This window comes from Alteromonas sp. 4NH20-0056 (assembly GCF_057539655.1).
This window is the reverse complement of sequence record NZ_BAAJLS010000001.1, coordinates 57,672-808,662: the sequence shown is the minus strand read 5'-3', so window position 1 is coordinate 808,662 and position 750,991 is coordinate 57,672. Positions and strand designations below refer to the sequence as shown.

Genomic DNA, 750,991 nt, shown 5'->3' with positions numbered 1-750,991 from the left:
CCCGAAGGCCCTTTCAATATTTAGCTATTTACGCGTTATTTAAACGTTTATACACGTTCAAATACAGTAGCAATACCTTGGCCTAAACCAATACACATAGTCGCAAGGCCAAGGCTAACGTCTTGTGATTCCATTAGGTTAATAAGCGTACCTGAGATACGTGAACCAGAACAACCTAGTGGGTGACCTAGTGCAATTGCACCACCGTTAAGGTTAATCTTAGTATCTAAGTGGTCCATCCAACCTAGCTGCTTAATGCACGATAGTGCCTGCGCAGCGAACGCTTCGTTAAACTCAGCAAGTTCAATATCGTCCATAGTAAGGCCAGCGCGCTTAAGGGCTTTTTGTGTTGCCGGAACTGGGCCGTAACCCATAATTGCTGCATCACAACCGGCCACTGCCATAGAGCGAATTTTCGCACGTGGCGTTAGGCCAAGCTCTTTAGCACGGTCTGCTGACATAAGTAGCATGCCCGACGCACCGTCAGACAGCGCAGACGATGTCCCCGCAGTTACTGTACCGTTTACAGGGTCGAACACTGGGCGAAGTGCCGCCATGCTCTCTACTGTACTTTCAGGGCGTACCACTTCGTCATGATCAATAAGCTTTAATACGCCGTTAGCATCGTGACCTTCAACAGGCACAATCTCGTTAGCCCAGCGGCCTTCAAGGTGTGCTTTGTGCGCTAGCTGGTGCGAACGTGCGCCAAAGGCGTCTTGTTGTTCACGAGTAATGCCGTTCTGACGACCAAGTAGCTCAGCTGTCATGCCCATCATGCCCGACGCTTTTGCCGTATACTTAGCAAGGCCCGGGTGGAAGTCGATGTTGTAGTTCATCGGTACGTGACCCATGTGCTCAACACCACCAATCATGTAAATGTCACCACGGCCGCTCATAATGCCACTTGTTGCATCGTGAAGGGCTTGCATTGATGAACCACATAAACGGTTTACCGTTACCGCGCCTGTTGTGCGTGGAATTTGTGTTAATAGTTGCGCGTTACGTGCAACGTTGAAGCCCTGCTCTTTAGTTTGCTGAACACAGCCCCAAATGATGTCTTCAATCTCCGCTGGGTTTACGCCAGGGTTACGCGCTAGTAGCGCGGTCATTAGTGCTGCAGATAGGTCTTCTGCGCGCACATTTCTGAAAACACCGTTTTTTGAACGACCCATAGGGGTACGAACGCAATCGATTACGACTACTTCTTTCATTAGTTTTTCCTCCGGGTCTTATGCGAAATACGATTTACCAGCAGCGGCCATGTCACGAACGCCATCTGAAATCTGATAAATTGGACCAAGTTCAGCGTACTTGTCTGCCATCGCAACGAAGTTCGCCAAGCCAATAGTTTCAATCCAACGGAAAATACCACCGCGGAATGGAGGGAAACCTAAGCCGTAAAGTAGCGCCATATCAGCTTCAGCTGCGCTATCTACAATACCTTCTTCTAGGCAGCGAATTGCTTCGTTTGCCATAGGGATCATAAGGCGTGCAATAATGTCGTCTGCGTCAAAGTCTCGCTTGTCAGCAACGTGAGGGGCCATCAATGCATACGCTTCGTCAGCAGCGGTTTTAGACGGTCTACCGCGCTTATCAACACCGTAGTTGTAGAAACCTTTACCGTTCTTCTGGCCTAAACGCTGTTCTTTGTAGAACAAGGTTACTGGGTCGTTGTCTAGGCGCGCCATACGCTCTGGAATACCAGCAGCCATTACGTCTGCGGCGTGATCGCCAGTGTCGATACCCACTACGTCCATTAGGTACGCAGGGCCCATTGGCCAGCCGAAGATTTTTTCCATTACTTTATCAACCGCTACAAAGTCAGCACCGTCGATAAGTAGCTTACTGAAGCCCGCAAAATAAGGGAACAATACGCGGTTTACCAAGAACCCTGGGCAGTCGTTAACCACAATAGGGGTTTTACCCATTTTAAGCGTGGCTGCTACTACTGCATTGATGGTTTCTTCAGACGTCTTCTCGCCACGAATAATTTCTACCAATGGCATGCGGTGCACGGGGTTAAAGAAGTGCATACCACAGAAGCGCTCAGGTTTATCTAGGCTCTCTGCTAGCTGGTTAATAGAGATTGTCGAAGTGTTTGAACAGATAATAGCGTCGTCCGCTACGTTCTCTTCAACTTCTTTAAGTACAATGCCTTTTACTTTCGGGTTTTCTACAACCGCTTCAATAACAAGGTCTGCGTCTTTAAGTGTGCTGTACTCAAGGGTAGGGGTAATTGCGTTAAGTGTTTGCGCCATTTTGGTCGCATCAACTTTACCGCGCTGCATACCTTTACCAAGAATTTTAGCAGCTTCTGAAAGGCCAAGGTCTAGTGCACCTTGGTTAATGTCTTTCATAATTACTGGCGTGCCTTTCACAGCGCTTTGGTATGCAATACCGCCGCCCATGATGCCAGCGCCAAGAACAGCAGTAAGCTTTGATTGCTTAGTGGCGGCTTTCGCTTGCTTTTTACCTTTGCTCTTAACTAGCTGGTCGGCAAGGAAAATACCAATCTGCGCTTTTGCTGCGTCAGTCTTAGCAAGGGCAACAAAGCCTTCGTTTTCAAGCTTAAGTGCACCTTCACGGTCTAGCACAGATGCTTTTTGAACCGTTTCAACCATTTTGTGTGGCGCAGGGTAATGTTTACCCGCTTGTGCAAATACCATGGCTTGCGCGGTAGAGAAGCTCATCATCGCTTCGTTTTTGTTTAGTTGTAATGGCGCTTTCTTAACAGCACGTCGTGCTTGCCAATCAAACTTGCCATCAACAGCGTCTTTCACCATGGAAAGCGCGCCTTCAATTAGCATTTCGGGTGCTACAACAGCATCAACCGCACCTTCAGCAAGGGCTTTTGCCCCTTTTCTGTCACGGCCTGTGGTCATCCACTCAAGGGCGTTGTCTGCACCAATTAGGCGAGGTAGGCGTACCGTACCACCAAAACCAGGCATGAGGCCTAGTTTAACTTCTGGCAAACCAATTGAAGCTGTGGTGTCAGCAATACGCATGTCACATGCTAACGCCATTTCACAGCCGCCACCTAGTGCGAAGCCATTAACGGCAGCAATGGTCGGGAAAGGAAGGTCTTCAAAGCGGTCAAATACTTGCGAAGTGTTCGCAACCCATTCTAATACTTCCGCGTCGTCCATGGCAAAAAGGCCAGTGAACTCAGTGATATCAGCACCAACAATAAAGGTGCTTTTTGCAGAACGTACAACCAAACCTTTAATGTCACCTTTTGCAACAAGCGCTTGGGTTGCTTCGTCAAGTTCGCTAACCGTTTGGCGGTCAAACTTATTTACTGAGCCTTCAGCGTCGAATACCAGCTCAGCAAAGCCGTCATCTAACAGACTGACAGAAAGACTCTTGCCTGTGTATATCATTATCTTCTCCTTCGGCATTGGCCAGGATGTTAGTTTATTAATCCAACAGCAACGTAGGGCAGTAGAAATAAACTAACGCGTTAGGGTGGCTAAATTCTTTACAAAGCCACACAAAATTTCAATGAAAAAAATCAAACGACCGTTTCAATGTGCAATAAGGTAGTGGTCGGATGACTCAATTTCAAGGGGTTCATTGAAATTTGGGGTTCATTTCAACGAGTGTGCTTGTATAATGAGCGTTATTGTCGCAAAGCGCCAATCCAGCATAATAATAGTCTACAATCATCAAGTTGATGTTTGTAAACAACAGCTAACAAGCTGGCACAACAACTTCCATGGCAAGGAGCCATAACGCGTGCACTTTAGGCACCGTAACGTAAACACATCAAGTCGAAGTAATCGGCGTTACATGCATACGTTTGCTGCGTGGATGGGTTTAAATATTTATCAGGGTAGGAGTTTTATTGTGTCTGTACTTCTTAATGCCGAGTCTTTTTTAAGCCGCTATGTATCGCGCTTCCCGCTTGCGTTCTTTGTATTGTCATATTCATTGTTTGTGCAAGCGAGCGTCTCAAATACGTTACCGTCCGACTCGTTTGAAGCACAGCGCCAGCAGTTTCTTACTATTGAAGAAAAGCTTAATACGCTGCCTTCGCGCAGGCTAGACGAACTCGACGGCGCTATTTATTCCTTATCATCGTATCCGCTTTATCCTTACTTGCTACGTAAGAAATTAGAACGAACCCTATCCCTTAAAAGCCGTGACAATATCGAGGCGTTCCTGAACGACTACGCAGGGCAGCCAGCCAGCTATGGCCTTCGTTATCGTTGGTTAAGTTATTTGGCAAGCCGTAACCACCAACAGGCCTTTTTGCATAACTATCGTGGCGGTATGGGGGCAAAGTTAACCTGTATTGCGCTTAATTACCGGTTACAAAATGCTGAAGATGCAGCGACGGTGCTCTCAGAAGTCGATAATCTGTGGTATCACGGGCAGTCCCAACCCGACGAGTGCGACCCGCTTTTCAAAGCGTGGCGTAAGGCAGGCATGATGACGCCTGAAAAAGTGATCAAGCGAATTGAAATTGCGGCAAAGGAAAAGAACCGGGCCATCATTCCTTACTTAAAGCGCCAACTACCTAAAGAATATCACTACATTGGTGATGCGTGGTATGCGGTAACGCGCAATACCAATGCGGTGAATACCAAGCGCTTGTTTCCGTTAAAGCATACTGCCTATGAAGCTGAAATATTAACATGGGCCATCGAAAAGCTGGCATGGAGCCATGCCGAGAAAGCAGCGAAAGCGTATACGCATTATCAGGCCAAATCGGTATTCAGTCAGCCGCAGCAGCATATGATGCGCCGCGCCATTGCCCTTAGTTTTACCCTAGGAAGAAAGCCTGAGTCTCACGAGTGGCTTGAACGTGCCGACATAGAAGGTGCGAATGACGATGTTAAGCGATGGCACATTGCTCACTTATTACGAAATAAGCAGTGGCAAGAGGTTATCGATATCATCAACAGTGCACCACAATACCTTCAAGATGAAGAAAACTACCGTTACTGGCGTGCCCGAGCGCTCGAAGAGCAAGGCAATACCATGCAGGCCACGGTGTTATATACACAACTTGCACAAGAGCGTCATTATTACGGTTTTATGGCCAGTGCACACGTCGGGGCGTTGCCGCACTTAGCGCATGAATCGGCTGTTACCAATAATCAGAAAAAACAAAAAATTGCGCAAACCCCCGCCACACTGCGAGCGCTTGAGTTTTATCGTTTAGCGCGTTTCAACAGTGCGCGCCGAGAGTGGCATTATTTGCTATCCATATTGCCAGAAAGCGATATTACTGAGGCAGGTATATTAGCTTATGAGTGGGGAGTATACGACCAAGCCATCACCAGTTTTGCGCGAAGTGGCGAGTGGGATGATGTTGAGCGCCGTTTTCCACTAGCGTTTAACGATGCCTTTACCCAAAAAGCAGCTGCTTACGATATTGATAAAGCGTTCGCTATGGCTATCGCTCGACGAGAAAGCTCTTTTAGGGCAGACGCGGTGTCGCCAGTGGGAGCTGCAGGGTTAATGCAAATTATGCCGGGTACCGCACAATATCTCGCTAAACAGAAAGTCAGTCGCAATACCTTATTTCAAGTCGATGATAACTTAGAATATGGCGTGCAGTACTTGCGCTATCTCATGGACAAACTTGATAACAACCCGGTGTTGGTATCAGCGTCCTACAATGCTGGGTGGCGAAAGGTGTTAGAGTGGCTACCTGCCAACGAATCGCTACCGGTCGATATTTGGATTGAAAACATTCCATATCGAGAAACCCGCCACTATGTTAAGGCCGTGTTAGCGTACCAGCATATTTACGAGCAGCAATTAGGATTGAACCAAAACATGTTCCCATCACTAACAAAAGAGGTTATTCCTAGTGCAGAATCGGTGACCACGAACCCAGATACCGGGCGCTTGCAGTTAGCGCCGCGCTAATCCCAATGGGGCATGTGTTACACTGTGCTAGAACACAATTAAGTAAAAATAAAAAACGACAGAAAAGAGGGGTTATGTCAGACCATCAGGTAACCTACAAGCAACACATCGAAGAATTACAAGCACGTACCCGAGAGGCGTTGCAGCGCGAAGGGCTAGACGGGCTCGTCATCCATTCAGGCCAAGGTAAACGATTATTTTTAGATGATAATCATTACCCGTTTAAGGTAAACCCACAGTTTAAAGCGTGGGTGCCGGTAATAGACAACCCTAATTGTTGGTTAGTGGTCAATGGCGTCGACAAGCCCACACTGATTTTTTATCGTCCCGAAGACTTTTGGCATAAAGTGCCGCCAGAGCCCAACGCATTCTGGGTAGACAGCTTCAACATTGTGCTGTTGCAACAAGCCGATGCGGTAGAAAAACATTTACCATACGATAAATCGCGTTTCGCTTACATTGGTGAATACATTGAAGTAGCAAAAGCATTAGGGTTTGAAAACGTAAACCCAGACCGCGTACTGCACTACTTGCATTATCAAAGAGCGTTTAAAACCGATTACGAGCTTGACTGTATGCGTGAAGCAAACACGCTTGCGGTTGCCGGCCATAAAGCAGCAGAAGCGGCGTTTAGGCAGGGTAAAAGTGAATTCGACATTAACCTTGCATACGCAGCGGCATGCAGACAAGGTGATAATGACGTCCCTTACACTAGCATTGTTGCGCTTAACGAACATGCGTCGATATTGCACTACATGCAGTGCGATACCCAAGCGCCCAGTGAGTCTCGCTCATTCCTTATCGATGCCGGCGCCAATTATCATGGTTATGCTGCTGACATCACACGTACGTACAGCCAAAACTCTGCCCTGTTTGCAGACCTTATCAGTGCAGTTGACAAGGTTACCGTAACATTGGCCGACGCGCTAAAGCCTGGTGTGGCGTATACCGATATCCACCTATTAGCCCACGATGGCATTGCGCAAATCTTGCAAGACACAGGGTTAGTTAATCTAAACGCCCCCGACATTGTCGAGCAAGGAATAACGCGTACGTTTTTCCCTCATGGCATTGGTCACTTCTTGGGGCTACAAGTGCATGATGTAGGCGGGTTAGTTAACGATGACAGAGGCACGCCTAAGCCTGCGCCTGAGTCTCACCCGTTCTTACGATGTACTCGTATTGTCGAGCCCAAGCAAGTGTTTACCATTGAGCCTGGCTTGTATTTTATCGATAGTTTGCTGCGCGATTTAAAAGCAACGCCAGCATCTAAATACATCAATTGGGACACGGTTGCCGCGTACAAACCTTTCGGTGGTATTCGTATTGAAGATAATATTATTGTACATCGAGCTCGTAACGAAAATATGACCCGCGAACGCGGTTTGAATTAACCATTACGTTGGTGCTATACATCACATGGTGTATACAATTTTAAAAAGCAGCCCCAGGCTGCTTTTTTTATTGCTGCATGCTTACGGGTACGCATTTTGCGTGATAAAAAGTAACTAGCGAACGTAATAGATAACGTAGGAAGTGAACGTGGCACAAGTGGATATCATCGATGTTGTAATAACCGCAACAATAGCAGGTTTAGCAATGCCGGCTGGGGCCTGGCTAGCAACAGTGAATAGCATTCGACCAAAGTGGTTAGAGAAGGAAGTTCGTCACGGCATCTTAGCGTTAGGCGCAGGGGCGCTAGTATCCGCTGTCGCGTTAGTGCTTGTGCCCGAGGGGATGAAAGACCTGTCGTTACTCATGGTATCACTGTGTTTTATATCCGGCGCGCTGGCGTTTATGGCGCTCGATATCTACTTAGCCAAAAAGAAAACCGCTGGCAGTCAATTGGCGGCTATGCTCAGTGACTTTGTTCCAGAATCACTGGCGCTTGGCACTACCGCAGCGCTTGGGGGCGGAACACTGCTGTTGGGAATACTCATCACCGTGCAGAATTTACCCGAAGGGTTTAATGCCTATCGTGAAATGGTGCATGAGAACAAAAAACGCAGTACCACACTCATTCTACTTTTTGCACTAATGGGGTTGCTTGGCCCTATCATGAGCCTTATTGGCTTTTACTATCTATCTCAATACCCCATGGTAATGAGTGGGCTAATGCTGTTTGCGGCAGGTGGCATTCTTTATTCAGTATTTCAAGATATCGCGCCTCAAATCCGCATGGAAAACCATTGGCTCCCGCCACTTGGCGGCATACTCGGCTTTTTAATCGGTATAATAGGGTATGCAATAGAAGGCTAAGCAACAAAAAAGGCGCCATTAAGGCGCCTTTCGTCAAATTATTAAAAGGCTAACTGGTACGTTCAACCGAAATGTGTGCAAGGGCAATAAGTGCATCTTTATAAGCAGAATCGGGGATAGCATCTAAGCTATCAATCGCCATCTGTACTTCTTTGTGAGCACAAGCTTGCGTGTATTCAAGCGCCCCGGTCGATTCCATAATACCCTGAATGCGTGTTAGGTGTTCTAAGCCGTTGCTCTTTTCAATTGCATCACGAATGAGGTGCTTGTCGTCTTCACAATCGGCATGCCACATCGCGTAAAGGAGTGGAAGCGTGGGCTTACCTTCTGCAAGGTCGTCCCCGGCATTTTTGCCCATTTCTTCGCTATCAGCCATATAATCCAAAATATCATCGGCTAGCTGAAACGCTGTACCAAGATGTTTACCATACTCTTGCATGGCGTGCTCAACATCGTCGTTTTGGTCTGTTAGTACGGCAGCTAATTGCGTCGCTGCTTCAAATAAACGGGCGGTTTTACCGTAAATAACGTCGAAATATCGTGCTTCTGTGGTAGTAGCATCGTTACAGTTCATCAACTGCAACACCTCACCTTCAGCAATCTGGTTCGTCGCTTCCGACAAAATCTCCATTACCCGCATACGCTTTAAACTCACCATCATCTGAAATGAACGTGTATACAGGAAGTCGCCCACTAATACCGACGCTTGGTTACCGAACACAGCGTTAGCCGTCTCTCGCCCGCGTCGCATAAGTGATTCGTCAACAACATCATCGTGTAATAACGTGGCAGTGTGAATAAATTCAACAATCGCTGCTAGGGTATGGTGGTCGTTATTGTCAATGCCCATTGCTCGTGCGCTTAGCACTGTCAAAAGTGGGCGAAGACGTTTGCCGCCACTGTTAACAATATAGAAGCCAAGCTGATTAATAAGTGCAACATCGGAATCGACTTGTTGCTGAATCAACTGGTTAACGGCCTGCATGTCATCGTCTGACAACGCGCGGATTTCATTTATATCCATTGGCATGAGCGTGAAAACTTATTTATTTGGGTAAAAACGTATTGTCGGCGATTGTACCTTAATGCAGACGAGTATCCACCACATTGTCTATCAAATTGTCTTAAAAAATCGCGAGTTAACGTTTTCCCATGCATCAAACGTCGTGAAACATCGGTTTCATGTACTATTTATCAGTAAACCAAAGCATGCGGTCACGAAACGAGAGCACGTGAAAACGAAATTACGCGCAATACTATTTCCAATATTTTAGTCCATACCATGCTCAATACAGGGCTGCTTAACGGCGTGATAGCGCTAACACAATTATTTTTGAAGCGAACAGACGAGTACCAAGAAAGAATAGAAAAGCGCAAATAGTGCGTTTATTTCTTCATATCACGCTTTAGAAGCTATTTTGGTCACACTCTGTTCGTTATTCGCCTACGATCTCGGCACGATCTATTTTGATGCGGTGGCGATCATTTTTCGATCCTCAATGACGATCTCATCTAATGTAATAACCGCGAAAACCAACGCAGCGCCCGCGAATTAACGAAAAAATCACGCAAAATTATTGCTTTCTCAAAATCTTAAGGTATAACTTACGCACAAATTAAGGGGGTAAATCAGGCGTTCTATCGCTTTTTTTACCAATGTAGGAAAAATAATCTATTTTTCTGAGAAACGGGGTTGTGGTTTGCAGATGTTTCACGTAGAATTTGCGCCCTGTTTTTTGAATTGAAGCGTCATTGGACGCAGAGCGGAGTTAACTATGTACGCGGTTTTCCAAAGTGGCGGTAAACAACACCGTGTGGCCGAAGGCCAAACCGTTCGTCTTGAAAAAATCGAAGTAGCCCCAGGCGAAACGGTTGAATTTGACAAAGTTTTAATGGTAAGCAACGGTGACGATGTAAAAATCGGCACACCTATCGTTGCTGGTGGTAAGGTGACTGCTGAGGTAGTTACGCACGGTCGTGGCGATAAAATTAAAATCGTTAAGTTCCGTCGTCGTAAGCATTCTCGTAAACAAGCTGGTCACCGTCAGTGGTTCACGGAAGTGAAAATCACTGGTATCAACGCATAATAGGAGCACGAACACATGGCACATAAAAAAGCTGGTGGTAGTACCAAAAACGGTCGTGATTCAGAGAGTAAACGCCTAGGTGTAAAACGCTTCGGTGGCGAATCTGTTCTTGCTGGTAACATCATTGTTCGTCAACGTGGTACTCGTTTCCACGCTGGTGACAACATGGGTATCGGTAAAGACCACACGTTGTTTGCACTAAAAGACGGTAAAGTTCAGTTCGATGTAAAAGGACCGAAGAACCGTAAATTTGTAAGCATCGTAGCTGAGTAAGCGCGAAAGCTTCTCGCCTAACAGGCTTAGAAAAACCCCGCGCTTGCGGGGTTTTTTGTTTTATGAAACCGACAACAGTCCCTTTGTAGTAGTGCATAGCGTTTTCGTTATGTAATAAACTAGGTTTCTTCTTTTGTTATTAATAAACCCTTAGTATTGCATCAAGGCGTAATGGCATTATTTGGTGTAAACTAGGTGTATATATTGGTAAGTAATAACCCAAGGCATTATTGCCCGGAGTGATAAATGAAATTTGTAGATGAAGCTGAAATTCGTGTAGAAGCCGGAGACGGTGGAAACGGCGTAATTGGCTTTAGACGGGAAAAATACGTTCCTCGTGGTGGTCCTGATGGAGGCGACGGTGGCGATGGCGGTAGCGTATATCTTATTGCCGATGAAAACCTGAATACATTGATCGACTATCGCTTCGAACGTTTTCATCGTGCAGAGCGCGGTCAAAACGGTCAAGGCAGTGATTGTATTGGTAAAGGCGGTAAAGATTTAGACGTAAAAGTACCTGTTGGTACACGCGCTACCGACAATGACACCGGCGAAGTACTCGGCGACCTAACTCATCATGGTCAACGTTTAAAAGTAGCGCAAGGTGGTTATCACGGTTTGGGTAATGCTCGCTTTAAAAGCAGTACTAACCGCGCACCTCGCCATAAAACAAACGGTACGCCAGGCGAAATTCGCAACCTTAAACTCGAGCTAATGCTATTAGCCGACGTTGGTCTATTAGGCATGCCTAATGCGGGTAAATCAACGTTCATTCGTTCGGTTTCAGCGGCTAAGCCAAAGGTTGCCGATTATCCGTTTACCACGCTGGTACCTAACCTTGGTGTGGTACGTCAAGATTCGAACCGAAGCTTCGTGGTGGCTGATATTCCTGGTTTGATCGAAGGTGCTGCCGATGGCGCTGGCTTAGGAATTCGATTCCTTAAACATCTAGAGCGTTGTCGCATACTACTTCATGTAGTCGATATCATGCCTGTGGATGAAAGTAACCCAACGGATAATGCTAAAGCAATCGTTGAAGAGCTTGAAAAATACAATCCAAAACTAGCAAGTAAACCGCGCTGGTTAGTGTTCAATAAAGTCGATTTGCTACTTGAAGAAGAAGCAAAAGAAATCTGCGACAAGATTGTTGAAGAGCTTGAATGGGATGGCCCAGTCTATCAAATCTCTGCGTTTCAAAAGTTAGGGCTAGAGCCATTATGTAGAAGCATTATGGACTACCTCGAAACGTTACCGACAGAGTTGGAAACAGAAGACGAAGAGAAGGAAGTCGAATTTAAGTGGGATACGTATCATCGTAATACGTTAGATGCTCACGACGACCTTCATGACGATCTTGATGATGACGAAGATTGGGATGAAGACGATTACGATGTAGACGTTGAGTACCGCCGTTAATAATACATGAATAATAACAGCACGAGCTAAATGACGAACCGCCATTACCTCGTGCTTTTTTATTCCTTTTATTCACTACAGCACACCGCGTGTCGCTGAAAAACGAGAACGTTTTCAATGAAAATAGCCATGATTGCCGCAATGGCAGAAAACCGAGTTATTGGTGCAGACAATGATATGCCGTGGCACCTTCCTGCCGACCTAAAGCATTTTAAAGCCGTGACGTTGGGTAAGCCGGTTATCATGGGGCGCAAGACCTATGAGTCAATAGGGCGCGCGCTACCCGGGCGACCCAACATTGTAATTACATCAAATAAAGAATATAGCCTGTCTGATGCCACTGTGGTTGATTCTCCCGAGTCAGCGTTAGGCGTAGCACACGTCCTCGGTGAAGGCAGTGATGAAGTCATGATCATTGGTGGTGGAACTATCTACCAAGCATTTTTACCACTAGCAGATACGCTTTATTTAACGCATATCGAATTAGCCGTTGAGGGAGATACCCAGTTCCCGGATTATCAGCAAGCACACCAATGGAAAGAAGTAGAGCGTGTTGCCCACACCAATGATGAGAAAAATAAACACAATTATGTGTTTGTTACGTTGCAAAAAGCATAAAAAAACGCCGGAAGGTCATACCGTCCGGCGTTTTACTGTCGATCTGCAAGAATAAACTCAGCAAAAATCACTTCAACATGGCTGCGAGTTGTTATCCCATTTGATCAAACAAGCTCTCGAGTGATAGGCCTTGATGACCCAGCATGTCGCGTAAACGACGTAATGCTTCTACTTGAATCTGACGAACGCGTTCTCGCGTTAAGCCAATTTCTGCGCCTACATCTTCAAGCGTAGAGGGTTCGTAACCTAAAAGACCGAATCGACGCGCTAATACCTCACGTTGCTTAGGGTTAAGCTCTTCAAGCCACCCCACGATATTATTTTTAATATCGCTGTCTTGCAGGTTTTCTTCTGGTCCAAACTCTTTTTCATCAGCCAAAATGTCGAGTAATGCCTTGTCGTTTTCACCGCCAATCGGAGTGTCAACCGACGTAATACGCTCGTTTAACCGAAGCATTTTAGTTACGTCTTCTACAGGCTTATCAAGTGCTGAAGCAATTTCTTCAGCGGTAGGCTCATGGTCTAGCTTTTGTGACAGCTCTCGTGCTGCACGCAAGTATACATTAAGCTCTTTAACCACATGTATGGGTAAACGAATGGTGCGAGTTTGGTTCATTATCGCACGTTCAATGGTTTGTCTTATCCACCAAGTAGCATAGGTTGAAAATCTAAACCCTCTTTCTGGATCAAACTTTTCTACCGCACGGATTAAGCCTAAGTTTCCCTCTTCAATAAGGTCAAGAAGGGCAAGTCCACGGTTGTTATAACGGCGTGCAATTTTAACGACTAACCGAAGGTTACTCACTATCATGCGTTTACGGGATGCGTCGCAGCCTTTAAGAGAGCGACGTGCGAAATACACTTCTTCTTCAGCAGTAAGAAGCGGGGAAAAACCGATTTCGCCAAGATACAACTGTGTGGCGTCTAGGTTTTTGGGTTGGTCATCTTTACTGATTACAGAATCGCTGCTTTCAGTTTCAGAATCTGTGTTTAAGGTTTCGTCAGCTTTTAGTTCAGCCGGCATATCGATGACATCAGCGTCATCTGCTTTTGATACTACGGTTGTATTTACGGTACCCATAGTGAATCTCCTGCTACAAGGTTTACCTTTGACGTTTCTCCTTTAACTTTTATTATTATTATTTATTATTATTTTGATGATGGCAGGTAACGCATAGGGTCTAAAGATTTCCCTCGATACCTTACTTCAAAGTGAAGCTTAACCGAATCTGTACCACTATTACCCATGGTTGCAATTTGCTGCCCCGCCGATACCCAATCTCTTTCTTTTACATCAATCGTATCGTTGTAGGCGTATGCACTTAGAAATGTATCGGTATGTTTAACAATAACTAAATTACCGTAACCTCTTAATGCACTCCCTGAGTAAACAACTTTTCCATCTGCCGCGGCATAAACGGGAGAACCCTTTGCAGCGGCAATATCAATACCTTTGTTCCCAGACTCTGCCTTATTGAAAGATCCTACGATCTTTCCTTTTGCAGGCCACACCCACCGTTTGATCTTACTAGGGAAGGTTTTTGGCGCTACTTTTTTGACACCTGTTGACGGCTTTTTGACGACCGTAACGTTTTGTCCGTTAACATTTTTTTCACTTTCACCATACCCCTGTGTTCGAGGTTGGTCAATGCCTCCTTTGCTCTTAGTTGAGATGGTCGGAGCAGTAGACTGACTGGTCCGATCCGGGGAGGGTGAGGAGGATCTCGCCACGATCTCAGGTGCGGTCATGCGCAATTTTTGACCAGGAAAAATACGATAAGGCGTTGATAAATTGTTATATTTAGCGATGTCTTGATAGTCGTTTCCGGTATACCAAGCAATAGCATAAAGCGTATCCCCGGGTTGTACCTCATAGGTGTCCGAAGAAAAGATACCTTCTTCGTCTTCAATTTGACTATTTAATAATACAACAGGGGCGGGTGCGGTTCTGCTGCCACAACCTTCAATAGTGAGGGAAATAACAATTAAGAGGAGCAGAAAGGAAGGTGATAATTTCATATCACCTCAAAACCAAATATGCACCAACTGCCAGAAGGACTACGGCCCAGCCCAATATTTCTACATATTGCCTAAGGGTATTCTCCATTTTCTCTCCACCCCAACGCATCAGCCCGGCGACAAGAAAGAACCGCGCGCCCCGTCCTACTGCCGATGCCAGTAAAAACGGAAAAAAGGCCATTTGAAGAAAGCCTGCACTTACCGTAAATATCTTGTAGGGAATGGGCGAGAAGCCAGCTAAGAACACAACCCATACGCCATAGTCAGTGAACCATTGCATGGCTTTATCTATTTTATGTGTGTAACCCCATTGTTCAATCAAGGGTGACAGCCATACATCAAAAGCAAAATAGCCTAGCCAGTATCCGGCAATGCCGCCTAAAATCGATGCAATGGTCGTGATTAGGGCAAATCGCCATGCCCGTTCGGGCTGCGATAGCGACATTGGTGCTAGCATAACGTCTGGTGGGATTGGGAAGAAAACAGATTCAGCAAAGCTCAGGCCGCCCAAATACTTCGTTGCATGTTTATGTCTAGCCCAACGTAGTGCAAGGTCGTAACATGCCTCAAAAAGCTTCACATCAACTCTCCAGCGACTAACGGAACAAATCTTACCGACTCAATCGTTGTGGTAACAAGTTCACCCTCTACACGGTCAATGCATAATAACGACTGTTGTTCGTTACCGACGGGAATAATAAGCCTGCCACCTTCTTTTAATTGGTCGCACAAGTCTTGCGGTAAACTTGCTGCTGCGGCGGTAACGATAATGGCATCGTAAGGGCCTTTCGACGCCCAGCCCTTCCAACCATCACCATGCTTCATTGAAATATTGTGCAAATCGAGCTGATTCATGCGGCGCTTAGCCTGAAACTGCAATGCTTTAATTCGCTCAACACTAAACACGTAGCCAAACAATTGTGCCAATATCGCCGTTTGGTAGCCTGACCCCGTACCAATTTCTAACACTTTCTCTGGCTTATTTGGGCTATCAAGCAATAGCTCTGTCATTTTCGCCACAATATAAGGCTGAGAAATAGTTTGCCCCTGCCCAATAGGCAATGCCGTATTCTGGTATGCCTTATGTTTAAGTGCGTCTGGTAAAAACGTTTGTCTGGGCGTACCGGCAATTGCATTTAGCACGTGCTGCGAACGTATTCCTTCGTCATAAAGCAGCTGAGCTAGCGCATCCCCTTTTCTGGAAGCTCTCATGATGTTGCTTGTTATCCTAAGTGTTTGCGATTAACGCTTTTTATTATTTAGCGATCGAATGTTTCGGTCACGTTTTTATAGTATCTAAACTTTGATACGCAGTCATCTCAACGTCACGGGTATCATTTTTCCATCTTCCACTATGCCGCGTTTAGGTGTTTGTAACGGGGGTAAGTGTCTCAACGCACTCCCGTAATACCGACGTAGCAAAGCATCCGCTAGGTAGTGCAAAAGATACCGTGAAGGTATCTTCCTCGCGCTCCCATTGAAGGTCTGAGGGCCATATTTTTATTGCCTTGCGCTCTTGATCAAAACCACATTGGCTAAGAAAATCGACTACGCTTGGGTGTTGGCCTGCAATCTCAGTTTCAAACGCCAATGCTTGCGCATGGGTTGCAAGCTTGCCTTTTCCCCATAACGGAGCTGAAGGGCACAAGTCCTTCGCGTCATAGCGCTGTTGTAGGTTGTCAGCTTTTCCATCGTTGATGAAAAAACTATTTGAACCACTAAGGATGAGAGCGTCGCCTTCAATCACGTTATCAAAATTACCCGCTTGTAGACGGGCAGAAAGCATGTCGTTGAACAACCAGCTTCGCAGTGCCGATAGGGCCATAGAGCGCTTGTTTCGATGGCGAATCGTTTCGCCATTAATCATACGCTCAGCCATCATCAGGTTTCCCCCACGCTGAACATCACCCTCGTCATTCACGCGCATTACACCAAAGCGCTGTTCGCCATAGTAGTTAGGCACACCGTGCTTTGCAATGTCCTGTAAGCGTGCTTCTATCGCGTCTGCATTTTTCACGTCACGTAACGTAATAGTAAAGGTATTGCCTTTTAACTGACCGGTACGAAGCTTTTTATTATGTCTAACTTGTTTTAATACCCTTACCCCTTCCAATTCGAAGGTACTAAAATCGAAATCAGGCTTACCCGGTGCAAGAATGCCAAACCATTGTTGCGTTACAGCATATTTATCTTTGCGACCGGCGTAGGTAACTTGGCGAAGCGGCAACGAGGTAAAGCGCGCCAGTTGTTCTGCAACGAACGCCGTATTGGTATTCGTTTTCTCAACAAAAATAAATTGGTGCTCGCCTTCGCCACACGGCTCGTAGCCTAAGTCTTCAACCACCTTAAAATCGTCTGCGTATTGTTTAAATACCCCAGATGCCTCGGGTTTGCCGTAATAGTACTGCCAGTGTTGCGTGTCTAATGGCTTCATGCTGACACCAGAAGTACAACAGCGTGTGCGGCTATACCTTCCTTTCTGCCTGTATAGCCAAGCTTTTCTGTTGTGGTAGCTTTAACATTGATTGCATCAATGTCGACATGACAATCACTGGCAATGCGTGCACGCATATCGTTAATGTGCGGCGCCATTTTGGGGGCTTGTGCAACAATTGTCATATCAGCATTACCCAGTACATAGCCTTTGTCTTTTATCACGTTCATAACATGACGCAGCAATACTCTACTATCAACCCCGCTATATGCATCGTCAGTATCTGGGAAGTGCTTACCAATATCGCCAAGTGCTGCCGCGCCAAGTAGAGCGTCACACAAAGCGTGAAGCAGCACGTCGCCATCAGAGTGCGCGACTAAACCAAGGTCATTGTCTATTTTTACGCCGCCAAGCGTAATGGGGCCGTTGCCGCCAAATTTGTGAACATCGAAACCGTGTCCTATTCGCATATGTCTTTTGCCTTCATGCGTTGGTGTAAATAAAATTCTGCTAAGGGGAGGTCGGCAGGATGAGTTATTTTTATATTTATTGGGCTGGCATTAATCAGTGCAACGTTTGCGCCCATATATTCTATTGCCGATGCTTCATCGGTAACGGCCACACCGTCTGATAATGCTTTACTCAGGGCCTGTCGTAACAACACATTGGGGAATAATTGCGGCGTAAGTGCATGCCACAAATTGTCTCTACTTTCTGTATGCGACACATAGGCCTTGTTGTCAGTGGAAGCGCGTTTCATGGTGTCTCGAACTGGGGTAGCGAGAATACCGCCAACCACATCATCCCGCGAAATTACCGATAGTAACGAGGAAATATCGTCAAGCGGTACACAAGGTCTTGCAGCATCGTGCACGAGCGCCCAGCTATCGTCGTTCATACTATTGAGCGCATTCAGTACCGAGTCTGCTCGCTCTTTGCCGCCTTCTACCCGGGTAACGTTCGGATGGCGCGCTATATCTAACTGGTCAAAATAGCGATCTTCAGGGCTAAGGGCCACAATAACCTTCGTAATTTGAGGGTGAGAAAGCAAGAGTTCGACGGTATGAGAGAGAATGGATTTACCCGCGAGCGATAGATATTGTTTAGGCTGCTCAGCGTTCATACGGCTTCCGACGCCAGCGGCGGGAATAATAGCGGTAACAGAGGGTAGTGTCATGACGTTCACTTCGTTTGGGCAGGTAATATCCGGTAAAAGGTTTCCCCCTGCTTTATCAGGCCAAGCTCATTTCGGGCCCGCTCTTCTATGGCTTCTAGGCCTATTTTTAAGTCGTTTATATCGGCTTTTAACAGTGCATTTCGTTGAGCAAGGTTGGCATTTTGCTTAAATTGAACCATGACTTCTTGCTCGCGCTTTAAGTAGTCAGGAATACTGTTTTTTCCAAACCACAATCTATACTGCAGTAGCCCGAGTAAACAAACGAGAACAATTGGAAGCCATTTATCTTGCCACACGGTATCACCTGAATATTGATAAGCGGAGATAAGTAAAGAGGGCACGATATCGCCCTCACTAATACCTTATTATGCCGTGATAAAGCGCACAATCAAAGGCGCTTTATTCACCTTGCCCGAATTTTCCTTTTAGCTTGTCAAAAAGCTTATTTTTCTGTTGCTCGACAACACTGCTTAATTGCGTTTCAAGAAGCTGCTTTAATGCATCACTATCGCCCTGCGCAGCGCTTAGCATACTATTAACATCAACCAGTTGGCCCGACAGCGCGCTTTGTTCCCCGGCAATCATTGCATTTAATTTGCTGTTGAGTTCGTCTAATTTATCTTGCTGCGAAGCAGTCAATTGGCCTAATGCCGCTTGAGCCAATTTATTATCTAAGTCCGACTTTAACTTAAAGCCGGGGTTGGCAAGTGAGCCATCAAGCAGCATCGTCATCGACAAATCGGTCAATGATTGAAGCGCATTGGCGATGGCTTGTGTGATTTCCGTATTTCCCGACGCTTCCATAACCAGTTGTTTCAGGTCTACTTCACCGCTGCCGTTAAGCTGGTTATTAGTAATATTCATACTGCCATTAGTGGCCATAAGCGCAGATTTCATTATTGCCTCAAGCGATTCATTACCTTCGAAGTTAATATTCGACATAGTGACACCGGCCAGTGACCAAATTTGCTTTGCGTCTACCCCGTTTTCATCTATCCAAAATTCGCCGCTAGAGGTGAATGATTTTAATAAGTCACCGGCGGCATCAATTGTAAACGTGGTCGGTTTACCAAACACACTGTGGGTATTGGTGATGTTGTTCCACGTACTTTCAATGGTTTCATTTTGCCACAGGACCGAAACATTCGTCTCTTTTACCAAAATAGAAGGGATATCCGCTGGCGCGTCTGAGGTACTGTCACCTTGTAGCAATGGCATAACGATTTGCATCGCCGACATAAGGTACTCGGTGTACTCGGCGGCTTTATCGCCAAATACGAAATACGTTACTTGTGATAAAGCAGCTTGGTCGCCAGCAATAACCCCTTTAAGCAAATCGTAGTCTGCCTTAGGCGCTTGCTTGAGCGCCTGCACGCTGGCACTAAGGGCATCCTTGGCTTCGGTCGCTTTTTCACTAAAGGTGCTAATTAATGCTTTATCAGCACTGATTTCTTCTTTTAGCCCAGTTAACGCAGATTTTGCTTGAAGCAGTGCTTGTGGGTCACGGTAGTCGGTTTCTTTTAATTGCGCGATTTGCGTTTTGTAGTAGTCAATTCGGTTTTTATCAGGCAATGACGCATAGTCTTGTTTTAGTGAAGAAGAGTAGCGCTCATAGGCTTGTTTTGCTTCTGTTACCGCTGCGGTAGTTTTGAGTGGATTGCGCGCTAACAACTCATCAACGGTCGGAACGGCATCTTTAGCTTTACCTTTTATCTCATCAAAGGAAAGCGAACGTTCAGGCACACGGTATACGTCACCCGGGGCGCTGCGCTGTGTATCAAATTGCACCTTCAGTAAATCAAGGTTGTTCACCACCACCTGGTCAGATAGCAAAGGCATTAGCGCAACATCGGCATAGGCTTCACCCACAAATACTTGATTATGAGTAGGTTTGGTAGGGTTGGTCAGTGCAATCCCTTTAAGTGTCACCGTGGTGGGAAACAAAGAATGATCTAAGGTATCAATGTTTACTTCTGCACCGTAAGACTCGCCCAACTTAGACGTTAATACCGCTTTTATAATGGTATTTGCGAACAAGAAATATACGGCAATAAGCACAACAAAAAAGCCTGCTACATACAGTAAAATCGACTTACTTTTAGAACCCGTACTCATAGGAAACTCCTTTTAACCAGCAAACAGGGGGTGAAGGTGATGGGTGTTTGCATAAACTGTTTTTAGCAGTCTAAAGCACTGGGGCATATTGTGCCATAGCTTCACGTCGATGAAGTCGAAAGTGAGGCGATGCAACACACAGATAGCAATGACTAATTGCCACCGCATACCGTTTTGGTATGCGGTATGCGGTATGTTATATGTAGTATGCGGTAGTTACGCGTTAGTCCAGTTTAAAACTCTCTGCAATGGCTTTGATTGCCAAGCAACTTGCGCGCAACGATTGACTGGCACTTGCCAGTTTATCTGCGGTTTTTAAGCTATCGTCTGCGGCGCCCGACAGCGCATTTATCCGTACATTGGCTTCGTTGGCTGCCTCTGCCTGCTGTTCGGTAGCCCGCGCAATTTCACTGCTCATGCTAGCAATTTCGGTCATTAACCTGTCGGCTTCTTGTAAGTCCATATTGGCTTTATTGGCATTATCTACCGTGGTTGCCGACGCTTGCTGGCTGCCTTTTACCGCATTAACCGCTGCTTTTGCATGACTTTGCAGCTTTTCTATCATTGTCTGAATTTCGTCGGTACTTTGCCCAGTGCGACTTGCCAAGGTTCTTACTTCATCAGCAACTACCGCGAAACCTCTGCCTTGTTCACCAGCGCGAGCGGCTTCAATCGCCGCGTTAAGCGCAAGCAAGTTGGTTTGCTCAGCAATACCTCTTATCACATCAAGTACGGCGCCAATACTATCGGTTTGCGCTGCAAGTTCAGTAACCACCGCGCTAACGCTTTCAATGTTTGAAGTAAGCGATTGAATGTCTGATACAGTGCTTTCAACCACCGCGGCACCGCTTCGTACGTTTTGTCGCGCACCGGTGGTACTGTGTTCTGCCGCATCGGTATTTTGACTCACATCTTTAATCTGTGTTGTCATTTCTTCCATAGCGGCAGCAACCTGCATCATGTTTTCGTTTTGCGTGTGCGCTTGTTTATTGCTGTTTTGACTTACGTTATCAACCAGTTCGGCTTGTTCTGTCAGCGCTTCAATATTTGCTCTTATTCCAAGAAGCGATTCACGCATTTTTTCCGTGTATTCGTTAAAGTACCGCGCAAGGCGGGTAACTTCGTCGTGCCCGGTTTCGGGCAGTTGATGCGTTAGGTCGCCTTTGCCTTTTGCAATATCTTTCATCCGTTCTGTCACCTCTTGAACGGGTTTAACGATACTGCCTCCAATGACATAAATAAGCGCAATGACTAAAATGATACTCACAACACAAAAAAGGATAAGCACGTTGCGAAGGTGTGCATATTCTTCCTCTAAATGAATCAAATAAATCCCCGAACCTATCGTCCATCCCCAAGGTTTGAAGGTCTTAACATAGGATATTTTTTCAATGGGGGCGTCTTCACCGGGGAAGGGCCATACATAGTCGACGAAGCCATCGCCATTGCGTCTTGCGCTATTCGCCATATCGACAAAAAACGCCTTACCGTTCGCATCTTTGAACGTGCGAAGGTCACGACCATCTAATTCTGGTTTAATAGGGTGCATCACCATGGTGGGGGTATCGTCTTGAACCCAAAAATAATTAGTGCGGTCGTACCGAAGCACTTTTATCGCGTCAAGTGCCAGTGCTCGCGCTTCATCCTCTGTGATATCGGTACGGGCGGCAAATGCGTCAAGCATGGTGTGGACGACTTCGACAAGATGTTGGTTTTCCTCGTACGACTTGGTTTTTAATGCATCATAATGCCGGTCTAATACTACGGCAGTGAGCACAATAAGTAGCAAAACGATGAGAGCTACAATGATGCCTAGTCGCTGAATTAAACTAAATTTTCGTAACCACATGATACTGTTTCCACCTGATAATTATTGTTGATTCTGTCCTTAAGTGAAATGGCGTGAGGCGTCCTTATCGTTATCATCGACCATTGTTAATGATTTGTTACTTAAAGATAGTTTAAGTTTCGGGTTTTGGGAAAAAGTGGAAGGGACAGTATCGAAATTGAACAGAAAAAAGCCCACTGTAGGGTGAAAAGAAAACGTTCCATTCACGCAATCGAAAAGTTGACAGGTAGGGCTTTGCGTCAGATTGTTGTGTGCTACTATCCGCGCAAATTTCTTCCGCTGTCGTGATCTTCATACGAAAGTAGAAAGTTAAAATACTAATAAGGGTTAAAGAAGCAGAGGTCGACTTTGCTTGTTTTATGAGTGTTTCCATGTAACCGTGAACAGGTTCGCGGCGGAAACGCTTTACAGTTACAGCTATTTCTAAGAAAGGGTTGCAATGCTCATTAACGACACACTTCATACAATTTCACCTCTACGCCAGCGCATTCGAGATTACTATCGCATTAGTGAATCTGTGGCTGTGGATCAAATTCTTCCCATTGCTGAGGTAAACCCTCGGGCACGAAGTCGAGCGTGGGAACGAGCGCGAAAAATGGTGCTTCAAATTCGCCGGGAACAAGAAGGTCACGGTGGTGTTGATGCGCTACTTAATGAGTATTCATTATCTACTGCTGAGGGCGTAGTACTAATGTGCCTTGCCGAGGCATTGCTGCGGGTACCAGACAGAGCGACACAGGATGAGCTAATTCGCGACAAGCTGTCACAAGGCCAATGGACACCCCATTTAGGTAATTCCGACTCATTGTTTGTTAATGCATCTGCCTGGGGCTTATTATTTACAGGCAATATGGTGAACTATGCCGATAAGCGTAAAAAAGAGCAGTTCGGACTATTAAAGAAAACGCTAGGGCGTCTAGGCGAGCCGGTCATCCGACGGGCCATGAATATCGCAATGCGCGTAATGGGCCGCCAGTTTGTCATGGGCGAAACCATTGAAGATGCCGTTGAGCGTGCAAAAGAGAAAGAAACGAAAGGGTACGTGTACTCTTACGATATGTTAGGTGAAGGCGCTCGCACCATGCAAGACGCCGAACGTTACTATGATGCTTACGTTAAAGCCATAAAAGTGATTGGTAAAGCAGCTAAAGGACGCGGACCAAAACGCTCTCCTGGCATATCGGTTAAACTATCAGCCATCCATCCTCGATTTGAATTTTCTCACCGCGAACGGGCAATGGAAGAAATTCCGCCGCGTTTGAAATCGCTGTGTCTCATGGCAAAAGAGTACGATATAGGTTTGACCGTTGATGCGGAAGAAGCAGACCGCTTAGACTTGTCCCTTGATATTATCGAATCGGTATTTAGAGACAGCGACTTGCAAGGCTGGACAGGGTTTGGCCTTGCCGTACAGGCATACCAAAAACGCGCCATCCACGTTATTGAATACTTGCGAGCGCTTACGGTAGAGGTTGGCCGTCCACTCATGGTGCGTCTTGTTAAAGGTGCGTATTGGGATACAGAAATTAAGCTTACCCAACAAGCTGGCCTTGAAGAGTTTCCGGTATTTACCCGCAAATCGTCTACTGATGTGTCTTATCATGCTTGCGCAAACCGCTTGCTTGAATATCGCGACACTATTTACCCGCAATTTGCGACACACAATGCCTATACTGCCTCTGTTATTGTTGAACTTGCTGGCGATGATAAAGAAGGGTTTGAATTCCAGTGCCTTCACGGCATGGGAGATACGCTTTACGACCAAGTGGTGTCGGAAGACAAAATACAATGTCGTGTTTATGCACCTGTAGGTGAACATGAAGACTTACTGGCGTATCTTGTGCGTCGATTACTTGAGAACGGCGCGAACTCATCATTCGTTAATGCCATTGTTGACGATGAGAAGCCTGTAGAAGCCCTCCTTGAAGATCCTGTAGAAAAAACGCAGCGATTAAAAGTACGTTATAACAAACTGATAAAAACCCCACGGGGCTTGTATGCACCAGAGCGTGATAACTCACGAGGTTTAGATTTAACCGACGTCAATGCAGTTGGAGCGTTAAGCCACGAGCTAGCCCGTTGGAAAGAGTACTACACCTTTTCAGATGCTCTGCCCGAAGGCGCTACGCCGGTACGTAGTCCAACCAATCATAATGACATTGTTGGTTATCACCATTACGCCACACCTGACGAAATGCGACATGCACTTGATGTGGTTGATACCGGCTTTGACGCATGGTCTAAACGGGATGTAACTGAACGAGCCGAAATTTTAAATCGCACTGCTGATGCGCTTGAGCGTCACATGGCAGAACTTATCGCCATTTGTATGCGTGAGGCGGGTAAAGTTGCACAAGACAGTATTGACGAAGTGCGTGAAGCGGTCGATTTTTGTCGCTACTACGCGGTACGAGCACAAGAACTGTCTGAGGATCAGCGTTTGCTTCCTCGTGGTGTCGTGCTGTGTATTAGCCCATGGAACTTCCCGCTGGCCATTTTCTTAGGCCAAGTTGCCGCTGCCCTTGTCACCGGTAATACCGTAATTGCAAAGCCTGCCGAGCAAACCAGTATTGTTGCACAGCGCGCTGTCGATATTATGCAGTCGGTTGGGCTTCCTGAAGATGCGTTAAAACTCATCGTGTCACCGGGTAAAGAGGTGGGAGAAACACTACTTCCTGATGAACGCATAAAAGCGGTTATGTTTACTGGCTCTACGCAAACCGGAACACTCATTTCACAAGTGCTCGCCGAGCGTGGCGGTGAGCAAGTACCGCTCATTGCAGAAACCGGCGGTCAAAACTGTATGATTGTCGACTCAACTGCATTGCCTGAGCAAGTGGTCGACGACGTCATACACTCAGGTTTCCAAAGTGCAGGTCAACGTTGTTCTGCCCTTCGCGTCTTATTCGTACAAGAAGATATTGCAGACGACCTCACCGACATGCTGATTGGCGCGATGAAAGAGTTGACGTTAGGCGACCCGGAAAGCCTTGCTACAGACGTGGGACCAGTGATTGATGAAAAAGCATTGAAGAGCCTGACGGATCACCAAAGTGCAATGGAAAGTAAAGCCCGCTTGTTATTCAGAAATGAGTTACCTGAAGGGTTCGACAACGGAACCTTCTTCCCACCAACGCTTTATCAAATTGATAACCTTGACGTGTTGGAAAAAGAAGTATTTGGCCCTGTTGTCCATCTTGTCCGCTTCAAGGCTAATCAGTTAGATGGTGTGCTCGAGCAAATTAACGGCACAGGGTATGGGCTTACTATGGGTATTCATTCTCGTATTGAAGAACGTGCGAATGAATTGGCGGCCAAAAGTCGTGCAGGTAATATTTACATCAACCGCAATATGATTGGCGCCATTGTTGGCGTGCAGCCGTTTGGTGGGCGAGGGTTATCAGGTACAGGGCCAAAAGCTGGTGGGCCTAATTACTTGTCCCGTTTGATGGTAGAGCGAGCTACGCCAAAACCCTCACAGGTTGAAGACGTCGAATCTACCGACTCGGCACTTGTTGGTGACGAGAAAATAGAAGAACGCGCCCGTATCATGATGGACAAGGCGAAAGACGTTGAAACACAGTGGCGCCATATGGCGCTTAACGACCGTATTTCAATGGTACGCCAGCTCCTCGCTAAAATTGCCAAAGTAGATATTGTTGACGACCTTGCCGACGATTTAAATCGCACACTAGCAACGGCTCGCCAACAGATTATTAGCGTAGAGAAAAAACTGGCGAAACCTCAGGTACTTCCTGGTCCAACAGGAGAGTCGAACAAACTTTACCTTGAACCAAGAGGCATACTGGTTTGTTTTGCGGATAAAGACGTAACCTTCGAATATTGGATGTTGTCAGTAGTGACTGCGCTAGCGACGGGTAACCCGGTCGTGTCCGTCGTGTCTGAAATTTTCTACGATGAAGCCGTTGAAATTCAAAATAAGTTTGAAGCAACCGGCGCACCGAAAGGCGTATTTCAAGTTGCTCGCCTCGCGCACTTCGATACATTGTTAATGGACGAAGATTTAGCTGGGGTAGTTGTCGATTCAAGCACCGAACGTACCGCGAGAATTTCAGCAATGCTGTCCTCTCGTGAAGGGGCTATTTTGCCGGTTATCACCGCAGAGTATAATGATAAACTGATACAACGTTTGATGACCGAGAAAACCGTAAGTATCGATACTACGGCATCAGGTGGGAATACATCATTAATGACACTAGTGGAAGACGACGAATAACGTCAGCCATAGAATACAAAAAAGCCCAGAGTATTACTCTGGGCTTTTTTTTACGTAAATTGCTACATCCACTCGTTACTGCGACGCTTTCTTTTGGGTAAATAGGTAAGAATAATACCCAGTAAAATACCGGCTCCGGCAACCATTCCTCCACGCGTGAACCACATCATCATTTCATCTTTATCAGCATTCGCGACTTTTTCGGTTAATACCGAAATTTCGCTTAACTGTTCATCGTTTTGTTGAGTAAGCGTGGAAACACGTTGACGAGACTCATTAAGCTCTTGGCGCAGTCGTGCATTATCACGCTGGGCAGTCTGTAAGCTCGTTTGGCTTTGCGCAAGTTGCTCGGTAAGGATAGGGAGTTGTTCGGCTTGAGACATGGCGGTTGAGACAAATTTACTTTCTACCCATCCTTCTCGGTCATCCCTGTCCTTCACTTTTGTGTAGCCTGTTTCACGGTTTGCCTCTAACACTGAAATGGGCGAGCCGGCTTGTATCGACCCTAAAATACGGTAGTTTCGAGAAGGACCTGTGTGCATAAAGATAAAAAGATCGTCACTGATATAATGTGAAGATGAGGCTTCTACAGTAGAGGTATCTTGAAGTGCGGATACATTGAAAGCACATGCAAAAAGGCCAAGAGCTAACCACTTACGGATCATAAAAATTCCAATTACTCGTTGTAAACATAATGATGGTATTGGTTGACCGCACTAAAGGCAAGTTAGTTTCATTTTTGTCTTAGGCACTTAGGTATTAAAAGTTACCTTTCTATACCACGGTATTTAACGCGAATGCTTAGCCCTTAATGACACTTAGGCTGCGTGTTTCATTGCCAAAAACTACGTTCAAAGGTAAGGTTGCTCCATAATCTGAAGCACACAAAACGACAATGTCAGAAATAGAACTTAAGTTTGTAACCCACCAACATGCGCATCAGCCTTTTACGCAAAACGTGCTGCCTTTATTTGAAAAGAATAATGTCGTGGTGTTATCCCACCATGAAATGCGCTTAGAGAATGATTATTACGACACCTCAAACCTAGCTTTTCAAAACCATAAAATGGGGTTTCGCGTTCGTGGTTGCAACGGACGGTATGAGCAAACACTTAAAACCAATGGCGTGGTAAGTGGAGGGCTTCATCAGCGAGCTGAATATAATGTTGATTTAGATGCCCCAACACCAGACTTAAACCTGTTTGACGCTGATGTATGGCCGAATAATTTCGATATCCTCACAATGAACGCTGAGTTGTCTCGCCAGTTCAGCACGCACTTTACCCGTCATGCCTATATGGTAGAAATAGGTGATAGTGAGGTTGAAATTGTACTGGATTGTGGTGAAGCAATAACCGATAAAGCGCGCTCTCCCATAAACGAGATAGAATTAGAGCTAAAGAAAGGCGAGGTGGGTAGCCTCTTTATATTGGCATCGTTAATTAACAAAACGATGGACGTGCGTTTAAGTGATGTATCAAAAGCGGCGCAGGGGTATCAACTTCTCCATGGCTTTAATGAAAAAATTCGCCCATTGCCTGCATTTCTATCGTTACCAGAGAACACCAGTACGCAGGACGCCTTTATTTTTGCAGTGAACTCTGCATTAGCGCACTGGCAATACCATGAACACCTTTTCATTGAAAGTGGCTCAATAAAAATGCTAGGAGAGGTGGCAAAAAGCGTACGATTACTACTCCAAAGCGTGTCGCTTTATTTGCCAGTTTTACAATGTGCGCAGATGCTCTCGCTTCATAAAAAACTGATCACCCACGTGCAACAGTGGGCGTGGCAAGATGACCTTCAGAGCTTGCGGTATTTGTTGTCGAAAAAAAGCATGTTTCACAAAAATTTAAGTAAATACCCTGCCATTGTAAGTTATCTTCAGGGGCGCAAAGCTGGGTTGCTGCATGCGCACGACCCGCAAAACCTTTTTTACGACAGCGATGCCACTGAAATTAAGTTGCTGGCCATTGGCCTGATGAACAATAAGCCTTGGCAGCATGAAGCGACTGGGTACGAGCTAGATGTGCTTGACCACGCTAAAGGTTGGCTATCGCAAGGATGGCAAACCGTACAGCAGAGCATGCCGATTAATAAAATGATGGCGCCTGCAAATTATTCTTCGGTCGAGGTATTGTTAAGGCAAACTCTGTGGAGTGGTTTCCTACTTGGCGATTTATTCGTTGAAGAACGTGGTAATTTTCGCGCACCGTGGTTAGATTTGCTGACGGGCATCGACGAGCTAAATGCATTATTGATGCTGAAGCAAGCGGTTCATGATGCAGATGATGAGTCGCACGATGAATTAACGTCGTGGACGAATGCTAAGCTTAGTACCTTGATAAAGGTCATGGAACGGACGCGCAACGTTGCAATGCGTAAAGAGATGTATTGGTAGTATCGCGCAGTAATGTGCGGTTAAAAGGATGTTGGTATGACGGTAAGCGGGTCTATTTACGATTTTTTCTTATATGCCATGGTCGGCTTCTATTTCGTCGCATTAATTCGACTAGCAGCTAACTGGCACTTGCTGAAAGAAGCGCGCTGGCTGGGCATTGCTGCCGCTTGTTGGCCAGTGTTTATGCTTGACGAATGGGTAAGGCTGGCAGAGGCTACTTCACTCACATGGTCGTTAGGGGCAACCGATGTGTTTGGCGTATTGTTGCTGTCGTGCTGTTACCGCTTCATTAAATCGATGCTTATTATCACTCCGTCAAAACGTTCACGGCTGTTTTGGCCAGTGGGCGTGACCGCAGTGTTTCAGTTGTCTATTTTTTTAATGCCGCTACAAGAAAAGTCGCAATGGCTCATGGGCTCGCCAGTAGGTGAGCCTCTATTGCTATGGCCTGCGTATATTCCGTCACTGGTGGCAGCGTTTAGCATACTGCTTATTGGTATCTTAGTGACCGAGCATATACAGCTATACCACCGATACCTTCCCTATCAAGTTGTCGATGTGGGCGAATATAAGATCCCGCGATTAGCAGGCTTGTTAGGCAGCACAGTGGGAGTATCGTTTTTAAATATATTGTTAGTCACTGCCGCGATGTTTGGGTTTTTTACCATTCCGTTTTGGGAAAGTCTTTATCATGTGCTGATAGGGGTAGTGCTGCTTGTTGTTTTACTAACATTAACGTCGCCACGCAACACTTCACCATCGCCTCTCGAATATGACAGGTTCGACAAAGGCGAGGAAACGCCTGCGAATATCCGAAGTGTGTTGCAACAGGCTGAACTTGCCGTTATCAATACTAAAGCATACAAAGACATGGGATTAACGCTGCAACAGTTTTGCGTAAGCAATGAACTTGATCCGACATTACTTGCCATCGCGCTTCAGCTCGAACGCAAACAAACCTTCCGCAGTTTTATCTATAAATACCGCTTAGATTATGCAAAGAACGTATTGCTTAACAGCGACGCGAAGGTCGCGCGAGTGGCAAAGCGGTTGGGGCTAGATTCAGAAAAGTTTCTGAGCGATTTTCTGGTTAAACATTTGCGTCGAGGGTCGAAATAACAGGGTAATAATTTACCCGAAACTTCGCCAGTCGTGCAGTATTGCTTAGGACTAGTATTGCCAGCCTGAACAGTATTACGTGTGTTGAAACAAAATGTTTTGCGTAAAGGTTTTACGTAAATAAAAACCACGGGGCCGTGTTTTAATTTTATTTCCTTCTGGCCCTAATGCGTCGGTCAGTACACTACCGTTTGCCGCTTTCGGGCGCATGTGCAGTGCAACGCCTTGCTTAGAGGTTATCGATTCCACGTGTCCGGTCAGTACAGCCTCTGTCAACTCTTCCCAATCTGCTCTTAACACCCTATCTTCTTGCTCGCTCGGCTGCCATAGACACGGCGTCGCCACACGACGCTCTGCCAAAGGAATACGTCTATCCCCTTCAATTGGCAACCATAAAACCTGCTGTAGTTTATTCCTTACGTTCGACGTTTCCCACGTAACGCCTGGCGCCATAAGCAAGGGCGCATAACAGACATACGTAGTTTCGATCGGGCGAAAGTACTCATCAATAGGAATGGTTTTAAGCTCAATGCCCAGTTCGGGAAAGTCTTGTTGGGGCTTTGACCCTGCACTTGCACCTAGCCAGCGCTCAATAAGCATTCCAGGCCATCCTTTATGTCGCTGTAGATTGGCCGGTATATCCACACTAGCCATCTCAGCAAGCTCGCCTAATGCCAGCCCGCCAAGGTTGTTACAGCGTTCAAGAAGCGCCTCGGCAGAGGCGGGGGGAGTCGAAGGTGGTTGCATACAATTCACTATTTTAGGGTTTGAGACCGTCCCAAGAAGAATAACACTATGATTGGAGCATAGTTTGTGGAAGAATGAAAACATATAAAAATAGTGTGTGCCCGGGAGTCTATGTGATAGATGCCGATGGATTCCGTGCGAATGTGGGCATAGTGATTTGCAACAAAATGGGTCAAATATTTTGGGCAAGGCGTTATGGTCAACATTCATGGCAGTTCCCTCAAGGCGGAATTGATGAAGGGGAATCTGCTGAACAAGCCATGTACCGCGAGCTTCATGAAGAAGTAGGGCTTATGCCTAAAGACGTCACTATTCTTGACGTTACGCGGAATTGGTTGCGATATAAGTTACCGAAGCGTTTAATACGTCAAGGTAGTAATCCCGTTTGTATAGGACAAAAACAAAAATGGTTCTTGTTGCAGTTAGATTGCAACGAGCAGGACGTAAACGTATTAAAAACGGGGCATCCCGAATTCGATGATTGGCGATGGGTAAGCTATTGGTATCCGATCCGGAATGTGGTTTCTTTTAAACGCGATGTTTATCGTCGCGTCATGAAAGAATTTTCACCTGTGGTCATGTCGCTACAACACCGACCTCCCCATCGTCAAAGTGCCGCGCCGAATAAGCGTGGGAAAAAGCGAAGACGAGGGTAAGCAAAAGGGGGACCTGTGAGTACAGGAGGTAACAAAGGGGCCATGCTAACGACGTTAAAGCGTATCGTGCAGGAAATGAATCAAATTCCCGCACTCGATACTGCGTTGTTTCGTCTCGCCTCTCGGGTTAAGCAAACCTTAGACGTTGACTCGTGCTCAATTTACCTTGCGGATTATGAGCGACAAGACTTTGTACTAAAAGCAACCGACGGCCTTGATGTTGATGCTGTCGAGCACGTACGCATAGGCTTCTCTGAGGGGCTTATTGGTCTTGTTGGTCAGCGTGAAGAACCCCTCAATATCGCTAATGCGCAAAAACATCCTCGTTTTAAACACTATCCAGAAGTAAAAGAAGAGAATTACAACGCATTCTTAGGTACGCCTATTATCAATCAACGGCGTGTGCTTGGCGTAATTACCCTTCAGCAAAGCGAAAAACGCCGTTTTAGCGAAGACGAAGAAGCCTTTCTTGTTACGCTTGCCGCCCAGTTAGCCCTTGAAGTGACCAATGCCGATATGCGTGGTGCGCTGAATTACTCGGCGACCAATGAATACACAATTCAACAAAAAAATGTTACCGGTATTGCAGGCTCTCCTGGGCTCGCCATCGGTAAAGGGTTCGCCCCAGATAAGTCGGTCAATCTGAAAAACTGGGTAGTTAAACGCACTAAAGCACCAGCGGAAGAAATCCAACGATACCGGCTTGGCGTAGAGGAAACCCGTAAACACGTCGACAACCTCTCAGAGCGACTCGACGACGGCATTCCTGATGACGTTAAATCCATTTTTCAGCTGTACCACCACTTATTAGACGCAAATAGTTTAGGTCGGGAAGTTGAAGAAAAAATTAAGCAAGGTTGGGACGCCGCATCATCATTGAAGATGGTGGTAGAAAGCTACGCCGCGCGCTTTCAGGCGATGGACGACCCATACATGCAAGAGCGTGCCATTGATATTGTAGATTTATCAGACCGTATTCTTGCCAATATTTTGCTTGCGGCAAAAGGCTACAAAGTAAAAGAGAAGTATGCGGTAGAAGACAGCATCTTGGTGGCTGAAGAAGTCTCCGCGACCATGTTGGCAGAGTTTCCTAGAGATAAATTAAAAGGAATTATCTCTATTCGCGGCTCGAATAACTCTCATGCCGCGATATTGGCCAGAGCCATGGGTGTGCCAGCGGTAATGGGCTGTCAAAACGTTTCACCTGCTTTATTAGAAGACAAAGAAATACTGGTTGATGGATACGCGGGCGAGGTTATAGTTTCACCCGAAAGAAACATTAAAAACGAGTTCATTCAATTAATAGAAGAAGAATCGGCGATAACCGAGCGTATCGACGCCGAGGCGGGGCAGCCATGTGAGAGTATCGATGGATGCAGAATGTCTTTATATATTAACGCGGGGCTTTCAGCGCAGGGCGAACTCAGTCCTGAGCACATAGGATCAGGAATTGGACTATACCGAACTGAAATCCCCTTTATGCTGCGAGAGCGTTTTCCGTCAGAACAAGAACAAGTGTTGTTGTACCGCGAGGTATTAGAATCGGCGCCAGAACTTCCCATCACCATGCGTACGCTCGATGTTGGGGGTGATAAACCGCTACCGTATTTCCCTATTAATGAAGAAAACCCTTTCTTAGGCTGGCGTGGTATTCGGCTTACCTTGGATCACCCCGAAATATTTCTTGTGCAAGTTCGTGCTATGCTGCGCGCAAGTGTGGGGTTAACCAACCTGCAAATCATGTTACCGATGATTTCTACGGTAAGTGAAGTGCAAGAAGCGAAACGGCTTATAAATCAAGCGTTTTACGAAATCAGTGATGAAGTTGTAGAAAGTGGTGAGACGCTTAAAAAGCCTAAGCTAGGGATTATGCTAGAAGTACCGTCGGTATTGTATCAGCTTCCACAACTAGCCAAGCATGTCGATTTCTTCTCGGTCGGCAGCAACGACCTCACGCAGTATTTGCTCGCAGTTGATAGAAACAATACGCGGGTGGCGAGTTTGTATAACAGCTATCACCCTGCCGTGCTTGGTGCACTTTACGATATTGTTAAGCAAGCTAATCAAAACCAAGTGCCTGTTACTATTTGTGGTGAAATCGCCGGTGAGCCATCCGGCGCTATCCTGTTAATGGGCATGGGTTATAGAAAGTTAAGTATGAATGCGTTCAACTTACGAAAAATAAATTGGTTAATACGAAAAGTGACATTAGAAGAAAGCCGTGAGCTACTATCGTTAGCAATGACCTGTGAAACACAAGAAGAAGTGTTTGGTTATTTAAATGCCTTTTTAGAAGGGAAAGGCTTAGGTGGTCTTATTCGAGCTGGCGCATAATGTTACCTGCCTGGCGGTGTCTGTCACTACCCTATATGCGCTATCACGCCACTCGTTTGGCCAATACAGCAGTTAACATAATAAATCGCCCTCACTTAGTAGGCTGTCTCATGATAAAAGGGAACAAATGGAACCCATAACCGTCATCTTTTTAAGTTGTTTGTTGCTTGGTACCATTGTAGGGTTACTGGCAGGCATGCTAGGGATAGGCGGCGGGCTTATTATCGTCCCTGTGTTGTCTTATCTATTGGTACATTTGATGGGAATGACAACCGAAACCGTTATGCCTGTTGCTATTGCAACATCGCTTTCCACCATCATATTTACCGGGTTCTCTTCTGCCTATGCCCACTATCGGCTTGGTAACATCGACCGCAATATTGTTACCTATACAGGCGCAGGTATTGCAATTGGGGCAATCATTGGTGCGCAAGTGGCAAGTCTTATTTCAGGAGAGTTGCTGAAGAATGTTTTTGCCATACTCGTTATCGTTATTGCGCTTTACATGATTTTTGGTAAACGAAAAGCGTCAGATAAAAAGGCCACCACTACCGCGCTTGCTAGTGTGGGGGTCGGTACTGGGGTAGTGAGTGCGTTAATGGGCATCGGGGGCGGTGCATTATTGGTGCCCGCATTGGTGTGGTTTAGAGTGAATATTCGCGCAGCAATTGGCTGTGCAGCCTTTTGTGGGCTCATTATTGCGGTATTTGGCACTGCAAGCTTTGTTGTGGCTGGATTAAAACAGCATGAAATGCCACCTTTCAGCGTGGGATATGTTTACCTTCCTGCTACGGTCGGTATAGTAGCAACCTCAATGTTTACTGCAAATATTGGCGCTAAACTAGGTCAGCGAGTAAATACACGTATTTTAAAGGCTATACTGGCAAGCTTGTTGGTATTGGTCAGTATAAGAATGTTAGTAGGAATTGAATAATATAATGGAACAGAGCAGTTTTCTGGTATTCCCAAGTATCGACCCAGTTATTTTTAGCCTTGGTCCCCTAAGCGTCCGTTGGTATGGCATGATGTATCTTGTTGGCTTTATTGCGGCATATTTACTTGCGCAAAAGCGGCTGTCACAAACCTCGTGGTCACGGGACCAACTTAGTGACCTCCTGTTTTGGAGCTTTGTGGGTGTCATTCTCGGTGGAAGAGTGGGGTACGTACTCTTTTATCAGTTCACCATGTTTGTCGATAACCCACTGTATCTCTTCAAAATTTGGGCGGGCGGGATGTCCTTCCATGGCGGATTGTTGGGAGTGTTGGTAGCCTTGTTTTGGCAAGCAAGAAAAATGGGAGCCTCGTTTTTGCAAGTAGGCGATTTCGTTGCGCCATTGGTTCCCATTGGTTTAGGCGCAGGGCGGATCGGCAACTTTTTAAATGCCGAGTTATGGGGCCGTACCACCGATGTACCGTGGGCAATTATTTTCCCTGGTGCAGGCAATGTGGCAAGGCACCCATCGCAGCTTTACGAATTTGCGCTTGAAGGCGTATTATTATTTGTTATCTTATGGTTATACTCAGCAAAGCAACGCCCAACTGGCGCAGTAAGTGGCCTATTTCTATTGGGGTACGGTAGCTTCAGATTTTTTGTTGAATACTTCCGTGAGCCCGATGCGCACATAGGTTTATATCAAATGGGTTTAAGCCAAGGGCAACTTTTATGTTTACCCATGATTGCGCTGGGCTTGGGGCTGATTGTTTGGGCGTATAAAGGTGGCAAGCAGCACCGTGTTGAAAACTAGAATAATATAAGAATAAGAATGAAAGAATATCTCACACTTATGCGTCACGTGCGTGATGCAGGCGTTAAAAAGGAAGACCGCACAGGGACCGGCACGCTTAGCGTTTTCGGCTATCAAATGCGCTTTAACTTACAGGAAGGGTTTCCGCTAGTCACAACTAAAAAGTGTCATCTTAAATCCATTATTCATGAGCTGCTCTGGTTTCTTAAAGGCGAGACCAATATTGCGTACCTAAAAGAGAATGGCGTTAGCATTTGGGATGAGTGGGCTACTGAAGATGGCGAACTAGGTCCAGTTTACGGTAGCCAGTGGCGCAGCTGGGAGCGGGGCGATGGCACAACGGTAGATCAAATTGCCGAGGTCATTGACCAAATTAAAACAAACCCTGACTCACGACGACTTATTGTTAGTGGCTGGAATCCAGCGGTGCTGCCAGATACCGACTATACGCCGAAAGAAAATGCAGCAATGGGCAAACAAGCACTGCCACCCTGCCATACCCTTTTCCAATTCTATGTATTAGAAGGTAAATTAAGCTGTCAGCTATATCAGCGCAGCGGCGACATATTTTTAGGTGTACCTTTTAATATCGCAAGTTATGCACTACTTACAATGATGGTCGCCCAAGTATGCGACCTTGAACCAGGTGATTTTATTCACACCCTAGGGGATGCGCATCTTTATGCTAATCATTTAGAGCAAGTCGAACTTCAATTGAGTCGCACACCATTTGAACGTCCAACCATGAGAATTAATCCTGATGTCAAAGATATCTTTGGCTTCACGTTTGACGATTTTTCATTAGAAAATTATCAATGTCATCCACATATTAAAGCGCCAGTGGCGATATAGGGAGCATTTATGAGTACTCCCATATTAATTTGCGATGACTCTGGGTTCGCAAGGCGTCAGATGGCGCGGAGTATCCCAGATGGGTGGGATGTCGAGATATCCTTTGCAGAAAACGGGGAAGAGGCCATTGCGCTTATTGAACAGGGCAAAGGGGATGTGCTTTTTCTCGATTTGAATATGCCGGTGATGGATGGCTATCAAACCATGGATGCCATTCGCGCCAAAGACTTATCCTGTCTGGTTATTGTTGTTTCCGGTGATGTGCAAGCTGAAGCACGTGAGCGTATGATTGGCAAAGGGGCTATCGACTTTATTCGCAAGCCGATAGACAACGACAAGCTAAGCCATATTCTGTCCTCGTATGGTATCTACAACGGTGATGCAAAAGCTGAGATGCGTGAGGCGACGGTACGTGATGGCGATACGTCTACCGAAGAAGATAAATTAGATGCATATCGGGAAATGGTTAACGTAGCCATGGGGCGTGCAGGAGAAAATCTTGCGCAGTTACTGGGTGAGTTCATCGATTTACCTATTCCCAATGTTAACCTGCTCGAAAGCAATGAGTTATCAATGGCCGTTGCTGATATTAATCGAAACGATTGTGTTTCTGCGGTATCGAAAGGGTTTGCGAGCGCAGGAATTCGTGGTGAAGCGCTGGTTATCTTTAACGACTTCAATTCGCAAAATATTATCGAATTATTAAAGTACGACCAATATAGCTCAACGGGAAGTGTTGAGTTAGAGGCGTTGATGGATGTGTCAAACATACTTATCGGCGCGTGCATAAACGGTTTATCTGAACAGTTAAATGTGTCGTTTAGTCATTCGCACCCCGTGTTACTGGGCAGACACCAAGGTCTAGCGGCATTACTGAGCGAAAACGTAAAGCAGTGGGGCAAGGTAATGGCAATAGAGATAGCCTACGCTATTAAGGCAAAAGATATCTCTTTCGACTTACTATTGCTGTTCCCCAATGATGCGATGAAGCATATTTATGGACGTCTTGTTGATGTGGAAAGGGAAGCGTCGTGATCATATCGAGCAACGAAAATAATACGGTACCGGCAGGACTCGTCGACTCTATCGAAGTCGGCATTGTTATTCTAAACCGGGATTTTGAGGTAGAAGTGTGGAACAAGTTTATGGAGAACCACTCGTCTATTTTGCCTAGAGATATTGTCGGACAGCCCATTTTCACCCATTTTCCAGAAATAGATGAGCCTTGGTTAAGGCTTAAGTCAGAGCCTGTATTTAATCTTAAAAGCCCGGTTTTTGTTATTTGGGAACAGCGCCAGTATTTGTTTAAATTTGGTTGTAATCGCCCGATCACATGTGACGCAAATTACATGTACCAAAACGTGACTATGTTTCCTCTCATTTCTGAAGACGGTAGCGTCGAGCGCTTTTGTGTTCTTGTTTACGATGTCACTGACCAAGCACTCGGTAAACGAGGAATGGAAAGGCTAAATGAAGAGCTTAAAATAGCCAGTCGGGTGGATGGATTAACCGGTTTGTATAACCGTCGCTATTGGCAAGAGCGGTTTGAACAAACCTATAAACTTGCTAAACGGCAGGAAAAATCAAGTACGGCCATCATGCTGGACATTGACCATTTTAAAAAGATTAACGATACCTATGGGCATCAGGCAGGCGATAAGGTTATTCAAATGCTTGCCGCGTTAATAAAGAAATGCATTCGAGAAACCGATCTTGCAGGGCGGTACGGTGGTGAAGAATTCGCGTTGATTTTGACCGACTCAGCAGCAGAAGATGCGCTGGTGGTTGCAGAACGCATAAGACGCTTTGCAGAGCGCTTAAAAGTGGAGCACGAAGGCGACACCATTACCTTCACCGTTAGCTTAGGGTTATCTCAATTTAACAACGATGGCGTCAGTTCGATGGCGTGGTTAGAACAAGCAGACCAAGCCTTATATAAGGCCAAGGAAACTGGCCGCAATCGGTCTTGTGTGTTTTCAGAATAACGTAAGTGACGAAAACGCGGCGGAGTTTGTAGGGCGCTACATTACTGTTGTGCCTTTAGTCATATTTAATAAGTGTCAGCGCTAGTGTATTTTTAAGCTCTTGAAACGTTACAGGCTTAACTAAGTGATAGCGCATACCCACCTTAATTGATTCTCTTTTTTCTTCGTCTCTGGCATTTGCCGTTATCGCTATCACAGGAAGTGAAGGCTGCTTTTCAACGATAATCTTTGCCACATCAATGCCGCTCATATCGGGTAAATTTATATCCATTAACACTGCGGCAAAGTCGCGAGTAGTGATGGCGACAATGGCATCCTCTCCATTGGTTACCACGTAAGCTTCATACCCCATGCAACCCAGCATACTTTGGGTCATTTCTGCATTGATAGGTTCATCTTCAACCACCAAAATTACATTTTTCTGCGTTGTGGCAATATGTTTGTCTTGCGATGAGTTGAAGTGATGTAAGGTATCCACAAACCTATTGGTATCAATAGGTTTAACAAAGGCTTGCGCGATAGTGAGCTGTTGGTTGGCCACAATGTTGGCAACATCAGGCGTGGCGGAGATTAATATAACGGGTGGTGTACGTTCACCGTAAATGGCGTGCAACGTGCGAATAAGCTCAATGCCATTGATGCCCGGCATACATAAATCGATGAAAATTGCGGTGAAATTAAGTAACTCTTCATGCAAGTTGAGTAATTCGTTACCGTTTGCAAAACACTGTGCCGTAAAGCCTTCTCGAGTAATAATATTTTGTAGATGAAGCCGTGAAATCTCTAGATCATCAACGATAGCAAACTTAACAAATCGGTTTACGTCGCTAAGGTGTGTGACGGTCTCTACCGGCGTAATAGGAATGTGAATAGTAAATTCAGTACCAATGCCCTCTTGGCTCACAAACGAAATGGTTCCTCCTAGGCTTTCTACATTTTGCTTTGCAATCGTAAGCCCAACGCCAGCCCCAGGGTAGCGGTGGTTCTCAATTTGTTCAGCCCTGAAAAAACGATTGAATACTTTTATTTGAATGTCTTCACTAATACCGGTACCAGAATCGTTTACTCGCACCACTAAGTATATTTTCTTCTCTTTTACTTCAGTAGTGATACTGACATCTATTAACCCATTAGAAGTGAACTTCACAGCGTTATCTAAAACGTTTGCGATGCTTTTAGTAATCACGGATGCATTACCTAAAATGAAGGACGGCACGCTATGACTACAGTGCATAGTAAAGTCGACCTTTTTGTCTCGTACGCGAACAGAATAAGGCGAAACGATTTCATCAAGCAGCCGAATAAGGTCAATCTCCTCGTTAACGGGCACTGCGTCGTTTTCTTCATCAAAAATATCGACGAGGTTGTTGGTGAGATTAAGTAATCGGTAGCATGATTGCTCAGCTTGCTGAATCAATTTCCCCTGTTGCTCTTTAAGGTTGGGGATAAGCTCAAGGGCGGAAATAATGGCACTAATCGGGGCTCTAAACTCATGGCTCATTAAGTTGAGGAACTGGCGCTTTTCTCTATACAGGCCTTGATTTAACGAAGAGAGGCTTTCGCCGTCGTTAGCACGTAGAGTGTTTAAGCCCGCCACAAACCAAAACCAGCTTGCAATTAACACCAGTAGTATCCCACCGGCACAAAGTAACAAGTTAGTCTGTGTTTCTTTACGGTCAATATTGAAGCGCTCCAGCTTCTCTTGCTCCAGTGCGCGTAACGATTGATCAATAATGTCAAAGGCCCGAGAGGGGAATACAATTTCTTCTACATGCGCCTGAGAACCGAAGGAAAGCACGTGTAAGGCTCTGCCAATATGGAGCAGCTGGTCTTGATTGTCTTGCATAGAAAGTAAAGTAAGGGGGGTATTAATATCATCACTATTCAGGTTCTCGGTATTATCCATGGCCTCGTAAAGTGCGACGTCATCTCCCCACACGCGTGCAATGTGAAACTTCATTTCCTGGTAAAGGGGCTGTAACTTAACTTGAAGTGAAGGAATACGCTCTCTATTTTCAACCTGCTGTATCGCGTCCACAATAGGCTTTGATGTTGTTGCAATATGTTGAAGTGCATTAAGCGCATGAATGTGTTTAGCAATAAGGCTAGGCGCGCGAACAGCACTAAAGATTACAAAAAAGCACACGCTGATGACTACGCCAATGGCCACCAATGAAATAGCATAGTGTCTTAACATAGTAGAATGTGTGGAGCGTTGATTCATTAAGGCTATCCGTTGCGTTGCCAATTTAAGGCGGTGTTATATAGACTTGTTTGAAAACTATTTGTCTTATTTCAAAGATAGAGTAATTCATCCAGAATGCAAAATTAAACCGGTGCTATGTATTACCTTGTTCTAGCGCGCTAATCTTGTGTCTAATGCTGTAAAGAAACAACAGGCTAGGAATGACCATAACGGCGGTTAAGATAAAGAATAGACTCCAATTACCATCTAGGTAATCAACGACAAAGCCGCTACTAGAGGCGACAAACGTCCGTCCAGCGACGCTCAACGACGCCATAAGCGCATATTGAGTAGCACTAAAGGCACGGTTGCACAGAAGCGAGATAAACGCCACCATAGCCACGGTACTCCATGCGCCGGTAAAACCATCGATGATAACCGCAGCGGCTAACAAGCTTGTATCGGGCCCGGTATGCGCAATAAGAGAGAACATCAGGTTAGAAGCCGCCATGGTTATGCCTGCAATCATTAACCCTTTGTAGATGCCATAGCGGATGTTGACCAAACCACCTAACAGAGAAAAAATAATAGTCACCCACCAATTAAGGAGTTTTGAGTAAGTCCCAATATCGCTATTTGAAAACCCTATCTCTTTGTAAAAGACAATACTCATCCGCCCTAAAAAGGCTTCACCAATTTTGAAAAGAAAAATAAAGAGCAGGAAAGAAAGCGCTAGCTTGACACCGTTACGAGAAAAAAATTCGACAAAGGGGCTTAGCAGGGTTTGCTTAAGCCAAGATATTATCGAAAAACGAGCGGTGTTTTGCGCATTATTGCTACGGCCAAAGACAAGTTTATCAGCGGCATCACGTAATGCTTGGCGGTCGATGTCAGGCTCTTTAGCGAATAAGGTTGTTATTGATAGCCCTAACATAATAAAGGCGAGTAAGAGGTAGATACTAGGCCAATACCATCCGTCAACATCGGCAATAAAAAACGGAATGGCACCAAGCCCACCGTAGCCGGTCCACCAACCAGCAGTTGCCACCGACGAGGCGGCAGACATGGACGCTTTTTCTTCTGCCTTAATAACATCAATGCGATAGCCGTCTATTGCAATATCTTGTGTGGATGAAAATAGGGCAATCAGCAGGCCAAACAGTGCGATGAAATACAGCGACGTTTGGGCGCTTAACTGAGACATAGCAACACAACACAGTATGATGGCCAGTTGCATCGACACAATCCAGCCTCGCCGTTGACCCAGCACTAGGGGGGTTATGCGGTCAATCAGTGGAGACCAAAGAAAGTTTATTGAGTAGACGGCAAAGATAGCACCAAACAAACCAATCGACGACCGTGATAAGCCTTCATCTTTTAACCACGCAGATAATACCGAGCCGATCATTATCCACGGAAAACCGCTGGATACCCCAAAAAAGAAAATACTGAGAAGGCGTTTATCTTTAAAAATGCGTAGCGCGTTAAACAAAAAAATGTCCAGCTCAAAGAGTCAAAGGCAGTATTGAGCCATTATTATGATGAAGATGCAATGAAAAGAAATGTCAACATTGCTAAGGAGTTACGGTCGAATGCCTACGCAATCTAGTGGGCACATACCCTCACCCTCTAGAAAATTGACGCAGTTCTTCAATTCATCCAGCAAGTATGTGTCGTTGCGTAACTTATCCTCAGACCAGTAGTGGACCTGATGAAGTAAATGCCAAAAAACACGTTCCTGTGGGGTATAGGGTTGAGTGAAGGTACACGAGATTTGCCCCCACTCTTCCATGCTATCCCAAAAGAATAGTTCAAGTTCTTGCGCTGGCAGCTCGTTTCGCCAAAAGGCTTTAAGATAAAAACACAGCTGCTTGGCTTTTTTATTTACGAATGCTTGTACAGTCACAGAAACGTCGCCGCTGTCATCTTGTAATACAGGTATTATAGTTCATAACATTAAACGCATGTTACTGCTACGTAACATTATCGTTAGTCCTTTGTTTTTACGTATAATTTAACCTAGCTATTTTAAGATGGAATTACCAGCCTAAATATCGCGTCCACCCAACAACATTTCCAGCAACTGTTTGAATAAACTGAGAATTGTTGTTATTTTCTATACTAAAGTTGAATATGTTAGATGAAATATTTACCTGACGGTAGTGTAGTTTTAGCGATGTTTCTGCGCGCATTTTGCGTTCTGCTGCCGTGTTTTGTTCCCACACATTAAACTCTGTGAACGAAATGTCGAGGATAGGGAACGCGGCATTTGCGACTTGTCCTGCAATATTGTCATTAATATCACTTTGTGGCCAAAAAGGGGTAATTGCGACAAACGTATTTGGTGTTGCGGTAGTGCCCGCTGATGCACTATCAAGATATGCAGCTGCACTTAACCCTTGTGCTATGACCATTCTAAAGCCCTGGTGACTTTGTGTGTGCTGTTCAATGGCCCCTAGCAATAAGGTCAGTTGTTGTTGATAGGCAGCGTAATCCAGTGAAGGGGTTCTGTTATCTTGCCGCGGATGCATTGGGGCTGCTGCGGTATCAGCATTTTCGCTAGGTATTTCAGGTATCAATGCGCCATCATGGGCTACTACGGGCACAAGGCTTAGCACTACATGCCAGCCTTTTTCACTAAGCGCATCGCTGAGCTGCTTTCCTTGTCCAAACGTTAGTCCTAGTGGAGAAACGTCCGCAAGGATGATGGCGACCCCCCGTGTTAATGGTGTCGCTGCAGGTAATTCATAGACAGGGACAGTGTCCTCACCGACCATAAGTTCGGTTAATTCGCCGGGTAAATACTGATTGAAAAGGTCATCATGAAGGCTTGCACTCGCTGGGGCACAGAGCAGCACGATAAATGCAGATAACAACCTGAAAAATGCCCCTGAAAACATGCGTGACCTTTTAAATAAGTAGATTAATCAAATCAAGACCGAGTGCATTACTAACAAGTTTACAATACGTGCACACAGTGTTGTTGTTAGATTATCGGCAAATTACGGTATTTCTTCACCGTAATTTACTGATGGGTATCACTCAAAGGGGGGAAGCGCAGTGTTGGTGAAAGGAACTGGACTGGTAAAGGTCAGTATGTCACCGGATGTTGGATGTGCAAATTGTAAGGTTTCAGCATGCAATTGTAAGCGAGACGCCTGTTTTAACGCGTCTTCATGTGCATAAAGGCGGTCACCTAGAATAGGGTGCCCCAACGATAACATGTGCACGCGTAATTGGTGAGAGCGCCCCGTTACCGGGTATAGCGCCACTAGGGTGGAAAAATCGTCACGTGCTAGCACCTGAAAACGGGTGAGTGAAGGCTTGCCGTTATCGTGGTCAACCATTTGTTTTGGGCGGTTAGGCCAGTCGCAAATTAATGGTAGGTTGATCTCGCCTGAATCGTGGGTCACATGACCGTAAACGCGCGCAAAATAACGCTTTTTTGTTTGTCGTAATTCGAATTGTTTAGAGATGGCTCGGTGACTGGGTTTATTAAGTGCGAGCACCATAATTCCCGAAGTTGCCATGTCCAATCGGTGCACTACCGTTGCAGTGGGATACACCAGATTAACACGGGTAATGAGTGCATCTTTATGTTCCAGTGCTTTTCCAGGTACGCTCAATAGGCCACTAGGTTTTTGTGCAACAACGATATCGTCATCTCTGTACAACAAAGACAGAAATGGCGACATCGGCGGGTTATAAACAAAGCTGGGGTTAGGCATTATGGGTTATTAATCACAATTCTAAGTGCATCGAGTTGTACATCAGCAGTTTGAATGACGCCATCAAGCGCATTACGCTGATCCTCAATAAACTGAATTTCGCTATCGCGAACAGCCGGGTTTCGCTTCTGTAAGTCAGTTAAGCGTTGAATTTCACCATTGAGTGTAGCGTGCATGGATTCAAGTGCATCGTGTAACTCTTGATTGGCTTCTTGGTGCGCTAGCTTTCTGCTTTTTTCAATAGAAAGCGTCAACGGTTGTTGCAATGCTTTTAGTAGCTGCCCTGATATTTTCCTACCCACTTTACGCTTAACATCAAACGAAAGATCCACTTCATTTCCTTGTGCATCGAGGCAAATTCGAACAGGTGTTTGCGGTAAAAAGCGGCCTAATTGCAGCGCTTTAGGGGCACTTGCGTCAAGCACGAAAAGGGCTTCAAGCCAATATGCCCCTTTTGGCAGGTCAGGGTCAGCAATAAAGCCCATGCTGCTTTTACCATGCACATCGGTAAGTACCACGTCGATAGCAGTATGAACCAGTGGATGGTCCCAACTGAGAAACTGCACGTTCTCCAATGTTGTGGCAACACGACGTTTGTACGTGACGGTCATGCCTTCTGGGTCAAGACCAGGGAGCTGACTTACCATCTGCTCTGTGGGCATTAAAATGAAACAATCGTTTCCTTTTTCGTCTTGTTGTACGCCGATGGCATCAAAGACTCGACCCATAAAGCGCGATAGGTCTTGTTCACTATCGAGTTTAATGATGTCTTCAAGCAATTGTTCTACTCGACCTTCACCTGAGGCATTGAGTTCAAGAAGGCGATCTCTACCTGCATCAAGCTGAGCAACAAGTTGGCTATTTAGCGCAATACTTGTTGCAACCAGTTCATCTCGCGCGCTCACATCGTTCGGGTGTAGGCAAGTGCCAATGAGTAACGCTTTCACCTCAGCGAATACACCTGAACCCGTTGGGCAGGTTTTCTCAAAGGCATTTAATCCCTCGTGATACCAATCGATCAGAACATGTTGAGCACTATGCGTTAAATAGGGAACGTGAATTTGTACGGTCTGTGTTTGTCCAATTCGATCTAGTCGACCAATGCGTTGCTCAAGTAAGTCGGGAGTGAGCGGCAAATCGAACAATACCAAATGATGGGCAAACTGGAAGTTTCGGCCCTCACTGCCGATTTCGCTACACAACAATATTTGCGCGCCGTCTTCTTCATCCGCGAAGTAATGCGCAGCTTTATCACGTTCTACTATGCTCATGCCTTCATGGAAAACGCTATGTCGAGTGCCTGTTTGTTTGCGAATGACATCGCCAAGCTCTTGTGCAGTTCTCGCACTCGCACATATCAACAATATTTTAGCGGGCTTTTCTGACTGCATAAAATCAAGCAACCACTCAACACGCGGGTCGGCCTGTGTCCAGCTGTTCACCACGCTTGGTATACGCTCTGGATAAAGCGCATGGGTTAAGTCGCCACTGTCGACGGCTTCCTGGTATGCATCGGGCAAAGGAAGTGAATACGCATTAAGCTTGCGCTCAGGGAACCCTTGAATGTTAGCTCGACGGTTCCTAAACAGCATTCGTCCCGTACCATGGCAGTCAATCAGCTGATGAAGAAGCGAGCTGCGCGCCTCTTTATTACTCAAATCGCCAGCGTGAGACATAATGTCAGGCGCAAATTCATTCAACGCGGCTTGCTGGCTTTCATTCAACTGCTCATCACACAGTAATGGCGAAACGGCGTCGGCGAGTTGACTGTATTTCGATTCTTCTTCCAAGAAGTCGTCGTAATTGGAGAAACGAGCCGGGTCAAGTAAGCGTAAACGGGCGAAGTGACTTTCATGACCTAATTGGTCTGGCGTTGCCGTTAATAGCAGTACGCCAGGCGTTTGGTTTGCTAGCGCTTCTACACACAGGTATTCTGCTGATGGAGACGTCGCAGACCACGCTAAATGGTGCGCTTCATCGACAACCATTAAATCCCATTGCGCGGCCTGTACTTGCTGCTGGCGTTTTTCGCTTTGGCTTAAAAAATCAATACTGCACAGCACCAATTGATCATTTTCAAACGGGTTGGTTCCTTCCTCATCAAGCGCTTCACAGCGGCTTTCATCAAAAATAGCGAACGGAAGGTTAACCCGGCGCAACATCTCAACTAACCATTGGTGAAGCAGTGAGTCTGGCACGAGAATAAGTACGCGTTCGGCGCGGCCTGTGCGTAGCTGCTGATGAATGATAAGCGCCGCTTCAATGGTTTTACCCAAACCGACTTCATCAGCAAGCAAAACGCGGGGCGCATGACGTGTACCGACTTCTGAGGCAATATGAAGTTGGTGAGGAATAAGCGAAATGCGAGCACCCGCAAGGCCAATAGTAGATGAGCGTAGATAATCATACTGATGACCAAATGAACTCACGCGTAAATCGAACCATTTCGGATGATCAATTTGTTGACTGAATAGCCGCTTCTCGGGTTGGTTAAGGCGAATGTGATGGTCAAGCATGGCTTCGACCAACCGGGTTTGGGCTTTAGTGTCTTCACGCAAGCCGAAATAAACAACCACACCTTGAGATTCTTCAATGTCAGTAACCGTCATTTCCCAGCCATCTTGGCTCTTAACGGTTTCCCCTACCTCAAAGATTAAGCGAGTGAGAGGGGCATCCTGCTTGGTATACATTCTGGTTTCCCCAGTCGCGGGGAAAAGTATTTCTACAGAGCGAAAGTTGGTGCCAATCACCGCACCCAATCCTAGTTCTGTTTCTGTATTACTTAACCAACGCTGACCAACAGCAAATGGACTTCCTGAACTCATAAATCACCAACCTTTTTTGCGGGGGCGGTATTGTACGCATTGCGGCATCATATTAATAGTAGATGGCGAGAAGAAAAACGGGGGAAACTGCCGCATTCATTATTAATTTAATGCAGAAAAACAGTGTCAAAATAGAAAATGTAGATTATGGTAAAAAAACGCATTGAGGGGTTTCGAAAAGACACTGACATGCATTGAGTAGGTTGAGGGTAACCTACTTGTTCGTCGACGCGATGAGGGGAAAGTCCTGTTCGAGCGACCATTTCTCCTTGTAGCTAAGCGGTACCTAGTTCGTTACGTTCGCTGACGAGCTTGGCCTTATTTACCGGAGTAAAGGATGCCACGAAAAAATTCTGCCAACACCAAAATATACGTACTCGACACCAATATTCTGCTTCATGAACCGCTCGCTTTTCTCTCGTTCAAAGAGCATGACGTTGTTATTCCAATGACGGTGCTAGAAGAACTCGACCATATCAAAGACAGCAAAAAAGACGTTGCGCGAGATGCAAGAGTCTCTATCCGCGCCATGGAAGACTTATTACACGAAGCGACACCAGATGATATGTTAGCCGGTGTGTCGATGAAAGGCATGGGGGCAGGTGATACGGCACCATCGGGAAGCCTTTCTATCTATACCGACTTAACCATGATGGAATCGCAGCAGGTTTTTACTAGCAACGAAAACGACAACCGAATTATCAATGTAGCGCTCCAACTTCAAAAAACCTATGCGCCCCAGCAAGTGGTGCTGGTAACCAAAGACTTGAACATGCGGCTGAAAGCAAAAGGGGCAGGCCTTGCTCATGTTGAAGATTACCGCACCGATCAGCTAATTACAGATATTAAGTACCTATCACGAGGCTTTCATCAGTTTGAAGGCAATTTTTGGGATAGCGTGCAAAGTGTTGATAGCAGAACCGAAGGTCGAGATACGATTCATACGATTGCTAAATCGACGCTGCCAGAGGCGTATGTTAACGAGTTCTTACTGGACGAAAGCCAACACTTTGCAGGGTTAGTTGAGGCGGTGAACGACGACACGCTAGAGGTATTAGATTTAGGCTACGAGCGCTTAATGAGTCGTCATGCGTGGGGGATAACGCCGAAGAACATAGGGCAAGCGATGGCGTTACATGCCCTACTGGACCCGCATATCGATTTGGTCATTCTTACCGGTCCTGCGGGAAGCGGAAAAACCCTACTTGCACTTGCCGCTGCGCTGGAAATGGTGGTTGAGCGCAACATGTACGATAAGATAATTGTGACGCGAAGTACGCCTGAAATTGCTGAATCCATCGGTTTCTTGCCCGGCACCGAAGAAGAGAAAATGTTGCCATGGTTGGCCAGTATTACTGATTCGCTAGAGGTACTTCACAAACATGATGAAAACACAAAAGGTTCGATGAACTACATCATGGAAAAAGCGAATATCCAATACAAATCAGTGAATTTTATGCGAGGACGAAGTATTCAAAATTCGATAGTGATTTTAGATGAGTCTCAAAACTTAACCGCATCGCAGCTTAAAACCATTATTACCCGCTGTGGTGAGGGCACCAAGATAATTGTCGGGGGAAACCTTGCGCAAATCGACAGTAATTACCTTAGTGCAGTAACCTCAGGGCTGACGTATTTGGTGGAGAAATTTAAAGACTTTTCCGGTAGTGCGACGATGAATCTTGATGGCGTTGTTCGTTCGAGACTGGCCGATTTTGCAGAGCGTCATTTATAGCCATATCATCACAAGAGCACGGGCAATAGCCGTTTACACGGTAACGCGCGATAACACAGCGCGTTACCGCAATTCTCTCACGCAGTCGCCGTTCGTTAATTAATCGCTTCAACTTGATACCGACCGGTATCAATAAACTGTTTTGTGCTAGTAGATACCTGACCAAATGGCAAAAGCGCGGGGCCTGTTGGGTCATAAAGAACAAACGTTGTTCCCTCTACCTCGAGGGTCTCATCACCTGCAACAGGCGTTATTGCCACCCCTAATAATGCATGCCTGGGTAAAAACACCATGATCATGTCTGTATTAGGAAGAAACGCCCTGACTAGCGCAGACGTAAGTACCGCTTTACTATCGCAGTCGCCTTTATTTTGAAGAAGAAGGCCCATGGGGGGCGCAAAGCCAGCGCCGCTGCTTTCAACACGGTCCTCTAAGGTGTCATAAGGAATACTTTGTACCCATCCTAAAAGCAGTGAAAAATAAGCGCGTGCATCGGCCGATGCATGAATTTTCTCGTAGAATGCTTGTGATACAGGCACCAAAGCCTTAGCGGTTTCATCAATATAGCGAAGGTGATCCGGTTTCACCGCCCGTTGATTAAACATGGTGGTAAAGCGGGTGTAATAATTATCATAAAGGTAGGTGTCATACGCGTCATTCTGTATCGACGTTAAGTCATTCAGTATGCTCTGCGCCAATGCGTCGTCCTTTGACGATACATTGATATCGATACCTTCATTCCCAGGTATGACATTTACGACCGCTTTTCTCGCATCAATCTTTTTCGCTTCTTTTAGTAAAGACACTAACACGTAGCGCTGGGCAATTTGTGGTTTATAGTTGGTTTGTTGTGATGGTGTAATAGATAGCGCTTCTTGAGGAAGAGTAAACCTAATCTGTTGAGGCTGGCTGTCAATATCAAGCCATTCATAAGAAAAGGTGACGCCGGTATCAACGGTGGTGGTTTCAAAACGAGTTTGCGTACCTAACGCTTCTTGATGAACAAACGCGAACAAGCAAAAAAGGATAACGGCGGTGCGGGATACGTTGCCGGATAAATGGTTGATAGCTGTCATAAGCGCGCTCTGAAATCAGTGTCTAGCTGCTTATCAGTATGCGCGCAGGAATAGAAATTACAAGTAGGTGGGCCTAAGTGACTTAGTTGAACCAGCTAAGCTCTTCGTGCAGTTCTACCACCGAGCCTACAATAATCAGAGTAGGTGGCTTTAATGCTTTGGTTTCTTCCTTGTGTGCAATGTCTTGCAAGGTGCCTTTAACCACCACTTGTTTTTCGGTTGTGGCACTTTGCACAAGCGCGATAGGGGTGCTGGGCGCAAGTCCATGTTCCACAAGCTTTTCGCAAATAATAGGTAAGCCAGTCAGCCCCATATAAAACACAATAGTTTGATTGGCGTGTGCAAGCGATTGCCAGTTCAAATCAATAGTGCCATCTCTTAGGTGGCCTGTCGCAAATACCACTGATTGTGCATGGTCGCGATGCGTGAGGGGGATGCCTGCATAACTTGATGCGCCACTAGCAGCAGTAATGCCAGGCACAACCTGAAACCCAATATTGTGCTTGATAAGCGTTTGGATTTCCTCACCACCTCGGCCAAATATAAACGGATCACCGCCTTTAAGGCGTACCACGCGATTTCCTTTTTTCGCCTCATCAACCATAAGTTGGTTAATATCGTCTTGCGGTAAAGTGTGATTACTTTTGGCTTTACCTACATAGATTTTTTCAGCATCTCGTCTGACAAGCTCTAATATTTCAGGCGAAACTAGTCGGTCGTACACTACAACGTCTGCTTTTTGCATTAAGCGTAACGCTCTAAAAGTAAGTAAGTCGGGATCACCCGGACCAGCGCCCACCAAGTAAACTTGCCCCACAACATTATTATCATTTGCCGCTGCAGTAAGCGCCTCATCAAACGCAATTTCAGCCTTTTCGTCTTGGCCTTTTTCCACCATTTCAGCAATGTCTCCATCGAGCACATCTTCCCAAAAATAGCGTCGAGCCGTAACGCCATTTAGCGCATGCTTAACTTTATCTCTGAATTTTTCAGAAAAAGCGCCAAGCCGACTTAAGTGAGTAGGCAGTACGGTTTCTAATTTCTGACGTAAATAACGCAATAGCACTGGGGCTACGCCACCGCTGCTCATTGCGATAATGATGGGAGACCGGTCGACAATCGACGGCGTAATAAACTGGCAAAGTGGCGTGTTATCTACAACATTAACCAACACTTTTTGTGTTCGTGCTAAGTCGTGAATATATTGGTTTACCGCTGGTTTATCAGTGGCAATAAAAACCATCTCTTTATCCGCTAAATCGCTGTCTTCAAATTCACGAACAATGAGCGTTACTTTTTCATTTTCTGATAAGCGCTTAACGGTATCACACACCCATGGCGCCACCACGGTGATATGTGCGGGGGTTTTCATTATCAGCTCTAGCTTTCGGGCGGCAACTTCGCCAGCACCTACGACAAGGCAATTTAATGAACGGGCATCAAGAAATAGGGGGAAATAATCCATAAAGACGCAAACAAAAAAAAGAACTGCCGCTATTCTGCGCCAATTCTTCTTTTTAAGAAACAATTGATAACTGACTTTATATTGCTAAAAGTTATATAAAGCTAGTTATGTTGTTTAATTAGTTCTTACGCTTACGGTTTTCGCGATTACCACGGTCACCACGGTCACCACGGCTGTCTTTGCCAGGGCGAGCGCCGCGGCCATCACGCTTAGGCGGTGTTTCTGACCATTCACGAATAGACAAACGTTGTCCTGCCACACGAGTCGCTTGAAGCGTATCATGTGTCTCTTTCGGCATGCCTGACGGTAAATCTACGGTACTAAAGTTATCGTAAATTTCAATTGCGCCAATATTCTTCGAATTAATATTCGCTTCATTAGCGATAGCGCCAACGATATTGCCAGGCTTCGCACCGTGTACGTGACCAACATCAATACGGTAGCGTTGCATACCTTCTTCAGGCGGACGATTTACACGTGGTGCGCGTGGCTTACGCTCACGACCATCGCGGCTTTCTCTACCGTCTCTGCCTTTACGCTCGCGAGAATCGCGAGGTTCACGTTCAGGGCGGCTATGTATATCAGGACGATCTGACTCTTTCAAAATAAGAGGCTCGTCGCCTTGTGCTATTTTAAGCAACGCAGCCATCACGACTTCAGGAGATGCTTCTGCTTCTTCTTTAATCATATCCACGATAGGAATAAGTGACTCTATGCTATCGTCTTTTGTTGCATCAATAACCGCTTGCTTGAAACGGCTTAAGCGTGTTTCATTAATTTCGCTGATTGAAGGAATAGGCATTGCTTCAATAGGCTGCTTGGTTGTTTTCTCAATAGAGAAAAGCATGCGCTTTTCACGGTGAGAGATAAACAAAATAGCGTCACCTTGGCGACCCGCACGGCCTGTACGACCAATTCGGTGAACGTATGACTCGCTATCATAAGGCACGTCATAGTTGATAACGTGACTAACACGCTCAACGTCTAAACCGCGCGCTACTACATCAGTAGCAACAAGAATATCGATGGCGCCTTGCTTAAGCTTATCTACCGTGCGCTCACGAGCATTCTGTGGAATGTCACCGTTTAATGGTTCAACGTCGAAGCCACGTGCAGATAATTTGTCTGCAAGTTCAACCGTTGCTGTCTTTGTACGTACAAAGATAATCATGCCGTCAAAACGCTCGACTTCCATGATCCGCGTAAGTGCTTCAAGTTTATGATGAGGTGCGATTTGACAGTAGCGCTGACGAATCGTACTGGCGGTACTTACCTTTGACGCTATTTTAACGTGCTTAGGATCTTTTAAGTAGCGCTGAGTAATCTTTTTGATTGGCCCTGGCATGGTCGCTGAAAATAACGCAGTTTGGCGTTCAGCTGGTGCGTGGCTAAGAATAAGCTCTACGTCATCAATAAAGCCCATGCGTAGCATTTCATCGGCTTCATCAAGTACTAGGTACTTAAGCTCGCTCAAATCTAATGTTTTGCGCTTTATATGGTCGATAATTCGACCTGGTGTACCTACAACAACCTGCACGCCGCGCTTAAGCTGACGGATTTGGTTGTCATACGATTGGCCACCGTATACTGGAAGTACTTTAATTTTTTGACTAAAGCTCGCGTAAACCTGAAACGCCTCTGCAACCTGAATAGCTAATTCACGAGTTGGGGCTAATACCAGTAATTGCGGCTTACGTTGTTCAGGATCGATATTTGCTAGCATTGGAAGGGCAAACGCAGCGGTTTTGCCTGTTCCAGTCTGAGCCTGACCGAGTAAATCGTGACCTTCAAGCAGTAATGGAATACTCTCTGCTTGAATAGGTGACGGTTTCTCGTAGCCAACTTTTTCAAGGGCTTGTAAGATAGGTTCTGGTAGATTGAGGTCTTTAAATGTCATGTCGACAGTTGTTGTCATTAAGGGTCCTGGTGCTATAAGTAAGGAGGGTGCGGCAAACGTGAGTGACGCTAAATAACGCCGATGTGTGCCAGCAGTATTGCAAAAAACAATATTATATTCGAATAATGGCCATGTTGCCACGAAATTGCACAAAAATGATGAAAAAATGCACAGAGTGCGGATAAGCGCCTAAGAATAATCGATAATAACAGTTTGAAACGTAAGGGACAGTGATGAAAAACAGAACAAAGGGACATTTTAGCCCTAAGCAATTGCTTTTAGCGGCTGTCGTCGGCAGTTTCTTAGTGGGTTGCGGCGATACGTCTATGGAGTCCCACCTCGAAAGTGCTCGTAGCTATGCTACCGAAGCCAAATTAGATGCGGCAATCGTTGAATATAAAAACGCAATTCAGAAAGCGCCAAACGTCGCGCTACCGCGTTTTGAGCTTGGTAAGCTGTACCTAGACATGCAGAATTACCCGGCGGCAGAGAAAGAATTAAACAAAGCATTAGAATTAGGTTACGCCGCCAGCAGTATTATTCCTCTTTTATCATTGGCCTATCAACAATCGGGTGCAGAAACAGCGCTTGCAGATGTTGATTACCGCACGCAAGGCTTAACTGCGGTAGAGTCGGCTGAAGTGGGATTTTACAAGCTCCAGGCTCTCGTTCAGCTTAACGACTTAGAAGAAGCTGAAGTCGTGCTAAATGACCTCATTACTCTTGATACGCAATCGGTTTATAAAGGCCTAATAGAAAGCTATCAGCATATTATTGCCAATGACTTTGAAAAAGCATTAGAAAAAACAGAACGTTTACGTACCCAAGCACCACAAAATAAAGACGTACTACAGCAGCTCGCCAAGCTCTATTTAATGAACCAGAAGCGCACTGAGGCGATTGAGGTTTATAGCGAGTATGTGTCGCTGTACCCGCTTGATAGAACCACTAAGTTTGCCTATGCATCATTACTTATTGAAGAGCGAGATACGGCGCGGGCAGAGCCTATCGTCGATGAGCTTTTAGCGGTAAGTAAAAACAATCCATTGCTAAACATGTTCAAAGGCATCATTGCATCGTCAAATGCACAACATGCCGACGCACTGTCCTATCTAGAATTAGCCATACAAGGCGGTCAGAGCGATCAAATTGTTCGCTTAGTTGCTGGCTTCAGCGCCTACCAAATTCAAGATTTTGAAGCCGCACAGCGCCACCTCACTATGATTGCTTCGAGCCTTCCCGATAACCACCCTGGGTTGCGAATGCTTGCAGACAGCATGCTTCAACTAGGTGAAAGCGAAGAAGCCTTAGGTGTATTAAGTCGCGTAGAAGGCGAAGCGGGCGTCGATGCATTGCTATTTTCAAAGGCCAGCTATCAATTGCTTAGGCAGGGCAATCTGGTTGGTGCGCAAGAGATGGTGGATAAAACTGAAACGGTAAGCGATACAGCAGAAGACTTAGCACGACTTGGAGCACTGCAACTATCGCTTAACGATATAGAAGGGCTCGTTAACTTAGAACAGGCCGTAGCCCGTGCGCCGGAGTCTGCAGAGTCACAAAATACCTTGGTTCGCGCCTACGTAGCAACCGGACAGTTTGAGAAAGCGAGTGCAGCGGCAAATGAATGGAAGAAGCAAGATCCAACGCTTGCCCTGCCTTTGGTATATCTCGCTAATATCGCATTGGCAGAGCAGAACTACAGTAAAGCAACCTCATTACTTGATGAAGCAGACACGCTAGAGGGTGCGAAAAGTGAAATTGCCTATGCGCGAGTAGCGTTACTTGTTTCTCAGCAAAAGATAGATGATGCGCTCGCCGTGGTTAATGCTTTTATCGGCAATAACCCTACAGATGTTCAGGCCTTAACCTTGTGGTATGGCTTGGCAAAAGAAAAGAATGATACCTCCGAGGTAGTGGCCTACACCAAAGCGCGAATCGATAAACAGCCTAAGGCTCTCGATTTACGTGTGTTATTAGCGCGCTTCTACACGGTTGAAGACAACGCAGAGCTGGCAATTCAGCTACTTAACGACGTTAGAGGGGATAAGCAAAGCCCAATGTCGTTTTGGAATGTAAAAGGCCAAGCCTTCATTGCTGCGAACAAAGTGGCAGATGCCGAGGCATTCTTTAAACATTGGTTGAGCGTGTATCCTCAAGATAAAAATGCTGTGTTGGGAAGCGTGTTAATTGCTGATACACAGAATAAGTATCGAGATGGTCTTGCATTGCTTACTAAAGTGATAGAAAAACGCCCCGATGCGCAATTAACGTTACTGAAAGCATACTTTCATAGCATGGTTGGTGAGACCGCACAGGCGTGGGAGATAGTAAATAAAACCGCAGAGCCAGTACGAGAACTACCTTTTGTTCAGGGAATAATGGGGCGTTTGTTGGTAAGCGACAAAAAGCCACAGGACGCCATTCCCCATATTCAGGTGGCCTACGATGCTTCACCTAATTCAGACAACGCACTATTGCTTGTCGCCGCATACGAAATGACCAACAAAAAAGACGCCGCGTTAGCCTTTTTGCAAAAGCATGTGGCCCAATCACCTAGCGATGTGCGAAGTGCAATGTTGCTTGCCGAGCGCCAAATAAGCGGCGATACCCCGGCAGCAATGCGCACCTACTCGTCGATACTTGAGGTAACGCCAGACAATTTTGTTGTGCTTAATAACCTTGCGTACCTTCAATTTCAGCGTGGTGAGTTGACCCAAGCTAAGGCGTTAGCAGAGCGAGCTGTAAATCTTCAAAGCGATAACGCGGAAGCGGTAGATACATTGGCGCAAATTCTTATTGCACAAGAAGATAATGAGGAAGCGCTGCGATTATATGAGCGCATTGACACCAAGCCGATGTCGAATGAAGAAGTGTTTTTAAATTACGTGGAGTTGCTACTTACTATGGACAAAAAAGCGCTAGCGGAACGCCGTTTAAGCGCGAGAGAATTAGTGAAGCCAGACTCGGTAGAAAGAGCAAAAGCGTTAAAGCAAAAATATGGCTTGTAGCGTCCTTATTAAATAAGGCTGGGTAGGCCTATAACAAAAACAAACCCCAGTAATACACGTTCGGTATCACTGGGGTTTTCTATAGGCTAGGGTTTTTGATTGTTCAGTTGCGCTTTAAGTGCTTTTAGCTCTGCCATTACATCTTTAAGTGTTGGCTCACGCTCACCCCGTAGGGCTTTTTCCGCCCGCAGCATTGCCTCTCGCTCTTCTCTCGCCTTTTCGTTTTCTCGCTCCATGACATTAACTACAATCCCAATGACCATGTTTAAAAACGCGAAGGCCGTAAAGAATATAAAGGTAAGATAGAAAATCCAGCTTAACGGATAGACTTCTTGAGTTTCATACATTACATCGGTCCAGTCCTCGAAGGTCATCACTCTAAATAGAGTGAGTAGCGATATCGTGATATCCCCCCAAAGCGTTGGATTAATGTCTTCAAACAACGTGCTGCCTATCGCGGCATAAATATAAAAGATGATAAACATGAGCAGCATAACGTAGCCAAGCTGAGGTAATGCTTTCACCAGTGAAACAAGTAAAATACGCAGTTCAGGTATAATCGATATCATTCGAAGTACTCTGAATACTCGCACCAGTCGCGCGATAAGTGCTAATTCAGTGTCATCAGCAGGTATGAGGCTAATCACCACGATAAGCGTGTCAAACCAGTTCCAAAAACTGTGAAAAAAGTGCCGTTTCCTGCGCTCGGCAAGAAAACGGATTGTTAACTCAGTAAGAAAAAAGGCACTGATAAACCAATCTAAAAATAACGTTACTGCTGAAAACCCAGCGGGCAATTCATAGGTTTTCGCCCCGACGAGTAGGGCTGAAATGATGATGACGCTGACAACAAACGTTTCGAACCATTTGTTCGCGCGAATGCGTTCAAATCTATTTTGAAGGGCTAAAGCTTGCATGTGTTTCGTTTCTCAGAATAGAATGGGGAACCTGCAGGCGCCAAATGCCTGTTCAGATTCCATATAATAAACAAAATAAAATGGGGCAATATCATGGACGATGACTTACGGTCGTTGCAAGACAAATTATACCGGGTGTCCAGTAAGCTTGCCCAATATGAACCCAGCCATGAAAAAGCAAAGCAACTGCGTTTTGAGCTTCGCCAACTGCTTGGCTTATTAGAGCGAAGCCGTTTTCCTTTTAAAGTGCAATAACAAAAAAGGGCAGCTTATACCGAGCCACCCTTTCGACATCTTACAACTGTAAGCTATTAGCCATTATTATCTGCAGGCTTTAACCCTTTGTTAATCATAGCGATGTCTTCGCTTGTAAGCGTACCAGCAGCTTGTTTAAGCGTAACTACTGACTGAATAAAGTCGTAGCGTGCGCCGGCAAGATTTCTGCGAGCATCGAACAAGTTACGTGTGCTATCTAGCACATCAACAATAGTACGCGTACCTACGTCAAAACCCGCTTCTGTGGCTTTAAGCGCGCTATCTGCAGACACTACCGATTGCTCAAGAGCTCTAATAGTAGAAATAGACGCTTTCACATTGTTGAACGAACTACGAACAGACTGAACCGTTTGACGGTAAGTTTGTTCTGTTGCTTGGCTTGCTGCAACATAATTAAACTTCGCTTGATCAGTTTGCGATGTAACGCGCGAGCCTTGATAGATAGGAACATTAAGCGAAACCGCCAATGATTGGCTATCTAAATACGGCGTTTCGAACTGAATGAACGGGTTTTCAATATCGTTCTTACTTCTGTTTGCATTTGCAGTAAGGCTAAGCGTAGGAAGGTGGCCTGAACGGGCAATAGCGATATCTTCTTTTGCAATATCCATCGCTAGTCGGTTGACTAATAACGCAAGGTTTTTGTCTTGAGCCGTTTCTAACCAGCCTTCAACCATTTCTGGTACCGGCATGGTTGTTGAGAAGCTTTCGGTATTTAGCCCATAAAGACGATCGTGGTATTTACCCGTGATAACGCGTAATGCTTCAAGCGCGAATTCTAACTGGTTTTTTGCCTGGATTTCTTGCGCCACGGTGCTGTCGTAGTTCGCTTGTGCTTCGTGAACGTCGGTAATTGCGGTTAACCCCACTTCAAAACGCTGACGAGTTTGTTCTAATTGACGTTCAATTGCGCGTTTTTCTGCGCCGACAAACTCTACGCTGTCACGAGCACGCAGTACGTCAAAATATGCCGTTACGGTACGAACAATCACATCTTGCATGCTAGATGCTAGCTGAGCATCGCTTTGCTCCGCCACTTTTTCTGCGCGGTCAAGGCCAAGCCAGTTGGCATGATCATACAATGACATGGAAAGTTGAATGCCATAATCAATCGTAGTCGAGTCGGTCTCAAACACTAAAATTTGGAGGTCGTCAGCGGTTGCACCCAACGTTTGTGTACGCTCTGCAGTAGAGGTGGTGTAGCCCACCGACCCTGATATTTGAGGCAGTAAATTAGCGCGACTTATACTAATTCCTTCAAACGCCGCATCACGTTGCGCTTTTGCTTGGTTTACCAAAGGGTCGTTTGCCAAAGCTTGCTGGTATACCTGCATGAGGTCATCAGCGAGTGCACTGGTCGTTACTGATAATCCAATCATCAGCGACAGAAGTGTTCGTTTCATGCTTACGTCTTCCTGTTTTTGTGTTTAAGCGTCTTGTGACGGCGAATAAAGTTAAGTGTAAGAAATATCGCCAGTAAACCGAAAGTTTTTACTCGTAACAGTGTTTGTTTAACTGTAACAGAATATGTGAAATCACCCTATAGCTCACCCATTATAAAGAGAAAAACTAACGCTGTGACGCCTTACTAATTACTGGTTGTACATGGTTTTCCTGCATGTACATACGTTATAACTGTCTGTACTATGCATGATAAATCGATTCAAACCAAAAGTGTCTGCAAATGAGCAAGCAAATTCTTTCATTTACCTCAAATGACGTCGAAATCATCGATATTAAGCCTGTTTACGACGGCTTTTTCACCATGCAGCAATACCAATTTAGGCATAAATGCTTTAATGGTGAGTGGAGCGACATCGTTAAGCGCGAGATATTTGAGCGCGGGCATGCGGTTGGCGTTTTGCCTTACGACCCAGTACTTAATGAATTTGTTCTCATCGAGCAGGTAAGAATTGGGGCGTTGCCCACTTCTTCAACCCCATGGTTAATAGAAATTATCGCAGGCATGATTGATGAAGGCGAAACCGATGAACAGGTCTGTCACCGCGAGTCACAGGAAGAAGCCGGTATTACTCTTACTAACTTAACAAAGGCGCTTAGCTATTTGTCTAGCCCAGGCGGAACCACAGAACGCCTGCATATTTTTGTTGCCCAGACGGATGCCACTAAAGCATCAGGTATTCATGGTCTTGAAAGTGAATCCGAAGATATAAAAGTGCACCGAGTCGCTGAAAGTACCGTACTTGAATGGTTAGAAAACGGCCATATAGACAACGCAGCAGCGATTATTGCGCTACAATGGTTCTTTATGCACAAAACAACATTATTGGAGCAGTGGCAAACCCCGTGACTTATCAAACGAGAAAAAAGTACGTTCCTCATCTTCCCACCATTCAGGCATTATGCGAACTGAACTATGCGCATATTCTGCGTATTTTGCCTGACTGTGATACTGAGGATTTAAGCTACTTATTTTCTGTTGGAAAAACGCTGCGCTATGAAATCCATATAACTGATACCGCTCGTTACACGACGACGTTGACAGTTAAACAAGTTGCTGACGATATGCCAGCCTACCTCACTCCCTCAATGACGGTGCGTTTGTACCATGATGCACGCATGGCCGAGGTGATAAGTAGCCAGAATACGGGCAAGTTAGAACCTTCTTATGAGTATCCCAATATTAAAATGCGCCAACGTAATGAAAAACAAATGGTGAATATTTTCTTAGCGGAATGGTTAGATTTCTGTTTGAAACAAAAACCCAAGGTAGCAAGCGAGGCGTGAAGCAAACCCTTCTGCATATCAGCGATCTTCACCTTTTTGGAGACAAACAGAAAAAAGGCTACAAAGATGTGGCGCCACTTGTAACGTTCGAGCGCGTGCTCGTGCACGCGATGGCAAACACTGAAACTATCGATGGGCTAATCGTTACAGGCGATATCACCGGTGATAATACCCACGCCAGTTACCAACACTTTGTCTTTGTAATTCAGGCGTTGCCACCAATACCTGTGTGGGTGATTCCGGGCAATCACGATAACAATCAATATTACGCCAATGCCTTACACCCCTATCATCTAAGTTATGAAGAGCCGGCAAGGTTGGGGAGATGGTGCTTACATGGCCTTGATACGCGACAAACAGGTACGCGAGGAGAAGCGCGAGTCGCTGCTCGTCGCCGCATTTCAAAGAATATAGATGCATCGCCACACCACTTTCATGTTGTGGCGCTTCATCATCATGTACTGCCATCTAACAGTTGGATGGACAAGCATGAGTTGATCAATGCTGACGCATTTGTAAAGTGGATTGAAACGCACCCGCAACTCCGCGCGGTACTGCATGGTCATGTGCACTCACCATTGCGGCAGGTGATTGGCAGCAATAACTGCTTAAGTTTTGGCGCGCCGTCGACCTGTTGGCAGTGGGAGCTCACGCCCGATTTTAATATCAGTGCCGACGCGCCGGGCTATCAATTATTTTCGTTGTACGACGATGGTAACCTTATGTGTGAAGTTAAGAGAGTAGATGAATAATGTGTCACGTGTTGTACCTCCATGGTTTTTTAAGTTCTCCAAATTCGGTAAAAGCACAGGCGACCAAGTCATATTTTGATGCGTTTCACCCTGAAGTGACGTTGCATATTCCCGAGCTATCAAATTACCCAAGCGAGGTTGAGCATCAACTTCTTACCCTAATAGAGCAAATCCCTGAACTGGTAAACGATGGATTAAAACTCATTGGGAGTTCTATGGGTGGCTATCTGTCGACATATTTAGTGGAAAAGTTTGGTGGAAAAGCGGTGCTAATAAACCCCGCGGTGCAGCCGTATAAATTACTCCATGGGTTTATTGGCGAGCATGTGAACCCCTATACCCAAGCGCGTTTTGAAATTGTAGAGAACGACCTTGCCGTTATAGAAGCACTTGATACGCCCGAATTAAAGCATCAAGCCGCCTATCGAGTGATGTTACAAACCAACGATGAAACCCTCGATTATCGCCAGGCACAGAAAAAGTACGCAGCGGCATCGTTGCTGATTGAAGAGGGCGGCGACCATAGTTTTGTGGGATATGAAAAACACTTACCTGACATTGCTGCTTTTCTTTTAGACCAGTAAGCGGGCGCTTAACCTCGTATTGTGGTGTCATTAGGCTAGTGAATAGGTAAAACCTGCTTTCAGATTGCGGGGATTCACGAGCCCTGATACCATCAAATTATCTTGCGTCGCGGGCATTAACTGCGTACGTTAAACTCGTTTCAGGCTTAAATAATAACCATAATTATGTCAAATCAATACAATTCAGATGCAATCGAAGTATTAAACGGACTTGACCCTGTAAAACGTCGCCCGGGTATGTATACCGATACCACGCGCCCAAATCACTTAGGGCAAGAGGTTATCGATAACAGCGTTGATGAAGCGCTTGCCGGACATGCATCAAATATAAGGGTTATCTTGCATGAAGATCAGTCACTTGAGGTGACGGATGATGGTCGAGGTATGCCCGTTGATATTCACCCCGAAGAAAAAATTTCTGGTGTAGAACTTATTCTTAGTAAGCTCCATGCAGGTGGGAAGTTTTCAAATAAAAACTATGCTTTTTCTGGTGGTTTGCATGGCGTTGGGATCTCAGTGGTTAATGCGCTATCTACTCGTGTAGAAGTGACAATCCGCAGAGACAGTCAGGTATATCAGATAGCATTTGCAAGTGGCGATAAGGTGGAAGACCTTGCGGTTATTGATACGTGCGGTAAACGCAATACAGGGACGCGTGTTCACTTTTGGCCCGATCCTCAATATTTTGATTCAGCAAAATTTTCGATAAGCCGCCTTATTCATAACTTGCGCGCAAAAGCCGTATTGGCTCCAGGGCTACGTATACGATTCGATAATAAAATTACCAAAGAAAGCCAAGAGTGGTATTACGAAGATGGCTTGAAGGATTATTTATATCAATCAGTACAAGAGTTTGAAACACTGCCGAGCGACACCCCATTTATTGGTAGCTTTAGTGGTAACACGGAAGCGGCAGATTGGGCGGTTATGTGGCTACCGGAAGGGGGCGATTTAGTCACTGAAAGTTACGTGAACCTTATTCCTACGGCACAGGGTGGAACACACGTAAACGGTTTGAGGCAGGGCTTGTTAGAGTCGATGCGTGAGTTTTGCGAGTTTAGAAACTTAATGCCGCGAGGTGTCAAGCTGTCGCCAGATGATATCTGGGACCGATGCGCTTATATTCTCTCAACCAAGATGCAAGACCCTCAGTTTGCGGGGCAAACTAAAGAACGACTGTCATCGCGTCAATCTGCTGCGTTTGTGTCTGGTGTGGTGAAAGACTCGTTTAGTTTATGGTTAAATCAGCATACAGATGTTGCTGAGTCGCTCGCAGAAATGTGTATCAATAATGCTCAGCGCCGACTACGCCAAACGAAAAAAGTGGCGCGTAAAAAAGTAACGCAAGGTCCAGCATTACCGGGCAAATTAACCGACTGTTCATCACAAGATATTAACCATTCAGAGCTATTCCTAGTGGAAGGTGACTCGGCAGGTGGCTCGGCGAAACAAGCACGAGATCGAGAATTTCAGGCCATTATGCCGCTGCGTGGTAAAATTCTAAACAGTTGGGAAGTTGATTCATCACAAGTACTTGCCTCACAAGAAATACACGATATATCGGTCGCGCTTGGTATCGATCCCGATTCGACCGACCTGTCGGGCTTACGCTACGGAAAAATTTGTATTCTTGCTGATGCCGATTCTGACGGACTGCATATCGCCACGTTACTGTGCGCATTATTTGTTAGGCATTTTAGGACATTGGTCGATCAAGGCCATGTGTATGTCGCCATGCCACCTTTATTCAGAATTGATATTGGTAAAGATGTTTACTACGCACTTGATGAGGGCGAGAAGCAAGGCATATTAGACAGAATAGAAGCGGAGAAGAAACGCGGTAAGGTTAATGTCCAGCGCTTTAAAGGTCTAGGTGAAATGAACCCCATTCAACTTCGTGAAACAACCATGGATCCAAATACTCGGCGTTTAGTGCAGCTCACCATTGATGATGCACAAGACATGCTTGAACTAATGGATATGTTGTTGGCGAAGAAGCGTGCCGGCGATCGTAAAACATGGTTAGAAAGTAAAGGTAATATGGCTGAAGTGGTATTGTAGCAAAGGTCTTAAGAGAGCATGTCGCCGCGCACTAACGTGTAAGCGGCGACATATTTCGTAACACACTGTTGTCTTATCTGATGGCGCGCCAATGTGATTGTAACGTAACATAGCAAGCACACTCACAAAGGGGCGCATTGTCGCTTTTTCAAGTTAACCATGGTGAACATTAAATCGTAATGAAACGCAGCCTTAAATGGGTGCTGGGTATTTCCTTCGCAACCACACTCCTTCTTTTTGCTGGTCTAGTCGTTCTGACGTTCTCCGTATTTCAACGTGAACCTCTCGTTGCGGTTGAGGCGCCTGCGCAATTGGACGGTGCTGATAGTGTAAATACATTGCTGGCGCAGCTTCAGCGCGCATTTTCAAAAAGAGAAGAAGGCCACGAAATTACGTTGTCAGAACAACAAATTGAAAGTTTAGTAGGCGTACTGCAGCGCGCCATTCCTAATTTCAGTGGTAAGGTCAATGTTACCCCCGTGGGCAGCACGATTGCGCTAACGTTTGCTCCTTCAAGTCAGTCGCTATTTATTAATGTATCCGCCCTTATCGTACCGGGTAATGCATTGGCATTTGAGCAAATTAATGTGGGTGATATTCACCTGTCAGGGGGTTATGTTCTGTCGTTTCTCGAGTGGGCAATCAATACATGGACAGAATCTGAAGTGGCGACCCTGGCACTTACCCGAATTGAACACGTCTCGATGACACACACAGATATGACGTTACGCCTTGGCCCGCTAGATGCCCTGCTTGCAGAGCTCAATAATATAAAGCTTAACTTAGGAGTAGACGAAGAATCAGAACTTTCTGTACTAAGCGCCTATTATCTTCGCTATATCTCGGGAAGAGAGCTTGCCTTATCTACGTCGCCTCAGTCGCTGATTGAATACCTACGTGAGGGCATGGCACGTGCCAGAGAGCAAAGCGAGACTGAAGAGGATGCGGTGCTCCATAATAAAGCAGTGATTGTCGCACTAGCGGCTTATGTCGGGCATCACAGTGTGGGGCACTTAGTAGGAGATATTCAGCCTAACGCCTCAATAGCGATAAAGCCTAAGCGAGGCGCGACGCTTCATGGGCGCAACGATTTAGCGCGTCATTTTATCATCTCAGCAGCGTTTCAATTGTTGTCAGAAGAGGGCGTGTCGTTAGCGATAGGCGAATTCAAAGAGTTGATGGACAGAGGCCAAGGAGGATCAGGCTACAGCTTTGTCGATTTGGCCGCTGACATGGCCGGCGCTGAATTTGCTAAAGTGGCAACGAATCCAGCACGGGCAAAGCAGCTACAAACAGACGTAGCAAGAATTCGCACCGAGACTCAAATTATACCGCCAATTTTAGATTTACCTGAAGGGCTGAGCAAAGCAGCATTTACACAAACGTACGAACGAGTAGATAGCCCGCGCTATGTAAAAGAGGTCGATGAAATTCGACAGCGGCTAGGTGAAACGCCAATGTATTCGCTGTCGATTAAACCGTAAACGTATCCATGTGTGGGTTATGCGCGTGTAGTTAGTTAGTCGAAAGAGACTGTTGGAATTGCGCGATAGTGCTTAACGCTAGCTCAATTTTTTTTATTAGCGAGGGAAGCGCACGTTTGGCTTCTTCATCATTCATTTCTTTCAATGCCTGCCAATCTAACGCAATTTCTTCTACATAGGGGCCAAAGCGTTTGGCCGAGGTGCTAAAGCCACTATCCTCTGCAAATACCGCGGCAAATTTACCCTTCTTATCCTGCTGAAGTAGCTTTAGGGCATTATCTGCATCTACCGATTTGCGGTAAAGCGTTTGAATAGTTTCCTGAAGCTGTTCATGAATAGCTTGCATAAAAATCCTCGAAATTAAAAAAATCGGTTAAAGTTTCTACAGAAGATGTCGATACTCTATGAGGTGGGCAATTCTGCCCACTTTTTTACTTTGCTACAAGCAACAAAGGAAAATGGTATGGATCTACAAGGTGCTAGTACCTCTGGAACGTCCGGTGCGTCACTTGAATTAGCCTCTCTTAAGCTGGCGAAAAGCCAACAGCAACAAGAGGGTAAAGCGACGCTTCAGCTACTGGAATCAGCAGCTGACGTACCAAAACCGTCATCCTCTAATCCGGCATTAGGCGCCAATATCAATACCTATGCCTAGGTTAGGGATGCAAATGTAAGTCGATAGGCGTTTTGCCAGGTTGGCCTCCGATCTCTCTGACGAGCTTGGGGACCAGAAAGCCTGGTAAGCGCTTTATCGCTTCCGCTATTATTCTCCTGCCATCGTCATCACTGACATAAAAATGCGCAGCGCCTTGCACTTTATCTAACACGTGAAGGTAATAGGGAAGCACGCCCGCATCCATTAAGGCGTCGCTTAAATCGCATATAGCATCGGCGCTATCATTTACGCCCTTTAGCAATACCGACTGATTAAGCAGTGTGACGTTCGCCTGTTTTAGTGCCAGTAAACGCTGTTTCAACGGCTCAGCGATTTCATTCGCATGGTTGGCGTGTAGCACTAAAACTTTCTGTAAAGGCAGTGCGCTAAACCACGATATAAATGCATTATCGATGCGCTCAGGTAATACTACCGGTAACCGAGTATGAATACGTAATCGCTTAACATGGGGTATATCGGCAAGGGCATTGGCTAACCACTCAAGATGGTCATCTTTGGCCATTAACGGGTCGCCGCCGGAAAAAATAACTTCGTTTATGTCGCTATTAGTTTCAATGTAAGCAATCGCCTCTTGCCATTGCTGTTTATTCACGGCGTTGTCAGCATAAGGGAAATGGCGCCGAAAACAGTAACGACAGTTTACCGCACAGCCCGTGCGTACCATTAGCAATACGCGCGATTGGTATTTATGCAATACGCCTCGTGTTGCGGTGTCATGCTCTTCTAGTGGGTCTTCGCTGTACTGTGGGCTGGTGACGAATTCATCACTCAATGGCATAACCTGCAAAAATAAAGGGTCGTTAGGGTTACCTTTTTCCATTAATTCCACAAAATGACGTGGTACACGCATTGGAAATAAACGGCGCGCTTTACTATGCTGAGCATACTTTTCTAACGGCAATTCCATGTAAGAAAGCAGTGCGGCAGGGTCAGTTATGCTTTTTGCTAATTCTTTTTGCCAGTTATGCTCTACAGAAATCGGTTTTTTAGGTATTATTCGTGCCACGAAACTTTTTGTACCTTATGGTTAGACAGAGGAATTATGGCTAATTACAGCACTAACGAGTTCAAAGGCGGCCTGAAAATCATGCTGGACGGCGAACCATGCAACATTTTAGAAAACGAATACGTAAAGCCTGGTAAAGGCCAAGCGTTTAACCGCGTAAAAATTCGTAAACTAATTTCAGGTAAAGTTTTAGAAAAAACATTCCGCTCTGGTGAGTCGGTAGAAGGCGCTGATGTCATGGATACAGAGCTTGCCTACTTATACACCGACGGTGAATTCTACCACTTTATGAATAATGATACATTCGAACAAATCGCTGCAGATGAAAAAGCGCTTGGCGACAACAAGAAATGGTTGGTAGAAAACGATGTATGCATTATTACCTTGTGGAATGGTTCGCCTATTACCGTAACGCCACCGAACTTTGTTGAGTTGGAAATTACTGAAACTGACCCAGGCCTTAAGGGCGATACGGCAGGGACAGGCGGCAAACCGGCAACATTGAGCACGGGCGCTGTGGTTCGTGTGCCATTGTTTGTACAGACCGGTGAAGTGATCCGTGTTGATACGCGTTCAGGTGAATACGTTTCTCGCGCACAAAAATAATGAGTTACATGCCGCATTGATGGTTAATGCGGCATGTCCTTTTTATCTCCAACTGGTGTAACCCTGCCTTTATGTCATCATGGAAACCAACCACTTCGCACCACGCGCGCATAGCACGTGCGACAATGTTGAAGCATATTCGACAGTTCTTTGAAGACAGGCATGTACTTGAAGTAGAAACCCCGCTTTTGTGTCACGGTACTATTACCGATGAGCATTTAGATGCATTTCACACCCAATTTCATTTTGATAGAACCGGTAGTCCCGTTTCACTTTATCTGCAAACCTCACCCGAATACGCTATGAAGCGGCTGTTGTGTGCAGAAAGTGGCGCTATTTATCAGATTTGCAAAGCATTTCGTCATGAAGGGGAAGGGCGTTGGCATAACCCTGAATTTACGATGCTTGAATGGTATCGCCCAGGCTTTGATCACCATGCGTTGATGGAAGAAGTGAACGCCTTATTAATGGCAGTATTACACACTGAACACGCTGATATGATGACCTATCAGCAGGCATTTAAGGAGCACCTTGGCTTATGTCCGCTTGATTCGTCTCACGCTATGCTGCTAAACAAAATGGCGCAGATTGGTATTAACATCAATAGCCCGCAAACCCTCAGTAAAGACAGTGTGTTACAGCTTCTGTTCAGTTATGCAGTAGAGCCTCGCATAGGACAAGAACGCCCTTGTTTTATTCATGCATTTCCTGCATCACAAGCCGCACTGGCCACCATTAATAAAGATGATGCGCGCGTAGCGGATCGTTTTGAGGTGTACTTCAAAGGTGCTGAACTTGCAAATGGATTTAACGAATTGAGTAATGCCAGCGAGCAGCGTAAACGCTTTCACAGTGATAATGAAAAACGACTGGAAAACGGCCAAGAAACCAAGCCCGTTGACGAGTATTTCCTCGATGCACTGTCGCATGGTTTACCCGCTTGTGCGGGGGTAGCGCTAGGTATCGATAGGTTGTTAATGCTTCAATTAGGCGCGTCTTCAATAAGCGATGTTATCAATTTTCCCACGCATATTGCTTAGGCATAGTTACTAACGCGAATTTTCAAACATAGTGTTTAAAACTATCGCTTCCCTCTCTTAATTTTTGCGTTCTAAACGACTAAAAACGCTGCGTTGCGTTCAAGTAATCCTGCTGACAACGGTCAAACCTCCATACTGCACGATAAAAAGCCGTTGACATTATTCTGCGCATTGATGAAAATGTTATAACATCACATTAATTAATAAAAATACTACGAGTAGGGGAAAGTAATGAAGGTTCCATCGTTGTTAAGTTTGACTATTGCCGGTTTGCTCAGTGCGCCAACACTGGCAACTACCATTACCGGTAAAGTTATTGATGCCTCGGGTAATGCAGTTGTCGGAGCCAAGGTGCAAATAGAGGGAACCCGCAGGGTCGCTAAAACCAATGACAAGGGTGTCTACGTTTTCGAGGACGTAAAACAAACCCACGTTCACCTGCACGTATTTTCATCACAGTATATTCATGGCGACAACGACTTAGGCGAGATTGAAGGCGACCAAAATGTCGACTTTACACTGACGCCTGCGTCGGTAGAAAACATCGTGGTTACAGCAACGGCACTGGAGTCTTCAGTGCTTGAGTCAGTTACGCCTGTAACCGTGATCGGTGCTGAAAAATTACGAAAAATAGAAGCGCCTACATTGGGTGAAACGTTAAAGAATGCGCCCGGTGTTCACAGTACCTACTTCGGACCAGTATCAAGCAGCCCCATTATCCGAGGTAATGACGGCCCTCGCGTTAAAATCGTACAAAATGGGTTAGACGTGTCTGATGTTTCTCGTGTTGGACCGGATCATAACGTCGCCACAACATTATCAAGCGCGACACAAGTTGAAGTGCTTCGTGGGCCAGCTACATTACAATACGGCAGTGGCGCCATTGGAGGCGTGGTAAACGTTGTAGATAAACGTATTCCGCAATACCAAGTAGATGGTGTAGAGGGTGAAGCCGAGGTTAATTACAGTACAGTAAATGAAGGTAAATATACTCGAGGTGATATTACTGGCGGTTCAGGCAATATTGTGTGGCACGTAGATGGTTTTTTCCGCGACACTGAAAATGCCGATATTCCAGGGTTTGCGTCTATCGACCCAGACGAAGATGAGCCAAATGGTGTTCTAGAAGACAGCGCCATGGAAACCACCAATATCGTAGCAGGTATCTCATATGTAGCCGAGGAAGGCTATTTTGGTTTCGCCGTTGAACAACTAGACAACGAATATGGCGTTCCAGGTCACAGCCACGCGCACGGTGAAGAACATGAAGAGCATGACGACGCGCATAGCGACCTTGAGGGTGAGCATGATGACCATGATGAAGAGCACGGTGAAGAAGGTGTTTTACTTAATGTTGATATGACTCGATACCAAGCCGCGGGTGAGTGGCACTCACCGGTGAAAGGGTTAACCAATATTAAATTCGCTGCAGCATACACAGATTATGAGCATGCTGAAATTGAAGACGGTGAGCCGGGAACTGTGTTTACCAACAAAGCGAGCGATATCCGTCTTTCTGCCTATCACGAAGAAGTAAATGGGTGGCACGGCGTATTTGGATTGCAGGTTAACCATAGTGATTACAATGCGGTAGGGGAAGAGGCCTTTACGCCAGAAAATACCACATCAAGCTATGCACTATATTTGATTGAGCAGAAGAAAGTAGGCAATGTCACGTTTGAGTTAGGTGGCCGTATTGAGCGCACAACCATTGACGCTGAAGATAACGCAGTTGAATTGGAAGTGTATCATGACGAAGACCATGACATGCATGAGGGGGAAGAGGGTCATGAAGAAGAGCATGAAGCGCATGCTACTGCCTTCAATTTCCCTGAGTACGATTTCACGAGCGTGTCGTTATCTGCTGGGGCAAATTGGGTTTACGCAGACGGGCAGTCGGTAGCGGTAACCTTGTCAAGAAGTGAGCGTGCACCTAGCCAACAAGAGCTATTCTCTGCCGGCCAGCATTTAGCCACGCAAAGCTACGAAGTTGGGCTGGTGTTCGACTTAGACGAAGAAGGGCATATTGAAGAATCATTAAAAGGCGTTTCAGAAGAAGTAAGTACTAACCTTGACGTAACGTTCCGAAAGTTCACGGGTGATTGGGGTTACAGCGTTTCATTCTTCTACAATCAGGCTAGCGATTATGTTTATCAAACCAATACTGGGCTTATAGCGCTGACAGACCATGAGGATCATGAAGAGCACGGTGATGAACATGACGGCGAGATGCATGAAGAAGCGCATGACGAACATAGCGAAGAAGGCTTGCCGGTTTATTATTTCCAACAAGCTGATGCTGATATTTGGGGTATGGAAGCAGAAGCGTATTTTGATATGAGCGACACGCTTCGCTTAACCGTGTTTACCGACTATATTGATGCAGACATTGAAGACGACAATTTACCGCGCACACCTCCAATGAGACTGGGCAGTGAGTTAAGTTACGTGAACGATGCATTAAGCGCTGATGTTGGTTTTACATGGTATGACGAGCAAACTGATGTAGCAGCATTTGAAACCCCAACCGACGGTTACACGCTGATTAATGCGAGTGTTCAATATGAATTTGCGAGTCAAGGGGTTGATTGGGTACTATTTGCACGTGGCAACAACCTAACAAATGAAGAGGCGCGTGTGCATACGTCTTTCCTCAAAGACCAAGCGCCGCTTCCAGGTAGAAATTTAACAGTGGGGGTTCGCGCCCTGTTCTAAAACACGGAGTAATATGCTTTCGGATAATGATATTGCAACATGGCTGAGTAATATTGATACGCAACATATCGTATTAGGTTATGGCAGTTTATTAAGCAAAGACAGTCGAGAGCGTTTCTCTCATATACATACACTTGGCGTTCCTGTGCGCGTTGATGGTTTTCAACGCGCATGGGTAACCCGAAGCCTCGCGGAATCGCAGACCTATGTCGGCGCTATAGCAAACGTAAAATCGCAGCTCACCGCGCAGCTTATTCCCACCCATATTAATCCTCGACTACGCGAACGTGAAAAAGATTACCAGTTCGTAAAAGTTCCACATCACGCCATATCGTTCTCGTCAGATGATGCGGGTGAGTTGGCACGTGGCGCGTTAGAAAAGCACACCTACTGGCTATGCGAAACGCTGGCGTGTGAACCCGCGACACCCAAATACCCGGTTCATCAAACGTATATCGATACCTGCATATCAGGTTGTTTAGAACATGGAGGTGTTAAAGAGGCAAAGGCGTTTATCAACCTTACCTCACATTGGCACCATCCACGGGTTAACGATAGAAAGGCAGTAAAGTATCCACGAGCTGCGCATATTAGCCACGACGTGCTAAGTGAAATAGACGCCCTATTAATCGAGCATCAGGGTCGATAATGGAGATACTCACACCGCGATTATCGCTGACGCCGCTGCAATTTGACGACCACGAGTGGGTGCTTACGATAAACCAAGACCCGCTTTGGCTTCAGTTTATTGGTGATAGGGGCGTGAGCAATGCTGACCAAGCAAAAGAGTACATCTACCGCATAAATGCGCAATTGTCAGAATGGGGCTATGGCTTACTCGCAGTCAAATGTCGAAAAACGCAACAAGCGCTAGGGTTGTGTGGTCTGATAAACCGTTATGCTTTTACATGCCCAGATTTAGGGTTTGCTTTGTTGCCTCATGCTAGGGGGCAAGGCATTGTATTTGAAGCCGCTCACAGCGTTATTGAATGGGCAAGGGTAAATCGCCATTTTGCATTTGTGACCGCAATGACACACCCTGAAAATACACGCTCACAGCATGTGCTTGAACAACTGGGCTTCCAAAAGCAAGGGACGTTTTTTGATAAGGGGTTACCAGGCCAGCGTCTTTATTGGCAGCCCCTTATATAGGTAGGGGGTTAGTAAGGGGGCAATACCGTTACTTTATTGATGATGATAGGCTCGATAGGAACGTTATTCGTATTTAACCGAATGGAGTATTCGGTTTCTACTTCTGACATTGCATCGACGATGTCCTCACCCTCTACAATCATTCCAAAAACAGCATATCCCCAATCGCGCCCCGGATTTAACGTAGTGTTGTCGTTTACGTTAAAGAAAAACTGACGATTAGCGGTATGCGGATCATCCTGACGCGCCATGGCGATAGTGTGCAAATCGTTGGTTAACCCGTTGCCCGACTCGTTAAAAATGTCAGGAAAGTTAGACTTGCCGTCGAAGTTTTCTGTATACCCGCCACCTTGCACCACGAAGCCAGGCACAATACGGTGAAAAATCGTGTTCTCATAGCTACGTTTTTCTACATATCGTAAAAAGTTGTTCACGGTAAGAGGTGCGCGACGTCTATCCAGCTCGACCACGATATCACCCATCGTGGTTTCAATTTTAACCCGAGGATAATAGTTATCGGGTTGCACGTGTGAGCCATCGTCGTTTTTCGCGGCATGAAGCGCGTTACTTAGAAGCATAGTCACAATGACAATAGATAGCGTTACAATGTTTCGCATAGTGCGTTCCTTATCGTTTTGCGGTGGTGAAAACAACAAATTTGCTGTCACTTGCTGTTGTTGTTATACCGCCAAAAATGCGTTTTAGCTTAATGTGATAGTCTAAATGACGATTGCCCACTACAACAAGATGACCGCCTTTACCCAATGCGTCTTTTGCATCATGAAACATTTGCCACGCAATATGATCGGTAATAGCATTTTGTTGATGAAACGGCGGGTTGCACAATACTTTACTGACGCAATTTTCGCCCTGCTGTTCAATCAGCTGCTCTAGACAGTTGCTGGCAATGAACTGGCATTGATCAATGGCCTCGGGAAAGTTTTCAAGCACGTTTTGCCTTGCACTTTCCAGCGCCATAAACGACTCATCAACAAAAATAACTTTGCAGTGGGGCGCCAAATTGAGCGCGTTTAACCCTAAAATACCATTGCCACAGCCTAAATCGACTACTACATCATTAGCGGCGACGGTCATGTGCGACAACATGATGCGCGCACCAATATCCAGTGATTGACGTGAAAATACATTAGCATGGTTGTGCAATGTAAAGACTTTTCCCGCCGTGCTTTTGCACGTCCATGTCACAGGGTAGGGGGATGTACAAGACGCTATGTTGTCATTAAATGCAGAAAATATAAGGCGCGATTTCTTTTTTGCCAACGATGTTGTTGTTGGGCCAATATATTTTTCAAACAACGCTAACACCGACTTAGTAATCGCTTTGGCTTTGCCACCCGCCACGACATGAGTATCGTTACTTGCGTAGCGCCTAATATCAATAAGCTGCTGTTCAAGCAACGCAAGTGTGCGGGGTACCTTAATAACAACTATTTTAGGCGTGTGAGCTGGCTCAAAGTGCATGCTTTCAACGCTGGTCACCGTTGAGACAGGTGCGGTAATCTGAGTATCATTGGCCATGGAAACGCTGTGCCCATTTTTGGTTAGATTTTCCTTAAGCGAGCGTAATGAGATATAGGAGTCAGAAATCCAAATAGGGTTAACGTGCGTAAACCAACAACCAAGTGCACCGAAATCATCGTTAACGATTACGAGATCATTTGCGTCACACGTTGGCATATCGCTAATTAATGACTCTACGTGGTCAATAAGTAACTCATCGGCGCTATCCCATGCTTGCAAACTGACATGCTGAAGCTTTTCAGGGTAGCGTATTAAGGTAAGCTGGCGGTCAGCCAATATAAATTCAGTATTCATTGTTTTACATTCAACGTTAAAGAGGGCGACATGCAGTTACCACTGTTTGAGACATCGGCCCGCGGCCCGTCGTCTCCTGTAAAGCTTCCTTTGCCAGAAGCAGATGTGTTGTATTATCCGCAATGGCTCGGTGTAGAGCAAGCGAATGCGTATCATCAGCAGCTCGCCACTACACTCCCCTGGCGTCAAGACGACATTCGCCTTTACGGGAAATCTATTCCCATTCCGCGTTTGCAGTCGTGGCATGGTGATGCGCATTGCGTATATCAATACTCAAATTTAACCTTGTCGCCATCACCTTGGACGCCAGAATTATCGGCGATTAAAGATAAATGCAGTCAGCAATGCGATGCGCCATTTAATAGTGTATTGGCAAACTGGTATCGAGATGGACAAGATAGCATGAGTTTGCATGCCGATGATGAGTCCGAGCTAGGGGTCAATCCGACGATTGCCTCGGTAACGTTCGGTGAATCTCGCCCATTTGTGTTTAAACACAAGGAAACCAAAGCGCGATATGTACATCATTTGGAGCATGGTAGTTTATTGGTGATGGCTGGCACCACACAAACCCACTATGTTCACGGTATCGCAAAGACGGCAAAATCAATTGGTGATAGAATTAATCTTACTTACCGATTCATCCACCCAAGGTAAACAAAACGAATGAACGTAAAGGCATTTATAGAAAGTGCAGTGAATGAAGCGCTAACCCCGACGTTTCTAGACATTGTTGATGAAAGTTTCATGCATAATGTTCCCGACGGTGCGCAAAGCCACTTTAACGTAACCGTAGTGAGCGAGACCTTCGTTGGTCAACGCTTAATTGCGCGTCATCGTGCAGTAAATGCACTCCTTGATGAAGCATTAAAAGGCCCCGTGCATGCATTAGCGCTGCACACTTATACACCAGATGAGTGGATAGCAAAAGGCCAAGCGTCTTCTCCATCACCTGATTGTTTAGGTGGCAGTAAACGGTAAGCCGCTTACCAAACCCACCTCAGAACATTCTAAAAGTGAGCATGTACCCCACGATTACCCCAGCGCAGCGACGCTACGTTGAGAATATCCTCATTGCAGATAACTATCGTATGGACTGTTTATATGCATTACGTACGTTGGATTTGCCCCAAGGGTATATTGGTGCAGGTTTCTTGCGAAATGCTATTTGGGACGCGCAGCATGAGTTTGTGGTTCCAACCCCGCTTAACGATGTTGATGTTATTTATTTTGACCCGCATGACCTATCAGTAGAGTCTGAGCGCGTCATCAAAGAGACGCTTCAAAAGCAAAATCCAATGGTACCATGGCAAGTGAAGAATCAAGCAAGAATGCATATTCAGCACAATCATGTGCCATACAGGTCCTGCGAAGATGCGATATCTATGTGGATAGAAAGAGAGACCTGTGTCGCGGTGCGATTATCGCTAAACGATACATTCGAATTTCTTGCCCCTTTTGGCCTCAGTCAAAACATGAAAGGCACCATTTCGGTTAATCCGAAAATACCTCGACCTGAGGTATTCAGTAGGCGCGTTAAGACTAAAAAATGGTTAAAGCTATGGCCACAATTACGTCTCGTCAATACCCAATAGCATCAATCTTGGGTAATAAACTTATCGTCACTTACGGCGTACAACCTGAAGAAACCAGCCAACAAACACAGAGATAAGAAACCCAAAGAAGGTCATTAATAAGGTGATAGTAGGCAGTTCAGCAGAAAAGTCAGGGTTTTTGCCAGTGTGCTCACTAACCAACATTCCTGATGCTTTAAAAATAAAAAGTGCTGCAATTGAAAAAAGCAAAATAACCGCGGTCGACATTAACGTGGCTTTCCAATACGCCTTAGGCGCAAACCAATGAATAGTGAACGCAACACCAATACATAAAACAGTTAAAATATAAGGGACCACGTAAACTCCTAGCATGTTAAATAGTGACTGTTGCACAAGGGGCGCGATTCAGCCGGTAAACCTCATTGCAAAATTGCGCGTTACGATGCCATGTCACCCAACGTTTGTCAGCAACAAAACAAAATAAACTTCACCGGCAGAGCACACCTTTAAATCTTGAATTGTTCGATTAACATTCTATTAAAAGATCTTAACGCACAATGATGGTAGAATCGCGGGCACTTTTAAGCGCGCTTGTGCTTGTTCATCAGAACAATAAAAGCCGTTAACCTTTAAACGTTTTACACGCTGAGAAAACATGTTCGATTTAATTACCAATAAAGATAGCAACGTTAAAAACGATGTGCTGTCAGGTATTACGGTTGCGTTAGCACTGGTACCTGAAGCAGTAGCATTTGCTTTTGTTGCAGGTGTTGAGCCTATGATTGGCTTATATGCAGCTTTCATGATGGGGTTAATTACCTCTGCAATAGGTGGCCGACCCGGTATGATTTCTGGGGCGACAGGCGCAATGGCAGTGGTGATGGTCGCGCTAGTCGCACAGCACGGTGTGCAATATCTGTTTGCCGCGGTCATTCTCGCCGGGTTACTGCAGATCATGTGTGGCGTGTTTAAACTTGGAAAGTTTATTCGCTTAGTGCCTTACCCCGTAATGCTGGGGTTCGTAAACGGGCTGGCAATCGTTATTTTCCTTGCGCAATTAGGGCAGTTTAAAGTACTTAACGCCGTGGGTGAGTTAACGTGGATGCAAGGCACCATGTTGTATTGGATGTTAGGCCTTGTGGCCTTAACCATGGCAATCATTTATCTGTTACCTAAATTAACGACCGCGGTTCCAGCATCGCTAGTAGCTATTGTTACCGTTACTGCACTTGTTCATGGCATGGACTTAGAAGCGCGAACTGTTATCGATTTTGTACGCGACCTTTTACCTGCGGAACAAAAAGCAAGTGCGACGCTAGCGGGAGAGCTGCCCAGTTTCGCCATTCCTATGGTGCCTTTCACTTGGGAAACGTTCATGATCATTTTGCCTACCTCAATTATCTTGTGTTTGGTTGGTTTAATAGAATCTCTGCTGACGTTGTCACTTATTGACGAAATGACCGATACTCGCGGGCGTGGTAACAAAGAATGCGTAGGGCAAGGTGTTGCAAATACGGTTAATGGGTTCTTTGGCGGAATGGGTGGCTGTGCCATGATTGGTCAAAGTATGATTAACATTAATTCCGGTGGCAGAGGTCGCTTATCGGGTATTACCGCAGCACTAGTACTATTAGCATTCATTTTGTTTGCAGCCCCCCTTATCGAAATGATCCCACTGGCAGCGTTAGTGGGCGTTATGTTTGTGGTTGTTATTGCTACCTTTGAGTGGGCGTCATTTAGAATAATACGTGGCGTAAATAAAGAAGATGCATTTGTTCTCTTCCTCGTAACCGGTGTTACAGTTATTGCCGATTTAGCGATTGCAGTGGTGGTAGGGGTTATTGTTTCTGCCCTCGTTTTTGCTTGGAAGCATGCACGACATATTGCGGTAAAATCGCATATCGACAACGATGGTTGGAAAGTCTACGACTTAGAAGGTCCGTTATTTTTCGGTTCAGTGTCTCATTTTAAAGATTTATTCGATGTATTAAACGACCCTGACGATGTGGTCATCGACTTCAAAGAATCTCGTATTTGGGACTCATCAGGTATTGATGCGCTCGATACGCTTGCCGATAAGTATGAAGAACAAGGTAAGAAGTTACACATCCGTCATATCAGTGACGAGTGCCGCTGCTTACTTCGAAATGCGGATAAATTTGTTGAAATTAACGTGAATGAAGACCCGAGGTATCGTGTGGCGACAGACTCGCTAGCGTAAACCGGCATTTCCTAAATGTTCAAAGCCCAAACCTCTAATGAGATTTGGGCTTTTTTTTACCATACCTGTTTTAGCCATTAAATAGCGCTTAGTGCCCTTTTAAGCGTAAACAAATGTTTAAATATCAAGCCTTGGCCTAGAGTAATCCAAATCCTCTGCTACATTTACTACATAGTTACAACGCTGATTAACACGTGAAGCGCGCGTAATACCACAAAAATAAGCAGTTAATTTAGGGGTGAGGTAAAAGCCAGAATGGGACTATTTTCTAATAAAAAGGCACTTGAAGCTGAAAATCAGCAGCTAAAAAAAGAGCTTGAGGCATTCCATACTATTCAAAAAGAGTTACGAGATGAGCTGTTGTTTCTTGAACTCAACGCAAGCGGTGGAATTACCGCATGCAATCGAGGCTTTGAAAAGCTTACGCATTACAGCATGCAAGATCTTGAGGGAAAGCGTGTGCCTGTGCTGCTTCACGAAGATTATGTTTCAACGCAAGATGGAAAGGGATTGCTTAGCGCTGTGCAGTCACGCGCGCATTGGCATGGGAAAGTGCGCATTGCAGGCGCGAAAGGAGACGAGCACTGGCTAAGAGCGATTTTACACCCTATTGATAATGCTAATGGGCAAGTAGAGCGCATCGTCTTGTACATGGCTGAACAAACCTCTGAAATTAAAGCGTCAAGAGAACAGCACGACATGATGGCAGCGCTGCATCGTTCAACTGCGGTCATCGAGTTTGACCTTTCAGGCACCATATTAAAAGCCAATGAAAACTTCCTAGAAGCAATGGGCTATCAAGCTGCTCAAATTATTGGAAAACATCACAGCATGTTTTGCCAGCGAGACTACACAGACAGTGCTGAGTACAAAGAGTTCTGGAGAAATCTGTCCAGTGGGGAAATGTTCTCCGGTAGATACCAGCGTATCGATAGTAACGGCCGTGAAGTCTGGTTAGAGGCATCTTATAACCCTATACGTGATGAAAATGGGAAATTGTATAAAGTCGTTAAATTTGCCACGGTGATAACCGAGCAAATGCAGCGAGAACAAGCCATTGCTGATGCTGCTAATGTGGCTTTTACCACATCAACAAAAACCGGTGAGCAGGCCCTGAAGGGTAGTGATGTAGTCAAGAAAACCCTGGAGATTATGCAAGGGTTGTCTTCTCAAATGGGCTTGGCCAGTCAGGGCATTAAAGAGTTAGATGAACAATCGCAAAAAGTCGCAGATTTAGTGAAAAGCATTAGTGGTATTGCAGACCAAACCAATCTGTTAGCGCTTAACGCAGCAATAGAGGCTGCGCGGGCAGGAGATCAAGGGCGTGGTTTTGCAGTGGTTGCTGATGAAGTCAGGCAGCTTGCTTCAAGAACCAGTAGTGCAACCGAAGAAATTGTTAGCGTTGTAACAGAAAATAGGAAATTGACTGAAAACGCAGTACAACTGATAGAAACAAGTCAGGCCCGCGCAAGAGATGCATTGGATTACTCTAATGAATCGGGCGAAGTAATGAATGAAATTCAGCGCGGTTCTGATGAAGTGGTACAAGCCATCGGGCATTTTGCACAACGCCTCTAGTGAGGTGTTGACAACCCGATACTGTCGCGAGCTACTTCAACCAGCCATTGGCGACGGCAACATCAAGTTGTTGGCCAACGTAATCCCACAGGGCGGGTGCACATTGCTTCAAATGTGCATTACGCTTTTCTATTTGTTCCCGACGAATACCGTGGCGTTTCCAGCTGCCACCTTGGTCATTCATGTTTTGAAAAACAGGCAACACGCGGTCCATGGCTTTAGCAAACTCAGCGTCAGGAGTCGTTGCGTCTTCAAATTCAAGCCACAAATTGAGCCATTGTTGGTCTAATGGGGCAGGCAGTAGTCCAAAAATTCGTTTTGCCGCTTCGATTTCCTTTTCAGCTTGCGCATCATGATTATGCTGTGCGTTAAACGCAAACATATCTCCGGCATCTATCTCGACAACGTCATGAATCAATATCATTTGAATAACGCGAGTTATGCTTATAGGTTTATTGGCATAGTGACCTAACATACTTGCCATTAACGCGACATGCCAACTATGTTCAGCTGAGTTCTCTTGACGTTGCCCATCACACGGTAACGTAATCTGTCGCCTTACGGCTTTCAGTTTATCTAGCTCGCAGATAAAGGCATTGAAGGAGTCTACAGCAAGCATAAGTGATCTCTCATGGGTGGCTATGGCTTAAAAAAATGGGCGCCGATTAGCGTCGGCACCCATTAGTGTCATTGGCAAAAAGCATTGCAACAAGCGGCAATACTGTATTGTTACTTTAACTCAGACAAGTAAACGATTAGATCTGCAATATCATCAAAGGTCATTTCAGCAGTAAACGTAGGCTGATACTTACCATTAATAATAAAGCTTGGAACACCTGTTAGGTAAGCTCGGTTCGCATCAATGGCTTGTTGGTTCTTTTTCACCATGCTGTTAACGCCAAAGCTATTAGCAAGTTTATCAAACGCTTCACCGTCAGCGCCGTTCACAACAAAAATATTACGAAGGTCGTTAAGGTTTGTGATCGTCGCTCGTTGCTTGTGAATATAGTTGAAGATGGCAGCGTTCATCGCTTCTTCTTGCTTCATTGCACGGCCAATCAACATGGCTTTTGTAGCTGCATCTTGAACATCAGGGCCAGCAAAACGCATAAAGTTTACGTGCACTTTATTGAATTTGGTATTTGAATCCATTTTCTGTTTGATTTGTTTAACAATGGGTTCAAATTTAAAGCAATGAGGGCACCAAAACGAAAAGTACTCAGTAATTACAGGTTTATCTGTCGCTTCTTCATCAAGGACGACGTAATGTGTACCTTCTTTCCATTTCATTGGGCCTTCTTGGGCACAAGCGCTTAACGGCAGCATCATCGCCATTAAAAACAGTACTGCAAACTTTTTCATTGAGTAAGTTCCTATAAAAGAATAATAGTTATCATTACGAAGGTTACCACAGGCGTTTGCTGTTCACTAGCGTACGCGACCAGCGTACAAAAAAATCCCATGAATCAATGCGTAACGCTTTGCATTTGTGACGTGATTTCAGCAGGTATAGCACGCCCATTATTGATGGGCTTGCTATACCCTATTCGTTACATTTGATAAGCAAGCGTAAGCAAGGTACGACGCTCCTGCCCTTGGTAACCAATAATGTCCTCAAAGTCTGCATTAAACGCATTATTAACTTTCAATGCCACAGAAAGCGCATCGGTCAGTTGATACTGAACGTTAAACGTCGCTAAGGTATAGGCTGACAATGCTATTGTTTGTGACGGTTCAGGAAACGGTGGGAAAAACGTATCAAAACGCGTTCCCGTATACGCTAACTTGGCATAAACAGATAGCTTATCTATGCCGAGAGACGAAGAGGCAGTAAGTGCGCCTTGATGTCTAGCTCTGCGTAGTTCAGTCGCAGACGAGGTGTTGTCAGGCTGTTCGGCGTCAAGGTAGCTATAGCTTGCAGAGAACGCCGCCCATGACGTCGACCATGTCATTTCTGTATCTATGCCTCGACGTTTACTTTCGCCTTCTACATTGTCGGCGGTGAATACACCTAAATCTGGCGCGAAGACAAACCCATTTATTTCATTTTCTAGCCGTGCGTTATATGCACTGACTTGCCAGCTAAGGTTTTGTGTACTGCCTCGTAACCCTAATTCAACCTCTTCACTCTTTTCTGGAGTAAGAGAGGGGTTGCCGGCAAAGCTGTCGGGGAAAAAGCCAAACCGCTCGGTGAAAGTGGGGGTTTTAACCGCTTTACCTACACTCGAAAATAGCGCGACATTAGGGGATATATCCCACGTTAGACCAGCACGATAGGTTGTTGCGTTTTTAAACTCACTATTGTCATCAAGCCGAGCACTAAGCGTTGTAAACAAGGTTTGAGATAAGTGACGAGAAGCTTCACCAAAGATACTGAGGGTGTTGTCGTGTTGCTTTTGGTTAGGGTCGCCAAAGTTAACTGGCCCTCGCTGCGAAAACAAACGCTGCAGGTATTCGCTACCGGCAGCAATATTCCACTGGTCGAGGCTAAATGTATTGGTCCAGTTTAACTCCAGTCTTTCGCCCGTTGTGCCACCGGCATCTGTTCCTTGGGTCGTATTGTCATTTTCGTCTTTTCTATATTGAAAAGCGATGACAGAGGCATAATCACTTTCCAATGGTGTATATCGCCATTGTAATTTTGTACTTAGTTGCGAGCCGTCGGTACGGTTATTCGCATCAGTCGGCAACCCAGTAGTGACAAAATCGGTTCCATCGTAGTCATTGTTGTACGCTACCGTTCTAAGCGCCGCAATAAACGTGTGAACATCGGTTACTGAATAATTAGCATTAACGCCTGCGGTTACGTTTTCATAGCCATCGTCTTCACTTCCCATGCGGGATATATTATCGCCATCGGTCACAAAATAATTGGCATACGCGTTCACGCCAAGATTGTCGAACTGCGAGGCCGAATTCACGCTACCGCGAAAGGTATCTTGCGTGCCGCCTGATAGCGAAAGCGTTACGTCTGCATCGTCGTTGCCATGCTGGCCCGCTCGTGTGGTTATGCTGAGCACGCCACCAATAGCACCACTGCCCCATAAAGCACTTTGTGGCCCTCTTAACAGCTCAATTCGAACGACATTTGCAGTAGTAAGGTGGGCTAAGTCGATAAGACTCCCTTGACCAATATCGTTCGCTATCACGCCATCGATAAGTACTAGCAAGTGATTGGTCTCGCCGCCTCTGACGCGCATTTCCGTTAAACCACCAGGGCTGCCTGACTGCGATAAGCTTACACCAGGTAATCCTCTGATAAGTTCAGTTAATTGCACGGCACCAGATGCATTGATGTCATCTTCTGTTAACACTGAAATCGACGTAGGAATTTTTGTAATGCTTACGGGTATGCGTGAGCCTGTAACAGTAAGGGTTTCAACGTCTTGTTGCTGCGCAGCTGCATGATTAAACAGGCAGGATAAAGTAGTAACGGCTAGGGCCGCATTAAAGCGTTTTGTGAGTATTGTCATGATAGTTCTCGCAATGTACTCCGCCCGAGTACATGGGTGAATGAATGGCAGCATAGCTACCGTAAGGCTTAGGCCGGTATCCGGGCTCACTCACCAATACATGGATCTTTTACCTTCCCACCGCAAAATGACACTGTGCGGCAGTGGTGTTTAAAAGATAATACACACGTGTGTATTGAGTTTACCGTTGCGGGGGCAGCATCAGCATTTCACTGATTTCCCGTTTAACATCGCGACATGCTTTTTCAATCAAGTCAGGCATAACACACCATAAAAATGACAAAAAATTCACTTGCAACGCACCAAAGCGGCGAGAAGTATATATAAGTGACTGAATAATAGCGAGGGAAGGCCTTATGCTAAAACGTGACAAGTCATCACGTTTTACATTAAGGCCTTTACATTATGTACGTAGTTAACCGTGCGAGGGAATTAAAAGCCGAGTTTCAACGGCGGCTCTTGCATGGCTGACATTTGTTCTTTCAGTGATAAAATTTGGCCTTCCCAATATTTATCTTCTGCAAACCAAGGGAAAGCGCGAGGAAACGCGGGATCTTCCCAACGTCGAGATAGCCACGCCATGTAGTGGACCATTCGCATGGCTCGCAGCGGTTCTATTAAAGAAAGCTGTTTCGTGTCGAAAGGGTGGAACTCTTCATAAGCTTCGATAAGGGTATCGAGCTGTATTAGTTGCTGCTGCCTATCGCCACTTAACATCATCCATAAATCTTGAATGGCTGGCCCCATTCGGCAGTCATCTAAGTCAACGAAGGTAGGCCCGTCGCGCCACAATATATTGCCGGGGTGACAATCACCATGCAGGCGAATGGGATTAGAACAGGAGTAAGCGCTTGTCGCTTTTTTAATAACAGGGTGCATGATGGCGAAAAAAGCGGTTTTCAAATGTTCTGGCAATAAGGTGCTGTTTTCAAGCACGCGCAAGGGCTCATCAAGATAGCTTGTTACATCTACTGCTGGACGCGTGCGAAAAGGTGTCGCTTGAGAAACGCGGTGTATACGCCCGATAAAGCGTCCCATCCACTCTAACTGGTCTAAATTGTCGTTTTCAAACTGGCGGCCACCTACTGATGGAAATACCGCAAAACGATAGTCATTGTGTTGATGCAGTGTTTTCCCGTTGATGGCCAATGGCGCGACGATGGGAATTTCATTTTCTGCGAGTTCATGAGCAAAGTCGTGCTCTTCTTGAATTTGCTCGTTGCTCCAACGGCCTGGCCGATAAAACTTGGCTACGTAGCGTTTTGTGTCGTCGGCTAAGAATTGATATACCCGATTTTCGTAACTATTAAGCGCGAGTAAACCGCTTTCAAGAAAAATGCCCTGGCTTTCCAGGGCATCTAATATGGTATCTGGGCTAAGCCCAGAAAAGGAAAAGTCTGTCATCGATATAGGAACTTCGTTGGCTCATCTACCGTAATAACGTCACCGTCTGGCGTGGTCGTTGTTACGCTAATCTGAATTTCTGTTACCACATCTTCCAGATTATACGGGTCGGTTGCAACCGAAATCGGTGTACTGTACAGCTCGCCCCCAACAACCGTCACTTCTTGTTCACCATAATATGAATAGTCGGGTAGCCCTTTCACACTAATCTGGTATGTACGCGTTTGCTGAGATTTATTGAGTACTTTTATCGTGTAGACATTTTCAATCAAGCCTTCGTTTGTCTCGCGATAAAGAGAATTACGATCGCGTATTATGTCTACTTCAAGCGTGCTTCTAAATAAAATATTAGCCACGAGCAGGCCCGTCATAATCACTAATACAATAAAGTAACCGATTAATTTGGGGCGAATGATATGGGTTTTGCCGCCTGAAAGCTCTTCTTCAGACGTAAAGCTAATCAGCCCCTTAGGGTAGTCCATCTTTTCCATGACCCCATTACATGCATCGACGCAGGCCCCACAGTTGATGCATTCGTACTGCAAGCCATTTCTAATATCGATACCTGTTGGGCATACTTGAACGCATAAATTACAGTCAATACAGTCGCCCAAACCTTTTTCTTTCACTTGCTCGTGACTAAGCTTTCTTGGGCGAGGCCCCCGAGCTTCCCCACGTGTTGCGTTGTACGACACGGTAAAAGTGTCTTTATCAAACATAGCCGATTGGAAGCGTGCATATGGGCAAATATGCGTACACATAATTTCGCGCATATACCCTGCATTTCCATAGGTACAAACTGCGAAAAAGATAACGGAGAAGCCTGCGGCGAAACTGGTATTAAACGTAAAGAAGTCGATGAAAAGCGTACCAATGGGCGTAAAATAGCCGACAAATGTTAATGCAGTAAGTAAAGCAACACTTACCCAAGCCGTTTGTTTAAGCGTTTTTCTTATAAACTTATCGGCATCCATTGGGCGGTCATCAAGCTTTATACGCTTATTTCTTGGCCCTTCTATCTTTTCCTCAAACCACGTATAGATATAAACCCAAGTGGTTTGCGGGCACATAAAACCGCACCATACTCGGCCGGCGAATGTGGTGACAAAAAACAGCGCGAAGGCCGAAACAATAAAAATATAGGCAAGGAGCGTTAAGTCTTGAGGCCATAAGGTAAGGCCAAAAATAGTAAAGCGCTGTTCAATAATGTCCAATAATACCGCTTGTTGCCCGTTATATTGAATCCACGGAATAGCAGCAAACAACCCAAGAAAAATGAGCCCGAAGAAACGACGAAAAGACTCGAGAGGCCCTTTAACAGCGCGCACATAAATTCGACTTCTTGCGCTTTGTCGCTTCCCTTCGCGCTTTGGCTTATGGACCTTAACCGGCGTGACATTTTTTACCGGTATTTGTTCATTCATAGTACTACCTTAGCTACCTACAACTGCTGTTACTGCGCAGTATAACAGTACGCACATGCGCATGTTTAATTTAGATCAAGAATGTTAAGCATGATCTAAATTATTTGGCTTTCAGTCAATACTGAAAGTTCAGAAATTAAGTTTTTTAATAGTTGGTGTAGGAATAGGGAGGCAAGCGTGCCTGTGAAAATGAACGAAATAGGCGTGAATGGGTCTATAATTATACGTGATTGTTAAGATAATTGACGCTTTCGATACCATGGTATAGTTATTGTTATTATCTAATAAATGATAATGCAGTATGCTTTAACGTCGACCAGTCTTGTTTTGTAAAGGAAGGAAATGTTACGGGCTTTTATTGTATTCGCAGAAATCGTGGTGCTAATTATCGTTTTGCGTTCGTCATTTGTTCAATATCTTTTTTCTGATGCGCAACGCGTCGTGTCAGGGTGGTTCGTGACACTTGCAGAAATGCCCGAACAGAACGAGTTAGAGGCCCTGCGAGAGACGGTAAAGCAGCGTCTTCCTCCACTAAGACCCTATCAGGACAGTTATTTGTCGGCGATCACGGAAAATAAAAGTACGTTGAAACGATTCAATACGAAATACTGCGATGGCAATGACATTAATCCCAACTTTACGGGAACCAGCAGAGCGCAGCTTTGTCTTATTATTAAACAATCTCCCTTGTTAGGACGTACTGATTGATATGTGATGATTTGATAGCATCACGTTAATCATAGGCTAGCGTCTATTGTTCACCGTGTGCGTGGTGCGCGCAGCGAAAAGAGTGAGGAACATTATGTCATTGTCAAAAAAGGGCACAGTAACATGCAGTGCTGTGCTGCTTCTCCTTGGAACTTATGTGTCCGGAACATCTGCAGCAGAAGTCAAGATTACGTGGGAAAAGCCAGAATCGTTTACCGACGTTAGGCCCTCTAATGAGTCGCGTAAGCGCTTTCGTGAGCGGACGTTGAATGAGTTAGAGGCGCATATTAATGAATTAGCGTCATCATTGCCTGAACACTATGTGTTGTCTATGACAGTAACTAACCTCGATCTGGCAGGGCAAGTGTGGCCAGCGCAGTTTGTCGGTATGGGGAATAACGTAGGTAACGACGTAAGATTAATCCAACGGGTTGATATTCCCCGCATGAACTTTACCTATTCGTTGAATGGCGAAAATAGCAAAGTACTAAAGGAAGATGACGTTAAACTAAAAGATATGGCGTTTCTAGAGAGTCATACACGTAGGCGAGCCAACGAAAATTTAGCCTATGAAAAAGCGATGTTAGATGCCTGGTTTAATGATACCTTCGCCGAACATGTTATGAAGCCTAATAGCTAATACGGTTAATGCGTAGGTTGACATGCAGCCATAAAAAAACGCCGCGATGATAATTTATCATCGCGGCGTTTTTACTGCTCTAGCTATTATTTACAAGTAGTCAAATTCACTGCCTGAAACGGCAAGCGTACTGTCAGGGCCCGCGGTGTACGCTGCTTTATGTGCGTCACGACGAGGCATAATACGCTCAATGAAGAAGTCTCTCGTTTTCTTCTTAGACGACGCTAATACCGCATTATCTCCTGATTCGGCTTTGTCCGCCATGCTATACCACAGCACACCTAGAAGTGAATAGGCGCTGTAGGCAAGGAAATCATTCGCTGCCGATGCAGCCGTGGTTCCGTCCATGCCTAGACATGCTTTAGAAGAGGTATGCCATTCATCTAATACTGTTTGTGCCGCTTGTTTTGCGTCAGCATCGTTGATGTCGTTAACCAATTCGATGAACGCCTGATACGTTGCTTCCATCATCTGGCCGCCGTCACGAGTCAGTTTACGACCAATCAAATCAAGCGCTTGAATACCATTGGTTCCTTCGTAAAGCATCGCGATACGAACGTCACGCATAAGCTGCTCCATACCCCATTCACGAATGAAGCCATGACCACCAAGCACTTGTACGCCTAAACTGGTCGTTTCAAGACCCATATCGGTCATGTAGGCTTTACAAATTGGTGTTAAGAATTGAAGCACTTTTTCCGCGTGCTCTTGTTCTTCTTGTGTGCCGAGCTTTTCGATATCCATGTACTTAGCATACAGAAGCGACAATGCACGAGAGCCTTCAATTTGAGACTTCTGCGTGAGCAACATGCGGGCAACATCAGGTTGAAACACAATCGGATCGGCTTTTCCGTCAGGGTTTTGTATACCTTGTGGCGCGCGAGATTGAACACGCTCACGGGCGTAGGTAAGTGCACCTTGATACGACGCTTCAGCAGCCCCTAGACCTTGAAGGCCAACTTGGAAGCGTGCGTCGTTCATCATAGTAAACATGCATGCCAAGCCTTGGTTCTCTTCACCCACAAGCCATCCAGTTGCACCATCGAAGTTCATGACACAGGTCGGGCTCGCCTTTATTCCCATCTTGTGTTCGATACTACCTACTGACAGGCTATTTGCTTCGCCTGGTTCGTTGCTGTCATCAAGCAGCAGTTTAGGTACAAGGAACAAGCTAATGCCTTTCACGCCTTTTGGCGCATCAGGCAAGCGTGCAAGCACAAGGTGGATAACATTGCTGCTCCAGTCTTGATCGCCAGCGGTGATAAAGATTTTATTACCGGTTACTTTATAGCTGCCGTCAGCCTGCGGCTCGGCTTTTGTATTAAGTAAGCTAAGATCTGTACCCGCATGAGGTTCAGTCAGGTTCATGGTACCTGTCCATTCGCCGCTAATTAGCTTTGCAAGATATTTATCTTTCAGTGCTTTACTCGCGTGTTTGGTAACGGCTAATGTCGCGCTCTCGGTCAGCATGGTCGTTAAACGCCAGCTAAGGTTAGCTGCGTTCAGCATTTCATGAACTGGCACCGCCATGGTATAAGGCAAGTCTTGTCCATCGTACTCTGCGGTACCTAGCATCGCATTCCAGCCGTTGGCAACGTACTCTTGATAGGCGTCAGCAAACCCTTTTGGCGTAGTAACTTTTCCATTCTCAAGTTTACACCCTTCTTCATCGCCTTCGCGGTTTAAAGGGGCAACAACATCAAGCGCAAACCTTGCACCTTGTGCAATAATTTCGTTAGCTAAATCACTGTCGAAGTCGCTAATACCTAGCTTTTCATAGTGAGCATCAAGTCCAAGCCACTCTTTTAGTAAAAACTGAAAGTCAGCGGTAGGGGCATAATGTAAAGGCATGGATGACTCCTTTTTCAAACGGGTGTTTTAATTTTTCCGTATTATAGCCTTAAAAAGCATGTTCAGAGTAGCCCGTTAACGGAAACTTAATAATAAATATAGGTGATAATACCAACAGTATTTTGCTTTTCGTCGGTTCACTGGCATCCTATTGCCATTATTTTGAATTGCTTGCGACAAAGCACAATGTCAGCGCGCATTTGATGAAGGTGAAAACGTGGAAAAAAACACACCTGTTTGTATCGTGACCGGGGGAAGCTTAGGCATTGGTTTAGCCGTTTGTCAGACGTTTTCACGGGAAGGCTATCATGTGGTGAATCTCGATTTACGAGATTTTGAAGCCACACCAATGCGTTGTGAGTGGAAGGCCTGCGACGTGAGTCGTGTTTCTGATGTTACGGCGGCTATCGACGATGTTGTTGCTACGTATGGCAGGGTAGATGCACTTGTTTGCAATGCGGGTAAGCATGTTTCAGCCACTATCGAAGAGACTGATGAAGCGTTGTTAGATGCGATATTTAGCCTCAATGTTAAAGGCGCTTATGCCGCAATAAAAGCGACGTTGCCGACAATGAAAACGCAGCAAGGAGGTGCCATTGTTGTCATGGGCTCTGATCAGTCTTTTATTGGGAAGCGACACTCTTTCGCCTACGCGTTGACTAAATCTGCGCTAGGGTCAATAGCAAAGACCACAGCGTTAGACTATGCCCCCTATAATATTCGGGCAAATGCCGTGTGCCCCGGCACGATAGAGACCCCGCTTTTTCATAACGCAATAGACAACTACGTTGCTAAAGCCGGAGTCGATAAGAAAGATGTCGTCGCCGAGGAAGCTGCCGCACAGCCTATCGGGCGCTTAGGTCAACCTGAGGATGTCGCAGAGCTTACCTACTTTTTGTGCAATGATAAAAGCAGTTTTATCACAGGGAGCTTGTACGCCGTAGATGGCGGTTACACGGCACAGTAGGTGGCCCTATGACGTTTATTGACCCTCACATCCATTTTTTTGCGTTGTCGCAAGGGCATTACGATTGGTTAAAAAGCGCCAATCCTCCTTTTTGGAAAGATAAAGACGCAATCGCAGTGCCTGTTAGTGAGATAGATTTACGTCGCGCGGGTCGCCATCAGTTGGGCGGTTTTGTGCATATTGAGGCAGGATTTGACAATGCGAGGCCGTGGCGCGAAATACATTACCTCAACGCACATTGCGCGCTGCCATTTAAAGCGGTCGCGGCAATCGACTTATTATCCAATGATGCGTTAAGCCACGTAGATACCTTGCATCACCTTACTTCTGTGGTAGGGCTTCGTCATATCCTTGATGAACAAGCCGAAGAAATATTAACCCACCCCAAAGCAAAACATACGCTAAATGCCATGGCGAACAGGCAGTTGTCTTTTGATGCGCAGTTTGACGTGAGCGATGGCAGGGCGGTCAAGGCACTACTAAATGTATTGGACTATGCGCCTACACTACGCGTGGTAATTAATCATGCTGGAGAACCACCACTTTCTGGTGGCAAAGTCGATACCTTGCGTTTCCAGCGTTGGCGGCAGCATATACAATTGCTTGGCTTGCATGAGCGTGTGGCGATAAAGATGTCAGGTTGGGAAATGCGAGATAGAAGATGGCAGCGTGAAGCGGTGTCCCGTGTTATCTATGACATGCTTGAACATGTGGCCGACAATAAGCTTATGTTCGCAAGTAACTTTCCGCTTTGCCAATGGCGCATGAGCTACCAGGATGTGTGGCGATTCTATGAAACCCTTGTTGAAGGCATGACCCTCGATAGCCAACAAAGGGTGTTCTCACACAATGCGTTACGCTGGTATCACATAGAATAAAGTAGTGGCGATACCAAAAAGGCCGCGTATGTACGCGGCCTTTTGATTTACCGTTAACGCTATTTCAGTTCAGTAATTGTCATGTGCGGTGAGCGGTAAACCACTTCATCATTAAGGTCTATACCCAATCCAGGCGTATCTGGCGCTTCAATGAAACCATTAACCGGCTGCGGATCTTGAAGGCACAATTCACGGTTCCACTCTTTAATTGCGTAGGTGTGATGCTCGTGAATTAAGAAATTGGGAATAGCCGTTTCTAAATGTAAGCTCGCGGCAGTAGCAACTGGGCCTCCACAGACATGAGCTTGAATGCGCACGTCGTAAATATCGGCGTAGTCACAGACCTTTTTCGCTTCGGTAAAGCCACCGCATAACCCTACATCAGGTTGTAAAACGTCTATGGACTGGTCCTCTAAATAAGGGCGAACATCCCAACGATGGTACAGGCGCTCTCCTCCAGCGATTGGAACATTTACGTTTTTTGCCACTTTATCGTGAAGCTTTGAATTTAAATAGTTAACGGGCTCTTCGTAATACAAGCATCCAATTTCTTCTACAATACTGCCAAGCTGAATGGCAGTAGAGGCACCAAGCAAACTATGACATTCAAAAATAATGTCACCGTCATCACCCATGGTGTCTCTAATCGCTTGCAAGCGCGCTTTAAATAATTTGAGTTCTGGTTTTGAGAACAGTTTCGTTCTGTCAAAGTGAGTATTGCCGTCTTTGTCATAAACAATGGGGTCGACTTTTACTGCATCATAGCCGTCTTTTAATGCTTTCTCGGTGGCTCTGGCATAATCCGCCGGGTCGTTAAGCTTGGTGACTTCAGTGTCCCAATCGAATTGAAGTTGGCTAGCATAGCTACGTAACTTGCCATTGGTTTTCCCACCTAACAGTTCATAAACGGGTAAACCAAGGGCTTTTCCTTTGATATCCCACAGGGCAGTATCGATAGCGCTCATTGCGGCATAAATTACCGGACCACCGCCTAATCCCCAAAACCCTTCACGTAGCATACGTGACCACAATAACTCAGTGTGAAAAGGGTTAAAACCAATAAGCATAGCTTCGGCAATTTCTTTAATCATATGGGCCGCGGCGCTGTGGCCCCAGTCATAGGCAAGACCAGCTTCGCCAACACCCGTGATACCTTCATCGGTATAAACACGCACAAATACCGGGTTCCATTGAGGACGCTTCGGGCATTCAATATCAAATATTTCAACTTTGGTTACTTTCATAAGAGCTTTCTCAATTGGTTATTATGTGACTGTAGCAACACGGGTCATCTTATTCACAAAAATGTGGGTCGAGTTTATAGGCTTTACGCAGCATGGCAGGCCACGCCTTTTGCCCGCCCGTTTCACCGCTATGGACTACCTTCGCTTGTTCATAAATACCGTCAATAATCGGTTGAGGTATTGATATAACGTCTTCATTTGACTGCATTAACGCTAATTGAATTTCACAGGCTCGCTGCAAATCATAAAAGCGCATGAATGCATCTCCAATGGTGGGGCCAAGTGTCAAGCCCCCATGGTTGGGGAGTAGCATGTGATTGGTATCACCCAAGTCACTCTGTAATTGCTTTTTCTCGCTTTCATTTACAGCAAGCCCTTCGTACCCGTGGTATGACAGTGAAGGCAGCGAGAACAACGAATATTGGCTCCATGGGCGTAATCCACCTTTGACCGAGGCAACCGATATGGTTGCAAGCGTGTGCAGGTGGATAACACATTGCGCATCGTGACGGACTTCGTGAATGGCACTGTGAATCGTAAACCCCGCCGGGTTTACGCCATAGGGTGTGTCATCTAAAATAGTGCCATCTAAATCCACTTTAACGAGGTTAGACGCGGTGACTTCGTCAAAGGTTAACCCGAATGCATTGACTAAGTAATGATCGGTGCCGGGGACTTTTGCCGAAATGTGCGTATAAATAAGGTCGCCCCATCGCATGTCAGCCACTAAACGATAACAGGCGGCTAAATCTACGCGGGTTTGCCACTCTTCATCAGAGACTTTGCCTTTTAGACTTATTGTAGGAAGTGAAAACAAGATGAGTCTCCATAGGTTACACGGTTAACGAAATTACCAAAGCGCGTAATAACACACAACAATTCTCGCCACATTAATGCTTCTTGCTTATATCATCCTGCACTATAAAAGCATCTCGAAAAGGAATAAGGTCATCAGGAAAACGAAGGGCTTCATGGCTAAGTAAAAAGGGATCGTGCTTTTGAAGTGAACTTATCTCTATCTTTCCCCATGGAGGGGGAGCGAAAGCATCAGGGAGCTTGGCAATACCCGCATCAAGGTGACAGGAGAATAGCGTCATACCGTTTGACGTTGTGCCCACGACATGACGTACTTCGACATTAAACCCTGTCTCTTCCCACGTTTCGCGATGAGCGGTACAGGCTAATGCTTCATCGTCATCTTGCCCGCCGCCCGGAATATCTAACTTTCCAGATAATCGATGTGTGACGAAAAGCATTTTACCGTCGGTGGCGATAACGCACCCTGCAGCGCGAGAAGTGGAAGAAACAAATTCATCAAGTTGCTGCGCGCTTCGGCACGCAGGTTGTGAGGGGGGCTCACTATCACAGCCCAAAAGCGTTAAAACCACCAAAATGAATGATAAGCGAAAATTGATATGCATTAGTTAGGGTAAAATACTACGTATATAAAATAAACAATAAAAAGCCTTGGCTAATTAACGATAGCACATCAGCTATTGCGTTTAACGCCAAAGGTTAGCGTAACGCGGGTAATGTATCACGCGGCGTACTTTTACCAATAGGAAAGGTTATGTTTTCACGTTCGAGTTTTTCTCCGCTGATGTTAGCGGTGGTCTTGTTGGTTGCAGTGGTGGTTTACCTAAACCTTCCCGCTGAAGAGGAAAGTAAAGCATATAGTGCTAAAGCAACACCGGTTAAAACGACGGTGGCTCGTCAGCAGGCCTTAGCCATTACTATCGAGTCGCTAGGCACAGCCATTGCAAACGAGTCGGTGACTATTACCGCACAAGTGACGGAAACTATTCGGTCGGTAAACTTTGATGACGGTGACCGTGTAGAAAGTGGTGATGTGCTTATTCAATTAAATAACCAAGAAGAACTCGCGCGAGTAGAAGAGCTTAAAGCGAACATTGCGGAGGCAAAACGTCAGTTTTCGCGTATTACGGATTTACGGCAGTCAAGCGCCGCATCTGAACAACTTCTAGATGAACAACAAGCACGGGTGAAAGCATTAGAGGCACAACTAGACGTGGCGCTCGCTCAGCTTGACGACATGCAAATTCGCGCCCCTTTTAATGGGCTTCTGGGAGTACGCGAGGTCAGTAAAGGCTCACTTGTGCGCCCTGCCGATGTTATTACCACATTAGATGATATAAGCATTGTAAAGGTCGATTTCAGTGTTGCAGAGAATCAGTTGGCAAGCCTTGCGAAAGGGCAAAGCATTGCTGCGACGTCGGTTGCCTATCCGTCTGAAGTGTTCAATGGCGTCATTTCAAATATTGATACCAGGCTAGACCCTATCAGCCGCGCTATTCAAGTTCGAGCAACCATTGAGAACCAAAATAGCAAACTTCGCCCGGGTATGTTGTTAACCATTGTCGTTGAAAAAAAGGTGTTGAACACCTTAGTTATTCCTGAAAAAGCGTTGGTGCCGGTTGAAGATAAACAGTTCATTTATGTCGTAAAAGACAATGTTGCCCACGAAAGAGAAGTGGTCTTAGGTGAACGCCGCCCTGGCATAGTACAGATAGTGTCGGGTTTAGAAGAAGGAGACGCGGTAATAACCGAAGGAACACTGAGAGTGCGCGACCAATCTCCTGTCTCAGTCATTAGCGAAAGTAACGGAGTATAGCGTATGTTGCTTTCGGATATTTCGGTAAAGCGTCCCGTCTTTGCAACGGTTGCGAACCTACTCCTTATTATTTTTGGTGTCGTTGCGGTCTCTATGCTTTCTTTAAGAGAGTACCCCGATATTGATCCTCCTATCGTCTCTGTCAATACAACATATACCGGCGCGTCGGCGAATATTGTTGAAACCCGAATAACCCAATTGTTAGAGGACAGAATAAGCGGCATTGAGGGTATAAAAAATATTACTTCAACGTCGCGTAATGGCCGTTCAGATATTACGATTGAGTTTAAACTGACTCGAGATATTGATGCAGCGGCAAACGACGTACGAGAGCGAGTTAGCCGAGCACTCAACAATTTACCAGATCAAGCCGATCCGCCGGAGGTATCAAAAGCCAACTCCGATGAAAGTGCTGTGGTGTGGTACAACCTACGAAGCACGAACTTAAACACGATGGAGCTTACCGATTACGCAGAGCGCTTTTTGGTAGACCGTCTGTCTATTGTTGATGGGGTTGCACGGGTTCAAATTGGCGGTGGTCGACGTTACGCGATGAAAGTGTTTCTAGATAGAAATGCGATGGCGGCGCGCGGCATAACGGTGGCCGATATTGAAAATGTTATTCGTACTGAGAACGTCGAGCTACCGGCTGGAGAAGTAGAGTCGACCGATAGAAACTTTGAAGTAAGGGTTGCTCGGACCTTCTTGACCCCTGATGATTTTGCGGCGCTCACCGTTGCGGTAGACGATAACGGGTATTTAGTCCGCTTAGGCGAACTGGCCAATGTCGAACTTGCTGCAGAAGACGACGAAACTGAATTCAGGGGGGACGGCGTTAATATGATTGGCTTGGGCATTATCAAGCAATCAAAAGCTAACACGTTAGACGTTGCCCGTGCCGCAAAAATGCAAATCGCTAAAATTGAAGAGAGCCTGCCAGACAATATTTTCATTGTGCCAAGTTATGATTCTTCTGTATTTATCGAAGCCTCAATCAATGAAGTGTATGAGACATTGGCTATCGCTATGCTGATGGTGGTTATTGTCATCTATGTCTTTTTGGGCAATGTTCGGGCAACCTTAATTCCTGCGGTAACGGTACCAGTATCGCTTATTGGTGCCTTTATAGTTATGTACATCTTGGGTTTCTCTATTAACTTACTGACGTTACTGGCGATGGTGTTAGCGATTGGTTTAGTGGTCGACGATGCCATTGTTGTACTTGAAAATGTTTATCGTCGAATTGAAATGGGAGAGCCCCCAATCCTTGCCGCTTATCGCGGCGCAAGAGAAGTCGGGTTTGCTGTTATTGCAACCACGTTGGTACTTATATCTGTGTTCGTGCCACTGGTGTTTCTTGAAGGGAACATAGGCAGACTATTTACTGAGTTTGCCCTTGCTATCGCCGCGGCGGTGGCATTTTCAAGTTTTACTGCGCTTACGCTTTCACCAATGATGGCATCAAAAATTTTGAAGAAGCGAGAGCGATCATCAGGTTTTGGTGCTTGGATGGATAAAGGGTTTCGTGGCATAGAGTCACGCTATTTTAATAGTTTAGCAAAAACCTTACATCAACCATTCTTAATGGTTGTGCTGCTTGTCGTTGCGGTGGTAGCAACGGTGCAACTTTCAGAAAAAATCCCCAGTGAATTCGTACCTAAAGAAGACAGAGGTAATTTCTTTATATTAATGAATGCCCAAGAAGGGGCAAGCTTTGAGAGTAATGCATCAAACCTGAAACAAATTGAAAATGTGCTTATGCCGTACCGCGAGAGTGGCAAAATTAATAGGTTATTAGTACGAACGCCAGGGTTTGGGGGAAATGCTGGTATTGCTATTGTCGGTACCGCTGACTGGGAAGAAAGAGACTTCAGTACGTTCGAACTAATGAATGAAATTAGTGCCAAGTTAACCCAAGTGCCCGACGTGAGAGCGTTTGCAATTATGCGAAGCGGTATTTCAGGAGGAGGATTTGGTCGCCCGGTTCAATTTGTTTTACAAGGGGATACCTACGAGAATTTAGTCGAATGGCGAAATATTGTCATGAATAAAGCGGCAGAAAATCCGAATTTTGTGCGGTTAGATTCTGACTATAAAGAAACCTCCCCCCAGTTACTCGTGAATATCGACAGAGATAGGGCAGCCGATCTGGGTGTGTCGATTAGCGATATTGGCAGGACACTAGAGGTCATGTTAGGTCAGCGTCGCGTATCTACATTCTTAGATAGAGGCGAAGAGTATGATGTCATCATTGAGGGGATAGAAGACGATTTCAGAAGCCCTAACAGCATAGATAACCTGTATGTTCGTTCATCAAGAACCGGCGAACTGATCCCAATGGATAACCTGCTGTCTTTCTCTGAGCAAGCCACGTCATCTACGCTTAATCGTTACAATAGAATGCGAGCCATTACGATTTCAGCAAACCTTGCAGACGGATTTACATTGGGTGAGGCGCTAGCTGATTTGGAGAGTATCGTACAAACCGAGCTTCCCGATACGGTATCAATTGACTACAAGGGCGAGTCGCAGCTTTACCAAGAAGCTGGCAACTCTTTTGTTTATGTCTTTCTGTTAGCCCTCGCGGTGACCTATCTTATCTTAGCTGCGCAATTTGAAAGTTGGATTCACCCGCTTGTTATTATGTTAACGGTGCCGCTAGCTTTAGTCGGGGCATTCATAGGATTGTATTTCGCAGACATGACGTTAAATATCTACAGCCAAATAGGGCTGGTAATGCTGATTGGCTTGGCAGCCAAAAATGGTATTTTGATTGTAGAGTTTGCCAACCAATTGCGGGATACGGGGATGGAGTTCGAAGCTGCGCTTAAACGAGCGGCGACGCAAAGGCTCAGACCGATTGTAATGACCGGGTTTACCACGGTATTTAGTTCATTGCCGCTAGTACTCGCCTCTGGGCCTGGGGCGGAAAGTCGGATGGTTATTGGTATGGTTATTTTTGCTGGCGTATTAGTGTCAGCGTTCATGACCCTGTATGTTGTGCCAACAGCATACAGCTGGTTAGCGCGGAGTACTGGCTCACCGTTACAGCGAACCCATGAAATTGAAAGACTGGATAGTGCTATTCCTTACAAGAAAGGAGAGGAATAGCAGGACTCAAGCTTTACAATGTAAATATCAAAGGAAGCCTAGCGCTTCCTTTTTTTAGACAAAACCGTGGTCAATATTGTCCTATTTGTCCGATTTAGCACGAAATTCCTGCCCCTTATCGCAAAATTTTCGCTTTATAACTTATCTTTGTTTATACCTTTTTGAGCGTTTTTTGAACTCATCTGGGTTGGTGGTTTTTTCTAACCAATTGTTTTGTATTGGTTATTTATTCTTTTTGCCGTTGGGGTATATTTAAATGTATATATTTTCAAACGTAAGTTTGAATATTGGCTTTTAGTATAATTGTTTATCTTCCCAAGTTCCTTAAACTGCACGCCATTATTACAGCTTTCAAACGTTTAAAACGCTCGAAATTTTAAAAACTGCAATCTATATAACTGATGCATTGGCAAAATTAGTGTTCTTCGCTAATACTTATCTCAGTTGTATTTCAGCTGCGCCATAAAGGTGCAATGCCGAAGATAGCGGTGATTAAATTACAAGAGAGTGTTGAAAGCTCCTACTCTAGTAACGTAATACTCTTGAGGACACACAATGAAAAAATGGTTACTTGCTGCAACATTATGCAGCAGCATGGCGGTTGCCGATGTCGCGGTAATTGTTCATCCAAGTAATGGTGACGCATTGGACAAAGATTCAATAAGCCGTCTATTTTTAAATAAAGCAAAAGCCTTCCCTGGTGGCACACAAGCAACGCCTGTTGCATTAGCCGAAGGGTTGCCAGCGACAGATGAGTTTAACGACAAAGTACTGAAAAAGTCGGCATCTCAACTTACCGCATTTTGGTCTAAGCTAGTGTTCACTGGAAAAGGGCAGCCACCTAAAGCATTAGGTGACGATGCTGCTGTTATTGCTGATGTGGCGGGTAACCCTGGCGCAATTGGTTACGTTGATGCTGGCGCAGTGAACGATAGCGTTCGTGTTGTGGCTACATTTTAACTACTAGCTTAGAGAATTTAAGGAATACGCATGAAAACCAAATTAGCACTTTTATCAATTGCCAGTGTAATGTCTGCATCATCTTTTGCAGATGTTCAAATCAACGGATTCGCAAACCTCATCGGCGGTATGACGCTAGATGACAATGAATCTGTCTACGATTATGACAGCGACTTCAACTTCGACCCAGCCAGTGTATTCGGTCTTCAGGTTCGTGGCGAATTAAGCGACAAATTATCAGCGACTGCGCAGCTTGTGGGTCGTGGTCGTGACGACTACAGCGCTGACTTCGAATGGGCGTATATGACTTATGCACTTAGCAATACGACAAGCATTAGTGCAGGTCGTCTTCGTATGCCATTGTTCAAGTACTCAGCGTCGCTAGATGTAGGTTATTCTTACCACTGGCTTACACCACCAGATTCTGTTTACGGCATCGACTTCAACAACATAGACGGTGTTCGCATAGACTACTCAAACTATTCTGGTGATTGGGAGTATGGTGCGCAGTTTACAACGGGTCGTGTGCAGGCTGATACTACAATCTCTGGCACGCCAGCAGCATTGGAACTTGAAAATGTCGTAGCAGTATCATTTGAAGTAACACGAGACTGGTTTAGCGCAAGAACACTTGTTGCGCGCGGTAAGACAAGTGCAGCAAACGAAGAGTTCGATACGTTTATTGATGGCGTCGCTGCATTTGGGGCATTCATCCCTTCTGCAAGTACAGCTGCAGCTGGTTTTAGTGTAGATGAAGATACTGGAACGTTTTTTGAAGTAGCGGTAGATATTGATAAATACGACTGGTTCGTTGGCGCTGAATATACGCAAACTGAGGTTGATGGTTCTGTTATCGCAGACAACAAAGCTTGGTACGTAACAGCAGGTATGCGTTTTGGTAAATTTACTCCACATATCACTTACGAGCGTGAAGAAGGCGATAATGCTGCTCAACTTGGTTTAGTGGGCGCGCTACCACCAACTATCGCTACAGGCGATGCGGTTACTGATGCAACGTGGGCCGGTGTATACCAAATTGCTTCAGGTATCGCTGCGCAGCAAGCACTTGATGTAGACGCAGTGACTGCGGGTCTACGTTACGATGTGGAACCAGGCTTCGCATTAAAAGCTGATGTAACGTGGTATGCAGATCAACTAAATGATGCTAACGACGCTACGCTTCTTCGCGTTGGTTTAAATTACACATTCTAAGTTGGGTTTACGTTACTCATTATTCACGCTCTTCGTGCATGTTGAGCGTGAATTTTTTCTAAAGTTTTTCAACATTTAGAAGATATATAATAATAGAGCCGCATTATGGACAGCGTTAGTCCAAGCGCCATTGAAACGACGTAACAGTGAGATTGCAGATGAATTTTTTGAAGAAAATGCCTATAGCGACAAAAATCTTCTTAATACCGGGTATAGCGGCACTGAGCTTTATTATCTACTTGCTCATTACCATATACACCGCATTAAACAATGGCGATATTCTTGAAAAAGTACAAAAAGTGCAGTTTCCTGCTTTGCAACTGTCAGCGTCTACATTGGTCGAAATGCAAAAAGTGCGCGATACACTGAGTAGTGCGGTAACAACGGGTGACCAAGATACGTTGCAAGCTGCCAAAGATTTAGTGAGTGAAGCAAAATCAGGGTTAGATCGTATTGCTAATATCAGCCCCGAATTTCGTAGTGATATTTCAAAAATTTCAGACGGTTTTGACACGTATTTCGATACTGCTTTTGATGTATCGCAATCAATGGTAAATGGTACTGCTGACTTCAGCCGCCTAGGACAGCTCTCATCTGAAATGAATAGTTCATACGACGCGGTGATCGCGGCGATGACGCGCTTTAGGGACGAGCAACAGGCCGCTTTCGAGAAGTCATTTGAAAGCACTGACACGGCCAACACCTCGCTGATTAGTACGGGTGTGCTTATGACAATTGTCGTAAGTTTGGTTTTATTTGCCACTGCGATCCCTATCGTTCAGGGAATCAAGAAAAGTATAGATGACGTGGTACGTTCATTAAAAGACATCGCCCAAGAAAACGGCGATTTGACGGTGCGTATCGCTACGAACAGTGAAGATGAAATTGGTGACCTAGTACATTGGTTTAACCAATTTATGGATAAGCTTCAAGGCGTGGTGAAGGATGTAGTAGAAGCAAGTCTTCCACTTTCAAACCTCGCTCAAAATTTACGGGGTCTTACCGAAGAAACGCAACGTACTATTGATGTTCAACAGCAATCTGCGACCAACGCAAAGCGTGCAGTTGATACAATGAGCGGTTCGGTAGACGGTGTTGCACACAGTGCTGCGCAAGCGGCAGGTGACGCAAACGAAGCGACAAGCGCGGCAAGCGAAGGTCGTCAAATTGTGCAGCAAACGGTATCGAGTATTCAACAGCTAGCTGATAACGTACGTGAAACAGCAGATGTTATCGCGCGTTTAGAGTCAGACTCAAATAAAGTAGGCTCGGTGCTAGATGTTATTAAAGGCATTGCTGAACAAACAAACCTACTTGCACTGAATGCGGCGATTGAAGCGGCTCGTGCTGGTGAGCAAGGTCGAGGGTTCGCGGTTGTTGCTGACGAGGTACGTACACTCGCTTCTAGAACGCAGCAATCGACCGAAGAGATCCAAAGCACAATTGAGCAACTTCAAAATGCGGCGCATTCTGCGGTTGAAGTAATGGCGAGAGGAACTGAGCAAGCGGGTAGCAGCGTCGAGACGGCGAATAAAGCGGGTGTTAGCTTAGAAACCATTACCAGTACGATTGGGCGTATCAACCAAATGAACGAACAAATTGCGCATAATACGGAAGACCAGCGTACGGTAGCGATAGACATTGTACGTCACGTCGATGAAATTCACGAGCGTACCGAACAGACTGCGAGCCGGTCTGGAGAGTTGGGTACCATGTGTAACGAGCTTGCCGACTTAGCACAACACTTAGAGTCAATTGCTAAGCAGTTTAGGGTATAAGTACACCGCTATGTTAACGCAATAATTTATTTATCAAACGCCCCGTTCTTGGGGCGTTTTTGTATCTGTAACACATTAAGACAAGCGATACATTGGAGGCCCAGCCAATGTGTTTTTTGCATAAAAAAATCCCCTGACAAGCAGGGGATTATATTTATGTAGAATGTATTACCACATTTTCTTATTCGTCTAAGAAACTGCGTAGCTGTTCCGAGCGGCTAGGATGACGTAATTTACGTAATGCCTTCGCCTCAATCTGACGAATACGCTCACGAGTAACGTCAAACTGCTTACCTACTTCTTCAAGTGTATGGTCGGTGTTCATATCGATACCGAAACGCATACGAAGTACTTTAGCTTCACGCGCTGTTAGCCCAGCAAGGACCTCTTGCGTTGCTCCTTTAAGACTACCGCCTGTGGCTGAATCGAGGGGCTGAATAATCGTGCTGTCCTCGATAAAATCACCAAGATGTGAATCTTCATCGTCACCGATAGGCGTTTCCATCGAAATAGGCTCTTTGGCAATTTTAAGAACCTTACGGATCTTGTCTTCAGGCATTAACATGCGCTCAGACAATTCTTCCGGTGTCGGCTCTCTACCCATCTCTTGAAGCATTTGACGCGATATGCGGTTCAACTTATTAATCGTTTCAATCATGTGCACAGGAATACGAATGGTACGAGCCTGGTCGGCGATTGAACGAGTGATGGCCTGACGAATCCACCATGTAGCATAAGTTGAAAACTTATAACCACGACGGTATTCGAACTTATCAACCGCTTTCATCAAACCAATGTTACCTTCTTGGATTAAGTCCAAGAATTGTAAACCGCGGTTTGTGTACTTCTTCGCAATTGAGATAACAAGACGTAAGTTAGCTTCAACCATCTCTTTTTTCGCACGACGGGCTTTTGCTTCACCAATCGACATACGACGGTTAATATCTTTGATATCAGCAATGACCAAACCAGTTTCTTGTTCAACCTGGTTCATTTTGCTAATGCAACGCTCGATTTCTTCTTGGTTCGTCGCTAACGCATCAGAGTAAGCCGTTTTGGCTTTAACTGCTTTGTGCAACCATGCTGTGGACGTTTCGTTGCCAGCAAATGCCTTAATAAAGTCTTTCTTAGGCATTTTGGCGTTTACTACGCAGAACTTCATGACCAAACGTTCTTGAATTCTTACTTTTTCCATCATCGCACGCATGTTTTTAACCATGCGATCGAACTGTTTAGGTACAAGACGGAATTCTTTAAACACTTCGCTTAATGCGTTTATCTGCTCGCGAGCGGCGGCGTGTGAGCGGCCTTTCTTCTCAATGACATCCCGTGCTTTGATGTATTGATCTCGTAATGCACCAAATTTGGCACGAGCAAGTTCAGGATCGACGCCTGTGTCTTCTTCTTCTTCGTCCTCATCATCGTCGTCGTCTTCATCATCGAGTTCTTCTTCAGACAATTCAGAGCCAACGTGAGTGGCTGTAGGTGCGAGGTCTTGTTCTTCATTAGGATCAACGAACCCAGAGATGATATCGCTTATGCGGATCTCTTCTGCTTCATACAAATCCCATTGGTCTAGTAGGTACGTTATTGCTTCAGGGTATTCAGCAACCGAGCATTGTACTTGGTTGATCCCGTCTTCAATACGTTTGGCGATTTCAATTTCGCCTTCACGTGTTAGTAGTTCAACGGTACCCATCTCACGCATGTACATGCGCACAGGGTCGGTCGTACGGCCAATTTCACTCTCTACCGTTGCCAATGCCTGAGCCGCTGCTTCAGCTGCGTCTTCATCAGCTGTTGCTTCTTGCATAAGAAGCTCATCCGAATCAGGTGCTGATTCAGAAACTTGAATTCCCATGTCGTTGATCATGCGGATAATATCTTCGATTTGATCAGAATCGACGATATCTTGCGGCAGGTGGTCGTTAACTTCTGCAAAGGTCAAATACCCTTGCTCTTTACCCTTTGCAATCAGGAGCTTAATCTGAGACTGCTTGCTTTGCGCCATATAACCTACACTTCTCACATTCAATTAGTTTGCAATAGAAAGACAACAATGCGCGATGCATGTTCCCTTCTTCTGTAGTACTGCTGTTGTATCAATGCCGCTTTCGCTCGATGCCACGTGACATTTTCACGGTGCACATCTGCTCGGGTTTGGTTTTGCCCGATTTTTCGGCTTTATCTTTGCTACTTATCTTGCTGCCATTTTGTTCACGTTTAGGTGTTTCTTATTCGTGCAGCGAATACGCCAGTATAGCAGAAGTACTAGTGGTTTTACCAGATTGGCGGCTGATTTTTTAGCCAGCTTCTATCAAGACAGATCATCGACCTACTGGTCAACTTTTCTGGCGTTCTTTCATAAGCAGGTTCAGTTCTTCTTTTTCCGCTTTAGTAAGCGATTGAACCCGCGAGCGAGAAATTAATGTTTCAATTCTACTGTCAAAATGCCAATCGAGGAGCCGAGCAAAACTATCGCTGTAGACTCTGCTTGCGTCCTCATCATTTACAAGGTGTTCTTGTAACAGTAACTTCGCGATAGTAGTAGAGTGGGGATGATTGCGGAAGTTTTCAACTAGCTGTGCCGTGGTGGCCGATGGATAGGCAACGCAATATGCATGAACATCTTGAAGTAAATCCATGCCTGCTGCATCACTCCCCGCAAATATACTAGGCTGCACATCATCGCAGGTTATCGCTAAAGATGGATTATCTAATAGTAAACGAATAAGCATTCTGAGCGGAGAGAGGCGTGCTTTCCCTACTTGGTGTTTATTCGCCGAATAGCCGGGGTTGCCGCCACTTCCGTTTGCTTTAGAAATGTCTTGCTGTAATTTAAACCGGTCGAACTCTCCGGTATGTTTTGCAAGTTCTTCTAATAGCATTTGTTTTTGATCTTGACCGAGCGTGCTTTCAATCAACGGCATCGCTGCCTTCTTCAGCGCTATTTTTCCTTCGGCAGTCCCAATACTATGAGTTTTCAGTAGGTTCTCAAAAAAGAACCGTGAAAGCGGCATTGCATTATCAAGTAAAGCCAGAAAGTCATCTTTACCGACTTTTCTCACCATAGTGTCAGGGTCTTCGCCGTCAGGAAGAAACAGAAAGGATAGCCTTACGCCATCTTTTAATGAAGGAAGTGCGTTTTCTAAAGCTCGCCACGCGGCTTCTCGTCCTGCGCGGTCGCCATCATAACAACATACGATATGCGGGGTCGCGCGCACTAACATTTGAATGTGTTCAGGTGTAGTGGCTGTACCAAGTGCAGCGGTCGCTATATTAATGTCAAACTGACTTAATGCGACAACGTCCATATAACCTTCTACTACCATAATATGGTCTAGTTGACGGTTTTGTTGGCGTGTATGGTAAAATCCAAAAAGCTCATGGCCTTTGTGAAAGATACGCGTTTCAGGTGAATTGAGGTATTTTGGTCCGCCATCATCAAGTACGCGTCCCCCGAACCCCACTACGCGGCCTCGTTTGTCTCGAATAGGGAACATGATGCGGTCGCGAAAAAAATCGTAGCGGCGTCCCTGATCATTTTGATTAACCAGTTTCAAGTCGATAAGCTGCTTAACACGCGCGGGATCTGTGCCGAACGCCGAAAGCACGGCGTCCCAGCTATCAGGCGCATAGCCTATCTCCCATTGCTTAACGATATCACCGCTAAGCCCTCGCTGTTTCAAATAATCTATCGCTTTCTTACTTTTGCTGTTTTGGCGAAGCTGTTGTTGAAAAAAGCGGGCAACGCTTTCCATCAGCGTGTAGTCATCTTGTTGCTGCTGCTTCTTTTCTTCGCTCATCGCAGGGCGAGCACCTTTCTCTCGCGGTACCTCTAACCCATGAAAACGCGCGAGCTCTTCAATGGCCTCTACAAACTCTAAGCGGTCGAACTCCATCATAAATGAAATGGCATTGCCATGCGCGCCACATCCGAAGCAGTGATAAAACTGTTTGTCTTGGCTAACGGTAAACGAAGGTGATTTTTCGTTGTGGAACGGGCAGCAAGCTTGGTAGTTCTTACCGGCTTTTTTGAGTTTTACTCTACTGTCGACAACGTCAACAACGTCAGTGCGAGAGAGCAAATCATCAATGAAGTCGCGAGGTATCTTTCCGGCCATAAGAAGTTCAAATAAACAAAACGAGCAACACTTTAACAGGGAAGCGAAGGAATGAGAATGGTAGGCAACATTTATCGTTGCCTACACAGTATAGTGGCGCATGAGGGTAAGAACACGCTAATTAAGCGTTAAGTCGCGCTTTTATTTTTCCGCTTAAGGCGCCCATGTCGGTTCGACCTTGAACTTTCGGTTTCAACACACCCATTACTTTACCCATATCTTGCATACCACAAGCGCCGGTTGCTTTCATAGCATCATCAATAAGGGTAGCAATTTCATCATCGCTTAGCGGTTGTGGAAGAAAGTCTTCCAACACCACAATTTCTTCTCGCTCTTTTGATGACAAGTCTTCACGGTTAGCGGCATCAAATTGCGATGCGGCATCCTGACGCTGCTTAACCATTTTAATCAATACAGCCAGTATTGCTGAATCGTCTAACGTGATTTGCTCGTCAATTTCTCGTTGCTTGATTGCTGCAAGTGCCATGCGAATGGTACCTAGACGAAGCTTGTCTTTTGCTCGCATTGCATCTTTTTGGGCAGATTTTAAGTCGTCGATTAACGCCATAATACTTTCCTAGATGGTAATGGTTGAAATTATATAGACCCAGAAACGAAAAAGGTGCTGCAAATGCAACACCTTTCAAACTCGTAGAGTAACCCTGTTTTAGTAGAGTTTTACGCGACGTGCGTTTTCACGAGCTAGCTTCTTCAGATGACGCTTCTTCGCAGCTGCTTTCTTACGCTTGCGTTCCCAAGTAGGCTTTTCGAAGAATTCACGACGACGTACTTCTGAAAGTACACCTGCTTTTTCACAAGAACGCTTAAAACGACGCAGCGCTACATCAAACGGCTCGTTTTCTCTAACTTTAACGATAGGCATTAAACACTCACCTCAAAACTTTTGCTGTGTAATTCCGGGTAAATTGTGCGCTAAAAAAGGCCACCCGGGTTAAAAATGGTGCGAAATTCTAATCATATCTACAGAAAAAGTAAAGGACGAATTGCTAAAAAATAGCCAATATAACCTAATTAACTTAATCAGCATTCCAAGAATAAGGGTTTACAGGTAAACTCTGCGCTCATTAATTGAGACCTAGCCCTGCAAAACAACAACTTTATCTTTGAATAAGAGACATCATGTATTCGCGGCGGCGAGATTTTACCTGCGATCGTCAAGGATCGCCAGTGATTAGTGCAACCAATATCAGAAACTTTGCTTAAAGGCTCTACACCATGCGTATATTAGGAATAGAAACGTCCTGTGATGAAACGGGGATCGCCGTTTACGACGATCACCTCGGATTGCTGTCTCACGAGCTTTATAGCCAGGTTAAATTGCATGCCGATTATGGTGGTGTTGTCCCCGAACTGGCCTCTCGTGATCATGTAAGAAAAATTGTTCCTCTTATTGAAAAAGCCCTTGAAGATGCAAACAGCTCACCATCAGATATTGATGGTATCGCTTTTACACGAGGACCGGGCTTAGTCGGTGCGCTATTGGTAGGGTCGTCGGTAGGGCGGTCACTCGCTTATGCGTGGGATGTACCTGCGGTGGGTGTTCACCATATGGAAGGACATTTACTTGCGCCGATGCTAGAAGACAATGCGCCAGCGTTTCCTTTTGTTGCCCTGTTAGTCTCGGGTGGACATTCTATGTTGGTTGAAGTTAAGGGTATTGGTCAGTATGAAGTGCTCGGTGAATCTATTGACGATGCCGCAGGTGAAGCCTTTGATAAAACGGCGAAACTATTGGGACTAGATTACCCCGGCGGGCCTTTGTTGGCCAAGCTAGCAGAACAAGGAGAGCCCGGTCATTATAAGTTCCCACGCCCCATGACAGACCGTCCAGGTTTAGATTTTAGTTTTAGTGGCTTAAAAACATTTGCAGCCAACACGATTAGAGCGTCTGATGGTAGCGAGCAAACGAAGGCAAATATTGCTTATGCGTTTCAAGAGGCGGTTATTGATACACTCATTATTAAGTGTAAGCGTGCGTTAAAACAGACCGGTATGAAACGTCTTGTTATTGCGGGTGGCGTAAGTGCGAACACCATGCTTAGAGAAAAAATGAAAACTCTGATGACGTCGATGCAAGGCGAGGTGTTCTATCCAAGCTTGGCGTATTGCACAGATAATGGAGCCATGATTGCCTATGCAGGTATGCAAAGGCTGAAAGCGGGTGAAACGTTAGCGCTATCTTCACAAGCAAAACCGCGCTGGCCCCTTGATTCGTTAAGTGCTATTTAAGTTTTACGACATTATTTTTCAAAACGGAGTAACAGTAAGTTATGCAGCGTCTATCTCAGCGTGTTGATTGCCAAAAAATAGGGCGCGCCTTATCAGTTTATTTTGTTATTGGGCTAGTTTTTATCTTTCTTCGCAGTGCACAGGCTGCGCATGGTGACGATGATATCGTAAACAGCCAAACCGATAAGAAACACGTCGTGCTGTTATCATTAGATGGTTTTCGACACGACTATATCGAGCTACATGATGCGAAAAATATAAAACGTATTGCAGAAGCTGGGGTTCGTGCCACGTCGATGCAGCCGGTATACCCAGCTAACACGTTTCCAAATCATATTTCGATTGTAACCGGCTTACACCCTACCAACCACGGTATTGTAAACAATGCGTTTTATGATAAAGACAGAATAAAAAAAGGTGAGTACAGTCGGTATCGTTTAGGGCTGGGAAAAGACGATAGCACCTGGATCAATGCAACGCCGCTTTGGAATCTTGTTGAATTTAACGGGGGCAAGGCAGCGACGTTTTTCTGGCCAGAGTCGGATGCGCGTATCGGTGGTGCAACCCCAACATATCATTACCACTACTCAAAATATGCTAACTACGAACAACGGGTTCAGCAAATATTAACGTGGCTCTCATTTCCCGAGGTGTCGCGTCCTACCTTTATTGCGGGTTACTTTTCGCTTATTGATACCGTAGGGCATGACGAGGGCCCGACGTCGGCTAAAACCCGTGAAGCGGTGCAAAAACTCGATAAGTTGGTGGGGGATTTTTATGATAAATTAACCGCGCTGCCTATTAATATCGACCTTATTATCGTGTCAGATCACGGCATGACCCCTGTCGATGATACACAGCTTCTTAGTGATACAGAGCTACAAATTCCTAATACTTTTATCTATGAAAACGAAGGGGCTCAAATTAGTATCTATGCCAAGCCTGGTGCCACTCTTGACGCCATTGAAGCAGAAAAAAAACGTCTCAGTGATATCGCAAACGGACGTTTTAACGTTTTAAGCGAAGCCGCGCGAGCACAAAGGCACTTTTCAGTATCTTCAAGAACCGGTGATATTGTAGTGGAAATAGCGCCCCCAGCTCGGTTTGTTTCTGGCCAACCTAGTCATGTGAGCAAAGGTGGACACGGGTATCTAAACACGCACCCAGATATGGGTGCGCTATTTGTCGCTGCGGGGCCTAGTTTTCATGAAGGTAAAGTTATCGGCGAATTCAGTAATTTAGAAATCTACCCCGCCATAGCCCAAATTCTTGGAGTAGGGGTGCTGACGCCTGTTGATTCAGAAGTAGACGTTTTGAAACACGCGTTGGTAGAGTAAAATGCTTGACGCAAACGGGCGCGGTATCGCGCTCGTCATTCTTTAGTGTTGCCTTTATCCCAAATCTTACCTTCTGCGCCATTTAGTAAACGAACGATATTATCTTTGTGACGTAAAATAATAAGTATGCTCAACATCGCCACAGGAAGCGTGTACAGCGGCTTTATTAGCCAGGTAAAAAGAGGGGCGAGTGATACGGCGATAAGCGCTCCGAGCGATGAGTAGCCCGTTAAAAAAACCACCACTATCCAACTTAAAACCAACAGCCCCGCCAAATCAAGACCAATGGGAAGCATTGCCCCAAACGCGGTGGCAACCGCTTTTCCGCCTTTAAAACCAAAATACAATGGATAAATATGACCTAAGCAAGCGGCTATTGCGATAAGACCAAGCCAGACAGGCTCTATGCTGAAGAAATAACTCGCGTAGACAGGAACCGTACCTTTTAGGATATCCATAACAAGTACAAGCAATGCAGGCACTCTGCCACCAAGGCGATATACATTGGTGGCGCCAGGGTTTTTAGAGCCAGCGGTACGGGGATCGGGAAGGCTAAATGCACGGCTTATGACTACGGCACTTGAAAGCGAGCCAAGTAAATACGCTACACATGTCATAAGCAGAATAAGGGAAACCATAAAACTTGTCGTCATCACCTTGTGTTGTGGAGCGTGTGTTTTTGCTTAGCACATTCCCCAAAATGTTTAATTGCGTTGATGTTACACCCTTTAGCAATATTATTACCTGAAATGCGTTTGTCAGGTTGCCCACGGTATCCGTAGAGCGGTATAGTTGCATAAATTCGAACGCTACGTTCAGCAACAAGCCGTAAACTACTTCATTCACTAGGGTTATTCCAGCGTTGTAATACCACGAAGCGGTTTTGAGCCAGTTGTAAGACCAGTAGTATCAATAATTTGAATAGGTTTATGGGAAAGATATTTATAACAGGGTTAGCCGTAGAAACGCTGATTGGCGTGTACGACTGGGAACGTGAACGTTTGACTGAGCTATTGCTGGACGTCACGCTTGAAGCTGACTTAGAAGCCGCTATGGTGTCTGATAACGTCGCAGATACCATTGATTACGCCAAGGTCGCTGATTGCATTACCCAAGTGGGTAAAGACAGTACATTCGAGCTTCTCGAAGCATTTGGACATCGAGTAATGGATGAAGTCCTCGCGCAATTTAACGTAACGCATATCACCGTAAAAATTGTTAAGCCTAATATTCTGCCCAATGCAAAAACTGTTGCGGTACAGTTATGTAAAGAGCGTCATTAATGGCTGCCCATCACATTTTGATTAGCGTTGGTTCTAATATCGATAGAACGTATTACACTAACCAAGCGATTAAAGCCTTAAAGGCGAGCTTTGAGCGGGTATTGTGTTCGTCGGTGTATGAAAGTGAATCTGTTGGTTTTCAAGGCAGCCCGTTTTATAACTTGGTCGTTAGTGCCCATACACATCTGGCTATTGAGGATGTATGCAAAGCGCTCAAAAAGATAGAAAGAGACAACGGCAGAAAGCATGGTGAAAAGAAGTTTTGTTCGCGCACACTTGATTTAGACTTGCTTACTTACGACCAGGTAATCACACAATCCCCAGTTATTTTACCGCGTGAAGAAATTACGTATAATGCGTTTGTATTGTGGCCTCTTGCTGAGTTGGTGCCCAATGACATTCATCCTGTAACGCGACAATCGTACAACCAGATGTGGCAAGCATTTGATAAAACCAAGCAGGCACTATGGCCTGTAGCGTTTAATTGGAATTAGGCTGTCTAATGACACTGTTTGAAATAATTATTTTAGCTATCATACAAGGGATAACCGAATTCCTTCCTATCAGTAGTTCAGGGCATTTATTATTGCCTGCCGAGTTGCTTGGGTGGGTGAATCAAGGTTTAGCATTTGATGTGGCGGTACATGTAGGTAGTTTGCTGGCGGTAATGATTTACTTCAGGTCAGATATTGCGAATATGACCGTAGATTGGATCACTAAAGGGTTTACTCGACAACAAACACAAAACAGCAAATTAGCATGGTACGTGATTGTTGCCACTATTCCTGCTGTCGTTGTGGGTTTTCTACTTAAAGGCTGGATAGAAGAAAACGCCCGGACTGCGCTTGTAATTGCTGCGACTACGCTGTTTTTTGGTGCCGTGCTTTGGTATGCAGACGCAACGGCGAAACGCACCCAACCCCTTGAGAAACTTACAATGAAGCAAGCCATATTCATTGGCTTGGCACAAGTAATGGCACTTATTCCGGGTACGTCTCGTTCGGGCATTACCATGACCGCAGGCTTAATGCTCGGGCTTACGCGAGAAAGTTGTGCACGCTTTTCTTTTCTTCTTTCTATTCCCATTATACTTGGAGCTGGCTTGTTAGCGACCTACGACTTGATTAAAGTGAATGAGGCGGTAGATTGGCGCGCGTTGTTGTATGGTGCAGCGTTCTCATTTGTAAGTGCATACCTGTGTATTTACTTATTTTTAAGTTGGATTTCTCGTATCGGTATGATGCCCTTCGTTATTTATAGAATGGTTCTCGGCGCGGTACTCTTATGGTTTGTATTTGCCTAAATGTGGCATATAAACGACGTTAAAAATGAGGAATAAAAGCAATGTCAGAGACTATTTTCACAAAGATAATTAACAAAGAAATTCCAGCGGATATTCTTTATGAAGACGAATTGGCGTTAGCGTTTAAAGATATTAATCCTCAGGCACCCGTTCACTTTTTGGTTATTCCTAAAAAGCCCATTGCGACCATTAACGATATCACCTCACAAGACAGAGAAATTGTCGGGCACTTATCTTTGGTGGCGGCGAAAATCGCACACGACTTAGGTGTGGCCGAGCAAGGCTATAGAACGGTAATGAACTGTAACGAGTTTGGTGGGCAAACGGTCTATCATATTCACTTGCATGTGTTGGCTGGTAAGCCGATGGGCTGGCCTCCCTATACTGAAAACATGAAGCAGCATGTAGAGTAACAAGTACCTCAATAGGGCATAAAAAAACAGTCAGCAATTGCTGACTGTTTTTATTTTTGCGCCGTAATACTAGCGAGCTATAAGATGCTCTATTCGAGGCCGAGCACGGCTTTACCTTGCTCGAAATGTATATCCACTGGAATATTCGCGTCTTGTAGTTTTGCTAAATCGCTTGCCAATGATGGTGGGATTACGCCCATTGTTGAAACCAACTCACTAACACTACCGTAGTCACCATCTCCCTGCATCGTCAAAATCAACTCAGATAGTGCCGCTACCGCTGCGCCCATCTTTGTCATATCAACACGATAGAAACCATCGTTCGTTTTCTCGAACGCCCCTTGCTGAGCAAAGAAATTAAAACGAATCATATTGGCTTTCCCATGTGCACTTGATGCACCAAATCGTACAGAACGAAAAATACCCGCCATAAAGGTAACGTAGTAATCCTCAAGGGTACCTTCTGAAATTTCGCCTTGTTGAAGAAGGCTCTGAATCATATAAAGCCCTAAGATATCTGCTTTGCCTTCCTCCAATGCCGAAGCATGTTCTTTTAGCGCCTCTCTTACAGTGCCTTTACCATCAAGCGTATTTTTAATGCCTAACCCATGTGCAACTTCATGAAACATGGTGTTAGCAAAAAATGCATCAAAGGTGATATGTTTCCTTTGCTCGGGCGCTATCAAAGTATCGGCGATAGGAACAAGGATATTATCGAACTTTGCTTGCATAGCATTCTTTAGCTGTAGTCTACGTGTGCCTTTTTCTAACTGAACGCGTTCGTCATTAGGAAGGTTGATTGCAATAGTCTTACTTCCAGCATTTGAATGTCCTGCGTAATAAACCACATCATAAGCGTTCAAATCGGCGTCTGACCCTGGTACTTCTGCTTTGTATCCAGAGGCAACGGGTAAGCCTTTTTGAAGTTCAGGCAGGAACTTAGCGTATTTTGCTAGGCGCTCGCTCCATGCCAAATCTTTTATAAGAACGTACGCTTCAAACGCAGCTCGGTAGCCAAAGAGTTGGTCTTCATAGGTTTCTATTGGGCCGATTACAAGCTCAATTGGGTTGGTTTTTGTGTCCATCCACGCCATGTCAGACGCAAGGTAGTCATCGGTAAGTAACGCCTTTGCACGCAAAGTAAGATAGTGTTTAAAACCTTCATCTTCTGCCAGTTCACTGGCCTGTACCAATAATTCAGACGCCTTCATCAACTCACTTTTAAAAGCTTCTGAATATGGCTGCGCATAAAGCTTGCCAGCTTCGTTACGTTTAACCATCGCGTAAAGGCTTTGCTTGCCGTCAAATGATGCGGTAGCAAACTCGGCTTTTTCCATATCGCTAGGATAAAACTCTGCACCTAACGCTTTATCGGCATAGCCACCTAAAAATGGGGTATCGCCGTTTAGTCTATCCCAAGGGCCATAGTTAATGGTGGCGAAGTGCCTGACCTTGTCATCATCTATCCCATTTAAAAATGCCGATTTGTTCCCATAAAACGCTTGTTTCCAGAAGAGATCATCCATAATTTTGGCTGCATCAATGAGCAAGCTAACCATGTCTTTTTGATTAGCACTTAAATGTGATAAATCGCTAGTTAGAGTAACGGGGTGGTAGATTGATAAGCGAGAAGTGTCAACGAGTAAGGCTGTGTCGTTAGTTGATTCGTTTGGCGTCGATTCGGTAGTCGTAGACGGTGCATTATCGCATCCACTGAGCATTAAGCACGTCGCAACAGCGACCGGCGATAAAAAATAGCGTAATTTCATGGTTAGTATTCTCGTTATTGTTTTAGTCTTATAAGTTAAAATTAGGGAAAGCGCTGCGTAAATAGAAAAATAAATTGCGCTATATCAACATCATTGCATTGCGCGTCGTTTATACTTCATACTATTAATGTATACACAATGAAGTTATTGTTTCGCTTAATATTTACTTTCATTTAAGCATAATACTAGCTATACCATAAATAGAATAAAAATTTCCGCTTTGAAACGCTGTGCTTTTGTAAAAGCTAGCGTATAGTGGAAAAAGTAATGATGATTTGCTGTTATTTTTGTTAAGCGAATACCGAGAAGTATCCGACATGGCAGTGAGTCTTAAAGCACCATCGCCTTGTCGCGATAAATAGAATATTTAAGAAGGTAGAACTATGTCTACACAGAACGCGCTTTTAACCATCTTAGTTGAGAAGATTAATAACGATACATTGGTACTGCCAACACTTCCTGCGATTGCTTTGCAAGTAAGAAAAGCGGCAGATGATCCTGATATCAACTTAAGTGATATGGGGGATGTTATTGGTAAAGATCCTTCATTAAGTGCACGCATGATTAAAATCGCGAACAGCGCTTACATGGGACGAGCCGTAAAAGTAACATCGCTTAATCAAGCAGTAACTCGAATAGGCCTTCGTCAAATTAAGAATATTTCTACCGCGCTAGCGATGGAACAACTGTTCGTGTCAAAAAATGATATGGTGGCACGTCACCTCCAACAAGAGTGGGCGCGTACGATAGACATCGTTGCTAACAGCATGGCGGTACTTCAACTTTATATTGCGCGAACTAAGAAGCGTGAAATGAGTATGGACACCATGACGCTTGCTGCATTAATGCATAATATTGGTGTGCTTCCTATTTTAACTGAAGCTGAGCGCTACCCAGATGTATTTGCTGCCCCCACATTCTTAGATGTTGCAATCGACAAGTTAGCAGGGCGCATTGGTGCGAGTATCATGCGTGAGTGGGGATTTGGTGAAGAGTTTGTGCACGTAGCCAAAAGCTGGAAAGATTTAAGTTACATTCCTGAAAGCTTAGGGTATATCGACTTTGTAAGAGTAGGTGCAGCGCTTTCTGGTGTAATGGATAGCCAAAAAGATGCGGTCATTAACCTTGCCGTTCAGCGCGGTGTGGTCGCAGATGTGAGCGAACTTCAATCTGAAGAGTTTACAGAACTTGCTGCAGCAGGAAAGCAAGTTTTTCAATAAAAACACAGCGCTACTCATTAAAGAAAAGCTGGCCGTATGCCAGCTTTTTTGTACCCACTCCTCATGTCGTTGGGGTTATGAGAACCTTTCACCTTTGCATTTATCATTAAGGCGTTTCTTTTGCGCCACCAATAACAACAAGCCCAATGCTAATCCCCATACCGCAGAGGTAATAGAAAACAGCGTGAAGCCGGATGCGCTGCATAAAAACGTAAGCAGGGCCGGTTGTTGATAGCATGGTGTTTCCAATGCGCGAGCAAGGGCATGTTGTAAGGTTGATACCAATGCAAGCCCTGCAAGTACATGGACAATGACAAGAGGCATTGATACAAAGAGGGTGACCACCACAGACGCGCACAGTCCCATGACTAAATAGCCCACCCCGGCAGCAATGGCAGCTTTGTAACGCTGCGTTTTATCGCTATCTACCTGTTCACTCATACACAGGGCCGCGGTGATGGCAGCAAGATTAAATGTAAAACCGCCAAACCCCGCCAAAAGGAATTGAACAACGCCAATTCCGGTTAATACGGGTTTATGATCTAAAAAATAGCCATGAGCGTGATGAATAGCTATTCCAGGTAAATTTTGAGATAGCATTGTGATAAGAAATAGCGGTGCGGCAAGGCCAATGGTAGCGCTTAAAGAAAACTCGGGAGTAACCCAAACCGGTGCCGGCATCATAACAGCAGTAATGACAAAATCGTTACTAAGTTGGCTAGCAACAACAAGCGACAAAATTAACAGGACGAGCATTAAGTAACGGGAAAACCATCTGCTACCAATAATATAAACAGCCAAAAACAGGGTAATAATAAAAGGGTAGGTGCCGATGTCACTAAAAATAGAAAGGCAAATAGGCATCAGGATGCCGGCAAGGAGCGCGGCGGAAATCGCGGGAGGAATGCGCTTTATTAATGACAGCAGGTGGCGACTTTGTACCGCTACAATACCCAATAGTGCGCTAGTAAAAAAGGCCCCTATTGTTTCTGGTAGCGTATATTGCTCTACGCTGCCGATAAGAAATGCGGCGCCAGGGGTAGACCACGCAGTGACAACGGGCATTTTCGTTAACCATGAATAGGCAATACACGTAATGCCCATACCTAACCCTAACGCCAAAAGCCAACTGACTACCATGGCATCAGTTGCGCCAGCGCGTTTTGCAACATCGATAACGATCACTACTGCACTGCTGTATCCCACGACAACCGCGGTTAGTCCAGACGTTATTTGGCTTAGGGTCCAAATACTCTTCATTGCTTATGGTACCTGAATAAAATAGAAATACGTCGCACATTGCGACCACGTATTGTATGTTGTGCGTTATAACATACAAAATAGCACTTGTGCGCTATAACGCACAAGTGGTTTGTGAAATTCCTATTTATCTCGCGACCAGACAAGCGGTAACCGTCATGAAAAAGACAGATCAGGCAGATATTGCCTCAAGCATTGCAACACATCTTAAATTTTTACGACGAGAGAGGGGGTTATCACTAGATAAAGCGTCAGTGTTGACTGGGGTGTCTAAGGCCATGCTTGGCCAGATTGAGAGAAAAGAGTCGAGCCCAAGTATTGCAACACTATGGAAAATAGCAACAGGGCTAAATACGTCTTTCTCGTCTTTTATATCATCAACGGCACACGCTATCACGCCAGAGTCAGATGGGTTTGATGATGACCCTAACATGCATATTAAAACCTTATTCCCATTTCGAGATGATAAAGGCTTCGAAATGTTCGAACTGTGTTTAACACATTTTCACGAGCAACGTTCAAGTGCACATCAACAGGGTGTAACTGAGCATATTCATGTGCTTGAGGGGCGTTTGAGTGTCTGTAGTGAAGGTGAATGGATTGCGATAGAGGCGGGGGAGCAATTTATATTAAACGCAGATATTGAGCACGGGTATCGAGATGATGTTGGGCGAACGCGATTTATTGCGGTCATTCATTATCCGACAAGATAGAAGCAGCGAACGCAATATTTGCGTTCGCCGACTCTCTTTTATTATGCGTTATCGTCTTTAAGTTTAAGCGTGTCTTGTAAAAACACCACAAATTGGCTAAGTTCAGCAGACATCAGCGCAAACTCTGCGTCAAGCCTTGCTTCGACTTGATCTTTAGGCACATCTTCCGTCTCTTCCTTTATGCGGTCTGTAAACTTAATACGTTTAATTGAGCCGTCTTCAGCAATGATTGCCGTAAGCGTGTCTTGATACTCAAAGGCTACTTTCTGAACCAGCTTGCCCGCATCTAAGTGAATGCTTATTTCATCACTGTCCAGTGGCTGGTTTTTACAGCGAATAACACTGCCGGCATCGTCGGTAGATTTAAACTCTGCTTCTTCTAAAAGTTCGATACCGTCTGGCGTAGCATCCATTACCCAATGTGTTAACTCGCTTTGAAGGCTATGGCGTGCCAGCGGAACAACCGGAAGTGAGCCAATCGCTTTTCTTACCAATGCAAGGAAGGCTTCCGCTTTGCCGTCAGAAGACGCATCGATGATGACGACATTGTCAGGTAATGAAATAAAGCCATGGGTATAGCTATTTTTGGTAAAGGCTTGTGGAAGTAGCTTAGTTTGTATTTCTTGTTTTAAATCAGCTTTCGCTTTTTTACCAACAGGAGAACCCGTCTCCATTTCAATTTTGGTTACCATTTCTTCAAGTTCAGCGTTTATCACGGCAGCAGGCAATATTTTTTCCTGCTTTTTGACCGTAATCCAATAACGTTGCTGAACTACATGAAACATGGTGCCAGATTTTCCGGCTTGCGAGAATGGGGAAGCAAAGCCCATGGTTGCAACATCTTGACTGCCGCAAGGACGAAAAGCGTGCTCGCCTAATACGCGCTCTAAATCATTGTCATCTAACGAAAGAGGCTGGGTTAGTTGATAGGCTTTTATATTTTTAAACCACATGTGAAGCTATCTCTTTAAAAAGCGGGGCGTAAGCGTACCAACCTAGCGAAAGCAGCGCAATCGATAGATAGGTACACGTGCTGATATTTTAGTTGCGGCGCAAAGGGAAACGAATGAGGTAAGTTAAGCCTTTTCCAATCTCGCTGTCGGCCTCGATACTGCCAGAGAGGGATTGTGTCACGAGATTATAGATAATATGCGTGCCTAGGCCACTTCCTCCGTCACCTCTACGTGTGGTGAAGAAGGCATCAAAAAGCTTACTTAAATCTGACTCTGACAGCCCTTTTCCGTTGTCAGAATACGTCATAACGACTTCGTTTTCTTCAAGGGTAATGTCAAGCTTAATGATGCCCGTATTTTTGTTTTCAAAACCATGGACTAACGAATTTACTACCATATTGGTAATGATTTGCGCTATCGCGCCTGGGGCGCATTTAATAATGAGTTCAGGCGGGCAATTAACCGTAATCGTGTGATTACTGTGTTTAAAGCTAGGTTTAAGCGACTGAATAACCTCACCAATATAATCATTTAGGTTAAAGTCACGTTCTGCTTCACTGGTTTGGTCAACAGCAACCTGTTTGAAACTCGCAATAAGGTCGGATGCTCTATCAAGATTCATAAGAAGCAGCGTTGCAGTTTGCTGTGCCTCATCAATGAACGTAGACATGTTTCTTGTAGTGAGGCTCTTGTCTTCAAAATCGAGCTTAAGGTTGTTTAAGCGCTCTTGCAAAAAGCTCGCGGCGGTAACACTTACGCCCAATGGGGTATTAACGTCATGAGCAATACCCGCGACCAATCCCCCGAGTGATGCCATACGCTCTGACTCAACAAGCTGGTCTTTCGCTAGCTGAAGATTTTCCATAGATTCTACGAATTCAGAATTCTTCTTTCTTAATTCATTTTCAATGTATTGGCGGTTTTCGTTTTCTTGGCGTAACTCGCGTTGATTAGCAATAAGCTCATCTTTTTGTTGTTCAAGATCTAGCATAATCTGCGACAACGATGCGGTTTTTTTGGCAACTTCTTGTTCAAGAATTAAGTTTTGGTCGTCGAGTTTTTTGTTCGCGAGTGTAAGCTGATCTTGCGTACCTTTTAGCTTATTGTTTGAAATGATGAGGTCGTCAATAACTTGGTTATACGATTCTTTTAACTGCAATAACTCGTTATCGTCGTCAATGTTGACGTCTAGCTTACCCTCTTCAGGGTGCATAGCGTCAAACCTCCCCATTTTATCGGTAATTTCGTGAAGCGGCTCTGACAACATTGTTCTAAACGCTGTCATAAAGAGAAAGACGAGAAACGTGGTTTTAACCAAAGCATTTCCGATTAAAAAGAAAATACCTACTTCGATACGGCCAAAGATAGTATCGAAGCTAGAGTAAAGTGTGACATCACCCACGGTCGATTCGCGGCCGGAAAATTTAAATACCAAAGGAAAACTGTAACTAAAAATACCGCCCGTGTGATCTTCTATAATTTCTTCTACAACCGGCGCACCTGAACGTTGGGTACGAATACCAAACTCGGCAATGTAATTACCGTTTTCTCCGCGCACTTGCACACCTTCAACAATGGGAAGTTCTAATAGCCCTTCAGCAATAGAGCGCGCTTGCTCTGTATTAAGCTCCCAAAGTGCCCGAGTTAAGCTGGTTGAAAAGGTGTTTTTAAGGGTTTGAAGTTCAGATTCAACGTGGTTTTTTGTACTAAGATATTCAGTAAATATTTGTCCCACTGTAACGATTAACGTCAGTGTGAAATAGACAGAAAGCACCCGTGTTAAGAGCTTTCTTGATAACCCGGTTTTAACGGTCGCCATTGAACAACCTTCTCCTGTCCATAAGTTTACTGAGTACCCTTGAAAGAATATGCGCAAATGGTTTAATAAACAAGCAAGTAAATTGAAACTTTCATGTTGTTAATTTTCTATAAGGCTTGACACATATTTGTAATCGTTTTAATAAAAGTGTCATGAATGACATTAATAATGGCGGCGTTTTGTAATGTTCAGGAAGATAACAATGTCTCGTACCGTATTGGTTGTTGAGGATGAAGCGCCTATTCGCGAAATGCTGAAGTTTGTACTTGAGCAATCAGGCTTTAATATTATTGAAGCAGAAGACTATGATATAGCACAGGAAAAAATCTGTGAGCCGTATCCCGACCTTATCCTTTTAGACTGGATGCTTCCTGGGGGAAGTGGTGTACAGCTTGCCAAGGGTCTAAAACAGCATGAGTTTACGCGAGATATCCCAGTAATCATGCTTACCGCGCGCGGTGAGGAGGAGGATAAAATCCGAGGTTTAGATGCGGGCGCTGACGACTACATTACTAAACCGTTTTCTCCAAAAGAGTTAGTGGCTCGTATAAAAGCGGTAATGCGCCGCGTGACGCCAACCTCAAATGAAGAGCCTATCGAATTTAACGGCCTGAAATTGGAGCCCGTGTCTCATCGCGTGACAGCAAACGACGATGCACTTGATATGGGGCCAACGGAATTCAAGCTATTACATTTTTTCATGACGCATCCTGAACGCGTGTATAGTCGAGAATTGCTGCTCGACAATGTGTGGGGAACGAACGTTTATGTTGAGGATAGAACAGTGGATGTGCACATTCGCCGCCTAAGAAAGGCTATCTCTCAGCATGGCCATGATGCTATGATCCAAACCGTTCGCGGCGCAGGTTACCGTTTTTCAACGAAATTATAATTGCTACGCCCGCTGAAGTGACATCAAACACAGCGGTATTCGACTTTGTATATTAGGCGTATTGTTCTATGTATTACCCGTTCTCTTGGTTGAGAAGCACATTGCGATTGGCGCTATACCTGTTGGTATTTGCGGTAATCGGTTGGTACATGGATGACATGCTGTTTGCCATTGCAGTGGGTGCTACGCTGTTGCTTGTGTTCAACTATTGGCATCTCTATAAGTTGAATCGTTGGCTGTGGCATAGCCGAAAAATGTCTCCCCCGACTGTTAAAGGTGTATGGGAACATATTTATGAAGGCATTTACTACCTTCAACGCAGAAACCGTAACAAGCGTAAAGAGTTGGGCGAACTGGTTAAGCGGTTTAGAGAAGGGTCTGAAGCGCTTCCCGATGCCGCTGTGGTGGTTGACGCAAAGGCATGCATTATTTGGTGTAATCGGTTAGCTCGTTTAGATTTAGGGCTAAAGTGGCCGCAAGACGCAAACAGCCGAGTCGATAATCTTATTCGGCACCCCGAATTTATCCAATACTTTCACGCCGGCGATTTCAAATATCCTATTGAAGTGCCGTCTCCCACTAATCCAAATAAGACGTTTGAATACCGTATTATGCCTTACGGCGAAGAGCACTTGTTACTTATCGCCCGTGACGTTACGCGTGTATCTCAGTTAGAAGAGATGCGTAAAGACTTCGTTGCAAACGTGTCTCACGAGCTGCGTACGCCTCTTACGGTAATTAATGGTTATCTTGAAATTCTGCCTATCGATGAGTCGGCCGACCCTTTCATGCAAAAGGCAATGAAAGAGATGACGTCGCAAACGCAGCGTATGCAGAATTTAATAGAAGATTTGTTAGTGCTATCTCGTATCGAAGCCAGTGCTGAACGTATTTACGAAAACGTAATTAACGTGCCCGCTATGCTCACTCAAATTGAGAGAGAAGCCATCGCGCTTAACAAAGAGAAACAGCACACTATTCATTTCCATATTGATAGTAACCTGCTGGTTTATGGTGTTGAAACCGAATTGCGCAGCGCGTGTTCTAATTTAGTTTTTAATGCCGTGCATTACACCCCATCGGGTGGGGAAATCAATGTGTACTGGCGAAGGCATTTCGAAGGGGCCGAATTTGCGGTTGTCGATAACGGTGATGGAATTGAGCCCAATCATTTGAACCGACTTACTGAACGCTTCTATCGTGTTGATAAAGCGCGATCAAGAAAAACAGGGGGCTCGGGGCTTGGCTTGTCTATTGTGAAACACGTGCTCAGCCATCACAATTCTCGGCTTGATATTACAAGCGTTTTGGGCGAAGGAAGCCAATTTTCTTTTGTCTTAGACACTGAACTTATCGCGGAGCTAGACTAAATGAGCCGCTGTTGTCTGACAACGCTGTGTATTAGTGCGCTTGTTTATTTCAGTGCAACGTTTGCGGTAGCCGACGAATCAAATGTACCTGAATACGAACGTGCTCCAGGTGTTGCTGGGAAAATCACATCGGTAGGGTCTGATACTCTGGCAAATTTAATGGCATTTTGGTCACAAGAATTTAAGACCTTATATCCGCAGGTCAGTTTTCAAATTCAAGCGTCAGGTTCATCGACCGCTCCCCCGGCGTTAATTGAAGGAACGGCTACGATAGGCCCAATGAGTCGCGCACTAAAGCCCAGTGAAATTCGCGATTTTACGCGTAAACATGGTTATCCTCCTGTGGTGTTAAAGGTTGCAATGGATGCTATCGCTATTTTTGTTGAGCGCAATAATCCACTTGATGGATTAACACTAAAGCAGGTTGACGCGGTGTTTTCTGAAACTCAGTATTGTGGAGCGAATGAGGCGGTTAACCGCTGGCAACAATTAGGCGTGAGTGGCGATGACTACCAAGCACCTATTCGTGTCTATGGGCGAAACTCTGTCTCAGGAACATACGGGTTATTTAAAGTGATGGCCCTGTGTGACGGCGATTTTAAAAATACAGTAAATGAGCAGCCAGGATCGGCGTCGGTTGTATTGTCTGTTGCTTCAAGCAAAGGGGCGATGGGCTACGCTGCCTATGGGTATAAAACAGCGGGCGTTCGCGCCTTACCGTTAGGTGAGCGGGAGGGTAGTTTTGTTGCCCTCACCATGGACTCGGTGAGAAACGAAGAATATCCGTACTCCCGCTTTTTATATCTTGTCGTGAACAAAAAACCTGGAGAGCCATTGCCAACGTTAGAGCGTGAATTTTTACGTTTTGTGCTTTCAAAAGCAGGACAGCGTCAAGTTGTGCGCGACGGTTACTTCCCTATCCGTGATGACGTTTTATTGCGTCAGCGCCGGTTATTAGACGAGGGGTAAGCCTGTGACAACGGTTTCTTCGCAATGGAAAAACTGGGTGTTACAATGTTTACTAACACGCGTTCCCATCGAAGAAATTGCTACGACGCTCTCTCAAAATGGGTTTGTACCGCACACCATAAGACAACTTCTAGGCGCAAATTTACCTCCAGAGCTTCCTTTGGGTAACGATACGCCATTTTTTACACGTTTAGCGAATAGTTTCGAGAGTCATAATAGTAGTCGCTCAAACGACGCCAATCCCTCAGGCAATAAAACGAACTCGCACTATGCCTCATTAAGTGACCCCTCCCAATTATCACTTTATGCCGTTGAACATTTTCTCAGTGAACAAGAGTGCGATGATATTATTGCCTTAACGAGGGGGAAACTCACCCCTTCATCGCTTGCTGGGGCAGCATCGTCAGAAAATATTCGCACATCATCAACGTGCGAACTTGCTCAACTTAATAGCCGTCTAGTGCAACGCGTAGAGCGGCGCATTGTTGAGCGGCTTCAATTGGGTGTTGGTGAACAAGAGGTTATTCAAGCACAGCATTATCAGGTTGGTGAGTATTACAAACCGCATTATGATTTTTTTCCACCGGGAACGCCGCAATATTTAGCCCATTGTGCATCAAGAGGCCAACGTACGTGGACGTGCATGATTTATTTAAATGAAGATTGCGAAGGTGGCCATACTCGGTTTACTAAATTAGGTATTTCTGTAAAGCCCCAAAAAGGCAAAGCGTTATTCTGGAACAACCTCTTACCAACCGGTGAACCTAACCTTAATAGTATTCACTTCGCTGAACCGGTAACTCGTGGTAATAAAACTGTCATAACAAAATGGTTTAGATCGAAAAACTGACATGTCATATCGCACATGCTTCGGAATGTCAGTATGTATAATTAATTAAGCTTATGAAAAATATGGTTTTTATTTTTATTAGTCGAGTATTTTAAAATCGTCAATAAATTTTACTTTCTTTCGCGTGTTGTAACAAAAATGTCACCGATGTCCTTTACTCTCTACGAAACCTAAAAATCCATACTAAAAAATCTTGGAGAATTTAATGGAATTTCGTAACGTATTTAAGATAAGTGCTATTACAACTGCGCTTATTCTTGCTGGCTGCGGTGGTGACATTGTAATTAACGAAGGTGATGAAGTTGTAGCAGCGCCTACTACACCTACTACGCCCACCACACCTACTACTCCTACAACACCTACAACGCCTGACGTGGATACTCCGTTCTCTCTTGGTCTTGCTACTGACGTTTCTAGCGAGTTCTCTGGAACTATTACTGACAAGCCTGTTTATCGTTTAAATGCAGACTTAACAGTTACTCAAGACATGACGTTAACCAACAACGCTCACTGGATCATTAAAGGTCGCACAGCCGTTGGTAACGACAACGCAGACGCTTCTGTTCTTACCATCGAAGAAGGTACAACTATATTTGGTGAAGACGGAAACGATTTCCTAGTCGTACGTCGTGGTTCACAAATTGAAGCTTCTGGTTCAGCATCTGCGCCAATCGTGATGACGTCGGTACAAGACGTTACGGGTGAAGAAACTGATATCGGTCAGTGGGGTGGTGTTGTACTGCTTGGAAATGCACCGACTAACTTATGTAACACCGGTGACGACAACGAAACGTCTGACGAAGAACTAGCTAACTGTGGTGTGGCCGCAGAAGGTGATGCAGGTCTTTATGGCGGTGACAACCCTGAAGATAATTCAGGCTCACTTGAATACGTTGTAGTTAAGCACGCGGGTAAAGCACTGGCGTCTGGTGACGAACTAAACGGTATTTCTTTCGCAGGTATCGGTTCAGGTACAACAGTTAATCACATTCAGGTTCACCAAAACCTAGATGACGGTATCGAGTTCTTCGGTGGTACCGTTAACGTTAACAACGTAGTATTGACCGACATCGGTGATGACTCTCTTGATTGGTCTTTCGGTTGGACCGGAAGCGCAACGAACGTTTACATTCAGCAATCGGCTGAAGGTGGCGACAACGCAATTGAAGCTGACAACAACGAAGACAACCCTGCTTGGTTGCCACTAACTAAACCAACTATCTCGAACGTAACTATTGTTAGCGCTGACGGCACTAACGGCGTACGTCTTCGTAACGGTACCGCCGGCGTACTTTCAAATGTACTAGTAACGGGCTCAGCACTTGCTACTAACTGCCTACGTGTAAATGGCGATGAGTCAATTGCAAACGCTGAATCAGGCGAGTTGGCCATTACTAATTCAATAGTGGCGTGTGAAACGCCTGCAAATAATTTTGGTAGCGACACTATCTCTGGTGGCACCACTCAAGCATGGTTCGAAGGGCAGTCTGGCAATGACGTACTCACACCTTCACAGCTTTTATTAGAAGATAACGGTTATTTCCCAACGTCAGCGTCGCCTTTGGCGCTTGGCGGTAACAGTTATATCGGTGCATTTAATCCAAATGGTGATGACTGGACACAAGGTTGGACCGTAGGCGTTAACGGCGGTTTCCCAACTGACGTTCAAAACGCATTCGAACAAGGTCTAGCAACAGACGTATCAGGTGACTTCTCTGACCTAGACAAGCCTGTATATGAACTTGCTGCTGACACAACATTCACCGCTGACGTTACATTGACAAATAATGCACACTGGTTGATTAAAGGCCGTACTGCGGTTGGTAACGACAACGCCGATAGCGCAACGTTATTTATCGAGCAAGGCACTACCGTATTCGGTGAGCAAGGTGATGACTTCTTAGTTGTACGTCGTGGATCGATGATTGAAGCGAACGGTACAGCTAACGCGCCAATTACTTTCACTTCAGTACAAGATTTAACAGGTGAAGAAACGGATATCGGCCAGTGGGGTGGTATCGTGCTTCTTGGTAACGCACCAAGTAACCTTTGTAACACAGGTGATGATGCGGATGCGTCTGACGCTGAGCTAGCAGCATGTGGTGTTGCAGCAGAAGGTGATGCGGGTCTTTACGGCGGCAACAACTCTGAAGATAATACTGGTTCACTACGCTATGTTGTAGTTAAACACGCTGGTCGTGCACTAGCCGCGGGTGACGAACTAAACGGTATTTCATTTGCAGGTATCGGTTCAGGTACAAAAGTTGAGTATATCCAAGTTCACCAAAACCTTGATGACGGTATCGAGTTCTTCGGTGGTACAGTTAGTGTACGTAACGTTGTACTTACTGACATTGGTGATGATTCACTAGACTGGTCTTTCGGTTGGACGGGTAACGCACAAAACGTTTACATCCAGCAATCAGCTGCTGGTGGTGACAACGCTATCGAAGCTGACAACAACGAAGATAACCCCGCGTGGGCTCCACTTACTAAGCCTACTATCGCAAACGTAACTATCGTTGGCGCAACGGGTACTAACGGTGTTCGTTTACGTAACGGTACTGCAGGCAACGTTCGCAACCTAGTCGTTACTGGTGGTGAAGGTTACTCTAACTGTCTACGTGTTAACGGCGACGAGTCAATTGCAAACGCAGTATCTGGTGAGCTTTCAGTAGAGCACTCGGTTGTAGCATGTGACACTGACGCTAACTTTGGTTCAGACGCTATCGGTAGCGGTACTACGCAAACATGGTTTGAAGGTCAAGACGGTAACAGCACGCTAGCAGCTAGCGCACTTATGCTTTCTACAGACGGTTTCACTCCTCGCTCTGGTTCTCCGCTTCTAGGTAACGGTGTAGATGTATCTGAAGAAAACGACTTCTTCACAGCAACAGACTACATTGGTGCATTTGACGGCGACAACAACTGGATGGAAGGGTGGACTGTTGCAGTTAATGACGCTATTCCTACAAGCGTTACCAACGCATTAGCACAAGGCTTAGCCACAGACGTATCTGGAAGCTTCCCAACCATCACGGACAAGCCGGTATACCAGCTTGCTACTGATACAGTGTTCACGTCTGACGTGTCGCTTACTAATAATGCTCACTGGTTAATTAAAGGTCGTACTGCAGTTGGTAACGACAATGCAGACAGCGCAACACTTTACGTACAGCGCGGTACCACAGTATTCGGTGAAGACGGTAACGACTTCCTAGTAGTACGCCGCGGTTCACAAATTGAAGCCAGCGGTTCTGCAACACTACCTATCACCTTCACGTCTGTACAAGACCTAACCGGTGAAGAAACTGACATTGGTCAATGGGGCGGTCTGGTTATTCTAGGTAATGCACCTACTAACCTTTGTAATACGGGTGATGACAACGATACGTCTGAAGAAGAGTTAGCTAACTGTGGTGTTGCTGCAGAAGGTGATGCAGGTCTTTATGGCGGTGCTGACGAAGATGATAGCTCTGGTACACTACGCTACGTAATTGTTAAGCACGCTGGTAAAGCGCTCGCTGCGGGTGACGAACTTAATGGTATCTCTTTCGCAGGTGTTGGTCGTGGTACTGAAGTTGACTTCATCCAGGTTCACGAAAACCTAGACGATGGTGTTGAGTTCTTCGGCGGCACAGTAAACGTTAGCCACTTAGTGTTAACCGCGATTGGCGATGACTCACTAGACTGGTCTTTCGGTTGGACAGGTAAAGCACAATACGTGGCTATTAAGCAAAGCGCAGCTGGCGGCGACAACGCGTTTGAAGCTGACAACAATGAAGATAACCCTTCTTGGACGCCATTAACTACACCTACGGTGTCTAACGTCACTATCATTGGCGCAACAGGTACTAACGGTGTACGTTTACGTAACGGTACTGCGGGTGTTATTAAAAACCTAGTGGTAACTGGTGGCGCTGACTACAGTAACTGCCTACGTGTTAACGGCAACGAGTCTATCGCAAACGCTGAAGGTGGTTCACTAACAGTAACTCACTCTGCAGTAGCGTGTTCTGCAGCTAGCCCATTCGGTTCAGACACTATCGACGGTGGCACTACGCAGGCGTGGTTCGAAGGCCAAGATGGCAACAGTGTACTGGCTGATACTGCTGCGCTTGGTTTTGATTCAACAGGCTATGTGCCGGCAAATAATTCAGTACTTTTAGATTCAGGTTTCGATGCATCAACACTTGATAGCTTCTTTGATAGTACAAGCTACAAAGGTGCATTTGATGGTGGAACAAACTGGACACTAGGTTGGGTAACTGTAGGTCTGGAAGACTAACAAGCAGAAGTAACACACTGAAAAGCTAAGGCGTTAATACGCCTTAGCTTTTGTGTTAAAAGCGACTTAGCAGAATGCAGTTCCATAGGAGTTTTCAAAATGAGAAATAAACACGCGTCAACATTCAAGGTTGGTGGACTATCGTTGGCTATCGCCTCTATTCTTGGCGCAAGTGCTCTTCCTCTTACCGCGGTTGCGCAGCAATCGGAAGATGAGGCAATAGAGGAAGTCGTTGCAACAGGTACGCGATTAAAAGGTACTGCAACAGCGGTATTACAAGAACGTCAAAATCAAGCGTTCGTTGCTGATATTTTAGGTGCGGAACAAATATCTCGTACTGGTGATGGCGATGCGGCAGCTGCGCTTCGTCGTGTAACAGGTCTTACGCTTGTAGACGGAAAGTTCATTTACGTACGTGGTCTTGGTGAGCGTTATTCAAGCACGCAATTAAACGGCATGACAGTACCTAGCCCGGATCCAACGCGCTCGGTTGTCCCTCTTGATTTGTTTCCTTCAAGCATCATTGAAAGCTTGAATGTTCAGAAGTCGTATTCTCCTAATATGCCTGGGCATTTCGGTGGCGGTAACGTGAATATCCGCACCAAATCTATTCCTAGCGAATTTGTTTTCAATGTAAGTGCAGGTGGCGGCTGGAATACACAAAATAGCGACGATGGCGTGTTCTACTCTGGCGGCAGCGACGACTGGACAGGACGTGATGATGGCACGCGTGCACTGCCAAACATTATTCAATCTGGTCTTGCTGCAAATGGTTCAGCAGGGTTTGAAGGCGACCGCACTCGAACATTAGCGGAAACACAGGCTATTTTAGGCTCGTTTAATTGGGATATTGGTCCCGAAGCGAAGTCAGTCGACCCTAACTTTAGCTTAGGCTCGACAATAGGAAACAATTACGTCTTTGATAACGACAGCGTGCTTGGTTTTCTTGCCACTATTTCTTACACCAACCAATGGACTGTTGCTGAAGAACTGCTAGGTAACGATATTGGTGGTGGTCAGGAAAATCCACGTTTTACGAAATTCAGAGATATGGTATCTACTGAGCAAAACGTAAGATGGAGCGGTATGTTCAACATGGGTTACGAATACAACAGTAACCATAAAGTTGAGTTAGTAAACATGATGCTTCATGACATGCGTGACCGTGTTCGTGACGGCTTTTATTTTGACGAGAGTGAATCAGATCCCGGCGTTGAAGAATTTAGACGCATGGACATCATTTTCGAAGAGCGTGAAATGGTGTCATCTCAGCTTAAAGGTACGCACAACTTCCTAGATTTACTAAGTGGCGTTTACTTCGATTGGTATGTGGGCACAAGCCGTGCATCACGTGAAGCGCCAGATATTATGGAAGTCACCTTTCAACAATTCTTTGATGAATCCGGTGCATTAGAACTTGAGCGCTTAGATGACACGCCGGGAACTAACTTAAACCGTCAATTCCAAGTGCTTTATGATGAATCAGATACCTATGGCTTCAACGTATCCACTGCCTTTTTTGGCAGCGGTTACGACATAGAACTAAAAGCCGGAATGGACTATTACGATAAAACCCGTGATGGTAACAATATTGATTTAGCGATACGCCATTTCGGTATAGACGCTGACTTCAAAGCGGGTAGCCGTTTAGACACGATATTCTCACAAGAGAATATCTATAACGATAACTTCTACACGAGCTCGACAGGCCGTTCAGTATTCCAAGATAATACAGGTGAAGGCGATAAGTATTTAGCGGCGACCAAACTAACGGCCGGTTACTTTATGGTTGATGCGTTCTTTGACCAAAAGTTCAGAGTGAGCGGTGGGGCGCGCTATGAAGACTTCCAACAAGTGTCGATTCCGTTTGTTGAACATTCTGATACGTTTGCCGATGATATCGATGTCATCATAGACAGTATTTACAGTGAAACAGATGTTTTACCGTCACTCGCGTTTACTTATATACCAAGTGAAGAAATGCAGTATCGCTTTAATATCAGCCAAACGTTAATTCGTCCTGATTTGCGTGATATTAGTTCAACATTCTTTATTGACCCGTTAACCGAATTCTTGGTTCGTGGTTCGCCTACACTGGTTGAGTCTGAACTGACCAATATCGACTTCCGATGGGAGTGGTATATGTCACAAGGGAACAACTTGTCGGTGGCCGTATTTTACAAAGATATGACCAACCCTATCGAGATGGTGCAATTCGATGGCGGTGAAGGGGTACCTCAGTTGTTGACTGCCAACGGTGAAGAAGGTGAGTTGTACGGTGTTGAAGTTGAATTTTTGCATGATCTTGCATTTATCGGGGATAACTTTAGCAACTTTTTCCTATCGGCTAACATGACGTTGTCTGACTCTGAAGTAACGATTGGCAGTGAAGACCAAGACTCATTGTTCTCTCAGCAAGCGCGTGCCGCGTATGGCGGTCGTATTACGGCAACCATCACCAATGATCAGCGCCGCCTTGTAGGCCATTCAGAATGGGTGGCGAACATGCAGCTTGGTTGGGACTCAGACAACGGTGAACACTCTGCTTCGTTGGTGTATAACTCGTTTGGCGAGCGTATCATTGCGCCAGGCGTACGTGGCTTTGAAGACGGTATAGAAAAACCGTTCCATTCATTAGACGCGGTTTACACATACTATCCAGATTTTAACACCACCATTAAATTTAGAGTGCAGAACTTATTTAATGATGAGAAGGAGATTGAGCAAGAAGGGTTAACGCTCAGAAGACTTACGGTAGGCACCAGTTTGAACGCCTCGATTAAGTACGATTTCTAGTAAATATAAAGCCTGACGCCATGTCGGGCTTTTTTTTACCTACTCATTAGTTGTTTTATGACAGTCCTGTAATAAAACTGTCATGGAAAACTCCTATCCTACGCCCAGAAATTTATAGTCGGATAACACCGATTTCTTTTAACTTTAAAGGTTTGAATGTATGAAGCTTATCAATGCTTTGCTTGTTGCGGGTGCGCTAGCGGCGTCACCGGTACTCGCACAAGACGATGAAGTCTTAAAACCCGTTGTCGATGAGGCGGCGAAAATCAACGAGTCTGCGGCTAAATCGCAAGAAAAGATTAATGGTATAACTGATCAGATCGATAGCAAACTTCAACAGTTCAAAACACTAATGAAAGAAATCGAAGGCCTAGAGGTGTACAACACCCAGCTTCGTAAGCAAATCGCTAATCAAGAGCAAGAAATGACTGATTTGAATTCGGCTATTGACGAAGTGTCAGTGGTAGAACGTCAAATTACGCCTCTTATGATCCGTATGATTGACGGTCTTGAGCAGTTTATTGAATTAGACGTTCCGTTTCTTCCTGAAGAGCGAGCCAACCGCGTTGCCGATTTAAAAGCGATGATGGACCGTGCTGATGTAGCGGCCTCTGAAAAATTCCGTCGCGTTATGGAAGCGTTCCAGGTTGAAATGGACTACGGTCGCACAATGGAAGCCTACAGCGGTATTCACTCAATCGACGGTCAAGAGCGTGATGTTGAGTTTTTACGTTTAGGTCGCACCGCGCTTATCTATCAAACGCGTGATGCGAGCACGCAAGGCGTATGGAACAAGCAAACGCGTCAGTGGGAAGCACTAGATAGCAGCTACCGTACACAAATCACAAAAGGTCTGCGCATGGCGAAGAAACAACTTGCTCCAGACTTGCTAATGCTGCCAGTAGCAATTACAGACTAAGAGGTTGATGAGAATGTTTAATACAGTAAAACGTATCGCTGTTGGTCTAGCAGCCCTTAGCATCAGCGTTGGTGCTTTCGCACAAAGCGACCGTGCCATGGACTTAGACGCCCTTCTTAAACAGTTAGAAGAAGGTCAATTTGCGCAATCTGAGCAAAATAAACAACGTGAACTTGATTTCGCCGCACAACGTGCCGAGCAAGACCGTATTCTTCGTGAAACACGTGCCAAGCGTGACCAAATGTTGGTTCAATCTGAGCAGCTTGAAACGCAGTTTGAAGAAAATGAATTTAAACTGGCCGACCTTAACGGTGCGCTTGATACACGTTTGGGCTCATTGAAAGAATTGTTCGGTGTGCTGCAGCAAATTGCTGGCGACACGAAAAACAAATTCTACAACTCTGTTATTTCTGCTCAAATTCCAGATAGAGCAAATTTCTTAGATCAAATGGCGCAAGATATGGGCTCAAGCTCTAAGCTTGCTTCAATTGAAGAAATAGAGCGCGTGTGGTTTGAAATGCAGCGCGAAATGACCGAGTCAGGAAAAGTGACTAAGTTTACTACGAATGTGGTTGAAGCGGGTGGTCAAAAAGTATCAAAAGAAGTGGTACGTGTTGGTCCATTTGCGCTTGTTGCTGATGGTAAATACCTTGAGTACAACGGCGTAACAGGCACAGTATCAGAGCTTATTCGTCAACCTGCTGACCGTTACAACGATTCAGCGGCAGAACTTCAAGCATCGAGTGGTGAGCTAGTACAGTTTGGTATCGACCCGACTGGTGGTTCAATCCTTGGCCTTCTTGTTCAAGCGCCTAACCTTCAAGAGCGTGTAGAGCAAGGCGGTGTAGTGGGTTATATCATTCTTATCGTTGGTGCGTTTGGTCTACTGTTAGCCATTGAGCGTTTAGTGAGTCTTTCTGTAATTCGCATGAAAGTAAACAAACAGCTTAAGAGCAAAGAAGTAAAAACAACTAACCCACTTGGTCGTGTACTTAAAGTACGTGACGAGCACCCAGACGCTGACGTTGAAGCGCTTGAGCTTCACCTAACAGAAGCTATTTTGGGCGAAGTGCCTAAACTAGGTCGTAACCTCACTATCATTAAGATTATCTCTGTCGTCGCGCCGCTTATGGGTCTACTAGGTACGGTAACCGGTATGATCAATACCTTCCAAGCTATTACCTTGTTCGGTACGGGCGACCCGAAATTGATGGCTGGTGGTATCTCAACTGCACTTGTTACCACGGTATTAGGTCTGGTCGTTGCGATTCCAATGACGTTACTTTATGCGATGCTAAATACACGTTCTAAGAACATTGTGTATATCCTACAAGAACAAGCATCTGGCGTTATTGCAGAGCGCGCTGAGCGAGGCTAATCATGATCGAGTTTCTGGAAGCAATTCGCGATTTCACAGAAACAGGTGGCCAGGTTCTCCTGGTCATCGGCCTGTTGATATTCGTTATGTGGCTTTTAATCCTCGAGCGTGCCATGTACCTATTGGTTTGGCACAAGCAAGCTAAGAAAGATGCGGTAGCAATGTGGACGGCACGTGCCGACCGTACTTCTTGGATTGCAGAACAGGTTCGTCAGAAAACGATTTCACAGTTAACCATGCGGTTAAATGGCAGTATCCCTATTATTCAAGCATTAGTCGCACTTTGTCCGCTATTAGGTTTGATGGGCACAGTAACGGGTATGATTGAAGTGTTCGACGTGATGGCAATTTCTGGCTCGGGTAATGCTCGCTCCATGGCATCGGGAGTATCGAAAGCAACGATTCCAACAATGGCTGGAATGGTTGGTGCACTATCAGGCGTATTTGCAGCTACATGGCTAACCCGTATGGTGAAATCAGAACGCACGCATCTTGAGGATGCATTGACAATTCAACGTTAATGCTCGTTTGCATTAAGGTAAGGTAATTATTATGAAACAGCATTTTCAAAATCTAGTTGATGAAGAAGAAGCAACTATCGACATGACACCGATGTTGGACGTTGTATTTATCATGTTGATATTCTTTATCGTTACCGCCTCTTTTGTGAAAGAAGCGGGTATTGATGTTAACCGTCCAGAAGCGGCAACCGCCGTGAAGAAAGACCGTGCTAACATTCTTATCGCGATTTCAGATAAAGGTGAGATTTGGATTAACAAACGCCGTATTGATGTTCGTGCTGTTCAAGCGAACATTGAACGTCTTCACGCAGAAAATCCTCAGGGTACAGTCGTGATTCAAGCTGATAAAAAAGCAACAACAGAAACCTTGATAAAGGTAATGGACGCCTCGCGTGCCGCGGGCGTATACGATGTTTCGATTGCAGCGCAAGAGCCATAAATCATGCCACGATATTTAATCGCATTCGCACTATCTCTTGCGATCACGTTAGGCCTGTTCTTCTTGATGCAATCACTCATCAAGATGGGTGGCAGCGCCCTGACTGAGCCTCCAAAAGGTAGTGTGCTTGACTTCGTAAGGGTTAAGCAGGAAGAGCAGGTCGAGAAAAAAGACCGTAAGCCTAAGAAGCCACCTAAGCCAGATACACCGCCGCCTCAGATGCAGCAGCCTCAGATGGACTCGCCGACACCAAATGCAGAGGGTTCGTCAATGGATTTTGGTGCAGATGTCGGTGATGATATCTCGTTAGAGGGTGGTTTATCTTTAGAGTCGGGTGATGGTGAGTACTTACCTATCGTTAAAGTTGCACCGGTCTATCCAAGACGCGCCCTTCAGCGTGGAATAGAAGGCTTTGTTATTGTTGAGTTTACGGTAACTAAGCAAGGAGCGGTACGTAACCCTATTGTAGTTGAAGCGAATCCGCAGGGGATTTTTGAGCAAGCGGCGATTGATGCTGCAATGAAGTTCAAATATAAGCCTCGTGTAGTTAACGGTGAGCCAACAGAAGTGTCTGGTGTGCAAAACCGAATCTCATTCCAGATTGACGGATAATAGACATGATGAAAACACAAGCGAGTAGATTGCTATATGCACTGACGTTTGCAGCTGCATCAGCGTTAATCACGTTACCGACTATGCTTGTTGCTTCTGATGCGAGTGCGCAAGAAGTAAAGGCCAGTGAAAAGAAAACCCGTCGTGTGCCTACGCTGCGCGGTAAGGTTTACGAGCAGCTTGCTCGCGCACAATCAGCCGCTGATGATGCGGGCAACGTCGAAGAGGCCATCGCTATTTTACGTGAGGTTGAGGAAAAATCAGACTCGATGAATGCGTATGAAAAAGCGATGATGTATAACTTTTTCGGCTTTATCTATTACAACAATGAAGATTATGAACAAGCGCTAGCGTCATTTGCCAAGGTTGTCGAACAGCAGCCCATACCTGAAAAATTTGAAATGACAACGCTTTTCAGTTTAGCGCAGCTTAACCTTATGCAAGGTAATTACGACGATACCATTACTTATATTGAACGTTGGGAAGCCCTTAATAACGGCAAAATTCCACCGAAAAATAAAGTCATAAAAGCGCAGGCGTATTACCAAAGTAAGCAATATGAAAACGCTGCTGAGTGGATAGCACAAGCGATTTCAGATCATGAAGCCGAGGGAATGATCCCTGATGAGGGGTGGTTAATTCTTCAGCGTGCGGTTTATTATGAACTTAAGCAACCTGAGAAGGTAAAAGACGTCCTCATCAAGATGGTCAAGCTTTACAACGAACCTAAGTATTGGCTGCAATTAGCAGGCATGTATGGTGAGTTAGGCGAAGAAAGAAAGCAACTGGCTATGATGGAAACAGCTTATCAGCAAGGGTTTGTTGAGACAGGTGCAGATGTCTTTAATCTAGCACAGCTTTACTATTACCATAGAGCACCGTTTAAGGGCGCTAGGTTAATGGAACAGGCTATGAATAATGGCGTGCTTGAGAAAAACTTGCGCAACCTGAAATTCCTAGGGCAAAGCTGGTCGTTAGCAAAAGAACAAGACAAAGCCATTCCTGTAATGATGCAAGCGGCAGAATTAGCAGAAGACGGTGAGTTGGACGCCCAGCTTGCGCAAATTCTGCTTAATGAAGAGCGCTTTGATGATGCAATTTCTGCGGCTGACCGCGCGGTCGCTAAAGGTGAGTTGAGAAACCCAGGCTTAGTTTACCTTATAAAAGGCATGGCCCTTTACAACAAAAAGCAATATGCGTTGGCGCTGAATCAGTTAGCAGAAGCTGAGAAGCATCAAAAGAGTCGCGCAATGGCTCAGCAGTGGAAACAGTTTGTGCAAGGTGAAAAACAACAGGCTGACAGGCTTGCTGTAGAGCTAGGTACAAGCTAATGTAAGTTCCAACAAAAAACGCCGCAATCGCGGCGTTTTTTATAGGTTAATTATCTTAGCTGTCTACATGGCAGTGTTTGCAGGCAATACGTTCTCCATCGAGGGGATTTCATTTCGCTGCTCTAGCGAATTCCAGTATTGTTTAGTTCGAATAATGTCATCTTTTATTGATAAGAATCGGCAAACCAGTTCAGGGTCGAAATGTGTACCCGCCTGCTCAGCAATATATTCAAATGCAGCATCATCATCCCAGGCCTTTTTATAGGGCCGTTTCATGGTTAAGGCATCGAATACATCAGCAATAGCGACAATGCGTGCGCTTTGCGGTATTGCTTCGCCGATGAGTGACTGAGGATAACCTGAGCCATCCCATTTTTCATGGTGACATAACGATATTTCAGCAGCTAAGTTAAACAATGGTGTATCACTTTGCGCCAAAATCTTATGTCCAATTTCAGCGTGGGTTCGCATAATTGCCATTTCAGCGTCATTAAGACGACGAGGGGCTTTGAGAATACTGTCAGGAATGCCGATTTTCCCTGTATCATGCATGGGGGCGGCCTGCGCCAACAAAGAGGCATCGGTTACTGACCATCCTGCCGCTAGGGCTAAACACTTACTGTAAGCCGCCATTCGCCAAATGTGATGACCAGTATCGTTATCGTTATAGTGGCCCGCCGCCGCTAGCATTGTAATGGCACTTTGTTGACTTCGCTGTAGCTGAGCGGTGCGTTCTTTCACTTGTACCTCAGTGACACGCATCTGATGGGCTAACGTGATATGGGTATTAACTCTCGCCAGCACGAGAGGGGGGGAGATAGGCTTCGTAATATAATCGACTGCACCCAGCGTAAACCCTTTTTCCTCATCTTCGCCTTGCCCTAATGCGGTAACAAAGATAACCGGTATGTTGGCGAGTGTCGGCATCGCTTTGAGTTTTTTGCAAACTTCAAAGCCATCAATGCCTGGCATCATAATATCCAGCAAAATAAGGTCGGGAGTAAACCGCTCCACAACGCGCAGCGCGACATGACCAGAAGAAGCTACCTTGACTTGGTAGTGAGGTGACAATACCCCTTTCAATATATCAATATTGGCGGGTTCATCGTCAACGATCAACACGCTGAACGACTTCGTGTTCTTGTTCGAATGTGACTCACTCATTGGTTATATTTTCCTGTACAACTACTAGCGTTTCGATTGCTCCATCGTAGTCATAAACATTGACCTGTTGTAATGCCTTGTTAAGTTTATGACTTAGGTGCGAGGTTGAATAATTACTGACTAAATTTGTCAGTAAGGCGCCCGCATCAGCATCATAGGCCTTTAAGCTTGTAATTACATTTACCAATTCGGTTAATGGAATCTCATTGCTCACTTCCTCTTTCCTATTTATATTAGAGGCAGAAAGCGTATGGGCGATGAGGCTAAGTGTCGTATCTAAAGATTGAGAAAGTTCCGCGATTTTACTGGCGTAGTCGTTTCCGTTGTGTACTGCGCTTTGAATAGAAAAGACGCTGCGCTCAAGTGTATGTGCACCAATGTGATGCGCATCCTCCAATAGCCTGTTTATATAACTAAGATCATTGGATTTCGTGGTGAGTAGCGTTAATAAAGATGCCAGCACATCTGGCTTTCCATATTTAAGGTAGAACTGATAGATATCGTTTTCGAAATTATCAGTTTGCGCTGGCTCATCAATACTAAGATAACCGCTATGGATATAACTATCGAGCGTAGCAAGAATCGTTTTCGCCTTGGCGGGCTTTGTTATTTGGGCACACATGCCTGCATCGATGCCCTTTTGTGTTGTCTGCTCAGAAATATTTGCACTTAGTGCAATTATTGGCGTAGTAAAAAAAGGTTGTTGGCATAGCTGTTCAGATACTTGATAGCCGCTCATTTTTGGTAACATACAATCAAGAAGGATGGCGTCAAAACGTTGCTTTGTACATAACATCAGCGCCATTTCTCCGGTCTTTGCCGATGTTACTTTCAGTCCACTGTTAAACAGGATTTGGCGGGTAACCTCTAGGCTAATATCGTCGTCTTCTACCACTAAAATATGCTTACCCTTCAACCTTTTCTCTCTACGCTTTTTAGACTCTAGGCCTTCCTTTCTTTTTTCGCCGGAGGCGTTTTGTAACGGGGTCAGCGAGTCAATAAGCTGAACATCGGTAAAGGGGGCTTCGATGATGTCGGCATGGGCGGGAAGGTATTTACCTAAGCGTTGTTCAACTTCAATGTCACTTAATGGCGTAATAATGATTGCGATATTTAGGTTTTCAAACTCTCCAAACTTCATGTGATTAATAATTTTATCCCATGCAAGTTGGTCGTCACCTAACAGCAAAATGGTATGTTGGTTCGATGTAGGCAAAGCGTTATGCCTAGCGTCAATCATGCTAAATGGTATGGCTAATCGTGAGAGCGCTCCGTTTAAAATGCGAACAGTTTCGGTCATGCCCTTTTCAGCGCTTACGCATAGCAATGGTTGCTCTAATGAAATCGTCGGGTACGGTGCCGCCGAGATGAACATGCCAGGGATACTAAAGTGAAAGTGACTTCCTTTACCTTCAATGCTGTCGACCGAGAGCGTACCCCCCATCATCGACACTAATTTTTTGCTGATGGCTAAACCTAATCCAGTGCCCCCGTAATTTCTTGAAATAGAGGCATCGGCCTGCACAAATGCATCGAACAAAGAAGGAAGGCTATTTTCACTGATGCCAATACCCGAGTCACTTACGCTAAAGGCAATATCGCTTTGATTAGCATCAATGGTTAGCTTAACAAACCCATTGTCGGTAAATTTTATTGCGTTGCTTAATAAGTTAACCAAAACTTGGTAAAGTCGGTCACTATCTCCTATACATTCGCTGTTTGAATTACATTTAATGTCAAACAACAAATGAAGCGATTTATCTCTCGCCTTGTGCTGAAACATCTGCGACAGTTTTCCAAGCAATGAGGAAAGATTGAATTTCTGTTTAACGACGTCAATTTCTTGTGAGTCGACCTTTGAGAAGTCAAGAATACTATTAATCAGTTCAAGCAGGGTCGCAGCACTATTTTTTACTTTTTTAAGATTGATTTGTTTTTGCTCGACGGTATCGGCTTCAAGCGCTAAATGCGTAAGACCAATGATTGCATTCATTGGCGTTCGAATCTCATGACTCATGGTGGCAAGAAAATCACCCTTTGCTTTGCTCGCTTTTTCAGCCTCTTGATAGGCTAACTGCAGTTTTCTTTCTGTAGCTTTTCGTTCACTAATATCGCTGAAAACCCCCACGTGGCCATCAGGTTTTCCATTTCGATCTAACAATGGAACCGCGATAATTGAAATCGGGAAAAGATGCCCTCTCTTATCCGTAAAAAAATCAGTTTCTGAACGATAGACATTGCCACTGTTAGTGGTAGAGCGAATTAAGCATTCGTCATATTTTAATAGAGACCCGTCGCTACGCTGATAATGAACCGCATCATGAAATGTCTGATGTTTTAGGTCGTCTAGTTCCCACCCCAATAGTCGGAGTGCTTCAGGGTTTAAAAATTGTACCGTACCGCTTCCGTCTACCGCGTAGACGCCTTCACCTATACTGTCCGTAATACTTTTAAAAAAGTGCTGCCTGGCAGCTAGTCGCTCTTCTAGCCGCTTTTGTTCTGAAATGTCGGTACATAATACGACCAGTCGGTCGACAAGTGCTTCCTTGTTAAGAATAGGGACTATGGTGGCTGACACATACCATGGTGTCCCACGTTTTGTTATACTGTGAAGCTCGCCACTCCAAATAGCCCCTTTAATTACCTGTTTTAAAATACCTACTTGAACATGAATTGATAAGTTGCTGACACGAAAAATAGATAAGTTTTGGCCTATCAGTTCATGCCGCTCGAACTGGGACAGTTGGCAGCATTTGTTATTGGCCGAAAGAATAGTGCCATTTACGTCGATAGTAGCGACGATGCCATGTTTGTCCATCGCGTGACGTTGAACCAACATTTCGTTGTCGGTTTGCTGTTTTTCTTTTATTAAATCAAGAACCATTGAGGACAGTTGAGAAATATTGGTGAGGCTACTGTCAATGGGGGGCTTTCCCTGCTCGGTTAATAGCTGGTTCACCGAATGTCTTAGGGTATCGATCACTTGTTTCTGATGTGTGACTTGTTCTCTTATTTTTTCATTGGCTTCAATTAACTCTTCTGAGTTTAACTGAAGACTTCGGTCTCGAAGTGTAATATCCCTATCGTGATAGCGATAGGTGTCATCGACACGGTTAATAAAGGATGCTAAACCTTGCGCTATTTTTTTGTCACCTAAAAACGTATTTTCTTGTTCGTCTAAAGCTTTCAACCAGTCATCAAATTCACCTTCGCCACTTAAGCCGAACGCTTTTTCTAATTGTCTACGCAATAACTTGTTCACGAAAGACTTTCTCGCAGTAACGTTATGGCCATGGTTTGATTGTGCAATCTTGTTTGACTGTTTGCGCTAAATGGGTTCATTTCGCCATAAGAGAAAAAGCCACAGACTTGTGTGTTTGGCGGTAGAAAAGCCATAACGGCTTCTGTTTCTTCATCCACACGTTCGCCCATGACAAGCTTTCTTCCAACACAACTTGTTAATAGCGCTACGCGTTGTTGGCTATTGGATTGACTCGTTTTAGGCAACTGTGTTGCGACTTCTTGCGCCGCAATTTCGGCACCGTCAACAAGGTCATCGGTAGAGGCATGCATTAATCGCAAAAACTGGCCTTGCTCAACGTCACCGGCAAGGATCAGGGCATCATTTAGCGTATCTACACCTAAAATAGTGCGTATTAACCCTGAAGCCTGTAAGTTTTCTGTCAGAACTTCAAAAGGGAAAAGCAGCCCGCTTGCAGGTAAATCATTGGCATAATCACCGAGGTATTTTTTGTATAAATCAAGCGCGGGTATACCATCTAGCTCATAGAGAATATTGTCTTCAGAACGTGTAACCTGACGAGCAGGTCCAAATGACCGCCAACCACCGAAAGCCCCGTAATCTAGCGATAAGCTACTCCCATAAAAACCGATAGCAACACACATACGCTGGCTAATTTCACCATTGCATAAAACGTAGGTTTGTTTGAATTCTGCATTGTCACCTGCCAGTCCGCCGCTAATGCTTACTTGAGGCGGGAGTGTGGAAGACATTCCCTTAATCAACGCTGAGCCATTGATGTCCAACCCCGGTGCTAAACAAAATATGGCTTTAAGTTGCTCTGAAACAAGAGGCGATACCGCTCGTTTCCCTGCTTCAAAACTCGCAGGCATGGCATCAATGTAGGTTGCGTTGACCCTACAGCTGCCGCCTTGCTCGAATCGTAATACCGTTATAACCGCACTATGATCGTAAACCTTATCTTGATATATTTCGCCAGCGCTGCTGCAGCCCACAATCGGTGATTTTTGTGTAAGCAATATTTTCCGAGTGTCATCGTTTTCAAAAAAAATCGGTGACGCGTAAACGAGGGTTAGGTCAGCATCGTGAGATACCGCTGCACGCAATGCTTCAAGGTCGTGGTGTGAGCTAACGTGATAAGTACTTACCTGCATATAAAGGCCGGAAAATTAATAGTAGGTATAGTTATAAAGTGGATTGACGGTGGCGGCAAACAAAACGGCTTATTCTTTGGTCGAAATAAGCCGCTTTAGTTGCCCTTTTTCGCGTTAACGAAGGTTAAACGTAGATATTATGCGTTTCTTAATTCCCTACGAAGAATTTTACCTACCGTAGATTTGGGTAACTCTTCAAGTACCGTTATAGATTTAGGCACCTTGTAGTTAGTAAGTTGTTCTTTGCAAAATGCGACAACAGCATCATTTTCAACTGGTTTGCTCACCGTTATGAAAGCACAAACACGCTCACCTGTTTTTTCATCAGGGTTGCCTACTACAGCAGCCTCAACAATATCAGGGTGAGACGTTAGTACATCCTCTACTTCGTTAGGGTAGACGTTGAAACCAGAGACCAAAATCATGTCTTTCAGTCGATCAACGATTTTAATCGCGCCGGACGCAAGTCGTATCCCAATGTCCCCGGTTTTGAAGAAACCATCCGGTGTCATAACCTTTGCCGTTTCGTCATCTCTATTCCAGTAGCCCATCATGACTTGCGGTCCACGAACCGCAATTTGCCCGGATTCACCTTCTTCTACTGGGGCATCGTTACTATCGAGTAAGGCCACTTCAGTGTCCGCTAAGGGTAAGCCTACCGAGCCGATTTCTTCTTTACCTGGAAGGTTAAACGAGACCACAGGCGCTGTTTCTGACAACCCATATCCTTCAGTAATGGTGTTACCAGTGACATCTTTCCAAATGGCTACAGCACCTTGGGTAAGTGCCGTTCCGCCAGACATGGTTAAATGTAATTTAGAGAAATCGAGTTTAGCAAATTCCGGGTGACGACCTAACCCAACAAAAAGGGTATTAATCCCTGCGAACGCCGTGATGGCATGTGGTTTGAGGGTTTGAATAAAACCATCGATATCCCGCGGGTTTGGGATCAGCAGAATTTGACTGCCTTTGGCAAACAACGCCATCATGCATACGGTAAATGCATAAATATGATAAAGGGGAAGCGGACACACCACGACTTCTCCTCCTTCTTTAAACTGCGCGCCAATCCTGTCAAGCATCTGAATGCAATTGGCGAGTACGTTTTCATGGCTAAGTGCCGCACCTTTAGATACACCGGTAGTGCCACCTGTATATTGAAGCATCGCAAGTGCGCCAATCTCTATTTTAGTGCGTTCGAATGAAGGAAGGTTTTTGCCTTCCTCCACTGCACTGGACAGCGAGATGGTATTGGCAATATTCGGCGCGGTGGCGGCATCTAACAATTCAGTTGCAGAAGTCGCAATGACAGTAGTAATGCTAGTATCGTCTTTAATCGCGTCAAACTTGGGCACAAGGTCGCTAAGAATAACCAGTGCCGTTGCACCACTGTCGGTAAACTGATGTTTCATTTCGCGTTCGGTATATAGCGGATTGGTATTAACAACCACCAACCCTGCGCGCAGTGCAGCGTATACCGCGATTGGGTTTTGGATTAAGTTAGGAAGCTGAATCGCAATGCGATCACCGGCTTGCAGCTTAGCAGTATGAATAAAGTAACGCGCAAGAGCGGACGATTTTTCATCGATTTCTTTGAAGGTAAGTGTCTGTCCAAGGGCCGTGTATGCAGGCTTATCGGCATATTTTTGAAGCACAGACTCAATGTAATCTGCTAAAGAACCAACATTATCTGGGTAAGAAATCATAGCGCAATTTTCCTAATACTCATTCGATTTATCGATAAGGTAACAAAAGTCTTTTTTCATTAACATAATATTTACGTTATAAGTACGCATTCATCGCGATGATGGTTTGTTTCTATCTCGTGTTTTGTGACATGTAGCAAAGACAAGGCCACCAATAAGGCCTGCCATGCATTGCATGGTAACGCCCAGTGTCGAGCGGGCCCCTGCAATAAGCGTTACATTGAGAATGGGTTGCATGGCTGCAAGCATAACCCACATGCCCGTCGCGCCGGCCAAAGCGTATATAAGCGCGCGTACTGTTGGATTGTAGTCACGTCGCGTTGCGATCCACATAGCCACAATCATTGCAATTAAGACAGTAAAGGCAATGGCACTTCCATAAAGTACAAGCAAACCCTGAATATCCTCAAGGGTAGTGAATAACCATTGTCGTAGTGAAATATCGATATTAAGCTGCACAAGATTTAGCAAAACGGATTGCGTATGCAGGATACTTGCGATGAGGTAGGTCGTTAGCAACGCGGGTAAATAGGCGCGTAAAAACATCAATACGGTTTGTATAACTCGCATAACGCGTTCCTTAATTAGTAGTCCAGATTTTTATACCATTGCATGCTAGGGTAAAGAAATAAACGTTTTTAGAGTTCTCGGTATGAATAAACTTCAACACCTTTTAACAATGGTAATGTTTAGCGTTGGTTATACTGCCTATGCAGAACCGGCTAAGCCATCACTCGATTTTACTACCGAAGTCATTGCAAACAAGCTTGTCTCTCCTTGGGCTATTGCCTTAACACCGAAAGGGCTTTGGTTGATAACCGAACGGGAAGGGAACGTAGTGGCAGTAGCAACTGATGGCACCGTAACGCGCCAAAAATTATCGCTTCCATCGCTTTATGTTGAAGGGCAAGGAGGATTAATGGATATCAAGCTTGCCCCTGATTTCAAAAAAAGCCGAGCGCTTATGATTTCCTATGCAAAAGGAGATGCGAGCGACAATAGGCTTGCGGTAATGAAGGGGACGTTGAGCGAAGGGGGCAAGATAGAAGCACTTCAGACCGTATTTGAAGTAAAAGATGCAAAAGATACGCCTGTGCATTATGGGGGGCGCTTACTCGCACTTAATGATAATGAATGGTTAGTGACCAGCGGTGACGGGTTCGATTATCGCGAGGAAGCGCAAAAATTAACTTCTCAATTAGGGAAGGTGTTACGCTTTACTCGTGATGGTAGTGCGCCTAGCGATGGTGCATTTTCTAACGCTCCTTTTATTTTTACTTATGGTCACCGAAACCCTCAAGGGTTAATTCAAGGACCGGATGGCGAGATATGGCTGCACGAACATGGCCCGGATGGTGGTGATGAAATCAATCAACTTCACAGCGGCAATAATTACGGATGGCCAGTTGTCACAAACGGTAACGACTACTCAGGTGCGCGAATCTCACCGTTTAGACGTTACGATGGAATGCAAAGTCCAGTTTGGGATTGGACACCGTCTATTGCGCCTTCTGCGATGGTTTATTACTCAGGCTCACGCTTTGCTGCACTGAGCAATACCCTGCTGGTTACTGCGCTGAAAGATAAGGCCGTCTACACGGTGTCGCTTGAAGATAAAAAACCATCTCAACAACGTATTTTTTCATCGTTAGATACGCGTTTGCGAGATATCGCTACTGATAACGCGGGCTACATTTATTTACTTACCGATGGCGCTGACGCTTCACTAGTGCGTGTTAGCCCAGGTTCTTAATAAAAATATCAGGTCGTTATGGCAAAAGAGAAGCTAAATTCATACTTATGAACGACATTTGTTTATTATTTACTCTGGTACTACCATAAATATAATAAATACCTAGGATAAATTCAGCTAAGTACGTGCATGCGGAAAATGAGACGTAAGCGTGACATTAACACGCTTTATAAATGCTTATGGTTTTTTAAGTGATTGAAATTTAATGGTATAGTTGAATTTCATTAGGCGTTGAGTAAATTTAAGTGAACGGGGCAGTAGTTAAACGTTGCGTAATTATTTCGCGTAATCAGGCAGGAAAATTTACTGTATTGTTCTTATGATTACTTGTCGCTATAAAATCAGGTAAAATAATCACCAAATTTTATGCGTTGCGTTAATTAAAACGTATAAACAAATCTAACGTTAACCCAAGACCGAGATAAATATATGAGTTTGTATTCAGAATATTTGGCAGAGATCGAAACCCGTAAAGCGGAGCTAGGTCTTCACCCTAAGCCTATCGACAGTGCAGATTTACTGTCGGAAATTATTGCTCAAATCAAAGATGCTGGTAACGAGCACCGCGAAGACTCACTTAAGTTCTTTATCTATAACACCTTACCAGGTACCACGAGTGCTGCGGGCGTTAAAGCAACTTTCCTAAAAGAAATCGTTCTTGGCGAAGAAAAAGTAGAAGAAATTACGCCAGCGTTTGCACTAGAATTGCTTTCCCACATGAAAGGCGGGCCGTCTGTTGAAGTGCTTCTTGATTTAGCGCTTTCAGACAACGAAGCGGTAGCGAAGCCAGCTGCTGAAGTCGTTAAAACACAGGTTTATCTATACGAAGCTGATACAGAGCGTCTAGAAGCCTCATACAACGCTGGCAACGTGATAGCGAAAGACATTCTAGAGAGCTATGCAAAAGCAGAGTTCTTTACGAAATTACCTGACGTTCCAGAAAAAATTGACGTAGTTACCTATATTGCTGCAGAAGGTGATATTTCTACTGACTTACTTTCTCCAGGTAACCAAGCGCACTCTCGTGCAGACCGTGAGCTACACGGTCAGTGCATGATCACGCCTGAAGCACAACAAGAAATTGTTGAGCTAGGTAAAAAGCATCCGAATGCCAAAGTAATGCTTATTGCAGAAAAAGGTACAATGGGTGTAGGTTCTTCGCGTATGTCTGGTGTGAATAACGTTGCACTATGGGCCGGTGAGCCATCAAGCCCTTACATTCCATTTGTAAACAAAGCGCCAGTGGTTGCGGGTACAAATGGCATTGCACCTATCTTCCTTACTACAGTAGACGTTACTGGCGGTATCGGTCTTGACCTTAAAAACTGGGTTAAGAAGACAGATGCTAACGGTGAAGTGGTTCGTGATGAGAACGGCGACCCAGTGCTAGAGCAGGCATACTCTGTAGCTACTGGTACCGTACTAACTATCGATACTAAAGCGAAAAAGCTGTTCAATGGTACAGAAGAATTATCGGATGTATCAAGCGCATTCACTCCACAAAAAATGGAGTTTATGAAAGCCGGTGGTTCTTACGCGGTAACCTTTGGTAAGCAATTACAAACTTTTGCAGCAAAAGTGTTAGGTACAGACGTACCTGAAGTTTATGCACGTTCTAAAGAAGTATCTGTAGAGAACCAAGGCCTTACAGCGGTAGAAAAAATCTTTAACCGCAATGCGGTAGGCGTTAAATCTAAAACACCACTTCACGCTGGTTCAGACGTTCGCGTTAAAGTAAATATTGTAGGTTCACAAGATACAACCGGCCCGATGACATGCCAAGAGCTAGAGTCAATGGCAGCATCAACGATTTCTCCGCTTGTAGACGGTGCATACCAGTCTGGCTGTCACACAGCATCGGTATGGGATAAGAAGGCGCAAGCTAATATTCCTAAGCTTATGTCTTTCATGAATAACTTTGGTGTAATCACAGCACGTGACCCTAAAGGGGTTTACCATGCTATGACTGACGTTATTCACAAAGTATTGAACGATATTACAGTTGATGATCGCGCGATTATCATTGGTGGTGACTCGCATACGCGTATGTCTAAAGGTGTGGCGTTTGGTGCTGACTCAGGCACGGTAGCGGTAGCTCTTGCGACAGGTGAAGCGGCAATGCCAATTCCAGAGTCGGTAAAAGTGACGTTCAAAGGCGAAATGAAGAGCCACATGGATTTCCGTGACGTTGTTCATGCTACTCAAGCTCAAATGCTTAAGCAATTTGGCGGCGAGAACGTGTTCCAAGGCCGTGTTATCGAAGTACAAATTGGTACTTTGCTTGCTGACCAAGCGTTCACGTTTACTGACTGGACAGCTGAGATGAAAGCGAAAGCGTCAATCTGTATCTCAAATGATGAGACGATGATTGCGTCATTAGAGCTTGCTAAAACGCGCATTAAGATAATGATCGACAAGGGCATGGACAACGAAGCGAAAATGCTTCAGGGCCTTATTGACCTTGCTGACAAGCGTATTGCTGAAATCAAGTCTGGCGAAGAGCCAGCGCTTGCTCCAGATGATAATGCAAACTACTACGCCGAAGTGGTGGTTGATTTAGACCAAATCGACGAGCCAATGATTGCTGACCCAGACGTAAATAATGAAGACGTTTCTAAGCGTTATACCCATGACGTAATTCGTCCAGTCTCTTACTACGATGGCAAAGCGGTTGACCTTGCGTTCGTTGGTTCTTGTATGGTTCACAAAGGTGACATGCAGATTATTGCGCAAATGCTTCGTAACCTAGAAAAGCAAAACGGCAGTGTATCGTTTAGCGTTCCTCTAGTTGTCGCGCCACCAACATACAACATTGTTGATGAGCTAAAAGCGGAAGGCGATTGGGATATTCTTACTAAGTATGCTGGTTTTGAGTTCAACGACGACAAGCCAAAAGAATCTGCGCGTACCAAGTACGACAACATCATGTACTTAGAGCGTCCAGGGTGTAACCTTTGTATGGGTAACCAAGAAAAGGCAGAACCTGGCGATACGGTAATTGCTACGTCTACGCGCCTATTCCAAGGTCGTGTAGTTGCTGACTCTAGTGAGAAGAAAGGTGAATCTCTACTAGGCTCAACGCCATTGGTAGTGCTATCTGCTGTACTAGGTCGCTTCCCAACAATGGAAGAGTACAAAGCTGCGGTTGAAGGCATTAACCTTACTGACTTCGCGCCACCGGCTGAAGACATGGCCGTTGCGCCTAAATTTACGCCAAGCGTTGCAGTTAAAAACGTATAATTGCATTACGCAGTAGCGTAATTCATTGCTATATAAAAGCCCCGACCTAGGTTGGGGCTTTTTTGTATGACTCCTTTGTATTAGTTCGCTATTCCAGTTGAATCGTTCTAACTCGCCGTCAAACCTTTGAAATAGACAGCCAAAAACACCTCTTCGGTTCAGTTTCGTTAATCCCTCAGTTATTTATAGTAAACATCTATCCATACTTACATTTATGCGAGGGCAAACCTATGCGCGACATCGCTGTAATGATATTGAGCTTATTTTTACTACCTACCGGTTGCGAGTATGCTAACGCTAATAGCTCACTATCCGTTCAACAGGCTATGTCTTACGATATCAATCGCAATACCCTTGATGTGAGTCACTATTTAGTAAGTGAGAAATTAGACGGTATTCGAGCAAGGTGGACAGGCAAACAGTTGCTTACTCGAAATGGCAACGTCATTCATTCGCCTTTGGCATTTACCGCAGGCTGGCCAAACGTACCGTTAGATGGAGAGCTGTGGCTGGGTAGGGGGCAATTTGAGCTGACAGCATCAATTGTATTAAGCGAGGCCCCTGATGAACGGTGGGAACGCATAAAGATGGTGGTATTTGATATGCCGCAATTTAACAGGCCCTTTGAGGAACGGGTAAACGACATCGCGATGCTTGTTAGCCAGGCTAATAGTACAACGTTAGATGCTGTCCGTCATTTTACGCTTGAATCCCATCAAGCGCTTGCGTCTACCTTGGATGCCGTTATTGACGGCGGTGGCGAGGGCTTAATGCTGCACGCCAAAAACGCTTACTATCAAGAGGGAAGGAGTCAGCAATTGCTTAAAGTAAAGCGGTACTCAGACGCTGAAGCTAGAGTGATAGGGCATATCGAGGGCAGGGGAAAGTTTTCAGGTATGATGGGCTCGCTAATGGTTGAATCCACCACGGGTATTCGATTTAAGCTAGGTACTGGATTTTCACGTGAACAGCGAATAAAACCACCGAAAGTGGGTGAATGGGTTACGTATAAGTATTATGGACTGACACGCAAACAGATTCCTCGCTTCGCAAGTTTTATGCACGTTCGTCCACAAAAAGATCGACCTAGAAAGGAAAAGCACTAGCGGTTACGTCCTCTACTACAATAACTTAAATACCTTTTTATTGACTCGATTACGTTACGAATAAATACCCCCTCTAGCATAGAATTGCAGGCGTGTTCAAAAGGGTACTGGTCGCAACCAAGGCGAACCGTATTTCAACGTTGAATGTTGCTAGATTTAGTGTATAAATTAGCACGCTGGCTCTCATTTAGTTAGCCAGCAATTTTGAATAGAAAGGGTGTCTAATGGGTAAACTTTTTTTTGCTGTAATTGTACTTTGTATTTCATTGGGGTGCGTGCAAGCGCAAATAGACCCAGCACAGCAAATGAACCACGTACAGTTTGATCGTATTAGCCTGACCATGGGTGGGGAAAAATACGATGTTGAATATGCAAAGACCTTTGAGCAACGCGCTAAAGGGCTGATGTTTCGAAAAGAATTGTGTGAAGACTGCGGCATGCTATTTAAGTTTGATAGCCCTAAGTTTGCAGGTATTTGGATGAAAAATACCTTTATCCCCCTAGACCTGGCATTTATCGATAGAAACGGCGTAATAACAGATATAAAACCTTTAACCCCACACAATCTTGATTCTGTTGTGGCCTCTAAGAAGGTACTGTATGCGCTTGAAATGAGCCAAGGGTGGTTCTCCAACCATAATATTAAAGTTGGCGACCAAGTAACAATTCATCGTTAAGTAGCATGTAAAAAAGCGTGCTGCTCGACCAGCTAATAACTGGTTTTTAATTTGGAGTTAAACAAAGTGACAAATGCCTTATCGATAGCCAAGTTCGGTGGAACAAGTGTTGCCAATTACGAGGCGATGCAAAATTGCGCGAGAATTGTGGCCGGTAATGAAACCACACGAATTGTGGTAGTGAGTGCATCAGCGGGCGTAACAAATCATTTGGTCAGTCTCGCTCATACGCCAATGACACAACAACAAATTGAAGACACATGTCAGGCGATCACTGACATAGAGCTTGCGATTTTAAATAAGCTTGCAGATAAAGATGAAGTCGCAGTGAAGCTGAACGACCTATTAGATGAAGTTCGTGCATTAGCATTTCATGAAGAAATCCTTCACAGAAATGATTTGAAGGATCAGCTGCTGTCTATGGGGGAGCGTATGTCTTCTCTCATGTTCTCTTCTGTGTTGTCTGAACAAAACGTTAAAACGATTAATTTCGACGTACGTAAAGTATTACGAACCGACAGCGAATACGGTGAAGCATCTCCTCAGATTGAGGAGATAGCGAAACTCGCTGAGCAACTTTTGGCGCCTGAAATTACGGACGCCATCGTCGTTACCCAGGGGTTTGTTGGCGCAGATGGGGAAGGGCATACCACCACACTAGGCCGAGGCGGTTCAGACTTTACTGCGGCATTGCTCGCTGAAGCATTAAATGCCCAGGCGTGCGAGATTTGGACTGACGTTATTGGTGTTTATACTACTGACCCTCGTATAACTGATGCTGCACGCCCTTTGCCCGAATTAAGTTTTGAAGAAGCGGCAGAAATGGCCACTTTCGGTGCTAAAGTGCTGCATCCGGCCACCATGGAACCCGCTCTTCGGAAAAATATAAAAGTATTTGTAGGCTCAAGCAAAGAGCCAGAAAAAGGGGGTACATGGATTGTTCGTGACTGCGAGCATGAGCCGGCTTATCGCGCCATTACACGCCGTAAAGAGCAAGTAATGGTTACCGTTAAAACACCGAAGATGATGTATGCTCAAGGCTTCCTACAGCAGGTTTTTGCTATTATAGCGAAACACAAACTGAGCGTTGACTTGGTTACCACGTCCGAAATCTCTGTATCGTTCACCCTAGATAACCCTGCTAATTCGGTAGCACAAAGACTTAATAAAGAAACCATTGCCGAACTAGAAACGATTTGTGATGTAAAAGTTGAGAAGGGATATGATTTAGTGACAGTGGTAGGGAACAATATGCAAACGGCAACAGGCGTTTCGAGTAAGATCCTTGCGTCAGTAGCCGATTTTACGCTTCGTATGATTTGTTTCGGTGCCAACCCACACAACTTATCATTTTTAGTCAGTGAAAATGACAGTAACGAGGTGGTGTGTAAATTGCACAAGGCGTTATTCGAATAAGGCGGCTCAAGGCGGGTATGTCTGCTTACCCGCCACCGTCTCACTCTATGGGAATAATGATTTCATGCCGTTTATTCCATGGCAGGGTAAATGGCGAATCATACCCCATATAACTCGCTTGCCCTGAGGGAGTAAATCCATTTTCCGCAATCAGTGATAGTAACGTTTGCTCATAAGCATCACGCTTACTCTCTGTATCAAGCCCTGAATAGCTTATAGACGCCACTTTTCTTGCAGGTACGTTGACTAATGACACATTGGGGTGCGTAGGGACAGGCGCGGTCTCTTGGGTATATTGGCTTGGTAAAAAAAACATCATGCCGTTATTATCTGATACTTCAACCGGAGACGTCATAGCGATGTCGGTGCTAGTATTGCCTACTTCGACAGGAGACGTCATTGCAATGTCGCTTTTAGACGTGTTGTCACCGGAGATATAGTTGAAAAGCAGCCTGAATGCGCCATTTTCACTGCTGCCTTTAGACGTTACCCCAATAGCCTCTGGATACTGGCGAATTTCAACGTCTTCATTTAGCCGTTTAATGACCTCATACGGAATAGTTTCTGTGCTTTTGTAATACACCTTTTCAGCCTTTACATGACTTGCACTCATCACCATTCCAATCACCAATAACCTAAAAAATACCGTCATTATATTGTTTATTAAAGAAGCCATATTCGTTATACGTGATAAGCGGCTATCATGCTCACTTTTTTCAGACCTAAGTGTTATGCCTTTTCAAAAGCACTTTAGAAACAAAAAAGGGCGCTAATGCGCCCTTTTACTCAGTGTGTAGTGAGTCGCTACACCTTAAATTGGCGTATCGACTGTTGAAGTTCTTCTGCAAGGCGTGCCACTTCGTGACTAGATTCCGACGTTTGCTGTGCACCTGCCGTTGTCTCTTCTGCAATACCCACAATCGTCTCCAATTTTTCACTGATTTCTTGAGAAACAGTATTTTGTTCTCTTGCAGATTGTTCAATTTGAGAGCTTACATCATGTGCTTTGTGAACCGCGTCAGAAATAATATCCAATGCCTGTGTAGCTTTCTCTGTTTGCGCTACACACGCAACCGTTTGTTCCTTGCCTTGATTCATAACTGCAACCGCACGCTCAGCGCCCGCTTGAAGTACTTCAATCATGGCGTTAATTTCTTGTGTCGATTGCTGGGTTCTGCTGGCTAGGGTTCTGACTTCATCAGCAACAACGGCAAAGCCTCGACCTTGTTCACCCGCTCGTGCAGCCTCAATCGCTGCGTTTAACGCAAGCAGGTTAGTTTGGTCTGCTACCCCACGGATAACATCAAGGATGCCACCGATACTCGCACTGTCTTGGTGAAGTTTATTGATGACTTCAGCCGCATCTTCAACGTCACGGGCAAGGATCTCAATGGTGTTTTTGTTCTCAAGGGATATCTGGCGAACGTTTTCAGCCTCAACGTCAGCATGCTTGATTTGGTTGAGCGTGTCTTCTGCGTTTTGCACCACAAGTTGTGAAGTCGAATGCATCTCGGTGGTTGCTGTTGCAACCTGTCCAATCTGTGATTTCTGATCTTGAATAGAGTGTGTGGTTTGCTCAGTAACCGCTGATGTCTGTTCCGACGCCGCAGCCAGTTGTTCTGCGCGAACATTGATGGCTGTAATAAGTTCTTTCAGATTGCCTATTAGCGTATTACAGTTTCTTGCAAGAAGACCAAATTCGTCTTGAGCGCTGTCATCTAAGCGATGCGTAAGGTCGCCTGATGATGCGACAGTAAGTAATTCGTTTACACGGTAAAGGGGACGTGTGATGGCTCTAACAGTAACAATGCCTATTAAAACAGCTGCAGCAATAGAGATAAGGGCGACAATAACAACAATAGTGTTGCCAGAAGCAATGGTCGAATTAACCTGGTCTTCAATTTCAGAGGCTTTGTTGTCTGCAAGTTTCAGCAAGCGTTCCAGCTCTACCACACCTTTAGCGATATTCGCGTCTGAAGCATTAAGCGCACGTTCCGCATCGTTTCGACGTTCTAGTCTATCTACATGTAATTGAAGCACACCGTCACGCGCGGTTATTGCACTCACCGCATCGCTTACAAGACCGTTAATATCATCAAGTGTTCCTGAGTCGTCACGGCCGTCAGCAATATCATTCATCTCACCAAGTAACGACGTTACTTTGTCGACAACAAGCGTTACTTCGTTACCAAGCGTTTGCGAACGAACTAACGTTTGGGTTTTTACATATTCTGTCGACACGGTCAGAAGAGATAATAGCGCGGTTTCGAGTTCTCCCCCTTTTTGAGAGGCTCTTCTAAGGTTTGGGTTGTTCTGAACGGCGTCTAAGTCTGAAAAATCAAGCAGGTAGGTGGACGCATCATCTGCATTGTCTTCAGCGTCGCCCAGTTTGTTTTCGATGGCGTTGCGTAAATCCATATATTTCTGATGGTTCGTATGTAGGTCGTCCACATTTAATAAATAGGCATCAAAAGCACTACGTACGCTGTTTAACGTGCTGCGTAAGTCTGGCTCTTCAGATACCGCCGATGCGAGTTTTGTATACTCTGAGTCAAATGCGTCACGTGCGGACTTAAACGACGTTTTCTTTTCTTGAAGACCCGTTAAGCTTTCTTCAATGTAGGCTTCGAAGGTTAGTCGGCCCATATTAAGAAAACTGGCTTTCAATGCATTACTGCCTGCTACAGTGGGTAGCGCAACATCATTGACTTCTTCGGTTGCAGAGCCAATAGAATTCAAGTTGTAGAGTGACACAATACTTATGATAATCAGTAGAACACTGATTGCGACAAATCCACCGATTATGCGCGTTGCTACAGTAATCTTCATCGGAACTCCTGGACTCAATATAATTTTTATTCTTGTGATAGTACATTGCAAAACCCACGAAATACACCACTAATCGAGGGTTTTGCAAATCATCTATACCACTATTGTTCGTGCTTATTGGCAAAGACTGCCTGTAAGTTTATGTATCGGCAACATATTTGAAATATTTAACCCAGAGAGACATAAAAGCAAGAACTAAAGGTACAACCAGTTATTTCGGTGCATTTACCTGGGTGATAGTCCCACTCTCAATATGCAACAGACTCATGGTTTGCCCCCATACATAGCCCGTATCTAAACCAATAAACTGACTATGCTTGGTGTCACCATTTAATGCTGCCCAGTGGCCAAAGATCACTTTGTGTTTTTTCTTAAGATTGCTATTTGGCACCGCGAACCAGGGAACTAACTGCTCTGGGTTAGTGGTATTAGCAGGATGAGATTTATTGGCAAAATCCAGTCTATTATCTGGATGCAAATAGCGCATTCGTGTACAGGCGTTCACAGTAAAGCGTGTTTTTTCTTGGTCAGTTGACGCACTATTGATATGTGTCGGCGTATTGCCGTACATGGTTTTTAAAAAACTGACATAGTCGTCGCTTCTAAGTTGTGACGAAACGGTATCACTAGCAGCGATCACGTCTTTAAACGACCATTCAGGGAAAAGGCCTGCATGCACTAATAGATTACGTTTTTTTATGCGAAGGGCTAAAGGAAACATGCGCAGCCAGTCAATCAATTCATGAAAGTCAGGCGCATTAATAAGTGGTTGTAGGTTATCTGACTTTTTAGCTTCACGAATGCCATTGGCCACAGCCAGAAGATGGAGATCGTGGTTGCCAAGTACGGTGTGAAAGCTATTACCCAGTGACTTTAAGTAGCGTAAGGTGCTTAATGAATCATCGCCCCGGGCCACCAAATCACCCACCGCATATAAGGTATCTGAATCTGCGTTGAAATTGACGGTATCAAGCAGGTTTAGTAGCCCTCGGTGGCAGCCTTGAATATCTCCGACGACAAAGCTTCTCGGTTCTTGCATAGTACTTATCTTTTAATGAAGAAGGTTGGGCTTAGCTAAGCGAAAAGGGGAAATAGGCACGTGAAAACGCTCTCCATTCTCGTTTTCCATTTCGTAGTGACCTTCCATGCTGCCAACAGGGGTATCTAACACTGCGCCGCTGGTATATTCAAATTGTTCGTTAGGTTGCATAATGGGCTGCTTGCCAATAACTCCAGCGCCACTAACCTCCGTTGATTTGCCATTTGCGTCAGTGATTTTCCAATATCTATTAATAAGTTGAACAGTGCTCTTGCTCTTGTTTTCAATAGTGATGTGATAAGCAAACGCATATTGCGTTGAGTCACTTGGAAGATGGTCGGGAAGGTGGCGGGTTTTCACCCGCACACAAATATCAGGAGTAGACATGGGTTAACGGTCTAACTCTTGCGCTGACTCTAGCGCCGAAACAGCATTGGCGATGGTCGCAAAGTCTTGTAATGAAAGCACTTCCGCGCGCGCTGTAGGGTTTAGGCCTATTTCAGTGAGTTGCTCTTCTGTTAAGCAGTCCTTGAGCGAGTTTCTAATGGTCTTTCTACGCTGATTAAATGCTTGCGCACAAACACGCTCAAGCGTATTGACAGATGTCACTTCAACCGGTGGCGTGCTATGAGGAACCAACCTAACAACGGCAGAGTCTACTTTTGGGGGTGGCTTAAAGGCGCCTGGTGGCACGGTGAGTACGGGGATCACCTGGCAATAATACTGCGCCATCACTGACAACCTTCCGTACGTCTTCGACCCAGGCCCAGCTGCAAGGCGAGTTACTACTTCTTTTTGAAGCATAAAGTGCATGTCTTCAATGCTGTCAGCATGGTCAAAAAGGTGAAACATCAATGGCGTAGAGATGTTGTAAGGCAGATTACCAAAAACGCGTAACTTTTTGCCCTCGACCGGCATTGTTTTCAACAGTGCGGTGAAATCCAATGTCATGGCATCTTGTTCAATAACGGTAAGTTTTTCGCCATTGAATGGATGATGGCGAAGCCGCTTAGCGAGATCTCTGTCTAGTTCAATGACCGTTAATGCGTTCACTTCTTCACAGACAGGATCAGTTAAAGCACCAAGTCCCGGGCCTATTTCTACTAAGTTCTGTTCGTTTCTGGGGTTAATTGCGTCGACGATTTTGCCAATAACATAATCGTCGTGCAGAAAGTTTTGTCCGAAACGTTTTCTGGCCGTATGGCCTAAATGTGTTTTACTCATTGTTGATGATATGCAAGCTCTATGGCTTTTTCCAAAGCCTTTCTGAAACTGCCGGGATCAGCGCTGCCGGTACCAGCTAAATCTAGTGCGGTACCATGATCGACGGAAGTTCTAATAAAGGGAAGCCCCAGTGTAATGTTTACTGATGCACCAAATCCTTTGTATTTTAACACGGGTAATCCCTGGTCGTGGTACATTGCTAGCACAACGTCTGCATCATCTAAATATTTTGGCTGGAATATAGTATCGGCAGGCAATGGCCCTACGATGTCTAAGCCTTCTGCACGCAGTTCTTCAAGTGCAGGTGTTATGGTATGAATTTCTTCAGTGCCAATATGGCCGTCTTCCCCTGCGTGAGGGTTCAATCCGCATACGTAAATACGCGGTTGTTTGATACCGAATTTAAGCGTTAAGTCGGTATTGATAATGTGAATGACTTTATTAAGCCTGTCTCGAGTGATTGCTTTTGCTACGTATTCTAACGGAATATGCGTGGTGGCTAACGCAACGTTTAGCCCTTCGGTAGCAAGCAGCATAACCACATCAATCGTATTCGATTGATGAGCAAAAAACTCGGTATGCCCGCTAAATGAAACGCCGGCTTTATTGATAATGCCTTTGTGCACAGGGCCAGTGACTACCGCGTCAAAATCACCATTAATATTAGCTTGGCATGCCGCTCTCAGTGTCTCTACTACGTAAAGACCATTTTCGCTGTCTAATTGCCCAGCAACAACGTTAGTATTGGTGTCGATTTGTTTAATATATAACGAACCAGCAGGCTGAATTTCACTATTGGTGTCTTCAAAAGGCAGCAATGACAATGGGAGGTCAAGTTCATTTGCTCGCGCCATCATCATGTCTGCATCGGCAAAAACCACCAACTGTGCCTGCCACGCTTCCTGGGCTAATTTAATAATTAAATCTGGCCCAATACCGGCAGGCTCACCTGGCGTAATTGCTATTTTTATCGGTCTGCTCATAAATACTGTCTAATTAAGAATCGAGAACTTCAATGTAAGCAGCGTCGCGCATTTCACGTAACCAATTCTCGGTTTCTTCTGCAAACTTTCTGTTGTAGATAAGTTGATATGCTTTATCTTCTTTTTTACGCTCAGTGGCATCATCAATTCGTCTATCGATAAGTTGAAGTAAATGCCAACCGTGCACAGAGCGCACTGGATCGCTGTATTCACCCGGCGTTAATCGCGCAAGTGCTTCTTTAAACGCAGGAACATACGCATTAGGGTCAGCCCAACCTAGCTCACCGCCTCGAAGTGCTGAACCTGGATCTTCAGAATGTTCTTTGGCTAGTTCCGCAAAATCAGCATCACCGTTAAGCAAGTCTTCTTTAAATTTAGCCAGCATTGCTTTGGCTTTATCTTCACTAAGTATAATTGATGGCTTAATCAGAATGTGACGAGAATCCACTTCTTCAATGGTGACTTTTTCAATACCGCGAGTATCAGCCACTTTTAGAATATGAAACCCTGCGCCGCTTCTTATCGGGCCAACAAGTTCTTCTTTATCTTTACCTTGAATTGCCTCTGCGAAGAGCGTTGGCATAGCATTAATATTCAGCCAACCCATGTCTCCACCTTCTAGCGCTTCGCTACCAGAAGAAGAGGCAATGGCTATTTTGGCAAAGTCAGAACCAGAGTTGAGTAACGAAATGACTTTATCTGCACGTTCACGGGCGGCGGCGATATCTTCGTCAGTTGGCTCAGCAGGGAAACCAATAAGAATATGTCCTAGACGATATTCAGCTTGCGTGGCACCTTGTTCTTCCATGAGTTCTAATAAGGTGGTGATTTCTTGTGGGGTAATGTACACACGACGACGGACGTTAGCTCTACGTACCTCTCCCATTATGATTTCTTCACGAATACTTTCTCGATAATCATCGTAAGCGATACCTTCGGCAATTAGCTGGGCACGAAGTTGCTCAAGGGTAGCGTTTTGATTCGCCGCAATATTGCCAATGGTTTGTTCTAACTGAGGGTCACTTATACGAATACCCATGCGTTCAGCCATTTGCATCTGCAGATTTTTTACAATCAAGCGCTCTATGGCCTGTGTGCGAAGTGCTCTGTCTGAGGGAAGTGACTGGTTATTGTCTTCTGCATTCTTTTTAACGTCTTGTATCAATGCTTCAATTTCACTTTCAAGCACGACACCTTGGTCGACGATAACCGCGACACGGTCAAGCATTACTTCCTGAGCAACGCTACTGAAAGATAGTACTGCGCCTAACAACAAGGCTCGAATTATGAACTTCATACTTTCTCTTTTATTTTTGGTTAATGCGTTTAATCAAGTATTCACTTGAATCACTACCGGTTAATTTAAACTATATGGTTGGCGATAGCCAAACAAGCCGTCGCGTAACATGCTTCTTCGTGTACCTGAAGTACCAATTCCCTTGAAAATAAATTGCATAGAGACACCCGAGTCGAAGTCATTGGTCAGTTGCTCACCCAATGCATTAAAACGGTTATTTAAGGTGCGTTGTGCAACTAGTCTTACCGCCCAACAGCATGACTCGTATTGTAAACCCGCATAGGTTTCAATACTTCTTTGTCTCTCTAGATCACGATACGTCCGTGCTACCCACTGCCAGTTTTCGTTAATCGGCCAACTAGCGGAAACACCGATTTGGTCGATGGTCTCGCCACTTAGGTTTCTTGCATAACGATGGCTGAATTGGATAAAACGATTGCTATCTTGACGATACTCTAACCCAACACTACTGATATCAACTTTGTCGGTATCAGTAGTGATTTGAACGTCGGAGTGAAAGTACCAATTGTCATTAAAGCGCCAGTCGAGTTCAGCCGCAAGGGCAGAACGATCGCCGTCTTTAGATGCAGCAATAACTTTATTATCTTCAAGATAGAATATCTGACCTAAGCTGAGTACCAATTGTTCCCTGTTATTCTCATTTAATAGTCGTGTGGTTACGCCAAGGGTAATTTGATTGTTGTCGTTTATTCTATCTAATCCAGTGAATTCTTGTCCACGAAACAACCCTTCCACGTCAGTCAACAACACGGTCGCATCATAGAGACCAATGGCAGTTTGGTCTTCAAACGACGTATATAGATATTGTAATTTTGGCTCTAATGTCATTGATGTATCGTTGCTAAACCACGATGTGTCGCGTTCGAAATAGAGTGCACCGAACAGACGGCCTTGGCCGATAGTTCGCTCAACATTTTCTTCAAGCGCAGTACCCTCGATATTATCTTGGCGATAAATTGTCTGCATCAGTGTAGTTTCGGCAATAAATTCTCCCCACGCCGAGCGAAGCGGCATCGAGAGGGTAGGAGCAATGTGAAAGCGAGCAGCAGTAGGTGACGATTCTGATGTGTTATCGAAGTACGCCAGTTCGGAATCGAGGTTAAATTGAAAGTACTCCCCTAATGGCTTACGGTAATTAACCTTTATTTCAGGCAGCGCGCGGTAGCTATCAGCCGTATCGCCTATAATTTCGAAGTCTTTTATTTGCATATTTACCGACAGCGCCTGAGAGTAATAACGCAGGCTAACCGTTCTGTATAGGTGTGTATCGGCACGACTGTAATAATCTGAGCCTAAATCGACAAGGTAGTTATCGTCACTTAACCCATTAAAGTCTATACCTAACATCCAGTTTTTATTTATCTGCCCTTGGTGCTCTAGACGATAAAAGTAGCGATTTGGGTTACCTGCAATATCTTTGTCACCGGGGAGGTATTCAAGGTACACCATGCCTTGGCTTTTCTCAGTAAGATAACGGAACTCGGTATTAAGTTGTACCCCACGTAACGACATGAAACGCGGCGAAATCGTCATGTCATAGTTGGGTGAAATGTTCCAATAAAAAGGCTGCTCGTAATCTACACCCGTTCGACTTGAACTGGTAAGTTGTGGAAATAGTAATCCTGTTTGTCGTTCATTGCTTACCGGAAATGCAAAATAGGGAAGGTAAAAAACAGGGACATCTGCAATATAAAATCGCGTATTTTTTGCTTTGCCCCAAGCGGTGCCCTTTTCTAAGCTGATTTCACTCGCTCGGATCATCCAGTCTTCGCCACCTTCGGGGCAAGTAGTAAAGCTTACCTCTTTGAGCACAATACCCGTGTCAGTATCGAGCAAAATATCTTTTGCTGCGCCCTGACCTACAAAGCCAGTTAGCGTGTATTGGGTGTTTTCCATTTCTAATCGTTCTTCGTCAGCACGAAAAGAAACCGCGTCACTTTCTACACTAAGTTGCGCATCACGGTATTGCACCTCTCCTTTGGCAATCAAATTGCGGCCGTTTTCACTGACTTGTGCTTGAGACGCACTAATCACTGCGGTGTCAGAGGTAATATCTACGTTGCCCGAAAAAAGTGCGACCTTGTTATTGATAATTTCGGTTCTGTTTGCCTCAACCTTCACATGGCCCGTTGGCATCAACTTTTCGCTATTAAAAGAAATAGGCTCAGCGTAACACAGCCCTACTGGAGCTTGTGTTTGAGAATTGGCTTGTTGCGCGTATGTATTCACTGACATTAGTGTCGCGGCGACAAGCATGACGCAGGTCTTTTTCATGCGATGGGGAATGGCCTGTTCTATTTGGTGCTGCTGGAACGAAATGGTAGCAAAGGCTTCCTAATAGCGTTCTGCATATTATTATCAATGTGCTGATGCTGAACACCAGCACGTAACTCTTTTGTGCAAGCCGTCAATTCTAAGCACTTATTATCTATTAACCAACCGTTGTTTAAAAAAAAGAAAGATATATTACCAATTTTGTCGTAATTACGGCCTAATTAACTTGAATTTGCGGCTTATGCGCTTACTTATAATGAGTAATTCGTCATAATGACATGCAACATTATCACTTATTTTGTCGTAATCGCGCGTCGGTGCTTATAAAGGAGAGTCTACATGGCTATATGGGGAAAAGTGCTGGGCGTTATTTTTGGCCTAATGTTTTTAAAAATTCCCGGTGCAATTCTAGGGCTTATTGTTGGCCATTTTTTTGATAAAGCATACAGCCAAGATTTCAATAGGTCTGGTGGTTTTGCGCGCTTTTTTTCTGATCCTAAAAGCATGAAGCAGCAAGCGATATTTTTTCACAGCCTGTTTTCTGCGTTAGGTCACTTAGCAAAATCAGACGGCAAGGTTACACCGAAGGAAATTCAAATTGCGACTGCATTAATGGATGATATGCAGCTAACCGGTGATACCCGCAAAGAGGCGCAAAATGCCTTTAGAGAGGGGAAAGCAAGAGACTTTCCGCTTGTTGATACGCTCAATACGTTTTATCAAGCATGCCATGGCCGACGAGATATACTGCAAGTGTTTCTCGAGATTTTGATCCAGACCGCGTTCGCTGATGGAGAAGTGTCTCAGCAAGAGTACCGCGTGCTGGAAAAAGTGGCGAAACCATTAGGGTTTAGGCGCAAAGATGTAGATTATCTTATTGCCATGTACGAGGCTGAAATTCGCTTTAGACAACGTCGTGGAAACGGGGGATCAGACCAACGACGTGGCCAGCAGGGAAGGGCAAGCAGTGGGTATTCAGACCAACAGTCTTTGTCCGATGCTTATCAAATCTTGGGTGTTACCCAGCATGACGATGAAAAAACGATTAAGCGTGCTTATCGAAAGCGCATGTCAGAGCATCACCCTGATAAACTAATATCTAAAGGGCTTCCTCAACAGGCAATGGAAATAGCGAAGAAAAAAGCACAGGATATTCAATCTGCTTACGAGCTAGTCAAAGAAAAACGCGGCTTTTAATCATGGCACCAACGCGAAAATTAACCTATGTACCGGCAGTAACCCAAGCCTACATTGATGAATTTATCGAGATGCTTTGGCTGGAGAAAGGGCTTTCAGATCATACGCAACAAAGTTACCGAACTGATTTAACGAAACTGGCGGTGTACTGCAATAATGAGGGTATAAAAGATATTTCGGTGTTAACCAGTGAGCATATTCAAGGGTATCTGGCGCATCGACATCACGAAGGCTTATCGACACGAAGCACGCAACGTGCGATGAGCGCAATGCGTGCTTTTTATATCTTTTTAATCAGCAAGCAAGTTCGTGTAGACAGCCCAGTATCTTCTTTATCTAACCCGAAAACGGCAAAGACATTGCCAACATCCTTGTCCGAGCGTGAAGTTGAAACGCTACTTGCTGCGCCGCTCACAGACGACCCTGTAGAATGCAGAGACAAGAGTATGTTAGAAGTGCTTTATGCTACGGGACTTCGGGTAAGTGAATTAATTGGCTTAACCCTAGATCAAGTAAGTTTACAGCAAGGCGTCGTGCGGGTGACCGGAAAGGGCAATAAAGAACGGTTGGTTCCATTGGGTGAAGAGGCCATCGAATGGCTATTGGTTTATATTAAAAATGCCCGGCCGGTACTTGCCACTAAGCAGACTGATGTCGTCTTTTTAAGCAAGCGAGGCCAAAAAATGACACGTCAGACATTTTGGCATCGGATAAAATACTACGCAGTGAAAGCGGGCATTGAGCAGCACCTATCTCCTCACACACTAAGACATGCATTTGCTACGCATTTATTAAACCACGGTGCCGACCTACGTGTTGTGCAAATGCTGCTGGGGCATAGCGACCTCTCTACCACGCAAATTTATACCCATGTTGCAACTGAGCGCTTGCAAACCCTTATTCATAGCCACCACCCTAGAGGGTAAGTGACGCATAAAGTGGGATGAAAACGTGTTTATGCTAACAAACCCTGTGATAGCATGAAAACAAGAGCGACATATAAGCGTGTTTTATCGTAGTTCGGGAATTATTTGGTGAATATAAAGGTCTTATCAATATTCCCTCTCGTATTTAATGTTTTGTACATTGGCCTGCACGGGGCGCGATGTCATTTTCGGAGTTGTTAAGTGAAATCAGTTATTAAAGTTTTTGCGTTTGCACTGGCCCTAGTAAGTGCAGTTGGCCATGCAGCCGATGAAGCGGCAATTAAAAATAAGCTGTCTAGCATGTTAGATTTGAGTGTTGAGACAATGGGGGATTCTCCAATACCAGGATTAGTCCAGGTGTCTACCGACCGTGGTCTATTTTACGTAAGTGAGGATGCCAAGTATTTGGTGCAGGCTCGAATTTTCAATATTGATGAAGGCATGCGAAACGAAACAGAGCAGGCGTTATCTGCGTTGCGCGTTGAGAGTATGAAACCGTTTACCTCGTCTGCTATTACGTTTAAAGCGGCTAATGAAAAACATGTCATCAACGTGTTTACCGATATCACGTGTGGATACTGCCGGAAGTTTCATAATGAAATCGATGAGCTAAATAACCTTGGTATCACCGTTAATTATCTTGCTTTTCCTCGCTCTGGGCTTAATAGCCCAACCTACGGGGATATGGTGGCCGTATGGTGCGCTGAAAATCCTCAGCAAGCATTAACAGACGCTAAAGCCGGTGACAGAGTACCGTCTTCAACATGCGAAAATACCGTTGCTGAACAGTATCAATTGGGTCAAAAGTTAGGCGTCAATGGCACTCCTAATATCATATTGCCTGATGGAGAACTTATTCCTGGCTACCAGCCTGCTGCTGTTTTGTTACAGCGTTTAAATCAAGCAGGTTAACTGCCATGCAGCGCGCACTAGATGATGAGTGCGCGTTGCAAAACCTGTTAACGATAGTATTAAACCACTAATTTCTTGCCTTTCGCCCGCTGATCTCGGTTATCATTCATACCTATGAATTGACGATATTTGGTTTCAAATGATATTGCCTGTTGTTCGCCGTGAAGTTAACGGCACCGCTTTAACACCCGATTTACACCCCGTGATAGACCGCATTTATCGAGGCAGAAATATAAAGAGCGTCGATGAACTGGATATCGGTCTTAAAGGGTTAACGCATTTCAATGCACTGAAAGGTGCATTGCATGCAGCAGAGCTGCTTTCCACGCTCATTGAAAATGATAAAAAGCTTATCATTGTGGGTGATTTTGATGCCGATGGTGCCACGAGCATTGCCGTATGTATTCTTGCGTTGCGCATGCTTGGGTACACCAACGTGGACTACCTCGTGCCTAATCGCTTTGATTTTGGTTATGGGTTAAGTGTTCCCATCGTCGATATTGCAAAACAGCAAAACGCCGACCTAATCATGACCGTGGATAATGGTATTTCATGCATTGATGGCGTGGCACACGCTAAATCGTTGGGTATTCAGGTTGTTGTCACCGATCACCACCTTCCCGGCGAGGAAACCCCCGATGCTGATGCCATCGTTAATCCTAATCAACATGGCTGTACGTTCCCCTCAAAAAATTTAGCCGGTGTAGGCGTGGCGTTTTACATTATGCTTGCCTTAAAGTCTGTTCTTCAGCAAAAGGGCTACTTCACCAGTAAGGGGATTGCGCCTCCCAACCTCGCAAGCTTACTTGATATTGTGGCCGTGGGAACGGTGGCAGATGTGGTTGTGCTAGATAAAAATAATCGAATTCTAGTGCATCAGGGGCTGCAGCGTATTCGAGCAGGCAAATGTAGACCAGGTATTAAGGCACTGGTCGACGTTGCAAATAGAGAATGCGGACACTTAACCTCAACCGATTTAGGTTTTGTTGTTGGCCCACGCTTAAACGCTGCCGGCAGATTGGACGATATGTCGCAAGGTATTGCCTGTTTGTTGGAAGATGAACCTATTCAAGCGCGAATGATTGCAGCAGAGTTGGATGCGCTGAATAGAGAACGTCGCGAGATAGAAACGGGAATGAAAGCGCAAGCCGAACAAGTACTCGAAAAGATGGCACTTAATGAAGGGGATATTCCATCGGCACTGGTGGTTTATCAAAAAGACTTTCATCAGGGCGTTATTGGTATCGTTGCTGGCCGGTTAAAGGAGAAATACCTTAAACCCGTGATCGCATTTGCCCATCAAGATGATGACATTATCAAAGGGTCGGCACGTTCCATTCCCGGGGTACACATTCGTGATGTACTTGAAGAGGTCAATACGCGTTACCCTGATATTATTGACAAGTTTGGTGGTCACGCCATGGCCGCGGGATTGAGCCTACCTGTAGAAAAGCTATCGGCTTTTGAAAGCGCGTTTATCGAGGTGACGCAGGTACATCTGCAAAAGCTTGATGGTAATCATTCAATCCTATCCGACGGCACATTAACTGCAGAAGAGTTAACGCTTGATTTTGCACGCCTGCTAAAAATGGCGGGCCCGTTTGGCCAAGGTTTTGAGTCGCCATTGTTCGATGGCGAATTTGACGTGGTAAACCAGCGATTAGTGGGCGAGAAGCATTTAAAGTTAGTGTTACGCGCACCAACGGTGGGCGAAGTCGATGCTATTGCTTTTAACGTTGACCTTGCACAGTGGCCGAATGCGTCGCATCGACGGGTTCAGTTGGCCTATCGATTAGATGTAAACGTATTTAGAGGTAACGAAACGGTTCAGTTATTGGTTGAGCAAATAACGCCAGCGTAACAGAATACCGTCGTTAGAAAACACACGACAGACGCAGTGATGATATGAAATCTGAAAGCGAGAAGCTGGTTCAAAAACACGGGCAGTTAACTCAATCTGATAATATGAAGGTGACTTCTCATGTACAACGTGACGAAGGAGAGTGGGTACGCAATACGATAATGATAGAAAATGTTGATGTCCCTTTTATATATCGCCGTAAACAGCAATATCAAAGTTTAAAAGGGGCGCGCGTTAACATCACCTATTATCCCAATGTAGAGAGTGTCGCTGGCATGGAGTTTGAAACCATGAAGGTGGTGCGTCTAAAGCGCAGTTAACATGATGATGATGCAATGAATGACGAGTGGTTGACGGCGTTTGTCTTACACCGGAGGCCGTATAGAGAGACAAGCTATATTGTCGACTTTTTCTCATTAGAAGAAGGGCGGGTGAGTGCTGTAGCAAAAGGCGTGAAAAACAGTAAATCGGATAAGAAAAGTTTATTGCAGCCCTTTCAGGCTTTGCGTTTGCAGTTGGCGGGTAAGTCTGATTTAAAAAACTTACAGCACGTTGAAAGTACCGCAGCCTCACTTATCTTTCCGGGTAAAGCACTTTTTTGTGCGATGTACGTGAACGAACTAGTGAACCGAATTATGCCTTCTGGCTTGGCAAGTGACGGGCTGTTTCATGCCTACACTACTGCGCTAAGTGCCTTATCTACATCATCGGACTTTGAGTTGACGTTGCGTGAGTTTGAGTTTTCTCTGCTTGAAGAAATGGGGCTGCTACCCGATTTCACATTTGACTTGCAAAACGATAAACCTATTGTTGAAAGCAAGACATACTACTTGCATCCTGAACTAGGGTTTTACGCTGCACCAGATGGCAGACCAGCTAGGGCTTTTCCCGGCGCTACGTTGCTTAACTTAGCAAACGGTGAATTCGATGATATGGGAAAAAAAGTGGCGAAGGTCCTTTGCCGTGATTTACTCAAGCCATTAATAGGCGACAAACCGCTGAAAAGTAGAGAGTTGTTTTCAGTAAGAAAGCGTTAACAGGGTGCGCGTCGTCGGGGTGTTTTTACGTTAAAACGTCATGAACTTTCACAATGAAGTAATGCGCTTTTACGGTTGTTTTTGTTACACTAATCTGACGCAAGGTGCGCTGTTCATTACGTCGCACCGTAATACATTTAAATCATATTTAATCAAGGTAAAAACGCTAAGCGCGACAAGAGCGAGCTGTACGCCAGAATGAAACTTAAAGGCGTGATGTTTCGTACAGTGTTAACGTGTATTGAAACATGGTTTATAAAAAAACAACGGCTTTTAGGTATCCTGCACGGTTACGTTGATTGAAAGCCCCGTTACCGCGAAGGTAACTATTCGCTCATCATTTTTACGTTAGTTATAACACAGGCACACATTCATGCATTCGATTCTTCTAGGTGTAAACATTGATCATATTGCCACCCTTCGCAATGCGCGAGGGACACACTATCCCGACCCGGTTCATGCGGCTGATGTTGCCGAACGTGCTGGCGCCGATGGCATCACTGTTCATTTGCGCGAAGACAGACGTCATATAAAAGATCGTGACGTACGATTGTTAGCACAAACCATCAATACCCGCCTTAATTTTGAAATGGCGGTTACCGACGAAATGGTCACGATTGCAGAAGAAATTAACCCTGCGTTTTGCTGCCTTGTCCCTGAAAAAAGAGAGGAGCTTACTACCGAAGGCGGATTAGATGTAGCGGGAAATCTTGCTCATGTAAAAGCGGCGTGCGAGCGCCTTGCTAATGCAAATATTCAAGTGTCATTATTTATCGATGCTGATAAATCTCAAATTGACGCAGCGGTAGAGTGCGGTGCGCCTTACATTGAAATTCATACTGGTCAATATGCAGAGGCAACCACCGAAGCGGCGCAACAAGAAGAGTTGGCCCGGTTAATTGAAGGTATTGAATACGCAGACCGCCAAGGGTTAAAAGTGAACGCTGGCCATGGTCTGCATTATCATAACGTTAAACCTATTGCTGCTATTCCTCAGCTCATCGAGTTAAACATTGGCCACGCTATTATTGCAAGGGCAGCATTTGATGGGCTGCATACCGCTGTAGCCGACATGCGTAAACTAATGTTAGAAGCCCGTGCGGGTTTATAGCACAACTCCATTCTAAGAGGGCAGCCGGTGGCCATTGCAGGTTTAGGTACCGATATCATTGAAATTGCGCGTTTAGGAAAAGACGACACGGTCACGAATCGACTTGCCCGTCGCATACTAACCGAATACGAATACGGTAGATATCAGAATAGCAACACAAAGCTGGCTTACCTTGCAAAACGCTTTGCTGCGAAAGAAGCGACAGTAAAAGCGTTTGGTACGGGTATAGGTAACGGAGTAAGTTGGCAACATATTGAAGTGCGCAACAACGAAGCGGGGGCGCCGTTTCTTACGTTATCCGGCGAACTGGCGACGTTGTGTGAGAAAAGAGGGATAAAACAGACATTTCTGAGTATCTCTGATGAACAATCTTATGCCGTGGCAACGGTCATTCTAGAATCTTAATGTTACCGGAGTCATTTTTTGGTTAATTTTTATAAGCCGGGCAAAACGAAAAGCGTTATCAGCAAACGTGAAAACGGCAAGGTAAAGGCGAGGGCAAGCGCAAGCGCCATTCCGAAGCAGGCATCACTGACTATAGACAGCCTAGACTGGATGGGTAATGGTGTTGTTCGTGGCGAAATTATGTATTTCGTAGAGGGCGCGCTACCTGGCGAGGCATGTGACGTTAACGTCGTGAGTAGTAAAAAGCGGGTGGCAAATGCGACCACAACCAAACTTAATAGTACCTCCGAATACAGGGTTACTCCGTTTTGCTCGCTTGCTTCAACATGTGGTGGTTGCCAGTTACAGCATATTGAAGCAAACGCGGCTTTGTCACTTCGAGACGATGCGCTAAAAACAATGCTTATGCGTCAGCTTCACGTATCTGGCGATGTATGGGGGGCACCTTTATCGGGAAGCACGCCGGCCTATCGACGAAAGGCGCGCCTAGCTATTGATGCCAGAAATATGGATAACGTCAAGCTTGGCTTTCGAGAACATGCAGGTAAAAATGTTATTAACGCGCCTTCATGCCCAGTGCTCGTTCCTGCGCTTAACGCATTGCTCACTCCACTACAATCACTGTTTTCTGAATATGAATGTGCCCGTGCGATAGGCCATGTCACGCTTATAGCGGGCGATAATGTGGCACAGGTTAGCGTGAAACACACAAGGCCTCTGTCGCCCGAATTTGTGAGCGCCCTGGGTGAATTTGGTAGCAAGCATAGTATCAATGTTTGTTTGGAGAATAAGCAAGGGCGACTGTCTTATGTACATCGTATCGCTGAGCTCAAGGTGCATACACAAGGCGGCCTGACCTTATCACCTGCCCCCAATGACTTTATCCAGGTGAATGAAAGTGTCAACCAGCAAATGATTACACAAGCGCTTGCGTGGCTTGCGCCTAAAAAAGGTGAACGGGTTGCAGATTGGTTCAGTGGTTTGGGAAATTTCTCTTTGCCTATCGCCAGAACTGGTGCTGAGGTGCAGGCGGTAGAGGGTGTACCTGAAATGGTGCAACGTGCCGAACAAAATGCGCATGAACAGGGCATTAAAAACGTACAGTGGTTACATCTCGATTTAGCGAATGAGAAAGATGTACGTGGTGCACTTTCAAAAGGGTTTGATAAAGTACTGATAGACCCTTCAAGAGAAGGCGCATTGACGGTTTGTCATGCACTGGCAGAAGCAAAGCCACAGTCAATAGTGTACGTTTCTTGCAACCCAAGTACGTTTATAAGAGATGCTCGAGTGCTTCTTGAGCAACATTACGTGATTGAAAAAGCGGGAGCCGTTGAAATGTTCCCATTTACACAACACATGGAAATGATGGCGTTATTTACACGTAAAAAACAGTAACGAGTATTAAGTTATGGTGTCGACAAGAAAAGTACATGCCGCAGAGCGACCTCCCTTTGAAGTTTGGTTGGACAGCCTTGCCTTGTCTGATGAAACCAAAGATAAGCTAAGAAGCGTATCTTCTGAACCTGAAAAGCTGCTTGTTGGCCAAGAGATGGTGGAAATACTGTGCCAACTTAATATGGACGATGCTACGCTTCAAGCTGCACTGGTTTTCCCTTACTGTGAACAACACCACTTAGACGATGCAGCAATAACAGAAGCCTTCGGCAATGAAATTTGTGAGCTGGTTATTGGTGTGCGTAGAATGGACGCAATTAAAGTCTTGCACAGTCGCAAGGCAAGCGCACACGGCCTATCTGAAAAATCTGACGAGCAGCATATTGATAGCATTCGCAGAATGCTGTTGGCCATGGTCGAAGATGTACGAGCAGTCGTGATTAAGATGGCTGAGCGCATTTGTGCGCTTCAACAAGTTAAAAAAGCCGACGAAGAAACGCGAGTTATGGTCGCCAGAGAGTGTGCGAGTATTTACGCACCGCTCGCCAATAGACTGGGGATAGGCCAGCTTAAATGGGAGCTTGAAGATCTCGCGTTTAGGTATCTTCACCCAGACACCTACATGCGTATCGCCAAACAACTAGATGGTAAACGTAAAGAGCGAGCTGATTACATCGATGCCATCGTCGACGACTTACAGTCGGTAATGAACAACGAAAACATTCGAGCAGAAGTCTATGGTAGGCCTAAGCATATTTTCAGTATTTGGAAAAAAATGCAGAAAAAGCGCCTCACATTCGAACAGCTGTTCGACATTCGAGCCGTACGTATCATTGCTGAAAGGCTTCAAGATTGTTATGCCGCACTGGGAACGGTTCATGCGAATTATAAACACCTTCCTAATGAATTTGATGACTATATTGCCACGCCAAAACCAAACGGCTACCAATCTATACACACGGTCATTCTAGGACCTAAAGGCAAATCCGTCGAAATACAAATACGAACCCAGAAAATGCATCAAGATGCCGAGCTTGGCGTTGCGGCGCACTGGAAGTACAAAGAGGGAAGTTCGGGTAAGCAATCTGGTTTCGATGAACGAATAAATTGGCTGCGTCGCATTTTGGCGTGGCAAGAAGAAGTATCAGAGTCGGGTGATTTGGTTGAGGAGCTACGAAGCCAAGTATTCGACGATAGGGTGTACGTATTTACGCCGAAGGGGGATGTGATTGACCTTCCTCAAGGCGCTACGCCACTCGATTTTGCTTATTATATTCACAGTAATGTGGGCCATCGATGCATAGGTGCCAAGGTGAACGGACGTATCGTCCCATTTACGTATTTACTGCAAAGTGGCGATCAAATCGAGGTGCTTACCGGAAAGGCGCTTAATCCAAGCAGAGACTGGATGCATCCTGGTTTAGGCTATGTGCACTCATCACGTGCACGCGCAACCATTCACTCTTTCTTCAAAAAACAAGATAGAGACAAAAATCTCGCGGCGGGTAAAGAGTTACTAGAGCGAGAGTTACATCGCGCTCACCTTCCTGTGAAAGTGCCTTCAAGCGCGTGCGAGAAATTCAACCTCAATAATAACGATGACCTTTACACCGCTGTCGGTGCTGGCGATGTCAGAGTCATGCAGGTCATCAACTTTATTCATCATTTGCATGAGCCAGAGCAGCCTGAGCCTGAGATTAGCCCCAAAGTAAAAACACGTAAAACCGCCGGTGGTTCGGGGAAGAAAGATGCAGTTATTGTTCAAGGTGTTGGTCACTTAATGAGTCAGTTGGCCAATTGCTGCAAGCCTGTACCCGGTGAGCCCATAATGGGCTACATTACTCAGGGACGTGGTGTTAGCGTGCATAAGGAAGGGTGCGACCAGTTGTTGCATTTATTATCGCAGCATCCGGAGCGTCAAATTGAGGTAAATTGGTCTGAGTCACTAAAAGTTGGGTTTGAAACTGGCGTGGATATCTATTGCCACGATAGAACGGGGCTTTTACGCGACATCACCACGGTACTTGCGAATGAAAATGTTCCTCTGCTTGGTGTTAACAGCTTAAGTGATAAAAACAGGCAAACCGCGCTTATCACCATTTCAATTGAAGTTTTAGATTTAGATACGCTATCAAAAGTATTATCAAGACTTCGGCAGTTAAAAGGGGTGACTGATGCCAGAAGAAAACAGTTCTAAAGAAACAGAGCTGAACCGATTGTTAGGCATAATGGCACGGTTACGTGACCCCGACACCGGGTGCCCATGGGACTTAAAACAAACCATGAAAAGCCTCACGCGCTATACGATAGAGGAAGCGTATGAAGTGGTCGATGCCATTGAGAATGGAAGCACCGATGACATAAAGGAAGAATTAGGCGATTTACTTTTTCATATCGTGTTTTACTCACACATTGCCAAAGAGGCAAACGTGTTTACGTTCGACGAGGTTGCAAAAGAGGTTGGTGATAAACTAATTCGGCGCCACCCCCATGTGTTTGGCACGAGTAAGGTGACATTGAGTGATGAAGCACTTAATACACAATGGGACAAGATTAAGGCGGCTGAAAAAAGGAATAGCTCACCAAATGTTGACGCGCCAAGCTTGTTAAACTCTGTGCCAACCGGTATGCCAGCACTTATGTATGCTCAGAAAATACAAAAAGCATGTGCGAAGGTGGGGTTTGATTGGCCAGAGGTTGGCCCGGTGCTTGATAAAGTACGTGAAGAAGTGGAAGAAATTCAGCAAGAGCTTGATGCAGATGAGCGCCAGCAGCAGCTTATCGAAGCGGAGATTGGCGACGCACTCTTTGCAATGGTAAATGTAGCGCGCCATTGCAATGTTGATGCTGACACCGCGCTTCGGCGAGCAAGCACTAAATTCGCTACTCGTTTCAAAGGAGTCGAAGCTCGGGCTAAACAGCAAGCTGCTGATTTATCCTCGTTATCGTTAGAACAGATGGAAGCGCTTTGGCAACAAGTAAAGCAAAACGAACGATAACATCGATACATCGCCTATTAGTTAACGATTTCGGCCTAACCGTTCATGACTAGAGACCCATTCGTCGGCAACAACAGCAGAGGCGAGTGATAAATCTCCACAAAGTACCGTTGCCGCAACAATTTCAGCGAATTTATTAACCTTACCTGTACCGTCGCATCCTAATACGCGTAAACACTCTGCTTGTGTGCCAAGCCCAGTGCCGCCTCCGTAGGTGGCGACAATAAGTGACGGGATCGTAACAGAAAAATAATAGTCACCGTTTGGCGTGATTTCGGCATAAGTAAACCCTGCTGAGGATTCTGCAACATTGGCGACATCTTGCCCGCAAGCGATAAATAATGCAGTAATACCATTGGCGAAATGCGCGCCATTACTCACACTTCCTGCCAACATCGCTCCCATATTGGAATACTGTCGTTGTTTAAACAATGCTTCGGGAGTGCAATGCATCACGTCGGTTACGAGTGCCTTGGGAAGTGTTACCTCAGCGACAACACGCTTACCGCGGGTATGCAATGTATTTAAGTGGGAGTGCTTTTTATCCGTATCCAGGTTTGCAGAAAGTACAAAATGCTCAATGGGGGAGGGGTAATTCGCGATGATCCATTCACAGCCAGCCTTGGTTGCTTTGCTCACCATGTTTTGCCCGGCGGCGTCACCGCACGTAAAGTTGAATCGTAACCAACGAAGCTTAGACACCGCATATTGTTCTATATCTCGCAGTTTACCAATCTGTGTACTTGCTTCGCATGCCTGTTTGATTAACCCAAAGTTCGCTTTTACCCATTGGCCAAAGGCAAGTGCTTCACGGGCGTTTGAAAATGAAAACATGGGGGCGCGCTGCATTGCATCGTCGATAACCGTGGTTGTTACGCCGCCAGCCTCACGGGTGAGGCGCATTCCTCTACTATAGCTTGCTATAAGCGTGCCTTCAGTTGTGGCCATAGGAACGTAAAAATCGCCCTGTGCCTGCTCACCTTGCACTGTCATAGGGCCTGCAAAACCAATAGGAACCTGCGCTACGCCAGTAAAATTTTCTATGTTTCCGGCTACCGATTCTGGTGGTAGAGAAAAGTGGGAAAGGTGAGGAAGCGAGGTGTTCGTTTCCTTTTCAATAAACTGGCGCCTGTTGTTAACCATGTCCGCTGAATAATCGTTGGATGCCGAACGGGGTATCTTCTTCATGTTTTTCTCCTACCGTTCTCATCATAGTAGGTTTGAAAGACCACGATTGGAAATATATTGGGGTGATGTAATGATATTAGTCAAAGTCATAGAAAATAATGCGCAAGGCTTTTTGTTTTTCAGCGCGTTTACGATAGTGCGATTACCGTACCACACGTAATAATTACTAGCATCATAGGCGATGGGTGAAATTCGTACGCTTTTTTTTGCAATTAGGGGTTCGCATTTTGCTCAAAACCTGTATAATTCGCGCCCTGCCCAGTTACGCCCACCTTTGGGAAGGTGGAAGAATCGGCCGGCTCGAAGGGGTCTTTGTGTTGATTTTATGGTGATTTCTGGTGTTCAGAAATCAGTAACGACGATATTATTCGGGTGATATTTAAATGAAAACTTTTGTTGCTAAGCCAGAAACGGTAGAACGTGACTGGTACGTGGTAGACGCCACAGACAAAACACTAGGCCGTTTGGCTTCTGAAATTGCATTGCGCCTTCGTGGTAAGCACAAGCCAGAGTACACACCTCACGTGGACACTGGTGACTACATCGTAGTTATCAATGCAGAAAAAATTACGGTTACTGGCCGTAAAGCGCAAGGTAAGATGTACTATGCGCACAGTGGCTATCCAGGTGGTCTTAAAACGACAAACTTTGAAAAATTAATTGCTCACAAGCCAGAAATGGTTCTTGAAAAAGCAGTTAAGGGAATGCTGCCTAAGGGTCCTCTTGGACGCGCAATGTTCCGTAAAATGAAAGTTTATGCAGGTGCAGAGCACAAGCATACCGCACAGCAACCACAAGTCTTGGACATCTAAGGAGCAACTGACATGGCAGATACTCAATACTACGGCACTGGCCGCCGCAAAAGTTCTACTGCTCGTGTGTTCCTGCGTCCAGGCACAGGTAGCATTAAAGTAAACCAACGTGCTCTTGACGAGTACTTTGGTCGTGAAACAGAGTGCATGGTTGTTCGTCAGCCACTTGAACTTGTAGAAATGTTAGAAAAGTTTGACCTATACATCACTGTTAAAGGTGGTGGTTCTAACGGTCAAGCTGGTGCAATTCGTCACGGCATCACTCGTGCTCTTATGGAGTACGATGAAGCGCTACGTCCTGCACTACGTAAGGCTGGCTTCGTTACTCGTGACGCTCGTCAAGTTGAACGTAAGAAAGTGGGTCTACACAAAGCGCGTAAGCGTCCACAGTTCTCAAAGCGTTAATTTTACGTTTTATCCAAAAACCCGGTTTTTACCGGGTTTTTTTTGCCTTTGTTTTATGTACTTAAACCAGTTTGTCATCGCTAACTTACCAAAAACGTTAGTAAAATAACGACGTAGTGAAAGTAACAAAGGTTTAATTTCGTCGTGAGTAACGTGCATAATTCACCCAAATCCTTGATTTTAGACGCTTCCCTCACTATTCCTTATACAACGACTACAATTAAATTATTGCCTAAATACCAGTAAAACCTTGTGTTTATAAGGGCTTTTCTTTTATCATTTGCGGTCGAAAAAATTGAAAAACTTTTATGAATTCCTGTAACCGTGTAAAAACACGGTCGGGACTCTTCATGACAAGCCATTTGGTGCGACGATTCAAACGAAATAAGACCAGTATAAGTTTGAGTTGCCCACCATGATTATCCGAACCTGGAGAAATGTGGATGAGCAATGTATCTGTAGATGCAACAGAATCTGCACACAACGATAACCAGCCTGAAAACAATAATAGACGTCGGTTTTTGACCGTAGCTACGTCTGTAGTTGGTGGTGTGGGTGTTGTTGGCGCGGCAGTCCCTTTTATTGCGTCCTGGAATCCAAGCGCCAAGGCGAAAGCTGCGGGTGCTGATATCGAAGTTGATATCAGCGGGATTGAACCTGGACAGCTAGTGCGTGTTATGTGGCGAAGCAAGCCTGTATGGATTGTACGTCGCACACCTGAAATTCTTGAAGAGTTGGGTGGGCACGAAGATCAGCTTAAAGATCCAAATTCTGAAGCAGAGCAACAACCAACGTTTGCACAGAACCGTTTCCGCTCTATGAAAGAAGAGTACCTTATCTTAGTAGGTATCTGTACTCACCTAGGGTGTTCTCCACAGCATCTTAAAGACGGCGCGTTTGAAGAGTACGTTGAAGGCGTTCCTGATGGGTTCTTCTGTCCGTGTCATGGTTCGAAGTTTGATATGGCAGGTCGTGTTTTCGAAAACGTTCCTGCACCATTGAATCTCGTTGTGCCGCCTTATCAGTTTGTTGATGACACTACGATTATCATCGGCTCAGAAGCGGAGGTAGCGTAACATGAATGGGTTTTTAGGTTGGATTGAAGAACGTATTCCATTGATGCGCGTTGCAAACATGCACGCCATTCAATATCCAGCGCCTCGAAACATGAACTTCTGGTATGTGTTCGGTTTCTTGGCAACAATTGTTTTAGTTAACCAAATTGTTACTGGTATTTGGCTAACGATGAATTTTGTACCCACCTCTGAAGGTGCTTTCGCGTCTGTTGAATACATCATGCGTGAAATCGATTACGGTTGGGTAATCCGTTATATGCACAGTACTGGCGCGTCAGCGTTCTTTATTGTGGTTTATATGCATATGTTCCGCGGTATGATTTACGGTTCTTATCAGAAGCCTCGCGAGCTTCTGTGGGTGTTCGGTATGTTTATCTACCTAGCACTTATGGCTGAAGCCTTTATGGGTTATGTTCTTCCATGGGGACAAATGTCTTACTGGGGGGCACAGGTAATCGTATCGCTGTTTAGTGCGATTCCGGTTATCGGGCCTGACCTGGTTATCTGGATCCAAGGTGACTATGTTATCTCAGGCGCTACGCTAAGCCGTTTCTTTGCATTACACGTTATTGCACTTCCACTTGTGATTGTTATTCTTGTGTTCCTACACATTATTGCACTACACGAAGTGGGGTCGAACAACCCAGATGGTGTGGCGATCAAACACAAGAAAGGTTCATTACCTGAGTCTGAGAAGACCAAGTATGAAATCCATGAATACTACACAAGCAAGTACGACATTGCTGACGACGTATTGCCATTCTTCCCACACATTGTGTTGAAAGATTTGGTGGCGTTCTGTATTTTCCTTGCAGCGTTCACGTATATCATGTTCTTCGCGCCAGAAATGGGCGGTAAATTCCTAGAGCATCCAAACTTTGAAATTGCTAACCCATTGAAAACGCCTGAGCACATATTCCCTGTGTGGTATTTCACGCCTTTCTATGCAATTTTGAAAGCTGTACCTGATAAGTTGTTCGGTGTATTAGCCATGTTTGGTGCTATCGCTGCTTTGTTCGCCCTTCCTTGGGTTGATAGAGGTCGTGTTAAGTCATGGCGTTACCGCTGTGGTCTTCATAAAGTGAACCTAATTGTATTTGCAATTGTGTTTATCTTCTTAGGCTACCTAGGTGGTACACCACAAGAAAACTGGAAAATCATTGCATCGCAGGTTGCGACGGTAATGTACTTTGGCTTCTTTGTTGCGTTGTTCTTGTACAGCAAAAACGAAAATACTAAACCTGTACCAGAGAGGATCCCTAAATGAAAAAATTGATGTGCTTTTTAGCATTCTTCCTACCTGGCGTTGCATTAGCAGCAGGTGGAAACGTGCACTTAGACAAGGCACCTATCGACCTATCAGATAAGGCGTCTTTGCAACGCGGTGCGCAATTGTTCATGAACTATTGCCTAGGCTGTCACTCAATGAAGTATCAGCGCTACCAGCGTTCTTTCCAAGATTTAGGCATTCCTGATGAACTAGGACAAGAGTATTTGCAGTTTACGGGTGAAAAGGTCACTGATTATATCACTCGTGCAATGCCTGAAGACGCCGCTGCGGTTTGGTTTGGTGCTGCGCCACCAGACCTTACGCTTGTTTCTCGTGTTCGTGGTGAAGACTGGATTTATACGTATCTTCGTTCTTTCTACGCTGACGAAAGTCGCCCATTTGGTGTGAATAACACTGTGTTCCCAGAAGTGGGTATGCCTCATGTTCTTCAACCACTACAGGGTACTCCTACCCGTACGTACGAAGAGCAAATGGTCGACGGCGAAATGGTTAAGCGTTATGTAGGGTTAAAGTCGGATGGCAAAGGTTCAATGTCGCCTGATGAGTACGACCGAGCAGTTGCCGATATCGTTAACTTCCTTGAGTATAGCGGTGAGCCATCGAAGCTAGAGTCGCACAAGATAGGTAAGTGGGTATTAATCTTTATTGCAGTACTATTTGTATTTGTGTACTTATTGAAGAAAGAATACTGGCGAGAAGTGCACTAATCGCACAGATTTATGTATAATGTCAAAGGGGGCGTCTCGCCCCCTTTTTTGATATTTGAAATTTGCCCATGTATAGGGCATTAACTTGTTTCTCGACGGAGGAAATTGAATGGCCGTAGCCGCGAATAAACGTTCTATAATGACGTTGTTCTCTGACACAATTGATATTTATAGCCACCAGGTACGCATTGTGTTGGCAGAGAAAGGTGTGGGTGTTGAAATCAGCTACACAGATCCAAGCAACCTGCCAGAAGATCTGTTGGAGTTGAACCCTTACGGAACTGTTCCTACTCTTGTTGACAGAGAACTTGTACTTTATAAGTCTCATATCATCATGGAATATCTAGACGAGCGTTTTCCTCATCCGCCATTGATGCCGGTATACCCAGTGTCACGTGGTCAAAGCCGTCTAATGATGCATCGTATCGAGCAGGACTGGTATTCGCTTGCAGCGCGTATATTCCGCGGAGAAGGCGATGTGGAAGCAGCACGTAATGATTTACGTGAAGCGCTTTTATCGTTAGCGCCAGTATTTGGCGAAATGCCCTATTTCATGAGTGAAGAGTTTAGTTTAGTTGACTGTTATTTAGCACCGTTATTATGGCGTTTACCTGCATTAGGTATTGAGCTTACGGGTGCTGGCAGTAAAGAGCTTAACGGCTACATGAACAATATTTTCTCTCGCAGTTCGTTCAAAGCGTCGCTTACTGATCAAGAGCGTGAGATACACAATCCGCTATGACATCAATGACGTCTAATCAGCCCTATTTACTTAGGGCGTTTTACGAGTGGATCGTTGATAACGATTTAACGCCTTATGTTGTCGTGAATGCGTTAATACCCGGCGTTGAAGTGCCGCAAGAGTTTGTAAAAGATGGGCAAATCGTACTAAACGTATCGCCTAGTGCATGCGTTAATTTCGCCCTCGACCTTAACGAGCTATCTTTTCAAGCACGCTTCGGTGGACAGCCTCGTCGGTTACTTATTCCTTGCGAGGCAATCATGGCTATCTATGCCCGTGAAAACGGGGCAGGTACCGTCTTTGCCACTGAAGAAGAAATGGCGGGAGACATCACGCCACAGCCAGATAAGACACAGCCATCTTCAATTGAAGATGCAGATGCCTCAGATTTAACTGATGCGCCGGTTCCGCCCAAGAAGGGCAAACCTACACTGAAAGTTATCAAGTAATGCTTGAAAGGCTTTCTGTTACAGAAAGCCTTTCTTGTTATACCTTCCCCGTTATAGCGCTCCTGCGTTACCACTAGACGTATCATTTAACTACAGCAACATAATTTAATAGGCGTATATAAGTATTACGTTCTACACGTTAATGTGATTTTTTCGTGATACTTTTGTGATATTTCCCCAGCATGCTTATTCCTCACCTCTACATTCGAAGAAGGAAGAGCAATGGTTCGTTCAAAAGTAAAACTTAGTGTTATGTCTACCTTGGTAGTGTCTGCAACTGCATTCTCAATGGTGTCCTCTTTACAGGCGGCTGAGCTGAATGTCACAGTTCAAAACCTTACTCAGGGTATCTATTTCACCCCCATTCTTGTATCGGCACATAGTAGCGATGCGAGCTTGTTTGAACTTGGCGATACAGCCAGTACTGAACTACAAGCAATGGCTGAAGGCGGAGATATCAGTGGGCTGGTAAGCCTTACTGATTCACTCTCGGCCAATAACTTAACAAACCCTGCTGAGGGGTTACTTGCACCAGCGCAGTCTGCCCAAGGGATGCTATCTACAGATGACGGAAATACCGTGCTGAGCGTTGTCGCCATGATGCTACCTACTAATGACGGATTTATCGGCTTAGATAATTGGCCTATTCCTACCGAAGCAGGCACTTATACGGTTTATCTTAATGCGTATGATGCCGGCACTGAAGCCAATGATGAAGTACGCGGAAGCGGTATGCCAGGCATGGCAGGCTTTCCGGTTCCAGGCCCATTAGCGCCGCTTCTTGGAGAGGGTGGTACTGGCCTCGACGCGACTATTGCTAATGCAACCGTGCATATACACCCCGGAAATATTGGTGACGACAACGAAAGCGGTGGTGTCAGCGATGTTAATAACACGGTTCAACGCTGGTTAAACCCCGTGGCAAAAGTGACTATTGTTATTAGCGAATAGATAAGGACATAGTATGAAACTTTTTACGAATAAGTTACGTGTTGGCCTTGTTACGGCATCGATAGTGGTTATTGCTGGTTGTTCTGACAGCGATAATAACGAAGATCCTGAATTCGTGCTTCCGGCGCCTGTTCCATACACATATCAAGTTACCGTTACAAATTTAACCCATGCACAGCCGCTATCACCTATTGCAGTCGCACTACATAGCAGTGATGTTAAATGGTGGTCGATAGGAGAAGCCGCGTCCGATGCGCTTGCATCACTTGCGGAGAGCGGCAGTAACGAGGCACTACTTTCTAATGCCGCATTATTTGCTACTGCTTCGGGCAATGTACCGGTTGCCCCTGGCGAAAGCGTAACATTGGAGATTTCCGTTGACGATATTGCAAACGCCCATATAAGCGTAGCTACCATGCTGGTCAACACTAACGATGCTTTCAGTGGGGTTAATAGTGTTGATTTATCTTCATTAGAGGTTGGCGATGTTTATCGACGTAACGCCCATGTCTATGACGCGGGAACAGAGGAAAATACAGAAGCGATGGGAACAATCCCCGGGCCCGCTGACTCCGGAGAGGGTAACAGCGAAGGCCGTGAAGCTCATGACGTTGTAACACTTCACCCTGGTGTGGTTACCGCCAGTGATGGGTTAACAACATCGGTGTTAAGCGCTGACCATAAGTTTGATAACCCTGGGGTACGTATTTCTATAACAAGAATGGAATAAAACCTGTATTGCTCCGGTCATGTTAGTAATGACGAATCCGGAGCAAATTATGGTTCTTGTTATCAATAGTGGAAACACGCTTAAGCAGCCCATTATACAGTGCTTAACTAAGCACTGTTTTTTACATGATGTGGTATCACACTTTGAATCTGCGTTATCGTTATTGGCAGTGAAGCATTACGATCTTATTATCGTTGAAGCGAGCGGAACAGCGCACTGCAAGAACAATGTAGCGTGCATCGCACAACAGTATCCCGATAGCTGGTTAATGGTTGTAAAGAGGCCAGATCATTACGTCGATAGCGTTGATTACTTTGAAATAGGTGCCGATGACTATATTGCCAATGCGTATGATGAGCGTCTTTTGATCGCAAGAGTAAAAGCATACATGCGCCGATGTATGCCGGTAGAAAACCGCACCGATCGTGTCAATATCGGGCCTGTTAGTATTGATGAACGATACCATACGGTCAAAGTTCAAGGGCAAGCAGTGGATTTAACGGCAAGAGAGTTTTCTCTTTTTACGTTTCTGTGCCGACATCCCAACCAAGTATTCTCTCGTACTCAGTTATTGAGTTCTGTGTGGGGATACAACCATGAAGGCTATGAACATACGGTCAATACACATGTTAATCGATTGCGCGCCAAGCTTGATGATGTAGCGTCGATGGATAATGCTGGTCAATTAATACAAACAGTATGGGGTGTTGGCTATCGCATGAGTGCCAGCGGCTATGTTGCGAAAGCGGTGTTAGCGTAATATCAGCGACCAAGACTAAATGAGAAACAGCGTGGCTGTACCTAAGAAGGCGAAGATACCAACAACATCGGTAATAGTGGTTAAAATAACGCTTCCAGCGAGTGCTGGGTCTATTTTTAAGCGTTTCATGATGATAGGAAGCGTGGCACCCGCTAGCGCTGCTGCAATCATGTTCACAAGCATAGCAAATGCGATAATGACGCCTAGCATGTAGTCTTGTTTCCATAATGCGATGACTGAGGCAATTAAGATTGCCCAAATGGCGCCATTTAAAAAGCCGATTGAAATCTCTTTACTAATAAGCCAACGAGAGTTGCTGGCATTGACATGCCCTAATGCCATACCTCGAATTACAAGCGTTAGGGTTTGGTTGCCCGCAACGCCCCCCATGCTAGGTACTATCGTGTTAAGTATGGCCAATACAGCAAGCTGACTGAGCGTTGCTTCAAACAAGTCACTAACCATTGCAGCCATTAATGCGGTGACCAGATTTACCGCCAGCCATACCGAGCGGCGCTTCGTACTTTGTAACACGGGCGCGAATGTATCTTCATCATCGTCGAGACCGGCCATACTCATCATCGAGTGCTCCGCATCTTCACGAATGATATCAACGACATCATCAATGGTGATACGCCCCACCAGGCGGTGTTTTTCATCGACAACCGGTGCTGACAGCCAATTATAGCGTTCAAACAAGCTAGCAACTTCGTCATCAGGCATGTTTACCGGAATGGCTTCAGATTCTTCATCCATCACATCTGACACTTTAGCAAGTGTTTCAGCGGTTAATAGGCGTGTGACTGGAACAATACCCACGAGGTTGTCCGTGCGGTTTACCACGTAAAAGGTATCGGTGTTTTTAGGCAAATCGCCTTTTAAACGAATATAGCGAAGGACAACATCTACTGTTACGTCAGGACGAAGCGTGATGGTATCGGTATTCATGATGAAGCCAGCGGTTTCTTCACCATAGGACAGCGCTTGCTCAGCACGAAGCCTGTCTTGAGCGTCCATCGAGTCGAGGATATCTTGCAAAATGGTATCCGGAAGGCTGCTCAGGGTTTCCGCTAAGTCATCGGTATCCATTTCCTCGAGTGCATCGACCACATTAGCCGGTAGCATTTTTGAGATAATGCCATTACGAACATCATCAGATAGTTCTTCGATGATATCGCCGTGAAAGTCGCTATCGATAAGCTCCCACAGTTCATCACGGGTTCTACTGGGGCTAGACTCAAGGATATGGGCAACATCTGAAGGGGGAAGTTCTAGTAACAGTTTACGTACAGATACAAATTGACCATTACTCAGGGCAAGGTTAAGGGCCCTAAGTTGGTTTTGTACGTATTTTGGAACGAGCGCTTCAGCCATGCTTGCGTGATGCCTAATTACCTGAATCGGAAGTCGTTATAGGATATCGCAAATAACACGACGCTGTCATGGAAAATGGCGAAGCGAAGCACGTATTTGTGTCAGCGTGAGAAAGGCGACGTAACGTGAAGACTATTCGTCTTCGTTAAACTTACCCATGATAAGTTGTTCAATGGCGACCATGGCAGGTTCGGCGTCTTTTCCGTCTATGATAACGGTGACTTCCTCTCCTTGGTGGCTTTCTAACATCATCAGCCCGAGTACGCTGTTCGCATCTGCACGTTTATCTGTGGCGACTAATTCGATTTTTGCATCAAACTGATTCGCGAGCTTCACAAGCTGCGTGGCCGCGCGGGCATGCAAACCGAGCTTATTGACGATAGTAAGCTTTTTTTCAATAGCCATTATTGGTCTAATTCCCGATGTCTTATTTGTACGTCAGGGTGAATCTCACTGAATGTCTTTGCCAATGTTTGGGCAATAAACACAGAGCGATGTTGACCGCCTGTGCAGCCGATAGCAATGGTGACGTAACTTCTATTATTACGCTCTAAGTGCGGCAGCCACGTAGTGATAAGATTTTGAATTTGCCAAATAAACTTGGTTACAACAGGCTGAGAACCCAAGAACACTTCTACCGGTGCATCTAACCCTGTGTGATGACGTAAGTCAGGTTCCCAATGGGGGTTAGGAAGAAATCGTGCGTCAAATACGTAGTCAGCGTCTTTTGGGATACCATGCTTGAAGCCAAACGATTCAAAAACCAATACCAAGCGAGAGCTTTTCTTGCCAAGTATTCGTTCTCTAATAAGCTCAGCTAACTGATGAATAGTCAGCTTGTCAGTATCAATATATAAGTCTGCACGTTCAATAACAGGCGCAAGTAATGTTGATTCTGCTTTGATTGATTCTGATAATGACTTATTCAATTTAGCCAGAGGGTGAAGACGACGGGTTTCACTGAAGCGTTTTACCAGAATGTCGTCGCTCGCATCGATGTAGACAATAGTCATTGACCATGAAGAGGGCAGGTAGTCCAGAATTTCGACGAGCTCGTTAGGATCTTTTGGCAGATTTCTTACATCAATACTCACTGCAACTTGGTCGTATTCATCAACGACCGTGTGAGTGAGAGTAGGAAGGAGGTTAACAGGGATATTGTCTACACAATAATAGCCTAAATCTTCCAACGCACGCAGCGCCACTGATTTTCCTGACCCAGAACGACCACTGATAATAATCAGCTTCATTCATTTTCTCCCTTTAAATAACAGTGATTTACCCAAGTGCGGTAATAATATCGTCACGAGTAGTTGCGCGTCTAATGGCTTTTAGTGTGTCTTTGTCGCTTAGCTTGCGAGCAACGGTTGCCAAGGTTTGTAAGTGACCTTGTGTTTGCTCCTCAGGGACAAATAATGCAAAAAATATATCAACGGGCTTTTCGTCAATGGCGTCAAAATCGATAGCGGGAATGCTAGTGACCACAATGGCGATAACACTAGATAACCCCGGTAGGCGGCCATGGGGCAGGGCAATGCCGTTGCCAATTCCTGTACTTCCCATGCGCTCTCTAGCAAGTAGGCTAGCAAGGGCTTCTGCCTGATCAATATCCTCGTTGTTATTCGCGGCAATGTCGCTAATGATTTCGAGAATTCTCTTTTTGCTATTGCACTGAACCGCACACTCGGTGCGGTCCAGACTTACGATGGCTTGTATGTCCATGCTTTACTACTAATGTTTTTTGAGTTTTTCCTTATGCTTGATGACCTGCCTGTCGAGTTTATCGACCATGCTGTCTATCGCCGCATACATGTCTGTATTCTCTGAGGATGCAAATACTTCAGCACCGCTCAAATGCATTGTTGCTTCTGCTTTTTGACTTAGTTTTTCAACGTTCAGGATGACATGCACATTAGAAATGTGATCAAAGTGACGCTCAAGTTTAGTGAACTTCGTATCGACATAATTACGCAAAGAATCGGTGATTTCAACATGATGACCCGTTAGGTTGATTTGCATATTTCGTCTTCCTTATGTTTTTTAAGCCCGTTAAATAAGGCTCTTGCGTTGGTTCGACGGTGGAATCGACAAAGATTCCCGGTATTTTGCTATCGTCCGCCGAGCGACCTTTATGCCCTGCTCGGCCAACAATTGAGCAATCTTGCTATCACTCAAAGGCTTGCTCGGCGTCTCGGCCGCAACAAGCTTTTTAATCAATGCACGGATAGCGGTTGAAGAGCACTCTCCACCTGATTCCGTGGCAACGTGGCTTGAGAAAAAATACTTTAATTCGTAAATACCACGGGGGGTATGCATATACTTTTGTGTTGTAACGCGAGAAATGGTTGATTCATGCATATCCACCATCTCTGCGACATCATTTAACACCATTGGTTTCATCATTTCTGGACCATGTTCAAAAAAGCCCATTTGTTGCTGAACGATACAATTAGCAACTTTCATTAGCGTCTCATTTCGAGACTCTAAACTTTTGATGAACCATTTAGCTTCTTGCATGTGAGAACGAATAAACTGTGAGTCGCTACTGTTCTTGGAGCTTCTACTCATTGCCGCGTACTGCTGATTAACACTAAGCTTAGGCAGGCTGTCTGGATTCAGTTCCACCACCCAACGTCCGTTCTTTTTCATAACTGACACGTCAGGAATAACGTACTCGGGTTCTTTCGTTTTAAGTGCACTGCCTGGGCGAGGGTTTAGCGTTTGCAGTAGGCGCATGGCTTCTCGAAGTTGGTCTTCTTTTAAGCGACTCTTACGCATGAGTGTGCGGTAGTCTTTACTGCTTAGTAAGTCAGAGTATTCTTCGATAAGTTGCTTTGCTTCTTCTAGCCATGGTGTGTCTTCAGAAAATTGACGCAGCTGAACCATCAAGCATTCTTGAGGGCTACGGGAGCCAGAACCAATAGGGTCGAACATTTGAATACGTTTTAGCACGCACTCAATTTCATCCATCTCTACCTGTTCTTCAATATCTTCGCTTTTAATGGCTTCTAATATGTCTTCCAACGACGTGGTCAGGTAGCCTGACTCGTCTATAGAATCGATAATGGCCATGGCAATAGCACGGTCAGTATCTGAAAAATGGGTTAAGCGCATTTGCCACGACAAATGCTCTTGAATGTCATCTGTCGTTTCGCCTTGGAAAATAAAATCATCATCGTTATTTGATGGGCCAGGTGCGGGGGCAGACGACGCCGAATAGTATTCATCCCATGTACTATCAATAGGAAGCTCGTCGGGCAAATCATTTTTTTCCAGTGCATCACCAGACTCGATAGTATCGCTTGATGCTGAAGGTGCCGCGTCTAAACGCGAATCGTCTCCGTCAATATTGTTGCGCTCAGCTTGAGGTTCATCGGAACCGTCCTCAACTTCTAAAAGCGGATTTGAGTCCAACGCTTCTTGAATTTCTTGTTGAAGGTCAAGCGTAGACAGCTGCAGAAGCTTAATGGCCTGCTGAAGCTGTGGAGTCATAGTAAGTTGTTGACTAAATTTTAGCTGTAAAGATGGTTTCATCTACGTCTTATTTTATGCTCTGTTATGCGTATACCGAGTGCGAAAATAGCTAAATCGCTTGCGACTTACTATTAACTATAGCCTGAATTGCTCGCCTAGGTATACATCCCTTACTTTTTGATTACTCAAAACTTGTTCCGCGGTGCCTTGGGCGATTAATTCACCATGGCTTACGATGTAGGCTTTCTCGCAAACATCCAAGGTTTCGCGGACGTTATGGTCCGTTATTAAGATCCCAATTCCTCTATCTCGCAAATGCTGGATAATCTTCTTTATATCATTAACTGATATAGGATCAACACCAGCAAATGGTTCATCAAGCAAAATAAATTGCGGGTTGGCTGCTAACGCCCGTGCAATCTCAACACGACGACGTTCGCCACCCGAAAGACTCATGCCTGCACTATTACGTATATGGTTAATATTAAATTCATCAAGTAGCGCATCGGCTTCTTGTTCTTGCTGCTCTGCATTTAAATCTTTACGGGTTTGCAAGATGGCCATAATATTTTCATGCACAGTAAGCTTTCTAAAGATAGACGCTTCTTGAGGTAAATAGCCAATGCCTTGACGAGCGCGCTCATGCATAGGTTGATGCGTAAGTTCTGCATCATCAATCGTAATGAGCCCCTTATCAAGAGGCACTAAGCCAACAATCATGTAGAAGGTCGTGGTTTTACCAGCGCCGTTAGGCCCGAGTAGGCCGACAATTTGGCCAGTCGATACCGATAAGCTCACGTCTCTTACAACTTGGCGCGCTTTGTAAGCTTTTGCGAGGTTTTTTGCACTCAGTGTTGCCATGCTTAGTTATCATCCTCGCCGTCGTTGTTGTCATCTGCTGCTTTTTTTATTGCTTCAGGCGTGAATACAGTCGTTACGCGACCGTCTTTATCGTTATCGCCACCGGTTGCCAACAGTTGCTCAGAGATCATGTCGAAAGTAATGTTGTCACCTTTTACTTGGCTGGTGTCTTGTTGTAATTCCGCATTACCGCTCAATGAAATAGTACGCTTGACGACTTCATAGCGAATTTCATTTGCCTTCGCGCTTACTGGGGTGCCATCTTCTAACGTTTGTGAAAAGCTTGCAGGAGCGCCTCTGGCGATAAATACTTCTCTTCCTTCTCCCTCACTGGCGACAACTTCAACTTCGTCAGCAATAATAAGCAAAGACCCTTGAGAGATTCGGACATCGTCCTTAAAAAGCGATGTTTTATTTTTTCCATCAACGAATTGTGATTTCGAATCGACTTTGATGGGTTGATTAAAGTCGTTTTCATCACTGAATGACGGTGTGGCAACGCTACCTAGTAATAAACTAGTTACTAGGAGAATAAATGGTCTGAACATGGTCTATTAGCTCATATTTTTGTGTGTCTAAGTTTGCATTAAACCCATTGCTATTAATGACATACTGTGTGCCTTGGATATTCACACGTTGGTCAGACGTCATTTGTTTAGAGTTTAAATTGATCTGGATATACTGGGTTGTAATTCGTTTGACAAAGTCATTGTTCGTTTGGTTCTCGATAAGCACATCTTTTTCTAACTGAATCAGCTCATCATTGTAAAGTGTCCCTTCTTGTGCCGACACTACCCAAGGCGACTCTGTGCTATCGGTGTAGACTGAGTATCTGGGCTTTTGAAAAAAGACAAACCCCAATTCGTCGTAATGCTCCATTGAGGCCGCAAATACTTTGTGGTTAAGCTTGCCTTCAACGTTATACAAGGTTGTTGTCAGGTTTTTTGCTTGATAAGCAGGTTTTAGTGCATTTTGCCCTTGTTGTTGTGAAGACGCTGGCTCATCTTCCATCCACGTAGGTAGATACATAAGCAGTGCAAGAATGAAAAGGGCTGATATGCTGACGCCAAGCCGGTTCATACGCTGGCACCATGAATACCAAACTCTACACCTTGTGATTGCAAGATAGTGTCGCTTATTTCACGAACGGCACCGAAACCACCCGGAAGTGATGTAATCCAGTTTGCCTCTTGCGCGACCAATGGGTGAGCATCATTGACAGCAATGTTAACGGCAGCGCGTTTAAACATGCCAGTGTCAGGCATATCATCACCTACCACGGCAACCTGCTCAGGGGTTAACGATAGCGTTTCCATTAATGCACCTAATGCATCATATTTGTTTTCTTCCCCTTGAATAATGTGTGACACATTAAGGGCTTTCATTCGGCTTTCAACAATGCGCGACTTTCGGCCAGTGATAACAGCGACGTCAATGTTGTGCTGCACCAACGCCTTAACACCATAGCCATCTCGAGTATGAAATGCTTTTAACTCTTCGCCGTCATTACCCAAATAAATACGTCCGTCAGAAAAGACGCCATCTACATCACAGACGAGCAAACGTATCTGTTTTAGCGCATCAAATAACGCGCTTGGGATTTGCCCATATAGCGTGTTAATCGCATTGTCCATTACAAGACCCCCGCTTTTAGCAACATATGCATATTGAAGGCACCTACGGGTTTCCTGTTTTCATCAACAACCATTAATGCGCTAATTTTATGTGTTTCCATGAGGTTGAGTGCTTCAACGGCAAGTTGTTCAGCGAATGCTGTTTTTCCACCTACCGTCATAACTTCATTCACTCGCTTAGAATGAAGGTCTATTCTAGCATCAAGAATACGGCGTAAATCACCATCAGTAAAAATGCCGGTTAATACGCCCTCATCATCAACGATACCTGTCATTCCCAAGCCTTTTCGAGATATTTCGAGCAGGGCATTAGCTATCATGGTGGTTTCGTTAACGAGGGGAAGGGCATCTCCTGACTGCATAATGTCGCTCACTTTCAATAACAGCTTTCTCCCTAAGCTTCCGCCAGGGTGAGACAAAGCAAAGTCATCAGAGGTAAACCCTCTTGCATCTAAAAGTGCGACGGCGAGAGCGTCGCCCATCACCAACGTGGCAGTAGTGCTTGAGGTAGGCGCTAGCCCTAGCGAACAGGCTTCTTTATCGACGTGGATATCTAACACAATATCGGCGTGCCTGCCTAACGAACTTTGTTCACTATTAGTCATGGCGATAACCGGCACATTCAAGCGTTTTACGACGGGAAGTAAATTAACCAGTTCGCCGGTTTCACCTGAATTAGAAATTGCTAGCAGTACGTCACCCTTGCCAAGCATACCCAAGTCGCCGTGATTGGCTTCCCCAGGGTGCATGAAAAAGGACGGTGTACCGGTGCTTGCAAGCGTTGCGGCAATTTTGTTACCGATATGGCCAGATTTTCCCATACCACTTACCACGACTTTGCCGGTGCAATTCATCAGCAACTCGCAAGCGGCAATGAAACGGCCGTCGAGGCGCGAAGCAAGCGCTTCTATTGCGTTAGCTTCTATGTCGATAACCCGTTTGCCTGATTGTATAAAATGATTTTCGTTTGTCATTACCCAAACAACCAAAATTGATAGCCGATAAAGCAGGCGATTAAAATGCTCCCGTTTGCACGCGAGATAATGCGTTTACCGATAAGGTCGAAGCTGAACAAGAAAAGCAACAGTGTTAATCCTAACATAACGTAAATATCTCGATGGTAAACATCGGGGTCTAAAAGTCCCGGCGCAATGAGCCCGGGCATACCTAGCACCGCTAACAAGTTAAATATGTTTGAACCGATGATATTACCAAGTGCAAGGTCGTCTTCGCCTTTTAGCACACCGGCTACGCTTGCGGCCAATTCAGGTAAGCTTGTTCCAAACGCAATTATCGATAACCCAATAACGAGGTCTGACATACCAAGGTAGCGTGCGATTTCAACTGCAGAGTCCACCATGAAGTGAGCACTTAGAGGGAGCAATATAAGGCCGACGCCAATCCATACTAACGCCGCGGTATTCGATACGCCGGTTGGCACTTCGTCAGCCGTCTCTTTCACCAGTGGGTCTTCTTTATCTACCTGAAGAGAGAGCCACGCCATCATGGCGATAACGAAAACAAAGAGGCCTAATAAGATAATGCCTTCATAGGTGACTAATTTTCCGTCAATAAGAAAGCCAATCGCGATAAGTGAAATGATTAGTAACGCAGGAAGTTCTCGTCTTAACGTTGTTGATGCAACGACAAGCGGCTTTACCAGCGCGGTGATACCTAACACAAGCGCTACGTTCGTAATGTTCGAGCCTAATGCATTGCCCACTGCGGTATTCATATTACCATTTGCTGATGCGATAGCAGACACGACAATCTCTGGCGCGGACGAACCCATCGCCACAATGGTTAGGCCTATCATCATAGGAGAAATGCCAATATTTTTGGCAAGCCCCGCAGCGCCATAAACGAAACGGTCAGCGCTCCAACTTAAGACAATAAGACCAACAATAAATATACTTACGTGTAAAAGCACAACAACCTGTTCTGATTACGATTTTCCATGATTGTCGCAAAAACGATGCCATTTGCCTACGGAAACCTAGCTTATTTTGTTCGTTACACGTATTTTTCTGCAAACCTCGTGGGAAAGTTCATGTGCGCCACTGTTTAATCGATCGTCCGTTCGTTTTAGTCGAACATAAGTTGTAACTTTTTGGTTTTGGATGCGCCCTTGAAAAAGCGTACAATGCCACTAAATTACACTCCCCAGTAAACTTTACCGAAAGAGTGTGGACTAAAAGGTAGACATTTTGCTGCAAAACGGCAGGTGTTAGGCCTAGACAGTGCGGGAACAAGTAACGTTTATCTGCGAGTAAACGGTCGGAACATAAATTATTTGTGCGTCCTATAAAATCTTCTTATACCCAGATGTCGTACTAAAGAAAATATAACTGCATAGTGGCAAGTGTAAAAAGGATGTCGTTAGCAGACAACACGAGAGCATATGGAACATTTAGTTGAAGTAGACAATATTACCTTCAGCCGATCTGAACGTGTGATTTATGATGGAATAACATTACGGGTTCCTAAAGGTAAAATCACGGCGGTTATGGGCCCCAGTGGTATAGGTAAAACGACATTATTACGATTGATTGGCGGTCAGCTCACCCCCGATGAAGGCGATATATTATTTGATAGCCAATCTATCGTTTCGATGAGCCGCTCAGAGTTATACAAGACTCGCCGTCGTATGAGCATGTTGTTTCAAAGCGGGGCGCTCTTTACCGACATGTCAGTATTTGACAATGTCGCGTTTCCGTTGAGAGAACATACATCGTTATCTGAAGATATTATCGCGACAATTGTTGCGCTTAAACTTCAGGCCGTGGGGCTTCGTGGGGCTGCGTCTTTAATGCCTAGCGAGCTGTCGGGTGGAATGGCACGACGAGCTGCATTGGCAAGAGCAATAGCACTTGACCCAGACCTTATTTTGTACGATGAACCCTTTGCCGGACAGGACCCCATCTCAATGGGCGTGTTGGTAAAGCTCATTAGAGAATTAAATGATGCGCTGAACCTCACCAGTATTGTGGTAACGCACGACGTAACTGAAGTACTTTCTATCGCAGACTACATCTATATACTCGCCGACAAGCGTGTTATTGGTGAGGGGACTGCGCAGCAGATAAGAGACAGTGATTCAGAGCTTGTTCAACAGTTTTTAAAAGGGAAGGCTGATGGGCCGGTTCCGTTTCATTATCCTGCTGCAGATTTAGAAAAAAGTTTGTTTGGAGAAAATAAATGAGCTTCTTTCAGTCACTCGGTGCAACCACTATTGGAAAAATAACGGCTATTGGCCGAGCCACAATCATGCTCTTTGGCGCATTGATTGCAGTACCAAGAGTGAAGAACATTCCGCTCACGATAAAACAAATGCATGTCGTGGGTGTTCAGTCTTTGTTAATAATCATTGTGTCAGGCTTGTTTATCGGCATGGTGATGGCGTTGCAAGGTTACACTATTCTCGTTGATTATGGTGCGGAAGGTAGCCTTGGTCCTATGGTTGCTTTGTCGCTTCTTAGAGAACTTGGGCCTGTAGTAACGGCACTATTATTTGCAGGGCGAGCGGGTTCAGCGTTAACGGCTGAAATTGGACTAATGAAAGCGACCGAACAATTGTCTAGCCTTGAAATGATGGCGGTAGACCCGCTAAGACGCATTGTTGCACCGCGCTTTTGGGCGGGAATTATTTCCATGCCTATGCTGGCGATAATCTTCAGTGCAGTAGGCATTTTGGGAGGGCATCTGGTTGGCGTAGATTGGCTAGGTGTTGATGCCGGAAGTTATTGGTCGATTATGCAGTCTACCGTCGATTGGAACCAAGATGTCATCAATGGCGTAATAAAAAGCCTCGTTTTCGCCTTAGTTGTGACGTGGATTGCCATATTTAAAGGGTATGATTCTATTCCAACGTCGGAAGGAATAAGTAAAGCCACAACGGAAACCGTTGTGTTGTCATCATTAGCAGTGTTGGGGCTGGACTTCGTGCTCACCGCCCTCATGTTTGGTATCGAGTAGGAAATAGTATGAATAAGTATAAAACGGAAGTAATGGTGGGCTTTTTTGTCGCGCTGACGATAGGCGCCTTGTTACTATTATCATTAAAAGTAGCCAATCAAACGGTAGCGACCGACGCGGATACGTACACGCTGTATGCAAAGTTCGATAATATCGGCGGCCTAAAACCACGTTCAGCCGTTAAAGTGGGCGGCGTGACAGTGGGGCGAGTAACGACCATTGCACTAGACCAAGAAGACTTCACGCCGGTGGTTACGCTTTCTATTATGAAGGAGTACAACGGCTTTCCAGAGACAAGTTCGGTGTCAATTCTAACCTCAGGGTTATTAGGAGAACAGTACGTAGGGTTCCAACCTGGGTTTTCTTTCGATGGCGTCGCAAATTTACAAGATGGCGATTATTTGCAAGACACAAAGTCGGCGTTGGTACTAGAAGACCTAATCGGTCAGTTCTTGTTTAACCGCGGAAGCGACGACGAATAAAACATTTTAGTGACTGGATGAAACAAACAATGTGTTTTTCGGGTCACCTTATAAAGAGATTACTTTCAGGAGAGTTACATTGAAAAAATATATAGTGGCATTGGGTGTGTTGATGTTTTCTGTGATAAGCAGCGCACAGGCGATGGATGTCAACGAGCAAAATCCATATGAGCTAGTGCAAGACGTGGCGTCAAAAACCTTCGATCGAATTAAAGCGAACCAAGAGGCAATTAAGGCTGATCCTGAGTTGTTGCGCACAATAATGGAAGAAGAGTTAGTTCCACATATCGATTACAAGTTTGCAGCCTTTATGGTGCTAGGTAAGCACTTCAAATCGGTACCGCAAGAAAAGCTGGGCGAGTACATTAGTGTATTCAGACAGTATCTTATTACCACCTACGCGGTCGCAATGGGCTACTACGATAACCAGACCGTTGTCTTTGAGCCAGAGTCATCATTTGACGATAAAAAATCAATTACGGTAAGAGCGGTGGTCCAAGACCCGGTTCGACCTGAAATTCGCATTGCATTCAAAGTACGTAAAGACTCAAAAACGAATGAGTGGAAAGCGTATGATATGGTAGCTGAAGGCATTAGCATGCTTAACAGCAAGCGAAGTGAATTTGAGTCTATCCTACGCCAAGACGGCATTGATTCTGTGATTGCGTTAATGAAAGACAAAATTGGCAAGCCGGTTGAGCTTAACCCAAATGAATCTTACGATGTTATAGAGGAATCTGAGTGAGTCTATTTCAACTAAACGACGATGGTGCTGTTGTTGTTCATGGTGATTTAGACCAGGTTACCTTATCGAAGAATTTTTGGGATGAGGTAACACCAGCCCAGCGCACAAAGATAGGCTCGCGAGACACGCTTATTATTGATTTGTCTGACATGAATCGTATCGACAGTGCTGGGTTAGCGTGGCTGATTAATGCCATCCGTGATGGTAAGCTACTTGGTATTAAAGTAACCTTACGTGATATACCTGAAAAGTTAAGTAAACTTGCGAAAATAAGCGACGTTGAAACCCTTTTACCCGTAGAATAATAGTAAGCATTTAAACTAAGAAGTTGTCAGTTATGGAATTGTCAGAAATCGAAAATATTTTGAAGGACGCATTGGACCTTCATGAAGTACACGTTAAAGGCGAAGGCTCTCATTACAATATCATTGCAGTGAGTGATGTATTTAATGAAATGAGTCGCGTTAAACGTCAGCAGGCGGTGTATGCACCACTTGCCGACAAAATTGCTGACGGCAGTATGCATGCAATCACAATTAAAACATTCTCTGTGAAAGACTGGGAGCGAGAGCGTCAGTTTAATATTCCTCAATAATTGGTCTGAGACTTCGTGGATAAATTAGTTATTAAGAAAAGCCCTGCCTTAAAAGGCGAGGTGCGTATTTCCGGTGCGAAGAACGCTGCACTTCCATTGTTGATGACCAGCTTGCTTACTGATTCTGCTTGCAGGTATACAAACGTTCCGCGTTTACGTGACATTAGCACGACAGTGTCATTACTGCGTGAGCTCGGTGTGGAAGTGGCGCAACCCGCCGCTAACGACATCGTTATTGACGCCAGCACGCTTGAAAGTGTTACTGCACCCTACGAGTTAGTTCGCACAATGCGCGCGTCTATCTTAGTGTTAGGCCCACTGCTTGCTAAAAATGGGAAAGCGAATGTGTCACTGCCTGGTGGTTGCGCCATTGGCGCTCGCCCGGTAAATCTTCATCTTTCAGGCCTTGAGAAAATGGGCGCACACATTGATGTTGAAGAAGGCTACATTCGTGCTCACGTCGATGGTCGCCTTAAAGGTGCGCGCATTTTTATGGACATGGTAAGTGTTGGCGCAACGGAAAACTTATTAATGGCCGCTGCACTCGCCGACGGCACGACAGTGCTTGAAAACGCCGCACGTGAACCTGAAATTGTGGACTTGGCAAACTGCCTCATTCAAATGGGCGCTAAGATCACTGGCGCGGGTAGCGATAAAATTACGGTTGAAGGCGTTGAAACGCTTCGTGGCTGTGATTACGCGGTACTACCTGACCGTATTGAAACGGGCACATTTTTAGTGGCAGCAGCCGTATCCGGTGGCAAGATTCGATGTACGCATGCGGCGCCTTCTACCTTAGATGCGGTACTTGATAAGCTTGAGCAAGCGGGTGCAAAAATTACACTTGGTGAAGATTGGATTGACCTTGATATGCAGGGGCAAAAGCCCAAGGCTGTGCGAGTGAAAACCGCGCCCCACCCAGCATTTCCAACAGATATGCAAGCACAGTTTGTAACCTTAAATTGTGTTGCTGAAGGGACTGGGGTTATTACTGAAACGATTTTCGAAAATCGTTTTATGCACGTGCCTGAACTACAAAGGATGGGTGCAGAAATTGCGCTAGAAGCCAATTCAGCCGTGTCAAAAGGACAGTCGGTGCTGAAAGGCGCGCCGGTTATGGCGACCGATTTACGCGCGTCAGCAAGTTTGGTCATTGCTGGCCTGATTGCTGAGGGAGAGACTCACGTCAACCGCATTTATCACCTAGACCGTGGCTATGAAGCTATTGAAGAGAAACTTCGTGGGTTAGGCGCAAATATAGAGCGCGTAAGCGAGTAGTGGATGCTATTTAGGTAAATGCTACCTAGGTTCATGTAAAGAAAAGGCGCATCGTATGCGCCTTTTTTCATGAGTAAGCCTAACTATTCATGGTTTATTCTTGTGGGCGTAATTCGCCTACGATGGCGTCCATAGTTAGCAAATCACCCGCTCTACTTACTTCAAGTTGAAGCTTAGTCCCTGGTGGTGTTTCAGCAATCATATCCAGCGTTTTTGAAGCGCTTTCAAGTCTAATACCATCAATGGCTATAATAATATCCCCAGGGCGAAGCCCAGCTATGTCGGCAGGGCTACCTTTCGCCACAGCGGTAACGTCTATTCCAGGGCGCATTCGTATTTCACTACCAATAAAGCCCATTTGGCCTCGGACCACACGTCCATTAGTAATAATTTCATCCATGACACGTTTCGCTAGCTCATAAGGTACCGCAAAGTTGATCCCGTCGACATTGCGTACACGGTTTCGCGCGTCTCTCACTTGGAAGTTAGCGTTTGTGATACCAAGTAAAACGCCATTGCTATCGACCAATGCACCACCTGAGTTACCTTGATTAAGTACGGCATCGGTTTGGATGAAGTCTACGTAGTTTGATAGGCCGTTTCTGCCCGCGCTACTTACAATGCCATGGGTTATGGTTTGGCCAAGATTCAGCGGGTTGCCGATTGCCATTACGACATCACCAACGTGAATGTCAGGTTCAGTGACTTGTGGAATAATATGAAGATTTTCTGCAGTTACCTTTAGCACAGCAAGATCAGTGAGCGGATCATTACCTACAATTTGAGCTTCTAATATGCGGCCATCTTGTACAGCAACATAGATACTGTCGGCGTCTTGAACGACATGGTGACAGGTAAGAATATAACCGTTGTCAGTCATTATCACGCCCGACCCAAGGCTTGTTCGCTCTCTAGGTTGATTTCTAAAGAGGCCGGTGTCGTTTTCAATACTTACGCTATAAATATTGACTACTGCGGGGGCAGAGCGGCTTAACGAGCCAAAGTAACTTTCCCTGCTGGCACTAACGGATGGTTGCGCAAAAAGCCCATTTGCCAACCCTGTACCTTGACGCAAGTCAGGTAAGAACAGTAAAAGTAGCATGGCCACTAGGATGCCAAGAACTACTGATTTTAAGAAGAATTTTAAGATTGAACTGCCTGTCACACGCTGCACTTTTATACGGTTAGTTGCCATTCTTGGCACAAATTACACTATTAAACCAAAGGTTACCACGTTATGAACCAGTGTGTTGTATTTAAAAAAGTAACCTTGCTTTTTTGTTGTTCGGTAAAAAGCCTATTTATGATAGGCAACAAAAAGGGCGCTGAGGTAGCGCCCTTTACTTTGTTTTGTTAAAAACGAATTATCGAATTACGAGGTATAGTGACGCACTGCCTCTCTTCACATTAAGTGCGATAACGCCTTTAGATTCATCTAGCGCATTTCTAAAGTCAGCCACACTAGACGTACGGATGCGGTTTACACCAATAATTACGTCGTCAGGTTGAAGCCCAATTCTTGATGCGGGCGTACCTCTCTCGAGTTCAGACACGACAACACCTTCATTGCCTGCATCATCAGTACCGTTGGTAAGTGTTGCACCTTCTAATGCGGGATGAATTTGCGCAGCGGTAACGGTAGTCTCCGTTGCATCGCCTAATACCACATCTAAACGCATTGAGTCGCCTTTACGCATAACCGTAAGTTCAACTTCTGCGCCAGCGCCCATGCTTGCAATCTTAGCGCGTAGCTCTTGGAAGCTATTTAGCTTTCGACCATTAATGGCGGTAATGATATCGCCAGCCTGTAAACCTGCTTTAGCAGCGGCTGATTCTGGTTGTACTTCACTGACAAATGCACCAATGTTAACTTCTGCATTCATTGCCTCGGCAAGACCGGCATCTATATCACTGCCTAAAATGCCAAGTAGGCCTCGACGTACTTCGCCAAACTCTGCAATTTGGTCAACAAGGTTTTTCATCATGTTAGCAGGAATAGCAAACCCGATACCTACATTGCCCCCATTAGGACCAAAAATGGCAGTATTGATGCCGACCAACTCACCATGCAAGTTGACAAGCGCACCACCAGAATTACCACGGTTAATGGCCGCATCGGTTTGAATAAAGTCTTCGTAGCCACCGATGTTAAGACCTGAGCGCCCTAAGGCACTGACAATGCCTGAGGTTACTGTTTGTGACAGACCGAACGGGTTACCTACAGCAACAACAAAATCGCCTACACGCAACGCATCTGAATCAGCGAGTGGCAATGCTGTTAGGTCTTCAGGATCAATTTTCAATAGTGCAATATCGCTTTGCTCGTCAGAGCCAAGTTTCTTCGCTATAAATTCACGCCCGTCTGTAAGCTTGACAGTGATTTCATCTGCATTATCAACAACGTGGTTATTCGTTACGACATAGCCTTTATCCGCATCGATGATGACGCCTGAGCCTAATCCTTTGAATGGCCGCTCTTGTACTTGCTCTTGAGGCGCACCAAAGAAGTAACGGAACATCTCAGGTACACGCTGACTCGAGGTTTGGGTACCCTCGACGGCAATACTTACCACAGCAGGCGTCGCTTCCTCGAGCATTGGAGCTAAAGAAGGCACCTCATCTTTTTTATCGGAAAAGAACGGTAACGCGGCACTGGCACTTGCTGAATATCCCAGTGAACTAACTACAACGGCAGACGCCAAAACATACTGACGAAAAGACATTTTCATGTTCGCTTACACTCCTTCATGTTACTGCGACAAATCATGGTTTCACTAAAGAGTCTGAAGTCATTGAAAAAGTTCCAGCTTTTCTTACTTCTCTGCGGTAGATTGCTCAGAACCGCCGACAAATAACCCAGAACCCGAATTTGCGAAGTCTTTGGGTTGGGTATCTGAAACTCGACTTGATGAAGACTTCTCATTACTTTTTAAATTATTTCTCAAATACGTGGTGGCTTGCTCACCATAAAAAGGGACCTTACTAGTTTCATCATCGGTACCTTGTTGCAACAGCGTTTCATAGTCATTCAATTGTTGCTTCAACGTGACACACTGACTTTCTATGCTTTCTAAGCTTTGACGCGTTTGATGAATATGGTGCTGAGCTTGCTGCGCCAGAATTTCTTTTACCTCTTTTTCGGTTTGAGCAGCTTTGCCCTCTCCATTTTTATCTTTCACAAAGCGGCCGGCGAAAAAGCCAATGATTAAACCAACCGCCAATAAGGCAAGAGACACTAACAGTTCCATTCTATTCTCCAAATCAGATTATTATGCACATCCATTACACATCATTACGTGTATAAAGAATAATTCGACCATAACGTGAATATAGCAAGGTCGAGTGTGAAAAGCGCATGTGATACTGCATTTATCTGGTTTATATCAAACAATACGTATTTCACATGCGATTCTACCGTGATTTCCAGTAAAATTAAGGTCATAATTTGTAATTTCAAGCAGGTCGGTGCAGCCACGACCCCTATTGACTTTTGTACGGAGTGCTAAAGGCGATGACGCCATGGGAAAAATATCAACAAGACCTTAGTCAATCAGACTTTCATTACGACGCGGCACAAGAAAATGCGGTAAAAGAACTTCAACGTCTGTTTGAGGAGCTTACTCACCCCGAAAAGAAAACCACGTGGCGGGTAAAGATAAAAGCGGCATTTGGGAAAGGGCAGAAAAAACCGGGTATTCAAGGGATTTATTTTTATGGTGGCGTGGGGAGAGGAAAAACGTATCTCGTAGACACGTTTTACGATTGCTTGCCATTTGAGAAAAAGATGCGGGTTCATTTTCACCGCTTTATGTACCGCATTCACGATGAGTTGAAGCAACTTACTAATGAACAAGATCCCTTGCAAATTGTGGCGGCGAAACTTGCTAAAGAAACAAAAGTTATTTGTTTCGACGAATTTTTTGTTTCAGACATTACTGATGCAATGATCCTAGGAACGTTGATGGAAGCATTGTTTGGCTACGGCATTGTATTAGTGGCCACATCAAATATTGTTCCAGACGACCTTTACAAGAATGGTTTACAGCGAGCACGTTTTTTACCCGCCATAGAGTTAATTAATCAAAATACGCGGGTGGTCAATGTTGATAGTGGGATAGATTATCGATTACGGACATTAGAGCAGGCCGAGATTTATCACTATCCACTAGATAGCGCCGCAACCGAAAATTTGCATGCTTATTTTTCTCAGCTTGCCCCTGAAGCGGGTACTGTATCTCAGGCTATCCGAGTGAACAATCGAGATATTGCTACGCTTAGAGATGCTGATGGCGTTTTAATGATAGATTTTGCTGCGCTGTGTGGCGGACCGCGTAGCCAAAGTGACTATATCGAGCTTAGCCGTTGTTATCATTCTGTGTTGTTGGCTAACGTAAAACAAATGGGGCAACACAATGACGATGTAGCTCGACGTTTTATTGCCATGGTTGATGAGTTCTATGAGCGCAATGTGAAGTTAATAGTTTCGGCAGAAGTGGCGATGGAGTCGCTGTATTCTGAAGGCCTACTGACCTTTGAATTTAGACGCTGCTTAAGCCGGTTAAAGGAAATGCAGTCGCATGAATACTTAGCTACTGAGCATCTTCCTTAAGCCTGGTTGGCGTATTAGCACTGTATTGTTGATGACAAAATAGGTAGACTTTCACTCAAATTTTTTGCTGGGGCTAATGTTGCGATTTACGCTGACATAGAAATGCTGCAGCGATAGGTAGAAAAATAAAACGCAACGCGTTAATTGCGAATAAGAGAATTTAAGATGGGAAGAGCATTCGAAGTAAGAAAAAACGCCATGGCCAAAACAGCCGGCGCTAAAACTAAGGTTTATTCAAAATACGGAAAAGAGATTTACGTATGTGCTAAAAATGGTGGTGCTGATCCAGACACTAACCTCGCGCTGCGTCGTTTGATGGATAAAGCTAAGAAAGACCAAGTTCCTGGCCATGTTATTGACAAAGCGATTGATAAAGCAGCGGGCGGCGTAGGCGAAGACTTTCAACCTATGCGTTATGAAGGGTTTGGCCCAGGTAATTGTATGGTTATTGTTGATTGTTTGTCTGACAACGCGAACCGAACCATTACAGAGGTTCGCAACTGTTTTACAAAAACTAACGCTAAACTTGGGGCGCAAGGCGCGGTATCTCATATGTTCGATCACCAAGCTGTATTTCAGTTTGCGGGTGATGACGAAGATGCCATTTTAGAAGTACTAATGGAAGCCGACGTTGATGTAACCGACGTAGAAGTAGAAGAGGGTACTGTGACGGTTTATGCGCCGCATACCGAATACTACCAAGTGAAAACCGCGCTTGTTGCAGCTTACCCAGACATAGAATTTACCGCTGAAGAAATGAGTTGGATGCCGCAAACGGAAACAGATATCAGCGAAGAAGACATGCCGATGTTTGAAAAATTCATGGATATGCTTAATGACTGTGATGACGTACAAGACGTTTATCATAACGCGATTACGCCAAACTAACTGTTCACAGTAATTAAGTTTTTTAACGAATCATAAAAGCAAACTATATAATTCGAGACTACTGATAGTTCAGCGTAAATTATATATGTTGAGCCTTACAAAAGTGGTAAGGCTCATATTTATGCTTTCTCTTCAAATAGTTCGTGCCATCTGTATGCTAACGTCGTCTTATTAAAAAGACCCCCAATACAAAAACTAAGGATATTGTTGGGGCTTTTAATATGTGATACGTTTCACGCGTTAGTTAATACATACTCAAAAAAATAAAAGGACTTATTATGCGTAAATTGTACTCAACGCTTCTTTTTTCTGTATTTTTGGCCGCATGTGCTACGAAAGGTTCGATGCCTCACCTCACTACCGAACCGCTTACCTCTCCAGATAGCGTAAGCACATATTGGGTATCGACAAAAAATGTACAGCCGACTAGATATTTAACTAAAGAGCAGAAAGCTTTGCTCTCTGGTCAAACAGTAACAATAAAAGCGAAGTATTTAATCGATTCCAATGGCGATGTTTTTAATGTGCAGATACTGGAAGCGAATACGGATGTAGAGTTTTTGGCCCTCGTCGAAAAAAGTTTACAGAACTTAGATTTTGAGCCAAGTGAAAGCAATACTGCCTTACAACCGATAATTGCCATGTCAAAGGTAGAGTTTACTTGCGATTAACGAAAGACAACTTCTAATGCATGTGAACCGAGCGAAAATGTAGACTTATCTCACCTTATTTTGTGCATCCCAGTGCACAGGTAAGCTTTGTATTCGTGTATCGTTCTGGTTGGTTTATTTTTGTATTCAACCTTCATATATAGTGAATGCGCTACTATTAAATGAAATTAGTTTTCATCGAAGCTTAAGGATTAGCGAGAGACGACATGGATTTATTTACCGTTATGGTATGTACTGCCGTTGTTAGCGCCATACTGGCCGGTACAATGGCATCGCTTTACCTAGGAGATGTGCGGCGCAAGTCATCGTTGTATTGGTGCGGTGCTGGTATGTCGTTCCTACTTTCAAATTTGATTGCAATTCTTGCCGTTCGTTTTGATATTGGCGATAGCCTTCATCCTATGCTTCCTAATGCGTTTTACATTACGGGTCATGCCGCATTAACCGTTGGTGTAGCCGAATATGTATACGGTCGGCATTATCGCGCAATTATTCCCTTTACGTTTTTTACCGTATTGCTTCTTCATTTGTTCCCATTATTTGAACAGTCAGTAGATATACGTATGGTCATTCTAAGCCCGGTAATGCTGATGTTCGATGGTGCTGCACTGACTTCAATATGGCGATATAGCCGCCAAACGAATCACAAAGCATGTTGGCCTTTTATCGCCACGCTACTCTTTTTCATGACGCAGATGATAATACGAACGATTGTGCTGTTAGATTCAGATAATACCTTGGCGCTAGAGAGTAGTGAGTTGATTCAAACAGTGGGCTCACTCGCGGTAATTATTTTTATTTCAATGCTTACCGTAAGTTTTATCGCGCTTTTATCGTGGGATAACATGGTGTTGCTTAAACGTGCATCAGAAACCGATTTCTTGACGGGCTGGTTAAATAGAAAGGCGCTGGCATCAATAGCGAGTAAAGCATTTCGTGAGGTAAAACAGCGCCATAGCGCATTAGGTATTGTGTTGTTTGACATCGATCACTTTAAAAAAATCAATGATACTCACGGGCACCATATTGGCGATAAAGTCTTGCAGCATGTCAGTCAACTCGCGCGAGAAACATCAAAGCGAAAAGATGCGTGCTTTAGAATAGGTGGAGAAGAGTTTGTCGTACTTCTTGAAGATACATCAATTCAAGAGTTACACCAAGTTAGTGAGCTTATCCGCGTTGAAATTGAAAAGACACACTGGATTGAAAAAAATACCAAAATTTCCACAACAGTAAGTGTTGGAAGCGCACTTAGTCAAGACGGAGACAAAGAGTGGAACGATATATTAGGCAGAGCGGATAATGCTTTATATAGCTCGAAGAGAAAAGGAAGAAACTGCGCTACCGTTACCGAGCTTTTTGAAGTAAAAATAACATAATCACACACTCCCTCTATTTTTATAAAAAGCGCTTACTACCCTGCGGTTCCCGCTATTCCGTTGAAGCCAACGGCGGGTTTCTAAATAATCGCTATTAATAAATACTTCATGTAGAATGCGCCTCGGAGTTGGCCAGGCAACCGCCGCTTTCGTTAGAAAGGGGAGGAAAGTCCGGGCTCCAAAGGGCAGGGTGCCAGATAACGTCTGGGCGGCGCGAGCCGACGACAAGTGCAGCAGAGAGAAGACCGCCTAAGCATGTTTACATGCCGGTAAGGCTGAAAGGGTGCGGTAAGAGCGCACCGCACCTCTGGTAACAGAGTGTGGCGAGGTAAACTCCACCCGGAGCAAGACCAAATAGGATCCCTTAACGTGTGGCCCGCATGGGGATCGGGTAGGTTGCTTGAATCAGTGAGCGATTGCTGATCTAGAGGAATGGTTGCCCACGACAGAACCCGGCTTACGGCCAACTCCACTCTTTTTAATAAACGATATCATCGCCTCGTTTACACGCCCAATATTCGACCTTATCTAACAGGTCGTCAATATCAAAAGGCTTGCCAAGATAATCGTTCATTCCTGCATTAAAGCACTGTTCTCTGTCACCTTTCATCGCGTTAGCCGTTAGCGCTATGATGGGGACGTTATTATAACGCTCTCCTGCCTGACCATCACGAATACGTTGTGTTGCTTCAAAGCCATCCATGATGGGCATTTGGCAGTCCATTAATATGAGGTCGAACGTTGCTTCTTCACTGCGCAGAATGTCAATGGCTTCTTGGCCAGACATTGCACTGTGCGTATCATGGTTTCTCAGTTGTTCTTTAACGATAACCTGATTTATTTCGTTGTCTTCTACTACCAATATTTTTTGTTTTTTGGTGGTCAAGGAAGTCGTCGCAGGCGCGATGGCCTGTTCGTTGGTTTTCATATCACTATCAATCACGCGTAAAATTATCGAGAAGACAAATTTGCTTCCGCGCCCTTTTTCGCTTTCTACGCTTATACTCCCCCCCATCAATTCACATAATTGCTTGCTTATCGACAAGCCCAAACCAGTACCACCATACTTTCGGGCAGTAGAATTGTCCTCTTGAGTAAACACGTCGAATATGCCCGGTAGTTTTTCTTTAGCAATACCAATGCCGGTGTCAGTAACCTGACCCGTTAACCTTAACGCATGCTGTGACTCTTTACGTATACTAATGTCTACACCAATGCGTCCACTGTCAGTAAATTTAACCGCATTGCCAATAAGGTTAGACATTATCTGCCTAAACCTAATGGCATCGCCAATAGCACGGTCAAACCCTTCAAGTGATGTGTTAAAGCTAAGCTGTAAACCTTTCTCTTGGCACGATATTACGTATTGTGATTTAAGTGTTTCGAGTTCTTTTGAGAGGTTAAACACAGTGTTTTCAATGTGAAGTTGGCCTGCTTCAATTTTTGAAAAGTCTAAAATGTCATTGACGATATGCAATAAACTTTCAACGCTAAACGTTGCAAGTGAAAGGTAGTGCTTTTGATCGTCGTTAAGTTTTGTTTTGCCCAGTAACTGCAATACACCAGATACCCCATGAATTGGGGTACGAATTTCATGACTCATACCGGCTAAAAAGCTTGATTTTAAACGCGCTGATTCTTCTGCTCGTTGTTTCGTTTCTTCTAAAAATTGTTCAGCTTTGCGTTTTTTTGTTACGTCTTGTTGAAAACCAATGTAGTGGGTAACGGTATCATTGGTACTAACGGGCGTCAGGATCAAATGGTTGTAAAATGCCGAACCATCTTTACGATAGTTAAGCAATGTTGTCTCTATAGGCTTGCGCTCTGCTATAGCCTGCCTTAGCTGTGCTATATCATCTTGGCCAGTATTATCTCCTTGCATAAATCGGCACTTACTACCAATAATTTCATCTTTTTCGTAGCCGGTAAGGGCCGTGAAAGCACGGTTTACATAAATAATAGGTTGGCCAACCCGGGTTATATCCGAAATAACAATGGAGACTTCAGCCTTTTCAATAGCATGGGTAAGCACTTTTACATGGCTTTCTAGGGAACGTTGTGCGGTAACATCGGTACCTACAAATATTGTCCCTTTAACTTCATGAGCAGAGTTTTTTAATGCAGATGCAGACCAACGAATAATTCTGCTTTCTGCATCTGATACTGAGTAATAGCTTAATTCCTTTGCTTCTTGCTCAGCTCCCGCTTCCAAAAGCTGTTCAGCCACATCGTTTGAATGGGTTTTCGCTTCATTTAGAAATTGCTCGAAGCTGCGATTTTCCAAAAGCTTATTTCGATGCTTATCAATAACAAAGAGCTTGTCTCCCATAGAATCAATAATATCTGAAAATTGCTCGTTAGACAGTGACATGTCAGACAGTTTTACCACTAACTCATCAAATGCCTGCTTTATAACAATGAGCTCTCTTGCCTCCTCCTCTTCCTTGAAGACGTTAGGCTCACTCTCGTTCAATGTCTTATGTTTAATATCGTTATAAAGTCGAGAGAGTGTGCGTTCTACGAGCAGTGTCGTTTTCATTATCATCTGAATATTGATGATTATCATGCCCACGGTCATCACTAAGATAAGCGTGATTATCCAATACATGTCTTGATAAACCATAGCGAGAGGTTTAACACTGTATATTGTTAAACTTTGCCACATTGTCGATTTAAAGCGATAGCCTCGGGTGTCATAATTTTGAAGTATTGAATTTGGAGTGATAAAGGAGGTATCACTACTAAAAAGTACCGTGCCATCTCGGTCCGTCACGACCTGATTTGTCAGGCTGGGGTACCCGTCAAGAAGTGCCTGAAGACTGTCTACATACATCACTAGTGCCCCCTCTGCGACACCTTGCATAAGTACCGGAACGGTTAACAGAACGCCGTCGCTTGTTAACGATACGAAGGCTTTTGATGAGCCTAACGTTCGTTGTTGCCATGCGTTTTGTAATTGAGGTGGAAGCTGCACGTTCCAGTTTTTTTCAATGATTAAATCACCCGCAAAGTCATAAAGCGCGAAGCTTACGTTCTTTGCATGAGTTAACTGAAGCGAGCGAAAAAACATGGGAAGGTAGTTAGCTCGTTGTTCAACATCTACAAGCGAGTTGATGATGATATCGTTGGCCGCTAAGTTGGAGAGTTGCTGTGCAGTATCGTCTATAACAAAGCTTAAGTTTTGTTTAAGGCTGTCTAGCGACTGTTGCTGTAATCGATTCGCTTCAGAACGCATAAAATAGAATGTAAGCAATAACGTAAGCGTGACAATAATCAATACAAGTGCTGATAGTCTTGGCAGCATGCCTTTCATCAGTAACTTGCGTAATGGCTGCTGTGCGTTACTCATTTACTCGCATCCATGGTAGTGATGTGACCGTTGTTATTAAATGTAGCCATGAAATAATCAGGTGCAAACAAGGCATCGTGCTGATTAGGCGTGAAAGGCGGTGCGTACCGTTTCACTGCACCATCGTGGTGCGCCATGGTCTCCATCATCGACCGCACGGCGTTCACGTCTGTCGAATTTGCTTTTCTAATCGCCGCTGCCAATATCGACACAATATCATAAGCATGGGCTACACCTACTGCTGCAGCAATACTCTCGTCTGATGATGAACCATATTTGGCAATATATTTCTCACGAAGGGCCCTCGACCGAGGGGTAGGCTGCCGCTCGAAATGAAACGTTTGCAGTACCGCAATATCCAACTCCTGAGCTGGTAACGTTAATCTTTTTACAAAGTCACCAGAGGCAATCCCCCAGTGAAATATTACCGGAAGAGAGGAAAGCCCTTGGCGAATTAATTCATTGACTACTACGGCACCTTCAGGAACATTTGTGACCATAATCACAGCCTGTGTATCTTGATTCTTTATGCGGGTAATATCATCGGTAAATGCATTTTGTTGCCAATTTATCCAGTGCTTAGATACGATCGTAATATTCAATTGTGATGCTGCTTCAGTAAGAGAGTGGTCATTTGAGCGACCCCACGCGGTTCGTTCAAGCACTAGCGCAACACGGGAAACGCCTTTTTCTTTCGCATGTTTCATCAGCACCTTGCCGGCTTCAGCATCACGCACTGACACTCTAAATACATTGTTCGGCGAATAGCCATTATCGATAATGGGTGTACCCGCCGCCCATGGCACTAACATTAGCACATTGTTCTTATGAATAGCCTCAAGCTCAGCCATCACAACAGGAGTGTGGACACCCCCAACGATTGCCAGTAGGTTTTTCATAGATGAGAATTGGGTAATGTTGTGAACCCCTCGCGCGGGGTTTCCTCTATGATCTCTACTTTTGACAATAACTTGCCGGCCAAGTAACCCACCGCTATTGTTTATTTCATCGACGGCAAGCTGAACCCCTCTTTGAATCGCTTTGCCGCCATCTATAGCAAATGAGGATAAGTCAGCGTCTACACCGATAATAAAAGGGGAGAGCTCTGCTTGAGCACTGGAAGATGCAATAAATAATGCAGAAGCAAAGTAGAACGACAATAGACGAGACATATAATTTCAATAATTTGTTTGAGACTTGTTAAGTTTATATGAATAAGTAATCACTGATTACCCACGTTGGCCTATCCTTTGGTCTACATTTTGGCATTTAGATGCCTACAGAAACGATGAAGGTAAAGTAAGTGTAGTTGATATCTTATGATTTACAGATGCAACCGTGTAGTTTGCGACAGAACCTTTGAAATACGCCAAGTTGGCACGCTTTTGCAATGCACTAACACCTTAACGATATTGTGACCCTATAAGTGTCATCGTATTTTGGACAGCGTAGAAGGCTAATTTTAAACATGTTCCATGACCAACCATGCATAGGGAGTTGCGTTGCAGCGTAAATACCCCCCTTCCATAATTGATGTGGAAGCCAGTGGATTCGGCGCTAAAAGCTACCCAATTGAAATTGGTGTGGTGCGCTATGATGGTGCAAAGTGGTGTAAACTTATTCGTCCTTTTGACCATTGGGTTCATTGGGATGACAGCGCCGAGGCCTTGCATGGGATAAGCCGTGAAATGCTTAACTCTTACGGTATTCCACCCGCTAATATTTGCTCGGAATTAAATAGTTTTCTTGGAAATACCATGGTTTATAGTGATGGGTGGGTTGTCGACCATCCATGGCTAATCACGCTGTTTTCTGCAGCAGGTGTTGATATGACATTTTCATGTCGAGCGCTGGAATATATTCTCCATGAAAAACAAATGGCGCATTGGCATGCTGTAAAATCTCGTGTTTTAGGAAGTTGCGACGCGAAGCGACATAGAGCAAGTACCGATGCAATGGTAGTGCAACAAGTTTATATGGAAACCCGAGACTTAGTGGACTAACACGGTAAACGATAACGACATATCATATGCTGTTTGAACAGCAATGAGTGATGCTAGAAAAGGTACGACACACCTATCGTAAGTGCGTTGTTGTCATTGTCTAACACTTGACGATATTCATATTCTACCGCCATATTCAAACCCGCAGGGTTACCGATTAGCCAACCTAGCCGTGCTGACGCTCCCACATCTTCAGGTATATAGAACCACTCAGTATATTGATTGTAAGCATTGTCAGTGGTGTTGAACGTCGCATAAACTTGCTGAGGTAACGTCGTCGTCAATGTTCTACTTGCTGTTAGTGAACTTAAAGGCACTGCTTGGGTAGTTGCCCAACTTGTATTTTTGTATGGGACTTCAATATGGCGAGGGTCGAACGATGATTGCAATCGCCATTTTGCGACTTGCTTGCTTTTGAACACAATAGGACCGTAGTGCTGATTCAAATCGGCACTATACGTTGCCCCGATGTTAAGGCAACAGAGAATTGACACCAATGCTACCCAATATAATCGGAATCTCATGATGATTAGTCCTACGAGTGTGTGTTCGGTGTAACTGCGCCCTACAAGTTACGTAACAATGAGCTTGTTATCTTCTTGCGCTTAATTTAAGTGTAGCCGTTAAAACTAAAAAGGCTACTTTATAGCATAGCTAGAAGTAGCCTTTATCAATACGTAGGTATCGGATGTTTAGATTGCTGCGCGCAATGCCTCTGCCTTATCGGTTGCTTCCCATGGGAAGGCTTCACGACCAAAGTGCCCGTAGGCTGCAGTGGCACGATAGATTGGACGTTCCAAATCAAGCATCTTAATTAGTCCGTATGGACGAAGATCAAAGTGTTCACGTACCAGTGCCACAAGAGTTTTCTCATCCACAAGGCCAGTGCCGAACGTATCAATGCTAATTGACGTGGGTTGTGCCACACCGATAGCGTAAGACACTTGAATTTCACAACGCTTTGCTAACCCTGCAGCAACAATATTTTTAGCAACGTAGCGCCCTGCATATGCAGCGCTGCGGTCAACTTTAGAAGGGTCTTTACCTGAAAAAGCCCCTCCACCATGACGAGCCATACCGCCATAGGTATCAACAATAATTTTACGGCCTGTTAAGCCACAGTCACCCATAGGACCGCCAATAACGAATCGTCCTGTTGGGTTAATATGAAATTGCGTATCTTTGTCAATCCACTCGCTCGGAAGCACAGGCTTTATGATTTCTTCCATTACCGCTTCACGGACAGTCGCCGTTGATACCGAGTCGCAATGCTGCGTAGATAGAACAATCGCGTCTATACCGACAGGCTTATCATTTTCATATTTAAACGTAATTTGGCTTTTCGCGTCTGGGCGTAGCCACTCTAACTTACCTGATTTACGCACCTCTGCTTGTTTCTGAACAAGGCGGTGAGAATAGGTAATAGGAGCGGGCATCAGCACATCAGTTTCATCACTCGCGTACCCGAACATTAAGCCTTGGTCACCTGCGCCTTGCTCTTCTAAGCTTTCGCGGTCAACACCTTGATTAATATCTGGCGATTGTTTACCGATCGCGTTCAATACTGCACATGAATCAGCATCAAAGCCCATATCTGAATGCGTGTAGCCAATTTCTTTGACAGTGTTGCGTGTGAGTTCTTCAATATCGACCCATGCCGATGTAGTAACTTCACCACCTACCAATACCATACCGGTTTTTACGTAAGTTTCGCAGGCCACCCGAGCGCGCGGGTCTTGTTCTAGAATAGCATCAAGAACGGCGTCTGAGATCTGATCAGCAATTTTGTCCGGGTGTCCTTCAGATACTGACTCGGATGTGAATAAATGCGTGGCCATAAATGCTCCGTAAGCGTTTATTGTTCAAAATAGTTGGGTATTGTACTAAAACAAGTTATAAATACCAGTCTTTACTTCTAGACGTCTAAAAGTCCTATCGTTACGTTTTGTTGACACAACCAGATCAAAAGTGGGGTTATTTCTGATTGGACAGCGACATTACTTATTATCGTCAATTGAAAGGCGATTTATGCGTGATAAACGAAAAGTCGATACGTGTTTATCACTTTTTACGGTTACTTTCGAGATTGATGTGAAAACCAATTGAACTGAAAGGTGGCATGAGTAAGAATAACGACCACTTTCAAACGTACATAGAAGTAGCGCTTAAACCGGATGCGCGGTCTACCTCCACGCTAACTTTGATACGAAATAAAATCAGGAGATAACATGCCCTCTCGTCGTGAACTAGCTAATGCTATTCGAGCACTCAGTATGGATGCTGTTCAACAAGCCAAGTCAGGTCACCCAGGTGCCCCAATGGGGATGGCTGACATTGCACAAGTGCTTTGGAGTGACTTTTTATCACACAATCCAGCGAACCCTACGTGGGCTAACCGTGATCGCTTTGTGCTTTCTAACGGTCATGGGTCGATGCTGCTGTATTCATTGCTTCACCTTTCAGGCTACGAATTGCCGATTGAAGAGCTTAAAAACTTCCGCCAACTGCACTCAAAAACACCCGGACATCCAGAATACGGTTACGCGCCTGGTGTAGAAACAACGACAGGGCCGCTAGGCCAAGGTATTAGTAACGCAGTAGGTATGGCACTCGCAGAAAAGGTGCTTGCCGCACAGTTTAACCGTGAAGGCCATAATATTGTTGATCACTTCACGTACACCTTCCTTGGCGATGGTTGCCTTATGGAAGGTATATCTCATGAAACATGCTCTCTCGCGGGCACGCTGGGGTTAGGTAAACTTGTCGCTTTTTGGGATGACAACGGTATTTCTATCGACGGTGAAGTGGAAGGGTGGTTTACCGATGATACGCCTGCACGTTTTCGCAGCTATGGCTGGGACGTAATTGAGGGTGTTGATGGTCACGATGCTGACCAGGTTAACGCTGCTATTCAAAAAGCGAAAGCCAACACCTCACAGCCTACGCTGATTTGTTGTAAAACAACCATTGGTTTTGGCTCGCCAAACAAAGAAGGTACAGAGTCTTGTCACGGTGCACCGCTAGGTGAAGATGAGATTATTGCAACTCGTGAAAAGCTAGGTTGGAGCCATGGTGCGTTCGAAATTCCAGACGACATCTATTCACAGTGGGATGCCAAAGAAAAGGGCAGTGCAGCAGAGACCGCCTGGAATGATGCGTTTTCGGCATATGAAGCTGCGTTCCCTGAATTAGCTGCAGAGTTTACACGTCGCGTTAATGGCGAACTCCCAGCCGACTTTAGTGAAAGAGCCGATGCAATTATTGCTGAGCTTCAAGCTAATCCACAAAATATTGCCTCACGTAAAGCTTCACAAAATGCATTGAATGCCTTTGGCCCATTACTTCCTGAACTGCTAGGCGGTTCTGCTGATTTGGCAGGCTCAAACCTGACTATTTGGGATGGCAGCAAAGGCGTTGAAGCAAACGACGCTTCAGGTAACTACATTTACTACGGTGTACGTGAGTTCGGTATGTCAGCCATGATGAATGGCATTGTGTTGCATGGCGGATTTAAAGCCTATGGTGCAACCTTCTTGATGTTCATGGAATATGCGCGTAACGCGGTTCGTATGGCAGCACTTATGAAGCAACCTGCTATTTTTGTTTACACCCATGACTCTATCGGTTTGGGAGAAGATGGTCCAACACACCAACCGGTTGAACAGGTTGTTGCGCTACGTGCTACACCAAACCTAGACAACTGGCGCCCATGTGACCAAGTTGAATCAGCTGTGTCTTGGAAATCAGCCATTGAACGTAGTGACGGCCCTACTACGCTCATTTTCACGCGCCAAGGATTACCTCAGCAAGAGCGCTCTGCAAACCAAGTTGCTGATATTGCCAAAGGTGGTTATGTACTAAAAGACTGCGAAGGTGCGCCTGAGATCATTCTTATTGGTACAGGCTCTGAGGTGCAGCTTGCGGTTGAAGCGGCAGAAACACTGTCTGCCCAAGGTAAAGCAGTACGCGTCGTTTCTATGCCTTCTACCGACGTCTTTGATCGTCAATCAGCAGAGTACCGCGAGCAGGTGTTACCGTCATCGGTCACCAAGCGCGTTGCTGTTGAAGCGCTATCTAAGGATTGCTGGTACAAGTACGTTGGCTTAAATGGTGCCATTGTAGGGATGGATACGTTTGGTGAGTCAGCCCCTGCGGGTGACTTGTTCAAGCACTTCGGTATTACTACTGACGCTGTTGTAGAGGCTGCGTTGTCTCTCAACTAAGAGGTTAAGACAACCTATGGTAAATATTGCCATAAATGGGTTTGGTCGTATTGGACGCAACGTGTTACGCGCGCTTTTTGAAAGCGGGCGTAACAACGAGTTTAACGTGGTTGCAATCAATGATGTCGCTAAACCCGAGGGCATTGCCCATTTGCTTAAGTATGATACCGCCCACGGGCGGTTTCGTTTTGATGTGTCGCTAGAAAATAATACGCTGAGTGTTGACGGCCATAACATTCAGCTGTTTGCTCAGCCGCAGATAGCGCATCTGCCGTGGAAAGCGCTAAATGTTGATATCGTATTAGAGTGCACAGGCATTTTTGACGACAGAGCTTCCGGAGAAGCGCATCTTAATGCGGGGGCTGGGAAAGTCCTTTTTTCATCACCTGGCTCTCCCGATCTAGATAATACTGTGATTTTCGGAACCAACGAAGATACGTTGACGAGTGAACATAAATTGGTCTCCAACGGCTCTTGTACCACTAATTGTATCGTTCCGGTTATACAAGCGCTTGATGCCGAGTTTGGTGTGGAAAGTGGCACCATTACGACCATTCATGCGTCTATGCATGACCAGCAAGTTATCGATGCATACCACGAAGACCTACGCAGAACCCGTGCAGCAAGCCAATCTATTATTCCGGTAGATACCCGCTTAGCCGCGGGAATTGAACGCATTTTGCCTAAATTTGCGGGCAAGTTTGAAGCAATAGCGGTACGTGTGCCCACTATTAATGTCACGGCAATGGACTTAAGTGTGACACTTGCTAGTGAAGTGACAATCGATGATGTCAATAGGGCGCTTAGAAACGCAAAAGCAGGGCGTTTACAAGGTATTCTTGATTATACCGAAGAGCCCTTAGTGTCTGTAGATTTCAATCATGACCCACACTCATGTATTGTAGATGGAACACAAACGCGGGTAAGTCATAAACAGCTCGTTAAGACGCTAGTGTGGTGCGACAATGAATGGGGTTTTGCGAACAGAATGCTCGACACTGCCAAAGCCATGTTCGACGCAACATAGACCTATTGTGCTGCCAGGGTTGGTAGCACCAGCCCCTGCAGCTTTCACCGTTATTTAGTTTGATTATTAATTTAACATAGGAAAGATGATGGCAATTCCAAGCATGAATGATATGGCCTTAAGCGGTCAACGCGTTCTTATAAGACAAGATTTAAACGTTCCTGTAAAGAACGGAAAAGTCACTTCCGATGCTCGTATTCGAGCGTCTATCCCCACCATTAAAGCGGCGCTTGAAGCCGGTGCATCAGTTATGGTTATGTCTCACCTAGGGCGTCCTGTGGAAGGCGAGCCAGCAGATGAGTTTTCACTGCAGCCAGTAGTTGATTACCTTAATGATGCACTCGACGTACCGGTAAAGCTGGTCAAAGATTATTTAGGTGGCGTGACTCTTGAGAAAGGCGAGTTAGTTATCTTAGAAAATGTGCGCTTTAATAAGGGCGAGAAAAAAGATGACGAAACGCTATCGAAGCAATATGCCGCACTGTGCGATATTTTTGTCATGGATGCCTTTGGTACCGCTCACCGCGCTCAAGCGTCTACGCATGGCGTAGCGAAGTTCGCGCCAAAAGCGTGCGCTGGGCCTCTTTTAGCCGCTGAATTAGATGCACTAGGAAAAGCGTTAGATAACCCGAAACGTCCTATGGTTGCGATTGTTGGTGGGTCTAAAGTGTCAACCAAACTGACGGTGTTGAAATCACTTGCTGAAAAGGTCGACCAGCTTATCGTAGGTGGCGGAATAGCCAATACGTTTATCGCAGCACAGGGGCACAATGTGGGCAACTCGTTGGTAGAAATGGACCTTACCGAGCAAGCCACGCAACTATTAAGTGAAGCGCAAGCGAATGGCGGCAATATTCCAGTACCAACCGATGTGGTTGTGGGTAAAGCATTCGATGAAAATACAGAAGCCACGTTAAAGCACGTCTCTGATGTCGCTGATGACGATATGATTTTTGATATTGGCCCCGATTCTTCAAAAGCGTTGGAAAGTATTATTAAAAATGCTGGCACCATTGTGTGGAATGGCCCGGTAGGTGTGTTTGAATTTGAACAATTCAGTGCCGGTACAAAAGCGCTCTCAGAAGCAATTGCTAGCAGTGATGCATTCTCAATCGCAGGTGGTGGTGATACACTAGCCGCGGTAGATAAGTACAAAATAGCTGATCGCATTTCGTACATATCAACAGGGGGCGGGGCTTTCTTAGAGTTTCTAGAAGGCAAAACGTTACCTGCTGTTGCAGTGCTTGAAGAAAAAAACAAATAAGCTAAGCCTGCACGAGCCTAATCGGCAACGATTACCGCCGGTATTACAGTGACGTAATCCGGCAATATAATTATAAACCCTACACCTGCTGTAACGGCAGAACGACAAAAAGGAGTGTTGCAATGGCATCACAAGCTCAGCAAGCAATGCTGGATAAACTTACGACACAAACAGGTTTTATTGCCGCGCTTGACCAAAGTGGAGGCAGTACTCCGAAGGCCTTGCGCCTTTATGGCATTGAAGAATCTGAATACAGCTCAGATGAAGAAATGTTTAACCTTGTTCATGAAATGCGCTCGCGTATAGTGACTAGCGCCCCATTCGGCGGTGAGCGTGTTCTTGGCGCTATTTTATTTGAAGCTACCCTAGACAGAGAGATTGACGGCATGTCGTCTGCTCACTACCTATGGCAGAAAAAACGAGTAATACCGTTTTTAAAAGTGGATAAGGGACTGGCAGAAGAAAGCAATGGCGTTCAGGTGATGAAACCCATGCCAGAACTTGACGCGTTACTAGCGAAAGCCGTGGCACAAGACGTATTTGGCACAAAAATGCGCAGTGTGGTTAAGCTTGCTAACCATCAAGGTATTAAAGATGTTGTCGCACAACAGTTTGAGGTGGGTAAACAAATTATTGCTGCAGGTTTAGTTCCAATTATTGAACCTGAAGTTGATATTCACAGCCCGCAAAAAGCGGAAGCGGAAGCGTTACTTAAATTAGAAATTCTGACGCAGTTAAATATGCTTCAAGAAGGTCAAGAAGTTATGCTAAAGCTAACGCTACCGAATGAGGCAAACTTCTACAAAGAACTGGTTGACCACCCTCGTGTTCTGAAGGTTGTAGCACTATCTGGCGGTTATAACCGCGAAGAAGCCAATGCAAAATTAGCTGAAAATAAAGATATGATTGCAAGTTTCTCGCGAGCACTTACCGAAGGCGTGTCAGCGAAGCAAACGCAAGACGAGTTTGAGTCGACACTGGACAGCGCGATTGAATCTATCTATCAAGCGTCAAAGTCGTAGATAAGACATTATTTTAGGCGTTAAAAAAGAGAGCATTTGCTCTCTTTTTTGTGCCTCTTTCACGGCCTATCGATAAGTAAAATCATGCGTTTTAAAGAATTGCGCGACGTCAGTTGAATCGAAGTCGTAGCCCTTTAGCAATAAACACTCAATAGCCTCTTCCACTGTGTCTACGAACGCGTGTTCGACACCCGCTGCGTCATAGCAGTAGCTAAGCTGACTGCGTATTGTAAGTCCAATATCCGTATCTGTTATAACAATGGCTAAAAAAGATAACCCTCGCTGCTTTCGAATAATGGTTTGTTTAATAAATATCTCAAACGTTGATGGAGGCATCAGGCTCTCGCCATAAAGACAGCTCAGTTGCGCCCACGACGACTGGGTGCCCAAATTTGAAATTAATCTAGACATTTTTACCACACCATTACGCATGGTTTCGTCATTCCAGGGCCCCCTGGCTGAAAATAACAGGAGTTGGCCCATTGTCTCGCTTTCAAATTCACCGTGAAGATTGTGCATACAGAAAGCGCCACCGCCACTATTTTTTGAAAGGTAACATCATAGATTATATGTGCATAGTCGCCCTTTGGCTAAATTTTGCTTGTATCTTAATATTTGAGCTCGCTTATCGAGGCGTTTATACGCGTGTGTTACACCGATAGACAGAAGTGATGCTTTATTGATTTTATCGTCTAATTAAACCCGCTCGCCGAAAAATTCACTCACGCACGTGTAATCCATTACTATGAGGAACAGAGTGTATAAAAATAGCGCACATGGGAGAAGATACAGCGATGTCATGCTTAACAGAACAAACTTTATGCGAGCGTGCTATCAGTAAAACGAGATTGTTAACTTCGGTAGCATTGGGGTTATTAATGACGTTTACTGCAACAGCACAAGAGACAGAGTCGGCAGAAAATACCCGGGTATCAACGCATTTTACGTCCGATGATATCTTTAATCTAGAGTATGCCAGCGACCCACAGGTATCGCCTAATGGTAACTATGTGGCTTATGTAAGGCGGTCGAACGATGTTATGACCGATAGTACGCGTTCCAACATTTGGTTGGCAGCCTCAGACGGTAGTAGTCACCGCCCATTACTCTCCTCGAAAAAGAATTTCTATTCGCCACGCTGGTCTCCCGATTCAAAACGATTAGCTTATTTATCTAATACAGAGGGTAAACCTCAACTTTATGTGCGCTGGATGGACACAGGGCAAACGGCGTTGATCACGAACGTAACCTCATCACCAAGTGCAATCACTTGGTCGCCAGACGGTAAATATATTGCGTTTACTATGAGTGTAGATGCTAACGAAAAACCATTGAAAGTGAACATGCCCAAGAAGCCTAAAGGGGCATCGTGGTCACCCAGCTTCCAATATATTACGAAAGCGCGCTACCAGGCTGATGGGCGAGGCGTTTTAGAGCCCGCTTATACGCATATTTTTATAGTACCTGCCGATGGCGGCACTGCGCGTCAGCTAACGACGGGAAATTATCATCACAACGGGAGTTTAAGCTTTTCAGCCGATGGGGCTAAAATTTATTTCTCTGCCAATAGAAGTGATGATTGGGAATACGAGCCGGTTGAATCGGATATATACACCGTAGATATGGAAGGGGAAATCCAACAGATTACTCAGTTTAAAGGCAGAGAGTCGTCACCCGTAGTATCACCGGATGGCAAATATGTAGCGTACACACGCCGCTCTGATGAAAAGGTGATGTACAAAAACAGTTATCTGTACGTTATGAATGCCGATGGAACAGAACACAAAAACCTGACGGCTGATATAGATAACTCCGTCTCTAACGTTCAGTGGAAAGATAACAAGCGCCTGTACTTTCAACACGCTGTTAGAGGGTTAATTAGCGTAAATAGCGTCAGTTTATCAGGCAAAGTCACAACAATAGCCTCAGGGCTGAGCGGGACTACGTTAGGGCGCCCCTATGTATTTGGTACCTATCATGCTTCGGGCGATGTAGTCGCCTACACGAAGGGACGCACGGACAGACCGGCTGACCTTTTCGTGACAAAGAAAAAAGAAGTACAAATTACTTATCTAAACGAAGACGTACTTGGTCACAAACGTCTAGGTGAGGTAAAAGAAATTGTCTATCAGTCGGCTATAGACGGGGAAGAAATCCAAGGGTGGTATATTCTTCCGCCTGATTATGACAGTGAAAAAACCTACCCACTGATATTAGAAATCCATGGTGGTCCCAACTTGGCTTATGGTCCCGTATTCACTGCCGAGTTACAGCGCATGGCGTCGCAGGGCTACGTTGTGTTTTATGACAATCACAGAGGAAGCACCGGATATGGTGAGCGCTTCGCGTTGTTGCTACAGGGAAAATACAGTTCTAAATATGATTTCTCTGATCACATGTCTGGTGTTGACGCATTGATTGAGAAAGGCATTGCCGACCCTCAGAAGTTGTACATCACAGGGGGATCAGCAGGCGGTATTGCTTCGGCTTATGCGATTGGCTTGACCGACCGATTTAAGGCTGCTGTAGTCGCTAAGCCCGTTATCAACTGGCTTTCAAAAGTCCTAAGTGCCGATTCAGGGTTGTACCAAATACCTTACCAATTTCCAGGCAAACCATGGGACAACGTTGAGCACTATTGGCAGCGCTCGCCGTTATCATTAGTTGGCAATGTCACTACACCTACGATGCTAATTACTGGCGTAAATGATAAACGTACGCCTATGTCTGAAACGGAGCAGTTTTATCAGGCGCTTAAGTTACAAAAGGTCGACGCCGTTTTAGTAAAGGTACCAGAATCGTCTCATGGTATTGCAGCAAGGCCCTCACGAATGATAGCGAAGGTTGAGAATATATTGGCATGGTTTGAAAAGTATAGCGTTGCCAACACAGATAAAGATGAATAAGCGTTAATCAAGCTGAGATATTGGCTACCTCAGGCAGTATGTGACTGCTTGAGGTAACCTTAATTGTGGTTAGTGAGCCAAAGGTAAATAAGTGAGTGATGGCTTTGCCGCAACGACTATTTTACAAGCCCCCACTTACGCATTATGCGTTGGTATTCTCCATTTTCTTTTAGCGTAGTAAGGCCTTTACGTATCATCTGAGCATGAGAGGCGGGTGTGTCAAGGCCCGTTGCAATTTGTATTTCTAGATTGAGTGGTTCTACGGTGAATTCACTTACGATATCATCAGGATTTAGTGCGCTGTCAGCTATTTCATATTTTCCCGTAATGAAATTTGATAACACCAAATCAACGCGCCCCGTGTATAAAGACAACCAAAGTTCCTTTGAGCTTTTGACCAGTACAAGGTTCTTACTTTCTTCAAAGCCGTTTTGTTGCAGATAATCAGCTGCTCCATAGCCTCTAATTGTTGCCACCCGGTACTGATAAATATCATCCCATGTAGATACTTCGATATCGTCTCGACGCTTGTGACGTATCAGTGAGGCTTCGGCAATGTCTATCACGCCTAGCCATTGTAAGGTCGATGTTCTGGCCGGCGTTTTCAATACAGAAAGAAGCACAACATCGGCATGATGCTCGACTTCATAATAGGCACGGGCCCAGGGCATGTGCTCGATGGATGCTTTTATATCAAGCGTATCAAAGAGCGCGTTGGCCAAATCGACATTAATACCTTGGGCAACGCCATTGTTGTCTAACCAGTAAAAAGGAGGGGTAATTTCGCTATAGAAGCGTAAAAAAGGCGTTGTTGTGTCGCTGACAGATTCGCCATAGCTGAGAGTAGGAAAAAACAGTGTAATGTATACGGCAAATACAAGGCTAAATCTTTTCACAGACTGACAACAACCTCTAAGGGAACCGGTAAATAGTGCGCTAAACATAAGCCAGAAAAGGCATGATGTATGTATTTTTGTTTATATTATCATCATTTTCGTTCAAGCACAGCCGTCCATAGTAAACAGAAAAGTTAAGCAACGAGTGCTTCTTCTGATTTAGCGTCACGCACGCTTTTAACATACAACGCTTTAGGCATCAGGCACACCGACATATTTCAATTAGGCATTACTAGCGTTAAGTGCGGGTAAAACCACAAGTGTTAAGTCAATAGCCTTCCAATAGTCGCTTTCTCTCATCAAGTCAGCAGACAGAATGGGTTTTTCGTCTAACCAGCCGTCGGGGAAAATAAGGGTAAGCGCGTTTTTATCTGCTTCGACAACAATATCGGGTAGAAAGCCCTCTTGCCGCTTTATGTTTAACAGTGCGCCTAATCGCAATAGTACAATAAGGCGTTTCACGGCATCACTATCAAATAAATTAAAAACGGGAAGCTCATTTAAACGTATTTTTTTCCGATGGAAACGCACTAATGTGGCAAGCAATAATTGTTGCTCTTGCGTAAAGCCTGGCATTTCCACATTCCCAAGAATATAAGCACTATGACGCTGTACACTACGAGAATTAATTTGTATTCCCACTTCGTGCAATAAGGCAGCCCATCCGAGCATATTTTTAAAGTCATGCCCACTTAGTTTCCACGTTTTCTCAACATGACGGAGTAAAAATAATGATGTATTGAGGACGAGTGTGGCTTGGGTGGTATCAACATCATAGCGTGTGGCCAAACTACTGGCAGTGCGGCCTCTAATATCGGCGTGATGAAGCTCATCTTCCATTTGATACAGTACACCTTCGCGAAGCGCCGCCGGTGAATACACTAGTGAATCAATTTCTAACGCTTTAAATACAGCAATAAGAATAGCTAGCCCGCCTGCAATAACGCCGCGTCTATCTTCACTTAGCTCTGGAAAGTCTAGTTTGTCGATATGCCCTGCGTTAACAAACTGCTTCATTAAGCTACGAAGGCTTTTTAACGTTAGGGGGGTATCGTGCCCGTTGGTATTTTCTTCATTACAAAGCGTAAATAAAGACCTAATGGTGCCAGACGTACCGATACCTTGTACCCAGCCCAGTCTTCGATACTTGGCGTCAATCATCTCAAGCTCTTGTTGGGCTGAGGTGATAGCGCGGTCAAAAGATTTTTGCTTAAGCTCACCGTTTTCAAAAAAACGTTGGGTGTAACTGACGCACCCCATTTGCAAACTACGACACAATAGTGGTGTGAAGCCTTTGCCTATAACAAACTCTGTTGAACCACCACCAATATCTACTACAAGCTGTTGGCCATCAGCGTGGTTAGTGTGCGCTACGCCCGAGTAGATTAGGCGCGCTTCTTCAACGCCCGAAATGACTTCAACAGGGTAGGGCAGGATATCTCTTGCTGCCGTGATGAAATCGTGTGCGTTACGAGCTTTTCGTAATGTATGGGTAGCAACGATTCGAACCGAATCGGGTTCAAACCCTTTTAAACTTTCTGCTACAACCTTTAGCATGGCGAGCCCACGGTCCATCGCATCCTGAGACAGCATATTATCGCTGCCTAGCCCTTCCGCCATTCTTACTTTTTGTTTAACGCGATGGAGGATCTGGACAGACCCAGCAACAATCCGTGCTACCACTAAGTGAAAACTATTTGAGCCGATATCAAGGGCTGCTACTTTGCTTACTTCTCGTGTTTCCACATCATTAAATACAGATTCATGTTGGGTCATTTGATCTCTTAAATATCAGCGTTCTTTTCTTCTTCTTGCTTCAGGTAATGATAAATCTCTACCTGAGAGCGCAATTTTTTGCGGTTGCCACGAGCGACATAGGGATTGGTTTGTGCATTGTCAATCACCCGGGCCTTAAGTGTATCTTGGAATTGAATTTCCATTATATCAACAATACGCTGTTGCAGTCGCTTATCATAAATAGGGCATCCTACCTCGATACGATTATCCATATTTCGTTCCATCCAGTCGGCAGATGAAATAAAGACTTTCCTATCGCCACCCCCTTCAAAAATCATCACACGGGGGTGCTCTAAAAACCGGTCGACAATTGATATGATTTCTATGTTTTCGCTTAACCCTTTAATACCAGCATTAAGTGAGCACATCCCTCTCACAATACCACGTATTTTAACGCCTGCTTGCCCAGCGCGGTATAAATCGTCGATAAGCTCTTTATCAACCAGGTTGTTTATTTTGAATGTTATCTGTGCATCGTGCCCTTGATTTAAATGCTGTATCTCTTGGCGTATGAGAGATTGGATTTTTGTCCGCGCATTCAATGGTGAAATCTGTAAATGTTGGAACTTGTATCGACGGTATGGGTATTGAATTAAATCAAATACTGATGCGGCTTCATCGCCAAGTTCTTGGTTTCGAGTAAACAGGCTGTAATCTGTGTAGATCTTTGCTGTCTTTTCGTTGAAGTTCCCCGTACCAAAGTGTGCATAGTTTATTAATGCGCCACGTTCTTCGCGGGTAACAAGACATAGCTTAGAGTGAATTTTTAAGGTTGGAACGCCTAATACAACACGAATGCCGGCATCGGTCATGCGCTTTGACCATTCAATATTAGCTTCTTCATCAAAGCGAGCACGAAGTTCGACGACCACCGTTACTTTCTTACCATTATCCACGGCATCTATCAGCGAGTTAACAATACGAGAATGGCTAGCAACGCGATAAATATTAATACGGATTGTTTTTACGCTAGGGTCAAACGCAGCCTGACGAACAAACTCGGTGAAATGTAAAAAGCGATGGTACGGGTAATACAGCAGTATATCGTGTGCGGTGATGGCGTCGAATACCGTGTTATATTTCGAAAACGCATTGGTATTGATAGCGGGCAACGGGGCATGTTCGAGATATTCACGGCCCACATTAGGAAAGCCAATAAAGTCTTTAAAATTGCGGTAGTGACCGGCGGCGTGCATGGTATCAAGTTTGGTTATTTTTAAACGCTTACGTAAATCTTGCACCATATCGTCGGGCATATCGTTATCGTAAATAACACGAACCGGCTCTGCGATAAGGCGTTGCTTCATACTTTCAGACATTTTTTCTACGTAGCTTTCATCAATCTCATCGTTAATTGAATATTCAGCATCGCGGGTCATTTTGAAAGAAAATGATTCAATTTCATCAAATCGAACAAAGCCTCTGAAAATGTCTTCAAGACATAACTGAATTATGTCATCAAGCATGACGATTTGTTTTTTCTTACGGCTTTTTTCCGGTGGAAGCAGCATGAAACGAGACATCTCGTTTGTTGGAACTTGGATGACCGCAAATTTGGTGTTTTTCTCTTTACGGCGCAATGCACAATAAAGGTAAACCGACGTGCCGTTTAAGCGGCTAAGTAGGTTGATTTTCTTATCGATAAGAATAGGTGCAATATGGCGAAGCACCTTATTAATAAAGAAGTTACGCACCCATTCTTTTTGAAAGTCGCTAAGATCATTCTTGCGCAAGATATGAATGTTGTAACGCGCTAATGCTTTTAGAACATTTTTGTGAATTTTATCGAACTTATTGGACAGCTCGACGACCTTTTTCTGAATACGCTCCATCATTAGCGTATGGCGTTCTGCCTCTTCTTCACTACCGTCATTTTGTGCAATGGTGATTTGACGTTTAACGTCGGCAGCGCGAACGCGATAAAATTCATCGAGATTATTAGAATAAATCCCAAGAAAGCGAATACGCTCGACCACTGGGTTATTCTCATCTGCGGCCTCTTGTAAAACGCGTTCGTTAAACGCCAGCCAACTCAACTCTTTGGGATAATATAAAGTTTCGTTATCCATGATCTCTCAAATTCTCGATTAGAAAAAAGGCAAAAGATTGCCAGTCGTCAATGACACTTGTATGACATGCCGCAGCTAAACAACAAGACCGTGCTAATGCGGCATTACCTAGTAAACTCTGTTAGCTTATTCAGCCTTTATCTCGACCACCAGGTCGTTTGCTAGAGCTTCTAATGCATCTTGTAGTGCACCGTCGTCAAATGATTGCGGTACCGCAATCACCACATCGGCTTTAAACATTAGACTTCCCCAATTTGGCGCACTTTCACATGTTGAATTAAAGGAAAGAATATTTAGATTAAACTGATTAAGTACAGAAGTGAGTTCTTGAACAATGCCCGTCTTGTCGTTACCCATAATATTTACACTAAGGGTAGTATCAAACGAAGTGTGCTCAGAAGCTGCAACCACCGACTGAACAGAGAGGTCGGTTATATCGTTTAGTGCTTCGATGAGTTCGCGCTGTTGATTCTCTGCAACATGTACTTCAACAAAGCCGGTGAATAGCCCTGCCATATGTGCAAAACTAGAACCCTGCCAGTTTCCTTGATGTTTATAAATGCATTTTGCAAGAGCGTCGACTAATCCGGGCTTATCTTTACCCATGATAGTAATAACGAGTGATTGCATGTGAAGCTCCTGTTCCTTGATAGAAGAAATGTTTTGCGGTCCGCGTGACGCCCGTCTAACATGGTTAAGTTTATGCCACTTTAGGGAGAAACGCGTACAACTTTCGCTTGCTATTAGCATAACAAAACTTACACTGCTCTCCAGTGCAATTTGTACCGAAAATTTTATTTAATAATAATGACTTCCAATCAAGACACTACAATTAAACAACGTCTTCGCAAAGATAAGTGGGGACGCTACGTTGTGACTGCATTTGGCGGTCTTGTATTGCTGACACTAATTATTCTTATTACCCACTTGCTCACGCAGGCATTTCCTCTGATGGTAACGCCAACGATCGAGCTTCAAAAACATTGGTCATTACCCTCAGGGCATCAAGTAGAGCGTGCGGGGGATGTACTGTCCGATCAGCCGATTATCTCTGTGCATACAACGTGTAAGTTAAATTTTTTGGAGGTTGTTGATAATACACTGAGTTCAGCTCACGTTTATAACAAACCCTGTGATCATGAACTCGCCGCCACGTCGTTAATGAGTGAAAATAGCATTGTAGATGTTTCAGCCAGTGGTCAGGTGAGGGTCGTGCCGGTCCGTACTATTTCTTCTCTTAATGGCAATACAAATAGCATTGCAAAACCATCTTTTAGCAGCGCGCCACTGCCTCATTTAAATAGTTTGTCATTTTCTTTGCCCAGCGAACGTTGGAAATCAAAAACCGATTGGCATGTGGCGTTGTCTGAAAAGTGGGTAGCGATTACGCTCTTTAGCGACAATTCACTCTTCACGCGATGGGTTAATCGACGTTCACCCACGCAAATCGTTGACCTAGAATTGCCTGATGTCTCCGATGCGCTAGCACTACCCGGCAGTGGAAGTCTTATCGTCAGAAAATCTAACGGTATTTTTGTTCATCGTATTGGTGTTGAAAAGCATGCGCCTTTTCGTCTAACTGAAGATACGAACAATACTAATGTGCCACTTCACACTTATTTGTTCAGCCTTGAAAAAGATCGCACACTGTTTATACAGGATAACGCGAATAATTCGCTTACTCGCTGGGTGTTAAGTCGAAAAGGCGGTCGTTTTGTTTTTGTGCCAACTTATCAGGTCTTGCTCAATACACAAGAGCAAGCTTTAAGCGTTAGAGAACATGCCAGCGCGAATGCAGTCGTCGTACTAACGAACCAAAAACGACTGTTATTAATCAATCGCGTATCTGGCAACGTCGTTGCCACCTATACGCTTGAGGTTGACCTTGATAATGTAGCATGGTTCGGTGACCGCTTATATGGGTATAACGTCAACGACGTTTATGTCTGGCAGGTCAATGATTTAAGCGGTATTACCACGTGGGCGTCGCTTTTTTCTCCTCAACATTACGAAGGATACGACGAATCTGATTTTGTTTGGCAAACCACCAGCGCATCTGATTTTCAAGAGGCTAAGTTTAGCTTAACCCCCTTGCTTATCGGCAGTATGAAAGCATCGTTATTGGCGTTGGTTATTGCTATTCCTGTGGCGATAGGCGCAGCAATTTATACTGCCTATTTTGCCAAGCGTCGATTGCGTCATTTACTAAAGCCGGCAGTTGAAATGTTAGAAGCTATTCCGAGTGTCCTGATTGGCTTTATCGCGGCTATCTGGTTGTCTCCCAAGGCAGAGCAATTTTTATTCTCTTTTGCCTTTTTCCTTATTGTTATTCCATTTATTCTTATTCTCGTAGCCTGGGTACAACGCCCATTCGCAGAAAAATTGCCTCGAAGGCTTCGTCACGGCGCGGAATTAGGGTTTGCCATTGGTGGCGTCTTGTTACTTGGGTATTTAAGTGTCCAATGGATACCCGAGATGTTATTTGGTCTTTTTGGCACTGACGGTTATGCATTGTTGGCGGCTGAATCAAATAGCCCTATTGGAAAAACCACCATTGTTGTTGCAATTGCATTAGGCGTTGCCATTGCCCCCAGTATTTATTCATTGGCTGAAGATGCGATTAACGGTGTACCCAATGACTTAAAGCACGCTTCGTTTGCACTTGGCGCCACGCGCTTGCAAACTCTCAGATATGTTGTGCTGCATGTGGCGATGCCGGGTGTTGTTGCTGCGATTATGCTTGGGTTTGGCCGTGCGTTTGGCGAAACCATGATTGTACTGATGGTTACCGGTAATACCCCTATCGCAAGCTGGGGGCTGATAGAAGGACTTAGAGCGCTGACCGCAAACTTGGCCATTGAACTACCAGAAGCAGACGTATCATCAGCGCATTATCAAATCCTATTTCTTACCGCCTGCATTCTGTTTGCCTTTACCTTCGTTATTAACACGGTGGCAGAACTTCTGCGCCAGCGACTTCGTTACAAGGCGTACTAATGAGCAATGTAATAGGAAGAGTACTCAACACTGTTCAACGCCAGTCGTTTGTAATTAGCCTTACGGCTTTTTTCACTGGCTTGTTACTTATTGCAATGGTGAGCATTCTGGTATTGATTACGATGCGAGGTGGTGCTTACTTTTGGCCGTCACCTATTTATAGTATTACGTATTCGCAAGAAGGTGCTGAACAAGGCTCTCGTGTTTTAGGGCAGGTTTATATTGAAAATGATGCTAACAACACCGTTCAAATTAAGTACGCAGACAGTGAGCAGCCCTTTGGCGCATACCTAGTCTTAGATAAATCAACGATTTCCAGTAAAGCGCTAGAAAAAGACAGCGCTGAAATTAAGTTTGCCGATGGGCGTGTGATGCTCGCAACGCCATTGAATATATCAACGCCTAATAAGCATTCAGTAGATGCGTCACAATATGACATTATCGCACAAGACGTTGCAAAGCTTAGCGCGGAAATTAACCAAATTCGAACAGGGCCTTTAGCGCAAATTCATGAAGCATTGGCACGTTTGGACGAGCGTGACGTTGAACAAGAAGCACCTGCAAGAGAAAAGTTGATAAGACGATTTGAAAAATGGCAGCAAATATTGATTTCAAATGAAAATGAGCGCAGTAAGTACTTACTTAACGTTGGCTTTTTGGATGGTGGAAAATACGCTATTGATATGTCAGATATTCTTGATGTCCACTATGTTAGCCGACTGACCTTCTTTGAAAAAACGACGTTTATATTAAGCGGTATTACTGTGTTTTTAACTGACACCCCAAAACAGGCGAACACGTCAGGCGGTGTCTTTCCGGCTTTATTTGGCACCGTATTAATGGTGTTTCTTATGACGATTATTGTTACTCCTTTTGGCGTGCTAGCCGCGGTATATTTGAGTGAGTACGCACCGAACAATGCATTTACCTCGGTGATACGAATAAGCGTAAGTAATATGGCGGGGGTTCCCTCTATTGTTTATGGTGTATTTGGGTTAGGTTTTTTTGTTTATACGGTCGGCGGTAATATCGATTCACTTTTCTTTAGCGATTCCTTACCTTCGCCAACAATGGGTAGCCCAGGGGTGTTCTGGGCTGCGTTAACGATGGCGATACTGACATTGCCAGTCGTTATTGTGGCGACAGAAGAAGGGTTACGCCGCGTGCCGGAAGGCTTAAAAGCTGGAAGCTACGCGCTTGGCGCGACGAAATATGAAACTACGGTAAAAACCATACTGCCTATCGCATCTCCCGCTATCATGACCGGTGTTATTCTCGCCATTGCTAGGGCTGCGGGCGAAGTGGCGCCCCTAATGTTAGTGGGGGCTGTAAAATTTGCACCAGCACTGCCCATTGACGGTGAATTTCCTTATCTTCACTTAGACCGACAGTTTATGCACTTAGGTGTGTTGATATACGACGGCGCATTTCACAGCCAAACTGACACAAAAAGTGCATCGATGATGTTTGCTGCGTGTTTGCTATTACTCATGGTGGTATTTGTTTTGAATATTCTGGCTGTCATTCTTAGAACTCGCTTACGTAAGCAATATTTAGAAGGGTAGGTTGCGGTATGTTGAAGTTGTTTGAACACAACACGCTTGATGTGCGTGACATTGATGAGGCGAATACCGCGATAGAAGTGCGTGACTTTAACTTATGGTTTGGAACAAAGCATGTATTGCATGACATTAGTATGCGCATACCTAAAAATAAAATTACCGCACTTATCGGTCAAAGTGGGTGTGGAAAGTCGACGTTAATTAGCAGCTTCAATCGTCTAAATGATTTGAATGACGGGTGTAGGTACAAAGGCGAAATACTAATTGGCGGTAAGAACATCAATAGTAAGCGCGTGAATGTTTCGAGATTGCGCACGCAAGTAGGGATGGTATTTCAACGACCTAACCCTTTTCCCATGAGTATTTACGACAACGTATGTTACGGGCTGCGTTTACAAGGTGTAAAAGTTCGTCGTCATCTTGATGATGCTGTAGAGAGTGCCTTGAAAGAAGCCGCGCTTTGGAAAGAAGTTAAAGACCGTTTATTTGAACCCGCAAATGTCCTGTCGGGCGGTCAGCAACAACGCTTGGTTATTGCCCGGGCGTTGGCGCTCAAACCTGAAATACTTTTACTCGATGAGCCTACATCGGCATTAGACCCCCTCACCACGTTATTCATTGAAGAATTGATGGATAAGCTTAAAAAGCGATGCACCATCGTTATTGTTACGCACAATATGCAGCAAGCTGCAAGGGTGTCTGACTACACCGCATTTTTCCATCAAGGGCGACTGGTTGAATATGCGGATAGCGATACGCTTTTCACTATGCCTGACAAAAAGCAAACGGAAGACTATATTACAGGGCGGTATGGCTGATGCGAACAAACATGAGAAAGGTGAAATTATGCGCCAAGTAGCACTTAATAATCATATCTCTGGCACCTTTAATATTGAGTTAGAGAACCTAAGGAATTCCGTTCTTACGATGGGCGGAGAAGTAGAGCAACAGCTTATTGACACCCTCAATGCGGTAAAGCTTAATCACGCAGGTTTAGCTGAGAAAGTCGTGCTTAATGATTTGAAAATCAATTCAATGGAAGTGCAAATTGATGAAGAGTGTTTGCGTATTATCGCTAAACGTCACCCCACAGCCAGTGATCTGCGCCTAATAATGACAATCTCAAAAGCCATCACTGACATAGAGCGTATGGGGGATGAAATTGAGCGCATCGCCAAACTAGTCACGCGCAATAAAATGCCTGCGTCGGATACTATTAAGACAAGTATGCTATTAATAGGTGAGCGTGTCGCAGAAATGATGCGCGGCACGTTCGATGCTTTTGCTCGACAAGATGAGTCTGCGGCGCTGGTGGTATATGACCAAGATAACCGTATTGACAGTGAATATAAGCGGCTGCTGACATACACCACATCGGAAATGGAAAAAAGCCCAAGTGGCATGCAAGACTGGCTTGATGTGTTATGGGCTATGCGTTCACTTGAGCGAATAGGCGACCGGTGTAAGAACGTTTGTGAATATGTCATCTATTTAACAAGAGGCACGGATGTGCGTCACAAGTCTCTTGAGACGATACAGCAGAAGCTAGAAGACTTAATTTGAGTTAATGTAGTGTAACAATTATGAAATAATTGCTGTTTTTATCAGCGCATAAAAATAATTACACCGCGTTTTGCTATTTTTCTGTGATTTTCACTATGGCTTCGCAGATGATTACGTTATTATGCGCCGCAGCCAAGAACAGATCGTGCAAAAAATAATCTACGTATATGATAAGACACAATTTGTCCTCAATTTCTTACTTTTGTCCTAATGGGCAACAGTCGGTGCTACCCGGTGTAGCAATGTCCAGCTTAAATCGCGTTTAGATCAGGAGCGATTATCCGTGGAATTTTTCGAAAGTTATGGCCTAATTCTCATCATGCTTGCCGCCGGTGTTGGTTTCATCATGGCGTGGGGAATAGGTGCTAATGATGTTGCCAATGCAATGGGGACGTCAGTAGGGTCAAAAGCATTAACGATAAAGCAGGCGATTGTAATCGCCATGATTTTTGAGTTTGCTGGTGCGTATCTTGCTGGTGGTGAGGTGACCTCAACCATTCGCAAAGGTATTATCGATACAGGGTATTTCGCCACTATCCCAGAATACTTAGTGCTAGGAATGATAGCCTCCCTGCTTGCCGCTGGTATATGGCTTGCGGTAGCGTCCTACCTTGGATGGCCCGTATCTACGACGCACTCCATTATTGGCGCTATCATCGGCTTTACTGCAACAGGCGTGAGTATGGACGCCGTTGAATGGGCTAAAGTAGGTGGCATCGTTGGAAGCTGGATAGTCACCCCCGCTATTTCTGGCATTATCGCTTATCTCATCTTTATGAGTGCACATAAGCTTATTTTCCAAACTGACTCTCCCTTTCTGAATGCAAAACGTTATGTGCCTTTCTATATGGCACTAGCGGGCTTTGTGATGTCTTTAGTAACCATTAAAAAGGGGCTTAAGCACGTTGGGCTAGAGCTCAGCGCAATGAATGGTTACCTGTTGGCCATTGCCATCGCCATCCTATTAGCTTTGTTTGGTAAGTGGTTTATTAGCAGAATGCATTTTAGTGGTTCAGAAGACGCCGACTTGCAAACCGCAAACGTAGAGAAAGTCTTTGCGTTACTTATGGTCGTAACGGCGTGTTGCATGGCGTTTGCTCATGGCTCAAACGACGTAGCGAACGCTATTGGTCCATTAGCCGCTGTCGTAAGTGTAGTAACCTCTGGCGGCGAAATTAATGCTAGTGCTAAGCTTGCGCCATGGATTTTACCATTAGGTGGTCTAGGTATCGTTGCGGGCTTAGCGATTTTTGGTCATCGTGTTATTAAAACTATTGGCCAAGGTATTACCCATTTAACACCAAGTCGTGGCTTTGCTGCAGAGCTTGCGGCTGCATGTACGGTGGTTATTGCATCTGGCACAGGTTTGCCAATTTCTACTACTCAAACCCTCGTTGGTGCGGTGTTAGGTGTAGGCTTAGCACGCGGTGTATCGGCATTGAATTTAGGGATAGTCAGAAACATTGTTGTGTCGTGGATAGTCACACTGCCTGCAGGCGCTATTCTTTCTATAATTTTCTTCTACATATTAAAAGCAGCCTTCGGCGTAGCGTAAAAGATAATGTTTTATTGCCTGAAAAACCGCACACCGTTGCGGTTTTTTATTAGGTTGAATAACCGCTTTTTCATATTCAAACAATAATCTTACGACCTCCAGCTTGGTTTATAAAATTGTCGCGTAAACGAGAGATTTTTTGAATTTCTTTGGGAAGTCGTAATCTTTATGTTAGATTAATATTGTAATTTTTAATCAGGGAAAAGTTGTTATGAAGTGGCCGAATCTTAAGCATTTACATTATCTTGTTACCCTATATCAAGAGCAACATTTCCATCGGGCAGCACAACGCTGCAACGTAAGTCAATCGACACTTAGTACCGCTATTCAAAACTTAGAAGAACACTTCGGAAGCCAGTTATTAGAGCGAGAGCACAAAACCTTTGTTTTCACGTCCCTAGGCTTGGATATTGTAGAGCGCAGTAAAGTGCTGCTTCAAGAGGCTGGAGAACTTGTTGAATATGCACAAAACGCCGGAAATTGGCAAAGAGGTACGTTAAAGTTAGGCGTAATTCCCACCATAGCCCCTTTTTTGTTTGAAGGAATGTTAGGGGCTTTTAACGCTTTCTTGCCTGAAATTAGCGTCGAATTGCAAGAAGATACGACCGAAAAATTACTTCAACAACTGACAGACGGTCGTTTAGATTTATTGATCCTTGCCCTGCCTATTGAGACTCCTGGATGCAAACAAATGGTGTTAGGGCACGACCCGTTTCATTTAATTGCTCACGAAGATGTTGCAAAACAGCTGCCAGACCCCGTCGATATTGCCTCACTACCAAAGAAAAGTATTTTCCTTCTTCAGCAAGAACATTGTATGACGGGGCATGCTGTGAGTGCGTGCAATTTGCAACACAGTGACCAAATTAGCAGTGTAGCGGCAAGCAGCTTATATACATTGGTGCAGCTTGCAAACAGCAAGTTGGGCTATACCTTTTTACCCGAATTAGCGCTCAATCAGTCGATATTAAACCATACCGGCCTTAAAAGCTTTGCGGCAGAAGAAAAGGCTTACAGAGAGATTGGGCTAGTGTGGCGTTCAGGCACTACAAGAATGCAGTTATTCCGACGAATCGGCGAAATTATTTCGCCACTGCTTCCCATACCTACGCTTAAATAAGTCGCTACACGTATACTACGCCGTATAGTATTAACGACAAAAAGGTCTTGCGCTTTTTTGTCGTGCTCTTCTTTTTATCACATCAAGAAATTATGCATCTATACTAAGGGCATGAGTGGACAATTATCGTGCTGTTCACGTATTAGTCATAATCTATATATGTTTTTTGATTTTTTAATGTCATCGGGACTCCATCTTTGCAGGAAATATTGCTGTGAGCCTGGAAAGCGACCATTTTGATGTGGATAGGTGCTCTTTTATATGATATCTGTTGCTGACTTCTTTGCGTCGTTGAATTATATTTTTGTTCGCGTAGATAAAACGTACGTCGTAAAAGCATGCAATGCATTTACTGCCAATACTTCAGGTGCCTCTCCTCAAGCTCTCATTGGGACTCAATTACTCGATTTTTTCCACAACGAAGATAAAGATGACTTAGCGTATTCGATAGCACATTGGCGTGATAATCCAGAATCACTACCCATCCACCGCTGGCGAAAAGCCGATGGCAGCTACTTGTGGTGTCAATGGCAATTGGTCTTTGAAGCCGAGGCTGATGAGCTTTATTTCTGGGGCGAAGACGTGTCTGAACAAAAGCGTGTTCAGTCAGCATTAACCGCCCTAGAAAAGGTTACAAATACGGGATATTGGGAAATTGACCTTGATACGGGTTATCTCTATTGGTCAGACAACGTTCACCATGTGCACGAGACGGATCCGCAGTCATTTAAACCTAAATTAGAAGACGGTATCAATTTCTATCATCCCGAATCCATCCCCACATTGTTAGATGCGTTGAAAGAACTAGAGCATTCGGGTAAAGGATATTCAAAGGATTTACGCTTCATTACAAGTAAGGGAAAAGAGCTGATTGTAAATGCTACGGGTTTTTCAGAGATACGACACGGTCGTGTGGTTCGAAATTTCGGTACCTTTAAAGATTTAACGAAACAAAAAGAAGATGAATTAACAAGACAGCGCTTAGAGCAACGTGTGGTATTAGCGCTAAAAGTGTCGAAAATTGGCGTGTGGGAATTCGATCTGGTTGAAAATAAGCTCATTTGGGACGACCGATTATTTGAGATTTATGGAAAGCAGCGCGCGGCATTTGAAGGAAAATTTGAAGATTGGTTAACATCATTGCACCCGGAAGATGTAGCGTCTGCAAAGCATGCATTTGCACATGCGGTGGCGTCACATACGCATTTCGATAATACGTTTAGAGTGGTTACAGACTCCGGTGATGTTCGCGTAGTTCAAGGGTTGGCGACGTTTATCTTTGACGCGGACAATAAGCCGATTAAAGCCACGGGCGTCAACATTGACCTTACCGAATCAGAAAAAATTAAAAATGACCTTCAGGCGACGTCTAAACAAGCACAATTAAATGCGTTGCTCGCACAAGAAATGGCGGAAAAAGCAAAAGCGGCTGATCAACAAAAAAGTGCCTTCCTCGCCAATATGAGTCATGAGATAAGAACCCCTATATCTGGCGTTATGGGGCTCATTAACTTATTGATAACCGATCTTCAAACCAAAGAGTTAGATGACGCTAAACGACGTCAGTACTTAAAAATGATGAAGAGTAGTTCAGAGCATTTGCTTAGCATCATTTCTGATATTTTAGATTTTTCTAAAATTGAAGCTGGAAAGATCGCTATTCAAAACCAGTCTTTTAACTTTGTAGAGGTGACTGATAGCCTCATAAAAGATTTTGCTAAGCAAATTGAAGATAAAGGCGTTACGTTTAACTACCAATGCAAGGACGTAAGCGATCGCAATCTGATAGGAGACCCACTGCGTTTAAAGCAAGTGCTCTATAACTTATTGGGCAATGCGGTAAAATTTACCGAAAGCGGCTCTATTACGGTTCGTATTCATCTTGCTAATCCTGACAGTGAGCATTCCTCATTCGTATGTTCAATTTCCGATACGGGGGTTGGGATTGCCGAGGACCAATTAGATATCCTATTTAAGCCATTCGAGCAGGCAGATTCTAGTTTCGCACGTAAAGCGCAAGGAACAGGGTTAGGACTTTCAATTACAGCAAAACTCATTGAATTAATGCACGGCACGATTAAAGTGAAGAGTAAGTTGGGAAGCGGTTCAAAATTTGTTTTTACTATTCCTATACAGCAGGCCGGTGATCTAGAGCAGAAAAGCACCGTTATCCCAACCATAAAAGATATTAACAGCAAGCTATTGAGTACACGCACTGCATTGGTAGTGGAAGACAATGAAATTAATAGAGTCGTGATAACTTCACTGTTATCGCAGTTGGGAATTAAAAGTAAGACGGCAGAAAATGGTAAAGAAGCGCTAGCGTCACTCTTAAGTCATGACGAAACAACTTTTGATTTTATCCTCATGGATTGCCAAATGCCGATAATGGATGGCTTTGAGACTACGCTTACGATACGTTCCAATGAAAAATTTAGGCAGTTTGCAAACATTCCGATAATCGCACTTACCGCAAATGCGATGGTGGGCGATAAAGAAAAGTGCGTTGCAGCGGGTATGAGCGATTATTTAAGTAAGCCAGTAACCGAGGAAACGCTTAGAGCGATGTTAACTCATTGGCTCACGATGGGTTAGACCTTCGGTGCGGTGCGGCCAAGCGTCGCCGCCCATGCTAGTTCGCGGCGAGAGAGGTTGTTGGCGGCATTTGCGCCAAAGCTATGAAGCGCACCATAGGCGCTATGTGATGGCACCCCAAGATAATGACACAAAGCATAGAACAATAAACTACAGCGATGCTGAGAACCATCACAATGAAGGTAGACGCGTGCACCCTCATTGAGCATCTGAGATAGCTCGTGAAGATATTGGTGCAAATGGACATCTTCGGTAGGGGATTTAGCTGAAGGGTGCAAAAACGGCACCCAAATCCACTCCAGACCTGCATCATAGGCAAGATCACGAATTACAGACGATTGTTCGTCAGTAGTTTGTACGGTAGCCAGATGACTCACCCCAAGGGTTTTAAGTCTTGAGTAAGTCTCTTTATTAGGTTTGCTGCCAAGGCAAATTTTGCCAGCACCCAATGAAAACCACGCAATGTTTATATTTTTTTGAGTCATACTACATAATAATAAATAGAGAAATAATGACAACCGCACCCGCCAATGACGAAGATATGCCATATAGCATGCGTGTACTTTATCTTTTTCGCCACATAAAAGCATACACCGATGCTAAAACTCAAGCCACCTGCAACTAACAACCATAACCCAGCACTGGGTAATGCCATATATAAAGGGTAAATAATGCCAAGCGCAATCCACCCCATCAGTAAGTACGTTATGACTGAAACTTTAGGGTAACGATGTTGTGCAATAAGTTTAAATGCTACCCCGCCGATTGCTAGGCTCCAAACTAAGGCAGTCATTATCGTGCCGAGGACACCACCGATAGAAACCAACAAAAAAGGTGTGTAAGTACCTGCTATCAGCAAATATATTGCGCTATGGTCAAAAAGCTTGAGCCAACCCTTTGCTTTTTCGTGAGATGTAGCATGATAAAGTGTAGAACTAAGAAACATAAGAATGAGGGTGACGCCGTAAATCGCGGCTGCACTGACTGTTACGGCGCCTTCTGCGCGATACAGCATAAAAGCAAAGCCGATGATGGCAGCAATAAGGCCAAGCCCATGGCTTACGCTGTTAAGCCATTCTTCTAATACAGAATACGCTTTGGCTGGGATGCTTGTCATAATATCTCCACTATTTTTAGCGAACACTTGTACGCTCAATGCGTCGCAGTGTAGCAAAAAAAACCACTAATGTGATGACAATGTGGTGATATTTGTCACTCAATAGATGAAAAACAACCATGTAATTTATCAAGCAAATGAACAAGCTGTTTGCTTTCAGCGTGTGACATACCGTCAAGCTTGCAGAGCATTTGTTGTGGAATGGCCTCTGCTTCTATTCTTGCCAATTTCCCCTTTTCGCTGAGTATTACGCGCTTTACACGTTTGTCATGCTCGTCTTTAGCCACATGTAAAAAGCCTTTTGCTTCTAGCTTTTTTAAAATCAGTGACATTGCCCCCCCATCAATCATGGTTCTTTCTAATAATTCAGCAATGGTAATACCACTTTGTTCCCATAACGCCATAAGCGTTACGTATTGAGGATACGTGATGTCTAGTGCGCGTAAAAGAGGGCGGTACGTGCGTGTGAATGCATTCGAGAGCGTATAAAACCTATGGCAAAGTTGGTTTTCTAATTTTAGGAGTTCAGACATATATTTCTCGAATTATAAAGATAAAATATATTTTGCATACAAATTACTTGATCAGCAAGCAGATTAAATGGTAATTTAATTTGCATGCAAAATAATTAATGACATTCAGGAGAATTTATATGCATAAGCTACAACAGGTTGTTTATACCGGTATTGCTACGGCAACAGGTGGTCGAGAAGGTACTGTGAAATCTAGCGATGATAAACTTAACGTAGCGCTATCTACACCGACTGCGCTAGGCGGGGCTGGAGGGGAAGGGACGAACCCAGAACAAATGTTCGCAGCAGGGTACTCAGCATGCTTTATTGGTGCCCTTAAACATGTAGCTGGCGCACAGAAAATTAAGTTAAGCGATAATATTAGCGTGACCGGTGAGGTGTCTATTGGGCCTATTGAAGTAGGTTTTGCCATCGCGGTTAAATTGACAGTCGATTTAGGTGACATGGATAGCCAGCAAGCACAGAAACTAGTGGAAACCGCTCACCAAGTGTGTCCGTATTCTAACGCTACGCGCGGCAATATCGAGGTAGTTATAACGCTTAAATAACCGCCGTGTAACAAAGTAAATATCTTGTTTTTATTCGTGCGATAAGCGGTGGCATGGTTTAATCGTTGGCCATGCCACCTTATCAGCCGTTATGCTGCGCCGCGCGTTGAAAGTTTGTTATGATGACGTTGACAAACGATAAGACAGGAAACGTCATGAAAAATTATAATTGGCTGGTGGCCGCTGTTTGCGCGCCAGTATTGTTTGCTTGTAGTGAGCAAACAAGCGAAATGAACGCTGAAACTGCAACCGCACAGATGGAGGCAGAAAACACAGAAAGCATAGGTGCGTCATCACGCATTGCATCGGGTGTCGACTATCACTCTTTCTCAAATCCCTCTGAAATTAAGGTCACTCACCTGTCGCTTAACCTTAGTGCTGATTTTGATGCAAAGCAGTTAGTAGGTGACGTAACTCTAGATTTTACCCGTAGTAAACCGACAAATAACACATTGGTGCTTGATACGAGAGGGTTAGATATCGCCTCAGTTAGCGTAGACGGGGAAAATGTACCATTTCATTTAGGTGAGCGTGATGTAGATTTAGGTACACCACTGCATATAACGTTGCCTGAAGCGGCAAATCATGTCACGGTCGCTTACAGTACCTCGCCTGAGGCTTCAGGCGTACAATGGTTAACCCCTGCGCAAACAGCGGGCAAGCAACACCCTTTCTTGTTTACGCAAGCACAAGCAGTACATGCGCGTAGTTTTATTCCATTACAAGACTCTCCTCAGGTTAGAGTGACCTACGATGCAATAATAAAAACGCCCCCATCGCTGCTAGCCGTGATGAGCGCTTCAAACGATCCGGACACGCCAAGAGACGGTGAATACAGGTTTACAATGCCTCAACCTATTCCCTCTTACTTAATTGCTCTGGCAATTGGTGATTTACATTTCAAACCAATGGGGGCGCGCACTGGGGTTTATGCTGAACCAGCATTGCTAGAAAGCGCGGCGAAAGAATTTGAAGATACCGAAGCAATGCTTGAGGTAACAGAGAAAACCTATGGACCATATCAGTGGGATAGATACGATCTTCTCATTCTTCCACCCTCATTCCCGTTTGGTGGTATGGAAAACCCAAGGCTGTCATTTATTACGCCAACGGTAATAGCCGGTGATAAAAGCTTAGTGTCGTTGATTGCCCATGAACTTGCACATAGTTGGTCGGGCAATACCGTAACAAACGCAACCTGGCGAGACCTGTGGTTGAACGAAGGTTTCACTACCTATTTAACGTATCGCATTATGGAAATGGTTTACGGTAATGACCGTTTTAAAAAAGAAGCGGTTTTAGGATACCAAGACTTACAAAACGATGTGGCTGCGCTTGAAGATAACGATGAAATATTGGCTATCGATTTGCGCGGTAGAAACCCTGATGATGTCTTTTCAAACATTCCTTACGAAAAAGGGGCGTTGTTTTTGCGCGAATTAGAGCATCGTATCGGTCGTGCTAATTTTGATGCATTCTTAATGCAATACTTTAAAGATTTTGCGTTTAAAAGCATTACTACTGACACGTTTATTGCGTATCTTGATAAAACATTGTTGGCACAATATCCCGATCAATTAGATCGCGCGCGTATTCAAACATGGATATTTCAACCTGGTATTCCCAAAGACGCGCCAGTGCCGGAATCAAATGCTTTTGACATTATTGATGATACACGTTCTGCATGGTTGCGTGACGAGGTGACGGCCAAAGATATCGACACTCACGCATGGACGGTACATGAGTGGCTATATTTCTTAAACAACCTTCCGATATCACTAAGTGACGCACAACTTTCTGAGCTAGATAATGCGTTTTCGCTTACCGCGAGCAAAAACAACGAAATTGCGCACAGCTGGCTTATGATCGCAGTGCAAAACGAATATAAACCTGCTTATGACAGGCTTTATTTATACCTTGTTAGTATTGGTCGTAATAAGCTTGTTAAGCCGTTGTACCGTGAATTGGCAAAAACAAAAGAAGGAAAGGCGTTCGCCAAAAAAGCATTTGAAGAAGCGAAGCCAGGGTATCACCCATTAACGGTAAGAGCGAATGAAGGGTTTGTGAACTAACCTGTGTTCTTGGCAATAAATACTAAAAGCATGCTTCTTTGAGCATGCTTTTTTATTGCTACCATTAAGGTTATTTATCTTCCAATGTCACTGCAAGTGCAATAGCGCCAACGTTAGCGGTGAAGTCTGGTATAGCCGATAGGGGAAGTTTAACGTCTATCGTAACGTGGCCACCATAATCGCAGTGGGCTATTTCACCTGCTTGTTGTTCAACCAAGTGGCGAATAAATTGCTCGTGTTTGAAGTCAACATCGATGGTAACTAATTGAAGCGTTACTTCCTCGCGTATTTTTAGCTGTTCAATGGCTTGTTGAGCCGATGCCGAATAAGCACGAACCAATCCGCCGGCACCTAACTTTATGCCTCCGAAATAGCGAGTGACAATCACCATTACGTCACCGATATCTTTATGCTGCAATACGTTCAGTATAGGCTTTCCAGCCGTGCCGCTGGGTTCACCATCGTCAGCCATTGCTGCGCTGGTCGGTGATGCAGGATTGCCGAACCGGTAGGCCCAACAGTGGTGTCTTGCATCGGGATAGTGTGCTTTCACACGCTCAAGATGCTGCATGGCTAAGTCACGCGAATTAGCAAAGGCTGCAAAAGCAATAAACTTACTTTTCTTTATTTCGTACAGGGTTTCAACCTGATTGGCGGGAACGGGATAACTCATCCACGTAGTGTAACGTATATGTGATTGTGCGTGATAGTAGATGTTAGACCAATTACTCAGGTTTATTTACGCCTCTAGCATTGCGATTATTTATGATTTTAGGTATTACTCACAGCAACTAATCATCATCAATGTGTCGTGCGCAATAACCATGCCTTCAGAACGCTTCATTCCTTATCGTAAAGCTGACATTATCGAAATGTGTAAGCCTGTATTGGCAGATAGTACAGACATTCATGCATTTGACACGGTGTGCAAACTGCTCGTGAACCGTATTCACTATCAATACCATGAACAGCTTGAGTCATTGAAAAGCAGTTATGCATTTTTTGACCCCAATAAAGATACTCGCAGTATTGAGTCGGTGAACACGGAAACGTTAAAGCGGGTTCAGAAAAAATTTGCGGGTGACTTTTCCCATTTACTAAACGCCGCAAATTTTGAAAAAGTGACCGATCATGATTTAGAGGAAGCGTTAACGGAAGAGTCACTTTTTAAAGTACGTCTTGCCGTAAGCTTTGATGATTTTCAAGAAGTCGTGTTTTATCGACGAGGTGAATCGGTCAAAACAGAGGTAATACGACACCTATTCGGACTGCGTAAAAAAGCGATTACGTTTACCAACTATGACCGCGTTGCAGTCTATATCACGTTTAAAGACGATGCCTACTTCGCACAAAAAGGGACGCTGCCGGTGGGGTTTTCTCCCGGCTCGACCATTATTAAATTGTTCCAAAATGTACCAAAGGCCGACTTAGAGATGTTGTTCCCTAATAGTGAAGTGAGGATGCGGCCGCTAGATAAGGTGATTATTGGCGCGTCAGCCGCTATTGGCGGTGCAGTGGTGTTGGTAACAAAGCTTGGGGCATCAATGTTATTGCTGGCCTCGGTACTGGCGTTTTGGTTAGGGTTTAAAGATGAACAGGTCGAGATAACTAAACAAAGCCTTATTACATTCGGTATAGGTATGGGTGTCCTGGGAAGCTTTGTTTTTAAAGAATGGACAAAGTTCAAAAATAGAAAAATCCGTTTTATGAAGGCGCTGTCGGACAACTTATACTTTAAAAGTCTAGACAACAATGCGGGCGTATTTCATACCCTTATTGACGCTGCCGAAGAAGAAGATTGCAAAGAAGCCATACTGGCATACACCTTTTTACTTAGCGTTGGTACAGTTGGCATGTCAGCAGAAGCGTTAGATAACAACATCGAGCAATGGTTTAAAAACCAACATAACTGTGAGCTCGATTTTGATGTAAAAGATGCTCTCGATAAACTACTGGCAATGAAGCTCATTACTAAGACCAAATTTACCTACCAAGCTCGTCCGATAAAAGATTGTGCTCGTGAGCTGGATTATTATTGGGACAACCTTTTTCAGATTTGAGATAGCATACGAGCACGCAGTGGATGTTCGCTGTGCTTTTCTCAATGACTTATAAACGGTAAAGGGTAGGGATTGACTTGGTTGCATTACGGCATGATGTTAACGCAGATGATGGTTCGGTAGTTAGTGATGCATTATTCGGTCTTATTGCCGCTGATTTAGAAACGCAAGGGTTCAGCGTACGCCCAGGTGCACTGCCCGAATCGTTGGTAGACGCACTACTTTGTTGTCAACAAGCGTTGAATGACCAGCAATTCGTTAATGCAGGGATCGGACGAGGCGATGACTTTGTAAAGACAGAGTTTGTGAGGACCGATGAAATTTGTTGGATCACAGGAGAGACGCCAGAAGGACGTCAGTGGGTTGACTGGACATCTCAGTTGCAAGCATTTCTCAATAGGCGGTTGTTTTTAGGCTTATTCTCGTTTGAAAGTCACTTTGCCCATTACGCGCCAGGCGCCTACTACAAAAGGCATTATGATGCGTTTCGTGGTGAAACAAATAGAGTGCTATCAGTGGTTGCTTACTTAAACTCTGGATGGACTAACGATGATGGCGGTGAGTTAGTACTCTATAAAGATGAACACGACAAAGAGGGGCTTCGTGTAGTGCCATTAATGGGCACGATTGTTGTGTTTCTTAGCGAAGAGTTTCCTCATGAAGTATTACCGGCGATACGAGACAGGCATTCTATTGCGGGATGGTTTCGAGTGAATACATCAATAGATAATAAGATTGACCCTCCCCAATAACGCATTCTGTACTAATTCGGTTTGAATTGAGATGCTTAAGGCTTGATTTGAACCACCATACCTTTTAGCGATATCATTATCGAAGCCACTGTTATACCGTGGCTTTTATAATTCTTCACGTCTACCAGATGGTTCCCCTAACGCAATGAAAATACTTCACACGTCCGACTGGCATTTAGGCCAAAGCTTCTTTACCAAAAGCCGTAAGCAGGAACACAGTGCTTTTATGTCTTGGTTGCTCGCGGTAGTAGAGGAGGAAGGCATTGATGCCATCATTGTTGCAGGTGATATCTTCGATACAGGCACTCCGCCGAGTTATGCTAGAGAGCTATATCACCAGTTTATAGGCCAGCTTCAAGGCTCTGGATGTACCTTGGTTGTACTGGGTGGAAATCACGATTCGGTATCGGTTCTGAACGAGAGTAAAGCTCTGCTTCATTATTTAAATAGCCATGTTATTGCCAGTACTTATGGCGATGACAGCGACCAAGTGTTTACCCTTAAAACTCGCAGCGGTGACGTGGGGGCGATATTGTGCGCTGTGCCATTTATACGCCCTCGCGATGTGTTAACAAGCAGCGCGGGACAAAGTGGTACTGATAAGCGGATTGCGCTTGCTGAGGCAATTAAAAGCCATTATGCAAGCTTGTTTGCACAGGCAAAGGCCATGCAGGCTGCGCAGTCTAAGGCAGTACCTATCATAGCAACGGGGCATTTAACCGCGTTGGGTGTAAGCCAATCTGAAAGCGTAAGAGACATTTACATCGGAACGCTTGAAGGATTTGATGCCGCAGGCTTTCCGCCTGCTGACTATATTGCCCTTGGACATATTCATCGCCCGCAAAAAGTGGCTGGTAGTGAACATATTCGGTATTCGGGCTCTCCAATTCCACTCAGTTTTGACGAACTTAGTACGCAAAAACAAGTGATGATTGCTCACTTTGAGGAGGGAAAGCTTTCTACGCTGACCTCAAAACCCATTCCGACTTTTCAAGCGATGCAAGTTATTAAAGGGGATCTGAAGGGCATAGAACAACAAATTCATGCCAGTGAGATGATTAACGCAGCAACTGAAGAAGCGCCAGTGTGGTTGTGTATTGAAGTACAGACACAAGACTTTCTTACCGACTTACAGCAGCGTATTCACAGCCTGCTAGATGGAAAAGCGGCCGAATTATTGCAGTTAAAGCGTATGCGTAAGCAAGCGACATCTTCACTTAAAAGTACACCCAACATACAGTTAAGTGAATTATCGGTAGAAGATGTATTTAAGGCGAGACTGGCCCTTGAAAGCCTAGACAGTGAGGAAGCGCAAGAAGGCGCGAGACTAAAACGTATTAACGTGCTGTTCGCAGAAGCGGTGGATGTGATAAATGAGGGTAACCAAGACGAAATTAATAGCCATATACCCGCAGAGGTGAAGTCGTGAAAATACTTACGTTACGGCTTAAAAATCTAAATGCCTTGAAAGGGGAGTGGAAGATAGATTTCACTCAATCGCCGTTTGTAGAAAATGGGCTATTTGCTATAACCGGGCCAACAGGCGCGGGAAAAACCACATTGCTAGATGCCATATGCTTAGCGCTTTACCATCAAACGCCTCGGTTGGGAGCCATTTCAGCGTCGTCAAACGATATCATGACGCGGGGAACCGCAGAGTGTTTGGCTGAAGTCGAGTTCGACATTAAGGGGAAAGCCTATCGTGCGTTTTGGAGCATGAGGCGGGCAAGGGGCAAGGTGGATGGCAATCTCCAAGGTGCAGACGTTGAGTTGGCAGAAGTCGCTACCGGGAAAGTTTTAGCCACCCAAGTAAGGCCTAAGAGCGATGAAATAGAGCGACTTACGGGGTTGAATTTTGCGCGTTTCACTAAGTCGATGATGTTGTCGCAAGGAGATTTCGCGGCATTTCTTAACGCTAATGAAAATGACAGAGCTGAGCTGCTTGAAGAACTTACGGGCACTGAAATATACGGTCAAATTTCACAGGTGATTCACCAGCAGTTTAGTGACGCAAAACAACAAAAAAAGGCATTTTCTCTTCAACTTGAAGGCGTTAACGTCTTAAGTGAAGACGCACTAGCCTCTTTAGAATTACGCATAAAGGATGTCGCCGACACCTTGGCGATACATCAAGGCGACATTGCTCTTTTACAGCAACAAAAGCAATGGCACGTTTCGCTTGCAGAAAATACCCAGTCTCTAGAGCACGCAGAGCAAGCACTAACGCGTGCACAATGTGCGTATGATGACGCCGCGCCACTGTTTGAAAAGCTTGCCCTTAGCGAACCGGCCGAAAAACTCAGAACCGCATTTGATAGCCTGTCCCAGTTAACTAATGAGGTTGAGTTACTCAAGCAACAAGGCGACGAAAAATCAAGCCAAATCCCGTTAGCACGCCATGGTTATCAATTAGCTGAAAAGGCTTATGAGGCACAAAAAATTACGCTTGAAGCTGCTACACAAGCACGTAAGCAGTTAGAAAAACGAATTAATGATGACGTTATCCCTCTTGATAATGAGATTGCATCACTGCTGACCGATAAACAGCGGGCAGAGCACGCGCTCGCTGAGGTACAAGCGCATATATCAACATTGGATATCAGCATCGCATCATATGAAAAAGACCTTAAAGAAAAAGTAACGCAACAGGGCACGCTTCACTATTTTCTTGATGGAGCCTCTCACTATAGCGTGGTAGGAGAGAAATTAAGTGGCTGGAAGGAAAATGCAAAACAGTTAAAAAGCGAGCATGAGGCTCTGAATGCGTTACGTCAAAAACAGATGCTACTTACCAAGGAACGCGAAGAACGTCAGCAACATATATTTACGCTAAGGCAAGAGCAAAAACGTCTGCAAAGCGCCTTAGATATTCATAATGAAACGGTGGCGTTCTCTCAGCGAAGCGTTGCGGCAGCTACCGAAAGTGAAACCGCTGAATCACTTAACAAAACATTAGCGCAGCTTAACAAGCAGTGGCCGTTAATTATTGAAGCCGAACACGTGCAACATCAATACGTGTCTGCCCGCGCGCAAATGGAAACATTGATACAACAACAGCAGCAACATGAAGAAAATAAGCGCGAGCAACAGAAACTGCGTGATCATTTTGCCGAGCAATATCAAGACATCAACAAGCAACGAAAAGATGTCGACGCACTGATTGCGCTGGATGAAGAAGTTTCACATTTGCGTGCCATGCTTAAGCAAGGTCATCCTTGCCCGGTTTGTGGCGCCAATGAACATAATCTAAATTCAGTATCCGTAGATGTCCCAGAAACAGTGAAGCGGCGAGATAGTTTGCGGCTTGCGCTTGAGGAAATTGAAAGACAAGGTAGTGAAGCGCGTCAGCAGGTAGAGCGCACGGAATACCTTATCGAACAAAATGCACACCAACATCAAGTGCTAAACGATGCTAACGCTGAGCGTAGCAAGCGCTTTGAGGCCATTATTGCCGCACTAAACGCACCATCTAATATCACACTATCAATCGACGAAAATGCTGGTATTGCGCGCTTTAAGTCATCAATCAGCGAGCAGGTAGAGAGTATTAATACCAGCCTTGAATACATCAATAATGCGCAGACTAAATTGACTCAAGAGATAAAGCAGCGTGATGAGGTTCAACACGAGCTGACATCAGTGGTTGGCAAGGTGACGCTCGCAGAGGCAAAAGATACACAAGATGAACAGGCGCTAGACGAATGTAAGCAACATATTGCGTTAAATAATAGCCGTGCTGAAGACGCGTATGTTCACCTTATCAATGGAATTCCGTCGGGTACTTTGGCAAACGAGGTTACTGCGTTGAGCAAAAACGACCCCGCGTCATTGATTGATTGGTTGGACAAGGTTGAAAACGAACTGGTCATATACAGAGAGAAAAAACAGCGGCTCGAGACCCTAGCGCCAATAATAAAGCAGCTTGAGAATGACATTAAGCACCAGCGAAACCGAGTGCACGAGTTGCAAGGGCAAAATGAGAAAGAGAATGCAGTGGTGTTCACGTGCCGCGATAAGATTGACGCGCTGAGTAAAGCGCGTGATTCCATTTTTCCTGAGGGCAATATTAGCGAAGCGCGAAGCAAGGCTGAGAAAGCGATAGACACTGCGCAAAAAGAATTGGACATAGCCCATAATGCAAGGGGGGAGGCCGATAAACGTGTCACGCAGCTTACGTCTGAAGCGCATCAACTTTCGCTTCAATATCAATCTAAAAACACACAGTTAGAGGCGCAAACCCTTGCGTTTTCAGAACAGTTAAACGCCAGCCCATTCCCTGATGTTACGGCGTTCAAACAGGCGCTGTTATCTGAACATGAAAGCAATGCCTTACGCTTGAAAAAAGAAACGCTATCAGGCGAGCTGCGCGATGCTCAGGTATGGAAGTCTAAAGCGGTAGAACAAAAAACTCAGCTTCTTGCTCACGAATATGGCCAGCAATGGGCGAACGTTACGCTTGATAGTGTGTCTGAAACGCTTACGACAAAGCAGCACGAGAAAGACGCAATGCTTGCAACTCAGGGGCAGCTTCGTCAGCAGAAAGAGAGTAATGATATGGCACAGGGAAAACAACAAACATTAATGGACGAAATGGCGAGGTTTGAAACATATTATGACGACATCACTTATTTGCATTCGTTAATCGGTTCTGCCAGCGGCGATAAATTTAGACGCTTTGCACAAGGGTTAACACTCGACAACTTAGTTCAGCTTGCAAACCAGCAGCTTGACAAGCTGCACGGGCGTTATCAGTTATTAAGAAATGAAAATGATGGATTAGGATTGCGTGTTGTGGATACATGGCAAGGCGATGTAATGCGTGACACCAAAACACTATCGGGCGGTGAAAGCTTTCTTGTTAGTTTAGCACTGGCCCTTGCGCTCTCAGATTTGGTTAGCCATAAAACAAGTATCGACTCGTTATTTTTAGATGAAGGCTTTGGTACGCTGGATGCCGAAACGTTAGATGTCGCGTTAGACGCACTCGATAACCTTAATGCGAGCGGGAAAATGATAGGGGTTATTAGCCATATTGAAGCAATGAAAGAACGCATTCCCACACAACTAAAAGTGGTTAAGCGTAATGGTGTTGGTGTAAGTGCTTTAGATAAAACGTATGCAGTAAGCCCATAGATATGTGGTGGGCTTACTGCAAAAGAGCTGGGTTTAATTAACGATAATGTCCCAGTTGTTTGCGTTACTGGAAGCTGACCAGTAAAAGCTCTGTGGGACAGCGCCTTCTTCAAGTGCCCATACCTGTGCAATAAGTTGTTCCGTATCACCACTAAGGGTAATTTTATATTCAGTAGAGCCTGACGGTAATGTAGTACGTAATTGGCAGGTTTTATAATCTACCTTCACTTTTCCAGAGACAGTTGAATAGTCGCTACAAACATTTAAATATACTCTTGCTGCACTCATATTGTTTGACATTTGAATCGTTAAGTCATCTTTGCCGATAAAGTCGAACGTTTTTGTTACGACTACATCTTCCATCTCAGATGGCGGCACCGTTGATACTGGAGGCGGCGTTGGTGCAGGCGCAGGTGCACTCACCGGAGCTGGAGCAGGAGGAGCGCTACTACTTGCCGTAGTAGAACCGCCATCCCCGCCTCCTGAACCGCAGGCTACCAATAAAGCAGTTGTTGGTACGAGTAATAAATATTTCATTGGTCGCTCCTAATAAGAATAAACTTTAGATAAATCGGCATTTTCTTTTTTAAACCATGACTTATTTTCCGCGCCATTGCTCGTCGCAAAGTCTAGAAAATCTGGATAGGCTCTTAAAATATCGACGTATTCTTGCGGGTGAAGCCAGTTAGTATAGGTACTAGCATTTATTGCTATTGCCCATGGTAAGCCAGTCTCAGTTTGATAGGTAAGGCCAGCAGGTACGTTTGATTTGTCTTCGGCTAAGCCGAAATAATTCTCAGCACGCGCGGTGGGTATTTTGTTCTTTAGATGGATTTCTAAGCTTCTGCCCGGGTTTCCTGAAAAAGCATCGCCGTGATAGGTATCTTCGGTTGCGAAAATAAACGGCTTGTAGGGCGACTGTGGAAAATTACTTAGTGCTATCTCGTTATTAAATTGTAGTGATATGACAAATGTAAATTCGTATTGAGATGTGCATCCTTGTTCCGTTTTATAGAACCAGCAGCCACCCGCCGTAACGTGATCCCACAAGTCGTCACTTATTTTCAATACGGCATCGTCATTGCCCTCTTCTAGCAAGTCTACCTTTGCCGATACACCATTTATTTCAAAACGGATACTCGTTGCGTCGATATCATCGTTTTTGATGCCTTGAAGCTGGATGGCAAAACCATTGTTGTAAGATGCCCCCATCGCCGTGAGTTCGCCCTCAAGGTTTAGTTTTTTAACATTACCTTCTTGTGAAACTATCACTGAAGAATCGAGTCGGATCACCACATCATTGAAGTCATAATCACCGGTTTCAGGCCAGTTATCTTCAAAGGCTAAGAAGTATGGTGTGTTGGTCACTAGGCTGTTACCCGGGTTTAAAACGGCGACCTGATAGTCCTCAACTTCACCGTCTGTTACTCCGCCATTAGGACCAACGCCACTGGTTGTGGTATATCGTACCCTTGCCCACGTTACACCTGAGGTGACATTCAGCGGTGTTTCCTCAAATATATAGTGGGTTCCGGTGCTGAGGCTTTTATCAGCGATTAACTGCTCATTCGCATCAAACTGACCATTTTGGTTCCAATCGACCCACATGCTCAGATAGCCATCGCCTTCAACCGTGACTTGCATAAAACCATCTAGGCCCGCTTCAAACGCCGTAATGAAATTTACACCGTCTTCGTCCCCATTGGTGTCTTCGTCGTTGTTGGGGTACACGTTAGCATCGTACTCCGCATCAATCGCACTACCAAGCTGAATGCCTTCAACTACACCATGTCTGGCGCCATTATTGAAAATAGAGGTTGAATAAGAGTCGGGTGCATCACCAAAATCGGTAGTTGCAGGTGTAGACTCATCGACGATAGGCGCCATCGCACAGCGCGCTCCGTCATTGTTACCAGAGCTTGGTCCATAGGCAAAGAGTTCCGCCTGTGGCTTAACGTCGTCAACAACAATCCTAAATATATTTCCGTCTTGGTTACGGCTAATATAAAACGTTCCATTTACATCGAAATACACTGCACCAAACGTTCCGCGCTGCCCCACGTTACTTACCTTTGATGCATCGCCGCTAGCGACGTCAATGCGATACAAGTCACCGTATTTATCAACGGAATAAGCAAAACCATCAAACGGATGAAAAGCTAAATCATAAATCAACAGCGACAACGCTCCGCCATCAATCACGCGCTGAACATCGAGGTAGTCATCATCATTTTGATCTAAGCTGACGCGGTACAAACCATAGTTGCTGCCTTTTTTGTAAAGGTAATAAGCGTTTTCAGCCAGCGCAATGTCGCCGACAAAGAAGTCTGCGCCGGGCTTATTGGTTAGTGGAAGCGGCTCAATTTGATAATCATCACCAATTCTTACGATAGTTTTATCCTGATAACCCCAACCGTATAAGTAACGGTCATGGTTACTAAAGCCAAAGCCATTGATTCGGTTATTGGTTCCTAAGTTACTAGAGAGTAAATCGACATTACCCGTGACCAAGTTCACGCCATATAACTTGGCAGTAGTATCTTGCATTAAAAAGGCTTGTGAAGGGCAGCTGTCAAATGCATCTGCAGAAACGTGAAGTGCAGGAAGCGATAGTAAAAGCGCGCCTGTTAATTTGTGTTTATTTCTCATAGAGCCACCAATAATAATTGCTTGTTTTTTTAACCGTTACAATTTGTGTGCCAAATAGAAATATTCTGGCTTATTTGCGCGGCGGGTCTCGTTATTTATCTATTAATCAATAAGTTATGAAGATTCCTCTTGAGTGGGTAATTATTTTTTTCTTAAAGAAATGAGATGCTAACTGCGGATATTTTCAATTTGCAAAATGGTAAAGACGGAGGAATTCGCAATACGGGAGAGTGAGAAAACGCACTCGCTCTCCTTTCATCTTTTCGCCGTATGTTCAGTTTATACGCGTTGAAGCAACGCAACGGCGGCAGGCTTACTATTTAACAAAAAAGGGGAAGTTTGCATGCGCTGCATTTCCTTCACCATCATATACGAACGCATACAAGCGGTAAGGTCCTGCTTCTTCAGGGGCTTCAAAATAAATCTTTTGAGAGGTAGGGTTTTCAATAACCCCCTCTACTGTATCGGGCACTATTTCGCGGTCGCCTCCCACCTCGGTGGCTGTCGACTCTTTGCGGATTTCCCACTTAAACGTTAATTCATCGCCATCTGGGTCTACCGCATTAAGCGTTGCTTCATAGCGGTCGCCTTTAAACAGGAATACATTGTCGAAGGCTACTTGTCCATCTAATCCAATAGGGCTAACTCTAGGCGTACGATTTTTTGGCCATTGACCGGACCAAATGTAGTGCATAACGTCGACTGCTTCAGTACGCTCGCCGGTGTCTAAGAACATGCCATACCATGTACTGGTTCGTTCTTGTTTCTGCCCCCACAGAAACACATAGTTTCCGATAACTTGTTGGGATTGTGGCTCAATAGCTTTTAGGTAACTTTTTGCATAGTTACTAGCCTTTTCAGAGCTGGTGGTTTCAACAGGCGCGCCCCATTTCGTTTTAAATACTTCCCAATGCCCAACAGCGCCCCATTCTGTAATCATATAGGGGCCAGTGTAGCCATATGAGGCAACGTATTTAGGTAGATTTACTACGTCAGCATAAAGTTGAAAACTAACAAAGTCTAAGGCAGGGGCGCGCTTGGTAATGGCATCCATCGCTTTTTTATCAAAGCCGGCAAGTGTGGTAGTCGTTGGGTGGTGAGGGTCTAACGTCTTAATCAATGTCGCCACTTCATTGACCGCGTCGTATACCTTTGGATTGGTAAAATCGTAATTCAACTCATTACCAATAAACCAGGTAAGTAACGCTGGATGGTCTTTGTACTTCACTATATCGGCTTTTACTTGTGAGAGTTGTTCTGCTACGGCCTGTGCATCGTTGTAGTCAAAACCGTGCCGCTCACGCGCAAAATCAATACCCAGTGATACCGTCATGCCTAATGCGTGCGCTTTGTCGAGCAGAACCGAAGCAGGGTAACTACCGCCGTCTATTGACCAGGTACGAATAGAATTTGCCCCATATGCAGCTAATGTTTCAATGTCAGCACCATCGACACCTGCCCCTCTAACCTGGTATGGCTTGCCATTTCGATGTAATGCATAGCTACCGTCGCTCGACTTCACAATCTCGACATGCAAAGGATCAGCAAAAATGGGCAGTGAAAATAATGAGAAAAGCAGGGTAAGTGTAACGGATTTTATAGAGGGGGAAACGTGCACTGCATCACTCCTTATTGCGTGTTAAATGAACCTAGAAAGGCTTATCCAATAGCCCTCCAGATATGTTCAACATCTTCTTCGAATATTTCTAGACGATTTACGGTACACCCACTGATGTACCGTAAATCTTAAACCCTAATAAGTGTAACGCATACGCACACCAAAGGTACGTGGGCGCGTAAAGAAGCGCGTATTATCAAACTGAGTAATAATAGTCGCTGCAGTGCGTACTTCATCAAACAGGTTGTTTGCGAACGCCTCTATTCGCAGTGCTCCTTCACCGTGGGTGTAACCTAAACCAGCATCTACCGTCCAATAAGCATCGACACTATCATCCAATCGACGACGAGGGTTGTCAGGGTTCTGATAATCGACACTATTGAAAATGGTAAGGAACTGGTCGTCGCGCCAACCCGCTGATACCACATAATCTAGGGTTCCCGGACCAATATCAAAGATTTGGCTAAGGCTTGCATTAAGCTGAAAACGTGGTGTGCGTGGTAGTCGATTCCCGTCAATAGATTGGAATACTGCTTCATCTGGCGCAACGTCAGCTTGGAAGCGCGAGTCCTGAATGTCTTGACTGTCTTCTATCTCAGCCTCTAACCATAACGCTGTCCAGCTTAGATTGATATCGTGGGGTAGTTCAAACTTGCCGTCGAACTGCATACCATAAATGGCCGAGTCAGCGGCATTGAAGCTAAATGATACAACCAATGCACCAGGTGTAGCGTCAAGCGGGTCGACAGGCGCACCTGAATTGAATTCAAGGGCTTGCTCTACAGACAGTAAGTTAGTAAACACTTGATCTTGATAATCATTATAAAACGCTGAAAAATTAAACGTAGTTGGAACGTCACCCAGGTCAAACTCATTCTTTGAGCCCACTTCAAACAAGGTCACGCTCTCTTCTTGATACGTTGGTGCTAAAGTAAGCCCTGTTGTGGGATCACTGAACGTGTCATTGAAGCCACCTGACTTATGACCAGTAGCAATTAAGCCATAAACTAACTGATCATTATTGAGATCATGTTCGATACGTAAACGCCAATCAACAAAGTTATTGTCGATACGGCCGTCTTGTACTGTGATTGAGTTATTGGGCGAGATGGGTACGGCGAAGGAGTGTGTACCATCTTGGTTACAGATTAAATTGTCGGTAACATCGCTGTCTGAGCATGCTGGGCGGACGTCTGCGCCGCCTTGCGTTACGCCGTTTGCAAAGATATCGTCAAGGGTGTCGCGGTCGCCAAATTGGGCAATACCATCAAAATAAAAGTTTAAGAATTCTGCGTCAGACACTGCGCCATCGCCATCTTGGTCTGGGTTATAAATGGTGCGGCCAAAACCAGCAAATTCAAACCCTTCTGTGCCTACGCGCGCGCCCATACAACAACCGAATGGGTTACCGGTATTAACATCAAACCCACCCAAGGCAAACGCATAACGTGCATTGACACCTTGACGTGTTTTCGTGTCTTTGGTGTAACGTATACCAACCGTAAAACGAGTATCAGCGCTAAATTCATAGGTTGCATCGGCATACACAGACAGTGAGTCGGTATCAGTATTTGGCTGATTAAATTCAGCACCTTGGAAGAACCCTCCACGGTCGCCGGCAGAGGCTAAAAATGTTTGTTGCCGTTCATCAAACAAAAATATGCCTGCGGTGTAGGTTAGGCGACTGGCATCATCATCTGATAGTAGCCGTAGTTCATGAATAGTCGACTCTGAGTCAGTTAAAAACTGAAAACGAGAAAAATCGTCTAACGCTTGATCAAGGGGGGCCAAAGCATCAAATACACCAGGAAAATCAGGAGATAGCGGGGTTGCCGCTTGATAATCATAAAGCAAGTCGCGATAGCTTCCATTGTATTCAAGCAACACATTACCTAAATCCCATGTGACTTCTAGCTTAAATCCGTCATGAACGGTGTCTTGAATGGGAGAGAAGCCGCGGCCAACCACATCTCGAGGGTCATCAATATCATCAGGGTCGATACCTAAACCTAGAGGAAGTGCATAGTTTGTGCCCGTATAACCCGTACCCTGCTCGCTAGCATAATCATAAGATAAGTAAATGCTTAAGTCGTCAGTTGGTTCGTAAAGCGCCTGAAAGCGAAGTCCAAGGTTATCCGCGGCTTCAGCAAGCTCTAGATTAAGTGGCCCTACATCGTTGTAATACGAATCGTGGTCGACCTTGGTTCCAGCAATACGAAAGGCAAGCTTATCCGTAGCGGGAATATTCAATGCGCCGGTAATCGCGCGCTGATTGTAGTTTCCAAATTCAATTTCAGCGCTGCCGTTCCATTGCCCAATTGCCGGTCGCCAAGGAATAATATTCACAGAACCGGCGGTCGCGTTACGACCTCGGAGCGTGCCTTGCGGGCCTACATTAACTTCTACACGAGAAATATCGAAGAACGCGGAGCCGATCCCAGAGGGGCGAGGGATGTACACTCCATCTAAGTGTGTTGCGGCGGCAGGGTCGCCAAGTTCTGTATTGTTTGAACTACCAATACCGCGTATCCACACTTCTACATTACCTTGGTTGTTACCAATTTCAAGCCCGGGAATGGACTCTGCAATATCAGTAATATCTTGAATACCTTGAGACTTTAGGTCCTCTCCAGAGAAGGCAAATGCGGTGCCCGCTAAATCTTGCAAATCTTGTGTGCGGCGTTCAACGGTAACCACAATTCTTTCAACGTCTTTCTCTTTGTCTTCGACTTGTGTCTCAGCTTCTTGTGCAAGTACTGATGCACTACTTACAGAGGCTGCTATTGCAAAGAACAATGCGTTGCACCATAGCGTTGATGACTTACCGTTGAATATTTTCATGTATCCGTGCTCTGAATTAGTGAGTACATTATTAAATCGTTTCATTGCTCAATTCCTTATTCAGCCCGCGAAAATTCTACGTTGTCGTAGAAAATACCGCTCGGATTGTAGTTCGTCGCTGAGTTTGAAAAGCCAAACTGAAGTATTTGACCGTCCAAGGCATCCTCTAACGTGGCCTGCACCGTAAAGCGTGACCATTCCGTGTTACTGACATCGCTCAAATCGACGCGAATATCCACCGTAGACGCAAATCCATTGTTAGGGTCTAGCACGCGGATATAAGCATAGGCCGAAGTGGGTGATGCTATGCCACCCTCAAAAGGTGCTTTAGCATCAAAGGAAAACGAATACTCACCGGCATCAAGAGCAGCAAACGTTCGCTCTTGAAAGCTGGCTGCCTCAATGGTGAGGCCGTTTCCGTGATCACCGTTGTTGTAATCACTAAACACATTTAGATATTGGGTACCTTGGTCTTCACCTGCCTCACCCGACGCATAGCTGGTAAAGCCCCCCGTATTATTTGGAGAAGGGAAGGGACCGTAGCTATAGGCAAAGTTTCCGTCGGGTGCAAATACCGCAGCAAAGCTTGACCAACCGTCACCAATTTCACCTCCAGCGGCGTTTCCACCCTCAAAATCGCTGCTATAACTTATGCCGCCGGTAGCAACATTGAAGTCAACGTTATCAACCAAGATAGATGATGGAGCAAACCCGGTGGTGCGTGTAGTGAAACCAAACTCTAATAGCTGACCGGCCATGGTTTCACCGTTGATGTTGAAATCGACGCTATATGTCTGCCAATCAGTACTTGTGTTTGCTGACAAATCGATTTCCACACGTGCAGTGGTCGCAAAACCATTCGCGGGGTCGAGTGTTTGAACGTAAGCCGTAACGACAGTGGGGGCTTCTGTTGCAAATTCGTTTGGCGCTCTCGCATCGAAACTAAACGTATAAATGCCAGAATCATCCGTGGTTAAGGTAACCTGCTGGAATGTAGCGGCTTCTATGAACAGGCCATTACCATGGTCAGCATTGTTATAATCGTTAAAAATAACGAGCTGCTGAGCACCTTGTGCATCACCACCTTGCCCTGTTGCAATATTAGCGAAGCTGTTTGTATTCAACGGTGTACCGAACGGTTGCCCGTAGTTATAGACAAAATCTCCATCGGCCGTAAATACTGTTCCAAAGCTCTGCCAGTTTCCGCCAAGCGCCGAGCCTGCTGGGTCTACGGCTTCAAAGTCAGCAAAGAAACCAAGTGGTAGCACTTCTTCTTCTACGATCTCAGTGGTGGGTTCCCATCTGACATTATCAATGGTAAATGTAGCGGTCGCGTTGACATCGGTAACCGCGAGTACCAGACCTGCACTGACTGTCGCGGTATTTAACCCGCTGTTAATAAGCTGGCTCATTGGGATTTCTATCTCTTGCCATTCCCCATCGGCCGGCCTGCCTAGGTCTTGAGGGCCACTGGTACAAGGGAATACGCAGTCAATCTGCATCGTGATTGTATTGGTATCGCTACCAAACTCAGAAACAAACAGGTCAAAAACAACCGCACCGTTATTGTACCCAGCAAGGTTGACCGGGTCGGTTGCAATAAACCACACCCCACTTTCGCCGTCACCATTAAATGTAATCTCAATAACCTGGTCTCGCTGGGCATCGTCATCTGTCACAATGGCCCATTCGATTTTATTTTCACCGTCTGGGTTACTTCCGTCGGTGTAGGTGGCGAAACCAGAGCCGCTATCCACGGCGCCAATCCCAAAATCCCACAGTGGGTCAATGCTATCTATGAACACATTTTGAGGAACGGTCGTCACACTTACAATGCCACAAGGGCGAGAGGATGGAGCGCCGCAAAGTAAGTTAATATTATCGAACTGCATACGGGCTGCGCCGCCTACAGGCTCTAAAACAATGAGATTAAGCACTTCTTCTATATCAAGCGGACCGCCGCCAAATGCGCCGATATTACTTTGTATTACATCGCTGAGTGCAAGTGAAACTGATGTCCATTGATCAAGCGGTAACTCAGTCAGCGGTATCTGAGTGAAACCCACATCTGGAAAGCCACTGTCTACACCAACTTGAAGTATTGTTGCTTTTGTTGCTGCGCTGTCGATATAAACGTCAAACGTAAGCTCACCACCAAAAAATTCATTGTTGTCGGCGCGCCCCATTCCAAACAGCTCAAAGGTGTTGCCTTCTGGGTCATTAATTTGAATGTTACCACCACCTGTTGTAACGATTTCAATCACCGTTCCTCTGTCGGCGTCAGTAGATTCAACTTCTGTAACTGTTAGCGCGCCATTGTTGTCGAAAACGCCAATGTCTAATGGGCGTTCGCTATTACTGTCAGGAAACAGCACGCCTGTACCGTTGTTGTATAGCGTGAAGCTGCTTACAACCACGTCTTGCGGAGGGGGGGTACCGTCACCGCCTTGCGTAATAATAAACGGGTCGACTTGATCAATGCTATTTTCGCATCCAAGTCCATCGCTTACCGGTGCAAGAGGGCATTGATACACACGTACATAATCAACCAGCATTTGCCCAGGGAAAACGTCAGTGTCGTTGGGGTTTGGCATACCTGCAGGGTTGCCACCTACGGCTAAGTTAAGCAAAAGGTGCTGGTTTTCATTGAATGGAGCGTCTTCTTCACCCGCAAGAAAACCTTCAATCTGATTTTTAAAGTAATAATTCCAGTACGTATCTCTGCTGACCGTGAAGTAGTGAACGCCGTCAACAAACCAGCGGATACGCTGTGAATCCCATTCAACCGCATATTCATGGAAGCCATCGGTAGGGTCTACGTCGTAGGTTTTGGTCGCGCTCTCATTAAGGGGGAATCGTTGACCATAATGTACGGTACCCGCAACAAATGGTGTTGCCTGTCCGAACGATTCCATTATGTCTATCTCGCCCCTTGCAGCCCACTCGCCGAAGGGAGAAGGGTCGCTGCCTAGCGTCCAAAAAGCTGGCCACATACCAAGCCCTTCTGGAACTTGAATTCGCGCTTCCATTCGTCCGTAGGTAAAGTCGAGTAAGCCTTGCGTACGAAGACGCCCAGAGGTAAAAGCAAAATTGGGATCGGGCGAGTCGCCTGCGCGCGCTTCAATTACGAGAAAGCCGTCCTCTACGGTAATATTGTCAGCGGTGTAATACTGCTGTTCGTTATTCCCCCAACCGGGAGGTAAGCCGACAGATGTGCCGTCGCCAGTCTGAATTTCCCACTTTGTAGTGTCAACGCTACTACCGTCAAATTCGTCTGACCAAATCAATTCGTAATTAGCTGAGGTTGGTGGGGGAGGATTTGCTAGCGTTCCGCCTTCAGCGGCGTCATCATTTTGGCACCCGCTTAATGTTAGTGTGGTACCAGCAATTAGCGCCAGTTTTAGCCAGGTTCTCTGTATGATCATGCGGCATTACTCTTTATTTACGTAGTGTGCTCTTCGTGTCTAATGCTTACACCAATCTGTAGCGCTTAAAGATTACTTCGACTCGCACTACCTATGGTCAGTAAACGTAATGTGGCTACCTCCATTGCGGCAAAGTAGCATCGGCTTTTAGCCTCTAATAACCCTTCCCAACATCCTGTGGTTCATAAAAAAGGAGCTAAGATCTAACCTTTTCAAGGGCGCTGCGCATTTTTTGATAGTAAACAAATGCCCAGAACTCTTATAAGGTTTAATCTACCCATGAACTTTTTTCCAATTCGAATGTCGAGTCTAGTTGACGGTTTCAAATATGTAAACGCATACAATTTTACATTTACTTCACATTTTGTTTTTTATGGTTTCTTAAAGAAAGCTTAAGCCTTTGTTTATGTAGAATTTAGTTTTCTTTATAGAGGGCGGTGGATGAAATCATCGTTTTCTTAACAAAAAATTAACCTTCAGTGTTTCCGCGTTGAAAGGAGCGATGACTTTGCGTGTAATAAAAATGGAAGGATTAATGGCAGCTGCACCTAATCGGCAAAATCTACGACTAATAAATATGAACGTACTGAATAAACGAGCGTATAGTACAAAGGGTAATGGAATATAGTTGTCGACTGTTAGATAAGAGAACAAAAGGTGGGGAAAATTTAATATGGTTCAAAGCTTATCTGTGCCGTTGTTTATTACTGCTAGCATCTGCTTGTTGTTAAGTCTTTTTTTTATTCTGCTATACCACCGTTTAACATCACGCCATGAAGAGTCAGTGAAATACTACTTTATCTTCTCTCTAGCGGCACTCGTCAGCAGCGTCTTTTTTGGTGCCTTTGCTATTCTAGTAAATTCATCAGAAAACCTACTTTATTTAAGTATCTCTAACCGTATTACGGTTATTGCAGCCATGTTTACCACCGTCCTTAGTTTGCATTTCTATGTCGCGTTTTTTCAATATAAAGCGCCGACCTTTTTAAAATGGTGCTATGTGGTTTGCGCTGCCTTTTCGCTAATGGCGATAGTTCCGAACCAATACTTCTTAGCGAATGTATTTTTTGCGACTTCACAGTACTACACTGGCCTAGCGTATGGCCCTCTTTTCCAATTGTGGGGAGGCTGGATCCTCGTGCTTGCCGCTTATTGTATCTTCATACTTTTTAGGGTGTTTACCCGTCAACGCAGAAGACAAGAGAATAGCAATACAAACACGGTATTACTCCTTCTTATCGCCAATGTGATATGGACGATCACCGGCGTATGCGACACGTTAACAGGCATCCAAATTATCGACTTACCACCATTAACTTGGATAGGCTCGTTTCTCGTTACGTCGTGTATTGCTTGGGTTCTTGTTTTACATATTGATAATTTATATGAAGAAAGGCGTTTGTTGAGTAATCGTCTTATGCATGACCATTTAACCCAGGCATTTTCCCGAAGTTACTTAGAAATACGTTTAAATGAAGCCGTAAACTTAATGGCTCGAGGACAGTTGCAGCAGCTAGCAGTTTGCGTATTTGATATAGACAATTTTAAAACCATTAACGATGAATATGGTCATGCAAATGGCGATGCATTGTTAGTCCAGATAACAAAAATCATAAAAGAAAATATTCGACAGTCTGACTGCATTGCGCGTTTAGGCGGAGATGAGTTTGTTATCTTGTTCTCTGATGAGCAAAACAGCAACCACGCCCCCGAGATTGTAGAACGTATACGAAAGTGCATCGCTGAAACGCATTTTGGCAAAGGAACGCGAAAGTTCAATGCGTCGTGCTCGTTTGGCATTGTGACTGTCGTGCCTAATCAATTAGGAATGAACGATCTCGCCAATCAAATGTTATCAAGCGCCGATGAGGCGTTATACAGCGCTAAACATAATGGCAAGAATGCCATAGGGATTACTACGCTTTGTGATTTATCCTAACACGTAGGCTTTTTAAACCTTTAGAAAGAGAAGACCTACTGCCATTCTCAATGAATGCATCCGCTTTACAATTCAAGTCGGTGTTTTTAGATTTGCCCGAAAGTTGAGATTTAATACATAAATTGTAATACTCTCTTATAGTTATGTTTGTTGAAAGGATCTCCAAACATCACATAGTCAAGGGATTGTTGAGCGTCATCGTTACGCACGCCGCCATGTTGTCGTCCGCTTGAATAATTTGTCGATAATCAGAGGGTGGTTTAAAAATGAAAATAAAAATTATTGGTATCGGGATAGCTTTAGCTTTGGCTTTCACATCAGCAAACGCTTCACCGCCGAAAGATGCAAGCGAAGTTAAAGCGCATTTAGAGTTTTTGGGTTACGATATTTCTTCTAGTAGCCAACGTATGAAGGCTACACACTCAACAGAACTCAATTTTTTTATGAAGAGCTTCAGAGGCGGTATCCTTGTCACTGCCTTTTTTGGTGGGAACGATCTTTCAAAGCGAAATAAAGCAGAGTTTCTAGAGGTTTTAAATAGCCTCAATGCTAAATCTGCCGCGTCACGATATTATATTGATGGTGACGGTGATATGGCTATCGAAGCATATTATCCAGGTTCGTATGATAAAAAGTCATTTGCCGCATTCTTGGATGCATTTCAGTTAGAACGCGGTAATATAGCCGAACTAGGCGACCAAATTACCATGTTTTTAGAGTAAATCTACAAGTAAGAAATAAGCCTGGTTTGTTTTTAGGAACGAGTCGGGCTTCATTTATTATTCACACTTACTAACAAGCAAACCGATAACGCATGCTATCACTACCTTACAGCGCAGTGTTCAGCCAAGTTTCTTTTTAGCAACACTTCTGACAGCTTTTGTTAAATCACCGATAGCCCCAGACTCTACCGTATTCCAGTGCCAAAAAAGGGGGATGCCGAGCGCTTTCGTTGGGAAAAGTGGAACCAAATTTCCATCGGCCACTTCCTGGGCAACCTGAAGCGTTGGTAGTAGCGCCCATGCGGCGCCATCAAGCGCCATTTTTACAAAGCCATGTGAGGAAGGGAACCAGTGGCACGTGGTGAACGAGGGGGCAATATTTAAGCATTCACGCTGGTAATCTGAGAGCAGTGTTACGTCATATTCGTCATAGAGTAACCCCGGTGCCCTCATAACAATATCTGGTGTTATTTCCTCTCTTAAATATCGCTTTATAAACTGAGGTGATGCATAAAGTTGATATTTCATTGTGCCTAACCGAATCGACTGCCCACCTGTGACCGGTGTGCCTGTCTGGCTAATACATGCCATCACTCTTCCTTGTTGAAGAATATCTCGGGTTTGGGTTTGGTCTGCATTCACTATGTGTACAGGGTTGCCTCGTTTTTCAGCAAACTCAGCAATAACTTGAGAGAACCATGTTGCTAACACATCGTTGTTTACGGCAACGCTAATTGGTGTTGTGCCGGCCTCAATACCACTGTGAATATTGAGTGCTTCCTCTAACACACTGACTTTTTGAATATGAGCCAGCAACTCTTTACCTAAAGGCGTGGCACGTAATGGTTTTGTTCTGATTAAAACAGGGCCTTTAACATTTTGCTCTAAGCGCTTAATTTTCTGCGATACCGCTGATTGTGTAAGGTTAAGGGCTTGTGCACCTTTTTCGAAGCCCCCGTAACGAAGTACTTCGCTAAAACATTTCAACGCATCGTAATCTAGCATTACTCATCAACCTCTGTGAATGAATCGTTATTTATATTAATTCTGCTAATCAAAAATAAAAATCATTAATTTAATTTAGTTTGAAAGTGGAGGTAAGATCAAGACCAGATTGAAATGAAGCGTGGGGTCGGTCGACCTAACTAGTGATACATAGAGGCAAGAAAATGATAGCAGCAGTGACAAGTGGCTTTGTAATGGGTGGTACGCTCATTATTGCGGTTGGCGCACAAAATAGCTTTTTAATTGAGCAATCCATGAAGCGTCAATGGACCACGCTTTTTGTACTCCTTTTTATTGTTAGCGATGCTATCTCTATTAGCTTAGGCGCAATGGGCTTCGGTTTATTGTTAAGAGAGTACCCTATGCTTGTAACCGTAACAAAGTGGGCAGGCGTCGCGTTTTTACTCTACATTGCTTATCGGAAAGTGAAATCGTCTATGGCAAACGATAGCTTAGTGCTAGCAATGGCACAAAAGCAGCTGTCGTTTAAAAAGGCTATGCTAATAGCGCTGGCGGTGACATGGCTAAACCCACATTTTTACCTAGACACATTGCTGTTGATGGGCAACTTAGCAAGTCAGTGGCAAGAAAATAAGTGGTGGTTTGTCGGCGGTGCAATCGGCGCTTCAGTGGTATGGTTTGTCGGGTTAAGTACGTTAACGGCAAAGTTTGCTCACCATATGCAGCGTCCTAATTTTTGGCGTTGGTTCAATCGTTTAAACGCAGCAATACTGGGGATGGTGAGTATTCAATTAGCGAGTTTGTAGTATAGGCCTCTGCGTATTTTTATTAGCAAAACGAAGGAATTCGACATATCTTTTGAACAAACGACGGTGTTGTACGTAATGTTATAATGTCGAAGCAAAGCAAAAGGAGTACGCATGATGGCAAAAGTTCTAACACGTTTACTGCCAATATTGGCGATAAGTGCAAGCGTAGTAGGGATGACGGGGTGTAGTGATAGCGAAGTAGGCGACGTGTCGCTCGGCGTGTTTACAACCAAAGATATAAAAATAGATGCGTTGCAAGACCCTATTGTCACCGGCGTTACGTGCCACATTTCAAGTATTGAAGCCAATCTTGATTTTTCTGACCCATCAGACAGCTCAATAGCGTGCAGACAGACCGGCCCTATCACTGCTGATATGTTGGCTAGTATAGATAAATCCGACTCTGGAGACGTGATTTTTAAAAAGTCTAAAAGTGTCTTTTTTAAAAATATGAAGTTGCGCCGAATCTACGATGAAGACGCAAAGACGCTTATTTATTTGTCTTATAGCACAAAAGAAACGTCAGGCAGTTACAAACACAGTTTGTCGACCGTCCCGTTGTGGGAAACCGTCGCGTTCGCGGGTACATCGAATATAAGTAACTAATTAACTAAGTAGCTAAGTGACGTGTTTCACAACAAAGCCCCACTTATTTTTTAAGTAGGGCTTTTTCTAATTAGAAAAAACGTACATATGTGAGCATGGCGCTAAGTGCCATGTCATCGTCAGTAATTGGGCTATCGCTGATGCTATCGTCAAAAAAAGTGGCGCCAAAATCTAGCCGGGTCATTCCTCCTAAAAATTGACGAGTCGTAAACCCTAATCGAAGCTCGGTGTTAAGCGCGCTATCTGCTTGGTAAAACGCACGGGCGGCAGTTGCTTCTTGTGCGGTAACCCCATAGTAATAATCAACATAGTTACTGTCTTGATAATTCAAACCGACCGAAGGCTCAATGATCACACCTTTATATCGAAATTGTTTAGCGACTCGCGCTGACGCTTGATAACCATCAAAAGTGTTAAGGATATCTGCGTTTGCAGACACGCTGTATATCCAGCCTTCCGTTGTATAGGAAATGCTGGCTCCAGCCCCATAGCTAAAGTCTCTGTCTTCCATGCCCTCGAATACTGCGCTGTCGTCCTCTTCATATCCCGCAAAGATAGGAACGAGTTGGGCATCAATCGTTAGCCCATCTTCTTGAAAAAGCTGATAGCCGACAAATGGGCCGTATACGCGAAGGCGTTCACCGACGTACCCAATAATAGGAATAGGCACAATACGATTATCAAAACCGGTGTAAACGTCTTGGGATGCCGCAACACCTAAACCATATGTCCAACCTTGTGGTTGATTAGACGGTGCTTGCGCCGATGCGCCACCAGATAGTATTGCGCTTAATGACATGAGTAGCGTGGTAAGGGTAATACGTGCATTCATAAATAATTTCCTTTTAGTCATCTACAGCCAAGGTAAACAATACGATCAATAAAATGCCAATTAAATGAGGCGCATTTAGTTTAAGCGAAATACGTTTTGTCTCTCGTTAAAATATAAATACGTGATTGCACGCTTCCTTCTGGTAACATCGTACAAACGCCGTTGATAAATGAGAACGTTTACCCAAAAAATAAACATATCAATATAATTTTATGGTTAACTTACGTATTCTTATTTTAATAACAATGATTAACACTAAAAACGGCGAATACATTGAGTATAGGCGCGTAGCATCTTACAAAAGTAGGTACTCAGCAAGCGCTTTAAGCCAGCGATGTGGATAGAGAAATCAAAAACAGTGGAACGAGAGAAACGTGTTAGCAGCTAATGGAAAGATGATGCAGGAAGATACTTATTTTGTCGGTATCGATGGCGGTGGCACGCACTGCCGTGCGCACATACAAGATAGCAAAGGGAATATTCTTGGTAGCGGCGACGCAGGTGCAGCCAATATTATGACCAATGCACAGCAAGCCAAAGCGTCGATCATCGAAGCTTGGATGCAAGCCGCTGCTCAAGCTAATCTGTCGGTTACACCAGATAACGTTGCCCTAGCAGCCGGGCTAGCAGGGGCAAATGTTGAATCCGCCAAACGAGCATTTTTAGCGCTAACGCAAATTTCAGATTGGCCCTTTAAGTCTACAACAGTACTTAGCGATTTACATGCGGCGTGTTTAGGCGCGCATGCGGGTCAAGAGGGAGCGCTAATCATTGTTGGGACCGGCTCTTCTGGTACCGTATTCAAAAAAGGAACGTTCACAGATAAAGGTGGTTACGGGTTCAATGTGGGTGACAATGCTAGCGGCGCGTGGTTGGGGCACGAGGCGCTCAAACATGCGCTGTTGGTATTAGACGGCCTTCAGCCTGAAAGCTTACTTTCTACCTCATTGACTGAATACATTGGCGAGGTTTCTCCGACTAAACTCGTGAGTGCTACCGCACAATTTGGACCTCAACAATATGGTGCGATGGCGTCGCTCGTAAAGACGGCGGCTGACAACAACTGCGCTTACGCCAATGAGCTTCTTCAGCAAGGTGCACGTTACATCGATGCGCTAGCCTCAACGCTAACGACACCCTCGCCAATACCACTTTGTATTGCCGGTGGCCTTAGTCAACTTTACTTGCCTTACTTAAGTGATGAGGTAAAAGCACGTTTGGTCTCTCCTAAACATAATGCCCAATGGGGGGCGGTCTACTTTGCCCAACAAACGGCTGTAGAGTAAATTTACGTTATCAAGAATACTGCGCGCCATGCTCTATGCGTGTTTTTTGCATTCCTCTTATTACATTATCTTCCGGTTAACGGCAAAATAATCATGTGTTTGATGAAATAAATGGGCCTTACTTGTTACTTGGCATAATAGCGGTATAAGATAATGAAAACCTGCCTGAATCAAACGCTTGGCCAAACAAAGCGAGATTTACAAGGACGAAAACTATTAGGAGTTCAACAATGAGTTATCGCGTTGCAGTGGCTATTTCTGGCGCCGTTTCGCTGGGGGCCTACGAAGCAGGTACACTGTTTGAATTAGTGCGTGCGATCGACGAACACAACGCTAATAACGATAACCCTAGAATAGAAATAGATGTGCTTACCGGGGCGAGCGCCGGTGGGATGACAGCTGCATTGTTTGCCCAAAAATTACTGTTTGATGCTGAAGCACTAACCAACGAGACAGATAACGTTGGCTATAAAGCATGGGTTGAAATGGCTGATATTGAAGGCTTACTTACTCCGCTGCCGGGTGATAACCAAGCAAACTCGCTGCTGTCGAACGGATTTGTCAAGAATATAGCCGATTCGTTAATTAACAAGCGTTATGAGTTCGAGCCTACTGAAGCTAATCGACATGCTGCCAGTGCGCGCGAAATTAAGCTTGGCTTGGCCATGTCAAACCTCAACGGTGTTGATTATCAGGTCGACACATTTAAAAATGGCGTAGAGGGGCTTACAGGCGGCTTTTTTACACAAACGCGTTTCCAAGATCGTTATACTACAACACTTACTACGACATCTGACAACAAAGTCGTGTGGGAAGATATTGCTATTGCGGCACGCGGTTGTGGTGCGTTCCCAATTGCCTTTTCCCCCGAGCCTTTAAGAAGAAAATGGGATAACGACGATTACAAAGGGCGTGATGCGGTCGCGTTCAAACCTCGTCACTTCAGCTTTATGGATGGGGGCACGTTTAACAACTACCCATTAGGTATGGCCGTAGAGCTTGCCGATTCCATAGACTTAGGGCCGACTGACTACGAGCGGCGCTTCTACTTTTACATCTCTCCAAATCCCAAAGACAGCGCAGCAAAACCTAAATTTAATGGGAAGACTGCATCGTTTGTTGATACCACCAAACAGATGATAAATAGTGTATTTTTACAGAGCGGTTTTCAAGAGTGGTTGCTGGAAGAGCGTGTTACCAATGCGGTGCTAAAGCTAGATGCGCAAGCCCTAAAAATAAGAGAGCAATTATATAAAACCACGTCTGCTGAAGCGAAGATAAAGCAGATAGTTATTAATTCCTTACTTGATGTGGTGTACGCCGACGCAAAAGGGGAATATTTTAATGATGTAAGCCGCTTAACGCTTCAATATGGAAGTGATAATTATGAGCGTGAATTGCCAGCCGATCATTTTAAGTTATGGATAGATACGATTGCGCTTATTGAACATGCCGCCAACCTTGGTCCAAAAAATGCCAAAACCATTTATACCATTACCGCCAAAGAAGGCGAGTTAAGTGGCGAGTTACTTGGCTCATTTTTAGGATTCTTCGACCAACGCTTTAGGCACTATGACTATGAGCGTGGGCGATTAAATGCCATGCGTACACTCAATAGTATTCTTGAACAAGATAATCAAGAAACCATTGGAGTAAAACACCTCCCCCTCAACATCCCAAAGCGCAACTATGCTGACATTCAAGCATTCTTAGATGAGTCTTCACTCAATAATGCCAGTATGGGAGACGTTAAGAAGTCGAGCCGTAAAAAAGCATTAAAGCGAATAAAGAAACGCTTTTACAGTATTTCCAAAGAAATCGGGCTTGGACGCTTTACGCGAGCGATGGTATGGAGTTATGGATTGAAAAAACGTATCAAGCTTATGCTTGCGTTGTACTAATGAAAACGTGTGGTACACATGACGGTGACCACACGTCAGTTTCTATAGCGTAATGGTTTGATTTGCTGTTGGAATGGTTGATGCCCACCCTTTGTCGTGAAGGGCTTGTTGTAGATGCAATTTGGCGTCTTGCTCGCCATGGATTAAATAAAGCCGTGGTCTAGGACCGCTGAAGTGGCTTACCCACTCAATCAGTTGAGTTTGGCTAGCGTGGGCAGAGAAGCCACCAAGGGTATGTATTTGAGCGTTAACCGCAATATTCTCGCCTGCCATTTTAATTCGCTTTGCCCCATCAACTAAAATACGTCCCGGGGTTCCCATTGCTTGGTAGCCCACAAAAATAATGTGAGACTGTTGTCTCCAAAGGTTATGTTTTAGGTGATGGCGTATTCGACCACCATTGCACATGCCGCTGCCAGCAATGATAATTGCTCCTCTGTCTATTCTGTTAAGCGCCATCGACTCGTCAGTGCTGACAGCATAACGAAGCGTTGGTAAAAATGAGTGAAGGCTTTTTGAATGCTGTGGCGAACGGTCGTTTGCTTGTATTGTATCTTTGTCTTCAGCGTTATAAACGTCTTGATAGCGATGATAAATCTCGGTAACCGCAATAGCCATTGGGCTATCTAAACATATCAACTGTTGCGGAAGCTTTCCTTTTTGGTATAACTCACCTAAGCGGAAAATAATTTCTTGGGTGCGGCCGACTGCAAAAGACGGAATAAGTATATTGCCGCCATCCTGTGACGCATCGGTAAGTACTTGCTCAAATTCATCTAGGGTTTCTTGCATAGAGCGGTGCTCACGGTCGCCATAGGTTGACTCCATTAAGACGACATCAGCTTGTTTCAGGTATTCGGGATCTCGTAAAAGCGCCGCCTGGTTATTGCCAAGATCGCCTGAAAATACGAGCTTGCGAACGGTATCATTTTCGGTAGTTATTATTTCAACAATTGATGAGCCTAATATATGTCCCGCGTCATGAAGTGTGAGAGATACCTCGTCACTGAGAGTGATTTTTTCATGGTATGCCACCCCCTGACATTGACGAAGCGTTTCTTCAACATCGTTTTGCGTATATAACGGGTCGATTTCTTTTTTCCCCGAACGCCGACGCCGTTTATTTTCCCATTCAACGTCTCTTAATTGTAACGATGCTGCGTCGTTTAACATGACCTCTATTAAATCGAGAGTAGGCATGGTCATATAAATAGGCCCCTCATATCCATGGTTTACCAGAAGGGGTAATCGACCGGAGTGGTCAAGGTGAGCATGAGATAGAACCACAGCATCGATATCGGATGGACTAAATGGCAAGGGCTTTTTGTTTGCTTTCTCTTCTTCGCGCCGACCTTGAAACAAACCGCAATCGAGCAGAATGGTTGAAGATATAGTTTTCAGTAGATACATCGAGCCAGTCACGCCATCGACCGCGCCTAGAAAGGTAAGTGTTGCCATAAGAATATCCTCAAGAGCGTATTAGGTTATTATTGCTTTATCACTGTTATCGTCTGTTTGTTGCTGTGGTCTAAGCTCGACCGACAATGCGCTTATTCTATGCGCTGCTTTTTGCCATGTTCTTGCGATATGCCAAGCATCGCCAAGGCAATCAATCGCACTCGACATTTGGGATATGCCTACGTCTCGCAGCGTCCCCGCTTTGATTAACGCAGCTTTCAGTTGCTCGTGCTTTTTATCTAAATTATCGAGGGACACCTGCTCATGAGGCATTGCGCTGCTTGTGCTTGTTGAGAGTAAAGACAGGCTTTCATAGACATATTTAACAAAGTTATCGAGGTCTTGTTCTAACGTAACGTCATTAAGAGACTCCCTGGTAGTCAGTGAACCCGCTAGCGCTTCAGTCGCGTTAATACAATCAAGCAGATAATGATTTACACGCATAAGCGTTGCGAGCTGCTCGGTGATTTCATCACTTAATTCAGCCCGATCAATACTCACGATAAACGCAGATATTTGTTCACAAAGTGATTTCGCTACACCGATTTGCTGATGGAAGTGACGAATGTCTAACGTGGCTTTGTATGACGCGAGTTGATAGAGCTTAAGTAGCCGTTGTTGTAACGCTTCGGTTTCATTTAATATGGCATTCGCTGCTAAGGCTGGGGTAGATGCCACCGTTGAATCTAAGAATCGTGGGTGAGACTCTGTTTCTTCCCATGTAAGAAATCGTTTGTCGAGCCATCGAGCAAGTGGATTAATAAACGGATAAATCAACAGTAACCCGAGCAGATTGAATAGCGTATGAAAAAGTGCGAGCGAAATGGCAGGGTTATAAGCCAGTGAAAGTAATTCACTCAATAATCGAATCGCAGAAAAAAGAACCGGCAGAACAAGCATTGCTACGATGGCAGTAACAATGTTGAAGATAACTTGCGCTGACGCGGCCCGTTTGGCCGCAGATGTCGCCCCCAATGCAGCAAGTACTGCGGTTGAGGTCGTACCGATGTTTGCACCCACTACCATTGTGCCGGCAGCATACAAACCTATTACGCCACTTGAAGCGGCAGTAATCGTAATTGCGATGGACGCACTAGAAGATTGCGTCAAAATAGTGATGAGAATACCCACAAGTAAGTATATGAACATGGCGCTGACACCACTTGCGGTTAGCTCTTCCAATGAGAATGATGCTACCACGCTATCAAACGTAGTTTTTAAAACGTCAATACCAGTAAAAAAGAGGCCAAAACCTACCAAGACCGTACCGATTGCTGCAGGCTTACCGCGTTGAAAAACCAGCTTAGTTGCCATGCCAATACCAATGAGCGGTAACGAAATGGCATCGACATTCAATTTGAAGCCTAGTATAGCTACCAACCAGCCTGTTACTGTAGTGCCTATGTTAGCGCCAAAAATAACCCCTAAAACTTGGCTAAGGTTAATAAGCCCTGCATTAACAAAGCCCAACGATGCCACTGTGACGGCACTTGACGATTGCACAATTGCGGTCATGGTAAAGCCGGTCAGTACTCCTCTCGCTGGTGTGTTGGTCCACACGGCAAGCAGGTGTCGTAAGCTGGCGCCCGCAGCTGACTTTAGCCCTTCAGTCATCATCCCTATTGCAAGAATAAAGAGGCCAAGGCCACCAATTAATCCTCCTACTAAAGAAATCGTATCGTTCATAGAGAGTAATCGAAGTAAATTGTTTCTTAGGTATAGCAAATTCTCACATAATAACGTTGCGTGAGATCAACTCATGCGAAGAAGATCTTAGGTAAGGTGTTTTGCGTAACATATACGAGTGAAAAAGTTGCCACACTGTTTAGGGTAGCTAAAGGTTTTTTTAATATAATTTAAAGTGAATATAGCGACATCATTTATCTCGATGTGATAAGTTATTGTGTCATTCTTATCAGGTATTTTTTTCAACGTGATCAAACGTTTTTTTATTCTTTCGTTATGCTTGCTGTTTGTTAAGGCGCTTGCGGCACAGCCGCGCTTTTCTATTGAGGATGTCGAGTTGCATTCTGACGACTTTAATTTAACAACACGTGTGAATAACGAAAATGACAACTACGATTCTACCGCGACAGAAACTGCCCAGCTTCTACTTAACCAATTACAATATGAGAATGATATTCTCAATGTGCCACTAGCACGTTCGCTTAATGAAATTGAAAAGGGGCGGCCTGTTTGTGTTATCAACAAGATAAAATCAAAAGAAAGAGAACAGCGTTTTCTATATTCTTTACCGTTAAACATATTTCAAACCCAGCGGTTTTATCAGCATGCAACGCTGCCGCCAATACCAAAACACCTTCTTAACGATAAGGGAGAGGTTATTAATATTGCTGAGGTGTTAAGAGCGTATTCTCATTCGTCGTTAATTGTTGCTGAAAATTATTCGTATGGAGATGTATTAGATGCGCAAATTCGTCAAGCTGAGCCAAACCAAATTATAAAAGTATCGAATACTACGTTTTTTAGCCGGTTTTTTACGCTGTTCGAAAATCAGCGTTCCGATTTTGCGCTTATTTTCCCTAGCGCACTTTTCAGTGTTTACGGAACTAAAGTACCTGTAAGGCTAAGAGATTACCCTATTGCTAGAAACCCAAGAACAGTGAGTGGTCATGTACTTTGCGAAAGAGGTGCATTTGGTGAGATGATGATTGAGCAGATAAACGTTGCGATTCGTACGCTCTATCAGCGGCCAGAATTTGTAAGCGCTCACTTGAAATATTTAGCTGAAGATAAAAAAGACGAAGTGCGTAATGCTATTTTTGCGATAATCGAGAAAAGTAAGCGCTGAGTGCAAAAAAGGCACTAGCATGATGTAGTGCCTTTATATTTAGTTCTTACTGAATAAGCATGTACAGCATATATTATGCTTGACCGGTATGCGACAAAAATTCGTCGTAGTTTCCTTCGAAATGATTAAGCTTATTGTCTTTTATTTCAATAATTTGCGTTGCTAGTGATGACACAAACTCTCTGTCATGACTAACAAATATCACCGTACCATCAAATTTGTAAAGCGCATTATTCAACGCTTCAATCGATTCCATATCCATGTGGTTAGTCGGCTCGTCCATCACTAACACATTTATGTCTTGAAGCATTAGTTTGCCGAATAACAGGCGGTTTTTCTCCCCACCCGAACACACACTGACTTTTTTATTAAAGTCATCAGAGCCAAAAAGCAACCTGCCTAACATGCCTTTAATCTGTAAATCATCGTGCTTAGGACTTCGCCATTGGCTCATCCACTCGAACAAGGTTAAGTCATTTGCAAAATCTTTGGCATTATCTTGAGGTATATAACCAATCGCAGCGTTTTCAGCCCATTTAATGGTCCCTGCGGTTGGAGAAAGCTCGTCGACAAGGCACTTCAACAGGGTTGTTTTACCCGCGCCGTTTTCACCAATAATCGCCAGTCGCTGACCTGCTTCTAAGAGCAAGTTTGCGTTGTCAAAAAGCGGTAAGTCGGGATAGCTATGGCCTAATCCTTCCAGCGTTATTGCCAAACGGTGTAATTTTTTATGTTGGTTGAACACTATATAAGGCTTACGTCTGCTAGAAGCCTTAATTTCAGCCAATTCAATTTTTTCAAGTCGTTTTGCGCGAGAGGTTGCTTGTTTTGCCTTCGATGCATTTGCTGAGAAGCGTGCAACGAAGCCCTGTAGCTCTTCTATTTCGGCAGACTTTTTCGCATTTTCATTATGTAATTGTTCTTGAACCAGCATAGCGGCTTCAATGTAAGCATCGTAATTACCTGGGTAAATACGTAATTCGCCATAATCGATATCGGCCATATGGGTGCACACAGAATTAAGAAAGTGTCTATCGTGCGAAATGATAAGCATGGTCGACTTGCGTTTGTTTAGCTCTTCGGCCAACCAGCTAATGGTGTAGATATCGAGGTTGTTGGTGGGCTCGTCTAACAGCAAAATATCAGGGTTTGCAAATAGGGCTTGCGCTAGAAGGACACGGACCTTTTTACCGGGCGCCACTTCTTTCATTAAACCAAAGTGATAACTTTCCTCAATACTTGCGGCACTAAGAATATCGCCAGCACGAGATTCTGCAGTGTATCCGTCCATTTCGGCAAACTGTGTTTCTAAGTCAGCAACGCGCATACCATCTTCTTCGGTCATTTCAGCTTTGCTGTAAATGGCATCGCGTTCTTGTTTAACTTCCCAGAGTTCTTTGTCACCCATGATGACAGCGTCAACCACGCTCATTTCTTCAAATGCGAACTGATCCTGACTTAAAATACCAAGTTTGGTACCAGGAGATAGGGAAACATTACCAGAGCTAGGCGTTAGTTTGCCGCTCAATATTTTCATAAACGTAGATTTTCCGCATCCATTGGCACCGATAAGGCCGTAGCGGTTTCCATTACCAAATTTGGCAGAGATATTTTCAAAAAGCGGCGCAGAGCCGAATTGCATCGTGATATTAGCAGTGGTGATCAAAACAAGTTTCCAGCGGGTAAAACAGAAGAAAAGAGATGTAAGTGGTGTTGCGCACGAACATAATAAAACGCGCGCACTATAAGGAATTGCGGTCGTCATGTCGAGGGAATTTTGACCAGTAATGGTAAAGAGGTCTAATAAGTTAAGCTTAACTTGTTTACTGTACCACCTCAGGATATCTTTAAACCTAGTTAACCTGTTGTATTAGCAAACAATGGAGAGAGTATGCGCAAGCAAAGTGGTCATACATCGCTATGTGTTAACGAGGAGATAATTTCGGTTACGCTTAGCGGCGTTTTTAACGAAAAAGAAGCGCTTAACTATAAAGCGTTGCTTTTTGACGCGATCCACACACTGCGTGGGAAACCTTTTTGTATGCTGGTTGATAATACTGGTGTTGAAGGTGGAACACCCGAAGCGTTTGCAGTGTTGGAGGATATTAACACTGTACTTCCCAGCTTTAGTTTAGTCGCGAAAGCATATGTATACAAAAGTGATATTATTATGGGAATTGTTAAGCAGCGTGTTTTGGCACTAAAGAAAATAAACAAGCGTAATTTTACCGATTACCAAGACGCCATGGCTTGGTTAGCATCTGAAAAAGCACACTATAGTCAAGGCATTGGCTAAACGTTATACAGGCAACGCGACATCCTTGTCGCCGTTAACGTAACCCGCTTTGAATGGCGTAGTCTGCCTCTTTCTTTACATGGTTAACCCATGCGATGTATACCAGCTTCCTTTGTAATAACGTTCAATGACTGCAGGTTTCTCCCAACTGAAAAGATATAGCCAGTCGTTATCTACCAGCGACTGCAACATTTCATGCTTTGCTACGATGTCTTCGATTTTTTTATTCGGTGCAACAATATAGACGCTCAGGCGTTGAGGGTTATGTACCCAACGCTCTCCGTTATGAAGAGATTGTTTTGATAACCCTATTCTTAAGTCGCCGCTGTTGCCTTCAAACACACCGATATTATTGCCGACCGCATTGTGTAGCACTTTATTTCCACTGCCTAACTTTTCAGTGTCAGTAACTGATGCGTTGTATTGTGCGTTAATCCAGTGGGTAACAATCATCGGCGCGGTCATTAGCGTTTCTAATACCGAAGACGATTTGTCCGTTTGCCAGTTGTAGTCATGTAAGAAGCACTTTCCTTCTAAGTCTACGCCACGGGTACGTTGTCTAGGGCCAATAATGAAAGCGGCATTTCCTGCCAAACCCCATTCAGGCTGAACTTGCGACCAGTCACATGCGCGTTGTTGAAAGCGCTGGTCGCGCTTTTTATCAGACTCAAACTGTAAATTTGTGCTGTAGTGTTTCGCCCGCTCTTTTTGCGCTTGATGCTGAGCTTTGAGTAGCCAATTCTTTACTTTTTCCGGCACCTTGCTGTCAAAACATTCAACATCGTCTGTAGTGGTGTTGTGAAGTGAAGGAATAAAGCGGGTATTGCCTGGAATTTTATACCCCATAGTGGCAAGTTCTTGTCTTATCTCGGTATCGTTAAGCAATTGTGCCAACACGCGCACATTCACTTCGCCAGATTGACCACCACATGCGCCGCAGTCTAGACCTGCTGCATGTAAGTTGTTTCTCGATTTACTGCCATGCCCTACTAATAGTACGGTAGGTGCAAACCGTATCATGCCCATCATTTTTAGCGCGCCGGCAGCCAGCGCTACCTTATCGTGAAGCTGCAAAGGACCATCTTCGTTCTCTATTTGCCAGCATGCCTCGTGACTTAGTGAATTAATGGGGTTTTCTTTACCCGATGGTAACCACATGTTTTTAAGCAATTTAAAGGCATACCACCACCCAGCAGACTCAACCATAGAAAAACTGCCTAAGGGGGATTTGCTCCACTTGTGCCATGTTGAACGCTGTTGAATAAATTCGGTCCGGTACGTTAAGGTATTACTCTCAGTGACAGTGAGTTGTGGTGATAGCAGGCCCGGAAGCTGTGGACGATGCGCATCAGTATGCGAGGGAGCGTAGGCGATAGGCATTCCAAAAAAGCCTGCGAAGCCCATTGTCTTAATAGAGGGGCTTTGCAGTTCGAGTACACGGCGAATAACTTCAGAGCGAACATCAATACAAAACACGGCTTGTACGTCAGGCTGTAACTGGGGAGACGGTGATGTTGTTATTAAGCGGGCTTGTAGACGCTGTTGTTGCTCATGCTCGTATGCGTACATCATTACCCAAAGCATCGTCTCTTGACGCTTAAATTGTTCAATATTGTGAGATAGCTGCTTTATTGCATGACGCCAACGCACACTTACCTGCTTGGCGGCATCTTCATGATGCGTGGTGTTATAGCGATAAACGATGAGTTCCCATGCAAGACGAATAGCAAGTAAGCCTTGCAGTTCATCGCTTTCTTTAAGCCATGTTCTATACGTAATATACGACGCCCAACCGTTCATACTCATAACAAGAGTATAAAAGTAATCCGTCGCTCTACTACTTTCCAATTGTAATGATTCACTAGCTTCATTCAGCAGGGTTTCAATGTCTTGCGGAATAGTATTAAAAATGGATTTCAGCTTCTTGGTGTTCATTAACACGTTTATGCCTGCATCGTGTTTCAAGCCATGTAACCAACTTTTATACAAGGCATCGGAGGGAGAGCTGGCATTAATGTGTACAAGCGGTGAGTCTGGTTGATAATACGCCGCGCAAAATTGACTGATTTGGAACGTACATTCGTCTGTCCACGTCATTTCAGTGGGCAATCGGTAGCCGTCAAACAATGTGGTGATGCAAGGCAACGTGGCGGTATTCGTTGGCATAGTAAGCTGCGTTAAGAACGTCTTTACGTCATTGGACAAGCCGTACTGTTGTAAGCTATGTGCGATCGCTGAATCTGATATTGCGCCCTCGTTATATAAATCTAACCAGTAAGTAGAGGGCATTATGGTTGAAATGCCGGTGAGAGCGTGAACTCTGGCTGAAACGTCTTGCATGGGCTCATTAATGAGTTTCCAAAAAGGGTTTACTGCAATCGACTTATCTAGTGGGAAGTTCGGGGCCACAAGCTCGCAGGCCTCTGTCGCTGCTCGCTTCATTCTTACTGCATTTACCGTTGGTTCGTTTAGAGAAATAACCGTCATTATAGGCTCCCAATTTTTGAAACAGTGGCTGCTCGGGTGTTATGTTTAGGTGTGTTTCGTAATGTGACCGGATAGACTTTTAAGGTGATTTTGGTAAACCACTCATCAAGGTAAAAGCCTGCGAAAAGGTATTGCTTAAACTTCTTAATCGCGCCTCGCTCAGCAAAGCTTTGCATTAAGTAGTGGGCAACGAAAAGGCAAAGAAATAGCACGCTAATCCAAATGTCCATGGCTGAAAACGGTAGGGCCGGAGAGGGCAAGCCTGTCACTATATAATCTTGAACGAGGCCTTTAACCAATGAGTATGACGTGACGAGTGCCGTAGCAATACCCACAAAAATATAGAGTTGGGTTTGGTCTGCGTGTGCAGTTCGCATTGCCAGAAATGAGGTTAATGCCAAGCTGACTAACACCCAGGGACTTAACGGACCTTGATAGTCGCTAAGTGTGTAAACGGCTAATACGATTAATAGAGTAATAAACGCGGCATTCAGCCAATCGGCAAATAGAGGCGTTCGATGCGCGCTAATGTCATGCTCAAGCTCTTCATACACTGCCGAGCCTGAATTTAAGAAAGCGTAAGCCTTGTAAAACGAGTGTGCTACAAGGTGGATGACCGCAAGGGCGTAAAGACCCATTGCACACTCGATTAACATTAATCCCATTTGTGACGATGTAGACCAGGCTAGACGTACTTTAATGGTTACCCGTGTAGTCATTATCAGCGAGCTTAAGAATACACTTAAACCTGCCGCAATCAGTATTATCCATTGCGCTTGTGGAGCGGCGGCGATAAGCGGTGCGAAGGTTAAAAGAAGATAGCCACCTAAGTTGATAACACCTGCATGAAGCAGTGCACTAACCGGTGTAGCCGACTCTACAATATTAATTAACCAACCGTGTGCAGGTAATTGTGCGCATTTAAGTAATGCGGCAACTGCAAGTAAGCAGGTTGCGTAGATAAAGCAGGAATGTTGCGTTTGAGTGAGCAAGTCAACCTCATTGACTTTACTTAATAACTCGTCGATATACAGGGTGTCAAAAGCAAGAAAAAAAAGCGTAAAGGCACCTGCCATCAGTAGTTCTGAAGTGCGCGCGAGCAGAAATTTTTTATGTGCGGCGATGATGGCGCGAGGTCTATCAGGGTAGAGCAAAAGAAGGTGGTGAAGAGACAAGCTAACAGAAAGCCAGCCAAGCCAAAATACAATAAAGTGGTTTGCCAATATGGTGATTACAACGGCTGATAACGTCAGCTGCATCCAGCGTAAGAAAGCAGGGTAACACGCTTCGCCTACAAGATAGTTTCTTGAAAAGCGCATCAGAATAACGCCTATCGCGACCACAGTTAGTGTTATCAGTGCTTTTAGTGGTGTCAGTGTAACCAACATTGTGCCAGGAGCAAGGTCAGCGGCAAACGTGAATCCAATGAGCAACGAAAACAGAAAGAGTGACACGCTACCGAAAATAGCAATGCGCTCGACTCGTAGTTTTTGAGACTTGTTTTGTGTACGTCCTGTAAACCAAGATAGGACCGTCCAAAACAGTGGGAGCGAGACCAGTAGTAACGCGCTAGTGTGAGATGACATGCTTTACTCCTTAAAATTTTTATAGAGTAAAGCATGCTTAATAAATCAATAAAAATAGAATGAATACCTATAAATGATAGATTTATGTTAATTGTTAAATTTTTGTTTTCATATTTATTGTTTATTATTAAATAATTAGTGTTTTAAATGGTTTTAATGGTTCATATTTATATATGTTTTACTTTAGATAATTGCATTTTATTTTTTAATGCGTGCGCGCGATCATCCTTATATATTTTTTAAGGCTTATGATTTATGCAATACAACACGCAGGTTCTTCGATTCCCCAATGACATAAAGTGCGCAGCGCAGCTTATTGCTGATGGCGAATGCGTAGCTGTGAAAACGGAAACTGTATACGGCCTTGCGGCTAATGCAGCGGATGCAAATGCGGTAGCGAGGATTTTTGAAGCCAAAGCGCGCCCTGCAACCAACCCACTCATCGTTCACATTGCTAGCATTGAAGATATCAGTAAGTGGGCGAAAGAGGTGCCAGATGTCGCATTCACACTTGCCGAACGCTTTTGGCCTGGTCCTCTATCGTTGCTGCTTAAAAAGCACGATTGGGTACCGAATAGTGTCACTGGTGGACAAGATTCAATTGTTCTACGCATGCCCGCAAGTGAAGATTTTTTGACGTTAATTAGAGAAACCGGGTTAGGGTTAGCGGCACCGTCGGCAAACAAATACAAGTTTATCAGTCCGACATCGGCGCAGCATGTGCTTACCTCACTTGATGGGCGTATTGCAGCGGTTATCGATGGTGGAAAAGCTGAAGTGGGTATTGAGTCAACCATCGTAGATGTAACCGGCTCCTCGATTTCAATATTGCGGCCAGGCCCAATTAATGATGAGCAGCTGTCTCACACGCTGGGGCAAAACATTAGCTATTCAGAAAAGGCTGGCGTTACTGTACCTGGAAGTGTTAAGCAGCACTATCAACCTGTCACGCCAGTTGCTTTGCAATCGACCGACGCAATAATTGAATACTTTAGGTATTCTCATTCGCCGCTAAAGCCGCCCGCCAATGAGCGTGTTGGTTTTATAACCCACTCTGACGTTGCGCTGGAAAACAGTGTGCTCGATGCGTCTTATATTACATTGGGACATTCACCAAAACAGTACGCTGCACAATTGTATGCTGCGCTACACACGTTGGATGAACAAGGGCTTAGTAGAATTATCATAGAGTCGCTGCCAGATACTGATTCATGGCATGCTATAAACAACCGCGTTCGTCGTATTGTAGCGTAACTACATATACGATGAGGTAATTCACCAGGCGTTTACTATTCGTTGTTTAATGCCATATCGCCTGTGTTTTTGACATTTTCAATCAGTTGCTGAAGCTGAGGGGTAACACGTTTGCGAGATAACGTTACGGCATAGAAATGTTCGTATGCATCAGGCAAACTTTGTTGAATATGCAGCCGTTCATTAGCAATTTCATCGCGTATAACGACCGCCGGCATAACAGAAAATGCCCCGCTGTCGCGCGCTAACAGTCGAAGCATTGCCATGTCATTGGTTTCTGCTTTTATCTTCGGCGTGTATTGATGTTTAGCACAAGCAATACTGAACGCAGAGCGTATTTCACTGTTGACGGTGGGAAGCACCCAAGATACGTCGTTATAGCTTTGCGGAAAGGTGCGTCCTCGTCGGGGTTTTGATGGGCCCACAATTTCTATTGCTTGACGAGAGATGAGCTCGCTATGCCAAATGGCATTTTGTTGTCCAAGCTCCACGTTATGGTTTGTCAGAATGACATCAAATTTAAGATTAGATAGCCCATCGAGTAAAAATTGGAGGCTACCAGTCTGTAACGAAAATGTGGCGAACTTATCGTTAAGTAACGGCAGCGTAAATGTCTCAACAAAATTTCGCGATAAGTTCGATAGCACACCAATAGATACGTGGCGAAGTTGTTTAGGTAGCCCTTTGCTAATTAGCGATTCGAGTTCTTCCCCTTTTGAAAAAATCTCATCGGCATAGCTGAGAACTTGTTTTCCCTCTGGAGTGAGAATAAGCGAGCGTCCATGTCGTGTAAGTAGTTCTACGCCAAGATTTTGCTGAAACTGTTTTAATTGAGCTGAAATTGCAGATTGCGATAGGTGAATTTCGTTCGCCACTTGGGTTAAATTACCAGTATTGGCTACTCGCCAAAAATAATATAAATGATGGTAATTCATTCTCGACAAGCCAATTCTCCTCGGCAAAATATTAAGTGCATGTGGGCTTAGGGATTACAAAGCTGGCAATACTGTTGGCTAGCTAACGTAGATACCGGTTCGTCCCGCTGATAATGACAACAATCGCAGGTTGTTATTCTACGCTTAACTTGATGCGTAGGAAAACCGCAATATTCACACGGTAAGCCTTCTACCGTCTTGTTTACAACAAAGTTTGGCTTATTGCAGGCCGGGCATTTAGCGTTAAAGCGCTTAATGAGATCGTCCGCAGCCTGTTTGATAATTTCTTGTCGTTCTGTGCAATAACACGCGCGGTAGTCAGGCATTAACGTAAAAGGAAAGGATACCCGCGCACGCTCAATAAGGTGATGTATATCATTAATCGAGAGGCCTTTTTCAACCCCCGACGGTAAGGTTATCATCCAGCGTTGCCCCAGTGACGATTGAGTGATTTCGATTAACTGTGCTGCACTGTTAATGTTAACAGTGTTAACTGATATAGGGCCCTGCGCAAAGGCATAAATAGCATGAGCGCTCTCTGCGTCATACAAACATAGCACTTCTTCACACCAGTTAACGATACCCGCATAGGGCCCTTGGCCGAACGTGCCCTCACTGCCAATACCAAACTGCGTATTATTTACGGTAGTAGCAACTTTTGCTTTGTGCTGCGCAGCGTCGATAGGAGAAAGCGTGCGTGCTATTTCCATATCAAACGTTCCCATCGAGTCGGTGTCAAATGATGTGTCTTCCACAACATCCAAACCAATACGCTTGAGTCGAGAAGCAATGAGTGCCCCTTTTTTATGTTTGGTACAAATAACGGCTTTGTTCATATCAACTACGTTGGCGAAAATAGGGTTAAAGGGCAGAGTACTTTTATAAGTAATGCTTTAGTAATTATCAAGTTATACCACAATTGGAAAAAAGCAATGGCGTATGTTTTGCATGTTAAACACGGTTTGCATCGTACTAAAGGTAACGAATAATGGACATTCCCGCAGAGTTACAAAGCGATAGAGCCCTGACCATTGCCGGCCTTTTGGTGTTTGTCATTGCACTGTTCGCTATTAAACGCTTTATTTTGGTGCGTTTAAAAGAAAAAGCCCGTTCTGAAACAAGCAGTATGTCTAGCATGTATCGCGTATTAGTGTTGTCGCTTAATACGCCACTGACGTTCGTTATCATTTTATTGGTTCTCATGCTAGGTAGAAGCCTACTGGCCCTGTTAGGCATCGATAACGAGCAGATACCCAAGGTGATTGATGCAGTAGTGCAGGCGGGTGTCATTGTCACGGTATTTTTGTTCTTCGAGCGCTTTTTTAGCTATACACTCGCACGGTATAAAAATCAGTCTACCTTGATAAAAAACACGAGCGCTATTGCCGGTGGTGCAGCTCGCGCAATTTTGGTAACGCTGGCCATACTTATCATTCTTAGTACGATGGGGGTGTCGATAACGCCCATTATTGCATCCCTTGGGATTACCTCACTAGCGGTCGCTCTAGCACTGCAACCCACGCTAGAAAACTTTTTCTCGGGTATTCAACTTGTTATGGATAAGCCTATTCGTATAGGTGACTACATTGAACTTGATTCTGGAGAGCAAGGATTTGTTGAAAAAATTGGGTGGCGGTCTACTTGGGTACGCATGCTGCCCAACAATATTGTTATTATGCCTAACAGCAAGTTATCAAATTCAAAGTTGATCAATTATTACTACCCAGAACGCGAGCTATCGGTCCCTGTTGAAGTAGGTGTGCACTACCAATCAGACTTAGACTTAGTGGAGCGGGTCTGTTTAGAAGTAGCAGAAGATATTCTTAAACATCATGAATATGGTGTAGATACCTATCAGCCGTTTGTTCTTTTTCACACCTTCGATAATTCCAGTATCAACCTAACAATCATGTTACGCACTCGCGAATACTTTAACCGCTTCTTTATTAAAAGCGCGTTTATTAAACAGCTTAAAAAGCGGTTTGATGAAGAAGGTATTGTTATTCCATTTCCTATTACGGCGCTTAACATTGATCAGGAGCAAGTTACTGCACTGCTCGACTCACAAAGGCAATCGAAATAAAGAACAAAAATTGAGAGGGGACAATGGATTAAAAGTGCGTAATTCAGCTATATAAATGTGTGTTTTACGCGTAGTCTACGTAACAAACCATTAACCAACCGCAAATGGGCGAAGCGTGAATCGAAAGCGACTGATGCAATCTTTCTTATTAGCATGCAGTGTTTCGTTAGTTATTGGGCAAGGTCATATTGCGGCTGCTGTTGATAAACCAGATTCAAATTTTAAGGCGGCTCAAGCAAGTTCACTTCAACTTACTGGCACTGCGATCCGAAAACGTTTCTTTTTAAAAGTCTATCGTATAAGCCACTTTATGGAATGGCCCACCAATCCCGTTGTCGACTCTCACGCTTTGTTTACGTTGATAACGTCTGGGAATGTAGAGCAAAGGATAGAGCTTGTTTTTCTTCGCAGTGTGTCACGTAAACAGTTAGAAAACGCGTTGATAGAAGGCGTGAAACGTAATAACTCAGGGCGCGATTTGAGCGACATTGAAGCACAGATAAAAACACTATCCAGTGGTGTTGATAAAGACATTGAGGCACAAACTCATTTGGTGTTGGCGCGTTCTGCATCAGACGTACTAACGGTGTATGTTAATGACGAAAAAATTGTAGAGTCGAACAAGAAAGCGTTTAATGAATCCCTATGGTCTATATGGTTCGGTGACCAACCGACAGTAGATAAAAACGAATTGATAAAAAACTACCGTAACGTTAACGGATAGAGAGGAACCGAATGAAGGTTTATAAAGGCAGTACTCAGTCAGGTAGGTTCTTAATACCCTTTCGAATTTATGGCGATAAGCCAAATACCATTATATGTATAAGTGGGGCAAAACAAACCATGGCGGTGTGGCGTAGTTTTGTGAAGCGCTTTGTTCCATCGTTTTCTGTTGTTGTGTTTGATTTACCTGGTACTGGGCGGGCTGAAATATTGTCAGGCGATCCTCAGGTAACATTTGAAGAGCAGCAACAGGTGTTATTAGACGTTATTGCAGCCACCGCATCTGACAATGCAGTAACTTTAGCGGCAGCATCGTGGGGTACTATTCTTGCGGCTTACATCGCAGCGAAGCACCCTGAAAAAATTGAAAAAATGATTTTGGGGAGCTTCGGCGTTTCTACTAACGATACTATTTTAGCGCTTATCCACCGTGGGCAAGCGCTTTTTAAATCGGGCGATGTCGATAGTATTGCGCCGCTAATGATAGAAACGTTTGGCCAATTCATACCAGCGTCTCAAAAGCAGCAAATGATACAACAGTTCTCTACCATGGATGAGAAAGAGCTACTGAACTTTTATGAACACTGTGAGTTTGTTAAAAACAGTCGAGATATAAGCAAGCTTATTAATTTACGAGAGATAACGGCGAAGACGCTCGTAATCTGCGGAGAGCACGATACTATTCTTGATCATGAGGGCATTCGCACTGCGGTAAGCAAAATTCCGGATTGTATTTATGAATTGGTACCAGATGCTGGCCATTTTTTACATTGGGAAAGGCCGTCGATTTTAGATACCTACAGCCAGTTCCTGCATTCATAGTGCAGCGTACTGCGACTGGTGCAATGCTAGAGAGTGAACTGAATTTGAAACCGCAACTAAAGATGCTCAACATCATGTTGCATAAAAAGTAGAGAAAGCATAGAAGAAAAATGGTGGCCCAACCCTGACTTGAACAGGGGACCTGCCGATTATGAGTCGTTATCTTTATTGTCGCTGACTGCTCTTTCTTGTTTCATAGTGCTTATTTATCTTATCTATATCAATATTTTATCTCTTTGTATGATTCGTCCTGTTGTAGCTTGTTTCAAGTTGCCCTACTATTTAGTCGACTAATAAGGCGACTAAAAAATGCTTACCGATAAATTTATAAAATCACTAAAACCAAAATCGACGCCTTTCTATTCACGAGATACTACGGGGCGTAGAGGCACAGGAACGCTTGTGCTTCAAACTCTGCCTTCTGGAACTAAGACGTTTCACTTTCAGTATTACAAGGATGGAAAAGCTCAGTACTTGAGAATAGGGCGACTTACTACTCATACACTCTCAGAAGCAAGAGCTAAAGCTTCTGACTATTCAAGAATGTTGATGGACGGTACAGACCCTAAAGAGTTCGTTGAACAAGAAAAAATGAAAGCCGCTGAAGAGTCTCTTAAAAAAGAGCAGCTCAGCGCACAAGGTACGTTCAAAGAGCTTATCTATGACTACACAGAGGATATGAAGATAAAGGGCAAACGGACGTTTGATACAGTCCGTAAAGCCATGGAGAAAGAGTTTGAATCATTGCTCGACAAAGCGGCAAGCGAAGTTTCGACAGAAGAGATAGCGCTTGTGCTCTCATACATGATTAAGCGAGGGGCTGCTGTTCAATCTAACAGAGTACGTTCGTACGCTATGACAGCCTTTAACTTTGCTATTAAGCATGATTACGACCCAATGTACCTTGGCAGGAAGAAGAAGTATTTGGTTAAGACAAACCCTGTTCTTAATATTCCGCGTCAAGCATCAGCGGAAGTGGTAAGAGAGCGCACCTTATCGAGTGATGAGGTGAAAGGTCTACTTACTGCTCTTGAAGGTAAAGGCTTTTCAAGCGACCTGGCAACTTTGATTAAACTCATGTTCTTATTAGGTGGGCAGCGAACATTCGAAATAATTACGCTTGAATGGAAAGATGTCGACTTCTCCAAGTCCGTGATTGAGATCTCATCGCAGCGCTCGAAGAACAAAAAGGCTCATGTCATTCCAATGACCTCTACTGTCTCTGAGGTTTTATTGAATCATCGCAAATTGGGAGACAGTGACGGCTTTGTTTTTCCAAACCGTAACACCCCTAGCGAGCATATGCCGACTACCAGCGTTGCGCAGTGCCTGAGGCGCTACTGTGAAAGAGCTGATGTGGAAAGGTTTCAACCTAAAGATATACGTAGAACGGTTAAAACGATAATGGGTGAACTCGGTGTTTCGAAGTTAACTCGTGACCGATTACAAAATCACGCTTTGCAAGACGTGTCAGCGAAGCACTACGACAGATATGACTATATAAAAGAAAAAAGAGAAGCGTTAGAAAAATGGGACACTTACTTAAGCAACCTTGTAATAAAGAAAAGATAAAAATTACAGACCTTCACGTCGCTGAGCTTATCTTCGTATACGCATCACAATTCAGCAAACTGCCGTGGAGAGTGCCGCTCTGTATTGAAGGAGGATTTAATACTTCATTCGATCTTAAAGATAGAGTTGAGGAAACAGTTAAAGGTGAAAACAGAGCGCACCAAGTATTAGTTCGCACTAAATATTTGCCTGAGTATGGAGGGGGCAGTGTTCTTGGTAAGAACGTTTATGAAGTTGATACCAACTTCGCACAAGATGCGTTGCTCTTTTTGATATATCGGGAATACAAAAAGAGAGTCTTTTCCAAGCGTTTTATGGAGCGAGTATTTATGACTCTACCGTCTGTGAACCGACAAATAACAAAGCTTGGAGCTGTAACGCCTTATGATGGTGTAAAAATGGATTTTTGGCTTGAATTACATGAAAGTTTTGATGTTGAGTGTGAGGAGCTGTTTTTCTATGAAACCGACTTGGCTAAAGACTTCAACAATACGATTGGTTTTTTAAAGGAAGAAGCTTTGAGTCAAGGTGAAAGGGGAATAGAGCTGCTCGTCCAAACATTAGTAGATGGTTGCTTACCCAACTCTGTAGACAAAGAGTTTTTTCCCTTAGCAGATGCGCTAGTGCGTTTTACTGTTGACAGAGAAAGAGTTCCCTTTCAGTCGGGCAAAAAAGATAAAAAAGAGCTATGGAAAAGAGTTGTTTTAGCCGCCTCTAGATTCAAGGGGAGTAGCGATGAAGTAAGAACTCGCACTTCTTTTATAGAGCCAGGGACTGGTAAGAAGGAGATAATCGAAAGCAGTGACGTGGCTAAACATGTGAACACAACTTATTACCCTAAGTTAGTCGCTCAAGTAGCGATGTTATTGTTACCTGAAGATGATAACTTTACATTTGGTTAACAAGTGAAAATTTATGTGAAACTTTACACGCCCTGAACCCCTAGTGAGACCATGTATTTGTTTTAACTAAGAGGACAATCACATGGTTTTAAGAACGCAGCAGTTACGAGAGTATATCGGCTTAAGCAGAACAACTATATGGCGCTTAGAAAAGAGCGGTCAATTCCCAAAGCGAGTCAGGCTAGGTCAAAACAGCGTGGGTTGGCTCAAAGGGGATGTCGACACTTGGCTCGAGTCTAGAAAGTGGGGTGAGCTATGAACCCTCCTATGATGAAGCGCCGTCTGTTGTGCCCTGCTAAAATCGGTTTCACTGGCAACATCCATAATTTTGATGAATATACTTCTAACAGCGCGCTAGTATGGCCAACGACAATAAAAATGTCGAGTTGGTTAGGGATCAATGATAGTGCCCTAGAATGCTGGCTCGACCTACAGAATGTCCCGACAAAAGCTGACTTCTTTGTGGTGGCTTTGCGAACCCACCCTAAGCTAAGAATCTTCTTTAATCACCATATTGAAGAGTCGTTTGAGTTTATATTCTCGCTTGATAAAGAGGCTTTTAAAGAGTGGCTTGAAGAGAGCTTTTTGCAAAAGCTTTTAAGAGGCGGTTTGATTACCTCTGACGACGTAGTAACTCTCATCGATAAGGTTTAGTGATGGGAGCTGAAGAACAGGTTTCAATCAATGAGGCAGAAGAGGACAGCGTAAAGCTGTCTTCTTTTGACGCGCTAATTAACAGTCCTTTGTCTGCTTGGTCGAACGATAAGCTAATCGAGGGAATTGAGTTAATCACTTCAAAGGTGAATCAAGATAAGTCTCTGTATTTCTCTGTACGAAGAAAGCTGGTGGCGCTTCATCTTGCTTTGAACCGAAAGAAAGGGCTCTCACCGGCACTTAGAGGCGCTGTAAAGTTACTTCCAAGAATGGCTTATGATGATGGACTATATCCGTTGTGGGCAAAGGCGGCCTCTAATGATAAACAGCTCATCGATTTGGACTTTGTATTGCAACAGTATGCACAGTTCGTGAATTTCACTAGAAGCAAATATGGGACTTTCGACTCTGCGCATCATTACGACCTTAACTCAGTTCAAGACTTTGTCTGGGATGTCGGCTCAATTGCGCATAAGTTAGATTCTTTAAATTTGCCTAACTTCTTATTTTTCGCATTACAAAGCCTTAAAACGCCAGAAACCCATAAGCAATCAAAGTTGATCTCAAAAAGCTGCGTAGCTTATGAGCAGCTTCTTCGTAAAAGGATGTTTTGCGACAGAAGGTCTCGTCTCAATGAGTCATCAATTACGCTACGAGTACAGGTCCTTAGATGCTTGTGTATCTCAAACATACTAGGCACTACAAAAAACTCGGACGTCAACTTTTATCTTGAATGTTTAACAGGGCAAGCGGTTAACGCTGGTTCATTGTCGAGATTGATACAACAAGTGCGAAGGGAATGCAGAAAAAGCGAGGTCAGAATATATGACTAAACGAAGTCGACGTACTAGGAAGCTTACTCGCGCAGAATATGAAGATATTTACTATTCGAATTACGTGGGTGAAAAACTTGGGTTGGGTGCTATCAGTAAAAAACTCGACATCCCAAAAACGAACCTTTCCCGCAATTTCGAAAAGTACAACTTGCCGTTGCGTTCAAACGTAGAGGCTACCCATCTTTCCAACCGAAAGTGGAGTGATCAAGACATTGAGAAAATATATCAAAATGAGCACATCAATAAGAAGATGACGTTCGAGGCGATATCAAAGGTTCATGGAATATCGCCATCTAGGTTTTCTGCTAGATGTGCGAAGCTAGGACTTAAGGTAAGAAGCAGAGCTGAAGCCAATGAGTGCTTTTGGGAGAGACTTGCTTCTGAAGTACTAGAATTACATATGCTGTACTTTGACGACGATGTAACCGTAGAAGAAATAGCCAAAGAGCAAAACATATCAACTTATCAGGTATATGAGCGCTTTAAACACTTTGGCTTAGAGTCAAAGAGGCCAAGAGGAAGCAACCTCACAGGTGATGATATTTCGCAAATTGTTAAGCTGCATGCAGAAGATCAAGCTCCGCGAGAAATCGAAGAGAACCTTGGTATATCAAGCAGCACTGTGAGAAAGGTGCTCAAAAAGCTTGGAATTGAGTCGAGGTCACTTAGTGAAGCTATGAACCTAGCACTTTCAAGAGGCCGAGACAAAAATCGCAATTCGATTAATGCCAATATCAAACTTGATTTCTTTGAGCAGATGACGGTTGAGTTAGCGTGGTTCTTAGGGGCAGTTTGCAGCGACGGTAGTATTGGTTCAATTTATGGCCCCAACAAAATCACTTGTTCTTTTTCTCTCGCCTCTATAGACAGAGACTTTGTAGAAAAGCTAGGTGCGCTGGTGGGGTTATCACCATCAAAAAGTATGTCATTGACCTATGACAAGCCAATATGGACGCTACGGTGCTCTAATAAGCACTTTGTGAATCATCTCAAGGGGTTGGGCATCCATAGTAATAAATCTTCTACTGTGACTATCCCAGAGGCTATCCCGCCAGAACTAATACGGCATTTTATCAGAGGGTACTTCGAAGGTGACGGGTGTGTATGCGTAAATCAAAATGGTAGGGTTCGTTTTAGCCTCTCTTCTAAATCGAGTGAACTGATTATAAGTGTTGCCAAGGTATTGCATGAGCAAGCTGGGATTGGAATCTGTGGTAAGAGGTATTCGCGGTCGCACGTCAATCCGCCAAACTGTCCTTGCCTCACTATTTACGTAGTTAGAGAGCAAAGGTCTGATTTAATTATGTACAAGATTGAGACTAGCGCACTGAGTATGATCGAGAAGTTATACCGTTACTTGTACGAAGATATTGATGAAGCTAATCGAATGAACAGGAAGTTCAAAGTGTTCGAGAAGGCACTGGGCGGTTTGTAACCAAATCTTGAAAAAGTATCACAATACTAAAGCTAGCCGTCTCGCTTATTTTTATCAAACGAAGTCCTAGAAGAGGTGAGCTAAACACCGTAGCTACCATTCAAAAAAAATTTTCGCATTATAAGAACCCTTATAGTTAGTCTCGCCTCTTTTTACTCCGTTGGAGTATTATTTCTTATCACCGCATCTAATCTAAATGCTATAAAAAAGGGAAGAGGTGCGTTAGCGCCTCTTCAAATATATAAAGTTATTAAGTTACTAAATTATAAAGTTACGCTGTTATGTAATGGGAGTGTTGCACAAGTGATTGTATTTCAATGCTTTATTGGTGATGAGGTGCATCAGTTAAACGAATTTCGTGTTTAAGACCGAATTTAATCGGTTCATATCAACATTAATGCAAAAAATCGTAAGATGCCGTATCCTCTCATAAATGGCATAGACAAGGACGGTCTTTTCAAATGCAATACAGTTTAGCCTCATTGAGTCACTCCCAATTATCCTTCAACATACTTGTGAGCGCGTTTTTCTTTAAAGGTGTGAAATGATACTCCACTGCACCAAAAAGCTTTACGCCAAGCTACCAGAGAGTGTAAAAGAAGCTGAGCTGGCAACGTCCGCTATCGGCACGCAGGCGCACTGGTTAAACTGGCATGCAAATATTGTCACAATTCAACGTAGGCAATGCATAATTGCGGTGCATGATACAACGCGCTTTACGTTATTTATCCCCTGCCTAACCAAGAAAGATTTCGCAAACCTCGATTGGCATTTTAACGATGTGTTTATCAACACCTTGTTGAAAAATGATATGCCGCCTGAGCTCGTTAATGTCGCTGCGACGAATTACCAACCACTCACGTTCGATACAATCTGCAATCGTTCTGTACAAGGTACGATGAACCAAGTAGCTCAAGATATTGATTACGGGTTGTATTACAACAGAGCATCGGTTGCAGATATATGCGCTTACCGATACAGCGCGGATTTAAGTCAAAGACTTTGCGGAGTAAAAGGGCAGAAAGATTACATACGGCCAGATAAAGAGATGGCAAAGTTACTCCTCAAATTATCAACCAAAATCGCCGTTAGAGCAGCAAGCACAAGCTTGCACTAACGCAAACAGAATTAAGATACGGACACAGAAAATGAGCAAAGTGACTAAAAGGTCCTCGAATAACAAAAAAGAAATCGCCTTTGAAGAGACGTTATGGGACGCAGCCAACAAGCTGCGTGGCAGCGTTGAATCAGCAGAGTACAAACATATTGTGCTCAGTCTTATCTTCCTTAAATTCATCAGCGACAAGTTCGAAGCGCAACGAGAGAAGCTTCAAGCTGAAGGGATGGGCGACTACGTCGATATGGTTGAATTTTACACCAAAGATAATGTGTTCTACTTACCAGAAGAAGCACGCTGGTCGACTATCCAAAAGCAGGCTAAACAAGATGACATTGCGGTAAAAATCGATACGGCATTGCATACCGTTGAGAAGACGAATCCATCATTGAAAGGCGCATTGCCAGATAACTACTTTTCTCGCTTATCGTTAGACGTAAGTAAGCTCGCAGCCCTTATTGATACCATTAACAACATTAACACCGTTGCTAATGAATGCGATATGAGCGAAGAGGACCTCGTAGGCCGTGTTTACGAGTATTTCTTAGGTAAGTTTGCAGCTAACGAAGGAAAAGGCGGTGGCGAGTTCTACACGCCCAAATCGGTAGTAACACTTATCAGTGACATGCTAGAGCCATATAAAGGCAAAATATATGACCCATGTTGTGGTTCGGGTGGCATGTTTGTGCAGTCGTTAAAGTTTATCGACAGCCACAAAGGCAATCGTAAAGACATCTCCATTTACGGTCAGGAATATACCAACACCACTTATAAACTGGCGAAGATGAATCTCGCGGTTCGTGGTATCTCTGCCAATCTCGGTGAAATTGCCGCTGACACATTCTTCAAGGACCAGCACCCAGACTTAAAAGCTGATTACATTATGGCGAACCCACCGTTTAATCAGAAGCAGTGGCGTGCCGACAATGAGCTTACCGACGACCCAAGATGGGCAGGTTTTGATGTACCGCCGACAGGTAACGCTAACTATGCGTGGATCATGCATATGATTTCTAAGTTGAGTGAACACGGTACGGCAGGCTTCGTGTTAGCGAATGGCTCAATGAGTGCTAGCACCAGCGTTGAAGGTGCTATTCGTCAGAAAATCATCGAAAATGACCTTGTTGACTGCATGATTGCGCTGCCCGGTCAGTTGTTTTTTACCACTCAAATTCCAGTCTGCTTGTGGTTTATCAGCAAAAATAAACACGAAGTCAAAGAACGAGGCTACCGAAACAGACAAGGCGAAACGTTGTTTATTGATGCCCGAGAAATGGGCAGTATGATTAGCCGTGTGCACAAGGAGCTAACTACCGAAGATATCGCAAAAATTGCCAATACTTACCATGCATGGCGACAGGATAAACAATTCACTGAACAGACTCTCGCAGGACAACAAAACGATGCCCCGACACAAGAGCTGCTAAAAGAACACAAGCAGCTTGATACATACGAAGATATTGCTGGTTTTTGTAAATCGGCAACCTTAGACGAAATCAAAGCCAACGATTATGTGTTAACGCCAGGTCGATATGTTGGCGCCGCAGCCATTGAAGATGACGGAATTCCGTTTGAAATCAAAATGCGTGAATTGAGCCAATCCTTATTTCGCCAAGTGGAGGAGGCTAGAGAACTGGATGAAGCAATTCTTCAGAAAATGGAGGAGTTAGGGTATGGAAACTAGAAGGTACTCTTTTAAAGAGCTACTTTCCTCAATCATAGATAATAGAGGAAAAACCTGCCCTACGGCTGATGATGGGCTTCCATTAATAGCGACTAACTGCATTAAAAATGATGCTTTGCACGCCGTTTACGAAAAAATACGATACGTCTCAGAGGATACGTACAAAAACTGGTTTCGCGGTCATCCTCGGCATGAAGACTTAGTCTTTGTATGTAAAGGAAGTCCGGGCCGAGTGGCTTGGGTTCAAGACCCTGTTCCTTATTGCATTGCCCAAGATATGGTCGCAATAAGAGCGGACAGGGATAAAATTACGCCAAAATACCTTTTTGCTTTACTTCGAGCACCTCAAACCCAAAAGTTGATTGAAAATATGCACGTGGGTACGTTAATTCCACATTTTAAGAAGGGGGATTTTCAAAATCTATATTTTGATATACCAACTGATATGGAATTTCAGAAATACGTTGGTGAATTACATTTTCAATTAAACGAAAAGGTTGAGTTAAATCGACAAGTCAATCAAACCTTAGAGAAAATGGCGCAGGCGCTATTTAAAAGCTGGTTCGTCGATTTCGACCCTGTGGTGGATAACGCGCTAGCGGCAGGCAGTCCAATCCCCGACGAGTTGGCTCATCGAGTGGAAGTTCGCAAAAAAGCCCATGCATTACCCGACTTTCAGCCGTTGCCCGACCATATCCGAAACTTATTCCCGAGCGAGTTTGAGCGAACAAGTGAGCGCACTGTAGGTATAGATGGGTGGGTGCCTGAAGGCTGGCAAGTGACAAGCATGCATGAAATGGTTGAGACGGTTTCGAAGACTTATAATCTAAAGGAAGTTGATGAAGTTATTTTCCTTAACACCGGCGATATCGAATCCGGAAAAATACTACATTATGAGTATTCATCAACAATCGGGTTGCCGGGGCAAGCTAAAAAAGCAATAAAAAAAGGCGATATACTATACAGTGAAATCCGGCCTCAGAACAAAAGATATGCGTTCGTCAACTTTGATGCAGAAGAATATGTCGTATCGACTAAGCTGATGGTTTTGAGAGCTAAAGAAGGACTTGAGCCTCTATTGCCTTACTTTTTGTTAACGCAAGAAGAGACTGTTAATGAACTTCAACGAATTGCAGAGCATCGTTCAGGCACATTCCCACAGATAACATATAAGGAATTGTCGAAGGTCTTGACTGTATTACCTCAAGAGGCGGAACTAGTCACCTTATTCGTAGAACAATATCTAAAGCCTAGCTACGCTAAAAAAGCATCATTGACTCAACAAAATACGCAACTTACAAAAATAAGAGACACGTTATTACCCAAACTAATATCAGGTGAAATACAACTCGATTCTTCTGGAAGTAGTAGTATCAACCAATAGGCTGAAATACAAGGAGTGTAGAAATGCTGAATTTCAACGAAGCGCAATTAGAAACGGCAATTATCGAGTTGCTAGAGGGTCACGGATATTCTTATGTGCCCGGTAATCAGATCGCGCGTACACCTTCTAACGTTATTATCAAGGATGACCTGCGTGAGTTTTTAGCCAAGCGGTATGTCGATGATAATATTACCAACGGTGAAATCGACAGCATAATACGCCAGATTGAGCGTCTGCCTGCTAGCGACCTATACGAAAGCAATAAAACTTTTTGTAAGTGGTTGAGTGATGGCTTCTTACTTAAACGTGAAGCCAGTAGCGAAGCAGGTAAAGCCTCTCAGAAAGACTTATACGTCCAGCTTATTGACTACGACAACGTGGTTGAGTCACTGCTGCCTGTAATATCTAACGACCAACCGAACACTCGGCGTATTGATGACGTCCCTATACGTAATGTGGCTGAACAAAGCTCAGACTTCAAAACTACTTCTGCCCTGAATGATGATATCAATATCTACAAAATCGTTAACCAACTTGAAATAGAGGGTGCGGAGGGCGAGCTGCGAATCCCTGACGGTATTTTGTATATCAACGGCTTACCTATTATTGTATTCGAATTTAAAAGTGCGGTTCGCGGTGAAGAGGCAAGCATTCACGACGCTTACGTGCAGCTCACTACACGATATCGAAGGGATATCTCTCAGTTGTTTATTTACAACGCGCTATGCGTAATCAGCGATGGCGTTAATAACAGGATGGGGAGCTTATTCGCTCCTTACGATTTCTACTATACGTGGCGTAAAGTAACAGGCAATGAGTCGATTGAAAAAGACGGTATCAGTTCATTGCACACCATGTTGGAAGGGTTGTTTGATAAAGCACGGCTTCGCGATGTGATACGTAATTTTGTTTTCTTTCCTGATACCTCGAAGCATGAAGTCAAAATAGTCTGCCGCTACCCGCAGTATTATGCCGCTAGAAAGTTGTACCAGAACATCAAAGAGCATCGCAAGCCCGTAGGTGATGGTAAAGGTGGCACGTACTTTGGGGCAACAGGATGCGGTAAAAGCTTCACCATGCAGTTTCTAACGCGTTTATTGATGAAGAGTGTGGAGTTCGAAAGCCCTACTATCGTACTCATTACAGACAGAACCGACTTGGATGACCAGTTATCGCAGCAGTTCACTAATGCAAAAGGGTATATTGGCGACCAGACCGTTGAGTCGGTAGAGAGCCGCTGTGATTTGCGCGCTAAGCTTCAAGGCCGTAATAGCGGCGGTGTATTTCTTACTACAATTCACAAGTTCACCGAAGATACTCAATTACTAACCGAACGAAGTAATGTGATTTGCATTTCGGATGAAGCCCACCGCAGCCAGACTAATCTTGATCAAAAACTTCGCATAGTCGACAAGGGGTCTGATGCGGGCGTAAGGCGCACGTTCGGGTTTGCAAAGTATCTGCATGACTCTTTACCTAACGCCACTTATGTGGGCTTCACAGGCACGCCTGTAGACGCTACTTTAGATGTGTTCGGGCAGGTGGTAGACAGCTATACCATGACGGAGTCAGTGAAAGATGAAATCACCGTTCGCATCGTGTATGAAGGTCGGGCCGCCAAAGTCATATTGAATAATGCAAAGCTTGAAGAGATTGAAGCTTATTACCGACAATGCGCCGAGGACGGTAGCAACGAACACCAAATCGAAGAAAGTAAAAAAGCCTCTGCGAATATGACATCGATTCTTGGTGACCCAGACCGAATCGAGGCTTTGGCAAAAGACTTTTTAGCGCACTATGAACAGCGATTGTCAGAAGGCTCAACCATTAAAGGCAAAGCAATGTTTGTATGCAGCAGTCGTGAGATTGCATGGCAATTCTATCAATCGCTCAAAGATATAAAACCAGAGTGGTTTAAAGTGTTAGAGTGTGAGGCTGGCGTAACGCTTACAGAACAAGAGAAGAAAAAAATTAAGCCGATGGAACGGGTTAAGATGGTGATGACCCGTGGCAAAGATGACCCCAAAGTATTATGGGATGCACTTGGCAATAAAGAGTATCGCAAAGAGCTAGATCGCCAATTCAAGAATAAAAAGTCCAACTTCAAAATCGCTATTGTCGTGGACATGTGGTTGACGGGTTTTGATGTGCCGTTTCTAGACACAATCTACATCGATAAGCCTATACAACGCCACAATCTTATTCAAACAATATCTCGTGTCAATCGCAAATATGAAGGCAAAGACAAAGGCTTAGTTGTTGACTATATCGGTATTAAAAGTCAGATGAACAAAGCGCTGGCGCAATATGCCAAGACCGACGAAACCAACTTTGAAGATATCGCTCAGTCGGTGGTAGTGGTAAAAGACCATCTAGACTTGTTGGCGAAGCTTACACATGGATTCGATGCTACTGAGTACTTCACAGGTAAACCCTTAGCGCAGTTAAACTGCCTGAATAACGCAGCAGAATTCGTGCTACAAACCAAAAAGCTTGAACACCGCTTCATGGGGTTGGTTAAAAGATTAAAAGCTGCATATGACGTTTGCTGTGGAAGTGAAAAGCTTAACCAGACAGAACGAGACCGTATACATTTTTATCTTGCCGTACGCTCTATTGTATACAAGCTCACTAAAGGTAATGCGCCTGACACCGCGCAGATGAATGCCAAGGTTAGAGAGATGATTACCGAGGCTTTAAAAGCCGATGGCGTTGAAGAAATCTTCAAGCTTGGGCAGGGTCAAGATGGAGTAGACATCTTCGATGACGATTACCTTGCCAAAATAGAAAAGATAAAACTACCAAACACTAAAATACAGCTTCTTCAACAAATGCTGGCTAACGCTTTAGGTGAATTTAAAAAGGTCAACAAAGCGAAAGCGTTTGATTTTTCTGAGCGGTTTAAATCGTTGGTTGAAAGGTATAACGAGCGTAAAGACGAAGATGTACTCGTAAGTAACGTGCTCGAAGATTTTTCTGACGAAATTATCAATATGTATAACGACCTCAGAGACGAAATGAATTCATTCGAAGACATGGGTATCAACTTCGAGGAAAAAGCGTTCTACGACATCCTGCTTGCCTTAGCGGCTAAGTATGACTTCAACTACCCAGATGAAAAACTGGTTGAACTTGCCAAGTCTGTAAAAGCTGTTGTGGATGATAAGGCAAAATATACAGACTGGAGCCAGCGAAACGATATCAAAGCGGAACTCAAAGTTGATTTAATCATCCTGCTCGCGAAACACGGCTACCCACCTGTAGACCGCGATGAAGTATACAAAGAAATCTTCGAGCAAGCTGAGAATTTTAAAAAGAATAGGGCTACAGCATGAGCAACAAAACCCGCGTAGACATGATTATCGAGACTTTGCGTGACCACAAAGGCGAAAAGTTAACGGCTCGCGAACTTGCAAAATTGTTTTTAGAACGCTATCCCGCTGAGATGGCTGAGAAGATGAAGAATCCCAATTACGCCAATGAGGAGGAGCTTATCGCGCAGTTGGCTTCTGAAGTTGGTGGCCGAAGAACCCGACAGGCCAAAGAAAAATTTACAAACATCAAAACGAGAGAAAAGCCAAGGCCAAGGTTGTACTTTTGGGATGATAGCCCAGAGTTTGAAAGCACGGCTGAAATAGACGATGAATTACACGAGGCTGACGAGCTTAGACTGAGAGAACATGAGCTCTACCCCATATTAATCGAGTTTTTAAACAAAGATATGGGGCTGTACTGCCATCGTATTGATGAAAAAACATCAAAGAATAGCCAAGGCGCTGGTGGCAATCACTGGCTACATCCTGACATTGTCGCAATGGAGCCGTTAGACAAAGGCTGGTCTCAGGCTGTTAAAAACTGTGTGAGGTTCGGCAACGACAAATCAGTGAGGCTATGGTCTTTTGAAGTTAAGAAAGAGCTTACCCGTTCAAATGTCAGAAAGTGCTTTTTCCAAGCAGTATCAAATTCAAGTTGGGCAAATTTTGGCTACTTGGTAGCTACAGGGATAGCAGACGGCGTTGAGGCTGAACTTCAAATGCTGTGTTCGTTACATGGCATTGGTGTATTGTTACTCGACGTAGGCGATCTCTACAACAGCCAAATTCTAATACCCGCAAGAGAGAATTCAGACATCGATTGGGTATCAGCCAACCGTATAGTAGAAGAGAATCCTGACTTTATGTACTACATAAAGCAGGTGGGAATCTACCACCAGACAGGTGAGTTGATACCGAGTGTTTGGAATAAGTGAGTGCGGACCTCTGGGGACTAATAGTTCGGGGTTTTGATGAAGGTTATTTAAGTACAGCTATAGGGAAATGATAAATTTGAAGACATTTACTTTTGTAATCATGCCGTTCAGCTCTGATTACGATGACACCTACCAACTTGGAATTAAGGAGGCTGCAAATAAGTGCGACGTTAAAGCAGAAAGACTTGATGAACAGCTTTTCGGAGAGGGGATGCTTGACAGGATATACCGTCAAATTGACGTAGCCGATTTTATTATTGCTGACCTCTCTGGAAGAAACGCTAATGTATTTTACGAACTGGGCTATGCTCATGCTAAGGAAAAGATTTGTATATTATTGACCCAAGACGCTTCCGACATTCCTTTCGATTTAAAGCATAAAAGACATATTGTTTACGGAAACTCGATAAAATACTTAAAAGAAGAATTGATAAAAAACATCAAGTGGGCAAAAGAAGAAGCGAGAGCGAGAAAGGAAAACAAAATATCAGTCATTACAAGGCCGCCATCTGGTGACCTAATTACCACAGAGCATACAGCCGAGGTGACTATAACCTTTACATTTGACCTGCATAACAAGACAGAGCATGTCTCCCCCGAAATATCAGCAATCTATATCTACACGGGTAGGCAGTGGAAAATAAATCACGATTCAAAAGAATGCCCTCACTCAGATGCAGACATCGAGCCATTTAAATATCGTTATTTTCTTGCTCCTCCAGCCCCTAAAATAGGTAGAAATGGCTGGTCTCAAGTAAAAGTGAAGGCGTCTAGAACAGTGGCTCAAGCGTGGGCCGGCGACCAGATTAAAGATGAATACATCGTTAGCGGCAAAGGTATCTTGAGGTTAGAGACACACGATGGAAACTATGACCATGAATTTGATTTTAACCTTGAATTAATGGAAATTCCGTTTTAAGAGGGGAGTTCTAGAGAGATTTTTAACAGCGAGAAGAGCAGAAGAGATGCGAAGCTCAGCACTATGTTTATAGTTTAACAAAGGAAGTGAATTTTGGATTGGTTTAAAGGACCTCTAGGCAGCCATAAGAACTACATTCAACACATAGTGTTGGAAAACTTTTATGACTACAAAGAACTTTGTGGCTTAAATTGCGAAAATGAGCGCAATAAAGCACCAGACAAGTGTAAGGAATTTCGTTATTTTCTAAACGTCGTCGAGTCGATGAATAATATCTTAGACTATCTATATTATGAACATGAGAATGAAATCCGACACGAATCAATCAGAGAATTTAAAAGAGCGGTGTGGGACCAGCACCCTGACCTTGAGAGATTGGCTGATATTGCTAATGCATATAAACATTGTGTTAGGGAGGGACGGAAAGGAAAAAACAAGAATTTACTATGGGCACAGGACCTTCAAAAACCACAGTTAAATATTGATATAGAGTTATGTTTGATTAAAGGTGTGAGTACAGCAGTATCATACGATTTTTTGTGGCCAATTGATGAGCATGAGGAAGTCTTAAATAAAGTAGTTCAGTTTTGGGTGGACTACATCCAGCCAGACGGCATTGAACTTTTCAAAATATAGAGAGCCTTTTCGAATCAACACCTACACATCATTGAGTTGCCAAGCCTGTAGATTGGCAAACATAATATTTGCGTTTGAGAAGATTCCCTCAGTTTGCACTAGATTACCCCATGCTAGACTTGTACTAAGAGCTTATACTCACCCGACTAATTAACCAACTAAAACTTCAATTTGGAAGGTAGTGTTAGTGGTGACTATCGCTTAAAGCTCAGGGAGAATGGTGGCCCAACCCTGACTTGAACAGGGGACCTGCCGATTATGAGTCGGATGCTCTAACCAACTGAGCTATTGGGCCACACTTTGAAGACGCTTTTGAGTTTGTTAGTGGTAACAACCAAAAGCGAGCGCAAGTATAAGCAGTTTTTTTTGCCTTGTCACGCCTCGCTGATGGCTTTATGGTGTGATTGCTTTATTTTTGTTCAGCAGAGCGGTTGTCTGCCTTTTCTTTGTGCTTTTGCCTGCCTTCGTAATGCAATAGCAACTACCATACTGAACAGCGTCCATAGCGTATTGCTTCCGCCGCCAGATGAGTCGTTATTTTGTGGTGGGGTAGGTAATACGACAGGGGCTGGGTCTGGGGTTTCCTCCGGTGCAGCTTGTACCTCTATTGTCACGGTGTCGGAACTTCTAACGCCAAATTCATCGGTTGCACTTAGCGAAAATATCAGCGTTGTCGCCTCATTAGGCGCGGTAAAGCGAGCAGTGAACGCACCTGAATTTCGTATTTCAACCTCAGTACCACTGGTTTGCTCCCACAGTATACTAACTAAATTTCCGTCCGGATCGGATGCACTTCCTACCAAAGACTGCGTTGCTCGTGTGTTTACTGTTGTATCTTCACCCGCGTTAACGATAGGGGCCTGATTAGACTCGTCATCTTTAATATTGATGACTGTCTTGGTGAAGTTCCCTAGTAAGTCGGAGTTCTCTGCCGATAACTCAATAGTAAAGGACTCTTGCGTCTCGCCATCGGTGTCGTTAATCAGTTCAGCCGTAATGGTTTTGGGGGTGGTGTCTTCGTCTAGCCATGTCAGAGTGCCTGACTGTGCAATAAAGTCTTCACCAGCCATTGCAGTATCCGAGACTAAGGCATAGTCGATAGTTAAAGTGCCATCATTACCCCCTTGACGAGATACGTTCACACTTACCGAGCCTGCTGGCTCAAGTGCCGTTAGCGTTTGCACACCTAATTCCGCTGAACCGGATTGCGCTTCTCCGGTTATAGCGATAAGCGCATAACCTTTTCCTGGGGTAATACCCACGCCATTTGCATTAAAAAGCCTGACAAAAAACTTTTCAGTTGGTTCGCCAGCCTCATTGTCACCAATGGTCAGTGAAATGGTTTGAGATGCAGTGTCGTTTGCCCCCCATACTAGTTTCCCACTACTCAGCGCAACGTCATTGTCGTCAGTGGCGCCTGCGATAACCTCATAACTTACTTCTGCCGCCGCATCGCCTTGCTTGTTTACCGTAAGCGTTACCTCGCTATCCGCTTCGGTAACAATTTGAGTAACGTCAAAACCAACCTGTGGTCTGTTGCTCAACGTCTCGTCTTTCAATACGTACAAACCACCTTGGATATCACTGACTAAAATGTTACCGCTAGGCAAGAAAGGGTATACCCCCCATGCGCCGTTGAAATTTGACGTATTGAAAGCCGGATACGTGTCAAAGAAGCCGGCTTCAAAGGGTGCTGTCGGATCTGAAACATCTAAAATAGTAAGGCCGCGTTCGTAGTTAGACATGTAGTAGCGATCGCCACGAACATAACCGTTGTGATCGACCGTGGGGTTGTCGCTTACCCAAATAGAAACAAGCTGCGGCGTAGTGAGCGATGACACATCAAACACCATAACCCGTGTATTTAATGATGAATTGCGTTCATCAAGTTCGTCATGAACGAACGTGTATTGCATATCTTCGCTATACCAGCCGCTGTGCGTATAAGCACTATTAACGTAACCGGCACTACTCAGTTCAGTCACGCTATTTGGATTGGTATGATCCCACAGGCGCATTGTACCTTCGTTAAAATCGAGTATAACGGTACAGCCCGATGCGTTCGCATTAACACAATCGGTTTGTGCACGGCTATCGGTTACAAGCATTGATGATGCATCATGCGTGTAATCACTTCTTGTTAATCCAGTGGGTATGTAAGTAGCGGAAGGCCGTTGGGCTGTTGCTAAGCTGTAAGACCGAAATGCGCCACCGTTGGTATTTTGACCCGTAATGTGTATTTGCGGTGTCGCCATGTTTAGTGAAGTATTGAACGCATAGTCTACGTTTGAAATATAAATGTTATGCGCTGAGTTATCATCAGTGATCCGAGTCACCAGAGAGACTTCATTGGGCAAATTATTCAAATCAATAACTGAAAACCCTTCAGATACACTATCGGCGGTAGAGTACGCGTAAGCACGCCATCTTTTTGCGGTATCATCGAAGTATTGAAACACTTTTATATCGCGCCATACTGTTGATTGCCCGGTTATTTCGCCCACAACAACAGGGTTTGATGCGTCTGATACATCAACGACAGCTACGCTTCTCTGCATGCCGACAATGGCATATTCTTTATTAGTATTTAAATCTACATGTCCCCAAATATCATTCGCTTCCGATGAAAGAGAAGACAACACGCTAACCGGAACGTGAGAAAGCAGAGATACGCCATTACAGGGGTACTCACCGGCCATTCCATTGTTGCATGGCAAATTTGCGGATATACGTTGAGATAACGTGTTGTGTTGCTTTTGCTCAACTAAGTGTTCATCACTGGCACCCTTTGCATCAACAATCACATCAAAGCCGTTGTCATAAAGGTCAGAGGTTAAATAAACCGGTACGTTGACGAGCGTAGTTTTATAAACACTAGGGTTTTGTATTTGAAAATGATCGATACGGCTAAAACCACCGATAACAGGCATTAGTGCATCATTTAATACCTGTGCATCGGTTGAGTTTTTGAACGAGTACGTACCGGCTGCTACAAGAACGCTATCGCCTTTGTTGGCTTGCATTGCGGCAAATCGTATTGTTGCGCACGGGCGAAAGCGATTATCACAGCGTCCAATATCTTCACCGTCTTCGGCGACAAATCGCGCCTTATCATGTTCAGCGTGAGCAAGTACATCTTGACTCGAGAATGTGAGAAGCAGCACTATTAAGGTGAAATTTTTGAGTATCATCGTTTCGTCCTTGTTAACCGTTGCTCAAAAAAGTACCAGAAAATCAAAGGAAGTAAATTTAATAATGAAAAACGTTGCACGCTTCACTGTAATTCCTGCGTTACTGTTCACTTTATTGGGCTGTGCTGAACTAGGTTTCGGGGAAAGGGAACCTGGTGAAATTCCTTTTTCGTTAACGGGTGTCGAAACCGCAGCATGCCCAATGCAAATGAAGATTGGTGAAAGCAAATGGCGGGTTGATTATTTTGGTATGTATATTAGTAATCCTGCTATTCGCGTTGATGGGAAATGGCATTCGGTTAAATTTAAGCAAACTAAGTGGCAAACACCAACCTCAGCATTATTAAAGTTTCATACATTGTGCCGAAATCCAGAAGAAGGGAACGATAGCATCGTGCTTGATGTATCAGAAAAGCTTCTGAAACTATCAACTAATTTGCGATTTACGGTAGGACTTCCTTTCGACGAAAACCATGCTAACCCGCTTACGCAAGCGTCTCCTCTCAATGACAGTTCGATGTTCTGGAGTTGGCAAAATGGGCATAAATTTCTACGGCTAGATCTTAGCAATACCGCAGATGCAGAAAAGTCGTGGTCTTATCATCTAGGCAGTATTGGATGTGAATCTGACGCTGCAGTGCGGTCGCCAGACCAGGCATGCGCATTTACTAACCGGGTAGAGGTAATATTGCCAATGAGTCAACTGGATTATGATTTAGGGCTAGCACTGTCTGTACCTACCGTTACCGCTCAGGTTAATTTGAACGATAGCAAAGGTTGTATGTTCGAGAGCCCAGAGGCTCAACCTTGTCGTCAGCTATTAAAGAATCTGTTAGTACGCCCATGGTTAACATGGGATTAGCCGTGAAACGATTGGTTTACGTAACGCTAGCGTGTCTACTGTGTGCTTGTGGAAAACCGCCTACACCTTATTCGTGGAATTTGCCACATAGCGTGCCGCCGCCAGTAGTACCAAACGACAACCCTATGACCATCGAAAGTGTCGAGTTAGGAAAGGCGCTGTTCTTTGATACTGCATTAAGTGGCAACCATACTACGGCATGTTCAAGCTGTCATGACCCTGCATTAGCATTTGCCGAGGCTAGTAAGGTTTCTGTTGGTGCAAATGGTGACCGCCTTAACCGAAATGCGCTAGCACTGGTAAATGTGGCCTATAATGCCACATTTACCTGGGCACATAACGGCTTAGCCACTATTGAAGAGCAAATCATGATCCCGCTTTTCAACGAGCACCCGGTGGAGATGGGCGTTACCGGTAATGAAGCGCTTATTCTTAAAAGGTTAACAACGCCTAATTATCAACAAATGTTCAATGCGGCCTACGGGAATGAAAAGCCGTCTATGAACCACATTGTAAAAGCGCTCGCCAGCTACGTAAGAAGCCTTACGTCGTTTAATAGCGCGTTTGATAAGTATGCCTACGGAGGCGATGACACGGCACTCACCACACAACAAGTAAAAGGTTTAAACCTATTTTTCTCTGAGCGCACCGAGTGTTTTCACTGTCACGGAGGGATAAACTTAACGCAGTCTACTATTCATGCTGCGCAACCCTTGGTGTTAAGACCATTTCACAATACCGGGTTATACAATGAAGACGGTGAAGGCGGGTACCCCTTAATCGACACTGGGTTGATGAGTGTGTCACATAACCCCGAACACATGGGGAAGTTTCGTGCGCCGACACTTCGTAATATTGAACTAACGGCGCCTTACATGCATGACGGTAGCATTACGTCGTTAGAAGAGGTAGTAGACTTTTATGCGAGAGGTGGCAATCACCGCGAAATAAAAAACCGTCACAGAAGCCCTTTTATAAAAGGTTTTGTGTTGACTGTTGAAGAACGGAATGCTCTGGTTGCATTTCTGGAAAGCCTCACCGACACGGAATTTGTAGAAAAACATAAAAATTCGACTATCTTGTAACGAAAAATACCGAATCCTGTTAAATATGTTTATACTTTAGACATACACTTCAACCAAATGCTTATATATGCCCTCGCTTATATCGTGGTACACTTTAAGCTGTTGGATTTAATTAATAATAACTACAAAGCAAGCGAGCTGGCGCGGAGACAAAAATGACAGAGAAGCCTTTCATTACTAGCGGTCGTAATACCATAATTCACAAAATCCGAAAGTTAGATTTACTTCTTATCAATGGTGATGAGCACCCACCAGTAATCGTTACTTATAAAGGAATAAAACCTTATGAAGGTAAAATTCCTGATAATAAACGCGAAGCTAAAATGATGGATATGGAGTTGGTCGACATAACGTTGAGTGATGTGTTTGGAGACGAGAAAACCCTTGTCTTTGTACAAACATTAAATGGTAAAGAATATAAAATCGATTACTCTAAAATCGGTACGAGTATGTTTATCAAAATTCACCAAGATAGCATTTTTTAGCCTTTATCCCATGATGGGGTCAGGCAATCTGGCCCCAATTGTTTGGCGGTAGGCAGTTGAAATCAACAATGCGTTTGCTTTCTCCTTTTACCTGAACGTACTTCTCACCAAATATTGCAAAACGACAAATATCTACGGGCGTCACTTCTGATGCATTAACGCCGTTAATCACCCCTGCTTGTTTTAATCCTTCTGCGACTAACTCGGAACAAAACCAACGGGTAAAATCTTCCTGATTGTAGGTCAGCGGGCCAAAAACCGGATGGTCATCAAAGGTATCGATAACCGAACCAAACAATTGCCTTATATCGTAGGCTTCGCCATCTTGGGCAAACATGAACGTGAAAAACGATTCTTTATTTTGTTCAAAATCTTTTCTTGCTTCATCGCCTAACGGCAGCCACCACATATCACCACAATACGTGATAACGCGATCGCATAGTTTATTAAGCATGACGCCCCTTTCACCGTTATACGAGGTTGCTTCAATAACTTGATTAAAATAGGAACCGGTAGTGGCATCATAAACGTTTGTTCGCATGACAATAGCAACATGCGTTACCACAGAGCCTGACGTAAATTTAGCCCAGCGAGAAAATAAGCTATTGCCTGAGAAGGCGATAATGTCACCAGGCTTAATCTGATGGCTTATTGCATCGTAGTGTTCTTCTTCCAACATCGTCACATCCTTGCATCGTTTGTTTTTATGTTTGTATCAAAGTGTGTTCGCATCACGGTGAGTGACGGCTCGCGGCGACTATTTATCTGCCTTTATTGTTACCTTATCGCAACAGCGTGTACAGCGGTGATTTACCGTTTTTATAACGTGATTTTAACAATATTTCACTAGTTTATAGAGGCGGAGGCAGAAAGAGGTAGTCACCGCACCACTTAAACGAATAAAGGAAATAATTATGTCTATCTCACGCAAAGCTACATTCGCATTACTCGTTGGCGCCTCACTTACTATTACTGCTGCCACAGCAAATGCTAAAGACTACCCGCTTCATATGGAAAACGATTTAGTTGCCGTATGTACAGCCATTAAAAATGACAGCCGATTAGCATTAAATCGAGCAGTAAAAAATACGGGGCTTCGCTTTTCAGAGTTAAATGCGGGGCTGGTATGCAACGGTCAAGATATGTTGACTTTTTCACTCACTCACAATGCTGCACAAACAAACAGTGTTATCGCGCGGAACCTAAATGGTCGTAGCGCCATACTAACCGCAAAACGATAGGGCGCTAGTACAATGTGTACTCGCTTGTGTAAAGGCCGCCTACACGGCGGCTGATACACAGTGACAAATAACCTCCTGATGAGGCAACGATTATGAATGCATTAATTTGTCTTCCTTGTGCATCTCAGTCTTTGGCACTTTATGAGCTGCTTTGTCAGTCCAGCACTTATGACAAGGTTGAACTAGTCGCGCACCACCATCAACCAGGCAAAAACCAAGAACAATGGCGTGAAAGCGTCGTGTTTTGCTTGGCGACAACAGTTATGCCAGTAGATGTCTCTGTAATCTGGGTTGCGATTGGTGACAATAACAGTGATGCGCTTAAGGCATATGAACAAAACGCTGCTGGGTTTCTGTGCTATCCATTTTCTCCTCAGCAAATAGAGAAGCTGGATACTTTGCTCACAGCGAAAATATCGTTAGAAAAGCGTCAGCAGCAATATCAAAGTATGTTACAGGGCTTATGTAAGCAGTATGGTGTCGCGAAATCGGCAGTACTTTCAATGCTTAAGCAGCGCTATTTGCAACACACTCAAGACAGTATGATGAGCATTAAATCTGATGACGGCTGGTTCTGTTTAAATCTTAATGAAATTAAGTGGATAGAGGCGGCAGGTGATTACATGTGCATTCAAACTGTGTCGCAAAATATTGTTGCAAGAACGACCTTGTGCGACCTTGTTGCTAAGCTTAAAAGTGCTGATTTTGTGCGCTGTAGTCGTTCGACTGTTGTAAATACGCGATTTCTCAAATGCACAGAAATCCGGGGTAACCGTGTGCATGCAGTGATGTCCGATGGGGTAACATTTCGCGTTAGTCAGAAATACTTGAATTTACATTGGCTTGCACCTTCCACTGTCAATACTCGGCCTGCGTTAGAGTAATATTGGGTTATACGACCAAGGTCGAGTAGGCTGTGTGCAATATGAAGCGCTACACTGCATTTTTGCTAAGAAACACGTATAGTGTTTTGTGTAACGCAATGCAGGGACTAAAGGACATTGGAGTGAATCAGGCCGTAAAAATTGTTGTGGGTACCCTTGCCATACTAGGGTGTTATTATCTAGGTGTTTTAATAAAGCACAGTACGTCTTTACCGCTTCCTGCCCCCTTAATAGGTCTTTTGCTGTTGCTTGTTTTGTTATTTATATCGCCTCGCATTGAACATGCTGTTGCATTGTCATCAGCGCCACTACTAAAACACATGACGTTATTTTTTGTGCCGGCAGTACTGGGTGTAAGCCTTTATTGGTCGGACATTCAAGAACATCTTTTCTCGTTAACGTTGGCCGTTGTAGGTATCACCGCACTTTGTCTGGGCATCACCGCATGGGCTGCCAGTAAAATCTTGCGTAACCAGAACTTACGTTCGGTAAAAAGTAACGGTCAAGGAGAGCAAGGCAATGATTGACGCATTGCTTTCAAGCGCTACGCTCAGCGGCATACTTTGGCTAACCATTACGGTATTGTCTTATCTTGGAGGGCTGTTTATTCACCGCTATGCAGGAGGTCACTCGCTTACGCACCCCCTTATCTTCACAGCTTCCGTGGTCGGCATTCTAGCTTTTTTAAGTAATACTCCTATCGTGGTGTATCAAACCTCCGCGTCGTTACTGCATTGGTTGTTGGGGCCTGCCACGGTTGCACTTGCGCTGCCTATTTATCGTCAATGGCAGCAGTTGATGCATTACGGTTGGCGATTAGCGGTCAGTATTACGGTTGGTGGTGTCATTACTCCTGTCATGGCATGGACACTATTATGGATGAGCGATGCGCCCCACGCCATGCAATTGACCATGTTAGCGAAGTCCATCACGACGCCGCTAGCCATGGAGACCAGTGCTCAAATTGGTGGTATACCCGCACTTGCGGCGGTATTTGTAATTTTATCTGGCGTGGTAGGCGCGGTGTTGTCGAGTACTATATTTGCGCTGTTTAACGTCACCAGTCGAGAAGCCCAAGGTATCGCTTTAGGAACTGTTGCGCATGCGATTGGAACAGCAAAGGCTGTTCATATGGGTGAAGACGTCGCGGCAATGGCCACTATTGCTTTATGTATCAATGGTATTGCTACCGCTATAATATTGCCGCTAATTATCCTTGCTTAAATAATCTCCATTATTAGGTATTTTCGTTCGTTTAATGGCAAATTCCTCCAAAAGTGCTATTCCTTAAAGAGTAAATTCGAGACAATATTCGCATATATCGTTTTAATCATTTTAGTTTGCGGTTTTGTTGCCGATATACTGAAATGTATTCAATGTGTTCCATATGGTATCAACAAGCTAGGTGGTAGAATCGCTCAATGTTTTCTGTACTCGTCTGTGACGATTCCTTAGTAGCGCGTAAACAAGTAGCTAAATGCCTGCCTCAAGATTGGGAAGTGTCTGTTCACTTTGCCAAAAATGGGCAAGAGGCGTTAGCGGCGTTGGCAGAAGGAAAAGGTGACTTATTGTTACTGGATCTGAACATGCCAGTACTTGACGGTTACGGTACGCTGGAAGCGATTAAAACCCAAGGGCTTGGGACCAAAACTATTGTTATATCGGGTGATATTCAGCCCGAAGCTCATGAGCGCGTTACTGCGTTAGGTGCGCTAGACTTTATTCGAAAACCTGTCGACCCGACAGCCCTTGCTGATGTGCTAGATAAGCATGATGTTCTGCATGCTGAAGTAGAGGAAGTATCAGAACTCCCGCCTTTAGACCCCGATATTAGGGATTGCTACCAAGAAATTACCAATATTGCGATGGGGCAGGCTGGAGATCACTTAGCCAGGATCATGAACGTGTTTGTTCGCCTCCCTATCCCCAATGTAAACCTGATTGAAGTGTCTGAAGTGCATATGATGCTTTCAGATATAGAAACACATGAGCGGGTGACTGCGGTGTGCCAAGGCTTTTTGGGTCCCAGTATTAGTGGTGAGGCACTGTGCATTTTAAGCGATAGTAGTTTTGAAGATGTCGCGAAAATATTGAATGTAGAGGGTGAGGTTGATGACCAGCTGCAGCTAGAATTACTGATGGATGCGGCTAGCATCCTCATAGGGACGTGCTTGACTGGCTTAGCTCATCAAATGGATGTCAATTTTAGCCAGGGTCATCCTATTGTTCTGGGTCAACACAGGGCAATTACCGAAATAATCAGCATGAACAAAATTAAATGGAAACGCACGCTCGCCATCGAGTTAAGTTATGGCCTAGAAGGCTATAACGTTCAGTGCGACCTTATCTTGTTGTTTACAGAAGAGTCGATGAAAATGATGAATTCGAAGCTTGCCCACTTATTGGAGGATTTCTAATGAGTCAGCAGCTTGACGATTTACTCGAATTTCATTGGATGATGGATATGCTTCAAACCGTCGACGTTGGTATCGTTGTGGTCGACAGACAGTTTAAAGTAAAAGTCTGGAATGGCTTCATGGAAAGTCACAGTGGCCTTCTGCCTAGCGATGTGCGTGATAAATCTTTGTTTTCTTTGTTTCCAGCAATTAAACAAGATTGGTTTGAAAAGAAAGCAAAGCCGGTGTTTGACCTTAAAACCCGCGCGTTTATGACATGGGAGCAACGCCCCTATCTACTCAAGTTTCCTAATTATCGGCCGATTACAGGAAGTGAGTTATACATGTACCAAAACATCACCCTGTCACCGCTAACGTCGGCAACAGGGACGGTTGATTATATCAGCATGATGATTTACGACATGACAGATGTTGCTGTAGGCAAAAAGCAGTTAGAAGCATTGCAAGTTGAAGAGTCTGAAGCACAAGAGCGCCGACAGCGAATGCGCTAAGCGCAAGTACGCTTCTTAAGGCTACTCTTCGTGCTAGCCATATTTCATACGCTGATATTGCCCTAGTTTTTTACCTTATCATTATTTTTATCTAGCCATGCCGGAGAGATTATGTCCGTTGCTCGTCGTCTTTTTATTCCTTCTTTTTTGAACATCCATAAAGCCATCCAGTATTTGCTTCTGGCGCCAATGATTGTAATGGTGTCCGCATGTGGTGGAGGCGGTGGAAGTAGCGACGGTGGTAGCGGCACTAACACAACGCTCGTGATTAACGCTGGGCCCGATGCGACCGTAACTGAAGGTGCCTCATTAACGTTAAATGCCGAGGTCAGCGGAGGAAACGGCGAATACACGTACTCATGGTCGTCTTCACCCGCGTTGTCTATTACTCACGGTGATACTTCTACTGCGTCAGCAAGTTTTGTAGCGCCTGCGGTAACACAAAATACTGCGTATACCTTAACCTTATCGGTAAATGATACCGCGGGTAACACCGCAAGCGACGAACGAGTTATTACGGTCTCACCTGTTAATATTGCGCCGGTTGCGAGTATTTCTGTGCCTTCATGGAGTGGGCTTGACGCAAACACGTTTCCTGGCGGCGTAGAAATAACATTGGATGGCAGTGCAAGTTCTGACGCAGATGCTGCTAATACCGCTAGCGAGATAGCAACATATACCTGGACGCAAACCGCAGGTACCAATGTCATAAGTGGGGCAACCACGACTATGTCCACCTTAACCGTGACAACGCCGTTGATCAATACAACTGAGTCTTTGTCTTTTGAACTGGTTGTTACCGATGCAGAAGGCGCATCAGATGCCGAGTCGGTTACGTTAGTGGTGCAGTCTCAATCTGAAACGCTTCCTACCGCTGACGCAGGCTTTTCTCAAGCCGTATTCGGTGGTGAGGTTATCGTATTGGAAGGCAGTGCAGATACAAGTATTCCAAGCGCACTACCTTTAACCTACTTGTGGGAACAAAGCGGTGGCGTGGCCGCAAATACCGACCCGCTTATTCTCGAGACGGTCATGCAAGTAGACGATAACGATGCGTTATCTACGTTTGCCATCGCCCCCTCAGTCACACAAGAAACCACGGTTACCTACACACTAAGCGTACGAGATGCGAACGGCAATATTGTTGAAGACTCAATTCGGGTCTCGGTAAAACCCTTACCCACGCCATTAATTAACGATACTGGCGTGCTTAGGCAAGCAACTAACACGGCAGTGGTAGCTGAGGGCGTACAGCAAAACCTATGGCCTGGACAGGATGGTCAGCGTGGCGCTGATGTAATTGAACAAAATGGGTATGTTGAAAAAGCAGGGCGAGGCAAGGCGGGGTTCGATTTCACTCGACTTAATGAAAATGGGGACGAGCAAGATGCGTCTACGTCAACATTCTCTTGCGTCAGAGATAACGTAACCGGCCTTATTTGGGAAGTAAAACGCGATGATGGTGGTTTACAAGATAAAGATTCAACCTACTCATGGTATAGCGATGAGGTTAATGGTGGATTTGAAGGCAACGTCAATGGCACAACAACGTCGTGTTCACTGACCAACTGCAACACGCAAGCCTATGTTGAGGCTATTAATGGGCAGGGGCTATGCGGTTTCTTCGACTGGAGAATGCCAACACATCAAGAGCTTTTCTCTATTATGCATCTTGGCGTAACATCAGGTGTGGCTATTGACGAGGATTATTTCCCGAATACCGGCACAGTATCATCGACGCCTATTTGGTATTGGACCTCAGTGCCAAGTGCTGATGGGGTGAATAGCGATGACGCTCAAAATGCATGGGCGTTAGACTTTGAATCGGGCGTTGATAATTTCCTTAATAAATCAACGGCGGGTTATGTAAGATTAGTAAGGGCTGGGAGATGATGATGAAGGTTGCTTTTAAGAGATGGTTTTTCATTGCGTCAGCGTATTTTTTTGCCGGAAGTACAGCGGCGCAGACCTGCTTGTCTGATGGACTAGAAACAACGCCTAACGATGATTTTGAAACAGTAACCACAAGTACACTGTTGCACTCGCCCACCGATCTCATTTGGCGGCGATGTGCTGAAGGGCAGACATGGAATGGTTCAACATGCGCAGGCGAGCCAACCAAATTTACCTGGCAAGAAGCATTACAAGTCGCTCATGAAGCGAATGATGACGAACTGTTAGGCTGGCGACTCCCCAACGTTAAAGAATTAGCCTCCATCGTTGAAAGAGATTGTGTTCGCCCTGCAGTGAATAGTTCGCTTTTTCCCGCTACCCCCGCGGATGACTTCTGGACTTCAACCCCTTCAATGAGCGATCCTGATCGCGCTTGGGTGGTTGCATTTTTTAACTCTAGCCACTCAATCAAAGAAAAGAACCGCTTTGTTTATGTGAGGCTCGTGAGAACAAACACCGATTAGACGACATGTGTTGGGTGTGTTTCCAAGTAAACCAAACGCTAGATTTTTATATCTAGCGTTTGGTAATTCTATTATCCACGTATTCTTTATTACTAATGTTGATGAAAAATTAAGACATCCAATGAACGGCTGATAGTTCACCCTGATTATTCGTCCGTTAGCCTCATGATGTCTTTTTATTTGTCTCTAAGCTAGCCACAATGTTAGTTATGAAAAATACCGTTAATCATTTCTTACTGTTTACCCTATTCCTGACATGTTTCCTGCGGGCAGGTGAGGCTTATGCTGAATTTACCTGTGATATCGACTTTGCCTATGGAATAGCGGTCAATAGCGACCAAATTCGCGTTATGGATAAAACACGAACGGTAGTGCAAATTAATGAGCAATCTCAACTGTTCGTTGGGGGGAGATGGCAAACCCTCAACCTTGAACAACGTGCATGGCTAAGCGAATACGCCGAAGGGTTACATTTTGTGGTTCCCAAGATGATTGTGCTCGCCACTGAAGGGGTTGATATCGCTATTGACACCATCGAGCATGTTTATCTGGGTTTAGTGGGCAGCGACCACGATAGTTATGAACGTCTTAACGCGGCCATGAAACGGGTACAAAACCGTGTAAAAGATAAGTTTAGACATGCCAGTAACCATTACTTTATTGGCCCGGGATCGCTTGAGAGCGTCGATGACTTCGTTGATAGCGAAATTGAAGCGCAATTAGAAGAAGCTATTTCAACATCAGTAGGGGGGATCCTCTCTGCGATAAGCGGCATAAATACAAATAGTGGCGAAGTAAACAGCGACAAGGTAGCTGAAATAACCCGGCAGCTCGGTGCGGTAGGCGAGCAATTAGAACGAGACATGGGTGACAAAGCTATTACTCTTCGCAAAAAGGCACAATGGTTCTGCGATAAACTTAAGCGGCTAGATGTTGCAGAGGAAAACCTGCGTAGAACGCTTCCCAGTTTTGAGCGTTATAACATTATTACGTCAGATTCAACGCCTACAAACGACGACAATTAATAGCGGGCGCACAGGGCCCAACGTGGTTATACGAAACAAGACAATAAAGTATTGAGGTAGCGTCTGCCTTTGTCAGTGACCTGCCATGACGATGAGGTGTTGATTAACAACCCTTGATGCTGAGCGTCGTTTAAGGCGGCAAGAACCTCTTTTGTTAAACGTTGCCCGGTAAGCGCTTCAAAGTCGTCTATTGGGCATGGCTCGACCAATCTGAATCTATTCATGAAAAACTCAAAAGGTAAATCGTCTGCGGCAACGACCTGTTCGCTATCAAGATATGGGCGACTTATTTCCATATAGCCTCTTGGGTGCTTCACTTTTACCGTGCGAGTTATTGTCCCTTCTTCAGAATTGGTTATTTTGCCATGCGCACCACACCCAATACCCAAGTAATCACCAAAGCGCCAATAGTTGAGATTGTGATTACATTGGTGACCCACTCTCGCATAAGCAGAAATTTCATACTGCTCGTAACCGGCTTCGCGTAATTTTTGGTGACCATCTTGCTGAATGTCCCACAATATATCGTCATCAGGTAGGTCTGGCGGGCGAGAGTAAAACGGCGTATTGGGTTCTATCGTTAATTGATACCAAGAAAGGTGATAGGGGTTGAGCGCGATACCTTCGTTAAGGTCGGACATCGCGTTTTCTACCGTTTGCTCAGGTAAACCGTGCATAAGGTCTAGGTTGAATGTGGGCAAGCCTGCTGCGTGAGCTTGTTGCACCGCCATGCGGGCTTGATTGCTGTCATGAATTCGACCAAGCACTTCTAAGTGCTTTGTTTGAAAGCTCTGAATACCCACAGACATCCGGTTTATTCCAGCGTTATAAAAACCCGAAAATTTACCGCTTTCAACGGTACCTGGGTTCGCTTCCATTGTTATCTCAGCGTGGGCAGAAAGGTTAACGCGTTTTTTGATGCCCGTTATTAACGCATGGATGGCGTCGGCTGAAAACAAACTAGGTGTACCACCACCAATAAATATGGTGTCTACCTGCCGACTACCAACGCGCTTTGCATCCAAAGCGAGATCATCAAGCAAATGTGCCACATATTCTTTTTCTGGCAGCGAAGACTTTAATCCGTGTGAATTAAAATCGCAGTACGGACATTTTTGAACGCACCAAGGAATATGTACATACAGGCTAAGCGGGGGATTACGCAAACGTATTTCTCATCGCATCAAGTAAAACAGCCAGCGCTTTACCGCGATGACTAATACGGTTTTTTTCCGCTTTATCTAGTTCTGCTGCGGTCAGCTTATGACTGGGTACATGAAAGACGGGGTCATAGCCAAAGCCTCCATCACCTTGACGTTCGGACAGTATTTCGCCCAACCACTTACCTTGGCTTACTAAGGGAACCGGGTCATCTGCATGACGCATAAAAACCAGTGTGCAAAAGAAGTGTGCCTTGCGGTTTTCTTGTCCGTGCAAACACGTTAGTAGTTTATCAATGTTATCGCTATCTGTGGCGTGTTCACCGGCGTAGCGCGCAGAATAGATACCGGGCGCGCCTCCTAATGCATCAACGACCAGTCCTGAGTCATCGGCAATCGCAGGCAGGCCGGTGACTTTCGCTGCATGACGCGCTTTGATAATGGCATTCTCAACAAACGTGGTGCCAGTTTCAGGAACATCTTCGACACCAAGTTCTTTTTGAGCGACAACATCGACGCCATAATCAGCAAAGAGTGACGTAAACTCTTTAACTTTGCCTTGGTTACCCGATGCAAGAACGATTTTTTGAGGAAACGTCATTTCATAGTCTCTTTATTTAAAAGAAAAGCGTTACTTGCGTTTCTTAGTCCGCACTTTTGCCTTAGCTTTCGACTTCACCTTGTCTTTAGATTTTGTTTTCTTCTTTTTCGCGCCAATTTTAGGCGTCTTATTTTGAGGTCTAAGCTCTGCAATAACACGTGCCTTCAAAGGCTCATCCATGTAACGTGACACTTTAGATACCATCGCGAAATCATGAGCTTCTACTAGCGATATCGCTGTTCCCTTAGCGCCTGCACGACCCGTTCTACCGATTCGGTGAACGTAAATATCGGCTTTTCGCGGCATATCGAAGTTGATTACATGACTTACATCAGGTACGTCAATACCACGAGCGGCAACATCGGTTGCTAAAAGAATAGGCACTTCGCCACTTTTAAAGCGCGCCATTGCTGCATTGCGCTTGTCTTGAGGCATTTCACCTTGAAGCCAACAAACGGCAATGTCTTGTGATGCTAAATAGTCTTTCATCATTTGAAGGCGATCACGGGTTTTGAAAAACACCACAGCGCTGGTGACTTGTTCTTTTAAAATATGAACAAGCAACGCCTGTTTATGCTTCATGTCATCCGCTAGGTGATACCATTGATGAATTTTATTCTTTTCTTTACGCGAAGGGGTCGCTTCAATAACTTCAGGGTTATTAAGGATATCTTTTGCAAAATTCCTTACTCCTGCGCCCTCTAATGTAGCTGAGAATAATAGGTTTTGTTTGCGCCAACGTGCTTCTGTCGCAATCTGATTGACTACCGACGAGAAACCCATATCAAGCATACGATCAGCTTCATCAAGTATAAGGCATTCGATGTCACGGCAATCTGCCGTTTCTTTTTCGATATGCTCTAGAAGTCGACCCGGTGTCGCAACAAGAATATCAAGATTTTGGCTTAACGTTTCTTTGTCTGTACCGTAGTTGATCCCACCGGTAATCACCCCACAAACGATGTCGGTGTATTGCGTGATTGCCTTTGCTTGTTCGTAAACCTGCAGCGCAAGTTCTCGCGTTGGCGTAAGAATGAGGATACGTGTCGCACCTGGCTGTTTACGCGGGTAGTCTAAAAGAAACTGGCATGCAGGCAGCAAGAATCCGGCTGTTTTACCCGTTCCAGTTGGGGCTGATGCTAAAATATCTCGCCCATCCATAGCATGGGGGATAACGAGTTGCTGTACGCTGGTTGGGGTCTCAAAGCCCATTGCTGCAACTGCACGACATAATTCGTCGTCTAATTCGAGTTCTTCGAAAGTCATAGTATAAGTACGCTCATATTGAATGAGCGTATTGTAGCATTGATGGATGAAAACTTAGAAAAAAACTACGTTGTAATTGTACCTAACGCATTTGCTTGCTAAACGCGCATGTTGTTCCATTACAGGCAACAACGCGTTTAGTGGCAATGCAGTGGTTAGCGCTTAGTTTGACGCTGCGGTTGTTAGGGGGATCAAGATCAAATCTTGTTGAGGCGGTATTAAATAACGTGCGCCGTCTTCAGTAATGACAGCCATTTCTTCAACCGAGATAGTTTTATATGTACCGTCTTCACGCTTCCAGCTATGAAAACCATCAAACGCAAACACCATGCCTTGTTTTAGCGGCTTTTGCGCCGCTGGCCGCACGGTTGCGCCACGTGAACCGCCCAAGTTAGGGCCCGTGTCATGAGCGACGTAACCCACAGGGTGGCCCGTGCTCCACATTACAGGCTCACTGCCATTTTGTTGAATAAGTTTACTTTGTGCCGCATCTACATCAATGCCTTTAACACCAGGCTTCATTGCGTTAAATGCAGCAAACCCACCGTCTCTACCACTTTCCCAATAATGTTTAATATGAGATGGGGCGTCGGTTTCGCCAGGTTTTAATGCATAAGCAAAACGTTGAATATCGCTTACCCAACGGTCATGCAACTTTATGCCGAAGTCGATTTGTATAACATCACCTGGCATGATGATCTTAGTGGTGGAATGAGAATGACCGCGATCGGGGCCTGAATTAACATTAGGGTTTTGATCTGGGGCCCATGCATCACCAACGCCGTGTTCTTTCATTTTATTTTTTAAAAACAACGCCACATCGGCGTCGGTGGTTTTCCCGGGTATGACCGTACCGTAAGCTTCAACTTCCCACTGCGCGGTGAGCCTTGCAGCTTCTGTCATTATCGCTACTTCTTCAGGAAGTTTTATTGAAAGCCATTCGTATACCACCTCTTCTGATGAGACTAATCGTTTGGCATAGGTAGCGCCAAGCGCAGCTTCAAGTGTAAGTCGTTGGGTGTAACTGATGCCATCTGCTTGCGCATTATTCGTTGAGGCATTAATCGCAATTGTAGAAAATTGATTTTCTTTGATAAACGCTGCCGCTTTTTCAATGGCCGATTCACCACGGGGCACGGCAATAACGTTTTGTAATACGTTTAAATCTGCAAGGGCGGTTGACTCGCTAGAGGGCGAAAATGCTAAAGAGTGAAACTCTTCGTTTTTAAGGTAAAACATAAACACTGCCGTTGAACCTGCGTTTTCGCATCCAACATGCTGTGCTAGCGGATCGTTATTATTTTCTCTGCACACGGTGAGCCAAGCATCGACACCTGAGGCGTTAAGTGCATTCGGAAGCAGCGTTTCTATGCGCTTTTTACGAATTTCAGGCCATGGGTTGTCGTTTACAAGTGAAGCCGCTGCAGTAGAAGCGAAACATAAACTGGCGATGGCTGCGAATAAATAAAAAGGAAATGGTATACGTTTCATAAAGATGGGCTCAAACTTATTTTCTCTACCCTAAACCATATTGCGCCCATCGCCAACATTTTGAGATGGGTGTCTTTATTTACATCGGGCTACGGGCATTCAGCGGTGCAAAGGAAAATAAAGCAACATAGGGCGCTAATAAATCTTCCCAACAGACTCGACGTGAGTCAAATACACCCTCATATCAAATTCAAGTTGGTGGTATTCAGGTAGCATATGAGTACAAAGCTGATAGAAGCTTTTGTTATGATCTTTTTCTTTTAAGTGCGCCAACTCGTGTACAACGATCATGCGCAGAAATGCATCTGGAACATTTTTAAATAGGGTGCTGACGCGTAATTCATTTTTGGCTTTAAGTTTTCCCCCTTGAATACGCGAGACATAGGTATGTAAACCAAGCGCGTGATTAACCACGTGTATTTTGGGGTCGAAGGCAATTTTGCTCAACGGGGCAGATTTCTTTAGAAACGTATTTTTAATAGCAAGGACATAGTCTCGCAATTGTTTGTCGGTATTGATTTCTCCTGCTGTGGGGTATTTCGTCAACAAGTAATCAGTCAAACGGCCTTCATCGAGTAATACTTGAATTTGCGCCTGCAACGCCGGTTGATACGACGATAAATATTTAAGCGTAGACACCGTTTATTGATTCTCCCTGAAAGCTTGACCATTGTGGCGTATTCTGACAATAGTGGCACTTTGCCCTATTTAACGAAAAATTAACATGTCAGAAGCATTGCATACAGACTATCTTATCGTAGGTGCAGGTGCCAGTGGAATGGCGTTTGCTGATACGATTGTCAACGAGTCCTCTCGTACCATTATCGTTGTGGACAAAGAACATAAACCAGGCGGACACTGGAATCATGCTTATTCGTTTGTGACCTTGCATCAACCTTCTTCGTTTTATGGCGTGGGTTCAAAAGAATTAAGCCGTGGCGTTATTGATAGTACAGGTCTAAATGCTGGGTTACATGAACTAGCCTCTGGTGCTGAGGTGAGTGCCTATTACGACCAGCTTATGCGAGAAGTGTTCCTGCCTTCAGGTCAGGTACACTATTTTCCAATGAGTGAATATTTAGGCAATGGTCAGATTCGTTCACTTTTAACTTCAGAGGTTATTACTGTTAGCTTCGATACGTTAGTTGATGCTACGTATTATAAAACTAGCGTACCCGCGACCCATACGCCTGCTTTTGCCATTAATGATAATCTTCAGGTTATCCCGCCTAATCAGTTACCGTTACTTTCCGCTCCCATTGAGGGCGTAACGGTTATTGGTGGCGGTAAAACCGCAATTGATACCTGTTTATGGTTATTACAACACGGTGTTTCTGCTGACGCAATAATGTGGATAATGCCACGAGATGCTTGGTTTATCGATCGTAAAAACACCCAACCTAGCAAAGCATTTTTCTTTGATACCATTGGAGCACAAGCGGCGCAACTGGAGTGTATTGCACAATCGACGTCGTTAGAAGATATGTTCTTACGCTTAGAACAGTCAGGCGTGTTTTTGCGGTTAGACCCTAACGTAATGCCGTCCATGTTTCATGGTGCGACTATCAGTAAACAAGAACTAAATGAAATTCGGCGCATTCGGCAGGTTGTGCGCTTAGGGCGAGTAGTATCGTTAACTGAAGGGGAAATAACCTTCGAGCATGGAAGCCGACCATTACCTAAGAACCAACTCCTCGTCGATTGCACTGCCAGCGCAATAACAAACTTAGCGCGTGTTCCCGTGTTTGCTGAGAATCGCGTTACATTACAAACCGTAAGAGCGTATCAGCCCACGTTTAGTGCAGCCTTTATTGCTCACATCGACTTAACATATTCAGATGAAGACAAAAAAAATAGGTTATGCACCGTGGTGAGGTTACCCAATCACGATTACGAATGGGTTGATTTAACGTATCAAAATATGATGAATCAATATTTTTGGTCAAAAGAGCCCGGGCTTAAAAAGTGGCTGCACAATCATCGGCTAGATGGGTTTATGCGCATGGTTGCCGGCGTAAAGTTTTATGAATTGAGGCACCTTGGCGTTCTTAACAGAATGCGTAAAGCAGCCAAACCGGCGATTGCAAAACTTAAGCAATACAAAAAGGCATTAGAAGCATCGGGATCCACGTAACCGGCCGTCAAGATGCACGCATCTCTGAACTTTGCTCGTTATACAAAAAACAAACTCGTGACTAGATGTTTACAATGGCGAAGGCTTACGCCCTTATGAACGTATCTCGCCCTCTGCTTTTTGCTTCGTAAAGCGCGTCATCCGCTTTTTGAAAAACATGCTCAAGTTGATTGACTTGCGAAAATGCGCAGTACCCAGCGCTTGCCGTTATATTTATAGCATGGACACCGCTTGGTACGGTTAGCAAACGTATTGTATTCATCGCACGGTGAAGATAGATGCGCGCTTCCTGAGGGGTACATTTCGTCAAAATGACAATAAATTCTTCGCCGCCCCAGCGTCCCACGACGTCCGCAGCGCGGGCCTCTTCTTTTAAGCACTTAGCGAACGCTTTAATCACATCATCTCCCACCTCATGCCCGTAGGTGTCGTTGATTTTTTTAAAGTGATCGATATCGAAAATAACCAAAACTGCATCATCAACGCCGCGCAAACACGAATACCAATGTAACTCTGCAAAAGACTGCATGAAACGGCGGTTTTTTAACTGCGTTAAGGCATCAGTCGTCGCCTCTACTTTAGAGCGCCTAGCAAGCTGAACGTGCTGTTTTTTTGCTTTATTAATTTGGGTTAGTCGTTGCGTAAAACGAAGCAGCTGTTCGTCGAGTTGATAAATGAGAGCAGCAGGGCGTTTGGTTCTTCTCGATTTTAGCATCGACACGTAAGCTGGCGACGTCTCGTTTGTTTGCTGCCCTTCATTGTAGATGGCTAGTTTAACGGGAAATAAGCCTGATCTTTGGCACACCCGCTCCCCTATTTCTTTAATAGAGCAGTCAATAGACTTAACTTCGAAAATGTCTTCGATTTTTTGTGTATGGAGTACGCCGGGCACATTATTACTAAACCGAGAGTTGAAGTTTACAATATCCCCGTCGAGTGTCGTAATCACTGCTGCTTCCGTAATGTTTTCGATCACTGAACGAATACTCAGTGTCTCTTCGATAGAGCGTTCAAACGGAAAAATATTCATACATCAGCTCTCTATTTGTTTCGACAGGACTAAGGTGTACTATCACGCGGCAATGCCCATCACCATTTGCGATAGTTTTGTCCAATTCAATAGCTGCATAGCCTGTCTCGTTAGAGGTTATTTTTCCAAAAACATTTGCGGTCATAGAGCAAAGCGCTTTCTTGCCCGCCACATTGCTGCCAAACGGACAACGACTGTTCTGTAAAATGATAGTGTCAGTTGAAATGTCTGAAATGGAGAACCGGCCGCCAATTCTTCGCTTTAAATCGACAAGTACATGCGCAATAACATCGGGGGTCATGACTTCATCGTCTAATGCGGATTTGTACTTGTCGTAAAAAATACCGCCGACGCGATCCGCAACCATGCCAATAAACGCTTTTGACTCTTCACTTCCTATGACGTCTTCCATCAATTTATCGAGTTCGAGCAGAATGGTCAGATAAAATGACTGACTGTCCATATCTATATGCTTACAAGCAATTCGATGTTCAATATCCGCAGATCGCATGCACTTTCTCATTCCAAAGTATTATACTTTAGTTGTAGGTCAAGCTTGGCTAGAAATCAAAAAAAAGGAGGGGCGTTTATCATAAGACACGTAGTGCAATATGCGACAGCGAGTGCGAATTAGCCATGCAGGGTAAATGGGATGTACGTTACGAGGAGGTTATCGTCTGTGCCATAACATGCTCAATAGCGATCAATTTTTCTCGGTTTAATGCGTCTTTTATGGCTGAGCCTTTTATGCCTTTTGCAATAATATCTTTAACATCAACTCTCTTTGCAGCAAGCAATGCGTCAATGATCACAGACTGTCTCTTGTCCCACATCACGGCCTCAAATTCAGCACAATGGCGTATCGCGTTCAGCAATGTTTCGAAGCGCTCTGGGCGTCGCCATGCATCGGTTCCGTTGAAGAGTATCATAAGGTTGTCAGCTGTTAGCACACGAGATGCACTGTTGGCTCGATTGTCGTCTTTACTCAGTAATATACCCTTGAATTTACATGCAAGTGTTACAATTTCACTGACTTGATTCTGCGTTTTAAGGCGCTTACACAATGCTGATGCTTGCTCCTCGTTTAAGTGAATACACAAGGATGTAAAGCGGGCCAAAAGCAATGGCATTCCACTCAAAGGCGGAGTGTCTTTCTTTGTAGCGCTACGAAGCATCTCGATACTTTCATTGATAACGGGAAGAAGTTCGCTAAACCAATCATTAAGGCCGCCGGTTGCCTCAAGTGTAGCGAAGTACACGTCTGGAGAACGCTCTACTAAGCTTCGCCTAGTTTCTTGCCATACTCTTTCAGCACTTAATGCTTGTAATTCACCGCTTGCAGCCATCGTTGACATAAGCGCAAGCGTTTCATCTGCAATTGTGAAACCAAGGTAAGCATAGCGCGCCGCAAAGCGTGCGACGCGAAATACACGTAAAGGGTCTTCACTAAAGGCATCGGATACATGACGTAAACATTTATTGTTTAAATCTTGTTTGCCGTTGTAGGGGTCAATAATTTTCCCATCACTGTCCTGCGCCATTGCGTTAACGGTAAGGTCGCGTCGTGTTAAATCTTCTTCTAATGTCACGTCAGATGACGCATCGCAGACGAAGCCCGTATACCCCTTGCCTGATTTTCTTTCTGTTCTGGCAAGCGCATACTCTTCGTTCGTTTTAGGGTGCAAGAATACCGGAAAGTCTTTGCCAACCTGTGTAAACCCTTTTGCAATCATTTGCTCGGGTGTTGCGCCAACAACCACATAATCGCGTTCTATAACTTTTCTATTTAACAGTGCGTCGCGCACTGCGCCGCCCACCAGATAAACTTGCATATCGACTTGTGACCATGTTGGATTTTCAAAGACGCTATTATTACAGAAGAAGTTTACATACGCACACTTTGACTTCTCGCACGGCTCTGGTAGTTTTGATCGCGTTTTCAGTTTATTACAGCAGTTACCATGTATTTGAATTACTTTGGTTTGAGCGATAACCCGTTTTCTATTGCGCCAAACCCTGATTATCTCTATATGAGCCCACGTCATAAAGAGGCATTAGCTCACCTAACGTTTGGTCTGACAGAAAGCGGTGGTTTCGTCATGCTAACCGGTGAAGTCGGCACGGGTAAAACAACCGTGTCGCGGAAGCTATTGCAACAACTACCCGATAACACCCAAGTGGCGATGATCCTCAACCCTACGCTGTCTGCGCTAGAGCTTCTCGCGACAGTATGCGATGAACTGGGGTTGCCGTACGACGGCAATAAAGCAAGCTTAAAGTATTTTACCGACTTGATCTTATCCAAACTTGCGAAAAATCATCAGGCAGGCATGAATACGGTTTTAATGGTTGATGAAGCACAACACCTATTGCCAGAGGTGTTAGAACAATTAAGACTGTTAACCAACCTTGAAACTAACCGTGAAAAGTTGCTTAAAGTGGTGCTAATTGGTCAGCCTGAGCTTCAACAGCTATTAAAACGAAATGAACTGCGACAGTTAGCACAACGTATTACCGCCCGTTACCACTTGTTACCGTTAACGGCGCCTGAAGTTGGGGCGTATATCGCCCATCGATTAAGTGTTGCTCATGGTGACATCAGCATCTTTGCTAAGCCCACATTGCGGGCTGTTCATCAAATCACAGGCGGTATTCCACGCGTAATTAATTTGTTATGCGACAGAGCACTAACCTTATCTTTTACGAAACAACATGCCGTGGTTAAAAAGCCGATTTTTCTCGCCGCCGCTGAGCAGATTTTAGGTGAGGATGTTGTTAGTCAACGTGTACATAGTCAACGCAAGTGGTATCTAGCGTCTGCATTTCTATTTGCAATGGTATGCGGCTATGGATTAGGGAGTTTATATGTCTAGTTTGCTGCCTATACAACACGTTACGCCCGGCATGGTTATTGTGCAAATAACGCAACAAAATGGGCCGGTCAAAATTAGAAAGTCGGGTTTGGTAACCAGTGAAGCAATGGTGCAAGGCTTGGCTGAAATGGGTGTGCAAGAGGTTGAGATTGATGCCGAGCAAACCGTTGAAATCGAACCTGTAATGCAACACCGAACGCAGACACAAGCATTGATTCGTGGCGAGCACGATACGTCGGCAAAATTTGATAAGTCGCTGTCTGATCAATTTAATCGCAGCCTGTTTTTACCCTCTGTTCAAGGTTTGCCCTCTGCTTGGAAAGCAATAGTGAAGGACGTAGCATTATATGCGCTAGTGCTACTAGGGGGAGGGGCGATAGGCTTCAGTGCTGCAACACGCACAGCGTGGTGGCCTTTGATAACTGCGTCTGCCGCCAATAGTCAATCATTGACTACCTCCAATCAGAGTACACCGGCAGCATCGTCTGATACCTCGCCAGTTAGGTCGTCAAACAGCAACGATCAGCAAAGTGCTAACAGTGGTCTAGTCGAGCGCAACCAACAACGCGATGAACAGAGCAATGACATTGCCGAAACCGCAAAACCCATAGCGCCAAGAGAGAATGTAGAACTAGGGTCGACGCCCGCCAGTGCACAAGGTGAAAATCGACTCAGTGTAAGTAATGACCGGGAACCTACCGTGCTTAACACCGACACGACAGAATATGAGGGGCGTGTTCTGAATGAAAGTAGTGACAGTGACGTGTCTGTTTCACCTGAATTGATGGCACGTTTCAACGCCGCAGTAAGAGCGCTTGATCAGAAAGCTGAAGACAGTGAACCGCCACAAGAAGAAACAACGGTTACCGTTAGAGATAGCCTTATTCGTGTCGACCAATTGCCGGTTCGACTTCTTTCTAGGCTCCCCACAATGAATTTTAGCGCTCACATGTATGCTTCGCGACCGTCAGACCGGTGGGTGAGGGTGAATGGACGTCAGATTGGTGAAGGTGACTGGATTGAGGACCGTGTTCAAATTGTAAATATTGAAGCGCAGCGCGTTGTATTGGCGTTTGAAGATGAAATATTTAGCATGGCAGCGCTGACCGATTGGTAGGCCAGCGCGCTATGCAGCATTAATTTGGCACTTGATGAACAAACACTTCTTGAAAGAATTTTGGAAGGTTTAGGTTAAACTCATCGGGTCTTACACCGGATACAATTTCATCATCTATTTTTGATAAATCGATGCGTTTTACTTCATTAAAATGATTAGATTTGACACTGTAGAATGTCATTATTATTGGGCTTACCGCATCCGACTTGTTTTGTTGGCTGACAATGCCCAGTTTGCCGCTTTTCAACCTAACTAGCGAGCCTACAGGGTGAATGCCGACGCATTGAATAAACTGTCTGACTAAGTCCTGATCGAGGTTTTTAGCATCAGAGAGGCGTTTTAACGCTTGTGTTGGCGTAATACTGTCTTGATGCGGCCTATTAGAAGTCAGTGCGTCAAAGGTATCGATGATTGCTGCAATGCGCGCAAATTCAGATATCTCATCACCCTCTAACCCTTTTGGATACCCTGAACCATCTACGCGTTCATGATGCTGTTCAATAATTTGTAATGCTAAGTCAGAAATGTCGCCGTATTGCTCGACAATGTCACGTCCAATTTCTACGTGCGTTTTCATGATTTCCCAGTCTGCATCACTAAACTCGCTGGTATTACTGCGAATGTCGTCGGGTAGTGAAGACATACCGATATCCATTAAAAGTGCCCCAAGACTGGCTTGCTCAGTCGCATCCCTATCGTATCCGATAAACTGCGTGAACATGCCCATCAAAATGCTACAGTTAATCGAGTGCTCCAGTAAGTAGCTGTCAGTGTCTTTAATCATAGTCAAACACGACAGCGCATCTTTATTATCAAAAACGCTTTCAATGATGCTGTGAGAAAGCTCTTCTACAGGTGAAAGATCTTTAATCGCGCCACGTTTCAACGATTTTAGAAAGCCGCTTTGAATATTCTTCGCATCTTGATAGAGGTCATTGGCCTCATTGATGGACTCCCTCGTGACAGGCTTACTTTCTTTCACCACTTCGGGAATCGGGGAGGGGGGAGGCGCTAGCGCGTCCGGGACGTCGATTGAAACAGAAGACTTAGAGGCATCAACCTCAACTAAGGTAATACCCTTTTGCTTTAGACTCTCAATCACGCCGGCTGTTTTCACTACACCTTTTGAGCGCATACGAAGCTGGCCAGTTTGCTCTAGCACCTTGTTGACGTACATCCCTGGCTTCAATGCATCTATAGATACCGGTTTTAGCATTACATCTCCTGACGAGTCGTGATTAGAACAATTAGTTTGCTTTACAGATGAAGTATAGTGCGACAAAACGTCTTCATTCATATTCCTTATTACATTAAATGTAATAATTTTGAATATTACGATAATTCAATACGTGAGTCAGGGATTTATTTGTGTCAAAAGTGGTATTGATAAAAATAAAAAACGGAGCCAACAGCTCCGTTTTATTTACGCTTAGCGCCTATTGCCATGAAGCGTGTTTGGCTTCGAATGCCTCAATAGCGTCGGCCAACTCTAGCGTTTGACCAATTGCATCTAACCCTTTAATAAGATTGTTTTTATGATGCGCAGCAATATCGAATTCGAAAACTAACGGGCCACATGACACGTTTTGGGCTTCTAAGTTTACGGTAATCTCTACTGCGGGGTTGTGCTTTACGGCTTCAAATAGCGCGTCCATCTGTTGGCTGCTAAGCGCAACAGGTACCAGTTGATTATTAATACAATTGCCATAAAAAATATCGGCAAAGCTTGTTGCGATAATCGTTTTGAATCCAAAATCGGCTAACGCCCAAGGGGCATGCTCTCTACTCGAACCACAGCCAAAGTTTTCTCTCGCAAGCAAAATACTGGCACCTTTATGCTCAGGCTTATTCAATGCAAAGTCTGGGTTTGGTACTTTTTCTTCTAAATCTAAATAACGCCAGTCGTGAAGCAAATGCTTGCCATAGCCTGAACGCGTCACGCCGGTAAGGAATTGCTTAGGTATAATTTGGTCGGTATCAACGTTAGCCTGGTCAAGAGGCGCCGCAATACCGCTGTGCGTAGTAAAGCCTTGTGATGTATCCGTCATGAGCTACTCCTGAAAATCTCGTACGTCGGCAAAACGACCGGTGATTGCCGCCGCCGCTGCCATTGCTGGGCTAACAAGGTGAGTACGTGCCCCACGACCCTGACGCCCCTCAAAATTTCGGTTGCTGGTTGATGCACATCGGTCACCAGCGATAAGCTTGTCGTCGTTCATGCCTAAACACATTGAGCAGCCAGGCAGGCGCCATTCAAAGCCTGCTTCTAAGAATATTTTATCCAACCCTTCTGACTCTGCTTGGCGCTTAACGTTACCCGAGCCCGGCACTACAATTGCGGTGACGGCGCTTGGCACTTTGCCTTGCTTAGCGATGTGAGCTGCAGCGCGTAGGTCTTCAATACGACCATTAGTACATGAACCGATAAATACATGATTTACGGCAATATCAGACAGTTTTTCACCCGGTGCCAAGCCCATATAGGATAACGCTTTCTTCGCACTTTCTTTTTCGATAGCGTCGCTAAAGTCCTCAGGTCCAGGAACCGCATCATTGACGCCAATAACTTGCCCAGGGTTTGTACCCCATGTTACCTGAGGAGCAATGTCTTTAGCCTGCAATTCTACGACAGTATCAAATTGTGCGTCAGTGTCTGTGTATAAGGTTTTCCAGTAGGCCAGTGCGGCATCCCAATCAGCGCCCGTTGGCGCGTATTCGCGATCTTTTATATAGGAAAAAGTAGTGTCATCCGGTGCAATTAGCCCGGCTTTTGCACCCGCTTCGATACTCATATTACATACCGTCATGCGTTCTTCCATGGTTAAATCACGAATGGCTTGACCCGCATATTCGATGACATAGCCGGTGGCACCAGCATGACCAATTTTGCCGATAATGGCTAAAATAATATCTTTTGCCGTAATACCAACAGGTAGTGTGCCATTTACATTAATAAGCATACTTTTTGCGCGCGTTTGTTTCAGTGTTTGTGTTGCAAGCACATGTTCAACTTGTGACGTGCCTATGCCAAACGCGAGGGCACCAAACGCGCCATGAGTCGCGGTATGCGAGTCTCCGCATACTACGGTCATACCGGGTTGAATTAAACCAAGCTCTGGGCCCATTACGTGCACAATGCCTTGCTTTTGGTGGCCTACAGGGTAAAGCTGAATGCCGTGCTCTTCGCAGTTTTTCGCCAATGTATTAAGCTGCAAGGCGTTTTCTGGACCACATGCATCAATAGCTAACGAGCGGGTTGAAATGCTGTGATCCATCGTGCCAACCGTTTTGTCAGGGCGACGCACTTTTCGTCCTTTTTCATTCAGTCCCGCGAATGCTTGTGGAGAGGTTACCTCGTGAATGAGGTGCCTATCGATATAAATTAAGCTGTCATCGCCTAATTGGTCGACAATGTGTGCTTGCCATACTTTCTCATATAGGGTTTTGGCCATGGTCATGATCACTCCTGAGCCATTAAATGTTTTACAATTTCATCGCCAACTTGGGCTGTCGTTGCCGCATTGTCGCGTTTATCCGACGGCAACAGCTCACTGGTTAATACGCCGGCTTCTAACGTTGCAACGACGGCTTTTTCAATGGCGTCTGCCGCGTCATTCAAATTCATACTGAAACGCAACATCATTGCCGCTGACAACACTTGTGCGATAGGATTAGCAATCCCCATTCCAGCAATGTCAGGGGCAGAACCACCTGCAGGTTCATATAGACCAAACCCGTCTTCGTTCATGCTGGCAGACGGCAGTAATCCCATCGAGCCAGTCATCATGGCGCATTCATCAGAAACAATATCGCCAAATAAATTAGAGCACAGCATCACATCAAATTGCGCTGGGTTCTTCATGATTTGCATTGTCGCATTGTCGATATAGATATGCTCTAGCTCTACCTCGGGGTAGTCTTTTGCGACGTCTTCTGTCACTTCACGCCAAAGCCTGCTAGTAACCAATACGTTAGCTTTATCTACCGAGGTAACTTTACCACGACGTTTCTTGGCAGCTTCAAACGCGGCAATAGCAATACGTCTAATTTCACGTTTGCTATAACGCATGGTGTCGAAAGCGTACTCTTCTTCGCCTTCCCCCTCTCTTCCTTTGGGTTGGCCAAAATAAATACCACTAGTAAGTTCGCGAACCACAAGGACATCTACCCCTGATTTGGCAATGTCTTCACGCAAAGGCGAAAGTGATGCTAAACCTGGATAGATGCGGGCAGGGCGGAGATTACTAAATAAATCGAAATGGCTACGAAGTGTTAATAACGCCGCTCGCTCTGGCCTTAACTCAAGAGGAAGTGTGTCCCATTTTGGTCCGCCAATACTTCCAAACAAAATGGCATCTGCTTTTTCGCAACCCAGCAATGTCTCAGACGGAAGCGCTTCGCCCTCTGTGTCGATGGCATAGCCGCCAACGGGGTACGCTATTCTGTTAAGCGACACATTGAATTTTTTCTCAACCGCGTCTAACACCTTATTGGCTTCTTGCATAACTTCTGGGCCGATGCCGTCCCCGGCTAATACGGCAATTGAATACTGGCTCATCTACACTCCTGAAACGCGTTCTTGTTGGCTCTTTTGTTGATCGATACGGTCAGCCAAATAAGTATTATTAAGTACGAAAATTAAGGCTTTTACGCCAGCCTCAACGATGTCAGTTGCAAGGCCTATACCGTGAAAACGACGGCCTTTATAGGTAGCGATAACACTTACCTGTGCGAGGGCATCAGCGCCTTCGCCTTTTGAATCTAATTTGAAATCGACCACTTCTAAATCTTCATGCCCTAATATAGACATAATGGCTTTATACGCGGCATCAACCGGGCCATTACCGGTACTTGATTGGGTAATTTCTTCTTCGCCAACTTTCATCTTCACGGTGGCGCTAGGAATAATTTCTCTTCCCGAATTAGCTTGAAGATACAGAAGCTGGAAATGGGCTTGGTCGTGTTTTTGCTTATCGAAAAACAAAAGTGCTTCTAAGTCGTAGTCATACACTTGCCCTTTTTTATCGGCAAGCTTTAAAAACGCCTCATAAACGGCTTCTAAATCGAAATCTTCGGGTTTATAGCCAAGCTCTGTTAAACGGTGCTTTATTACGTGCCTGCCTGAACGAGAAGTGAGGTTCAGGTTGTTCTTGTTAATACCCACGCTTTCGGGCGTCATAATTTCGTAGGTATTCTGTGCTTTTAATACGCCGTCTTGGTGAATGCCGGAAGAGTGACTAAACGCATTTGCGCCTACAATTGCCTTATTCGATTGCACGGGCATGTTACAAAGTTGGCTTACCAGTTTTGACGTACGAGATATTTCCGTTGCGTTAATATTGGTATCAATCCCCAATAAGCCCTTTCTGGTTTGAAGGATCATGGCTATTTCTTCAAGGGAGGCGTTCCCTGCACGCTCACCAATACCATTAACGGTACATTCTACCTGTCTTGCACCTTGTTCTACCGCAGCGAGTGAATTCGCTACCGCCAAGCCCAGGTCGTTATGACAATGTACGGAGATTGTTGCTTTATCGATATTCGGAACACGGTTGAAAAGCTGCTGAATAATGCCACCGAATTCGGTTGGTGTGGTGTAACCTACGGTATCGGGAATATTTACCGTTGTCGCTCCAGCACTAATTGCAGCTTCAACCATTCGGCACAAGTAATCGATATGTGTGCGACCTGCATCTTCACAGGAAAACTCAACGTCATCAGTATATTTCCGCGCATGCTTAACTGCTGCTACCGCCATTTCAACAATTTCATCTTGTGACTTTCTTAACTTCGCGCCGACATGGATTTCTGATGTAGCAATGAAGGTGTGAATACGAAACTGTTCTGCTACCCCAAGGGCTTGGCCGCACGCGTCGATATCGCCGGGTAAGGCACGAGATAAACCACAGATAATCGAGTTTTTTACTTCTTTTGCAATCATCTGGACCGAGCGAAAGTCACCTGGTGATGATACGGGGAATCCCGCTTCGATTATGTCGACACCTAGGCGCTCTAACGCCAGTGCAATCTGAAGCTTCTCTTTGGCACTCAGGCTAGCAGGTAGAGCCTGCTCACCATCTCGCAATGTAGTATCAAAGATTTTCACTTGATTTGTCATGACGTTCTCTCGATTGAAAAGTAAAAAAAAAACCCGTGCTAGGCACGGGTTTTAGTGTAATTAATCGCTGGTCGCAATCTACCCGTGCAGTCTGGCTGCCATCAGGAGTAGAATTAGAAATAAGCGGTTTATTAACATGCCGAAATATCTTTGCTGACCAAAATTTATAGCGACAATGTAACGATGAAGCGCGTTAAGGTCAACCCTTGATTCGCATAAACGGTATTCTTTTTAATTATAATGTGGTGACGGGGTATTATTAGGATGCTTATCCTACTTTGTCTTGTTTAATTCGGTAATAATCTTTAATACGGGTAAATGACGCCGATTTGTTTTTCTGGTTAGGATAAATGTCCTATTTTATAAAAACCGGCATTAACACTTGGTCTGCTTAAATATTCGTTAAATATGAAAATTTATTCGCCTTCTCACCATTATTTGAAGGTTTTCCAGTTGATATGCGTCGATAAGCGCATTTCTCTTAACGATAGCGAACGGGGAGAGGTTTTACTCTTGTAATTCCACGAGTGACCACAGCACGCTGCGGTCATGACTGCTTTTGTCGGTTTACACAGCTTTTTTTCGTTAGGTGTTACTGTGTTTTCAGTATATTGAACGCCACTATATAAAAACCATCCGTGACGGTTAACATGTATGCGATGATTCTCTACATCGACTTTGTCTATCGAGTCTAACTCTATATGCATACCTTCAAGGCTTTTTACAAAGATTGGCACCACAACGCCATAGTCAGCATGCTTCAAAAACCATGCTAGCGTTTTTTCTTCGTCATCTCGTATGCCTGGGCATTTGCCTGCCTGTTTGTAGTACCAACTCCCGTTGTGGGTGTCTATCGACAAAGGAGTCGGGTTGGCAACAAGGTATCTTGCAACGCTTCTTACATGATGCGGTAAGCCGGATAGCCGACGTTTCAAAACTGTATTATTCGAAGAGCCTGCATGTGCCAAACCAATCAGCTCTCTTTCATAAAGAGCGGTACATATCTCTGTAAATTGATGATGACGACCACCTAGCTCACCCGTACCGGAAAAGAAGCCAGCTTGTTCGTGTGTGTGGTTACCCTCTTTAATCATGGCCTGTGTGCAAATTTACAACAATAACGCTAACCTAACAGAGAATTGCTGTCGTCGCCAGATGCACAGAATGATCATAAGTAAAAGTGGGTGACGACAATCAAATGAAGCGTTACTTGATTTTTCTAGCTTGGTTGTCCAACGCTCCTCCGTAGGTACTGCTTTCGGTCAACACATAATCTATTACCAATTTTAGTTAACCTCCATGCTTATCGTTATTTAAAAAGCCTAGAATTTTGAGTTTTCTTTTGCATCATTGGTAAATTATTTAAGGTTATGATTTTTATCACTTTTATTTTAATTTTTTATATTTTCATATTTTTTTTGTTAATTTGGTTATGCCACCTTAGTCGTAATTTAGCAAATTAGCTTACCAGATTGGTTGACCATTTGGGTTATTTGGATTACTTTGTAACCGTCTTGTAAATTTATTGTAAGTTGTAATTTGGCAGGGCGTAATAGTTTGAAGATTAATAAAGTGGTTCAGATGCGTGCGATGCGCCATCTCTAAATCCTTAAAGGAAACACAAATGGGACACAAATTATCCAAGATCACACTTGCCGTGCTGTCAGCTACAACACTCAATATTGCCTCTACAGCATACGCGCAAGAAACAGAAACAAGTGAAGTAGAAGTCATCGAGGTTTCAGGTATCCGCGCTTCACTTGCGAGCGCACTTAATGAAAAACGTTACAAAAACAATTTAGTTGAAGTTATTGAAGCTGAAGATATTGGTAAATTGCCTGACCAAAACTTAGCGGAAGTGCTAGAGAACATTACCGGTATACAAATTACCCGTTCTGCAGGGGTAGGTACAGGTGTTCAAATTCGTGGTACAGATGCGAACAGAACGGAAATCAATGGTGTGTCAACTGTTGGTTCCGGTGCGGGTAGAAGTGGTATCAACTTTGAAGATGTGTCAGCGGCAATTATTGCAGGTCTTGAAGTAACAAAGTCTCCCGATGCTAAGACGATTGAAGGTTCTGTTGGCGGTACGATTAATCTTAAAACTATTCGACCTTTGCAATTAACCGAAAGATTAGCCGCGGTCCGCGTTCAAGGTGAAAATAGTAGCCTTTCAACGGATAGCACATTTCAACCTCGCTTTTCTGGTACCTTTGGTGACAATTGGGAAAACGACAACGGAAAGTTCGGTGTTGTATTAAGCGCGAGCTATGCGGAGCAAGACGTAACGGCGTTTCGCCCTCGAGCTGATAGAGATAATCTTATTGCCTCTGATAGCGGCGTAGCTAGCGCCCAGTCATTTGATTTTCTTCCTATCCAATTTTTCGTTCAAGATTATGATAATTTTGAATATGAGACAAAGAACTTTGTGGGGACATTTGAGTGGGCGCCGAACGATAACTCTCGACTCTTTTTCGATGCGGTTATCAACGACCAAGAACGTCGTCAAGAAAGTTCACGCGTGCAAGCGTCTGGCGTAAGTGCACTTAATGATATTTCAGTACCTGACGCATACGAAACGATTAATTTTGGCTCGTTAGGGGGAAGAAATTTAGGTTCTATCGAAGCGGCACTTCGTGGCGTGGTACCGGTAAACCTAGACAATGATGACGACGATCCTAATCTTCGTTTCTCAAGCGATACTAATTCTCGTATCACCGACAGTAAGATTTTCAGATTAGGTGGCGAATGGCAAGGGGACAAATGGAGCGTATTTGCTGAAGTAGCATCGTCGTCTTCCGATACGACAACACCAAGCTTCAATACTACGCTTAACTTCATCAACCCTAATGCGCCATTAGATGCGGGTGGCGGCAACGATAATAGTGTCCCATTTGCCTATGATTTATCGGGCGGTTCGCTAACCTTTGGTATCGCTGATGGGGCCGAATATGCACCGACATCTGCGCAGCTTCTAGATCCTAACAACGTTGTACTTCGTGATGTAAATATTGGTCGTGATACTACCGAAAACTCAGAAGATGCGTTTCGCGTAGACCTATCGTACTTTGTCGATTCATTAATTACGTCTGTCGATTTTGGTTACCGTTACAACAAATCTGCAAGCGTACGTGAAGATATTGGTACCAGCGTAGGCCTACGCACAATGGATGACAGCCCTCGCGGTAGCTTGTTCTCAGATATCCTTACTGCCGGCCCTAATAACTTTAATGATGCAGACGGTCGCCAGTTGTTTGTTAAAGACTTTCTACTGATTAACCCTGAATTAGTGGCGTCTGACCCAGATGCTGTCTTAGCGTCTCTACAAGCGGCAATGACAGCGCATGGTTCAAGTAGAACACTAAACCAACCAACTGCATCGTCATCTGGCTTCTTCGATATTGAAGAGGAAACGCATGCGTTATACGCACAGGCTAACTTCGAATATGAAATGTTCCGCGGTAATTTCGGTGTGCGCTACTTACAAACCGATGTAACGTCTTTAGGCAATTCAATCACTGAAGATGAAAATGGTAATGAAGTGGTATCACGTGTTACTAACACTGGTGACTATGACTTTATCTTACCAAGACTAAATATCGTAGCTGACGTTGCTGATGATGTTGTTGTTCGATTCGGTGCGGGTAAAGATATTCGCAGACCAAACTATGACGACCTTTCTACATCAGTCGTGTTTAGTACGAGCCCAAATCCAAATGTTGCGATTGGTAACCCGGGTTTGAAGCCTGAAGAGGTGACTTCATTTGACTTATCTGCAGAATGGTATTTTGCAGAGGCTAGCGTAGTCAGTATCGGTATCTTCCATAAGACACGTAAAGATTTGTTTGTTGACCAAATCGTGAGCCCATTCGAAGAGGCAGTAACAGGGTTCCGAGACCTAACAGACCCTTGTGAAGGTGGCGGTATCTTTAACCCCATCGCAGACATTAACGTGTTCGGCCCAGATTTAGGTACGGGTGTGTGCGTAGGTACAGAAACCAAGGTTAACGACACCGGCGAAACGACGCAAAAAGGTATCGAGTTTGCTGTCCAATACGATCTTTCTAGCTTTGAAAAAGAGTTAGGTTGGGCATCAGGTTTTGGTGTGTTAGCTAACTACACTATCCAGGAGTTCTCTGGTGGCGAAACAGAAAATAGTGCCACTTCGCGTGCCGCTAACGTTTTTGCTGCAACTACAGGCAGCGATGAAGAGGTTAGCGCTATTCAAGGGCTGCTCAATCTTTCTGAGAATGCCTATAACTTCACGCTTTACTATGAAAAATACGACTTGTCAGCACGTATGCGTTACACATGGCGTGAGGCGTTTAGAACGGATGACTTCGGCAGTACGTCGAGCTTCCCTTGGGGATTCCCAGCGGTTCAAGGTGATCGCGGTCAGCTGAACGCTAGCATTACCTACACGGTAAATGAAAACCTTAATGTAGGTCTTGAAGCAGTAAACATAACTGAGTCTGAAGTAGAACAATACTGTGTAAACGAAAGTGCGTTACTTTGTTTCCAAGGACTGACAGATCGTCGTATCACTCTTGGTGCAAATTACCGATTTTAAGTTGACGTGAGCCTCTAGTTAGTTGGGGGTTCAAGTAACTAACGGTAAGTAATTATTTGTCTACTCGTTATGCTTAACACTAAGCAGGTGATGAGGTAAGTGCGGAATATTCTCCCTTGGTCATAATGCATTGAATATTTCCCTTTAGCCTGCTTATTGTTCTGGCCTAACCTCTTTCACTTGACTTTGTTACCAATTTTATTTTTTACAAGCAATTGGTTGACAATTTGGTTAGTAGGTAATAGCATTTCGGGTAGATAATTTAAATGCGCAGTTTGGGTGATAGTGAAAGCGAGATAGCAGTTCACAACGTCAACGAACAGTAGCTTATAAAGAACAACGTAAAGCTGTGCACAAATAAGATTGTCACGCTTTTTACTCACATACGAGTATCAGAATTTAGGAGTTATACATGTCCAAACCAACTATCGGTTTTATCGGCCTCGGCCTTATGGGCGGCAATATGGTTGAGAATCTTCAAAAGAAAGGTTACTCAGTTACCGTAATGGATTTAAACAAAGACGCCGTTGAGCGTTGTGTAGCTCGCGGTGCTAATACGGCGTCTACAGGCAAAGCATTAGCTGAACAGTCTGACATCGTGATGTTTTGTTTAACAACATCAGAGATTGTTGAAAAAGTAGTATACGCCGAAGATGGTGTATTAGCGGGTATGAAAGAGGGGTCAGTATTGATTGATTTTGGTACGTCAATTCCTGCTTCAACACGCAAAATTGGCGCAGACTTAGCAGCGAAAGGCGCTGGTATGATTGATGCGCCGCTAGGCAGAACGCCTGCCCATGCAAAAGATGGCCTATTAAATATCATGGCGTCTGGCGATATGGAAATCTTTAATAAGGTTAAGCCGGTACTTGAAGAGCAAGGCGAAAATGTTTTCCACCTTGGTGCTCTGGGCGCTGGCCATACTACAAAGCTGATAAACAATTTTATGGGTATGACCACAGTGTGCGCAATGTCACAGGCATTTGCTGTTGCGGAAAAGGCGGGTGTTGATAAGCAACAGCTTTTCGACATTATGTCTACAGGCCCGTCTAGCTCACCGTTTATGCAGTTTTGCAAAAACTACGCGGTTGACGATGTTAGCGACTTAGGGTTTTCTATTGCCAATGCAAATAAAGACCTTGGATACTTCCTGAAAATGGTAGAAGACCTTGGTACGGAATCGAAGATTGCTGAGGGTTCATCGGCTAACCTTAATGCTGCGGTAGACGCAGGGCTTAGCAACGGAAATGTGCCGGAAATTTTCGACTACTTCAAAACGCTAGCAAAGTAATAGCGAATCAAGGTAGATGGGCGCTTTAAATAGAAGTTCTTATGTAAAGCGCCACGTTCCACTATCCTCAAACCTAACATCGTTTCTGTAAAAAAATATAGCGTTTTTATTTGCCGTCTCGATAAAGTAAGAGTGTGTTATGCGATTAAGTACGGTCTATTTAGCAAGCGTAGTATTCACAAGCGCTACATTCCTTCCATTTTCTACTAATGCTGCCGACTACGTTGTTTCCTCTCAAGAACAATATAAAACCGTTTCAAGTAACCTCGCGCCTGGCGACAATATCATTTTAACGTCTGGTGTTTGGCAAGATTTCGAAATATTGCTAGAGGGTGAAGGAACAAGTGAAGCGCCAATCACCTTAAAAGCAGAGTCAAACGGTGACGTCGTCTTATCAGGCAAGTCAAACCTAAGGCTTGCAGGGGAACACCTCGTTGTTTCTGGCTTAGTGTTTAAGAATGGTTACACGCCAAGTAGCGCTGTTATCGCATTTCGTAAGAATAAAGAACGCTACGCCAATAACTCCCGCGTAACTAACGTTGTTATTGATAACTTCAATAATCCAGACAAGCAAGAATCCGATTATTGGGTTGCCCTTTATGGTAAGCATAACCGGTTCGATCACAACCACTTAGAAGGAAAGCGCAACAAAGGCGTTACGGTGGCTGTGCGTCTTAATTCAGAGGCGAGCCAAGAAAACTACCATTCAATAGACCACAACTATTTTGGCTATCGTCCCACTTTCGGTTCAAACGGTGGTGAAACCCTTCGTATTGGAACGAGTCACTATTCTCTTACCGACTCATATACGTTGGTAGAAAATAATATTTTCGAACAAACTAACGGTGAAGTAGAAATTATCTCCGTCAAATCGGGTAAAAATACACTGCGCGGTAACGTATTTATATCTGCCAGAGGTACACTCACGCTTCGCCATGGCAATGGCAACATTGTGGAAAATAATGTGTTTCTAGGAAATGAGGTTGCGCATACTGGTGGCATCCGCGTTATCAACAAAGATCAGGTGATCAGAAATAACTACTTAGAAGGCCTTAAGGGCTATCGCTTTGGAAGTGGCTTCACCATTATGAATGGCGTTCCCAACTCTCCCATCAACCGCTATCACCAGGTAGAAAACGCAACGATTACAAACAATACGTTTGTGAACGTCGACCATATACATCTTGCTGCAGGCAGCGACGCCGAGCGAAGTGCCGCGCCTATATCATCTATTTTTAAAGACAATGTGGTTTATAACCAAAATGATACCCAGCCATTTTCTATTTTCGATGATGTCAGCGGTATTTCTTTTCGTAATAATGTAACTAATACAGAGACTGCAAAACCCATTGCGCGCGGATTTGATAAGCAAAAACTGTCACTGAAAAGAGCGGCAAACGGACTTTTTTACCCTGAAGGGACTGCTCAAGGAGTTGCTAAAACATTACCCGTTACCAGTAAAGATAGCGTAGGAACATCCTACTACCCCAAAACGGTAGTCTCTGATGATTTCGATACGGGCAACATTATTGCCGTTGAAGCCTCCGCAAACGCGTTGAAGAATGCCATAGCAACAGCACAAAGCGGTGATGTGCTAGTGCTCGCTGAGGGAGAATTCGTTGTACCGTCTGTACTCTACATTGATGACGCTATAACAATAAAAGCCAAAAGCTTGCACAAAACGACCCTGTATTTTGAGCGTACTGCGCTATTTGAAATTCGTGATGGGGGAAGCTTAAAACTTGACGGTTTGGTTATCTCTGGCGCACAAAGCCCTGATTCTTCGGGCAACAGCGTGGTACGTACTAAGAAATGGGGTATGGTCAATAATTATCGTTTTTCATTGGAAAACTCGATAGTAAAAGACCTTGATATTAACCATTCTTTCTCATTTTTTACCACAGGGAAAGGTGCCTTTGCTGACGCGATAACGCTTTCTAATAATACCTTTACATCAGTTTCAGGAGATATTCTGCGCTTGGATAAAGAAATTGAGGACTATGGTATTTACAACGCTGAATACGTCACCCTTAAGCAAAACACTTTTACTGATGTAAAAGGTGGCGTACTTAAATTATATAGAGGCGGTACTGATGAAAGTACATTTGGCCCGCACCTACACATGACCCACAACGTGCTAAGTAATGTGGGTAACGGTAAGCGCAACAAAAAGGGAGCGAGCGTGTTCTTACACGGTGTTCAAGTTACTGATGTACAGAGTAATGAATTTATTCAATCAGCACCGCTTGTTATTGACCACACGGTTGGTGAGCCTATCACTTCCGTAATCGATAATACGTTTACGGCGACACCGACAATACAAATCCAAGAACTTCATGCCGAAGGACCACACACTGCAATACTCAAAAATAATATTGTTGAGGTAAAGGAGGCGAGTAACCTATGAAAACGCTAGCAATTATATCATGCGCCACAGTGGTGCTGTTATTCGCCGCGTCATCGCTGTCGTTTCAGTCGCAGGCTGCCCACCCTAACTTGGTAATTACTGAAAGTGATGTGGTTGACATGAGAGCGGCCGTGAAGGAAGGAGGTCGCTTTTCACACGCCTATCATGCACTGAAGGCAAACATCGACTTTTACATGACACAGCCCAATATTGTACCTGTGCCAAAAGATGGTGGCGGCGGTTACACCCACGAGCGTCATAAGAAAAACTATCAGCTAATGTACAATGCAGGCGTGCTGTATCAAATTAGTCAAAACGAAGCTTATGCCAACTATGTTAAAGGTTTACTGCTCGATTACGCTGCGCTGTACCCTACACTTGATGTGCACCCAAAACGAAAAGTAAAGTCGCAAAATCCTGGCAAGTTGTTTTGGCAGAGCCTAAATGAAGCAGTTTGGCTAGTGAATACCATTCAAGCCTACGACCTGGTTTATACAGCGTTGAGTGATGGCGAGCGTGCAACCATCGAAAATAACCTGTTAAAGCCTGTTGCACTATTTCTGTCTGAAGGCCAACCGTCTACATTTAACAAAGTGCATAATCACGGTACGTGGGCTACAGCTGGTGTAGGTATGGCTGGTTATGTGATGGACGAACCAGAATGGGTAGAGAAGGCGTTATACGACTTAGAAAAGTCGGGTAAAGGCGGGTTCCTGCGTCAGCTTGATACACTGTTCTCACCTCAGGGCTATTACAACGAAGGCCCTTATTACCAACGCTACGCCCTCATGCCGTTTGTTACTTTTGCTAAAGCGATTGAGAATAACCAGCCTGAAAGAAACGTATTCGATTATCGTGATGGGGTTTTACTCAAAGCTATTGATACCACCATACAGCTAAGCTACAACGGTTTATTTTTCCCCATAAACGATGCTATCAAAAGCAAGGGAATTGACACTATCGAACTTGTTTATGGTGTGGCGGCAGCGTATGGGCGAACAGGCGATACAGCCTATTTAGACATTGCCGACAAGCAAAACCAAATTGTATTAACTGGCGATGGCGTAAAGGTAGCAAAGGCCTTAGACGACGGCTTAACTACACCATACAAATTTCGCTCTGTGGCCTTTGGCGATGGTAAGGATGGTGATGAAGGTGCGTTAGTTGTCATGCGCAGCGAGACAAATGGGAACTCTGCAGTATTGTTTAAACCCGCCGCTCAAGGTTTAGGCCATGGCCATTTCGATAAACTTACATGGCAGTTCTATGATGCAGATGAAGAAATCGTATCTGATTATGGTGCGGCTCGTTTCTTAAATGTGGAAGCAAAATTTGGTGGTCGTTATCTGCCAGAAAACAATAGCTATGCTAAACAAACCGTTGCGCATAATACGGTAGTGGTCGACGAGAAAAGTCACTTTGACGGTAACGTTGATTTAGGTAATCGCAATGCACCCACATTGAATTTCTTTGAAACGAATACATTTGGCTCGATAGCCAATGGAGAAATTGGAACCGCCTATGACGATGTGTCGTTAGAAAGAACGTTGGCGCTTATTGACCTTCCTAACGTGGATAAGACGGTTGCGCTAGATATTTTCGACGTGACCTCTTCAAGCAAACATCAGTTCGACCTTCCGCTTCACTACAAAGGGCATCTAATTGATACCAACTTTCCGATGACGGCAAACACATCTTCACTTCCTGCATTAGGGAAGGACAATGGCTATCAGCACCTTTGGCTTAAGGCTAAAGGAACGGTGGAAGATACTTTATCAAGAGTGACCTGGCTAAACGACAACGGCCATTTTTATTCTCAAGTGAGTTTAGTCACGACGCCAGAAACGTTTTTATTCACTCAGCTTGGTGCTGGCGATCCTAATTTTAACCTTCGAAACGAAAATGGATTTATTCGTAGAGTAGAAGATGCGTCATCTCACCAGTTTGTGTCTGTGCTTGAGCCTCACGGGAGTTATAATCCCAGCAAAGAGTTTACGCTGAATGCGTCAAGCTCAATTACCGAACTTTCAATGGCTGAAGAGTCTGGGATTGTGCTGGTTACATTAACTGCCGCCGAACACAAGTTTCTGATTGCGATAGATAAACGAAGCACCGCTGCAGATGATTCAAACTCTTTCACTTTCAACAATACTGCATATTCTCTTGATGGCCGATTTGCCGTTTATGAGCTGTAACACGATTAGGAATAGATATTATGAATAAGCAAAGCGAACACTTTTTATTCGGCAATGAAACACCTATTGAAGACTTAGGAAATGGCCTTAAGCGCCAAATGCTTGGATTTAACCACGAGCTGATGGCCGTTAAAGTGTTTTTTGATAAAGGTGCTGAGGGTTACACCCATAAACATCGTCACTCGCAGGTGACCTATGTAGAGTCTGGTGAATTTCATTTCAGCATTGACGGTGAGATGAAAATTCTCAAAGCCGGAGATAGCTGTTTAATTCCTCCCCATGTGGAGCACGGTGCAATATGCCCAACAGGCGGTGTGTTAATTGATACATTTAGTCCTGCACGCGAAGACTTTGTAGGGGAATAGCCATGAAAGTAAACGGCTTACGCTGGTGGGTAATAGCACTTATCGCTCTTGCTACCATCATAAATTACATAGACCGTCAGGCGCTTAGCGTTTTATGGCCAGATATTGTTGAAGACTTGTTCCCAGATAAAAACGCGCTAGAGCGAAAGCAAATTTACGCCAATATCTCTATCGTGTTTGTGTTCGCATACGCCTTTGGCCAAGCTATTTTCGGGAAGGTGTTTGACTGGGTAGGCACCCGGTTAGGTTTTGTGTTGTCTATTGGTGTGTGGTCATTGGCTACTGTGTTACATGCCTTTGCACAAGGTGTACTCAGCTTTAGCTTTTTCCGCGCTATTCTTGGTGTTGCCGAAGCGGGTAACTGGCCCGGTGCGGCGAAGGGGAATGCCGAGTGGTTCCCCACTAAAGAGCGTGCACTAGCACAGGGCATTTTTAATTCGGGCGCGGCTATCGGCGGCATAATTGCTATTCCCGCTATAGCAATGCTTACTGTCTACTTTAATTGGCAAATGGTGTTTGTGATTGTAGGGGCCATTGGTTTTTTATGGCTGGTTCCTTGGTTGATTTTGGTTAAGTCGCCGCCGGGTAGTCACCCTTGGATTACGGAAGAAGAAAAGCAGTATATTCTTACCGGCCAGCGCGCAGAAGATAAAGATAAGCACGGAAATGCGTGTGAAGAATATAACCCGTCTACCGCTGAGTTATTAGGTCATAAAGAGAGCTGGGGCGTTATTATTGCGTCAGCCGCTATCGATCCTATTTGGTGGTTATTTGTTTTCTGGATCCCTATCTATCTTAACGAAGTGTATGGCATGGACGTACAGTCTATCGGCCTATACGGGTGGGTGCCTTATGTGGGCGCAATGTTCGGAGCTTGGTTTGGTGGTCTGCTTGCCCAAAATAGACTGAAAGCAGGTTGGAACATCAACAAAACGAGAAAGCTCACGATTACGCTAGGCTGTCTCATTATGCTGCCTGCCTTACTGGCAATGGCAAATCCTGGCGCCCCCGTGATTGCAGTACTGATCATGGCCGTGATTTTGTTTGGATTTCAAACTGCAATCGGTAACGTTCAAACACTACCTAGCGATCTACTAGGAAGAAAAGCGGTGGGTACATTATCAGGGTTCTCCGGCATGGCTGCAAAGCTCGGTGCCGTAGGACTTACATCATTGGTGCCTTTTTTAACCGCAGATGGCAATTACACCCCTGCTTTTGTAATCGGTGCTTCGCTAGCCATTATTGCGATGGCTGCTGTGTGGTTCCTTATCCCTAAAGTTGAGCCGTTAACAAGGTCAAAGTAACGCCAGCAGTGCCCCGTTTTTTTAGCGGGGCACACAGCTGACCTCATAACGTAATTGAGTGCAAATAATGAAAAAAATCTGCTTTATGGGTGAGTGCATGGTTGAACTGCGCCCAGTCGAGCCGGGAAAGCTGAATCAGTCATTTGCTGGTGATGTTTATAACTCCGCAGTTTACTTAACACGTTGTTTTAACGATGTTAGCGCGTCCATGTTAACCGCTGTTGGAAGCGATAGGCTGAGTAATGAGATGGTGACTCGATTCAAGCAAGATGAGCTTGATACATCGTATGTGTTTCAGCATGAAACTCGTTCCATAGGGCTTTACTTAATAGAAACTGACGAAACAGGTGAACGTAGTTTCACCTATTGGCGCAGTGAGTCTGCTGCAAGACAGATCATGTCGTTTATCACACAAGCACAAATAGATTCGCTTAATGACCTAGACCAATTTGTATTTTCAGGAATATCCATAGCAATCATTGAAGCAGGCGATAGAGAAGCGTTTTGGCAGTTCCTCAACACACTGAAATCAAAAGGGGTTCAAATTGTTTTTGACCCTAACTACCGCGCTAGGTTGTGGAAAAACGAGTCTGAGGCAGTGATTAATTTCGACAGAGCCTTTGAACTTTGTGACGTAACACTTGCAGGCGTTGAGGACTTAACTTCTCTCTATGGTGTTCACACCTCTGCAGAAGTACTCAGATTGTGCCAAAAGCATGATATCGATGAAATCATCGTAAAAGATGGGCCTTCTTCTGTTATCTCGTGTTTCGACAACGAATGTTTAGAGCACGCTATCACTCACGTCAGTAACGTTGTTGATACCACATCAGCAGGTGATGCATTTAATGGCGTGTATTTAGGCGCAAGACTTTCGGGTAGCACTATCAGTGATGCGATTTCAGTTGCCGCTAAAGCAGCTGGGATAGTAATACAGCATCCTGGGGCTATCATCCCCAAAGGCTTGGTTGAGAAGGCCATCGGCTGAGAAGGTGATCACAAGCTAGAAAATAGCGGCCGATAGTATAGAGAAGCTATCGACATGCTCTTTTATTCTCCCAAAAGAGAACGAATGAACAAAAAATAAGTCGCGATTAAAAGCGCTACAACACAATAGACACTGCACTTACACACTAAGCTCGGGGCGTTTGCCACGACAAAATAATATGGAGATTTTTAAATGACCCGTTTTTCTGAATTAATGTCGGGACAGGCTCTGCTGCCCATTATCCAAGCCAATTCTTGTGAAGAGGGCGTAAACATTGCCAAAGCGATGGCCGAGGCCGGTCTTAATTTGGTTGAAGTGGTGCTTCGTACAGATGCATCGCTTGATGCACTAAGCGCTATCAAAAAAGAAGTTCCTTCTTTGTGTGTGGGGGCTGGAACGGTTATTAATAAGGGTATCTTAGACAAAGCCATTGATGCTGGTTCAGATTTCATTGTTACACCCGCGGTTTCAAGAGGGCTGTTAGCTGATCTTTCGTCTTGTGGCTTGCCCGTACTTCCTGGTGTGTCGAATACGGGGGATATTTTGCTTGCGCTGGAAGCTGGTTTTGAAGAACAAAAGCTTTTCCCTGCGTCTCTTTCCGGTGGGGCACCTTTTTTGAGCGCAGTCTCTTCGGTATTTAAATCAGTTTCTTTCTGCCCGACTGGCGGCGTAAATCAAAACAACCAGACTGATTATCTCTCTTTACCCAATGTTTTCGCGGTAGGTGGTACGTGGGTAGCTAAGAAAGAATGGGTTGATGCAGGTAACTGGCAAGCGGTTACCAACGCGTGTCGAGAAGCAATAAAAGGCTAAATATTATGGATAGTTTAAGGTCTGCCATTAAACCTGGCGTGGCGCTCGGTGAAGAGGTGTCATCACTATATACCCATGCACGGCGTAACGAATATGCCTTTCCTGCGGTAAATGTTATCGGTACACAGTCAATTAACGCAACGTTAGAAGCTGCGAAAAGTGTTAATTCTCCCGTAATTATTCAGCTCTCGCACGGTGGTGCGCAGTTTTTCTGCGGTAAAGGATTGTCACTACCAGCAGATGAAAAAGCCGTTATTGGAGCCGTTGCAGCAGCAAACTACGTACATCAGATTGCTGAAAAATATAACGTGGCAGTGATGCTACATACCGATCATGCAGCCAAAAAATTACTGCCATGGATTGATGGTCTTCTCGATGAAGGTGAGAAGCATTATGCGCTAACAGGAAAGCCTTTATTTAGTTCGCACATGATAGACCTTTCAGAGGAATCCTTAGAGGAAAATATTGAGATATGCGCTAAATACCTCGCTAGGATGGCAAAAATAGGGATGACTCTTGAGATAGAGCTTGGTTGCACAGGCGGCGAGGAAGATGGTGTTGATAACAGCGATATGGACAACGCTATGTTATACACCCAACCTGAAGATGTCGCCTACGCGTTTAAAGAACTGAGTAAAATTAGTGACAACTTTATTATCGCTGCGTCATTTGGGAATGTTCACGGCGTTTATAAGCCAGGAAATGTGGTTCTGACCCCCCAAATTCTTAAAGATTCTCAGCATTATGTTTCGCAGCAGTTTTCGCTTCCTAACAACAGTCTGAATTTTGTCTTTCATGGCGGAAGTGGCTCAGAGCCTGAGAAAATAAAAGAATCGTTGGGGTACGGCGTTGTAAAAATGAACATCGATACCGATACCCAGTGGGCAACGTGGGAAGGTGTACTTAATTATTACAACGATAAATCGGGTTACTTACAAGGGCAAATAGGCAACCCTGATGGTGAGGATAAGCCAAACAAAAAGTTTTATGACCCCCGTGTATGGCTGCGACATGCAGAGACCAACATGGCAAAGCGGCTTGAGCAGTGTTTTGCTGATTTGAATTGTATAGGGCGTTACAAATAATGCGTCGGTTAATACCAGTACTAAAAAAAGATGGCGTTGAAACCGATCTTATTATGCTTATTAGGACTGTCCTTGCGGCGTGCAAAGAGATTTCTTTTCGTGTCTCCCAGGGCGAACTTGCAGGTGTGTTAGGATCATCTTTAAATGAAAACATTCAAGGTGAAGTGCAAAAGAAGCTCGACATCCTTTCTAATCAATTACTTAAAGACATCCTACTTGACGATGATGCGGTGAGAACCATTGCGTCGGAAGAAGAAGATTATGTCGTGAGCGGAAACCCAAAGGGTAAATACATTGTTGCGTTTGATCCCCTAGATGGAAGTTCAAACGTGGACGTGAATGGACAAATAGGCACCATTTTCACAATTTATGAGGCAAGAGATGACGTGCCTTGTGACAGTGACGAGCAATTCCTTCAGCCTGGCAATAAGCAAGTATGCGCAGGGTATGTATTATACGGGCCTTCTTCAATGTTAGTGATGACCACGGGTGGTCCTACTCGCTGCTATACATTGGATAATACCCACGGTGGCTTCCTGCTTACTAGAGACGTTCTAGAAGTACCAAACGACAGTAAAGAGTTTGCAGTAAACATGCTTAACTATCGGTATTGGTCTGACTCGGTTAAACATTACTTCGACAATGTTCTCTATGCATCAGACACGTACGCCGGCAGTTCACTTCGCTGGAATGCTGCCATGGTTGGTGATGTACATAGAATTCTGTGTAGGGGAGGGGTCTTTTTGTATCCCCAAGACACTAGACCGGGTAACCAAAATGGGAAGTTAAGGTTACTTTATGAAGCAAACCCTCTTGCATTCTTAATAGAGCAAGCTAAGGGATGCAGTACTGCAGATGGTAAAAGGATTTTAGATATTCAGCCTCAGGGTATTCATCAGCGCGTTCCTGTAGCGATGGGATCAAGGAAGCAGGTACTCGTGTACAACGAACAGACTACGAATAGTAAGTCGAGAGTAAATGCTTCATGAAAAGTATAAATATGAGGTATGACCAATTTTAAAGTGCAAGTACGATTATTCGTCGGTAGGGCATGCATCATATAAATGGTGTTTAGTGTTTTATTTTTGTAGGGTTTTGATATAAAAGGTTTTTTCCTCTTTTAGGATTGGGTTTGTTGTGCGTCAATTGAAATATTACCAATTGCGTGTATATTGACACGACTAACATAGATAATATAAAAGTATTGATGCCTAGCACAGAAGTTATCTCTCTGGACATCTAGCATTTATTTTTAAGGGTTCAACCATGAAAAGCCGCCGCATGTTCTGGCAAATTGCCGAAAAAATTCAGGCATTAATTGAATCTGGGCTATATCCTCCTGGAAGTAGGCTTCCACCGGAGCGAGAGTTGGCCGAATCATTCGATGTGAGTCGCCCGACTATTCGTGAGGCCATAATTGCATTGGAAGTACTTCAACTGGTAGAAGTGAAAACAAGTTCTGGTGTGTACGTGCTGGATAAGCCTAAAAACACTAACGATGCACCTGCAGAAAAAATTAGTGCTTTTGAGCTAACGCAAGCTCGCGCACTCGTTGAAGGTGAAGCGGCGGCGCTTGCTGCACTGTCAATATCCGATGAAGAGCTTAAAGCTCTGGCAGCAACACTTGACGCCATGGAATCAGGTATAGAAGCAGAAAAAGCCGACCGTGAATTTCACCTCATTATTTCAAAAGCAACGCGCAACAAAGCCATTTTACTGGCCGTGAATAAGTTTTGGTCTTTAAGAGATTCTCAGCCTCAGATTACACAGGCCTATAGTACTGTTTGTAGTCAATCAGACAAAGACAGATTGGAAGAACATACTAAAATTTACCAGAGCCTAAAAGAGCGTAATTCGCAAGCGGCCCGTGCTGCTATGCACGCGCATTTTAATAGACTCATTAATGCATTATTTGAAGCGAGCGAAGCTCAGGCTTTAGAAGAAGTTCGTAAAAAGACGAGTCAAACAAGAGACTTATATTCTTTAAGCCATCTACGCAATTAACTCAGTACGCCCCCAACGCGTCAAAACAAAACCCTACTATGCAGTCCTTCGCATAGTAGGGTTTTGATATTTTATTAACTTCTCGCTTTAATACCTATTCGCTTTCTGCGTAGTTGTCATGACTGTTTTTGATAGAGTAGAACGTGATTTTCGCTCGCTCATCGGCGTTACTTGAGTTATTGACATGATAAACGCCGACCTTAAAATACATATACTGATCAGCTTCGTCATAACGACTTCCCGTCATATCGTACGTACTCACGATATCTGCCTTACCTTCTCGAGAAATGGTTACGAACAGGGTGTTACCAAGTACTTCGATGGTATAGCTAAACGGCTCGTTAAGTGCGATGCCATCGCTAGGGTTATTCGCTGAACTACTTCTAGAACCAATCATTTCAATCCAGTCTTCGCTCTTTTCCTGAGAGCCATCAGCACTGGCACGCTTCTCGTGAGCAAAATAAATAGCCCCCTTATCATTTTTAGGAAGCTTGCGGTAGTACAGCCTTACGGGTTCGTCGTCATTAGCATGAATTTGGCCAATAATGACCCTGCCAACTTGATAGTCTTCACCCGTTGTAGTGACCTCATTGACAGCAAGGGATACACTAAGTTTACCATCAACTCCACCAGCTGCAGCGCGTGCACTTTGGGGGGCAGAGCTAAAGACCCAATTGTTTTTATTTACGCCTTGAGTGCTAATACTCGTGTTCCCTCGTCTCAGCATTTCTCTAAGCTCAACTCGCACATAGCTGGTGTTTTGAGAGGTCTTAAATCCATACGAAGGAGATCGCATCACAATGCCTGCATCATCATTGGCATAGAAATATTCGGAGTTAGTGTACCCAGCGGCCAGCTCGTTCTCATAAATGCTATCTGATGTTCCTGAACCGTCCTCGTCAGTGGGCACGCTCACATACCAATCAATTAACTCAATGCCAACTTCGTTAGGAAATACATCAACAATTTCACCGTCGCCTGATTCGCAGTTATATGCATCTAACTCTACAATGGCGGTCTCATCGTTCACTGAGTTTCCTGACCCTGTGATGCGAAGAAAATTCGTAGATGTTGGTTCTTCAAAGCTGATGAGTTCAAACCCTGAATGCCGACCACTAGAGCGTGCATTGCTAAGTAAAGTGTTCCAATCATCGCCGTTAGACGAGCCTTCAACTGAGAAGCGATACTTACGTTCGCTGCCTTTAAACCACTTGATCTGAAGGCTGCCTACTTGTCGCTCTTGGCCAAAGTCTAACGTTAACGGCTCATCACTAAAGCTACTTTGCCATCGTGATTCGCTAGCCGTATTGTTATCGACAGCGTTGCTTGCAGAATAGGTGTTCGAGGCTGAATCGTTGCTTTCCGACACGTCAATTGGCAGTGCGGTTAAAGAACATGTTTCCACTGCAGTGGGAGGCGGTGAAGGCACTTGAGGCATGGCCGGCTCTGAAGAGGGCGACGATTGAGAGCCGGAGCCACCGCACCCCGTTAACGTTAAAAGGGTACACAATAAATATAAGCTACGCATGAAATATTGCTCTTTAATGAAGAAAAAATTAAGCGCAGAGAGAAGATAGCGTTATCTTCATGTCTGCGCTCTTTGCACTTACAAGGTTGATGGTGCTTCCAAACGTGTTAGTACTTAAATTCAACCCCCGCGAAAATACGCGGTCCATACACATTAATTTCTGCAAAATTGTCAGGTGAAGGACGGTACTGTCTTTTTGGGTCGTCAAACAGGTTGATGGCCTCGAGTCTGAATTTCCAGTTGCTGTTTAAGCGGTATGACAAGCGAGCCTCAAATATTTCGGTATCGTCTACATAACGAACGGCACCAGGTGCAGCCAGGAACTGCTGAAAGTAATTACTACGATATTTGTAATTTACCGCCACATTAAAGTTCTCATACTCGTAGTAAAGCTGCGTGGAAAGCACATGCTCCGAGAAACCAAATAGATTCGCCGGCGGAACAATACCGAAGCGCTGCTCAAGTTCACCCGTACTTGAATTAATGACAACTGAGGTACCAAAGCTTTCATCTTCAAATTCAAAGTTTGAATCTGCGTAGTTATAGCTCACCTTAAAGCCAAAGCCATTTAACCAGCTATCCAAATAGGCGAACGAATGCGTCGCAGTAAGTTCTAAACCGTAAATTTGACTTGAGTCATCACTTGTTTGAGGGGTGGTAACAATGGTATCTACAGATTCGCCGTCAATTTCAAACGATTCAGTTTGTGAGGTATTAGAAAATCCGCCATCAAACGTTTTATAGTAAAGGCCAAAAGCTAATACGGTATCTTCATTAGGATACCATTCAACTGCGGCATCTAGGTTCCATGACATAAACGGGTCTAACAGCGGATTACCAACGGCTACTGCGCGGCCAACAGCGTCGGATAAGTTTCCGGTTACGACTTCGTCATCGATACCCGTAAAGCTTCGACCAAATCCTAAGTCAGAAGGGTCGGGACGAGACAAACCTCGATAAAGGCCTGCGCGAACAAGAATGTCATCACGAACATCCACAATAACGTTTACACTGGGTAATAGTTCGGTATAGCTACCGCCGCCTTCTACTTGTTCTAAATCTCCCTCAACTGGGCTTATCGCAGTAATGATGCCGTCAAAGTCTCTTTCAGCAGTAAGCGGGCCGCGATACGAAATCGAACTTACATCGGTTTTAACTACACGAAGACCCACATTACCTCGAACACCATAATCACCGATAAAGGTGTCGTAGTCGGCCTGAAGATAAGCAGCAATAGTGTCTTCTTCCATATCTACCGCGGCGATGTCGCGGGCATCTGCTTCGTCATTGGTGGGCATAGAGTTAGCGATAGTGCGTATATCACCGTTTTCTAGTGTTAGTGAACTAAGTAAGTTCTGTGCCAAACAGATAGGGTCGAACGTGGCAAAAGAATTCCCCGTGCCGTTTGCTAACACATTGCCATTACTGTCGACATTGGTGAACAAAGGCGCGCCGCCCGTTTCATTATCAAAAAAGCCCGACTCAGGAAATACCGTATTGCGACATGCAGTGTTTGCCGCTGCGGCCGCATCGTTACTAAAGGTTAATTCTGTTCTGTTGTTGGTGCCGCTTCCGCCAGGTACGCTTGCGTATTCAAGTTTAGACACTCGTAACCCGCCCTTTACACCCACAATGAAATCCGAGTCAGGAATATAGTCAAAGTCTAGGCGGGCTGCAGTTACATCGTTGAAACGAGACTGGTTTAAATCAAGTCGAGTTCTTGCTTGGCCTGCAAAGGCAGCGTGATAGTTCACGTCAAAGTTCTGTAACGTCCAAGTCGGAACCAAAGCTCCATTATTAAAGATTTGTGCAGCGGTAAGTACTTCACCGTTGCTGTCTGCACCCTCAACGTTGTTTTGATAAATATCTCTATTTTCAGACTGAAGCCGTGTTTGAATAATCGTCTCTACACGCTTGGTTTGCGACGCGGCGTAGTCGAGCATAACCTTCAATCTATCACTGACGGTGTACTTGATGTTGATACCTCCGCCGTTATATTTTTCGCCGCGTTCGGCATATTGGCTGTTCGTTTCAATATTTTGAAGTGCAGTAAATTGACGAAGCGCGCCGTTTTGAGTCGCCACTAAGTTAAACGGTAAACGATCAGACTCTGGCACGTTAAAACCGTCAAGATGGTTTGCTTCGGCAAATACAAGGTCGTTGCGGATTTCACTGAAATCTCGATTTGAATATTGATAGTCGGCGTTTATTTCGATGCTATCATTCGGTTGCCATTGTATAGCGCCAAACACTGACTCACGAGTATCGTCAGTAATGTTTTGTCGGAATGAATTTTGAGAGCGAGAGAATACAAAAGGCGTGTTGGCATCTGGAGCGTTGCCACTTTCATCGGCGATAAGGTCAAGCGCACCACCACCGTCTTCGCAGTCAACGCGGCTTTGGTTGATTCCACCATCGAACCCAGGCGCAATACGACAAGCGTTCCACGATGTACCCGTGCGAGCCTCCTGCTCTGGGTTACTTTTAGTGTCGCGTTGTAGACCAATAGAGAAGCCGAAATCGCCCATCGAGTCGGTCTCTATTTGATCCACGAAGCTTGTGGTAATACGGTGTCCCAGTTCGCTGACTGGGTCTTCTAAATCATAGTTGTCAGGGTTCATGTTCCCTTTATACGATAACTGAAAGCGACGCTTTCCGTAATCTAAAGGCCTGATAGTATCAAGGTGTATTTGCCCAGAAACCCCGCCTTCGATCAATTCGGCAGATTGCGTCTTATAAATAGCGACTTTGTTAAACAGCTCAGAGGGAAATTGAGAAAAGTTTACGGAACGGTCACCACTGCCGTTAGCCGCTTCACGTCCATTCATTACTGTACTGCCTAAATATGGACCAAGACCTCGAATTGAAATCTCTGTTGCACCGCCTTGCTCTCTGTGCGAAGAAGCACCGGTAAGGGTTTCTAATGCTTCACCAATAGATAATGCAGGAAGATCGCCAATGTCCGTTGCCGATATACCGTCAACAATTTCTGTGGACTCTCGTTTGATTGATATGGAACTTTGGATAGTTTGGCGAATGCCACGTACTTCAATTACTTCCGTTACTTCAGCAGACTCGCCCTCGCCCTCGCTCTCTTGGGAATAGACAAATAACGGAGTCAGTGTCATCGGTGCGCAAATTACGCCGGCAACGAGTGAAGGGTGGTACGCTTTGCGTATCGCTTGCAATACTTTGCTTAATCGTGTTTCTTGTTTTAATTCAGTGTGCATAAACGTGATGTCCATTAAAGTTCTAACTACCCAATTTGTAGATAAGGCGTTCCTTGTAAATCCAAGCTTTCCATATGGTAGGATAAGGCTAACCGTTACTACCTAATGTTACCAAAATGCATTTCAATTGTTACCAATGCTATTCTTTTGTTTACATATTGGCAATAACATTTGGTAAATATCTGGCTTTTATTTAGTCTTTTCGTTCAAATTAAGGTGCAATAACGGGGTTGTCGTCTCTCTTTTCGGCACCCATGTTTTCACGAATTGGTGGTGTACCCTCACTTAGCATAAGCTTTGAAAAGCTCACTCGGGCGTAATCACCATTTGCTTCATCTTCTTCCCAGTTTCCCGTACCTAAGCATGCTGGATACCAAAAGCCAGCCTTCTCGCTAGTGCTGCATTGGTTGTATGCGCCCGCTTTGAAGTAGTTCCAATCAAGCGTGTAGCCATAAGGATGATCGAACTTATCAAGCTCACCATAGGCATTAATTGCATTCGCTAAGTTAATTTCATACTTCACCGTATCGTGCCCTTCAGCTTCGAAGGTTAAATACATTGTGTCTTTGTATACATTTACCGTGTAAGAAATTTCATCACCTAGCGCGATACCCTCAATACCTGGATTAGCAGGCTCTTTCCATGTGTTTCCCCAAACCGGGTAGGCAATGTCGGTTCTATTTGGATTGTCTTTGGGAAGGTTGCGTTCGTAAGTCCAGAATACCGAACCTGTTTCGTGCTCAGGCCATTTCTTATAGTAGATTTTTAGCGGTTCGTTACCCCAGCCGAACCCCTGAATTTTCTTTTCCCACTTAGTGGCGTGGATTTGACCAATTACAACAGAGAATGCAGGCGGCCTATCGGGGTATTTAGCTCGTTTGGCTACGTGCTCTATGGTAAGAGTAGCCTCCATCTTTCCACCAATACTGGCAAACCGTTTCGCAATGGGATTGCTTGCCACGGTAAAACTATTTTGCGGAGATTGTGTTTTTATGCGGTTGTTATCCCCTTTAAGCATCTGACGAAGCTCACTACGAGTATTTGTCGAGTTTTTAGTCGTCAGCGCCTTATTCGGCGCAGTAAAAACCATGTTGCCTTCATCATCAAGGTAGAAAAAGTTGGGATGGTAAAAACCCTGCAAGTCCTCTACAGAAATATTATCGACCTTTCCATCGTTATTATCATCTACAGGAAGCGTGATATACCACTGAGAGAGATCGAATTGCTCTGAAGGTGCCTCGACGGCTACACAATGGCTTGAAAACAAGACAAAGCTTGAAAAGAGTAACGTAGTAACATTTTTAGGTCTTATTTGCATAACGAAGTCTTTACATATTGTTCACTTTGCTTTCCATATTAACAAACCAAATAAATTTACCAATAACTATTTTCTAACAAACCAATTTTAAAAATGAATATCGTGTGAGAGCTTATTCGATTAAGCGCTTTAACCACAAAGCCTGCATGGCTAGGGGGTAGAGTAAGTTCTATAAAAATTTAATTTTTCCGTTACACCCTTTACTGGCACTTAAAAACGTATTTGTTAATTTTTTGTATTTAATTATGGATAATATTTGGGGATTGTGATTACATACCAAAAAATAAATTGGTAATAACCGATCTTTTTGTTGGTAAGTTTTTATTTTTCAGCCTACACATTGGTCAAGCATGGGTTTTAAAAAGGAAATAGGTGAACCGTAATGAAATTGAAGAGTGTATTTACATTTAGTCTGTTGAGTTTGACGCTTTACGGCTGTGGTGGATCAGATGCCCCCGGAAATCAGCCGGGCGCTGTAACCCTATCAGGAAATGCTATCGCTGGAGAAACGCTCAGTGCGAGTGTTGAAGACCCCGACGGTTTTGATGCAAGCGCTGTATCTTACCAGTGGCTAGCTAATGGCATTCCTTTGTCAGATCAAACAGGTTCAACCTTTTTGTTAACCAGCGCACAGCGCGGCGCGACAATCCGTGTATCAGTGACTTATGTAGACAATGGTGGAACCCGTGAGGGCGCTACATCAAACGAGACGTCGGAAGTGCTTGCTAACGAAGCTGGAGCGATTACCGTTTCTGGTGCTACCACCGTTGGCTCGGTGCTAACCGCTGAGGTAACAGACGGCAATGGCTTGCCTGAAACGGTTACCTATTCTTGGTCGGCGTCTGGTACGGTGATTGAGGGGGAGACTGCGCAAACGCTAACGTTAGGAGAAGCAACAGAAGGCACTACGATTTCTGCTACAGCACGTTACACGGACTTAGAAGGGTTTGAAGAAACTGTCACTTCTGAGCCTACTGAAGCGATTGCGCCTTTAGGGACGAATACACCAGCAGAGTTTAGTGGGTTAACGGCTACCGTAAGCAATGACGTGACTGATCCGCTAACTGGTTCGGTGTCGGTGTCTGATGTTGATGAAGGCGAAGCGACGATCGTTGCACAAACCGATACAACAATAAGTTACGGAACGTTTTCCATTACTGAGTCTGGTGAGTGGTCATATAACCTAAATACAGAAGATCCAACGGTTGCGGGACTTGCTAATGCTTCTGAATCGGTCGAAGACAATGCGGTGCTGGAATCTGCAGATGGAACCGTTGCTACGCTAGTGATTACTATCATAGGTGTCAACCCAGCAAGCGGTAACAATCAAGCCGCCGTTATCAGAGATTTAACCGATGATGATACTGGAGAGCTGCGTTTCTCGCTGCCCGAAGCACTAGCGGCTGGAAGAATTGAAGCAAGCTTTACCAGAACCGATGATGACCTTGGTAGTACTGATGCATTTATCAGCCTGTTTAACTCAGGTAATAACAATGCAGGTTCTATCATCGACTTACGCATTCGCGATGATCAATTTGCCACTCGCTACCCTGAGCGTTCATTTGATGGGGTAGAGGTAACACCAGGGACCTTACAAGATATTGTGATCACATGGGCTTACCCAGATGGAAACACCGCGGCGGGGCAATTGCCTGTCATTACTGTTGAGATAGACGGCGAGGCGGCAGTCGACCCTTTCACCCCAGAGGGAAGCAATCCTGAGGGCGGCGTGACAACGGTTTCATTCCGATTTGGTAGTAATTCTTTAATACTCCCAGAAACCGGGCAGTTTATTATTAATGAATTCGCTGTATACAGCGACATAAATGGTGACACGCTTGTATTTGAAGATGATTTCTCTACTTACAGCGCAGGCTTTAATCTTGATTCAGAAGTCAGTGACACGTCACCCTATGCGAGTAATACAGAAGACGCATTGGTAGAAGAATATGGTGCAGCCTCTGCTGACGGTAATCAATACGCGCGCGTTGTTGATACTGACGACAGTGACACCGGAGAGTTGAGATTTGCATTGCCAGAGGCGCAAGCCCAAGGCCGATTTGATCTTCGATTTGCGCGAACTGACGATGATTTAGGAAGTACAGATGCCTTTATCAGCCTATTCAACTCAGGTAACAATAACGCAGGCTCAATCATGGACTTACGTGTAAGAGATGATTCTTTCGGCTTACGCTACCCGAGTATGGATATTGAAGGTGCTGTTGTAACTCCAGGCGAATTCCAAACGTTAAGTGTGACTTGGGCTTACCCAGACGGAAATACGTCGGCAGGACAACTCCCTACCATTACGTTAGAAATTGACGGCGAAGCAGTGATGGACCCGTTTGAGCCAACTGGCAGCAACCCAGAGGGCGGCGTGACGACAATATCTCTGCGATTTGGTAGCAACAGTACGGTGTTAACACAAGATGCCATGTTCTGGCTGGATGACCTAATCATCTATGCAGACACAGCTGGAACGAACATTGTCTTCCAAGATGATTTCCAAAGCTACGCAGATGGTGAAGACTTGGACCCTGACAACAACACAAACTCTGTTTATTCGAGTAATACGTCAGAGGCAGTGGTTGCCACTGAGCAATAGAGCTCGTCTAATAGTAAACAATATCGCCACATCAGATACTGTTTAACTAGAAAGGCTGTACAAAAGAAAATGCCCATTACGCTACAACGTATTGGGCATTTTTTTCAGGCACAAAAAAGCGCACTTTATTCAGTGCGCTTTTGTATTCTTTAAAGCGAGTTAAAAGCGATTCATTAGAGAATCGCGTTCACTTTATTGGCCTTTGATTTCAGAAAGGCCGTTATAGGTTGCTGCACTTCCAAGCGCTTCTTCAATACGTAGAAGTTGGTTGTACTTAGCAACACGGTCAGAACGACATAGAGAGCCAGTTTTGATTTGACCTGCAGCAGTACCTACCGCTAAATCAGCAATTGTCGCGTCTTCAGTTTCGCCAGAACGGTGAGAGATAACAGCAGTGAAACCTGCATCTTTCGCCATTTTAATTGCATTAAGCGTTTCTGTTAGTGAGCCAATTTGGTTGAACTTAATAAGGATTGAGTTACCAATACCGTTATCGATACCGCGCTTAAGAATTTTGGTGTTCGTTACGAACAAGTCATCACCAACAAGCTGTACTTTGTCGCCAATCTTCTTCGTTAAGCTTGCCCAACCATCCCAATCACTCTCGTCTAGGCCGTCTTCGATAGATACAATAGGATATTGTGCAGAAAGGTCAGCTAAGTAGTCACCAAACGCTTCAGAATCAAAGCTTTTGTCTTCACCAGACAATACATACTTACCATCTTTGTAGAACTCAGACGCCGCACAGTCTAGTGCAAGGGTAATGTCTTCATTCATTTTGTAGCCAGCGTCTTCAACAGCTTGTACGATAACGGCAAGCGCTTCAGCATTCGAGCTAAGGTTTGGTGCAAAACCACCCTCATCACCTACTGCAGTATTAAGGCCTTTCGCTGAAAGTACTTTCTTAAGCGCGTGGAAGATTTCAGCGCCCATACGCAATGCTTCTTTAAAGCTTTTCGCGCCTACCGGCTGAACCATGAATTCTTGAATATCAACATTGTTGTCTGCGTGCTCACCACCGTTGATGATGTTCATCATAGGCACAGGCATTGAATATTGACCAGACGTACCGTTTAAGTCAGCGATGTGCTCATAAAGTGCTACGCCTTTTTCAAGCGCAGCTGCCTTTGCTACAGCAAGAGACACAGCAAGAATAGCGTTGGCGCCAAGTGTTTCTTTATTTTCAGTACCGTCTAGGTCAATCATTACGTGATCGATATCAGACTGTGCTAGTGCGTCTTTGCCTAATAGCGCTGGAGCAATGGCATCGTTAATCGCCGCTACAGCTTTAGTTACACCTTTACCAAGGTAACGAGACTTGTCGCCGTCGCGCAGCTCTAGTGCTTCGCGGCTACCAGTAGATGCGCCAGAGGGTGCAGCAGCACGGCCCATTACGCCAGACTCTAAATAAACGTCTGCTTCTACAGTTGGATTACCGCGTGAATCTAAGATTTCACGTCCGATTATGCGACTAATTTTCGCCATGTTATTTCCTCAACAATTGATGTGGGAACGCAACGGGAAAGCGTCCCCTTTATTAGAAACTAGTGATTTTCTTTCTGGTATTTGCCAGCAGCGGCAACAAAACCGGTAAATAATGGATGCCCATCCCGAGGTGTCGACGTGAATTCAGGGTGGAACTGACCTGCGATAAACCATGGATGGTCAGGTATTTCGATAACTTCTACAAGTCGTTTGTCAGTGGACAAACCACTTACCTTAAGGCCCGCTGCTTCGATTTGATCGCGTAAGTTATTGTTCACTTCATAGCGGTGACGATGGCGCTCGTAAATTTCAACGTTGCCATACATCTCATGCACTTTCGTACCTTCAATTAAGTGGCAAAGCTGGCTACCTAACCGCATTGTGCCGCCAAGATCTGATGACTCAGTGCGGGTTTCGGTAGTACCGGCTGCATCTAGCCATTCCGTGATAAGACCTACCACAGGGTATGCAGTTTCAGGGTCGAATTCGGTACTATTCGCTTTATCCATGCCTGCAACATTTCGTGCAAACTCAATAAGCGCTACCTGCATGCCTAAACATATACCCAAATAAGGAACTTTATTTTCACGAGCATAGCGAGCTGCTTCAATCTTGCCCTCAATGCCGCGCTCTCCAAATCCACCTGGTACTAGGATAGCGTCTAGTTTTTCTAGAATTTGCGTACCTTTACTTTCGACATCTTGAGAGTCGATGTGGTGGATATTTACCGTTAAACGGTTTTTAAGGCCAGCATGCTTTAATGCTTCGTTTACTGATTTATAGGCATCTGCCAACTCGACATACTTACCAACCATACCAATGTTTACTTCGGCCGTTGGATTTGATTCAGCGTAAAGTACTTGTTCCCACTCAACCAAATCAGCTTCTGGGCAATCAAAACCGAAGCGATCGACAACAAGTTGATCCATTCCTTGTGCTTTCAGGGCTGCCGGAATGCGATAAATGCTATCTACGTCTTTTAGTGAGATAACCGCTTTCTCATTTACGTTAGTAAATAGCGCTATTTTCGACCGCTCGCTGCTTGGAAGGGCGCCGACTGAACGACAAACTAAAATATCTGGCTGAATACCGATTGAACGAAGCTCTTTAACCGAGTGCTGCGTTGGCTTCGTTTTTACTTCGCCTGATGCAGGCATGTAAGGCACTAAAGTAAGGTGCATAAACATGGCACGCTCACGACCGACTTCAGTACCTAGTTGTCTAATGGCTTCTAAAAAAGGTTGTGATTCAATATCACCTACCGTCCCGCCTATTTCTACAATAGCGACATCGTGACCTTCCGCACCATCAATCACTCTGCGTTTAATTTCGTTCGTGATGTGGGGAATAACCTGAATAGTCGCGCCTAAATAGTCACCGCGACGTTCGCGTTTTAGGACTTCTTCATACACACGACCCGTTGTGAAGTTGTTGCGTTTGGTCATGCGGGTGCGAATGAAACGCTCGTAGTGACCTAAATCGAGGTCGGTCTCTGCGCCATCATCGGTAACGAATACTTCACCGTGTTGGATAGGGCTCATGGTACCCGGATCGACGTTAATATAAGGGTCGAGTTTTAACATGGTGACGGTGAGACCGCGAGCTTCCAGAATTGCGGCAAGAGATGCTGCTGCAATACCTTTACCAAGCGATGAAACTACACCACCGGTGACGAAAATATAATTTGTCATGCGAAACCTAGAACGTTTGGGTTGTATGATAAATATAGGCTGGAATCAGAACAAAACCATCTACACTTTGGACGGGGCGATAGTATACGCAAATTCATGTGAGCAGACAATCTGTTTGCTCACATGATGTACAAAATTTAGCGCCGAGTTTTTTACAAGCGGGCTTTTATACCGCAGCTTGCTGTTAAGACTGACTCAATCGCTTTAACGTATAAATAAGATCAAGCGCCTGGCGAGGAGAAAGTTCATCAGGGGCGAGATTCTCAATAGCTTCAACAACGGGGTGCGGTTTATCGGGAAAGTGCAATTGCGCTTGTCCGGTAACCTGCTTTTCTTCGTTTTTGTGCTTGGTCGAGGGTTTCGTTTCATCTTGCGTAATAACGTGAGAGGCTTCTAGTAATGCTAGCTTTTGCTGGGCTGCTGCGATCACTGCTTTGGGTACGCCGGCTAATTGTGCAACTTGTAAACCAAAACTTTTACTCGCCGCCCCTTCTGATACGGTATGCATAAACCGTATGGTGTCTTCAAATTCCACAGCATCAAGGTGCACATTCACGACGCCTTCTTGCATATCTGGCAACTCGGTAAGTTCGAAGTAGTGCGTAGCAAATAATGTGTAAGCATTAAGGTGTTTTGCTAAGTAACTCGCGCAAGCCCATGCAAGAGATAACCCATCGTAGGTACTGGTTCCGCGACCTATCTCGTCCATCAATACCAACGAATGCTCAGTTGCGTTATTTAAAATGTTCGCCGTTTCAGTCATTTCAACCATGAACGTTGAACGGCCTGACGCTAAATCGTCCGACGCGCCGATACGAGTGAATATTCTATCTATCTTACCTATGTGTGCATGTTGCGCAGGCACATAACTACCGATGTAAGCTAATAACGTAATAAGCGCTGTTTGTCGCATGTAGGTTGATTTACCGCCCATATTTGGGCCGGTGATAATCAGCATTCTACGCGCATTATCAAGCGTTACAGGGTTAGCAATGAAAGGCGTTTTCATCACGCTCTCAACCACAGGATGACGACCTTCTTGGTAGGTCAATTCACACTTGCTACTTAGCACGGGTCGATGCCAGTCAAGCGATGTTGCACGTTCAGCGAAACAGCAAAGTACATCAAGTTTAGCGAGCGCTGCTGCGCTGTCGATTAAGGCGTTCAAATAGTCGGTAAAATCATCAAATAAGGCTTCATATAATTGCTTTTCTAATGCGAGCGCTGCGCCTTGGCTGCTTAAGACTTTATCTTCGTGCTCCTTTAGTTCAGGGGTTATGTAACGCTCAGTGTTTTTGAGTGTTTGTCTGCGAATATAGTCGGCTGGGGCATTGGCACTGTTCGCGCGGCTGATTTCGATAAAGAATCCGTGAACTCGGTTATACCCGACCTTTAACGTTGCAATACCCGTGCGCTCTCGCTCTCTTTGCTCCATTGCATCAAGATAGTCAGTTGCCCCTTGTGATAACTTGCGCAATTCATCAAGTTCATCGTTATATCCTTCAGCAATTACGCCACCGTCGCGAATAATGACAGGTGGATTGTCAATAATGGCCTTATTGAGCAAAGCTTGTAAGGTTGGATACGTGCCTATCGTTTTTGCCACACGCTGAACTTGTTCAGAGTCATAACGAATAAGGGCGTCTTGTAAATCAGGCAATGTGTTAAACGCATTTTTTAAGCGAGCAAAGTCACGCGGTCGGGCAGAGCGCAGTGCGAGACGAGCCATAATTCGCTCGATATCACCGATATGTTTGAGCGCTGAACGGATATCATCAGGCGCGTCGTTAATAAAACCGTCCACCGCGTCTAAACGGCTATCGAGTTCATGTTGGTCGGTTATAGGGGAATGAATAACACGTTGAAGCATACGGCTACCCATTGCCGTGGTCGTCGTATCCATTACGCTAAATAGCGTGTTTTCTTGGCTTCCTGAAAGGTTGTGCGTCAGTTCCAAGTTGCGTCTTGTTGCTGCATCTAACTGCACGCGGCTGTCTTGTTGTTCGGTCTGAATACGACGAATATGTGGAAGGGCAGTGCGTTGCGTGTCTTTGACATACTGCAGCACGCACCCTGCTGCGCCTAAGCCTTTAGTGATACCAGTGATTCCGAAACCATCGAGGGTTGTTGTCTCAAATTGAGCGTTTAATTGCTCTATTGCAGTATCGGTATCAAATTCCCATTCAGGGCGACGGCGAAGACCTTTTCTATTCTCAATTAATTCGAGATTTTCAAACCCTTCTGGGTGAAGAATTTCTGCTGGGTTTATTCGTTGAAGCTCTGCCAACAAACTTTCATCGCTGTCGCATTCAGCGACAACAAATCGCCCGCTTGCAACATCTAACGTGGCGAGTCCATAATGCATACTGTGGCCACATACCGCGGCTAAAATGTTGTCTCTGCGCTCTTCAAGTAACGCCTCGTCGGTCACGGTTCCAGGGGTGATAATGCGCTTAACTTGACGCTCAACGGGCCCCTTACTGGTTGCAGGGTCGCCCACTTGCTCACAAATCGCCACTGACTCGCCCATTCTTACGAGACGAGACAAGTACCCCTCAACAGCGTGATACGGAACCCCCGCCATTGGAATGGGGTCGCCGCCGGATTTCCCTCTAGCAGTGAGAGAAATATCAAGAAGCTCCGCGGCTTTTTTGGCGTCATCAAAGAACAGTTCATAGAAATCGCCCATACGGTAAAACAATAAAATAGAAGGGTGCTGCGCCTTTATACTTAAATACTGACGCATCATGGGTGTGTGTGATTCCAAAAGAGCCTCTTGCAGTTATGTTAGCTGTCGTAATGCAGCACATATGGTAACAAATATCATCACGAGGTATAACTTTATCGTCGCGAGAATGGCAGATGAATATTCAGTACCATTTATCTGTCATGATACACTGTCAACAACATGCTTTTTATTGGGCTTGATTACGATGAACTTTGAAGAAACCCCCACTGAAAATAGTGAAGATAACTGCGTAACTCTTAGCGATGAGCTGCGCGATCATGTTGTGGCCTTGGGTGCAGCGTTAAGGAAAAAAGGCTGGAGTGTATCTTGTGCAGAGTCGTGCACTGGCGGAGGTATAGCCTTTGCTTTTACGAGTGTTTCTGGTAGTTCCGATTGGTTTAAGCAATCGTGGGTAACCTATTCAAACGACGCTAAGCATACCAGCTTGAACGTAAAAGAAGCGACATTGATGACACACGGTGCGGTGTCACAGGAAACCGTGGCAGAAATGGCAACTGGCGCGCAGGATAAAAGCCAGGCAAACCTTGTGGTGACGGTGAGTGGCATTGCTGGGCCAGGCGGGGGAAGTAGCGACAAACCCGTCGGTACAGTGTGGTTTGGGTTTATCTGTGGTGAAAGAAAACGTGAAATAAAGCAATTGTTTGCCGGTGGGCGTGACGCCGTTCGAGCTCAGGCAGTAACGTTCGCAATATCTGAATTATTGACAATGATAAACGACTAGGCGCGTGCCCGACGCCATCAAGTGAATGACAATCTTCAAATAAAATTCAAAACACAGCTTGAAACTGTATGCTTGTACAGTATAGAATGCAGGCATAAATTGATAAGGTTTAACCCATTAAACATATCAAATGTATTTAACCGCCAATCCTAGAGGATAATGACGTGGACGATAATAGATCAAAAGCGCTTACTGCTGCAGTCGGACAAATAGAAAAACAGTTCGGCAAAGGCGCAATTATGCGTTTAGGCGACAACCAAGCAATGGATATTGAATCAATATCTACCGGTTCACTGACTATCGATATCGCACTAGGAATAGGTGGGTTGCCATGTGGTCGAGTAGTTGAAATTTACGGTCCTGAGTCATCAGGTAAAACAACGCTTACGCTGCAAGTTATTGCTGAAGCGCAGAAAAAAGGCAAAACCTGCGCGTTTGTCGATGCAGAGCATGCACTCGACCCTGTTTATGCGGGTAAACTTGGCGTTAACATCGATGATTTATTGGTATCTCAGCCAGATACAGGTGAACAAGCGCTAGAGATTTGCGACATGCTAGTGCGCTCTGGTGCGGTTGACGTAGTTATTGTCGATTCAGTAGCAGCATTGACGCCGAAAGCGGAAATTGAAGGAGATATGGGTGACTCTCATGTTGGCCTTCAGGCACGCTTAATGTCACAGGCACTGCGTAAGCTAACGGGTAATATCAAACGCTCAAATACATTATGTATTTTCATCAACCAAATCCGTATGAAGATTGGTGTGATGTTTGGTAACCCAGAAACCACTACTGGTGGTAACGCACTTAAATTCTACTCTTCAGTTCGTCTTGATATTCGCCGTATTGGTGCAGTAAAAGAAGGTGACGAAGTGGTTGGAAATGAAACGCGCGTTAAAGTTGTGAAAAACAAAGTGGCGCCTCCGTTTAGACAAGCTGAATTCATGATCCGTTATGGTGAAGGTATCAGTAAAGAAGCGGAGTTGATTGACTTAGGCGTTAAGCAAAAGTTAGTTGATAAAGCCGGTGCTTGGTATAGCTACAAAGGCGATCGCATAGGTCAGGGTAAAGCGAACGTAATGAAATATTTGAAAGAGCACCCTGAGATAGCGAATGAAATAGAACTGAAAATTCGTGAAGAGCTGCTTCTTCCTAAAACGGTTAAAGCAGAAGACGCTGCGCAAGTTGAAGATGATTTAAAGCCTGAATAACGGCTGACGATTTGGAAAAACCCACCTATATGGTGGGTTTTTTTATGGGCGCAACATATTTTCTAACACTTTAACTATGCACAATACTTGTACAAGGTAAAAAAAGCAGGAATGCTGTAATAAATAATAAGAACAACAGACTAAGTACGTGTAAGTATAAAAACGACGTGCATGCAAAGTTTGTCACATCACCGTTAGGGTAAATAAAACAGGGAACAAAAGATGATTGAAATATCAGGCCTAGCGAAGCGCTTTGAGGTGGAAAACCCCAAAAAGTTGAGCGAACAAGAAAAGAAAGACCCGCGTTTGAAAGGACGCTATTTTCAGTCGGTAAGAGATGTCTCTTTTACCTGTGGGAAAGGACAAGTACTGGGGTTGTTAGGGCCTAACGGCGCGGGTAAAACAACGACATTACGTATGCTATCGACGGCACTTAAGCCGGATAGTGGAAAAGTGCTTATTGATGGTGACGATGTACTGGCGAACCCAATCATCGCGCGAAAAAAGATTGGTTTCCTTTCTAGTTCTACCGGCCTATACGGCCGCCTCACCGGGCGTGAGAATATTGCTTATTTCGGCGAATTACACGGCTTGGATAGAAAAACTATCGATGCCAGAATTGAAGAAATGGCAGATCTTCTTGATATGGAAAGTTTCTTAGAGCGACGTGCGGAAAATTTTTCTTCTGGAATGAAGCAAAAAACGTCCATCGCGCGAGCGGTTATTCACGAGCCTTCTCTTGTGGTACTTGATGAACCTACTACTGGTTTAGACATCATGGCTACAAGCACCGTAATGGAATTTATTCAACGGCTTAAAAGTAAAGGGACACCCGTAATATTCTCAACACATCATTTAGATGAAGTACAAACATTGTGCGATAAGGTCACGGTAATTAACCAAGGACAAACTGTGTTTAATGACTCTTTAGAGGCATTTAGCGCATTGTCGGGTGGTCAAATGCACAAGAGTTTTTTACAAACCTTAGCACTAGACACGAAGGAGATGAATAATGTGGTTAATCTTTAAGAAGGAATTTAAAGAGCTATTACGTGATAGAAAAACCATTATCTTCATGATTGGTCTTCCGTTACTGCTCTTCCCGCTTATTTTTGGTGTGGCGATGTTCTTTATGAGTTCTGCTGCAGAAAAAGCGGAAAGTGAAGTGCTTAAGTATGCCATTGTGGGTGAGGCGTATGCACCTGACATTGCAACCTCGTTGTCGCAGGCAACCGATAAATTTGAGACGATATCAATTGCCAGCGATGCAGATTATGCAACACTGATTAAAAACGAGACGGTTGATTTCGTCTTAGTTATCCCAGAGAGCTTCAACAGTGATGTGTTGAATTCGGGGCAACACAAGCTTCAATTGTTTTTAAATGATGCAGGGCTTAATAAAGTGCTTGGCAGAGTGTCGGAAATTGTTGATGTTTACACCGATGAATTCCAGCAAACAGCATTTAACACCCTTGGGTTAAATGAAACCCAGCAAACTGCATTGTTAACACCTATCTTGATAGAGAAGCAGAATGTTGCTGACGATAGGGAAGTCTGGGGCGAGCGTATTGGCGGTATTATTCCGTACTTCATTTTTATACTTTGTTTGCAAGGTGCAATGGCACCTGCAGCAGACTTAGGGGCAGGCGAAAAGGAACGAGGCACCCTTGAAACCTTGCTTATTTCGCCGATGGATCGGTACAAATTAGTGCTTGGCAAGTTTCTAACCATTTGCTGTGCCGGCATTATTACCGCGTTAATCACCGTGTCGTCCATGGCCGGCTGGGGGATAGTGCTCTCACAAGGAATGGCTATCGAATTTGTTGCTGAGGTAATGGCAATGATAGGCATCATCGACTTTGTATTGATCTTCCTAATGTTAGTGCCGGTAGTAGCAGTGTTCGCGGCTGTTCTGCTGTCGCTTTCTATATATGCCCGTTCGTTTAAGGAAGCCCAGAGTTATATGGGCTCATTGATAATGGTCATTATATTCCCTGTACTCATTGCTATGATGCCAGGCGTTGAGCTTAAAGGTGGATGGGTGTGGGTGCCACTCACCAATGTTGCTCTTGCTATGAAAGAACTTTTCAAAGGTACGATGGATTATTTTGCATTGTTCGGCATCTTTATTTCTACGGCTGCCATTGCGACAGGCTTACTCATGTTCTGTATTCACTGGTTCAACAAAGAAAAAGTGTTATTTAGATAGTATGAACAAGACCATTTAAAGAGGGCGAGCGCTTTTCAAGGGCTCGCTTTTTTTTATACTTCGAAATTGATGCGTTTAATAATACCTTCCCAACCAGGTGGTATTTTTCCTTGTAGTACATACGAATATGCAATGAGCTCTGCAACAACATAGTAAAGAGATTCGGGTATCTCTTGACCAATGTCGAGGGTGGCTAACACTTCACTTAAATAAGGATCTTCGTGGATTAAAATGCCGGTTTCCTCTGCCATCGCTATGATGGCCTGCGCAAGGTCACCATAGCCTTTGGCGACGACTTGTGGGGCGTTCTTCTTATCGCCTCCTTTATATTTAAGCCCAATAGCGCGCTTTGCTTTATCACTCATACCCGTGTCTCGAATATATGATGAGGGCGTGTATTTAACGATGTTGGTACGACGCCCGTCTGAAAGCTGGTTTTCGCAACATTCAATCCCAATTCGGTTAAGCGTTTCTCTAGATAAGGTAATGTATCCGCAACGCGGGCGAGTAACGTACTGTTGGAGGCATACAAATCTAACGTAATCGTATCTACGTCAATCTTAGATTTAGCCAGCACCTTACCCGTTTCTCCGATATCTAACTTCATGGTGACATTCCACAACGCCTGCCCTTGTTTTTTTGTTTCAGCTTGTTCTTTATGTTTAGGCTCACGCTGAACAAGCAGCTCTGGCGGGGCTGTGTGCTGCGAAACTGACGGCAAAATATAGTAAAACGTATCTTGTCCTTGTAATCGGCTATCAATACTGCCTACTTTTGCTTGTTGATGATTCGAAAGCAGTGTCTTCAAATTTGCTATTAGGTTAAATCGGCTATCAAGCGCAGAGATATCCTGTACGACCCGGCTTGGCGTTGCTGCACTGCCTGTTACGCTCAATGTTTTTGTAATAATAGAGTCAGGCGCATCGACAAGACCCTTCAACCCGGGTTGACGCTGTAAGGCTCTCCCGGCCAGTGACAATTGTAAGAGCGCGACTAGCCCTTGAACAAAATTCGACGTTGTAACCGGGGTCGTCAAGGAGCTTGGTGTTGTAAGTAGCGCAGGAGAGAGCAAAAGGCTTTGAAGCTTTTGTGCCATCGTAATGTCGACAGATGACTGTGTGCTCTTGCCCGCAGAACCGATATCGACGTCACTTGGGGCGGTAGCGCCCATTTTCTCAGTGGTCATTTGCGCGGTAGGGGGTGGTGGCTCATTGCCAAGTTTAGACGCGATAGATTTTGAGAGTAAGGCATGTAAAGCATTGCTAGCCGCACTTTTGACCTGCCCATTAAACAGCGCTGCTACCTGAGTAAGTGGCGACTTCGTCGCGCTTTTATCTAGAACATTGGAGCCAGTTTTCGCGTGTTCGGCCACAGTGTCCGTAACGATGTTAGACGATATGTCAGAGTTAGGCTGTGTGGGCAACGTAAGTTTTTGGCTTGCAGAGGCGGTAAGTGGATTTATTCCTTTTATTTGTTCTAAAAGTTTACCTACGCCCTCAAGTGCTTTAGGTGATTTTACCGCACTTTCGCCGTTATCATGGCCCTCCACAATAGCAAGTAATTGCGTTAGTGCTTGCTGAGTACTGCCTGTTTGTCCCAATAGCACACGAGATAATTGTGAGATGGCATGATGTACTTCACTGCCCTTGAGCGTAGCGGGAGATTTATCGGTACCTTCCATGTTTTGAGGTTGGGATGTACGGTTCAGTTCACTCTGGCTTGTATTCTGAACACTTTGTTGTAACGAATGATTCGACACCTTCTGTGTAGAGGGAGGCGTAAGGTTTGAATCACTCGCTGGTAGCGCAACACCCATATCCACCACTATACGAGTTTGCGTGTGACTAACATGGGGTAGCGAAAGAGACTGCGCAATTTGCTGTACCTGCCGCTGAAGTACGTTGGATGAAACAGGTGAGGGTGCCAAAGGGGCTTTTACATCAAATGTCAGTAGCGGTATGGTTGCCGCGCTTTTAACGGTAAGGGCCTTATCGCTAAGGGTAAAGGCTTGCGCCACTTGTAACGCTGCCGCCGGCGCTGTACTTTTTGCGTTAGCCAAAAAGGGGGCAAGGAGTGAGCGTGATTTCGCGTCCTGAACGATGGCGACGCCTGACTGTTTTAGGCTTGTTTCAATAATTGCATGCAGTGCTTTACTCCCTTCGGCACTACTACTGTTTATTGGAACCACAGCGTTCAGTGATGGGCCTGTCGTTGACGGGGAAGTAATTTGAGCCGCCAACTTCCCATTTGAAAGAGCGCTAAGACTTAGTAGCACCCGTTTTCCTTCAAACGTTTTAAGTACATTCTCTATCTCAGATGCACCAGAGGTAGGGAGAATTAATCGATTGCCGCCCGGTAACTCAAGCGATAGGCTGCCGTTCGATAGTTGCGCTAATGTTGCCTGCAACGATACTGACGCGCTTCTGTTTTGGGTGACTATCTGGGCCAGTATATTTAACAGGTCCCCTCGTTTATTTGCCGGAATAGATACGCTGGCAGTCTGCGTTTGTGTACCGAGGAGTAACGCCTTCGAGGTTGTGCTCGAACTGTCGGACAACGAAAGCAAAGCGTTTTGTTGAGTGCCTATTCTACCTTTTAATGATGACAATATGTCGGGAGTAAGTGAAACCTGAATTTCAGTTTCGCCGTATTTAATGGCAATAATGTTGTTAGGGCGAACAGCAACATCGATGTTGATGGCGTTAGCGGGAACAGATGCTTGCGATAGTGTTGGCGAGGAAGGCGGGACGGCCCCATTACTAGATAGCCCTGATTGAGACGTAGCCTGCTGGGTAATTGTTGAAAGTAATGCAACAAGTTGATTAGTCATAAATAGCGTATCGGCCTATGGGCAATGAACTTTATTTTTCACTGCGCAAACGTCACTTTATTCATTGAAGTAAATCATATTTAATTGATATTCGCGACTGCGAAAAAGACTTCATATGATAAACTACCCGCTAACATTTTATCATATTCGGTTTGTTTTTAGGTTTTCAACGATTTTGGAGCTCGTTTGTCGGTTTTAGATGCTTTGGCGCTTACTTGCATTAAACGCGATCGAACCCTCTTTGAGGGGCTTACTTTTTCTGCCGACGCTGGCGAATTAGTGTACTTACGTGGGCCAAATGGTGCGGGAAAAACAAGCTTGTTGCGGATTTTAACGGGCTTGAGTGCACCGTGTGGCGGAGATGTCTTTTTTAATCAAAAGAACATAAAGACGGCCCCTGATGAGTTCAATACCCAACTACTCTATTTGGGCCACAAGAGTGGGATTAACGGTGCGTTATCGGCAATAGATAACCTTTCCTACTGGATGGCGCAGCATGGTGTGCAGCAGCCTCACGAAACACTGTTAAGCGTATTAGCGACGCTAGGATTGGTTGGACTTGAAGACGTACCGGTAAGATTTTTGTCAGCTGGCCAGCAACGCAGAGTGGCGTTGTCTAGGTTATGGCTTAAGAAAGCGCAAGTATGGATCCTTGATGAGCCTTTTACAGCGCTTGACGTTAGCGGCATTGCGCTGCTTGAAAGTACGTTCAAAGCGCACGTGTCGCAAGGCGGGATAGTGGTAGCTACGTCGCACCAAGCACTATCAAGCCACGCAGGCCCACATCGCACCTTTGATTTGGAGTATCAGTGGTAGTGGCGTTATACAAAGGTATTTTTAAACGGGATATGTCGATTGCATTTCAGCAGAAAGCTGAGTTAATGCAACCGTTAATGTTCCTATTGATGGTAGTGACGTTGTTTCCGCTCGGCGTAAGCCCGTCACCTGATACGCTTCAACGTATTGGTCCTGGAGTGATATGGATTGCGGCTATTTTGTCGTCACTTATGGCGATGGAGCGCATGTTCAGAGACGACTTTCAAGACGGTGCTATGGAACAGTATGTGTTGTCAGGTCTGCCATTACCTGCGGTAAGTATCGTAAAAGTTGCCGGGCATTGGCTGGTGAGTTTTGTGCCTCTTTTATTGCTTTCCCCTCTGTTGGCGGTGTTTTTACATTTAACCATCGACATGTACATCGCACTCATGCTTACCTTGCTATTGGGCACGCCATTGTTGTCGCTTATCGGCGCGATAGCTGTGGGTTTAACGGTAGGTCTTCAAAAAGGCGGGTTGCTGTTAGCGCTGCTATTGATTCCTGTATTTATCCCGTTACTGATATTTGCCACATCTGCTGTGGATTCTGCCGCACTTCAATTACCTTATTACCCCCAACTTGCTATCATTGCGGCAATGCTGCTACTAGCGGTGGCTTCGGCCCCCTTTGCGATAGCTTATTCTTTGAAAGTGAGTCAAAACTAATGTGGAAGTGGTTGCACCCTTACGCAAAAACCGAAAAAGCTTACCGGCTTTGTATTACTTTACAGCCGTGGTTCTGGATAGGAGCCATCGTTTGTTTACTCATAGGTACGATATGGGGGTTAGCATTTGCCCCTCAAGATTACCAACAGGGTGATTCATTTAGGATTATTTATATTCATGTTCCTAGCGCCATTTTGTCCATGGGAACGTATGTAGCCATGGCGGTGGCAGCACTTGTCGGTATGGTATGGCAGTGGCGCACCGCCTACATGACAATGATAGCGATGGCACCAGTAGGCGCTGTAATGACGTTTATTGCTCTATTTACCGGCGCAGCATGGGGAAAACCTATGTGGGGAGCTTGGTGGGTATGGGACGCACGTCTGACGTCTGAATTGATTTTACTCTTTCTATACATCGGTGTTATTGCGCTGTATGGGGCATTTGAAGATAAACAGCAAGGTGGCAAAGCAGCAGGGGTAATGGCATTGGTCGGGGTCGTAAATATCCCGATAATTCATTATTCCGTAGAATGGTGGAACACCCTTCACCAAGGGGCCACGATAAGCAAATTTGATAACCCCTCCATTGCACCTGAAATGCTATGGCCGTTGTTAATCAATTTGCTAGGGTTCGCATTATTCATAGGTGCGGTTACAACCGTGAGGTTACGTAGTGAAATTATACGCCGAGAATTGCACCGCCCCTGGGTACAAGCGCTTGCCAGCACGTATTACGAAAACAAAAGGACATAAAGCTAACCATGCAATTTGATTCTTTTTCTTCATTTTTATCTATGGGTGGCTATGCGTTTTACGTGTGGTTGTCCTTTGGAGTAACCGGTGGTGCAATGTTATTGCTTGCGCTGCAAAGTTACCTTCAACATAAAAGTTTGCTAAATACCGTGGTGGTAGAGCAAGAACGCAGAGCGCGCGTTAAGAAAGCGCGCGACAACGCTTCAATGTGACCTTGATTCGTTGAGAGATAGATGGCAAGTGTGGCGTTTAGCTTCCAAACGTCAATACGTTTTTGATATGAGATTAACTGCATGAACCCAAGAAGAAAACAGCGTTTAGCCGTAGTAGGCGTTATTGGCTTACTCGTTGTCAGTGCAATAGGGCTGATGCTTTTTGCGTTAAACGACAGCATTGATTTATTTTATACCCCAAGTGAAATTGTCGAGGGTAAAAACGGGCAAAAACCGCAAATCGGCCAACGCTTGCGTATTGGTGGGATGGTCGTGCCGGGCAGCGTTAGTCGCGACAGTGAAAGTTTAGCGGTAAGCTTCGACCTGATTGATACAGGGCCAGTGGTGACCGTAACGTTTAACGGGATATTGCCAGACTTGTTTCGAGAAGGGCAAGGCATTGTTGCAACGGGGGTACTCACAGCAGATGCTCAGATAAAGGCGCAGGAAGTGCTTGCCAAGCATGATGAAGAATATATGCCGCCAGAACTTGCCGAAAAGATGAAAGGGATTAAGCACGTAAAGCCTGAGAATATGCCGACCTATGAAAAAGGAGGGCAGTATTAATGGTCCCCGAAATAGGCAATATTTCCCTTACGCTAGCGCTTATTCTATCTATTTTGTTGGCGGTATACCCATTGTGGGGCGCACATCGTCAACACGAAACGCTTATGGCCACCGCCAAACCTTTAGCAATTGGGTTGTTTCTTTTTACCTTAATTGCCTATGCCTGTTTAACCTATGCCTTTATTACCGATGACTTTAGCATTGAATATGTCGCGCAGCATTCAAATAGCAGACTCCCCATATATTACAAGATCACAGCAGTGTGGGGTGGTCATGAGGGCTCATTTCTTTTATGGGTGCTTATGCTATCTATATGGACTGTTGCCGTCGCCATTTTTAGCCGAGGCATTCCTCTGGCTATGGTTGCGCGGGTGCTCTCAGTATTAGGAATGATAGGCATTGGTTTCTATCTATTCATGCTGCTTACGTCGAATCCATTCAACAGTATGTTGCCATTTTTCCCAGTCGACGGGAGAGATTTAAACCCCCTTTTACAAGACTTTGGCATGATTATTCACCCTCCAATGTTATATATGGGGTATGTCGGGTTCTCTGTTGCGTTTGCTTTCGCTATTTCAGCCTTAATGTCGGGGCAGCTAGACTCAACGTGGGCCCGCTGGTCAAGACCATGGGTTATTGCGGCATGGGCCTTTTTAACGGTCGGTATCGCATTAGGAAGTTGGTGGGCCTATTACGAGCTTGGCTGGGGTGGCTGGTGGTTTTGGGACCCCGTTGAGAACGCATCGTTCATGCCTTGGCTTGTGGGTACTGCACTTATGCACTCTCTCGCGGTAACCGAGAAGCGCAAAGCGTTCAAGTCATGGACTGTGCTTTTGGCTATCGCAGCCTTTAGTTTGAGCTTACTGGGAACGTTCTTAGTGCGTTCAGGTGTCATTGTTTCTGTGCATTCGTTTGCTAGCGACCCCACTCGTGGGTTATTTATTCTAGGAATATTAATTGTTTTAAGTGGCTTTGGGTTGCTTCTTTATGCCATGCGAGCCGGCTCGTTAAAAAGTACCGGGCGTTATAAGGTATTTTCACGAGAAGTTCTATTGATGGGAAATAACGTGTTTCTATGCGCCGCCACGCTGGTCGTATTGCTGGGAACACTACTACCGCTTGTACATAAAGAGTTAGGGTTAGGTAGTATTTCTGTCGGTGCTCCGTTTTTTAATCAAATGTTTACGCTGCTTATTGTTCCGTTTGTCCTAATGTTGGGGTTGGGTCCATTGACCCGCTGGAAACAGCAGCATGCGTCAGCCCTAAGAAATCAGCTTCTTATAGCCGGTGGTATTGCGTTAAGTGCAGGCGTGCTCATTAACTTTGCTTACGATGCGCCAACTTACATGGGCGTATTGGGAATGGTTTTGGTGTTTTGGATCCTTGTCACAACGGTACAAGAGATCAGCCAGCGAATATCTGGCATGCCCGATAATCAGACTATTACCACTAAATTAAAGAAGCTTACCCCGAGCCATTGGGGCATGGTACTAGGGCATGTTGGATTTGCCATTTCGCTTATTGGCATAACACTCGTTTCTAATTATGAACTTGAGCGCGACGTAAGAATGAATGTGGGAGAAACGGTATCGCTTTCTGGCTACGACTTCACATTTAAAGACGTAAAAACCATCAACGGCCCTAATTTTACTGCCGATGCTGGCGTGTTCGACATTTCTAACGATGGCGAATTCGTAGCCACGCTGGTGCCAGAAAAACGTTTGTATATTGTACAGCGCATGCCTATGACCGAAGCAGCTATTCATTCAACACTCACGCGAGACTTATTTGTTGCAATGGGTGAACCATTAGACGATGGCGCGTGGGCAATACGCATTTATATAAAGCCTTTCGTTATTTGGCTTTGGGCCGGTGCCGTCGTTATGGCTATTGGTGGCATTTTTTCCATAAGTGATAAGCGTTATCGCATGGCGAAAGTTCAAAAAGTGAAAGCCTTTATAAACAAAACCGTACCTGTCGCTGCAAAAGGAGATGCACAGTGAAAAAAGCACCGTTAGTGGTAGTGCCCTTGGTATTGTTTTCGTTGCTAATCGTGTTTCTATTTCAAGGTTTGTTTTCGGACCCTCGTGAATTAGATTCTCAGGTGAAAGGGAAGCCATTGCCCGCCTTTTCGTTGCCCGACTTGATGTCTCCAACGACAATCTATACACCTGAAGTGTTTAAAGGGCAGGTGACTATTTTAAATGTTTGGGGGGTGTGGTGTGTGACATGCGCCGTGGAAATGCCTTTTCTTACTACCCTTAAAAATGAACAGAATGTTCGAATCGTCGGTCTTTATTTTGACCAAGACTTAGACCCTGACTTTGGTACTAAAACCCTTAGTCGGGTGCAAGAAGAAGTAACCGAGATGCTTAGTCGATATGGTAACCCGTATGCGTTTAATATATTCGATGTGTATCGCGATACTTCTTTAGATTTAGGGGTTACTGGCGCGCCAGAGCATTTCATTATTGATGCCAACGGAGTAATTCGCATGCATCATATTGGTGATATTAATGAGCGAGTGTGGCGCAATAAAATAGGGCCGCTTTACAACGCATTGATAGCTCAGATGAACGCAGATAATAATGACGAATCTGTGACAGACGTGGGGCCTACGAATTAATGAAATATTTTTTGATCATCTCGGTCCTGTTATTAAGCATCGCGGTTCAAGCTGCTGAAGATAACTTCGCATTCGATACGCCAGCTCAGCGAGCGCAATTTCTGGCGTTAACGGCAGAGCTACGGTGTCCAATGTGTCAGAATCAAAATATTGCTGATAGTGATGCAATGATTGCGCATGATATGCGCCGCAAGGTGTATACGTTACTGAAGCAAGGCAAGTCTGAACAAGACGTTATCGACTATATGAAAGCAAGGTACGGCGACTTTGTTCATTATCAGCCGCCAGTCACCGCCGCTACGATGTGGCTGTGGGCCGCGCCATTGTTGTTTGTTCTGTTTGCCTTTATCGTCGTAATCACGCGAAAAAATGGCAGAGTAGATGAAGACCGAGAAATTAAATTAGCAAAAGCTGAAGCTATGTTGGAGCAAGATAAACAATGAGTTGGGCAGAATTTTATGTCGTAGTATCTGGGCTCATAACCTTTGTGCTATTCATCATTGCTTTCCCTTGGTTGCGAAAAAAGAGTCATGCGAAGCAAGATAGTTTGAGCAATACACAGATTGTGAAACAACGTTTGACCGAACTTGATAGAGAAGTTTCTGAAGGGCTAATTTCCGAGAGCGATAAGCAACAAGCCGTTGATGAATTGAAATTGGCGTTGGTAGATGAAAGTGACGTAAGCCCCTCAAAAACGGGTACTGCAACACTTCCTCTCATCGTAGGCGCAATCTTTGCGATAATTGCAGGTATCATGGTTTACTCTCAAGTTAATCATATGTCGCAATTGCGTAAAGGTAGTGAGGCTATTGAAGCGCTACCGGCGCTCAGCCAACAGCTAGCGGCGGGAAATGGTAGTAACCTAACACCTGAAGATGTTGCTAGCCTTGCGTTAGCGATTAGACAGAGGTTACGAGAGCAGCCTGAAGACGATACCGGATGGATGTACTTTGGTCGATTAATGTTGTCGTTGGGACAAGAAGTTCAGGCTATTGAGGCAATAGATAAAGCGGTGCAATTAGCACCTGATAAACGTGCCAACCAGATTACCTTTGCGCAAGCGCTCATGACAACCGGTGATGAAGGCAACCTCAAGCGCGCGCAATCGATATTAAGTTCGTTATTACAGACTAACGAAGCCAATGATAATCTTGCGCTCATGATGGCTGTAGTATCAGCACAGTTGGGCGATTTGGATAGCACGGTTCGTTACTTTTCGCGGGTTAAAGACAAGTTACCCGCCGATAGTGATATGGTCTTACGCCTGTCGGCTCGAATAGATGAATTGCAATCTAGGGCATCGACGATAGCATCAGCCGTTTCACCGGGCAGCCTTGAAATAAACAGCGTTAAAACGGGTTTCGACATAACCATTTCTTTATCAGAGTCTGCTGAAGATGCCTTGGTAAAAGAGGGCTTTCTTATTGTGTTTGCGCAAGATGCGCTCTCGGATAATAGAATGCCTGCGGCGGTCATTAAGATGCCGTTACAAGATTTTCCTGTCACAGTCACATTAAGTACTGACAACGCTATGATGCCCCAGTACTCTATAGAATCACTGACCGAGGTCACATTGACTGCAAGAATATCAGTAGATGGTGATGTGTCAGTTTCTAAAGGCGAGTGGCAAGGACAGGCCAAGGCCTCAGTTAAAAATGGTAGCGTTATTGCAAAAAGCATAACTATCAATAAGGAATTATAGTGAGTGAAATGGTAAAGGGCGTACGTGTATCAATAGTGTTAGTGATGTTATCGCTGGTAGGGTGCGCAAGTCAAAATACGGATCAGCAAGCCGCGGCGACGAATCAAGAACGCGTAGATACGGTAGACCAGTCTGACCCCAGAGACCCATTAGAGCCTGTTAATAGGCTGATGTGGGACTTCAACTGGGAGGTATTGGATGCGTATTTGTTGCGCCCGATAACCGTTGGTTATGTAACGGTCATGCCCCAGTTTGCTCGAACAGGCTTGCTCAATGCCGCGCAAAATCTTCAAGAGCCTGCCAATTTTATGAATAATATGTTTCAGGGTAAGGTCGATGACGGGATGGATAGCCTAGCCCGATTTGTACTAAATACATCAGTAGGAATCTTCGGAACCATTGATGTTGCGACAAAAATTGGTATCGCAAGAAAAGAAGAAGAGTTCGGTGAGACACTCGCTACATGGGGAGTTGATACAGGCCCTTTCTTGATGTTGCCTGTCCTTGGACCTAATGATCCGAGAAGCTTTGGTGGTGAAGTGGTTGATGGAACGGTTTATCCGATGGCCGTTATCGAAGGAGGGTTTGCTATCGGGCGTTATGTGGTCTCGTTACTGGAAACGCGGGCGGCAATTATGGAACAAGAAGCACAGCTTGAGCAATCTGTTGATGATTATGCGTTCATAAAGAATGCCTATTTTGAGAACTTGGCATTTCGTGTAAGTGATGGAAAAAGTAGCGATAAAGCCATTGATGAAGAGCAGCTTGATGACTTTGCGGATTTTGAAGCGCTTCTTAATGGCACCGATGACGGTGGTGGCAACGAGCAAAATAATAATGAGTAATGCCCCTGCGTTTTAAGCTGTCCATCAAAAAGCCCTGCTAATAGCAGGGCTTTTAATTTCTCGCTTAAGGCTTGCTTAATTGGACATTAATCTTTTGGGTAACCCATCGGATTTTGAGATTGCCAATTCCACGTGTCAGCACACATGGCTTCTAACCCTTTTTCTGCATGCCAATTTAACTCTGTGGCTGCTTTTGTCGGATCGGCATAACACGATGCCACATCGCCCGTTCTGCGCGGTGCAATCGAATAAGCGATTTTCTTTCCTGAACCTTTTTCAAACGCGCTCACCATTTCTAACACCGAGTATCCTTGCCCCGTGCCTAGGTTATATTTGTCTAAACCCATATTAAGGCTTAGCCTATCGAGCGCTTTCAAATGACCATTCGCTAGGTCTTCGACGTGAATATAATCCCTCACGCCAGTTCCATCCACCGTATCGTAGTCATCACCAAATACACTAAGTTGTTTTAGTTTACCGGTGGCAACTTGCGAAATATACGGCATAAGGTTGTTTGGAATGCCATTAGGATCTTCACCAATTTGGCCGGATGGATGTGCGCCTACAGGGTTAAAGTACCTAAGTAAGACAATATTCCATTGCTCATCCGACACGTATAAGTCACTTAGCATATGCTCAACCATCAATTTAGACATGCCGTAAGGGTTGGTTGGATGTCCGGTTGCCATATCTTCTCGAAGTGGCAATGCTGCTGGGTCGCCATAAACGGTTGCTGATGAGCTAAACACAATGTTTTTGACATTATGTTTTTGCATTGCCTTACACAACGTTAGTGTCCCGTATACATTATTTTCATAATAGGAAAGAGGCTTTTCTACCGACTCTCCCACTGCCTTTAAGCCAGCAAAGTGAATAACTGCATAAATCGTGTTTTCACTGAAGATACCATCTAATACAGCCGTGTCTCTTATATCTCCTTGAACAAACGTTACCGCTTGCCCCGTAAGCGCTTCTACACGTCGTAAAGACTCGGGGCTTGCGTTAGACAGGTTATCAAGCACAACCACGCTGTAATTTTGTTCTAATAGCTGTAGTACCGTATGGCTCCCTATGTAGCCTGCTCCGCCGGTAACTAAGATGGTTTTCATGAATTCTCCTTGTGAGGCACTGGCGCAATATACTTCGCGCAAATTGAGTACTGTATGGGTTTTACAATAAGTGGATAAAGTAAAAATACCACAAAAGCCCATAGCAACGATGTCCAATTCGATACGGTTTGTAAAATAAGTACAAAGACAGGAACAATAACCAAAAGCTTAAGCACATTTAGTAGTGTTTTTTCAGGAACCGTCAAACGCTTAGACGCTTTATCTACTAGCTTCACACGCTCAGTAAGTGGTAACCCTTTTAGGGCTGGGATGTTACGCGTTGAAAAATAAAAAGTCATAAACTGCTCTCAATAAAAAACCGCCGGAACAAAAATGCTGCGGCGGTTATTGTAGGTTAATCTGTTAAAGGATTAAACTGTTTACGCTTTCTCTTCAATACCCGCTTTTTCCCAGAATCGTGACTTAACGCTAAGTAGCGCAATAACAATTCCAACTGCAATGCTAAATAATGCAATTTGAAGATAAAGGTTTGGCATTTCTTGCACGTTTTCAGGGTCAAAGTTACCTGACAACAAGCCGGCGATGATATTGCCAATTGAGTAAGTCAGTACGAACACGCCCATCATTTGGCCCGCGAAGCGTTTGGGTGACAACTTACTTACCGCACTAAGTGCCACTGGGCTTAAGCAAAGCTCACCAACGGTGTGCAAGAAGTACGTTGTTACCAGCCACATTGGCGCAACTTTTAGCCCCTGGGCGGCATACTGTGATGCCATAAACATAACGATAAAACCGCTGGCCATAATGACCAGACCTATCGCGCATTTTATAGTGTACGAAGGGTCAATCATTCGCTTGGCTAAGTTTATCCATAGCGCAGCAAAGAAAGGTGAAAGAATGATTATAAATAGCGAGTTAGACAGCTGGAACCAAACGGTAGGGATAGCCGACATGCCGAACCATGACGTAATGAAAGAACCTTCTGCGAGTACTCTGTCTGTATAATTCTGTGCAAACAAGTTAAGCGACGAGCCCGCTTGTTCAAAGCCAGACCAAAAACAGGCCGACGCAACACATACTAAAAAGAGTGCCCACATGCGACGTTTTTCATTTTCTGACAACTCGCCTTTAAAATAAATAAAGCCAAAGTAAACAAAAAAGATAACAGTGAATGCGACAGCAACTTTCTGCGCAAGAGCAACCGGGTCAATAACAATGATGCCCATGTGTGCGAGTACAATTACAACCACAGCAGCTGCGACAACCGCTAATACGCCCATCCATGCTCTTGTTCTTGCTGCACCTTGGTAAGCGTTTGCGGGTTGAACTGATTCGCTCGACAGTGAGCGGCTAGAAAAGTAGTACTGAATGAGGCCTATTGCCATCCCTATCGCAGCCGCACCGAAAGCGTAGTGCCATCCCCAATTTTCTTGCAGGTAACCAGTAACAAGATAGGCGATAAGCGAACCAATATTAATACCCATATAATAAAGGGCATAGCCACTATCACGACGACCATCATCATCGCCGTATTGCTGACCTACCATTGCTGAAATGTTAGGCTTGAGCAGGCCTGTGCCGCTTGCGACGAGGATAAGCCCGACAAAGAAAAGGTTTTGTAAATCTATTGCTAAAACGACATGACCAGCAAAGATAATAATGCCGCCATACCATACAGCTTGCTTACCCCCAATAAGCCTATCGGCAAGCCAGCCACCGGGTAAGCCTAAGAAATATACTGCACCGGTGTACAGGCCATAAATTGCGCCCGCTGTTGCTACGGTCAATCCTAAGCCTTGCGTTTGCAGGCTGGCAGTCATAAATAATACAAGTAGCGCTCGCATGCCGTAGTAACTCATGCGCTCCCACATTTCTGTGAAAAATAACGTTCTCAGGCCCCCTGGATGGCCGAAAAAACTAGTGTCGTTCGATGATTTCATCATTATTCTTTTTCCATATTGATTATGGTTGTTATTGTGGCGCCGTTATTGATGGCGCTCTATCAGCGTCCTAACAAGGATAGCTTCTTATACTAGAGCTTTGGGCAAGACACAAGATTTGGCGTGTAAACTTCATGGTTACACCGTCAACTGGCCAAGGATTAAACAGCTTGGCCAGTCAACACAGCCCTAGAGTTCTCTTATCGTTGCGATAACGATGCGAACAATTCCATAGAGCAAGAGAAGCCCCGCGCCGAAAAGAACGAGGTTATAAAAATTAGTCCACATTTGGATTAAGTGAATGTTACTCATCATTAAAGTGATTATTTATGGTGACAATGAGATAGTATAAAAATTATAGAGATACTTACTTTCACCAATGTTGTGCATTAGATATGATGTCTGCCATAATTTGGGGCGATAACGCGTTGGAATATGCTCTTCTGCTTAAATAATGGGCAATAGCAAAGTTGTAATTGCATACATCGTGATGGAACACTGCTTGCATCGTACATAGGTAGAAGCGGGCTTTGCCCCTAAAATAAACGAATAGTGGCGTAAGCCTACATCTCAAAAGAACAAGGACATAGATATGAGTCAGGTAAAAAAGGCGGTTATACCGGTAGCAGGGTTGGGTACGCGTATGCTGCCGGCAACAAAAGCGATACCAAAAGAGATGCTTCCCGTTGTCGATAAGCCGCTTATTCAATACGTTGTAAATGAATGTGTTGCTGCAGGGGTTAAAGAAATTATTTTGGTAACGCACGCAAGTAAAAATAGTATTGAAAACCATTTTGACACATCATTTGAGCTTGAAGCTACATTAGAAAAACGTGTTAAGCGCCAGATTCTTGAAGAAGTACAGTCTATCTGTCCTAAAGACGTAACCATCATGCAAGTCCGTCAGGGCGTAGCAAATGGCCTAGGTCACGCTGTTTTATGTGCTAGACCACTAATTGGTGATGCGCCATTTGCCGTAGTATTGCCTGACGTTATCATTGACGATGCAGCAAGTAACCCTAAAAAGGATAACCTTGCCGATATGGTCGCTAAGTTTAATACCAGCCGGGTTAGCCAGGTTATGGTAGAAAGTGTGCCAGAAGAAGATATTTCAAAGTTTGGTATCGCTGACCTAGATGGTGCGGCGATAAAGCCCGGCGAGTCAGCCAAAATTCACAAGATGGTAGAAAAGCCACCGCTAGACGAAGCACCTTCAAATCTTGCAGTGGTTGGTCGGTATGTATTGTCTGAAAAGATTTGGGATTTGCTTGAGTTTACGCCGCCAGGCGCAGGTGGTGAAGTGCAATTAACAGATGCAATCGATTCGTTAATGAATATTGAGCAGGTCGATGCCTACTACATGAAAGGAAAGAGCCACGACTGCGGTAGTAAATTAGGTTACATGAAAGCGAATGTTGAATATGCATTGCGTCATCCAGCGCTAGCGGATGAGTTTAAAGCGTTCTTGGCAACGCTAGATATATAAAAGTGTTTATTATGGCGGGCTGCGACCTCAGTGTTGTAGCCCGCCGCTTTACTTAACTCAATGAGCAACCACTACATACGCTTTAATTTTGTTAAGCATTTTTTCGCCAATCCCACGAACTTCGGTAAGTTGTTCAACTTCTAAAAATTCGCCAATATTCTCTCGATAAGCGATTATCGCTTTTGCCTTCGACGCACCTACCCCAGGCAATGATTCCAACTCTGATTGGCTTGCGGTATTAAGATTAATTTTTTGACTCATTGATACCGATTGCGGTGTAGACGTGCTCGCCTCTTGAGCGGCAATTGCTTGTGCAGTTTGCATTTGAGTGCCGAGTGCAGCCACAACCATTAATCCATATAGTGTTTTTTTCATGTGTATTTCCTTATTTGTTATGTACGAAATGTGTACATGTTTAAGTTTACGTGGGAAAGCACATTCGACTAGTCCAGTTTTAGGACAGGTTTTATTTTAATGGTGTTATAAAATAAAAAAAGCGAGCCTAGGCTCGCTTTGAAAAGATCATATTGGATTTACATCGTTTTATAGACGGTCAAGAAGCGCCTGTGTAAATTCGGTCGTACCAGATTCGCCACCTAGGTCACGAGTAGTACGGTCGCCTGATTCGATTACGTCTTTTAACGCAGAACGAATTTTTTCTGCTTTATCACCCATGTTCAAGTATTCGAGCATTTGCGCAGCGGCTAGAACAACTGAAGTAGGGTTAGCAAGGTTCTTACCCGCAATATCAGGTGCTGAGCCGTGAACGGCCTCAAAAATTGCGCAGTCTTCACCGATGTTCGCACCAGGTGCCATACCTAGACCACCGACAAGACCTGCACAAAGATCTGATAAGATATCGCCAAATAAGTTGGTAGTAACGATAACGTCAAACTGGTGAGGGTTCATTACCAATTGCATACAGCAATTATCAACAATCATTTCGGTTGATTCGATATCTGGATAACGTTCGCCAACTTCACGTGCAACTTTTAAGAACAGACCAGATGTAGATTTTAGAATATTCGCTTTATGTACAGCAGTCACTTTCTTGCGACCTTCACGGCGTGCCAGTTCGTACGCGAATGTCACAATTTTCTCTGCACCGTCACGCGTAATTTTACTCATCGCTTCAGCTTCGTTGCCATCTTCCGAGACAACTTGGCCCAAGCCTGAGTACATGCCCTGAGTATTTTCGCGCACCGTGATAATATCAATATCTTCGTAGCGTGCTTTCGTGCCTTTAAATGAGATAACAGGACGAAGGTTTGCGTACAGTTTAAACTGCTTGCGAAGACTTACATTGATGGAGGTGAAACCTTCACCAACCGGTGTGGTTAATGGACCTTTAAGTGCCACTTTATTTTTGGCGATTAGGTCTAGAGTCTCTTGTGGTAATAGCTCACCATGCTCTTCTAATGCAACTAAACCTGCATCTGCATAATCATAGGCAAAGTCACAGCCGACTTTTTCTAGAATTTTAATTGTCGCGTCGATAATGTCCGGGCCAATGCCGTCACCGCGAATGACCGTAATACGTTGCTGAGTCATGTGGAAGGATCCTCTGGTAATTCTGTTATCAAAATCGTTAGGTGTACTAAATCTTAGTATGGCGAGGAATACGCGCCAATAGATGTCTGCTTCAACCTTTATTATATAGGATTTTGTAGGGTTTACCGGAAGCAGCGCTTAAGTTCGCGTATTTTATACGATAGTACGCACAAGTTATAGCTATTACGCTATTTTAATTAACCTTTATTGGGCGATAGGACAGAAGAGATAATGACTGAGACCCGTCAATAAGGTATTAAATTGAGCGGGTGTTACATTCACATGTTTCAGTAGATCTCTTTCAGTTTGAGAAATAGCCGTTGGAAGCCTCTCGTTAAAAAGAATGTCTCGCGAGACCCCCATGGCTAATTGAAGTATGGCGTGCTCCTTTTTTAACGAGGCCGGCACGTCATGAACATGCTTATGAGAATGGTGAATCAGCGCGCGCCATGTTGCGCTTTGGTGCCAATTGGTGGCAAGTTCTCCGGCTATCGCGCTCCAGTCGTTGCTTCCTTTCAACCGGAACAACACCGTTACCCTAAAATCAGGTTTGGTATCGGCAATAAGTCTGCTAGCTACCTTCAAACCTGGAAACGTAAATAATGGTGCACAAAGAAACGCGGCAATCAGTGAAGCACTTTGTGCCGTAAACTTTGTTTTTGTACGGCACGCTAGCTCAGCGGCAATCGCACAAGTAAGCAATGTATATTGCTTACTTATTGCAAGTAACGGATACGAATGCTGGGTTAAACGGTCCATCAAGGCATGTTGTACGAGCATGTCGCCTATGCGCTCAATGCCATATGTGAGTATTGCCTGTTTAATATTCTTAACGGGTAACTGTAAGCGATTGTCTTTACTTGCTGTTTTAAGTAAAAAGTTACTGAACAGCGGCGACACTTCGACTTTTGCAGTAATGTCATCTAATTCTGCATCAGGTTTACGCAACGCATCAATGATAGTGAGAAGCGGACGAGGAGGATGTTGAATGGAAAATGAAACAGGGAGTATGCTTTGTCCGCCTTCTACCCGTCGATAATCAATAGCTTCGTTAATGTGTTTACTTAATTCTTCGAAGGCAATACGGGGCTGCCCCGTGCGCATCAACGTGGAATTTGCTACCCACGAGTACGGCGATGCGCTTTTATCGCCCGAAACAAATATCAGCGAATGTGTCGCTTGAATATCAACAATAATCGCTCGTTTTGCTTTGATATAAACGACTTCACCTGGCATAGCCGCCGTTATCAAATTAGAAAAAGGAGAGAGGAGTTCGTGGTCCCGCGCGGGATAATGTTGCGCGATGGTCGAAAGCACGTTGAACAATGACTCGCTTTGATTTTTATTTACTAAGGTGCTGACAGTAAGGCACAAACGCTGAAGCCGGTTTAATCGTTCGTCACCAAGGTAGCGACTAGGGTGGGGGCGAGTGATAATGCGTTTGAGTGCAAAAACGTACTGCCATACTTTTAGTTGTTTCGAGGCAAAAAAGGCATTTAATTTTTTATGTATGTCGGTGTTTTCAAAGGACGACGTCGTTTCACTCAGTGACGCTAACCAGTACAAAGTTAAGTGTGCGGCTATGACATGTTGCAGATAATGCTCGTTTAGCATCGCGCACTTGCCAAATAATGACAGGCAAAGCATATGTCTAATTTTTTTTGGAAGCGCTGAGGATGGTGAGTCTACCGCACCAAATATAAGTGCGGTGTTGTTTTTACTGAAAGATAACAACGCTTTTGATTGTGCCAGAGCTACGTTTACAACTTCGAGGGGTGGTTGATGCTCTTTTGGCGACCTGTCCAATACTCTTATTAAGGAGGGGAGGTCAATCTCTTGCATCATTAGCTTTGTTGGTAGCTGGAGTAGGCACCCTCTCCCCACGCAATTAACTTATCGTTCTCAAAAAGAAGCGGCGTGCACTCGTCTTGTGTTGTCAGGCCGTCAGCTCTTACATGTTGAGTGCGATAAAACATAACTTGAATGGCGGTATCGTCTTGACGTTTGGCTTCGGTAATATCAGGCGAGCCTAAGAGTGCCAGCACTTCTTCTCTTGTACTGCCTAATTTTAGCTTCGTGATTTGTACTCGGTTATATTCTTCCCTATCTTTCCAATCCATATTTTCTGGTTTGTCAGGATAAAAAGCGACAACCAAAAATACGAAGGCCGCATATACCGCGATGCCCGCTAATATGAGTCGAATTACTTTGGAGTTCATAACCTTTACTTCACTTTTTGTATTTGCATCTACAGCGGTTGTCTTTCAACGAACCCACTTCATCTGCTAATGGTTTATGGCGCGAATATTGTTTCGCTTTAGTGTACCGCAAAAAAAACCGTTACAGTAAGTAGTAAACGTAACCAAATGCGTCGTTATGATTTATTGACGACATAACATGGCTCGTAGGCGGTGCCGGGAAGCTTCATGCGCCCCTGTGTAACGAAAGATTCAAGTAATGTATCAATACGCGCCATAAGTTCTTTGTCACCCGTTAATTCAAAGAGGCCATTTTCTTTAATTTGCTTGATCCCTTCGGCTTTAACGTTACCCGCAACAATACCTGAGAAGACTTGGCGTAACACTACCGCAAGATCTGCTTTATCTTGAGATAAGTCTAACTTAAGCGCAGACATGGTGTCGTGAGTGGGGATAAACGGGCGCTGAAATGCTTCATCAATGCGTAACGACCAATTAAAGCTGAACGCATCTCCCATTGCTTCGCGAAACTTTCTCACCCGCTCTAAGTTGGTAACCAAACTGCGCGCAACTTCTTCCGGGTTATCAATAATAATCTGGTACTTGCTGCGGGCTTCATTGCCTAACGTGGCACCAATAAATTGGTCTATAGCATCGAAATAAGCCTCTGAACCAGCGGGACCGGTTAATATGACGGGGAAGGGCTGCTGTGCATTTCGGTCGTTTAAGAGTATGCCGAGTAAATACAATAATTCTTCAGCCGTGCCTACGCCCCCTGGAAAAATAACGATACCGTGGGCTAATCTAACAAACCCTTCTAGTCGTTTTTCGATATCAGGCATTATAAGCAGTTCGTTCACAATCGCATTTGGCGGCTCGGCAGCTATGATACTGGGTTCTGAAATACCAATATATCTGCCTTCTTTGTAACGTTGTTTAGCGTGGCCTATGGTTGCACCTTTCATCGGCCCTTTCATTGCACCAGGGCCGCATCCGGTACAAATGTTCATTTCTCGCAACCCCAGATGATAACCCACATCTTTGGTATATTTATATTCAGCTGGCTTAATCGAGTGACCGCCCCAACATACGATGGTGTTGACCGCATCATTTCCTTCAAGCGCATTGGCGTGACGTAACATATCAAAAACCATGTCTGTCACTTCACTACTTTCTACAGGCGTCTCTTGATGCATAAAGGCGTATTTGTTACCCATAAATAGCAGGTCTCGTAATACGGCAAAGAGATGTTCATGCACGCCACGAACCAATTTATCGTCCACAAAGGCGACTTCTGGCGGATTAACGAGTTCTATCTTAACACCGCGCTCGCGGCGTATAAGCCTGACATCAAAGTTCTCATACGGCGCAAACAATACTTCAAAATTATCTTCGTCTACACCACTATTTAGTACCGCTAAACAGCAGTTTTTGAACATTTGAAACAGCTGCCCGTTAGCGGCGTCTTGAAGGCGAGCCACTTCTACTTGTGATAGTTGACTCATCCAACCTACTGGGTTTAGCTGCACTTTTCTCATTAGGTAAGTTCCTTGTCAGTGATCACGCAATTCCGACCATTCCGTTTTGCTTGGTAAAGGCATTTGTCTGCGCGTTCAAACGCCATTTCTGGCGTATCATCTTCTTTAAAGCAGGCTACCCCGAACGATGCCGTGATGCTGACTTTTTGGTCTTTAAATTTAAAGGGCAAAGAGGCCAGGTTGGTGCGCATCGTGTCTAATTTTTCTTTCAATAGCTCAACGTTATCTTCTGGAAGCAGCATAATAAATTCTTCGCCCCCCCAGCGCGCAATGAACTCATGATTACTTATATGTTTTTTTAGATGGCGGCCAACAATTTGCAGGGTTTTATCCCCTGCCGCGTGTCCGAATTGATCATTGATAGATTTGAAATGATCGATATCGAGTACGGCGATAGCGAGTGAACCTTTCGTTTTCTGCCATTTTGCATAAGCGCGTTGAAGTTTGTCGTTATAAGCCTGACGATTTGGAAGGCGGGTAAGCGGATCGGTTTGGCTCAGAATAAGTTGTTCAGCCAGCTTTTTCTTGTAAACACTGGTCTGCTTTTGCAGCGTTTCTATCTGAGATTGCATGGATGTAAACAGGTGCATTAAACCTTCCTGTCCGTCGGTGTCTGCTTTTATTTGCTCAGATAGCGTTGCTGTTAAACTTTTTACGCAGTCTTGCGTTTGCTCTTTTAACGCCTCAAATGATTCACTTTCTGATACTGCTTCCTCAATTGTGTGCAGGTGCGATTGTAGTTGCGCATGACTCGCTTGGCGCTGTTCATACTGATGTTGTGAACCATCTATGCTGCGCTGGATATCTTTGCCTACGTTACCGAGCGAATTGTGTAGCCCTTGAATGACTTTTCCAGTAATACTGGCTTCAGACATGGCGTCTTGAACAATCATACGCAGTATCACTACACAGCTTTGTAACAGCTGATCATCAGTCATCCCCGTTGCTAGTCGCGCTTTTATGTCAGCTAGATGAGCATCGTTCGGCTTGCGCTGGGCGTAACTAACAATAAGTTGATTAAGTTCTTCTAAGATTGAGCCATAGAGATCGTTGGTGGTGGCTTCACTTGTTGCGTTTTCTGGCTCAATCGTTTCAATTTTATTATTTAACGCGGCTTGATGTAACGTGAGCGCAACTTCAAAGTGTGAATATAGGCTAAACACATCACTTAAAGGCTGATTCAGAGTAATAAGTGATTTGGTCGATTTTTCTCTCAAATCTGCATCTTCAAATACGATTCGTTGCAATGATTTCATTGTACTTTCGAGTGTACTCAACGCATTTGCATTGTATTTTTTAAGCGTCAAGTCTTGATGCTGAATAGCACTGTTGAGCTTATCAATGCTCACGGCCGCTAACGTAAAGTTTGGCGTACCAGATAAGTGACCTCGAAGTATTTTGAGTTCATCATCAATGGTCTTGGAAAACCCTTCATAAAACACAGAGAGCCGCATGATAAATTGCGTTAGCAATGCGCTATGTTGTTTATGAGCTTGTAATTGTTTTGAGTCCATATTTGCTCTTTGTGCCGTTTTTCGTGAACGTTACTTCTCTAATGCGAACTTACTGTCTAGCTTGGCGCAAATTTGGATACGGGCTTTCAAAGTTTGATCTGAATGGATTAATGTCTAATCCTCCGCGCCTCGTATAGCGAGCACATACTGTAAGCTTTGTCGGCTTGCAATGGGCCATGATGTCGCAATAAATGCGCTCGACGCATTGTTCATGAAACTCATTGTGCTGCCTAAAGCTTATCAAATATTTTAAAAGGCCATACTTATCTATTGCTTTGCCTTGGTATCGAATTTGAACACTTGCCCAATCTGGCTGACTGGTAATTAAACAATTAGACTTTAACAAATGTGATACCAGTGTTTCTGAGACGACCTCGTCCCCAACGTCTAAAAACTGAGTATTAGGGGAATAGTCAGTTACGTCAACGTCTAAATCATCGATAATTTCACCAGAAAACTCTTTAAATGTGAGTTGGTTAAATTCGCTCGATAATATAAGAGAAACACGAACCTGCTCGCCTGCACATAGGCTTAGATCTTTCTCGATAGTAGTTTTTACGTCCTGATGACTTGCAAATGCGGTTTGATTAAAACTATTCAGATAAAGTTTAAATGATTTGGACTCTATTAAGTTAGGAGACGAAATAGGTACGTCACACATCAAAATAGCGACGTTGGGTTTACCTTTATTATTTAGCCAAGACAGTTCGTATCCATTCCACGTGTCGATGCCTGAAAAGGGTAATTCGTCGGCGTCAAGAGACAGCGTGTCTCTGCTTAGACTGCGCGGTACGCCTTGTAATAATGAGGGGTTGTATTCGAATTCATAATCAACCTGCTTACCTAAAGAAAGGTCATCAGGTGTAGCGATTTCAATCTTTTTAGGCGAATTATCCGAGGTCATAAATACCTTTCATTTGTCTTAGTAAATAGTGTTTAACACAACATCGATAGTATGAAGCGTAGACCGAGTTGTATCTGTCAGCTTGACTTAACCTTTTATGGCTTTATTGTACCTGAAAATTATTAAAGACATGAAAAAAAGGCAGTGGTATGACGAATGAACTCGATCAATTCGTGGCACGATACGTTTCGACGCACGACAATGCACTAATGACGACTTATGATGCGAATTGGCCGTCAGAATGTTATGCCGAGCGCAAAGAGGATGGTGAAGCGGTGCAATGGAAACCCGTGCTTCAAAATGACGGTAATGTTTTTACGAATGTTGAAGCGGCACTCAACATCACATTGAATAAAGCGTACTGTGACTTCTTTACTCGCTATTACAGCCACAACCTTCCCGCCATAGCGCCTAGAGGAAACTGTGAACTGCTTCAAGCATGGAACAAAGACGATTTTGAGCGTTTACAGCAAAATACTATTGGCCACTTGATGATGAAGGCGAGATTAAAGCAAGAGCCGACATTGTTCTTTGCGGTGACCGACGAAGAAGATTTTATTTTAAGTGTTTTGAATAGCACGGGTGAGGTGGTGTTAGAACAGGTTGGTCAACCGCCAAAAGAGATAATCGCGCCAGACTTATCAACCTTTATAGCGAGCCTCACACCACGGTAATCCTACCATCTTGTTTAGCGCGGCTTAGCGACTTTCAACAAGCTGCGCGAGTTGGCGTTGTAGTAACTTCACCTGTTCCTCTAGCGTTGAAACGCGATGAGCTAAATCGCGTTTTTCGTCAGCTTCTGATGTGTTAGTTTCTGTCGCGCTAGGCGCTCTATTGCCATGCGCTGATTTGTAGCGCTTAATCGCATCAATAGCGTCAGGTACACTGACTTTAAAAGGTGCTTTCGAGCGCAGTAAGCCAACGGTTGGCGGAACACCGCTTCTTGAGAGTTGGTCACAAATAATAGTTAAAGTTTGAAGATTGTCGTTCGCCATCGTGTTCAATTTGCCCCTATAAAATTGGGATGTTACATCAGATACTAAGAAAGAACCCATCTTTATCGATTCGTGTAATTTACCAATAGTAAGCGTTATTTTTAATATTTTGGTTAATTTCACAATGCGGGATTATGCTAAAGCCAATAAAAACAGAAGGTTACGTTTTGGCGTTAAATTTGATATGTAAGCGTACGCACTCAAACAAAATAAGAAATATTTGAACAAGGAATACATTATGAAAAAGGTTATGCTTTCAATCGCATTAGCGTCAAGTGCACTACTCAGCGGATGTGTGGTATCGGTAGGCGGCGGTAGTGATAGCCATTACAGTGCTGATTGGGAAGATCGTGAGTACAACAACAGACAACATATTGCAGCGTTGGAGTCAGGAATGACGTATGAGTCTGTTTTACGAAAGATGGGCGTTGCAGATTTTAACGAATTGTTTGAAAAACAAGATGGTACTTATCGCGTTTTATTCTACCGTACACAGAAGACAATGGGTGATGGGATTACCACCAAAGATGAGTGTACGCCGCTTGTATTCAAAAACAGCCAACTCGTTGGTTGGGGTGACAGTGCCTACGCGTTGATGAACTAGTTTTACATTTTCTTAACATATTGCCATTTTTCTTGTAGTGTGAACAAAAGGCTTAGCGCTAACGTAACGCATAGTGCACACTGCAGGAGAATGGCATGACAGTAAATACAGCTGCATCTACAACTACACCGACACCTAATTCCCCCCAAAGTACGGTAAAAGCCGTTCACCTTTCTATTGACGATTTAAACGTTGCAGCGTCTATTTTGTTTAATGCCTATGTCGATGACCCTTTGTTTGCTGATATTTTTCAGGCTGAAAAAGAAGGGTATGAAAGCCGGCTTCGCTCGGCTATAAGAGAAGAGCTCAATGCCTTTTGGACTGCTGAGCAGCCAATGATTGGCTTGTTTCAAGACGCTCGATTGCTTGCAGTGGCTTGCCTTACATCGCCTGACGCCGCATTTGGTGCGGGACGCTATTGGCATTGGCGGTTGAGAATGTTACTCACAGCGGGGTTATTTGGAACAAAACAAATGCTTCAAAAAGAAGAGAAAGTGAGAGATCTCGTTCCTGCCAATAACTTTCACATGCTAAGTTTTATTGCGGTACACCCTGATCATCAACATTTAGGTCTAGGTCATGTGCTACTAGGTGCTATTGATAGTGTTGTAGAAGAAGACAGCAGCAGTGAAGGCGTTGCTGTTTTTGTTACTGTAGACAAGCATAAACGCTTTTTTGGTGACGATGAGTATCAAGTGGTAGGTGGGCTTACTCTATCGCATGTCAAAGGTGAAGTGATGTTTAGAGAACGTCAATAGCAATGTGCAGTTAACTTTCTACACGCGTTTCTCTTGCAATAAAGCGCTAATGCTCGGCTTAAATGTCGTCTATTGAGCACAGTTAACCGTATCAGGATGAGGCGAGTGACTCGTTCTGAAAACGGTCAGTGTCAAAAAATGAGTTCGTAAGCACTTACTCAATCTCTATATCTTTTAATTAGAAAGAAAGTCTTATCAAAACTTTGCTGAGATGGATTGGTATCTTCTTGTTTTGCCATCATTCAGTCAATAGATCGCTATCACTAATTTAAATTAATGAGCGCGATGAGACTGGTACACTAAAAATACTTTTTAACTTATTGGAAGGCCAATATGTCAATGTCTAAACAGTTGTTTACAAAAATAAGTTCACAGGGTGAATTGTCGGTTAGCTTACAAGAGAACAGTGTTCCAGAACCAAAACCCCATGAAGTCGTCGTGCGCATAGAAGCGGCACCTATAAACCCTTCAGATATGTGGCCAATGTTCGGGCCTGCCAATTTGGCTGAAGCACAATTTGATGCGTCAACGAATACGCTTACTGCGCCAGTAGCAGAAGCAATCCTGCCGCGTATTGCATCTCGATTGGACATGACCTTGCCCATTGGTAATGAAGGCGCAGGCGTAGTGGTTGCGGCCGGTAGTAAAGCACAAAGCTTAATGGGTAAAACAGTAGGCGTATTAAGTGGTGCAACGTATAGCGAGTATTGCTGCGTGCCTATGCAAGCTTGTATCGTCCATAATGAAGGCACAACGGCTAAACAGGCGGCTTCGTCATTCGTGAACCCTTTGACGGCGTTGGGCATGGTAGAAACCATGAAGCGTGAAGGGCATAAAGCCTTGGTTCATACTGCAGCAGCATCAAGCTTAGGGCAAATGTTAAACAAAATTTGTATTGCCGAAGGTATCGACTTAGTTAATATCGTACGTAAACCCGAGCAAGCGCAATTACTTGTAGATATTGGTGCTAAGTATGTTTGTGATTCATCACAGCCTAGCTTTAAGAAAGATTTGTATAACGCTATTAAAGAAACCGGAGCAACACTAGCATTTGATGCAACCGGTGGTGGTACGTTAGTAAGCGATATACTGACAGCGATGGAAATGGTGGGCAGTAAAGATGCTAAAGGCTTCAACACCTACGGTTCAGAAGATAACAAACAAGTATACATCTATGGTGGATTAGACATCTCACCTACCGTACTTAACCGCGCCTATGGCATGACATGGGGTATTGGCGGGTGGCTACTTATGCGTTTCCTTGGCAGTTTGCCCGTAGAACGTGTTTTAGCATTACACAAGCAAGTAGCAGATGAAATTGATACCACCTTTGCTTCTCATTTTAGTAATGAGATTAGCCTACTCGAAGCGTTAAACCCTGAAACCATTGCTAAATACAATGCGAAAAAAACGGGTGAGAAGTACCTCGTTAACCCAACTAAGTAGCGAACAATTAGCGCGGCTTTCATGCCGCGCTTCTCCATTGACCATAACGGTAAATTGATTACTGCGCTGTTTACGCTTTATACACCCCCCCATTGAATGAAACATCAATATGTATTCCTTTTTGCGCTACCTCTTAAAGCATTCGCTTAGTTCATATCCAATATGCTTAAAGTCTTGTAAGACATTTCCTACAAATGTGTACGTATATCGTCTTTTTTTATGACGTCTAAATTTATACTAAAGTATAAAGCTACTGATTTTTAACGATTTTTTATTTTTTAGACAAAAGTTGTAAAAAAACCGCCTTAAATGTTTGTAATTCAGTATGGCAGTAATATTTAAGGGGGATACTATACATACGTCACAGGGAAACACGACGAGTCAGGATGACAAGGGAATAACCTAGGACAACTTAAGGATGAGATTCTCATACATGATGTGTGAGCGAATGGACAAAGGACAACACTACGGAAAGTTATTGACAGGATGTTCAAGGAAGCCAAGGGATTAAATGGACTGTTATGGTGAAAGGATTTCACAAAAGGACGTAACAGGATATTGCGTAAGGATGCGTGAGGCAGGATGCTAAGGAACTAACGGAGCATACAAGGACGTAAGCAGTTGCAAAGGGTATGCAACGTTAAAAGGAATAAGGGAAAGGGACATCAGTTGAACTGAAAGGACAGCCTCAGGAAGAGGAGCGCTATACGACAGGATGTATAGTTATAAAAGGATAAAAGGAAAGGGATCTACGCAAGGATGTGTGGCTCGCACAGGATGTTGCGAGGAAAGAAGGAAAGGGGCGTATAGGGATTTTAATCTGGATGATTTTAGTCGCAATGGATCGCAGAGAGGGATGCTCAAAATTCCGAAAAAAGGTAGCAGAAATGCTACCTTTTTTTTATGTCTGTTTTATCAAACCTTTGTTGCGCTTATTGACGTTTAAATTTTATAGGGGGGGAGCGTCGTCGTTAGAACTCGTGAGCCTATTAATTGTATCTCTCCCGTGTACCTATTTTTACCATCGCTTGAAAATTCAAAATAATAGCTGCTGAGCCAGTCAGGTTTAGCGTATTTGAACGATAGCCGCGTTTTGTTGCGCGCAATACTTAATAACTGTAACTGATTGGTTTCACAGTATTGCAGTAAGTAAGTATTAACGTACTCTGAAATTCCCCGTATCCGCCAAAACTGATAGCTTACAAAACCAATGCTTAGCCATGTAACAAGTTCAAGTAACGTCATGATTCACCTCGCATAGAAGAAAATAGTAAACCAATTGCTTTTGTTAGTGTGTCTGAGCGTTCTGGGTTACGTAATACCGATAGCACATCATTTCGCAATGCTGGTATTTGCACAAGATCTGAAAAGAAACCAGAAAACAAGGCGCCTTGGTGCAAATCAGAGGCATCTACGCGAGCACAGGCTTCGAAGAAAAGCATTAAGAGAGACGCATCAAACTGTGTGAAGTGTCGCGCGGCTATTACACTGAGAATATCAATTCTGTCTGCTTTTTTGTTTTCAAGAAGCGAAGCGAGTTGTCGATAAACCACGTCACTTTTTTGCGCGCAGGATAAGCTTCGCAGGGCAGCGATATTCACGTCACCGTCTTGCAGTACCCAACTTGCAAAAACAGCTTCAAGCCGTTCGCTTACTTCACAATTTTCACAGCTTTCCATCAGCGTATGAAGAAACGGTGTGGCAAAAAGTGAAATATTATCAACCAGTGCTTGTTCAAGTTTTTCGCGTTTATTGCTGTGGGATAAACTGAAAGCAAAGTCAGTAACCCCTTGAAGTGGCAGGGCCTGCCAATCAGCCACTTGCGGTGCTTGAAGGTAGGCCTCAACATTACAAACTTGATCAGATAAGGGTTGAGCCAAGGCTATTTTTACTAACGCGTTAAATTGCGCAAGCAAAGCTTGTCCTGGAACAAAAGAATACGGGTTATCTGGCAATGATTGGTGTTGCTCGCCTTCATCAGCAATAGATTGCCCCAGTGCATCAACAATGATTTCTAGGAAGTGGTTTCGAGAAGCAGGAGACACAAGGCCTCTTTCATCCAACGGGAGTTTAACAAACCAAATATAGTGTTGCACAGACGCGTTTTTGTTCCAAAATACGATGCCAAACCAACCATGCTGTTGTCTTGGGTAGGGTGCGGGTACTGTGCCGTTTTCAATGTTCAAAAAAGCTTGTGTTTCAATAGGAGTCAATCGTCGTCCCATATCGAATATACGATATTCCGTTCCTGCCTGAAGAAGAAATTCACTGATTGAATTGATACTGCTCGCGCCCATTTATCTTATCCTGTGCTCTTATAACAACGGCGAGAGTTTATCATAAATGTTCACTTCTGGTTGAGCCAAACCATGTTCATGCTATTAGATATTAACGATGATTTTGCTATACTCGCCGCCTTTCTCGGTGTTGTTGACCTTTCTTATGCCTATACATGAATATTACCGCATACTTATTGATGCATTGTCACAGGCACTGAAAGCCCATTGTTTATGGCCCACCACTCGCCCCGCTGATACCGCGTTTTTAAGCACCACCCCCTTTGCCATTGACACGATGGCGTTCGAGAGTTGGCTGGCATTTATTTTTATTCCCAAAATGGAAACGCTCATTGCCAATAATGCGCACTTACCTTGCATGGAAATAGCGCCAGCCGCCGAGGTGTATTTGTCGCCCTGCCCACAGCCGATCATGACGATCATAAGAAAGTTAGATGCGCTATCAATGGAGCAAGTCAATGAAGTTTGAACCGCAAGATGATGCGATAAACGCGGTGCAGAACAGTGCAGGTGTACCACTGGAAGTGCTCTATCAGGATGAACACATCGTTGCGATAAATAAACCCCCTGGCCTGTTGGTGCATCGAAGTCCCATTGATAGGCATGAAACCACGTTTGCAGTTCAAACGCTTCGTGACCAATTGGGGCAATATGTGTATCCTGCGCATCGCTTAGATAGGCCTACTTCAGGTGTGCTAGTGTTTAGTTTTTCCTCTAAAGTTGCTGCATTACTTGGTGAGCAAATGATGTTGAAGCAAGTAAAGAAAGAATATCATGCATTAGTAAGAGGTTATGTGAGCAATACCGGGCTTATCGACTACGCACTTAAATATCGCTATGACAAAATTGCTGATAAGCATAAGCGGCCTCAACAGCCTGCGCAGCAAGCTACCACTGTTTATGCTGCTAAAATGCATTATGAGTTACCTTTTGCGGTAGGTAAGTATCAGTCTGCGAGGTTTTCTCTTGTAAAACTTCAGCCATCGACAGGAAGAAAGCATCAGCTTAGGCGGCACATGGTTCATATTCGCCACCCTATTTTAGGTGACACCACTCACGGAGATGGAAAACAGAATAAATTCCTTCAAGAACACTTTGGTTTTAAGAATTTGGCCTTAAGTTGTACAGGTATGAGTTTTATGCACCCTGTTACAAAGCAGTGGCTTTCAGTGTCTGCTACTATGCATGAAGAAATGAACAGAGTAGTAGACGAGTGGCAGCGTTACAAAATAGATAGTTAAGAAGGTAAAGAAAACAAATGGGTACATTAAAAATAATCGCGGGCACCGTTTATGGCAACGCACAGCACGTTGCAGAACAAGTAGAAGAAAACTTGGCTGAGCAAGGGATTGATTGTGAATTGGAAAGCGATCCTTCCGTGAATGATTTCACTGATGCTGATGCCATCTTAGTCATCACTTCTACAACCGGTCAAGGCGATGTGCCACCTAACGTAGAGTTTGCTTTTTCAGACTTAAAAGATGAGGCGCCACAATTAAATGGCAAGCCTTTCGCAGTGGCTGCGCTAGGAGATAGTAGTTACGGCGAGAGCTTTTGTGGTGCAGGTAAGCAGTTTTATACGTTGTTACAGGAATTACAGGGAAATGCCGTGGCCGAGATGCTTGCTGTTGATGCGATGGAAACCCTTGAGCCAGAAAAAGATGTAGTGGAGTGGGTAAACAGTATTAAAGATAAGCTGGTTAGCTAAGCTATTTTTTAAAGCAAATAAGTAAGGGCGCAACATTGCGCCCTAACGACATACATTACGATTATTCAGCGCCTCGTAAAAGCGCGTTTATGCCTACTTTCGCACGTGTCTTTGCGTCAACTTTTTTCACGATTATCGCTGCATATAGACTGTACTTACCATCAGCGCTTGGTAGATTTCCAGATACAACAACAGAGCCAGCTGGCACGCGACCATAATGCACTTCGCCTGTTTCTCTGTCGTAAATACGCGTGCTTTGGCCTATGTAAACGCCCATAGAAATTACCGCACCCTCTTCGACAATGACACCTTCAACGATTTCTGAGCGAGCACCAATAAAACAGTTGTCTTCGATGATGGTTGGGTTAGCTTGAAGGGGTTCTAGTACACCGCCAATCCCCACGCCGCCAGAAAGGTGAACGTTTTTACCGATTTGCGCGCAAGAGCCTACCGTCGCCCATGTATCTACCATAGTTCCTTCATCGACAAATGCACCGATGTTAACGTACGACGGCATAACGACAGCATTTTTGCCAATAAATGTTCCGGTACGAACCGCCGCTGGTGGAACGATACGCGCGCCTTCTTCTGCAAACTTCGCAGCGGTATAGTCTGTGTATTTTAACGGAACTTTATCGTAAAACTTACTCTCTGCACCGTCTATGATGTCGTTGTTATGTAACCGGAAAAAAAGAAGTACTGCTTTTTTCAACCATTGATGAACCACCCATTCACCGGCAATTTTTTCTGCTACTCGCGCTTTGCCCGTATTGAGTAAATCAATTGCAGAAGCAACCGCTTTTTTTACGTCTTCGGGGGCGGCAGAAGGGGATATGTTGTCGCGGTTATCAAACGCTTCTTCAATGATGGCTTTCAATTCATTCATGGTATTGTGATATCTTCAAGTTGGTCTAGTTTAAACAAAATACGCTTTTTCAAGCTTACTTGTTGTTCTTGGGTTAATGCTACGCCAGCATCATTACTGACGATAAAAATATCTTCGGCTCTTTCGCCAATGGTCGCAATCTTCGCGAGTTTTAGCGTTACGTTGGTATCAACGAAAGCATGTCCAATTTTAGCTAATATGCCCGGCGCGTCTAGTGCTTCTAACTCAACTAATGTTGCTTCTTCGTTCAACGTAAAGAAGCGCACCTTAGTAGGGACATTCAATTGTTTCATCTGTCGGGGAAGTTTACGTTTATTCTCATGAGAACGCCCCGGCTTTTCTAGTTGCTCTGAAACGGCTTTTTCTAATGAGGCAATACGAGATTCTGAAGACAATCGAGTGCCGTCATTTTCGAGTATTAGCATGCTATCGAATACGTATCCATCGCGTGTCACAGTTACGTGAGCATCGTGGATAGAGCAGTTGCGGCTATCAAGTACTGAAGCAACTTGGGCAAATAGTGCTTTTCTGTCTTTACCATAGATAAAAATTTCGGTGCCGCCTTTGGCACTATTATCATTCGCTTTTACCAATAGGCCATTGTGCTCAGGCGTTAGCCATGCATTTTGTGCCTTAATAATTTCTTCGGTGTGCCATGCAATTTGTGTCGGTTTAAAACGCACGAAATAGTCGTCGTCTAACCTTGCCCACAGTGCCTCTATTGACTCTGGGTTGATAGGCCGCTCTTGTAAGATTTGCTTAGCTTGGTGCTTATGCGTATCAACGCGTTCTTTAATTGTTACCTGGCACTGCAAGCCATTATCCAATGCTTTTTGCGTCATCAGGTAAAGTTCTCTGAGTAACGATGCCTTCCAGTCGTTCCAAAGGTTGTCGTTTGTAGCCCTAATGTCGGCGAGCGTTAATGTGTAAAGCAGATTAAGGTGACTATGACTTCGAACCGCACCGGCAAATTCACTAATGACTTCAGGGTCGTAAATATCTCTTCGCTGTGCAACAACAGACATAAGAAGGTGGTTTTCTACTAGCCAGCTAATCATGTTTGCGTCTTTTTCAGGCACATCATGTAGCTTACAAAATTTGGCAACGTCGATAGCACCTAATGTTGAATGATCGCCATTTCGACCTTTTGCAATATCGTGAAAAATAGCAGCGATATAAAGAACATCTGGCTTGTCTAAATTGCGGCATATTCTACCGCATCGTGGAAAATCTTTATTTTTGTCTGAGAAAAAATAATTTATATGTTTTACCAGACGGTGAGTGTGCTCATCGACGGTATAGGCATGAAATAAATCGAACTGCATCATGCCTACAATTGCGTCCCACTCGGGTAAATAAGACTGCAAAATGCCATATTGATGCATGATGTCCCACGCGAAATCAAAAAAAGTGGGCTGCTTAACCAGTGCCATAAATTGACGTCTGCATTCGGGACGGTCGACGAAATAAGAGGCGTCATATTGACGTTGTGCGTTTCTTAATTGTCGAATGCAGATTGTACTTAACCCTCGTACTTCTGGATTTTGCGTGATGGTGTCGAGAAACGCTAATATAGTTTCTGGCGTGGTAAATACGTCCTCGTGACGAGGCGATATCATATTATCTAGTAACTCGAAGTCTTCGTTTATGATAACGGTCTTCTGCACACTCTGGTTTAACATGTCGTATTTGAATCGTTGCAGTAGCATCTGGTTAAGTTCTGATACACGGGCAATGGTTCTAAAAAAATCGCGCATCATTTTTTCAACCGATGCTTTTCCGTGTTCGCCATAACCTAGCATGGCTGCAACGTCAGGTTGATAGTCAAATAGTAGACGGTTTTCACTTCTACCCGCTACAAGGTGCAAGGCACAACGCATTTTCCATAAATGCATCCGACATGCGATGAGTTCGCTGTGTTCGTCTTCGGTAAAGTAACCGTGCCCAACTAAATTCCAACCGTCATATTCTTTAAAGTGTTTTTTCGCTACCCAACCTATCGATTGAATGTCGCGAAGGCATCCAGGGTTCTCTTTTATATTCGGTTCAAGGTTGTATGCTGTGCCATTAAACTTAGCATGTCGCTTTTTCTGCTCTTCGTACTTTGCTGAGAAAAATGCTTTGCTGCTCCAAGAATGTCGACCGTTTGCTTCTTCCCAAAGCTTTTCAAACACAGTCTCGCTACCGCAAAGTAATCGGCTTTCTACTAGGTTTGTGGCAATGGTGATGTCGTCTTTCGCCAGTTTAACGGTATCTTTAATCGTCCTAACAGACTGGCCAATATCTAATTTAATATCCCACAGTAGCGTGATGAAAAGGCTTATTTTTTCTTGAACGTCCGACTTTAACGAACGCTTGCTGACAATGAGTAAATCAATATCGGAGTGAGGTTGAAGGTGGCCTCTTCCATACCCGCCAACGGCACATAATGCCAAGTCGCTTTCTGAACGTAAGCCGTATAGTTCCCACAAATGGCAAAGCAAAGCGTCGATAAATTGTGCGCGGCCATTCACCAATTGATTAATAGGAATGACATCAAAAGATGCTTTGATCCATTCATAGCTGGCCTCAACGTATGATTTGATAGATGCTAAATCATCTACTGACGAGATGCTTTCAATGTTTTTAATTAACGATTGGAGGGTCAAGATACACCTTAACTTGCGTACACAATTCTGAACAGGTGAACCATATCACGAATTGATAAGAAATCGCAGTGCCTTTACGGTGCATATTGCGTGTGAAAATGTGAATAAATATAAGAAAAAGTTATAGAAAATAGCAGAGGATGCTAAATACACGCAATGACGTGCGCATCCTCTCAGATAGGAGGCAAGTAATTAAGCGTGAGAGATAACGCGCTCTAACGTTTCTTCTTCCCTAAGCGTTAGCACTTCAACGCCATTATCGGTAACCAGCAACGTATGCTCCCATTGTGCGCTCAAACTTCTGTCTTTCGTCACTACCGTCCATTGGTCTGGAAGCACTTTACTGTATCGCTTCCCGGCGTTCACCATAGGTTCGATAGTGAAACACATACCAGGCACAAGTTCTTCTCCTGTACCAGGTTTACCATAATGCACTATCTGAGGTTCTTCGTGGAAGCTCGATCCAATTCCATGGCCGCAATATTCCCGAACAATTGAATAGTTATGCGCTTCGGCATGGGTTTGACAAATGTGGCCAATGTCGCCTAATCGCATACCCGGTTTAACTTGCCTAATGGCTTTGTATAAACACTCTTGTGTAACTCGCGCGAGGCGTTCGGCAAGTATTGAAGGCTTACCCACAATGAACATCTTAGAGGTATCACCGTGATATCCATCTTTTATAACCGTTACGTCAATATTAATTGAATCGCCGTCTTTCAGCTTTTTATCAGAGGGAATCCCATGGCAAATACAATGATTAACCGATGTACAAATAGACTTAGGAAAAGGCGGGTGGCCATAATTTAGTGGCGCTGGAATCGCTTTTTGTTCGTTAACAATATAGTCGTGGCAGATGGTGTTAAGTTCATCTGTTGTTACACCTTTTTTTACATAAGGCGTGATCATGGTTAATACGTCCGCGGCAAGTCTACCCGCTACGCGCATTTTTTCGATTTCTTCCGGAGTCTTAATTATAGCTGTCACAGGGGCTCTCAAATAGTATAAACGTAAAATTCAACAATAATGTACGGTAGTATAGCAAAATTCGATTATCGATCGTATTACTAACTAATGTGAAAGTCTAATCATAGGCACGTAATGCTTTGCATTGATATTTATAACGCACTAGCAATAAGTGAATAAAAGCCGCGTCGTCTAAATTCCAAATCTGTGAAAACGCATCATGTAAACTGCGCTAAAACTTGAGATAGGACAAGGTGTGTGGTATAAAGCGCGCGCTCTGACAGAAAGGTCGTTGGCTATGATGCTTTTTACCACTGTCTAAAGAGTAAATTACTTTTATTAAAACACACATATACCGACACTTCGTATCGGGGTGTTCAGCTTAGGCTGAATCGATACAAGGGGTATATGGAGGCCTAACCCCAAGAGGAAAATAAAATGGCTAATGTTTCTATGCGTGACATGCTGAAAGCCGGTGTGCATTTCGGTCACCAAACTCGTTACTGGAACCCAAAGATGAAACCATACATCTTTGGTGCTCGTAACAAAGTTCATATCATCAACCTTGAAAAAACAGTTCCACTTTTCAACAACGCGCTTAACTACCTTTCAGGTGTTGCGTCTAAGAAAGGTAAGGTTCTTTTCGTAGGTACTAAGCGCGCTGCTGGCGATGCTATTAAAGAGTCTGCACTTAAATGCGACCAGTTCTACGTAAACAAGCGTTGGTTAGGTGGTATGTTGACTAACTGGAAAACAGTTCGTCAGTCAATCAAGCGTCTAAAAGAGCTTGAGCAAAAAAGCCAAGACGGTACGTTTGAAAAGCTAACCAAAAAAGAAGCACTTATGCTTCAGCGCGAAATGGAAAAGCTTGAAAACAGCCTTGGTGGTATCAAAAACATGGGCGGTCTTCCAGACGCGATCTTTGTTGTTGATGCTGACCACGAGCACATTGCCGTAACAGAAGCACGTAACCTAGGTATTCCGGTTATTGGTGTAGTAGATACAAACTCTAACCCAGATGGCGTTGATTACGTTATTCCTGGTAACGACGATGCTATCCGTGCTATCCAACTTTACTTGGATGCTGCTGCAAACGCTATCAACTCAGGTCGTGAAAGCAACCTTGAAGTTCAAGCTGAGCAAGACGACTTCGTAGAAGCAGCAGAGTAATCTGGCTGTTTGCTGCCGTTACTCGCTAACAGAGCAGCACAAAATAATACGAAACGTATTGAGAGGGGCGATTCCGCCCCTTTTACCTAATGAATTTATTTTTAATGCTGAGGAATTGAAAAATGGCAGTGACTGCAGCACTAGTTAAAGAACTGCGCGAGCGTACTGGCGCAGGTATGTTGGATTGTAAGAAAGCCCTTGTTGAAACGGATGGCGACGTTGAACTAGCCATTGAGAACATGCGCAAGTCTGGCCAAGCGAAAGCGGCTAAGAAAGCAGGCCGTATTGCAGCTGAAGGTGTAATCCTGACAAAAGTTGAAGCTGGTCGTGCGACTATGCTTGAATTGAACTGTGAAACAGATTTTGTTGCACGCGACGAAGGTTTCTTGAAGTTTGGTAATGCGTTGCTAGAAATCGCATCTGCAAACAATATCAACGATATTGAAGAACTTAACGCGTCTGACCTTGACGGTGTTAAAGTAAGCGATGCGCGCGACACCCTTGTTGCCAAAATTGGTGAAAACATCTCTCCTCGTCGTGTAATCAACGTTGAAGGCGAAACGCTAGGCGCTTATGTACACGGCGGCCGTATTGGCGTAGTTGCTATCCTTACTGGTGGTGACGAGACGTTAGCTAAAGACGTTGCAATGCACGTTGCAGCAGCTAGCCCTCAATTCGTGAAGCCGGAAAATGTTCCAGCTGAAGTTGTTGAGAAAGAAAAAGAAATTCAAATCGGTATCGCTATGCAGTCTGGCAAGCCAGCTGACATAGCAGAGAAGATGGTTGCAGGCCGCATGAAGAAGTTCACTGGTGAAGTGAGCCTAACTGGTCAGCCTTTCGTGAAAGACCCATCAATCAGTGTTGCTGAGCTTCTTAAGAACAACAGCGCTGACGTTATCAACTTCATTCGTTTTGAAGTTGGCGAAGGTATCGAGAAGAAAACTGAAGATTTTGCAGCAGAAGTTGCTGCGCAAATGGAAGCGGCTAAGAAATAATTGGGCGTTTACCTTTTGCATTCAAAGAATGTCAGATAAACTATAAGCACCTCTTCGGAGGTGCTTTTTTATAGCTATTAGTCTCAGGTCTTCGTTTATTGTTACAATATGCAATAAATGTTGTTAGCGCGAAGATAAGTACTTTTCAAAGCATTTTCTCCTAGTCTTTTTGCACTAGTTAGTATTTTTAAGAAAAAGCTTAGTAGAAAATGGGTTTACGAGGACGATTCAAACAATGAGCATCACACCAAAATCAGCATATCGCCGTATTTTATTAAAGTTAAGTGGCGAAGCCCTTATGGGTGAAGAAGGCTTCGGCATCGATCCAAAAGTATTGGACAGAATGGCGCAAGAAATTAAAGAGCTTGTTGAGCTTGGCGTTCAAGTCGGATTAGTAATCGGCGGCGGTAATTTGTTCCGTGGTGAAGGCTTAGCAAAAGCTGGTATGAACCGCGTAGTGGGTGACCACATGGGCATGCTAGCAACGGTGATGAACGGGTTAGCTATGCGCGATGCACTTCATCGCGCTTTCGTAAATGCGCGAATGATGTCTGCTATTCCCCTTAACGGTGTGTGCGACGCTTATAACTGGGCAGAAGCTATCAGTTTGCTTAAATCTGGACGTGTAGTTATTTTTTCAGCGGGGACCGGTAATCCGTTCTTCACTACTGACTCTGCGGCGTGTCTGCGTGGTATTGAAATTGAAGCAGACGCCGTGTTAAAAGCCACAAAAGTTGACGGCGTGTATAGCGATGATCCAGTAAAAAATCCGGATGCGACGCTTTACCAACAATTAAGCTATAACGAAGTATTAGACAAAGAATTAAAAGTGATGGACTTGTCGGCATTCACGCTGGCAAGAGACCACAACCTTCCTATTCGAGTATTCAATATGAACAAGCCAGGGTGCCTGAAACGTGTTGTGATGGGTGAACAGGAAGGCACGTTAATAAGTCACGCTGACAGCAATTAAAACAAGATAAATAGGATACAAAATCGTGATTGATGAAATTGAATTGGATGCGCAGGAGCGCATGGAAAAAAGTATCACTGCATTGAAAGGGCAGTTCAGTAAGATTCGTACTGGTCGTGCACACCCGAGCCTATTAGATGGTATCATGGTCCCTTACTACGGTACTGACACACCACTTAAGCAAGTGGCTAACGTTATTGCCGAAGATAGCCGAACATTAGCACTGACCGTTTTTGATAAGAGCGCTATTCAAGCGGTTGAAAAGGCGATTATGCAGTCTGATCTCGGCTTGAACCCGATGAGTGCAGGCGGGTCTATCCGTATCCCATTACCGCCTCTTACCGAAGAGCGCCGTAAAGATCTTATTCGTGTTGTTCGTAACGAAGCCGAGGGCGGTCGAGTGGCGATTCGTAATATCAGAAGAGACGCGAACAGCGATATTAAGGACTTGCTAAAAGAAAAAGAAATCAGTGAAGATGAAAGCCGCGCGGCAGAAGAAAACATCCAATCTACTACCAATGATTTCATCAAGAAAGTTGACAGCATGCTTGCTGACAAAGAAAAAGAATTAATGGAAGTATAGTTAATTATTATGATTGGGAAGCGGTTTAGCGCAACCAAAGCTAAAAGTGAAGAGAAGCCAAGCGCACAGCTTGGCCCTCAACATGTTGCCATTATTATGGATGGCAACGGGCGATGGGCGCAAAAGAAAGGGAAGATTCGAACCTTTGGGCATAAGGCGGGCGTAGAGTCCGTTCGTGCTGTGGTTCGATTTGCGAGAAAAGCTAACATTCAGTCACTTACGTTGTTTGCATTTTCAAGCGAAAATTGGAAGCGCCCTGAGGAAGAAGTTAGTGTCCTTATGGAATTGTTTAACCTGGTGTTAAACAGCGAGGCAAAACGTCTGCATAAAAATGGAGTCCGCTTGCAAGTTATTGGTGATGTAAATGCGTTTGATAATAAGCTTGTTGAAAAAATACGCAAAGCTGAAGCAATGACAGCGGAAAACAATGAACTTGTTTTAAATATCGCTGCAAATTATGGCGGTAGATGGGACATTGTTAATGCAGCAAAACAGGTCGCTATCAGTGTGAAAGACGGCTCGTTATCCCCTGACGACATAACGGAATCAATATTCAATCAATACACTTCTACACACAACCTTCCAGAGTTAGATCTTCTCATACGTACCGGTGGTGAGCATCGCATCAGCAACTTTTTGCTTTGGCAATGCGCTTACGCAGAGCTTTATTTTACTGATGTGCTGTGGCCGGACTTCGACGAAGAGGTATTTCAACTTGCCGTTAATGATTTTAATGTTCGACAGCGCCGATTTGGCTTAACTGGTGAACAAGTAAATACAGATGGTAACTAATCCTATGCAAATGATTATCAGGGCCCACCTGATGACAGGAGCCAAGAGCCAATTATGCTAAAACAACGAATAATTACTGCATTAATATTGGCGCCATTAGCGCTATACGCCATTTTGTTCCTTCCGATTTTTTGGTTTGAAATTGCCATTGCCGGCGTCGTCGGTATCGGTGCCTATGAGTGGGCTGCAATGGCGGGCGTTACTGCACGTCCTAAAAAACTCGTTTTTATGGTGGCAGCCTTCGCCATTTGTATTGGTTTATCAACGATAGTTGATGCCAGCATTATTTGGTATCAAGGCCAGTTGCACGGCCTTTACCGATTTATATTAACGGTTGCCGTTATCTGGTGGTTATTGTCGCTTGCAATGGTCCTCGCTTATCCGAAGTATTCAAAAGTCTGGCGCGATAGCAAAATAGTACGCACGATTTTTGGGGCGTTAACCCTTATTCCAACGTGGGTGGCGGTTATTGCGCTTCGTACTAGTCTGCATGATGTTGACCCATTTTATGGCGCATCGTTGATTTTCTATGTGTTAGGTATTGTATGGGCCGCCGATATTGGCGCATTTTTTGTTGGTGTAAAATTTGGACGTCATAAGCTGCGACCCAACGTATCACCGGGGAAAAGCCTAGAAGGCTTACTAGGTGGTATTGCAGCTTCATTTGCCATTATCGCTTTTGCAGCGTTGCATTACCAAGTTGAGCCCTCTCGCATTTGGCTTCACCTTGCTATAGGCGGGGTGACGGTTGCGGTGTCTGCCTTGGGCGACTTAAATGAAAGCATGTTAAAGCGCTGTGCGGGTATAAAAGACAGTGGGAAAATCCTGCCAGGGCATGGCGGTGTGCTTGACCGTATAGACAGCTTAACCGCTGCATTTCCGGTGTTTGCCTTTTGCTATGTGACGTGGATGGCGTAATGCAGACGGTTACTATTTTAGGTGCTACGGGGTCAATTGGTTGTAGCACGTTAGACGTTATCCTTCGTCACCCTGCGCATTATCGTGTATTCGCTATTACCGGTAATTCCCAAATAGAAGAGCTGATAAAGCAAGCGCAAAAGTGTACGCCTCGTTATGTGGTATTAGCTGACGACTCGCATTATGCTGCGGCATGCGATTATGCTAAGCAATATCAGGTAACCGCAGAGATTTTATGCGGCGCTAAGGCATTGGAAGAAGTGGCGAGTGCGCCTGAGGTCGATGCCGTGATGGCTGCTATTGTTGGTGCGGCAGGGTTGTTGCCAACGTTGGCTGCAGTAAAAGCGGGTAAAAAAGTGTTGCTGGCGAACAAAGAAGCGTTGGTAATGTCTGGCGCCCTGTTTATTGAAGCGGCGAACCAAAGTGGCGCAGAGCTTTTACCTATCGATAGCGAGCATAATGCAATATTTCAGTGCTTGCCTTCTGATTTTGAGTATGGCCAGTTAGCAAAGTCAGGTATCAGTAAGATACTACTTACCGGCTCTGGTGGTCCGTTTCGAGAAAGAGCGCTTTCATCGTTTGGGAATATCACCATTGACGAAGCTAGCACGCACCCTAACTGGTCAATGGGGCGAAAGATAACTATCGACTCAGCGACAATGATGAATAAAGGGTTAGAGTTTATTGAAGCGTGTTGGTTGTTTGGTGCAACTGCAGACGATATAGACGTGGTTATTCATCCGCAAAGCATTATTCATTCTATGGTGCAATACGTTGATGGGTCTGTGATCGCCCAATTAGGCAATCCAGATATGCGTACGCCCATTGCGTATGGTTTAGCCCATCCTTCTCGTATTGATGCAGGTGTTAAGCCGCTCGATTTTTCTGATATGAAAGACTTCAGTTTTCATACGCCGTGTTTTGAACGTTATCCAAATTTGAAATTGGCGATAGACGCATGCAGAGCGGGGCAAGCTGCTACAACGTGGCTTAATGCTGCTAACGAAATCGCGGTGTCACATTTTCTTAAAGGTAATATCGAGTTTTGTGATATTGCTTACGTTAACGAGGCAACGCTTAACGCTATGTCCGTTGTCGACGTTACCTCAATTCAACAAATAGTAGAGCAAGACGAATTAGCGAGAAACGCTGCTGAGTCTGTTATTAAGGTTAAGGTAGCATGTTAGGTTTTTTATGGAGCTTAGGCTCGTTTATTGTTGCCTTAGGGATACTTGTCGCCGTGCATGAGTGGGGACATTTCTATGTGGCGCGTCGCTGTGGGGTTCAGGTAGAGCGTTTTTCCATTGGTTTTGGAAAACCTATTTGGCGAAAAATGGGTAAATCGGGAACAGAATACGTTATCGCGCTTATCCCTCTAGGTGGCTATGTAAGAATGTTAGATGGCCGTGTCGACGATGTTCCTCCGCAATTAGAGAATAAAGCATTTAACAACAAGCCTGTTCTTCAACGTATGGCGATTATTGTCGCTGGACCAATGGTCAATTTTATCTTTGCCGTTTTTGCCTTGTGGTTAATGTTTTTAGTTGGCCTACAAACGGTTCGTCCAATTGTTCAAGATATAAAAGCTGATAGTATAGCCGCCCAAGGCGGGCTATTACCTGGTGATGAAATCATCCAGGTAGGCGATAGAAGTACGCCCGATTGGGAAGCCGTAAATTTAGAATTAGTGTCGTATATCGGTCATGAAAATGCCAAATTAACGCTAAAGAAGGCGGATGACTCACTAAAAGAAGTGACTTTTACACTAGGTAATTGGAACTTTGACCCAGATAGCGAGTCTCCTTTAAGCAGTTTAGGGATTATGCCTTTTAGACCAAAACCTACGCTTATTATAGGTTTTGTCTCAGAGGGAAGTGCAGCAGAACAAGCGGGACTTCGAAACGGAGATAAGCTTCTCGAATTCAATGGTGACACCATTGTTTCGTGGCAAGCGTTAGTCGACATCATTGTTGATAGTCCAGGTGAGTCTGTTTCGTTCACCATTGAAAGGGATGGACAACAGCAGCCGGTGCGTGCAACGATAGCGCGCCGCGATACGGCAGAAGGGCAAACGGGATACTTAGGTGTTAGTCCGATGTTTGAACCGTGGCCTGATGGGTACGTTTTTACCCATCAATATGGTGTGGTTGACGCCTTTGCAAAGGCGATAGATAAAACATGGCGTCTGATGACGCTGAGCGTAGAAATGATTGGCAAGCTCTTGACTGGTGATGTCTCGGTTAAGAATTTAAGCGGCCCCATTTCTATTGCACAAGGCGCGGGAACAAGCGCGGGATATGGGCTTGCTTATTTCCTTAGCTTTCTTGCACTAATTAGCGTGAATCTGGGCATCATAAATTTATTACCCTTACCCATGCTAGACGGTGGGCACTTGATGTTTTTTACCATCGAGTGGATAACCGGAAAGCCTGTACCGGAAGCGGCACAAGAGTGGGGGTTCAGAATCGGTGGAATGCTTCTATTTGCAATAATGGGTATTGCCATCATGAACGATATTGCGCGCATAACCTGATGATTATCAGGAATAATAAAACAGCAAATACAAAACGCGGCCAGGAAAAGAAAATTAGATGAAGTTAAAACAGTTAGTAGCAGCCGGAGTTATTCTTTCCAGTGCTAGCTTAGCCAACGCTGCGACACAAAACAGTAAGTTTGTCGTTGAAGATATTCGGGTTGAAGGGTTGCAACGTGTCGCACTTGGTGCAGCGTTAACTTATTTACCGGTGCAGGTTGGTGACGAGTTAAATACTTTTCGAGTGACACAGCTCATTCGTTCTTTGTATTCATCCACGCACTTTGAAAATGTAGAAATTTTACGAGACGGTAATGTTCTTGTCGTTCGTGTAGCGGAGCGTCCCACGATTAGTAACATCATTTTCGAAGGAAATGATGATATTAAAGACGAGCAGCTACAGGAAAGTCTCGACGGAAATGGCGTAAGACTTGGCGAGCCTTTGGATAAGACGGTACTGACGTCTATCGAAAACGGACTGAAAGACTTCTTTTACAGTATTGGTAAATACAATGCAGACGTCACAGCCATTGTTACACCGCTTCCGCGAAATCGTGTTGATTTGAAGCTTCTTTTTGAAGAGGGCGATGCTGCCGAAATTCAGCAAATTAATATCGTCGGTAACAACATTTTCTCTGATAAAGAGTTGATGGAAACATTCGAGCTGCAATACGACACGCCGTGGTGGGATTTTCTTTCCGAGACTCGTTATCAGCAGCAAACACTCCAAGGTGATATGGAAACCATGCGTAACTTCTATTTAAATAGAGGTTATTTACGTTTCAATGTAGATTCGACACAGGTTTCAATGACGCCTGAAAAGTCTGGTATTTATATTGCCATGAATGTGACTGAAGGCGAGCAGTACACTATTTCAGAAGTTGAATTAGTCGGCGATGTACTCGGGTATGAAGATTACATTGAGCGTGTGCTTCCGCTTACGCCAGGTGAACTGTATAACCAAGCTGAAGTAACCTATACCGAAGAGTTTATCAGTAAATACCTAGGCCGTTTCGGCTATGCGTATCCTACCGTTACTACGGTTCCTGATATCAATGATGATGATAAAACCGTAAAGCTTACCTTAAGCGTTGACCCAGGTAAGCGTATCTACGTAAATCGCATTAAGTTTAACGGAAACATTGTTACTGCTGACGAAGTATTACGTCAAAATGTTAGCCAAATGGAAGGTACATGGCTTTCCAACAATCTACTTGAGTCATCTAAGAACCAGCTTTCTCGCCTCACCTATATGGAAGAGGTAGAGTTTGAGACTATCCGTATCCCTGGATCAGAGGACAAGGTTGATATCGACTTTAACGTTAAAGAGCAGCCATCAGGCTCGTTTAACGCAGGTATTGGTTATGGAGACCGGACTAAGCTAAGTTTGAACGCGGGTATTCAGCAAGATAACTTCTTGGGTACAGGTAAGCGCGTCGGTCTTAACTTAAGCACTGTATCTTATCAACGTTCTGCGCAAATCACCTATAACGACCCATTCTTTACCATCGACGGTATCAGTTTGGGAGGCAGTATTGGTTACAGTGAGTTTGATGGTTCTGACTTTAACGTTATCCAGTACAACTCGAAGCAGTGGTCGGTAGGCGCTAATATTGGTTATCCTATTAATGAGTTTAACCGTATTAACTTTGGTCTAACGTACAGCAATGTTGAGCTGTTCAATCGTGGTTTCTATGAACAAACAGAGCAGTTTTACAGCCAGTTCTTAGACGGAAGCGACCCTGATGCGGCAGTAAAATATGACAGCTTTCAAGCGAGTGTCGCTTGGAGTAGAAGTACCTTAAACCGTGGTTTGTTCCCAACGGCAGGCTCTTCACAGCGTGCATCATTTAGCGTAACCACACCAAATTCAGATGTTAATTTCTTTAAATCTGTATTTGACGGTAAGTGGTATTTCCCGCTATCTCAAAATCAACGTTGGTCGTTCTTGGCACGAATTCGTGTAGGCTATGGTAACGGTTACGGCGACATCAATGGTAACGAGCAAATACTTCCCTTTACCGAAAACTTTACGGCCGGTGGTGCAGATTCGTTACGTGGGTTTGAAAACAACACGGTTGGTCCGCGTGGTGTAATTCGCCAATCAGGTGGAAATATAACGGGACCGGGCGGCGTCGTCTATCCTATTGATCCATCAAATGATCAGATTGCTATCTCACGAAGAAGTTTAGGCGGGAACGCGATGGCGCTTGGTGGAATAGAGTTAATCGTACCGACTCCATTTGTTGAAGAGGACATGGATAACTCGGTACGAACAAGTCTATTTGTAGATGTGGGTAACGTGTGGGATACTGAGTTCGATTATGATAAGTATCGCAGTCTAACGCAGCCCAATACCCAAGATGGGACACTATTGGACTATTCTGACTGGAGCCTATATCGTAGTTCCGCTGGTATTTCGGTACAATGGGTTTCTCCGATGGGGCCGATGGTTTTCAGTTTCTCTAGAGCGATTCAAGACCGAGATGGTGATGATGCAAGATTCTTCACGTTCAATATCGGTCAGACTTTCTAAAATACTAATAGCGGCACATCGCTAACGCGTGTGCCTGAAAAAAAGATATAAAAAGGAGTTCCTTTTGAAACAGTTGGTTAAACATATCGTTGCAGGTGCAATGTTGGGCAGTGCGTTAGTAAGCACTTCAGTAATGGCAGAACAAAAGCTTGCGGTTGTCGATGTTCAAGGTGTATTTCAAGCAATGCCTCAAGCGGCCGAAATACAGAACGCTATACAAATGGAGTTTAAAGACCAGCTAGAAGAAGTGAATCAACTTCAACGTGATGGTCAGTTCTTCGCTGAACGTCTACAGCGCGATGCGGCTACGATGAGCGAATCTGAGAAAAAAGATCTTGAGCAAAAGATCCTTAACGTACGCGAACAGCTTACGACAAAAGGTCAACCTTTACAGCAAAACATCCAGCGTCGTAGCAACGAGGAGCGTAATAAGCTTCTTGGTCTAATAAAGCAGGCTATTGATTCTGTAGCAGCGAAAGAAGGTTACGATGTTGTTCTTAATGCTGGCGCTGTTGCGTTTGCTAAAGAAGAGCACGACTTGTCTGAGCAAGTATTACAGCAAGTTAGCAAAGCGAACTAATTGCCAAAAAAGTAGGTAGTACAAGGCGTAGTACCACTTTTGTACTGGTATAAATGTCAGACCAATATCCGAAAGGTGTTGGTCTGATTTGTTTTTCGCGCCGAACAGCGTATGGTTGCCGCCGTTTTATTATTTACACGGCGAGTACGACTAGCAGTAGGTCATGCTTGTAATTAGGAGAAAGTTTTTGGCCAATTCACTCAATACTATTGAAATTCAGGAAATAATGTCATTGTTGCCACACAGGTATCCATTCTTGTTGGTGGACAGGGTGACAGATTACGTTCTGGGTGAATCAATCAAAGCATATAAAAATATCACTATCAATGAACCTTGTTTTACAGGGCATTTTCCAGGACAGCCTATTTTCCCCGGTGTGTTAATCCTTGAAGCATTAGCACAGGCTGCCGGTGTTCTCGGCTTTAAAACGATGGGCCAGAGTGATAAGTTATATTTATACGCTGGAATAGACAACGCCCGTTTCAAACGTCCTGTTGTTCCAGGCGATAAATTAGATTTCGATGTATGCTTGGTAAAAGAGCGTAGAGGAATTTGGAAGTTCAAAGGCACTGCAAGTGTTAACGGTGACGTTGCATGTACTGCAGAGTTTATGTGTGCAATGAGAGAGATAGCATAACGTGATTCATCCTACCGCGGTAATTTCAGATAGTGCGACTATTGGCGAAAATGTCACGATAGGGCCTTTTTGTGTCGTTGACGACCATGTCACTATAGGTGATGGCTGTATTTTAAAGTCGCATGTCGTTGTTCGTGGGCCCACGCGTATTGGTAAAAATAATAAGTTCTATCAGTTTTCCTCTATCGGAGAAGACTGCCAAGATAAAAAATATGCTGGTGAACGAACAGAATTGGTTATCGGTGATGATAACGAATTTCGTGAAGGCGTCACTGTTCACAGAGGCACCATTCAAGACAACAGTATTACCGTTATAGGCTCTCGATGTTTATTGATGGTGAATGCACACGTTGCGCACGATTGTGTACTTGGCAATGATATTATTCTGGCAAATAACGTGGCCATCGCTGGTCATGTTCATATAGACGATTTCGTTATTGTTGGCGGCGCGGTAGGCGTTCATCAGTTCTGCAAAATTGGCGCGCATGCGTTTCTCGGCGCAGGGGGTATTATTCTTCGCGATGTGCCGCCTTTTGTGATGGTTAGCGGCACTAAAAACATGCCTCAGGGGATAAACTCTGAAGGCCTCAAGCGTCGAGGCTTTGATAAAGACGATGTAATGGCTATCAAACGCGCCTATAAAACGATTTATCGCGAAGGTAACACTGTCGAGCAAGCAATAGAAAAACTTACTCAGTCTGCGTCCAATAGCGAATCGGTGACTCAAATGATTACGTTTTTAAGCGAAGCCACGCGGGGTATCATACGCTAATATGGCTGCGCCTATTAGGATTGGCATGGTTGCCGGAGAGCCCTCCGGCGATGTGCTTGCTGCGGGAATAGTGGCAGAATTAAAGCGCCAATACCCTGATGCAATAATTGAGGGTATTGGTGGTCCAAGTATGCAGGCTGAAGGTTTTAAAAGCCTGTATGATATGGAAACCTTGTCGGTGATGGGGTTAGTTGAAGTGCTTAAACATCTTCCCGCTATTTTAGGTGTTAAAAAGCAATTGCTTGCTCATTTTGAAAAACATCCTCCTGATATATTTGTCGGTATTGATGCGCCTGATTTTAATCTACGCATCGAAAAAACGCTCAAAGCACGCGGCATTAAAACTATTCACTATGTTAGCCCAACCATATGGGCGTGGCGCGAAAAACGTATTCATAATATCGCTAAGTCAGTGAATCGTGTTCTTGGTCTATTTCCTTTTGAACAGAAGGTCTACGACAAGTATCAGGTGCCTTATACATTTGTTGGGCACACAATGGCCGATAGTATCGATATCGTACCTAACCAATTTGCAGCACGCGAAGCACTAAAGCTAGTGGTGGATAAACCCGTACTCGCTGTTTTGCCAGGCTCACGTCGCAAAGAAGTGGAAACACTGCTTCCAGTCTTTCTTGAGACTATAGAAAAAATACATGTAAAACGCCCGGATATTCAGTTTGTTGTACCTGCTGTAAATGAACATCGGTTACAGCAAATAGAGGCTATTATTAGCGCTTCTAGTCATGCCCAGAGACGACTTCCGATTATTGTAACGCAAGGTACTGCAAGAGGTGCGATGATTGCCAGTGATGTGATTTTGCTCGCATCTGGCACTGCGACGTTAGAGGCAATGCTATGCAAACGTCCAATGGTTGCAGCCTACAAGCTGTCACCGTTAACGTACAAAATAATGCAGCGGTTATATAAAGCCCCGTACTTTACATTACCAAACTTGCTTGCTGATGAGCAGATAATACCTGAGTTACTGCAAGACGACGTAAACGCAGATAATATGAGCAAGCAGCTACTCGATTTGTTCGAACAAGACAATTCAGCGTTGATTTCTCGTTTTACAGCGCTCCACCATACGTTAAAATGCAACGCTGATAAAACGGCAGCAAAGGCTGTACTGGAGGAGTTGTTTGCATAAATTAATTGCTGGAGTTGATGAGGTAGGGCGCGGCCCTCTAGTTGGCGATGTCGTCACCGCTGCGGTCATACTTGACCCCGATAACCCCATTGAAGGGTTAACCGACTCAAAAAAACTTAGCGAAAAAAAGCGTAATATTTTGTCAGAAGAAATAAAGCAAAAGGCGTTGTGTTGGAGTATTGGTAGAGCGTCGCCTCAGGAAATCGATAAGCTTAATATTCTTTATGCGACCATGCTTGCTATGACAAGGGCTGTTGAAGGTCTAAAGGTTCAACCAGACTTTGTTCGCGTAGATGGCAATCGGCTGCCTGTTTGGCATTATGCGGCAGAAGCTGTTGTCAAAGGGGATAGCTTGCATACCGAGATTTCTGCGGCATCGATCATTGCCAAAGTCGAGCGAGATAATGACATGCTAACGCTCCATGAAGCCTACCCACAGTATAATTTTGCTGGACACAAAGGCTACCCGACTAAAGCGCACTTTGAGGCACTCGCTGAATTTGGCGTGCTTGATTGTTACCGCAAGAGTTTCAAACCAGTCAAGGCACTACTAGAAGAGAAATAACGCTATGTCCTCGCCCTTTATTCACCTTCGTGTACACAGCGACTATTCAATGATGGATGGGCTTAACAAGGTTAAGCCCATTTTAGGTAAAGTAGCCGAGTACGGCATGCCCGCGGTTGCGATTACCGACCAAATGAACATGTGTGGGTTGGTTAAATTCTACTCTGAAGCGCACAACCTTGGCATTAAACCAATTATTGGCACAGATTTTTGGGTTACTAATGAGGTTTTTGGCGATGAGCCGTTCAGGCTAACGTTGCTTGCAATGAATAACGAAGGCTATAAGAATATCACTATTCTTATTTCAAAGGCTTATTTACGTGGCCAGCTCGCCCACCGTGCAGTCATCGATCAAGAATGGTTAGCTGAGCATTCAGAAGGCGTAATCGTACTTTCAGGTGGTCTTAATGGCGATGTAGGCGTTGGGCTGACTAAAAACAACAGCAAAATACTTGATGCTTCATTGGCGTTTTATACCACGCATTTCGCCGATCGCTTTTATCTTGAGCTTGTCCGTACAGGAAGAGCTAGCGAAGAAGACTACCTTCACAGAGCTATCGCGCTTGCAGAGCAACACGGGCTTCCGGTTGTTGCAACGAATGAAGTCTGTTTTATCAATAAAGAGGGGTTTGATGCCCACGAAATTCGAGTATGTATTCATGATGGCTACACCTTGGAGGATAGCCGTCGCCCTAAGCGATACAGTGAACAGCAATATCTACGTAGTGCTGAAGAAATGGTGGAGCTTTTCAGCGATATTCCAGAAGCCATTGAGAACACCGTTGAAATTGCAAAACGATGTAATGTAACGGTAAGACTTGGAGAATACTTTCTACCTCAATTCCCTACTGGTGGCATGACAACCGAAGACTTTTTAGTAAAAGTATCGGAAGAAGGTCTAGAAGCGCGTCTTGAATTTCTTTTTCCCGATGAGGCAGAAAGAAAAGAAAAGCGCCCAGAGTATGATGATCGCCTTCGCATCGAACTCGAAGTAATTAATCAAATGGGATTCCCAGGTTACTTCTTGATCGTTATGGAATTTATCCAATGGAGTAAGGATAACGGTATTCCTGTTGGACCGGGGCGAGGCTCAGGTGCAGGTTCTTTGGTTGCGTATGCACTTAGCATCACGGATCTTGATCCATTAGAATTTGACTTGCTATTTGAGCGATTCTTAAACCCAGAACGTGTTTCGATGCCCGATTTTGACGTCGACTTTTGTATGGATAGACGAGATGAAGTGATTGACCATGTTGCCGAGTTGTATGGGCGACAAGCGGTGTCGCAGATTATTACTTTTGGAACAATGGCCGCCAAAGCGGTGGTACGCGATGTAGGTCGAGTATTAGGTCATCCATATGGCTTTGTCGATCGCATTTCAAAGTTGATCCCCCCAGACCCCGGTATGACACTTGAAAAAGCGTTCATTGCAGAACCGCGGTTACCAGAGATATACCAAGACGATGAGGAAGTAAAAGACCTTATTGATATGGCGCGGATCCTTGAAGGCGTAACACGAAACGCAGGCAAGCATGCCGGTGGTGTTGTTATTGCGCCAACTACCATCACTGACTTTTCGCCGCTCTATTGCGATGATGAGGGCAAGAATCCCGTTACGCAGTTTGACAAAAACGATGTGGAAACTGCTGGGCTTGTAAAGTTTGACTTCTTAGGATTACGTACCCTTACCATTATCCAGTGGGCGATTGATATGGTTAAGGAAGGGAAGGGCGTTGATATTGATATTACGTCAATCCCATTAGAAGACCCGAGAAGTTTCCGTGTTCTACAAAACTCTGAAACGACTGCCGTATTCCAGTTGGAATCTCGCGGTATGAAAGAGTTGATAAAACGGCTGAAACCAGATTGTTTTGAGGACATTATCGCACTGGTAGCACTTTTTAGACCGGGTCCTTTACAGTCGGGAATGGTAGATAACTTTATCGACCGAAAACATGGTCGTGAAGCTATCTCTTATCCTGATGCAGAATACCAGCACGAATGTCTTCAGGAAATTTTAGAGCCTACTTACGGCATTATTCTATACCAAGAACAAGTTATGCAGATTGCCCAGGAAATGGCTGGGTATTCATTAGGTGGAGCAGACTTACTTCGTCGCGCCATGGGTAAGAAAAAACCGGAAGAAATGGCTAAGCAGCGAGGCGCCTTCGCAGAAGGTTCGAAAAACAATAATATCGACCCTGATCTAGCAATGAAAATATTCGACCTCGTGGAGAAATTTGCAGGGTACGGTTTTAACAAGTCTCACTCTGCGGCCTACGCATTAGTGTCGTACCAAACGTTATGGTTGAAAGTTCATTATCCTGCTGAGTTTATGGCTGCAGTAATGTCAGCGGACATGGACAACACCGATAAGATTGTGACGTTAGTCGATGAATGTGAACGGATGGGAATAGAGATATTACCGCCTGATCTCAATAAGGGTAAGTACAAATTTACCGTTGATAGCGAAGGACGTATTGTCTACGGAATTGGTGCTATTAAAGGTGTCGGTGAAGGTCCTATTGAGGCCATTATAGAAGCGCGTGAGACACAAGGTGCTTTTAAAGATTTATTCGACTTCTGTGCCAAACTTGATATCAAACGCGTAAACAAACGTGTGTTAGAAAAACTTGTTTTATCCGGTGCAATGGATAATTTGGGCCCGCACCGCGCTACGTTAATGGCCACGTTACCAGAGGCACTTGCCGCAGCGGGTCAACATGCTAAAGCAGAGTCGTTTGGACAGTCGGATATGTTTGGTTTATTAACCACTGAGCCCGATGAAGTCGAGCAAGCGTTCGCCGATGTCCCTCGCTGGCCAGAAAAAGTCTGGTTAGAAGGCGAAAAAGATACATTGGGACTCTATCTAACCGGTCACCCTATTAATCAATATGCCCTAGAAATTCGTCATTACACTGACGGTCGCTTAGTCGACTTGAAACCTACAGGAAAAGACCAAATGGCAAGTGCTGTTGGTTTGGTGTTAGGGGTAAGAGTAATGATGAATAAACGGGGTAAGCGATGGGCAATTGTGACACTTGACGATAAGAGTGCCAGAATAGACGTACGTTTTTTCCCCGATATGTTCGAACAGTTCGAAAGTGTGTTAGAAACAGATAGAATTTTGCTTATAAAGGGACAGGTCAGCTTTGATGATTTCTCTGGGGGCAATACAATCACCGCCCGTGATGTGATGGACATTGTTCAAGCACGAGAAAAAAATGCGAGAGCGCTGGCCTTAAATGTAGATACCCAGTCGCTTGAACCGACTAAAATTGGTCAAATGCAATCTATCTTACAGAACTTTAACGGCGGAAGTTGCCCAGTTCAACTGGTGGTGACACACCCAGATGCAGAAGCCGTGATAGCGTGCGGTGCCAAATGGTATGTCACGCCTGAAGATCAGCTTTTACACGATCTCAAACAGTGTTTGGGAGAAAAAGCCGTTTCAATTCTCTACCATTAATGGTGAGAGTTAGATAGATTGGACATCTAGCGTTTGCATTAACAAACGCAGTAAGAATAGGACATGAAATGAGTATACAGTTTTTGGACTTTGAACAGCCTATAGCCGAATTAGAAGCAAAAATTGAAGAGCTAAGGTTAGTTAATCAAGGTGGCGAGTTCGATGTAGGTATTGAGGAAGAAATCAATAAACTACGAACGAAAAGTGCTGACCTTACCAAGAAAATATTTTCAGACTTAGGAGCGTGGCAAGTGTCGCAACTGGCACGTCATCCTATGCGACCTTATACATTAGATTATATTCCCCGCATTTTTACTGAATTTGATGATCTAGCGGGAGACCGCGCATTTGCTGATGATAAAGCCATTGTGGGTGGTCCAGCTATGCTTGATGACCAGCCTGTAATGGTTATCGGCCATCAAAAAGGGCGCGATACCAACGAGAAAATAAAACGAAACTTCGGTATGCCTAAACCCGAAGGATATCGTAAAGCGCTGCGTCTCATGAAAATGGCGGAACGATTCAGTCTGCCCATCATTACCTTCATCGACACCCCAGGCGCTTATCCAGGTGTAGGCGCAGAAGAACGTGGACAGAGTGAAGCGATCGCGAAAAACCTATTTGAAATGGCCGAGTTAACGGTGCCTATTATCTGTACCGTTATCGGTGAAGGTGGCTCTGGTGGCGCATTGGCCATTGGTGTTGGCGATCGCGTTAACATGCTTCAGTATTCAACCTACTCAGTAATCTCTCCTGAAGGGTGCGCGTCAATTCTGTGGAAAAGTGCAGAAAAAGCACCTTTGGCAGCAGAAGCGATGGGGGTGAGTGCGGGTCAAATCAAAGAACTTGGCTTAATCAACAGTATTGTTGAAGAACCGTTAGGCGGGGCACATCGCGATCACAATGGCATGGCAGCAAATTTAAAAGCAGTGCTTAAGCAGCAACTCAGCCAGCTAAAAGGTCTCGATACGTCGAATCTTATGGATGAACGTTATCAAAGATTGATGTCGTTTGGTTATTGCTAAATAAGGCTTGAGTCTCCTAGTGTCAAAAATTTTTGCGCATGTTGGCAGTGTTTTAGCGTCATCCTTACGTGCTGTAAGCGCTTCGTCTCCTCTCGTAGTCGCTTACAGTGGTGGCATCGATTCAACGCTGCTGCTGCATGCGGTGCATGCTTATTGCGAGGAGAATAACCGCCCTATAGCAGCGGTGTATGTCAACCATGGGTTAAGTGATAATGCTGACTCGTGGGCGAGGCATTGCCGTGTTTCCTGTGATTTTTTGGATGTTCCTTTTTATGAAATTAAGGTGCATGTAGAAAGAGCTGCGCGCATGAGTGTTGAGGCACAAGCGCGAAAGGCACGTTACAGTGCATTGGATGAATTTTGTCAGACTCACAATGGCGTGTTGTGTCTTGGACAACATGCACAAGATCAAATTGAAACCGTTTTGCTTCAGCTTAAACGCGGAGCAGGCCCACAAGGTCTAAGTGGGATGGCGGGACTACAATGGCGAAATAATATTCTTACGCTTAGGCCGTTATTGTCTATCGACAAACCTGAAATAGTTAAAGAAGCGAGTGAGCGTCGACTGCACTGGATTGAAGATGAATCTAACGCTGATAATTCCTTCGAGCGTAATTTTTTACGTAACGACATACTTCCTATGCTTAACCAAAAATGGCCCCAGCTTTTTAAAACCGTAGCTCGAAGTGCAGCGTTATGTGCAGAGCAAACCGAATTAATGCACGACATTACGCAAGAGCGTTTGCAGATGTGTACTATCGATGCTGATAAATTAAGTATTTCTGCCTTACAAACATTCGATGACAAATGGCAACGCGCTATTATACGAGGATGGTTCGAAAAGCACGGTGTGCAATATCCATCATTTGCGCAGCTTGGTGAGATTACCAAAATGCTAGTTGCCAGACAGGATGCAAAGCCTGAAGTGTTTTTCCCTTGGGGTAAGGTTGCACGGCATGATGGCGCGATTTATTGGTTAATTACTCGAAGTGAACATATTCCCTCTACCTTGCCTCTTCAGCTTAATACATCAACTACGCTAACGTGGCTCGGAAATACGATAACAGCGCATTACGAGGGACAAGATACACTGTCTTTGTGTTTAAAAACTAATATTAGGGCGGACAAAGTTAAACCGAAAGGAGCAGGGGTTTCAAAGCCTTTAAAGCATTGGTTTAAACAATGGAAGATTCCAGTGTGGGAACGACCGAAAATAGGGGTTATCTATAATGATAAGGTGCCAGCTGCGCTCGTATTTTCTTCTCATGTCATTGAGTTGACTACGGCGCCTTCAGGTTTAGCAATAACTATTAATTAGCGTTAGTGGATTACCATGAATAGGGCAATAGTTTGCCCTATGCGGCATAATAGTTATTTTTTCCCGACTGCTTTACTTGGTACAACGCGTTATCAGCCCGGTCAAAAATTGACGCTACAGACTCACCCTCGCGATAGACTGCGCCGCCTAGGCTGCAAGACACGCCCATCCGTGATAAATACGCAGAACTATTGATAGCTGCCTTAATACGCAGCGCAGCACATTCTAGTTGTTGCTGTGTCTGACAATCCAAGACACAACAGAACTCGTCACCACCAAACCTGAATAGTTCATCTTCATCGCGCAGTACATGAGTAAGCTGAGATGCGACATTCATAAGTACTTTATCACCTTCACGGTGACCGAATGAGTCGTTAACTGCTTTGAAGTTATCCAGATCAATCACTAATAAAGCGAACGTCTCTTGGTGACGGTGTGACCATGCGATTGCGCGAGATAATGCACTATCAAAACCAGCTCTGTTTCCAAGCCCTGTGAGCATATCTTTCGTCGCCATCTGATGCATAAGTCGAAAAGACAGTGCATGGACAACCTGTTTTTCAAATAAGCAATGCAATTGGTCAAGAATATCTTTTTGAGAAATACTCAAAGTCCGATTAAAAAAGTAATACGCTTTTGAAGCATCGTTACTTTTACAGACGTCTTGTTTTAGTGGTCGTTCAATTTGAATCGCTGATATTTTTGCATCGCCATAGAGTAGGCGAGCGTCGAAATCAGTAAGGCTTAGGCCTTCTAAAGGGAGATACTTTTTAACAGCCTGAAAGTAGATTGACCCAAGTTCTTCAAGTTCAATGGTCGATAGTAATTGACCGACAAATGCCGTAATGTCACTTGCTGTCATCACATGCTCTACGCTTGATGGCGGATAAAAACTGTTGTGTTGCGTGCTATCGTAAATTACTGTCGATAAGTCCACACTAACCCCCTCTGCGCAGTATTATGCTACGCGTGTGTAAATTGTCGTCAAAGGCATGGCGCTATATGTAAATAAGGCGGCAATATTTGCCGTAATCAGGCGCTTTGACATGGAATACTCAAGATAAAGCAAACAATGTGCCAGAAAATGTAAGATGTGGAGCGATGTAGCGCTATGAGGTTCAATTAAACGTGGAGCTTAAATAAAGTTAATTGGGTGTTTTCTGAAGCAAGCCAGAGCAATACGTCTATTATATTGTTTATAAATAAGCGTTTTTACAAAAATAGGGAGTGAGCTTTTGGGAACGGGGTTTGTATCTATTATTGCGTTAATGACGATTGCGGTGTGCTGTGTTGCCGTGTTCAAAAGGCTTCACTTGCCGCCTGTTTTGGCCTATTTATTCGCCGGAATTTTGGCAGGTCCACAGATTTTAGTACTGTTCGATCACCCGCAAGAGATGCATCTTCTTGCTGAAGTTGGCATTGTCTTTTTGCTTTTCTCACTTGGACTTGAGTTTTCACTTCCCAAACTGCTTGCCATGAGGTCTCTAGTGTTCGGCGTAGGAGCCGGACAAATGATCACCACAACGTTCGTTTTCACGCTCGTACCTTATTTTTTCGGTTTGTCCCTATCCGCCTCCATTATTATCGGCGGCACCTTAGCGCTTAGCTCTACTGCAATTGTCATTAAGCAGGCAACAGAAATGGGGATTTTAAATAACAGGCGAACACAGCTAGCAATCAGTATTCTCTTATTTCAAGATTTGGCAGTTGTGCCTTTCCTAATCGCCATTCCATTACTTTCAAGCAGTGGCGACACGAGTATTGCACTAGCGCTAGGGCAGGCCTTATTAAAAGGTATTGTTGTCATCGCATTTTTGATGTCAGTTGGTAAGTGGTTACTACCATGGCTTTTCAGAGAAGTAGCAAGGACTCGTACAGATGAGTTATTCGTACTAACGACTATATTGGTGGCATTGCTTGCTGGCGGCATAACCTACTACTTTGGGTTGTCGATGGCATTAGGGGCATTTTTAGCAGGTATGATGCTTGGCGAAAGTCAGTATAAATATCAATTGGAAGCCGATATTAGGCCGTTCAGAGATATTTTAATGGGACTATTTTTCGTGACGGTTGGTATGCAGCTAAACCTGCATGCACTGTGGGATAACCTCTTTGTTATCTGCGTCGGCGTGGTTGCACTGATGGTCGTTAAAATAGTGTTAGTAAGGCTAGCATCACTGCTGGTTAAAACTGATGCAGTCGACGGGTGGTCGGCGGGTGTTAAACTTTGTCAAATTGGTGAATTCAGTTTTGTTATCGCCGCCTTGGCGACACAGTATGGCGTGTTAACCTCGGAGCAGTCTTCTATCATTGTAAGTATGGGGGTTATCAGTATGGCCCTCACGCCTTGGTTGATGGAAAACAGCGTAAAGATTGCCCGCTACCTGGTTAGCAATAGCACTGATGCACTGGTTGAAGAAATCCCACTGGACACGTCAAGCTTAGCTAAACATGTGGTTATCTGCGGATTCGGTCGAGTAGGTCAGTCGGTGGCTCGCATGCTTAAGATGGAGGGGATTCACTTTATTGCTATTGATATGGATCCCGTTCGTGTACACGAGAGTCGAAACGCGGGGGAGCCGGTGCTGTTTGGCGATGCTAGCCAACGTGACATTTTGGATTCTGCTCAAGTGTCTAAGGCAAGCCTAATTCTTGTGACGTTTGATGAAACCGAAAAGGCGAAACAGGTCATTACTCAAACACATCAAATTAAGCCTGATGTGGATGTGATGGTTCGAACAAAGCGTGACTACCACTTAGAAGGGCTGTACAACGCGGGGGCTAATCAGGTTGTGCCTGAGTTACAAGAAGGCAGTTTGATGCTTATTTCCCAAGTTCTCCACTATGCCGGCGTTCCCATGTCGAGAATATTGAAACGGGTAAGGGCAGAGAGAAAAGGGAGATATGATCACCTTCACGGTTTTTATCCAGGAGAAACCACGGAGATAACGTATGGGACTGAAGACAAACTAGAGTTTATTCATGCAGTGGTTTTATCGTCTCACGCATCATGTATTGGCAAAAAAATTAAAGACATCGATTTTGCAAGACTAAGAGTTTCAGTCAAGGGGCTGAGGCGAAATGGCAAAGAACTGATTGACCCAGATTTAGAGGCAGTACTACAACCTCATGATGTGTTAGTTATTGCAGGCAAACCAAGACGCGTGGAACGGGCAGAGCGCCGATTACTCGAAGATAGTTAATTCACATTAGCGATAGCGCGGATGATGGCACTTTTGGGCAATTGCGAAAGTGCCGACCATAAGCGATAGCCATATAAAAACGTGTCAGGGGTGATTAGGCAACTTTGTCTTTTTCTAAATCAGCAAACTGACGCTTTAGGTCGTATTTTTCGTCTGTCACAATTTTTTCCAGTACAGATACCCGTTCCTTCAGCGCTGCAATATCAGCTTGGTAACTCTCTCTTTCTTTGGTCGATACCTTCTTGGTACTTTTATCTTTTGCTCTATCGACAATAGAAACAATGGCCCAAGCAACAATGGCGACAATAGCAATAGCGGTTGTGTTCATAGTTAAGTCCCTCTTTTTTAGAGATGTTTGCGATAGAGAAGCGAGTGAAGCTTAACGCTTCTCCTATATCTGTGTTCACATATTGAGCATACTTGACTGACTATACATAATCGTAGCACATAGCCATAGTGATAAAGTGCAAATAAATATGTCACAACACGTTAGTATTAATATTTATAATGTTATGTTTGCAAAAGTTCTGCCAAAATATAAAAATCATATTTTTCAGCAGGTTGAAGTGGATTTATATTGACTGCTACATTCACAATAACAAAATTAACTCATGCAATGGCCAATTTGACCAATGATTGAACATACTCACCAAATTACATCGACGGACGAAGATATCCGCTGGATGGAGCATGCACTAATGCTCGCTGAGCATGCCGAAGCGGCCGGGGAAGTACCGGTGGGCGCTTGTGTTGTTTACAACGGAGAAGTTATCGGAGAGGGGTGGAATACCCCAATAATCGACAATGACCCATCAGCCCATGCCGAAATGCAAGCCGTTCGTCGCGCGGCAAAAAAATTGGGTAATTACCGTATCATCGACACAACACTCTATGTCACGCTAGAGCCATGTTCAATGTGTGCTGGTATGCTAGTTCATGCCAGAGTCGGACGTGTTGTGTTTGGCGCGCGTGATGCTAAAACCGGAGCGGCAGGTTCGATAATGAACCTTCTTCAGCATCCTGCACTTAATCATCATATCGACGTTACTGCTGACGTATTGTCAGAGCAATGCGCAGAAAAAATATCAGCCTTTTTTAAAAGGCGAAGGGAAGAGATTAAAAAAGCGAAGCAAGCTAGAAAGGGTTAGCTGTTGCGTGTCAATTGCGTGAACATATCACTGGTCACAAAAAGTTTTCTGCGTTGGAGTACTTTCTGATGCATCTTTTTGAGCATTAAACGTCGTCTATTGTTGTTCTTCAATTTGATCCCTTTTTTCATCACTCGGTTTCTTTTCATCACACAGCCCTGTCGTTATAAGATAAAGCATAATGTTGATTACCGCAATTTCTAGTTAAGCAACTATGCTACGTGTAATAAATGACACCTAAATGACAATTTTCAAGATGATGATATTAAATTTTTCCTTGTTCATTGAGCCACACTAGGCTGTCGTAATATCGACGGATATTCTCGACATATTGAAGCGCTTCATCGCCTCGCGCGTAACCATAGCGGGTTGTTCTATAATATTTTTTTTGCCTAAGTTGAGGAAGGCGTTGCTTCACGTCGACCCATAGGTCGGGATTGCCACCTTGTCGTTGTGTCAATACTCTCGCATCTTCCAAATGCCCCATACCGATATTATAGGCCGCCATTGCCATCCAAATTCTATCTGGGTTCTCAATGCGTGCAGGTATGCGACCGAGCAGGCTGGCAAAATAACGAGCCCCTCCGCGAATGCTTTGTTCTGGGTCAGTTCTATCTTCTACTTTCCAATCGTTTGCGGTTGCTAGCGTAAGCATCATCAAACCGCGTACACCTGTCTTCGATACGGCGTCAGGGTCCCAGTGACTCTCTTGATAGCTCATCGCGGCGAGAAGCCGCCAGTCAAGTTCTCCCGCATAATCCTCGAATAGAGATTTATAGCGGGTAAGAGTTTGTTCCGCCGCCTGGTTAAACGCACGGCTATCGACATAATCAAATTGACGAATATGACCGAAATACTTTTCTTCCAACACCGTAAACCAACCTGATTGGTGAACGGTGCCAAAGTATTCGATGAGCGCGGCTTTCACCGAATCATCTTGCTTTTTTGGCATTGCCCAGGCCATTGGCATGGCTTCTGCCATGGTAAGTGATGTTGCTAAGTTTGGATATCTCCGCCGTTGAAGCGCTAAGCGATTACTATCAGCAATGGTGTAATCAATTTTACCTTCAGCCACGTCCTGAAGAAGCTCTTCTGCATCTGATTCATCGGTAGTGACCATGAATACGTCACCATCGGTGTCGACACTGGCAAGCAAATAGGCCTGGCTGCTACCCGAAATCGTCACAATAGGTGCGGGAAGCGATTCAATGCGGTTTGGGCGGTCATCACCAGCACGATAAACCAGATATTGTTTAACGTCTAAGTAGGCAGGGCCAAATGAAAACCGTTGTTCAAAGTCACCTGTTATGGCATCGCCCGTAGCGACAATATCTAAATGGCCCTCTTCGAGCTGTGAAAGCATTGCGTCATATGAATAAAATGGATACAGGTCAAGCTTTACACCTAGATAGTCAGCAAAGCCAGCTAATAGCTCATACTCAAAACCCTGTGGCCCGTCTGCGCCACTATAGTAAGTTGCAGCTCCATATAAGGTTCCCACTTTTATACTTTTTCTTTCAAGCAATGTTGCCAGGGCGTTAGGGATCGAAGGGACACCACAACTTGTTAATAGAATACATAAAGCGATAACAACGCTACAAATGAATCGCTTTTTGTATACCAATATTCGCATATCTTCAGTCTTTCACTATTTTATTAAGGTTATTTAAAAAAAAAGTCGGGTTACGGATGGATGCAGGTTACCAACGAGTGATAATTCATCTATAATCCGCGCCGAAATATTCATCAATTAAAGAGGCACGCGTCCCTTTAGTGGTCGTTGTTTCTAAACAACCAGGTAAAGCAATATGTTGGTCCTTCGAGGCGCTCCTGCACTATCAGAGTTTAACCAAACTAAACTGATTGCAAAGCTGGGTCAATCCGGCATTAAGGTTAAAAACCTTTACAGTGAATATGTACACCTAGTCGATTCTGACGGTGATTTGTCTACGCAGCAAATGGAAATATTAGAAAAGCTGCTAAAATATGGCCCTGCCAGACAAACTCAATCGCCCTCTGGAACCCTTTTCCTCGTCACGCCACGTCCTGGCACAATATCGCCATGGTCTTCAAAAGCTACTGATATTGCTCATAATTGTAATCTTAGTAATATAAGCCGTATTGAACGTGGCGTAGCGTATTATGTAGAGTCAGAATCACCGCTGAGTGAAGACACATTTGCACTTGTTTCTGGTTTCTTGCACGACAGAATGACAGAGTCGGTATTTAAAGAAACCAGTGATGCGTCAGTTTTGTTTATGCAAGCCGAAGCGAAAACGTTTGCTACTGTTGACGTACTGGTTGCTGGAAAGTCTGCACTTGTTGATGCGAACAGACAGTTGGGCTTGGCGCTGGCCGATGATGAAATTGATTATCTTTTTGATAGTTTTACTCGTTTAGGGCGCAACCCTACCGATGTAGAGCTTTACATGTTCGCTCAAGCTAATTCTGAACATTGCCGTCACAAAATTTTCAACGCAAGTTGGACGATTGACGGTGAAGAGCAAGATAAATCCTTGTTTAAAATGATCAAAAATACGTTTGAGTTGCTTCCTGACCACGTTTACTCAGCGTACAAAGACAACGCCGCAGTAATGGAAGGCTGGCCAGCTGGCCGTTTCTTCCCTAATCCTCAATCACACCAGTACGATTATCATCATGAGAATATCGACATTCTTATGAAGGTTGAAACACATAATCACCCTACGGCTATTTCACCATTCCCAGGAGCAGCAACAGGCTCGGGTGGTGAAATTCGCGACGAGGGCGCGACGGGGCGTGGTTCAAAACCCAAAGCTGGGTTAGTCGGTTTTACGGTATCTAACTTGCGTATCCCTGGCGCAGAGCAGCCGTGGGAGCGTGAATATGGGAAACCACAGCGTATTGTGAATGCCCTTGATATTATGGTTGACGGTCCTCTCGGTGGCGCAGCATTTAACAATGAATTTGGTCGTCCTAATTTATTAGGCTACTTCCGTACTTACGAGCAAGAAGTTAACAGTTTTAACGGCGTAGAAGTTCGCGGTTATCATAAGCCAATTATGCTGGCAGGTGGTTTGGGTAACATTCGCCGTGAGCATATTGAAAAAGGCGAAATTACGGTGGGCGCGAAGCTTATCGTGCTTGGCGGGCCTGCCATGAATATCGGACTGGGTGGTGGCGCAGCGTCTTCAATGGCGTCTGGGCAATCGAATGAAGATTTGGATTTTGCGTCGGTACAGCGTGACAACCCAGAGATGGAGCGCCGTTGTCAGGAAGTGATTGATGCATGCTGGCAAATGGGTGACGATAATCCGGTTCAATTTATTCACGATGTCGGCGCAGGTGGCTTATCTAATGCCTTGCCCGAACTTGTCAATGATGGCGAGCGCGGTGGTGTGTTCGAACTACGTAATGTGTTGTCAGATGAACCTGGAATGACACCGCTTGAATTGTGGTGCAACGAATCGCAAGAGCGTTATGTGTTATCAGTAGCGCCACAAGACTTACCCGTGTTTGAAGCAATTTGTAAACGTGAACGGGCACCCTATGCGGTTGTAGGAGAGGCGACTGAAGCCCCTCACTTGCATTTAAATGATAGCCAGTTCGACAATAAGCCTATTGATATGCCATTAGACGTATTATTAGGCAAGCCGCCGAAGATGCACCGAGACGTGACGTCATTGTCTGTTCAAGGTACAGCATTCGATGAAGAAGGTATTACGCTTTCTGATGCAGCGCAGCGTATATTATCGCTTCCGACGGTTGCAGAAAAAACCTTCCTTATTACCATTGGCGATCGCTCGGTAACAGGCTTAGTGAGTCGCGATCAAATGGTTGGTCCTTGGCAAGTGCCCGTCTCTGATGTGGCGGTGACGGCAAGTGCGTTTGATACCTATCATGGTGAAGCGATGGCGATGGGCGAACGAACGCCTGTTGCGCTATTGTCTCACGGTGCATCAGCACGTTTGGCAGTGGGCGAAGCTCTCACTAATATCGCTGCCTCTAATATCGGTGATATTAAACGAATTAAGCTATCTGCGAACTGGATGGCTGCTGCTGGACATCCAGGCGAAGATGCCGGATTGTATGAAGCTGTCAAGGCGGTAGGTGAAGAGCTCTGTCCTGAGCTTGGACTTACTATTCCAGTGGGTAAAGATTCGATGTCGATGAAAACAGCGTGGGAAGAGAACGGCGAAAATAAAGCCGTTACGTCACCGCTGTCATTGGTTATTACCGCATTTGGCGCCGTAAAGGATATTCGCAAAACCGTCACTCCTCAACTTCGCACCGATAAAGGCGACAGTCGGTTACTACTCATTGACTTGGGTGAGGGGCAAAATCGACTTGGCGCCAGCTGTTTGGCCCAAGTGTACGAACAGTTAGGTGATGTTCCTGCGGATGTAATCTCTGCGGAACGACTAAAATCCTATTTTGATGCCATTCAATCGCTAGTGGAAAAAGGCCTTATCCAAGCTTACCACGACCGTTCAGACGGTGGTTTGTTTGCTACCATTGCAGAAATGAGCTTTGCGGGTAAAGTTGGCGTGAGCGCCACGCTTGATAGCTTAGAAGGTAGCACGCTTTCGTTGTTGTTTAACGAAGAGTTAGGTGGTGTTATTCAAGTACTCGATGCCGATCGACACGCGGCAGATGCTGTACTTGAGGCGCATGGCCTTAGCGAAATTACCCACGATATAGGTACGTTAAACAGTACTGACACCATTGAGTTTGAAAAAGACGGTATTGCAATATTAAGCGATAGTCGAGTCGCGATGCGCACTGTGTGGGCGCAAACCACGTTAGAGATGCAGAAGCTTCGTGATAACCCGGCCTGTGCAGAACAAGAGCATCGTGCGAAACAAGATGCCTCTGATCCGGGGTTGCATGTAGCCTTGTCCTACGACGTAAATGAAGACATTGCCGCACCATATATCGCTAAAGGTGTAAAACCTAGTGTCGCTATCTTGCGTGAGCAAGGGGTTAACTCTCACCTGGAAATGGCTGCCGCATTTACGCGTGCTGGCTTTAATGCCATCGATGTCCACATGAGTGATATATTATCCGGCCGCGTAACTTTAACGGAATTCGCTGGGTTAGCCGCATGTGGCGGGTTCTCCTACGGCGATGTATTAGGTGCTGGGGAAGGTTGGGCGAAATCTATTCTGTTTAACGACATGGCGCGTGATCAGTTCGAAGGCTTCTTTACTCGCCCTGACACGTTCAGCCTAGGGGTCTGTAACGGGTGTCAAATGCTGTCTAATTTGAAATCACTTATCCCAGGTACTGAACACTGGCCTCACTTTGTCACCAACCAATCGGCACGTTTTGAAGCGCGTGTAGCAATGGTTGAGGTGATGGAGTCATCGTCTGTCTTGCTTGATGGTATGGCGGGCTCACGCATGCCTATCGCTGTGTCTCACGGAGAGGGTCAGGCAGAATTTGCTAGTGATAGCGCATTGTCGTCGGTGGCACCGCAAGTTGCGCTTCGCTACGTTGATAACTACGGACAGCCTACAATGCAATATCCTGCTAATCCAAATGGTTCGCCACAAGGGATAACAGGGTTAACGTCATCGGATGGCCGTAGCACTATTATGATGCCTCACCCGGAGCGCGTCTTTAGAGCAGTGGCAAATTCATGGCGCCCAGATGACTGGCAAGAAGATGGTGCGTGGATGCGAATATTCCGTAATGCGCGCCGTTTTGTAGGGTAATATCAGCTAAATCGCTACCGGTTGCTTCGCTATAGGGGCAGCAGGTAGCTTATCCCACATAAAAGATGCGAACGAGACAGGAAATGTGACATTTTTTGTACAGTATGCTTGTGTTCGCTAAGTGTCTGATCTATTGTAGGGATTGCAGGGAATGCAGCTTGGTTACAGGAGTTCTGTTACGAGGTGTACTGACGCGTTAAACGTTGTCAGAGAAATAATAAGAGACGACCAATGAATCGTTCTTCAAAAGGGTTTGGCTTAACCGGTGTTGCTATAGCCGTGGTATTGATGTTCGTTTCTGCAGTATTTAGTTCTTCTGCAAAATCAGCTGAAAGTTATACAACATACGTCGCGCAATATTCAGTTAAGTAGTCTGAAAAAATAATTTAATGCCAGTAGTCTACGTGTCTACTGGCATTATCCCCCCTCAAAACGCATTTTTTTCGTTACTGATATCCCTATCGTTTGTTTCTACTGTTGCTCTCTCTGTTAATTAGCTTTTGGTCTGGATGCTTTTTCAGCAGAACATAAGTGGCCCCAAAGCCGCCATGTATCGGCTGGGCAGTGTGAAACGCAATAACCTCATCCAATTCTCTTAGCCATTGATTAACATAGCTTTTCTTTAGTCCTGGAAAAGGTTTGCTGTTCTCGCCTCGTCCGTGTTGAATGAGTAAGGCTCTTACTCCGCGCTTATGGTTTTGTTTTATTGACTGGTATATTCGATCGCAACTTTCTTTGAGCGTCATGCCTTTGAGCGATATTTTGTTCTCAATTGGGTATTTTCCAAGCCTGAGTTTTTTGAACACACCATCTTGGATCCCAGGCTGTTGATACAGAATAAACTCATCTGGAGGGATGGGTTTAGCCGACTCCATACTAAGTGGATTGAGTAACGCATCTCTTATACTTGCGTGTGCCTGAGCACGCTTTCTTTTTTGCTCTATCGTGCTTTCTGGGGTATGCAGCTGTGCAGTATTACTCGTTTTAATGGGTTTTACGTCTTTCATTTCCTCAAAAAACGAATCGACATCTTCTACTTCGTAATTCACGCTGACCTCCCTAAATTTCGTTATTGAGTTGATGACATGGATATAACCGATAGCAAAGTTTAATGTTCATGGTCCAAATTACAATACAAACTAAAACATTGAGCTATAAGTTTAAGTACGCATTGACTATAAAAGAGGGTTTAACGTTAGAAAAATTACTTTTTCTTCGAAGGGAACCATAATGAAGCATTGTGATGTGGCTGGCTTTAGGCGTGTTTTGTCTAACTCGTCTATTTTTACGAAAAAACTGAATGTACATAGTCGGCAGTGCAAAAAATTTACGCTATACTCATCATTACTTAACGCTACGATGTGAGAACATGAACATTCGACACGTCATTTTATCCTCTTGTTTGTTATCCGGAGTCGCTCTTGGAGCCTCAACCGTGTTTCAAGCAACGGTAGTGGCGCACAATGAACCAAGCATTAGCGAAGCGAGCGCGTTGCATTTCGGCACGATAGTTAACAGCGCAGGGTCAGCATGTACGTTAGACAGCACAGGAACGGTTTCTGGTTCTTGTGCTGGCACAGACGCAAGCATTGCCGTCGGTGTTATTGATATTTCCGGTTTAGTCGAGAATCAGCAGTATCAAATAGAGGTTGTTGGGTCAAATAACGGCGTTTTGAAGTTTCAACCTGCGATAACGATTAATAGCGTTGAGACAACCGACGATGATGGCGATCAGGTTGTGTCAGTAGTGACGACACAAAGCGGTTTAGGGACTAGTATTACAATATACGGCAATCTCGAGGTGTTATCTGCACTTCAAGCCTCAAACACCTATCAAGCAAGCTATACAGTAAACGTCAATTTTCAATAAATTGGTAAGTTAGAGGATTTATCTTACCCGTGGCTGTGCATCACTGATGCGGTATTAACCTTCATTGGGCCTTGACGATATTCATGGTCAATGTACTTATCATCACATTCATTGTTTTCATTAAGCGGCGCAAGTAAACGGTAGAACGTAGCATCTTGCTGTGTGTTTGGAACCAACAGTAACTCAGGGTGTGAAGTGAGTATCCGCGGATTGATAGAGCTTAGAGAATAATATGCTGAAAGTTGACATAGCACTGACGAGTAGTAGTTAGACTGTGCTTCAGACGAAGATTTTATTTTTTCTTGAATATCAAAATAGACGGACTCTTTTCGCCATTGCTTGCCATGATAGCGAGATACCGGGCTGACAAATGCATTGTTAAACGCGGGATGAGTCTTAATGGCGTTTAAGTATGCATTGGCATTGGTTAAATCAGCAAAGCCGCCCACAGTAACATACGTCATTGCTAAATCATGATTACGATAATACTGCATTGATGTAGGTGGCGCGGTGAGGTGCTTGATGACTTCATAAATTGATCTCGCGTGCCTAAATATGCCAATCTGAATTTCGTATTTTATTGTGGCGTCAACAATTGCCACGTCTTTCCATTGCTCCAAATGGTCAGCAGGGGCTATAGTTTTAACTAGTTTAATATCATCTAGAAAAATGGCATCGCCCTCTTCAGGCGCAACGAACGATAGCTGCTCGCTATCAATAGAGAGTGCATTGCGCTCAAGGTATTCTTGGTCTACCGACATACTGTATTCGCCTGGCGGCAGCTGACTAACGTAAAAGTATCCGTCGCTTTCCGTCCTAGTTTGTGCAACAAGCTCATTATTCGTATTAAGGATGTTGATCAATAGGTTTGGTGCACCTCTACTGTTATCTGCGCTTACAAGATAAATTGTACCCTCTACATCGTTTACCGCGTGAACCGGCAGTGCAATGTGACTCACGCCGCCGCTATGGGTATTAATATCTGTTCGCTGATAGGCGGCGACCATAAAAGGGTCGGGTAACGACGATGGCTCTATCGCGACAGATTGTATTCTATGGTTAGTAATAAGCCTTGCCCGACCATCGATATTTGTTTTTTCATCTCGCCAAACAGAGTTACCTTTGAACATGACACCTTCCAGTGCAGACTCCTCGTCATCAAATTGATTGTTACGGTTCGCATCAAAAAACGTAAAAGCATCTATCCGCCCAGCTGCGGCACCGGCTGCTCTATCTAAATTAAGGGAGCGAGTATAGGGGTTATAGTTAATATTACCGGTAAATGAGAGGTTTACCGACCAGCTTCCTCCCTCTGCAATACTGGCGCCTAACCCTACGTTTATCGAATCGAACCCCCAGTTATGTTGGTGTTGCAGCTCAATGTTCTGTGCGCCATTGGCACGGTACTGCAATCGTGTCTCTCGATGTTGAGACAGTAAATAGGGCCAGCGTAGTGAGACATAGAAGGATTCGGTATCAAATTGCTCGGACGGATAAAAGTCCCATGCGCTTGCTATTTGCCATTCCGCTAGCTGTTTAGAGTAGTAAAGGCGCCCGTTTACGCGTTGTGTCGTATTATCAGTAACGGTTATGCCGCCAGAAAATGTCCCGCCCAAAAGGTTATTGTTCACGTTGAGACTTAATGAAGCCTGATCCTCTCGTTCGTTAAACGATCGAAATGAAACGCTACTGTTCCAACCAAATCGTCCCCATAGTTCAGACTGGCCGTTAAAACGGGCGATAGTTTCACTTTTTAGCCCAACGGCGTCATTATACCTTTCGCTAGTAAAATCATTGAAATATCTGTTTGATAGCGTAAAAACAACATCATCGTCAATTCGACCGTTCCACCCCAAAAAGGAAGCAAAACCTTCGTTGCTTTGTTTTGTTAACGATAAATTAAGTGCGGACCCCGAAAGTTGTGTATCTAAAGAAGCGGTAAAGTAGGACGCGGGTGAGTCATCAATCCATAATCGCTGTGCTGTCCCTGATATTGATGTCGAGTTTGAAAGTCCAACGCCTAATTTTACAATTGCAGACTTGCCTAACCCAGTTTCTGATACCTCCCCATCAAGAAGGCGATAGTGTCGGTCGCTTGCTCCTACAAAGAAATCGATGTCACCTCGTTGTACTTGGTCTTCGCCTACGTTTACTGATTGTGTACGGCTTTCTTGTTGCCCTTCCGGACCGTAAAGCTTGAGTTCAAAGAGGTTTGCACCATAAAACGTATCCACATCCTCAAACAACACTTTGTTTTGTTCATCACTGAACTTCTCATCAATAAACTGACCGTTCCTAAATAATTGAACTCGCCAGCCTGGTAAGACAAATTCCTCGATAGTGGTTTTAGAGAAGTTACGTTGTCCCCGCGTATCACCGTTGTGAAAAATAAAGCCGAGTGACTGGTTTGGACTCGTAACTAAGTTATCCCCAAATAATTGAATATCGCCGAACTCATAGGTTAGACCCCTATTACTTACTGCACTGGCCATGTCGGCAAAGGTGCGAGAAAAACGCAAGAAATGGAGGCTGTTATCACCGGTTCTACTCACCCTAAAATTCGCCGCATGGTTGAACAAATCGAAACCTGCATTGATGTTTGTCGATAACCGTTCTTGTTTTTCGCTATCTTTTTGAGCGCTTAAGCGATAGCTGATAAGTGGTGAAGTATACAACTGATAATTGTCATCAATAACACGCTCGGCAACGATATTTTCGCGCTTAAAAAAGGTAGGGATGACGGTGGGGTCCTCACTGTAGTCGTCATAACCAAGTTCGCTACTTGTTATATTTAGATGGAGCAACGAAAAATTAAATTCGTACTCAATAGGAAGTATTATGGATAAAAATTCAATATCGATGTAAATATCAAAATCATCTGCGCTCCACAATAGCTCTGAAGGTGTATTTTTGGTATTCGTCTTTTCAAAATTAAGTGAGAATGAGCAAAATTTTTCGCTTCCTTCAAACGAAACAACGGACGCAGGTATATTGATATCCCAACCTAACGATAAGGTATCGGACACTAAAGATGCAGGAATAAGTAAGCGATCGTTTACTCTATATACATCAAGGCCATCAAAGACCGGACGACCATTTACTCGCATTACGCTAATCAAAAAGTCGTCGTCATTAAGCGGTGCGTAGGATGCGGTAGGGGAGGCGCAGTTATCCGCTCGCGCTAATAATGGGAGCGCGAGCAGGCAGAGTAAAAGTCCCCGAACGAACATAAGTGCTTGTTTAGTTTATCGTATGCGCAACCGACAGTTCAGTATCGCCACCAAATTTTTTATTTTCAGTGTATCGAATAATGACTGGGCCCTTAACCGTTTTTGTTAAAGGGATTAGCACTTTTCTGCGTTCCAATGGGCGATAAACTGCAACGTTATTAATTACGCCTAACTCTTCACCGTCTGGTGTTTCGACAATAAAATTGCCAAATATAGAACGATTGCCGGAGCGCGTTTGCCAAACCTGAATGTGGGGCTGGCCGTTGTGCATAACAGTGGTAGGGGTCTCTAGATTAGAAATAACGGAAACTTCTCCGTGCCTTACTATAATAGGAACATTGTATGCCAGCTTACTCGCCAAGTTAACGTTCCCGCTCTCAGTCGGTGCTAGCTCGGTGATCAAACGTAAAACAGCGCGATATTCGCCATTTTCCAAATTTGCTGGTTTTCGTAGTGAAAATCGCAGCGCTTGTCTTTCACCTGGCTTGATTGTGCCACGCTTAGGAGAAAATCGTATAAATTTTTGGGCAGAAAGCGAGTCTTCGCTTACTGAATAAATTGTGCCATCTTCGGTCATCGCGTTTAGCACCAGTTCTGCTGAATACTTTATGTCGCTTGAACCCGTGTTTCGGAGCTGAAGTGAATCGGTCCGTGATTGGCTGTCGAAAAAAACTCTGAACTTTGATAGCGCAACGTTTGCATTAACGCTATTCGAAAGAAAAAATGAAATAAAAAGAGTCAAAAAAACAAAAAAATGGCGGGTGCGGGACATAGGGATAACTCTACTGCTAAACGAACAAATAAGTGGGCGCATTTACCTACGCCCACTATACCAGTATTACTGGAATGTAACATCTACTGTGTAGGCTGCCGTGTAGCTGTCGCCTGGTGTTAGGGCAGTGTCTACTGTCATGCTACCGTATACGTCGATAGTTAGGTTATCGCCAGAGCCGTTTGTTGTTACGGCTGTTTGCGTACCATCAACAATAGCGTCATGTGTGCCTGTCGCGTTGTTAATATCATACGTTGATGCGAAGGTTACGTTAGTACCTGAAGCACCAGTTACCGTTACGTTTAGTGGTACGTTTGCAATAAGACCAGAAACGGTGATCAGACCGATCGCAATATTTGCGTTCGCGGCATCACAGTTACCGGTTACAGCGCCAGCGTTGTCCATTGTACAAACTGCACCCGCAGTTGGTTGCATTGCACCAAAATGTAGTGCTGTAGTTTGAGCAATGGCAGCGTCTGAAATTGCATTTACCGTAGCTTGGAAAGTGCTAGAAGCAGCAAATGTTGTCGCAGAGATTGTTGATAATAGCGCAAGAGAAATTATACGTTTTTTCATTATTATATCCTGAAAATTATTATTGTTTGATCAACATGGTATTACGTACTTTATAAGTATCTTTTAATCATACAGTTACAAGGCATCTATCTATCTACCGCGATGCCGGATTTATTCAACCACATGACTTGACAAAATGAAAAGTATGTAAACTTATACGCTATGGCTTGCGGGTATGTCTAAATGAGGTTTTTTTTCCAATTGGAATTTTTATGGTATTGTTTTAATTGATTATTTATTTTTATGTCAAAATAAAAAACGTTGTAAATTAAGTGCTTATACTTTCGTATAAAATTGAAAAAAAACGATCAGCGTTTCAAAAACTAGCTATCAAGAGGACGAAAAACGTGATCCTTGTATGAATGTCGCGATAAATGGCCTGAAAAGTGCGACAAGGTATGTCACTAGAATTCACTAAGGTATGATTTTTTATTCCAAATGGCGTCCCCACCGCGACTCGAACGCAGATCTAAAGCTTAGGAGGCTCTTGTTTTATCCAGTTAAACTATGGGGACAGCGCCGTTTACATTATACGAACTTCTTTGAAACGTTAACCCTTATTCATAAAAAACATTATTAAAAAGGTTATTACTTATTTTACCGCTTCACTACAAAATCGTTTTCTTGAATATTGGCGATAACGCCGCCCGCTTTATGCACAATAGTAGAAGAATTACTGTAGGCGCGAAGTACGCTAAATTCGCCTGGATAAAGTGAGTATTGTAAGAATGACGTGCCAGAACTATCAATAACTTGCTTTACTTGGTACAGAGTAAGTGTGTCACCTTCTTGAATGTTATTATCTTGCCCTAGTGATATAGATAAATTGTCATTGTTTACACTAACCACATGACCTGTCAAAGGCTGACATGTTAGCGCTTCTTGCATGTCAGTGACCACATTATTTAACGTCTTTGACAATGATGTTCCAAAACTAGATTGCCAAAATTTAGCGCTTTTCGTATTTATCTTTGTGAATTTATCAAACGCCCATTCAGCGTTCATATCATAATGCTTTTGTAGTAAAAGCCCGCCGTTCATTGCGTCATATACCTCGATCGAAAGTGAAAAATAACGAGTGGCATTATCGCTTTTCCAAAACGCAAGAGACGAACTAGGTTCTCGAACAACACTCATGTCATTGATTTCACCATATAATGAATACTGCGTATTCGCCTTTTTCGAGAGTGCTCTCATGTGATAGGGACGATCTTTATTCTGAATATTTAAGGTATATGGCTCAATGTGTGCAATCTGTAGATTGTTATTTCGTGAATTGATCAGATGGGTTAACTCATGCGTTAACGAGCTAGAGAATTGTCTTAAATCACCGTCAAGCAAATGCGATGTGTTCTCGACACGAAAATGGCTTGTCGATATTTTCTTTAGGTCGTCTTCGGAGGCGCACACCGTTGCGTTAGGTGTAATATCAGCTCTTACGGCAATAGTGACGTAATCGTTATGCCATACCTCATCGGTTAACTCTAGTTGATGGACCTCTCCACTCGCCGTCATGAGTAAACGCTCGTCATTTAACAATCCATCGGTAAGGTGCTGGACGCTTGATACTGATGCTCCTGCAAATAAGAGCGCCTGACGAAGCGCTTCTTCGGTCGCGTTCTTTTTGGCTGCGGTTTTATTTCCATCCACGATTACCGCTTGCCCTTTAGCTTCATACCACGCGGCATCGCTTTGCCAAGACGTTGCAAACAATAGGCAAAATAGCGCCGTTTTAATGCTTTGGTTTATCAGTTGCATTGGCGGTGTTGGCAGTATTGATAATATTGGTTGCGTTAGTTGCATAAGTTACGTTAACCCATCGTATAAGCGAAGTTGTATCCAAATAGTAGATAAAGCAGTGACGCCGCTGGTGCTTTACATGGTAAAAACCGGTAAATCTACCCTATCGAGGTTCGGCGTTATCACATGCGTCAATTATCTGCCTTATTTTGCAAGCGGCGATATGACTTGCGACGTGCTGATATTCTGCTTGATAAAATGTATGCGAAAAAAGTGCCATGTATTCAATCTATCCTCTACCCAATGATATTCGCGGTAATTGCATCAAATGGTGCGAAATTTGCAAAGATATTTGCAAAGATAACTGCGATGTAAGTTGCAAACTAATATCTGATAGCGCCGCTAATGATTTTTCTTTGGCTCGAGGAAATGGGTTAAACGGCGCCACACGAATGGCATTTACGAATAAAGAGACGCGGCGAATTGAACGTCGGCTGCGATCTACTATTGAGGTTGTTATGAATTTTTTCAAACGAACAAAACCATCAGGCAATAACCCCCGCAATGGACGTCGCATAGGCTACACATTATGCCTAGTAGCGATGGGTACCATTTTAGGCGCTTGTAGTTCGATAGTAGACAAGCACGTTGAGTGGGAGACGGTTGAACCTGAACAGTATCCCATGCTAAGCGCTGTGGGGTATGCGCCAATCGCCACCCAGCGTGGGCAAACCGAGACGGAAAAAATGCTCATGGCAGTTAAAGCCTCAAAACTTGAGGCTTATCGCGAGTTAGCCGAACAGGTGTATGGCCAGCGACTATCTGGCGAGCAATCGATTTCCAACCTAGTAATAGATAATGAAGTGCTTAAAGCATCGGTTGACGGTGTTATTCGAGGGGCTGAGGTTGTCAAAAGCTATCCTGTTGGTGAAGACACTTACGCTACCGAGCTTTCGTTGGATATGCAGCGTGTTTACGATATTTACCTAACGATGGCGAAGCCAAAGCGTATTAGAGCAGTGAAGTATTATTAAAAAGCGTGTTATGCGTAGAAAGTAAATTAATGCCACTATTAAAAAAGCGCATATCATGCGCTTTTTTTGAGATTGGTATCTTAGTAACCTCAGGCTTTTACGCCTGACCCTAACTGGCCACCCTTAGGTTTGCCGGTTTTGTCATAAGTGAGAGACTCTTTAGCACGCACTTCCATCATCAAGTTCCGTAAATGGTTGAGGCGAAGCTGTCCTTGCTCTACGGCTTTTTGATTGACTTGGGTGCGGTACTTACATTCATCCAAAAGCGTTTGCGCTTTAGATATTAGTTCGTTAGTTGAATCGTCCATGCCTTCTTCGATAGCGGCACGATGAAGTGGTGCTATTTTCTCATCAAGTGATTGGATGTCTTCAAGTAATGCGGATTTGTCATTTAGTAACGCCATCAAAAGCTCTGCGTCGCGAGAACTAATATGCTGCAATTCATTTTCTAGCATTAAAGACAAGTTCTCTAAATTGAGAACTTGCCGTTCCAATGAAACATGAAGTGCGTCTGACATGCGTTGACCTATTTCTGACCAAATATTTCTGATTCTAGTTTCGCTATTTTATTCGCGAGTACTTCAGGATTAACGCGATATTCACCGTTTTGAACTGCTTTCTTTAAACGGTCGACTTTCTCTTGGTTAACCGGTGCTTCAGAGCCTTTCTTCTGGACCTGATTTAGCTGCTGCGCAGATTGTGTCAACGACACAGAGTCTTGACGCGGCGCTTGCGCTGTTTGCGCAGAACTCGCAGCTTGTTGCTGCGACTGTTGCGTCTGATTTTGTTGCGCAACTTTTGAATTATCAACGGGGTTTTTTGGTAACCCATTGTTAATATTATTAATTGCCATCGTATATCTCCACTACCTTTTCGCCTCAATTTAATATATCGGCCGACGGTACGAATTCTTTAGTCATTTCTTTAACGAAAACGTAGTTATTTAAGCGCGTCGAATTACAAGTGTATCACGACTTCTTGAACGCTGGCGACTTCAGCGATAACGGTCTTTTTGCTGCTCGTATTCAGCACCTTTATTGGGTCCCCGATAACGCCATCTTGCTGAGCTATCCCTGATGTTTTCACAGACATTCCGCCGATGGCTGCTGTGATGGTAATTCTATCACCTTCACAAACAAAGCATAGCATATTTGCTTGTACCGGTTGGCCATCCGTAATTCTCCGCTTAATCCTTGCGCCAATGAGTGTATCTACACTGGCGAATGTCGAGTGTCTTAACCTTCGGACATCCACATCTGAAAACGCAAGATTCGAGGGAGTAAGCACTGTACCAGGGCTTACTGCACCAGAGACAACGACAATTTTGCGGGTTTTGACAACATGAGCGCTGGTAAACAGATACCAATCATTATCATTACAGCTTACTCTTACCGACACGTATGATTGTTTTAGTGATTCCTCTGATGCGTGGTATTGAAATCCCTCATGACAAGCTGGAATATTTATCCTATTGTCTATCTTCACAATATTGATACCGATGTTAGTATCCGCGTCATCATGTTGAAGCGCCGCTAGCAGGTATTCTTCAGCGCCTTTTTCAACGTCTTCGTGCACTGTTGAAGCAATGGCGTGCTGGAAAAAAAAGAGTGGTGTCAACGTTAAAAGTAACGAGTAGCGTTGCCACTTTAAGAGACTATTTGTGATTTTTAGTTTATTCATAGTTACTTTTCGTGTTCAGTTAGCGAGTTATTGTCTATGCTTATGACAGAAAGCAGGCGGCCATGTCGCGTTTTTTGTTGTGCTTTCTCACGTATTAACGCGTTATGCGTCATTTTTCTGGCGTTTGACCTGCAACATTTTAGTGATATTGTCTAGCGTAACTAGTTAAGGCAATGATCGTGCCCAGTATCGAAAAGAGGTGACATATGTCGGGTATTTTAGATTCGGTTAACCAACGCACGCAGTTAGTGGGTCAAAACCGACTTGAGCTGCTGTTATTTAGATTAAACGGAAGGCAGCGCTTTGGAATAAACGTATTCAAAGTACGCGAAGTTCTCCAATGTCCACCCCTTACATCAATGCCTAAACTTAATAAATTAGTTCGTGGGGTTGCTCACATCCGAGGACAGACTATTTCAGTCATCGATTTGAGTATGGCAACAGGCGGAAAGCGCATTGAAAACCTCTCTACGTCTTTTATCGTCATTGCTGAATATAATCGTTCAGTGCAAGGCTTTTTGGTTGGTGCTGTAGAACGTATTATCAATACTAACTGGGATGCAATCATGCCTCCGCCGCAAGGAACAGGTCGCGCTAGCTATCTTACTGCAGTCACCGAAGTTGAAAATGAGCTAATCGAAATTCTTGATGTTGAAAAAATATTAAACGAAATTTCTCCGCTAAATGCAGAAGTAAGCTCGGAAGTTGCCGAAGGACTCACTACGGAAGGAAAAGAAGATAAAATAATTTTTATCGCCGATGATTCAGCCGTGGCTAGAAATCAGGTTAAAAAAGCACTGACATCGTTGGGGCTTGAAATCGAGCTTGCGAAGAATGGGCTAGAGGCGTTAAACCGCTTAAAAGAAATTGCCGAAGAGTATGGTGATATCACTAATAGAGTGGGGGTATTGGTCTCGGATATTGAAATGCCAGAGATGGATGGCTACACCCTTACTGCAGAGATAAAAAACACGCCAGAGCTGCAAAAACTTCACGTTGTTCTGCACACGTCGTTAAGCGGTGTTTTCAACCAAGCAATGGTACAGAAAGTTGGCGCAGACGACTTCATTGCAAAATTCCACCCAGATGAACTTGCCACAGCGGTTCAGAAGTGGCTAATGATAGATAGTGAATAACGGAGCTCTCAGGGATTGAATAGCAAAGATGTTTCGCCGGAAAGTTACGTCAAGTTTCGGCACTTCTTAGAGCAGCAATGCGGCATCGTACTTGGCGAGAATAAACAGTACCTAGTGCGAAGTCGTCTCGCTTCGTTGTTGCACGTGCACAAATTCGATAGCACTGATGCCCTTATCGAGACGGTCGTTCGCGGATACGATCGTAAATTACTTCAAAGCGTTATTGATGCGATGACGACTAACGAAACCTTGTGGTTTCGTGATACGTATCCCTTCAATTTACTGCAAACTAGGATTATCCCTGAGTTAGCGTCAAAAAACCGTAAGCTGCGTATTTGGAGTGCCGCGTGTTCGTCTGGCCAAGAGCCATACTCGATTGCAATGGCACTGCTTGAGTTTCAACGGCAAAAGCCTGGAATACTCAAAAATGGCGTAGAGATCATAGCAACGGATCTTTCATCTGAAATGCTAGCCAAATGCGAGAAAGGAGTATATGACGAGTTATCGTTAGCCCGCGGATTGTCGCCGCAGCGCAGGCAGGCGTTCTTTGATACAGCCGACAAAGGTCAAATGCAAATAAAGTCCGAAGTGCGTCGCATGGTAACGTTTAAAAGCATTAACCTGCTGAGTAGTTATGCATCGCTCGGCCGTTTCGATATCGTGTTTTGTCGTAATGTACTCATTTACTTTTCAGGTGACGTAAAACAAAAGATACTGCAACAAATTGCCGGGCAACTGCAACCTGACGGCATTCTCTTCCTCGGAGCGTCAGAATCTATAAGCTCTGCGAGCGATCGCTATAGCATGGTTAAATGTAACCCTGGTTTGTTTTATCAAAAGAAATAGCTGCAAGTCGATGCTTTAAATGCATTTTTTTTAAAAACTTATCACACTTTCACTTTTCATCTATCCAATTTAATCACTCTTGGCATCTCATTTGCTAATAAATCTTCAAGATAACTAAATATTGGTTGATACCCCATCAACACAATTGGGTTCTGGAGTTTTATTATGGCTATTAATCTCGACAAGCTTGTCGGATTCCATCAAAACGCACTGACCATTCGCACTGAAAGGATGGAAGTTATATCCGGCAATTTAGCAAACGCTAATACGCCGGGTTATAAAGCGAAAGACATCAACTTTAACAAGGCGATGGAAGCTGCGATGCGTAATTCAGGTGGCACAACTAAAACCACAGATGGACACTTAAATAGAACCCATGAAAAGCATCTAAAAGGCAGCAGTACGTCTGTTGCATCGAATTTTGATTTGCAATACCGCGTCCCAACACAACCAGACACCGGCGATGGGAATACGGTTGAAGTGCAGTCCGAGCGTAATCGCTTCTTGGACAATGGCTTGCGATACCAAGCAAGCCTCGCCTTCCTAAACGGCAAAATCAAAGGCATGAAAAAAGCACTTGGTGCGGCAGGAGGACAATAGTCATGAGTTTATTTAATGTAATGTCAATTTCAAGTACCGGTATGGAAGCGGAAAATGTTCGTTTGAATACAACGGCAAGCAACATTGCCAACGCTAATTCAGTAAGCAGTAGCTATGACGAAACATACCGTGCTCGTCATCCCGTGTTTGCCGCAGAGCTTAATCGCGCAATGCAGGACCAGTCGCGCGGCGTGGGTGTCCAAGTAAAGGGAATTGTCGAAAGTGATGCACCGCTGCAAGTGGAATATGCGCCAAATAATCCTATGGCTGACGCCGAAGGGTTTATCTACAAGCCAAATGTCAACATCGTGGAAGAAATGGCTAACATGATGTCAGCATCAAAAGCCTATGAAACCAATGTTCAAGTTGCCGATACCACTAAGCGTATTTTCAGGCGTGTGCTTCAGTTGGGTCAAGGGCAATAATTTGCCGCTTAGGTAAATCGAGGATTTTACAGTGAATACAGTTAACAACACGGGTCTTAATACCGACCTTTATTGGCAGGAAGAGACCGTAAAAATAGCAGACGGCACTGAGCAACAGTTATCCCAGGAAGATTTTTTCTCGATGTTGACTGAACAATTAGCCAACCAAGATCCGACCAAACCTGTTGATAATGACCAGATGGTTGCGCAGATGACGTCTTTCACCATGGCTGATGGTATTTCACAGCTCAATGGAAAGTTTGAAGCTTTCGCTGCATCAATGACATCTAACCAAGCGCTGCAAGCATCTAGCCTTATAGGCCAAAACGTATTAGTACAAGGTAACGTTGGTTTCATGGGAGCAACGGGCGAGGGTGTCTCAGGTGTTGTGGTGAACGAAAAAACGATTCAAAACATGACGATCACCATCGAAAACCAATTTGGTGAAGTCATTAAAAGCATCGATGCTGGCACACAAGCCGCCGGTAACGTCGAGTTTAAATGGGATGGCAAAGATGCCAAAGGTAACGACATGCCTCCCGGTGAATATGTCATTAATGCTACAGGCGAATTAAATGGCGAAGGTGTACAGCTTTCAACCGCAGTAAATCGTCATGTAGGAAGCGTTAGTTTGGCCGGCAGCGGTCAGGGCGTAATTTTGAATTTGGATGGTGATGTCAGTATCAATCTTGATGACGTCATTCAAATCGGCAGTTAGCAGGAGAATAAACAATGTCTTTTAATATTGCACTTAGCGGTGTTTCTGCCGCACAAAAAGATTTGGATGTAACCGCGAATAACATCGCAAACGTCAATACGGTTGGTTTTAAAGAGTCGCGCGCTGAGTTTGGTGACGTTTACGCGGCTTCGTTGCTCGCAGGCGGCAAAACCAAAGTCGGTGACGGTGTATTAACACAAGAAGTTGCCCAGCAGTTTTCTCAAGGTAGTTTAGCGTTTACTAATACCTCGCTTGATTTGGCCATTACAGGTAACGGTTTTTTTGCAACAGTGCCAGAAATTACATCACGAGATTTCTCGTTTACTCGAGCGGGACAGTTCAAGCTTGATAATGATAACTTTGTGGTAAACAGTAGCGGCGATAACTTACTTGGTTTTCCGGTTAACGCAGATGGTACAAGTGCATCAGTTGCATTGAGTACAACAGAGCCAGTTCGTATTCCTGATTCATCGGGGTCTCCTCAGCAAACCTCTGAAGTTGATATTCGAATGAATCTACCTGCTGGTGATCAAGGCCTAGATCCTGCTGATTTCAACCCAGACGACCCTCTTACCTATAATGCGGCAACATCAGTTACCGTCTATGACTCGCTAGGTGATAGTCACGTGATGACGTATTACTTTATTAAAGATAATACGCCGGGTGTGGATAACGAGTGGTATGTTGCAACAGCGGTAGATGACAACTTAGTTGATATGGTTGATTCAACCGGCGCTGATACCGACCCTGCGACAGCAACTAATACCGTAGGTACCAACACCGGTAACGCTGTTACCGCATCAAAGTTGATATTTTCACAAGGTGGTGACTTTGTTGGTGTAGAAACGCCGGATGGATTATCAACCCTTGATTTCAAACTACAGACAGAGGCGCTAGGTGCTACCGTATTGTCAAACGGCTCAGATCCCACGCAGCAGATAAGTGTTGATTTTAATTTAGACCCGGCAAGTGCAACGCCTAATGAGCCAACTCAATTTGCGTCTGCATTTGAAGTAACCTCATTAGAGCAAGATGGTCTGCCTGTTGGGCGATTAACCGGTATTGATATTGGGCCTGATGGGTTAGTTCGAGCAACGTTCTCAAACGGAACCTCTGAGCCTATTGTCCGCGTAGCATTGGTTCGCTTTTCAAATGAACAAGGTTTAACGCAAGAAAGCAGTACGCAGTGGAAAGAAAGTATTCTTTCTGGTGAAGCGCTAGCGGGCGAAGCAACGACAGGTACGTTTGGTGAAATTAATTCATCAGCGCTTGAACAAGCTAACGTGAACCTTACAACAGAGCTTATCGATATGATTATTGCCCAACGGAATTTCCAGGCGAACTCACGAGCTCTGGAAGTAAACAACCAGCTTAACCAGACAATCTTGAATATTAGATAACGCAACTAACGTAGTTAAAAGCCGCAGCATCGCTGCGGCTTTTTCTTATGCGACCTCTCTTACTTCCCTCAATTCTTACGTGACTCGCATGTTGGCATCAGCCTTGCAAAACAACAGGTATGGTTTAAACAGAGTCAAAAGTCAGTCATGGACAAACTTCTCTATATCGCAGCAAGTGGCGCCTCCCAAGACCTTCTAGGTACGGGGATAAGGGCGAATAACTTAGCGAACGCGCAGACAACAGGTTTTCGTGCTCAGCTAGAGCAGGCAAGGTCAATGCCGGCTTACGGCGAAGGTTTGCCGACTCGCGTTTTCTCTATGACAGAAAGCCCAGCAAATAACTATGAATCTGGTCCTATGATCCAAACGGGGAGAGACCTTGATGTTGCAATTCAAGGTGATGGTTGGTTTGCCGTTCAGGATGAAAATGGCCAAGAAGCGTACTCTCGAGATGGTAACTTCAAGCTGGGTGATGACGGAATTTTGACAGACGTTCATGACCGAATGGTATTGGGAGACAACGGGCCTATCTTCTTACCCGTCCCTTTAGACAACTTGAATATTGCTAAAGATGGCACTTTATCAATGCGTCAACTCGGGGCACCTGCGAATGTCATTGAAGAAGTTGGGCGTCTTAAGTTAGTCAGTCCAAATTATGCAGATATGGAACGTGGCAATGATGGCTTGTTTCGAATGGAAGACCGTTCAATTGCCCCGGCTAGCGGTAATGTACAGCTTATGTCTGGCATGCTTGAAGGGTCTAACGTTAATGCGGTAGACGAGATGGTCAGTATGATCAGCCTACAGCGTCACTATGAGCTTCAAGTAAAAGTCATGAAACAAGCGGAAGAGCTTGATACACGCGGCAACACGCTGCTGAGAATTTTATAATTTAACGGTAACGTTGCGTATAGCGTGACGTCAGGAGGTTATTATGCATCCAGCTTTATGGATTAGTAAAACAGGATTGGACGCGGCGCAAACCGATGTTGCGGTTGTTTCAAACAACCTGGCGAATGCGTCTACCGTTGGCTTCAAAAAAGATCGCGCGATTTTTGAAGACTTATTGTACCAAAACATCAACCAGCCTGGCGGTCGTTCCTCAGCAGATACCGAATTACCTTCTGGATTAATGCTTGGTTCTGGTTCAAAAGTAGTATCGACCCAAAAAGCCCATACGCAAGGTAACTTATTGTCGACAGACAATGCCTTAGACATGTCTATACAAGGTCGCGGTTACTTTGAAATTTTGCAACCAGACGGTACGACAGCGTACTCGAGAAATGGTCAGTTTGCGCTTAACGATCAAGGTCAAATCGTTACGTCGGGTGCGGGTTACCTGTTACAGCCTCAAGTAGCAGTACCAGAAGATGCTCAGCAAATCACCATCTCCCAAGATGGCCAAATAAGCGTGAGTATAAGAGGTCAGGCTGAACCTCAGTTACTGGGGCAAATGAACATCTCAGACTTTGTTAACCCAACAGGGCTACAACCCATTGGACAAAACTTGTTCGTCGAAACGGCATCAAGTGGTGCGCCTATCCAAGGTATTCCTGGTCTTCAGGGCTTGGGAAGTATTTCTCAAGGCACGCTAGAAACGTCGAATGTGAACGTAACGGAAGAGTTGGTCAACCTGATTGAAAGCCAGAGACTTTATGAAATGAACTCTAAAGTTATTTCTTCTGTTGACCAAATGCTTGGACAAGTTATTCAACAGCTTTAATAGGTGAAGTTATGCGTAGTGTAGGCTTATTTTTTCTAGTGCTGTTTACTGTTGGCTGTCAAAGCACGAGTGAGCCGCCAGTGCAAGCTAACGACCCGTCATTTGCGCCGGTTGTACCGGATTACCCGAAGCAACGGGTGGTTGAAGACGGTTCATTGTATCGCGCCCACCTCGCAAATAGCCTTTATTCGGATGTTACTGCACGTCAAATCGGCGACATTATCACTGTTACACTAAGTGAAAATACCGCGGCGACGAAATCGGCGAATACCACCACGTCGAGAGAAACAACAGCCGATCTTCAGCCTATTACCGGGTTGTCCGGCAATGCAATTAACATTGGCGGACAGTCGGTGCAGCTTGGCCTTAACTCGTCTAACGATTTTTCTGGCGACGCAGCGGCTAATCAGAGTAATAGCTTAGAAGGAAGCATTACGGTGACGGTGGTAGATGTGCTGCCGAACAACAACTTAGTCATACGCGGCGAAAAATGGATAACGTTGAATCATGGCGATGAATATATTCGTTTAACCGGAATTATAAGACCGCTTGATATCGACCCTGATAACCAAGTTATGTCGACAAAAATTGCGAATGCTCGCATCCAATATAGCGGCACAGGCACCTTTGCGAAAGCACAAGAAAAAGGCTGGCTTGCTAAGTTTTTCTCATCGTCTTGGTGGCCTCTTTAAGAGGGAAGGAGTGATAGCATGCGTTTGTTCCTGTTTACACTGGTAACGTTCTGTTTCATTGGTCATGTCAATGCACAGCGAATTAAAGATGTCGCTTCTATCCAAGGGGTACGTTCCAACCAGCTGATTGGCTATGGTTTAGTCGTGGGTTTACCCGGAACCGGTGAGCAGAACCCGTTTACTGAGCAGAGCTTCAGAACCATGTTAGCTAACTTTGGCATTAGAATGGACGCCAACGTTAGACCTAATACGCGTAACGTTGCGGCAGTTGCAGTGCATGCTGAGTTACCCCCGTTTATCAAGCCTGGTCAAACTATCGATATTACCGTGTCCTCAGTAGGTGAAGCGAAGAGTTTGCAGGGCGGTTCTCTATTACAAACTTTTCTTAGAGGCGTAGATGGCAAAGTGTATGCCGTTGCGCAAGGTAGCTTGGTCGTCAGCGGTTTCGGCGCTGAAGGCGGCGATGGCTCGAGAATTGTGGTTAACACACCCACAGTGGGGCGTATTCCAAATGGCGCTATGGTCGAGCAGGCGGTACCAAGCGGGTTCGCAAATGGCGACACATTGACACTTAATCTTCACTATCCAGATTTTACGACAGCGAAATCGCTTGCTGATACGATAAATGAACGACTAGGCGCCCAGCCTGAAAATGGCTACACCATAGCCACCCCTATTGATGCAGCATCAGTTCGAGTAACGGCTCCACGAGATGTGGGACAGCGCGTAGGCTTTCTAGCAACATTGGAAAATTTTGAATTTACCCCGGCTGAAGCGTCAGCGCGGGTAGTCATTAACAGCCGAACCGGCACGATTGTTATCGGGCGAGAAGTACGTTTACTGCCAGCAGCAATAACCCATGGTGGATTGACGGTGACAATAGCTGAAAACCAGCAAGTCACGCAACCCAATGCGTTTGCGGACGGGGAAACTGCGGTAACTACCCAGTCTATCGTTGATATTGATTTAGCAGACAGTCGAATGTTCAAGTTTGAGCCAGGCGTAACCTTGGATCAACTCGTCAGAGCGGTGAACGAAGTAGGCGCAGCTCCTGGAGATTTGATGGCGATTCTTGAAGCATTACGTCAAGCAGGTGCGTTACGCGGTGAATTGGTGATTATCTAATGGAATCAATGCATTCGAAAAGTCAGTTAGATATGGCCCGAAACGTTCATGACATGGGCAGTATTAATAAAATGCGCGAAGCCATTGCCGCTGGTGATGAAGGCGTGTTGCAAGAGGCTGCGCAGCAGTTTGAGGCAATTTTTGTTCAGATGATGCTTAAATCCATGAGAAAGGCACAAGACGCGTTGTCTGATAAAGATAGCCCGTTTAATTCTGAACAAGTTAAGTTTTATCGCGATATGCACGACCAACAATTGGCGACAGACCTTACTGCCAATGGCGGTATGGGGTTGGCAGACATTATTGTTAAGCAACTAGGTCAGCACGATGACGCCTATGTGCCCGCGAGTGTTATCAGAAATGATGGGAACATCGGCGATATAAAGCGCAACAGTGTAAATCAATCGACCCACAATGCAGTGGTATCGGCGCAAGATAGTATCCTCAATTCCGTAAGTACCGGAACCAAAGCGGCGAGAAAAGACAGCATGTTTGATACGCCTGAAGCGTTTGTTGAAACCGTAATGCCGTTTGCGGAAAAACTCGCTGAGAAATACGGAATGGATGCTAAGGCTATTGTTTCTCAGGCGGCCGTTGAGACGGGATGGGGAAAATTTGTTATCCACACTGCGGATGGAAAAAGTACGCATAACCTATTTGGTATTAAAGCAAATAAAGACTGGAACGGTGAACAAGCGGTTGTAAGTACTTTGGAGTTTTCAGGCAATGTACCTCAACAACAAAAAGCGGCCTTTAGGTCGTATCAGTCGGTTGAACAGGCTATGGAAGACTACGGCCGGTTTATTGCTTCTCAACCTCGCTACAAACAAGCGGTAGAAAAAGCTGCCGACGCGTCAGCGTATACTCAAGAGTTGCAAGCTGCTGGCTATGCAACCGACCCGAAATATGCCGAAAAAATTATGGCTGTGTACAACAGCGAACGGCTCAATGGGCTTATGCCTTGAGGGTAGGGAGATAATAGTATGAGTGGTGTAGATTTATTTTCTCTGGCAACCAGCGGCGTAAATGCTAGCAGCAAGTTACTGCAAACGACCAGTAACAATATTGCTAATGTGAATACGCAAGGCTACGTTCGCGAAAGAACAGAGCTGCAAAACAGTCAGGTTTTCGGCGTAGAGATTGGTAATACAGAACGTATTATCAACGTATTTGCGCAAAACCAACTACGCCGTGACATCACGCAAGTCGGAGAACTCAATTCTTTTTCAGCTAAAACCACTGCTATTGATAACTTACTTGCCAGCGAGGCAAATTCGCTTTCCCAGGGATTCAGCGAATACTTTTCTGCGGTTCAAACGGCCGCTGATGACCCGACGAATTTAGCGTCGCGTGAACAGGTGTTAGGTAAGTCAGAATCGTTATATCAACGAATGAGTACGCTTTCTGATTACATGATAGAAAAAGAAGAAGAATTAAACTTAGAATTCACTTCCTTGGTAAACCGCGCGAATAGCCTTATCGGGAATATTGGCGATCTCAATCGTACTATCGTTATCGCAAATGGGAATAGTACCAGCGACCAACCCAGCGCACTCTTAAATGAGCGAGACCAAGCGGTGGAAGAACTCGCTTCTATTATGGGCATAGAGGTAAGGGATAGTCAGGGCCAAAATGGCGCGATAAATATCAATTTAAGTTCAGGCGAGTCGTTGGTGTTGGATAATGGGAAGTTTAATCTGTTTGAACTAAATACCAATGCCGACCTGACTTTTACTGAATTACAACTGGCAACCAATTTTGGCTCGCAAACAAAAGCGGATACGACTATCAATGTGCTAGAAAGTGACTTAAGCGGCACGCTTGGTGGGCTTTTCAAGTATCGAAACGAGGTACTTGGGCCAGCAATGAGAGACGTTGGGCAACTTGCTGTTGCGTTTGCTGACGCCGTGAATTCACAAAATAAACTGGGAATGGATTTAGATGGCCAGCTAGGAAGTAATATCTTTGATATACCAACCTTTAGAGGGCTTGCCTACGAAGGAACAGTAGGTAATTACCAAGTAGAAGCGCAAATTACCCCTGGTAAAGGGGCTGAACTCACTGATGCGGATTACCGAATTGAAGTAACCAATGTCGCAGCAGGCGTACCAAGTGAAATTGAAATTACGTTATTGAATGCTGATGGCTCAGCCAAAAAAGATGGCTCTGGTAATGATATTGTTTTTTCAAATTACGCCGTGGGCGCTGGTTTTAATGAACTTCCAGGTGGTATTGAGATCGAATTTTCCGGAACGTCAGCGTATGCCGTGGGAAATGAGTTTCTCGTACAGCCTACTAAAACCATTGCATCAGCAATCACTTTGGCGACGGAACGACCTGAAGATCTTGCGTTTGCAACGCCAGTGCGAGCACAAGCTGATGCAAGTAACTTAGGTAATGCTAATGTTTCTAGCGTGTCAGTGACGAATACCGATGTGGGAGGCGGCACGTCACAATCTGCATTTGATGGCGCAGGTGGCATTCATGACGTCGCGGGCTCTCCGAGTGCTACATTGGGGGCGCCTGCGCAAATACTATTTACCGCTGCTGATAGCTACCAGGTGCTTGACGGGGCGTCGCCACCTAATGTTATCGCTAACGTATCTGGCGTAACCAATCTCAATAACTTGTTAGCGCAAGCTGAAACCAATGGCGCGGGACCTGCTTGGCCTGCTGCATTTTCGTCGTTGGATGATTATCCGGGTTACGACTTAAGTATTGACGGTGTACCAAGAGCTGGAGACAGTTTCTCAATTGAATTTAATACAGATGGATTTAATGATAATAGCAATGCGTTATCAATCGCAGGTTTACAGCGAGATCCGCTGGTACAAGTCAGTAGTGAATCAACTAATACGCCGCGTACCTTTCAAGACGCCTATGCATCGATGGTAGGACGTATCGGTGAAGACACTGCAATGGCTAACGTTTCATTAGCATCTGCGGAAGCTATGCAAGTGCAGTCTCGAAACTGGTTTGAGTCTGTGTCTGGTGTAAGCTTAGATGAAGAAGCTGCTAATCTAATAAAGTATCAGCAGTCTTATGCCGCCGCGGCAAGAATTTTGACAACGGCGCAAGAGTTGTTTAATACGATACTCCAATCGGCCAGGTAATTTATTATGCGTATATCAACAAGCCAAATTTATGATCAGAATGTGCGTTCAATTATGAACAATCAGGAAGATCTTATAAAAACGCAAGAACAGCTTGCGACCGGCAAGCGTATTATCACCCCTTCGGATGACCCCGTTGGTGCGGCTAAGGTCTTGCGTCTGACGGAGGAAATTGATGCGCTAGACCAGTTTAAACGCAATAATGATTTGGTGACCGGTTCGTTAGAACAGCAAGAAGCGGTATTAACTAACATTACGAATTCGATAAACCGTGCAAGAACATTAGTGGTTCAATCTGGCTCCGGTATTCTTGCCGATCCAGATAAACGGGCTATCGGTGCAGAGTTAGAACAAATCAAGCTTGAAATCTTCGATTTAATGAATACGCAAGATGCCGATGGGAACTATATTTATGCAGGTTACCAGTCGGGTAATCAGGCATTCTCTTACAACCCCGCCGCAACAGGTAATGCAATTACGTTTTCGGGTGATGCGGGTGTTAGTTTTGTGCAGCTTTCGAACAGTTCGAAAATTCAGTCGACAAGCAATGGCTATGAAGTGTTTGAAAACGTACTTTCACGTTTTAAATTTTCAGTTACAGGTAGCTCCGTTGCCAACTTTGAAAGTGCAAAAGTGAGCGAACAAGGGACGTTCGATACGTTTTTTGATAAAAATTACGACCCAGTCACTGCGGCAAACAATAATTACAGAGTTACGTTTCTGGCTGGCAATCAAGCGCAGGTAACTAACACCGGAACGGGGGCCATCGTTGATACGGTGGGCTTTACTTCTGGTTCGCCATTTACCGTGAAAGGGATGCAGTTTGAAGCATCAGCAGTGGCCGGTGATACGATAGATTTTTCATTGAACCCGCCAGAAAAGAAAAGTATGGCTCAGTCGCTCCATGAACTCCAAGAAATACTCATGGATAGCACAATTAACAATACGGCGTTACAAGAGGCGATAGCAGATTCGCTTGTGGGGCTAGACAACGGGCTTGAGAAAATATCCCTTGAGCGAGCCTCTATTGGTAGCCGTCTCAATATTGCAGAATCAGTTTATGAGAGTAACTTGGACATGGAGATAGCGGCAAAAGCGTCGAGGTCTTCGCTTCAAGATGTTGATTACGCAGAAGCATCGACCGATTTTGCAAAGCAAGAAACAGCGCTTAATGCCGCGCTGCAATCTTTTTCTAAAGTAACCGACTTATCACTGTTCAATTTCATCTAGTGTATCAATATACGTTTTAAGTGTGCAGAGACCGGATATCTCAGCAAGGTAAACCCGAGCTTGTTGGTCGATATGACTGGAATAATATGACACGTAAAGCGTATCGTCTTTGTATGCCATTCCAGGATAACTGTTGTCACCCGAACTTGGTAATGTGAGCAAATGTCGTAAATTTCGAGTGCGTGTATTGAGCAACCAAATTGAGGTGACGAATGCGTTACCGTCGTACTCCCTTCCGCTAATTAGCGCATAGTCATCCGCTATATTAATCATGCAAGGCCCACCAATATAAATGCCTAAATCATGCCATTTCCATTGCGTAAAGGGTGGGCGAGAATGGCCTAATTTCGCGGTAAAGGTATCAGCATCACGTCGCACGACTGCGATGGCGTCATTATTTTCTTTGATAACAATATGGCTTTCATTGGGATAACCGGCACCGTGTAATGTTTTGGAAAGTACTCCCTGTTTTCGCACCTCCATTTGTTTTCTTGGATCGCCAGAGTATAAATTCAACTTGTTGTGCTTTCGGTTGTAAGCCAGTCCAATAGTGTAATTCGCATTACTGCTAATTCGCCATAGCCACCAACCATGATCACCAAAGTCGTGACGAGTAGACCAACTTTGACCGGTAACAGAAAAATAACTCACCATCTTCGTTGTCGTACGGCCACTTTGTCTATCTTTGTTCTTGGCGTAGGCATAAAGAATTAGGTTTTTTCCCTGCTGTAAAAATTTAGGATCGCGTAAATCCCACCCTGGTAGCACGAGGCGGCAATAGGTGCGTTTCCCCGTTTGAGGAACGACTCTGCAAATTTCGATAATGCCGTCAGGACTTACATGGTTTTCAGCACAACGATAACAGCTCAGCAAAGCGTGCGTATGTTTATCAAATGGACAAGCGATTAAATCGGTAAATGCTGCATGTTTATAGGCTCTTGATATTCGTTTTACATTTTTTAGCTCAAGACACGGCATAGATTAACCTTAAAAAACCGATATTTAGACCAGTATAGGCGGCAAAGTTATACCGCACTACGGCAAATTTTGTATTTTTTTCTAAAGGGAATGCAAGCGCAGTCGATAAGAACAATGAGAGAGCCAGTTCATCAATTACCCCTCAGGTATTGGTGACTACTAAAAACGTAATCGCCGGTACCACCGGCAGCCAGCAACCCGCTGGACTGAGAGTGTAGGAGAGACTTTATGTCTATGTTTGTAAATACCAATGTGTCCTCATTGAATGCCCAGCGTCAATTGTTTGATGTAAGCAATTCACTGAACACATCTTTTGAACGTCTGTCTTCAGGCTTCCGTATCAACAGCGCTGCTGATGATGCTGCAGGTCTACAGATTACTGATCGTATGACGTCGCAAGTGCAAGGCTTAAACCAAGCTGTTCGTAACGCGAACGACGCAATTTCACTATCGCAAACTGCAGAGGGTGCGTTATCTGAGACAACAACTGCACTGCAGCGTATCCGTACACTAGCGGTACAATCGCAAAACGGTATTAATAGCTCAGCTGACCGTGTTGCACTGCAAAAAGAAGTATCAGCATTACGTACAGAAATTTCACGTATAGCTACGACTACGCAGTTTGCTGGTGTAAATGTACTTAGTGGTGATTTCTCAGCGAAATTCCTAGTGGGTGCAAATGCAGGTCAAACCATTTCAGTAAACCTATCAACACAAGCGCTAACGCGTGCAGGCGTGAGTGGTTTCAGTGCAACGGGACTAGGTATCACTACCAACGACGTACTGACAACCGGTAACGCGTCGGCTATGTTGGGTGATATTGATACGGCTATCTCTGCTGTGGGTGGTTTGCGAGCCGACCTTGGTGCGCTTCAAAACCGTTTCCAGTCTACTATTCGTAACTTAAGCAATATTGCTGAAAACGTATCTGCAGCACGTTCACAGATCAAAGATACTGATTTTGCGACAGAAACTGCAAACCTAACACGTAATCAGATTATCCAGCAGGCAAGTACTACAGTATTGTCTCAGGCAAATCAGCGTCCACAGGCCGCACTGTCGTTACTAGGTTAATAACAGATACAAAGGTGAAGCCAGGAGGTAGTACTTTAGGTTCGTAACCTTTATATGTTCTTAATGATAAAAGCCAGCATTGTATGCTGGCTTTTTTATTTCTTATAAATCAATAGCTTCCTGTTTCTACGCACGTTCCTCACGAAAATTATCAAAAAGAACCTAAAAAAAGCTAAAGGAATTTTTGTTATTGGACGATAACAAATACAAAGGGGACGTTGTAAGTAAATACTCTTTCAACACCTCAAAATAATAATAATAAGATTAATTTATTTTGTTTTTAGCTTCTTTAAATTTTTGCATTTTTTAAATTTTAGCTTTAAGAATCAGTGGCTTAATTTTACAAAAAAAGATTTAAAAACTTCTAAAGAAAAAATGAATGTTAGTCGATAAAAAGGTAAGTAAGGCTGAAGGTAAGTTAGGAGCTGCTAACCGGCGAGAATGAAGCCAGGAGGTAGTGAGAGGTTTGAGGTTCTGGAACATCAAACCCACCGGTCAGCAAAAGAGAAGGTTACTTCTCTGTGTAGCAAGCTTAATCGGGGGTGACCCTACTAAGCGTCAGAAAAACATCTGACAATTTAATTAAGCACAGCTTATGCCAAAAAATTTTAAACGCGCAAATAATAATAAAAATAGCGCACTACACTTAAACTGTTAGGAGAGACTCATGAGTCTATTTGTAAATACCAATGTGTCATCGCTGAATGCGCAACGTCAATTGTTCACAACGGGCAATAACCTAAGCACTGCTTTTGAACGTTTGTCTTCAGGTTTTAGAATTAACAGCGCCGCAGACGATGCAGCCGGTCTTCAAATTACTGACCGTATGACGTCGCAGATTCAAGGCTTAAACCAAGCGGTTAGAAATGCTAACGATGGTATTTCTTTAGCACAAACTGCAGAGGGTGCGTTACAGGAGACCACGACGGCCTTGCAACGAATCAGAACCCTTGCTATTCAGTCGCAAAACGGTATCAATAGTTCTGCAGACCGTCTAGCGCTACAAAAAGAAGTATCTGCTTTACGTACAGAAATATCACGTATATCAACAACCACACAGTTTGCCGGTGTTGAAGTGTTGTCTGGCGATTTTTCAGCAAGATTCTTGGTTGGCGCGAATGCGGGTCAAACAATTTCAGTAAACCTTTCTACTCAAGCACTAAATCGTGCTGGCGTAAATGGCTTCAGCGCAACAGGGTTAGGTATTACAACAGCAGATGTACTAACAGAAACGAATGCATCAAGCTTGTTATCGGCAGTAGACAGCGCAATTTCGGCAATTGGTGGAATTCGAGCTGACCTGGGTGCGCTTCAAAATCGTTTTCAATCGACAATCAGAAACCTAAGCAATATTTCTGAAAATGTATCGGCGGCAAGATCACGTATCAAAGACGCAGATTTTGCCACAGAAACGGCAGAGCTTAGCCGTAACCAGATACTGCAGCAGGCAAGTACAACGATTCTCGCGCAGGCGAATCAGCGTCCACAGGCCGCATTGTCACTACTAGGATAATTTTAACGAGGCGTTTTTAGGGAAGGAGTTGAGAGGCCATCCCCCAAAAGGGAAGCGACCATAGCGGTCGCCCCTTTAAAGAAAATGCCGACTAACAGGACTGAGAGTGTAGAAGCGTTGGTTGAGAGGCCAGTTTGTCCTACTAAATACCTGCCAGCCGACAGAAACTGAATTTGCTCTATCTCCTAACGTGAGCAAATTGGCCGAGAACTTCGTGTCTCGGCCTTTTTTTATCTTTACCGAAACGCCCGCCAATTTCAAATATTCATGTGAGCAACATGATAATTCAAATATAACTAAGCAGATTTGATGCCACCTTTTCATTTCTCATCAATCTTGTTCAGACCATAGCCTTTTTAACTGCGCGATGTAATCTCGCATTTTCGCATTTTCGCTTTCTAGCACCAAAGCTAATTTCCCCAAAAAATAGTACGCCCCAGCGTTTTCATCTACTATTTTTGAAATTTTTTTTAGTTATTTTTATTAACTAAAACATGTGTTTATACGTTTATTTTATCTTCTTTATAAAAAAATTGAAAAAAACGCTAAAGAACCTCAAGCATTGGCCGATACCTATTGTTGAGGGGTAATTTATTTACTTTATGAGAGGGATTGGAAGGGAGTAGTGACCCGACCAATTTGAACTGGAAGGATTTGATGCGTAATAAAACATCATCGAATCCCTAGGAGGTAATCTAATGTCTTTATTCGTAAATACTAATGTATCTGCGTTAAACGCTCAACGTCAGCTTTTTGACGTAAACGATCGTTTAAACACATCTTTTGAAAGACTGTCATCGGGGTTTCGAATCAACAGTGCATCTGACGATGCTGCTGGTCTTCAAATCTCAGACCGTCTAACATCTCAGGTTCAAGGTTTGAACCAAGCGGTACGTAATGCTAACGATGCAATTTCGTTAACACAGACTGCTGAAGGAGCGCTTGGTGAGGTAACGTCAAGCCTACAGCGTATCAGACAGCTTGCAGTTCAGTCACAAAATGGCATCAACTCATCGTCTGACCGTTTAGCATTACAAAAAGAAGTATCTGCATTGCGCACGGAAATATCACGTATCGCAACAGACACGCAATTTGGTAATGTGAACTTGCTGAATGGTAGTTTCTCTGCATCATTCCTTGTTGGGGCGAATGCTGGACAGACGATTTCAGTGAATTTATCATCTGGAAGCCTTGGTTCTATCAGCGGGTTTAGCGCGACAGGCCTAGGCATTACAACAAATAGTGTGGCAACCGCAAGTGGCGCTTCTTCATTATTGTCAGACGTTGATGCGGCCATATCTGGTATCGGGGCGGTACGTGCCGACCTAGGTGCACTTCAAAACCGTTTCCAGTCTACTATTCGTAACCTAAGCAATATCAGTGAAAACTTATCGTCGGCTCGCTCGCAGATAAGAGACACAGATTTTGCTGCTGAAACCGCTGAGTTGACTCGTAACCAGATTATTCAGCAGGCATCGGTATCTGTACTAAGCCAGGCAAATCAGCGTCCGCAAACTGCGCTATCTTTGCTCGGATAAGCTATAATTTAAAAACCTTAGTTGAGATATAACGGGTGCTTGCTAAATAGGCAAGGCCCGTTTTGTCGTTTCAATGGGAGGGGTAGTAAAGTGGATATTCAAACTAGTCAAATTGGTCAGGCTTTTGCATCAACTGCACCCGTTACTACGCCGAAGTCTTCTAATGAAGACCTAGGGGCGTCGGAACAAAGGCGAGAAAGCATCGCTAATGCGGATAACGGTGATACAACGCAACGTACCAACGTAGTCGCTAATAACAGAGTAACTACGTCTGAAAATAGTGTTCAAGCTTCTCAGGAACAGGTCGATAACCTTGATAGAGAGAGGGTGAATGAGCGTTTAGACAGTGCTGTTCAAGAAGTAGAGTCTTTTTTGAACGGACAAAATAGAAACTTGACGTTTTCTATCGATGACGAAACTAAACGTTCTATTGTTACTGTTAAAGACTCGCAATCGGGCGATGTCATTCGGCAGATTCCTTCCGAGGAAGTATTGAAGTTAGCCGAGAGAATCCAAGAGCTCCAGCAAGATGTTGGAAGTAGCGTGGGAGTCTTTATCAACAACGAGGTTTAATGAGGTAGGTTATGACAATTCAGTCGCTTGGTGTAGGGTCGGGTTTAGCGCTCGACGATTTAGTACAGCAGCTGCTTCAGGCAGAGCGTGCACCTAAAGAAGCACGTTTAAATGCCAAAGAAGAAAAATTAGAGGCTGAAATATCGGGCTTAGGTCAGATTAAGTCTAAGCTATCGTCGTTCAAAGATGCCGTTGACGATTTAAGAAGCGATAACGACATTAACGGGCGTGAGCCAACGATTACCAACCCCAGCGAAGACGACGATGTACTTTCTGCTGAGGCGTCAAATTCCGCACTTCGTGGCACGTATGATATTGTCGTAGAAGAACTTGCATCGGGCAGTCGCATTACTACCGATGCTGGTGCGTTTTCCTCAAGTAGCGAAGCTGTTTTAACCGCCGGCACAGGCTCGTTAACCTTTGACGTTGGCGGAAGCGAAAGTTTCACTGTCAATATTAATGCGGGTACGTCTCTAACGGCCCTGCGAGAAGCCATAAATAACGCAGACGACAATTTTGGCGTAACGGCAAACATCATTGATACCGGCACAGGTGCTGGTCCCCGGCTTGTATTCTCATCAAGCGAAACAGGCACAGGCAACGACCTCAATATTACCAATGACACAGGTGTCGCCGAGCTAGACAGGTTGTCTACAACAGGCGGTGCATCGAGCATTAACGCCTTGAATATTGAAGGTGCGACCAATGCTGTTGCTTACATAGATGGTATTGAAGTTCAAAGCAGTACGAATAAGTTTGAAAATACAATTCAAAATGTATCTTTCGATGTTAAAGAAATTTCTCCTAAAGATTCGGTAGGTGACTTCATATCGACCAAGCTTGAAATAGGCTATGACCGAGAGGGTCTCGATAAGAAAGTTCGTGATTTTGTAGAGAATTACAACGGATTAGTTGACGAAATCAAAACGCTTACACGTTACGGCGAGTCTGAGCTTGAAGATGACGGCGCACTTGCAGGTGACTCCCTTTTGCGCGGTATACAGAGTGGTTTAGCATCTATTGTAGGTGACAGCGTAAGCTCTTCAGCACTCGGTGGGCTATTTCAAATTGGTATCGAGTTTGACGATGACGGTAAACTTGAAATTGGTTCTACTGATTTTGGTTTAGGTTCAGGTGAAGACCGATTGTCAGATGCGCTAGAAGATAGTTTTGATGATATTGCTAAGCTGTTCACCGACCCTGATGAAGGAATTGCTGTTCGTCTTTATGATTTCTCGAAAGAATACACATCATTCGCAGGGTTAATAAGCCTAAGAGAGCGAGCAGCGAAGGATGATAGGGACGACCTTTTTGATCAGCGTGAGCAATTAGAGCTACGGATGCTGAGCTATGAAGATATTTTGCGCGATAAATATCTCAATCTCGACCAAACCGTCGCCAAGTTAAACCAAACAAGTTCCGCATTACTTGCGTCGCTTGGATAAGATAATCGGAGAAGTTATGTCACTTAAAGGTATCAACGCTTATAGAAAAGGTAATTTAAAGCAGGACGTTTCAACCGCCGATCCGCACAAACTTACTCTTATGTTGCTGCAAGGTGCGCTTGACAGAATAGCCTATGCAAAAGGGGCGATGGAACGAAAAGAGCTTGTTTCAAAAGCCGATTTTATTAGCAAAGCGAGTGCTATTATCATGCACCTAAGAGATACGCTAGATTTAGAAGTTGGCGGTGAAGTCGCAAACAATATGTTTGCGCTTTATAACTACATGGTAGAGCGCTTAGGTGATGCGCATGTAAATAACGACTTGAATATGTTGGACGAAGTGTCTAGCCTATTAACACCTATTCGCGATGCGTGGGTTCAGATCCCTGAAGAAGCTAAACAGGAAGCATTTGAAGCTCAGCGTCAAAAACGACAAGCTGTGTGAAGAATTCGATACTAGACCATCAACATACTCCCATTTTTTTGAAGGCAGTCAACGCAAAGTTGGCTGCTTGCTTGTCACTCGATAGCGATGACTTCTCCACGTCAGATTTTCAATCACTTATTACGTTGCGCCATAGAGTTGTTATTCGTGAACTTGCTCGGTTGACTGAAGCAGATAAAGAAGCGTTTTCTAGCCAAGAACTTAAGATAAATCAAAAACTCCAAGAGCTGGCGCAAGGTTTGCTAGATAATGCAAAAGAAGAGGCCGTCAAATTTTCCAGAGGCCGAGCAGCCGTAAAGAAATATAAGTAGAATGCTTAATCAAATACAGTTACACGTTCATGAGGACGAAGATGCCCAGCGAGACATAGAGGCACGCGTCGCAAAGCAGATTAGACAGTGTTATCACGAGAGTGTCGAGGCAATAAAGCGGCATATTCCCTCCTTGCTGCCCATTATTGCCGAGAGCAAAACAAGCAACTTCACGGTAATGTGTAACAAAGATGGCGAGCTAAACCTCGTTAACCTCATTTCTGGTCAGGTTTTATACGGTGTACACCCTGAAACTGAAGTGGTGTCGCATGTCGCTGCTGAATTATTGGCTGCGTCACCCATCTGGATGACTGAGGAACGGGGGGATAAGCCGAAGACATTAGTTATTCTAGGTCTTGGGCTAGGTTATCATTTAGCCGAAATTGTGAAGCAGGAGCAGTTTGATCAGGTCGTTGTGTATGAACCGAATAAGGAGAGTTTTATTTGCTCTCTTTCCGCAATCAGTTGGAAAACCCTATTACAATCTGCAAAGCGGGCCGGCATCGGGCTATTTCTTCAAATTGGTGATAATGCGAGAAACATTTTTGCCAATATGGAAGAGTTGCGATTACATACAGCAACAAACGGGTTCTACCTTTACAAGCATTTGAACTTCCCTATTTTTAACGATATTCACCATGCGTTGGTTACTAATGCGTGGCAGGAACTCGAGCATTGGGTGCCTACTGAGAAGGTTGCTAACCCAATTGTCAATTTTGTTTCTCCATGGAGCTTATCGAGTCATCAAGGAGACTGGTCTAAAAATCTGAACGAGGGGTTGAAGACAAAGAATTTAGCAGCATTCAAAACGTATTTTCCAAATATCTTTGAAGAGTTCTCATCTTATGAAGCCGAGGTGTGGGAGCCCGTTGTACATCAGAATAATGAAATCAATCTTCAACACAAAAAGACAGGAGCTCTTTTTTATGGGCTTGCGCCCCAACATGAGGCCCGTCAAAGCTTTGAGGGGTTTGCGCAACATCCCCATAAAGATGGCATTATTTTAGGGTACAAAGGCAAAAAACTGCGTAACTATTTGCACTATCAAATGGTTGTTGAAAGCGAGTCGGTAATGAAAGGTGTTGAAGATGAACACGGCATTTTACCGGAGCGAGTCAAGTCTTCGATATTTTTTGGCATTGCCGCGGGTTATGACTTAGCCTTTTTTATTGAGCACTATGATGTTGAAAAGCTATTCATCTGTGAGCCCAACAAAGACTTTTTTTTCGCGTCTCTTTATGCAATAGAATGGCATTCCATACTTGAATATTTCGAGAAAAAGTCACGTCGACTTTATCTCAATATAGGTGATGATGGCACTAACCTTACCAATGATCTTCTTGTTCAATTTCAATCAATTGGCCCTTATGTATTAGCTAATACTTATTTCTATCAGTCTTACTATAACGAATATTTGTCATCGGCAGTTTCACAGCTAAGAGAGCAGCTGCAGGTGATGATTGCGATGGGAGATTATTTTGACAACGCTAAGTACGGTATTTCTCACACACATTGGGCGATAGAGAATAATGTTCCGTTTTTGAGGCATGACGCAAGCCAGTACTTGTCTCAAAATTGCAAAGAAGTGCCCATTTTTATTGTAGGGAACGGACCTTCTCTAGATGACTTACTGCCTTTATTGAAAGAAGAGGGCGATAGCGCAATCATTGTATCCTGCGGAACCGCATTACAGACGCTGCACAAGCACGGAATAAAGCCAGATTTTCACGCTGAGATAGAAGCAAATCGTTCAACGTATGATTGGGCGGTAAGAGTCAATGATGATGACTTTTTAAAAGACGTCACGTTATTAAGTTGTAATGGCATTCACCCTGATACGTGTGCTCTCTATCAACGTACTCTCCTTGCTTTTAAGCAAGGAGAGGCGTCAACCGTTTCAGTGACCGATCTCTACTCCAAAAATACGTTCGGGCTATTAGAAAGTGCCTATCCCACCGTAACCAACTTTGCGATGAACTTATTTTTAGAATTAGGCTTTAAACAATATTATTTGTTCGGTACTGACTTAGGGTTTGTTGATGAAAATTATCATCATAGTAAGGCTTCTGGCTACTACGACGACGCTGGCAACGAGCTTTATGACTACACCCACGAAAACAATACGTCTCTTGTTGTGCCCGGTAATTTCAGACGCTTTGTAAATACTAAATACGAGTTTAAGGTGTCTAAATCGGTATTGGAAAATATCGTGTCCTCGTATAATGTTGATATTTATAACCTAAATGACGGCGCTAAAATTAACGGCACGTTGCCATTGCAACCAAACGATATGATCCTCGTCAGCTCATTTGAAGAAAAGATGCAGGCGTTGCGAAATATTAATGATCATGCGTATTCTCCCCTTGATTTTAGCGCGTTTAACAACAAGTTTTCAGCCCGTTACAGTCAAGTGCATTTATTAGAAGAACTTACCGCGCTTTATGATTTGCTTCCTAATGGCATCGCAAATAAAACGGAGTTAGAAAACATTATTGATGAACAGAGAGAGCTAATTGTCTCCTCTTTGCTGCGAAAAAAATCACTGCTGTTTTTTTACTTAAACGGCACACTCAATTATATCAATAGCTCGTTAACGAAAGTCAGCACATTGCAGGACCAAGAAAGGTTAGTAACGCTTGGCAGTGAATTAATTGCCATTTGGAAGCGTTATGTGGGCTATATCAAAAGTGGTTTCATACAAACGCAGTTTGAGTTCGATGGTATCACCAGCTTTATGGGTAAACGACGCGTATTAATGATTGAGAAAGCGTTGTTGATGGCACCGTTCCATGTTGGTATTTATGGCAACGCGTTAGCATGTAACAGCAGCGCGTATTTTGAATTGGTTAGCGCAAACAATGTTTCTGGCTCAGTATCAGCAAACATCATAGTGGGAAGCGAACATGTCGATGAATACAAAGACGTGCTCGATTGCCTTATTGAGAGCGAATACGTAGACGATATCAATACGCTATTTGATTGCGGAAAAAACGTTGTATATCTGCCCGGAAGCTACGTAGACGATGTTCATTCAGTTTCATGTAACGGCGAGACGCGACTAAACTTTGCAATATTGTCTCTAATCAGTGGCTTACACAATGCTATTTTTATCCCAAAATCTATCTATGTTGACGGTATGGGGTCGCCTCTATATGAACATCTAGGGGGCGTAGAGAAAATCTATGCCTATGGTGCAGTCGATTTTATCGTGCTTTCTAAAACACCCATTCAGGAAAAAGACTATTTCCTCGGCAGTGGAGATAGGCTTGTATATATTCCCGAACTCAAGGAACTTGATTTATTGGGGAGAAAGGTTGACGAGCGAAAGTATGAAAGTATGAAAAATACGTTTTTTGCACGTCAAACGTATTAATCAAAGGGTATTCGTTGGTTGCTGGCGAAAAATGCCTGAACCGTTGTGCTAAGAGACGCCAATATGCAGGAAAATACCATAGACTTTGTCATCCTTTGGGTGGACGGTGAAGAGGCCGCTCATCGAGCGAAGAGGCAGTGCTTTTTGAGAGACGATGGCCAGGAGAAATCGGCGTCAGACGTTGAACAATCAACGGATGATAGGCGTTTTATACAAAGCGATGAATTACGTTATTGTTTGCGCTCTATCAAGCATCACGCACCATGGTATCGAAATATTTTTTTGGTCACCGACAACCAGGTGCCCGCATTTTTAGATAAAACGCGCCTTCACGAGGATCGTATTATCATTATTGATCATCGCGTATTGTTCGAAGGCGCGCTTGATAAACTCCCTACCTTTAACACCCGTGCTATTACGTCTATGCTCGATAATATTCCAGGATTGAGCCGCTCTTTTATTTACGGGAACGACGACTTTATGTTGGGTAGTCCGGTGGATGAATCGTTTTTCTTTGATAATGATCAACCTGTGATATGGGGAGAATGGCAAGAGGTCGATGATGCGGCACAACTAACGTTGTTCCAACAAGGCATGCTAAATGCCGCGATATTAGAAGGGCAGTGCGCTGATAGGTATATTAATATCAGTCATGGCTTCCAACCATTACAAATAGACATAATAAGAACGCTAAAAAAGGCGCATAAAGCAGAATTTGCTAATAATATAGAGCATAAATTTCGGCATCGTAGTCAGTTTTTACTCGAATCTCTTCACAATCACTATTGCTACCATACCTTGTCGATGCCGGTGCGTGGAACAGAGCCCATGGTCCATTTTAGTTTCGAGCTATGCAGGAGTGGTTCAGAGGATAAAATTCGGTTTCTTTTTGACTTATTTTCAACTCATCAGCGCCACATGTTCTGCTTAAATGAGTATCAATCGTTGTACCCAAGAATCAGCTGGGTAAAGAAATGTTTGGATGAATTATGTGGTCCGCCTTTAAACAGTGAGTTGATGTAGAAAGGGGAGGTGTTGATAGCTTTAATGCATTTCTTTAATCTGCCGATAACAAGGCTACATCGTTACAATTTTGACATCTGCGTATAAAAATGGCATCGGATTATTTCAATGAGATTGGTTAATTCTTCTCACAACGTTCTTTTACTCATCACATCACCGTTTCAATATTGGTGTGCAAAAGAGTACTTACATCAGAACAATTTGGCCAATAGTACGCTTACCATTGTAAATGCAGGTACATTTTGTGAAAACTCAATGCGCCAGATAAAAATAATGCATGACGATGTCACATTGCGCCAAGAAATTATTTTAGACATTCCTCGCCACGGAGATTTAGCGTCTCGTATTTCGCCCTATGCTGAAATAATTAATGGCCTAGCGTTGCAGCATTTTGATGTCATCTTATTGGGTGATTTACGACAGATTTGGATGCAGGATGTGGCGTGCAGTGTTGCGTGCGATAACGTTGTGTTAGTAGATGATGGCGCAGCAACAAATGTATTTGAAAAATATCTAATCGCCCCTAATGGTTACACGCTACCTATTCCTATGCACGTTAAAAATGCGAGCAGAAAAAGTGAAGCGCAGGCAATAAAACGCTCGCTCGGCATTACTGATAATCAAAAGCCGTTCTCTCTTTTCTCAGTCTTCTCATTTAACAATCAAGAGCGTGCAAAACGCAATACGTTGTCTCTTATGAAGGCACAATTTGAGAATAGCCAAGCGCAATACCGCAATGAGTGTCATTTCATCGGCTCTCCGGTATGTGAAAAAGGAATAATGACACGAAGACATTACGATGATGTGCTACGTGACGCGGCGTCACAAACAAACCAGGGTGAAGCGCTAGTATATTTTGCGCATAGAGCTGAAAATCTAGAGCAGAAAGAAAGCGAACTAAATTCTTTAGGATTTTCAATAGAATGTTACGATGAACCTTATGAACTTGTCTGTGCTGGCCAATCGCGTATACCTAGACGAATTGCGGGGCTGCACTCTACGACATTGTTTAATTTGAAAAAAATATTTGGAAGTAGTGTGAACGCCACATGCTACAAGATAAACGATGTGCATCTAAAGAAATTAGGTGAGGTAAACTGGGGAAGCGACACGTTTACGTTACGCGATCATGTCGAATCTATTTACGCGCGATTAGACGAGTTTGGTATAACATCGCGATATGCTAATAATGAAGGGTAAAGCATGACAAAAAAGGTAGCGTTAATTACCGGTGTCACTGGGCAAGATGGTGCCTATTTATCTCGGTTTTTATTGGATAAAGGTTATGAGGTACATGGATTAAGACGTCGAGTATCACTTCGTAACTTAGACAGAGTTGAAGATCTCGTTGCGCCTCCTCAACAAATAGAGAACAACTTTTATCTGCATTATGGTGACATGAGTGATTCACTTTCTCTGGTTCGATTATTAAACGAAATTCAACCTGATGAAGTCTACAACCTCGCTGCACAGAGCCATGTGCATGTGTCGTTCAGTGCGCCTGAAAATACCGCTGATATTAATGCACTTGGCACGTTAAGGCTATTAGACGCGATACGAACGCTGAAAATGGAAGATAAAGTACGTTTTTATCAAGCATCCACGTCTGAATTGTATGGAAAGATTCAAGCACCCCGTCAAGACGAGTCAACACCGTTTTATCCGCGATCTCCTTACGCCACTGCAAAGCTCTATGCTTACTGGTCGGTGATTAATTATCGAGAGTCGTATGGGATGTATGCATGCAACGGCATCTTGTTCAATCACGAATCTAAATATCGCGGGAAAACATTCGTTACACGAAAAATCACATCAACCATTACGCAAATTGCTTATGGTCTGCAGAAGTGTCTTTATTTAGGAAATATTGATGCTGAACGAGACTGGGGACATGCAAAGGATTACGTCGAAGCCCAGTGGCTAATGTTGCAACAAGAGAAGCCAGATGATTTTGTTATTGCATCTGGAAAGAAAACGTCGGTTAGAGCCTTTATTGAAATGAGTTTTGCATGCCTTGGCATTACACTTCAATGGGAAGGGGCTGGTATAGACGAAGTAGGGAGAGTGAGTCAGATCGATCATGACACAATAGGTTCCATTTCAAGCAACGTGCCTATTCAACTGAAAGAAGGGGATACCGTTGTGAAAATCGACCCCTATTATTTTAGACCCAACGAGGTAGATGTTCTATGGGGCGATGCAAGTAAGGCCGAACGAGAGTTAGGATGGAAACCATCCACCAGCCTTCAAGAAATGGTCGACGAAATGGTTTTTCATGACCTAGGACTCGCGCGTGATGAAGCGTTATTGAAAAAGTATCGACATGTCTAAAATATCAATTCCTGTATCTACTCCATTTTTAACAGACGAGGCAAAGACATTAGTAATGCAGTGCCTTGATAGTGGATGGATTTCATCACAAGGCGCATTTGTCGAAGCATTCGAAGATGCTTTTGCACGTCACACAGGGGCAAGGCACGCAGTAAGTGTTACAAGCGGAACGGCAGCACTACATTTAGCGCTTCTTGCTGCTGGCGTTGGCCCAGGTGACGAGGTCATTGTGCCTGACCTGACATTTGCGGCAACCGCTAATGCGGTATTGTTGTGCGGCGCTACGCCTGTGTTGTGCGCGGTGTCAGAGCAACATTGGACGATAGACGTCGATGACTTAGCCGCCGTAATATCTGATAAAACAAAAGCCATTATACCGGTGCACCTTTATGGTAACCCTGCCGATATGGACAAGATATTGTCGTTTGCCAAACGTTATGAACTTTGTGTAATTGAGGATTGTGCAGAATCGTTAGGGGCTACGCTGAACGATAAGCACATGGGAACATTTGGTGACATGGGGTGTTACAGCTTTTTCGCTAACAAATTGCTTTCTACCGGCGAAGGCGGGATGGTGACGACGAATGACGGCTCGCTTGCGCAGAGGTTAAGAATTTTGCGCGACCACGGTATGAACCCTGAGAAAAAATACTGGCATGAAGTTGCAGGTCTCAATTACAGGATGACCAATATTCAGGCAGCTATTGGTGTTTCACAGCTTAAGTCATTTAATGAATTTTATGCAATCCGGCAGCAGCAAGAGGCGCAATACCGTGCTAGGCTTTCACAATACAAATCGGTTATTTTTAAAGAAAGCATACCGGGCGCACAGCCTGTAAATTGGCTCATGTCGATTATTATTGACTCAGATAATAAGGCAGTATCCAATACGTCGCTTCAAGGTGCGCTTCGCGAGAACGGTATTGACTCGCGGCCATTTTTTTATCCCCTTCATATCCAGCCACCTTACCGTGATGACCGTGATGTTTTGCAGCGAACAATTTCATTAGCAGATCGCGGCCTATCATTACCTACTTATGTTGGATTAACAGAACAACAAATTGATTTAATCTGTGATGTGATTGAGCAACACTTAAGCGAATAGCGAGACAATAGAATGAGCAAATATAGTTTTGCAAACGAAGTAACGGTAGGCAATACGCGTGTGGGTGATGGAAGCCCTACCTATATTATTGCTGAAGCCGGAGTCAATCATAACGGCAGTATCGCGCTTGCTTTCGAATTAGTGGATGTTGCTGTTGAGTCTGGCGCGGATGCAGTTAAGTTTCAGCTGTTTAATACGGCGGCCTTAATTAGTGACAACGTAGAAAAAGCAAGCTACCAAGTCCAAGATGAGTCGGACGTGCAATCACAGTTTGATATGTTAAAACAACTAGAAATAAGCGCACATGATTGTAAGGAATTAGCGGCTTATGCTGAGACAAAAGGAATAGACTTTATCGTTACTCCTTTTGATGAACCAAGCCTCGAGTTTCTAAAAACACTATCGTTATCTAGTTTAAAAATATCGTCAACTGACTTGACCAATACTGCGTTTCTTTTAAATGCTGCAGAGACTCAAGTGCCCCTAATATTGTCAACAGGGATGAGTGAACAATCTGAAGTTGATGAGGCGATGAAAGCCTTATCAGGAAAATGTTCAGACGTTATTTTATTGCAGTGTACGTCTAGCTATCCAGCGCCGGAAGCATCATTAAATTTGCGTGTAATGGAAAAATACGCACACGATTATGGCGTCATTGTCGGATACTCTGACCATACCGCTGGTATCGGAGCGTCTCCCTACGCGGTTGCGGCAGGTGCTCAGGTGATTGAAAAGCATTTTACGCTAGATAAATCATTGCCCGGTCCAGATCATCAAGCATCTCTTTCTCCAGCAGAATTACAAGAACTAGTAAATGAAGTCAGACGCGTAGACATGATGATGGGGCGCGATATCAAGCGCGTTGAGTTATGCGAGAAAGAAAATAGAAACGCGTTGCAAAAGTGTCTCGTTGCGAAACGAGCTATAGAGAAGGGAGAAAGCTACTCTTATGATAACGTTGTTGCCCGTCGTACTGGTGGCAAGGGCATCCCTGCAAACTACTTAAGCGATATAGTGGGTAATGTATCGCATCAACACGTCAACGCCGGTGAGATAATTAATGCCTGATAAGCATTTTATTTTACTCGGGGCTGGTGGACATGCACGTTCTCTTATTTCTTTAATAAGGCGAAACGGCGACGGCATAGAATGCATCATAGATAACAATGCCCGCATAGGCGAAACAATAATGGATGTACCGGTCGACGTTGCGCTAGAAAGTCGCACATCTCCTTTGATTTTGGCCATTGGCGACAATGAAAATAGGAAAATGGAATTTTTTGAGCATAAATCTGCACTCGTGTCTGAACCGATTATTCATGACGACGCGTACGTCGATGGTACGGCTTTGTTGTCAGTTGGGACGCAAGTTTTTTGCCGCGCTTACATTGGCCCAATGGTGCGTATAAACGAAAATACCATCATAAATACACATGCAGTTGTTGAACATGAAGCTGCCGTCGGTGCGCATTCTCACATTGCAACGGGCGCGATATTGCTAGGACGTAGTTCAGTGGGAAGCCATTGTTTTATCGGTGCAGGCACCGTGGTAAGAGATGGTGTTACCATTTGTAATGATGTGACAGTTGGTGCGAACAGCTTCGTAAATCAAAATATTACGTCCCCTGGTTGTTACGTGGGGTCTCCAGCAAAACGGCTAAATAAATGAAAAACAATATTTACGTGTCTAGCAGTTGTGTCAACAACAGCAAAATAGCAGACAGTGTTGTTCAGCTTGCTGATATGGGGTTTACTCATATAGAACTTTCTGGAGGCACAAATCTTTACGATGGCTGGCTAGATGATTTGTTGGAACTTAAAGATAGATATCGGCTGTCTTATCGGTGTCACAACTACTTTCCTCCCCCTGAAAAGCATTTCGTACTTAATTTGTCATCGGCGAATCATGAAGAAAGAGAACGCGCAGTTGCGCACGCAATAAAAGCCATCGAACTTTCAAAGCAGTTAGGTGCAACGGAGTATGGTATTCATGCTGGGTTTCGTTTTCAGCCAGACACCAAGTTGTTAGGAAAAGCCTTTAATAAAACGTCACTTCAGCCAATGGATGAGGCATTAATGGTTTTTGCACAATCTTGGAACAGGCTCGAAAGCATTGCTAAACAATATGCCGTTGACCTTTATATAGAGAATAATGTGCTATCCGCAGCCAATAAAAAAACGTTTGGGAAGGAAAATCCATTTTTGGCAACCGATGTTGATTCAATTTCAACGTTGTTATCACTTACACGCGCTAAGTTATTGCTTGATGTCGCGCACCTCAAAGTAAGTTGTCAGAGTTTAGGGCTGTCGTTTCAAGACCAATTAACGTCGCTTGTTCCGCTCGCGAGCTATTTACACTTCAGTGATAACAATGCCCAGGCCGATACTAATCATGGCCTGAAAAGCGACTCAACGCTTTATCATTTGCTCAGTGACGTGTCGTTGCAAGACAAGACTATTACGTTGGAAGTGTACGATGGTAGTCTCACAGATAGCTACCGAAACACCATGTCACTGCTAAGCCGTAATAATTAGAGGTCAGGCGATGCGAAAAATACTTGCCATCATCCCAGCTCGCGCAGGCTCAAAAGGGCTGAAAGACAAAAATGTGATGCCAATATGCGGTAAGCCATTATTAGCTTGGACGGTAGAAGCAGCGCTGGGAACTGCGTTGATCGATAGCGTAGTATTATCTACTGACAGTAAAGCGTATGCCGATATAGGCAAGTCGTTTGGGGCACGAGTACCGTTCCTTCGAGAGGATATCTATTCATCTGACACTGCGAGCCTTATTGACGTGGTGAAAGATACGGTCGATAAGTTACACGAGCAAGGTGAGCATTATGATGTGATCATTATTTTACAGCCAACCTCGCCATTGCGAACAACCCGCCATATTGATGAAGCGTTGAATTTATTTTTCTCTATTCAAGGTTCACCAAAGTCTCTCGCGTCTGTGTATGAAGTTGAGCGAAAATATCGCTGGCTACTAAATACTAACACTGCCGGCGAGCTTCGATTTGTAGATGATGCCCTCAATAGTGGGAAAGGCTTTCGTCGCCAAGATAATACGCCTGTTTATATGCCAAATGGTGCGATTTTTATCTATGAACGTAATGCGCTAGCTGCGCAATATCAACCAACCACGTATCCGTTTGTTATGACCGCGTCTGATTCTGTGGATATTGATACATTGACCGAGTTTGAAACCGCCGAGGTGCTACTCGCAAAAACGTTGAAACCCTAACATTAACGCACTACTCGTAGAGTGTGATGAGTTTCACGTTCTCCTGTTTCAAATGCTTTATGCGCCGATAAATAGACTCTTGGAAGGTATCTGAAGAAATAACAATGGCGGCAGAGTAGGGGGGCGTTAAGGTCGTGACGGGTAACCCATAACGTACCGTTTTATCATCGCTTACATCAGGCGAAATAATATTCTTAATTTTTGCCCGTGCCGACGGTGGTAATGCCGCTACCAGTTGTTCAGTGTGCTTTCCTGTTCCATACAAAGATACTGTGCTTTCATTGTATTCCATTAACGACGCAATAAGCTTTTCAATGATATGAGTTTTTTGTTTGTTTCTAGCACTTAATAACTGCTGTAGATAACGGCCTTTGTTATTTTCTAATTCACTAAGAAAAGCGCTCACGTCCTGATATTGGTTGGAAAATTCTGAAAGGGAAGTACTATCATGGCATCTCTTAAATGCCGCCCTCACACACTGATCACCAATGACAAGATTGTACCCGCGCCCACTCATTAAATTAGTCAGCATTTGTAGGTTAAAATGATAGTTATGCGCGTTTTGCAGATAAGTTAAAAAGTCACATTCGTAGCTATTTTTTAGATTAAAAAGGCCAGGTACCTCGATATAAATCACACCATCAGGACTAAGAAGTTTATCTATGGTATTGAGTTCAAACTGGATGTCTGAAAAATGCTCTAGCACGTGACTAAGAATAATGATGTCGTAGGTTGACGATGTTTCTTCAGAAAGCTGCTGAGAGGACATACATTTTAGATTTAGGCCGTGCTTTTGACCCTCAGATAAATAGCTGTCACCAAGGTCTATCCCTTCGACAATAAACCCGCTTTCTTTAAAAGGGTATAAAATCCCCCCTGCACCACAACCAATCTCTAGGACCCTCGCCGGGGCACTTATTCCCACGTCTGATAGGTAAGATAAAATGCGCGATCCCCGCCGACTTTGCTTATTAAAGAATGATTCATCCGCTATATTCTTTCCCACATAGAGCGGGCGATAAAGCTCATCGTAAAATCGCCGGGTGCTTGGAGCATCTAGTCTGGTGGATGAAAAGACTTGGCCACATGATTTACAAATAGACGTATCGAGGGGGATCCCATAACGGTCTTTTGCCGCAATGAGCTCGTTGTCATTAGTGCCACACAAACACGACACGCTTTCGTATCGGTAGATGTTGCTGCTTAGGTTTTCCAATAAGCGCGCTTTTGCTGTTTGTTGAATATCGTTTAATGGCATAACCGACACGCTGTCGTTAGAAAATCTTTTAGCCAACAAAATGTGTTCCCCCTATATTTACATTACTTAACGGCTGTATTGATATTCTCTTTATGTTTATTTGCCCCTTTATGCTTTTACTCTAAAGTGTTTTATCAATTATGCCGATACCTTGAGTATAGAAAGCAGCGTTAGTCAGAGAGGAACAACATGCGTAAAATGAGCGTATTAGAAAAACATGGGTTCAATGGCCTCAATCGGTGGCCTAGTTGTTCGCAACTAGACGGTGAGGACGCACTGCATGATTATTTCTTACACGGTTATGCACCAGAAGAACCTATAATAGCAAAAGACACTAAAATTACTGCATTTGGTTCATGCTTTGCGGGTAACGTTTCAAGGTATTTACTTAAGCATGGTTACACGGTCAACGCTCACAGTTGGGATCATAACCTTTCAGATATCATACGAATTGATGAAATTATGGTACATACACCTGCGTTATTGGCACAGTTTCAATGGGCGTTTCAGGACAAACCCCTCGAGTCTATCTTTATAGGGTCCGCTGAAGAAAAAGCGCAGACCTACCATTCGATGGATGCTTGCAAGCAGATCATTAAGGATACCGAGTTTTTTATTATTACATTGGGGCTGACAGAAGCATGGTATGACAAAGAGAATGAGCAGTATCTCTGGAAGTTCGTGCCTAATAAAAAGTTAGATCCTACCCGCTTTGAAAGCCGTTTCGTTTCGTTTACTGAAAACTTAAACAATCTGCAAGAGATCTATGACCTCATCAAGAGCAACGTTCCTGATGCAAAAATTTTACTCACGCTTTCCCCGATCCCGCTGCTAGGGTCTTATCACGGCAAGAGTGTTTTATGTGCAAATACGGCATCAAAAGCGACGCTACGCGCAGTGCTTCACGAATTTATATCTAACGTTAATGACAGTAATGTCTATTACTTTCCCTCGTATGAGCTGGTCAATCACTATGTTGAGTCTCCATGGAAAGAAGACAATAGACACATAACGCCAGAGACAGTAGACACAATCATGTCGATTTTTGGTCGTTACTTTTTAAAATAACGCATTGATTCTTTACACGACGTTTAATTAGCCAGTACCACTGCGCGTTCTTGTGGTGGTAATGTTGTCGCGAACGAGGTTTACGATAGACGGCGACGCGTGCGTGTTGTTCATACCAAACTTGTCACGAAGCGCTGCTCGTTTTTCACGAGATATTTCGCTGTCAAGCATCAGCATATTCAGCAATGCATCGATAGTAATTGCATAATCACCTGCTAGAAAGTCGTTATCGCTTACCAATGTTTCTCCACGACGTTTCACGTATTCTTCTTTGTCGTATTGAAAGTAAACAATGGGCTTATCAGCCAATAAATAATCATAAGCAATGGACGAATAATCAGTTACTAATGCTACGGCATCTGCAAGCCATGGGTATATATTTTTACCACTAGGATAAAGGTAAAGATGCGAGTAGCCAGGTAGTTGCTGTAACGAGTCGCACTGTGATAACCCCATCGCTTCGCCAAAAACGCGGGAAATAAAAGGGTGAAACTTCAACACAAAAGACCGTTTATTTAATTTACACCATGCCTCTATTTTCGCTAAATCTAGCGGGTAGTTATTATTTCCCCAGTCTCTATACGTTGGGGCGTAGACAATAATTTGCCCTGTTTTTTCCTGAACCTCTGCAAGCGCAGCGTGGGGCTCTGCATTTATCCAGTCGCGTTCTTGCGGATGTTGAGCAAAGACATCATTTCTTGGATATCCTAACGCTACATATTTTTTGGCACGAAATATCTTAGGGAAAATGTGCTTATTAAACCAAGGCGAACTGGAGATGAAGGCGTCATCGCAAATAGTGGGATAGTGAATGTTTCCACTCAACGCTTTATAAGGCAGGCCATGCCATAGCTGTATAATAGGAATGTGCTTACGCAAAAGGGTGAACCACTTTCCAGTGAACTCATGGTCAATAATCATTTTTTCTGCGCGCAGAAATAGCCAAAGCGAGCGTAACGTCAAGCCCTCATAGTATTGTTGGTCACTATCAAGGAGAGGCATCTTTTGTTTCAAATGTCGGCCAATAAGAACAGCTTCGTTGGGGAATTGCCGTTGATGTTCACGATAGGCAAGAAGCATATTCGTATCGAAAAAGCCTTCTGCATAATAAACGTATCCTCGCTGAGGTATCACGGTACGCAAAAAAGCAAACAGCATGTTGATCAGCGAGAGCAGGCCGTTTTTAATTGCAAAGCTTATCGGAAGCGTATATGGCTTTATGCTGATGTTATTATCGGTAGTGTCCGCAATAAATAAATCGGCTTTTCTAAACCCCCGTTTTAACAAACCCGCCGCGATATCGTCAGTGTATTGGGCATGATGTAAAATAATGCAGGCATGCTCATCGGCATCACCTTTGCTGTTAATGATGTCGTGACGCTTTTTAAAGTTATCGGCAAAGCCGTTTATGTCAAAACCTTGTGATGCCAACGTTGCCGCAAGTTTTGCACCGGCAGGGTTAGCTGGCGCTACGTAAAGCGGCTTAGTCGATAGCATGGTGCGATAATTTTTCAATGGAAGGTAGCCACCTTATGCCGTAGAACCTGCGTCAACGGTCAAAATTGTACCTGTTATCGCCTTTGCCTTATCACTTAAAAGGTATAAAACGGCCCCCGCTGCATCGTCCGGCGTGGCAAGTGTACCGAGCGGACTGCGCCGCTTCACACTTTCTAATTTATCGCCTTGCAGACTGTCGGTCATGTCGGTTTGCATATAGCCTGGTGCAACGCAATTAACAGTAATACCTGCTTTACCTACCTCTCTGGCAAGAGAGCGAGAAAATCCTTCCAATGCAGCTTTGCTCGCAGCATAGACGCTTAGGCCATTAAACCCAGTACTGGCAATAATGGATGAAATATTAACAATTCTCCCCGTGCGGTTTAGCATCATGCTACGGCTCAAGTATTTCGTTAATAGAATAGGTGCTTGAACATTAATATTCAGAAGGGCATTGATGTCATTATTATGCATGGTCGCAAGTACGCCATCAGAGCCAACGGCTGCGTTATTAACCAGTCCATAAGGACGGCCATAAGACGTAGTAATGCTTTTACATATGTCATGTACGCCTGCTAAGTCAGACAGGTCGTATTGAATAAAAAAGGCATCGTCTGCATGTTGCGTGCACAGCGTCGAGAGCTCGTCCGTTAACGTACGTGATAAGGCTACGATACGGTAGTTTTCGTTCAATAGTTGCTTGCAAATTGCCAGTCCAAGGCCTCTGCCTGCCCCCGTCACAATAACTAATTTTTTTGCTGATAAATTATGTTGTGTTGCCACTTTATTCTCAGTTTATATGCGTTTAATGACGTTCAAGCTTGCCACTTTTAGAAAGTGGTAGTGATGACACGATATTTATTTTGGTAGGCATATCTTGCCGTGTTAAATGCTTTTTGCAGTGCATTAATATCGCCATGCTAGGCTTTATATCTGATGTATCCTCGCTGTGCACCAATACGATATCTGCGGCAACGACTTCACCTAACAGGGTATTTTTTTTCCCATAAACGCGCGCTTGGGAAACTAGCGAACACAATAGCAATACCTGTTCTACTCTTTCAGGAAACACCTTATGGCCGCCTACATTTATCGTACCATTCGAACGTCCCTTGAATATAACGCGATCGTTTTCTATTTCTACATTATCTTGCGTATTAATGTAGCCCAGCGCATCGTATTCGACGTTTTCACTAGGCTGGTGAGGTGAGGTGGCGGGTTTAATCCAGAGTTGATAATCATCGTCTATCTTAAGGCTGTTGCCATTAACACCTGTGTCAATCCAAACCTTTGGAAACCCCGCTTGTTTGTCATTTACCGCAAAACCTACGCCGGCTTCAGTCGACGCATAAATATGATAAATATTAGCGTCAGGAAAGCGTTCATCAAGGTGCGCCAGTAACGCGTTGTCGGCAATTTCTCCACCCAGTGTAATGTATTGTAAAGGCACGTTATCTAGTTGTTGCGACAACAAGAATCGTCTCCAAAGAGAGGGCGTAGCAGAGACGGCAGAAATGCCCCGTTGTTGCATAGTTAAAAGTTGTGACTCGATATCGCCCTGCACGCAATCCACTATGGTGCCGCCACTTAGCAGGCTTTGCAGTATTACTTGAAGCCCAGCAAAACGGTGAGCTTGATAGCAAAGACCCCATCGAAGGTGTGTAAGATGTTTATTCGTGCGTATTGATGCACATAGGCTTGCCGTACTGTGTGAAATCTTTTTTGGCTTACCTGTGGTACCAGAGGTAAACAGGTAAAAAGTGGTTTGGGCGTTTGCAGGTGGCGCGGTAAACACGCCGTATTCAAAGTGCTCAGGGGTTACCGCCACCCAGTCTGTTGCGCCCTCTAACGCAAGTAAACCCACTATAAATTCGTCTAGGCTATTGAAGGGGAGAGTATTTCTCGTGCTTGCGTTAGATGACTTTTTCTTTAGTGTTGTTTGCAATAGTGAGACGGTTTGCGCCAATTGGGCGTAGGTCAATTCTGAGCCGTCTTCACCGATAATGGCTATACCTGAATGTTGACAACTACGAAACAGTAGCGGTTTCATTGCTGTTTACTCGCCAAGCGTGCTTTCATATACACGAGTAAACTCACCAAATGTTCGTGGATAAACAACAAGGTCCATTTCACTGAAAGGGTCGGTGCCTAACTCTTCCTCTAGTTGAGCCACTAACATGGCAAAGCCGAGCGAGTCTAAGCCACTTTGCAATAGAACCGTATCGTCATTGATATCGGTTATCAGCTTGCAGTCCGCTATCTCTGCAACGTGATGCATGCTGGTTAATATGGTTTGTTTGATATGCGTCATTTCTTGGTGAGTCTCTCAATAAAATTAGTAGTAAAGTAATGTAAATGGCTATGACTCAAATGCAATGTTTTCAGCGGCAAGTCTTATCTGTTTCGGTAACAGAGCGAATACATTATTTTTGTTATCTTCCCATGTTGCACGCCTATAAGAAAAGCGTTTCACTACGTGCTCAAGGTTTTCTCGCTTTACCGTATCACCGTCTTCAAGCTGTTCGTATTTAAATAATCTGTGAAGCTTTATTACGCCAGTATTAAAAGACAATACCTCAGCATACAAGGTATCAGCGTTAGCGTGGCTAAATGCATAGACCAGTGCTGCCACCTCAAGAAGCAACCCCGAACCTGGCCATACGTTATCTTCACCAATGTAGCAGCCCCATTCAAGCGTTTTGGGTTGCTCTTGAACTTGCGTAAAGTTAAGCACGCCAATGGGCCTACTGTTTTGCTTAAAGATAAAAAACTGCTTATTCTGGTCTTTCTTTAATGCGTTAAACCACGATAAATGCGCATCCCACGTGATTTCTTCATTGTTGTGCATGTTGTTGCGAATATGGTCTTGATTGCGCCACCCTAAAACTAGCTTTAGGTGTTGTTCTGTCAGCGCTGTGAATTCGCTTAATGGATAGTGGTTAGCCATCAGTTACACTAAATCCCAGGACATCGGCGTTCCTTTCTTAACGGCGCGTTTTACTTTTTTACCAAGTAAAATAGGCAGTGTTTTTACCGCCAAACCCAGGCCAGGTCGTATTGCCCTTAGGCTTTTTTCAGTCAGTTCATCACCTTCATTAAGGTCTTCACATATGTAAAGAGAGCGTCTGTGCGTACGAGAAGTAATCTCTGAGGAGCTACACCCATAAGAAACCTTGCCCACTGCGATAGCAGCACGAGTGGTTTCGTCTACTAATTGCGAAAACTCGGTAGGCTCTAAAGAAAACGCGGCATCTACGCCACCTGCAGCTCTGTCTATAACAAAATGTTTTTCGATTACGGTTGCGCCAAGCGCTACCGCTGCAACTGCTACGCCAATTCCCGTAGTGTGGTCAGATAATCCCACATGGCAACCAAACATGCTTTGCAGGTGGGGAAGGGTTGCTAAATTCGCATTTATTGGGTCGGCAGGATATTGGCTTGTACATTTTAGCAAAACATAGTCACTGCAGCCGTTAGCTTCTAATACTTCTACCGCTTCTGCTATTTCAACCAAACTCGCCATGCCGGTGGACACAATTACGGGTTTACCGGTTTTGGCAACCTTTGCAATAAGTTCATGATCAGTATTTTCAAACGAGGCAATTTTGTAACAAGGCACATCGAGAGACGCTAAAAAATCAACCGCGGTAGAATCAAAAGGTGTGCTGAACGCGACCATACCCCTTTCTTTGGCGCGGTCGAAAATAGCCTTATGCCACTCCCAAGGCGTATACGCTTTCTGATAAAGCTCATAAAGTGATGAGCCCTGCCAAAGACTGTTAGGATCGTCGATGAAGAATTCACCACGTTTCACATCGATGGTCATGGTATCTGCAGTATAGGTTTGCAATTTCAACGCGTGTACACCCGCATCAGCAGCTGCGTCGACCATGCTAAGCGCGAGTGTTAAATCATGATTGTGATTACCGGAAAGCTCGGCGATGATAAAGGGGGGGGAGTCCTTACCAATGCTAAACGGGCCTATATTAATAGTATTCACGTTGTTTGCCTCATTATTTTAGCCCTTACTTCAATAATGCTAAGTAGTTAACCATTTCACTGCAAACGAGTGGCGCGCCGCCATCTTGAGGTATTACCTCACTTGCGTTTTTGGCCATCGTATCAAGTGTTTGCGGCGATAAAAGTAACGATGTAATCGTTGATGCAATGTCTTTTGGCGATATCGCATCAACATGCCCTACATAGCGACATACGGATAAAGACGCTAGCAGCGTGGTTGTTTCAACCTGATTATCAGCGATCGTGATAATTACTGCAGGTAGTCGCATTAAACAGCGCTCCCAATGCATGCTGCCTCCAGCACCTATCATCAACGATGCTCGACGCATCAGTGTAGACATATCCGAACTATCGATGTGCAATACAACGTTAGGCATAGACGCGACGCGTTTCATTATTTCTTTTTTTTGGGGATGTGCACCACTAATAACCACATCGGCGGATATCGTTATTTCTTTAATATTATCAATGGCGTCTAACGCTTGGGAAGTCGTATTGGTAGGGTCACCGCCACCAAAGCAAACCAAAAGGTGGTTCCCTTTAGTTACAACATTGTTGGCGGCTGATTTCTCGTAAAATTCTTTTCTTAATAACGCATATTTGGGGCCGAGAAGTCGCAGGCAATGTTTCGGTACTAACGCATCGTAACGGGTACGCTGATGTTGAACCAAATTGCCGTCAAGCAAGATGTGACAACGATGACGTCGATTTGCTAAGTCATCGATGACCATGACATTGGCGCCAGACAGTATTAGGTTTTCTTCAAATTCACAGTCAAGTAAGTAATGGTCAACAACCCACAGGTCGGCATTTACGTGGCTAACACTGCTGTGAATATCGGGTACTGTAATGCACTGATAGCCTTTTTGTTCTATCAGGTAATTGAGCATAGCCGCTGACTCGGTGCTTACAAAGGTGATATGGATGTCAGTGGCGTGAAAAGTGAATAAGTTTACCAACGTATCTGCGAGTGTTAAGCATCGCATAACATGTCCCGCGCCAACAGCAGGACTTGCATCCACGCGAAATGCGACGTGCATTTCAGCACTCTCCCATTTCTTTTAGTACTTTATACATGACTTCAGCGCGCTTCCAATCTTCTATTGTATCGATGTCCTGAACCTTGTGGGATGGCAGCTTTAACATGCGTGAGTGTCTTGAAAATACCCGTTTAGATTTATCTAACCATGTTGATGTGTTTGCGACATAAAGCTGGCCTGCGTCATGAAATGTATCGGGCAAATCTTGTGAGCGCTTCCCAATGTCGACTTTCTGATAAGGGCTTACTTCCCCTTGAGTGCCTTCTAGAAGCGCCCGTTGTATGGGGAATGAAAACTGGTTAACCGTAAATACGAAGTCAGCATTGTCTTTCTTTAACGTTTTAATGGCGCTGTCTATAACGTCACTGTTAATAAATGGTGCAGTGGCGTACAAACAGGCACACACCTCAACAGCGTGACCTTGTTGAATAAACATCGACAGTGCATCACGTACTACCGGTGTCGTCCCTGTTTTATCATCAGACAATGTAGATGAACGAATAAAGGGGACGTCTGCGCCATACGCTTTGGCCGCCTCTGCTATCTCTGGGTCATCGGTAGATACAATGACGCGATCGATAGCATCACTACGTAACGCCGCTTCAATGGAATAAGCAATGATTGGTTTTCCGCAGAAATCCTTTATATTTTTGCGTGGAATTCGCTTACTTCCGCCCCGTGCAGGGATGATGGCTATGTTCATGTGTTCACTCTGTTTAAAAGGTAGTCGCAAGCACTGTGATATTTAGCGATGCCAAGACCGTTCACGGCCGTTAATAGAAAACTATTACCGCGACTAACCTTTTAGCTTTTTCACCTGTGCAATTACTTTATCGGCAATAAAGTCAACTTGTGAAGTCGTTAAATCTGGAAATATCGGCAGAGTTAAAGCTTGCTGGTAATAACGTTCCGCTTCTGGAAAATCTCCCTCGCTAAACCCTAATTCAGTGTAATAAGGCTGCATGTGTATTGGGATATAATGCAGATGGGCAAATATGCCTTCGTTTCGTAATTGCGAAACCAATACACTGTGATTTTCGCGAGTGAGTTCATTTATGCGAATAACGTAAAGGTGATAACTACTATACTGGTGCTGACCAAGTGTTAGCGGTGATATGAAGTTATAGCTACTGAAAAGTGTATCGTAGTGTTTAGCAATGGCGTTACGCTTTTCAATAAAGGTATCCAGTTTTTTTACTTGGCTAAGCCCTAACGCTGCCTCCACGTCATTCATTCGATAATTGAAGCCTAGCGATACCTGTTGGTAATACCATGGCCCGTGTGAGGGCTCCGTCATAAGTTCTGGGTTGTTTGTTACGCCATGACTTCTGGCAAGTCGCATGTGCTCGGCGAGTGCAGCATCATTGGTCATTGCCATGCCACCTTCCATCGTGGTGATGATTTTTACGGGGTGGAAGCTAAATACACAAATATCTGAATATTGGCAGCTGCCAATAGCGTTACCTTGATATTTGGCACCCACTGCATGAGAGGCATCCTCAATAACACGAAAGCCATATTGCTGGGCAAGTGAGGCAACTTTTTGCATATCGCAGGGCTGCCCTGCGAAGTGAACTGGAATAACGACCTTAGGTAAGGTGCCGGCCAGTTGCGCTTGTTTTAGTTTTTTCGCTAAGGCATCAACACACATATTGCCGTTATGTAGTGCGATATCGACAAAGTCTACTGCCGCACCGCAAAAGCGTGCACAATTTGCTGATGCAACAAATGAATTGGGTGACGTCCACACCACATCACCATGACCTACACCGAGCGCTAAACACGCAAGATGCAAGGCTGACGTTGCACTGTTTACCGCAACTGCGTGGCGTGCGTTACAGTAATCGCTTAATGCAGCCTCGAATACTGGCACAGCAGGACCTTGTGTTAACCAGTCTGACGTTAATGCGTCAACAACGGCGGTTATATCGTCCTGGTCAAGATGCTGTCGCCCATACGGTATCAAGGTTTTGCTTCCTTGTTGAACTCTATTATTTCCGACACGCTAAGAAAGTGAGGGTTGGTATCTGACACATACTCGAAGTTCTCTTCGACATTCTTTCCTTTTTCATTCAGCGCATTGCTCGTGAAGTCGTTACTTCGGTGAAAAAACTTAATCGCAGGTGCGATAACAAAGTGGTCGTCAAATTCAAACGTGTGGAACGCCATATCGCCAGGGCACATCATCTCATGTAATTTTTCGCCCGGGCGTATCCCTACGATTTTGATGGGTGTATCGGGTGCCATGGCACTCGCTAAATCTGTAATGCGAATTGAGGGGATTTTAGGGACGAAAATTTCACCGCCAAGCATACGTTCAAAGTTTTTTAATACGAAATCCACACCTTGCTGCAGGGTTATCCAAAATCGCGTCATGTCTTGGTGCGTGATTGGAATATGCTCGGTGCCTTCGTTAATCAGTTTATTAAAAAAAGGAACTACCGAGCCGCGTGAGCCGACGACATTGCCATAACGAACAACAGAAAACCGCGGTTTTCGTCCGCCGACCATATTATTTGCGGCAACAAAAAGCTTATCTGACGCCAACTTTGTTGCGCCGTAAAGATTTACCGGGTTTGCTGCTTTATCGGTAGATAGTGCAATGACTTTACTCACGCCATTATCAATAGCGGCATTAATGACGCTCTCGGCACCATCTATATTGGTACGGATACATTCAGTGGGGTTATATTCAGCCGCAGGGACTTGTTTCATAGCGGCGGCATGAATAACGTAATCCACGCCTTGCATTGCTCGCGTCAGTCTGTCTTTGTCGCGCACATCGCCAATAAAATACCGCATGCAGGGTGCGTTAAAGACCTGCTGCATTTCAAATTGCTTTAGTTCATCGCGAGAATAAATAATAAGGCGTTTGGGTTTATAACGAGAAAGTAAGGTTTCTGTGTATTTATGGCCAAAAGACCCAGTACCGCCCGTTATTAAAATTGATTTCCCGTCGAACATGTCCCGCTCGCTGTTTTTTATGATTATTAAATTAATATATCATGTGTCGACACGATTGCCATAAACCATTAGTTTTTAAGCACTCTTTACACGAACGAGAACAGACTCGTTCGGTTGTGTGTATTTGTACATAATAAAGTATGGAGCTTGATACGTTGGCAAGCGCAGATGTAATGTCCATTTGCGCAAAGGTGTTGTATGATTAGTGTACTAAATCCATTTCGTTCAAGGAGCATTTGCATGTTAAAAGTAGGAGCTGACGCGTCATCGTCACTACTTCAGCAAGTACAGGAAAAGCAAGATACGCTTTTCGAGCGCCTTGCGTCCGGTAAAAAAGTTAACAATGCCTCTGACGGTGCTGCGGCTCAGCAGATCATCGATAGACTGACCTCGCAAGTGGAAGGTAATCGACAGGCCATTAATAACGTTTATGACGGCATTTCTTTAGCGCAGGTTGCTGAAGGTGGTTTAAGTAATATTAACGACGATGTAAATCGCATTCGCGAACTTACTATTCAATCAGGTAATGGTATTTTGACTGATGGCGACCGTAATGCCATTCAGTCTGAAATTTCGCAGTTGCAAGACAACATTACCCAAACGATTGAACAAACTAACTTTGCCGGCAAGCCATTGCTGTCAGAAGACGGTGCGCTTAACTTTCAAGTTGGCGCGAACGGTTCTCAGTCAGTGGATATTCAAACCCAAGATATTGCTTCACAGCTTGGCGATATACTCTCGATTGACTTAACGTCAGGTACCAGTCTAAATGATGCCCTCAGCGCGGCAGATTCTGCTATTGAAACGCTTGGCGGTGCACAAGCTGATTTAGGCGCAACACAAAATGCATTGCAAAGCACTGCGCGAAATTTAACCCAATCAGATATCAACGTATCTGAGTCTCGAAGCCGAATTCAGGATCTAGACTTTGCTCAAGCTTCATCGCAACGTGCTTCAAACGACGTACAAGCACAGGCAGCGCTAACGGTTCAAGCCCAAGCAAATCAACAGGAAGGACAGGTGCTAGCGTTGCTTAGTTAGTACTTGAAAACTATAATTGTTCGAAAGAAGCAGGGAAACCTGCTTTTTTTATTGCTATATTTCCGAAAACATCAGTTGCGCTGATAACTTTTGCCGTTACAATTTGCAAATGCGCTAAACTGTAAATAATAACAAAGCGTTCTCGGGGAATTGATGAAGGATATCTTGCTGGTTAGCGATAATCAGGAACTCATTAAAAGCTTAGAAACTATTGTCGCCTTTTTGGGCGAATCATATCAATCGCGCTCTTTTTCGACGTGCGAGAGTTTTCTGAACGAACGTGGTGCCGATTCTGTGCTAATAGACAGCACAGATAAAGCAACCATGAATAAGTTAGTGGCACAGTTCCCCTCTGTGCCGTTCGTGGCACTGGTGTCTGGTGCTGTTGAGATTTCTGCTGAACACAACCTTGTTAGTGTGGTATCACTCCCTCTTACCTACCCGGTGCTAACCCAAGCCATACACCGCTGCCAAGAATATAGCCGAAGAAAGCCCGGTTTAAACCGGTCAGGCAATGCGAAAACCCGATTATTCAGAAGCCTAGTGGGACAAAGCGATCAAATTCAAATTGTGCGTCGTTTGGTCGAGCAAGTTGCGCCTACCGAAGCTACTGTGCTCATACTTGGTGAGTCAGGCACAGGCAAAGAAGTAGTCGCAAGAAATGTTCACTTCTTTTCAGAACGTAAAGACGGGCCTTTCATTCCCGTAAATTGTGGTGCAATTCCTGGAGAGCTGCTGGAAAGCGAGTTATTCGGTCATGAGAAAGGCGCGTTCACGGGGGCTATCAGCGCTCGCAAAGGGCGCTTCGAACTTGCCGAAGGAGGCACGCTGTTTCTTGACGAAATCGGTGACATGCCCTTACAAATGCAGGTTAAACTGCTTCGCGTATTGCAAGAAAGAATGTTTGAGAGAGTAGGGGGTAACAAGCCAATAAAGTGTGATGTTCGTATAATCGCCGCTACCCATAGAAATCTCGATGTCATGATCCAAGAAGATAAATTCCGCGAAGATCTTTATTACCGCCTTAATGTTTTCCCTATCGATAGCCCGGCCCTTCGACAGCGTAAAGACGATATTCCGTTGTTATTGCAAGAATTAAATAGCCGGATACAGGGAGACGGTGTAGAGGGCGTTCATTTCACAGAGCGCGCTATAGCATCGTTAATGGAACACGAGTGGGCCGGTAATGTTAGAGAACTGTCCAACCTAGTAGAGCGCCTGACCATTCTTTATCCCGGCCAAATCGTTGACGTTGCAGACCTACCTGCAAAATATCAGTACGGTGATGTTGACCCATACGAACCTGATTATCCTGAAGAATTACTTGAACGAGACGCCTTCAATGAATTGTTCGCAGAGGCCGCGGCACAAGAGCCCTATGATGATATTGAAGAACAAGAGCAGGAACTTGTTATCGGCGCAGCGCTGCCAGAAGAGGGGGTGAATTTGAAAGAGTATCTTTCAGAGCTTGAAATTAACCTCATCATGCAAGCGCTAGATAAACAAGACTGGGTAGTTGCTCGTGCCGCTGACAAATTAGGAATGAGAAGAACAACTCTCGTCGAGAAAATGCGCAAATATGAAATTGCGCGTGCTGAAGATTTATCATCAACGTCAGGTAATTGACGTAAGAAAAGCTTCTTTTTCTTGCTAACCTACTGATTAATAGCGTGTAAAATTCTGGCACGCCTCCTGCTTTAACATAGTCATACTTGGTAACGTCTATTAATTGACGAGGAAGATATGACTTACGTAAGCAGCACTCTATCATCTGAATACAATTCATTTGGCTCGCCCTCTGTAGGCGTGTCGTTCGACGTTACGCCTATTTCTGATACCAGCGAGTCTGAAATAACGTCTCTTCGTCGCCAAGCAAGCCGGTTAGAGCACCTTCTTCATGTTATGCCTGCGGGCGTTATCGTTATCGATGGCAAAGGGGTTGTGCGTCAAGCCAACGACCAAGCCAAAGCATTGCTGGGCGAACCTCTTGAAGAAGAGGTGTGGCGCAGTATTATTACACGGTCTTTTAAGCCACGTGCCGATGATGGTCACGAAGTCTCTTTAGTTGATGGTAGACGAGTTAAGTTGTCTATAACGCCGCTTGAAAACGAGCCCGGACAACTCATTGTTATTACCGACCTGACCGAGACACGACAGTTACAGGCGCGTGTCAGTCATATGCAGCGGCTATCTTCGCTGGGCAAGATGGTTGCTTCATTAGCACATCAAATTCGTACGCCGCTCTCTGCGGCCATGCTATATGCGTCGAACTTAACTCGAAAAAATTTACCAGAGCATTCCCAAGAGCAATTTGCCAACAAGCTAACAGATAGGCTTAAAGAGTTGGAAAGCCAAGTCAACGATATGCTTTTATTTGCAAAGTCAGGTGAAGAGCAAGTGGTTACAACACTTACGCTTGATGCACTCATTGATGCGGTTGAAACCACGGCAAATACTATGACTGCGCAAGCACAACAGCGTTTAGATATCAGTGGCTTCGATAAAAAAGAAACCTTTACTGGCAACCTTACTGCCCTTCAGGGCGCGGTGCTAAACCTTATCCATAACGCAAGTCAGGTTACGCCAAAGGGGTATGCGATTTCGCTTAAAGCAGATGTTATCGATGGACACATCACGCTGTCAGTCGACGATAATGGGCCGGGTGTACCAAATACAATAAAAGATAAAATTTTTGAGCCGTTCTTTACCACCAAAACACATGGAACAGGATTGGGGTTAGCCGTTGTTAAATCGGTTGTCACCGCTCACAGCGGTGAGCTCAAAGTAACTAATATTCCACAGTCAGGTGCGCGGTTCACCATTACCTTACCTTGTGATGGTAGTCGTGATGATGCAGCGTTCAATATGCAGTCGAACGTAGCGTAATCAACAGGAGATAAACATGGCACGTACAACAATTCTTATCGTAGAAGATGATGCAGGTTTGCGAGAGGCGTTATTCGATACCTTGCTTCTAGGTGATTACGACGTGGTGGATGCAGATAGTGCTGAAGCCGCGCTAATGGTGCTGTCAGGCAGAAAAATTGATCTTGTGGTAAGTGATATTCAAATGGCAGAAATGAGTGGGTTAACGCTGCTTAAAAACATTAAAGCAAAATACCCTCAGCTTCCCGTTTTGTTAATGACGGCATACGCCACTATAGATGATGCTGTGCAAGCTATGCGTGATGGCGCCACTGACTATTTATCGAAACCGTTTGCGCCAGAAGTATTGCTTAACCTTGTCGGTCGTTATGCGCCCGCGCAAAAAATAGAGTCGCGTACACCCATCGTAGCAGACCCTTCAAGTCTACAATTACTTGAACTGTCTAGGAAGGTCGCCAAGTCGGAAGCGACGGTAATGGTCTTGGGCCCTAGCGGTTCTGGTAAAGAAGTATTGTCGCGCTATATTCACGACCAATCGCAGCGAAGCAAAGCGCCTTTTGTGGCTATCAATTGCGCAGCAATTCCTGAGAACATGCTCGAGGCTACGCTGTTTGGTTACGAGAAAGGGGCATTTACAGGCGCTATTCAGGCATGTCCTGGCAAGTTTGAACAAGCGCAGGGCGGCACGCTGTTGCTTGATGAAATAACGGAAATGGATCTAGCGCTTCAAGCTAAGTTGCTGCGTGTTCTTCAAGAACGCGAAGTTGAACGATTGGGCGGTAGAAAAACCGTCAAACTAGATGTGCGTGTCATTGCGACAAGTAATCGTGACCTTCGTAAAGCGGTCGATGCTGGCTCATTTAGAGAAGATTTGTATTATCGACTGAATGTGTTTCCAATCGAGTGGCAACCACTTCACAAACGCCCTGGTGACGTTGTGCCTTTAGCAGAGCACCTTATTATGCGCCATGCGACATCACAAGGTATGTCATCCGTTAGGTTGAGTGCATCGGCGCGAAGCAAACTTACGCAATATGCGTGGCCTGGGAATGTTCGAGAATTAGAGAATGTCGTTCAACGTGCGCTCATCTTATGTGAAAACGGCGAGATAGATGCCACCGATTTAATGATTGATACGGCATTTAAGGAAGAGCCCGAAGTCGTCAACGAACATGATGATTCGAGCAAATTGGGATCAGAACTTCGTTATCAAGAACATCAAATAATATTAGATACATTGGTGTCGTGTAACGGTAAGCGCAAAGATGTTGCGGAAAAACTGGGAATAAGCCCTCGTACGTTGCGTTATAAACTCGCGCGGATGCGTGATGACGGCATCGAGGTTCCTGCATAACCTTAGTGTAAGAGAAACAATTTATGTAGCGTTACCGCCGCAAGCTTAGCTACCGCACTTGCGGCGTTTTTTATCTGTTGACTCCCGTCAGCCTCCAATTTCCCCGTCATAATATTGGCAACTTTTTGCCGCCCTCTCTAAGTTTATGAAAATAAACGGATTTTAAAGTTGGCGTGGTGTTTGCAGTGCCATGCTTACTATTAAGAAAAAACGACTACGTCATCCTTTGGCTGCCACAGCGATGACATTTACAGGAGTGGTTATGGACATTAAAGCCAACAGTTTGTACCAAGATATGCAGAATATGATTGGACAAACGCGCCTTCAAGTTAATGAACCCCAACCATTAAGTGAAATCAACACTTCGGCAAGTGATTTCGCTACCATGCTAAAGCACGCGGTAGATGGGGTTAACACCATGCAGCTCGCGTCGAAAGATGCACAACAGCGCTTTGAGATGGGAGACCCTTCTCTGAGTCTTGCTGAAGTTATGTTAACAAAAGAAAAGTCTGGAATTGCATTCGAGGCTACCGTGCAAGTAAGAAACAAGGTTCTTGAAGCTTACAAGCAAATTATGAACATGCCGGTGTAGTTGGAGTAAGTCATGGCTGAAGCAACAGGCACTAATTTAAGCGTTCCAGATCAAAACATGAACGCCGATTCAGAACCCGAAAATAAATCCGGTTTTATGGACTCGATCGGCAGTGCGGAAATGATGCGTCAAATGGCGCTGGTTGTCGTTCTGGTAATTTGCGTTGTCATCGCAATCTTCATTTTTTTGTGGGCACAAGAGCCCGACTTTAGGCCGCTGGCAAAAATGGAGACCCAAGAGCTTATTGAAACGCTTGATTACATGGATGCTAATCAAATTGAATACCGATTAGAAGGCAATACGGTATACGTTCGCAGTGATGAATTTCAAAACGTTCGCTTAGGTATGACACGACAAGGCCTCACTAATACTTCAGACACTGGTTCAGACATCATCATGCAAGACATGGGCTTTGGTGTTAGTCAACGTGTCGAAATGGAAAGGCTAAAGCACGCTAGAGAAAAACAAATTGCGTCTACCATCGAAGACATGTCAAGTATCCAAAAAGCACGAGTTCTACTGGCAATGCCGAAGGAAAACGTATTTGCAAGGCGAGAAAAGAAGGCATCTGCCACTATTGTATTAACGGCGAAACGCGGTGCAGTTATTTCTGGTGAAGAAGTCGATGCGGTTGTTGATATTGTGGCTTCAGCAGTACAGAACATGGAGCCTTCAAAGGTTACTGTTACAGACAGTAATGGCAGACTACTTAATTCAGGCTCTCAAGACTCACTAAGCTCGCGTGCTAGAAAAGAATATGAAATAGAGCGTCAACGGGAACAGGAGTACCTAGAAAAGATAGATGCCATCCTTATACCCGTATTAGGCATTGGTAACTATACCGCGCAAGCCGATGTCAGCATGGACTTCACCGCCATGGAACAGACACAACGTAGCTATAATCCTGATTTGCCCGCGGTTAGAAGTGAGATGGTCATTGAGGAAAATAGTGTGGGCGGAGGCGTTGGTGGTATTCCAGGCGCATTGACTAACCAGCCACCACTTAGTTCAAACATACCAGAACAAGCAAACGGCGCAGGTAGCCAGCAAACGACGATGCCAGGAAGAACGGCAAAAGAGTCAACGCGTAATTACGAGCTAGACACCACGATTAGCCATACCAAAAAGCAAACTGGTGTTATTCGCAGGCTAAGCGTTTCTGTTGCGGTCGATTATGTACAAGTAGCGGCTGAAGATGGCACCATTACGCCTGAGCCAAGAAAACAAGAAGCGTTGCTTAATATTAGACGTCTACTGCAAGGCGGTATCGGATTTGATGTGACCCGCGGTGACTCACTCGAAGTTGTCAGTGTTCCGTTTACACGTATGGACGCAGGTGCGATTGAAGATGTTCCGTTGTGGGAACAGCCAGGGTTTTTGCCTATACTTAAACTTGTGATCGGTGGGTTAGTTATAATGGTGCTTATTATCTTTGTGATAAGACCTATGCTGCGCCGTTTGATCAACCCTGATGAATCGAAAGATGTTGAAGATTTTGATGCGGATGAAGGGCTAGACTTGGGTGATGATACCATCAGTATGTTGTCAACTGAGTTTGATGAAGGACAAGTCGGTTTCGCACCAGATGGTTCGCTTATGCTGCCAGACCTTCATAAAGATGAAGATGTGCTAAAAGCGGTTCGTGCGCTAGTGGCAAATGAACCAGAATTATCAGCCCAGGTCGTTAAGGGCTGGTTGATGCAAGACGAGTAAGTGAGAAAGTATTATGGCTGAAGAACTCGCCAATACCGAAGAATCGTCCTATGACGTAAGTAAGCTCGAAGGGGTAGAAAAGGCTGCTATCTTGTTACTGAGTCTATCAGAGGAAGACGCTGCACAAATTTTAAAACATCTTGAGCCTAAGCAAGTGCAAAAGCTAGGTACAGAGATGGCGAAAGTGGATGATATGACGCAGAGTAAGATTACTTCTGTGCATAAACACTTTATCGAAGAGATACAAAACTACAGCACTATTGGTTTCCAAAGCCAAGACTTTGTGAAGCGCGCATTAACCGCAGCGCTAGGTGAAGACAAAGCCGCTAACCTTATCGATCAAATACTGATGGGTAGTGGAGCAAAAGGGTTAGACTCTTTGAAATGGATGGACTCTAAGCAAGTGGCCAGCATAATTCGAAACGAGCACCCGCAGATTCAAACCATTGTTTTGTCATACCTAGAGCCCGAGCAAAGTGCCGAAATATTGGCGCAGTTTCCAGAGAAAGTGCGCTTGGATCTTCTTATGCGTATTGCGAATCTAGAAGAAGTTCAGCCAGCCGCACTGCAAGAGCTTAACGAAATCATGGAGAAACAGTTCGCAGGTCAAGCGGGTACGCAAGCTGCGAAGATGGGCGGCCTGAAATCAGCTGCCAACATCATGAACTACCTCGATACGGCTATTGAAGGTCAGCTTATGGATGCTATTCGTGAGCAAGACGAAGAAATGAGTCAGCAGATTCAAGACTTAATGTTTGTGTTTGATAATCTGATAGATGTTGATGACAAAGGTATTCAAGCCATTCTACGAGAAGTGCAACAAGACGCATTGCTTAAAGCCATCAAAGGTGCAGACGAAGAGCTTAAGAATAAGATCATGAAAAACATGTCTAAACGTGCGGCAGAAATGCTCAACGATGATCTCGAAGCGTTGGGTCCCGTTCGTATATCTGAAGTCGAAACGGCCCAGAAAGAAATTCTTTCGGTGGCACGACGTCTCTCTGATTCAGGTGAAGTTATGCTTGGTGGTGGCGGTGGTGAAGAGTTCTTGTAACCTTTCGCTTAGGTGTTGCTAATCCAAAGAATATAAACGTTGTTGTACTCAGCTGGAAATAATAATGGCGTCGAATAAAAGTTTTACTGATAACGAATTAAATGATGCGAAAAAATGGGACTTACCTTTCGTAGAAGACGTATCATCGACGGTAAAAGACGGCAAAACGAACGCGTTGAATTTTCGTTCAGACTGGAAGTATGAACCGCCTGAAGAAGAACAAGAAGTGAAGCCGCCAACGGCACAAGAAATTGAAGCGATTCGACAAGCGGCTTACGAGGAAGGATACACACAAGGCAAGCAAGAAGGTTTCGACGCGGGTAAACAAGAAGGCCTTGATACAGGGCTTGCCGAAGGAAAAGAAAAAGGGTACGAAGAAGGTCTTGCTCAAGCACTTGAAGATGGCAAAGCACAAGTTGATACGCAAGTTGAAGTATGGCAGCAATTAGTGGAAAAACTTCACGCCCCGCTTTCACAAGCCAATGACGAAACCCGTGACCAATTAGTGAAACTTGCTGTTACCCTAGCCAAGTCGGTGATTAGAACCGAAGTAGTTTCTAATGAAAAGGTGATATTACAAGCCTTATCTGAAGGAATGAAAGCGTTGCCGATTCAGCAGACAGAATATCAAATTAATATGCACCCTGATGACATTGCTCTGGTCACCGCGCACTTCGGCGAGGATGAAGTGGCGCAGAAAAAGTGGGTGTTTATTTCATCTCCTACACTTGAGCGGGGCGGATGCGATATTGTTACTACACAAAATGCTGTAGATGTATCTGTAGAGCGTCGGTGTCGCGATGTGATAGATAAATTTCTTTTAAACCAAGGGCTGTCGAATGACTAGTCCTTGGCACGATCATTTCAATAACCTCACAAAGCAAGTCTCCACACCACCTGTGGTTGCAGCAGGTAAGTTGGTAAGAGGCATAGGTTTAACGTTAGAGGCTGTCGGGTGTCAACTTCCAGTCGGCAGTCAGTGCTTGGTTCAAACTGTTGAGGGTGAAATTGAGGCTGAAGTGGTCGGCTTTGGCGATGACATCACTTATTTAATGCCAACGGAGGCAGTGCGAGGCATCGTTCCAGGCAGCCGTGTTATGCCGTTAAATCGCCAAAGTGGATTGTCAGTTGGCGTGGGGTTGTTAGGTCGTGTAGTGGACGGCAATGGACAGCCACTTGATGGTCTTGGTGAAATTCAAGCCGATGCGCGAGTGCCGACCACCCGCCCCCCTATGAACCCATTATTACGCCGTGCGATAACTCAGCCAATGGATGTGGGTGTTCGTGCTATTAACACCATGAATACGGTAGGCATTGGTCAGCGCATGGGGTTATTTGCAGGTAGTGGTGTAGGTAAAAGCGTGCTGCTTGGCATGATGACCCGCGGGTGTGAGGCCGATGTGGTGGTCGTGGGTTTAGTGGGCGAACGTGGGCGAGAAGTGAAAGAATTTATTCACGATATTCTTACCGAAGAAGAGCGTAAGCGGGCTGTGGTAGTAGCGGCACCAGCTGATACGTCGCCATTAATGCGCTTAAAAGGCTGTGAAACGGCAGTCACCATTGCTGAATACTTTCGTGACCAAGGGTTAAAAGTACTTTTACTTATCGACTCGCTTACTCGCTACGCTATGGCGCAGCGTGAAATTGCGTTGGCCGTTGGCGAACCGCCTGCGACAAAAGGGTACCCGCCTTCTGTATTTGCGCGATTACCAGCGTTGGTCGAGCGCGCCGGAAACGGAAGCGATAGTCAGGGCTCAATAACGGCGTTTTATACGGTATTGACAGAAGGCGACGATCTTCAAGATCCGATTGCCGATGCGGCTCGCGCTATTTTGGATGGGCATATTGTGTTATCACGATCATTGGCCGATAGCGGGCACTATCCAGCTATCGATGTAGAGGCATCGATAAGTCGTGTTATGCCAATGGTAGTAAGTGAAGAGCATCAACTTATGGCGAGACGTATTCGCCAGGTTTATTCAAACTACAAACAAAACCAAGATCTCATTGCTATTGGCGCATACGCGCAGGGTTCAGACCCCCGTATTGATCTGGCTATTCGTGCAGAGCCTGCAATTAATGCCTTTCTTCAACAAGGCATGACACAGGTATTACCGTACGATGAATGTCTGGAAGGTATGGCCGCGCTCGCAAAAGGCTTAGGAAATCGGTAATTCGTTATGTCTAAACAATTAGAACGGTTAGCCGACTTTGAGCGAGAAAAAGAGCAGAAAGAAGCTCAGCTGTTTCAGCAAGCTCAATTGAATGTAAATCAGCAAAAACAAAAGCTTTCTAGCCTCGAGCAATATCGAGTCGATTATATAAAAGATATCCAGCAAACAGGGAAATCTGGCGTAACCGCTACCCATTATCAGCAGCATTTATCCTTCGTTGGTAAGCTTGATAAAGCGTGTGAGCAACAGATGCATATCATTGCTAGAGCAAAGATGGCCGCTGATCAGCGTAAACAGTTATGGTTAAAGCAGCAGCAGAAGGTGAAAGCAGTCGAGCTTCTGCTAAGTAAGAAAGAGGCGGTAAAACTGGCAAAAGAAGCGCGAGCTGAACAGGCAATGATGGACGAGTTTGCGTCTCAACGCTTTTTTCGCGCTCAGAAACGCCCCTTTTAACGATTTACCCCCATCCGTTTAATCCCACGCTTATTCCCTTTTTTAAAAAGAACCATAAGATTGGAACATTACTTGCAAAATCCTGTAGAGAACGTTGCTGCTGCTATTTACGCTCATTATTTTTCGTTAGGCAGATAAGCAATACTGAACGTTAAGATGTAGTAAAAAACGTTGTTAATCATCGGTTTGAAATAACGATTAACGTGGTTTAAACGTAACAGCGCGAAACAGTCACTGTAGGACGGTAGAATAATGATGCAACAAATTGCCGCACAAAAAACAGACCTTGCCGGGTTACCCTTCGCCGCAAGCACAACAGCAAAAGCGGTAGAGTCAGGTATTGGCAGTAATCAGCAGTCACAAAACAATGCAGCATTTCGTGATGCATTCTCTCAAGCAAAGGACAGCGCGTTAGTGAAAGGTGAAAGCCAATCGTTAGGAGAGGCCAATGAAAGCAGTAATGCACAACGCATTGATGTGCATCGGCACAAAACCGATGATCCTACACAGCCGTACGTAAACGATAAAGCCGAATACCGTTCTAAAACCAGCAATGATGCCCCCGACAGCGCGGAAAAAGCCGTTAATGGACTTGATTCTGAAAATCCTAAAAGTCACATCGTGGGCGAGAAGCGTACAGTGAGTGATGAGCAGGCTGGCGCGCTTGAGGCTAACGCCAAAGACCCGTATGCAGGTTCTATCGGATTGCCTGTCGATGATACCCAAAGTGATAATGCCGATGTTCTTCCACACGCATCGGTAATCAGCGGTGAGGATGCAGATACTGAAGCGGAGTCGAATACGGATTGGTTAGTTTTTGTCGAGTCGGTGATTGGCGAAAAAGGGAAGGGAACATTAGACACCAACGCACTTCCTGAAGATACTATCATACCTGTGGGCGGTCTGCAGACAGACCAACACGCTGAAAGCATCACCTCGTCAGACGAGAGCGCTAAAATCGTTGGGACACAGGATAACGTGAGTGAGACTGATTTGCCTGATGTGCCGTTACTAAAAGATGATGTAAACAAGACAAAAAGCGCAACATTGCTATCGTTAGAAAAAGAAATGACATTGCATACCAATGGTGTTGATGGTGTGACATCACAACGCGTTGAGAGCGAAGCAATTTTATCGCCTGATGCGTCATTAATGGAAAGCGAAGCCTTGGTCGCTCAACAGCTAGAGGCACAATTACAACAGTACTCGGGGAAGCCGGTATCTGAAGAGGCTAAAAAGGCCATTGCTGATATCGCGGCATTACTCGTTGCACAGCAGGCACAAAGTCAACAAAGCGAAAGTGTAGGTAATGGCGAACAAACTCACACTGAGGTTGATAGTAGTGACGCAAGTCTTAACGCTTTAGTGGCGAAGTTTAGTGGCCTAGTTGCTGATAACCAAAACGCTAAAGTATCAGCAACTCCATCGCTCTCAACAGACGCCGAACTGGTGCTACAGCTTATTAATGACAAACTTGCAGGTGCGACAGAACGTGAGCTATCCAGTGCTGACGACGGTATCGCGCCCCTTGCAAACCTAAATGCTTCAACGTTGGCTGTTGCAGACGATGGAAAGGCTGTTGATGAATCGGGTGTAAAGAATGAAATTCAGCCTTCGCAATCGGGGCCTACGCAATCGGGCCTAACACAGAGTGCTACCGAAACGCTAGATGATGCAATTGACGTACTGCATGTTATTTCAACGTTGTCACCTGAAGCTGCGCAAAAAGCGACAGAGTCTTTGGCTGAACGCATTGCTGCATCGCTCCCATCTGGCGTAACACCACAGCAACAGCAGTCACTTAAAGCGAATGTCATCGCCGGTATTAACGAATTTCAGCAACAAGTCGCGCAGGGAAGAGAGCCTGGAATCGATATTGCTGCGTTAGTGGCTAATGCGGCCAATGAAGCTGGTCTCTCGCAAAGTAATACCCAAGCGATGATGGCGAACATTGAGGCACAAGTTGGACAATTTATGCAACTTGTCAATCAATCACAACAAAGTGCGCAAAGCGTTTTTCAAAGTCAGCTAGTACAAACAGACACGCAACTTGTAGAAAATAATCAAGCTCGAGTTGAGTCATCAAAAGCTCAGCAGCAGCTAGATGGCTTTGATAAAGCCGTAAATATTCACAAGCCTGAAGGTCAGCAGCAACTGAATGAAAAAATACGCTGGATGGTTAACGCCCGCAACACTATGGCTGAAATCCGGTTAGACCCGCCAGAGCTTGGTTCAATGCAAGTGCGCGTTAATGTATCTGGCGATGCGGCAAGCGTCAGTTTTGTTGTTCAATCCCAACAGGCGAAAGACGCGTTGGCTGAAAGCATGCCCCGCTTGAGAGAAATGTTATCTGAACAAGGAATTGAATTGGGTGATGCCCATGTACAAAAAGATAATTCGTCTAACGGTGAAAGTGGCCAACAATTTGCAAGAAAAGGTAACAACGACGGCGAGTCAAATAACCAACGCAATGACGGCATGGGCGACAATACAACAGTGATTGAGCAAGGTATTACAAGAGAGATGAAGGGCGGTATTGATTTCTACGCATAGTGGAGTGTCTAAATATTGGCTCAACAGCTATCTTTATTGGTGAAAACAAAAGTGAAGTTTTGACTAATGCAGCATTGCCATTTGCTGGTGATAACTGATAATACGCACATCATTGTTAAATTAACGGAACCAACATGGCAGATGAAGAATTAGAGATTGAAGAAGGCGGGAAGAAGAAAGGCAAAATGATGTTGATTATCATCATCGCGGTCGTGCTTGTAGGTGGTGGTGCCGCAGCGTACTTTCTTTTATTTGCGGGTGGCGATGAGCCTGCCGCAGAACAGCTTGCTCAGTCAGACGCCCAAGCGGCCGCTGCACCTGCTGCAAAAGCAGAAGTGGGTACCGCGCTTTATGTGGCCATGCCGAGGCCGTTTGTTTTTAACGTGCCGGGGGCCGGGCGAGACAGACTTGTACAAATTAAAGTGCAACTTCTTGTGCGGGGTTCTGACAATGAGGAACTAGCTAAAACGCATATTCCTTTAATTGAAGGCACGTTGTTACAAGTCTTTAGTGCATCAAACGCGGATGACTTGGTCACCGAAGCGGGCAAAATTGAATTACGAGAACAGGCTGTCAGTGAAGTACAGCGAGTGCTTAAAGACATTGCAGGTAGTGACGTCGTCGAGCGCGTACTGTTCACTGGCTTTGTAATGCAATAGAGAGTAAAAACCTGTGAGCGATTTATTATCTCAAGATGAAATCGACGCCCTATTACATGGGGTGGACGATGTGGAAGAAGAGGAAGTCAGCGATGGCGACTCAGATGCTTCCACACTCGAATACGACTTTTCCTCGCAGGATAGAATTGTACGTGGGCGTATGCCCACGCTTGAAATCGTAAACGAGCGTTTCGCACGTCATATGCGAGTAAGTTTGTTTAATATGATGCGCCGGTCTGCTGAAGTGTCAATAAATGGCATTCAGATGATAAAGTTCGGCGAGTATATCCATACGCTTTTCGTTCCTACCAGTTTGAATATGGTGCGCTTTCGTCCCCTTAAGGGGACTGGGCTTATTACCATGGAAGCGCGCTTGGTGTTTATCCTCGTTGACAATTTCTTTGGCGGTGACGGTCGTTATCACGCCAAAATTGAAGGACGAGAATTTACACCTACTGAGCGGCGTATTATTCAAATGCTGCTTAAAATCATTTTTGAAGACTACAAAGAAGCATGGGCGCCGGTTATGGACGTGTCCTTTGAATACTTAGATTCAGAGGTTAACCCCGCAATGGCGAACATAGTAAGCCCGACTGAAGTGGTGGTGATTAGTTCGTTCCATATCGAACTTGATGGTGGTGGCGGCGACTTCCACGTGTCGTTACCGTATTCAATGCTAGAGCCTATTCGAGAGTTGCTCGACGCGGGTGTACAAAGCGACAAAGAAGATACTGACTTGCGCTGGAGTAAGGCACTTCGTGATGAGATTATGGATGTTAAAGTCGCGCTTACTACTCATATGCTCGATGTTGACGTGCCGCTTAGGCAAGTCATGGAATTCAAGCCAGGTGATATTATTCCGGTAGAAATGCCTGAAACTATCACGGTACTTATTGAAGATTTACCGACGTTTAGGGCCAAGCTGGGGCGCTCGCGCGATACCTTGGCGTTAAAGATCGTAGAAAAAATAGCAAGACCGACTTCTGTGAAGTCTGAGCTACAGTTACTAACACGCGGTGGTCGCATCATAGACAACGATGCCGAGCTGCAAGTACTCGAAGAAGACCTGTAAGGCAAGGGGAGGTTCCCATGAGTGAAGACGGTATGGATGATTGGGCTGCAGCAATGGCAGAGCAAGCCGAATCAGAAGACGGTGAAGGCGAAAACGAAGACGTTCAAGTTGCTGAATTAGATGAACTCACCGATGATGCTCCGATTACGCAAGAAGAGAAAAAGAAGCTTGATACTATTCTCGATATTCCTGTCACTATCTCGATGGAAGTCGGTCGTAGTCAAATTAGTATTCGAAATCTGTTACAGTTAAACCAGGGTTCTGTGGTTGAACTGGATCGTGTTGCCGGTGAACCATTAGATGTATTGGTAAATGGCACGTTGATTGCTCATGGTGAAGTAGTAGTGGTTAACGACAAATTCGGTATACGCTTAACAGATGTTATTAGTCAAATTGAGAGAATCAAGAAACTCAGATAAAACTTCTTATTTTGTAAGGGGTTGCGCAATGCTACCCCTTATTCTTACTTCAAGCGCGTTCGCGCAATCTACCCAATCAATTACTAATCCTGCATCGGTAGTGTCAATTTTTCTATCGTTACTCGTGGTGGTGGCGATTATTTTTGCGTTGGCCTATGTGATGCGACGATTTAATGTCACTACTATGGGCAACGGGCAAATGAAAGTTGTTGCTAGTATGGTAGCCGGGACGAAAGAAAAAATTATGGTAATTGAGGTAGGCGATGAGCAGCACCTTATTGGCGTAACATCGCATACTATTACCCACTTGAGCAAATTAGACGCTAAACTAGAAACGCCGCAACGAGAGACTAAACACGGTGGCGAGCTATTCAAGCAAAAGCTGGTTGCAGCAATGGCGGGTAAAATTAACCCTGCCATAAAGGAAGATAAACATGACGCGTAAACATTGGTTTTTTGTTTTCTCACTTCTCACGCTTTTGTTCAGCAGCAACGCCATTGCTCAGCAGGGAATTTCTGCGGTCACTGTGGTCACTAACTCTGATGGTTCGCAAGACTACACAATGACCTTACAAGCGCTGTTTATTATGACAGCGCTAAGCCTCATTCCAGCTTTTATCATGATGATGACATCGTTCACTCGAATTATTGTGGTGCTGTCTATTTTGCGTCAAGCCATCGGTTTGCAGCAGTCTCCATCAAACCAAATTCTTATCGGAGTAAGCTTATTTTTGTCCATGTTCATTATGGCGCCGGTATTTGAAGAAGTGAATGAGCGCGCATTGCAACCTTATTTGAATGAAGAAATGACGAGTTTAGATGCGCTCGAACAAGCTAAGGCACCAATGCGAGCGTTTATGCTTTCGCAAACCCGTGTTCGAGACTTAGAAACGTTTGTGAGGATTGCCGGGGACGAAGGCAAATATGCAGATACCGATGAAGTCCCATTGACTATTCTTATTCCTGCTTTTGTGACCAGTGAGTTAAAAACGGCGTTTCAAATTGGCTTTATGCTTTTTATCCCATTCCTAATTATCGACTTAGTGGTTGCGTCTATTTTGATGGCGATGGGTATGATGATGCTATCCCCCATGATTGTATCGCTTCCATTTAAACTTATGTTGTTCGTATTGGTAGATGGCTGGAACCTTATATTTGGCACGTTGGCGACCAGCTTTGGTATGGGCGTCTAGGAGAACCTATGTCACCAGAAGTCTTTGTTGAAATTCTTCGCGAAGCCATGTTTATGGTTATCGTGCTCGTGTCCGCGGTTATCGTCCCTAGTCTTATTATCGGGTTAATCGTCGCGGTATTTCAGGCCGCGACATCGATAAACGAACAAACTATGAGTTTCCTTCCTCGTTTACTGGTTACGCTTTTGGCGTTAAGTTGGGGTGGGAATTGGTTGGTACAGCAACTTATGGACTTCACTTTTAGAATGGTAGACATGATCCCGCAGGTAGTAGGGTAACTGCATGGAAGTTGAACTGGCGACAGTCAATCAGTTTCTTGCCGATATGCTGATGCCGTTTATGCGCATTAGTGGGCTTTTCGCTGCTATGATCGGTCTAAGCGCAAAGTCGATTCCTGCGAATATGCGTGCCTTACTGGCAATTATGTTAACGCTGATCATAATGCCTGTTGTGCCTCCTTCGCCTATCGATAATCTAGTGAGTGCGGGCACCATTTTATTGGGCATGCAGCAACTGCTGATTGGTATTGCGATTGGTTTTATTTCTATGATGGTGCTTAACACTTTCGTGCTCGCTGGGCAGATAATAGCTATGCAAACAGGTTTAGGTTTTGCATCAATTGTCGACCCTGTTAATGGTATCAACGTTCCAGCGGTGGGGCAGTTCTATCTTATTTTGGCCACGCTACTTTTTTGGACACTCGATGGCCATTTGTCCATGATCCAAATGATTGTCATGAGCTTTCAGGCGTTTCCTATTGGCGAAGCGTGGTGGACAGGCGCGCAGTTTAAAGATATTGCGCACTGGGGGGGCTGGATGTTTATATCGGCTATTACCCTTTCTCTAGCACCTATTGTTTCTCTGCTCATTGTGAACCTAGCGTTTGGTGTAATGACCAAGGCAGCCCCTCAGTTAAACATCTTCAGCATTGGCTTTTCCATTGCGCAAGTAATGGGCTTACTGATTATTTGGATAACGCTGGATAACTTTACCGCACACTTTCAAACTCAGTGGGGACGCGCAGAGCAGTTTATGTGCGAGTTATTGAGGATTTGTCCATGAGCGGTATGGTCTTGCCACTTTCGCATTCTTTGTTCTTTGTACTGGAAAGTGAGGAATGTAAACAACGCACTTTCCAATACCGTTTTGTCTAACCCATTTTATTGTGTCTATGGATTAATATATGGCTGATTCAAGCGAAAAAACAGAAGACCCCACGGGGAAAAAACTCGAAGACGCCCGAAAAAAAGGTCAGCTCGCCCGTTCACGAGAGTTATCCACCACACTAGTACTTATCGTAAGCGCAATAATGTTCTTATTTTTGGGCGGGTGGATTGCCGAGTCGGTATTTTCTCTTATGCAACGTATGTTTATATTATCCCGCGATGAAACCTACGATACCACCCATATGTTTTCTGCATGGGGTGAGGCCTTTACAACGATAAGATCACCCGTATTACTCTACATGATAGTTGCTATGATCGCGGGGATTTATGGCTCTATTGCACTAGGTGGATATAATTTCACTTGGGAAGGGACAAAGCCAAAAGCGTCAAAACTGAGCCCTCTGGCCGGCTTCAAGCGCATGTTCGGCACTAACGGGTTGGTTGAGTTAATAAAATCAATTGCGAAAGTTATTGTCATCATCGGCATGGCCATAACGGCATTACTTTATTTCGAAGACGAAGCGCTTCATTTAGATATGGAACTCTATCCAGGGAATATTTTCCATGCGCTCGACATGCTTGAGTGGGCTTTTCTTATTTTAGCATGCGGTATGATCCCTATTGCGCTTATCGATGTGCCGTATCAAGTGTATAAGCACAACGAAGAAATGAAAATGACCAAGCAAGAGGTTAAGGACGAACGTAAAAACGCGGAAGGCGACCCTATGGTCAAAGGTCGCATTAGACGATTGCAGTATCAAGCGGCAACAAAGCGTATGATGCAAGAAGTTCCCAATGCAGACGTCGTAGTCACCAACCCAACACATTTCTCTGTTGCGATTAAATATGATGAAAGTGGAGTGCGGGCACCGGTGCTAGTAGCGAAAGGCGCTGACGAACTTGCCATGCATATTCGGAAGATTGCTACCGCGAACGATGTGCCGCTTATTCCTTCGCCCATGCTAGCCCGCGCTATTTATTATTCCACCGAAGTAGACGATGAAGTGCCTAATGCATTATTCATGGCGGTAGCGCAAGTATTGGCCCATGTTTATCAGCTTAAAGCGTACCGTGCAGGTAAAGGTAAGAAACCTAAACCGCTTAAAAGAGACTTGCCTATTCCTAGAGAGTTACGTCGTTAGATATTCCACCTTTCAAACTGCTCAAAAGACAAGCAGCTTTCGTATTTATAAAGGTTAATCCAAAAAAATTTAAAGCTGGCATGGTAGTTGTAATGCTATTGGAATAATGGTTTCAAGACGCGTAAAGCGTCAAATTTCCGATAGAGAGAACGTCTGAAATGCAGTTAGCCGGCTACCTTCAACGATTCGACAAAAGTCAGATGCAGCGCATCACCAGCGGTTTGGGTGCGCCAATTGTCCTTTTGGCTATTATGGGCATGGTTATTCTGCCCATGCCTCCATTTCTTTTAGATGTACTGTTTAGCTTTAATATTGCGCTATCGTTAGTCATTATTTTGGTGGCAGTACTCACTCAAAAGCCCGTCGACTTCGGTATCTTTCCGTTAGTATTACTTATCGCTACGGTATTGCGATTAGCCCTGAATGTTGCTTCCACAAGGGTCGTGCTTTTATACGGTCATGAAGGCGGTGATGCGGCAGGTAAAGTGATTGAGGCGTTCGGCGCCGTGGTCATCGGCGGCAACTATGCGGTCGGTGTCGTCGTGTTCGCTATTTTGCTTATTATCAACTTTAAAGTAGTAACTGCTGGTGCGGGACGAATTTCAGAAGTAAGCGCTCGCTTCACTTTGGATGCTATGCCCGGTAAGCAAATGGCTATTGATGCTGACCTTAATGCAGGTTACATCGATCAAGACCAAGCCCGATTACGTCGAGAAGAAATTACTGCTGAAGCGGACTTTTACGGTTCAATGGATGGTGCATCAAAATTCGTTAAAGGTGATGCGGTCGCAGGCCTTTTCATTATGTTGATAAACATTGTGGGTGGTTTGTTTATTGGTATGATTCAACATGGTCTGGCGTTTGGTTCTGCCATTGAGGTGTATACGATTTTAACTATCGGTGACGGGTTAGTGGCGCAGATTCCTTCACTATTACTGTCTGTGGCGACCGCTATTATTGTTACTCGTGAAAATGAAACCCAAGAAATGGGTAAAGAAATTCGCAGTCAGCTTGGTAACAATCAAGCCCTCTATATTGCATCTGGTGTGCTGTTCGTTATGGGTATTATACCAGGGATGCCCCATGTTGCGTTTCTTGGTTTCTCTTTCCTAATTGCTGGTTTTGCTTATTGGCAAAGTACTTCAGCTAAGCGAAAAGCCGCAGAGCCTCAAGTGCCAGACACGGTATCTAAAGACGATTTAGTGGCACCTGAGGTAAAAGAGCTAGGATGGGATGATGTGCAGCAAGTCGACACCATTGGATTAGAGGTTGGGTATCGTCTTATTCCATTGGTTGATAAGTCGCAAGGTGGTGAACTACTGACGCGTATCAAAGGGGTGCGTAAAAAGCTGTCCCAAGAACTTGGTTTTCTTGTTCCGCCCGTGCACATTCGCGATAATTTAGACTTAGAGCCGAATACCTACACCATTGCGATGCTAGGTGTGACAATCGGCGATTCACAAATTAGTCATGATGAAGAGTTAGCCATTAATCCTGGTCAGGTATTTGGCAAGCTTGAGGGCCGCGCTACGCAAGACCCAGCGTTCGGTTTAGACGCAGTGTGGATCAAACCTAATAAGCGCGAACATGCGCAAACACTCGGGTATACGGTGGTAGATGCGGCTACCGTAGTGGCAACGCACCTTAGTCAGTTATTAACGAATAATGCCTACCAACTCCTTGGGCACGAAGAGGCCCAGCAGTTACTTGATATGCTCGCTAAACATCATCCGAAGTTGGTGGAAGGATTAGTGCCGGATATTCTTCCGCTAAGCACTGTAGTAAAAGTGCTTCAAACGTTGCTTTTTGAAGGTGTACCGATTAGAGATATGCGAACGATTGTTCAGACCCTTAGTGAATATGGCCCACGTAGCCAAGACCCAGACGTATTGGTGTCTGCAGTGCGTATTTCACTCAAACGTCTCATATCACAAGAAATAACCCAAGGTGCAAAAGAGATACCTGTCATAACTCTGGCGCCAGAGTTGGAACAGATGTTGCACCAATCTCTTCAAGCGGGTGGGGAAGACGGCGCTGGTATTGAGCCAGGGCTAGCCGATAAGTTGCAAAAATCGCTACAGCAAGCGAGTCAGCAACAAGAACTAGAAGGCGAGCCGGCAGTGCTCCTCACGTCAGGAATGTTAAGACCTGTACTATCACGCTTTTTAAAATATTCAGTCGCTGGGTTACACGTACTTTCATACCAAGAAGTGCCCGACGATAAGCAGATAAAAATAGTCAGTTCTGTTGGTCAATAATATGACACAGGGTGATTGGAGAGATTGCAATGAAAATTAGACGTTTTTTTGGCAAAGATATGCGTGAGGCCTTAAGTCAGGTGAAAGCTGAACTAGGGAGCGATGCGGTTATCATGTCAAACCGCAAAGTTGCTGATGGCATTGAACTGGTTGCCGCTTATGACAAAGAGCCAGAAGCTAAAATTGCAATTAAAAAGCCGACAGCCCAGTCACAAGGTACGCATGCAAACACGCCTAGCTTGAGTGAAATTATCGGTGACGATGGCCCTGATAGTTTAAAAGCGTTGCTAGAGAAGCAGCACGGCGGGACACCTAATTCTGCGTCACGCCCGGCAGACGCTACTTCGCCACGTAACAATGCGGCCAATGCACAGCATGCGAACAACATTGCTTCTCATCTTGATTTCTCAGACGCATTTATCGACGAGTTAGACGCACAGCAGCCTGTCAATAACCCCACATTTCAGCCCAATGATAACGTGCAAGATACAGTTACGCATCACTCGAATTCAGATGAGCTTTCTCAAATAAAAGAAGAGCTTGCATCGCTTCGCAATGTTTTGCAGTATCAAGTTGCAGATTTGATGGAGGCAAAGCAAAGCCGTCAACGCCCGGTCCATCAATATCTAACACAACGCCTTATCGACATGGGATTAAGCCAAAATGTTGCCAATCAACTCATTAGCTATACGCCCACGCACTACAATGAGCGTGATGCTTGGGTTTATCTTTTAAACCTATTGGCTAATCGCATCAACGTGACAGGTAACGATATACTTACCCAACAAGGTGCGGTTGCGCTCGTTGGGCCAACGGGAACTGGTAAGACAACAACGGTTGCCAAATTGGCTGCTCGATATGCGCAAAAATATGGTGCAGAATCGGTGGCAATGATTACTATTGATACATATAGAATCGCCGCGTTTGAACAGCTTGCGACTTACGGAAAGATTATCGGGTGTACGGTGCGTAAAGCACAGAGCAGCGAAGAGTTGGCTGATTTACTATTTCAACTGCGTCATAAGCGGTTAATTCTTATCGATACTGCAGGGTTTAGTCAGCGAGATAGTCGACTTATTAAACAGGTTAAACAGTTTGAAAACGGCCAAATGCCTAATATTAAAAAATATTTGGTTGCGCAGGCAAATACCCAGTATCCTGCACTTCAGCACATTATTAATGCTTTTGATGGTATTGAGTTAAGTGGTTGTATCTTTACAAAGCTAGATGAGTGCTATTCTTTAGGAGAAGTGTTGAGTGCTGTAGTAGAGTACCAATTACCGGTCAGTTATGTCACCGATGGACAGAAGGTTCCTGAAGACATTAAGATTGCAGAAGCAAAATCTTTAGTATCTGCTGCTGCAAAGCTTTATAAAAAGTACGGTTTGAATCATACTAGTGCTAATGATGTGGTTAAAACAGCGCGAGCAGTATGATTGACGATCAAGCGAGTAGCTTACGAAAAATGAAGCAATCACGGTTAATCAAAGTTATCGCCGTCACCGGAGGTAAAGGTGGCGTAGGTAAAACAAATATTACGTTGAATACAGCGATTGCGATGGCAAAGCTGGGCAAGCGTGTCATGGTGTTAGATGCTGACTTAGGTCTGGCTAACGTAGACGTTATGTTGGGATTGCGAGTAGAGAAAAACCTTTCTCATGTTCTTTCCGGCGAATGTACGCTTGATGACGTTTTGGTAACAGGCCCTCACGGCATTAAAATTGCGCCCGCAACGTCGGGTACGCAGTCTATGGCCGAGCTTACTCCAACCGAACACGCAGGGCTAATTCGCGCCTTCAGCGAGTTACGGTCGCAAATTGATGTTCTTATCGTCGATACCGCGGCAGGCATCTCTGACATGGTGCTTAGTTTCTCTAGAGCATCGCAAGATATAATGGTTGTGGTATGTGATGAGCCTACCTCGCTGACAGATGCCTACGCACTTATCAAACTACTTAATCGAGAACACGGCGTGTTTCGGTTCAAGATTGTGGCGAATATGGTTCGAGATGTGCGCGAAGGGCAGGAATTATTTAGTAAGCTGAGTAAAGTAACAGGGCGCTTTCTTGATGTTGCACTAGAATTAGTGGCAACCGTGCCGTTTGACGAGAATATTCGTCGAGCTGTGCGCAAACAAACCGCTATCGTCGACGCCTATCCAAGTTCACCGGCGTCGATAGCAATTAGTCAGTTAGCGAACAAAGCAATCTCTTGGCCCATACCGGCGCAACCGGGAGGACATTTAGAGTTCTTTATTGAGCAATTAGTCGCAGAAAAAGCAGTAGGTAATCAACGTTGAATAGCAAAGCAGCCGCTTATCAACAACAGAGTGACAAAGCGCAGCTTGTCGAGCGACACGCATCGCTTGTTAAGCGTATAGCACATCATCTCTTGGCGCGTCTGCCAGCGAGTGTGCTCGTTGATGATCTCATCCAATCAGGCATGATTGGATTGTTAGAAGCTGCTCGAAACTTCGATGGTTCAAAAGGCGCGAGTTTTGAAACATTTGCTGGCATCCGTATCCGCGGAGCCATGCTAGATGAAATTAGAAAAGGTGATTGGACACCTCGCTCAGTGCATAAAAATGGGCGGGCCATCACGGAAGCAATTTCTCTTGTTGAAGGCGAGACAGGGAGAGATGCGAGAGATTCTGATATTGCTGCAAAACTAAATGTTAGTGTGCAAGATTATCATCAGATGCTCAATGAGGTAAATGCAGGAAAGCTGGTTGGCATTGAAGATTTAGGGGTGTCTGAGGACGTAATATCGACAGAACAAAGTCGAGGAAGCGACGCACCGCTGGAAGATTTGATGCAAGGCGCTTTTCAAAAAGCGCTAGCACATGCTATTACTACATTACCAGAGCGAGAAGCGATAGTGCTGTCTTTATACTATGATGAAGAATTGAACCTTCGCGAGATAGGTGAAGTTCTTGATGTAAGTGAATCAAGAGTCAGTCAAATTCACAGTCAGGCCATGTTAAAACTCAAATCACGAATGAAGTCGTGGCAAGCTGACGAAGAATAGATATTAATAACAATTAACACCTCACTGGAGGCAATTTTGGATAAAAATATGAAAATTCTTGTGGTTGATGATTTTTCAACCATGAGACGTATCATAAAAAACCTGCTCAAAGATTTGGGTTTCTCCAATATCCAGGAAGCGGACGACGGTAGTACGGCGCTGCCAATGCTTCAACAGGGCGATTTCGACTTTGTTGTAACGGATTGGAACATGCCTGGCATGCAAGGCATCGATTTACTGCGCGCGATTCGGGCGGACGATAAATTGAAGCATTTACCTGTCTTAATGGTAACGGCTGAAGCCAAGAAAGAGCAGATTGTTGCTGCGGCGCAGGCCGGCGTAAATGGTTACGTTGTAAAACCTTTTACTGCTGCAACGTTGAAAGAGAAGCTAGATAAGATCTTCGAACGTTTAGGTTGATCCAGACGCTCACCACAGAAATGAGGTTTACTGGATGTCGACAAATGTGAATGTCCCTATTTCGTTAGAAGAAGCAAAACAACTCGTCGTTTATTTGGAAGCAGGCGATAATGCATCGGCAAGTGCGCTGTTAGAAGCCGCATCAATGAAAGAGTCAATTGAACTCTTCGCTGAAGTCGGTAAGTTGACGCGCCAATTACATGACGCATTAAACAACTTCCAAATTGACGACCGTATTAAAAATTTGGCCAATGCCGATATACCAGACGCACAAACGCGTTTGACGTATGTCATTGAAGAAACCGAAAAAGCAGCTAATACTACTATGGATGCAGTAGAGGCGAGTATGCCGCTTGCTGAATCACTTTCATCACGAATCGAAAACGTGATGCCTGAATGGAAGAAGCTGATGAATCGCCAACTGGAATTAGGTGAGTTCAAGGTGCTATGTGCTGATTTGGATGAGTTGTTGGAAGAGGGAGCTTCACAGTCAGCTAAATTGACTTCTTTGCTTACTGAAGTGCTAATGGCTCAAGGGTATCAAGACCTCACCGGTCAAGTTATTCGCCGAGTTATAGACCTAGTCAAAGAGGTTGAAGAGAGCTTGGTTAACATGCTTACCATGTTTGGTGAGCCTGAATCAGCAGAACAAGCTAAGGCATCGAGTAAACCTGTCGATAATATAGATGGTGTAGTGGCAGAGGGTCCCATTATGGACGCGGAACAACGGGATGACGTTGTATCGGGTCAAGATGATGTTGATGATCTTTTGTCTAGCTTAGGTTTTTAGGGGAGCGGGCGCATGTCGTTTGATGTTGACGAGGATATATTACAGGACTTTCTAGTTGAAGCTGGAGAGATACTTGAACAATTACAAGAACAGCTCGTTGATCTTGAGAACAATCCCGAAGATGCAGATCTTCTTAACGCGATATTTCGTGGATATCACACAGTAAAAGGTGGTGCTGGTTTCTTAGCACTCACTGAACTCGTAGAAATATGCCATGGTGCTGAAAATGTTTTTGATGTCATGCGTAACGGGCAACGAACCCTTACGCCAGAACTCATGGATATTATTCTGCAAGCCACCGATGTTGTCGTTGAGATGTTTGAAAACGTCAAGCAGCGTGAGCCGCTTGTGCCCGCAAGCCAACAACTCGTAGACACCCTTCACAAGTTGAGCAGCCCAGAAACACCGGATGAAAATATTTTCGGTGATGCATCTGATGCAGCGCCTCAAGCCGTTGAAGTTGACGAAGAATTTAGCGTTGAAGAAACTCCGGCTCCTGAAGCATCGTCAAGTACTGGCGGTAGCATCGACGAAATTACCGAAGATGAGTTTGAAGCGCTACTCGACGAACTCCACGGCTCTACGGCACCTGGCCGTGAAAATAACAAGCCAACTGTAGCGTCGAGCGCGCCAGCAGCCGCTCCTGCGGCCGCTAGTGGTGATGATATTACAGACGATGAGTTTGAAGCACTACTAGACGAACTTCATGGTAAAGGTTCATTTTCTGCCGAGGCTGAGTCTTCGCCAGCAGCAGCGCCGGCGCCTGCACCTGCAGCTTCATCGGACAGCGATGAAATAAGCGATGATGAATTTGAAGCCTTGTTAGATCAGCTTCATGGTTCTGGTCAGGGCCCGACTAAGCAAGACACAGCGCCTAAAGCGGCTGTGGTTGATAAAAAAGCAACAGAGGCTATCCAGCAAGCAAAAGCTTCTGCGCCTGCGAAGCCTGCAGCGCCTAAAAGTACGCCTGCGGCAAAAGCTCCCGCACCGACACCAGCAAAGCAGTCTGCGGCACCTGAAGCGGCAAAGAAAGACGAGAAAAAATCAACCCCTGCGCCACCTCAAGCCGAAACAACTGTTCGCGTTGACACGAAACGACTAGACCAAATCATGAACATGGTCGGCGAGTTAGTGTTGGTAAGAAACCGTCTCATCAGTTTAGGTATTAATACCAATGACGAGAGCATGTCGAAGGCTATCGCTAACCTTGATGTGGTAACAGGCGATTTGCAGGGTGCGGTAATGAAAACCCGCATGCAGCCTATCAAGAAGGTATTTGGACGTTTTCCTCGCGTTGTTCGAGATTTGGCGAGAAGTCTAAAGAAAGAAATTACCCTTGAATTAGAAGGCGAAGAGACAGATTTAGATAAGAATTTGGTTGAAGCACTTGCAGACCCATTGGTTCACCTGGTGAGAAACTCTGTTGATCACGGTATTGAAATGCCTGACGATCGTAAAGCGGCAGGCAAACCAAGTATGGGGACGGTTAAACTTTCTGCCTCGCAAGAGGGTGACCATATTCTTTTGACCATTGAAGATGATGGTAAAGGGATGGACCCAGAAAAGCTTAAGGATATCGCTATCAGCAGAGGCGTACTTGACGCTGATGCAGCAGCAAGAATGTCTGATGTGGAGGCATTCAACCTTATTTTCGCGCCTGGTTTCTCAACGAAAACTGAGATAAGCGATATCTCGGGGCGCGGCGTTGGCATGGATGTAGTGAAGACCAAGATTAACCAGTTAAACGGTACGGTTAATATTGATTCACAGTTGGGTAAAGGTACGAGTTTAGAGATTAAAGTACCCTTAACACTCGCTATTCTGCCGACATTGATGATCGTTGTGGGCAACCAAACATTTGCTTTACCTCTTGGTTCGGTAAGCGAGATCATCAACATGGATATAAAGAAAACAAACACCGTTGACGGGCAATTGACAATGATTGTTCGCTCGAAAGCGATACCGTTATTCTTCTTAGGAGAATGGTTAATTCGAGGCCCTAAAAACATAGCGCGCGATAAAGGACACGTTGTTGTAGTACAGATTGGTACACAGCAAGTCGGTTTTGTAGTAGATGCGCTAATTGGTCAAGAAGAAGTGGTAATTAAACCGTTAGACGCATTATTACAAGGAACGCCAGGCATGGCGGGTGCAACGATAACGTCTGATGGTGGTATTGCACTTATACTAGATATTCCAAGCTTACTTAAGCGGTACGCGCGAAAATCATTAAAATAAAAACGAAAGCGCAATATATAGGAAACTAAATTCCATGGTCTTCAAAGTCTTGGTCGTGGACGATTCTTCTTTTTATCGTCGTCGAGTAAAAGAAATTCTCGACGACGATAGAGAACTAGAAGTAATTGGTGAAGCACGAAACGGGCGCGACGCGCTCGATAAAATAAAACAACTTTCTCCAGACGTTGTGACAATGGATGTCGAAATGCCCATTATGGACGGCATTGCTGCGGTAAAGGCCATAATGGAGAAGTTCCCTCTCCCTATATTAATGTTCTCCTCGCTGACCCATCATGGCGCTCAGGCTACGCTTGATGCACTTGAGGCGGGAGCACTAGACTTTTTACCTAAACGATTTGAAGATATTGCTGAAAACCGAAAGGACGCTGCAAGAACGTTGTGCACCAAGGTAAGGCTAATTGCACGTAGAAAAGTGGGTTTTAAACGGCCTACATTTCGAAGTGACGAGGCTAAAAAACTCCCTCCAGGCGCACCAAAACAAGCATTTTTCAAAACATCTGGGATATTGTCAGGTCGAAAAGATGCCACTACTCAGCCAACTGTGTCGTCTATTTCTGCATCGGGAAAACGTTACAAATGCCTCGCTATTGGTGCGTCAACAGGTGGTCCGGTTGCGCTTCAAAAGGTATTGTCGCCGCTACCTCAAGATTTCCCTTATCCTATAATTTTAGTACAACACATGCCGGGCACCTTTACCTCTGCATTTGCGCAACGTTTAGATACCCACTGCAATATTTCAGTAAAAGAAGCTGAACATGGTGACGTGTTAAAACCAGGCTGTGCCTACCTAGCGCCAGGGGGAAAGCAGATGCTGATAGAAAATAATGGCCTGCATAAAAAAATTATCATCACTGACGCTAGTCCGTCTGAAAAAATTAATTACAAGCCCAGCGTAGACCTTACTTTTGCTTCGTTATGCAAAGCCTTCGGTGGCGACGTGTTAGCCGTTATATTAACGGGAATGGGAGCGGATGGCCGAGAAGGGTGTCGACAGCTTAAACACGATGGAGCCACTGTATGGGCACAAGATCAGGATTCGTGTGTTGTTTATGGCATGCCGCAAGCGGTAGCTGTTGCAAATATTTCGACTAAAAGTATAAATATTGACGATATGAGTAGCTGTATTCAAACGGAGATGAAGTGAAATCGGCATTATTCAGCTATGCTGAAAGGTAACAGTCGCTATATTCAGTTAAGTAAGTCATGGAATTAAAACGATGAAAGTGTGGACAGTGGCAAACCAGAAAGGGGGAGTAGGTAAAACTACAACAACCGTAACCCTCGGTGGTTTGCTGGCACAGCGTGGCAAGCGTGTATTGATGATAGATACTGATCCACATGCCTCGCTCAGCTATTACTTCGGTATTGATTCTGAAGCATTAAGTCATTCTGTTTATGACATTTTTATTCAATCATCTGCGCTGACTGCCGATAAAGTAATGGACTGTTTGTGTCCGACTAAGATAGATAACTTGTACGTGCTTCCAGCGACCATGGCACTTGCCACCTTGGACAGAACGATGGGAAGTGAGCAGGGCATGGGATTGGTGCTTAAAAAAGCGCTAGCGAAGATAGACAATGAATTCGATGTTGCAATTATTGACTGTCCCCCTGTGCTCGGCGTGTTGATGGTAAATGCATTAGCCGCTTGTAATAAGGTTATCGTGCCAACACAAACTGAATATTTAGCACTTAAAGGGTTAGATAGGATGATTCGAACGATGGAAATCATGGGGCGTTCTTTACAGAAATCTTTTGATACTGTGATTATTCCAACGATGTTCGACAAACGAACGAATGCAGCATTAGCATCAAGAAAACGTTTGATGACTGACTATGGCGAGAGGGTGTGGCACGGTGTTGTCCCAGTAGATACGCACTTTAGAGATGCGAGTTTGGTACAACTGCCTATATCTGCTGCCTACCCAAAAACGCGAGGCGTGACAGCCTACGCAAAATTGCTTGAGGTTTTGGAGAAGTAGTACCGGTATGAACAAGCAATCGCCATTTGCCCGTGAAGAGGTTATGGAGGCTTATTTAGATAGTCTCTTGAAAGAACCTGATGATCCTAACGATGTTACTGCTCGAACAGCCAAGCTGCTCGAGCAAGCATCACAATTTATGGCAGAGGACGCACTTGCAGAGCCTAGTCCTTCAGTTGTTGAAACGAAGGTCGAGTCGAAAGCCAGTGCAAAGGTTCTAGAAACAAAGAGCGTGCCCGAAGAGCACATCGTTGCTAGAGCCCCTAAGCAACCAGCGGTAAGCGAAGAGACGTCTGAGAGCAAAGAGCAATCGGCAGCGTCTGTTAGAAAAGTTCCACTAAAGGATACTCTCGAAAATCGCTTTCAAGCGTTATTCTTTGAGGTGGCGGGACTGACGCTTGCTGTACCCTTGACGACACTTGGTGGCATACATCAAATAGAGAAAATAGGGCCGCTTTTCGGTAAACCAGACTGGTTTATGGGGATAATGATGCACCGAGAGTCTAAACTTAATGTTATCGACTCTGCAAAATGGGTAATGCCAGAAAAATATGATGAAAACCTCGCACAATCGCTTAACTACCGATATCTTATAATGTTAGGGGATAGTTCGTGGGGACTGGCCAGTGAAAGATTGGTCAACACAGTAACGTTAACAAACGCTGACGTTAAATGGCGCGAGTCCACAGGTAAACGTCCTTGGTTAGCCGGGATGGTAAAAGAAAAAATGTGCGCGTTAATTGACGTTGAGGAATTAATATCTATGCTTAACAAAGGCTTAGGTAGTAACGACCAGACGCCATAGTATTGGGAGCCAGGTTCATGAGCGACGAAAGAGTAAATAGTAATAGTGCCGACAGCAATGATGAGGTCCTTCAATGGGTTACTTATCGCCTAGGTGAAGAAACATACGGTATTAACGTAATGCAAGTACAAGAAGTATTGCGTTATACCGAAATTGCACCGGTACCCGGCGCCCCAGATTATGTGCTAGGTATCATTAACCTACGAGGTAATGTTGTTACCGTTATTGATACGCGAGCGCGTTTTGGTTTGCCGCCCACAGAGATAACCGATAATACACGTATTGTTATTATCGAATCTGATGAGCAAGTGGTGGGTATACTGGTCGACAGTGTTGCAGAAGTGGTCTATCTCAAGTCTTCTGAAATTGACAGTGCACCTAACGTTGGTACAGAAGAAAGTGCCAAGTTTATCCAAGGGGTGAGCAATCGTGATGGCGAGCTGCTTATTTTGGTAGACTTGAACAAACTTCTTAGCGATGAAGAGTGGGATGAATTGAGCAGTATCTAACTGCTCGATGGAAAGGCATGTTGCCCTGCGCATCATGCCTTTTTTATTCGCTCACTTTCCTGTCGTAGAGGAGTGTTATGCACATGGAATGGCAATTTGCAGCTGTTACATTAGAAACCTTGATATTAGCGTTAGGGTTGCTTATCGCTTTTATTTTAATAGTGTGGCAAAACATATTGCTTAAGCGTATTCGCATCACAATGGATCTGCTTAAAGAGGATATGTCAGTTTATACGGCGAATATTGATGCACAAGTAAAGCATGTCACTCACCAACAAAGCGAAGCGCAAGCGCGGAGCCTCGTTGTCGCCAAGCATGTGCATGCGCTACAAACTAAGCAAGATGACTTCGATAATCAATTAAGAGAACAAAAGCTTCAAGACCCATCTTTACGCCTTTATCAGCGTGCGGCAGACCTTGTAAAACAAGGGGCCTCGATAGAAGAGATTATGGATGCGTGCGATATTCCTCGCGCTGAAGCAGAAATGTTAATGATGGTGCACAAAACCCAGTCTTAAAAAAACGTTTAGACGTCTAGACGTAAAGATGTTGACATCTTCGTCTTATTAGCCACAATACAGTCATTACTATTATGACTGGAGCCTTCCATGCCAATTCGAATCCCAGACCAACTTCCCGCCCAGGACGTGTTGCTAGGCGAGAATATCTTTACAATGGAAAGTGACAGAGCGGCGAATCAAGATATTCGACCTCTCGAGGTAGGCATTTTAAACCTTATGCCTAATAAAATTGAAACTGAGGTGCAAATACTTCGCTTGTTATCGAACACGCCGCTTCAGATCAATGTCGACCTCATTCGTATTGATAATCAAGCGCCCAAAAATACGCCTCAGTCGCATATGGATGCGTTCTATCACGATTTCTCCCAAGTGGCTGAGAAAAAATATGATGGCTTAATTGTTACCGGTGCGCCGTTAGCGCTGCTTGACTACGAAGATGTTAAGTATTGGGAAACGATGACCACGATATTAGAATGGGCACAACGTCATGTTAACTCTACCTTATATTTATGTTGGGCGGCGCATGCGGCGATGTATCACTTCTATGGTGTGACACGTACACTTAGAGATGAAAAGTTTTCAGGGGTGTATGAGCATCGAGTGAACGATCCTAACAATGAGCTCTTACGAGGTTTTGACCCTACGTTCTATGCGCCTCATTCACGTTATGGGCACATCGACACGGCTAACTATAATAGTGTTGATGGTCTTAATGTTATTGCCGAGTCAGACGATGTGGGTGCGTATGTTGTTGCATCAGAAGATAAACGTATGGTGTTTGTTACCGGTCATCCCGAATATGATACAGATACATTAAAAGATGAATACTTTAGAGATCGAGATGCTGGACAGTCGCCGAGTATTCCCAAGCACTATTTTGAAGGCGATGATCCTGATAAATCACCAATAGTAAGGTGGCGTTCTCATGGCAGTTTGCTCTTTACCAATTGGTTAAATTACTATGTTTATCAAACTACACCGTACGACTTAAGTCAGCTTGCTGAAAAATCACAGCCAAAGAGGTAACGCGTGAGTCAAGATTCTGTAAACAGCGCAAGAGCATCACTTGCTAGCGCAGCAAAAAAACGCATTCTTATTTTAGATGGTGCTATGGGAACAATGATTCAGCGCCATAAACTTGAAGAAGATGATTACCGCGGTGAACAGTTTGCTGACTGGCATTGCGACGTGAAAGGAAACAATGATCTCCTTTCTATCACCCAGCCCGACATTATTTATCAAATACACTGCGATTACTTTGAAGCCGGCGCCGATATTATTGAAACTAATACGTTCAATTCAACCACTATCGCCATGGCAGATTACGACATGGAAGCGCACTCTCGCGATATCAATATTGCTGCTGCACACCTTGCAAGAAAGGCAGCAGATGCTTACACAGCCAAAACACCAGATAAACCGCGATTTGTAGCTGGGGTGTTAGGGCCTACTAATCGCACGGCATCAATATCACCTGATGTTAACGATCCTGGCAAGCGCAACGTCACGTTTGACGAGCTAGTAGAGTCATACAGTGAGTCAACACAAGCGCTTATTGAGGGTGGTGTTGATTTGATTATGCTGGAAACGATTTTCGATACCCTCAATGCTAAGGCAGCGGCCTATGCAGTGGAAACTGTTTTTGAAAAGCTAGATATCTACTTGCCCGTAATGATTTCTGGAACAATAACCGATGCGTCTGGCAGGACCTTGTCAGGCCAAACCGCAGAGGCTTTCTATTATTCAATGCGACATGTTAGTCCATTTTCGTTTGGCCTGAATTGTGCGCTAGGCCCTGACTTGCTTCGACAATACGTTGAAGAGGTATCAAACATAGGCGAATGTTTGATTTCTGCTCACCCTAACGCTGGGTTGCCTAATGAGTTCGGTGAATATGATATGGAAGGGCCGGAAATGGCGGAACATATCAAAGAGTGGGCTGAATCAGGGCTCGTGAATATAGTAGGGGGGTGCTGTGGCAGTACGCCAGAGCATATTCGTGATATTGCCGCGGCGGTAGACGGTATTACCCCAAGGGCGATCCCCTCGTTTGAACCTAAAATGCGTCTGTCAGGCCTAGAGCCATTTGTACACTAGGAGCACGAAGTGAGCGCAGAATTTTCTACATTTATAAATATTGGTGAACGAACCAATGTAACGGGCTCAGCCCGGTTTAAACGTCTAGTTTTAGATGGCGATTACGAAGCTGCGTTAGATGTGGCTAAGCAGCAGGTTGAAAGCGGCGCACAAATCATCGATATCAATATGGATGAGGCCATGCTTGATTCTAAGCAAGCAATGGTAACGTTTTTGAATCTTATCGCGTCCGAGCCCGATATAAGTCGTGTGCCTATTATGATTGACTCATCAAAATGGGAAGTCATAGAGGCGGGGCTGAAGTGCGTACAGGGTAAAGCAATAGTTAACTCCATCAGCCTTAAAGAAGGCGAAGAGAGCTTTCTGTCACAAGCAAAGCAGATAAAACGTTTTGGCGCAGCAACCGTTGTCATGGCTTTCGATGAAAAAGGTCAGGCGGATACAAAAGAAAGAAAAGTTGAGATTTGTAAGCGAAGCTACAAGCTGTTAACCGAAGAAATTGGCTTTCTACCCGAAGATATCATTTTCGACCCGAATATTTTCGCGGTTGCGACGGGAATAGAAGAGCACGATAACTATGCTGTAGATTTTATTGAGGCAACGCGAGAGATTCGCCGCGCATGCCCTTATGCACATATCTCAGGTGGCCTTTCTAATATATCGTTCTCATTTCGGGGCAATAATCCGGTCAGAGAAGCCATGCATTCCGTATTTTTATTCCATGCGATACGTGCGGGAATGGATATGGCTATTGTGAATGCGGGCCAGTTAGAAGTGTACGACGAGATCCCGAAGGTACTTCGTGATGCGGTAGAAGATGTTATTTTAAACCGCCGTAGCGACAGTACTGAGCGGCTCCTTGATATCGCTCCGCAATATCAAGGCGATGGTAAGGCTGCTGCGAAAGAAGACCTTACATGGCGAGAGCAAGATGTAAATAAACGTTTGGAACATGCGTTGGTCAAGGGAATAACCGACTATATTCTCGACGATACTGAAGAAGCGAGACTGCAAGCGCAGCGGCCACTTCACGTTATTGAAGGGCCATTAATGGATGGCATGAACGTAGTGGGTGATCTATTTGGCGAAGGAAAAATGTTTCTTCCTCAAGTTGTGAAATCGGCGCGGGTGATGAAAAAAGCAGTAGCGCATTTACAACCCTATATCGAAGCTGAAAAATCTGATGATGCAAGAAGTAACGGTAAAATCTTGCTAGCGACCGTTAAAGGTGATGTCCATGATATAGGGAAAAATATCGTAGGCGTTGTACTACAGTGTAACAACTTCGAGGTCATTGATTTAGGCGTAATGGTGCCTGCTGCAACGATTTTAAAAGTGGCTAAAGAAGAAAATGTAGACATGATTGGCTTGTCCGGTCTCATTACACCGTCACTTGATGAGATGGTGCATGTGGCAAAAGAAATGGAACGCCAAGGCTTTGATTTACCTCTTTTGATTGGTGGTGCCACAACATCTAAGGCGCACACTGCGGTGAAGATTGAACAGCATTATCATGCGCCAGTAGCTTATGTACCCAATGCTAGTCGTGCGGTAGGAGTATGTCAGCGCCTGCTAAATAAAGCATCTCGAGATATTTATGCGCAAGAATTAGCGAAAGAATATGACGTAGTAAGGGACCAGCACGCGCGCAAAAAGCCGCGAACCAAACCGGTTTCTCTTGAACAAGCAAGGCAGAATGCGTTCAAGCCTGATTTTAGCATCAAGCCAGTAAAACCTGCCTCGTTAGGGGTGACACCTGTCACGGCTTCACTTAGTGTACTTAGAGACTACATCGATTGGACGCCGTTCTTTTTGACATGGTCTTTGGCAGGAAAATATCCTCGTATACTGAACGACGAAGTCGTGGGCGAAGAGGCGAAATCGTTGTTCGCTGACGCAAACGCGATGTTAGACAAGATTATCGCTGACAACGCGTTGGAAGCGAAAGGCGTGATAGGGTTATTCCCCGCTAACAGGGTGGGTGACGATATTGAAGTGTATACAGATGAAACCCGTCAAGACGTTAAGGGCGTTGCCCATCATTTGCGCCAACAAACGTTTAAAGATAAGTTTGCAAACTACTGCTTATCTGATTTTGTGGCCGACAAAGATAGCGGTATAAACGATTATATCGGTGCTTTTGCTGTTACTGGTGGGATTGGAGAGGATGCACTGGCCGACAGCTTTATCAAAGCCGGCGATGATTATAATGGCATCATGGTAAAAGCGGTAGCTGACCGTCTTGCTGAAGCGTTTGCTGAATATCTTCATCAACAAGTTAGAAAAGTGTACTGGGGTTATGCAAAAGATGAAACGTTAACAAATGACGATCTCATCCGCGAAAAGTATCAAGGTATTCGTCCTGCCCCAGGCTATGCTGCCTGTCCTGAGCACACTGAAAAACAGCTTATTTGGGATTTGTTAAGTGCTAAAGAGCATACCAGCATGACGCTAACTGAAAGTTATGCAATGTGGCCTGGTGCGTCAGTATCTGGTTGGTACTTCTCACATCCAGACGCTAAGTATTTTGCTGTAGCGAAAATACAGAGTGACCAAGTAGCCGACTATGCCGCGCGCAAAAACTGGTCTTTAGAAGAAGCAGAAAAATGGCTTGGGCCTAATTTAAGTGACTAGTTCAACGATAAGGCCTGCTCTCGCAGGCCTTATTTTTTATGGTGGTTTTGTTTTTAGGTGAAAGGCGAGTGCTATCACCGCTTACGCGGGTAAACCATTATTCGACATTACCATAACGCAACAAGGGGACAATTATGACTAAACCATTCAGCCAAGCCTGTGAGAACAATAAAGGCCCAATATTGCACGTATTACGGCGAGCGTTAACGAACGCTACAGCGGTATTCGAAGTGGGTAGTGGAACCGGGCAGCATGCTGTTTATTTCGCGAGTAACCTTCCTCACGTCACGTGGCACACTAGCGATCAGCCTCCCTATCATGATGGTATCAATCAATGGATTGATGCGTACCCATCAACCAACTTAGTAAGGCCAGTTGAATACGTTGCTGGTGTCCATACACTCGCAGACTGTGATTTTGACGCAATCTTCTCCGCGAATACTGCTCACATCATGCAAAAAGAAGAGGTAATTATGCTGATGCAAGATGTGGATGAAAACCTACCCGCTGGCGGCGTATTTTGTCAATATGGCCCGTTTACCCAACAAGGGCAGTTCTCTTCACAAAGTAACGCTGAATTTCATGCCTCTTTGCTTGAGCGAGGTTGTGGTGGTTATCGAGATGTGGAAGAGTTAAAAAGTTGGGTGAAAACGTTAACGCTAAGTGAGGTTATTGTAATGCCTGCTAACAACCTACTTTTGGTGTGGAAAAAGCAGCCCGCTTTTTGCGAATAATTTTTAAAAAGCTCCCTTTTTTCTACTTTCCTCTCTTGTAAATCACCATGTTGTATTACAAAGTAGTATAGCGCTCGGTGTGGTTTTTTCGTTTAACTGAGCCCACGTGTATCTAATAATAATAAGCATCTCAGCATTCAAACCTGCGCGATTTTTACGGTTTTGAATAGCGACGCACGATGCAATTACAATAATAAGAAGAGTAGTTCGCATGCAATCATCACTTCAAAAAAAGTTTGTATTTATTGTGGGGGGAAGCATTGCTGTAATGCTACTAATAACCGCAGTATTCCTTGTCAGTATCGTCGGAGACAGCACGCGTCTGCGTGTAGAGCAAGAACTTGCGTCATTGGTTGGTAATGAAGCAAATGAAGTGGAAGGTTTCTTCAGTACCTACGGCGGCGTTGCAAAGACTTTTCTCGGTAACCCATTCTTAAAAGATTTTTTTGCTGAGCATCAAAATCGAGGTGCGCCATATGCTGCACTCGATGGGGCTTCACGTATAACCACCCAATTTAGAAATATCAGTGAAACAGATGAAAATATTAAGTCTGCTTTTTTTGGTTCTGCTATTACAGGGGAATATTTTTACGAAGAAGGTCGGGTTGGTGTTGAAACATCGGGCCCTGATGCCGGCAACCCCAACGCAGGGTATTTCGCTACGCAGCGCCCTTGGTTTACTACTGCAGTTAAGCGCGGAGCGCTATACGTAACGCCTCCTGCTGTTGATTCTCAAGACGGTAGTGTGTCGGCAGTGGTGCAGGCGCCAGTGTTTCAAAATGGCAGGCTTATAGGCGTCGGTGGTGTCGATATTCTTATCAGCACCATTGGCAACGTAATCGATGCAATAAAGTATGAAGGGCAGGGAACGGCGTTTCTGTTAGACGATAAACAAAATATCGTTTACTTCCCTAAGCAAGATAAAGCCTTAGCGCTCAGTTCACCATTAAGTTCGTTTGACACCCTGTTTGATGAAACAAGCGGTTTCAAACCGCTTGTTTCAGACATTAATCGCAATAAGAACGGAATGGTCAATGTTACATGGCGTGGTGTTGACTATGTTGCTATTTATCGACATGCGCGTATTGATACACCACAAATGGATTGGTCGGTAGGGATACTCGTGCCGGCAAGTATTATTAATGCCCCTATCAATAATGCCATTACTACGGCAATCGTTGTAGCCATTGTCATTATTTCACTGATTGCGGCAATAACTTATTTTGCGAGTGCAAAGATTACTCAGCCACTAACTCGTATGCGAAATGCGATGTCAGAAATAGCGAGCGGGGATGGCGATCTCACAAAGCGTCTTGATATCCAAAGCAAAGATGAGTTAGGTGCACTAGCCAATGAATTCAATCGTTTCACAGATAAACTTCGCGTGTTACTTAAGGATACAGCTGAAAATACTAAAGCGGTATCAAGCGCTGCTGATCATCTTCGTGACGTATCCCAAAGTACCAGTCACGAGATAAAACAAGAGCGTAGCCAAGTTGATAACGTGTCGACGGCGGTCACTCAAATGGCTGCAACCGTTGTTGAGATTTCGCAAAACGCACATCAATCAAGTACTGCAGCGACGAAAGCGGATGAACTGGTAACGAATGGGAGCGAGCAAGCGCGAGAGGCCATGTCGGAAATTAATGCGCTAGCCGATGCCATTAATGATGGCGTTGAAGTAGTAGGTGGGCTTAGTAAAGAGTCAGAGAATATTGGTGCAGTGATTGATGTGATTAACAGTATTGCAGAACAGACCAATTTACTTGCATTAAACGCGGCTATTGAGGCGGCGAGAGCGGGGGAGCAAGGTCGAGGGTTTGCTGTGGTGGCCGATGAAGTCCGCTCGTTGGCGAGTCGAACACAAGACTCAACCACCGATATTCGTAAAATGGTAGAGCGTCTGCAAGTGATGGCCGACCGCACGGACAAAGTTATGCAAACGGGTAAAATGCGAAGCCAAACGGCAGTTGAAAAAACGCAAACCGTGGTTGAAACGCTAGCGCACATCAACAATGCGATTGGGCAGGTTCACGAGCAAAGTACGTATATTGCGTTGGCAACAGAGCAACAAACCGAGGTAGCGCAGGATATCAATAAATCTCTGGTGGCGATAACGACCCTTAGTGACAAAACCAGCCAGCATGCCGAAGAACTGGCGGTAGAAGCAACACAGTTAAGTGGCGTATCGACTGAATTAAAAGAGTTAGTCGGGCAATTTAAAATATAACGCAAGAACGGCCAGTTTAGTTGGCCGCTAATCTATTCGCAGTGTAAAACAGTGAACATCACATTTAGGAAGTAGTATGGCATTTTCAGTAAATCATTATTTCGATAATAAAGTAACCTCTATTAGTTTTGAGGCTGAGGGCGGTCCATGTACGTCAGGGGTAATGTCACCGGGCGAGTATACCTTCGATACAAGTAAGCACGAGCTTATGAAAGTCGTTGAGGGAGAATTGGTTGTTCGCTTACCAGGCAGTGAGCAATGGCAATCATTTCCTGCTGGCACTTCATTCACAGTCGAAGCTAATGTTTCTTTTGACGTAAAAGTAAACGTTGCCAGTGCCTACCTTTGTTTTTATAGCTAGGCGCTGTCTTATTCTCGTCTAACGCGGTTTTCAATATCGCATAAAAATAGCGTGTGCTTGGGCGTGTTTATCCGACGCCCAAGCCACGGTTTTCAGAAACAGCAATAAATTATGTAGGCTTTTATCCTTAGGTTTTTAGTGACTGTCACTGCCTTCAACAATTGATACTGCACCAGACAGCCTCATTGAAATAATATTTTTAATTAAAATCGATATCTCCCTAAAGGTTTTTCTACCCGGGGCTGTGTTTCGCCAAGCAAGAGAATGTTCGCGTTCGATTGGCATATCGTCTATTTCGCATACATGCAAGGCTTCGGGTTTGTGAAGTTCCGAATGAATATAAAGACCAGGGAGAAATGCGACGCCCATACCCATTACAACCATTTGACGCAATGTATCTAAACTCGTTCCCTCGTAATCTCGTTGTAAGTCGGCTCCTAGCTTATCGCAAAGCTGTTGAACTTGATGATGAAAATGATGTCTATCTTCTAAGGTAAGCACCTTTTCCCCAGCCAGTTCGCGAGGTTTTACAAATGCCTTTCCATTCAGCCGATGATCAGTGGGAATAACAAATTTTAATGGTTCTTTAAACAATGGGTGAGTTATAAGTTGCGAGTGTTCACCAGATAGTGGTGATAATACGAGGTCGTATTCACCATGTAAAAGTCCATGCTGTAATGCTTGGGGAGCCGCTTCTCTTACGTAAAAGCGTAACCCAGGTTTTTGTTTGTGTAGTTCTGGCAATATGTGAGGAAGTAAATAAGGACCGAGTGTTGGCGGTATACCAAGCCGGTAAGTCACAATTTCGCCTTGGGACAAATCTCGAGCAATTTCACTGAAGCGAAGGCTTGCAAGAATAACATTCTCTGCAGACTCGAATAGCTCTTTACCTTGGGGTGATAGCATGGTTCCGCTTCTAGAACGCTCAAAAAGCGTTACGCCAATAATACCTTCAAGCGCATTAATTTGGCTGGTCAACGTAGGTTGACTAATGCCAAGAACAGCAGCCGCGTGCCTGAAACTCAGATGTTTAGCGACGGCTACAAAGTAGCGTATTTGATTTATCGACGGTGTCTTGCCGTTAAGCTGCATTATTTCTACCCGAAATGTAAAATTAGTGTGTTTGATAGTAATTGGCTATCACCAGATAGTATATTAAACTATTAATCTATCAAGCGACACTAGCGTACAAACTATTAAATAAAAATATTAAAAGTCATTGGAGAGTTGTATGGATCATGTCATTACAGGTGTTGCGAAGTTTCAGAAGGAAGTGTATCCAAATAAGAAGGCTACCTTTCAAAAGCTAGCAAACGGCCAGAACCCAGAAGTATTATTTATCACGTGCTCGGATTCGCGCATCGACCCCAACTTGGTAACACAAACAGACCCAGGTGAGCTTTTCATTTGTAGAAATGCGGGCAATATCGTACCGCCTCACAGTAATCAAACTGGCGGTATGACTGCGTCTATTGAGTTTGCTGTTGCTGCACTAGGCGTAACGCACATTGTAGTTTGCGGTCACACTGATTGTGGTGCTATGAAGGGTGCAATACACCCTGAAGGCCTAGATTCACTTCCGCATGTAAAAGAGTGGTTAGGTCACTGCCGCGTTGCGACAGAAGTTGTGAAAGAGCGATGCGGTCACGATCCACTTTCAATTGAAGACTTAGAAGCGGTTACAAAAGAGAATGTTGTGCAACAGATACAGCATTTACGTACCCATCCTTCGGTTGCGGCGAAGATTGCAACAGGGCAAGTACAACTTCATGGTTGGGTTTATAATATTGGTAGCGGCGATGTACTTTGTTACAACGGCGAAAATGGTGAATTTGAGGCTATGGATCAAGCCGCAGCAGAAGCACGTTTAAAACGCGTAGAATAGGACGTTCACTATGATTAAGTTTGATTTAACGAATTTACGCGGCGACTTAACCGGTGGTTTAACCGCAGGTATCGTTGCGCTACCTCTTGCATTAGCACTTGGTGTAGCATCGGGGCTCGGTCCAATGGCTGGCCTATACGGCGCCATTGCGGTCGGTTTCTTTGCCGCATTATTTGGAGGTACTCCTGCACAGATTTCTGGCCCCACAGGGCCTATGATCGTTGTACTAGCGGGGCTATTTGCAAGTTTATCAGGGGACGCTAGCCTGATTTTCACAGCAGTGATTATAGCGGGTATTTTTCAAATAATTTTTGGCGTCTTGGGTGTCGGGCAGTACATCAGGTTGGTGCCTTATCCGGTTATCTCTGGCTTTATGTCCGGGATTGGTGCAATTATTATCATACTACAGATTGGTCGGTTGCTCGGCCATGAGCCTCCAGGTGGCACTATCGGTGCGCTTAGTTATATTCCGACAGCCTTGGCTGACATCGATTTCGTAACGTTGGCACTAGGCCTTGGGACGCTTGTTATAGCGTATAAATGGCCACCATCTTTAGGTAAGTTTGTACCCGGTGCGTTGGCTGCGCTTATCATAGGCACGCTGGTAAGCTTAGCGTTAACGGTACCTGTGTTAGGAAATATACCAACGGGACTTCCTAGCCTTCATCTTCCGGTATTCGACCAAAGTAAAGCGCTTCTTATTCTTGAAGCAGCATTTATTCTTGCCGTCTTAGGTGCTATCGATAGCTTGTTAACGTCACTTGTTGCCGACAACATGACACGTACACGTCATGACAGCAACAAAGAGCTCATTGGCCAAGGTATTGGTAACACGTTTGCAGGCCTAATAGGTGGTATCGCAGGTGCAGGTGCAACCATGCGTACCGTGGTAAACATTAGAAGCGGAGGCAAGAGCAACATCTCAGGTATGGTGCATGCCCTCGTCTTATTGGCAATCGTATTAGGGTTGAGCCCACTTGCGGCTAAAATACCTCATGCTGTGCTTGCTGGTATTCTTGTTAAAGTCGGCCTTGATATAATCGATTGGGGTTATTTGAAGCGCGCTCATAAAGGCCCACGTTGGGACTTCGCGTTAATGCTAACTGTACTAGGTTTGACGGTGTTTGTTGACCTTATTACTGCGGTGGGTGTTGGTGTTGTATTCGCTGCTTTGGCGTATGTACGTCAAATTGCCCAGTTGCAAATTGAAGAGTTGAAGAAAATTCCTGAGTCGCTTAACGATCCAAAAGAGAACGCGCTGTTAGCGTCGCTAAAAGATAAGGTTTCTATCTTCAGCTTTGGTGGGCCGTTAAGTTTTGGCGCTGCAGCCGATCTAGGACATCATGTCCGTGAGCGCGTGAAGCCAGGCTCAACGTTTATGATCCTCGACTTCACTCGTGTACCACTAATGGATGTATCTGCGGCCATGGCGGTAGAGACGGTTACGTCTGATGCAATTGCGGCGGGAAGACAGCTCATTATTTGTGGCGCCAATGCCACTGTTGATAACGTGCTTGAAAGCATTAATAGCCATCATCCGGGTATTATCACCTTTGATAACCTCCATGATGCGTTGGTATATGCAGAAAAGCAGGTAAAGCCAGGAGCTAACGGCGACGCAGGGTTTGAGGCCGTTGCGCATTCATAGTCAGTTTCTGGTAGAAAACCTCTCCAATTTGCCCCTCTTATGAGGGGCTTTTTTTTCGCTGTTAAATTAATGCTTGTGCCAAATAGTGAGAGCCCATCAAATTACTTCGGTACAACGTTGATGCAATACTGCCCCGCTAACTAAACAGCAAGCAAAAAAAAGGCCGCACAATGTGCAGCCTTTTATGCGTTATACGCTGTTACCAAATACGTACGCGTTCTTCTGGAGCTAAATAAAGCGCGTCGCCAGGCTGTACGTTAAACGCTTCATACCACGCATCATGATTGCGTGGCGCTTGTGCGCGATATCTACCTGGTGAATGTGTACCGGCGCGAAGCTGATTTAGCATGCTTTGTTCAGTACGTTTTTCTCTCCATACTTGTGCCCATGCTAGGAAGAAACGTTGATCGCCGGTTAAACCATCAATGACAGGGGCTTCTTTGCCATTTAAGCTTAATTTGTAAGCGTGGTAAGCCATCGCTAAGCCACCGACATCACCGATATTTTCACCTAAGCTATTACGGCCATTAACGAAGTTACCTTCAATAGGCTCGTATTGGCTGTATTGCTCTGCAAGCGCATCGGCTTTCGCTTCAAACGCAGCGCGGTCAGCATCGGTCCACCAGTTGCGTTGAATACCATTTGCGTCTGACTTTGACCCTTGGTCGTCAAATCCATGCCCCATTTCGTGACCAATTACTGCGCCAATAGCGCCGTAATTTACCGCGGGATCTGCATTTGGATCGAAGAAGGGCGGTTGCAAAATGGCCGCTGGGAATACAATTTCATTGAATGAGCTATTGTAGTACGCATTAACACGCTGTGGTGTCATTCCCCATCGCTCTCTATCAGTTTTCTGTAACTCTTTTTCTACCGACTGATTTCTGAAGAAAGTACGAAGGTTATGAACGTTGGCAACTAAGTCATCAGAGGAAATCTCTAATCCCTCGAATGATTGCCACTGGTCTGGGTAACCAATTTTCGGACGAAATGCCATAAGCTTTTCTTTCGCATTTACTTTGGTGTCTTCGCTCATCCAATCAAGGTTGTCGATGCGCTCACCCAGTGCGGTGCGTAGATTCTCAACGAGCTCAGCCATTTGAGTTTTTGAACTCTCTGGAAAGTATTCATCAACATAAATCTTACCTAATGCAAAACCAAGGGATTCAGTTCCCGACATTTGGCTTAAAGCACGTTTCCAGCGAGGGCGAGGTTCTTGTTGTCCGTTTAACGTTGTGCCGTAGAAGTTAAAGTTGGCAGCATAGATTTCTTCAGAAAGCAGGCCAGCGTTATTGGTAATAGTGTGGTAAGTCAGGTAAGACTTCCAGTCGTCTAAGCTCGTTTCATTGATAATATCAATCACACCATTTACTGGTTCAGGCTGGGTGATATTGAGTTCTGGAACCGCATAGCCGGTTTGCGCTAAGAAGGTGTCCCAGTCAAAACCTGGGTACGTGTCGCTAAGCTTACTGCGCTCAATTTGGTTTAGTGTAAGGTCACGATCACGACGTTTTTCACGTGGCCACTGCACTTCTGCGATTTTTGTTTCTAAACTCAAGATGTCTTGTGCTTTTTCTGCTGCGTTTTCTTCGCCCGCAAAATTAAGCATTTCTTCAATGTGTGCAACGTAGGCTTCTCTAATTTTAACAAAGCGTTCGCTGTCACTTAAATAGTAATCGCGATCGGGTAAGCCTAAACCACCCACACCGACGCTTAATTGATATTCATTAGGGTCTAGACGGTTGTACCATAAACCTGAACCAATCGGTGAGCTTGTATCGGTCAGCCAACTGTTACCAAAAACTTCGGTTAGCTCTGTGGTGTTTGAAATATTCTTGATGGTTTCCAACACACCAGCGATAGGGGTTAGCCCTTTTTCGTTAATAGTTTCAACATCCATGAAAGACACAAAAAAGTCGCGTACGAGCTTTTCGTCAGCATTAAGGTTTTCTTTTTCAACCAAACCATCGATGATGCTTTTTACTTGTTCTTCGCTTCTGTCTGCCAGTGCGGTAAAGGCGCCAAACCGCGTCTTATCGGCAGGTAACTCGTAATTTTCATACCATGTACCGCTTGCGTACATAAAGAAATCATCGCCAGGCTTGATAGACTCATCGCGCGCTGATAACTCAACGCCAAATGAACCCAGTTCAGCTTCGCCTTTTGGCTCCATTTGTGCAGCAGGCGCTGTCTTTTGCTCTGCGCTTGTGTCTGGTTGACTACAGCCCATAAGGCCAAGTGAGGCCGCAACTGCGGCGGCTAACAATTTATATTTCATTTTCTTTCTCGTTGTCGTTGATAGTGTTTGCATCTGGATGACAGACACTTTTTGTTTTTAATAACGGTGTAAATGCTTCATTAAAAGGTAAAGCATCTTGCGCCTGATTGAAATAACTAGTGATATATGGTGTTTCTTTTCGTAAAAAATGCGCTACAGCATCATGAAATGCAGGTTCGCGTAGACGGTGTATTGACTGGCAATAGACGGGTTCAAACCCTCGTAGTATTTTATGTTCACCCTGCGTGCCTGGGTTGAAAAGCGGTAAGCCTTTATCGATGGCGAACTTTATTCCTTCAAAGTAACAACAAGCAAAGTGAAGGCCATCAACTGCATGTAATGCACCCCAATACCTGCCGTACAAACCAGACTCGTCAAAAAAGAAGAGGGCACTGGCCACCGGTTTATCATCCATCTTGGCACTTACGATTAGCATGTTGTCAGACATAGTGAGACGTAGATGATGGAAAAACGCATCGTTTAAATATCCAGTATGGCCACTACGTTTTAAGTACGTTGCTTTATAACAGCGAAGGAACAATGCCATAGTATCGTCGTCAATGGCCTCGCCCGTAGCATGCTCAAAGGCTATGTTTTTATCAGAAAGCTTACCGTAGAGCTTTCTTACGTCTTTGCGTTTTCGTGACGTAAATCGCTGCTGAAAGTCATCAAAATCGATGTAATTGTAGTTGTGCCACTGAAACTGTACAGAAAAACGGCTTAGCCATCCTGCAGGCTTTACGTGCGAGATGCTGTCAGTATCAGCAAAAAGACAATGATATGAAGACACGTCATGTTGTTCTAAAGCGGTTACTAACTGCTGATGAATATCTTCAGGTAACGTTGTTTCGTCATTGCACAGAAAGCGCTCACCGGTTACCGGCGTAAAAGGTACAGCACTTACCCATTTAGGGTAATAGTCAAGACCATGCTGATGATAGGCGTTAGCCCATTCATGGTCGAAGACATACTCACCGTAGCTATGTGTCTTTAGATAGCCAGGCATCACCGCAATAACAGCATCATCAAGCATGACCTTAACGTGTTGAGGTTGCCAGCCACTGCTAATGTTACAACACGCGGTTTCTTCTAGCCCATTTAGAAAATCGTAGCGTAAGAACGGGCCACTCCCTTTTGCTAATTCATCCCAACACACTTTTCCAATATCAGCGATGGCATTAACAAACACTATTTTATAATTCATACTTTTATTTACAGCCTTCATTAATCGTGTGAGAGTTATCGCGCTAGTCGGTATTATACAAAGGTTGGGGCCGAGTAAAATAAAGGGTTTGTTTAAGAAAATGTCAGAATTCGATAGAAAAATCATTACTGACGCGATTACTCGCATGCTAGCAAGACGAGAGCACAGTTTTGATGAAATTTGCAAAAAATTATCGCTAAAAGGAATTGAAAGAAGCGTTGTCTTGCCGATACTTCAAGAGTTTTGCGATGCAGATATTCAAAGTGATGAGCGGTTTGCTGAAAGTCGAGCGAGAATGCTTGCGGCTAAAGGACAAGGACCAAGAAAAATTAAGTTAGATTTACAACAATATGGTGTTGATGAGTATATCGCGGAAATAGCGTTAAATGAGACCGACGTTGACTGGTTTGAAAGTGCTCGGCAAGTAAGAATAAAAAAGTTTGGCTCTCCTGCGAAAACGGAATTTAAAGACGTTGCGAAGCAAAAACAATTTTTGCAATACCGCGGTTTTTACTCTGACCATATAACATTCGCCGTTAACGACGATTAAACGCTATTAGTTGTCCCTATACTTAATATAAAACCCCGTATTTATGCGGTTAAACGGCTTGTGTACACTTAACAAAAAAGCGTTATCCGTGGTATCGTTGCATATATCTGTACGCGCGTGTTTTAAGGCGGTTCTTAAAACACATCGCAATACCCTTATTATTCAATTTTAACTATTAAGGAAGTTAGGTTTTCAATGACAATCTCTACTGCTGACTTACGTAACAAATTTATCGAGTATTTTAAAAGTCATGGTCACCAATCTGTGGCCAGCTCTTCGCTCGTTCCGGCAGATGATCCTACGCTTCTATTCACTAACGCAGGTATGAACCAGTTCAAAGATACCTTTCTTGGTGCGGAAAAGCGCAGCTACTCTCGCGCGGTCTCTTCACAACGCTGCGTACGAGCGGGTGGAAAGCATAACGACCTTGAAAACGTAGGCTATACCGCAAGACACCATACATTTTTCGAAATGCTAGGTAATTTTAGCTTTGGTGACTACTTTAAAAAAGAAGCCATTGAATTTGCGTGGAACTTTTTGACCGTAGAAGTGGGGCTTCCCAAAGAGAAATTGTTAGTTACCGTTTATTCTGAAGACGATGAAGCATTTGATATATGGGAAAACCATATTGGCGTTCCCCAAGAAAAGATAATCCGCATTAGTACGTCTGATAATTTTTGGTCGATGGGCGATACAGGGCCGTGCGGCCCATGCTCAGAAATCTTTTACGACCATGGTGCGCATATTTGGGGTGGCCCTCCAGGTACGCCGGAAGAAGATGGAGACCGTTTCATTGAAATTTGGAACTTGGTTTTCATGCAATATAACAAACAATCAGACGGCACAATGGAGCCGCTTCCTAAGCCGTCTATAGACACGGGGATGGGATTAGAGCGTATTTCTGCCATTCTTCAAAACGTTCACAGTAACTATGAAATTGATTTATTTCAAAACCTTATCAAATCGGCCGCTGAAATTGTTGGCACCAATGATATGGAAAATAAATCGTTACGCGTGATTGCTGATCACATCCGTTCTTGTAGCTTCCTAATTTGCGACGGTGTGATGCCATCAAACGAAGGCCGTGGCTATGTGTTACGACGCGTAATACGACGTGCTGTTCGTCATGGCAACAAGCTTGGTGCAGACGGTGTATTCTTCTTTAAGCTAGTTGCATCACTTGCTGATGAGATGGGTGACGCTTATCCCGAGTTAGTTGAGCAGCGCCCTGTTATTGAAAAAGTGCTAAAAGTGGAAGAAGAACAGTTTAGTAAAACCCTTGCTCGCGGTATGGCAATGCTCAATGAGACGTTAGAAGATCTTGAGGGCGACACTATCCCTGGAGACGTTGTTTTTAAACTGTATGACACGTATGGCTTTCCTACCGATTTAACCAATGATGTGGCACGCGAGCATGATTTAAAAATTGATGAAGCGGGCTTTGATGCTGCCATGCAGGCGCAGCGCACTCGTGCTCAACAAGCCAGTAATTTTGGCGCGGATTATAATGAAAAGCTATCTATAGACCATGCTACGACGTTTACTGGGTACACCGATATCGAAGGTGCTGCAAACGTGGTTGAACTCATTGCTGATAATGCTTTTGTTGAAACACTTGAAGATGGGCAAGAAGGTGTTGTTGTTCTAGATGCTACGCCTTTCTACGCAGAAAGCGGCGGTCAGTCCGGCGATAAAGGCTTGCTTCGCATTGCTAACGGTGAGTTTTTGGTAACGGACACGCAAAAGATGGGTAATGCGTTCGCTCACAGAGGCATCGCCAGAGGGAAGATATCTAAAGGTGACAAAGCAACCGCAGCAGTAGACGCATTAAATCGTGAAGCGATTAAAAAGAACCATAGCGCTACGCATTTATTACACGCCGCACTTCGCGAGATTTTAGGCGAGCACGTTACTCAGAAAGGCTCGTTGGTTGACGCACCTCGTTTCCGCTTTGACTTTTCTCATTTTGAAGCAGTGACTAGCGAGCAGTTGGCTGAGGTCGAGCGCAGAGTAAATGCTGAAATACGGGCAAACCATGCGTTAACGACACAGTTAATGGAGTTAGACGAAGCGAAAGCGTCAGGCGCGATGGCACTGTTTGGTGAAAAATACGACGAGAAAGTACGTGTTGTTTCAATGGGGCCATTCTCAATTGAATTGTGTGGTGGAACACATGTTAACCAAACCGGTGATATCGGTTTATTTAAAATTGTCAGCGAAGCGGGTATTGCATCGGGCGTTCGCCGTATTGAGGCAGTAACTGGGGAGCAAGCCATTGCTTACGTGCAAAGCCAGCAAGATACCCTACAGTCACTTTCTACACTGTTGAAATCTGACCCTGCAAATTTGAAAGATCGTGTCGCTGCACTTCAAAATCAGACTAAAGAACTAGAGAAAGCGTTGAATTCAGCTAAACAAAAACTGGCAAGTCAGCAGGGCGCTGATATGCTTAATAGTGTAGTTGAAATAAACGGTACCAAGGTACTTGTTGCTAAGCTAGAAGGGGTTGAAGCGAAGTCTCTTCGACCTATGATGGACGATATTAAAAACCGAATCGGCGATGGCGTCGTAGTATTAGGTGTAGCAAGCGAATCTAAGGTTAATTTAATTGCCGGCGTAACAAAAGGCCTCGTAAGCAAAGTGAAAGCGGGAGAGTTAGTTAATTTTGTCGCGTCCCAGGTTGGTGGTAAAGGTGGCGGTCGTCCAGATATGGCGCAAGCCGGTGGTGAACAACCTGAAAACTTAGAGACTGCGTTAGATTCAGTTAACGCTTGGTTACAGGATAAGCTATAATAGAAAGTGAATATACGGTGAGTTTTTGAAGTGACACGGAAACATGGAATCACTGTCGCCTCGCTGGGTCGTGCTAGCAAAGGGCAAGTAATTAGGGATATGTTCAAGAATAAGGAACAGGAGCAAGCGAATGCTTATATTGACTCGTCGAGTTGGAGAAACGCTTATGGTAGGTGACGATGTTACTGTTACCGTATTGGGCGTCAAAGGGAATCAGGTTCGAATTGGTGTAAATGCACCGAAAGAAGTTTCTGTGCACCGAGAAGAAATTTATATGCGAATTCAAGCAGAAAAAGGCGAACAGCCAGATACTGCTGAATAAGTAATAAATGATTCTTTAAAGAAAAGGTCAGCATAGCGCTGGCCTTTTTTGTTTTTAGAAACTATTTTTAAAAATGTTTTCGATGTGCTTTCTTGAATGTGCGTTTAGCGTGTTAATGTATGGTGTCTAATTAAACAATCTACCCCTTTTTTGAGCGAATTGCTTAAAATGTCAGCGAGTAAACATTTTTATCTAAAAAAGGTTTGACTCCGGCCAGTGAATCCGTAAAATGCGTCGCACTTACGGAGAGGTGGGTGAGTGGCTGAAACCAGTTCCCTGCTAAGGAACCATACGCATTACGCGTATCGAGGGTTCGAATCCCTCCCTCTCCGCCATTATTCGTTGATAGTGGCGGTCGACAAAAAAGTTTATTGCGCGTGTGTAGCTCAGCTGGATAGAGTACCTGGCTACGAACCAGGCGGTCGGAGGTTCGAATCCTTCCACACGCGCCACTTACTTTAAGCGTCACCTTTTGGTTTAGCAGCCAGAAGTATACAAGTTAACGCGTGTGTAGCTCAGCTGGATAGAGTACCTGGCTACGAACCAGGCGGTCGGAGGTTCGAATCCTTCCACACGCGCCATATTGATAAGCCCACCTTAACGGTGGGCTTTTTCATTTCTACTGCACATCAAGTCGTACACTCGTCTATACTTCTACTTTCTTTTTCTCTGTTAGCGTTATGCGTTTGAATTTTGCCACCTCCAACCAATATAAGTAATGCATTATTGCTCATGTTCAGCGCATAAAACCAATACTGCGTTATCTGCCTCTTTTGGTTTAATATTTAAATATTGTGCATAAATTATTTGTTTTTCTTGTAATAGCTTTTATTTACTGGTTTTTTATGCACTGATGTTGGCTTTTAGGTTGTGTTTTTAAGGGCTGCGTGATAATTATCTAACATAACTTTAATATGGGGCTTAACATGGGATCTCAGTCAGTATCTGGCTTGCTGCTTGAAGCGGGCTCATTGATGCTCATAGGAATGGTATTTGTGTTTACGTTCCTAAGTTTACTTATCATCGGTATTCATCTTATTGCCAAATTTTGTGAGGTTTTTCCAGGCGAGTCGCCTAACGAAAGCCATATGCAACCAAAGCGCGCCACACAACCTGGCGTAGACGGTAATGTTATCGCGGCGATTACCGCGGCCATACATACCCATCAGCGCACAAATAAACATTAAACATTCAGGAGTTATCATGTCTAAGCCTCTGGCCCTCACCGAGCTAGTTTTGCGCGATGCCCATCAATCGTTGCTCGCTACCCGTATGCGCACAGAAGATATGCTACCCATAGCGGAAAAGTTAGATAACGCTGGGTTTTGGTCTATTGAATCTTGGGGAGGCGCAACCTTTGATGCGTGCATCAGATACTTAGGTGAAGATCCCTGGGAGCGAATTCGAAAACTAAAAGCGGCAATGCCAAAAACCAAACAGCAAATGCTGTTGAGAGGGCAGAATTTACTGGGGTATCGTCATTATGCTGACGACGTGGTTACCCGCTTCGTTGAACGTGCACATGAAAATGGCGTAGACGTATTTCGTATTTTTGATGCGATGAATGATATCCGTAACCTTCAAACGGCGGTAAAAGCGGCCGTGGAATGCGGCGCACACGCACAAGGAACCATTTCCTACACCGTGAGCCCCGTTCATAATTTATCGCTTTGGCTTGATATGGCAAAGCAGCTTGAAGATATGGGCGTCCATTCTATTTGTATCAAAGACATGGCCGGTTTATTAAAACCTTACGAGTGTGAAGCGTTAATAACAGGGTTAAAAGAAACGGTTAGCGTGCCCATTGCCATGCAGTGCCACGCGACAACAGGGTTAAGCACTGCAACTTATCAGAAAGCTATCGATGCGGGTATTGATATGCTCGACACCGCTATTTCTTCGATGAGTATGACATATGGCCATAGCGCCACTGAGACCATGGTTTCAATTGTTGAAGGTACCGAGCGCGATACTGGAATTGCACTGCCACAACTTGAAGAAATAGCCAGCTACTTTCGCGAAGTGCGCAAAAAGTACAGCAAGTTTGAGGGTAGCTTAAAAGGCGTTGATGCACGTATTCTATTGGCGCAAGTACCCGGTGGCATGCTGACAAATATGGAAAGTCAGTTAAAAGAGCAGGGTGCTGAAGACAGATTCGAAGACGTACTTAAAGAAATTCCTAGAGTAAGAGAAGACTTAGGCTTTATTCCGCTGGTTACGCCCACCTCACAAATAGTGGGCACGCAATCGGTGATCAATGTATTAACTGGTGAGCGTTATAAGAGCATTACCAAAGAAACCGCAGGCGTATTAAAAGGTGAATATGGTGCGACGGCTGCACCCGTTAACCAAGCATTGCAGGCTCGGGTCCTTGATGGGGCAGAAGCGATAACGTGTCGCCCTGCAGATAAGATAAAGCCAGAATTAACAACATTAGAAAATGAGCTAGACGAGATTGCTGCACAAAAATCTATCGTGTTAGCTAATGATAAAATTGATGACGTACTGACGTATGCGCTTTTCCCTCAAATAGGACTTAAATTTCTTGAAAATCGCAATAACCCTGACGCTTTTGAGCCTGCGCCATCGAAGGACAATATAGATGCGAAAGGGCAAGCCGCATCAACACCAGCACAAAGCAACGGGGCGGTTGGTTCACACGCTGCTTATGATGTAGTGGTTGACGGTAAGCAGTACCATGTTGAGGTAGCACCCTCAGGACAACTGACATCGGTTACACCGAACGTAGCGCCTAAAGCTGCTAACAGTGAGCCAAGCAATGCACAGACAATTAACGCGCCATTAGCGGGTAACGTGTTTAAAGTGCTGGTTCGCGCGGGAGATGCCGTTACTGAAGGTGATGTTGTTATGATCATTGAAGCGATGAAAATGGAGACAGAAATTCGCTCTGCCTTCTCAGGCACGGTTCGAGACGTATTTGTTGGCGAGGGCGATGCAATAGCCTCAGCTCAACCCCTTATTACATTGGGGTAGATGATGGACAAGTTGATGGTGCTATGGGATAGCACAGCGCTGGCGCATTTTGAGTCAGGGCAATTGATTATGATGGCAGTGGGTTTCGGCCTGCTCTATCTCGCCATTGTAAAGAAGTTTGAGCCGTTATTACTGTTACCAATAGGCTTTGGTGCTTTGTTAACAAATATACCGTTAGCAGGGTTTTCTGAGGCGGGTGGGTTACTGCACTACATTTACGCAATTGGAATTGATACCGGTGTATTCCCCTTGCTTATTTTTATGGGCGTTGGGGCAATGACTGATTTCAGTGCGCTAATAGCAAACCCTCGAATGTTATTGCTTGGCGCTGCGGCGCAATTTGGTATTTTTGCAACGCTGTTTGGGGCGATAGCGCTTAATGCAGTTCCCGGTTTTGAATTCACGCTTAAAGATGCAAGTGCGATTGCAATTATCGGCGGCGCGGATGGGCCCACTGCAATATTTTTAGCATCCAGACTGGCCCCTGATTTACTCGGCGCCATCGCTGTGGCGGCTTACTCTTATATGGCACTGGTTCCTATTATTCAGCCGCCGATAATGAAAGCACTCACAAGTAAGGAAGAAAGAAACATTGAAATGGCGCAATTGCGGCCAGTGTCAGCGCGTGAAAAGGTCATTTTCCCGTTAGCTGTCTTGTTTATGACTATTCTATTTTTGCCTTCGGCAACGCCGTTAGTGGGTATGTTTTGCTTCGGTAATTTAATGAAAGAATGTGGTGTCGTTGACCGATTAAGCAAAACCGCGCAGAACGAGCTGATTAATACTGTAACTATATTCCTTGGCTTGGCTGTAGGGTCAAAGCTATCAGCTGATAAGTTTTTAACCGTTGAGACATTGGGGATTTTGGGCTTAGGCGCAATCGCGTTTGCGATTGGTACCGCTGCAGGCGTGTTAATGGCAAAACTAATGAGCCGGTTTAGCAGTCAAGCTATTAACCCATTAATCGGTGCTGCAGGCGTCTCTGCTGTGCCCATGGCCGCGCGGGTAGTCAATAAAGTCGGGTTGGAAGCAAACCCGCATAACTTTCTACTGATGCATGCCATGGGGCCTAATGTTGCTGGTGTACTTGGGTCGGCGGTAGCCGCGGGTATTCTTCTTGCCCTAGTTGGTTAATACCGGACGTGTATTACATAAAAGAACGAGCCGACAAGGCTCGTTTTTTTAAAGCTATTGTTATCGAATAGTGTGTTGTGGCACCAATGACTGGTATGCAGTGACCAACTTTTTAGTCGTAACATGCTGAGGCCAACGGAAAATCGTTTCCGTTTTCCCTTCTTCAATAATTTCGCCGTTCTCCATCACGATGATGCGATCTGCAATGTGTCTTACTATGCCTAAGTTGTGGCTGATAAAGATAAAGGCTAACCCCATCTCTTGCTGTAACTTGAGGATAAGGTTGACGGTTTGTGAACGGATCGTGGGGTCAAGTGCAGCAAACGGTTCGTCTGCGACCAAGACTTTGGGTTGCAACATAATTGCACGTGCTAACGCGACACGTTGTTGCTGACCATCGGAAAGCATATGGCGATAGAAGTAATAATGCTCTCGAAGCAGCCCTACTTTTGTAAGTGTCTCTTCTATTAAAGGTTTACGCTCTGCCTCGCTTAGAGAGGTATTAAGGCGTAATGGTTCGTCTAATACCTTTCCAACGGGAACGGCTGGGTTCATCGACTCACTACTATGCTGCAATATCATTCGTATGTCATGGGTACGTTTTTGCTTGGCGTCTTTATCTTTGCGAGTATATTTCGCCGCATACTTATGACTATTTAAAACGATATCCCCACTATCAGGGGGCAATCCGCCTACCAATAGCTTAGCAAGTAATGATTTACCCGCTCTGTTTTCTCCAATAATAGCGATGGTTTCACCACGCTTTACGGTTAAGTCAATCGGGCCGAGTTGAAATATTTCAGGACGCTTCAGCCAACGTTTCTTTTTGTTATGAATAAAAGTAAGTTGGTCGACCTGCATAATATCGCTCATAGCTTCTCCATATGCAGAGGAAAGTGACAACTATAATTATGATCATGTATACGGCGCACCGTTGGAGTCGATACGCAAGCGCGTTGCGCTCTTGGGCAACGCGGGCCCAAGCGACAACCAATAGGCAAGTGTTGCAGAGTAGGGATAGAGCCCCCTAGCGTGGGCAAATGTGATTTAGGCGGTAAATCTTTTCTGAAGCTAGGGGCACTATCAAGAAGCGCTTTGGTATAAGGGTGTAGCGGCCTCTTTTTAATATGCTTCATTTTACCTGATTCAACGGTTTGTCCTGCATATAGCACCGTCATCGAATGAGACATACTGGCAATAGCCAATAAGTCATGGCTGACAAAAAGAATACTGAGTGAACGTGTTTGATTAAGTCGTGTAAATAACTTTAGTATTTGTGTTTTTGTTGTGGGCTCCATGCCCCGCGTCGGGTCATCAGCGATAAGTAATTTAGGTTGAGATACCAACGCCATCGCAATCATAAACTTTTGGCCGATATCACTGGGTATTTGATGCGGATAGGCGTTTAAATAATGCTGATGATGCTTTATGCCCACTTTATGTACGGTACTCTTCGCAATGCGCTTTCTATGCTGTGCGCGTTGCCAAAACCATGTGCCTTCGACAAACTCTTCAGGGATACTTTCTTCCAACTGCTCACCGAGTGTCGCTGAGGGATCTAAGCTTGCTTGAGGGTTCTGAAAAACCACCGCGATGTCTCTACGCATCACCTCACGGCGCTGGTACTTCGACATACCTAAGAGGTTCTCACCGTTCCAACTCATACGGTCAGCTTTTATCGTCCACTGGTTCGAAAGTGCACCACAGATAGCCGAGACAATGAGGCTTTTACCAGAACCTGACTCCCCGACAAGTGCTCTTATTTCTCCGGTGCTCACCGAAAGGTTAACTTTGTCTAACGCTTTGATGGTGGTGTCACCCGTATTCAGTTCTAGCGTTAAATTTTTAATATCGAGCATCGGCATACTAATGACTCACTCTTTTGCGCAGTGCTGAACGGAGGCCATCACCAACAATATTTATCGATAGTACAATAAAGAAAATAGTGACGCCTGGTAACGCGACATTCCAGGGCGCTAAATACGCAACGTCTAAACCGTCGGCTAAAATTGCGCCGAGCTCTGGCAATGGCGCTTGTGCGCCGAGGTTAAGGAACCCTAACGCTGAGATATCAATAACAGCAATAGACAGAGCAAATGTCCCCTGTACAACCAACATTTCGGTCATGTTCGGTAAAATGGAGTGCACGAATAACTGCCACTTGTTAGCGCCGTCTAGTTGAGAGGCTAGAATGTATTCTTTTTTCATTTCTTCACGCACAAAACTGCGGGTATGGTGAACAAACTGCGGTATTAATGCTAACGTAATTGCCCACATGCTATTGACCAATCCAGTCCCCACTATGGCAACAATAATAATAGCAATTAAAAGTGTAGGAATAGCCATTAGGGCGTCTAACAGATGGTTAACGATACTAGAGCGTACTCCCCTTAGCATGCCCGCTAAGGTACCAATGCTGACGCCAACTAACATGGCGAGTACTACCATGAGAAAGCCTGAGCCCAATGTTACGCGACACCCGTAAACGATGCGTGAGAATATATCTCTACCTAAGGCATCTGTTCCAAACAAGTGTGAGATGTTTCCATTTGTGTCCCAGCTTGGTGGAATAAGCAGCCCGTCGATATTTTGGACAACGGGGCTGTATGGGGTAACGATAGGGGCCAACACAGAAAACAGAATAAACAATGCAAGCATGATTAAGCCTGCCACTGCAACATGACTGGAACGGAAAGATAACCACGTCCGCTGCCATGGCGTAGGGTGGAATTCTTCTTCGTATAAACTAAATTGTGGCACGTTCGTATTTTTCCCTGCTTGGGTCGATAAGTCGGTTGAACAAATCGATCAAAATAGTCAGCGTAATAACTAAGGTAGAAACAGCAAGCATGCCCACTCGTAATGCAGGATAGTCTCGTTGATAAATCGCCTGAATCAACCAGTTACCAATGCCTGGCCACGAGAACAATGTCTCGACGATCATCGCATTGGTTATTAGTGTTGTAATCTGTATCGCAACAAGCGGTAATATCGACAACAACGCATTACGCACCACATGACGCGTAAAAATTTGCCAACCTGATAAACCGCGAGAACGCGCCGCTGCAATATAGTCTTTATGTTTGACATCGATAACCGAACGCCGAGTTAGTCTTACCATTGAGGCGGTAGTAATTGAGCCTATCGCTAAAGTTGGGAGTGCGAGATGAGAAAGTGCGTCTTTAAAGGCGAGGCTGCGATCTATACCTTCGGCCAATAAGATGTCGATAAGGATAAACCCGGTTACTGGCTGAATGTCATATAACAAGCTAATGCGACCCGATAACGGCGAGACATCCATTTGCAAACTAAAAATAAGAATAAGAATTAAGGCAAACCAAAACACAGGGAAAGAGTAGGTAATAATACTCATCGTATTAATGGCGTGATCGCTATTTGAGTAACAGCGAATACCGGCATAGTACCCAAGTGGTATACCGATAAATAAGGCCATCAGCATTGCGTAAGTACTTAATTCAATAGTGGCCGGCAGAGCAATGCCTATTTCTTCTCTTAGCGACAGGCCTGACGAGAAACTGTATCCCCAATCACCTACCATGAGCGATTCGAGATAATGATAAAACTGAACAATGATATTACTGTCTAGCTTGTATTCCCGTTCCAATGCCGCTCGCTGAAGCTCATTTTCCACCGTGATACCCGTTAAATTCTCGAGTACATCACCAGGAAATAGGTAGGCAAGGGAAAACGACATTGCTGATAACACAAGCAATGTAAGCACGAATAAAATACCATATCGAGAGAGAATACGAATCACTGAACTTTACTCACTCCGCCAAAACGAACACCGCCATAGGGGTTAATGGTCATCCCATTCAACTCACTTCTAAACGCCTGATATCGGTATGCATGCGCAATGGGAACCAGCGGCAATTTTTCGTAGAGCAAACGATTTACCTGCTGATAAATAACGCGACGTTCATCAATATCCTCAGTTTCAATGGCTCGGTCAAGTAATCTGTCGTAGTCCTCATTACACCACATGGCGCGATTGGTGCCTGAAGGAATGGCACCACAACTTAACAGCGGGCGATAAAAGTTATCAGGGTCGCCATTATCCGCAGACCAACCAATTAGCACCGAGTCGTGCAGCCCTTCTTGCAAGTGTCGTCTGAAGGTGGCCCAGTCGTAACTTACAATAGTGGCATTTACCCCGACATCACTAAGATAGCGTTGAATAAGTTCTGCCATTTTAGTGGCATTGGGATTATATGCTCGTTCAACGGGCATGGCCCAAATTGTCATCGTGAAGTCGGGCGGAATACCGGCATCCGCTAAGAGCTTTCTCGCTAAAACTGGGTTGTAAGCGGTATCGTCAGCATCGTTTTGATATGCCCAACTTGCCGCAGGCAGTAAGGTTTTGGCGCGGGTTGCACTATCGAAGTAAACCGCCTCCAATAAGGTATTTTTATCAATAGCGGCTGCAAGTGCTCGACGCACATCTGGGTTATCGAACGGCGGGCGTTGAGTATTGAAGGCCCAAAAGCCTATATTTAACCCTGGTTTCTCCGCTAAAAATAAATCGTCACGACGTCTTATTAGTTCAAGCTCTGTTTGTGAAGGAAATGCAGTTGCATCACATTCTCCGGTGAGTAATTTAGCCAATCGAAGTGAGCTTTTAGGGGTAATATCGAAAATAAGTTGTTGTGCAGTATCAAGGTTGCGCCAATAATCTTCGTGGCGTGTGTAGCGAATAAAGTGGTCTTTTCGGTAATTTTCGAATTTAAACGGCCCTGTTCCTATCGGGAATTGATCGATACGATTAGGAACGCCCTTTTCACGTAACATTTCACTGTATTCTTCAGATAAAATTACAGAGAAGTCGGTCGCTAAATTGGCCAAAAATGAGCTGTCTCGACGTTTAAGTGTTATTTCGACGCGGTAGCCGTTTACCCGCTCGACCGCGGCGATGTTATCTGATAATCCCAAGCTCTCAAAGTAGGGGTATCTGCCACCTGATACATAGTGATAGGGGCTGTCCGCGCGAAGCCATCGGTTCATGCTGAACACAATGTCGTCGGCATTGAGCGTTCTTGTGGGCGTAAAATAGGAGGTGGAGTGAAACGGCACGTCTCGCTCTAATTGAAACGCGTAAGTTAAACCATCGTCAGACACCAGCCAGCTGCTTGCAAGACTTGGCACAATGCGCCCTGTATTAGGATCGAAATCAAGCAGACGGTCGTACAATTGGTGCGATGTTGCATCGGCCGTTGTGCTAGAGGTGTCTAACTGAGGATTAAACGTAACGGGGTTGCTCTCTGAACAGTAAATAATACCGCTTTGATAAAATGGCTGAGTGTTTTGCTTAGAGCAGGCAGATAACAGCACAACGCTTGCTATCGCAAGTGTTGTTACGCGCCATTGCATTAAGAGCGGTTTTAGCATTCCATATTCTCAGCTGACGAATCAAGAAGATTGTATTTTTTCAAATATCCACGTAGCTGATGATACGTTAAGCCGAGTTTTTCTGCAGTTTTCTTTTGATTAAATTGACTATCGGCGAGGGCTTGCCTAATCATATCAATTTCGTATTGTTGAGATCGCTCTTTTAAGTCAATGGGGTAGTCAACAATGGTTTGAGGTGTGACAAGGACGGCTGAGGGAACGCTCGTGTCTTGCAAAACGGGTTCATTAGTCTGTTCTGCATTGTCGTCATTTGCACTTTGTATTTGAATTCTGTCTTTCGTTTTGATTCTCGAACGCGGCCTAAACGCTGATTCGAAAGGGTCAAGCACAATATCGTGAACAGGAAGGTGTGGATTGTTCGTTCGATATACCGCTCTTTCAACCACGTTCTTTAACTCACGAATATTACCCGGCCATTCATACTCTAATAACGTACGCTTCGCTTTTTCTGTAAACCCGCTAAACAATTCCATTTCCATCTCGCGAGCCATGTTAATTGCGAAGTTTTCCGCTAACATCATGATGTCTTCACGACGTTCTCGCAGTGGTGGGATGGTAATGACGTCAAAAGCGAGGCGGTCAAGTAAATCGGCCCTAAATTCACCGGCATCAGCGAGGGCGGGCAGGTCTTCATTGGTTGCGGCAATGAGTCGAACATCGGTCTTAACAGATTTACTCCCACCTACACGCTCGAACTCACCATATTCAACAACACGCAGTAGTTTTTCCTGAATCATGCCAGAGGTATTCGCTAGTTCATCAAGAAACAAGGTGCCGTTATGCGCGATCTCAAATCGACCTTCACGACGCTTAGCTGCACCGGTAAATGCACCGGATTCATATCCAAATAATTCGCTTTCCAACAAGTTTTCATTGAGTGCCGCACAATTTAGCTTTACATAATTCTGATCCCAGCGTTTTGAGAGGAAGTGAAGGCGAGCAGCAATCAGCTCTTTCCCTGTTCCGCGCTCCCCTATAACAAGTACCGGTTTGTCCAGAGGCGCTATTTGCGAAATCTGCTCTAACACCTCTAAAAAACTATTGGCTTGCCCCAATAAATTGTCTTGCTGTCGATACCTGCTCATTAAAACCCTCAATTGTTAGTCATTTCGACCAATTAATAGTGTAGAGTAAAAAAAAGACGTATACGAGGATTATTTGAGAATAAAGAAATCTTTTTAAAATCAGTGTTATATGTTGTTTTAAAAGTTGGCAAGCAAATTGAATAATACTTTGGCAAGTTTAGTGTTTTTTACAAACCGTTTTTAGCAAGAGGTAATTATTATGGGTATCTTCTCGCGTTTCACTGATATTGTGAATTCGAATATTAATGCGCTTTTAGACAAAGCGGAAGATCCTGAGAAAATGGTTAGATTAATCATTCAGGAAATGGAAGACACGCTTGTTGAAGTTCGTTCAGCTTCAGCAAAGACACTCGCTAACAAAAAGGATATTGTCAGCCAAATCAGTAAATATGAACACGATGCTAATGATTGGCAGGCGAAAGCAGAGCTAGCGCTAAGCAAAGATCGCGAAGACCTTGCCCGTTCGGCGTTGCAAGAAAAGAAAAAGTCAGCGGAAGCAGCAGAGTCTCTTTCTAAAGAGCTTGCGGCGGTAGATGAACAGATCAGTAAGCTTCAGAACGAGATTGGACAGTTACAAGATAAACTGGCTGATGCTAAGACGCGTCAAAAAGCAATTATCATGCGCCAAAAAACGGCAAGTTCGCGTTTAGAAGTTAAACGCACGCTGGATAGCACCAATGTTGATAATGCAATGGGGCGTTTTGAGCAATACGAGCGTAAAATAGATGATTTAGAGTCTCAGGTAGACGCCTATGATTTAGGCAAGAAATCCTTGAACGACGAATTTGCGGAGTTAGAGGCTGGTGATAAGGTAGACGAAGAGCTAGCCGCGCTAAAAGCGAAGGTGCAAGGTAAAAAAGCATCATCGACAGCGTCAGAATAAGTAAAAAGCTGTCTGTAATGGGCAGCGTGTAACAAGTTATTGGAGGGTTCGAAATGGATGAAGGCATGATTGCAATGCTGGTAATGCCCCTAGTCATATTTATGATCTTTGTGGCACCAATATGGCTAATATTGCATTACCGCAGTAAAAAACAAGTGAACCAAGGCCTAAGTGCAGAAGAACATGCGTCGTTGCAAGCACTGGCGGGCCAAGCTGAAAAAATGAGCGAGCGTATCGAAACGCTAGAAGCCATTTTAGACAGCGAGGCACCTGAGTGGAGGAATCGCGCGTGAGAAACGGTCAACCACTATATCGCGATAGCGAGAATGGACGAATTGCGGGTGTGTGTGCGGGTATCGCCAACTACTTTGGTTTAGAAACATGGTTAGTGCGCATCTTGGCGGTTACAGGCTTTTTCTTACTTGCCGGGCCATTTATGTTTGTCGCCTACATTGCCTGTTGGTTTATTCTTGATAAAAAGCCACATGGCGCTAATGTGCAACCACAAAAGCCAATGTTCAACATGAGCAGCAAAGGGTGGAGAAACTCAAATGTTGGTGAGGTAAAATCTACCAACAGAGTGGAGGTGAAAACTAAGGTTTGGCAAGCCGGCGAGCCGCCTAAGCAAGCATTTCATGATATCAAAAGTCGTTTTGATAAAGCGGAAATGCGATTGCGTAAAATGGAAACGTATGTCACGTCTAAAGAGTACCAGCTAAATCGTGAAATAAGTCGCCTTTAATTCAGTCATTACATTACGAACCATTAAGCCTCATTAATTCAATTGCTGAGGCTTTTTTGTTATTAAATACAATTGGATAGCCTATCTGTGTAAAATAAATGTTACGCAGTTTTTAACAAGCCAAATACGTGGCAGACTTCCAGAACCGTGCTTTTTCATTAGACTAACTGCCACAACTTAAGCAACGCGATGACAAAAGAAGTTATGTCAAAATCCACCCAATACAAATCAAGAGTTTCCGATGCGTCTGGAATTATTTCCTGGAGTGATGAGGAGAATCAAATTTGGTCTGAACTTTACGAGCGTCAGATTCCGTTGGTTGAGGCGCGGGCGTGCAAACAATACATGGACGGTTTAGCACTGTTGAACCTATCGAAAGATAGTATTCCCCAACTACCGGATATTAACGCGGTCCTTGAGCGTGAAACAGGGTGGACAACGGCCGAAGTTCCAGCACTTATTAACTTTGGCGAATTTTTTAGATTGCTCGCGAACAAACAATTTCCGGTCGCTACCTTCATAAGAACCAGAGAAGAGTTTGATTATCTACAAGAGCCCGATATTTTTCATGAAGTATTTGGACATTGTCCTCTGTTAACCAATCCGGCCTTTGCGCACTTCACGCACACGTATGGAAAGTTAGGGCTTGCTGCCAGCAAGGAAGACAGAGTGTATCTTGCGCGGCTTTATTGGTTTACCGTAGAATTTGGTCTAGTTCGCGCTAACGATGAGCTTAAGATTTATGGCGGTGGCATTTTGTCATCTCCAGGTGAAACCATTTATGCGTTGGATAGCGATACGCCGGTACGTAAGCCACTGACGCCAGTTGATACACTACGTACACCATACCGAATCGATATAATGCAACCGCTTTATTACATTTTGCCCGATTTTGACCACCTCTTTGAGTTGGCTGAGATGGACATCATGGCACTGGTCGAAAAAGCGAAAGCGCTCGGTCTATTTTCCCCACTTTTCCCACCAAAGGAAAAGAAAGCAAGTTAACGAGTTATTAACGTTATTTGACGCGCCACAATATTGCGTGGCGCGCTTCCCCACCTTTAAGCACAATAGCTGCGTTCTTTTAGATTTACGATCTGTAACAAAAATCTTGTTATCTTTTTGTAAAAGTATGATATCTTGTACACTAATCTTTACAACTATAGTTAACACTCTGTATGCGCCTAGAAATCAGCTGTCAGGACCGTCTTGGTATTGCTCAAGATGTTTTGGATATTCTCGTTACGCACGAAATTGACTTAAGAGGAATTGAAATTGACCCTGTTGGGAAAATTTTCCTCAATTTTCCTAATATAGAGTTTGCTGATTTCCAGCATCTCATGCCGCAAATTCGAAGAATTGAAGGGATTGACGACGTTAAAACAACGCCTTTTATGCCTGGAGAGCGGGAAAAGACGCAATTGTCAGCCATTTTAAGAACCTTACCCGACCCCGTTTTTTCGATTGATGCCAAGGGACACATTCTGTTGTGTAACGAGGCGGTTACGTCAGGCTTGGAACTTCCTTTCAGTGAGATTGAAGGGGAAGAGGTTGGTGAACTGGTTAAAGGGTTTAATTTCACTAAGTGGATGGACGGCAGCCAACCTCGAGCGCAATCGTCTAAAGTGAAATTTATTCAGCAGGATTATGTGGCAGACATGCTACCGATAACGGTGCCTGATGGTGATAACAACATTATCATGGCGGGTGCGGTAGTTATTCTTAAATCTGAAATGAGGCTAGGGCAGCAGTTAAGTGTCTTTCATCAGGCGCCAACCGACAGCTTTGACCGTTTTGTTACGCACTCCGCCTTTATGAAAAAAGTGGTGCATGAGGCCAAGCGGGTTGCAGATTTAGATGCCCCAATACTGATCTTTGGTGAAACGGGCACAGGAAAAGAAATGATCGCCAGGGCGTGTCACCAGTCGAGCCGACGCAGTGAAGGTGCATTTTTGGCATTGAACTGTGCATCGTTACCAGACAGTGTTGCTGAAACAGAGTTGTTTGGTTACGCCGAAGGCGCATTCAATCAAACGTCTGCGAAAGTGGGCCTACTTGAACAAGCAAAAGGCGGTACGCTGCTGCTTGATGAAATCGCCGATATGTCATCACAACTTCAAGCTAAATTGTTGCGAGTTTTGGAAGATGGCGAATTTAGACGAGTAGGTGATGCTGAACCTGTAAAAGTTGATGTTAGATTTATATGCACGACGTGCAGAGACTTAGGGCAACTTGTCGAAGAAGGAAGGTTCAGAAAAGAGTTATATTATCGGTTGAACGTACTGAGCTTGGTTATGCCTTCGTTAAAAGACAGGCGCCAAGACATTGTTCCATTAGCCGAGGCTTTCATTCTCCAACACAGCAATAAATTGGCTAAACGGCCTGCGAAGTTGAGTAAGTCATGTGTCGAGTTCTTACAGCAATATCCATGGCCGGGGAACGTACGTCAGTTACAAAATGCACTTTACAGGGCATTATCGCTGCTTGATGGCAAAGAAATCACCAAAGAGGATATTCAACTTCCGAGTTGTGCGCCTAGCGTGACTTATATTGACGAAAACTTCGACGGTACCCTTGATGAAGAAGTGAAAAAGTTTGAAAAAGATCTGTTGAAACGGTTGTACCCGTTTTATCCAAGTACACGCCAGCTGGCGAAAAAGCTTGGATTAAGCCACACCGCGATAGCCAACAAATTGCGTGAGTACGGAATAAACAAAGCGACAGTGAAATTATAGACTGCCTCTGTCTCGATTTATTTACATCCCTTCTCCTAGATACTTAAAATACGGTGCGTCGGCGGGCAAAGCCTGGCGCACTGTATAGCAAGCCTTACAGCGAAATAAGCTAACATTGCGTCATCCCTTCTCAAACACATATAACCAATGGCATAAAGAGCAGATATCAACGCATTTAAATATTGGTGCATTAAAACCAGAGGAAATACGATGAAGCTAGCAACGTATAAAAATGATACGCGTGACGGCACGCTAATGATAGTTTCGAAAGACCTTACAAAGGCATGCAGTGCTGAAGGTATATGCAGCACAATGCAGCAAGCGCTAGATAATTGGCAAGCGATTGCTCCTCAACTGCAAATGCGTTACGAGCAGTTAAACAGTGGGCAGCGTGAGTCGGTTGCTTTTGATGCGAGCCGTTGTGAGTCTCCACTACCTCGCGCTTATCAATGGGCAGACGGCAGTGCTTACGTTAATCATGTGGAGTTAGTGCGTAAAGCGCGTGGCGCTGAAATGCCAGAAAGCTTCTGGACTGACCCGCTAATGTATCAAGGTGGTTCTGACGATTTTATCGGTCCTCAAGAGGATATTATCCTGCCAAGCGATGACTGGGGGATTGATTTTGAGGGCGAGGTTGCGGTTGTAACCGATGATGTACCAATGGGATGTTCAGACGAACAGGCTGGCGAACGTATTCGCTTAATTATGCTTGTAAACGACGTATCACTGCGTGGTCTTATTCCAGGAGAGCTTGCGAAAGGCTTTGGTTTCTTCCAATCAAAACCCGCATCAAGTTTTTCACCTGTAGCCGTGACGCCAGATGAACTAGGCGATGCGTGGAACGATAATAAAGTGCATCTTCCACTGCGCTCAACGTACAACGGTGAGTTGTTTGGTAAACCTGAAGCGGGACAAGATATGACGTTCAACTTTGGGCAGTTAGTTGCTCACGCAGCGAAAAGCAGAAACCTAGGTGCTGGCGCCGTGATTGGTTCAGGCACGGTATCCAACAAGCAGGGAACCGATCACGGCTCTGCTATCTCGGAAGGTGGAGTAGGCTATTCGTGCATTGCAGAAGTCCGCATGATTGAAACTATTCGTGATGGTAAACCATCGACACCCTTTATGCAGTTTGGCGATCGTATTCGCATTGAAATGCTCGACAAGGAAGGGAGCAGTATCTTCGGTGCTATAGAACAGCAGGTAAAACCGCTAAACTAGATATCGTGAGGGTCGCTTTTGCGAGCAACGGCGACCCATTCATTTTATGTAATATTGGATACTACTATGAGTATTAAACTATACGGATACTGGCGTTCTACCGCGTCTTATCGTGTGCGTATTGCCTTAAACTTAAAAGGTGTTGAATACGAATATATTCCGGTGCATCTAGTGAAGGACGGTGGTGAGCAGTTTGCTCAGTCATATTCTCGCATGAATCCATCGCATCTAGTCCCTACGCTCGTAGACGACGATGAAGACATCATCCTTAATCAATCGCTTTCAATTATTGAATATCTTGATGAGCGCTTTGACTCTGAGCATAAACTCATTCCCGTGCATCGGAATGAGCGCGCGCGGGTGAGGGCGTTAGCACAGGACATCGCATGCGATATTCAACCGATTGGCAATTTGAGAGTGTTGAATGCGCTAAAAGGAAGCTTTGGCGCCTCTCAAGACGACGTTGTTGAATGGGCTTCGCATTGGATAAAGCAAGGTTTTAACGGCATTGAAAAGCGTTTACAAACGCAAGCAGGTAAATATTGCTTTGATTTTGACGTTACCATGGCCGATGTTTGCGTTGTACCGCAAGTTTATAATGCGAAACGGTTCGGCGTTGATATGACGGCCTATCCGTTGCTTAATAAAATTGCAGATAACTGCAACGAATTAGACGCGTTCGAAAAAGCGAAACCAGAGAACCAATCAGACGCGCAATAAATATGCTTCTCATTATAAAAAAGCGCAGTATACACTGCGCTTTTTTATTGGCGTTTAATAGGGAGTTCGGTGGTGTTTTTAACCTGTTTTAGCGCAAACGTTGAACTTAAATGGTCTACTAGAGGTAAGTGGGTTAGCTTATTTTTTAACAAGTATTCGTATTCTTCAATACTTTCAACGATGACTTTAAGTAGATAGTCTTTTTCGCCACTGGTGGTGTGACACTCGACAATTTCATCAATGCTTTGTACTGCATTTTCAAAGTCAGTCAACGAGTCGCCGTCGTGGTTCTTCAGCGTTACGTAGATGAACACTGATACGCCCAAGTTTAGTTTTTTACTGTTAAGTAGGGTTACCTTTCCTAATATAATGCCTTCAGATTCCATGCGTTTTACACGTCGCCAGCATGGAGTATGAGACAGCCCAACACGCTGGCTTAAATCAGCCATGGAGACAGTTGCGTCTTGTTGTAGCACTCTTAAAATTTCACGGTCAAATTTATCTAATTTCATTCACGAAGTATCCATCGATTTTATGATGTTCATTATATATAAAAATAAATTCTAGGATAGCTGTCCTAGAAAATTAGTAATGATTTATCCTGTATTTCAGTTTGTAAAATTCATCAACAAACTTAGCAAGGCTTGTCCTCTCGCCTTTCAGATAGACTTGGCATCATTAACAGCACATTTAATAAGGGAATGTATGTCAGTATTCGATCACAGTGAGTTCGATAATCACGAACATGTTGCGTTTTATCACGATGAGAAGGCGGGGTTAAGCGCTATTATTGCTGTACATAATACCAATCTTGGGCCTGCATTGGGCGGCTGTAGAATGTGGCCTTATGTAAATAGCGCTGAAGCATTGACTGACGTTCTTCGTTTATCCAAAGGAATGACATACAAAGCGGCAATGGCGAACCTCGCGTTAGGCGGTGGTAAGTCGGTTATCATCGGCGATCCGCGTAAAGAAAAGACACCAGAAATGATGCTTGCGATGGGCAAATTTGTTGAATCGCTAGGCGGGAAATACTTTACCGCTGAGGACTCTGGCATTGCTGTTACTGACCTTCAAACCATGGCAACGCAATCAGACTATATTGCGGGCGTTAATGCCCAATATCACTATGCGGGCGAAGTACCAGACGGTAACCCTGCGCCGTCGACTGCATACGGTGTATTCGTGGGCTTAAAAGCATCTGTAGAATACGGATTGAAGCGCAACCTCGATGGTATATCTGTCGCTATTCAAGGCATGGGACATGTAGGCTACCGTCTTGCAAAGCACCTTCACGAAGAGGGCGCAAAATTGTTTGTTGCGGACATTTATCCTGAAGGGGTAGAGAAAGCAGTGGCTGAATTTGGTGCGACAGCCGTTTCGCCAGAAGACATCCTTAGCCTTGACGTTGACGTACTTGCGCCATGTGCACTAGGTGCAGCAATTAACGACCAAACATTACCTACGATTAAAGCAAAGGTTATTGCGGGAGCTGCAAATAATCAATTGGCACGAGAAGATATTGGCGACTTGTTAGTTGCACGCGGTATTCTTTACGCTCCAGATTACGTGATCAATGCAGGTGGGGTTATCGATATTTTCCATCAGCGTATGGAGAAAAGCTCTAACGACGCCATGCGTGCCCATATTGAGAAAATTGGTGACACCTTAAAAGAGATATACACACGAGCCGAATCTGAAAATGCGGCAACAAACCGTGTAGCGAATACTATCGCAGAAGAACGTTTTACGAATAAGGGTTGAAACTTAGCGGCCAAATAGTCATAATGCGCCCCGCACTGAAGCGGGGCGAGTAGTTCTGCGGTAAGCGCGTTTTCTATGGTGGGCTTTTGGTCCTCCCGCAATGATACTTTGTGAACCCGGTCAGGCCTGGAAGGGAGCAGCCGCAGCAAACGACTCATGTGCCGGGATGTGGCTGGAGGCCTGCCACCCAAATCTCCTTAACGTAATTCACGCCATCTCTTTTGTGTTTTCTTTAGGCGGTCGCTTTTCCATATCATTTAAATACTTAATGGCTTTGTCTACGGCATATTCAACGTTCATTTCCATCTGATTTCTTTCACTTTGCGGTAAGTAAAATGCCATATCTACCTCATAGCGAATATACCGAGGCGGCACTTGATTAAGTGCAAGACAGCACAAGTCCGCTAAGAAATCGGGTGTCTTGGTGTTATCTAGACCAAGCTCAGCAATGCGCTCGAGGACAAGGTGTTCATAATAATTATGGATATCATCATCTAACTTCATAGTTTCCCCACTCATATTTATTGTTTCCATATTGCCATACTTGAACAGAATTACAGCTGTTATGTAAAGGTATAGCTTGAATTTTGTCGATGTCGAGGATGCAGTGGTAGTATTGTCTTGGGCATTAACAACAAAAAGCATGCACGACATGAAGAAAAATATAGAACCCTGTTATTACGGTGATTACCTACAACTAGACAAAGTTCTAGGGGCACAGCACCTTCAAAGTACCAAGTACGGCAAACCTGCACACGAAGAAATGTTATTCATTGTTGTACACCAAGTTTATGAACTGTGGTTTAAACAAGTACTGCATGAGTTAAATGCGGTTATTGATGCGTTTAACCAACCTACAGTGCAAGACCAAGCGTTAACCCAAGTTGTGCATCGGCTACAGCGAGTTATCCAAATTCAGCGATTGATGAATGATCAAATTGCGATAATGGAAACGATGACGCCTCAGCAATTTCTCTCATTTAGAGATTATTTAGTCCCCGCATCGGGTTTTCAAAGCATTCAGTTTAAGCGACTCGAAATTTCTTTAGGGTTGAAGCGCGAGTATCGCATTGACTTTGATAAGCAGAGTTTTTACAACCGACTTTCTGAAGATGACCGGGCCCTACTTGAAGGATTGGAAGACAAGCCAAGTTTATTTGAACTTGTTGATAAATGGCTAGCACGTATGCCGTTGCTTAAAATTGATAAGTTTGATTTTTGGGAGTATTACCAAGCCGCAACAAATGAAATGCTCGCTGAAGACAGGCAGACGATTACGACTAACAGCATGTTAAGCGATGTTGAAATTCGACAAGAGCTTAAAGATTGGGAAGGCACTAAAACAAATTTTGATGCGCTATTTGATGAGGATAAATTCAATACGTTGCGTGAAGAAGGGAAGTTTAGGCTGAGTCATGATGCACTGCTGTCAGCGTTATTCATTAAACAGTATTCTGAAGAGCCTATTTTTAACCTTCCTTTTCAATTAATCACGGCACTAACAGAGATAGACGAACAGCTCACTATTTGGCGTTATCGGCATGCAATGATGGTTCAACGAATGCTAGGTACAAAAATAGGGACGGGCGGGTCATCTGGACATCACTACTTAAAGAAGACCACCGAATCTAACAGGATATTTCTCGATTTCTTTAATATGGCGACATTTTTATTGCCTAAAGACGCACTGCCTTCATTGCCAGAGGACGTGAAACGTCACTTGGGTTTTTATTTAAAAGCATCTTAACAAAGTAGATAAACCGACTTTATTATTAATACGAGCAAGCAAGTGCTTGCTCGTATTAATAATAATGAAGAAAAACGTAAAAAATTCAAACTGACTGTATTTTGAGCGTATTTTGGCGTCAATGTGTAAGGTAGATGTTAATTGTACGTTAATATTTACACTATTTGATGAAATATAGAAAAAATATTGAACTTTTGAATTACACCCATCTGATCCAGGTTGACCCTGTCCTCAACATATGGTTATTATCTTGTCGAGGCTTTGACCTTACTAATAATAATTCGTTACAAACGATTTAAGAAACACACACTAAATAGTTTTAGTGGTCCAGGGAGACAATACATGTTTACAAATTCTAAACTGGCTAAGTCAGTGAAGTTGGCTTGTGCTTTTGGCGCAGCGTCAACCATCGGTTTCGCCGGTGCAGCTAACGCACAAGAAGAAGCAGCGGCAGACGCTGTTGAAAAAATCGAAGTAACTGGTTCACGTATTCGTCGTACTGACGTCGAAGGCGCAAACCCTGTTACAGTTATGACCCGTGTTGATATTGAAAAGTTCGGTATCACATCAATCGGTGACGTTCTTCAAGCAATCCCATCTGCGGGTTCTGCTATCAACACTAACAACAACAACGGTGGTAACGGTACTACTACGATTAACATTCGTGGTATTGGCTCTAACCGTACACTTGTTCTTGTTAACGGTAAGCGCTGGGCTCCAGGCCTTGGCGGTTCAGTTGACCTTAACAACATCCCAGCGTCTATCATTGAGCGTATCGAAGTACTTAAAGACGGTGCGTCTGCGGTATACGGTTCTGACGCGGTTGCTGGTGTAATCAACATCATCACTCGTCAAGACTTCGAAGGTGTTCATGCTTCTGGTTATGTTGGTCAGTGGGATGAAGGCGATGGCGCTCGTGAGCAGTGGGACATTGGTTTCGGTACTGCAAACGAAAAAGGTAACGTATATTTCAACGTAAGTTACGTTGAAGAAGAAGAAACACTAGCGGGCGACCGTGAGATTTCTTCAGTACCTGTATTTGGTACACCACAAGGTTTTGGCGGTTCATCTGCTCCACCTCAAGGTCGTTTCTTCACATTTGACCAAGACGGTTCTGCTAATAACTTGCAAGGTGATAGCAACGGCGGTCTTTCTCCGTGGGTTGAACCTGATAGCCGTTTCAACTTTGCACCGTTTAACTATCTTTCTACTCCACAAGAAAGAATAAACATTTATTCTCAGGCGCGTTATGAGCTTTCTGATAATATCTCAGTAAACGCTACAGCGTTCTACGGTAACCGTAAATCAGCACAGGCACTTGCACCTACGCCACTATTCATTGGTACAGCGTTTGGTGACTCAGGCTTTACACTTGCTGGTAACCACCCATTCAACCCGTTTGGTGTTGACGTAACTACTGATCAAGCAGTTCTTGATGCGAACCCTGATGCACAAGAAATGTTCTTATTCGGTCGTCGTATGATGGAAGCTGGCTTCCGTCAGTTTGCACAGAACGTTGACCAATTCCAGTTCAACGGTGGTTTCGAAGGCGTATTTGAGCTAGGCGATCACGAGTTTTACTGGGATGCAAACTACACGTATGCAGACATCACGCAGAACACATTGACAGACGGTCTTCTTAACATGGACCGTGTACGTCTTGCAATTGGTGACCCAGCAAACTGTACAGGTAACTGTACTCCGCTTAACTTGTTTGGTGGTTCTACTGATATCGGTCAAGGTACTATCACGCAAGATATGCTTGATTTCATCACCTTTACTGCTCAAGACACGCTTAACTCAAAGCTTGAAAGCTACTCAGCGAACATCTCTGGCGAGATCATGGAGCTTCCAGCTGGTTACCTAGCATTCGCAGCAGGTTATGAGAAGCGCTGGCAGTCTGGTTTCGACCAACCAGATGCAATCATCGCTGCTGGTATCACTTCAGGTAACGCGCGTCAGCCTACCTCTGGTTCATTCAGTGTTGAAGAATTCTACCTAGAATTGGCTGTACCTCTTCTTTCTGATATGCCTGGTGTTGAGCAACTAGATCTTGAACTAGCAACTCGTTACTCTGACTACAGCAACTTTGGTGACACCACAAACTCTAAAGTTGGCCTTAAATGGCGTGTAACTGAAGACCTAATTGTTCGTGGTACGTTCTCTGAAGCGTTCCGTGCTCCGTCACTAAACGAATTGTTCCTAGGTAACAGTGATTCATTCCCACCACTAACAGATCCATGTAATGGTGGTGCAGCTGCAAACCCTAACCTTCCAGGTTGTGCGGGTATTCCAGCAGCATATGTTCAGCCTAACTCACAGATTCGTATCACTGTTGGTGGTAACGCGAACCTTGAAGCTGAAGAAGCAGAAAGTTTCACATACGGTTTCGTATACTCACCTTCTTCAGTAGAAGGTTTGTCAATCACGTTTGACGTGTTCGACATTGAAGTAGACGGTGCGGTATCTGGTGTTGGTGCACAGACTATCCTAAATGCATGTGCGCAGACAGGTACAAACCTATGTTCACTTATCACTCGTGGTGCTAACGGTAACGTTGTTGACTTGTTCAACGGCCTAGTTAACCTTGGTGGTCAAACAACGTCTGGTTTCGATTATAACGTTGCTTATAACTTTGAAACTGAATACGGTGACTTCCGCCTTAACTGGGATGGTACTTACATCGATGAGCGTTCTGTAATCATTGTAGATCCAGTATCTAATACATCAACTACAATCAATGACGCTGGCCGTGCAGGCGACCGTGACGTTGTTCCACGCCTACGTACTAACATTAGTGCAACGTGGATGTACGATGACTGGACAGCTAACTGGTTAGTTCGTTATATCGGTAACACAACTGAAGAGTGTGCAATCGACGGCGGTGCATTGGATCAGCAACTATGTTCTGACCCAAGTGCTGAAGTTGGCGGCGATAGCTTTAACGAGCTAGAAGCAATGGCTTACCACGATGTATCACTAGGTTACACAGTTAACGACAACTTGCGCGTTACTGTTGGTGTGAACAACTTGTTCAACACAGACCCAGAAGTTTCTTACTCGACGTTTGCTAACAGCTTTGACCCGTCAATGTACGAAATCCCAGGATCATTCTTCTACACACGTGTAAACGTGAACTTCTAATCGAAGTTAGTTAAAGAATATAATCTATGAATTAAAAAGCCTCTTCGGAGGCTTTTTTTATTTGGGCAAATAGGTATGCAGATTTCTTCTATAATTGCTGATGCCAATCGGGCAATAGAAAAAGGCGATGAAGTAAGTGCCATGTTGCTGTTTAAGCAGGCGGGAGAACTTGGGGATATTAGTGCAGCACTTGATTATGCGTATTTCAATATGCATAGCGCGCCACAAGAGGTTATTGATTATCTTTACCGTATTCCTGCAGCGAGCAATAGCACGGTTCAATTCCATCAACTGTTAATAGGTTATTTTAATCAATGTTTTACTGACGTCCACGATGTTGCGAAGCGGCTGGTAGCGCTTGCGAAAAGGGGAAATAGCCAGGCATCGCTTGTGGCCCTTTCATATTTATCTACCGGAAGTAAACCATTCTCAATGGTAAGCAGTTGGCTTAAAGCCGTCAGCCCGAACATTTGTGAGCAACTCGGTATTCACCAGTGGTGTTGTAAAGCGTATAGCGATTGCAGTGACTCGGATATCGTCGACGCAGTGACGGTAGGCCTTGGAAAAGACACCTTTTCTACCGATGTCGTTGATGAACTACTCCCTGTTACGCAATACTTTGATGTATTGTCAGAATTTGAATGTGCATATTTCGTTACTCGGTTTAGCGCGCTACTGAGACCTTCGATGGTGGTAGACCCGCAAACAGGAGAGGGAAAATACGACCAAATACGTACAAGCTATGTAGCACCGATAACCGCAAACCATTGCGATTGGCATGTTCGAAAAGTCGATAGGCTTATTGCAACAATAAGCCAAACAAGAGAAAGTCATGGCGAATACTTAAACCTGCTTCGCTACTCGCCCGGCCAAGAATACAAAGGCCATTACGATGCGATTCAAGTAGATGCCGATTGTGCAATTTACAACGACGGCGGTCAGCGTTGCCAAACCGCACTCATATATTTGAATACCGTCAATGACGGTGGTAGAACAATCTTTCCTAAGCTTGGTAAGAGTATAAAACCACAAGCGGGGAGTGTGTTGATATTTACTAATGTAGATAAAAATAATAATGTATTGCTTAAAAGTTACCACGCAGGTGAAACGACAGTGTCATCAAATAAATGGTTACTTACAAAATGGATTAGAGAAATGCCAACAACTTATGGTAAGTTAGTTCATAACAATTAGACTAAAGGATAACACGGATGAAATTAGTAACACGTTCATTACTTGCGCTCTCTGTAGTGCTTTCTCTTGGAGCTTGCTCATCAACTAACAGTGGTGAAAGTGAGTCTTATGCAAATCAAACTAACGCTGAAGGCGATGATGGAATGGTTTGTAAAATGGAGAAAAAGATTGGCTCTAACCGCATGTCACGCGTGTGTTATACGGTTGAAGAGCGTGAGGTAATGGAAGAAACGGCAAAAGAGGGCTGGTTTCGTAGTCAGCGTACTTACTCAACAGGCGGCGGTGACGGGCGTTAGTCTGTAAAATTTGCTAGCAATGATTTAAGATAAGGGGCGTTTAAGCCCCTTATTTGTATATCGATGTCTAATATAAAAATTAAAATAGATAAAATTGCCAGCTATCTTGCTAAACAAGCGTATTCTGACGCACTCAATGTTTATGCAGACATTCATGCCGAAGATAAAAGCTTTCTTTACCCCGATTCCATCGACACCCTTTCAGAGAATAGAATAACGCATATCCGTAATGCAGCAAATTTATCGCGAAGGGCGCTTTATGAAATGCTCCATGGCATACCAAGTAGCAAGCGGGTAAGTGATGCTGTCGAGATGTTGTGTGGCACAATGCCAAAAAAATTCGACAAGGTGCAACAGCAACCAAATTTCTTTTTCGTGCCAAACCTTCCATCTTCCCCATTTACTGACCCCAAAAGCATTGAAGGTCTAGAGCAGTTTGTTGAGACGATAGCTGAATATAGGTCACTATTGTGTAACATGGCGCTCATTGCTCAAGAACGTTATATAGATACGATAGGCGGTGCACCTAACACCGAACAATGGAATAAGTTAAAAGAGAACTGGACGTCCGTTCACTTAATAAAAGCCGGCAAATTAACGGTTGCAGGTGAGCAATTGCCTATTGCGTGCAAAAAGGCTCTCACGAGTGACCTCATCGCCAACTGTGCGCCTCATGCTCCTGAAGTTGTAATTTCTGTACTTCAACCACACGCAGTTATTCCTCCGCACTTTGGTATTTCCAATATTAAGTGGACACTTCATATTCCACTTGTGATAAATGAAAATGCGTCGTTGACCGTAGGGGGGCAGACGGTGTTGTGGGATGAACAGCGTAAATCGCTTTTGTTTGATGATAGCTACGAGCATAGCGCAAGAAATGAATCAGATAAGCAGCGCGCGGTATTAATCATCGATATATGGAACCCTCATTTAACGACAGCAGAAAGGAGCGATATCAAAGATATCATGCGCAAGTATAACACTTGGTCTTCGTCGTTCGGCGTACTTGCAAATATAGATAGTAGGTTTTATAAATAATGTCCGCCAATCCATCAATTATTATTCCGCAGCTTATCCAAGCGTATCAAGCTAAACATTATGAGTTTGTCGTAAGCTCTCTTGGTCAAAACGTTGCATTGCAGAAAGTCGACGCAGTCATACCACAAATTTACGGCGGCGCATTAAGAAAGCTTGGAGAATTAAAGAAAGCGAAAAGCGTTTTTGAAAAAGGCATAAAGCGGTTCCCAGGTCATCCCGACTTGCTGAATTCACTAGCGAATTTAATGGTAGAGTTAAATGAGCCGCGCCAAGCCGTAATGTATTTCAAAAAAGCACTAGCGATAAGGCCAAAGTATTTCGACTACGAATATAATATGGCAAGAGCGCTAGTGACGGCGAAACGATTTGACGACGCTAAATCGTTATTCAATTCCCTATTGCTTGTTGCCCCCTCGCATTTAAATACCCGTATTGCGTACGCTGGATTATGTGTTGAGTTAAATGATATTGAGGAGGCAGCCTGTCAGTTACTAAAGGTTTTGAGCGACCAGCCATCTCATGTTATTGCGCTTAATAATTTAGGGAACATCAAACGCACTGCGGGACAGTTAGATGAGGCTATTAGTCTTTATCAGCGAGCACTGCAAGCAGGCGCAGCAGCACCGGATATCTATCAAAATTTAGCGGCATGTTTAGCCCTTAATAATGCGTCGAATGATGCCATTGAGGTATACAAACAAGGGGTGGGGGCGTTTCCCCAGCACAGGGGGCTTCATCACGATTTAGCCCATTACCTGTGGACACAAAATGATGACGATCCTTTCCGGTATTTAAAAGAGCGTTTGAATATCACATCACCAGACTTGATTTTGCTTTATTGTGATTTATCAATAAATATTGACGAATTCGATGATGCTCTGCCGTGGCTTAAGACGTTATTAGATACTCAGCAGCGAGACATCGTCAAGGTTGCTGCACCTTATTACAGCCGCGTTTTGAGAGAACGTGGTGAATATGAACAGGCATTGGAAATTTGCAGCAAATACGCTCAGGTAATGAAAAAGGAGCCACTGCCATTATTAATTGAGCAGGGGTATGTGCTTTTATCTCTTAATCGTGTTGCGCAAGCAAAACAATGCTTTATGACATGTTGTAAACTGGCACCTGACAATCAAGGCTTTTGGACATTGTATTCAACGGCATTGCGACTGGAGGGCAATTATCCTGACTATGCTGCATTATGTAATTATGACGCGTTTGTTTATGCCAATGCGTTATATGCAGACGAGAACATCAATGCAGCATTTAACCGTCAGTTACAGCAGTATTTGCTTACCCTACACAACAATGAGCAACACCCTATCGGGCAATCATTGCGTCATGGATCGCAGACTTTCGAAGACTTGTTTGATGATCCAGCACCGGTTATTCAAACAATGAAAGAACGTATTATTGAGAACGTTAGTGCTTTTGTTGCATCGCAAGTTGGTATGAAAAAGCATCCGTTCTTATCACGGCTGTCCACCCAGTTTGCATTTAAAGGCTCTTGGTCGGTAAAGCTTAGAAAAACAGGGTTTCATAAATCTCATTATCATTCCGCTGGGTGGTTGAGTGGCGTTTACTACGTAGATGTGCCCGATGAAGTTGAACAGGATGGTAACGGATGGTTGGTGTTTGGACGTCCGGATTTAGGAAATATTACCCTTTGTGAAGACTATGCTATTAAACCAGTAGCGGGTAATCTGGTTCTATTCCCTTCTTATATGTGGCACGGTACTAACCCTATCAAATCAGAACAACACCGCATGACTGTCGCATTCGATATTGTTCCTTTGTAGCAACGATTTGCGCGATGGTGAACAACAGCGCCACGGTTAAACGTGGCGCTTTTATGATCGTTACTATAGGTGCTATTCGGCAGGTTCTAATTTAAAGGCAAGCGTGTAACGGGGGCTATAGCAAACTCGATTTGGCGGGCGGCCTACATGCTTGATTGCACCGTGAAAAATGACCGTTCTACCTGGTTTAGGTGTACTGGCAAAGACACAGTCATCTGATGCGTTGTAGAATAACGTCTCACCGCCCCATTCAATGTTCCATTCGGGACACAGATAAACCAATACAGTAAGTTCATCTGCCTCGGGTAAGCAGTCGGTATGCGTGAACAGCATATCGCCGTAGGACGCGTAGTTAACATACCCTCGGTACGCTCGGTACGCTTTACCGGTTATTTCCTTTATTTGCTTCATTGCTCGTTCGTAAACTGGAAGGCTTCTAATTTGTGCATCTGAAAGAGAAACGACCCAATGCTTGTACTCTGCAGTATCTGGTCTCGCTACTTCATTTCTTTTAAAGGCACTAATATTTAATCCGTTAGAAATAGAGGCAGCTTCTTCTTGTGTGCATAGGTTGTCAAATACCCAAACTGGCTTATCGTCAATAGAGCAACTGTATTGAAAAGAATGATTCATAGCTTTTTGGCTTTCATTATTGTTAAATTCACGGGTATTAATAACAAATTGGCGTTGCTTAGCCAACTTTCTAATTAATATCGATGATATTGTATTAGAAAATATAAGAAAAAACGGGAGATTTATGTCTGAAGGTATAAACAAAGCCTTGAATCAAAACGCGATAAAAAACGAGTTTTCAAATGATCGCAAAGTACGCGTTACCTCATTTTTAGAGGAAGAGTTTGCCAGTGAATTACTGTTAAGCCTTACGAATGATGTCAAGTTTGAAATGGCAGTAGTTCGAAATGGCCAATACGACAGTATTACAGAAACCGCATGGCGAAACATGGACGGGCAAACCAAACAGCGCGTAAATGAGGAAGTCATGCAGAACGCAGCTAAAGGCGTCGGTTTTGTTTATGGCAGACATTTAGTGACCTCTGTTGAGCCCATCCCGATGATGAGTAAATTTCACCAATGGATAAACAGTGAAGAAGTGTTGGCGTGGGCACGGGAACTGAGCGGTTTTGAAGATATTGCCAGCGCAAGTGTTCAAGCCACACGTTATACTCCCGGTCAATTTTTAACAAGGCATCAAGATGTTGTAGAAAGAGAAGGGAGACGACTGGCATACGTAATTAACTTAGCGCCAGAGTGGCATCCTGATTGGGGCGGGTTATTGCAGTTTTTTGAACCAGATGGTAGGACCACTGAATCGTGGACACCAGAATTTAACTCATTAAGCCTGTTTGATGTTAAACACATTCACAGCGTGACGTACGTCACGCCATTTGCTCAACAGCCGCGATACGCGCTTACTGGCTGGTTTAAAGCAAAATAGTGGCGAACAGGATTATTATTAACTAAAGTAAAACGATTAAGTGATAAGTGTCGGTTAGGTTGGTTAAACGTAATACAAATTGTGTGGATAATGAACAGATGTGCAAAATACTCACAAGTGTAAACAGCCTGTTACTTGACTAAGCGCAGTATTCCATGTGAGTATACTACGTTCGTAGTAATAGCTTTGAAGGCTACTACTGCATTCCTAAAACAACATTGTAAAAGTTTTATTACGCCCCTTGCCGGGTTGTTATCAAACGGCGGCGAGGATTCAAATAAGAAATTTGGTTGGGAACTATGTCCAAAATGAGCAAGAGAACTCTTATTGCTTCTACTGTTATCGGTGCATTCGCACTAACAGGTAGCGCAGTCTCTGCAGATACGCTAGAAGATCTTCATAAAGAAGAAGCTAAAATTCATGCGACTGCGGCGAAATCTCAAGAAAAAATCAACACGTTGTTCGAGCAATCTCAAGAACTACTTGTTGAATATCGTCAAACGGTAGATGAGACAGAAAACCTTAAAATCTACAACGATTATATTGCTAGCTTGGTCGCTGACCAGCAACGTGGTATAGACTCGTTACAACGTCAAATCGACAGCATCGAGCAAACCAAGCAGGGCATTGTTCCATTGATGTTCCGCATGATTGACAGCCTTGAGCAGTTCATCAAGCTTGATCGCCCAATTCACTTAGACGAGCGTCTTGAGCGTGTTCAACGTCTTCGTGATGTTATGGCTAACTCAAACGTTACTGTTTCAGAGCAGTTCCGCCAAGTCGTTGAAGCATACTTAGTTGAAGTTGAGTACGGCACTAAGATCAATTCTTATCAAGGTACAATCGATGACAACGGTACAGAAGTAACTGTTGACTTCTTTAACCTTGGTCGTACCGCATTGGTTGCATTGTCTCTTGACCAAGCAAACGCTTGGGCATGGAACAACGAAAGCCGCGTATGGGAGCAACTGGGAGACGAGTACGTTTCTTCAGTCGTTGATGCAGTTAAGATGGCAAATAACATCATTCCTGCAGACCTAATCAAACTACCAATTAGCGCAGCGGAGTAATTGTTAATGAAACCAGTATTCAAATCTCTTTTAGCCGCCGCTACGCTTGCAGTTGTGGCAACCGGAGCTCAGGCTCAGGAAGCAAAGAGCCTGAAAGATTTGCTTGACCAAGTTCAAGACAACCGAGTGTCTCAGGCACGCATCAACAAGCAACGTGAGGCTGAATTCCAAGCTGCACGTGCTGATAAACAAGCTTTATTACGTAAAGCACAGAACGAACTTAAAGCTGAAAAAGCTCGTGGCGACCGTCTACAACAGCAATTTTCTGACAACGAAGTAACGTTGAACGATAAAGCGGTTGAACTAGACCAAGCAACAGGCACACTTGGCGAAATGTTTGGTGTAGTACGTCAAGCTTCATCTGAAGCATACGGTCGTGTTTCTACATCGATTGTTAGCGCTCAGTTCCCTGGACGCGAAGCGTTTCTTGCTGAAATGTCTGAAGATTCAAAAGGTCTTCCTAACATTTCTGAACTTGAAGACTTATGGTTTGCACTTCAGAAAGAAATGACTGAAGGCGGCGAAGTAGTTCGTTTCACAACAGAAGTTGTTAACCTTGACGGTGGTTCATCACAGCAAGAAGTTGTTCGTGTTGGTACGTTCAACCTAATCGGCGAAGACGGCTACCTTACATATGATGTTGAAAACCAAGTGGTTCAACCTCTAGGTCGTCAACCAGACGGTCACTTTGTAGCGTCAGCTGGCGATCTTATTGATGCGACATCTGGCATGGTTCCGTTTTATACTGACCCTTCTCAAGGTGCGATTCTTGGTCTATTGAAGCAAAAAGCGACAATGTCTGAGCGTTATCACGCAGGTGGTCCAGTAGGTTATACAATCACTGCTATGCTAGCGATTGGTTTACTAATCGGTATTTACAAGCTAGTTACGCTTACTGTTATTGGCGGTAAAATGCGTTCACAGCTTAAGAACCCAGGTAACCCTTCTGACAGCAACCCTCTTGGCCGTATCCTTAAGGTATACCAAGAGAATAAAAACGCAGACGCTGAGAACCTAGAGCTTAAACTTGATGAAGCAATCTTACGTGAACTTCCACGTATCGAAAGCGGCATTAACGTTATCAAGATTTTCGCAGCAATTGCTCCACTACTAGGTCTACTAGGTACCGTACTAGGTATGATCGCAACGTTCCAAACAATCACATTGTTCGGTACTGGCGACCCTCGTATGATGGCAGGTAGTATTTCAATGGCACTTGTAACAACGGCTCAGGGTATTATAGCGGCATTGCCACTTATTCTTACTCACAGCATTGTTGCATCACGTAGCAAATCAATCATCCATATTCTTGATGAGCAAACTGCAGGTATCGTAGCAGCTCATTCAGAGTCGGAGAAAGCGTAATATGAATTACCTGATTGGATTATTTGAATCGGTCAGGGACTTTATCGCTACCGGCGGTGACGTACTATACTTCGTTGCTGCCGCGCTCTTTCTCATGTGGGTCTTAATGATTGAGCGTTACTGGTATTTAACTTCGGTCTTCCCAACGGTGAAGAAAAACATCATCGCCAACTGGGATGCCCGAGCAGATACCACATCATGGTATGCGCATAGAATCCGTGACGCGTGGATTTCTCAAGCGTCAGATGACTTAAACGCTAGAATGTTGATTATCCGTACTATCATTGCAATGTGTCCGTTAATCGGTCTACTTGGAACAGTGACTGGAATGATCAGTGTTTTTGAGACAATGGCAACGCAGGGAACCAGCAACGCACGTCTAATGGCAGCTGGTATCTCAATGGCTACTATTCCAACTATGGCTGGAATGGTTGCTGCACTGTCTGGGCTGTTTATCAGTTCTCGTCTTGAAGCGAAAGTGAAGCTGGCAAGAGAAGGGCTAGTTGATAGCCTGCCACATCATTAGAGAGAGAGATTATGGCTCGAAAAGTCAGAACCGAGGAAGAAGATGCTCAGATAGATATGACGCCCATGTTGGACATTGTATTTATCATGCTGATCTTCTTTATCGTTACCACTGTTTTCGTTAAGGAAGCAGGGATTGAAGTTAACAAGCCAGATGCGAGCCAGGCGTTCCTTCACAAAAATGCAAACATTTTCATCGCGATTTCAGAAGATGGTAATGTTTGGCTAGATAAACGTGAAGTTGCGCCGGACAGCGTTAGAGCTAATATTGAGCGACTGCTTACCGAGCAGCCAACCGACTACGTAATTATCCAAGCAGACGTGAAAGCGAAGCATGGTCTAGTAGTTGAAATTATGGATCAGGTTAAAGCGGCAGGCGTTAACCGAGTTTCGGTAGCAGCAAGGGGTTAAGATGGGACGTATAATTGTATCTATATTGCTAGGTGCTGGTGTTGCATTTGCCCTGTTCGTGCTAATGGCTAAGCTGATTGAAAATTCAGCTCGTCCAGCGGATGAAGTTCCTGAAGCACCGGTAATTGATATCGTGATGCAGGAACCTGACGATCAGACGCAAACGCGTCAGCGCGTACCACCGCCGCCTCCACCGCCTCCAGCGCAGCCTCCTAAAATGGAGCCTGTAGAACCGGAAACGGCAGAACCGGATGCAGACGGCTTTAGCCTTGCAATACCGGCTGTAGACACCGGTGGTGTTGGTGTGAATATCGGTGGCGTAGGTGCTATGCAGCGAGACGGTGATGCAACGCCTATCGTACGTATCGATCCTAAATATCCACCTGATGCAGCCCGTGACGGCCGTGAAGGTTGGGTAAGACTTTCTTTCACTATCAACGAAGTTGGTGGTGTGGAAGACATAGAAGTGATCGAAGCAGAGCCTAAGCGTGTTTTCGACCGTGAAGCGCGTCGTGCATTACGTAAGTGGAAATACAAGCCTAAGATCGTTGACGGCAAGCCGGTTAGACAACCAGGTATGTTTGTTCAACTAGACTTTAAACTGGAGCAATGATCATGATGAAACGTACATTCAAAATGTCAGCCGTTGCTTTAGTGCTAGGTGCGGGTGCTATTCTTAGTGCCCCAGTAGCGCTTGCGCAATCCGCCCCTGTTGTTTGCCCTGGGTATGAAAAGGGTAAAACAACATTAGTAGGCGAGCGTACAGGTAAAAAGGTTCAAAAAGCGTTTGAGTTTTACAACTTAGACCAAGTTGATGAAGCACTGGGTGTGTTGTATGAGATTGACTCATCAGACGATTTCGATAAGGCCTATGTTGAGCGTTTTATCGGAAACCTATTGGCAGCGCAAGAAGGTCAAGGCACCAAAGCACTTGGATATTTGGTAAATTCAGTAGAGCCAAAAGTACTTAACGATCTTGAACATTCTCAAACACTTAAATTGCTAGGTGATTTGAGCATGCAGGAGAATAAGTACACAGATGCGATAAAGTGGTATAACGCATGGATGGACTTTACGTGTAAAGAAGATGCAGACGTTTATACGCGTTTGGCGCAGGCATATTATGAGTCTAAGCAATTAGATAAAATGATTGAGCCTGCCGACCGTGCTATCGCGCTTTACGATGAGCCAAATAAAAACCCATATGTGTTAAAGCTTACTTCATACTACGAGCGTAAGATGTATCCTCAAACGGTTGCAGTAGCAGAAGATCTGGTACGTAACTTTACAGAGGAACCTCGTTGGTGGACACAGCTTGGTTTCTTCTATCTTCTTGTTGAAGACTTTAAGAAAGGCCTTTCTACTTTTGAACTCGCTTACAACCAAGGCTTTTTGAAGAAAGACAGTGAAGTTAAAACACTTTCACAGTTATACCAAACGAATGGTATGCCTTACAAAGCAGCAAAAGTGTTAGAACAGGGTGTTAAGTCTGGTTTGATAGCAGAAGACGCTGATATGCTTGCGTCTATCGCTAATGCTTATCACCAAGCTAAGAACTATGAAGTCGCAGCTAATATTTACGCAAAAGCTGCAGCGAAAAGTTCAGACCCAGAGCACTACAGAAAGGAAGGTACTCTTCGTCTTGTAGCTGAAGATTACAAAGGTGCCATCAAAGCCCTTGAGAACGCGCTTGAGCGCGGTGCTGATGACCCAGCAAAAATTCACTTTACATTAATGGAAGCGAATTTCTATGCAGGTGATTACAGAGCAGCGTATACGCACGTTCAAGAAGCTAAGAAAGACCGGTCGCTACGCAGAAATGCTTCGGCTTGGGAACCTTACATTAAAGAAAAAGCGAAAAACCGCGGTATAAACATTTAAATTTTATATCGAATCGCTTAAAAAGCCTCCGTAATGGGGGCTTTTTTATGCCCATAGCATAATGTAGATAAAGGCAGCTATTGATACATTGTGTAATTTATCCCACAGAATTAGGGCTGTTAAGCGCAGTTAATAACGTTGACATTTCTTTCTTTATACACCGTGTAACCGCTCTCTTCCCTTGAACGTTAAACACTTGCTCCAATGCGTTCATATTAATGTGTTTACTATCAAGAAGTGTAAAAGTAGGCTTGAGTACCTTTGCGTTTGCCGTTTCTTTGTTGTGCTTTGTCAGAATATTAATATAGGGCCAGGTCGCTTCTAACGGCCTATATCCACTTATAAACGCCTGTATCTTGTTTACGATAATGGATTGGCTGTCACTATCGTAGTGTGACAACGGCGCCCGGTTACACTCAATATGTTGAATGTTAATGAGGCGCGCTGTAACCTCATGCCCAAGCATTGATAGCGGTATTAGTGCTAATGCACTGGTTTCACCGCTTGCCTTATTGGGCTTTAGGCCTTTATCGACAATCGTAAAGCCATTAGTCTCCCAAAAGCGATTTAGTGCCGATGTAGCTCCATACGATGTAGTAACTGCATCTATACTTGCATCACGTGCGGCAGCAGTAATGTGGCTAAGTAGTTTTGAGCCAAGCCCAAAACGCTGAAGGGAAGGGGCGATAGCAATCCTACTTATCCGCCAATACAGCTTGTCTGCGTCGCATGCCTGTAATGTTTTTAGGGCTATCCTTTGCGCGCTAAGATGGCCTTTAGGTCGGCGACTTCCTTCAGCAATTGCCTTTCCAATCGACGTAAGCATTGAACCACCCTCATAATTAATAACTGCGACACCGGTAATTACATTGCGTAGCCTTTGAACACACAGTGTTGTATCAGGGCTGTCTAGCAATCGCATCGCATCATCGGGGGTTGTTTGGTAGTGTGCAAGGGTCAGTAGCGCCATGGCGCTTACTATTTCATGTTCTAAAAGGTCAGAGAATCGAGCTATTCGATATGTAATATCGCATGCAGCGCGATGTTTAAAATCTTTCGCGAGAAGCGCCATGTTGTCGCTAGAGTCGTCAGGCGTATCGGTATTAAACAAACAAACGTCGTTTAGAAATTCTTCAATGAGGTCGCCAGAATACCAGCGTAGCGGAGTATCAAGTGTAAGATATATGGAATGCCTACTCTTAAGTGCAGGCATTAATTTGTGCATAAAACCCTGGCCACTTCCTTCATAGCCTTGGGTCGTTGTGCTAAGCACCCATTTTTTGTGCTGCTGCAATATCGTAAGAAGATTAGGAAGGGGCAACGAGGCCGCTTCATCAATAATGAGAGCGTCGAACACATCGTTGTATAATACCGGGTTATCAGGAGCGACCCAGTCAATACTGCCGTTTGTTTGCGTATGAACGACACGGGTAGCACTAACCACAGTTACGCCTTTACATTGTTGTGCATGGTGAAATATACGCTCAGCGTTTTCAATTAACGTGCTGGTAATACATACTCGCATGCCTTGCTGGCTTAAAGCGGCAATTAATAGCCCAAGAACCGACGATTTACCTCTTCCTCGTGGTGCGGAGATAACAGCGTTAACGTTATCCTTCGACCACTGTGATATCAATTCAGAATACGCGTGCTGTTGATCAGCAGAAGCAAAGCTACCATTTGTGCTGTCGCGCGGCGCGTCGATGCTGTGGTCAACGTTCGCCTTTACTACATTATTGGGGGGAAGATAGGTAGTCAGTTTATTATGCCGTGCTATCCAGGTCGCTTGCTCTATTTTACCAATGAAGCGTGCGATGTAAGCGCTGTATGTCAAGTGATAACCATGGGAAATAGAGTTAGCAATATAAGTTCGTGGCCATTGAGTGAACGGCGGACAACATAAAATAAAGCAACCGCTTCGCTTAACGGTACCGGCTAGCGCCATTAAATCACCAACTCGAAAGCCGCGATGGGCAAATAGCACCGCAATATCAAACTCATTGCCTAACAATTTCGCACGCTTTTTTCCATCAAGCTCAGTGGCGTCAAATGCCGCTATTTTCAATTGTGATGGTGCGATGTGGGTTAATTGCTCGAAGGTTTTACGGCAGTAATCCTCGTCCTCGTCTATCACTAACCAACGACGATGCGTCCCATTTACAGAGATACTGTCATAAGGAGAAAAAAGCCATGATGATAATTGTTTACGCGCCATTGATTGTAAATTTCGTTATAATTAAGAGATGTAATCAGTGCACATAATATCGACTTATTGTAAGGAATTCGAATGCGCTTTCTTTCTCGGCGTTTAGTAATGCCAAATGACTTAAACTATGCAAACTCACTTTTTGGTGGACGCGCGCTTGAATGGATTGATGAAGAGGCTGCAATCTGGGCCATCTGCCAATTGGAAACCAATTGCTTAGTGACTAAGCATATCGGCGAAATTAGTTTTGAATCACCTGCATTACAAGGTGACATTGTTGAATTTGGGCTAGAAACAAAAGCGGTAGGTAGAACGTCTATTACCGTCAGTTGCTTAGTAAGAAATAAAGCGACGAAAAAAACCATTTGTTTCGCTGATGATATCGTTTTTGTCAAAGTTGATACCGATTCCCGTATGCCAGTTGCGCATGGCAAAACCCTTGAGGCGCTAAAATCACAAACTGATGATGAAGTAAGACGCCTTAACCTGAACATCAAAGACAGTTTATAACGTATTAATATCGCTTAATTATTTCTTTCCTTGACGGTGTTGCCCTAACTGGTACACTCCGTCCCGGTGATTAGCGTTACGTTAGTCACTCTACCAAGGGGTGTCCGAGTTGCGGGCTGAGATCCACTATTGTGGGAACCCTTTTACCTGATCCGGATAATACCGGCGTAGGGATGGTGCACAATATAGCCTTATCACCTGCCGTAAATTCGGATCTTTTTTCTGTAGAAGAATAAGAGATCCCATGTATAAAACAGTTTTCACGCTTTCCCTTATTGCCAGCTCAGTCGCGGCGTATGCACAAGACATTTCAGCTCCTCAATCTGAGGATATGTCAGATATTGAACGTGTTGTCGTAAGTGGTGACTTCAGACAGACAACGCTTGATCAACTTGGCGCAAGTGCCACTATTTTGGGACAAGAACGCGTAAATAGCCGTCAACCTACCCACGTAGATAGTGTATTAAACAGTATTCCAAATGTTAATTTTGCAACCGGCGCATCGAGAGGCCGGTTTATTCAAATTCGTGGTATTGGCGAGCGTAGCCAGTTTGCGGAGCCTATTAACCCGTCGGTCAGTTTTATTGTTGATGAATTCGATTTTTCAGGGCTAGCTGCAGCAGGCGTTATCTTTGATACGCAGCAATTAGAAGTCTATCGCGGACCTCAGGCGACGCTTTATGGTACTGGCGCGTTAGCGGGTGCCGTAAAATTGCTAAGCAATGAAGTAGGAAGTGATGCCCCTGACTATGTTGAGTTTCGTGCAGCAACAGAAAATAGCTATCGACTAGAGGCTGCTACCGGCAGTGATATTAACGATAAGTGGGGATACCGTGTCGGTGTCGTTCACAATCGCAGTGACGGCTTCGTTGAGAATATTTTTCTAAATAGGGATGACACCAATAACATTGATGAGTCGGCCATGCACATCAGTTTATCCGGTGAGTTGGACCAACGCACAACGCTTGCGCTTTCTTATCGCTGGTACGACATCGACAATGGCTATGATGCATTCTCACTAGATAACGATAATAAAACCCGCTCTGATGAGCCAGGGTTCGATGAACATCAAACGCATGCCGTAAGCGCGCGTTCAACCACCCAAACGGCCGCGGGCGACTTTATCATTATTGCCACGCACGCCTCTCACAATATCGCTTATGGTTATGATGAAGATTGGACATTTACGGGGTTTCATCCGTTCGGTTACACCTCATTTGACGCCTATTATCGCGACGTAGACACGCAAACTGGTGAAGTACGGTTTGTTTCTTCCGATGCAGCGGCCCTTTTTGATGGCATGACGGACTGGACGATTGGCGCGTTTTATAAAACATCAGAGCAAGATTTACTGCGTCAATATACGTATGCAGATGGTGACTTTATCAGTGATTACGCGCCAACCACGAAAGCGTTATATGCAGAGACCGAATCCGCTTTAACCAGTGATTTGTCGCTACTAGTTGGGGTTAGGGTTGAGCGTTTTGAACTTGATTATTCAGATAGTGAAGGCCTTATCCGCAACCTTGATACCACAATGGTGGGTGGGAAAGTTGCCTTACACTACAACCTCGATAAGCATTTCTTTTATGGAAGTATCTCTCGCGGTTTCAAAGGCGCGGGCTTTAATCAAGACCAACGTGTGAACAACGAGCAACGATTCTTTGACGAAGAGTACAATTGGAACTACGAAATTGGAATCAAAGGTCCAATGCTACTTGATAACCTTACAGCCCGAGCGGCAATCTTCTATATGGATAGAGAAGACACCCAGGTCAGTGATTTCGATGTTATTACGCGAGAAGACGGCACTCCAGATTTTATTGATATCATTGATAATGCTGATTTAGGCACGAATAAAGGGGCTGAATTCGAATTATCTTGGCTTGCGACTGATACATGGCAGGTAAGTGCGAGTGTTGGATATCTGAGTGCAACGTTTGAAGGCTACACGCTAGCCGATGGTACGGTTATTGACGAACAAAGACAGGCTCAAGCACCTAAGTGGACAGCGAATGTATTCAGTGAATATGCGCTCACTGATTACTTAACGTGGCGAATAGATGTTGATTTTAAAGATGAATATCGCTTCTCAGATGGTCACGACGTTACCGCACCGAGTACGACGTTGGTGAACACAGAAGTGGTATGGTTTAACGATAATTGGCAAACATCGCTGTGGGTGCAAAACGCCTTTGATCGAGAGTACTACACTCGCGGGTTTGGAGGCTTTAGCAATGATCCCCGTGATGAGTATGCTTTTGACGAACCCTATTATCAATTAGGTAACGGGCGTCAATTTGGTATTACCGTTAAATACACATTCTAGGAGCGCATTATGAACGTTATGGTCGAACTATCACTTTATCCATTAGTGAATGAATATATTCCTCCTATACAAGCTTTTATTGATAGGCTGAATGGATACGAAGCGCTTAATGTGTTGACTAGTGCCACCAGTACGCAAGTGTCGGGTGACTACACTGAGGTGATGACAATATTGGGCAATGAAATGCAGCGCACTCACGAGGAAGTAGGCCAAGCTATATTTGTTGCTAAATTTCTAAATTTTGATGCAATGCAGTCGAGGAAGTCGCAATAGTGGCGGCTTTCCTCGATAATTTTTACGCACAGATTGTTGCTACATCGGGGTTAGAATGGACCGCGGTAATCTTTGCCTTGGGTTATGTTTATCTTGCGGCTAAACAAAGTCTATGGTGCTGGCTTTGTGCGTTTTTAAGCACAGCAATTTATACCTGGCTCTTTTGGCAAGTGACACTGCCGTTTCAAGCGTTGTTAAACTTCTTTTATATGGTCATGGCAGCGTACGGATACTATCAGTGGACGAACGGCGCTAAGGGCGGCGAAACCGCCTCAGTGAGAACACTGCCGAAAAAAGTACATGCGTTGCTTGTCCCGTTATTACTATTATGTGCCTTTGGATTATCTAAGTTGGCTGCATCGCAATTCAATAGTGATCATCTTTTACTCGATGCTAGTATCCAAATGCTGAGTATTACCACAACGTTCATGGTTGCACATAAGGTTATGGAAAACTGGGTTTATTGGTTTTTCATAAACTTAGCGTCTGCCTACTTGTATTTTCAAGTGGGAATGGCGTTGTCTTCATGCTTGTTTTTAGGGTATGTTGGGTTTTCTATTTATGGATTTTTGCAATGGCGGGCACAATGGTTAGGTTACGATGAACCAAAACAACATCATTCCTCTTCTAAGGAGTACACTTAATTTAAGTCATCATGCCCGTATTGAGCAAAAGCCGTCAGGCATCGTTAATTGTGTCTATAAGCTTATCGATAACGACAAGCAATATGCGGTTAAGTGGACGGGCGGTGACGAATTTAGTGGCATCGACCGCTTTAATCAGTTTGTTTTGCAGCAGCAATTGGCTAAACAGCGCGTAGCACCAGAGCCCGTATGGCTGAGCGATGACGAGCACATTTGGGTAGAGCGTTGGGAAGATAACGACACGTCTCATTTGCGCGGCGACGTCGTTAAAACGCTTGCTAACACCCTTGCATACATTCATTGCTTACCGATAACGTCACGCCCTTTAAACCTACTTGCGCGGTGGGAGCACTATATTGAAAGCGCGCAGCTTGGTATGCCAGAAACGCTAAGGGGTCAAGCAAAGGCCTATCGAGCAACAGTGATAAAGAGCGAGCAAGATACACAGCACTATGTGCTATGTCACAATGACTTACACATAAGCCATATTCTTCGCTCAACGCCACCGGTGGTCGTCGATTGGGAATACTCAGCAATGGGGAATCGTTTTTTTGATGTTGCCAGCTGTGCAGTAATTAACGAGCTGTCTGCCGACGACATTTTCCATTTGTGTGTTTCTTATGCCGTTGCAACTGGTATATCGCAAAGTGAAGTAGTGCAAAACGTAGAGCAGCAACTTAACATTGTGGATGTGACAAATCAGCTGTGGAGAGCAGCACTATACGCCACTAAACAGCACGCATAATAGTCGGCTTGTTTGAAATTGCGTCGCTTTGATTGTTTATTAAGCATAGGGTGCATGATAGATGCAAAAAGGCTTTACCTTTTTAATCCCATCCGTATAATGCACAGCGCGCTAGGGGTGTAGTTCGAATTGGTAGAACAGCGGTCTCCAAAACCGATGGTTGGGGGTTCGAGTCCCTCCACCCCTGCCACTCTCTTCTTTTATGTCACAAATCCTGCTGATAACTAAACGGCTTTTACGTTACACTATGTGTCGTTATCTTAACTTGGATTGGGTATTGTCTTGAGTTTCTTATCTAATTATCAGCGCTCGGTATTACAAGAGTTAGGTATTACTTCTTGGGTAACGCAAGCTGAAGCAGCATCGAAATCTAATGAAAAAAAATCAGAAGATGTCGCAAGCACGGCTGCTGATGGGTTACAAATCGAAAATGCTCACGTCGCGCGAAAGCCCATCTCTACGGAAGAAAAACAGTCACGATTGGCGCAATTAAGAGCCCAGGTGAGTGGTGGAAAAAACGTCGACAATATTACGTCTAGGCACACACCTGAAGAAAAAGTTAGTCTGGTGAAACCGCTGAGCCATAGTGAACGAAAAGATAATAGCCAGTGGTTGGCTGATATGACAGTCACACTCTCTCATTTGGACATAACGTTAACGGTTGATAATATTATGATAGGCACTACGCTTACTGCATCATCAGAAGCTATTATTCTACCTACGCTACCTAATGCGTTAACGTCATCACAAAAGAAGGCGTTGTGGATGCAGTTAACTGCATTATCGTCAACGAAGTAAATCGCTTCATGTCCTTACAAATCGAACTTGTCAACGCAGCGTCATCTTCCTCGGACATATACGCGTTATACGATATTCACAAAAAATCGCAGTATTCACCATGGTCTTTTTCAACGTTTAACGATTGCTTTACGCCACCGTACTACGGTTTGGTGGCACGCCAAAACGGTAGTGTTATCGGTTACGCCATTATTCTCGAAGTGCTTGACGAAGCAACGCTTATGGATATCGCGGTCAATCGTCTATGGCGGGGTACAGGAGTTGGGCAGCGATTAATTGATACGCTTTTTGATATAGCCACAAAGAAAAATACCAAGGAAATATGGTTAGAAGTAAGGGAAAGTAACACTTCTGCTATTTCACTTTATAAGAAAAACGGTTTTGAACTTATAGAAACGCGTAAAAACTACTATTCATCTGAGCAAGGCAAAGAACACGCATCGATCATGAAGTGGTCACGGTAAATGTATACTAAGTAGCATTTCTACTTTCCCTTGTTATCTTTCATACATATATTATTTAGGCTTATATCCAATGTCTACCACACCATCCATCGACAACGCACAATCAAAGGGCGTTAAAATGTTATTGGTCGCTGTGTTATGTTTAGGGCTTAATTGGCCCGCTATGAAAATAGGGCTAGAGGCTGTGAGCCCGCTTTGGATGGTTTGCCTGCGCTTTCTACTAAGCTTGCCGGTTCTGTTGCTCTTTGTTGTTGCCACCAAAAAACGTTTTCCTCGCTTTTCTCGGCAAGATCGCGCGGTCGTTTTTGTTGTAGCAGTGTTTCAATTTATTTTATCTATGGGGTTAATAACGGTTTGCCTACAGTTTATCCCTGCAGGGACGGCCAGTATTCTAATCTATACAACACCCTTGTGGATGCTACTGATTGACACCTTGTGGTATCGCCAACGTGCGGACTCTAAAAGGTTTGTGCTTACCGGAATATCGACGATTGGGTGTGCGATGATATTATTTGCTAGCGGCGAACCTGGTGCCCGTCTTCCATTGATTGGCATGCTGTTAGCATCGCTATTGTGGGCAATTGCCATCAGACGTGTATCGTTTCACAAATGGCAGGGAAGCGTTATTGAAGCAGTGTTTTGGCAGTTTGTCATCGCAGGCAGCGTAATGCTAGCAATGGCCTTAGCATTTGAACCTATGCCCGCATTAAGTGAATATCAATGGCATGATTGGTTACTGTTAATTTATATCGGTCCTGTGGCGACAGGCCTTGGTTTCGGGCTTATGGTGGCGGCGGGGCCTAAGCTAGCGCCTGAGCGTATTGTATTAATAAGTACATTAACCCCCATTATTGGTTATGTAAGTTCGGTAGTATTGCTAAAAGAGGTATTACTTCCATTAGTGCTAGCCGGCGCGGTGTTAATGATATCTGCGCTCCTTATTAATGGATTACCGCAGTCAGCGCTTAAACGCTTGCTCGCCCTTCGGTTGTGGTGAAAGCTGTGAAGTACGTGAACCCAGTGACTGAAAACTATTTTTTTGGCGCATAAATAATGAGGTTTCGCCCTTCATCTTTTGCTTGGTACAAGGCTTTATCTGCGCGTCTAAACGACCTTACAACGTGAGATGTGCTACTGCACATCGTCCAACCTATGCAGGCCCCCACACGAATTTTGGGGTGCGCTTTAAACACTAATGCATTTATTGCGTTATGTACGCTCAACAATGTATCGGCAAATTTGTCGGGCGATGCACTACGCTGAACTATCGCAAATTCTTCACCGCCAAATCGTCCTGCTATACAGTTGTCATTGTTTAAGGTCTGTAAAATGTTGGCAACGGCAATCAATACTTTATCGCCTACATTGTGCCCATAAGTATCATTAATATCTTTAAAGTGGTCTAGATCAATTAACGCTACGGCGATATCACTATGTGGAGGATCAGCAGTAAAACTGTTGTCGACAAACAAGTCTACACTGCGCCTGTTGGGAAGGTTGGTAAGGGTGTCTCTTAGGGCCAGTTCGTTAAGCATTTTATTCGACGCTTCTAACGCTTGTGTTCGTTCTTGCACAAGCGCTTCAAGCTTAGCGGCTTGTTCGCTTTTTAGTTTAGAAAGTGCTTTTTCTGCATCGCGTTCTTTTTGTAGCAACTTAAATAGATAATTAGACGTCATTACCACCATAAAGGTACACGTCAGTAATAGGCCGAACATAAACGTGGCAATGGGCTCTACCGGTAAATTAATGTCAAACAGTGCGAATAGAATTAATGTAATGGTACTCGCCATTACAGGAAACAATGCGGCAGCCAGCCATTTTGCCGTTCCCGAGCCAGAGCGGTGCTCTTTATAGAGCACGGTAATCGCAAGTAACATAAAAGGGATGAAAAGAATAACAGGAAGGCGCAGTGCGGCGTCTAAGCTGACGAATTGCCATAACAGTAAGCCTGCGAAGGGAAGCGCAATACACGAGTAACGAATCGCGTTAAAAGCGTAAATAGTTCTGTTAGGCCTTTTAAGCGTTGCGGTCAAAGCCCAAAAAGAGGCGAGTAAAACAGAATAGATACTTATTGCATACGTAATGTCGTTTAGCTGCGGAAAAGCAGGCCACAATATTTTAAAGGCATACCCAAACACACGAAAAAACCAAAATGTTGTCGCAAAAATAAAAACGGCAAAACTCAAAAATGCGTATTTTTTACTTATCCAAAATACGACCAAACAAAGTACCGTTAGGATTATCATGGCACCAAAAAAGGTCATGTCTCGTTGTAACATATCTACATAAATGTTGTTCCCATATTCAGGGGTAGCAACGAAAAAGTCATGCCGCAATATTTCTCCCTGCATGTGGCCGTAAATCTTGAGACTGCCGGATGCAGGTAACAGGGTAGGGAAATGATAATTTGGCACCAGCACAGGGCGGCTAGAAAAAGGCAGGGCATCTCCTGTCAGCCAACGGTTCACCCCGTCGGTGACATAAAGTTTTTTGATGGCTGGAAACCCAATTGAGAACCACAATGGAACCGCAACGTCGTAGCCGTTTTGAATGGTTACTCGAAAGTGCACATAGTCGTTAGCGTTACGCTTTGTACGTGAAATATCTGATGACCATATTTCATCGCCCGTCAGTACATCGTTGCTCGTAACCGCAAACTCTACAGTCTGATTTAAATCTAAGGCAGTTGATTTGTCATCAAAAGTAATGCTTTCGGCATTCACTGAGCAATGTAATCCGACAAACAGTACAAAGAAAATAGGCAAAAGCCTAAACATGGAACATCCTTTTCTTTAAAAATAATCGCGAACGCTTACGCAAAGCACAACCCCCTATATGAGGAGCATAGTTTATCACGTTGGCTAAAAATATAGCACAAAACAAGAAGTATCAAATCGAGAAAAGTACTTAAGTATATTAAAAATTGTATAGTACTGAACTGGTTAGCGTTGCATAAGGAGAATGCAGCGGATAAAAAAGGCACGATGTTGATACGCGTGAATACGACTCTTTTTGTGGTTGTAAACGTCTCATTTACCCAGATAATTCTTATCAATTGGTCTACTGTTAGCGTACGTAAAATGCTAAAATCCGCGCAATTAAACATCATGCTTGTACGACGCGTCTTTTGGCAAAAGCAATTTGCCTAGAAAACATAAGTTTTCGATTGGAAATGCGTCTACGTATAGAACGAAAAGATAACGATTAATGTCAGAACAAAAGCTTCTAGAAGAGATTAAAAAGCGACGTACGTTCGCAATTATATCGCACCCTGATGCGGGTAAAACAACCATCACTGAAAAAGTGCTGTTGTTCGGTCGAGCGCTACAGACAGCTGGCACCGTGAAGGGTAAAAAATCAGGTCAACATGCAAAGTCAGATTGGATGGAAATGGAAAAAGAGCGGGGTATATCAGTTACCACCTCTGTTATGCAGTTCCCATATAATGACCACCTTGTTAATCTACTGGATACCCCAGGACACGAAGACTTCTCGGAGGATACTTACCGTACACTGACCGCCGTCGATTCATGTCTAATGGTGATTGATGCCGCAAAAGGGGTAGAAGATCGAACGCGCAAGTTAATGGAAGTCACCCGTCTTCGCGACACACCAATCCTTACGTTTATGAACAAGCTTGATCGTGATATACGTGACCCGCTAGAAGTGCTTGACGAAGTAGAAACCGAACTCGATATCCTGTGTGCGCCCATTACATGGCCAATTGGCTGCGGTAAGAGCTTTAAAGGCGTTTATCACCTGTATCGCGACGAAACTATTTTGTACCAAAGCGGGCTTGGTCATACTATTCAAGACGTTCGTATCATCAAAGGGTTAGATAACCCTGAACTGGATGACGCGGTTGGCTCTGATTTAGTTTCAACACTGCGAGATGAACTAGAGCTTGTTCGTGGTGCATCAAACGACTTTGACAAAGAGCTGTTTCTTGAAGGCCAGCTTACTCCTGTGTTCTTTGGTACGGCATTAGGTAACTTCGGCGTTGATCACATGCTTGATGGCCTGGTTGAGTGGGCACCTGAGCCTCAAGGGCGAGAGCATGAAAATGGTGCAGTAGAAAGCACCGATAGTAAATTTAGTGGGTTTGTATTTAAGATTCAGGCGAATATGGACCCTAAACACCGCGACCGGATTGCGTTTTGTCGAATAGTGTCAGGCAAGTACGAAAAGGGCATGAAAATGCGCCATACCCGATTGGGTAAAGAGGTACGAATTTCTGATGCACTCACCTTCCTCGCTGGCGATCGTTCATTGCTAGAACAAGCTTATGCCGGCGATATCATAGGTTTGCACAACCATGGCACAATTCGCATCGGTGATACGTTTACTGCAGGCGAAGATTATCGGTTTACCGGTATTCCGAACTTTGCGCCTGAACTGTTCAAGCGAATTCGTTTAAGAGACCCGTTGAAGCAAAAGCAATTGCTTAAAGGCCTTATTCAACTTTCAGAAGAAGGGGCGGTTCAAGTTTTCCGCCCTCTTGCTAATAATGACCTAATTGTTGGTGCCGTGGGTGTGCTGCAGTTCGATGTGGTTGTTGCTCGTTTAAAGGCCGAGTACAACGTTGATGCGCTTTATGAGCATATTAATGTGAGTACCGCACGATGGGTATATTCAGATAGCGAGAAAAAGCTTGATGAATTCCAACGTAAAGGCCAACAAAATCTTGCTCTAGATGGCGGAGATAACCTCACTTACATTGCACCAACAATGGTGAATTTGCAGCTGGCGCAAGAGCGCTATCCTGACATTAAGTTTACGAATACGCGCGAAAATTAAGATATCATTATGAATATACATGCATTACTAGTTACCCGTTTCACTGAAGCGTTAGAAAAAATGGGCGTTGAAAATGCGCCAATCCCCGTATCGCGCAGTGCTCGCCCCGAGTTTGGCGAGTATCAATTTAATGGCGCAATGGCGCTAGCAAAACAGCTTAAACAAAAGCCCCGTGATATCGCAGAAAAAATTGTCGAAACGGTTGAGTTGAGCGACGTTGCGAGTAAGTTAGAGATCGCTGGTCCAGGGTTCATAAATATACATTTAGACGATGCATGGCTAGCGAGTCAGTGTGAACAGTCGTTAAACGATCCTCGCTTGGGAATAGCTACAAGCGCAGAACAAAACATTGTTGTCGACTATTCTTCGCCAAACCTTGCAAAAGAAATGCACGTGGGGCATTTACGTACCACCATTATTGGCGACGCAGTAGTCAAGGTTCTAGAGTTTTTAGGGCACAATGTTATTCGACAGAATCACATGGGAGACTGGGGCACACAGTTTGGTATGTTGCTAGCGCATTTGTCAGACAAGCTGCAAGAAGAAGTCGCGGAAACCGCGCTTTCTGATTTGGAAGACTTCTATCGTGAAGCGAAAGTACGTTTTGACGAGGAAGAAGGGTTTGCAGATCGCGCCAGAGAATATGTTGTTAAGCTACAAGGTGGTGATGCGCAGTGTTTAGCCTTGTGGGAAAAGTTCATTGACGTGTCAATTGCGCATTCCGAAGAAGTCTACGAGAAGCTAAATGTTAGTCTTACCCGCAACGATATCATGGGTGAGTCTGCTTATAACGATGATTTGGCAAATGTTATCGCGGATTTACAAGCGAAGGGTATTGCGGTCGAAGACCAAGGTGCGCAAGTTGTATTTATTCCTGAACTCGCCGATAAAGAAGGGAATCCTGCGGTATATATTGTCCAAAAATCTGGCGGCGGATATTTGTACGCTACGACCGACCTTGCTGCAATGCGTTACCGCAGTGGTACGCTTAATGCAGACAGAACACTGATTCTAACTGACGCCCGTCAAGCCCTTCATTTTAAGCAAACTGAGATTGTTGGCCGTAAAGCTGGGTTTATGGCGCAAGAGCAAACGTATGAGCACTGCCCGTTTGGTATGATGCTAGGCAAAGACGGTAAGCCGTTTAAAACAAGAACTGGCGGTACTGTTAAGTTAGTTGAATTGCTCGATGAAGCGGTAGAACGCGCGGGTAAACTGATTGCTGAACGTGACAATGACCTAAGCGAAGATGAGCTTAACGAAGTGGCGCGCAAGGTAGGTATTGGTGCGGTTAAGTACGCTGATCTTTCTAAAAATCGCACGACAGACTACATGTTCAATTGGGACTCGATGCTAAGTTTCGAGGGCAACACTGCGCCGTACTTACAATACGCATACACGCGTGTGAAGAGTCTCTTTAGAAAAGCTAATGTGGCGATTGAAGCTCAGCCTAACGACATTACTATCACTGAAAAACAAGAGCATCACCTTGCTGTACTTCTTCTTCAATTTGAGGAAGTTATCAGTATGGTGTCGCGAGAGGCAACGCCTCATTTATTGTGTACTTACTTGTACGATGTCGCGTCGTCATTTATGACGTTCTATGAGGCGTGCCCAATGTTAAAAGACGGTATTGACCTAAACGTTCGCGACAGCCGTTTAGCATTGTCAGCTTTAGTTGCCAATACGTTACAACAGGGTTTGACACTCTTAGGTATTGAAACACTAGAAAAAATGTAGTGTGTAAGGTAAAACTACGTTATTCGCTATAAAAAAGGCTGACATGTGTGTCGGCCTTTTTAAATTAAGGACAAGCAATAATGACAAAGATATTAGCATTTGCCGGAAGTGCGCGACGCGGCTCATTTAATCATGCAATTGTAAACGTTGCAGCAGAAGGTGCGAGAGAGGCGGGCGCAGAAGTCACCGTCATCGATTTGGCCGATTATGCAATGCCTATTTTCAATGAAGACGAAGAAGCTGAATTCGGTATCCCTGAGCGTGCCTTAGCGTTTAAGGCGTTATTAATGTCTCATGATGGCTTTCTTATCGCATCACCAGAATATAACTCGAGCTATCCTGCGCTGCTAAAAAATGCGCTAGATTGGGCATCTCGTATGTCTGAGGGAGAAAAACCATTGCAGGCATACCGCGGAAAGGTTGCGGGTATTATGGCGGCGTCTGCTGGTGGGCTCGGCGGTATGCGAGTACTAGTTGTATTGCGTATGTTGTTAGAGAACATTGGGGTGATTGTTAACCCAAATCAAAAGGCGATAGGCAAAGTCGATACACTGATAAATGATAGCGGTGAGGTGACAGATGCAAAAACCATTAAGCAACTCAAAAATCTAGGTAAAGAGACGGTTGAGTTAACAAGCAAGATAACGCAATAAAAAGTGCAATATGCGCTAGACGAAAAGCCCTAACGTTATAATGAAAAGGCGCAGCCTCTGAGCTGCGCCTTTTGCCATCTAGTGCTTTATAAAAAGTACGTCGGGGGATAATTAATGCAAAATGCACGGTCTACATTTGGTTGGTTACAAAAAGCGAAAGCAGCAACCGCGTACTTGAGGTTGAACGTTATATATTGCTTCGCGTTACAACTTTGGTTTACGCTAGTAAAAAAATAATAACAATACAGATAACAGGGAACGTGACATGAATACAAAAAACCATTCTCTTGGTATGGGGTTAGCACTTTATTTCTCCTCGTCAATTTTCGCGAATGCGCTAGCAGTTGATTTACCAAATCCTCAAGAAGCATTGCCAACAGAAAATACCTCCATCGAAGAGGTGGGTTTATCTGAAGAGGCAATCGCACAACAAAAATTTGAAAAATGGGCGCAAGAATTTGAAGCGTCACTTACCTATGAAACCGGCGAAATTGCGCTACCCGGTGGCAAAGCAAGTCTTACTGTGCCAGAAGATTATTTTTATCTATCACCGGCAGACACGAAGCGAGTTTTAGAAGAAGCGTGGGGAAATCCCGAAGGTGAGCCCATGCTTGGCATGTTATTTCCGATGAAATACCAAGTGTTAGACAACGCGTCTTGGGGAGTAACAATAGAATATGCTGAAGATGGATATGTGTCAGACGATAATGTAGAAGACATTGATTACGCTGACTTACTGGCTGAAATGAAAGCGGATGTGCAGGAAGAGTCAAAATGGCGAGAAGAGGAGGGCTATCCAAGCATTGCGCTTATCGGCTGGGCCGAAAAGCCGTACTATGATCAAAAAACACATAAACTATATTGGGCTAAAGAAATAAAATTTGGCGAAAGCGAACAAAATACGTTGAACTATAATGTTAGGGCCCTCGGTCGACAGGGGTACTTGGTGATGAATTTTATCGCCAGTATGGACCAACTTAATGAGGTTAACGCTGCTCGTGATGAAGTATTAGCCATGGCGCGTTTTAATGATGGCCACAAATATAGTCAATTTGACCCAGACATTGATGATGTTGCTGCGTATGGAATAGGCGGCTTAATAGCGGGTAAGGTATTGGCAAAAACAGGGTTGTTTGCACTTGCCTTGGTTTTTTTGAAAAAATTCTGGTTTGTCTTGTTCTTGCCACTTGTTTGGCTTAAGAAAAAGTTTTTTCCCGCCAAAGACAAGCAAGTAAACTGATTGTTGTACTTTTAATAGGTTACGGAAAATGTTAATAACCACGCATTTAGTGCTCGTCTAACACCAAATGCTTACGGCGAAGCGTTTCTAACTTATCCAGCGCAATGTCTATATCCGGTTGTTGCATAAACGCTGACATGACGGCCATGGCTGGCGTAGAAAAAGCCTCAGGTGCAAGACGGTCAAAGAAAGGGACTAGCGTGTCTGCTTCTCGCAGAATACGTTGGCCCGTTTCAACGAAATAATTTTTGTTAATGAGAACATCGTTACGTGGTGAGTACCCGCCCGCTTGTTCGTTGTAAGCAACTTGTACGGCATGGGTAGTGAGGTAGGTCAGGAACGCTTTAGCCGCTTTTTGTTGCGTTGAGCCTTTGCGAAGCATAAATACGTCAGAAGGAGCAATTACTGCATTACCACTGGCGCTTGATATCACAGGAAACGAAAACATTTTTATTCTATGTCGAATCTGTGCTGGGATCCTCGGCGATAAAAATTGACCTGCAAGCGTCATTCCCGTTAATCCTCTGTACATAAGTGGCATGGGCTGATGCCAATCGAATGACATCCCATCTTTTAGGAAGTAACCTTGGTCAATAAGGTATTTCCACTTCACGAAAACATCACGCACTTTTTCATGCGTAAAGCTGATGCTGCCTTGTAAAAGTTGACGGTGGAATGCGGCACCATTAAGGCGAACGTTTAGGTAATCAAACCATGCGCCAAGAGGCCATGCTGCCTTGTAACCAATGTTGATGGGAATAATGTTTGCTTGTTTTAGGCGCTCACAGGTGTTTAAAAAGGCCTCCCAGGTTTGAGGTGGTGAGAGCCCGAGCTGTTCAAATACGTCGGCGTTGTAGAAAAAGGTCCAGGGGTAATAGGAAATGGGCACAGCATAAGGTACGTCATCAACACTTAGCATGGCTTTTGTTTCAGAGGAAAAAAAACCATCAGAACCGTTTTGTTCCCATATGTCTTGCAAACTTTCCAGCGAGTGAGTGCGAGCAAAGTGTTTGAGGCGCTCGCTGCCATACCAATAAAGTACATCAGGGCCAGTTTGGGTCTCTAACCAGGTTTTTACTAACGTTTTGTAAGTATTTGAGTGGTAACCGCTAATATTGAGCTTAATTTCAGGATGTGCTGTCTCAAATGCCTCTTTGATGATGGCAAAGTTTTCCCGTTCGCCTACGTTATCGTGGATAACGCCAACATTAAGCGTGGATGCATGGGCGAACGAAAACAGCATGAGGGCACAGATAAGGAAACACGCTTTTGTACCATTCACTGTCGAGAGAGTAACGCTAGAGATGCTTACTTCTTGGGTATAGAACACAATCACACCATACATCAACGATACTTATATAATGGTCTTTGAATATTAATAACTCAAGAAATATTGACGACTTTTTTTTCCTTAAGGTTGTAAAATTGGTAATAACCGCTGGACTCATCGCTACCCCATCGTTTTTTTTAAGCGCATGTAGTTAGTTTAGGTGCAGGGTGCGCTACTATAACGAGAAGCACGTTCACGGAAGGTTATACAATGACACGTAACATTATTCGCTATGCAAAAAGCATTGTTTTATCGCTTGTTGCAATATTTGTTTGTTTCGCGATCCTCGATTTTTTATGGTTGGGGGTCATAGCTGATGAGTGGTATCAACGCGAGATGGAGGAGTTGCTACGCACCTCTTTTAAAACATGGCCATGGTTGGTTTTTTATGTCATGTACGGCGGTGTAGTATTTGTATTAGCGGTTGTTGCTAATAGAGATAAATCTTTGCTCTATGCGGGTATCGACGGCGCATTGCTTGGGGTTGCCAGTTATGGGGCGTATAACCTTACGGCATACAGTATCATTGAAGGGTTTTCGTTGTTTATCATGCTGATAGATTGGGTCTGGGGAACCTTTCTTACCGGGGCGAGTGCCATGGCCGGGTGGTTAGGGTTTCAAGCGTTGCGAGATGACAAAACATCATAAGTCAGTAAAACGCATTATTTGAAAAGGCGCAATAGGAAGCTATTGCGCCTTTTTAGTTTAGGGAAGTGAGAAGCGCAAAATGCGTTTTACGACACTGGCGTACTGTCTAGCAAAGCTACCGGTGTTGTAATGGATGTTATGTTCTTTGAATATAGCTTTTACCTTTGGGGCAATGTCGCGGTAACGTTTTGCTGGAATATCGGGAAATAGATGATGTTCAATTTGAAAGCTTAAATGGCCCGTAAGCACGTGAAATAGATTTCCACCTTCAATGTTCGATGAGCCTAGCGCTTGGCGATAGTACCATTGCCCTTGCGTCTCATTTTCGCAATCTTCCTGTTTGAAGGTTTGTACGTCACCGGTAAAATGGCCACAGAATATGATCGTGGACGTCCATAAATTACGCAGTAAATTGGCGATAAGGTTGCCGGCTAATACCCATAAAAATAGGGGGCCCGCTAGCAGAGGAAACAACACGTAATCTTTAACTACTTGGCGAGCGCCTTTACTGAAGAATCGTCGTTTTAGCTCGCTATGCGTCATAGTGTTCTTTCTGTTTTCTTTCTTTTTACCAAAAAATACGCGTTCAGCAGCCATCTCGTGATAAGACACCCCCCATTGAAACAGCACGCTTAGTACAATATAAGTGGCAAATTGCCATAGGTTTTTCACTCGCCACCTAAAATCGTTTGATAAGCGCAGCAAGCCATAACCGAAATCGCGATCTTTGCCGATAATGTTGGTATAGGTATGGTGCTCATAATTGTGAACACGGTTCCAGCTTGACCCGTCGCACGCAATGTCCCACTCGTAACGGCGAGAGTTAATATGTTTATCGTTCATCCAGTCGTATTGACCGTGCATCACGTTATGCCCAATTTCCATATTGTCCAGTATCTTAGCTATTGCGAGGCTAAGCACACCGATTATCCATAATAAGGGTTGAATAAAGCCGAGCATAATTAGAATTCGTCCGCTCCATTCACAAAGTCTTTGGGCAAGAATAACGCGGCGGATATAATCCGCATCACGTTGGCCAAGAGACTGTTTAACTTCGTGTTTTACGGCATCTAGTTGTGTTGCTAGCTTGTCGTAGTTAGTCATGTTTTGTTTACTCATATTTCTAATTCCAAATCGCTCATTGGCTGAGAGACGCATAACTGAATAAGTTGCTCTGCATTGTCCGATAGCGCACCGGTACGCGTGTCTTTTACTATCCCTTTCTTTTTAACGCATTGGCATTGATGGCAAATGCCAATGCCGCAGCCATAAGTCACGGGAATGTCTTGTGCTTGAAGTTGGGTAAGCAGCGTCTGCTCACTGGCAATTGTTAATGCTTCACCGTTGTGCAGTAATTCAAACGTGGCATTGTCGTTATTCGATGTAACCATGGGAGTGGCACCAAAATGCTCGCTGTACACGTCTGAATGGGCGATTGGTGCCAAATCGAGCACTTGACGATAGAGGGGTTCTGGCCCGCACACCAGCCAATTCGCATTAGGGTGTTGGATAAGATGATGTTCGACATCAACGTGAATTGTTCTGTTTAAAAGGTGATAAGAAAAAGAGGGCAACGTCTTAGCGATTAACGCAAGTTCGTCTTTCAGCACATGCTCATTTTCTTTAGCAAAGTAATACAGGGTAATATGTTCTGTTCCAGCGCTATCAGTGGTGAGCGCATTGAGCATAGCGATAAAAGGTGTAATCCCCGAGCCACCAGCAATCATCACCGTAGGTTTATTGTCTTGAGGTAGGATAAATGCGCCCTGCGGCGCAGAAATATTCACCCATTGTTGTTTTTCTAGGGCAGGTATACGAGACGTCAATAAGCCCGCATCCTTGATACGGGTTACCAATCTGATCGTACCGGTGTTTTCAAACGTCGATGGACTTGAGGCTATCGTAAAGACTCTCGTGATTAACCGGCCGTTAATTTCTAGCGTAAGCCCAATATGCTGACCGCCTTGGTGAATGGGCCATGCTCTATCTGGAGTTAGCGTAACTGCCGCAGTCGTGCTGTTTAACATACTTACGTCCGCGACTTGAGCGCGGTAAAACCCATCGCGCCACGCAGGCACAAATCGCTGTATGACAGGCTCCCAATACCCCTTCCACGACGTATGGTGAAAAAAGGCGTTACTGAGTGTGGTTAGTATTGATGACACGATATTCTTGTTACCCTAATATTTAATTCAGCGTACACTTGTACTCTCATTCGGCGCACAAGTGTAAGCTTAAAATTTTATTTATCAAGTGATACAGGTAAAAAACGTGTCAAAAAGCCCTATTAGAAGACAACGGTGAAGATCGCTACTGAAGAAATTAGAGGGTTGTAACGTAAATGTAAAAGGCTGTTATATCGCCTTTTATTTAAGCCAAGGGCTATCAAAATTGCCGTAAATTCGATAATATTCGCGGTCTTAATTTATTGTAGAAATACGGACTATGTTTGAAATAAACCCCGTTACTAACGCTATAAAAGATATTCGTGAGCGCACAGATGCGCTTAGGGGGTATCTTTGACTTTGATGCAAAGTCAGAGCGTTTAGAAGAAGTAAGCCGAGAGCTAGAGAGCCCTGATGTATGGAATGAACCTGATAAGGCACAGGCACTCGGAAAAGAAAAAGTTACCCTCGAGCAAATTGTAGGAACAATACATAAACTTGAGCAAGGCACTGAAGACGTAGAAGGGCTTGTTGAACTTGCTGTTGAAGCAGAAGACGAAGACACGTTCGAGGAAGCGCAATCAGAGTTAAACAGCTTGCTTGAAGATCTAGAAAAGCTTGAGTTTCGACGCATGTTTTCTGGGCCTAACGATGCCAACGATTGCTATATCGATATACAGTCCGGATCTGGCGGAACCGAAGCGCAAGACTGGGCCAATATGTTGCTGCGTATGTATTTACGCTGGGGCGAAGCGCATGGGTTCAAGACTGAACTTATCGAAGTGTCTGATGGTGATGTCGCAGGAATAAAAAGCGCCACGTTGCGCATGCAAGGTGAATATGCGTTTGGCTGGTTGCGCACCGAAACCGGCGTTCATCGCTTGGTAAGAAAGTCACCGTTTGATTCGGGTAACCGCCGACATACGTCGTTTTCTTCTGCGTTTGTTTATCCCGAAGTTGATGATGACATTGATATCGATATAGATCCTTCAGATTTGCGAATTGATACATACCGAGCCTCTGGCGCGGGTGGTCAGCACGTAAACCGAACGGACTCGGCGGTGCGTATTACCCACGAACCAACCGGTATTGTTGTACAATGTCAAAACGACCGTTCGCAGCACAAGAATAAAGACCAAGCGATGAAGCAGCTAAAAGCAAAATTGTATGAGTTTGAGCTGCAAAAACAAAACGCTGAAAAACAAGCGATGGAAGACAGCAAGTCTGATATAGGGTGGGGAAGTCAAATACGTTCTTATGTATTAGATGACTCTCGTATAAAAGATTTGCGAACAGGCGTAGAAACGCGAAACACCCAAGCTGTGCTAGATGGCGGTTTGGACAAATTCATTGAAGCCAGCCTGAAATCAGGGCTGTAAACCGAACAACGAAGTGAAAGGTTATGACTGACCAACAAATCGACGACAACAAATTGATTGCAGAGCGCCGCGCTAAGTTAAGTGCTATTCGTGAACAGTGCCGTGCAAATGGCTTTCCAAATAGCTTCCGTCGCGAAAATTATGCTGATGAGCTACAAGTAAAGTTCGGTGAATTCGACAAAGAAACACTGCAAGAGCAAAGCAATAAAGTAAGTATCGCTGGCCGTATTATGGCAAAGCGTGGTCCGTTTATGTTACTTCAAGACATGACTGGACGCATTCAGGCTTATGCTGATAAAGACACGCAAAAGGCGCTTAAAGCACAATATGGTGCGCTTGATATTGGTGACATCATTGGTGTAGCCGGTGATCTTCATAAATCAGGTAAGGGCGACCTTTACGTGAATATGGAACAATATGAATTGCTTACAAAAGCGCTTCGCCCGCTTCCTGAGAAGTTTCATGGTTTGAGCGACCAAGAGACGAAATATCGTCAGCGCTACGTTGATTTGATCACCAGTGAGCAAACGCGTAAAACGTTTATGATCCGCAGCAAAATTGTGAATGGTATTCGCAACTATCTTTCAGAGCGTGACTACCTAGAAGTAGAAACGCCAATGTTGCAGGTGATTCCAGGCGGTGCTTCAGCTAAGCCTTTCGTGACCCACCATAATGCGCTAGATATTGATATGTACCTACGTATTGCGCCTGAACTTTACCTAAAACGTTTGGTTGTTGGTGGTTTTGAGCGTGTATTTGAAATCAACCGTAATTTCCGTAACGAGGGCTTGTCTACGCGTCATAACCCTGAGTTTACGATGCTTGAGTTTTATCAAGCTTATGCCGACTACAACGACTTAATGAACCTCACTGAAGATATGCTCCGTACCTTAGCAGAGGATATTCTAGGCAGTGCGATAATCACAAATACCACTAAAGATAACGACGGTAACGTGACTAGCGAAGTGCAATATGACTTTGGCAAGCCGTTTGAACGTTTGAGCATGAATGATGCTATCTTGAAATATTGGCCAGAAGCTGATGAAGCTGCTATCCGCGACCCAGAAGCAAACTTACCGGCGCTTAAAGCAATGGCCAAGCAGCTTCATATCAAAGAGCCAGAGGTTGATGGTATCTGGGGCGCAGGTAAATATTTATGTGAGATTTTTGAGGCGACAGCAGAAGAGAAGCTAGAGCAGCCAACGTTCATCACTGCTTATCCATGGGAAGTGTCACCTCTTGCACGAAGAAACGATGATAACCCGTTTATCACCGACCGTTTCGAGTTCTTCGTGGGTGGCCGAGAGCTCGCCAATGGCTTTAGTGAGTTGAACGACCCAGAAGATCAAGCGGAACGCTTTGCTAAACAAGTACAAGAGAAAGATGCAGGTGATGATGAAGCTATGCATTTTGATGACGATTATATTCGTGCGCTTGAGTATGGTTTGCCCCCAACCGCTGGTGAGGGAATTGGTATAGACCGTCTTGCTATGTTATTTACCGATAGCTCAACGATTAAAGACGTTATTTTGTTCCCACACATGAAGCCACAAGTGTCTAAAGACGCTGGGGAAGATACACAAGGGGAATAAGGTAACAGCGTATAGGGCTTTGTACTAGCGTTACAGGACGAGGCCTTTTACGCGGTCTACCATAAGGGCATGAGTGGGAACACTTATGCCTTTTTTATTGGCCAGTGATACGATATAACCGTTAATGGCGTCGATTTCAGTGTGGCGATCCATGGCGATGTCTTGGTGCATGCTAGAATAGTTTTGGGCGGTTAATGAGGCGACACTGAGTACATTTTTTTCCAACTCTTGTACACTAAATACCAAACCGTATTGCTCTGCAACTATGGCAAACTCACGACACAATGCATGTCGAATCTCGTCGTATTCTTTAAGCAGTACGTCTCCATTAGGCATATTGTTAAGCGCAGTAAGCGGGTTGATAACGCAGTTTATTGCTAACTTCTGCCACAGTGCCCGAGCAATATCATCAACGAATTCTACCGGGGGTAACGCGTTGTCAAGTAACGCTGTTGCTTGTTTTACCCACGGAAGATGCTTTTCATCTTTCAACGCTTTACTTCGATGAGGTAACCCTATTTGCGTCTTGCCTAGGCCAGTGTAGGTAGCACTTTTACCGTTTGGCGCTTTCAATGCACCATGGCTTGTGGTGGCAAGCAGAATTGGGTAGTTTTCACCAAGAATTGATGTAGCGATTTCAAAGCCACCCAACCCATTATGAAGCAACACGACGGGGGGCCGGTTTTCTAAATAAGAAGACCATGTTTCTAAAGCGTTTTTGAGTTGATACACTTTTAACGGCAACACGATTACGTCGTCTTGACTTAGGCACGTAGGTGTCGCAGCCGGTGCTAACAGTGACACAATATTCGTGCCACTCCAATTGACGGTTTCAGGTAGCGTGCTGTGTGGTTTTGGGTAGCGAGCGTATGCTACACCATGCTTTTCTGCGCCCGCGGCTAACAATGTACCAATGGCGCCAGTACCAACAATGTGAAGCTTAGTCATGAGGAGGCGCAGTCGCTTTTACTTTTTGTTGAGGTAAGGTGGGCCATTGTATTGTGTCGGGTGACGGTAAAGCCTTTACCCACGCCTTTACCTCGACATCGGCAAACATCCCATGTTCCAGTAAGGGCGCAATGGTTGTTATTGTTCCCGTACTGAAAGGGATTGAAAGTTGCCAGGCATGCAGATGTAAGCGTTCAGCGCTTTCGCCCGCGTATAAATCGTCTCCCAGTATGGGGGCGCCAATACTTTTAAGCGCAACCCTGATTTGGTGAGTTTTACCGGTGTACGGTTTAACAATAAAACCGCGAATGCCGGGCTTGGCTGAGTAACTTACAAACTGCGTAACGGCTGGGGCATGTCGTGTTTTAAGCAACATATGCTGTCCGCCACGACGGTTTTTCATATCGCCAATTATGGTCCCTTGCTTCTTTTTTGGTTTCGCCTTACTCAGTGCGAGATAATACTTACTAATTGCTGTCGCTTCGAATAAACGCCCTATTTCTGCTGCGGTTTTTGCATTTTTAGCGAGGCACAAGCAACCAGACGTCCCAGCATCTAAACGATGGCAAAGATAGAGTTCGTCGTATTTTCCCTGTTCCTTAAGTAGGCTTACAATCCCATGCGTTGCTCTATTCTCTGCGTCTTGTACTGCGATGCCTGAAGGCTTATTTATTACGAGAAAATCATTGTTTTCGTATAGAAGGGGGATTGCTGTCACGCCGTACCTTCAAGTTTGGCAAGCGCGGTTTCGTAATCTAACTCGTCAATAGCGTCTTCAATTGCGGCGCGAGTATCCACTGGCAATGTGATGTTATCTAACCAGCCATCGAGCGTTGACTGGGATATAAATTCACTGGCTTTAAGCGCATTTAAAAGCTGAGTTCGTGCTTGTTGTGCAACTGGCGTTAGTTCATCGGGTGGTGCGCTGCCTTCATTGCTAGCGGCTGCAATGGCATCAATAGTCTCATTCAACAATGCAACGAATTCATTATAGTCGTCGGGTAAGGTCTGCTCGTTTCTTACATAGCTTTCTACATGTTTGCTACGATGATGCAAAGCAAATAAACCTAAGTTTCCGGTTACCCCTTTAAGCGTATGAATAAGCGAATAGGCATTATCGAATTGTTCATTGCGCATAAAATCCTGTAAGTCATCGTCTAACGAACGGTATTCGTCCGAAAACTTGTTCAATAGAGTTAACAATAGCGTTTTATTACCGCTTAATTGAGACAATCCGAATTTGAGATCTAAAACGCTCTCTGAAGTATCCATATGAAATCCTCTAGCTTATACCGCTTTTAGTGTATTTCAGTTACACACAAATTAACACAATCATCGTAAGCTAGAACAAGTAAAGCGTTAAAAAGTCTGTTAATCTTCGGGGAATAGCTTGATTAAGGCAACGTATAAGGAATACCAATGTCAGTAACACTGGCTACACGGGTTGTAGTAGTTTTAAGTACCCTTTTTGTGGTTGGTGCATGTCAACGCATCACAGAACACGAGCAAGTCAGCTCTACCTCGGTAAGCATACCCTACGAGAAGTATACCCTTGCAAATGGGCTAACGGTTATCCTTCATGAGGACCATTCCGATCCACTTGTGCATGTCGACGTTACTTATCATGTCGGTTCCGCGCGGGAAGAAGTAGGAAAGTCAGGCTTTGCTCACTTTTTTGAGCACATGATGTTTCAGGGAACAAAGCATGTGGCTGACGAGCAGCATTTTAAAATCATTACCGAGGCGGGTGGCAACTTAAATGGAACCACTAACACTGACAGAACTAACTACTATGAAACTGTACCTGCCAATCAGCTTGAAAAGGTCTTGTGGCTAGAGTCTGATCGTATGGGGTTCTTGCTCGATGCTGTTAATCAAGACAAGTTTGAAAATCAGCGCGAGACGGTAAAGAACGAGCGAGCCCAACGCGTCGATAATCAACCCTATGCGCTTCGATTCGAGCTTATAGGCGAAGCATTATATCCTGAGGGACATCCATACTCTTGGTTAACCATTGGATATGTTGAAGACTTAGATAGAGTGAATGTAAGCGACCTTAAAGCATTCTTTACCCGTTGGTATGGGCCTAATAATGCAGTATTGACCATTGGTGGTGATATCGACGTTGCCGAAACCAAGGCATGGATAGACCAATATTTTGGTGGGATACCGACGGGGCCTGAAGTAAAACAACCCGAGCCCCAACCGGTTACATTAGACGAAACACGTTACCTTACTCTTGAAGACAAGGTACATTTACCGTTGCTTCAAATGACATTTCCAACCGTTTATGCGCGCCACCCTGACGAAGCCCCCCTTGACGTACTATCAGATATATTAGGTGGCGGGAAGACGTCGCTTTTCTATAAGAATTTAGTGAAAGAGGGAATGGCAGTACAGGCTGCGGTGTCACACCCATGTCGTGAGTTAGCTTGCGAGTTTCAGCTGCTAGCGCTTGCCAACCCTGAAAAGGTTACGTCGCTAAGTGAGCTCCAAGGTGCAATAGAAAAGACCCTTGAAGAATTTGAAAGCCGAGGCGTCACGGAAGATGACATTACACGAACAAAAGCAAGTATTGAGGCATCAACCGTATATGGTCTGCAAAGTGTATCAGGGAAGGTATCTGCCCTTGCGGCAAACGAGACGTTTCATGGTACCCCTGATTTAGTGGCAGAGGATATCGCACGCTACAATGCGGTAACGGCAGAAGATATTATGCGCGTTTACCATCAATACGTAAAAAATAAGCACAGTATTGTGTTGAGTGTTGTTCCTAAAGGGCAGCCAGAGTTAGCGTCTAAAGCACCTACGTTTGAACGCCCGGAAAGAACCATTGAACATATTGAACATGCTGAGAGTGAATATAGTGCCTCTGTTGCCTCAGATTTCGATAGAACGATTATGCCGAAAGCGGGGCCAGCGCCTGTCGTTAAAGTCCCCGACTTTTGGGAAGCTAGTCTTGAAAATGGCATGCCAGTTCTCGGTATTACCACCAACGAAACGCCAACGGTAACGTTAAGCATCAGTATGGACGGTGGTATGTTATTAGATCCTAAAGGAAAAGCGGGAACGGCTTACTTGACGGGTTTAATGATGAATGAAGCAACGGTTAATTACAGTAACGAAGCGTTGGCGAATGAACTGGCGAAACTAGGTAGCGCTATAAGCATTAGTGCCTCGGGCCGTTACACGCAAGTTTATGTCTCATCGCTAACAAAGCATATTGAACCGACGATGGCCTTGCTTAAAGAGAAATTGTTTAACCCCGCATTCAACGACAATGATTTCGTACGCATGAAAGAGCGCGTTATACAAGGTTTACAGCAACAGGCGAAAACGCCGTCGAGTTTAGCAAGACGAGCACGCGATCTTATTCTTTTTGGAGAAGATAATCGGGTGAGCTTGCCTGATGAGGGGACACTTGCGTCAGTTCAACAAATTACCTTAGAGGATGTTAAAACATTTTACGCCAAATACTATTCTCCAAAGAAAGCCAGTGCCGTTATTGTAGGCAGTCTAGATAAAACTAAGGCAACGGCTATGCTAGACTTTATTGGGCAATGGAAAGGAGACGATTATGCGTTTCCAGAGTATGCGCCTTTTCCGGAATACAAAGATAACACCTTGTATGTAGTCGATAGCCCTGACGCGGTTCAGTCAGTTGTTTACATTGTTCAGCGTTCATTACCTTTTGATGTTACTGGGGACCACTTTAGAACACGTTTAATGAATTTCCCCTTAGGTGGCGGGTTTAATAGCCGAATAAACCTTAACTTACGAGAAGATAAGGGTATTACATACGGCGCCAACAGTGGCTTTCTTGGAGGAAAAACGCTGGGGTGGTTTGAAGTCAGTACGGACTTGACCGCAGAACATACCGCAAAAGGCATCAGCGAAATTTTTAACGAAATGCAGCAGTATATTGACCAAGGTGTTAGCGATGATGAATTGCGCTTTATGCGAAATGCATTTACGTTAGGCGATGCGTTAGAGTTTGAAACACCTCGAAGTAAAGCACGGTTTTTACGTCAATTGCATAGTTACGATTTGGAAAAAGAATATCGCGACGAGCAACTTAACATTATCCGAGATATATCGATTGAGGAAATCAATGCGCTGGCAGCGACCTATTTGCAAACTGATACTATGCAAATAATCGTGGTAGGGGATTACTCGGCCATCGAAGGGCAGCTCAAATCATTGAACATGCCAATTGTTTCGCTATCGATAACTACAAACGAAAGAAAGGCGCTTAACTGATTGGTTGGCGCGCGACCTTGGGCGTTTGATAATCGCCCGTGTGTGACTTGAATTTAGCTACTTGCTCCCCATAACGAGGGGAACAATCTTTCCATGGAAATAAATTTTGACCGTAGAATCAATAAGTCTAAAACAGCGCATTGATGCGCTTAAATCGCCCGAGTTTCTCACTGCGCTTAAAGATATAAAGCGTGGCGTTGAAAGAGAGGCCCTGCGAATCAAGCCATCAGGTGCTTTAGCGCAGACTCCGCACCCTCAGGCGTTAGGATCGGCATTAACGCACGATTGCATCACAACAGACTTTTCAGAATCATTGTTAGAGTTTATAACACCACCGGAAAATGCATCTTCAAAAACGATTTCACAGTTAGAAGACATTCATCGCTATGTTATTGAGAATATAGGCGATGAAAAAATCTGGCCAATGAGTATGCCGTGCTTTATTGAAGATGAAGCTGATATTCCTATTGCTTATTTTGGCGAGTCGAACGTGGGTAAAATGAAACGTGTTTACCGAATAGGGCTTAAAAATCGCTATGGCAGTATGATGCAAGCGATAGCCGGCGTGCATTTTAACTTTTCATTTCCAGATACCTTTTGGAAGCAATGGGCGTTGTTACACGGCAACACACACAGTCAGGACCAAACATCAGCGGACTATTTCGCGCTTATTCGGAACTATCGTCGTTTTTGTTGGCTTATTCCCTTCTTATATGGCGCTTCGCCCGCGTTATGTGGTTCTTTTTTAACCGGCAAAGAACATGCGCTTCCATTTAAAAAAGTGGGTAAAGGCACGTACTATATGGAGTACGCTACGTCGTTGAGAATGAGCGACTTGGGGTATACCAGTGCTGAACAATCTTCTCTTAAAATTTGTTATAACCAGCTTGATAACTATGTTCGGTTGCTGCGTGGTGCAATGGAGACGCCGTCGGCGCGCTTTGAAAGCTTTGCTGCAGGAGAAGGTGGGCATTACCAACAGTTAAGCAAAAATATTCTGCAAATTGAAAACGAGTTGTACTCACCTATTCGCCCTAAGCAGCCGACAAAGTCAATGGAAAAACCAACCGATGCATTGGTACGACGAGGGATAAGCTATATCGAAGTGCGTGCACTTGACGTAAACCCATTTTCTTCGATTGGTATTACGCAAACCCAATTCGACTTTCTCGATGTGTTTCTACTTTCCTGTTTACTTATGCCAAGTAGCGACTTGGATGAGGCACAACTTAATGAAGCAAAAGACAACATGAATCGTGTTGTGCTTGAGGGAAGAAATCCCGAGCTTATGTTATCCTCGAATGCAGATATGATTAGTATGCGAGATTGGTGCACATCGTTATTCGACACCTTTACTGAGGTGGCTGAACTGCTTGACCTTGCCAATGAGACAACGCGCTACTCTGATGCAGTAAATATTGAGCGAGAAAAAGTGAATAACCCGTCGTTAACGCCATCAGGCAAAATAATGGACGCATTGTTAAAAGATAACAAAGACAATGGAGTCTTGGGGTTAGAACTTGCTGAGCACTATCAATCACAAATGAAGAGTGTGGAATATCGGTACACTACTGCCAATGAATTCGCGGATGCAGCACAGCGCTCTTTACAAGCCCAGCAAGACATTGAAACAGCTGATACCAAGGACTTCGACACGTTTATAAAAACGTATTTCTCTGAGCCTCCGGCAAAAAAAAATGCCTAACATAATGTTAGGCATAGAAGGGGTTCCAGGGAAACACACATTTTACTAGAACTATATGTAAGACACCGTATGAATCAAAAGTTCAAAAAATTGTTTATTTTTTTATCAAGTTTGGTCGTCCTGTTTCCGCTATTCATCTCAGGGTGTGCAACCACGCCGCCTAAAAATAGCAGCAATTTGTGTGAAATATTTTACGAAAAAGAGGACTGGTATGACGCAGCAGCCGATGCCAGAGATAAGTGGGGCGTTCCGATACATGTACCCATGGCCATGATGTATCAGGAAAGTTCATTTAGACATGATGCATTACCGCCACGAGATTACGTGTTTTTTGGTCTCGTACCGTGGGGGCGCGTAAGCTCTGCGTATGGATACTCACAGGCCAAAACCCCCACGTGGGAAGATTACATGCGTGAAACTGATAACAGTGGCGCTGACCGCGATGACTTCGACGATGCTATCGATTTTATGGGCTGGTTTATCTATAAAACCCAAAAAGTAAATGGTATTTCAAAATGGGATGCTTACGCGCAATATCTTAACTATCACGAAGGATGGGGCGGCTATAAGCGACGTTCGTACGATAGAAAGCCATGGTTAAAAAAGGTAGCGGCTAAAGTTAAGGCCCGATCCCTTCGTTATGCTAATCAGCTAAAAACATGCGAAGAAGACCTTCAAAAAGGCTGGTTCATGAAGTTGTTTACTTAACATGAACTTGAGATAAAAAAAGGGAGTAGACGATTGTCTACTCCCTTAGCGACGCTAAACCAAGACCGAATTTCGCTCAACGTCGAACAGGCAGGAACAACTTTATTGCAAATGAGAATTATTTGCAATAACTATTTTGCTTTATTTCGATTCATTTTTTTCTGTGAGCAATATTTCGGTCTACACACCTACTACCGGCGTGATAGTTTTGTTTTTCGTGAAGACAAACGTCTACCCACACTGATTAAACCAAGGCCTAACAGAAACAGCACGTTTATCGCGCCACCGCCACTGCTGCCTGTCGAAGGCTGTGTAGGAGGTTGAGCATCTATTAAGGTATTGGGCGTAGGATTCAAATCAGGGTTTGTAACCGTTGCACTGTCAATAACAACAATATCAGTAATAATCACTACGTTGTCGTCATCTGGTACAACACCGTTGCCGGCATCTGCTGCGGAGTAATCTCGAAGTGGTATTTCTTCAAAAGGTGCGCCGAAGTTGAATCGTGGTAGGTCTGCGATACGCTCGACTACCTCCATTCCGTCTCCGATCACTTGGCCGAAAACACTAAAGCCACCATTTTGAACATCTAGATTCGCGGAGTTATCGCCCAGATTTACAAAAAATTGAGAGGTTGCGCTGTCAGGGTTCCCTCCTATTTTTGCCATGGCAATCGTACCGCGAACGTTTGAGAGTTCGGGCTCGTTACTTACCGCTAAGCCTGTGTTGATGGGCTCTGGAGGAAAAGCACCGTTATAAGCAAACCCGCCCATTTGTATCACAAAGTTAGTTGCACTGCGGTGAACCGTATTATTGGCATACGCACCTGAATTCACATACTCCAAAAAATTCTCAACCGTTTGAGGTGTCGCTTCGTCGAATAGGTTTACCTGAAAGTCACCTTCTACAGTGCGTACTTCGACTACTGTGGCGTACGTTGATGTCGAGAGCGTTGCGATGCAAAGCAGTAATGCCGCTTTATAGTTATGTCGGTTCAAGCTTTTATACCTTCGAAAATAAAAGAAAAAGGATATCCCACGAGTAAATTGAAAGCTAGCCTATGTTGTAACTGTCCAGAGTTATTGATTCAGATCAATGTACAGCACACAGACGCTATAGCGCATGAAGAGAGTTGATCTAGATCATAGCTGTCATCACACCGTTATTTAAAATACGTATATAGATTTTAATGAGGAGCATGATTATGTTTTGGACTATGTTAAAAGATCCTGTGGTATGGGGCTCACTGTTTGGTATTTTTATTATCGTTGCGATGATGGGGTATTACACTTACCTGTTTATGCACAACAGCGCAGACCTAGAGAAGTAGCATTATTGTTTGTCAAAAGGTGAGGGCACGTCGACAAGTACAAGAAGTGCCGCCTGTCCTCCATATTCTAATGGTGCTTGATGAAAGGCATTGACGCTAGGATGCTGAACGAGGTAATGCGGTAATGCGTTTTTCAACACACCTTGACCAAATCCATGCATTATTGACACACAATGTATCGACTCTTTCTTAGCGGCATAAAGTAGCGCTGAAATTTCCTGCTTTGCTAACTCTCGCGTTAAACCATGTAAATCGAGCATGAGTTCGGGAGAGTAGTCGCCCCGTCGAAGTTGCTTCAATACATGTGTTGGCACACCGTCTCGACAATAGCGCACCGGGCCTTCATTTGGCAGTGCGGCTTGATACATATCGGAAAACGTAAACGTCGCAGACACTTGCTTGCTTCGCGTTAGCCCGCTCGATGCTGCTTTATGCTTCTTTTTATTCAGTTCGACACGTTTATTGGGGAGAACTTTGTCTTGAACAAGTGGCTTTACCCCTTTCATCGCATCAGCAAACGAGAAGCGCTCTTCCTGTATCTCAGGTTCACTCGTGCTTCGCGTTTTCATGGCTTTTAGTTCTTTTTTAAATGCTTTCATTCTTAACCGATATGCAAATTAACGTGGGCGCAGAGGCATTCTTTGGGTATGATACCAGTTTTATAATTCTCGATGTACCCAAACCCCATGACGGACAAATTTTATCTAGAAGAAGCGATTGAAGACCTTCAATCATTACGCGACATGATTCGTTGGGCAACCAGCCGTTTTAACGATGCGGGTCTTTATTTTGGTCATGGTACCGATAACGCTTGGGATGAAAGCATCAGTTTGGTTATGCAGGCGCTTCATCTTTCTCACCCTATCCTTGAACACGTTGGTGAGAGCTTACTTGACGCCAAACTGACTAAAAGTGAACGAGAGAAAGTCGCCGAACTTGTACTTAAACGCGTTCAAACACGAATGCCACTTCCGTATATTACAAATGAAGCATGGTTTTGTGGTATGCCGTTTTATGTTGATGAAAGGGTGCTGATCCCTCGCTCTCCATTCGCAGAGCTAATTCAAAACGAGTTTGCTCCTTTCGTAAATGAAGCGCCAGCTCACATTTTGGATATGTGTACCGGCGGCGGATGTATCGCTATTGCCCTCGCACATGCCTACCCAGACGCACAAGTCGATGCCGTTGATATTAGTACCGATGCATTGGAAGTGGCCGATATTAACATTCAAGAACATCAATTAAGTCATCGCGTATACCCTATACATTCTGACCTTTTCACTAATTTAAAAGGCCAGCGGTACGATCTAATTGTGTCAAATCCTCCTTATGTCGATGCGGAAGATATGGCGGATTTACCTGATGAATATCATCACGAACCTGAGCTTGCATTGGCAGCAGGGGATGATGGCTTAATCTTAGTAGAAACCATGCTTCGTGAGGCTCCGAATTACCTAAGTGACGAAGGGTGGTTATTTGTCGAAGTGGGAAACAGCGAAGTGCATATGGAAACAAGGTTTCCAGCGTTAGCAGTAACATGGCTGAGCTTTGAAAATGGCGGCCAAGGTATTTTTGCTGTGAACAAAGCCACGTTAGTAGAATATTTTACCAGTAAGGAATAGCAATACATTATGTCTGGCAATAGCTTCGGAAAACTTTTTACGGTAACTACGTTTGGTGAGAGCCATGGTATAGCCATTGGTGGTGTGGTCGATGGATGCCCTCCGGGCTTAACATTAAGCGCGTCTGATTTGCAGGGCGACTTAGATAGACGCAAACCTGGCACCTCACGTTATACAACCGCGCGTCGCGAAGATGATGAAGTACAGATATTGTCTGGCGTGTTTGAAGGGAAAACGACAGGAACAAGCATTGGTTTGCTTATTAAGAATAAAGACCAGCGCAGCCAAGACTACTCCAATATTGCAGACAGATTTCGTCCCGGGCATGCAGATTACACGTATGACCAAAAATACGGTGTGCGAGACTATCGTGGCGGTGGCCGCTCGTCTGCGCGTGAAACCGCTATTCGTGTTGCAGCAGGCGGTATTGCAAAGAAATACCTAAAAGAAACACATGGAATAGAAGTCCTCGGCTATTTATCTGAACTTGGGCCAATAAAAGCAGAAAACATTGACCATGCAATTACTAACACGAACCCCTTCTTTTGCCCTGATGAGAGCAAACTTGAAGCACTCGATGAATACATGCGCGATCTGAAAAAGTCAGGTGACAGCATCGGTGCGAAAGTGTCAGTGGTGGTGAAGAATATGCCGGTTGGCCTCGGTGAACCCGTATTTGACAGGTTAGATGCTGACATTGCACATGCCATGATGGGAATTAACGCGGTCAAAGGTGTTGAGCTTGGAGACGGCTTTGATGTCATTAACCAAAAAGGCAGTGAGCATAGAGACACGCTCAGCCCTGACGGCTTTATGACAAACCATGCTGGTGGTGTCTTAGGAGGGATTTCTACCGGCCAAGACTTGATTTGTCACATGGCGCTAAAGCCAACCTCTAGCATATCAGTGCCAGGCAAAACCATAAACACGCAAGGCGAAGAAATAGAGATCGTAACAAAAGGGCGCCATGACCCATGTGTCGGTATTCGCGCAGTACCTATCGCAGAAGCAATGATGGCCATCGTTTTGATGGATCACTTACTGCGCCACAGAGCACAGAACGCCAATGTATCATCAGCTACGCCGCTGATCCCAGGTCACGTAGACTAACGTCAAATAACCATCTAATAATGAATGCCACTGCTTATCAAGCAGTGGCTTTTTTGCATACGGAGCTGTGCGTTGTCACTAAACACGAATAAATCACTTTTCATTCTAGCCATTACGTACTGGCTTTACTTCGGTCAGCTGGGTGTTTTAGTCCCGTATCTCGGCATTTTCTTAGATGGTCGCGGTTTTTCTTCCGCTGAAATCGGTGAGTTGTTTGCCGTTATTACACTAGCCCGTATCTTGGGGCCGGGGATGTGGGCCAGTATTGCAGACAAGAGTGGGAACGCTGTTGGTGTGTTACGTCTGGGCACCTTACTTACTGTACTCACATTCAGTTCAGTCTTCTTTTTTGACAGCTTTTGGGGGCTTACCCTGTCGTTTGGTTTAATGATGATGTTTTGGACAGCAGTCTTACCTCAATTAGAGGTGATCACTATGCAGTCGGTCAAAAACACGGCGTTTAATTATGGTCAAATAAGGCTTTGGGGAAGTGTTGGTTTCATTTGTTTAACGGTTGGAGTTGGCAAAGCATTAGACTATTACCCAACAGACACGCCTATTTATGTCAGTGTTGGTGTGTTGGCACTACTGTTTATTAGTGCGCTTTTTATCACGGCGCCAACAATCAAGCCCGATGTCGAAGAAAGCATTGGTAGCATTTGGAAATATGCAAAACAAAAGCCATTTGCCGTGTTCATTTTCGCATCGGTATGCCTACAAATTAGCTTTGGTGCATTTTATGGCTTCTTTGCGCTCTATATGAGGGATTTAGGCTACAGCGGTCAGCAAACAGGGCTATTTATCGCGTTGGGCGTGTTGGCTGAAGTAGGTATATTTTTACTGGCCAATCGGCTTATTGGACGGTTTGGTGTATGGAATTTACTTTTTGTTAGTCTCATGCTTACCTCCTTAAGATGGTATGCAATGGCTGCGTATCCCCATTTTGCGTCGGTGATTATTCTTAGCCAATTAATACATGCGTTAAGCTTTGGTTTAACACACGCAGTGTCAGTACACTTTATTCATCAACACTTACCCAAGGCATTTCACAGCAGGGGGCAGGCAGTCTATATTAGCGTCGCCTTTGGATTTGGAGGTGCATTTGGCAACTACATGGCAGGCCAGCAGTGGGCGCAAGGCACTAACGCTTACGAGACGTTCCTTACCGCAGCCATTTTTTCGGCTGTTGGCGGGGTATCTCTTCTATTGTGCTCAAAGAAGTCGATGGAATAATTTTTACGCATAAAAAAGCCCGCGAGAGCGGGCTTTTTTATATTAGTCTATTCAACCTTGCTTATGCAAAGTTGCTGCTAGCGAATTCCCAGTTTGCTAGTGCCCAGAAGTTCTCTAGGTACTTAGGACGCGCATTACGGTAATCGATGTAGTAAGCGTGTTCCCACAAGTCAACAGTAAGTACTGGCGTTAGATCGTCACCAGAAATTGGCGTTTCCGCATTACTTGTGTTCACGATGTCCAAGCTACCGTCGGCTGTTTTCACTAACCATGTCCAGCTTGAGCCAAAGTTATTCACTGCTTTGTCGTTGAACGCTGCTTGGAAGTCTGCGAACGAGCCCCATTTAGCATTAATTGCATCTGCAAGCGCGCCAGATGGTTCACCGCCGCCATTTGGCGATAGGCAGTGCCAGTAGAATGTGTGGTTCCAGACTTGCGCTGCGTTGTTGAAAACGCCACCTTCAGAAGCTTTGATAATTTCTTCTAGGCTTTTGCTTTCCATATCCGTACCTTCAACTAAGCCGTTTAACTTAGTGACGTACGTTGCGTGATGTTTGCCGTAGTGATACTCCAACGTCTCTGCAGAGATATGCGGTTCAAGAGCATTTTTTTCGTAAGGTAGTGCTGGTAGTTCAAAAGCCATGACGGTCTCCATGATTGCTAAATATGTATTACTAAGATTAATTCGCACGAAGCCTGTTCAGTTTCCGTGCAAATTAATAATAAATTCTTTCAAGCGCGTCCTATCATAACAAACGCACAGCTAAGATATAGGGGTTAATTCCCATAACTCAATGACAAATTTATGAATAATAGTCTTGGGTAGGCCTACAAGGCATGACCAACGAGAACTAAAATTAAATTTACTTTACATAGGGTTGTTAGTAGAAGGGCTGCATTTAAGATCACTCAATATACGTCATAATCTCAAACTATTTTAGGTGGTAAGACAATACTTATGAATTTAAAGACCGAATAGCAATCTTTATGCTACCGTACACCTTGAATTTTTTATTGTATGTTCCCATTTAGCTACCATACTTTTTGTGCCGAGAGGATCCTATGGACAATACTGAAAACCAATCAACGTTAGACCGCATCAAAGAACAAATTGGTGAAAACCCAATTCTTCTTTATATGAAGGGCTCACCTAAGCTACCTAGTTGTGGCTTCTCTTCTCAGGCGTCGCAAGCATTGATGTCATGTGGCGAACCTTTTGCCTACGTTGATATTCTTCAAAACCCTGACATAAGAGCTGAATTGCCTAAATATGCAAACTGGCCAACGTTTCCTCAGCTTTGGGTTGATGGCGAACTTGTTGGAGGTTGTGACATTATTATTGAGATGTTCCAACAAAACGAACTACAGCCTTTAATTAAAGAAACGGCTGAAAAGTACAAAGAAGAAGAATAAGATTAAAAAGCCGGTTTTTAACCGGCTTTTTTAATTGCTATTGCCCGAATAGGCGACGTTTTCATTCCCACCATTAAGTATTAGACAAGCCAAAAAACGAAATCCTCTACGCGCTAAAAATATATTTTTATTTTCCCAAAAATCGTTTGTTTTTGAGTATCTTACCGTCTATAAAAACGGGGTGCTGACAACCATTTAGTCAGTGTTGAAGGTAAAAAATAAACTAATCTCTACCCTATTTGCGCTTGCCGTAGAAAGCCAAAGAGAAAACCCGGGAAACCATTATGAATACATCCTTGTCGTTACTTACCAAACACGTTAGAGGCGTGTTAGCGGTATCTGCAGCTATGTCTGCTATCGCTGTTGCGCCTGTTCATGCTCAAGAAGCAGAAGAAGTTAAGAAAGAAAATATTGAACAAATCGCGGTCGTAGGCTCGCGTGCAGCGCCTCGTTCCGTTGCCGATTCTGCGGTACCCATCGATATTATTTCCGATGAAGAATTCAAGCAGCAAGGTTCCACTGACATGGTATCTATGTTGCAAACGGTGGTTCCGTCTTTTAACGTGAACGATCAGCCTATCAATGACGCATCAACGCTAGTACGTCCGGCTAACCTTCGTGGTATGGCATCGGATCATACCCTTGTACTTGTCAATGGTAAGCGTCGTCATCGCTCTGCGGTTATCACGTTTTTAGGTGGTGGTCTTTCTGACGGTGCTCAGGGGCCAGATATCTCTGTAATACCAGCGTCAGCACTGAAGCAAGTAGAAGTATTGCGTGACGGTGCAGCAGCACAGTACGGCTCTGATGCTATTGCCGGGGTAATTAACTTTGTATTGAGCGATGCGTCTGAAGGCGGCATGTTTGAAGCTCGTTACGGTTCGTTTTATGAAGGTGATGGCGATATGATCCAACTATCAGGTAACGTGGGGCTTCCGTTATCTGAAAATGGATTTTTAAACCTTTCCGCAGAATACCGTACAGCAGACGATACCTCTCGTAGTATTCAGCGTGCCGATGCCGCTGGCCTTATTGCAGCTGGTAATACGTTTGTGGCAGATCCTGCTCAAGTATGGGGTTCACCTGAAATTAAGCACGACATTAAATTGTTTGCTAACGCGGGTATCACTCTCTCAAATTCGTCTGAGGCCTACATGTTTGGTAACTATGCTGAACGTGAAGTGGAAGGCGGGTTCTACTATCGTAACCCTCACAATCGCGGTGGCGTAAATGACGGTGGCGTAAATGATGCGGGTGAGCAATTATTACTTGTGGGTGACTTAACCGGCGACATGTCTGGTAACTGCCCGACAGATATTGCAGTGGGTGCTAATGTGCTACAAAACCCACGCTACATTAATGAAGTTGCAAATAACCCAGATTGCTTCGCGTTTAACGAAATTCTGCCAGGTGGGTTTACGCCGCGCTTTGGCGGCACAGTAACCGACATGTCATTGGTATTCGGTACAAAAGGCGAGTTGGATAACGACATCACTTATGACGTAAGCTTAAACTTAGGTCAAAACGAAGTTGATTTTTCAATCAGCAACACTATCAACCCATCACTTGGCCCAGATACGCCGTTCGAGTTCAGCCCAGGTCGCTATACGCAATCAGAGCAAACACTTGACGTCGACTTCACTAAGCCATTTGACGTTGGTTTATACGAGCCGCTGTTCGTGGCAGCAGGTTTCCAATATCGTAACGAAAGTTATGAAAGCTTTGCAGGTGATACTGCGTCTTATGAAATAGGTCCGCTGGCGACACAGGGTTTTGGCATTGGCTCTAATGGTTTCCCTGGCTTGGCAGCCAATAGCCAAGGCCGTGTGTCCCGCAACAACATTGCTATGTACATCGATGCAGAGGCATATATCACTGAAACCTTCATGCTTGCCGGTGCGTTACGTTATGAAGATTTCTCTGACTTTGGTAATACAACGAAAGGAAAGATTGCATTTCGTTGGCAAGCGTTTGAGGACATTGCGTTTCGTGGTGCATTCTCAACAGGCTTTAAAGCGCCTACGCTTGGACAAAGTAATGTACGTAACGTAACGACTGCGTTTGGTACAGGTGGTCAGCTAATCGACCGTGCAACATTACCGCCAACTGATCCAGTATCTCAACTTAAAGGTGGGCAACAGCTTACACCTGAAGAGTCAGAAAGTATCACATTTGGTGTGGTAGCCAACTTTGATAATGGTTTGTTCATTACCGCTGACTATTACAACATTGAGCTTACTGACCGTATCAGTACAGCTTCTGGTATTGCGTTAACTGACGAAGATATTGCCATTTTGCTTGCGCAAGGTATTAACGATGCGTCTAGCTTCTCTGAAATCAGCTTCTTTACGAATGATTTTGACACCACAACGGAAGGTGTAGATGTGGTCGCTAACTACAGCATGGAAATGCTGGGTGGTGATACTAAGTTCTCGTTAGCTTATAACTGGACTTCAACGGAGGTTGACCGCTCATCAGACAACATCTCTGATTTCCGTATTCGCATGTTAGAAGACAACCTTCCTGCGGTACGTTACAGCGCAACGGCGAATCACACTAATGGTGAATGGCGTTTCTTAGCGCGCATGAACTATTTCGGTAGCATTTTTGAAGATCACTTAGATTCAGCGTTACCAATCGAAGAAGTGGGTTCTGAAATCACGTTCGACTTTGAAGTGGCTTATAACTTCACAGAAGAATTTACCGTGACATTAGGTGCGAAGAACGCCTTCGATGAATATCCTGACGAAAACAATACTGACGCGGGTGGTATCACCTATGCACAGATTGCTGGTTCAGCATATCCAACAACGGCGCCTATCGGCATCAATGGTGGCTTCTACTACTTAAGAGGCGTTTATACCTTCTAAGGCGTAAATCAGATACAGGGGGCAGCCGCCCCCTTTATTTCGTTGAGAACAATGAAAAATGGTGCAACCAATGACGTTTGTTGGCACACTGAATGCGTTAAATGTAATTAATTTGAAACAGTCAAAAATAAAAATATGAACCAAAAGTCGACACTAGCTGATACCTTCGTAAAATACCGCGCAAAATTAATGCGTACGGTAGGGGCTATTGTTGGTAAGGACGATATTGAAGATATCGTTCAAGAAGCATTTATCAAAAGTTATGAAGCTGAGTTAAAACAAGAAATACAGTACGAGCGTACTTACATGCTGAAAACGGCAAAGAATTTAGCGCTCAATCATATCGCCAAAGCAGAATACAAAAATAGCCAACAGGTTGATGATATGGATTTCTTACCGCACGAATTGGTGGGGTATAGCTTAGAAAAGAATGTTGAAAGCAAAGAACGTTTTATCCATTTCTGCAGAGCAACTGATACGCTTTCTGCAGACGTTAAACGGGTGTTTTTGCTTAAAAAGGTATACGGCATGCGCCAAAAAGATATAGCTGAGCTGGTGGGGCTGAGCGAAAGTACTGTCGAAAAGCATGTCGCCAAAGGCTTAATGCTGTGCTCTAAATATTTAGCAGAGCTTTCTAACGATGAGACGTCCGCCCGTCCGTCACGTGTAGCGACCCAGGACCGAAATCGTAGTTAACATGAATAATATTCGTCAGTTTTCAAGTAAAGAGGACATCCAAGAGCAAGCATGCTTGTGGATAAGCCGTCTTGATCGCAGTCTGAGCGATGAAGAGCATGTGCAATTAAATGCATGGTTAAAGGAAAGCAAAGCTCATGAGAAAGCGCTTTTAGAGGCGGCAAGCTTGTGGGACGACATGTCGGTGCTAAATGAATTAAGCGGCCTATTTCCTCGTAATGCCGATACATCGCCGCACCTACATCGCGCTCAGCGCACACGAGCTAAGTGGAGTATTGCTGCAGCGTTTCTCGTTATGACGATTGCAGTGGGTATTGTTGTTGACAGAGCCTGGCTTGGTGCTGCCCCTGAGTATGTTCAGATAACCGACAAAGTGCAAACTGGCATTGGTGAGCAAAAGAACGTCGTGCTTGCCGATGGTTCAACGCTACATTTAAATACCAATTCTATTGTTACGGTAAATTTCTCAGAAGATGCGCGAAATATCGTGCTTCTTAGAGGCGAAGCGCACTTTGATGTAGCTCATGACACATCACGTCCGTTTTCCGTTACGGCGGGTAACAATACGGTTACCGCGGTAGGGACTGCATTTAATATGCAGTATGTTGATGATAACGCGTTTGAACTTGTTGTTACTGACGGTAAAGTATTGGTAAAAGATAGGTTTAACGCCTTCCAATCTAATTCATCATTATTTAGCAGTAAGCCTATAGCGGAAGAGGGCTTACTTATGTTTGCTGGCGAAAAAGCCACAGTAAAAGGCGATGTTGAAGCGCGTAAAAACTTAACGCAGAATGATATCGACGATGACCTGGCATGGCAGCAAGGCATGATTGTATTTAAGGGTGAACCGCTTGAAACCGTATTGGCTGAAATAGGCCGGTATACCCCGGTTAGGTTTACGATTACCGAAGAAGCATTACGTCAGCGCAGAGTCGCAGGATATTTCAAGGTGGGCGATATAGACGGCCTGTTGTCAGCGCTGAAAAACAGTTTCAACGTTGATTACAAAAAGGTGACTGACTCTAATGTTCAGTTATCTATCGCCAAAGGGTAGATACATATAGATACAACGCGCTAGGGCTGCTAATTACTTGGCAGCACCTTCGTTAATATGACAGTATAGAAAAATTATAATAATTACTCCGAAATACTATCTTGCGCAGTAGTAACGCTCTTTTTAAAAGGTTGATTTTTGGTCGAGAATTACGCTCGACACCTTTTTTGCGCCTGACGATAATATTCCCGATGTTAACCTGTGCGCTTTTCAATTTAAGTTATGCCCAAACTGAGCAGAGTAGCCCTACCACCGGTGATTCATTTCAATTTTCTATCCCCGCTCAGGAAGCCGATGACGCACTGACAGAACTGGCTAAGCAAGCGAACACGACATTACTTTTTCCATTCGATATTGCGCAGAAGATAACAACGAAGTCATTAGTCGGTGAATATACGTTATCAGAAGCGTTAATGAAGCTGCTTGAGGGAACAGAGCTTGCTATTGTGACCGACGAAAGCGGAACAGTGAGTATTCGCTCAAAGGCATCACTTAACGCTAAAGTGGCAAACCGTGTCGCTAGCGAACAAAAAGCTCCAGAAGATGAGGGGGGAACCTTAGAACGTATTGCCATTGTTGGTACCAGAAGTACGCCTAGAAGTGTCGTCGACTCCCCCGTCCCCCTTGATATTATTGGCTCTAAATCACTTCGAGACCAAGGTAATGCAGACGTATTATCGATGTTGAGTGTAATGGTCCCCTCACTTAACGTAAATGACCAACCTATCAACGATGCAACCAGTCTGGTGAGGCCTGCTAATCTGCGTGGAATGGCCTCTGATCACACGCTACTGCTTTTAAATGGCAAGCGACGGCATCGCTCAGCCGTCATCACGTTTCTAGGAGGCGGGTTATCTGACGGTGCACAAGGCCCTGATATATCAGTCATCCCTGCGTATGCTTTAAAGCAGGTGGAAGTACTGCGTGATGGTGCTGCTGCACAATATGGATCTGATGCGATAGCGGGAGTGATTAACTTTGTACTAAAAGACAGCGATAGCGAAGGCGGTATAGCGGTAAAAACCGGAACGTACTCTGAAGGAGATGGCGAGCTTTTGCAGTTACAAGCCAATAAGGGGTTTCGTTTATTCGACAATGGATTCATCAATGCCACGGTAGAGTACAGGCAGCAGCAAGGGACATCTAGGTCAGTTCAGCGTGATGATGCACTACGTTTAATTGATGGTGGAAATACGTTTATCGCAGATCCCTCGCAGGTGTGGGGAACATTAGATGTAAATGAGGACATCAAGGCCTCTGTTAATACCGGCTGGGATATTTCAACTACGCTTAAAGGGTATGGTTTTGCGACACTTGCACGTAAAGAAATTACCGGCGGCTTTTACTTTCGCAACCCTCAAACCCGAGAGGGCGTATTTCGAGCGACCGATACAGACAACGGTCAGCATCAACTTTTGGTCGCTGACCTTGATGGGATAAACCAGGGGATCCGTTGCCCTGCAATTACGTTAACTGATAAAAATGTACTGCAAGACCCTAATTACCTATTGATCGCAGACAATAGCACAGCCCTAGGTGCAAACTGCTTCGCGTTTAATGAATGGTTTCCTGGGGGCTTTACACCGCAATTTGGCGGCACGATAACCGATGCAAGCGCTTATCTTGGTTTTACCAAGGAATTACAAAGTGGATGGGCCATCGATGGAAGCGTAAGCGTAGGTTATAGCGATATTGCCTATACGCTTAATCAAACGGTAAACCCCTCACTTGGGCCGGCATCACCGGTTAGCTTTTCACCCGGCTCCGTGAGTCAAGTGGAAAGAACAGTTAACATTGATGCGGTAAAGCTTATTCAGTCGGTATTTGAAGAACCTGTCAGCGTGGCCGTGGGTGGACAGTGGCGAAGAGAAACCTACTTTCAAACCTCTGGGGATAGCGCCTCTTATGAAGCAGGGATATTTGCATTTGACCCTACCACAGGGCTATCACAAGGCTTCAGCGTAGGCTCGAATGGGTTTCCAGGGTATCAGCCCCAGTCTCAAGGGCATTGGAGTCGCAGTAATTGGGCGTTGTATACCGATGTCGAGTTTTATCTCCAAGAGGCGTGGCAAGTTGCTGTGGCCGTTCGCGTTGAACACTTTACTGATTTTGGTGCTACATTCGATGGAAAGCTTAGCAGCCGGTATAAGCTCAACGATATATTTTCACTTAGAGGCTCGGTTAATACTGGGTTTAAAGCGCCCACGGTGGGGCAAAGTAACGTCATTAATGTAACGACAGCATACGGCGCTAATGGTTTGGAAGACCAAGCGACACTGCCTCCTACCGATTTAATTTCTCAGCAACTTGGTGCTACCCCGCTTACGCCAGAAGAGTCGGCTAACTTTAGTGTGGGTGCTGTAATGCATATCGATGAATCGTTTTTCGCTACTCTCGATTATTTTAATATTCGATTAAGCAATCGAATCAGTACTACATCGGCTATCCCGCTTACCGAACAGGACATCAATACGCTTATCGATAAAGGTCGAGCCGACGCCGCGCAATACAATGCTGCTAAATACTTTACCAATGATTTTGACACGCAAACACAGGGTGTCGATATCGTCGTAAACTATGGATTTGAAACCGGCGCTTGGGTGAACAAAATACTGCTAGCCTATAATTGGACCGATACCCAAGTAGAGCGAGTAACGCTTTATCCCACACGGGTGAATGACGATATCGTAATGGCTCCCAACCTTACCCCACAACGTATTCGAATGTTAGAGGACAACCTTCCAGCACATCGAGGTAGCATTACCCTTGAGCAAACGCGAGGCGACATGCATTTCACGTGGAGACTCAATTATTATGGGGCATTTTACGAAGACCATTTAGATGCTTCGTCGGGCATGGATATTTTTGGCGATGCAATTACCACGTTTGATGCGCAGGCTAGTTGGAACATAGTCCCATCAGTTCGACTGTCTTTTGGGGTACAAAATGCATTTGATACCAGGCCTGATGTGAATCCGTTTAGCGGTGAAGTCGGTGCGTTGTATCCGCCTACGTCGCCTGGGGGGATTAATGGCGCGTTTTATTATCTAGGGATTGAGTACACGTTTGAACAATAAATAGGGGACTAAAATAAATCGTGCGAGAGACAGTGGGTGATTATAACTTGTGCGTTAACCCACGTCTTTGAATAGTGATTCATCAATAATAGTTTGGTCAATAATTTGCTGCGCCATATGAATACACTTACCGCACTGAGAACCCAATGCCAGTTTTTCACGCAGTTCGCGAATGTTTCCTATGCCGTCCTCGTTAACCGCGGCACGAATCGCTTTATCTGTCACTCCGTAGCACATGCAAACAAACATAAAAAATACTCCAAATGAATCTGCAAATGATAATAATTGTTATTCAGTAAATTGGCAAGCGCATTTTTTATTTTTAATGTGAGAGATGCGGGCATAGGTTTGCCGCTAATATGAAAGAACAACAAATATTATAATGAACCGCCATTGCTTATTAATAGATGAGCACCATTTACGTAAGCGTGAAAAAGCGTTTATTTTCACCGACGCGATGAATATATTGCTATTAGCGCGTTTATTATTACAACAAAAACGAGAATTTACGGAGAGACCTATGAGCGTATTAGTCGGCCGCCCGGCCCCAGATTTCACCGCAGCAGCAGTGTTAGGCAATGGTGAGATTATTGATTCATTTACCTTAAGTGAAGTAATTAAAGGAAAGAAGGCGGTAGTATTTTTCTACCCCTTAGATTTTACCTTTGTTTGCCCGTCAGAACTGATTGCTTTTGACAAACGCTTTGACGAATTTAAGCAGCGCGGCGTTGAGGTCATTGGCGTTTCAATTGATTCTCAGTTTTCACACAATGCATGGCGAAACACGCCAGTGAACGAGGGTGGAATTGGTCCTGTTAAATACGCACTAGTCGCCGATGTTAAACACGAAATTTGTCAGTCGTATGATGTTGAACACCCTGAAGATGGTGTGGCATTTCGTGGTTCATTCCTAATTGACGAAGAAGGTATGGTGCGCCATCAAGTTATCAACGACCTTCCTCTTGGTAGAAATGTCGATGAAATGCTTCGTATGGTTGATGCACTTGCATTTCACCAAGAACATGGTGAGGTATGCCCAGCGGGGTGGACACAAGGTAAAGCGGGGATGGATGCATCGCCGGAAGGCGTGGCCAAATACTTATCTGAACAAGCCGATACACTGTAAAATTATAGATAATAAAAAGCGTCTTTTGCTACGTTAGCAATAAGACGCTCTGTTATTCGCCCCCAATACCACAGGCCGGGTATGTTAAGGGCTACTGTTCGTCGTCAACGTTTTCTTGATCTTCAATGTCTATGTCTAGCGGCCAACCACCAAGTGCTTGATAACGGTTTACCATAAAGCAAAATAGCTCAGTGGTTTTTTGCGCATCGTATAGCGCGCTGTGTGCTTCGTTTTGATCAAAGTCTATTCCCGCTGCTCTGCATGCTTTTACCAATACCGTTTGGCCCAATGTTAGGCCGGCTAAACTGGTAGTGTCGAAAGAAACGAAAGGGTGGAAAGGTGTACGTTTAATATTACACCGAGTGATAGCCGCATTCACAAACCCCTGATCAAACGCTGCGTTATGCGCCACGATCACTGAGCGTTGGCAATTTGCTGCCTTTTGCGCCTTTCTGACACCTTTGCACATTTCCTTCATCGCTTCTGACTCTTCAATTGCTCCGCGCAAAGCGCAGTCAGGATCTATTCCGTTAAACTCCAGAGCCGCTTTTTCTAAATTAGCGCCCTCGAATGGCGTAATATGAAAATGAAATGTCTCGTCAGGATGTAAAACACCGTCATCGTCCATTTTAACGGTAACGGCGGCTATCTCTAACAGTGCATCGGTAGTTGCGTTAAAGCCTGCGGTTTCAACATCAATAATGACGGGGAAATAACCTCTAAAACGATGTGAAAGGGCGTTCTGATGCTCTGACATAATGACTCTTTAGTTTTAAAAAAATGAAGGGTGAATAGATGCGGTTACATGAGTAACGCTGCTGCACTAATGCCGTAATTATCGCAAGTTACGCCACGACTATCCAGTTGAAATACCGTAACGGGGGATTTCAAGCGTTGAGCACGACTGAAACAGGTTAGCAATGCAAGTAGCGACCATCAGCCAAGAATAATTGATGGCATTAACGTCTAAACTTTTCTACACTTTGGGCGATAACACTTTAAGTATTTCGTTCTTTTTTGTGTTCTGTGGGCGGTGGGTAATAGTGAAGAACTTAAAAACATTGGTACTTTCAGCGCTGTTGTTTGCATCGGCTTCTGAAGGAGCGATGCGTCAATATTCAGCAACAGTGGAATCATCAAATTGGGAGGTAAGTAGTACCTCACGATTGAAATGTACGTTGAACCATGCGCTACCGGGTTACGGTGAAGCAATGTTTACCAGCATGGCATCTAAGCAGCTTAATATGGAATTTGAGCTAGATATGTATCTGCTTCCCAACAAGTTTGATATTGCAGCGGTGTACTCTGTACCCCCTAAGTGGATGCCAGGCGAAGCGCCTAAAACCATCGCTGATATGCGTTTACGGAAACAATACAATGGAGATCTACCGCAAGATGCGGCATGGACGATGCTCTCTGAACTAGAGAAGGGGTTTTGGCCCACAATTTATTATCAAGATTGGTATAACAAATACGATAAAGTCGCAGTAGCGCTCAATGCGAGTAATTTCTCAGGCGTGTATAGAGAATTCGTGCAGTGCGTTTCTAATTTACTGCCGTTCGGTTTCGATGATATTTCTTATACGGTTCTGTCCTATCAAAAAAACAGTACTGGCTTGTCAAAATATTCCCAAAAACGTTTGACCATGATAGGTGAATATTTAAAGGAAGACAGTGACATGGAGCTGGTTCTACTTGATGGGTACACGGACAGCTATGGCGGCAGGTGGAACAATGAGCAGTTGTCTATTCGTCGTGCGAACGAGGTAAAAAATTACCTTACAACGATGGGCGTGCCTGAAGACCGTATTCAAGTAACCGGGCATGGCGAACGAAGACATAGCGCGCCAAACGATACTCGAGAATCTCGTGCACAAAATAGGCGCGTGGTTGTGAGGTTATCCAAATCATAAAAAAAGCGCCGCAAGGCGCTTTTTTTATATTTACGCTTTATTGCGGTTGCAGTCGCCACGATACAATAGGCGGCACATGATCGGTAAATACACCGTCTGCTTTGACAATATTTTTTAAGGTTAACAGCAAGGTGTCACCGTCCATACCTGGAGGAAGTGCATCCTTTCTATACGTGTATGGGTGCATGACTAACGCGTTATCATGAACGTATGAAATCCATCGTGCCGCTTTAAGAGTGCCGCTCTCAAGGGCTTTTTCATCTAGTAGATGGCCAAGCCAAGGACCGATACCATCAACGTATTTCGCGACCTCTTTGATCCCCGCTTCTGTGCGAACCCAGTCATAATCCGTCGGCGATTCATTCCAACTGTTCTCACCAATGAGCAGTACAAGTTTACCATTATAATGTAATGTATCTCTGAGCCTTTTTAGCTCGTCGAAATCAAAGCATTGTACATAGCTATTCGCTTCTTCAGAGGCTAACGAAAAATCGGTCAGTATATCTATCACTATTTTACTTGCATCGACGCCTTCTTTCTTATGCCAAGAAGGCGATTTTATCTCTGGATACACGCCAATATTCTTACCAAACTGCCTATTGAGCTCGGTGATAAGTTCTAAGTGTTCTTCAAACGTAGCGATACTGAACTGCCCCTTTGTCCCACGATAGCGGTCTTTATACACCGGCTTATCATTTACATCGTGACGCTCATGAACGGATAGGGTTTTTAATTCTTTCAGCGTGAAGTCTCTAACATAATAGCGTCCGTCATTTCTTGCTCTGCCTGGAAAACGCGCTTTGACGTTGGTGACAGTATCTAAGTGAATATCATGCAGTACTACGGCCACGCCATCTTGGCTAATCACCACGTCTTGCTCAATGAAGTCGGGTCCCAGTGCAAACGCAAGCGTAGTGGCCTCAAGCGTGTGCTCGGGTAAGTAACCCGAAGCACCTCGGTGGGCGATAATATCAAACGTTGCAGCACTCGCAGTCTGTGAGAGTAAAAGTACAAATACCAATGTAGCAATACGCGCTTTCATTCCTTGTCCTTTTTGTTGAAGGGAGGGCATCAAGGCCTTCATTCCGTTAATTAAGCCGTTGTGGTCAGTTTTTTGTTTGAATAAGTTCTATTGCGTAACCATCTGGGTCACGTACGAATGCAATGATGGTTTGCCCACCTTTCACAGGGCCCGGCTCTCTGTATACATCAGCTCCCTGCGACGATAGATTCTTACAAAAGGTGTAAATATCATCGACTTCAATGGCGATATGTCCGTAGGCGTTCCCTTTATCGTACTTATTGTCCCCCCAGTTATATGTAAGTTCTAGTACTGTGCTGTCTTTTTCATCACCATACCCCACAAAAGCCAAGGTATATTCATAGTCCTTATTATCTGATTGCCTAAGTAACTTCATTCCCATAAGTTCCGTGTAAAAATGTAGGGATGCGTTTAGGTCTTCAACGCGCAGCATGGTATGTAGCATTCGCATAACAATTCCTTTTAAAACTTATTATTAATGCGCTAAATAATACGCGTTCAATGTGACTTTTTCGAGGCACTCGCTAAAAAGTAGGCGTAAATTCGTGAGAAGCGATACCACAACAAATGTTATTTTGTCTGCTCGATGCCAGCGCTATATTTGTTTATGTCTTGCTAGATAGGCCTTACAGCAATGTGGCCCTATTTGTTTGGATGCGTTTACAACGAAACAATAAAATAAATGTGTGATTTGTATAGACATGCACTGTGATAAAGCGTATCTTACGCCTGCTTTAGATTTATAAGCTTGTTCTACTACTGCGCTGTACCCTCTTTATACCTTCTTTAATTTCGAAGTTTTAAATAGATTTACAATTGCGATGTTAGCTAAGTTACTTCTATTGCTTTTCCTGGCAATTTCGCCAGTACTTTATTTTTAAAAAAGGTTTCAAATTATGTCTAATTCAGTAAACGGCACAGTAAAATGGTTTAACGAAGAAAAAGGTTTTGGTTTCCTAACTCAAGACGGCGGCGGTAAAGACGTATTCGTACATTTCCGTTCAATCGCTTCTGACGGCTTCAAAACTCTAGCTGAAGGCCAAGCAGTAAGCTTTGAAGTTGAACAAGGCCAAAAAGGTCTTCAAGCAGCAAATGTTGTTGTTTTATAAATTTAAGACTTTCTTAATTTTATAAAAATGATAAGGCTCTTTCCTAAAGGTAAGAGCCTTTTAGTACGTTTTTCAAATTTCTATTACTGACCAAAAAAGGAATTACAAAAACAAAAATACCGAAAATACAAAAGAAGTAATTAACTTGCATATCGAAATAACAAACAATTCCCCAGTTCTACCTCCAATCTCTAATATTTCAGTAAACAAAAACAGCGTTGCATACACTGATATTAATAGCAGTAAACGCGTTGAATTTGCATCTAAACAAGAGACAAAAGTGTTCTTATCATGGTTGTTGAACCTGTCTTAACACGCAGGCGCTTACCTTTTTTCACGTTCCTAATTACGACTGCATCATCGCGCTAGCGCGTGCTTAAACTTCCTGCATAAGTGGCACTATAGCGACAGTCCTTTGCCGCTAAATTGATCGTGTGCCGCGATATTCCTATTGTTTTAATTCAACATCAGAATCCGCTAACAAATAAATGCTTGCAGCATAGGCAGCAATATTTTGTGCCAATTCTTCTGGATTAATTTTATCTAGCGTATCGTCAGGCGTGTGGTGTAAATCAAAATAATCTCTACCGTTTTGATTAAGCCTAATGGTTGGAACGCCTTTCGCTGCCATAGGGATAATGTCGGGGCCGCCGCCATTAACATCAGAGCCGCCTCTTATTATACCGAGCGGGGACAGGATTTTGCCAATCTCATCAACTAATAGTGTGGCTTGAGGGTTAACATTTGAGTCTAAACGCCAAATGGTTTGTGCACCAAAATCTGATTCGGTAGCGACCACGTGATTATGTAAATTAGCCTCATGCTGCTTCGTGTAGGCAAACGCACCCAGTAATCCGACTTCTTCTGCACCAAACATAACCACACGAATAGTGCGCTTAGGGCGCTCAGGAAGAGCAGCAATAAGTGCTGCAGCTGCGGTTGTAATTGCAATGCCTGCGCCATCATCCACGGCGCCGGTGCCAAGATCCCAGCTGTCTAAATGCCCGCCGATAAGTACAATTTCTTCAGGCTTTTCGCTTCCAATAAGATCTAAAACGACGTTGCCACTGCTGACTTCACCCTTCCATTTAGACTCGGAATGAAGCGCTAGCGAGAGGGGCTTGCCTAAGTTGTGTAAACGACGAAGGTGATCGGCGTCTGGGTTTGAAATTGCAACCACGGGAATAGTAGCCCATTGTTCGCCGTCTTTACTCATCATTCCTGTATGTGGAAAGCGGTGAGAGTCCGAACCAACGGAGCGAACTACCAATGCACTTGCCCCCCCGCGCTGAGCATGTTGCCAGCCGATACGACGTCGCTGGTTCGCGTGTCCGTATCCGGCGCCTGTTTGGCTTTTTACCATAGCATCGCCATCAACAAAGGCTATTTTGCCGCTAAGCTCGCCGTCCTTCACATTAATGAGCGCGTGTACATCTCTGAAATATACTACGTCGGCGTTGATAGTTTTGTCAGACGGCGCTGCGCCACCAAGTGCTGTACCATAAAGCGCTTGCTCATAAGGTGAGGTAAGCGATATGTGAAGGTGCCCTCTATCCCAAAATGGCATGGTAAAGGTTTCAATACTGGCTTTATCAAAACCAAGGCGTTTGCCTAATGCTACGCCCCAGTCGCGAGCTCTCGCTTCGGCCTCTGAACCACCAAGACGAGGACCAATTTCTGTTGTTAATGAAGTGACAATGTCATACCCCATTTCGCTTTTAAGGGCTCGTTGTATTAACTGTTCTGCATTGGCTTTTTGTTCGATAGTGACAAGAGGCTCATCTGCCATTAATGGCAAACTGAAAACCGCAAACACAGCACCAAGGGTCAGACATTTTAAACGTTGCATGCTATCTCCATGAGGAATATGTATAACTACTCAAAAAATTTAACGGGTAAAATCCGAAAAAAGGGTAGGAAGAAGGTTACTTCATCGCGCTCATCATAGCGAAAAGCCAGCGAGAGTTCGACAAACAAATGATTGAAATGATGCGATTAGACAGGCCTGGTGGGGGGAAGTGAAATGGCAGTGAATAGGCTACTTGCTTAAAGGAGTTCCTCGATTGGCTGGGGTTTATGTACTGCGTACCCCTGTGCATAATCTACCCCCATGCTTGATAAAATTTGTCTAATTTCTTTCGTTTCGACGAATTCAGCTATCGTTTTCATCCCTGTAACGTGGCCAATTTCGTTAATCGCTTTCACCATTGCAAGATCAATTGGATCACTTGCAATATCTTTAACAAAGATACCGTCGATTTTAAGATAGTCGACCTTGAGATTCTTTAAATATCCAAAAGATGACAAGCCACTGCCAAAGTCATCAAGCGCAAAACGACAACCCAACACCTTTAGTCCATCAATAAATGCACTTGCTTGTTCTAGGTTTGATATCGCAGCAGTTTCGGTTATTTCAAAACATATCTTAGTGCATTGCTCACCCAACACGTTTAGTTTCTCGGTAATGAATGCTAAGAAATCATCGTTGGTAAGCGACTGTCCTGATAAATTGATGGACAAAAAATTTATGTTCTCTAGAAAGTCAGGGTTATTTCGAATCAAAGTGAACGCATTTTCAATCATCCAACTATCTACTTTGACTATTAATTGGTAACGCTCAGCGGGAGGCAAAAAAGCACCAGGTGGGATAAGTTCTCCTTTTACATCAACCATACGTAACAGCAGCTCGTAATGCAGAGCGTCGTTACTAGAGAGCGGCTCAATGAGTTGTGCGTATATTTTAAAACGGTTTTCATCAATGGCGTCTTGGACTTTGTTTACCCATTGCATTTCACCCTGGCGTTCAGCGAGTTCCTTGTCATCATCGTAATGAACGTGAATTCTGTTTCGTCCCTTCTCTTTGGCTATATAGCAAGCAACATCAGCAAGCTTTAGCACCTCGGTAAAATCCACGTATTTGTCGGAAATTTGAATCAACCCCATACTCACACCAATACGAAAACTTCGCCCTTCCCAAATAAATCGGTAATCCTCAATTTCCTTTTGAATTAGGCTGGTTATTTGATGCGCCTTATCAAACGAACAATTTTCCAAAAGCACTGCAAATTCATCTCCTCCTAAACGCGCTACCGCATCTGTTTGTCTAACGACTTTTTGTAATAAGAAACCCAGTTGGCGCAGTAGTTCATCCCCCGCAAGGTGACCGCAGGTATCGTTAACCACTTTAAATTGGTCAAGATCCATATAGCATAACGCATGATTAACGCGATTTTCCGCGGGAACGGATAACAGAAGCTCAACGCGCCGCTTAAACTCTCTTCTGTTTGCTAGCCCAGTAAGCGAATCATGGGATGATTGATAACTCAGTTTTTCTTCTGATTTCTTTCGTGCCGTAATATCTACATGTGTTCCGACTAAGCGGGTAATTTCACCTTCTTCACTTTCAACAACAAAGGCGCGAGACAAAATATTTACATAGCTGCCGTTCTTATGGCGCATTCTAAACTCTGCTTCATAGTGCTTGGTTTTGGACTCCATAAATGATTGAATTCGCGAAACTGCGGGAGACAAATCATCCGGGTGCACTAGGCGCTCCCAGGTAGCAAATTCGTTTGTAAGTTCGTTTTCTTGATACCCCAACATGGATTTCCAGCGAGGTGAATAGTACATTTTCTCGTTAGCAATATCCCAGTCCCAAAGCCCATCGTTGGCACCCTTCATAGCTAAGCTCAATCGTTCAGTATTCTCTGACGCTTTTTGCTTCTCATCCATGAGCTCTTGCTGTAGCGCCGCTAAAGAATGGGTTAAATCATCGATGATGTTTGACGATGCGCGTATCTGGCTGTCTGCGTGTCCATGGTCAGGTGTATCATAAAGAATAGTTAACAGCGCATCAGCACCGCACCCTTGTAAGAGAACAGCATTGCCAAATAACGTGCGCTTAGTGCCGTTCTTGCAACGTATACGAAGCGGTATTGGTTCAAAACGGGCATTGGTTTCCCGCAAGGATATTAGGCATTTCTGCCAAGAATTGACGATAGGATCACGGTAATGTTCATTGGGAATTACTTTCTTCCACCATTCATCGAATGTTGGTGTTTCGCTTAGTTCATACCCACAGATATCCACAAATGCATTATTTGCGTGAATGATATTGTTATGAACGTCACTTACTGCAAACGGAATGGGCGAACAATGAAAAATATTTGAGAACAGCGTATTGCAAGCAGCGTTTTCTTCCAACTCTGTGATTTTCGTGTATGCCTTGGCTAGGTCGAGTTTTAGCTGTTCCGTACTATCCATTGATTGCACTTTCCAAAAAATACTAAGGTAAAAACGACACCGCGTTTGATAGGGTATTCGATTAGTTAATACACAATGCACCAGTAGCACAGTCATAGTGTAGTCACACTGAAAACAATAGGTACTAAAATCAATTAAAGCAAGGCAGTACGTATCAAGAGAGGGGATAACTAAGTGGAGGCAAGCGCTTGAGTATTCAAAGCTAAGGATCACATTACGTTTTAAGAGGGTAACTAATTACGTTCTGTACCGCGTTGTGAATCCGTTACATTTCATTACAGTTCAACATTTGAGCAGCACACCAATCTAACCTATAGTTTACGTCGCCAAGGGATAAACGACGAAGGGGTTACGATGAAATGTGATAAACGTACAACGGCAGCAAGCTTATGTTGGGCCGCTGCAATTTTAAGTGCCGCATTACTCGATGCACCAGAGTTCTTAACGCTTATTCTGCTGCCTATCTTAGCTTTTACCTCGATTACCAGCGGTAAGCGTTAGTGCGGGCGCTCGGCGCACCCGCAGACTTATCTTAACGTTTATAGATTTCAACCGAACCGTCGGTATAGGTAGACAGTTCGCTTTCAGCGCCTACAAACACATATTGATTATTCCAATCACCGGTTGGTTTGTCGCCGATGATGAAGTGACGCACATCTAGGTCTGGTGCATTCAATACGAGCCTATCGCTTACTCTTACTCGCTCATCGCCTAACATTTTATCTGACGGCGTGAGTGAAGAGATAACGATTAAGCGCTCGCCTTTCGCCATCACTCGTTCAATATCGAGGTCGTAAACGCGCTCTTCTACTTCAGCTTCTACTACAATAGTTTTTCGAACCTTTTGCCTGTCGTCATATTTATCTCCAGGCATGTTGATATCGATAAATGGAACTTCAACTTCTTCCTCTTCTGTCACTATAACGACTTTAGGAACACTTACGGTTTCGGTGGTTGTGCCAACATCAATGTCTGCCCAATTAACTTCATACTCAGGTAGTTCACCTGCGTCAGCACTAACGTCGACATCAACATCTGGCAAATCACCTGATTGTGTTTTGTTTACATCACATGCACTCACTGTAAGTAGTAAAGCCGCAATAGCGGTAAGTTTAGTTTTCATCATAAATTCCTTATTTGATTAATTGCTGAATACTAACGGGCAACCATTCGTTACCTGTCGAGACGAAGCAAACGTATTCCTCGATGAGTAGGTAGCAACAAGCAAGCCACAACAAAATAGCGTTATCCAGAATAAGTTTTTTCTATATATTTCAGAGGTTAAGGGGGGAAGAGGGGTTTCGGGCGCGATGGTGTTAAATTGAAAATTTTTAATGATCTATGAAGTATTTACACTATGTCGAGGTGCAAAAGGGGGCGTTCTTTCTCCTCATATTAACCACTGCGCAAATCTAAAAAATATCTTTCGTCACAACATATCCAACTTAAATTGAGTATTAAAGGTAAAACTCAATGGCGAATAAACCCGCGTATTTATTGCCCTTCATCACACGCGTGGCATGCAAGCGCTCCCCTGTATAGCGTCTACAGTAACGTTGTTCTGACTAGCTCAAAGGGTGCTGACAGCGTTACAAGGAACGCTTCTTGCTGCCGACATTTGCGGCAGTGCGCCGGTCGAGCCTCATTTAAGGACAGATGTCACCCACTTTATTTTAGGCTTTTGGCGCGCGAACACAGTATTTTTGGTCATGGAGAACACATCGTCCTTTGTGAAATAGACTAAAAGCAGATGGAAGCCGCAACATCTGACTTCAGCGCAATATGGATTTAGGAACAGAGCAATGCACAAATTACCATTAATGTTGACTGTGGCTGTAGGAACGCTATTTACGAGCTTACTTCAAATTGAAGTGTTCGCGAGTGAACGCTTGAGTTTTTCGCAACGTCACTCGGTTGAACGATTCGAAACACCAAAGATGAAGTCTACGTTAGTAAAAGCAATGGCGCGCTATTCGGACATTATTAAAAACGGCGGGTGGCAGACGCTGCAGCCAGATGAAATGCTAAAACTTGGTAGCGAAGGCCCTGATGTACTTGCGTTAGTCGCTCGACTTAATCTCCAATATCCTAACCTTGCTGCTGCGTGTGGTGAAGGCGTTAGTCTTACAACCAAAAAAAATATTAATAAAACGAGCTTTTTTGCACTGGAAGGCAAACGTCCTCCATGTCTTTTTGATAAAGGGTTGCAGCGAAATGTTGAGACATTCCAAAAACTTCATGGCTTATCGACCGACGGCGTTGTCGGTCCATTGACGTTATCCGAGCTGAATGTTTCTGCAACAGAGCGTTTTAAGCAAATTGCATTGAATATCCAACGACTGGCTAATTTTGAAGAGTTCGGATTCGAAAAATTTGTGTTGGTTAACATTCCAGAGTTTGTTTTACGGGTCATTGACGCACAGGAAGTCAGGCTAGAGAAAAAAGTGGTGGTAGGTAAACCAGCATGGAGTACCCCAAGCTTCACCGACTACATAGAAACCTTCGTTGTTAACCCCGACTGGCGAATTCCCTTATCTATTGCCACTCAAGAGATTGCTCCGAAAGTAGCAAACAACCCAAACTATTTACATGAACAAAACATCGTTATTAGGAAGAATAGTTATGAGGATGAAGAAATTGTCGATCCCGCCACGATTAACTGGGGTGAAATTAAACCGTACCAGTTTGATCACTTTATGGTGAGACTTCCGGGGGAAGAAAACCCGCTGGGCGAAGTCAAATTTCTCTTTCCTAATAAACATGCCGTGTATGTACACGACACCCCCGCTGAGCAATGGTTTGATGTAGACCACAGGGCAGCTTCTCATGGGTGTATCAGACTTGAGGAACCCTTTAGTTTAGCTGAGGTTTTGACCAGTGAGTTGCCAGACAGTTTAGGCTTTGCCGATATACAAGAAGCAAGGGCGTTAAACGAGGCACGGGAATTTACACTAGAACAACCTGTTCCTGTCCATTTGGTGTACTGGACGTCATGGGCAGAGGACGAGTATCTGGTGCACTTTAGGAAAGACCTTTATGAAAAAGACGCAAAAGAGTACCAAGCACTGGTAGGCACGGCTGACTATACAACGCAAACAACAGCACTATAGATAATGCGGAGTTTAATGATGAAATACTTCTTACCAATTATATTTGTCCTCATGGGAGTGGGACTCACGCTAAAGGCATCGGCGGCGATTAACAATGTACTTAGTCACCCGCCGGTTCTTGTCGAAGACGCCGATGCGCAGCAGGCTAAGTTTCAACTGCAAGCAGGTAAAATAGTGATTCCTTATAAAACGTTCTCTATTTTTGTACTGCCTGGCGAAACGGTAGAGCTTGAAGTGCTTTTTCCACAAGCCAATACACAATATGAATTGATCTCGAATGCTGGCGATTATGAGAAGAAAGGACTGTCTGCATGGCGTTGGCAATCGCCAAAGACATCAGGAATGTATAATGTTTGCGTCAGAGCGACCGACGGTTCAAGTGAGATAGCACTTAATGTCTTCACCATGACACCTAGCGACAACATGGTTGAAGGGAAGCTCCGTTATTATCATATCGGGCATTACCCCGACGAGTCGATAACGCGGAATCGTGAAATGTATATCGAGCCTGAGGGCTTTATTGAAGTGACGAAAGCGAATCAAGATGTGAAGTTATCACCGCATTTCCAATTAAAAGAGTTTGTAAGCAAACAAAAAAGCGAGTTTCCTAAATTTGTTTATCTTCAGTCTTCGTTGTTATTAAAACTAGAGAAGCTGCGTACAGAGATGAACCTACGTAACATACGTGTAGACAATATGGTCGTCATGAGCGGCTACCGAACACCTTACTATAATAAGGCAATCGGTAATGTGGCACTAAGTCGACATGTCTTTGGGGATGCTGCAGATATTTTCATTGATAATGATGGAAACTATCGAATGGATGATCTTAATAACGACGGTAAATCAAGCATTGCAGACGCCCAGTTGATTGCTGAGGTGATAAATGAGTTAAATAAGCGCAATGACTTCAGATCGTTAATTGGCGGCTTAGGGATCTATGGCCCCAAACCACACAGGGGGCCGTTTATCCATGTTGACACGAGAGGCGTAAAAGCGCGCTGGACAAGCCCTTAATTAGAGGTTGCGAGTATAATAGTTCGGTAACGCAAAAAAATGGGGTAGGGCAAATTGTCCTGCCCCATTTCTAGTATATAAAACCACTCACTCGCAATATTACCACGACAATTTACTCAACTAACCGCCACAGCGACCAAGTATAACTTTACGTGTAACTCTTTCACTTAATGCGCAGCTTTGTCGCAAAACGTTTTATCTTTATTATACCCACATTTTTCGACGCTATGACTGGCGTGGCTTTCAGGGCCGATTTATACCAAATTCATCGGTGGCACGACTCTCGCTTAGTATCTGATCTACACTCACGATAAATGGAAATTACAATGAAGAGTTCTACAGGCCCTATTACTTACATCGCTCGGGCAGGCTATTGCTCAAAAGCCGTTATCTACGGAATCTTAGGCGCAATGATCCTTTATGGAGCCTTCTATTCTGGAAGCGTTGAAGATATAGACAAAGCAAAAATATTCAACGAAATAGAATCAACAACACTTGGCTCAGCATTGCTAGGCGCGGTCTTTGTTGGTTTAATAGGCTACGTTATTTGGCGATTAGTACAATTTTTTACTAACCCAGATGATTTGGACAATTCAGACGCATCTGATTTAATGAAGCGAGGCTTTTATTTCGTTTCAGCATTGATATATGGAACAGTAGCCTATACGGCATTTCAAGTATTAACCGGCACCACTAAACAACAAGGCGGCAGTAAACAATCAATGTCAGAAACATTGATGAATCAAACGTGGGGCGTCTACCTTTTACTTGCACTTGGCGTCGTTGTTGTCTTGTTTGCTGGTATTCAGCTTAAGCACGCTATAAAGCAAGATTTTATGGATAAGTTTGAAACCGACCAGTTATCACACAAAGCACAAGATGTGATTAAGCTATCTGGACGAGCAGGTTATTTAGGACGCACAGTAACGTACTTGCTGGTTGGCGGTTTTATTATCACTGCCGCAATTCAAAATGATGCTTCTGAAGCCGGCGGATTAGGTAAGGCGTTGGTGACTATTTTAGAAACACCTTTCGGGCCTTATCTTTTAGGAGCTGTTGGCCTAGGGATGCTGTGTTTTGGCGTCTTCTGTGGCTTTGAAGGGCGTTATAGAGACACCGGGAAGGCGCACTAAAACCCGGTAGCATAGATAACGTCAATCACCTTGTAGCGTTTCGCAGTGATTGACGTATTTTATGCCGTTACATCGTTTTCACGTTGTGAAAAATATTAGTTATCTTCTAGCGGCGTATTTTCGGTAATTGGTACCGTGTTTACGTCAGTATCAAGCGATTCTAAGGCATTTTTCACACCTGCCGCATAGTCAGGGTGCACACGTTCAAGAACGGCATACCAACGTGACTTTACTTCATCAGAGCATGGACCCATTGCCGCTGCATAATTATTGAACATACGTTCTTTTTGCTCATCAGAAAACATCTCATAAAGCTTGCGGGGCTGAACATAATCAACGTCTGCATCGTCTTGATTGTAGCGATCTGCGTCGCCATCAATACGCAAAGGCGGCTCTTTCATTGAAAAGTCTGCAACTGGGCCTGCGTGTTGATTGGGTTCGTAGTATGCATCAGGGTTACCAAAATCATTACTGAAGAAACGCATTGCACCATCTTTATGATAATGGTTAACCTCACTGTTTTTGGGCGCGTTCGCGGGAAGCGCTTCATAATGGGTACCGAGCCTATATCGATGGGCGTCAGCATATGAAAAAATACGCGCTTGGAGCATTTTGTCTGGACTAAAACCAATGCCAGGAACGACATTTGACGGGCTGAATGCCGCATTCTCAACCATTTGGAAATAGTTGTCGGGGTTGCTGTTCATTTCAAGTTCACCGACTTCAATCAGCGGATAATCCTCGTGTGACCATACTTTGGTAAGGTCAAACGGGTTAAATCGTTGCTTACCTGCCTCTTCCTCTGGCATGGCTTGAATGTACATTGTCCACTTAGGGAAATTACCCTCATCTATCGCATTGTAAAGCTCTTCTTGATACTTCTCTCGCGTACTACCAATGATTTTTTCAGATGTTTCGTTTGTATAGTTTTTGATGCCTTGCTGAGTCTTAAAATGAAATTTCACCCAATGTCTTACACCGTCTTTGTTCCACATGCTGAACGTATGGCTACCGTAGCCATTCATATGCATAGGTGAGATAGGAATACCTCTATCTGACATTAATATAGTCACCTGATGCACACTTTCAGGCTGAGCTGCCCAAAAGTCAAACATCGCCTCAGGGGAGCGAAGGTTAGTTTTTGGGTGGCGTTTTTGTGTGCGTATAAAGTCTGGAAATTTATAACCGTCGCGAATAAAGAAAACAGGAGTATTGTTTCCAACCATGTCCCAGTTACCTTGCTCGGTATAGAATTTCAGGCTGAAACCACGAACATCACGCTCGGTGTCGGCAGCGCCTGATTCTCCCGCTACTGTAGACCAACGGCTTAGTACTTCGGTTTGCTTTCCTATTTGAGAAAAAATGTCGGCGCACGAGTAATTGGTGATGTCATGAGTGACGGTAAATGTGCCCTGTGCTCCCCATCCCTTAGCATGGACGACGCGTTCGGGTATCCTTTCACGGTTTTGGTGAGCGAGCTTTTCTAGAAGCTGATAGTCTTGCAGTAGTGCAGGGCCGCGCTCTCCAGCAGTTTTAGTTGTTTCATTACTGACGACGGGGGCGCCCGCAGATGTTGTTAATTGGGGAGGCTTGTTCATAATATTTCCTTTGAAGGACCAGTATATGGTCAGTTCCATTGCATGGAAGGCACGATGCCTTCTACATGTCATTGCTACGTCAATAAGAGGGAAAGGTTTAACTATTTTTAATGTATTTCAGCAACAAATGTTTTAAAGGTGATGTCGTAATAACCTTTGAGGCTGATGAGAGGGAATTAACGCTATTATGAGGTCTTTGAGACCATTTATAAGGTAATAAGTAGGAACATGACTATGATTAATAGATGGTGTCACAACGTTGTAATAATCAATGTAGCAAAATTAGTATCTCGCTAATCAATATCTACTATTAAATGCTGCATATTCGGGCGGTACCACTGTACTTACCGAGGTTAAATAGGAGTTGTAGAATGGCTCAAAAATTTATCCCACATGGAAGTTTAGATGTTTTTATAGAAGACCGTATTCTATCCGTAAAGCCTAATTACGCGCCTAACGGAGAAATGGTTGGTGAATTTCAACTACAGGCGACTGAATACATAAATATGCTGAAGGGCAAGCCTTGGGCGAGCATCGCTTACCTCCAAGGAGACAGCATATTCCCAATTGATGCGATAGGTAAGATAGAAGACAACCTTAAATACATGAAGCATTGCGGTTTAGTCAGTGTCGCGGTAATTATTTATAACGCCGAGTCACCGATAGTAGTGGAGCAATTTTGACAATCTATTTATGAGAAACAAGATTTCCCTCACCGTTTTTTTGATAGTGAAAATGACGCAAAATCATGGCTTCTTGATTTAATAGCGTCAGCGCCCTCCTAGGTAAAGCCTTTCGATATCAAATAAGCTAGTAAATCATATGCTTACTCAGTCTTATCCTTAAACTCACACAAGTCTTCAACTTTATCGACGTTTTTACCCATTGCAAGTTTGGTGCGATTCGAGACGCGGAATATATGGGTATCTACCGCTATCGTTGGCCAGCCAAAGTATGAGGGGGTTAGATGCGTGATTAGTGAAAAAGCAAGCTTCAGTCAGGTGCTATGCCGACAAAGAAACCAGTAACATAGGTTCTTTAGATTTAGTGCGTTTATTTGCCGTAATATTGAAAGGGTTAATGTGTTCATCGATGAGTTTAATTGTCGACAATATTTTATTTTTATTTCAATAAATCCTTTTAATTCTAGTTAAAGTTAAATATTGTCGACAATGTGTGTTCTAATAGCGCTGCTTTAATTTAGGGGAGAGCTATGGGAGCTTATAATTTCTTTGGTACTGTCAATACGCTGTTTATTTTCATAAGTCTATTTGGTGTTTTGTCACAACTTCGTCTTATTTGGCGACGAAAGCTGCAAGTTCCAAATGGCGTAGCAACAGAGTTATTATCGATAAATCAATTCACCGTCAGCTACTTAGCTTACTTTTCATTCTTTATTTATGGTTATTCTATCGAACCTTTTAATCATTATATTGTTTGGCCTCGGTTGGTAGCGACATTGCTAGTGGGAGCTATCTTGTATGAGATTTGGTTGGATAGAAAAACAAAATCATCTTTTTATGTGCTCTTGGGAGCTTTGCTTTTCCTATTTTTTGGCATTATTGGACTCTTTTTTGGTGGAACATATTCAGATGAAGGTCGATATGTGTCGACAACTCTCATACTGATAATCTCATTATTAATAGCTCAAGGTTACTATCATCAAATAAAGTTAATCTTGCAGTCTGGGAGTACCGGAGCCGTAGATTTAAAAATGAGTCAGTTTATCTTTATGATGGATATTTCAACTATTGCTTTTGCATTAACTATGGGCCTTGAAATAGGCTGGCCGTTAATGGTGCTTGCGATAACCAGTGGAATAACAAAAATAGTGATAATGTATTTATTTAGATGGGTACAATTTAGTCCGCAGGCCCCAATTCGCCGAGAAGAATATTACAATAGGCCTAGCTAAAAAAACGGCCGTGCAGAATGAAGCAGTGGTGAGCGTCTCCTTTAAACTGGGCAGGCACCACTTTTAAACGCTTTTTCTAAACTTCCACTACGTTTTTACCCGTGGCAAATTTAGTACGGTTAGATACGCGGTCGATGTGGGTGTCGACTGCTATTGTCGGCCAGCCCAAAGATAAGGAAGGTAGATTATAGTTTCTTATCTTCCGTTTTGTGCCAAAAGCAGCAGTTCGACTTTAACTCATTTCTGCCCCAAAACGAGTTTAGGCGACGGTCGCAAATGAGCGATAAGCGATCATTGATGATTGGATAAATTTTAAAAATAACCAATATAGCTTATAAATACAGAAATCCAGACGAATGAACATATCAATAGCGCAATTAATACTGCTGCGGAGCCTAAATCTTTAGCGAGACCTGACAATGGATGAATCTCTAAGCCAACTCTGTCTATTGTTGCTTCTATTGCTGTATTAACAACCTCTGCGAATATCACAAATAAAACAGAGATTAGTAGCATGACCTTTTCGTAAATACCTATCTGCCAAATCGAAATAATAGTTAGCGATAAAGCGAGTAAAAAAAGCTCTTGTTTAAAAGCGGCTTCATTTTTAGCAAGCCATTTAAATGCACGCTGTGAATTTTTAAAAGCTAAAACTACTCGATTAATACCTGACGGCTTATTTGCACTATCAAATTGCATTGGAAACTCTCTTTATAGACTTAGGGCCTTACAGGCGTGAAAAATATCGTATTCAGGTTGGTATTGACTGCTGCTTACTTGAGTTAAGCCAAGTAAAGTGTCAAAAATATTGTCGTGTGAAAATACTTTTGAGCGTTGTAACTCAATACAATGATTAAATTTAGAGTTAGCGAGCTTATTACTCCAAAAAATCATTGGGATATGAGTTTGCTCGATTGGTGCTAATGCATAAGGAAACCCATGAAGGTATAAGCCTTTTTCACCAAGTGACTCACCGTGATCTGACACATACAAGAGTGATTTTTCCATTTCGTTACTTGCTTGTAATACTCTTATCAACTGGCTTAACACCTTGTCTGTGTATGCGATAGTATTATCATATGTGTTTGTTAGTTCAGTTGTACTACAGTTCTGAATATCGCTTCGAGAGCAATCAGGTTTAAACAAACTTTCGTGTTCAGGGTAACGACGATAATAAGTTGGTCCATGTGAACCTATCATATGTAGAATAACCAATTTATGTTTAGCGTTACTAGTCGCTATCTTGTCTGCTAGTTTCGTAACTAATATTTCATCAAAACAGTAATGACCATCACATAACGGATGTTCTTTATTCGGCTCAATGTTGTCTGACTTGATGCGAGCACACACTCCTTTACAGCTGCTGTTATTATCAATCCATGTTACTTCAACACCACTACGTTGAATAATGTCTAGAGCATTTTCTTGACTACTAGCAAGCCGAGAATCATATTCTTTGCGCTTCAGTCGTGAAAACATACAGGGGACTGAAATAGCCGTCGCAGTTCCACATGATGAAACATCACTAAAATACTTTACGCCTAACTTGGGAGTATCAGTGTTCGTTGCTCTACTATAGCCTTGTAGTGAAAAGTTAGCCGCTCGAGCTGTTTCCCCGACAACCATTACAGTTAGCGAAGTGCTCGTTTTATTTTTTAAAGTGGGCAAATTATCGAGTACCTTGAAAGGTAATGGTGGATAAAAGTAATTATCCCTCAAGTATTTATAACCCGCTGTATAGAATGAAAACGGGGTGATATAACTTGTTAGCTGTCGGTTGTTGCGGCCAACAGAAGCGTACTCTTTGTAAAAGGGTACAGCGATTAAGGCACAACAGAGCAAAGCTGATAGATTTAGCTTCGTAAAACTTTTTAAACGAACTCTAAAACTCCCAATAATTGTGAACTTGGAAAATAAGTAAGTAGGTACAACCCCCAATAAAAAAATAAATAACACAAGCTGAAAGTTTAAGTATGAAAATGCTTCACCTGAATTTGTTTCAACAATATTTTGTAACATGCTCTTGTCAAAAATAACGCCATAATTAAGTGTTGAATAAAACAACAATGAGCAAACTAAAACATTAAATAGAAGTATAGGTTTAACAAAAGTAATTAAGGACAACCAACTTAAAACTAAAACAGTCAATGAGAAAAGCAATATAGGGATCGACGCGATAAAAAGCCAATTTATATGCCCTGACTGTGTTGTAGCCATAAAAGTATTGTATAAAAACAAGCCATTAAATACGATAACGATATACATTGAAACTAAGCAAACAAATTGGCTGTAACTTACTTGCCAAGACGAAATACAAAATCTTTTAAAAGCAATTTTCATAGTTACTCCTTATCACTACTTTTTTCAGCTAATCGATAAAGCTGCTCGGTGTAAGCTAAGTTGCTAAATAACACATGAGCGAGTGCTTTTTCAGCCAACGTTTGATCTGCGTTTTGCTGTTCATTTTTTTCTTGTCTTTTGGTTTGTTTGTTATAGCGCCAATAGCTGGTTTGTTGATTTGGCATTAGGATGACAGCGCGATCATTTTCTAAGTATGCAAAATTGTCGTAGTACTGCATCATCGCACGTTCAACTGGGTGATCTTTAGTGAGATCAAAGCCCAGCATAGGGGTAGCTTGGTCAATTCCTAAAAGTGACAACAAAGTAACAGGTAGATCAATTTGACTAACGAGTCTTGGATCACGTTTGCTTTTCATATCGCTGTTTAAAATAACAGCCGGTATATGAAAAGACTTCAAAGGGACAGGTTCAGAGCCAAAAACACGCACATCATGGTCTGCCACAACCAAAAATACGGTGTTTTCCCAGTAAGACTGTGTTTTTGCTTTATTTATAAATTTCCCTAGTGCGTAATCGGCATACTTAATTGCAAGGTCGCGATTATAGTTTTCAGGATCATGCCCTGTAGGTAGCGATACTTTGCCTTGTGGTATATCAAACGGATCGTGGTTACTAGAAGTAAATACAAGACTAAAAAATGGCTCTGTCGAATTACTTAATTTAGTCAGTTCTTTATCTGCTTGATTAAATAAGTCCTCATCACTGACCCCCCAAGAGGAGATAAACTGGGGATTGTCAATATGGTCAATATCAACAATATCGTTAAACCCGTTTCCTAGGAAAAAGCTTTTCATATTGTCAAAATGGCTTTCACCGCCGTAGATAAACTGTGTTTTGTAACCTTCTTGGCTCAATACATCCGCTAGTGAAAAAAAGTTATGCTGTGATTTAGATAGTTTAACTACTGAGCGAGATGGTGATGGTGTAAAACCTGTGGTAATTGCTTCAATACCTCTTACAGAGCGCGTGCCCGTAGCATAAAGGTTGTCAAACCCCCACCCTTGTTGATATAGCTTATCAAGTTCAGGCGTAATATCTAACCCAACAAGTTCTCCAACAAATCGGGCACCTAAACTTTCCTCAAGTATTATAACTAAGTTTTTTTTAACACCAGACACAAAAGGCTTGTTGTGCGCCAAGGTTGGAATATTTCCAGCGACAAACTGTTTTCGATAAGAAGCCTTTTTGACCGTATCTATAATTTTTTGACGAGACATTGTGCCATACAAATTACTGGCACTTTTTTCGTTACCTATGTTTTTCAGCGCAAACGCAACACTGTAAGTGGAGTTAAGAACAAGTGAGTTTACTAGTGAATCTTGAGAAAAATAGACTAATGCAGGGTTAAGCGGCCGGTGACTCAATGTACCTCTGGCAGCAAATAAGCAGATTATTAAAGCAGCCATTAGAATGGATAAATTGGATGCTTTTTTCAGTGACTGTGGTTGTGTGAATGCTCTATATAAAAGGCGATAGCTATAAACGCTTGTTAACGTAGCCAAAAGCAATGTACTTAGCATGGCTAAAAGATGGCCATGCACTAACATTGAGAAAACTTCTTGTGGGTAATCAAGGTATTCAATATATAGTCGGTTAGGCCTTACATCATATTGAGTGATGAATGCAGGTGTTGATGCTTCAACAATAACAACTACAGTTACAACGACGCTACCGTAAAGTGTAAAAATACGCTGGAACAGCTCTGTTTTAGGGCGTGCAACTACATGCAGTATCAATATAAAAACTCCAATAGTCGCTAAGTATCCAATGCTACTTAAGTCTATTCTGATTGCTCCTGATATGATCGGCCAAATATCACCATTATTTAATCTTGAATGTTGCCAAAACAATAAAGCAATGCGGGAAGTAATAAAGATTGATATCAATATAAGCGTAAAACGAAACAAGGGTTTTAAAACGGAAGTATTTGCTGTCATAGTTGTGCTCGACCTTAATAATTGCAGCAATACTAAAAACCGAAACTTAAGAAATCCTGAGTCTAAACTTAATATTGGCTAAACTATGGAAACTTAAGCAAGCCTTAAGTAAAACTTAAGTTATATGGCGTAATCTAATGATGAAGATGCATTTCAGGTGAATAAGTAACACATGAAGTTATTAATAATTGAAGATTCAGCGTCACTCAGACGTAGTTTACGAATTGGCTTAGCAAACTTAGGCTTTGCGGTTGATGACACCGGTGATGGTGCACAAGGGCTGAGTATGGCGATGACAGGTGAGTATGAACTTATAATACTTGATATTATGCTACCGAGTATCGATGGCATTACTTTATTGCAAACCATAAGAACCAAACAGGTTGATTCTAAAGTCTTAATTTTGTCAGCTAAGCAAGAACCTGAAGACCGTGTTTTAGGGCTTTTAACAGGAGCGGATGATTATCTGACTAAGCCCTTTTCATTTGATGAGCTCCACGCTCGACTGCTAAATTTAATGCGCCGTGGAGGATTGAAAATGATGAGTGATATCATAACTATTGATAATTTAGCACTGAATTTACAGTTAAAACTGCTAAAAGTTGCTGACAATGTTATCGACTTAACACCCAACGAGTACAAAATTGTCGAATGTTTATTTAGCAATCAAAATAAAGTGTTTAGTGCAGAAAAGCTAAGTACCTACCTTGCAGGGCAATATGATTTGATATCAAAGAACTCGATTGAAGCCCATTTATCATCTGCTCGCAAAAAAGTAAGAGTTGCAGGGGGGGAGCTGCCAATTCAGACCAAACGTGGTTTTGGTTATATTGTACAAGGACAATAATGAAATCTATTCGCAGTAAATTAGTTGTTACACTCTCGGTAACTATAACTAGCTTTGTTTTATGCATTTTGTTGGCAACCGACATTGCTGTTGATAGTTGGATAGATAATGAGTTTGATCGCAGCCTGCAATCCAAAGCAGGTATGTTAATGACCTTAGTACATAAAACTGATGAAGGTTTTTCGTTTAATTTTTCTAGTGAGTTTATGCCCGAGTTCGCAGGGGAAATAGAGCCTGAGTACTTTCAAATATGGAGCAAAGAAGGGACTTTCACTCGCTCCAAAAGTTTAGATTTATTTGAGGTTAAAAACTTACCATTTGAAGACTTGGAGATTGGCGAATCAAAAATACGCCCTTTACAATTACCTGATGGCCGAGATGGTCGAGTGTTTTATAGTCGTTTTATACCACAAGGAAAAGACAATACATCAGAAGATACATATAAAAAAACAAATGATGAGCCACTGACTTTAGCTTATGCATCGTCTTCTGAGGAAGTTGATTTTGTACTTTGGTTGATTGACGTTATTTTTATAGTGACCACAATTACAGTTATTGTATTTATTCGATTATTTGTCAGGAAGGCGATAGATACATCACTTGCGCCATTAATTAAACTCAACCAAGATATCAGTCAGTTAAGTATTACCAGCGAAGGCTCACAGATATTTATACAAGAGCCAGTTAAAGAGCTCTTGCCTATTGTTGAAAGCTTAAATGCTTTTATTAAAGAGAATAGACAACTTTATCTAAGGGAAAAGCGACTTACATCCGATATTGCCCATGAAATAAAAACGCCCATTGCCGAATTGATTAATATGGCAGAAGTTGCTATCAGGTTTCCAAATGAGATTGAGCTCAATGAGGATTTTAAGCCTGAAGCGTTGAAAATAAGTTTACGGCTTAAAAATATCGTGTCGAACTTATTGCTATTACATAAATACAGTAATGGTAAGCTAATCAAACAAGATGCTTGTGATTTAAATCAAGTCATTACCAGAGTCTTAGAAAACACTGATTTATCGCGTGTAAATTTGGAGTTGAATGAGAATGCACCAGCAATTATAAGCAACTTGTTTGCCCTCGAATCAATTATTAGCAATGTAGTTAACAACGCTAAACAATACAGCCCACTAAATTCAAAAATTTTAGTTTCGACAATGATTTCAAAAGAAAAACTTTTATTTTTGTCAGTTACTAACTCCCTTATTGAACCTTTGAGTGATAATGATATAGACCAATTATTTGACCCTTTATGGCAAAAAGACACTTCAAGAACATCGAATGATAACTTTGGATTGGGGTTATCAATCGCTAAAACGCTTAGTAAAGCAATTGATGCGCAATTAAGTGCAGAAGTTAGTGATAAAAATATCACATTTTCTTTAGCCTTAAACACGGATTAGGTTATTTAGCACCTACATAGAAATAAAGGCTGGGGTGTGCAATTATGTGATGAGATTCCTATAGACTTAATTTTACTGGCAGCTATCAGACAATCAACTTCGTTTCTGCGGCTTAGCTGGATGTTGTTATCACTATACATTTTACAGATCCGTCCTTCGGCTCTAACTCGTTTTTGTCCAAAATTGAGTTTGAGCAAACTTCCACTTTTCGCTCATGACAGATATTGTCTTAGTCGACTTTATCTTTAAACTCACACAAGTCTTCAATAATACAACTTCCACAGCGAGGCTTTCTTGCGATACAGGTATACCTGCCATGCAGTATCAGCCAGTGATGAACGTCGACTTTGAACTCCTTAGGAACAACCTTGAGAAGTTTCTCTTCAACTTTATCGACGTTTTTACCCATTGCAAGTTTGGTGCGATTCGAGACGCGGAATATATGGGTATCTACCGCTATCGTTGGCCAGCCAAATGCCGTATTGAGAACAACGTTAGCGGTTTTTCGACCTACCCCTGGTAGCGCTTCTAGTGCTTCGCGACTCTCTGGTACTTCGCTGTTGTATTTTTCGACCAAAATTTCACTCAAGCGATGTACATTTTTAGCCTTGGCGTTATAAAGGCCAATTGTTTTAATATATTGCGTTAGACCTTCTACACCTAAATCAGCAATGGCCTGCGGTGTATTGGCAACAGGAAATAGTTTTTCGGTCGCTTTGTTAACGCCAACATCAGTCGATTGGGCCGACAGTGTTACCGCAACAAGAAGCTCAAATGGCGTAGAAAAGTTGAGTTCCGTAGTAGGGTGCGGGTTTGCATCTCTTAGTCGCGTTAATATCTCTTTTCTTTTGGCGTTATTCATAGTGAAACTCGTTACTTGCGTATCGCTTTAAATGTTTTCAGTGGTCACGCGTGCGCGCTGCGCTTTCGTAGTAACAACCGTTGACCGTTTTGCCAGGTTCGCATCAATACTGTTTTTAATTGCAATGAGCAAGCCCATGGCGAGGAATGCCCCAGGCGGTAAAATAGCGAGTAAAAACGGAGACTCTGTATTAAAAAGCGTAATAGTCCAATTATCCGCGAGGGAGCCAAAAAGTCGATTAGCACCTGCAAATAGTGTCCCAGCCCCCAGTATTTCTCTTATTGCACCAAGTAAGACAAGCACAGCGGTAAAGCCCACGCCCATCATTAAGCCGTCAAATGCCGCTGCGCCAGGCGCATTTTTCGAAGCAAAAGCTTCGGCTCTGCCGATAATGGCGCAGTTAGTGACAATTAATGGAATAAATATGCCCAACGCTAAATAAAGCTCATAGGTAAAGGCATTCATAAGCAGCTGAACGATGGTTACAAACGCTGCAATAATCATAACAAAAATAGGAATGCGAATTTCATTACGAACGATATTTCTAACCAGTGACACAGTGACATTACTACCAATGAGAACCAGTGTGGTAGCAAGCCCTAGGCCCAGCCCGTTGATAAACGTGGCGGTCACCGCGAGAAGAGGGCAAAGGCCAAGCAATTGAACCAGCGCCGGGTTGTTCTTCCAAAGCCCTTGCAATGAAATGTCACGATAGTCCATTACATGGTTCCTTCTAGTTTCTTAAGACTGTCACACGTGTTGTCAGCGGCGAATAGCATTGCTTTATTGTCGTTTGCGAATTGAAGTGCACGCTTCACCGAGGAGACTACTGCTCTTGGCGTGATGGTGGCGCCGGTGAATTGATCAAACTCACCACCGTCTTTTTTGACGTGCCACATTTTTTCAGTTTGTGGAGAATAGGTTTTGCCAGTGAATGACAGGATCCAATCATTAACGGCTAGCTCTATCTTATCTCCTAGCCCCGGTGTTTCTTTATGTTCTATTACCCTGACGCCCAGAACTGTCATCGTCGTATCAACGCCAATGACGAGTTCTATATTTCCGCTATATCCATCCGGCGCGGTCGCTTCTAAAACCAGAGCCTGAGGCTCATCGTTACGGGTAGCTCGATAAACAAGATGCGGCTTTTTGCCGCCAAGTGCTACCGCGTCGACTTCAATACAATCGGCGTATAGGGCATTGTCGTGCATACTTTTAGGCACGACTTCATTTAATACCTCTAACAACTTTGCTTGTTGCTGGGCTTCAATTCTGTCTTCGGTACCAAAATAGGTAAGGGCAATCAATGCGGTGGTGATAACCGCAAATACAGTAAGCATGACACCATTTTTTAAAATAGTTTCTTTCACCGCTATTGCCCCCTTTTTCTTTGTTTCATTGCACTGTGCCCATAAGTTCTAGGGCGCGTGTAATAGTCGATTAAAGGAACGGCCATGTTCATTATGATAACGGCAAATGCTATTGCGTCAGGGTAGCCGCCGAATGTTCTGATGATCACAATCCAAAATCCAATTGCCGCACCAAAAATAATGCGTCCTTTTGCTGTTGTCGATGCGGAAACGGGGTCGGTTGCAATAAAAAATGCACCCACGATCACAGCGCCGTTTAGCAAATGAAAAAGCGGCGAGGCATAATAGTCTGCATTGATGAGATGTAAAAACGCAGCGATGGCAAAAACAGAGAGTAATAAGCTAATGGGAATATGCCAGCTGATTACTTTTAGGCGCATTAGCCATAAGCCGCCAAGCAGATAGGCCACGCTCATATAGCCCCACCCAGCACCAGCTGACGAAAACAGGCTACCATCAAAAATAGGGCGGGCGAGTGACTCTGAATAAGTTACACCTTGTGTTAAATCTGTTTTTAGCGTGTCTAGAGGGGTAGCCATTGTTACGCCATCAGCAATGGTCCGAAGCTGAACAACGTCATAGCCACTTGATGTGAACCCAGTGAAGATAAGCGAAACAGAATCTAAAAATGAAGGAGCAACGCTTGCAAGTGTGCTTGGCGGTAACCACACGCTCATTGCTGCCGGAAACGAAATGAGTAAAACGACGTAGCCGACCATAGCAGGGTTGAAGATATTGAAGCCAAGGCCACCGTATAGTTGTTTAGTAACGACAATTGCAAAAAACACCCCGATCACTGTCATCCACCAAGGCAGCGTAGACGGTATACTTATGGCAAGAAGAAGCGCGGTGAGTACTGCCGAATAATCGGTTAATGTACGCTCTATTTGGCGCTTTCTAAGATAAAGAACCACCCCTTCCATAATTACGGCAGATACAACTGCGATAAATGCTTGAATAATCATTCCCCAACCAAAAAAGTAGGTTTGTACAAGCATGCCAGGGATCATTGCCACTATGACGAGGCGCATAACGTCGCCGGTGTCTCGTGTTACGCGCTGGTGAGGTGAACTTGATACCGTTAACTTCATGACTGGTCGCTCTTTTGCTGTAGGGCTTTTTTCGCTTTCGCCTTCGCGACAGCAGCCGCAATACGTGCTTTTTTCTCATCTTGAGGGTTATTGTTGTCCGGCGCTTGGCGCTCCAGTTCTTCACTGTCTTGGGGAGCGGCAACGTCACGTTGTTGTTTCTTCGCTTTCGCCTTTGCCACTGCCGCAGCGATTCGCGCTTGCTTTTGCGCATCTTTATCACTTGCTGTGTTCTGCGACTCAGATGAATCTTTAGCATTATTTTCGTCAGCAGTATTGTGCTGCGCGGCTTTCTTCGCTTTTGCCTTGGCAACAGCGGCGGCAATACGTGCTTTTTTGTCTTCAGGTACCTCACTCGACTCGCTTGCATCGGGTTGGGGCTTCTGTGGTGTACCGTCATTAGCTGCTGCAGCTTTTTTCGCTTTTGCACGTGCGATAGCAGCAGCAACTTTCGCCTTTTTCTCATCTTCAATATCGTCACAGCGTTCGTCTGTTGAAGATGAAGTGGCTGGCAATGGTTGAGTTGTCGCGGTCTGATTAGCGTCGGCGCTCGCAGCTTTTTTCGCTTTTGCCCGAGCAATAGCGGCGGCAACTTGCGCTTTTTTATCGTTTACTGGCGTATCAGTATTACCTTGAATGGCTGAATCTTTTACATCAGGAGGAGCACTTGCCGCGCCTGTGGTATCGCTACGAGATACGTCTGGGGTTGCATTCAGTGCGGCTTTTTTCGCTTTCGCGCGAGCAAGGGCCGCAGCCACTTTATCTTTCGTCCCGCTATCTGTAGAGGCGGTTGTAGACGTATTATTCACACCGTTTGCGGCCGCTAGACGTGCTTCTTTGGCTTTGCGATGTTTCTCTTCTCTATCTCGCTTCTCTTGCTCTAAACGTGCATTACGCGCTTCAAAGCGTTGCTTTGCTTTTTCAGCTTTGTTCTTTTCGTCACGTTGAAGTCTTATTTCTGACTTGGCTTGGCGGTAGTAGTGAACCAAGGGAATTTCGCTGGGGCATACATAGGCACAAGCCCCACATTCAATACAGTCGAATAGATTGTAGTCTTCGGCTTTATCGTATTCATTGGCTTTAGCGTGCCAAAACAACTGCTGTGGCAACAGCGAGGCGGGGCATGCGTCGGCACACGCGCTGCATCGAATACACGCTCTTTCGTTGTCGCCGTCAGTCAGTTCAGACGCCGAGGGCACCAACAAACAGTTTGTTGTTTTAACCACAGGAATTGAAGCGTCTGCTAATGTAAAGCCCATCATTGGGCCGCCCATAATGACTTTTGGGGCGTCTTGTTTACTGGCGTTGTATTTGGCTTCCTTAAGCAGATGCCTTACCGGGGTTCCCAATAATGCTCTAAAGTTACAAGGCTCGTCGACGGCTTCACCAGTTACGGTCACAATACGTTCGATAAGGGGCTTACCGTGGAGAATAGCGTCTGCAATAGCGTAGCACGTCCCCACATTAAACATTAATACGCCTACATCAATAGGTAGGCCGTTTCGAGGTACTTCTCGGTTTGTTAACACTTGAATAAGCTGTTTTTCGCCGCCCGCAGGGTATTTAGTTTCGACGCTCACTCGTCGATATTTTTCTTTATCTTGGCAAGCAATATCAAGTGCTTTTAACGCTTCAGGCTTGTTATCTTCAACGGCGATAATGATGGCTTTTGGTGCAATGAGAAAATCTAAAATATCGAGGCCTTGACGAATCTGCCAGGCGAACTCTCTCATTAACCTATCATCTGAAGTGATGTAAGGCTCACACTCGATACCATTAAGTATTAAAAACTCTACAGGCTTACTACCTGACGCTTTAATATGGGTAGGAAAGCCAGCGCCTCCCATTCCTGAAATCCCCGCCTGGCATATTGCGTCGATGATGCTGTCTTTGCTGTGCGCGGTGTAGTCTTGCATCGACGTTAAAACGCCCCACGTGTCTTTGCCATCTGGCTTAATCGTGACGCACATTTCCGTCAGGCCGCTTGGGTGGGCAACCACATGTGGCGCAATAGCAACCACTTCGCCAGACGTTGGAGCGTGAATGGGCACCGAATAGGGCGTTGTTGCCTGAGACAGCACCTGACCTTTATAAACATAATCACCTACGTTGACACAACACGCCCCCTCTGAACCGACATGCTGTCGTAATGGCAGCGTAATCAGCTGTGGGAGTGATGGTGTTTTTATGGGCGATACATTAGACAGTGATTTTTTATCATCAGGATGCACACCGCCGGGAAAAGAAAACTGTTTTCCCGCGTCAAGCGTGTCTATGATTTTTTCAAAACTTGGATACGTCACCGTTACTACACCATTTTTATAGGGATATCACCTTTCGGTGTAACTGAAAAATCCCACTTCCATGTAGAAGTGGTTTGAACAAGTGGTACCATATCTATGCAGTCGACAGGGCAGGGGTCTACACACAAATCACAACCCGTACATTCATCGGTAAGTACGGTGTGCATGTGCTTTGCCGCCCCTAAAATAGCGTCTACGGGGCAAGCTTGAATGCATTTGGTACAGCCAATGCATTCGTCTTCCCTGATGTAGGCAACCTTTTTAACATCCTCTTCGCCATGCGCGCCATCGAGAGGCTTTGGTTCTACCCCCATTAAATCGGCAAGCTTCTTAATGGTGCTTTCGCCGCCTGGAGGGCATTTATTAATTTCATCGCCATTGGCGATGGCTTCAGCGTAAGGTCGGCAGCCTGGGTAACCACACTGGCCACATTGCGTTTGTGGCAAGACGTCGTCTATTTGCTCAACCAGAGGATCGCTTTCTACTTTAAAGCGAATGCTAGCATAGCCAAGAATCAAGCCAAAAATGAGCGCCAGTACACCAATTGCAATCACTGCGAACGATATCGACATTATAATTTCACCAAACCACTGAAACCCATAAAGGCGAGAGACATTAAGCCCGCCGTTATCATTGCAATAGATGCGCCTTTAAAGGAAACCGGCACATCCGCTGCAGCAAGACGTTCGCGCATTGCTGCAAATAGAATAAGCACCAACGAAAAGCCCAATGCTGCACCGAAACCATAAATAAGACTCTGCATGAGATTGTGTTGTTCGGTTAAATTGAGTAAAGCCACCCCGAGCACTGCGCAGTTCGTTGTGATAAGTGGTAAAAATATACCAAGAAGGCGGTACAACGTTGGACTGGTTTTATGCACTACCATTTCAGTAAATTGTACAACCACTGCGATCACTAATATAAAAGCAAGCGTTCGTAGGTAGCCAATACCTAAGGGCTCAAGCAGGTAAGTTTCTACGAGGTAGCTTGACACCGACGCTAGAGTAAGAACAAAAGTTGTCGCCATAGACATGCCCATAGCGGTTTCTAGCTTGCCTGACACGCCCATGAAAGGGCAAAGCCCCAAGAACTTTACAAGAACAAAATTGTTAACTAGCACAGTGCCAATTAAGAGTAATAAAAAATCAGTCATGGTTATGGTAATTCCCAAAGGAATTGCAAGATTGCCGCTCGCGTTTTGAACACATCATCAATGAACGTATTATCGCTCTTTCGGGACGGATTAACAACTTGATAGAATTAGGGTTATTTAATTTTTCTTGGGAGCGCAATGAAGAGATAAAAGGATGTAAGGAAGTAAAGCTTGGAGATACTTGAGCCAGCGTAAGTGGCTCCCCCTCCCCGACTCGAACGGGGGACCTGCGGATTAACAGTCCGTCGCTCTAACCAACTGAGCTAAGGGGGAATCTAAACACTTATGTCGCATTAAAAGTTGGCTCCCCCTCCCCGACTCGAACGGGGGACCTGCGGATTAACAGTCCGTCGCTCTAACCAACTGAGCTAAGGGGGACCTGACTTTCAACGGAGGCGAATATTAAAGACGTACTCGCCCGCTGTCAACAACCATAATGAAAAAATTATGCTAACTGCGCAAAAAATAGCTTTTTAGGCGGTTGATGCTCAAATTTAGACCAAGCAGGCAAAAATAATGATTAATTGTTGAGCTGTTGCCTTAATCGTCATACTAAAAATTGAAACGCTGTTTCGCTTTACTGCCGTTTTTACGAATAGTTTTAGGTATTTCTTTATTCTCATTCTATATACGAATAAAGAATAAAAAATACGTTGATAACTGTCTAAATAAACAGTATTTAATAAAACTGTAACCTGTACTTATGTCGCATAAGGTTAGTCATTACTTACGTAACCAATTATTGTATCGTCACCAAATAGCGCCAATACTGGCGTTGCGTTAGTTATCCACTAAATCTGTGGATAACTATGTTAATAGTTGAAACGTGTGACTTAACCACAGGTGATCAATGTGGTGTAGATCAACCTGACGACAATGTTGTTTATGAAATTTAATTATAATTATCAGTGTTTTATGTGTTTTCAGGTGATCGGGGTTACAGATCGTTATTGATCTATTGTGCAAAAAATGCCTTGTGTGTTAATTCATCGAATGTATTCTCGCGTTTCATAACCGTAACAGAATTCACGCTCTAGTTTACAAACTGTTTACATTGTAGGGTTGCCATGTAAGTGTCTGTTTACTTCTTGGCGGTTTATTGAATAGCCATTAACATGGCGCCGTGATGTCAATTACTCGGCGCTTAGCATTTTTATCAATCTGGCACATAAACGAGCGTTATCCGCCGAAATAATATCAGTACAATATTCAGCAAAATGCTCAATGTCCCAAATTTTCAATGGGAATAGTAAATAAAATACAATTTAGACAAGTTAATATGTATTGCGGTATATGCAGTTAACCCCCCTAATATCTATGAGGTTTATCGAAACGGTGTGGCATATAGTTAACTGCTCACATAAACTGCAGCATATAAACTGATGAACCCCTTTAAGTTGCACTCGCACATGCCCGCGCAGGTCAACAGTAAATTCTTTGAGAGATTGTGTGATTTCCACGACTAAAAATACCAGCACGTCTAGCCTCGTTCATGGCGATATTCGTGAAACACTACAGCGAATGACTATCCCTATGATTCTAGGGATGGTTATGATGATGAGTTTCGGTTTAATCGATACATTTTTTGTTAGTTTGCTCGGTACCGAGCAACTCGCCGCGATAAGCTTTACCTTTCCCGTTACGTTTACGGTAATAAGTCTAAATATAGGATTAGGCATAGGGACCTCTGCCATCATTGGAAAGTTGCAGGGGCGACGGGAAGTAAAAGAATCACAACAATACGCTACGGGTTCTCTCATGCTGTCGGTAGCGTTGGTAGGGATTTTAGCGCTTATCGGCATTTTCACTATTCAACCGATTTTTTCTTTGATGAATGCGCCCCCACAACTTATGCCGTACATTTCTGACTATATGGGCATTTGGTATCTTTCTAGTATTTTTCTTTCGTTGCCAATGGTGGGAAATAGCGTACTACGAGCCTGCGGTGATACCCGAACGCCAAGTATCGTGATGGCTGCGGGGGGCGGCCTAAATGCATTACTCGACCCGTTATTTATTTTTGGCTTTGGACCAATTCCTGCAATGGGAATTCAAGGCGCTGCGCTTGCCACTCTCATTGCATGGTGTGTAGGCGCCGCTTGGATTCTGTATATTTTGGCGGTCCAACGGCAGCTTATGTTACCCCGCTTGCTTACCATTAATGAGTTAATGGCGAGCAGTAGGGAAATTTTGAGGATAGGCTTGCCAGCAGCGGGGGCCAATATGTTAACGCCAATAGCGGGTGGAATTATGACCGCGGTAGTTGCTAAATATGGTGCTGAGGCCGTAGCCGCGTGGGGTGTTGCTAATCGGATGGAGTCTATTGCATGTATTGTTGTGCTGGCGCTTTCAATGACGCTACCGCCGTTTGTAAGCCAGAATATGGGGGCAAATAAACTCGCAAGAGTACAAACTGCTTATGTCATGACATTAAAATTCGTTCTGGTATGGCAGTTCATCATCTTTTTAGTTATGTGGGTATTGTCGGGTTTGATAGCCCAAGCATTTGCTAAAGAGCCCGAGGTAGCAATGCTGATTCAAACCATACTAATGATTATTCCGCTAGGTTACGGTATGCAAGGTATCATTATTTTAACTAACTCGTCATTGAACGCGATGCACCGCCCAATGGCAGCATTAACACTTAGCATCATCCGGTTATTCGTTTTCTTCGTACCTATCAGTATTCTTGGTGGATATTTGTTTGGCCTAAAAGGGTTATTCTGGGGTACCGTCGTGGCAAACATTGTCATGGCCGGTGTATCTTTGATGGCATTTCGCCGAACCGTTGCTGAGTGTCACGATGATGCTCAGCAAGTAAACATGTAATGTATAGAATCTAATTAAAGAGGTAGATGAATTAATGAGTAGAGGTTTTGAGCTTGAGTCAAAATATCAACCCGCTGGCGATCAACCCACTGCGATAGAGGCCTTAGTCGATGGCTTGGATAGTGGCTTGGCGGCACAAACGCTCTTAGGAGTGACAGGGTCGGGCAAAACCTTCACCATGGCGTCTATAATAAATAAAGTACAACGGCCAACACTTATCCTTGCTCACAATAAGACACTGGCGGCGCAGCTTTACGGTGAGATGAAGGACTTCTTTCCCAATAATGCTGTTGAATACTTTGTGTCCTACTATGATTATTATCAGCCAGAAGCTTACGTTCCCAGCACCGATACCTTTATAGAAAAAGATGCCTCAATCAACGACCATATTGAGCAGATGCGATTGTCAGCAACTAAAGCGCTTATGGAGCGCCGTGATGTTGTTATTATTGCCAGTGTATCGGCCATCTATGGCTTAGGTGACCCTGAGTCATATATGAAAATGTTACTGCACCTTCGCCAGGGTGACACCATGGATCAACGGGATATTTTACGTCGATTGGCCGAACTTCAATACAAACGAAATGATATTGCCTTTGAGCGCGGTACTTTTCGCGTTCGCGGTGACGTGATTGATATTTTCCCTGCGGATTCTGAAAAGCAAGCGGTTCGCGTTGAATTGTTTGATGATGAAATTGATAAGATAAGTCTGTTCGACCCGCTGACTGGCGCTGTCGATAAATCGGTGATCCGTGCCACTGTTTTTCCTAAAACGCACTATGTAACGCCAAGGGAAAAAATTCTCAACGCGATAGAGCATGTAAAAGAAGAGTTAGGCGATCGTAAGAAGCAGCTTCAAGAAGCCAATAAATTACTTGAAGAACAGCGTATATCACAACGAACCCAGTTTGATATAGAGATGATGATAGAGCTTGGGTACTGCTCGGGTATCGAAAACTATTCTCGTTATTTGTCTGGCAGAGCGCCAGGCGAGCCGCCACCGACATTACTGGATTATTTTCCTGCTGACGGGTTAATGTTTATTGATGAGTCTCACGTGACGGTATCGCAAATTGGCGCAATGTATCGCGGCGATCGTTCTCGCAAAGAAACGTTGGTAGAGTTTGGTTTTAGGTTGCCTTCGGCATTGGATAATCGACCGCTTAAATTTGAAGAGTTTGAGCAAATTTGCCCACAAACGATTTATGTTTCAGCGACGCCCGGAGATTACGAACTTAAGAAAACCGAAGGGGACATTGTCGAGCAAGTTGTAAGGCCGACAGGGTTGCTAGACCCGATTATCGAAGTGCGTCCTGTTGCCACACAGGTTGATGATGTGCTTTCGGAGATCAGAAAGCGGGTTGCGGTCGATGAGCGTGTGCTTATCACTACGCTTACCAAGCGTATGGCGGAAGATTTAAGTGAGTACCTTAATGAACACGGCGTGAAAGTACGCTATTTGCATTCAGACATCGATACGGTTGAACGGATTGAGATTATCCGCGACCTGCGTATTGGTAAATTTGATGTATTGGTAGGTATCAACTTACTTCGAGAAGGTCTCGACATGCCAGAAGTGTCCCTTGTGGCCATCCTCGATGCCGATAAAGAAGGGTTTCTTCGCGCAGAGCGCTCTTTGATTCAAACGATAGGCCGTGCTGCCCGACACCTCAATGGGCGAGCAATTCTTTACGGCGACAAGATAACAAAATCGATGCGTAAAGCCATTGATGAAACCGAGCGTCGCCGGGAGAAACAGCGTGAGTATAATGAGGCAAATGGCATTACACCCACTAGTCTTAACAAACCCATTACTGACATCATGGATTTAGGTGAAAGTGCACATCCTGCTTCGGGTAAAGTAAGACTGAGAAAAGTGGAAGAGAAGAGTAAGCAGAAGAAGCTGGCGAGTGCGACAGAAATGATGGATCAGATCACGCAGCTTGAAAAACAAATGTTTGAATACGCTCGAGAATTAGAGTTTGAAAAGGCGGGAGCGCTTAGAGACGATATCGAAGCATTACGTAAACAAGTCGTTAGTTTATCGTAGTGGTAACACCGATTGCTTTCGGTATCGCTTGTGATAACACACTTTCGTGTGTTTTTTGTACGTATTTGGCTAAATGTCTGCTAAAAAGGGTAAATTTGGCGTTGTAATCCTAGTCAGTCTTGCATATAGTGCTCCTTTGAGTATCTATAACTATACCTATAACAGGTGCTACTATGCTAAATCGTCTACAGGAATCCGATATTAAGTTACTGCGAGTATTCTATGCAGTAGCGAGTTGTAATGGTTTCACAGCGGCGGAACCCGTGTTAAGAATGCAGCGCCCTAATATCAGTGCTGCCATTAAAAAATTAGAAGAACGTCTTGATCTTGTGCTTTGTCATCGCGGGCGCGGTGGCTTTCAAATGACGAAAGAAGGCGAAGTGGTGTTTCAAGAAACGAAGCGAATTTTCAACGCGTTCGATAATTTTGTATTCAATTTAAAATCGCTTCACGACGATTATTCTGGCCATATTACGCTAGTTCTTATGGCTGGGTTGCCGCTCTCTATGCACTTAGCGGTAAGTAAAGCGGTGAAAAGTACCATGAAAAAGTTTGACGATATTCATGTGAATATCCAAACCCGCCTTTACAACGAAGTTGAGCATGTCGCGTTGTCTGGCGAGTGTCACTTGGTGATATCAACCTACGATATGGTAAAACCCGAGTCAGTGACTTTTCATCCAGTCGGTATTGAAACACATGGACGTCTTTACTGCGCTCCTACTCATGCCCTCGCTAAATACCGAGATTGCGACTTACCCGATGATGTGAAAATAGAAAACTATCCTGCAATTGGTATATCTGGCCTATCATCAGCAAACTATATTGAAGACGAGTCGCGTCTGGCGATTCAAACATTCTCTGATTCTTACGATGCTGCGATGTCTGCCATTATGACGGGGGAATACGTTGGTCTGCTTCCTGACTACATGGCGAAAGAGCAGGGTGCAGCATTAGGTCTTGTCCCTATCGCGAAGGGAAGTTTATTTAATTTCAGTCACGAGATGTTCGTGATGAATGGTAAAAACACACGCTTAAATCCTGTATTACGTCACTGTATTAAAGAACTCACTTACTTTATTGCCGAAAGTCAGAAGTAAGCAAGTCGTGATTTTTTTAAGGGCACGTCTTATTGGCGTGCCTTTTAGTTTTTGTCATTATGAAACATTTTTTACTGCTCACCGTTTCCTTTCTTATTGGTATCTGTATTTGCCTTGGTTTTCATCAGTGGGCTGCACTTCCTGTTGTCGTTGCAGCGTCATTGTCCGGGCTTATTTTTAGCGCAGTTCGTTGGCCCTCGAGCAGTAAAGAAGACGTTCAGGCTTGCGGCTATACTGGGGCATTTGTGGGCATGTGCTCACCGTCATTGGCACTAACTAGCGTTGATGTTGTTGTTATCAGTATTGTAGGGACCCTGTTTTTCACTGCACTTAAACACCATTTTACTGGTGTAGGAGGGAAGCTGGGGGCAATCGCTTTTATGGCTGTCATCGTCGTTATGTTTACGACAGGAAGGGTTTAAGTGTTCATCACGCTATTTTCTCTCATGGGCGCTCTGCTTACTTACACTACGCATCGACATTCTCTTATCAGCACTATTCAGGCATCAAGTGGCCTAACGCTAATATGTTATTTCATTTTAACAATGTCGCCGTTTGAACCCGATTATTATGCCGCTGTATTTTTTGGTGGGAGTTTTGTCGGAATGACGGCGCCACACAAACTAGGCTACGTGGGGGTAGCGTCTGCGGCAATTATATTCTCGCTAATGTTTGTTGGTGTGATTCCGTATATTTCAACGTTTGGTGGGGCGCTAGGTTGTAGTGCATTTATTGCCGTATGTGCGATACAAGCGATAGCGTTGGCGTATCGCAAGTATTTAGGTACGCCATTAGACGCACCTAAATAGGCATGTGTCACTTATTCATAGTGAAGTGGGTCGGTAGCATTATTTTCACTAAATGCTTCTAAGCGCTCCTCACAAGCGCCGCACTTACCACATGCTTTCTCTCTGCCGTTATAGCACGTCCATGTTTGTCCGTAGTCTAACCCCATAGCCAGGCCGTCGGTTAAAATGGCGGTTTTACTGACATCTAAGTACGGGGTCATTATTTCAACAGGTGTGTAGTTAGCGATGCCACAAACGTCATTCATTTTGTGCACAAATTCTGGGCGGCAATCTGGGTAAATCGCATGGTCGCCAGAATGTGCGCCATAATAAACTTTGGTTGCATCTAGGCTTACGGCGTACCCAACCGCAAGAGACAATAAAATCATGTTTCTGTTTGGCACTACAGTTTGCTTCATACTAGGCTCTTCATAGTGGCCTTCGGGCACCTCAATATCTGAGGTCAAAGATGAACCGCCTATTAACGTGTTGATTGCACTAATATCGACAATTTTGTGCGCAATACCGAGTGAGTCACATACGCGAGCCGCGTAGTCGAGCTCTTTCTTATGGCGTTGGCCATAATTAAAAGATAGTGCGTGAACGGTTTTTCCTTCCCTTACCGCTCTGTGCAGCACGGTGAAAGAATCCATTCCGCCAGAATAAATTACTACAACGTTTTCAGACATGATTTTCATTATTTAAAAAATTATCCCCGAATTTTATGTGATCCTTGGTAAAATCCCAACACACAATTGTAAAAGGGCGAAATTTTGTCTGTATTGACTACGCTAAACATCAATGAAATGTTTGAAACCATCCAAGGAGAAGGTGCTCACACCGGAATTCCTTCCATCTTTGTCCGTCTTCAAGGGTGCCCGGTTGGTTGTCCGTGGTGTGACACTAAACATACTTGGGTTATCAAGCCCGAATTAGCTACCCCCCCAATCGACATCATTAAGAAAACCGAAGAGACAGAACATTTCTTTGAATGTAACGAAGACCGTCTACTGTCTTTGTTTGCAGAGCAGGGGTATGTGGCAAAGCACGTTGTGATCACGGGCGGTGAGCCTTGCATGTATGACTTACGACCGCTTACCAAACGCCTTCATGACAAGGGATACACCACGCAAATAGAAACCAGTGGTACGTTTGAAGTGTTATGCGACCCACGTACTTATGTCACAGTATCACCGAAGGTTAATATGAAAGGCGGCATGCCGGTGCTTACCAGCGCGCTTGAAAGAGCCAACGAAATCAAGCATCCGGTGGCGATGCAAAAACATATCGATGAACTTGATACTTTGCTAGCAATGATAGACTCTGTTGAAGGAAAGCAAATTTGTTTGCAACCTATTAGTCAACAACCCCGCGCAACAACGCTGGCGGTAGAGACCTGCATCAAACGCAATTGGCGTCTATCATTACAAACACATAAGTTTATTGGTATCGAGTAAACCATTAGATCAAGGAGTGGAGCGTGTACAAGATAACGTACTTACTTATCGGGGTTGTGTTATTGGCTGGTTTACCAGCAAGTAGCAACGCTGCACTGTGGACAATCACCTATCCGCGGGCTTTAGATGATACTGACATCAGAAATGAATACCCCACGGCATTGTTAAAGCTGGCGTTAGATAAAACCGGCGTTAATTATGAAATGCGCCCCTCCGACCGTATATTATTGACGGGTAAAGCAATGCGTCAGTTGCGAGAGAACCGCGAAGTCAATGTTGTATGGAGTATGACTGATACTCAACGCGAGAAAGATCTGCTCCCCATTCGAATTCCTATTACAAAAGGGCTTATTGGTTTACGTGTTTTTGTAATTGAAGAAAGCCGCCGAGCTCGATTTGAGAATGTGGCAACAAAACAAGATTTACTGGGCCTTGTGCCGCTTCAAGGAGAAGAATGGCCTGACACGAAGATATTGCAAGCGAATGGGTTTAATGTCTCCACTGTCCCTGAGTTTAAAGAAGGGTATGAAATGCTTGCGTTAGGCAAGGGGGACTTCTTTCCCCGTTCTGTGACCGAAGTCTCGGCAGAATTAGCTGAAACGGGAAGAGCAAAAAATCTTCAGCTCGAGCCTTCTATCGTGATGTATTACCCCACAGCAATGTATTTCTTTGTGAGTAAGGGGAATCCCATACTTGCAAAACTAATAGAAACCGGCCTTCAACGTGCTTTAGACGATGGGTCGTTTGATGTTCTTTTTGCGCAAACGTACAGGCAAACACTCAAGGACTTAAACATACCAGATAGAACCATGTTTACTCTGGAGAACCCGCTGCTTCCTCCTAAAACGCCACTCAGCAACGAACGTTTATGGTACTTCCCGAATTAATTATTCAGCCTGTAACAATACTATCAGCAGCATCAAAAAAGCGCGCCTAAGGCGCGCTTTTTTCGAGTCACTACACGCTTACGATTTGCCGCCTGAGTGAACATCTTTCATTGAACGACCCGATGGATCGGCATTATTTTTAAAACTTTCGTCCCATTCTAGTGCTTCAACCGTGCTACACGCAATCGACTTACCACCGGGTACACACTTAGCTGCACTCTCTTGGGGGAAATACCCTTCAAAAATAGTACGGTAGTAATACCCTTCTTTGGTGTCTGGTGTATTCACAGGAAAGCGGAACTCTGCCGAGGCAAGTTGTTGATCGGCAACTTCAGCGTCAACGAAGTCACGAATTGAATCAATCCACGAATATCCTACGCCATCACCAAATTGTTCTTTTTGGCGCCAAAGCACTTCTGCTGGAAGTGTCTCACCATTGTCGAAGGCTTTACGCAGGATCCACTTCTCCATTTTCCCATCAAGGCACATCTTGTCTTGAGGGTTTAAGCGCATCGCAACATCAATAAAGTTCTTGTCTAGAAACGGTACGCGGGCTTCCACGCCCCACGCTGATGTGGCTTTGTTTGCACGAGCACAATCAAACATATGAAGACGGTCTAGTTTACGAACAGTCTCTTCATGAAACTCTTTTGCATTAGGTGCTTTATGGAAATAGAGATAACCACCGAAAATTTCATCTGCCCCTTCACCTGATAGCACCATTTTGATACCCATCGCCTTGATTTTTCGGGTCATAAGGTACATCGGCGTGGCCGCACGAATGGTTGTGGTGTCATAGGTTTCTAGGTGATAAATAACATCACGAATAGCATCCAAACCTTCTTGGATTGTAAAGTGAATTTCGTGATGCACCGTGCCTATCATGTCAGCCACTTTCTTGGCAGCTTGTAAATCAGGCGCACCTTCTAGACCAACAGCAAAGCTATGTAAACGGGGCCACCAAGCATCCGTCTTATCTTCATCTTCTACGCGCTTGGCGACATACTGTGCAGCGACTGCAGAAACTAAGGAAGAATCAAGACCACCTGATAACAGCACCGCATAAGGTACGTCGGACATCATGTGCGACTTAACCGCTTTTTCAAACGCGACTCGCAAATCGTCTAAATTGGTTGTGTTATCTTTGACCGCATCATATTGCATCCAGTCACGCGTGTAATATTTCGTAATTTTTCCGTCTTTACTCCATAAATAATGGCCTGGAGGAAATTCACTAATTGTTTTACAAATAGGCGCTAATGCTTTCATTTCTGATGATACGTAGAAATTACCGTGTTCATCGTAACCAGTGTATAGCGGAATAATACCAATATGGTCACGGGCAATGAGGTAAGCATCTTGTTCTTCGTCGTAAAGAATAAATGCAAACATACCTTCAAGTTCATCAATGAAGTCTATGCCTTTTTGCTGAAACAAGGGCAAAATAACTTCACAGTCTGAGCGTGTTTTAAACGGATACGGTGTATCTAACGCCGCGGCCAGTTGTTTATGGTTATAAATTTCACCATTAACCGCAAGCACTTGCTTGTCATTCTGACTGATAAGAGGCTGCGCCCCTGTATCTACGTCGACAATGGCCAATCTCTCATGACAAAGAATGGTATTATCATTATTCCAGATACCCGACCAGTCAGGGCCACGGTGGCGCAATAGTTTAGAAAAATCCAGGGCTTGGGTTCTGAGTTCAGACACATCGGTTTTGATATCAAGGATACCGAAAATACCACACATAAAACGAGTTCTCTCTGTTCACTTGTTGAAAAAATAATGAGATTTTCTGTCGGGGATTACTCACGAGTGAGCAGGCGGATGTCTTGTTTTTATTTTTACCATTCGCTTGCCCTTGAATGTGCCAGTCTGACAGGAAATTGCAAGCCTATTATGATGAGAAAATGGAAATTCTTATTCCTTTTTACCTAATTTGGTCAAATTATAGGAAATACCATCCTAATGAGGATTAAAATTTAGTATCGTCACCATCATATTTTTGACGCATTAAACTGCTATTACAGCCCGTTATTTAAGCGCATAATCCGGCCGTTTTATTCAATCAACGGTGTAATATATGCAATTTTCAAATGACAGGGTGTCAGTATTTATCATTCCTCACTTCAGTGCATCATCTGAGTTAATGGGAAGCCTTGGGTCTCGTTACCGTGATGCAGTACAAATTGACGTGACAGGCGGGGAAGCTTGGTTATTTGAGTACGGCGTTATTGTGTTTTGGGGCGTTGACGAAGACGAAAAGCTAGCGCTATTGCATCGGCTTCATGTGAGTGAGTCAGTGTTAAAAGGGCAGCATCAGGAGCATCTGCGCTTTAGCGTGAATAGCGAAGCCTTGAAACTACAGCAAGACCTCATCACGCTCTCGAGCAATGACGTATTGCTACGTTTATCTGTCAGCCACGGCTTAGCGCAATCTATTAAGCTCAATGAATATGAGCAGAAAGCGCAAGATACTATTTCTCAGTATGCATATTTGCCTCATACGCTTGCGGAAACGGGAAAGATAAAGCTTGGTAGAAAAGCATTGGCAAAAGTGCGTGGTCACTTATTCAGTACTAAGAGCGATATATTTTTGCACTATGGTTTGCTAGATACCCCAGAGTTTTTCTGGGAGTACCCTGAGTACGAATATGCTTACAGTGCAACCTCTCGTTATTTAGATATTCGACCGCGAGTAGAATTACTGTCTAACAAGCTTGATGTCATTCATGAGTTATTTGAAATGTTAGCCGATGATTTAAATCATAAGCACTCATCGTTTTTAGAGTGGATTATTATTATCTTGATCGCGTTTGAAATAGCAACGTTCGGCGCGGAAGAGTTAAAAGCGATGTTGATGTAACGCATATCCCGCTTTATTGAGTGCGCGTATGAAAAAGCCCCGACTGTGCGGGGCTTTGTTACTTAAAAGGCGGCGAGCGTGTAATTAATAATTACGCTGAAACTCGCTGCTTTCATTCCATTTTGGCCACATGTCAGCATTGGCGACACCTACGCCCACATCAAACAGCATCTGAGTGTCTTGAACAATACCGCTTAAATCCCAGTCGTCGCGATACTCGTCACATACCTGATGATAACAGCCCGTAACAATTACATTCATACGCTTGCGGTACTTGGCCGTTTCGTCGTCTGCGGGCTCATTTCCGCCCTCCGCATACAACGCAGGTACACCTTGTTTGGCAAAACTAAAATGATCTGAACGGTAGTAGTATCCCGCCTCAGGTCTATCTTCTCTAGTTAGGGTTCGCCCTTGTTTTTGCGCCGCCGTTCTCAAATATGTTTCAAGTTCCGACTTTCCCATTCCAACCACAGCAACATTTTTGGTTTTACCAAGAACATTCATTGCGTCCATATTGATATTTGCTACAGTTTTGTCGATAGCAATAACCGGGTTACTTGCATAGTATTTGCTGCCCAACAAACCTTGTTCTTCTGCTGTAACTACCAAGAAAGACACTGAACGCTTAGGCGCTGGCGTGAGGTTTGCGTAGGCTTTTGCCATTGCGAGTATGGCAGCCGTCCCTGTCGCATTATCGTGCGCGCCGTTATATATTTGATCGCCTTCTTTGCTTTCGTCTTTGCCTAAATGATCCCAATGCGCGGTATAAATCACATGTTCATCTGGTTTCTCGCTTCCCTTCAATGTTGCAATAACATTATGGCTCAACGATTTTTTAAACGTGTTGTTAACTGTAACCGATGCAGTTAGGTTTAACGGCGCGTGATACGGCCCCTTCATTGCTTTTGCCTTTTCTTTCGAGAAGTCTAGCCCAGCATCAGCAAATACTTTTTCGGCGGCGCTTTTAGTCAACCAGCCCTCTACAGCTACGCGGCTAGCACCCTTATCTTTGCTGACCAAACCGTATTGTGGGCCACTCCAACTATTTGCAACAACCGACCAGCCATAAGACGCCGGTGCCGTTTCGTGAACAATGATTGCGCCTGCGGCTCCTTGACGACTTGCTTCCTCATATTTATAGCTCCAGCGACCGTAATAGGTCATCGTGGTGCCTTGGAACTTGCCACTATTTGGATTTTCAAAACCAGGGTCATTGATAAGGATTACTACTGTTTTGCCTTTTACATCAAGCCCTGCATAGTCGTTCCAATTGTATTCCGGGGCATTTACGCCATAGCCCACAAACACTAATTCTGAACTTTCAAGTGATACGTTGTCTTGCTCGCGCTTTGATGAGGCGACCATATCGTCTTTGTACGCAAAGGTGTTGTCACCAATGGTCATATCAGAATCAGCAGTAATTTCCATCAACTCAACTTGCTGTAAGAAGCTATCTACGTTGCCTGGTTGCAATCCTGCGGCCTCAAATTCACTAATAAGGTAGTCAAGGGTCTTCTTTTCACCTTCAGTAGTCGGGAGTCGACCTTCAAACTCATCAGAAGCAAGAATTTTAAGTGGTTCTCTTATATCAGCATCACTGATTGCACGGTAAACCGAATCGAAGTTTGAAGCTTCTGGCGTTTCTTTTACGGTGCTCGATGAGGTGGTTTCGTTAGGAGTACATGCACTGACGCCGATAACGGCAGGTATCAGTAAAGGCAAAAACATTTTTTTCATTGTTAGTCTCAGTTTGCTCTACAATAGCGTTCCAGTATAGAGAAAACCGAAACACGAACCAATAGTTGTTATGCACTCAAATGTTATTGATTGGGATATAAACTTCCTAAAGGCCCATGCCGCACCACCTGTCGTACGTTTACTCGATGCCATGTCGCTATCATCGCTTTCTGATTTTCCTAATGATGTCACGCTTAACAAGCTGATTAAACGTTACTATGGCTCGTGGAGTGCACCAACCTTTAAAGGGCAAAGTAAATTTGGTGAAGACGAGCTGCGATATTACGAAGCAATTATCTCACAAGACGCTACCGTGCCCACTCGCGAACGAAGTTGGCATGATCTCTTTAATGCATTGGTGTGGTTGCAGTTTCCTAATACAAAAACGTTGCTCAATACATTGCATATGCTAGATATCGCTGAATATGGCGTGCATCCCAGAACCTCTAGGCGAAACCGTATTACCCACTTCGACGAGTGTGGGGTTGTGTTAGCCATGGAGGCGGGGACCGACTTGGCAGACAACGGGAATTCCTTTCTACATTCACTTGCGTCACACGAATGGCGAGAAGTCTTTATTAACCGAAAGCACTATTGGGGACGTCATGTTCATCCATTTATTTTCGGCCATGCGAACCTGGAGATGATGCTATCACCTTTTGAGGGGCTTACGGGTAAATGGCTGGCAGTAAGGGTTGATGAAGGGTTTTCAGAATTACCGTATTGGGAGCAAAGAAACGTGGTTGATGCTGCGTTGGTTGAGCGTATCAGGACTTTGGGATGCTTTACGCGTTCGCCGCTTTTAAAGCCTATTCCGTTGTTGGGCGTACCAGGTTGGCACCGTGAACAGCCGGATAGTTTTTATCAAAATGAAGATTACTTTAGGCCGATAAGAAAAGGAGCGAAAGCGAGTATTCAGCTTCCGCTCTGATAATGCGTTTATCAATGGCGACTAAAACAGCGCTACCACAAACCATATACCGTAAATAATAGCATAGGGCGCAGCGGCAATAACGAGCGCCTTTTTAGTTGTAAACGATGTCCACTGTGCAATGCCAACGGTGGTCAAATAGATACCTAGAAACAACTCGATACGCATTGATTGTGCAAGGGCAAACCACGACGACTCCAACCCTATATTAAAAAGGTAGGCAACAGAAAGTGGTGCAAGCACTGACGGAGAAACCTGATGATCACCGGCCAAAAGCAGTAAAACCACTGACACAAGGCCCGTTAACACGTAAGGCATAGACACCCACCACGTAAACCCGTACCAATCGGTAAAGCCAAAGACATGACTGTCGTCTGAACGTGTCATTATATTTAGGTAAGCAGCAGAAATAGCATTGACGATAATGAGGCCAAAGAATATACCAATAATATTCGACATCATCATGGTATTGCGAGTGAAGAAGGCGCGCATTTGATCTGCTTCCGCCGGGCTCATGTCACCTTTCGCTGCAATATTGGCGTTGGCAAACCACTCAATATCGACAAAATTAATGTAAAGATATTGTGATGACACCGCAATAAGCATGACCAAAATAAAAGGAAGCCAACTCCAGTTACTTTTTTCACCTACCGCTTTAAAAACGCCATTCGGTTTAAAAAATATGTCGTTGCATGCTTGAAAAGGGTTAGTGACCGTTTGCATTCCCTGCTCCAAAAGTAGAGGTAAATATAAGTTATTGACGATAATAAAGTAAGTGCTTCATGGGCGCACTACCGTGGCGGCATGAATTAGTTACAATATGTGTCACTTAAAAAAGAAAAGCCAGTAATTTACTGGCTTTTGTTATTGTTTATGGTTGCGGTTAGGCTAGCGGGGGGACCCTGTTTCCTATGTTAAATAGGTGTAATTCAGCAAACAAAGCACTATCGTGCTGTAGGTTATCGAAATCGGTAAGCCTATCTTAATAAAGTGTTTGAATCGATAGTCGGCAGCATTAAACACAAGCAGGTTGGTTTGATAGCCAAAAGGCGAAATGAAACTGGCGCTCGCGGCAAATGCAACCGCTAAGGCAAATGGCATGAGTGGGGCGCCAATAATGTCGACTAGCCCATAGGCAAACGGAAACATGAGTGCGGCAGCTGCATTGTTGGTAACAAATTCGGTAAGTAATAGCGTGACTAAATATACGGTTATTAGCGCAACGAACCAATTTGTACCGGAAAGTAGAGGCATCAATGCTTGCGTGATCAACGTGATGACACCTGATGACTCAAGCGCCGTCGCTAAACTTAGTGCACCAACAATCACGATTATCAAGTTAAGCGGTAAATTGCGCTTCATTTCGCCATTTGAGGTAACACGAAAGCCAATTAATACTGCGGCTAAAAATAATAGCCCAATTGAAAGCGAAATGATGTTTGTTGCCGCGAGCGCTACGGTAGTCAAAAAGCCGCCAAGGGTGATCCACTCTTGTTTGTTTGTAAGAGGGCGAGCAATACGTTGTTCGGTGAGGATAAAAAAGTTTTTGCTTATATTTTGTCGTGTTGCGAAATCTGGACCTGTTGCCAGTAATAAAAAGTCACCGGATTTAAGTTTTATTTCTCCAAGCTTGCCCGACAATTGTTCTCCGTCACGCCTAATGGCGACGACTGCTGCATCAAACAATGCACGAAAGCCTAAACTTTTTATTGTTTGTCCAATAATCTGAGCACGGTTTGCAACAACCACTTCAGTAAGACTATCGCGCATCACACCATCGCTTTCTGCAAACATACTTAGCCCTTTAATATGACTAAGGTTATCAAGCTTTTGTACATTACCAGAAAAGATAAGTTTATCCTTTTCCATAATGACTAAGTCGGGACTGACAGGAGAGATAAGATTACCATCACGAACTACTTCAACGAGAAACAACTCTGGTAAGTTACGTAAATGGTTTTGCTCTACCGTTTTACCTATAAGCTCTGAGTCTGGCTCTACTTTTGCCTCGACCATATAGGCGTGATAACGGTTATCTTTATTGGTGATGTGTGGCAGCAACGGTAAAAGAAAAAACATCAATACCCCACAGGCAACGCCTGCCACTAAGCCATAAAGCGTAAAGTCAAAAAAGTTAAACCCTGGGTGGCCATGTTCTTGTAGAAAGCTATCTACAATCAAGTTGGTTGAGGTACCGATTAGTGTAACGGTTCCGCCTAAAATTGCAGCATACGATAAAGGAATAAGCAGGCGAGATGCTGGGTGATATTGGTTTTGTTTAACTGGGCCAATAAGGCTCGCCACGATGGCGGTATTATTTAGCAAGGCAGAGGACAAGAATGTGAGCGAGAACAATCGCCAATAGGAGGCGGTAAAACTCGACGTGACTAACTTTCTACCGAGCCGCTTGATAAGTGCGGTCTTGTCAATGGCACTGCTGACTAACAGCAATAAAATAAGGGTGATTAGGCCCTTATTCGTTAAATTCAACAGGATGTCGTCCATTGATAATTGTTGGGTAACCAGCAAGCCTAAAACCGTGCCTGAAAACACGGTAGAAGGGCGTTGATTGGTAAATATTAACGCAAAAATCGTACTGACGAAGATCGCCAGTACGATGAACTGGGTAATATCCATTAAGATCCAGTCCTATTAGAGCTTACTAATATCCACAGCGTTCCAGTGTGGGAAGTGCTTACGAACAAGCGTATTAAACTCAAGCTCAAACTCTGAGAAGTTTGGCGAGGCATGCTGTGCATCGCTAGCAATGTGATCGATGATCATCCCTGCGCCCACTGTGCCGTTGGTCAATCTATCAATGACGATAAATGAGCCAGTAGGGCGGTTTCGCTTGTAAGGGTCACAGGCAATTGGTTGAGTGAATTTAACATCAACAACACCTATTTCATTTAGATTTAGGTGCATTGCATCTTTTTCTTCAAGCGTGTTTACGTCTATTTGATTATCGATATGCGCAACGACTCCAGGTGTTGATTTTGTCGCAAACTTAAACAAATACTGTTTATTCGGCATCAATGGTTCTTCAGACATCCACACCAAATGGGTTTTAAATTGCGTAGACAGTAACGGTATATTGTCAGATTTAACAATCATATCGCCACGAGAAATATCAATTTCGTCTTCAAGTGTTAGTGTGACTGCTTGAGGGACATAGGCGCGTTCTAAGTCGCCTTCAAATGTCACAATTTGTTTTACTTTAGACTTTTTACCTGACGGTAGCGCAGTGATTTCGTCGCCCGGTGCTACTTGACCCGATACCACGGTACCCGCAAAACCACGAAAATCGAGGTTAGGGCGAGTCACATATTGTACAGGAAAGCGGAAATCATCTTGGTTATCGTCTTCACCAATTTCAATGTCTTCCAACATTTGCATTAGCGGCACACCATCAAACCAAGGCGTTTTTTCGCTTAAACCAACCACGTTGTCACCTTCAAGCGCTGACAGTGGGATAAACTGAATATCTGGAATATCAAGCTGCTCAGCAAATTTCAGATAGTCTTCCTGAATTTGGTTGTACACAGACTCAGAATAGTCCATTAAGTCCATTTTATTGATAGCGACAATAACGTGCTTAATGCCCAGTAATGAGACTAAAAATGAATGACGCTTAGTTTGCACTTTTACGCCGCCTCGCGCATCCACAAGAATGATCGCAAGGTCGCAAGTTGATGCGCCCGTTACCATATTTCGAGTGTATTGCTCATGTCCTGGGGTGTCGGCAATAATAAACTTTCGTTTTTCAGTCGAGAAGTAACGGTAAGCTACGTCGATAGTAATGCCTTGCTCACGCTCTGATTGCAGACCGTCTACCAATAATGCTAAGTCTACTTTCTCACCCGTGGTGCCCACTTTCTTACTATCTTTCGTGATTGCAGCAAGCTGATCTTCATAAATCATCTTTGAATCATGTAATAGGCGACCAATTAGTGTGCTTTTACCATCATCCACGCTGCCGCAAGTTAGGAAACGTAGCATGTCTTTCTTTTCGTGTTGCTCTAGGTAAGACAGAATATCTTGTCTTAATAATTCGTTTTCGTTGTTCATGTTATGCGCTCACAAGGAAAAAGGGGTTTAATACTGATGCTTTTTGGTTATAGGTAAGCGCCTCAGCATTTTCATCTAAAGGGTTATCTGGGTTTAGGACCGTTACGTTCGCACCAGCGGCAAGGGCTACAGCATGAGCTGCTCCCGTATCCCACTCCGACGTTGGGCCTAAACGAGGGTAAAGGTGCGCTTCACCTTCTGCAACTAAACAAAGCTTCAGTGAACTGCCCATCGCTACAAGCTCGGTTTCACCGTTAAGCTGGGCCAATAAGTTTTGAATTTCAGGGCTTTGGTGAGAACGACTACCCACAATTTTCCACACCTCGGTACCGTCGTGTTTGCGCGCGGAAATAGCGGTAAACTCGCCGTTCACTTCGGTCCATGCACCTTCACCAACAATGCCTACGTAGCTTTTGTTAAGTGCTGGCGCATAAACGATACCCATGGTTGGCTTGCCGTTTTCGATAAGTGCAATATTTACCGTAAACTCACCGTTTTTCTTAATAAATTCTTTAGTGCCGTCTAGCGGGTCTACTAACCAGTACGACGACCACGTTTTTCGTTCATCCCACGAAATATCAGCTGACTCTTCTGAAAGAATTGGCAAGTCGGATTCCGCTTCAAGGGCATGAACAATAACGTTATGCGCAGCAAGGTCTGCCTCGGTAAGCGGGCTAGTATCCTGCTTTTCGTAAATGGCGAAATCATTTTCATAAATCGCCATAATTTTATCACCTGCCTCTTTGGCAATGCGAAGCACATTTTGTGCAAGAGAGTTAATAGGCTGTGTCATTACACCAATCCCTTTTCTTTAAGCAAGGCGTACAAGCGTTCAGCGGTCTGCTCTGCTGGTTCATCCCGATAGGTTAAGTGAATTTCCGGCGCTTCAGGGGCTTCATAGGCAGAATCGATACCGGTGAAATCTTTAATTTCGCCGCTTCGCGCCTTTTTATATAAGCCTTTCGGGTCGCGTTTTTCACACACTGCAAGGGGAGTGTCAATAAACACTTCTACAAACTCACCATCGTCCATTAAGCTGCGGCAGTAGTCGCGGTCAGTTTTAAACGGTGAGATAAAAGCGGTAAGCACAAGGGTTCCCGCATCTATAAATAGCTTAGCGACTTCACTAATGCGGCGAATGTTTTCAACGCGGTCTTTATCGCTAAAACCTAAATCACCACATAAACCGTGACGTATGTTATCGCCGTCTAACAAATACGTATGTTTATTTTGTTCGTGAAGCTTTTTCTCGAGCAAGTTTGCCAATGTTGATTTACCAGAACCACTTAACCCAGTAAGCCAAAACACCCGAGGCGTTTGGCCTAGTTTTTCAGAACGAGTGGTTTTATTGACTTCGTGTTTATGCCAAACAACGTTGTCTGTGGTCATTAGAAATACCCTTCCATTTTCTTCTTCTCCATAGAGCCTGCGCTATCATGATCGATAACACGTCCCTGACGTTCAGAAGTTTTGGTAAGCAGCATTTCTTGAATAACTTCTGGAAGCGTTGCCGCTTCAGATTCAACTGCACCAGTAAGCGGGTAACAGCCGAGCGTTCTAAATCTCACCGAACGCATTTCTGGTACTTCACCTTCCTCTAGTGGCATGCGGTCATCATCAACCATAATAAGCACACCATCACGTTCTACGACTGGACGAGGCTTAGACAAATACAGTTGAGGAATATCGATGTTTTCTAGGTAGATGTACTGCCAGATATCAAGCTCAGTCCAGTTTGACATAGGAAAAACACGGATGCTCTCGCCTTTGTTCACTTGTGAGTTGTAGATGTTCCACAATTCTGGACGCTGATTTTTAGGGTCCCAGCGATGATTTTCATCGCGGAATGAATACACCCGTTCTTTTGCGCGTGATTTTTCTTCGTCTCTTCGAGCGCCACCAAAGGCCGCGTCAAATTTATATTTGTTGAGTGCTTGCTTAAGAGACTGGGTCTTCATGATATCAGTATGCTTCGCTGACCCATGTGAAAATGGACCTACACCGTGCGCTACACCTTCTTCATTAATATGAACAAGCAGGTCAAAACCGTGTTTCTTCGCTTGTTCGTCTCGAAACTTGATCATTTCGCCAAATTTCCACGTGGTATCGACGTGTAATAAAGGGAACGGGATTTTTCCAGGCGCAAACGCTTTACGCGCGAGATGAAGTAAAACAGAAGAGTCTTTACCCACCGAATAAAGCATTACTGGGTTTTCAAACTCAGCGGCAACTTCTCGGAAGATTTGGATACTCTCGGCTTCGAGTTGTTTCAAATGCGTAACAGACGGGATACTAGCAGTCATTTTGAAGTCCGATTTTTATGTTATATACAAAAAAGTTATATGCGGGTTATTTTTCTGCATAGAAAGATACCACAATTAAATTTAAATGTAGTATGCGATTTAGCTATTTAAAATGCCCAACTTATTACTAAAAAATTAAAACATCGTGTTTTTTGGCATAAGGCTTGATTTTTCTATGCTTGAAAACGGTATTTTTTAACAAAAAGCCCCGCGATAGCAATACTATGCGGGGCTTTTCTTTGAGTCGATTAACTACTTACGTTCGCTAAGTTTTTGCTCGAAAATATCGAAGGTGTCTGTGACGCCTTTTCGCGGTGTGCCAGATTTACTTAGTATCATAATGGTAAGGCTGGACAGAATAAATCCGGGGACAATTTCGTACATCCAACTACCCAACGATGCGCCGTTAATCGTGACTGGCAGGTAAATCCAAAGCAATACCGTCACTGCACCTACTATCATTCCACCTAACGCAGCACGTCGTGTCATTTCTCGTTTGAACAAGCTAAATAGCACTAACGGACCAAATGCCGCACCAAACCCTGCCCACGCGTTACTAACCAGCGTTAAGATGTTGCTGTTTCTATCGTAGGCTAAATAAATAGCAACAAGGGCAACGGCGACCACACTAACACGGCCCGCGATAACAAGTTCTTTGTCTGATGCATCGCGGCGCAAAAACGCTTGATAGAAGTCGCTCGTTAGTGAGCTTGAGGTAACTAAAAGCTGTGATGATATGGTGCTCATGATAGCGGCGAGAATAGCGGCGAGTAGAAAACCGCCAATTAATGGGTGGAAGAGTATTTGAGACAGATAAATAAAGACCGTTTCTGGGTCTATTTGGTTGCCATTGCCTGTGACATAAGCAAGACCGAATAGCCCAGTCATGAGGGCGCCGATAATTGAAACTATCATCCAGCCCATACCAATATTTCTCGCCGTAGGAATGTCATCGACAGAGCGAATGGCCATGAAACGAACAATAATATGAGGTTGACCGAAATAGCCTAAGCCCCATGACATCAGCGAGACTATACCAACAAAGGTAAGCGTTTCGTTGGTTGATGCATCGACGAAGGCATTAAATAGGGCAGGGTTGATAGTATCAAGTGCATCAATTGATGCCCCCACGCCCCCTAGCTCACTGATAACAACCGCCGGTACCATAACTAACGAAACGAACATAATGCAGCCTTGAACGAAATCGGTCATGCTCACCGCCATGAAACCGCCCACCAAGGTGTATGCCACTACCACACCTGCAGTAACGTATAATCCCATTTCATAGCTAAGCCCAAACGACGTTTCGAACAGTTTCCCGCCCGCAACGACGCCTGATGAAGTGTACAGCGTAAAGAATACAACAATAACGATAGAGGCAATAACACGAAGCAATCTTGAATTATCGGCAAAACGATTTTCAAAGTAATCGGGTAACGTAATGGAGTTGTTGGCGACTTCAGTATAAATACGAAGGCGAGGAGCCACCAAAATATAATTTGCAAGCGCGCCCAGCGTTAAGCCAACGGCAATCCAACCTGCAGATAGCCCTGAAACATACATAGCACCTGGCAAGCCCATCAGCATCCAGCCACTCATGTCAGAGGCGCCAGCTGATAATGCCGTTACACCAGGACCGAGTTGTCGACCTCCTAGCATGTAACCTTCAACGTTGGTGTCGGTTTGTCTAAATGCAAACAATCCGATGCCAAGCATTACAATGAAATATAACCCTAACGATATTATTGTGCCGGTTGCCATAGTGTTCCCTTATAGTTTTTATTTAATGCTAACACCTATGGGTAGCACTCTCCATGACAGTATTTTTAATTGGCCATTATTTGACCGGTGCGGGATTGTAAAAGGGTAATGAATTAGAGGTTAGCGGTTGAGTTAATAAGATTCATGACGGTCTCGACCCTTGCGTTTGGCACGGTAAAGCAAATCATCACATTGTTTTATAATGGTTTGAATATTTTGAATACCTTTAACCTCAATGAGCCCAGCTGAAAAGCTCACGGTAAAGTGCTCATCGGTCTGCTTCCAGGCGTGCTTGGCTTTCATTGACACGCTAACTTGATCAAGTACTTTCTCTGCGACGTTTTTCGACGCTCCATCTAGTAACAGCAGGAACTCTTCGCCTCCATATCGGCAAAGTTTGTCAGATTTTCGAATCGTTGAATGCACGGTGTCGCAGAAAAAACGAAGTACTTCATCTCCCACAAGGTGTCCGTAGTTATCATTCACAAACTTAAAGCGGTCAAGGTCCATTAATACGATGCTTGACACTTTTCCCTCTTCCAGAGATTTTGATAATGCTGACAGCATTGCTCGTCGAGTGAGCGCGCCGGTAAGCGGGTCGGTGTTCGCATAGTAGGTGCTACGACGCTGTTTACGCCATAAAATGATAGCTACCGCAGCAAGGATGAGCGCCAAAAGGGCAAAAATAAGCGTAGTTAAGCGCTGATGTTTTTGCTCTGAAGATGCCTGTAATGTGGCAAGTTTTTCTTTTTGTAATTGAATAAACTCAACATCTCTAGACAGCGGATCTTGTTCAATGGTGCGAAGATCTTCAAAACGGGTTAGCCTGTTTTTTATTGAGGCTCGTTGTGCATTTTTTTGATGATAAAATGCGGTTTCGAAATCACCTCGAAGGGAATAGAATAAGCTTAGGTTTTCATGCAAATGAATGCTCTCTGGATTGCTGAACTCTTCTTTACCTCGGCGGCCTTCCACTTCATTACGATATTCTTTGATTTCATTCTCAAACGCCTCATCGCTGCCATCAAGCGAGAGTTGCATCAGTTTGCTTATCGTCGAATACGTGACCCATTTGGAAGGAATGTCATCTTCATAGAGTGATTGAATTGATTGGGCAATCTTATTAACCTCCTCGATATCGCCCGGTGCCTGTCGGTTGCTGTGAATGCTCATGCGTAAAGACTTTGCTAGCATCAACTCGAAATTACTCTTGTTTCTAATGGCGAGTCTTTCCGCCTCCATTGCCTCTTTTAACCCTTCGGTGTAACGTTCCATCTTATTAAGCGGATTAATTACAAATGTATAATCTGTTACTTCAATCGTGCTCTCACCCTTTAACGCTATAAAGCGTTTAGCATGCTCGTAAGCGCGATTATAAATATTCAATTCATAATACATTTGCCCTAATAATTTATGCGCGACAACTTTATCTAACAAGGTCTCTAACTTTCTACCGTCATTAGCGAGCCCTAAATAAGGCAATGCATAGTTTATTTCTGTTATTGCTTGCAGCGGCATTTGCACGGTAAGCTCCATTGCGAGCCACATACTAGCGGTTGCAATAGCAGTTTTGTTGCCGGTGTTAAGTAGTTCATACTTCAACTTTCGGAGTTTAGGAATGCTGATTTGAACCCGTTCAAGGCGGGTATTGGCTTGAATTACGGACGTGGCAAAGATGTAATATGCGCGATTGGCGCTGTAAGTGTGAAGGTCTAGCGCTTTTAGCGCTTCCCAATCTTTTTCTACAACAGGGGTGTGTACTACGATAGGTAGCCTTGGGCCATCGGTTTCTGCGGCCGTAATCGACGCCAATATATGTCTGAACACCACACCTAAATGTGTTTTGTCGTTGTGTATTCCTGATGCGTCTATCTCATCTGCGATTTCATCATTAGCCAACCCATTGGGGGAATTCCAGTCATAAATAGATGTCGCGACAAGGTTACTATATCGCTGCAATGTCTCTATCTGTGAGGCGGCAAATGAAGGCGGGCAAATGAGTACACTTAACCACAAACCTAAAACAGGGAGGCGAGAGAACAAACAGGAACACTTCACTAAATACTTCATTAACTTCAATATCGATTTGTATTGTGACTGGAGCGTAAAGAACACATAGGGCGTTACGCGCAGAGTAGCCAAATTATAAAGTAGGTGTAGACTAAAAATCACGTTAAAAAACGCTGTAATGGTGTGAAGCTGAAAGATGGTGGGGCACACTCCCCAAAAAAAAAACGGCCAAGGAGGCCGAATTTTTGTGGTTCTAAAACATCAAACTACGCGCTCAATAGTTAAGCGGAAAAGCGAATTCTCTCTGCGACTGATTTTTTCATATTATCTAAATCCGCATTTTTATCGCCAACCACCATGATGCTAGCACGCTGAAGTGTTAGGCTTTCGCCTCGATACTGTTTGTCCTCAAATTCAGCTGGAACACGGATGTCGCTGCGTTCTGGTACAATAAACACCGACATTTTACCTTCAGGTGTGTCCAGAATTAGGTGCAAACTTCTTACTGTACTCAAATGACAATAGTTGGCCACTTCCACTTTGCCGATATCGTCTGTAAAGCTTGCGCCGAAACTGGCTAGTTTCGCATTTACCATCTCTAAATTAACCGGTAATAAAGTGTGAGCACGCTCTGTTTCGGCATACTGCATGTGTGCGAGTGCTTGCCCACCAAGGCTCACAGGCTGGTGATACCACATAGTAAAACCAATACCTACGGTAAAGGCTACTGACGCTGCTAATGCCATATACCATCGGCTTTTGCGTTTGTACCGGCTAAACTCGTCAGCTGACTGCTGCCATATTAATTTATTAACTAAATCCTCTGGCACCTCTACTTTTGCTGCTTGCTTTAACTGCGTATCTAACAGTTTCTGCTCGTTCCAAAAGTCGCGCTTGCTGTTGTCAGACTTTGCCGCCTCGACTACGTCGCTGTCAGTTGTATTTGGGTCGGCATATATTCTGCGTCTAAATTCTAACTCATCCATTTACACGACCTCTCTGTTCATTCTGTCTTTCTAACGTTTCTTTCAACTGGCTTCTTGCTCTAAATAACCTTGTCATTACGGTATTCTTGTTTAACCCAAGTTGTGCTGCGATTTCCTCTCCACTAAACCCAAAGATAAGCTGCAACACCAAAGGTTCTCTGTACTCATCGCTGAGGCCGCCCAATAAACGGTGTAAATCGCGGTTGTGAATGTCTACGTCGGCTTGTTGTGTATCATCATGAATATGTTCATCATCAATATCTACCGTGTCTAGCTGTTTGCGCTCGAACCGTCGGGCATTCTCTCGTCGCAGTATAGTGATCAGCCAAGATTTAGCCGCTTTCTCGTCATTAAGGGCATCAAGAGATCGCCAAGCCCTCAAGAACGTTTCTTGCACGATGTCTTCGGCCACGCTCCGATCTTTTACTAACCAGTACGCATAGCGATAAATGTCGGTGTGAAACGCTTTGACTAGCGCTTCGTATCTTTGGTGTTTTGCTTTCATACCTGATAAGACCCGACCACTGTCAGTTTTATTTCGTACAAACATAAAATTCATCAAATAATATTTTTTTCATTATTGCATAAAAAAACTGCACCTTTCTATCCGTTAAAAAGGTGCAGCTTTTATTGTTCAATAAAACGTATTTCTAGATGTTATACTTTTCTGCTGGCAATCCAATTATCGATGTTCTCTTCTAGTACCGACAATGGCACCGGGCCATACTTTAAGATCTCGTCATGGAACCCAGCCCATTCAAACTTATCGCCCAGTTCAGTCATGGCTTTCTCTCTTAATTCCATAATTTTGAGTTTACCAATCATGTATGCTGTTGCCTGACCCGGCATGGCAATGTAACGCTCAATGGCTTTTTCTGCATCGTATTGAGGGTTCGGAGTATTATCAATAAGATACGCTATTGCTTTTTCTCGTGACCATTTTTTTGCGTGAATGCCGGTATCAACGACCAATCGACATGCGCGCCATAACTCCATGGCTAAGCGGCCAAAATCAGAGTAAGGGTCTTTATAAAAGCCCATATCTTTTGCCAACTCTTCGGTATACAACCCCCAGCCTTCTGTGTAGGCCGTAAAGCTCAGAAATTTCTGGAATTGAGGCACCCCTTCGAGTTCCTGTGCAATAGTGCGTTGCATATGGTGGCCAGGAATACCTTCATGATAGGCGAGGGCTTCTAACTGATAAGTGGGCATCGCCTTCATATCGAATAGGTTCGCATAGTATATGCCTGGTCGACTACCGTCTTGTGCTGGACTTTGATAGAACGCTTTACCAGCAGATTGCTCGCGAAATGCCTCAACACGTTTCACTACCATGGGCGCTTCCGGAAGTATGCCAAAATAAGCTGGTAGTGCATCGCGCATATCGTCGATGGCTTGCTTTGCATCGTCTAGGTATTTTTGACGTCCCTCAGGGGTTGCAGGAAGGTAGAATTGGTCGTCTTCACGCATGAACACGAAGAACTCTTGTAGCGTACCTTCAAAGCCCACTTCCTTCATAATGTCTCGCATTGCGTTATGAATACGCTCGACATTATCTAAGCCAATTTTATGTACTTCATCAGCGGTCAAATCGGTTGTTGTGAACCAGTTAAGACGATTCTGGTACCATGTGTCGCCGTCAGGTAGCCGCCAGACACCGTCTCCCTCAGGAGTGAGTGCTCGCTGATGCGTAAGTTCTGCAATGAGTTTTTGGTACGCTGGCATCACTGAACGCAACAATGCCGTGTTTGCTTCAGCGATTAATTGGTCTTTTTCCTCATCACTTAGTGTTAGTGCTGCAACTTTAGATTGAAAGTCTTCCAATATCGTCGACGGGTCACCATTTTCTTCAAAAGGCGCGCCGGTAATGACATTTTTAGAAGCTTCTATCATTTGATCGTAAGACCATGCAGGTGGGAACACGCCAAGGGTTTCTCTAACCTTCATTTGGTCAATAACTTGGTCGAAGTATTTATTCACGCCATTAAGGCGCCCAATGTACGCCTGAGCGTCTTCCTTCGATGATACGCGATGAATATTGATTAAGAAGCTTGGAACTTGGGTGTGTGCCGCACGAAATTGATGGACAATATAGCGGTGATGACGAAATGCGTCATTGGCCAAGTTGCGCTCTATACCAAGCTTGTATAGTCGTAAACTAAGTTGCTCTTGTTCGCTCAGTTTACTGACATCAAAACTAGCAAGTGTGGATAATCGTTCCTTGGCAATGGCAACGCTTTTGTCCGATTCAGCCTCACTGATATCATCCCACTTATCATAATCCCATTTTTTACCAAGATAACTTTGGAATAATGGAGAGCGTTTTAAATCTTCGTCAAAAGCGTTTTCAAAAAACGCACTAAGCCTTTCTGATTCGGTTTGTGAAGCGTTGTGTTCAGCAGCAACGTGAGAGGTTGTTGTCTGAGTACTTTCCGTCGCGGGTGAACAAGCGGTGATGGCAAATAGTGCTGCCGCTATCGGTGATAATTTCATTAGTGTTGCTTTCATAAGATCTCCCCGGTTTCGTGGAAGCGACATCAATGGAGTCGCCACTTTTTATTGTTCTTTTGGTTTACACTAATTATTCAGTTATTCAACCTTGTTGCGTTTTATGATGCAGGATACAAGGTAGACAACCGGTTTGGTTTCTTCGCTTTATTTTGCTGCCACAGTAAACGGGCATCTTTAATTGCATCATTGAGCGACTGAAGAACCTCATCAAGGTCTGCTCGCGGTGCTTTGTGTTCTGCGAACCGCAATTGCTGAAGCTGGTTAAAGGGCGCTTGAATGCCTGCTGTCACGTCATAATCGGAAGGCGTGTATTGCACTTTTTGTTCATCGCTAATTGTTGCCATCCATGCCTGCATTGCATGACTAATCGCTTCAGGTTGTTTTGCTTTTATCGCTTTCATTACATTTTCGAACGCGCTTTTCTCTTTTTTACTACTCGAGCCGCGCGTGTCTGTAACAGCAGTACTTGGCTTGCGAGTGACCAAGACCTGGCGTTTTCTCATTACCACATACATCACGAGCAAAGCCAGCATTAATAGAATGCTTAGTGCACTTAGTGCATAAATGATGCGCCACAGCGCATGTATTTCTGCCGAGGTAGAAGGGCTCTCCCCACCAACTGCTAACTGAGGTGGGGTTTTAGCCCCTTCGTCATTTTGCTCAACGGGAACAGTATTGTTAGTTGGTGGTAGTGCCTGCGCATTTTGAGTGCTGTTGGGAACTACCGTTATGCTGCGTGCAGGGATAGTTGCATATTCGGTTTTACCCGTGAGCGTGTTAAACCACGGCACGGTAATGTCGGGCAGTACAGTTTTGCCAACAGTGGTCGGAATAATGGCAATAGAGGTTTGCCGCTGTGCAATTAAGTTTCCGTCCCGCTCTACCGTTGTTGTGGTTGATTGGTCTGGGTATAGCTTAAAGTCTGGTGGGTAGAATTCAGGGATTTCTGGCAATTGCTGTTCTACCACGCCAAGCGCAGTGAGCGTAATAATCCTGGTGACAGGTTCTCCCACCACAAAACGCTCATCTTGCGGCCATTCTTCATCTATCCTGACCATCTCAGAGGGTAACCAAGGATAATCTATATCCTGAGGGATAGGTTTAACCGTAATAGTGATGTCTGGGCCGACACGATTAATCTGCTGCGTTCTATTGAAAAAACCAAACCGTTGGTTTGTGTTTGCAGCCATTACCTCGCCGGAAAATATAGGTCCACGCAATGTAAACTCCCCCGACGCTTGTGGGATCACGGCAAAGTCCCGTTCAATAATTTGATACCGTCTTCCGTTCACAATATCCGTATATTGCTTATCTTCTCCAAGCTGTTTAATTTCCGCATTTGGCATTTCAGGTGCCTGAAGGCTGCCTCGCTCAATATTACTCGATAAAAAGAGTTTTACGGTGTAGAGCAACTGCTGATTTAAATACGACTCAGTTACATCAATATCGGTAGTGACGAAATAGTCTCTTGCCACGTTCCCTGATTGTTGTATTGGTATCACTTTTACCTGAATAGGAGACGTACGTTTACCTTCAATAGAGAATGCCGGGATGGTAAATGTTCCCTCTTTCCTTGGAAAAAGTGTTGTTGTCCACGTCGTGGTTTTCTTGGTATCAAAGTTGACGATAGACGTTTGGCTGCTAATCGATGTACGACCAACAACAAAGTCTTTTAGCAGCGATGCACTATCAAACGCATCTCTGTCTGCACTGCCTTCTGCGGTAATGGTAAGCCTAATTGCTTCATCTACCATTACAGGGTTTCTGTCTATCGTTGCTTCTACGGCGTTTACGTCTGCTAATGAATCAAAACTTATTAAGCAGAAAAAGATGAATGTAAAAAGTCGCGTAGAGAGTAGTAATGCTTTCATCTACCAATCACTCCGGTTTGAGGGCATGCGTTGTCGCTTTCGTTTTTGTGCTTCTAAAAGCATTTTCCGTTTAAGTAAAAATGCGGGATCATCTGGAACACGTCGCATTAGATTTTCCATTCGTTGCATCTCTTCTTTTTCTTCATCGGTAAGTTCTTCATCTGGCGAAGCAATTTGTTGCTCGGCTTCAACACCACTTTCATCATTAGTTTCAGACGGAGTAGGGCGAGAATTCTCTTCGTTATTGGCATCAGCTTCAGTTTGCTGTGTATTCTCATCTTGCTCAGCGTCTTGGTTATCGTCATTTGCGTCAGCCTGTTCTTGCTGAGGTTGACTATTGTCTTGTTGGCTGTTTTGTTCGCCGTCTTGCTGTTGACCATTGCTGTCGCTGTTATCGCCCTGAGAGTTGTCGTCTCCTTGCTCCTGCTGATTGCTGTTATCTTGCTCGCCGCTATCTTGGTTTTCGCCTTCGGACCCCTTTTCTTGCTGGTCTTGTTCTTGTTGCTCTTGCAATGCCTCGACTAATGCCTTGTTTTCTTGGGCATTCTGATGGTCTGGTTCAATACTTAACACTTCTTCGTATTTCGCTATCGCTTCTTTTAATTTGCCAAGCTTCGCTAACGCATTCCCCTGATTGTAAAGGCCCATTGCGCCCTCAACCTCTGAAAAGGTTTCATATGCGGCTTCGTAGTTTCCCGCTTTGTATTGCGCTGCACCTTGCCACGCCTTCGCTTCAAAAAGCGTTGCCGCGTCGGCATAATTATTCTGTTCATAGTTGGCTAACCCCTCTTGATCGTTGTTAACGAAGGGTTTTTTCCACCATGCCACACCGTCGGTTAGAGGTGCATTATTCGTATCCATGTCTTGAGCGTAACTGCGTTGCGGTGTCATAGATGAAAGCACACCTATAACAACGACAAAAACAAGGCCTTTCCTAAAGGCATACATGGCAAAAGGTAATATGAGTAACAGTAAATAGGGTCCTACCTCTTTCCACTGGTCACCACTCATATTGTTTTCATTTTCTTCGTCTCCCTCTCTATCAAGCAGCGACACGGAAGAGAGGGCAGCGATATCTGAATCGTTTGCACTAAATTGCTGAAATTTTCCACCGCTGGCCTTTACAACGCCCTTAACGGCTGATGAATTAAGTTTTGGAATAACGATACTGCCCGAGGCGTCTTTTAGTAACTCTCCACTCGCCTGCCTAATGGGCGCACCCTCTTGCGTTCCTACTGCTAGTGCATGTACGGTGAATGGCAGTGAGGAAACATATTCCTGAAGTTCTTGTTGCTGCGCAAAATCGATGCCATCGGTAATCCAATAAATCATTCCGTTGGGATAACCTGCGCTAGAGAGAAGTTCAGCTGCACGCTGAATACCCAATAAAGGGTCGCTACCAGCTACTGGCATGATTTCTGGCGATAAGCTGGGGAGAAGTGTTGTAATCGTCGTTGCATCTTGTGTTAAAGGGCTTATTACAAAGGCATCTCCTGCATAGGCAACAAGACCCATTTCACCTTCACCAATAGCATTGACCAAATCGATGGCCTTATATTTTGCCCGCGTTAGTCTATCGGGCGTCATGTCGGTGGCGCGCATAGAAAGCGACATATCTAATACAATCACGTGCCCCATTTTAACTTGGTAGACAGGTTGGGGTAGCCTTTCCCATGTGGGGCCAGCTAGCGCAACAACCGCTATAAGCCAAGTCAATGGCACTATCCATAAGGGGGGCTTTTTACCTTTTACCGTTCTACCGATTAACATATGTTGGTATAAATGGGCTGGGATCACTGACTGCCAACCAGACTGCTGTGTGGCGGCGCTACGTAGCCACACATAGAGTGCTAAAAGTGGTAACAGCGCGAAAAAGTAACCTGGGCGCAAAAAATGAAAATTCGAGACTATTTGTTGAAAAATGCTATCCATCATACGTGCGCTCCGTTGCGCTTTGCCGCATCATTGAATCTGGACACTGTTCGTCGATAAATCGAAATCACAAAAGAAGACAAAGCCCATAAAAAAGAAAGGAACACTGCCGCAGCAAGTGGGTAGTAAAACAATGCTGTCAAAGGCCGCATCTTTCTTGACTCGCCTTCGATAGGTTCAAGCATATCGAGCTGGGCATAAATCGACTGTAATTCGTCAGCGTTTCGCGCTCTAAAATATTTACCCCCAGTAGCGGTGGCAATGTCAGAGAGCATTTCTTCGTCTAACTCTTGAGAAGGGTTTATTTGACGACTGCCAAAGAAACTTTGGATCATCATTTTATCTGCGCCTACACCGACCGTGTAAACTTTAACATTTTTACTGATCGCCAACGTTTTCGCTTGCTCTGGCGTGATGTTTCCGGCAGTGTTTTGGCCATCGGTAAGAAGGATGAGCACGTTGTTAGACTCATCTCGAGCGTCAAAGCGTTTAACGGCTAGCCCTATGGCATCACCAATAGCGGTTTGTTCGCCAACAAGCCCTATGACTGATTCGCTTAATAGCGTTGATACGGTATCGCGGTCATAGGTTAACGGGGCTTGAACATAGGCTGTGTCAGCAAATAAAATAAGGCCTATTCGGTCACCCACACGACGCTGAATGAAGTCGTACACCACTGATTTTGTCATGTCGAGGCGGTTAACTTGCCTGCCATTTATTTGCATGTCGTCAATCTTCATACTTCCAGAAAGGTCCACGGCCAACATCATTTCACGACCTTCATTAGGAATACTTACTGGCTCTCCTAACCATTGTGGTCTTGCCGTTGCGGTGACAAGCAATAACCAAATAAGTGAAGCAAATAGAAGAGACCATGCTGTATTCCCCCCTTTTTTTGTTTGTGCAACGGTATCACTAGGGCGAAGCGTCGGAACCTTAAGCGCAGCCAACGATGGTGTATCCTTGGCAGGCAGTAGCAGGCGTAGCAAAAAGGGGAAGGGAAGGGTGAAAAACACCCACCACCAGGTAAACTCAAGCATGGTTTGCCTCCTGCTTTGCTTTGGTGACGAGCGCGGCGTTATGGGGAAACTGCGCGTTTAAAAGCCAGTCGCGAACTGCTGCATGTATCGTCAAAAAGTCGTCATCGCTAACGGTAGGTTGGTATAGGCGGTGTTGCAGCGCATTTAGGCCCGGTTCGATTTTTGTTTTTTGCTTATCATTCACGCGTTCTAATAATGATGTTGTCCATTCACGGCCATAAATGCTGGCAACCGATTCAGGCGACGTATACGTTATCATCACACGTTTCAGTATGCTGTTCATTGTCAGAGGCCATTGTGTGTCACTAGCAGACACTTTTTCTATCAAAACGAGGGCTTCTTTTCGCGGTTTATTATGATCGCGACGTTTTTTCCATGCCATAAGCCCAAGTGTGACACTAATGATAAAAACAAGTAATAAGCACCACCACCCCCAATCAAGCGGCCACCAGTTGACACCTGCCGGAATATCAATATCTTGCAAATTTGCCAGAGGGTCTTGTGGCGTCGGCATGCCTTGTACAGGGCTTTGCTGTGGTTGCTGAACAGGTATTGCTTGCATCAACGTTGCTCCTGTTGCATTTCTTGCAATTGCTTATCTAGCGCAAATCCAGCGGATATGGCATAGCGTGAAACGTTAGCTTTTCGAAGCTGCATGGTGATAGCGTCATTTTGCTGTGCACGCCACGCTTGATAGCGTCGTTGCTCGCTGTTATCTCCTAGCAGCCATTGCTGCTGGTTCAATCCGTCAGACACACTGACCTGTTGAACGCTTTTTGCCTGTGGCAAGCTATGCTCTATGGGGTCATCAACAATGATTCCTCGCACCTCGCAGTGTCGAGATAATTGGCTTAAATGTTGAACGGCCATGGCACTTAAATGTTGAAAATCAGAAACCACATAAACCAGACTTCCGGGGCGAGCTAGCCGACGCGCTCTTGCACACGCATCAGTAAACGCTTGTGTATCTCTTTCAGCGTTTGGAACCATCAATTTGCTTTGATGATGCATGGATGTAAGTTCGTGACATACGCGCAGCACGGCGCGCTTTCGTGTAAGAGGCTTAACTTCCTGATGCTGTTCTTGATTAAATACCAGTGCTCCCACTTTATCGCCGCGAGCCGCCGCCGACCAACTTATCAGCGCACTCACATGTGCCGCCTGAACCGCTTTGGTTAGTAGCTGTGTGCCAATCAACATGGAAGGAAGAAAATCACAAAAAAGAAAGACAGGGCGTTCTCGTTCTTCCCGGTATATTTTCGTATGGGTTTTACCTGTTCTTGCGGTTACACGCCAATCTATGGCACGAATATCATCGCCAGCCTGATAGTGACGTGCTTCATCAAATTCCATTCCTCGACCTTTATGCTTGGTCAAGTAACTGCCAGCTAATTTAGCTTGAGGCATACGCTTTGGAGCCAGACTAAAGAGCGATGAGAGTTGCTGATAACGCAGCAACTCTGCAGTAGAAAGGTTTACACCATCACTTTGCAATTTAGCAAGTTGAGATTCGACGTTCAGCATGGTCTAGGGTACAGCAACAGTGGCTACAATCTTGTCGAGTACGTTATTTACTGTTACTCCCTCGGCTTCTGCCTGATAAGACAGAATGATGCGGTGGCGAAGCACATTATGTACAACCGCTTGAATGTCATCAGGACCGACAAAGTCTCGACCGCTTAACCACGCGTGCGCGCGTGCGCATCTATCTAAGCTAATCGTTGCTCTTGGACTCGTGCCCATCGCTATCCATTGTGCCAATTCACTGTCAAAGTTCGCTGGCTGTCGCGTAGCCATAATCAGCTGTACGAGGTAATTCTCGAGCTCGGGCGCCATGTAAAGAGACAAGGCTTCTTTTCGCGATGTAAATATATCGTCTTGAGTCAGTGTTGGCGGAGTAATAGGAGGTTCTGACAGCGCTTCGCCCCGCGTGAGACGAAGAATTTCAAGTTCTGTTTCTGCGCCGGGGTAATCAATATCTACGTGCATCAAAAACCTGTCTAATTGCGCTTCGGGTAGCGGGTACGTCCCTTCTTGCTCAAGCGGGTTTTGTGTCGCCATAACTAAAAACAGCGGCGGTAACGGATATGTTTTACTGCCCACAGTAATTTGACGCTCTGCCATCGCCTCTAATAACGCCGATTGCACTTTCGCCGGAGCACGGTTTATTTCATCTGCCAATACGAGGTTATGAAATAGCGGGCCTTTTTGAAATACAAACTCACCCGTTTCTGGGCGATAAATATCAGTGCCGGTAAGATCGGCAGGCAGCAAGTCGGGCGTAAACTGAACGCGATGAAAATCACCATCAACGCCATTGGCGAGTGAATTAATAGCACGGGTTTTAGCCAGTCCCGGTGGGCCCTCTACCAGCAAGTGGCCATCTGCGAGTAACGCGATAAGAAGGCTTTTCGTTAACGCACTTTGACCAATAATTTGCTGATTCAAATATGCATGCAATCGTTGAAACTGCTCTGCTGCCATAATGTAAAATTCCCATTGAAATTCTAGTTGTCAGGAAATGTCTTGTGTATTCAGACTTCTATTTATCAAACAGATTGACACAAAACAGACTATGGTTTCCATATAAGGTTCATTCAAACGTTATTCAAGACAGTAGATTGGGGCAATTTTGCGTTAAACAATATAGAAAATGTCACAGAGTGAGTTTGTTGGATGCATCGACATAATCTGATACTGAAAAGTCACTCATGTATCGTGTTTATTTGCTATTTTGTTCATAGTTTGTAAAAATCACGTTTATTACAGGTCAGACCACTTAGTGTGCTGCTATATTTTTAGCATGCTGGGGTCATTTACTTAGGTGCATTATGGCTACAAAACAATCAGTTACTACCCGACAGGGTGATCGCATCGCTGTTGTCGCGGGGTTACGTACTCCATTTGCGAAAATGGCGACATATTTCCACGGTGTTCCCGCTGTTGATTTGGGTAAGATGGTCGTGAACGAACTTCTCGTTCGCCATGGTGTTCAAAAAGAATGGGTAGACCAAGTCGTTTACGGACAAGTAGTACAAATGCCTGAAGCGCCAAACATTGCGCGTGAGATAGTGCTTGGCACTGGCATGAATGTACATACTGATGCGTACAGCGTCTCTCGGGCGTGTGCAACGAGTTTTCAATCTACCGTAAACATTGCTGAAAGCATGATGGGTGGAACGGTACAAGTGGGTATTGCGGGTGGTGCGGACTCAACGTCAGTGTCGCCAATTGGTGTGTCGAAGAACTTAGCACGCGCACTCGTCGATTTACAGAAGACAAAAACACTGAGTCAAAAACTCAATATTTTTAAGCGTTTAAGCCTTAAAGATCTTGCTCCGGTTCCGCCAGCAGTAGCAGAGTATTCATCGGGCCTATCAATGGGACAAACTGCCGAGCAGATGGCTAAAACGCATAGCATCTCTCGTGAAGAGCAAGACAAGCTTGCTCATCGCTCTCATAGCCTTGCGGCCGAAAGTTGGGAAGCAGGTAAACTGTCTAGTGAAGTAATGACAGCCTATGCAGAACCTTACAAAGGTGCGCTTGAGCGAGATAATAACGTACGCTTTAATTCAACCCTTGAAGGTTACGCAAAGTTACGCCCTGTATTCGATAAAAAGTATGGCTCGGTAACGGCCGCGAATGCGACACCGCTCACCGACGGTGCATCAGCGATACTTATGATGACCGAAAGCCGTGCTAAAGAATTGGGCTATACCCCGTTAGGTTATATAAAAAGCTGGGCATTCTCTGCAATTGATGTGTGGGAAGACATGCTTATGGGGCCGTCGTACGCGACACCTATCGCCCTTGACCGTGCGGGTATGACATTGAATGACCTTACGCTTATCGAAATGCATGAAGCGTTTGCCGCACAAACCCTTGCGAACGTTAAGATGTTTGCTAGCGACAAGTTTGCCAAAGAAAAGCTTGGTCGAGATAAAGCGACAGGCGAAATCGATATGGACAAATTTAATGTAATGGGGAGTTCTATTGCATATGGACACCCATTTGCAGCAACGGGTACCCGAATGATTACCCAAATGTTAAACGAACTTAACCGTCGTGGCGGTGGTACTGGGCTTCTTACGGCATGTGCTGCTGGTGGTCTAGGTGCAGCAATGATAGTGGAGACAGAATAATATGAGTCAGGATACCCCAATGACAAACGACAAACAGGAAGCGTCTGGCGCATTTACCCTCACTAAACAAGACAACGGCATCGCCATTTTAACCATGGATGTGCCGGGTGAGACGATGAATACCCTGAAGGCCGAGTTTGGTGATGAAATCTCAGCCATGCTTGACGACATTGAACGTGATAACAGCATTAAGGGTGTTGTACTTACAAGCGGTAAGTCAAACTCGTTTGTTGCCGGTGCAGACATCACTATGCTTGCAGCGTGTAAAACCGCAGAAGATGCCACGACAATCGCGGCGGGTGGCCAAGCCATCTTTGATCGTATTGAAAAAATGAAGGCAACGTTTGTTGCTGCTATCCACGGTCCTGCACTGGGCGGTGGTTTAGAACTAGCATTAGCATGCCATTACCGTGTTTGCACTGATGCACCGTCAACTCAGGTTGGCCTTCCCGAAGTACAACTTGGTTTACTTCCAGGTAGCGGCGGTACGCAGCGTTTACCACGACTCATCGGCATTCAACAAGCGATGAAAATGATGCTTACTGGTGCGCCAGCTCGCGCTAAGCAAGCCAAAAAATATGGCATTGTTGACGAAGTTGTTCCTCACAGCGTGTTACTCGAAGTGGCTGAGCAATTTGCATTGAAACGCAAACCTGAACGTGAATCGCCGCAAAAGGGCATGATGAATAAGGTGCTTGAAAATACCGGGCCAGGCCGTTCAATGCTGTTCAAAAAGGCGCGAGAAGCGACCTTTGCCAAAACTAAAGGGAACTACCCGTCACCTGGCTATATCATCGATGTAATCGAAACCGGTATGAGCGAAGGAATGGAAGCGGGCTTGCGTGCTGAGGCTGAAGCATTTGGTAAGCTTGTCATGACGCCTGAATCATTCCAGTTGCGCCAAATTTTCTTTGCAACTACTGAGATGAAAAAAGAAAATGGCGTTGAGGGCGTGAAGCCTCAAAAAATGAACAAAGTAGGTGTGCTTGGTGGTGGCTTAATGGGCGGCGGTATTGCGTTTGTTACCTCAACGAAAGCGGGCGTGCCTGTACGCATAAAAGACGTACGCGCTGAAGGCATTGCTAACGCGATGAAATACAGTTACGACATCTTGAACAAAAAGGTTAAGAAACGCTTCATCCGCAATAGCGAAATGCAAAAGCAATTAGCGCTGCTAACCGGTACACTTGATTATAGCGGCTACCAAGACATGGATATTGTTGTGGAAGCAGTATTTGAAGATCTTGACCTTAAACAAAAGATGGTTGCAGACATAGAAGAGAATTGTAAAGAAAGTACAATTTTCGCTTCAAATACCTCGTCTATTCCCATAACTCAGATAGCAGCAAACGCAGCACGTCCAGAAAATGTTATCGGCCTTCACTATTTCTCTCCAGTAGATAAAATGCCGCTAGCAGAGGTTATTGCACACGATAAAACATCTGAAAAAGTCATTTCATCTACGGTTGAATTTGCTAAGAAGCAAGGTAAAACTCCCGTTGTTGTTAAAGATGGTGCAGGGTTTTATGTAAACCGTATTCTAGCGCCTTATATGAACGAAGCCGCAAACCTTATTCTTGATGGCGAGCCTATTGAACACATCGATAAGTCGTTAGTTAAGTTTGGTTTCCCTGTAGGCCCTGTGAAGCTTTTAGATGAAGTTGGTATAGACGTTGGTACCAAGATCATTCCATTCCTTGTAGAGGCGTTCGGAGAGCGCTTTACTGCACCGTCTGCATTTGACAAAGTGTTAGCAGATGGTCGTAAAGGTAAGAAGAACCAAAAAGGATTCTACAAGTACGAAGGTAAAAAGCCTGGTAAAGAGGTAGACGAAACTATCTATTCGCTACTTAGCCTTTCTCCATCATCACGTTTAAGTGAAAAAGAAGTTGCTGAACGCTGTGTTCTTATGATGCTTAACGAAGCGGCACGTTGTCTTGATGAGGGCGTAATAAGAAACGCAAGAGACGGTGATATTGGTGCAATATTCGGCATTGGCTTCCCGCCTTTCTTAGGTGGTCCTTTCCGCTATATGGATACGATTGGTATTAAACAAATCGTTGAGCGTCTTAATCACTTTGCCAGCAGTGTTGGTGATAAGTTCGCCCCAGCAGACATATTGCTAACAATGGCTGAAAATGATCAAACGTTTTACTAACAAGTAAATAAAATGTAAAAAACCAGGCTTTGCCTGGTTTTTTTATGCCAAAGGCTAAAAAGTGCTGGTTTTATAGGCATTTTTCATTAGAATCCGGCGTCGAAAACTTCCATGCAACGCATCGCAAGCGTCAACGTATAAATGCATTGTTTAATACAGATTAGGAGCGAATATGATAGCTATTGTTCTTTTGAGTTTGCTAAGCTGCGCATTTTTCTATGTGGAAGCGATTAAATGGGGAATGAATGCTAAAACCTGGGCTTTTGGTGGTTTGGTGCTTGGGCCGTTTTTAATGCCCATGTTTGCTATCTCGCGTCATATTCACTGGCGAAACGCGGTGGGTTTTAATAATCTTTATATCAGTGCGTAAATCGTAACCTATCACAATCCTCGTAAAACTTACTATCCTCACGCAAAAAAAAAAGAGAGTATACACTCTCTTTCGAAGAATTCGTTTCGGCTATTAGAAGCCAACACCATAACCACCGCCAGTAGTCGGCTTTACAGTTTGAGGCTGTGTTACAGTCTCGTTTTGTTTCTTAGGAGTTTGATTAGCACCGTCTTGCTTATCAGCAGCAACAGGGGTAGCGGTAGATAGTACTAATGCAACAGCATACTCTTTTAACATGTGTAAACCTCTATTTTTATTATTGAACGAACAAACAAAGCCGATGAAAAAGGATGTCATCGACATAGAGGATATAGCTAATCTTGTGCCAACTTTTTAAGCTTTTGATTTTAAAGGGCTTTATTGGAAAGTGATGAGTTTTTGACGTTTGCTTTAGTCTTAAGTCTATTAGCCTAAGGATGGTGTCAAATATTTGAATGGCCGAGCAAATTATGTAACTGTTGATTTTCAGTTAACAGTTTCTCAAAGCGTTCGGCGCTTAACGGGCGGCTATAAAGAAAGCCTTGTAACATTTCACAGTCGTAGCGACGTAAAATATTCAGCTGGTCCTCTTCTTCAACACCTTCTGCTACCACCTTAAGACCTAAGTTGTGTGCAATGTTAATGATTGCCGCGGCCATATGTCGATCTACGCTGCTTTTGGCGATATCATCAATAAATGCCTTGTCTATTTTAAGGGTATTTAGTGGGAAGCGTTTTAAATAGGCTAGGGAAGAGTACCCCGTTCCAAAGTCATCGAGAGCTAAATGAATACCACGCTCTCTAAGGCGGCTCATCATTTGTAGACCGTTCTCTGGATTTTCCATCAGGGTGCCTTCCGTAATCTCACACTCTAGATGTAAAGGCGAAAGACCCACTTCACTGAGTACTTGGTTTATGCGGTCGTCAAGGTCGGGCAGCTCGAACTGTTTGGCTGAGATATTTACCGCCACGCGACCACTGAACAAACCTTGAGAAACCCAACGTTTAGTATCGGCACATGCCTTACGCAATACTTGCTCACCAATTTCGATGATCTGCCCTGTTTGTTCTGCAAGTGGGATAAATTGCCCGGGGCTAACAATGCCCTTTTGCGGATGCTCAAAGCGCACAAGTGCTTCCATACTGACTAGTTTTCCCGATGCAATATCCACCTTAGGTTGGTAGTAAACCGTAAACAAGTCGTCTTTTATTCCTTGTCTTATGAGGTTTTCAATTTGCAGTTGGCGCACGGCATGCTGATTCATTTCCCCACTAAAGAACTGATAGCTATTACCACCATTGTTTTTTGCAAAATACATGGCGGTGTCGGCGTTTTTAAGCATCTCTTGCGGCGTGGTGCCGTCGGCAGGGAAGAAGGCTATTCCTACGCTTGCGCCAAGTACAAACTCTTGTTTGTTGATGATAAAAGGCCGAGATAACGTGTCGAGCACACTTTGGGCATAATGTGTAACGGTGTGGACATCGGCGCTGTCTTCCATCAATACGCTAAACTCATCGCCGCCTAAACGATAGCAGGTGGCACTTTTGCCAGTTATTCGCTGCAATCGTTTTGCTATTTGTTTAATTAATATATCGCCGGTTTGGTGACCTAGTGAGTCGTTAATCTTTTTGAAGTTATCCATGTCCAAGCATAGCAGTGTATGCGGGGACGCCTTACGCACTAAATTCTGGTGACTCGCCTGGAAAAATGAACGGTTGGGCAGTTCTGTAAGTGGGTCGGTATTCGCAAGTTTAAGCAATTCTTTCTCGGTACTTTTACGAGAAGTGATGTCACTGAAAACACCTACAAAATGGCTTATTTTTCCATCGTCATCGTGCACGGCGTCAATGTTGAGCTCCATTTCATAGCGCTCACCATTCACTCGGACCGATTCAACTTCGCCAGACCAATTACCTTTTGCTTTAAGGGTTTTTTTAATTTCTTCGGTAAACGCTTCTGGGTATAGGTGAAAATGCATGTAGCTTGCCAGAGATTGTGCCCTGGTTTCGCCGGTATATCCGCAATATGCATTGTTAACCGATATAAATTTAAACTGGGTATTTGTGATAAATACCCCTTCAGAAATATTTTCGATTGAGCGTTTAAACAGGTTTAGCTGCTCTTCAGCCTCTTTAAGGTGGTGAATGTTTTTAAGAGTTCCGGTCATGCGTACCGGCTGCTGATTGTGATCGCGCTCTACAACTTTTCCGCGGTCTAAAATCCATATCCATTGGTTTTTGAACGTTTTTGCACGATACGTTAATTCGTAAAAGTCGCTTTTACCCTCTAAGTGCTCTCGTAAAGACGCACGAACTCGCTCTATATCATTAGGGTGAATATTGGCATCGTATGCGCCGGTGGTGCGGATGTCATCCTGAGGGAAGTCTAATTCCCCCCATGTATTAGCACGATATACCTGGCCTTTATACACATCCCAATCCCATAGTTCATCACCAGAGCTCCATAACGTAAGTTTTAAGCGCTCTTCTGACTCTTGTATGGCAAGCTGGTTAGCAGCCCGAATTTGATATTGACGAATAACAAATGCTGAAAACACGGCAAGCAGTAACCCATAAAAGACAAGGGCTACGGTATGAAGCCAAGGCGGGCGTGCTACATCTATATTCAATACTCGGCTAGTGGACCAAGTTTTACCCGGCTCTCTCGCCTGTACTTCGAATGTATACTGACCAAACGATATATTATTGAACTCGGCTTCTTTTTTCGTGCCGTTGTAGAACCAATCATTGCCAAAGCCACTAAATCGGTATCGATATACGACTTGTTTAGGATATACCGGGTTTACCAATTCAAAGGCAATGCTAAACCGAGATTCATCATACAAAAGTGCGATGTTGTCTTTATAAATAATATTTTTCTTCGTGTAGCTACTTTCATCATTTGCGCGTGAAGGGTCCACATTGTTTTCTTTCGCGTCATTGGATGAGCCAAAAATATTAAACTGAGAAAGCTCGGGCGCTAGGGTTGGCGCGTCGCTAGCATTATTAGTGGAAACAGGAGATATTTTGTTGAAGCCTTTGTTTCCACCAAAATAAATGACACTGTTAGAGGATGCAAACGCTGAGCCTTCCCCTAAGGAGTTATATTGTAATTCGTCATTGGGTATAAAACTTTCCTCTTTAAGGGATGGCAAGTGTATCTGATGCACGCCTTTAGCATCGGCGTACCAGATACTGTTGCCCAACCCTACGGTCGAAATAATAAAACCGTTGTCGCTGTCGCGACTTTGCTTTTTGATAATTGAGTAGGTCGTCTTGTCAAGCATCACAATGCCGTCAGAACGGGTGGTAAGCCAAAAACCCTCAGCAGTTTCATATACACCGTAAACTAATGAGTTAATGCCGGAAGATGCGTCTAACTCCGCTATGACAGCCTGTTTTTTAAGCGAGTAAATGGTTATTCCATTTTCATCCTGGAGCCATAGTTGATGTGCTCCATCTGTAAAAATAGGGCGCAGTGATTCGGAAATAATGTTTGGGTCAAGCGCAATAATTTCTGTCGACGTATTGGGGTTGTGAAAAGACGATATATCGACGCCTCTAGCGCCTTGTGATTTTAACCATACCCACACTCGCTTTTTGTCTATATGGACATAGTCAATTTCAACACCCTTAAAAAGCGTATCTTTTAAAATAAGGCCGTTCTCGCCTTCTTCGTAAATGAGTAAACCATTGGATGTGCCTGCCCATAGTGTTCCATACGCATCTATCTTTAAATCCCAATAGTAAGTTGGTTCACCAGAGATATCATAAAAGGAGGTATCGCCAGTGTCACTGTCTATTTTTCCAATGCCTTGTTCTTGAGCGGCTAAAAAAATGTCTTCATCATCTCTTTGAGTAATAGCCCAGATAGTGGAGAAATTATCAGGTGATTTTCGTTCTGATTTATAAAGGGGCTGAAAGTGAAGGCTGGCATACTCAGCATGATATCTGAAGGCGCCTTGTTTAAAAGTTGCTGCCCACACGACGCCAGTTCTGTCTTGGATAATTTTTATTACTATTGCTGTAGGCAGGCCGGTTGCATCGAAAGTATCAGAGTTAAGATGCACAAAACTAAGGGGGGTATTGCTAGTAATGTCATTCGCTGCTGCGTTGTCCAAAATAAATAACCCTGATGTTGAACCAACCCATACATTATCACCTACTGATTGAATACTCAGGATGTTGATGTTGCCTGTGAGGCCTAGCGAATCGCCGTTAATCTCCTTTAGTGTTTCTCCAGTTGCAGAAACTATCTTTATTCCTTCGTTGGTCGCGAGCCAATAATTATTGTTAATAATTTTAAGATCATGAAGTGACTTAGCTTCTAGTACAATTCCCCACGGATTAACCTTGTCGAGGTCATATATTTTACCGTCAGACTTGTTGTACATTGTAGCGCCGAATTCATTAGACCCCAGCCATGTTCTGTTTGGCTCATCGACGATTGTTTTAAAAAAAGTTTTCTTTTGGAATACTTCAGTTATGACTGAAATTTCTTGGGTGCTTTTATCTACCTTGTACAGGTACTGCATGTCAGCAAATAATATATCGCCGTTAGTCGATTCACTGATAGCGGTAATGAAGCTGGTTTGTATTGCGGAATTATTTTTGTCAAAAACTTTAAAGTTATCGGTTTCTGGAATGTATTTGGCAAGCCCTTCTTGAGTAGCAACCCATAGGGTGTCATTCGAATCGATAAATAGTTGTTGGATGTAGCCCGACGGTAGTGAAGATGTATCTACATCTGATGGATGATACTGCTTCATCTCATAGCCAGAATACCGGTTTAACCCGTTTGAGGTCGCTAGCCAAATATAACCTGCGCCGTCTTCCACAACGTCCAAAACAGTTGTGTCGGATAACCCTTGCCGTTTATTCAACTCGGTAAAATGTAGATCAGACACTTCGATAGCTTTAGCAGTGGAAAACAATAGTCCAACTGAAAGAAGCCAAACAAAAAGCACTGAATTTGTTAGGGTTGTGCGCACCTAAACACCTTTGGCGTGTCGCCTTTTATTATAATTTATGTTTTAACGACGCTATGACATACCGTCCTTCTATCAAATATGCCCAATAATAGAAGGCTCTACAAGGAATTTTTGGTGATAGTGTAGTGATGGGTTAAATGTTGAGCATCATGCCTTATGTTTATACATATCATTAGGCAAAGTAAGACGCCTGACGTTTAAATTCTGAAATACTCGTAATTGTTTGTTCAAAAGCGGAAGCAATCGGCGCATGTTTGCCTTCTGAGAATAGAACTAATTCACCGCAGTGGGTGCGTTCTGCTAGGGCATGAGCATATTCTTGAATGCGCTCAAACGTTAGCGAGGCAATACACTCAGCAAGCTTAATATTTCTATCAAACGCGAGATCATGCGTACCCAAGCTTACCCAAAGCCGCTGTGATTTCATGGATAATGTTAAGTCTCGTTCTTCTAGTTGTTTTAACAAGTTTTTTTGTATGGTGGGCCAATAAAAACGATAAAAGTCTATTTCTTCCAATTGTTGGAAAAGAAATGTGGTGATCGCCTCTAAAATAGGCGTAGGGCCATAGTCTGGACTTTGAACATAAAAAGCAATTCCAGGGTGTTGATTATGGGGCACATAGCCTGTTCCCACAACATAGCCAAGTTGTTGCTCGGTTCTTAGTGCGTTGAAAAAGGGAGCCGCTAACATTTGTTCCAATACCATGCACTGCGCTATCTCCTCTACAGACTGGGAGGGCGCTTGCAGGTAAAGTACAACCGCTGCATCTTCATGTTTAGAGTCTACCCGATGAAACAGTGAGCGCTTGGTGGGCAACTGACATACAGCCCTAGATAGTGGCGCACCGCTACTTTTCGAGCAGGTCGCAGTGAGCATACTTGCAATATCGTTAGCATCTTTGTAAGTCCAGTTACCATGAATGAACGATTCAATAAAATAATGGTTTAATGCCGTATCTCGAAGATGGCACATTGTGTTGAATGACACCTGTCGGGTCGCATCGAGCAATTCAACGGGTGCTTGTGTATTTTGCTGGATCAACACGCTGAGCCTGGAGAAAAGTCTATTGGTCGGTTTGTTCATTAACGCATTTTGTAGGTTTTGTTCTTGGGTTTGCCGGTAATGTTCGAAACAAGACGCAGTCGGCACATATTCAAATACGGCGTCTAACAGCTGTTTCAACAATAAAGGTTGTTGATTGGCGAACCCACGCGTGTGAATGGTAAAGCCCGCCTGGTGACCGTATATCCGGTAGTGTAAACCTGCAATCTCAGCGCGGTAGTATTTAGCCTGTAGGTGATCGTTCAATGCGCTAAGCCATATTCGCTTCGCTGCAACAGCTTCAAGGGAGTCTGAGAATGCGATGCAGTCGAACGACACGTAAATATCACCTTTAGGTGAGTAAAACTGTTGGTCTTGTGCGAACCATACGTTAATCCCATTGCTAGACAATACCTTTTGAGGCAAGTCGCAACCCTGCTCTGGCATTACAAGACCGTTTTGCTCACCGAGATAGGGGTTAGGTGGAGGTAATGCTAAATCGGCTATGGGTTGTGGCATCGCAAGAGACAATAAAAGGTCATTATCCATTTGTTCAACGCCATACTCGGCATCATAGAATGCGCAGGCAGTCGTGGTTTGGCTGTCAGGTGATATTACTTTTACGCGTAAATAATCTGGCGTGAAAAAGCCCATCGCATGATTTAACGTTTCTCGGTTATATTCTCCTGCTGTTTTTCTCAACAGGCGAATGTCATCTGGACTATACAGAAATTGGGCTTGTGCATATTCGCAGATAAGATTGAGTGGCTTGATGTTTTCCTCATACGTCATCGCCAACGAAGTGAGTTGCGCTTTTTCCTTAAATCGCCAGGGTTCATCGATTGACCCTTTAATAAGTTCAATATACGAAAATAAGGCGTGCAGTATCTCATCGGTATGCTCCATGCCAATTTTTGTTAGCTGGAAACTAATATTAAAGTCTTTGAAGTGATCACCTTCAATACCTGAGCCCGCAATAAGGTTCATCGCCCAGTTTTTGTCCTTAAGGTAGGCAAGTAAACTTCCTTCGCCTTCATCACCAAGTAGATGACTAATATAGTTAAGTGGCTTGGTTTTTATATCGTTATGAATTGCAGGAAGTGTAAAGGTAGCAATTAATCTTCGGGCCGTTTGTAGTGGCTTAATGTTTATCTTTATACCAAGTTGCGCTTTTTCATATAACGGCGGCCACTTGTCGTTTGCACGTTGCCCTTGCGTAAAATTATTAAAGCTTTGGCGTACTATCGCTTCAAGCTGTTCAAGTGGCACCGGACTGGCAATACATAAGGACATGTTTTGTGCGCAATAATAGGTAGTATGAAAGGCCCGTAATGTTTCACGTAAATACGTAACGCCGTGCTCAGAAAACACCGCCGCGTTTCCAACAGAAAACTTGGAAAAAGGGTGAGCTGGGTTACACGTTTCTTTGTGTATCTGGTAGAGCCGTCTTAAGTCATCTCGTTTTTTAAATTTGTACTCTGCATCAATAGACTTTATCTCATTGGCAATCGACGTTTCATTGAGTACAGGCTGGCGAAGCATATCGGCAAAAGCAGGGAGTGTTTGGTTAACTGCAGTACCATCACACTGATAGTGAAAATTAGTGTATTCCGTTCCTGTCCAAGCGTTGATAGAGCCACCGTACTGTTCTATAAAATCATTGATGGCGTTCGGATTTGGGAAGTGACGACTTCCCATGAACAGCATATGCTCGAGCAAATGGGAAAGGCCTGGACAGATGTCTGGGTCATAGAAATGCCCAGCTCGCACAGACATAGAAACATAAGATGTAGACATATCTGGCTGATGACAAAGCATAGCGCGCAGACCATTAGGCAGGGTAATGAAATGTGCTTGTTCTACCGCTATGTCAATATTCAATGTGCGCTCTTATCTTTCCATTGGGCGTATTCTTTTTTCAATATAGACCACTATGTCATTTATTGTTAAATAACGCAGGGTTATTACTAATAATATCATTTTTTGTATAGGCGATAGCGCACCACTCTGCTATCTTTGAGTTATAGAATTTCATACTATGCGTAATGTTATGTCAGGTCAAAGTAGCAATAATGACATCTTAATTTTTGTTATGCGTCACGGAGAGGCTGAGCAACCGGTAAGGGATGATAGAAGCAGGCGTTTAACGCACGCGGGACAACAGCAGTGTGTTGATGCATGTGAGTGGTTAGTAAAACAATATTGCCCATCTAAAAAAATCGATCTTACGTTGGTTAGCCCCTACAAACGTGCAATGCAAAGTAGCGAGATTATGCTTCATACGCTGACTTCCATGAAAGTTGAAGAAAATAACGATATTGTTCCCAATGGTTCTGCGCCACTTGTTAACGATTATGTCGCTGCCCGCATTCACAGTGCAATCAATACGACTAACCCAATTAGAAGTATGCTTATTGTGAGCCACATGCCTTTTGTTAGTTATCTGGTTGATGCGCTGTGCGACTCGTATACAACGAGCTTATTTTCAACTGCATCAATAGCAGTTATCAAGTACTCGCCAAAAACAGACAAAGGTATACTAGTCCATCACTATCAGAGCGTGTAGAGCGGGCTTTTCTAAATTAGCGTTCTTGCAGTAACTTCGCTCAGTTTTTCCTCAGTATTTTTCTTTTTTTACTTTAGAAGTTGTTTTTGTGGCCGATAGGATATTGAGAGTGCCAACAATGTATGCTGAGAGAAGCGGGAATGACCACAAAATCTATCCCTGAACTCCTTAAAAATTCACTGCAATCACACATGGCGGAGGCCGATTTGCGGGATGATGAGGAGTTGAAGGACATTATAACTAAGCTATCTACCTTGTCTGATAAGGTAGCAGCGGCTAAAGCGCAAGCATTAGTAATGCGTGCGCGCAGAGCCGCGAAGAATATTTAATCGGAAAGGCTGTTTCTAGGGGGAATGTAATACTCTGGCATCACTCTCACGGTTTTAATCATATTTTCGTTGATGTCTACAATTTCTAATGGGTAACCCGCTAAGCGAACACTGACTTTATTTTCAGGAATTTCTTCCAAATACTCCAACAGTAAACCGTTTAATGTTTTCGGCCCTTCTGTAGGAAGTTGCCAATCCATCTCTTTATTTAATTCTCGCACATTGGCACTGCCGTCAACCAGCACAGAACCATCTTGTTGAGTATGTGCTTCCTTACTGTGATCAGGAAGCATACTTGTTGTGAAGTCGCCGATAATTTCTTCTAGGATATCTTCAAGTGTGACCAATCCCATAATGTCGCCATACTCATCAACAACAAGTGCAATCCGCTCTTTCTCTGCTTGAAACTTGTACATTAAGGTATGAAGCGGTGTAGATTCGGGGGTATAGTAAATTTCTCTTACAGCCCGCAACAAACTCGATTTAGTAAACTGGTCTTTTGACAAAAGACGTAAGGCGTCGCGCACATGAACAAAGCCAACGGCGTCATCGATACTGTCTCTGTACAATAAAACCCGCGTATGCTGTGAATGTGTGAGTTGCTTTTGAATTTTTTTCCAATCATCGTTGATATCAATAGCCACGATATCGACCCGCGATACCATAATATCTTCTGCCGTCACGTTCTCTAAATCTAAAATACTCACCAGCATATCTTGGTGCTTTTTAGGAATAAGGCTGCCGGCTTCATAAACAACGGTTCGCAACTCTTCGCGGCTCAACGAGTCGTCGTTACCATTAACAGGGCTGATTCTAAGTAACGCCAAAATGCCGTTGGTAATACCGTTGATAAAAGCAACTACAGGGTACATTAACGTTAGCAAGGGAAGAAGAATGACCGAGCTTGGGAACGCTATTTTCTCAGGGTACAATGCAGCAAGGGTTTTCGGTGTTACCTCAGCAAAAATGAGAAGCACAAGCGTGAGCCCAAATGTCGCAGCGAACAAGCCCCAGTAGTCACCGAATAGGCGAATGCAGATTATAGTTGCAAGGGACGATGCGGCAATATTGACGAGGTTGTTGCCAATAAGAATAAGGCCGATAAGGCGGTCTGGACGGTCAAGAAGCTTTTGAACACGCTTTGCCGCCTTGTTGCCTTCACTTTGTAGGTGCTTAAGGCGATATCGGTTAATCGACATCATGCCAGTTTCAGAGCTAGAGAAATACGCAGAAAGTAAAATGAGTACGCCGAGCGCGATAAACAGCGTACTCGTTGATATGTCGTCCAAGTAAGGAACCCTATTTGTTAGTAGCCTTCAAATGTATAAAGTTGGTCGAAGGCTTTCAAGAAGAAAATACGTCTTTCGCGCATTGTTTCATAAAACGGCGCACGAAGATAACGTATCGCACCATGTTAAAGTAAAATTTCTCGCACTAATTTACTGCCAAAGTAGGCAAGTGATAGCAATAATACTCCAATAACGGTTAGTGTCGTAACTTGCTTACCTCTCCAGCCCCTGAGTTTTTGACCGATAAGCAGTACTAAAAAAACAACAAGCGCGGTGCCAGACAGTATCGTTTTGTGGGCGTACGCTTTACTAAACATATCATCTAGAAAAACAAACCCGCTAATTAGAGCGACGCTAAGCAAACACGTGCCTGCCAGGATTAGTTTGAATAGTATCCCTTCAACTAACATAAGTGGCGGCAATGAAGAATGAAGCAGTGCGGCGCCTTTTTGCTTCAAACGATAAGTAATGTAGGACATTTGAAGTGCATATAAGAAGGCAATGGCAAGCGTGCAATAGGCAAACAACGACAGCGTAATGTGAATAACGAGCCCTGGTTGCAACTCAATATGCATAATGTACGAAACGGGAATTAGCAGCGACATCAGCACGGAGAGGCTGGTAAAACCAAATACAACCGGTAGCAAAATAAGGTTGGGGATGGCTCTTGCAAATATCAGCATCGATAACGTGATTATCCATGACACCAATGATAGAACATTGGTAACGCTCATATCCTGACCTGGCGCGATGATAATAACGTTTATCAAAAATGCGATGTGAAGAAGCGAGCCAACACTGGCTAAACCAAGTCCCAGCCGTTGATTAGGCCCTTCATTGTGGACAAATTTACCAATAAGTACAGCTGCGGCTGATGCATATAATAGGGCAGCGGCAGTCGCTAAAACAACGTTCATGATGGTTCCTTCAACACCGGGTGATATTCACCCATACTGGCGCTATTGATACTTGATGTTCGAGATAAATTCAACTCTCACCTTGTAAAACTTTGTACGTCGTCCCATCAATAGATACAGGGCGAAGCGTGTTGTTATACGGTATAAGTCAATCTTCGCCAAAATTTACTTATTTTGATGGTACGTTAGTTACTGCTTTTGCGATACACTATGCGCATTACGTCTGAAATTAAAAGAAGTTTCATACTATGTTTGAGAATTTATCGGAACGCTTAGGCCAAACACTTCGCAATGTGAGTGGTAAAGGGCGTCTTACAGAAGACAATATAAAAGAAACACTTCGTGAAGTGAGAATGGCGCTATTAGAAGCCGATGTCGCACTTCCGGTAGTGAAGTCCTTCGTAGCACAAGTAAAAGAACGTGCTGTGGGAACAGAAGTTACGAAAAGCCTAAAACCTGGCCAAGTATTCATTAAGATTGTTCAGTCTGAACTTGAGTCGGTTATGGGGGAAGCCAATGAAAAGCTTAACCTAGCCACTCAGCCTCCGGCTGTCATTTTAATGGCGGGTCTGCAAGGGGCGGGTAAAACGACGTCTGTTGGTAAACTTGCTAAATATCTTACCGAGCGCGAAAAGAAAAAGGTCATGGTGGTCAGTGCGGACGTATATCGTCCAGCGGCTATAAAGCAACTTGAAACGCTAGCAGAAGAAGTCAATGTTGCTTTTCATCCATCAACCATTTTGCAAAATCCTGTCGACATTGTTGAAAGCGCAATAGATGAAGCCAAAAAAGGCTTCTACGATGTACTACTTGTAGATACCGCTGGCCGTTTGCATGTTGATACTGACATGATGGGTGAGATTAAAGATCTTCATGCAGCGGTTAAGCCCATAGAAACGTTGTTTGTCGTTGATGCAATGACCGGTCAAGATGCGGCAAATACAGCGAAAGCCTTTAACGATGCACTTCCCCTTACCGGCGTTATCTTGACGAAAGCCGATGGTGACGCAAGAGGCGGTGCTGCGCTGTCTGTTCGTCATATTACGGGTAAGCCAATTAAATTTATTGGTATGGGTGAAAAAGTTGATGCGCTAGAGCCATTTCACCCAGAGCGTATTGCGTCTCGTATTCTTGGTATGGGCGACGTACTTAGCCTTATCGAAGAGGTTGAACGTAAGGTTGACAAGAGCAAAGCTGAAAAGCTTGCGAAAAAAGTACAGAAAGGAAAGGGCTTCGACCTTCAGGACTTTAAAGACCAGCTTGAGCAAATGAAGAACATGGGCGGCATGATGGGAATGCTTGATAAGCTTCCTGGCATGGGCAACATGACTGATAAAATTAAAGATCAGGCTAACGATAAGCAGTTCAATCAGATGGAAGCCATTATCAATTCCATGACGCCAGGTGAGCGCGCTCGCCCTGAAACAATTAAAGGGTCGCGAAAGCGCCGCATTGCAGCAGGGTCTGGAACACAGATACAAGACGTAAACCGGTTACTAAAACAGTTTACGCAAATGCAAAAAATGATGAAGAAAATGTCTGGTGGCGGTATGAAGAAAATGATGCGTCAGATGAAAGGTATGATGCCTCCAGGCGGTCCGGGCGGACCAGGTGGTTTTGGTGGGCCAGGCGGCTTTGGTGGCGGTGGCTTTCCTCCTCGGTAAAAGGCCTACCTTATTGAAAAAACCTCAATTGCACCTAGTGCATTGAGGTTTTTTGCTTTTTGCCCCTCGTTATTTACGACGAATAGTACGTTATCTGCTCAACCGCATCGCCTAAATCTGTGCAAACTTTCTGTTTCATAATACACTGACCGGCTCGTTAGATAGAAAGAAGCATCTACATGCAGTAATCATGCTTTTAAACCAATAAAAATGAAAAAGTAAAAGCACGAACCGTATCGAACACAGGAACATTATGGCAGGCTTAAAACGCATTATTCTTATCGACACGCATTTACCTGGCGTTGTTGAATTAAAGCTTGATGGTCACACAAACATTTGTGGAACTAACGCATCGGGTAAAACGACACTTCAGCGCCTTATCCCCGTTTTTTATGGCGAATACCCTAGCCGAGTCGTACCCGCAACCCGTGACAGCTTTGAACGTTGGTACTTACCAAGACTATCTAGCTTTATCATTTATGAATATACGCGCGCTGAAGGTGATTTGTGCCAAGCTGTGCTTAGTTCAAACGGAACCGGCGTCAATTATCGGTTGATTGGCAAACCCTTTGACGTAGCTGATTATTTGATTGAGCAGAAGGGCGGTAAACACGCTAGTGTCAGCAGTGCAGAATTAGCCCGCGCAATGAAACGAAATAATGTGCTCACCACAAGCCTACTTAACACAAAAGATTTTCGCGCTATCATTCAAAACGACCAGGGTGTGCTTAATCAGGGTAACAGTGCCCGTGAGCTTTTAGGTTATGCCAGAGTGTTTAGCCTTTGTGAGCCAGCTAAGCATATGCGTCACATCGAAAAGTTGGCTAAGGCGGTGCATTCGAAAGAAGGCAAAATGGAAACCATTAAGGCCATGATTGCCGCTATCTTAGAAGAAGATGGTGTCACCCCTCCGACGTCTGGTTTAAGCCGACAACGGGTCGATGACTGGATTAAAGAATGCCATCTTATCAAGCAGTTTGAAAAAATACGCCCGGAGTTTGCAAAGTTAGAGCAGGCTGACCTTGCACTAACATCATCGGAACAAGCGCTCGCTACCCTGAAGTATGGCTTTGAACTAGATAAAACGTATTTGGCTTCGCGTATTGAAAAGACCAAGCGTGAGGTGGACGAAAATAGCTTTTTGCGTAAACAAACCGATAGCGAGTGGAATGATACGCGAGATCACCTTAATCAACTTATTTCCTCAACCCGCGCCGATGTAGAAAAATATACCAGTGAGTTGGATACGGTCGAACGAGAATTTGATCACTGGCAAGATGAAGATATAGAGCAATTAAAGCAAGACGTTGCCAATTTAGCCCAATGGAAAAACGAAAAAGAAGCCGCAGACAGCCGCTATGTGCTTCTGACTGAAAAGCACCAAGACATCGAGTCGGCTTACAATAGACGTTTAGCAGAACGTGGAGAAACACTTTCCCAAACGCTTGATGAATTGTCACAACAACGTCAAGAAGCCACCGAACACAAGGCCGAGCAACGTAAACAAGAGAGTGATGCGCTCTCACGTATTAAAGATAACTTCAATGCCCAAGTTGCTGCGCTTCAGCAAGAACACAGTGAAAACATAAACGCATTGAAGGTCGCTGAAGCAGAACTTAAGGCTACCCTTAATAACGCAGGTTACAATGAATTTGAGCAGTCGCAGTTAGACTTACTTGACGCAACGATAAAAGAAGCATCAATCAACGAAGATACCGTTCGTGTAGCGTTACGGCAAACCCAGCAACGGTTTGCAAAAACCGTTGAACAACGGAAGCTGACATCATCAGCGCTAGATAAGGCCCGCGTAGCATTTCAAAAAGAAGAAAAAGCGTTAGCCAAACTCAACGGTCTATTGTATCCCGGAGAAGGCTCATTACTCGAATTTCTACGAGAAAATGTTGAAGATTGGGAACATTCTCTTGGCAAAATCATTCGCCCAGAGCTGCTAGAGCGTAGCGACCTAGCGCCCTCTTTTACTTCAGGTAATAGCAGCGTGATGGGTGTGGCATTATCATTATCTGAACTCGATACGCCAGAATATGCGCAAAATGAAAAGGAATTAAAAGCACAGCTTCACCACATTGAAGTCAATCAGGCAGCGGCACTCGCCGCGCAAAATGAATGCGAGCAGCGATTGGCGAAAGCGAACGAAGATGTACGCAATGCTGAATTAGAGGTTACGCAAACTGAAAACACGGTAAAAAGTGCAGAGGCAAGCCGTAAGCGTGCTCAGCAAGACAGAGACACGCTACTTAGCGAATATCAACAAGCGCTTTCTGAACGCAAGAAGAAGTCTCGAAGCAAGCTTGATGCTAACCAAAGTGATCAGAAAAAAGCTAATGCACAGTTTGCACAGCGGCGCGATGAATTAAAAGATCAACAGCGTGAAGCTGAAACAGAGCACAGCTTTCACTGGCAGCAGCTTATTGCCGATACTGAAGCTCGTATTGCTCAGCTAGACAGCGATATTAAAAAAGCACGAGATAGCGCGGCTGAAGATCGCGCAGAAATGCAAAAATGGCTTGAAAATGAACTTAGCAATCGTGGCGTCGATATTGATGAAATTGGGCAGCTTAAAAAGCTAATTAATCAATTAAAAGAGAAAATCGCCACCACAGAGCGCCACCGCCATAAAGTAGCCGATTACGAGCGTTGGTACAGTAACGTGTTTATGCAGCAAAAAGTGGTTTGGCAAGAGGCATTAGGTAAAGCCAGAAAACTGCTCGGTGAATCTGAGCGAAACTTAGCACAAAAACAAAGTGCCTATAAAACCACACGAGAAGCGCTGATTGAAACGCATAGTACACTTGAGCATACGCTTAACGTTGCAAGCGAACATGCAGAACACGTAAAAATATTAAGTAAGACGTTAGCGAAACTCCCCCTTCATGGTGGAAATGAAGATGTTGAAGTAACGCACGATGACGTGAATATTGGTCAGCGTATTTCGCAAGTGCAGAACCAGCTTCAAGAACGTGAAAACCTGCTTAGTGATATTCGTGCGTATGTGGAGCGCTTTGATCAACTTATTGCCGCGCAAGCCGGCACTGGGTTATCCGACACGTGGGAACGTGCAAGAGAAGAGTGTGCCACAATTAACGCTCATGGTGTTAAAGGCATCGATCACCGCAGAATGGTGTCGCATCTTTCACAATTGTTGAATGTTATCGTACCTCAAAAGCTGCAAGGACTAAGAGAGCAGGGACGGATTTTTGGCGCAGATTTATCGCAGTATTATTTTGTTTTAGCAGATATTGATAAACGTATCGTTTCACAAAGCAGGCGTATTACGCAGGAAGTGGATGGTGAGCTTTTCTTAGACGGCGTATCTGACTCTGCAGTTAAAATCCGTTCGCGTATTAGTGAGTTAGAGTTTTGGCCTGAACTAGAGCAATTTAGAAAGCTATACGAACATTGGATGGAAGAGGGGGCCAACGAACTTCCTGAGGAAGAGTATGGCCTTAGTATGCGACGGGTTTTGGATATCTTAGGCCGAGCGGCGCTTACTGGCGGTATCAGTAAATTGCTTGATATAGAACTACATTTACGTGAGGGTAACAGTGACCTGGTCATTCGAACGGATAGGCAACTCAATGAGTCGTCTAGTCACGGTATGGCCTACCTTATTTTATGTAAATTCTTATTGGCCTTTACGCGGCTATTGCGTGGCGATGCGGATGCGACCGTGCATTGGCCTATCGATGAATTAGGCACCCTTCACCAAAGCAACGTTAAAAAGATTTTCGATGCTTGTCAGAACAACAACATTAGTGTGGTAGGGGCATTTCCAAACCCAGAGTCAGAAGTACTTACGCTGTTTCAAAACCGTTACCTAATCGACAAGGTGTCAAGACAGTTGCAGGTAGTTAAGCCAACCACCAATGCAATTGCGGCGCGCATAAAAGCGAAAAAAGACGGAGAAGTGAATAGCGAGGAGACCGCATTATGATGACTGAACAAGGGCGAGTGCTAAGTATATTATTAAAAGGCGGGTTCATCTGCCAAGTAACCGACGAAGAAGCGTGGCGCTTTTTAAAGTCTCGCGATAATGCAGAAAAGCTCACACCGCATCTTTCGTTGTTAAACCGCACGCTATCCACAACCGCTGAAGGGGATGTGTTTTTTGCTAGTTACCTTACTATCGGTGAGGCTGAACGCAAAGTTCTGACGCAACAGTTTCAGGATACGACATCTAACTTGGTGCCGTTGATTGAATGGTTATTACTGGTTCAACAAGCGAACGAATCCGACATGCCTATCACGATGGGAAGTGCTATTAGGCTTAACGAGCTTAAAACCACGATTGAAGATACGCCCGCCTACGCTGAGCAGCTCGAAAAAATATCGCGTTACCGTATGTTTGGTTCGTTAAGCGTTAATTTAGACGGACAGCTAAAGCAGGTATTTAAGCGTTTGACCGAGTTGGGTTATCTGGTTAAACCTAATCCAGATAAACAGATTTATTTGGGAACCGGAAAGATTGAGCACCTCTACGAGATATTACGTTTTATTGATGAAACTGAAGCGCTTAGTTTATCAGAGCAAGCGGAGGCTGCGATTTCGCAAGGTAGTCTGTTATGAGTCAGGTTCTACTCCAAGCTGGCACCAAGCTACTCAACGCGCTTGGTAGGCACAGCGACCTTATTATGCATGCTTATATTAATGGTGCAGTGGTTGAGCGAGACCATAGTCCTAAAGTGCTGGAACAACTTGTACAGTTAGGTGTGCTGTGGCGGCCTGAAGCACAAAGCGAACTGAGGCTTAAAAGTGCAGTAAGGGCGTTGCTTGAAGGCAGTTTGCAAGACGAACGCAACCGAACGATTAACGCGAACATTGGCGCGTCGTTGGCAAGCTTAAAAACCCTTACCGAACATTATAAAGAAGCACTGCACTACCATAAGTACCATGAAGCTGCTGCACATATGGGCGATCTTACCGAGCACGTGTATCAACTGGCTGAGTCGTTGAGTAACAGCGTTCGCGTGATGTTCAGTCGTATCAACAACGAATTTGGCTATGTGTCTTCGGTCGAGGCTAAAATTCGAGAGAACGAATTAGCGCAAGCGCAGGTCACTGACTTACTCGGGCAACTAGAGTGCTTTAGGTTTGACGAATTAAGCGAATTAGCGGGGTCAAACAGAGAGCTACGTCATCTTCTTGTCGTATCGCTACAACAGCGCTTTTCTAAAGCGGCCCAAGAGTTGTCGGTCGTACAGGCTCGCCTTCTAGACTTACTTGGTCGCTTTAGAGAGTTTCAAGGCCGCACCAGGTTGCTTAAAGGCTACCTACTTCATATGGAGCAACAGCCCGATTTTACGCCCCACAACTACGTTAATTTGACGAATGTGCCAGTACTGTTTAATCAAACAGAAAATGTCATGGGGGACGCGGTCGCCGACGTCAATAATGTTGAGCATGAAACGGCGTATCAAGAGATTGTCGGTTCGCTGACACACGTTCATAAAAGACAGAAAAAACACGAAGACAACACGCCTTCAGATATTGATGTCACGGCACAATCGACCGTATCACTAGAAAAAGATCCGCTTCACGTCGCTATCGACGCTTATTTTTGTGACATTATTGATTCTGGGCAATCCAAAACCGCTCTAGACTACTATAAAGAGCACAACTTAGCGTTTGACCCAGAAGTTTGGATTTATCAAGTCATTGGTGGCTACCAAGCGTTGAGTGATGAAGATAAACAATTCTTTGCACTAGAAACGCAAGGCAAAAATGATGAGATATTTTCGGGTAACTTTTATATAAACGATATAACGCTCGGTTTGCGGTAACACGTTTTTATAACTTTTTATTTTTGGGAAATCACAACTATCTTCTATACTGTAATATGCTGTTAACATATAATTCACATATCATGTTATGCACTGTTTTATTACAGGCGCAGCATGATGGTGCTTACATAGATAGCCTTGCATTCAAATGAATTTGCATAGTGCCGTAGATGTAAGGTGGCGCTGAGACGCCTAAAGGATATCCGCAGGATGCGGGTTATGTAGTGGTACTGCCGCGTACAGTACGAAGAGGATTTATTTATGCAACAATCTGAACTTCAGCGTTTTAACGAAGCGCTAATCAAGCTATCTGTTCTTCTTTATCAGTCAGATAGAATGGTCACCCTTACCGAACAAGACTACCTCAACAGTGTTGTTGAAAGCCTCGACTGGCAAAGCCCAATTTGTCGAGAAGCATTTCTCAACGATACTATTTACCAAACTCGAAAATCAATTGATACCGGTGAAACCTTAACCTACATCAGAGCATTAAAAGATGATTTATCGTTTGATGCCGAAAAGGCCATGGAAGTGGCAATTGAAATGACCGGTGTAGATGGTGAAAGAAGTGACGAAGAGACAGAGCTCTTGTCGTTGCTAACCCATAAATTACTTGCCAAAGCATTAATTTCTGGGCGTAACCAAGCCTCAATCCAAAATGAGGATACAATGCTATCTTCGTGAAAACATTTTCTTGTTATACACGTATCCATCGAAGCCTCATTACTCTTGGTGTATTGGGGCTTCTTTCTGCTTGCCAATCAAATAACGCTCCTCAGTTTATTGCCAGTTCGGCCGCGTTTCCGTTAGGTGTCGCGCCCTTTGACAACTACCAAAACGAAGTCGAAAAATGGATAGACAATAACCGTATTTTTATCACTGAAAACCAGTACGCCGAACGCGAGATGAATATGCCATTTGAGTGTCATAGTCAAAATAAAGACAAAGGCGTTTTTTTGGTACACGGTTTAGGGGATTCACCTTATTTTTTAAAAGATATTGCTGATGCGTTGTGTGAAAACGGTGTTCGCGTAAGAACAATCCTTCTACCGGGTCACGGCACCAAGCCTGGCGATATGCTAAACGTTACTTTTGCGCAGTGGTACGACGAAACTGCGTTTCAATTACAACAGTTTATGCAGGACGTTGATAAGGTATACGCCGGTGGTTTTTCAACAGGCGCGAATTTAACAACGTTACTTGCAATTAATAACAATGACATTGATGGGTTAATGCTTTTTTCACCCGCGTTTAAATCGCGATTTTTTGTTTCAAAACTTGCGCCGTATATCGACGGATTGTTGCCTTGGCCCAACGTTGAACAAGAAGATAATCCTACCCGTTATAACTCAACCGCAATGCAGGGGTTTGGCGCATACCAAGAAAGTGTGAATGCGTTACAAAAAGCGTTTTCCACACAAACGATTGATATACCGGTGATGATGATTATTGCAGCACAAGACAGTGTGGTTGATACGCAACACGTAGCAGAACAATTCCGGGATAATTTTTTAGCCAGTAAAAAGTGTCTATTGTGGCAAGGCGCCCCCCCAACATTTCTTCAGACACCGGATACCGCTAACCAGCCATACTCTCGTTCCGAGCCTATCAATTATGGTAACAATATTGTCGTTCAACCAATGCGACTGTCTAAGCGGCGCGTGAGCGCAGCATCGCACATGAGCCCACTATTTTCCCCAGATAACTCTCTTTATGGAGAGCAAAATAATTTTAGAATTTGTGATAATGGCCAGTCGGCAGAGAAAGAAGCTCAGTGCCTGACTGGGGAAACGGTCTGGTTTGGGCCTTGGGGAATGGAAGAAGGCGATAAGATATTCGCGAGGCTAACGTACAACCCGTATTTTGATAAATTGGTAGATCAGATGCTGGCATTTACAGATACTGCAAAAATGAAGGCATTTTGTAAGGCGTATTAACGCAACCGGGCTATTGCCCTGTTGATATTTACATTACGACTAAATCCACCCTGAATGAAAAACGCGCTGCAATGGCAGCGCGCTTTCTTGTTTTTGAATTACAAGGCCTGTGCCTCGGCATCTTTCATTTCTTGTGCTAATCGGTCGCTCTCGTCGGCTCTAGGTTTAGTAAACCTTGCCAATGCGAGGTAAAGAACGGGGGTAAGGTAAAGCGTAAAGACCACGGCAATGCCCAAACCACCAAATACCACCCAACCAATTGCGTTTCTTGCTTCAGCGCCGGCGCCAGTAGAAAGAATAAGTGGCAGCCCCCCTAGAATGGTTGACACTAACGTCATCATAATAGGGCGTAATCTTACCGTACCTGCTTCAACAATCGCGTCGTAAACGCTATAGCCTTTGTCTCGTAATTGGTCAGCAAACTCGATTAACAAAATCGCGTTCTTCGCCAGCAGACCTATAAGCATAACTAAGCCTATCTGCGAATAGATGTTGATAGACGTGCTGGTAAGAAAGAGGGCGTATACGGCAGCAGCAATACCAAAGGGGACGGTTAGCATAACCACAACAGCACTATTTACGCTTTCAAATTGCGCTGCTAGCACTAACAGAACAATGACAAATGCAAGTACATACGTTAGCGCGACTTGCTTTGACGTCTCTTCAAAGGTTTGCGCCTCGCCTAAAAATATTAACCCAATGCCGTCAGGCAAAACGTTTTGCGATAAGGCTCTAATGTCATTTACCACGTCACTTAGCGCTTTATCTTCTGGTAATTCAACTTCTAGCTCAATAGCGCGACGCTGGGCTTGACGCTCTAATTCGGCGGCAACGCCTTCTTCACTAATAAACGCGACACTAGAAAGCGGGACTAAATTTCCATCAACGCTTTTAACGTAAAGGTTAGTGAGGTCTGACGGATTTATCGTATTCCTGTTGTTTGTTTGAAGCATAATAGGAATAGATTGGTCGCCTACGTTTAAATCCGCGATATCATCGCCGTTTACGGCTGCCCGCAGCGCGCTAGCAATATCGTTTAACGGAACACCAAGTTCTTCAGCGCGTCGTCTATCAATGTTCACGCGCATCTGTGGTTGTGTTGGGTCGTAACTTACTCTTGGACGTCCCAGTTCGGGCATCGCGGTTTCTATTTCTCTGGCAAATGCTTGCGCCGCAACAAAAATGTTTTCGTAAGTATCTCCTGTTAGTGCCATTTCTAAGCCTCCGCCTTGTCCACGAAGGTTAAGACTATTCCCCCCAAACGCATTTCCCGGGGCGCCGGGTATAGATTGAAGGCCCGGCCGGATTTCGTTTACTACGTCTTGCAACGATACGTCACGGTCATCCCAATGCTTAAGAGGCGCAGTAATGAACACAATATTAGGGTCCCATTGACCTACTACAGTATATAAGGAATCGATAGTGCCGTTCTTAACATACGGCAGTAACATCTCTTCCATCTTTTCTGCTTGTCTGTCCATAAAGTTTAGGCCCGCACCGTCTGGCCCTCTTGCGAAAATTCTTATGGTGCCGCGGTCTTCGCTAGGAAGCAGCTCGTTGTCGATATTTTGAGAAAGTAAATACGCGCCTCCGCCTGCAGCCAGACTCAATACACCCACAACCCACCCATATTTTAAGGCTTTGAGTAGCGATGATTGATAGAGCGCAAGGCATGCATTTCCAAAACGGCCAAATGTGGCACTAAAAATACCGGGTTTATTCGTATTTTCTTTTTTAAGTGCAAGCCGCGCGGTTAGCGCTGGCACGAGTGACAGGGCAACAAATGAGGAGATAATGACTGCACCGGCTAGTACGCCCCCAAATTCTCTAAATAACCGACCTGCGGTAGACGGAAGAAAAGCAATAGGGATAAAAACAGACGCAAGGACAGCAGTAGTTGCCACGACTGCAAAAAACACTTCACGGGTACCGATAACCGCTGCTGCACGCGCCCCTAAGCCCATAGCGCGTCGGCGCTGGATATTTTCTGACACCACGATAGCATCATCAACAATCATACCCGTAGCAAGTACCAACGCTAACAATGTCAAAATATTGATAGAAAAGCCCATTGCCCAGATGATGGCTAATGCTCCTGCTAACGACACGGGTATCGATAGTGCAGGCACAATAGTCGCGCGCCATGACCCAATAAATACGAGCAATGTGACGACCACTAACGCGACGGTTAGACTAAGTGAAATAATCACTTCTTTTACCGAGTCGCGAATAAACTCAGCATCATCTGCCGTCACTACAATGTTCATGTCGGTAAAGCGTTTGTCTAGGTCCCGGACCATCGCAAGCACTTCATCAGAAATTTCAATGGTGTTTGAGCTTGCTTGGCGAATAATGCCTAAGCCGATGACGGGCATGCCGTCGAGCCTTACGAAACTTGTAGAGTCGGCAGGGCCAAAATAAACGCTTGCCACATCATTAATACGAATATCGCCAGAAACGACGATATCGCCAACATCCTGAGCTGTCACTGAAGTGGCATCAGCGCGAACAATAAGGGCCTGTTCTTCAGACTGGATACTGCCGGCTGGTACATCGAAAGGCGCTAGCGCTAAAGCATCTGCGATATCTCGCATTGATAAGCCAAAACTCGTAAGGCGAAGCGGGTCTACCGATACACGAAGCACGCGCTCTCTGTCACCGCGAAGGTTAACGTCGGCAACGCCTGGAATACTTAAAAATAGTGGTGCAACGTCGGTGTTGACCCGTTCTGTTAGCGTTTCCATGTCCAGCGTGTTACTTGATATCGCTAGGCTCACCACCGCTTGAGCGTCGTTGTCAGCTCTGATGATGGCAACCTGTTCGACATCTTCGGGAAGTTGTCGCTGAACACGGCTTACCGATTCTCGCGTTTCGTTTGCGGCGTCCTCTAAATTTACGCCGGGTCGAAATTCAACGCGAATACGCGCCGAGTTTTCTTCACTTTGCGCTGAGATATTCTTTACACCGCTTACGCGCGCTACCGCACCTTCTAAGCGGCTGGTAACTTCTGCATCAACGGTTTCAGGTGATGCGCCAGGGAAGGTGGCTGTTACCGTAACGCGAGGCGTGTCTACATCGGGCAATTCTCGAACTTCTAAACCACTTAGCGCAGCGAAACCTGCAATTGCGATGAGCAAGTTTAGAACAACAATAAGGACAGGGCGGCGAATGGCCAGTGACGGGAGATCGCTGGCTTGCGATGAAAGTTGATTATCACTCACCGGTGGGCCCTCCCGCTATCTCAGTAGTTATAGCTTGCCCGGTACGAAGGCGCTGAACACCTTCTGCAATTAAGGTATCGCCAGGGTTAACATCACCTGATACCAGTATGGTGCCGCGCAATCGTTGATGAACATTCACATCGACACGTTTGGCTTTGCCATTGTCAGCTAGCCAAATGTAAGCACCGGTTGCGCCCCATAATAACGCTGACTCTGGAACCGCAGCGTAACGGTCACCCTCTATAGTCAAATTTACGCGAAAGCTCATACCTGGGCGAAATTTATCATTTGAATTGTCAAGAATAGCTCTCGCACGCAAGGTTCTGTCTGTTTCATTAATTCTGGAATCAACCTGCGCAATTTCTGCATTGACAATGTTCTCTCTGTCCGTCCAAGGTTCTAACGTCACGTCAGGTGAATTAAGTAGTACAGGAAGTGACGCTTCGGGCGCTTTAAAGTTAATGTATAATTTGCTTCTATTATCGAGCGTGGTCACAACAGTTTGTTCGGTAATTCTATCACCCACTTCAATATCTGTTATGCCTACCATGCCGTCGAAGGGGGCGACAATGTGTCTGTCCTGTAAATCTGCTTTTGCGTCTTCAAGGGTGACCTCGGCTAAGTCACGTTGCGTTTTTGCTAAATCAAGTTCATTGATTGGCACAGCGCCTTTTTTATAGCTTTCAGTCAAACGACCAACCGTTCTTTGTGCATCATCAAGGGTAAGTTGGGCGCGCTTCACCGCCGTTCTTTGACGCCTGTCGTCTAGCTTAACCAGCACTTTCCCTTTTTCAACAAATTGGCCTGGCACAAAATTAATTTGTGTAACTTCATCGCCGACAGCAGGATAAAGCACAACAGATTGAACCGCTTCAGCACTGCCGACGGCTTCTACGTTGCGCGTTTCATTCATAAAGGTAACGGGCTGTGTGACGACCAGTTTAGCCTGCTGGTCACCTCTAAATTGTGCCAGTGATGGCGATGACAACATTAAAAGGGCAGTTAGGCTTGCCCACATCCACATGCGATTTTTCACCGTCGTTTTCATTCTATTTCCGAAGCTTTTCATTTTGATTATTTACACTATGACCGATTTAACGCGAACGATGATTTGTCCGTCGAACACTGCGGCATATGCGCCTTTGGGCTAATATTTATTTATACCGTATGGGACCATAGTCGGTTCAGCTTAACAATTGCAGTTCAGCGTACTCTCGGTACAGTGCGTCGTGTTTCATTAATTCGGCATGGGTGCCGGTTGCTTTTATCTCACCGTCATTCATAACGATAATGCGGTCGGCATGCTGCACGGTGGCAAGGCGATGGGCGATGACAATACTTGTTTTCCCTTCCATTAGTTTATTCATGGCTTGTTGAACCATGCGCTCACTCATGGCATCGAGTGCGCTTGTAGCCTCATCTAAAAGAAGAATAGGGCGGTCAGCCAATATTGCACGAGCAATGGCGATACGCTGTTTTTGTCCGCCGGAAAGCTTGACACCTCGTTCGCCAAGTTGTGTGTGATAACGGTGCTCTAAATTTTCGATGAATTCATGGGCGAAAGCGAGCTTTGCAGCATTTATAACGTCTTCGTCGGTGGCAGTGGGGCGCCCATAACGGATGTTATCCATTACTGTACTGGCGAATACCACCGGGTCTTGTGTGACAATAGCAATAGATTGTCGAAGCGCAGCAAGCGTTAATGTTTTAATCGGCGTACTATTTATTAACACTTCTCCTGCTACAGGGTCGTAAAAACGCATGAGCAGCTGAAACAATGTTGATTTACCCGCCCCACTGGGGCCCACCAATGCCAGCTTTTCACCCGCTTTGATGCTTAGTGACAACTTTGAGAACAACGGTTTAGATGTGGGGTAATTGAAATCAACGTTATTGATAGTAATTGAGGGAGCACCAGTACATGCTCCCTCTAGCATTTCTTTAGATTGGCTTTGAATATCTGGGGCGGTATTGAGTAATTCGAATAGTCGCTCACTTGCGCCAATTCCTCGTTGCACTTCACCGATTACCTCGCTAATAGTCGCTATACTTCCGCCTGCCATCACAGCGTAAAACAAGAATGCCGATAATTCTCCTATCGTAATTACACCGTCTATTACTTGGCGTGCGCCAACCCATGCAATAGTGATAATAGCGGTCATGCTGATACACATAATGCAACCGATAAGCAACGAACGGTAGTGGATACGCTTTTTGGCTACTCCCATGGCAGACTCTACGCGTGTAGCAAAGTTTTCACGTTCTTTTGCTTCGGCAGTGTAGGCTTGAACGGTCATTATCTCATGTAGGCTTTCATCAATCTGCGCACCAAGGTCAGCAACTTTATCTTGGCTTTCTTTCGCGTACCTTCGCACTTTAGGGGCTAATACTTTTATTGGGATAAGTACAGCAGGCACGGCAACAAGCACACATAGTGTCAGTATAGGGCTTGATATGCCCATTAACACCAGCGCCCCTGTGAACGTCACGACAGAACGCAGTGTCATTGACAAGCTCATTCCGACGACTGTTTGGATTACAGTTGTATCGCTGGTGAACCGCGATATAACCTCACCGGTACGTAGTTCAGCAAAAAAAGATGGTGGTAAAGAGAGGAGATGGGAATAAACTTGATTTCGAATATCAGCACTTACTCGCTCACCAAGCCACGTCATCAAATAAAAGCGCGCGTAAGTGGCAATGCAGGCTACTAGCGTGATACTCAACACCATTAATGTTGCCTGATTTAAGGTGTCAGATGCATTGCCCAGGAATCCGTTGTCGATAGCATATTTAATGCCTTGTCCAAGCATCAACCAGGCGATAGAGGCAGTAAGTAGGGCGACAATTGCACCTGCTACTCTTTTTTTGTAACGGCTTAAATGAGAGCCAACCCAATGTAAAACCTGTTTAGTGGACACTTCATTTAGTGGAGTCGTCAAAATAGCCTCTTTTTTTACTACATCGTGAATATTCACACTTTGCGGTGCAAGTGCGAATTTATTATTTAAGTATACGCGTTACGGTTCGCAGTTGATTTGTACATGCGACTATATTTGCAGTAAATAAGCTGGATGGAGTTTTGTTTAACAGAATATAAAGTGTATATAGGTCCACAATCCCACGCACGGCGTATAATGTTCAATATAAAAAGGAAAATGTTTAATTCACATCTGTCTTAAACCTTTTATTTTGGAGCTGCAAGGTGAACTTTATTGACCCATTATTTCAAAAAATCCAGCGAATGTGGGTTGGCTTTGTAGAAGTACTTCCTCTGCTGGTCATTGCTGTTGTAGTGCTTATCTTTACGTGGTTAGTGTCACGTATCCTGGTAGCGCTGCTTAAACGGTCACTTAAACAGTCCAAAATCCGCCGTTCATTGCGCGAATTATTTGCCAGCCTTATTAAGGTAACGGTATGGACAGTTGGCTTTCTTATCGCCATTACCATTATTTTCCCTAGTCTGACACCAGCAAAATTACTGACTGTATTAGGCCTTGGCTCTGTAGCCGTAGGCCTGGCATTTAAAGATATTTTTGAAAACTTTTTTGCGGGCATTCTAATTATGTTGCGCAAACCCATGCGCATCGGTGACTTCGTTGAATGTGAGAGCATAAAGGGGCGAGTCGAAAAAATAACAGTGCGAGAAACCTATCTTCGCAAAACGGATGATCAATTGATCATTGTTCCTAACAGTTTTCTTTTTAAGAACCCGGTGTATGTGCTTACTGACCTGTCATTGCGGCGCTTTGATCTTGTTGTTGGTGTTGCGTATGGAGAAGATGTAGATAATGCCCGAGACGTTATTCGCAGTGCATTAGAGGGGCTTAGCGACATCAATCAACAGCGTGATATTGAAGTGTATGCTCGTGAGTTTAATTCATCGTCCCTTGATTTTACCGTGCGCTGGTGGGCAAATTCACAGCCTCTTGATATGCACAAAAGTCGGGATAAGGTTGTAACCGCTATCAAAAGAGCCTTAGACGATGCGGGTATTGAAATTCCATTCCCTTATCGTACGCTTACGTTTAAAGAGCCATTACCGCTTCGAAATAGCAACGATGGTGAGTCGGAATAATTACTATAATGACGCAGGGTTTATCCTGCGTCATTTGGTAATCTTTTTAGAAAAGTTAGAGAGCGAAAATTAAGCGCTAAACAGTGCCTTCTTTGCATTGTTCTAAACGCAAATCGCCAACAGATTCAGGGTATTGCATCCGAGTGCTTACTATGTCTGAAACCGGTGTCCCGGTATCGGTTTCTTGAAGCCATACTTTCATATCATGATTGTCACGGGTTTGGCTCAGCGAATAGCGCTTGCCACCTTCTAAGTCTACATCTAGTCGAACAATCGCTTCGCGGACATTGCCAAAAGGAAGGTCTTTGTTAATAACGCTGGCGCGAACAAATAGAACATGTTCTCCCTCTTCTACATCTCGTAGCGCTAGCGCACTGTTAGGGCGCTGGTTAAAACACATCAAGTTTACGTATTCTCGCTTATTATCAAACGCTTCTCCGCGATTAGCGAAAAAGTCTATACGTGCCTCGTTAGGCTGAACGTTTGCTTGCTGGTCGACGATATCTACAACCGATGTGCAGGCAAATAGGGGGGCTATCGCGGTAGCTAATAGGAGTGATGGTAATTTCATTCGAATAATCCTTCTTCGTAATCCATTCACTGAAACGGTCGAAAAGCTAGGCCGCCAGCGAAAAAATAAAAACCTCGTAATCAGCCATCCTTTAAACTGCATATGGCCAGTGTTTCTACCGCACTATAAACGAGTGCATTTCTAACTATATAACATAGCTTGAAAATTAAAAGAATTTTGCGATAAAGCGTGCATTAGTGGCCCGTTGGAGTCATCGCACCGGCGTGCGACGCTATAACGTAATTAAACACTGGTTAAATCAGGTTTTTACTTGCATTGAGTGGTGATATCCGTATAATTCGGCGGCCTTCTAACAGGTGTCTAATAATTAGTCGCTGGTAGTGGGCTTAAGTTAACGGTAACGCTCTAACGAGTTTGAGGCATTTATGGTTACTATTCGTTTACAGCGTGGTGGCGCGAAAAAGCGTCCATTTTATCAACTAGTGGTTGCTGATAGCAGCCGTGCAAGAAACGGTCGTTTCATTGAAAACATCGGTTTCTTCAACCCAACTGCACAAGGTCAAGCGGAACGTCTTCGCGTTGATCTAGAACGTGTAGATTACTGGGTTGGCGTAGGCGCGAGCTTATCAGATCGCGTTTCTAGCTTGGTAAAAGAAGCTAAAAAATCTGCAGCGTAAGCTGTGTTAACTGGTGAGTATAGATGAGTCTAGCGTCTGACAAAGTGATTATTGGCAAAATTGGTGCACCGTATGGTGTTAAAGGTTGGGTCAAAATCAACAGCTATACAGAAACACCAGAAGGTATTTTTGATTACTTGCCATGGTTTCTTGGTGAAGAAAAGGAATGCCGAATTGACCAATGGCGACCGCACGGTAAAAGCCTGGTAGCAAAGATTGAGGGTGTTGATAACCGAGATGATGCTGAACGTATCAAAAATCTGGATATCAATATCGATGCTTCGCTACTTCCCGATTTGGGTGACGATGGTATTTATTGGCGTGAGCTCACCGGCATGAAAGTGGTAACTACGCAAGGTTACGACTTAGGTGTGGTGAAGGAAGTGTTTAATACAGGTGCGAACGACGTTATTCACGTTAAAGCAAACGTAGGCGATGCTTTCGGTCAAAAAGAAAGACTATTACCGTTTGTCTACGATGAAGTAGTACAAGAGGTAGATAAGGAAGCGAAGGTCATTAAAGTTGACTGGGACCCGGGGTTCTAAGTGACACCGGAAAAGTGGTTTGGGGTAGTTAGTCTGTTCCCAGATATGTTTGTACCGTTCACTCAACAGGGTGTTGTTGGTCGAGCAGTTAAGTCTGGAAAAGTAACAGTTAATACCTTTAACCCCCGTGACTTTACTCATGACCGCCATCGTACAGTAGACGACCGTCCCTATGGAGGCGGCCCCGGTATGCTTATGATGGTAAAACCGCTAACTGACGCAATACAAGCTGCCAAAGATATTGGTGGTGAAAACAGTAAGGTGATCTACTTATCACCCCAAGGGAAACCCCTTGACCAGGCTGGCGTTAAACGTTTAGCCAACATTGACCGCACTATTTTGATATGTGGTCGATACGAAGGAATTGATGAGCGCGTAATTGAAAGCCATGTAGATGAAGAAGTCTCCATTGGTGATTATGTGCTAAGTGGCGGTGAACTACCGGCAATGGTCTTAATGGACGCAGTTGCTCGACTAGTTCCTGGCGTGTTGGGGCATAAAGCTTCAGCAGTAGAAGATTCTTTCACTGACGGCCTTTTGGATTGTCCGCATTATACGCGGCCCGAAGTGCTCGAAGGTCAAAAGGTACCTGAGGTGTTGCTAAGTGGTGATCATGAAAAAATTAGGCAGTGGCGACTGATGCAGTCTTTAGGTAGAACTATGCAACGTCGCCCTGATTTGTTAAATCACCTAGCTCTGACTGAGGAGCAGCAGCGTTTGCTTGAGTTATTCCAAGCGCAGCTGCAGCAAGATGACAGTTAACTAGGACGAGAGGATATGATGAGCAAAGTCAGTCAAGATATCATCAAGAAAATTGAGCAAGCACAGCTTAAATCTGATGTTCCAGGGTTTGGCCCGGGTGACACAGTAGTTGTTAAAGTTCGCGTTACCGAAGGTGACAAAGAACGTCTTCAGGCTTATGAAGGTGTTGTTATCGCTAAGCGTAACCGTGGTCTGCACTCGTCTTTTACCGTACGTAAGATTTCTAGCGGCGAAGGCGTTGAGCGTGTGTTCCAAACACACAGCCCGGCTATCTCTTCAATTGAAGTTAAACGCCGCGGTGCGGTTCGTCGTGCTAAGCTTTACTATCTACGTGAGCGTTCAGGTAAATCTGCACGTATCAAAGAGAAGCTTAACTAAGATTACTAATCCTTGCGTTATTGTTAACTTCGAAAAAGCCCGCGTTATGCGGGCTTTTTTGTGTCAGAGGAATACTTCGACGACAGCGAGAAACATATCTTCTCGGCAGTGGATTCTTAACACGTAGGTCACACCATAAGCGATAGCGACTCTATTAGTGCGTTGTTCTCGGTATCGATAACGCTAATAATATGCTTATGAAGGCGCTTCTTATGTTCACCAAAGATAGTGCGCTTTTTATCAAATGTTTTAGCGTATTCAACAGCACCACGCATTAACCCTTCTTGGCTGTCATAGGCTTTTTCTATAACATGGTCTTGCTCTAGCTCTGCACCAGACACGCGTCGGCCAGACAATTTCATCTCATTAAAGCGATAATAAGGCATGGCCTTTTTCACAAACTCAATCATGCCGGGCAGGAAGGGGATAGATAAATCGACTTCTGGAAAGCAGAAGAAGCCTTTGTCTGAACGCATAAAGCGAAAGTCACATGCACAGGCAAGAATGGCTCCGTTACCAAAAGCATGGCCGTTAATGGCTGCGATCACCGGCATAGGAAAAAGAAGCAGCGTTTTAAATACGTCATCCATACTATGCATAAACGCTTTAATTTCATCATACTGCTGCGCCTTCATTGCGGGCATTAACCAATCGGTATCTATACCCAAACTAAAGCATTTCTCATCACTTGATGTTATCACCAGTGCTTTACACGAGGTATTCTCAATAACGCGCTGTAACGTTTTCAACATGTCTCGCGCGTAGTCGGGGTTATGTCGGTTCTCACCGTTTTGCATCGTTAGAATGGCCACATCACCATCGTAAGTTAACGTTATATTATCCATTCGCAGTCTCTTTTACGTTGTTATTAACGCTATTCTTCTATAAATGGGAGCGAATGAGAACTTTAACGTAATGATATTTACTTATTGATGGTAACGTGCGGCCATAAATCTATTAGTGAATTTATTCCCATACGCTACGTTGCAACACCAACATGTAGATGCGAATGGGCTGTTTAACACGACTGCTGCTGGTTTGTGTTTGGTGCCAATGAAATCGATGGGTCCCAAATGCGCTGCCAAATAGCGTTTACACCACTTAAGTTTGGCCGTTCACTAAACTTCTCAAACGAACCGACCTCAATTCCTGACTCGGTTTTTTCTGCAACGTTAAAGTTAAATACGTAGGCACATTCAACGCCCATTCTCAAGTCTGAAAGAATAATGTCGTCATCGCGTAAACGAACAGAATATAACCCTTTGGTAAACCACTGTAAGCGTTTTACGCCCCATTCAGATTGTACGGGAATGAGTAATTCAGGCGCAGTAGGGTAGGCGTCGATACTGACATCATTGGGTGAATCAAACACAGAGGAATAAATTTCGTAATATTCGTTTTCGGCTACCACCACAGTACGCCACAATAATGTTGTGAATGGCGCAGGTGTGCTCATGTAGTGCTGTGGCTGAATGTTTTGTTTCGCTAGCGCCGATTGAACATTGTTATCAATAATAACTTTGCCAATAAGTGACCAACCCATATAAATACAGCTCACGAGTAGGCCGAAAGTATTTGCTCGCGCTTTTGTATTTTGTTGAGTGTGGGGCAGTAAGGCCATTGCTACGCCAACGAGCAACGGTATCGTGACAAGTGGGTCGATGATGAATATGTTCGATATAGCAAAGGGGTATTCGGTTATGGGCCATAACAGCTGAGTCCCATAAACTGTAAAACTATCTAAAATTGCGTGGGTAGATAAACACAAAAATACCAACCAAAACCAACGGTGTTTAAACCTCGACGTGTCTTTGTGAGTGGTTAAGAGTAACCACACTATTAATGGGCTAATGAGCAGATGCACTAATAGTGAGTGGCTAAATCCGCGATGGTAAGTGAATGCTTCGACAGCACCATCGTAGGGTAAGAAAACATCTAAGTCAGGAAACGTACCGAGTATAGCGCCCCAAACGACCGCCTTTCTGCCCACTTGGTTTCCTAAAACCGCATAACCAACTGCGCCACCTAATGCGGCTTGCGTGAGAGAGTCCATGTTGTCTGCATAATGATTAATTTCAATATTATACGGCGTGCGTCTTTCATCAGCCCAAAGTCTTTGTAAAGTTGGTTATTCTTTTTCTGTGCTGTTCTCGTAGTTCGGCGCAGAATAAGTTACCGAGTCTAGCGGTGGCAAGCAGATGGTGGGGTTGGTATTATTCTGTTTATCCCTTAGCATCACGAGTGGTTAATAAATGCTCGAGCGATGCGGTTACACCCACAATATTACGGTCCATTCACTTCGCATCTATCCTAGATTAAAGTATTATGCGTTAAAGCTTGCGCTATTAGAGCTAAATTGTTAAAAAGTCAACGACGTTAAAGAAATATAGAAAAGGCTTGTTGTATATAAAAGTTTACATGCATAAGTGCATTACTCTTTTAACGTTTTATTTTCCGTTTTTTAGTTAAGAGAGCTTTCCATGATCAAGGACACCGTAAATAATGTTCACGTAAGTACAGAAGATGTACTTATTACTCCTGAAGCGCTAAGCGCAGAATTGCCTGTTTCCGATAAAGCGCTAGCCGCTATCACCGAATCGCGTGGCATAGTGTCAGATATCATCCACCGTCGCGATCACCGTATGCTGGTAGTTTGCGGCCCGTGCTCTATCCATGATATCGAAGCCGCGAAAGCCTATGCTTTGAAATTAAAAGAACTCCATGAATCGTGCAAAGACACCCTGTTCATTGTCATGCGCGTTTATTTTGAAAAGCCAAGAACCACCACTGGGTGGAAAGGGCTAATAAACGACCCACATATTGACGGTACGTTTGATATCGAAACGGGCTTAAGAAAGGCAAGAGAATTACTCATCTGGTTAGCAGAGCTTGAGCTTCCTGTTGCAACGGAAGCACTTGACCCTATTAGCCCTCAGTATTTAGCGGAGCTGTTTAGTTGGGCTGCTATTGGTGCGCGTACGTCTGAGTCTCAAACGCACAGAGAAATGGCAAGCGGGTTGTCAATGCCTGTTGGTTTCAAAAATGGTACCGACGGAAGTTTAGACATTGCTATAAACGCGCTTAAATCAGCCGCATCGGGCCATCGCTTTATGGGAATTAACAAACAAGGTCAGGTAAGCATTATTGGCACCAGCGGAAATCCAGATGGTCATATAATCTTGCGTGGCGGTAAACAGCCAAACTATGACTCTGTTTGTGTTTCAGAGTGTGAGTTAGAGCTACAAGATGCGGGCCTTACTGCTGGGTTAGTGGTGGATTGCAGCCACGCGAACTCTTCGAAAGATTATCGTCGTCAACCTGCTGTCGCGCTTAATGTTGTCAATCAAATATTAGAAGGGAACCAGTCTATTATTGGTGTGATGCTTGAAAGCCATTTACATGCAGGAAATCAAAAGGCAGAAGGAAAGTCACCGTCTGAGCTTGAGTTTGGTGTTTCAATTACAGATGGTTGTATTGATTGGGAAACGACCGAAAATTTGATTGCCCAAACCAGAGATAAACTTATAACTGTGCTACCCTTACGTCAAAACAGGCGCAGCGACGTAGCGTAGAGCACTACGTTGTGCCATTTGAATAAAGGATGAATTAATGGCTGATTTTTCGCAGCAACTTAACGCGCTGCGTGAAGGAATAGACGAGCTGGACTCCCAGCTCGTTGCGCTATTAGCAAAGCGAAGCGCGCTTACTACCCAAGTGGGGCAAATCAAGGCCGAAGCAGGCATGCCAGTTTATGTGCCAGAGCGCGAACGTGAACTTATTGAAGCTCGTCGCGAACAGGCCACAGCGCTAGGGGTATCTCCCGATCTCACCGAAGACTTATTACGCAGAGTAATGCGAGAGTCTTACCACACGCAAAACAACCAGTACCGCTGTGTTAATGACACCATCGATAATGTAACCGTGATAGGCGGTGCCGGTGCGTTAGGTCGCGTTTTCGTTCGATTGTTCGAGCGAAGCGGCTATAAGGTTAACATCGTCGAAAGAGATGATTGGGAAAACGGTGTTGCTGATAACTATTTGCGTAATACCTCGCTGGTTGTCGTTTCGGTTCCCATCAATATTACAGAACACGTCATTAGCAAGCTGACTATGCTGCCCAAGCATTGCATACTTGCGGACATCACCAGTATTAAGAAAAAGCCGCTTCTTAGCATGCTAAGCGTTCATGAAGGCCCCGTTGTCGGCTTGCATCCCATGTTTGGGCCTGATGCCCCTGGCATGATTAAACAAGTCGTTGTGGTCTGTGAGGGGCGTTATCCCGAGCAATATCAATGGCTCATTGATCAAATGACGATTTGGGGGGCTACGCTTCAGCATAGCACCGCTGATGAGCATGATAAGTCAATGGCCTATATTCAAGTCATGCGGCATTTCAACACCTTCGTTTATGGTGCGCACTTACATGGCGAAAATCCAGAGCTAGAAACGCTAACCATGTTTAGTTCACCAATTTACCGTTTAGAGCTTGCGATGGTAGGGCGATTGTTTGCGCAGGCGCCTGAATTGTATGCCGATATCATATTTAATAACCCCGAAAATTTTGCGTTGTTAAGACGATTCCACGAACGCTTTGGGCTGGCGCTCGACATATTAGAAGCCGGTGATAAAAAGGCATTCATTAAGCAGTTTATGCATATTGGGAATTGGTTTGGCAGTTATGCAAAACGTTGTTTAGTAGACAGTAAGCAACTGTTGTTGAAAGCCGACGATGGACAGCTTTTGAGAAAGTAAGCGAGGTTTAGGTACTCGTTCTACAGTTACACGGTAAAACGAAAGAGGCAGTGCGTTAAGCGCTGCCTCTGCTTTATTTTACTCTGCCAATGCGCTTGCCGCCGCCACTTTTGTTGGGCTTATTTCTTCACTTGGATAACACCCAAGCACTTTAATATAACGTGTAATGCTTCTTAGTGAATCCATGGCCTTTTGAACAGGGCCATCTTCTACATTACCTTCAACGTCTAAATAAAACATTTCTTCCCACGGGTTACCTGGAATAGGGCGAGATTCAAGTTTTGTCATATTAATGCTGTTTTCACGCAGTACGAGCAGCGCCTCAACCAATGCGCCAGGTTTTTGGACCGTAGACATCACTAACGTGGTTTTGGCAGGCACTTGCAGAGGAACAACTACAGCATTTCTGGCTACAACAATAAATCGGCTGTGGTTTTCTTTTTGATTGGCTAAGTTGCTTTTTATTGCCATCAACCCGTACAAGTTTCCACCTGCTTCGCTTCCTATTGCAGCCACGTCGTCTCGCTGTAATTCACTTACTGTAAGCATGGCCGACGACGTGCTATCCATTGTTTTCACTTCTACATTGCCTAATTCAGCCAAAAAGTGACTGCATTGGGTGAATACCTGAGGATGAGCGTAAAGCGTTTTTATTTTATCGATTGAGGTTGCTGTGCCTACGAGTAACGTGTGTCTAATAGGGTGGGTAAGCTCACCAATAATACTGAGTTGCGTATGTTGAAGTTGGTCGTACACTTCATTAATACTGCCTGATGTCGTATTTTCGATAGGTAATACCGCGTAGTCGGCTTCTGCATTTTCTACTTTATTGATAATTTCTGCAAAGCTTTGGCAGCCAAACTCAAGCAACTCTCCAGGTCGGCGTGAAAAGTACTTTTGCGTAGCAAGATAAGAGTAAGAGCCTTTATCGCCTAAAAAGGCTACGCGATTAAGAGGTAATGCGCTCCCTGGATTCGCGCGTTCAGCTAACATAGCTTGCTGGTTCAGTACCGAGTCTTCAATAACAACATGAAAAATTTGCGTAACGTAGTGAGGGTCCAATCCAATCTTTTTTCCCTCTTTAATCAAACGCACCAGTAATTGTTCTTCCCGCTTTTGATCTCTGACGGGAATGTGGTGTTTAATTTTTGTTTCTGCAACCTCATTGGTCAGTGAACGGCGTTCTGCTAATAGCGAAAGAAGCTCGCTGTCTAGCGCGGTGATGCGCTCTCTAATCAAGTTCAAAGCATTGTCCGACATAATTTCCCACTTGTTCTATTAGCTAAAAAAAAACCTCCCGTCGGGAGGTTTTTATGCTTGCAGCAGCGCCTCCCTAAATAAAGGATATAAACGCAAAAAAGAAAACTGCAGCATTGATATTATTTTGTTTCATGCACCGAATGTATGCGTTAGCTGTGATGGTGTCAACTAGTTTTTACAATTGAAATTATAATTTTTTTGCAAAAAATTGATATTTGCAAATATTGCTATTTCAAAGTCAGTAGAGACCGTCTTCGCTATCTCTACTGAATACACAATGCTAGTTGCCCAACAGTGCCGCTAACATTTGCCTTACTTCAGTAGGCTCAAACGGTTTATCACATAACGCATTCACACCCGTTTGTTGAATGTTTGCCATGTGTGCGCTTTCCGCGGACTCTGAAGTAACCATGATAATAGGGATATGTGTTGTTTGGGGGTTAAACCTAATAAACTCTGAAAGCTCTCGTCCGTCCATTTCAGGCATATTGTAATCAGTGACCACCAAATCGAATTCTTCGTCCTTGATAAAAGTTAGCGCCATTGCACCATTTTCGGCCTCTTTAATGCGCTTAAGGCCCATGCCTTCAAGTACTCGGCGTATGTGATTTCTGGCAAGCTTGCTGTCATCGACCAAAAGTACACGAACGTCATGAACGTCGAAAAGTTCAAGGTCGAGCTCGTCATGATTTATCAAATCCAAACTTGCGTTGAGTGCTCGTGACAAATGAAGAGGCTCAAATGGCTTAGGTAATATTGCCGCGACGCCAGCCTGTTTGAACTCCTCCAGTTTACTTATTCGGTTTTCGCTTGAAACCAACATAAACGGAATGGTTTTAAATTCTTCACTTTCTTTAATGAACTTAAGTAGCTCGATTGCTGTGCCGTCTTCGAAGTACATGGCACTTACGATAAGGTCGGCCCCGTGTGCCTTAACCGCAGACATCGCCTCAGCAAGGGTACTGACAGGGTCAATTTCCTTTACTTTTTCTTTTAGCATCAAGGTTGTAATAATCTTTCTCTGCGTGTCAGAGGGTTCAACCAAAATTATATGTAGATCAGAAATTGACAACTTTTCCATTTCAGACTCTTTTGTTGTTTATTAAATATAGTGACATGGCGATGCCGCTTAACCTCCTGCAAGTTTAGCCTTAAACCCTTTATCTTGCAGTAGGAGTTTTAGTTTTTCTCTATCGTCGGTTTGTACTTCGATTATTCCATCTTTTACCGCACCGCCGCAGCCGCACTTCTTCTTAAGATCGCTACCGAGCTGCTTGAGGTCTGAAGGATTCATATCTAGCCCTTTTATGAGCGAAACGCCTTTTCCCTTTCTTCCTTTTGTTTCTCGATGTATTCGAACGATGCCGTCGTTTGATACCGAGCGCGGTGCTTCTTTTTCTTGTGGCTTAACTTTTCCACCATCAGTACTGTAAACAAGTAGCGCATCTTTCCAGTCTTGCATAAGGTCCTCATAATGCAGATATATTTCATATTTAAACGTGCAAACACCCTAAAGATGAATGGCAGCTCGCAGAATGTACGCTAGTATAGATAATAGCGTAGAAAAAATCAGGTTTAGCGTGCGGCTAAACTATTATTAGTAGTCAAAGTTATTAGCGAATAAATGAGGAAAGTATGGAAATTGCAACGTCAGTAAGAAATGGAAATACGCTGATTATCCAAGTTGGTGAAAAGTTTGATTTTGGAAAAGTAGAAGCATTTAGAAATGCATACTTAGACCTAAGTAGCGATATAACGCACATTGTTGTCGATCTCGCTCGAACCGACTACATGGATAGCTCGGCGCTAGGCATGTTACTAAATATGCAAAAAGCGCTAGCGGATCGCGACATTAAGTACTCCATAGAAAAGGCGCGTCCACAGGTGGACAGAATACTCAAAATTTCACGTTTCGATAAAAAGTTTGAAATTAAATAGGGTCAAAAGACATTAGTCGCTTTTAGCATGGTGGAGTCTCTATGAATATTCTCATCGTCGATGATGAAGAAATAAACCGCTTAATGTTGTTAAGCATGCTAAACAATGCTGGCTTTGACGATTGTTTGCAGGCAGGGAGTGCTGAGGAAGCGCTAACATTGATGGATGAGTCGCTACCCGATTTAGTGCTTCTTGATGTTGTTATGCCTGGTATGAGTGGTTTCGAGCTTGCGCCCAAAATACGAGAGCGAGCAAAAGGCCGGTATTTACCCATTTTATTTATTACCGCGCTTGAGGATAAGGATAGCTTGGTAAGGTGTCTAGAAGTAGGTGGAAACGACTTCGCGACTAAGCCATTTGATAAACATATTCTTACTGCAAAAATTAAAGCGCACCAAAAAATCCAAGTGTTGAGCTCTAAAATTCAAGAGCAAAATAAGGCGCTTCGGTTTTATAAACAGCAAGTAGCGAGAGAGCACGCTATTGTTGAACACATATTCAGTAATGCCATTGTGAATAGCAGTGAATTATTGGCACATTTCGATTGTTACCTTTCGCCCGTTGAAACGTTTAACGGTGATATGTTTATTTGCGAAGCAAGTCCAAGCGGAGGCGTATACTTTCTCGTCGGTGATTTTACAGGTCACGGATTGGCGTCAGCGGTTGGGGCATTGCCCGTCAACCGTGCTTTTAGAGAAATGGCCCTGCAAGGGTGGGCAGTGCCTGAAATTGTCGAAGAGCTGAATAAAGTTTTACTGCAATTTTTGCCCGGCGACATGTTCATGGCTGCGGTGGTTGCTGAGGTATCTGCTGATGGTAGTAAAGTAACGCTATGGCAGGGGGGAATGCCTAAGGTGATAAGGCTCTGTGCGTCGGGAGAACAAGTGCAAAGTTTTCCGTCAGAGCACATGGCGTTAGGTATTCTTGATGCTGATGACTTCGATGAAAATTGTAATACATTCGAGCTTAATGAGAATGACAAGCTGGTTATTTGTAGTGACGGGCTGATTGAGGTCGCAGACGAAGATGGTCAGTTTTTAAATGAAAGTGGTGTTGAGGAATGGTGCAAGTGTAATCCCGTCTTTAAAGCACAGCAGCTTGTTGATCATGCGAAATCGTTTTCGAACAGTGAAGAGTTTCACGATGACGTGTCGGTAGTGATATTTAAAAGCCAAAAAATTAGTAAGTCGCACACCTACTTGGTAGATGACGCTATACCCTCTCATGTCTCAATTCATTTGAATGAAGTGCATCTTAAGCGAGATGATGTGCTGCAACGAATACTTCAAATTGCCGGGCAATGTAGCGGTGTACAATATATACGCTCTACCCTTTACACCCTTCTGTCAGAAATGTTTTCTAACGCCTTAGAGCACGGCATCCTAAAAATGGATTCTTCAATAAAACAGTGTCCCGACGGTTTTATTCGCTATTACGAAGAACGTGAAAAGCAATTAAATCAGCTTACCCACGCTGCAATAGAAATAGAAATAGAATCACTTCCCAGCAAGGGTGGCGTAACGATAAGCGTGAAAGACAGTGGTGATGGATTTGACTTCTCATCTATGCCTGCGACGTCTGATGAGGTAAGCCATGGAAGAGGCATATCACTTATTCAGGCGCTTAGCCAAGACGTAACCTTTGCAGATGGTGGGCGCAAAGTTATGTGTTTTGTAAAAATATCGGAATAAATATAGAACATTGTTGTGATGTGTATGCGGCTTTGAACGGGAAGAAAACACTTACTACAGTGGATTGGCTATTTTCTTCTCGGTTTCATCGAAATATTACGCCGCTTGTTATGAGGGGACGTTATTGTAAACGACGGATTCGTATAGCATTAAATAGAAAGGAAAGAACATGTTCTCTACACTAATACAACTTTTTGAGGGTAGCAGTAAATCGTCAGGGCACACGACAGAGCACACCGTATCTCTTGCCACTGCGGTACTGCTTAGCGAGGTGATTCGTGCTGATGCACAAACGAAAGAAGATGAACTAAAAGCGTATAAAACACAGCTTTACTCTCAGTTTACGTTGAGTGAGCAAGCACTTTCTGCACTAATGAGCGAAGGGCGCTCCACAGCTAAAGAAGCGACTGACATGGTTCAATTTACGAAAGTGATTAATGAAAAATGTGATAGTGATGAAAAAGAAGCTGTGGTAGAAGGGTTATGGCGTGTGGCGCTGGCCGACAATAATATTGCGCCAATTGAAGAACATATTATTAGACGTATAGCCGATTTACTTTACGTACCGCATAGCGTATTTATACGCGCAAAGCTGAAGGTAATAGACGAGAAGGCTTAAGGTAAGTCGCTCGACATATTTTATCTTACGAATAATACAAATCTTGTACCTGACAAAGACGATGCCATTTGAATGATGAGAGTAAGGAGTCCTGTGGTTAAGACGTTGAAGATGCCAATCATCACCCTAATCTCCGTTTTCGTTACGTTAATAACGTTAATTGTGTTGTGGATATCAATCGCTGTCACCCAAGCTAATTACAAACAGTTGTATCAAGAGGATATTTCTTATTTTTCTAAAGGACTCGCGGCGGCGACTGCGGATTCAATGGGATATGGTGAGTTATCCGAGCGTGATAAAGCGCTTGTTCGGGCGCAGCTATCAACGTATCGATACGTAAACTCCATCACATTTTACACCGCACAATATGATCTCATCGCAGCTTTTGGCGATGCACCAGAAACGTTGGCATCTGGACCAATCCCACCGCAAGGTGTCACGCTGTTAAATGACAAAGTAATTGCACATGAATTTATTGGCGATAGCTTATATCCTGAAGGCTATATTATTGTATCGGCAAATATTGAAGCGTCTGTTTCAAAAGCAACACGTGCGTTGCTGCTGCGTATTCTACCCATTTCCCTTGTTCTGTGGCTTATCATTATTGCGTTAAGTATTTATGCGATAAAACGACTCTTTAAACCATTGGCTTCATTGAATGCGTTTACGCAAGAAGTATTACAAACCAAAGATTTTGCACTTCGACATCATTACGACAATAAAGGGGAACTTGGCTTATTGGGGGGGAATATCAATCATTTGCTCGAAATGATTGAAGTTGAACTTCTCATAAATTACGAACAGAACCAAACTCTGATTGATCAGCAAGAAACCATGACCCGCCTCGCGAATTTCGATAGTTTGACCGGTTTGCCAAACAGACAATTTGTGCTCGATAACCTGCGGTTAGAGTTAGCGAGAGCTAAACGCAATGATGAAGACTTAATATTATTATTTTTTGACCTAGATGGATTCAAAGGGATCAACGATTCACTTGGTCATGAAACCGGTGATCTTATTCTTATTGAGGTCGCAGACCGCGTCAGCGGCTTATTAAGAGAAGGCGATCTTGTCGCGCGTTTAGGGGGGGATGAGTTTCTTGTTCTTCCCGATAGAGATACGCGAGACGGGAATATAGAAAGTGTTGCTGTTCGATTAATCAATTCGTTTTCTGAACCCTTTACACTTCGTGGGCTGTCACTGACGGTTGGTGTGAGCATTGGAATAGCGCGAGCGGCTGACGCTAATTACGATTTAAGTGAGCTTATGAGTAACGCTGACTTGGCCATGTATCGTTCAAAAGCGAGAGGCAGAGGAAGTTACACAATATTTACCCCCGATATGGTCGAATCGCATAAACGGAAGCTGCACATTGCCAATGCTATTGAGCAGGGGTTGCGCGAAGGCCAATTCATAGTGTACTACCAAGTGAAAGTAGACCAAAGCCGAAAAGTAACGGGGCTAGAGGCGTTGCTAAGATGGCAGCATCCCGAGTTTGGTTTCATTATGCCTAATGAGTTTATTCCCATTGCCGAGCAAGGGGGAAAAATATCCTCCATCACCCAATGGGTTATTCAGCAGGTATGTCGTGACCTTCCCACTATTCACGAATGGATTAAAGGGCGTTTCAGGGTATCGATTAACCTATCAGGGCATGACTTAAGAAACAGCAAGTTGTTTGACTCCATTCATGAGACCTTTTTAAAGGCGAGGGTAAACCCAGAGTTTGTCGAGTTTGAAGTAACAGAATCGGCCTATCTGGAGAACTTTATAACCTCTAACCGCTTCTTTAAACGTCTCAGCAATATGGGGTGTGCAATTTCTTTGGACGACTTTGGTACTGGATATTCATCATTAAGTTATTTAACGCAAATCAGTATCGATACCTTAAAAATTGACAAGCAATTTGTAAGCGATTTGGCCAATTCAGAAAGAAGTCGATTAGTAACAGGGGCTATCATCGACTTGGCAAAGCGCCTTTCACTGACGGTTTGTGCGGAGGGTATAGAAAACGAGTTGCAATGGAATTATATGGTTGAGCATGGTTGCGATTATGTTCAGGGCTTTATGTTCAGTAAACCAGTGCCATTAGAAACGCTAATTGAATCTCCGCTGCAATACCCTGATTTTATTGCCACAGATGAGTAATGCTTAACGGGCACTACTATGCCCGTTGAACGCTTACTTAATATTGATATACATAGTTTACTTGCCACACGTCACTTTCAAATGAGAACTGACCAAATCCCGAGTCGACATTTCTTTGTTCACTGCTAGAGTAACTGACCTGTAGCGACGAGCGTGTATTAATGAAATGCTTAGCAAAAATGCTATATGAATCAGTATCTCCCATTACATTAATACCCGCACCAATACTAGTAAACTGGTTGAAGTAATAAGCGCCGCCAAGATTAAGCGTATCATCTGAGAAAACGTCATCGTCAAAAACACTGAGGTTCGCATTAAGAACAACATATCGTCCACCAGACAGCGAACCAAAATACTTTGTTCGAAGTTGCTGCACATTCAAATCTTCATCTGTGTTATACGAGAAGCCAACATAGTCTTTACCATCAAGTTGCATTACATAATCGGCCGTAAATTTGAAAAAAGATTCATCAGAATCAGTTAAACCACTTATCCCATCACCACTTGTATTGGAAATAGATAACTTAATGTCTTTTGTGAGAAAATAGCCTAATCCTACCGTCAGAATCTCAGTATCGCTATCTGACGTGTATACAGCATCACCAAAGACTACCCAATCATTCGCTATGTATTCCCCACCTATCAAATACTGGCGGTTCCCACCATCGCCAAGTAAGCCTGCACTGACAGAGCTTTGCTGAATAATATAATCAAATTCATTTAGCGGGCCTAAAGATGGTCGAGGATCAAAGAAATATGTTCCACTTACATTCCATATATTGTTGGTGTCTGATGTTGTTTGTCCATCTTGGGTGAGCGAACTCTCATATGATAATAGGCTTGCGCTGATAAAGGTTTGGTATTCTTCTGCGCACGCCTGTTGAGTGAAAAATAAAGTGGCTGCGGTGGCTGAAAAACGAAAAAAACGAGTAAGCATTTTAGTCCTTTAAAAAATTGAATGTTGCGATGATTAATTGTTTTTTTGTAATGCCATTAAGCCTATAAGAAGTTTGCTGAACGGAGTCTGAATGAGCATGCATTGTTATTTTATAAATTGCCCATAAATTTAACAGATGAATACGACGTCACTCAAAAACAGTATGTTAATCACCGCGTTCGCCGTGGGTTTTATTTGGTGCTTTAAAGCTTTCGAACTCAATTTCAACGTCGACCTAAGTTGGCTCGGGGTTTATCCTTTAGCCCTGCATGGTTTGGTTGGGATCATAACGGCGCCCCTTATCCACGGCTCGTTAGAGCACATTTTCAACAACACGCTGCCCATGTTAGTACTTGGCTCATTTCTCATCTACGGTTATCCGAAAACACGTTGGCGTGTGTTAACCACAGTGTGGTTACTATCTGGTATTGGTGTATGGCTGTTTGGGCGCGAAAGCTATCATATTGGCGCTAGCGGTTTAACCCATGGTGTATTTTTTTATTTATTTGTAGTGAGTATCTTCCGCAGAGACAAACGCTCAGTCGTGCTTATGATGGTTGCTTTTTTCATGTATGGTGGAATGACGATGAGCATATTTCCCCGCCAAGAAGGGATATCGTTTGAATACCATTTATTCGGTGCTTTGGCTGGTGTACTTTGTGCTTGTTTATGGCATTCGCTCGATCCAAAACCGGCGGTTAAGGTCTATTCTTGGGAACTAGAACCTAAATCGGAAGACCCTGTTATCGGCGATCAGTGGCGCCTTAAAGGGCAATCTGAAGGTGGTGAGGAGAATATACAAACAGTGCATAAAGAAAAGGAAAGCATGAATGACCAACGTTAAACCTAATGCATTCGAATTGCTGCTACGAGTCCGATATGCCGAATGCGACCCTCAAAATGTTGTATTTAACGCAAGGTACGCTGACTACGCAGATTTAGCGGCAACTGAGTTTATGCGAGCGTTAATAGGGGGGTATCAAGCATTAACAAACAAAGGCTTAGATAATCAGGTCGTTAATCTTAATATATCATGGCAAAGCTCAGCTAAATTCGACGACATATTGTGCGTATCGGTGCATGTGAGCAAGGTTGGCAATACGTCTTTTACGATGCAAATCGACATGCTGAATTGGCAAACTAAACAAGCTGTCGCATCGGTTGAAATTGTTTATGTGATGGTCGATTCGCTTACGTTCGAAAAGAAACCCGTACCTAATGAATTTAAAGCAACGTTATTGCACGGAGCTCCAGGAAAAACGATGAACCTAGCAGGTGTTGAGCTTTCATAGGGAAAATAAGAAAGGTTCTAGCGGCCTACGCTAGCCTATCTGACTGATAATCCTCGTCGCCCTTATCTATCCCTTCATATCCAACTCAGTAACTGACTCCTCTATATCGGTTTTGGATTTTCTACATAGCTTTCAATACGTTTAACATTCCTTTTTTTGTATTCGTAGAGAGGTAGGGAATCGGATTGTTGGCCGTCTAGCAAAGAGTACAAACTTTCTAATATCAATTTGTACTGTATATTTATACATGATATAACGGTAGCGAATCCCAAGTCCATACAGTCTATACATTCTGGCCCTTTTAGGCCTTTCGCTCAAAATTGACAGGTGTTAGGTATTTGCTTAGAGAAAGTAGTAATTTGCTATGCACGATAAACTGATACAAAAACTCGAAATTCTTTCAGATGCAGCCAAGTATGACGCTTCTTGTGCAAGCGGTTCTGCGGGTAAAAGAAAGGCGGGCAAGACCGACAAAACGGGTATAGGTTCGCTTACCGGTGGTTCGGGAATATGTCACAGTTTCACACCTGATGGTAGATGTGTTTCTTTACTAAAAATTTTGATGACTAATTACTGTATCTACGATTGTCACTACTGCATAAACAGAGTGTCTAGCAGTGTTCGACGGGCACGATTTAGTGTTAAAGAAACCGTAGACCTAACGCTTAATTTTTATAAGCGCAACTACATCGAAGGGCTATTTCTTAGTTCAGGCATTGTTGGCTCACCGGACCTAACGATGGAAAGTATGGTACGTATTGCCAAGTCTTTACGCCTTGACCATGGGTTTAAAGGGTATATTCACCTTAAAACTATTCCTAACGCATCTCCCGAGTTACAAGAGGAAGCTGGTTTGTACGCCGATAGGTTAAGTATCAATGTAGAGATGCCGACGCAACCATCTTTAAATAAGTATGCACCGGAAAAAGATCTGGGGGCTATTCATGGGTCAATGAACACGCTCAAAGACAAAATTGCTGAGCACAAGACGGATAAAACCTATTCGGGTAAACGCCTGCCACGCTTTGCGCCTGGTGGACAGTCTACACAGATGATCATCGGCGCCGATGACTCTAATGATAAAGTTATTTTGGGGACAAGCGTAAAACTTTATAGCCAACAAAAACTTCGCCGGGTTTATTACTCGGCGTTTTCGCCAATACCTGATGCGTCTGAAGTGTTGCCGTTAAAGCCTGCGCCGTTAATTCGCGAGCACCGCCTCTATCAAGCTGACTGGCTGTTGCGTTTTTATGGGTTTACCCTTGATGAGATTGTGTACGATGACATGCTTGATATGGATTACGACCCTAAGCTTGCGTGGGCACTACGCAATCGCCATATCTTTCCGATTGATTTAAATAAAGCCGACAAATTGATGTTGTTACGGGTACCGGGGCTCGGAGCACGAACGGTGCAAAAAATTCTGGCTATTAGACGGCATACAAAGCTTAATTGGATAGATCTTACTAAAATGCGCTTACCACTTAAAAAGTTAAAACCCTTTATTAGTGTAGGCGACTATGCCCCCGATATTCACTTACTTGATAGTAATAATTTCGAACTTCAGTTCAAACAGCCGAAGCAGTTTGAGCTATTTAGCGCTTAAATGAAGTAGCTGTGACATGGAAACCATTACAATTAACTCAGTGCCTGGTTTTGACGAATGGCGCATGGCTGCAAGAGGGTGTTTAGCCCACGCTATTCCTCCTGAGAATATTATTTGGCAAAGTGCCCAATCAGTTCAAGACGACTTATTTGGTCACAGTCAACAACCCATAGCGGCCACAAACCCGCAGACACAGTATGCTATTCCCAAAGCGGTACTCATGCTTTTCAAATATGCGTTGTGTCATAGCGATGCTCATCGTTTCGCATTGTGTTATCGGGTGCTATGGCGGGTGATGTTTGAAAACAAACATTTAATTCGGTTAAAAACTGACGACGATATAATGCAGCTTATGACGCTAGCCAAAGCAGTAAAGCGTGATGCCTACAAGATGAGTGCGTTTTTAAGGTTTAGAGAGGTTAAGCTTGATGATAATGAGCATTTTATCGCTTGGTATGAACCTGAACATTTTAGTCTAGAGTTAAAACTCGACTTTTTTCAAACCCGCTTCAAAAATATGCGATGGTCTATACTCACGCCGTATCGTGCGGCTCATTGGGATATGGAAACACTTACGTTAGAAGATAATCCTGATTCTAGTGTGGTTCCTGATGACGATCACATCGAAAAATATTGGCTTACTTATTACGCTAATATTTTTAACCCCGCCCGTATCAAAAAAGACGCTATGCTAAGTTCAATGCCCAAGAAGTACTGGAAAAATATGCCTGAAACGTCACTAATTGACGAAATGATAAAACAGTCAGACGCCAGAGCGCGCAAAATGATCACAGATGGGAGAAAATAAACTCCCATCTAGTTTATCCCTCTTCGGGCAAGCCGATATGGACTTGACCTTTAGCGTAGTCCATAGTTAATACGAAGTGCTTAAGTATGTCGTAGCCTAAAATGCCTTGCTGCTTTTGAGACTTTCGAAGCGTACCAGAAATACTCGACTGTTTTTCAATAACAATTGACTGCCCTTCTGCTGGAAAGCTTACTAAAACATTTTCGAGTGTATAAGGGCCAAAAACTAATTCAGGCACGCGGGTCGATTCTGTTACCGCCATTGAAGTAGCCCCCATTGCCATTGAAGACGACGTCACTTTATCGATTAGGCCTAAGCTTTCAGCATAGCTTCGCTCGATGATTACACCGCCATTGTTACCGGTATCAAGTAATGCCCAAAATGACTCGTCATTACCTAAAGCAACGCGGACTAAAGGCTCTCCGCTACTGCGCTGACTTTCTGCACGGATATTTTCAAACTCACTTAAATTCATTACATCTCTTGTCATTACGCGCAGGCGGTTGTTGGGGTAATCAATTTGAACAATAAATTGGCTAAAGAAGCCGGAACCTAATAACAAGCCAGTAGAATGATGACCGAGCGAGAGTGGCGGAGCACCGTCTAACTCCATATCTACACCAAATATGGAAAGCGATATACCGTTGAACTTATTGAACACCTGTTCACCAAATATACCATCAACCCTTACTTTTCCGCCTTTAGTGAACGTAAGATTATGCTTGCCTACAAACGCTTTATTAATGGCATTTAACTGTGCACCGGTGTCGAGAATGGCAAAGGTATCAATACCTTCAATTTTAATCGGAACTTTGATATGACCGTTTTCTAACTTGAAGTCTACCCACTCAGTAATACCTGCAAGGCTTGTTAGCGGTGAAAATAAGAATAGAAAAAGAAGAAAGTGAATGACTGCTTTCATACAAAATCCTTTTGTATTGGTTGGGTTTAACCTAGCTTTTAGGAAAATAGTTATTTAACTTGCTTTGTAAATTATCATATTACCGACGAGTTCTGAACAAAACATTATTCAGGCGTTGAGCGCCGTGCCTGTGACAAGTACAGCTGCCGAAGGGCATTGAGTGTTACCTTATTGATTGCCCCTCCGTTTTTTTAACTATGCCGATATGATGTAGCCTTCCACGCAGGATGCGAAGCCAAATTAGCCATTGAAGTAGTGTCTCCTCCTGAATATGGGAGAAATTCTTACACGTTTTGCCTTAAAAAGTGTTACTTTTTAGCTACGCTTGTATCTTGCTCGTTGCCTTTTTTTTATTTATGTCTTTGAAATTGATGAATAAATTAATTTTGGCAGGGATCTCGCAATATACTCTGCAAAGAAGTAATGGATTTACTAATTGCAACCTTGCGGAGAATTCAAGATGAAACGTTTAGAAAAGTTTTTTTTAGTATTATTTACTGTTGCAGCAGTACAGGCAATTGCAGTGGCTGAGGCGAATGCAACGGTAGCGCAGTCGCTCATGGATGAATTGGATGTCAACGAAGATGACTATATATCGCTAAAAGAAGCGGTGCGTCACATCGAGCTACTAAGAAATTTTGGGCTTATTGATGACAATGAAGACGGTAAGCTAACTGAAACTGAATTGTTATCAAGTAAACGAACGCCAACTAACAAAATTGCACGGGCTAATAATCATTAGCTCCACTGCTAGGGTTATTCATTGTACGAGGAATAAACACTGAAAAATACAGTCTCACTGAGCGAGCGATTACTGCAGCTTGGGTCGCTACGCCAGTTAACGTTTGCGAGTTTTTTCCTAGCGCTTATCCCCCTTGCAGCCTTGCTTTGGCAAAGTCAAAGTGACCTTGTAAAAGTGGGTAAAATGACAACGTTAGAAACGCGTTTTGTTGTTAATGTTGTCGGCGAAATGCAATCGTTAGATACCGCAGCCGTTGATGTTGAGCGCAGTATTCGGCAGTTCGTGGTGATCAGAAACGAGCAAGTTGCCGCCTTGTCTGACACCGCTTTAGAACAATTCACAGTTGCGGCTGACAACCTGTGCCATTCTTTAAATGTCCCTTCAACCTGTCAGCAGTTATCGTTATATATCGGCCAACTGGCCGAATATAGAGTTATTGAAGACCAGTTATTACTAAACGCTTACCTCGCGTCTATTAATCGAAGTGTGACACAATTGCGCCGAGATATGGAAATGCTTATCGCAGAGCGCGTTGCGTTGCAGCAAGAAGACTTAAACACCATGCAAGCAAAGCAAGCATGGTCGACTGCGATGTTGGTAAGCGTATCATTACTGTTGATTTTACTGGGAAGTCAGTTAATCGTTAACCCAGTTAATAAATTAAAACGCATAATACGCGTAGTGGCGCATTCTAAAGGGGAGTTGCCCGAATTATCACGCCGTGCACCTCGCGAACTTATCGACGTTGAACGTGATCTTCATTGGCTTCACGATAGGTTGCAGCAACTAGAGAATATTCGTACTGCGTTGCTAAGGCATGCTGCGCACGAGCTTAAAACGCCCCTTGCGAGCATAAAAGAAGGGTGTAGTTTGCTTAGTGAGAATGTAGTCGGAGAATTGAATCAACAGCAACGAGAGGTGATGTCGTTACTGACAGCCAGTACCCAGCGCCTGAATACATTGGTCGAAAAGTTACTAGACTACAATCTCTTGCTTCAACAAGCACAGCCGAAAATTGAGCGTGCCGATCTTAAAGCAATGGTCGACGCATGTCTTGAAGATTATGCGTTGGCAATTCAAAATAGGGAGGTGTCGGTAAACATTGAGCATCAGTATGCTCAGGTTGATGAAGAACTGTTTAGGCGTATTCTTGATAATTTACTGTCTAATGCCGTTGCCCATGGCGCTGTCGGTCGGCCCATTGATATTCATATTTTTCTAGACGGCAACCGTGTCATTCTAGATGTAGCAAATCGTGGTCGTCGGATTGCGAAAGAATCCGTTCCTGCCTTATTTGAGCCATTTACCCGCGGCGCTGAGCCGCGTAATGATAACGTTATAGGAACGGGCCTAGGATTATCGATTGTTGCTGATTGTGCGCGTTTAATGCACGGCGATGTATCTGTCATAGATGTTGACTACGCCGATGTTTGTTTCCGGGTATCTTTACCCCAGTAGGTCTAAAAAATAATGAAAATACCAGTTTTAGTTGTTGGCTTGTTGATGTTGTCGGGGTGTAGTGTTTTATCAAGTATCACCGGCAAGATGTCAGGCGAAGAACAAATGTCGCAGGATACTAATAGGATAGATACTGCTGAACTGTGCGTTGTTGCGCCGGAAAACGCTAGCCTCGAACATAATTGTGATATGGCATATTGGCTTAACGTTTGGTTGGTTGCCGATGAGACGCCGTGGTTGGAAAGAAAGCAGTCGCTGTCGTTGTTAGATAACAGCGTGCATGACACGTTGTTGCGCTATTTCCTTACCTTGCCTAATGATACGCCTTACCAAGAAAGATTAGGCGCGCAGCTATCGATAGATGCTATGGAATCAAAAATGACCCCCGCGTTCGTTCGGATTGTTCGTACGGTAGCAACACAGCAGAACAAACAACTTATGGAGTTAGAGTCGGCACTGAGCGTATTGGTTAAACAAAACGCCACACTTTCCAATGAGATGTCTGCGTTAACGACACAACTTCAAGAACAACAGAAAAAAATAAATGCGTTGTTAAAAATAGAGACAACATTGATGGATAAAAGCAGGAGCAGTAAGTAGTGAGCGAGATGTTAAATGAGAAACCACAGTTATTGTTAGTTGATGACGACGCCAGTTTATTACGCTTGCTAACCATCCGCTTAGAGGGTGAAGGGTTTACTGTTACAGCGGTAGAAGACGGCCAAAATGCACTTCGAAAACTACAGAATAATAACTTTGATGTTGTACTTAGCGACTTAAGAATGCCAGGCCTTGATGGGCTAGCGTTGTTTGAGCAAATTATGGGGATAAGGAAAGATATCCCCGTCATTCTAATGACGGCGCATGGCACCATTTCTGATGCGGTTGCTGCCACGCAACGAGGCGTTTTTGGTTTCCTACCCAAACCGGTAGATCATGACGAACTTCGCACACTATTGCATAAAGCATTGAGTCAATCTCAGGCTGCACAGCCAGGGGATTGGGCAAAAGCAATTATAACGCGCTCTCCTGACATGCTGAACGTTCTGGATCAAGCGTTCAGAATTGCGCAGCGTGAAGTCAGTGTGCTTATTTCAGGGGCAAGTGGTACGGGCAAAGAATTGCTGGCAAACGCCATTCACAAGGCGAGTAATAGAAAAGACAAACCTTTTGTAGCGATAAACTGCGGTGCGCTTCCAGAAAACCTTTTAGAATCTGAATTATTTGGCCATGCGAAGGGGGCATTTACTGGCGCAGTTACGGCACACCCAGGCTTGTTCAAAGAAGCGGATGGAGGCACACTGTTCTTAGATGAAATTGGCGATATGCCGATGACACTTCAAGTTAAATTACTGCGTGCACTTCAAGAGCGACAAATTAGGCCTGTTGGCAGCAGCAAGCAGGTTGATATCGATGTACGTATTATTTCTGCTACCCACAAAGACTTACACAAAGAGATGGAAGAGGGGACGTTTAGGGAAGATTTATATTATCGTTTAAACGTTGTCAATTTGAAGCTCCCAGCCCTTAAATCACGTAGCGAAGACATACCACTTTTGGCAAGAGCGTTGTTGCAACAAAGCGGTCAACGCCATGGTGTTAACGTGTCGCAGTTTTCCGATGATGCGATGCAGCAATTGGTAAAGTCGTCATGGCCGGGTAACGTGCGTCAGTTGGTTAATGTTGTAGAGCAATGTGTTGCACTAACACAAACGCCGGTGATCCCTCTGCATCTTGTAGAGCAAGCCCTCTCTGCTACCAAGCAAAGCTGGCCGACACTCACGGAGGCGCGCGATGCATTTGAGCAACAATATCTACACAAGCTACTGAAAATGACAGATGGTAATGTTACCCGCGCGGCAGATTTAGCGGGAAGAAATCGTACCGATATGCATAAGCTAATGAAAAAGCACGATTTAGACGCGGGTGATTTTCGTTCTTAGGCTACACTGTATTACGTGTGCATATGTACTATCGGCTGTATGTGCTTAAACAAAATATGTGCAGCCTATTGCACGGGGGATACCCTCGCATAATACGTTTTTATTTTACGCTTAGTCTTTGACTCTTTTTAGGGATGGGCGTGAACGGTACTTAAGAGCAAAATTCACATGGGAATACGTAACGACGCGGTTCATTTATTGTTTGAGCAATATAAGCTAACTTACGATAAAGACAATGAGCTTACTAGCCTCTCAAGCGAGGCAAGTATTACGAATTTGTGGGATAAAATTATTCATGAATCTCACATTTCATCGCAAGAATTGTGTACGCGCCTTTCGTCACTGTTTAATATACAAGCCTATCTTGGTGATATTCATCCTCCCGATAAACTGTTAAAGAAAGTCCCAACTAAAACGCTTCTGCGATTTCATATTGCGGTGAAGGGAATAGAAAATGATGAACCGGTCATCGCCACCGCTAACCCTATTGACGCTGAGTTGCTCGATGCGCTGTCTTTTATTTTTGGTACTCACTATCAGCTAGTGATCGCCGATCCCCATGCGATTACTCGTGCTATCGAGTTCGCCAAGCAGGGTTCAGACACCCCCAATTTACGCAAAAGTAGCGTTAGTTTAGATAGCGCAAATGAATCAGGGTTAAGTGACGATTCTATCCCAAGTTTAGCAAAGACATTAATGAAAGAGTCGGTCATACAGCGTGCGTCTGATATGCATCTGCAACCCTTTCTTAATGGTTCTGTCGTACGAATTAGAGTTGATGGCTTATTAAAACGGCTGACCTTGGTGTCTAACAGTGTTGCTGATGGCCTCATAAGGCATATCAAGGCTAAAGCGGAAATGGATACTACGGCTAAAATGCTACCACAAGACGGTAGGATGCTGGTCGAGCTTGAAGGCCGTGAATATGATCTTCGTATCTCTACCTTGCCCGTGGCCGATGGCAAAGAGAAATTGGTTATACGCTTTTTAAATCGACAGTCGGTGTACGCGTTACCAGAAATTGGTTTCTCACTTGACGAGGTTCACACGGTTAGAAGGCTCGCCGCGAAGCCTTCGGGCGTAATACTTGTATGCGGTCCTACGGGGTCAGGGAAAACAACAACGCTTTATTCAATATTAAACACATTAAATGATGAAACGGTCTCAATTATGACCGTTGAAAATCCAGTCGAATATCAAATGCAGGGGCTAAGTCAGACCGAAGTTAACGAAAAAGCGGGTATGACATTTGCGAGGGCGTTAAGAGCTATCTTGCGACAAGATCCCGATGTGCTTCTGATTGGAGAAATAAGAGACGAAGAAACCGCACAAATTGCTATGCAGTCTGCGCTTACTGGCCACCTTGTATTGTCAACGCTTCACACCAATGATTCGTTAAGTTCAATTCCTCGCTTGCTCGATTTAGGCGTGAATCCAATTATCCTCGCTGAGTCATTAGCAGGCATTATGTCTCAACGACTACTGCGTAAACTTTGTGATGATTGTAAGTGTAAAGTGCAAGAAGATACTCCTCTGTCACATGCGTTTAAAGCACTAACGCATGTGTCGCAGGCTTACAAAGCAGTAGGTTGTCAAAAGTGTGAATTTACGGGTTATAAAGGGCGGACCGTCGTTGCTGAGATTATAGAGATAAGCCAACAGCAAAGAGAGCTATTGTTAGGAGGAGAGCAAGATATATCGAAATTTAAAGCCGCTATGCGAGGTAATTTCAACTCTCTCTCAATGTCTGCATCACGGCTCATTATTTCAGGCATTACCACCGCAGCAGAGGCCTACCGGGTTATTGGCCAACAATTTTGGTATGCGCTAGCCGATGAATATGGCAATGAACTTCCCGATTTAAGTACACTTTATGAAGAAAGTGACCAGAAAAATACTAATCAGAATACGGTACTTATTGCGGGTTCGCAGTGCGAAAAAACGCATGCGCTCAATCTTGCGCTCACTAGCAGTTGGTTAAAAGTATTGTTAGTAGGCAGTCCAAAAGCTGCTAATGAGACACTTCATGCTAACGATAACATTGAGTTGGTTGTACTTGAGGTTGATGAAGACTTGAGCGATGAAGGTGTAATAGACTTTGTTGCTCGATACCGGCGTGAAATTGCATGGGCTCGAATTCCGGCACTTATCCGTTTGCCAGCGAATAAAGCACATTGGAAGGCTATATTAATCAAAGAAGGGGCAACATCTAAATTTGTTAGTAAAGATGAAGATGTTACCAAAACAGTGCATACGATACAGGCTGCTATCAGCCATAATGCTGATTTCCGTTGGGGAATAAACGCTAATGACGATCAGTAAAACACGTAACGTATTGCGTTACTAAACGCGCTAAAAAAACGTAGCGGGTTTACGCTATGTACCCCGCTATTGCAACTTGAATGACGATTAAAGCAAATGTTGCTGTTCGTTATGGCGTAGCCTGTGCAGAGTGACATGATGCCGGCAATAGTTCAGCTTTCAACGCGCCGGTGTCAACCTCGTCTACTATACATTCCCACGAAATTCGTCCGTCGCTGTCGGCTCTCCCGACAAAAAAGAACGTCATATTGTATTCACTATACTCATCGCCAAAACTGGTTAAATCCATAATGGGTACGAGTGTACCAATGTGCTTTTTATCCACTACTTGACCAGGTATACCCGTTGTCCATTTTAACTGGTTTATTAAGTCAAAATCTGGAAACCGAATAATGCCTGCGTCGCTTCCTTTTTCTGGCATTTTGTCATGGGTAATGTAGTACAGTTCGATTTTAATACGTTCTTCATCTAACAGACTAAAGGCTTGAGATAGCGTAGAGGTGAGTCTGTAGTTTTGATAAATAGGCATCGCTATTGCTGCTAGGATACCGACAATCGCAAGCGTGATGAGTATTTCTATTAACGTAAAGCCCCGTTCGTTTTTTTTCATATTGATATCTCTGCCAATGTATAACTGAATCCTAGTACAAAATTACCGCTTTTGTCAGAAAACACCATTGGACTTAAGTGTGTACTCTTGCGCGTTAAAAAAGCGTGTCTTGCTCAGGCTGCGCTTTAATCGATAGATTAGGCACAGCGCGCTCGCTGTGGGCTTGATTGTAAAGATCAATAAATTGTTGTGCTAACCACGGTGCATCTTTGTTATCCGGGCGGTGACAAAAAAAGTATACGCTCTTGCCTTCACGTCGCCATTGATCGACCTTGCTCACCCATGGGCGAAGGCACTGTAAGTTATCCTCGTCATTATCGTTGCCCACGAATCGCACGACTGGCGTTAGCCCCGTTGCAATTACATTAACTGGCACTCGCGGCTTTTTACTTCTTACTTCCGCTAACATCTCGCTATCGCACGGGCCTGTGAACAACGCCCGAGTGTCCATAATGACTCTGTTGGCATTGTGCGCTATTAATAGTTGATTCAGCTTTTTTTCGTCATCACCTTTTTCAAAAAAGCTAAGATGCCTTACTTCAACGGCAACGTTAAGCCACGGAGGCAGTTGCGATAAAAAACGGTCTAATACGGATAGTTTGTTAGGGCCAAAGCCCGCCGGTAATTGAAGCAACATAACACCTAATTTGTCTTTAAGGGGCTGCATTAAATTTAACTGCTGCTCAACGTCTTCTTGGCAGTGTTGGAGCTGTTTGCGATGAGTAATCGTCTGATGAAACTTGAAGGTAAAGGAAAAGTCATCGGGTACCGAGGTTGCCCACCTTAACGTAGCATCTTCATGAGGCAGTGAGTAAAAGGTGGTATTGCCTTCCACGGTATTACATTCTTTTGCGTAAGAAATAAGCTGCGTATCGCTTTTGGGATAATGCGCAAACCACGTGCGTGGCCAAGAAGGATGCTGCCACATCGGTAGCCCAATATGTAGCTTACCGACGATAGAAGTGGAATTTGTATGTATGTTGCTATCTTTCTGCATATTTGTCATTGGGCTTTACGACGCATTTGTTTATACTATGCGGCCTTTAAATCATTACAGAATGCATGTTGTTACCACGATGCGAAATCCGCATCATTGTAGAGCAATAAGTTTACCTGACAAGGGTGAACGCGTTGTCTCGGCAATACTAAACATTCAACGTGCAGAGCAAGACAATATATCAGGGGTCAAGGACCATGCGCACAGATTACTGTGGGAATATCGATTCATCATTTGTTGGACAAGAAGTTACGCTTTGCGGTTGGGTAAATAAGCGTCGCGATTTAGGCGGTGTTATTTTTATCGACTTACGTGATCGCGAAGGTATTGTACAGGTTGTGTTCGACCCAGATTTACCCGATGTACTAAATATTGCTAATACCCTGCGGGGCGAGTTCTGCGTGTCGTTAACGGGTAAAGTGCGTGCGCGTCCAGAAGGGCAAATCAATAAAGACATGCGTACTGGCGAAATTGAAATTTTGGGTACGGGTTTAGAAATCATCAACAAGTCTGACGTATTGCCACTTGATTGGAACCAAGAAAACTCAGAAGAGCAGCGCTTACGCTATCGCTATTTAGACTTGCGTCGCCCTGTTATGAGTCAGCGCCTTCAGTTTCGCGCAAAAGTAACCGGTGCGGTTCGTCGTTTCTTAGAAGAAGACGGGTTTCTTGACATAGAAACGCCCATCTTAACGAAAGCGACTCCAGAAGGTGCTCGTGATTACCTTGTTCCTAGCAGAACGCACAAAGGTGAATTTTTTGCGCTGCCACAATCTCCGCAATTGTTTAAACAGTTGCTAATGATGTCGGGAATGGATCGCTACTATCAAATCGTTAAGTGTTTCAGAGACGAAGATTTACGTGCAGACCGACAGCCAGAATTTACGCAAATCGATATTGAAACTACATTCCTTGATGCCGAAGGCGTAATGTCGATTACCGAACGCATGATCCGCGACCTATTCAACAAAATGCTTGATGTGGATTTAGGTGACTTCCCGCGTATGACCTACGCAGAGGCAATGAAGCGTTATGGTAGCGATAAGCCTGACTTACGTAACCCGTTAGAACTTACTGATGTTGCAGACTTACTAGAGTCTGTTGAGTTTAAAGTGTTCAGCGGCCCTGCGACAGATCCCAAAGGCCGCGTCGCCGTTATTCGAGTTCCAGGCGGTGCCTCGTTATCTCGCAAGCAAATTGATGAATATACTAAGTTCGTTGGGATTTACGGTGCGAAAGGACTTGCTTGGATAAAAGTTAACGATATCGAAGCAGGGCAAGACGGACTTCAGTCGCCTATTCTTAAGTTCCTAAACGACGACATCACCACGGCTATCTGTGAGCGCACGGGGGCTGCGTCTGGCGATATACTATTGTTTGGTGCAGATAACGGAACCGTAGTCACCGAGGCGATGGGCGCATTGCGCTTAAAACTAGGTGAAGACTTCGACTTACTTGAAGGCGAGTGGAAGCCGTTATGGGTTGTAGACTTCCCGATGTTTGAAGAGTTCGATGGACAGCTTCATGCTATTCACCACCCATTTACTGCGCCACGAGGTTTAACGCCAGAGCAGTTGAAAGCCAATCCAGCAGAAGCCTTGTCTGATGCTTACGACATGGTGCTTAATGGGGTAGAGCTTGGTGGTGGTTCAGTGCGTATCCACAACGAAGAAATGCAGTCTACGGTGTTCAGCATTTTAGGCATTGAAGATGAAGAAGCTAAAAACAAGTTTGGCTTCTTACTGGATGCACTTCGATTCGGTGCGCCACCGCACGCTGGACTAGCATTTGGACTAGATCGTCTAGTAATGTTGATGACGGGTGCTACGTCTATTCGTGATGTGATGGCGTTCCCTAAAACAACGACAGCAGCATGTCCGCTAACGTCTGCACCTAGCCCTGCTAATCCGCAACAGCTAGAAGAGTTGGCCATAGCGACGGTGAAAAAGCCATCTTAATCTATGACGTATAAAAAGCCAGAATCAGCGCTTGTGGTGCTGTACGATCAGCACTATAGAGTGCTTTTACTACAGCGCCAAGACGATCCTACGTTCTGGCAGTCTGTCACGGGGGCCCTTGAAGACGGTGAAGAACCGATTCAAACGGCCTACCGTGAAGTGCGTGAAGAAATTGGTATTGATGCAAAAGCACACGGTTTCGAAATAAACAACCATCAAAAACAGAATCGATACGAAATTAGGCGTCGGTGGTTGCATCGTTATCCTCCTGGCACCACGTTTAATATCGAACATGTCTTTTCTCTTCAGATAAACAGCGATATTCCCTTGGTACTCACTGAACATTTGCAGTATGAGTGGGTATCGAAACATGACGCACTATCGCGGTTGTGGTCACCCTCAAATAAAGAAGCGGTATCAATGTTTGTACCGAGTGTGGCTTAATGGTTATACTGGGTATAGATCCAGGTTCTAGGGTTACCGGCTACGGTTTAATTACGCGCAAGCAAGGTAAATTAGTTTATGTAGCCAGCGGCTGCATAAGGGTAGGCACTACCGATTTACCGTCAAGACTTGCCAATATATACACCGGAATTAGCGACATTATCCGTCAATTCGGGCCGGCGCAATTTGCGATTGAACAGGTTTTTATGGCAAAAAACCCCGACTCTGCGCTTAAATTAGGCCAAGCGCGAGGAGCAGCTATCGTAGCAGCTACACAGGCTTCTCTACCCGTCGCTGAGTACAGTGCAAGGCAGATAAAGCAAGCTGTAGTGGGTAAAGGCAGTGCAGACAAAACGCAGGTTCAGCATATGGTGAAACACTTACTGAATTTAAGCGGCACGCCACAAGCCGACGCCGCAGATGCACTCGCGGTCGCACTTTGCCATGCGCACACCGAGCAAAGCCTAATTAATATGGCTGGGCAGGCTCGAAAAACCGTTCGTGGGCGATTGCGGTAACCTTTAGTTCCAATTTTCCGTTATTACCTTTGTTGTGAAAATACCAGCACAGGGTTAGAAAGAGATAATTCATGATTGGACGAATTCGCGGTACGTTGGCAGAAAAACAGCCTCCAGAAATTCTTGTAGATGTAGCCGGAGTAGGCTACGAAATTCATATGCCTATGACTAGCTTCTATCAACTACCAGCCGTAGGTGAAGAAGTGGTGGTTTATACGCATTTTGTGGTAAGAGAGGATGCCCAATTACTTTTCGGCTTTGCTGATAAAATGGAGCGCGGGTTATTTAGAGAGTTGATAAAAGCGAATGGTGTTGGACCCAAACTAGGGCTAGCCATTTTGTCTGGGATGTCAGCATCTCAGTTTTTGGTTAGCGTGCAACATGAAGATGTATCAGCTTTGGTAAGCCTTCCAGGAATAGGTAAAAAGACGGCCGAACGTTTGGTGGTCGAGTTAAAAGACAGGTTAGCGAAGTTTGGCAAAACACAAAGCATTACCCTGCCAACCCCAAGTGGCGATTTACTCTCAGGCAGTACTATTGTTACAGTAAACGATGCAAGAGAAGAAGCGCAGAGTGCACTTATTGCGTTGGGGTATAAACCGGCTCAAGCAAGTAAGCTGGTGGATAGCGTGTATACCGATGGTATCCAAAGCGAAGCATTGATAAGAGAAGCATTAAAAGCAGCAATATAACCACATTGCTACTGAGCATAAAATAATTATGATTGAAGCCGACAGACTCATTACCCCAGACGCGAGCAACGAAGACGAAGTCATCGATCGTGCAATACGTCCTAAAATGCTGGATGACTATACCGGTCAGCCTCATGTGTGCGAGCAAATGGAGATTTTCATTCAAGCCGCACGTAACCGAGACGATGCGTTAGATCATCTGCTTATTTTTGGTCCGCCTGGGCTAGGTAAAACCACCCTTGCAAACATTGTTGCCAA

The 750,991-nt window shown here is 44.4% G+C and carries 645 protein-coding genes, 8 tRNA genes, 2 other RNA genes, 2 pseudogenes and 2 riboswitches (1 of these 659 running past the window's edge); of the genes and pseudogenes, 404 read left to right on the top strand and 253 right to left on the bottom strand.

Annotation, left to right across the window (positions count from 1 at the left end):
• Positions 1-47 precede the first annotated feature (47 nt).
• Positions 48-1,211 (bottom strand): acetyl-CoA C-acyltransferase FadA, encoded by a 1,164-nt coding sequence (gene fadA, locus AC27EZ_RS03570; protein WP_487133975.1) that lies wholly within the window; start codon positions 1,209-1,211, stop codon positions 48-50.
• A gap of 18 nt (positions 1,212-1,229) precedes the next feature.
• Positions 1,230-3,380, bottom strand: coding sequence for a fatty acid oxidation complex subunit alpha FadB (gene fadB, locus AC27EZ_RS03565; protein ID WP_487133974.1), 2,151 nt, complete (start codon positions 3,378-3,380; stop codon positions 1,230-1,232).
• A gap of 466 nt (positions 3,381-3,846) precedes the next feature.
• Here fadB and AC27EZ_RS03560 point away from each other — a divergent pair, with 466 nt between their 5' ends.
• The 3 genes from AC27EZ_RS03560 to AC27EZ_RS03550 all read left to right on the top strand — a co-directional run bounded on the left by AC27EZ_RS03560 (position 3,847) and on the right by AC27EZ_RS03550 (position 8,139).
• Entirely contained in the window at positions 3,847-5,880 is a 2,034-nt protein-coding gene (locus AC27EZ_RS03560) for a transglycosylase SLT domain-containing protein (RefSeq protein ID WP_487133973.1), read from the top strand.
• Between the two features lie 74 nt (positions 5,881-5,954).
• The gene (gene pepQ / locus AC27EZ_RS03555; RefSeq protein ID WP_487133972.1) at positions 5,955-7,274 is read left to right on the top strand and encodes a Xaa-Pro dipeptidase; all 1,320 of its coding nucleotides are present in this window, start codon (positions 5,955-5,957) and stop codon (positions 7,272-7,274) included.
• 205 nt (positions 7,275-7,479) lie between these two features.
• On the top strand, positions 7,480-8,139 hold the full coding sequence (locus AC27EZ_RS03550) for a ZIP family metal transporter (RefSeq protein WP_487134010.1): 660 nt from the start codon (positions 7,480-7,482) through the stop codon (positions 8,137-8,139).
• A 49-nt stretch (positions 8,140-8,188) separates the two neighbouring features.
• Here the strand turns inward: AC27EZ_RS03550 and ispB are convergent, their stop codons facing one another.
• Positions 8,189-9,163 (bottom strand): octaprenyl diphosphate synthase, encoded by a 975-nt coding sequence (gene ispB / locus AC27EZ_RS03545; protein ID WP_487133971.1) that lies wholly within the window; start codon positions 9,161-9,163, stop codon positions 8,189-8,191.
• 751 nt (positions 9,164-9,914) lie between these two features.
• Here ispB and rplU point away from each other — a divergent pair.
• The 4 genes from rplU (at position 9,915) to folA (ending at position 12,533) form a co-directional block, all read left to right on the top strand.
• Positions 9,915-10,226 (top strand): 50S ribosomal protein L21, encoded by a 312-nt coding sequence (rplU, locus tag AC27EZ_RS03540; protein WP_216024709.1) that lies wholly within the window; start codon positions 9,915-9,917, stop codon positions 10,224-10,226.
• Positions 10,227-10,241: 15 nt separating this feature from the next.
• Entirely contained in the window at positions 10,242-10,499 is a 258-nt protein-coding gene (gene rpmA / locus AC27EZ_RS03535) for a 50S ribosomal protein L27 (RefSeq protein ID WP_012517170.1), read from the top strand.
• 246 nt (positions 10,500-10,745) lie between these two features.
• The gene (gene cgtA / locus AC27EZ_RS03530; RefSeq protein ID WP_487133970.1) at positions 10,746-11,915 is read left to right on the top strand and encodes an Obg family GTPase CgtA; all 1,170 of its coding nucleotides are present in this window, start codon (positions 10,746-10,748) and stop codon (positions 11,913-11,915) included.
• Positions 11,916-12,044: 129 nt separating this feature from the next.
• A complete protein-coding gene (gene folA, locus AC27EZ_RS03525) occupies positions 12,045-12,533 on the top strand; it encodes a type 3 dihydrofolate reductase (protein WP_487134009.1) in 489 nt (162 codons plus the stop codon).
• Between the two features lie 91 nt (positions 12,534-12,624).
• On the opposite strand, the gene rpoS is transcribed toward folA, so the two are convergent.
• The 10 genes from rpoS to AC27EZ_RS03475 all read right to left on the bottom strand — a co-directional run bounded on the left by rpoS (position 12,625) and on the right by AC27EZ_RS03475 (position 22,127).
• On the bottom strand, positions 12,625-13,614 hold the full coding sequence (rpoS, locus tag AC27EZ_RS03520; protein ID WP_487133969.1) for an RNA polymerase sigma factor RpoS: 990 nt from the start codon (positions 13,612-13,614) through the stop codon (positions 12,625-12,627).
• A gap of 68 nt (positions 13,615-13,682) precedes the next feature.
• Complete coding sequence (locus AC27EZ_RS03515) at positions 13,683-14,552, bottom strand: peptidoglycan DD-metalloendopeptidase family protein (RefSeq protein ID WP_487133968.1); 870 nt, start codon at positions 14,550-14,552, stop codon at positions 13,683-13,685.
• Between the two features lies 1 nt (position 14,553).
• Positions 14,554-15,132 (bottom strand): YqaA family protein, encoded by a 579-nt coding sequence (locus tag AC27EZ_RS03510; RefSeq protein WP_487133967.1) that lies wholly within the window; start codon positions 15,130-15,132, stop codon positions 14,554-14,556.
• Positions 15,129-15,764 (bottom strand): protein-L-isoaspartate(D-aspartate) O-methyltransferase, encoded by a 636-nt coding sequence (locus tag AC27EZ_RS03505; RefSeq protein WP_487133966.1) that lies wholly within the window; start codon positions 15,762-15,764, stop codon positions 15,129-15,131. The genes AC27EZ_RS03510 and AC27EZ_RS03505 overlap by 4 nt, the downstream gene beginning before the upstream one ends.
• A 151-nt stretch (positions 15,765-15,915) precedes the next feature.
• Complete coding sequence (gene truD, locus AC27EZ_RS03500; protein ID WP_487133965.1) at positions 15,916-16,986, bottom strand: tRNA pseudouridine(13) synthase TruD; 1,071 nt, start codon at positions 16,984-16,986, stop codon at positions 15,916-15,918.
• Entirely contained in the window at positions 16,983-17,456 is a 474-nt protein-coding gene (gene ispF / locus AC27EZ_RS03495; protein WP_487133964.1) for a 2-C-methyl-D-erythritol 2,4-cyclodiphosphate synthase, read from the bottom strand. Before ispF ends, truD begins: the two co-directional genes overlap by 4 nt.
• Complete coding sequence (ispD, locus tag AC27EZ_RS03490; protein WP_487133963.1) at positions 17,447-18,163, bottom strand: 2-C-methyl-D-erythritol 4-phosphate cytidylyltransferase; 717 nt, start codon at positions 18,161-18,163, stop codon at positions 17,447-17,449. The genes ispF and ispD overlap by 10 nt, the downstream gene beginning before the upstream one ends.
• A gap of 5 nt (positions 18,164-18,168) precedes the next feature.
• Positions 18,169-18,459 (bottom strand): cell division protein FtsB, encoded by a 291-nt coding sequence (gene ftsB, locus AC27EZ_RS03485; RefSeq protein WP_487134008.1) that lies wholly within the window; start codon positions 18,457-18,459, stop codon positions 18,169-18,171.
• A 103-nt stretch (positions 18,460-18,562) separates the two neighbouring features.
• Positions 18,563-20,278 carry a TIGR03545 family protein gene (locus tag AC27EZ_RS03480; protein WP_487133962.1) on the bottom strand — a complete coding sequence of 572 codons (1,716 nt, stop codon included), beginning with the start codon at positions 20,276-20,278 and terminating at the stop codon, positions 18,563-18,565.
• 223 nt (positions 20,279-20,501) lie between these two features.
• Positions 20,502-22,127 (bottom strand): methyl-accepting chemotaxis protein, encoded by a 1,626-nt coding sequence (locus AC27EZ_RS03475; protein WP_487133961.1) that lies wholly within the window; start codon positions 22,125-22,127, stop codon positions 20,502-20,504.
• Between the two features lie 439 nt (positions 22,128-22,566).
• On the opposite strand from AC27EZ_RS03475, the gene putA reads away from it, so the two are divergent.
• A complete protein-coding gene (gene putA, locus AC27EZ_RS03470; RefSeq protein ID WP_487133960.1) occupies positions 22,567-26,364 on the top strand; it encodes a bifunctional proline dehydrogenase/L-glutamate gamma-semialdehyde dehydrogenase PutA in 3,798 nt (1,265 codons plus the stop codon).
• A 62-nt stretch (positions 26,365-26,426) separates the two neighbouring features.
• Here the strand turns inward: putA and AC27EZ_RS03465 are convergent, their stop codons facing one another.
• A complete protein-coding gene (locus AC27EZ_RS03465; RefSeq protein WP_487133959.1) occupies positions 26,427-27,029 on the bottom strand; it encodes a TIGR04211 family SH3 domain-containing protein in 603 nt (200 codons plus the stop codon).
• A gap of 230 nt (positions 27,030-27,259) precedes the next feature.
• On the opposite strand from AC27EZ_RS03465, the gene AC27EZ_RS03460 reads away from it, so the two are divergent.
• Together AC27EZ_RS03460 and AC27EZ_RS03455 are read left to right on the top strand one after the other, a co-directional pair.
• A complete protein-coding gene (locus AC27EZ_RS03460) occupies positions 27,260-28,765 on the top strand; it encodes a CYTH domain-containing protein (RefSeq protein ID WP_487133958.1) in 1,506 nt (501 codons plus the stop codon).
• 36 nt (positions 28,766-28,801) lie between these two features.
• Positions 28,802-29,884, top strand: coding sequence for a helix-turn-helix domain-containing protein (locus AC27EZ_RS03455; RefSeq protein ID WP_487133957.1), 1,083 nt, complete (start codon positions 28,802-28,804; stop codon positions 29,882-29,884).
• 75 nt (positions 29,885-29,959) lie between these two features.
• On the opposite strand, the gene mutH is transcribed toward AC27EZ_RS03455, so the two are convergent.
• Positions 29,960-30,631 carry a DNA mismatch repair endonuclease MutH gene (gene mutH, locus AC27EZ_RS03450; protein WP_487133956.1) on the bottom strand — a complete coding sequence of 224 codons (672 nt, stop codon included), beginning with the start codon at positions 30,629-30,631 and terminating at the stop codon, positions 29,960-29,962.
• 113 nt (positions 30,632-30,744) lie between these two features.
• On the opposite strand from mutH, the gene rppH reads away from it, so the two are divergent.
• The 7 genes from rppH (at position 30,745) to AC27EZ_RS03415 (ending at position 38,203) form a co-directional block, all read left to right on the top strand.
• A complete protein-coding gene (rppH, locus tag AC27EZ_RS03445; protein ID WP_487134007.1) occupies positions 30,745-31,287 on the top strand; it encodes an RNA pyrophosphohydrolase in 543 nt (180 codons plus the stop codon).
• 42 nt (positions 31,288-31,329) lie between these two features.
• Positions 31,330-33,621 carry a phosphoenolpyruvate--protein phosphotransferase gene (gene ptsP / locus AC27EZ_RS03440; protein WP_487134006.1) on the top strand — a complete coding sequence of 764 codons (2,292 nt, stop codon included), beginning with the start codon at positions 31,330-31,332 and terminating at the stop codon, positions 33,619-33,621.
• Positions 33,622-33,748: 127 nt separating this feature from the next.
• On the top strand, positions 33,749-34,555 hold the full coding sequence (locus AC27EZ_RS03435) for a sulfite exporter TauE/SafE family protein (RefSeq protein ID WP_487133955.1): 807 nt from the start codon (positions 33,749-33,751) through the stop codon (positions 34,553-34,555).
• 4 nt (positions 34,556-34,559) lie between these two features.
• Positions 34,560-35,366: a prolipoprotein diacylglyceryl transferase gene (lgt, locus tag AC27EZ_RS03430; RefSeq protein ID WP_487133954.1), complete on the top strand. Its 807-nt coding sequence runs from the start codon at positions 34,560-34,562 to the stop codon at positions 35,364-35,366.
• Positions 35,367-35,384: 18 nt separating this feature from the next.
• Positions 35,385-36,218, top strand: a complete 834-nt coding sequence (locus AC27EZ_RS03425) for a thymidylate synthase (RefSeq protein WP_487133953.1) — start codon at positions 35,385-35,387, stop codon at positions 36,216-36,218.
• Positions 36,219-36,227: 9 nt separating this feature from the next.
• The gene (locus AC27EZ_RS03420; RefSeq protein WP_487133952.1) at positions 36,228-37,253 is read left to right on the top strand and encodes a response regulator; all 1,026 of its coding nucleotides are present in this window, start codon (positions 36,228-36,230) and stop codon (positions 37,251-37,253) included.
• The gene (locus AC27EZ_RS03415; RefSeq protein WP_487133951.1) at positions 37,250-38,203 is read left to right on the top strand and encodes a GGDEF domain-containing protein; all 954 of its coding nucleotides are present in this window, start codon (positions 37,250-37,252) and stop codon (positions 38,201-38,203) included. Before AC27EZ_RS03420 ends, AC27EZ_RS03415 begins: the two co-directional genes overlap by 4 nt.
• 55 nt (positions 38,204-38,258) lie before the next feature.
• On the opposite strand, the gene AC27EZ_RS03410 is transcribed toward AC27EZ_RS03415, so the two are convergent.
• From AC27EZ_RS03410 to rapA, 6 genes are all read right to left on the bottom strand, one after another.
• Entirely contained in the window at positions 38,259-40,427 is a 2,169-nt protein-coding gene (locus AC27EZ_RS03410; protein ID WP_487133950.1) for a response regulator, read from the bottom strand.
• A gap of 115 nt (positions 40,428-40,542) precedes the next feature.
• Positions 40,543-41,880 carry an AmpG family muropeptide MFS transporter gene (locus AC27EZ_RS03405; protein ID WP_487133949.1) on the bottom strand — a complete coding sequence of 446 codons (1,338 nt, stop codon included), beginning with the start codon at positions 41,878-41,880 and terminating at the stop codon, positions 40,543-40,545.
• Positions 41,881-41,970: 90 nt separating this feature from the next.
• Positions 41,971-42,294 carry a hypothetical protein gene (locus tag AC27EZ_RS03400; protein ID WP_487133948.1) on the bottom strand — a complete coding sequence of 108 codons (324 nt, stop codon included), beginning with the start codon at positions 42,292-42,294 and terminating at the stop codon, positions 41,971-41,973.
• A 133-nt stretch (positions 42,295-42,427) separates the two neighbouring features.
• Positions 42,428-43,288, bottom strand: a complete 861-nt coding sequence (locus tag AC27EZ_RS03395) for a DUF3530 family protein (protein ID WP_487133947.1) — start codon at positions 43,286-43,288, stop codon at positions 42,428-42,430.
• 138 nt (positions 43,289-43,426) lie between these two features.
• Positions 43,427-44,116 (bottom strand): RluA family pseudouridine synthase, encoded by a 690-nt coding sequence (locus AC27EZ_RS03390; RefSeq protein WP_487133946.1) that lies wholly within the window; start codon positions 44,114-44,116, stop codon positions 43,427-43,429.
• On the bottom strand, positions 44,116-46,941 hold the full coding sequence (rapA, locus tag AC27EZ_RS03385) for an RNA polymerase-associated protein RapA (protein ID WP_487133945.1): 2,826 nt from the start codon (positions 46,939-46,941) through the stop codon (positions 44,116-44,118). Before rapA ends, AC27EZ_RS03390 begins: the two co-directional genes overlap by 1 nt.
• 337 nt (positions 46,942-47,278) lie before the next feature.
• On the opposite strand from rapA, the gene AC27EZ_RS03380 reads away from it, so the two are divergent.
• Positions 47,279-48,676, top strand: coding sequence for a PhoH family protein (locus AC27EZ_RS03380; protein WP_487133944.1), 1,398 nt, complete (start codon positions 47,279-47,281; stop codon positions 48,674-48,676).
• Between the two features lie 95 nt (positions 48,677-48,771).
• Here the strand turns inward: AC27EZ_RS03380 and AC27EZ_RS03375 are convergent, their stop codons facing one another.
• From AC27EZ_RS03375 to AC27EZ_RS03365, 3 genes are all read right to left on the bottom strand, one after another.
• Positions 48,772-49,752 (bottom strand): hypothetical protein, encoded by a 981-nt coding sequence (locus AC27EZ_RS03375; RefSeq protein WP_487133943.1) that lies wholly within the window; start codon positions 49,750-49,752, stop codon positions 48,772-48,774.
• A gap of 82 nt (positions 49,753-49,834) precedes the next feature.
• A complete protein-coding gene (cysG, locus tag AC27EZ_RS03370) occupies positions 49,835-51,217 on the bottom strand; it encodes a siroheme synthase CysG (RefSeq protein ID WP_487133942.1) in 1,383 nt (460 codons plus the stop codon).
• A 118-nt stretch (positions 51,218-51,335) separates the two neighbouring features.
• Positions 51,336-53,132 carry a DEAD/DEAH box helicase gene (locus AC27EZ_RS03365; protein ID WP_487133941.1) on the bottom strand — a complete coding sequence of 599 codons (1,797 nt, stop codon included), beginning with the start codon at positions 53,130-53,132 and terminating at the stop codon, positions 51,336-51,338.
• A gap of 215 nt (positions 53,133-53,347) precedes the next feature.
• Between AC27EZ_RS03365 and prsT the strand changes: the two genes are divergently transcribed.
• On the top strand, positions 53,348-56,122 hold the full coding sequence (prsT, locus tag AC27EZ_RS03360) for an XrtA/PEP-CTERM system TPR-repeat protein PrsT (protein ID WP_487133940.1): 2,775 nt from the start codon (positions 53,348-53,350) through the stop codon (positions 56,120-56,122).
• A gap of 86 nt (positions 56,123-56,208) precedes the next feature.
• Here prsT and AC27EZ_RS03355 read toward each other — a convergent pair whose 3' ends face one another.
• The gene (locus AC27EZ_RS03355; protein WP_487133939.1) at positions 56,209-57,039 is read right to left on the bottom strand and encodes an ion transporter; all 831 of its coding nucleotides are present in this window, start codon (positions 57,037-57,039) and stop codon (positions 56,209-56,211) included.
• 93 nt (positions 57,040-57,132) lie between these two features.
• Between AC27EZ_RS03355 and AC27EZ_RS03350 the strand changes: the two genes are divergently transcribed.
• Entirely contained in the window at positions 57,133-57,294 is a 162-nt protein-coding gene (locus tag AC27EZ_RS03350; RefSeq protein WP_421133539.1) for a hypothetical protein, read from the top strand.
• Between the two features lie 56 nt (positions 57,295-57,350).
• Here the strand turns inward: AC27EZ_RS03350 and tolC are convergent, their stop codons facing one another.
• Entirely contained in the window at positions 57,351-58,718 is a 1,368-nt protein-coding gene (gene tolC, locus AC27EZ_RS03345; RefSeq protein WP_487133938.1) for an outer membrane channel protein TolC, read from the bottom strand.
• A 281-nt stretch (positions 58,719-58,999) separates the two neighbouring features.
• Between tolC and nudF the strand changes: the two genes are divergently transcribed.
• The 6 genes from nudF (at position 59,000) to AC27EZ_RS03315 (ending at position 64,944) form a co-directional block, all read left to right on the top strand.
• Positions 59,000-59,626: an ADP-ribose diphosphatase gene (nudF, locus tag AC27EZ_RS03340; protein WP_487133937.1), complete on the top strand. Its 627-nt coding sequence runs from the start codon at positions 59,000-59,002 to the stop codon at positions 59,624-59,626.
• On the top strand, positions 59,623-60,063 hold the full coding sequence (locus tag AC27EZ_RS03335; RefSeq protein WP_487133936.1) for a DUF1249 domain-containing protein: 441 nt from the start codon (positions 59,623-59,625) through the stop codon (positions 60,061-60,063). Before nudF ends, AC27EZ_RS03335 begins: the two co-directional genes overlap by 4 nt.
• Positions 60,060-60,815, top strand: coding sequence for a metallophosphoesterase family protein (locus tag AC27EZ_RS03330; RefSeq protein WP_487133935.1), 756 nt, complete (start codon positions 60,060-60,062; stop codon positions 60,813-60,815). Before AC27EZ_RS03335 ends, AC27EZ_RS03330 begins: the two co-directional genes overlap by 4 nt.
• Positions 60,815-61,399: a YqiA/YcfP family alpha/beta fold hydrolase gene (locus AC27EZ_RS03325; protein ID WP_487133934.1), complete on the top strand. Its 585-nt coding sequence runs from the start codon at positions 60,815-60,817 to the stop codon at positions 61,397-61,399. Before AC27EZ_RS03330 ends, AC27EZ_RS03325 begins: the two co-directional genes overlap by 1 nt.
• A gap of 165 nt (positions 61,400-61,564) precedes the next feature.
• Entirely contained in the window at positions 61,565-63,460 is a 1,896-nt protein-coding gene (gene parE, locus AC27EZ_RS03320; protein WP_487133933.1) for a DNA topoisomerase IV subunit B, read from the top strand.
• Positions 63,461-63,639: 179 nt separating this feature from the next.
• Complete coding sequence (locus tag AC27EZ_RS03315) at positions 63,640-64,944, top strand: YfiM family lipoprotein (RefSeq protein ID WP_487133932.1); 1,305 nt, start codon at positions 63,640-63,642, stop codon at positions 64,942-64,944.
• A gap of 31 nt (positions 64,945-64,975) precedes the next feature.
• Here AC27EZ_RS03315 and AC27EZ_RS03310 read toward each other — a convergent pair whose 3' ends face one another.
• Positions 64,976-65,290 carry a hypothetical protein gene (locus AC27EZ_RS03310; protein ID WP_487133931.1) on the bottom strand — a complete coding sequence of 105 codons (315 nt, stop codon included), beginning with the start codon at positions 65,288-65,290 and terminating at the stop codon, positions 64,976-64,978.
• A 117-nt stretch (positions 65,291-65,407) separates the two neighbouring features.
• Here AC27EZ_RS03310 and AC27EZ_RS03305 point away from each other — a divergent pair, with 117 nt between their 5' ends.
• The gene (locus tag AC27EZ_RS03305) at positions 65,408-65,599 is read left to right on the top strand and encodes a hypothetical protein (RefSeq protein ID WP_487133930.1); all 192 of its coding nucleotides are present in this window, start codon (positions 65,408-65,410) and stop codon (positions 65,597-65,599) included.
• Between the two features lies 1 nt (position 65,600).
• On the opposite strand, the gene epmB is transcribed toward AC27EZ_RS03305, so the two are convergent.
• Positions 65,601-66,626 (bottom strand): EF-P beta-lysylation protein EpmB, encoded by a 1,026-nt coding sequence (gene epmB, locus AC27EZ_RS03300; protein WP_487133929.1) that lies wholly within the window; start codon positions 66,624-66,626, stop codon positions 65,601-65,603.
• Between the two features lie 36 nt (positions 66,627-66,662).
• On the opposite strand from epmB, the gene efp reads away from it, so the two are divergent.
• The 5 genes from efp (at position 66,663) to AC27EZ_RS03275 (ending at position 72,139) form a co-directional block, all read left to right on the top strand.
• Positions 66,663-67,232, top strand: a complete 570-nt coding sequence (gene efp / locus AC27EZ_RS03295; RefSeq protein ID WP_487133928.1) for an elongation factor P — start codon at positions 66,663-66,665, stop codon at positions 67,230-67,232.
• 71 nt (positions 67,233-67,303) lie between these two features.
• Positions 67,304-68,272 (top strand): elongation factor P--(R)-beta-lysine ligase, encoded by a 969-nt coding sequence (gene epmA / locus AC27EZ_RS03290; protein WP_487133927.1) that lies wholly within the window; start codon positions 67,304-67,306, stop codon positions 68,270-68,272.
• 231 nt (positions 68,273-68,503) lie between these two features.
• Positions 68,504-70,987 (top strand): TonB-dependent receptor, encoded by a 2,484-nt coding sequence (locus tag AC27EZ_RS03285; protein ID WP_487133926.1) that lies wholly within the window; start codon positions 68,504-68,506, stop codon positions 70,985-70,987.
• A gap of 13 nt (positions 70,988-71,000) precedes the next feature.
• Positions 71,001-71,636 carry a gamma-glutamylcyclotransferase gene (locus tag AC27EZ_RS03280; protein ID WP_487133925.1) on the top strand — a complete coding sequence of 212 codons (636 nt, stop codon included), beginning with the start codon at positions 71,001-71,003 and terminating at the stop codon, positions 71,634-71,636.
• Positions 71,636-72,139 carry a GNAT family N-acetyltransferase gene (locus tag AC27EZ_RS03275; protein WP_487133924.1) on the top strand — a complete coding sequence of 168 codons (504 nt, stop codon included), beginning with the start codon at positions 71,636-71,638 and terminating at the stop codon, positions 72,137-72,139. Before AC27EZ_RS03280 ends, AC27EZ_RS03275 begins: the two co-directional genes overlap by 1 nt.
• Before the next feature lie 8 nt (positions 72,140-72,147).
• Here the strand turns inward: AC27EZ_RS03275 and AC27EZ_RS03270 are convergent, their stop codons facing one another.
• Positions 72,148-72,717: a peptidylprolyl isomerase gene (locus AC27EZ_RS03270; RefSeq protein WP_487134005.1), complete on the bottom strand. Its 570-nt coding sequence runs from the start codon at positions 72,715-72,717 to the stop codon at positions 72,148-72,150.
• 49 nt (positions 72,718-72,766) lie between these two features.
• The gene (locus AC27EZ_RS03265) at positions 72,767-73,975 is read right to left on the bottom strand and encodes a methyltransferase (RefSeq protein ID WP_487133923.1); all 1,209 of its coding nucleotides are present in this window, start codon (positions 73,973-73,975) and stop codon (positions 72,767-72,769) included.
• A gap of 30 nt (positions 73,976-74,005) precedes the next feature.
• Between AC27EZ_RS03265 and AC27EZ_RS03260 the strand changes: the two genes are divergently transcribed.
• The 3 genes from AC27EZ_RS03260 to AC27EZ_RS03250 are packed head-to-tail and all read left to right on the top strand — an operon-like array spanning position 74,006 to position 75,570.
• Positions 74,006-74,632, top strand: coding sequence for an alpha-ketoglutarate-dependent dioxygenase AlkB family protein (locus AC27EZ_RS03260; RefSeq protein WP_487133922.1), 627 nt, complete (start codon positions 74,006-74,008; stop codon positions 74,630-74,632).
• 9 nt (positions 74,633-74,641) lie between these two features.
• The gene (locus tag AC27EZ_RS03255; RefSeq protein WP_421133557.1) at positions 74,642-74,956 is read left to right on the top strand and encodes a BolA family protein; all 315 of its coding nucleotides are present in this window, start codon (positions 74,642-74,644) and stop codon (positions 74,954-74,956) included.
• 41 nt (positions 74,957-74,997) lie between these two features.
• On the top strand, positions 74,998-75,570 hold the full coding sequence (locus AC27EZ_RS03250) for a nucleotidyltransferase family protein (RefSeq protein ID WP_487133921.1): 573 nt from the start codon (positions 74,998-75,000) through the stop codon (positions 75,568-75,570).
• Positions 75,571-75,597: 27 nt separating this feature from the next.
• Here AC27EZ_RS03250 and AC27EZ_RS03245 read toward each other — a convergent pair whose 3' ends face one another.
• Entirely contained in the window at positions 75,598-75,888 is a 291-nt protein-coding gene (locus AC27EZ_RS03245) for a hypothetical protein (protein ID WP_421133559.1), read from the bottom strand.
• A gap of 298 nt (positions 75,889-76,186) precedes the next feature.
• Between AC27EZ_RS03245 and AC27EZ_RS03240 the strand changes: the two genes are divergently transcribed.
• Together AC27EZ_RS03240 and AC27EZ_RS03235 are read left to right on the top strand one after the other, a co-directional pair.
• On the top strand, positions 76,187-77,752 hold the full coding sequence (locus AC27EZ_RS03240) for a SulP family inorganic anion transporter (RefSeq protein ID WP_421133560.1): 1,566 nt from the start codon (positions 76,187-76,189) through the stop codon (positions 77,750-77,752).
• 255 nt (positions 77,753-78,007) lie between these two features.
• Entirely contained in the window at positions 78,008-79,330 is a 1,323-nt protein-coding gene (locus tag AC27EZ_RS03235) for a methyl-accepting chemotaxis protein (protein ID WP_487133920.1), read from the top strand.
• 31 nt (positions 79,331-79,361) lie between these two features.
• On the opposite strand, the gene AC27EZ_RS03230 is transcribed toward AC27EZ_RS03235, so the two are convergent.
• The 5 genes from AC27EZ_RS03230 to ccoG form a co-directional block, all read right to left on the bottom strand.
• Positions 79,362-79,949, bottom strand: a complete 588-nt coding sequence (locus tag AC27EZ_RS03230; protein WP_487133919.1) for an HD domain-containing protein — start codon at positions 79,947-79,949, stop codon at positions 79,362-79,364.
• A 110-nt stretch (positions 79,950-80,059) separates the two neighbouring features.
• On the bottom strand, positions 80,060-80,692 hold the full coding sequence (locus tag AC27EZ_RS03225; RefSeq protein WP_487133918.1) for a thiol:disulfide interchange protein DsbA/DsbL: 633 nt from the start codon (positions 80,690-80,692) through the stop codon (positions 80,060-80,062).
• A 188-nt stretch (positions 80,693-80,880) separates the two neighbouring features.
• A complete protein-coding gene (locus AC27EZ_RS03220) occupies positions 80,881-82,803 on the bottom strand; it encodes a TonB-dependent receptor plug domain-containing protein (RefSeq protein ID WP_487133917.1) in 1,923 nt (640 codons plus the stop codon).
• A 54-nt stretch (positions 82,804-82,857) separates the two neighbouring features.
• A riboswitch (cobalamin riboswitch) is annotated at positions 82,858-83,092 on the bottom strand.
• A 143-nt stretch (positions 83,093-83,235) separates the two neighbouring features.
• Entirely contained in the window at positions 83,236-84,207 is a 972-nt protein-coding gene (locus AC27EZ_RS03215; protein WP_487133916.1) for a serine/threonine protein kinase, read from the bottom strand.
• A complete protein-coding gene (gene ccoG, locus AC27EZ_RS03210) occupies positions 84,204-85,631 on the bottom strand; it encodes a cytochrome c oxidase accessory protein CcoG (protein WP_487133915.1) in 1,428 nt (475 codons plus the stop codon). Before ccoG ends, AC27EZ_RS03215 begins: the two co-directional genes overlap by 4 nt.
• A 342-nt stretch (positions 85,632-85,973) precedes the next feature.
• Between ccoG and AC27EZ_RS03205 the strand changes: the two genes are divergently transcribed.
• On the top strand, positions 85,974-86,339 hold the full coding sequence (locus tag AC27EZ_RS03205) for a hypothetical protein (RefSeq protein ID WP_487133914.1): 366 nt from the start codon (positions 85,974-85,976) through the stop codon (positions 86,337-86,339).
• 94 nt (positions 86,340-86,433) lie between these two features.
• A complete protein-coding gene (locus tag AC27EZ_RS03200) occupies positions 86,434-86,979 on the top strand; it encodes a DUF3016 domain-containing protein (protein ID WP_487133913.1) in 546 nt (181 codons plus the stop codon).
• Between the two features lie 90 nt (positions 86,980-87,069).
• Here AC27EZ_RS03200 and AC27EZ_RS03195 read toward each other — a convergent pair whose 3' ends face one another.
• On the bottom strand, positions 87,070-88,830 hold the full coding sequence (locus tag AC27EZ_RS03195; protein WP_487133912.1) for an acyl-CoA dehydrogenase family protein: 1,761 nt from the start codon (positions 88,828-88,830) through the stop codon (positions 87,070-87,072).
• A gap of 217 nt (positions 88,831-89,047) precedes the next feature.
• Here AC27EZ_RS03195 and AC27EZ_RS03190 point away from each other — a divergent pair, with 217 nt between their 5' ends.
• Positions 89,048-89,797, top strand: coding sequence for an SDR family NAD(P)-dependent oxidoreductase (locus AC27EZ_RS03190; RefSeq protein WP_487133911.1), 750 nt, complete (start codon positions 89,048-89,050; stop codon positions 89,795-89,797).
• Between the two features lie 8 nt (positions 89,798-89,805).
• Positions 89,806-90,675, top strand: a complete 870-nt coding sequence (locus tag AC27EZ_RS03185; RefSeq protein ID WP_487133910.1) for an amidohydrolase family protein — start codon at positions 89,806-89,808, stop codon at positions 90,673-90,675.
• 59 nt (positions 90,676-90,734) lie between these two features.
• Here the strand turns inward: AC27EZ_RS03185 and AC27EZ_RS03180 are convergent, their stop codons facing one another.
• The 3 genes from AC27EZ_RS03180 to AC27EZ_RS03170 all read right to left on the bottom strand — a co-directional run bounded on the left by AC27EZ_RS03180 (position 90,735) and on the right by AC27EZ_RS03170 (position 93,340).
• A complete protein-coding gene (locus AC27EZ_RS03180) occupies positions 90,735-91,919 on the bottom strand; it encodes a mandelate racemase/muconate lactonizing enzyme family protein (protein WP_487133909.1) in 1,185 nt (394 codons plus the stop codon).
• Between the two features lie 49 nt (positions 91,920-91,968).
• The gene (locus AC27EZ_RS03175; RefSeq protein ID WP_487133908.1) at positions 91,969-92,736 is read right to left on the bottom strand and encodes a class II aldolase/adducin family protein; all 768 of its coding nucleotides are present in this window, start codon (positions 92,734-92,736) and stop codon (positions 91,969-91,971) included.
• A 73-nt stretch (positions 92,737-92,809) separates the two neighbouring features.
• The gene (locus AC27EZ_RS03170) at positions 92,810-93,340 is read right to left on the bottom strand and encodes an NUDIX hydrolase (protein ID WP_487133907.1); all 531 of its coding nucleotides are present in this window, start codon (positions 93,338-93,340) and stop codon (positions 92,810-92,812) included.
• Positions 93,341-93,489: 149 nt separating this feature from the next.
• On the opposite strand from AC27EZ_RS03170, the gene AC27EZ_RS03165 reads away from it, so the two are divergent.
• The 5 genes from AC27EZ_RS03165 (at position 93,490) to AC27EZ_RS03145 (ending at position 101,612) form a co-directional block, all read left to right on the top strand.
• Positions 93,490-94,551 carry an efflux RND transporter periplasmic adaptor subunit gene (locus AC27EZ_RS03165; protein ID WP_487133906.1) on the top strand — a complete coding sequence of 354 codons (1,062 nt, stop codon included), beginning with the start codon at positions 93,490-93,492 and terminating at the stop codon, positions 94,549-94,551.
• A 3-nt stretch (positions 94,552-94,554) separates the two neighbouring features.
• Positions 94,555-97,662: an efflux RND transporter permease subunit gene (locus tag AC27EZ_RS03160; protein ID WP_487133905.1), complete on the top strand. Its 3,108-nt coding sequence runs from the start codon at positions 94,555-94,557 to the stop codon at positions 97,660-97,662.
• Between the two features lie 555 nt (positions 97,663-98,217).
• Positions 98,218-98,622, top strand: a complete 405-nt coding sequence (locus tag AC27EZ_RS03155) for a type 2 periplasmic-binding domain-containing protein (RefSeq protein WP_487133904.1) — start codon at positions 98,218-98,220, stop codon at positions 98,620-98,622.
• 30 nt (positions 98,623-98,652) lie between these two features.
• A complete protein-coding gene (locus AC27EZ_RS03150; protein ID WP_487133903.1) occupies positions 98,653-99,834 on the top strand; it encodes a topoisomerase IV in 1,182 nt (393 codons plus the stop codon).
• A gap of 158 nt (positions 99,835-99,992) precedes the next feature.
• Positions 99,993-101,612: a methyl-accepting chemotaxis protein gene (locus AC27EZ_RS03145; protein ID WP_487133902.1), complete on the top strand. Its 1,620-nt coding sequence runs from the start codon at positions 99,993-99,995 to the stop codon at positions 101,610-101,612.
• A gap of 181 nt (positions 101,613-101,793) precedes the next feature.
• Here the strand turns inward: AC27EZ_RS03145 and rpoD are convergent, their stop codons facing one another.
• The 4 genes from rpoD to rpsU all read right to left on the bottom strand — a co-directional run bounded on the left by rpoD (position 101,794) and on the right by rpsU (position 106,619).
• Positions 101,794-103,623, bottom strand: coding sequence for an RNA polymerase sigma factor RpoD (gene rpoD, locus AC27EZ_RS03140; protein ID WP_487133901.1), 1,830 nt, complete (start codon positions 103,621-103,623; stop codon positions 101,794-101,796).
• A gap of 331 nt (positions 103,624-103,954) precedes the next feature.
• Positions 103,955-105,736: a DNA primase gene (dnaG, locus tag AC27EZ_RS03135; RefSeq protein ID WP_487133900.1), complete on the bottom strand. Its 1,782-nt coding sequence runs from the start codon at positions 105,734-105,736 to the stop codon at positions 103,955-103,957.
• A 121-nt stretch (positions 105,737-105,857) separates the two neighbouring features.
• Positions 105,858-106,304 (bottom strand): GatB/YqeY domain-containing protein, encoded by a 447-nt coding sequence (locus tag AC27EZ_RS03130; protein WP_487133899.1) that lies wholly within the window; start codon positions 106,302-106,304, stop codon positions 105,858-105,860.
• A gap of 99 nt (positions 106,305-106,403) precedes the next feature.
• Positions 106,404-106,619, bottom strand: a complete 216-nt coding sequence (gene rpsU / locus AC27EZ_RS03125; RefSeq protein WP_012517258.1) for a 30S ribosomal protein S21 — start codon at positions 106,617-106,619, stop codon at positions 106,404-106,406.
• A 353-nt stretch (positions 106,620-106,972) separates the two neighbouring features.
• Between rpsU and tsaD the strand changes: the two genes are divergently transcribed.
• Together tsaD and AC27EZ_RS03115 are read left to right on the top strand one after the other, a co-directional pair.
• Positions 106,973-107,986 (top strand): tRNA (adenosine(37)-N6)-threonylcarbamoyltransferase complex transferase subunit TsaD, encoded by a 1,014-nt coding sequence (gene tsaD, locus AC27EZ_RS03120; RefSeq protein ID WP_487133898.1) that lies wholly within the window; start codon positions 106,973-106,975, stop codon positions 107,984-107,986.
• A 41-nt stretch (positions 107,987-108,027) separates the two neighbouring features.
• Positions 108,028-109,323 (top strand): alkaline phosphatase family protein, encoded by a 1,296-nt coding sequence (locus tag AC27EZ_RS03115; RefSeq protein WP_487133897.1) that lies wholly within the window; start codon positions 108,028-108,030, stop codon positions 109,321-109,323.
• A gap of 35 nt (positions 109,324-109,358) precedes the next feature.
• Here the strand turns inward: AC27EZ_RS03115 and plsY are convergent, their stop codons facing one another.
• A complete protein-coding gene (plsY, locus tag AC27EZ_RS03110) occupies positions 109,359-109,961 on the bottom strand; it encodes a glycerol-3-phosphate 1-O-acyltransferase PlsY (protein ID WP_487134004.1) in 603 nt (200 codons plus the stop codon).
• A 291-nt stretch (positions 109,962-110,252) separates the two neighbouring features.
• Between plsY and folB the strand changes: the two genes are divergently transcribed.
• The 4 genes from folB to AC27EZ_RS03090 are packed head-to-tail and all read left to right on the top strand — an operon-like array spanning position 110,253 to position 112,322.
• Positions 110,253-110,606 (top strand): dihydroneopterin aldolase, encoded by a 354-nt coding sequence (folB, locus tag AC27EZ_RS03105; RefSeq protein WP_487133896.1) that lies wholly within the window; start codon positions 110,253-110,255, stop codon positions 110,604-110,606.
• Positions 110,606-111,100: a 2-amino-4-hydroxy-6-hydroxymethyldihydropteridine diphosphokinase gene (folK, locus tag AC27EZ_RS03100; protein ID WP_487133895.1), complete on the top strand. Its 495-nt coding sequence runs from the start codon at positions 110,606-110,608 to the stop codon at positions 111,098-111,100. Before folB ends, folK begins: the two co-directional genes overlap by 1 nt.
• An 8-nt stretch (positions 111,101-111,108) precedes the next feature.
• Positions 111,109-111,909 (top strand): undecaprenyl-diphosphate phosphatase, encoded by an 801-nt coding sequence (locus AC27EZ_RS03095; RefSeq protein ID WP_487133894.1) that lies wholly within the window; start codon positions 111,109-111,111, stop codon positions 111,907-111,909.
• A 41-nt stretch (positions 111,910-111,950) separates the two neighbouring features.
• Positions 111,951-112,322 carry a histidine triad nucleotide-binding protein gene (locus AC27EZ_RS03090; protein ID WP_487133893.1) on the top strand — a complete coding sequence of 124 codons (372 nt, stop codon included), beginning with the start codon at positions 111,951-111,953 and terminating at the stop codon, positions 112,320-112,322.
• A gap of 89 nt (positions 112,323-112,411) precedes the next feature.
• On the opposite strand, the gene AC27EZ_RS03085 is transcribed toward AC27EZ_RS03090, so the two are convergent.
• On the bottom strand, positions 112,412-114,091 hold the full coding sequence (locus AC27EZ_RS03085) for a dipeptidyl-peptidase 3 family protein (protein ID WP_487133892.1): 1,680 nt from the start codon (positions 114,089-114,091) through the stop codon (positions 112,412-112,414).
• Between the two features lie 383 nt (positions 114,092-114,474).
• On the opposite strand from AC27EZ_RS03085, the gene AC27EZ_RS03080 reads away from it, so the two are divergent.
• A complete protein-coding gene (locus AC27EZ_RS03080) occupies positions 114,475-115,311 on the top strand; it encodes an HDOD domain-containing protein (RefSeq protein WP_487133891.1) in 837 nt (278 codons plus the stop codon).
• A 75-nt stretch (positions 115,312-115,386) separates the two neighbouring features.
• Here AC27EZ_RS03080 and AC27EZ_RS03075 read toward each other — a convergent pair whose 3' ends face one another.
• Positions 115,387-116,571: a benzoate/H(+) symporter BenE family transporter gene (locus tag AC27EZ_RS03075; protein WP_487133890.1), complete on the bottom strand. Its 1,185-nt coding sequence runs from the start codon at positions 116,569-116,571 to the stop codon at positions 115,387-115,389.
• 158 nt (positions 116,572-116,729) lie between these two features.
• Between AC27EZ_RS03075 and AC27EZ_RS03070 the strand changes: the two genes are divergently transcribed.
• Positions 116,730-117,284: a helix-turn-helix domain-containing protein gene (locus tag AC27EZ_RS03070; protein ID WP_487133889.1), complete on the top strand. Its 555-nt coding sequence runs from the start codon at positions 116,730-116,732 to the stop codon at positions 117,282-117,284.
• A gap of 41 nt (positions 117,285-117,325) precedes the next feature.
• On the opposite strand, the gene rdgC is transcribed toward AC27EZ_RS03070, so the two are convergent.
• Both rdgC and AC27EZ_RS03060 read right to left on the bottom strand, forming a co-directional pair.
• A complete protein-coding gene (gene rdgC, locus AC27EZ_RS03065; RefSeq protein ID WP_487133888.1) occupies positions 117,326-118,237 on the bottom strand; it encodes a recombination-associated protein RdgC in 912 nt (303 codons plus the stop codon).
• Positions 118,238-118,325: 88 nt separating this feature from the next.
• Entirely contained in the window at positions 118,326-120,056 is a 1,731-nt protein-coding gene (locus tag AC27EZ_RS03060; protein WP_487133887.1) for a sensor histidine kinase, read from the bottom strand.
• Between the two features lie 202 nt (positions 120,057-120,258).
• Between AC27EZ_RS03060 and phoB the strand changes: the two genes are divergently transcribed.
• The 12 genes from phoB to AC27EZ_RS03000 all read left to right on the top strand — a co-directional run bounded on the left by phoB (position 120,259) and on the right by AC27EZ_RS03000 (position 136,421).
• Positions 120,259-120,948, top strand: a complete 690-nt coding sequence (gene phoB / locus AC27EZ_RS03055; protein WP_487133886.1) for a phosphate regulon transcriptional regulator PhoB — start codon at positions 120,259-120,261, stop codon at positions 120,946-120,948.
• A gap of 68 nt (positions 120,949-121,016) precedes the next feature.
• Complete coding sequence (gene phoR / locus AC27EZ_RS03050; RefSeq protein WP_487133885.1) at positions 121,017-122,318, top strand: phosphate regulon sensor histidine kinase PhoR; 1,302 nt, start codon at positions 121,017-121,019, stop codon at positions 122,316-122,318.
• Positions 122,319-123,287: a PstS family phosphate ABC transporter substrate-binding protein gene (locus tag AC27EZ_RS03045; protein WP_487133884.1), complete on the top strand. Its 969-nt coding sequence runs from the start codon at positions 122,319-122,321 to the stop codon at positions 123,285-123,287.
• Between the two features lie 4 nt (positions 123,288-123,291).
• Positions 123,292-124,137: a prolyl hydroxylase family protein gene (locus AC27EZ_RS03040; protein WP_487133883.1), complete on the top strand. Its 846-nt coding sequence runs from the start codon at positions 123,292-123,294 to the stop codon at positions 124,135-124,137.
• Positions 124,138-124,342: 205 nt separating this feature from the next.
• Complete coding sequence (locus AC27EZ_RS03035) at positions 124,343-128,425, top strand: hypothetical protein (RefSeq protein WP_487133882.1); 4,083 nt, start codon at positions 124,343-124,345, stop codon at positions 128,423-128,425.
• Between the two features lie 99 nt (positions 128,426-128,524).
• The gene (locus tag AC27EZ_RS03030) at positions 128,525-131,221 is read left to right on the top strand and encodes a TonB-dependent receptor domain-containing protein (RefSeq protein ID WP_487133881.1); all 2,697 of its coding nucleotides are present in this window, start codon (positions 128,525-128,527) and stop codon (positions 131,219-131,221) included.
• 160 nt (positions 131,222-131,381) lie between these two features.
• The gene (locus AC27EZ_RS03025) at positions 131,382-132,140 is read left to right on the top strand and encodes a DUF3450 domain-containing protein (protein ID WP_487133880.1); all 759 of its coding nucleotides are present in this window, start codon (positions 131,382-131,384) and stop codon (positions 132,138-132,140) included.
• Between the two features lie 13 nt (positions 132,141-132,153).
• Positions 132,154-133,518 carry a MotA/TolQ/ExbB proton channel family protein gene (locus tag AC27EZ_RS03020; RefSeq protein ID WP_487133879.1) on the top strand — a complete coding sequence of 455 codons (1,365 nt, stop codon included), beginning with the start codon at positions 132,154-132,156 and terminating at the stop codon, positions 133,516-133,518.
• A 2-nt stretch (positions 133,519-133,520) separates the two neighbouring features.
• On the top strand, positions 133,521-134,039 hold the full coding sequence (locus AC27EZ_RS03015; RefSeq protein WP_421133601.1) for a MotA/TolQ/ExbB proton channel family protein: 519 nt from the start codon (positions 133,521-133,523) through the stop codon (positions 134,037-134,039).
• A 31-nt stretch (positions 134,040-134,070) separates the two neighbouring features.
• Positions 134,071-134,478, top strand: coding sequence for an ExbD/TolR family protein (locus tag AC27EZ_RS03010; protein ID WP_487133878.1), 408 nt, complete (start codon positions 134,071-134,073; stop codon positions 134,476-134,478).
• A gap of 3 nt (positions 134,479-134,481) precedes the next feature.
• Positions 134,482-135,090: an energy transducer TonB gene (locus AC27EZ_RS03005; RefSeq protein ID WP_487133877.1), complete on the top strand. Its 609-nt coding sequence runs from the start codon at positions 134,482-134,484 to the stop codon at positions 135,088-135,090.
• Between the two features lie 5 nt (positions 135,091-135,095).
• Entirely contained in the window at positions 135,096-136,421 is a 1,326-nt protein-coding gene (locus AC27EZ_RS03000) for a tetratricopeptide repeat protein (RefSeq protein WP_487133876.1), read from the top strand.
• A gap of 63 nt (positions 136,422-136,484) precedes the next feature.
• Here the strand turns inward: AC27EZ_RS03000 and AC27EZ_RS02995 are convergent, their stop codons facing one another.
• The 5 genes from AC27EZ_RS02995 to AC27EZ_RS02975 form a co-directional block, all read right to left on the bottom strand.
• Positions 136,485-137,585, bottom strand: a complete 1,101-nt coding sequence (locus tag AC27EZ_RS02995) for a response regulator (protein ID WP_487133875.1) — start codon at positions 137,583-137,585, stop codon at positions 136,485-136,487.
• Complete coding sequence (locus AC27EZ_RS02990) at positions 137,578-140,847, bottom strand: ATP-binding protein (protein WP_487133874.1); 3,270 nt, start codon at positions 140,845-140,847, stop codon at positions 137,578-137,580. The genes AC27EZ_RS02995 and AC27EZ_RS02990 overlap by 8 nt, the downstream gene beginning before the upstream one ends.
• The gene (locus AC27EZ_RS02985; protein WP_487133873.1) at positions 140,844-142,001 is read right to left on the bottom strand and encodes an FIST signal transduction protein; all 1,158 of its coding nucleotides are present in this window, start codon (positions 141,999-142,001) and stop codon (positions 140,844-140,846) included. The genes AC27EZ_RS02990 and AC27EZ_RS02985 overlap by 4 nt, the downstream gene beginning before the upstream one ends.
• 137 nt (positions 142,002-142,138) lie before the next feature.
• The gene (locus AC27EZ_RS02980; RefSeq protein WP_487133872.1) at positions 142,139-143,707 is read right to left on the bottom strand and encodes an AMP-binding protein; all 1,569 of its coding nucleotides are present in this window, start codon (positions 143,705-143,707) and stop codon (positions 142,139-142,141) included.
• A gap of 90 nt (positions 143,708-143,797) precedes the next feature.
• Positions 143,798-144,277, bottom strand: a complete 480-nt coding sequence (locus AC27EZ_RS02975; RefSeq protein ID WP_487133871.1) for a hypothetical protein — start codon at positions 144,275-144,277, stop codon at positions 143,798-143,800.
• An 82-nt stretch (positions 144,278-144,359) separates the two neighbouring features.
• Between AC27EZ_RS02975 and AC27EZ_RS02970 the strand changes: the two genes are divergently transcribed.
• The 5 genes from AC27EZ_RS02970 (at position 144,360) to lysC (ending at position 151,899) form a co-directional block, all read left to right on the top strand.
• Complete coding sequence (locus AC27EZ_RS02970) at positions 144,360-145,460, top strand: PQQ-dependent sugar dehydrogenase (RefSeq protein ID WP_487133870.1); 1,101 nt, start codon at positions 144,360-144,362, stop codon at positions 145,458-145,460.
• A 429-nt stretch (positions 145,461-145,889) separates the two neighbouring features.
• A complete protein-coding gene (locus tag AC27EZ_RS02965; RefSeq protein ID WP_487133869.1) occupies positions 145,890-148,700 on the top strand; it encodes a bifunctional aconitate hydratase 2/2-methylisocitrate dehydratase in 2,811 nt (936 codons plus the stop codon).
• Between the two features lie 230 nt (positions 148,701-148,930).
• A complete protein-coding gene (locus AC27EZ_RS02960) occupies positions 148,931-149,806 on the top strand; it encodes a DNA ligase (protein WP_487133868.1) in 876 nt (291 codons plus the stop codon).
• Between the two features lie 224 nt (positions 149,807-150,030).
• Positions 150,031-150,483 (top strand): DUF192 domain-containing protein, encoded by a 453-nt coding sequence (locus tag AC27EZ_RS02955; protein WP_487133867.1) that lies wholly within the window; start codon positions 150,031-150,033, stop codon positions 150,481-150,483.
• Positions 150,484-150,549: 66 nt separating this feature from the next.
• Positions 150,550-151,899: a lysine-sensitive aspartokinase 3 gene (lysC, locus tag AC27EZ_RS02950; protein ID WP_487133866.1), complete on the top strand. Its 1,350-nt coding sequence runs from the start codon at positions 150,550-150,552 to the stop codon at positions 151,897-151,899.
• A gap of 40 nt (positions 151,900-151,939) precedes the next feature.
• Here lysC and AC27EZ_RS02945 read toward each other — a convergent pair whose 3' ends face one another.
• The 8 genes from AC27EZ_RS02945 to AC27EZ_RS02910 all read right to left on the bottom strand — a co-directional run bounded on the left by AC27EZ_RS02945 (position 151,940) and on the right by AC27EZ_RS02910 (position 161,527).
• Positions 151,940-152,512 (bottom strand): SOUL family heme-binding protein, encoded by a 573-nt coding sequence (locus AC27EZ_RS02945; RefSeq protein WP_487133865.1) that lies wholly within the window; start codon positions 152,510-152,512, stop codon positions 151,940-151,942.
• Between the two features lie 191 nt (positions 152,513-152,703).
• Positions 152,704-154,728: a methyl-accepting chemotaxis protein gene (locus AC27EZ_RS02940; RefSeq protein ID WP_487133864.1), complete on the bottom strand. Its 2,025-nt coding sequence runs from the start codon at positions 154,726-154,728 to the stop codon at positions 152,704-152,706.
• A gap of 211 nt (positions 154,729-154,939) precedes the next feature.
• Positions 154,940-155,767 (bottom strand): symmetrical bis(5'-nucleosyl)-tetraphosphatase, encoded by an 828-nt coding sequence (locus tag AC27EZ_RS02935; RefSeq protein ID WP_487133863.1) that lies wholly within the window; start codon positions 155,765-155,767, stop codon positions 154,940-154,942.
• A 12-nt stretch (positions 155,768-155,779) separates the two neighbouring features.
• Positions 155,780-156,154 carry a Co2+/Mg2+ efflux protein ApaG gene (gene apaG / locus AC27EZ_RS02930; protein ID WP_487133862.1) on the bottom strand — a complete coding sequence of 125 codons (375 nt, stop codon included), beginning with the start codon at positions 156,152-156,154 and terminating at the stop codon, positions 155,780-155,782.
• Between the two features lie 3 nt (positions 156,155-156,157).
• A complete protein-coding gene (gene rsmA, locus AC27EZ_RS02925; RefSeq protein WP_487133861.1) occupies positions 156,158-156,991 on the bottom strand; it encodes a 16S rRNA (adenine(1518)-N(6)/adenine(1519)-N(6))-dimethyltransferase RsmA in 834 nt (277 codons plus the stop codon).
• On the bottom strand, positions 156,988-157,974 hold the full coding sequence (gene pdxA / locus AC27EZ_RS02920; RefSeq protein WP_487133860.1) for a 4-hydroxythreonine-4-phosphate dehydrogenase PdxA: 987 nt from the start codon (positions 157,972-157,974) through the stop codon (positions 156,988-156,990). The genes rsmA and pdxA overlap by 4 nt, the downstream gene beginning before the upstream one ends.
• A 13-nt stretch (positions 157,975-157,987) precedes the next feature.
• The gene (surA, locus tag AC27EZ_RS02915; RefSeq protein ID WP_487133859.1) at positions 157,988-159,271 is read right to left on the bottom strand and encodes a peptidylprolyl isomerase SurA; all 1,284 of its coding nucleotides are present in this window, start codon (positions 159,269-159,271) and stop codon (positions 157,988-157,990) included.
• Positions 159,272-159,331: 60 nt separating this feature from the next.
• Complete coding sequence (locus tag AC27EZ_RS02910; protein ID WP_487134003.1) at positions 159,332-161,527, bottom strand: LPS-assembly protein LptD; 2,196 nt, start codon at positions 161,525-161,527, stop codon at positions 159,332-159,334.
• 378 nt (positions 161,528-161,905) lie between these two features.
• Between AC27EZ_RS02910 and djlA the strand changes: the two genes are divergently transcribed.
• From djlA to mazG, 11 genes are all read left to right on the top strand, one after another.
• Positions 161,906-162,763: a co-chaperone DjlA gene (gene djlA, locus AC27EZ_RS02905; RefSeq protein ID WP_487133858.1), complete on the top strand. Its 858-nt coding sequence runs from the start codon at positions 161,906-161,908 to the stop codon at positions 162,761-162,763.
• Between the two features lie 2 nt (positions 162,764-162,765).
• On the top strand, positions 162,766-163,689 hold the full coding sequence (gene xerD / locus AC27EZ_RS02900; RefSeq protein WP_487133857.1) for a site-specific tyrosine recombinase XerD: 924 nt from the start codon (positions 162,766-162,768) through the stop codon (positions 163,687-163,689).
• Positions 163,690-163,890: 201 nt separating this feature from the next.
• Complete coding sequence (gene dsbC / locus AC27EZ_RS02895; RefSeq protein ID WP_487133856.1) at positions 163,891-164,601, top strand: bifunctional protein-disulfide isomerase/oxidoreductase DsbC; 711 nt, start codon at positions 163,891-163,893, stop codon at positions 164,599-164,601.
• Between the two features lie 139 nt (positions 164,602-164,740).
• Positions 164,741-166,462: a single-stranded-DNA-specific exonuclease RecJ gene (recJ, locus tag AC27EZ_RS02890; RefSeq protein ID WP_487133855.1), complete on the top strand. Its 1,722-nt coding sequence runs from the start codon at positions 164,741-164,743 to the stop codon at positions 166,460-166,462.
• Positions 166,463-166,506: 44 nt separating this feature from the next.
• Positions 166,507-166,782: a hypothetical protein gene (locus tag AC27EZ_RS02885; protein ID WP_487133854.1), complete on the top strand. Its 276-nt coding sequence runs from the start codon at positions 166,507-166,509 to the stop codon at positions 166,780-166,782.
• A gap of 15 nt (positions 166,783-166,797) precedes the next feature.
• Entirely contained in the window at positions 166,798-167,499 is a 702-nt protein-coding gene (recO, locus tag AC27EZ_RS02880) for a DNA repair protein RecO (protein ID WP_487133853.1), read from the top strand.
• A 373-nt stretch (positions 167,500-167,872) separates the two neighbouring features.
• Positions 167,873-168,610 carry a pyridoxine 5'-phosphate synthase gene (gene pdxJ / locus AC27EZ_RS02875; protein WP_487133852.1) on the top strand — a complete coding sequence of 246 codons (738 nt, stop codon included), beginning with the start codon at positions 167,873-167,875 and terminating at the stop codon, positions 168,608-168,610.
• Positions 168,611-168,637: 27 nt separating this feature from the next.
• On the top strand, positions 168,638-169,015 hold the full coding sequence (gene acpS, locus AC27EZ_RS02870) for a holo-ACP synthase (protein WP_487133851.1): 378 nt from the start codon (positions 168,638-168,640) through the stop codon (positions 169,013-169,015).
• Between the two features lie 18 nt (positions 169,016-169,033).
• Positions 169,034-170,413 (top strand): 23S rRNA (uracil(1939)-C(5))-methyltransferase RlmD, encoded by a 1,380-nt coding sequence (rlmD, locus tag AC27EZ_RS02865; RefSeq protein WP_487133850.1) that lies wholly within the window; start codon positions 169,034-169,036, stop codon positions 170,411-170,413.
• Between the two features lie 13 nt (positions 170,414-170,426).
• A complete protein-coding gene (gene relA, locus AC27EZ_RS02860; RefSeq protein WP_487133849.1) occupies positions 170,427-172,610 on the top strand; it encodes a GTP diphosphokinase in 2,184 nt (727 codons plus the stop codon).
• Entirely contained in the window at positions 172,588-173,412 is an 825-nt protein-coding gene (gene mazG / locus AC27EZ_RS02855) for a nucleoside triphosphate pyrophosphohydrolase (RefSeq protein ID WP_487133848.1), read from the top strand. Before relA ends, mazG begins: the two co-directional genes overlap by 23 nt.
• Positions 173,413-173,433: 21 nt before the next feature.
• Here the strand turns inward: mazG and AC27EZ_RS02850 are convergent, their stop codons facing one another.
• On the bottom strand, positions 173,434-174,600 hold the full coding sequence (locus AC27EZ_RS02850; protein ID WP_487133847.1) for a hydroxymethylglutaryl-CoA reductase: 1,167 nt from the start codon (positions 174,598-174,600) through the stop codon (positions 173,434-173,436).
• Between the two features lie 383 nt (positions 174,601-174,983).
• Here AC27EZ_RS02850 and rplM point away from each other — a divergent pair, with 383 nt between their 5' ends.
• From rplM to AC27EZ_RS02800, 10 genes are all read left to right on the top strand, one after another.
• Complete coding sequence (gene rplM, locus AC27EZ_RS02845) at positions 174,984-175,412, top strand: 50S ribosomal protein L13 (RefSeq protein ID WP_487133846.1); 429 nt, start codon at positions 174,984-174,986, stop codon at positions 175,410-175,412.
• Positions 175,413-175,424: 12 nt separating this feature from the next.
• Positions 175,425-175,817, top strand: a complete 393-nt coding sequence (rpsI, locus tag AC27EZ_RS02840; RefSeq protein WP_421133640.1) for a 30S ribosomal protein S9 — start codon at positions 175,425-175,427, stop codon at positions 175,815-175,817.
• 443 nt (positions 175,818-176,260) lie between these two features.
• A complete protein-coding gene (gene petA, locus AC27EZ_RS02835; RefSeq protein WP_487133845.1) occupies positions 176,261-176,893 on the top strand; it encodes a ubiquinol-cytochrome c reductase iron-sulfur subunit in 633 nt (210 codons plus the stop codon).
• A gap of 1 nt (position 176,894) precedes the next feature.
• Complete coding sequence (locus AC27EZ_RS02830) at positions 176,895-178,160, top strand: cytochrome b (protein ID WP_421133642.1); 1,266 nt, start codon at positions 176,895-176,897, stop codon at positions 178,158-178,160.
• On the top strand, positions 178,157-178,891 hold the full coding sequence (locus tag AC27EZ_RS02825) for a cytochrome c1 (protein WP_487133844.1): 735 nt from the start codon (positions 178,157-178,159) through the stop codon (positions 178,889-178,891). The genes AC27EZ_RS02830 and AC27EZ_RS02825 overlap by 4 nt, the downstream gene beginning before the upstream one ends.
• A 109-nt stretch (positions 178,892-179,000) precedes the next feature.
• A complete protein-coding gene (sspA, locus tag AC27EZ_RS02820) occupies positions 179,001-179,633 on the top strand; it encodes a stringent starvation protein SspA (protein WP_421133644.1) in 633 nt (210 codons plus the stop codon).
• Complete coding sequence (locus tag AC27EZ_RS02815) at positions 179,630-180,082, top strand: ClpXP protease specificity-enhancing factor (protein ID WP_487133843.1); 453 nt, start codon at positions 179,630-179,632, stop codon at positions 180,080-180,082. The genes sspA and AC27EZ_RS02815 overlap by 4 nt, the downstream gene beginning before the upstream one ends.
• Positions 180,083-180,304: 222 nt before the next feature.
• Positions 180,305-181,033 (top strand): spondin domain-containing protein, encoded by a 729-nt coding sequence (locus AC27EZ_RS02810; protein ID WP_487133842.1) that lies wholly within the window; start codon positions 180,305-180,307, stop codon positions 181,031-181,033.
• Positions 181,034-181,046: 13 nt separating this feature from the next.
• Positions 181,047-181,763, top strand: a complete 717-nt coding sequence (locus AC27EZ_RS02805) for a spondin domain-containing protein (protein WP_487133841.1) — start codon at positions 181,047-181,049, stop codon at positions 181,761-181,763.
• Between the two features lie 49 nt (positions 181,764-181,812).
• Positions 181,813-182,523, top strand: coding sequence for a winged helix-turn-helix transcriptional regulator (locus tag AC27EZ_RS02800; RefSeq protein ID WP_487133840.1), 711 nt, complete (start codon positions 181,813-181,815; stop codon positions 182,521-182,523).
• A 15-nt stretch (positions 182,524-182,538) separates the two neighbouring features.
• On the opposite strand, the gene mgtE is transcribed toward AC27EZ_RS02800, so the two are convergent.
• The 12 genes from mgtE to AC27EZ_RS02740 all read right to left on the bottom strand — a co-directional run bounded on the left by mgtE (position 182,539) and on the right by AC27EZ_RS02740 (position 191,796).
• The gene (mgtE, locus tag AC27EZ_RS02795) at positions 182,539-183,897 is read right to left on the bottom strand and encodes a magnesium transporter (RefSeq protein ID WP_487133839.1); all 1,359 of its coding nucleotides are present in this window, start codon (positions 183,895-183,897) and stop codon (positions 182,539-182,541) included.
• A 132-nt stretch (positions 183,898-184,029) separates the two neighbouring features.
• Entirely contained in the window at positions 184,030-184,302 is a 273-nt protein-coding gene (locus tag AC27EZ_RS02790) for an HPr family phosphocarrier protein (protein WP_487133838.1), read from the bottom strand.
• Positions 184,302-185,147: an RNase adapter RapZ gene (gene rapZ, locus AC27EZ_RS02785; protein WP_487133837.1), complete on the bottom strand. Its 846-nt coding sequence runs from the start codon at positions 185,145-185,147 to the stop codon at positions 184,302-184,304. Before rapZ ends, AC27EZ_RS02790 begins: the two co-directional genes overlap by 1 nt.
• A gap of 28 nt (positions 185,148-185,175) precedes the next feature.
• Positions 185,176-185,619: a PTS IIA-like nitrogen regulatory protein PtsN gene (gene ptsN, locus AC27EZ_RS02780; RefSeq protein ID WP_487133836.1), complete on the bottom strand. Its 444-nt coding sequence runs from the start codon at positions 185,617-185,619 to the stop codon at positions 185,176-185,178.
• A 9-nt stretch (positions 185,620-185,628) separates the two neighbouring features.
• On the bottom strand, positions 185,629-185,916 hold the full coding sequence (hpf, locus tag AC27EZ_RS02775; RefSeq protein ID WP_421133653.1) for a ribosome hibernation promoting factor: 288 nt from the start codon (positions 185,914-185,916) through the stop codon (positions 185,629-185,631).
• A gap of 30 nt (positions 185,917-185,946) precedes the next feature.
• Positions 185,947-187,431, bottom strand: coding sequence for an RNA polymerase factor sigma-54 (locus AC27EZ_RS02770; protein ID WP_487133835.1), 1,485 nt, complete (start codon positions 187,429-187,431; stop codon positions 185,947-185,949).
• 75 nt (positions 187,432-187,506) lie between these two features.
• A complete protein-coding gene (gene lptB, locus AC27EZ_RS02765; RefSeq protein WP_487133834.1) occupies positions 187,507-188,232 on the bottom strand; it encodes an LPS export ABC transporter ATP-binding protein in 726 nt (241 codons plus the stop codon).
• Positions 188,233-188,234: 2 nt separating this feature from the next.
• Positions 188,235-188,780 (bottom strand): lipopolysaccharide transport periplasmic protein LptA, encoded by a 546-nt coding sequence (gene lptA, locus AC27EZ_RS02760; protein WP_487133833.1) that lies wholly within the window; start codon positions 188,778-188,780, stop codon positions 188,235-188,237.
• Entirely contained in the window at positions 188,749-189,312 is a 564-nt protein-coding gene (lptC, locus tag AC27EZ_RS02755) for an LPS export ABC transporter periplasmic protein LptC (RefSeq protein WP_487133832.1), read from the bottom strand. Before lptC ends, lptA begins: the two co-directional genes overlap by 32 nt.
• Positions 189,309-189,866 (bottom strand): 3-deoxy-manno-octulosonate-8-phosphatase KdsC, encoded by a 558-nt coding sequence (gene kdsC, locus AC27EZ_RS02750; RefSeq protein WP_487133831.1) that lies wholly within the window; start codon positions 189,864-189,866, stop codon positions 189,309-189,311. Before kdsC ends, lptC begins: the two co-directional genes overlap by 4 nt.
• Entirely contained in the window at positions 189,866-190,840 is a 975-nt protein-coding gene (locus tag AC27EZ_RS02745) for a KpsF/GutQ family sugar-phosphate isomerase (protein ID WP_487133830.1), read from the bottom strand. Before AC27EZ_RS02745 ends, kdsC begins: the two co-directional genes overlap by 1 nt.
• Positions 190,840-191,796 (bottom strand): calcium/sodium antiporter, encoded by a 957-nt coding sequence (locus AC27EZ_RS02740; RefSeq protein ID WP_487133829.1) that lies wholly within the window; start codon positions 191,794-191,796, stop codon positions 190,840-190,842. The genes AC27EZ_RS02745 and AC27EZ_RS02740 overlap by 1 nt, the downstream gene beginning before the upstream one ends.
• Before the next feature lie 471 nt (positions 191,797-192,267).
• On the opposite strand from AC27EZ_RS02740, the gene mlaF reads away from it, so the two are divergent.
• From mlaF to murA, 7 genes are all read left to right on the top strand, one after another.
• Complete coding sequence (gene mlaF, locus AC27EZ_RS02735; protein WP_487133828.1) at positions 192,268-193,068, top strand: phospholipid ABC transporter ATP-binding protein MlaF; 801 nt, start codon at positions 192,268-192,270, stop codon at positions 193,066-193,068.
• Positions 193,065-193,841, top strand: a complete 777-nt coding sequence (mlaE, locus tag AC27EZ_RS02730; protein ID WP_421133661.1) for a lipid asymmetry maintenance ABC transporter permease subunit MlaE — start codon at positions 193,065-193,067, stop codon at positions 193,839-193,841. Before mlaF ends, mlaE begins: the two co-directional genes overlap by 4 nt.
• 8 nt (positions 193,842-193,849) lie before the next feature.
• Positions 193,850-194,323, top strand: coding sequence for an outer membrane lipid asymmetry maintenance protein MlaD (mlaD, locus tag AC27EZ_RS02725; RefSeq protein ID WP_487133827.1), 474 nt, complete (start codon positions 193,850-193,852; stop codon positions 194,321-194,323).
• 79 nt (positions 194,324-194,402) lie between these two features.
• On the top strand, positions 194,403-195,068 hold the full coding sequence (locus tag AC27EZ_RS02720) for an MlaC/ttg2D family ABC transporter substrate-binding protein (RefSeq protein WP_487133826.1): 666 nt from the start codon (positions 194,403-194,405) through the stop codon (positions 195,066-195,068).
• Positions 195,065-195,373, top strand: coding sequence for an STAS domain-containing protein (locus AC27EZ_RS02715; RefSeq protein WP_487133825.1), 309 nt, complete (start codon positions 195,065-195,067; stop codon positions 195,371-195,373). Before AC27EZ_RS02720 ends, AC27EZ_RS02715 begins: the two co-directional genes overlap by 4 nt.
• A 32-nt stretch (positions 195,374-195,405) precedes the next feature.
• The gene (locus AC27EZ_RS02710) at positions 195,406-195,663 is read left to right on the top strand and encodes a BolA family protein (RefSeq protein WP_487133824.1); all 258 of its coding nucleotides are present in this window, start codon (positions 195,406-195,408) and stop codon (positions 195,661-195,663) included.
• Positions 195,664-195,678: 15 nt separating this feature from the next.
• On the top strand, positions 195,679-196,941 hold the full coding sequence (gene murA / locus AC27EZ_RS02705) for a UDP-N-acetylglucosamine 1-carboxyvinyltransferase (RefSeq protein WP_487133823.1): 1,263 nt from the start codon (positions 195,679-195,681) through the stop codon (positions 196,939-196,941).
• Between the two features lie 94 nt (positions 196,942-197,035).
• On the opposite strand, the gene AC27EZ_RS02700 is transcribed toward murA, so the two are convergent.
• The 3 genes from AC27EZ_RS02700 to AC27EZ_RS02690 all read right to left on the bottom strand — a co-directional run bounded on the left by AC27EZ_RS02700 (position 197,036) and on the right by AC27EZ_RS02690 (position 200,189).
• Complete coding sequence (locus AC27EZ_RS02700; RefSeq protein ID WP_487134002.1) at positions 197,036-198,106, bottom strand: trypsin-like peptidase domain-containing protein; 1,071 nt, start codon at positions 198,104-198,106, stop codon at positions 197,036-197,038.
• A 199-nt stretch (positions 198,107-198,305) separates the two neighbouring features.
• On the bottom strand, positions 198,306-199,664 hold the full coding sequence (locus tag AC27EZ_RS02695) for a DegQ family serine endoprotease (protein ID WP_487134001.1): 1,359 nt from the start codon (positions 199,662-199,664) through the stop codon (positions 198,306-198,308).
• Positions 199,665-199,754: 90 nt separating this feature from the next.
• On the bottom strand, positions 199,755-200,189 hold the full coding sequence (locus tag AC27EZ_RS02690; protein ID WP_487133822.1) for a ZapG family protein: 435 nt from the start codon (positions 200,187-200,189) through the stop codon (positions 199,755-199,757).
• A 263-nt stretch (positions 200,190-200,452) separates the two neighbouring features.
• Here AC27EZ_RS02690 and zapE point away from each other — a divergent pair, with 263 nt between their 5' ends.
• From zapE to rnpB, 5 genes are all read left to right on the top strand, one after another.
• Positions 200,453-201,550, top strand: coding sequence for a cell division protein ZapE (gene zapE, locus AC27EZ_RS02685; protein ID WP_487133821.1), 1,098 nt, complete (start codon positions 200,453-200,455; stop codon positions 201,548-201,550).
• Positions 201,551-201,715: 165 nt separating this feature from the next.
• Positions 201,716-202,438: a YebC/PmpR family DNA-binding transcriptional regulator gene (locus AC27EZ_RS02680; RefSeq protein WP_487133820.1), complete on the top strand. Its 723-nt coding sequence runs from the start codon at positions 201,716-201,718 to the stop codon at positions 202,436-202,438.
• 278 nt (positions 202,439-202,716) lie between these two features.
• Positions 202,717-203,109, top strand: coding sequence for a hypothetical protein (locus AC27EZ_RS02675; RefSeq protein ID WP_487133819.1), 393 nt, complete (start codon positions 202,717-202,719; stop codon positions 203,107-203,109).
• A 206-nt stretch (positions 203,110-203,315) separates the two neighbouring features.
• A complete protein-coding gene (locus tag AC27EZ_RS02670; protein ID WP_487133818.1) occupies positions 203,316-204,488 on the top strand; it encodes a GGDEF domain-containing protein in 1,173 nt (390 codons plus the stop codon).
• Positions 204,489-204,612: 124 nt separating this feature from the next.
• An RNA gene (rnpB, locus tag AC27EZ_RS02665) (RNase P RNA component class A) lies at positions 204,613-204,963 on the top strand.
• A 3-nt stretch (positions 204,964-204,966) separates the two neighbouring features.
• Here rnpB and AC27EZ_RS02660 read toward each other — a convergent pair.
• Complete coding sequence (locus AC27EZ_RS02660) at positions 204,967-207,837, bottom strand: hybrid sensor histidine kinase/response regulator (RefSeq protein WP_487133817.1); 2,871 nt, start codon at positions 207,835-207,837, stop codon at positions 204,967-204,969.
• Positions 207,834-209,009, bottom strand: coding sequence for an ABC transporter substrate-binding protein (locus AC27EZ_RS02655; RefSeq protein WP_487133816.1), 1,176 nt, complete (start codon positions 209,007-209,009; stop codon positions 207,834-207,836). The genes AC27EZ_RS02660 and AC27EZ_RS02655 overlap by 4 nt, the downstream gene beginning before the upstream one ends.
• A 330-nt stretch (positions 209,010-209,339) precedes the next feature.
• Here AC27EZ_RS02655 and AC27EZ_RS02650 point away from each other — a divergent pair, with 330 nt between their 5' ends.
• Complete coding sequence (locus AC27EZ_RS02650) at positions 209,340-209,840, top strand: 3'-5' exonuclease (protein WP_487133815.1); 501 nt, start codon at positions 209,340-209,342, stop codon at positions 209,838-209,840.
• A 53-nt stretch (positions 209,841-209,893) separates the two neighbouring features.
• Here the strand turns inward: AC27EZ_RS02650 and AC27EZ_RS02645 are convergent, their stop codons facing one another.
• Both AC27EZ_RS02645 and metK read right to left on the bottom strand, forming a co-directional pair.
• Positions 209,894-210,364: a hypothetical protein gene (locus tag AC27EZ_RS02645; protein WP_487133814.1), complete on the bottom strand. Its 471-nt coding sequence runs from the start codon at positions 210,362-210,364 to the stop codon at positions 209,894-209,896.
• A 168-nt stretch (positions 210,365-210,532) separates the two neighbouring features.
• Entirely contained in the window at positions 210,533-211,678 is a 1,146-nt protein-coding gene (gene metK / locus AC27EZ_RS02640) for a methionine adenosyltransferase (RefSeq protein ID WP_487133813.1), read from the bottom strand.
• Between the two features lie 390 nt (positions 211,679-212,068).
• Here metK and tkt point away from each other — a divergent pair, with 390 nt between their 5' ends.
• The 4 genes from tkt (at position 212,069) to AC27EZ_RS02620 (ending at position 217,376) form a co-directional block, all read left to right on the top strand.
• Entirely contained in the window at positions 212,069-214,063 is a 1,995-nt protein-coding gene (tkt, locus tag AC27EZ_RS02635) for a transketolase (protein ID WP_487133812.1), read from the top strand.
• Between the two features lie 16 nt (positions 214,064-214,079).
• Positions 214,080-215,090: an erythrose-4-phosphate dehydrogenase gene (epd, locus tag AC27EZ_RS02630; RefSeq protein WP_487133811.1), complete on the top strand. Its 1,011-nt coding sequence runs from the start codon at positions 214,080-214,082 to the stop codon at positions 215,088-215,090.
• A gap of 88 nt (positions 215,091-215,178) precedes the next feature.
• Positions 215,179-216,354, top strand: a complete 1,176-nt coding sequence (locus tag AC27EZ_RS02625; protein WP_487133810.1) for a phosphoglycerate kinase — start codon at positions 215,179-215,181, stop codon at positions 216,352-216,354.
• Between the two features lie 122 nt (positions 216,355-216,476).
• On the top strand, positions 216,477-217,376 hold the full coding sequence (locus tag AC27EZ_RS02620) for a fructose bisphosphate aldolase (protein ID WP_487133809.1): 900 nt from the start codon (positions 216,477-216,479) through the stop codon (positions 217,374-217,376).
• Positions 217,377-217,442: 66 nt separating this feature from the next.
• On the opposite strand, the gene AC27EZ_RS02615 is transcribed toward AC27EZ_RS02620, so the two are convergent.
• Entirely contained in the window at positions 217,443-217,895 is a 453-nt protein-coding gene (locus AC27EZ_RS02615; protein ID WP_487133808.1) for a hypothetical protein, read from the bottom strand.
• A 359-nt stretch (positions 217,896-218,254) separates the two neighbouring features.
• Between AC27EZ_RS02615 and AC27EZ_RS02610 the strand changes: the two genes are divergently transcribed.
• Positions 218,255-220,282, top strand: a complete 2,028-nt coding sequence (locus AC27EZ_RS02610; RefSeq protein WP_487134000.1) for a prolyl oligopeptidase family serine peptidase — start codon at positions 218,255-218,257, stop codon at positions 220,280-220,282.
• 116 nt (positions 220,283-220,398) lie between these two features.
• Here the strand turns inward: AC27EZ_RS02610 and AC27EZ_RS02605 are convergent, their stop codons facing one another.
• From AC27EZ_RS02605 to AC27EZ_RS02590, 4 genes are all read right to left on the bottom strand, one after another.
• A complete protein-coding gene (locus AC27EZ_RS02605; RefSeq protein WP_487133807.1) occupies positions 220,399-221,178 on the bottom strand; it encodes a transporter substrate-binding domain-containing protein in 780 nt (259 codons plus the stop codon).
• A 222-nt stretch (positions 221,179-221,400) separates the two neighbouring features.
• Complete coding sequence (gene ppx, locus AC27EZ_RS02600; RefSeq protein WP_487133806.1) at positions 221,401-222,954, bottom strand: exopolyphosphatase; 1,554 nt, start codon at positions 222,952-222,954, stop codon at positions 221,401-221,403.
• An 8-nt stretch (positions 222,955-222,962) separates the two neighbouring features.
• Positions 222,963-225,044 (bottom strand): polyphosphate kinase 1, encoded by a 2,082-nt coding sequence (gene ppk1 / locus AC27EZ_RS02595; RefSeq protein WP_487133805.1) that lies wholly within the window; start codon positions 225,042-225,044, stop codon positions 222,963-222,965.
• A 126-nt stretch (positions 225,045-225,170) separates the two neighbouring features.
• Entirely contained in the window at positions 225,171-225,674 is a 504-nt protein-coding gene (locus AC27EZ_RS02590) for a glycine cleavage system transcriptional repressor (RefSeq protein ID WP_487133804.1), read from the bottom strand.
• 177 nt (positions 225,675-225,851) lie between these two features.
• Here AC27EZ_RS02590 and AC27EZ_RS02585 point away from each other — a divergent pair, with 177 nt between their 5' ends.
• From AC27EZ_RS02585 to AC27EZ_RS02555, 7 genes are all read left to right on the top strand, one after another.
• Positions 225,852-228,041: an ABC transporter permease subunit gene (locus tag AC27EZ_RS02585; RefSeq protein WP_487133803.1), complete on the top strand. Its 2,190-nt coding sequence runs from the start codon at positions 225,852-225,854 to the stop codon at positions 228,039-228,041.
• Positions 228,041-229,606, top strand: coding sequence for a phosphate ABC transporter permease PstA (gene pstA, locus AC27EZ_RS02580; RefSeq protein WP_487133802.1), 1,566 nt, complete (start codon positions 228,041-228,043; stop codon positions 229,604-229,606). The genes AC27EZ_RS02585 and pstA overlap by 1 nt, the downstream gene beginning before the upstream one ends.
• 8 nt (positions 229,607-229,614) lie before the next feature.
• Positions 229,615-230,421, top strand: a complete 807-nt coding sequence (gene pstB, locus AC27EZ_RS02575) for a phosphate ABC transporter ATP-binding protein PstB (RefSeq protein ID WP_487133801.1) — start codon at positions 229,615-229,617, stop codon at positions 230,419-230,421.
• A gap of 28 nt (positions 230,422-230,449) precedes the next feature.
• Entirely contained in the window at positions 230,450-231,166 is a 717-nt protein-coding gene (phoU, locus tag AC27EZ_RS02570; RefSeq protein ID WP_487133800.1) for a phosphate signaling complex protein PhoU, read from the top strand.
• Positions 231,167-231,449: 283 nt separating this feature from the next.
• Positions 231,450-232,721: an inorganic phosphate transporter gene (locus AC27EZ_RS02565; protein WP_487133799.1), complete on the top strand. Its 1,272-nt coding sequence runs from the start codon at positions 231,450-231,452 to the stop codon at positions 232,719-232,721.
• A gap of 211 nt (positions 232,722-232,932) precedes the next feature.
• Entirely contained in the window at positions 232,933-233,841 is a 909-nt protein-coding gene (locus AC27EZ_RS02560; RefSeq protein ID WP_487133798.1) for a LysR substrate-binding domain-containing protein, read from the top strand.
• A gap of 261 nt (positions 233,842-234,102) precedes the next feature.
• Positions 234,103-236,436: a PAS domain-containing hybrid sensor histidine kinase/response regulator gene (locus tag AC27EZ_RS02555; protein WP_487133797.1), complete on the top strand. Its 2,334-nt coding sequence runs from the start codon at positions 234,103-234,105 to the stop codon at positions 236,434-236,436.
• On the opposite strand, the gene AC27EZ_RS02550 is transcribed toward AC27EZ_RS02555, so the two are convergent.
• The 3 genes from AC27EZ_RS02550 to AC27EZ_RS02540 form a co-directional block, all read right to left on the bottom strand.
• The gene (locus AC27EZ_RS02550) at positions 236,433-236,921 is read right to left on the bottom strand and encodes a protein-tyrosine phosphatase family protein (RefSeq protein WP_487133796.1); all 489 of its coding nucleotides are present in this window, start codon (positions 236,919-236,921) and stop codon (positions 236,433-236,435) included. The two genes, AC27EZ_RS02555 and AC27EZ_RS02550, sit on opposite strands and share 4 nt — an antisense overlap.
• Positions 236,918-237,553 carry a PAQR family membrane homeostasis protein TrhA gene (trhA, locus tag AC27EZ_RS02545; protein ID WP_487133795.1) on the bottom strand — a complete coding sequence of 212 codons (636 nt, stop codon included), beginning with the start codon at positions 237,551-237,553 and terminating at the stop codon, positions 236,918-236,920. Before trhA ends, AC27EZ_RS02550 begins: the two co-directional genes overlap by 4 nt.
• Before the next feature lie 95 nt (positions 237,554-237,648).
• A complete protein-coding gene (locus AC27EZ_RS02540; protein ID WP_487133794.1) occupies positions 237,649-238,086 on the bottom strand; it encodes a MarR family winged helix-turn-helix transcriptional regulator in 438 nt (145 codons plus the stop codon).
• Between the two features lie 119 nt (positions 238,087-238,205).
• On the opposite strand from AC27EZ_RS02540, the gene AC27EZ_RS02535 reads away from it, so the two are divergent.
• Together AC27EZ_RS02535 and AC27EZ_RS02530 are read left to right on the top strand one after the other, a co-directional pair.
• On the top strand, positions 238,206-238,634 hold the full coding sequence (locus AC27EZ_RS02535) for an organic hydroperoxide resistance protein (protein ID WP_487133793.1): 429 nt from the start codon (positions 238,206-238,208) through the stop codon (positions 238,632-238,634).
• A gap of 155 nt (positions 238,635-238,789) precedes the next feature.
• A complete protein-coding gene (locus tag AC27EZ_RS02530) occupies positions 238,790-240,706 on the top strand; it encodes a M1 family metallopeptidase (protein ID WP_487133792.1) in 1,917 nt (638 codons plus the stop codon).
• Positions 240,707-240,776: 70 nt separating this feature from the next.
• Here the strand turns inward: AC27EZ_RS02530 and AC27EZ_RS02525 are convergent, their stop codons facing one another.
• The gene (locus AC27EZ_RS02525; protein ID WP_487133791.1) at positions 240,777-241,379 is read right to left on the bottom strand and encodes a YigZ family protein; all 603 of its coding nucleotides are present in this window, start codon (positions 241,377-241,379) and stop codon (positions 240,777-240,779) included.
• A gap of 151 nt (positions 241,380-241,530) precedes the next feature.
• On the opposite strand from AC27EZ_RS02525, the gene AC27EZ_RS02520 reads away from it, so the two are divergent.
• From AC27EZ_RS02520 to AC27EZ_RS02505, 4 genes are all read left to right on the top strand, one after another.
• Positions 241,531-242,766 (top strand): TMEM143 family protein, encoded by a 1,236-nt coding sequence (locus AC27EZ_RS02520; RefSeq protein ID WP_487133999.1) that lies wholly within the window; start codon positions 241,531-241,533, stop codon positions 242,764-242,766.
• A gap of 77 nt (positions 242,767-242,843) precedes the next feature.
• On the top strand, positions 242,844-243,518 hold the full coding sequence (locus AC27EZ_RS02515) for a 2OG-Fe(II) oxygenase (RefSeq protein WP_487133790.1): 675 nt from the start codon (positions 242,844-242,846) through the stop codon (positions 243,516-243,518).
• Positions 243,519-243,663: 145 nt separating this feature from the next.
• Positions 243,664-244,947, top strand: a complete 1,284-nt coding sequence (sbcD, locus tag AC27EZ_RS02510; protein WP_487133789.1) for an exonuclease subunit SbcD — start codon at positions 243,664-243,666, stop codon at positions 244,945-244,947.
• Entirely contained in the window at positions 244,944-248,651 is a 3,708-nt protein-coding gene (locus AC27EZ_RS02505; RefSeq protein ID WP_487133788.1) for an AAA family ATPase, read from the top strand. The genes sbcD and AC27EZ_RS02505 overlap by 4 nt, the downstream gene beginning before the upstream one ends.
• A gap of 33 nt (positions 248,652-248,684) precedes the next feature.
• Here the strand turns inward: AC27EZ_RS02505 and AC27EZ_RS02500 are convergent, their stop codons facing one another.
• From AC27EZ_RS02500 to AC27EZ_RS02480, 5 genes are all read right to left on the bottom strand, one after another.
• Positions 248,685-249,188, bottom strand: a complete 504-nt coding sequence (locus AC27EZ_RS02500) for a hypothetical protein (protein WP_487133787.1) — start codon at positions 249,186-249,188, stop codon at positions 248,685-248,687.
• Positions 249,189-249,197: 9 nt separating this feature from the next.
• Entirely contained in the window at positions 249,198-251,300 is a 2,103-nt protein-coding gene (locus AC27EZ_RS02495) for an LruC domain-containing protein (protein ID WP_487133786.1), read from the bottom strand.
• A gap of 316 nt (positions 251,301-251,616) precedes the next feature.
• The gene (locus AC27EZ_RS02490) at positions 251,617-252,918 is read right to left on the bottom strand and encodes a glycoside hydrolase 5 family protein (RefSeq protein ID WP_487133785.1); all 1,302 of its coding nucleotides are present in this window, start codon (positions 252,916-252,918) and stop codon (positions 251,617-251,619) included.
• 135 nt (positions 252,919-253,053) lie between these two features.
• The gene (locus AC27EZ_RS02485; RefSeq protein ID WP_487133784.1) at positions 253,054-255,804 is read right to left on the bottom strand and encodes a TonB-dependent receptor; all 2,751 of its coding nucleotides are present in this window, start codon (positions 255,802-255,804) and stop codon (positions 253,054-253,056) included.
• 11 nt (positions 255,805-255,815) lie between these two features.
• Positions 255,816-259,184: a family 16 glycosylhydrolase gene (locus tag AC27EZ_RS02480; RefSeq protein WP_487133783.1), complete on the bottom strand. Its 3,369-nt coding sequence runs from the start codon at positions 259,182-259,184 to the stop codon at positions 255,816-255,818.
• A gap of 673 nt (positions 259,185-259,857) precedes the next feature.
• Between AC27EZ_RS02480 and AC27EZ_RS02475 the strand changes: the two genes are divergently transcribed.
• Both AC27EZ_RS02475 and AC27EZ_RS02470 read left to right on the top strand, forming a co-directional pair.
• Positions 259,858-261,123 carry a diguanylate cyclase gene (locus AC27EZ_RS02475; RefSeq protein WP_487133782.1) on the top strand — a complete coding sequence of 422 codons (1,266 nt, stop codon included), beginning with the start codon at positions 259,858-259,860 and terminating at the stop codon, positions 261,121-261,123.
• Positions 261,124-261,389: 266 nt separating this feature from the next.
• Entirely contained in the window at positions 261,390-261,845 is a 456-nt protein-coding gene (locus AC27EZ_RS02470; RefSeq protein ID WP_487133781.1) for a hypothetical protein, read from the top strand.
• Between the two features lie 120 nt (positions 261,846-261,965).
• Here the strand turns inward: AC27EZ_RS02470 and AC27EZ_RS02465 are convergent, their stop codons facing one another.
• Positions 261,966-262,850 (bottom strand): ArgP/LysG family DNA-binding transcriptional regulator, encoded by an 885-nt coding sequence (locus AC27EZ_RS02465; RefSeq protein ID WP_487133780.1) that lies wholly within the window; start codon positions 262,848-262,850, stop codon positions 261,966-261,968.
• Between the two features lie 164 nt (positions 262,851-263,014).
• Between AC27EZ_RS02465 and AC27EZ_RS02460 the strand changes: the two genes are divergently transcribed.
• Positions 263,015-263,617, top strand: a complete 603-nt coding sequence (locus tag AC27EZ_RS02460) for a LysE/ArgO family amino acid transporter (RefSeq protein WP_487133779.1) — start codon at positions 263,015-263,017, stop codon at positions 263,615-263,617.
• Positions 263,618-263,734: 117 nt separating this feature from the next.
• Positions 263,735-264,226: a CreA family protein gene (locus AC27EZ_RS02455; protein WP_487133998.1), complete on the top strand. Its 492-nt coding sequence runs from the start codon at positions 263,735-263,737 to the stop codon at positions 264,224-264,226.
• Between the two features lie 70 nt (positions 264,227-264,296).
• On the opposite strand, the gene AC27EZ_RS02450 is transcribed toward AC27EZ_RS02455, so the two are convergent.
• The gene (locus AC27EZ_RS02450; RefSeq protein ID WP_487133778.1) at positions 264,297-265,058 is read right to left on the bottom strand and encodes a MipA/OmpV family protein; all 762 of its coding nucleotides are present in this window, start codon (positions 265,056-265,058) and stop codon (positions 264,297-264,299) included.
• Between the two features lie 374 nt (positions 265,059-265,432).
• Here AC27EZ_RS02450 and AC27EZ_RS02445 point away from each other — a divergent pair, with 374 nt between their 5' ends.
• On the top strand, positions 265,433-266,344 hold the full coding sequence (locus tag AC27EZ_RS02445; RefSeq protein ID WP_487133777.1) for a glucosamine kinase nucleotide-binding domain-containing protein: 912 nt from the start codon (positions 265,433-265,435) through the stop codon (positions 266,342-266,344).
• 230 nt (positions 266,345-266,574) lie between these two features.
• Positions 266,575-268,245 (top strand): patatin-like phospholipase family protein, encoded by a 1,671-nt coding sequence (locus tag AC27EZ_RS02440; RefSeq protein ID WP_487133776.1) that lies wholly within the window; start codon positions 266,575-266,577, stop codon positions 268,243-268,245.
• Positions 268,246-268,287: 42 nt separating this feature from the next.
• Here the strand turns inward: AC27EZ_RS02440 and AC27EZ_RS02435 are convergent, their stop codons facing one another.
• Together AC27EZ_RS02435 and AC27EZ_RS02430 are read right to left on the bottom strand one after the other, a co-directional pair.
• The gene (locus AC27EZ_RS02435) at positions 268,288-269,703 is read right to left on the bottom strand and encodes an MBL fold metallo-hydrolase RNA specificity domain-containing protein (protein WP_487133775.1); all 1,416 of its coding nucleotides are present in this window, start codon (positions 269,701-269,703) and stop codon (positions 268,288-268,290) included.
• 21 nt (positions 269,704-269,724) lie between these two features.
• A complete protein-coding gene (locus tag AC27EZ_RS02430) occupies positions 269,725-271,389 on the bottom strand; it encodes a Na/Pi cotransporter family protein (RefSeq protein ID WP_487133774.1) in 1,665 nt (554 codons plus the stop codon).
• A 247-nt stretch (positions 271,390-271,636) separates the two neighbouring features.
• Here AC27EZ_RS02430 and AC27EZ_RS02425 point away from each other — a divergent pair, with 247 nt between their 5' ends.
• The gene (locus tag AC27EZ_RS02425) at positions 271,637-272,515 is read left to right on the top strand and encodes a hypothetical protein (RefSeq protein WP_487133773.1); all 879 of its coding nucleotides are present in this window, start codon (positions 271,637-271,639) and stop codon (positions 272,513-272,515) included.
• Positions 272,516-272,588: 73 nt separating this feature from the next.
• Here AC27EZ_RS02425 and AC27EZ_RS02420 read toward each other — a convergent pair whose 3' ends face one another.
• On the bottom strand, positions 272,589-274,181 hold the full coding sequence (locus tag AC27EZ_RS02420; protein WP_487133772.1) for an ABC-F family ATPase: 1,593 nt from the start codon (positions 274,179-274,181) through the stop codon (positions 272,589-272,591).
• 225 nt (positions 274,182-274,406) lie between these two features.
• Between AC27EZ_RS02420 and AC27EZ_RS02415 the strand changes: the two genes are divergently transcribed.
• Positions 274,407-274,811, top strand: coding sequence for a SpoIIAA family protein (locus tag AC27EZ_RS02415; RefSeq protein WP_487133771.1), 405 nt, complete (start codon positions 274,407-274,409; stop codon positions 274,809-274,811).
• 75 nt (positions 274,812-274,886) lie between these two features.
• On the opposite strand, the gene AC27EZ_RS02410 is transcribed toward AC27EZ_RS02415, so the two are convergent.
• Positions 274,887-277,298, bottom strand: coding sequence for a YbcC family protein (locus tag AC27EZ_RS02410; RefSeq protein ID WP_487133770.1), 2,412 nt, complete (start codon positions 277,296-277,298; stop codon positions 274,887-274,889).
• Entirely contained in the window at positions 277,298-278,884 is a 1,587-nt protein-coding gene (locus tag AC27EZ_RS02405) for an NADH-quinone oxidoreductase subunit L (protein ID WP_487133769.1), read from the bottom strand. The genes AC27EZ_RS02410 and AC27EZ_RS02405 overlap by 1 nt, the downstream gene beginning before the upstream one ends.
• 255 nt (positions 278,885-279,139) lie before the next feature.
• On the opposite strand from AC27EZ_RS02405, the gene AC27EZ_RS02400 reads away from it, so the two are divergent.
• A complete protein-coding gene (locus AC27EZ_RS02400) occupies positions 279,140-280,138 on the top strand; it encodes an L-threonylcarbamoyladenylate synthase (protein ID WP_487133768.1) in 999 nt (332 codons plus the stop codon).
• Between the two features lie 35 nt (positions 280,139-280,173).
• On the opposite strand, the gene AC27EZ_RS02395 is transcribed toward AC27EZ_RS02400, so the two are convergent.
• Complete coding sequence (locus AC27EZ_RS02395) at positions 280,174-281,073, bottom strand: LysR family transcriptional regulator (protein WP_487133997.1); 900 nt, start codon at positions 281,071-281,073, stop codon at positions 280,174-280,176.
• Between the two features lie 47 nt (positions 281,074-281,120).
• Positions 281,121-281,909 carry a DUF6671 family protein gene (locus AC27EZ_RS02390; RefSeq protein ID WP_487133767.1) on the bottom strand — a complete coding sequence of 263 codons (789 nt, stop codon included), beginning with the start codon at positions 281,907-281,909 and terminating at the stop codon, positions 281,121-281,123.
• Positions 281,910-282,061: 152 nt separating this feature from the next.
• On the opposite strand from AC27EZ_RS02390, the gene AC27EZ_RS02385 reads away from it, so the two are divergent.
• From AC27EZ_RS02385 to AC27EZ_RS02310, 16 genes are all read left to right on the top strand, one after another.
• A complete protein-coding gene (locus AC27EZ_RS02385; protein WP_487133766.1) occupies positions 282,062-283,156 on the top strand; it encodes a mechanosensitive ion channel family protein in 1,095 nt (364 codons plus the stop codon).
• Between the two features lie 133 nt (positions 283,157-283,289).
• Positions 283,290-283,880: a chalcone isomerase family protein gene (locus AC27EZ_RS02380; RefSeq protein ID WP_487133765.1), complete on the top strand. Its 591-nt coding sequence runs from the start codon at positions 283,290-283,292 to the stop codon at positions 283,878-283,880.
• Positions 283,881-283,891: 11 nt separating this feature from the next.
• A complete protein-coding gene (locus tag AC27EZ_RS02375; protein ID WP_487133764.1) occupies positions 283,892-284,701 on the top strand; it encodes an alpha/beta fold hydrolase in 810 nt (269 codons plus the stop codon).
• Positions 284,702-285,010: 309 nt separating this feature from the next.
• Entirely contained in the window at positions 285,011-286,273 is a 1,263-nt protein-coding gene (locus AC27EZ_RS02370) for a tyrosine-type recombinase/integrase (RefSeq protein ID WP_487133763.1), read from the top strand.
• On the top strand, positions 286,231-287,175 hold the full coding sequence (locus AC27EZ_RS02365) for a hypothetical protein (RefSeq protein ID WP_487133762.1): 945 nt from the start codon (positions 286,231-286,233) through the stop codon (positions 287,173-287,175). Before AC27EZ_RS02370 ends, AC27EZ_RS02365 begins: the two co-directional genes overlap by 43 nt.
• Positions 287,176-287,257: 82 nt before the next feature.
• Positions 287,258-287,434: a helix-turn-helix transcriptional regulator gene (locus AC27EZ_RS02360; RefSeq protein ID WP_487133761.1), complete on the top strand. Its 177-nt coding sequence runs from the start codon at positions 287,258-287,260 to the stop codon at positions 287,432-287,434.
• Positions 287,431-287,829 carry a hypothetical protein gene (locus AC27EZ_RS02355; RefSeq protein ID WP_487133760.1) on the top strand — a complete coding sequence of 133 codons (399 nt, stop codon included), beginning with the start codon at positions 287,431-287,433 and terminating at the stop codon, positions 287,827-287,829. Before AC27EZ_RS02360 ends, AC27EZ_RS02355 begins: the two co-directional genes overlap by 4 nt.
• Before the next feature lie 2 nt (positions 287,830-287,831).
• Positions 287,832-288,662, top strand: coding sequence for a hypothetical protein (locus tag AC27EZ_RS02350; protein WP_487133759.1), 831 nt, complete (start codon positions 287,832-287,834; stop codon positions 288,660-288,662).
• Positions 288,655-290,100 (top strand): LAGLIDADG family homing endonuclease, encoded by a 1,446-nt coding sequence (locus AC27EZ_RS02345; protein WP_487133758.1) that lies wholly within the window; start codon positions 288,655-288,657, stop codon positions 290,098-290,100. The genes AC27EZ_RS02350 and AC27EZ_RS02345 overlap by 8 nt, the downstream gene beginning before the upstream one ends.
• A gap of 544 nt (positions 290,101-290,644) precedes the next feature.
• Complete coding sequence (locus AC27EZ_RS02340) at positions 290,645-291,217, top strand: DUF6933 domain-containing protein (protein ID WP_487133757.1); 573 nt, start codon at positions 290,645-290,647, stop codon at positions 291,215-291,217.
• A gap of 31 nt (positions 291,218-291,248) precedes the next feature.
• The gene (locus AC27EZ_RS02335; protein ID WP_487133756.1) at positions 291,249-292,901 is read left to right on the top strand and encodes a class I SAM-dependent DNA methyltransferase; all 1,653 of its coding nucleotides are present in this window, start codon (positions 291,249-291,251) and stop codon (positions 292,899-292,901) included.
• On the top strand, positions 292,891-294,285 hold the full coding sequence (locus tag AC27EZ_RS02330) for a restriction endonuclease subunit S (RefSeq protein ID WP_487133755.1): 1,395 nt from the start codon (positions 292,891-292,893) through the stop codon (positions 294,283-294,285). The genes AC27EZ_RS02335 and AC27EZ_RS02330 overlap by 11 nt, the downstream gene beginning before the upstream one ends.
• Positions 294,286-294,311: 26 nt before the next feature.
• Entirely contained in the window at positions 294,312-297,620 is a 3,309-nt protein-coding gene (locus AC27EZ_RS02325; protein ID WP_487133996.1) for a type I restriction endonuclease subunit R, read from the top strand.
• The gene (locus AC27EZ_RS02320; protein ID WP_487133754.1) at positions 297,617-298,534 is read left to right on the top strand and encodes a COG2958 family protein; all 918 of its coding nucleotides are present in this window, start codon (positions 297,617-297,619) and stop codon (positions 298,532-298,534) included. The genes AC27EZ_RS02325 and AC27EZ_RS02320 overlap by 4 nt, the downstream gene beginning before the upstream one ends.
• Before the next feature lie 76 nt (positions 298,535-298,610).
• Complete coding sequence (locus tag AC27EZ_RS02315; RefSeq protein ID WP_487133753.1) at positions 298,611-299,453, top strand: hypothetical protein; 843 nt, start codon at positions 298,611-298,613, stop codon at positions 299,451-299,453.
• Positions 299,454-299,546: 93 nt separating this feature from the next.
• Positions 299,547-300,089, top strand: a complete 543-nt coding sequence (locus tag AC27EZ_RS02310; RefSeq protein ID WP_487133752.1) for a hypothetical protein — start codon at positions 299,547-299,549, stop codon at positions 300,087-300,089.
• Between the two features lie 218 nt (positions 300,090-300,307).
• On the opposite strand, the gene AC27EZ_RS02305 is transcribed toward AC27EZ_RS02310, so the two are convergent.
• Both AC27EZ_RS02305 and AC27EZ_RS02300 read right to left on the bottom strand, forming a co-directional pair.
• Positions 300,308-300,384 (bottom strand) — tRNA-Ile (locus AC27EZ_RS02305).
• 124 nt (positions 300,385-300,508) lie between these two features.
• Positions 300,509-303,280, bottom strand: a complete 2,772-nt coding sequence (locus AC27EZ_RS02300) for a choice-of-anchor B family protein (protein WP_487133751.1) — start codon at positions 303,278-303,280, stop codon at positions 300,509-300,511.
• Between the two features lie 64 nt (positions 303,281-303,344).
• On the opposite strand from AC27EZ_RS02300, the gene AC27EZ_RS02295 reads away from it, so the two are divergent.
• The 3 genes from AC27EZ_RS02295 to AC27EZ_RS02285 all read left to right on the top strand — a co-directional run bounded on the left by AC27EZ_RS02295 (position 303,345) and on the right by AC27EZ_RS02285 (position 305,712).
• Positions 303,345-304,142 (top strand): MbnP family copper-binding protein, encoded by a 798-nt coding sequence (locus AC27EZ_RS02295; RefSeq protein WP_487133750.1) that lies wholly within the window; start codon positions 303,345-303,347, stop codon positions 304,140-304,142.
• 2 nt (positions 304,143-304,144) lie between these two features.
• Entirely contained in the window at positions 304,145-305,227 is a 1,083-nt protein-coding gene (locus AC27EZ_RS02290; RefSeq protein ID WP_487133749.1) for an MbnH family di-heme enzyme, read from the top strand.
• 155 nt (positions 305,228-305,382) lie between these two features.
• Positions 305,383-305,712 carry a hypothetical protein gene (locus AC27EZ_RS02285; RefSeq protein WP_487133748.1) on the top strand — a complete coding sequence of 110 codons (330 nt, stop codon included), beginning with the start codon at positions 305,383-305,385 and terminating at the stop codon, positions 305,710-305,712.
• Positions 305,713-305,731: 19 nt separating this feature from the next.
• Here the strand turns inward: AC27EZ_RS02285 and AC27EZ_RS02280 are convergent, their stop codons facing one another.
• On the bottom strand, positions 305,732-306,391 hold the full coding sequence (locus tag AC27EZ_RS02280; RefSeq protein ID WP_487133747.1) for a hypothetical protein: 660 nt from the start codon (positions 306,389-306,391) through the stop codon (positions 305,732-305,734).
• Positions 306,392-306,626: 235 nt separating this feature from the next.
• Here AC27EZ_RS02280 and AC27EZ_RS02275 point away from each other — a divergent pair, with 235 nt between their 5' ends.
• The 9 genes from AC27EZ_RS02275 (at position 306,627) to AC27EZ_RS02235 (ending at position 314,187) form a co-directional block, all read left to right on the top strand.
• On the top strand, positions 306,627-306,953 hold the full coding sequence (locus tag AC27EZ_RS02275) for a DUF3718 domain-containing protein (protein WP_487133746.1): 327 nt from the start codon (positions 306,627-306,629) through the stop codon (positions 306,951-306,953).
• Positions 306,954-307,045: 92 nt separating this feature from the next.
• Positions 307,046-307,837: a LytR/AlgR family response regulator transcription factor gene (locus AC27EZ_RS02270; protein WP_487133745.1), complete on the top strand. Its 792-nt coding sequence runs from the start codon at positions 307,046-307,048 to the stop codon at positions 307,835-307,837.
• 122 nt (positions 307,838-307,959) lie between these two features.
• The gene (locus AC27EZ_RS02265) at positions 307,960-308,364 is read left to right on the top strand and encodes a CidA/LrgA family protein (RefSeq protein ID WP_487133744.1); all 405 of its coding nucleotides are present in this window, start codon (positions 307,960-307,962) and stop codon (positions 308,362-308,364) included.
• Positions 308,357-309,061, top strand: a complete 705-nt coding sequence (locus AC27EZ_RS02260) for an LrgB family protein (RefSeq protein WP_487133743.1) — start codon at positions 308,357-308,359, stop codon at positions 309,059-309,061. Before AC27EZ_RS02265 ends, AC27EZ_RS02260 begins: the two co-directional genes overlap by 8 nt.
• A gap of 197 nt (positions 309,062-309,258) precedes the next feature.
• Positions 309,259-310,254 (top strand): response regulator, encoded by a 996-nt coding sequence (locus AC27EZ_RS02255; protein WP_487133742.1) that lies wholly within the window; start codon positions 309,259-309,261, stop codon positions 310,252-310,254.
• Positions 310,254-310,745, top strand: coding sequence for a PAS domain-containing protein (locus AC27EZ_RS02250; RefSeq protein ID WP_487133741.1), 492 nt, complete (start codon positions 310,254-310,256; stop codon positions 310,743-310,745). The genes AC27EZ_RS02255 and AC27EZ_RS02250 overlap by 1 nt, the downstream gene beginning before the upstream one ends.
• 189 nt (positions 310,746-310,934) lie before the next feature.
• Positions 310,935-312,638: an Lcl C-terminal domain-containing protein gene (locus tag AC27EZ_RS02245; RefSeq protein ID WP_487133995.1), complete on the top strand. Its 1,704-nt coding sequence runs from the start codon at positions 310,935-310,937 to the stop codon at positions 312,636-312,638.
• A 2-nt stretch (positions 312,639-312,640) separates the two neighbouring features.
• On the top strand, positions 312,641-313,162 hold the full coding sequence (locus tag AC27EZ_RS02240; RefSeq protein ID WP_487133740.1) for an Lcl C-terminal domain-containing protein: 522 nt from the start codon (positions 312,641-312,643) through the stop codon (positions 313,160-313,162).
• 209 nt (positions 313,163-313,371) lie between these two features.
• The gene (locus AC27EZ_RS02235) at positions 313,372-314,187 is read left to right on the top strand and encodes a YggN family protein (protein ID WP_487133739.1); all 816 of its coding nucleotides are present in this window, start codon (positions 313,372-313,374) and stop codon (positions 314,185-314,187) included.
• Between the two features lie 26 nt (positions 314,188-314,213).
• On the opposite strand, the gene hemW is transcribed toward AC27EZ_RS02235, so the two are convergent.
• From hemW to AC27EZ_RS02210, 5 genes are all read right to left on the bottom strand, one after another.
• Positions 314,214-315,353: a radical SAM family heme chaperone HemW gene (hemW, locus tag AC27EZ_RS02230; protein WP_487133738.1), complete on the bottom strand. Its 1,140-nt coding sequence runs from the start codon at positions 315,351-315,353 to the stop codon at positions 314,214-314,216.
• Complete coding sequence (locus tag AC27EZ_RS02225; RefSeq protein WP_487133737.1) at positions 315,346-315,948, bottom strand: XTP/dITP diphosphatase; 603 nt, start codon at positions 315,946-315,948, stop codon at positions 315,346-315,348. The genes hemW and AC27EZ_RS02225 overlap by 8 nt, the downstream gene beginning before the upstream one ends.
• Positions 315,949-315,978: 30 nt before the next feature.
• Positions 315,979-317,214, bottom strand: coding sequence for an ATP-dependent RNA helicase SrmB (srmB, locus tag AC27EZ_RS02220; protein ID WP_487133736.1), 1,236 nt, complete (start codon positions 317,212-317,214; stop codon positions 315,979-315,981).
• Positions 317,215-317,376: 162 nt separating this feature from the next.
• Positions 317,377-318,705, bottom strand: a complete 1,329-nt coding sequence (locus tag AC27EZ_RS02215; RefSeq protein WP_487133735.1) for a M24 family metallopeptidase — start codon at positions 318,703-318,705, stop codon at positions 317,377-317,379.
• Between the two features lie 135 nt (positions 318,706-318,840).
• Positions 318,841-319,344, bottom strand: a complete 504-nt coding sequence (locus AC27EZ_RS02210; protein ID WP_487133734.1) for a M48 metallopeptidase family protein — start codon at positions 319,342-319,344, stop codon at positions 318,841-318,843.
• Positions 319,345-319,429: 85 nt separating this feature from the next.
• On the opposite strand from AC27EZ_RS02210, the gene AC27EZ_RS02205 reads away from it, so the two are divergent.
• Entirely contained in the window at positions 319,430-320,839 is a 1,410-nt protein-coding gene (locus AC27EZ_RS02205) for an NAD(P)-binding protein (protein WP_487133733.1), read from the top strand.
• Between the two features lie 85 nt (positions 320,840-320,924).
• Here AC27EZ_RS02205 and AC27EZ_RS02200 read toward each other — a convergent pair whose 3' ends face one another.
• From AC27EZ_RS02200 to AC27EZ_RS02190, 3 genes are all read right to left on the bottom strand, one after another.
• Positions 320,925-321,869 carry a GGDEF domain-containing protein gene (locus AC27EZ_RS02200; protein ID WP_487133732.1) on the bottom strand — a complete coding sequence of 315 codons (945 nt, stop codon included), beginning with the start codon at positions 321,867-321,869 and terminating at the stop codon, positions 320,925-320,927.
• Positions 321,850-322,380: a methanogen output domain 1-containing protein gene (locus AC27EZ_RS02195; RefSeq protein ID WP_487133731.1), complete on the bottom strand. Its 531-nt coding sequence runs from the start codon at positions 322,378-322,380 to the stop codon at positions 321,850-321,852. The genes AC27EZ_RS02200 and AC27EZ_RS02195 overlap by 20 nt, the downstream gene beginning before the upstream one ends.
• Before the next feature lie 148 nt (positions 322,381-322,528).
• Positions 322,529-323,701 (bottom strand): tRNA nucleotidyltransferase/poly(A) polymerase-related protein, encoded by a 1,173-nt coding sequence (locus AC27EZ_RS02190; protein ID WP_487133730.1) that lies wholly within the window; start codon positions 323,699-323,701, stop codon positions 322,529-322,531.
• Between the two features lie 129 nt (positions 323,702-323,830).
• Between AC27EZ_RS02190 and AC27EZ_RS02185 the strand changes: the two genes are divergently transcribed.
• A complete protein-coding gene (locus AC27EZ_RS02185; protein WP_487133729.1) occupies positions 323,831-324,742 on the top strand; it encodes an ExeA family protein in 912 nt (303 codons plus the stop codon).
• Positions 324,735-325,859: a general secretion pathway protein GspB gene (locus AC27EZ_RS02180; RefSeq protein ID WP_487133728.1), complete on the top strand. Its 1,125-nt coding sequence runs from the start codon at positions 324,735-324,737 to the stop codon at positions 325,857-325,859. The genes AC27EZ_RS02185 and AC27EZ_RS02180 overlap by 8 nt, the downstream gene beginning before the upstream one ends.
• A gap of 19 nt (positions 325,860-325,878) precedes the next feature.
• On the opposite strand, the gene AC27EZ_RS02175 is transcribed toward AC27EZ_RS02180, so the two are convergent.
• From AC27EZ_RS02175 to AC27EZ_RS02150, 6 genes are all read right to left on the bottom strand, one after another.
• Positions 325,879-327,075 carry an HD-GYP domain-containing protein gene (locus AC27EZ_RS02175; RefSeq protein ID WP_487133727.1) on the bottom strand — a complete coding sequence of 399 codons (1,197 nt, stop codon included), beginning with the start codon at positions 327,073-327,075 and terminating at the stop codon, positions 325,879-325,881.
• 220 nt (positions 327,076-327,295) lie between these two features.
• Positions 327,296-327,907: a 3-isopropylmalate dehydratase small subunit gene (leuD, locus tag AC27EZ_RS02170; protein ID WP_487133726.1), complete on the bottom strand. Its 612-nt coding sequence runs from the start codon at positions 327,905-327,907 to the stop codon at positions 327,296-327,298.
• Positions 327,908-327,910: 3 nt separating this feature from the next.
• Entirely contained in the window at positions 327,911-329,311 is a 1,401-nt protein-coding gene (leuC, locus tag AC27EZ_RS02165) for a 3-isopropylmalate dehydratase large subunit (RefSeq protein ID WP_487133994.1), read from the bottom strand.
• An 8-nt stretch (positions 329,312-329,319) separates the two neighbouring features.
• Positions 329,320-330,417 carry a 3-isopropylmalate dehydrogenase gene (gene leuB, locus AC27EZ_RS02160; RefSeq protein WP_487133725.1) on the bottom strand — a complete coding sequence of 366 codons (1,098 nt, stop codon included), beginning with the start codon at positions 330,415-330,417 and terminating at the stop codon, positions 329,320-329,322.
• Positions 330,418-331,977, bottom strand: coding sequence for a 2-isopropylmalate synthase (leuA, locus tag AC27EZ_RS02155; RefSeq protein ID WP_487133724.1), 1,560 nt, complete (start codon positions 331,975-331,977; stop codon positions 330,418-330,420).
• A gap of 434 nt (positions 331,978-332,411) precedes the next feature.
• Positions 332,412-333,071 (bottom strand): hypothetical protein, encoded by a 660-nt coding sequence (locus tag AC27EZ_RS02150; RefSeq protein WP_487133723.1) that lies wholly within the window; start codon positions 333,069-333,071, stop codon positions 332,412-332,414.
• 530 nt (positions 333,072-333,601) lie between these two features.
• Here AC27EZ_RS02150 and AC27EZ_RS02145 point away from each other — a divergent pair.
• The 11 genes from AC27EZ_RS02145 to AC27EZ_RS02095 all read left to right on the top strand — a co-directional run bounded on the left by AC27EZ_RS02145 (position 333,602) and on the right by AC27EZ_RS02095 (position 348,999).
• Positions 333,602-336,547 carry a TonB-dependent receptor gene (locus AC27EZ_RS02145; protein WP_487133722.1) on the top strand — a complete coding sequence of 982 codons (2,946 nt, stop codon included), beginning with the start codon at positions 333,602-333,604 and terminating at the stop codon, positions 336,545-336,547.
• Positions 336,548-336,959: 412 nt separating this feature from the next.
• Complete coding sequence (locus AC27EZ_RS02140; protein ID WP_487133721.1) at positions 336,960-337,838, top strand: NAD(P)-dependent oxidoreductase; 879 nt, start codon at positions 336,960-336,962, stop codon at positions 337,836-337,838.
• Positions 337,839-337,977: 139 nt separating this feature from the next.
• Positions 337,978-340,245, top strand: coding sequence for a polysaccharide lyase 6 family protein (locus AC27EZ_RS02135; protein ID WP_487133720.1), 2,268 nt, complete (start codon positions 337,978-337,980; stop codon positions 340,243-340,245).
• Positions 340,242-342,440, top strand: coding sequence for a heparinase II/III domain-containing protein (locus AC27EZ_RS02130; protein WP_487133719.1), 2,199 nt, complete (start codon positions 340,242-340,244; stop codon positions 342,438-342,440). The genes AC27EZ_RS02135 and AC27EZ_RS02130 overlap by 4 nt, the downstream gene beginning before the upstream one ends.
• 20 nt (positions 342,441-342,460) lie before the next feature.
• On the top strand, positions 342,461-342,805 hold the full coding sequence (locus AC27EZ_RS02125) for a cupin domain-containing protein (protein ID WP_487133718.1): 345 nt from the start codon (positions 342,461-342,463) through the stop codon (positions 342,803-342,805).
• A 2-nt stretch (positions 342,806-342,807) separates the two neighbouring features.
• A complete protein-coding gene (locus AC27EZ_RS02120) occupies positions 342,808-344,109 on the top strand; it encodes an MFS transporter (protein ID WP_487133717.1) in 1,302 nt (433 codons plus the stop codon).
• A gap of 67 nt (positions 344,110-344,176) precedes the next feature.
• Positions 344,177-345,097 carry a sugar kinase gene (locus AC27EZ_RS02115; RefSeq protein WP_487133716.1) on the top strand — a complete coding sequence of 307 codons (921 nt, stop codon included), beginning with the start codon at positions 344,177-344,179 and terminating at the stop codon, positions 345,095-345,097.
• A 192-nt stretch (positions 345,098-345,289) separates the two neighbouring features.
• Entirely contained in the window at positions 345,290-345,910 is a 621-nt protein-coding gene (eda, locus tag AC27EZ_RS02110; RefSeq protein WP_487133715.1) for a bifunctional 4-hydroxy-2-oxoglutarate aldolase/2-dehydro-3-deoxy-phosphogluconate aldolase, read from the top strand.
• Positions 345,911-345,915: 5 nt separating this feature from the next.
• Complete coding sequence (gene fbaA, locus AC27EZ_RS02105; protein ID WP_487133714.1) at positions 345,916-346,995, top strand: class II fructose-bisphosphate aldolase; 1,080 nt, start codon at positions 345,916-345,918, stop codon at positions 346,993-346,995.
• A complete protein-coding gene (locus AC27EZ_RS02100; protein ID WP_487133713.1) occupies positions 346,995-347,984 on the top strand; it encodes a class 1 fructose-bisphosphatase in 990 nt (329 codons plus the stop codon). The genes fbaA and AC27EZ_RS02100 overlap by 1 nt, the downstream gene beginning before the upstream one ends.
• 277 nt (positions 347,985-348,261) lie before the next feature.
• Positions 348,262-348,999: a FadR/GntR family transcriptional regulator gene (locus AC27EZ_RS02095; protein WP_487133712.1), complete on the top strand. Its 738-nt coding sequence runs from the start codon at positions 348,262-348,264 to the stop codon at positions 348,997-348,999.
• Positions 349,000-349,093: 94 nt separating this feature from the next.
• On the opposite strand, the gene AC27EZ_RS02090 is transcribed toward AC27EZ_RS02095, so the two are convergent.
• The 3 genes from AC27EZ_RS02090 to AC27EZ_RS02080 all read right to left on the bottom strand — a co-directional run bounded on the left by AC27EZ_RS02090 (position 349,094) and on the right by AC27EZ_RS02080 (position 355,075).
• The gene (locus AC27EZ_RS02090; protein ID WP_487133711.1) at positions 349,094-350,527 is read right to left on the bottom strand and encodes a polysaccharide lyase family 7 protein; all 1,434 of its coding nucleotides are present in this window, start codon (positions 350,525-350,527) and stop codon (positions 349,094-349,096) included.
• A 107-nt stretch (positions 350,528-350,634) separates the two neighbouring features.
• Positions 350,635-353,757 carry a TonB-dependent receptor gene (locus AC27EZ_RS02085; protein ID WP_487133710.1) on the bottom strand — a complete coding sequence of 1,041 codons (3,123 nt, stop codon included), beginning with the start codon at positions 353,755-353,757 and terminating at the stop codon, positions 350,635-350,637.
• 211 nt (positions 353,758-353,968) lie between these two features.
• On the bottom strand, positions 353,969-355,075 hold the full coding sequence (locus tag AC27EZ_RS02080) for a polysaccharide lyase family 7 protein (RefSeq protein ID WP_487133709.1): 1,107 nt from the start codon (positions 355,073-355,075) through the stop codon (positions 353,969-353,971).
• A gap of 382 nt (positions 355,076-355,457) precedes the next feature.
• Here AC27EZ_RS02080 and AC27EZ_RS02075 point away from each other — a divergent pair, with 382 nt between their 5' ends.
• Positions 355,458-357,680 (top strand): VCBS domain-containing protein, encoded by a 2,223-nt coding sequence (locus tag AC27EZ_RS02075; RefSeq protein ID WP_487133708.1) that lies wholly within the window; start codon positions 355,458-355,460, stop codon positions 357,678-357,680.
• 192 nt (positions 357,681-357,872) lie between these two features.
• Here AC27EZ_RS02075 and eno read toward each other — a convergent pair whose 3' ends face one another.
• From eno to mutS, 3 genes are all read right to left on the bottom strand, one after another.
• Positions 357,873-359,165 carry a phosphopyruvate hydratase gene (eno, locus tag AC27EZ_RS02070; RefSeq protein WP_487133707.1) on the bottom strand — a complete coding sequence of 431 codons (1,293 nt, stop codon included), beginning with the start codon at positions 359,163-359,165 and terminating at the stop codon, positions 357,873-357,875.
• A 59-nt stretch (positions 359,166-359,224) separates the two neighbouring features.
• Positions 359,225-360,856, bottom strand: coding sequence for a CTP synthase (gene pyrG / locus AC27EZ_RS02065; protein WP_487133706.1), 1,632 nt, complete (start codon positions 360,854-360,856; stop codon positions 359,225-359,227).
• 184 nt (positions 360,857-361,040) lie between these two features.
• Complete coding sequence (gene mutS, locus AC27EZ_RS02060; protein ID WP_487133993.1) at positions 361,041-363,605, bottom strand: DNA mismatch repair protein MutS; 2,565 nt, start codon at positions 363,603-363,605, stop codon at positions 361,041-361,043.
• Positions 363,606-363,783: 178 nt separating this feature from the next.
• Here mutS and AC27EZ_RS02055 point away from each other — a divergent pair, with 178 nt between their 5' ends.
• The 4 genes from AC27EZ_RS02055 (at position 363,784) to AC27EZ_RS02040 (ending at position 367,743) form a co-directional block, all read left to right on the top strand.
• On the top strand, positions 363,784-364,326 hold the full coding sequence (locus tag AC27EZ_RS02055) for a CinA family protein (protein ID WP_487133992.1): 543 nt from the start codon (positions 363,784-363,786) through the stop codon (positions 364,324-364,326).
• A gap of 164 nt (positions 364,327-364,490) precedes the next feature.
• On the top strand, positions 364,491-365,534 hold the full coding sequence (recA, locus tag AC27EZ_RS02050) for a recombinase RecA (RefSeq protein WP_421133775.1): 1,044 nt from the start codon (positions 364,491-364,493) through the stop codon (positions 365,532-365,534).
• A gap of 222 nt (positions 365,535-365,756) precedes the next feature.
• Positions 365,757-366,563, top strand: coding sequence for an ATP-binding cassette domain-containing protein (locus AC27EZ_RS02045; protein ID WP_487133705.1), 807 nt, complete (start codon positions 365,757-365,759; stop codon positions 366,561-366,563).
• Positions 366,547-367,743, top strand: a complete 1,197-nt coding sequence (locus tag AC27EZ_RS02040) for an ABC transporter permease subunit (protein ID WP_421133777.1) — start codon at positions 366,547-366,549, stop codon at positions 367,741-367,743. Before AC27EZ_RS02045 ends, AC27EZ_RS02040 begins: the two co-directional genes overlap by 17 nt.
• Positions 367,744-367,796: 53 nt before the next feature.
• Here the strand turns inward: AC27EZ_RS02040 and AC27EZ_RS02035 are convergent, their stop codons facing one another.
• Positions 367,797-368,108 carry an EscU/YscU/HrcU family type III secretion system export apparatus switch protein gene (locus AC27EZ_RS02035; RefSeq protein WP_487133704.1) on the bottom strand — a complete coding sequence of 104 codons (312 nt, stop codon included), beginning with the start codon at positions 368,106-368,108 and terminating at the stop codon, positions 367,797-367,799.
• Complete coding sequence (gene fliK, locus AC27EZ_RS02030; protein ID WP_487133703.1) at positions 368,105-370,573, bottom strand: flagellar hook-length control protein FliK; 2,469 nt, start codon at positions 370,571-370,573, stop codon at positions 368,105-368,107. The genes AC27EZ_RS02035 and fliK overlap by 4 nt, the downstream gene beginning before the upstream one ends.
• A gap of 186 nt (positions 370,574-370,759) precedes the next feature.
• On the opposite strand from fliK, the gene ccmA reads away from it, so the two are divergent.
• The 10 genes from ccmA to AC27EZ_RS01980 all read left to right on the top strand — a co-directional run bounded on the left by ccmA (position 370,760) and on the right by AC27EZ_RS01980 (position 378,761).
• Positions 370,760-371,389, top strand: a complete 630-nt coding sequence (ccmA, locus tag AC27EZ_RS02025) for a cytochrome c biogenesis heme-transporting ATPase CcmA (protein ID WP_487133702.1) — start codon at positions 370,760-370,762, stop codon at positions 371,387-371,389.
• On the top strand, positions 371,389-372,054 hold the full coding sequence (gene ccmB, locus AC27EZ_RS02020) for a heme exporter protein CcmB (RefSeq protein WP_487133701.1): 666 nt from the start codon (positions 371,389-371,391) through the stop codon (positions 372,052-372,054). The genes ccmA and ccmB overlap by 1 nt, the downstream gene beginning before the upstream one ends.
• Complete coding sequence (locus tag AC27EZ_RS02015) at positions 372,054-372,809, top strand: heme ABC transporter permease (protein WP_487133700.1); 756 nt, start codon at positions 372,054-372,056, stop codon at positions 372,807-372,809. Before ccmB ends, AC27EZ_RS02015 begins: the two co-directional genes overlap by 1 nt.
• Before the next feature lie 8 nt (positions 372,810-372,817).
• Positions 372,818-373,021 (top strand): heme exporter protein CcmD, encoded by a 204-nt coding sequence (gene ccmD / locus AC27EZ_RS02010; RefSeq protein WP_487133699.1) that lies wholly within the window; start codon positions 372,818-372,820, stop codon positions 373,019-373,021.
• An 81-nt stretch (positions 373,022-373,102) separates the two neighbouring features.
• Positions 373,103-373,588 (top strand): cytochrome c maturation protein CcmE, encoded by a 486-nt coding sequence (gene ccmE, locus AC27EZ_RS02005; RefSeq protein WP_487133698.1) that lies wholly within the window; start codon positions 373,103-373,105, stop codon positions 373,586-373,588.
• The gene (locus tag AC27EZ_RS02000; protein WP_487133697.1) at positions 373,588-375,591 is read left to right on the top strand and encodes a heme lyase CcmF/NrfE family subunit; all 2,004 of its coding nucleotides are present in this window, start codon (positions 373,588-373,590) and stop codon (positions 375,589-375,591) included. The genes ccmE and AC27EZ_RS02000 overlap by 1 nt, the downstream gene beginning before the upstream one ends.
• Positions 375,588-376,214: a redoxin family protein gene (locus tag AC27EZ_RS01995; RefSeq protein ID WP_487133696.1), complete on the top strand. Its 627-nt coding sequence runs from the start codon at positions 375,588-375,590 to the stop codon at positions 376,212-376,214. Before AC27EZ_RS02000 ends, AC27EZ_RS01995 begins: the two co-directional genes overlap by 4 nt.
• The gene (locus AC27EZ_RS01990) at positions 376,214-376,657 is read left to right on the top strand and encodes a cytochrome c-type biogenesis protein (RefSeq protein ID WP_487133695.1); all 444 of its coding nucleotides are present in this window, start codon (positions 376,214-376,216) and stop codon (positions 376,655-376,657) included. Before AC27EZ_RS01995 ends, AC27EZ_RS01990 begins: the two co-directional genes overlap by 1 nt.
• Positions 376,654-377,916 carry a c-type cytochrome biogenesis protein CcmI gene (ccmI, locus tag AC27EZ_RS01985; protein WP_487133694.1) on the top strand — a complete coding sequence of 421 codons (1,263 nt, stop codon included), beginning with the start codon at positions 376,654-376,656 and terminating at the stop codon, positions 377,914-377,916. Before AC27EZ_RS01990 ends, ccmI begins: the two co-directional genes overlap by 4 nt.
• A gap of 8 nt (positions 377,917-377,924) precedes the next feature.
• Positions 377,925-378,761 (top strand): MlaA family lipoprotein, encoded by an 837-nt coding sequence (locus AC27EZ_RS01980; protein ID WP_487133991.1) that lies wholly within the window; start codon positions 377,925-377,927, stop codon positions 378,759-378,761.
• An 86-nt stretch (positions 378,762-378,847) separates the two neighbouring features.
• Here AC27EZ_RS01980 and galE read toward each other — a convergent pair whose 3' ends face one another.
• The 3 genes from galE to AC27EZ_RS01965 form a co-directional block, all read right to left on the bottom strand.
• Positions 378,848-379,870 (bottom strand): UDP-glucose 4-epimerase GalE, encoded by a 1,023-nt coding sequence (galE, locus tag AC27EZ_RS01975; protein ID WP_487133693.1) that lies wholly within the window; start codon positions 379,868-379,870, stop codon positions 378,848-378,850.
• Positions 379,867-380,169 (bottom strand): DUF6170 family protein, encoded by a 303-nt coding sequence (locus tag AC27EZ_RS01970; protein ID WP_487133692.1) that lies wholly within the window; start codon positions 380,167-380,169, stop codon positions 379,867-379,869. Before AC27EZ_RS01970 ends, galE begins: the two co-directional genes overlap by 4 nt.
• 81 nt (positions 380,170-380,250) lie before the next feature.
• Entirely contained in the window at positions 380,251-381,771 is a 1,521-nt protein-coding gene (locus AC27EZ_RS01965; RefSeq protein ID WP_487133990.1) for a peptide MFS transporter, read from the bottom strand.
• Positions 381,772-382,363: 592 nt separating this feature from the next.
• Between AC27EZ_RS01965 and galU the strand changes: the two genes are divergently transcribed.
• Positions 382,364-383,257 (top strand): UTP--glucose-1-phosphate uridylyltransferase GalU, encoded by an 894-nt coding sequence (galU, locus tag AC27EZ_RS01960; protein WP_487133691.1) that lies wholly within the window; start codon positions 382,364-382,366, stop codon positions 383,255-383,257.
• A 57-nt stretch (positions 383,258-383,314) separates the two neighbouring features.
• On the opposite strand, the gene AC27EZ_RS01955 is transcribed toward galU, so the two are convergent.
• The 7 genes from AC27EZ_RS01955 to queF all read right to left on the bottom strand — a co-directional run bounded on the left by AC27EZ_RS01955 (position 383,315) and on the right by queF (position 390,962).
• The gene (locus AC27EZ_RS01955; RefSeq protein ID WP_487133690.1) at positions 383,315-383,632 is read right to left on the bottom strand and encodes a ComEA family DNA-binding protein; all 318 of its coding nucleotides are present in this window, start codon (positions 383,630-383,632) and stop codon (positions 383,315-383,317) included.
• A gap of 168 nt (positions 383,633-383,800) precedes the next feature.
• Complete coding sequence (locus AC27EZ_RS01950; protein WP_487133689.1) at positions 383,801-384,808, bottom strand: isocitrate dehydrogenase; 1,008 nt, start codon at positions 384,806-384,808, stop codon at positions 383,801-383,803.
• Positions 384,809-385,012: 204 nt separating this feature from the next.
• A complete protein-coding gene (locus tag AC27EZ_RS01945; protein WP_487133688.1) occupies positions 385,013-386,653 on the bottom strand; it encodes a hypothetical protein in 1,641 nt (546 codons plus the stop codon).
• Complete coding sequence (locus tag AC27EZ_RS01940) at positions 386,653-387,027, bottom strand: DUF3192 domain-containing protein (protein WP_421133802.1); 375 nt, start codon at positions 387,025-387,027, stop codon at positions 386,653-386,655. The genes AC27EZ_RS01945 and AC27EZ_RS01940 overlap by 1 nt, the downstream gene beginning before the upstream one ends.
• Positions 387,028-387,182: 155 nt before the next feature.
• On the bottom strand, positions 387,183-388,544 hold the full coding sequence (gene ppnN, locus AC27EZ_RS01935) for a nucleotide 5'-monophosphate nucleosidase PpnN (RefSeq protein WP_487133687.1): 1,362 nt from the start codon (positions 388,542-388,544) through the stop codon (positions 387,183-387,185).
• The gene (locus AC27EZ_RS01930; protein WP_487133686.1) at positions 388,544-390,058 is read right to left on the bottom strand and encodes a GGDEF domain-containing protein; all 1,515 of its coding nucleotides are present in this window, start codon (positions 390,056-390,058) and stop codon (positions 388,544-388,546) included. Before AC27EZ_RS01930 ends, ppnN begins: the two co-directional genes overlap by 1 nt.
• Before the next feature lie 49 nt (positions 390,059-390,107).
• A complete protein-coding gene (queF, locus tag AC27EZ_RS01925) occupies positions 390,108-390,962 on the bottom strand; it encodes an NADPH-dependent 7-cyano-7-deazaguanine reductase QueF (RefSeq protein WP_487133685.1) in 855 nt (284 codons plus the stop codon).
• Between the two features lie 149 nt (positions 390,963-391,111).
• Here queF and syd point away from each other — a divergent pair, with 149 nt between their 5' ends.
• Positions 391,112-391,636 carry a SecY-interacting protein gene (gene syd, locus AC27EZ_RS01920; protein WP_487133684.1) on the top strand — a complete coding sequence of 175 codons (525 nt, stop codon included), beginning with the start codon at positions 391,112-391,114 and terminating at the stop codon, positions 391,634-391,636.
• 24 nt (positions 391,637-391,660) lie between these two features.
• On the opposite strand, the gene AC27EZ_RS01915 is transcribed toward syd, so the two are convergent.
• Positions 391,661-391,957: a DUF5320 domain-containing protein gene (locus tag AC27EZ_RS01915; protein ID WP_487133683.1), complete on the bottom strand. Its 297-nt coding sequence runs from the start codon at positions 391,955-391,957 to the stop codon at positions 391,661-391,663.
• A 238-nt stretch (positions 391,958-392,195) separates the two neighbouring features.
• Here AC27EZ_RS01915 and AC27EZ_RS01910 point away from each other — a divergent pair, with 238 nt between their 5' ends.
• The 3 genes from AC27EZ_RS01910 to AC27EZ_RS01900 all read left to right on the top strand — a co-directional run bounded on the left by AC27EZ_RS01910 (position 392,196) and on the right by AC27EZ_RS01900 (position 394,765).
• On the top strand, positions 392,196-392,561 hold the full coding sequence (locus AC27EZ_RS01910) for a DUF3192 domain-containing protein (protein WP_487133682.1): 366 nt from the start codon (positions 392,196-392,198) through the stop codon (positions 392,559-392,561).
• Between the two features lie 95 nt (positions 392,562-392,656).
• A complete protein-coding gene (locus AC27EZ_RS01905; RefSeq protein WP_487133681.1) occupies positions 392,657-393,319 on the top strand; it encodes a GNAT family N-acetyltransferase in 663 nt (220 codons plus the stop codon).
• Positions 393,320-393,652: 333 nt separating this feature from the next.
• Positions 393,653-394,765: a zinc-binding dehydrogenase gene (locus AC27EZ_RS01900; RefSeq protein ID WP_487133680.1), complete on the top strand. Its 1,113-nt coding sequence runs from the start codon at positions 393,653-393,655 to the stop codon at positions 394,763-394,765.
• 942 nt (positions 394,766-395,707) lie between these two features.
• Here AC27EZ_RS01900 and AC27EZ_RS01895 read toward each other — a convergent pair.
• Both AC27EZ_RS01895 and AC27EZ_RS01890 read right to left on the bottom strand, forming a co-directional pair.
• The gene (locus AC27EZ_RS01895; protein WP_421133811.1) at positions 395,708-396,010 is read right to left on the bottom strand and encodes a DUF3301 domain-containing protein; all 303 of its coding nucleotides are present in this window, start codon (positions 396,008-396,010) and stop codon (positions 395,708-395,710) included.
• A complete protein-coding gene (locus tag AC27EZ_RS01890; protein WP_487133679.1) occupies positions 396,007-397,062 on the bottom strand; it encodes a DUF3549 family protein in 1,056 nt (351 codons plus the stop codon). The genes AC27EZ_RS01895 and AC27EZ_RS01890 overlap by 4 nt, the downstream gene beginning before the upstream one ends.
• A gap of 145 nt (positions 397,063-397,207) precedes the next feature.
• Between AC27EZ_RS01890 and AC27EZ_RS01885 the strand changes: the two genes are divergently transcribed.
• The 3 genes from AC27EZ_RS01885 to AC27EZ_RS01875 are packed head-to-tail and all read left to right on the top strand — an operon-like array spanning position 397,208 to position 398,770.
• Positions 397,208-397,531 (top strand): YqcC family protein, encoded by a 324-nt coding sequence (locus AC27EZ_RS01885; RefSeq protein ID WP_487133678.1) that lies wholly within the window; start codon positions 397,208-397,210, stop codon positions 397,529-397,531.
• Positions 397,521-398,303, top strand: coding sequence for a tRNA pseudouridine(65) synthase TruC (gene truC / locus AC27EZ_RS01880; RefSeq protein ID WP_487133677.1), 783 nt, complete (start codon positions 397,521-397,523; stop codon positions 398,301-398,303). The genes AC27EZ_RS01885 and truC overlap by 11 nt, the downstream gene beginning before the upstream one ends.
• A gap of 17 nt (positions 398,304-398,320) precedes the next feature.
• Positions 398,321-398,770 (top strand): flavodoxin domain-containing protein, encoded by a 450-nt coding sequence (locus AC27EZ_RS01875; protein WP_487133676.1) that lies wholly within the window; start codon positions 398,321-398,323, stop codon positions 398,768-398,770.
• 61 nt (positions 398,771-398,831) lie between these two features.
• Here the strand turns inward: AC27EZ_RS01875 and dapD are convergent, their stop codons facing one another.
• From dapD to map, 3 genes are all read right to left on the bottom strand, one after another.
• Positions 398,832-399,656: a 2,3,4,5-tetrahydropyridine-2,6-dicarboxylate N-succinyltransferase gene (gene dapD / locus AC27EZ_RS01870; protein WP_487133675.1), complete on the bottom strand. Its 825-nt coding sequence runs from the start codon at positions 399,654-399,656 to the stop codon at positions 398,832-398,834.
• On the bottom strand, positions 399,653-402,304 hold the full coding sequence (gene glnD / locus AC27EZ_RS01865) for a [protein-PII] uridylyltransferase (RefSeq protein WP_487133674.1): 2,652 nt from the start codon (positions 402,302-402,304) through the stop codon (positions 399,653-399,655). Before glnD ends, dapD begins: the two co-directional genes overlap by 4 nt.
• A gap of 192 nt (positions 402,305-402,496) precedes the next feature.
• Positions 402,497-403,291, bottom strand: coding sequence for a type I methionyl aminopeptidase (map, locus tag AC27EZ_RS01860; protein ID WP_487133673.1), 795 nt, complete (start codon positions 403,289-403,291; stop codon positions 402,497-402,499).
• A 417-nt stretch (positions 403,292-403,708) separates the two neighbouring features.
• Here map and rpsB point away from each other — a divergent pair, with 417 nt between their 5' ends.
• From rpsB to tilS, 17 genes are all read left to right on the top strand, one after another.
• Entirely contained in the window at positions 403,709-404,440 is a 732-nt protein-coding gene (gene rpsB, locus AC27EZ_RS01855; protein WP_421133819.1) for a 30S ribosomal protein S2, read from the top strand.
• A gap of 122 nt (positions 404,441-404,562) precedes the next feature.
• A complete protein-coding gene (gene tsf / locus AC27EZ_RS01850) occupies positions 404,563-405,435 on the top strand; it encodes a translation elongation factor Ts (RefSeq protein ID WP_487133672.1) in 873 nt (290 codons plus the stop codon).
• 235 nt (positions 405,436-405,670) lie between these two features.
• On the top strand, positions 405,671-406,408 hold the full coding sequence (pyrH, locus tag AC27EZ_RS01845; RefSeq protein WP_487133671.1) for a UMP kinase: 738 nt from the start codon (positions 405,671-405,673) through the stop codon (positions 406,406-406,408).
• A 25-nt stretch (positions 406,409-406,433) separates the two neighbouring features.
• Positions 406,434-406,991: a ribosome recycling factor gene (frr, locus tag AC27EZ_RS01840; RefSeq protein WP_487133670.1), complete on the top strand. Its 558-nt coding sequence runs from the start codon at positions 406,434-406,436 to the stop codon at positions 406,989-406,991.
• A 9-nt stretch (positions 406,992-407,000) separates the two neighbouring features.
• Positions 407,001-407,783: a polyprenyl diphosphate synthase gene (gene uppS, locus AC27EZ_RS01835; RefSeq protein WP_487133669.1), complete on the top strand. Its 783-nt coding sequence runs from the start codon at positions 407,001-407,003 to the stop codon at positions 407,781-407,783.
• A gap of 54 nt (positions 407,784-407,837) precedes the next feature.
• The gene (locus AC27EZ_RS01830) at positions 407,838-408,701 is read left to right on the top strand and encodes a phosphatidate cytidylyltransferase (protein ID WP_487133668.1); all 864 of its coding nucleotides are present in this window, start codon (positions 407,838-407,840) and stop codon (positions 408,699-408,701) included.
• Positions 408,701-409,888 carry a 1-deoxy-D-xylulose-5-phosphate reductoisomerase gene (ispC, locus tag AC27EZ_RS01825; RefSeq protein ID WP_487133667.1) on the top strand — a complete coding sequence of 396 codons (1,188 nt, stop codon included), beginning with the start codon at positions 408,701-408,703 and terminating at the stop codon, positions 409,886-409,888. Before AC27EZ_RS01830 ends, ispC begins: the two co-directional genes overlap by 1 nt.
• Positions 409,882-411,234 (top strand): sigma E protease regulator RseP, encoded by a 1,353-nt coding sequence (gene rseP / locus AC27EZ_RS01820; protein ID WP_487133666.1) that lies wholly within the window; start codon positions 409,882-409,884, stop codon positions 411,232-411,234. Before ispC ends, rseP begins: the two co-directional genes overlap by 7 nt.
• A gap of 58 nt (positions 411,235-411,292) precedes the next feature.
• Positions 411,293-413,770: an outer membrane protein assembly factor BamA gene (bamA, locus tag AC27EZ_RS01815; protein ID WP_487133665.1), complete on the top strand. Its 2,478-nt coding sequence runs from the start codon at positions 411,293-411,295 to the stop codon at positions 413,768-413,770.
• A gap of 64 nt (positions 413,771-413,834) precedes the next feature.
• Positions 413,835-414,350 carry an OmpH family outer membrane protein gene (locus AC27EZ_RS01810; protein ID WP_487133664.1) on the top strand — a complete coding sequence of 172 codons (516 nt, stop codon included), beginning with the start codon at positions 413,835-413,837 and terminating at the stop codon, positions 414,348-414,350.
• Between the two features lie 187 nt (positions 414,351-414,537).
• Complete coding sequence (gene fabZ / locus AC27EZ_RS01805) at positions 414,538-414,987, top strand: 3-hydroxyacyl-ACP dehydratase FabZ (protein WP_421133829.1); 450 nt, start codon at positions 414,538-414,540, stop codon at positions 414,985-414,987.
• Position 414,988: 1 nt separating this feature from the next.
• Positions 414,989-415,759, top strand: a complete 771-nt coding sequence (gene lpxA / locus AC27EZ_RS01800; RefSeq protein WP_487133663.1) for an acyl-ACP--UDP-N-acetylglucosamine O-acyltransferase — start codon at positions 414,989-414,991, stop codon at positions 415,757-415,759.
• Between the two features lies 1 nt (position 415,760).
• Positions 415,761-416,909 (top strand): lipid-A-disaccharide synthase, encoded by a 1,149-nt coding sequence (gene lpxB, locus AC27EZ_RS01795; protein WP_487133662.1) that lies wholly within the window; start codon positions 415,761-415,763, stop codon positions 416,907-416,909.
• Positions 416,902-417,474, top strand: a complete 573-nt coding sequence (rnhB, locus tag AC27EZ_RS01790) for a ribonuclease HII (protein WP_487133661.1) — start codon at positions 416,902-416,904, stop codon at positions 417,472-417,474. The genes lpxB and rnhB overlap by 8 nt, the downstream gene beginning before the upstream one ends.
• 4 nt (positions 417,475-417,478) lie before the next feature.
• Entirely contained in the window at positions 417,479-420,943 is a 3,465-nt protein-coding gene (gene dnaE, locus AC27EZ_RS01785; RefSeq protein WP_487133660.1) for a DNA polymerase III subunit alpha, read from the top strand.
• Between the two features lie 68 nt (positions 420,944-421,011).
• Positions 421,012-421,968 (top strand): acetyl-CoA carboxylase carboxyl transferase subunit alpha, encoded by a 957-nt coding sequence (accA, locus tag AC27EZ_RS01780; protein ID WP_421133834.1) that lies wholly within the window; start codon positions 421,012-421,014, stop codon positions 421,966-421,968.
• A 19-nt stretch (positions 421,969-421,987) separates the two neighbouring features.
• Positions 421,988-423,286 carry a tRNA lysidine(34) synthetase TilS gene (gene tilS / locus AC27EZ_RS01775; protein WP_487133659.1) on the top strand — a complete coding sequence of 433 codons (1,299 nt, stop codon included), beginning with the start codon at positions 421,988-421,990 and terminating at the stop codon, positions 423,284-423,286.
• A gap of 37 nt (positions 423,287-423,323) precedes the next feature.
• Here the strand turns inward: tilS and AC27EZ_RS01770 are convergent, their stop codons facing one another.
• Positions 423,324-424,223: a GGDEF domain-containing protein gene (locus AC27EZ_RS01770; protein WP_487133658.1), complete on the bottom strand. Its 900-nt coding sequence runs from the start codon at positions 424,221-424,223 to the stop codon at positions 423,324-423,326.
• Between the two features lie 331 nt (positions 424,224-424,554).
• Between AC27EZ_RS01770 and AC27EZ_RS01765 the strand changes: the two genes are divergently transcribed.
• Positions 424,555-426,489, top strand: coding sequence for a monovalent cation:proton antiporter family protein (locus tag AC27EZ_RS01765; RefSeq protein WP_487133989.1), 1,935 nt, complete (start codon positions 424,555-424,557; stop codon positions 426,487-426,489).
• Between the two features lie 94 nt (positions 426,490-426,583).
• Here the strand turns inward: AC27EZ_RS01765 and AC27EZ_RS01760 are convergent, their stop codons facing one another.
• A complete protein-coding gene (locus AC27EZ_RS01760; protein ID WP_487133657.1) occupies positions 426,584-426,817 on the bottom strand; it encodes a hypothetical protein in 234 nt (77 codons plus the stop codon).
• A 304-nt stretch (positions 426,818-427,121) separates the two neighbouring features.
• On the opposite strand from AC27EZ_RS01760, the gene tadA reads away from it, so the two are divergent.
• Positions 427,122-427,637 carry a tRNA adenosine(34) deaminase TadA gene (gene tadA / locus AC27EZ_RS01755; RefSeq protein WP_487133656.1) on the top strand — a complete coding sequence of 172 codons (516 nt, stop codon included), beginning with the start codon at positions 427,122-427,124 and terminating at the stop codon, positions 427,635-427,637.
• A gap of 265 nt (positions 427,638-427,902) precedes the next feature.
• On the opposite strand, the gene mltF is transcribed toward tadA, so the two are convergent.
• Positions 427,903-429,270, bottom strand: coding sequence for a membrane-bound lytic murein transglycosylase MltF (gene mltF, locus AC27EZ_RS01750; protein ID WP_487133655.1), 1,368 nt, complete (start codon positions 429,268-429,270; stop codon positions 427,903-427,905).
• 175 nt (positions 429,271-429,445) lie between these two features.
• On the opposite strand from mltF, the gene purL reads away from it, so the two are divergent.
• On the top strand, positions 429,446-433,333 hold the full coding sequence (gene purL / locus AC27EZ_RS01745; RefSeq protein ID WP_487133654.1) for a phosphoribosylformylglycinamidine synthase: 3,888 nt from the start codon (positions 429,446-429,448) through the stop codon (positions 433,331-433,333).
• 231 nt (positions 433,334-433,564) lie between these two features.
• Positions 433,565-433,705, top strand: a complete 141-nt coding sequence (locus AC27EZ_RS01740; protein ID WP_487133653.1) for a hypothetical protein — start codon at positions 433,565-433,567, stop codon at positions 433,703-433,705.
• An 86-nt stretch (positions 433,706-433,791) separates the two neighbouring features.
• Here the strand turns inward: AC27EZ_RS01740 and smrA are convergent, their stop codons facing one another.
• The gene (gene smrA / locus AC27EZ_RS01735; protein WP_487133652.1) at positions 433,792-434,382 is read right to left on the bottom strand and encodes a DNA endonuclease SmrA; all 591 of its coding nucleotides are present in this window, start codon (positions 434,380-434,382) and stop codon (positions 433,792-433,794) included.
• A 320-nt stretch (positions 434,383-434,702) separates the two neighbouring features.
• Between smrA and AC27EZ_RS01730 the strand changes: the two genes are divergently transcribed.
• Positions 434,703-435,203: a hypothetical protein gene (locus tag AC27EZ_RS01730; RefSeq protein WP_487133651.1), complete on the top strand. Its 501-nt coding sequence runs from the start codon at positions 434,703-434,705 to the stop codon at positions 435,201-435,203.
• Between the two features lie 23 nt (positions 435,204-435,226).
• Here the strand turns inward: AC27EZ_RS01730 and AC27EZ_RS01725 are convergent, their stop codons facing one another.
• The 5 genes from AC27EZ_RS01725 to AC27EZ_RS01705 form a co-directional block, all read right to left on the bottom strand.
• Positions 435,227-438,433 carry a carboxypeptidase-like regulatory domain-containing protein gene (locus AC27EZ_RS01725; RefSeq protein WP_487133650.1) on the bottom strand — a complete coding sequence of 1,069 codons (3,207 nt, stop codon included), beginning with the start codon at positions 438,431-438,433 and terminating at the stop codon, positions 435,227-435,229.
• A gap of 10 nt (positions 438,434-438,443) precedes the next feature.
• A complete protein-coding gene (locus tag AC27EZ_RS01720; RefSeq protein WP_487133649.1) occupies positions 438,444-439,247 on the bottom strand; it encodes a fimbrial biogenesis chaperone in 804 nt (267 codons plus the stop codon).
• Between the two features lie 24 nt (positions 439,248-439,271).
• Positions 439,272-439,781 (bottom strand): hypothetical protein, encoded by a 510-nt coding sequence (locus AC27EZ_RS01715; protein WP_487133648.1) that lies wholly within the window; start codon positions 439,779-439,781, stop codon positions 439,272-439,274.
• A 439-nt stretch (positions 439,782-440,220) separates the two neighbouring features.
• Positions 440,221-440,296: transfer RNA gene (locus AC27EZ_RS01710), tRNA-Arg, on the bottom strand.
• A gap of 82 nt (positions 440,297-440,378) precedes the next feature.
• Positions 440,379-441,584 (bottom strand): flagellar assembly protein T N-terminal domain-containing protein, encoded by a 1,206-nt coding sequence (locus AC27EZ_RS01705; RefSeq protein ID WP_487133647.1) that lies wholly within the window; start codon positions 441,582-441,584, stop codon positions 440,379-440,381.
• Positions 441,585-442,123: 539 nt separating this feature from the next.
• Between AC27EZ_RS01705 and AC27EZ_RS01700 the strand changes: the two genes are divergently transcribed.
• Positions 442,124-442,555, top strand: coding sequence for an LPP20 family lipoprotein (locus AC27EZ_RS01700; RefSeq protein WP_487133988.1), 432 nt, complete (start codon positions 442,124-442,126; stop codon positions 442,553-442,555).
• Positions 442,556-442,644: 89 nt separating this feature from the next.
• On the opposite strand, the gene flgN is transcribed toward AC27EZ_RS01700, so the two are convergent.
• From flgN to flgA, 3 genes are all read right to left on the bottom strand, one after another.
• Positions 442,645-443,073, bottom strand: a complete 429-nt coding sequence (gene flgN, locus AC27EZ_RS01695; protein ID WP_487133646.1) for a flagellar export chaperone FlgN — start codon at positions 443,071-443,073, stop codon at positions 442,645-442,647.
• An 8-nt stretch (positions 443,074-443,081) separates the two neighbouring features.
• Positions 443,082-443,408 (bottom strand): flagellar biosynthesis anti-sigma factor FlgM, encoded by a 327-nt coding sequence (gene flgM / locus AC27EZ_RS01690; RefSeq protein ID WP_487133645.1) that lies wholly within the window; start codon positions 443,406-443,408, stop codon positions 443,082-443,084.
• 104 nt (positions 443,409-443,512) lie between these two features.
• Positions 443,513-444,235 carry a flagellar basal body P-ring formation chaperone FlgA gene (flgA, locus tag AC27EZ_RS01685; protein ID WP_487133644.1) on the bottom strand — a complete coding sequence of 241 codons (723 nt, stop codon included), beginning with the start codon at positions 444,233-444,235 and terminating at the stop codon, positions 443,513-443,515.
• 206 nt (positions 444,236-444,441) lie between these two features.
• Between flgA and AC27EZ_RS01680 the strand changes: the two genes are divergently transcribed.
• From AC27EZ_RS01680 to flgL, 13 genes are all read left to right on the top strand, one after another.
• A complete protein-coding gene (locus AC27EZ_RS01680; RefSeq protein WP_487133643.1) occupies positions 444,442-445,371 on the top strand; it encodes a chemotaxis protein CheV in 930 nt (309 codons plus the stop codon).
• 15 nt (positions 445,372-445,386) lie between these two features.
• A complete protein-coding gene (locus AC27EZ_RS01675; RefSeq protein WP_487133642.1) occupies positions 445,387-446,217 on the top strand; it encodes a CheR family methyltransferase in 831 nt (276 codons plus the stop codon).
• A gap of 165 nt (positions 446,218-446,382) precedes the next feature.
• Complete coding sequence (gene flgB, locus AC27EZ_RS01670) at positions 446,383-446,817, top strand: flagellar basal body rod protein FlgB (protein WP_487133641.1); 435 nt, start codon at positions 446,383-446,385, stop codon at positions 446,815-446,817.
• Between the two features lie 2 nt (positions 446,818-446,819).
• Positions 446,820-447,242 (top strand): flagellar basal body rod protein FlgC, encoded by a 423-nt coding sequence (gene flgC, locus AC27EZ_RS01665; protein WP_487133640.1) that lies wholly within the window; start codon positions 446,820-446,822, stop codon positions 447,240-447,242.
• 31 nt (positions 447,243-447,273) lie between these two features.
• Complete coding sequence (locus tag AC27EZ_RS01660; RefSeq protein ID WP_487133639.1) at positions 447,274-447,960, top strand: flagellar hook assembly protein FlgD; 687 nt, start codon at positions 447,274-447,276, stop codon at positions 447,958-447,960.
• 14 nt (positions 447,961-447,974) lie between these two features.
• Entirely contained in the window at positions 447,975-449,360 is a 1,386-nt protein-coding gene (flgE, locus tag AC27EZ_RS01655) for a flagellar hook protein FlgE (RefSeq protein ID WP_487133638.1), read from the top strand.
• A 147-nt stretch (positions 449,361-449,507) separates the two neighbouring features.
• Complete coding sequence (locus AC27EZ_RS01650) at positions 449,508-450,251, top strand: flagellar basal body rod protein FlgF (RefSeq protein WP_421133858.1); 744 nt, start codon at positions 449,508-449,510, stop codon at positions 450,249-450,251.
• Between the two features lie 43 nt (positions 450,252-450,294).
• Entirely contained in the window at positions 450,295-451,083 is a 789-nt protein-coding gene (gene flgG, locus AC27EZ_RS01645) for a flagellar basal-body rod protein FlgG (RefSeq protein ID WP_421133859.1), read from the top strand.
• A gap of 11 nt (positions 451,084-451,094) precedes the next feature.
• Positions 451,095-451,775 (top strand): flagellar basal body L-ring protein FlgH, encoded by a 681-nt coding sequence (gene flgH / locus AC27EZ_RS01640; RefSeq protein ID WP_487133637.1) that lies wholly within the window; start codon positions 451,095-451,097, stop codon positions 451,773-451,775.
• 18 nt (positions 451,776-451,793) lie between these two features.
• Positions 451,794-452,900, top strand: coding sequence for a flagellar basal body P-ring protein FlgI (locus tag AC27EZ_RS01635; RefSeq protein ID WP_487133636.1), 1,107 nt, complete (start codon positions 451,794-451,796; stop codon positions 452,898-452,900).
• A complete protein-coding gene (flgJ, locus tag AC27EZ_RS01630; RefSeq protein WP_487133635.1) occupies positions 452,900-453,865 on the top strand; it encodes a flagellar assembly peptidoglycan hydrolase FlgJ in 966 nt (321 codons plus the stop codon). Before AC27EZ_RS01635 ends, flgJ begins: the two co-directional genes overlap by 1 nt.
• Positions 453,866-453,883: 18 nt before the next feature.
• Positions 453,884-456,013, top strand: coding sequence for a flagellar hook-associated protein FlgK (gene flgK / locus AC27EZ_RS01625; protein ID WP_487133634.1), 2,130 nt, complete (start codon positions 453,884-453,886; stop codon positions 456,011-456,013).
• Between the two features lie 6 nt (positions 456,014-456,019).
• Positions 456,020-457,243, top strand: a complete 1,224-nt coding sequence (flgL, locus tag AC27EZ_RS01620) for a flagellar hook-associated protein FlgL (RefSeq protein WP_487133633.1) — start codon at positions 456,020-456,022, stop codon at positions 457,241-457,243.
• Here flgL and AC27EZ_RS01615 read toward each other — a convergent pair.
• Complete coding sequence (locus AC27EZ_RS01615; RefSeq protein WP_487133632.1) at positions 457,223-458,221, bottom strand: hypothetical protein; 999 nt, start codon at positions 458,219-458,221, stop codon at positions 457,223-457,225. The genes flgL and AC27EZ_RS01615 overlap by 21 nt on opposite strands.
• Positions 458,222-458,449: 228 nt before the next feature.
• Between AC27EZ_RS01615 and AC27EZ_RS01610 the strand changes: the two genes are divergently transcribed.
• From AC27EZ_RS01610 to AC27EZ_RS01535, 16 genes are all read left to right on the top strand, one after another.
• Positions 458,450-459,295, top strand: a complete 846-nt coding sequence (locus tag AC27EZ_RS01610) for a flagellin N-terminal helical domain-containing protein (RefSeq protein WP_487133631.1) — start codon at positions 458,450-458,452, stop codon at positions 459,293-459,295.
• Between the two features lie 667 nt (positions 459,296-459,962).
• Entirely contained in the window at positions 459,963-460,808 is an 846-nt protein-coding gene (locus tag AC27EZ_RS01605; protein WP_487133630.1) for a flagellin N-terminal helical domain-containing protein, read from the top strand.
• A gap of 698 nt (positions 460,809-461,506) precedes the next feature.
• The gene (locus AC27EZ_RS01600; RefSeq protein WP_487133629.1) at positions 461,507-462,346 is read left to right on the top strand and encodes a flagellin N-terminal helical domain-containing protein; all 840 of its coding nucleotides are present in this window, start codon (positions 461,507-461,509) and stop codon (positions 462,344-462,346) included.
• A 90-nt stretch (positions 462,347-462,436) separates the two neighbouring features.
• Positions 462,437-462,919 carry a flagellar protein FlaG gene (locus AC27EZ_RS01595; protein ID WP_487133628.1) on the top strand — a complete coding sequence of 161 codons (483 nt, stop codon included), beginning with the start codon at positions 462,437-462,439 and terminating at the stop codon, positions 462,917-462,919.
• Between the two features lie 11 nt (positions 462,920-462,930).
• A complete protein-coding gene (gene fliD, locus AC27EZ_RS01590) occupies positions 462,931-464,364 on the top strand; it encodes a flagellar filament capping protein FliD (RefSeq protein WP_487133627.1) in 1,434 nt (477 codons plus the stop codon).
• Between the two features lie 16 nt (positions 464,365-464,380).
• Complete coding sequence (gene fliS, locus AC27EZ_RS01585; protein ID WP_487133626.1) at positions 464,381-464,809, top strand: flagellar export chaperone FliS; 429 nt, start codon at positions 464,381-464,383, stop codon at positions 464,807-464,809.
• Positions 464,806-465,120: a hypothetical protein gene (locus tag AC27EZ_RS01580; protein WP_487133625.1), complete on the top strand. Its 315-nt coding sequence runs from the start codon at positions 464,806-464,808 to the stop codon at positions 465,118-465,120. The genes fliS and AC27EZ_RS01580 overlap by 4 nt, the downstream gene beginning before the upstream one ends.
• Position 465,121: 1 nt before the next feature.
• Positions 465,122-468,493 carry a 6-hydroxymethylpterin diphosphokinase MptE-like protein gene (locus AC27EZ_RS01575; RefSeq protein ID WP_487133624.1) on the top strand — a complete coding sequence of 1,124 codons (3,372 nt, stop codon included), beginning with the start codon at positions 465,122-465,124 and terminating at the stop codon, positions 468,491-468,493.
• A 63-nt stretch (positions 468,494-468,556) separates the two neighbouring features.
• A complete protein-coding gene (locus AC27EZ_RS01570) occupies positions 468,557-469,516 on the top strand; it encodes a hypothetical protein (protein ID WP_487133623.1) in 960 nt (319 codons plus the stop codon).
• 108 nt (positions 469,517-469,624) lie between these two features.
• Positions 469,625-470,716 (top strand): polysialyltransferase family glycosyltransferase, encoded by a 1,092-nt coding sequence (locus AC27EZ_RS01565; RefSeq protein ID WP_487133622.1) that lies wholly within the window; start codon positions 469,625-469,627, stop codon positions 470,714-470,716.
• Positions 470,717-470,719: 3 nt separating this feature from the next.
• On the top strand, positions 470,720-471,847 hold the full coding sequence (gene gmd / locus AC27EZ_RS01560) for a GDP-mannose 4,6-dehydratase (RefSeq protein ID WP_487133621.1): 1,128 nt from the start codon (positions 470,720-470,722) through the stop codon (positions 471,845-471,847).
• Positions 471,840-472,952, top strand: coding sequence for a DegT/DnrJ/EryC1/StrS family aminotransferase (locus AC27EZ_RS01555; RefSeq protein WP_487133620.1), 1,113 nt, complete (start codon positions 471,840-471,842; stop codon positions 472,950-472,952). The genes gmd and AC27EZ_RS01555 overlap by 8 nt, the downstream gene beginning before the upstream one ends.
• Before the next feature lie 12 nt (positions 472,953-472,964).
• Positions 472,965-474,020: an N-acetylneuraminate synthase family protein gene (locus tag AC27EZ_RS01550; RefSeq protein ID WP_487133619.1), complete on the top strand. Its 1,056-nt coding sequence runs from the start codon at positions 472,965-472,967 to the stop codon at positions 474,018-474,020.
• Positions 474,013-474,621: a DapH/DapD/GlmU-related protein gene (locus tag AC27EZ_RS01545; protein ID WP_487133618.1), complete on the top strand. Its 609-nt coding sequence runs from the start codon at positions 474,013-474,015 to the stop codon at positions 474,619-474,621. The genes AC27EZ_RS01550 and AC27EZ_RS01545 overlap by 8 nt, the downstream gene beginning before the upstream one ends.
• Positions 474,618-475,487, top strand: a complete 870-nt coding sequence (locus AC27EZ_RS01540; protein WP_487133617.1) for a sugar phosphate isomerase/epimerase family protein — start codon at positions 474,618-474,620, stop codon at positions 475,485-475,487. Before AC27EZ_RS01545 ends, AC27EZ_RS01540 begins: the two co-directional genes overlap by 4 nt.
• 10 nt (positions 475,488-475,497) lie before the next feature.
• On the top strand, positions 475,498-476,199 hold the full coding sequence (locus AC27EZ_RS01535; protein WP_487133616.1) for an acylneuraminate cytidylyltransferase family protein: 702 nt from the start codon (positions 475,498-475,500) through the stop codon (positions 476,197-476,199).
• 10 nt (positions 476,200-476,209) lie between these two features.
• Here the strand turns inward: AC27EZ_RS01535 and AC27EZ_RS01530 are convergent, their stop codons facing one another.
• Positions 476,210-477,496: a class I SAM-dependent methyltransferase gene (locus tag AC27EZ_RS01530; protein WP_487133615.1), complete on the bottom strand. Its 1,287-nt coding sequence runs from the start codon at positions 477,494-477,496 to the stop codon at positions 476,210-476,212.
• Positions 477,497-477,646: 150 nt separating this feature from the next.
• Between AC27EZ_RS01530 and AC27EZ_RS01525 the strand changes: the two genes are divergently transcribed.
• Entirely contained in the window at positions 477,647-478,525 is an 879-nt protein-coding gene (locus tag AC27EZ_RS01525; protein ID WP_487133614.1) for a GSCFA domain-containing protein, read from the top strand.
• A gap of 27 nt (positions 478,526-478,552) precedes the next feature.
• Here AC27EZ_RS01525 and AC27EZ_RS01520 read toward each other — a convergent pair whose 3' ends face one another.
• The 10 genes from AC27EZ_RS01520 to pseB all read right to left on the bottom strand — a co-directional run bounded on the left by AC27EZ_RS01520 (position 478,553) and on the right by pseB (position 488,046).
• Positions 478,553-480,040 (bottom strand): CDP-glycerol glycerophosphotransferase family protein, encoded by a 1,488-nt coding sequence (locus AC27EZ_RS01520; RefSeq protein WP_487133613.1) that lies wholly within the window; start codon positions 480,038-480,040, stop codon positions 478,553-478,555.
• 15 nt (positions 480,041-480,055) lie between these two features.
• Positions 480,056-480,805, bottom strand: a complete 750-nt coding sequence (locus AC27EZ_RS01515) for an SDR family NAD(P)-dependent oxidoreductase (protein ID WP_487133612.1) — start codon at positions 480,803-480,805, stop codon at positions 480,056-480,058.
• A gap of 22 nt (positions 480,806-480,827) precedes the next feature.
• The gene (locus AC27EZ_RS01510) at positions 480,828-482,072 is read right to left on the bottom strand and encodes an AMP-binding protein (RefSeq protein ID WP_487133611.1); all 1,245 of its coding nucleotides are present in this window, start codon (positions 482,070-482,072) and stop codon (positions 480,828-480,830) included.
• Between the two features lie 6 nt (positions 482,073-482,078).
• Positions 482,079-482,333, bottom strand: a complete 255-nt coding sequence (locus tag AC27EZ_RS01505) for an acyl carrier protein (RefSeq protein ID WP_487133610.1) — start codon at positions 482,331-482,333, stop codon at positions 482,079-482,081.
• A 48-nt stretch (positions 482,334-482,381) separates the two neighbouring features.
• Positions 482,382-482,969 (bottom strand): UDP-4-amino-4,6-dideoxy-N-acetyl-beta-L-altrosamine N-acetyltransferase, encoded by a 588-nt coding sequence (gene pseH / locus AC27EZ_RS01500; protein WP_487133609.1) that lies wholly within the window; start codon positions 482,967-482,969, stop codon positions 482,382-482,384.
• Between the two features lie 3 nt (positions 482,970-482,972).
• A complete protein-coding gene (pseI, locus tag AC27EZ_RS01495; protein WP_487133608.1) occupies positions 482,973-484,022 on the bottom strand; it encodes a pseudaminic acid synthase in 1,050 nt (349 codons plus the stop codon).
• 25 nt (positions 484,023-484,047) lie between these two features.
• Positions 484,048-485,082 (bottom strand): UDP-2,4-diacetamido-2,4,6-trideoxy-beta-L-altropyranose hydrolase, encoded by a 1,035-nt coding sequence (pseG, locus tag AC27EZ_RS01490; RefSeq protein WP_487133607.1) that lies wholly within the window; start codon positions 485,080-485,082, stop codon positions 484,048-484,050.
• A gap of 1 nt (position 485,083) precedes the next feature.
• Positions 485,084-485,785, bottom strand: coding sequence for a pseudaminic acid cytidylyltransferase (pseF, locus tag AC27EZ_RS01485; RefSeq protein WP_487133606.1), 702 nt, complete (start codon positions 485,783-485,785; stop codon positions 485,084-485,086).
• 93 nt (positions 485,786-485,878) lie between these two features.
• Complete coding sequence (pseC, locus tag AC27EZ_RS01480; protein WP_487133605.1) at positions 485,879-487,048, bottom strand: UDP-4-amino-4,6-dideoxy-N-acetyl-beta-L-altrosamine transaminase; 1,170 nt, start codon at positions 487,046-487,048, stop codon at positions 485,879-485,881.
• Positions 487,045-488,046, bottom strand: a complete 1,002-nt coding sequence (gene pseB / locus AC27EZ_RS01475; protein ID WP_487133604.1) for a UDP-N-acetylglucosamine 4,6-dehydratase (inverting) — start codon at positions 488,044-488,046, stop codon at positions 487,045-487,047. Before pseB ends, pseC begins: the two co-directional genes overlap by 4 nt.
• A gap of 240 nt (positions 488,047-488,286) precedes the next feature.
• On the opposite strand from pseB, the gene AC27EZ_RS01470 reads away from it, so the two are divergent.
• The 37 genes from AC27EZ_RS01470 to ppnP all read left to right on the top strand — a co-directional run bounded on the left by AC27EZ_RS01470 (position 488,287) and on the right by ppnP (position 528,144).
• Complete coding sequence (locus AC27EZ_RS01470) at positions 488,287-489,087, top strand: flagellin (RefSeq protein WP_487133603.1); 801 nt, start codon at positions 488,287-488,289, stop codon at positions 489,085-489,087.
• A gap of 153 nt (positions 489,088-489,240) precedes the next feature.
• Entirely contained in the window at positions 489,241-490,713 is a 1,473-nt protein-coding gene (locus tag AC27EZ_RS01465; RefSeq protein ID WP_487133602.1) for a sigma-54 dependent transcriptional regulator, read from the top strand.
• A 117-nt stretch (positions 490,714-490,830) separates the two neighbouring features.
• Positions 490,831-491,973: a sensor histidine kinase gene (locus AC27EZ_RS01460; protein WP_487133601.1), complete on the top strand. Its 1,143-nt coding sequence runs from the start codon at positions 490,831-490,833 to the stop codon at positions 491,971-491,973.
• A gap of 16 nt (positions 491,974-491,989) precedes the next feature.
• Complete coding sequence (locus tag AC27EZ_RS01455; protein WP_487133600.1) at positions 491,990-493,327, top strand: sigma-54-dependent transcriptional regulator; 1,338 nt, start codon at positions 491,990-491,992, stop codon at positions 493,325-493,327.
• Between the two features lie 262 nt (positions 493,328-493,589).
• The gene (gene fliE / locus AC27EZ_RS01450) at positions 493,590-493,919 is read left to right on the top strand and encodes a flagellar hook-basal body complex protein FliE (protein WP_487133599.1); all 330 of its coding nucleotides are present in this window, start codon (positions 493,590-493,592) and stop codon (positions 493,917-493,919) included.
• Positions 493,920-493,931: 12 nt separating this feature from the next.
• Entirely contained in the window at positions 493,932-495,632 is a 1,701-nt protein-coding gene (gene fliF / locus AC27EZ_RS01445; RefSeq protein WP_487133598.1) for a flagellar basal-body MS-ring/collar protein FliF, read from the top strand.
• 13 nt (positions 495,633-495,645) lie between these two features.
• The gene (gene fliG / locus AC27EZ_RS01440) at positions 495,646-496,686 is read left to right on the top strand and encodes a flagellar motor switch protein FliG (RefSeq protein WP_487133597.1); all 1,041 of its coding nucleotides are present in this window, start codon (positions 495,646-495,648) and stop codon (positions 496,684-496,686) included.
• Positions 496,687-496,750: 64 nt separating this feature from the next.
• Positions 496,751-497,533 (top strand): flagellar assembly protein FliH, encoded by a 783-nt coding sequence (gene fliH / locus AC27EZ_RS01435; protein ID WP_487133596.1) that lies wholly within the window; start codon positions 496,751-496,753, stop codon positions 497,531-497,533.
• Entirely contained in the window at positions 497,526-498,860 is a 1,335-nt protein-coding gene (gene fliI / locus AC27EZ_RS01430; protein ID WP_487133595.1) for a flagellar protein export ATPase FliI, read from the top strand. Before fliH ends, fliI begins: the two co-directional genes overlap by 8 nt.
• Before the next feature lie 6 nt (positions 498,861-498,866).
• On the top strand, positions 498,867-499,313 hold the full coding sequence (gene fliJ, locus AC27EZ_RS01425; protein WP_487133594.1) for a flagellar export protein FliJ: 447 nt from the start codon (positions 498,867-498,869) through the stop codon (positions 499,311-499,313).
• Between the two features lie 255 nt (positions 499,314-499,568).
• Positions 499,569-501,866: a flagellar hook-length control protein FliK gene (locus AC27EZ_RS01420; RefSeq protein ID WP_487133987.1), complete on the top strand. Its 2,298-nt coding sequence runs from the start codon at positions 499,569-499,571 to the stop codon at positions 501,864-501,866.
• A gap of 134 nt (positions 501,867-502,000) precedes the next feature.
• Positions 502,001-502,525, top strand: a complete 525-nt coding sequence (gene fliL, locus AC27EZ_RS01415) for a flagellar basal body-associated protein FliL (RefSeq protein ID WP_487133593.1) — start codon at positions 502,001-502,003, stop codon at positions 502,523-502,525.
• A 13-nt stretch (positions 502,526-502,538) separates the two neighbouring features.
• Positions 502,539-503,597: a flagellar motor switch protein FliM gene (fliM, locus tag AC27EZ_RS01410; protein WP_421133906.1), complete on the top strand. Its 1,059-nt coding sequence runs from the start codon at positions 502,539-502,541 to the stop codon at positions 503,595-503,597.
• A gap of 17 nt (positions 503,598-503,614) precedes the next feature.
• Complete coding sequence (gene fliN / locus AC27EZ_RS01405) at positions 503,615-504,016, top strand: flagellar motor switch protein FliN (protein WP_421133907.1); 402 nt, start codon at positions 503,615-503,617, stop codon at positions 504,014-504,016.
• A gap of 28 nt (positions 504,017-504,044) precedes the next feature.
• The gene (gene fliO / locus AC27EZ_RS01400) at positions 504,045-504,461 is read left to right on the top strand and encodes a flagellar biosynthetic protein FliO (RefSeq protein ID WP_487133592.1); all 417 of its coding nucleotides are present in this window, start codon (positions 504,045-504,047) and stop codon (positions 504,459-504,461) included.
• Positions 504,451-505,209 (top strand): flagellar type III secretion system pore protein FliP, encoded by a 759-nt coding sequence (gene fliP / locus AC27EZ_RS01395; RefSeq protein WP_487133591.1) that lies wholly within the window; start codon positions 504,451-504,453, stop codon positions 505,207-505,209. Before fliO ends, fliP begins: the two co-directional genes overlap by 11 nt.
• Before the next feature lie 8 nt (positions 505,210-505,217).
• Positions 505,218-505,487, top strand: coding sequence for a flagellar biosynthesis protein FliQ (gene fliQ / locus AC27EZ_RS01390; RefSeq protein WP_421133910.1), 270 nt, complete (start codon positions 505,218-505,220; stop codon positions 505,485-505,487).
• Positions 505,488-505,491: 4 nt separating this feature from the next.
• Positions 505,492-506,271 carry a flagellar biosynthetic protein FliR gene (gene fliR, locus AC27EZ_RS01385; protein ID WP_421133911.1) on the top strand — a complete coding sequence of 260 codons (780 nt, stop codon included), beginning with the start codon at positions 505,492-505,494 and terminating at the stop codon, positions 506,269-506,271.
• Positions 506,272-506,392: 121 nt separating this feature from the next.
• The gene (gene flhB, locus AC27EZ_RS01380) at positions 506,393-507,517 is read left to right on the top strand and encodes a flagellar biosynthesis protein FlhB (RefSeq protein ID WP_487133590.1); all 1,125 of its coding nucleotides are present in this window, start codon (positions 506,393-506,395) and stop codon (positions 507,515-507,517) included.
• Positions 507,518-507,675: 158 nt separating this feature from the next.
• Positions 507,676-509,775: a flagellar biosynthesis protein FlhA gene (flhA, locus tag AC27EZ_RS01375; protein ID WP_487133589.1), complete on the top strand. Its 2,100-nt coding sequence runs from the start codon at positions 507,676-507,678 to the stop codon at positions 509,773-509,775.
• A 29-nt stretch (positions 509,776-509,804) separates the two neighbouring features.
• Entirely contained in the window at positions 509,805-511,211 is a 1,407-nt protein-coding gene (gene flhF / locus AC27EZ_RS01370; protein WP_487133588.1) for a flagellar biosynthesis GTPase FlhF, read from the top strand.
• Complete coding sequence (locus tag AC27EZ_RS01365) at positions 511,208-512,074, top strand: MinD/ParA family protein (protein WP_487133587.1); 867 nt, start codon at positions 511,208-511,210, stop codon at positions 512,072-512,074. Before flhF ends, AC27EZ_RS01365 begins: the two co-directional genes overlap by 4 nt.
• Positions 512,071-512,802 carry an RNA polymerase sigma factor FliA gene (locus AC27EZ_RS01360; protein ID WP_487133586.1) on the top strand — a complete coding sequence of 244 codons (732 nt, stop codon included), beginning with the start codon at positions 512,071-512,073 and terminating at the stop codon, positions 512,800-512,802. The genes AC27EZ_RS01365 and AC27EZ_RS01360 overlap by 4 nt, the downstream gene beginning before the upstream one ends.
• A gap of 36 nt (positions 512,803-512,838) precedes the next feature.
• The gene (gene cheY / locus AC27EZ_RS01355) at positions 512,839-513,222 is read left to right on the top strand and encodes a chemotaxis response regulator CheY (RefSeq protein ID WP_108567833.1); all 384 of its coding nucleotides are present in this window, start codon (positions 512,839-512,841) and stop codon (positions 513,220-513,222) included.
• Positions 513,223-513,256: 34 nt separating this feature from the next.
• Positions 513,257-514,012, top strand: coding sequence for a protein phosphatase CheZ (locus tag AC27EZ_RS01350; protein WP_487133585.1), 756 nt, complete (start codon positions 513,257-513,259; stop codon positions 514,010-514,012).
• A gap of 12 nt (positions 514,013-514,024) precedes the next feature.
• Positions 514,025-516,250, top strand: a complete 2,226-nt coding sequence (locus AC27EZ_RS01345; RefSeq protein ID WP_487133584.1) for a chemotaxis protein CheA — start codon at positions 514,025-514,027, stop codon at positions 516,248-516,250.
• A 34-nt stretch (positions 516,251-516,284) separates the two neighbouring features.
• Positions 516,285-517,415: a protein-glutamate methylesterase/protein-glutamine glutaminase gene (locus AC27EZ_RS01340; RefSeq protein WP_487133583.1), complete on the top strand. Its 1,131-nt coding sequence runs from the start codon at positions 516,285-516,287 to the stop codon at positions 517,413-517,415.
• Positions 517,416-517,488: 73 nt separating this feature from the next.
• The gene (locus tag AC27EZ_RS01335; RefSeq protein WP_487133582.1) at positions 517,489-518,253 is read left to right on the top strand and encodes a ParA family protein; all 765 of its coding nucleotides are present in this window, start codon (positions 517,489-517,491) and stop codon (positions 518,251-518,253) included.
• A 7-nt stretch (positions 518,254-518,260) separates the two neighbouring features.
• Positions 518,261-519,058 carry a chemotaxis protein CheW gene (locus AC27EZ_RS01330; protein WP_487133581.1) on the top strand — a complete coding sequence of 266 codons (798 nt, stop codon included), beginning with the start codon at positions 518,261-518,263 and terminating at the stop codon, positions 519,056-519,058.
• 17 nt (positions 519,059-519,075) lie between these two features.
• Positions 519,076-519,567, top strand: coding sequence for a chemotaxis protein CheW (locus AC27EZ_RS01325; RefSeq protein ID WP_421133922.1), 492 nt, complete (start codon positions 519,076-519,078; stop codon positions 519,565-519,567).
• An 83-nt stretch (positions 519,568-519,650) separates the two neighbouring features.
• Complete coding sequence (locus AC27EZ_RS01320; RefSeq protein ID WP_487133580.1) at positions 519,651-520,085, top strand: DUF2802 domain-containing protein; 435 nt, start codon at positions 519,651-519,653, stop codon at positions 520,083-520,085.
• A gap of 90 nt (positions 520,086-520,175) precedes the next feature.
• Positions 520,176-521,114, top strand: a complete 939-nt coding sequence (gene metA, locus AC27EZ_RS01315; RefSeq protein WP_487133579.1) for a homoserine O-succinyltransferase MetA — start codon at positions 520,176-520,178, stop codon at positions 521,112-521,114.
• A gap of 3 nt (positions 521,115-521,117) precedes the next feature.
• Positions 521,118-522,185, top strand: coding sequence for a homocysteine S-methyltransferase family protein (locus AC27EZ_RS01310; protein WP_487133578.1), 1,068 nt, complete (start codon positions 521,118-521,120; stop codon positions 522,183-522,185).
• Between the two features lie 9 nt (positions 522,186-522,194).
• Positions 522,195-524,819 (top strand): methionine synthase, encoded by a 2,625-nt coding sequence (gene metH, locus AC27EZ_RS01305; RefSeq protein WP_487133577.1) that lies wholly within the window; start codon positions 522,195-522,197, stop codon positions 524,817-524,819.
• A 134-nt stretch (positions 524,820-524,953) separates the two neighbouring features.
• Complete coding sequence (locus tag AC27EZ_RS01300; RefSeq protein ID WP_487133576.1) at positions 524,954-525,553, top strand: DUF938 domain-containing protein; 600 nt, start codon at positions 524,954-524,956, stop codon at positions 525,551-525,553.
• Between the two features lie 211 nt (positions 525,554-525,764).
• Positions 525,765-527,783 carry a methyl-accepting chemotaxis protein gene (locus AC27EZ_RS01295; protein ID WP_487133575.1) on the top strand — a complete coding sequence of 673 codons (2,019 nt, stop codon included), beginning with the start codon at positions 525,765-525,767 and terminating at the stop codon, positions 527,781-527,783.
• A gap of 76 nt (positions 527,784-527,859) precedes the next feature.
• Positions 527,860-528,144 carry a pyrimidine/purine nucleoside phosphorylase gene (gene ppnP / locus AC27EZ_RS01290; protein ID WP_487133574.1) on the top strand — a complete coding sequence of 95 codons (285 nt, stop codon included), beginning with the start codon at positions 527,860-527,862 and terminating at the stop codon, positions 528,142-528,144.
• A gap of 135 nt (positions 528,145-528,279) precedes the next feature.
• Here the strand turns inward: ppnP and AC27EZ_RS01285 are convergent, their stop codons facing one another.
• On the bottom strand, positions 528,280-529,236 hold the full coding sequence (locus AC27EZ_RS01285; RefSeq protein WP_487133573.1) for a hydrogen peroxide-inducible genes activator: 957 nt from the start codon (positions 529,234-529,236) through the stop codon (positions 528,280-528,282).
• Positions 529,237-529,375: 139 nt separating this feature from the next.
• Between AC27EZ_RS01285 and AC27EZ_RS01280 the strand changes: the two genes are divergently transcribed.
• A complete protein-coding gene (locus AC27EZ_RS01280) occupies positions 529,376-530,029 on the top strand; it encodes a carbonic anhydrase (protein WP_487133572.1) in 654 nt (217 codons plus the stop codon).
• Positions 530,030-530,039: 10 nt separating this feature from the next.
• A complete protein-coding gene (locus AC27EZ_RS01275; protein ID WP_487133571.1) occupies positions 530,040-531,677 on the top strand; it encodes a SulP family inorganic anion transporter in 1,638 nt (545 codons plus the stop codon).
• Positions 531,678-531,876: 199 nt separating this feature from the next.
• On the opposite strand, the gene AC27EZ_RS01270 is transcribed toward AC27EZ_RS01275, so the two are convergent.
• Positions 531,877-533,955, bottom strand: a complete 2,079-nt coding sequence (locus tag AC27EZ_RS01270; RefSeq protein WP_487133570.1) for a M13 family metallopeptidase — start codon at positions 533,953-533,955, stop codon at positions 531,877-531,879.
• Positions 533,945-535,159 carry a GNAT family N-acetyltransferase gene (locus AC27EZ_RS01265; RefSeq protein ID WP_487133569.1) on the bottom strand — a complete coding sequence of 405 codons (1,215 nt, stop codon included), beginning with the start codon at positions 535,157-535,159 and terminating at the stop codon, positions 533,945-533,947. Before AC27EZ_RS01265 ends, AC27EZ_RS01270 begins: the two co-directional genes overlap by 11 nt.
• Positions 535,160-535,259: 100 nt before the next feature.
• Between AC27EZ_RS01265 and AC27EZ_RS01260 the strand changes: the two genes are divergently transcribed.
• From AC27EZ_RS01260 to AC27EZ_RS01220, 9 genes are all read left to right on the top strand, one after another.
• Complete coding sequence (locus tag AC27EZ_RS01260) at positions 535,260-535,709, top strand: regulatory protein RecX (protein ID WP_487133568.1); 450 nt, start codon at positions 535,260-535,262, stop codon at positions 535,707-535,709.
• Between the two features lie 195 nt (positions 535,710-535,904).
• Positions 535,905-538,502, top strand: a complete 2,598-nt coding sequence (gene alaS / locus AC27EZ_RS01255; protein ID WP_487133567.1) for an alanine--tRNA ligase — start codon at positions 535,905-535,907, stop codon at positions 538,500-538,502.
• A 130-nt stretch (positions 538,503-538,632) separates the two neighbouring features.
• Positions 538,633-538,824 carry a carbon storage regulator CsrA gene (gene csrA, locus AC27EZ_RS01250; protein WP_421133937.1) on the top strand — a complete coding sequence of 64 codons (192 nt, stop codon included), beginning with the start codon at positions 538,633-538,635 and terminating at the stop codon, positions 538,822-538,824.
• Positions 538,825-539,068: 244 nt separating this feature from the next.
• Positions 539,069-539,159 (top strand) — tRNA-Ser (locus AC27EZ_RS01245).
• 40 nt (positions 539,160-539,199) lie between these two features.
• Positions 539,200-539,276 (top strand) — tRNA-Arg (locus tag AC27EZ_RS01240).
• A 52-nt stretch (positions 539,277-539,328) separates the two neighbouring features.
• Positions 539,329-539,405: transfer RNA gene (locus AC27EZ_RS01235), tRNA-Arg, on the top strand.
• A 345-nt stretch (positions 539,406-539,750) separates the two neighbouring features.
• The gene (locus AC27EZ_RS01230) at positions 539,751-540,011 is read left to right on the top strand and encodes an OadG family protein (protein ID WP_487133566.1); all 261 of its coding nucleotides are present in this window, start codon (positions 539,751-539,753) and stop codon (positions 540,009-540,011) included.
• Positions 540,012-540,027: 16 nt separating this feature from the next.
• Complete coding sequence (gene oadA, locus AC27EZ_RS01225) at positions 540,028-541,818, top strand: sodium-extruding oxaloacetate decarboxylase subunit alpha (protein ID WP_487133565.1); 1,791 nt, start codon at positions 540,028-540,030, stop codon at positions 541,816-541,818.
• Between the two features lie 3 nt (positions 541,819-541,821).
• On the top strand, positions 541,822-542,952 hold the full coding sequence (locus AC27EZ_RS01220) for a sodium ion-translocating decarboxylase subunit beta (protein WP_487133986.1): 1,131 nt from the start codon (positions 541,822-541,824) through the stop codon (positions 542,950-542,952).
• A 60-nt stretch (positions 542,953-543,012) separates the two neighbouring features.
• Here AC27EZ_RS01220 and AC27EZ_RS01215 read toward each other — a convergent pair whose 3' ends face one another.
• From AC27EZ_RS01215 to pspF, 6 genes are read right to left on the bottom strand one after another with little or no spacing between them, the layout of a single operon-like run.
• The gene (locus tag AC27EZ_RS01215) at positions 543,013-543,825 is read right to left on the bottom strand and encodes an ATP-binding cassette domain-containing protein (protein WP_487133564.1); all 813 of its coding nucleotides are present in this window, start codon (positions 543,823-543,825) and stop codon (positions 543,013-543,015) included.
• Entirely contained in the window at positions 543,822-544,817 is a 996-nt protein-coding gene (locus AC27EZ_RS01210; RefSeq protein ID WP_421133942.1) for a peptide ABC transporter ATP-binding protein, read from the bottom strand. Before AC27EZ_RS01210 ends, AC27EZ_RS01215 begins: the two co-directional genes overlap by 4 nt.
• A gap of 1 nt (position 544,818) precedes the next feature.
• Entirely contained in the window at positions 544,819-545,712 is an 894-nt protein-coding gene (locus tag AC27EZ_RS01205) for an ABC transporter permease subunit (RefSeq protein WP_487133563.1), read from the bottom strand.
• Entirely contained in the window at positions 545,699-546,730 is a 1,032-nt protein-coding gene (locus AC27EZ_RS01200; protein ID WP_487133562.1) for an ABC transporter permease subunit, read from the bottom strand. Before AC27EZ_RS01200 ends, AC27EZ_RS01205 begins: the two co-directional genes overlap by 14 nt.
• The gene (locus AC27EZ_RS01195; protein ID WP_487133985.1) at positions 546,727-548,340 is read right to left on the bottom strand and encodes an ABC transporter substrate-binding protein; all 1,614 of its coding nucleotides are present in this window, start codon (positions 548,338-548,340) and stop codon (positions 546,727-546,729) included. The genes AC27EZ_RS01200 and AC27EZ_RS01195 overlap by 4 nt, the downstream gene beginning before the upstream one ends.
• A gap of 11 nt (positions 548,341-548,351) precedes the next feature.
• Positions 548,352-549,464, bottom strand: coding sequence for a phage shock protein operon transcriptional activator (pspF, locus tag AC27EZ_RS01190; RefSeq protein ID WP_487133561.1), 1,113 nt, complete (start codon positions 549,462-549,464; stop codon positions 548,352-548,354).
• A gap of 199 nt (positions 549,465-549,663) precedes the next feature.
• Between pspF and pspA the strand changes: the two genes are divergently transcribed.
• The 7 genes from pspA (at position 549,664) to maiA (ending at position 555,765) form a co-directional block, all read left to right on the top strand.
• Entirely contained in the window at positions 549,664-550,347 is a 684-nt protein-coding gene (gene pspA, locus AC27EZ_RS01185; RefSeq protein ID WP_487133560.1) for a phage shock protein PspA, read from the top strand.
• A gap of 53 nt (positions 550,348-550,400) precedes the next feature.
• Entirely contained in the window at positions 550,401-550,640 is a 240-nt protein-coding gene (gene pspB, locus AC27EZ_RS01180; protein WP_487133559.1) for an envelope stress response membrane protein PspB, read from the top strand.
• Positions 550,637-551,089: an envelope stress response membrane protein PspC gene (pspC, locus tag AC27EZ_RS01175; RefSeq protein WP_487133558.1), complete on the top strand. Its 453-nt coding sequence runs from the start codon at positions 550,637-550,639 to the stop codon at positions 551,087-551,089. Before pspB ends, pspC begins: the two co-directional genes overlap by 4 nt.
• 204 nt (positions 551,090-551,293) lie before the next feature.
• Positions 551,294-552,094: a phenylalanine 4-monooxygenase gene (phhA, locus tag AC27EZ_RS01170; RefSeq protein ID WP_487133557.1), complete on the top strand. Its 801-nt coding sequence runs from the start codon at positions 551,294-551,296 to the stop codon at positions 552,092-552,094.
• Positions 552,095-552,267: 173 nt separating this feature from the next.
• Positions 552,268-553,824 carry a transcriptional regulator TyrR gene (tyrR, locus tag AC27EZ_RS01165; RefSeq protein WP_487133556.1) on the top strand — a complete coding sequence of 519 codons (1,557 nt, stop codon included), beginning with the start codon at positions 552,268-552,270 and terminating at the stop codon, positions 553,822-553,824.
• 210 nt (positions 553,825-554,034) lie between these two features.
• Positions 554,035-555,045 carry a fumarylacetoacetate hydrolase family protein gene (locus AC27EZ_RS01160; protein ID WP_487133555.1) on the top strand — a complete coding sequence of 337 codons (1,011 nt, stop codon included), beginning with the start codon at positions 554,035-554,037 and terminating at the stop codon, positions 555,043-555,045.
• Positions 555,046-555,111: 66 nt separating this feature from the next.
• The gene (maiA, locus tag AC27EZ_RS01155; protein WP_487133554.1) at positions 555,112-555,765 is read left to right on the top strand and encodes a maleylacetoacetate isomerase; all 654 of its coding nucleotides are present in this window, start codon (positions 555,112-555,114) and stop codon (positions 555,763-555,765) included.
• A gap of 44 nt (positions 555,766-555,809) precedes the next feature.
• Here maiA and AC27EZ_RS01150 read toward each other — a convergent pair whose 3' ends face one another.
• Positions 555,810-556,277, bottom strand: a complete 468-nt coding sequence (locus tag AC27EZ_RS01150; protein ID WP_487133553.1) for an Lrp/AsnC family transcriptional regulator — start codon at positions 556,275-556,277, stop codon at positions 555,810-555,812.
• A 193-nt stretch (positions 556,278-556,470) separates the two neighbouring features.
• Here AC27EZ_RS01150 and AC27EZ_RS01145 point away from each other — a divergent pair, with 193 nt between their 5' ends.
• Positions 556,471-557,529, top strand: a complete 1,059-nt coding sequence (locus tag AC27EZ_RS01145; protein WP_487133552.1) for a Glu/Leu/Phe/Val dehydrogenase dimerization domain-containing protein — start codon at positions 556,471-556,473, stop codon at positions 557,527-557,529.
• Positions 557,530-557,613: 84 nt separating this feature from the next.
• An RNA gene (gene ffs, locus AC27EZ_RS01140) (signal recognition particle sRNA small type) lies at positions 557,614-557,710 on the top strand.
• A 26-nt stretch (positions 557,711-557,736) separates the two neighbouring features.
• Here ffs and AC27EZ_RS01135 read toward each other — a convergent pair.
• Positions 557,737-558,033: a late competence development ComFB family protein gene (locus AC27EZ_RS01135; RefSeq protein WP_487133984.1), complete on the bottom strand. Its 297-nt coding sequence runs from the start codon at positions 558,031-558,033 to the stop codon at positions 557,737-557,739.
• A 148-nt stretch (positions 558,034-558,181) separates the two neighbouring features.
• On the opposite strand from AC27EZ_RS01135, the gene AC27EZ_RS01130 reads away from it, so the two are divergent.
• From AC27EZ_RS01130 to AC27EZ_RS01105, 6 genes are all read left to right on the top strand, one after another.
• Positions 558,182-559,276 carry a tryptophan 2,3-dioxygenase family protein gene (locus AC27EZ_RS01130; RefSeq protein WP_487133983.1) on the top strand — a complete coding sequence of 365 codons (1,095 nt, stop codon included), beginning with the start codon at positions 558,182-558,184 and terminating at the stop codon, positions 559,274-559,276.
• Between the two features lie 342 nt (positions 559,277-559,618).
• The gene (locus AC27EZ_RS01125) at positions 559,619-562,420 is read left to right on the top strand and encodes a TonB-dependent receptor (protein WP_487133551.1); all 2,802 of its coding nucleotides are present in this window, start codon (positions 559,619-559,621) and stop codon (positions 562,418-562,420) included.
• A 75-nt stretch (positions 562,421-562,495) separates the two neighbouring features.
• On the top strand, positions 562,496-563,614 hold the full coding sequence (locus AC27EZ_RS01120; protein WP_487133550.1) for a prolyl hydroxylase family protein: 1,119 nt from the start codon (positions 562,496-562,498) through the stop codon (positions 563,612-563,614).
• A gap of 17 nt (positions 563,615-563,631) precedes the next feature.
• The gene (locus AC27EZ_RS01115; RefSeq protein ID WP_487133549.1) at positions 563,632-563,910 is read left to right on the top strand and encodes a hypothetical protein; all 279 of its coding nucleotides are present in this window, start codon (positions 563,632-563,634) and stop codon (positions 563,908-563,910) included.
• A 63-nt stretch (positions 563,911-563,973) separates the two neighbouring features.
• Positions 563,974-564,948, top strand: a complete 975-nt coding sequence (locus AC27EZ_RS01110) for an aspartyl/asparaginyl beta-hydroxylase domain-containing protein (RefSeq protein ID WP_487133548.1) — start codon at positions 563,974-563,976, stop codon at positions 564,946-564,948.
• On the top strand, positions 564,948-566,747 hold the full coding sequence (locus tag AC27EZ_RS01105; RefSeq protein WP_487133547.1) for a tetratricopeptide repeat protein: 1,800 nt from the start codon (positions 564,948-564,950) through the stop codon (positions 566,745-566,747). The genes AC27EZ_RS01110 and AC27EZ_RS01105 overlap by 1 nt, the downstream gene beginning before the upstream one ends.
• 72 nt (positions 566,748-566,819) lie before the next feature.
• Here the strand turns inward: AC27EZ_RS01105 and AC27EZ_RS01100 are convergent, their stop codons facing one another.
• Positions 566,820-567,380 carry a 2OG-Fe(II) oxygenase gene (locus tag AC27EZ_RS01100; protein WP_487133546.1) on the bottom strand — a complete coding sequence of 187 codons (561 nt, stop codon included), beginning with the start codon at positions 567,378-567,380 and terminating at the stop codon, positions 566,820-566,822.
• Between the two features lie 124 nt (positions 567,381-567,504).
• On the opposite strand from AC27EZ_RS01100, the gene AC27EZ_RS01095 reads away from it, so the two are divergent.
• The 7 genes from AC27EZ_RS01095 (at position 567,505) to AC27EZ_RS01065 (ending at position 573,455) form a co-directional block, all read left to right on the top strand.
• The gene (locus AC27EZ_RS01095; RefSeq protein ID WP_487133545.1) at positions 567,505-568,203 is read left to right on the top strand and encodes a 2OG-Fe(II) oxygenase; all 699 of its coding nucleotides are present in this window, start codon (positions 567,505-567,507) and stop codon (positions 568,201-568,203) included.
• 308 nt (positions 568,204-568,511) lie between these two features.
• Complete coding sequence (locus AC27EZ_RS01090; protein WP_421133964.1) at positions 568,512-569,273, top strand: DUF3450 domain-containing protein; 762 nt, start codon at positions 568,512-568,514, stop codon at positions 569,271-569,273.
• Between the two features lie 6 nt (positions 569,274-569,279).
• A complete protein-coding gene (locus tag AC27EZ_RS01085) occupies positions 569,280-570,638 on the top strand; it encodes a MotA/TolQ/ExbB proton channel family protein (protein ID WP_487133544.1) in 1,359 nt (452 codons plus the stop codon).
• 1 nt (position 570,639) lies between these two features.
• The gene (locus AC27EZ_RS01080; RefSeq protein WP_421133966.1) at positions 570,640-571,164 is read left to right on the top strand and encodes a MotA/TolQ/ExbB proton channel family protein; all 525 of its coding nucleotides are present in this window, start codon (positions 570,640-570,642) and stop codon (positions 571,162-571,164) included.
• 11 nt (positions 571,165-571,175) lie between these two features.
• A complete protein-coding gene (locus AC27EZ_RS01075) occupies positions 571,176-571,574 on the top strand; it encodes an ExbD/TolR family protein (RefSeq protein WP_421133967.1) in 399 nt (132 codons plus the stop codon).
• Position 571,575: 1 nt separating this feature from the next.
• Positions 571,576-572,187 carry an energy transducer TonB gene (locus AC27EZ_RS01070; RefSeq protein WP_487133543.1) on the top strand — a complete coding sequence of 204 codons (612 nt, stop codon included), beginning with the start codon at positions 571,576-571,578 and terminating at the stop codon, positions 572,185-572,187.
• Positions 572,188-572,189: 2 nt separating this feature from the next.
• Positions 572,190-573,455 (top strand): tetratricopeptide repeat protein, encoded by a 1,266-nt coding sequence (locus tag AC27EZ_RS01065; RefSeq protein ID WP_487133542.1) that lies wholly within the window; start codon positions 572,190-572,192, stop codon positions 573,453-573,455.
• Between the two features lie 97 nt (positions 573,456-573,552).
• Here AC27EZ_RS01065 and AC27EZ_RS01060 read toward each other — a convergent pair whose 3' ends face one another.
• Positions 573,553-575,670: a GNAT family N-acetyltransferase gene (locus AC27EZ_RS01060; RefSeq protein ID WP_487133541.1), complete on the bottom strand. Its 2,118-nt coding sequence runs from the start codon at positions 575,668-575,670 to the stop codon at positions 573,553-573,555.
• Between the two features lie 72 nt (positions 575,671-575,742).
• Here AC27EZ_RS01060 and AC27EZ_RS01055 point away from each other — a divergent pair, with 72 nt between their 5' ends.
• The 9 genes from AC27EZ_RS01055 to AC27EZ_RS01015 all read left to right on the top strand — a co-directional run bounded on the left by AC27EZ_RS01055 (position 575,743) and on the right by AC27EZ_RS01015 (position 582,421).
• Positions 575,743-576,171: an acyl-CoA thioesterase gene (locus AC27EZ_RS01055; protein ID WP_487133540.1), complete on the top strand. Its 429-nt coding sequence runs from the start codon at positions 575,743-575,745 to the stop codon at positions 576,169-576,171.
• Between the two features lie 86 nt (positions 576,172-576,257).
• Positions 576,258-576,362: riboswitch (TPP riboswitch) on the top strand.
• Positions 576,363-576,415: 53 nt separating this feature from the next.
• Positions 576,416-578,500, top strand: coding sequence for a TonB-dependent receptor (locus AC27EZ_RS01050; RefSeq protein ID WP_487133539.1), 2,085 nt, complete (start codon positions 576,416-576,418; stop codon positions 578,498-578,500).
• A gap of 9 nt (positions 578,501-578,509) precedes the next feature.
• On the top strand, positions 578,510-578,773 hold the full coding sequence (locus AC27EZ_RS01045) for a hypothetical protein (RefSeq protein ID WP_487133538.1): 264 nt from the start codon (positions 578,510-578,512) through the stop codon (positions 578,771-578,773).
• Complete coding sequence (pnuC, locus tag AC27EZ_RS01040) at positions 578,773-579,417, top strand: nicotinamide riboside transporter PnuC (RefSeq protein WP_487133537.1); 645 nt, start codon at positions 578,773-578,775, stop codon at positions 579,415-579,417. Before AC27EZ_RS01045 ends, pnuC begins: the two co-directional genes overlap by 1 nt.
• Positions 579,374-580,162, top strand: a complete 789-nt coding sequence (locus AC27EZ_RS01035) for a phosphotransferase (protein WP_487133536.1) — start codon at positions 579,374-579,376, stop codon at positions 580,160-580,162. The genes pnuC and AC27EZ_RS01035 overlap by 44 nt, the downstream gene beginning before the upstream one ends.
• Before the next feature lie 113 nt (positions 580,163-580,275).
• A tRNA-Trp gene (locus AC27EZ_RS01030) sits at positions 580,276-580,352 on the top strand.
• A gap of 92 nt (positions 580,353-580,444) precedes the next feature.
• A complete protein-coding gene (locus AC27EZ_RS01025; RefSeq protein ID WP_487133535.1) occupies positions 580,445-580,960 on the top strand; it encodes a hypothetical protein in 516 nt (171 codons plus the stop codon).
• 8 nt (positions 580,961-580,968) lie between these two features.
• Positions 580,969-581,424, top strand: a complete 456-nt coding sequence (gene rimI, locus AC27EZ_RS01020) for a ribosomal protein S18-alanine N-acetyltransferase (protein WP_487133534.1) — start codon at positions 580,969-580,971, stop codon at positions 581,422-581,424.
• 70 nt (positions 581,425-581,494) lie between these two features.
• Positions 581,495-582,421 carry a DMT family transporter gene (locus tag AC27EZ_RS01015; protein WP_487133533.1) on the top strand — a complete coding sequence of 309 codons (927 nt, stop codon included), beginning with the start codon at positions 581,495-581,497 and terminating at the stop codon, positions 582,419-582,421.
• A 34-nt stretch (positions 582,422-582,455) separates the two neighbouring features.
• Here AC27EZ_RS01015 and AC27EZ_RS01010 read toward each other — a convergent pair whose 3' ends face one another.
• On the bottom strand, positions 582,456-584,201 hold the full coding sequence (locus AC27EZ_RS01010) for a diguanylate cyclase (RefSeq protein ID WP_487133532.1): 1,746 nt from the start codon (positions 584,199-584,201) through the stop codon (positions 582,456-582,458).
• A 430-nt stretch (positions 584,202-584,631) separates the two neighbouring features.
• On the opposite strand from AC27EZ_RS01010, the gene prfC reads away from it, so the two are divergent.
• The 4 genes from prfC (at position 584,632) to AC27EZ_RS00990 (ending at position 589,854) form a co-directional block, all read left to right on the top strand.
• Complete coding sequence (prfC, locus tag AC27EZ_RS01005) at positions 584,632-586,221, top strand: peptide chain release factor 3 (RefSeq protein WP_487133531.1); 1,590 nt, start codon at positions 584,632-584,634, stop codon at positions 586,219-586,221.
• A gap of 9 nt (positions 586,222-586,230) precedes the next feature.
• A complete protein-coding gene (gene argS, locus AC27EZ_RS01000; protein ID WP_487133530.1) occupies positions 586,231-587,961 on the top strand; it encodes an arginine--tRNA ligase in 1,731 nt (576 codons plus the stop codon).
• 80 nt (positions 587,962-588,041) lie between these two features.
• The gene (locus AC27EZ_RS00995; protein WP_487133529.1) at positions 588,042-588,614 is read left to right on the top strand and encodes an NADPH-dependent FMN reductase; all 573 of its coding nucleotides are present in this window, start codon (positions 588,042-588,044) and stop codon (positions 588,612-588,614) included.
• A 265-nt stretch (positions 588,615-588,879) separates the two neighbouring features.
• On the top strand, positions 588,880-589,854 hold the full coding sequence (locus AC27EZ_RS00990; RefSeq protein WP_487133528.1) for a DUF2167 domain-containing protein: 975 nt from the start codon (positions 588,880-588,882) through the stop codon (positions 589,852-589,854).
• Positions 589,855-589,900: 46 nt separating this feature from the next.
• On the opposite strand, the gene AC27EZ_RS00985 is transcribed toward AC27EZ_RS00990, so the two are convergent.
• Positions 589,901-591,184, bottom strand: coding sequence for an ABC transporter substrate-binding protein (locus AC27EZ_RS00985; RefSeq protein ID WP_487133527.1), 1,284 nt, complete (start codon positions 591,182-591,184; stop codon positions 589,901-589,903).
• 210 nt (positions 591,185-591,394) lie between these two features.
• Between AC27EZ_RS00985 and AC27EZ_RS00980 the strand changes: the two genes are divergently transcribed.
• Positions 591,395-591,832, top strand: coding sequence for a DUF2177 family protein (locus tag AC27EZ_RS00980; protein ID WP_487133526.1), 438 nt, complete (start codon positions 591,395-591,397; stop codon positions 591,830-591,832).
• 57 nt (positions 591,833-591,889) lie between these two features.
• Here the strand turns inward: AC27EZ_RS00980 and AC27EZ_RS00975 are convergent, their stop codons facing one another.
• Both AC27EZ_RS00975 and AC27EZ_RS00970 read right to left on the bottom strand, forming a co-directional pair.
• Positions 591,890-592,951: a fatty acid desaturase family protein gene (locus tag AC27EZ_RS00975; RefSeq protein ID WP_487133525.1), complete on the bottom strand. Its 1,062-nt coding sequence runs from the start codon at positions 592,949-592,951 to the stop codon at positions 591,890-591,892.
• Positions 592,948-593,997, bottom strand: a complete 1,050-nt coding sequence (locus tag AC27EZ_RS00970) for a flavin reductase family protein (protein ID WP_487133524.1) — start codon at positions 593,995-593,997, stop codon at positions 592,948-592,950. The genes AC27EZ_RS00975 and AC27EZ_RS00970 overlap by 4 nt, the downstream gene beginning before the upstream one ends.
• 280 nt (positions 593,998-594,277) lie before the next feature.
• Between AC27EZ_RS00970 and prfB the strand changes: the two genes are divergently transcribed.
• Together prfB and lysS are read left to right on the top strand one after the other, a co-directional pair.
• Positions 594,278-595,376, top strand: a protein-coding gene (prfB, locus tag AC27EZ_RS00965; protein ID WP_487133523.1) for a peptide chain release factor 2 whose coding sequence is annotated in 2 segments (ribosomal slippage) — positions 594,278-594,352 and positions 594,354-595,376 — 1,098 coding nt in all. Because the reading frame shifts where the segments join, the coding sequence is not laid out codon by codon here.
• A gap of 23 nt (positions 595,377-595,399) precedes the next feature.
• Entirely contained in the window at positions 595,400-596,968 is a 1,569-nt protein-coding gene (gene lysS, locus AC27EZ_RS00960) for a lysine--tRNA ligase (protein WP_487133522.1), read from the top strand.
• Positions 596,969-596,998: 30 nt separating this feature from the next.
• Here lysS and AC27EZ_RS00955 read toward each other — a convergent pair whose 3' ends face one another.
• The 3 genes from AC27EZ_RS00955 to AC27EZ_RS00945 are packed head-to-tail and all read right to left on the bottom strand — an operon-like array spanning position 596,999 to position 599,188.
• On the bottom strand, positions 596,999-597,916 hold the full coding sequence (locus AC27EZ_RS00955) for a ketopantoate reductase family protein (protein WP_487133521.1): 918 nt from the start codon (positions 597,914-597,916) through the stop codon (positions 596,999-597,001).
• The gene (locus AC27EZ_RS00950; RefSeq protein WP_487133520.1) at positions 597,909-598,634 is read right to left on the bottom strand and encodes a pseudouridine synthase; all 726 of its coding nucleotides are present in this window, start codon (positions 598,632-598,634) and stop codon (positions 597,909-597,911) included. The genes AC27EZ_RS00955 and AC27EZ_RS00950 overlap by 8 nt, the downstream gene beginning before the upstream one ends.
• Positions 598,631-599,188, bottom strand: coding sequence for an Hpt domain-containing protein (locus AC27EZ_RS00945; RefSeq protein ID WP_487133519.1), 558 nt, complete (start codon positions 599,186-599,188; stop codon positions 598,631-598,633). Before AC27EZ_RS00945 ends, AC27EZ_RS00950 begins: the two co-directional genes overlap by 4 nt.
• Positions 599,189-599,335: 147 nt before the next feature.
• On the opposite strand from AC27EZ_RS00945, the gene AC27EZ_RS00940 reads away from it, so the two are divergent.
• The 3 genes from AC27EZ_RS00940 (at position 599,336) to AC27EZ_RS00930 (ending at position 604,589) form a co-directional block, all read left to right on the top strand.
• Positions 599,336-602,176, top strand: a complete 2,841-nt coding sequence (locus AC27EZ_RS00940) for a M16 family metallopeptidase (RefSeq protein WP_487133518.1) — start codon at positions 599,336-599,338, stop codon at positions 602,174-602,176.
• 106 nt (positions 602,177-602,282) lie between these two features.
• Positions 602,283-603,881, top strand: coding sequence for a glutamate--cysteine ligase (gene gshA / locus AC27EZ_RS00935; protein ID WP_487133517.1), 1,599 nt, complete (start codon positions 602,283-602,285; stop codon positions 603,879-603,881).
• 69 nt (positions 603,882-603,950) lie between these two features.
• Positions 603,951-604,589, top strand: a complete 639-nt coding sequence (locus AC27EZ_RS00930) for a transglycosylase SLT domain-containing protein (RefSeq protein ID WP_487133516.1) — start codon at positions 603,951-603,953, stop codon at positions 604,587-604,589.
• Between the two features lie 191 nt (positions 604,590-604,780).
• On the opposite strand, the gene AC27EZ_RS00925 is transcribed toward AC27EZ_RS00930, so the two are convergent.
• Positions 604,781-605,587, bottom strand: coding sequence for a peptidylprolyl isomerase (locus AC27EZ_RS00925; RefSeq protein WP_487133515.1), 807 nt, complete (start codon positions 605,585-605,587; stop codon positions 604,781-604,783).
• 206 nt (positions 605,588-605,793) lie between these two features.
• Between AC27EZ_RS00925 and AC27EZ_RS00920 the strand changes: the two genes are divergently transcribed.
• Positions 605,794-605,919 carry a DUF3149 domain-containing protein gene (locus AC27EZ_RS00920; protein ID WP_487133514.1) on the top strand — a complete coding sequence of 42 codons (126 nt, stop codon included), beginning with the start codon at positions 605,794-605,796 and terminating at the stop codon, positions 605,917-605,919.
• A 2-nt stretch (positions 605,920-605,921) separates the two neighbouring features.
• On the opposite strand, the gene smrB is transcribed toward AC27EZ_RS00920, so the two are convergent.
• Positions 605,922-606,518: an endonuclease SmrB gene (smrB, locus tag AC27EZ_RS00915; protein ID WP_487133513.1), complete on the bottom strand. Its 597-nt coding sequence runs from the start codon at positions 606,516-606,518 to the stop codon at positions 605,922-605,924.
• A gap of 87 nt (positions 606,519-606,605) precedes the next feature.
• Here smrB and prmB point away from each other — a divergent pair, with 87 nt between their 5' ends.
• The 3 genes from prmB (at position 606,606) to AC27EZ_RS00900 (ending at position 609,884) form a co-directional block, all read left to right on the top strand.
• Positions 606,606-607,541: a 50S ribosomal protein L3 N(5)-glutamine methyltransferase gene (gene prmB, locus AC27EZ_RS00910; RefSeq protein ID WP_487133512.1), complete on the top strand. Its 936-nt coding sequence runs from the start codon at positions 606,606-606,608 to the stop codon at positions 607,539-607,541.
• A 9-nt stretch (positions 607,542-607,550) separates the two neighbouring features.
• Complete coding sequence (aroC, locus tag AC27EZ_RS00905) at positions 607,551-608,651, top strand: chorismate synthase (protein WP_487133511.1); 1,101 nt, start codon at positions 607,551-607,553, stop codon at positions 608,649-608,651.
• Between the two features lie 72 nt (positions 608,652-608,723).
• The gene (locus AC27EZ_RS00900; RefSeq protein WP_487133510.1) at positions 608,724-609,884 is read left to right on the top strand and encodes an MFS transporter; all 1,161 of its coding nucleotides are present in this window, start codon (positions 608,724-608,726) and stop codon (positions 609,882-609,884) included.
• A 61-nt stretch (positions 609,885-609,945) separates the two neighbouring features.
• Here the strand turns inward: AC27EZ_RS00900 and sodB are convergent, their stop codons facing one another.
• A complete protein-coding gene (sodB, locus tag AC27EZ_RS00895) occupies positions 609,946-610,527 on the bottom strand; it encodes a superoxide dismutase [Fe] (RefSeq protein WP_487133509.1) in 582 nt (193 codons plus the stop codon).
• A 419-nt stretch (positions 610,528-610,946) separates the two neighbouring features.
• Between sodB and AC27EZ_RS00890 the strand changes: the two genes are divergently transcribed.
• The 5 genes from AC27EZ_RS00890 (at position 610,947) to AC27EZ_RS00870 (ending at position 618,997) form a co-directional block, all read left to right on the top strand.
• The gene (locus tag AC27EZ_RS00890; RefSeq protein ID WP_487133508.1) at positions 610,947-611,297 is read left to right on the top strand and encodes a Grx4 family monothiol glutaredoxin; all 351 of its coding nucleotides are present in this window, start codon (positions 610,947-610,949) and stop codon (positions 611,295-611,297) included.
• 284 nt (positions 611,298-611,581) lie between these two features.
• On the top strand, positions 611,582-614,167 hold the full coding sequence (locus tag AC27EZ_RS00885; RefSeq protein WP_487133507.1) for a TonB-dependent receptor plug domain-containing protein: 2,586 nt from the start codon (positions 611,582-611,584) through the stop codon (positions 614,165-614,167).
• Positions 614,168-614,302: 135 nt separating this feature from the next.
• Positions 614,303-614,863, top strand: a complete 561-nt coding sequence (locus AC27EZ_RS00880; RefSeq protein ID WP_421134004.1) for an RNA polymerase sigma factor — start codon at positions 614,303-614,305, stop codon at positions 614,861-614,863.
• A 1-nt stretch (position 614,864) separates the two neighbouring features.
• Positions 614,865-615,920, top strand: a complete 1,056-nt coding sequence (locus tag AC27EZ_RS00875; RefSeq protein ID WP_487133506.1) for a FecR family protein — start codon at positions 614,865-614,867, stop codon at positions 615,918-615,920.
• Between the two features lie 191 nt (positions 615,921-616,111).
• Entirely contained in the window at positions 616,112-618,997 is a 2,886-nt protein-coding gene (locus AC27EZ_RS00870; protein ID WP_487133505.1) for a TonB-dependent receptor domain-containing protein, read from the top strand.
• A 54-nt stretch (positions 618,998-619,051) separates the two neighbouring features.
• Here the strand turns inward: AC27EZ_RS00870 and AC27EZ_RS00865 are convergent, their stop codons facing one another.
• The gene (locus AC27EZ_RS00865; protein ID WP_421134007.1) at positions 619,052-619,246 is read right to left on the bottom strand and encodes a (2Fe-2S)-binding protein; all 195 of its coding nucleotides are present in this window, start codon (positions 619,244-619,246) and stop codon (positions 619,052-619,054) included.
• Between the two features lie 271 nt (positions 619,247-619,517).
• Here AC27EZ_RS00865 and AC27EZ_RS00860 point away from each other — a divergent pair, with 271 nt between their 5' ends.
• Positions 619,518-620,123, top strand: coding sequence for a peroxiredoxin (locus AC27EZ_RS00860; RefSeq protein ID WP_487133504.1), 606 nt, complete (start codon positions 619,518-619,520; stop codon positions 620,121-620,123).
• A 91-nt stretch (positions 620,124-620,214) separates the two neighbouring features.
• Here AC27EZ_RS00860 and rnt read toward each other — a convergent pair whose 3' ends face one another.
• Positions 620,215-620,880 (bottom strand): ribonuclease T, encoded by a 666-nt coding sequence (rnt, locus tag AC27EZ_RS00855; protein ID WP_487133503.1) that lies wholly within the window; start codon positions 620,878-620,880, stop codon positions 620,215-620,217.
• 349 nt (positions 620,881-621,229) lie between these two features.
• Here rnt and AC27EZ_RS00850 point away from each other — a divergent pair, with 349 nt between their 5' ends.
• A complete protein-coding gene (locus AC27EZ_RS00850) occupies positions 621,230-622,036 on the top strand; it encodes a flagellar protein MotY (RefSeq protein ID WP_487133982.1) in 807 nt (268 codons plus the stop codon).
• 37 nt (positions 622,037-622,073) lie between these two features.
• On the opposite strand, the gene glpQ is transcribed toward AC27EZ_RS00850, so the two are convergent.
• Together glpQ and gloA are read right to left on the bottom strand one after the other, a co-directional pair.
• Positions 622,074-623,078 (bottom strand): glycerophosphodiester phosphodiesterase, encoded by a 1,005-nt coding sequence (gene glpQ / locus AC27EZ_RS00845; RefSeq protein ID WP_487133502.1) that lies wholly within the window; start codon positions 623,076-623,078, stop codon positions 622,074-622,076.
• 64 nt (positions 623,079-623,142) lie between these two features.
• A complete protein-coding gene (gloA, locus tag AC27EZ_RS00840) occupies positions 623,143-623,529 on the bottom strand; it encodes a lactoylglutathione lyase (RefSeq protein ID WP_487133501.1) in 387 nt (128 codons plus the stop codon).
• A gap of 445 nt (positions 623,530-623,974) precedes the next feature.
• Here gloA and cspE point away from each other — a divergent pair, with 445 nt between their 5' ends.
• Positions 623,975-624,187, top strand: a complete 213-nt coding sequence (gene cspE, locus AC27EZ_RS00835; protein WP_421134011.1) for a transcription antiterminator/RNA stability regulator CspE — start codon at positions 623,975-623,977, stop codon at positions 624,185-624,187.
• 448 nt (positions 624,188-624,635) lie between these two features.
• On the opposite strand, the gene AC27EZ_RS00830 is transcribed toward cspE, so the two are convergent.
• A complete protein-coding gene (locus tag AC27EZ_RS00830; RefSeq protein WP_487133981.1) occupies positions 624,636-625,976 on the bottom strand; it encodes a M20/M25/M40 family metallo-hydrolase in 1,341 nt (446 codons plus the stop codon).
• A 257-nt stretch (positions 625,977-626,233) separates the two neighbouring features.
• Entirely contained in the window at positions 626,234-628,450 is a 2,217-nt protein-coding gene (locus tag AC27EZ_RS00825; RefSeq protein WP_487133500.1) for an EAL domain-containing protein, read from the bottom strand.
• A 354-nt stretch (positions 628,451-628,804) separates the two neighbouring features.
• On the opposite strand from AC27EZ_RS00825, the gene AC27EZ_RS00820 reads away from it, so the two are divergent.
• Complete coding sequence (locus AC27EZ_RS00820; RefSeq protein WP_487133499.1) at positions 628,805-628,951, top strand: hypothetical protein; 147 nt, start codon at positions 628,805-628,807, stop codon at positions 628,949-628,951.
• A gap of 31 nt (positions 628,952-628,982) precedes the next feature.
• On the opposite strand, the gene AC27EZ_RS00815 is transcribed toward AC27EZ_RS00820, so the two are convergent.
• Entirely contained in the window at positions 628,983-629,576 is a 594-nt protein-coding gene (locus AC27EZ_RS00815; protein WP_487133498.1) for a hypothetical protein, read from the bottom strand.
• Between the two features lie 676 nt (positions 629,577-630,252).
• Here AC27EZ_RS00815 and AC27EZ_RS00810 point away from each other — a divergent pair.
• The 3 genes from AC27EZ_RS00810 to AC27EZ_RS00800 all read left to right on the top strand — a co-directional run bounded on the left by AC27EZ_RS00810 (position 630,253) and on the right by AC27EZ_RS00800 (position 633,710).
• On the top strand, positions 630,253-631,560 hold the full coding sequence (locus AC27EZ_RS00810; protein WP_487133497.1) for a L,D-transpeptidase family protein: 1,308 nt from the start codon (positions 630,253-630,255) through the stop codon (positions 631,558-631,560).
• A gap of 15 nt (positions 631,561-631,575) precedes the next feature.
• Positions 631,576-632,577: a D-Ala-D-Ala carboxypeptidase family metallohydrolase gene (locus AC27EZ_RS00805; protein ID WP_487133496.1), complete on the top strand. Its 1,002-nt coding sequence runs from the start codon at positions 631,576-631,578 to the stop codon at positions 632,575-632,577.
• A gap of 326 nt (positions 632,578-632,903) precedes the next feature.
• Positions 632,904-633,710 carry a DUF1206 domain-containing protein gene (locus tag AC27EZ_RS00800; RefSeq protein ID WP_487133495.1) on the top strand — a complete coding sequence of 269 codons (807 nt, stop codon included), beginning with the start codon at positions 632,904-632,906 and terminating at the stop codon, positions 633,708-633,710.
• 95 nt (positions 633,711-633,805) lie between these two features.
• Here the strand turns inward: AC27EZ_RS00800 and AC27EZ_RS00795 are convergent, their stop codons facing one another.
• Positions 633,806-635,308: a catalase gene (locus tag AC27EZ_RS00795; RefSeq protein WP_487133494.1), complete on the bottom strand. Its 1,503-nt coding sequence runs from the start codon at positions 635,306-635,308 to the stop codon at positions 633,806-633,808.
• 371 nt (positions 635,309-635,679) lie between these two features.
• Here AC27EZ_RS00795 and AC27EZ_RS00790 point away from each other — a divergent pair, with 371 nt between their 5' ends.
• Positions 635,680-635,991 carry a hypothetical protein gene (locus AC27EZ_RS00790; RefSeq protein ID WP_487133493.1) on the top strand — a complete coding sequence of 104 codons (312 nt, stop codon included), beginning with the start codon at positions 635,680-635,682 and terminating at the stop codon, positions 635,989-635,991.
• 143 nt (positions 635,992-636,134) lie between these two features.
• On the opposite strand, the pseudogene AC27EZ_RS00785 reads toward AC27EZ_RS00790, so the two are convergent.
• A pseudogene (locus AC27EZ_RS00785) lies at positions 636,135-636,260 on the bottom strand (endonuclease III); the annotation flags it as partial.
• 261 nt (positions 636,261-636,521) lie between these two features.
• On the opposite strand from AC27EZ_RS00785, the gene AC27EZ_RS00780 reads away from it, so the two are divergent.
• Positions 636,522-637,223, top strand: coding sequence for a hypothetical protein (locus tag AC27EZ_RS00780; protein ID WP_487133492.1), 702 nt, complete (start codon positions 636,522-636,524; stop codon positions 637,221-637,223).
• 1 nt (position 637,224) lies between these two features.
• Here AC27EZ_RS00780 and AC27EZ_RS00775 read toward each other — a convergent pair.
• From AC27EZ_RS00775 to AC27EZ_RS00760, 4 genes and pseudogenes are all read right to left on the bottom strand, one after another.
• A pseudogene (locus tag AC27EZ_RS00775) lies at positions 637,225-637,437 on the bottom strand (endonuclease III); the annotation flags it as partial.
• 98 nt (positions 637,438-637,535) lie between these two features.
• Entirely contained in the window at positions 637,536-637,922 is a 387-nt protein-coding gene (locus AC27EZ_RS00770; RefSeq protein ID WP_058551568.1) for a diacylglycerol kinase, read from the bottom strand.
• 12 nt (positions 637,923-637,934) lie between these two features.
• Positions 637,935-639,563 carry a phosphoethanolamine transferase gene (locus tag AC27EZ_RS00765; protein WP_487133491.1) on the bottom strand — a complete coding sequence of 543 codons (1,629 nt, stop codon included), beginning with the start codon at positions 639,561-639,563 and terminating at the stop codon, positions 637,935-637,937.
• 2 nt (positions 639,564-639,565) lie between these two features.
• Positions 639,566-641,521: an LTA synthase family protein gene (locus AC27EZ_RS00760; RefSeq protein ID WP_487133490.1), complete on the bottom strand. Its 1,956-nt coding sequence runs from the start codon at positions 641,519-641,521 to the stop codon at positions 639,566-639,568.
• Between the two features lie 172 nt (positions 641,522-641,693).
• On the opposite strand from AC27EZ_RS00760, the gene AC27EZ_RS00755 reads away from it, so the two are divergent.
• Together AC27EZ_RS00755 and AC27EZ_RS00750 are read left to right on the top strand one after the other, a co-directional pair.
• Positions 641,694-642,368 (top strand): response regulator transcription factor, encoded by a 675-nt coding sequence (locus tag AC27EZ_RS00755; RefSeq protein WP_305401870.1) that lies wholly within the window; start codon positions 641,694-641,696, stop codon positions 642,366-642,368.
• Positions 642,368-643,774 (top strand): sensor histidine kinase, encoded by a 1,407-nt coding sequence (locus AC27EZ_RS00750; RefSeq protein WP_487133489.1) that lies wholly within the window; start codon positions 642,368-642,370, stop codon positions 643,772-643,774. The genes AC27EZ_RS00755 and AC27EZ_RS00750 overlap by 1 nt, the downstream gene beginning before the upstream one ends.
• A 229-nt stretch (positions 643,775-644,003) precedes the next feature.
• On the opposite strand, the gene nth is transcribed toward AC27EZ_RS00750, so the two are convergent.
• From nth to AC27EZ_RS00705, 9 genes are all read right to left on the bottom strand, one after another.
• A complete protein-coding gene (nth, locus tag AC27EZ_RS00745) occupies positions 644,004-644,636 on the bottom strand; it encodes an endonuclease III (protein ID WP_487133488.1) in 633 nt (210 codons plus the stop codon).
• A 27-nt stretch (positions 644,637-644,663) separates the two neighbouring features.
• A complete protein-coding gene (locus AC27EZ_RS00740) occupies positions 644,664-645,356 on the bottom strand; it encodes an electron transport complex subunit E (RefSeq protein WP_487133487.1) in 693 nt (230 codons plus the stop codon).
• Entirely contained in the window at positions 645,356-646,006 is a 651-nt protein-coding gene (gene rsxG, locus AC27EZ_RS00735; protein ID WP_487133486.1) for an electron transport complex subunit RsxG, read from the bottom strand. The genes AC27EZ_RS00740 and rsxG overlap by 1 nt, the downstream gene beginning before the upstream one ends.
• Positions 646,007-646,008: 2 nt before the next feature.
• A complete protein-coding gene (gene rsxD, locus AC27EZ_RS00730; RefSeq protein WP_487133485.1) occupies positions 646,009-647,097 on the bottom strand; it encodes an electron transport complex subunit RsxD in 1,089 nt (362 codons plus the stop codon).
• Positions 647,094-649,397, bottom strand: coding sequence for an electron transport complex subunit RsxC (gene rsxC / locus AC27EZ_RS00725; RefSeq protein WP_487133484.1), 2,304 nt, complete (start codon positions 649,395-649,397; stop codon positions 647,094-647,096). Before rsxC ends, rsxD begins: the two co-directional genes overlap by 4 nt.
• Before the next feature lie 5 nt (positions 649,398-649,402).
• A complete protein-coding gene (gene rsxB, locus AC27EZ_RS00720; RefSeq protein WP_487133483.1) occupies positions 649,403-649,969 on the bottom strand; it encodes an electron transport complex subunit RsxB in 567 nt (188 codons plus the stop codon).
• Positions 649,969-650,550, bottom strand: a complete 582-nt coding sequence (gene rsxA, locus AC27EZ_RS00715; RefSeq protein WP_421134034.1) for an electron transport complex subunit RsxA — start codon at positions 650,548-650,550, stop codon at positions 649,969-649,971. The genes rsxB and rsxA overlap by 1 nt, the downstream gene beginning before the upstream one ends.
• 196 nt (positions 650,551-650,746) lie before the next feature.
• A tRNA-Asn gene (locus AC27EZ_RS00710) sits at positions 650,747-650,823 on the bottom strand.
• A 28-nt stretch (positions 650,824-650,851) separates the two neighbouring features.
• A tRNA-Asn gene (locus AC27EZ_RS00705) sits at positions 650,852-650,928 on the bottom strand.
• Positions 650,929-651,999: 1,071 nt separating this feature from the next.
• Between AC27EZ_RS00705 and AC27EZ_RS00700 the strand changes: the two genes are divergently transcribed.
• The 5 genes from AC27EZ_RS00700 (at position 652,000) to AC27EZ_RS00680 (ending at position 657,338) form a co-directional block, all read left to right on the top strand.
• Positions 652,000-653,379, top strand: a complete 1,380-nt coding sequence (locus AC27EZ_RS00700; RefSeq protein WP_487133482.1) for an MATE family efflux transporter — start codon at positions 652,000-652,002, stop codon at positions 653,377-653,379.
• A 34-nt stretch (positions 653,380-653,413) separates the two neighbouring features.
• Positions 653,414-655,429: an excinuclease ABC subunit UvrB gene (gene uvrB, locus AC27EZ_RS00695; protein WP_487133481.1), complete on the top strand. Its 2,016-nt coding sequence runs from the start codon at positions 653,414-653,416 to the stop codon at positions 655,427-655,429.
• 173 nt (positions 655,430-655,602) lie between these two features.
• Positions 655,603-656,529, top strand: a complete 927-nt coding sequence (locus tag AC27EZ_RS00690) for a LysR family transcriptional regulator (protein ID WP_487133480.1) — start codon at positions 655,603-655,605, stop codon at positions 656,527-656,529.
• 59 nt (positions 656,530-656,588) lie between these two features.
• A complete protein-coding gene (locus AC27EZ_RS00685) occupies positions 656,589-656,951 on the top strand; it encodes a hypothetical protein (protein ID WP_487133479.1) in 363 nt (120 codons plus the stop codon).
• Positions 656,952-657,338 (top strand): hypothetical protein, encoded by a 387-nt coding sequence (locus tag AC27EZ_RS00680; protein ID WP_487133478.1) that lies wholly within the window; start codon positions 656,952-656,954, stop codon positions 657,336-657,338.
• Positions 657,339-657,349: 11 nt separating this feature from the next.
• On the opposite strand, the gene queC is transcribed toward AC27EZ_RS00680, so the two are convergent.
• Positions 657,350-658,006 (bottom strand): 7-cyano-7-deazaguanine synthase QueC, encoded by a 657-nt coding sequence (gene queC, locus AC27EZ_RS00675; protein WP_487133477.1) that lies wholly within the window; start codon positions 658,004-658,006, stop codon positions 657,350-657,352.
• 93 nt (positions 658,007-658,099) lie between these two features.
• On the opposite strand from queC, the gene queE reads away from it, so the two are divergent.
• Positions 658,100-658,774: a 7-carboxy-7-deazaguanine synthase QueE gene (gene queE, locus AC27EZ_RS00670; RefSeq protein WP_487133980.1), complete on the top strand. Its 675-nt coding sequence runs from the start codon at positions 658,100-658,102 to the stop codon at positions 658,772-658,774.
• Between the two features lie 23 nt (positions 658,775-658,797).
• Positions 658,798-659,661 carry an amino acid ABC transporter substrate-binding protein gene (locus AC27EZ_RS00665; RefSeq protein WP_487133476.1) on the top strand — a complete coding sequence of 288 codons (864 nt, stop codon included), beginning with the start codon at positions 658,798-658,800 and terminating at the stop codon, positions 659,659-659,661.
• Positions 659,662-659,739: 78 nt separating this feature from the next.
• Here the strand turns inward: AC27EZ_RS00665 and asnB are convergent, their stop codons facing one another.
• Positions 659,740-661,413, bottom strand: coding sequence for an asparagine synthase B (gene asnB, locus AC27EZ_RS00660; RefSeq protein ID WP_487133475.1), 1,674 nt, complete (start codon positions 661,411-661,413; stop codon positions 659,740-659,742).
• Between the two features lie 334 nt (positions 661,414-661,747).
• Between asnB and AC27EZ_RS00655 the strand changes: the two genes are divergently transcribed.
• Positions 661,748-662,530, top strand: coding sequence for an RMD1 family protein (locus tag AC27EZ_RS00655; protein ID WP_487133474.1), 783 nt, complete (start codon positions 661,748-661,750; stop codon positions 662,528-662,530).
• Positions 662,531-662,614: 84 nt separating this feature from the next.
• Here AC27EZ_RS00655 and AC27EZ_RS00650 read toward each other — a convergent pair whose 3' ends face one another.
• Positions 662,615-664,267 carry a M28 family metallopeptidase gene (locus AC27EZ_RS00650; RefSeq protein WP_487133473.1) on the bottom strand — a complete coding sequence of 551 codons (1,653 nt, stop codon included), beginning with the start codon at positions 664,265-664,267 and terminating at the stop codon, positions 662,615-662,617.
• 70 nt (positions 664,268-664,337) lie between these two features.
• On the opposite strand from AC27EZ_RS00650, the gene AC27EZ_RS00645 reads away from it, so the two are divergent.
• Positions 664,338-665,198: a DUF3025 domain-containing protein gene (locus AC27EZ_RS00645; protein WP_487133472.1), complete on the top strand. Its 861-nt coding sequence runs from the start codon at positions 664,338-664,340 to the stop codon at positions 665,196-665,198.
• Positions 665,199-665,219: 21 nt separating this feature from the next.
• Here AC27EZ_RS00645 and AC27EZ_RS00640 read toward each other — a convergent pair whose 3' ends face one another.
• The 17 genes from AC27EZ_RS00640 to AC27EZ_RS00560 form a co-directional block, all read right to left on the bottom strand.
• Positions 665,220-665,921: a YIP1 family protein gene (locus tag AC27EZ_RS00640; RefSeq protein WP_487133471.1), complete on the bottom strand. Its 702-nt coding sequence runs from the start codon at positions 665,919-665,921 to the stop codon at positions 665,220-665,222.
• A gap of 186 nt (positions 665,922-666,107) precedes the next feature.
• Complete coding sequence (locus AC27EZ_RS00635; protein ID WP_487133470.1) at positions 666,108-667,835, bottom strand: SLC13 family permease; 1,728 nt, start codon at positions 667,833-667,835, stop codon at positions 666,108-666,110.
• 15 nt (positions 667,836-667,850) lie between these two features.
• Positions 667,851-669,266 (bottom strand): sulfate adenylyltransferase subunit CysN, encoded by a 1,416-nt coding sequence (gene cysN / locus AC27EZ_RS00630; protein ID WP_487133469.1) that lies wholly within the window; start codon positions 669,264-669,266, stop codon positions 667,851-667,853.
• Position 669,267: 1 nt separating this feature from the next.
• Positions 669,268-670,059, bottom strand: coding sequence for a 3'(2'),5'-bisphosphate nucleotidase CysQ (gene cysQ, locus AC27EZ_RS00625; RefSeq protein ID WP_487133468.1), 792 nt, complete (start codon positions 670,057-670,059; stop codon positions 669,268-669,270).
• The gene (cysC, locus tag AC27EZ_RS00620; protein ID WP_487133467.1) at positions 670,059-670,655 is read right to left on the bottom strand and encodes an adenylyl-sulfate kinase; all 597 of its coding nucleotides are present in this window, start codon (positions 670,653-670,655) and stop codon (positions 670,059-670,061) included. The genes cysQ and cysC overlap by 1 nt, the downstream gene beginning before the upstream one ends.
• Positions 670,655-671,569 carry a sulfate adenylyltransferase subunit CysD gene (cysD, locus tag AC27EZ_RS00615; RefSeq protein WP_487133466.1) on the bottom strand — a complete coding sequence of 305 codons (915 nt, stop codon included), beginning with the start codon at positions 671,567-671,569 and terminating at the stop codon, positions 670,655-670,657. The genes cysC and cysD overlap by 1 nt, the downstream gene beginning before the upstream one ends.
• Positions 671,570-671,821: 252 nt before the next feature.
• On the bottom strand, positions 671,822-673,330 hold the full coding sequence (putP, locus tag AC27EZ_RS00610) for a sodium/proline symporter PutP (protein WP_487133465.1): 1,509 nt from the start codon (positions 673,328-673,330) through the stop codon (positions 671,822-671,824).
• A 132-nt stretch (positions 673,331-673,462) separates the two neighbouring features.
• The gene (locus AC27EZ_RS00605) at positions 673,463-675,388 is read right to left on the bottom strand and encodes a GGDEF domain-containing protein (protein WP_487133464.1); all 1,926 of its coding nucleotides are present in this window, start codon (positions 675,386-675,388) and stop codon (positions 673,463-673,465) included.
• 233 nt (positions 675,389-675,621) lie between these two features.
• The gene (locus tag AC27EZ_RS00600) at positions 675,622-676,326 is read right to left on the bottom strand and encodes a DUF3379 family protein (protein WP_487133463.1); all 705 of its coding nucleotides are present in this window, start codon (positions 676,324-676,326) and stop codon (positions 675,622-675,624) included.
• Entirely contained in the window at positions 676,319-676,876 is a 558-nt protein-coding gene (locus AC27EZ_RS00595) for a sigma-70 family RNA polymerase sigma factor (RefSeq protein ID WP_487133462.1), read from the bottom strand. The genes AC27EZ_RS00600 and AC27EZ_RS00595 overlap by 8 nt, the downstream gene beginning before the upstream one ends.
• Positions 676,877-676,983: 107 nt before the next feature.
• Positions 676,984-678,834, bottom strand: a complete 1,851-nt coding sequence (locus AC27EZ_RS00590) for a DUF885 domain-containing protein (protein ID WP_487133461.1) — start codon at positions 678,832-678,834, stop codon at positions 676,984-676,986.
• A gap of 101 nt (positions 678,835-678,935) precedes the next feature.
• A complete protein-coding gene (locus tag AC27EZ_RS00585) occupies positions 678,936-680,708 on the bottom strand; it encodes a BatD family protein (protein ID WP_487133460.1) in 1,773 nt (590 codons plus the stop codon).
• Positions 680,709-682,643, bottom strand: a complete 1,935-nt coding sequence (locus tag AC27EZ_RS00580) for a vWA domain-containing protein (protein WP_487133459.1) — start codon at positions 682,641-682,643, stop codon at positions 680,709-680,711.
• A complete protein-coding gene (locus tag AC27EZ_RS00575; RefSeq protein ID WP_487133458.1) occupies positions 682,640-683,680 on the bottom strand; it encodes a vWA domain-containing protein in 1,041 nt (346 codons plus the stop codon). Before AC27EZ_RS00575 ends, AC27EZ_RS00580 begins: the two co-directional genes overlap by 4 nt.
• Complete coding sequence (locus AC27EZ_RS00570) at positions 683,673-684,242, bottom strand: DUF4381 domain-containing protein (RefSeq protein WP_487133457.1); 570 nt, start codon at positions 684,240-684,242, stop codon at positions 683,673-683,675. Before AC27EZ_RS00570 ends, AC27EZ_RS00575 begins: the two co-directional genes overlap by 8 nt.
• Positions 684,242-685,204 (bottom strand): DUF58 domain-containing protein, encoded by a 963-nt coding sequence (locus AC27EZ_RS00565; RefSeq protein ID WP_487133456.1) that lies wholly within the window; start codon positions 685,202-685,204, stop codon positions 684,242-684,244. Before AC27EZ_RS00565 ends, AC27EZ_RS00570 begins: the two co-directional genes overlap by 1 nt.
• A gap of 3 nt (positions 685,205-685,207) precedes the next feature.
• The gene (locus AC27EZ_RS00560; protein WP_487133455.1) at positions 685,208-686,164 is read right to left on the bottom strand and encodes an AAA family ATPase; all 957 of its coding nucleotides are present in this window, start codon (positions 686,162-686,164) and stop codon (positions 685,208-685,210) included.
• A gap of 347 nt (positions 686,165-686,511) precedes the next feature.
• On the opposite strand from AC27EZ_RS00560, the gene fadI reads away from it, so the two are divergent.
• The 3 genes from fadI (at position 686,512) to AC27EZ_RS00545 (ending at position 690,350) form a co-directional block, all read left to right on the top strand.
• A complete protein-coding gene (gene fadI / locus AC27EZ_RS00555) occupies positions 686,512-687,822 on the top strand; it encodes an acetyl-CoA C-acyltransferase FadI (RefSeq protein ID WP_487133454.1) in 1,311 nt (436 codons plus the stop codon).
• 19 nt (positions 687,823-687,841) lie between these two features.
• Positions 687,842-689,980, top strand: a complete 2,139-nt coding sequence (gene fadJ, locus AC27EZ_RS00550) for a fatty acid oxidation complex subunit alpha FadJ (protein WP_487133979.1) — start codon at positions 687,842-687,844, stop codon at positions 689,978-689,980.
• Between the two features lie 172 nt (positions 689,981-690,152).
• Positions 690,153-690,350 (top strand): hypothetical protein, encoded by a 198-nt coding sequence (locus AC27EZ_RS00545; RefSeq protein WP_487133453.1) that lies wholly within the window; start codon positions 690,153-690,155, stop codon positions 690,348-690,350.
• 93 nt (positions 690,351-690,443) lie between these two features.
• Here the strand turns inward: AC27EZ_RS00545 and AC27EZ_RS00540 are convergent, their stop codons facing one another.
• The 3 genes from AC27EZ_RS00540 to AC27EZ_RS00530 form a co-directional block, all read right to left on the bottom strand.
• Positions 690,444-690,608, bottom strand: a complete 165-nt coding sequence (locus AC27EZ_RS00540) for a hypothetical protein (RefSeq protein WP_487133452.1) — start codon at positions 690,606-690,608, stop codon at positions 690,444-690,446.
• A gap of 185 nt (positions 690,609-690,793) precedes the next feature.
• Positions 690,794-695,341: an EAL domain-containing protein gene (locus AC27EZ_RS00535; protein WP_487133451.1), complete on the bottom strand. Its 4,548-nt coding sequence runs from the start codon at positions 695,339-695,341 to the stop codon at positions 690,794-690,796.
• A gap of 172 nt (positions 695,342-695,513) precedes the next feature.
• A complete protein-coding gene (locus AC27EZ_RS00530; protein ID WP_487133450.1) occupies positions 695,514-698,264 on the bottom strand; it encodes an insulinase family protein in 2,751 nt (916 codons plus the stop codon).
• A 169-nt stretch (positions 698,265-698,433) separates the two neighbouring features.
• Here AC27EZ_RS00530 and sixA point away from each other — a divergent pair, with 169 nt between their 5' ends.
• Together sixA and AC27EZ_RS00520 are read left to right on the top strand one after the other, a co-directional pair.
• Positions 698,434-698,949 (top strand): phosphohistidine phosphatase SixA, encoded by a 516-nt coding sequence (gene sixA / locus AC27EZ_RS00525; protein ID WP_487133449.1) that lies wholly within the window; start codon positions 698,434-698,436, stop codon positions 698,947-698,949.
• Between the two features lie 140 nt (positions 698,950-699,089).
• Positions 699,090-699,278, top strand: coding sequence for a hypothetical protein (locus tag AC27EZ_RS00520; protein ID WP_487133448.1), 189 nt, complete (start codon positions 699,090-699,092; stop codon positions 699,276-699,278).
• Here AC27EZ_RS00520 and AC27EZ_RS00515 read toward each other — a convergent pair.
• Both AC27EZ_RS00515 and AC27EZ_RS00510 read right to left on the bottom strand, forming a co-directional pair.
• Complete coding sequence (locus AC27EZ_RS00515; RefSeq protein ID WP_487133447.1) at positions 699,275-700,567, bottom strand: HlyC/CorC family transporter; 1,293 nt, start codon at positions 700,565-700,567, stop codon at positions 699,275-699,277. The two genes, AC27EZ_RS00520 and AC27EZ_RS00515, sit on opposite strands and share 4 nt — an antisense overlap.
• Before the next feature lie 125 nt (positions 700,568-700,692).
• Positions 700,693-701,484, bottom strand: coding sequence for a cytochrome C assembly family protein (locus tag AC27EZ_RS00510; RefSeq protein WP_487133446.1), 792 nt, complete (start codon positions 701,482-701,484; stop codon positions 700,693-700,695).
• A 248-nt stretch (positions 701,485-701,732) separates the two neighbouring features.
• On the opposite strand from AC27EZ_RS00510, the gene ffh reads away from it, so the two are divergent.
• The 6 genes from ffh (at position 701,733) to AC27EZ_RS00480 (ending at position 710,883) form a co-directional block, all read left to right on the top strand.
• The gene (gene ffh / locus AC27EZ_RS00505) at positions 701,733-703,148 is read left to right on the top strand and encodes a signal recognition particle protein (protein ID WP_487133445.1); all 1,416 of its coding nucleotides are present in this window, start codon (positions 701,733-701,735) and stop codon (positions 703,146-703,148) included.
• 253 nt (positions 703,149-703,401) lie between these two features.
• Positions 703,402-707,100, top strand: a complete 3,699-nt coding sequence (locus tag AC27EZ_RS00500) for an ATP-binding protein (protein WP_487133444.1) — start codon at positions 703,402-703,404, stop codon at positions 707,098-707,100.
• On the top strand, positions 707,097-707,732 hold the full coding sequence (locus tag AC27EZ_RS00495) for a condensin complex protein MksE (RefSeq protein WP_487133443.1): 636 nt from the start codon (positions 707,097-707,099) through the stop codon (positions 707,730-707,732). Before AC27EZ_RS00500 ends, AC27EZ_RS00495 begins: the two co-directional genes overlap by 4 nt.
• The gene (locus AC27EZ_RS00490) at positions 707,729-708,946 is read left to right on the top strand and encodes a phosphoenolpyruvate carboxylase (RefSeq protein ID WP_487133442.1); all 1,218 of its coding nucleotides are present in this window, start codon (positions 707,729-707,731) and stop codon (positions 708,944-708,946) included. The genes AC27EZ_RS00495 and AC27EZ_RS00490 overlap by 4 nt, the downstream gene beginning before the upstream one ends.
• 261 nt (positions 708,947-709,207) lie before the next feature.
• Positions 709,208-709,630 (top strand): TerB family tellurite resistance protein, encoded by a 423-nt coding sequence (locus AC27EZ_RS00485; RefSeq protein WP_487133441.1) that lies wholly within the window; start codon positions 709,208-709,210, stop codon positions 709,628-709,630.
• The gene (locus AC27EZ_RS00480; protein ID WP_487133440.1) at positions 709,627-710,883 is read left to right on the top strand and encodes an alpha/beta hydrolase; all 1,257 of its coding nucleotides are present in this window, start codon (positions 709,627-709,629) and stop codon (positions 710,881-710,883) included. The genes AC27EZ_RS00485 and AC27EZ_RS00480 overlap by 4 nt, the downstream gene beginning before the upstream one ends.
• 98 nt (positions 710,884-710,981) lie before the next feature.
• Here AC27EZ_RS00480 and AC27EZ_RS00475 read toward each other — a convergent pair whose 3' ends face one another.
• The 3 genes from AC27EZ_RS00475 to AC27EZ_RS00465 all read right to left on the bottom strand — a co-directional run bounded on the left by AC27EZ_RS00475 (position 710,982) and on the right by AC27EZ_RS00465 (position 717,046).
• Positions 710,982-714,104: an efflux RND transporter permease subunit gene (locus AC27EZ_RS00475; RefSeq protein WP_487133439.1), complete on the bottom strand. Its 3,123-nt coding sequence runs from the start codon at positions 714,102-714,104 to the stop codon at positions 710,982-710,984.
• Positions 714,097-715,152, bottom strand: coding sequence for an efflux RND transporter periplasmic adaptor subunit (locus AC27EZ_RS00470; protein WP_487133438.1), 1,056 nt, complete (start codon positions 715,150-715,152; stop codon positions 714,097-714,099). The genes AC27EZ_RS00475 and AC27EZ_RS00470 overlap by 8 nt, the downstream gene beginning before the upstream one ends.
• A gap of 136 nt (positions 715,153-715,288) precedes the next feature.
• Positions 715,289-717,046: an ABC transporter transmembrane domain-containing protein gene (locus AC27EZ_RS00465; protein WP_487133437.1), complete on the bottom strand. Its 1,758-nt coding sequence runs from the start codon at positions 717,044-717,046 to the stop codon at positions 715,289-715,291.
• Between the two features lie 263 nt (positions 717,047-717,309).
• On the opposite strand from AC27EZ_RS00465, the gene AC27EZ_RS00460 reads away from it, so the two are divergent.
• Positions 717,310-718,182: a mechanosensitive ion channel family protein gene (locus AC27EZ_RS00460; RefSeq protein WP_487133436.1), complete on the top strand. Its 873-nt coding sequence runs from the start codon at positions 717,310-717,312 to the stop codon at positions 718,180-718,182.
• 76 nt (positions 718,183-718,258) lie between these two features.
• Here AC27EZ_RS00460 and AC27EZ_RS00455 read toward each other — a convergent pair whose 3' ends face one another.
• Positions 718,259-718,753 (bottom strand): hypothetical protein, encoded by a 495-nt coding sequence (locus AC27EZ_RS00455; RefSeq protein WP_487133435.1) that lies wholly within the window; start codon positions 718,751-718,753, stop codon positions 718,259-718,261.
• A gap of 386 nt (positions 718,754-719,139) precedes the next feature.
• Between AC27EZ_RS00455 and rpsP the strand changes: the two genes are divergently transcribed.
• From rpsP to rplS, 4 genes are read left to right on the top strand one after another with little or no spacing between them, the layout of a single operon-like run.
• Entirely contained in the window at positions 719,140-719,391 is a 252-nt protein-coding gene (rpsP, locus tag AC27EZ_RS00450; protein ID WP_015066663.1) for a 30S ribosomal protein S16, read from the top strand.
• A 23-nt stretch (positions 719,392-719,414) separates the two neighbouring features.
• Positions 719,415-719,936 (top strand): ribosome maturation factor RimM, encoded by a 522-nt coding sequence (rimM, locus tag AC27EZ_RS00445; RefSeq protein WP_421134082.1) that lies wholly within the window; start codon positions 719,415-719,417, stop codon positions 719,934-719,936.
• The gene (gene trmD / locus AC27EZ_RS00440) at positions 719,937-720,698 is read left to right on the top strand and encodes a tRNA (guanosine(37)-N1)-methyltransferase TrmD (RefSeq protein WP_487133434.1); all 762 of its coding nucleotides are present in this window, start codon (positions 719,937-719,939) and stop codon (positions 720,696-720,698) included.
• A gap of 18 nt (positions 720,699-720,716) precedes the next feature.
• Entirely contained in the window at positions 720,717-721,076 is a 360-nt protein-coding gene (gene rplS / locus AC27EZ_RS00435) for a 50S ribosomal protein L19 (RefSeq protein WP_013784897.1), read from the top strand.
• A gap of 128 nt (positions 721,077-721,204) precedes the next feature.
• Here rplS and AC27EZ_RS00430 read toward each other — a convergent pair whose 3' ends face one another.
• Positions 721,205-721,921, bottom strand: coding sequence for an enoyl-CoA hydratase/isomerase family protein (locus tag AC27EZ_RS00430; protein ID WP_487133433.1), 717 nt, complete (start codon positions 721,919-721,921; stop codon positions 721,205-721,207).
• A 173-nt stretch (positions 721,922-722,094) separates the two neighbouring features.
• Complete coding sequence (locus AC27EZ_RS00425; RefSeq protein ID WP_487133432.1) at positions 722,095-723,129, bottom strand: metal-dependent hydrolase; 1,035 nt, start codon at positions 723,127-723,129, stop codon at positions 722,095-722,097.
• A gap of 427 nt (positions 723,130-723,556) precedes the next feature.
• On the opposite strand from AC27EZ_RS00425, the gene AC27EZ_RS00420 reads away from it, so the two are divergent.
• Both AC27EZ_RS00420 and tyrA read left to right on the top strand, forming a co-directional pair.
• Positions 723,557-724,648, top strand: a complete 1,092-nt coding sequence (locus tag AC27EZ_RS00420; protein ID WP_487133431.1) for a 3-deoxy-7-phosphoheptulonate synthase — start codon at positions 723,557-723,559, stop codon at positions 724,646-724,648.
• A 37-nt stretch (positions 724,649-724,685) separates the two neighbouring features.
• The gene (gene tyrA, locus AC27EZ_RS00415) at positions 724,686-725,828 is read left to right on the top strand and encodes a bifunctional chorismate mutase/prephenate dehydrogenase (protein ID WP_487133430.1); all 1,143 of its coding nucleotides are present in this window, start codon (positions 724,686-724,688) and stop codon (positions 725,826-725,828) included.
• A 78-nt stretch (positions 725,829-725,906) separates the two neighbouring features.
• Here tyrA and pheA read toward each other — a convergent pair whose 3' ends face one another.
• The 3 genes from pheA to yciH all read right to left on the bottom strand — a co-directional run bounded on the left by pheA (position 725,907) and on the right by yciH (position 728,550).
• The gene (pheA, locus tag AC27EZ_RS00410; protein WP_421134088.1) at positions 725,907-727,088 is read right to left on the bottom strand and encodes a prephenate dehydratase; all 1,182 of its coding nucleotides are present in this window, start codon (positions 727,086-727,088) and stop codon (positions 725,907-725,909) included.
• 280 nt (positions 727,089-727,368) lie between these two features.
• Positions 727,369-728,169: a response regulator gene (locus AC27EZ_RS00405; RefSeq protein ID WP_487133429.1), complete on the bottom strand. Its 801-nt coding sequence runs from the start codon at positions 728,167-728,169 to the stop codon at positions 727,369-727,371.
• Positions 728,170-728,217: 48 nt separating this feature from the next.
• Positions 728,218-728,550: a stress response translation initiation inhibitor YciH gene (yciH, locus tag AC27EZ_RS00400; RefSeq protein ID WP_487133428.1), complete on the bottom strand. Its 333-nt coding sequence runs from the start codon at positions 728,548-728,550 to the stop codon at positions 728,218-728,220.
• Positions 728,551-728,723: 173 nt separating this feature from the next.
• Here yciH and AC27EZ_RS00395 point away from each other — a divergent pair, with 173 nt between their 5' ends.
• From AC27EZ_RS00395 to AC27EZ_RS00380, 4 genes are all read left to right on the top strand, one after another.
• Positions 728,724-729,026, top strand: coding sequence for an STAS domain-containing protein (locus AC27EZ_RS00395; RefSeq protein WP_487133427.1), 303 nt, complete (start codon positions 728,724-728,726; stop codon positions 729,024-729,026).
• Positions 729,027-729,067: 41 nt separating this feature from the next.
• Complete coding sequence (locus AC27EZ_RS00390) at positions 729,068-730,717, top strand: ATP-binding SpoIIE family protein phosphatase (RefSeq protein ID WP_487133426.1); 1,650 nt, start codon at positions 729,068-729,070, stop codon at positions 730,715-730,717.
• A gap of 169 nt (positions 730,718-730,886) precedes the next feature.
• Entirely contained in the window at positions 730,887-731,336 is a 450-nt protein-coding gene (locus tag AC27EZ_RS00385) for a tellurite resistance TerB family protein (RefSeq protein WP_487133425.1), read from the top strand.
• A 93-nt stretch (positions 731,337-731,429) separates the two neighbouring features.
• Positions 731,430-733,484 (top strand): putative bifunctional diguanylate cyclase/phosphodiesterase, encoded by a 2,055-nt coding sequence (locus AC27EZ_RS00380; RefSeq protein WP_487133424.1) that lies wholly within the window; start codon positions 731,430-731,432, stop codon positions 733,482-733,484.
• A gap of 37 nt (positions 733,485-733,521) precedes the next feature.
• Here AC27EZ_RS00380 and AC27EZ_RS00375 read toward each other — a convergent pair whose 3' ends face one another.
• The gene (locus tag AC27EZ_RS00375; RefSeq protein ID WP_487133423.1) at positions 733,522-734,421 is read right to left on the bottom strand and encodes a putative porin; all 900 of its coding nucleotides are present in this window, start codon (positions 734,419-734,421) and stop codon (positions 733,522-733,524) included.
• 136 nt (positions 734,422-734,557) lie between these two features.
• Here AC27EZ_RS00375 and AC27EZ_RS00370 point away from each other — a divergent pair, with 136 nt between their 5' ends.
• The 4 genes from AC27EZ_RS00370 (at position 734,558) to AC27EZ_RS00355 (ending at position 738,127) form a co-directional block, all read left to right on the top strand.
• Entirely contained in the window at positions 734,558-735,265 is a 708-nt protein-coding gene (locus tag AC27EZ_RS00370; RefSeq protein WP_487133422.1) for a rhomboid family intramembrane serine protease, read from the top strand.
• On the top strand, positions 735,252-735,713 hold the full coding sequence (locus AC27EZ_RS00365; protein WP_487133421.1) for an acyl-CoA thioesterase: 462 nt from the start codon (positions 735,252-735,254) through the stop codon (positions 735,711-735,713). Before AC27EZ_RS00370 ends, AC27EZ_RS00365 begins: the two co-directional genes overlap by 14 nt.
• A 364-nt stretch (positions 735,714-736,077) precedes the next feature.
• Positions 736,078-737,319 carry a putative DNA modification/repair radical SAM protein gene (locus AC27EZ_RS00360; RefSeq protein WP_487133420.1) on the top strand — a complete coding sequence of 414 codons (1,242 nt, stop codon included), beginning with the start codon at positions 736,078-736,080 and terminating at the stop codon, positions 737,317-737,319.
• A gap of 16 nt (positions 737,320-737,335) precedes the next feature.
• On the top strand, positions 737,336-738,127 hold the full coding sequence (locus tag AC27EZ_RS00355) for a TIGR03915 family putative DNA repair protein (RefSeq protein WP_487133419.1): 792 nt from the start codon (positions 737,336-737,338) through the stop codon (positions 738,125-738,127).
• A 13-nt stretch (positions 738,128-738,140) separates the two neighbouring features.
• Here AC27EZ_RS00355 and AC27EZ_RS00350 read toward each other — a convergent pair whose 3' ends face one another.
• Positions 738,141-739,049 carry an aspartyl protease family protein gene (locus tag AC27EZ_RS00350; protein ID WP_487133418.1) on the bottom strand — a complete coding sequence of 303 codons (909 nt, stop codon included), beginning with the start codon at positions 739,047-739,049 and terminating at the stop codon, positions 738,141-738,143.
• A 460-nt stretch (positions 739,050-739,509) separates the two neighbouring features.
• Here AC27EZ_RS00350 and AC27EZ_RS00345 point away from each other — a divergent pair, with 460 nt between their 5' ends.
• The 5 genes from AC27EZ_RS00345 to AC27EZ_RS00325 all read left to right on the top strand — a co-directional run bounded on the left by AC27EZ_RS00345 (position 739,510) and on the right by AC27EZ_RS00325 (position 745,514).
• Entirely contained in the window at positions 739,510-739,791 is a 282-nt protein-coding gene (locus tag AC27EZ_RS00345; protein WP_487133417.1) for an EF-hand domain-containing protein, read from the top strand.
• A 72-nt stretch (positions 739,792-739,863) separates the two neighbouring features.
• On the top strand, positions 739,864-741,249 hold the full coding sequence (locus AC27EZ_RS00340; RefSeq protein WP_487133978.1) for a sensor histidine kinase: 1,386 nt from the start codon (positions 739,864-739,866) through the stop codon (positions 741,247-741,249).
• A gap of 12 nt (positions 741,250-741,261) precedes the next feature.
• A complete protein-coding gene (locus tag AC27EZ_RS00335; RefSeq protein WP_487133416.1) occupies positions 741,262-741,849 on the top strand; it encodes a hypothetical protein in 588 nt (195 codons plus the stop codon).
• An 8-nt stretch (positions 741,850-741,857) separates the two neighbouring features.
• Positions 741,858-743,192, top strand: a complete 1,335-nt coding sequence (locus AC27EZ_RS00330) for a sigma 54-interacting transcriptional regulator (protein ID WP_487133977.1) — start codon at positions 741,858-741,860, stop codon at positions 743,190-743,192.
• A 168-nt stretch (positions 743,193-743,360) separates the two neighbouring features.
• Positions 743,361-745,514 (top strand): GspE/PulE family protein, encoded by a 2,154-nt coding sequence (locus AC27EZ_RS00325; RefSeq protein ID WP_487133415.1) that lies wholly within the window; start codon positions 743,361-743,363, stop codon positions 745,512-745,514.
• A 109-nt stretch (positions 745,515-745,623) separates the two neighbouring features.
• On the opposite strand, the gene AC27EZ_RS00320 is transcribed toward AC27EZ_RS00325, so the two are convergent.
• Positions 745,624-746,124 (bottom strand): prepilin-type N-terminal cleavage/methylation domain-containing protein, encoded by a 501-nt coding sequence (locus AC27EZ_RS00320; protein WP_421134106.1) that lies wholly within the window; start codon positions 746,122-746,124, stop codon positions 745,624-745,626.
• A 94-nt stretch (positions 746,125-746,218) separates the two neighbouring features.
• A complete protein-coding gene (locus AC27EZ_RS00315) occupies positions 746,219-747,130 on the bottom strand; it encodes a DUF72 domain-containing protein (RefSeq protein WP_487133414.1) in 912 nt (303 codons plus the stop codon).
• Positions 747,131-747,318: 188 nt separating this feature from the next.
• Here AC27EZ_RS00315 and aspS point away from each other — a divergent pair, with 188 nt between their 5' ends.
• From aspS to ruvB, 5 genes are all read left to right on the top strand, one after another.
• Entirely contained in the window at positions 747,319-749,079 is a 1,761-nt protein-coding gene (gene aspS / locus AC27EZ_RS00310) for an aspartate--tRNA ligase (RefSeq protein WP_487133413.1), read from the top strand.
• Positions 749,080-749,082: 3 nt separating this feature from the next.
• The gene (gene nudB / locus AC27EZ_RS00305; RefSeq protein WP_487133412.1) at positions 749,083-749,523 is read left to right on the top strand and encodes a dihydroneopterin triphosphate diphosphatase; all 441 of its coding nucleotides are present in this window, start codon (positions 749,083-749,085) and stop codon (positions 749,521-749,523) included.
• Entirely contained in the window at positions 749,523-750,041 is a 519-nt protein-coding gene (gene ruvC, locus AC27EZ_RS00300) for a crossover junction endodeoxyribonuclease RuvC (RefSeq protein WP_421134110.1), read from the top strand. Before nudB ends, ruvC begins: the two co-directional genes overlap by 1 nt.
• 71 nt (positions 750,042-750,112) lie before the next feature.
• Positions 750,113-750,733: a Holliday junction branch migration protein RuvA gene (gene ruvA, locus AC27EZ_RS00295; protein ID WP_487133411.1), complete on the top strand. Its 621-nt coding sequence runs from the start codon at positions 750,113-750,115 to the stop codon at positions 750,731-750,733.
• Positions 750,734-750,761: 28 nt separating this feature from the next.
• Positions 750,762-750,991, top strand: the beginning of a protein-coding gene (gene ruvB / locus AC27EZ_RS00290) for a Holliday junction branch migration DNA helicase RuvB (RefSeq protein ID WP_487133410.1). 775 nt of this gene lie beyond the right edge of the window; only the first 230 of its 1,005 coding nucleotides appear in the window; its start codon is at positions 750,762-750,764; its stop codon lies off the right edge, out of view.

Excerpts from the sequence above, each read along its gene's own strand:
- fadA (WP_487133975.1), bottom strand. The coding sequence starts at position 1,211 with ATGAAAGAAGTAGTCGTAATCGATTGCGTTCGTACCCCTATGGGTCGT.
- fadB (WP_487133974.1), bottom strand. The coding sequence starts at position 3,380 with ATGATATACACAGGCAAGAGTCTTTCTGTCAGTCTGTTAGATGACGGC.
- pepQ (WP_487133972.1), top strand. The coding sequence starts at position 5,955 with ATGTCAGACCATCAGGTAACCTACAAGCAACACATCGAAGAATTACAA.
- AC27EZ_RS03550 (WP_487134010.1), top strand. The coding sequence starts at position 7,480 with ATGCCGGCTGGGGCCTGGCTAGCAACAGTGAATAGCATTCGACCAAAG.
- ispB (WP_487133971.1), bottom strand. The coding sequence starts at position 9,163 with ATGGATATAAATGAAATCCGCGCGTTGTCAGACGATGACATGCAGGCC.
- rplU (WP_216024709.1), top strand. The coding sequence starts at position 9,915 with ATGTACGCGGTTTTCCAAAGTGGCGGTAAACAACACCGTGTGGCCGAA.
- rpmA (WP_012517170.1), top strand. The coding sequence starts at position 10,242 with ATGGCACATAAAAAAGCTGGTGGTAGTACCAAAAACGGTCGTGATTCA.
- cgtA (WP_487133970.1), top strand. The coding sequence starts at position 10,746 with ATGAAATTTGTAGATGAAGCTGAAATTCGTGTAGAAGCCGGAGACGGT.
- folA (WP_487134009.1), top strand. The coding sequence starts at position 12,045 with ATGATTGCCGCAATGGCAGAAAACCGAGTTATTGGTGCAGACAATGAT.
- rpoS (WP_487133969.1), bottom strand. The coding sequence starts at position 13,614 with ATGGGTACCGTAAATACAACCGTAGTATCAAAAGCAGATGACGCTGAT.
- AC27EZ_RS03515 (WP_487133968.1), bottom strand. The coding sequence starts at position 14,552 with ATGAAATTATCACCTTCCTTTCTGCTCCTCTTAATTGTTATTTCCCTC.
- AC27EZ_RS03505 (WP_487133966.1), bottom strand. The coding sequence starts at position 15,764 with ATGAGAGCTTCCAGAAAAGGGGATGCGCTAGCTCAGCTGCTTTATGAC.
- truD (WP_487133965.1), bottom strand. The coding sequence starts at position 16,986 with ATGAAGCCATTAGACACGCAACACTGGCAGTACTATTACGGCAAACCC.
- ispF (WP_487133964.1), bottom strand. The coding sequence starts at position 17,456 with ATGCGAATAGGACACGGTTTCGATGTTCACAAATTTGGCGGCAACGGC.
- ispD (WP_487133963.1), bottom strand. The coding sequence starts at position 18,163 with ATGACACTACCCTCTGTTACCGCTATTATTCCCGCCGCTGGCGTCGGA.
- AC27EZ_RS03480 (WP_487133962.1), bottom strand. The coding sequence starts at position 20,278 with ATGAGTACGGGTTCTAAAAGTAAGTCGATTTTACTGTATGTAGCAGGC.
- AC27EZ_RS03475 (WP_487133961.1), bottom strand. The coding sequence starts at position 22,127 with ATGTGGTTACGAAAATTTAGTTTAATTCAGCGACTAGGCATCATTGTA.
- putA (WP_487133960.1), top strand. The coding sequence starts at position 22,567 with ATGCTCATTAACGACACACTTCATACAATTTCACCTCTACGCCAGCGC.
- AC27EZ_RS03465 (WP_487133959.1), bottom strand. The coding sequence starts at position 27,029 with ATGATCCGTAAGTGGTTAGCTCTTGGCCTTTTTGCATGTGCTTTCAAT.
- AC27EZ_RS03460 (WP_487133958.1), top strand. The coding sequence starts at position 27,260 with ATGTCAGAAATAGAACTTAAGTTTGTAACCCACCAACATGCGCATCAG.
- AC27EZ_RS03455 (WP_487133957.1), top strand. The coding sequence starts at position 28,802 with ATGACGGTAAGCGGGTCTATTTACGATTTTTTCTTATATGCCATGGTC.
- mutH (WP_487133956.1), bottom strand. The coding sequence starts at position 30,631 with ATGCAACCACCTTCGACTCCCCCCGCCTCTGCCGAGGCGCTTCTTGAA.
- ptsP (WP_487134006.1), top strand. The coding sequence starts at position 31,330 with ATGCTAACGACGTTAAAGCGTATCGTGCAGGAAATGAATCAAATTCCC.
- AC27EZ_RS03435 (WP_487133955.1), top strand. The coding sequence starts at position 33,749 with ATGGAACCCATAACCGTCATCTTTTTAAGTTGTTTGTTGCTTGGTACC.
- lgt (WP_487133954.1), top strand. The coding sequence starts at position 34,560 with ATGGAACAGAGCAGTTTTCTGGTATTCCCAAGTATCGACCCAGTTATT.
- AC27EZ_RS03425 (WP_487133953.1), top strand. The coding sequence starts at position 35,385 with ATGAAAGAATATCTCACACTTATGCGTCACGTGCGTGATGCAGGCGTT.
- AC27EZ_RS03420 (WP_487133952.1), top strand. The coding sequence starts at position 36,228 with ATGAGTACTCCCATATTAATTTGCGATGACTCTGGGTTCGCAAGGCGT.
- AC27EZ_RS03410 (WP_487133950.1), bottom strand. The coding sequence starts at position 40,427 with ATGAATCAACGCTCCACACATTCTACTATGTTAAGACACTATGCTATT.
- AC27EZ_RS03395 (WP_487133947.1), bottom strand. The coding sequence starts at position 43,288 with ATGTTTTCAGGGGCATTTTTCAGGTTGTTATCTGCATTTATCGTGCTG.
- AC27EZ_RS03390 (WP_487133946.1), bottom strand. The coding sequence starts at position 44,116 with ATGCCTAACCCCAGCTTTGTTTATAACCCGCCGATGTCGCCATTTCTG.
- rapA (WP_487133945.1), bottom strand. The coding sequence starts at position 46,941 with ATGAGTTCAGGAAGTCCATTTGCTGTTGGTCAGCGTTGGTTAAGTAAT.
- AC27EZ_RS03380 (WP_487133944.1), top strand. The coding sequence starts at position 47,279 with ATGCCACGAAAAAATTCTGCCAACACCAAAATATACGTACTCGACACC.
- AC27EZ_RS03375 (WP_487133943.1), bottom strand. The coding sequence starts at position 49,752 with ATGACAGCTATCAACCATTTATCCGGCAACGTATCCCGCACCGCCGTT.
- cysG (WP_487133942.1), bottom strand. The coding sequence starts at position 51,217 with ATGGATTATTTCCCCCTATTTCTTGATGCCCGTTCATTAAATTGCCTT.
- AC27EZ_RS03365 (WP_487133941.1), bottom strand. The coding sequence starts at position 53,132 with ATGACAACAACTGTCGACATGACATTTAAAGACCTCAATCTACCAGAA.
- prsT (WP_487133940.1), top strand. The coding sequence starts at position 53,348 with ATGAAAAACAGAACAAAGGGACATTTTAGCCCTAAGCAATTGCTTTTA.
- AC27EZ_RS03355 (WP_487133939.1), bottom strand. The coding sequence starts at position 57,039 with ATGCAAGCTTTAGCCCTTCAAAATAGATTTGAACGCATTCGCGCGAAC.
- AC27EZ_RS03350 (WP_421133539.1), top strand. The coding sequence starts at position 57,133 with ATGGACGATGACTTACGGTCGTTGCAAGACAAATTATACCGGGTGTCC.
- tolC (WP_487133938.1), bottom strand. The coding sequence starts at position 58,718 with ATGAAACGAACACTTCTGTCGCTGATGATTGGATTATCAGTAACGACC.
- nudF (WP_487133937.1), top strand. The coding sequence starts at position 59,000 with ATGAGCAAGCAAATTCTTTCATTTACCTCAAATGACGTCGAAATCATC.
- AC27EZ_RS03325 (WP_487133934.1), top strand. The coding sequence starts at position 60,815 with ATGTGTCACGTGTTGTACCTCCATGGTTTTTTAAGTTCTCCAAATTCG.
- parE (WP_487133933.1), top strand. The coding sequence starts at position 61,565 with ATGTCAAATCAATACAATTCAGATGCAATCGAAGTATTAAACGGACTT.
- AC27EZ_RS03315 (WP_487133932.1), top strand. The coding sequence starts at position 63,640 with ATGAAACGCAGCCTTAAATGGGTGCTGGGTATTTCCTTCGCAACCACA.
- AC27EZ_RS03310 (WP_487133931.1), bottom strand. The coding sequence starts at position 65,290 with ATGCAAGCTATTCATGAACAGCTTCAGGAAACTATTCAAACGCTTTAC.
- AC27EZ_RS03305 (WP_487133930.1), top strand. The coding sequence starts at position 65,408 with ATGGATCTACAAGGTGCTAGTACCTCTGGAACGTCCGGTGCGTCACTT.
- efp (WP_487133928.1), top strand. The coding sequence starts at position 66,663 with ATGGCTAATTACAGCACTAACGAGTTCAAAGGCGGCCTGAAAATCATG.
- epmA (WP_487133927.1), top strand. The coding sequence starts at position 67,304 with ATGTCATCATGGAAACCAACCACTTCGCACCACGCGCGCATAGCACGT.
- AC27EZ_RS03285 (WP_487133926.1), top strand. The coding sequence starts at position 68,504 with ATGAAGGTTCCATCGTTGTTAAGTTTGACTATTGCCGGTTTGCTCAGT.
- AC27EZ_RS03280 (WP_487133925.1), top strand. The coding sequence starts at position 71,001 with ATGCTTTCGGATAATGATATTGCAACATGGCTGAGTAATATTGATACG.
- AC27EZ_RS03275 (WP_487133924.1), top strand. The coding sequence starts at position 71,636 with ATGGAGATACTCACACCGCGATTATCGCTGACGCCGCTGCAATTTGAC.
- AC27EZ_RS03270 (WP_487134005.1), bottom strand. The coding sequence starts at position 72,717 with ATGCTTCTAAGTAACGCGCTTCATGCCGCGAAAAACGACGATGGCTCA.
- AC27EZ_RS03265 (WP_487133923.1), bottom strand. The coding sequence starts at position 73,975 with ATGAATACTGAATTTATATTGGCTGACCGCCAGCTTACCTTAATACGC.
- AC27EZ_RS03260 (WP_487133922.1), top strand. The coding sequence starts at position 74,006 with ATGCAGTTACCACTGTTTGAGACATCGGCCCGCGGCCCGTCGTCTCCT.
- AC27EZ_RS03255 (WP_421133557.1), top strand. The coding sequence starts at position 74,642 with ATGAACGTAAAGGCATTTATAGAAAGTGCAGTGAATGAAGCGCTAACC.
- AC27EZ_RS03250 (WP_487133921.1), top strand. The coding sequence starts at position 74,998 with ATGTACCCCACGATTACCCCAGCGCAGCGACGCTACGTTGAGAATATC.
- AC27EZ_RS03240 (WP_421133560.1), top strand. The coding sequence starts at position 76,187 with ATGTTCGATTTAATTACCAATAAAGATAGCAACGTTAAAAACGATGTG.
- AC27EZ_RS03235 (WP_487133920.1), top strand. The coding sequence starts at position 78,008 with ATGGGACTATTTTCTAATAAAAAGGCACTTGAAGCTGAAAATCAGCAG.
- AC27EZ_RS03230 (WP_487133919.1), bottom strand. The coding sequence starts at position 79,949 with ATGCTTGCTGTAGACTCCTTCAATGCCTTTATCTGCGAGCTAGATAAA.
- AC27EZ_RS03225 (WP_487133918.1), bottom strand. The coding sequence starts at position 80,692 with ATGAAAAAGTTTGCAGTACTGTTTTTAATGGCGATGATGCTGCCGTTA.
- AC27EZ_RS03220 (WP_487133917.1), bottom strand. The coding sequence starts at position 82,803 with ATGACAATACTCACAAAACGCTTTAATGCGGCCCTAGCCGTTACTACT.
- AC27EZ_RS03215 (WP_487133916.1), bottom strand. The coding sequence starts at position 84,207 with ATGACAGACTTTTCCTTTTCTGGGCTTAGCCCAGATACCATATTAGAT.
- ccoG (WP_487133915.1), bottom strand. The coding sequence starts at position 85,631 with ATGAATGAACAAATACCGGTAAAAAATGTCACGCCGGTTAAGGTCCAT.
- AC27EZ_RS03205 (WP_487133914.1), top strand. The coding sequence starts at position 85,974 with ATGTTACGGGCTTTTATTGTATTCGCAGAAATCGTGGTGCTAATTATC.
- AC27EZ_RS03200 (WP_487133913.1), top strand. The coding sequence starts at position 86,434 with ATGTCATTGTCAAAAAAGGGCACAGTAACATGCAGTGCTGTGCTGCTT.
- AC27EZ_RS03195 (WP_487133912.1), bottom strand. The coding sequence starts at position 88,830 with ATGCCTTTACATTATGCCCCTACCGCTGACTTTCAGTTTTTACTAAAA.
- AC27EZ_RS03185 (WP_487133910.1), top strand. The coding sequence starts at position 89,806 with ATGACGTTTATTGACCCTCACATCCATTTTTTTGCGTTGTCGCAAGGG.
- AC27EZ_RS03180 (WP_487133909.1), bottom strand. The coding sequence starts at position 91,919 with ATGAAAGTAACCAAAGTTGAAATATTTGATATTGAATGCCCGAAGCGT.
- AC27EZ_RS03170 (WP_487133907.1), bottom strand. The coding sequence starts at position 93,340 with ATGCATATCAATTTTCGCTTATCATTCATTTTGGTGGTTTTAACGCTT.
- AC27EZ_RS03165 (WP_487133906.1), top strand. The coding sequence starts at position 93,490 with ATGTTTTCACGTTCGAGTTTTTCTCCGCTGATGTTAGCGGTGGTCTTG.
- AC27EZ_RS03160 (WP_487133905.1), top strand. The coding sequence starts at position 94,555 with ATGTTGCTTTCGGATATTTCGGTAAAGCGTCCCGTCTTTGCAACGGTT.
- AC27EZ_RS03155 (WP_487133904.1), top strand. The coding sequence starts at position 98,218 with ATGAAAAAATGGTTACTTGCTGCAACATTATGCAGCAGCATGGCGGTT.
- AC27EZ_RS03150 (WP_487133903.1), top strand. The coding sequence starts at position 98,653 with ATGAAAACCAAATTAGCACTTTTATCAATTGCCAGTGTAATGTCTGCA.
- AC27EZ_RS03145 (WP_487133902.1), top strand. The coding sequence starts at position 99,993 with ATGAATTTTTTGAAGAAAATGCCTATAGCGACAAAAATCTTCTTAATA.
- rpoD (WP_487133901.1), bottom strand. The coding sequence starts at position 103,623 with ATGGCGCAAAGCAAGCAGTCTCAGATTAAGCTCCTGATTGCAAAGGGT.
- dnaG (WP_487133900.1), bottom strand. The coding sequence starts at position 105,736 with ATGGCCGGAAAGATACCTCGCGACTTCATTGATGATTTGCTCTCTCGC.
- AC27EZ_RS03130 (WP_487133899.1), bottom strand. The coding sequence starts at position 106,304 with ATGGCGTTAATCGACGACTTAAAATCTGCCCAAAAAGATGCAATGCGA.
- rpsU (WP_012517258.1), bottom strand. The coding sequence starts at position 106,619 with ATGCCTATCGTTAAAGTTAGAGAAAACGAGCCGTTTGATGTAGCGCTG.
- tsaD (WP_487133898.1), top strand. The coding sequence starts at position 106,973 with ATGCGTATATTAGGAATAGAAACGTCCTGTGATGAAACGGGGATCGCC.
- AC27EZ_RS03115 (WP_487133897.1), top strand. The coding sequence starts at position 108,028 with ATGCAGCGTCTATCTCAGCGTGTTGATTGCCAAAAAATAGGGCGCGCC.
- plsY (WP_487134004.1), bottom strand. The coding sequence starts at position 109,961 with ATGGTTTCCCTTATTCTGCTTATGACATGTGTAGCGTATTTACTTGGC.
- folB (WP_487133896.1), top strand. The coding sequence starts at position 110,253 with ATGGGAAAGATATTTATAACAGGGTTAGCCGTAGAAACGCTGATTGGC.
- folK (WP_487133895.1), top strand. The coding sequence starts at position 110,606 with ATGGCTGCCCATCACATTTTGATTAGCGTTGGTTCTAATATCGATAGA.
- AC27EZ_RS03095 (WP_487133894.1), top strand. The coding sequence starts at position 111,109 with ATGACACTGTTTGAAATAATTATTTTAGCTATCATACAAGGGATAACC.
- AC27EZ_RS03090 (WP_487133893.1), top strand. The coding sequence starts at position 111,951 with ATGTCAGAGACTATTTTCACAAAGATAATTAACAAAGAAATTCCAGCG.
- AC27EZ_RS03085 (WP_487133892.1), bottom strand. The coding sequence starts at position 114,091 with ATGAAATTACGCTATTTTTTATCGCCGGTCGCTGTTGCGACGTGCTTA.
- AC27EZ_RS03080 (WP_487133891.1), top strand. The coding sequence starts at position 114,475 with ATGTCTACACAGAACGCGCTTTTAACCATCTTAGTTGAGAAGATTAAT.
- AC27EZ_RS03075 (WP_487133890.1), bottom strand. The coding sequence starts at position 116,571 with ATGAAGAGTATTTGGACCCTAAGCCAAATAACGTCTGGACTAACCGCG.
- AC27EZ_RS03070 (WP_487133889.1), top strand. The coding sequence starts at position 116,730 with ATGAAAAAGACAGATCAGGCAGATATTGCCTCAAGCATTGCAACACAT.
- rdgC (WP_487133888.1), bottom strand. The coding sequence starts at position 118,237 with ATGTGGTTTAAAAATATAAAAGCCTATCAACTAACCCAGCCTCTTTCG.
- AC27EZ_RS03060 (WP_487133887.1), bottom strand. The coding sequence starts at position 120,056 with ATGGCGACCGTTAAAACCGGGTTATCAAGAAAGCTCTTAACACGGGTG.
- phoB (WP_487133886.1), top strand. The coding sequence starts at position 120,259 with ATGTCTCGTACCGTATTGGTTGTTGAGGATGAAGCGCCTATTCGCGAA.
- phoR (WP_487133885.1), top strand. The coding sequence starts at position 121,017 with ATGTATTACCCGTTCTCTTGGTTGAGAAGCACATTGCGATTGGCGCTA.
- AC27EZ_RS03045 (WP_487133884.1), top strand. The coding sequence starts at position 122,319 with ATGAGCCGCTGTTGTCTGACAACGCTGTGTATTAGTGCGCTTGTTTAT.
- AC27EZ_RS03035 (WP_487133882.1), top strand. The coding sequence starts at position 124,343 with ATGGAATTTCGTAACGTATTTAAGATAAGTGCTATTACAACTGCGCTT.
- AC27EZ_RS03030 (WP_487133881.1), top strand. The coding sequence starts at position 128,525 with ATGAGAAATAAACACGCGTCAACATTCAAGGTTGGTGGACTATCGTTG.
- AC27EZ_RS03025 (WP_487133880.1), top strand. The coding sequence starts at position 131,382 with ATGAAGCTTATCAATGCTTTGCTTGTTGCGGGTGCGCTAGCGGCGTCA.
- AC27EZ_RS03020 (WP_487133879.1), top strand. The coding sequence starts at position 132,154 with ATGTTTAATACAGTAAAACGTATCGCTGTTGGTCTAGCAGCCCTTAGC.
- AC27EZ_RS03015 (WP_421133601.1), top strand. The coding sequence starts at position 133,521 with ATGATCGAGTTTCTGGAAGCAATTCGCGATTTCACAGAAACAGGTGGC.
- AC27EZ_RS03010 (WP_487133878.1), top strand. The coding sequence starts at position 134,071 with ATGAAACAGCATTTTCAAAATCTAGTTGATGAAGAAGAAGCAACTATC.
- AC27EZ_RS03005 (WP_487133877.1), top strand. The coding sequence starts at position 134,482 with ATGCCACGATATTTAATCGCATTCGCACTATCTCTTGCGATCACGTTA.
- AC27EZ_RS03000 (WP_487133876.1), top strand. The coding sequence starts at position 135,096 with ATGATGAAAACACAAGCGAGTAGATTGCTATATGCACTGACGTTTGCA.
- AC27EZ_RS02995 (WP_487133875.1), bottom strand. The coding sequence starts at position 137,585 with ATGAGTGAGTCACATTCGAACAAGAACACGAAGTCGTTCAGCGTGTTG.
- AC27EZ_RS02985 (WP_487133873.1), bottom strand. The coding sequence starts at position 142,001 with ATGCAGGTAAGTACTTATCACGTTAGCTCACACCACGACCTTGAAGCA.
- AC27EZ_RS02980 (WP_487133872.1), bottom strand. The coding sequence starts at position 143,707 with ATGATTTCTTACCCAGATAATGTTGGTTCTTTAGCAGATTACATTGAG.
- AC27EZ_RS02975 (WP_487133871.1), bottom strand. The coding sequence starts at position 144,277 with ATGCGAGTTATACAAACCGTATTGATGTTTTTACGCGCCTATTTACCC.
- AC27EZ_RS02970 (WP_487133870.1), top strand. The coding sequence starts at position 144,360 with ATGAATAAACTTCAACACCTTTTAACAATGGTAATGTTTAGCGTTGGT.
- AC27EZ_RS02965 (WP_487133869.1), top strand. The coding sequence starts at position 145,890 with ATGAGTTTGTATTCAGAATATTTGGCAGAGATCGAAACCCGTAAAGCG.
- AC27EZ_RS02960 (WP_487133868.1), top strand. The coding sequence starts at position 148,931 with ATGCGCGACATCGCTGTAATGATATTGAGCTTATTTTTACTACCTACC.
- AC27EZ_RS02955 (WP_487133867.1), top strand. The coding sequence starts at position 150,031 with ATGGGTAAACTTTTTTTTGCTGTAATTGTACTTTGTATTTCATTGGGG.
- AC27EZ_RS02945 (WP_487133865.1), bottom strand. The coding sequence starts at position 152,512 with ATGAGTGCAAGTCATGTAAAGGCTGAAAAGGTGTATTACAAAAGCACA.
- AC27EZ_RS02940 (WP_487133864.1), bottom strand. The coding sequence starts at position 154,728 with ATGAAGATTACTGTAGCAACGCGCATAATCGGTGGATTTGTCGCAATC.
- AC27EZ_RS02935 (WP_487133863.1), bottom strand. The coding sequence starts at position 155,767 with ATGCAAGAACCGAGAAGCTTTGTCGTCGGAGATATTCAAGGCTGCCAC.
- apaG (WP_487133862.1), bottom strand. The coding sequence starts at position 156,154 with ATGTCTACTCCTGATATTTGTGTGCGGGTGAAAACCCGCCACCTTCCC.
- rsmA (WP_487133861.1), bottom strand. The coding sequence starts at position 156,991 with ATGAGTAAAACACATTTAGGCCATACGGCCAGAAAACGTTTCGGACAA.
- pdxA (WP_487133860.1), bottom strand. The coding sequence starts at position 157,974 with ATGAGCAGACCGATAAAAATAGCAATTACGCCAGGTGAGCCTGCCGGT.
- surA (WP_487133859.1), bottom strand. The coding sequence starts at position 159,271 with ATGAAGTTCATAATTCGAGCCTTGTTGTTAGGCGCAGTACTATCTTTC.
- AC27EZ_RS02910 (WP_487134003.1), bottom strand. The coding sequence starts at position 161,527 with ATGTCAGTGAATACATACGCGCAACAAGCCAATTCTCAAACACAAGCT.
- djlA (WP_487133858.1), top strand. The coding sequence starts at position 161,906 with ATGGCTATATGGGGAAAAGTGCTGGGCGTTATTTTTGGCCTAATGTTT.
- xerD (WP_487133857.1), top strand. The coding sequence starts at position 162,766 with ATGGCACCAACGCGAAAATTAACCTATGTACCGGCAGTAACCCAAGCC.
- recJ (WP_487133855.1), top strand. The coding sequence starts at position 164,741 with ATGATATTGCCTGTTGTTCGCCGTGAAGTTAACGGCACCGCTTTAACA.
- AC27EZ_RS02885 (WP_487133854.1), top strand. The coding sequence starts at position 166,507 with ATGAAATCTGAAAGCGAGAAGCTGGTTCAAAAACACGGGCAGTTAACT.
- recO (WP_487133853.1), top strand. The coding sequence starts at position 166,798 with ATGAATGACGAGTGGTTGACGGCGTTTGTCTTACACCGGAGGCCGTAT.
- pdxJ (WP_487133852.1), top strand. The coding sequence starts at position 167,873 with ATGCATTCGATTCTTCTAGGTGTAAACATTGATCATATTGCCACCCTT.
- relA (WP_487133849.1), top strand. The coding sequence starts at position 170,427 with ATGGTGTCGACAAGAAAAGTACATGCCGCAGAGCGACCTCCCTTTGAA.
- mazG (WP_487133848.1), top strand. The coding sequence starts at position 172,588 with ATGCCAGAAGAAAACAGTTCTAAAGAAACAGAGCTGAACCGATTGTTA.
- AC27EZ_RS02850 (WP_487133847.1), bottom strand. The coding sequence starts at position 174,600 with ATGAAGAAGATACCCCGTTCGGCATCCAACGATTATTCAGCGGACATG.
- rplM (WP_487133846.1), top strand. The coding sequence starts at position 174,984 with ATGAAAACTTTTGTTGCTAAGCCAGAAACGGTAGAACGTGACTGGTAC.
- rpsI (WP_421133640.1), top strand. The coding sequence starts at position 175,425 with ATGGCAGATACTCAATACTACGGCACTGGCCGCCGCAAAAGTTCTACT.
- petA (WP_487133845.1), top strand. The coding sequence starts at position 176,261 with ATGAGCAATGTATCTGTAGATGCAACAGAATCTGCACACAACGATAAC.
- AC27EZ_RS02830 (WP_421133642.1), top strand. The coding sequence starts at position 176,895 with ATGAATGGGTTTTTAGGTTGGATTGAAGAACGTATTCCATTGATGCGC.
- AC27EZ_RS02825 (WP_487133844.1), top strand. The coding sequence starts at position 178,157 with ATGAAAAAATTGATGTGCTTTTTAGCATTCTTCCTACCTGGCGTTGCA.
- sspA (WP_421133644.1), top strand. The coding sequence starts at position 179,001 with ATGGCCGTAGCCGCGAATAAACGTTCTATAATGACGTTGTTCTCTGAC.
- AC27EZ_RS02815 (WP_487133843.1), top strand. The coding sequence starts at position 179,630 with ATGACATCAATGACGTCTAATCAGCCCTATTTACTTAGGGCGTTTTAC.
- AC27EZ_RS02810 (WP_487133842.1), top strand. The coding sequence starts at position 180,305 with ATGGTTCGTTCAAAAGTAAAACTTAGTGTTATGTCTACCTTGGTAGTG.
- AC27EZ_RS02805 (WP_487133841.1), top strand. The coding sequence starts at position 181,047 with ATGAAACTTTTTACGAATAAGTTACGTGTTGGCCTTGTTACGGCATCG.
- AC27EZ_RS02800 (WP_487133840.1), top strand. The coding sequence starts at position 181,813 with ATGGTTCTTGTTATCAATAGTGGAAACACGCTTAAGCAGCCCATTATA.
- mgtE (WP_487133839.1), bottom strand. The coding sequence starts at position 183,897 with ATGGCTGAAGCGCTCGTTCCAAAATACGTACAAAACCAACTTAGGGCC.
- AC27EZ_RS02790 (WP_487133838.1), bottom strand. The coding sequence starts at position 184,302 with ATGGCTATTGAAAAAAAGCTTACTATCGTCAATAAGCTCGGTTTGCAT.
- rapZ (WP_487133837.1), bottom strand. The coding sequence starts at position 185,147 with ATGAAGCTGATTATTATCAGTGGTCGTTCTGGGTCAGGAAAATCAGTG.
- ptsN (WP_487133836.1), bottom strand. The coding sequence starts at position 185,619 with ATGGACATACAAGCCATCGTAAGTCTGGACCGCACCGAGTGTGCGGTT.
- hpf (WP_421133653.1), bottom strand. The coding sequence starts at position 185,916 with ATGCAAATCAACCTAACGGGTCATCATGTTGAAATCACCGATTCTTTG.
- AC27EZ_RS02770 (WP_487133835.1), bottom strand. The coding sequence starts at position 187,431 with ATGAAACCATCTTTACAGCTAAAATTTAGTCAACAACTTACTATGACT.
- lptB (WP_487133834.1), bottom strand. The coding sequence starts at position 188,232 with ATGGCAACACTGAGTGCAAAAAACCTCGCAAAAGCTTACAAAGCGCGC.
- lptA (WP_487133833.1), bottom strand. The coding sequence starts at position 188,780 with ATGTTCAGACCATTTATTCTCCTAGTAACTAGTTTATTACTAGGTAGC.
- lptC (WP_487133832.1), bottom strand. The coding sequence starts at position 189,312 with ATGAACCGGCTTGGCGTCAGCATATCAGCCCTTTTCATTCTTGCACTG.
- kdsC (WP_487133831.1), bottom strand. The coding sequence starts at position 189,866 with ATGGACAATGCGATTAACACGCTATATGGGCAAATCCCAAGCGCGTTA.
- AC27EZ_RS02745 (WP_487133830.1), bottom strand. The coding sequence starts at position 190,840 with ATGACAAACGAAAATCATTTTATACAATCAGGCAAACGGGTTATCGAC.
- mlaF (WP_487133828.1), top strand. The coding sequence starts at position 192,268 with ATGGAACATTTAGTTGAAGTAGACAATATTACCTTCAGCCGATCTGAA.
- mlaE (WP_421133661.1), top strand. The coding sequence starts at position 193,065 with ATGAGCTTCTTTCAGTCACTCGGTGCAACCACTATTGGAAAAATAACG.
- mlaD (WP_487133827.1), top strand. The coding sequence starts at position 193,850 with ATGAATAAGTATAAAACGGAAGTAATGGTGGGCTTTTTTGTCGCGCTG.
- AC27EZ_RS02710 (WP_487133824.1), top strand. The coding sequence starts at position 195,406 with ATGGAATTGTCAGAAATCGAAAATATTTTGAAGGACGCATTGGACCTT.
- AC27EZ_RS02695 (WP_487134001.1), bottom strand. The coding sequence starts at position 199,664 with ATGTCTTTTCGTCAGTATGTTTTGGCGTCTGCCGTTGTAGTTAGTTCA.
- AC27EZ_RS02690 (WP_487133822.1), bottom strand. The coding sequence starts at position 200,189 with ATGGAACTGTTAGTGTCTCTTGCCTTATTGGCGGTTGGTTTAATCATT.
- zapE (WP_487133821.1), top strand. The coding sequence starts at position 200,453 with ATGACGCCATGGGAAAAATATCAACAAGACCTTAGTCAATCAGACTTT.
- AC27EZ_RS02680 (WP_487133820.1), top strand. The coding sequence starts at position 201,716 with ATGGGAAGAGCATTCGAAGTAAGAAAAAACGCCATGGCCAAAACAGCC.
- AC27EZ_RS02675 (WP_487133819.1), top strand. The coding sequence starts at position 202,717 with ATGCGTAAATTGTACTCAACGCTTCTTTTTTCTGTATTTTTGGCCGCA.
- AC27EZ_RS02670 (WP_487133818.1), top strand. The coding sequence starts at position 203,316 with ATGGATTTATTTACCGTTATGGTATGTACTGCCGTTGTTAGCGCCATA.
- AC27EZ_RS02660 (WP_487133817.1), bottom strand. The coding sequence starts at position 207,837 with ATGAGTAACGCACAGCAGCCATTACGCAAGTTACTGATGAAAGGCATG.
- AC27EZ_RS02655 (WP_487133816.1), bottom strand. The coding sequence starts at position 209,009 with ATGTCTCGTCTATTGTCGTTCTACTTTGCTTCTGCATTATTTATTGCA.
- AC27EZ_RS02645 (WP_487133814.1), bottom strand. The coding sequence starts at position 210,364 with ATGAGATTCCGATTATATTGGGTAGCATTGGTGTCAATTCTCTGTTGC.
- metK (WP_487133813.1), bottom strand. The coding sequence starts at position 211,678 with ATGGCCACGCATTTATTCACATCCGAGTCAGTATCTGAAGGACACCCG.
- tkt (WP_487133812.1), top strand. The coding sequence starts at position 212,069 with ATGCCCTCTCGTCGTGAACTAGCTAATGCTATTCGAGCACTCAGTATG.
- epd (WP_487133811.1), top strand. The coding sequence starts at position 214,080 with ATGGTAAATATTGCCATAAATGGGTTTGGTCGTATTGGACGCAACGTG.
- AC27EZ_RS02625 (WP_487133810.1), top strand. The coding sequence starts at position 215,179 with ATGGCAATTCCAAGCATGAATGATATGGCCTTAAGCGGTCAACGCGTT.
- AC27EZ_RS02620 (WP_487133809.1), top strand. The coding sequence starts at position 216,477 with ATGGCATCACAAGCTCAGCAAGCAATGCTGGATAAACTTACGACACAA.
- AC27EZ_RS02615 (WP_487133808.1), bottom strand. The coding sequence starts at position 217,895 with ATGCACAATCTTCACGGTGAATTTGAAAGCGAGACAATGGGCCAACTC.
- AC27EZ_RS02610 (WP_487134000.1), top strand. The coding sequence starts at position 218,255 with ATGACGTTTACTGCAACAGCACAAGAGACAGAGTCGGCAGAAAATACC.
- ppx (WP_487133806.1), bottom strand. The coding sequence starts at position 222,954 with ATGACCCAACATGAATCTGTATTTAATGATGTGGAAACACGAGAAGTA.
- ppk1 (WP_487133805.1), bottom strand. The coding sequence starts at position 225,044 with ATGGATAACGAAACTTTATATTATCCCAAAGAGTTGAGTTGGCTGGCG.
- AC27EZ_RS02590 (WP_487133804.1), bottom strand. The coding sequence starts at position 225,674 with ATGCAATCACTCGTTATTACTATCATGGGTAAAGATAAGCCCGGATTA.
- AC27EZ_RS02585 (WP_487133803.1), top strand. The coding sequence starts at position 225,852 with ATGACTTCCAATCAAGACACTACAATTAAACAACGTCTTCGCAAAGAT.
- pstA (WP_487133802.1), top strand. The coding sequence starts at position 228,041 with ATGAGCAATGTAATAGGAAGAGTACTCAACACTGTTCAACGCCAGTCG.
- pstB (WP_487133801.1), top strand. The coding sequence starts at position 229,615 with ATGTTGAAGTTGTTTGAACACAACACGCTTGATGTGCGTGACATTGAT.
- phoU (WP_487133800.1), top strand. The coding sequence starts at position 230,450 with ATGCGCCAAGTAGCACTTAATAATCATATCTCTGGCACCTTTAATATT.
- AC27EZ_RS02560 (WP_487133798.1), top strand. The coding sequence starts at position 232,933 with ATGAAGTGGCCGAATCTTAAGCATTTACATTATCTTGTTACCCTATAT.
- AC27EZ_RS02555 (WP_487133797.1), top strand. The coding sequence starts at position 234,103 with ATGATATCTGTTGCTGACTTCTTTGCGTCGTTGAATTATATTTTTGTT.
- AC27EZ_RS02550 (WP_487133796.1), bottom strand. The coding sequence starts at position 236,921 with ATGACTCAAAAAAATATAAACATTGCGTGGTTTTCATTGGGTGCTGGC.
- trhA (WP_487133795.1), bottom strand. The coding sequence starts at position 237,553 with ATGACAAGCATCCCAGCCAAAGCGTATTCTGTATTAGAAGAATGGCTT.
- AC27EZ_RS02540 (WP_487133794.1), bottom strand. The coding sequence starts at position 238,086 with ATGTCTGAACTCCTAAAATTAGAAAACCAACTTTGCCATAGGTTTTAT.
- AC27EZ_RS02535 (WP_487133793.1), top strand. The coding sequence starts at position 238,206 with ATGCATAAGCTACAACAGGTTGTTTATACCGGTATTGCTACGGCAACA.
- AC27EZ_RS02530 (WP_487133792.1), top strand. The coding sequence starts at position 238,790 with ATGAAAAATTATAATTGGCTGGTGGCCGCTGTTTGCGCGCCAGTATTG.
- AC27EZ_RS02525 (WP_487133791.1), bottom strand. The coding sequence starts at position 241,379 with ATGAGTTATCCCGTTCCCGCCAATCAGGTTGAAACCCTGTACGAAATA.
- AC27EZ_RS02520 (WP_487133999.1), top strand. The coding sequence starts at position 241,531 with ATGCCTTCAGAACGCTTCATTCCTTATCGTAAAGCTGACATTATCGAA.
- sbcD (WP_487133789.1), top strand. The coding sequence starts at position 243,664 with ATGAAAATACTTCACACGTCCGACTGGCATTTAGGCCAAAGCTTCTTT.
- AC27EZ_RS02500 (WP_487133787.1), bottom strand. The coding sequence starts at position 249,188 with ATGAAATATTTATTACTCGTACCAACAACTGCTTTATTGGTAGCCTGC.
- AC27EZ_RS02495 (WP_487133786.1), bottom strand. The coding sequence starts at position 251,300 with ATGAGAAATAAACACAAATTAACAGGCGCGCTTTTACTATCGCTTCCT.
- AC27EZ_RS02485 (WP_487133784.1), bottom strand. The coding sequence starts at position 255,804 with ATGAAACGATTTAATAATGTACTCACTAATTCAGAGCACGGATACATG.
- AC27EZ_RS02480 (WP_487133783.1), bottom strand. The coding sequence starts at position 259,184 with ATGATCATACAGAGAACCTGGCTAAAACTGGCGCTAATTGCTGGTACC.
- AC27EZ_RS02475 (WP_487133782.1), top strand. The coding sequence starts at position 259,858 with ATGGTTCAAAGCTTATCTGTGCCGTTGTTTATTACTGCTAGCATCTGC.
- AC27EZ_RS02470 (WP_487133781.1), top strand. The coding sequence starts at position 261,390 with ATGAAAATAAAAATTATTGGTATCGGGATAGCTTTAGCTTTGGCTTTC.
- AC27EZ_RS02465 (WP_487133780.1), bottom strand. The coding sequence starts at position 262,850 with ATGCTAGATTACGATGCGTTGAAATGTTTTAGCGAAGTACTTCGTTAC.
- AC27EZ_RS02460 (WP_487133779.1), top strand. The coding sequence starts at position 263,015 with ATGATAGCAGCAGTGACAAGTGGCTTTGTAATGGGTGGTACGCTCATT.
- AC27EZ_RS02455 (WP_487133998.1), top strand. The coding sequence starts at position 263,735 with ATGGCAAAAGTTCTAACACGTTTACTGCCAATATTGGCGATAAGTGCA.
- AC27EZ_RS02450 (WP_487133778.1), bottom strand. The coding sequence starts at position 265,058 with ATGAATGCACGTATTACCCTTACCACGCTACTCATGTCATTAAGCGCA.
- AC27EZ_RS02440 (WP_487133776.1), top strand. The coding sequence starts at position 266,575 with ATGAGTTATCGCGTTGCAGTGGCTATTTCTGGCGCCGTTTCGCTGGGG.
- AC27EZ_RS02435 (WP_487133775.1), bottom strand. The coding sequence starts at position 269,703 with ATGGCAACACTTACCTTTCTAGGCGCGGTCGATGGCGTGACTGGCTCG.
- AC27EZ_RS02430 (WP_487133774.1), bottom strand. The coding sequence starts at position 271,389 with ATGAACGATACGATTTCTTTAGTAGGAGGATTAATTGGTGGCCTTGGC.
- AC27EZ_RS02415 (WP_487133771.1), top strand. The coding sequence starts at position 274,407 with ATGCGCAAGCAAAGTGGTCATACATCGCTATGTGTTAACGAGGAGATA.
- AC27EZ_RS02410 (WP_487133770.1), bottom strand. The coding sequence starts at position 277,298 with ATGACGGTTATTTCTCTAAACGAACCAACGGTAAATGCAGTAAGAATG.
- AC27EZ_RS02405 (WP_487133769.1), bottom strand. The coding sequence starts at position 278,884 with ATGTCATCTCACACTAGCGCGTTACTACTGGTCTCGCTCCCACTGTTT.
- AC27EZ_RS02400 (WP_487133768.1), top strand. The coding sequence starts at position 279,140 with ATGCAATACAACACGCAGGTTCTTCGATTCCCCAATGACATAAAGTGC.
- AC27EZ_RS02395 (WP_487133997.1), bottom strand. The coding sequence starts at position 281,073 with ATGAATTACCATCATTTATATTATTTTTGGCGAGTAGCCAATACTGGT.
- AC27EZ_RS02390 (WP_487133767.1), bottom strand. The coding sequence starts at position 281,909 with ATGAACAAAGCCGTTATTTGTACCAAACATAAAAAAGGGGCACTCATT.
- AC27EZ_RS02385 (WP_487133766.1), top strand. The coding sequence starts at position 282,062 with ATGGACATTCCCGCAGAGTTACAAAGCGATAGAGCCCTGACCATTGCC.
- AC27EZ_RS02380 (WP_487133765.1), top strand. The coding sequence starts at position 283,290 with ATGCAATCTTTCTTATTAGCATGCAGTGTTTCGTTAGTTATTGGGCAA.
- AC27EZ_RS02375 (WP_487133764.1), top strand. The coding sequence starts at position 283,892 with ATGAAGGTTTATAAAGGCAGTACTCAGTCAGGTAGGTTCTTAATACCC.
- AC27EZ_RS02370 (WP_487133763.1), top strand. The coding sequence starts at position 285,011 with ATGCTTACCGATAAATTTATAAAATCACTAAAACCAAAATCGACGCCT.
- AC27EZ_RS02365 (WP_487133762.1), top strand. The coding sequence starts at position 286,231 with ATGGGACACTTACTTAAGCAACCTTGTAATAAAGAAAAGATAAAAATT.
- AC27EZ_RS02360 (WP_487133761.1), top strand. The coding sequence starts at position 287,258 with ATGGTTTTAAGAACGCAGCAGTTACGAGAGTATATCGGCTTAAGCAGA.
- AC27EZ_RS02355 (WP_487133760.1), top strand. The coding sequence starts at position 287,431 with ATGAACCCTCCTATGATGAAGCGCCGTCTGTTGTGCCCTGCTAAAATC.
- AC27EZ_RS02350 (WP_487133759.1), top strand. The coding sequence starts at position 287,832 with ATGGGAGCTGAAGAACAGGTTTCAATCAATGAGGCAGAAGAGGACAGC.
- AC27EZ_RS02345 (WP_487133758.1), top strand. The coding sequence starts at position 288,655 with ATGACTAAACGAAGTCGACGTACTAGGAAGCTTACTCGCGCAGAATAT.
- AC27EZ_RS02340 (WP_487133757.1), top strand. The coding sequence starts at position 290,645 with ATGATACTCCACTGCACCAAAAAGCTTTACGCCAAGCTACCAGAGAGT.
- AC27EZ_RS02335 (WP_487133756.1), top strand. The coding sequence starts at position 291,249 with ATGAGCAAAGTGACTAAAAGGTCCTCGAATAACAAAAAAGAAATCGCC.
- AC27EZ_RS02330 (WP_487133755.1), top strand. The coding sequence starts at position 292,891 with ATGGAAACTAGAAGGTACTCTTTTAAAGAGCTACTTTCCTCAATCATA.
- AC27EZ_RS02320 (WP_487133754.1), top strand. The coding sequence starts at position 297,617 with ATGAGCAACAAAACCCGCGTAGACATGATTATCGAGACTTTGCGTGAC.
- AC27EZ_RS02300 (WP_487133751.1), bottom strand. The coding sequence starts at position 303,280 with ATGATACTCAAAAATTTCACCTTAATAGTGCTGCTTCTCACATTCTCG.
- AC27EZ_RS02295 (WP_487133750.1), top strand. The coding sequence starts at position 303,345 with ATGAAAAACGTTGCACGCTTCACTGTAATTCCTGCGTTACTGTTCACT.
- AC27EZ_RS02285 (WP_487133748.1), top strand. The coding sequence starts at position 305,383 with ATGACAGAGAAGCCTTTCATTACTAGCGGTCGTAATACCATAATTCAC.
- AC27EZ_RS02280 (WP_487133747.1), bottom strand. The coding sequence starts at position 306,391 with ATGTTGGAAGAAGAACACTACGATGCAATAAGCCATCAGATTAAGCCT.
- AC27EZ_RS02275 (WP_487133746.1), top strand. The coding sequence starts at position 306,627 with ATGTCTATCTCACGCAAAGCTACATTCGCATTACTCGTTGGCGCCTCA.
- AC27EZ_RS02270 (WP_487133745.1), top strand. The coding sequence starts at position 307,046 with ATGAATGCATTAATTTGTCTTCCTTGTGCATCTCAGTCTTTGGCACTT.
- AC27EZ_RS02260 (WP_487133743.1), top strand. The coding sequence starts at position 308,357 with ATGATTGACGCATTGCTTTCAAGCGCTACGCTCAGCGGCATACTTTGG.
- AC27EZ_RS02255 (WP_487133742.1), top strand. The coding sequence starts at position 309,259 with ATGTTTTCTGTACTCGTCTGTGACGATTCCTTAGTAGCGCGTAAACAA.
- AC27EZ_RS02250 (WP_487133741.1), top strand. The coding sequence starts at position 310,254 with ATGAGTCAGCAGCTTGACGATTTACTCGAATTTCATTGGATGATGGAT.
- AC27EZ_RS02245 (WP_487133995.1), top strand. The coding sequence starts at position 310,935 with ATGATTGTAATGGTGTCCGCATGTGGTGGAGGCGGTGGAAGTAGCGAC.
- AC27EZ_RS02240 (WP_487133740.1), top strand. The coding sequence starts at position 312,641 with ATGAAGGTTGCTTTTAAGAGATGGTTTTTCATTGCGTCAGCGTATTTT.
- AC27EZ_RS02235 (WP_487133739.1), top strand. The coding sequence starts at position 313,372 with ATGAAAAATACCGTTAATCATTTCTTACTGTTTACCCTATTCCTGACA.
- AC27EZ_RS02225 (WP_487133737.1), bottom strand. The coding sequence starts at position 315,948 with ATGACGTTTCCTCAAAAAATCGTTCTTGCATCGGGTAACCAAGGCAAA.
- srmB (WP_487133736.1), bottom strand. The coding sequence starts at position 317,214 with ATGACTTTCGAAGAACTCGAATTAGACGACGAATTATGTCGTGCAGTT.
- AC27EZ_RS02215 (WP_487133735.1), bottom strand. The coding sequence starts at position 318,705 with ATGAAACGTATACCATTTCCTTTTTATTTATTCGCAGCCATCGCCAGT.
- AC27EZ_RS02205 (WP_487133733.1), top strand. The coding sequence starts at position 319,430 with ATGTCAGAAGCATTGCATACAGACTATCTTATCGTAGGTGCAGGTGCC.
- AC27EZ_RS02200 (WP_487133732.1), bottom strand. The coding sequence starts at position 321,869 with ATGAATATTTTTCCGTTTGAACGCTCTATCGAAGAGACACTGAGTATT.
- AC27EZ_RS02195 (WP_487133731.1), bottom strand. The coding sequence starts at position 322,380 with ATGCGATCTGCGGATATTGAACATCGAATTGCTTGTAAGCATATAGAT.
- AC27EZ_RS02190 (WP_487133730.1), bottom strand. The coding sequence starts at position 323,701 with ATGCAAGTTTATCTGGTGGGCGGCGCAGTGCGCGACGCACTGTTAAAT.
- AC27EZ_RS02185 (WP_487133729.1), top strand. The coding sequence starts at position 323,831 with ATGTATTTGAATTACTTTGGTTTGAGCGATAACCCGTTTTCTATTGCG.
- AC27EZ_RS02180 (WP_487133728.1), top strand. The coding sequence starts at position 324,735 with ATGTCTAGTTTGCTGCCTATACAACACGTTACGCCCGGCATGGTTATT.
- AC27EZ_RS02175 (WP_487133727.1), bottom strand. The coding sequence starts at position 327,075 with ATGCTAAAACCGGTATCTATAGATGCATTGAAGCCAGGGATGTACGTC.
- leuD (WP_487133726.1), bottom strand. The coding sequence starts at position 327,907 with ATGACGGATACATCACAAGGCTTTACTACGCACAGCGGTATTGCGGCG.
- leuC (WP_487133994.1), bottom strand. The coding sequence starts at position 329,311 with ATGGCCAAAACCCTATATGAGAAAGTATGGCAAGCACACATTGTCGAC.
- leuB (WP_487133725.1), bottom strand. The coding sequence starts at position 330,417 with ATGAGCCAGTATTCAATTGCCGTATTAGCCGGGGACGGCATCGGCCCA.
- leuA (WP_487133724.1), bottom strand. The coding sequence starts at position 331,977 with ATGACAAATCAAGTGAAAATCTTTGATACTACATTGCGAGATGGTGAG.
- AC27EZ_RS02150 (WP_487133723.1), bottom strand. The coding sequence starts at position 333,071 with ATGATTAAAGAGGGTAACCACACACACGAACAAGCTGGCTTCTTTTCC.
- AC27EZ_RS02145 (WP_487133722.1), top strand. The coding sequence starts at position 333,602 with ATGGGACACAAATTATCCAAGATCACACTTGCCGTGCTGTCAGCTACA.
- AC27EZ_RS02140 (WP_487133721.1), top strand. The coding sequence starts at position 336,960 with ATGTCCAAACCAACTATCGGTTTTATCGGCCTCGGCCTTATGGGCGGC.
- AC27EZ_RS02135 (WP_487133720.1), top strand. The coding sequence starts at position 337,978 with ATGCGATTAAGTACGGTCTATTTAGCAAGCGTAGTATTCACAAGCGCT.
- AC27EZ_RS02130 (WP_487133719.1), top strand. The coding sequence starts at position 340,242 with ATGAAAACGCTAGCAATTATATCATGCGCCACAGTGGTGCTGTTATTC.
- AC27EZ_RS02125 (WP_487133718.1), top strand. The coding sequence starts at position 342,461 with ATGAATAAGCAAAGCGAACACTTTTTATTCGGCAATGAAACACCTATT.
- AC27EZ_RS02120 (WP_487133717.1), top strand. The coding sequence starts at position 342,808 with ATGAAAGTAAACGGCTTACGCTGGTGGGTAATAGCACTTATCGCTCTT.
- AC27EZ_RS02115 (WP_487133716.1), top strand. The coding sequence starts at position 344,177 with ATGAAAAAAATCTGCTTTATGGGTGAGTGCATGGTTGAACTGCGCCCA.
- eda (WP_487133715.1), top strand. The coding sequence starts at position 345,290 with ATGACCCGTTTTTCTGAATTAATGTCGGGACAGGCTCTGCTGCCCATT.
- fbaA (WP_487133714.1), top strand. The coding sequence starts at position 345,916 with ATGGATAGTTTAAGGTCTGCCATTAAACCTGGCGTGGCGCTCGGTGAA.
- AC27EZ_RS02100 (WP_487133713.1), top strand. The coding sequence starts at position 346,995 with ATGCGTCGGTTAATACCAGTACTAAAAAAAGATGGCGTTGAAACCGAT.
- AC27EZ_RS02095 (WP_487133712.1), top strand. The coding sequence starts at position 348,262 with ATGAAAAGCCGCCGCATGTTCTGGCAAATTGCCGAAAAAATTCAGGCA.
- AC27EZ_RS02090 (WP_487133711.1), bottom strand. The coding sequence starts at position 350,527 with ATGCGTAGCTTATATTTATTGTGTACCCTTTTAACGTTAACGGGGTGC.
- AC27EZ_RS02085 (WP_487133710.1), bottom strand. The coding sequence starts at position 353,757 with ATGCACACTGAATTAAAACAAGAAACACGATTAAGCAAAGTATTGCAA.
- AC27EZ_RS02080 (WP_487133709.1), bottom strand. The coding sequence starts at position 355,075 with ATGCAAATAAGACCTAAAAATGTTACTACGTTACTCTTTTCAAGCTTT.
- AC27EZ_RS02075 (WP_487133708.1), top strand. The coding sequence starts at position 355,458 with ATGAAATTGAAGAGTGTATTTACATTTAGTCTGTTGAGTTTGACGCTT.
- eno (WP_487133707.1), bottom strand. The coding sequence starts at position 359,165 with ATGGCGAAAATTAGTCGCATAATCGGACGTGAAATCTTAGATTCACGC.
- pyrG (WP_487133706.1), bottom strand. The coding sequence starts at position 360,856 with ATGACAAATTATATTTTCGTCACCGGTGGTGTAGTTTCATCGCTTGGT.
- mutS (WP_487133993.1), bottom strand. The coding sequence starts at position 363,605 with ATGATGCGTCAGTATTTAAGTATAAAGGCGCAGCACCCTTCTATTTTA.
- AC27EZ_RS02045 (WP_487133705.1), top strand. The coding sequence starts at position 365,757 with ATGATTGAAATATCAGGCCTAGCGAAGCGCTTTGAGGTGGAAAACCCC.
- AC27EZ_RS02040 (WP_421133777.1), top strand. The coding sequence starts at position 366,547 with ATGTGGTTAATCTTTAAGAAGGAATTTAAAGAGCTATTACGTGATAGA.
- AC27EZ_RS02035 (WP_487133704.1), bottom strand. The coding sequence starts at position 368,108 with ATGAGTGATAAAGCAAAGCGCGCTATTGGGCTTAAATATAAAGGAGGC.
- fliK (WP_487133703.1), bottom strand. The coding sequence starts at position 370,573 with ATGACTAATCAACTTGTTGCATTACTTTCAACAATTACCCAGCAGGCT.
- AC27EZ_RS02015 (WP_487133700.1), top strand. The coding sequence starts at position 372,054 with ATGTGGAAGTGGTTGCACCCTTACGCAAAAACCGAAAAAGCTTACCGG.
- ccmD (WP_487133699.1), top strand. The coding sequence starts at position 372,818 with ATGCAATTTGATTCTTTTTCTTCATTTTTATCTATGGGTGGCTATGCG.
- ccmE (WP_487133698.1), top strand. The coding sequence starts at position 373,103 with ATGAACCCAAGAAGAAAACAGCGTTTAGCCGTAGTAGGCGTTATTGGC.
- AC27EZ_RS02000 (WP_487133697.1), top strand. The coding sequence starts at position 373,588 with ATGGTCCCCGAAATAGGCAATATTTCCCTTACGCTAGCGCTTATTCTA.
- AC27EZ_RS01990 (WP_487133695.1), top strand. The coding sequence starts at position 376,214 with ATGAAATATTTTTTGATCATCTCGGTCCTGTTATTAAGCATCGCGGTT.
- ccmI (WP_487133694.1), top strand. The coding sequence starts at position 376,654 with ATGAGTTGGGCAGAATTTTATGTCGTAGTATCTGGGCTCATAACCTTT.
- AC27EZ_RS01980 (WP_487133991.1), top strand. The coding sequence starts at position 377,925 with ATGGTAAAGGGCGTACGTGTATCAATAGTGTTAGTGATGTTATCGCTG.
- galE (WP_487133693.1), bottom strand. The coding sequence starts at position 379,870 with ATGAAAACCATCTTAGTTACCGGCGGAGCAGGCTACATAGGGAGCCAT.
- AC27EZ_RS01970 (WP_487133692.1), bottom strand. The coding sequence starts at position 380,169 with ATGACTTTTTATTTTTCAACGCGTAACATCCCAGCCCTAAAAGGGTTA.
- AC27EZ_RS01965 (WP_487133990.1), bottom strand. The coding sequence starts at position 381,771 with ATGAAATCATCGAACGACACTAGTTTTTTCGGCCATCCAGGGGGCCTG.
- galU (WP_487133691.1), top strand. The coding sequence starts at position 382,364 with ATGAGTCAGGTAAAAAAGGCGGTTATACCGGTAGCAGGGTTGGGTACG.
- AC27EZ_RS01955 (WP_487133690.1), bottom strand. The coding sequence starts at position 383,632 with ATGAAAAAAACACTATATGGATTAATGGTTGTGGCTGCACTCGGCACT.
- AC27EZ_RS01950 (WP_487133689.1), bottom strand. The coding sequence starts at position 384,808 with ATGACTCAGCAACGTATTACGGTCATTCGCGGTGACGGCATTGGCCCG.
- AC27EZ_RS01945 (WP_487133688.1), bottom strand. The coding sequence starts at position 386,653 with ATGATGCAAGAGATTGACCTCCCCTCCTTAATAAGAGTATTGGACAGG.
- AC27EZ_RS01940 (WP_421133802.1), bottom strand. The coding sequence starts at position 387,027 with ATGAACTCCAAAGTAATTCGACTCATATTAGCGGGCATCGCGGTATAT.
- ppnN (WP_487133687.1), bottom strand. The coding sequence starts at position 388,544 with ATGAGAAAAGTGCAGCTAAACCCAGTAGGTTGGATGAGTCAACTATCA.
- AC27EZ_RS01930 (WP_487133686.1), bottom strand. The coding sequence starts at position 390,058 with ATGGACTCAAAACAATTACAAGCTCATAAACAACATAGCGCATTGCTA.
- queF (WP_487133685.1), bottom strand. The coding sequence starts at position 390,962 with ATGACCTCGGATAATTCGCCTAAAAAGATTGAAATCGCTACACCTGAT.
- syd (WP_487133684.1), top strand. The coding sequence starts at position 391,112 with ATGACGAATGAACTCGATCAATTCGTGGCACGATACGTTTCGACGCAC.
- AC27EZ_RS01915 (WP_487133683.1), bottom strand. The coding sequence starts at position 391,957 with ATGGCGAACGACAATCTTCAAACTTTAACTATTATTTGTGACCAACTC.
- AC27EZ_RS01910 (WP_487133682.1), top strand. The coding sequence starts at position 392,196 with ATGAAAAAGGTTATGCTTTCAATCGCATTAGCGTCAAGTGCACTACTC.
- AC27EZ_RS01905 (WP_487133681.1), top strand. The coding sequence starts at position 392,657 with ATGACAGTAAATACAGCTGCATCTACAACTACACCGACACCTAATTCC.
- AC27EZ_RS01900 (WP_487133680.1), top strand. The coding sequence starts at position 393,653 with ATGTCAATGTCTAAACAGTTGTTTACAAAAATAAGTTCACAGGGTGAA.
- AC27EZ_RS01895 (WP_421133811.1), bottom strand. The coding sequence starts at position 396,010 with ATGACGTTACTTGAACTTGTTACATGGCTAAGCATTGGTTTTGTAAGC.
- AC27EZ_RS01890 (WP_487133679.1), bottom strand. The coding sequence starts at position 397,062 with ATGGGCGCGAGCAGTATCAATTCAATCAGTGAATTTCTTCTTCAGGCA.
- AC27EZ_RS01885 (WP_487133678.1), top strand. The coding sequence starts at position 397,208 with ATGCCTATACATGAATATTACCGCATACTTATTGATGCATTGTCACAG.
- truC (WP_487133677.1), top strand. The coding sequence starts at position 397,521 with ATGAAGTTTGAACCGCAAGATGATGCGATAAACGCGGTGCAGAACAGT.
- AC27EZ_RS01875 (WP_487133676.1), top strand. The coding sequence starts at position 398,321 with ATGGGTACATTAAAAATAATCGCGGGCACCGTTTATGGCAACGCACAG.
- dapD (WP_487133675.1), bottom strand. The coding sequence starts at position 399,656 with ATGAATGAATTGAAAGCCATCATTGAAGAAGCGTTTGATAACCGCGAC.
- rpsB (WP_421133819.1), top strand. The coding sequence starts at position 403,709 with ATGGCTAATGTTTCTATGCGTGACATGCTGAAAGCCGGTGTGCATTTC.
- tsf (WP_487133672.1), top strand. The coding sequence starts at position 404,563 with ATGGCAGTGACTGCAGCACTAGTTAAAGAACTGCGCGAGCGTACTGGC.
- pyrH (WP_487133671.1), top strand. The coding sequence starts at position 405,671 with ATGAGCATCACACCAAAATCAGCATATCGCCGTATTTTATTAAAGTTA.
- uppS (WP_487133669.1), top strand. The coding sequence starts at position 407,001 with ATGATTGGGAAGCGGTTTAGCGCAACCAAAGCTAAAAGTGAAGAGAAG.
- AC27EZ_RS01830 (WP_487133668.1), top strand. The coding sequence starts at position 407,838 with ATGCTAAAACAACGAATAATTACTGCATTAATATTGGCGCCATTAGCG.
- ispC (WP_487133667.1), top strand. The coding sequence starts at position 408,701 with ATGCAGACGGTTACTATTTTAGGTGCTACGGGGTCAATTGGTTGTAGC.
- rseP (WP_487133666.1), top strand. The coding sequence starts at position 409,882 with ATGTTAGGTTTTTTATGGAGCTTAGGCTCGTTTATTGTTGCCTTAGGG.
- bamA (WP_487133665.1), top strand. The coding sequence starts at position 411,293 with ATGAAGTTAAAACAGTTAGTAGCAGCCGGAGTTATTCTTTCCAGTGCT.
- lpxB (WP_487133662.1), top strand. The coding sequence starts at position 415,761 with ATGGCTGCGCCTATTAGGATTGGCATGGTTGCCGGAGAGCCCTCCGGC.
- dnaE (WP_487133660.1), top strand. The coding sequence starts at position 417,479 with ATGTCCTCGCCCTTTATTCACCTTCGTGTACACAGCGACTATTCAATG.
- accA (WP_421133834.1), top strand. The coding sequence starts at position 421,012 with ATGAGTATACAGTTTTTGGACTTTGAACAGCCTATAGCCGAATTAGAA.
- AC27EZ_RS01765 (WP_487133989.1), top strand. The coding sequence starts at position 424,555 with ATGACGATTGCGGTGTGCTGTGTTGCCGTGTTCAAAAGGCTTCACTTG.
- AC27EZ_RS01760 (WP_487133657.1), bottom strand. The coding sequence starts at position 426,817 with ATGAACACAACCGCTATTGCTATTGTCGCCATTGTTGCTTGGGCCATT.
- tadA (WP_487133656.1), top strand. The coding sequence starts at position 427,122 with ATGATTGAACATACTCACCAAATTACATCGACGGACGAAGATATCCGC.
- mltF (WP_487133655.1), bottom strand. The coding sequence starts at position 429,270 with ATGCGAATATTGGTATACAAAAAGCGATTCATTTGTAGCGTTGTTATC.
- purL (WP_487133654.1), top strand. The coding sequence starts at position 429,446 with ATGTTGGTCCTTCGAGGCGCTCCTGCACTATCAGAGTTTAACCAAACT.
- AC27EZ_RS01740 (WP_487133653.1), top strand. The coding sequence starts at position 433,565 with ATGAATCGTTCTTCAAAAGGGTTTGGCTTAACCGGTGTTGCTATAGCC.
- AC27EZ_RS01730 (WP_487133651.1), top strand. The coding sequence starts at position 434,703 with ATGAACATTCGACACGTCATTTTATCCTCTTGTTTGTTATCCGGAGTC.
- AC27EZ_RS01725 (WP_487133650.1), bottom strand. The coding sequence starts at position 438,433 with ATGTTCGTTCGGGGACTTTTACTCTGCCTGCTCGCGCTCCCATTATTA.
- AC27EZ_RS01720 (WP_487133649.1), bottom strand. The coding sequence starts at position 439,247 with ATGCGCCCACTTATTTGTTCGTTTAGCAGTAGAGTTATCCCTATGTCC.
- AC27EZ_RS01715 (WP_487133648.1), bottom strand. The coding sequence starts at position 439,781 with ATGAAAAAACGTATAATTTCTCTTGCGCTATTATCAACAATCTCTGCG.
- AC27EZ_RS01705 (WP_487133647.1), bottom strand. The coding sequence starts at position 441,584 with ATGCAACTAACGCAACCAATATTATCAATACTGCCAACACCGCCAATG.
- AC27EZ_RS01700 (WP_487133988.1), top strand. The coding sequence starts at position 442,124 with ATGGGTACCATTTTAGGCGCTTGTAGTTCGATAGTAGACAAGCACGTT.
- flgN (WP_487133646.1), bottom strand. The coding sequence starts at position 443,073 with ATGTCAGACGCACTTCATGTTTCATTGGAACGGCAAGTTCTCAATTTA.
- flgM (WP_487133645.1), bottom strand. The coding sequence starts at position 443,408 with ATGGCAATTAATAATATTAACAATGGGTTACCAAAAAACCCCGTTGAT.
- flgA (WP_487133644.1), bottom strand. The coding sequence starts at position 444,235 with ATGAATAAACTAAAAATCACAAATAGTCTCTTAAAGTGGCAACGCTAC.
- AC27EZ_RS01680 (WP_487133643.1), top strand. The coding sequence starts at position 444,442 with ATGTCGGGTATTTTAGATTCGGTTAACCAACGCACGCAGTTAGTGGGT.
- flgB (WP_487133641.1), top strand. The coding sequence starts at position 446,383 with ATGGCTATTAATCTCGACAAGCTTGTCGGATTCCATCAAAACGCACTG.
- flgC (WP_487133640.1), top strand. The coding sequence starts at position 446,820 with ATGAGTTTATTTAATGTAATGTCAATTTCAAGTACCGGTATGGAAGCG.
- flgE (WP_487133638.1), top strand. The coding sequence starts at position 447,975 with ATGTCTTTTAATATTGCACTTAGCGGTGTTTCTGCCGCACAAAAAGAT.
- AC27EZ_RS01650 (WP_421133858.1), top strand. The coding sequence starts at position 449,508 with ATGGACAAACTTCTCTATATCGCAGCAAGTGGCGCCTCCCAAGACCTT.
- flgG (WP_421133859.1), top strand. The coding sequence starts at position 450,295 with ATGCATCCAGCTTTATGGATTAGTAAAACAGGATTGGACGCGGCGCAA.
- flgH (WP_487133637.1), top strand. The coding sequence starts at position 451,095 with ATGCGTAGTGTAGGCTTATTTTTTCTAGTGCTGTTTACTGTTGGCTGT.
- AC27EZ_RS01635 (WP_487133636.1), top strand. The coding sequence starts at position 451,794 with ATGCGTTTGTTCCTGTTTACACTGGTAACGTTCTGTTTCATTGGTCAT.
- flgJ (WP_487133635.1), top strand. The coding sequence starts at position 452,900 with ATGGAATCAATGCATTCGAAAAGTCAGTTAGATATGGCCCGAAACGTT.
- flgK (WP_487133634.1), top strand. The coding sequence starts at position 453,884 with ATGAGTGGTGTAGATTTATTTTCTCTGGCAACCAGCGGCGTAAATGCT.
- flgL (WP_487133633.1), top strand. The coding sequence starts at position 456,020 with ATGCGTATATCAACAAGCCAAATTTATGATCAGAATGTGCGTTCAATT.
- AC27EZ_RS01615 (WP_487133632.1), bottom strand. The coding sequence starts at position 458,221 with ATGCCGTGTCTTGAGCTAAAAAATGTAAAACGAATATCAAGAGCCTAT.
- AC27EZ_RS01610 (WP_487133631.1), top strand. The coding sequence starts at position 458,450 with ATGTCTATGTTTGTAAATACCAATGTGTCCTCATTGAATGCCCAGCGT.
- AC27EZ_RS01605 (WP_487133630.1), top strand. The coding sequence starts at position 459,963 with ATGAGTCTATTTGTAAATACCAATGTGTCATCGCTGAATGCGCAACGT.
- AC27EZ_RS01600 (WP_487133629.1), top strand. The coding sequence starts at position 461,507 with ATGTCTTTATTCGTAAATACTAATGTATCTGCGTTAAACGCTCAACGT.
- fliD (WP_487133627.1), top strand. The coding sequence starts at position 462,931 with ATGACAATTCAGTCGCTTGGTGTAGGGTCGGGTTTAGCGCTCGACGAT.
- fliS (WP_487133626.1), top strand. The coding sequence starts at position 464,381 with ATGTCACTTAAAGGTATCAACGCTTATAGAAAAGGTAATTTAAAGCAG.
- AC27EZ_RS01575 (WP_487133624.1), top strand. The coding sequence starts at position 465,122 with ATGCTTAATCAAATACAGTTACACGTTCATGAGGACGAAGATGCCCAG.
- AC27EZ_RS01570 (WP_487133623.1), top strand. The coding sequence starts at position 468,557 with ATGCAGGAAAATACCATAGACTTTGTCATCCTTTGGGTGGACGGTGAA.
- AC27EZ_RS01565 (WP_487133622.1), top strand. The coding sequence starts at position 469,625 with ATGAGATTGGTTAATTCTTCTCACAACGTTCTTTTACTCATCACATCA.
- gmd (WP_487133621.1), top strand. The coding sequence starts at position 470,720 with ATGACAAAAAAGGTAGCGTTAATTACCGGTGTCACTGGGCAAGATGGT.
- AC27EZ_RS01555 (WP_487133620.1), top strand. The coding sequence starts at position 471,840 with ATGTCTAAAATATCAATTCCTGTATCTACTCCATTTTTAACAGACGAG.
- AC27EZ_RS01550 (WP_487133619.1), top strand. The coding sequence starts at position 472,965 with ATGAGCAAATATAGTTTTGCAAACGAAGTAACGGTAGGCAATACGCGT.
- AC27EZ_RS01545 (WP_487133618.1), top strand. The coding sequence starts at position 474,013 with ATGCCTGATAAGCATTTTATTTTACTCGGGGCTGGTGGACATGCACGT.
- AC27EZ_RS01540 (WP_487133617.1), top strand. The coding sequence starts at position 474,618 with ATGAAAAACAATATTTACGTGTCTAGCAGTTGTGTCAACAACAGCAAA.
- AC27EZ_RS01535 (WP_487133616.1), top strand. The coding sequence starts at position 475,498 with ATGCGAAAAATACTTGCCATCATCCCAGCTCGCGCAGGCTCAAAAGGG.
- AC27EZ_RS01525 (WP_487133614.1), top strand. The coding sequence starts at position 477,647 with ATGCGTAAAATGAGCGTATTAGAAAAACATGGGTTCAATGGCCTCAAT.
- AC27EZ_RS01510 (WP_487133611.1), bottom strand. The coding sequence starts at position 482,072 with ATGAAACCGCTACTGTTTCGTAGTTGTCAACATTCAGGTATAGCCATT.
- AC27EZ_RS01505 (WP_487133610.1), bottom strand. The coding sequence starts at position 482,333 with ATGACGCATATCAAACAAACCATATTAACCAGCATGCATCACGTTGCA.
- pseH (WP_487133609.1), bottom strand. The coding sequence starts at position 482,969 with ATGGCTAACCACTATCCATTAAGCGAATTCACAGCGCTGACAGAACAA.
- pseG (WP_487133607.1), bottom strand. The coding sequence starts at position 485,082 with ATGCACGTCGCATTTCGCGTGGATGCAAGTCCTGCTGTTGGCGCGGGA.
- pseF (WP_487133606.1), bottom strand. The coding sequence starts at position 485,785 with ATGAACATAGCCATCATCCCTGCACGGGGCGGAAGTAAGCGAATTCCA.
- pseB (WP_487133604.1), bottom strand. The coding sequence starts at position 488,046 with ATGTTCGACGGGAAATCAATTTTAATAACGGGCGGTACTGGGTCTTTT.
- AC27EZ_RS01470 (WP_487133603.1), top strand. The coding sequence starts at position 488,287 with ATGTTAAAAGTAGGAGCTGACGCGTCATCGTCACTACTTCAGCAAGTA.
- AC27EZ_RS01465 (WP_487133602.1), top strand. The coding sequence starts at position 489,241 with ATGAAGGATATCTTGCTGGTTAGCGATAATCAGGAACTCATTAAAAGC.
- AC27EZ_RS01460 (WP_487133601.1), top strand. The coding sequence starts at position 490,831 with ATGACTTACGTAAGCAGCACTCTATCATCTGAATACAATTCATTTGGC.
- AC27EZ_RS01455 (WP_487133600.1), top strand. The coding sequence starts at position 491,990 with ATGGCACGTACAACAATTCTTATCGTAGAAGATGATGCAGGTTTGCGA.
- fliE (WP_487133599.1), top strand. The coding sequence starts at position 493,590 with ATGGACATTAAAGCCAACAGTTTGTACCAAGATATGCAGAATATGATT.
- fliF (WP_487133598.1), top strand. The coding sequence starts at position 493,932 with ATGGCTGAAGCAACAGGCACTAATTTAAGCGTTCCAGATCAAAACATG.
- fliG (WP_487133597.1), top strand. The coding sequence starts at position 495,646 with ATGGCTGAAGAACTCGCCAATACCGAAGAATCGTCCTATGACGTAAGT.
- fliH (WP_487133596.1), top strand. The coding sequence starts at position 496,751 with ATGGCGTCGAATAAAAGTTTTACTGATAACGAATTAAATGATGCGAAA.
- fliI (WP_487133595.1), top strand. The coding sequence starts at position 497,526 with ATGACTAGTCCTTGGCACGATCATTTCAATAACCTCACAAAGCAAGTC.
- fliJ (WP_487133594.1), top strand. The coding sequence starts at position 498,867 with ATGTCTAAACAATTAGAACGGTTAGCCGACTTTGAGCGAGAAAAAGAG.
- AC27EZ_RS01420 (WP_487133987.1), top strand. The coding sequence starts at position 499,569 with ATGCAACAAATTGCCGCACAAAAAACAGACCTTGCCGGGTTACCCTTC.
- fliL (WP_487133593.1), top strand. The coding sequence starts at position 502,001 with ATGGCAGATGAAGAATTAGAGATTGAAGAAGGCGGGAAGAAGAAAGGC.
- fliN (WP_421133907.1), top strand. The coding sequence starts at position 503,615 with ATGAGTGAAGACGGTATGGATGATTGGGCTGCAGCAATGGCAGAGCAA.
- fliO (WP_487133592.1), top strand. The coding sequence starts at position 504,045 with ATGCTACCCCTTATTCTTACTTCAAGCGCGTTCGCGCAATCTACCCAA.
- fliP (WP_487133591.1), top strand. The coding sequence starts at position 504,451 with ATGACGCGTAAACATTGGTTTTTTGTTTTCTCACTTCTCACGCTTTTG.
- fliQ (WP_421133910.1), top strand. The coding sequence starts at position 505,218 with ATGTCACCAGAAGTCTTTGTTGAAATTCTTCGCGAAGCCATGTTTATG.
- fliR (WP_421133911.1), top strand. The coding sequence starts at position 505,492 with ATGGAAGTTGAACTGGCGACAGTCAATCAGTTTCTTGCCGATATGCTG.
- flhB (WP_487133590.1), top strand. The coding sequence starts at position 506,393 with ATGGCTGATTCAAGCGAAAAAACAGAAGACCCCACGGGGAAAAAACTC.
- flhA (WP_487133589.1), top strand. The coding sequence starts at position 507,676 with ATGCAGTTAGCCGGCTACCTTCAACGATTCGACAAAAGTCAGATGCAG.
- flhF (WP_487133588.1), top strand. The coding sequence starts at position 509,805 with ATGAAAATTAGACGTTTTTTTGGCAAAGATATGCGTGAGGCCTTAAGT.
- AC27EZ_RS01365 (WP_487133587.1), top strand. The coding sequence starts at position 511,208 with ATGATTGACGATCAAGCGAGTAGCTTACGAAAAATGAAGCAATCACGG.
- AC27EZ_RS01350 (WP_487133585.1), top strand. The coding sequence starts at position 513,257 with ATGTCGACAAATGTGAATGTCCCTATTTCGTTAGAAGAAGCAAAACAA.
- AC27EZ_RS01345 (WP_487133584.1), top strand. The coding sequence starts at position 514,025 with ATGTCGTTTGATGTTGACGAGGATATATTACAGGACTTTCTAGTTGAA.
- AC27EZ_RS01340 (WP_487133583.1), top strand. The coding sequence starts at position 516,285 with ATGGTCTTCAAAGTCTTGGTCGTGGACGATTCTTCTTTTTATCGTCGT.
- AC27EZ_RS01335 (WP_487133582.1), top strand. The coding sequence starts at position 517,489 with ATGAAAGTGTGGACAGTGGCAAACCAGAAAGGGGGAGTAGGTAAAACT.
- AC27EZ_RS01330 (WP_487133581.1), top strand. The coding sequence starts at position 518,261 with ATGAACAAGCAATCGCCATTTGCCCGTGAAGAGGTTATGGAGGCTTAT.
- AC27EZ_RS01325 (WP_421133922.1), top strand. The coding sequence starts at position 519,076 with ATGAGCGACGAAAGAGTAAATAGTAATAGTGCCGACAGCAATGATGAG.
- AC27EZ_RS01320 (WP_487133580.1), top strand. The coding sequence starts at position 519,651 with ATGGAATGGCAATTTGCAGCTGTTACATTAGAAACCTTGATATTAGCG.
- metA (WP_487133579.1), top strand. The coding sequence starts at position 520,176 with ATGCCAATTCGAATCCCAGACCAACTTCCCGCCCAGGACGTGTTGCTA.
- AC27EZ_RS01300 (WP_487133576.1), top strand. The coding sequence starts at position 524,954 with ATGACTAAACCATTCAGCCAAGCCTGTGAGAACAATAAAGGCCCAATA.
- AC27EZ_RS01295 (WP_487133575.1), top strand. The coding sequence starts at position 525,765 with ATGCAATCATCACTTCAAAAAAAGTTTGTATTTATTGTGGGGGGAAGC.
- ppnP (WP_487133574.1), top strand. The coding sequence starts at position 527,860 with ATGGCATTTTCAGTAAATCATTATTTCGATAATAAAGTAACCTCTATT.
- AC27EZ_RS01285 (WP_487133573.1), bottom strand. The coding sequence starts at position 529,236 with ATGCAGCTTAACGGCAAGACACCGTCGATAAATCAAATACGCTACTTT.
- AC27EZ_RS01280 (WP_487133572.1), top strand. The coding sequence starts at position 529,376 with ATGGATCATGTCATTACAGGTGTTGCGAAGTTTCAGAAGGAAGTGTAT.
- AC27EZ_RS01275 (WP_487133571.1), top strand. The coding sequence starts at position 530,040 with ATGATTAAGTTTGATTTAACGAATTTACGCGGCGACTTAACCGGTGGT.
- AC27EZ_RS01270 (WP_487133570.1), bottom strand. The coding sequence starts at position 533,955 with ATGAAATATAAATTGTTAGCCGCCGCAGTTGCGGCCTCACTTGGCCTT.
- AC27EZ_RS01265 (WP_487133569.1), bottom strand. The coding sequence starts at position 535,159 with ATGAATTATAAAATAGTGTTTGTTAATGCCATCGCTGATATTGGAAAA.
- AC27EZ_RS01260 (WP_487133568.1), top strand. The coding sequence starts at position 535,260 with ATGTCAGAATTCGATAGAAAAATCATTACTGACGCGATTACTCGCATG.
- alaS (WP_487133567.1), top strand. The coding sequence starts at position 535,905 with ATGACAATCTCTACTGCTGACTTACGTAACAAATTTATCGAGTATTTT.
- csrA (WP_421133937.1), top strand. The coding sequence starts at position 538,633 with ATGCTTATATTGACTCGTCGAGTTGGAGAAACGCTTATGGTAGGTGAC.
- AC27EZ_RS01230 (WP_487133566.1), top strand. The coding sequence starts at position 539,751 with ATGGGATCTCAGTCAGTATCTGGCTTGCTGCTTGAAGCGGGCTCATTG.
- oadA (WP_487133565.1), top strand. The coding sequence starts at position 540,028 with ATGTCTAAGCCTCTGGCCCTCACCGAGCTAGTTTTGCGCGATGCCCAT.
- AC27EZ_RS01220 (WP_487133986.1), top strand. The coding sequence starts at position 541,822 with ATGGACAAGTTGATGGTGCTATGGGATAGCACAGCGCTGGCGCATTTT.
- AC27EZ_RS01215 (WP_487133564.1), bottom strand. The coding sequence starts at position 543,825 with ATGAGCGATATTATGCAGGTCGACCAACTTACTTTTATTCATAACAAA.
- AC27EZ_RS01210 (WP_421133942.1), bottom strand. The coding sequence starts at position 544,817 with ATGCCGATGCTCGATATTAAAAATTTAACGCTAGAACTGAATACGGGT.
- AC27EZ_RS01195 (WP_487133985.1), bottom strand. The coding sequence starts at position 548,340 with ATGCAATGGCGCGTAACAACACTTGCGATAGCAAGCGTTGTGCTGTTA.
- pspF (WP_487133561.1), bottom strand. The coding sequence starts at position 549,464 with ATGAGCAGGTATCGACAGCAAGACAATTTATTGGGGCAAGCCAATAGT.
- pspA (WP_487133560.1), top strand. The coding sequence starts at position 549,664 with ATGGGTATCTTCTCGCGTTTCACTGATATTGTGAATTCGAATATTAAT.
- pspB (WP_487133559.1), top strand. The coding sequence starts at position 550,401 with ATGGATGAAGGCATGATTGCAATGCTGGTAATGCCCCTAGTCATATTT.
- phhA (WP_487133557.1), top strand. The coding sequence starts at position 551,294 with ATGTCAAAATCCACCCAATACAAATCAAGAGTTTCCGATGCGTCTGGA.
- tyrR (WP_487133556.1), top strand. The coding sequence starts at position 552,268 with ATGCGCCTAGAAATCAGCTGTCAGGACCGTCTTGGTATTGCTCAAGAT.
- AC27EZ_RS01160 (WP_487133555.1), top strand. The coding sequence starts at position 554,035 with ATGAAGCTAGCAACGTATAAAAATGATACGCGTGACGGCACGCTAATG.
- maiA (WP_487133554.1), top strand. The coding sequence starts at position 555,112 with ATGAGTATTAAACTATACGGATACTGGCGTTCTACCGCGTCTTATCGT.
- AC27EZ_RS01150 (WP_487133553.1), bottom strand. The coding sequence starts at position 556,277 with ATGAAATTAGATAAATTTGACCGTGAAATTTTAAGAGTGCTACAACAA.
- AC27EZ_RS01145 (WP_487133552.1), top strand. The coding sequence starts at position 556,471 with ATGTCAGTATTCGATCACAGTGAGTTCGATAATCACGAACATGTTGCG.
- AC27EZ_RS01135 (WP_487133984.1), bottom strand. The coding sequence starts at position 558,033 with ATGAAGTTAGATGATGATATCCATAATTATTATGAACACCTTGTCCTC.
- AC27EZ_RS01130 (WP_487133983.1), top strand. The coding sequence starts at position 558,182 with ATGAAGAAAAATATAGAACCCTGTTATTACGGTGATTACCTACAACTA.
- AC27EZ_RS01125 (WP_487133551.1), top strand. The coding sequence starts at position 559,619 with ATGTTTACAAATTCTAAACTGGCTAAGTCAGTGAAGTTGGCTTGTGCT.
- AC27EZ_RS01120 (WP_487133550.1), top strand. The coding sequence starts at position 562,496 with ATGCAGATTTCTTCTATAATTGCTGATGCCAATCGGGCAATAGAAAAA.
- AC27EZ_RS01115 (WP_487133549.1), top strand. The coding sequence starts at position 563,632 with ATGAAATTAGTAACACGTTCATTACTTGCGCTCTCTGTAGTGCTTTCT.
- AC27EZ_RS01110 (WP_487133548.1), top strand. The coding sequence starts at position 563,974 with ATGTCTAATATAAAAATTAAAATAGATAAAATTGCCAGCTATCTTGCT.
- AC27EZ_RS01105 (WP_487133547.1), top strand. The coding sequence starts at position 564,948 with ATGTCCGCCAATCCATCAATTATTATTCCGCAGCTTATCCAAGCGTAT.
- AC27EZ_RS01100 (WP_487133546.1), bottom strand. The coding sequence starts at position 567,380 with ATGAATCATTCTTTTCAATACAGTTGCTCTATTGACGATAAGCCAGTT.
- AC27EZ_RS01095 (WP_487133545.1), top strand. The coding sequence starts at position 567,505 with ATGTCTGAAGGTATAAACAAAGCCTTGAATCAAAACGCGATAAAAAAC.
- AC27EZ_RS01090 (WP_421133964.1), top strand. The coding sequence starts at position 568,512 with ATGAGCAAGAGAACTCTTATTGCTTCTACTGTTATCGGTGCATTCGCA.
- AC27EZ_RS01085 (WP_487133544.1), top strand. The coding sequence starts at position 569,280 with ATGAAACCAGTATTCAAATCTCTTTTAGCCGCCGCTACGCTTGCAGTT.
- AC27EZ_RS01080 (WP_421133966.1), top strand. The coding sequence starts at position 570,640 with ATGAATTACCTGATTGGATTATTTGAATCGGTCAGGGACTTTATCGCT.
- AC27EZ_RS01075 (WP_421133967.1), top strand. The coding sequence starts at position 571,176 with ATGGCTCGAAAAGTCAGAACCGAGGAAGAAGATGCTCAGATAGATATG.
- AC27EZ_RS01070 (WP_487133543.1), top strand. The coding sequence starts at position 571,576 with ATGGGACGTATAATTGTATCTATATTGCTAGGTGCTGGTGTTGCATTT.
- AC27EZ_RS01065 (WP_487133542.1), top strand. The coding sequence starts at position 572,190 with ATGATGAAACGTACATTCAAAATGTCAGCCGTTGCTTTAGTGCTAGGT.
- AC27EZ_RS01060 (WP_487133541.1), bottom strand. The coding sequence starts at position 575,670 with ATGGCGCGTAAACAATTATCATCATGGCTTTTTTCTCCTTATGACAGT.
- AC27EZ_RS01055 (WP_487133540.1), top strand. The coding sequence starts at position 575,743 with ATGCGCTTTCTTTCTCGGCGTTTAGTAATGCCAAATGACTTAAACTAT.
- AC27EZ_RS01050 (WP_487133539.1), top strand. The coding sequence starts at position 576,416 with ATGTATAAAACAGTTTTCACGCTTTCCCTTATTGCCAGCTCAGTCGCG.
- AC27EZ_RS01045 (WP_487133538.1), top strand. The coding sequence starts at position 578,510 with ATGAACGTTATGGTCGAACTATCACTTTATCCATTAGTGAATGAATAT.
- AC27EZ_RS01035 (WP_487133536.1), top strand. The coding sequence starts at position 579,374 with ATGAACCAAAACAACATCATTCCTCTTCTAAGGAGTACACTTAATTTA.
- rimI (WP_487133534.1), top strand. The coding sequence starts at position 580,969 with ATGTCCTTACAAATCGAACTTGTCAACGCAGCGTCATCTTCCTCGGAC.
- AC27EZ_RS01015 (WP_487133533.1), top strand. The coding sequence starts at position 581,495 with ATGTCTACCACACCATCCATCGACAACGCACAATCAAAGGGCGTTAAA.
- AC27EZ_RS01010 (WP_487133532.1), bottom strand. The coding sequence starts at position 584,201 with ATGTTTAGGCTTTTGCCTATTTTCTTTGTACTGTTTGTCGGATTACAT.
- prfC (WP_487133531.1), top strand. The coding sequence starts at position 584,632 with ATGTCAGAACAAAAGCTTCTAGAAGAGATTAAAAAGCGACGTACGTTC.
- argS (WP_487133530.1), top strand. The coding sequence starts at position 586,231 with ATGAATATACATGCATTACTAGTTACCCGTTTCACTGAAGCGTTAGAA.
- AC27EZ_RS00995 (WP_487133529.1), top strand. The coding sequence starts at position 588,042 with ATGACAAAGATATTAGCATTTGCCGGAAGTGCGCGACGCGGCTCATTT.
- AC27EZ_RS00990 (WP_487133528.1), top strand. The coding sequence starts at position 588,880 with ATGAATACAAAAAACCATTCTCTTGGTATGGGGTTAGCACTTTATTTC.
- AC27EZ_RS00980 (WP_487133526.1), top strand. The coding sequence starts at position 591,395 with ATGACACGTAACATTATTCGCTATGCAAAAAGCATTGTTTTATCGCTT.
- AC27EZ_RS00975 (WP_487133525.1), bottom strand. The coding sequence starts at position 592,951 with ATGAGTAAACAAAACATGACTAACTACGACAAGCTAGCAACACAACTA.
- lysS (WP_487133522.1), top strand. The coding sequence starts at position 595,400 with ATGACTGACCAACAAATCGACGACAACAAATTGATTGCAGAGCGCCGC.
- AC27EZ_RS00955 (WP_487133521.1), bottom strand. The coding sequence starts at position 597,916 with ATGACTAAGCTTCACATTGTTGGTACTGGCGCCATTGGTACATTGTTA.
- AC27EZ_RS00945 (WP_487133519.1), bottom strand. The coding sequence starts at position 599,188 with ATGGATACTTCAGAGAGCGTTTTAGATCTCAAATTCGGATTGTCTCAA.
- AC27EZ_RS00940 (WP_487133518.1), top strand. The coding sequence starts at position 599,336 with ATGTCAGTAACACTGGCTACACGGGTTGTAGTAGTTTTAAGTACCCTT.
- AC27EZ_RS00930 (WP_487133516.1), top strand. The coding sequence starts at position 603,951 with ATGAATCAAAAGTTCAAAAAATTGTTTATTTTTTTATCAAGTTTGGTC.
- AC27EZ_RS00920 (WP_487133514.1), top strand. The coding sequence starts at position 605,794 with ATGTTTTGGACTATGTTAAAAGATCCTGTGGTATGGGGCTCACTGTTT.
- smrB (WP_487133513.1), bottom strand. The coding sequence starts at position 606,518 with ATGAAAGCATTTAAAAAAGAACTAAAAGCCATGAAAACGCGAAGCACG.
- prmB (WP_487133512.1), top strand. The coding sequence starts at position 606,606 with ATGACGGACAAATTTTATCTAGAAGAAGCGATTGAAGACCTTCAATCA.
- aroC (WP_487133511.1), top strand. The coding sequence starts at position 607,551 with ATGTCTGGCAATAGCTTCGGAAAACTTTTTACGGTAACTACGTTTGGT.
- sodB (WP_487133509.1), bottom strand. The coding sequence starts at position 610,527 with ATGGCTTTTGAACTACCAGCACTACCTTACGAAAAAAATGCTCTTGAA.
- AC27EZ_RS00890 (WP_487133508.1), top strand. The coding sequence starts at position 610,947 with ATGGACAATACTGAAAACCAATCAACGTTAGACCGCATCAAAGAACAA.
- AC27EZ_RS00885 (WP_487133507.1), top strand. The coding sequence starts at position 611,582 with ATGAATACATCCTTGTCGTTACTTACCAAACACGTTAGAGGCGTGTTA.
- AC27EZ_RS00880 (WP_421134004.1), top strand. The coding sequence starts at position 614,303 with ATGAACCAAAAGTCGACACTAGCTGATACCTTCGTAAAATACCGCGCA.
- AC27EZ_RS00875 (WP_487133506.1), top strand. The coding sequence starts at position 614,865 with ATGAATAATATTCGTCAGTTTTCAAGTAAAGAGGACATCCAAGAGCAA.
- AC27EZ_RS00870 (WP_487133505.1), top strand. The coding sequence starts at position 616,112 with ATGTTAACCTGTGCGCTTTTCAATTTAAGTTATGCCCAAACTGAGCAG.
- AC27EZ_RS00865 (WP_421134007.1), bottom strand. The coding sequence starts at position 619,246 with ATGTTTGTTTGCATGTGCTACGGAGTGACAGATAAAGCGATTCGTGCC.
- AC27EZ_RS00860 (WP_487133504.1), top strand. The coding sequence starts at position 619,518 with ATGAGCGTATTAGTCGGCCGCCCGGCCCCAGATTTCACCGCAGCAGCA.
- rnt (WP_487133503.1), bottom strand. The coding sequence starts at position 620,880 with ATGTCAGAGCATCAGAACGCCCTTTCACATCGTTTTAGAGGTTATTTC.
- AC27EZ_RS00850 (WP_487133982.1), top strand. The coding sequence starts at position 621,230 with ATGCGTCAATATTCAGCAACAGTGGAATCATCAAATTGGGAGGTAAGT.
- glpQ (WP_487133502.1), bottom strand. The coding sequence starts at position 623,078 with ATGAAAGCGCGTATTGCTACATTGGTATTTGTACTTTTACTCTCACAG.
- gloA (WP_487133501.1), bottom strand. The coding sequence starts at position 623,529 with ATGCGAATGCTACATACCATGCTGCGCGTTGAAGACCTAAACGCATCC.
- cspE (WP_421134011.1), top strand. The coding sequence starts at position 623,975 with ATGTCTAATTCAGTAAACGGCACAGTAAAATGGTTTAACGAAGAAAAA.
- AC27EZ_RS00830 (WP_487133981.1), bottom strand. The coding sequence starts at position 625,976 with ATGGCAGATGAGCCTCTTGTCACTATCGAACAAAAAGCCAATGCAGAA.
- AC27EZ_RS00825 (WP_487133500.1), bottom strand. The coding sequence starts at position 628,450 with ATGGATAGTACGGAACAGCTAAAACTCGACCTAGCCAAGGCATACACG.
- AC27EZ_RS00820 (WP_487133499.1), top strand. The coding sequence starts at position 628,805 with ATGAAATGTGATAAACGTACAACGGCAGCAAGCTTATGTTGGGCCGCT.
- AC27EZ_RS00815 (WP_487133498.1), bottom strand. The coding sequence starts at position 629,576 with ATGATGAAAACTAAACTTACCGCTATTGCGGCTTTACTACTTACAGTG.
- AC27EZ_RS00810 (WP_487133497.1), top strand. The coding sequence starts at position 630,253 with ATGCACAAATTACCATTAATGTTGACTGTGGCTGTAGGAACGCTATTT.
- AC27EZ_RS00805 (WP_487133496.1), top strand. The coding sequence starts at position 631,576 with ATGATGAAATACTTCTTACCAATTATATTTGTCCTCATGGGAGTGGGA.
- AC27EZ_RS00800 (WP_487133495.1), top strand. The coding sequence starts at position 632,904 with ATGAAGAGTTCTACAGGCCCTATTACTTACATCGCTCGGGCAGGCTAT.
- AC27EZ_RS00795 (WP_487133494.1), bottom strand. The coding sequence starts at position 635,308 with ATGAACAAGCCTCCCCAATTAACAACATCTGCGGGCGCCCCCGTCGTC.
- AC27EZ_RS00790 (WP_487133493.1), top strand. The coding sequence starts at position 635,680 with ATGGCTCAAAAATTTATCCCACATGGAAGTTTAGATGTTTTTATAGAA.
- AC27EZ_RS00780 (WP_487133492.1), top strand. The coding sequence starts at position 636,522 with ATGGGAGCTTATAATTTCTTTGGTACTGTCAATACGCTGTTTATTTTC.
- AC27EZ_RS00770 (WP_058551568.1), bottom strand. The coding sequence starts at position 637,922 with ATGCAATTTGATAGTGCAAATAAGCCGTCAGGTATTAATCGAGTAGTT.
- AC27EZ_RS00765 (WP_487133491.1), bottom strand. The coding sequence starts at position 639,563 with ATGAAAATTGCTTTTAAAAGATTTTGTATTTCGTCTTGGCAAGTAAGT.
- AC27EZ_RS00760 (WP_487133490.1), bottom strand. The coding sequence starts at position 641,521 with ATGACAGCAAATACTTCCGTTTTAAAACCCTTGTTTCGTTTTACGCTT.
- AC27EZ_RS00755 (WP_305401870.1), top strand. The coding sequence starts at position 641,694 with ATGAAGTTATTAATAATTGAAGATTCAGCGTCACTCAGACGTAGTTTA.
- AC27EZ_RS00750 (WP_487133489.1), top strand. The coding sequence starts at position 642,368 with ATGAAATCTATTCGCAGTAAATTAGTTGTTACACTCTCGGTAACTATA.
- nth (WP_487133488.1), bottom strand. The coding sequence starts at position 644,636 with ATGAATAACGCCAAAAGAAAAGAGATATTAACGCGACTAAGAGATGCA.
- AC27EZ_RS00740 (WP_487133487.1), bottom strand. The coding sequence starts at position 645,356 with ATGGACTATCGTGACATTTCATTGCAAGGGCTTTGGAAGAACAACCCG.
- rsxD (WP_487133485.1), bottom strand. The coding sequence starts at position 647,097 with ATGAAGTTAACGGTATCAAGTTCACCTCACCAGCGCGTAACACGAGAC.
- rsxB (WP_487133483.1), bottom strand. The coding sequence starts at position 649,969 with ATGTCGATATCGTTCGCAGTGATTGCAATTGGTGTACTGGCGCTCATT.
- rsxA (WP_421134034.1), bottom strand. The coding sequence starts at position 650,550 with ATGACTGATTTTTTATTACTCTTAATTGGCACTGTGCTAGTTAACAAT.
- uvrB (WP_487133481.1), top strand. The coding sequence starts at position 653,414 with ATGAGTAGAGGTTTTGAGCTTGAGTCAAAATATCAACCCGCTGGCGAT.
- AC27EZ_RS00690 (WP_487133480.1), top strand. The coding sequence starts at position 655,603 with ATGCTAAATCGTCTACAGGAATCCGATATTAAGTTACTGCGAGTATTC.
- AC27EZ_RS00685 (WP_487133479.1), top strand. The coding sequence starts at position 656,589 with ATGAAACATTTTTTACTGCTCACCGTTTCCTTTCTTATTGGTATCTGT.
- queC (WP_487133477.1), bottom strand. The coding sequence starts at position 658,006 with ATGTCTGAAAACGTTGTAGTAATTTATTCTGGCGGAATGGATTCTTTC.
- asnB (WP_487133475.1), bottom strand. The coding sequence starts at position 661,413 with ATGTGTGGTATTTTCGGTATCCTTGATATCAAAACCGATGTGTCTGAA.
- AC27EZ_RS00655 (WP_487133474.1), top strand. The coding sequence starts at position 661,748 with ATGCAATTTTCAAATGACAGGGTGTCAGTATTTATCATTCCTCACTTC.
- AC27EZ_RS00650 (WP_487133473.1), bottom strand. The coding sequence starts at position 664,267 with ATGAAAAAAATGTTTTTGCCTTTACTGATACCTGCCGTTATCGGCGTC.
- AC27EZ_RS00645 (WP_487133472.1), top strand. The coding sequence starts at position 664,338 with ATGCACTCAAATGTTATTGATTGGGATATAAACTTCCTAAAGGCCCAT.
- AC27EZ_RS00640 (WP_487133471.1), bottom strand. The coding sequence starts at position 665,921 with ATGCAAACGGTCACTAACCCTTTTCAAGCATGCAACGACATATTTTTT.
- AC27EZ_RS00635 (WP_487133470.1), bottom strand. The coding sequence starts at position 667,835 with ATGGATATTACCCAGTTCATCGTACTGGCGATCTTCGTCAGTACGATT.
- cysN (WP_487133469.1), bottom strand. The coding sequence starts at position 669,266 with ATGAACAACGAAAACGAATTATTAAGACAAGATATTCTGTCTTACCTA.
- cysQ (WP_487133468.1), bottom strand. The coding sequence starts at position 670,059 with ATGACACAGCCTATTAACTCTCTTGCACAAAATGTGCTTCGCATTGCC.
- cysC (WP_487133467.1), bottom strand. The coding sequence starts at position 670,655 with ATGACCACAGACAACGTTGTTTGGCATAAACACGAAGTCAATAAAACC.
- cysD (WP_487133466.1), bottom strand. The coding sequence starts at position 671,569 with ATGACTGCTAGTATCCCGTCTGTTACGCATTTGAAACAACTCGAAGCC.
- putP (WP_487133465.1), bottom strand. The coding sequence starts at position 673,330 with ATGGCAACCGGCACAATAATATCGTTAGGGTTATATTTCATTGTAATG.
- AC27EZ_RS00600 (WP_487133463.1), bottom strand. The coding sequence starts at position 676,326 with ATGGATGAGTTAGAATTTAGACGCAGAATATATGCCGACCCAAATACA.
- AC27EZ_RS00595 (WP_487133462.1), bottom strand. The coding sequence starts at position 676,876 with ATGTTTGTACGAAATAAAACTGACAGTGGTCGGGTCTTATCAGGTATG.
- AC27EZ_RS00590 (WP_487133461.1), bottom strand. The coding sequence starts at position 678,834 with ATGAAAGCAACACTAATGAAATTATCACCGATAGCGGCAGCACTATTT.
- AC27EZ_RS00585 (WP_487133460.1), bottom strand. The coding sequence starts at position 680,708 with ATGAAAGCATTACTACTCTCTACGCGACTTTTTACATTCATCTTTTTC.
- AC27EZ_RS00580 (WP_487133459.1), bottom strand. The coding sequence starts at position 682,643 with ATGATGGATAGCATTTTTCAACAAATAGTCTCGAATTTTCATTTTTTG.
- AC27EZ_RS00575 (WP_487133458.1), bottom strand. The coding sequence starts at position 683,680 with ATGCTTGAGTTTACCTGGTGGTGGGTGTTTTTCACCCTTCCCTTCCCC.
- AC27EZ_RS00570 (WP_487133457.1), bottom strand. The coding sequence starts at position 684,242 with ATGCAAGCAATACCTGTTCAGCAACCACAGCAAAGCCCTGTACAAGGC.
- AC27EZ_RS00565 (WP_487133456.1), bottom strand. The coding sequence starts at position 685,204 with ATGCTGAACGTCGAATCTCAACTTGCTAAATTGCAAAGTGATGGTGTA.
- AC27EZ_RS00560 (WP_487133455.1), bottom strand. The coding sequence starts at position 686,164 with ATGGCAGCAGAGCAGTTTCAACGATTGCATGCATATTTGAATCAGCAA.
- fadI (WP_487133454.1), top strand. The coding sequence starts at position 686,512 with ATGGCTACAAAACAATCAGTTACTACCCGACAGGGTGATCGCATCGCT.
- fadJ (WP_487133979.1), top strand. The coding sequence starts at position 687,842 with ATGACAAACGACAAACAGGAAGCGTCTGGCGCATTTACCCTCACTAAA.
- AC27EZ_RS00545 (WP_487133453.1), top strand. The coding sequence starts at position 690,153 with ATGATAGCTATTGTTCTTTTGAGTTTGCTAAGCTGCGCATTTTTCTAT.
- AC27EZ_RS00540 (WP_487133452.1), bottom strand. The coding sequence starts at position 690,608 with ATGTTAAAAGAGTATGCTGTTGCATTAGTACTATCTACCGCTACCCCT.
- sixA (WP_487133449.1), top strand. The coding sequence starts at position 698,434 with ATGTCAGGTCAAAGTAGCAATAATGACATCTTAATTTTTGTTATGCGT.
- AC27EZ_RS00520 (WP_487133448.1), top strand. The coding sequence starts at position 699,090 with ATGACCACAAAATCTATCCCTGAACTCCTTAAAAATTCACTGCAATCA.
- AC27EZ_RS00510 (WP_487133446.1), bottom strand. The coding sequence starts at position 701,484 with ATGAACGTTGTTTTAGCGACTGCCGCTGCCCTATTATATGCATCAGCC.
- ffh (WP_487133445.1), top strand. The coding sequence starts at position 701,733 with ATGTTTGAGAATTTATCGGAACGCTTAGGCCAAACACTTCGCAATGTG.
- AC27EZ_RS00500 (WP_487133444.1), top strand. The coding sequence starts at position 703,402 with ATGGCAGGCTTAAAACGCATTATTCTTATCGACACGCATTTACCTGGC.
- AC27EZ_RS00495 (WP_487133443.1), top strand. The coding sequence starts at position 707,097 with ATGATGACTGAACAAGGGCGAGTGCTAAGTATATTATTAAAAGGCGGG.
- AC27EZ_RS00490 (WP_487133442.1), top strand. The coding sequence starts at position 707,729 with ATGAGTCAGGTTCTACTCCAAGCTGGCACCAAGCTACTCAACGCGCTT.
- AC27EZ_RS00485 (WP_487133441.1), top strand. The coding sequence starts at position 709,208 with ATGCAACAATCTGAACTTCAGCGTTTTAACGAAGCGCTAATCAAGCTA.
- AC27EZ_RS00470 (WP_487133438.1), bottom strand. The coding sequence starts at position 715,152 with ATGAAAACGACGGTGAAAAATCGCATGTGGATGTGGGCAAGCCTAACT.
- AC27EZ_RS00455 (WP_487133435.1), bottom strand. The coding sequence starts at position 718,753 with ATGAAATTACCATCACTCCTATTAGCTACCGCGATAGCCCCCCTATTT.
- rpsP (WP_015066663.1), top strand. The coding sequence starts at position 719,140 with ATGGTTACTATTCGTTTACAGCGTGGTGGCGCGAAAAAGCGTCCATTT.
- rimM (WP_421134082.1), top strand. The coding sequence starts at position 719,415 with ATGAGTCTAGCGTCTGACAAAGTGATTATTGGCAAAATTGGTGCACCG.
- rplS (WP_013784897.1), top strand. The coding sequence starts at position 720,717 with ATGAGCAAAGTCAGTCAAGATATCATCAAGAAAATTGAGCAAGCACAG.
- AC27EZ_RS00430 (WP_487133433.1), bottom strand. The coding sequence starts at position 721,921 with ATGGATAATATAACGTTAACTTACGATGGTGATGTGGCCATTCTAACG.
- AC27EZ_RS00425 (WP_487133432.1), bottom strand. The coding sequence starts at position 723,129 with ATGGACTCTCTCACGCAAGCCGCATTAGGTGGCGCAGTTGGTTATGCG.
- AC27EZ_RS00420 (WP_487133431.1), top strand. The coding sequence starts at position 723,557 with ATGATCAAGGACACCGTAAATAATGTTCACGTAAGTACAGAAGATGTA.
- tyrA (WP_487133430.1), top strand. The coding sequence starts at position 724,686 with ATGGCTGATTTTTCGCAGCAACTTAACGCGCTGCGTGAAGGAATAGAC.
- pheA (WP_421134088.1), bottom strand. The coding sequence starts at position 727,088 with ATGTCGGACAATGCTTTGAACTTGATTAGAGAGCGCATCACCGCGCTA.
- AC27EZ_RS00405 (WP_487133429.1), bottom strand. The coding sequence starts at position 728,169 with ATGGAAAAGTTGTCAATTTCTGATCTACATATAATTTTGGTTGAACCC.
- yciH (WP_487133428.1), bottom strand. The coding sequence starts at position 728,550 with ATGCAAGACTGGAAAGATGCGCTACTTGTTTACAGTACTGATGGTGGA.
- AC27EZ_RS00395 (WP_487133427.1), top strand. The coding sequence starts at position 728,724 with ATGGAAATTGCAACGTCAGTAAGAAATGGAAATACGCTGATTATCCAA.
- AC27EZ_RS00390 (WP_487133426.1), top strand. The coding sequence starts at position 729,068 with ATGAATATTCTCATCGTCGATGATGAAGAAATAAACCGCTTAATGTTG.
- AC27EZ_RS00385 (WP_487133425.1), top strand. The coding sequence starts at position 730,887 with ATGTTCTCTACACTAATACAACTTTTTGAGGGTAGCAGTAAATCGTCA.
- AC27EZ_RS00375 (WP_487133423.1), bottom strand. The coding sequence starts at position 734,421 with ATGCTTACTCGTTTTTTTCGTTTTTCAGCCACCGCAGCCACTTTATTT.
- AC27EZ_RS00370 (WP_487133422.1), top strand. The coding sequence starts at position 734,558 with ATGAATACGACGTCACTCAAAAACAGTATGTTAATCACCGCGTTCGCC.
- AC27EZ_RS00365 (WP_487133421.1), top strand. The coding sequence starts at position 735,252 with ATGACCAACGTTAAACCTAATGCATTCGAATTGCTGCTACGAGTCCGA.
- AC27EZ_RS00360 (WP_487133420.1), top strand. The coding sequence starts at position 736,078 with ATGCACGATAAACTGATACAAAAACTCGAAATTCTTTCAGATGCAGCC.
- AC27EZ_RS00355 (WP_487133419.1), top strand. The coding sequence starts at position 737,336 with ATGGAAACCATTACAATTAACTCAGTGCCTGGTTTTGACGAATGGCGC.
- AC27EZ_RS00350 (WP_487133418.1), bottom strand. The coding sequence starts at position 739,049 with ATGAAAGCAGTCATTCACTTTCTTCTTTTTCTATTCTTATTTTCACCG.
- AC27EZ_RS00345 (WP_487133417.1), top strand. The coding sequence starts at position 739,510 with ATGAAACGTTTAGAAAAGTTTTTTTTAGTATTATTTACTGTTGCAGCA.
- AC27EZ_RS00335 (WP_487133416.1), top strand. The coding sequence starts at position 741,262 with ATGAAAATACCAGTTTTAGTTGTTGGCTTGTTGATGTTGTCGGGGTGT.
- AC27EZ_RS00330 (WP_487133977.1), top strand. The coding sequence starts at position 741,858 with ATGTTAAATGAGAAACCACAGTTATTGTTAGTTGATGACGACGCCAGT.
- AC27EZ_RS00325 (WP_487133415.1), top strand. The coding sequence starts at position 743,361 with ATGGGAATACGTAACGACGCGGTTCATTTATTGTTTGAGCAATATAAG.
- AC27EZ_RS00320 (WP_421134106.1), bottom strand. The coding sequence starts at position 746,124 with ATGAAAAAAAACGAACGGGGCTTTACGTTAATAGAAATACTCATCACG.
- AC27EZ_RS00315 (WP_487133414.1), bottom strand. The coding sequence starts at position 747,130 with ATGACAAATATGCAGAAAGATAGCAACATACATACAAATTCCACTTCT.
- aspS (WP_487133413.1), top strand. The coding sequence starts at position 747,319 with ATGCGCACAGATTACTGTGGGAATATCGATTCATCATTTGTTGGACAA.
- nudB (WP_487133412.1), top strand. The coding sequence starts at position 749,083 with ATGACGTATAAAAAGCCAGAATCAGCGCTTGTGGTGCTGTACGATCAG.
- ruvC (WP_421134110.1), top strand. The coding sequence starts at position 749,523 with ATGGTTATACTGGGTATAGATCCAGGTTCTAGGGTTACCGGCTACGGT.
- ruvA (WP_487133411.1), top strand. The coding sequence starts at position 750,113 with ATGATTGGACGAATTCGCGGTACGTTGGCAGAAAAACAGCCTCCAGAA.